The following is a 922746-nucleotide window of genomic DNA, read 5'->3' on the forward strand; positions in this document are numbered from 1 at the left end:
CTGCCTTAAATGAGATTGATAAGTATGCCTGCCAAACTTTAAGGAAAAACAGACCTCATTGGAATGTCCTGGAAGGAGATATTAAAAATTTTGATTTTACCGAGTATAAAGATCAAATTGATGTTGTAACGGGTGGTTTTCCTTGCCAAGCTTTTAGTTATGCCGGAAAAAGATTAGGTTTTGAAGATGCAAGAGGAACATTGTTTTATGAATTTGCCAGAGTTGTTAAAGAGGTGAATCCTCCTATTTGTATAGGTGAAAATGTTAGAGGTTTATTGAATCATGATGGTGGAAAAACACTTGAAGGGATGAAATCTATTTTAAATGAGATTGGCTATAATGTAGTTCCTATTCAAGTATTAAAAGCCATCAACTTTAAAGTTCCTCAAAAAAGAGAAAGATTAATTTTGGTGGGAATCAGAAAAGATATTGAAATTCAATATGAATATCCAACGCCTTATAAAAAAATATACAATCTTTCAGAAGCCTTAAAAAAAGGAGAGCTATTTGACTGTGATGTGCCAAAATCAAATGGAGCAAAATATCCTGCAAGTAAAGAAGCTGTTTTGGATTTGGTTCCTCCTAAAGGATATTGGAGAGATTTACCAGTAGAAATCCAAAAAGATTTTATGGGCGCCAGTTTTTATTTAGGTGGGGGAAAGACCGGAATGGCTAGACGTATTGGCTGGGATGAACCTTGTTTAACTTTAACATGCAGTCCGGCACAAAAGCAAACCGAAAGATGCCATCCGGATGAAACTCGTCCATTTACAGTAAGAGAGTATGCAAGGATACAAACATTTCCTGATGATTGGCAATTTGAAGGGCCAATGGCTCAGCAATATAAACAAATAGGAAATGCAGTTCCTGTTAACTTAGGATGTGAAGTGGGTTATTCAATAATTCAGTTTTTAAATAAGTATTACCAAGTAAATAGAAATTAACAATTTCTATTTACTTAAAATATTTTTCTTGTATTTCATACGTAAGTTTCTCTATAGTATTTTCAACTATATGACGGCCATCAACTTCTAATGCTACATCACCTATTGCATCAATAAGATCAAAGTAAAAATTCTCTTTTCCTGTAAGTCTATGCCAAAACTCTTTACCAATTATTACAGGATAAGATTGTGAAATTCGTTTATAGTGAGCGCTTAATTCTGATTCTTCTCCATAAACAACGCCAACAATCATATCATTTATTCCGATAGTTAAATTATTAGTTCTAGCTAGATTTCGGACTCCGTTAAAATGATTTAAGACTGTTGTAATATCATCATGATTAATAGTATTGGGGCCTGCTTTTAATTGGCAATATTTTCTTCTTCCATCTAGGGCATCAATAAACTCTATATCAATACCTGAGGTCGTTGAGCCAAGTCCTTGGAATAATTCTCCTATTAGCTTTTGAATCCTCATACCAAATGAAGTATTAATTGAAGAACCCAGAATTCTTGGTAAAACCAATGCTCTTGCTATGCTTTCAGCATTGTCATTTCCTGTTAAAAAATTGGCTAAATATTTAAATAAAAAAGGATTTATATTATATTCAGATAGTTTACTTGCTCTTTTAGAAGCTCCCTCTATATGACTTGTTACAATTTCTCTTCTGAAAAACTCTTTAGCATTTTGTAGAATTTCGAGTCTTTTTTCTTCTGTCATCTTTTTAGATTAATATTTTAAATATAATAATTTTTATATCCATGTATATAATTACAAATAGTTTTTGGCACATCACATTAAATTTATTGATGTCTTTCCTGTACTAAGTTAAAATTTAAATATGGTATTTCCTTATGGGAAACCATACTTCAAAGATCTTAAGAGTAGAAAGGAGCAGAAGAGTTTTGATTAAAAAGATTTTAATCTCGTTCCATGATCCGATACCAATTTTCTTCTAATTTCCAATTGTGTTCAGGTTTTACTTTTATTTGTTCTTCGTATTGTTTTTTAGCCTTGTTATCATTTGTGAATATAAAATAAGTTTGTGGTGATTCGAAAAAGCCACGTGAAATCCAAAATTTGATAGTTTTTGTGCCTTTTGTTTTATTTTGATAAATCCAAATGTCATTTCCGCCATTTGAAATAACTGGGAAGTCAAATGAAAGCTCACAAATACCATTATTCATTTTTGTATTGGGTTTCAATTTTTCGGCCAGGACTTCTTTTACTATTTGATTGCGCTTATTGTAAGAAATACTCCAGTCAATTTTTTCAATAATTGAGCTCGGTATTTTGTTAAAATTGTAAAATGTTAGAACAAATAAAATCAATGTTACTAAAAGATTGATAATTCTGTTTGTTTTTATGCTCTTCCTTTCTTTAATTAATTTTATTATTTGTCTTACTGCTAGAACTAGCAAGACGATACAGACTAAAAGCCAAGAAAATGGTTGAACAAAATATGGAAGATAAAAGTAGTCAGCAAAAACAAAAACTAACCAGATTATTACCAAGATTGCTATTTTTTTTGTCATCAATTTTTATTAAATTTTGTCTATAATGCTAGTTCTCCGCTACCATACAAATCTCTTCGTATGGCTATATTATTATAAATTAGACATTATAATCTAGAAGCTAAAACTACACGATACAATCGGGTGGTAGTGAGGCCATCCATTGATGTGGCACTCTGTTTTATTTTGAGAACTTAGAGTTTTTAATATCCAAAGCTTTCTGCTTCATCCATTGTACAGCAATATCAACAGGAGCCGTATCATTGCTGGAAGAAGTATTGTGCCCCAGTTTAGGAAAGAGAGTATATTCGAAAGGCTTACCTTGAACTTTAAGGGTATCCAATTGTTCTATGCACAACTTTACCGGAATCTGTATGTCTTTTTCACCAAAAAGCCAAAGCCCGGGAATTGAAAGGGTATTCAGACTGGCTTTTGGGTCGGTGGCTGTAAATTGATATTTGTCCGGATCGTTTCTGGTATGCTCTATAGCATCTGCTTCTGTATGATTTTCCCAAAATTGTTTGTTCCCATTCGTGTAAAATTGAAATCGAAGCTGTTCCAAAGTTGTAATGGTAGGGCCGCTAAATAAAACCATAAAATCAATTTGTGGATTTTTGCTTGCAGCAATTGGGATGATCCATCCTGCCTGACTGAAGCCCACTAATCCAATTGATACTTTTTTATCTTTTAAAAGGTTTCGAAATGTTTTTACAGCAGCATTGGCATCCTGAGCCAATAGATTGAGATTAGCAGGGTCAATATTATTTGTGCCAACAGATGGGCCTACGTACACACCACCAGATTCTCCAACTCCGCGTTTGTCGTATGTTAATACAGCAATGCCTTCTTTAGCAAGGCGTTTTGCGAATTCCATTTCTCTTTTTACCGGATCAGATCCGTGAACAATTACAACTGCTGCAAATGGTTTTTCAGGCTTTAAAACTGAGCCCGCAAGAGTGATTCCCTGACTTTCAAACTTTACGTCCTGAGTGGTAAAATCGGCAGATTGTGAAAATGCTATTTGAGGTAAAGCTATTAGTAACAGCCAAATATAAAAGTTAGAAAAAAAGTTAATTCTCATTTTGGATTATTTTTCATGTGTCATAGTTACTCATCAAATATAATAAAAAACCACCCTACAAAAGCAGAACGGTTTATCTATTAAACTTGTCTTAGCGATTCGCTACTAAATCATTCCCGGCATTATTTTATTATCTCAAAGTCTGGAGGCTTTGCGTAGCGGGGTTCTTTCTAACTGCCTCACCTATTTTAACATTGCTAAAATTCAAATTCATTTTTAACATTGTATTTTTTAACAGATGATTGTAAGTTATTATTATCTGAAAATTTTAATCTGCTGTAAAAGGCCTTTTTCATCTTTATAGCTAAAGAGGTAATTTCCTCTTGGTACTTTTGATAAATCTATGTTTTTATTATAATAAGCAAAACCTTTGATGATTTCTTTTCCATCCATTGAGTAGATTGTGTATTCAAATTGATTGCTGTTATTTTTATTACTGATAACAAAGCCATCTCTGGCTATATTGGTATACACCTTTTTCTCCAATGTCCCATTATTATTTGTATTTGTAGCGAGTACACTTTCGCTGATATCTGCCACTTGTATACTTTAATAGCTGAGCTGGTGAGAGACGTTGTACTTCCGCCGATGATGTACAGTTTATTGTTATATACTTCCGCTGTAGCATGCCTTCTGGGAATCATATTGGATGATAGCTGATGGAATTTATTGGTTGTAGTATCAAAATAAGCCAGAAAAGTTTGATTATTATAACCCCCTGCAATAAAAATCTTATTGCCGGATACAGCTAATGAGTGGCCTGATATACCAGCAGGCATTGTATATTGATTGATCCAAAGATCAGTTTTGAGGTCGTAAACATTGATCAGGCGAGATGGGGTACCGTTAAAACCACCAATGACATAAAGCTTGTCATTCACAATTTTGCCCTTAGTTTCTCTGGCTGTGGGCATATCAGGTAACGGATGCCATGTATCTGAGGCAATATCATAATACTGGAATCTATTAGAAAAGACTGTAGTTGCCACTCCATTCAGTCCGCTGCCGCCAAATACATATATTTTGCCGTTATGGGTGGCAGAACCTGCGTTTCCGGTATAGGAACGATTAACAGCGCCCTTTGTTACTTTATTGGTTTCAAGGTCTACAATTTCAAGATGGCTGTTTCCCCAACCGTTAAAAATATAAATTTTATTATTGTAAGTCTCAGAATTAGCAAACTTTTTGGAAAGCAGAGTAGGATTGAGAACACTCCATTTGTTATCCGTAATATTATATTTCTCAATATAATTGGCATTGCCACCCTTGTCCTGATATCCATTGCTCACATAGATATTATCATCCACAATTACACTGGCTGCAGCACCTCTGCCTACAGACATATTGGCGAGATTTTTAAAATCAAGGGTTTGTGCGTGGGTTAGTAGTGAGCCCAAAAATGTAAGGAATAATAATCTTGTTTTCAATGGTAGGAGTTTTAGTGTTTGGTTCTATTTGATTTTCTTTAAGTGATTCAGGTTTATTTTTTAATACCAGACTCTTTAAGATGATAATCGTATTCCAAAGATAGGGAAAATTTGATGAGGTATTTGGGTTCATATCAAGGATATTTTTTTCATCCAGAATACATCCAAGACTGTATTTGCTTTTTTAACTCGTTGTTATTCAGTCTTCTTTATTTAGATGCAGTTGAGTGAAACCGTCTTTAAGTTGATAGTCTTTATGTTTAAATTTTGAGTTCAGTTCACTGCTGTTTCCCTAAACACCGCCAACTCCTGTGATGAGTGGATGAATATTAAAATAAATATCCGTTACCAAATCTTTGTTGATAAAGGCATTAAAAGCACCTGTTCCACCACCAACTGCCATTTCGTGCCAGCCTTTTTCTGACATATATTCAATAGCTTCTTCAGGACTTTTAACTGTCTTGTAGTCTTTTGATGGGTAAGGTTTTTCAGAGAGTATTACGATTTCTATTCCGTTGAAATGATCTTTGACTTGCTGTGGGAAGGTTAAAAAATTTTCAAAGGTTTTAAAGCCTATGACAAGGTTCCCCACTTTTTTTGCGAATGCTAAATAAAACGCCATCGCTTCTGCTGGCAGCTGATGATGTGGATGATCGGATAATAATACTTTACCATTAGCTGAAATGTTGGCAATTACTGTTACTTTCATTTTTAATTTTTTTACCATGTAAAATTATCTGAAAGAAACTTTACCTTTACTATCCGTTACCTTTTGGAAAGTAACTATTGTGTGTATGAGTACTAAAAAGAATGACATCAGTAAAGAACAAATATTGGCCCTTAAAGATGCCATTGAATTGTTGGGTGGCAAATGGAAATTCTGTATTCTGCATAATTTGTATCATCACGAAACCATGCGGTTTAAAGATTTGCAGGAAATAGCTCAAGGAATAAGTCCAAAAGTTTTATCCAAAGTGCTGCAGGAACTGGAAGAGAATTTACTGATCACCCGAACGGTTAATAACACCAAACCTGTTACCGTTTCGTATGCACTTACCACACATGCCGAAGAAACCGAAGATGTGGTTAATGCTTTAATTAATTTGGGTTGAAGCATAGAAAGAAAATAAAGGAGAAGTGATTTTTATATCATTAAGAAGCTGAGTTTATATCAGATCATTTTTTTTTGGTTTTGATGGCTCTATTTTTTCCTATTTTTACAATTAATTTTTAACCAAAAATGGTCAATCTATTTTGGATTATGACACAAAAATAGAAATGAAAATAAAAAAAATATTATTTAGCACATTAACCGCTCTTGTTTTAATGATATCAATATTCCTTTATATGAATAGGGATAAATTTGTCTATGTAGGTTCAGTAGATATTATTGAAGTAGATTGCAGCAAAAAAAATCAAATCTTGAGCGAAGTTTTTGAAAGTGACCAAAGGATTAGAAAATCAAATGAACTCATCAAATACGCTAAAGAAGATCACAGGAATCAGGAATTAGTGATTAGCATTATTGAAAAGTGTGGTATGCCGACATTAAAGGAGGTGGATCAAAAACACATGGATGCAATCTGGTTGGGTCTGCAACATAGTACTAAAGAAATCAGAAAAAAGTATTTTCCACAAATAGAGAAAGCGGTAAAAAATGGAGACTTATCTAAACAGCAATATGCATTGATGAAAGATAGGATGTTAATGGACGAAGGAAAACCCCAAATATATGGTTCACAAATAGAAAATGGTAAATTGTATACATTAGAAAATCCTGAAACTGTAAACGAAAGAAGAAAAGAAATGGGATTGGAACCAATAGAGGATTATTTAAAGTATTTTAATATTCAGTTCAATCCGAATTAACAACACAATATGTAATCACGTAGACGACTTTGCGCAACGGGTAACGGTTATTATTTTAATTGAATTTCAATCTTTTTATCTTCCATAAATAACTTTATCCAATTGGGATTTTCATTATTTCTTGGAATGCATTCAATTAAGCTTTTATTATTTTTATAATTGTCTATAGCTCTTTTCCCAAACTTGATTTTCATTTCATAAATTTCATTGCCACCATATCCAATCCAGGCTTTTGTTATGATTTGCTTGTTATTTTCAATATTATGATAAAGTAAAGATTTTGAGTCTTCCGGTAAATGACTTATACCATCACACCAAAAAGACTTAGCATAATATTTTATCTTTTCATTTTCAATGTTTTTAAAATCCAGAGACCATTCTAAATGACTGCAAAATTCTATATTAAACACTGGTTCATTAAGATTATAATTAAAAGCACCACAATTTGGACATTCAATATATTCTCCATTCAATTTTTCAAACTCACATTCTGCACATTTGCCATTTCTATTGTTTAAATGTTGAATAATAATTTTTGCTTCATTTTGGTCTAAATTGAATTCGTCAATTATTTTTTTTTCAGTAAATACTTTTAAATCATTTTGCATCAAAATATAAATATCAAGTTTTTGTTCTTCAGAAAAGTTGATAGTAATAACTTCATTTTTACATCTTTTGCAATTAATTTTCATTCTTAATTTGTTTTTTTATGACCAGTATCCAAATTTACATATTAAATGAATATTATCGAGTATCTATTTGGACAGTTTTAAATAGAGGATATATGAACAAAAAATACTCTTTTATAGTCACTTTTATATTTTCCCTTTCCTTTCAACAATAAGATACGCTGCATCCAGCATTTTAATCAAGTGAATATAGGGGTTGATCATATTCCTTTCCGGTAGCTTATCATAGATGCCCAGTGAGAAATAGACCATTCCTGAAATAAAATAATCAAATTCCTTAACGCTGTATTCTTTGAAAGCTTTTTTAAAGACCAGCAGTGGATTTTGATATTCTTTCTCTGTAAGTAAGCCAAGAACCAATGGTGAAACACCTTCCAACTGAGTATTGACAAACAATTTCTTTTCCTTCAACATTAAAAAGTAGCCTGCACGGATGAATGACCGTATCGCCTGATGAAAGTGATAAATAACGGAAGGATCTTCTTTTATCCAGCTATTTCTTTTAAGGGCATAGCTCATAATGGTGTTTAAAAGCTCTTTGGTCGCTGTCAGATCATTGAGCTGAAAAAATGTTTCCATCTGCTGTAAGCCACAATGTTTCTTCCGGCCTTTCCCAAGTCGGGATTGAAAGTCTGTTCTGGTTTTTTTCATGAGTGTGTATTTTATGGGTGATGTTTTTTAATAATTTTTTTTAGTGGCTATATACAATTTTACATTACTGTCATTCTGACGAAGGAAGAATATCATAATAGGGCTTAGATTCTTCATTTCACTTCGTTACATTCAGAATGACAGAGTCATAATAATAAGATAACCGCATTAGTGCAAAATTGTATGTAATTACCTTTTTTAAGCCATTAAGAATAGTTAAGATCATAGCTGAAACTATGTATTTAGCGTGCTGCTTCATCCATCTTTGAGGGATCTTAACTTATCTTATTCTCTTCATTTTTCTTAATGGTTTTAATTTTTTGTTTTTTATTTTACGATTTTACTGGCCGTATAGGAGAAGTCCTGAACTTCCTGTCTATATAAGCCGAATGAATAGGATAGAATTTGTGTTTTCTAAAAGCCCGAAAGCCGCAATGGATTGTACACCCCATTGTACCGTATCATGATACTTTATGTGGTAAAGCAGGCTTAGAAAAAATGATTGTAGAAAAGCAGAACAGCATGAAAATAAAAACGGCATGAGACTCTACAATATCCGTCATAGAGGTACTGGTATACCGTGCAACAGATAAGAGAGCCCACGCCTAGGTCGTGAGCTTCATACTTATCATCTTGTTGCTTTAAAAATTACCAGTTTTCTATGACAAGACTCTAAGCAATAGCTTCTATATTTCGTTGAAGTATCGCAAAGCTACATTTATTGTAGCTTATTGTACAAATATAATACAATTTTCGAATTGTAGGCTAATTCAACTACATTTTTTTCTTGTAAACTTTCCAAATTGCTCTGATAATGGTATTGCAATGGATAGAATTGAATTTCGAATCGCTTTTGGTAAAAGAGTTGAAAAATTTAGAAAGAAGATGGGATTAAGCTATCGGGAGTTAGCTCAGAAATGTGATGTAGACCATAGTAATATTAGCAAAATTGAAAAAGGAGAAGTTGATTTAAGAATTTCAACAATTCAGGAACTAGCCAAAGGCTTGGAAGTTCATCCTCAGGAATTGTTTGATTTTAAAATTGATTAAAAATCCTAGATTTGTCCTTAATTATAATATAAAAACAAGCTCCGAAGTCGAAGACTTCGGAGCTTGTTTTTATATTAGCTTGATTTTATTGGTATAAAGTCAGGAGACTTTGCGCAACAGGGATAGTGCTAACTTTTTACTCTATTTGTGACTGAGATAGTAAGCTTGTAATTGATTCAATAACTTCTTTACTATTTAAAATAATTTTAAGATCTTCATTCAATTCCTCATAATTAGCCGCTATATAATGATCATCTTCTAAAACGCTAATAATTTTTAAGGGATATACTTTCATAATTCCATGAATTAATCTTAATAATGTAAAAGTATATCCTAAATTAGGAACGTTAATTCTAAATGTATGGATAAAACATTCAGTTCCAAATTCATCTACTTCTGGATTTAGGATTGGTTTACCAGTGATTGTTTTAACGTTACCAATTAATGCTCCATTTGTCATATCTGATAAAAAAGTGGACTGACTTAATAAAACTTCTTTTGGTGTTGGTTCTGTTTTCTCAATTGAGATTTTATTCCAAAGATTTTCCATTACTATTTTGTTGTAGATTAAGATTAAATTTAATAGGTAAATGATCTGATATTTTTTTATTTATCCTCGTTGTAGAATTTACATTTTTAATAATGATTTGCCATCAATTTCTGTCAAAATTTCTAGATGAGATTCGTGAAAATCATCTAATAAATCTGGACGAATTATAACCTGATCATAAATGTTCCAATGTAAATTAATATATTTATATGTGTCAAAATAATGTGTTCCGCAAGTATTTCCTTTTGAAAATTCACCAAAAAAATTCCACATTGGATTATAAAAATACTTGAAAGGTTTATTCAGAATATCTCGTTGTCCTAAATATGCAATTTCTTTGGAGTTTGTATTATTAAGCCCATTTGCACTAATAAGTCCATTTTCAAATGGATTCATATTAAAATCTCCAAGAACAAACGTTCTTTGATGCTCTACTTCAAATTCTTTTAATTCAACATCTTCGCGAAGACTAGTGCATAACCCACTGTGATCTTCACTATTTCCCCAATTTACTTTTGAGGGAAAATGAACAATTCCCATTAATAAATTTTCAAAATTTTCAATATTTAAGCTATAAATTCCATATCTGCTATGACCATAGATTTCATTTATTTCTATGTTATTTAATGTAGTGAAAATTTTAGCTTTGTTAAAAATTATATTTTGAATTAATCGAAAATCTGTATTATAACTTTGTAAATTTTTAAGTATTAACTCTTCATGTTCCCCATATTCTATAATAACTAACAAATTAATATTATGTATTTCAACTAAATTCCTAACTTCGTCCAACAAACTATTTTTGTTGATGTTCCAAAACAAAACTCTTAAAACATTACTCATAATCCTAGATAGATAATTGCCGTTATATTCTTATTATGCCCAAACCCCAAAATAAACATTTTGATAATATAATTTAAAAGCGAAGCTATACGAAAGGATCCATGCGGTAGCAAGGGTTATTAATTCAATAAGCTTAAAAATCATCTATAAATACATGAGATTTTTTACTGTATAAAGATATTCCGAATCAGCTTTAATTTTGATTATTGGAAAATCTAAAAGCTGTTCTATATTTTTAGCTCCATAGATTTTATAATCAGTATTTATTCTAACTTCATCAAAAATCTTGTCAACATCTATATCAATAATTAGATTTATTCCTTCCTCCAAGCTTGAAACATAGTTAATTTTTGTTTCAGCTCCCATGTTTAAGAAATCAATCAGGGTATTAATACTTTTTGGAATTGTTTCTTTTTCAGTTTTATTTACCGTTTCTTGTAAATCAGTAGGTAACTTGTTGAAATTTAGTTTAATAAAAATTAGATTTTCAGCTGCTGACCGTAAGTAGTTTAGTATTTTTTCTTTCATATGTAATTGTTATTAGTTTTTTGGTATTCAAATCTACACATTGAATTAATAGTATGCAATATAATTTTGCTATTGTTTTTTAATCTTTTCGAAATAAGATTTATTATAATAATTTTCTAGCTAAGTTAAGATTTAAAATACCAATTCCTTATGGAAAACCATAATTCAAAAAAACCGCTCTACAAAAGCAGAACGGTTTATATATTAAATTTGTCTTAGCGACTTGCTACTACATCATTCCGGGCATTCCACTACCCATTGGCATAGCTGGCTCGTCTTTTTTCACTTCAGTGATTAACAACATTCCAGAAACAGAAGCTGCATTTTTAAGGGCAACTCTTTCAACTTGGTTGAACCCCGCATTTTGCCAATACAATGTTAACAGAAGTTTTTTTATGGTTAATGGATTGCAATTAATTTTTTTGTTTTACGATCATAACTTAAAATCATATCTTCAGCATTTTTGTCAAAAAGTATTACTTCTTTTACATTTATAAAGTCTCCACGATATACAGATTTATGGAAACTAAATCCTTGATTTTGAATTTCTTTAATATTTCCAAATTTTGATTTTCGTTGATCAAAGATATCTTTTAATTTATTTTCAGTAATACCAACACTAATTTCTCCATTTTGAGTTGCAAGAGATTTATAATCAGCATCTCTAATAAGAGATTTATAATCAGCATCTCTAATAAAATTATTTGTTTTTTCAATTTCAGGATATAACTCTTCAATTTCTTTCAATTCTGTGGTGGAAAAATTATATTCTTGAGAAGTTCCATTATCTAAATCGATTTTAACTCGTATTTCATTATAATTTGACTTCTCATCTTTTAAATTGTTGTAAAATATATAAGCAATATTTCCAGCTTGCTCTGTTAGATATTTTTGTTCATTATTCAATAAATCACTTTTACTTACTTGCAATTCAAAATAATTTGCTTTTTTTCCATTTGCGATTTTAAATCCTATTGAACGATTTACTTGCCCACCATAAAATTGAAGAACTTTATCAACCGCTTCAACTTCAGTTTTAGAAACTCCAATTTTGTTACAAGAAAAAATAATTAATAAGATTAAAATTTGTAAAATTTGTTTCATTACGTATTATTGGTTTAAAATTTCTGCTAACATCCAAATTTACGCATTGCGTCAATATGCAATATTAAAAAAAATTGGAGAACACGTCAAAGATTTAAGACTTAAATCTGGGCTTACCCAAGATGATGTTGTTCTAAATAGTTCCAAATTACTAAAGGTACAGTAAGCGATATAGAAAATGGAAAGAGAAACTTTGCATTTACTACATTAATTGATTTGGCAAGAGGTTTAAATGTATTGCCTAAAGATTTATTGGATTTCAAAATTGATTAGAACCAAGCTCCGAAGCCTTCAGAGCTTGGTTTTAAAGGGACTATTTTTATTTTACTGTCACAAAGTCAGGAGACTTTGCGCAGCGGGGCATATTTGATGTCGAATAATTTTGTACGAAGTTTATGTATTCGTAAAAAGTTTTTTAATCTTCTCAATCACATTTTGTAAAAAGGTTAATTCATACCCAATATGTTTACAATGCAAAGCTTCTACAAATTCAGGTAAATTGTAATAAATATTTACTTTTAGCGTTACCATTTTTTTGTTTTGAGCATTGAATAAACTTATAAATTCAATTCCATCATCATCAACTCCATTTTTATATCCAAGAATATCCTTTAAGCGTATAGTTTTTTTTATTACTAAGAAGTTACGATAGACTAGATTTTCGCGTTGAATATTAGCAAGTATCAATTCATAATAATTCTTTTTCACTACTAGGAAAATTGTAAATAGAAAGAGTAAAATAAAGTAACTGAACCATAGATAATGACCTTGTGACGCCATATTTTGATATGCTGCTTCGGTAAAAATAAATGGCAAGGAGAATGAAAAAAAAGAAACTATCGTTCTGAAAAAAACAATGAAATAATTTTTTATTTTTAGTATCATTACATTTTTATTGATTTGCTTTTTAAGTAAAATCCAATTATCAAATATATGAAACTTTGCAACTTTTAAAAATACGTTTCTTTGTTATTTTGTCCTGTAAAATACAGAAATCTCTAGATCAATATTCAATGTTATAAAAAACAATATCAAACAAAAAAAACGCACTACAAAAAGCAGAGCGGTTATATATTAAATTGTCTCAAAGACATGTTGCTACATCATTCCTTGCATTCCACCACCCATTGGCATAGCTGGTTCAGGGCTCTTTACTTCAGTGATAAAACATTCAGTTGTTAAAAGCATTCCAGATACAGAAGCTGCGTTTTCAAGGACAACTCTTGTTACTTTAGTTGGGTCAATGATTCCTGCTTCAATCATGTGAATATACTCATCAGTTTCCGAAGTTTTATTACATTGCAGAATATGAATTCCTAGAATCAGTCAAGAATTTTTTTCATAATTTCAATTGCTTCTGCACGTGGCTCTTCAAAATTCTCGAATTTTTTTCTAAAAAAATAGAATAATGCATTATTGTACATTGGAAAACTAATAAAAATATATTCAGATGATTGGTGGAAAAATTCAAAATGTGGTTCCTTCGTTTTAAAAATTACTAAAGAGTTTAGATTTGATGACTTATTTTTTATAGAAATATTCCGTTGAATAAACTTAAGATTACTCAATGCTTTAAAAGGATTCATTTCCCAAAAGTGATTCATCCAAGAAACAGGAAGTATTCCAAAATCGGAGAAAGGTTCATTAGCATATTTTATGTATTTTAACCTATTAGAAAACACTTGAAGTTTATATTCTAAAATCTCAAGCCACCGGATAATATTTTCTAAATCATTATTATCATAATATTTATTTTTTTCAAGATTTTCTAAAATAAATATTATTTTTTTTTCAATTTCCGCTAAAACTGAATTATTGCAATTATTGCATGCTGGGACAACGCTTTTTAAATAAGAAATTGATTGCTGATTTACTTTTATTTCAAATCCAATATTTGTTTTATTTTGAAATAGCCATTTGGGGAGAACATGTTCCTTTGTTAATTTCTTTTGTGTCTTACAAAAGACACAAATCTCTGAACCTACATTTAATGTTGCTGGATGAAACCTATAAAAAACATCTTCAGCAATTTCAGACCCATATTTTCTGAAATTTACTCTAAGAGGAATGAATAAAGAGTTTATTTTTTTTGACATTTTTATAATGAGGGCAATATTATAATAGATTTAGCTAATTTAAAATTTTATCATAAAATTCTATTACGGTAAACCACAAAAAACCGCCCTACAAAAGCAGAACGGTTTATATATTAAATTTGTCTTAGCGACTTGCTATTACATCATTCCTGGCATTCCACCACCCATTGGCATAGCTGGTTCAGCGCTCTTCACTTCAGTGATAACACATTCAGTTGTTAAAAGCATTCCAGATACAGAAGCTGCATTTTCAAGGGCAACTCTTGTTACTTTAGTTGGGTCAATGATACCTGCTTCAAGCATTTGAACATACTCGTCAGTTTTAGCATTGTATTAGAAGGATTTAAACTTCCGATTGTTTATTTGAATAAAGTTGAGATATTTTGTACAGTCAAAACTTTAATCTGTAGTAGAGATTAGTAAGTTGTAACTTTTAATAATCCATCAATTCCACTTTTCCCATATAGACTTACTGCCTGATTTTTGGACGTATAATCTATTTGTTTAATATCTAATTTATCTAATGTTTCAATAAGTTTTCCTTCTTCGTAGCTTGTAATATTCCAATTGATCATTAACATAGGTTTTTTTCCTAGTTCGTCAGTTTCGATTTTTGTTTTCAGAAATGTTGAGACATCATATTTTTTTGAGGAATTATTTTCTATAGAATAGTAGCTAGGTTTTTCAATATTTAAATTATACTCTTGGATTAATGTCCAGAATTTTTCAGACCAATTTTCTGTATCCCAAATTTTAATTTTTGAGTTGAGTATATATTCAATTTCAGATTTATTTTCTTTTTTATTAACTAACAAATTCGTCAATATATTAATATCATACGGATACTGAGATGCCTTTAATTTATCAATTAAAAGTTGGTTAAAGGGTGTTAAGTCCACTTTGGATTCCTGTAGATGAAAAATGAAATTCCCCAAATTAACTCCCTTTTGAGTTTTTAAATTTGAAGAAATAAATATATTGCGTTCACTGTTATTCATTTTGTTTAAACCAAATGAATCACTCGTTTTACAACTTAAAATTATAGTCAGTAGAAAAGCGAATAATAATCTCATCATCTATGTTTTTTATAAATTTACAAATTGTATTTATGTAAATAACAATAAGAATTGAATATATTGGATATTGAAAAGTTCTGCTACTTTCTTAGGCGTTTTTATCTTTCTTCTTTTTTCATTTTAATAGTGTCCAACAGATTTCTAAGACCAATTAAATTGTCTTTATCAATTTTCATTGTTATAGAATCAGTCTTTAAAATCCATTTTCCGTTTTCGTTCACACAAATTCCGTCTAAGAGTCCCCAAGAAGAACCTGGATTTAAGCTATAAGTCATATTAAATTTGTTTGTCTCTTTCCATCTTATCAACGAAAATGTAGTGTCGGCTTTTTTAAATACCCATTCTTCTAATCTTTTGTTTTGGTATCTGTCAATTCCCCTTCCAAACAAGTAAAACATTATAATTGAAGAAACGACTGAGTTTACAAGAAATACCTTTGAATACTCTTTCTTTTTCGCAAAAAACAGAATTCCAGCCACTATAAGATTAAGAATAAAAACGAACGGAACTAAAAATATAATTCCTATTGAAACACTTGGATCTGGATCCATTTGATAAACCCATATCCAAATCAGCGCAAAATCAATAACAGCGAGTCCTAATATTTTATATAGTGTTTTCATTTGTACTTATTTTTTCATGTGTTATAGTTATTCATCAAATATAAAAAAACCGCCCCACAAAAGCAGAACGGTTTATATATTAAATTTGTCTTAGCGACGTGCTATTACATCATTCCTGGCATTCCACCACCCATTGGCATGGCTGGTTCAGCGCTCTTTACTTCAGTGATAACACATTCAGTTGTAAGAAGCATTCCAGGTACAGAAGCAGTGTTTCAAGGCAACTCTTGCTACTTTAGTTGTATATCCTTGTCAAGGTTTTAAACCTTGACAAGGATGCCAATCCGGCTATCTTTGCCCAGAATTTAAGCCTTACAAATAAAAAACTGTTCTACAAAAAGCAGAAGGGTAGTCTATTAATTTACCATTCTGCTACCACATACAATCTGTCTTTCTGTTAACCATTACTTAATGGTTCCAGAATATTCCTTTGCGGTTCTAAACTCCTCCGATGGTGTATAGAACTCCTCCGTTGGGGTTCTCCAACCGGAAATTTGGTATTCCCAACCTCTCAGCAAGACCTGAAGACCTCATAGGAGCATTTCGGAACATCAAAATAGCGTTTCAGAACCTCAACCAATATATCTGGAACCTCAAATGATGAGTTTGGGAGACACTTTTGCCAATACTATGTGATACAGCGTATTTTTTATATATCAATTCTTACATCAGGATTATAATGATATATTCCGTCCGATTTTGCGGTTAATTCACCATTTTTTTTGATTGTAATCATAAAGCCTTCTTTTTTCAATGAAGGTGATGTAGAGATTTTGGATAAGTATAAAATAAATTCATCTTTAGATTCTTTGTAGATGTTTCCGTTTTTATAATCCTGATCCATTACATATCCATATAACATAGCAACAAACATGGCTTCTTCAATGTTATTTATTTCGCCAAGAAAATGATACAGTTCTTTTCCATGGGTAATATATTCTGGCTTATTATTCTTGTTTATGGCATAAAAATAGGAATAGCAACCTCCAGGCAGACAAGGGAAAAATCCATAGGAGTCGCTTTCTGTACGCTTAGGATTTATCTTCCTATTTCCTTTTTGATAGAGTATATTATTGGTTTTAAAATCATAATGTACCAAAGCCCAAATTTTATAATCCGTATTAGGCTTTATCTTTTTTACTAAATCTATAATATCATTGATTTTGGGTATTAAAAGAAATCCGTTTTTTTCATTCTGTTGCGAAAAAACAAAAATACTTGTAAAGAAGAAAAGTAAAATAGACAGTATTTTTTTCATGTGTTATAGTTATTCATCAAATATAAAAAAACCGCCCCACAAAAGCAGAACGGTTTATATATTAAATTTGTCTTAGCGACTTGCTACTACATCATTCCTAGCATTCCACCACCCATTGGCATAGCTGGTTCAGTACTCTTCACTTCAGTGATTACACATTCAGTTGTTAAAGCATTCCAGATACAGAAGCTGCGTTTTCAAGGGTAACTCTTGTTATTTTAGTTGGGTCAATAATTTCTGCTTCAAGCGTTTGAATATACTTTCAGCGTTGTATTCAAAGATTATTAATTACATAATTGATCTTTTTAGTTGCGGTAAACTATTAAGAGTATGATAAGGATTGCTGGTACAATAATTAAAATATGATAAAGAAAATATGAATGTAAATAGTACTCAGATTTATATTTTATTATTTGCCAATAATTCAATTCATGATAACTTGCTTTTTTTGTTTTGAAAATATTATTGTCTATTTGTAAATGATTGTCGTATTTCTCAAGTACTTTTTGATAGGAAATAGATATTTCTTCAGTGAATTGATTTTTTCTTTCCTGAGAAGGATTTTCTTCAAGAGTTTTAAAAATTCTAAGCTTATTGTAAATCTCAGATAATTCAAGACCACAATTATGAAATTCTTTAGATTTCAGCGTATAATCTTTTGAGCTTTCTATTTGCCCGAATACTAGAGCAAGAATTGACAAGCTAGTTATTAAATATGCTAATAAATTGTCGTCAATAATTTTCGAATTTATATTATAGACAGTAATTAAACCAGCAATTGTCAAATAAACAGAAATCATATTTATTGCAAGGTTTGATAATTTCCCAGTTCTTATGAGCCTGGAACTGGCATTAAACCTACAACCTTTAGTAACCCATATTTTGTAATTTAACTCTTCTAGGAACGTTTTATTTAAGTAGTCGCTATATCTTCTCTGTTGTGTATTTGACATAGGTAAAAGTTTTTATAGAATATTTAGATTTGTTGATCTAAATTTAAAATAACGAAATAATACTTCCTTACGGAAAACTGTAAAAAAACCGCTCTACAAAAGCAGAGCGGTTAATATATTAAATTTGTCTTAGCGACTTGCTATTACATCATTCCTGGCATTCCACCACCCATTGGCATAGCTGGTTCAGCGCTCTTCACTTCAGTGATAACACATTCAGTTGTTAAAAGCATTCCAGATACAGAAGCTGCATTTTCAAGGGCAACTCTTGTTACTTTAGTTGGGTCAATGATTCCTGCTTCAAGCATTTGAACATACTCGTCAGTTTTCGCATTGTATCCGAAGTCTCCTGTTCCTTCTGCTACTTTAGCAACGATTACAGAACCTTCACCACCTGCGTTAGCAACGATTTGTCTTAATGGCTCCTCGATCGCTCTCTTAACGATTTTGATACCAGTGTTTTCGTCAGCGTTGATTCCTGAGATGCTGTCTAATGACTTGATTGCTCTTACTAAAGCAACACCACCACCAGCTACGATACCTTCTTCAACAGCTGCTCTTGTAGCGTGAAGGGCATCATCAACTCTGTCTTTTTTCTCTTTCATTTCTACTTCAGAAGCAGCACCTACATAAAGTACAGCAACACCACCAGCTAACTTAGCTAATCTTTCCTGAAGTTTCTCTCTGTCGTAGTCAGAAGTTGTAGTTTCCATCTGAGCTTTGATCTGAGCTACTCTTCCTTTGATTTTCGCTTCGTCACCACCACCGTTTACAACAGTTGTGTTGTCTTTGTCGATCGTTACTTTCTCAGCCGTTCCAAGCATATCTAAAGAGATGTTTTCCATAGTGAAACCTTGCTCTTCAGAGATCACCTGTCCACCTGTAAGGATTGCGATATCTTCTAACATTGCTTTTCTTCTGTCTCCGAATCCTGGAGCTTTTACAGCAGCAATTTTAAGAGAACCTCTTAGTTTGTTGACTACTAAAGTAGCTAAAGCTTCCCCTTCAACTTCTTCAGAGATAATTAATAGAGACTTACCACCTTGTGCAATTGGCTCAAGAACTGGAAGTAATTCTTTCATTGAAGAAATTTTCTTCTCTACTAAAAGGATATATGGGTTTTCTAGTTCAGCTAACATTTTCTCAGGGTTAGTCACGAAGTAAGGTGACTGGTACCCTCTGTCAAACTGCATACCTTCTACAACATCAACTGTTGTATCGATACCTTTAGCTTCTTCTACAGTGATTACACCTTCTTTTCCAACTTTTCCGAAAGCTTCAGCGATTAGAGCACCGATAGTTTCGTCGTTGTTAGCAGAAACAGAAGCTACTTGCTTTACCATTTCTGTAGAATCTCCAACAGTCTGAGACTGTGCTTTAAGGTTTTCAACAACAGCAGTTACTGCTTTGTCGATCCCTCTTTTAAGATCCATTGGGTTAGCACCTGCAGCTACGTTCTTAAGACCTTCTCTTACGATAGCCTGTGCCAATACAGTAGCGGTAGTAGTACCGTCTCCTGCGATATCATTAGTTTTGGACGCAACTTCTTTTACCATTTGCGCTCCCATATTTTCTACTCTGTCTTCAAGTTCGATTTCTTTTGCAACAGAAACACCATCCTTAGTTACGTGTGGAGCACCGAAAGATTTTTCGATAACTACATTTCTACCTTTAGGACCTAAAGTTACTTTTACTGCATTAGCCAATGCATCTACACCTCTCTTTAGAGCGTCTCTTGATTCAATATCGAATTTTATTTCTTTTGCCATTTTATTTAGATATTAGATGTTAGACGTCAGATATTAGACGCCAAGCATTATTTGAAAATTATTTTTATTCAGTTTTAAGTCTGAAATCTGATGTCTGAAATCTGGAGTCTTATCCGATAATTCCTAATAAATCAGCTTCTCTTACAATTAAGTAATCTTTACCTTCTAACTTCAATTCAGCACCTGAATATTTTCCATAAAGAACTTTGTCACCTACCTGAACAGTGGTAGGCTCATCTTTTTTACCAGGGCCTACTGCCACTACAGTACCTTCTTGCGGCTTTTCCTTTGCAGTATCCGGGATAATAATACCTGAAGCTGTTTTAGTTTCTGCTGCGATTGGCTCTACCAGAACTCTGTCTGCCAATGGTTTAAAGTTTACTGACATAATATATTTATTTTTTAATTATTTCTGTGTTGTAATTCTCTAAATGTATGCCATGAGACGGGGATGGCTGAAATGGCAGACTTTTACTTAGGAATGTGAAAATTTGGCAGAAAAATTATTTTTTGCGGGCTGGAAATCCAAAAAGATAGCTCGTCGCTACAGGGACTATAAACAAAAGAACGGTAATGAAAGACACTAAAATTTCCATGGTATGACTGGCCAGAAAGTGAGCAAATGCCGTAGCAGGGTAGAAGTGCTCATATAATGATAAACTTAGTTTAACTCCTAAAATAGCAATCACTATAAAAGCTGCCGTTTCCAGAAAAGGAAATACCTGCATAAGACGAACAAACCATTGTGCAATAAATCTCATCGCCAAAATTCCTATAAAAACGCCAATGGTAATCAAAAGTAAATTGTCGGAGAAAGCTACTGCTGCAAAAACATTATCTATAGAAAAAGCAAGATCCATAATCTCTACAATAGCAACCGTTGCCCAGAACTGCCCCAATAATCCAATCGAATTTTTATACAGCCAACTGGATTCTTTGTCCGGATTTTCCTCTGCACCATCTTCATTGTCTTTATTTTTAATCTTTTTAATAAACCAGTCCAAGGAGATATAGATCAGGTACAGTCCTCCCAACGGTTTCAGCCACCAGACGGAAATCAGTACGGAAGCGAAAATAAGAGCCAGTCCACGAAATACATATGCTCCGATAATTCCGTATTTCAGGGCTTTTTTCCTTTGATTTTCGGGGAGATCCATTACGATCGTTGCCAATACTGCTGCATTGTCTACAGAGAGAAGGCTTTCGATAAGGATAAGATTGCCGATAATGGCTATTGATTTTGCGGGGTTTTGTAATAAGTCATTGAAGAGGTAGGTGAAATCAGGAAACATCATTTTTTAAAGGAATAGAATTTTGATTAAGTTTTGAAATAATGGCGGCAGAAACTGAAATGTCGATGAAATTGGTGACCGATCGGGCTTCATTCATAAAGCGGTCTATGCTGTATAAAAGGGCAAGATCTGTAGTAGGAATTTTTCCAAACCTGCTTAAAGTAAACATCAACGCAAGGAAGCCCGATCCAGGAACTCCCGAAGCTGTTTTTGAAGCAATGGAAATGGTGATAAAAAGCCAGAAATAGTCTTTTATGGTAAGAGGGATATTATAAAACTGGATCAGGAAAATACATGAAATGGAAAGATAAATGCATGCTCCCGCCAGATTAAAATTGTACCCAAGAGGAATCACAAGCCGAAGAATTTTCCGGTCGTAACCTTGTGATTCCATTTTATCAAAGATCATCGGGAATGCCATTTTTGAAGAAGAAGTGGCCACTACAAGAATGATTTCTTCTTTAATGCTGATCAGGAAATCCCAAAGATTGATCTTAAAATAAGCGGTGATCACTCCTAATACTCCGAAAATAAAAAATACACTGGTGAGATATACCGTAGCGACAATCTTACTTAGTGGCAATAATGTATTAATTCCATATACTGAAATTCCATAAGCGATATTGGAAAAAATAACGATCGGAAGAAATATATAAACATATTTGATAAGTTTGAAAAATAAATTTCTTCCTGAGTCTAAAACTTTAAAGATCACATTTCTTTTCTTCGAAAGACCAATCAGGATACCAGCTGATATTGATAGGAAAAGAAAAACGAGATAGTTGCTAATGTGTAAAGGATTTGTCGTCCTTGTCAAAAATCTTTCGGGAAGTGCTTTATGTGAAGAAATAATAATTCCTGTATTGGCTCCCGGTTTTAAAAGTAACCCAGAACCAATCCCCAGAACAATACTTATAGAGGTGATGATTAAAAAATAAACAACCATCTGGGTTACAATTTTAAAAACATTTTTGGTGCTGAAAATGTAGCTTATCCCATAAGTGACAGCAATAAAAATAACAGGAATAATCAGCACTTCAAGAAGCATGAAAAAGTAACTGCTTACTTTTTCCAGATTTTTACTGACCTCCGGAAAATAATAACCGGTCAATGCTCCACAGATTATTGCTGTGAATACATAAAGCGTAAGGTTTCTTAAATAGGAGTCTGTAAATGTTTTTTGCTTAAAAGGTTTCATTATCCACTTTTTATATGATAAGATTGCGAAGTTCAAAGATATAATCTTATATAATACCAAGAATCAAAGCACCCAGTAACATCACGATGGATGATCCTATAGCCCATTTTAAGGTAAATTTCAAATGGTCAGAAAATTCAACACCCGCTAGTGAAACCAACAAATAAGTGGAAGGCACTAAAGGACTTAATAAATGAGAAGCCTGCCCCACAAGACTGGCACGTCCCAAAATATCAGGAGGTATATTCAATTGACTGCCAGTAGCTGTAATTACAGGTAATATTCCGAAATAATAAGCATCATTAGTCAGGAAGAAGGTAAGTGGGACACTGAATATAGCAGTGATGATATTCAAATAGCCACCCCATGTTTTAGGAATAATATTGATAATACTGTTTCCCATAGCATTCATAATTCCGGTTCCATTCAGGATTCCTGTGAAAATTCCTGCTCCGAAGATCATTCCTGCCACCGATAAGGCATTTCCTGCATGTTTTGAAATAATTTTCTGCTGGTCTTTCAGTTTCGGATAATTGATCAGAGAAGCGATACAGAACGCAATCATAAAAGCAATTCCCAAAGGAATAATATCAAGAATCATAACACAAAGGAGAACAATGGTCAGGATCAGATTGATGAGAATAAGTTTCGGACGTCTTAATGCAGGGTCATTCTCACCGGCAATGTCCTGTCCGCTGTATTGGGTGTATTTCCCATGTTTGGCTATTCTTTTTTTCTCCCGTACTCCCAGAATATAGGCAACGAAAAATACCCACACGAGACCGATCAGCATAACAGGAATCATAGGGACAAATATTTCAGTATGTCCCAATTTAAGAGAACTCATCACTCTCGCAGTTGGCCCTCCCCATGGTAAAATGTTCATAATACCTCCTGCAAGCATAATGATACAGGTTAAAACCAAAGGATTCATACCCTGCTTTTTATAAAGTGGGAGTAATGCAGCCACTACAATAATGTAAGTGGAAGAGCCATCACCGTCTAAAGAAACTAAAGTGGTGAGAAGAGCTGTTCCGATGGTTGTTTTTACAGGATTATCTCCTACAGCCTTTAATATGGCATTCACAAGAGGTTCAAAAAGCCCGGTATCAATCATCAGACTGAAATACAGGATGGCAAAAATCAGCATCACTCCCGTAAGTGCTATTTCTTTTACTCCATCTTTCATCATTTTACCAAGATCAGGCCCGAATCCTGCAACTACAGCAATAAGAACAGGCACTAGAACCAAAGCAGTAAGCGGAGTCATCTTTTTGTTCATGATGAGGATCATAAAGATGAATATCATTAAAAAACCAAGAAATGTAAGCATAGTGTAGTGTAAATTGTATTGAGGTTATTGTTGTTTCTTTTTTCTCCAGTCAAAACTGTTTCTGAAACCTATAAATCCGTAGTTACTCGTTTTTTGGGTTTCCATTTGATTGATAAAGGCGAGTTCCAAAGCGGAATTTTTTCCCACTTTTATCCCCAAACCTGCTGTAATACGGTTGCTGTCGAAGGGTTCAAGTCTATCAACATTCATTCTGATTTCATTTTTAAGAATACCATAGAGCTTTTCTTTTTCTCCTTTTTTATTGAAAGGAATTCTTACAGAGATCAGGTATCGGATCCTGACTTCAAACTCATCAGGATTGCTGAGAAAACGCTCCTCCACTCTAAGGCGGTTGGAAATGGAGGTTCTGCCAATAAAATAATCAGCGGTTACTTGTTGGAAAGGTCTTTTTTCATATCTTATCTTTTTAGAATCGTCTGCATTATAAGATTCAAGTACCAAAAACATAAAACCTGCCGCAGGTCTTATATTTTCTGCTACTTCATAATCTACATAAGCATTAGCAAGGAAAAGCCTTGTGTCGTAGGCCAGATCGAAGGAACGGTATTGGGTAAGTGCTGTTAAAGTACTTTTATCAGTAAGCTTTGCCGACAGGAGGTACTGGAACCACATATTGTAATTGTCTTTACTCTGACCATATAAAAGACCATTAAGAAGGCAAAATGATAAAATAAGGGTTAATTGTATATTAAATTTCATGTAATATTTGATTAATATTGCGATTTCTCAAATATATTTATTAGAATGAGCGGACTTGGATTTTTTCAATCAATGACAGTTTTTCTCAACGAACTGCATTTTGAGACAAAAAGATATTATATTTGATGCGTTTCAAAATAAGGTATGGACTATGTTTTTAATCATTAATTTTATTATTATATTATTGATTATCAGAATTTTATTTAGTGGTAAGATTCTGAAAAGCCTTATGGAGTACCGTTGGAAGTTTTTGTTGAGGTTTCAGCATATTTTTTTCCTTTTTATCTTCATTTTGATGACTTATTTCACCGAAAACTACTTCCTGGATTCAACTCAGTTGGTGATAAGCATTATTTTGAATACAATTTTCAATGTGGGAATTTACTATCTGGTCTACTATTATCTGGTGCCCAGATTTTATTTATCCAATAAGTATCCGGAATTTATTCTTTATGCTTTAATCTGTTTTCTGGTATCCAGTCTTTTCAGAATTCTATGGGAACCGGCTGTTTTTCAGATTGATTTTAGCGAAAAAAGTTATCATGTTGGTTTTCTGTACAACATATACATCTCGCAGGGAGTAATCATTCTTGTGGCTTCTTTTTTGGGAATTACGAAAGACAAATTTTTAATAGAACAGGATGTGATCAACCTTGGTGAAGAAAAAGATCAGCTTTATCTCGATTTACTGAAGTCTAAGCTGAATCCTCATTTTTTACTGAATACTCTTAATAATATATATGCCAACAGTTTTACCCATTCTGAAAAAACTTCAGACTCTATTTTGCAGTTAAGCAAGCTTCTGAAATATATTATTTATGACAGTGGAAAAGAAAAAGTAACAGTTTCTCAGGAATTTTCTTCATTGAAAGCCCTTGCCGCTTTGTATCAGCTTAAATATAATAATCAGCTTGATATTGTTATGGGTATTGAAGATCAGGAAGAATTTGACATTGCAGAAATTCCGTCCGCAATATTTCTTACTTTATTTGAAATTCTTTAAAACACTCAGCAATTGGAGAAGATCCTCATGGTTTTATAAAATTATTCTGTAATATTGAGCGTTCTGAATTGTATTTTGAAATTATAAATTCGGTAGGGAAAGATAGAATTCACGTAGCTGAATCTAATTATCACGGATTGGGCAATGAAGCAATTATTCATATATTGGAAAAGTTTTATCCGGATCAGTATGAATTTTATTCAGGGCCTAAAGAGAATGATCAATATAAAATTGCTTTAACAATTACTATCAATGGCTAATCTGACTATCGTTAATGTAGATGATGAATATCCTGCATTGCAGCTTATAAAACAATATTGCGATCAGCTTGAAGGGGTTGAACTGCTGGCTTCATTTCAGAAACCGGAAGAAGCACTGGCTTTCCTGAAAGTGAATAAAGTGGATCTGGTTGTTTTTGATATCAATATGCCGGGAATGAATGGAGTAGAGCTTTTACAACAGCTTCCCGATCCGCCGTTATGTATTTTCGTTACTTTGGAAACAAAATATGCAGTGAAAGCATTTGAATTGGACGTCGTTCATTATCTTATCAAGCCTGTAGATTTTGATACCTTTAAAAAAGCAGTCAATAAAGCAAGAGATTTTGTTCAGTTTAAAAGTTCTGCTAACAGTCAGCACCAGGAAGATTATATTATGTTCAAATCCAATTATGTGATGAATAAAGTCTTTCTTAAAGATATTCTTTGGATACAGGGGTTTGGTGAGTATATTGTTTTGATGACTCCTCTGAAAAAATATATGATCCTGGAAAGGATGTCCAATTTTGAAGAGAAATTTCAACATTTTGGATTCATCAGGATTCACAAATCTTATATTGTATTGTCAAAACATATCAACTCTTATAATTCCAGCCATGTTTTTTTGAAGAGTGGCGAAGAGCTTCCATTGGGACGAACGTATAAAAAGAATTTGAAAGCCCATTTAAATTAACAAAAAGACCGCCTTAAAAGTCAAGTGATATGACCTGTAAGGCAGTCTTTTAGATTTTTATTCGATCAGTTCCATTATGGACAAGATTGATTACCAGTAATCCATAGGATACATTGACCTTTGTAGTTGTATTCACAACAATAACGTCCTGCAGCTCCGCCATTGATTGATTTTTGGGCATCTCTGCTTAATGATTTAGCATTTTTCATAGTTAATAATATTTTGATTTGTACATCCCTGAACATTTAAAGTCAATCAGGATTTTGACATTTGGTGTAAAAGAAGTGAATCAAAGATACTATTTTTTCCTTTTTGTGTGATATATTTTATTAACTTTTTTTGAAATAAATTTTTGATTATCAGTAGGTAATGGTGTGGGTGGTGAAAATATAAACAGATAAAGCCGGAAAGTTCCGGCTTTATTCTCAATTGTTATCAAATCATCGAACTAAGGACAGTTGTATCCAGGGCCGATCCATAAAATACATTTTCCGTTGTCATCGCGTTCACAGCATACAAGTCTGCCCGCAGCTCCGCCATTGAAGGTCTTTTGAGCATCTCTGCTTAGTAATTTGCCATTTTTCATAAGTAATATTTTGATTTGTACGTTCCTGAGCATTTATAGTCAATCAGGTTTTTGACGTTTGGTGTTTATCGTGATTCAAATATAAAACTTTTTAAGTCAGAGTGTTATGCTGTATATAGACTGGAGTGGGTTGTTGATGTTTGATTTTCAGTAATTTATTGGATGGCTTCCATAAGCATTTTTCTTCCGCCCATGTCTATATCCTGTTTTACGATTTTTCTCGTAATAGGATCAATATAGTAGGTTACTATAGTTGATTTGTTGTTGATGTCATCAGTCGTTTTTACCATCCATACCGATTTCCCTTTATATTCAGACTTCTTTGTTTCCAGAATACAAGCTTTCATCATTCCTTTTTTTTCAGATTTTGGGTTGTAATCAAAAATGGAAATTTCGGAAGTGTAGTGTTCTTTCAGAGGAAGAAATCTTATGAGCATAGCATAGCTGCTGCTGTCAAAATAATGGGTGGCAGGGAGGTCGATAATATCTTTCTTTTGCGATTTTTTATCAAGGTAATATCCGGTGACTTTATCTTTGCCAGATTTGAGAACCATGTCTCGCATTGAATTATAAGACGAATGATATACCGGACTGAAGTCTGAAGATTTTACAATAGTAGAATCTGTCCATTTAGCATCCGGAGCCTGTTTCATTTTTACAATGGTCTTAATAAGAAGATCTTTTTTGTTTAGCTTTTTGATTTCTGTAATGATGCTTCCGATCTCTATTTTTGTGCCGGCATTTTCAGCATACCATAATAATTCAGAAGTTTCATCTTTGATTAATTTTGAATCAATGCCTGCATTTTTAGGAGTAAGCAGGTTTTGTGAAAAAAAATGGACACTATTTAATAGTAAAAGGAAAAGAAATGTTCTCATGGTCTTTTTACTAATAAGTAGTAGGATACAGATTAAAAGTTACAACCTTTTGATATTTAATTGTTTTCGGACTCAGAATTGTTTTTTATAAAAAGAAAAAGTTCACCGTATGGGTGAACTTTTGATTTCATCTTATTGACAAGTTTGTTTATAATCATCAATGAGCTTTTTATACATTTTAGTATATAGCTCAGTTTTGTAATGCATATTGATCTTTGCGGCTTCTGCGCCTTTTTTCCCTTTAACTAAAGCCTTTCTTTCTGCATCGGATTCTTTTTTATTTTCTTTGAAGGTCTTATTAGAGAAATAATCATTTTTTCTTGCTTCATCTACCTTTTTCAAAAACTCAGGACAATCGGCACCAGCAATTTCGTAGGCTTTATAAAACTTTTTATAGAGCGTTTTCATATTAAATAGAGCCAATGGACTTAAGGAGCTGAAATCTACAGGTGCAACAGCAACCGTTTCATTGGGTTTACTAAGGTAAATCATGACATACATCAACTGGCAAGTATCTTCGTTTCCGTCAAATCCTGTAGAAAAGTTATTTCCAAAATTTGCTCTGCACGTCATACTTCTATATCCGTAAAGATTGATTGGCCCTTTTTCCATTAGAGGAAGCATTAATACTTTCCCTTTTGATTCCATTTCCAGATCGTTATTGATTTCCTTTACAATTCGCTTATCCAGTTGAAAAGTTTCCTTGGTATCCTCGTTGGTATAGATAAGACTTTTAATGTCTGATACCGGAACCAGTTGTATATCTTTATCATCCTTAGATGATTTGAATTTGACCTCTTTTCTGTCTAAATGAGCATTTTTCTCGCTGTTTCCTCCTATAAATTGAAAAGTAGCAACATCAGGAAGCATAAAATCCTGAGCAAATCCTTTTTTGGTACTTCCATCCTCCATAAGGATTTCAATAGGGAGGAAGTCTCTTTGCCCGTGTAAAATTGTAGTGATTGGGCACATAGAGTAGGAGCTGTTGCAATGAACAGCAATAATGCAGTAAGTTTTTTCATGGTTATTGTTAAGATTGTATTAGCCTTTTCCTGCCGCCTGCATTGGGTTTACCTTTCCGTTTGAACTTCCTCTTGCGGAATTTCCTTCTTGTTTTTGTTTAAAGAGTTGGAATTTTGAAGTTTCACCACCAGAACCATTGCTTGTCCATAAGTTATTGGTCGTATCAATATCGGCTATTTCTCTCATTGGATCGAGCTGAATTGATTTCAACTTCTTGTCAAAATAATATGTTTTAGAAACTTTTTGTTCGTTCAATCTCCAGATTTGTGCAGAGGATTTATCATATAATTTTGAACCATCTTCAAAGGTGAATTCAAGGATAATAGGCATTACCAATCCGCCTTTGTTTAGAAAGTCTATCTGATAAGCAGTAATATTTTTGAATTTCTCTTTATCCTTAGCATCTAAAGGAAGAGTAGCTTCTACTTTATTAGTATATTCTTTAGTGTTTGCTTTTTCCTGCCCTCTGTCATATCGGTAATAGAAATCTTGAACCTCTTTATCTTGATCAACATAGAATGTAATATTCTTATCTTCTCTGTTTCTGATTTTCGAAAGATCTTCAAAGCTGTTTACCAAAGGCTTATCCACCTGATATTTTACTTCAGTGGCCGCTTTTGGATCTGTATCAAGATTTGGGGTGGCTACAGTTACTTTATCAATGGCAATATCTACAGGGTCTGTTCCATAGAACCATCCTCTCCAGAACCAGTCAAGGTCTTCACCGCTGGCATCTTCCATAGTACGGAAAAGGTCTGCAGGTTCAGGATGCTTGAAGGCCCATCTTTTAGCATAAGTTTTAAAAGCTTTATCAAAAAGTTCTCTTCCCATAATGGTTTCACGAAGAATATTCAATCCTGTGGCAGGTTTTGAATAAGCATTCGGGCCATATTGAACAATATTTTCCGAGTTACTCATGATAGGTTCAAGCTGATCCTTCGGAAGTTTCATATAATCTACAATAGTCCATGCCGGGCCTCTTTTTGAAGGGAATTTGTTATCCCATTTTTCTTCCGTAAGATATTCTGTGAACGTGTTCAGTCCTTCATCCATCCATGCCCATTGTCTTTCATCAGAATTAATGATCATTGGGAAGAAATTGTGTCCCACTTCGTGGATAATCACTCCGATCATTCCGTTTTTAGTTCCTTCAGAATAGGTTCCGTCTTTTTCTGTTCTTCCGAAGTTGAAACAGATCATTGGATATTCCATTCCGTTGGCTGCTTCTACAGACTGAGCTACCGGATATGGGTAAGGAATTGTAAATTCGGAGTACGTTTTAATGGTATGAGCGACAGCCTTTGTAGAAAACTTTCTGTAAAGTCCGTAAGATTCCTTAGGGTAAAAACTCATCGCCATTACTTTATTATTGTTTTCAGGAATCGTAACACGCATTCCGTCCCAAACAAATTTTCTGGAAGAAGTCCAGGCAAAATCTCTTACATCATTCGCTTCGAAAACCCACGTTTTTCTTTGTTTTGAATGATTCTTTTCTGCTTTTTTAGCCTCATCTAAGGTGACGATTTCTATAGGTTCAGAAGCACTTTCTGCTTTTCTGTATCTTGAAAGCTGATCGGATGTTAATACCTGATCATAGTTTTTACATTCTCCGGTTCCTCCTACAACATGATCTGCCGGTACATTCATAGACACTTTAAAGTTTCCGAAAACCAAAGCAAATTCCCCTCTTCCGGTGAACTGATGGTTTTGCCAACCCTGGAAATCACTGTATACACACATTCTTGGATACCATTGGGTCATCGTATACAAATCATTGCCATCTTCAGGAAAATTTTCATAACCACCACGGCCGCCCATCTTCATTCTGTTGGAGATATTATAGTTCCAATCTACCTTGAAAACGAATTTTTCTCCCTTTTTCAAAGCTTTTGGAAGATCAATACGCATCATGGTTTTGTTAACGGTGTATTTTAGTGGAGTTCCTGAAGCATCCGTTACTTTTTCCAGAATAACTCCATAGCCGTTATCTTTTACAGGAAGTTCCGTTACCTTAAGCTGTTGATCCGTTGTTGACGGTCGAAGGATTGATGAATTATCATATCCTGCATTCCTGATGCTTGAATGCTCGTTTTCGTCCAATTGAAGCCAGATATAATCCAGTTCGTCAGGAGAATTATTGTAATAGGTTACCGTTTCTGAACCTTTCAGATTTCTTTTATCCTCGTCAAGGTAGGCGGTAATGTTATAATCAGCCCTGTTTTGCCAGTAGGCGTGTCCTGGTGCTCCGGAAGCTGTTCTGTAAATGTTGGGTGTTGGTAGAATAGTTCCCAGTTGCTCAAACTTGTTTCCATGATTGCTACCCGGGTTATTCTGAATATTTTGTGCGGTGAAACCTGTATAGGCAAATACAGAAAGTGAAAGTATAACAACTTTTAGTTTCATAACCGAAATGATTTAATAATTATCAAAGATAGTAATAAGCTGTTGAAAAAATGAAAATATTTCACGTTTAGAAAGGAATTCTTTCCAAAGTCATTTTTAAGGATAGTGCAAAGACTCCGGATGAGACAAAAAGAATCCAATCTTTCTTATTGACCTTAAAAATAGTAAGCAGAATAAACAATAATATAAGGATAGCACCCACAATGACGATCTGCCCTAATTCTAATCCGATATTAAAACCTAATAGCGGAACAGCAATGCTTTGGCTTTTAGCAATCATCACTCTGGCTGTATTGGCAAACCCCATTCCGTGAACCAATCCAAAGATGAGAGCAAGATAGTAATTAGCCCGCATTAACGTCTGTTTCTGGTTTTTCATAATAATATTATCCAGGGATGTTAGAACAATAGTGAGAGGAATTAAGAACTCAACCCAATCGGAAGGTACTCTGAAAACATCAAGAATACTTAATGCTAATGTAATGGAATGTCCAATGGTAAATGCGGTGACGAGGATCAGAATTTTTTTCCAATCACTATAAGAATAAACAGCGATCAGAGCCAAAACAAAAAGCTGATGATCTAAAGCATCCAGGGAAATAATGTGTTCCCATCCAAGGTTTAAATAAAATAGAAAATCCTGCATCATAAAGTAAAATATAATGCGTACGAAAATAATGATTAATTTCGTACACATTATTTAAATGTCAGGGTTTATGAAGAAATTATGGCTGTTTTTGCTCCCGATTGTTTTTTTACTGTCTTTTACTACTGTATGGCACCCTTATCATGTAGGTTCTGTGGAGATCAACTATAGTTCTAAATCTAAAACATTTGAAGTTACCGGTAGATTTTTCCTTGACGATCTTGAGAATGGTCTTGGAAAAAAATATGGTGGAACTTTTCATTTCAATGATGATCAATATAAAGCAAAGCTTGATGAAGCATTACAAAAATATTGTCAGGAATATTTTAAACTAAAGACAGATAATAAGTTTCTTAAAGTAAATTATGTAGGCTACGAGGAGGATCAGGAATCTGTGAATGTCTATATGGAATCAGAACCCGTTGCCCATCCTAAAAAAGTAGAAACAGCAGTAAGTTTTCTGTATAACCTTTTTGATGATCAGATTAATATTGTTCACATCATTGTCAATGGAGATAGAAAAAGTGAAAAATTAACCTATCCGAACCGTTATCTCTACAAACAGTTTTAATTTTCCAACTGAATCAGTGTGTTGATTCCTTTAGCATGTGCCAACAAATCAGGAAAAAAATCATCATAACATTCCTGAAGAAAATCTTTATTATTTAAAAAAGCTTCAAAAACAGGAATATCTTTATCCAGATATTTTGCTTTGTTCAAAACATTTTGAATACTAAACTTAATCCCCCAGTCTTCACGATAATTGTAAAGCCAGTCATCCTGTTCCATTTTGGTCAGCATTTTTTTGAAATTTTCCGGTAACCATTGCTCGTGAGCATTAAGAACGCTATAGACTCTTAAAGAATGAGCCTTCCATCCAGCTAGTGAATGTAGAGAAAGATCATTGGCTACAAATAATCCATAGAGACATCTACAAAAGCTCCGGCATAAAGTCTTACCAAAGGAGCAAAAGCTTTTTTAGCCTCATGAATGGCAGGGTGAGAATCGGTAAAAGTATCGATGGCTCTGTGTAAGGTAATTCCATCCTGAATTTCCTTAGGGAAAGAAAAACGATCTCGGTTTCGGATAAAATCTTCCAAAAACTGGCCGACAATTTGTCCGTCAGTAAAAGTGAGAAAGGAATGAGCCAGATAATTCATAAACGAATATAAAAATTTTTAAACAAAGTTTGGCCATTGCTTAGTGTTTCTACCCAAACTCCTTTTTCAATTTCATGATATTTAAATTCAATCTCGTTTAAAGTTAATTTATCAGGAGAAATAATACTGAGATGGAGTTCACTATCATTGATGTGACATTTGAACTGAATAGGAAACGGAAAAGAATTCTGAACTTGAAGATCTTTGTAGCCGTAAACGACCGTACAATCTGAACCTAAAGGAGTAAAGCGTTCATCTTCTTTATAAATATCCATTGAATGGGGATATCTTTCTAAAATTTTTAATCCCGATTGAAGTGATCCATAATATAGAATAGATGAGAACTGACAGATTCCACCCCCAAAATCACTTGAAATAGTATTGTTGATGAGGTTTCTGCCTTCTTTAAAATTATTCTTTTCATTAGGCTTTCCAATCAATTTCCAGAAAGAAAATACTTCATCAGGATGGATGATCAGATTATTGATTTTGTCTCCAACTACTTTTAAATTGTGGATTTTATTATGATGAAAAGATGCGTTTTTAATAATCTGCCGGAGTTGAATTGAATGTTCTCCTATATGTTCCGAACGATATTCCTTAGGATAAATATGCTTGTTTCTCTGTTCATGAATATATCGCTGCAAAAGTTTTATCTGCAGTTTCCATGAATGAGGAACCCAATTTTTCAGTTGCTGTTTCATCTCTTTTCCAAAACACAAATGTGATACGAAGCCCATTTTTTCAGAAAAGTGTGGCAAAGAAAATTATCCAATGGCAGAAAGAATTTTCTTATGGCTTTAGGGACTCTGTGAATAGGAAAAAATAATATTCCGGACGTATTTGTAATATTCCATTGATCTTTTGAAAGCTCTGCAATATCTGAAATTGAAAAACTATTGCCAGCATGCCAGGTTTCCTGTGGAGAAATTGTTTTTTTTCTGCTTTTTACAGGATAATCAAATATCAAAGTGCCTTTCTTGCCTAATTTCTGATAGCATTCATCTAAGAATGCTTTTGTCTCTTTCCGGTTTTGGTGCATGATAACGTGGAAACAGAATATGCATTCAAATTCTTCATCAAAAGGTATTCCCGAAATTTCGCCCACAGTTAGAATTTTTTCAGGATACTTTTGACGGGCAACATTCAACATATTTTCGCTGAAATCAGTTCCATGGGTAGCAAAATTTAAGAGGCGACCTGTTCCACAGCCTAGATCCAAAACTTTTGTATATTTTTTATCTTTGAAAAAAGAAGTCAGAAAAGACCTTTCCTGTTGGTCAATATATTTCCCGTAAGAGTTTCCGAACCGATTCTCATCGTAAGATTCAGCGAGGGTGCTGTAATATTCCAGAATACTTGTTTTCATCATTTGAAAAAATCTTCGGTTAAGATCTTCAATTTTATTGACTTCCACAATTTTTATTGACTACATTTTCTGAAGAAGACTAGCTAGATTGTTCCTTTCTAAATTCGGAAGGAGTCATACCTGTCATTTTTTTAAAAATGGTATTGAAAGCGGTCTTTGAATTGAAACCGGATTCAAATGCAATTCCTAAGATGGAAAGCTTATGAAAAGATTGATCAGTAAGCATTTTTTTGGCATGTTCTACCCTGTATTTATTCACAAAATAGAAAAAGTTCTCTTGAAAACCGGTGTTGAGAAGATAGGAAAGTTGATGGGCATTGATGGAAATAAGATCAGATAGTTTCAAGAGATTGAGTTCACCATCCAAATAAGGCTTACCGGTTCCCATTATTGAAATTAATCTTTGTTTTAATGTGTCAAATTCCTCATCGGGGATTATTTTTTTTCTTAATGTTTCCTCTACGTCATTTTCCAGTTCAATAGAAAGAAGTTCTTCACGCTGATTTTTATCTACAGGATAGATTTCCTTTTGCCTCAGAACATAATAAAGAGTACTGTAAGCAATAAAAAGAAACAGCAGATCCATCACCAAATGCTGATGCATTTTATAGACAAAAGTGTTGAAAAGCTCATAGCCAACTGTAATAACAATAGTTATGAAAAGTAGAAAACTTAATTTAATCAGCCATTGTAAGTCGATATTTTCTGTGTTTGAAGAAATGGTTTCAATCCGCTTTTGATGCTTTCTGATTTTAAAATAAATAAGAGCAATGTAGGGGAGGTTATGGGAAATATCAATAAGCATTACAATACTTCTGATAATCGGATGATTTTCCATGTTGAAAAGCAATATCCAATAGATTGCCGGAGTAATACAGCAAATGAGATCAGATTTTTTAAAACGGTAATTAGGATTGATAAAAAAGACAACACTGAAAAATAAAAAGATCGGAGTAAAGATTTGTATTGCGTACAACGTAAGTACAAACCAGGAATCCGTAGAAATTCCACAGAAATGTAAAATATCAAGAAGCCAGTAACTTGACCAGAGTAATATAAAGATCCCGAAAAAGAAGTTAGCCTTTTTATTAACCCGCATAGGATTAATTAATACAGTAAAGGAGAGTAAAGTTAATCCTCCATAAAGCAGTACCAGTACAAACTTCTGAATGTTTTCGAGTTGCATTATTTACATTTTTTTAAAAAAGCCTTTCGTGGAAATCTTCAATTTTGCTTACCTCTTCAATCTTGATTCCAAATTTTCTTTTCGGAATTTTATTAAGATTGGAAACGAATATTTTCTCATACCCCAGCTTCTCAGCTTCTGTAATTCTTTGTTCGACCTGGGCAATGGGACGAATTTCTCCACTTAATCCGACTTCGCCGGCAAAGCAATAATGTTCTGAAATGGCAATATCTTCATTGGAAGAAAGAACAGAAGCAATAACAGCCAGATCCAAAGCGGGATCATCTGTTTTTATTCCTCCTGTAATATTAAGGAAAACGTCTTTGGCTCCTAATTGGAATCCAGCTCTTTTTTCCAATACTGCCAAAAGCATATTCAGTCTTTTGGAATCAAATCCGGTACAACTTCTTTGTGGAGTACCATACACGGCTGTACTTACCAAGGCTTGAATTTCCAGAAGCATAGGTCTGTTTCCTTCTAAGGTTACAGCTACAGAGTTTCCGGAAAGTTCTTCGAATTTTTTTGTAATCAGGATTTCTGATGGATTTTTAATTTCCTTTAATCCCTGAGAGATCATTTCGTATATTCCAATTTCAGAAGTAGAACCAAAACGATTTTTATTGGCTCTTAATAATCTGAAAAGGTGATTTCGGTCGCCATCAAAATTTAAAACTACATCTACCATGTGTTCCAATACTTTCGGGCCTGCAATTTGACCGTCTTTGGTAATATGACCTACTAAAAATACAGGAATACTGTTTTCCTTAGCATATTTAATGATCTCATTGGAGCATTCTCTGATTTGGGAAACTGTTCCTGGAGAACTTTCGATTAATTGAGATTGAAGCGTCTGAATAGAGTCGATAATCATGAAATCAGGCTCTAGTTTTTTGGCTTCGTGAAGTATTTTTCCAGCGAAGTTTCTGTAAATAGAAAACAGTTCGGGTTTTGGACATCCGTTAATCTGTCGGCCCTCATTTTAATCTGAGAAGCACTTTCTTCCCCGGAAACATAGAAAATTTTCTTCTTCATTTTTAAGGCAAGCTGAAGCAGAAGAGTAGATTTTCCGATTCCCGGTTCACCACCGATCAGAGTAACAGAACCTAAAACAATTCCGCCTCCCAGAACACGGTTCAGTTCTTCAGATGGAGTTTTTAGTCTTGGTTCTTCACTGGTTTCTACCTCAATGATATTGATGACATGTTGCTTGGTTTTTGAGAAGGGTACCGATTTGCTATTAGGTTTTTCCACTACTTCTTCCACCAGAGTGTTCCATTGTCCACAGTTTTTGCATTGCCCCATCCATTGGGAATATTGGCTTCCGCAGTTTTGACAGAAATATGCCGTTTTCAATTTTGCCATACTGCGAAGTTATAAAAAAAGCATTTTTTTCCGAGACTTAAATGCATTTAAATATCAAATACTAACATAGATCAACGATAGAAATATCTTTATATCTTAGCTTTGTTGAAATTAAAATATTAATGTAAAATATAATTACAATGAAAAAACTATTTTTATCCTTCGTGTTTGCTCTTCTAAGCACTTTCTCTTTTGCACAAAATACTTGGAATATAGACCAGATGCATTCTTCGGTAAATTTTACGGTTGAGCATATGGGAATTAGCTTCGTTCAGGGAAGATTCGATAAATTCAGCGGAAACTTGAAAACAAAAGGCAATAGTCTTGAGAATGCTGTTTTTGATATCAGTATCCATCCTGAAAGTATTAATACAGGAGTGGAGATGAGAGATAAGCATCTTAAAAGTAAAGATTTTTTTGCTGCAGAAGAATATAGTGAGATTAAATTTGCAACAGCTTCTATCTCAAAAGAAAAAGATGGATCCTATGTATTTACAGGTAAACTAACGATTAAAGATGTTACTAAAGAAATTAGTGTTCCTGTGATATTAGGAGGTATTACAAAGAATAAAGAAGGGAAAGAGATTATGGGAATGCAGGCAAAATTCTCTATCAGTCGTTTTGACTATGGGTTGAATTATGACCCTACAGCTGCAGGTATTGCTAAGCATATCGAAATTACTACCTATCTTGAATTGGTTAAAAAATAATTTGCATATAAACGAATTGAAAAGTGGCTTTGGAGGATTTCAGAGCTGCTTTTTTGTATTTGATATTTTTTTCGTTGATAAAAAGCTGTAGTGAAGGAAACACTTTCTTTAAAATAAAAAGGGAATGAATCGCTTTTTGTTATGGATCCCTATTTGATACAGATAAAAAATTTAATCAGGTTTTATAGTTGTTTGAAGCATGTTTTCGCATTTTCAAAATGTAAAAAATTGCTTTGTATCTCTTTTTCCCATAACTTTGCACAAACCTAATCTAATGAGTAAAAAGAATACAAAGTACATCTTTGTGACAGGAGGTGTAACTTCATCTTTGGGAAAAGGAATCGTGTCTGCTTCTCTGGGACTATTGCTAAAATCACGCGGTTTTAACGTAACGATCCAAAAACTTGATCCTTATATCAATATTGACCCGGGAACTTTGAATCCTTATGAACACGGAGAGTGTTATGTGACTGAAGATGGTGCGGAGACGGATCTGGATTTAGGTCACTACGAGCGTTACCTTGATGCTCCTACATCCCAAAACAACAACGTTACTACAGGAAAAATCTACCAGACTGTAATTGAAAAAGAAAGAAAAGGAGACTTCCTTGGAAAAACAGTTCAGGTAATTCCTCATATTACTAACGAAATTAAACGTAGAATTAAAATCCTTTCTAAACAAAACTACGATATCATTATTACTGAGATCGGAGGAACAGTAGGGGATATTGAATCTTTACCATACATTGAAACTGTTCGTCAGTTGAAATGGGAATTGGGAGAGAAAAATTCTATGGTAATCCACCTTACCCTATTGCCTTATTTGGCTTCAAGTGGAGAATTAAAGACAAAACCATCTCAGCACTCCGTTCGTCAGTTGATGGAAAGCGGAATTATGGCTGATGTATTGGTTTGTAGAACCGAACACAAAATTCCAAAAGATCAGAGAGCAAAATTGGCTCAGTTCTGTAACGTTCCATTAGAAAACGTTATTGAGTGTAAGGATATGGAAACTATTTATGAGGTTCCAATGTATCTTCAGAAGCAAAACTTTGATGATGTAGTCTTGAAAGAGCTGGATCTGAAAAGTGATAAAGATGCTGATCTTAAAGACTGGAAAACTTTTGTTAAAAAATTCCAGAACCCTAAGAGAACGGTTGAAATTGCTTTGGTTGGAAAATATGTTTCCCTTCAGGACTCTTATATTTCTATTGCTGAAGCATTCAAACATGCAGGAGCTGACCTTGAAACTGAAGTAAAAGTAAGATGGGTGTACAGTGGAGATATTACAGAAGAGAATATCAAAGAAACACTTAAAGGGGTAAATGGTATCCTTGTTGCTCCAGGTTTTGGAGACAGAGGTATCGAAGGAAAAGTTCTTACCGCAAAATATGCAAGAGAAAACAAAATTCCAATGTTGGGAATCTGTTTAGGAATGCAGATTATGACGGTTGAATTTGCAAGAAATGTTTTAGGGCATACAAAAGCAAACTCTGTGGAATTTGATACAGCAACTCCAGATCCTGTAATTTCATTAATGGAAGAACAGAAAAATGTAATAGATAAAGGAGGTACAATGCGTCTTGGAGCTTGGAAATGTGCTTTGAAAAACGGATCTAAGCTATACGAAATCTACGGAAGCAAAAATATTTCTGAAAGACACCGTCACCGTTATGAATTCAACAGTGATTATCTTCAGGAATTTGAAAAGAATGGTTTCCTAGCTACAGGGACAAACCCGGAAACAGGATTGGTAGAAGCACTGGAATTGCCAGGACATCCGTTCTATGTTGGGGTACAATACCACCCGGAATACAAGAGTACGGTAGCTACACCACATCCTTTATTCAGAGCTTTTATTAAAGCTTGTGAAACTTCTAAGTAAGATATTTTAGTGTGGGAAGAACGTAATATTCAACCCAACGACAACAAATAAGGTAATTTTTTACCACAAACGTCTAAACATAAACTCAGGTTGATTTTTCTCAGCCTGAGTTTATTATATAGTAATGCATTATAGTATAGAGTTTTGATAAAAAAACAGTATTTTTGTCAGCTCAAATTTACTACAGATTTATAAGTTTTCTTATAGGATTGTAGTAAGTCAGTAAATAGGAAATTTTAATTATAACAAAAATAAAATGCAACAAAACAACGGAATCGATAAGAAGCAGATGATTAGTTTCGCGGTTTTATGCCTGATTCTCTTCGGTGCAATGTTCTATTTCCAGAACAAGCAGATGAAAGAAGAAGAGTTAAAAGCTCAGCAGCAGAAAACGGAACAGGTGAAAAATGCCGTAAAACAAACTCAGGCCACCAATATCAATCCAAATGTAACTCCTAATGCGATTCAGACAGCTAATTTGTCTAACAAAGAACTGAATGTTGAATTCTCAAGCTTAGGAGGACAGGTTTCTAAAGTTCAGCTTTCAGAATACAAAGCATACAATAATAAAACGGATCAGGCTGACCTTCCGCTTTATCTTATCAATAAAAATAATTCAAACTACGGTTTCCAGTTTAAAGACAAAACGGGGAAAGTGATCAATACTAAAGATTTAGTTTTCTCACCTACTGTTAATGGAAATGCTGTAACAATGACGGCTAACTATAATGGAGCTGTTATCCAGTTTATTTATACATTACTTCCAAAATATACTCTTGATTTTAAAGTAAGAACTCAAGGTCTTGCAGCAGTCACTTCTGATAACAAAGCAGACTTTATTTGGGATTATAGTGTAAGAAACCTTGAAAAGGGTAGAGCTCAGGAACAATCTCACTCAGAATTCTCTTATGCTTTCAATAATTATAAAGATTATGATTATGATGGAAGAACCACAATGGAGGAGGAAAAAGAAACTCTTAACTGGATTGGTGTAAAACAGCAGTTCTTTACTTCTGTTATTGAAGCTAAGAATGGATTTACTCAAAGTAAAGGGAATCAGGAGAATGTAGAAGAAGGAGAATATCTGAAGAAATTAAACTATGAAGGTTTTGTTCAGATGACCGGAAGTGAATTAAACCAGGATTTCACATGGTATTTTATGCCATTGGATCTGCCATTATTGAAATCTTACGATAAAAACTTTGATGAGATTCTTCCGTTAGGTTGGTCTTTCATTGGAGCTATGAACCGTTATTTCTTCATGTGGTTATATGCAATTATTGCTGGATGGGGATTATCAGCAGGTTGGGTAATTTTTGCAATGACAATCATCGTAAAATTGATTCTATCACCAATTATGTACAAGCAGCATAAGCTGAGTGCTATGATGAAAGTGATCCGTCCGGAAATTGATGAAGCAAATGCGAAGTTCAAGGATGCTGATCCAATGAAGAAACAGCAGGCTACGATGGAGATCTATAGGAAAGCAGGAGTTAATCAGATGGCAGGATGTTTACCTGCATTGGTGCAGATTCCGATCTTCTATGCGCTATTCCGTTTCTTCCCGAACTTTATTGATTTGAGAGGACAGGGATTCTGGTTTGCAAAAGACTTAACAGCTTATGATGATTTGATTAAATTGCCATTTAAAGTTCCGTTCCTTGGAGATCACTTAAGTATCTTCGCATTGGCTTGTACAATTGTTATCCTGATCTATACAGTAATGACATCAGGAAATATGCAACAGCCACAACAAGAAGGAATGCCAAATATGAAAGTACTAATGTATATCTTCCCGATTACATTCTTATTCTTCTTAAATACATCAGCATCTGGTCTTTCATGGTATTATTTTGTATCGAATGCAATTAACATTCTAATCATTCTTGTGATTAAGTATGTAATTCTGGATGAGAAGAAAATTCATGCTCAGATTCAGGCGAATAAAGAAAAGCCGAAAACGGAAGGTAAATTCCAGAAGAAAATGAGAGAAATGATGGAGCAGGCTCAGCAGCAACAGCAAACTCAAGAAAAAGGCAAAAAGAAATAATTGACAAATCAATTGATCATAAAAAAAGAGAAGCAACTGCTTCTCTTTTTTTGTTTATATAAGTTTTAAAATTTCTACTATTAGTCATATTTTAATCTGAAAGACTGTCTGTGGTGTTTTGTTGGGCCATGTTTGATGAGGGCATTCTGATGTTTTTTTGTGGCATATCCGAAATTGGTATTCCATCCATATTCAGGAAACTCTTCGTGAAGCTCGATCATTAATTTGTCTCTGTAATTTTTAGCAAGAATAGAGGCCGCAGCAATAGATAAAACTTTTGAATCTCCTTTTATGATACATTGATGAGGGATGTAATTATAGGGGTGAAATTTATTTCCATCAACTAAAATAAGTTCCGGTGTTATGGTTAACTTATCCAACGCACAATGCATGGCATGGATGCTGGCATTAAGTATATTATGCTCATCTATGAAAGAAGGAGGAAGCTCTGCAATGGAGTAGCTTTTTACATTGTCTCTGATGTAACTGTCCAAATCCATTCTGGTTTTAAATGTTAATTGTTTGGAGTCATTAATTAAATTTTGTTCAAAATTTTCATCCAGAATAACTGCAGCGGCAACTACCGGTCCACTTAAACACCCTCTTCCTACTTCATCACATCCTGCTTCGATGTAAATGTTTGACCAGCTTTTTATTAAGTCCATAATTTTTTTTCTACGGATGCAAAAATATAATTTTTTTTCTAAATAATATTTTTCATGTATATGTTGTTTTTTCATGAAAATATGTTAAATTTTCCTTTAAAATAGCGGTTTTTGATTATTTCTATTTGGTCTTATTTTAGTGAATTATTTACGTTTTTATTGGTTTTTTATTGAATTTATGTAAGTTATTTTCAATATTTTAACAAATTGTTTGGTAATTTTAAGAAACTTTCACATATTTGTATCCAATAAAAAATTAATTGATTCATGAAGAAATTAACAACGAGTGTTCTGATTGTTGCACTCTCTGCTTCTTTTTTTAATGTAAACGCCCAGAAAAAAGGGAAAGACACATTAACTACACAGAATATTGGAGAGATTGTAGTAACGGGAGCATTGGGGATTAAGAAAAAACAAGACGCTATTACAGCAAGTACAGCCCTTGTAAAAACTGAAGAACTTACGAAAGCAGGTAACCCGAATGCTGTTCAGGCATTAACCGGTAAAGTATCTGGTCTTTATATTAACGTTCCTAATAGTTCTGTAAATGGACAGGCAACGATTAACTTAAGAGGACAGAGATCTTTAACAGGAGATAACGGTGCATTTATCGTTATTGATGGAGCGCCTTCTACGGCTACTATTTTCCAGCAGTTGCCTCCTGATGTTATTGAGAGTGTTAACGTGTTTAAAGGACAGCAAGGAGCTGCATTATACGGTGAAAGAGGATCAAACGGTGTAATTGTTGTTACAACGAAGAAGGGAACAAAATCTGAAAAAATTCAGTTTACCTTAACTTCAAACATAGATGCTTCTTCTGTGTATAAGTTACCTATTGTTCAGGATAAATATGGTCAGGGAGCTCCTGGAGGAGATTTTACACCAGGATTTCCAGAAATGGGTGGTACTACATGGATTCCTTATGAGAATACATCATGGGGTCCACTTTATTCAGATCCACTTATAGCCGGGAAGGACTTGATTATTGGAACACCTGATGCAAATGGACAGTTTGTGATGGGGAAATATGCTCCTAGAAAAAATCATTTTGCTGATTTCTTCAAGACAGGACTATTGTATCAAAATGGCTTGACTATGAATGTGGGTGGAGGTGATTCTTATGCATTCTTATCAATCAACAGAACTCAAAATGATTTCATTGTAGATAAAGACAGGTTAAACAGAAACAATATTTTGTTTAAGGCTGGTAAGAAATTAGGAAAATTGAGAGTAGATGGTACTTTCAATTTAATTGATCAGCAAACTTCTGAAACAAGCTCAGATACTTATTATAACTTGCTTCAAATGCCTACAAATGTCGATATCAGAGCTTTTTCGAAACCTGATGCAGAACATTATTTTACAACATATGCGGATAATCCTTATTGGACGATAGATAACGTAAGATATAATAATAAAAGTACTACATTCAGTGGGATTATAAACCTTGAATATACATTTAACGAGCATATTAGCTTATCCTATTTAGGGAATGTATTAAGCATTTCTGCATTAGGTGAAAGTTATAACAATGGCTGGAGATTTGGTAAAATATTTCCCAAAACAAATACAGCATATGATGGAACATCATTTCTGACCTATCAACATAGTAATATTGAATCGAATTATTTTAAAAGTGTAAGCAGAAGATTCAATTACTATGGGGATATCATGTTGAATTTTAATTATAAGCTTACGGATGATTTAGGATTGAAATTGAACGTAGGAAATAACGTGAGAGATGATTCATTTACAGTGACTACTGTGGGAGGAACTAATCTTCAGATTCCAGGTTTTTATCATATCAATAATGTTGGAAATCCTACATCGTTTTCTGAACTTCAGAATACACAGTCTCGTGTAAGAACTATTGCAGGTTTTGCCAATTTAGATTTAGCTTTCAGAGATTATTTATTTTTAAACTCAACAATTCGAGTTGAAAAAAGTTCGGTATTATCTACACGTGATACTTTTACTCAAGAGCTTACTAATAAGCCTTATACCTATTATTCAGCGGGTCTTTCATTTATACCAACTAAAGCTTTTGAGGCATTGAAGGGAGGGGTCTTGAACTACGCAAAAATTACAGCTTCTTATACAAGCGTAGGAAGTACAAATGCAATTTCCCCTTATGCGACAGATGAGGTAACTGGATTAATTCCGACCGGATTTCCAATGAACAATGCATCATATTTAATTAATAGAAACCCTACGAACCCTCGTATTAAGCCAGAATTTACCTCTACTCAGGAAGCTTCAATACAGTTAGGATTCTTTGAAGATAGAATTACTATGGGCGGGTCAGTGTTTAGATCTGGAGTTACTGATTTGATTACGAATTCTTCTATTGCTAATAGTGCTGGTATTAGTACTTTAAGAGATAATATTGGTGATGCTGTTAATAAAGGGATTGAATTGGATCTTGGGTTTACTCCGATAAGAACACAAGATTTCGAATGGAATATCAGAGGTTCATATAGTAGTTATACATCTAAGTAACAGATCTTCAGAATGGGGTTACTGAAGTTCAGTTATTATCAGTAAGTCGCCCATCTGCAGGTATTTTTGTTCAGAAAGGTGAGGAGTATCCTCTGATTAAAGGAACGAAATACCAGAGAGATGATCAGGGTAGAATTATTGTCGGTAAAAATGGAGTTCCTTTAGCAACTTCAGGTTTTGAGATATTGGGTAAAGTAAATCCTGATTATGTTTTAGGATTCAGTACTTCTTTCCGTTATAAAGGATTTAGACTTTCAGGTACTGCTGATTATAGAACCGGAAATAGTTTTTTATCTATTACGAAACAATTGTTAGGGTTTACGGGAGCTTTAGAGAAATCTGCTGATTATGACAGAAGCCAGGGGTATGTGGTGCCTAATTCTGTACAGAATGTAGGAACAGCCGCAAATCCTGTATATGTTACCAATACTACTGCTGCTTTAGGTCCGAATTATACCAGCGCATCGACTTATTTTTCGGCGAATGGTTATTATAATGCTATTGGAGAAGAGTTTGTTGTAGATGGAACGGCTTTCAAAATCAGAGAAATTGCTTTGAGTTATACCTTGCCTAAGTCTGTTCTTGCCAATACTTTCCTTACCAACCTTACGTTTGGTGTATATGCCAGAAACCCTTTTGCATGGTATGCTAAAAGCAACAGAAATTTTGCAGATCCTGAAACAGCTAGTAATTCAGGGGCTCCCAATCAAAGACCAGGACAAGCCCTTGGCGTTGGGGGACCAAATGCTTATGGTATTGCCTATACGGGTCAGTATCCTACTACAAGAACATTTGGAGTTAGTATGAGTGCATCATTTTAATTAAAATTAAGAAATGAAAAAGATAAATAAAATCAAATTAATTATGCCCTTAGCGGCTTTGGCATTAAGCTTAAGTGCTGTGTCATGTAATGATTACCTGGATATTAATGAAAGTCCAAATGCAGGGCATATTGAAAATGTTTTACCATCTCAGGTTATTCCGGGTGCTATCAATGAATTATTCATTGCACAAGGAAGTGAAGTTGGAGGTCGTGCAGCTTCCATGATGACTTTTGGAAATGTAATGATGAATAACTGGGCTACAGATGTTTATAATGTTGGTGGGGTGTATAATGCAGAATATACCTTAGGAGCTGTAAATGATAGTTTTTATAGTGGTATTTGGAATAGGATTTATTTGTATGCTGCTAACCTTAAGCTAGTGGAAGATTATCCTAATGCAGATCATGCTCAGGATAATTACGTTGCAATTGCTAAGATTGTAAAAGCTTTCTATATGCAGTATATTGTTGATTTATATGGAGATGCTCCTTATAAAGAAGCTTTTTTACGCTCTTCTAATCTTACTCCAAAATATGATGATGATAAGGATATTTATATGGCTTTGATTGCAGATTTGGAAGCGGCAAATGTTTTGCTTGCCTTGAAACATCCTGATGCTAAAGTGGCTACTACTGATCCAATCTATGCAGGAAATACGGATAAATGGATTGCTTTTTCAAATACTATTAAGTTAAGAATGCTGTTAAGAATGTCTAATGTGACAGGAGATATGGCAGCTTACAGAGACCAAAAACTGGCTACTCTGGCTGGAGCCCCATTTGTTAAAGATAATGTTCTCAACAATCCAGGATATTCTTCAGCAAATAATGGAACGATGAATCCTTTTTTGTCTTATAAATATACTGCTACAGGTTCTCCTTCTTTGTCTTACATCTGTGCTTCTGAGCATATTGCGAATTGTTTGAATGGGAATTTGATGAACTCTACAGAGCCTTACTACACTAAATTTAGTGGAATTATTGATCCTAGAAGGTTTAGATTATTTACTTCTGTAACATATAATGGCGTTGCGCAAGTGAAAGGTATCAGACAGGGAGCTAATGCTGGGCAGCCAGGCGCACCAACTGATAATAAATCTTTATCTGTTTTAGCATCTGGTAATTTTGTTGGATCTACAACGGTAGCTACTGTTGCAGATGTTATTAAAGCTGGAAATGCCAGAGGAGGAGTTGTAATGTCCTTGGCTGAGAGTGAGTTTTTACAAGCTGAGGCTGCTGTGAGATATCCATCTTTGTTTGGGAATCCTCAAGGACATTTCGATGCAGGAATTGATGCATCAGGTAAATGGGTTGGAGCTACTGATACAGGAATGATTGCTTATAAAGCTGCGATTGCTACAAAAGTTGGCCTTGGCTTTACAGGTTCTACTAATCAGCAAATTGAAGCTATTATGACTCAAAAATGGTTAGCATTAACTAATGTTAGCCCTATGGAAACGTTTCTTGACTACAACAGAACAGGATATCCTGTAACGCCAATGGCTGTAACGAGTTCACAAGCAAACAGACCATTGAGATTATTTTATCCTACTTCTGAATATGGTTCAAACGCTAATAATGTACCTAAGCTAACTACAGCTCAGATGTTTAATAAGAATGCAACGACTCCTTTCTGGAATCAAAACTAATTCTATAAATTTTAATATATTTTTAAAGGCTGCTCTTTATAGGGTGGCCTTTTTAATGTTTGAATATTTATAGAAATTATAGAAATGCCTAATGGTTTATTAAAATTTTATAGAGAGAATTTCAATTATAGAAATGGAAAAGTGAAAGCGGAATTATTTAATTAATATCAATAAAATAATGGATGTATTAAAATATAAGTCTATTTTTTTGAAAGGATTTTATTTATGTTTTTATTATATTAATTTATTCATATTTTTCATTAAATCTGTAGTGCATTTTTCGTTGTTTGCACGACGTTCTAGCTTTTTTTAGCGATAATAAAAAATATATGCTAAGCATTGTATGTGGTTAAATAGCGTGAGTTTTATTCCAATAATAGTGATTAATAATCCTGTAAACCAGTGTGTTAATGTGGTATATGGAGATTTTGACCATAGAAAATATCAATAATTGATGCCATTGATTTATTCAAAAAAAAATATCGATTAATTTTCCTTGTTTTTGTTAAAAAAAGCATTTTTAACTTAATTTAATAGTTTATTGATTGTTTTCATTCTTGATTATTGAAATATTGATATTTTTTTTAAAAAATCCTTTGTGTTGTTAGGAAAGTTTTACAAATTTGTAGGGTACAAAATTAATTTGATATGAAGAAACTAACAACAGGTCTTCTTGTTTTAGTATTGTCATCTTCTATTGCAGTTGCAAATGCTCAGCAAAAGAAAGATACTATTAAAACAAAAGAGATCGAGGGCGTGGTAGTAACCGCTCTTGGTATTAAAAGAGAAAAAAAATCACTGGGCTATGCTTCAGAAGAGGTAAAAGCAGCCGAATTAGTCGGCGGAACTACCAATACAGGAAACGTGGCATCTCTTCTTTCCGGAAAGGTAGCCGGATTACAGGTAAATACAAACAACAACTTTGGTGGATCTTCAAACCTATTGATCAGAGGGTATAAATCCTTATCAGGAGGTTCTCCCCTTATTGTAATTGATGGATCTCCTGTTAACAACTCATCCTTATCAACAAATGCGCCATTTGATTATGGTAACTTCCTATCAGATATCAATCAGGAAGATATTGAATCCATCAACGTTTTGAAAGGTGCAGCAGCTTCTGCACTTTACGGAGAGAGGGGTAGTGATGGGGTAATTTTGATCGTTACTAAAAATGGTAGAGGTAATAACGATGGCAGCTGGGGGGTTACTTTAACTTCAGGAATTACGGCAGGTTTTGTAGATAAATCTACATTCCCTACATATCAGACAAAATATGGAGCCGGATATGGTGGTGAAGATTGGAACTTTCCATTAAGTAAGGATGGGTATCATTATACCAACTTCCAGGATGATGCTTCTTATGGTCCTAAATTTGATCCTAGTCTTTTGGTATATCAGTGGGATTCATATGATCCTTCTTCTCCGAATTACAAAAAAGCAACACCTTGGGTTGCTGCCAAAAACGGGCCAATCAAATTTTTTGAAACACCAGTCACTTATGTTAATACAGTAACCATTGAGAAAGGAAATAAGACATCAAATCTTTCCTTATCATATTCCAATATGCTTTCTAATGGTTTATTACCGAATTCAGAGTTAAGAAAAAATACGATTTCAGCTAAATTTAATCACGATTTTACGGATAAGTTACACGCTTCAGTTTTTACAACTTTAACGTTGCAGGATACGAAAGGACGTAATGAAACCGGTTATTCTGATAACGTTGTTTCTGGTTTCAGACAATGGTGGCAGACGAACGTTGATGTCTATGCATTAAGAAATGCCTATTTAAATAATGGAAATACGAATTTTTCATGGAACAGAACTTCACCAGATGAAGCAACTCCTCAATTCTGGAATAACCCTTATTTCCAAAGATACCAAAACTATCAGTCTGATAACAGAACGAGAGTATTTAGTTATGCTCAGTTAAAATATGATATTTCTAAAAATTTAGGAATTACAGGTAAATTGTCTTATGATGATTTACAGATGGTTGTAGAAGAAAGATTAATGAATGGATCAATTCCACAAGTATTCGGTGCTTCAGGATTGAATGTTTCTTCAGGATATGCCAGAACCAACATGAAAAACTCTGAATTAAACTTCGATGTATTCTTAAATTATAAATTTAATATTACGGAGGACTTAAGTTTGAGCGGAATTGCAGGTGGAAACGTTAGAAGAAATTTAATCGATAACGTATATATGAGTACTGAAGGCGGGTTATCAAACCTGGATTGTTTGCCATCTCCAATTCAGTAAGAACAATACTTCCTCCTGATGAAAATTATGCAAAATGGCTTACTTCAAGTTATTATGCAACAGCATCATTAGGATATAAAAACTTCTTATTTGTAGATGCTACCTATCGTCGTGACCAGTCTTCAAACTTACCAAAAGGAAATAATAGCTACGGATACCCTTCTATTACTGGAGCCGTGATCTTATCGGAATTTGTGAAGCAGCCATGGTTGAGCTTCTGGAAAGTTAGAGCTAACTACGCAGAAGTTGGATCTTCTACAGGAAATTATAGATTAGTAAATACATTTAAGGCAAGAGGAGAAGGATTATTTGATCAGCCTTACTTCCTTGCTAATCCAAACTTGAAACCTCAAAGATCGAAAGAAACTGAATTTGGTATGGAGGCGCAGTTTTTCAAAAACAGATTAGGATTTGATTTCGCCATCTATAAGACAAAAACATTTGATCAGATTATTAATTTACCGGTTTCACCAGCTACGGGATATAGAACATTCTTGGTAAATGCAGGGCAAATTGACAATAAAGGGGTTGAAGTACAGTTAAATGGTACACCCATTAAAACAGATAACTTTTCTTGGGATATTAATGTAAACTGGTCTAAAAATGAAAATAAGGTAATTGCATTAAATGGGAACTCTCAAAACTATTTATTAGCAAGATATCAGAACAACGTATCTCTTAATGCACGTGTAGGAGAAGCTTTTGGTGCTTTAGTAGGATCAGATTATCAGTATGATGCTAACGGAAATAAGATTGTAGATCCTACATCAGGAAATTATCTTAGAAACAATAACCAAGTGATCGGAAATGTTACTCCGGATTGGGTTGGTGGAGTTAGAAACAGTTTCCGTTATAAAGATTTTTCAGTAAGTTTCCTTATTGATGTGAAGCAAGGTGGTGATGTATTCTCTCCAGATATGGGATATGGATTAGCAACCGGACTTTACGCAGAAACAGCTGATTATAGAGAAAGTGGAGTTGTAAATCCAGGAGTAAATCCAAACGGAGCTCCTAATACAACAGTTGCAGGAGATCCAAATGGTGCTGGTAGTATAGATGGGTACGGTGTTATGCCAAACAAGAGATTTGTATATGATGCTTCTTATGTAAAGTTAAGAGAAGCAAGTATCGGATATAACTTACCAAAGTCAATTTTAGCCAATACAGGTATCAGAGATGCTAAAATTTCTATTGTAGGTAGAAACCTTTGGATTATTCACAAAAATCTACCTTATGCAGATCCTGAAACAGGAACAGGTAATGGTTTAGCAGCGAAAGGCCAGTCGATTGGATCACTGCCTACGACTCGTGATATTGGTATTGATGTAACTTTAAAATTCTAGAAAAATGAAAAAATTATTTTTAATAATAGGTTTGGCTTCATTGGCGTTAACGTTTACCTCTTGCGAAAGAGATATTACGTCACTGAATGATGATCCAAAACACCCAACGGTAGTTCCTTCAGGAGTACTTTTTGCAAGTGCTGAACAAGCTCTTCTTGATCAAATGTTAACTCCTAACGTTAACCGTAATATTACACGTTTCTTCACTCAACAGTGGACAGAAACCACTTATATTGACGAAGCAAGATATGATATGGTACAAAGACCAATTCCTACCAATCATTACAATCGAATGATGGCTTCTTCATCAGCTACGATAAACTCTCCGGGAGTTTTATCTGCATTGAGAGATGCAAGGAAATTTCTAGAATCAGAAGATGTAAGCGCTGCTCAGAAAAAAAATAATATCGCCATGATAGAATTGGTGAATGTGTATACATGGGCTAACTTAGTAGATACATTTGGAGATATTCCTTATTTTGGAGCATTAAAAGCTACAGCAGAGAATCCTGGTGATGCAGAAATCCCTTATGACGATGCTAAAACAATCTATCTGGATCTTATCAAAAGAATTGATGCTGCTATTGCTATGATGGATACTTCAGTGAAAGGATATGATAAAGATCTGATTTACAAAGGAGATATGGCTAAATGGAAAAAAATGGCTAATTCTTTGAAATTTAGAATGGCTGTTACCTTATCTGATGTAGAGCCAGGTTTGGCTAAAACTTATGCAGAAGCAGCTTTTGCTGGAGGGTTATTTGCTGATAAATCTGATAATTTCGGATTACAGACTTTTCCGTCAGGTTTATTATCAAATCCTGTTTATCAGGATGTTATCCAGTCTGGTAGAAATGACTTTTTACCTTCTGATGTTTTAGTGAACTATATGAACTCAACAAGCGATCCAAGAAGAGCTGTTTGGTTTACACTATATGAAGGACAATATGTAGGAGGAAAATATGCTAAAACGAATACTTTTGGTTTATTCTCGCACTTTACAGATGCAATTACCAATGAAAATGCACAAGGTTTCTTATTGGATTATACAGAAATTATGTTCTTAAAGACAGAAGCTGCTGCCAGAAATTTTAACGTTGGAGATACAGCTACTAACTTATATAAGGAGGCAATTAAGGCTTCAGTAACAGAATATGGAATGGATGTTTCTAATGCAGATGCAATTGTTGCAGCAACTCCATATGATGCGACTAACTGGAAAAAGTCTGTAGGATTCCAATCATGGGTAGCAATGTTTAACAAAGGTTTCCAAGCATGGAACTTTGCAAGAAGATTAGATTACCCAGTATTTGTAAATCCATCAAACTCTAGAGTAGAGGCAGTTCCAATCAGAATGAAGTATTCTCAGGATGAATATCTTGTGAATTCTAAAAATGTAAATGCTGCAGCTGCAAAAATCGGAGGAGATAAAGTTTCTACAAAGATCTTCTGGGATAAATTTTAAACTAAATAATTATCCAGATTACTAAAACATTAGTAATCTGGATATAGAAATACTTAAATTATGAAATTTTTTATTGGAATTCTTTTATTAGCCGGAATGGTATCGTGTTCAAGTAATGATGATACTCCTACAGTTGTAGACAATACAAATATAACGGGCACATGGAAACCTGCTAACTATGAATTTAGAGGAAAAACTATTTCTCTTAATGATTGTGAAAGTAGAAGCCAGATATATATTAATACAGATTATTCCGGATCTTATGAAAGAAATGAAGCAGGAGCTGATGATACTTGTAATTTAGTAGATTCTTTTACCGGAAAGTGGGCTTATGATAAGTTATATAATGTTCTGATTCTTACCTATACAGAAGGAGGTGAAACTAAAACTTTGAGAAAAGAAGTGGAATCATATTCTGAAACTGAACTTAGAATTAAGGATAATAATAAGAACTTGGATAATGTGCCAGGAAACGATGCCGGAATTTTGATCTTTAGAAAAGGATAAACATTCTTATCATAAAAAGAACCGCTCAAAGTCGGTTCTTTTATATACTAAACAAAAAAGGAGGTCTTTATGACCTCTTTTTTTATGCAATATTACAATTTACAGACATAGGTAAACAAGCTCCCCATTCTCTGCATTGTTTATATCCATCAGGGCATCTGCCCCAAGGTTCGCAGCATGGAGCATTTCCAGCAGTAATTTTTTTTAACTCAGTTTTCGTGAATTTTTTTAGATTTTTCATAATAAAGTTTGGTTTAATGAGTATAATAAATATATGAAAAACATAGACAAAATTTTGATTTTCAATATAATTTTTCAAAAAATGTTCAAATAATTGAATGTCTGTCCCTGCAGTATAGAGTTGTCTTTTTTATTTCACTAAATTTGTACTTTAAATTTTGAGATGAATATTAAAGATATTATTGAACAAAAACTTTCAGAAGTCATTTTAAATGTATTTCAGTTAAAAGACATTAAGCTGGAAGTTCAGGAAAATAAAACGGAATTTGAAGGTGACTTTACCATTGTTACTTTCCCATTAGTAAAACAATTGAAGAAAAACCCTGAGAGTATCGGGGTAGAATTGGGCGAAGCTTTAACGGAGCAGACAGATATTTTTGAAAGCTTTAATGTGGTAAAAGGATTCCTTAATGTTAAAGTTAAAAATCAATTATTTGTAGATAATTTCAGATCTGTACATGATGGATTTTCAACAATAGATAAGAAAAATGCTACCGTAATGGTGGAGTATTCTTCACCCAATACCAACAAGCCTCTGCATTTAGGGCACATCAGAAATAATCTGTTAGGATTTTCAGTGGCTCAGATCTTAAAAGAGGCTGGATATGATGTGATCAAAACTCAGATCATCAATGACAGAGGAATTCATATCTGTAAGTCTATGTTGGCTTGGGAGAAATTCGGAAACGGAGAAACTCCTGACACAACCCATACAAAGGGAGATAAATTTGTAGGAAACTATTATGTAGAGTTCGACAAGAATTATAAGAGAGAAATTTCTGAATTGGTAAGCCAGGGAGTCGCAGAAGAGCAGGCTAAAAAAGAAGCTCCGGTAATGAAGGAAGCTCAAAAAATGCTTTTGGATTGGGAGAATGGAGATGAAACGGTAAGAAACCTTTGGGCAGAAATGAACTCTTGGGTGTATAAGGGATTCAATGAAACGTATAAGAGATTAGGCGTTGATTTTGACCAGGTTCAGTATGAAAGTAATACTTATATCCTAGGAAAAGACCTTATCCAGACGGGACTAGATAAAGGGGTTCTATACCAAAAAGAAGATGGTTCTGTTTGGTGTGATCTAACAGATGAAGGCCTTGATCAAAAATTATTACTACGTTCTGATGGTACTTCAGTGTACATGACTCAGGATTTAGGAACTGCAGTAGAACGTTTTAAGCAAAATAATATTCAAAAACTTATCTATACGGTAGGGAATGAGCAGGATTATCACTTCCAGGTTTTATTCAAGATTATGAAAAAACTAGGATATGAGTGGGCTGATCAATTATTCCATCTTTCTTATGGAATGGTTGAATTACCGGAAGGAAAAATGAAATCCCGTGAAGGAACTGTAGTAGATGCCGATGACCTGATGCAGGAAATGTATGAAACAGCAAAATCTAAAGCTCAGGAACTAGGAAAGCTTGAAAACCTTTCTGAAGAAGATAAAGAAGTATCTTATGAAACAGTGGGGCTTGGTGCATTGAAATATTTCATGCTAAAAGTAGATCCTAGAAAGAAAATGCTTTTCAATCCGGCTGAAAGTATCGACTTTAACGGAAATACTGGGCCGTTTATTCAGTATACTTATGCTCGTATCCAGTCATTGTTGTCGAAAGCAGAATTTGCTTATCAAGAAACTGCTGATGTAGTGTTGAATCAATTTGAAAAAGAATTGATCATGCAGCTTACCAATTTCAAAACGGTAGTCGCTAAATCTGCAGAGACATTAAGCCCAGCTTTGGTTGCCAACTATGTATATGACCTCGTGAAATCGTATAATTCATTCTATCAGAATAATCCGATCCTGAACCAGGATGATGAAAATATCAAACAATTCCGTTTGAATGTATCCGATCTTACAGCCAAGACGATTAAAAAATCGTTGGAGTTACTGGGAATTGGAACAGTAAACAGAATGTAAAAAGTAAGCCTCCTGAAACTTCAGGAGGCTTTTTTTGTATTTATATGCTAATGATAGTTGCTCAATAATCATTCACTTTTTTCACTATGCATCTGCTTCAAACTATCCGCATAGAGTTTTGCAGGAGTCCATCTTGCATGCTTAGAGAGAATGACTTTGTAACCTTTTTTATAGGTATATACTTTGGTAAATTTAGCACCGAAAAATATGAGCATACAGGAATAGTTGATCCACATCATGATTAAAATTACAGTTCCGGCAGCTCCAAATGCTGAGGTAGGTTTCACCTGATTGAAATAAAGACTCAGTAAAAATTTTCCTAATGTAAATAATGCGGTTGTTAAAAAAGCTCCCCGCCAAACAGATTTCCAGCTGATTTGTACATCCGGAAGAACTTTAAACATAAGGGCGAATAAGAGCATAACCAGTCCAAAGCCAATTGAAAAATTGACGACTTCAACAAGAAGATACGTTTCAAATCCAAAATATTGGGTAATGATTGTATTAAAAAGACTGATTAATGAAGACAAGATCATAGTGATCATGAGCAGAAATCCCAGAATCAAAATCATTCCTAAGGAATTGGCTCTATCCAGTAAAAATTTGAGTAATGCTTTTTTCGGTGCAGATTCTACATCCCAAAGAGAATTTAATGTATGCTGAAGTTGAAAGAATAGAGTAGTAGAACCAAAAACCAATGCTCCCACTCCCACAGCTTTCATAAAAATATTCTTTTTGTCGATTAAGGCTCCGGCAAGCATCCCTTCAATACTTTTAGCGACATCAGATCCCATAATTCCACTGATTTGGGTACTGATCTGCCCTCTGATAGCTTCTTCACCAAAAAAATTACCAAGTACCCAGATAATAATGATCAATAATCCCGGGATGGAAAAGATCGCGTAATAGGCGAGACTCGCTGAATCTTTGGATGCAGAAGAGCTGTTCCATTCCGTAAAGGTGTCTTTTAAGACTTCCCAGAAAAATTTAGCATTATTAATCATATTAAAAAGGATATCCGATGGCAATATTTAATACAAGATTATCTTTCCTCCAGTTGGGATCTCCGAAATTAATTTTATCGAAGGCCCATCTGCTTCCCTTCTCATAGTAAGGTACTCTCAATGGCATAGCTAGATCTAATCTTAAGATCAGGATAGAGAAATCAAGTCTCAGACCAACTCCGGCTCCTACAGCGATTTCATTTAAGAAATCTTTTGTGAATTTAGCGCCAGGTCTGTCTTTATCAGTATTAAGAAGCCAGATATTTCCAGCATCTACAAAGATGGCCGCATTTAAAAATTTATATAGATTGGCGCGGTACTCAGCATTTAATTCCAGTTTAATATCTCCCGATTGGTCAAAATAAGCTCCTTGTTGTATAGTTCTTGGATCAAAACTTCCCGGGCCTAATGTTCTCGCTCGGAATGCTCTGATACTGTTACTACCTCCTGAGAAAAACTGCTTGGAAAAAGGAACAAACTCTGAATTTCCGTATGGATAAGCAATTCCAGCAATAATTCTTGTTGCTAATGATGATTTTTCCGTGAATTTATGATAGAATCTGAAGTCATTTTCGATCTTAGCATATTGGCTGAAAGGAATTCCAAAAATCTTTTTCTCTTTATCTTCTTTTACATTCGCACCAGTTACCAGTCCTGTAATATTTCCGGCCAGATCAAGCGTACCTTTGTAATAGAAGGTATTCTTTCTGGGCAGCATAGTGTTGGTATAGGTATATGAATAAGTAGGCCCAAAAATAAGCTGTTTTTCCACAATTCGCTTCATTGCCGGATTACTCGCTGCAATGGCCTCATATTCAGCGGTAATCTTTTGTGGAGATACAAGGGTAATATCAATTATTTTAAGGTCATGCTCCTTTCTTGCATTTTCTTTCCATACATATCCGAATGAACCTGTAAAATTATTAAGGGTATAATATTTTGTTCTGTTTTGGAACTCATATCCTAACGTTATATTTGTTCTTGGAACAAATTCACTGGAAGAGTGAAAACGGAATGGTGCCACAATTCTCGGAATCGAAAGCTGAACATTCGCTCCTCCACGGAAAATATTATTGGCATCCTGAGCTCCTCCCATTTGAAAATCAAAAGCACCAAAGATAGCCGCTTTGAATTGTTCTGCTCCTTTGAAGAAGTTTCTATGCGTCCAGTTTAAGTTAAGTTCACTACCTGCATAATTGGCCGAGTTGGTTCTTCCCAATGCTTCAAGGCGTAAAGACTGAATTTGCCTTGGCGTTAATAAATAATAAGCATCAAATTTATGATTCAAAGAATCAGAAGTAATAAACTCATTTTTTACAAACTTAAATACCCCTAAACTAATGAGTCGGTTGAGGGTAAGATTATGGTTAGAACGGTTGTAAAGATCTCCCTTTTTAAAGTATAAGGCTCTGTCGAAAATTTTCGGTTTGAATTTATGTTGCGGATCAATGACGTAGATATCATCGAAAGCATATTTACTTAAGGAATCTTGGTTCATCGGAACACTGTATTTTCCTTCTTTTACATCCTGAATATTGTAATTCGGGAATACAATCACTTTATCAATACTGAATTGCTGAGTCGATAGAGCAGGCGTGTTATCCTTCAATTTTACATTCAGTTCTACCTTATGGTTTTTGTTGACGGTGCTGTCTGCCTGTACAATGATATTATCCGGATGGAAATAATAAAACCCTCTTTCCTTTAATCTGTTATCAATTCTTTCTCTTTCTGCTTTGATCACATCCAGATCAAACGGTCTCCCATTCTTAAGAAGTGTTCTGCCAGCGACATTTTGAATTTCCTGATTGATAAGAGTAGAATCTTTTTGGAATTTAACTCCATCTACCAAATACCTGGCTCCAGGCTTTAAGGTATAGATTACTTTTGCTCTTTTATTTTTCGATACGGTATCATAAGTGGCTTTGGCATTAAAATAACCTTTGTTCTCAGAATAGTTTTCAATAATATCTTTATTGAATTCGCGGTCTACATCTCCCAATAAGACTGGTTTTTCACCCATCTTATACTTAAGCCAGTAATTAAACCCTTTGTCTTTTTTAGGCTCTTTGGCAATATTGTAGAAATAAAGCTTAGGACGCATTCCTAAAAATGTAGAATTCGGTTTGGGAGTAAGGTTGGCTTCCAGAGCTGCTTGAAGATCCTTTTTATCTTTTTTGGAAATAGTGTCGTTTTCAATTTTTACTTCTGCTCCAGTGTAGAGCAACTGGTTTTCTTTCAAAAACCTGGTATTGCTACAGGAAACTACCGCCGAAGCAAATCCGGAAATCAACAGATATTTACAATATGTATGAAATGTATTACTCATTATTTAAATTCTACCACTTGATTGTTTTGATTCTTTTTAGGCTTTTTTTCTTTAGATTTTTGGAAAATCTCCCGAAATTTATCATAATCCAAGGTGATGATAAATCCAACTCCGGTTTCTATGATCTGCCCTTGTAGAGCTACTTGATATTCATCTTTACGATAAGCACGCAACATATATCTTCCATCTTTGGAAAGACTGTAATCTACAGAAACATTTCCTGCAATATTCGTCATATTTTCATTCTGGCGGGCTTGTCCTTCCAATCCGAAATTACTTCCAACTGTTACTTTCAGCCTGTCATTCAATAATTTTTTACTGATATCTACATTCAGGTCGGTTCTTGTATTTTTTTGTCCTGTGGAATAATCTTCTGAAGAATCAAGTCCAAAGTTAAGATCTACTCCTTTGATCAATCCGGAAGCCAGATTATTTAATTGCTGAGAAAGTATTTTACTCACACTTTGTCTTGCCATTGTTTCAGCAGACATTCCTGCACCGCTTTCAAAAGGATTCTCACCAATAAAACGGTTCAAAAGTAACAGGGCAAATACCTGTTTATTCAGTTCAGACTCTTGGGTTCTGAGCTGAGAAAGTTTTTGATCAATAACATCTTTTACATTAGACGATACAGCATTGTTTTTTTCATCTGTTGTAATATCAAAGCTAAGTTGTGGCTTTAGCAGCTCGCCTTTCATTTTTAGCAATGTGTTGAAAGGGATTCTCTGTTTGTATTGATTCATTATTGATGCACTTTGGCCACTGATCTGTTGTTCTACAAGATCAATTGGAGGAGCTTCAGTTTTATAGACTGCCGTAATATTCATAATGGCCATTGTCGGTTCGCCTGTCCAGGTGATAGTACTCCCTTTCTGAATATCAAACTTACGTTTTAGGAAACTTACTGAAAGGTCATAGCTTCCTTTGTCTACCTCATAAACTCCTACCAGGGTAGTTTTTCCTGAAGGATCAATTCCTCCGGTTAATTCTGCCTCTCCCTGAAGCTGTACAAAGTCTCCATTCGCTTTATCAATAATGATGGATAGTTTTGCTTCTTTGCTTACTTCAATATTTACACTGACATCCATTCCTTTAATGCGGCTTGAAGCATTAAGAGAATCTGTTTTGATGGTTTTATTTAAAACGACCTGATCCTGATCTACAAATTCTACAATTCCATCTCTTTCCTGTAATGAAGGATTAGATTGCGGAAGCACAAATGTGAAATCTGTATTGTCTGCAACACTCAGTCTACCTTCTACTTTTGGAAGATCAAGGTTTCCACGAATACGAAGCCCGGCATCAATAGCCAGTACTCCATACAGCATAGCATCATTTGATTTCTGAGAATTGACGACTTTGAAATCTTTGGCATTGACATTAAGATTAAAAGCGAAATCTCTATAAGTCTGTGTAAGAACCTGCCCATCTACAACCAAAGCATTTCCATCCTTATCTTTGATTTTAAATTTATTAAATTCAATTCCGCGGTTGGTAAAATTGATCTCATCATTCAATTTTCTGAAATCACTTCCTATTTTGGCAATCTCCAGCCCTGCATCATTGAATTTTACCTTTCCTAAAATATTAGGTTTATCTGTAGTTCCTGTTATTGTGAGGTTTCCGGAGAGATACCCTTCCGTATTGGTAATGGCATTCATAGAAAAACCTTGAATACTCTTCATCTGAAGCTGATTGATGGCCATATTCAGATCAAAAGAACTTGAAGCCGTGTTGTAATCTCCAAGAATTCTCACATCATTATTGTTTCCGGAAAGAGCAATGTCAGCATTTAAAAGTTTCGGTGAAGAATTGTTCACTTTTACTGCTAAATTTCCAACAGGGCTTCCATAGACAATAAGATTGGAAACATTCAAATCAGAGGTGAATGTCATATCTTTCATTACATTTCTGAGCTGAGCTGTTCCGTTAATTGTTCCTCTTGCCAGAACTGTGTCTTTTTTAATCAGTTCTGTAATGGTTTCGATTTTAAAATCCTTCAGGGCGATGTTCAAAGGGCTACTTGGGCTTTCACTTTCCGACTGAATGGAAATTTCGCTTCCGCCATTACTTAATCTGAAATTGTCTGCTAAAATTCCTTTTTTACTGATCTGAATTTTATTGTTTTCAGCAACATTCCAATCGGCATAATTTAGTTTCAGTCCATTGGGATTCAAAGAAACCTCTGTGATGTCATTCAATGATTTGGCGTTTCCTGCAATCAGAAATTGAGTGACATCCTTATCATCTTTTGTTGTGACATTGTAATTAATTGTATTATCAGCAATATCTCCGTCAATATTAATTTTTTTCAACGAAAAGCTTGAACTTTTTAACGCTGCCACATTCAAGTTATACTGTAATGCCTGATTTTCATTAGTGACTTTTAATGTCCCTTTTTCAATGGTGTTTTCACCATATAATAATTGAGGAATCTGACCGTCGATTTCAATTTTTTGTGAATCAGCATCATAGTTTCCTGCCAGATTAATGGTTTCAAAATCTTTTAAGTCTGGAACGAATTTCCTGATCAGATCATCATTCTTAATCTTTGCAACAAAGGTAAAATGCTGTCCCGGATCAATCTTTTGCGTTTTATCCGGTTTCTGGAATTGATAATACTGATTAATGGTTTGCGTTAAAGCACCAAAAATCTGGGTAAGTTTATATTTACCTTTCAATTCAACATCTGCAATTTGAGAATTGAAAACAATCTGTGTAGAATCTGTGGTAGATGAAGCCTTAAGAAGAACCTCCTGTACCGGATAGACCTCTTTGGTATCTGAAAAAGCAAAATCTTTAAGGTTTAAATAACCATTCAGATTATTGGGGTCAAGATTTGTAAAGTTACCATCTATTTTTCCGGCAAGAATCATCGGCTTTTCATAGAAACCAAGCTTGTTGACATCCAATTTGATCACTTCTCCATTCACTTTGATGGTTGGATTTTTTTCGTCATAAACTCCGGAAGCCATAAGCTGTAAATCAGCATTTGGATCTTTTGAATTTAAAATAACATCGTAAGCTCCTTTGTTGATCTTACCGGTTAAATTCATATTTTGATAACGATAGCCTTTGTAAGTCGCAGAAGCAACATGTCCCTTTAAGTTGGCATTAGCATTTTTGAAATCAAAACTTTCTCCTTTGGCAGAAATCTGAGCTGTGATGGAACCTATATCTTTATTCTGGATGATTTTTCCAACCTGTATTCCCTGAAGATTGGCTTTTACATCATATAATTCGTGATTTTTTCTACGCATATCCACATTGGCAACAACAGCTGCATTTCCAAGAGTAGAGTAGAGGTTGAGGTCTGTATTGACCATCTTTGTTGTTCCCTTTGCATTTCCTTTGATGCTAAAGCTCGAAGGAAGAGAAATATTAGATGGAATGGTGTTTTTCGGAACAAGGTTGAAAATCGTTTGAGCATGGGAAGAAAATTCTTCAATCCTTAGATCGTAGTATAACTGACTAGGATTCATTGCATTTTTAATTCTTCCGGACGCAGCCACTCTCAATTGATCCAATCCTGTAACCTTAAGATCCTGGATTAAAAGATCATTTACGCTTCCTTTCACATTCGCATTAACGTTTAGGATAGCATTGGGATACTTATTGAATGGAACTGTATTTTTTAAAGTAGGAACCAAATTTAAAATATCAGAAAACCCGATTTTTGAATCCTTAATATTGGCTGAAATTTTTACAGCACCTAAATTGGATGTCAGCTGATCGATGGAGTTATAGTTTAAAATAACCTCATCACGTAATACCGTTTTGGGAGTTTGTAGATATAAATCTTTCAGATAAGCTTCTTTTTCTGCATATACAAAATCTGTATTGAATTTCTGAATATCCAATCCTCTTGCTTCCTGAATTTCTGCAGAATTAACTGTCCCCGCGAAAGTATTGTTCTCCATTTTGAAACTTCTTACTTCCACATTCATTTTTGAAAAATTCAGATGGTTGAAGTCTATTCCCTGCTGAGTAGGAGCAATCGCAGTGTTATTATAGGTTGCTTTTACATCATTTAGAACCAGCTTTCCTAGAAGGAGATTCATCGCTTTATCCTGATCTGATACTTTGGATGGTTCTGGCTCTTTTTTGTTTTTTGGATTGGCATTTTGTGCAGGGAGATAAAGGTTGGCGTTGATATCCGCTCCGGAAAGAAATACGTTGCCAACGTTGAAGGCATTATTTTCCAGATCAAGTTTGTTAACCTTTGTGCTTAATTCCTTGAATATAACCTTTGCGTAAGTTTTGGTATTTTCATCACCGTAGTCAATATCAAAATGGGTCAGTTTGATTCCTCTCAGCCCAATGTTCATAGGCTTCTTCTCATTGAGAGAATCCACTTTTTTCTCTACTTTTTTGGAAACTTCTTCTACAATGCCTTGCTTTAGTTTTAATTTTAATCCATCAAGATTAATATCGTTAACAGCGTAGGTATTTTTATTGAGGTCGAATTTTTTTACTCTGGTATCAAAAGATTTGAAATAAAGATTAATATCATTCTTTGATTGTTGGTCATTGAAAGTGACTCCAACATCTTTCAGATTAATTTTATCAAGAGAAATAATAAAAGGTTTGGAAGTACTTTCTTCCTTATCATTGGTGGCAAAGGCATCAATAATATAATCAAAATTGAATTTGCCATCCGGTTTTCTTACGACATTGGCGCGCGCTCCTTCCAAATCTAGAGAGGTAATATCTGCAGTAGAGTTGATGAGTTTCAGCATATGTAAGCCGACATCCAGTTTTTTTACGGCCAACAGAGTGTCCACATCCTGTCCTTTGAGGTAAAGGTTTTCCATGACAAGACTGTTGGGAAATCCGATATAGACCCTTTCCAGGCTTACTTTGGTTTTAATTTTTTTCTCCAGATAAACAATCAGTCTGTCTTTAATAAAGTTCTGAACGGCTGGAAGTCTTAGGCTTAGGATCAACAGGGTAAGAAAAACCAATATTGAAATAAAGGTTATTGCAATACGCCTTAATAGTTTGGTTGTGTTGATTTTCAGTTTCAAAAGTGAGAAGGTTTCTAACAAAGATAATAATACTATTTTATACAGTCTTTGTTGTGGTATCCCTTATGAATGCAAAAATCCTGCCTTGGCTGCCTTATTATGGAATTTTTAGTTGTGTAGTTGTCAAGTGAATAGTTGAGTAAGATGAGCCAAGGCGTGGATTTTATCTTTTAAAAAGCCCCCTTTATATCATTTTTTAAATGTTGAAAAGGTTAGTTAGCAAAAATGAAAATTCAAATGTTAGTGTAGTAAAGGGGGCTTGGCATGGTTTGTATAATTGAGATAATAAATTTTTCTAGTTGTTTCCGTTTTCCCATTTTACTTCTTCTCCCTGTGGTGCTGCACCACCTTGGGCTTGTGTAATAGGAGCGGTTTCCTGGTTGATATGGTAAATATATGCAGCAATTTTTTCTGCATCTCTTCCGGTAATGGTGCCTTCCTTGATGAAAGGTCTCATGGTAGGATTGTTTGGAGAACCATTTTCAAGCATCCAAAAAACATTTTTGAATAAACTTTTTTCCTTGATGTTGATCCAGTGTGTATCGGTAAGATTAGGCCCGATACCTCCTTTTCCTCCATCTCCATGACATGTTACACAATTGGTTTTAAATAGTTCCTGACCTTCTGCGATATTATCTGCACTGTATTTTGCAGATTCCAGATTGATCTGTGGAGCACTTTTTTCATACTCTTCGATAGATGCCAACATGGTTTTGGTCTCTTTTGTGTATTCTGCTTCCGGATGAGCATAATCTGTGAAAGAGAAGGCTACAAGATACACTGCACAGAAAATACATCCGAACCAGAACAGACCTATCCACCATTTAGGAAGAGAGTTGTCAAGCTCTGTAATTCCATCGAAACCATGGTCGATCAAAATATCTTTTTCTTCAGTAGCAGACTGCTTTTTGAAAGCCGAATTCCAAAGTTTTTGATAATAAGGGATATTTTTTTCTTCCAGATATTGTTTTTTTTCTTCTTCTGATAACCTGCTGAAACTTTCATTTTCAATCATGTCTCCGATAGAGTTCATAATCATCAGAAGGATAATGGCAATCAATATTAATGCCCAGAAAAAAGGGGAAGAAAAATATCCTGAATCACTGGCGAACATTTCAAAGGCCATGATTGTTAAGCCTATCGTTGTTGCAATATATACTGAAATAGGGGTTCTCGTTTTCATTACATCAATTTTTAATGATTACTCTGCACTTGCGGTTTGGATCTGTGTCGTTTTAATGTCTGTACCTAATCTTTGCAAGTAGGCGATCATGGCTACGATTTCTCTTTGTTCAAGCGGCACATAAGCTCCTCCTTTGCTGTTTTTTCTTTAACCATCTGATCTTTTACGTCAGTAGCTTCTGAATAAATTCTCTGTACAATAGCTTTTGACTGGTTGTCTGCCCATTGATTGGCAGAGTCGATCTGAGCTTTTGTATAAGGAACATCAAATGTGTTTTTCATTAATTTCATTTTATCCACCATCTGAGTACGATCCAGTTTGTTGGTGATTAACCAAGGGAAACGTGGCATGATAGAACCTGCGGAGGTAATTCTTGGATTATACATGTGCTTAAAGTGCCATGAATCAGGATTTCTACCGCCTTCTCTATGAAGATCCGGTCCTGTTCTTTTAGAGCCCCAAAGGAATGGTCTGTCGTAAATGAATTCCCCAGCTTTGGAGTACTGCCCGTTCTTTCCTTCAAATCTTACTACTTCATCACGGAAAGGACGGATCATCTGAGAGTGGCAAGAATTACATCCTTCACGGATATATAAATCTCTTCCTTCCAGCTCCAATGGTGTATATGGTTTTACGGCGGTAATCGTAGGAACGCTTTGTTTCAATGATAAGGTAGGAACAATTTCTACAAGCCCACCAATAGCTATCGTAATGAAAGCCAGGATAGAAAGTAAGGTAGGTGTTCTTTCTAACCAAAGGTGTATTCCTTCTCCCTCTTTTCTTGTTCCCCCGATATTAGCTAATGCAGGTGCTTCTGACGGAACGTTTTTCTGAAATGAACCTGATTTAACGGTTTTGATAACATTGATTACCATTAAAATAGCTCCTGAAAGATAAAATACTCCTCCTAAGAATCTCATTTTAAAGTAAGGAATGATTGCCGTAACGGTGTCCAGCCAGTTTTTCCATAATAAGGTTCCATCCGGGTTGAACTGTTTCCACATTAATCCCTGTGTAAATCCTGCAATATACATCGGCACAGCATAGAAGATAATTCCTAATGTTCCCAACCAGAAGTGCCAGTTGGCAAGTTTTACAGACCAAAGTTTTGTTCTCCACATGATCGGAACCAGGTAATATACCACCCCGAATGCCATGAAACCATTCCATCCAAGAGCTCCTAAGTGTACGTGACCGATAACCCAGTCAGTATAGTGACCAATTTTATTTAAAGATTTTGTGGCTAATAACGGCCCTTCAAAAGTGGCCATACCATAACATGTAATGGCTACTACAAAGAATTTAAGGATCGGATTTTCTCTTACTTTATCCCAGGCTCCTCTTAACGTAAGAAGACCATTCAGCATTCCTCCCCAAGATGGAGCAATCAACATGATAGAAAACCCAGTTCCTACAGCCTGTGCCCAAGCGGGTAATGCTGTATATTGTAGGTGGTGAGGGCCAGCCCAAAGGTATACAAAGATCAGCGACCAGAAGTGAATAATGGATAATTTGTATGAGAATACCGGTCGCTGAGCTGCTTTTGGCATAAAATAATACATAAGACCTAATACAGGGGTTGTCAATACGAATGCTACTGCATTGTGACCATACCACCATTGTACTAATGCATCTTTTACACCTGAGTATACAGAATAAGATTTCCAGCTTGTGAAAGATAAAGGAACTTCAAGGTTATTGAAGATGTGAAGCATGGCTACGGCAATCCATGTGGCAAGATAGAACCAGATCGCTACATATAAATGTCTCACCCTTCTTTTGGCAATAGTTCCAAACATATTGATACCGAATACAATCCATGAAAAGGCAATTAATATATCAATAGGCCATTCATGTTCAGCATATTCTTTTGAAGTATTGATCCCCATTAAGAAGGTAATCACTACGGTAACGATCATAAACTGCCATGACCAGAAGTGAATCCAAGAAAGGGTATCACTATACATTCTTGTTTTCAGTAATCGTTGCATACTATAGTAAGCACCGCAGAAGAAGGAATTACAAACGAAGGCAAAAATTACAGCACTGGTATGAAGCATTCTGATTCTTCCAAAGCCCATTGCTCCTTGAGTATTGATCAATCCCTGAATGTTACCCGAAGCCAAGCTTTTAATAGTTGTATCATCCGTACCGAATAAAAATTCAGGTAATTCAGGATAAAAAAGCATCAATGCAGCAGTAAGTCCCAGCAGAAATCCGACAAGTCCGAATGCGATTGTTGCATAGAGGAATGCTCTGACAATATTATTGTCATAATTAAATTTTTGCGTCTCCATAAATTCCAATAGTGTTTACCGAAGTGATATTTGCTTTGAAAAAGGTTTATTTTTTGCCGTTTTCTATGTTAAAAGTAAATATCATGTAACGTGTATAATGTTTTGCCAAAGGTATTTATTAACTTTGTTGGAGGCTAATAGATAATCTTCTAAAATATACCGAAAACTACTAAAACAGAAATGATGAAAATATGTGGTCAAAATATCAGGAAAATCCGTAGGAGCAAAGATTTTACGCAAGAGTATATGGCTTTTGAAATGGGGATTTCCCAAAAGGCGTATTCCGATATTGAGAATTCCAAGGTGAAGATTAACCTGGAAATCCTGACTAAAATCTCAGATATTTTAGAGATCAAGCCTTCCGATATTTGCAGCATCTCTCACAAATGTGGAATAGATGATGATTATGAAGATAAATACCAGGGACTTCTGGAGTATATGAAAAAGAATAATATTTCAGTTCCGAAAGAATTTCTTTAATCTTTCAGTTTTACCTTATATATACACTTAATGACCTCCTCAGGATGACTGAATGAGGTCATTATTTTGTTGTAATAAAATTATGTTACGTCTTGAGCATTTCAAATGTATATAGCAAAATGTCATTTTTGCAGTACCTACAAATTAAAAATTATATAGGCCTGCAAGAAAAATGAATCACACTATTGAGATCTGAATTCTCAATTTGCCCCGTGGAATGTGAATTTCTCTGAAAAGTTTTTATATATTTAGCGACCGAATAATTCATTCAATGAGCAACGAAAATAAAACAGGACAAAACGAGACTTTAGTTAGAGGATTAACAAATCGACATATACAATTAATTGCCCTTGGAGGTGCCATAGGAACCGGATTATTTCTGGGAATCGGGCCAGCGGCAGTATTGGCTGGACCCTCAGTAATTTTAGGGTACGCCTTAGCCGGAATTATTGCCTTTTTTATCATGCGTCAGCTGGGTGAAATGGTAGTTCAGGAACCGGTATCGGGAAGCTTTAGTCACTTTGCCTATAAATATTGGGGAAATTTTCCAGGTTTTGCCTCAGGGTGGAACTACTGGATCCTGTATATTCTTGTAAGTATGGCCGAGCTTACAGCTATAGGCCATTATATTCACTTTTGGTGGCCGGAAATACCACTTTGGGTATCCAGTTTATTCTTTTTTGTAGTCATCACTGCGCTTAATCTTGCTTCTGTAAAAGTTTATGGAGAAACCGAATTCTGGTTTTCCATCATCAAAGTAGTCGCTATTATTGCGATGATTGTTTTCGGTATTTATCTTTTAATAAGTGGAACAGGAGGAGAAAAAGCAACAATCACAAACTTGTGGAATGACGGTGGATTTTTTCCAAAAGGATTATTCAATAAGACTGAAACCGGGTATTCCGGATTATTTGCTGCAATGGCGATGATAATGTTCTCTTTTGGCGGATTGGAACTGATTGGAATCACAGCAGCAGAAGCTAAAAATCCTGAAAAAACAATTCCGCAGGCAACCAATCAGGTAATCTACAGAATCTTAATTTTCTATGTGGGAGCTTTGGTGATCTTATTCGCATTAAGCCCTTGGAGAGATATTACAGAAGGCTCAAGCCCATTTGTAATGGTATTCGAGAATTTAAATGGATTAGAATTCAGCCTTTTTGGTAAAGTGATTCAGTTCAATGTCTTGATTGCAAATGTTCTTAACCTTATTGTATTGACTGCTGCTTTATCGGTTTATAACAGTAGTGTTTACAGTAATAGCCGGATGCTTTTCGGATTGGCTCAGCAAGGAAATGCGCCTAAGTTTTTGAAAAAACTTAATAAAAATTCTGTGCCTACAAATGCCATTCTTATTTCTTCATGTTTTGCAGGAATTTGTATTGTTATTAATAAATTGGTGCCGGAAAAAGCATTTCAGTATCTGATGGCACTTGTTGTATCTACATTGATTATTAACTGGCTGATGATTTGTTATACACACTTGAAATTTAAAAAATCAATCATCAAAGAAGGAATTCAATCTAAGTTCCCGTCTATATTTTATCCGATTTCCAATTACATTTGTATAGCATTTTTAGTGCTGATTTTAGGATTAATGTGCATTACAGGAATGGAAATTCAGGTGATTCTGATTCCGATATGGATTGGCTTTTTGTTCGTGATGTATAAATTGTACAAACCAAAGTAAAAATATAAAACAGATTGAAACATGTTTTGGAAAGGTGAAAATTAAATGATTTTCACCTTTTTTATTTGTATTTTCTGTAAATTGGTAGTAGGATATATTTTGAAAATAGGTCATTATTTCTATGGTTTTGGCTTGTTGAATATTTTCTGCTGTTTGAAAAGAATGTCAATTTAGGACAAGATTTGGTTTTTTGAGAGATGTAATTTTGCACCTGTAAATCATCACAAGGATGAATTTACAATGTGAAACTTCAAAAAACAAATAGAATGAAAAATATATTTCTCCTCATCTTATTACTTCCTTTTTATGCCAAGTCACAAATTTCTATACAGGCATATGGCGGAAATAAAGAGACAGAACTTCTTGGAATTTATAATAAAGATTTCAGTGGAAAGTGGAATTATTTTGCTTCAGGAACCATTAGCTACGATTATAAGTCAGGAAAAGTAACTCCCGAGCTCTATCAGAATATTAATTATGGAATTATAAAGAACCTGGGTGTTTCTGCAGGAGTCCATATTTCAGAGAAAGATATCATGCCGTCTGTAGGACTGGCATATGGAAAAGAAAATGATGTTTTTGCCATCAACGTATTTCCTGCATTTACCTATTCTACTGATGCAAAAGAATTCGGGCTTGGGCTTTATACTTTATTGGAATATACTCCAAAAATCAATGATAAGCTTAATCTTTACAGCATGTTGATTGTAGAATCTGATTTCAGTTTTAAAGAACATCAGTCCAGTAGTCAGATCATCCGTTTAGGAATAGAAAATAAGAAAAAAATGCAGTTGGGTATTGGAAGTAATATTTCCCAGGCAGGAAGCAGTTTTGATACCGATATCAATTTCGGTGTATTTATAGGAAAGAAATTTTAATGATATGAAAAAATTATTCACACTCACTTTTGTATTGAGTTTTATACTAAGTATGGCACAGACAGATTATCATTTTCCAGAGGAATCTTCACGACATGAAGGAACGTGGCTGCAATGGCCGCATCATTATCAGCATGGAATGACTTACCGTAAAAGGGTAGAGCAAACATGGGTAGATATGACAAAGGCTCTTCAGTCCGGCGAAAAAGTTCACATCATTGCATATAATGCTGAAGAGAAAAACAGAATTATCCGTCTTTTGGAAGAAAATAAAGTTCCGATGAAGAATGTTGATTTCAAGGTTTATCCTACAGATGATGTATGGATCAGAGATAACGGACCTATTTTCGTAAAAGATAAGAAAGGAAATGTTCTTATTGAAGATTGGGGATTCAACGGATGGGGCGAGAAATTTGATTTTGAAAACTGTGATGAAATTCCACAAAAGATAGGTGCAGACCTGGGCATAAAAGTAATCAATCTTAATGAAGAAATGGTAAACGAAGGAGGTTCTGTGGAAACTGATGGAAATGGAGTTTTAATGGCTTGTAAAAGTTCGGTAATCAGCCAGAAAAAAGATGCTACCAGAAACAAAGATATCACACAGGATGAAGCTGAAGAAATGTTTAAAACCTATTATGGAGTATCCAAAGTAATTTGGCTGGACGGAGTGACAGGATTGGACGTTACCGATATGCATATTGATGGTTTTATGAAGTTTATTAATCATAATACAATGATTACCATGAAAGAAGATGACCTTCTTGAATTGGGACTTTCCGAGAAGGATGTCAATACGCTTTATACAGCAACCAATGTAGATGGAAGAGAGTATAAAAAAGTCTATGTACCGGCTACCAAAAACAAAGTGAAAACAGCGTACGGAAAACAACTGGAAGAAAAAGGTTCCTATGTTAATTATTATGTAGCCAACACCGTGGTATTAGTTCCAAACTATGGAGATCCTAATGACAAAATTGCCAATAAGATTATTCAGGATCAGTATCCAGATAGAAAAGTAATAGGAATAGATGTAAGAAATCTATATGAAAATGGCGGAATGGTGCATTGTGTTACCCAACAGCAGCCAGCTGGAAATCTGATGAAATAAAATAAAGATTTATAAAGGTATTATGATAAGATCTATAGATGTGAATCTGTCTGAACTTATCATGATATCTTTTTTTTTGCAAATAAATTTTATTATAAAAAATAGAAATTTAACTGTTGTATTTTCATGGTTTATTAGAAATGGGAGTAAAAGAGTATGGTAATAAGACTTAGTTAGGCTTTTTCTGCTGAATACATTGAGAGCTTTGGTACATGTTTTACATAGAATATGATAGCTTGGTCTATTATTTTTTGTAAATTAGTAATAAGGTATTATTCAAAATCAGGTGAAATTATAATTCTTTTTTTGAATTTCCGGCGGACGAGCCGAACACCGCATCACAAAGTAGGCAGACCTAAAAAACACTCCTATGGCTAATCTATTTCAAACACTTACTAACACAGTTAAACATTGGTATATTCCATTGATCTTTGGAATCCTCTTTCTGATTTGCGGCTTTTATGTATTTAGTGTACCACTGGCAACGTATGTAACACTTTCTATCATTTTCAGTGTTTCGTTCTTGTTTTCGGGGATTACGGAAATATTCTTTTCCATACAGAACAGCAAATCTCTTCAAGGATGGGGATGGTTCCTCGTAAGTGGGCTTTTGACCACTGCAATTGGAGTTTATTTAATTGCTTATCCTCAGATTTCAATGTCTATTCTTCCTTTTGTGGTAGGATTTACCCTTTTATTCCGTTCCTTTCAGTTACTAGGCTTTGCCTTTGATCTGAAAAGTATGAAAATAATGAGTTGGGGAAATGTAGCCTTAGCAAGTGTAGGAGGTATTATTTTCTCTTTATTGCTTATATTTAATCCAATATTTACAGGTATTTCTCTGGTTACCTTAACAGGAGTTTCCTTTATTTTTATGGGAATAGCCTCTATTATGTTGGCTTTAGATCTTAGAAAAGTTAAAAAGATTCCGGGAAAAGTGAGCCAGGAACTTAGAGATAAAATCAGATCCATCCAGGATGAAATCGATGATCTCAAAAAATAACTGATTAGCAAATAATAATAGAAAGATCTCCATTGGAGGTCTTTTTTTGTTTTAATTGGGCTGTTCCTAACGAATCTTCGTGCTCTTCAAAATGATAAACATTGTAGGGTTTCCGTTTCATTATAAAAAGGGAAAATAGTGATTGTTTTGATTCAGAAAAGAATATTACATTGTTCAATCAATACTAAATAAAAATGGAGAATTTAAAAAAAATAAATTTTTATTAAAATATATTGATATTTTTACTTCAATCATAGCGATAAGAACTATTAAAAGAATTTTTCAATTAAAAAAATTATGGAAGGAGAAGTGAATTTAAAGAATATTTTGAAAAATTTAAATCCATCATTGAATAAAGGGAAATACGTGTATTGTACCGTAGATAGTATTGATAAAATTCCTTTATCAAAAATTTTATTTCTCTTTAAAGAAACAGAAAGTATAACGATTGTGGTCAAAAAAGAAGATGCGGAAGAATTGAATTTAGACTTCAGTTATGTGGCTTCATGGATTACTCTGGAAGTTCATTCCTCTTTATCAGCAGTTGGTTTAACGGCAGCGTTCTCACAAGCTTTGAGTGAAGCTGGGATAAGTTGTAATGTAGTTGCAGCTTATTATCATGATCATATATTTGTGGATGAGAAGGATACTGCGAAAGCGATTGAGGTGCTGAATATGCTTAAAAAGTAATACTAAATCTTATTATGATCTCTTGGATTAGTTTAAACTTGTCATATCATTACAGAAAAATATCAAGAGATTATTAAATTTATAAAAAAACAAAAACCATCCTTAAAAAGGATGGTTTGTAGACCCACAGGGATTCGAACCCCGACTGACGGTACCAAAAACCGGAGTGCTACCGTTACACTATAGGTCTGTTTTATTTTGGTTTTGCAAATTTATGTATTTTTTTCTTATTTACAAATACCTCTCTTGAAAATTTTGATTTTTTTCTTAAAATGACCTCTAATTTTTATAGGAAAATAAGACATCTAATCTAAAAACAAAAACCATCCTTAAAAAGGATGGTTTGTAGACCCACAGGGATTCGAACCCCGAATGACGGTACCAAAAACCGGAGTGTTACCGTTACACTATAGGTCTGTTTTATTTTGGTGGTGCAAATTTACATCTTTTTTATTTATGTACAAGGGTTTTTGATTTTTTTTTTAAATTTACTGTGGATTTTATTTACAGAAAACATGCTGATAGACTTCAATAATCTCAATATTAATAAATTATCTTTCCATTCTGAGTTTGAAAAAAAAGTTGAAAATTTTTTAAAAGAGTGGGCTTCCGAAGAGGAAATGGTAAAAGTACAAACTTCAGGCTCTACAGGAGTTCCTAAAATTTTCGGGATCGAAAAACAAAAAATGATCAATTCTGCAGTGATGACCTGCAATTTTTTGGGTTTAAAAGAAGAAGATACTGCATTACTTTGCTTACCTGTAGAATATATTTCAGGTAAAATGATGATAGTGCGCTCCATGGAAAGAAAGCTCAATCTAATAATAAGTGAGCCCTCTTTACACCCTGTTGAAAATTTGGATCAGGAAGTAGATTTTTGTGCTATGACTCCGCTTCAGGTAGAAAACTCACTGGATAAGCTACACTTAATTAAAAATTTGATCATCGGGGGAGCCGCTGTCTCTGAAAGTTTGAAAAATAAGATCCTTCAGATGAACCTGAACCGCTCAAACCGTATCTTTGAAACGTATGGAATGTCTGAAACACTTTCCCATATTGGCTTAAAGCAGCTCATGCCTGAGCCGGAAGATTATTTCACCGTTTTTGAAAATGTTTCCATTTCTCTGGATGAAAGAGGTTGTTTAGCTATCTTTGCTCCTAATGTGAATGCAGAACAATTGGTAACTAATGATTTAGTTGAAATTAAAAATGATAAACAATTTAGATTTCTGGGAAGAATAGATAATGTAATTAACTCCGGTGGAGCAAAAATTTTTCCGGAAGCATTGGAGAAATTAGTTAAAAAAGAGATCCCAAATGAAGCCCTATTTCTAGGTTTACCTGATGAAAGCCTGGGACAGAAATTAATATTGATCATAGAGGGGCATCAATCTGATGAGGTTATCCGGAAAATTTCAGATGTTCCTTTTGAGAAGAATTTCCATAAGCCGAAAGAAATTATTTTTATAGATCAAATTCCAAGAACTCCCAATGGTAAGGTTAGTAGAATGGAATTGTATAAACGCATTAACGAAAATATTTAATTCCGAATTCTGGAATCAGAACGCTCAAAATGTACAACAATGAAGGATTTTTCAAAAGAACTCAGTTTTAAAACCTCCCGCAGCAGTGGTGCAGGCGGGCAGAATGTCAATAAAGTAGAGACTTCAGTAACGGTATTATGGAAAGTAATAGATTCTGAATTTTTTAATGATCATGAAAAAATATTGATTCAGGAAAAACTTAAAAACAGAATCAACGCAGAGGGATTATTATTTCTAACGGTTTCTGAAAGCAGAACTCAGTTGATGAATAAAAATAAAGCAATTGAGAAAATAACAGAGATTGTTAATAAAGCTCTTATCGTTCCTAAAAAAAGAACAGCTACGAAGCCTTCCAGAGCCCAAAAACAAAAGAGGCTAGATAGTAAAAAGAAGCTTTCCGATAAAAAAGAAAACAGAAGGTTTAAATTGTAGTTGCTTGTTTCGTGTAAAGCCCTATTTTTGCCGGAAATTTTTTAAAAATGATAAAAAAACTAATGCTACTGGGAGCTATTTCGACTTCTCTATTTTCTTTTGCCCAAAAATTTTCATTTATCCCTTCTGTGGGGTACGGATGGAGAGTGGCAGAGACACCTTCAGGAGCTTCAAAACAAGAAAAAGATTATATCAAAGGATTAAAAAGCGGACTTCATTTTGATATTTCTGCTTATTATCACGTGAAGAATATTGGGATCGGTCTAAAATTTTCTAATTACAGTGCATCAAGTAATGGGATGTTATCCATGCCTAATTCTCAAGGAAATAATGTTTATTTTGCAGTGAGTACCAAAGACAATATTACTTTTATTGGGCCTTCTATCATGTATTCAAACTATAATGAGCCAACGAAACACAAACTGCTTCTTGATATGGCACTAGGGGTTATTTCCTATACCACAAAAACAGGAAACATAAAAGGAACAGGATCTAATTTAGGTCTGGATGCTGGTTTTGGATATCAATACGAGCTATCTGACCACCTTTTTATAGGGCCTAAATTAAGTGTGACAGCAGGAACCTTAAACAAAATGACGTTTAATGGAACAACAGTTGACCTAAGTGATATGAAAGAAGGTTTAACCAGAGTTTCTTTGAGTGGAGTCGTTACATTCCATTTTTAAGTCCTATCTTTGGTAAAATTAAAATAACATCATAATGACAGCAACCATCTTTTTATCTGAAGATCGCCGACGAGCAGGGTTGTTGCTGTCATTATTGTATCTCCATACAGATTCCTTTCTGAAAAGTTCTAAGGACTTTATCAATTAAGCCCTGTCAGGATCCAAGACAGGGAAATATTCCAAATTTTATTTATTGTTTTTGCAGTTTTCTATAGAAGAAAGCATGTTTTTGCCTAGGTTCTACATTGGATCGTTCGTGAAACACTGCATTTTTAATCTTAAAATTTTAAAAAATGTCCAATCATATTACGGTTACCACAGGAATTTATGATGCTATAAAAGATACACTTAGAAGAAAAAGAGTAAGCATCAATGAAGAGAAAAGATTAATTGATGAATTGAGAAAAGCCAAACAGGTATTGAGAAGAGATCTGCCTGAAGATACTGTTACAGTTAACAAAAAAGTGACTTTAAAAGATCATACACTGGATTTTGAACACGAATATATTTTTGTACCCTCTACCAAAGAAAAACTTAAGAAGAATAAACACTCCATTCTTTCTAATATTGCTCTAGCTGTAGTGGGATACAAAGTAGGAGATATCATTGATTGGCCTTTTAAAGAAGGCGAAAGAAAAATTGAAATTGTAAAAGTGGAAGCCTGGGAAGGATAAAACTTTGTCATATAGGGTTGAATTTACGAAGAAAACGTAGTCTATTTTTGGGCTGCGTTTTCTGTTTCTTGAGAATAAATATTGGAAAACGCTAAGGCGCAAGTTTTTTACATGCATGATGTTTTAAGGCGTGAAGATTTTATCTATGATAAAATGATATGCTGAATGATTGCCACGAATTCCCGAATAATTTTAATTATAACCTATCTATCTGGTAAAAGATTTTAAACCAAATAAGCACATAGATTTTAGAGAAGATAAGGGGGGCTGATTTTAATATAAAAAGCATTCCTGAAAGAAATTCGTGCATTCGTGGCTAAAAAGTATCAGCATGTTTTTTGCTGAATATCTTTGATCTTCTTGCGTCTTCGCATCTATCCAGCAAAATATGGCTAGTACAAGTTTTGCCTGATTATTTAACAAATGATAAAAAATCACTCCTCTATGAGACTTTCTTGAAGTGCTTGGGCTGCATTCCGTTTTTAAGTTTTATCTTTGCAAAAATTAAAAAAATGAGCAAACCGATAACTGAATTCATAGAAAAGTATTACCTGCACTTTAACGCAGCTGCATTGGTGGATGCTTCTAAAGGATATGTTGCACATCTTAAAGATGGCGGAAAAATGATGATTACTTTAGCAGGAGCAATGTCTACTGCTGAATTAGGAAAAATTCTTGCTGAAATGATCCGTCAGGGGAAAGTAGATTTTATCTCTTGTACAGGAGCGAACCTTGAAGAAGATTTAATGAACCTTGTAGCACACTCTCACTATGAAAGAGTTCCTCATTACAGAGATTTAACTGCTCAGGATGAATGGGATCTTTTAGAAAGAGGTCTCAACAGAGTTACAGATACTTGTATCCCTGAAGAAGAAGCTTTCAGAAGGTTACAGAAGCATATTGTGGAAATCTGGAAAGATGCAGAAGCTAAAGGAGAAAGATATTTCCCACACGAGTTTATGTATAAAATGATCCTTTCAGGAGTATTGGAGCAGTACTATGAAATTCCTAGAGAAAATTCTTGGATGATCGCTGCTGCAGAAGCAAACTTACCAATCGTAGTTCCAGGATGGGAAGACTCTACAATGGGTAACATCTTCGCTTCTTACTGCATCAAAGGTGAGCTTAAAGCAACTACAATGAAATCAGGAATCGAGTATATGACTTACCTTGCTGACTGGTATACTAAAAATTCAGCTGGAAAAGGAGTTGGATTCTTCCAGATTGGTGGTGGTATCGCAGGAGATTTCCCTATTTGTGTAGTACCAATGTTATACCAAGATATGGAAATGCATGACATTCCTTTCTGGTCTTATTTCTGCCAGATCTCTGACTCTACTACATCTTACGGTTCTTATTCAGGAGCTGTTCCAAATGAAAAAATCACTTGGGGTAAATTAGATATCACTACACCGAAGTTTATCGTTGAAAGTGATGCGACAATCTGTGCGCCATTAATGTTCTCTTATATCCTTGAGAATGCCTAAGAAATAAACTCTTTACGAGATTACAATATAAGCGCTTCCATTTGGAGGCGCTTTTTTATTTGGATTTCTGATACGTTTTTTAGCGCTCGCAGATTTTCCAGATGACGCAAATTCTTCTTTAATGGTTAGAAACTGCAAGATTCACAAAAATTTTTTGCCAAGAATGCACGAATTTTTTATTGAAGCTCATATATGATAAGTGTAAATGAAATTATTTGTGTATTCGTGGCAATCATTCAGCAGCATACCATTTTATCGTAGATAAAATCTTCACGGCTTAAAGCATCATATATATAAAAAAACTTGCGTCTTTGCGATTTCCAACAAACTCAGCTTAAAATAAAAATCTGTGTTATCAGCTAAATCTACGAATCAATAGCTATTCTAATTAAGACCATTGCTATCAGCTGAAAATAAAATTAATCTAAAGAATTAACCAGCACAAAATAACGATACGCTAGAATTCCTTTTTCAATCTTTGTCAGACTATTCGGATCCTTCTTACTCAACTTCGGAAGAACCTTTTTATTGATTACATTCAGTAAACGGAAAAATGATTTTTTCATATCTTTATCTTTTAATGAAACATCATGGGTATTGTAAGAGTTCAAAAATGATGCAAAAATTAAATATGTTTTCCAAGATTAAGATATGGACGAAATTTTCAAACAACAGGTATACGAAGTAGCGAGGCTTATTCCAAAGGGAAGAGTTTCTACATATGGAGCTATAGCGAAAGCAGTAGGATATCCTAATCATTCCCGTCATGTAGGAAAGCGATGGGTGGGTGTCCGGAAGATGTTCCTGCACATCGTATTATTTCCAGTTCAGGAACATTATCCGTTCCGGAGTTTCAGAAAAAATTGGAAGCAGAAGGGATTACTGTGGAAAACTTAAGAATAAAAGGGTTCAAGAAACTATTTTGGGATCCAATGAATGAATTATAATTAGGTTTTTATTAGTATAAATTCGTGGCAAAAAATATCACTCATACATTGATATGAGTGATACAAATATTTTTACAGTCCAAAAAATATATTATTTCCTAGCTCTTGAAGGACTTTGAGAAACTTTCAACTCTTCTTTTAATCTTTCATTTTCTTCTTTTAATAGAGTAATATATCCTTGTAGGTTTTCAATAACCGCACCTGGAATATTATCATAATTATTCTGGTTCGTGATTACTCCTGCAGAAGAAGATCTATCATTAAATACAGGATGGTCATTATTAACCACTACTGCAGCTGCCTCATCTTCATAAATATCCTCTAAAGGAACGTCTAAAAAACGGGCAATTTTGTTCCACTCATCAGGGATAATTTTTACATCACCACTTTCCTTTCTGCTATAGTTAGATACATCTGTAGCGATAAAATCAGCTACCTGCTGCTGAGTATAGCCTTTTTGCTTTCTGATAAGACGTAATTTTTCTTTTTGCATGACCTACATTTTATACAAAAATGGAAAAAAACCACAATGTATACAACAGAAAACTGAAAAAAAAGCAGATGAATTTTCACTGTTGGGAGAAAATGAACTACAAAAGCTACAAAAGCTTTATGATGAACGAAATCTTCAGCAAGAATAGCGCATATGTTTTAGCCACGAATACACGAATTTTTTATTGAGACTCATATATAGAGCATTATATTCTATGTGATTATGTTGTTTAAAATCTTTCACCATCCAGGCACATAGATGATAACTGTAATTAAAATTATTCGTGCATTCGTGGCAATATTCATCGGTCTACAATTTTATCGGAGATAAAATCCTTGCGCCTTAAAAACATCATGTATGTAAAAGAATTTGCGCCTTAGCGTTTCCAACATTTAATACAAAAAAGACTGCCTCATTCGAAACAGTCTTCACTACATTATTTTTCAAGTTGCTTATAGCTTCTCTGTATAAAATCTGTAAGGTCTTTTCCCTTCAGCAGATTTTGAGATAACTTGGCAAGATCCAAAGCATATTTAATTAAGCTTTCCTTCTCTTCTGCATTTTCAGTTTTCAAGATTTGGTTAGAAAGTTCACTGTTGGAATTCACAACAAGATTGTACATTTCCGGGAATCCACCCATTCCGAACATGCCGCCACCGCCAGTTGCCTGCATTTCTTTCATTCTTCTCATAAACTCAGGTTGAGTAATGGTGAACGGAGCATCACTACTATCAAGATCTTCAAGCTGAACCGTGAATTTAGAATCCTGGATGGCTTCTTCTACATTCTTTTTCAATGATTCCTTTTCAGTGTCATTCAGTTTTGAAATAACAGGCTCATCTTTTTTAATCAGATTATTGATGTGATCTGCATCTACTCTTGTGAATGAAATATTTTCCTTTGTAGTTTCCAGTTTCTGGATAACGTGTGAAATAATCGGAGAATCCAATAGCAGAACTTCATATCCTTTATCTTTTGCAGACTGAATGTAGCTGTGTTGTTCATCTGCATTGGTTGCGTAAAGAACTACAAGCTTGTTATCCTTATCCGTTTGTGTAGGCGTGATTTTATCAACCAATTCATTCCAAAGGAAATATTTTCCGTCTGTTGTTGGATATAATGTGAATTTATCTGCTTTCTCTGCAAATTTCTCTTCAGTGATAACTCCGTATTCAATGACTATTTTAATGTCATTCCATTTTTGTTCATAATCTTCGCGGTTTTCATTGATAAGAGAAGCCATTTTATCGGCTACTTTTTTTGTGATGTAAGAAGAAATTTTCTTTACAGCACCATCAGCCTGAAGATAAGAACGGGATACATTCAATGGGATGTCCGGAGAATCAATTACTCCTCTTAAAAGCATTAGGAAGTCAGGAACGATTCCTTTTACTTCGTCGGTTACGAATACCTGGTTTTGGTATAATTGGATCTTATCCTTATCAATATTTAAATTGTTGCTTAATTTTGGGAAGAATAAAACCCCGGTAAGGTTGAAAGGATAATCTACATTCAGGTGGATATGGAATAAAGGCTCCTCAAACTGCATTGGATATAGTTCATGATAGAACTTCATATAATCCTCATTGGTAAGATCACTAGGAGCGATAGTCCATGCTGGAGTAGGGTTGTTGATGATATTATCTACTTCCTCGGTTTCAGCCACAGCATCTTCAGGTGCATCTTCCGGTAAAGGAAGTGTATGTGTTTTTGTTCCGAATTTAATAGGAACAGGCATGAATTTGTTATACTTTAATAACAGCTCACGGATTTTTGCTTCTTCTAAAAACTCTACAGAATCTTCTGCGATGTGAAGAATGATTTCGGTTCCTCTTTCTGTTTTATCAGTTGTTTCTTCAAGAGTAAATTCAGGGCTTCCATCACAAATCCATCTTACTGCAGGTTCGTCTTTATAAGATTTGGTAAGGATTTCCACTTTTTCAGCTACCATGAAGGCAGAATAGAATCCAAGTCCGAAGTGCCCGATAATTCCTGAATCTTTAGCAGTATCTTTATATTTTTCCAAAAACTCTTCAGCCCCGGAAAAAGCAACCTGGTTGATGTATTTTTCAACCTCTTCTCCGGTCATCCCAATACCTTGATCGATAATACGTAAAGTTTTTTGTTCTTTATCAATTTTAACCTCAAGTTTAGGATTCCCGTATTCTACTTTTGCTTCGCCAATACTTGTTAAATGTTTTAGTTTTAAAGTAGCATCTGTAGCGTTGGAAATAAGTTCTCTTAAGAATATTTCGTGGTCACTGTAAAGAAACTTTTTAATAAGTGGGAAAATGTTTTCCACTGATACATTAATATTTCCTTTCGTCATAATATTTTAGATTTTTAATTTTCAAATATTTCTCAAAAAAAATACCACGAAGCAGAAAGTGACAGAATGACATTTTTTCAATGGATAGGAATTCGGAATTATGTGGATTTGTCAAAGAAATATCCTATTTTTAATCCTTAAAAATTTTTAAAAATGAAGATGAAATGTACAGTCTTAATTCTGTTCATAATGGCCTGTTGCCTGTATGGACAGAAAAAGCCATTAGACCATTCTGTGTATGACAGTTGGCAAAATATTGGCTCGAGAAAAATCTCAAATGACGGAAAATGGGTGGCTTATTCTGTAGATGCTCAGGAGGGAAATCCTACCCTTTTTTTATACTCAGTTAAAAATAAAACTTCACAGAAGTTTGCTAGAGGAACAAAAGTAAATTTTACCAATGATTCCAGGTTTGCTGTTTTTCAGATCCGTCCCTTGTATAAAGATATAAAAGCGGTAAAAGATAAAAAGCTTAAAAAAAATAAATTGACGAAAGACAGTTTGGCGATCGTTGATTTTGTGAGTGGGCAAACGGAAAAAATTGCAGGTGTGAAAACATTTAAAACTCCAGAGAAGGCAGGTTCTTATGTTGCTTATCTTCTGGAAGATAAATCTTCAGATAAAGAAGATGGTGATGAAAATAAGGAGGAAGATAAAAATGTAAAGCCCCTTCAGTTGGTAGTACGTAATCTTCTGGATGGAAAAAGTACAACCTATGATAATGTAATTCGTTATGAGTTCAGTAAAAATGGAAAACAACTGGCTTTTGTAACTAAGAAACCGGACGAGAAAAAAGATAAAAAAGAAAGTAAAGATTCAACAGATGAAAAATCTGCGGATAAAAAAGATACAGATAAATCTAAACCGAAGAAATATGCCCTTGAAACCGTTCAGGTGGTAGATCTACAGAAAGGAACAGTTGCTAAAGTTTCAGAAATGGAAGGTGATTTTTCACAATTGTCGTTTGATGAGGAAGGAAATCAGTTGGCTTATGTGGGAACTTCTTCTGCACAGAATGATTTAGTAAAGCTATATAATCTGTATTATTTTAATCTTAAAGGAAATAAGAAAGAGCTGGTAACGAATGAAAATACTCAAATGAAAAAAGATTGGGTAATTTCTGAAAATCGTTTGCCTCTATTCAGTAAAGATGGAAAGCAGTTGTATTTTGGAGTTGCTCCAAGACCTGTTGCAAAAGACACGGCGATGATTGCCAACGATCATGCAGTGGTAGATATCTGGAATTACAGAGATGATTATCTGCAAACCGTACAACTCAAAGAATTGAAAAATGACTTGAAAAAATCTTATGCAGCGGTAATGCAAACTGAAAAGCCTGATTTCTTTAGAAATATTGATGGTGAGGATTTAGATACTTTACGAGTAGTAAATGAAGGAAATGCTGAATTTGCCCTTGGAGTTACAAGTCTAAACAATCGTATTTCTTCACAATGGGAAGGTTCAACAAAGAAAACCTATTTTCTTATTGATAATAAGACAGGAGAACGAAGTGAAATTATTAAAAATTTAGACGGCTCAGTTGAAGTATCTCCATTGGGGAAATTTATTGTCATTTTTGACAGGGAAAAAGGAAGATGGTTGAGTTATAATATTAAAACTAAGCAAACATTTCCTCTTACTACAGGATTGCCCGTTTCTTTCGTAGATGAAGAGTTTGATATGCCGGATTTCCCATACTCTTATGGTATTGCATCATGGACGGATAATGATGAGTCTGTGATTATCAAAGACCGTTATGATCTTTGGGAGTTTTTCCTGAACGGATCAAAAAAACCAAGAAATATCACCAACGGATATGGACGTAAAAATAAAATAACATTTGATACTTACGATTTAGATAAAGATATTAAAAGCTTAAACCGAAAGTCTTCGATTTATTTATCAGCATTTGATAATACCTCTAAGGCAAACGGAATCTTTAAAACCTCTATTCATTCGAATACTGATCCTGTAAAAATTCAAATGGAAAATGTATGGGGATATCGTAGCTTGCAAAAGGCTAAAAATGCAGATGAGTATATTGTTGTTAAAGAATCTTACACTAATTCACCCAATATTTTTGTAACATCCAATTTTTCGGATCAGCAAAAATTAAGCAATACCAACCCGCAGCAAACTCTTTATAATTGGGGTACTGATGAATTGGTCAACTGGACAACACCAAAAGGAAATACTTCTACAGGAGTTTTGTTTAAACCGGAAAATTTCGACCCGAATAAAAAGTATCCAATGATTGTTTACTTCTATGAAAAACTCTCGGATAACCTGAACCGTTATGTAGCACCGTCTCCAACGCCTTCAAGATTAAATATTTCTTATTTTGTGAGCAACGGATATCTGGTTTTTACTCCTGATATTTCTTACGTAGATGGTTTACCTGGAGAATCTGCAATGGATTACATCAATTCCGGAGTTGAAAAGCTAAAACAAAATGCTTGGGTAGATGGTACTAAAATAGGAATTCAGGGACAAAGCTGGGGTGGTTATCAGGTAGCCTACTTGATTGCTCATACCGATATGTATGCAGCTGCCTGGACTGGCGCTCCTGTGGTGAATATGACTTCTGCTTATGGTGGAATCCGATGGGGTTCTGGGATGAATAGACAATTCCAGTACGAAAAATCACAAAGTAGATTAGGGAAAAATCTATGGGAAGCACCGGATCTTTATATTAAAAATTCACCGCTTTTTGCCATTGATAAAGTAAAAACTCCGGTAGCCATTATGAGTAATGATGAAGATGGGGCAGTGCCATGGTACCAGGGAATTGAAATGTTTACGGCATTACGCCGTCTTGGGAAACCAGCGTGGCTTCTGAATTATAATGGAGATGATCATAATCTTATCAAACGCCAAAACAGAAAAGATATCCAAATCCGTGAACAGCAGTTTTTTGATTATTATCTTAAAGGGGCGAAAGCTCCGGTCTGGATGACCAAAGGTATTCCAGCTACCAAAAAAGGAAAAGATTGGGGATTTGAATTAACAGATGATAAACCTAATTAATGACAAAATCGGCAGAGCTTTCTGCTCTGCCGATTTTTTATTTTAAAAATATTTCTCAAAAAAACATCGTGAATGATAAACTGACACAATGGCATTTTTTTTATGATGGGCCTATTGTGAGCTTTTATTATATTTACCGCCAATTTTAACAACAATATGGGAATCTTTGATTTTTTTAAGAAGAAAAACAACAGACAGGAAAATGTCAGTGCTCCGGTTCAGCAGCAAGAAATGCCAGAGGAGAGAATAGTAGAGCAGATCGTGGAAGAAGTGGCAGAGACAATACCGGAAACAGTACTGGAAACACCTGTTCAATCACAACTTGTGGAAGAGAAAAAAGTGAATGAATTATATGAAAAAATCAAAATTTATAATGATTATATCGTGTATTCTATCGCACTTCAACTAAGAGGAGATTTTGCTCCGATTTCAGCGTTTGAAAATGAGAATGGAGAGATAGAAGGATTTACTTACACAATTACTGATCCTACTTATGGGCTTGCACCGCAGGTGGTGCTCAATAATATGAAGGAAAAGTTTGAAAATGAATTAGAGGAAGGAAAAATAAAGTCATATGCTATTCTTTATCATTCCAAGTTCAATGATGATGGTAATCATGCTTTAGCAATTAATCCGGAAGATCTTAAGGCGATTACACTTGCCTATCATTTTAATGACTCTGAAGAAGGTAATATTGCATTGCCTTATGTTTTCGAAAACGAAAATGTTACTTTCAAAGGATTTACTGAGTTTTCTCATGAAGAAAATAATGAAATCATGGGTACACAGTTGGTAGATGGTAAAGACTATTTTACTTACAGAGAAGAGATCAAAAGCCCTGAAATAATTAATGAAGCAGGAATTAAAATAAAGAAATCAAATGTTCACTCTCTTGCCAATATGTGGGGCGGAATTTTTGGTTTCCAAAATTTTCAGACTCAGAAAAAATACTCTGATTACTTAGTACATACTATGGCTATGGCTAAAGTAGATACAATACCTGCTGATGAAAAAGCTAAACATACAGAGTTTGCAGATGTAAAGTTTAAAACGATTATTTCAGATGAGTTTAATACCATTTATCCGGAAGTAAAAACCAATTTCTCTCTTGATTTTGAAACTAAAGAAATCCGTGAATGGGAAAATGTAAATAACAACGAAGCTATTGTGGCTGGCTCCGCAAGAGATACTTTTGGACTTTGGTTTTTTCCGACAGATTATGCAGAAAACAAAAATAAATATCAGACACAGAATAAGATCAATGTTAATGTGAGCGGAATTATTTTTGTGCTAGATCTTCACGAAAGCTTTGACTTACCGGATGGAACCAAAACTGATGAAGAATTTACTGCATATAAGCCAAGTGAGGATCTTCCTGATTATGGATGTATCGATTTTATTGGTAAAGTACTTGATATTAAAGAAACAGAAGTTTTGGAAGATGGTAGTGTGAAAGGGTTTATCCTGAAATTAAGATTGATTACCAATTCCGAGATGGAGGATTTCTTTACCATTGATGCCTTTGTGAATAATGAGAACATTCGATTTGAGACGCTTACAGTAGGTATGCAGGTAGCTGGAGCAATGCAGTTGCAAGGTAGAATTGCAGAATAATATATAATATCTATATGAAATAAAAACGGTCTGAATATTCAGACCGTTTTTATTTCATACTAATTGCTTAGTTCTGAAAATGTTTTTTACATTTTTACAGATGTATAATTAAAGTATTTTATCATTCCAAATTTGAAGATTATTCAAATCTTTTACATGATTGTATTTAATTATTTCTATCTGATATTCCGGGTAAGATGGATCTAGTTTATGCTTTATTTGATAATAGTCATCTTTACCAATTTTGTTAATGATTGGCTTTTCATTCTTATTATGAATCTTATCTAAACTAATCATTAGAGAATCATAATGGGGCTTTGGAATTGAGCCTATAAATGATTTAAGAACTATCACCTTGTCTATAGAACCTGTATTGATTTGTTCTTTATTATTTATATAGGGGTTATAAGTTTTATAACCCTTCTTTATAAGAACATCACCAATTAAAGGATCATGATTTAAAATAAGTGTTGTATTTTTATTCTCTTGCGCAAGGTTATTCAGTAAATCATCTATAGGAAGATTCCAACTATTTTTAGTTGTGTTGATATGGAAACTTACATTATACATTCCCCAAACATTCGCACAAAATATTAATGCCAATGCAGATAAATATAAACGTTTATATTTACTTTCACCGGGGTTTGAAAAAAGTGCATTTTGAAGTGGGCTTAAAGCTACAAAATTTCTCATTTTTCCAGCAATTCCTGTGACAAAAAAAACAATTACACCTATTAAATAGGATATAATACCACTATCTATTTTTTTCTGCTTAATTACCAGTAAAAAATCTCTTATATATAACAGGGTAAATCCTATTATTGATAAGATCCCTGCTACAGATGTAGGAAATACTCCTTGATTGCCTATCTGTGTAGTGATAAAGCCAACTGCAGACTTGGTAAGTGAGAAAATTTGGTCATCACTATTTTTAACCTGATAATTTATTAATAAATAAAATTGATAGCTATATAATAAACCAAAAGTAACTAAACTAACGAATACAAATTTTATTTTTTTATTAATCTTTGATTGATCTTTTACCCAATGTATTATCAATAATGATGGAATTAAAAATACGCCTGCATATCCTATATAGCTCATTAAAGTAATAGCGATTGTAAAAAGTAACCAATGTTTTAATGAGTTTTCTGTTTTTTTTGCTGATAATAAAACAAAAAGTACAGGTATAAAATAAGCGTACCATCTTATACTTGTCCCCCAAAGTAAAAATGCTGGGTTAAGTGATACAATCGTAATGAGTGTAAAGTCCTCAATTAGAGAATTACTTTCTCTAGTTTTTTCAATATAAAAGATACCAGAAAAACATACTAATACTGCTGAAATAATCCTAAGAGCACTCCAGCTACCAAAGATATCAAACAACCATTTATTTATTAAATAGTGAGTTGGTGGGTGAACATCTCTTGCAATAACATGATTGAATATAGTAGATTCTGTTTTTAAATTTTTTATAAGATCAATATTGATCAACTCATCATCATATCCATAAGAATAATAGGCAACAAATATGTATACTAGTAAGATTAAAAAATAAATTAAATATCGATATTCTTTTTTCATGGTTAAATATATAGTCCCTATTTGTTTTTCAATTCTTCTTTGATCTTGTTTTCCAATTCCTCGGCAAGTTCAGGGTTGTCTTTCAAAACATCTTTTACAGCGTCACGTCCTTGACCTAATTTAGATTCCTCATAACTGAACCAAGAACCACTTTTCTTCACGATTCCCATATCCACTGCTGTATCAAGAATTTCTCCTACTTTAGAAACTCCTTCTCCATACATGATATCAAATTCCGCTTGTTTGAAAGGTGGAGCTACTTTGTTTTTAACAATTTTCACTTTCACACGGCTTCCGATTGCTTCATCACCTTGCTTGATTGGTGCACTTGCTTTTCTGATATCAATTCTTACAGAAGCATAGAATTTAAGAGCATTACCACCAGTAGTTGTTTCAGGGTTACCGAACATTACACCGATTTTTTCTCTTAACTGGTTAATGAAGATTACCGTACATTTCGTTCTTGAAATAGTAGCCGTTAGTTTTCTTAATGCCTGAGACATCAATCTTGCGTGAAGACCCATTTTAGAATCTCCCATTTCACCTTCAATTTCTGCTTTTGGAGTAAGAGCAGCAACCGAGTCAATCACAACGATATCAATGGCGCCGGAACGGATTAAGTTATCAGCAATTTCTAATGCCTGTTCTCCGTTATCCGGTTGAGAAATAATAAGGTTTTCCAAATCGATTCCCAGTTTTGCAGCATACGTTCTGTCAAAAGCGTGCTCAGCATCAATGAATGCAGCAATACCACCCGCTTTTTGAGCTTCAGCAATAGCGTGAAGTGTTAATGTTGTTTTACCCGAAGATTCAGGGCCATATATTTCAATGATTCTTCCTTTTGGATATCCTCCTATACCTAATGCGATATCTAATCCTAAAGAACCGGAAGGAATAACTTCTATTGTATTGTCTATAGATTGATCACCTAAAGTCATTACAGTTCCTTTCCCATATGTCTTATCTAGCTTGTCAAGCACTAATGCGAGTGCTTTTTTCTTATCATCAATGTTACTCATCTCAATTAAAATAATTTCTCAAAAATACATAATTTATAGATCAAAAACTAATATTATTTATCCCTGAAACACGTTTTTAGAGTTAAAAAATGATAAAATTTCAAGACTGATGTTATTCATAACGAAGGAGATGCAGGATGTGGTGTTGAGAAATATTGAAAGAATAAATTAAAGATAATAAAGGTATAACAGGGAAAGCTGGAACTCAGTATTGAGCAAATGTTTTTCTAATCGTTAGCATCTTTACAATTATTCATCTAAGTATAAAAAAATGCTTATCTTAAAACATTGTTTTTTTAAGATCATTCCATGGACAGAAAATTAAAATTATTCCTGATTAAATCTTTTGCTGTATTAGCTGTTATACACTTAGCTTACTTCATTTATGGATATGTAAAGTTTAAAGGTCTTCAGACAATCTATGATAATACAGAATTTTACAGGTTTAAATTTTATGATGATGTTTCTATATCTCACGTTTTCGTAACCGGTCTTTTTTTGTTTTTCTTTGTTATTTTTCTCCTTAAAAATCATACCAAAACAAAAAATGGATTTTCACAAAAATTGGGAATAGGCATTATACTTCTATTGGTATCCTTTTTGTCCCTGACCTTTTTCATCAGTTATAGTTTCGGATTCAATGCAAAACTACGAACTTATTTACCTGAAAAAGATCTTAATAAGGACAAAGAACTACTTAACGTCTTGCAGCCTTTTTTATACAACTATACTTCTTACAGTTCGGAGAAGCTGTTTAATCCCGAAAATATTTTATATCCGAAACCTTACCCGGTGATTGAACAGAGAGATACAGTGTACTACGATCCAAACGATAAGGAATATTATTCAACAGAATCCACCTATTACAGTATTGATACCCTAAAATTGCTGAGTACTGATCATAAAAAAATAAGCAATAAAGCAGGATCAGTATTTGAATTTCTAGAGCTTGATCCTAATGAGTTGGAAAAAAGAATTATTTCTAAAAAGAAGATAGGGGACAGTACTGAAATTATATTTAAAGGGGTAGAAGTACATCCCCAATATGACGATAAGATGTGTATTTTTCTTGAAAACAAGTTTTTGTTTTTCCCATTGCATAATGTTCCTGAACGACAGCAGCAGTACCACAATGCAGTCAAAAGGTACAATTTACTTTATAAGTATAGTCAGGATTCATTGCTTTCCTCCTTTCAGAAATTGGATGTTCTTTTAAAAAAATACAATATAGAATCGCAAATTGTCCCGAAAGATCTCACCAAAGATGTTTTTTATTACAGAGATCATAAGCAGGAACCTTTGAATGCGATACGAAATACTTATGAAAGAAAGTACTTAAAGGAGAAATTTGCAACCCTTGATCGCTTGTTCTACAAACCGAATTATCTTCATCCTTCCATCAGGGAAATTTTTTTCAGTGCTGTTATGGGTGTCTGGCTTATTTTATTGTTATTATATTCGATCTGGAATTTGAGGAACAGGAAGCTTTCCTGAAAAATGGGGACTAATGAAAATTTGAATTTTTTGTGATGTTCAGATAATCTCCCAGTACTTTCATCTGATCTTTATTTCCTCTCTTGATCCTTGAATCGCGGCTGACAAGTTGATCATAGATCTTGTTGAAAAGTATTTTTGATTTTGGAAATAACTTTCTGTTGGAAACTTCAGGAATTTGTAGTCTTTTGCAGACTTCATCATCCAACAAAAACCAGGTACAGCAGACGTGCAGGTATCTCAGGTTTTTCCTTTGAAATTCAAATTTTAAAATAGGATTTTCCAGTGATTCATTCAATAAAGAATGAGCCAAAAGAATAGAATCCTTATCTGATGGAGGTTGAATAGAAGTCCATAAATAGAAATATTCTGTAGCCTGTTTTTTATCATCAGGAAGAAGGTGTTCCGGAATTCCAAGCAAGTAACCTACGTATTTCCATAAATGGAAAATTCCCTGTTCTTCTTCAATGGAAAATGTATTTCCTAATTTTTGAAGGCTATGAAGAAAAACGAGGCTGAAACCAATATAAGTGGCCATCATATCCCAGGAATTGATGGGCTCGCCCCAGTTTTTGGTATCCCATTCTTTATAATGTTTTTTGATGGAAAGCCTTGCGTAAGAGTGGATCAGACGGGTTTTGACAGCAAATTCATATCCTTTGGCGTGAATTTCCAGTGCATTGTAACGGGTAGCGTTCACCCAGAAATCCAATGTTTCTGAAAGACGTTTTACAGCTCCTTTTTTCAAAGCTTCCGTGGCGATGAGAGGTTTGTTGAGGTAAGCATAATCATAACCACCAATCAAACAGTAATCTCTCAAAGAAATTAAAGAGTCAAGGTTGCTTCTCATGCAAAGTTCAGCACCACTTTTTAAAAGATGATAATCAAGCCACTCAGGAACTTTTTGTGTTTGTGTAAATAATTTTTTTACACTTTCAGGAACATCATCATGCTCAGAAACTCCATTTCGGATATGCCCTTCTATTTGTCTTGATGCTTCTTGGAATTTTTGAGTAAGATAAACATCTTTTACAACAGCATCTCCGGTTTCATCTACATGATAAAAAAAAGGTGCATATTTTTCAAAATCTTTAAAACTTACTTCAGCTCCGGAAAATTCAATCAATTGTTTTCCGTTACCGCTTTCCCAGAAATTTTTAAAATGTGGAGCATCTTTAAACCGTGGCTGTATCATTATTCATTCCTTTATCTATAAAAGTACAAGTTTTACACCGAATTTTTATGGTGAGATTTATCAGGAACGAAAAGGAAGCTTATAAGTATCCCCATTCAAAAGCCATTTTAATGAGCTCAGAACAGTTTTTACAATTTGCTTTTCTCAAAATGTTTTTCCGGTGGGTTCTTACAGTTTCTTCAGAAATATTCAATCGTTCAGAGATTTTTACGGCAGAAAAGCCTTGTGCAATATAAGTGATAATTTCAACCTCTCTTTTAGTAAAATTAACAGAAATAGGCTCAGTTATTTTATCATTTTTTTGCCATTGCATCTGATGGAAATCTTCATTACCGTTGATTCCGGAAATTAAAATAGTGTAAGAATTCTGATGAGTGATATGTTCAATGTTGGTATGGATATTAATGGCCTGTAAAACTCTGCCACTTTCATCCCTATAAGTGTGTAAAGATTGGTGATGAAAAAGTTCGTAATTTCCTTTGAAGGTCTTCATCCGAAAACAATAACTGAATTTCAGTTCTGAAAGGCGATTGGAAGCATTTATTTCGACCATTTTTGCCATACACATTCTTTCGGCTTCCATAACGAATTCCAGATCATCGGGATGGATGAGGTCTATGATTTCCTTGAGATGTATGGGATATTTACTTAATCCGTGTATGCTCAGAATATCTTTATGATGATTATAAATCGTGCTATCAGCAAAATTGATTATGTAATGATAAAACCTTCCGGGGGCAAACACCTCTCCAATAATACGTTCTATAGAAGGAAACATCAACATTGTATTTTCATTCTGAAGAAGTTCCGGGTAGTTATTCCACACGTTGGTCAGAAGATGGGGCTTTTTTGCCTGAGTTATAAATTTTTTATCCATGGTTGATGTTTTCATAAAAATAATAAAATTTTGTTAAAAAAAATCACCCTTTTGTGGTATTTCATTTAGCCTCAAAGTATTGTAGCTTTATATGAAACTAATGACCATGGAAGCTCAATTTTAAAATTCTTTTACTTTACAGTTGAAGCTTTCTTATTTTCTTTATTTCTATTCAAAAAAACTTTAACCTGAAAAAACAAATAATCATGGCAACATTTCAAACACAACAGCCCAACAATACTTTTTTGTATCTAAAAGTTATTGTAAAAGCGAACTCATTGCTTTATTCCAGAACGGTTATAATGATATATCCGGGTGCTGTAATTATAACGGAATCATCACCAGAAGCAAGTAATGGTTCTATTCCTCCGAATAAATACAGTTGGTACAAACTTGGTCGAACAGCTGATTTTGTAGGCAAAGAACTCAATGTAGATACATTAGTTTCAATTACAAATAATGTTGATATTACCTGTTCATTGGTAGAAGATGATGATATGAATACTCCTTTTATCAATCATTCGAATTATCGTTTAGATGATATAGTAAATAATATTGCGAGATTAAGTATTGCTATAAACTAAAACACAATGAAAACAAAATTACTATTTATTCTCTGTTTTCTTTTTTTGAAAAGTTTTTCTCAAATAAGTAATACAGTGAAGTTGGAAAATTTGGATCTTCCTACAACACCTGCTGTTGTATTGTTGGATCAGAATGTTACTTCAATTGAAAATCCAAAGACTATAAAAGAATTTGGCCTTTCAGTTATTAATTCTTTTAAAGATAATGCACTGCCTCAAAACTATGCTGTAGAATTTAATCCTTACTGGATATTTAAAAGAAATAAAGATATCTATAAGTATTTTAATGATGAAAGATATTCGGGATTTACGCATAATCAGGCTATCTCTTTTGCTTTTATTAAAATCGATACTGTTCAAAATGTTTCTATAGGCTATAGAACAAATTTATTTAGGGTAATGGGGGTAAGCTATGGTAATGATCTAAAATCCCTTAATGATAAGATTTTGCATTTAAATTCATTGAACAAAGATGAAAATGATAGACTTGTTAGATTATCGGAAGAAGAAAAAGCATTAATCCACGGAAATATCATTGATCTAGGGGAGACAAACTCATTTGAAGATTTTTCCAAAAATTATAAAAGTATTTTATTGGAACTTAAGGCCTCTTCTTTAGATATAACCCCTTTGAATAGTATCATTAAAAAAATTGATAGTATATCATCAGGTGGAAAACAAAGTTTTGATAATAATAAGAAGCCTCTTATAGATTTGTATAAAACTTTCAAAACAGCTATTGAATATCTTAAGTTTGATAGAACAAAGTTTAGTAATGATAATATAAAAGCAATGGAAGAGGTTCAGAAATCTATTGTTGATTTATCAGAAATGAAACCTAAATTTTCAATCGATTTTGCAGGAGCATATAATCATTTTTGGAATAATAAGGATTTCTCTTCGGGTAGGTTTGGAAGGTTAGGAGCGTGGCTTACTATGAATTATAACATTAGTTTGAATAAAGATAATAATGAAAAAAAGCAAAATTATCTTAAACTGTTCTTACTCAACAGATATATTGTTGATAAAATGAAATTCGATAAAGTGAGCAGTACCTATGGCAATAATTCATTTATGATATTGGAGGAAAATTGAACTTTGAATTCAATAAATTGAGTTTTGGCTATGAATATATTCAAAGATTCGGCGATGATGAGGAATATAGGAGTGTTGGTAGTGTAATGTACAGGATTAACGATAATGTCAGCTTAATAGGTGGTTTTGGTAAAAACTTTGAGAATAAAGACAATATGATAGCCACATTAGGCCTGCGATGGGGGCTGAATTTTAACAATGATTTTGAGACAGATACACCAAAAACAAATAATCAATAAAAACAAAAAAAAGCCTTCCCATCGGGAAGGCTATATTACGTATCGCTCATTACTTATTATAAAGAAGCAGCGTGTACAAGCATATCAACTAACTTGTTAGAGTAACCCATTTCGTTGTCATACCAAGAAACAAGTTTCACGAAGTTTGGAGAAAGCATGATACCAGCATCTTTATCGAAGATAGAAGTTCTCTTATCTCCTACGAAGTCCTGAGATACTACTGCATCTTCAGTATATCCTAAGATACCTTTCAATTCACCTTCAGAAGCTTCTTTAATTGCAGCACAGATCTCATCGTAAGAAGTAGCTTTTTCTAATCTTACAGTAAGGTCAACTACAGAAACGTCTACAGTAGGTACTCTGAAAGACATACCTGTTAATTTTCCGTTTAATGAAGGAATTACTTTTCCTACCGCTTTAGCAGCACCTGTAGAAGAAGGGATAATGTTATTTAGAGCAGCTCTACCACCTCTCCAGTCTTTCATTGAAGGACCGTCAACAGTTTTTTGAGTAGCTGTTGTAGCGTGTACAGTTGTCATTAAACCTTCTACGATTCCAAATTTATCGTGGATTACTTTAGCTAAAGGAGCTAAACAGTTTGTAGTACAAGAAGCATTTGATAAAATTTTGATATCATCCGTAAGTTCCTTGTGGTTTACTCCCATTACAAACATTGGAGTATCATCTTTAGAAGGAGCAGAAAGAATTACTTTCTTAGCACCAGCGTTGATGTGAGCCTGAGCAGAATCTTTAGATAAGAAAAGACCTGTAGATTCTACGATATAATCAGCACCAATTTCGTCCCATTTAAGGTTGTTAGGATCTTTTTCAGCAGTTACTCTGATCTTTTTCCCGTTTACTACAAGATCATTTCCTTCTACAGAAACTTCACCTGGGAAAACACCGTGTACAGAGTCATATTTTAACATGTAAGCCATGTATTCTGCATTGATTAGGTCATTGATTCCTACAACTTCAATGTTGTCTCTTTCAGTCATTGCTCTGAAAACAAGACGTCCAATTCTACCAAAACCGTTGATACCTACTTTGATTGTTGACATAATAGTTTGTTTTTATTAGATTTATAAAAATAATTAGATTGCTAAAATTTCTGAAATCAACATTAAGTCTTTATTGATTTCATTATGTTTTTTAATGGCTTCTTCAATAGGTGTGTACACCACATCATTGGAACGCATTCCTGCCATTACATTCGTTTGACCATCCATTAATCCTACTACTGCACCATATCCTAATCTGCTGGCCAATACTCTGTCTGCACAACTAGGAGATCCTCCTCTTTGCATATGTCCCAACACTGCTACACGAATGTCATAATCAGGGAATATTTTCTTTGTTTTTTCGGCCAATTCATAAACATTGGCTAGTTTTTCTCCTTCTGCTACTACAACAATACTGGATGCCTTTCCTGTTTTTTCAGCTTTTCTGAATTTCTCAAAAAGATCATCTGTGCTGTCTTTTTTCTCAGGAATTAAAATATCCAAAGCACCTGTTGCTAATCCACTATTTAAAGCAATGAAACCAGCATCACGACCCATTACTTCCACAAAGAAACTCTGTTGTGAGAAGTTGCCGTATCACGGATCTTATCAATCGCATCCATAGCAGTATTCAACGCAGTGTCATATCCGATGGTATTATCTGTTCCGAAAATATCATTATCAATTGTTCCCGGAATACCAATTACTCTGATTCCAAATTCTTCACTGAAGATTTTTGCACCCGTAAAAGTTCCGTCTCCACCAATACACACCAATCCGTCGATACCCAGCTTTACGCAGTTATCATAGGCTTTTTGACGGCCTTCTTTGGTTCTGAATTCAGTAGATCTGGCAGACTTTAGAATAGTTCCACCTTGATTGATTATATTTTTTACGGAACGGGCTCCCATTTTCAGGAAATCATTGCTGATAAGGCCATTGTAGCCTTCCCTTACTCCATAGCATTCAATATTATAGTAATTGGCGGTTCTTACTACCGCTCTTAATGCTGCATTCATACCTGGAGAGTCTCCTCCTGAAGTAAGAACTGCAATCTTTTTTACAGCACTCTCTTTCATCTAGTAAAAAATTTCGAACACAAATTTACAAAAACAAGTTCAGATTATCGTAGTAACTTTCCATTAGTTTTGAATATATATAATTAAAAGCTTCTGAAGTTTGTTGGTTTAAAAATATATCTTGCCGTTTTGGTCTCAGGAGTATCCACATCAAGATCATACCACGGCGAAATGTTTCTCTGAAAAGGATTGGAGAGCAAATGGATAGATTGTGCAGGAGTAAATCCTTCACCCAATAAAAATAATTTTTTACCCTCTTTATTTTGACAAACTCCGGCAATAAAAACTACATGGCCAGGACTTCCCGGAGTGATTAGAATATCTCCGGTTTTTAAATCTGAGCTTTTTAAAACGGCTTGGGTTTCTTTATTAAGAGAAATAGTTCCTGCATAATTAAAGATAAGATCCAGATAACTTCTGAACCCCTGATAAGAATCATCAAACTCTGCCGTTTTTCTAAAGTTTACAGTATTACCATTGACAAAAGCTCTTGTTCCGTTTTTATAATCATTCCAACTGAGCAAATGACCGCTGGTGAAATGGAATTTAATATCATCTGTCTTTTTTATTTTGTATAAATATTCAGCTCTCAGACGGATCACTGCATCGGCACATTGTTGAAGGTCCTTTTTTCCTGTATCAATATCAAAAACAGCTTCATGAAGATGTTGTGTAGAAATGGGAGAACCATCATATCTTAAAATCTGGCTTCCGTAAGGTTTCAATTTGAAGTTTTCAATAAAATAACCGAAAGAATCCGATTTTTCTTCCTGCCATTGATAATCTTTTGGGGGAGAAAATCGTTCTCTGATTGTATTTTTATTCTTATTGATCTGTATCAGACCTTCAGGCATTAGATCTTCTGTTCCTTGAGAGGGAAGGTTTGCCGGTGTCTTATCTTGCGTACAACTCCATAGAACCATAGCAATCACCGTTCCTGAAATAATTTTTTTCATACTCATTTGATTCGATTACAAATATGGTAATTTTTGTGAAATATTGAAATTGTGAGTTTATCCACTTTTGGCTTTGTTGAAAAACACTAAGAAAGAAAAGGATTTGCAAGTGTTTTTTATTAAGAAAAATTTTTCTTTTCGGTTGACTATGGCGCATAGATGATAAGTGTAAATTGAATTATTCGTGTATTCGTGGCGATTTTTCACAGTATACAATTTTATCGAAGAATCTTACACCTTAATAACATTCTATTCAGAATAATTTTGCTCTTTTGTGTTTTTCAATATCCTGCGAAAATTAAAATATCCTTTTAAACTTTTGGATTTCTCTCTTCAGGAATCAGCAGCTTTCCCCAATCATTCAGCTGCCACAGAATAGTAACCAGCTTTTTACCAAGTTCGGTCAGAGTATATTCAACTCTAGGAGGAAGTTCATTAAAAGATTGTTTTATAAGGATACCATCTTCTACCATTTCTGTGAGTTGCTGATTAAGAACTCTTCGATCTACCTTCGCGATTCCACGCAAAAATTCACTGGGACGTTTCTTTCCCTCATTGATCTGCCAAACGATAGGAATTTTCCATTTCCCACTGATGGTATTGACAGCGACTTCCAATGGACAAGTTTTATTTTCTTCAGCTCTTCCCTTTGTTTCCATAAAATTGACTTTTTTATCCCTATGGGTGAAAAATATGCGTTATTGCTTATGTGTAGCGGCTTTTAGACCTTTGTAAAAATAATAAAATTAAAAAAAATGAATATACTGGCTACACAAATCGAACATTTGAATCAGGAATTGTCCTCGCAGCTTCCACAATTGATATTGGAGGCATTTGGAAAGTCTATTGAAGATATAAAAACCCTAAATATTGAACACAATAGTATCCAGATAGGAGATCAAATACCAGAATTTTCATTGAGCAATGCTTTGGGGAAAATAATTAATTCGGGTGAAATTCTAAAAAATGGAAAGATGATTTTGGCTTTTTACAGAGGAAGTTGGTGCCCTTATTGTAATCTGGAGCTAAAATTTTTGCAGGATAATCTTCCCAGAATAAAACAGAAAGGAGGTATTTTAATCGCTGTTTCTCCGCAAAGTCCGGATCATTCTCTGAGTATGGCAGGAAAAAATAATCTTGAGTTTGAAGTATTGACTGATACTGATAATAATTTTGCTAAAAAATTAGGGATTAGTTTTCAATTGCAGGATTTTGTATTTCCTTATTATAAAGATCTAGGAATTGATCTTTCTGACTTCAATAAAAATAATGAAAATACCGTACCTGTTCCGGCTGTTTTTGTAGTGGATGAAAATAGAGTGGTTACGTATAAATTTTTAGACGTAAATTACATGAATCGAATAGATGTGGAAGAACTGATACAAGCATTATGACAGAAAAAAGAAAAGGAGCCCGTTCTATAAAAGATATTCCCACTGATATCTTAATACAATTGAACAATGGTGAAATTGAAACGGCTAATCTTACAGAATGGCTGGCTGTGGATCAAAGACTTTTGTTAGAAAACTTATTAAAACAAAACAATCGGTCAGAATATTTCCAGAAAATTTTAAATAGAGTAGATCAATTAAAAAAGCAAACGGTCAATACCATTAATGAAGCTATTGGGTTAGGAATTCTTGAGCTTGCACTTAAAAATAAAGATGAAGAATTTCTTCTAAAGTTATCTTTCCATCAGGCAGATCTGGTGAGATGTTGGGCTGCTTATACTATAGGACGAAATAATTCTTTTAGTACAAAGGAAAAACTGAAAAAGATCCAACCTTTTGCTGCAGACTCTCATTTTGGGGTAAGAGAAATCTGTTGGATGACGGTGCGCCCGGATATTGCAACAAACCTTAAAGAATCTTTGTCTGTTTTATCAGAATGGACGAAACATGAAAATGAAAATATAAGACGTTTTGCCAGTGAATCTACCAGACCAAGAGGAGTGTGGTGTGAGCATATTGATCTATTAAAACAAAATCCAGGGTTAGGATTGGAAATTTTAGAACCATTACGCTCAGACTCTTCGAAATATGTGCAAGATAGTGTTGGCAATTGGCTGAATGATGCCAGCAAGTCCCAACCGGAATTTGTAGTGGAAATTTGTGATGAATGGCTTAGAGAAAGTAATACAAAGGAGACTCAATATATTGTCAAAAAAGCCTTGCGTACCATTCGTAAGTAAAAGTTATCCATAAAATCATCATTATGAATTAAAACCCCTCTCAAACTTTTCCAGATCAAAATATCAGCAAATTTTATATTATCATATTAAAGATCATTTATTTTGATGCTGAGTTTTAACCAATCCTTGTCAAGGTCCTAAACCTTGACAAGGATAATCAGATCGAAGTATTTTGAAAATCTATCAATGCATAGCATTAAAATTATCTGTGTAATTTATGAGATGAAAAAGTTATCCACAATATGGAATTGTAGGAAAGCTTTTACTATATCTGTCATAAAATAAATAGGTTATGAAATATGCCTGCTAAAAAGACTTTCCGGAAATAAGTCCAATAAATTATGATGAAAAAGTTATCCACAATATGAGATTGTAGAATAGATGTTATTGTATCTATCATACAATAAGTGGGTTATGAAATATGCCTGTGGAAAAGGTTTTTTAAGGATAAATCTAATTTATGAGATGGAAAAGTTATCCACAAAGTCAGAATCTGAATTAAGACCCTCTCAAATTTTTCCAGATCAAAATATCAGCTAAATTTTATATTCATATTAAAAGACCATTTATTTTGATGCTGAGTTTTAACCAATCTTTGTCAAGGTTCTAAACCTTGACAAGGATAATCAGATCGAAGTATTTTGAAAATCAATCAATGCATAGCATTAAAGTTATCAGTGAAACTTATGGTTAAAAAAAAGTTATCCACAATATGGAATTGTAGGAAAGCTTTTACTATATCTGTCATAAAATAAATAGGTTATGAAATATGCCTGCTAAAAAGGCTTTCCGGGAATAAATCCAATAAATTATGATGAAAAAGTTATCCACAATATGGAATTGTAAGCAAGTTGTTACTGTACCTGTCATAAAATGAATAGGTTATGAAATATGCCTGTGGGAAAGGTTTTTTAAGGATAAATCTAATTTATGAGATGAAAAAGTTATCCACAAAGTCAGAATCTGAATTAAGACCCTATCAAATTTTTCCATATCAGAATATTAGCAAATTTTATATTATCATATTAAAGACCATTTATTTTGATGCTGAGTTTTAACAATCCTTGTCAAGGTTCTAAACCTTGACAAGGATAATTAGTTCAAAGTATTTTGAAAATCAATCAAGGAATAGCATTAAAGTTATCTGTGTAATTTATGGTTAAAAAAGTTATCCACAATATGGAATTGTAGAAAAGCTTTTACTATATCTGTCATAAAATAAATAGGTTATGAAATATGCCTGCTAAAAAGGCTTTCCGGAAATAAGTCCAATAAATTATGATGAAAAAGTTATCCACAATATGAGACTGTAGAATAAATACTATTGTATCTGTCATACAATAAGCAGGTTATGAAATGTGCCTGTGGAAAAGGTTTTTTAAGAATAAATCTAATTTATGAGATGAAAAAGTTATCCACAAAGTCAGAATCTGAATTAAGACCCTCTCAAATTTTTCCAGATCAAAATATCAGCTAAATTTTATATTATCATATTAAAAGACCATTTATTTTGATGCTGAGTTTTAACCAATCCTTGTCAAGGTTCTAAACCTTGACAAGGATAATCAGATCAAAGTATTTTGAAAATCAATCAATGCATAGCATTAAAGTTATCTGTGTAATTTATGATTGAAAAAGTTATCCACAATATGGAAATGTGGAATTGAATTCTTTCTATTTTAAGATCACCATTTCTCTGTTAAATACTTCCAATATCTTTTGGGAACATGTTGAATATGCAGTTTCAGATTTTTTCTTTCAACAATATTGGTCTTGGTAAAATACCGCTGCCAAAGGGTTTGATAGTTTTTTTCATCATTATGAAACCTCTCCTGATAATTTTTTATATCCAATTTTTCATCAGGATAAAAGAAATCAGCGGATTCAAGGTTATAAAGAATTCCATAATTTCTCCGTAAATCATAGATCATCCATTTCTGATCCTGATAGCGGTCACTAAAATGTTTTCTGATTAAGGGAAGAATATTGAAGTCGGGATCTATTTTTGAAAAGAAAATGCCATCCTGCATTTTTTCGAAACGTACAAAGGCAGTCATTCGGTGGCTTTCCCGATCTACAGATTTACAGATTTTAGAGATTTTCATAATGTCGGTATCTGCATAGTTTTCCAAAATATTTTCTTCAGGATTCTTTACAGATTGTTTTACAGCTGATAATATTACTTTCTCTAAGTCGGGATCTTCAGATAAAAAAACTTTTAAAAGCTTATGGACACCTTGTTTACCAAGATTCTGTTCTATTTTTTTCAATACCCGTTCCGATTTATCAGTTTGAGTAATGACTTCATGAATTTCAGCAAAAATATTTTCCTGATGAAACCTTTCTTTGCTTGCAATTTCTACATCCAGATAACGATATTCAAAAGCTTCAAATATCGCAGTAAAAAGTCCATCAAAACTTCCATCGTAGATTAGAGTTGTCATCCTGCTAAATTAGCCAAAAATAAAAAGATTAGAATAAGGTAACAGCATTAGAAGACCAAACAAAATTACTTATAAATGGATGTGTGTAATTGAGAGTTAATGAATTTGTTTAACGTTGAGGTTTTAAGTCTGATGAACTATTATTTCTTCTTTGTAAAATATTTCCAATGTCTTTTCGGAGCATATTGAGCATGCAGTTGTAATTTTTCGCCATAATATGTAGATGAGTAAAATTGCTTACCAACATTTTTGGCTGGAATTTTCTTGTAAAATAAAATTTATTAGTTTTATATTTAGAATTTGATTTTCGAATCTTCAATAATGAATTCAGTCATAATTAAGCCCAAAAATGAGATTCTGAAAAAATATATTCAGTACTTTCTGTTTTTCAAAAAAACAGATCATCAATTGTTGTCGTATACTACTTTTCCCAATACTAATCTTTGCCTGGCGATTTATAAACAAAATAAGATCTCCTATATTCAAAAAGATGGAAGTAATCTCTGTAATATAACAGAAGGAAGTAGTTTTACCAGTCGTTTGTATGGATTTCATAAGACCCCTTTTCAGGTTTGTATTCAATCAGCACTTGACCAGATTTGTATTGTTTTTCAACCTTCAGCTTTAAAAGCTTTTACTCAGGAATCTTATGAAAATCTGATGCAGTCTAATACTGTTTTTGAAGAAATTTTTTTTTCTGAGAAAAATGTCCTGAATAAAATTTTTGATAAAACTGATTTTACAGACAGGGCTAATGAATTGGAAATGATTATGTGTAACAATTTAAAAAATAACATTGCCGATAAAATGAAAGAAGCTTTGATGTTAATTGATATTCATAAAATTGCAAGTACACATGATCTTTCTGAAAGACTTAAAGTGAGTGAAGCTACATTATTTCGTTTATTTAAAAATAATTTGGGTCAGAATCCTAAATCATTCCTGAAGACACTAAGGTTCAGAAATGTCCTTGACGATATTTTGAAACCAGGCAGATCACTTACAGAGATCGCTTACCAGAATCAGTATTGTGATCAGGCTCACTTCATCAAGGACTTTAAATTGCTTGCCGGGTTTTCTCCCAAAAAAATTACGGATAAAATATCAATAAATCAAAAAGATCTGACCTGGATCTATAATAAAAATCACGGTGAATGATTTTTACAATTTTTGTAATGGTGAATTGTCTTTTTTTGTCTGAAAATAATAGTAATGAAAATCAAACTAGTCTTAATTCTCATAATGTTTTCTTATGGTATAGGGAATGCACAATCAGTATGTGGATGTAAAGATGCCCTGCAAAAAATAATTTCGAAAATTGAAACCGAATATCCCGGATTTGAATTGAAAACGAAAGATAAAATCTTGTATGAAGCGGTGAAAAATAAAGCTATGACCTCTGCCGAAAATGTAAAGAATGATGAAGACTGTCTGGAAATATTAAAAGATTATACCGGCTTTTTTAAAGACCGCCATATCTGGGTCCTACCCAATCAAACTAATCAGCAAAAAGTATCAAATAATGTTGCCTTGAAACCATTAAAAGTCAATTTAGAAAAATTTAAAAGAGACATTCAAAAATCAAAAGACGGCTTTGAAGGAATTTGGGAAAATGATAGTTATGAAGTTGGAATAAAAAAAATAAATGAGAAAGAATATGCCGGATTCATTATAAAAGCAGATCCGGCCTATTGGAAAGCAAATGAGATTAAGTTCAAATTATTTTCTGACGGTAGTTATGAATATTATTTGCCGGATCACTCTATACAAAAAGGAACGTACAAAATGGAGGGAAACAGCCTTTTGTATTTTAATGAGCTTAGATCTTTTTTTATCAAAAAAAATCCTCAATCTACCATGAGCCCAGAAGAAATTGAAAATAAAAAGGATGAGATCAACGAAATTTTTATAAAAAAGATAAGCCCCAAAACGGTGATGATCAGACTTAAATATTTTAGCTATTCATTTGTAGATCAAATAGAAAAATTGATAGAGAAAAATAGAGGGATCTTGGAAGGAGCAGCATTTTGGATTATTGATGTAAGAGGCAATGGAGGTGGTACAGACGATGCCTACAGATCACTTTTGCCTTATATTACAACGAATCCGGTGAGAAATGTAGGGGCAGAATATTTGGCTTCCACCACTTTAATTCAGACATCAGAAAATTATTTAAAAGGAATATCTAAAGATTCTATTAAAAATAGAGAAGATATCAAGGATTTAAAAGCAAGAATTGCTCTGTTGAAAAAAAATCAGGGGAAATACGTGAATTATAGTACAGATAAAGTAACTGTAAGTTCCATCCCTCATGCGGATAAAAGCCCCGCTCAGATCGTTGTTCTGGCAGATAATAAGACAGGAAGTGCTGCTGAAAACTTTCTTTTAAAGGCAAAACAAAGCAAGAAAGTTAAAATCATGGGGATTCCCTCTTCCGGTGTTCTGGATTATGCTAATGCAATGTTTTTGATTACGGATGTAATAACTTTAAATTACTGATGCCCACTTACCGATCTTTCAGATTACCCGTTTATCCTATTGACAATATTGGAATTCAGCCGGATGTCTATCTGGATGAAACTGTTGAAGACTGGATAACATTTGCAAAAGAATATTTAGAAAACTAAAAAAGGCTCAGCTGTTGCGAAAACTGATTATGAAATTTTGAAGTACTTCCTCCAATCAATAGTTTTCTGAAGTTTTTATCCGTTAAATATTTCAGATAGGTATTGCCGGCATCGAAATCAATAAAATATTTCGCTCTGTTGACAGCAGCTCCCAATTGTCTCAAATGTTCCAGTGTTAACATCTGAAAACGTCTTGCACTCACAATTTTCTGAGCAGATTTGACTCCAATTCCCGGAATTCTTAAAATCATTTGGTAATCTGCAGTCTGAATGTTTACTGGAAATTGATGCAAATTTCGGAGTGCCCAGCTCAGTTTTGGATCCATTTCCAAATCCAGGAAAGGAACATTTGGATCTAAGATTTCCTCCGCTTTAAAACCATAAAATCTCATCAGCCAATCTGATTGATACAACCTGTTTTCACGGAGCATTGGAACTTCAGTAGTTAAAGAAGGAAGCCTGTTATCTTCTAAAACCGGAACATATCCGGAATAATAAACCCTCTTCAGATTGAAATGTCTGTAAAAGTGATCTGCAACTTTGATAATTTGCAGATCATTTTCATTGGTGGCTCCTACAATCATTTGAGTAGATTGGCCTGCCGGAGCAAATTTAGGAACCTTCTTTAAAATCTTTTTCTCATCCTGATATTGGATAATCCCTTTTTGAATATATCTCATAGGATTAATCATATCCTCCCTGTTCTTTTCAGGAGCTAATAATTTTAAACCACTTTCGGTTGGAATTTCCAGATTTACCGAAAGCCTGTCCGCATATAATGCAGCTTCCTGCATAAGCTCATCACTGGCTCCAGGAATGGATTTTAAATGAATATATCCATTGAAATTCTCTTCCAGACGCAATTTCTTGGCAACTCTTACAAGTCGCTCCATAGTGGTATCTGCATTCTTGAAAATTCCCGAGCTTAGAAATAATCCTTCAATATAATTTCTACGGTAGAAATTAATAGTTAAGTCTACCACTTCTTCCACCGTAAATGCTGCTCTTTTTACATCATTTGAACTTCTGGATACACAATAAGCACAATCATAGATACAATGATTAGTCAATAAAATTTTGAGTAAAGAAACACATCTGCCATCTTCGGTATAAGTATGACAGATCCCACTTACGGAACTGTCTCCCAAAGCACCCTTTTTATTCTTTCTCGTTCCTCCGCTTGATGAGCATGAAACATCATACTTTGCCGCATCAGCAAGGATTTCAAGTTTTTCTTTAAGGCGGTCAAAATTCATAAGGCAAAGAGATTGATATTATTTGTATCCAAATTGTATTTTAATGGTGTTCAAATTTAGTTCCAAAATTGATAAATGTCAACCTTTTTTCATAGAAGTTATCAACAAAAAACAGTCTCAAAATCATTATATTTACGCCTCATTAAAGTTTATATCATGAATCATAAACCGATCGAAGGTTTTTCCAAGCTTCCAAAGCAGGGTAAAATCGACTGGCTTGTAAACGAATATCTTGAAGGAAATCAGGAATATCAAAATATATTAAAACAATATTGGAATGACGATGCAGACCTTCAGAAGCTTCACGAAGAATTTTCTGAAAATACGATTTCCAATTTCTATATGCCTTACGGAATTGCGCCTAACTTTTTAATTGACGGAAAATTATTAGCACTCCCAATGGCTGTTGAAGAAAGTTCAGTAGTAGCCGCCGCTTCCAAAGCTGCAAATTCTGGATTGATAAAGGAGGGTTTAAAACTACCATCATCAATACAGAAAAGCTGGGACATACTCACTTTATCTTCGATGTGGAACCTCACAAATTATTACATTTCTTTAATTTCAGTTTAAAGAAAAAATTGCTGGAATCTACAGAAGATATCACGGCTAACATGAGAAGACGTGGTGGGGGTATTTTGAACATCAGCCTTGTGGATAAAACCACAGAAATGCCTAATTATTACCAGTTGAAAGCAAGTTTTGATACGGTAGACTCAATGGGAGCTAATTTTATCAATTCATGCCTTGAGCAGTTTGGAAAAACATTGAGACAGGAAGTTGCAACCAGTGAAGATTTTACTCAGGAAGAAAAGAACTCATTGCAAATTGTAATGAATATTCTTTCCAATTTTACTCCTGATTGTATTGTAAGAGCTGAGGTTTCTTGTAAAATGGAAGACTTAAGAGATGACAGCGGAATTTCTCCTGAAGAATTTGCAGCTAAATTTAAGCAAGCCGTTACCATTGCAGAAATTGAACCTTACCGCGCAACCACTCACAATAAAGGAGTGATGAATGGGGTAGATGCTGTTGTGATTGCTACAGGAAATGATTTCAGAGCAACAGAAGCGTGTGCCCATGCCTATGCTGCAAGAGATGGGCAATACAGATCATTGACTCATTGTACAACTGATAACGGTGTTTTCAGATTTTGGATAGATCTTCCAATTTCCGTAGGAGTAGTTGGAGGTTTAACAAATCTTCACCCATTGGTAAAATTCTCTTTGGCTTTACTTGGAAAACCGTCCGCTCAGGAATTGATGAGTATTCTGGCTGTTTCAGGATTGGCCCAAAACTTTGGAGCATTGCGCTCTTTAGTAACTACAGGAATTCAGAAAGGTCATATGAAAATGCATTTACTGAACATTCTGAACCAATTAGGTGCTACAGAAGAAGAAAAACAACATTTTGTTACCTACTTCAAAGATAAGACAGTGAGCCACCACGAGGTGATCCATGAGTTTAACCGAATGAGAGGAAACTAATGTTACAGATTATCCTGCCCATCTTATTTCTAGCCTTTGGATTCTTTTTGAAGAAAACAACATCACCAGGGTTTAAAAGCTCTAAGAAATTTGCCAATATGTTTATTATACTCGGGATCTCTACTTTGGTAGCCAAGTTTATTTTAATGTATTTAAATTCTAAATAGTGAAGAAAAGTGTCTTATTTTTTATGCTGATTTCCGGTTTAAGTTTTTCACAGAAAAATTTAAAAATATCGAATTTACAGCCAAAGACTGAAGACTCTACTTTTCCGTTGATTTCCTATCCTGAAAATCCTTTAGTTGAAAATAAAATCAATACGTTTTTACAGGTTAATGAATTAGAACATGTTCCGAATTCAGGGGCTAATCCATTTAAACTGGTTTCTACAGGGACAACTTCTTATGCTAACTATGTTTATTTCTATAGTTGGAAAAAATTGGAAGTCCCTAAAAATATTCTGAGTATTGAAATGGACGGAGAAGCTTCAGGAGCTTATCCTGAAGGTTTTGAGATTTGGCAAAATTTTGATTTGAGAACTGGAAATTTTATCAACGCCCAGGATCTGTTTCAGGCTAATGCAGTGAAAACTGTGGAACGCTTGATTGAACAGAAAGTCAAGAAAAGGATAAATGATTTTCTAGCCCAATTGAAGGCTGAAAAGAATCCATCTGAAGAAACCGAAGATCAGATCGCCATTTATGAAGGATGTTCCACAGGAGGATCTTTAGATTATGTCAGGTATTTCTTCGGGAAAAATAAATTGACATTTGTTGTCGGAAGATGTTCCAATCATGCGATGAGAGCATTGGATGATCTCGGGAGCCACGAACTTGAATTTACCTATAAGGAGCTGGAAAAGTACTGGAGTCCTTATGCTAGAAATTTACTGAACGGGTCTGATAAAACAGAGAAAACAAGTTTCAGAAATAAACTGTATAGAGGTAAAATTGACGGGAAATATCCCATTACAGTTCTTGTAACCCGCTTTTATTCTGCTGACAATTCCTCAGGAATGAGCTCTTTTAACGCAGAATATTGGTACGACAAAAACAAAAAACTGATTCAATGGGATGGACAGTTGAAAGGCAGCCATATTTCCATTACTGAAAATGATTATTATGACGATGCTACAAGCCAATGGATTCCAAGAGCTTTCGTAGAGGCAGAGCTGAAAGGAAGTACAATTTCCGGAACCTGGCAGGATTATAAGACAAAAAAATATTTAAGTATAGAACTAGAAGAGTTATAAAATGAAAACAATTACCCTGATTTTTGGAGCCGTTTATGGAATGCTGTCAGTAATTCTTGGCGCATTCGGTGCTCACGCTTTAAAGAAAATATTATCGGTGGAAAGACTGGAAAGTTTTGAAACCGGAGTACGATACCAGATGTATGCAGCATTTTTTCTGCTGATCATTGGGTATATCTTAAAATTTGAAACTTCTGCTGAAAGATGGACATCCATTTAATGATCGCAGGAACACTTTTATTCTCCGTGAGTATTTATTTCCTGAGTATGCAGGATTACCTGGGAATGAACCTTAAATTCTTAGGGCCAATCACTCCGCTTGGAGGATTGTTGATGATCTTAAGCTGGGGAATGCTGATTCTTTATTTTGCTAAAAACAAAATTTAAGGATGAAAATTAACAGAAGAAGAGGGATTATAAGAACGTTTAACCTTTTAGATCAACCCATAAGGTTTAACCCGTTTGTATTCAGTCGTACTTTTTTCATGTGGGCTTTCACAGGCCTTGTAGGCGGTATTATTGCCGGTGGATATTGGATTGTACTGGAACATTTTACTGAATTTTTAGCTCACTTTCAAGGCTGGCAGGTGATCCCTACAATGGCCATTTGTGGACTGTTGGCTGGATTGGTGATCCATTTTATTGGTGATCCGGGAGAAATTCATTTGATTGTTAATAACATCAGGTTCAATAAAGGAAAACTGGAACCCAAAAATAATCCTTCTATGATCTTGTCATCGCTTTTTTGTGTGGCATCAGGGGGAAGTTTAGGGCCTGAAGCCCCGCTAGTACAGGTTACCGGATCTACAGGAACCTGGCTTGGGAAAATTTTCAGACTCAAAGGTGAGGAGCTACGTTCATTAAGTATTGCTGGTATGGCTTCAGGGTTTACCGCGCTGTTTGGAGCTCCGCTTGGAGGAAGTCTTTTTTCCCTGGAAATTTTGCATCACAAACATGCTGTGGAATATTATAAAGCTATTATTCCGGCTTTGGTAGCAAGTTGTTTCAGTTATTTGATGTTTGCTTTGATCATCCATTTGGGAATTGGAGCAACCTGGGATCTGAAGGCTTACCATTACACTGGAGTATACGATTTCTATATGCTACGTTATTTGGAGCTGTAGGAACTTTCTTTGGTTGGATCTTCATTTTTGTGGTAAAATTTTTCAAAAAAGTTTTTGAATACAGAAAATTTCCAATCTACATCAAAACATTTGTGGGTGGGATTATTTTAGGTGTTATTGCTTACAATTTTCCTATTACAAGATATTTTGGACACAATGAGATCAACCAGTTAATAGGTGGAAACTTTGGATTAAATTTTCTGATTCTTGTCCTGGTCTTTAAAATATTAGCCATTGCCATTACAGTAACTTCAGGCTGGAGAGGAGGTTTTATTATTCCTTTGTTCTTTGTAGGAACCACTTTGGGATTAATTATCCACAATTTATTTCCTGCTGTAGATACAACCTTAGCTATTGTGAGTTGTATGGCAGCCATTAATGCCTGTGTAACGAGAACTCCTATGAGTACAACCATTATCCTGGGAACATTAACAGGGTTTACTTATTTCGTACCGATATTGTTTGCAAGCCTTACAGGATATTTCCTGGCTCCAAGGATTCCGTTTATCGGGTCTCAGTCTGAAAAATTAGCGGAAGAATAAAGGTGCTCTTAATAATTTTTAATGTTTTGATTGTTTGATAAATCATTGCATCTTTGATGACAAACAAAAAATTAATACCTGATGAGTTATAAAACTTACAATGTAATCATAAAGATAAATGAAGAATCAGAAGTTGAGAATTTAAAAACGTCTTTAAGAGAGGTCTTCAAATTCTATAATATCAGAGAATTCTTTACTCCCTTCAAAGGAATGGTTTGCCAAGCTGGTGAGAGTTTTAAACATTACCCTTTTGAAAAATTTCCGGACAACTTTTTCAAGAATCAGGATGAGGTTGAAGATTATTTTTCAGATGCTGAAAATAATGTCATTAAATTTTCTAAAGAGCAACCGAATTTAGAAGTTGCCTACATTGAAGTTGATTGCTATGGAGGTCAATGCACATCCAACGGCTTTATTGTGAAGAATGGCGAGAAAATCCTGAATCAGGATGTTTTTCATTCCGGGCATATGAAAATATTGAACGCTCTTGATGAGCAATACAATTCATGGCATTTTTATCCTTTTACAAGGAGTTTTTTTACCGATAAAGGAGGTGTCAATGGGGAAATTCTGAACTTCAGTTTTCCAGCTATATGGATGGCTTTTAATATGGAAGTGGAGAATAATCTTAATTTTGAAATTAATGCTGCTGAAAACGAATTACAGGTTATTGACCAGAATAAGTTTGAAATCTATTTGATGAATTTAGGTAGAGAAAGAATAAAGGTTTTGGGAAGACTGTTTAAGAACGATACGGAAACCATTAATGAACTGAAGGAACTTATCTGCGAAGCATTGGAAGGCGTTGAATTTTATATTGAAATTGATGATTTTGAAAATGGAGAGAAGACTGTGGTTTCAAGTATTTCAAAGCAAATTTTTGCCAAGGTTGCTCAAATGAGTTACCGTGAAACAGCATTCAATGAAAGGAAATTCGTACTTCCTTCTGAAAATAGCAGAGATGAAAAGAAAGAAGGCTTGCTAGGCAGGCTTTTTAAAAGTATTTTTGGTAAATAGCGGCTAGGCAGTAAAGTATTATGATGTTGTAAGTTGTTTAAGATAAATAAGGATTTGGAAATGCGTTTTTGATTCATTAAGCTGATAAAAAGCATCCTCATAGACAATGCTTTCTTTAAAATAAAAATTGATATTTCATCTCTTTTTAGTAAATTTGTCAACCTTTAAATATTAAAATAAAATAATAAAAATAATATGAATCTTCACGAGTATCAATCAAAAGAGATTTTATCAAAGTATGGAGTAGCTATCCAACGTGGTTTCGTTGCAAACAACGTAGACGAAGCTGTAGCAGCTGCTGAAAAATTGACTGCTGAAACCGGAGCACAGGCTTGGGTTGTGAAAGCACAGATTCACGCAGGTGGTCGTGGTAAAGGTGGAGGTGTTAAGTTTTCTCCAAACATGGACAAGCTTAAAGAAAATGCTCAAAACATTATCGGAATGCAGTTGGTAACTCCACAAACTTCCGCTGAAGGTAAAAAAGTACACTCTGTTTTGGTTGCAGAAGATGTTTATTATCCTGGAGAATCTGAAACTAAAGAATTTTATGTTTCTATTCTTTTAGATAGAGCTGAAGGGAAAAATACAATCGTATATTCTACTGAAGGTGGTATGGATATTGAGCACGTTGCAGAAGTAACTCCTCACTTAATCCACAACGAACTTATTGATCCTGCTATTGGTCTTCAAGGATTCCAAGCTAGAAAAATTGCTTTCAACCTAGGTCTTGAAGGAAATGCTTTTAAAGAATTTGTGAAATTTATTTCATCTCTTTACAATGCTTATACAGGTATTGATGCATCTCTTTTCGAAATCAACCCAGTGTTGAAAACTTCTGATAACAAAATTATCGCTGTAGATGCTAAAGTAACTTTAGACGACAACTCATTGTTCCGTCACAAAGACTTAGCTGAACTAAGAGATACAAGAGAAGAAGATCCAATGGACGTAGAAGCTGGTGAAGCTGGTCTTAACTTCGTAAAATTGGATGGTAACGTTGCTTGTATGGTAAACGGTGCTGGTCTTGCAATGGCAACTATGGATATCATCAAATTATCAGGTGGTAACCCTGCTAACTTCCTTGACGTAGGGGGTACTGCTGATGCTCAGAGAGTACAAACTGCTTTCGGAATCATCTTAAGAGATCCAAACGTAAAAGCAATCCTAATCAACATCTTCGGAGGTATCGTAAGATGTGACAGAGTTGCTCAGGGTGTTGTAGACGCTTACAAAGCTATGGGTAGCCTTCCGGTTCCATTGATCGTAAGATTACAGGGAACTAACGCTGTAGAAGCTAAAAATTAATTGACGAGTCTGGTCTTCCGGTTCACTCTGCAATTACTTTAGAAGAGGCTGCAAACAAAGTAAAAGAAGTTTTAGCTTAGTCTGAAATTTTTAAATAAATTAGAAAACCGTTTCATTTTTGGAACGGTTTTTTAATGCGTATAAGAAACAAGTATTCATGAAAAACTTATATGTTCCAGAACCATGCTCTGAAGATTGGGAATCTATGTCTCCACAGGAAAAAGGAAGATTCTGTTCCGTCTGCAGCAAATGCGTAATTGATTTTACCCAAAAGCAACCTGAAGAAATTCTACAAATTCTCACTGAAAAGGAAAACGAAAGGGTTTGTGGTAGATTTTATAATTATCAGCTAAATATCGATGATGGCTCTTCACAAAAGGTAAAAAAACAATTCTTCAGATTTATTCCGAATGTTTTTCAAAACAGTAAAATTACACTTGCCATTCTTTCTTTAGTATTGTTTTTAACAGGATGTTCAAAAGAAAAAGATTTGAGAACGGGTGAGGTCGCTGTAGAGCTCAATGAAGACAGTTTGAAGAATGATGGTGCTACTATAGGAAAGGCGGTCATCGTAGATAATGACGGTATTGCTAAAGTTCCTAAAATGGACAGTGCTACCATTTCTAAAAAGCATAATAAAAAATAGCTAATCAATGCATGGTCTTTTCTTAGATACATTCTATGTGGCTATGTGCATTATAAAAATTATTTGTGCATCCGTGACAATCTTCAACAGTATATAATTTTATCGAAAATAAAATCCTCGCGCCTTAAAAACACTCACATATCCTAAAATCTTTGCGGCATTGCGTTTACCAACAAAAAAAGCCGCTTCAGAAATTGAAGCCGCTTTTATTATCCTAATTTACCCACAAGCATCTGCGAAATTTGTGTGATCTCTGGGAAATATTTTACTTGTCATGATTTTCAGACAAGTTGCTTTCCCCTGTCGTAATGCTAATACTTGTAGGCGTTACAAGTTTGATATTATCCGCATCAAATCGCTCTTTAATATTCAAATAAGCTTTACTTCTTATCTGTGCCAGATTAGCTCCGATCTTAATCCAGAATTTAACCTGTAGATTAAATGAACCCTGTTTCAAATCTGTAAAGATAACTTCTGCAGTATCTAACTTATCCACATTATCAAGGGCTTTAACTACCTCTAAGATCCCTTTCTGGGCTTTGCTAATATCTTCGTCAGCCGGAATCTCAAAATTTAAAATAATTCTGCGTTGAGGTGAAGCGGTTATATTATAAAACGGAGCATTGAAAACCACCTGATTTGGAATATATGCTTTCTTTCCATCGTCTGTAAGAATTTTTGTAGTTAAAAAGCCAATTTCCTGTACCGTTCCGGAATGAGCTCCGATCGTAATATAATCACCCACTTTAAAGGCCTTATCGATACCAATAAGCATTCCTGAAAAGATACTTGAAACAAGATCCTTCAAGGCTACCCCGGCAATAACCCCGGCTACTCCCAAGCTTCCAATAAATTTCCAAAGGAACCCACTGAAGCCCATAATTTCCAGAGAAATAAAGTACCCAGAAGCATAATCAGAAATCTAAATATACTGATAAGGGTAACCAAAGAGCTCTCTTTCTGGCTTTTTGGGAAAAACTTGTGAAATAATTTTACTGAAATCTGACTAAGGTATTTACTGCTAATAAGAAAAAATGTAAATACTAAAATGCCGACAATCAGTTTAGGGGTAAGCTCTGCAAATGTTACATACCAACTTTCCAATACCTTATACACCAGGTCTATGTAGGTGAGTCCGGTTTTCTCCATGAATAAAATTTTACATTAAAGATATAAATTTTCAGCAAAAATTTTGCCAGTATCAAAAAGTCTACTAAATTTGTAGACTAATAAATGCAAAATATTATGTCAATCAAATTAGGAGATACAGCACCGGACTTTCAGGCAGAATCATCATTAGGTGATCTCAATTTTTATAATTATCTGGGAAATTCATGGGGAATTCTATTTTCGCATCCGGCAGATTATACACCGGTATGCACTACAGAGTTAGGATATACTTCTAAATTACAATCCGAATTTGCCCAAAGAGATACAAAGGTAATTGCGCTAAGTGTAGATGGGGTAGAGGATCATCAGAACTGGATAAAGATATTAATGAAACTCAACATACAGAAGTGCAGTTTCCCATCATAGCAGATAAAGAAAAAAAAATTTCTGAACTCTATGATTTTATTCACCCTAACGCTTCTGCTACTGCTACGGTACGCTCTTTATTGATTATTGATCCCGCTAAAAAAGTGAGGCTTATTATTACTTATCCTGCTTCTACAGGAAGAAATTTTAATGAGATTCTAAGGGTGTTGGATTCTTTACAGCTTGTGGATAATTATCAGGTAGCAACTCCTGTTAATTGGGAATACGGAGACGATGTTATTGTTCCACCTACCGTTTCTACAGAAGATGCCCTTAAAAAATTCCCTAAAGGAGTTACTGAGGTGAAGCCCTATTTAAGATACACGCCTCAACCGAATACATGATTTATTTATTTGATTTTTTATAGTTTAGTTTTAATTTGTACGAAAAGCGGCTCGAAATTTATTTCGAGCCGCTTTCATTTTTTTATAAGTATTTCAGTGATTACTTAACGTCGTTAACAACTTGCTTAGCTTTAGAAGTTGGCAAATAAATACTGAATCCTAAGTTAAATGTAATGTTAGATGTTAGTCCCTGATTTCCAAAACCTGTAACACCAGCGTATTTTACTAAACCTTCCAGACCAATATTTGGCGTGATAAAGTAAGAATAACCTGGTCCTACACCAAAATCAAGACCTGTTGTAGAGTTACCTCCTTTGCTGATAGAATAACCACCAACACCTAAGTTTCCTTCGAAGAACCATCTTCCGTGATGTAATAAGTTATTAACACCTTGTTCTCCAGGAGAAAGATAATAACGCCCTAAAGCTCCTACACCATAATCAAACCTTGTGCTTGATTCTTTAGAAGACTTCCCAATACCTAAGTTTACATATCCACCAACAGCTAGGTTGTCTTCAATGAAATAAGCGCCTTTTGGTTGCAAGTCAATTTGGTATCCACCACCTGTATTTAAACCAAAATTACTTGTCGCTAAGCTACTTCCTACCATCCAATTACCTTTCTGAATCTGAGCGTTTGCAGTTGCTGTTAATCCTGCTACGGCTAATACTCCTGTTAAAATAAGTTTTTTCATAATTTATTATTTTAATAATTAAATGTTTATTATTCACGAATTATAGAAAAAACAATAAATGTGCCAGACTCTTAATTTTAGACAATTTTTCTAAACTAATGTTAATAATATCAATGAGATATAATGAACATTTTTAACTTATTTTTTGGATATTTCGTAATTAATATAAGTGGAAGTAAAAGGTGAAAAAATGAAAGCTATTGAAGTATAAAGGATTTATTATTCCCGTTTCTGAAATTTTCAATAACTTTCTTATAATCTGTTTTATATTTTAGATCAATAACAGAAGAACAGAGATAATAAGTCCTGCAATGGTAAACTTTATTCCGCGCTTGAAAGCTTTTGTCTTAGGATTAAACATCCAGAAACTGGAAATCACGAAAAAGAAAAGAGCAACTCCAAAAAATACACTTAGAGGAGCTATGGCATCTTTAGATTGTGATTTATGAAGAGAAACCATTTTATCCAATACAAAAGGAAGTTCCATTTTTGAATACTTAGCAACTCCAGTTGAAGAATCATAAGTTCCCTTTTTAAAATGAAGAACAGTTCCTTCAGTTTTTTCTACTTCAAGACCCTTCATTTTTAATTCCTTTTTTAGCTCTTTTTCAGAAAGATTGGCAGATAAAGTCTTTTCATATTTTTTTTCGCTTTTTAGAAAATCGGTGTCTCTGTACACCAAAATAATCCCACTTACTGCATACACAGCCATAATCCCTGCAAGGAAATATCCCAGATAACGGTGTGTAATTCTCATGAAACTTCTTGTGTCTTTAATCTTATCCATATCGTTTTTTTGTTTTGTTTTTAAATTTCAAAAGTGGAAACTGCATAAATGCAATCTCCACTTTTAATAAAGAAGTAATTATTATTTAATTCTAAAGTTTGTATGTCAATGTGAAATAATAGTTTCTCGGAGTAATCGGATTCACTGAATAATTCTCATGAACATTATAATTTACTACATCAAACAAGTTCCCAACCTTTCCTTGAATTGAGAATTTTTTCCACTCATATCCAACTGATACAGAAACCGTCGTGTAGTCCTTTAGATCAAACATTCTACTTACGTTGTTTCTACTTGTATTTGTAGATTTTGAATCATTCCATCCAGCGATTCTGTCTCCGATATAATAGATTCCAGCTCCAACTTTTAACCCTTTTACATAGTTTGTGAATTTATAAAAAATGGAAGCATTCGCTGTTGTAGCCGGTGTTCTTACTAATCTTTGTTTTTCAACATATCCTTTTTCAGGAGTGTCAAGATAAACGGAATTGTTATAAGAAAAACCACCAATAATAGATAAGTTTTCAGTAGGGTTTCCTGTAATGTCTAATTCCACACCACGGCTTCTCATGTTTCCTGCAAATTCTTTAAGATTGGTATCTGTTGAATTTACAGGAGCTCCGTTGGTTGCAGAAGCGAACCAATACGTTTGATAATAATTGTTGTACATAATCTGGTAAGCCGTTACGTTAACCGCTAAAGCATTGTTCCAGAAATTCTTTTTAACCCCAATTTCGTATTGATCAACTGTTGAAGGTTTTATACTTTGTTTTGATAAATTATTTAATTGATTTTGAACTTGTGTAGCAGATTGATTGGTATTTACCGTACCAAATTGATCTGAAGTATATCCTGCATTGGCAGCAAACGAATTCGTATACGTTGCAAATACTGAAAGATTTTCATTTGGAGCATACACTAATCCTACTTTTGGAGAGAATGCATTGTCAGACGTTGAAGAATTGGCTACTTGAATTTTATCATTTGAAGCAAAACGAGTTGTCAACGTAGGCATATTCTCTATATAAGACCATCTTAACCCTGCAATTACTTTTAGTTGCTTTGTTAAACTGATAAAATCCTGTGCATAGATTCCAATTCGTCTTGTATTGATTCTGTTTCTTGTACTAAGGGTAGAATTGGGCATAGCAATATTTCCCCATGTGGAAGGATCATCTAAAAATAGAGTATTTTTTGGATCAGTCACATTATAAGCATAAGCGTCTGCCTGGCTATAATCTGCATCGGAACCAATTAAGACTTTATGGTTGATTCTTCCGGTATTGAATTCCCCATTGATGTTTACTTGTGCAGAAGTGTAATTTTGTTCGTTGTAAGTTCTACCAAAAGGTCTGTTCCATGAAAGTCTTGTAGCAGTAGGTGAGCTGTAGCCCCATTGAACTCTTTCAGAAGAAAAATAATCTTTCGTATAGTTTTGGTAAGATGCAGTAGCATTTAAAGACCATCTTTCGTTAAACTGATGATTAAAAGTTACATTCGTAGAAGCCTGCTGTACATTTTGATATTGCCAGTCAGTTCCGAAGAAAGTATTCCTTGAAATACCATCATTCAATCTATAACTTTGATTTTTTTCAGTAATAGATCCAACCCCGAAATCCGGAGTGAAATTATTTTTCAGATAATCTGCCTCAACGATTAATTGAGATCTTTCACTTAAGTTAAATAAGAATGAAGGATTGAAATAATATTTTTCAGACTGTACAACATCTCTGAAACTTTCAGCATATTCGTAAGCTCCATTTATTCTGAATGCTACATTTTTAGATAGCGGACCATAAAGATCAACAGTTGGTTTATAAGAATTCCAGCTTCCTCCGTTTAATCCAATACTTCCTCCAAAATTAAATTTTGGCTTTTTGGTAATCATATTGATAACACCACCAGCTGCAGTATTACCAAAAAGCATTGCATTGGCTCCCTTTAAAACTTCTACTCTTTCCAGACCACTTACTTCAGGAAAAATACCACTATTTATTCTTGAACCATTTTTGAAAATATTATCATTTCCTAAAGCAAAACCACGTCCACCAAAGCTATCTTGAGAGTTTCCTCTGGATGAAGTGATATATACCCCGTTTACATTCTGAAGAACATCGCTTAATTGTTAGCCTGTTGCTGCTCAATGATCTCGTGAGTAACGATAGCAATTGGTTGAGGAGTCTCCATTACCGTAAGGTTCGATTTTGTAGAAAATGGCCTTGCCTGGTTTGGATTTCCTGTTTTGTGAAGATTAATGTCTTCAATAGTTTGAGTTCTGATAGTATCCGCTTCAACGTTTTTAAGCTGTGAACTTGCTGAAACAGCGATAAATAGAAGACCTAAAGAAAGTAGTTGTCTTTTCATTTTATTTTTATGTAGAACAGTTTTAAATAAGGCGCAAATGTAAGTATTTGTTTAGAATGAATAAAAATTAATATGTGATTTTTATCATGTCTTTTTGGGGTGAAATATATGGATTGTCTCTATCCTTATGGTAGATGGATAAATCCAGTGTTTTTTATGAATATATTTGTTGAAAATTTAGAAATATGCAACTGGTAAAAGCAGGGCTTTGTGCCTTTGGTATGAGTGGAAAAGTATTTCACGCTCCTTTTTAAAAGAACATCCGGGTTTTTTTATTTCTGCAATAGTAGAAAGAAGCAAAGAAGAATCTAAAGAGAAATATCCTGAAGCAATCATTTATCGTTCGATAGAAGAAATGCTTCAAAATCCGGAGATCGAACTGGTGATTATCAATACACCGGTTCAGACGCATTATGAATATGCAAAAAAAGCTCTGGAAGCAGGAAAAAGTATTATTGTTGAAAAACCATTTACAGTAGATGTTTCGGAAGCAGAAAAATTAGTAAAACTGGCGGAAGAGAAAGGTCTATTTTTAAGTGTATACCAAAACAGAAGATTTGACCGTGATTTCAAGCAGGTGCAAACTATTTTAAATGGAGGTAAATTAGGAAATATTAAAGAAGCAGAGATTCGTTTTGATAGATTCCGTACTACGCCAAGTGGAAAGCAACATAAAGAAAATCCCGATCAGATAGGTTCAGGTTCTTTACATGATCTGGGAGCACATCTTGTAGATCAGGCAGTGCAGTATTTTGGATATCCTGAAAAACTTTTCGCAGATGTGTTTTCTATGAAAGGATCTGCCTTTGCAAACGATTATTTTGAAATCCTGTTATACTATAAAAATGATCTGCGAGTACGATTGAAATCATCGGTTTTTACGAAAGAAGACCATTATGCCTATAAAATTCATGGGGATAGAGGGTCTTTTCTACAAGAAAGAACCGATAATCAGGAAAGTGAATTGGTTGCCGGAGCCATACCTGTCTATGGAAAAGAATGGATGCAGCCTTTGAAAGAAGCAGATGGAATTCTAAACTATCTAAATGAAAATTCAGAAACAGAAAGAACACTTACTTCAAGTGAGGCCGGAAATTATATCGACTATTACCAACAAATCTATGAACATATTGTTTTTGGATACGATTTACCATCACCGGGAAAAGAAGTAATCCAGAATATGAAAATCATTGATGCTTCCCTGGAAAGCGCAAAAGAAGGAAAGATAATTATACTATAAATTGATAAGTGAGTGATGAATGAGTTCAAAGTTTAAAGTTCAAGGTTACTCGTGATCTAAAGTAGAATTTTTCTACTCTTTCACCCTAAAACCCTCTTACTCTCAAACTTTCTGAACTCATTCATAACTTCTATTTTTTTACATGATCTCCTGAAGTTCTAACCATCTCATTTCATGATTCTCCAGCCTTTCAGAGATTGTTTCCAGTTCGGAAGAAAGTTTAGCTATTTTTTCATAATCAACTTCGTTGTTCAGTTGATCTAAGATTTTTGTACGTTGCTCTTCTAGTTCAGGCATTTCCTTTTCAATGGTTTCCAGCTCCCTTTGCTCTTTAAAGCTTAATTTCCTTTTCTGAACATTAGAAGATGAAGTGTTTTCATTAACAACAGCCATTTCTTTTACAGGTTCAGCTTTTACAGCCGTATTTTTTTCTAAAGCATCTTCACGACTTTTTGCCTCACGATATTCTGAAAAGTTTCCTACAAAGTCTTTTATCTTTCCATCCCCTTCAAAAGCCAGAACATGATCTACAATTCTATCCATGAAGTATCTGTCGTGGGAAACAATGATTAAAGATCCCTGAAATTGTTGCAGAAAGTTTTCAAGAACCGTTAATGTAGGAAGATCCAGATCATTTGTCGGTTCATCAAAAATCAAGAAATTAGGATTCTGATACAAAATATACATCAGATGCAGTCTTCTCTTTTCACCACCCGATAATTTGAGATAGGTGAATATTGTGTCTGATCATCGAATAAGAATAATCTCAGGAACTGTGATGCAGAAAGACTTTTACCATTGGCCAGAGGATAGAATTCCGCAATTTCCTTGATGAAATCAATAACGCGTTCGTCCTCTTTATAAGTAAGACCTTTTTGGGCGAAATATCCGAAAGAGATCGTTTCTCCTGTTTCAATTTCACCTTTGTCTATTTTTTCCAATCCTTGAATGATATTCAATAAAGTAGATTTTCCCGCGCCGTTTTTTCCGATGATTCCTACTTTTTCACCACGTTGGAATTGGTAGCTGAAATCCTTTAATAAGACTTTATTTCCAAAGCTTTTATCAATATGTTTTAGTTCAAGAATCTTATTTCCTAAACGTTTCATTTCAAAATCCAGTTCCAGCCCTTGTTTTCTGGTGTCGGTTTTAGCCACTTTTTCCGTTTCGTAGAAAGAGTCAATTCTGCTTTTAGACTTTGTAGTTCTTGCTTTAGGCTGTCTGCGCATCCATTCCAGTTCCTTTCTGTAAAGATTGTTGGCTTTATCGATGGTTGCATTAAGATTATCCTCACGAATCATTTTGTTTTCAAGATATGTAGCGTATGAACCGTTGTGAACATAAAGGTTTCGGTCTTCCATCTCCCAGATAATATCACAAACGCTATCAAGGAAATATCGATCGTGGGTAACGAGTAGTAAAGTGATTTTTGCTTTGTTTAGATAATTTTCAAGCCATTCTACCATATCCACATCCAAGTGGTTGGTAGGTTCATCCATAATCAAAAGGGTATGTTTGTGCTCGGCTCTGGTTTCTGTCAATAGCTTAGCTAAAGCAACACGCTTAATTTGTCCTCCGGAAAGCGTTCCCATTTTGGCTTCAAGATCTGTAATCTTAAGTTGAGAAAGAATCTGCTTCATTTCATTTTCGAGATCCCATGCTTTGTGAGTTTCCATATCAGCCAATGCCTTTTCAATAAAGTCATGATCTGTGGAATGAAGAGATTTATGATAATTCTTTAAAGCAAGAATCGGCTCAGAATCTAAAGCCATCATGAATTCGTCAATGCTTAGATTAGAATCAAATCAATCTCTTGATCAAATAAAACCACCTGTATATCTTTATTAATGATCGCAGTCCCGCTGTCTGCAATTTCTTTACCCATTAAAATTTTAAGAAGGGTAGATTTTCCACTTCCGTTTTTGGCAACAATGGCAATTTTGTCTCCCTCATTAATATGAAAGGATATATTTTCAAACAAAACTTTGATGCCGTAAGATTTGGTAAGATTTTCTGCAGAAACGTAATTCATTGGAAATTAATGGTTTGATTTTAATTTTAAACTGAATGGCAAAAATACGAAAATGTAACCATAAAATTTTCCGGAACTTCCTTTATAAAAATGAATATTTAAGATTTTTTAATAAACTGTGTCCTCCATTTGAAAGAATGATTAAGTAAATTTGATACCAGTTGATACAATGTATTGTAACTTAATTTTAGACTTAAACCAATTTAAAAAATCATTAAAATCCAATGAAAAAAGTGATCGTTGATATGGATGGGGTAATGGCAGATGTATACCATCAGCTGATTCAATTTGAAATAAGAGATACCGGAAGAGAGGTTGAACTTGATAGTATTGCAGGGAAAACTGAATTGGAGGCTTTTCCCAACGGAAAGAAACATGTAAATGAACCAGGATTTTTCAGAACATTGCCCGTAATGAAAGGAAGCCAACAAGCAATGGAATACCTAAACAATAAATATGAATTATATATTGTCTCAGCAGGAATGGAGTTTCCAAACAGTCTACGTGAAAAATATGACTGGCTTGCAGAGCATTTTCCATTCATTACCTGGGAACAAATTGTACTTTGTGGGAGTAAGAAAGTCGTTTCCGGAGATGTGATGATTGATGACTATCCAAAGAATTTAGATCATTTTTCAGGACAAAGGTTGATCTTTACCCAGCCTCATAATGAATTCATCGAAAATGAAACGTATAGAAGAGTGAATTCATGGGATGAAATCATGAATGTTTTATAAAAAAAAAATTAAAATGAATGTTTTAAGCTATTAGAAAAAAAATCAGCTAAAGAGAAATTAAATAAATTTTTCAATAGATCTCTGTGCTCCCTGCTTCCTTACTTCTGACACATCAATCCAGCGTCAATCTTTTCAATGACCAAGAATTACCATTGTAAATATCCAGATCGACCTTGGTATTAATCCCGTGAACAATTCCGTTTTCGGTAAATTGCCAAAAATCCCATTGATCATCAGGAGACGGAGTAGGGACATCGTTATAATTTGCCAACCATAATGGATAACCTTCAAATTCACCTTTCAGAAAATCTTTATAGTAATGGTAATAGGTGTAAATGATAGGTTTTTCACCATAGGTTTCTTCTACAATCTTACACCAAATCTTTAGATCTTCTACTAGTTTTTTATTGGTTTTTCGTTTTGGGATTTTTTCTATATCCAGAATAGGAGGAAGATCGCCACTCTCTAGTTTTACATTTGCTAAAAAATTATTCGCCTGAATGATCGGATCTTCATCTGCTCTGTAAAAGTGGTAAGCACCGCGGATCAGATTATGCTTTTTAGCCATTTCCCAAAACTCATCAAAGTGTTTATCTGCACTTTTATTTCCCATGGTAGCCCTCATGACCACAAACTCCAGAGGAATAGTTTTATTACCAATACTTAGACTGTCCCACTTAATATCTTCCCTATTTTGATAGTGAGAAACATCAAAGCCATAGGTCTTATCAAGGTTGTTGGCTAATATTCTTTGAATTCTTGAACTTTCCTTTTCACTGTTGTGAAGTTTTTTATGAATAAACTTATTAAAGTACAATGCATAGTAATAACTGACGGATTGCTTTAGATAAAATCCCGTCCCGATTAAAGCCACAATTAAGATCGCTAATATTACCCTTCTGCGGAAAAAATAACTACTCCGTCTGTTCTTGTGGATCTGTTTGGCAGTTTTTTTGGTGTACTTTTTTTGTGTCATAAAGTTTTGCAAAACTAACTTTTTTCACATCTAAATGCTAAATAAAATCAGTAAATTTGTGTATTATGGAAACACGCGAAAAAATCATCATTATAGGAGGAGGATTTGCGGGGCTACAGCTTGCAAAAACATTGAATAACAAGAACAAAAAAGTAATTGTTCTGGATCGGATGAACCATCATATGTTTCAGCCGCTTTTTTATCAGGTAGCCTCAGGAAGGATAGAACCTTCCAATATTTCTTTCCCCTTCAGAAAGATTTTTCAGCAATCCAGAAACACTCAGTTCCGGATGACAGATGTAAAGGAAATAGATGCTGCAAACAATAAGGTAATTACCGACGAGGCTGAATTTACTTATGATAAACTCATCATTGCAACGGGCTGTAAAACTAATTTTTTCGGTAATAAGGAACTTGAAGGAAAAGCCTTCGGAATGAAAAATACTCAGGAAGCAATCAGTATCAGAAATCACGTTCTGATGACGTTTGAAAAGCTGATTATTGAAAAAAGCCGAAGTGATGATGGAAACTGGAATATTGTTATTGTAGGAAGTGGTCCCACCGGTGTAGAGCTGGCAGGAGCCTTTGCCGAGATGAAAAAAGATATTCTTCCAAGAGATTATCCTTATATGAACTTTGATCATCTGAAAATTATTCTGGTAAGTTCCACAGAAAAGCCTCTTGCCGTAATGAGTGCTGAAGCTCAGGAGAAGTCTGAAAAATACCTTAAAGATCTTGGCGTAACCTTCATGAGTGGAGAGGTCGTTACAGAATATGATGGTGATAAAGTACATTTGAAAAGTGGTAAAGAAATACCTTCCAATAATGTAATCTGGGCAGCTGGTGTTACAGGAAATGTAATTGATGGCTTCCCTGAAGATAAATTAGTAAGAAACAGATATATTGTAGATCGATACAACAAAATAAAAGGGTATGATAATGTGTATGCAATTGGTGATATTGCCTATATGGAAACCCCTAAATATCCCCAGGGACATCCGCAGGTTGCCAATGTAGCTATTAATCAAGCCAAAAATTTAGGTAAAAATCTTTTAAAGAAAACCTCAGATCAATGGAAGGAGTATGAATATGATGACCAAGGCTCTTTAGCAACCATAGGAAAACATAGAGCCGTTGTAGATCTGCCATTTATAAAATTCCAGGGATTTTTGGCCTGGTATTTCTGGATGTTTCTCCATTTAATGCTAATTTTGAGCGTTCGAAATAAGCTGGCCATATTCTTCAATTGGATGTGGAGCTATATCAACAAGGATTCTTCCTTAAGATTAATTATTATACCTACTAAGAAAAACGGAACATTACAATGAGAATTGATATCATAAGCGTACTTCCAGAATTGATGGAAAGTCCATTTCAAACTTCTATTTTAAAGAGAGCAATGGACAAAGGACTGGCAGAAGTACATTTTCATCATTTGAGAGACTGGGCAATTAATAAGCACAGGCAAATTGATGATGAACCTTACGGAGGAGGAGCAGGAATGGTCATGATGGTAGAGCCATTGGACAAATGCATTTCAGAGCTTAAATCTCAAAGAAATTATGATGAGGTTATTTATCTTACGCCAGATGGTGTAACTCTTAACCAAAAAATAGCCAACTCTCTTTCTATAAAAGAAAATCTGATCTTTCTTTGTGGTCATTACAAAGGAATAGATCAGAGAGTAAGAGATCTTCATATTACCAAAGAAATATCTATTGGTGATTATGTGCTTACTGGTGGAGAACTTGCTGCATGTGTACTTGCAGATTCTATTATAAGACTACTTCCGGGAGTTTTAAACGATGAACAAAGTGCATTAACAGATAGCTTCCAAGATGATCTTCTATCACCGCCAATTTATACAAGACCTGAAAGCTACAAAGGACTGGAAGTTCCTAGGATCTTGTTAAGCGGAAATTCTGGTAAAATTGAAGAATGGCGTCATGATGAAGCCGTGAGAATCACTAAAGAAAAGCGTCCTGATCTTCTTTAATATGGCGTTGTAGTTTGTTTAAAACGATTTTTTAAAAAAAATATTCTATTTGTCTATAAATTAAATGGAATAATATTTGTTATTATTGTAGTTGAAAAGAAAAATATAAGCAAATTTGTTTTTTTTATTGAATTTTTGTTTTAGTTATTTGAATTTTTGTTTATTATTTAAATTTTGATATATTAAATAAAAACGCAAATTGATTGGAAAATTAATTCACTATAAGCAGTTTTATTGATTTTTTTTATTATATTTGAAATATTTCTTATTATAAATTGATTTTTTAATATTGTAAATAAATCAAAATTAGATTTGAAAAAAATAATAAATTTAGGGTTAGAAAAAAGAACATATTAATTAAAGTATAGAAATTTGTGTTGATGGAACTGTTCTCTTTTTATAATGTTGAAAATTTATTTTTACCCGATCCTAAACCTGTGCATAAATTAGATCCTACAAAGTCAGGTTTAAGAAACTGGGATGAGCGGAGATATAAAAATAAACTTTTTAAAATCTCCCACGTATTTCAATTGATGAAGGAGGAAAATGGAGTACTGCCATTTATCATTGGATTATCTGAAGTTTCCGGAAGGAAGGTTTTAGAAGATCTTGTGGAAATGGATCCCTTTAATTCTGAATATGGAATTGTACACTACAATTCTATGGATGAAAGAAAAGTGGATGTAGCCATGTTATATAATAAAAGTAAAGTAGAGGTTCTGGATTCTGAAACCATTACTTTCTTTTTTGAAATAACCTATAAAAACACAGGAAATTACGACACAACCAGAGACGTACTTTTTTCGAAAATTAAATATAAAGGGGAAATTATTAATGTCTTTATCGCCCATCTTCCCTCTAAGCGCGAAAAGGATATCAATAAACCCAAAAGAGCCTTTATATTGAATGAGATTCGGCAGCGAATCATGAAAATTGTAGATGAAGATAAGGAACATGTCATATTGTGTGGTGATTTTAACGAAAACCCGGATGATGAAAATTTAGTACAAATTCTCTATGACAATGATCATGAGAAGGTTTTGATGAACCCTTTTCAGGACTTGTTTTCTACAAGAAATTATTCTACTTTTCATTATAAATCTGGATTGTTGTATGATCAGATTATGATGTCGAGATCCCTACTTGATAATCAAACATTGGCTTTTCAGGAAGCTCATGTGTTTAATTCTGAGAAAATTAGCAGCAGAACCAGAAATTTTGAAGGACGGCCTTTCCGAACTTATGCTGGTACCCGGTATTTAGGCGGATACAGTGATCACTTTCCGGTTTTTGTAAAGTTTAAAAGCTTATCATAAAAAAACATAAATAATAAAAAAGTAGAAAATGAAAAATTCGAGCAACACAAGTTACCATTTAGATTCCATTGACAAGGAAATCATCTACATGTTGATGGACAATGCTAAAACTTCTTTAGCACACATTTCAAAGAATGTTGGTATCTCTACAACAGCGGTACATCAAAGAATTAAAAAGTTGGAACACGCAGGAGTTATTGAAAACTCAATTTCATTCCTTAACCCTAAGAAAATCGGGTATAAAGTGATTTCGTACATCGGGGTGTTTTTGGATCAACCAAGTCATTATCCTGAAGTGGTAAAATCTTTGCATGATATCAATGAAGTGGTAGAAGCCCACTATACAACAGGAAATTATACAATATTCCTTAAGGTTCTTTGTAAGGATAACGACCATTTGATGCAAATCCTTAGCAAACTTCAAAAATTGAAAGGAGTTACAAGAACAGAAACTTTTATATCTTTGGAACAAGGTATTTACAGACAATTGAAAGTATAACGATATGAACATAGCCCAATATTTGGATTCAACTTACTTGAAGACACCGGAACAATCAGGAATGTCACATGAAGAAACCCTTCAGTTTGATAAGAAACTTACACAGGAAGCCATTGATAATGGTATTTTCGCTGTAATGATCCGTCCTGATTATGTAGCAGACATTAAGAAATACATTCAGGAGAAAAATTCAAATGTGGTAGTAGGAACTGTAATAGGGTTCCACGAAGGAACATATTCAATAGAAGAGAAACTTGCAGAAGCGTCAAAAGCTATTGAAGATGGTGCCGATGAATTGGATTTTGTAATTAATTACAATGCCTATCTTCAGGGAAACACTACTTTGGTAAAAGAAGAGTTTGTGAAGTGTACTAAATTATCTTTGGAGCATCATAAAATTGCCAAATGGATCATTGAGATTGCCGCACTAACTGACGAGCAGATTGCAGATCTTACCAAAAGTATTTCAAACTGGGCAGAAGAGAATTTCTCAGTTAATGATTTACAGAATATTTTCGTTAAGTCATCAACTGGTTTTTATGAAACTACAGGTGGAAAGCCTAATGGAGCAACCTTTGAAGGAGTAAAAATTATGTTGGATAATGCTGGGAATCTTCCTGTAAAGGCTGCCGGAGGGGTGAGAACTCCTGAAGATGCTGAAAAAATGATTAACATGGGAGTGAAGAGAATCGGAACTTCTTCAGCACTGGCATTAATTAAAAATGAATCTTCTTCAGGCGGATATTAAAATGAATCTTCCAAGAACAAATAAAAAAACCATCAATTCAATTGATGGTTTTTGTTTTTATGCCTGAGCTTGATATTCTTCGTAGAATTGCTGAGTTTCTTTGATGAGGGCATCCATTTCTTCTAATGTGAAAACTTCCAGGAATCTTTTTCTGAAATCCTTGAAGTGAGGGATACCTCTGAAATAGTTGCTGTAATGTTGTCTCATTTCTACCAGTCCTAATCTTTCCCCTTTCCATTCTGCACTCCATTCTGCATGCTGGCGTACTGCTAATAATCGGTCTGAAATAGTTGGCGTAGGTAAATGTTCTCCTGTTTTAAAGAAATGTTTAATTTCATTAAATATCCAAGGATAACCAATGGCTGCACGTCCAATCATAATTCCATCACAAGCATACTTTTGTTTGTACGCCAATGCTTTTTCAGGAGAGTCTATGTCGCCATTCCCGAAAATTGGAATTTCAATATTTGGATTTTGCTTAATTCTTGAAATGTGCTCCCAATCTGCTTCGCCCTTATACATTTGTCCTCGGGTTCTGGCATGTATGGTAAGTGCTTTGATTCCGGTTTCCTGTAGGCGTTCTGCCACTTCATCAATATTGATGGAATTGCTGTCCCATCCCAAACGGGTTTTAACGGTTACCGGCAGGTGTGTAGAGCTTACTACAGCTTTTGTAAGGCGTACCATAAGGTCAATATCCTTCAAAACCCCAGCTCCGGCACCTTTACAGACTACCTTTTTTACAGGGCAGCCAAAATTAATATCAACAAGATCCGGATTTACTGTTTCTACAATTCTTGCAGACATGGCCATTGCTTCTTCATCACCACCGAAGATTTGTATCCCGACTGGTCTTTCATAATCGAAAATATCCAGTTTTTTACGACTCTTAATTGCATCACGAATTAACCCTTCGGAAGAAATAAATTCCGAATACATTAAATCTGCACCGTGCATTTTACACAAACGTCTGAACGGAGGATCACTTACATCTTCCATCGGAGCCAGCAAAAGTGGAAATTCCGGCAGTTCTATGTTGCCTATTTTTATCATGGTGCAAATTTACAAAATTCTAAATAGTAGAAAATATGATATTATCTATTAGTGTAAGTGATGAGTTTGAAGGCTGTAGAGTGGAGGACTGTAGAGTATTAGAATAGGTGAAATTAAGTATCAATTGAAGAATAAGTAATTTAAACCTTAAACTATAGACCTTTAGAAACTTGCTTTTACCTGCATGCTTCCAATGTGAATCGTTCTTTCACCAGAGTTTCTTCCTTCGTAATTAAGGTTCAATTGAATAAATGAATTGATTGCCTGCTGAATAAATATACTCCATACCTGGTTTTTGCCAGGCTTCAGACCATCAAGCATCTGATTACCAACAATACTGAAATTATTTCCATTGAAATTGTTATTAATAAAAGAGAAATTCCCACGGATGGATGTCTTTCTGAATTCCCATTGAACGGTTCCTGTAATATCGAAAGCTTTTAATAATTCTTCCCCATCTATTCTTTTCTTCTGGCGATAAGCAGAGGAAAGTTCCGTTTGAATAGCATCTGTAAATTTATAAGTGGCCTTTGGCTTGGTTTCAAAATTATTTAAACGGTAATCTCTCGTAGCAAATAATTGTGATGAGTTTTTAATATCATGAACAGAGTTTTCCCAGTCTACTCTGAATTCTTTATTAAACCAGTATCCAATATTCAGGAAGTGGGACGTTTGTTCGCGCTCCTCATTACTGAAGTTGGCATTAATAAGATTGTCGTTCGTAATGAATCGGTAGTTTCCGTTCCAACCGGATTTATCAGTAGGATTAAATTGTATAGAGGTTAAAATATTTTGATTTTTAAGTATCTGATCGCTGTTCTTTTCAAACGGATTCAGTACAAGAACCTTATCTTTTTTATAGAATGAGTTTTGAGAGTTTAATGAAATATTAAAGTTCCAACGTTTTAAGAATGCGTTTTCGGAGTTAAAGATAATAGCCGGATTTACAAATAGAGCCAACTGCAATTTATTTTTATTGGATGGAATATACCGAACAGAATTCGTGTAGACTCTGATGTATTTAGCAAGGTCGGAATATTCTGCAATCTCAAATTCATCGAGCTGCTGAATGCCATCACCATTGTAATCTGTCCATTTATAAACACCCTGTCCGTCTGTTACTTTAATATATTGAAATTCTCTCTGTGCTTCCTGTCCGTTTCCAAGCTCATAAAATGCTTGAAGACGCATCCCGTTTTTGAAAAGTTGTTGATTATAGAGAATGTTACCCACCACGAAATCATTGTTTCGGGATACAGCCCCTTCTGCACCTGAATAATAGAATTTTCTGTAATGGATTAAAGCATTCAGAGTAGTTCTGTCCGTTTTAATGATCTGACTTTCTGCCATGAAACCAAGAATGTTATTCATGTTCTGAAGCCTGTTATCACGTACAGAGTCATTGTTTCTCATATATACTTTTGCCAATAACTTTGTGCGGGTACTGTCACCGATTTTCTTTTGAAGAAAGATCTCTTTCCAGCTGAAACTCGTGACATCCATAAGTTGGGTGTCATTGTATTTTTTTTCATTATGTTCCATACTTCCTCCTATAGCCCAACTTCCTTTTTTTCCTGTAAATTCGGTTGATATTCCCCCACGGATAAATTTGGTATCCTGAAGCGTAGCATTAGTATTCAGGAAGGAGAAATTTCCTTTGGTAAAGAACTGTCCAGTGATCCAACCGAAGTCTAAATCATTCTTAAGCCCTTTGTAAGAGTCTTGTTCATTGAGATAGTTGACACGATAATTTAAAGTGGATTTATTATTCCATTTATTCAAAAAGCTGAAAATAAAACGGTTTTGAGTCTTTTTGTTAAATTCCTGTACTAAGTTGAAATCTCTGGAGAATTCTACATCATTGATACGATCAAGAATATGGAATTGTTTGTCGATGTATTGATATTCAAAACTTGGAGTTCCTTTCCAAGAGTTTTTTGTAAATGTTTTATTTCCGAAAATACGATAGGCATACCCTACATTCTGATCAGAGTCTTTAGATGAAAATAAATTGACATCATAATTGCTTAGGGAAATGTCTGCTCCAATTTTTCCTTCGTTCAGCAAATATTCTGTATTAAGGGAGAATACCTGTGATTTCTGTGGTGAAGGAAGTTTTCTTACCGCTCTGTAGTCTCCTGCATTAGAGCCTACATATTCAAAAACACGTCCGTTATTGGTAGTCTGAGATGTTTTATAATCCCCCTGATTGGCTCCAAAATAAGTGAAAGAGACCTGATATAGGGTGTCATTAGCATCTGTGGAATGTTCATAGAAATTCCCGGCAGGATTTAAGCGGTATAAAATTTTATTAACATCATATTCCGTAATAACTCCTGATGGAGCATACATTAGATTGGGATCATTTCCTGCATCAGCAAGGATTTGTTCATCTTCTTTTGATAAACTTAAAGCAAGAGGAGCATTTTTGTTATCATTCTCCATAAACCAGTTTAATCCAACCTTGAATTTTTCTCTTTGATGCTCTAGCTTTCCAGTAAATAAATATCTTGAATAATTTCTGTTGGCATAGTTATAAGAAATCGTGATAAAATTCTGTTGGAAGATAGGGCGGAAACTGGTAAAGGTAACCTCTCCTGTATTGTAGTTGATCGTATAATCCTGGTTTTCTCCACGCTTCATCAAAATTCCGTCAATAAATACCTGTTCAGAACCGGAAATAAGAGTAATAAACTGTTCTCCATTTTTTCCGGTTAAACGATATGGACCCTGGTTTCCTTCAACCCCTTGAAAACGAATTCTGTGAAATTCACTTCGTGCTACTCCGGCAGAAATATCCAGAAAGGTTTTATTCTCTTTTCCAAACTCTGTCTGAAACTGGATTCCCATGCTTCGTCTCTGATATTTGGCAAAATAATTTTTGGATTCTGCAAGATCCAGATGCCCAGCTCTAAGAATAGATTTATCCTTAATATTAAGCTGTATATAGATTTTATCAAATTCTTCTAAAGTTTGAGTATATCCATCAGCCTGAATCGGTAAATTATGATCGGAAATACTGGCTAAGATGGTTACATCCTTAGAAAGGCGTCCGGAAATCTGAAGATCCATAGAACTTTGTACAGACTGTCCCTGGTTATTACCAAACGTTATTCCACGGATAATGGATCCTTTAGAGTTAAGCTCACCTAAAAACCTTTTCTTATCATTTTTTGCCAGTACAGCTTCGTCAATAACAATCCTGTTATGGGTTCGGATAAAATCTAAAGTATCTTTTGCAAAAATATCCTGTTCAAACTTTGCGGCAAGAATGCTATCTTTTTTTATGCTGTCTTCAGGAACGTTGGGATTTTTCCACGAAAATACCTGAGCATTTCCTAAAAATATGCCAAAGAAAAATACAATAAATAGGATAACAATATTACGCAACTCCTGAAAAATAATTCGTAAAAATAATTAAAAAATGTTAATGACAACAAGCCAACTATTATTAACAGAAAATTAATCTAAATATTGTGAAGTCCTTAAAAATAAATGTAATTTAGCCACCGAAATTATAAATAATTAAAATTTTAAATCATGAAAAAACTTTATTCTTTAATTGCTGTAGCAGTTCTTGCAGTTTCGATGTCAGCACAAGGATCAGAATCATTTACCAATTTAAATGCTGCAACTGGTACTTATACAGCTGGTACTTTTGTAGGGGACAATGCTGTTACATGGACCTATAATGGAGCGAGAAAAGTTACAACTGGCGATAATGTTACAGGAACATCTATTGGTTTTGACTCTAGTAATACTAGAAATGTAAAAGCAAATTCTGGAGCAGGAGGAGTTGGAACTGTTACATATACAGTTAGATCTTATTTTACCGGAGGTACAGCTGCTAACAGAGTTATTCAGGTGTATGTTAATGGAACAATGTATGATTCATATGCATTAGATGCGATGGGTACTAATTATACAAGAACTTTAACGGCAAATGTTTCCGGAGATGTTTCTATAGAATTTAGATCTACAGGAACAAGACAAATTGTTATAGACGATATATCTTGGACTACAGCAGGAAGTTTAGGAACAGCAGAAGTGAAAGGTAAAACAAATAATTTTATTAAAAATACATCTGTAGATAATGAAATTTATTTTGGAACAAAAGCTGATATTAAGATCTTCAATGTAAATGGGCAAGTAGTTAAAACAGGTTCAGTTTCTGAAAATGGATCTTTAAATATTGCAAGTCTACAAAAAGGGATTTATTTTGTAACAGGAATTATCAATGGTAAAGCCGTTTCTGAGAAGATTATTAAAAAGTAATTTTAAATAATTGTTAAATATACGCCGCTGCTTTATTTGAAGTAGCGGTTTTTTTGTATTTTTACTTCATAAATTTTAAAAAAAATCATTTTATGAAAAAGATCTTTACTGTTTTAGCAGCAACAGCTGCATTTACGTTTTCAAATGCTCAGAATTTGATAACAAATGGTGGATTTGAAACTTGGACTGATCCTTCTGTGAAGCCAGATGGTTGGTTCAGTATGGGTGGAGGAACTAAAGAAACTGCAATCGTACACAGTGGAAGTAACTCAATTAAAGTTTCTCCGGTTTCTGCGACAGCAAATGGGAATATAGATTTTGTTGATGTTCCTGCTTCTGCGAATACAGATTATACTGTTTCTTACTGGGTTCTTGATAATGATGCAAATGCAAGAGCGAGACATTGGATTCAATTTAGAAGCGCTAGTGCGAATATTGCTCCAGGATCCGGAAACCCTTTCCAACCTGCAACTTATACTAGTGATAGCCCAAGCTGGACGAATGTTACTGCTACAGCTACAACGCCTGCAGGAACAACTTTATTAAGACTTAGTTTAAGAGTTTATGCTCAAAACAATGTTACTACAGGAGCTATCTATTTTGATGATGTTATGTTGTATCCAACAGGGTCTTTAGGATCAAAGGAAGTAGAGCTTGTTAAAAATAGTATTAAGATTTCTAATACGCTTGTTAAGAATTCTTTTGACCTTTACTTAAATGGAAATGCTGAAGTGAAAATTGTTTCTGCTACCGGACAATTATTTGAAACTAAGAAAGTACAGAACTTTGCTACTTTTGATGCTTCAAAATTACCTGTAGGAGTTAATTTTGTTCAGATTAATCAAAACGGAAATATTATTGTTAAGAAAATTCTAAAACAATAATTATTAGTAATAATATAAGCCGGCCATTTCGAAGAAATGGCCGGCTTTTTTATGCTTATTTATTCATGCTTTGCTAGTTTGAATGATTACATGTTTATAATGGATTTTTTTGTATATTTCCTAATTATATGGTATTGTTTTTGATGTTTTTACCATAACTTTATTCCTAAAACTATTTTAATGAAAAAAATCTTTACTATTGTCAGTTTAGTTTTGATGACTGCTTTTACAGATGCCCAAATTGTGATCAATGAGATCTATGGTGGAAATGCAAATTCAGGAGCTGTTTTCAAAAATAATTATATTGTCCTGAAAAATATAGGAACCACTCTGGTTTCTTTAACAGGCGCAAGTATACAATATGCACCGGCAATAGGGGCTTTTACAGAATATCATACACTTCCAGATTTTACTTTGGGTCCAGAAGAGACTTACCTGATTCAGGAAGCAACAGTAGATGGGGGAGTGGAAGTACTGCCCACCCCAAACTTCATAGCAACGACTGTTACTAATTTTGATGGTACTCCCAATAAATCTGTCGGAATAAGGATTTCAGGGACATCTGGCAAAGTAGCGCTGGCCGGAAGTATCGTACAGGTGATAAGTCCGGCTTCTTCTAATGTATTGGATTTTGTAGGGTATGGTGCCAATGCAGATCAATTTAAAGGCGATGGCCCGGCTCCTTCTCCTACTGCATCTACAGCAATCAGAAGAACTTTAGATAATAGCAGCAATAATATGGCTGATTTTTCGGCTGAAGGAATAGCAAAAGCAGGTTTTGTTCAAAATCCTTTTGTTAAAGACGGAAAGGTAGTTTTTGGAATGGTGATCAAAGATGTAAAGGTATATGATACCTTCAGACAGGTAGTGAAACAAGCGCCTACCAAATTTGCTCAGAATATAGATATTACGGAACTTCCCAAAGGAACCTATTTTGTAACCGGCACGGTTAATAATGCTCCGGTTTCACAAAAAATTATAAAAGATTAGTTTTTCAATATTTTTTGATAAGGAACAGTTTATATATAAGCTGTTCCTTTATTTTTAATACCATCCTCGTCTTGCTGCATTGATGATGGAACCAAGATTGAGAACCAGTGTATATCTGATGCGTTTTGCGTAATCTTTGAACCCAGGTTCAAATCCCAATGAAGACTGTACCGGAAAATAGACTTCAAGAAAATCCGGGATAATTCTTACCTTAATTCCACTGTCCCAAATAAATTTTGCAGAAAGATCCTTGTTTTTATACATTCCTGCATCTGCATATACATGAAAAATTTTCCATATGCTGGAATCCACATTCACGGAAGTAATCCATTGATTAACTGTTCCGGGAAGAAATGATTTAAATCCTCCGTCAGCCAGAATAAACTGTTGTGAAAGGAGACCACTGCTGGCACTTTCTCCTAAAAGGTTATAAGAGAAGGTGTAGTTGGACACTCTTGAAATTCCATAGTTGAACAAGTCATTACGGGTATCGTTTCTAAGAAAGTATCCTGCAAATAAACGAACACTTAGTTTTTGCTTGGGGGCAAATTCCCATCTGTAAAAACCTTCGGCAGTAACTTTATTAAAATCTTCCATGCCTTGTGCACTTAGGCTGAAACTTTTTTCATGAATCATCTGGCTATCGCTGTAGCTATACCCCAATCCCCAAAGATTGTATTTTTTATAATCATCGTTGGCGATCATAACAGGACTAAGATCTCTTTCAAAATAGTTATAGGAAATACCAAGACTTCGGCTAACTGTACTTCTAGGGTTCTTTCTAAAGTTAAGGGTTGAAAATATAGATCCTTTTGTGTAAGCTAATCCATAATCGTAATGGAAATAAGATCCTGATACTCCAAATGTAATACTTCTGAACATACTTTCAGCTGGAAGAAAAGAGTAGGAAACTCCCCCTGAACCGGTCAGTTTTCCTGTTCCAGTACTGTATGTTGGGGTAAATGAATATAAGAATTTCTGATCAAAAAAAGATTGATTTTTGAAATTAGCACCTAGCAAAAATTTATCATAAGTGTTGTTAAAGCGCACTCTTGGGCTTATATAGATTTCATTATATTCAGGATTGGGAATGTCTTTTATAAGTTTAAGCTTAATCTTTTTTGTATTTGAAAATAATCCTTTAGCATACAGAAAATTATCCCGATAACTAGCCTCAGGGAAAATATAGTCATTATTTAAAGTTATTTTATAAATATTGTCTGAGGTAGGAAGAGAAACCGTTTTAATTTTCTGGTTTTCTTCAGTATCTATCCAATAAGATCTCTTCTCTCCATCCCTCGTTTCTGTTTCCAATTTTACAGGAATAGAAGCGTCTGTATTTTTAGCGATTTTAATTTCTAAAGAATCTTTTTCCTTATTAATATGTTTCAGCTTAAAGTTAACCCTGTTTTTTTGGTTTAAAAAGTTAGCTAAATAAGTGGTAGATTTTTCTTTTTCTGCGAGCTGCTTCAAGAATTCATTGGGATTAATTTTACTTCCCGAATTTTTTGAAAGATATGTTTCTAAAAGATCATCAAAAGCCTTCTCACCCATTTTATCAGCAGAATAATTGAAGAGACTTCCTGTTTCAAAACTACTGATAGCCATATCATTAAAATTACTTAAAGTGGTAAAATCTTCACCAATTTTCTGATCCAGATTCTGAAGCATGATATACTGGTATGCAAGCCCATAGCGATCTAATAGTTTTACTTTAGAGGCATGAAATAGTTTCAAAGGCTTAAGTCCAAATAACTTGGTTTCTGGAAGTGCCCCTAAAAGTTTGGTGTCTTTGTAGAACTTCTTCAGATATTGAATTTCAAGGTAAGATTTTAGACCATTTTTAAACCAATGATCTTTTTGTTTATCTGCAATGATCTTTTCGTCTAAGGCTTTTTTAGCAATGATCCCAAAATAATCAAGATCTGTTTTTTCAGCATCTGTAAATAATTGGAATTTGAATTTCCAGAATGTAATATCATTGTTCCCAAAGAAGTCTTCCTTTGCTCTGAATTTATCAGAAATAAAGATGCTTTTTGGAAGAGATCCAATTTTTTCTTTAATGAATTTTAAATGAAGAGGTAAGTAGAACTCCAGATTTTGTTTCTCTTCTGGTTTAAGGTTATATCCAAACTTTACTTCAATATCAGTACCTTCAATATTGGCTTTTATGATCGGATACGTGTTGGTAGAAACCGAAAATTCAGGATCTGAATCTAAATATCCTTGAAAGGAATTCATTTGAACCTGTGGAAGATTACTTTCAATGAAGTTATTCACAGGAATGTCAAAATTTACAGTCCAGAAAGTGTTGAAACTTACAGGCTCTTCAATGTCGTGGTATTTTCTTTCAGAAATATTGTCCGGATCAAATTGATCCGGAACAATAAAGAAATATTTTAAAGCAGTATTCTGACCGGATGTTCCGTATTCCGTAAACTTTTTATCAGGAAGCTGCATACGGTAATGGAGCTGAAAAGTGATACTTTCACCTGGTTTTAAAGCTTCTTTCAGAGGAATAAAAAGATTTTCATCTGAAATGGTATTGACTGGTATTTCCTGATTTTCGGAATTCTTAATATGTAGTTCAAGAAGTTTTCCCAGTTCATTATTCTTTGCAAAATGCAAATCATTGTTTCTGTCTTCCAGTTTTCGGTAGACTAGAGATGTTCTTCGTTTGTTATAAGCGGAAACCCAATTCAGAAGTTTTATCGTCTGTAGGTCTTTATCGGAATGATTGTAATAAACAATCTCCTGATTCACCTCAAGGGTTTTCATGTCAGGAGAGAGTTTTGCTCCAATGTATATACTGTCTTTCTGTGCAGAAATCTGTACAATTCCACAAAACAAAATAAGGCAAATGCTGATCTTTTTCAAATATCCGTGATAAAGTCTCAAATATAGCTTATTTTGTATATACTTTATAGGATTTTATCCTTGAATTGCTTTTTTTTGCAAAGAATTAATATAGGCATTCCAACCTTCATTTTTATAGGTAATAGCTGCTGTTTCAGGATCTTCAGATTTATAAATTCCTCTTCCTACAATGATGAAATCTGTGTGTAATGTTTTAAAAACATGTTCCGGAGTATTGTATTGCTGTCCTTTTCCATCTCCTGAGTCTGCAAGGTTTACTCCTGGAGTGAATAACAACAGCTCTTCAGGAATTTTATTTTGAGAAACACCACCAATTACATTAGGGTGAGATACTGCTACTTTTAAAGCCTCTTCACGGTAGCTGGCAGAGGTTAATGTTCCTTTAGAAGACATTCCAACGATCGCTACTACTCCTACATTTTTGAAACAATCTAAAGATTCAAAACCACCAATAACTTGGGAGGTCACAAAATCAGCCCAATCTGTGATTTTGAAAACTCCGCTTGTAAACTGTAATTCCTGAGTATTTCCAATATCTGCAAATTTTCTATCTTCCATCAATAAGAATTGATGTTTTGTCGCAATCTCTTTTAAAGGAGTGATCGTTTTTTCATATTCAAAATCAGAAATAATATCAATATGCGTTTTTAAAGCAATAATATGTGGGCCAACTTTTTGTGCAAAATCCAATAGCTCCTGAGTGGTTGTAACATCTGCGGAAGCAATCAGGTTGGATTTTTTTGCCAAAGCTATTTCCAATATTTTTTTTGAAACAGAATGTTGAGCGGTGCTCAATTTTTGCTCATAAGAAGCTCTGGTTTCTTCTTCAAACTGGATATGGTTACCTTGTAGGAAATCTTGAATTCTCTTCACTTCTTCATCAGATAATTCGCCAGTTTCCTGAAGAACTCCACATACTTCTGAAATATTGAAAAGAGTATGTACTCTATACCCCTTGCTTTCCAACAACTGTTTTCCACCTTGCTCTCTGTCTAGTACTACTACAATGTCAGAAACTTTAAGATCTTCCTGTTCTATTTCCGGAATAGTTTCTAGTAAAGATTTTCCTGATGTGATCACGTCTTCTACCAACAGACAGTTTTGCCCTTTCTGGTAAATTCCTTCAATCAGTTTTTTAGTACCATAACTTTTTGCTTCTTTTCTTTTAATGATTAATGGAATATAACTTTCCAATGACATCGCTGTAGCCATAGGAAGAGCAGCATAAGGAACTCCACATATTAAATCAAAATTATCCAATGGAAGCATCTCCAATAAATAATTAGCCAGATTTTTTAAGATTTTAGGATCTGAAGCCAAAGGTCTTAAGTCTACATAAAAAGGGCTTTCGATACCACTTTTTAGAGTAAACCTCCCAAATTTAATGATGCCTAGCTTATAGCACTCCAAAAAGAATTCTTTTTTACTTTCCATTATTTTTTATTAGATATTGCAAATTTAAGGATTTGAAATAAGGCTTAAAAATTTATCGCCCATTTGATCAATAAAAAACCATTCTAGAGTCTCCAGAATGGTTTTAAAATATAAATAAACTATTATTTTACGATTTCGGCATCAATGACTTGAGTACCGCTATATTTTTGTTCAGCTTCCCAAAGTAAAAATTTGTCAACCTCTCTAATGAGTTTTGGAATGGTAAGTGACAATACTGCCAGATCATCCATTACTCCAAGTACCGGGATGGCAAATTCAGGAAGAAGGTCAATAGGAGAGATGACATATAAAATTCCTAATAGAGGAAGAATAATGTCTATAGATCTCATAGGATAAGTTCCCTTTCTCCACATTTTAACCATTCTGAAAATATCAGGGATCTTTTTTACAAAGCCCTTGTGATTGATAGCTTCTTTTGCAAGATTTAATTTTGAATATTTCATTTTGTGTTTGGATTTACATCATTTTTCAATATTATAAATTTCACAAATCCCATACCAACAAATTATAAAATTTAGTTAAAAATTTATTTGATGATATTATCAATAAATTGGTGCACAGTCTCTGAGTCCCAGTCTTTTGTAGCATCCTCTTTAATTAGGATTCTGCCGGTCTTATCAAGAAGGAAAGTAGTAGGGAAAACTTTAGGAAGAATCTTTTCAGATATCGGGCTTTGAGCAATATATACCGGTACCGTATAATTATTTTCCTTTAAAAATTTTATAACATCTTCTTCTTTATCATTCATAGCAATAAGTACAAAATCTACATTGCCTTTTCTGGAATCATATAACTTCTGAATAGATGGCCATTCTTTTCTGCATGGTGGGCACCACGTTCCCCAAAAGTTCAAGAAAACAGCTTTGTTTCTAAAGTTTTTAAGGTTGGTGCTCGGTGCATTGATTCCTTTAAGATCTACGTCATAATCATCTTCATTGATGTGTACTGCATTTTCAATAGTAGCGATTGGAAAGAACTGGTTTTTTAAAAAATCCTTTACACCCGGTACAAATGCAACGACTCCAATAATGACAATTAATACAATAAAAATAATTCCTTTTTTCATATCCTGTTTTTTTATAACAGATCTAAAATTTCCTGAACAGCATCCTTACCTCTGTTTTTGGCATAATAGATTTGCAGATCATTATAGAAAGTATCTTTAGGATAGCCTTCCGGATCAGCTTTATACTTCATGAGTAATTCATAACCATATTTTGGACGAGGTCCCCATGAGTTTTTTACATTAAAGTCTTTATCAAGAATCAATACTTTAGGGATAGACTCTGTACTGTTGGTTAAAAACTGGTTGATCAGACTTTTATCATTGTCTCTTAGAAAAACTCTGATTTCATTATGACCTTCAAAGAATTTAAAAAGTGCCGGAACTGTTGCACTGGCATCTCCACACCAAGCCTCAGAAATAATTAAAATTTTTCCGTCAAAATTTTTAGACGCTAATTCTTTTCTTTGGTTTTCATCCGGGACATATTTTTTTATAGTTCTGTCCATTCTCTGAAGCCCAAGCTCGTAGTATTGTTTATATTCGATTTCCTGTTGGTTGGCAGGATGATCTAACCTTTGTTGTGCAATGTTAAGGTATTCTTCAAAAGAAATTCCTTGATCCCAGTAATTTTTCATTACCAAAAATATTTAGATTAAAAATTATTGATGTTTCTTGTTTTATTGATCAAAAATAAGTCTGCCAGAACAAATGCTGCAAGACCTTCCACTACAGGAACTGCTCTTGGTACTACACAAGGATCGTGACGTCCTTTTCCTTCTACAATGACAGGATTTCCTTCTTTATCAATACTATCCTGAGGTCTCAGAATCGTAGCAACAGGTTTGAATGCTACACGGAAATAGATATCCATTCCGTTGGAAATTCCTCCCTGAATTCCTCCCGAAAGATTAGATTTTGTAGTGAAATCTGTATTAAACTGATCATTATGTTCTTTCCCAGTCATTTTAGCCCCACAGAATCCACTGCCATATTCGAATCCTTTGCAGGCATTGATATTGAGCATTGCTTTTGCTAATTCTGCTTGAAGTTTTGAAAATATGGGTTCACCAATTCCTACAGGAACATTTTTGATAACGCAAGTAATGGTTCCTCCAATGGTATTTCCTTCTTTTTTAATTTCCTTAATTCGGGCAATCATTTTTTCTGCTGTCTCAGCATCGGGACAACGTACATCATTGCTTTCCGTTTGAGAAAAATCAAGAGCCTGGTAAGGTTTTTCACAGAAAATATCCCCTACCGACGAAACATAAGCATTGATTTCAATTTCCGGTAAAAGCTGCTTGGCAAAAGCACCCGCTACTACCCAGTTCATTGTTTCTCTAGCAGAAGATTTTCCACCGCCACGATAATCTCTTAAACCAAATTTTTGGTCATATGTAAAATCAGCATGACTAGGACGATAGGCCTGAGCAATATGGTCATAATCCTTTGATTTCTGATTTTCGTTTTCAATGATAAAACCGATGGGCGTACCTGTCGTTTTTCCATCAAAGATTCCGGAAAGAAACTTTACTGTGTCGCTTTCTTTTCTTTGAGTAACAATAGCAGACTGGCCGGGTTTTCTTCGGTTCAGTTCATATTGAACCTTATCGAGATCTACCGTTAAACCTGCCGGAAAATTATTGATGATACCGCCGTAAGCCACTCCGTGACTTTCTCCAAATGTTGTAAGACTAAGAAGATTACCTAATGTGTTGAACATAATACAAAATTACCTTTTTTTCTCCAAATAATAAAGTTTAAACATTTGTTCTATTGATGAATGTTTTCGATAATATTGATTACGGCATTCGCTTCCTTTATCTCTTCGTAAGTCATTCTTTTCCAGATAAATCCTTTGCCTATGTTGTTTTTGTCAATAAGCTGCGGGAAGATTTTGGCTTTTGTATCATCAAAAATAAAACTCGTGGAGATGGCAGGAAGAGGGGTTTCAAAGTTATAGGGATAATTTTTGGAGACATTAAATTTTAAATTTCCCACTTTAAAACTATCAAATTGTTGATAGTGATATACGGACGGCTGATAAAGCTGCTGCTTTTTAAAACCTACCATAAAATTTCCCAATTGAAAGCTTGGAACAAATTGTTGAATAAGATTTGGGAAAGATAACAAGGAAATAAAAAATAAGCTGAGTAGTGAAAAAACAACCATAGATTTCCTTTTGTTCCAATATTCATGAAACAAAACAAAAAATATGACGAAAAATACATCTATGAAAAATCTGTATTGAGCTGAAAAAGCCAGTACAAGTATGCTTTTTATCAACAAAGAAATACAGATGAAAGTGATGAGTCTATTTTTCTTTACCCAAGCAAATACTGAAAAAAGGAATAAGCTTATGATGAAAAAAATATTGATTTTTGATTTGATCCCCTTCAGAAAGAACCAGTTTTTTATATGATCCCATGTGGAAAACTTTTGAATTTCTTCAAATGAATATTGCATGTCGTAAGTTTTTAGGATAGCATATTGGGATGAAGTTTTCAATACTTCAGGGCTCGGTTTCCAGCTGAATCCAAAATCTCCAATAGATATGGGAAATACAGGATACCCAAATGTCCAGATGTTTTTAATAAAGAATAAAAACAAAATGGCTCCTCCGAAAAGCAGGTTTTTAAAGTTCCGTTTAGAAATAAAGATATTGTTCAGAAATACCAATATAGGCAGCCAGATCATAGTAGGCTTTATAGCAAAAACAAATATTGAGAAGGCAAAAAGAAGGCTGGTGTTTTTATTTCCGGAAATTATTTCATTTAAAATAAGTAAAGAAAAGATAATGACAGGAAGATCTGGGCTTGGTGATTGTGAAAAAAAGAATAAAATGGGAAGAAAACATAGTTGAACCCAGCTTTTTCTTTCTATACTATAAATGGCATAGATGACCAATAAAATAGAATTGATTCTCAGAAATGGATCAGAAAAATTTGAAAAACCCGCCTGGAAAATATGCCATACCGACATTTGCCCCAAAGTAAGATCCAGATTGGAAATTCCTTTGATCAGTCCATATTCTGTAAGCCATTTAATGGTGGGGATGTAATACCCGAAATGATCTAATATATAAGGATAGTAAGCACCAGCAAATAATATAATACCTGAGATGAATGTCATTAATAAGGCATCATTTTTTGAGAATTTATAAAATTCCAGGTATAATTTTTCTTTAAAAAAATAGAATAGGCCTAATAAAATACTGGGAGCTTCTACATATATATTGAGTGGAATAAAAAAAGATAGGATAGTCCATACCAGACTTATTCCCATGATTCCCAAAACTAATTTTCCGGAAATTCCGTGAAATAATATTCCTGAAAATTTTTCCATGATTTTCCCAAGTCCTGATAAGACGGGAAGAAGGAAAATAGTGGAAAACAGAATCAGTATCATAAAAAAAGATTGCCTAAAAATAAGCAATCTTTATATGTTATGGTAAAAAAAATTATCTTCTTGGTTGCACTCTTCCGTCTTTTCTATCCTGTGATCTACCGATGGTATATCCGGTAGCTCCACCTACAACGCCTCCGATTACAGCTCCAAGACCTCTGTTTTTCTTAGCAACAATTGCTCCTACAGCGGCACCACCTACAGTACCAATGATAGTACCTTTGGCTGCTTTACTCATTCCTTTTTTCTTGGTTGTTCCTTGTGAAGCACTGCTTCCATTATCTGCATATCCGCCATTGCTTCCCCCTCCCGAGTTAGAATTGGAGCTTCTGTCACGATATATTGTTCTTGTTTCTCTGATTACTTTTGGTTTTGAATTATTTTCAGCAGTAGCTTTTGCTTTTTTAGTTTCAGAGATGCTATCTGCTTTTTTTTGAGCTTCATATACCAGCTTTTCTTTTTCAATAGCCAATTTTTGGCGTTCTATATCAAGCTGTCTTGACTGGAATTCCAATTTTTGTTCCTCCAGTGATTTCTCAGCAGTTCTGTCATCTTTCTTGCAGGCCGTTAGTAAGAAAACGGATAAAAAACCTGTTAATACTATCTTTTTCATAACTCAAATTTTAATAAGCTTAAACCTAAACGGCTTTAATTTTAGTTTTATTTTCAATTATGAAGCCAAAATTCAGTTAAAGAATGTTAAAGTTGATATTGGAGGGATTAAGATACTTCTAAATCGTGACGGAAGAAATATGTAAAATATAGTTAATCCTTAGTTTTTGTTGAATTAATTTATGATGCCTATTTTTGAGAATCTAAATGACTTTTAATATGAAAAAATCAATTTTTACAGTGGCAGCTGTAGTAGGATTGCTGGCTGCTACCACTTCGTTTTCTTCCACTGATGTAGTGGAAAACCCATCTAAATCTTGTACTGAAGTATCTGCTCAAGATGCAAAAACAGCAACATATCCTGTTCGCTATGGACTTATAGCTAAAGATGGAACAAAAATGCTTTCAGGTTCAGGGTTTGACTTGGGCGGTTTTGTTGCAAAAAATACGGTTACAGGTGAGATCTATTTCAGTGATCAATATCACAATCGTGCTCTTCCGCAGTATTCTGAGGAGGATTTGCCTGCAGGAACTTATGAGTTTTCAGGTCTTCAAGGACAAGGACGTTGGGTAGGTTATGGAACAGTAATTGCTACAGTATCTGATGAAAATCTAGATGAGGATGGATATATTACGATATATATTCCAATCACATGGGAAGTATAATTTTGTGAGAGAAAAAATAATTATCTAAATTTACAAATCCTCGAATGAGGATTTTTTAATCAATATACAATAATTCGTAACTGTTGAGTATATCATATCTTCTTAGAGGAAGAGTATAGAAACAGTTTGCATAATATTCTGTTTGGATTTTTCTGAATAGATTTTTTTCATCATTTGTGTTTTTTAGGCCTCCTGAATGGGGGCCTTTTGTTTTTGCTGCCCTTTTATAATTGTGTACATATACTTTTAAGAATTGAGATGACATTTTTGAGTGAACATTTTCTATTTCATATATCCTTATGATAAAAGTTCCTCATTTCGGGGAACTTTTTATTGTATAGAAGAGAGAAGGAAAGGAGTAATATGTTTTTATGATTCTGCTCATAAAATAGATGAAAAGGAAGATTTATTTTTGGATTGAAATTAAAAGATTAATATTTATTTCTGATATAAAATTTTTTTTCATCATTTGTGTTTTTTGAGGCCTCCATTAGGAGGCTTTTTGATGCTGAAGTTTTATCCAAAGGGGATTTCTTTATTCATCAAAAATTATTTTGCCGTCAAAAGGGTGATCCCAGACCACAAATATGCTTTCATTGAGTCTTCGGACGGGAGCCTGTACTATTTCATATTCACCTTTTTCATTGAGTCTTTGTACAATAAGGTTGATGCCTTCCCCTATTTCATTTACTTTAAATTCAATCTGATATTGCTTTTCATTATTTTGAACAAAATCTGTTTTTTTAAATTTTTTTTGTGACATGATATTAAATTTAGATGTTATGTTAAATAGCAGAATAAATTATGCCAATTTGTGATTTTTGCTGTCTTCTTTGTCTTCATGTTGTATTTTGAAGAATTTCTCTTCTTTGCTAATTTTTTATTTTAAAGTTTTTTTAAATTATTAAATTGTTAAGTATTGTAATGTTTGAATATATATGTATGGTGTTTAGTGGAGTTATTATTTGTATATATTTAAAGTTCAATATGTTTTGCATGTTAATTTTTTAATTTAATTTTCTCTGTTTATGAAGAAAATTTTAATTTTTTTTCAAAAAAAGTAATTCTTGGCACGATTTTTCAATATACCAATGCAACTCATGTTTAATTTGAGTTTTCATGGTTATTAGTTTTTATCCTCGGAATTTCCGAGGATTTTTTGTTTGTATTAATTCTACTTATAAAAGATAGTGCTTATGTTCATTTATCTTTAAGGGAATAATCTTGTTTTATTTGATGATTTTGGATGGTTGACATATGGAATTTAATGGTTAATAATATTTTTCAATATTTCCATTTTTTCCAGCAATGCAATATTCTCTTTTTCCAATTGAGAGATATAGACATGAATATTCTCTCCAGAAATTTCGTTAGAAGCATAAGTAGGATAATCTGCTTCATAAATTTCTTCTAAAGGAACGTTCAGAAACAAAGCTATTTTTTCCCATTCACTTTTGGTAATTTTTATATAACCGTTTTCTTTTCTGCTGTAATTAGATACTTCTGTGGGAATGATGTCTGCTACTTGTTGCTGAGAATAGCCTTTTTGTTTTCTAATAGTATGTAGTTTTACTTTTTTCATGGGTTAGGCTTTATGCAAATGTGTAGAAAAAAAGAGTATATCGCTTATGGATTTCCGTAAAGAAGTGGAATGTGTTTATTGAAGATCATGTGCAAAACTTAAGAATACTTGTATGGATGAATTTAAAATGAGTACAAAGTTCTAGAAGCTTAAATGATATGAATCTTTAAAACAATTGAATAGCTTTTGTTTTGCAAGAAAGATTGCAATATTCAAACCATTAAATTAAGAAAAATGAAGAGGGTAAGATAAGTGAAATAGAATTGATTTTTTCTCAATTTATGAATAATCATCTTGCTGATAATACATAAAAAAACCTCTAAAATAAATTAGAGGTTTTTTAAGAGGTACCTAGCGGATTCGAACCGCTGTAGATGGTGTTGCAGACCACTGCCTAGCCGCTCGGCCAAAGTACCATGTCTTACCATTTTTGAGGTGTGCAAATATAGCTAAATTTCTATACAAACCAAAGTTTTTGTGCAATTTCTTTCTTATTTAAACTGTCAATTTAGCTTTTAGTCTGTTTTTCAGGCTTATAATTTTAGCGTGTATTATTCTTTTTTTTCTCAAACTATTAAGACCTCGCTGAGTCTGAAAAAATAATAGACATAAATCAGACTGCAGTGGGTAAGATTTTATCGTTTTAGAATCCGTTGACAAGAAGTTTCAGAGTAGCATTCGTATCAATAACAGCAGTGATTCCCGTACTATTGAGAAGTATTTTACTTGGCTTAAGGTTAAATACCTTTCCACTCATCTTTAATCCTTTATAATACTCTTTGTTGAAAGCGTCTTCGATACTTTTTCTTGATGTTTCTTCTAATTCCTGAGTGGGAATTCCATATTCTTCTTCAATCATTTTCACGATCTTTCCCTGGAATAAGAGAGAAGCCGTTTTTTGAAGAATATTCATTGTTTTCAGTTTGAACTTAGTATCCGATAAAACAATTTTTCTTTTGGTTTCATCGTATACCGGAATTCCTGAGATAACAGCCGTTCCTTTGATATAACCATCTGTCTGAGCTTCGATAACAATTCTGTTATCTACTCCATACACTCTGATATCTGTTACTTTTACTTTAGAATCTCGGATGTCAAATTCTTTATTTAAAAAAGTTTTTCTAGCCATATTGCTGGCTTCTGTAAAAGGGATATTGGCGGTAGTCTGCAATACAAATTTATCTGCAACAGTAGGAGAGAAGTTAAAGTTGCTTGCAGAAGTTACAGTAGGAGAGGAAGCGGGCTTATTTCCAGTAAATGTTTCTGAGAAAATATCGATTCCAAGGGTTGCATTGATCTGATTTCCATAAAATTTTAATGGTGTAATATTAACGCCTACAGGGCTTACTTTCAACCAGGTGTTATATTCTTCAGAAATGTTGATAGGCTGGGTAAATGTATTCCATGCCATAACCGCATATTGTTGGAAATTCAATTGGGTTGCCATTTGTTGATCTATCGTTTTGCAGAATTTTTCTTGTTGTTCTTTTAAACTTTTTTCAACGATAGGAGTGATCGGGATTTGAATTCTGCCATAGTCCAATACAGGTTTTGTTACCCATCGAAATCCATTGGGTTGTGTATTGGTGATAATTGTCCAGTTATTTTTAAAAGTAACGGTTGTATTAAAAGACATTACTGTTTCAAAAGTGGTATTCTGATAGGAGTAAACCCCTAAGGTTCCAATTCCTTTTTCTGCCCAGATCTTTAAAGGTACTTCAATCAAAAGATTTTGGCTTGTGCCTCCAACTAAGCGGATGGGTCTGGTTTTCCAAACTTTTACTTTAAACTGATCATTATTATTATCTGTATAGGAATCATCTTGGTAAATGAGATCTTTTACAGAAGCATTTACCATATTGCTAAGCTCTGAAAGCGGGATCGTCACCGGCATGGTAATGCTGGATTTAATTTTCGGAAAGTTATAAGTGGCTAATTGATTATCAACATTTGCCTGACCGAAAGCATTGATAAATGCTACTAAAAATAATATTTTAACGAATTTCAATTTTGTATTTTTTTAATGAAATAAAAATAAGAATTTTAATTTTCAGGTTTGAAGCTTTTTTCCAATTCAATGCTTGCTCCTTTCATTTCGCCTTGCATAGGAGGTGCTGTTTTGGTAAGTTTAAGCTTGATATAATCGATTTGTGGAAAACGATCATGTATTTTTGAGATAATTCTTCCTGCAACATGTTCCAGTAGTTTGGATTTTATTTTCATTTCCTGATGAATAATATCATTGATATCTGCATAGCTTATGGTATCATTCAAATCATCGGATTCTGCTGCCTTCCACAAATCGGTATGAAGTTCTGCATTCAAAATATAATAGGTGCCAATAATATTTTCTTCAGGTAAAACCCCGTGGTAGGCATATATTTTTACATCTTCAAGATATATCTTACTCATTGCTTAATTTTTATCAAGCAAAAATCGTCTTAATTCTTCAAAATCTGAATTTATTTCCACAGTTTTTTTCTCCTTTTTCATCAAAAGATCCAGGGATTGGGGAATTTCAATTTTTGTTTTGATCGCATTTTCTACGGCATCAGGAAATTTTACGGGATGTGCTGTCCCCAGAATGAAACCCTTTTTACCTGGATTTTCTTTAAGGTATTGTTCAAGAGAGGCAAAGGCTACAGCACTATGCGGATCGAGAATATAATGGTATTGGTTATAATTTCCGAAATAGTTTGCATTGTTTTTTCATCATCAATAGAATACCCTGATATTTTATTCTTTAAAAGATCAAATTCATTGTTGAAAAGTTCCATGATTCTGACAAAATTGCTTGGATCTCCTACATCCATAGCATTGGAAAGGGTTGCCATTGCTTTTTTAGGACTGAAATTTTTAGTTTTTAAATATTCAGGAATCACATTATTTGCATTGCAGGCAGCAATAAAATGCTCTGCTGGAAGACCACGAAGATGCGCTAAAATTCCTGCACAGATATTTCCGAAGTTTCCACTTGGAACACAGATGACAGGTGCTTTACTTTCTGTTTGCTGCCATTGTTTTAAAGCTAATAAATAATAGATCTGCTGCGGAAGCCATCTGGCAACATTAATGGAATTAGCCGAAGTTAGAAATAATTGCTCATTGGTTTCTTCATCGGAGAAAGCTTGTTTTACCAAACTTTGACAATCATCAAAGCTCCCGTTAACTTCCAATGCATAAATATTTTTTCCTAGTGCTGTAAGTTGTTTTTCCTGAACGGGACTTACTCTGTTTTTAGGATAAAGAATGACAACATCAATTCCCGGAAGATCATAAAATCCATGGGCAACCGCCCCGCCGGTATCTCCTGAAGTCGCTACTAAAACCGTGACTTTTTTCTGCTGGTCTTGTAAAAAATAAGACAAACAACGGCTCATAAAGCCTGCTCCGATATCTTTAAATGCGAGAGTAGGCCCGTGAAAGAGTTCCAGAACTGAAATATCATCATTAATTTTTCTCAAAGGAATTGCAAAATTGATGGTTTCCGAAACAATCTTTCTAAGGGTTTCAGAAGGAATTTTATCACTAACAAAGTCTTTCATACACTGATAAGCAATCTCCACATCAGAATATTGATGGAGATTTTGAATGAATTCTTTGTCAAAAAGAAGAAGACGTTCAGGGAAGAATAATCCTTTATCTTTTCCTTGCCCTTGTATGGCGGCAGTTTTGAAATCAACGATTTCCTCGTGGTCTTTTAAGTTATAATATCTCATTTGTTTTAATCTTGTTTGGGTTCTTCAATGATTTCAATTCCCACAGGATTTATTTTGGAAACATAGACGAAGTTATCTATGTTGATTTCGTCATACATAGATTTCATCAGATCAGCGATCTTTTCGGCCGTTTCTTTTTCTTCAGCCAACATAAAAATGGAAGGCCCTGATCCTGAAATTCCGCCTCCGAGAGCTCCAAGTTGAAGACTCTTTGATTTAACTTCATCAAATCTTGGAATTAAAATACTCCTTACTGGTTCTATAATGACATCGTTAAGGCTTCTTCCAATCAATGCAAAATCATTTTTCTGAATGCCGGCTATCAATCCTGCAATATTTCCCCATTGCTCCACAGCACTTTTTAAAGTTATATTTTTCTTTAGGATCTGCCTTGAATCAGAAGTTTTGACTTCCACTTGAGGATGCACAGCGGCAACAAATAAATCTGGTGCATTCAACGGGATGATATCAATAGGATGGGTAGATTTTACCAAAGTAATTCCACCATAAATGCATGGCGCAATATTATCTGCATGGCGAACTCCGGAAGCAAGCTCTTCTCCAAACATGGCAAATGCACCATTTCGTCTTTTGATAGAATATTTCCTAATAAAATATTGGCTCCAAGGGCGGCTCCGGCGGCGCTAGCCGCGCTGGAGCCAAGCCCGCTTCCAGGTTTTATATGTTTATGAATAATAACCTCAAAACCGTTTTTCAAGTTGAAATGCTCCTGAATTTTTAAAAGAACTACCCCTGCAACATTTTTGGCAGGTTCTTCTGGAAGACCAAAAAGATCTCTATGTTTAATGATGATTTCCGGAGTTTCCAGTAAACGGATTTCCATTTCATCATAAGGGTCATTGACAGCCATTCCCAGAATATCAAATCCACATACCAGATTGGCTACTGTGGCTGGAATTTTTAATTTTACTTTTTTCATATTTTTGTTTTTAAACTGAACGGATGATGTCTGCGAAGATCCCACTGGCTGTTACTTCTGCTCCTGCGCCAGCTCCTTTTATAACCAATGGCTGCTCAGAATATCTTAAGGTTTTAAAAATGACAATATTGTCTTTTCCATAGAGATGAAACAGGTCACTTCCCGGAGCTACATGCTGTAAGCCGACTTTGGCTTTTCCTTCTTTAAATTCTGCAGTATACTTTAGTATTTTTCCTTCTTTTTGTGCATTGTTAAATAATGATTTAAAATGACTTTCATATTCTGTAAGCTTTTCGTAGAAACGCTCTACACTTCCTTCCATACAGGCTTCAGGCAAAAAGCCAATGTTTTCAATTTCTTCAAACTGTAGAGGATATCCGGCTTCTCTGGCGAGAATTAAAATTTTTCGGGCTACATCTGTTCCGGAAAGGTCTAGTCTTGGATCCGGCTCTGTATAACCTTCCTTCTGAGCCTGGGCTACCACTTCAGAAAATGTTCTGCTTCCGTCATAAGTATTGAACACAAAATTTAATGTTCCACTAAGGACAGCCTCAATAGAAGTAATTTTATCACCACTTTTGATAAGGTCGTTGATTGTTCCTATTACTGGAAGTCCGGCTCCTACATTGGTTTCAAAGTGAAAGCTGCAGTTATGGTTTCTGGCAGTATTTTTTAATGAGGTATATTTTTCAAAATCTGATGAAGCTGCAATTTTATTACAAGCAACAATATTGATGTTTCTTTTCAATAGACTCTCATATACTTCCGGAATTTCTGAACTTGCAGTAATATCCACAAAAACAGAGTTTCTTAAATTACGGGCGATGATTTCTTTTGCAAATCTTGGGGCAGAAGCTTCGATACCAGATTCATTCCAGTTAATATATTCTTTTTCAGAAATTCCCCTATCAGCAAATATCATTTTACGACTGTTGGAGAGGCCGGCAATTCTTAGATTGATAAAATGATGGTCTCTCAAATATTGATTCTGATCATAGATCTGTTGGATAAGCTTAGTTCCTACATTTCCTGTTCCACAGATATAGAGATGGATCTGCTTGATTTCAGATTCGAAAAATTCTTCATGAAGAACATTTACGGCTTTTCTGGCATCTTTTTCGGCAATAACAACGCTAATGTTTCTTTCCGACGACCCTTGCGCAATAGTTCTGATGTTGATTCCATTATTGCCCAGACATCCAAACATTTTAGCACTTACGCCACTTCTGCTTTTCATATTTTCTCCTACTAATGCCACAATGGAAAGACCTGTTTCAATATTGATAGGAGCTACTCTTTTTAAATTGATATCATCTGCAAAAGACAAATTAATAGCGTTTTCAGCAGCTACTTTATCTTTTTCATGAATTGCTATGGTAATAGAATGTTCTGAAGATCCTTGTGTAATCAGAATCACATTTATTTTTTCCTGACTCAGGCATTGAAAGAGCTTTGCCGAAATTCCAGGAATTCCTATCATACCACTGCCTTCTAAAGTCAGAAGGGCAATAGTCCCCATATTTGAAATCCCTACAGCAACCTGTTGTTTTTCATGTTCTGCATTATTCAAGTGATGCGAAATCAATGTTCCTTGCGCTTCCGGATCGAAAGTGTTTTTAATTTTAAGGTTAATGTTTTTGACCATTACCGGCTGAATTGACGGTGGATAAATAACCTTTGCTCCAAAATGAGAAAGTTCCATAGCCTCGTGGTAAGAAATTTCAGCGATAGGTTTAGCATGGGAAGCCAGACGGGGATCTGCAGTCATCATTCCACTTACATCTGTCCATATCTGAAGTTCTTCAGCATGAATAGCGGCAGCAATGATCGCGGCGGTATAATCTGAGCCACCTCTGCCTAATGTTGTCGTACAGTTTTTTTCATCACTAGCTATGAACCAGGACCTATGATAACACGGTTTTGATGTTGATTAAAATAATTTTTAAAATTGCTTTCAGTACTATTGAAATTCACCTTTGCGTTGGTAAAATTGCTGTCTGTTTTGATGAGCTCGGCAGCATTCATCCATAAACAATCCAATCCCTGATACTGAAGTCGTGCCGCTATAATATTAGAAGACAAAAACTCTCCGTATGAGGCAATTTTATCTTTGATTCTTAAAGTAAGTTCGCCGAGAATAAAGATTCCGTTGTAGATATCTTCGAGATCATTGAAATGTTTTTTTACAAAACTGAGCTGGGAACTTTGTTCTAAAATGGGGATAAGTTCTTTGACAAGGTTCAGGTGTTTTTCTTCTGCATTTTTAAGAAGCTGCAGATAACCTTCGTTTTGAACGGATGCATATTCTGCTGCCTGAAGAAGGAGATCTGTTACCCCATGAAGGGCAGATACAACAACTACAATATTATCTTGTGAAGATTCCTTTTTAACAATGTTTTCCACCAGCAGGATATTTTGAGAATTGGCGACTGATGTTCCGCCGAATTTTAAGATTTTCATCTATTATTTTTTTAAGGTTAGGTAAAGTGAAAGGGTTACTCTTTAAAAAAAGAGTACAGGGTACCGAAAATAATATGTGAAAATTTACCCCTTTATGGGGTAGTCGTTGTAGTTGTGAACGTAGAAACAGAAGATACTCCTGAAATAGGTGATTTCAGGATAGAAATATCAGATATGTTTCTAGAAAAATTCATTGTAACGGAACAAATGTACAAATTATTTTGAGATAGACAACTTTTAAGATTATAAATTAATAAGTCCTTTTTTAGAGATATATTTTGTGTAATTGATTAAAAATCTTATATTTATGATATTAACTAAAATAAAAATCCTATGAAAAATTCAAAAAAAATTAAGAGAGAAAATTTGAAATTAATTAATGGAGGAGGACCTGGCGCTTGTTATGAAACTTGTCCTGTTGGTCCTTATGGACCGAATGATGTAAGATCATGTGAGAGCTTTAATAGCTTACCTGAATGTTGTAAAGGAAGGGTAATTGTAAGCAGCGAATGCTTTGGACCTTATTAATTTTTTTAATAGAATATAATTATTATATAACAGAATTTTCTACTTATCATCTTAAAATCAAACATTATGAAAACAATTAAAAAATTAACACGAGAGCAAAAGAAAAGTATCAGTGGTGGTGCAACACAAATTCAAATTGATGCTTGTGGTAGTGAGCAGCTTGTATGCTTTATGGGAGGAGGTAAATGGGGATGTTGGCTAAAGCCGGGAGGGAAATGTTATGCTCCAATGCTGTAACTTGAATCAGATTGCAATCATTCAAAATTTTTATAGTATGAAAAAATTATCAAGATTCAGTCTTAAAAGTATTGAAGGAGCCAATGCATCTATTTGTAACGGATGTCCTAGCCATATTATGTATGGACCGGGGTCAGAATACGGTGGAACATGTGAGAATTATTTTGCACTACCTGATTATTGTAGAAACAGAAACTGTGTAGGAGTAAGTATTTACTGTTTTGGGGATAGGTAATAGAAATAATTATAATATTTTTTTAAAAGTACTAATTAATAACAAACTTAAACATGAAAAAATTATCAAGAACAAAGTTGAAAGATATTAAAGGGCAACAAATGAGTGGCTGTGCCAGATGTTCAACCTCAGGAAACTACGGCGATGGCCCTGAATATACTTATGGTTGTATGAGTTTTTGGGGATTATCACCCGAATGCAGAAACTGTGTAGATGTGAGTGCAGATTGCTATGGCCCTGATTATTCTGATTATTATAATCATTAAGGATCATTTAATAAAAATCAAAAATGGATGGTGAAGTATCTCAATTCGATCACCATTAAAAAATAAAAAAGCACTGTAAAAACAGTGCTTTTTGCTTATTTTATGCTTTTAGAAAGATCAAGCATCGCCTCAATGGGTTTCAATGCTTTTACTCTTAAGTCTTCGTCGATAAGAATTTCAGGAAGTTCGTATTTCATACACAAATACAGTTTTTCCATTGTATTACGCTTCATGTAGAAACATTCAGAGCAATTACAGCTTTCGTCAAAAACTAATGCCGGAATCAATTCTTTATGAGGTGCGCGTTTTCTCATTTCGTGAAGAATTCCTTCTTCTGTTGCAATGATGAACTTTTGGCAATCATCTTTTTCCACAAAGTTTAAAAGAGCAGATGTAGAACCAATAAAGTGAGCTAATTTTAAAACGGCTTCTTCACTTTCCGGGTGTGCAATCATTTTCGCATCCGGATTATCTGCAAGCTGCTTTGCAATTCTCTCCATAGAAAATGCTTCGTGTACTATACAGCTTCCGTCCCAAAGGATCATATCACGACCTGTCTTTTTAGATAAATACCTTCCCAGGTTTTTGTCCGGTGCGAAAATAATAGGTCTGTCTTTTGGAAGGGCTTCAATAACTGTTTCAGCATTGGAACTTGTTACAATGATATCACTTTCTGCCTTTGTTTCTGCATTACAGTTAATGTAAGTGGCAATTAAAGCATCAGGATGTTGTTCACGCATTTTTCTTAGCCCTTCCCCTGAACATCCGTCTGCCAGAGAGCATCCAGCCATTGTATCAGGTAAAACTACTTTTTTAGTTGGGTTAAGAATTTTTGCTGCTTCAGCCATGAAATGTACTCCGCAGAATACGATCATATCAGCATTTGTTTCCTTTGCCTGTCTTGCCAATTGTAGAGAATCTCCAAGGAAATCAGCAATGTCCTGAATTTCTCCGGGTTGGTAATAATGTGCTAGGATTACAGCGTTTTTCTCTTCCTTAAGCTTCAGAATGGCTTTTACCAATTCTTCTCCCTGAGGAATGGCTATATCTTTTATATCCAAAAATCCTTTTACAGGAATTGCAGATTTAGCTTTTTCTAATGTTTCGGTACTCATATCAACCTCAATGTTTTTTATTATCAGAAGTTAGATGTTAGAAATTAGAAGTTAGATTTGGATGAAAGTATACTGCTTTCATCTTCTGACCCCCTACCTTCCAGCCATTAATTATTGATAAAACTTTTTATTAAACTTTCTATTTCTTTTTTAGCTTCATCAAGATCGGAATTGATTACGATCCTGTCAAATTCGCTGGCGTAAGACATTTCTTCTTCAGCTTTTTCAACACGGGTTTTGATGGTTTCTGCATCGTCCGTATTTCTTGAAATCAATCTTCGTTCCAGTTCTTCAATGGAAGGCGGTTCTATAAAAATAGACAATGCCTTTTCTCCAAAGTATTTTTTCAGGGAAATTCCACCTTTAACGTCTACATCAAAAATAACAACTTTTCCCTGATTCCAGATCTTTTCTACTTCAGATTTTAAAGTTCCGTAATATTTATCAGTGTATACTTCTTCATATTCTACAAAAGCATCTTCCGAAATTTTTTGTCTGAATTCATCAGGTGATAAAAAATGGTAGTCTACTGCATGTACTTCACTTCCTCTTGGCTGTCTTGTAGTGCAAGAGATTGAAAATTCCAGTTCCGGGAACGTTTCAAGGGAATGTTTTACCAATGTAGTTTTTCCGCTTCCAGACGGCGCTGAAAATATAATTACTTTATCCATTTAGATTTGAGATTTTTAGACAGGAGATAGGGAGACAAGTCTCTCATCATTGTCTATAGGTCTATGGTCTATAATACGTTTAACGTTTGTTCTTTAATTTTCTCCAAATCATCCTTCATTTTCACAACCAGTTTCTGAATTTCGGCGTGATTGGCTTTAGAACCTAATGTATTGATCTCTCTTCCGATTTCCTGAGAGATAAACCCCAGTTTTTTACCGTTGAAAGATTCATTATCCATTACTTCTTTATAATATTTCAAATGCTGAGTAAGTCTTACCTTTTCTTCTGAAATATCCAGCTTTTCTGTAAAGTAAGCCATTTCCTGGTAGAAACGGGTTTCATCTACATTTTCGAATTCTTTCAAAGTTTTTTGGTAGCGTTCTTTTACACTTACGATTCTTTCTTCTTCAAAAGGAATCACTTCACCCAGATATTGATCAATGTTTTGAATATTTCTGTTGAGTTCTTCATGTAAAATGCCCCCTTCCGTTTTTCTGAATTCTTCGAATCTGTCTACTGCAGCATTAACGATTTTTGCCAATGCTTCCCATTCGCCTTCTGCAAGTTCATCAGGTCTTGAGGTGATAGCATCAGGAAGTCGAACGGCCATTTTAAGATATTCGAAATTAGGGCCATCAGATGCAATATTTTTAAGTTCATTGATGTATGAATCAATTAAACCTTTATTGATTTTTACATCATTAGATTCTTCAAGATTTTCAATATTGACATAACAGTCAACTTTTCCACGGATAATTCTATCGTTAAGAATTTTTCTGATCTCAAATTCTTTTTCTTTATAACGTAAAGGAATTTTGATATTTAAATCAAAGCTCTTGCTGTTCAGTGATTTAATATCTATTGTTATTTTTTTTCCTTCAAAAACACCTTCGGCTCTACCGAAGCCAGTCATTGATAAAATCATAGTTTTTTATTGTTCTACAAAGATAAACATTTAAATTAGCACAGTGAAATCTGTAAAAGATTCTATTTTACAGATAAAATAATGAATGTGCACCGATGAAAAATCTGATATCTGTAGTAGGACCCACCGGAATAGGGAAGACAAAACTGGCAATTGATCTGGCAAAACATTTCAATACCGAAATTATTTCCTGTGATTCCAGACAGTTTTTCAAGGAAATGAAAATAGGAACGGCAGCTCCCTCTGAAGAAGAATTAGCTGAAGCACCTCATCATTTTATCGGAAACCTTTCCGTAGAAGAATACTATTCTATTGGGCAATACGAAGAAGATGCTCTGAAGAAACTCAATGAACTTTTTCAAAATCATAACACCGTCATTCTTGTGGGGGGAAGTATGATGTACGAAAAAGCTGTGATTGAAGGATTAAATGATCTCCCAGAAGCAGATGCTGAAAATCAGGAGAAACTTCAGAATATGATGGAAGGGGAAGGAATTGAAAAACTTCAGGAAATTTTAAAGGAATTAGATCCCGAATATTTTGAAGTAGTAGACATTCACAATCATCGAAGACTTTTACGTGCCATTGATGTGATCTGGCAAACCAATAAAAAATATTCTGAACAGATTGCTGTTTCCCAAGATTCCAGAGATTTTAACGTCATCAGAATTGGAATTGAAGCTCCAAGGGAAGAATTATATGATAGAATCAATCGCCGGGTTGATATGATGATGGAAAAAGGGCTTTTGGATGAGGTAAAAGGGTTGGAAAAATTCAAAGGATTAACTGCATTGAATACGGTTGGCTATGCGGAACTATTCAAATATTTTGATGGCGAATGGGATTTCGATTTTGCCATTTCTGAGATTAAAAAGAATAGCCGGAGATATGCTAAACGACAGCTGACTTGGTATCGAAAGGCAGACGATATTCATTATTTGCAGTTGGGATATTCACAACAGGATTATGATAATCTGATTCTTTGGATTACTGAACAGTTTCAGAAATAATTTTTCCATTTTAAAAATATAAGTTGAGACTCTTACGGAATGAAAAAACAATGATTCTGTTTGTCATTCTGATGAAGTAGAAACTTCATTTTTTGTTTTATAAATTAATAAAAACAAAAAATGCGATCCATAAAGAACCGCATTATAAAACAATATAAATTAAATTTACTACTTCCAACCGCCTCCCAGCGCTCTGTATAAATCTACAATGCTGCTTAATCTCTGTCTTTAATGGAAGCTAGATTCAGCTCTGCCTGAAGTGAATTTCCTTGTGCGCTAATGACCTCAAGATAATTGGCTGAACCTCCTCTGTAAAGAAGTTGTGCACTTTTAATTCCATCTTTCAATGTGGTGGATTGCTCAGCTGCTTTTTGTTCCTGAATTTTTAAATTTTCATTGGAAACCAAAGCATCAGAAACTTCACCTACGGCATTCAATACAGATTGACGGAATGCCAGTACATTTTTCTCTCTTTGAATTTTAGCGACTTCAAAATCCGTCTTCAATTGTCTTTTCTGAAAAATAGGCTGAGTAATTCCTCCTAATACAGATCCAAATAATGAGGCCGGAATCTGAAACCAGTTATCAAATTTAAATGAATTGACCCCACCATTGGCTGTAATCTTTAGTGCAGGATACATATTGGCTTGGGCTATACCTACCATCGCATTAGATTCCAATAAGACCAATTCTTGTTGGCGTACATCCGGTCTGCGGCTTACCATAGCTGCCGGAAGACCTGCCATGATATTCTGAGGTAGGGAAGTATCAGACATTTCCAGCGTTCTGTTTACTTTATTAGGAGTCTCGCCAACCAGAATACTTAAAGCATTTTCCTGAATAGCAATGTTCTGTTCCAATTGTGAGATCAAAAGTTCAGTGGCTTGTTTCTGAGCATTTGCTTGCTGTACTCCTAAAGAAGTTGTATCGCCACTTTCCCACATCTTTTGTGTAATCATCAGGGTATTGCTGCTCAATTCCAGATTAGATTTGGCAATAGCTAATTGTTTATCCAGCATCAAAAGATTATAATACCCTTGAGCAATGGCCGCTACAACCTGCGTTTGAATAGCTTTTGAGCCTTCGTAAGTCTGCAGGTACTGCATTCTTGAAACTTCCTGTTGGTTTTTGATCTTTCCCCAGATATCAGCTTCCCATGATAAATTAAAAGCTGCGTTATAATCTTCAACATGGCTTTGCCCTAAAAATAGGTTTAAGCTTTGTCCGTTCATGCTGTTTTTAGATGGCTTTGAAATTTGTGCAGCCACTCCAAAACCAACATCAGGGTATTGCATATACTTTGCCTGTTTCAGTTTTTCCTGTGAAGAAGCTACTTGTTTTAAGGCAATTTGTAGGTCATAATTATTTTTAATTCCTTTTTCAATCAATCCCTGTAAAATAGGATCATTGAAAAATTGTTTCCATTCCAGGTTGGCAATGCTTGCTGTATCCGCAGTAGCTGTGTACTGAAACTTTTCCGGAATTGGGAGATCCGGTTCTGTGTATGCCAGTTTTGAGACACACGAAACAGACCCTAAGGCTATGGCGAATGTTAATATAATATTTTTTAGTCTTTTCATAGTTTTTGTTTAATAAACTTTAATGAAGTAGAAAACTTTGAGGAATACCTATGATTATAGAATGACACTAATGTTTATAATGGTATTGATATGGAAAGTCAAGAGTTTTCAAAACATCTATGTATTTCCTATATTCAGCTTTTTTCACCTTAAAATGGCTCGGTGCTGAAAGCTTTTGTATTCCTCAATAGTTTATATAATTTTATTTTACCACAAATGACACAGATGCTTTGGAATGAGAAAATCAACGATTTTCAAAAACTTATGTGAACTTCTTATGTAGTATACTTTTAACTAAAATCACTTAAGTGTTTCAATTCTTTTGTGTCTTATAAATCTCTATTTTGTGTCATTTAATTAATAGTGGAAGCTAAAAGCTCTTCTTCCATTTGTTTTTTCAGAAGTCTTTTCTTCTTTTTACTTGGCATTTTTTCATGCAGGTATTGGAAAACAACATACATTACCGGGATAATGAATATTCCAAATATTACTCCTGTAAGCATTCCTCCTACTGTACTGTAACCGATAGAATGGTTTCCTTTTGCGGAAGCTCCCTGCGTCCATACCAATGGAAGCATACCTACGATGAAAGCAAATGAAGTCATCAGGATCGGTCTCAAACGTAATCTTGAAGCCTGAAGTGCTGATTCAATCAATGATCTTCCGGCTTTTCTTCTCTGTACAGCAAATTCCACGATCAGAATGGCATTTTTGGCCAATAATCCGACGAGCATGATTAATCCAACTTGTACATAGATATTGTTATCAATTCCTGCCAGTCCTGTGAAAGCAAATACTCCGAATATTCCTGTTGGAATGGTCAGGATAATGGCAAATGGAAGAATATAACTTTCATATTGAGCAGCCAACAGGAAGTAAACGAATAAGATACTTAATAAGAAAATAAAAGTAGTTTGTCCTCCTGTTTTGATCTCTTCACGTGTAATACCTGTCCATTCATATCCATAACCTCTAGGAAGAGATTTCTGTGCAACTTCTTCAACAGCTTTAATAGCATCTCCGGTACTGTATCCAGGCTTTGGAGTTCCATTAATCGTTACGGCGTTGAACAGGTTATTTCTAGTCACAGTTTCCGGTCCGAATGTTCTTTTTAAGGTAACCAATGTTTTAGCAGGAACCATTTCTCCTGATTTGTTTTTCACATAGATTCCTTCCAAAGAGTTAATATCTGTACGATAAGGAATATCTGCCTGAGCCATCACTCTGTAGTATTTTCCGAATCTGTTGAAATCCGAAACAAAGCTACTTCCGTAATAAATCTGCATGGTTTGCATTAATTCAGTTACGGAGACTCCTAGCTGATTGGCTTTATCAGTATCTACATCAATAGTATATTGTGGATTTCCTGCTGCATATGTTGTAAAGGCAAAGGCAATCTCCGGACGTTTCATCAATTCACCAATGAATTGTTGAGTAGTTGTTCCCAATTGTTCAAAAGAACCATTGGTTTTGTCCTGCAACATAAATTCAAAACCGGAAACGTTACCAAATCCCTGGATTGTTGGGAAGTTAAAGAAGAATGCATTGGCATCTTTTACTTGACTTACTTTCCCTGTTAATGCAGCTGCAATTTGATCCGGATCTTTCATATCTCCACGTTGATCATAATCTTTAAGTTTAATGAAACCCGCAGAATAAGGAGAAGCATTGGCATTACTGATAAAGTTCATCCCATCGGCTACCCAAAGGTGATTGGTTGCTTTCTCCATTAATGATTTTATCAATTTGTTCCGTTGCTCTGTGTGTTCTTTCCAATGAACTTCCCGGAGGAGTATTAACGGCATATAATACGAAGCCTTGGTCTTCTGTTGGAATAAATCCGGAAGGCGCTTTTTTAATCATGAAGATACTTGCTGCCGTTATCAGAACAAGACCTCCAATGGCTACCCACTTATTTTTGATTAAAAACTTTAGGCTATAAATATACTTTTTGGTCATGTTATTGAAGCTGGCATTAAATGCATTGAAAAATCGAGCTCCAAAACCTTTTTTTTGACCATGTTCACCGTGTTCTCCCTGAGGATCATTCAGGAAAAGAGCACATAATGCAGGACTTAATGTTAAAGCGTTCACTGCAGAAATCATAATAGCAATTGCCAATGTAAAGGCAAATTGTCTGTAGAAAACTCCTGCGGGTCCTTGCATAAACCCAACCGGAATAAATACAGCACACATCACCAATGTAATTGAAATAATAGCTCCTGAGATTTCACTCATAGAGTTCATGGTGGCATGTTCTACAGGCATTCCTGTTTGTTCCATTTTGGAATGGACAGCTTCTACTACGACAATAGCATCATCTACTACAATACCAATGGCGAGTACCAATGCAAATAAGGTAAGCATGTTGATACTAAAACCAAATAACTGAAGGAAGAAGAAAGTACCAATAATGGCAACAGGTACTGCAATCGCTGGGATTAAAGTAGATCTGAAATCCTGAAGAAAGATAAATACTACGATAAATACCAAAATAAATGCAATCACTAATGTTTCCACTACCTGGTGGATAGAAGCATCAAGGAAATCCTTGGAATTATACATGATAATTGGCTTCACTCCTTTAGGCAGGGTAGTGCTGAACTGATCTACCTGCTTTTCAATCTCAGTCAGGATCTCATTGGCATTAGAGCCGGCAGTTTGTAAAATGGCGAACCCGGCAACAGGTTTTCCATCTACTCTGTTTGTTGCTGTATAGGTATAAGAACCAAATTCTACTCTTGCAACATCTTTTAATCTTAAGAATGAGCCATCACTATTTGCTTTAATGGCAATGCTTTCGTAATCTTCGCCTTTGTTTAGCTTTCCTTTATATTTAAGGATATACTCATAAGTTTCCTTACTTCCCTGCCCAAGACGTCCCGGAGCTGCTTCAAGGTTGTGGTCTTTGATGGCATTCAGAACTTCCTGTGGAGAAAGGTTGTTGGCAGCCAAGCGATCCGGTTTTAGCCAAATTCTCATGGAATAATCTCTTGTTCCGAAAACTTGAGCCTGAGCAACCCCAGGGATACGCTGGATTTGTGGAATTACATTGATCTTAAGGTAATTTTGTAAGAAAAGTTCATCATATTGTTTTGGATCATCACTGGATAAACCCATAAACATAATCATACTATTCTGAACTTTCTGCGTTGAAATTCCGGCTTGTACTACTTCCTGAGGAAGCTGACTCATTGCTTTTGATACACGGTTTTGAACGTTTACTGCAGCATTATCAGGATCAGATCCTTGTTTAAAGAAAACGCTCAGGGTCATGGTACCGTCATTACTGGAGTTGGAAGTCATGTAGGTCATGTTTTCAACCCCGTTCACCGCTTCCTCAATAGGGGTTGCTACAGAACGTGCTACTACTTCAGCATTCGCTCCCGGATAGAAAGCTGTTACCTGAACACTTGGCGGGGCGATATCTGGAAAGAGAGCAATGGGCAAATTAAAGAGAGACAAGGCTCCCAATAATAAGAGTATTATGGAGATGACCGTTGAAAGTACCGGTCTTTCTATAAATTGTTTTAACATAAGAAGTTTATTTTTTTAAGTCTTCTGTTTCAGAGTATTTACAAAGGTTTTGCTCTCAATAAACTGTCTGAAGAAATAGCTTTAGGTCTGATAGAAACACCATCTTTCAGGCTTCCGATTCCGGTATAGACAATTTTTTCTCCTGGTGAAAGTCCTTCAGAAATAAAATAATAGCTGTCTGTCTTTCCAGAAATTTTGATCGGTTTTCCGGTTACTTTCTTATCCTTATCCATTACATAGACATACGTTTTGTCTTGAATTTCGAAAGTAGATTCTTGTGGAATTACCACTGCATTTGAAATCAGTTGTGGCATACGCACTCTTCCTGTATTTCCGGTTCTCAATGTACCGTTGGTATTAGGGAAAATGGCCCGTACACTGATAGCCCCTGTTGTTTTGTCAAATTGCCCGTCTACGATACTCAATCTTCCTTTTTCAGGATAAGTACTGTTGTCAGCAATGATCAAATCTACCATTGGCATATTTTTTAGCTTTTCGTCTAAAGTACCGCCCGGATATTTATTCTGAAAAGCAATAAAATCGAGTTCACTTAAAGAGAAATAGGCATAAATCTCACTGATGTCTGATAATAAAGTCAATGGATTAGGATCTGTTCTGGAGATCAAACTTCCTTTTTAAAAGGTATTCTTCCTATGTATCCACTTACTGGTGCAGTGATGGTGGTAAATCCTACATTGATTTTGGCGCTTCCAACAGAAGCTCTGGCTTGTGCGGCTGCCGCGACAGCAGCTTCATAATTAGCTTTAGCCGTTTTAAGCTGTACATCAGAAACCACTTTTGCAGCTACTAAAGGCTGAAGCCTGTCAACTTCTACTTTTGCCTTCTGTATATTAGCATTAGCAGCCTGAAGATTGGCCTGAGCCATATTCATCTGTTCACCATAACTTCTTGAGTCTATTTTAAATAAAGGTTGTCCTGCTCTTACATAAGCGCCTTCCTCTACATAAATTCTATCAAGATATCCATCCACCTGAGATCTTATTTCCACATTGTTCTTTCCTTCCAAAGCAGTGGGAAATTCCTGATAGGTGGTAGCAGGAGAGGTGATAACGGTATAAACCGGAAGTTCTGGAGCTGGTGGGGCAGTATTGGATCCTTCTGCAGCTTTAGTGCAGCTCTGTAAAAGAATTATACTTGATATAAGTACAATAAACCTTGTTTTTCCAGGTATGTTCATTGTTAGTTTAATTTTTTTAATGAAGTGTTAGATGTAAGTAATGTTTCTTTTTAATAAATGCTGTTTTTTTTCCTAACAGTGTTAATAATTAGTTCAAAAAAAATTACAGAATTTTTAATGTCCGATCAGATCGATTGTTTCCATAATTGAAATTTTTTTAATGTATTGAAGTATATGAAGATGTGAAGTGTGATGTGTGTTAATTTTGCTAACGGTGTTAATTTTAAAAGAAAAATAAGTACCTTTAACAACCGGATAAAGTAGAGTTTTACATAAATAGTTTTTTATTTTTATCAGGAATCAACTGTGAATGATATTAATTCAGTGTTAATTTTCCTAACGGTGTTAATTTTTAGTTCAAAAAAATACTATAAAGACTTAATAAAAGACGAAACAGTTTCATCCAAAGTCGATTTATTCATAGTAGATGGAATATCTCCTGTGCGCATCATCATAATGGAAATCATTCCATGAACCGCTGAAAATAAAGCGTGAGACATGTGACATGCATTATCCGTATTGGATCCATTTTTCTCGATAATGTTGTAAGTACATTCGTAAATCAATTCCTGAAATGAAGAAAACTCCTTTTTCATCTGTCCTTTTCCACAACATTGCATTCCCAGACCAAACATCAGTTGGTAATATTCCTTATTATTAAAAGCAAAGTCCCAGTAAGCATCTACTAAAGCTAGCAGCTGCTCTTCAGGAGTCTTGTATTGTTGCTGTGCCTTTAATAATTCTATGTGTAACTTGTGGAAGCCATCTAATGAAATCTCAAATAGAATAGCATCCTTGTTTTCGAAATAATCATACACCACCGGTGCGCTGTATTCAATAGCGTCTGCTATTTTACGCATGGAAAGTGATGCCCAGCCTTCAGACTTAGCCAAAGTGAATGCTGCCTGCAAGATACTTGCACGGATAGATTCTTTTTCTCTTTGACGACGTTCATGTAGACCCATGATATTCTTTTCTAACAGTGTTAGCAAAACTACAAACTTTTAAAGATATCTTCCAAATGTTATTTTGATTTTCATGAAAAAAGAAGGATCTTTAAATGGGCGGGAAGTGGGAAGATTGGGTGCAGGAAGTAGTTTAAGTCTTTAGTCTTTAAATTATTGTAAAAATTAATAAGATAAATAGCCTGAGTCAATAAGTAATTCAAGAGATGAATGTTTTTTTAGGTCTCAATAAACTTCCATCTTCCATCCTCTATCTTCCTTATCAAATAACCAAAGAAATTTTTATCTTTGTGAAACTAAAGAAAAAGGATATGAATACTCCCTCAAATATGTTGGCATTAGGAACAAAAGCTCCGTTTTTTGAGCTTCCAAACCCGTCAAAAACGAATGAACTTCAGTCTTTGGAAGAACTGAAAGGAGAAAAAGGAACATTGGTGATCTTCATGTGCAACCATTGTCCGTTTGTTCTTCATGTGATTGATAAGATCAATGAATTGTATGAAGATTACAATGAAAAAGGAATTGAATTCATTGCGATCAATGCTAATAATATTGAAAAATATCCGGATGATTCTCCTGAAAAAATGATCGAATTCCAGATTGAAAGAAATTTTGATTTCCCTTATTTATTTGATGAGAGCCAGGCTATTGCAAAAGCTTACGATGCTGCATGTACTCCTGATTTTTATTTCTTTGATGATAAATTAGACCTTGTATACAGAGGCCAGATGGATGATTCAAGACCTGGAAACAATAAGGATGTTACCGGAGAAGATTTGATCATTGCTTTTGAAAATCTTTTAGCTGGAGAAGCACAGGAAGAAATTCAGAGACCAAGTATGGGGTGCAATATCAAGTGGAAGTAATTCTGGTTGCTAGTTATATAGTTTCTGGTTCTTACCGGTTATAATATAGGCTGTTCTTTTTAGGACAGCTTTTTTGTTTCTTACTGGTTGTTTGATGATGATTATTCTCGCAGATTTAGGAGATTACGTAGATTCTTTGTTGAGGTAAAACAATACTATACTATTTCTTATCCATAACATCTGTGTAAATCTGTGTCATCTGTGGGAAAAAAGTTATCCACAATATCAGAATGTGAATTAGGAATCTTCTCAAATTTTTCCAGAGCAAAATAGAGTATCGAGGGCTGTTGATTTTGATGCTGAGCTTTTACCCATCCTTGTCAAGGTTTTAAACCTTGACAAGGATCTCAAGCTGGAAACCAGTAGAAAATTTTTTGAAAATCATATGTACAAACTGTGAAAAAAAGTTATCCACAATATGAGATTGTATAAATATATTTGTGTATCTGTTATAAAATCAATAGGTTGTAAAGTGTCCTGTTAAGACTTATTTTCAAAAATAAGTACAATTTATTTTGTGAGAAAGTTATCCACAATGTTGGAATGTGAATTAGAAATTTTCAGTTAAATATCAACTGAATTTTATAGTATTGGTTTTATTGCTGAGTTTTAAAATATCCTTGACACGGAGATCAATTCAGAAAAACAGATGAGAAATATTAAAAAAATCTGCAAAATTTGCGTAATCAGCGAGAAACTTACTATACACTCACCTTATTATGAGCATAGTCTTTAATAAACTCTGAAGGTGTTTTTCCTGTATACTTTTTAAACATCCTGTTGAAATAAGTCACATTATTAAAGCCACAATGGTAACTACACTCTGAAATAGATTTATCCTGAGCCATTAGCAGGCAAGCTTTATTGATTCTATACCGATTGACAAATTCTGTAAAGGTGATCTGAGTAGCTTTCTTAAAGAAATTACAAAATGCAGGTAAAGTAAGATTGGCTAGTTTTGCGACTTCTTCAATATTAATTTCCTTATCGTAATGGTGCTCTACGTAGGTAAAAATATTTTCAAGACGGGTTTTATTCTTTGAGATAATGGTGTAGGGCATGATTTCTTTATTCAAAAGATCATAATCTTTACATTTCGACAATTCAAAAAGAATTTCCAGCAACAACAAGTATCTTTTATAGCCCTCCGATTCCAACATCATTTTTAATTTCGGAAGTAAGGCTTTCTTTACTTTATGATGAAAATGTATCCCATATTTTGAAAGTTCCAGCAAATTTTTAATGGATCGAGCCTCTACTTCCTGTTGGGGAAACTGGAGAATTTCTTCTTTGAACTGAAGAACTATCTCTTCATGGGGGTCAATAGAATTCAATCCAAATCCCGAGTGAGGAATATTGGAACCAATCAGTACCAGATCTCCATGAGTATAATTACTTTTATGATAGCCCACATGTCGGGTTCCACTCCCGGAAATGACACATACAAGTTCAATTTCGGGATGATAATGATATTCCCATTGAATTCTGAAATAGGAGAGTTATTATGAATCGTACGGAACGAGCTTTTTTCATTAGGAATTACTCTTTCAAAAGTAACTTTCATTTAATTAATCATATTTAATCACTAAAAATACTAATTATATTAATATTGTTCAAATATTGATTTATTGTGTTAAATTATTGTGAACAGAAATGCTTCTATCTTAGCCGCAAAGAAATAACCTGAATGAAAAACTTCAACATCAAGGCGGTTTTATTTTTGAACTATTTTGTTTTCGCAATTCTTCTGAATTCTGTGGGAACTGTGATTTTGCAGGTACAGCAGAATTTTGGAATTTCAAAATCATCTGCCAGCGTACTGGAAGGTTTTAAAGATCTTCCAATCGCAATCTGTTCATTCATTCTCGCTTCATTTCTTCCTAAAATCGGGATTAAAAAATCAATGCTTATTGCTTTGTTTCTGGTGAGTGGAATGTGTTTTGTGATGCCATTTACCAATGATTTCTGGATCTTCAAATTATTATTTGCCATTGTAGGTGTTTCCTTTGCGCTGATTAAAATTTCAGTTTTTACCTCTATTGGCTTGGTAACAGAAACGGATAAAGAACATTCAAGTTTTATGGGGTTTTTGGAAGGATTCTTTATGATTGGAGTATTGGCAGGAAACGTTTTATTCAGTTTATACATTGACGACCACAACCCGAAATCTACCCATTGGCTGAATGTGTATTGGGTATTAGGAGTGCTTTCATTATTGTCATTTTTATTTTTATTCTTTTCAAAACTGAATGAAAAAGAAGCTAAAAGTGAGAAAACGGATTTATTGGGTGATTTAAAAAATAGTGCAAGTTTATTCAGCTATAAAAAAGTATTGTTCTTTTTATTATGTGCCTTCCTTTTTGTACTAGTAGAGCAGAGTTTCCAGACATGGACACCTACTTTTTATAAAGAAATTTTAAAAGTTCCTACTTCTATGAGTATTCAGGCAGGAGCTGTTTTAGCAGGAGCTTTTGCATTGGGAAGGTTCTTATCAGGTTTCTTTTCCAGAAAAATCAGTTGGATTTATGTGGTATCTTTCTGTGTGATTGGCTTTGCCATAAGTTTAATATTGGTACTTCCATTAACTCATGATATTCATATTGATGCAGGTACAAACTGGCTGAATGCTCCGCTTGTAGTGTATTTATTTCCCTTGATGGGCGGCTTACTGGCACCGATTTACCCGAGTATCAATTCCGTGATTCTGGCCTCTATTCCTAAATATTTGCATAGCGCAATGTCTGGATTGATCGTAGTGTTCTCAGCGATTGGAGGGACAATAGGTTCAATCATTACAGGTTTTGTATTTCAGGAATTCAGTGGACAACAGGCATTTTATCTGTCTCTGATTCCACTTTCATTGTTGATAACCTCAGCAATTTTCATGAATAAATTAAAAATTAATCCTAATAAATAATCATGAGTAATCAGCTTTATATCAAAGAAATCCAGGTGCTTTTTGATGCAGTACAAAAGTCGAAAATTTTTGAAGATCAAAAAATGATGACCGATGCGGTTCCTTTATTTCCGATTGCAGAGATCAATGCAAAATACGAACAGGAAAAAGATTTTGAAGAATTTAACCTGAAGAATTTTGTAATGGCTCATTTTGATTTTCTAGGAGCTAAAGTTTCTGTTAGGAGAGAAGATCACCTTCCCATCGGGCAGCATATAGAAAAGCTTTGGGATGAACTGACGCGTACAGCATACGAAGAAAAAGGTACGCTTTTAAAATTACCTAAGCCGTATATCGTTCCGGGCGGACGTTTCAATGAATTTTTTTATTGGGATAGCTATTTTATTATGCTTGGATTACAAGTTTCCGGCAGAGTGGAAATGATGGAGAATATTGTGGAAAACTGTTCTTACCTGATTCAAAATGTAGGATTTGTTCCGAATGCAAGCAGAACTCATTTTTTGAGCCGTTCGCAGCCTCCTTATTTTTCTTTGATGCTTGAGCTTCTTGTTGAGACAACAAGTGATGAATCTATTTATACTAAATATCACGATACTTTAGAGAAGGAATATGCTTTTTGGATGAATGGAGAAAAGGAAGTAGAGTTGGGTTCAGGGGTTAAAAGAGTAGTGAAAACTCAGGATGGAGATATCCTGAACAGATATTACGATGCCGAAAATGAACCACGCCCTGAAAGTTACCTCATCGATATTGAAGATCAGAAGAATGCATCAGGAAACGAATTTTACAGAAATATAAGAAGTGCCTGTGAATCCGGCTGGGATTTTTCCAGCAGATGGTTTGCAGACGAAGAACATATTCAGACGATAGAAACGTTGAATCTTGCACAGGTAGATCTCAATAGCCTTTTATGGCATTTGGAAACTACCCTAGCAAAATCATCAGCACTTCAGGATCTGAAGGACAAAGAAAATTATTTTACTGAAAGAGCAGCAAAGCGAAGACACATGATCAATAAATACTTCTGGGATGAAAAGACGAAGATTTACAGAGATTATCATATTAAAAAACACACAAAAACACCGTCTGAACATATTGCTGCTCTTTACCCTTTATTCCTTGGAATTGCAGATCAAAAACAGGCTGAAGCAGTAGCTGAAACCATTTCTGAAAAGTTTTTATACCCGGGAGGATTGGTGACTACCACCAAAAAAACAGGTCAACAATGGGATTTACCTAATGCCTGGGCACCTTACCAATGGCTTGGGTTTAAAGCGATGAAAGACTATGGGTTTAATGAAATGGCAGAGCAGATAAAAGATAAATGGTGTTCCAATGTAGAACGAGTGTATAAGAACACTGGGAAACTGATGGAAAAATACAATGCATTAGATACGGAAACAATAGCAGGAGGTGGGGAATATCCCAATCAGGATGGATTTGGTTGGACGAATGGTGTGTATTTAAAACTACAACAAAACTGAAACTAACAATAGAAAAATAAGGCTATGAAAAAAAAATCGATCTTTTTAATCGCCGCAACTGCTGTATTGTATTTCAATAAAGCATATGCACAGGAAACTCCACAAGATTCCGTGAAGGTTTCCTCTATCGATCAGGTTGTCATTACAGGGAACTCCAATCCCAAGAAAAAAATAGAATCCAGTACTGCTATTTCCACCTTCAGTGCCAAGGAAATTCAAAAGCAAAATCCGATTAGTGCTGCTGCTTTATTACAGAGAGTTCCGGGATTTGCAGTAGAAACTTCCGGTGGGGAAGTGGGGAATAACCTTTTTGCAAGAGGTATTCCTTCTGCAGGAGCTTATGAATTTGTACAGGTGCAGGAAGATGGTCTTCCGGTTTTTGAAGATGGTGCTCTTCAGTTTGCCAATGCCGATAACTTTTTCCGAGTGGATAATTCCGTAAGTAGATTAGAGGCCTTAAGAGGAGGTTCAGGTTCTATTTATGCCAATAATTCTCCCGGGGACTTATTAACTTTATTACTAAAGAAGGAACCAATGATTTTAAAGGGACAGCTAAACTGGAAACCAGTACCTATGGATTGATGCGTACAGATCTTAATGTAGGTGGTGCTTTGGTGAAAGATAAATTATTCTTCAATATTGGTGGTTTTTACAGATCGGATGATGGAATCAGAAAAACAGGTTTTAAAGCTAATAACGGCGGCCAGATCAGAATGAATTTAAAGTATGTCTTTGATAAAGGCTACGTTAAAGTATATTATAAGAAACTGGATGACAGAAATACGTTCTTCCTTCCAATTCCTTTGACTCAGGATGGAGATAAATTAAAAGGATTCAATGGTTTTGATCCTAATTATGGTACTTACAGCTACAGAGGAATCAGCCAGTTGAATATCCCACAGGCTGGTGGTGGCTTTTTCAGCAGAAATTTAGAAGATGGAATTCATCCGAAAGTTGATGTGTTGGGAGCTGAATTTAAATATGATCTGGGTGGAAATTTCAGCGTTATTAATAAACAAGATACACGAATATCAATATGAACTATACAGGGATTTTCCCTGCCGGAGCACCCCAAACAGCTGCTGATTTTGCCAAAGGCATGGGAATGACCAATTACCAATATTCTATGGTCAGCAACGGAGCATTAGTTAATCCTGAGTATGTACAAAAACTGGGTTTCTGGGCGATTGATAAGCAGATGAACAATTTTGTGAATGACCTACAGTTCAACTATAAATTTGATAAAGGTAATGTAACGGCAGGATTTTACAAATCCAACTGGAAATCTCATCAATACTGGAACTGGAGCAATATTCTGACGACTGCTACAGATAGGCCTGAGTTGCTAAACTTGGTAGATCCATCTCTTAGTCCAAGCAGTGTTGGGTATTCTAAAACTTATAACGGAGTGACGGATATGTCTACTTTGCTTAGGGATTCACAGATTCAGGGAAGTCTGAATGATCTTTATTTAAACTTAGATTATAATGTAACAGATGCTTTAAGTTTTAATGGAGGAATCCGCTACAGCCGTGATTATTACAGAGGATACAAAGTAAATACCACTACAGCCAATCTTAATAATTCAGGTTTAACGACTGATGGAATTCATGGTTTTGGTACTACAACTGCCGATGATAATATGAACGTTCTGGGTAATCAGTTTACCTATTGGTATTATGATATTAATAAAGTCTCTTATACGTTGGCTTCTAATTATAAGATCAATCGTGAAATGCGGTATATGCTCGTTTCTCTCACGGTTTCAGATCTCCGAATGAAGAAGCATATTATAATAATATAGGAAAGCTGGATCTTGTGAAGCCTGTATTAACCAATCAATTGGAAGTGGGATATAAATATTATTCCCGAACTTTCGATATTGCAGTGATTCCTTTCTATTCGACACTTAAAAACCTTTCATTCACGGACGTTTATTCAGACGGAACTTCAGAAAATAAATTTGCTAATACTACCAATTTTGGAGTAGAAATTGAAGGATACGCAAGATTATTCAACAATATCTTTGAAGTGACTTTTAACGGAACCATTCAAAATCCAAAATATAAAGATTTCAACGGGCGAAATGGAGATGGAACTCTATTCGATTATAGTGGAAATGTAGTAAGAAGAATTCCTAAGTTCTATTTCAACATTGCTCCTGCTGTGAATATTACCAAAGAATGGAGAGCGTATGTAAGTATGAATTATTATGGAAAACGTTTTCAGGATGAAGGCAATACAGATGATAACATTTTACCTTCATTCACGGAATTTGGTGCAGGAATGTCTTATCAGTTAGGAAAAATACGTTTTGCTGTAGACGGAACCAATATTTTTAATACAATTGGAATTACAGAAGGAGATCCAAGATCGCAGACGGTTTCAGGATCTAATATAAGAATGGCAAGGCCTATTATGGGTGCAGCTGCCAGAGCTTCAATCACTTTAGATTTCTAAACTCTATTTCTTTATAACAGAAAACCGTCAGGAATGATTTTCCTGACGGTTTTTATTTCTACTTTTTTATCAACTTATCTATTTTTCATTCAATGAATGAAGAACTGAACTTTCATTTATCGTTGCTTTTTCAACAGATTGATAAGGGATTTGAGTTCCGAAATTTTTCTTATAACTTTCATTTTCAGCTGATATTTTGGCATCTTGAATTTTTTTCAGTGTTTCAGCTGTTGTCAACTGTTTTTGTTTGATATATCTATCAAAACCAATGAAATAATTTTTATTTTGTTGAGTAAGTTTTAAGGTCACAGGTGGTAGAATAGAATCTATATTTTTTATGACAATGTAGTAATTATACTTTTTATTCATCGGATATGTATAACTCAAGGCATCAAAAGGATAGCTGATTGTATTTTTTTCCTTATTGCTGCTACGGGGAACACTAATGGTCATCCAATTGTAGTCGTTATTTTTTTTCGTGAACTCATAATTACTTTCAAACAATTTCTTATCATCATTAAATAGGGGCTGAAATTTTTTCTGAGTATTCATATCCTTCGAAAAATTTATAAAAGCATATGATTTAGACGTCCCATTCAGATAACCCAATAGATTAACGGTAATGTCTTTTTTATTTTTATCAAATTTTCCGTAAATACTAATGGGGGTTTCTTCAGCTTTAACTTCAGTTAATACAATATTATCTTCATCTACTTTATTCCACTTTCCGGTTTTCCAACTACCATATTTAAAGAAATAGAATTCATTGTTGGGTAATATAAATAAGGAAGAATCCGGTTCCTCGTCATCCAACTTATAGTATCCTACAAATTGGGCATTTACTTTTGCTATGAAAAAAAATAAGATGAAAAATAGAGTATATGTTTTTTTTGATGTCATTTTAATACCTTGAGTGGTTTATAATTATGGCTAGAGCTCACACGCTCTACACCCCTCAAACTCCTAAGCTCAAATCCTACTTTACTTCAAAAAAGGATTATACTGTTTCTCAAACCCAATCGAAGTAGGATTTCCATGGCCGGAGAAAACTTGCGTTTCAGGATCTAATACGAAAAGTTTGGTTTTAATCCCATCAATTAATTGTTCGTAATTTCCTTTATAAAGATCCGTTCTTCCAATACTGCCTTCAAACAAAACATCCCCCGAAATCATAAACTTCTGATTTTCGTTGTGATAAACAACACTTCCTGGTGAATGTCCCGGAACATGGTAGATTTTAAACTTTTCTCCATCCAGATCAAGCTCTTCTCCTTCATTAATATAAACAATGTCTACTTTTACTGGATCAACAGGGAACCCGAATCTCAATCCGCTTGCCTGAAGCATATCAAGAACTTCCTGATCTTCCTGATGCATATTTACCGGAACTTTAAAGGTATCAATGCCCATTGTAGTCCTAAAACATGGTCAATATGAGCATGAGTTAAAAGAATTTTCTGAACGTTCAGTCCGTTTTCTTTAATGAAGTTATCAATAGCCTGAGTTTCCTGCTCATTCATATTTCCCGGATCAATTAGCCAGGCGTTTTTGTTTTCATTATAAAGAATATAGGTGTTCTCACTTGCAAAGTTGCATACGAAGCCTTGAATATGAAGCATAATCTGAATATTTTGATTCAAAAATACGATATTATTAAGAAAATGGCTATTTTTCGTTATCTTCGTCATAATGAAAACTTTGCGAATACTCTTACTTTCCCTGGGTGGATTGGTTTATGGACAAAATATCCAAAGCATCCAGCTATTTAATCCTCAGACGAATGATGAAACACCGGTCATCAAATTCGGCGAACAGCTGGTGCTGAGTTTTGATGATCTTACCAATGGGAGCGAAATTTATCGATACACTCTTAAGCATTATGACAGAAATTGGAATGATGATAATTTGTTCTTTACAGAAATTGCTACAGGGAGTATGAATGGGCTTTTGGATCAGTTTCAGTATTCATTCAATACATTGCAGGCTTATACTCACTATAAACTAACTTTTCCTAATGACAAGATCCAACCGAAAATATCGGGGAATTTTGAACTGATTGTTTATAAGGATTCGGCAGATAAGCCCTTATTCAAAAGGCGTTTCTACCTGGTAGAAGACGCTGCTACTCTTGGCGTAAATGTTTCAAGAATTGCTGATGCTAAGAACCCTAGCATCAACCAAAGAGTAGAAATAAAAGCATTACCAAAAGCAGGGGATCTTTCTTCTAATGTCAACTCTATGAGTTTGAATGTAATGCAGAATAACAACCCCAATATGGTAATTTTTAACCAGAAGCCAAGTGCTGTTTTGGGAAATCAATTGCTTTTCCAACAAATGAATCTTGTGTTTCCCGGAGACAACGAATTTTATTATTTCGATAATAAGAACATGACTATTGCGGCGGATATGGTTCGTGCAGTTGAAGTAAAAGATGATACCAACCATACGTATTTACATCCTGTTTGGGCATTTCCTTTAAATTATCAATATCAGCCTGATGTGAATGGCGCCTGGTATTACCGAAGAAATGATTTGGGAAGAGAAAGAGATGCTGAAAGAGAAGCAGATTATTCCTGGGTGTATTTTTATTTAGATTCAGATCCTGTGGATAAGGAAATCTATATTCTTGGGGGATTTAATAATTTTAAGCCCAGCAAAGAGAATCAGATGCAGTATGATCCGGCAACAAAACAGTATGTTGCTAAACTATTCCTGAAACAAGGATTCTATAATTATGTTCTGGCCACAAAGCAAGGAGATTCTCCATTGGATTTTGGTGAAGTGAATGGTAATTTCTGGCAGACAGAAAACCTTTATCAGGCATTTCTTTACTATGCGCCTTTTGGACGAAATTATGATGGTCTGATAGGGTATGGAGAATTCAGGACTCCTATTAGAAAATAGTATCTATAATTTCAAGATAAAAATATAAATAAATGGCTGTCTCTATTGAGATAGCCTTAATTTTTTCATATATATTATGAATATTAGGGAATTATATTCAATAAAATGTTTTGCATAGTGAAAAAAATAATTCACAAAATGTTGATTTTAGTTAAATTAATTCATGAAAAATATTCATAATAATAAAATTATGTTTAATTATTTCGCTTTAATTTAAAATCATTATTGTGGTTTGTTTAATGATTTATATTTTCAATTGAATTTTTTATAAAACATATATCATTGTATTGTGAAAAGTTTATAAATTCGTTATCACATTAAACAAATATTATTTATGAAAACAAAATTTATTTTAGCAGTAAGCGTTGCAGCCTGCTCTTTCGTTTTTGGACAAAACACTCCATCCAAAGTAATTTCCGGTAAAAACGGATTACATTCAGAATTTCTAAGATTTGATAAAAACGGTCCTGCCTTTCAGGGAAAACCTGTTTTATTTGATGAAAAATCTGAAAGGCTTTCACCAGGGCAATCTCGTAAATTAGGTATTGAAACTGACCAACTAGGGTTTGAGACTCACCGATTCCAACAAACAGTGAATGATATTCCTGTAGAGTACGGAATGATGGCTGTACAAACTAAAAACGGTAAAATTGTGGGACAGACAGGTAAATGGGTTCTTGACGTTCCTCAGAGAGTTGAGAAACAGGCCAATATCTCTGAAAGCATCGCGCTGCAAAATGCCTTATCATTTATAGGAGCAGAATCCTATAAATGGCAAAACAAAGCCGAAGAAGATTTCATTAAAAATGAAACAAATGATAAAAATGCCAGTTTTGCACCCAAAGGAGAGTTGGTTTATTATTCAGAACCTACTGATGAAAAGCTGAACGATCTTCGACTAGCTTATAAATTTGATATTTATGCAGAAAAACCATTAAGCAGACAATATGTTTTTGTAGATGCAAAAAATGGAAAAGTATTAGGCGTTGACGCTTTGATTCACGATGTCAATACAACAGGAACTGCTACAACAGGATATAGCGGAAGCAGAAGTATTGTTACCGACTCTTATAATGGAAGCTACAGATTAAGAGAAACCGGAAGAAACGGCGGAACAGCTGTAGAGACTTATAATTTACAAAAAGGGACAAATTATTCATCGGCAGTAGATTTTACAGATTCTGATAATGTCTGGAATAATGTAAATGCCAATAAAGATCAATATGCTACCGATGCCCATTGGGGAGCTGAAATGACAGTAGATTATTTGTATTCAAAATTTGGGAGAAAAAGTATCGATAACAATCACTTTGCAATAAAATCATATGTTCACTATTCTAACAATTACTTCAATGCATTTTGGGATGGTTCAAGAATGACTTACGGTGATGGAAGCTCTTCTACAAACGGAGGAAAGCCATTGACTGCCATTGATGTTTGTGGGCATGAGATCACTCACGGAATGACATCCAAAACCGCTAATTTGGTGTATCAAAGAGAGCCGGGAGCATTAAATGAAGGTTTCTCAGATATTTTTGGAAACACCATAGAAAAATGGGCCAGACCCAACCAGGCAAGTTGGACATTGGGTGAGGATTTCAGCTATGTAATCAGAAATATGGCAAACCCTAACGCTTATAGTCAGCCGGATACTTATTTGGGAACCTACTGGAAAGCTACCACTACTTCAGGTTGTGCTACTCCTAGTCAGTCCAATGATTATTGTGGAGTTCATACCAATTCAGGAGTTCTTAATTTTTGGTATTACTTATTGGTAACCGGAGGTACAGGAACCAATGATAAAGGTTTTGCCTATAACGTTTCCGGAATAGGATTTGATAAAGCAGCTGCTATTGCATATAGAACGCTGACTAGCTATCTTACTGCTACTTCCACTTATGCCAATACAAGAACTTACTCTTTACAGGCAGCAGCAGATCTGTATGGAGCAGGCAGCAATGAAGTAACTCAAGTTACCAATGCATGGAATGCTGTAGGTGTTGGCGGAGGTACTTCTCCAGCAGGACTTATTGCTGCAGCAGCTAATGAATCTCCTTATACTATTAGTCCAAATCCTGCAACAGACAGATTTACGGTAGCATTCAATGGAAAAGAAGGTAAAGGAACTGTAGAAGTGGTGAACTTAACAGGAAGAAAAGAACTTTCTGAAAAAGTTAAGCTTACTGATGGAGCCAATAGACTGGAAATACAGCTTCCATCCAATATGCTTCCAGGAGTTTATATTGTAACAGTGAACGGCCAGAAAGCCGGAAATCTAATTAAAAAATAAGTTTTAATATATTTCAAGAGAAAGGCCGTAGAAAATTTTCTGCGGCCTTTTTATATATTGTATCTGAAGGATTTATACGAAATAGAAATCATTCAATTTTTCTTCGCAAAGTGTTTTTACCACTTCTATCCATCGATCTTCATCATTAAGGCAGGGGATATAATGGAAACTTTCTCCACCACCATGCATGAATTGTTCTTTTCCTTCTTCAGAAATTTCTTCCAATGTTTCAAGACAGTCTGAAACGAATGCCGGGCAAACAACAGCCAAATTTTTAATTCCTTTTTTAGGAATCGTTTCTAAGGTATGATCTGTATAAGGCTCAATCCACTTGTCTTTTCCTAATCTTGATTGGAAAGAAACAATTGTTTTCTCCTTTGGAAGTCCCATTTTAGCAATAACAGCCTCAGTCGTTTTATAACACTGATGTCTGTAGCAATAGGCATTGTGAGTATCTACCTGACTGTTGATACAATTAGCATCATCAATCTTACAGGTCTTTGAAGGATCTGTTTTGTACAGATGCCTCTCCGGAACTCCGTGGTAAGAAAATTGCAGGGCATCAAAATTTTCAGGAAGTTTTTCCTTAATACTTTCAGCCAGACAGTTGATATAAATCTCTCTGTTGTAGAAAGGTTGAATATAATTGATTTTTACCTCTGGAAACTTTTTCTTTCTTACTTCTTCCGCTTTTTCAATAACAGTTTCCGTAGTACTCATCGCGTATTGAGGATACAAAGGGAAAAGAACGATTTCAGAAATTCCCTGATCTACCAGTTTCTGGATTCCGGTTTCAATACTTGGTTCTGCATATCTCATCCCGATTTCCACCGGGACATCCACCAGCTTTTGAAGTTTTTTCTGAATTTTTTCAGTAATGACGATCAATGGAGAACCTTCATCCGTCCAAACCGTTTTATAGGCTTCGGCAGATTGGGCAGGTCTTGTTTTCAGAATAATACCCTGAACAAGAAGAGCGCGAAAGATCCAACGATAATCAATTACCCTTTCGTCCATCAAAAATTCATCAAGATATTCCTTTACATCATTTACAGCCGTAGATCTTGGTGATCCAAGGTTGACCAGTAAAATTCCTTTTTTATTCAATTTTTTTATTTTAATGATGAAACAGACTTGTTAAAATCTGTTACCAATTCTAATACTTTAACAAAGGTATTGTTTTCAATTGAGCCATCAGACTCCAATCTACCCTTTATCCCTTTTATTAAAAGCTGATGTTTATCATCTGTTTTCGCTCCAAGCGTTTTTAAAAGCAGTAATAATTCTTCATGACCTTTCTCTCCACTGGCAGAGCCTGTAATGAATGCAACAGGTTTGTCCTGAAAAACATTCGTGGAAACACACCATTCCAATAGATTCTTTAATCGACTCGGAATACTGAAAATGTATTCTGGGGTAGAAATAATCACTCCTCCCGAATCGCTAATAAATTCTCTGATCTTTACAATTTCCTCAGGGATATTCACATCAGTTAATGAGGTGTCAAAATGAGGAAGCACAGAAAGATCATCAGACATCTGGAATTTGATATTGGGATTTTTGTCCATTACCTGTTCCATCAGTTTCTGATTACTGGAATTTTTTGTAGCACTTCCAATAATGATAAGAATCTTTTTAGGTTCGGTCATGAAATATGAATTATCCGTTTACAGCTTCCACTCTTTCTACGAGATCCGGAACGAATTGTTTTAAAATATTTTCAATTCCGTTCTTTAAAGTAGCTGTAGAACTTGGACATCCTGAACAAGCTCCCTGTAAAAGCATTTTAGCTGTTTTGCTGGATTCATCATATTCCATTAAAGAAATTTTTCCGCCATCATTTTCTACAGCCGGAGCTACATATTCATTTAAGATGTCAGAAATTTTCTGCTCATTATCAGTATAATCTCTGTTAATGATTTTTTCAACAGGGTTTTCATGTTTTTGAGGTTCCATTTTTGAAATTTCACCACCATTTTGAAGATAATCAGCAATAAGAGAACGAACGATGATCATTACTTCGTGCCATTCCACAGAGTGATCTTTGGTAACGGCTACAAAGTTATCTGAAATGAAAACCTCAGTAGCAAAATCAAATTCCTTAAAAATAGCTGCTGCTAAAGGAACTTCAGATGCTGCTTCTCTTGATTTTACTTCTATAAAGCCCTCCATAAGCAGTTTGCTGGAAACAAACTTCATAACATTTGGGTTAGGAGTCATCTCAGAATAGATCTGATACATTTCTTTTTTCTTCTGAAGATAAATTCTAGGGTTAGCTAATAATTCATCCTCAATCACATTTTTCAGACTTTCAGCAACATGTTCCCATTCAATAGTATCCTGTTTTGCCACAGCTACAAAATTAGCGGTGATGAAAACTCTTTCTACAAAAGGATAGTTGAAAAGTTCCTGTGCCAAAGGAATTTCTGAAATATCTGAATTTCTGTCCAACTCTAAAGACCCCGGAATCAAGTTGTAATCGGCAACAAATTTCATCACTTTCGGGTTTTCGGTTGGTTCTATAAGTACGGTACGCATTTTTTCGTTAAATTTGAGATACAAAAATACGCATTAGAAGTTAGAAGCTGAAAATTGAGAGTTAGATTTTTGCTATCGCTGTAATTTAGAAGGTAGATGCTAAAAATCAGGAGATAGAAAATCAGGATTTTCAAATGAGCTTATTTTTAAATTTTCAAATTAAAACTATGGCACTTATAAAAGAACTTTTAGGAAAAATACCACAAATAGGAGAGAACACTTTTCTAGCGGAAACGGCTACTATTATCGGAGATGTTACGATGGGAAAAGACTGTAGTGTTTGGTATAATGCAGTTATCAGAGGTGATGTTCATTATATTAAAATGGGTGATAAAGTAAATGTTCAGGACAATGCAATGCTGCACTGTACTTATCAGAAACACCCTTTGAATATCGGAAACAATGTTTCTATCGGACATAATGCAATTGTTCATGGATGTACCATTAAAGATAATGTACTTATCGGAATGGGAGCGATTGTAATGGATGACTGTTTGGTTGAAGAAAATTCAATTGTTGGGGCAGGTTCTGTAGTTACTCAGGGAACACATATCAAATCCGGAGAAGTTTGGGGTGGAGTTCCGGCCAAAAAAATCAAGGATATCAATGCTCAGTTATTGGAAGGTGAAGTGAACAGAATTGCAGATAATTATGTGAAATATTCATCCTGGTATAAGGAGAATGTGAAAGATTACGAATTATAGGCGTGATTCGAGGTAAGGATTTTCGGGAAGTATGGATACAATTTCGGATTTTGGAATTGACCTTATATCTCTCATCTCCAAGTCTCTTGTCTTTATGCCTCGAGTCTAAATCGCAAATACATAAAAATAACAAAAGCTCTGTCTGATGACGGAGCTTTGTATATCAATTCTTGGTTTGATTTGATATAGAACCTTTGCTTTTTTTTATTTGGGGTCTGGAGTAATCAATTTGGCCTCTCCATTGATACATTTGATATAGGATGGCGGTGTGATTACCGTACAATCAGACATGATATTATATTTTTCGTTAAAAATCCTCACTTTATCCGTATACTCATTGATCCTTGGTAAAATGGACGCTTCAATTTTTTTAGGGTAAGCAATGTATTGCTGAGGTCCGCCACAGGACTTTATGCCCATAGGAACAAATGTCCAGTCAGCGGCATTGGTACAATTTTCACCTTTAGCTTCAGATTCAATAGAAGCTTTTAATTTATCGATTTGTGCCTGATCATATTTTTGACTGTCTTCATCAGCGGGTCGGTTAGCAATATCTATAGGAAGGTTGGAATCAAGGTTCTTCGTTGAATTACAGGAAACCAGGGTTAATGTAGTACATAATACTATCGCTGGGATAAACAGTAAATTTTTTTTCACAATAGACTTTTTTCTTTTTAAGAATTTTCAAAACTTATGCCAAGGTAAGAAAATCAAATTCATTTCCGTATTTTTGACAACGATGAACAATCATTTTTTTGACTTAATAGAGTACACCAACAGAAGTGTTTTCTTGACTGGAAAAGCCGGAACAGGGAAAACAACGTTTCTTAATGATTTTGTAAGACGAACAAAGAAAAAGCATATTGTGATTGCCCCTACGGGAATTGCTGCAATTAATGCGGGTGGGGTTACCATCCATTCCATGTTCGGATTACCACTTAGAACCTTTTTGCCTACGACGGAAAGGATAGATACCAGTTTGGCCAATAATATTGCCGATCTGATGCCCCATTTTAAATATCGTAAAGATAAACTCAAGCTTTTAAGAGAAGTTGAGATCATTATTATTGATGAGGTCTCCATGTTGAGAGCGGATGTCTTGGATATGATGGATTTTTCTTTACGATTTATCAGAAGGAATAATCAAAGGTTTGGAGGAGTGCAGATGCTATTTATTGGGGACTTATTTCAGCTGCCGCCAGTAGTAAGGGATGAGCATATTCTGAAAATGTATTATGATTCTCCGTTCTTTTTCGATAGTCATGCGATTAAAGATATTCCAATTGTTACGATTGAACTTACAAAAGTGTACAGACAATCTGACCAGGAATTTTTGGAAATACTAAATGCTATTCGTGACGGTGATGTAGGAAGTATCGACTTTGATCATCTGAATAAAAGATATGATCCCGATTTTGATATGGGTAAAGAATCTTACGTATATCTCTGCTCTCACAACAAAATGGCGGATGAGATCAATCAGGAAAAGCTGAAAGAAATAAAAGTTGATGCTAAAACTTACGAGGCTAAACTTGTTGGAGATTTTAAAGAAAATCAGTTTCCTAATGAACAGTTTCTGGATCTTAAAATAGGCGCTCAGATTATGTTCATCAGGAATGATATTTCCGGGGAGAAGAAATATTTCAATGGAAAGCTTGGTGAAATCATTGGTTTGGATGATGATGAGATCCGTGTAGTTCTTGATGAAAGTGAAACAGAAATTACCGTAAAAAAGGAAACCTGGGAGCAGAAAAAATACTTTCTGGATACTGATAAAACGATCCAAGAAGAAGTGTTAGGAAGCTTTGAACAGTTTCCGATAAAATTGGCCTGGGCAGTTACCATTCATAAAAGTCAGGGGCTTACCTTTGATAAAGTGATTATTGATGCCGGGAAAAGTTTTACCGCAGGCCAGGTATATGTAGCATTGTCACGTTGTAGAACTTTGGAGGGAATTGTTTTAAAATCGAAGATTACTCCTGAAGTTATTTTTAAAGACAATAGAATCCTGCAGTTTCATAGCAATACGGTGGCTAACGATCATATAGATGCTATTTTGAATCAGGAAAAGTACGATTACAGTATCAGAAAGGTTCTTCGTACGATCGATTGCCAGTGGTTTTTAAATGAAGTGGAGGAATGGAATAAACTTTCCGCCACTACTAAAAATATAGACCGTGTTAAAGCCAATCAGCTTTACCTTCAATTAAAACATGAAGCGACCAATCTTGGGAAAATATTTGAAAAGCTGGAACGCATTATTTTTCAAAAAGTAAATAATTTTATTGAACAGAAGGAAGAATGGACTGAAATTGAAAGCAAGTCAAAAGGGGCTGTTAATTTTTTCTTTACGGAAACCAGAAATAAAATATTCGATCCTTTGAAAGAGTTTTATGCTGAAATCAAAGGGGCAAAAGGATTGAAACAATACAATGAAGAAGTGAAAAGCTGGCTGGAAGATATTGAAGAATACCTGAACAGTTTAAAAGATATTCATCTTCTGGAAACAAGGCTTCTGGATGAAAAAAATGATAAGGAAGTCAGCATGAGAATCGCTAAAGTACCTTCACAGGTTCTTACTTTCCAGCTTTTTGAACAAGGGAAAACAATTGGTGAGATTGCATTGGAAAGAGGGTTGGTAAAAGAAACTGTGATTGGGCATCTTGCTAAATTTGCAGAACAAGGGCTATTGGATATTGCAAGAGTGATTACCTCTGATAAAATTAAAGCCTTCGAAGATGAATTTTATAAAAATCCACACGAGACTTTAACCGAGTGGAAAAATGCTTTACCAAGTCATTTTGAATTTAATGAGATCAGAATTCTGATCAATCATTACAACTATAAAAAAGAAAAGAATTCCTAGGGAATTCTTTTCTTGCTTAAAATATATTAATAAGAATGATAAATTTAAATCTTAAGGGTACATAGCATTGATCGTATTGATATCCCCTGTTGTAAATCCTGTTCTGTTATAAGTGAAGTTGGAGCCATCAGCTCTTTTAATAGTAGGTAATCCATTTTTAGAATAAGATGTTGGCCAATACATCATCACCGAATTGATATTGAAAGGCCCTATATCGGTTCCAGAAGTATATTTATTAAAATTATAACCCTGTCCGTCCTGAATATTCCCCCATTGAATGCTTACATACTGATCTCTGTCCTGGCGGCAATGTTCATGATAAATTCCAACGGTGTGCCCCATTTCATGAATCACCGATCCTACAGAAATATTCTGATCCAGAGAAATGGTTTGTTTTCCACCCTGATACCCGATATGTGCCCACCCATCTGATCCGTTTGAACTTCCAAAAATAAATTCTACATAATTGGATTGGTTGGTACGCTGAACCCAGCGGGCATTTGTCTTGGAATTGTATTCATTCACTGCAGTATTGATTTTATTGCCATTGATAGACCCCATATTACTTGCAACAGTATAGTAAATAGTACGGTTAGGCCATCTTGAAAAAGTTGCACCACCTTTATTGGCTGCACCACCTTCTGTCAATTGTTGGTCAGAAAGCACAATGTCACCTTGGAAAAAGTTCATTCCGTTTTTTACTTCATACGTGATTTCCTGACCGTTTAATTGTCCTTTTTTAAGGTTAGCAACATTCACTGCGTTCGTTTGGATTTCGCTTGTGATTTCGTCATTGTTTTTACTGCAAGAGGATAGAATTGCAGCTATTACAAGGCTCATGAAAACCGTTCTTTTTGTCAATACTTTTTGGGAAAACAAGTCATTAATTTTTTTGTTCATGGTAAAGATTTTTTCAAATTGTTATACGAATATAATGATAATTCTCATTATAATGATTTATTTTTATTGAAAATTAAAACTTGATGTGGTATTTGTGTGTTTTTAATACCTAAACTGTAAAATGTTTAAGGCTTTAGGAAAAGATGGTCGTTGTGTAATGTTTTTGAAAGATATTGTTATACTCAAAAGGAGTAGAATATCAATTTAATCTCTAATAGTTTTTCCCTGAACTCACCAATAGATCCTATTAATTACAAAAAGTAACTAATGCGGTTCAGATGTTTTACATTTGTATGGTTTTTAATACCCACATAGAAAAGGAGATTTTATATCACCTTTAAAATTAATATCTCAATATGAAAAATTTTGAAATTTCTGTTTTAGACCTTGCGCCGGTAAAGCAGGGAAAAAGCATTCATGATACATTTCAGGACAGTTTGTCCTTAGCCAATCACGCAGAAGGGTTAGATTATAAAAGATTCTGGTTGGCTGAACATCACAATATGGAAAGCATTGCCAGCTCTGCAACTTCTGTTCTAATTGGTTTTATAGCTAACGGAACAAAAAAGATCAGAGTAGGTTCAGGAGGAATTATGCTTCCGAATCACAGCTCATTAATCATTGCAGAACAATTTGGAACACTGGAATCTCTTTTCCCGGGAAGAATTGACCTAGGATTGGGAAGAGCACCGGGAACCGATGGCTTAACGGCTCAGGCCTTGGGGAGAAATCCGGCGATTATTAACGAACAGTTTCCAAGACAAATCTTAGAACTTCAAAGGTATTTTTCTAAAGAAAATGCTGATGCAATGGTTCGTGCTATTCCCGGAGAAGGATTAGATGTTCCATTGTATATTTTAGGATCAAGTACAGACAGTGCATGGCTGGCAGCTGAACTCGGATTACCCTATGCTTTTGCAGGACACTTTGCTCCGGAACAGATGGAAATGGCTTTTAAAATTTACAGAGAGCATTTTCAACCTTCAAAATATTCGGATAAACCTTATATTATTGCTTGTGTTAATGGAGTAGCAGCAGAAACGTCTGAAGAAGCTCATAAAATTTCCACGACTTTGTTTCAGGCTTTCATTAATATTGTAAGAAATGACAGAAAACCTTTTGCCCCACCGGTAGATGATATGGACGAAATCTGGTCACCTATGGAGAAATCAATGGTGTTACAGAAGCTAAGATATACTTTTATTGGAGATCAGGCTGAAATTCAAGAAAAGCTTAAAGACTTCCAGGAAAAGTTCAATGTAGATGAATTAATGATCAATTCCCATATTTACGATCACCAGAAAAGATTAAGATCTTACGAGATTATCAGAGAAGCGGTGAACTCTTTATTCAAAGCGTAATAAACCATTCATATAAATTGGCAGATGCTTATTTTTATGAGTATCTTTGCACAAATAAAATGTAAAAATGTCTGATATTAAATTAAATACTATTCCAGAGGCCATTGAAGACCTTAGAAATGGGAAAATAATCATAGTAGTAGATGATGAAGACAGAGAAAATGAAGGAGATTTTCTTTGCGCAGCAGAACTAACAACGCCTGAAATTATCAATTTTATGGCTCTTCACGGAAGAGGGTTAATTTGTATGCCGCTTCCTGAAAAAAGATGTGATGAACTTGGGCTTGAAGTAATGGTAAGCAGAAGCAGCGATCCTAAAGAAACTGCTTTTACCGTATCTGTTGACCTTTTAGGAAACGGAACTTCTACAGGTATTTCTGCAGGTGACAGAGCAAAAACAATTTTAGCTTTGATGGATGAAAAGTCCAAACCTACAGACTTCATGAGACCAGGACATATTTTCCCCCTTCGTGCAAGAAAAGGAGGCGTATTAAAAAGAGCAGGACATACTGAAGCTGCCATTGACCTTACTCACTTAGCTGGATTAAAAGAAGGTGGAGTAATCTGTGAAATCATGAATGAAGACGGAACTATGTCTCGTTTACCTGAGCTTCACGCATTTGCTCAGAAACACGATATGAAAATTGTTTCTATTGAGGATTTGATCCACTATCAGCTTAAAAAAGGTAATCTTGTAGAAAGATTGGAAGAGAAAAAAGTAAAAACACACTACGGAGAGTTTGACTTCTATGCTTTCAGAGAAACTTCTAATGACCAGATTCATTTTGCATTAACAAAAGGGGCATGGACAGTAGATGAGCCGGTTTTAGTAAGAGTACAGTCTTCTGATTCTTATTTTGATGTATTGACAAGGTTAAATAATGGTGAAAAACCTTTACTGGAAAAAGTAACCAATATGGTAAACGAAGCTGGGAAAGGAGCTATTATCTTCATCAACAATGTTTCCAATTCTGAAAATACATTAAGAAAACTTCAACAGTTCCTGAACTATCAGGACGGGCAGGAGCAACATCCTACCTTAGCATACAACTATAGAGATTATGGTATTGGAACGCAGATCTTAAAGAATTTAGGAATTAATAAGTTTAAAGTAATCACTCAAAATCCTAATATTAAACCTCAGGTTGGAGGATATGATGTGGAGGTAAGCGAGTTGGTACAACTATAAAAAGAGAATCATCATTAGTGAATTTATTTCACTTTAAATGATTTTTTACCATATAAAATAAAAGGTTTAGGATTTTTCTAAACCTTTTTTTATTTTTAGACCATGACCGAGTCTTTAGAAAAACATATCCGGGAGTATGTTGATATTTCAGATGAAAATCTGGAAAAATATTGTAATGCCTTTACCTATAGAAAAATAAAAAAGAAAGAATTTTTATTAATGGAAGGAAGTATCTGTGATTTTGAAGGGTTTGTTGTGAATGGTTGTTTTAAGGTTTTTCATACCGATCGAAATGCAGCAGAACAAATCTTATATTTTGCTATTGAGAATTGGTGGATCTCGGATATAGATAGTTTTATCAACAGGATTCCATCCAAACTTACCATTCAGGCACTCGAGAATAGTGAAATTCTTTTGATTTCGAAAAAAGATAAAGAAAAGCTTTATCAGGAGATGCCGGAAGTAGAACGACTAATGAGACTTAAGTTTCAAAGTTCAATTATTGCATTACAACGTAGAATTATAGATAATTTAAGCAAATCTTCAGAAGAACGCTATATTGAATTTTTAAAGAAATATCCCGAAATATCCCGTCGCCTTACCAATATTCAGATTGCAGCCTATCTAGGAGTTACTCCTGAATCCCTGAGCAGAGTTCGCAAAAAAATTGTTGGGAAAATATAAAGAACCCACTATTGATTCCCTTTTCGTTAAAAAAAATGATAGCCAATAAAAAAGCCACAACAGATATTTTAGTTGTGGCTTTTATGTATGGTTACAATGTAACTGTAAAACTACAGTGCTATTTCGTCAAAGTTTCTAAAACCATTTAGAAAATCTTTTACAGTCATTCTTTTTTTTCCTTCTAGTTGAAGTTCTTGTGGAAAATAGACTCCATCCTGAGTATAGATTTTAAACTCATTTTTTGAAATATCCAATGTTCCGGCAACTTTACCGTGATTGGTAATCTCAAAACTTCCACCAAAAATTTTTAATCCTTTTTCTTCAGCTCCGATTTTTAAAGTCGTGAAAGCTGCAGGATATGGAGACATTCCAAGGATAAACTGATGTACTGTTTTTGAAGGAGCTTCCCAATTGATTCGGGTATCTTCTTTAAAGATTTTATAAGCATTTTTAGGATGCTCCACTTGTGGCTGAGGTTTTTCTTCAATAGCATTTTGAGCCAATCCGTCTAACGTTTTTACCACTAATTTTGAGCCCATTTCCATTAATCTGTCATGAAGATGTCCTGCGTTTTCATCCGATAAAACTTCAATTTCTTCCTGAAGAAGAATATTTCCTTCGTCAATTTTTTCATTAATAAAGAAAGTCGTTGCTCCTGTCTTTTCTTCCCCATTGATAACAGCATAGTTGATTGGAGCGGCTCCCCTATAATCCGGAAGAAGAGAAGCATGAAGGTTGAATGTTCCCATTTTAGGCATTTCAAAAAGAATCTTAGGCATCATTCTGAACGCTACCACAACAAAAACATCAGCATCCAGCTGTCTTAGTTCTTCTAAAAATTCAGGGTTTCTTAATTTTTCCGGCTGAAAAACAGGAATATTATTTTCTGAAGCATAGACTTTTACAGGGGATTGATTGATTTTTTGGCCACGTCCGCTTGCCTTATCTGCTACAGTTACCACACCTACAACCTGATGATGAGATTGATGAATAGCCTCCAATGACGTTTTTGCAAACTCAGGAGTACCTAAAAAAACGACTTTCAATGATTTCATATTGCAAAGATAAGTTTTTGCTGTGAGAGTGGAGAGAGCAGAAGCCTTGAGAGAATATAAATATTTTTCTGAAAACTTAGATTTCCAATCAAGGTATTGCTATTGTTTCCTACTATTTTTATTACTCATTGCCCATTACTCATGGTTCAGCGCATAGGTTCTGAAGTTCAGCATTTTTACTTTTCCTGAATCTAAAAGAAAGATTAAGTTTTCAAGAATGCTTTCTTTAGAGTGGTAGCTTAGCTGCACGGATAATTCTTCTATAGTTGCTGATTTTTTAGCCAGCAAATTGATGATCTGTTGTGAAATGTTTTTTCCGAAAATAGATTGTTTATTCTTTTCACATACGGAGCATTGGCCACAGTTTTTTGAATTTTTTTCGCCGAAATAAGCCAGGATAAGTTTCATTTTACAATAATCTTTATCCTCGGTATAGAACTTCATTTCTTCCCATTTCTGGATTTTGTTTCTTTGAATATGTTCAAAAAGTTTCCAATAGGCATTATTGATCGCTCTTTCATCACGAGGTTTCAAAAATTTGATACTTGATAAGGCTCCATCTATATATTCAAGATAGCTTCTCTGTTGAAGTTCTTTTAGACGCTCCTTGATTAAGGGAATACTCACTTCAATTTTATTGCTTACCTGCTGTTCACTGAACATTACTTTATGAGTTGTAATTCCGGACATGGTGCGGAGAAGAAGCTCTATGAAATAAGCATCTTTTTGAGGGAGTTGATCTATTTCATCAGATTTAATTAAAAGCTCCAAAGAGGATAGGCTTTTATTGTCATTATAGTAAATAATTTCCTGGTTGTGGAGAAAGTTGAGAACGTTGTTGATCTTTGCTTTAGATAAACGGGTAAAATTTTGTATTCCTATTGTATTCAATTGGAATGTTTTCTCAGGCAATTCAAATTCTGCTACCTGAAAAATAGAGTAGAGGTAGCTGATAATCTTTAAAAATTCAGCTTTGTTGGGTATTTGGTTTTTTAGGATTTGATCAAAATTTAATAATTCTTGCTTGTTCCAAAGCATAAAGGCAAAGCTATCTTTGCCATCCCTTCCGGCTCTTCCTATTTCCTGATAATAATTTTCAATAGAGGCAGCAGGAGAGTAATGGAGGACAAAACGTACATTATCTTTGTCAATACCCATTCCAAAGGCATTTGTAGAAATTAATACCTGATTGTTGCTATTGTTCCAGGTATTTTGCCTTGTGTTTTTTTCCTTTGTCGTTAAACCAGCATGAAAATAATCTACATTTTTTAGTTGATTTTTCTTTAAGAATTCAACAAGCAATTCGGCTTCTTTTCTGGTTCTTACATAGACTATCCCTGAATCTGTATTATACTTTAGAATATCCAGTACACGTTGAAATTTATCCGAAACTTCTTCAGTAAAGATTTTAATATTATTTCTTTTAAAACTTTTCTGAAAAATCGCTGGATTTTTCAGTTCAAGTTTATTTTTGATTTCCTTCAGAACTTTGTGAGTTGCTGTTGCAGTTAAAGCCAGACACGGGATTTCAGGATGATTTGTTCTGAAACCTTTGATGTTTTGGTAACTTGGACGAAAATCCTGACCCCACTCAGAAATGCAGTGAGCTTCGTCAACAGCAATAAATGATAGTTCTATTTCATCTATATTTTGTAGAAACTGAATGTTTGTTAATCTTTCAGGAGATACATAAAGAAGTTTGGTAAGACCTTCTTTACAACGGTTGTAAATGGCTTCAGCATCATATTCATCCAATTCAGACGATAGATATTCAGCTTCTATACCCCTGAATTTAAGCTGGTTGACCTGATCTTTCATTAATGCCAATAAAGGGGAAATCACCAAACAGGTTCCCTCCTTTAATAAAGCTGGAAGCTGGTAACATAAAGATTTTCCTGCACCTGTAGGAAGCAGCACCAGTGTGTCTTTTTCATTGATTACAGCATTGATAATATCTTCCTGAGCATCTCTGAAGTCAGTGTAGCCCCAGAAATATTTAAGAGTATCATATTTTAGCTTTTGAAAATCCTGTGGAGAAATCATGATGTAAAAATAAGGAAAGTATTAGGACAAAAAAAGCCACGCAATGCGTGACTTTTATATAGTGACTTAATAAGTTTATTATTTAGCTTCGAAGTATACTCTTCTGTTGGCTCTGTTTTTCCATTCAGGGCACTTCGTTGCTGGTTCACACTCAGGATATTTAAGGTCTTTTTCACCTTTACCTACAGCGTTTAATTTACCGGACTGAACTCCGTTTTTGATCAGATAGTTTTTAACGTTGTTTGCTCTTCTCTGAGATAATTTCTGATTGTAAGCATCAGTACCTCTTGTATCAGTAGCTCCTACAACATTATAAGAACCATTTGAAGAATTGATATAATTTACAGCGTTATTTAAGATTGGAGTATTTGACGGTAAAATTCTGTCAGAATTTAAATCAAACTCAATTCCTTCCAATTTCGTTTCTGTTTCTACTACAGGACCTGTAGGAGTAGTAGGACAACCATTGTTTTCAACTGGTCCAGGAACTGTTACACATTTATCGTAAAGATCAATAACACCATCAAGGTCTGTATCAAGAGCAACACCAGCACCATCTACTCTTGCTCCTGCAGGAGTATCAAGCTGTCTGTCCCAATCGTCACATACCCCATCGTTATCAGCATCACCTTTTTTACATACTTCGATATCCTGGCTCTTATTAGCAAGAACATCAAGCTTGTAATAGATCTCCTGAAGTGGGTCATGCCACATTAAGTGAGACTCATGTTTTCCTAGTTTTACAGAAAGTCCTAATGTTGCATTGAAGAAATTATCAGAAACCTGTGAAGAACGTCTGTTAACTTCGCTATACGGATCACCACCACCATCGAAGGTATCATCACCCGTAATTACATACATTAATCTACCTTCAAGATCAATTCTTCTGTTTACTTTAAATTTCAAACCTGTACCAGCCTGCATAAACATTGAACCAAGTTTGAATGGCTTCACTTCCGTCATTAATCTTTGTCCGCTAGCATCTTTTTGGTAAGCTTTGTAAGCAATAGTACCTATACCTGCGTATCCATGAAGAGCCCATCTATATGGAGAGTGATTATCAACTCTTCTTAAAAGGTTAGAAAAGTTAATATCTCCCAAGATTGAGATTGCATCATACTGAGTTCTACCTGCTACTGCTTTAGCATCAGGAGCAGCATCTTTGGTATTGAACCATCCTTGTCTTGTTTCACCTCTGTCATATTGTAAGTTGATTCCAAATGCATGAGTAATCGCCTTATCAATACTTACATAGGCTGAATATCCGAAAAGGTTCTTACCGTTACCATTTTTGATGGACGTTAAATCTGCTGATTGCATCAATGGAACTCCAACCCCCGCGGAAATAGACCAGTCATTAAATCTTTTTGCTTGATTATTGAATGGGGAAACGTTGGCAGACCCAGACGAGAACGTATTGGGATACTCTCCTTTTGAAACTGCCGTTGAGTCTTGTGCATAACTGGCAGTAGGAATTGCCAAAGCTAATGCAACAATTGCTAAACTTAATTTCATAGTGTTATTTTTTTAGTTAAGTTATTTAAATGATTTTTTTACGCTAAAAGTGATTTTTTGTATTATTTTTTTCAAAACAATAACCGGTGTATTTTGTTTATTTTATACGGATTGCCCCTAAAATGATATAAAGGTAGGTAAAAAATTCGGTAGTAGAAAAAAAATAAACCGAAAAGAACTATTCTTTTCGGTTTACTTATATTTTAAGAAATTATTTTTTCTTCTTTTTAGAAACTACTTTTTTCTTTACTGGCTTCTTTACAGGAGCGTCCTCATAGTCTTTCTTTTTCATTGAATTCCATTCAGAACCTTCCATAAATCTTACCGTAACTTTTCTGTCTGCCATTCTTTCAGCATCTGAAGCTGAAGCTGGAATTCTAGCCTCTGCAGATCCTACTCCTCTTGACTTCAGAACCGTTTCGTTTACCCCTCTGTTTTCTAAAGCTCCCACTACAGCAGCAGCTCTTTCCTTAGAAAGCTTTAGGTTATAGGCAGCATTTCCTTTAATGTCAGTATGACCTGTCAATAAATAATTACCTCCGTTTTCTTTGATAATAGAAGCGGCTACATCCAGTTTGCTGTTAGATTCAGGTCTGATGGTAGCTTTATTGAAATTAAAGTAGATATCTTTTAATGTTTTCTCTACTTCAACAGCAGTTTTGTTATTATCTTTTTTCTCTATCGGGCAACCGTTGTTTTCAACTGGTCCAGGAACTGTTACACATTTATCGTAAAGGTCGATAACACCATCAAGGTCTGTATCAAGAGCAACACCAGCACCATCTACTCTTGCTCCTGCAGGAGTATCAAGTTGTCTGTCCCAATCGTCACATACCCCATCGTTATCAGCATCCCCTTTTTTACATACTTCGATATCCTGTTTTTTATTAGCTAAAACATCAAGTTTGTAATAGATTTCCTGAAGTGGGTCATGCCACATTAAGTGAGACTCATGCTTTCCTAATTTGAAAGAAAGTCCTAATGTAGCATTGAAGAAGTTATCAGAAACCTGTGAAGAACGTCTGTTAACTTCGCTATACGGATCACCACCACCATCGAAGGTATCATCACCTGTAATTACATACATTAATCTACCTTCAAGATCAATTCTTCTGTTTACTTTAAATTTCAACCTGTACCAGCCTGCATAAACATTGAACCAAGTTTAAATGGCTTCACTTCCGTCATTAATCTTTGTCCACTGGCATCTTTTTGGTAAGCTTTGTAAGCAATAGTACCTACGCCTGCATATCCGTGAAGAGCCCATCTGTAATTAGAATGATTATCAACTCTTCTTAAAAGGTTAGAAAAGTTGATATCTCCCAAGATAGAGATTGCATCATACTGAGTTCTACCTGCTACTGCTTTAGCATCAGGGGCAGCATCTTTTGTATTGAACCATCCTTGTCTTGTTTCACCTCTGTCATATTGTAAGCTGATCCCAAATGCATGAGTGATCGCCTTATCTATACTTACATAAGCTGAATATCCAAAAAGATTTTTACCGTTACCGTTTTTGATAGACGTTAAATCTGCTGACTGCATCAATGGAACACCGGCTCCAACTGAAATAGACCAGTCATTAAATCTTTTTGCTTGATTGGTGAATGGAGATACATTAGCAGAGCCAGAAGTAAAAGTATTAGGATACTTTCCATCTGTAGCTGCTGATGAATCTTGTGCATAGCTGACGGTAGGGATCGTCAATGCTAATGCAACAATTGCTAAACTTAATTTCATCGTGTATTATTTATTTAATTTTTTTTGAAAAATAGTTTCTTGACTTCTGATTATTTAATTGGGCAACCGTTGTTTTCAACTGGTCCAGGAACTGTTACACACTTATCGTATAAGTCAATAACACCATCAAGATCCATATCTAAAGCAACACCGGCACCGTCTACTCTTGCTCCAGCAGGAGTGTCAAGTTGTCTGTCCCAATCGTCACATACTCCGTCATTATCCTGATCTCCTTTTTCACAAACAACAAAATCTGTAGCTGCATTTTCTAAAACATTGGTTTTGTAATAAGCTTCCTGAAGCGGATCATGCCATGCTAGGTGAGATAGCTGTTTTCCTAACTTGAAAGATACTCCCAAAGATACCGTCCAGGCATTGTAAGATCTTTTGTTGTTAAGTATCGTATATCTATATGCTGATTCTGTAGGAGCTTTAGGATCGTAGCTTGAATTATTGTATCCACTACCATCGAATGATTGTTCACCACTGATAATATACATGGTTCTAGCTTCAATATCAATAAGCGGAGAAACATTATATTTTACTCCTAAACCAGCCTGATAGAATATAGAATTAATATCAAGATCTTGTTTTACGAATAAAGGAGTTCTTTTAGGATTATCACTCCATCTGTTTCTGTCATTATCGTGTAAAGAAGTTCTATACCCCTGAAGACCAATTCCTCCATATCCATGGAATGCCCATCTGTATGGTGAGTGATTATCTACTCTTCTTAATAAGTTAGAGAAGTTAATATCTCCCATTAATGACAATTGATCAAATTGTGTAGTTCCTGTAGCGACTCCAGCAGCAATTCCAGGAGCTCCCGGAAGTTGACCTGTTTGCTTGGTTTCGCCTCTGGTATACATTAAGCTTACACCGAAGGTATGTGAAATTTGCTTATCAATACTTACATAAGCATTATACCCCCAATTGGTTTTATCCGAATGAAATGATTTCAAAGCAGAATGAACCATAAATGCTGCACCTCCTCCGACAGAAATTGACCAATCTCTGAAACGTCTGGATTTGTTATCAAAAGGTTTTACGTTAGCTGAACCTGAAGAGAAGGTATTAGGATACTCAGTAGAAGAGTTTACTGTAGTACTGCTATTCTGAGCGAAAGCTGCAATTGGCAAGGTTGTGGCCAATAATAATAAACCTAATTTCATACAATATGTTTTATGTTTTAAATAAAATCTTTTAATAATACTCTGGAAAAATCCCTTTCAAAAAGATGTTTTTTATGAGGGATATCTAATCTTTCTGACTTAAAATTTAATTCATTATACTTAATGATATCAATGTCTATTACTCTATCTGCGTAACCGCCCGATACTTTTGAATCATTAATTCTTCCCATTTCAACTTCAATGTTTTTTATACAATCAAGCAGCTGAATTGGTGAAAGATGCGTGAATATTATTGTTGCAATATTACAAAAAATATTGGAACTGACAAATTCTACAGGATCAGACATTAAAAATTCGCTTATCTGTGAAATGTGGTTTCCTGCATCACTTATTTTCTGTAAAGCAAGTTCTATATTTTTTTTTTGCTCTCCAAGGTTACTTCCTAGTAACAAAACTACCTTTTGCTGCGACATATTAGAAAATTGATTGAATTTATGAGAAGTTTCTTTAAAAATGTTTTGGCAAATATAGTAGCAATAATCATACTTTGTGCTGTATTTTTCATCTTTTTCATCACGCTGCTTGTGTTTAGTTCTATGGGAAGTGATAAGTCTGTGGCGGTGAAAAAGAATTCGGTACTTACGATTAATTTAAAGACGAATATAATAGATAGCCCTACTGAAGAGCAAGTGGATCTTTTCGGTTTAGGCAATCAGAATAAAAATGTTCTTTTGTATGATGTATTGGAGGCGATTAATAAAGCTAAAACCGATGATAATATTAAAGGAATCAGTATTGAGACCGATGAGTTGAACGCGGGGTTAACTCAAATTGATGATCTTAGAAATGCTATTGATGATTTCAAGAAAAGTGGAAAATTTGTTTATGCTTATGGAAATGGAGTTTCGCAATCTGCTTATTACCTAGGTTCTGTAGCGGATCAGTATTATCTTCATCCGGCAGGGGGTATTGAATTAAAAGGACTTTCTACTGAGGTAACATTCTTCAAAGATTTTGCAGATAAGTATGGGATCGGAATTGAAGTAATCCGTCATGGTAAATTTAAATCTGCAGTAGAACCTTTTCTAAGAAATGATATTTCTCCTGAAAATAAAGAACAGTTAAGCACACTACTCAACGATCTTTGGAAAAATACATCCTATAAAATGGCTGCTTCAAGAAAAATTGATACCGCACAATTCAGAACAATAGTTGATAGTTTATATGGAATGATTCCTGAGCAAGGATTAAAATATAAACTGGCGGACAAGCTGATCCAGAAATCAGAATATGAAGATCTACTTAAGGCTAAATTAAGTGTAAACGATAAAGAAAAGCTGAACAAAATTTCTTTAACGAACTATATCAGTTCTTTTTCTGAAGATGATAAATCTGGAGAAAAGGTAGCTGTATTGTATGCGTCGGGATCTATTAATAATGGAGACCAATATAATGACATTCACTCTGAGAAATATGTTAAGTATATTAAAAAGCTTCAGGAAGATGATAAGGTGAAAGCTGTAGTATTTAGAATAAACTCTCCTGGAGGAAGTGCAAATGCTTCAGACGAAATCTTATTTGAGTTGCAAAAACTGAAAAAGAAAAAGCCTTTGATTGTTTCTTTTGGAGATTATGCTGCTTCTGGTGGGTATTATGTCGCTATGGCAGCTGATAAAATCTATTCTGAGCCTAATACTCTTACGGGGTCTATCGGAGTATTCGGAGTAATGCCTTATTATAAAGATATAGCCAATAAGAACGGAATCCGTGCTGATGTTGTAGCTACCAATGCAAACTCAATGTATTATTCAGGATTGAATGGAGTAACACCATATGGAGTCAATATGATGACAAGAAGTGTAGAAGGTACTTATAAGAGATTTGTACATTTCGTTACTCAGAATAGAAAGAAACCTTTGAACAGATTGATAATGTAGGTGGCGGTAGAGTATGGAGTGGTGTTCGTGCAAAGGAAATTGGTTTGGTAGATGAATTGGGAACGCTTAATGATGCTGTAAAATTTGCGGCACAGAAAGCAGGAGTGAAGTCTTATTATGTAGAATCTTATCCAAAGAAAATGTCTCCATTCGAACAAATCTTTAAAGATCTTAATGAAGAGGATGTTTCTGCAAGAATTATTAAAAATAAAATAGGGAAGTCCAATTATGAAATCCTGCAACAGATTACAGATAAGAAATTGCAGTCTGAGGTAAAAATGGAAATGCCTTACCAGATTAGAATCAACAACTAACTAAATTATATTGTACAAAAATCCCGGATCTGAATTTCAGATCCGGGATTTTATTTTTTATCGGTATTACATCAGCTTTTCTTCGTAGCCATTCCATAAATCCAGAGGATAATTAAAGCGCCTCCGATGGAAAGAATCCAGCTTCTTGGATTCCAGAATGAGGTAACATCTCCCCAATGTAAAACGTAAACTCCTATAGCTCCTCCTACAAATGCTCCTAGAATTCCAAGGATAATGGTGATTAACCAACCTCCTCCCTGAGTTCCGGGCATAATCATTTTAGCGATTGCACCTGCAATAAGACCGAATAGGATCCATGTTATAATTCCCATAGTTGCAAATTTTTTAATTGTTAATATTTTAAAATTGATTTGTTTGCTAATGTAAGGGAAAGTATGATATAAATCATCTTTTCTTGAAGAATGAGTCTACAAATTCCGTACCATTGAAAAGCTGCAGATCCTGCATTTTTTCGCCTACGCCTATATATTTTACAGGAATTTGGAATTGATCAGAGATGCCGATTACAACCCCTCCTTTTGCTGTTCCATCTAATTTTGTTACTGCCAAGGCGTTTACTTCAGTAGCTGCGGTAAATTGCTTAGCCTGTTCAAATGCATTCTGACCTGTAGAGCCATCAAGAACTAATAAGATCTCATGAGGGGCATCAGGAATAACCTTCTGCATCACTCTTTTGATCTTAGAAAGTTCGTTCATCAGGTTGATCTTATTATGAAGTCTCCCTGCGGTGTCAATGATAACCACATCTGCATTTTGGGCTACAGCACTCTGTACGGTATCAAAAGCTACAGAAGCAGGATCGGAACCCATTTCCTGTTTTACGATAGGAACTCCCACTCGCTCACTCCAGATAACAAGTTGATCAACGGCTGCAGCTCTAAAGGTATCTGCAGCTCCAAGAACTACTTTTTTACCTTCGGATTTAAACTGGTGAGCCAATTTTCCAATCGTTGTTGTTTTTCCAACACCATTTACTCCTACCACCATTATAACGTAAGGTTTTTTTGAAGTGTCGATATTTCCTGTTCCTGCGTGAGGGTTTTCAAGTAGTAATCCTGAAATTTCCTCACGAAGAATATTATCCAGCTCGCTTACTCCAACATATTTGTCGCGGGCAACACGTTCTTCAATTCTTTCTATGATTTTGATGGTTGTGGAAGCGCCTACGTCAGATGCAATCAGTACTTCTTCCAGATCATCCAGAACTTCATCATCTACTTTGCTTTTGCCGACTACGGCCTTCGTCATTTTTTCAAAGAATCCCTGGCTGGATTTTTCCAATCCTTTATCCAGAGTTTCTTTTTCTTCTTTTTTGAAAATATTTTTAAACCAACTCATAGTTTTAGTTTATTCTTATCTTTTGTTTTTAATCACTGCTGTGGCTTCTACTTCGATCAGTACATCACTCCTGAAAAGCCTGCTCACTTCTATAAGGCTGCTTACGGGAGGGTTTTGAAGATTGACATATTCATCCCTTACTTTTCTAAAATCCGGGGTTTTTGAGATGTCTGTGATGAAGATACTCAGTTTAACAATGTCTTTGCCTGTACCTCCATATTCCTTCAGTATGTTTTCAATATTTTTGAAAATCTGATGTGTCTGCTCTTCTACATGGTTTCCCACCAGGTTTCCTGCTGAATCCAAAGGAACCTGACCAGATAATAAAATCATTTTAGAAGTACCGCAATCAATGCTTACTGATTGTGATAATCCCGGAATGCTGAAAACTTTTGGTGAACTTTTATATTCTATAGGGTTCATTGTTTTCTGACTAAATGAAAATTGAAAAATAACTGTACCTATTAGAACAAGAAGCTTCTTCATATTTCACTGATTAATAATCTGGTGAACAAAGATAACAAAAAAACTACCCAAAATATGAGTAGTTTTTTATATTGTAAATAAAGTATTGATTATTTTTTCAAAAAACCATCTACTTCATCAGCATTCATTACTTTTTCTTCGAAAACGTAAGCTCCTGATTTAGAAGACTTCACCATTTTCACCACTTTGGTCATTTTTTTAGACCCGGTCTGTAGGGTTGCTACTACTTTCTTTGCCATTGTAAATTATATTTATAAATTACTTGATTTCTTTGTGAAGGGTAGATCTCTTAAGAACTGGATTGTATTTTTTCAATTCCAATCTCTCTGTAGTGTTCTTTTTATTTTTTGTAGAAATGTATCTAGACATTCCTGGCATACCGCTTTCTTTGTGCTCTGTACATTCAAGGATTACTTGAACTCTATTTCCTTTTTTTGCCATGATCTATTAATTCTTTTTAATCAATCCGTTTCTAGTAGCTCTTTCAATAGCTTCTTCGATTCCAATCTTGTTAATCACTCTCAATCCATGAGCTGATACTTTCAGTGTAACGTGCTTATCTTGCTCTGGAAGGTAAAATTTCTTCTCTAATAAGTTAATTTCAAAACGACGCTTCGTTTTGTTATTAGCGTGAGAAACGTTGTTACCAACCATTGCACGCTTTCCTGTTATTTGGCAAATTCTTGACATATCTCGATGTTCTTATTTGTATAATATTTGAGAGTGCAAAATAACGAAGAATTTTTTATATAGACAAATCTTTTGGAAAATATTTGTAAATAAGTGGCTGATTATAAATATTGATTTTTTAAAATATTCGAATTTCTGGGATATAGCGTGAAATCAGTGCTGATATATTTCATACAGGCTTTTTTTTAAAAAGGAAAATTAATATTCTATCTTTGTTTTTAATTAATCTAAATAAAAATTATGAAGAGAATTTACATTTTGTTATCTATGTTGCCCGTTGGTTTGTGTGCTCAGAATTTTACAGAGATACAGACCGGAATGAATAATTTTTATTTCTCGGCTGCTGATATTGCTGATGTGGATAATAACGGGACACTGGATGTTGTGGTGAATGGAGCTATTGATTCAGATGGTGACGGAAGCCCTGATGCTACCTATAATGAGGTATATCAGAATACAGGAACAACTTTGCAGGCTTATACTGATCTGGGAGGGGATGTAACGCATCTTGGAGATATAAAGTTTATTGATTTGATAATGATGGCTTGATGGATATTGTTTCCACAGGATTGAGTTATATGGATATTGTTAACTACAAGCATTATCGTTTTAAAAATACAGGAGTAGGCTTTACAAGAGAAGTAGAGCTTCCTGGAAAAATATATGGTTCTATGGAAGTTTTTGATTTTAATCATGACGGAAAACAGGATTATGCTATCAACGGAACACAATATGCTCACGGGGGAGGTTTTAGAAATACATTGGATTTTTATAAAAATACAGGCCAAGGATTTGATATGACCGAGAACTGGGCTGATGGAACTCAAAACGGAAGCTTTAAAATAGTAGATCTTAATAATGACCGTCTTTTGGATCTTGTTGTTATAGGATCAGATATCAATGGGGATCCGGTATCTAAAGTATATATCAATCAGAATGGGACATTGGTTCATACGCAAGCTCTAGATTCTTTAACATCTGGGAAACTGGAAGTGGCGGATTTTAATGGCGACGGTTTTCAGGATGTTGTTGTGATTGGTAAGGATGCTAATGATGATCCTTATCTTGCTGTGATGATGAATGATGGAACTGGTAATTTGGTCATTCAGCAGATTCCAACAGAAGTTTCTGATGCATCTATAAGCGTAGGTGATTTGAATAATGACGGATATTATGATTTTATTATCTCAGGCGATGTGAATTATAATGCAGTCGTAAAAACTTATTTATATAATGTAGCCAACCAGCAATTTACTGAAGGTACAACTACAGGTTTGCATGCTCTGGGTGGGCCTGGAATGATACAGCTATTTGATTTTAATAACGATAATCATCTGGATGTTTTATTAGGTGGATTTGATTGGGCAAATTCAGCAATTCCATCATTGACTAAGCTTTTTAAAAACAACAGCAGTGATACGAATGTAAAGCCTACAGCGCCTACTCAGCTTGCTATGACAAAAAATGGAAACAGATTTAATTTTACATGGAGTGGTGCTACGGATGATAAAACTCCTGTCAATGCATTACGCTATGAAATTAAAGTAGGATCTACACCGGGATCACAAGATATTGCGAAATATATTGTAACCACGCCTTCATGGTTTCTGGATCTTGATCCGTCTGTTCAGAATGTATTTTGGAGTGTAAGATCAATTGATGCTTCAAGAGTATATTCTGATGCTTCAACACAAGGCTCGTTGTCGACTAAAGAAAATACAAGCTCTCGTGAAACGGAACTTGTTATTTATCCAAATCCTGCATCTGATAAAGTGTATATTAAAGGAGAGAAGGTTTCTGAAGCTGAAGTGTATTCAATGGAGGGAAGAAAACTGAATGTAGCTTTAAACGGAGATCAGTCTATTGATGTTTCTCATCTTCCTAAAGGTATCTATCTGTTAAAACTAAAGATAAAAAACGAAATAACCACCAAAAAAATTACTATTAAATAACTGAATCATTTATTCTATCTTGAGAGAAGTCAGACGTCCAGCTGGCTTCTCTTTTTTTATTCCGGTAATCTGTTGGAGATTGGCTCTATGGAAATAGGGTTAAATATTTCTCGCAGATTTCGCGGATTACGCAGATGGGTGTGGATATTTGTGCTGGAATTCTTGTTTCAAAAATAAAAAAATGGTGATCGGTATAATGAACAGGTGTTTTGATTTCTCGCAGGTCTCACAGATTAGGCAGATGATTATGTTTATTTGTACTGGAAATATTATCTAAGAAATAAAAAATCTGCGTTATCAGCTCAATCAGCGAGAGATTAATAACTCTCAGATCTTGCAGATAACGCAGATTGTATTGTATTTAGGGAGATCAGTGGAACGGATATTCCTAATATTATGCTTTCTTCATTTTTGCCTGAACTCTTTTAATCAGATAATAGAATAATAAAAATCCTAGGGCAAATATTGAGAATCTGGAAAGAAGATCTCCTGCTCTGGAGTAGAATGTCATTCCATCATAAAGATTAACTTTTGAAAATAGTGCAGTTTGATCGCCATAGAAGGTATCTGCTACTACCTCTCCTTTAGCATTGATGTGAGCTGAAATTCCACTGTTGGCAGCACGGGCAATTTCTCTTCTTGTTTCAATAGCCCTTAGTTTGCGTAGGATAAAAGCTGCTTATGTCCTTCTGTAACGCCCCACCAAGAATCATTGGTCATAATCGCAAGGAAATTAGCTCCCTTTTTTACATAATCTGTAACAAACTCTCCATAAATACTTTCGTAGCAGATAATAGGTGCTAATTTTCCTTTGTTGTAAGGGTTGGAAAAAGCTACTCTTTCTTTATCTGTACCCAATGAAGCGACAGTTCCACCTAAGTTCAGCATAGCATCACCTAGAACTGGTTTTAAGACATTCATATACGGGAAGATTTCAACACCGGGAACTAATTTTCCTTTGTGGTAAACCTGAGTTTTTTGTTGTGGAGCAAGTTGAATAGCCGTATTATAGCTTGCTACCCAAACTCCCTGATTGGTTTGATAGGCTTCTTTTGGTAGTGTAGCAGGATCAAAGTAAAAATGATGTGAAGAAATTCCTGTCGCAAAAACAGATCCGGGATGTTTAGTCAAAAATTCTTTAACATTATTTAAAAGTAAACTTTTTTCTAAGCCGGTTTCAGAAATAGAACCTCTGCCGGGAAGTGCTGTTTCTGGTGCAATATAGTAATCTATTTTTGTAGTTGAATTTTTTTCAGCCAATGCCAAAAGATCCTGTTCAATCGTTAAGCTATCCTTTGAATACTTTTCAGCATAAGGATCAAGATCAGGCTGCAGCATCAGTACATTGACTTGTCCTGACGGTTTCTCATTAAAGCTGTTATACTTCATGATCGAAATCATCATCGGGACAGCAATTAATGCTACTATGATGGATGAATTTTTAATCAAATCTTTTCTCTTTCTTCCTGCTTCCCAGGTTCTGATTGTATAGAAAATTAATACATTAATCAAGAGGATCCAAAAGCTTCCGCCGGTTGCTCCTAAGGTATCATACCATTGAATCAGTTTTGGATAATCCGAAAATACGTTTCCTAAGTTCAGCCATGGCCAGGTAAGTTCCCATCCTAAATGGAATTTTTCAAAACTCATCCAGATAGCAATCAGAAATCCTAATCCCCAATAGGTTCCCTGGGCGTTCTTATACCAATGATAGCATTGGAAAACCAAAGAATATAAAAGTGAGTTGACAAGAACAGGAAATACAACGGCCATCATAGAATGGCTTCCGTCAGGGTTTTTGGATCCATATAACCATCCTGTAGTAACAATGTTCCAGATAATAAAACAAAGATAAGATAGTCCGAAAATCATCCAGCCTTTTCTTTTATAATCTGAAAATTTTGAAATTCCATGTTCCATCATCAGAAGAGGAACGAGGGCGAAAAATATAAAAAAAGGAACTCCATAAGTAGGCCAAGAGACCGACAGCAGCATTGCTGAAATAAGTGTAAGTAGAACGTATTTCATTAAATTATTTTAATATACAAATTTAATGTTTTTGAAATGAATATATTAGCATCCGATGTTAAAGAAATTATATAAAATCGTTATTGTACCCTACACACTGTTTTTGCTTTATCTGATGTTTCTCGGCATGGGCAGATTTCAGTATGAAGATAACCTGATCACGGTGGAACCTGTGTTTTCTACGATTAAATTTATTCAGGGGGCAATGTCCTGGAAAGATATTGTTATTATCGTTCTTGGAAATATTGTGATGTTTATTCCTTTTGGTTTTCTGGGGTGGGTTTTTCCCAAACTGACGGATCTAAAATCTCTGGTTTTTAATTTTATTCCTGCAATTACAATTGTTGAAGGGCTTCAGTATTTTACAAGATTAGGGATATTTGAGGTAGACGATATCCTCCTGAATACTTTTGGGGTATATTTAGGATGGCTGCTTCGTAGATATATTGAGAAAAAGTTTAGCTATTGAGTTCTTTAGCTCGTTTTTCAGCATTAAGGATTCCCTGTTTCAAAATTTCTTTAAAGCTATTGTCTTCAAAGGTTTTTAAAGCAGCTTCTGTAGTTCCGCCTTTGGAGGCTACATCCTTAATCAGTTCTTCAAGGTTCTTTTCAGAATTATTGATGAGATGATAAGCTCCCAGCATGGTTTGCTTTACAAATAATTTGGAAAGGTTTTCGTCAATTCCCATTTCAATTCCGGCTTTGATCATGGCATCGATAATATAGTAGAAATAAGCGGGGCCACTTCCGGAAAGTGCGGTAACACCATCTAAAAGATTTTCATCTTCTAAATATACTGATCTCCCGGTGCTGTTTAATAGCCTTTCTATATTGATAAGCTGGCTGAAAGAAATACCGTCAGCGGCAGTATAGCCAGTAATTCCCATTCCCAAAAGGGTAGGAGAGTTAGGCATGGCTCTTACAACAAGTGGATGGTTGAGCGATTTTTGGATTTTCTCAATATTAATTCCGGCCATAATGGATAAAACCATTTGGTTCTCTTTTAATGTAAATCTGAAATTCTGAGCAACTGTTTGAAAGTCTTGTGGTTTTACGGCGATAATAATCAGGTCAGCATCCAATTCAGTAGCATCATCAAAGGTGGATATTTTTGATTTTGGGAATTCTTCCGCTATTTTGGAGGTTTTTGCTTGGTTTCGAATAATCAGATGAAGGTTTTCCGGTTTGATCAGTTCATATTTCAAGAATGATTTTGAAAAAGATAAACCCATATTTCCGGCTCCTAAGATCGCTATTTTCATATAATGTGCTTTTGTGAATATTGTTATGCTAAAATATTGTTTTTTTATAAGAAAAGGATGCTTTTCAATGAAAAAGGCAGCTGTTTTTTACAGCCGCCTTTCTATGATTCAATAAATTATGTTTACTTTTTAATGATTTTTCCTGTTTGTACAGAACCATCATTAAATACAATTTTATAAATATATATTCCCGGCAGATATTGAGTTGGGAATGCACTGATCTGTGTAGAATTATTATCTTTAAGATCTGTCTGCATTATTTTTATAGGTTGCCCCCCCGATACATTGACAAGATAGATATCTGCTTTTGTACCGCTATAATTTTTAAAGTTGAAATAAATGTCATTATTATTGGTTGCAGCAACTACCATTTTCTTATTGTCCTCTTTGTTTGATAAGGAAGCTTTTGATATCTTTTTTCCCTGGATAATTCCATCTTCAGGAGAGAAGATTAAGGTGTTGGATTTTTGCCATACACCCCCAGAAATTGCATATCTTGTATAATGATACTCGTTGCTTGATAGTGGAATAGCATTCTCATACTCCGACATGTTTGTATTCGGGGAAGAAGATACGCTCCAAAAAATAAATTCTCCTATTGAATCATCCGGATGAAGATCTACTGCCCATACATAGGTATAGTCTCCTGTTCCTCCAGTAGGAGTAGTACCTAAGAGATGATCTGTATTTAAAGGATCGAAAGATATTTTATTATTTTCAATTGGAGGCTGCTCAGAAACTACTACTGTTATAATATTACTTTCACTATCTGGAAGATATTGAGACTGTATGTATCTTTTATATTGTGTGGTCTGGGTTAGTGGTGTATTGATGGTATAGTCTGCATTTGTTGCTCCGGAAATATTATTCCAGGTTCCGCCTTCAGTTTTACTCTGCCATTGAATATTCATTGGATAACCTGTGGCACTTTTCAAATTAGCTGTAGGGTGGGTAGTTAGTCTGGAGAATTTAGGAATTTGGCCGGTTTGAACTTTTTCACTTTCTATAATATTGTTGTAACTTTCAGTCACAACTAAGTTCCCTAATATTTTTAATTCATCAATCTTGATTCCATTACTATAGTTTTGAGGAACAGCACTTGATCTTGCAATTCGTCTGTAAAATTTTGCTGAAGATATTGAAGGGACTTCGTAGTTTATATTGACAGCACCAGATATATCATACCAGTTAAATGAGTCATTTGTTTGTTCTTGCCATTGATAAGTGAACGAATTGGTACCTCCTCTCGGAGTACTTCCTACAAGTGTTCTTATAACATTTGCACCATTATTGGTTACACTTTCAACAATATTGTTTTCTTCAATATTTATTCTCACATCTACTTCATTACTATAACTCGTTTCTAGACCAGGTTTTGTTGGTTCTACCGCGCGTCTTAATTTGTAATTATATCTGTTTTCAGAAGCTGGTGGAGTATAGTCTTTTGTATTAATGGTTCCGTAATTGAGGTTATACCAATTTCCTCCCGGATTTTTCCTTTGCCAATAATAGGTGTAATTTCCAAATGGTATTGTAGGCTCACTACCTGTAATAGTTGGAGCTGGTTTTTGATAATCGGTGATAACGCTACCAGATATTTTATTGTTCGAAATGGCTGGTTGTACAAAATTGACAGGGAAAGTATTGGATGTTGCATTGGTGTTTCCATAGGTGTAAACCATAAATAATTTTCCTGAATTATTAGATTCAATCAATGCAGAAGTGTTGGGAATAATTGCTGTATATTCATAAGTCTGCGCTGTACCGGAGATAGTAGGAAAAAGAGGACTGTCTATGAAAATTTGATAAGGAGAGCCAGCTACCATTTTAGCGAAAAATTTTACATTAAGTCCAGTATTTAAATAATTGGGAGTATACTTGGAAATGCTATAGGTTACTTTGATATAGGTATTTATTTGTCCTTTATTAAGAGTGATCGTAGAAGAGTTGGTGTAGGTATTACCATTTACTTCAATTTCTGTATACGAACTTCATCGGTTTGGGCATTGATAAGAGACGCCTGTAGTAAAACTATTGCAAAGAGGAATAGCTTCAATAATTTACATTTCATTGAATTTGAATTTTTATGATTATTAGATACAACAGATTTTCTGTTGCCTATAATATCACGCAAAAATCCTAATAATATGCTTAATTCTGTTACATGATTTTTATATTAAGACTCCCATAAATCTTATAAAAATGTAATTATTTTTATTTAGAATAAATATGTTTAATGAAATATAAAGTTGAATTTGAATAAAAAAAGTCTGGCATTTGCCAAACTTTTTATTTTTTACTCTTTATTCCACAGGAAATTCCGGTCGTCTCATTTTATATTTTGTTCCTGAAAGAGCTTCAAGAAATGAAACTAAAGCTTTTTTCTCTTCTTTTGTCAGCTTTAAAGGTTTTAATAAAGGATCTGTTACAGGATAAAGTGGATCTTTCTCTTTTACTTCAGGAGAGGGATCTATCATATGCATTCCGCTGTTATACATGTTGACAACGCCTTCCAGATCACCAAATAATCCATTGTGCATCCACGGTTGAGTAAGCATAAGGTCTCTTAGCTGAGGTGTTTTGAATTTTCCAACATCTTCAGCATTTTTAGTGATTGTATATAATCCCAGATCTTCATATTTTCTTTTATAATAAGTTAATCCTATATTATGGAAAGATTCATCTGTAAGGTATTGTCCACTGTGGCAGTTCATGCAGCGTGCTTTGTCCTGAAAATATGCATCCCATAGATTTCTTCATCAGATAAGGCATTGTATTTTCCTTCCAGAAATTTATCGAAACGGCTTGGCTGGCTTTTGATGGTTTTCTGAAAATCTGCGATGGCTTTTACAATTCTTTCATAGGTTACTTTCTCATCTCCGTAAGCATTTTTAAAAAGAAGTTTGTATCCTTTCAATGTCTGAATTTTTGCAGGTAATGTTTTTACATCCATGGCCATTTCATGATGGGCTCCAAGCGGTCCGGCAGCCTGCTCTTCAAGCGTTTTTGCTCGGCCATCCCAGAAAAACGATGTTCTTTCTGCAATATTAAACAAAGACATTGTATTTCTGTTTCCCTGAAGATGGTTATTTCCCAAAGCTACATGTCTTCGGTCTGACCAACCCATTTCAGGATCATGACATGAGCTGCATGAAATCTGATTGGATTGAGATAATTTTGGATCAAAAAATAACATTTTTCCCAGGATTACATTAGGTTTATCCTGTTCTGTAAAAAACGCTGAGTCTGTTTTAATAGGCGAGAATTCCTGCCATTTTACTCCATAATCAATATTGGGTTTTGGCCAGTCTGAGATTGCTTTTTTATAGCTTTTAACAATATCTTCAATGGTAGGATCCTGAACTTTCATCAAATCCTGATTTACCTTTGGTGTAAAGCTTAATAAGATCATGCTGGCACCCCCTAATCCCCAATATATTAGTTTTTTCATTTTTAAAACGTTATCCCTATGTTTGCTGCCGCAAAATTATTGTTTTTTTTCTGAATCTTTTGAGACTGATATTGCGCTCCTATAAAGAATGCAGGAAGTTTTTTAAGCTTAAAATCATATCGTACAGCCGCTCCGAAAGTTGTAATATCACTGGCCTGGAAAATATGATCTTCCATAATCCAAGCATCTACAGATGAATATCCGGAGGTCGTTAAAGCATTTACGCTATTTCCAACCATTCTTTGAGAGAAATAAGGTTGTACAGTAAGTATTTGATTTCTTTGATCTGCTGTTTATAATCTGCATTAATTCCAAAGTAGCAGTAAGTAAACTTTTGTCCGGCGGCAGGGTATAGTCTTCTTTCTTTGATTTCTTCATATGCGAAGAACGGAGTTGCTGTAATGGAGAAAGTTTCCTGATTATATTGGTAGAAACCTTTTATAGCAGTAGTATAGTCTTCCTTACGATACGATTTTCTTTTATAGATCTGCTGTAAACTTGACGTATTCAGTGAGTATCCGTATTCATAGCCTGTTTTTACAGAAGAGATGAAGCTGGCTAAAACCCCAAAACGGTTTTTCTCATTAATATTGAAAAATTTTGCACCTTCCACTTCAAAGGTTTTATTCTCAAGATCGGAAAGATCATAATATAAGTTGGAAGACGGACTATTGACATAGCTTTTAATATTATTAGATTTTCCTACAACAGCCTGAAGGTAAAAATCCTTACCCAGTCTGTTCATGATCTGTAAGCCTCCTTTATAGGCAGATTCTTCAAAAGTAACGTTAGGATTGGCACTTCCGTTAAAAAGGTAATTTGAAAACCCAAAGCCGGTCATCTGGTATACAAACGGTCTTCCCAATAAACTTTGGAAAGTAAGGGAACTGTTTTGGGTGTATTTACTGAACTCACCAAATATTCCTATTTGATATTCTTTAAACAGTTTGTAGTTCGCCCCTGCTTTGATATTGAGATCAGAAGTTGTACTTTTTAGCCTTGGATCTTTAGCTCGGAATCCCATTTGAGCAAGATAGCTTATCTGAGCTGCAAAGATCCATTTATTCCATTTTTGCAAATATCCTCCGGTAAACTGATACCTTTCTGTATTGAGTTTTCCACCCGCAGAATCTACGGTGGTATAAGGGGCTACGCGATCATAATCCAATGATTCATTCCATCTTACAAGTCCTGTTTTAAGGTTTTGATAGCTTGCGTTTCCCCAGACATAGCGATTAGGTTTCAACTTTTGAAATGATTGAGCTTCAATAGTTAAACCTTTGTCACCGTTTCCTAATTGGTGACGGTAGGCTTTCTTATCATGGTTATGGTAGCCCACCCTAAATTCTGAAAATGAAACTGGGCTGTAACCCAACATAGAAGCTGGATTGTTAAAAAGATTATTTTTAAAACTTCTTTCCGTATCATATTGATTGTTGATCGTCTTAAAAAGACTGATGCTGTCCTGTGCTTTCACAGAAAGAAAACACAGATTGGCCAACAACAGAAAGAAAATTGTTTTTCTACTTAGCATAATATATTGAAAGGGATAATACTATTTTTAATGAACAATACCATTTTTTAAGCTTGGTTCAGAGTCTTTAACGAAATCATTAGTTGAATTGTTCGTATCCATATAAAGATTCTTATTTCCTATCATTTTTCCAACAATTTTACGTCTAACAGACTTTCCGAAACGATTTGGATCACTATCTATTGAACCTGCAGAAGTCCATCCAGCATCGATGCTTGGTGAAGTTAATGTGTGAAAAAACTTTGTAGGCACACTATTGTTAACTGCATCTATAATCCATGAATTAGGAATAGAATAAACACTTCTTTTTGTAACAGTTCCGGCAGAATTGATGTAACTGAAATCATATTTGCGATTTTGAAGAAAAGTAGTTTTTGATTCTCCGGCCGGGAAACGAGCAATCACATAGCTTTCAAATCCTCTGTTATGCATGATAAACATTTTGTTGGCTGTTGTAAAAGCCAAATCAGCATTTGGAACATCAGGATTATCAACCTGTCCTAATGCAGGAACTGTTGATGGAAACTCAAAATCTGCATTATGGAGATCGTAGGCTGTACTTGTTTGAGCTTTGTGATTAATAGCATTATCAGCTACCACAATAAAGTCTCCAGGTTCTACAGGATATATTTTCTTAGTAGGATCTTTTGTATCTGTAGGTAGAATCAGAACGCCTTTTACTCCAAAATATTGATTGACATCATAAGGGGTAGGATTATCATCTTCGGTAGTTAAGAATTGTGATTGCCCGATAATCAAGTTATCCGCATATAATACTTTATCCGTATTGTTAACAATTTTAAAATAACGTCCTGAATTATAGTTTTTACCATCCTGAGTCTTTATTCCTGTAAAAAATACCTCTTCAATAATAAAATCTTCATGAAATGTTTTGAAGAATAAAGGTACTGTAACATTGGTAGCCATCTTAGTGAGATCTACAGTGGCTTTTCCGGCAGCATCGGTGGTTTCAAGCTGATTGGTGATGACTTTACCATTGACAGTAATCTTATAAGAACCATAAGGCAGTTCTATGGAGATAGCACTTGCCTTTTGACTTTTCCTTCTGGTGATAGCTCCGCTGTTTACTTCTATTACTTCAATATCCAGTGTTTCATAGATGGAAATATTCTCTCCTGTAAAAGATAGAGTTAATACACCATTTTGTCCAGACTGTACTCCGAACTCATCATTAGTACATGAAGTTACTGTAAATGCAGTTCCCATCATGGCTACAAAACTTAATAGTAGAAATCTTTTTTTCATGTTATTTACTTTTTATATTTTAAAAATTGTAGTTTAATTCCATTCCGAAATAAGGTGTATTCATCCTTTTTCTGTACACCTTTACATTATTGAATGTATATGGAGCACTGTAGTTGAAAAGTCTGTTGACAAATAAAGAGGCGCGAAGTGCTTTGTAAATACTTTTGGTGATTTTTATGTTTCCTGTCATTGTAAAAGTGTAAAGTCTATCCATATTATCAGACACAGAGACATTTCTTACCAGCCATTGCTTGTAGATATCAGTCTTATCGGCTTCTGTAAAAGGATGTACCACACCATCCAGACCATAATAAGCAACAGGTTCTGCGATTCTTCTGTCATTTCTGCTATGGTCATACAGGCTTCCTTGTACAGACGCTGAAACAATAAGATCTAGACTTGGAAGATAAGTATCAATAAGCAGGTTATAGTTGATATTCGAATTAACATATCCGTTGTCATTCTTATAGATTCCATAATAAGGGAATATGTCTGAGCCAATATTTGCTGAAGGCTTAAAGATAATAGGTGTAGAATTTCTGTATTGGGATCTAAACCATGCTCCGGTAAAAGTAAACCTTGTATTGATTGTTTTGATTCTTGGTGATGTATAACCGAATTCAATACCCTGTTTCAATGTTTCACTTCCGTTTTCTGTAGTGGAATAGGCTCCAAAAATAGTTTTAACTTCATAAGGAACATTCGTTAAATCTGGCCCATTGGGAGTCCATTGGGTGATATCCACTTTTGTAGGGTCATATTGCTTATACGTATGCGCAGCTGTTTGATCCATCGTACGGAAACCGTTGGTCATGCTTTCTTTAAAGTAAGTCATAAAGAATTCATGATTTCTGTAAGAAAGATCTAAACGGATTTCTTTTTTGATGCTTTTTGCAGCCTGCAACTCTTTATTTTCTTTCGACTGAACATAGGTCATGAAGTTTACATATCGGTATTGTGCATCATTATGATAGTAATTCAGTTGAGTATAATCCCAATATTCGTTGTTGGGATAAAGCATCAATAGAGTTGGTTGTTTGTAGAAAAGACCATATCCTAAAGTAACGTCTGTCTTTAAAGGATAATCATTGATCATAAGATGGGGAAGGCTGTATTGGAAATTTAATCTCGGTTCTGCAAAGACTTTTTTACTGATTGCATAAGAGTTGTCGATGCCCAGGTTTTTTGATAGTCTTAAACCCGCATATAAAGTGAATTTATGCTGATTGATAGCATAGCTCATCTGATCACCTATAAAAGCAGCCAGCAGATTGGATGCCGGGATGGCATTGTAAGGTCTTGGTCTTGTAATTCCTGTGTTCGCAGAAGGTGGGGTTTTCATATCATATTGAAGCCCTCGACCATTATTTTTTGAATATTTCCAGTCCAGTCCGGCTTCGTATTGGTGAGTAATTCCGAAGGTTTTCTTGGTGCCGTTTACCTGGAAGAAAGCGGTGATGTCTAAAGGTTTTCCTTCTGTAGAAAACTCTGTGATATAGCGGAGATCAGGAAAATAACCCACATTTTCTCCTTGTTCCGTGGCAAGGGAAAAAGATCTTGGTCCTGATAATTGAATCAGTTTTACCTGTTCTATTTTTTCAAATCCCTGTCGAATAGCTGTATTTAAAGTTAATTTGTTGAAAAAAGAGTTTTTATCAAGCTGATACATAAAGTTATTGGTTAAACTGATTCTCTTATTATTAGATTCATATTTATCAGTGGAAGGATAGCCATTGTCCGGATCATATTTTTTATTGTCAATATTGGTAGAGAAATCAATAGTTGATCTCCATTCTAGAGGTCTTGACCATAGCGTTGAAATTTTCTTTGAACGGATGGAAGCAGTAATACGCTGATAGGTTTCAAAATCATCAGTAGGATTAGATTTAGAATCCAGAAAATCTGCACCTGCAGTTAACTGCCATTTATCATTAATCTTAAAACCTTTGCTCAGATAATATTGTTTACTGAAACCATCGGCTTTAAATCTTGCCTGTAGAGGAGAAGCGTTTATTTTACGTTCAATTTTGATCAATCCCGAGGTAAGGTCTCCATAGGCTGCAGAAGGGATACCACGAATGACTTCTACCTTTTCAATATCATTGGTGGAAATGGTTCTCATATCAACTCCTGAAGTTGCCGTTTCTCTATATTTAGGGCCTTCAGAAAATTGCCTGTTGTCTACTGAAACCTGCATGTCTGAGTTGGAGTTGATGATATTGTCATCAATCATGAATTGCACTCCAAGAGATGAGGTATTGTATTCATTCCCGGTATAGCCGGCAGTATTTTCCCGAAGAGTAGCTTTGTTAGTTAAATTTAAGACCGGTGTTTTTGATAGTCCACCAGGAAGAAGTTCCATAAGATCGGAGAAACTGGAAGGCTGTAGATGCTGCATAGCCTGTCTGTCAATCACTGATTTTGTAGTCAGACCTTTACTTTCCTTAGAAAATACAACAACTTCTTCCAACTTATTAACTGGCTGAAGCTTAATAATAATATTGTGAGTAGCAGTAAGATTGATGTTCAGTTCTTTTTCCTGAAAATTAGGATGAAGAACTTTCAGGTGATATTTTCCATTGGAAATAGAAAGATCTGTATGTCCGTTTTTGTCAGTAGTTAAAGAGGTTTGATTGATGGTAACAGAAGCCCCTTCTAATTCTTTGTTGTTTTCGTCGAATACAGTAATGTTCAATTGAGATTTTTCACTTTGTGCCTGTACCAGCTGTACAGTGAAAATGGAAAAGAAAACAAAAAGTAAAGATCTAGTCATTTTTATTTATTCTAAATAAGCAGACCGCGAAATTATAAAATATAATAACGCTAAACAATGATTATTTAGAATAAATTAAAATAAGAATGTAAAATTCCGGAAAATGCCCGGAATTCTGTTATATAATCTGAAGCAAATGTTATATAATATTCACCTCTCGCTCAAGTTCTATTCCGAACTTTTCTTTGACGGAGTTGATGATTTCAGTAGAAAAATCAAAGATTTCTTTACCTGTTGCATTACCTGTTGCATTGATGATGACCAAAGATTGAAGTTTGTGGGAGGCTACATTTCCGATTTGCTTACCTTTCCATCCGCACTGTTCGATGAGCCATCCGGCCGGAACTTTTACCCTATTTCCGTTAGGATATCCCTGAATATTTTCGAATTTCTGTTTCAATTCTTCAAACTGTGATAAAGGGATGGTTGGATTTTTGAAAAAGCTTCCCGCATTTCCGATCTTCTTAGGATCAGGTAGTTTACTTTGTCTGATATTGATTACAGCTTGGGAAACATTTTGAATGGTAGGATTGGTGATTCCAAGATTTTCAAGTTCGGAAATAATAGCACCATATTCTGTTTTAATATGATGTTCTTTTTTAGTGAGTTTAAAAGTAACTTCCAAGATGATATATCTTCCTTTTCCTTCCTGTTTGAAGATGGAATCTCTGTATCCAAACCTACATTCTTCAAGACCGAAAGTTTTAAGTTCAAGATTTTCCATGTCCAATACCAGGCAGTTTACAAATACATCCTTGATTTCTGTTCCATAGGCTCCGATATTTTGCATAGGGGAAGTTCCTACATTTCCAGGAATCAATGATAGATTTTCCAATCCGCCATAATTTTTTTCTAAACAATACATCACGAATTCATGCCAGTTTTCTCCTGCTTTTGCCGTAATAAGAACTTCGTTTTCGTTGAGGTCTTTCTGAGTAATTCCTTTTACGTTAAGTTTAATGGCAAGGCCGTCAAAATCTTTTGTCAGCAGTATATTGCTTCCGCCTCCTAAGAATAAAAGAGGGAGTGATTTTTCTTTTGAGAAACTAAGAGCATCTTTTAAAGTTTCAATGCTGTTGATTTCAATAAAGTATTTTGCTTTAGCATCAACGCCGAATGTATTGTAAGGCTTTAAGGAAAAATTTTCTTGCATGTTTTATTTGTATTCTTTGGGAAGAATTTTGTCTAATTGTTCTTTAAGCTGTTGAAATTGCTTATAGTGAATGGTGTCAACAAATGAATTGACGTAAATATGAGCTTTTTTAGGAGTACGGATTTGAAACGTTTCATCTATTCTATCCACCGATTGTTGGCTTGGAGAGCTTTTAATGTGGTCTAGGTCTTTAACTTTAATGGATGAGGTAAGTTGTTTCCATGTATCGCTATTGATACCTGAAGCCCAAGTTTTGTGTGCTTTATTGGAAGTAGTTCCTTTTTCTGCAGCAATCGAATCCTTGGTGATTTTTATGATTCTGTAATATCCCTGATTTCCTCCGATATTGGAGATCCCAATAAAAGTAATCTCATTCGGATTTCCTTTGGTAACAGGTTTTTCAGATTTTTTATTGTCACAGGAAAAAAATGCCGACAGCAAAAAGATCGAAAATAGTATTTTCAGACGTGTATTTTTTGGTGTCGGCATCATTTATTTTTTATAGGCTAAATTCTTCTCTATACTTTTTTAAAGCATCTTTTAGAATTTCAACACTTCTTTTAAGATCTTCTTCTTTCAGTACATAAGCGATTCTTACCTGCTTTTTACCTAATTCAGGATTGCTGTAGAAACCTCCGGCAGGGGCTACCATGATTGTTTCTTTGTTAAGCGAATACGATTCAAGTAACCATTGTGCGAATTTTTCAGTATCATCTACCGGAAGTTCAGCAACGCAGTAGAATGCACCTCTTGGCTTAGGGCAGATAACTCCTGGAATTGCATTTAAAAGGTCTACTAAAATATTTCTTCTGTGGGTGTATTCTTCTCTTACCGCTCTGATATAGGCTCCATCATTCTGGTGAGCTGCTGTCGCTGCAATTTGCCCCAAAAGAACCGGGCTTAATCTTGCCTGTGCAAAAAGTATGGCAGCGTTACGGATTTTTTGAGAACGGGTTACCATACATCCGATTCTTACTCCACACATAGAATAACGCTTGGATTCTGAATCGATAACGATGCAGTTCTCTTTTAGTTCAGGGAAATCAAGAATAGATATCTGTTGTTTTCCGTCGTATACATATTCTCTGTATACTTCATCAGAGATAATGACAATGTCGTATTTTAAAGCAATCTCAGCTAATTTTTTAAGCTCTTCACGAGTATAAAGGTATCCTGTAGGATTACCTGGATTACAGATGATGATAGCTCTTGTTTTTTCTGTGATCTTTTTTTCAAATTCTTCAATGGGTGGCAAGGCGAAACCTGTGTCAATGGTAGATGAAACTGCTACTACGTTTACATCGAATGTGCTTGTGAATCCATTGTAATTAGCATAGTAAGGTTCAGGGATAATGACTTCATCACCATCATCACACAGTGTTGAAATGGCAAAGTTGAGCGCTTCAGAACCACCATTGGTAACAATAAAGTTGTCTGGAGTAAGATCTGAAAAACCTAAAGAATGATAATATTCCGTAAGGGCTTTTCTATAATCTAAATTACCTTCAGAAAGTGCATATTCCAATACTTTAAGATCGATGTTCTTTAAAGCGTTTAATGCTGTTTCCGGAGTTTCAATATCAGGCTGTCCGATATTAAGATGATATACTTTTATTCCTTTTTGTTTTGCTTGTAACGCAAAGGGAACCAGTTTTCTTACCGGCGATGGCGGCATATGCAGTGCTCTGTTTGAAATATTCGGCATTGTTCAAAAATTTGTATGACAAAAATAGGATTTAATTTCTCAATAATAAAATTAAGAATAAGAAGAAACGGCTTATCATCCCCTTGCAAAACATATCATTTTAAAGTTTTGAATATTAATACTGAGTTTATTTTAATTAATTGCTGAATATTTATTAAAAATAAGTTATTTATGTTAATATTTTTCTTAATTTTCGATTTAAATATAAATAAAATGACAATAAGTTTATTTTTTAGAGTACTTCCTGCAATTGCTCTTCTGTCAGCAGCCTCTATAAAGGCTCAAAATTTTCAACCCATGCCCATTACATCTGGGTTTACACAAGATGTGATCGCGAATGGAATAGGATCAGCATTAACTTCCACCACATCGGATGTAGACGGGGTATCTTTTGCTTTTGTGGCAAGAGATTTTAAACTTACCTCTACCAGTTCTGATCTTACTTATGGAATTCCAACAAATGGGATAATCAATTCTGCAGTGGCTTCTACGCCAGGGCTTACCTATCAGTTAGGAGATTTAAGTGCTAATAATTCTTTAAAACTGACAACAGCGGGAGACAATGGAACTCTTGCATTTACGACTCCAACAGCAGCTTTTAAGTTGTATATGCTTTTGACGAGTGGGAGTGGAACATCAGTAGTTAATGTAACGGTAAATTTTACAGATAGTACCACTCAAACATTTTCTAATATCAGCCTCTCTGATTGGTATGGCGGAAATAATGCTGCTATTCAGGGAATTGGAAGGATCAATAGGGATAATAATACGTTAGAACCTAATAGTACTAATCCAAGATTATATCAGGCTGTTATGAATATTGATGCGGCCAATCAGACAAAGCCTATACAAAGTGTTACGGTCACAAAAAGTTCAGGTTCGGGAATTCCTAATATTTTTGCTATTTCGGTAGATGCATATACCGATTGTATTGCTCCAACAACGAATGCAGCAACTTCATTAACCTCAAGTTCAGCACAAATCTCTTGGACTGTGCCTGCAAGCAACCAAACTACAAGTTATGATATTTATTATAGTACAAGTTCTTCAGTACCTGCCAGTAACGTAAATCCTAATCACTCAAATGTGGCGGGAACTTCTTATACTCTTAACAATTTATCACCGAGTACAATGTATTATTATTGGGTAAGGGCCAATTGTAGTACAGCAACAAGTAAGAGTGCATGGTCTCTCGTTAAATCATTTACAACATTATGTGGTTCAATAGTTCCTTCATATACTAATGATTTTAGCTCTTTCCCTGGAAATTGTTGGACAAATGCTCTTTCGGGAGGAACTCCAGACGTAGGGCCTTCGGGAACATCTACTTATTGGTATCAATATAATTTCTTAAATGGTTCATCCAATGCTGCTGCACGTATGAATTTGTATGGCGCTAATAAATCGGGATGGCTGAAAACGGTAGCTTTTAATCTTTCCGGAGGTGGATATAAAGTGAAGTTTAATTATGCGGTAACAACGTATTCCGGGACTGCCTCTTCGGCGATGGATAGCGATGATGTGGTTCATTTCCTTATCTCCAATGATAATGGAAGTACATGGAGTATACTACAAACATGGGATGCATCTAATGCACCTTCTAATACTTCTAATGAATATATTTTTGATCTTGCCAACTATACTAGTGGCAATACCGTATTTGCTTTTTATGGAAGTACCGGTTCTACAAACGGAGGACTTGATTATAATTTCTATATAGATGATTTTACCGTCGAAAATGCTCAGCTGAGTACTTCAGAAGTAGATCATAAGGTGAAAAAAGCATCCGTTCATCCTAATCCATTCAAAGATATTTTGTATATATCCGATACAAGAGATATTAAATCTGTAACAGTAACAGATACTACAGGAAGAACAGTGAAAACAGTTGAAGGTTCTGTAAAAGAACTGGATCTAAGCAGATTGAATTCAGGGTTGTATTTTGTGACTCTTTACTTTAAAGATGGATCTCATTCTACTGTAAAAACCATCAAGAAATAATTTTTTTAGTGTAAATAAAGTGGAGCGGCGGTACATTCTTGTATCGCTGCTTTTTTTGGTAAATAAGCATGATACTGGAAGGAGAAAGTCTCTAAAGTCTTGAAATGATGAATCCAACTTCCTATCTAATAATCAATATTTTTTCTTAATTTAAACTTTTAAAACTCACTGAAAATGCAAATTTTATCCACCTCTGTAGAAGACTATATTTCAAAGATCCCTGAGGAAAGACGAGAGAGCTTCAAAAAGCTTTTTGATGCAATTAAAATTAACCTTCCCAAAGGTTTTGAAGAAGCAACCAATTATGGAATGATAGGCTGGGTAGTACCGTTGAAAACCTATCCGGCAGGATACCATTGTGCTCCCAACACTCCTTTGCCATTTATTAATCTGGCCTCACAAAAGAATTTTATAGCATTATATCACATGGGATTGTATTCCAGACCGGAGCTTTTGGATTGGTTTGTGGCAGAATATCCTAAATATTCCAAAAGAAAACTTGACATGGGGAAATCTTGTGTACGTTTCAAAAAAACGGAAGATATTCCGTTTGAATTAATTGCTGAGCTGAGTGGAAAAATGACGGTAGAAGATTGGATTGGAATTTATGAATCACAGTATAAAAGGTAATGAGGAGAAGATGGGAAGCTGGAAGAAGGAAGTTCTTGTAGTTTTACTGACATCTTCTAGTCTTTTGATAGTAAAATCTTTCATCTTAAAAAATAGCCCTGAATCATACAGATCTCAGGGCTTTTTTTGAATGAGGAAGACTAATGTCATTTGGTTTATATTGTTGAGGAAAGGAAGCTGGAGGAGGGGAGTTGGAAGTATTTTTGTGTTACTGACTTCTTTCAGTCTTTTGATGGAAAATATTCTCAATTTTGAAAGGTTAATTAATAGGTGTTCGAGTTATTTTCCGACTTGATCAGCTTCCATATTCTTGCATCCAACTTCCCATCTCTTAAAAATTAATATCCCAGATTCCTGCTCTGCGTTCAAGTTCGATCAAAGCTGTTGCATTATCTGCAAGAGCCTGATAATAATCTTTTCTTACTCCATTGTAGGTTCTTTGAGCATTAAGGACTTCGAGAATGGAACTTTCTCCCCTTTTGTAACTATAGGTAATGCCTTCCAATATGCTTTTTGCTTCCGTAAGCATTCCGTTATGAAATTGTTTTACCTGTTTTTGAGTGGCCATATATTGTTGATAGGCTTGCATTACTTCGGCTTGTATTCCCTGTTCTATCTGATGATATTCAAGTTCTGCCTGAGAATGTGCCATTTCAGCTATTTTTACGCCTGCATTTCTTCTGTTAGAAAATTTTAAAGGGATGCTAAGCCCTAGTTTTACTGCATTTACCGTTGGGGAAGGAGCAATTTCATTCGTTGCTTCAGTGTGGCGCTCTGCTCCGGCATTGATTCCAAGGTCTATTTTTCGGTTTGCTTTTTCAAGATTGATCTGCCTTTTGGCAACTTGTGTATTCTGTTTAGCTGCCAGTAGATCTGCCCTTGTATTTAATGCCTGAATCAGAAGATCATCAATATTAAAATCTCTGTTAAAGGCATTAAAATCTCCGGCGATCTCTCTATTTGTTATTTTACCATCATTGAGAAATACAGCTAGCCCAGTCAATGCTTGTAGTTCTGCACTTTCAGCCTGGTATACCTCGTTGAGAAGAGAAGCCGCTTCCAGCTTACTTTGTTTTGAAGTAACTAAAGAAATTGTTCCTAATCGATATCGGATACTGTCTGACTTGGCAAGCTGCAGGATGTTTTTATAAGAATCCTGTTGTACTTCTAGAATGGCTTTAGATTTTAAAGCATCTACATATCCTAAGCTAGCGTCAGCCCGTAGATTTCTGAAAAAATCCTGCAATTGAATTTTACTTAATTCTGATTGATCTTTAGCCAGGTTTATTCTTGCTTTTCTTTTACCACCTAATTCTAATGTCCAACCCAAAGATGCTCCGTATACATATCCCATATTCTTTGCAACGCCATTGTTGGTGGTTTCCATCTCCAATTGCGGATCGGGAAACATACTTGCCGTTTGAATTGCAGCTTCAGCCATACCTATATTGTATTTTTGAGCGGCATATCCCAGATTTTTCTTTCCGACAAGACTCAGATATTCCTCAAAATTCAGAATTTCCTTTTCTTGTGCCTTTACCTTATTGGTTACGCTGAGTAATAAGGTCACTATTATGATAAAGTGAACTCTAATTTTCATATGTAAGTGCTTCATCTGATTCTAAATTTTGTTTTTCGTTACGACGTTCTGCCATAAAATAAATAGCAGGAAGAACGAAGAGTGTTAAAATAGTCGAGAACATTAAACCGTATACGATTACAGTTGCAAGAGGCCGCTGTACATCCGAGCCAATTCCGGTAGCTAATGAAGCAGGAAACAGTCCGATTACCGCAACAGTTGCTGTCATTAATACTGGTCTAAAACGATCTTTAGCTCCTTTTGTTACGGCAAGTTTCAGCTCATATCCTTTTTTACGAAGGTCATTGATATGAGAAATCATAATCACTCCATTCTGAATGGCGACTCCAAAAAGGGCAATAAATCCTACAGCTGAAGATACGTTCAAAGACATTCCACGTATATTAAGGGCAAGCATACCTCCAAACAAAGCCAGCGGAACAATAGACATTAATACCAATGCTTGTTTGAAGTCTCCGAAAGCTCCATATAATAGCAGGAACATAATAGCTAATGCCAGCGGAACAATGAATGCCAATCTGGAATAAGCCCTATTTTGGTTTTCAAACTGTCCACCCCATTTGATCTGGTACTTTTCATGATCATATTTGATGTCTTTTTCAATCTTGTCCTGAGCTTTTTTCAGGAAAGAAGAAAGGTCTGTTCCCCTTAAATTCAATTTTACGGTAAGATGTCTCTTATTCATTTCGCGGGTAATTGTACTTTCTCCGGTGCTTAATTTTACTTCTGCTACTTGAGATAAAGGGATTTTAGCTCCTGAAGCTGAGGTTAACATCAGGTTTCCTATTTTATCAGGAGTATCACGGCTGTCTTCAGTGTAACGACAAGAAATATCGTAGACTTTATTGCCGATAAAGATCTGCGAGATTGCTTTTCCACCTAAAGCAACTTCAATAAGGTCGGCCACATCGGCTACATTCAATCCATATTGAGCGATTTTATCCCTGTCTGCAATGATTTGAAGCTGAGGCAGTGGAGGTTCCTGGTCAATGGCAAGGTCTGCAGAGCCCGGAACTTTATTTAAAGTAGACAACACATTTTCAGCAATTCTTCTGGTTTCTTTGAAATCTTCTCCATATACCTTTACCACCAATTCACTGTGTGCTCCGGAAATTTTATCCATTACTCCGTCAATCATAGGTTGAGAGAAACCTACTGTAAACCCTGGCATTTCTTTGTAATCAGCAGCTAATTCTTTGATAAGATCAGCTTTCGTTTTCCCGGATGGCCATTCATCATAAGGCTTTATTCCCACAGAAACTTCAAAATGAGAAGCCGTCCATGGATCAGTTCCGTCATCGTTACGGCCAGCCTGAACCATCATATAAGTGATTTCCGAATGTTTCAATGTCCTGGCGCGTAAGGTATCACTCATTTCTTTTGCTTTGGCTAGAGAAATGCCTGGAGGTAACTGTACCTGCAGCCATATAGAACCTTCATCCAGTTCCGGAAGGAAGTCTTTTCCTACAGTATAAGAAAGTACTCCGGCAGATAATAAAACGATAGTGACCGGGATCATTACTTTTTTAGGGGTTTGCATTATTTTTTCAATTCTTTTACCATAGGCTGTGCTTACTTTTTCAAGCCACTTGTTGTGATATATTTTTTGTGGTTTTCGATAGATCACATAAGCTAAACCTGGAATAAGGAGCAATGCTACAGCAAGAGCACCCAATAGAGCATATCCTACTGTAAATGCCATGGGAGTAAAGAGCTTTTTCTCTACTCTTTCGAAGGCAAATAATGGAAGATAAGCTGTAATAATGATAATCGTAGAAAAGAAGATAGGTTTTGCCACTTCAATCACCCTTTGTGTAATTGTTTTTTCTTCTAATGGTTCTTCAGAATTTTCCTCTCTTTTTTTCAGAATTGTTTCCAGCATTACAATGGCTCCGTCTACAATAATTCCAAAATCAATAGCTCCCAATGAAAGAAGGTTAGCCGGAATATTGGTAAAATGCATTAAAATAAATGCAAATAATAAAGAAAGCGGAATGGTGATAGCTACCAATAAAGCACCTCTCCAACTTCCCAGAAATACGATCAGGACAATAATAACAAGTACAATTCCTTCAGTAAGCGTATGAGAAACTGTATGAAGCGTAGTACTTACAAGATCTGTTCTGTCAAGGAAAGGGTGAATTTTTACACCAGGAGGAAGGGTTTCATTGTTTAGTTCGTCAATAGCTTGATGAACACCTTCCAATACCTGGGATGGGTTTTGCCCTCTCAATAATAAAACGATACCTTCTACACTTTCCGGATAGTTTCTCTTTCGGTCTGTATATCCCAGAATTCCTTTTCGTTCCAGGTTTCCGTATTTCAATGTTCCTACATCATTCAGGAATACCGGAACACCATTTTCTGTTTTTACTACAATTTTCCCAAGGTCATTTAGATCTTTCACAAGACCTATTCCTCGAATAACGTAGGCTAAGTTTCCACGAGGAAGCATGCTTCCCCCGGCGCTTACATTATTTTTTGAAATGGTTTCGGTGACTTCCGATAATGAAAGGCCATATTGTTCAAGCTTGTGAGGATCTAATTCTACTTGAAACTGAGTGGTAATCCCACCAAAATTGGTCACATCTGCGATGCCGGAAACCTGCTTGATACGGGGAATGATTACAAATTTTTGTAAATCTGTAAGCTCCCGCAAACTGTGATTATTACTTTCAATAATATAACGGTACACTTCGCCAACAGGAGAAGTAAGAGGATCTAGTCCAGGCTGTGCTCCATAAGGAAGAGTAACATCCGTAAGTCTTTCCTGAATACGCTGTCTTGCCCAATAATCATCTATACCATCATCAAAAACCATGGTAATCATAGAGAGTCCGAAGGTACTTTTGCTTCGCATAACATGCATTCCCGGGAGACCATTAAGAGCTCTTTCCAAAGGAATGGTAATTTGTTGTTCTACTTCTTCAGCAGCCAATCCGGGAACCTGGGTAACCACCTGCGAAGTTACATCAGCAATATCAGGATAAGCTTCTACGGATAATTTGGTCCAGGAATAATAGCCAAAGAACCCCAATAAAAGGAAGAGTGCCAACATCAGCCACCTCTTCTGTATAGAGATTGTCAAAAGTTTTTTCATGTTCTTAATAGATATTGTGTACAGTACGTATAAGGATATGTATTGTACTTTTTTACATCAGTTCATTGTACACTATTTCGCATCCAGCATATAAATTCCGCCTTCGGTCATAATGGTATCACCTACTTTTAATCCGGAAGTAATTCTTACCATTTTCTGATCCGTTTCTCCGGTGGTTACCGAACGTTTGGCAAATTGATTCTTACCCGTTTTTATCCACACATATTGAGAACTGTCTTGTTGCATTAATGCGCTGATTGGAATCATAATGGTTTTTTCAGGAGTAGTAGCAAAATTAACCGTGGCATACATGCCGGGTTTTAATTTCCTATCCGGATTATCACATTCAATAAGGACTTTTATGCTTCGGGTGTTTTCATCTACCACTTCATTGATGTGGTACACTTTCCCGGTAATATTTCTGTCGGGATAAGCGCTTACTTTTACAGAAACATGGTCTCCGATATTGACAAAACGAATGTCTTTTTCCTTTACATCCCCTGAAATCCATACTTTGGATAATTCTGCAATGATGATGACAGGATCAGCATCACTTTTAAGAAATTGACCGTTGACAATTTTATTGGAAATAATTTCGCCATTAATTGGGGCTCTTACAATAAGAGGACTCCCGATACCTCCGCCTTTACTGTTATAAACCTTCAATGCAGAAGAAGCATTAGACAATGATGTTTTTTTATTTTTAAAATCTGTTTCTGCCTCGTCAAGTTCTTTCTGGATACCGACTCCGTGTTTTACCAGATCTTGTTGACGTTTGTAATTTTTCTCCGCAAGCTGTACATCGTTCAATGCATCTGTGTAATCTTTCTGAACAGAAAAATAATCAGAAGAAAGTATTTCAAAAAGCGGACTGTTTGCCGAAACATTTTGTCCAAGTCGAATGAAAGACTTTGTAATTCTTCCTGAGAATGGACTGGCAATTTCTGCATAATGATTGGGAATGGCCTGAATTGTTCCGGCAGAAACTACCCCGTCACTATGTTCTTGTTCAGAGACTATTTCTGTTTTTATTTTTTTTAATACCGGATTGTTTTCAGGGACGATTACATTCTCCCCCTTTACCAGGAGATCCTGATCCTGAGAATCTTCACTTTTGGGATTTTTACAAGAGGTAATAAATGTCAAAAGTACTATTGTGAATACTGATTTTCTCATATAAGATGTTTATAACCACTAATTTAATTCTAATTTATTTTTATTTCAATATATTGTGATATTTGTTTAGAATACCTGTAATACTTATTTTTTGCCGTTGCAAAAGTATTTCCATCCTTTCTGATAGCTGGTTAGAGAACCTTTAGAATGCTATTAGAAAACTATTAGAAAAGATGAAATCTCTAAGGGATTATAGCCATTGCCCGAATTTTTTAATAAACCATTGTTTCACAAATTGGGTAAGAATACAATACCCGGTAAGAATTCCTATCAGGTAAGGAAAATAAGTGAAAGGTAAAGGCTGTATTTTCAGATATCCTGCCCATGGAGTGAAAGGAATCATAATTCCGATCAACATGATTAAGCTTGTTAATGCTACCACTGGTGCAGCAGCCCAGCTTTGGATAAATGGAATCTTTTTGGTTCTGATAATATGAACAATCAGGGTTTGAGACAACAGTCCTTCCACAAACCATCCGGTCTGAAATAAACTCTGTTGCTCTGGTGCGTTGGCTTTGAAAATAAAGTACATCACAGCAAATGTCACATAATCAAAAATGGAACTCAACGGGCCTATATATAGCATGAATTTTTTAATACTATCGGCTTCCCATTTTTTGGGTTGCTCCAGAAAATCTTTATCCATCGTATCCCAAGGAATTGAAGATTGTGAAATATCATACAACAGATTCTGAGTCAAAATTTGTAGAGGCAACATTGGTAGAAAGGGAAGCAATGCACTGGCACCAATCATACTGAACATATTTCCAAAGTTGCTGCTAGCTGTCATTTTTATATATTTAATAATATTACCAAATGTTCTGCGGCCATAAATAACTCCGCTTCTCAGCACCATTAAGTCTTTTTCGAGCAGAATGATATCTGCACTTTCTTTGGCAATGTCTGCTCCGGTATCTACAGAAATTCCGACATCTGCTTCTTTAATGGCAGCTGCATCATTGATTCCGTCTCCCATAAATCCAACAGTATGACCTTTGGATCTTAATATTTTTACAATGCGTTGTTTTTGTAATGGGCTTACCTTGGCAAAAACGGAATATAAATCCATATCTTTGCTGAGTTCTTCATCGCTCATATCCTCCAGTTGATCACCAAGCATGATTGTATTGATGGGAATGCCTACATCATTACATATTTTTTTAGCAACAATATCATTGTCTCCGGTAATCACTTTTACTTCAATACCTAATTTATGCAAGGCTTTGATACTGGGTTCTGCAGAAGGTTTAGCAGGATCAAGAAATCCAATAAAACCGGTAAGGATAAGGTGATTTTCATCTGCAACAGAATAATTGAGTGGATGATCTCCTTCAAATTCTCTGATGGCAACAAGCAAAACACGAAGACCTTCTGCATTGAGTTTTTCAGACATTCTGATGATTTTTTCTTTCATAAGATCATCTAATGGGATAATATTATCATTCTCAATATGAAGACTGTGATCATCGCCTGGATCTAAAGCATATTTACATAAAGAAAGCATTTCTTCTACGGCACCTTTTGAAATCATCAGGTGTTTTCCTTTTGAGGTATTCAGAATAACAGACATCCTTCTTCTTTCAAAGTCAAAGGGAATTTCATCAACTTTCAGATAGAGTTCATCAGCTTTCATGAGATTATGAACTTCTGCATGATCCAGAACAGCCTGATCCAATAGGTTTTTTAGTCCGGTTTGATGAAAACTATTGAGGTAAGCCCATTTTAAGACTTCATCATCTTCAAGGCCGCGCACGTTGAGGTGAGTTTCCAGAACAATTTTATCAAGAGTAAGGGTTCCGGTTTTATCGGTGCAGAGAATATCCATCGCTCCGATATTCTGGATGGCATTCAATCTTTTAACGATTACTTTTTTCTTACTCATGTTAACCGCACCTTTGGCTAGGTTGGCGGTAACAATCATGGGCAACATTTCAGGAGTAAGCCCTACTGCAACAGCAATAGCGAATAAGAGAGCCTGCATCCAGTCTCCTTTTACCAATCCGTTGATAAGAAAAATAATGGGAGTCATAACCAGCATGAATCGGATCAATAAAAAACTTACTTTGTTGACTCCGATATCAAATGCTGTTTCAGGTCTTTTAGAAGCAAGGCTTCTGCTGATGCTTCCGAAATAAGTAAAAATACTGGTGTTAACAACCACAACGGTAGCTGATCCACTCACTACATTGGTTCCCATAAAACAGATGTTTTGAAGAGTCAGTGGATTTTTATTTTTTGCATCCCGAATTGTAAAAGCATTCTTTTCAACAGGCAGGGCTTCTCCTGTAAGAATAGATTCACTGATGAAAAGGTCTTTACTTTTCAAAATTCTGCAGTCAGCAGGAACCATATCTCCGGCAGAAAGGATCACCATATCTCCGGGAACTATTTCAGTGATTTCTATTTCTTCATTTTCTTTATATTTTCTTTTGGTAAGACAGCTTGTTTTTACCATTTTTTTCAATGCTTCTGCTGCCTTATTGCTTTTAAACTCCTGGATAAATCTTAAAATAGTACTGAACAGAAGCATTATTGAAATAATAATACTTGTACTAAGATCTTTTTCTCCTGCAGGAACAAGAATTACATCGATAAATAAAGAGATAACAGCAATACAAACGAGTATATAATTAAATGGATTAAAGAAAGAATGAGCAAACTGTTTCAGCCACGAGGGGGCTTTTTGGGTGGCAATTTCATTTTTACCGTAAACTTTCAAACGGTCTTTTACTGTATTTTCGCTAAGACCTTCTTCTGAAGTTTCCAGTATAGCGTAAACCATTTTTTCGTTCTCTGAAGCAGCTTCTTTCAATTTAACAAGAGCTGCTGAGTTGAGATTTTTGTTGGAAGATTTTTTTAACATGGCTTTAATTATTATAAATCATTTTCAGTTCCTATAATTTCCCAGCTTACCTTGATGACTTTATCTTCAATGGTAAGCCTGCTTGCTGTTTTTTCCATGAAACTGTCCTGTGGAATGGAAGCATGAACTTCTGCCGTAATGATGGCATTTTCAGGAACACCATTATCATCGCTGGTAAGAGATTTCAACAGGACTTTATCATTTCCGCTCAATGACTGCATGAGCTGTACCCGGATATGATTTTCTACTTCACTTTTACATTTGATACTGAGTAAATATTCGGTGTAATGATTTCTGTTGTTGATATTATTGCCTAGTTTTACCCCTAATGGACGGAGAATAAGATGAGTAAGGATAATAAAACCACTGGTAATAGCGGCTTCGAGGGGAAGCCCTAAAGCGGAAAGAGCTCCTACAGATGCAGAGCACCAGATGGTGGCAGCAGTATTGAGACCTCTTACAGTAAGACCGTCTTTCATAATGACACCACCGCCCAGAAAGCCGATACCACTAACGATATATGAAGCAATTCTGCCCGTGGCATCACCTCCGATCCGGATGGAAAGAAGAACAAATGCTGCGGAGCCAAGACATACTAGAGTATTGGTTCGAAGACCGGCACTTTTTTGACGCCATTGTCTTTCAAAACCTATGCTGGCACCCAATGCGAATGCCGTGAAGAGACGAAGAGTAAATTCTAACGTATTCATAACTTTTCTGTTTTTATGGCACTCAACCGTATACAGAAAAGTATATTGCTGAATGTTAGTTGTTGTAATAATGGGAGGAATCAGTATCCATAGTGATTTTCTTTGTTGCAAAGGTATTGTGACTGATGAAGAAAAGCCGTTAGAAAGGCTTTAGAAAGTTATTAGAAAACTATTAGAGAACTTGCAGTGAAATTTCTGAAATAAGAATTACCCATCAGATGTTATTATTAATTGCTTCTATTTCAGAGAGAATGGGGGTGATTAAGGCTGCACTTTTATATAAGCCTACGAAAAATGGGCTACTAAGCAGAAGATTTTAATCAAATTTGGAGAACAGAGATTAACAGAATACCAATTTTTAGATTCTTATTGAAACAGATCTGCCAATGGTTACAGATGAACAATTTACTTCTCATCTGTAACCCTCTTTTAAGGTGAAATTTCAATACATTTGCTGTAAATCTCTTTTTATTATGGATCCCAGCAGTTTATAATTTATAGACAAGTGCTTATTTTATCCCTAAAATTCCATGTTTTAGGGCTGTTTTTTATGAATTATAAATTAAAAAAATGAAAAAATTAAATACCGCGATACCTGCAACGCTTTTAGCTATTATCTGTGTGCAAGGTGGAGCATCTATTGCCAAACAGCTTTTTCCGGCTATCGGAGCCATTGGAACTGTCACTTTAAGAATTGTACTTTCAGCTATTTTGCTGACCTTAATAAATCGACCAAAATTTTCCCAATTTAATGCACAAAAATGGAAATATTGTGCGATGTACGGGGTAGGATTGGCTTGCATGAACCTTATTTTTTATATGGCTATTCAAAGGATTCCTCTTGGGTTGGCTGTTACTGTAGAATTTGCAGGACCTTTATTTCTTGCATTGGCATTATCCCGTAAAGTCCTGGATGTGGTTTGGGCATTATTAGCTTGTGTAGGAATATTACTTATTGTTCCCTGGCATAGTGATCATATAGATTTATTAGGGCTTGGATTAGCATTTCTGGCAGGGATATTCTGGGCTCTTTATATTGTAATGGGTGGAAAAGTTTCTAAAATAATGGACGGTAAAGATGCCGTGACCACGGGAATGATATTTGCCAGTTTGGTGATTATTCCTTTTACAATATGGGATGGTGCAGTTTTCAATCTTACACCTACCATCTTTGCAAAAGGGCTAGGAGTAGCTATTCTGTCGAGTGCTTTACCATTTTCCCTGGAAATGCTGGCTTTAAAAAAACTTCCCGCAAAAACATTCAGTATCTTGATGAGTTTGGAACCAGCATTTGCTGCCCTTTCAGGATTGCTATTCCTTGCTGAGGAACTTACGTTTCTTCAATGGATTTCTATTAGTTGTGTAATTGCTGCTAGTATTGGAACTACCGTTTTCAATAAAACGGCCACGGCTCATAACTAAAGATATCAGTATTTTTAAACCATTAAGAGGTAGTAAGATTTTAAAAAAGTTAAGATTCAAATAAATCTGAATGAAGCATTCTTTTAAAATATCTTTAGATATCTTCATAATACTCTTAACCACTTAATACTTCTTAATGGTTTGAAAAATTAGTTATTAAGCTGTCTCAATATCAAATACCACCATAAAAATAGTTGTATTATTTTCTGAGGTAACTTTAACTGTTGACTGATGAAGATGAATGATTTTTTCAGTAAGGAAAAGTCCTATTCCGTGCCCTTTTTCTTTTCTGGAGTTTTCGCTTCTGTAAAAAGGTTCAAAAATGTGAACTAAATCTTCTGCAGAAATGGTGATCCCAGTATTGGTAAAACTGACATAAAGTTTTTCGGTATCTGCTTTAACGTCTATAGAACATACATGTTCGGGTGAATATTTACAAGCATTATCAATAAGATTATTAAAGGCAACCTGCAACAGATATTCATTTCCCTGTGTTATAAGCTGATGTTCTTCTACGGTATCATCAATATTCAGGGAAACTTTATAAGCTGGATTTTCTTTTATAATCTTAGTATATGATTCCAGAAGAACTTCATCAATTCGTATTTCTGAGAAGCTGATTTCGTTAGGATCATAACTTGCCTTAGCGAGATCCATTAAGCTGTTGGATAGTTTAACCATATTATGAGCATCCTCTAAAGCACATTGAATAGTCGACTGATATTCTTCCTTAGTCAGTTCTTTTTCAGAAGCTAATTCCAATTCAGTGATAATTGCGGATAATGGGGTACGAAGTTCATGTGAGATATTGGAAACAAAATATTTTTGCGAATCAAAAGAATTCTCAAGACGTTCCAGCATTCCATTAAAATTCTGAGCAAGTTCATTAAGCTCATCTTTTTCTCCGGTGGTTTTAAGGCGTAGCTGCAATTTTCCGGCAGTAATTTTTTTGATCTGGCTGACCATTTCACTCAGAGGACTCAAAGTTTTTTTGGAAAGGAATATCCCGGCCAGATAAATGAATAGTAATATACTGATGAAAGAAGCAATACTGATTGTGAGAAGGTGAGTAAGGTATTCATATCCATATTTGTCATAGGAAGCAGCGGTAACAGCATAAGTATTTCCATTATGATGATACACCATCCCAACAACCTGTAAATTTTCCAGAAAGAAGCTTATTTTCTTTTTCTCAAATATCTGAGTAAGCATTTCCGGTGTTTCTTTTACATAATCTACTTTAGCATCATCATGATAAACAAGTTGATCTTTTGAATCATAGATCGCCACCTGAACTTCATTCAGAGTTCTGTTATTATTTCTATACAATTTATGCATTTCCTGCTCCGGTAATGAGCTTTGGAAAAAAAGATCGGCCTTGGCAATGGCCTCATTCTGTAACTCGCTGTAGAAAGACTTTTCCCTAGCTTCTTTGGAGGAATAATAAATGGTGATACTGTAAACGCTTAAAAGCATTGCAGTAATTAATGTAAAAAGCAGTGTAAGCCTTGTTCTTATTTTCATATGGAAGAAAATTACACTTTACTGTATTAAATATTTCCCGTTTCGTAGCCTTTTTTCAGAATAAAACCCATTCCGGCTTTAGTATGGATGAGCTTATTTTCAAAATCTCTGTCAATTTTTTTTCGCAGATAATTGATATATACATCAATAAAGTTGGTTCCGGTATCAAAATGAGTTTCCCATACTTTTTCTGCAATATCACTTCTGGAAAGTACTTTTTCAGAATTTTCCATCATGAATTTGAGTAGGTTAAACTCTTTAGGAGTCAGCTTGATAGGAACCTGATCTCTGCTTACTGTCTTTTGCTCCAGATTCATTTCAATACCTTCATATTTAAGCACAAAAATTTTTTGTTGTCTTTGTTGTGAAAAACGCTTCAACAGAACATTGATTCTTGCCACCAACTCACGCATTTCAAAAGGTTTGGTCATATAATCATCAGCTCCGGCATCAAACCCTTCCAATTTATCATCTGTTGTTCCTAATGCTGTAAGCATGACCACGGGAAGATTAGGTTTCAAAGCTTTTATTTCATTACAAAATTCAAGACCGCTTTTTTTAGGGAGAACAATATCGGTGACTACCAGGTCATAATTTTTTTGCAATGCCAGTTTCAATCCTGTTGCTCCATCATATGCTGTGCTTACTTCAAATTCAGCTTCCTGAAGCCCTTTTGTAATAAGCTTAGAAAGTCTGTCATCGTCTTCTACTAATAAAATATGAGGCATAAGAATAGGTGAAGTGTTTTGTGGGTGTAAAGATGAGGTAATATTCTTCACAAATGTAATGAATTCTATTTTGTAATTTTGACGGATAGAGAATAATTAGATGTCAGAATTTAAAATGCAAATTATTAAAAAGGCTGGAATTGCAGGGCTTTTATGCTTATTGTTACTGTTTTTGGTTCAATGTACTGCTCATCAAAATACAGTTCAGCTTCAAAACGGAGATTTACTTTTTGTTACCGCTAAAGAAACAGGGTTGTCCGGAGCTATTAATAATGTTACCCAAACACAAAAAATAGCCTCTTTCGATCACATTGGTATTTTGGAAAAGCAAGGAAAGAAATTATTTGTTTTGCATGCAGCTCCAAAAGGAGGCTCACAAAAGCAAAGTTTAAAAGACTTTGTAGAGGATCAAAAAAAAGATCAGCAACATATTGTGCTCTACCGCCTGAAGCCCGAATATCGGAAATCAATTCCTGTTGCTATTGAAAAAGCACATTCTATGTTGGGGAAGCCTTACAACTTCAATTATATTTTAGATGAAAGTTCTTATTACTGTTCAGATTTTGTAGAAAGAGCTTTTCGGGAGGATCACATTTTTAAATTGGAACCTATGACGTTCAAAGATCCTAAAACAGGAAAAATCAATACATTTTGGGAAGACTTTTACGGCAAGAAAAATCTGAAAGTTCCTGAAGGAGAGCCTGGTTGTAATCCCAATGGATTAGCAGGATCAGAAAAACTAGAAAGGATAGGAGAGCTTTAAGATCTTCTTAGATTGAATTGGTCTGGAAGATGGAAGAGGGAGTTTGGAAGTTATTATTGGCGATCTAAGTTATGAAGATCGAGCTAATTAAATCTAGAAGTATTAGAATTGATAAAAGTATATTATTGATTCTTTTAACTTGCTGATTTTTAGTATACAATTTCTATATTCCAATCTTTTAAAATAATTAGAGAAGCTATAATGGCTTCTTTTATTTTGTTAAATTTTCAAAAATATTAGTCTACTAATTTTGTGGACTAATATTTTTTTATATTTTTGTGACAGATTTAAATGCAGAACAAAATATGATCTGAGAATGTTTAACTAAAAAATGTTTAGCAATGATTACACCTAACCCTAGTTTGCAGGTTTTCCAAAATACACTGAGCCTGCCCAAAAAAGAATTATTATTGGAAATAGAATTGAATGGCAAAATGAAATTTGAACATTTAATGAGTACCATCTATAATCAAATGGGGATCTGTCATAGAGTGTTATCAGCAAACGTGGAATATGTGAACGGATATAGTTTTGGTTCGGTACAATTGTATATTAATGTGAATTCAGAAGACTATCAGAAGCTGGAAGCCTATCTGAATAAAAATAAACTTTTGAGTACCACGGTGGAGTATCTCTGCCGAAAGTATTCTTAGGAAGATTCATATAGTTTTAATTACTCGAAGTGTCTGGTTATTTTACCGGGCACTTTTTATTTTGAATAATTTTTTATTATCTCGCAGATTAAACAGATTACGCAGATATTTTAAAGTGGGAAAAGATAGAATAAAGAATAAAGAATAAAGAATAAAGAATAAAGAATAAAGAATAAAGAATAAAGAATAAAGAATAAAGAATAAAGAATAAAGAATAAAGATTCCAAAGTAAATGTCCAATTCTGTGAAGAATTATAATGGGAAGAGTGAAAATTCGCCTCCTCCGGAGGGGTGTCAAAAATTCAAAGAATTTTTGACGGGGTGGTTCTAAAAAGAACTTGTATTATTTTTTAAACGCAAGGTTTTATTTCCAAATCTTATATTTTAAGGAAGCAAAGTAATAATCAATTAAAATTGATTTAGCGAAGCTTATGTTAGAATGGTGAGATATAGTAATAAAAAAAGCGCTCAGATTTCTCTGAACGCTCTATAGTAATAAAAATAAATTTAGATTCTTTCGATGTCAGCACCAAGTGCTTTTAGTCTTCCGTCGATGTTTTCATACCCTCTGTCGATTTGCTCGATGTTGTGGATAATAGATTTTCCTTCTGCAGAAAGGGCTGCGATAAGAAGGGCATTTCCGGCTCTGATATCAGGAGAAACCATTGTAGTTCCTCTTAACGGAGCCTCCTGGTTTAATCCGATTACTGTTGCTCTGTGCGGATCACATAAAATGATCTGAGCTCCCATATCGATTAATTTATCTACAAAGAATAATCTTGATTCAAACATTTTCTGGTGAACAAGGATACTTCCTTTAGCCTGAGTAGCCACTACTAAGATAATAGATAGTAAATCCGGAGTGAATCCAGGCCATGGAGCATCAGAAATCGTAAGGATAGATCCGTCAATAAATTTCTGAATTTTATAATGTTCCTGAGCAGGGATGTAGATATCATCACCACTTTGCTCAAGCTGAATTCCCAGTTTTCTGAAGGTATTAGGAATTACTCCCAATTGGTTCCAGTTTACGTTTTTGATGGTGATTTCAGATTTTGTCATAGCAGCAAGGCCAATCCATGATCCGATTTCTACCATATCAGGAAGCATAGTGTGTTCAGTTCCTCTTAAATAATCCACTCCTTCAATGGTAAGAAGGTTAGATCCGATTCCTGAAATATTAGCGCCCATTCTGTTCAGCATTTTACATAATTGCTGAAGGTAAGGTTCGCAGGCAGCGTTATAAATTCTTGTTTTTCCTTTTGCTAAAGCAGCAGCCATTACAATATTTGCTGTTCCGGTTACAGAAGCTTCTTCCAATAAGATGAATTTTCCTCTAAGTTCTGTTGCTTTTAAAGAATAGAAATATTCTTCTTCATCATAGTGGAATTCAGCACCAAGTTCAACCAATCCCTGGAAATGAGTGTCTAGTCTTCTTCTTCCGATCTTATCTCCTCCCGGAGTTGGCATATAAGCTTCCCCATAACGAGCTAACATTGGCCCCATCAGCATGATAGATCCACGAAGTTTTGCACCGTCTTTTTTAAATTCGTTGGATTTTACGTAGTCGAAGTTGACTTGATCGGCCTTGAAAGTGTAATCTCCATGACCATTTTTAGTAACCTTTACCCCAAAGTCTCCAAGAATTTCAATCAATCTGTTGACATCATGGATATCCGGAATATTTTTAATTCTTACTTCCTCGTCTGTCAACAGAACCGCACATAAAATTTGTAGAGCCTCATTTTTGGCTCCTTGTGGAGTTATTTCGCCCTGCAGTCTTTTCCCTCCTCTTATCTGAAATGTTCCACTCATTATTTTCTGTTTTTATGATTGTTATTATGCCTCCTCTTATTAGGCTGGTTATTATTGTTTTTATTATTGCTGTTGTTGCTGTTCCTGTTGTTATTGTTATTATTTCGGTTGTTGTTATTACTGGTGTAGTAGATTTTACTTTTTTCAAGAGAGTCAATTCCTGTAAGATCCAACCTGTTTTCAGACAATTCTTTCAAGTGTCTGAAGATAACATCATCCGTTACGTGTTCTTTATTGTAAACATTATAGGATTTCTTCATATTGTTGGCAATAACCTCGATAAGGGCTTCTTTTTCGTCGCCTGTTTCCAGTTCAATTGCTTTTTCTATTAATTGAAGAATACTTTTTCCGTAAAATTTAAAGTCACCTTGAAGTTTTGGGTATTCCATTCTTTTAGGCTTTTCTGCCAATTGTTCCATAGTAGGAAACGGATAAGGAGATTCTACATCCAGATCATGATTAGCAAGAATAAAAAGATGGTCCCAAAGTTTATGTTTATAATTTTCCTCGTCGCGAAGTTGTGGGTTTCTCTGACCCATAAAATCGATGATTGCCATAGCCATTTCGTTCCTTTCCTCTTTGGTTGGAAGTTCTTTGCAGCGCTCAACCAACTGTTGTATAATTCTGCCGTATTCCGGCATATGAAGCTGAGTTTTTTGGGTATTGTATTCCATAGTATGCAAATATATGGATTAAAAGAAAAATTGTTTCGAGAATCTTAAAAATTTATGATTTTTTAATGAAAATCTCAGTTGTGATTCTTATTGAATTATTATTTAAAACAAAAATATTTCTCTTTATTTTGAATTTGTTTTTAATAAAAATGTAACTTGTTTGTTATATTGATAATTGAATTTTCTCATGAAAAAAACACATTTTATTCTTTCCCTATTGGCTTTAGCGCTTGTTGGCTCGTGCCAGAGTAACGATGAATTGAGTACAAAATCCTCGAAGGGGCAAGAGGTACACGACAAAATAGTAAATGTAACCCATCATGATGGAAGACCTTTCAGTACCGGAAAGGTATCCGGATCGGCACAAGGAAAATTTGTTGCCGGCCCGGGAGGAAGTGTTTTGATGCAAGGGTTTTACTGGGATGTTCCTGATGGTGGTAATTGGTGGAATACCGTTAAGGATAAATTAACGGCTTGGTCTAATGCAGGAATTGGTGCAGTATGGCTTCCTCCTGCTTCAAAAGCACAGAACGGAGCCTATTCTATGGGATATGATCCTACCGATTATTATGACTTCGGAAACTTTAATCAAAATGGTAGTGTAGAGACCCGATTTGGATCAAGAACAGAACTGGAAGCTTTGATCACAAAGCCCATGCAGAAAATATGCAGGTCTATGCTGATATTGTAATCAATCATAACAGTGGTGGGCAATCTGAAGCCAATCCGTTTACGGGAACTAATACCTGGACAAATTTCTCAGGAGTAGCTTCCGGAAAGTTTCAAAGAAATTACAATGACTTTTATAAAAATGCCTATGGAAATAATGATGAAGGTTCTTTTGGCGGGTTTCCGGATTTGTGTCACGCGAATCCTCATGTTCAGGATTGGTTATGGGGAAGGGATGATTCAGTGGCAAAATATTATAAAAATGTCATGAAGTTTGATGGCTGGAGATTCGATTATGTAAAAGGATTTGGGCCATGGGTAGTCAATACCTGGAATTCTAAAGTAGGAGGTTTTTCTGTCGGGGAATTATGGGATTCTAATGTCAATACTTTGGAATGGTGGGCTAATAATGCAAACAGTTCCGTATTTGATTTTGCTGCTTATTATAAAATGGATGAAGCTTTTGATAATGGAAATTTAAATGCTCTGAATGATGATATGATGTGGAAAAGAAATCCTTACAAAGCGGTGACCTTCGTTGCCAATCATGATACTGATATCATTTATAACAAAATGCCGGCCTACGCTTACATTTTAACCCATGAGGGATATCCTACGATTTTTTATAGAGATTATGAAGAATGGTTAAATAAAGAAAGATTAAATAATCTGATCTGGATTCACAACAACAAAGCTACAGGAACTACTTCTATTTTATATACTGACAATGATGAATATATTGCAAGACGTAACGGCTATAACGGAAATCCTGGTCTGGTCGTTTACATCAACACATCATCAACTTGGCAGGAAAGATGGATTGATACGAACTGGAGCAATCAGCAAATTAAAGATTTTACCGGAAACTCAAACTGGTATCCTACAACGCAAGGGGATAAAAGGGTGAAAATTCAATGTCCACCGAACAGTTACTCGGTATGGTCGCTTAATTTATGAGTGATGAGTTCACAGCTCAAAATTGAATAAATAATATAATCTCTCGCAGATTTTGCTGATAACGCAGACTCTTTATTATAATATAAACATCTGTGTAGAACTGTGAAATCTGTGGGAAATTACACCTGAATAAATTTTTTCTTCTGATGCTGATCGGGAAGATAGCACTTTTGATTGGCCAGCTTCATTCTGTTTCTTGAAATGATATCATATACTTTGTCACTAAGAAAGGTTGGCATGAGTTTGCCAATTGCTGAAAGCTTATAAATCCCACCTAGTATATTCGCAATTTGGAGTACGGCTCTTGACTTTATAAAATAATATTGTTTTGGTTTCCAAAGGTATAAAGTGTTGAAAACTTTAGTTTCTAAGCCTCTTTCCGATAAAAATTGCTGCCCGAATTCAGATTGAAGTGAGGCAAACATGAATTTGTCTTTTTGATCTCTCTCCAGAATCCATTGCACCCAGAAATTGCAGACTCCACAATCTCCGTCAAACAGCACAATATGTTTATCTTCCCAGTTTTCCACTCCTTTTATTTATTAAACATGATCCTCCTTTCTGTATCTTCTTTGGTTTGCTTGAAATATTTAACAAGATCTGCACGCTGTTCATCAGTCAGTTTTGCATCCTGATGCCCAATATAGTAAGATTCAAGCGGCATTTCTTTTTTCTCAACCATCTCAATACATTCTTCCAATTTACGAAGCTGTCTTTGAGGCTCATATACTGCAAAGGTAGAAAAATTAAGATGCTTTCTGCCTTCATTAATATGATTTTTCACATACCATGAAGCGGGCGAAATATCGGCATACCATGGATATTTTGTTTCATTGGAATGACAATCATAGCAGGATGTTCTGATGATCTTAGCTACTTTTTCAGGGGTGTTTTTAATTTTCAAAAAATCCATGCCGGGTGTAGGACGAGGATTGGTTTTGTCAATAGGAAAAAACTGAATGATAACGAAAGCTACGAGGAGAATGATTAGTACTTTTTTCATGAGGCGGTATTTATGTTGGTGAATTAAAGTTAGTTATTTTTTTTGGATGGAAGTTGGAAGCTAGAAGTTCTTGAGGACAAGGTTTAGGTGTTGTTTTTTTTAATAAAATTTATTCGGAGGCTTGAGTGAGAAGGTTTTTGGATGGATGTTGGAAGAGGGAAGCTGGAGGTACTTGAGGACAAGATTTAGATGTTGCTTTTTTAACAAAATCTATTCGGAAGGCTGCATGAGAAAGGTTAGATATTATTTCTGTATGATCTAAACAGGTGTTCTAAAGCTATTTTCTGTCTATAATAACTTCCAACTTCCAGCCTCCATCTTCCAGCTTTTCTCCCTTACATTGAGTTATTCTAAATAGAGTAGAGGTTGCCAAACGGATTTAAAAAATGAGTAACTTAATACCACAATTGTGTCTTGAATTCGGAGGCTGTCGAAATGTTTTGTTATAGTTTTTAACTATCATTGAAATAATTATTAATAGATTGTATTTATTATTCGAACGTTGTAAGTTTGTCATATTCTTACAACAGAGGAATTACATTAAACTGTATTAATTAAAATAAAAAATAAATAAACGACAATGGAAAAAGATTTGAATGACATCAGTAAATGCCCGTTTCACAACGGAACAATGAAGAAGAGTGTAGCAGGTGAAGGTACTCAAAATAAAGATTGGTGGCCAGATCAGTTAAGAGTAGATCTTCTTCGCCAGCATTCATCACTGTCTAATCCTATGGAGCAGGACTTTGATTACGCGGAAGCATTTAAAAGCCTTGATCTTGAGGCGGTAAAAAAAGATCTTCATGCTTTAATGACAGATTCACAGGACTGGTGGCCTGCAGATTTTGGTCATTACGGGCCATTATTCATTCGTATGGCATGGCACAGTGCCGGCACATACCGTGTAGGAGATGGTAGAGGTGGAGCAGGAGCAGGGCAGCAACGTTTGCCCCATTGAACAGCTGGCCAGATAATGTGAGCCTTGATAAAGCAAGGAGATTATTGTGGCCTATCAAGCAGAAATACGGTAGAAATATATCATGGGCGGATCTTTTAATTCTTACAGGAAATGTAGCTCTTGAATCTATGGGATTCAAAACTTTTGGGTTTGCTGGCGGACGTGCAGATGTATGGGAACCGGATGCAGATGTATATTGGGGATCTGAAAAAACTTGGTTAGGAGGTGATCTGCGATATGCTCATGGCTCAGAAGGAGTTGTAGAAGGACATTCCGCGGTTCTTCCTACGGATGACAACGCAGATGGAGATATTCACTCCAGAAACCTTGAAATCCATTAGCAGCTGTACAAATGGGTTTAATTTATGTGAATCCTGAAGGGCCAGATGGGAATCCGGATCCAATTGCAGCAGCTAAAGACATCAGAGATACGTTCGGACGTATGGCGATGAATGATGAAGAGACTGTTGCTTTGATTGCAGGGGGACATACTTTTGGGAAAACCCACGGTGCAGGCCCTGCGGATCATGTTGGTAAAGAACCGGAAGCAGCCGGAATTGAGCAACAGGGACTAGGTTGGTCAAGCAGCTATAAATCAGGAAGTGGTAGAGATGCTATTTCCAGTGGACTGGAAGTAACCTGGACTGAAACTCCAACACAATGGAGTAATTACTTCTTTAAAAACTTATTTGAAAATGAATGGGAATTGACAAAAAGCCCTGCCGGAGCTCACCAATGGGTAGCGAAGGATGGAGCAGAAATTATTCCTGATGCATTTGATGCTAATAAAAAACATAGACCTACTATGCTGACAACGGATCTTTCTTTAAGATTAGATCCTGTTTACGAAAAAATTTCAAGACATTTTTATGAAAACCCTGATGCGTTTGCAGATGCATTTGCAAGGGCATGGTTTAAATTAACCCACAGAGATATGGGGCCGCGTGCCCGTTATCTGGGATCAGAGATTCCTCAGGAAGAGCTTATCTGGCAGGATCCTATTCCGGAAGTAAACCATGAATTGGTAAACGATGGCGATGTTGAATCTCTTAAAGCTAAAGTTCTAAATTCAGGATTGAGTATTTCTGAATTGGTTTCAACAGCATGGGCTTCTGCATCTACTTTCAGAGGAAGTGATAAGAGAGGAGGAGCTAATGGTTCAAGAGTAAGATTAGAACCTCAGAGAAACTGGAAAGTGAATAACCCTGCTCAATTACAGAAAGTATTAGGCTTATTGGAAGGAATTCAAAATGAATTCAATACTCAAAATGGTGGAAAGAAAATATCTTTAGCTGATTTAATTGTTCTGGCTGGAAATGCAGCGGTAGAAACGGCGGCAAAAAATGCAGGTCATGAAGTGAAAGTTTCTTTTGCACCAGGAAGAATGGATGCTTCTCAGGAACAAACAGATGTTGAATCTATAGGATATTTAGAGCCTGCAGCTGATGGATTCCGTAATTATCTGAAAACAAAATTCACGGTTTCTACCGAGTCTTTATTAATAGACAAAGCACAATTGTTAACGCTTACTGCTCCTGAATTAACTGTACTGGTAGGAGGAATGCGTGCTTTGGATACTAATTTTGATGGTTCAAAACATGGAGTATTTACCAGTCGTCCCGGAGCTCTTACCAATGATTTCTTTGTGAATCTGTTGGATATGGGAACGCAGTGGAAAGCTATGTCAGACGATAAAGAACTGTATATGGGAACAGATCGTAAAACAGGTCAGCCAAAATGGACAGCTACGCGTGCAGATCTTGTTTTTGGATCAAATTCTGAACTAAGAGCAATTTCAGAAGTATATGGAAGTGCTGATGCACAAGGTAAATTTATCAATGATTTCGTATCAGCATGGACAAAGGTGATGAACTTGGATCGATTTGATCTGGCTTAAATCTTTTTTAATCTTTATAATAAACAGGTTGTCTTGGAAAAGGCAGCCTGTTGTTTTTATATGTATTGATGACTTTAAAGATCAATGGATACTTTGTTTATTTTTTTATTGACCTCCTTTTAATTTAATAATTTCATCTACTAATAAAGGAATTGCATTTCTTGCCATAGCAATGAAATCCTGATCTTCAGGCTTTATTGAAATAAATTCTATATCATAATCTCTATTGCCTTCTTCTCCGGTCATGATAAAGCTGGAGCCAGAATCAAAATCTCGGCCTTCAATATAGGAAGTCCATGGAGATTGGGTAGCTTTATTACATATTTCCATGATGTTTTTTTAATTCTAAGTCTGTCATTTCTTTGTATCAGAATTTAGTAAGCTCTAAAGAGTTGGGTAGTTATTGATGATTTTGTTATATCTGATTAGAAATTTAATGTATTTTCTAATCCTTCGATTAACAGATTATCCTGGCTACTTATCTCCCAAAAACCACCATCAAAATAGGCAATGGTCAGGTAAATATTTCTATACATTATATTTTCTTCCTCAATTGTATATTTTTTGAACTGATCCGTTTTATGATCAATAAGCAATAATAGATCAAATACCTGGTGAACTCCCGAAATTTTTCTTTTTAAATCATCAATATTCATAATCAGTAATTCATCTTCTTTATTGACACGATCATAGAATTCCATAAATGATCCCTCAAAGTTTTCATTAGGCAAACCATCAAAACACGGAATTGAAAAAAAGCATTCTGTAATATGAGTATTGTAGTTAATTATTACATCCAATATTTTAAGTAATTCTGTACTCTCATCACCAATGCTGTCTATTTTTAATAATTTATTTTGTACCATGTATGGAATAATTAAGGGTTGAGGTTTTTTGATCTTTGGAGTTAAGTGTTTTACGCGTAGCAGATAATAGCAATCTTCAAATTACATTTATGTTTAATGTTTCTTAACAATGCATCTATTTAAAATAATAAATATCTTAAAAATGACTAAATGAAATAGTAAGAAATTTTTTATTTGGTTGCTTCAAGAACCCTTTCTGATACATCTGTATTAAGCTTTTTTTTATCAACCCCAAATGGTATTTTATCTATTGCCCAGCCTTCTTTTTCATTAATATCTTTCTTTTTCAAACTGTCAGTTATATCATAGCTATCCAAAATGATAAAACCATTTTTTATATTAATGGAGTCATAGGCTACAAGATATTTTCGTCCTTTAATTAGGCTTCCATCTGAATGAGGTTTTTTTATTCCATTTGAGTATGGAACTCATAATCAAAGCCGTCTCCTGTTGATTTACTATAAAATCTATCTGATGAAACTGTTCCAATTGTATACTTAAGATTGTTAAGCATATCTTTATTTAATATTGCTGTATCAGAAAACTTGATATATAAAATTAAAAATATTAACAATAAAACGGAGGCAATCAGTAATTTTATACTGTTTTTATTATCATTCATACCTTATTTATTTTTGAATAGGAGTTGGAACAGGAATCCGTTGGTTTATGTTTTTATCCGCGAAATTAAACAAGAGTTGAGTAAAGCTTTCTTCTTGCCAGTGGAATTCTCTTTGTCTAATATATGTTTTCACAAATTTGATATTTTCTTTATTTCTGTTAAGTCAAAAAAAAGCGCATTATATATTTCTGATTTTAAAATATTTTCAAAATATATAAGATTGCTATGATCCGATTTGATAAGTTCTTTTATAAACGTGAGATAGCTATTTTTATGTGTAATTCTAAATAAAATCAGACTGGCTAATAATTGTTCATTTTGATAATAGACATCATTATCTCGTATATATTCTAGACCTTCTATTAAATCTTTACAATATAATAATTTAATGTTTTTATGCAGATATTCCAAAGAGGCTAAAACAATCAAATCTTTGTCCTCTTCTTGTATTTTTAAGAATGATAGGATTTTTGTGTAATTTAAGTCAAGACCAAAATCTAAGGCTATATAAATTAAATCAGATACAAATTCTCTGTCTTCATTGTCTAAATTGGAATTGATAAAAGATTCAATTATGATAAAATCTTTTTGATCTAAAAGACTATATTCATAGAAGAATACATTCACTAGTTCCTTCTCCTGAAAATTGAGAATGAATTTTATGTCTTCTGGTGATAACTTTATTTTCTTTCTACAGATCTCCAAGATAGCTTCATTTGCTTCTTCAAACGATTTATTTTCAATGTTTTTTAATGTATTATTTATCATTTTTTGTTTTTACTTTGTCTGTAAGGTCTTTCTTTTGTATTTCCCGCTTGGGTTATTGTGAAGGTTTTGTATTGTATCACGAGCATGATGCTCACGCCAGCGAGAGTATTGAGGTATATTTTAGCTAGACTTCAAAATATAGAGCATGATGATCCTGTATTTCCTAATAAGTAGTACCTGTTTTTAAATAGAAGCCACTGCAATTGCAGTGGCTTTTTGTTGATTTTATTTATTAATAATAAGCATTCTTATTTTATAATTTTAAACCTTTATCCTAAAGGTGAGTCAAATAAAAGACCTTTCATCATACCAATGGTAAGTATCACTAAAAAGAAGAGTAAAAAATAGGCGAAGAAATTCACAAATCGCTTTCTATTATTATGACTTTCCAACGAATTGGTATTATAATTATTTATAAAACTCCTCATTCCTAAAATAAATGCAACAATCATTGATGTAAATGTGATATAAAGGATGAGAGGTTGCTTTAGTTCAAAAAAGAATAAGATGACTAAAATATCTATTAATCCAATAATCCAGCTTAATTTAAATATTGTAAAGGACTTTATATCTTTTCCCAATAATAAAAATATTGAATTTGAAAATATAATGATAAGAAGGATTATTTGTAAGATTGTATTCATTTATAAGATTAGATATTAAAAAATTAATGAGAGAAAGGATTAGGGAAAGTAAGCTTTAGATCTCCACCCAGCCCTAGGCCATCTGCTACCTTTCCTGAAACGCCTACAGAAAAACTATTATTTTTAGGGTTGTAAAGATAAGATGCTCCACCTTTTGCCCCTACTGCTCCAATAGGAATAGAACCTGTTAGGTTAATTCCCCATTGACCATTCGGTGAAGTAGCACTCCAATTTCCTTCAATTTCAGCGAATGCAGCAATTGCACCCACATCAGCTGACCATCCATATTTATTAGTCTGCATATTAGCTCCTACAAAACCTGTCAGCCCCTTTGCGCCCAAAGAAAAAGCTAAAGTACTTGTTGTGAAACTCAATTTTGCCTCTCCAACAGTTCCCTCCAAATATCCTTGAATATTTGAGTTACTACCGATTAAGTTTGGCGCAGAGAGCCCACCTTTTACATTAATTAGCTTTATATTAAGATTGGTATCTAAGCCCTCAAAGTTAAGGTTTTTCAAGCCAGCGTTATAGTCAACTGCTGTGAAATCAAATGATGAAGCTGTAAATGATGAAACATTTCCATTCAGTTTAGAGAACCATTTACCATAATACATACCAGATGTATGCTCTTTACCTTCATTGTAAATTTTAGTTTCAGACCAATCTCCTGGTCCTCCTGGCCCTAGGGTAACCTTTGAATTACGAGAAGTATTATATTCATTATTTGTAAATCCGTCAGTAAAATTACTATATCCCATGGATCTATAATTATCTGCCGTTACTTTAGCATTCCATTCCCATTGATTACCTTTCAATCCCCAACCATCAGGAGCTCTTCCATCAGGATCAATAAATCTGATAGGATTGTTAAATGCATAGTTATATGGGCTATGTCGAGTCATTTTTTCTGCAAGTGGATCTGTTGCTCCCCATCTCCCAAGATCCGGCATATACATCCTTGCTCCATAGTCATACATTCCCGTTTCCTCAAGCTCTTTTCCATTGTACTTATTATGATAAGGGATGCCAAAATCTTTAAGGTTATCAAAATCATTGTATCCCTGATGTGCTAATCCGAACGGATAATAATTATTTTCTTTTAAATAAAACCATCCGCCGCCATCCGCTGCACCAAACGTAAGTCTAATATTCCCTAAATGATCTTTATAATCATAAATATATTGTGTTCGCTGCAAGTCATAAGTTCCTTCTGTTGTTGGAATTAATTTTAAAATACCATTTTCATATTGAAAGCCATCCAAATATTCTGTTGTTGTATTTCCATATACTTTTTTTAGTTTAGCTCCATCAGCCCTATAAAGATAGGAGGTGTTTCCTTGTGCCGCTAAAATTTGTTTAGGTAAATTCAGATAATTATATGTTATAGATGAAATCCCTTTATCTTTTTGATTCGTCATATTACCATTGAGATCATAATCAATAGTATTCCCTCCAATAGGGTATCCAGAAGGGTTATTTCTATTATCAGTAACCTTTATTAGCTTATTTGATAAGTTAGGAATCTCGTAATCATAAACAAGCTCATCAATATGCATCGCAGTTGAAGACCCGGGAGGAGGGGACTGGAATCTATTTAGCGTTTTAATATTTCCATTAAGGTCATAACTTACCTCTTCGTCATAAAAATGGTTTTGTGCATTTGAGGTAAGATAAGGGGTTAAGAAAGTTCCTTTAGTAACTCGGTTCAAAGGATCATAAGTATAAGAATATCTTCTATGGATCTTATCACGCGCTGTTTTCCAATCAGCTTCAGAAATATTTCCATTGTACTTTGCAATCCCGTATTGAGTATCTTGAGGGTTTTGATATTTTAATTGCATAGCAAAAAAATTATCCCCTAAATTTTCAGGATCATTAATGTTTGTTAACCAGCCTCTGATATTGTATTTGTAATTAATGGATTGTAAAGGTTCGTAATTGTCTGCGTCATATTGCCCTATTTTTTTATTAGCCACTTGTCCCAATTCATTATAGTTCAGAATGGCCAATGACTCTTCCTTATAATTATTGACTTTATGCTTGTGCGAAAGCAGTCTATTCTGATGGTCATAATCAAACACTTCTCTTATCTTAGTTTCTTCATCATTTGCTGTTCTTTTATGATAAACATAGGATTCTTTAATAATACCTGTAAAGTCTAATAATGCCTCATTTTTAGTAAATCCTCCTAAATAATTGATAGAGTGAGAACCAATTTTTCTTCCCTTTGAATCATACCACGTAAAAGTCTTTGTCCAGTTGTCATCATCTATATTTTTCACATAGGATGCTACTGCCATAGATTTGGTATTTACTGTTGAATTCTGTATATCCGTTATTGTATTTTGGCCTAAAATAGTGGCAGGTATTGCAGGTGTTCCTGTTGGATAAGTGTCATAATAATTCACACCGAGTACAGTCATGCTTCCTGTAGGAAATGCACTTTTGGTATAGTAAATATCTAACCCATTCTGAGAAAATGGAGTGGCACTTCTTGTTTCATTATTTCCGGGATTAGCGGTCATCTTATTGATGGCTGTTTGCATGACAGTTCTGGTCGCTGTATTTGAAAAGAAGCCACTATATACAACTCTCCCGAACTTATCATATTTTGTAAACAGCCACCCTTTTTTTGCAAAATTATTAGTGGTTGTTCCTAATATAGCATCTTGTGATAATATGATTCTATCCTGTTTGTCATACACCATATACTCCCAGCCTTTGCCAGGTAATCTCTTTTCAACAAGTCTGCCTTTATTATCATAACGATACTGATAACATAGATTATTGAGCAGAACCTCGGTGATTACTTGATGAACAGCATTTGGAGGTATAACAAATGCCAGCTGATCATATTCATTATATACATAATAAGTATCTACATGGACTGTAGAGCTCATGATCTTCCTTACCAATAGGGTTTGGCCTTTTGCATTCTTGAATTCTACGGTTTGATTTCCATCCTCATCAGTTACCGTGTTTTTATACAAAGTACCGGGAGCGTAAGTCTCAGTAGTAGACAAGCTTACTTCACTTTTAGTAGCCTCATTTTCCCAAACAGACTTTGCAGAATACTGATACACTTCATTGACACCATTGGTTTCATATTGGAATTTTATAGGTTTATTCGCCCAGTCTTTTCCCACCTGAATCTGTTGTTGAACTCTATCCAAAGGGGAATTTTCAAAAACTTTTTCAGCATAAATTTTTTCTGTCCCGTAGAGCGTACTACTTACATTATTTAATGGATCAGGAGCAATAGCTCCATTTAAAGAGTTAGCTTGAGGAATGGGAAGGAATTCTTTAGACTGCCTTCCAAACTGGTCATATTCGATATGATTAACAATATCTTTTCCTAATGGAGAAGCTTTTACATTGACAACTTGTTTAGATCTTCCCAGACCATCAAAATATTCTACAACACGAACTTGTTTAGCATTGTCATTAGGTTGGGTTACAGGTTCTAAATAAGTACGTACCTGTGTATAATTTTCTGTAGTAGATAATTGAGCCTCTATGTTTATTGATATAAGAAGTAATCCTATAGCTATTATTGATTTTTTCATTGCTTATTCGCTTTTTTGAAATTGAAAGGTAAAATTCAGGTAGTTATATCTGCCAGGTGTTATCGTTCCGGATATTAATTTTGCAGATACGTTTCCGATCTTGTCAACTCTGATTTCCCATGTACGATTGGCTGGAGTCGTTCCAAATGGGCCACCTGGGAGTTCATCAAAAGTGAAGACTAATGCCGTTAGAGATCGTTTACAATCCCCTTCAATATATCCTAATGAGCGGTTGGTATTAAAAAATGTTGGATTTAAACCTTGCGTAGCAATATAAACTTGGAACTTCACATTTTTCCCATCATTGTAAATTACAGGAGTATTAGAAAGTACTAATGAATTGAATGTTACAAAATTACATTGTGAAGCTATGCATATTGCATTTTGGTTGGCTAAATATTGTCCATTTGAATTAAGATCATTTAAAGCTTGCTGCTCTGCGTCATCTTTTGAGGTAGAAGAGTAAGTTTCAGCAGGAACTGTATAAGTATAAGGGCCGCCTGCAAAACCTTGTCCACAATTACTTCTTGTAAATGTTTTAGACTGTTCTGTATTGTAAAATATGGTAGGATAAGTATATGGAGAGGCGTAACCATAATTAAAATTTTTAATGATTTCTCCTGATATGTTAGTGATTTTATCCAGTCTGTTTTTTGTGTCGTATATATAATTCTCTCTTGTTCCTGAAGAAGATGTTTTACTGGTAAGACCTACTAAAGGATTATAAGTAGATGTCGTTATTGGGTAATCTTGTAAAGCTGGGTTTTTCCTAAAGGTCTCCAATGCATTAATTAATGTTTGCTCTGAGTTGATGTCTTTGTCGATATCAGACTTTTTTACGATATCTAAGTTCAAATAGGCTGTAGGGCTTGCTGAAAGTCCAAATATTTGCATTAACTCTGCGTAGGTAATTCCCTGGATCTGAGCAATAGGTATAGTCTGGTGATATCCCCATATTGTTGTAGTAGGAATACCTTGTTTTGCTTTATTTTGTAATAAATTTCCTTTATCATCATAGAGTTGATAATACATTTGATCTTCCGTCTGTACATTTGAAATAGAAGAAAAATCAGCATTTAAAAGAGAATTTCTTGTTGTTCCGACTTTCCAAACATTTGATGTATTGGCATCTTTGATGTAAATCTTTTCAGATAAATTACTTTTACCTGTTGTATTTTTTTCTACGCTCATTACAGGTGCGATGAAATTGTCATTGAGCATATTTTTGTAGGTAGCATATTTGCCGCCAGCATAATCAAAATCATTGCAGTTCCCTGTAAGACAGGCATCATTTAATCTTAATGCATCTCCTGGATAATAAATATTTTTTGTGATTTCACTTCCATCTGTTAAAACCTCTTTGGTTTCGATAGGAAAAGGATGCCAGTACAAATATTTATCATTATAAGTTTTTTTTAAGTTTGTCGTAATGCTATTATTTCCAAAGTATTCTGTTGTTGTGATACTCTCGGGTAAGTATGGAAGAACAGGAATATACGTTCTTCTTCCATCGGCAGATGGTAAACCTTCTGTAAACACATAATAATTATTATCTGTGATTTTACAATTTGAGCAATTGCTTGTGGGTTCACTTAGAGGCTCAGCATTATTTAGAAAGTTTTTGTATGTATATTCTGTAGTACTTTTAACAACGCCATTAACATCCATCAATTCCACTTTCTTTGGTTTTCCTCTTTCGTATTCTTTCGATAATAATTTTGCATCTCCAAGATTAGTTATTCCATGAAAATTAGGATTCTTGAAATACAAAGATTTGGCTTCGTCTGGATTAGTTTTTCTGTTAGTAAAAGAATATTTTCTTATTCCTTTTTCATCAATTTCCTGAACTTCTGTATAATGTATTAAGTCAGAACTATACATATTCGGGGAAAGGTTTTCTGAAGATGTGGTCGTTGCCCCAGTATAAGTGATCAAACCATTTGGGTTCATAAAAACAACAGGCGTGGGTTTTGAATAAACTCCCTGATCTAAAATTCCCGTTGATTTATTTGAAGTATCTGTATACTTATAATTTTTAGTATATGCATGGATTCCGTCATTATTAACTTCTTTGTATAATCTTGCTCCATAATACTTGTTTTCAGCGACATCTTCAACAACATTGCTCTCTTTATAAATCATGGAATACTTGTGGGGTTCGTAAAAAAACTCTTTGTACCCTCGTGTAGGAAGTAATATTCTTTTTAATAAACCTACTTTGAATATTTCTTTATCTGGGTTTTCAGGATCAGTATAGGTTATTTTACCATTCCAGAAGCCCATTGTATTCTTGTTTCCGGCATTATATGGTGGAAAAACATTTGTTTTATAATAGTCAAAAGAATATTCCTCATCTTTTTCATTGGAAACCTTTTTTAAAAAAGTTCTCTTGTAAGTTCCCCCCAGATTATCATAAGATAGAGAGATATTTTTTATGAGCAGATTATTCGTATCAAAGACTGTTATTTTTTTTAAATAAACCTTTGTAAGTTCTAAGGGATTTGTTGTTTCATCATACTCAAAATTCAAGTTTCCAAAATCACTAATATTGATGGTTTCTAATATACATTGTTTAGAATATATAGTTTCCGTAGTCTTTTCGGATGAAACTATATCATTAATAGTTCCGTCGTATACAGAGCGTACTGATGTAGTAGAAACAGTATTTTCTTGTCTACCTATAAATAAATTATTACTTTTTAAAGCTTGCTTGCCTGGGAATGAAATCGTAAAATTAGCAGTAACATTTTTCCCTTCATTAATAAAACTATTTAAAATGCTTTTGTTACTATTTTTGTATGTAGCATTTATTATTCTTCCGTTATATAGAACTACTTTTTTTAAATTCCATCCAACAATATAATTTGTTCTTACATTCCTTTTTACAGAGGTATTATATATACTAGGGCTAGCGTATTCTGAATTATCAAGATTTAGCTGATGGTAGTTAATTTCTAATTCATTAGACGAGCCTCCAAAGATAAATGTATTCCCCTTATCATCCTTTAAAGTGATTTCAGAAAATGTGATCTCTCCAAAAAGAGGCTGGCAGCCAAGGTTATTTATATCTATAGTCAGATTAGCGTTTTCACAAAAAACAATAGTTTTTCCATTGTGATCAATAACAAAATATCCTTTATACCCTAAAAAGTCAAAGTAATATTTGTCTGTCATCCACGTAAAATAATTATCAGAAGTGTTTGTAGGATTTTCCAATAACATCTTCTTTGTAGAAGCAGAAGAACCAGGTTTAAAACAATCTTGTTCATTACCACTTACTTGATTATAAAATAATGAATATTTTCGAGTTAAAGGTCTCTTTGTTTCTCTTGTAATTTTGCCAAATAAATTAACATTCCAATTAAGGCCTACAATATCAGGTTCTATATGTGGCCTAAACCCATTAGACTCATAGCTAAGGTTACTTGCTAATGTTAGGTCATTCCCAAGACTGATTTGATAAAGAGGAACAGAAACATTTGCTAATCCTGAGTATAATCTATTATTGGTTTCTACATCTTTAATCAAAGCGTAGCTACTGATACTCTTGTCTTGAGAATACAGAAGAGTATTCATGAGCAGCAGCAGGAGGTAAATATAATTTCATGGTACAGTTTTATTTCTTAATCAGCTTCGCATTCGCTGTTTTATTATTATCCGTTTTTATGGTCACCAAATAAGCACCCTGCACCAAAGCCTGGGTATTCATCTTAGTCACTCTGTTTTTTGTTTTAAAGTTCTGAAGTTGTCTTCCGCTCATATCATACAGCATAATATCAGCTTCCTTAAAGTCAAAGCCGATTTCTACATAAGCATAATCGGACACAGGATTCGGATAGATCTTGATATCATATTTTTCAATCAGATCATTGACCTGCTTATCACCCAGCTTTACTATCTTCCAGTTTTCTTTACCCAATTCTTTGGCGCTTGTTCCGGCTAAAACGATAGAGCCATCCCTATTGAGTTTCAAATCTGAAAGTCTTTCTTCTTTCTGTCTGGATTCCCCACTCACGTGTTTTCGCCATTGTTCGTTTCCGTTTCCATCCAGATACAGCATCCAGAAGGTTTCGTCATCTTTTTCTATTCTTCCTTCTGCCTGGGTATAACCGCCTAAAAGAATTCCTTTTGAGGATTTGTCATCCGCTGAATGAATCACACTCATTCCCATCAGGATATCACGGTTTTTGAAGTTGTAGGACTTTTGCCATTGTTCATCACCTCTTTCATTAAGAGCAATCAGCCATAGGTCTGTCCCTTCTTCAATCCCTACCGTTTTGTTTCCTGATCTTTCGGATCTGGATTCACCACCAATGATGTAGCCATTTGAAGTTAAAGCCAGCGTTCTGATATGATCGTCTGCTTTACCCCCAAAGTTCTTTTCCCATTCTACTTTTCCGCTTTTATCCAGTTTAACGATCCAATAGTCGCCTTCACCGAAGTTTTCTGTGGATTTTGCGTTGCGGGATGTGGGAGCTGTAGTGCGAGGTTCGGGATTCGGGGTGGTTTCACGAGGTTGATCTCCGGATCTCGGATCACGAACCTCAGAACTTCTTGAATAAATTCCCAATAATGCTCCACCATCTTTCGTTGGAATCATTTTCTCCACTTCGTCTAAGCCTTTTCCGCCTAATACAAGTTGGGAGAGTTCTTTTCCATCTTTGTCCAGTCTGATGATCCAGACATCTTTAGAACCATACCCTTTGGAAGAATTTTGTACATTTCCGGCAACGAAAAAGCCAAGATCTGTGCTCTGAATGACTGCTTTGGCTTCTTCATCGGAAGAAGATCCTAATGTTTCTGCCAGATTTCATCGCCAAATTCATTGATCCTGATCAGCCAGATATCAGAACCGCCTTTGGAATCCTCTTTTTTATCCAGTCCTTTTCCGGAATAGGAGGTTCCTGCCAGTAGAAATCCTCCGTCCTGAGTGCCGACAGTAGCTGACAAGTAATCATGGTTATTTCCTGAAAAATGTTTTTCCCAGGCTTCTTGCCCTTGTTGGTTTAATTTAACCAAATGAAAATCGTAACCGTTGTTCTGCTTACTTCCTGAAGTTTGCTGTTTGTCGCTCTGAATAGAGCTTCCTGTAATAAGATACTGCTGATCGATAGTGGTAGTGACCTGGCTTAGAAATCCTGAGTAGAGGATTTGATGTCTTTCTGCCAAACAACTTCCTGAGCAGACATACCTACCATTGTGCATAAAGTATATGCACCGAGATAAAGTTTTTTCATTCTCAAGTATTCTTTGAATTATTATTAGTTACTTTTTTTGCAAATTTAACACTTATTAACATTGTTTTTGTTTCATATTAAGGTGATTTAATGTGATTTTTATCACTGTTTGGTGGGAGTATTATTCACAAAAATATGTATGCAGGACGTCAAATCATGGCGTATTAAAATTTGATGTTGAAGATGATCAATTGGAATATAGATAGGCAAGTTGAAGCAACAAGTGTAATACTGAATTATTATGAGATTAGAAGAATAAATTGGGCATAGTTTGTCTATGAAATAAAAAAAACCTTGATCCAAAAGATCAAGGTTTAGATGATTGATTACCATTCTATGATAGGTGATTGATTTTTAATTAAAATAATTGAGATTATTTAGCAGACCAATCATATTTTTGCGATTAAAAATAATTTGTTTCTTCTATAAAAAAGTATAGATTTTGTATTCATCGCTAAGTCTTGCAGCTGATTTGGAACAGAATGTTTATTTATTGGGAGTAGAGAAGGATTTTTGTCAAATTGAATAAAAACAAAAACCACTCTTTAAAAAAGAGTGGTTTGTAGACCCACAGGGATTCGAACCCCGACTGACGGTACCAAAAACCGGAGTGCTACCGTTACACTATAGGTCTGTTTCGATGCTGCGAAATTATAGAATTTATTTTAAATACGAAAATTAAAATTAAAAAATTATGAACATAATAGGGGATTAGCAGGCTTATACATTGATATCCAGAGAATTATTTTTTGTGAAATTTTTCCGAAATCAGGAAGGTTTTTAATGCTAAATAATAAAATCTTATCTTTGCAAAAAATTGGGCTCCAAAAGTTGGAGTAACCCATTAATAACTTATCCTTAGCGCAGCAAAAGGATTATTAAACATTTTTTATGTCGAATATTGTCGCAATCGTTGGACGTCCCAACGTAGGAAAATCCACGCTTTTTAACCGTTTATTAGAAAGAAGAGAGGCTATTGTAGATTCTACAGCCGGTGTAACCAGAGACCGTCACTACGGAAAATCTGACTGGAATGGAGTAGACTTTACGGTAATTGATACCGGAGGATATGATGTAGGTACAGATGATATCTTTGAAGAAGAAATCCGTAAGCAAGTACAATTAGCAGTAGATGAAGCTACTTCTATTATCTTTATGATGAATGTAGAAGAAGGGCTTACAGATACTGATTATGAAATTTACAGACTACTTAGAAGATCAAACAAACCGATTTATATCGTTATCAACAAAGTAGACTCATCAAAAGAAGAACTACCAGCAACAGAATTCTACCAGTTAGGAATTGATAAATATTACACTCTGTCTTCTGCTACAGGTTCTGGAACCGGTGATCTATTAGATGATATTGTTAAAGATTTCCCTACTACAGAATATCAAGATCCTTTCGAAGGATTGCCTAAGATTACTATCGCAGGTCGTCCAAATGTAGGAAAATCTACAATGACCAATGCTTTATTGGATGTTGAAAGAAATATCGTAACTGATATTGCAGGAACTACAAGAGACAGTATCCAAACATTGTATAATAAATTCGGGCACGAGTTTGTATTAGTAGATACCGCTGGGATGAGAAGAAAGTCTAAAGTAAATGAGGACTTAGAATTTTATTCCGTAATGAGATCTATCCGTTCTATTGAATATTCTGATGTTGTGATCATCATGGTAGATGCTACCCAAGGATGGGAATCTCAGGATATGAATATCTTCGGATTGGCACAGAAAAACAGAAAAGGAATTGTAATTCTTGTGAATAAGTGGGATTTGATTGAAGACAAGGAAACCAATACAATGCGTGATTTCGAAAAAGCAATCAAAGATAAAATTGGTCAGTTCCAGGATATTCCGATTCTATTCGTTTCTGCATTAACGAAGCAGAGAATCTTAAAAGCAGTAGAAGTAGCAATGCAGGTGTACGATGATCGTAAAAAGAAGATCAAAACTTCAAAACTGAATGAAGTAATGCTTCCTATTTTCGAAAATACTCCACCACCGGCATTGAAAGGGAAATATATTAAAATCAAATATTGTGTTCAGCTTCCTACACCATCACCACAGTTTGTGTTCTTCTGTAACCTGCCTCAGTATGTGAAGGAGCCATATAAAAGATTTACAGAAAACCAGTTGAGAAAACAATTCGGATTTACCGGAGTTCCAATTGAAGTGTATTTCAGACAAAAATAATAGAACAGTGTTCATCAAAAAATCTGGTAGGGAAACTTACCAGATTTTTTATTTTAAACAAATTCTTATATATAAATAGCTAGAATATCCTTATCATAGAGGATAACTTCCAGCTTTCTTATAGCCATTTTTCATAAACCACTCTTACAGGACGATATCCCTGCGAGGCTAGCCAACGCTGCATTGTATCATTGTTGCAAAGCGTAAAGCGGTAGATTTTGCGAATGCTATAATCAGAATAAGAGTTTTCAAATGCCTCGTTAAGGGCGGAGTAGATCCCTTGTTTTCTGTATTCCTTTTTTACATATCCTTCAGAAACATAAAGATCATCACCGTCTCCCAATTCAAAGTTACTGTCATCTTTTTCATCAATATATCCAAATAAGAAGCCTATAGCTTTTCCATCAATTTCTGCGATAAGAAAAGTGCCATCGTTTTCATCCTCACATTCTGTCATAAATTGAAGATAACGATCCCGGATTTGACTCCATTCAGCAGTTTTATCATTCATTTCTTTTTCGGAAACATGAAGCTCACCTACCAGTTCGTCTACAATAGGTAGATTTTCTGCAATGTTAATTTTTTTGATAGAATAATTCATAATGGTATTTGGTTTTTATAGAAATGGGAGAAAGGAAGAGGAAAGGTATTGTATTTAAAAAATCAATGAAATGATAAATATAAATTCTAACGTGTAAGATAACTTCCATCTTCCATCCGCTGGCTTCCTGCTTGATTATTTTCCTCTTAATGGGCTTCCGCACCATGAAGTATTATCAGAAAGAACTTCTCCTTTCATCACGAGTGAAAGAGGATCAATATTAACATTGTTCCCGATTTCCGTATCATATAAAATAATGGTTCTGGAATTGATAGTTGTCTGACTTCCTATTTTTACACCTCCTACCTTCATAATTCGGTCTTCAAAAAGATGGGTTTGAGGGCCACAGTCTTCATTCAGCATAGATTCGTCACCGATGGATACCATGTCAAACTCTGTAATATCAGTGGTATTAAGCCATACTCTTTTACCGATTTTTACTCCTAGGAAGCGCATAAAGAAAGGCAGCCACCAAGTGCCACGAAGGAAATCAAGGAAGAATTGCACAGGAAGAGCTTCATAGATGGTGGTAATTCCTTCACTTAACCATACTTTAAGGCTGTACATAGGCATTTCTGTTTTCTTATATTTTCCTATACATATCCATTTTAGTAATGCTGTAAAGAAAAAAGAAGGTAAGGCAACGATTCCCAGATAATAAAACGGAGCAAGTAATAATAGATAAAAAATTTTCCCTTCCAGATAAGTACTAGTATAAGCAATAAATAAGACACTGCATATAATAATTACGGTTTGTGGAAGAATAATTCTGATTCCTTCTACAATTGCTCTAGCCAGTTTCAGACTGAAAGGTGGATTATAGGTGAGATTATCCTGAAATACATCCGATTTTTGTCTAGAAGGTAGTCCTATTGGCGGAGACCCGAACCAGTCTCTTTCAGATGAGTTTTTAAGCTGTTCTTCAGAAGGTGCCTTACTCAATACACCAATCAACATATTGTCTCCCAATTCATATCCTTGCGGAATAAGTCCACTGTTTCCTACAAAGCTGTTATTTCCAATGGTTGTTTTGGATAAAATTAATTTTTCATTTCTCACATCATGTTCTCCCAGAATAACGGCATCAGCAATAAAAGAGCCTTCACCAATTTCCAAAAGATGATGTGAAACATCGCTGGCTGTCGATATTTCTGCATTTTTACCCACTTTTGCACCCATCATTCTGTAAAATTTACTGATATAAACTGATGCAAAAAGAGGATGTACGATGATGAGCGATAAATTGAAGATCTGATCTTTGATCCACTTTCTATAATAGGTGAAACTATATACCGGGTATATTCCTGGTTTCATTTTGTATTGTAAAATCCTCGTAAGAATACTTACCACAGCTATAAACAATAAAATATAGACAGTAGAAAGTATCGGAGCCTGCCATAGATAATAAAAACTATAGTCGGAGGAACGATCATCCAGATAATACAACGTATACAATGTGGGGGCTAACGGTAAAACAATCAGAAGCGGAAAGAAAAATAAAGAACACGAATAGAGTAGTGCATATCTGTTTCTCTTGGCAGCTGATGATAACTTAGGAGCTTCAACTTCTTCTCCTGTTTTTACCCTTATCTTTTCAGCAGGGCTGCCGTTCCATACTTCACCGAACCCGATTTTTTCACCTTCATTCAGGCAGCTGAGATCCTGAAGTTCTCCAAATTCTTCAATCACCGTATCTCCACATACAATTACAGAAGATCCTAGATAAGAATGCGCTTTGATATGAACTTTTCTGATTCTCAAAATACCATTTTCAACGGAAGCATTGTCGATGCTGCAGCCTGAGCTGGTATTTACATTCTCGTCAATGGTAACAAGATCCTCTGCTGCGATAGGTAATAAACTTAGCTGGGCACTTGGATGCACTTTTACACCAAGCAATTTTAAATATTTAGGATATAAAGGTGTTTCTACGATAAATTCAGAAGGCATCAGTCTTTTGATGGTTTTCCATAGCCACCATCTGAAATAATACCAGCCCCAAAGCGGATAATCTCCTTCTTTGATCTTACCAATTACTAACCATTTGGTTAAAACAATAATGAGAGAATATACGGGTGGGATTAAAGTATATAATAAAAAGGCACTTAACAAGGCGTAATGCAACCCATATCCGTTAATCTGAAAATAATAATAACTTAAATAAGGAAAGAATATCTGGATACTCAATAAGGCAAATACAACCAGAAGGCTTATCGTTTGAGCAATATTACAGGCGATATACTGGAATGTTGAAACCCTGTGGAAAGGTTCGTGTTGTGATGTCTTTTGGCTTTGTTTATTTTTGAGGCATTCCGAATAGGCAGATAAAGGACGATTTTCATAAATTTCCTTTAATGAAGCGGTTGGAATTCCTGCTTTTTGACGTAAATGGGATACCAATGTCGCAGCAAGCAGAGAATGTCCCCCAAGATCTGTAAAAAAATCCTGATTCAGATTAATTTCTTTTCCCGGAAATACCCATTTCAGTGTTTGTAATAATCTTTCTTCTACAGGAGCTTCAGTATCAATATTTATATTATCATTTTTTTCATGAACAGTAAAGCTTTCCGGGGTAGGAAGTCGTTTTCTGTCAATCTTACCGCTTGGCATTCTCGGCATTTCCTTCAGCTGAACAATAGAAATAGGAACCATATACGGAGCCAGAAATTTAGCCAGCTTTTTTCTCATTTCATTTTCATCAAATGAGGTATCGTTGTTCATAACAACATATCCTACAAGTTGTCCCTGTTCGTTAGAATCCTCTTTCACCGCTACAGCAGCAGAAGAGACATCCTGAAGCTGGTTCAGGCGTGTTCTATTTCGCCAAGTTCAATTCTATAACCTCGAAGCTTAATTTGATCATCTATTCTTCCTTGAAAATCAATAAACCCATCCTCTCGTATAACAACGGCATCTCCTGTTTTATAAATTGTATCTCCGGGAAGTTCCGGAAAAGGATTCAATAAAAACTTTTGCTCAGTCAGCTCCGGAAGATTAAAATATCCATTACTTACTCCCGGCCCGGAAATAATCATTTCGCCACGTTCTCCTCTGGGAAGGATATTCATGTTTTCATCAATAACGGCGATATGATAATTGGGAAGAGGAGGGCCAATAGTGAGTTCTTCCTGACTTGTCAGTTTTACCATATTGGATGAAACAGTGGTTTCCGTAGGGCCGTAGCTGTTGATAAATATCCTGTAAGGCTTTGCCCATTTCTCCTGAACCTGCTTGGTACATGCTTCTCCACCGGTATTAATAAACCGGATGCCGGGAACTTCATCAATAATAGCCAAAATACTAGGGACAGCATGGAGTACCGTGATTTTATTTTCTGTTAAAACCTGGCTGAGTTCATCAATAGCTTTTACTGTGGTAGCGTCGGCAATCCAAATGGTGGCGCCTGCAAAAAGACTGATCCATACTTCTTCGCACCACATATCAAAAGAAACTGAAAACCCTTGATAGACAATATCGGTGTCTTTTATTCCTATAAAGTCTTGTTCGGAGCGAATCAGATGACATATATTCCGATGGGAAATAGGAATTCCCTTAGGATTTCCCGTACTTCCAGAAGTAAATAATACATAAGCCCAGTTGTCCGGATCTGGAGTGTCATTAAGGGCAGGAACGATTCCTTGAGGTTGAGCAGGAATTGTTGATGGCTGACAGTGGATATGAGCATCTGTATCAGAAAAATATGTTTTCACATTAATATCAGTAAAAACTTTCTTAATTCTGTCTTCCGGCATTTCTCTGTCTAAAGGAATATAAGAGGCTCCAGCCTTTAAAATTCCAAGTATAGCAACAGGAAGCTCAAGACTTCTGGGATACCAGACTCCTACACGATCACCAGGCTGTATACCCTGACTTTGTAATTGCAGGGCGATAGCATTGCTCCAGCTGTCTAATTCAGCATAGGAGATTCTTTTATCTTTAAATATAAAGGCTGTTTTGTCTTTATATTTTTCAAAGGTAGGAACCAGTAATTCAGGCAGAGTTTCATCTTTTATAAACTCTGGAGTGATTTTACCTAAAATCAGGCTTTTCATCATTAAAAAAATAATATAATATGTGTTGGGAAAATTATATAAATATAACTTATTTCTACTCATGTCCAATCTGCAAATTCGTTTTTTAATTGTAATTTTGCAGCAATTAATGTTTTACTAACTCTAATTAAAACCTAAAATCTTCATGCTTACTATTTTATCGCACAATTTTTCCCTTGTAAATGAATGGATTAATGAACTTCGAAACGTTGAAGTTCAGCATGATCGAATGAGATTCCGAAGAAATATGGAACGAATCGGAGAGATTGCGGCCTTTGAAATCAGCAAAGGATTGGAAGTAAGAGATGTTGAATCCAAACTCCTTTAGATACTATTAAAAGTAAGGAAATTGCTGTACAACCAGTAATTACAACCATTTTAAGAGCAGGTGTTCCTTTATTTGAAGGAATTCTTAATTACCTTGACAGAGCAGATTGTGGTTTCGTTGCCGCTTACAGAAAACACGATGCCAATGATTATTTTTCTATCAAACAAGATTATCTTACATGTCCTAATATTGAAGGAAGACCTTTGATCGTAGCAGATCCCATGTTGGCTACCGGAGCTTCATTAATTGAAGCAATCAAAGATTTGCTGACGAACGGAAATCCAACCCAACTTCATATTGTAGCAGCTATTGCTTCAAGACAAGGAGTAGAAACTGTTCAGAATGCATATCCTGATGCTCATATCTGGGTAGGAGCCATTGATGAGCAGCTAACATCAAAAGGATATATTACCCCAGGATTAGGAGATGCCGGAGATTTAAGCTACGGAGAAAAACTTCAACGATAATCATTGAAGAAACATTCCAGAAATCTTTTATTAAGTTCAACAATAAACTTGGTCGTACTTTACCCATGAGGTTTTTGTACGACCAATTTTGTATTAGGAGCTACCTTCAATAATGTTTTTAATATATTGTGTTGTTTTTTGTAAAAACAAGTTAGCTCACAACAATGATTATTTTTAAACATCCATAGCCATCACCAATACGCTCACTTTATTATCACCAACATTTAAAATCTCCCATGCAATAGATGAAACGGTTGTTCCTGTTGTAAAAACATCATCAATCAATAGAATGTGTTTTCCTGTAATGGGCTGAGTAACCGAAAATGTATTAATGGTTTTGAGCCGATGTTGTTTATCCTTTAAAGCTTGGGCTTTAGAATAATGATTTCTTTTGATTAGCTGATGATCAAATGGTATTTCATAGTATTTTGAAAGCGTTTCTGTAAAAAGATGAAGCTGATTGTAGCCCCTTGCTCTCAATTTTTTAGGATGTAGTGGTACACTCACCAAAAGATCCGGTTGCTGGCCTTTAAAGTCTAGTCGTTCTGTTGTCCACTCGGCAAGAATTTTTCCCGTTACTTCTCTGCTTTTATATTTTAATTCATGAATAATCTTCCGGCTCAAACTTTCTTCTTCAAATTGTATAAGTGCGTAGGTGTTTTCGACAGGAAAAAGAGTCTTACATTTTTCTTTCACCGGATTACTTTCGAAATAGTCATAATGCGTAAAATGAATTTGATTAAAGCATACATCACAAACCAAAAGATCTGCTTCAATAATTCTGTTACACTGAAGACATCGGTTAGGAAAAAGCAAGTCTAAAATCATAAGTGTGTTTTTACTAAGATATGAAATAGTTTTCAGTCTCTATTTCGAAACCCTCAGATCCTCAGCTCCTCAATTTAAAATTCCTTTCTGATTTTCTCAATAGCATTCTTCATGCTTAGATTAAAATGTTCTTTTTCCAATCGAACCGGTGGGGCTTGTCTTACCTCACAATCCGGGATACTACAAGACTCACAGGTGACCCCTACATTAATGGTTTTTAACGAAGGTGATTTTATAAAACCTATTTTTTTGATCGTTTGTGTATTGAGCAAGATCCCCAGACAATAACTTCTATTGCTGCCATCAGAAAAAGGATTTTTTTGAGAGGTAGAAATGACCAGATAGCTTATTCCCTGATCTTTGTAATGGGAGATTTGGGCATCTGTAAGCGTTTCGTTTTCCTTTAAATAATGAAGGTTTTTTACGGCGATCCACCTTCTGCAATAATGTTCATTGGTTGCGTTTGCATGAGGAGCTTGTTGATGATTGAGATGGAGTTCTTTAAGGATTTGAATCTTTTCTGAACCTTTCTTTTTAACCAGACATAAATAGAATAAGTCTTTAATACCCATTTCAGCAGAAAGAATATTGGTTAATCGATAATAGAAAGTTTCCGGTGAGTTTGTGAAACTATTGATAAGAGCTGCAAATTTTTCGGGTTCCCAAGCATTTTCTTGAAAAAATTCAGAGGCCTTTTCAATAGCTGGTTCTTTTGATATTAATAAAGCTCCGGCAAAATAAGAAGCATAGAAATTATTCAGGATTTCTTCAAAACTTCCAAAATCAAGCCATGAATAAGTGGTAGGACGAACTTTCAATTCCAGAACATTAAACCCTATTTCTTTGGCAAGAATAAATGTTTTCTGATCCTTTTCAAGCTTTTTATTCAAAAGCAATAATTTCTTTTCAGGAATAAAAAGAGAACGCAGATTGTCTAATGTTCCATATTTTTCAAAATCCTCAGATTGAATCGTATAGCCGAATGTTTCCGTAAGAATCTTTTCCAGAATATCAGACTTTAAGTTTTTATCGATCTGAAGATGATTTTCTTCTGTGAATGAACGTACTTTTTCTTCAATTTCCGGAAAATAATTGTCATACAATTCCTGGAATGATCTTAAAACAGCAAAATAGAACCTTTCCTTCCCAAGATTATAGTTCTGAGAAATTTCTATCAGTGCATTGATGAAGGCAGTTACCTTTCTGGGAGCATCACTAATAATACTGATGAGGTTATTCTTGTTGATTCCAAATAATTCCAAAGGAACCTCCTTAAAAAAATCAGATTGTAGAATTTCATTGAAAGGAGCAAGGCTTTTATCCAGTTTGGTGGAAACAAGGTCATCGAAAGTACAGTTTAATGCATCAGAAAGCTGAATGATTTTGTCATGTTTTGGGTATTTCTTTCCATTTTCAATCTCATTGAGGTAAGATTTTGATAATCCGGTTTTTACTGCAAGATCCTGCAAAGACCAATTTTTCTTTTGTCTCTGTTGTTTCAGTTTTAGCCCGAAAACCGTTTTGATAAAGTCACTTTCTGAATTCATTACTCAAATATAAATAATTAGATGCGATTATTCGCATAATAGTTTTTAAATAAATTTAGCGAACGTTCGCTGTTTGTGAAAATTTTTGTTTATGTTTGTAACATCAAGTCACAAAATCAATATGTTATGGAAACTAAGACTCATTTAAAAATTACGGCTCAGAAGCAATTTGAAGAAATTTTCACTCCGGATTTGATCGATTTTTTAATCGTATTGCATCAGAAATTCAATCATAAGAGAGTAGCTCTGTTGGAAGAAAGGAAAAAAACGCAGAAAGAATTCGATCAAGGTATACTTCCAAAATTTTTAAAAGAAACGGAGGATGTCAGAAATGGGAATTGGGTTTGTGCACCTTTGCCTGAAGATTTATTAGATAGAAGAGTAGAGATCACAGGGCCTGTTGATCGTAAATGATCATCAATGCTTTAAATTCCGGAGCTTCTACCTTTATGGCAGATTTTGAAGACAGCAGTTCGCCAACTTGGGAAAACTGTATGGAGGGGCAAATCAATCTTACGGATGCGGTGAACAGAACCATTGATTTTGTCAACGAAAAAGGGAAAGCGTATCAACTTAATGAAAAGACAGCCGTTTTATTGGTACGTCCAAGAGGATTGCATCTTCCTGAAAAACATATTAAGATCAATGATGAAGAAACATCAGGATCACTTACTGATTTTGGAATCTACTTTTTCCGAAATGTAAAGAACCTTTTGGAAAAGGGAAGTGGCACCTACTTTTATCTTCCAAAATTAGAACATTATAAAGAAGCAAGATGGTGGAATGAAGTATTTGTTTTTGCTCAGGATTATCTTGGAATTCCACAGGGGACAATTAAAGCTACCGTGTTAATTGAAACTATTACCGCTTCATTTCAGATTGATGAAATTTTATATGAACTAAAAGAACACAGCTCAGGACTCAACTGTGGAAGATGGGATTATATCTTTTCTTACATCAAAAAATTCAGAAACCTTCCGGAGTTTATTGTTCCCGATAGAGATCAGGTAACCATGACTTCTCCTTTTATGAGTGCTTATTCAAAAAGAGTGATAGAAGGTTGCCATAAAAGAAATGTTCATGCCATGGGCGGAATGGCAGCACAAATTCCGGTAAAAGATGATAGTGAAGCCAATCATATTGCTTTTGAAAAAGTAAGAAGTGATAAAGAAAGAGAAGTAAAAAACGGTCATGATGGAACATGGGTAGCACATCCGGCATTAGTTTCAGTAGCTAAAAATGTTTTTGATCAATACATGTCATCCAAAAACCAGATCGATAAAAAATTTGAATACAACATCCAAGAAAGCGGTCTGCTGGAAATCCCGAAAGGTGAAATCACAGAGAAAGGGGTAAGGAAGAATATAAATGTTGGAATCCTTTATCTTGAAAGCTGGTTGATGGGAGTAGGAGCTGCAGCTATTTACAATCTTATGGAAGACGCTGCTACTGCAGAAATTTCAAGAACGCAAATCTGGCAATGGCTAAAGAATGAAGCCGTATTAAGCGATGACAGAACCTTAACCCGGAATATGATTCTTCAATGGGAATCCGAAGAAATGGATAATATTGAAATATGTGGGTGAAGCCCGTTTTAAAAATGGAAAATTTAACCTGGCCAAAAACCTTTTCAATGAACTGATATTCTCAGAAAACTTTGAAGAATTTTTAACCCTAAAAGCATATCCTTTTATTTAGTCTGAGAGCCGGAATTAAATGTTTTAGAGTTTGAATTCAATATCTGTTAATAATCACTTTAAATCTCGTATCCCGCATCTCGAAACCTATATCTCAACAAACAAAATCCAAATATTATGAAAACAAGACAAGAACAAATCCAGGCTCTAGAGCAAGATTGGCTGACAAATCCACGTTGGAACGGTGTAAAAAGACCTTACACAGCAGAAGAAGTGTTAAAACTTCGAGGTTCTTATAAAATTGATTACACCATTGCAACAGAAATGTCTAAAAAATTCTGGGATAAACTTAATACCCAAGATTATGTAGCAGGATTGGGAGCCTTAACGGGTAACCAGGCTGTTCAGGAGGTAGATGCAGGGTTGGAAGCAATCTATCTTTCAGGATGGCAGGTAGCAGCAGATGCCAATTTATCAGGAGAAATGTATCCGGATCAGTCTTTATATCCGGCAAATTCAGTGCCTTCTGTGGTAAAAAAAATTAATAATGCTTTATTAAGAGCAGATCAGGTTCAATCGGTAAGTGGTAATGGAGATAAAGAATATCTTGTACCCATTATTGCAGATGCTGAAGCAGGTTTTGGAGGAAATCTAAATGCATTTGAGCTCATGAAGCAAATGATTGAAGCAGGAGCTGCGGGTGTGCATTTTGAAGATCAGCTTTCTTCTGCTAAAAAGTGTGGCCATTTAGGAGGAAAAGTATTGGTTCCCACTCAGGAAGCCATTAATAAATTAATTGCAGCTCGTTTAGCAGCAGATGTATTGGGCGTTCCAAGTCTTATCATTGCCAGAACTGATGCTGATGCAGCAGACTTATTAACTTCAGATATTGATGATAGAGATAAAAAATTTGTAACGGGAGAAAGAACTTCTGAAGGATTTTATGTCGTAAGAAATGGAGTAGAACAAGGGATAGACCGAGGCTTGTCTTATGCACCTTATGCAGATCTGATCTGGATGGAAACCTCAAACCCGGATTTAGAGCAGGCTAAAAGATTTGCAGATGGAATTCATGCACAATTTCCTGGGAAAATGCTGGCTTATAACTGCTCACCTTCATTCAACTGGGCAGCTAAATTGAGTGTTGAAGAAATGTCTACTTTCCGTGAGGAGCTGGCAAAAATGGGATATAAATTCCAATTTATCACACTGGCAGGATTCCATGCTTTGAATACAGCAATGTTTGAATTGGCTTTAGCGTATAAAGAAAGAGGAATGGCTGGATATTCAGAACTTCAGGAACGTGAGTTTGCTTTACAGCAAAAAGGATTCAGAGCTGTAAAACATCAGTCTTTTGTAGGAACAGGATATTTTGATGAAGTTCAGAATATTGTTACCAACGGATCTTCAGCTACCGTAGCAATGAAAGATTCTACAGAAACAGCACAGTTTCATTAATAGTCAGTTTTTGCATTATACATATTTTCGAAGTCCTCCCTGGTTTTTGGGGAGGACTTTATTTTTTGTACATAATATTTTAAAGAATTTGACCAGGCTTTAACGATGTTGATGGCTTCTTTAGGTTGAAAAAAACAGAATCGTTGTAAATGAAAAATTATATTATATTTGAACACTGAAAAAAAGTGAAATTTTCGAAAAAGTATATATTATAATGAAACTAATTAAATTATTTTTTATTGCAGCAGGATTAACTTTAACTGCCAATGCTGCCAATGCTCAACAGAAGATCGGAAACATAAATACTGATGAAGTTTTTAATAGTTTACCTGAATTAAAAGCAGCTGGAGAAACTGTTAATACCCTAACGAAAACAAAGCAGGTTGAAATTGATAAAATTATCACTGAATATCAAACTAAGCTTAAAACAGCACAAGATAAAGAGAAGACTTTAACGGAAGCAAACAGAGCTGCTTTAACAAAAGAGTTGGAAGCTGCGCAAGCAGAACTAGACATTTTAGCTAAGAAAATAGAAGATACAAGAGCACAAGCGGCTAAGGAAATTTCTACAAAACAAGGTGAATTGTATGCTCCATTACAACAAAAAGTAAAGACTGCGATTGCGGCAGTAGCTAAAGAAAAAAGCCTAAACTATGTATTTGATATTTCAGCAAGAGGTTCCAATCTTGTGTATACAGATGGTGGAGAAGATATTACTGATGAGGTGAAAACAAAATTAGGTGCTTCTGCAACAGCTTCAAAGCCAGTAGGAAAAGCTAAAAAATAATTTCAATCTATTGAATATCATAAACGGAATCAGATCAGTCTGGTTCCGTTTTCTTTTTTATAAATATATTTCTTGTGCTGAAAGTATTGAGCACCTTTGTTTTAAATCATACATTTGAGTAAATATTTCAGCGAGATGAATTTAATGTATGAAAAACAGATCAAGGTAACCCAAGAACATATAGACCAGAATAATCATGTTAACAATGTTCAATATGTACATTGGGTGGAAGAAGTTGCTGCCGAACACTGGGATCATTTAAAACATAAAACAGAATATGAGAATGATGTCTGGATGCTTCTGGATCATCATATCCGATATAAAAAACAGGTGTATCTGGATGATATTATTACCGTGAGAACCTATCCGCAAGTCCCTGAAGGAGCTAAACAGCCAAGAAAGTAGAATTCTATTGTCATGATGAATTGGTAGTGGATTCTGCTACACTTTGGGTTTTGTTTGATACCGCAGCAAAGAAAATAAAGCGGCTGGAAACTAATTGGCTGGAGAAATTAGAAATTCAGAGTGAAGAGTAAATTAAGAAAAATAACGGTAGAACATACAGTGTATTTATATTCTGTTACCGATAAATATCATGCCGGTACCGAAACTAATACCCTTACGGTAAAAGTATTTTTGAGTGGTGAAAAAAAGACTCCATTAATTATTGATTTTCTAACCTTTGAACATTATTTCATGGGGCAATCTCTAAAATCTGGAATCAGTTTGATGAATGCAGTAACAGATTCCTTAGAAAGTGTCAATATCAATGAACCAAAATACATCCAAAAACTTATTGTAAAGGGAATAGAAAAGGGCTGGAATGGAAAGAATAAAATGGAAAAACAAGATGGATTGAATTATTTAGCGGAATTAGGGTATGAAATAGAACCACTAAAACCTAAATAAAAAGTGCCAGACAGTGTATTAAAATAAAATTTAAACATCTTTGTAACATAATAAAGTGCATAGATGTCTTATCAACAAAAGACCAACAGACAATGACGAAATCCGTTTTAGCAGCTATTTTTTTTAATGTATCCATATTAGGATTCAGCCAGACAGCAGAACAATCCAAAGCAATTGACAGCTATATAAAAAATGTTATTCAAATCAATGAAATTCCCGGAATAGCCGTAGGAATTGTAAAAGATGATAAAGTAACATTTCAGCAATATTATGGAAAAGAAAATCTTGAAAGTGATAAAAAAGTAGACTCTAAGTCCATGTTTAGGGTATATTCTACGACAAAGCTAATTGCGAATGTTGCCCTTTTTAAACTCATTGAGGAAGGAAAGGTATCGCTGGACGATAAGATTTCAAAATATGTAGACAACCTACCTAAAGATTGGCAAAACATACAGGTAAAAAATCTTCTTTCTCATTCTTCGGGACTTCCGGATATGGCTGATGTTAAAGATTTTCCAGAGAAAGCTACCCATAAGGAAGTCATTACTCGTTTGTCTAATGAAAAAATCGAATTTGAAGCGGGAGATCATTACCGGTATAATCAGACCAATTATCTGTTGATTGCGATGATTATCGAGAAAATGACAGGGAAAACTTTTGAAGAATATACCTTGGAAAATCAATTTCCGGATTCTAGGAATCAGGTGGTCTTTTCTTCCAACTCTGCTGAAAAAATTCCTAATAGAGTAGGGAAGTATAATTATAACCCCGAAAAGAAACAGTATGAAAAATTAATGACTATTGATGGAGTGAGAGCTCATGCTGCCAACGGCCTTGCGGTTACACTTCCTGCGTTTCTGGAATGGAGTATTCATTTCAGCAAAAATGATTTTCTGAAACCGGAAACAAAAAAGATGATGTGGAAACCGTTTGATTATAAAAATAACGGGTGGGATTTCGGACATGGCTGGGAGATTACAGACAATAATAATATAAAATCATACGGCTTCTCGGGAGGAAATGTAAGTGCCTATAGCATTTTTCCGGATAAGAATATGTCAATTATTGTCATATATAATGCTAATAAGGGATTTCCGGTGATGTATCAAATGGTGAATCATATTGCAGGAATTGTAGATAAAAACCTGATGAATCCTTATATGTTGGCTGAAGAAATAACGATTGCAGAACCCTTTGTTCATCCCAATCTGAAGAAGGAGATATACGGATACAGAATAGAAAAAGACAAGGTTGTTTTTTCCTATCAGTATCCTAAAAACTCGAGTACAGAATTCATTAAGAGCATTTCTGTGGCAGGTGCATTTAATAATTGGAATATGAATGATCCAGCCTACCAGATGATTCTTAAAAAGAACAATGTCTTTGAGGTTGCAGTACCTAAATCTCAATTTGAAAAAGGAAAGACCTATGGCTTTAAGTTTGTGATGAACAAAAGTGGTTGGTTAACTATTCCTTATAATACGGCCAACACAGACGGAACGCAGGATAACAATCTCGCGCTGAAAATGGATTAGAATTTTATTTGAAAATCATTGTAATAGAGATAGACTTTTCTTTGTTAAGCGGTTTTGTCATATCTTTGCAATATGATACGTATTACAAAAATTTTTACATTCGAAACAGCCCACGTACTGTACAACTACGACGGGAAATGTAAAAATATGCATGGACATTCCTATAAACTGTTCGTGACAGTGAAAGGAAAACCGATTAATGATATTGATAACCCTAAAAATGGGATGGTAGTTGATTTCGGAGATATCAAAAGTATCGTAAAATCTGAGATCGTAGACGTTTGGGATCATGCAGTACTTCTGAATGCACTGACTCCTCATAAAGAATTGGGGGATGATCTTGAACAGAGAGGCCATAAAGTAATCTATTGCAGCTTTCAGCCAACCTGTGAAAATATGCTGTATGCTATTGCTGCCAAAATAAAATCAAGACTTCCGGAAGGAATTTCTCTGGCTTATCTTAAACTTCATGAGACAGAAAACTCTTATGGAGAATGGTTTGCAGAAGACAATCAATAATTATTATCTCATAAAGCTCAGACGGTGTTAAAAACAACAATTAATTTAGAACCTGGAAAAAAAGTATACTTTGCTTCAGATCAGCATTTCGGTGCGCCTACTCCTAAAGAAAGTAAGGTACGTGAAGAAAAATTTATACGTTGGATGGATCAGATCAAGGAAGATGCCCAGGTTTTATTTTTAATGGGTGATCTTTTTGACTTCTGGCATGAATGGAAACATGTTGTACCCAAAGGATATATACGTGTTTTGGGGAAAATCGCTGAACTGAAAGACCGAGGAATCCAAATTTATTTTTTTGTGGGAAATCATGATCTGTGGATGAAAGATTATCTTGAAGAAGAGATCGGATGTACCGTTTTTTACCAGAAACAATATTTTGAAATGGGTGGAAAGCAGTTTCTATTGGCTCATGGAGATGGTTTGGGGCCTGGTGATAAAGGGTATAAAAGAATGAAAAAAGTCTTTACCAATCCGATAGCACAATGGTTTTTCAAATGGCTTCACCCTGATATTGCCATGAAAGTAGCTTTGTATATGTCCCAGAAAAATAAAATGATCTCCGGAGAAGAAGACAAAGAATTCTTAGGAGAAGACAAGGAGTTTCTGATCATTTATTCCAAAGAGAAGCTGAAGACTGAAAAGATTGATTATTTCGTATATGGACATCGCCATCTTCCGATGGTGTTAGAATTAGAACACCATTCAAAATACATCAACCTTGGTGATTGGATTTCTTACTTTACCTATGGCGTTTTTGAAAAGGACTTTGAATTAAAGACATTCGAAAAATAAAACAAAAAAAATTACCCCTAAAAGAGGTAATTTGAGAATGAGTGGGGGACTCATTCTGTTTTTAATCCATATTCCGATTAGGTACTTGCAAGAAGTTTACCAAACTCATATTCAGATATTAAAAAAAAGTTAAATAAAAATATTTTATCCAGATAATTACTTTCTACAGAAGTAATAGAAGATTGAAAAAATTATGGAGCCGAAAGATATATTCAACATACAAACCGAACAGGATTTCCTGAATGCATCATTGAAGACATTTCGTTATCAGTATGAAAACGTTGAGATATATAGAAAGTTTGTAGATTATCTAAACATCAATCCTGATGAGATCGACGACTTGTCAAAAATACCGTTCCTGCCGATTGAAATGTTTAAAAACCATCAGATTCTGGATAAAAATGTGAAGACGGATCTTTATTTTCAAAGTTCCGGAACCACACAGATGAATCTTTCCAAACACTTTATTGCTGATACGGATTTGTATGAAGAAAGTATTTATAAAAGCTTTGAACAATTTATTGGGAAACCTGAAGATTTTATTTTCCTTGGTTTGCTTCCAAGTTATCTGGAAAGACAAAATTCATCCCTGATCTACATGGTGGATTATCTGATGAAAAAATCCAACAAACCGGAAAACGGATATTTCCTTTACAATCATGCTGATCTTTTTGATCTTTTAAGCCAGTTGCAGAATAAAAAAGTAATCCTTTTCGGAGTTTCTTTTGCGCTGTTAGACTTTTTAGACTATTGTCATTCCGAGCGTAGCGAGGAAACTTTAAGTATTCTTGAGAACCTAGTTGTTATCGAAACCGGAGGAATGAAGGGAAGGAAAGAAGAAATGACTAAAGATGAGCTTCTGAAAATTTTACAGGATGGTTTTAAGACTGATAAGATCTACTCAGAATACTCAATGACAGAATTGTTATCCCAGGCGTATTCCCTTGGTAATAACGAATATCAATGCCCCAACTGGATGCGGATCAAGATCAGAAATGCAGAAGACCCTTTCTCTTATGAAAAAGAAGGCAGAACCGGGGCTATTAATATCATCGATTTAGCCAATATCCATTCTTGTTCTTTCATTGCAACTCAGGATTTGGGTAAAATAGTTGGTAATAAATTTCAGGTACTGGGAAGAATAGATCATTCTGATATCAGAGGATGTAGCTTGCTGGTGAGTTAAATAAATGTGTTTCGGGATTCGTGGTGTGGAATACAAGATGTGAGACTTTTCGTTTGTAATAGATTTTTGACAGTGCAAACTTCTTTGATCATTTAAACCCGATGTCTCTTATCTCATATCTCTTGTCTAAATGTCTCTTATCTAAAATCTAAACTATGCTCAAAATAGAAGAACTTGTTCACGCATATATTCATACCCATTGCGACTTTGAAAAAGAACTCGTTCTGACGAATTATTTTCAGGCAGATTGGGAAGCCGATATTCTTATTGTTGATGGAGAAGGAGTAAGTCATGAGATTGAAATCAAGCTTTCAAAAAGTGATTTTAAAAACGATTTCAAAAAATCATATATTCATAAAGATACCGGAGAAAAGTTTCTGAAACACGATAAGATTTCCTGTGGAGACTATGTTTGTAATGCATTCAGTTTCTTATTACCGATGGGTATGGTAGACGCAAGTCTCATTCCTGAACATTGTGGGATTATAGAATTTTATCATAACGCAGATACCTGGGAAACGGAATTCTATCTTATTCGTCCTCCAAAAAGGCTTCACGAAGATTCTTACTGGAACCTGAATGATAAAGATCTTTTTATCAGAAAGATGGCTCTCAATTTATTACAACGGAAAATGGAAATCAAAGGAAAACATGAAGAACTGATTTTTAAAAATCCTTTTGATCTTAAAAACAAAAAGTAATACCAGATTACTTGTAACAAGAGTAGATGAAATTATTTTTGTTACTTACATTTCATTTTAACAAGTTAATACTACTTACTTTGTTTTTTATCACCACATAGTCAAATAGATATCATCCTTCATCAGCGACGAAGTCGCCTTCTTTGCGTCCTAAAAATAAAGCATTTTCACCATAAATTTTGCGTTTAATAATAAGAATAAGCTTCTACATAAAAAAATCCTGTCTGATGACAGGATTTTATAGTAATTTGTAATTCTAAAATTAATTAATCCGCTATTTCCTCAGAATCTCTCTGAAGTAAGAATTTGTAGATTAATCCACCTACAATTCCACCAAGAATAGGAGCTACCCAGAACAACCAAAGTTGTGACATAGCCAGTCCACCTGTGAAAACTGCCTGCGAAAGGGATCTTGCAGGGTTTACAGAAGTATTGGTAATGGGGATAGAAATCAAGTGAATCAAAGTAAGCGCAAGACCAATAGCGATCCCTGCAAACTTACCATTAGCCCATTTATCCGTAGCACCCATAATTACGATAAGGAAGAACGCTGTTAGTAAAAACTCTGCCAGGAATGCTGCGCCCATGCTGAATGCTTTTCCATTGTAGACGGCTTCTCCATAGAAATTGGTCGCAAATGCTCCCGGTTGTGAGAAATCTACAACTCCGGCTCCATTAAGGATCGTGTATAAACATCCTGCAGCCACAATAGCACCCAGACATTGTGCTACAATATAAGGAACAAGGTCTTTTGCAGAAAATCTTCCTCCTGCTAAAAGTCCGAAAGAAACTGCCGGATTGAAGTGACCACCGGAAATATGGCCTACCGCATAAGCCATTGTAAGAACAGTAAGACCGAAAGCTAAAGCAACTCCTAAAAGTCCGATACCGATGTCAGCAACACCTGCTGCAAAAACAGCGCTCCCACAACCTCCGAAAACAAGCCAAAATGTGCCGAAAAATTCAGCAAAAAGTTTTTTTATCATATTGTTTATTTTTAAATGTAACTCAAATGTAAAATTTATATCTTAAAGTAAAAAGTTAAAACTGAAAAAATATTTCAAAATTGAGGCAACAAAAATTATAAATTCAGCAAATTGGTTTAATGTTTGTTTGGGATTTATTGGGATACTATTATGGATAGATTTGAATGAGATAACATAATTGTTTTATCCTTCGTAAGTAATTTAAAGAGGTGGTTAATGAGAAAGTTTCTTTGTGTGGTCTTTGTACCTTTTATGTATAGTTTACATTATTCGCAGGCAGCAAAAAAAGTGCTTCCCTGCTATGATCTTACAACTGTTTTAAAGGTAGAGCCTACTGCACTTTATAAACCTCATTTGGACGCTTCAAAAAGTTTTGGAATCCATTTACTAAAAGATTCTAAAACGGTACAGAAATATATCAGTAATGGGAAGTTTCATAAAATAAAGAAATCAGGGAAAGGATATCAGGTACAGAAACTTGATTACAGCAGAGCCTATATGGTTTCCAAAGGAAAAACAACTCTGGAGAACATGGGCTCCAAATTTAGCAAAACAACAAAAGGGGGTACATTCACAGTTTCATCCATTACCAGAACCCTGGAAGATCAATGCAGATTAAGAAGGGTGAACTCCAATGCTTCCCTAGGAATAAGTTCACACAACTATGGCAATTCCTTTGATATTTCTTATGTAAGATTCAATAATGTTCTCAAATATAACCCGAAAATGGAAGTGGCTTTAGAGAAAGTTTAAAGCATTATGCAGATGCTGGAAGAATTTATTACATAAAGGAAAGACAACAGAGTTGTTATCATATTACAGTGCGGAATTATTAATTAAATTCCTACTTGCACAGCATGTTTAGTTTATATAATTTTATACAACTAAAAAAACCATGCTTATGACAACATTAAACATCGTAGAATATCTGCTCTCTGTGGAAGAGTGTAAAGCTGCTGCAAATAGTTGGGATTCTTGCCGTTCTGATTTTTCTAAAATGAAAGATTTGATCCCTACTAATTATGTATTTAATATTTCCGATGGGCCACTCGATTGGATGAGAAGTTACAGAGATTATCCTGAGTTTTGTGCAGCAATGGGGATATGGAATGATCAGCTGATTCTGATCTTTTATCCTTTAAATGAAAAAGGTGATCGAATAGATCAAAAGGAATATCCTTTTAGTTATCTTACAGAACTTGAAAATGATCTGCAACTTCAGGAAGTTCAGGAATACACAATTGTTAAGAATGCAATTCTTTCTAAGAACCTTGAAAAAGTAGAGCAAACCTCAGACATGGCTTACCCTATTTCTAATAAACCTATTTTGGATCAGGATGTGGCGATAGAAGCTATTGAAACATGGAGAGAATCAGGAATGGATTGGTTTTATAAAGAGTATCAGGAGTCTAAAGGAATGGGAATCTTTAAAAGATTCTATGTGCCTACAGCAGATTTATGCCTTGGAAATGAAGGTTTAAGAGAAATCAAATGTTCTTTTGGACTTAAATATAATAAAGTGTATGGAAGAATGCTGGTAACTCTTATTTTTATTTCATTCCACGAAAATCTTCAAAACTCCCCTCGTGCGCAGATGATTTCCAATATGTATGATTGGGCAAAACCATGTCCTCCTATTTGCCGTATACCGGAAATGGAAAATGGATTTTAAAATAATAAATTAAGGAATGGCAGATCTTTATAAGACGATTTTATTCCTAAACTACGGATTGCTTCTTACTGTTATAGTGTTGGGAGCTATCAAATACCGGATATTAAACCCTAAAGAAAAGCAATATTATTATTGTATTGCTTTTCTATTTTTTATTGAACTGCTGAATCTTGTTCTGCCTTATATTTTAAGACTTAATGATACTTCATTTCTTTACCCGTTTTACATTGCTGGAGAATTTTTTCTCCTGACGGGGTTATTTATTAGAAAGCTAGGTTTTCCAAAATATTTTTTGAAATTGGGCGCTGTACTTGCCGTTGGTTTTATGATTTTGAAATATGGTTTTAATTATCCTGCCAATAGTGATATTGCTAAAGTCGTTTCCAATATTATGATCATCTGCCTTTCGGGATTTACTCTGATTAATGAAATTAAAAAGACTTCAACTCAGAATCGCTTCCTTTGGGTAGATACCAGTATTTTTTTCTATTATTCTGTTTCTGTATTTATTTTTATTATTCAGCATCAGATCGTCAATCTTTCAGAGAACAGTTATTATATTCTCTTCAGTGTTAATAATATTCTTTCCAGTATTTTATACTGCTCACTTATATATACATTCATCCGATTAAAGAAGTAACCTTAAATATCAATCTTTTAATCCTTATAATTGTTACCATAGCAGTTATCGTATCTTTTATTTTGCTGGCTTACAGAGCTTTTATCAGCAGAATTATTAAGGAGAAAAATGCCCAGCATGAAGTAGAAGTTCTTCATCAGAAAAAATTGATATTGGAAAACATTAAAGCTCAGGAAGAAGAACGGAAAAGAATGGCCGTTATGATTCATGATGATATCGGAAATAGACTTAATATCCTTTCCTTATGGCTTAATAATCTCGATACTCAGGGTGATGAACTTATTAAAAAAAATATTTATAACCAGATGTCCTCACTGATTGATGCATCCAGAAGTATTGCTCACTCACTGTATCCGGTTAATCTCGAATCGGTGGGGTTGGTTTTATATGTAGAAGAGCTCATAGCCAACCTTTCTCATAAAATTAATATATCTCTGCAAGTAATGCCTGGATATGAAAAGAAGGATCTTTTTGTAGAAGTACAGTTGTACCGAATTATTCAGGAATTTACGACCAATGTCATCAAGCATTCAACAGCGACAGATCTTTGGATTTATATTAAAGATTATCCGCAAAATATGGTTGTCATTATTTCGGATAACGGACAGGGATTTGAATATGAAAAAGTGAAGAAAGGCATGGGAATCAAAAATATTGAATCCAGAATCAAATCGATGAATGCTACCCATAAATGGAAAAAATCTTTTTTAAATAAAGGAAGTCGTTTAATCATTAAAATTCCAAAACATCATGAGTTCCCAAATCAAAATAGCACTGATTGATGATGAGCAGCTGATCCTTGAAGGAGTAAAAATGCTGTTGTCCAATGAAAAAAATATATCCGTATGTCTTACTGCCGATAACGGACCAGACTTTATAGAATATCTGGAAAAGCTTTCAGAAAAAGAATTTCCAGATATTGCACTGGTAGACGTTCAGATGAAACCTATGAATGGATTTGAGCTGGTGGAAATTCTTAAAGAAAAACATCCGGATCTTAAAATCATTATCCTCTCCTCCCATTATAAGACTTCTATTCTTGGTTATATGGTCAAATTGGGGGTATCTGCTTTCCTGCCGAAAAATTCAGATAAGAAAACATTTATTGATGCCATTACCATGGTAGATAAAAATGGTGTTTTCTTTACTGCTGAAGATCATCAGATGTTGTTTACTTATATGAACAGCTCTGCCAAGAAAAACTCACTTTTTGAAACCGAAGATGAGTTGTCTGAAAGAGAAAAAGACGTTGTGAAGCTGATCTGTCAGGAGTTTACAAACAATGAAATAGGAGAAAAACTTTTCATTAGTCCCCGAACAGTTGAAAGTCACAGGCAGCGTATTCTTGAAAAGATAGGTGCTAAAAATACGGTGGGAATAGTGATTTATGCCATTGTCAATAATATTTACACTCTTGAAAAAATATAATAAGATTCCGTAGAAATACGGAATTTTTTATTTGGTACTTTTCACTCTAGCCAGACTGCTCTTTCTTCCGTTATTTTGGAATGTCTCTTTTAGGGATTTTCAATAAAAACATAAATGTACAGAGATGATCTGTAATAAAAATTAACAAGAGAATGAATGGCAGTAGAGTGATTTCCGTTGGGATTTTTTTTGACGGTACGGGAAATAATGGAGTAAATGCACTTTCATCAGATAAACCACTGAATAATAATGAAAGCTATCATGGTGCATTCACCAATATCTATAAACTATACAAATTATTTATCGGTAACGAAAAAATATACATTGAAGGAATAGGAACAGTAACAGGAGGTGAAGACAATAATTTTGCTATCGCAACATGTGCTAATCCACCTTATGGAAAAGGGTATTCATCAGATGATAAGCTTCAGAAAGCAGAAGATTTCGTACAGAAAATTATTCATGACCAAGAGGGTGAATATCATTTTTATCTATACGGATTCGGAAGAGGAGGTATGTTGGCAAGAGCCTTTAGTCATTGGCTGTTTTCAAATTACTCTTTTGCCAATATCAAAGTAAAGTTTTTGGGAGCTTTTGATACTGTAGAGTCAAAACCTTTTAATACATATAATCTGAGTGTATCCCATCGTATAGAAAAGGCATTGCATATTTGTGCAGTTAATGAATGCAGATTCTTTTTTCCACTAACTGGTTTTTTTGAAAACTCAAGCATAATGCAGGATTATCAGCTTCGTGATAACACCTCTGTTTTCAAAGAAATTTTTGTGCCGGGAGTACATGCAGACATCGGCGGTGGATATTTGGAAGGGCCACAGTCCGTTTATATTTCTACAGATTTTGCCACTGCGGATGATCTGAAAAATTATATTCAAAATATAAGAAATAGAAAAAGGGATATTGAAGGAAATCAAGTTTGGGATATCTTACTTTCGGGATTTGGGATGGAAAGGAAAGATGCTTTTTCAAAAGCTTATATCTCCAGAGATAAAGTATATAGTGAGCTTTCGAAAGTATATGGAAGACTGATGTTGGAAGAGACCAATGCGATATCACAAGTATTTAAATCAGGAAATGATCTTGAGATAGATTATAACAGGCATGCTGTGTTACAAGGATTGTATGAAGAATTGCGGGACTATGTAGAGCAGTTTTCCATGGCTAAAAAACCATCATATAATTACAATAAACTGGCTGATTATATCCATATTGCTGCGAATTTTGGTCTTTATAATGACCATTTAAAGAATAGATCTGAGTATGAAATGAATGTCGAGCTGCTTAATAATGGATTGAATGTTTCAAGCAATACTACGGTAGATCAGACAAACAATGTAAGACTTTCTGTGGAGCTTCATCTTCCTGAAGACAGTTTTGTGAGTGATTTTCTATATGGAACCAACGTTCCTAATAATGATATTTGGACTCGATCAATTATAAAAACTCCAGTAACAAGGCTGGTGAAATAAATAATTAGTGTTAGTCCTTTAGTTTTAAATTTAGGTTGTAAGGGCATCATATCGGATGCCCTTTATTTTTTATTTTGGAAAGAAACTTTATTTCATTTCTTTTGGATCATTAGAATAAGCACCTTCTTTAAGATCCAGTATCAAAAGATCTATCATCTTTTTTGTAATCCCGGGTCTAATGATAATATGACTGAATTCACCATGAGTAGCCAGTTGCCATTTATATTGTAATTCTTTATGGACACGAGGAATAAGAATGGTCAGACTATTCGGATTTTGCCAGGCATTAATGCCGATACCTGTCATTTTTTTCAAAGTATAAGCTGTGAGAATAAGGCATTCTTCTAGGCGGTGGCGCAGGCCTTCTGCCCCGAGACATTTGATGCTGTACCAAAGAAGGAGGGGAGTAATAGCATTTCGTGAGCCTGTAATTGTATCATCAAGGCTGTCCAGAACATCTACATAGCTTGAAACCTTTTCTTTATTATGTTTTAAAACAATAATGACTCCACAAGGAATAGGGGATCCTATGAATTTGTGCCCACTTACAATGATAGAATCAGCTCCTTCACTAAAATCAAAATAAGGTTTAGGAGATAAAAACTGGGCATAGGCTCCACAGAAGGCAGCGTCACAATGGATATAGCGCTTTTTGATGTTAAATTTGTCTAAAATTTGTTGAATTTTCCGGATGTCATCCCTTGCTTCTTTGAGTGTCGTTCCAATATTAGCAACAATAATAACAGGGTGTTCAGTATTGATAAGAATCTTTTTTTTAAGGTCGTTATAGTCTATTTCACCGTTGATTTGAGTCTTAATTTTCTGATGTTGTAATCCTAAAATATCAATATTCTTTTCAACACTGTAATGGGCTTCTTCCGAAAAATAAACAATACCTTCGGGATGCAATCGCTTGGCAAGATAAAGGGCATACAGGTTGCCTTCTGAGCTTCCATTGGTAACATATCCCCAATAATTGTTTTCCGGAGCTTTAAATAAATCAGCAAAAAAACCTATAACCTCTCTTTCGAAAGAATGAGTATTCATGTGATGAGAGCCTCCTGAGTAGAATGAGTCTCCAGCATTGTTGACTGGAAATTTCAGAAACTTGTAAAGAAGACTGTAGTCAAAATCGATCGTGGAGGGATATCCAAGCAAATAATTATTTCTTTCTTCTAAATGCTTTTCCAGTTGATCAATTTTAATTTGGTCTCCTGGTAATAAACTTTTATTCATTGTATTAATAGATTTGTGTCTTATAAAGATAAAAAAGATATCAGCTTATTTTCACGTTAATGAGAATAAAATTTTATTAATATTGAAAATATAAAAACAAGGTTTCATCGGTGTGTTTGTTCAAGATTCTGCTATTCATTTCTTTTTCCGTACTTTTGCCCCCGAAAATTCAATTATTCATTACTAATTATTAATTAAGATGCTTTCGGTTCAAAGTTTAGGATTACATCATTCAGGAAATTATTTATTTCAAAACGTAAATTTCACCATTAAAAAGGATGATAAAGTAGGACTCGTAGGGAAAAATGGAGCGGGAAAATCCACTTTATTGAAAATGCTGTCCAAAGAAATTAACTTCTACGAAGGAGAGGTTGTAACGGAAGGAAGTGTTACTATTGGTTTCCTGAAGCAGGATCTGGACTTCGTTAAAGGAAGAACCGTTTGGGCTGAAACAATGCAGGCTTTTGAACAGATCAATGCATGGAAAAATGAGCTTGAGGAGGTGAATCACCAGATGACGGTAAGAACCGATTATGAAAGTGATTCCTACACAGATTTAATTAATAAAATGACCGAGCTGAATGACCTTTTAATGAACCATGATGCCTACAATCTGGAAGGTGATATGGAAAAAGTGTTGTTTGGTTTAGGATTTAAAGCTGATGATTTCCAAAAGATTACCGATGAGTTTTCAGGAGGATGGAGAATGAGAATCGAATTGGCAAAATTGCTTCTTCAAAAGAATGATATTATGCTTCTCGATGAGCCTACCAACCACCTGGATATGGAATCTATCATCTGGCTGGAAAACTTCCTCAAAGATTATCCGGGAGCAATCGTCTTGGTAAGTCACGATAAACAATTCATGACTGCGGTTTGTAACCGTACTTTTGATATCAATAACAAGAAAGTTGACGACTATAAAGCCAACTATACCAAATATCTTGTCATGCGTGAAGATCGCCGTGAAAAACTGATCCAGGCTAAAAAGAATCAGGATGCGGAGATCAAGCAGATGGAAGATAATATTAATAAGTTCCGTGCAAGTGCTACAAAGCATCTTTCGCACAGTCCCTTATTAAAAGACTAGATAAAATCGAGCGTATTGAAGTAGATAACGAAGATGTTTCAAAATTCAATATCCGTTTCGTACAGTCTATGGTTCCTGGAAAAGTAATTTTCGAAGCTGCAAACCTTGGAAAAGCTTATGGGCAGAAGCAAATTTTTGATAATGTAGATTTCATCGTTCAAAGGGGAGACAGAATTGCGCTTTTAGGACAAAACGGTCAAGGAAAAACAACATTAGCTAAAATTTTAGCAGGAGATATTAAAGACTACTCAGGAGACTGGAATCTTGGACATAATGTAAACATCGGGTATTTTGCTCAGAATCAGGAAGAGGTTTTAACACCCAACAAAACGGTGCTTGAAGAAGCAGAAGATGCGGCAACAGAAGAAACCAGACCTAGAGTAAGAGACTTATTAGGATCTTTCCTATTCCAGGGAGATGCGGTTACTAAGAAAACAAAAGTACTTTCCGGAGGAGAGAGAAACCGTCTGGCACTTTGTAAACTGCTACTTCGTCCTTTCAACACGTTGATTATGGATGAACCTACCAACCACTTGGATATTCAGTCTAAGGAGATCATCAAATTAGCGCTACAGAATTTTGAAGGGACATTAATCGTAATTTCTCACGACAGGGAATTCCTTCAGGGGCTTTGTGATAAAATCTATGAATTCCGTGATGGTAAGATGAAAGAATTCCTTGGAGATATCAATGAATACCTTGAGTACAGACAAAAAGAAAGCATCAGAGAAATCTCTGCAGAGAAAGCTAAATTGCATAGTGTTGAGGAAATTAAGGTAGAAGTTAAACCAAAAGTGGAAGAAAAGCCTGTGGCTAGCAACAGTCAGACATCCAATATCATCACTAAAGAACAGAAAAATATCCAAAATAAAATCAAGAAGGTAGAAGAGAGAATTTCTGAACTTGAGACTAAAGTAGAAGAAATGGAAGCTTCATTCGCTAAAGAAAATCCTTCCGATGAAACTTTAGAAAAATATAATAAAGACAAAGAAGAGCTGGATAATGCCCTGCAAGAATGGGAATATTTAGGTTCTCAATTAGATTAATACAAAATACCAAGGTTCGGGACTCGAGATAGGAGTTCCGAATTTTTTTTTATTAGAGAGATAGAGTAAAGCTTAGAATGACATCATAATAGATAATGATCAATTTATCCTTCAAAATAGAGTTCTCACTTCTGAATTTTAACCTCTAATTTCCACCATCATTAATAGATTATTCAAAATTAACACGAAGTTCTAAATTATTTTCATAATTTTGAAACATGATTAAAGAAAGCGGAACCTTAAAGAGTTTTATCTCCAGACTATTGTGTGGAGTATATTTCCTCGCGCTGCTTTCTCAGAGCTTTCACCATCATGATTCAGTAGATTATTTTAAGGCATTTAACCTTAAGAAAGTCGAGAATTCAATGACGAAGGCTACACATAAAGAGAAAGCTGGCGATTGTCTGGCTTGTCATTTTTTGGCTACCGGGCATACTTTAGCTCCTGAAGAATTCGGCTTTAGCTTTGAGCATTATACGCACGAAGTAAAGCAAATTATCGTTATTCAGGAGAAAATTTGGTCACAGACCAAATTTACCTTTCAACTTCGCGGACCACCCGCAATTTCTTAATCAACACTTCTTATTGGGTTGAAGCTCTATATACTTTAGAGTCTAAAAATTAATGTTCAAAGTTTAACGTTTTATATTAAAAGTTGTTGGAAAAAACAGCTGTCGTTTTGTAATGGAGCAATAGGTTACATCAAAAGGCTCCCTACTAACGGCTTATATACAACTCTAAAATTCCATCATTAATACATTGTACTATTGTACAATTGAATTAACCCATTCAATAAATTTTAACGAAAAATGTACCCTTCATTAGAGGGTATGCAATCAATCTATTTACAATGAAATTGATATATTGCCTGTTGCTGATCTTTTGTGGATCGGTATTTACGAGTGCACAGAAAACGTATACTGTACAAGGAACTGTTCAGGATTTTCATGATAAAACCATGCTGGAAAATGCGTTGGTGAAAATTGGAAATCTTACAGCCAAAACAGATAAAAAAGGAGTTTTTTCCTTTGATAAAGTCCCTGCTGGGAAGTATACACTCATTGCAAAACATCCTGATTGCAATGATTATACTGAAAATATAGGAGTTGATCAGGATCTTCACATAACCATCACTTTAGAACATCATTCAGGTGATATAGAAACCATTACTTTACACGGAAGTCATAAAAACAAAGGTTCCGTAGTAATGAAAACACTGGATAAAACCGAAATTGAAAGAAACTCCACGGAAAACCTTGGGAATATTCTTTCGAAAATTTCAGGAGTAACCGTGTTGAAAACAGGAAATAATATTACAAAACCTGTTATTCATGGTCTTTATGGAAGCCGTATTTCTATTTTGAATAATGGTGTGAAGCTTGCAGAACAGGAATGGGGTGCAGAACACGCTCCCAACGTGGATGTTAATGACTTTGAACATATAGATGTTATTAAAGGAGCATCCGCTTTGAAATATGGAAATGATGGAGTAGCAGGAGTAGTGCTTTTGGAACCTGCCATACCTCCTAAAAAAGATACTTTGATGGGGAATATTAAACTGTCGGGGATTTCTAATGGAAGAGGAGGCGAAATTTCAACTAACGTGCTTAAATCTTGGGAAAACGAATGGTTTGTAAAAGCAGGTGGAAGTTATAAAAAGTTGGGTGACCTGTACATTCCGCATCATACGCTTCAAAATACCGGGGCGGAAGTGAATTCCTTTAACTTTTCATTCGGGAAGCATGATTTTATGCAAGGATTTGATGTTTCTTACAGTGGTACCAATCAGAACTTTGGAATTTACAGAGGTGCACATCTTGGAAATGGATATGATATCTACAAAGCAATGACTTTAGGTCAACCTTATTTCTTAGATGATTTCGGCTATGATATTGGATATCCAAAACAGAATGTAGAACATCATATTGCAAAGATTTCTGCCTATAAACGTTTTGCTGATTTTGGTAAAATTACTTTTCAGTATAGTTTCCAATTAAACAGACGTAAAGAATATGATATCAGAAAAGGAGATTTGAAAGATACTCCTTCTATGGATTTAAGACTGATTACACATTCCGCGAGCCTTACTCACCTTATTGAACGTTCAAAATGGAGCTTAGAAAGTGGAATTTCAGCAGGGTTTCAGGATAATTATCCCAACCCGGCTACGGAAGTCAGACGTTTAATTCCTGATTATTATCGTTATGATGCAGGAGCTTTTTCTGTTTTTAAATATCGTTTCTCTCCAAAATTAAATGCGGAAGCAGGAGTAAGATACGATTTTAGCAGATACGACTCCTATAAATATTATGATGCTAAAGAATGGAATGATAAATATGCTGACGTCTTTCCGGAATTCTACATCAAGCAAAGTGGAAGCAGAGTCTTAACTCGTCCAATTATTGATAATCATAATATTTCAGCCAATGTTGGATTGAATTATAATCCCTCTAAAGATTTTGATATCAAATTTAATTTTTCAAGAATGAGTAGAACTCCGAATCCGGCAGAATTATTTGCCGATGGGCTTCATCATTCTGCTGCAATTATTGAAAAAGGAGATTTAAGAATCAAAAAAGAAGAGATTTATAATGCGAATCTTTCATTAACAGGTCGTTTCGATGTTTTGAAAGGGTTGCAGATTGAGGCTAATCCATATATCATTTTTTCTGATAGTTTTATCAACCAGATGCCTACAGAAATTCAAACAACAAGCAGAGGAACTTTTGCCGTTTGGGCTTATCAACAGGTAAAAGCCAGAATGTACGGAATAGATGCTGATGCACAGCTTAATATCTTGGATAATCTGAAATGGACGACTAACTTCAGTGCATTGAGAGGGGATGATTTGACGAATAATGAACCTCTTATTCTCATGATGCCAATGACCCTTAGAAATTCATTGGAATTGAAATTGAACAAACCAACCAATTTCTATATCAGATTGGAAATGAAAATGTGTTTAAACAAAATCGTTTCCCGATCAGAGATCAGTCGGTACAATTCATCGAGGATGGGCAAATGGTAACTAAAACAATAGATTACAGTACTCCTCCTTCCGGATTTTCAATATTCCATGCATCAATTGGTGCAGATCTATTCAAAAACATGAATCTGAATTTCAGAATCAACAATATTTTTAACAAAGAGTACAAGGAATATCTCAACAGATTGAGATATTATATGCCAGAACCGGGAAGGAATTTTGTGGTTACTCTTAAATACAATTTTTAACTCTTATTATTTAAAATTTAAATTAAAATGAAAAAATTATTCAACATATCACTTTTATTATTGGCTACAATTCTATTATTCTCATGCCGTGACGGGAATAACGATATCCCGGAAGATATTCATGAGCATGAAGAAGTAGGACAGGTGATTGTAACAGCTATTAATAAGGCTGATGGAACCAAACAGACGGTAACAGTTACGAATGGCCAGACAACAGATCACTTTCACTTTACTCAAGGGGCAACATATGCTGTAGACGTTAATTTCCAGATTAAGCATGGGGATCATTACCATGATGCAGAAGAAATTATAGAAGAAAAAGATATGCACTTTGTTACTTACAAATTCTCAGGAGCAGAAATCAATGTAAAAAGAACAGCGCAAGATGTGGTAAGAACTGACGGTAAGAAACTAGGACTTAAAACTGAATGGACTGTAGCTAAGTCAGCAGCTGGTAAAGCAAACATTACCCTTGTACATGGAGCAACTGCCGTGAATGACAATGCACCTTCACCAGATAACCAACAAGGGAGCACTGTAGGAGGGGAAAGCGATGTAGATATTTTCATCGATTTTCATTAATTAAAGAAGTAAGCTCTTCAGAGAAAAGGGCATACATATCGTCATATTAATTTTGGGAAACCACTGATTTATTCAGTGGTTTTTTTATTTAACAATATTTGGCTGTATTAGTTGATTTTAGATGAGTGATTCTCATAAAAAATTCATATTTTTGCAACCTAAAATTTTAATCGATAATGAAGGTTACCGCACAAAACCATGATGATGTAAGTGCATTACTTACTGTAACATTGGATAAATCTGACTACAAAGAAAAAGTAGACAAGCAATTGATTAATTATGCTAAAAATGCGCAAGTTCCTGGATTCAGAAAAGGGAAAGTGCCTTTGAGTATGGTTAAAAAACAATATGAAGCAGGGATTGCATTTGAAGAAATCAACAAACAGGTTTCTGATGCTTTGAACAGCTATGTTAACGACAACAAGTTAAGATTAGTTGGTCAGCCTATTCCTCAGCCAGTAAACGAATTAGATTACAATGCTGATCAGGTAACAGTTGCTTTCGAAGTAGGATATGAGCCTGCATTTACTATAGATTTAGCTAAATATGAAGCACCTCACTACAAAGTAGAAGCTTCTGACAAAGAAATCAGCAAAAGTATTGAAAACATGCAGAAGCGTTTCGCTGAGCAGGTTCCTCAAGATAAAATCACTAAAGATTCTTATATCGCTTTAGAAGTTTCTCAAGTTGTTGAAGAAGATGCTGAAGGAGAGCACCACCACCACCCAAAGAATGTTACTATTACAGGAGAGAACAAAGAAGCTTTCAAATTAGTAAAAGCGTTGAAAATGGATGGATCTGTAAAAGTAACTAAAGAAACTCTTGCAGGTGATGAAGAATTAGCTAAAGAATTAGGATTCAGCAAAGAAGAAGTTGAGCACCTACACCACAATGAAATTGAAGTAAAAGTAAAAGACTTCTATTCATTAGATTTAGCTGAACTTAATCAAGAATTATTTGATAAAGTATACGGAGAAGGAAACATCAAGTCTGAAGACGAACTTAAAGACAAAGTTAAGACTGAATTAGACGAGTATTTCCAACAAAATGCTGACGTTCACTTTGTGAATAAAGTATTGGAACAAGTTACTGAAAAAGAAGAAGTAGCGCTTCCTGAAACTTTCTTAGTAAAATGGTTAATGTTCTCTAACCAGAACATCCAGTCTGAAGAGCAGGCTAAAGAAATTCTTGAAAACGAGAAAAACCAATTAAGATACCAGATCATCGAAGGTAAATTGATGACTGATAACGAAATTAACCTTGACTATGCTGATGTATTGGCACAAGCTGAGCAGTTAGTTAAAAACCAATTGGCTATCTACGGAATCCACCACTTAGGTGATGAGGAGATCCAAAAATATGCTGTTGAAATGTTGAAAGATCAAGAGCAGGTAAGACAAATCTCTTCAGAAGTTGCTATGGCTAAATTAAAAGATGTAATTCTTGAAAAAGCTAGCAAAAAAGAAACTAAAATTTCTCACGACGAATTTTTAGAAGAACTTAAAAAATAATTATACTCAGATATAAATATTTCAAAACCGTCAATTTATTGACGGTTTTTTTATTTTGAAATTTTCACATTCCCTTAGTCTCAGAGTCATTGATTATTGATCACTTATTATTCATTACTCATATTTAGCCATGTCCGCCAATATTCCTATATTTACCCTTTAAACTTATTATATATATGAAAAAGATCATCGTTCCATTTTTCTGTGCCGTACTTTTCTCTGTTCCGGCAGCAGCTCAGAAGAAAGATGCCGCTTCTGTAAAAACGGAGGCTGCAAAATCAACGTTAACGGCTAAAGAAGTTTTGGATAATTACTTCAAAGCATTAGGCGGAAAAGAAAAATTAGAAGGAGTAAAGACTCTTTATATGGAGAATACCATGTCTGCTCAGGGAATGGAAATTTCTATGACTACGAAAAAGATGGGTAACAAATTTAAATCTGTACAGTCATTGATGGGACAGCAGATGGTTCAGTTTTTTGATGGTGAAAAAGGATATTTTGATCAGATGGGGAATAAAACCGCAATTCCTGCTGATAAAGTGGTTGAGCTAAAAAAAGCAAAACCAGTAGATGCATTAGCATTTGATGGAGCTACTTTTCAAAATGTTGTTGTAGAAAAGCTTGACGGGAAAGACTATAATGTATTGTCTTCAGATAAAGGTAAATTTTATTTTGATGCAGCTACAAACCTTTTATATAAAACCGTTGCAGGCGAAGGAAATGTAACGATAAAAAGCTATATGACAGTAGATGGGATACAATTCCCTCAAGACGTTGAAGCAGAAGGAGCAGGTCAGAAAGTGAGTATCAAAACTACAAAGATTACAGTAAATTCCGGAGTAACGGATGCTGATTTCAAATAGTTAAAAGAGTAGGGAAGCCTGAGGCGGAAAGCTGGAAATTATTGAAGATAACCATTAAATATTGGTTGATATGAGTATCAATTGCTAAAGGCTCAATAATAACTTCCATCATCCATCTTCTAGCTTCCATCAATCTTCCATAAAAAAGCCGGAAATTAATAATTCCGGCTTTTTTATGGAAAGAAGGTTATCTATGAACCATATTCTTTCTTCCATTCATCAGCAGCTCCACTCAGAACAGTATAAAATTCTTCACCGTACTTTCTGATTAATGGTGTTTTCAGGAATTTATAAACAGGGACCTGAAGCTCTTTTCCAAGCGTACAAGCATCACTGCATACATTCCATTCATGGTAATTTAAAGCCGTAAATGCAGAATATTCTGTAATGCGGATAGGATATAGGTGGCATGAAATAGGTTTTTGCCAGTCTACAGCGCCATCTTCATATGCTTTTTCAATACCACATTTAGTAATTCCTTTATCATCAAAAGTTACATAAGCACATTCACGGTTTTCTACCATGGGAGTAACATACATTCCGTCGTGTGGATCGGTAGTCCATGTACCTTGCTCTTCTAAGGCTTTAATACCTTCCTGGGTAAGATAAGGTTTAATTTTATCAAAAATACCGTCCAGTATTTCAAGCTCGTTTTTGTCCAGCGGAGCTCCTACATCACCTTCCACACAACATGCCCCCTTACATTTGCTAAGGTTGCACACAAATTCTTCGGAAAAGATTTCCTCAGAAATCAATTTATCGTCTATCTGAATCATAATTTTTTAAAATAAATCAAAAACTGTACCTGCTTTAAAGGTAAGTAAACTCACAATAATAAGCCATAAGCCTACTTCCTGCATCCAATACTTAGGCAAGAATCTCATCATTCTGCTCAGAATAATACTTGAAGGAAATGCCAAAAGCAGCAAATATTCATAGCTTTTATTCATATAAAGAATGATCGTAACAAGCTGAGCTAAGGAAAAGACCAACAGAAAAGTATATTTGTATCTGCTTATGGGGCTTTTCTTATTATAATTTTGAAAATGGTCATACACGGCATAAATAAGCATTAATGCCACTGGAATTAAAGGAAATAATTCTGTATAGTCTGTTATCGGTTTCATCTTTCCAAATGGAAAATAATCGATGTTCCATGAAGTAAATTGTACAAAATACATCACAGAAAAATAACTGAATACAATCATCACCATTCCTAGAAGGAATCTGAAAAGATTCAATCCTATTTTAGCAGAGGTTGCCACTACGTGAATGATCACAAAGACAGCCATTGGCCAGGTAGTTGGCAGGAAGATAAAGTTCAGGGCAACAATGGCACCTACCAAAACATAGGACTTTTTCCTTATATCTTCATCGGCACTCGTTAAAAGTAAGATAAGAAATGAATTGGTTAACAACGAGACCGCAATTCCTATGTCTAAATTACCTGGATACAGTCCAAAAATAAAGAACGTATATAAAAATAAGGGCAGATGGGTCTGGTAATTAAGGGCAATACTGTGAAAACAAAAATATCCCAGAGCAATTCCTAGAAATGTAATTCCGGCAACAATAGCTTCATAAGTATTGAAATTCAGTATGTTAAATATTACGACTACTAAAAGAAGACAACCAATATAAACAGGAATTGAAAAAATATTGCTTTCTTTTGAAAGTAATTTAAACATTTTTTATAAATTTGTACAAAGTTAATTTAAAAAAGGAAAATAATGACGTCTTTCTTTCTATTCTTAAGCAAAGTTTTCAAATCGAGTTTCGGGTTCTTTGATGCTTTTGGAAATGTTTTAAACTGGATCCTATTTGCAGTTTGCTGTGTATTATTCACTTATTGGTGCTACGTGCTAGTTGTAACGCTAGGTGGTGATAAAGATAAAGATTATTATTCTCCAACGGAAGGTAAGAATCCTTACTATGATCCGAATATCTACAAAAAAGAAGGTTAATTAATTGGTTATATAGTAAAAAACCGATCAAATAATTTATTTGATCGGTTTTTTTATTACTAACGATTAAAATAAAATTTTCTTTTACTTAGTCTCGTGGATAGGAAGTACCAAAACAGGGATATTTGAGCTCTTAGTAAGTCCTTTTGTAAGACTTCCTACAAATACATCATAAATTCCACTTCTACCATGGGAACCCATCACAATATAGTCCGCGTTTTTGGCTTTGGCATGCTCAAGAATAATATCTTTTGCTAAGCCCTGTTTTAAAAGATGCTCACAATCGATATCATGGGCGATAATTCTTTGTTCAATCTTATTAAGCTGAACCAATTCCTCCCTGATTTCATTGGCTTCCACTTCCGGGAAATATTGAAATCCCATATCACCAATGGCGAAACCGATATCTGATGGTGCAACATGAATTAGGTAAATTCTACCGTTAAGTTGTTTTTGCAAATTTTTATGGCACCTTCCACCAGTTGGTCTGTTTTTGTCCCCCAAAAATCTACGGGTAATACAATATTTATCATAACCTTTCATTTTTGTTACCTAAAGATAGGAAAAAAAATTACCAGACTTTTATGTTAAATACTTATAATATTCGAATATCAAGGATTTTTTTCGTCTTCCAGGTAAGCTTCAAGAATATCATTTTTCATCTACTTTTTCCAACTCCTTTTTGGGGGTACCTGTATAGATGAGATCTCCTACTCTTAAAGTGAAGTACTGAGAAGCAAAAAGCAATAATATCATCGAAATGGAAAAAGCATATCTTTCGTATTTCCATCCTGAACTTTCTCTTTGTTCTTTAGAAGTGAAAAAAAGACAGGTTATCAAGGGCGAAATTTTCCCTTTTTTTGAAGAAGTTTCCTACGACTGCCGAACCATCAAATCCTTTGGCTAGTTCCCAAGGCAGTCCTTTGGATTTTAATTCGCTCTGAAGATCTCTGGCCGTAAAGTCAATCCCTAAACTCAGTTCTTCGTAATGTTTGTGAGCGGTCTCTTTCTGAATGTATTTCCCGCCTTTAGATACTTTTATAACTACTTCCAGCTCATAGTGGATATCATTGGAGAATTCAGGAATATAAAAATCATTTCCCTTTAAAACCGCTGTATCCGGTTTCATAAAAATAACAGGGTTCTCAGGAATTTCATTCCCTAATTCTTTAGCGTGTTCGCTGTAGTTTCTTCCTATACAGATGATTTTCATAACTTTTTTATTTTTTACTTCGTTATTGCGAGAAACGAAGTCGTCTTTTTAATGATGTAAATATTTTATTGGGCTTACTCGTGGGTAAACTCATTCCCACAATAATAGCACACAAACTTGTGGCTCGTTAAAAATGAAATACCAAAAAAACTGGTCGCCCTGTCATCTCTGTAGATATGATTGGAGCCACATTTTGGACAGACAAAATCAAATTCCGGATCTTCAATAGTATGCTCCACTTCTAATGAGTATTGCTCATTTTCCTTATAATCCTGTAGAATCTGTCCTGCCTTTTCAAGATCTTCCTCAAAAACCTGGAGCTGAATACCGCCCACAGCTTGAGATAGCAGCCAATCCGATTGGATTAGCTGTTCATTCGCAATGAAACTATTGATCCCGTTTTCAGCCAGAATTTGTTTGTCCCTGTTGGCTTCAAGGGCAGTTTCATAAAATTTAAAACGAACCAGATCAGACATAATTAAAACCTGCTTGACAGTTGAATTTTAGTGAATACTTTCTTGGTGTACAACGGGAAGTCTGCATTCTGAAGCCATCCGTAATATCCAAGATCCTTTTGGAACACGGCTTTTACACCTTGTCCTTTATATTTTCCAAAATTGAAGATCTCTTCTTGCTTATCATTATATCCGATAAATCCGGCAAGATCTGCATTTTTATTGTGGAAAGTAAATTCGCTTAAAGGAGCAATTTCGTTTGGAATATCATCATATTTTCCTACCTGCGCATCCAGCACTTCAAAAGTTGCCATTACATCAGCTTCAGCAGAGTGTGCATTTTCTAATGTTTTTCCACAGTAAAACTGATAAGCAGCTCCAAGGTTTCTAGGTTCTTTCTTGTGGAAAATAGTCTGTGCATCTACCAACCTGAATTTACTAAGGTCAAAATCCATTTCTACTCTTAATAATTCTTCAGCCAAAAGAGGTACGTCGAATCTGTTAGAGTTAAAACCTCCTAAATCAGCACCAGTAATCATTTCCATTACTTTAGAAGCGATTTCCCTGAAGGTAGGAGCATCTTTACATCTTCATCATAAATTCCGTGAATTTCACTGCTTTCTTTGGGAATCAGCATTTCAGGATTCACTTTCCATGTTTTGCTTTCTCTGGAAGAGTCTGGATTCACTTTTAAGATACAGATTTCAACAATTCTATCTTTTCCGATATTTGTTCCTGTTGTTTCCAGATCAAAAATACAAAGGGGTTTATGGAGTTTTAAGTTCATGTTAATCAATAATAATTTGAAAATATGTTCATTGAAAATCAAAAGTTTTCTAACCTCTGATCTTTATTTTAATTGTCTTTGGAAAATAAGTGATACCATCATATAATAGATAACGAGCATTGGGATCCCTACCGTTTTGAAGATGGCAAGAATAGCAATACCACCTACTAGCAATACTATTTTTGGATAGTTATCCTTTAATGCTTTGGATTTAAACTTCATAGCCATCATTTTGATGGGACTTATCAAAAGCCATGAAGTAAGGAAAGCAAGAATGATAAGCAGCAATTCGTTTTCAAAAAGGAAACTGAAATTTCCGGTTTCTTTAAAAGCATAATACAATCCGAATAACAAAACAGTATTGGTTGGCGTATTTAATCCTTTGAAATAATATCTCTGTTCTTCATCAAGATTGAAAATAGCAAGTCTTAAGCAAGAAAACAGAGTAACGACTAGTCCTATATACTTAATTTCGAATGGAAGATGAATTCCAAGAAGTTCGCTACCAAATGGTTCTAATGCTTTATACATTGTAAGTCCCGGAATTAATCCAAAACTTACCATATCGGCAAGAGAATCCAGTTGAAGCCCTAAGTTGGAGTTTGATTTTAAGGCTCTGGCTACAAAACCATCAAAGAAATCAAAAATAGCGGAGAGGATAAGGCATATTGCCGTTGTTTGATAATCTCCTAAAATAAGATGTATTGCACCCACACAGCCTGCAAATAGATTAGCCAGGGTCAAGGCATTGGCCAGATTATTCTTTATAAAATCCATAGAGACAAAATTACAGTTTTTAAAAATTCTATCTCAAAATATTATGCATTAAAAAATGCCATAAAGTGATTTTGATGTAAATTTGCCCCATGAAATTTTTAAAAGGATTTAGAAAACAGGAAGTTCTGGCACTGCTTTACAGAATTTTTTTAGCCTATTTTTTTTATCAGATTGCAAGACTTTTATTCTGGTACTTTAATAAGGATCTGATTAAAGTAGATTCTGTTTCAGAGTATCTTAAGCTTGCATATCATGGGACAGCCTTCGATACTACGGCTATTTTGTATGTCAATGCATTATTTATATTATTGAGTCTTTTGCCATTGGTCATTAATACAAAGAAAGGGTTTCAGAAAGTTCTTTTCTGGATTTATTTTTTGACTAATGGATTAGCGTATGGAATGAACTTTGGAGACTTTATTTATTATAAGTTTTCTCAGTCCAGACTTACATCAGCCGTATTTCAGGTAGCAGAACATGAATCTAATGTCTCTCAGACTTTGATGATCTCAATAGGGCAGCACCCTTTTGTACTGATTTGGTTTATCATTTTAATGGGATTATGGGTTTTCCTTTACAAAAGAGTGAAGGTTGAGGAAACAAAACCCGCTCAGTTGCTTCCTTATTTTTTATCTTCCATTGTTACTTTATGCATTACCGTAGTTTTAGTTGTAGGGGGTATTAGAGGAGATTTTAAACATAGTACAAGGCCTATTAATATGGTAGATGCAACCCGTTTTGTAACAAATCCATTGCAAGGAAATTTAGTTCTTAATAGTACATTCTCATTCTTCAGAACTTTAAATACAAATAATTTCAAGGAAGTTCATTTTGTAGATGAAAAATATATTGAAGACAATATATATCCTTATAAAGTGTATGACAGAAAGGTAGAAAACCGCCCCAATATTGTGATTTTTATTGTAGAATCATTTGGAAGAGAGTATTCCGGAGCCTTTAATAAAGATAAAAATATTAAAGATTATGTTTCCTATACACCATTCATGGATAGTCTGGCTTCTCAGAGTCTTATTTTCCCGAATGCTTTGCCAATGGAAGACAATCTATTCATGGGATGAGTAGCGTGTTGGCAGGAATTCCGAGTCTTACCGATGCTTTTACGGGGTCTCCCTATTCCAATCAGAAGATTCAGTCTATAGTTTCGGTTTGTAATGAGCTGGGTTATGATACCTCTTTTTATCACGGAGCACCAAATGGCTCTATGGGATTTCTTGGATTTGGGAATATCTTAGGGTTTAAACATTATTTTGGTAAAACAGAATATAATCATGATGAAGATTTTGATGGAATGTGGGCCATTTGGGATGAGCCATTTCTTCAGTATTTTGCTAAAAATGTTGGAAAGAAGCAACCTTTCATGACCACTGTGTTTACAGCGTCTTCGCACCATCCATTTAAAATTCCGGAAAAATATCAGGGGAAATTTAAGAAAGGAAAAATAGAAATGCATGAACCTATTCAGTATACGGATTATGCCATTAAAAAATATTTTGAAACTGCTAAAAAAGAACCTTGGTTCAACAATACGATTTTTGTTTTTACAGGAGATCATACCAATCAGATTTATTATCCTGAATATGAAAAAGCTATGAATCGTTTTGCGGTACCTTTAATTTTCTATTCTCCAAATCCGGCATACCAGCTTAAAGGAGAAAACTCCGAAATTGCTCAGCAAATAGATATTTATCCAACACTTGCTGATTTAATCGGATACAATAAACCTATCAGAAGCTGGGGCAGAAGTCTGGTAAGTGATAAAAAATATCCTGGAATCATGGTAAACTCAGATGGAAATAATGAACAGTTTATTATTGGAAATTATATTTACCGATTTGATGGTAAGGATATTGTAGGAGTATATGATAAATCCGATCTCGCTCTTGAAAAGAATCTGGTAGGCCAGCTAAAAACTCCTGAAGTAGAACAAGGAAAACAAACTGCAAAAGCTTGGTATCAGGATTATATGGATAGAGTAATTAATAGGAAACTTCAATAAGTAAATCTATTTATAAACTCTTTTATGCTTTGTATAATAAAAGTTTTTGTTCGTTAAGAATTAATTTATATTTTTATCAATACATAGAAAAGTATATTGTATTAAAATTAAAACTATAGAAATATGAAAAAAATAATGTTAACGTTCGCACTTTCTCTATTTGGAGTGATGACCTTTGCTCAGATAGAAGGAAAGTGGAAAACAATAGATGATGAAACCAAGCAGGCGAAATCTATTGTGGAAATATTCAAGAAGTCAGACGGAAAGTATTATGGGAAAGTTTCCCAGCTATTGATCAAACCGGCTGATCCAAACTGTACAGCTTGTAAAGATGAAAGAAAAGGGAAACCTATTTTAGGAATGGAAATCATCAGAGGTCTGAAAAAAGAAGGTGATGAATTTACAGGAGGTAATATCACAGATCCTAAAACAGGAAAGACTTACAAGTGTACCATTACAAAAAGTGGTGATAAACTTAATGTAAGAGGGTATTTGGGATTATCATTATTAGGAAGAACCCAGGTTTGGGAGAAGGCTAATTAATATAAGTTTAAATAGAATTTTAAAATGACATTTCAGAAATGAGATGTCATTTTTTTTTGAAAAGGATGTAACGAAAATAAGATCTCTCCACTTATAGAATATGAGTAGCGAACTTGAGAAACTTGAAACTTTTGTATGCTTTATGATATTTTTGCCAGCAAAAAAAATCAATGAAAGGATGTCTATTTATTCTTTCAAACATCAATAACCTCCCTCTTCCAGCCTCTAGCTTCCTTTCCCGTAAAAATCCTCTCTTGAATTATTATTAATATTGAATGATCTTGTTCAAATGAGATGCCTTTTTATTATGTGTATAATAAAAAAACACTATTTTTGTAGTCTAAATTTTTCAAGAAAATATGGCAGAATATACTTTTCGTGAGGTAATTGCACAGGCAATGAGCGAGGAAATGCGTAAAGACGAGTCCATCTACCTGATGGGGGAGGAAGTTGCAGAATATAATGGTGCATATAAAGCTTCAAAAGGAATGCTGGATGAATTTGGTCCAAAAAGAGTGATCGATACACCGATTGCAGAACTTGGATTTACAGGGATTTCTGTAGGAGCTGCAATGAATGGAAACAGACCCATCGTAGAATTTATGACCTTCAATTTCTCTTTGGTAGGAATTGATCAAATCATTAATAATGCTGCGAAGATCCGTCAGATGAGTGGTGGACAATGGAATTGCCCAATCGTTTTCCGTGGGCCTACTGCTTCTGCAGGACAATTAGGAGCTACTCACTCTCAGGCTTTTGAGGGTTGGTTTGCCAACTGTCCGGGACTTAAGGTGGTAGTACCTTCCAATCCATATGATGCAAAAGGATTGTTGAAAACTGCAATTCAGGATAATGACCCTGTTATTTTCATGGAATCTGAGCAGATGTATGGTGATAAAATGGAAATTCCTGAAGAAGAATACTATTTACCATTAGGAAAAGCTGATATTAAAAGAGAAGGTAAAGATGTAACTTTAGTTTCTTTTGGTAAGATCATGAAATTGGCAATGCAGGCAGCTGAAGATATGGAAAAAGAAGGAATCTCTGTTGAAGTGATTGACCTTAGAACAGTTCGTCCTTTAGATTTCGATACTATTTTAGCATCTGTAAAGAAAACAAATAGATTAGTAATCTTAGAAGAAGCTTGGCCATTTGGATCAATATCTTCTGAAATTACATACATGGTACAGCAAAAAGCATTCGATTATTTAGATGCTCCAATCAAGAGAATTACGACTCCTGATGCACCTGCACCTTACTCTGCTGCATTATTTGCAGAATGGTTCCCTAAGCTTGAAAAAGTAAAAGAGGAAATCAAAAAAGCGATGTACGTTAAGTAACTATAATAGAAAAAAACTTCCGAAAGGAAGTTTTTTCATTTATTATATTCATGAAGAAAAGTTCTTGGGGTCATAAAATTGATATAAATTTGCGCTTTTAAAAATAAATTGGCTGATATGGCAGAAGTTACAGAAGGCGGTCATCACTTTGACTTAAAGAAGCTTTCATTTGTAGGCGTTATAGTTTCGCTTGGAATCGTTTTCGGAGATATTGGTACCTCACCACTCTATGTAATGAAGGCGATTGTGAACGCAAGAAAAGATGGCGCAACAATGCCGTTTGATGAATACATCGAAGGAGCATTATCCTGTATCATCTGGACATTGACGCTTCAGACCACCCTGAAGTATGTTATTATTGCTTTAAGAGCAGATAATAAGGGTGAAGGAGGAATTCTTGCTTTGTATTCACTCGTCAAAAAACTCAAGAAAAAATGGCTGTATGTAGTCGCCATTATTGGAGCATCCACGCTCGTAGCAGATAGTGTAATCACCCCATCCTTAACGGTGATGTCTGCAATTGAAGGGTTAAAAATCTATAACCCAGAAACTCCGGTAGTTCTCATTACCATAATCATTCTATTCATTGTATTTGTCGTACAGCAGTTCGGAACAGCATCCATTGGGAAGTTCTTCGGGCCGGTGATGGTGACCTGGTTCCTTGTTTTAGGGATTTCCGGATCAATGCATATTTTTGATCATATTGAGATCATTAGAGCTTTCAATCCAATGTATGCGTATAACCTGATTACGCACTCATCCAGTGCTATTGTGATTATGGGAGCTGTGTTTCTGTGTACAACAGGTGCAGAAGCTCTATATTCCGATTTAGGACACTGTGGAGCAAAGAATATCAGAATCAGCTGGATTTTTGTTAAACTTATGCTTATTCTGAACTATTTGGGGCAAGGGTCATGGTTGTTGGATAATTATCATCAAGTACATAACGGAGTGAATCCATTCTTTGGAATTATGCCTGAATGGGCAGTTTTACCAAGTGTAATTCTAGCTACTGCAGCAGCAATCATTGCCAGTCAGGCGGTTATTACAGGATCATTTACCATGTTCTCAGAAGCAATGTCTATCTCTTTCTGGCCGAATCAGCATATTGAGTATCCTTCAGGGATTAAAGGGCAGATGTATATTCCTAGAATTAACTGGGGATTGATGGTTTCTGCTTTGTTGTGGTCGTATTCTTCCAGAAATCAGAACGTATGGAAGCCGCTTATGGACTTACGATTACCATTACCATGTTGATGACTACCATTCTTCTCTTATTCTGGCTGAGCCGTACAAGAGTAAGTAAGATTTTTATTGCCGGTTTTGCCGTGGTATATCTGTTCCTGGAATCAGGATTCTTCTATGCCAACGTCATTAAGTTTGTAGACGGAGGGTGGTTAACCATGGTATTAGGCGGATTTATTGCCGTGTGTATGTATGCATGGTATAACGGAAGATTGATTAAAGCGAATTTTATCCAATATGTAAAAATTGATAAATACATCTCTATCCTTAAGGATATGAAACTGGATGAAACCATTCCTAAATACGCTACAAACCTTGCTTATCTGAGCAGAGCCAAAAGAAATGATGAAGTAGAATCGAAAATTATTTATTCTATCATCAAGAAACAGCCAAAAAGAGCTGATCATTATTTTATCCTGAGCATTGTCAATCAGGAAGATCCATATACATTCAAATATACGGTAGATGAAATCTTACCCGGAACTGTTTATAAGATCAATTTCCTTTTAGGATTTAAAGTAGATAGGAGAATCAATGATTATTTCAATATGGTATTGAGAGACCTTATGGCAGACGGGACCATTCCTTCAAGAAGTAGCCATCCATCTTTAAGAGCTCATGATATACCACCGGATTTGAAATATGTGATCATAGATAACACCTATATCAACGATATACTTTTAACTGTTAAACAGAAGATTACCCTTAATATTTACAACTTTGTGAAGTATATCGGAAGTGATGACTTTAAGGCTTGGGGAGTATCCTCTCACAACGTAGAAGTAGAATCTGCCCCCATTACAGAACTTACTGTTTATGACAATAAAATTGAACAATCTGGGTACTTTAGACATAACTCCTAGCTCTCAGAGCATTTAAACCATACTATCTATTTAAATAAAAATCGATAAATTTGTAGATAATTTTTTTAATGGATACAATACAAAAAGAAAAAAATATAGCTTTGATCAAGGATGTTTTAAGAAACTACCTATTAGAAAAGGGGTTTAGAAACACACCTGAAAGATATACGATATTAGAAGAAATTTATAATATGGATCATCACTTTAATGTTGATGATCTGTATCTTCTGATGATGCAGAAGAAATATCATGTTTCTAAAGCAACGATTTATAATACTATTGAGATTTTCCTGGATGCCGGATTAATTCGTAAACATCAGTTTGGAGAAAAGACACTAACCTCTTCATCTTATGAGAAGTCTTATTTTGACAAACAACATGATCACCTGGTGATCTACAAAAAAGACTCTGATAAAGAAATCGAAGAAATTATTGAATTCTGTGACCCAAGAATCCAAGGAATCAAAGAAGCCATAGAAGAAGCATTTGGCGTAAAAATTGATTCTCATTCGCTATATTTTTATGGCACTAAGAATGACTAATTAATGAGAATAATCCTTTTTCTGTTCATCTTTATTTCTGCGTTCAGTTTGGCGCAGGATAAAACTCCTGTGAAGAGAGACCCTTATTTACAGACTCCTTCATCAGCCCAGCCCAAACAGCTGAAACCAGAAGATAAAGTGAAAATTATCCATGCGGATGAAATTAGAAAAGACCCGGCCAAATATGACGGGAACCAATATTTTATTGGAAATGTTCAGATCGAACACAAAGGTTCTGTACTTACTGCGGATGAAGTAATTATCTATAGTGATGAGAATTTCGTAAAAGCAATAGGCAATACAAAACTTCAAAATGCTGATGGTTCAGTAATCACTGCAGGAGAAATGGAATATGATGGTAATACTCAAAAAGGTGTTGCCCGTAAGAATGTTGTCCTTACAGATCCGAAACAAACGATCAAAACAGACGTTCTGTATTATGACAGACTTGCCAATCAAGCCTATTTTAATACAGGAGGGACCATTTCCGATAGCCAGGGAAATGTAATGTATACAAAATCTGCAACCTATTTCCTCAATACCAAAATGATTGACTTTATAGGTAATGTGAAAATCGATAACGCTCAATACATCATTGAAGGCGTTAATATTAAGCAGAATCAGAATACGAAAGTAGCAGAATTTTTCGGTCCAACTACGATTACCAACAGAGCCAATCCTAAAAACAGGGTGTATACAGAAAGAGGAACGTATAGAATGGAAACTAAGGAAGCTTTCCTGAATAAAAATTCCAAGATCTTTTATAACGATAAAATCCTTACTGGTGATGATATGTATTTTAATCAAATCACAGGTTTTGGTAAAGCAACTGGAAATGTAACGCTGGATGATCCTAAAGAAAGAAGGTATATAAAAGGAGGATATGGAGAAATTTTTGAGAAAAAAGATTCTTCTATGATGACCAAAAACCCTTATGCTGTCAAACTTATGGAAAAAGATACCGCGTATTTTGCAGCAGAGAAAATTATATCTTTCCAAAAACCGGACTCCCTAGATATCAGAATAAAAAAGAGCTTTTTAAGAGCTTATAGAAAGGCAAGAATCTATAAATCCAATGCACAGGGAAGAGCCGATTCCATTTCTTTTAACGAAACGGATGGGGTGATGCATATGTTTACAAAACCTATTTTGTGGAGTGGAGAAAAGCAGGTGACAGGTGATAAGGTGGAAGCTTATTTTAATACTAAAACAGAGAATATAGACTCTCTAAAAGTCATAGGAAATGCATTTGCCATCAGTAAAGTTGATTCTTTAACCTTGAAAGATGAGTTCAATCAGGTGAAAGGGAAATTTATGACGGTTTATTATGAAAATAATGATATTAAAGAAGCACGGGTTGTAGGAAATGCGCAGTCTATCGCTTATGTAGATGATGTAAATAAAGAAACCCAAAAACCAGAAAGAATTGGGATTACCCTTTCAGCCTGCGGTATTATAGGGGCTTTATTTGAGGAAAGGGCTTTACAGATTATCTCATGCAGTATTGGATCTACTTCAGACACCTACCCAATGAGTAAGATAGAACCTGCAAAAAGAAAGTTCCCTGATTTTAACTGGAATACGAAAGATAGGATCAGAAAATGGCAGGATATTTTGGTGGATAGTCCGAATTATGAAGAAATAAAGTATTCATCAGACAATGAACTTTATAATCAGGCTCAGGAAGCTATAGAGAAAGAGCAAGCCAAGGAAGAGGCTAAGAAACCTAAGAGAACAAGAAAATAATACAAAGAGAACCGCTTATTACAGCGGTTCTTTTTTGATGGAAACATGGTAGTTTCTATTCTTTAATGAAAGGGTATTTATTTTGATTAGCAGTTTTCAGAATATAAACACCTTTTGACAAATTATGTATAGGAATGGAATTTTCCTTACTACTTCCAGATTGTACCAGCTGACCAGCTGCATTATAGATTTCGTATTTCTGATCTTTACTGCCTTTTATATTGATCATGCTTGTTGCAGGATTAGGAAATAGAACTACCGCTTCTTTGTTGTTTTTTACCTCCCGTGTAGAAAGATTAGGCAATACCAGGTTTTGTGCATAGATACTGCTGGTAGAATCTGTAGACTTCTTTCCTGAAAAGTGATAACATTTTGCCCATTAAAAGGCTTAAGGGTTGTGATATAAGTTTTAGATGCCGAGAAGGTTGCCATGGGAAGAGATTGCTGTGGCCAACTGAAATCTCCATTGTTGTTCAGTAATACAGCAGATAAAGTATTAGAATTGGTATCTGTTTTTTTCTGAATGACGAAAAAAGGATTGCCATTTACCAGATCTAGATCTCCTACATGGTGCATATGATTGTTATCTACCGGAAAAACCTGTTTAGCAGCATCCGTTAGAAGCCTGGTCCCCATGTTTTTATCAAATTTTTGAACGAATTCTCCACGCATTCCCTGGCTGGAATCCGTATAACTGGAAATAGCCCAGAGATGAGATGAACCCGGTGAAGAAGCTATTTTTATATCTACCTGATAATTTGAGGAATCTGTGGTAAATTTCATTCCATCATTTCCCCAGGGCAGACTTCCATCAACATTTACTCTTTGTACATAACCATATAACGCATTACTATCTGATCCTATAAATGCACAATATACAGAGTTTCCGTCTGTGAAGCTGCTATAATCGGAAGTTACAGAAGTTGTTTTTGTTGAAATCAATCTAGGAGTACTCCATACAATATTGCCGTTCAGATTGATCTTTTGAGCAAACAATTTAGCATCAATACCTCCTATACTTTTATTGAATAATACAATACACTCATTGTTGGGTAACTCTAATACATTTACAGGTATCGTTTCTTTGGTAAGATCATCAGATTTTATTTCCAGTGGAGTAGGCCAGACTGCCTGTCCGTTTGGATTAAAGCGCTGAACTTTTGTGTATTTTTCACTAATGGGAGCATATGCTGCCAGAATATCCCCATTGGTTAAAGGAAGAATTTTAGGAAAAGTGGCTTCACCAAGTGTAATACCATTGGGCCATGCTGAAGTTCCCATTGGCGTTATCTTAAATACATAGCCAGGATTGGTAGTTCTGTACCTGTAACTCCAAGGTATAGATTGTTGGAAGAATCAACAGCTATTCCATGTACAGCAATATACGTAGACATAGGAATCTGGTTGCTGAGCAAGATACCATTGGCTCCTAATTGCCTGTTACCATTCTGATCCAGGATCTGGAGCCATAGTTCAAAATTTTGTGGTGCATTTACTTTTTTCCAATAGGCTACATAGGTTTTCCCATTATTCATGGAAGCTGAAAATGCATAAACTTCGGAATCAATATCTATTACTTTTAGGTTTTGATTGAGATCAGGATTCCATTGAGATTTTACTGTTGTAATACTGCAGATGAATGCAATGAGAAAAAATAGACTTTTCATAATGTGTTGTTTTTAATATCTCTAAAGTATGTGATAAATCTTCAGATCTGTAGAAAAGGGTATGTTAAATAATGTCAATTTTGCGGTCTGTTTTATAATTCCTTTTAAAAACTAAAAATAATGCTGCGTATCTTGATGTTTAGTGAAAATATAACGATGAATTGGCTTATAATGATAAAGCTGAATAGTTGGGATAATAGCTAAGTGTATTTTTTAAAAATAAAAGTGACAAGAATGGAGTTTAAAAAAATGATCAGCTAGGTTTTGGTTAAACAGAACCTCTTTTTATGAATACAAACAAATCAATTAAAACATTGATAGTTTTGTGTTTTATCTCATTTAAATGTGATTTATTTGAGTTGTTATTGATTTTTTTGCAATTAATTTATATAATGAATAAAAAATATATTTAAGGAATATTTTTTTATTTAATTGATTATCATTGTGTTAACTGTTTGTTGGAAATATTGTTAATATATTTTTTTGTTCTCGTCACAACCAACATCGGAAATCATTTTATACACAAAATGTAGGAAATGTAATTTTTATATCTATAAATAGTGATTTTTTTTCGATGAAAAATTACATGAGAAAGTGAAATAATCCTTCTTATGGTCTTTGATTTTTAATTTTTTTTTTCTGTTTTAAATAATGGTTTTTCCTTTCAGTGCAGCTAATTTTATTGATTGTATTTATTCAAATATTTTTGAGTTATTATTTTTTTTATATAGGCATAATTATGAATTGTAATATTTTATACATTTAATAGGTCAAGCCAATCTAAAAATGACAATATGAAATTAGAATTTATTATCTTGATCTTTATTGTTTGTAATATAAAGATCAGTGCGCAAGTTGGTATTTCCAAGACTGCGGGCTTTCAGCCAGACGTTCGAGCTCAATTGCACGTAAAGCAAGATGATTATGCAACCAGATTACCCAGAGCGAATACGGCATCAGTATTGCCTGTCTCATTAACTGGTACAACAGGAGATGGAACACAAGGTTCCGTTATCTTTAATCGTGAAACAGGAAGTGTTGTTCAGAATGATGGAACAAGTTGGAAAATTTCAGATCCTATTGTAACCACCATGAAGAATAATAAAATGGCTCGTTTTATAAGAAATGCTACCGTTACTACGACGTGTGATCCGTGTGTGCTTTTGCCATTCCCAAACTGTATTCTTGGATCTAATCAACAGTGCGCTGCAGTAGATGTCCCTTTTACTACAGGAATACCAGCACTGAATGAAATTTCAACCGATGTAGACTTATTAAGTACAACAAGTAATGTCATCAACTTTAAAACAAGAGGGCTTTATAAAGTATCATTTAAAAGTGGTGCAATTAATGTAGGAACTCCTACTTGCATTGGAGCGTCTACCAACTTGTATTCCAGACTGAATTTAGAAGTTAGTTCCGACAATGGAACAACATGGAAGCCTGTTAATAATACAGTAAGTAATACTACAGGCGGATTACTTTCATTAGGCTCAATACCCGTTGGATCTATAGATGTAGGCCAGTCGCTTGCATTTACTTATGTAGGCGTTTTTAATGTGAATGACAGAGCAAGGCTAAGGTTTTATGGTAACCAGACTATGCTGGTAGGTGGTTGTTTGGGAAATAATATGTTTTTTGCCATGAACACGACTGGAAATTCTATATCAGATATTATTGTTGAAAAAATAAATATGCAATAAGATGAAAAAGGTTACATTAATAATTATAGCGCTTTTTAGCCAATATTTTCTATACGCTCAAGTTGGTATTGGTGGCAACATCTACAGCACAAAAAATATTGTAAAAGTTATGGATGGAACTAAAGGTACCATACTTCCTTATTCCAATAGCTTTACCTCATTTCCACAATATAACGCCGGAGTAACAGATGTATTTAACGATTATCCCAACCTAGTGGGAGGACTTATTTACAATAAAAGTGACGATCAATATTATAAATATGATGGTTATGCTTGGAATCCTGCAAGGCAAATTCAGGGAATATATCAGTTTAAAGGCTCAAGACTGGGAATTTCTTCAGGAATTTCAATCCCTTGTATTGCTTTCGGTTTAGGAATATGCCTCTCAACAGGTTCTGCTGTTTATTTAGCTCCTGATGATAAAAGTGAAGTTCTTGTGGATAATCTTACCTTAAAAAATGCAAGTACTGTAACAATAAAACTAGCAGGAATCTATGATGTAGGTGCTGCTTTAGGCTTTACCGGCGGATCTCTTGGTGCCCAGGTTGGGGTTACAGAGTTTAAATTAACATTACAAGTTAGATATACTTCTGGCGGAGCATGGGAAACCATCGTTACCAAGTCAAACTATTCCCTCATATTTGTTATTGATACCAATGGAAATAAGACATGCAGTTTTGCCCATACTCTTTCATTACCAGTAGGAGCAGAGCTAAGAGTTATCCCTACTATCAGAACCATTGGTGGATCAGGAGGTTCACTGGCGGCTTATGGTACCGATCCTAATTCAATCAATTCTTACCTCGCAGCACGTTTAATTAAAGCTTATTAAGATGAAAAAATATTTATTCGGACTGTCTTTATTGGCAATCAATATTTACAGTGCACAGGTGAATTTCACCAATATCTCTAATCCGGACTCTAATGCCAGTGGAAATGATAAAGTAATGATGTATATTACCAATACCAGTGAAGCAACTGGTGTAAAAGGTTTTGGACTTCCGGCGGTAAATACAGCAATAGACCTTCCTTATACGGGAGCAAGTGCTCCAGCAACAAGAATAGAAGAGTTGAGAGGAATGCTTTTGTTTGTTAAAAGCACAGGTGAGGTCATGGTCTTTGATGGTTTGGTATGGAGCAAAGCTTTTGAAATAGAATCTGACAATATTTCAAGATTTCAGCTGAATTCTGTTTCAACCACTACTGGTTCTGTTTTTTTACCTATCAATAGTACTATTGATAAGTCCAATTTTCTTGCAGATCCATTAAAGCTTAAAACAAATGTTCCAACAACAGGAGCCAATCTTAACCGGTTGTATATTAGGCAAACTGGATTGTATAGAATTAATCTGAATCTTAATTTTACAGGACCAGCAGGATCTTTTAGTAACAGATTGGGAGCCAGTTTATATCTGAATGATGTGAAAAGGTTTCAATTATTGGAAGATACCGTTAATTTTGACGGAACCAATCGAAAGATCAGTTTAGATATTTCAGTGTATGCTGTTCAGGGACAGTATATTACTCTGGATGCTATTTCTGAAGTAGGAGGAACTACAGCTTATACCGTAACGACAGACAGCTATGTAACTGTAGAAAAAGTATTATAAGATAAAACAAACCTTAATATTTCAATTGAAAGTCACTCTTAATGTACTAAGAGTGACTTTTTTATTCTTTACCAATAATTTCGGCATTTGCTGAATCTTTTATAGCTTTGCTGAAATTTTTTGAGACAATGGAAATGCACAAAGATTTTTTTATATACCAGGCACAAACCACAAAATTTGCTGCAGGTTTTGAAGTTGAAAAAGCAGAAGGGAATTATATTTATGGCACAGATGGAAGAAAATATCTTGATTTTGTAGCAGGAGTTTCCGCCAATACCTTAGGGCATTCACATCCAAAAATAGTCAATGCGATCAAGGAGCAAGCCGATAAATATCTTCACGTAATGGTGTACGGAGAATATGCTCAGGAAAAACCCATAGCATTATGTAAATTACTGGCAGAAGCAACTCCGGAACCTTTGGAGGTAACCTATTTGGTAAATAGTGGTGCTGAAGCTATTGATGGAAGCTTGAAATTAGCTAAAAGATATACGGGGAGAGAAGAAATTATTTCCTTTAAAAATTCTTATCATGGAAATACCCATGGAGCATTAAGTGTTTCAGGAAATGAAAATCATAAAAGAGAGTTTCGTCCCTTATTGCCCATGATTACTTTTATCGAATTCAATAATGAAAATGAGTTTGATAAAATCACTGAAAAAACAGCGTGTGTAATTCTTGAAACTATTCAAGGGGCTGCCGGATTCCTGGTTCCGAATGATGATTATCTGATCAAATTGAAAGAAGATGTGAAGAAGTAGGAGCTCTTTTGATTCTTGACGAGATCCAACCTGGATTTGGTAGAACAGGAAAACTATTCTCATTTGAACATTTTGGAATTGTTCCGGATATTCTTGTTATGGGAAAAGGAATGGGAGGGGGTGTTCCGGTAGGAGCATTTATGAGTTCCAAAAAAATCATGGAAACCTTATCTCATTCTCCAAAGTTAGGACACGTTACTACTTTTGGAGGAAATCCACTGATCGCAGCAGCGAGCTATGCTACTTTGAAAGAAGTACTGGAAAGTGGCTTAATGGAAGAAGTTGAGGAAAAAGAAAAACTATTCAGAGAACTTCTGGTTCATCCTAAAATTAAAAATATTAATGGTAAAGGATTAATGCTTGCCGTTAATCTCGGAGAGCCGGAATATACATTAGGCGTAGCTAAAAAATGTATGGAAAGAGGACTTATTGTTTTCTGGCAGTTATACAGAAATGAATATTTGAGAATCTCTCCACCGCTTACCTTATCTCTTGATGAAATCAGAAAAGGTTGTCAGATCATACTTGATATTCTTAATGAAGATTAAAGATAAAGTCTCTCCAAACGGAGGGATTTTTTTTATGCTTTACATCGTAGTTTTATAGGTTCATACTTAACATAATACGTATTTATAATCTCTGATAAATATCATGCAGATTCTTTAAAAAAGTAACTGCAATTTTGTGTAATAAAAAAATTAATTTATATATTGCGGGACGATAAAAACAAAGATTATATGGCGAAACATAAAGTCCATTACGAATTTCCAATGCACTGTTTATCAGAGATTTTATACGAATATCTGGCTACTGCAGAGGGATTGTCTGAATGGTTTGCGGATGAGGTTACAGAGAAAGGCGATGATTTCTTTTTTAGCTGGGGCGGAGGTCCTGCTGAAAAGGCCACTTTGATCAGATATAAGCCTGAAGGTTTCGTGCGTTTTAGATGGGAAGAAGATGAAGGAACGAAAAACTTCTTTGAAATGACTATCACAATAGATGATATTACAGAAGATTTAGCACTTAATATTACAGATTTCTGTGAAGAAGGTGATGAAGATGAAAACGCAATGTATTGGGAAAATCTTATTGAAAACCTCAGAATAAAATTAGGTGCTGCATAATGTAGACCTATATCAAATGATAAAACTGATGAACGATTTATCGTTCATTATTTTTTTGTAAATAAATCACATCAAAATTTGGAAAATCAATATTTTACATCTGACGCATTAAATGTGAAAAATAGAGCCTTTCTTTGGGGCGATGCAGTGAAGGTTTCTTTCTTTATAAGAAACAACGGATTGATCATGGATGAAGAATGCTATTTCTTCCTGATGGCTTCCATGAGAAAGATGAGAATGAATATTCCCTTAACCTATACACTGGAATTTTTCCAGTCACTATTCCAAAAGGATATCATAGAAGGTAAAGGAATACAGAATGGAATTATCAATTTTCAGGTATTTAGAAATCAGGATGCTCCAACATTGGCGAAATCTTCAATTTCCTACTTTTATGAAGTGGTAGAGGTAGATGATATACTAGCTGTTCAACAAAGACCCTTGGAAATGGATATGATCAAGGAAATCAATGTGAATAATAACCTCTTAAGTAATATTAGAGTACATTGTCCGGAAAATATTTATGGTGGAATTTATGCCCAGGAAAATGATCTTGATGATGTTATCCTTTTAAATCCTAATAAAAGAATTGCCCGTACTACTTCTGGTAATCTTTTATTTATGGAAGGAAATATTATTAAAGTTCCCAAGCAAACAGAAGGAGCTTACATTTCTCCTTTAATGGAAAATTTTGTTACTTTCTTACATAAAAATAACCTGGCTGATATCCAGGAACATGAGATTATTGCATTTGAATCTCAGAAAGCAGAAGAGATTCTGATGATTTCTGATGAAAAAGGCATATTTTCTGTAGGTAAAATAAGGAATAAAACCTTTGAAACTTCCCGATTCACAGAATTGGTAGAAAGTTGGAAAAAGAGTTTTAACTCATAAAAATTGACAAACCCGGTAAACAACAACATTACAAAGTCCTTTACCGGGTTTTATTCTGATAAAATCAGAAATTGTTTCTTTATTTAATTTCCGTTGATGATGTCAACGAATTTTCTTGCGATTTCTGCCTGTCCATTTTCACTGGTGATATAAGCTCTGTCTGAAGAATTATTGATAAATCCCAGTTCTACCAATACAGCAGGGGCTTTGGTTTCTCTTAAAATATGAAAATTGCGCTCCTCAATTTTACGAACTTTGAATTTTTTATAGATTTTTCCAGCCAGTTTTTTAGACTCTTCAGCATTTTGAACGTATATTTCAGCTCCATGTTTAGTCTCTTCCTCAGGTGAAGTGTTCACATGAAGTGAAATGACCATTTCCGGGTTCAATTTATTAATAAGATTGGTTCTTTCAGAAAGGCTGGGATAAGTATCTTCACTTCTTATTAAAATCACCTCATATTGATCTTGTTTTCCACTAAGTTTTTGAATTTCCTTAGCAATACTTAAGGTGATATCTTTTTCAGTAAAATTACCATATACGGCTCCATGATCATGACCTCCATGGCCAGCATCTATGACAATGTATTTCTTGTTGAGAGGAGTAAATGATAAAAAGGTGGTCGAAAAGATTGATAAAGCAAGTAATGTAATACCTTTCATCTCAGTAATTTTGGTTTTTCAAAGAACGTGAAAACTTTCTTTAAAATTGGTTAACAAAATCCTAAAATTTGTTAATTATTTTACTGATTTGAAAAAGATATACTTAATTCAGTGAGATATCCTCAGGTGAATTGGCCCAAAGTAAAAACTCACCGCCTAGATTCTGCATGATAGATTTCCATAAAGTTTGATCATTTGGAAGAGTATAATCTAAATTATAAACATCTACTACCGTCCACATTTTTCTCTGAACTTCACTATCCAATTGATTAGGAGCCCATCCAGAATATCCTGAAAATATTTTTACATTATGAATATCCAGTTCATTGGCCAATACAGCATTGATGATACGTTCTATATCTTCAGTAAGGTAATATTCATCGGCAATGTCAGTGTAGATCTCAGTCACTTTTTCATTCCCTTTTACAATGAAAAATACCTTGTCATTTTCCACAGGACCACCATCATATACCTCGATTTTAAAATCAAAGAAATCTTTGAATTTACTGCTCATCTGGCTATTCTTTTTGTTCAGTATCAAACCAAAAGCTCCGCTTTCGTTATGTTCAATAACCAATACTACCGATCTGGAAAAAATATCGCCGGAAATGTCAGGTGTCGAGATTAATATTTTACCTTTGTATGAATGATTCATACTCAAATTTAATAAAAAATATTTATGGAAAACCTGCACGATAAAAGAAAAGTGTATGATAAATCCCAACTTATTGAAAGTGAGATAAAACAAAATCCAATTGAGCAATTTAGGGATTGGTTTTTGGAGGCCAGTGAGAGTGATATGATCTCAGAAGCTAATGCTATGGCGGTTTCTACAGTAGAAGAAGATGGTTGTCCCAGGACAAGAATGGTACTACTGAAGGCATATACTCATGAAGGATTTATTTTCTATACCAATTACAATAGCAAAAAAGGAAAAGCAATAGAACATAACCATAAGGCTTGTTTGCACTTCTTCTGGCCTAATCTGGAACGGCAGATCATTATTAAAGCTAACCTTGAAAAAGTAGCTGAGAATCTAAGTGATGGCTATTTTCATTCAAGACCGAAGGGAAGCCAATTGGGGGCAGCAGTTTCTCCACAGAGTCAGGAAATTCCTAACCGTGAATTTTTAGAAGAAAAATTAAAGAATCTGGAGAAAGAATACGAAAATGCAGAAGTTCCAAGACCTGATCATTGGGGAGGGTATCTTGCAAAACCTTATGAAATTGAATTCTGGCAGGGAAGACCTAATCGCCTCCATGACAGGATTGTATATACATTGGAAGATCTGGACTGGAAGATTTCACGACTGGCTCCATAAGATAGAAGATCATGAGGTCTCTATGAAATAATAACATTGAAATTCTATAGAAGCGGGCTTTAGCTCGCTTATTTTTTATAGTTATTCTAAAGGTAAATACTTGCCGAAATTTAATGATCCTAATCCGCTTTTTATAGGCGTTTTATGTTGATTCTAATCACGCCGTTTATCCTTCTAGAAAGGTCTAGGAAGTAAAAGGATATTGAGGTTTTAGGAAATTAAGGATCTGGAGTCTATAATTCAATATATATCCAATATCCGTAATGATAAGGCATAAAAAAGACCGTTTCTAAGAAACGGTCTTGAATTTTTGTAATCTGAATGATTATTTTTTCTTAGCACCAGAAACTGCATTTGATAAATCAGCTCCAGCCTTGAATTTAGCAACTTTTTTAGCAGCAATTTTAATTGGTTTTTTAGTTGCAGGGTTGATCCCTTGTCTAGCTGCTCTCTCAGCTACTGAGAAAGTACCGAAACCTACTAAAGAAACTTTTCCGTCTTTTTTCTTTAAAGTAGAAGTTACGTTACCAATGAAAGATTCTAAAGCTGCTTTTGCAGCCACTTTAGTGATACCTGCATCTTTTGCGATTGCGTCGATTAATTCAGACTTGTTCATAATTTTTAATATTAAAGTTAGTTCGTAATTATAGCAAATATAATACTATTTTCTAATTGTGCAATTTTTTTATAAAAACTTATGCAAATTTTTTACTTTTCAGTGAAAATAGTTAAAATATGATAATTCGTGTTTTTACGAAAAATCTACGTTACGGGTTACTAAAATCATGCCAAATGCTTATGTTTATTGACTTTAGCAAAAACTTAATATTATTTCCTGTATTTATTAAATCCTAAATTGTGTATAAAGTATTGATATTTTTAAGAATATAATTGTTAATAATATAAGTAATGGTCTATTTCTTTGTGTTTTATAAAATTAAACCCCGTTGTTTATGGGAGTTTTTTAATGGTAGTGAAGGTCTGTTTTATTAATTTTTATTAATAAATTTGCAGCATGTTAATAGAAGTTTTTAAGTCAAAGATTCATAGGGTTAGAGTTACAGCCTCAGACCTTAATTATATAGGAAGTATAACGATAGATGAAGATCTTATAGAAGCTGCAGGTCTAGTAGTGGGAGAGAGGGTCTATATCGTGAATGTAAACAACGGAGAACGTTTGATACGTATGTGATCAAAGGGAAAAGAAAATCTGGAGAAGTTTGTCTTAATGGGCCTGCTGCAAGAAAAGTACAGAAGGATGATATCATCATCATTATTGCTTATGCACAAATGACCCCTGAAGAAGCTAAAGACTTCCAGCCAAAGATCGTTTTCCCGGATGAAAAAACAAACCTTCTTACGTAATTCATGGAGAAAACATCAAAAAGTCCTTTAAAATCAATACTTACAATAGTAATATCGCTTGCTTTTGCAGGCTTTTTTTTATGGCTTGCCTTACGCGGGCTTGATTTTAAAGTGATTCAACAGTCATTGGCTAAGGCCAACTATCTTTGGGTATTGTTTGCGTCTGTATTTGGCCTTTTAGCGTATTGGTTCAGAGCAATTCGTTGGAATCTGATGCTGGAGCCGATGGGGCATAGTATTTCCAATTCCAATTCGCTTTGGTCTATTTCCTTTGGATATCTTATGAACCTTACTATTCCGCGAAGTGGAGAACTGGCAAGAGCTACTGCTTTATATGGAGTGGAAAAAGTACCTGTAGATAAATCTTTCGGAACAATTATCCTGGAAAGAGTCGTGGATCTGATGTGTATGCTTATCTTTTTACTTCTAACAGTAATATTTAAGTTTAATGCAATTCGTTCGTTCTTTGATTTTGTCATGAATAAAAAAGGGGAAAAGGAAAAATTTGTTCCTAACTTTTTTGAGAGACAAATGATGAAGCTGGGAGTAAGTGATTTTGAAGCATTTTATTTTTATATTAAAATTGCCATAGGAGTATTGATTCTAGTAGGTATAGGGCTTCTTTATAAATATAAAAAGGAGAAACTGATTAATTTTGGAAAAGGTATTCTTCAAGGGCTAACTTCTATTTTCAAATTAAAAGAAAAAGGAAAGTTCATTCTTTATACATTAGGAATCTGGATTTCTTATTATTTTGCAGCATATCTGGTATGTTTTGCCCTTCCTGAAACTTCAGCGTTTACTTTTGCAGATGGTTTCTTTATTATTGTTGTAGGAACAATGGGGATGATTATTCCGGCGAGTGGTGGAATTGGAGCCTATAATCTGGCGATGAAGTATGGTTTTATGGCGCTTTTTATCTCAGTGGGGAAAAGTGCCGATCTTGGTGGGGAAATGGGGCTTACCTATTCTTTTATTTCTTTACCGCTTCAAATTGTGATTATGCTGGTTATGGGACTTATTTCTATTCCAATGCTGGCAAAAGCAAGAAATGAAGCTGCTTCAAAGAAGGATTTTTAAAAAATAATTCAATCATGATATGATATAAAGGTTCAATTTTTTAATTGAGCCTTTTTTGTTGTCGTTAATTTAACCGGTAAAATTAGACTTAATTGCTTTGTATCCATTATTTTTAGCAAATAAATTTGGTTAATTCGTAAATCACATCTATCTTAATGCAAAAATAATTCATAAGATAAAATACTATGGCAATTAATCTACAGAAAGGACAAAAGATCGAGATCGGATTGACTAAAATGACGATAGGACTTGGTTGGGATCCTAATGAAGGGACAGGCTACGACTTTGATCTTGATGCATCCGCAATCATGATCGATTCTGACAGAAAATTAGTAAGCGAAGAATATTTTGTTTTTTATAATAATCTTACTTCACCGGATGGTGCTCTTACCCATACCGGAGATGATCCGAGTGGAAAGAACAGTGACGGAGATGATGATGAGGCTATTATTATCGACCTTGATAAAGTAGATTCAAGGGTAGAGGAAATTCTTTTTGTGGTGACTATTGAGGATTTTGAAAGAAGAAAACAAAACTTTGGACAGGTAAGAAATTCTTATATCAGAGTGGTGGATAATAGCACCAACCAGGAGATTGCAAAATACGAGTTGGATGAAGATTTCTCTATTGAAACGGGTGTTGAATTCGGAAGACTGTATAAAAGAAATGGAAGCTGGAAATTTGAAGCATCAGGAATAGGCTACAGAGCAGATCTTGGATTCTTCCTTGAAAAATATTATAAAGGACAAATCATCAAATAAAAAATTAAATACACAAAATAGCTATGGCAATTAATTTACAGAAAGGTCAAACGATTGATTTAAGGAAAAATGACCGTGGAGAAAATGTTTATGATCTTTCAAAAGTAACGATAGGCTTAGGATGGGATGTAAGAAAGCAAGGCGGTTTCTTCGGAAAATTGTTTAATAAGGATGCAGAATATGATCTTGATGCAGTAGCATTTCTTTTAGATGGAAACGGAAAAGTTGCCAATCTTGGAAGAACGGTTCAGACCAATGATGGAAGACAGGTTGGTCTTTATCAGGGGGATGTGGTTTTCTTTAATTCTATGCAGCACCCAAGTGGAAATGTATGGTTGACGGGAGATAACAGAACCGGTGCCGGAGATGGTGATGATGAGCAGATCATTGTAAAATTGGATCAGTTAGATCAAAGCTATCAGAAAATTGTATTTCTTGTTACTATTTATCAGGGAAGAAGCAATAATCAACACTTCGGAATGATTGAAAACGCATTTATCCGCGCAGTAGATGCTACAGGGAAAGAGATTACGAAATACAGCCTTTCCGGAGATTCGAGTATGAACGGCATGTGTGCGATGGTTTTTGCTGAAGCATACCGTCATAATGGTGACTGGAAGTTCCGTGCCGTCGGAGAACCTCACAATACAGATAACTTTATTGATATCCTGAGACAGCAGTATTCGTATTCAAACTAGACTTTAGATTTCTATTCAACATACAAGCCGGCTGGGAAGTCTTCGACTTCCTCCGCCGACTTCAGAATTAATAACCACTTTATGACCAGAAGATTATTAGCCTATTTTTACTGGATACTTCAGGCTCCATGAATGGAGAACCTATCCAGGCACTGAATAATGGATTCAGTGGGCTCATCAGTATGCTTCGTGCAGATCCGCAAGCGATGGACAGCCTTCATTTAAGTGTCATTACCTTTGATAGAGAGGTCAAAAATATCATTCCGTTAACAGCTCTTGCCAATTTTTATCCCATGGAAATTACCTGTCCGGATAGTGGCCCTACCCATACGGGAGCAGCCCTGGAAATGGTAGCTGAGCTTGTTCAGAAAGATCTTGTAAAAGGTTCTGAAGGTGAAAAAGGAGACTGGCAGCCTTTACTTTTTATATTTACGGATGGAAAGCCATCGGATATTCAAAAATACAGACAAATGATACCTGTACTTAGGAGCCTTGAATTTGGAGCCATTGTAGGCTGTGCAGCAGGCCCTAAAGCGGATGAACAGTTTCTTAAGGAACTGACAGATCATGTCGTAAAGCTGGATACTACAGATGCTATCACACTCTCCTCTTTTTTCAAATGGGTGAGTACTTCTATTACGCAAGGAGGACATTCTCAGAATACAACAGATCACGTAACATTGCCTCCGCCACCATCGGAGCTTACTATTATTATTTAAAAAAATTGTCTTTACAGTTATGAGAAGACTGCCTATTTATTTTTTGATTGATGTCTCTGAGTCAATGGTAGGAGATCCGATCGAGCAGGTACAGGAAGGTATTTCCAATATCATCAGGGATCTGAAAAAAGACCCCTATTCATTGGAAACGGTTTACATTTCAGTGGTAGGTTTTGCTGGGGAAGCTGAAGTAATCACACCACTTCAGGATATCATTAGTTTTTATCCCCCAAAAATTCCAATTGGAAGCGGAACTTCATTGTCTCAAGGTTTGATTAAAATCATGGACTGCATTGATCAGGACATTGTAAAAACAACATACGATAGAAAAGGAGACTGGAAACCTATCGTTTTTCTGTTTACAGATGGTGTTCCTACAGACGATGCTACTAAAGCAATCGAAAGATGGAACAGTAAATATAATGGAAAGGCCAATACGATTGCAGTTTCTATAGGTGAAAATACCAATTATAGACTTTTGGGTTCATTGGCAGATACCGTTTTGCTGTTCAATAATACAGACGAAAACTCTTATAAAGAATTTTTCAAATGGGTAACAGATTCTATTAAAACAACGAGCCAGAGCGTTACTGAAGCAAAAAAAGAAGGAATTAATTTATCTAAAATTGATTCCGTTATCCTTGAAAAGGTAGATCCACAAATGGAACAGCGCTTCCCGGATAATAATTTTGTGGTTTTGAACGGTAAATGTTCAGAAACGGATAAGCTCTATCTCATGAAGTTTAAAAAAACATTCGGAGAATCAAGTATTCCCGGAATGTCAACTAGATATTACAAATTAGAGGGAGCTTATAAAATTGATGAAAAATCCTATTATAGACTGTCTTCTGCCCAAAGAAGTCACTTGAAAATTTCAATTGAAGAACTTCAGGGAGGAACTTCTTGCCCGCAGTGTGCCAATCCTATTGCGTTGGCAACCTGCTCATGTGGAGGAATTCATTGCCTGCAAGGAGAAGGATATAATAAGTGTCCTTGGTGTGGAACTTCAGATTATTACGGATATTCAGGAGGCGGATTTGATATCAACAGAACATTAGGTTAATCATATTATCTATGAAATACCTTCATTTTATTTGGGAATCGGAAAAAAGCCTATGGAAAAAGGGGTTATTTATAAAGAAAAAGAAGAATTTAAAGAAGCTCACTGGGTATTAAAACCTGCCCATTCAGGGAAGTTCTATGAATTCAATTTTGAAATGGCCGATTTTCCGAATATCAGGGTTAAAAATATTGGAAATCTGGAAGAAACCGGACTTATATTTGAAAATAACAGTATTTCGGGAGTTCCTGCGACTCATAATATGTATCATCTGGATATAGAGTTTTTTCATACGGCGGATAAAGACAATACTGAAATTAAAAGAGTTCAGTTATTGGTTAATAGTGATCCCAAATATTTATGGAAGAATATACCAAGTGACAGTAATTCTGAATGTTATAAAGAAGATGAGGTTTCATTTCAAGGAGGTTTTTCAGACAGAAGAATTGTTGTGGTCTCTAAAAGAGGTCGCTCTCATGCGCATGAAGGGAAATTCAGAGAAGATGATTTTGCAGTGAATGAACTTTCTTCAAATTGGAATATTGTTTCTGTTTCTGATGGAGCAGGCTCTGCTGTCATGGCAAGAGAAGGTTCAAGATTAGCGACAATCTCTGTAAATCACTTTTTCAGTTCTTCGGAAGTTTTAAATGAAATTGAAAATAATATCAATATCATTTATACCTCAGAGGCTGCAAAGAAAGATCAGGATGAAGCCAAAGAAAATGTGATAAGACGGCTTTATGAAGGTGTTTTATATGTTCATCATACATTGGAGAAGACAGCTTCAGAACATGATTTTTCTATCAATGATCTGCATGCTACTCTTATTTTTACCTTAGTTAAAAAGTTTAGTTTTGGATATGTAGTTCTAAGTTTTGGAGTAGGAGACTGCCCCATCAATCTTATCAATACTGATTTTTCCCAAGTCAGGCTTTTAAATACTATGGATGTGGGCGAGTTCAGTGGAGGAACTCGTTTTGTAACCATGAAGGAAATTTTCAACGATCAAATTGTTGCTCGTTTTGGGATAACCTGTGTTGAGGATTTTTCATATCTGGTGCTTATGACGGACGGCATTTATGATCCTAAATTTCTTACTGAAAATAAACTTGAAGATACAGAAAACTGGAGGACATTTTTTAACGACCTTAACGGTGATAATGAAGATCGTTTGAAAATAGACTTTATCCATGATACAGAAATTGCTCAACAACTTCTCCACTGGACTGACTTCTGGAGCCGTGGAAACCATGACGATCGTACGCTGGCCATAATCTATTAATTAAAATATGAAAAATACCATAAAGGTTGTTTCTGTTCTGGATGCAGCCAAAACCTATGAATATGTAGATGAAAAACCAATTCAGGGCGGAGTAAAAGATGTTTACTTTTCGCCGGATAGGGAGTATGTAGTTGCCTTTTATAGAAATCCGCTGGATGAAGGACAGAAAGAGAGGATTAGAAGAATCGTTTCTACTTATCTGCAAAATATCCAGAATGGTAATTCTTCTGAATACTTCTTGAATGAAATATTCAGATGGCCTTATGATATTGTAGAAAAAGAAAGGTTGACAGGGATTATAGTTCCTGTATACCATCAGAAATTCTCTTTTGCCAAAGGGTATATAGGTTCAGATAATATCCGGGGTGAAGATAAAGTAGGGAAGTGGTTCACTGCTCCTATGTTCAGAAATCCACAATATCCGCTAAGGCTTGATCCCTCTGAATTGGGAGATTGGTTAAGTTATTTTCAGATTGCCATTAATATCAGTCGAGGGGTAAAGAAGCTTCATCAGATGGGTTTAGCACATTCAGATTTATCCTATAATAATATTCTGGTAGATCCTGTTACCAAATCTGCCTGTATTATTGATATTGATGGGCTTGTTGTTCCAAAATTATTCCCCCCGGAAGTAATAGGAACTGCAGACTTTATCGCTCCCGAAGTTTTAAAAACCCAACATTTGGGACTTCAGAATCCCGACAGACATTTGCCTAACCAAAAAACCGATTTGCACGCTCTTGCTGTCCTGATCTATATGTATCTGTTGAGAAGGCATCCTCTTCGTGGTGGAAAAATTTGGGATCTGGATTCTGAAAAGGATGAACTCATTTCTATGGGTGAAAAAGCTCTGTTTATAGAACATCCTAATGACCCTTCCAATAATGTAAAAGCCGACCATCTTAGAAAATGGGATGCTTTCTGGGGAGATCCCCAAAAAATACCTTACACAGTAACAGGTCCCTATATTGCAGATTTGTTCAGAAAGACATTTATAGACGGATTACACGATCCAATCCGACGTCCCACTGCCAATGAATGGGAAACTGCTTTATTGAAAACAGTAGATCTGATACAGCCTTGTAAGAATTCTGATTGTACTGAAAAATGGTACGTCTTTGATAATACCAGCAATCCGAAATGCCCTTTCTGCGGAACTCCACATCAGGGAACACTTCCGGTTTTGGACTTATACTTTAGGGTTGATGATGACGTCTGGAAACCTGAAAATCATAGGTTGATGGTGTATCACAATCAGTATTTATTCAAATGGCATGTGTCCAGAAAGGTGATTAGAAATGAAAATCTAACAATGCAGGATAAAATGCCTGTAGGGTATTTTACATTTCATCAAGGAAAATGGGTGCTGGTGAATCAAAGTTTATCAGGAATGAAAGATATTACGGAACAGAAAGAAATTCCACCAGGATCGATGGTAGAACTTACTGACGGAAAGAAAATATTGTTATCTGCAGAGGATGGAGGAAGACTGATCTATGTGACAATGGCGAATCAATAGTTCAATTTAGAAAGAAAGAGAGAAGTATAATTTCAACAATAAAATGGATATATTTAAATTCAATAGAAGCGGGCTTTAGCCCGCTTTTTATATTTTATCCTAGTCCTAATGGCTTTAGCCAAAACTTATGTTCTTAATAGGCTTGCATGTTTTTACTCAATTATCTGCTCAATCTGCTTCATCCGCGAGAGATTTTATTTGTGATTAGTCGTGTGGAGTTTTTGTCCTATTAGAGTTTTCAAAAGGTGAGAATTCCATGAAATAGGAGTGCTCATCCTCGCTTACCGTTTTGAACCCTAGACTTAGGTAAAGATTTTGTGCCTTATTGGTTTTCAATACACTTAAAGAAGCCGTTTTTCCTGTTGCAGAGGCTTCTTCCAGAATATCGGACAGGATCATTCTCCCTAATCCTTTCCCTTGTTGGCTGGGATCAATCTGAAGCTGGAGGATATCGATATTTGTATCGGCTTTGTCTATTTTTAAAAGCCCAATGGGCTGATGATCCAGGGAAATAATATAAGCCTTGTCAAATTGATAAAGAATCCGTTGAAGAGTTGTTTCCCGATCTGTAGGAAGATTAGATTCTGCATAATGTGGAACCATAGTCTTTGTCCTAAGATCAAGAAGGTAGTCAAGATCGTTTTCTGTAGCTTGTTGGTAGATAAGTGGAGTTTTCATAAGTTTTTGAATTCGAATTTCAGGCCATACTTTTCCTGTTGAAGAAAAGAATTAATCAATATCTATAATGCTAATCCTAGGATTTTTTTGTACATCAATCATTGATTTTATTTTAATAGCTTGTTTTAAAAAAGTAGAAGCATGATACACAGCCTGAATAAAATCTTGTCTGTCATCAGGAAAAAATACATTGACAAGAAATTTTATTTCATCTTCAATAGCTTCAGATAAAAGAAGATTGTGCTGGTTTTCTAATCGAACTGTTTCTATAATGACCTCTTCTTCTCTGGTTAATTCATCGTCACCATCATAATCATACAATTTGCTTGCAACAATTCTTTGGGTTACCAGAATTAGAAAATCATTGAAATGTAAAAAGTCTTCTGACTGGATATTGACACTGAAATATTTTCCTCTTATTCCAGCAATAGGAAAGTAATCAATATAATTTCCATAAAGATAGGTATAGGCCTTTCCAGCTTTTGTTGTATTAATTTCGTAAACTAAGGTAATGCCTAAATAATCATATAAGGTTTTAAGATATTCTTTTCTTGCTTCTAAAGTATCATGAGCGAATAAAGGATGTATTTGACTTCTAAAAAAATGAGTGATTTCGTACAGATCATTAGGATGCATCATGTTAATGTCATTCTTGATACATTCCAGAATCCTGTTGAAAGTTATGTTGCCATTTTCTTTATTCTCAATCTGGGTTTTTAAATGTTTGGGTATTGTAAATTCTGTACTGAAGATCATTATAAAGATTCTCGGCTGCTTTTTACACGGTTAAACATATAGATCGAAATATTTCTTTTTCATACATCAGTTTACTATAGGGTTAATTTCTGATTTTTTTATAATAATTTCGATTTGAGAATATTAATAAGCATCTACAATAATAATTCTTGGATTTTTTTCAATATCAATCCTGTTTTTTTCATTTCTATAGATGTGCTTAGAAAATCATAAGCATTATAAATAGTTTTGGGAATAAGGTCCATTATGATCATCTGCGGACATTTCTATAAGGAATTTTAGCTCATCCGCAATGATTTCAGACAGATGAGAATTGCCTTGATTTTCAATGGTAATAACATCAACAATTTTTTCCTCTTCTTCAGTCAGTTGATAATCATAATCATCATTAAGTTTACTTTCCAGAATTCTTTTCATAACGAGAATTACATAATCATTAAAGTGCAGAAAATTTTCAGAAGTTATATTAGCACCACCATCATCCCCTTTTATTTCATCAAGAGGGTAATACTCTGTATAATTTCCATATTGAAATATATAAGCCGCACAGACTGTTTTGCTGGGAAGCTTAAAAAGTTCAACAATTCCGTAATAATTATATAAGTTTTCAATCTGCTCCATTAATATGTTCCAGCTTTGCTGTTTAGGAAGCGCATAGATCTGACTACTCAAAAACAGAGTGATCTCAAATAAATCATCAGGCGTAAGAAAATTTGCGTCGTTTCTGACAGTTTCCAGAATATTGTCGAAATTCATATTATCGTCATTGAATTCCTTTTTCCTGTCTTCAAAGAATTTTTTAAATGTTCCGGTATGATATACTTTGTTTTGTAAATCTTTATAGAGATTGGCAGAGGCTATTGTCTTATCAATCATATAAACTGAAGTATGTCTTGCCATGGATTAGTTTTAGATATATTGGAAATTTCTTTGCGGTCTGCTGCTTTATTTAATCAAATGTAATACTTCTTTGCTGAAGATAGGTATCATCAATACTTTCTTTTTCAAGGAGATCCGGATACATAGTAATTTTTATACACTCTTCATCAGGATAAAGACCACCTAAAAATAATTCATTTCCTACTATTTTTACCTGGATGGTAAGAGCATTGATAAGAATCTCTTCACCCTTTAAAGTTTTAATATTAAAAATAAACAACCTCTGATAGTGGGTGTCTTTATATTTAATGATTAAATAATTTTCATAGAAATACAAAAGGCCATCACGAAATATTGGTTGTTCCAATGTAGTAATGGGTGGTCTCCAAGTAATGATCTTCTTTTCCTTCAATCTGATGTGAACCTCTTCTTTTCCCGCTTGGTTCCATTGCCACCATGCAATAATTCCATCACTGTTGATAGTCGTCTGATGCGGTGATACCGAATTTTCCGTACCTGAATGATCTGTCCAGACAATTCTGTGCTCACTGAGCTCCGTTTTAATATTGTCAGTGAACAATTCTTCATCAATCAGGGTAAGGATTTCGGCCTGCGTCATTGCTTTTTGTTTCTGGAGACGAAGATATTGATTTAATTGGATTTGGAAACAAAAATTGACCATAGGTAGGAAAGGAATGCCGGAAATTGTATATTATTCCAGCACTCAATCCTTATTTTAGACCAGTTCAAAAAAGTTTCTTCTGCCGATCTTTATTTTAGTTTCTTTTATAAGTTTAAATTCTTCATCAGGGTTCATCATTTTTATCGTATTGATTTGAACTCCGCCACTTTCGATCAATCTTCGGACTGCCGATTTGCTGAGGTCATTCTTTAACTGGTGACAAAGTTCAAGGATCGTTGTTTTCATCTGCTGGTGATTTAGCGTATTGATAGAAATAGGTTCAAAGCTTTTTTCTTCAAAGTTTTTATTCTGAAACTGATTATTGAAGAACTGTTCTGCATTTTCAGCAGCTTCACTATCATGGTATTGATTGATAATATTTTTGGCCACGATTTTTTTGATGTTCATCGGATTTTCACCATTTTCCATTTTTGATTTTAAACTGTTTTTTTCGTTCATTGAAAAATCAGTGGTAAGATCAATGAATTCTTCAATTAATGTATCCGGAATAGACATGGTTTTTCCAAACATTTCATTCGGTTCATCAGTCAGTCCGATGATATTGTTTAAAGATTTGCTCATTTTTTCCTTTCCATCAAGACCTTTCAGCAAAGGCATGCACATGACGATTTGAGCAGGCATCTGATGAACTTCCTGTAGCTGTCTTCCCATAGTACAGTTGAAAAGCTGATCAGTTCCTCCCATTTCAATATCACATTCAATTTTCACGGAGTCAAAACCCTGAAGAATAGGATATACCAGTTCATGCATAGCGATAGGGATATTTTCTGTAAACCTTTTATTAAAATCATTTCTATGCATCAGTTGAGCTACAGTAACATTGGATAAAAGCTGAATAATTTCAGAAAAATGTAAGGCATCCAACCAATCTGAATTGAAAACAATTTTTGTTTTTTCAACATCGATGATTTTGGATAACTGATTGATATAAGTCTGTGCATTATGTTGAACATCCTCAGCACTTAATGGTTTCCTAGCTTTGTTTTTTCCTGTGGGATCGCCAATTCTTGCGGTAAAGCTCCCCACTACAATAATGATCTGGTGTCCAAGATCCTGAAACTGTTTTAACTTTTTAAGAACCACTGCATGTCCCAAATGTAAATCAGGAGCAGTAGGATCAAAGCCCAGTTTAATAGAAAGTTTCCTGTTTTCTTCTTTAGCTTGTTTTAATTTCTCTTCCAGTCCGTTTTCCGGCAGGATAATAGAGACATTTTCTTGTAATGTACGAATCATGTTGTAAAGTTTTTGAATGAAAAAAGCCCGGACAATGCTGTCCGGGCTCTATATGTTAATTGAGATTATTTAATTAGAATACAGATATAGAAAGTCTTCCCGAACGATAATTCGGAGCGTAATATTCACTGAAGAATGGAAGACGCAATATGCTGTTTAAATGTTTCATTGATATTGTAAATATAACAGGATTTTTCCTGAAGTTCCAATATTTAAACCATTAAGATGTAGTGTAGTGGTTATAACAAGATTTGTTTTTTAAAGAAAAAACTTAACCATTTACGTATCTTAATGGTCTAAAATAATGGTTCAAAACAATTTTACTTGTCATTTCTTAAGCTAATTCTGTGCCACAAATCTTTTAAAAGACGCTTATATGTTTTTTATCATGTTATAAACTTTTTTCCATTTTATAATTGGTAAGATCAACCCCTTTTACATTCACAATTTGTTTCTGAATGACCTTAAAATTCAGCCTTTCAAAAAAATATTTTGCTGTTTTGCTGACATCTGCGGTCAGGAATTTTTGCTGTTGTTGTAAAGCTTTTTTTTCGATCAGTTGATAAAGTTGTGAAGCAATTCCTTGGTGTTGATAATCTTTGTGAACAAATAATAGATCAATATAATTTCCCTGATCAAGAGTGCAGAAACCGACCATTTTATTTTCAATTTCAGCGATCAGAATATACTGTTCCTTCATCACATTCAGCCATCTTTCTCTATTCTCGGCACCGGATTTCCAGGCTTCAAGCTGATAGGGAGTGTAATCGTCCTTACAAACCGTTGTAATCGTATCCTGAAAAAGAAGAAGCATTTCCGGAAGGTCTTGTTTCCTTCCTTCTCGTATGGTTAGGCTATTGGATATATCGTTGTTCATAAAGTTTTTGTTGTTCTTTATTGAGCAAAGGGTAGAAAATATTCATCAGCAAGAGAGTGTAAGACTGAATAGCTGCCTTTTTATTAAGTTTTGAAATCAGTCTGTTGTGGGTAAGCCAGTTATCTGCAATGATGAAAATCTGTTCAGTAAGGCTGTTGATAATAAAATGAGGAATATCTTTTTTTAAAATATTATTCTTTTGAAGATCAAGAAAGATCAGTTGAAATTCTTCTCTTCTGCTGAAGTTGATGCCTTCATATTGTGTTTCAACCTCCGGAATTTTTTTTAAAACATCTACAAGGTTGATGAAAATGAATCGATAATGATAAAAGATCTCACAGGTAGAAAATGTTAAGATATAAAGATCTTCCAGCGTTTTGTTTTCTTTAGCCTTCGTTTTGTTCAGCAGTTCATCCATTTTCAAGGTAAGGTCTGTAAACAGTATTTTGATAATATCTTCAGAATGTTTGAAATGGTAATGAAGATTTCCAGGACTGATGGAAAGTTCAGCTGCAATATGCCTGGTGGTAATATTGTTGTAACCCTTTTCATTAAAGAGTTCCAATGCCTTGGCCAAAATTTTTTCCTTCGTGCTCATCTTTCAAAGATAGGAATAATCATGTTGGGTATAAATCATATTTTTCAAATTAGAACATTTGTTCTAATTTGAGTATATTTGTTCTATCAAATCTTATCACAATGGAAGGAAAACAAAAGTTTGATTATGAGGCTGCTGGAAACGGTGGAAAGAAAAATGAAACCGATATCCAGGATATAATGGCAAAAGTGCTGCAGGTCATTATCGGATGTATTATGGCAGTGCTGCACATGTAATGAAAAAAAGGATTTCATATTGGTTTTTGCTGGGACTAGCTGCCTGGATACTTATTATTCAGCTCAGAAAGAATGGTATATTTATTCCTTTTATCAATAATCATTTTACTGATTTTATTACCGTTCCGATGTACTGTTACTTGATAGAATATATCATGAATTCTCTATTGGGGTTTCGTTGGAAACCGGATTTTAAATTTGTAATGACTTCAATTTTATATCTGTCTTTTTTGTTTGAAATGCTTTGTCCGAAACTGTCTCCTTTATTTACCGGAGATATTTTTGACGTACTGGCTTATTTTCTTGGCGGAATGTTGTATTACTTTTTCAAGATCAAATCATTTTCTGTTTTTAAAAAAGAATGGAGTAAACTTGATCAATATTAAAAGTTACGGAGAAGGGATCTTTAAATTTGATGCAAAGTTTTATTTAAAATGTGTATTATTTTAAGAGAGCTAAGATGAAATCGATTACCAATCGATTTTGATGAAGCGAATAGATATAATTGCTTCATCGAATCAACTCTGTTGATTCGATCCTTTGCTGTCTAAAAGGATGAGGTAAGAAAATAAAATCTTTGTGTTAAAAAAAATAGAATACACTTCATTTACTATCATAAAAAAGACCGGCAGAACTTTATTATAAAAAGAACTGCCGGTCGGGGGTTATTGTTTTTATCCTGTTTTTTTTTAAAAAGAAAAGGTGTGGTTTTAATTGTTGCCGCTGTTCGCTCTGTTGGAGTCTTCAAATTTCACCTGTTTTGTCGCGCCTTTTACATTATTATTTCCGAATTTATAGGTAAGAGAAAGGTGAACGTTTCTGGTAATTCCCTTGTATTGATAATCAATATTGTAATCCGGATAATATTCCATTCCTTTTTCACGATTGGTATTCAAAACATCATTCAAATAGAGATTAACGAGTAGCTTTTTATCCATAAATGCTAATTTTAGTCCTGTGTACAATGAGGCATTGGTATAGTAATAGGTATTTCCATCTCTGTTAGGAAGACTTCCCCATAATCCCAGTAATAAAGTCACTGTTTTATCTTTATTGAGGAAGAAACTATTGTCTATATTTACATTGGCACTGTACCCGGGAGGAACGGGCAGAATGGATGGATCATAAGATTTTGCTTTGGTGTAATACCCATTCAGAAAAATAGTGGACTCCAGCCATTTCAATTTGTTGTAGTTATAACTGATATTGATTCCCGTTTGATTTTCATTATAAAAATTCTTGGCAATGGTGTATCTGTAATTTTCATCAATCATCTGAATTCTGTCCCAGCTGTCTTTATTGTAGCTGTGATAAAGGGTAATGTTGAGATTATTATTCAACACATATCCGAATTCAAAATTATCTGAAAATGATGGCAATAGATAAGGATTTCCGGTGGTGTACTCAAAGTTCGAGGTGAAATATTTAAATGGATTCAGGTTTCCAAAATAGGGCCGTGAAATTCTTCGGGAGTAGCTTAAGGAAAATGAATTGTTTTCGTTAGGCTTATAGCTTAAATAAGCAGTAGGGAAGAGCTTTCCATATTTGATTTTTGTGGAAATATTATCATTCATTGAAACACCTTCCATTGTTGTATACTCATATCGAAGCCCAGCCTTTGCGTCCCATTGATCATTGATCTTAAAGTTGGTTGAAAAATAAGCTGCATAGTTTTCTTCATTATAAAGGAATGTATTGGTTTTACCTGCATTAAGCTGATTTTGTCCATTGATAATATCAAAGAAATTAAACTCAGAATCATTTTTGATCTTTGTATACTTTAATCCGGATTCCGTTTTTATTTTGCCAAATGTTTTTTCCAGATCAGCCTGTCCTGAATAAATTCTGTATTTACTGATAGGATTGGCCATGGTATAGATCTCTTTCGGAGTATAGGTATTGGAGAAATTTCTCGCATTGGAATTATTAAGCATTACATTAGCCGTAATATTCAGCTTACCTCCTGCGCTATCGATTTTAGCTTCATAAAAAGCAGTTGCATTGTGAACATCCCGGCTGTTTCTGTTATTGAAATCAGAAGAGATATTGATAAGATCTTTTCCATTAAATCGTGTAGATTCGCTTATTCCTGTTTCTTTAGGATTGCTGTGTGAATAGTTATAATTGATCCCGAAAAGGTTCTTATCATTGATTTTATATTCTGCTTTTATATTTCCGCTTTTATATTTATAATTATTGAGATTATCACCATCCTTGTTCCAGAAATTGTTATTGGTGATACCGGACATATTATTGTAAGTATTATATTGCCAGTAATTATCTCCAGCAGATAGGTTGGTACTTAGTGAGAGTTTCTCTCCCTGATAATTAAAGGTAGCACCACCTCTTGATGAAACCGTAGGCTTTCCCCAAAAATAATTTCCAGAAGTCTGAATAGATCCGTTCCAACCCAAATTGGCATTTTTCTTAAGAATAATATTGATGAGCCCACTTTTTCCTTCTGCATCATATTTTGCAGGGGGAGTCGTGATGACTTCAATCTTAAGAATATCATCAGAACGGATTGTCTTCAGATAATTGATAAGTTCCTGTCCGTTCAGATTCAGCAATCTGTCATTGATCATCACTGCTACATTGCTTTTCCCGGCAATACTTATCGCTTCATCACTGGTTTTTACCATCGGTGTTTTGGCTAGAGCTTCTATAGCATCAATACCTTGTGATGCTACAGAATTCTCTACATTGAAGACCAGGCGGTCTACTTTTCTCTCGAATAATTTTTTCTTTGCGGTAATGGTTACACCTTCTACTTTTTGTACTGCTGGCTCATCCTTGATTTGAATGTCCTTTCTAAGGCTTCCTTTTACCGTAATCTTCTCATTGTTGGTTTTTACCCCGTCTTTTATGATCTCAAGTATATAATCTCCATTCTCCTTTAAAGGAATTTTGAACAATCCTTTGTCATCTGTAATAGCAGAAAATTTAGCATTGTTTTTTGTGATAAGTACCTCAGTTTCTGCTACAGGTTTATTTTCTTTGTCTGTAATCGTTCCTTCCACACTTTGTGCCCATGCGAAAGAAGATGAAACAATACTTAAAAGAAGAATAATTTTCCGGTTCATATTTAGCTTTTTATACAAGACAATTATTTCGGAGAGAATATTACATGGATTTGTGAAAAATCTTTTTTATTAAAAAATGCATGACTAATCTTTTGGCTATTTTTGTACATATTTTAATTAAACTTCCATGCACGACAAGCTTTTACAATACATGCGTTCCAACCATAATTTTTCCCAAAAGGAGATTGAAATGATTCAGCAGTATTTTGAGCCTGTCTCTTTTCTAAAAAACACTGTGATAGAAGAAGCTGGGAAGATTCCGAATTATCTTTACTATATTGTTTCAGGATATCTCAGATTATTTTATCTGGATGAAAATGGAAATGAGGTGACCACTCATATCAATTGTCCCCCCGGTTTTTTTACTTCTTATTTTCATTTTAGCAATGGAACGATCTCAGACCATCATGTAGAATGTATTACAGCTTGTGAACTTTTAAGAATTACAAAGAAAGATCTCGATCATCTGGTAAACGAGAGCCAAGCGATGAAGGATTTCAGTATTTCCGTATTTCAACATTCCATTGCTTATAATGAAAACCGTTCCAGAGAACTGTCTGCTCTCAATGCAGAACAGCGGTATCTTAAGCTTTTAAAAGATTATCCTGAAATTATTCAACATGTTCCTATTCAATACATCGCATCATTTTTAGGGATGAAACCGGAAAGTCTGAGCAGAATCAGAAGAAAAATAATTAACTAACAAAAGTCAAGTGGTTCCGGAGGTAAGAGGATGAACTTTGCTGCATTAAAATGAATGCAATGACAAAGAATAATCTAAGCCTCGTTTCAGGAGCTAATGGACATTTGGGAAATAATTTAGTCAGATTTTTATTGAAACAAGGCATTCCGGTACGGGCAACAGTTCGGAATATACACAACACAAAACCTTTTGCGGGCTTGAATTGCGATGTGGTGCAGGCTGATATTACTGATAAAGAATCCTTTGTAAAAGCACTTCAGGGAGTAGAAACATTTTATGCGGTGGGAGCTTCTTTCAAGCTATGGGCTAAAGATCCAAAGAAAGAAATTTATGATGTGAATATAAAAGGCACCCAGAATACTATTGAAGCCGCTGCAGAAGCGGGAGTAAAAAGAATCATCTATGTAAGTTCTATCGCAGCGCTTGATTATACCCGGCTGCCTACAAAGGAAAGCAACGGATACAATCCGGATCGCAGAGATATGTATTATAATTCCAAAAATGATGGCGAAAAACTAGCCTTTGAACTGGCAGCGAAACTTGGAGTAGAGCTTGTCTCCATTATGCCATCAGCGATGATTGGCAGTGAAACTTTTTTGCCTTTAAATGTTTCTTATGGAGTATTGAAACTTATTCTGAATAAACAGATTCCTGTTGATACCAAAATTACTCTGAATTGGGTAGATGTGAAAGATGTAGCAGAAGGATGTTATCTGGCCGCTCAAAAAGGACGTCCCGGTGAACGTTATATTTTGGCTAATGAAAAATGTATGACCATTACAGATACAACGATTTTGGCCAATACGCTATATCCGGACCTAAAATTGAAAGTTCCCAATTCTGTTCCCAAAGGAATTCTTTTCACTATTGCAGCAATGATGGAGTTCTCTGCAAAATTGAGCAGAAAAGCCCCTGTATTGACAAGAAAAGATATTTCAATGTTCTCTGGATTACAACAGAATTTTGATATTTCGAAAGCCAGAAATGAACTGGGTTTTAATCCTAAGAGTCCGGAAAAAGCTGTACAAGAAGCGTTTGATTATCTGATGCAACATCCTGAACTTTTGAAAGAAGCTTAAAGATCAATTACAACTGAATGATAGAACCTTTGTAAAATTTAGTAAGATCATACAGATCGTTGAAGTAACGCTGGAGATCCGTATTGCTTTTCTCATCCAGATTTTTCACCTCAGAATGATTCTCTGCCAAAGCATATAAAGATTGGTAATCCGGTTTAAGATAGTCAGAAAGGATATTTTCTTTGCCTTGTTCTTTACTGATCATTTCAGTAAGAAAAATTCCGTAGATCAGAAATTGGGTGAAATTCTGGGCATTCACAATATAATTTAGATTTTCCTTGGATAGCTGCTCATAATTAGCGAGAATCTGTAGGAAGTTTTGCGTATGCAAAGGGGATTGTATTTCGTAAAAAAGATCAATGCCATTAATGAATAATTGTGTCTTTATTTCCTCATGATCTGATGGGTAAGCTTTACTAAACCATGAAAATATATTGAGAAGCTCTTCCCGGGTAAGTTCTTCTACAGAATCTTTTACTTTATCCTTGATAATTTCAAGGCTTGCTTTTCCATCAGGCTGAAGGAAGCTCAGAAAATTTTCTTCTTCACGACAAAGCTTATTGTACAAATTAATCTTGGCAATATTTGGATTGGTTTTGATGAAATAAAGTTCTTCTGTCATAACGAATTACCAAATATTTTTATAGAAATGGTAATTAAAGATACAAAATATGCTGAAACATAAATTGAAAAATATTATGCGCCGAATGGAATGTGTTTTTAGGCTGGAAGTTTTGTACCACATTGTAATATAGTTTTTTTTGATCCTAAATAGCATTTCAAAAGTTATACTCAATACTTCAATAGTGGGAAGCTTTGCCTGTATGTACTTCATAACTTCCATCACCCAGCTTCCATCTTCCTTACCCAATCGTTTCATGCAAAGCAATCCTGTTTCCCTCTGAGTCTTCAAATTCTGCTACTGCAAAACCATATTTCTCATCTGTTCTTTTGGGATAAAGAATTTTTCCTGCATGCTGAATAACTTTCTCCAATGTTGCATCAATACTTTCCGTTTTAAAATAAATGATAACCCCGTTTTGGGTAGGCTTATATACATCACCTTTGGCCAAAGCTCCGGTAATTCCACTGTTTTTTTCTTCAAAAGGGAAGAGTGCCATTTCATACTGATCGATTATTTCCTTTTCAAAACTGAAATTGAAAACCGCAGAATAAAACTCTTCTGCACGTTTCAGATCATTAACCGGGATTTCAAAATAGACAACGGGATTAGATGAATTCATAGGTGATTTTATTTCTTAAAGGATGGAAGTTCTTTTATTTCCGGCTTAAATAGTATTTCTGCAGCTATTGATTTGAGAAGAGATCTGGCAATGGAAAGCGGATGTTCCGGGAATTCATGGTCGTACTTTCCAATTCGGATCTATTCATAAGAGTTCCTTGTTTAAAATCGGGATCATAAGGATCCTCAAACCAATTGCTCATAGTTTCTTCCTCGAGGGTTACTTCTCCGGTTTCGATCAAGTTGTTGAGAATCACTGCATCCCTCATTCCTGTAATACCAATCTCGTTAGCCTGAATTTTTATAACATAGCTGCAGTTTTCAAAAGGAATGGTGATGGAGGCAATATAGATCATTCCGGTTTCCTGTTGAGGAACCTTGATAATGGTCTTTACACAAGAAATATTGTGGATAGGGATAATATCTGTTTCAATACTACCGCCATTGGAGGAAGCGGCAATATTTCTGTAGAACTTTTTCAGATAGTCAAGATCTTGGGCTGTGGGAATATCAGGTTCTTTGTCAAAATAATGCAGGACAATCAGGGCAGACTGCTGTGGATTTACCCATCTGATGGCATCATGATCTTCGGATACTTTCTCCCATCCCTGATTGGGAATGGTTACAGAATGGAGGTTGACCTTAATTTTTTTCTTCTTCCTGAAAAATTTAAACATGCTGATCTTTTAGCTTAAAGATCGTATTATTTTCACAATTAAAAGAATGTCAGGAATAGAATTTTGTTGAAACAGATAGAATTTCTTTATAATAAAAAATAGAGTGACTTCTCTATTTTTTATGTAGCTTTGTTAAAATTTTCAGGATGAAAAAAGAAAAAGTACGGGATAGGATTATTAGAGTGGCTTCGGAATTATTTTATAAACAAGGATATAATTCTACCGGAATCAATCAGATCATTGCTGAAGCAGATATTGCGATTGGTTCGTTGTATAATCATTTTGCATCTAAAAATGACCTTCTTCATGCTTATTTAATTAAAGAAGAACAAGATTGGTTCGAGGGATTGGAGAAGAGTATTGCCAATATTTCAGATCCGAAAGAAAAGATATCAGCCATCATTGAGTACCGCAAAAAATTACAGAAGTCATCTAAGTTTGCAGGTTGTCCATTCATTAAAATCGTTTCCGAAATCGGAGACGGAAATGCAGCCGTATCTGCTTTTGCAAAGAATCATAAGGAAAAACAAAAGGTGATTATCAACAACATCGTAAAAGAACATCAGCCATTAGACTCTGAAGTAATCACCGAAAATATATTCTTACTGATAGAAGGAGCAGTAGTAACATCTACTATTACAAAGGACAATGATTCTTTTGACCAGATAAAAAAAATGATTGAGGGTTTACTTCCTTAATTTTTTTTATGAATTAAAAAATAGATATATCTATATAATTATGAAACGTAACTATTTGAAATTATTTGTTATACTTTTTGGCCAGTTATTGACCATCATGGATATTTTTATCATCAATGTCTCTATACCTTCTATACAGCGTGATATTCAGGCTTCTAATGGTGAAATGCAGTTGATGATTGCAGCTTATCTTATAGGATTTGCTTCTTTTCTGATTACAGGCGGTAGAATGGGAGATTTATACGGTCGAAAAAAGATTTTTATTCTCGGATTGATCTTTTTTATGGTCAGTTCTATAGCTTGTGGAATTTCACAAGGAGCGATTCAGCTGATGATTTCAAGGCTGGTGCAGGGAATAAGTGCTGCATTGATGGCTCCGCAGGTACTTTCAATGATTCAGATTTTATTTCCAGAACATGAACAGCGTACTAAAGCAATGGGCTGGTATGGAATTACCATCGGGATCGGAACTATTGCAGGGCAGTTTCTGGGTGGATATTTTTCATCACTAACAGTCTTTGATGAACCATGGCGGCTTATTTTCCTCATTAATATCCCTATATGCCTGATTGCTGTTTTTTTCAGCTTTTGGAAACTGGAAGAATCTAAAGTGAGTACAAAAGAATCTTTTGATATCGGAGGCGTTTTTCTTTTATCTACAGGACTTTTCAGTATAACATATGCGCTTACCGCTTCTGAAAAAGAAGGTTTTTCAGTTCAGAATATAGTATTGGCTGTTATTTCAATCTGTATTTTGATGTATTTTATAAAAAATCAGCAGTTTAAAATAAAAAATCAGAGATCATATCTTATTGATTTTGAATTATTTCATTATAAAAATTTCAATCTGGGAATTATCGCCGTTGCTTTCTTTTTCATCATGCTGGATTCTTATTTCTATATTCTGTCTTTATTTTTTCAGGATGGATTAAAGATGAGCCCTCTGAATGCAGGTGAAGTGATCGTATTTCAAGGCTTAGGATTTATATTGGCTTCTGCTTTTTCGGTAAAGTTGATCCTGAGATATGGGAAAAGAGCCCTGTTGGCAGGGCTTGGTTTCATCGTACTTATTTTGATATTACAGATTTTTTTGTTCAATAGTTATACTGAATTTTACCTGTTGTATATATTGCTGTTTTTCCATGGAGCAGGAGTGGGCTCGGTGATTCCTTCACTGGCCAATATTGCTCTTTCAGGAATGCCCGAAAAGTTGATAGGAAATGCTTCCGGAGTGTATAATACCTTTCAGCAGATTGCTGCGATCATTGGAATTGTAGCGGTAGGAAGTGTATTCTATTATTTTTTGGGTGAAAAGCCTTTAGCACAACATTATCATACCGCATTTACAATAGCTGTACTGATTAATATTGTATGCTTGATTATTGTTTTGGCAGCTATTTTTAAAGTACCTGATCATGTTCTTCCCAAAAGCAAAAGATAATTATCGAGCTGTCCATTCAACAAAGCGGTGAATTATTTTTTCCTAATGCGGTTTACTTTAAATTTAGTGTTTTTTTTGATGAGGTTTTTGTTCCGTTTAATACTATTTTAGCAATATTTCGGGTAATCTCGGTGGGAGAATGGCAATCACAGTTGCTAAGTCCAATTACATACATATCTGTTTCGGGAATATAAACTCCCATGCTTTTGAATCCAAATACACTGCCACCATGTTCACGATCCGGGGTTCCGTTGATATCCTTCAGATGCCATCCATAACCATAGGTAAATTCTTGCCCATTGTTAAGTTTATATTTTTGAAAAACTTTTTGCGTTTCCTGTGGATTTAATAAAATATTTTGATTCAATGCCTGCTGCCATTTCCACAAATCATCAACGGTAGACATCAGGGAGCCTGAAGAAAAAGGAACACTGAAACTAATAATGGTTTTATTCACAAATCCCTGTTCTTTTTTATGATACCCATAGGCTCTTTGAGGGATGATCTTCCGGTCTGAAGCATAATAGGAATGGGTCATTCCAACTTTGTCGAAAATATTTTTTTTAATAAAATTTTCATAGGTATCTCCCGAAACGAGTTCTATAATATATCCCAAAACAACATATCCTGAATTATTATAATCAAATTTTTCGCCGGGAGCAAAATCTACAGGTTCATTTTTGAAGAAATCGACCATAGCTTTAGGCTCCATTTCTTTTTGAGCAATAGAAGATAAAGCTTTCATTTTGGTGAAATCTTTGATTCCCGAAGTATGGGTAAGAAGATGATGAATGGTAATTTGAGCACCATTCGGGTAGTCTGTAATATATTTGAGACCGGATCATTTACTTTAAGCTTTCCCTGCTGTTCCAGCATCAGAATAGCTACAGCGGTAAACTGTTTGGTCATAGAACCGATTTGGAAAACATTGTCAGGTGTCATGTTTACACTGAGTTCCAGATTGGCTTTTCCGAAAGCTTTCCGGTAAAGACTCTTTCCTTTTTGGACGATCATAAAAACTCCACCCGGCTCATCCTGATTTCCAAATTCGGTAAGAATGAGGCTGTCTATTTTCTTTTCATATTTTTCTGTACGGAGTTGCGCGCCAATAGAGCTGCAGATCAGCAGAGTTATCAGTAAGGCTATTGTTTTTTTAGTAATCATATTATGTAATTTGTAATACAAAGATATAAATTATTATAATTACTATGTTATGCAATATACTAAAAAATGTTTAGCTTATATTTTTGTTTTATAGCTAGATACATAGATGTTTTATTTTTCTGCAGAGATCAGTAACATCATAGGTCTTCTGAGTTCATGTTTCATTTCCGGAATTTCTTTCAGCATTTCAGAGCCGGGTTCTGGTTCAATGATTTCTTTGATTTTAAAACCATGTTTCAGTAAAGTATTCAGATAGGAGGTTAAGGTTCTGTGGTATTTAATAACGTTTTCTCCTAAAAATGTAGTATTTCTCTTTCCTTCAATGAAATATTGATCTACAGGCCAGTAACTTTTTTCTCCGTCTTTATCATAAACCCAATCCTGACTCCCTTCCGCTGTAAAGACAGGATGCTCCACTGAGAATACAAAATGCCCGCCCGAAGTCAGCCATCGATAAATATTTTGAACAATAGTTTCAAATGATTCTATATAATGTAAAGTAAGTGAGCTTACAATAATATCAAATTGCTCTGATGGATAGTCAACATCTTCCAAAGCTTTTCTCTCATATACGATACCTTCAAGATTATTGATCTCTTTGGCTTTAGTAAGCATTTTCTCAGAAAGATCGATGCCAATAGCGGATTGTGCTCCATTTTCTATGGCATACCGACAGTGCCATCCGAATCCACAGCCAAGGTCAAGTACATTCTTTCCTTTAAAATCGGGTAACATATTTTTCAGGACATGCCACTCTCCAGCGCCTTCCAGTCCCAATTGGGAACGAAGCATTTTCTCATACTGGTCAAAAAAAGATGGATTATCATATTTATTTTCTTTCATGGCAGAGAATATTTGCTATTTGTTTTAAAATTGTAGATAATGAATGATAAAATTACAATTATTAGTGAATAAAATGTTGGAAAGTAAAAACTCTTATCCGGAATCTAAAAAAACAAAAAGATCCTTTACGGAATAAAGGATCTTGATTATAATGATACTATTTAATTTTACTTTTGACTTTCGCGTACGGCACGAATCAATTCTTCGTTTCGTTGATTGGCTCTGTCATTATTTAATGACATTACAGCCCAAATAGCTGCAGGAAGCCAGCCAATCAGCGTGATTTGTAAGAAAAAACAAATGATTCCGGTAAGAACTTTTCCTCTAACGATAAAAGATAGAAAGGGAAGTACAATCGCTAAAAACATGATTTAAATTTTTTTAAGGTTATTATGTAGTTTTATTTGTCAAATGTATTGATTTTTAGCGTAAAGGAAAAAAATCAATCTCAATTAATCTTCCATATTCTTATTCCACAATGTTTCAGCATAGTCTCTGAAAACTTTTGAGCCATGTTGAAAGGCTTTATCAAAGGTATAAGAGCCGCCTTCAAATATTGGTTTACCATGGCTCTCAATTCCTGTTCGGATTTTTGTTTGTCCACGCATGGCAAATTTTTGTTTTCCTTCATACATGATGATTTTTAAATCTGAAGGACTTATATCTCCTTTGCAGGCCATTTTATACATCATCCAAACTTCAGCGGTACCGTTTTTATCAAGATCTGTTACCTTTAAAGTATTTTTCTTGAATTCAGCATCTATATCTACCATACAATCTTTGACGTAATCATTGACTTTCCATACCAGCTGATTATTTTCCAAAGAATAACACTGGGCAAAAATTTCGGCATCACTACCATCATTTTCGTGGGGAAAATTTTCATTGATATACACTCCCGTTTCGGAAGTAATAACAGCATATTCTCCGGTTTTATCCTTCCATCGGAATCCATCTTTAAAATTTCCTTTATACTTCAATGCTTTGGGAGCCTGAGCAGAATCAATTTTTGTAACAACCAAAGAGTCTGTTTTTTCTACCTGATTAACTTCCGGCGATTGAGTTTCTGACAAGGAATCTTTTTTTTCTTCTTTACAATTTAAAAAGAATAGAAACGGAAGGCAATAGAGTAGATGTAAGTCTTTCATAGATTATTTTTTGGTCTGATAACAGGGCTCGAACCTGTGTCCTCCCGGATGAAGAGCCGGGTACTCTGCCACTGAGCTATATCAGAAATTAGGATAGGTGCAGGGCTCGAACCTGAGTCAATCCGGTTAAAGAGCCAGATGTTCTACCACTGAACTAACCTATCCTTTTTATCTTTGTTTTCAGAGCTTCCCTGAAAAATATTTGTTTTGTCTTAAGACTTTAGCCAGAAAAGGATTGGAAACGGTTACGCCATGTACCAATTCCGGAGTAGGCTTAAATTCACTTACACCATGAATGCGTGGAGCAATCCAACCTGATTTTTCAGGATCAATCCCAGCTTCTTGACAGGCTTTGACGATCATTTCCTTATTACAGAAAGCTCTTTCCTGAAAAACTTCCCAAGGCAAAGGTACTATATTCCAAACTTCTGTGTTGGGATCTATTTTTCCTCCGCTAGATAAATGCCATGCAATCACATCAGCAGCCATTAGGCGCATCACTTTTCCGAAACAGATATCATCAAGTATACATTCCAGGCCTAATGCATAGATCAGATTCATCCAGTTATCTCTTGCTTTATTCCAGGCTCCGGCAGTATTGTTCCAGGTGGTGGAATCATTGCCTTTCTTTACAGCCATTGTTTTTCTGTAAATGTCATTTTCATTCCAAAGTTCTTCAAGATAATCTGAAATTTCATTGAGAATAGCCGTCCATTTTCCCAGAAGTTTTCCCTTTTGTTCATCATTAAGATGTTGTAAAACTTGAGCATCAGAATAGAGGTAAGAAATCGCTTCCCAATGGGTATTATTGGAATCTTTCATACATCTGTTGAACAGCATTTCACAAATTTCATCAAATGGTCTTTCCTGACTTTGATTGGTAAACGTACTTCTGAGGTTGCTTCTTGCATTGAAATAGGCAATAAAACAGGCTGTATTCAGATCTTTGCTGAAGTCTTCAAAACTGATGGTATGGGAAAGCCCGTGTTTCGCTATTTTCTGCAGTTCAATCTTCTTAGATTCGTGTATGAATTTCTGAAGACGAATTTCAATTCGTTTCAAAAGCCGCCATTTTTTGTTATAATTTCGTTTAGAGATGTCTAATCCAGCTAGTTTTCTCAGATCTTTATTAAGCCGATCACTTTTGAAATTATTTTCCCCGACTTCTTTATGGATCAATGGGGAGACTTCATGTAAGAATTTTTCAATTGCTTCCACGCTATGATATCCTGAGTTTTCTTTTTCATCAATCTTAAAGATCTCAATAGCTTTTTTGATCTGTTTTTCTGCACCCACCGCTTTTCCAAAAGTTTCAAGCATTGAGGTATAACCATAGATACTATTCTTTAAAGAACGGTTAGCTGCTTTACTCAAAGTGGCAAGTTCATGAATAGCTAAATGACTTCTCATTAACTCAACGATCATTTCCGCAACATCTTCGGGACGGCGGCGCTGATCTAAGGTTTGGTAAAGCTGTTCAATGGTGTTCATTTGCTTTTATTTTTTGAAAATTAGAATAATTCCTCAATACTTTTGATTGTTCTGCTTATGAGATTAAATCCTTCATAGCCTTATCAGTTTTCATCAGCTCACCCTGAGGAATCTGATGATTAAGATAAGTAAACAGCAAATGGGTTACCCAACTGTTTTCAATATCGTGAATATAATAAGAAGATATCAATCCAAAGTCATCCGAAATATAGGCTGGTAGTTCAGATGATCCAGTAGTTTTAAAAATAGAGATAAAAATTTCCTTTCGGAAAAGGGTGATGGCATCTTCTGTATCTTCGTCAATTTCTTTTCCATCAACGGCCTTATAAGCTTCCATCCAAGCATCAGAAAATGTTGAATAATCTCTGTTGTCAAGTATTTTATCAATCTTTTCCGAATCAATATTGTGAAGAGCAGCTTTTAATGCATGAGTAAAAGCTGCTTCTAATTTATTTAATTTTTCTATCATCATCTAAAAGATATCATCACCAAATTTTTAATGAGCTTGAGGGTCAAAATAGGCTTTAAAAGTAAGCGGATTTTCAACCTTTCCTTCAGCTTCTTCAAGATATTCTAAATATTCTGACTGATGTTTTTCCATATAAACCATCACAATGGCCAGATTTACAAAAAGATTTTTGTCCTCAGAGCCTAATTGTAAAGCCGTTTTTAAATATTTCAAAGCGGTTTCATTTTCTCCCATATCAGAATACACTGCACCAATGTTGATGAGCGCAGAAGTGTTTTCAGGTTCAATAAGCAAAATTTCATCTAATTCTTTAATCAGAAGATCATTTAAAGTATCCCAATGGTCATCATTTTCCCACCTTTTTGCTTGGAGTTTTTTTACGTTTTCTAGTCTTTGCGGTATGTTACTCATTTCTTTTTGAAGTATATTTGAATGTTTTCTTATCCAAAAGCTCTTTTTAATAAGCTCTCTACTTTAGGCTCGCTTCCTCTAAAGGCTTTATACAGTTCCATGGGATCTTTTGTTCCTCCTGAAGAAAGAAGTACTTTATATTGGGCTGCAATTTCCGGATTGAAGATTCCGTTCTCTTTGAAATACTGGAAGGCATCAGCATCCAATACCTCTGCCCATTTGTAAGAATAATATCCTGCAGAATATCCACCCTGGAAAATGTGTGAGAAACTTGGGCTCATCGCTGTTTCAGGATTGGTTGGATAAAGGGCTGTAGCTTTGGTGTATTGATCTTCAAACTCTTTTACACTTTCATTCTCCAGCTCGGCAACTTTGGTGTGATAGTTCATATCCAGTAATCCAAAACCTATTTGTCTTAAAGTCTGATATCCTTCCATGAAGTTTTTAGATTGCTCAATCTTCTCAATTTTTTCGTCAGGAAGAACTTCTCCGGTTTTATAATGTTTTGCAAAAGTTTTCAGGAATTCAGGCTCATAACAGAAGTTTTCTAAAAACTGAGACGGAAGTTCCACAAAATCCCATTTTACAGAAGTTCCGGATAGAGTAGGATACTGAGTATCTGCCATCATTCCATGAAGTGCATGTCCAAATTCGTGGAATAAAGTCGTTACTTCCTGGAATGTCAGTAAGCTAGGTGTGTCTTTTGTTGGCTTGCTGAAGTTACAAACAATAGAAATATGCGGACGTGAATTTTCTCCGTTCTGCTTATACTGATTTTTATAGCTGGTCATCCATGCACCGGCTCTTTTCCCTTTTCTTGGAAAATAATCTACATAAAGAAGAGATTTATAATTTCCGTTTTCTTTTACTTCATACACTTTTACATCGTCGTGGTATTTCGGAATATCATTTCTTTCCTCAAAAGTTAATCCGAACAGCTTACCAGCTAATCCAAAAACAGCATCCTGAACTTGGTTTAGTGGGAAATAAGGTTTCAATTCTTCATCATTAAGATCATATTTCTCTTTACGAAGTTTTTCCGCATAAAAAGCGTGATCATAGCTTTGCATATCTTCAATTCCATCAGCCTTTGCCAGAGATTTCAATTCCTCAATTTCTTTATCAGCATAAGGCTTAGCCTTTGTTAAAAGTTCATTTAAAAAGTCAAAAACTTTTACAGGAGATTTTGCCATTCTTTCTTCCAATACGAAATCAGCATAGTCTTTATATCCTAAAAGCTCAGCTTTCTGTTGCTTTAATTGAAGAAGCTCTTTGATGAGGTTTTGATTGTCATACTCTCCACCATCAAAGGATTTTTTACCATTAGCCAATGCCAGTTCTTTTCTCAGCTCGCGGTTTTCAGCATAAGTCATGAATGGGATATAGCTTGGATATTGCAAAGTAACTACCCATCCTTCAAGGCTCCTTTCTTTAGCTTCCTCCGCAAATTGATCAACAATCGCTTCCGGGATTCCTGCTAATTGTTCTTTATCTGTAATATGTTTGAAATAAACATTTGTAGAAGCCAATACATTTTGTCCGAACTGTAGGGATTTTATAGAAAGATCCATGCTGATCTTCTTTAATTTTTCCTTGTCTTCCTCATTCAAAAGAGCACCACTTCTTACAAAACCTTTATAAGTTTCATTTAAAAGCATTTTCTGCTCCTCGTTTAGGTTATATTTTTCCTTTTCATCATACACCTTTTTGATTTTATTGAAAAGGGCTTCATTTTGAGATATTTTAGAAGAATATTCCGTTAAAATAGGAGAAACTTCCTGAGCGATCTGTTGAATCTCATCACTGGTTTCGGCTGAATTTAAATTGAAAAAGATATTAGAAACCACATCCAATTGTTCACCGGAGTAGGCTAATGCCTCAATGACATTTTCAAAAGTAGGTGCTTCAGGATTGTTAACAATAGCATTGATCTCTTCTTCGGATTTTTGAATTAATTCCTTAAAAGCAGGAAGATAATCTTCATTGTTAAGGTCACTGAAAGGTGCTGAGTGATATGGAGTGTTAAATTTTTCGGTTAAAATATTCATTTTTCGATTTTTAGTTAAACGTAAATGTAAGGATTCATCGGAGAATCCTAGCTGAAATGCTCAAAAATAATGCCTGAAAGCCAAGGTATGACAAAAATGCCTTATCTTTAAATAATCTTGTCCTATGCAAAGAGGGGATGATGTCAGAATATTTAATTTTGAAAACAGATGAGAGACTCATTTTGAAGTAAATAACCTTAAATATATAGACTATGAAAACACTCTTAAAATTGATCGGCGCTATTCTTCTGCTGGTTATCGTATATGCAGTAGTTGCCATGTTGACCTTTAGTAAAGATTATCATTATGAAAAATCTATTGTCATTAATGCTCCCAAAGAAAAAGTATGGCTGCATACAAATTCTTTAAAGGCATATAATACATGGGATCCTTTTTCTAAAGAAATCAAGAATTTCTCAGTTACTTATTCGGGAACAGGGGATCAAATAGGAGATTCTTATCACTGGAAAGGTGATGATAGTGAAGGAGAGCAATCCATCACAGCAATTAGCCCCAATGAAAAACTGGTTACCCAGCTTCATTTCATAAAACCTTTTGAGGGAACTGCAAAAAGTAATATTGTATTGGCTTCGGAAGGGAATGGAACAAAAGTAACCTGGATGATAGATAATGAACTGAATGCTATGATGAAAATAATGAGGCCTATGATGAACAGCAATATGGACAAGATGTTCGGCCAGGGACTGAATGATCTGAAGAAATTATCGGAAAAATAAATAAGAAGCCTTGTAAATATTTACAAGGCTTCTTATTGAATAGGAGCTTCTCCGTATTTGTTTTTTCCTGTATCTCCTTCGTTAATAAGCATCAGAAAGCCATAAAAAGGGATTAGCTGATACCAACCACTTTCTCCCATATCGTGACACCTTTGGGTTCCCTGTGCCAACAGGAAAAGCAGCCCTGGAATAAGTACAAAGATTGAAATGGTTAGTAATAATAAAGGAGGAACTATTCCCTTACAAAGTTTAAGTGTTGTTGTAATTCCGAAATCAATCAATAAAGTGAGTGCATATTCTTTATTGGAAATTCTTCCTTCAAAGCAAAAGGATTTTTAAACATGATTCTATTTTAGTTTTTATAATTTCAAAAGTATAAATTATTTTAAAAATATTATCTTTATATAAAGAAACGATTGTATGGAGAAGCTTGTATTTGAAAAAAGTGATATCAGAGACTTTGTAAAAAACACCATAGCAGAAAAAATTGAGAAACTTAAAAACTTCATTGAATTTACTCTGGAGGCTAGCCGTGATATCAAAAAAACACCCAAATATGATAGTATGCGGGAAGAAATGCAGGAAGAAATTTATCAGATGCAGCGACAGCTAGGTGCTTTAAATGATCTTAAACGGAACATGGGGAAAGTCCTGAATACCGCAACAGACCGGGTTCAAATAGGTTCTTTGGTGATTACTAATAAGGCTCGTTTTTATATTTCAGTTTCATTAGGCGAATTTTTCTTTGAAGGAGACAGGTTTTATGCCATCTCTCCTGAAAGTCCTATGGCCAAAAAAATGATGGGAATGAAAGCCGGAGATGAATTTACACTCAACAAAATTCATCAGAAAATTGTAGAAGTACTGTAATTTTATTGTCAATCGTGAATTTTGCTTCGCAAGTGAATAGTGAATTAGGATTGTCTGCAAAATTGAAAGCATAGCAAATTGACCATTGCCTATCCACCTTTATTTATTTCTCCAACCAGAATTTACATTAAAATTTTTATCCTACCTCTCACATTTTAACCTACATGTTGTATTTTTGTTCTATGAATAAAGCAGAAGTTTTAAAAGAAATTATAGAGCAAAGACGAAGTATTTTTCCAAAGGATTATACTGACGCAGAAATTTCTCAGGAAGTTATTGATGAGATCTTACATTCGGCGACTTTAGCTCCCAATCATAAGCGTACCAAACCTTGGCGTTTCAAAATATTCAAAGGAGAAGAGAAGGCAAAATTGGCTTCAGAAATGCAGGCCATCTATAAAGCTACTCAACCTGAACAGTTATTCCTTGAAAAAAAATATAATGACATAGGGTTTAAAATCAATAAAGCCAATGTAGTGGTTTCTATTGTAGTGAATTTCAGTGGAATGGTTCCTGAATGGGAAGAAATTGCTGCCACTTCTATGGCCGTTCAGAATATGTACCTAAGCTGCACAGCCAATAATATAGGTTGCTACTGGAGTTCCCCTAAGATTGTTGATGAGCTGAAAGAATCTCTTACCATTGAAGAAAATCAAAAATGTCTGGGGCTTTTCTACATGGGAGAATTAGATTAACTGCATTTTATGACTAAAAAACTATTTATAGCCTTGTTTGGGGTTATGATTTTTAACTCTGTCTCTGCTCAGATCCCTATATCAGTGCCTGATTTCAATACCTACAAATTTTCAGAAGGAAATAAACTGGGTATTAGAAATAGGGAAGGTATATTGCTAAAAGCAGAATATGACCAAATTTGGGAGCGTGATAAAGACCTTTATAGTCTTACTAAATCTGGTAAGATGAATGTTTTTTATTTGGATAGGTTTATTTTGCCTACCGCAGTAGATGAGGTAAACTTTATATCAGATGCTATAGTAGCAGTAGATAAAGGAGAGAAGTCTATTTATGTTCTTGATACCAATAATCAATACAAATTTGTTTTAAAGACAAAAAACAACCTTGTTGTGAACAATGGCTTTACGTTGGTTTTAAGTGATGAGTCAGGAAAGAAATTCTTTTATTTCAAAAACGGAGCATCTCTTCCAGATAAATATTCTTATTCCAATATTTATAATAATGTCATTATGACCTCCATTGACCGGAAATGGGGGCTGATAAAAGATGGAAGAGAAATTACACCTTTCATATATGATTCAATGGACACTATTGGGCGTTTTTATAAACAGAGAAGTGATTATGGATATCTGCTACGCTATAAAACAGCAAAATATTTTATTGCAGAACTCAATCAAAAGTTTGGAATCATAAATGTCGAAGGTAAAATAGTACTTCCTATTAAGTATGATAAGATTGTTCTGGATGAAGAAACCAATACCTATACCCTTTATTTGAATGGTAAGGAAGAAGCTTTTGATGGAAACAAATAAAAAAAGCTATAAATCTTATATTTTAGATTGTTAGATTGAATTTTTTATATATCTTTGCACTCTTAAATATTTAACTGGGACGAGTTCCCGTAAAATTCAAACATTATGTCAGTAAAAATCAGATTACAAAGACACGGTAAAAAAGGAAAACCTTTTTTCCACATCGTGGTTGCAGATTCTAGAGCTAGAAGAGATGGTAGATTCATCGAAAAACTAGGAACTTACAACCCAATTACTAACCCAGCAACTATCGAGTTGAACGTTGATTCTGCTGTACAGTGGTTAAACAACGGTGCTCAGCCTACTGATACTGCTAGAGCTATTTTATCTTACAAAGGTGCTCTTTACAAAAAACACTTACAAGGTGGTGTTGCTAAAGGTGCTTTTGATCAAGCTGAGGCTGAAAAAAGATTTAATGCTTGGTTAGAAGCTAAAGAATCTAAAGTACAAGGTAAAGTTGATGGTTTAGCTACTGCTAAATCTGATGCTAAAAAAGCTGCTTTAGAAGCTGAAGTAAAAGTAAATGAAGCTAGAGTTGCTGCTGTTGCACAAGCTGAAGCTGATGCTAAAGCTGCTGAAGAAGCTGCAAACGCACCTGCTGAAGAAGTGGCTACAGAAGGAGAAGCTGCTGCTGAAACTGAAGAAAACACTGAAGCTTAAGAACATTTCCGGTTATGCGTAAAGAAGATTGCTATTTGTTGGGGAAAATAACACGCAGACACGGACTTGCGGGCAACGTTATTCTAAAATTGGATACCGATCAGCCTGAGCTTTACAATAAATTGGAATCAATATTCGTTGAAATCAACGGATTATTGGTTCCATTTTTTATTGAAAAATCATCCTGGAGCAAACTAGATGCTCTGAATCTTGCATTCAAAAACTCTTCTGAAGCAATGGTAGATCAGGTTTTAGGTAAAAGTGTTTACCTTCCTTTGACTTCATTGCCTAAGCTTTCTGGAAAACAATTCTATTACCACGAAATCATCGGATTTGAAATTTTAGATGAAAATGACAACAACTGTGGCGTAATCAGATCTGTAAATGATCAGACAGCACAGGTATATTTCATCACCAATCTGGATGGAAAAGAAGTGGTTATTCCTATGATCAAAGACTGGATTCTTGAAGTTGATAGAGAGGAAAGAACCATCAAAATGGTACTTCCTGAAGGTCTTATTGATGTTTTTCTAGTTCCTTCTAAGAAAGACGAATAATTGTTGTTGCTATCAACCATCGTTCTGTCTCATTATCATTTTCCTTTCATTATTATTTGAAATTTTCATTACCCGTCATTAAGGCTGGTAAAAGATATTCTTCTACGATTTTGTCAACTTGTGAATGAGCGTAAGGCTTATTATATGCTGTCGCTGTAATAACCATCACAACCGGGATATCTACAAATACAATGATCTTGTTTCCACCATTCCCACTACACTGATAAGCTTCCAGATTTTTGTTTCCCATTGTATATATTTTTCTCCAGAACAAATACCCATAGCCTTCAAAATCTTTGTTATCTGTGAAATAGTTCGTGAAAGATTTCTTTATCCACTCTGTATTTAAGATCATTTTTCCATTCCAGATCCCTTTATTTTTATACAATTGCCCGAATTTTGCAAAATCTAATGTTCTCATTCGTAGGCCACCTGCTAAAGAAGGCTTTTGTTGAGGAGTAAGTTGCCATTTGTAGTTTTTGATTCCAAGAGGCTGAAATAATTTTTTATCAGCATATTCTTTCAATCCTTTGGGAAGCGATTTATCTAAAATATCACCTGCTACGACAACTCCTGCTGTGAAATAATTCCAGTTTTTTCCGATTTTGTTTTCAGTCATAGGTAAATTCAAGGTAAATTTCACCCAATTATCAGTAGGATACATATTTTCTTCGTTCCCTGGAGACTCAGAATCCTGATCATTCCCATCAAAACCTGAACTCATTGTTAATAGGCTTTTTATGGTAACACTATCTTTTCGGGATGAATAATTTTCAAATGATTTTAAATCATAAAATTCTTTCAGATGCTGATCTTCGTTTTTAAGAAAACCCTCTTGGATAGCGATTCCCATCAATGTAGAAGCAAATGTTTTTCCAACCGAACGTGTATCCTGTAAAGAATCTCTTCCCGATCCATTAAAATATTCTTCCAGAAGGAGCTTCTCATTTTTAATAACGACAATGCTGGTAATACTTTTGAATCTTTCTTCTGCAATTTTTTGATTCAGATTTCTGATTGTGTTAGTATCCAGTTTTTCCTTAGATATTTTCCATTCTTGGTTAGGCTGAATAGGTTGAACAGCTGTCTGCTGCTCTGAAATATTTTTTTGTGGAACATTGAGATTTAATTCTCCTTGAGCAATAATAGACCCTGTCTTTACTGTAACTCCTTTCAGGTAAGGACGGATTTCAATTTTTAAAATATGATTCCCACTTGTTAATGCATCAATTCCGTTATTCTGTCTATAAAAACGCATCCATAAGTATCTTCCCCATGAATCTTCATTCTTACTGCTGATAAGAGGAATTCTTACAGTGGTTTTCATTTTTTTATTTTCTGGAGTTCCAGCACCTGGATTGAGATTTTCTGTATAAATAAGCCTTCCGTCGACCAGAAATGAGAATTGATAATTTCCGTTTTTAAGGAGTTCATCAATAGTCAAGGCAGGTTCAATTTGATGAAGATAATTAACCAGAGAATTATCAAAATAGGCATGAATACCCAGATCGCCATTTTCCTGGAATATAGAAGAAGTAAGAATATCTGAGTCTTTCAGATTTTCAAGGGCTATATTTTTGTTAAGAAAAACAATTTTTCCGGAATATTTTTTCTGAATAGGATTCTCAATTTTTTCGGGATTGATTATATTTTTGTTTTGTCCCTGGTGTAGATGAAAAGTGAAAATAAGGATCAATAATAGAATGGGTTTCATGGTAAGAAGTATTTGAGCAAAAATAATAAACTTCTTTATGGTAAAATAGAATAAAATTAACATGACTATTTTATAACCACGTATTTTAATTGAATAGCTTTCTAAATTCTCCCGGTGACTGATTTGTTTTTTGTTTAAATAGCTTACTGAAAGACTGCGGATGTTCAAAACCGAGTTCGTAAGCAATTTCACTCACGGATAAACGGGTAGTGCTTAAACGTTCTTTCGCAGAATCAATTAATTTATTTTGAATATGCTGTTGTGTGTTTTGCTGTGTATGAAGACGAAGTAGGGTTCCAAGGTAATTGGGTGAAATATTCATCTGGTCGGCTATACATTTCACAGAGGGAATTCCATTTTCTATAAGGTTTCCGCCCTCAAAATATCTGGAGAGAATATCTTCAAATTTATAGAGCAATTCATGGCTTGATTTTTTTCGGGTAAAAAACTGACGTTCATAAAAACGGTCAGAATAAATCAACAATAACTCAATCTGTGCAATAATCAGCTCTTGTGTAAATTTATCAGTGTTCGACTGATATTCACGTTCAATATTTTTAAGAATTTCAACAATAATTTTTTCTTCTTTATCTGAAAGAAAGAGAGCTTCTTTTACCTGGTAGCTGAAGAAATCGTAAGATTTTATTTTTTTTGTTAATGACGTGTTCCAAAGAAAATCAGGGTGAATCAGCAATAAAAATCCTGTCGGTTCTACTTGGACATCCTTTCTTATTTCCAGACTTAAAAACTGCTGTGGCGAAACAAAGCACAATACTCCTGAATCAAAATCATATTGTTGCTGACCATAATTGAATTTCGGATTCACATTCTTCTTCAAACCGATCGAATAAAAATTCTGAATCCATTTCAACTCTTCATCTTCTACGATATAATGTACTCTACTATAATCTATCAGGCTGATCAGAGGATGCTCAGGCTTGGGAAGATTACAGAAAGTATGAAAATCTGTAATAGAATTAAAACGAAGGGGCTGTTTCATAATAGCTAAGTTAATTGTTTTTGCAAAAGGATAACGTATTGTTTCAGAAAGACATCAACTCCGCTCAGAGCGATCAGAGTTGATGGATATCATGATGATATTAAATTGCCGTTGAAACAGTCAGGTTTTCCCATTTTTCAGCGTCTTTCTTTAAGATATCAATTTTATTATTGAGAAATTCCATAGTTCCTACTCCTAATAATAAATGAACAGGAGGATTTTTCTCTTTGCTGATCTGGATCAGGACATCAGCTGCTTTCACTGGATCATTAGGCTGATTTCCGTTGATTTCATTAAGGTGAGCCTGCTCCGATTGTCTTGCTGCTTCATAGGCTTGAATAGGATTTGAAGGGGTTCTCACAGAATCTTTATGTAAGAAATCCGTACGGAAGTATCCTGGATAAACAACTGTAGCATGAATTCCGAAATCTTTTACTTCTTCAGCGAGTGCTTCTGTAAATCCGGCTACCGCAAATTTTGTTGAACAGTAAATTCCCCAGCCCGGAAAATTTGCTGAATATCCACCTACAGAAGATATATTGAAGATGTTTCCTGATCTTTGCTCACGAAGATAGGGAAGGGCATTTCTAATGACGTTTAATGTTCCGAAAACATTCACTGCATAATTTTCTCTAGCCTCTTCATCGGTAAGCTCTTCCAGAGTTCCGATTTGTCCGTACCCTGCATTGTTGACTACTACATCAATTTGTCCGAAATGCTCAACCGTCTTTGAGATCACAGATTTTATGTCATCGTTGTCTTTAATATTGACGTTAAGTGGAAGGAAGTTTTCAGATGTTTTTCCAAAGGCCGATATCAGAGATTCAATGGTACGGCTTGTTGCAGCAACCCGGAATCCTTCGGATAATAATTTTTTTACCAACTCAAATCCTAAGCCTTTTGAAGCTCCTGTCACAAACCATACTTTTTTTGTTTCCATTTTTAAATATTTTTTTGTTTAAATGATGGTACAAAGATGAAAACTTACACTCATGGAAATGTAGCCGAATCGGAGAATGATGTATCCAAATCGTGAATGGTCATTGTATTTGAAAGATTTTAGCGAGTTTTCAGGAGATTTCTGTATTTCAATGGGGTGATGCCTATATTTTCTTTGAAGCACCGGATGAAATGACTTTGATCTGAAAAACCGCATTCCAGAGCAATATCCGTCAAAGAAGATGGCGAATTGAGAAGTTCCATAGATTTATTAATCTTTAATTTCCGGAGATATTCTCCCAGATTGCAATGAAAATATTTATGAAAATCCCTGCTTAAATGGATAGGATGGATGTTCAATGCCTTAGATAGTTCTACCAGATTAAGGGTTTCAGCAACATTTTCATGTAAAATCTCATTAATCTGACCTGCCCACAACGGTTTTCTTTCTTTGATTTCCCTCTCGTGGGTTAATTGACTGAAAAGATGCAGTAATAACTGATTGACCGTCATCTCAAGAGATGTATTATTGGTTTTCGTTTCTTTAAAAATTTGATGTACCAATAGCTTGAAGGCTGGATTTTTTATATTGAAGCTGCCTTCAACCTTGTTTTTCTGAAGGCCAAACTGTTCAAACCAATTTTGAGTGATTTCAATGTGGAAGCCTCTGGTAAAAACATCCGGTTTCCTATTATAGTGCGGATCTTCCCAATGGTGATACAATAATGTTCCTGCTGAGCATCCGTATGTTTCTTTCTTGTTTCCTTCCGTCATATTGCCCTGAAGGAGAAAAGTAAAGTAAGCATTTTCGTGATAATGCCAGTCTACATAAGGATGAGTATATTCCGTATCAGTGATCGTTAATCCTTCTAAATTGATTCTTTGATTGGTTTCCCCAAAATATTCGCCGTTACGAAGACTGTTCATGATAGATTTTGTTTTAACCGGTTAATCTGTTCATACATTTTATTAAAGAACTTTTTCCTGTCTCGATTTCCTGAAGTATTCAGTGACTTTGAATTTTTAATCTGGTGTTCAAAATAATTCAGCGTTTCCTGACAGGTTTTAGCATCATTAATTAAAATATATCCAAATGTTTCCTGAATTTGCAAAAAAAAATTAGAAAAATGAATGAATAAATTTTATTTCATTTTCTTTTGCCTTATGAAAGTAAATATTCAAAGAATCTATTGAGCCTTTTTCTGAATTAAATTATTATTCAGAATTTTATTTGAACCATGATTATTTTGACCGGAAGAATTACATTCAATAAATAATAAGCATATTACAAAGAAATATATTTTCATCAAATTAAACATTAGTAAGAAGCACCTGATTCAAACTCTAATGCAAAGCTGGAAGCATTTTTTAAGTGTGGTAAATTATAATAATTATTCTGTTTAAAATTTTCTTCAATTTGTTGCCAATCCTTACTGTTTTCTTTATTTGAATTATAAAAAATAAGCCCTAAATAACTAAAACGTCCAATATTAGTATTACCTATGTTTTTATATTTCATAAATAAAAAATCATAAGTATTGGCTATATAAGCTCTTATTTTAATAATTTCTTTTTCATCCCAATTATTATTTTTATCATTTACATCATATGCTGCAATAGCATTTACGTAATTTTGAGTCTTTTCATCTTCTGTTGTATTGTCTTCTATATATTTTAAGATGCCTTCTCTTATTTCTAATTCACCTTTGCAATTTCTTACAAAAAGAAACTGGTTAACAAAATCATTTGCTTTAGATTCATTTCTTTTCATTACCCATTCTAGTAAATCTTTATCCTTTGTATATCCAAATATCTTAACTAATGATTCTAAAAAATATTCATCATTAGACTTTAGCCAGGCAAGACTAGCTTTATTGTCATTAAATAAATATTTATTTCTATTAACAATTTTTTGAGTATTGTTATATCTGGTATTCTTTAAATCTTCTAAATTTTTCCATTTTTCAATTTTAATTTCATCACCATCTTTATCTTTATAAGTATCAATCGATTTTAATTCGGCTTCATGTAATTGAGGATATTTTTTTTCATAATCAACTAATTCTGGCAAATAATAAAAATCGGTAATCATTTTTTGATTTTTAATAATGTAAGTTCCGTTGTAATCAGTTCCATTATTAGGGTATTTTATAATGTTTTTATTACATCTATCAAAATAGTTTAAATAAATAATATTGTTATTAGAATTCATTTCTAAAATTCTGTTGAAGATTTCTTTTATTTTGGATTTAAAGTCTTCATCAGAAATTTGTATATAACCATTTTTCTTTAAAATATCATTAGTAACTAGAGACACCTCATTTAATTCATCAATAGAAAATTCAGGTTTTGGCATTTCTACTCCTGCTTCTTGAAAATATTGTGCAGCTCCATATGCTAATTGTTTTTTTATAATTTCTTCTATTTTTGTGATATTGCTGTTATTTATATCTTTTTTATCTTCAATGGTAACTTTACTTTCCTTCTGACAAGAAAAAAGTTGACACGCAAATAATATTAAAACGAGGTTTTTCATTATTCTAAAATCTTATCTAAATCAAAATTTTCAAGTGATTTTCCTCTTGTTGAGGTTGTTTGGGTAGGGGAGTGTTGGTTTTCTGTGGTGTGCTTGTTCTTTGTGGTGTAGAGGGTTTAGGTTGTAGTTTTTTGTAATCTGGGTTGGCTACATCTACATTAGTTTGGTTGATAGCAAAATATCAATTACTTACTTCTTTCATAAACTCTTTGTGGAATTTTTGATAAATTTTTATTTTGAGACTTCATTAGTGAAATATATTTGCTATAAGCTTCTTTAGCTTTTGTTTTTTCGTTTAACTCCCAATTTACATCTCCCAAATTTAACCATGCAACAACCCTATTAGGAAATTGTTTGACAATATTATCTAATAATAGTTTTGAATCATTATTAGCACCCATTTGTTGTAGATTATATGCTTGATTATTTGCGTTTTCAACATTTGTAATTTCTAGACTAATATTATTTACATTAGGATAATTAATGTAAAAATCTTCAATCGAAGATTTATAATTTATTTCACCAAGTAAATGCTTTTTTGAGTCATATATAAAAGCTTTAGGATTATCATTGTTAAATTTTTCCTCCAAATCAGAACCTAAAGTTTCTAAATCTTCATATTTTTTTTCATCAAGATTGTAATTGTCAAAATAGATTCTATTAATCAAAATTCCATCCCTTCCAAACTTGATAATTTCTTTGGAAAAAAGTTCAATGCCGCTATCTGAATAAATGAAATCATACTTTTCTTTAACTTTCGTTGTGGATGCATTTAATTCATATAATAAAGTAAAATTATTTTTATCCCCACGAATAAATTCTGTAGAAACTGACATTTCATTTATGATGAAGTCTCTATAAATGATTTGCTTATCATTACATTCTAGTATCAAATCTTTATTTCGAGTTGATATTTTACACGGGTTTAAGTTATTGTCATTTTCTAAACTGTTTGAAACTTGAATATTATTCTTTATTAAAGTCGCATTTTTTTCTATGACATTCTCATGTTTTTTCTCCTTACAAGAAGAATTAAAAAATACAAATGATGTAATAATTATTAATATATACTTCATATAATTATTTTATATTAAGATTACAAATAATCTTTAATTGCATTATATACAACTTGTCCCTCACCTTTCTTTAGGTTTCATTACATTATCTACAATAAAATTAATAGACTTGGCAATTAAATTTTCTCCTTGCTGAGGTTGGGCTGGCGGAGGTATATTTGTTCTTTGCGGTGTGCTGGGCTTAGGTTGTGGCTTTTGTATCCGGGTTTTGAATGTTATATATTTATGTATTTCTCTTTATTTATATGTTTGTTCAACAGTAGAATAAAGATAATTAATCACCATCTTTTCAAAATAGGCTTAAAAATGATAATAAAATTATTAAATGTGTCATTCCTTCTTAAGCTCCTGCCAATCTTGATTAATAAAACGTTTGCTCTTTATAAAAAAATTATTGTTTTCTTTTTTGATATAAAAATCATTTGTGTCATCTTCATCACATTTTCCTGAACCAGATAATATGTTATTTTCTTTTTGTAGCGTGTAATCTCCTTCACAGTTATAATCTTGAGGATTTTCTGCACCAATGTTTAAAATGGCTTTAGATAAAGAATTTATGGTAATGTAATATCTTAAAATAAATTTTTTATTATCCGCAATACTAATAGCATCTGTTTTAATTGAATAATTGCCTAGCCAAGTTTTATCAGGAGGAGATAATTTTTCATGAACAAAATTATTTTCCTTTTTACAAGAAAAAAGGATTAATAAAAAAAAGACACATATTATTCTATTTAATTGCATTTCCATTTTCATCAAGTTTTTTATAACTGCAATATATTTAATGCATTAAAATCCATTTATTATAAGTTCCTTCTCCTCCAACACTTTTTATGTAAAATTTTTCATTCTCTTTCTTAATATAAAATTTTGGGTCAATAGAAATACATGAAAGCTCATTATCAAAATAATATATTTCCAATTGATTGTTTTTTTCTAGTGCAAAATATTTCCCTTCACATAAATTAGATTCATGATATGTTGTTAAAGACAGATGTATATTATTCTTTTTAATAATAAAATTATATGATATGGAAGCCATTCCTGTTGTTGTAGCTTCTGTATCTACTGAAACAGAATGTGAACCATCATAATTTTGAGTAAGATTACCAATATTTCTAAACCATTCTCTTTGAATTAAGCTAGTTTTAAAGGCTAATAAATTTTCTGAAATTTTGGCAGTTTTTGCTTCACCAATTAATTTCCACTTATTATTTTCATATAAATAGAAAGAAGTAATAGCACCAGGTTTTAAATCAAACTCACCATCTTCACCTCCTAAATAAGAAATATATTTATTTGGAAGATAGGAAGCAATAATATAGTAATCTTTATTATTTATTAATTTCTTTATATCATCCGATTTATATGCTGCATCTTCTGGACTTGAATATTTAGAAAAATAACCATTTGTATTATCAACATTCCAAAAATATTGAATGTTATCAGTTTTTCCAATATAGTCAACAGTAAAGCTTCCTACCTTTTTGGACAAAAAAGAATAGGTAGGATAAGGATTCGGAGAATCTGGGATTGTAAATCCTTGATCTTGATATTTTTTATCTAAAAAGTTAATGGAAGATTCAACAATACTTTTTATTTCTTTTTTTTGAGTAGCAGTATTTGCTTTATCTTTATCTTGTCCATTGCAACTTTGTAATGAAATTGCAAATAATATTAATATTAATTTTTTCATTTTATTTGATAGGATTTCCTTTTGTTGTTTCATCAAATTTTGTTTTCATAAATTGCTCTGCATCAATCCTTTTTTTGCTCCCAAAAAATTTATTTTCTCTTGATGCTTCAATGTGTACATGCCAATATCTAATTTCTATTCCTCTAGTTCCATTTGGTTTAAGTCCTGCATTTCCAGTACACCCTGATACTCCTATTGCTTCTCCATGCTTAACTTTCTGTCCCGCTTTCACTTTTACGCTATCCAAATGACAATAAATAATCCAAACATCTTTTCCTTCTTTATCTTTTGATTTTATAGTTATTGTATTTCCCATAGAATTTTTTCTATATTCCTGTGAACTGAAAGACGTTACTGTGTCCACAACCTCTCCACATAATAAAGAATGAATTTCAACAAATTTTCCTCCGCTGAGTATATCAGTTCCAGTGTGATAATAGCCATCAGGATAAGTTGAATTGTATCTTTTATCCCTATGAAACCTATTTTTGTTAGCATTATTACTTTGATCGTTAATTTTAGGGTTAGAAATTACATCTGCATATTCAAAACATTGAGAAGAATCACTTGGACACAGAGTTGGATTGTTTATTGGAGGTGTTGCATTATTATTACAATTAAATGTTGCTGGTTTATTTTTTTCACCATCATCATAACTGGAATGATATCTTTCTAAAATTTCTGACCGCTGAATATTTCCATCATTTTTGTATTTTCCTTTGCTTTTGGTGTCAACACTAGAATTTTGTCTATATTCTTCTGTGCCGTTTTCATAAAGTACATAACTATCGGCTTTTCCAACACCTTTTGGAGCAAATACATGCAAGTAAATATCTTCAGGAGATTTGATTTTATCTTTGCTTGGTTCAAAATATTTTTTTACATAATCTAATTGGTTAACTTCTCCCATTTTTGCAAATCGTAATTTCACTTCATGCAATTTGTCAAAACCAGTACCTGATGTAAATTCTCCAATCGCTTGCAATGCAGCTTGTGTAAATTGAATTAAACCAACCGCTCTAGAACTTCTCGAGATTTCTTTTCCTGTTTTTTTATCTTTTTTAATTAACCAAAAATCATCTTTTGTAATACTATTAACATCTCCTAAAGATTTTCCCATAATTTGATGTGCTTTAAATGAACCAGAAGTTTCAACATACATTACAGCCATTAAGCCACTTGCCATATCCATATAGTTATTTGGCCATAGAGCCTGGCAAATCTCAACAACTTTTTTTCTAAAATCGCAATTTACTTTTTCACCCCATACTAAATCTATATATTGCTCTTTACATAAACATGTTGTTAATATATTAGGTTTTGGCTGCACCTTTACCATTGAAGGACTTTTCGTTTTCTCAATAGTGAAAGTTTTCATTACATTATCAACAATAAAATTAATAGACTTGGCTAGTAAGTTTTCCTGTTGTGGCGGCGCAGGGGTGTTGGCTCTTTGTGGAGTATTAGGTTTGGGTTGTTGCGGTGTGCTGGGTTTAGGTTGTGGCTTTTTGTAATCCGGATTGGCTACATCTACATTGGTTTGGTTGGCATTTAGTATTTTGCCGTCATAACTTGCGGTAACATAAAACTCATGAAAAGCGCCTTCGCTGGTATCACCACGCATCATAAAGCGATTGGCAACCTGTTTCATTACGTTTTGGTCTGCACTTAATGATATTTCCGTTTCTGCAATTCCATTCCCATTTACCCTTGCAGGATAAGCCTTGTTGATACGGTTGTTTTTATTGATTTCAGCATTATGCCCGCCCCCTGGTGCATCATCTTCCCATAAATGAAAATTGATGGTTTTATTGAACATTCCCACACAATAAGCTCTGGCAACTAATTTATCTGTGTAGCTGGCTTTGTTCACATCCTTTGCTCCACGATTAAAAAGAACTACTTTGGTAATTTTAGGAACTTTACCTGAAGCCGGAATTATCTGTAATTCTCCCATTTTATGGGTTTCATTTTTCTGTGTAAAAATATTCTTGGTTTCTTTATACACTTCCAGCAGAAATTTTTCTCCTACCACTTGAGGTCCAAAGTTAAAGGGTACTGATAGGCCCGTTTTCTGTGGTTTTTTAGTGATGTCTATCCATTCTTTTCTATATAATCTTTTAATATACCAGGTATATTTAGGGTTTGTATCCAAATAGGCCAACCCTAAGCTATAATCTGTCAAAGTATAAATTTCGTCTTTTCCTGCAATAGGATTTTGAGATCCGTTAATCATAATGTTAATACCTAAAGTTAATAAATACTATTGATAATCATCAGAGAAATCTTTTCCCAGAATCTCTTCCTTAAACTCGTCAAAATTCACAACAGGATTATAGATCTGCTGCTCCCTGGAGTTGGCATTCTCAACATGAGATTTACCGGCTTCACTCTGCTGTCCATGTTTCAGGATGGTGATTTTTCCCCCTGTACTGCACATCAGTTCAGAAACTTCCGTAAGACAGTTTTTTTCCATCACTTTTACTTTTTCGTAAGGCTTTTGCCATTTCCCGGCGGGAGCATACGCACAAGGCAGGTAACCACCGGATGTCGGTTTAAGCTTACAATTTCCAAAAGGCATCGCCGGAGGATCAAAAGTAAGGTCATCTTCTGTTACGGCAAGATAATCGGCTTGTCCGTCGGCATCATTCCAATAGTGTTTTTGATGACTTGTAACTTTGAATTTCGGAAATTTAAACCCTTGATTACATTGGCACATTCCTTTTTGAACAACAAAATATTTTCCATCATGGGCATCAGATCCATCTTCGTTTTCCTTTTTTTTATTTTCCTTTTCCTGTTTTTTCTCTGTTTTTCCAGAGGATTGCTCTTCATGGTACTGCTGTTCTGAAGAATCTTGTGTATCTTGAATGGCTGAAGTCTGATTTTCCTCTTCTGAAGAGTTGATATTGGAAGTCTCTTGATGTTCGGCTTCATTGGTCATCAGCTTAGTATCTTCAGGAATAAGGATCTTCATTCCGGGAATAGGTTCTTGCACGATATCTTCCTCAGAACAGTGGAGGTTATGATAGGTCTTTAGAATGCCTTCATTTTTTAATCTGAATTTTTGGGCGAGTGAACTGAAAGTGTCACCCTGCTGTGTAACATAATTTTTCATATTATCCTTGTGTTATAGTGATATTGTGTTGATGAATAGGCTCTTCCTCATACTTCAGTAATAGGGAAGCTTTGGCATGAAGCAAGTCTTTATTTTTCTTATGAGTGGTGTATTTTAATGTAATCTCTCCTGATACAGTTTCTGTTGCAGCTTTATTGAGCCTTATTCCCCGAATCATTTCCTGTAAATTGTACAAATCTGTTGTTTTTCCTTTTATGGTAGTGATGACAAGATGATCATCTTCATTCTCCTGTTCAATATTCATCTTGCATTGTATAGGAAAGGAGTTTTGGAAAAAATAAAATACTTCTATCCAGTCTGTTTTTTTATGGAACCATTCCATTTTAGGGAATAAGGTCTGGAAGACCAGAGTACTTTGAAATTGCTGCAAAAGAAACTTTGCATCCAATGTATTATTCTCAAATGAATCCATATATTTTTTAGTGATCTCTCCTATATAGAAATCTTCAAGCTCTTTACGTTGGGTAGCAAAAATTGTAGTTATCTTCTTATGATCTGAAAATCCGGTGATTCTGCCTTGATGATCGAGTGTAAATTCAATAGGCATAATACTTTTCATACAGGCAATGGAAAGATCACTTACTTTATCGTCAGGAATATTTCCGTCAGACTTAAAGTCCTTCTGTGCATAGGTAAGAATCGTTTGGTTCTTGCGCAGATTCAGATCGATGATGTAATTAATCTTTACATCCGGCTGAAATGATGTTTCAATAGCTTCACAGATATTATAAGTCTTTGCAAAGAATGAATCTGATAAGACAACAGAAGGAAGATTGTTTTTTCTTTCCTGTTCCTTTTCTTTTTCTGTTTTGAAATTGGTTGGAACAAGCAATATTTTGACTTCATTAAGGTTTTCAAACCATACCCGATCCATTTTCTGACAATGAGAATTGTGAAACAGTTTAAGCTCCTCTCCGGTCATACCTATCCGTGAGGCAACGGATTTCAGCGTATCACCGTTGCGTACCTTATATTCGAAATAATCGATTTCCATTAAATGTGAATTATCTAGTAAATCTATTAAAAAACTGTACTTGAAATTCATTTTGAAGGTTAAATTTTAAAAATTGTAGTAAAACTACGACAACAAATTTTCAAAAACGTTAACTAAACCCACGGTAATTTTGCTTATTTGTGATAAAGAAAACACAACAATTCCCATCTGTTTGCCAATGCCTTAATACAGTGCTATTTCTTTATTTAGGATAATTGTCAATGAATTTTCAGAAGATTCCTTTATTTCAAGAGAGTAATTATGATAGATTTTGTTTTAACCGGTTAATCTGTTCATACATTTTATTAAAGAACTTTTTCCTGTCTCGATTTCCCGAAGTGTTCAATGACTTTGAATTTTTAATCTGGTGTTCAAAATAATTCAGCGTTTCCTGACAGGTTTTAGCATCATTAATTAAAATATATCCAAACATATTTGTAGGTAAAGCAAAAAGCGACTGCTGTGGATGGTGGAAAAAGATATCATTGGAAAGATGCATCAATTCATTTTCATACAAGTGAAACTTTGGATTATTTTCTGTCTTTTGCTCAATGTATTCTATTAACTCTTTTAATTCCAGTAAAATAATCTGTGCTTCATTTTTTTTCAAAAGGTCAGTTTCGTAGTAAAATAAAACCTGTTGCAGAATACTGGAAATAGTCATGTCATTCCATAATTCAGCGACATTTTGTTCTTCATATTTTCTTCTTAATTTCTGAGTGTCAGCTTCAAATTGAGGTGGTGAAAATTGTAAAAAGGGGATAAAAACCTGTTTGGCATTCAGTAAATTCATCCAGACATAGATTTTAAAGCGGGAAAGCAAAGTATCTGAAAGAGTATAGAAAAACGGAATATCCTTTGCCGAATAATAAATGGTCATTTTATCTGAAAGCGGCAGGTTTTCAAAGACGCTCAGATTATTTTGAAAGAAAGACTGGAGATCTTCTGTTTGAGTAACTGCCGAAGTTTTCTGGACTAATATCTGATGATCTGAAGTGAGAAACTGATCCAACGAAATCTGATAATATTTTGCGAGTTCAATAGCTTCTTCAAAACTGAATTTCGCCTTTAGTGAAGTTCTTCTATGGGCTGCATCATAGCTAATATTAAGAATATTGGCGATCTCATCATTCAGCGATTTATCACCGATTTTTCTTCGAACTTCCTTTAATAAAGCTTCCTGGTGCATGGTTTTGTGATTTTCACAAATGTACTATTTTTTTTAATTTTTTTTCACATTTAATACTGGGTTTCCGGCTGGTAATTTTGAAATATAATTTTAAAATAGCAAGTCATGAGAACAACGACTTTAATAATATGCTTTTGTTTATTTCAAGAGTTTGTATATGGACAGGATTCTCTTGTTACCGTGGAAAATAGAATAATTTCATTAACACCATTGGGGGCACAGGTGAAAGATGTCAACGGAGTGGCTGTAGGATTAGGAGGAACTTTATTAGATAATCATGCAGGACAAACTCAGAAAATTAATGGTTTAAATCTTGAACCTAACCCTTTAGGAATTTTCATGTGGATGTTTGCAGATCCGGACAAGCAAAGAGAAGATGGGACTTTTCTCATTGTAAATGGACTTTCAGTTTCTACTGCGGGATATGGTAAAAAAGTAATTCATCATGGATTATCTGTTTCCCTTTATAATTATGGGAAAAAGGTGAGCGGAGTTTCAGTAGCTGGATGGATGAACTCAATTGATACAGGAAATGGAATTTTAATTTCTTTAATAGGAAATAAAACGACTGCAATGAAGGGGGTGGGTATATCAGCTTTTAATGGTTCAGAAAAAATGATGGGAGTACAAATAGGAATTGGTAATCACTCAAATGAAATGAAAGGAGTCCAAATAGGTATTTTCAACAGATCGAAAAAAATCAAAGGGCTCCAAGTTGGAATATGGAACAAAAATGATAAGAGAAGTTTACCCATCATTAATTTTTAAAAATATTACCCATGAAAAATTTACCTTATCTATTGATCCTATTCCGTTTTATCACAGCATTTGTCATTCTGTACCTGGGATATTATATTGGAAATTCAGCGCGTCAATATATTCTGATTCTAATGTATTTTGGTTTACTTACCGATATTTTTGATGGGATTATTGCCCGGAAAACGGGTGTTTCTTCAGAAAAACTACGACGCCTGGATAGTCAGACTGATCTTGTTTTCTGGCTTTCACTGGGAGTTGCTTCTTATTTTCTCAATCCGGATTTGATTATTCATGAATGGAAAAGCATATTGCTGATCTTTATTATGGAAGCGTTATGCTATATTGTAAGCATATGGAAATTTGGAAAAGAAACTTGCACTCATGCTTTTATATCCAAAATGTGGGGATTAAGTTTATTGCTGGCATTTACTTATCTGATCGGTTTTCAGGAAACAGGCTGGGCTTTTAATGTAACAGTGATTCTGGGATTGATTTCCCATCTTGATGTTATTCTGATTGTTATATTTCTTCCTCAATGGCAATATGATGTTCCGAGTTGTTATCATGCCTTGAAAATCAGGAATGGAAAGTCACGAAAAAAGAGCATTTTCTTTAATTAGAAGATTAAATAATTGATTAATGATTTTTAAAGAGGGCGCAATCATCAAGTTGCGCCGTTTTTTTGTAACTTTGCGTCCATTAATTTTTATACAAAAATTTATTATCAACAAATGAAAAAGCAAACGATCAAAGAAATCCTAAAGGATTACAAGAAAGTATTACATCATGACATTACAGTTTACGGATGGGTAAGATCATTCCGTGCTAATCGCTTTATTGCACTTAATGATGGTTCTACGATTAATAATTTGCAGATAGTTGTTGATTTCGAAAATTTGATGAAGAACTTATCAAGAATATTAGCACAGCTTCTTCTCTTAAAGTTGTAGGTGAAGTAGTGGAAAGCCAGGGAGCAGGACAATCTGTAGAAATTGTTGCTAAAAAGATTATTATTTTAGGAGATAACTTTACAGAAGAGCTTCAAAGCACCATTCTTCAGCCTAAAAAGCACAGTTTAGAGAAACTTCGTGAGCAGGCACATTTAAGATTCAGGACCAATTTATTTGGAGCTGTTTTCAGAGTACGTCACGCAGTAAGTTTTGCTGTTCATTCATTCTTCAACCAAAACCAGTTCTTCTATATCAATACTCCGGTTATTACAGGTGCTGATGCTGAAGGAGCAGGAGAAATGTTCGGAGTTACCAACTTCGACTTGAATAATATGCCAAGAACGGAAGAGGGAGAAATTGATTTCGCTCAGGACTTCTTCGGGAAAAAGACCAACCTTACGGTTTCCGGACAGCTTGAAGGAGAAACTGCAGCAATGGGATTAGGAAGAATCTATACATTCGGACCTACTTTCCGTGCAGAGAATTCAAATACTACAAGACACCTTGCAGAATTCTGGATGATTGAGCCGGAAGTTGCCTTCAATAACCTTGAAGATAACATTGATCTTGCAGAAGATTTCCTAAAATATGTAATTCAATATGTATTGGATCACTGTAAAGATGATCTTGAGTTTAGACAAGCGTTTTGAAGAAGAACAAAAATCAAAACCGGAAAAGGAAAGAGCAAAAGAAGGTCTTATCGAAAAGCTTGAAAATGTAATAGCTAAGCGTTTTAAGCGTGTAAGCTATACAGAGGCTATCGAAATTTTAATGAACTCAAAGGAGAACAAAAAAGGAAAATTTGCCTATCCTGTTGAAAGCTGGGGGACAGATCTTCAGTCTGAGCATGAAAGATTTTTGGTTGAAAAACATTTCGAATGTCCGGTTGTATTGTTCGATTATCCGAAAGAAATCAAAGCTTTCTATATGAAGCTGAATGAAGACAACAAAACGGTAGCTGCAATGGATGTTCTTTTCCCAGGTATCGGTGAAATCATCGGTGGATCTGAAAGAGAAGCAAGATTAGACGTTTTAAAACAGAAAATGGCAGATATGCATGTAGATGAGCACGAACTTTGGTGGTATTTAGATACCAGAAAATTCGGTTCTGTACCCCATGCAGGTTTCGGTTTAGGGTTAGAAAGACTCGTTCTTTTTGTAACGGGAATGACGAACATCAGAGACGTAATTCCTTTCCCAAGGACGCCGAAAAGCGCTGAATTCTAGAAAAATAAAAAAAAGCCTTCATCATCAGATGAGGCTTTTTTTATTTTCCAATAGTTTATTATATTAGATGTATAAAGCAAAAATCATGCTAAATGTATTTTTTTATCAAATAAATTTATTAAATTCGTAGAATATGTTATGTTAAAACGCCAATATTAATATGCTTAAACAACACTTACAACTCAAATTAGGACAGAAGCTGGCTCCTCAGCAGATCCAGTTGATGAAGCTTATTCAGCTGCATACTCTTGAATTTGAAGAGGAGTTGGAGAGAGAGTTAGAAGAAAACCCTGCTTTGGAAATTGCCAAGGAGGATTCTAAGGAAGATGAATATTCTTCCCTGGAAGACGCTTATCAGGATGAGGGTACAGAAAGCATTGAAACAGATTTCGACGTTAACGAGTATCTTTACGACGACGAACCAAGCTATAAAACTGCATCCAGCAACTACTCTCCGGATGATGAAGAATTTGACAATGAAAGTCTTTTAACGGAAGGGCAGTCATTATATGATTATCTCACAGAACAAATTCACCTGATCAATATCAATGAAGAAGATCTAAAGATTGCAGAATACTTGATCGGTAACCTTGATACGGATGGATACTTGAGAAGAGAGATCAAATCTATTGTGGATGATCTTGCTTTCTCACAGGGAATTTATACCACTAAGGAAAGAGTAGATGATATTCTTGAAAATTATGTTCAGAAGCTGGATCCACCGGGTGTAGGTGCCAGAGGACTTCAGGAATGTTTATTATTACAGATTGAAAAGAAAGTAAGCTCTGATAAAGCTGTTTCTTTAGCCGCCAATATTCTGAGATTCCAGTTTGATGCTTTAACGAATAAGCATTATAATAAGATTATCCAGAAGTATGATATTGAGGAAGATGATCTGAAAGACGCTTTGGATGAAATTTCAAAATTGTCACCAAAAGTAGGAGGGAACTTTGATACTCAAACAATTACCATCAATCAGGAAATTATTCCGGATTTTGTAATTCAGGTGAAGGATGGGATGGTTATTCCAATGCTTAACAGTAAAAATGCGCCTACATTAAGGGTTTCTGAAGAATATAAAGATATTCTTACAACATACTCTCATGATAAAAATTCTTCAGAGCATAAACAGGCTGCTTTGTTTATCAAGCAAAAATTAGATGCTGCCAAATGGTATATCGATGCGATTAATCAGCGTCAGAATACCTTATTGCAAACAATTACAGCTATTGTTAAGTTTCAGAAAAATTATTTTATTACGGGTGATGAGAAATCTTTGAAACCCATGATCTTAAAAGATGTTGCAGATATTACCGGATTTGATATTTCTACCATTTCAAGAGTGGTGAAAAGTAAATATGCAGATACTCCAAACGGTATCGTCTATCTTAAGGATCTGTTCTCAGACAGCTTAACTAATGATGATGGAGAAGAGGTTTCTACTAAAGAGATCAAAACTCATCTTCAGGAAGTGATTAATAAGGAGAACAAGAGAAAACCATTGACAGATGATGCTTTGGTTGTCATTTTAAAAGAACAGGGATATAATATCGCCAGAAGAACGATTGCAAAATATCGTGAACAGCTCAATATTCCGGTTGCAAGGTTAAGAAAAGAATTATAATAACTTGTAACATATCCAACAATATAAAAAGGTGAACATTATTTGTTCACCTTTTGTTTTATACGATTTGATAAGTATACCTATTAAGAAATAAGGAATACAGTATCACTTATTCTTTTGAAGAGGCTGAATGTATTGATCTGTTTTCCAAATTCTTTATTTTCCCAATACACTTTTCCGTCTTTATAATCATTAACCAGAGCAAAACTGCCACCATTGATTTTTAAGAATGCGATAGCAGGAAAGGGCAGTTCCTCCAGATCTTCATGTTCCAGTTTTACTACCATGGCTTCAATATCAAAATCATCTTTTAATATATTATAAAAACTGAAAAAGGTATAATCTTCCACTGGAATATGGTAGTCTTTTATTTTTTTGGTTTTTATATTTTGTTGTATAAATTTTTTCAGCAAAAAATTAAAAGAGGTTAAGTAGTTATTTTTTTCAATCATAAATGCGGTTAGTTTTTAATAGATATAGTATGCATTTTCGCTGATACGGCTTAGAGGATTTCTTATACTTATCTTATAAGGAATGCTTTCTTCATTTTTAAAATGAAAATCAATCGTACTAATTACCTTTTTACTTTTTCCTATCCACTGATTATCTTTAAGCTTATAAAGAGAAAATTGATTGTAATGAAGATTTTGTTCTAGTATATTGAGAATAACAAGTTTATTTTGATCTTGCGGATAAAATGTAAGATGAGATCTTCCAATTTTATAGGATTGTTCTTCAAGAAAGTTAATATGTTGTTTTTCGGTATAGGAAAGAAGCTTCGATTTGGACAATAGAAACCTGTAATAGATATGTCTGTTGCTTTTCTTTATTTTTTCCCTTATTTTCTTTAAGGAATACGTGAAGGTATTGAACGAATAATTGATCCCCTTTGGAGAAATTGAAAAATTGCCTTTAGATCTAATCGGATCAATAAAGAAATACGGATTATCTTTGACATTGATAAGGTGAATCAATAGGTATTGCTTTTCAGTTATACTATTAACAATATTTCCTTCTATCCAATGATGAATGACTCCTGAATAGGTAAATTCCTGTACTATATTTTTATGATAATACTTAATTTCCTTTTGAAGTTCGAGTCTTCTTAAAACAAGGGTAAAGCTTTCAATTTCTGTAGTAATATCTGTAATGTCTTTGGTGTGAACAAGGTCAAACTCAAAGTTACATTCATCAAAACAAAAGTGTCGCCTATTTTCTAAAATATGAGCGTAATCTTTACTTTGTTTAAAAAGAGTAATGCATTGCTCATTGTTTCTGAATAAAGTAAAGAACCCGGCAGGATAATTTTTAAGAGGCGAGATCACATCATATTTTTTCAGCATTTTCTCGGTAATAAAATATCTGATATTACCAAAAACAATATCAATATCACAATATCCCCAAAAGTCATAATTTTTCAAATACTCCTGAAAAATAAGACCATAAGTAGGTTTAAAATCACATAATTTATAGCCATCCAAAATATTGATGGAAAGATTCAGCTTTTCACTGGCAATTTTACTGAATTCACTTAGATCATTGATTTTTATAAAATGGACATTGGCTATATGAAAAGGAGCTTCCAGATTGGTAAATATGAAAAAATCTACATCCGGATTGTATTTGCAGCTAAACAAAAAGTGACTGAAATAGGAAGGCCAGCTTTTCCCAAAATAACAGTTTATTAAAGCAATTCTAGTCATCCTACGTCAGTTTTTTCATATTTAATAATGAATCATAACTTTTGTGTAAAAAATAATACAGAATAGATTCATAGAGATTAGGTTTTGAGGCAAACATTCTGTTGATGAACATGTGGATATAGCTTACTACTAATGATTCAACCATTTGCTCAGACTGGAGCTGTTTGATCTCAGCAATATAGGGAGCCGTTTTTTTTGTTCTGGTGTTTACTATTTTACTAAAGTCATTATTTTCTATTAAAAGATGAAGGACGCTACTTCTATTATCCCTGTATTTATCCTTTAGAGCTGCTTTAGAATCTTCATCTACCATACTACTATATCCATTGGCAAGCCGGTTCATTATATCTCTCTTTTGAGTTCGACTATATCCAAAATCATCCAGGATTCTATCAATTCCTACAATGGCAAATTTCCAGGTAACTGTTTCTGTTAATTCTGCTTCTTTTAATAAACTGCAAACACATTCACTGTCAAAATGGAAAATACTTTCCATGTGATCAATGGTAGATTCTCCATATCGTTCGATCTCTCTGTTGTAGGTATCCATAACGATTTTGTGGATGATCATTTCCTGAGTCAAATATTTATCAAGCAGCTGATAAACCTGATTTGAAATGTTATGATTCTCAGATGAAGTTAAAAAACGAAGTCTGATATGGTGATCCGGATCGCTATATCGCATGAAAAACCATTTTTTGATAATCCCTTTTTTAATAAGGTTATTGGCAAATTTACAAATGACATTTTTGATAATCTGATCGGTAGCCTTTGGGCTGCAATAGATCTTATAGAAAAGCCATTCGCTTCCTGGAACGAAATTTCTAATTACCGTATTTTTAACAGTAGGAAGTGGCAGTATTTTATTTTTTTTACTGCTTATATTATTCCATGGAATAAGAAATTCATTACTGTGTTTATTTCCATCAATATCTTTTACAATGCTTTCATACTGATGAGATAGGCTTTCAAAAACCCGTATGCTTTTTTCCTTGGTAAGATGATCAAGTAATATTTCCAGGGACACATCCTCATTCATAAATACAGGAAGCTCCATATCTCTTTCTGCAAAAGTAAAGATCTCAGGAATTTTCCTTTCCTTTAAATAATCTCTGAAGGTACTTATAGATGCTTGTTTTCCATTAAAAATTTTCTCATAAGACAGGTGCCATGATGTTCTTGATAAAATAACATTATTAACCATGACCCTTGGAAGATAATCATAATTGGTAAACATCCCCCAATTCCAGGAATAAGAGGGAGTTGTATTCTGATACTGGAGATCACAAAGAAAATGATAAAGAGGTACTTTATGTAAATTATAATTGTGCGCAGACGAAAGACTTGGAATAACTTCTTTATTGTATTTTTTAGAACGAAGGACAATTCTATCATTTTTGATAGAAATCATCAGGTCATTCAGATAAATTGGTTCACTACCAGTGCTGTGAGGAGTAAGAATTGGGATTTCGTATTTTCTTAAACAAGGTCTAAGAAGAATATTTCCAACTCTTGGTTGTGGAGTATGAGCAATTTCGGCAATGATTTGATTTTCAAAGAAATTTTCTTCCTGCAATAAAGCCGCTTTTACAGATTCTTCCAACTGGTCGTCCAGATGACAAAAACGTCCGATAAACGTTGATGATGATGGCCCATCTGTGAATTTATTGAAAATAATAGGTTGTTTTTCCTGATCCTCATAAATTTGTACGAGCGAAGACATTGAAAATGGAACATTTTTATTTTCATGTAAAAATGGTACCAAATCATCCTGTGTAAGCTGTATTGAATGATGATTGTTTTGGACAGCATCAATTAATTTTTTACCTAAAAATTCATTCCATTTTAGAGATCCTCGAACTACATTGGAAGTGTTTTCAGATTTAAACTGAATTCCCTCAATCAAATCAGGAGTGTCATGATCCGAATGTAATGGATAATTGATACCTGATAAGGGGTCAAGTGCTAATAATAAAGGAATTTCTTGCTGATCGTATCTTGCTGTAAATGCTTTTTTGAAATTTTCCAGCTCCTCAATAGTGTCTTCTGTTCCAATTTGAAAAGCTAAGGAAATTACCTTTTTAAAATCTTTAAAGATATTTTTATGAAGTGAATTAGAAGTATTGCCTTTTAATAAATCAGTTTGAAGAATATTTTTCTTGTTGCTTATAATTCCTATGGTATTTAAGATTTGATAAATCTTATCAATAGCATTACCTATTTCGTGGGTTTTATTTACTTCCTGTACAATTTCAAATATGGAAATGAGCTTAGTTATAAGCTGTACATCATCATTATTATTTTTTGAAGCAGGGATCTTTATTTCTTTTAAAAACTGATAGATAGAATCCTGAAAATGTTTGTCAGTCACTTTTGGAGAAAGTTCACTGACAAGAATTTTTGAATCGATAAGTTCATTGATGTAGTCAAAGCTATCTTCATAAGAAATATCCTGATTAACCAATATCTCTATGATGGATGGAAGTTTTAGTCCACTTTGACAAGCTTTTATAATTGAGTTTAGGTATTTATTTTTTTCTGTAGAAATAACTTCATAATTCAGCATTGCAACCTTTGATGTAGGCTCAATATAGCGATATTTGTTTTTAGTGCTGTATATTGTATTGTTGGTATAGAATTTACAGGATTGTCTTATAAATTTTTTTTGCTCTAATCGTTCAACAATATCATGGATAACCTGCATATCTAATCTGGCATGCACTTTATCCTGTTTTTTATCCAATGTTATCAGGGTATGATCATCCCACTGTCCCATGCTTACTCCGGCATTGGTACCAAATGGAATCGTTCTGAAATGAATTCTTAGCCAATACTTAAGTAAAGATTTCTTCATTTTATCAACTTTCTCCTTTGGAAGTTTTTTTTCATCCCAAAGAATAAGCTGGTCATATAAGTCCGGTGAAGATAGATAAATGGCTTTTCGGAAACCCTCTGTATTGATATCTTTTTCCCACTCTTCAATACTTGTTTGTGGAAACGAAGGAGTTCTCAGTACATAAAAGTTTAATCTTTCTATATCGTTGTATTTCATCCTATGTTCATTAAATAAATTTTATCCCAATCCTTAGCTTTGTCAGGATATTGATAATCCAATAATACCATTCCTACTCCGGAAATACCTTCCAGAAGCCCAGTATGCTCCACCCATACATCATTTTTAGGATCATAAGGGAACTTTATTCCTTTTTCCAGTTGTTGTAATGTAATAGACATCCAGTAATCGTGAGCTTCTTTGAGTTCCTCTCGTTGAAAAATTTTGAAAAATTTATTGAAAATATGTGATATTCCCGATGTACCATGACAAATTCCTGTATCGATACAATCATGTGTTGTACTAGAAAATACGCCTGATTTATCCAACCTGATTTTTGCTGAATTTAGAGTCATATAAAGACAGATATCTTTTAAGTTTTCATCCTGCAAAACGGTGTAGGCCTTCCATAGGCTGAGTGCTACACCTAGATCACCATAGCACCATGCCAGCCTGTTTGATAGTTGTTTTTCACCGGTAACGACATTAATTTTTGAAGGAAATATATGGGCTGCATTTTTATTTTCTTCATAGAGGTTTATAAGAAAATTAACCGTTCCTCTGATTAATTTCTCACAGGTTTCTTTCTCACAGTTTTTATGATAACATTCTGCTAAAAAAGAAATGATGGATGGTAAGCCATGAGCCAGACCAAGATCGCAGATATTATCCTCTTTTACTATATGATCAATCCAAAAAAATGAATTGTTTTGTTCATGTTTTAAATGGTCAATATATGACACTATTTTTGCTACTGTGTCAAATCTTTGAATTTCAATGAAATAAAGACCTAATCCAATAAGACCTGTGAATAAATCATATTCTTTTTTGTTTACACAGGTAGCTAGTAATTCTAAGAAAAATTCGATAGAATCTTCTTCTATTGCATCAATATCTTCATCAGTAATAATGTCGGCAGTATGTAAAAGCCTCATAAAATAGGTTACCGCCAGACTGCCACTGGCAAATGAATAATAAGGAGCTTCAGAAGCCAGGTCGATGAGCGTTTCAACTCTTTCAATCTCTACATCCTCATGGTAAAATAATGAATAATAACTACTGCCCAGGCTGAAGGTAATGTTTTCAGCTTTGTCCTCATTGCATTTTTTTGAAATTTCGTTTAGAAAAAAATCAATTTTATCTTTATACATATTGGCTTAATATTTCGATAGCGGTTAAAGAATCTTTGTGTGTTCTGGAGATATTATTAAAGATAAATTCATTGTATCCATAAAGTTCTTTGAACTCCAGAAGTTTTTCATGAAAAAAGTTTCCGTCTCCGATAAGATTTATACTATTTAAATCATTATTGGTACTACTTTTGGCAACTTTTATTGCTTTTTGTTTTGTTTTATGACAGCAGCCAGAAAAGGTCAATACCATTGAAGGTTCTTTTCCATGTTTTGCTTTGTATTCTGCTTTAAAGTTTTGTAACTCTTCTTTTAAATAGTCTTTGTTGGATCCTACATGAAATATAGATCTTGCAAAGTTAAGATCATGCTGTAAAGACACATTCAATCCGGAATGTGAAGAGCCCATATACCATACATCAGGAATATTACCTTTATAAGGCGGAATAATTAAATCTTTTTTAAGAAATTCACTTTCTTCCCTTAAGAAACTTAAGGTAGATTCCAGTTTTGGAAGGAAAGATGAATAGTAGGTATCCTTATCAACACCTGCATTAAAGTATTGAAAATCATATTCACCAACCAAACCTTTTACAAATCCAAGATCTATTCTTTTTGGGTATAAGCTGGACAACAGTTTGTAATTATGAGCTACTCTGAATGGACTTTGCAGAGGCAGGATAATTCCTGCAATTCCTATTTTTATTTTATCTGTTAATCCTAATAAGATGGGAAGGAGCATTTCAGGAGTAGACCAGGCCATATCATGTGCTTTTGAAAAATAATTTTCAGTAACCCAGAATCTTGAGAAACCAATTTCGTCTGCTCTTGTAGCATAATCGATGATGTCGTATAATGACTTTTTAGAATTGTTGAGTGAATTTTCTCTGATTCCAAACTCTAAAAGACCTATTTTTAATTTTTTTGCCATGATAAGCTTTTAAAAGTAGCTACTCCCTGGGGAGTAGCTTTCTTTTGTAAAATGTTCTGATTTAGAATGATCCGCAGATACATGCATTAGAAGATCTAGTACTTCCAGCTGTACATGTCCAGTGTGTACAGTCAGCAATAGATGTGAATGCTAATTTTCCTGCCTTTACAGACTTCATTTCGTCAGAGTTCAATTGTGATAACTTCTCTTTTTTAAGAGTTAACTTTTTTGTAAGCTTTTTGCTCATGGTTAAAAAATTTAAAATTTACCTACTCGTTAGCTTTTCGGTTTCCGCTTTATATGTATTAATTGTAATACCTTATTGATAATGCTAAGTGTATGATATTGTTTTACCCAACAAACTAGTCACGTTTATTTTTACTGTAATTAACATCAATATTTGAAATAAAACTTCCCATGCTGGTCTCCCAATCTCCCTGACTCTGATAATGATATAACAGATCATTTGACAATGTCTTCTTGGCTGATATTCCAAATATGAAATCTGTATCCTCCTGAGGAATACTTTCTACGAGTTGTAAGGTAATAGCGAGTTTATCCAGATGAGTATAGATGAGTTTATATTCCTGAAGATCAATTGTTTGCCATCCTGTTGTGGTGGTTTTGAATATTATATTTTCATTAAGCAGGGATTCATAAGGCAATCCATCCTTAACGCTATATATATTTAACTTTAAAGTAATTTCTTTATATCTTGAACTGGGAATAATATGAAAGCTATAGCTGTTAAGCTTAGTCCAGTTGTAAATATTGAATATTTGACCTTGTTCAATGGTAGGAACGTTTTGATCAAACATTTTAGAGAAGGTAAACATAGGTCTTTTTTTTGCCCCTATTATTTCTCTTTTAGTTTTTTGTCCTGTCAGATTAATTTCCCGAATGGCATTCACTTTTTTGCCTAATTTGATATCAGCATTCTTGATGATTTCATTTACCGTAAGCTTTTTACTTTCATATCCGTTAGCTTCAATAACGACATAATCATTTTTATTCGTGTTATTAGGAATCTCCAAAGAATATTTACCATTGATATCGGTAATCGTACTTACTTTTTCTTTCCCTATACTTATTGAACTATAGGAAACAGCTTCTCTATCTTCATTCGTGACAGTACCCGAAATTTTTTGTGAAAAAACAGGCATAGTAAGTAATAAGGCACAGATGGCCATTACAATCCTCATCGTTAGTTATTAGATTTTAATTATTAATTTTTTCTTGAGCCAATATAGGAATTAATTTGTATTAATCACTATCGTAGGAATAAAATGGTGATATTTTTTTTATTGTATATGTATTATTTGATCATAATATGTGTGTTATTTTTATGATATGTCAAAAAATAATATTGAATTTGTAAATGAGTGAAATCTGTTTGTTGTTATTTATTGAAGGGGCGATTAGCTTGTATATATTCAGAATAATTCTAATTTTAATGATATATATAAATTGCAATTTCATTTTTTATTAAAAAAAATAAAATTCACCTTGAATTAGGTGAATTTTTTGTCTTTTTTATCTCATTTTTTCAACGGAAATATGATTTTTTTACACTGTTAATGCTTAACCGGTATTTTTAGTTATAGATTTTTTACATTTTCCAGTCCCAATTCTTTCATAGAAATCTCCCGCATTTCCACTTTTCTGATCTTTCCTGAGATGGTCATTGGAAATTCATCCACAAATTTCCAGTATTTCGGAACCTTATAATGGGCAATTTTTCCTTTACAATAGTCTAAAAGCTCTGTTTCAGTGATTGTAAATCCTTGTCTTACTTTTACCCATGCCATTACTTCTTCGCCGAATTTTTCACTCGGAATGCCAATGATCTGAACATCCAGAATATGGGTATAGGTATATAAAAAGTCCTCAATTTCTTTAGGTGAAATATTTTCTCCACCGCGAATGATAAGGTCTTTAATTCTTCCGGAAATGGTAATATATCCGTCTTTGTCCATCACTGCCATATCTCCGGTATGCATCCATCGGGCATCATCCAGTACTTTTTTTGTGTTTTCGGGATCATTCCAATACTTCAGCATCACAGAATATCCTCTTGTACAAAGCTCACCATGTTCACCACGCTTCAATATTCTTCCGTTCTCATCAACGATCTTTATTTCGAGATGATCCTGAACCGTTCCCACTGTACTGACTTGTTTCTGCAAAGGAGTCCCAATTAAAGTCTGAGTAGATACAGGAGACGTTTCTGTCATTCCATAACATATACTCATTTCTTTGATATTCATCAGGCTTTCTACTTTTTTCATGATTTCAGGAGGGCAGACTGACCCAGCCATTACCCCGGTTCTTAAACTTGAAAAATCATAAGAGTCGAAATCTTTTACAGCAAGTTCGGCAATAAACATGGTAGGGACACCGTAAAGAGATGTGCATTTCTCATCCGAAACAGCTTTTAATGTAATGTCCGGATCAAAACTATCATTTGGAATGACCATGCAGGCTCCATGAGTTGTACAACAGATATTTCCGATAACCATTCCGAAGCAGTGATAAAAGGGAACAGGAATACATACACGGTCTTTTTCCGTATACTTGAGTCGGATACCAATAAAATATCCATTATTTAAAATATTATGATGGGAGAGGGTAACACCTTTTGGAAATCCTGTAGTTCCTGAAGTATATTGAATATTGACAGGATCATCAAATTGTACATGTTCCTCGAAGCTGTGAAGTACCTCATCAGAAATATCCTGCCCGTTGTTTACAAATGCCTCCCAGTTATCATCAAAGAAATTTCATGCTCCAAAGTTGGACATACTTCCTTGGCATATTCAACCATTTCTTTGTAATTACTGGTCTTAAAGCTTAAAGATGAAAAAATAAAACGAACCTCAGATTGATTCAGTACATAGGTAAGTTCATGGGTTCTGTAAGCCGGATTGATATTCACTAAAATGGTTCCTATTCTGGCTGTTGCATACTGAAGAAGAACCCATTCATAGCGGTTGGAAGCCCATATTCCGATTCTGTCACCGGTCTTAGCTCCTAAAAATATCAATGCTTTGGCAATAGCAGTGGTTTGATTGTAAAATTCCTGGTAGGTAGCTCTGTAATCCTGATGAACACAGACAAGTGCTTCTTGATTGGGAAATTTTTCGACAGTACTTTTCAGATTTCCTCCAATAGTCTGTCCTAATAATGGAACCTCAGAAGCTCCATACACATAAGATAAAGGCATAGTAAAAGATTTGGTGAAATAAAATTAACAATAATATCTTGAACTATCGCCTATGGATGCTAATTTTCCTGTGAATCGATCTCTTTTAGTTGTTTCAGGTTTTTATCAAGTTTCTTGATGATACTTCCGTACACCAGTTTGTAATAAAACCAGATCATAGATACTGCCAATAAAGTACTGACTGTAATTCCAACAATAATAATGGTAAGATTAGAGCTGGTAGGTTGTATATTTTGAGTATTTAAGGTATAAAAAATGAAAGCGATCAATACAAATGTGAACATAAGAAGTAGCACAATACTGATCAGAATAAAGGCATTAACAGTCTTTTTGAAATTAATAATTCGGGTGATAAGCCCTTTGAGATTTTCCTCAATTTTAATTTTTCGGTAATTCTGATAAAACTTCAATACGAAATAGGCTGTAATAAATAAGCTTAAAATTTTGATAGCAAGATAAAAATGTTCAAAGTTATTTTCTACTTCTGTAGCTTCCTGTGCTCCCAATCTTTCTAGGACATTACGGAAACTATCAGATTCTTCTTCCTGAAAGAAATAGAATAATCCCAAAACAGAAAATAACAAGAATTCGGCAACGCTGATCCAGAAAATATACTTTACATAATTGCGTGATTTTCTATTCAACATCTGAAGAATTTCAGTGTTGTCATATTTTGGCTGTACAGGCTGTTCCTGCCATGTTTTTTTAAAGCTATCTAAATCAAATTCAGGCATATTTTTCCATCTGTTCTTTAAGGGTTTTCTTTAATCTGTTCATTTTCACGCGAGCATTAACTTCGGTAATTCCGAGGTTTTCTGCAATGTCCTTGTAAGGCAGATCATCAAGATACATCATGACAATGGCTCTTTCTATATTAGGAAGAGTCTTGATTACAGTATACAAAAGCGAAATTTGTTGTTGCTTTTCATCATCATCTTCCACAAAATCTTTGTGGTTGATATCCAGTTCATTGGTAGGAAGGCTTTTGCTTTTTTTTCTAAAGAGGGTAATGGCTGTATTAAGCGCTACACGGTACATCCATGTTGAAATTTTGGAATTTCCTTTAAAAGAATCATAACTTCTCCAGAGTTGTAATACAATTTCCTGAAAAAGATCTTCTTCATCTTCCAGCGAATTGGTATATAAGCGCGATACTTTAATAATCAAACCCTGATTATCTTTGATAAGCTGCGCAAATTCTTTTTCTCTGGAATTCATAGATGTATAATGGCACGAAGATAATAATAATGTGGTAATTGCGGAAGAATAATTATGGAGAAATCGAAGATAATTGGAAGCCTGAAGCTGGAGGCTGGAAGTTATTTTAGAGATTTATTTTAAAACTAACCTTAAAATATGATCAGGCAGCCTTGAAAAAAATAATATAAAATGTGTGATAGCTCAACCTTTGTACCTTAATAACTTCCAGCCTCTTCCTTCCAGCTTCCGGCCTTTCTATACTTTTACAGTAAAATTTCTGTATCTTTGCACTCGCGAGAAAATCGGCTTGTTGATTTCCCGTTTACGGGAGGTAGGAAAGTCCGGACACCATAGAGCAGCAAAGCGGATAACATCCGTCACCCGTGAGGGTAGGACAAGTGCAACAGAAAGCAAGTACAGTTCGGCTGTAGTGAAACCAGGTAAACTCTTTGCGGTGCAATGGTAAGTATATCGGTTCTTTTCAGCAATGGAAATAGGGGCGGCTCGTCCTGAAAACCGAGGGGTAATCAGCTCAAGTTTTGCAGCAATGTAAGGCGTAGATAAATAACAGGCGCTTCTTCGGGAGTACAGAATCCGGCTTATAGATTTTCTCGTGATTTTATAAAAAAGCTATTAATTCATGAACAAAAAATTATTGACCTTACTCAAAGTAAGCTTATTCTCGGCTATTGCTCTTTCTTGCTCTAGTGGCTCTGATGACATCACCGAAAACAATACTGGTGGAGCTACAGGAAATGCCCTATCATTAATATCTTCAAAGACAGAGGCATCCATTGATACTTCTTTAAAATTTTCTTTTACAGGAGGGACTACTGAACAAATTAATAATATTAATTGGGATTTTGGAGATGGAAATACGTATCATGGAGATAATTCTTTAGATGCTATTTACCATAATTATAAAGCAGCGGGGAATTATACTATAAAGGCAACATTGCTATTAGCCAATGGGAAGAGCGTTGAAAAGACCGTAAAAGTAACAGTTACCGATACCCATATTTTAAAAATTAAAAAGATTACTATTATTTCTATTCCACAGAAAGAAAATAATTTGAAATTGGTTTACAGTGGCGGAGTCTCGCATTGGGAGAACTTTAAAGGCGCTTGGGATGAGAGTAAAAGTTATAATACAACTAATCCTGATAAATTTGCGGATCTATTTATAGAAATTGGAAAAGTATCCTCAGTTCCAGCTCTAAATGATCCACATAATCTGTTAGTGTCACATTTTGAACCCCTATTAACAACAGGTATTTATCCCAATCAAATGAGCTTAGGATTTGATCTTACAGGATACAATGTTTTTATGGGGTATGAAACATTACAGTCTGTAAGTCTGGTTTTTAAGGATAGTGATACCTATAATTCATTATTAGAAAATGGCGGACAAGATGAGTTTATTGCTCTCTATTCAATTCCAATTTCTGAATTTACAGGGACTTCAAAAACATTTAACTATGGAGAACTTTCATTCAAAGTCGATTTCGAAAAATTATAAAAAATAAAAAGCCTCAATTGAGGCTTTTTTTATTCACTTTCCAATTGCTTTTTAGCTTCTTGTAAACTCAGTTTTTCTTTATCTGAAAGTTGAGGATACTTCAAATTCATTTTTTCCAGAGTATCTATAATGATCTGGATTGCTGCCGTTCTAGCAAACCATTTGTTGTCTGCAGGAAGCACATACCAGGGAGCATGATCCTTTGATGTTTCGTTGATTGCTGTTTCATAAGCTTCCATATATTGATCAAATAAAGCTCGCTCCGGAAGGTCTCCCGCAGAAAATTTCCAGTTTTTTTCCTGTTCATTGATTCTGTCTAAAAGCCTTTTCTTTTGTTCATCCTTAGAAACATGTAGGAAAATTTTGATAATGGTTGTTCCGTTTTGAGCAAGATGTTTCTCGAAGTTTCTGATGCTTTCATAGCGGTTTTCCCAGAATTTATTGTCAAAATCCTTTACAGAAGACCAAGTTTTTTCACTTAAATTATATTCAGGGTGAACTTTGCACACCAAAACACTTTCGTAGTGGGAGCGGTTGAAGATTCCGATCATACCTTTTTGAGGCAAAGCCAGATAATGTCTCCAAAGAAAATCATGAGAATATTCTTTTGAACTCGGGGTTTTAAAACTGGTTACATTACATCCTTGTGGGTTTACTCCTCCAAAAACATGTTCTATCATACTGTCTTTTCCGGCTGCATCCATAGCCTGAAGCACTACTAGAAGAGATTGGCTTCCGTCAGCATACAGTCTTTCTTGTAGTTCACGAAGTTTTTCTTTTTCCTGAATTAATAATTGTGTTCCTTCTTCTTTGGTAAGTTTTCCCTTATAAGAAGTAGACGCTTTTTTTATTGAGAATTTTCCACTTACCTTAAAGTCATCTGAGAAATTGGTGTCCATATATTTTTTTATTTAAAGATAAAAGATAAAAGATAAAAGATAAAAGATAAAAGATAAAAGATAAAAGATAAAAGATAAAAGATAAAAGATAAAAGATAAAAGATAAAAGATAAAAGATAAAAGATAAAAGATCTTGTCGTTAAACAACTATTTCCCCATATGCATATCCATTCGGATATCAACATCAATAGGGGGCGGGCTTTAGCCCGGCCAATCAAATAAATAAATCATTAAATTCCATTGGCTTTAGCCAAAACTTAAAAAAAACTGTTTACATCCGGTAGAATATTTTTAATGACTATTAAATATAACAAAAAACCGCCTCAATAGAGACGGTTTCCTTATTTTTAAGTAGAGAATTACTTCGCAGCAGCTTTTTTAGCAACTTTTGCAGCTTTTTTCTCAGCTTTAGCAGCTTCTTTCTGCTCAGCCGGAGTTAATACTTTTGCTTCAGGAGCATTAGCATCTACATTTCCTTTGATGTAGATTACGCTTCTGCTGTTAGCAGGGTCGTTAGAGAAAACTTCAATCATTTTGTTGAATCCACCTGTAAGAGCAGTGTTATATCCAACTTTGATCTTAGCAGATTTTCCTGGCATGATCGGATCTTGGCTGAATTCTGGAGTTGTACATCCACAAGATGGTTTTACATTTGAAATGATCAAAGGCTTATCACCAGTGTTTGTTACTGTAAAGAATCTTGTACCATCAGAACTAGGCTTAATGTTACCATAGTCGAAAGTAGTTTTATCAAACGTAATCGTTTGTGCAGATGCTAGTGCAAATGTTCCAAATAATGCAATTCCTGCAATTAATTTCTTCATATTCTTGAATGTTAATATGTTTGTTAGATAAATTTTGTGAAACAAAGTTAAAAATTATTTTAATTCATGCTTAAAAATTTTTTTCTTTAGACTATTTTTGCAAATTGCAAGCCAAAGAAATAGAATTTATGCAGATTTCAGAAAAGTACAATCCACAGGAAACAGAACAAAAATGGTACAATTACTGGTTGGAAAACAAATATTTCCACTCAGAGCCTAATGATAAACCACCATATACCATTGTAATTCCACCACCAAACGTGACAGGAATATTACACATGGGACATATGTTGAACAATACCATTCAGGATGTTCTGGTCCGTCGTGCAAGAATGCGCGGGTTTAATGCTTGTTGGATTCCGGGAACAGATCACGCTTCTATTGCTACCGAAGCTAAAGTTGTTGCTAAATTGAAGTCTGAAGGAATCAGCAAGTCTGATATCACCCGTGAACAATTCCTGGAGCACGCTTGGGAATGGACAAATAAATACGGAGGAACAATCCTTGAACAACTTAAAAAGTTAGGATGCTCTTGTGATTGGGACAGAACCCGTTTCACTTTAGAAGATAAACTTTCACAACAGGTTATCAAAAGCTTTGTAGATTTATATAACAAAGGTTTGATCTACAGAGGATACAGAATGGTAAACTGGGATCCGGAAGCGAAAACCAATATTTCAGATGAAGAGGTAATCTTTAAAGAACAGAATGGAAAATTATATTATTTAAAATATAAAGTTATAGGGTCTGATGAGATCCTTGTTGTTGCAACTACACGTCCTGAAACTATTTTTGGAGACGTTGCTATTGCTGTAAATCCAAATGATGAACGTTACAAACATTTAATAGGAAAATCTGTATATGTTCCGATAGCATTAAGACAAGTTCCAATTATTGGAGATGAGTATGTAGATATTGAATTTGGAACAGGAGCATTGAAAATTACACCAGCCCATGACTTAAATGATTATGAGATCGGGCAGAAGCATGGTCTTCCTATAATTGATGCTTTGGACGATGATGGAAACTTGAATAAGGAAGGACTTCATTACGCTGGAAAAAATAGGTTTGATGTAAGAAAGGAAATTGTTAAAGAGTTGATTAATCTTAATCTTTTACTAAAAGCAGAAGATTATGTAAATAAAGTAGGAACATCTGAAAGAACAGGAGCTGTAATTGAACCTAAGATTTCAGTACAGTGGTTCCTTAAAATGTCTGAAATTGCTAAGCCTGCATTGGATGTAGTAATGGATGATGAAGTAAATTCTATCCTGAAAAGTTTAAGAATACTTACAAATACTGGATGGAAAACATCCGTGACTGGAATATTTCCCGTCAGCTTTGGTGGGGACAACAAATTCCAGCCTATTATTATGGTGCAGGAGATGAAGATTTTGTAGTTGCTGAGACAAAAGAAGAAGCTCTAGAATTGGCAAAACAAAAGACAGGAAACCAAGACTTAAAGGGAGAGGATCTTAGACAAGATGATGATGCTTTGGATACCTGGTTCTCTTCATGGTTGTGGCCAATGTCTGTATTTGATGGATTATTGGATCCGGAAAATAAAGATATCAATTATTATTATCCTACTTCTGACCTGGTAACCGGACCGGATATTATTTTCTTCTGGGTAGCAAGAATGATCATGGCTGGATTGGAGTATAGAAAAGAAGTTCCGTTTAAGAATGTTTATTTCACAGGAATTGTAAGAGATAAGCAGAGAAGAAAGATGTCAAAATCTTTAGGAAACTCTCCGGATCCACTTGAATTGATGGATAAATATGGTGCTGATGGAGTTCGTGTAGGAATTCTATTAAGTTCCGCAGCAGGAAATGACCTTCTTTCGATGAAGATTTAATGCTTCAGGGAAGAAACTTCATGACCAAGATCTGGAATGCTTTCCGTTTGATCAATATGTGGAATCATGAGGATAAGCCAGCAATTGCTACCGATAATCAAGCCATTGAATGGTTTGAAAATAAATTAAATAAAACCATCATTGAGATCAATGATCAGTTTGAGAAATTTAGAATTTCTGATGCCCTTCATTTGATCTATAAATTAATTTGGGATGATTTTTGTGGTTGGTATCTGGAAGCAATTAAGCCTAACTACGGAGAAGGTATTTCTAAAGAAGTTTATCATAAAACAATATATTTCTTTGAAGAATTGATGAAGTTACTTCACCCGTTCATGCCTTTCTTAACAGAAGAATTGTGGCAGACGATTTCAGAAAGAAATATTGAGGAGGCTTTAGTTGTCGCTCAGCAGAAAGAAGCTGCTGCATTTGATGAAGCTATCATTAAAAACTTTGAAACGGCGGCAGAATTGATTTCCGGCGTTAGAAATTACCGTCAGACAAAAGGGATTTCACCAAGAGAAGGAGCAGAAATATATACCAATGCTGCTGAATTTGCTAATGAAGCCGTAATAAGAAAACTGGCCAACGTTTCTGAAATTCATTTTGGGCAAAAAACAGATAAGCCAAGCTTTACATTCCTGGTAGGAGCAACGGAAGTTTCAATTCCTTTAAGTGAAAACTTAGATTTAGGAGAAGAAAAAGCTAAAACTGAAGAAGAATTAAAGTATCTGAAAGGATTTTTAATTTCAGTAGATAAAAAGCTTTCCAACGAAAAGTTTGTGGCTAATGCAAAGCCTGAGATTGTTGAGGTGGAGCGTAAGAAGCAAAAAGATGCTCTTGATAAGATTGCAATCTTGGAAGAGAAGCTGAAAAGTTTGTAAATTTAAAATAAAGACAACACGTTGTCTTAATATCAGGCTGGGTACAGATGAATAACTTGTATCCAGCCTGATGGTTTAAAGAAAAGATATAAGATGACACATATAGAAAACATAAAGAAGCTATTTTCGAAGGACTTTGTAGAAAACCCCTTGTTGGAAAGTTTTGAAATAGGAAAAATTTATCTCTCCAGTGGCAAGCTGGTGGCGTGTGATCCTTTGATCACGAATGATATGCTTCCTTTTTCCACAACGTTTCCGAAAGGAGAATTTTCAGTGATGTTGCATAAGGAGAAAGACAGCAATTGTGTAGCGTATGCAGAAATTATTTTTAATGCTGCAAAAATTACAGATTGGAAACTAGCGACTACTGCTGGACAGAATATAAAAGAATTGGTAGAAGGAGAGGTTTTTGGATATCCTGTAGAAAGCGGCATGGGATGTTTCATGGATGTTGATACTCAAAATAGCCTTAATCAACTGGAGCAAAAGCTTTATAACAATAAAGGAGCAGATTTCATGGGTATTTATGAAGAGTTTTTCCATGGGCATTTCTTTGATGAAAAAGGAGCAATAGATCAATATGCATTTTTAAAACCTTCAGACGATCATCCTGGAACTATATTAGCTTTTGAGACGGGATATGGAGAAGGTTTTTATGCCAGCTATGTTGGTTATGATAAAAATCAATCACCAGTGAAAATTATTACAGAATTTATTGAAATAAGTTAGGTAAAATTATTTATTTTTGGCACGGAATTTAGTCTGTTATAATTTTTAAACTAATATCAAACACAATGAATTTCTCATCAGAACAACCCAAAATTATCATTGTAGGAAGCTCCTCCATAGATCTTGTTTTGGAAACCGATAAACTTCCCTTACCTAATGAAACCGTACTGGCTGTTAATTCAGAGAGCTATTTTGGTGGGAAGGGTGCCAATCAGGCTGTAGGAACCGCAAGATTAGGGGCTAGTGTTTATTTTATAGGTTGTGTTGGAATGGATCCCCTGGGGCAGCAAATTATGAGAAATTTGGTGGGTGAAGGCGTTAATGTAGGCTTTGTACATGAAACAGACAAAGAGTCAACAGGTACAGCGTATGTCACAACGTGTGAGGGAAATGCGGCTATTGTTGTAGTTCCTGCAGCCAACAAATATCTTAAAAAGTCCCATATTGATGAAGCTGACCGTTATTTCCATACTTCTGATCTTGTCCTTGTGCAGCTTGAAGTTTCCTTGGAAGTAGTGGAGTATACTGTACAGAAAGCTAAGAAATATGGTAAAAAAGTAGGCCTATATGCTTCACCTGCAATGAGAGTGAGTGATGAAGTTCTGGAGCAGGTAGATTTTATTGTAGCTAAAAGCAATGAACTTTTTATCATTTTTGGAGAAGAAAAGAGAGAAGAGGTTCTTAAGAAATACTTCAATAAGGTATTTGTAAGAGACGATACCAATTCTACGATTTATTTTGATGGTACAGAGATGAAGTATTACAGAAAGAATAAAGAAAAGACCGTTTATAAGATGGGAATGGGTGATGCATTTACTTCAGGATTTGCTATTGCTCTTTGCCATGGGAATTCTATTGAAGACTGCGTGAAATTTGGAAATGAAGTTTCATCAAGAGTTTCAGGAAGTAAAGGATCACAAACCGGATTACCAAGAATGGCGGATTTCTTTTCTTAAAGCTATTTACGGCATATCGAAAGTTTAAAACTAAACGTAAAAATATACTGAAAATGTCCACTTTTATAGTGGATTTTTTCTTTTACTCCTATGGAAAAACTAATACTCACCACAGAAGACCATGCTTCCCTGACTGCCCATCTTTTTCAGCCCGAAAAAAGTAATGGAAAATTATTACTTATCAATTCTGCAACAGGTGTAAAACAGCATGTCTATTTTTCTTTTGCTACCTATTTTTCAGAACAAGGATTTACGGTAATTACTTATGATTACAGAGGAATAGGTTTTTCTAAACCGAAGAATATGAAGGGGTTCCATGGGTCTATGAGAATATGGGGTTCAAAGGATTATAAAGCAGTAACCACATACATTCAAAATCAGTTTTCGGAGTATAGAAAGTTTTGTTTAGGACATTCGGTAGGAGCGTTAATATTAGGAATGAATAAAGACTCTGAGATATTTGAAGAATTGATATTTGTAGGAACTCAAAATGCTTTTGTAGGTAACCTCAGATTGAAAACAAAGATTGAAGCATATCTGGGTTTTGGGATTGTACAGCCGCTAACAACTTCATTATTAGGGTATTTTCCTGCAAATTGGTTTGGGCTTGGAGAAAGTCTTCCAAAAAATTGTGCGTATGACTGGAGAACCTTAATTTTAAACAAAAAATCAACCAACAGACTGTTGGAGAAAATTGATGATTATTCTAAAAATTTAACGCAGAAAGTTTTTGTAATCCGTGCGGAGGATGATGTCTGGCTGACAGAAAAAGGGGTAATGAGTCTTTTAAACAATACTTATCCTAATCTTAGGCCAACATACAGACTGGTAAAAACAGCTGAGTCTGAGAAAAGAGAAATTGGGCATGTTAATTTTTTTAGAAGTTATAATCATAAGCTCTGGAATATTATTTTAAATGAACTGATAGATTAATGAAAAGTACAATAGACAACACAATAGAATTTGTAAAAGAAAAATTAGAAGGAGCCGAAGCGGGACACGATTGGTTCCATATTGAAAGAGTGTGGAAGCTCGCTAAAAAAATAGCAGAAACAGAAGACTGCGACTCCAATGTAGTTGAATTGTCTGCATTATTGCATGATATTGCAGATCCTAAATTTCATAATGGAGATGAAACGATAGCCCCAAGAATTTCAAGAGAATTTTTAGAAAAACAAAATGTTCCCAATGAAACGATTGAAAAGGTTTTGTTTGTTATTGAAAATATTTCTTTTAAAAACAGAAGCCAAGCACCGGAAAATCCGTCTATTGAATTGAAAATTGTACAGGATGCTGACCGTATTGATGCTATTGGTGCGATAGGTATTGCCAGAACATTCAATTTTGGAGGGTTTAAAAATAATCCGATGTATGATCCGAATGTTCAGCCTGATCTCAATATGTCAAAAGAGGAGTACAAAAAATCGAATGGAACAACAATCAATCATTTTTACGAAAAATTATTACTTCTAAAGGATTTGATGAACACAGAACATGGAAAAAAAATGGCTCAGGAAAGACATGATTATATGCTGAATTTCCTTGACCAGTTTTATAAAGAGTGGAATGTAGATTAATATTCTCTCAAAAATTCTGAAATGAGTATCTTTGCATTATGGTATTTTTCATTCTTGTTATCTTTTGGGCGTGTATATTTTCTTTGATTTTATATAAAGTAAAATCGGGAAGACTGTCAAAATGGGCAAGACTGTTCCGTATTGTGACAGTAGTTTCTTCGATTTCTATTTTTACGTATTGGTTTATTAAGAAAAGTGCAGTGGCGTTTGTTGATAATTCCGTAGGATTACAGGTTATTAATAAGCTTCCGCAAGCATTGGATTTCTATCTGATCAACGTCAACAAAATTGATAAAAATACCAAGCTTGAGCCAAAACATATTGGGAAAATACGTCCGGAATATTACAGAGTAGAATATCTGAAAATGGATAAATCTGATGAATACTGGATTGTAGGTTATCTTGGAAAGAAGAATCTGGTTTATTTTTCGCAACATTCTGTTCCTAATAAGAATATTGATCAGATTGTAGAAGTACAGAATTATATCAACCAAAGTATGAAGCTGTCTGAAGCTGCCAAAAAACAGGTAGATGCCTACAATTATGAAAATACAAAGCTGGGAATCTGGATCACTTTGGATTTTCTGCTTTTATTTCTCAATCTGGTATTGCTTCTGAAGAAAAATAAATAAGAAACTAAATTTATATATTCTCTCGCAGATTTTACTGATCCGGCAGATGATTAAGTTGTATTAATCTGCTTTATTCGTAAGATCTGCGAGAGTTTTTTTATTAAGGATAATCCAGAATGAGCATAATTTGTTCCTTATATTCTTCTGGACACCCTTTTATTAATTTGTCCTTATTTTGTTTACTGATCTTTTGAGGCTCCAGCCATTCTGTTTTATTGGAGTCCAGACTGTGGTTGTCATATACTCTTTTTATAGTATGGTCTTCGTAGAAGATATATTCATCTCCAAGCCAGTTGCTGGAGATACTGATTGTACAAATTTCCTTTTTCATGACATTTATTTTTTTAAGTATGCTTTATTCATGCAAATAGAGCATTACTCTAATGTATAAATTTTTCCGTTATGAAAAGGTTTTTATTGTGATTCGACCAGTAAATTAAAATTAGTCTATTTAAAATTTTAACTAAAACAAACTTCCTGTACTTCCAGTAGCCATTTGGGGAATATGGATGTCCGTTTTCCAATCTTCATTCATTTTTTTGATAAAATAAGCGGAAAGAAGGGGAGATGCTTTTTCAATATTCTGGTGAACAAAGAAATATAGATTTTGGAGACCTTCTTTTTTCCATTGGGTAAGATGTTTTAACCAGTCATCCAATCTTTCGTAATCACTTTCTGCATTGGCTCCTACATAACGGATGAATGCATTGGGAGTAGTAAGACGCATGTGGAGCATATCTCTTCTTCCTGCAGTATCTACGATAATGTTGGTGATATTATGGGCTTCAAAAAGCTCACATGTGGTATTCAGAATTTTTTCGTTGGTAAACCATTCTGTGTTTCTGAGTTCTATAGCAAGAGGAACTTCTTTAGGCCATTCTTTGACAAATTTTTCCAACCTGTCATAATCTTTCGGCTTAAAATTATCATGAAGCTGAAGAAAAGCCATTCCTAATTTTTCATCAAAATTGATAACTGCAGAAGCAAAGTGAGTCACAGGATCTGTAATATCAATGAGTCTTCTGAAGTGAGAAACAGTATTGGTAATCTTAGGGAAGAATTTGAAATTCTCTGGTGTTTTTTCTTTCCATGTTTTCACCTGATCAGGAGTAGGCATTCCGTAAAAGGTAGCATTTAATTCAATGGAATTAAATTGAGTGGCATAATATGTTAGCTCATCCTTAGTTCCTTTAGGATAGAATCCTTTAAGGTCTGTTTGTTCCATTTTGCACATCCAATGGAAATGTTTTCAAGCCCTTTTTTATTAAGGCTCAAAATTTCTTTGGTTCTGGAGTGATCTTTGGGAAGGGTGAAGTCTATTTTTGATGGGTCTTCTACTTGTCCGAATTTCATATTAAGCGATTTTAAACTTTAAAATTAAGCATTTTTTTGCTGTAATCTTCATGGAAAGAACGAAAAAAGATATCATCAATCCCTTATGTATATTAAGTTTTTTTTAAGGAAATATTAAACTTTGTGTTACGCTATGTTAATTGTATGTTACCATACTTCATGTTTTATCAATCTAATTTTACGGCAAGTTTTGTAGCATTAAAAATTATGAAGAAAAAAATGATCTGTGCATTTGCTTTATTATCTTTTGGGTTTGCATTTTCACAGGAGACCAGCTCTAAGATTTTTGGAAGATTAAAAGGAATATCTTCCGAGGTTACTGTGAAGGTAGTACATATTCCTACCAATAGTACTTTTGAAACTAAAAGTAATAGCAAAGGACAGTTTAGTTTAGATAACCTTCAACCGGGAGGGCCTTATAGAATTGAGATATCTGATGGTTCACAGGTTATTTATGAAAATCCTAATCTACAACTTTCTTTAGGAAGCAATGACTTGCCAATAGTAGAAATTGGTAGCAAAGAGAAGTCTATTGATGAGGTAAAGATTACTTCAAAAAAAGCTAACGTAAAATATGGAGTTGGGATCAGCCAGGCGCAAATTTCAGGACTTCCAAATATTAACAGAGGAATACAGGATGTTACTAAATTGGTACCCCAAAGTGCCAATAACTCTTTTAATGGAACTAATTTTCGTTATAATAACGTTACGATTGATGGTTCCATCAATAATGATGCGATTGGTTTCAGTCCTTCATTAGGGGGGCAGACTGGAACTTCAGGAATGCCTGGAAGCAGTACTCGTTCTAATTCTATTAGCTTGGATGCTATTCAGGATGTACAAGTGTACATCGCTCCTTATGATGTGAAGCTGGGAAATTTCTTGGAGGAAGTATCAATGCAGTGACCCGAAGCGGAAGTAATGATGTGACAGGTTCCCTGTATGTATATGGGAGAAATGCGGCGATTACCGGAAGAAACAGAGTAGGTGATAATTCCAAAATGCCAAGTGATTTTTCCGATTTTATATATGGTGGGAGAGTAGGTCTGCCTATAGTAAAAGATAAGGTTTTCTTATTCACTAACCTGGAATATACCAAAAGGGTAGATCCGATATTTTATAATGCCAATGATCCTAATGCGCTGATAGATGAATCTGTTGCCCGAAAAATTTCAGACTTTGTACAGCAGAAATACGGATTCAACGTAGGGAGCTTTAATGGATACAATAACTTTTCTGAAAGTGCTAAACTTTTTAATAAGTTAGATTGGAAGATCAACGATAAACATACTTTATCCATCAAAAATAATACGGTATTTTCGCAAGCATCCAACCTCGAAAGGGATGGTGCTAATTTCAGATTTGCCAGTATGGATTTCGTTCAGAAGAATACAGCATCCACAACAACCCTTGAGCTGAAAAGCCGATTTAATGATAAATGGAGTAATAACTTAGTAGTGGGATACTCTTCGATTCATGATTATAGAGATCCAACTTCGGGAAATGTGATGTTTCCACAGGTTGAAATCAGCCATAACGGAGGAACCATTTTATTGGGGAATGATAGAGAAGCCACTGTTTTCAACATGAAGCAGAAAACTTTTGAAATTACAGATAACCTTACTTATAAAACCGGAAACCATACTTTCTTGCTAGGAACTCACAATGAATTGTATAATATCAATTATGGTTTTGTAAATGCTTTGAACGGAAGGGTATCTTATGGATCACTTGCTGATTTTTATAATGGTATTCCTGCAAGGGTAAGAGGAACCTATCCTTTTGGGGGAAATAGCAGACAGGATCTTTTCAACAATCCTTATGCTCAATATAAAGTAAATCTTCTTTCATTATACTTGCAAGATGAGATTAACTGGGGAAGAGTAAGGCTTTCACCGGGAGTAAGAGTAGATTATACAGACTTACCTAATAAGCCACAACTAAGTCCACTTGTTAATCAATCTCCTCAGGATCCTTATTTCGGAAATACCTATAGCTATACTCCGTTAAGCCAGTTAACGAATAATTATCTTAACAAACCTACATTATCTCCAAGAATTGGATTTACCATTGATGTTACGGAAGACAGGTCTATGGTATTAAGAGGAGGTTCCGGTATTTTTGTAGGAAGAATTCCATTCGCATGGTTAGGATATGCTTATTATAATGACGGAGTTGGTTTTGGAAGTTATGATATTAATAAGCCAACTGCAGGACAGATTGGTCAGTATGGTGATCCATTGGTTGGCACTAATCTTCCAACTTGGCAGAACCCAACACAAGACCCAAAATCATCTAAAGTACAGGTTGACCTTATTGATAATAACTTTAAAATGCCAAGAGTCTGGAGAAGTTCCCTTGCATTTGACTATACTCTGGCAGGGTATAAACTGACATTGGAAGGTATTTATACGAAAGTACTTTATGACTTAAAATTCCAACAGGTGAATAAAACGGATAATGTGACGTATTATAGCTATGATGTGAACCATGAAATGCCGATTTATACAACCAATATCAATAGCAAATTTTCTAATGCCTATCTTTTATCCAATACAAAAGAAGGATACCGTTACAACCTGACGGCCCAGATCTCAAAATCATACAACTTCGGATTTAATTTCTTCGCAGCTTATACCTACGGAGATGCCAGAGATATTACTAATGGTATCAGAAACTCTATGGAAAGTAACTGGCAGATGAACCAATCGTTAACACCCAATGAACCTCAGCTGACAACTTCCAATTTTGCGATCAAGCACAGAATCGTAGCCAATCTTGGATATGCTTTTAATATTTCTAAATCAAACAGATTATATACCAATGTGTATTTTAACGCACAGTCAGGAAACCCTTTTTCATGGGGATTTATAAACAACACAATTGCCAATACGGGACAAGCTGCTGGTCTTGCTTATATCTTTAAAGATGCTACTGAAGCTGCGAAATATATTGTTCCTGTAAAAGATGCTTCAGGAAATGTACTGGTAAGTGCTCAGCAACAGATTGCTGATTATGAAAATTATGTTAATAATAATTCGTATTTGAAGTCAAGAAGAGGGAAGTTTACAGAAAGAAATGGAGATAATACTCCTTGGAACATTCAGGCAGATATTCGAATTATGGATGAAATAAGATTGAGCGAAAAATCTAAGAATACGCTTCAGATCTCTCTAAGCATCATCAACTTTACGAATTTATTGAATAAAGACTGGGGTAAAGTTTATTTTGTGCCTAATACCTTCAATTCTACAGCGAGTGTAGGGCTTTCCAAAGTTGGAAATATAGCTACAGGACAGCCATCAGCCGGAGATCCTACTTACAACTTCAAAACCCCTGGCCCTGCTTATACAATCGATCAGTTTGCATCACGATTCCAAGCTCAAATAGGGGTAAGATATAACTTCTAATGAGTACTTTTTTATATTATTCAATATACTTCTTTTTCAAAGGCTCGGATTTTCTTTCCGGGTCTTTTTTATGAGTAATAATAAATGATCGAAGATGTTAATTTATTCATTATAACAAGGCCATTATTTATTTATTTATTTATTTATTTATTTATTCAATTCAATAGGAACGGGCTTTAGCCCGTTTTATAAATAATATTTCCAATGGCTTTAGCCAAAACCTATTATTCGGAAGAAGAATATTATCAATAAAAAAGCACACCTAAAAAGGTGTGCTCCACTATATAATGTGTTTATTATTTGATCTTATGCTTCACAGCTTGAACATGATACAAAGTTCACCATCATTTCTTTTGAAACAGAAGAACTTCTTTGATAGTAAAGAGTTTTTACTCCTTTTTTCCAAGCTTCGATATACAAATAGTTTACATCTTTTACAGGCATTGTAGAAGGAATCTGAAGATTCAGTGATTGTGCCTGGTCAATATATTGCTGTCTTTGTGCAGCCTGAGAAATGATCTCCATTGGAGAGATTTCCTTGAATGTTTTGAATACTGCCTTTTCTTCAGGAGTAAGCTCATTCAGGTGCTGTACAGAACCATGGTTCAACATGATAGTTCTCCATGTTTCCTCATTATCCAGCCCTTTTTCTTTCAATAATTTTGCAAGATATTTGTTCTTACGCATAAAGTTTCCTTTAGCTAGACCTGCTTTGTAATAGTTAGAAGAGAAAGGTTCAATTCCAGGAGAAGTTTGTCCTAAGATAGCAGAGCTTGAAGTGGTAGGAGCAATAGCCATTGTCGTGGTATTTCTTAATCCATATCCTTTCAATACTTCCGGTTCTCCATAGATGTTGGCCAATTCTCTTGACGCTTGTTCAGCCTGTTCTTTGATATGTCTGAATGCTCTTGCATTGAACTGAGTCGCTTCAAAGCTTTCAAACGGAATCATATTTCTGTAGATAAGAATGGTATCCTAAAACCCCTAATCCAAGAGCTCTGTGACGCATTGCGAAGTTTCTAGCTCCTTGTAAGTAGTAGTTTCCTTCAGTTTTATCAATGAATTCAGATAATACAGCATCCAGGAAGTAAACTGCTAATTTAACAGCATCTGTATCTTTCCACTCATCGTACAATTCAAGGTTCATGGAAGAGAGACAGCAGATAAATGATTCTTCCATTGTAGAAGGAAGCATGATCTCAGAACAAAGGTTACTTGCATTCACCGTCATTCCATGGTCTTTATATACTTGTGGTTTGTTTCTGTTTACGTTATCGGTAAAGAAAATATAAGGAAGTCCTTTTTGCTGACGGCTTTCCAATACTCTTGCCCAAACTTTACGTTTGTCCATGTCACCATCAATCATATCCTGCATCCAGTAATCCGGAACACATACTCCGGTGAACAGGTTTTGAATTGGGCTACCAATATCTTTAATGGACAAGAATTCTTCAATATCTCCGTGGTCAATGTCTAAGTAAGCTGCAAAAGCTCCTCTTCTTACGCCTCCTTGAGAAACAACGTCCATTGCGGTATCAAAAAGTTTCATGAAAGAAACCGCTCCGGAAGACTTTCCGTTATCTGTTACGGCTGTACCTCTGTTTCTAAGCTCTCCAAAATATCCTGAAGTTCCTCCTCCGATTTTTGTCTGCATGATCACTTCACCCATTTTGTGAGTAATTCCTTCAATACTGTCCGGAATGTGAGCGTTGAAACAAGAGATAGGAAGACCTCTCTCGGTTCCCATATTAGCCCATACAGGAGAAGAGAAACTGATCCATCCTTTTGTGATCATTTCTTTGAAAGCTGGCTGAAGTTCCGGCTTGTATAATCTTTTCGCAGCAGCAGTGGTAATTCTGTCGATAGCTCCGTCTACCGTTTCACCTTTCAACAGATATCCTCTGTTTAGCATTTGCTCAGACTCTTCATTGAGCCACCATATATTTGAATTTTGCTCTTCCATAGATGTTATATTTTCGAATTCCGGAGTGAGATTGTCACTCCGGAATTTCGTTTTTTTTATATTATTGATTGTAAAAGTTCTACTTTGTGAGAGTCGTTCAGTCCACTTTCATCTCTCAATCTTTGAAATTCCTTAAAAGACGGAACATTCAAAACTTCATGCTGAACTTCTTCATTAATGTAGTTTGAATAATGTAGAAAAGTAGCACCATCCTCCTTTACAAAAACCTTATATTCAAATGTTGATTGATCTAAATTTTTAAAATCATTCAAAAACTTTTGAATATGGACTTTATTTGCAGGAACAAATTCAGGATTTACGGTATAGCTTACTATTACATTAATCATAGTTGTATTTGTGTTTATCTTGATTTAAAAGCTCACTTTCCTTTCGGAAAATAAATGTGCTAATACTATCTGCTTTGACGCTCGCTTCGCTCGCGCCCTTACATTAGAACAAATCGTTCGCTGTAATACTTTTATCGTGTTTCGTGTAATCCACAGGTCTTTTTGCAAAGAAATCATCTAATGAATTGGCAAAAACTTCTTCCTCGAACCAAACCATTGGTCTGTATTGTTCCGGAGTGATGTTGTATCTTGTTTTCATGTTGATTTTCTTCAAGCTGTCATCTACACGATATTTCATGAAATTCAATAGATCTTCTTTAGATACGTTGTCTATTTCTCCTAATTCGAAGATCCAGCTAAGGATATCACCTTCTTTTTCGATAGATTCGTCTACAAGGGTGTAAATATCTTCAATATCGCTTTCAGTTAGAAGGTCTGGTTGTTCTTCACGGATTTTATTGATCAGGTAAATTCCTGCGTTAGCATGAATCTGCTCATCCACAGAAGTCCATGCGATGATGTTAGAAACATTTTTCATAAACCCTTTAAATCTTGTGAAAGAAAGGATGATGGCAAACTGAGAGAAAAGAGAAACGTTTTCTACTAAGATACTGAATAACAATAATGCTGAAACGTACTCTTTAGGAGTAGCAGAGTTGGCATGCTTTAAAGCATTTCCAAGGAACTCAATTCTACCTTTTACAGCAGGGATTTCAATAACGTTAAGGAATTCGTCATTATATCCTAGTACTTCCAATAAACGGGAATATGCTTCAGAATGACGGAACTCGCATTCTGCGAAAGTAGATCCTAATCCATTGAATTCCGGTTTCGGAAGGTGGTTGTATAAATTCCCCCAGAATGTCTTTACAGACACCTCGATCTGTGCAATGGCTAACAGCGCATTTTTCACAGCATGCTTTTCATGTGGTTCCAACTGCGAATGAAAATCTTGTACATCTGCAGTAAAGTCCACTTCCGAATGTACCCAGAACGATTTGTTGATGGCTTCTACAAATTGTAGAACCTCTGGGTATTCAAATGGCTTATAGCTTACTCTCTTATCAAAAATTCCCATATTAAAATATCTTTATAATTAAATAATTCAGATCTCTGTGGATAATGTTCAGAATAGGTGTAACTTTTTGTTTTTGTGTGGGTTGTGAATTTAAGTTATTCACAAGAAAAGTTTTCTTTTCTGATCAGAATCTATTGACAAAGTTCGAAAAAAAGAACTGATTTTGAAAGAGGTAAATACTAATAGGTTGACTTTTAGCTGTAAAAGTTTTCCACATTTACATGAAACGGGCACAAATAATAGGCTAGAGGGGGATATAGGGGATAAATACATGGAAAACTTCAGTTACAGTTAAACAAAATTTATTAATGTGCTTTAAATAAAGCATTAAAGGGTTAAACAAAAAAATATTTGAATAAATTTTCATTCTTGTAACAATTTGAAAATATCATCTACTTATTGGGTATAAAACATACATCACTTAATGTTAGTAATTCAGGATTTACATAAGTCATACGATACAGGGAAAAGCAAGCTTCATGTTTTGAAGGGGATTAATCTGAATATTTCAGAAGGAGAGTTTGTTTCCATTATGGGGAGTTCCGGTTCAGGAAAATCTACCCTTCTTAATATTATTGGGATTCTGGATGAAAAGGATTCAGGAACCTATGAATTGGATGGTGTTCCTATTGAGCATTTGTCAGAAGTAAAGGCAGCAGAATATAGAAGCAAGTTTTTAGGATTTATTTTTCAGTCCTTTAATCTTATCAATTATAAGACTGCGCTGGAAAATGTTGCTCTTCCATTATATTACCAAAATGTACCCAGAAAAGAAAGAAATCAGAAAGCATTAGAATATCTGGAAAAAGTAGGTCTTGCACAATGGGCGACCCACCTTCCTAATGAGCTTTCCGGGGGGCAGAAGCAAAGAGTAGCGATTGCGAGAGCTCTTATTACTGATCCAAAAGTTGTATTGGCGGATGAACCTACCGGAGCATTGGATTCAAAGACCACTCATGATATTATGAAACTTCTTCAGGATATTAATAATGAAGGAAAAACAATCATTGTAGTAACTCACGAACCTGATGTAGCGGCACAAACGAAAAGAAATGTAGTACTGAAGGATGGTATCATCGAAAGTGATGAGTTTATTAAGCAGATCGTGTTGTAAATAATTTGAAAATTTGAAAATGAGATAATTTGAAAATTGAATGATATTGTTCTTTTAATTTTTCAATCTTTTAATATTAATAAAAATGTTTGACCTAGATCGTTGGCAGGAAATATTCAGTTCTATCCGTAGTAATGTACTTCGGACGGTACTTTCGGGATTTACGGTAGCTTTGGGACTGTTTATTTTTATTGTACTTTTTGGAATAGGACAAGGGCTTCAAAATGCTTTCTCAGAAGGGTTTGCAGGAGATGCCAAAAACCTGATTACCATTTATACAGGAAAAACAACTTTAGCTTATAAAGGATTACAGTCTGACAGAGCTGTAAGTATGAATAATGATGACTATGATTTCCTGGTGAATACAGATAAAGAAAAAGTAGGCGCAGCCAGCCCGAGATATGCTACCAATTTAATGGTGAAATATGGGAAGGAAAGCGGGCTTTATCAGGTTCATGGTGCTGAGCCGGGAGAACAGGTAATTGAAAACAGAAAGCTTGTTGAAGGGCGTTATATCAATTCTTTTGATTTGGCGAGAAAGCAAAATGTTGCTGTTATTGGGAGAATGGTTCAGAGAGACCTTATTAAAAATGGAGGCTCTATAGGTAAAGAACTGGATATTAACGGAACAATGTTTAAAGTAGTTGGGGTATTTTCGGATGATGGCGGAGACAGGGACGAAAGACATATTACTGTGCCGATCAGTACTTTGCAGCAGATGAAAAAAGGTTCTGATACAGTCAATACAATTTATATAGCTTATAATGATAAGCTACTTAATCCTCAGGATGCCATTAAATATGGAGACGAGCTGAGAGATAAATTAAAAGCAAGAAAAAAAGTTTCTCCTGATGATGAAAATGGAGTTCGTGTATGGAATAATGCCAAAAATATGAATGATACTTTCGTTTTTATGGCTGTTCTTACTGCAATTGTAGGCTTTATTGGGTTAGGAACATTATTAGCAGGTATTATCGGGATCAGTAACATTATGGTTTATATCGTAAAAGAAAGAACCAAAGAAATCGGAGTACGAAAAGCTATTGGAGCCAAACCGGCAGGAATTGTTGCTTTAATTGTTCAGGAAAGTGTTGTGATTACAGTAATTTCAGGATTTGTTGGAATTGGAATAGGAGTTTTAACATTAAGCCTGATTGGCGACAGTCTTGAAGAGTTTTTTATTAAAAATCCAAGTGTTGGTTGGGGATCAATCGTTATGGCATTTATTGCATTAGTCTTTTCAGGGTTGGTTGCAGGATTTGTTCCGGCCTACAGGGCTTCACGAATTAAGCCGATTGAAGCGCTAAGAACAGAATAACAATTTGAAAATAAAATAATTTGAAAATGGAGTAATAAAAGCAGCTAGCTTGTTTACCCTTTTACAACTATTAATAACTTATAACTCAAAGAGGTGAATATCATATTTAAAAAAGATACTTGGCAGGAGATTTATTATTCATTGAGAAATAATAAGCTTCGTACATTTCTTACCATGATTGGAGTGGGATGGGGCATGTTTTTATATGTGAGCCTTCTTGGGGCGGCAAAGGGAATGGAGAATGGTTTTGATAAATTATTTTCCGGGTTTGCTACCAATTCCATTTTCATGTGGGCACAGAAGACATCTATTCCATATGAAGGTTTTCCCAAAGGAAGAGAAGTTCATTTGAACTTGTCTGATATGGAAATGCTGAAAAAGAAATTGACTGATATTGATTATATATCGCCCCAAAACGCAAGAGGAAGTTTCACCGGAACACCAGGAGAATCAATGGCGAGAAATGGGAAAAGTGCTACCTATGCTCTTACAGGGGATTACTCAGTAGGAAATAAGATCTCAGAAAAAAAACTTATTTATGGACGCTATATCAATGATGCAGACGTTTCAGGAAATAAAAATGTAGTGGTCATTGGAGAAGAGATCTATAAGAACCTTTTTGATTCCAAGAAAAAAGAAAACCCTATCGGGAAGTCTATTAATATCAAAGGGTTATTTTTTAATGTTATTGGTGTTTTTAGAGTAAAAAAAGGCGGAGGATTTGAAAATGATCAGAGTGCTTTTATTCCGCTATCCACCTATACTAAGATGTATAATGCAGGCGAGCAGGTAGACTTATTCGCTATTGTAGGGAAACCTAATGCTAATCTTGGTAATCTGGAAGATCAGATCAAGCAAATCTTAAAAGCAAAAAATAAAGTTTCACCTGATGATACCAATGCTTTTGGGAGTGCCAACGTGGCAAAAGAGTTTAAAAAGTTAACGGGCTTTCTTACAGGGATGCAGCTTTTAACCATCATTGTGGGAACATTAACCATTCTGGCGGGTGTTATTGCTATTTCAAACATTCTTTTGATTACCGTAAAAGAAAGAACCAAAGAAATAGGAATCAGAAGAGCATTGGGTGCAAAGCCAGCCGAAGTAAGAAACCAGATCCTGCTGGAAAGTGTTGTAATTACACTCTCATCCGGGTTGCTGGGATTTATGTTCGGAATCTTTGTTCTGATGATTTTAAATATAGCCACTCAGGGACAGGATACATTTCCTTTTTATAATCCAACAGTGAACTATGGAAATGTATTTGCAGCCATGGCCGTGATGGTAATATTAGGATTGATTATCGGGATGATCCCTGCACAAAGAGCGGTAAAAATTAGACCTATTGAAGCATTAAGAACAGAATAATAATTTGAAAATGAAATAATTTGGAAATTTGAAAATAAAAAGGAAACATCTTTTAATTTTTAAATCATTCAATCTTTTAATAAAAAATAAACTATACATATGAAAAAGAAATTCACTTGGAAAAAAGCCATTTATATAGTCTTGGGGCTTTTATTTGCAGTGGCATTGTTCTCCGGGATTGGTTATCTTGTAAAATCAAACTCCAAAGAAAGCGAGGCTTTCCTTACCCGTAAACCTAGTATCCAAAATATGGATGATAAGGTAATGGCCACCGGAAAAATTGTTCCAAAGGAAGAAATTGAAATTAAACCCAATATTACAGGGATCATTGATAAAATATTAGTAAAAGAAGGAGATAAAGTAGAAATAGGACAGCTGATTGCTACAGTGAGAATTGTACCAAGTATTTCTGAGGTGAATGCTGCGCAGCAAGAAGTTCAGAATGCCCAGATTCAGATTAGTAATGCCCAGATGAATGTCGGAAATATGCAGAAGCAATTTGAAATACAGGATAAACTGTATAAGCAAGGAGTGGCTTCTAAACAAGATTTTTGAATTCCCAGCAACAACTTTATTCTCAACAGCAGACGCTTAAAAATGCTCAGCAACAGCTGAACACAGCACAAAAAAGATTACAGATTGCAAAAACCGGAGCGACTCCTGAACTTCAAGGGCAAGGACTGGCAACAACACAAATTCGTTCAAAAGCTTCAGGAACTGTTTTGGAGGTTCCTGTGAAATTAGGAAGCCAGGTAATTGAAGCAAATAACTTCAATGCCGGAACAACAATATGTTCAGTGGCAGACTTAAATTCTCTTATCTTTAAAGGAGAGATCGATGAAGCTCAGGCAGGAAAATTAAAGCAAGGAATGGATATGAATATTGTAATTGGTGCTTTGCAAAACAAAACTTTCCCTGGAAAACTGACGATGATTGCTCCAAAAGGAAAGGATAATGCAGGAACTATTAAGTTTCCGGTAGAAGGAAACGTAGAAAATCCTAACAACGAATATATCAGAGCAGGATTCTCTGCTAACGGAGAGATTGTATTAAGTTCTCAGAAAAATGCTTTGTTGCTGGATGAATCTTTAGTTCAATATGAAAAGAAACAAGGAAAAGATGTTCCTTTTGTAGAAGTTAAGCAACAAGACGGGAAATTTAAGAAAGTATACTTGAAACTTGGAGCAAGTGACGGAATCAACGTTCAGATTCTTCCGGGATCAGATATTACTAAAGACACTGAAGTAAAAGTGTGGAACCCATCTGATAAAGACAAAGAAGAGTTGAAAGAAAAATCAAAAGCAAAATAATAAACTACACTATACATTTTAAACTGTTAGATCCCGGAGAGATATTCTTCGGGATTTTTTTATAGAATAGTAAAGGTATTATATCTCCCAGCATATAGGTTCTAATATTTTTTCATCTTTAAAATGTAATAGATCAGAAGTTTAAAATGTCTTATTTTTAGTTTTAAAATATAACCATGAAGAAAAGCAGCCTTATTCTTATTATTTTTATCATTGTCAAATTTATTCTTCAATATTCGCTGATAAGTCCTGAATACGATCTGCAACGAGATGAATATTTGCATCTGGATCAAGGGAATCATCTTGCCTGGGGCTATATTTCAGTTCCTCCTGTAAGTTCATGGATATCATGGTTGATAAAGGCATTGGGTGATTCTGTATTTTGGATTAAATTTTTTCCGGCTTTATTCGGAGCATTAACAATGGTTGTTGTCTGGAAGGCTATTGAAGAATTAAAAGGTGGCCTTTTTGCTTGTCTTCTGGCATCATTGGGACTATTGTTTTCCTCATTACTTCGTTTGAACATGTTGTATCAGCCCAATTCATTAGATGTTCTATTGTGGACCTCCTTTTTCTATATTTTGATAAAATATGTCAATACAGAAAAAATAAGTTGGCTGTATTGGGGTGGTTGCATTTTCGCGATTGGAATATTGAATAAATACAATATCATTTTTCTTGCATTAGGATTTATTCCAGCTCTTTTAATAACGAAGCAAAGAAAAGTTTTTACAAATCCACATACTTATGGTGCTGCACTTTTAGCCTTAGTGATTATTTTTCCCAATCTTATCTGGCAGTATAATAATAATTTTCCGGTAGTTCATCACATGAAAGAGCTTTCCGAATACCAGTTAGTAAATGTCAATAGGTTTGACTTTCTGAAATCACAGCTTTTATTCTTTATTGGAGTAACTTTTGTTATTCTATTTGGATTCTATGCATTACTGTTTTACAAGTCTTTTGAAAAAATTAGATTTTTCTTCTGGGGATATGTGATCACCCTCTCTATATTTATGTTTTTTAGGGCAAAAGATTACTATGCAGTAGGTATTTATCCTATTTATATAGGGTTTGGAGCTGTTTACCTTGAGGATATTTTAAAAAGCGGATGGAAAAGATTTCTCAAACCAGTTTGTGTTTTACATCCTATTATTTTGTTCTTGCCGATATACAATCTGGCATTTCCTAATAAACCTCCGGAATCTATAGTTCAGAATCCAGACTCTTATAAGAAATTTGGATTTTTGCGTTGGGAAGATGGTAAAGATCATTCTTTGCCCCAGGATTTTGCAGATATGTTGGGCTGGAAAGAATTAGCTCAAAAGGTAGATAAAGAATATTCCCGATTGTCAAAATCTGGAAACACCTTAGTACTTTGTGATAATTATGGGCAGGCCGGAGCCATTAATTTTTATTCGGAAAAAGGAGTAAAAGCAGTTTCATTCAATGCAGATTATATCAATTGGATGGATTTAAGCAAGAAGTATAAAAATTTAATTAGAGCTAAAGACTCTTCAGAAGATGAACTTGAAAAGACGGGCGCTTTTTTCAAACATTCGATACTGGCTGATTCTGTTACTAATCCATATGCAAGAGAAAAAGGAACTGTTATTTTTAGCTTTGAAGATGCTAAAATTGATATACGAAAGAGGATTCAGAATGAAATAGATGAAGTGAAAAGTAGAAATTAACGAACATATAGCTGTAGTTAAGTCTAATAGGTTTAAGAGATGTGAAAAAAAAAATGCTTAAGTCAGGGTAATTTTTAGAATAGTTTATTCTTGCCGTTTATGATCAATGAATGTTGTTGAGAATAGTACGTTTTATATATTATTTATTTCTGATTTGTTGTATCCTTTAGCTTTGATTTAATATTGTGAATAGGTTTTATTATTTTTAATTTCACCTAAAAACATAATATGAAAAATCTAATTTTAATATTGGGTCTTCTGATATTATCTTCATGCCAGGGAAATAAAGAGAAGACTGAAACCGATATTCCGTTAATCCCTATGTTTACCGAATTGCAAAATAAAGCAAAAGCTATATTTGGTGCTTTACCTGGCTTCGTGGATAATAAAATTAGCCCTATAAGTGACGAAAAAGTACTATTGGGAAAAGCATTGTATTTCGACCCTATTCTTTCAAAGAATGGAACCCAAAGTTGTAATACGTGCCATAATCTAAACACTTACGGAGTGGATAATAAAGCTTTTTCTCCTGGAGATGCTAAAGGTTCTGTAGGAGTAAGGAATTCACCTTCTACCTTGAATGCAGCGCTTCATACAGCACAATTTTGGGACGGAAGAGCAAAGTCTCTTGAAGAACAAGCTGGCAAACCTATTCTAAATCCCATAGAAATGGGAATTCCTGATGAGAATTTTGTTATTGAAAGACTTAAGAAAAGTGAAAAGTATCAAAAAATGTTTGGCATTGCTTTTCCAAAAGATAAGAGTCCTATCAATTGGGAAAATCTTACCACTGCAATTGGAGCATTTGAGAGAAAGCTAATAACTCCTTCCCGTTTTGATAAATACATTGAAGGAGATAATAATGCTTTAACGGATAAAGAAAAACATGGACTTCAAGACTTTATTGATGTGGGATGTATTACTTGTCATACTGGTCCGGCTTTAGGAGGTAATTCTTTTCAGAAATTCGGAGTATATAAAGAATATTGGAAGGAAACTAAAAGTACTAAAATTGATGAAGGCAAGTCGGTTATTAGTAAAAACGAGGCCGAAAAATATATGTTTAAAGTTCCGTCTTTGAGAAATGTTACTAAAACCTCACCTTATTTTCATGATGGGAGCGTTACAGATTTGAAGGAAGTCATCAGGATAATGGGGAAAATACAATTGGATAAAGAATTAACATCAGAACAAGTCGATAATATATATGCTTTTTTTGAATCATTAAAAGGTGAAGTTAATCCTGAATTAGCAAAAGCACCCTAATCTTTTAAGCAGATATTTTGTCAAAAATGATTCCTGAATTCAGATGTTCAGGAATCATTTTTATTTATTAATTATTTAATGCAATAAAGTTGCGTTAAATGATTTTTATTGTAATTTTGTATATCAATAAATTATATCTCGACAGAAAGTATGCAAAACAAAAAAATGGATGTTATTATCATAGGAGGGAGTTACTCCGGATTATCTGCAGCAATGGCATTGGGTAGATCTTTGAGAAATGTGTTGATTATAGATCATGGAAAACCATGTAACAGACAGACTCCACATTCCCATAATTTTATTACTCATGATGGGAAGACTCCAAAAGAAATTACAGAGCTAGCCAGAAAAGATATTGAAAAATATAAGACGGTTCAGTTTTATGATGGTAAAGTGATAAGAATAGAAAAAAATGCAGATGTTTTTCGTGTTGAATTGTCTTCCGGTGAAGAGTTTTATGCTAAAAAAATCATCTTGGCTTCCGGAGTAAAAGATATGATGCCGGATATTCCAGGATTTTCAGAATGTTGGGGGATTTCTGTCATCCATTGTCCTTACTGTCATGGTTATGAAGTAAGAAATGAAATAACAGGCATTTTAGCAGACGGTGACTTAGCTTTTGAATTTTCAAAGTTGGTCTTTAATTTGACAAAAGAGCTCACCTTATTCACTAATGGGAAAACAAAGCTTACCCATGAACAGGTTGAAAAATTAAAACAGAATAAGATCAATCTTAATGAAGAAGAAATAGAGAAGATTGAACATGAAAATGGGTATATTCAAAAAGTAATTTTCAAAGATGGTAGCGTTGTGCCTTTAAAAGCCTTGTATGCAAAAATTCCTTTTGAGCAGAATATTGATGTGTCAGAATTAGGCTGTGAGTTAACAGAATATAGATTTATCAAAGCAGATTTTATGCAGAAAACGTCTGTTCCCGGAGTTTTCGCTTGTGGAGATAATGTAACGATGATGAGGTCTGTAGCCAATGCCGTTGCACAAGGTAATTTAGCAGGAGCTGTTGTGAATAAAGAGCTTTCTGAAGAGGAGTTTTAAAGATTTACCTTATACAATCTGAGGATATAAATGATTTGATTGTTTTTCCGTCTTTTCATTGTTTAGTGTTTAAAAATCATCCTTGTCAATACTAAAATCTCAACGAAAATTCCGTACATTTGGGGTGAAAAATTTCAAAAACTAAAAGTAAAATGGATATTATTTTCGACCTGATTGAAAAGGAAAGACAAAGACAAGCCCATGGGTTAGAACTTATCGCATCAGAAAATTTTGTTTCTGAAAATGTGATGAAAGCAATGGGAAGTGTACTGACAAATAAATATGCTGAAGGCTATCCCGGGAAAAGATATTACGGAGGGTGTGAAGTGGTAGATGAGGTTGAAACATTAGCCATCAACAGAGCAAAAGAACTTTTCGGAGTAAACTATGTGAACGTTCAGCCACATTCCGGATCTCAGGCAAATGCAGCCATTTATCTTGCAGTTTTGAAACCAGGAGATAAAATCATGGGAATGGACCTTTCAATGGGAGGACACCTTACTCATGGTTCTGCAGTGAACTTCTCAGGAATTCAATATGAAGTAGTTTCTTACGGAGTAGAAAGAGAAACTGGCCTTATTGATTACAATCAAATGAGAGAAGTTGCTTTAAGAGAAAGACCAAAAATGATGATTGCAGGATTCTCTGCTTATTCAAGAGACCTTGATTATGCTAAATACAGAGAGATTGCAGACGAAATCGGAGCAACACTTTGGGCTGATATTGCTCACCCTGCAGGTTTAGTAGCTAAAGGATTATTGAATTCACCATTTGAGCACTGTCACGTTGTAACGACTACTACTCACAAGACTTTAAGAGGTCCTAGAGGGGGTATGATCATGATGGGGAAAGACTTTGAAAATACATATGGTCACAAAACTCCAAAAGGAGAAACGAAAATGATGAGCCAGGTATTGGATGGAGCTGTATTCCCAGGAATTCAAGGAGGCCCGTTAGAGCACGTAATTGCTGGTAAAGCAGTAGCATTCGGAGAAGCTTTGGATGGTCAATTCGAAACATATGCAAAACAAGTTAAAGCTAATGCTCAGGCATTATCAAAAGCTATGATCGACAAAGGATTTGATATTGTAAGCGGAGGTACAGATAACCACCTGATGTTGGTTGATCTTAGAAATAAAGGTGTAAACGGTAAAGAAACGGAAAAGGCATTAGTACTTGCTGATATTACATGTAACAAAAACATGGTTCCTTTCGATGACAAATCTCCATTTACAACCTCTGGTATCAGACTAGGTACGGCTGCTATTACAACAAGAGGACTTAAAGAAAACGATATGGAAACTATTGCAGGATTGATTTCTGAAGTAGTGGATAATATCAAAAATGAAGAAGTTCTTGCCTCTGTAAGAAAGAATGTTAATGAATTAATGGAAGGAAAAGCATTATTCAACTATTAATATATAGTATAATATAAGATAAAGAATGGGCGAGAGCTCATTCTTTTTTTATTGATATGGAAAAGAAATCTTTTACTTTTGATGAAATTAAACAGAAACTGGTAAGCTATTGTGTGTATCAGGATCGATGTCATGCCGAAGTGGAACAGAAAATGAGGGAATTTTTGCTGATTGATGAAGCAAAAGAAGAAATTATTCTTTACCTTATGAAAGAGAATTATCTCAATGAAGAAAGGTTTACGAGAAGTTATATCCGAGGCAAGTTTTACATCAAACATTGGGGGCGAAACAAGATTAAAATGAATCTTAAACAGAAGCAAATCTCTGATAAACTGATCAGTATGTGTTTTGATGAAATATATGAAGACGATTATATCAAAACCATCACAAGGATTTATGAAGATTATTCTTCCAAACAAAAAGGACTTCAGGAATATCAGAAAAAATCAAAGACCATAAAATATTTGATGAGTAGAGGCTTTGAATATGAGAAAATAAATGATATTTTTGACTGAAATGTTGATAAATTAAAAAGACTAGCTGTTTTTAGAACTGATAAAAAGGAAAGATAAATTTTTATAAAGAAGAGTGTATTGATTGTAAATTTCACCCTCTGCTGAGTTTTTATGGTATGATTTTTGTCAATCAATTGCTCTATCGACTGACTTGTAATAATTTCAGAAAATAGTTAAACATCAAATTTATTTTTGATTTCAGTAACGGAATAGAATTTTATTTTATTTTTGCATAATTGTATCGAAATTATCATTGGTGGATAATTGGATCTTACACTAATTAAAAATATGGACACAAATATAGACAATGTACAATTCTCTTAGAAAAAAAATATTTGGAGGGGATAATATTGTCAATCTCTCAGACGTAAGATATCTTCCTAGATGGATAATACTTGTAATAGATATTATTATTCTGGTTATATCTTTATTTCTTTCTACTTACATTATAGAAAAAATTACCCAAAAGGAATTTGTTTATCATGAAGATAAAAGCATTGTGTTTGCTTTTATTATTATGGTAAATACATTCTTTATGTATATATTTAAAACATATGCGGGGATTATAAGACACTCTACCTTTATAGATTTGTTTAAGCTTCTTATATCATGTTTCTGTACAATGTTTGTTGTTGCTACAATCAATGTGGCTTATTTTTGGACAACAGGTGGAAAGTTTATTCTAACTCCTTATCTTGTTTTGTACTTTGTAATCTCTTTTATGGGATTGTTTTTATTCCGATTATATGTGAAGGAATTTTTTCACATTGTAAGAGAATATAGAAGAAGTGCGTTGAAAAAAAGAATATTAGTACTTGGAATTGATGAGCAATCTATTGCTATCGCAAGAGCTATTCTTGATAATCCTAATCTACCTTATCAGGTGGTTGGCTTTTTGACCCAGAGAACTGACTCTAAAAGAGCTTCGCTTCTCGGTAAGCCTATCTATGGAAAAGAAAAGATTGAAAATAGTACTAAAGATGATCTTGTTATTGATGGAGTAATCATTGTAAAAGAAATGATGGCTAAGGATGAAATGAACTCTTGGGTTAATTTATTCTTGGAAAAAGATTTGAATGTATTCAAAGCTCCATCCGTTCAAAAATTAAGAGATAGTGATTTAGGTGGTTCAATAAGAAATCTTCAAATTGAAGATTTACTTAATAGAAAACCAATTAAAATCGAAAATGAGGAAGTTAAAAGCAGGCATTTTGGTAAGAATGTACTGGTAACAGGCGGTGCTGGCTCTATCGGAAGCGAAATTGTTCGCCAAGTTGCTCAGTTTACCCCGTCCTTAATTGTTGTTCTTGACCAGGCTGAAACTCCATTATATGACATTGAACTTGAAATGAAGGAAAAATTTCCTCATATAAGGTTTAAGTTTGTTCTGGCTGACGTATCCAATATGAATAGAGTGGAAACGTTATTTCAAACCTATAATTTTTCAATGGTGTACCATGCAGCAGCTTATAAACATGTGCCGTTGGTTGAAGATAATCCTAATGAAGCGATTCGTGTAAATGTTTTGGGATCAAAGAATATAGCACTTTTATCAAGCAGATACAAGGTGAATAGATTTGTAATGATCTCTACAGACAAAGCCGTTAATCCTACAAATGTAATGGGAGCATCAAAAAGAGCTGCCGAATTATTTGTACAATCTCTGCAACATGCCGAAGGAAATATAACAAAATTCATTACCACCAGATTTGGAAATGTTTTAGGATCAAACGGTTCGGTTATTCCTCATTTTAAAAAGCAAATTGAAGCAGGTGGCCCTGTTACTATAACCCATCCTGATATTGTTAGGTATTTTATGACAATTCCAGAAGCTTGTGAACTTGTTCTACAGGCTGGAACCATGGGGCAAGGAGGTGAAATATTTGTTTTTGATATGGGCGAACCTGTTAAGATTTTAGATTTAGCCAACAGGATGATAAAATTATCAGGATTTGAGCCTAATATTGATATAAAAATTATTTACACCGGATTGAGACCCGGAGAGAAGTTATACGAAGAGTTGCTAAGTGATAATGCAAAAACTCTTCCTACACACAATGAAAAAATTATGATCTCCAAAGATCCGGCAATGTCCTTTGAAGAAATAGATAATCTGATCCATCTCATTACAGAAGCTTCTATTATGAAAGAGAAAGTAGAGGTTGTGAAAATTTTGAAATTAATAGTTCCTGAATTTAGAAGTAATAATTCTATTTATGAGGTTCTGGATAAGTAAGAAAAGAAGAAAAATATAAATGTATATTTGTACAATTTAAAAAATATGAAGGGAAAAATATTGGCAATATTTTTGGCATTAACACTAGTTTCCTGTAAAGTAAACCAAACTAGGCCAAATGACTTGAACTATATGCAAAATATAGAGAAAGTTGCTATAGAAGCATCAGAAAAAAATTCTAAACCTACAATACAAGCAGGTGATCAAATGATTATTTTGATCACAGCAAAAGATATGGATGTAGTAAGACCGTTTAATCAAAATTACTCATCATCAGAACTTGTACAAAGTAATACATTGGCAGGAGGAAATACACCAAACCAAGGTATGGTGACGGTCTCAGGCCCTACTTATATTGTAGATGCTAATGGTAATATAGATTTTCCAATCTTGGGAAAAATAGATACTTCAGATAAAACATTAGTTCAGTTCAAGGAAGAACTTAAACAAAGAATGACTAAATACATTATTGATCCAACAGTTAATGTTAGATTAGTAAACTTCAAAGTTACGGTTTTGGGAGAGGTAAATAGACAAGGTGATTATGTAATATCTAATGGGCAAGGGACTATTTTAAATGCATTGGGACTAGCAGGAGATCTTACGATGTATGGAAAAAGAGATGATGTTTTGGTTGTCAGAACAGAAAATGGTCAGGTTACCCATGGAAAAGTAAACTTACGAGATGCTAATTTGATCAACTCACCATACTATCATCTTAAACAAGGAGATGCAATCATAGTGGCATCTACCAATACTAAAGATCTTACAGCGAAACAAAATCCTAACACAGGACTTTACCTAACTGCAGCTTCTATTGCTATTACCGCAGTAGCAGTTGTCGTAAGTTTAATCAAGAAGTAAAATAATTAATGGACAATCAGAGTTTTCACCAATCAGAAGAAAAGAAAAGTATCCTTGATAATTTAGATATAAAAGAAATTATTAAACCATATGTAAGAAGATGGCCATGGTTCATTGTAACATCAATTATAGCCGTTATAATTGGGTTTGTTGCACTAAATTCATGACTCCTATATATAACGTTCAGACAACAGTTCTTATAAAAGATGCTAAAAGTTCTTCACCTGCAGTTTCACCTACAGATTTAGGTGTTTTACCTGATTTATCTAGTTTTGGTGGCTTGAAAACCAATAGTATTGCCAATGAAATAGAAATACTAAAATCTAAAAAGCTAATGAGAGATGTTGTCATTAGCCAGAATCTTCAAACTAATATCATTGCTAAAGGTAAAGTGAGAAATTTCGAACTTTACAAAGAAACTTCTCCTATTGAAGTAAAAGTTATCAATGAAAAGAAAGACTTTGTATCATCCACTGAAACAGGAGTTGTAAAGTTGAATATTGAAGGAGATAAGCTAACGCTGAATTTGAACAAGCCTGAGAAACAGATCATTTCAGGATTTGGGAAAACAATCAGTCTCCCGTATGCCAACATTATTATAGTTAAGAATAAAAAATTTGATCCAACATCTATTAAAGATATAGATGTTAAGAATTTGGAACTGTTTATCTCGTCAATTGAAACTAAAACCAATAGCTTACAATCTGATCTTGAGGTTAATTTGGTAAACAAGGATGCTACAGTTGTGAAGTTGGAAATGAAATATCCACAAATTAGTAAAACAGAGGATATTCTTAATTCGTTGATTATAGCATACAACATGGATGCCATTGTAGATAAAAACTCAGAGTCTAAAAAGACCCTGGATTTTATCGAAGATAGAATTAAAAAATTGTCTGTAGAACTTGGACAAGTTGAAAATCAGAAAGAAAGCTTTAAATCACAAAATAATCTTACAGATCTTGAAACTGAAGCTAAAATTAATCTTCAAAGCTCAGCAGAAGCAAGAGCAAAACAATTGGAGGTGGATGCTCAACTTGAACTTACAAATTCTTTAGTTAATTTTGTATCAAAACAAGGACAGTATCAGGTTTTACCTTCTAATGTGGGGCTTAATAATGCTGATGCTACAGCAGGAATTACTTCTTATAATCAACTGATTATACATAGAAATCGATTATTGGAATCAGCAACAACAGAAAACCCTGCCGTTATTGATGTAACGAAGCAAATTAATGCAATGCGTACTTCAATAATGCAAAGTCTACAAAGAAATAAAACAGGTTTAGAACTTGCAAGAAATGAATATGTAGGAGAACAAAATAAGGTTTCAAGTAAGATTTCGAAGTTACCATCTATAGAGAAAATATTCAGAGGTATTGAAAGACAACAACAAATTAAAGAAAATCTATACCTTTTATTACTACAAAAAAGAGAAGAGACTGCAATCGCACAATCTATCACAGCTCCTAAGGCTAGAGTAATAGATACAGCATATGCTTCTAATGTTCCTGTTGCTCCTAAGAAAAATATAATTTTAGCTGTAGCTTTCCTTATAGGACTAGTTATTCCTTTTATTATCATTTATTTAATAGAGTTACTGAACGATAAGATTACCACTAAACATGATTTGGAGAAATTGATCCATGCTCCTGTAATTGCAGAATTGCCAAGCCTTGAAAAAGGAGATTCTGAAGTGGTTAGAATGAATGATATTACGCCTATGGCAGAAGCATTTAGGATTTTGATTACCAATATGAATTTCATGCTTCCTAAAACTAAGAGCAAGGGAAAAGTGATTTTTGTTACTTCTACTGTAAAAGGAGAAGGGAAAACTTTTACCTCTGTAAACTTGGCTTTAACATTGGCTAATCCAAAGAAAAAAGTAATTATCATAGGATCAGATATTAGAAATCCTCAGTTACAGAGATATAACCCTGCGAGAAAAGGATTAATGGGACTTACAGAATATCTTTATTCGGATAAGACAAAACTAGAAGATGTTATTCATGTTTCAACTTTTAATCCATACCTTGATGTTATTTATTCAGGGATGATACCTCCTAATCCTACTGAGTTATTGTCTAATGGACGTTATGAAATACTCCTTGATGAACTTAAAACGAAATATGATTATATCATTTTAGATACAGCACCATTATTATTAGTAACTGATACGTTCCTGATTGCTGAACTTGCGGATGCTACATTATATGTATCAAGATCTAAGTATACAGAAAAAGCATTGACTGAATTTGCAAACAATAATATCGACCAGAAAAAAATTAATAATGTAGGGTTTGTATTAAATGATGTAAGTAGAGAAAATTTAGGTTACAGTAACAAATATGGCTATGGATATAACAATGTAGAAGAAAAAAGCCTATTTCAAAAAATTAAAAACCTGTTCACAAAATAGATGAAAGCTTATAAAATTGCCATTATTGGTCAAGGATATGTAGGGTTACCATTAGCTCTGGAATTTGCAAACTATTACCCTGTTTTTGGTTTTGATATTAATACTGAAAGAATTAGCCAACTTAATAATGGTAATGATATAACATTTGAAGCTGATCCTGACAAGCTTTTAAAAGGATTGAGTAGTTATACATCTTCCCATGGGAAAATAGGATATAATCCTACGAGTGAACTATCAGATATATCAGATTGCAATATCTTTATAGTTACAGTTCCTACGCCTATTGATAAATATAATGCGCCTAATTTACATCCTTTGATCTCTGCTTCAAAAATGCTTGGAGAGATTATAAAAAAAGGAGATATTGTTATCTATGAGTCAACCGTTTTCCCAGGCTGTACAGAGGAAGAATGTGTTCCTGTTTTGGAAAAATATTCAGGGCTTATATTTAATAAAGATTTCTTTGTAGGGTATTCTCCAGAAAGAATTAATCCTGGAGATAAAGTAAATACACTTACAAGTGTGAAAAAAGTAACATCAGGATCTACTGAAGAAATTGCAGAAGAAGTAGATGAACTATATAAAAAAATTATTACAGCAGGAACTCATAAAGCGTCCAGTATAAAGGTTGCAGAAGCTTCAAAAGCAATTGAAAATGCACAGCGTGATGTTAATATTTCTTTTGTTAATGAGCTTGCTTTAATCTTTGATAGAATAGGTATTGATACCCATGATGTTTTAGAAGCAGCGGGAACTAAGTATAATTTTTTAAAGTATAAGCCGGGATTAGTAGGTGGTCATTGTATCTCCGTAGATCCTTATTACCTAGCGCATAAAGCAGAACAACTAGGCTATCATCCTGATGTAATTTTATCTGGAAGACGTGTGAATGACTCTATAGCAAAGTTTATTGCATCAAAGGTGGTGAAGCTGCTTATTGAGAAAGGAGGAGTTATTAAAAATTCTGAAGCTTTAATCTTAGGGGTTACTTTTAAAGAAAATTGCCCAGATGTTAGAAATACAAAAGTGGTTGATATTTATAAAGAATTAATCGACTTTGGAATTAATGTAGACATTTATGATCCATGGGCAAATAAAGAAGAAGTAGAGCATGAATATGGTGTTCATATTTTAGCAAAACTTGAAAATAAGAAGTATGATTCTATTATTTTAGCGGTATCACATAATGAATTTTTGGAAATGGATATTCAGAAATTGAAAAAAGATAACGCAGTAGTTTTTGATGCAAAAGCTTGTTTAGATAGAAGCTTAGTGGATGCTAGACTCTAATACGCCTTATAAAAACAATATTCAAACAAAATAAAAAACATTCATAATGAAGAAGAATTTAGTCATTTTTGGAACTCGTCCAGAAGCTATAAAAATGGCTCCTTTGGTGAAGCAGTTACAACAGGAATCTACTTTTGAAACTAAGGTTTGTGTTACCGCTCAACATAGAGAAATGTTAGACCAGGTTTTGAATTTCTTTACAATTACTCCAGATTATGATTTAGATATTATGAAGCCTAATCAAAATCTTCATACACTTACTGCGGATATCATTACTGAACTCAGAAATGTGTTAGAGGATTTTAAGCCCGACTTTGTGTATGTACATGGTGATACAACAACAACAATGGCGGCAAGTATAGCATCATTTTATTCAGGAGCTAAAGTATGCCATGTAGAAGCTGGATTAAGAACACATAATAAACATTCTCCTTTTCCTGAAGAAATGAATAGGCAAATTACAGCTCGTATTTCTGAATATCATTTTGCTCCTACCGAGTCCTCTAAAATGAATTTATTAGCTGAAAATATAGCAGAAGATAAAATATTAATTACAGGTAATACAGTAATTGATGCGCTTATAGAATCGGCAGATAAAGTTCAGACCTTAGAGAATTCTGAGATAACTGCTTTAAAAAAAATAGTAGATCCCAATAAAAAATTAATATTGGTGACCGGACATCGTAGAGAAAACCATGGAAATGGATTTATCAATATTTGTGAAGCACTGAAAGAGATAGCCCTTAAAAATGAAGATGTACAAATTATATATCCCGTGCACCTTAATCCTAATGTGAAAGGACCTGTTTATGATATACTTTCGGGAATTTCCAATATTCATTTGATAGAACCATTGGCATACCCTTCTTTTGTTTGGTTAATGACTTGTTCTTATCTTATTATTACTGATTCAGGAGGTATTCAGGAGGAAGCTCCTAGCCTTGGAAAACCTGTGCTTGTAATGCGAGATACAACAGAACGTCCTGAAGCAGTGGCATCAGGAACTGTAATTTTAGTGGGTACAGATAAAAATAAGATTATTAGCGAAACTCAAAGGCTTTTAAATGATTTAGAATTTTATGAAAAAATGAGTACATTACATAATCCTTATGGCGATGGAAATGCTTGTAAAAGAATCGTAGAATATATTAAATCATTATAAATTTTGTTAATGAGTAATTTAAAACAAAAATTTAATGATTTACTTAAATCAGATCTTAACAAACGTATTTTTAGTCATAGCTTCTGGATCTTAAGTGGTAATATTTTATCCAAAGCAATATTATTAGTTGCGACAATTTTGATGGCCAAATATTTAAATAAACATGAATATGGTCAATTTGGAATTATTAAGTCTACTATTCTTATGTTTGCAATGTTTGCCGGCATGGAATTAGGAATTACAGCAACAAAATATATTTCTCAGTATAAAGTAACAAATCCATCAAAAGTTGAAAAGATTGTAGGACTTTCCAATTTCTTTGCCATCACTATTAGTATAATCATTTCAATTATAGTTTTTGTTTTTGCTAAAGAAATTGCGAAACAAATAAATGCACCTGCATTATTTCCAGAAATAAGGATCAGTTCATTTATCTTATTTTTTTCATCTCTAAATGGGATTCAAAATGGAATTTTAGCAGGACTAGAGAAATTTAAAGTCATTTCAATAAATAGTGCTATTGCAGGGGTTATTTCATCTGTTTTTATGATTGTTGCTTCTGTGTATGGGGATTTAGAATTAATTACTATTGCCTTTGGAAGTAATTTTGTTATTTTATTTTTGCTCAATTTTATCTCTTTAAAAACTAATTTTTTCTCAGAATATAATATTCAGATTTTTAGCAAACGTAATTTTGACGAGGTTCATGTACTATGGAAATTCAGCCTTCCTGCAATATTAGCAGGTTAATGGTAGGACCAGTGACTTGGTATTGTAATTATTTATTGGTAAATCAGATTAATGGTTATCAGCAGATGGCTAATTTTGATATTGCCAATCAATGGAGAAATACAATATTATTTATTCCAGCAGCATTGAGCCAAATAGCTTTGCCATTACTCTCATCCAGTTTGGGAGATAAAAAGGAATATAAGTCAATCTATATAAGAAACATAAAGCTAAACTTTTATATTGCTTTTTTCTTTGTAATAGTTTTAGTTATAATGTCACCAGGTATTATTTATTTTTACGGAGATAAGTATTCTGATGCTCTTTTACCATTAATTATAATGTTTGTTACTACAGGTTTAATCGCAATTAATAATGTGATTGGACAGGCAATTGCAAGCCAAGATAAAATGTGGCTGGGCTTTTTTGTAAATTTATTGTGGGCAATAATTCTTATTATTTGTAGTTACATTTTCATTGTTATTAATCAGTGGGGTGCTGTAGGGATTTCCCTCGCTTATCTGATAAGCTATATTTCCCATACATTAGTTCAGTTTTTATATATTAAAAGATTTTTATAATGATACTTTTTTTATCAGAATATCCCTTAACTGAGAAGCAGCTCAAAGATGGCTTCTTTCAAAGAGTTATAAATATAGATTCTTATTTGAAAATGAAGAAAGAGTCTATCTTTTGATTTCTTTTTTTAATTTTTTTAATAAAGATGTACATAAGATAGATGATAAATCATCATTTATAAAATGTAATTTTTTTCTTCATTTCTTCTTTATATATAATCTTTTTAAAAAATCAAGCTTAGTCTATATACAATCTTTATTCAATACATTATATACCTTTTTATTTATTTTACTAGTTAAAAATAAATATGCATTGGATTTGCATGGAGTTGTGATTGAAGAACTGGAATTAACAGGGAAAAAAAAATTAAGTAAAATATTTAGTCTTATAGAAGGAAGAATTTATAGAAAATTAGACTATGTGGTCTCAGTAACAGATCAACTGTCCAATTACTATAAAAGAAAATACCCTAATGTGAAAGCAAAATATTTTAAATATGCGATTCTACCCAATAACCTAAATACAATTTCTCAAAATGAGATTGTAAATAATTCTAATGGTGAAAAAGTTAAAATTATTTATAGCGGAAATCTTCAAAAATGGCAAAATGTAGATTTAATGCTTACTGTTATTAAAGAAAATTTATTTTATAACTTTGAGTATACAATTCTTACTGGTGATAAAAATGGAATGATAGATTTGTTAAGAAAACATGGCCTTGATGATAATGAACAAATAAAAGTTGCCTCTGTACATCCATCTGAGCTTCAGGACTATTATCAGGTAGCTCATTATGGTTTTGTGTTGAGAGATGACATTATCGTTAATAATGTTGCATGCCCTACAAAGATTATTGAATATATGTGTTATGGTATTATTCCTATTGTGCTATCGGATAATATTGGTGATTTTAAAGATTTGGGATATGATAGAATAGATTACAAACAAATTAATAAAGAACTAAAGCCAAAGAAAAGTATAGTAAATATGGGAATTATTGATAAATTGAAGCAAACAAATGTTTTTAATTTGCCATTATTTGATGCAGTTTAGTTATAAAATAATACGAGGAGTTTTTAAGGTATAAAAGTATTTTTTAATGTTGATATATTATATAATTTTTTTGGGAATAGCTCTTTTAGGAGGGATGCCTATCAATAGAACAATCAAAACGCTTGCAATAATAATAGTGCTCACACTATTTGCAGGATCCAGATTGGATATTGATAATGATTATCTTTTATATCGGTTTTTTTTTGAATTTATCCCCAAAAGCTTTTCTGAATTTAGAAAAGAGTTCGGTGTTGATACATGTATTTACTTTGTAACTTCATTTTCAAGACTTCTCTTCTATAATACAGAGAGTATCATAAATTTTTCTTTTTTGGTTTTTGCCTTTTTGGGTGTTACCACAAAAATGGTTACCATCTCAAAATATGCTCATTATTATTTATTATCCATATTAATATATTTTACGAATCTTTTTCTTATTCAGGAAATGACCACTATTAGAGCTGGAGTAGCTGCCGGAATATTTTTAATGGCGCTCCCGGATATGATTGAAAAAAGATATTGGCCATTATGTCTGAAAATTGCACTATGCTTTGTTTTTCATTCCAGTAGTGTTTTTTTTATAATTGTTTTTCTATTAATTAAATTTGTTAAGGATATTAAGTACTATTATATTGCTTTAGGAATTTCGGCTTTGTTTGTTCTTTTAAATGTAGATATTGTAAGCCTCTTAAGGTTAGATCTAATATCCCCTAAAGTAGCAGTTTATCTTGAAATTATGCGATGGTTTGATGAGGGAAAAGTCAATATATTTAATTTTAGAATTATTATTTCATTATTTTTCTTAGTATATTTTGCTTTTGTTTATAAAAAGCATATAAAGAATGATGCGACTTTCGATATGTTATTTAAGATTCACGTCATTTCGTTATTTTTATTTTTTGCTCTAAGTTTATCTGCCGTTACGTTTTCATTAAGATCTTTTGAGCTTTTAAGTGTAATTCAGATTCTTCTTTATCCGCTTATCATAAAAACAATGCATCCAAAGGTTAAAATTTTTGGACCAATTATTATTATCATTATTTGTATAATCCAACTTTATTATATGGTGGATGTATCTGATGTTCTTAAACCATATAAATCCTGGCTTTAATATGATCTTATTCGGAATTGTCACTTATAAAGAAATATTTTGGGAATGTAAAACCTTTCAGACCCTTTTACACTCTTTTAGAAAAAATAAAAAAGAGGATGAAAAAATACATGTATTTGTATTTGATAATACAGACGTAGATACTTGGAATTTAATACTACCAAGTTTTGACGACATCAAGCTTTATTATATACATAATAAAACGAATCCGGGAATTTCTTTTGCATATAACAGTATCGCTGAGTATGCTAAAAATGAAGGAATTAATTATATAACATTCCTGGATCAGGATACAGAATTACCGTTAAATTTCTACGAGGTATATAGTAATAGTTGCTTGACGAATCAACCATTGTATGCCCCTAAGATTTATGCTGGGGGTAAGCTTGTTTCTCCAAGTAGATATGTTAATTTTAGGTCTGTTTTATTTGATGAGATCACTGAAAAAGAACTTCCTTTACAAAAAATTTCTTGTATCAATACAGGAATGATGATAAAAACAGAAACTTTTTTTATGAATAAAGGATATAATCCAAGTCTTAGATTAGACTTTTGTGATCATGAATTCATTGAAAGACTTTCTCACTTTAATATAAATATGTCAATTCTTCAGGTTAAGATTAACCAGAATTTTTCATTTTTAGAAAATACCAAGCAACAAGACATTTCAAGATACAGATTATTTGTAAGAGATCTTAAGGTATATGCAAAATCAAGTGGAAAGGAAACAAAAATGTTTTTTTATGTAGATCTGCCGAGGCTTTTAAAACTTACATTTCGACATAAAACATTTGCATTTTTCAAAATCAGATTAGGAATCAGTAATTAAGAATAAAAATGGAGAAGAATAATAGTGTATCAATATGCATGGCAGTATATAATGGAGAGAAATATATACAAGGACAGCTTATCTCCATTCTTGATCAACTGAATGAAGGAGATGAAATCATTGTTGTAAATGATTTTTCCAAGGACAATACTGTTGATATTATCAAATCATTTCAACATCCCCAGATTAAGATTTTTGAGAACGAAAAAAATATGGGTCATGTAAAATCATTTGAAAGAGCAATAGCACTTTCACAAAATGAATTCATTTTTCTGAGTGATCAGGATGATCTTTGGATGCCCAATAAAATAAAATTTTTTAAAGAGTATTTAGATAAAAATAATGTACAATTAGTTTCTTCAAGTTTTATATGTTTTGATAATGATTATAATATTAATAATGACAAAATTTATAAATTAGATAAAAATGCATCCAATAAATATTTTGAAAATATTGTTCGTATTTTCTTAGGCAATATCCCTTATTTTGGATGTGCAATGGGATTCAGAAGAGACTTTTTGAAAGTTATACTTCCATTTCCGGACTATATTGAGGCGCATGATCTATGGATTGGGATGGCATCAAACATTATAAAATCTAATTTACATATTGAAGAAAATAGTATTTTGCATAGAATTCATAATGCCAATGCAACAACATCAAAAAGATCAATTGTTAAAAAAATAAATTCCAGATATATCTTTTTAAAATCTTATATTGAGCTGAATAAGAGGAAGAAGAATTTATAATTATTTTGACCTTAAAAACACACAAAACATAAATGAGGAAATATCAAATTTGTACTAAAACTATTATGGACACGTCTGATTCGGGTATCATTTTCAATGAAGCTGGAGAAAGTGACTATTATACAAATTTCATTGAAAATATATTGCCTGTTTGGAATTATGGAAAAGGGAGAGAAAATGACCTAAATGAAATCGCAGCAAAAATCAAGAAAACTAACTCTAATAAAGATTTTGACTGTATTATAGGTTTAAGCGGAGGATTAGATAGTTCCTATACTGCTTATATTGCCAAAGAAAAAATGGGGCTTAGACCTCTTTTGTATCATGTAGACGCTGGATGGAATACACATCAGGCTGTAAGTAATATAGAAAAACTTGTTAATGGTTTGAATTTAGAGCTATATACAGATGTTATCAATTGGGGAGAAATGAAAGATCTTCAAAGATCTTTTTTCCATGCTCAGGTACCAGATGTAGATATGCCACAAGATGTGGCTTTTTTTTCAAGCTTATATAAGTTTGCAAGAAAGAATAATATTAAATACATTTTAACAGGATCTAATTATAGCACTGAATGTTGTAGAGAACCTGAAGAGTGGGGTGCATACCCAGGCATTGATTCCGTTTTAATTAATGATATTCATGCTAAATATGGTAATAAAAAATTGAAAAGCTTCCCAATCATAGATATTTTGATGTACAAAATATTCTATCGGTTTATTTTAGGAATGAAGGTATTTCATCCTCTTAATTATGTTGAATATGTAAAGAATGATGCAGAAAAATTGTTAAATGAAAAATTTGACTGGCAGCCGTTTCAGCACAAGCATCATGAATCTCGTTTTACCAGCTTTTATGAGGATTTTTGGCTTCCTCAGAAGTTTGGCTACCAAAAAAGGAGAGCTCATTTTTCAAGCCTTATTTTAACAGGACAGATGTCAAGAGAAGAAGCTTTGAACAGAATTTCTATACCAGAGATCGATGATCAGTCAATTAGAAATGAATTTGATTTCGTTGCACAAAAGCTAGGTTTTGAGATTGAGGAATTTAAAAATATTTTTAATAAGCCTAATAGAACCTTAAACGATTTTAAATCTAAACGCAAGCTGATAAGTTTAGGGATAGAAATGACAAGATTTTTAAAACTAGAAAGAAGACTGTTCAGATGATTACAGTTATAAATTATGGAGTAGGTAATATAAATGCATTTATAAATATTTATAAAAAGCATGGAATTCCAACCAATATTGCGACCCATTTTCGAGATTTAGATCATGTAAATAATCTTATTCTACCAGGAGTAGGTTCATTTGATTATGCTATGCAAATGTTAAATGCTTCCGGAATGCGGGAAAGACTGGATGAGCTTGTCTTGAATGAAAAAAAAAATGTGCTTGGTATATGTGTAGGAATGCAGATGATGGCCAAGTCAAGTGAAGAAGGAAAATCTGAGGGATTGGATTGGATTAGAGGTAAAGTAAAGAAAATTGATACTTCAAAAATTAATCATAGATCAAAATTACCCCACATGGGATGGAATACAGTAAAATCCATCAAAGATCATGTAATTTTTAAGGATATGCAGGAAGAAGAACTTTTCTATTTCTTACATTCCTATTATTTTGAAGTTGAAAATGATAAAAATTGTTATGGATTAACTCATTATGGAGAAGATTTTGCAAGTATTATTCACGAAGAAAATATATATGGAATACAATGCCATCCAGAAAAGAGTCATATTGCAGGGGAAAATTTTTTAAAAAATTTCGCAAAATTATAATAATATGCTACAGCCCAGAATTATAGTAAGCTTATTATTGCAAGAGGATGAGCTAATTAAAACAAAAAAATTTAAAAATCCACAATATATAGGCGATCCTATAAATACAGTGAAAATTTTCAATGAAAAAAAAGTTGATGAACTGTCTATATTTGATATAGGTGCCACTAGAAATAATATTGAACCTAATTACAACCTTATTGAACAAATAGCCGCACAATCTAGGATGCCTGTTTGCTATGGAGGTGGAATAAAAAATGCAGCACAAGCACAGAAGATTTTTAATTTAGGTATTGAGAAAATTGCTTTAAGCAGTGCAATATTTCAAGTACCCAATATAATAGAAACTATTTCTGAAAAAGTAGGAGCCCAAAGTGTAGTAGCCGTTTTAGATATTAAAAAAAACTTATGGGGAGGCTATGATGTATTTATTAATAATGGAAAAACTCAAGTAAAAGACAATCTTTTATCTATATTGGCTATGCTTGAGAAGAATGGGGTAGGTGAAATTGTAATCAATCATATAGATAATGATGGTACAGGAAAAGGATATGATTTTAATCTTATTGAAAAAGTAAGTAAGCAGATCTCAAAACCTTTAACTGTTTTAGGAGGAGCAGGCTCCTTAGAAGATATAAAACAACTTTTTAAGCATTTTGGAATAATAGGTGCAGCTGCAGGGAGTCTATTTGTCTTTAAAGGAAGATATAATGCAGTTTTAATTAATTATCCAGATGCAGAAACAAAAAATACTCTTTATAATATAGATTATGCAAATTAAGAATAAAACACTTTTAATTACAGGTGGTACGGGATCTTTCGGAACCGCAGTATTGAGAAAATTTATAGAAACAGATCATTTTAAAGAAATCCGTATTTTTTCTAGAGATGAGAAAAAACAGGATGATATGAGAAATCAGTTTAAAAATAATAAATTGAAATTTTATATTGGAGATGTAAGAGATTTTAATAGTATAGAACCCGCTATGAGAGGGGTCGATTATGTTTTTCATGCTGCAGCATTAAAACAAGTGCCTTCTTGTGAGTTTTTTCCTATGCAAGCAGTAAAAACAAATGTTGAAGGAACACAGAATGTCATTGAGGCTGCCGCAAAAAACAAAGTGCAAAAAGTAATATGTTTGAGTACTGATAAAGCTGCTTATCCTATCAATGCTATGGGAATTTCTAAAGCAATGATGGAAAAAGTTGCCGTAGCAGCTTCCAGAAACTTAGAAGATACGGTTGTATGTCTTACCAGATATGGCAACGTAATGGCATCAAGAGGATCTGTGATTCCTTTATTCATAAAACAGATTAAAAACGGAGGAGAGATAACCATTACGGATCCTAATATGACCCGCTTCCTAATGTCATTAGAAGAGGCCGTTGATTTAGTTTTGTTTGCATTTGAACATGGAAATCCTGGAGATCTATTCGTGAATAAAGCTCCTGCTGGAACTATAGGAGACCTAGCACAGGCGTTGAAAGAAATGTTGAAGGCAGACAATCCTATAAAAATTATTGGAACAAGACATGGTGAAAAATTATATGAAACACTATGTACTCGTGAAGAAATGATCAAAGCAGAAGATATGGGAGATTTCTATAGAATTCCTGCAGATAATAGAGATCTCAACTATGCTCAATATTTTTCTGAGGGGATAGAAGATGTATCAAAAATTGAAGATTATCATTCTCATAACACGCAGCAACAGGATGTAGAAGGAATGAAAAATCTTCTATTAAAACTTCCCTTGATTAGAAAAGAAGTTTTAGGAGAAGATGTAATGCAATATCCTGATTAAGAATTACAATGAAAGTCCCGGAAATTTTTAAAGGAGGGCAATTTTCTGATGAAAGAGGAAGGCTTATTTTCAATAATACCTTTGATGCTTCTGAAGTTAAAAGGTTATATTATATTGAAGATATAGATACTGAATCCATAAGAGGTTGGATTGGACATAAAGTTGAACAACGCTGGCTTTCAGCAATACAAGGAAAGTTTATGATCAAATTGATATATATTGATAATTGGAAAACTCCTTATAGAAAGTCCGAAATTCTGGAATTTGAATTAAGCTCCGGAGATTTAACTATTTTACATATCCCTCAAGGGTATGTAAGCGCAATCCAAACCAAAGAAGAAAAATCAAAATTATTGGTAATGGCAGACTATTCTTTAGGTGAAATAGATGATAGCTATCGTTTCCCTATTGATTATTTTGAAAATTTATAAGATGAAAAAAATAGGAATTACAGGTCAAAATGGGTTCGTAGGATCTCATTTATATAATACATTAGGCTTAAAGCCAGATCAGTTTGAGAGAATAAATTTTGAAAGAGATTTCTTTGATGATCCTGAAAAGTTGGATGAATTTGTAAAGCAGTGTGATGTAATTGTACATCTGGCGGCAATCAATCGCCATCCTGAACCTCAGGTAATATTTGATAGTAATATTGACCTAGTAAATAGGTTAATAAGTTCGTTAGAAAGAACAGAATCAAAGGCTCATGTGCTGTTTTCATCTTCATCACAAGAAGAAAAAGATAATTTATACGGCAGATCCAAAAAAGAAGGAAGAGAGCTTTTTGCTGCATGGGCAGAAAAATCTAAAGGTCACTTTACAGGATTAGTAATTCCAAATGTTTTTGGCCCTTTTGGAAAGCCAAATTATAATTCATTCATCGCAACTTTTTGCTATAAACTTACTCATGGGGAATACCCTGTTGTTGATCATGATGGTGAGGTGAACCTGATCTATGTAGGAGAACTTGTAGAGGAAATTATCAATACAATAGAAAGCGAAACATTTGAAAAATTATATGAAGTTCCATATACTTCAACCAATAAGGTTTCAGAAGTTCTTAAAAAATTAGAAAATTATAAGAATCTCTATTTTGAAAATGGAGAAATTCCGGTATTGGAAACTACATTTGATCTAAATCTTTTTAATACCTTTCGTTGTTATTTTGATATCAAAAATCATTATCCTGTCAAGTTTACACAACATATAGATCCAAGAGGAGCATTTGTAGAAGTAATCAGATTAGGAATAGGTGGTCAGTGCTCATTTTCAACAACAGTTTCAGGAATTACAAGAGGTAATCATTATCATACAAGAAAAATAGAACGTTTTGCGGTAATAAAAGGCAAGGCCTTAATTCAATTGAGGAAAATTGATACCGATGAAGTGATGGATTTTTATTTGGATGGAACAGAACCGGCTTATGTAGATATGCCAATCTGGTATACTCACAATATTAAAAATATTGGAGAAGAGGAACTATATACTATTTTCTGGATCAATGAACCTTTCAATTCTGAAGATCCTGATACTTATTTTCTTGAGGTTTAAAAATTATTTTTGATCTACAATTTTAGGAGCCTTAAAGGATGAATTTCTGTTTTTCATAAGTTCATTTTTTAGGGCTCTGTTGCTGTCAGGATCCATATCAATGGTGTTCCTTGAAAGGTCAGCATCATCACTTACAATAACTTTTGCAGGACGTGAGCTTACAGTAACGTTTTTTTCAAACATATTATTGCTTGTGCTACCTACTAGCTGGTATAGTGTCTGAGATTTATCCTTATTGGCCGTATCTCCGTCTCCATTTACAGCAAAAAAATTGTTGTTGATTACGTTATTATAAGAATTACTAACAGATACACTTACATAATGTCTTTCAAAATAATTATTATTAATCATATTATTGGATGCCTGATCAATAACGATGCCTCTTCCTGTACTTTTTAAATTGGATAATTGGGATGTTTTATCAGCACTCAGATAACCTGCAAGATTATTTTCAATCATATTATTATTGATGAAATTAGCAAATGATCTTCCCGTAATATAAATTCCAATAGAATTATATCTCATTTCACTTTTAGTAAGATATACACTTGTAGACTCTTTGTCAAGTAAAACACCAATGCCATTATTACGGATAAAACAATTCGTTATAAAAGTATAGTATGCAGATAGAATTTCAATTCCATTATTAGCAAAGCCCTCTATTTGAATATCCTCAACTCTGGTTCTTAATCCATAGATTTTTATACCTGTACTTTTGGTGCTGTTCGTATACTGAGGTTTGGGATCAAAAACATTTTTATCATCGCAATTAGGACCTAGTAATGTCAGGCTTTTAATATAGTTATATCCATCTATTATGTGCTCATCACCGTTTCTTTCCAAAATGATAGCTTCAGAATTGGGGTTCTTAACTTTTATGATTGTACTATTTACAAACTCACCTGTTATACTAATAAATTTATTGAGGATTATAGGTTTTGAAATAATGTAGGTGCCAGACGGAATAAAAAGATTTACATGTCTCTTTTGTTTTCCATATTTCATGTTGATATCGTTTACTGCTTTAGTAAAGGCATTCGTATCATCAGATACACCATCACCTTTTGCCCCATAATTTTTAATATCTATATTTTGGGCGAATGAAAAAACAAATACTGTTAGGAAACACAATGTTAAATAACTTTTCATACTTTATCGTTAATGAGTTTAAATATAAAAAATTATCTTTGTAATGGCAAAAAAAATGCAATGAAGAGATTAAAAGTAATGACTGTCGTAGGAACACGACCAGAGATTATCCGATTATCAAGAGTGTTATCTGCTTTAGATAGTTCTGAAGCTATTGAGCATATCATCGTTCACACAGGACAAAATTATGATTATGAACTTAATCAGATTTTCTTTGAAGATTTAGGTCTTCGTAAACCAGACTATTTTCTTGAAGCAGCAGGAAAAACTGCTACAGAAACAGTAGGAAATATTTTAATTAAAATAGATCCTCTCCTCGAAGAATTAAAACCAGAAGCTTTTCTTGTCTTAGGAGATACAAATTCTTGTTTATGTGCAATTCCTGCAAAAAAACGTCAGATTCCGATTTTTCACATGGAAGCCGGAAACAGATGTTTTGATCAAAGAGTTCCAGAAGAAACTAATAGAAAAATTGTAGACCACACTTCGGATATTAATTTAACGTATTCTGATATTGCAAGAGAATATTTACTAAGAGAAGGCCTTCCTGCAGATAGAATTGTTAAAACAGGTTCTCCAATGTTTGAAGTGCTAAATCATTATTTACCACAAATAGAACGTTCTGATGTTTTATCAAGATTAAATCTGGAAGAAAATAAATATTTTGTGATCTCATCTCACCGCGAAGAAAACATTAATTCTGAAAAAAACTTTAAAGGATTAATGGAGTCTTTAAATGCTATCGCAGAAAAATATCAATATCCAATAATTGTCTCTACGCATCCACGTACCAAAAATATGATTGATAAGATGCAGATTGAAATGCGTCCTGAAATACAATTTTTGAAACCTTTAGGATTTCATGATTATAACGCTCTTCAGATGCGCTCATTTGCAGTACTCTCAGATTCTGGCACAATTTCTGAAGAATCTTCAATCTTAAACTTCAGAGCTCTTAATATTAGAGAAGCTCATGAAAGACCGGAAGCGATGGAAGAAGCCTCAGTAATGATGGTTGGATTATCCCCTGAAAGAATTTTACAAGGGCTTGTTCAGCTACAACAACAGAAAACAGGAAGTGAAAGAAACTATAGACAAGTTGCTGATTATTCAATGCCGAATGTTTCCGAAAAAGTAGTTAGGATTATTATCAGCTATACAGATTATATTAACAGAGTTGTCTGGAGAAAAGGATAGAATGAATATACTGTTTCTTACCTTAGTTAAAATAAATACCTTGCAGGAGCGGGGTATTTATCATGATTTGATGCGTGAATTTTCAGATCATAATCATCACGTTTATATTGTAAGTCCTATTGAAAGACGTGAAAATCAAAAAACGGATGTGAAGAAAGAAGGAAATGTAACCTTTTTAAATGTAAAAACTTTAAATATTCAAAAAACAAATTTTATTGAAAAAGGTATTTCGACATTGACCATAGAAAAATTGTTTTTACATGCAGTTAAGAAATATTTTTCAAAAGTAAAATTTGATCTGGTTGTTTACTCTACTCCTCCTATTACATTCACAGGAGTTATTAAATACATCAAAAAAAGAGATCGCGCTAAAACATATTTACTTCTCAAAGACATTTTTCCGCAAAATGCTGTAGATATGAAAATGCTATCAAAAAAAGGGATTTTATACAATTATTTCAGAACTAAGGAAAAAGACTTATATAATATTTCTGATAAAATTGGCTGTATGTCTGAAGCTAATGTAAAGTTTGTTTTAGATCATAATACTTATTTATCTAAAGAAAAATTAGAAATTAATCCGAATTCTATAAAACTACAATCGTCAGTGGATATTTCGGAGGAAGATAAAAAGAGAATTAGAGAAAAATACCAAATCCCAGATCAAAAAAAGATTTTTATATATGGTGGTAATTTAGGAAAACCTCAAGGAGTAGATTTTCTTATAGAAACATTACAGGCAAAGTCCGATGATAGCAATATCTTTTTCGTTATTGCTGGGTCCGGAACAGAATACGATAAATTGAAAAATTGGTTTGATAACTTTAAACCTAAAAATGCTTTATTGTTTTCAGCCATTCCTAAAGCAGATTATGACCTTTTAGTTCAATCTTGTGATATAGGGCTTATTTTTTTACACAAAGATTTTACTATTCCTAATTATCCTTCGAGATTGCTTTCTTATTTAGAATTTAAATGCCGGTATTGGCAGCTACAGATTTAAATACAGATATCGGTGATGATATTGTAAGAAATAACTGTGGTATGGCAGTCTATTCGGATGATCTGAAAGCAATGATTAATGCTATTGATAGCTTTAGGGATATGGACGATGTTCAATTTGAAACATTCAGACAAAATAGTCTTGAATTTTTAAAAAAAGAATTCCAAGTTAATCAGTCTTATTCTAGAATAATTAATGCTTAATAATGTATTGTATAAGGAAATGTGCTTTTCTACCATATTTTTCCATATATAATTCAGCAATAAGATTCAATAGAAATTTTTAATTTTGAATACAATAAATTTTATGAAGAATGAAATAAGATCATTCAAATGTATATTTTTTAACATATCTAAATTTTAAAGAAAGATGTATAAAACTTTTATAAAGAGATTTTTAGATATTATCATTGCGCTTACAGTTATCATTTTTCTATTCCCTCTATTTTTGATAATTTATATTTTGGTTAAAATAGATAGCCCTGGCAAGTTTTTTTTCTTTCAGGAAAGATTAGGATATCAGGGAAAAGTTTTCAAAATATACAAAGTGCGTACAATGTATGATAAGGAAAGGGTTGCAGATCGAGAAATATTGAAAGGAGATGCAGATGTTACAAAAATAGGAGAATATCTGAGACGTTTCAAAATAGATGAATTGCCACAAATTATTAATGTTTTTAAAGGTGATATGACATTAGTAGGACCTAGACCGTGTTTACCTAGGCAATTAGCAGAATTTAATGAAGATGGAAGAAAACGTATTGAAGTAGTACCTGGACTCACAGGATTATCTCAGGTAAATGGTAATATTCATTTATCATGGGAAGAAAGATGGAAATATGATAGAGAGTATGTAGAAAAACAAAGCTTTTTATTAGATACGAAAATCATATTTAAAACCTTTTTAATACTTCTTAATGGAGAAGATAAGTATATAAAACGTCCAAATGTATAAAATTTTAGTAATAGGAGCGGTGAACTCTACCGCACGGATTATTCATAAATTAGTTGAACATAACTTAGATGTTGTGGGGGTTTTGGGACATGAACCCAAAAATAAAGAGAAAGTTTCTGGATGGGCAGACCTCTCATCATTATCATCAAAATTTAATATCAATTATAAAGGTTTTACAAAAATTAATGATGAAGAAAATCTGGCTTGGGCTTCTGAACTAGCTCCGGATATTATTTTTGCTGTAGGCTTTTCACAACTATTATCTGAGAAATGGTTTGCTATTTCAAAATTAGGATGTATAGGTTTTCATCCCACCGTACTCCCATTTGGAAGGGGAAGGGCACCTATGGCTTGGATTACATTAGAACAAACTTCTGGTTCAGCTTCATTTTTCTTGATGGGAAAAGGGGCTGATGATGGACCAATTTTTGCTCAATCAGTATTTAAAGTAGAAGAAAATGATGATGCTCAAAGTGTAGAAGCAAAAATATTAAACCATATCGATATTGCATTAGACCAATGGCTGCCAGAATTGAAGGAAGAATTATGGAATCCTATACCTCAATCTGAATATCTGGCATCTTATTATGGGGTAAGAAAAGAAGAGGACGGCTTAATCAATTGGAATGATAATGCAGATTACATCAATCGACTAATTAAAGCTGCATCCAGCCCACACCCAGGTGCCTATACTTATTGTAAAGATGAAAAAATAACTATCTGGACATCTAGAAGAGAAAAAGAAATTCAGTTCAAGGGAGTGATTGGCAGGGTTTTATTAAAGGATGAAAACGGAAAGCTTCTCATTCAAACAGGAAACGGCCTCCTATGGATTGAAGACTATACATTTGAAGAAGGAATAGATATTACTATTAATGTAGGAGATAAATTGGGGTATAATATTGAAGATGAAATTTATAAAATAAAAAACATTTTAAAAAATAAAAGATGAACAGAGTAGTTGTAGTAGCACCACATCCTGATGATGAAATAATTGGATGTGGAGCAACCATTGCAAAGCATATCAAATCTGGAGATGAAGTAACAATAATTGTTGCAACCAATGCCTCAGAAGGTGCTCCTGAACTTTTCCCTATGTCACAAGTTGAAAATGTTCGGGCAGAAGCTGTTGCTGCACATCAGTTTTTAGGAGTAAAGGAAACCGTTTTTCTTGATTTCCCTGCACCTGCGCTTAATGCATTCCCTGAATTTAAAATTTCTTTGGAAATCGCTAAAGTATTTCAGAGAATTAAACCTACTCATTTATATCTTCCTCATCCTGGAGATATTCATCAAGATCATAAAGCAATTTATCGAGCGTCTTTAGTGGCTGCAAGACCACAAGGATCCGATAAAATTTCAAATATTTATTGCTATGAGACACTCTCAGAAACGGAATGGACTCCAATGCAGGAAAAGCCTTTTGTACCTAATCATTTCATAGATGTAACTGATGTTTTCTCTAAAAAAGCAGAAGCTATGAAGTTTTTTACTTCACAAATCAAGCATTTTCCACATTCTCGTTCAGTAGAGACTTTTGAGGCTCTGGCAATGTACAGAGGATCTACAGTAGGAGTTGAAAGAGCAGAAGCGTTTTCTGTTGAAAGACAGTTGGTTCTATAAAATGATCGTCATGAAATAGCACGAGCTGAATAGCTGTGTTGAAATAATATAACATTCTATAAATTTATTTTTGTAGCAAGGTAATACCTGGTAAAAAATTATATAACGATGAATTTTCAACATCAATAGTGATGGAAATATTTACACAAAAAAGCAAATGAATAATATACTTATAAGTTCTGCTGGTCAAAGAGTATCTTTGGTTCGAGCATTCCAAAAAGAACTTAAAAAAATAGACCCAAGTGCAAAGGTCTTTACAGTAGATCTAAACCCTGTTCTGGCTCCTGCTTGTCATGTTTCAGATGGATTTGACAAAATTGACCGGGTTACAGCTTCTGGTTATATTTCTGAATTATTGGAAATCTGTAAGAAAAGAAATATTAAGATGATTGTTCCTACTATTGATACTGAACTTTTAGTATTGGCGGAAAATAAAGATCTTTTTCTTCAGAATGGAATTATTCCTGTAGTTTCATCATTGGATTTTGTGAAAAAGTGTAGAGATAAACGAATTATTAATGAGTTTTTTGTGGAAAATAATATTGATATTCCTAAAAAAATGGATAAAGATAATTTAACCTTTCCATTATTTATAAAACCTTATGATGGCTCGTTGAGTGCTGATACGTTTTTAATAAGACAGGCTTCTGATCTTACGGATTATCACTTTCAGAATCCTAAACTGATGTTTATGGAATACATGGATCATGAGATTTATGAGGAATTTACAGTTGATACTTATTACAATACAAATGGAGATCTTAAATGTGTTGTACCTCGTAAACGTATTTTTGTAAGAGCCGGTGAAGTCAATAAAGGGGTTACCAAGAAAAATGAGATTGTAGGCTATGTAAATAAAAATCTTTCTCATATAGATGGTGCTGTAGGATGCTTAACTATGCAGTTTTTTTTACATCCGGAAGAGAAAAGAATTGTAGGGATTGAAATTAATCCGCGATTCGGTGGTGGATATCCGTTAAGTTATCTTGCTGGAGCCAATTATCCTGAATGGCTGATTAAAGAATATATTTTGAATAATGATATTCCTTATTTTAATGATTGGGAAGAGAACTTATTAATGTTGCGCTACGATGATGAAGTTTTAGTTAGAAATTATGAAGGGTAAATACATTATATTTGATCTTGATGATACATTAATGTATGAGATTGATTATCTTGAGTCTGCATATTATGAAATAGCCAATTTACTTGATCTCAATAACAAAGAGAATTTATATCAAGATATGATGAGCTGGTATCATGAAAATAAAGACGTTTTTGGAATGTTGGAGGAGAAATATTCCCACGACAAAATAAAACTATTAGATATTTATCGCAATCATTTTCCTATGATTAAAATGGGAGATGATGTGCGAGAAGTTTTAGATTATATTAGCCAAAATACCTATAAATTAGGACTAATTTCAGATGGAAGATCAGTTACTCAAAGAAATAAATTGAAAGCTTTGGATATAGAAGGTCTCTTTGATAAAATTATCATTTCTGAAGAATTCGGAAGTATGAAACCAGATCATAAAAACTTTGAAATTTTTATGGATGATAAAAATTATCAATATTTTTATATTGGTGATAATACTAAAAAAGATTTTGTTACTCCAAACAAATTAGGCTGGATTACCATTGCATTGAAAGATGCAGGCAGAAATATCCATAAGCAGGACTTTGATTGGTCAGCAGAACATAAGCCTCAATTTATTGTAAATAATTTAAAAGAAATAATAAATTATATAAACTAATATTAATCTTAGTTTTAATTAAATAAAGCATACAATGTCACAAAAAATATGGTTATCCTCTCCACATATGGGAGGCAATGAATTAAAATATATCAACGAAGCATTCGAAGAAAATTGGGTGGCACCCCTTGGACCAAATGTTAATGGGTTTGAAAGCGACCTTGAACAGTTTTTAGGTGAAAATTCGAAAATAGCAGTCCTTTCTGCAGGAACAGCAGCTCTTCATTTGGCACTTATTGAATGTGGTGTACAACATGGAGATGATGTGATTTGTCAATCGATGACATTTTCCGCCTCAGCTAATCCTATTGCATATTGTGGAGCAACTCCTGTTTTTATAGACAGCGAATCTGATACATGGAATATGTGTCCAAGTGCATTGAAAGATGCAATTGAAGATAGAATTCAAAAAGGTAAAAAACCTAAAGCAATTATTGTTGTTCATTTATATGGAATGCCCGCAAAAATGGATGAAATTATTGCTATTGCAGAGAAATATCAGATCCCTATTATTGAAGATGCCGCAGAAGCCTTGGGATCTACTTATAAAGGAAAAGCTTGTGGAACATTCGGGCGTTTTGGAATTCTAAGTTTTAATGGGAATAAAATTATTACAACTTCAGGAGGAGGAGCTTTAGTTTGCCATAGTCAGGAAGATAAAGATAAAGCTGTTTTTCTATCCACTCAGGCTAGAGATAACGCTCCTCACTATCAGCATTCTCATATCGGATTCAATTATAGAATGAGTAATATTGTTGCAGGTATTGGGCGTGGACAGATGGAAGTTCTTAAAGATAGAGTACAGTCACGCAGAGATATGCATGAATTTTATGTTGAAATTTTTAAGGACATTCAAGGAGTAACTGTATTTTCAGAACCTGGAGATGACTTCTATTCTAATCATTGGCTGTCTGCAGTGATCATTGATCCTGAAACAGGAAAAGATAGAGAAAGTTTACGGTTAGCATTCCTTGAAGATAATATTGAATCCAGACCACTTTGGAAACCAATGCATTTACAACCTGTCTTTGAAAATGCACCATATTATGGGACAAATATTTCTGAAAAACTATTTGATAATGGATTGTGCTTACCATCAGGATCTAACTTATCAGATGAAGATCGAGACAGAATATCAAAAGTGATCAGAGCATACTTTGGATCTTAATTTTTTGATATAAATGAATAAGTATAAATATTGGAAAATAGTATTTGACTTTATCCTTGCGGTAATTCTAACTGTTTTTCTGATTCCATTACTATTCATTTTATTTATCATTGCAAGTTTAGATACATCTTCTAATGGTCTTTTTTTTCAAAAGAGGATTGGACAGTATGGAAAGAGTTTTACCATTTTTAAATTTAAAACCATTCATGGTAAAAATAGAAATTGTTCGAAATTAGGGCGGATTCTTAGAAAGTTTAAATTAGATGAGCTCCCCCAGCTTTTTAATATTCTAAAAGGGGAAATGAGCTTTGTAGGCCCAAGACCTGATATTGAAGGTTATTATGACCGACTTGAAGGAACAGATCGAAAAGTATTAGAGCTAAAACCTGGTCTAACGTGTGAAGCGAGTATTGTATATCGCAATGAAGAAAAAATACTAAAAAAACAGGAAGACCCTTTGAAATACAATGATGAAATATTATTTCCACATAAAGTAAAGATGAATCTTGAATATTTAGAACATTTATCCTTTAAAAATGACATTAAGATTTTACTTAATACATTATTAATTATTTTAAAATAAACAATATAGAATTTCTCCATAGTTATGAAAATTAAAGAAACCCCACTTAAAGACTGTTACATTATTGAACCTACCGTTTTCGAGGACGAAAGAGGGTATTTTTTTGAAAAGTTCAACGAAAAAAAATTCGAAGAGCTTACAGGAATGAATGGCCACTTTGTTCAGGATAACATCTCCAAATCTTCTTATGGCGTGTTGAGAGGAATTCATCTTCAGAAAGGTGAACATGCACAAGCCAAATTAGTTTCATGCCTGGAAGGAAGTGTGTGGGATGTAGCAGTAGATCTTAGAGAAGACTCTCCAACCTTTGGACAATGGTTTGGAGTTGAACTTTCAGCCGAAAACAAACTACAACTTTATGTACCAAGAGGTTTCGGTCATGGTTTCTCCGTATTAAGTACACATGCTGTCTTCTCTTATAAATGTGATAACTTTTACAATAAAGAATCAGAAGGAAGCGTAAGATTTAACGACTCAGATCTTAATATAGATTGGAAAGTAGATGAAAAAGACGCGGTTCTTTCAGAAAAAGACCAGAATGCACCTGATTTTAAAGAAAAAAACTTTTAAAGTATAGTATTGAAAACCACTTTTTTAAAGTGGTTTTTATTTTTGTAATCATTACTCTTTTAATATTTTGTATCTTTGCAGACTCAAAATCAAAAAGATGCGTACAAAATCTGTAGGGAAGAAGAAAATCAATGTAGTTACACTTGGATGTTCCAAAAATGTATATGACTCTGAAGTATTAATGAGCCAGCTAAAAGCCAATGGCAAAGAAGTGGTTCATGAAGATCGTGGAGATATTGTTGTTATTAATACCTGTGGATTTATTGATAATGCTAAAGAAGAATCTATCAATACTATTTTAGATTATGTTGAAGCAAAAAATAGAGGCGAAGTAGAAAAAGTATTCGTTACAGGTTGTCTTTCCGAAAGATATAAGCCAGATTTGGTTAGAGAAATTCCAGATGTAGACCAGTATTTTGGGACAAGAGACCTTCCTATACTATTAAAGCATCTTGGCGCAGACTACAAGCACGAATTGGTAGGGGAAAGGTTAACAACCACTCCAAAGCATTATGCATACCTTAAAATTTCAGAAGGATGTGACAGACCATGTTCTTTTTGTGCCATTCCTTTGATGAGAGGAGGTCACGTTTCGACTCCTATTGAAAAATTAGTTTCCGAAGCTCAGAAATTAGCAAAAAAAGGAACGAAAGAATTAATTCTTATTGCTCAGGATCTTACTTATTATGGATTAGATATTTATAAGAAGCGTGCATTAGGAGAGCTACTAAAAGAATTAGTAAAAGTAGAAGGAGTAGAGTGGATTCGTCTTCACTACGCTTTCCCAAGCGGATTCCCTGAAGACGTTTTGGATATTATCCGTGAAGAACCTAAAATTTGTAATTATATAGATATTCCTCTTCAACATATCAACTCAGACTTGTTGAAATCGATGAAAAGAGGGACTACCCATGAGAAAACTGATGCTCTTTTAGGGAAATTCAGAGAAAAAGTTCCAGACATGGCGATCAGAACAACACTGATTGTTGGCTATCCGGGAGAAACAGAGGAAAGATTCCAGGAGCTTAAAGATTGGGTTAAAGAACAAAAATTTGACAGATTAGGTTGTTTTACCTATTCTCATGAAGAAAATACCGGCGCTTATGTATTGGAAGATGATATTCCACAAGAAGTAAAAGAAGCCAGAGTAGAAGAAATCATGGAATTACAGTCTCAGATCTCTTGGGAAAAGAACCAGGAAAAAATAGGAAAAGTGTTTAAATGTGTATTCGATCGTAAGGAAGGTAATTATTTTATCGGAAGAACGGAATACGATTCTCCGGATGTAGATAATACTGTTTTAGTATCTGCCGAAGATACCTATATTTCCATCGGAGAATTCGCTGATGTGAAGATTACTTCAGCAGAAGAATTTGACCTTTATGGGGATTTGGTATAGAAATATAAAATACTATTAATCAGTGAGAAAAGTTTTGCTTTTTTCTCGGTGAAAATTGAAATATTAAAGAGAATTAACAAATTAAAGATTATGTTAAATAATGTATTTGTTTGGTTTTCAATAGATTGTAATTTTGAATATTAAGATTTTTTAATTTTCTTTTATAAAGTATGCAAATTAAAAAATTATGTCTTAAATTTGCGCCATAAGCAATGTTTTTAAATCATATGCTATCAATAAGTTATTTATTAAAATTGGGCTGAAAATTCAAAAAATATGTTTTTTTTATTTATATTAGCCATAAGATAATAATCGCAAGTTGAGATACATTTTCCCTTTGGAAATATTGATGAAAAATAATGTAATTAAAATCTTTAAAAACTTATGAAAAAATTTTTATTAACAGCGACAATGCTCGTTGCCTTTACGGCACTTTCCAAGGCTCAGCAAGGGCGAGTGGGGATTAACACAACCACACCTGCCACGACTCTAGATGTAGTAGCCAGTACGGATGCTACTTGACCTGATGCCTTATTAGTCCCTCGTTTATCAAGAGCTGATTTAGAAGCTAGAACTGCAGCTTATGCTAATGGTAATGCTACTGCAGCAAGTGCTCAGAATGGAGCTCTTGTATTTGTAAATGCATTAGGTGGTACAGGAACTGGTAAAACAGTAAATGTTACTGCTACTGGATTCTACTACTATGATGGTACAAACGGTAATAACGTTTGGAAAGCTCTAGGTGGTGGTGGGGCAGTATCTCTTCCAACTTGGAGAAGTGATGCTTCTGCAAATGTAGCTATATTAGAATCTGATGCTAACAATTTTGTAAGATTAACAGGAGGTAACGTTACTACTGCTGTTACTCTTCCTGCTCCAACTCCTACAATGATAGGAAAGGTATTTACAGTTCTTGAAGTAACTGGTGCTTCTGCTCCTGCTATTCAAACTGCTGGAGGTACTTATAAAGGAAATAACGTACCTAACGTGAATCCTTTGGAGGGTATCAATTCGTAACAGATGGTACAGACTGGTTCAATACAGGTTCTAACTAATTTAAAAACATCAAAATGAAAAATACATTTTTATTAATCCCTTATGTTGTTGCTGCTTTATTTGGAACAAAAGTTTCAGCACAGGTAAAAGGTAATCAAACCCTTGGAAATTCATCTATTAACTTAAGTACTGCTTTTTTTGATGCTTCAAGTTCAACCTTATGGAACGGTGCAAGTCCAGCAGCAACGAATGTTGGTAAAGGATTTTTATTCCCTAGAGCCGATCTTAGAAGTTTAGTTTTAACAAATAGCGGTAGTTTCCTTGCTTCAAACAACCCGAACAGATTTGACGGTATCATTGTTTATAATACAGCTTCAGGTACTACTCCTGCTACAGGTTCAGGTATCGGAAACCAAACAGTAGCTCCAGGATTCTATTATTTCTCTAACCCTGGATCTCCAACAACTGTTGCTACAGGGCAGTGGTTGCCATTGGGTGGTACTCCACCTAAGGTAAATGTCCTTACAACAGAAACTGTTACCAATACTTTAGTGAATAGCGCTCAGGTATATGCTATAAAAGGTCAATTTACTGCTAGCGGTGCATCTACAGGAGTAAGTATTCCTGCTCCAGCAGGTATTACAGCTATGTATGGTATTACAATCTATAAAGCAGGTACAAATACAGTATATGATAGAAGTTTGTATTCTTATGATACAACTTCAGGTAGTGCTGTTACAGGTTCTCCTAGTATGTCTGTAGTATACCCAAATGGTACATATGATTATGTATTAGAATACTTGAAAAATTAAAAGAATTTTATTTAATTACATATTAAGACCAATGAGTTCACTCATTGGTCTTTTGTTTTTATTGAAAGAAAGAACCTGATGTTTGTTTGTTTGTTTGTTTGTTTGTTTGTTTGTTTGTTTGTTTGTTTGTTTTCTTCTTATTTATATCAATAAAAATTATTGTTATAACAATTTAAATCCTTTTTAAAACCCTTTATTAGATCAATGCAGCTATACTTTAGATTAGGGCTGCTCTTTGATATTCTAGGCCATAAGAATTGATGAATAATAGATAAGAATTATTGTCATTTTCTAATAGAAAAGCTTTTTAATCTGATTCTTAAGCCTTATTTTTGAAGAACAATTAGAAAGAGAAGATGCTCCTTTATATTAATTAAAGATAAAAATTGGAAATATTTGAGATGATAATGGATTCAATATTACATTTGAAGTTAACATCACTGTTAAAATAATTGGAGAAGATGTGGTTTTATAGCGTTAGAGCTATTCTATAAGGTAGTTTGCTCTAATGAGCATCTTAACATTTTTAGCTTTTTATAATCCAGATTTATACTTATAATTAATATTTTATTATTTTTTAACATATTGATTAATAGTATTTTACAGCATTAGGTTTTTGAAATTATGCATGAATTAGTTAATTAAATTAACATTTAGTGTATTTTTTTAACACTTTTTAACAGTGTTATTTAAAATGCCTATCCATAGGGGCTTACAAGGTTGATTAACATATATTTTGGTTTTTGTTAACTGTTTTTAACATTTGGAATAGGGAGATCAAAAGATTCCTGATACATTTGCCCAGTCAAAACCAATAAAAGTTCAAAATGATGAAAAGATTCATTCTCGTAATCATAATGATGATTTCAACCTTAGGTGTTTACTCATTTACAAGTAATGCCTTAGATGCGAAAAAAACAAGTTATGCATCGTACTACCACGATAAATTTAACGGTAGAAAAACTGCTAGCGGAGAAATCTTTGATAACTCAAAGTTTACTGCAGCAAACAGAACGCTTCCATTTGGAACAAACGTTAAGGTAACAAACCTTAAGAATGGGAAAGAGGTAATAGTGAGGATTAATGATAGAGGACCTTTCCATTCATCAAGATCTTTAGACATGTCTAAAGCTGCGTTCGATGAGATCGGAGATATCAACCATGGTACAATTCCGGTCGAATATGAAATTGTCGATTAGTTTATGATTTAAATTAAAAAAAGCCAGCTGATTTCAGCTGGCTTTTGTGTTGATAGACATATAATATATTTATATGTCTAATTCCAATAGGGCAGGACAGTGATCTGAATGAACTGCCTCTTTTAAAATAACAGCTCGGGTAAGCTTATCCTTTAAGCTATAAGAGGTGAAGTTGTAATCTAATCTCCATCCTTTATTTCTCTCCCTTGAATTTTGTCTGTAACTCCACCATGTATAATTATCGGGTTCATTGTTGAAGAACCTGAAACTGTCAATGAGTTCACATTCATTAATGAAACTGGTCATCCATTCTCTCTCCATAGGAAGAAACCCTGAAACATTCTTTAAGCCAACAGGATTATGAATATCGATAGCTTCGTGGCAAATATTGAAATCACCGGATATAATCAGGTTAGGAATCTCTTTCTTTAAATTCCTGATATATTCAAGGAAATCATGACAAAACTGCATTTTGAAATCAAGCCTTTCAATATTTGAAGCAGAAGGTACATAGACTGAAATAACAGAAAATCCATCAAAATCAGCACGGATAATTCTTCCTTCATTATCATAACTTTCAATACCGCAACCATACTCTATATGATTGGGTTTTATTTTGGACGCAATTCCGACCCCACTATAGCCTTTTCTTACGGCCGAATGCCAATAACTGTGGTATCCTAATTTTTCAAGACTCTCGATGTCTATCTGATCGTTTCCGGCTTTACTCTCCTGAATACAGATCACATCCGGATCAGCAATCTTAAGCCAGCCCAGAAAATCTTTGGTAAATGCGGCTCTTATTCCATTAACGTTATAGGTAATTAATCTCATAAGTTTTCTATAAATGTTTTAAAATTCTCGTTGTATTTTGATGGGATAAATTCAATGATGTCATAATCTGCTATCTGATAAATATGAAAAGGATCTTCTTTAATTATTTTTTCGATTTCATTTTTAGATGATGCTCTACAGATGATAATTCCTCCGGTTCTCGGTTCTTTTCTTCCCGAAGTAATAAAAAATCCAGAATCATAATATTTTTGAAGAAAGGAATTATGCTCCGGAATATGGTGCTCTATATTTTCAATAGCTACTTTATACGTAAGCGAAATAATGAACATGTTTTTATTTTCTACGAAGATATGAACTCTTAGACTATATATAAAAAGAGGCGGGAAAAATCAATCGATTTTTCCCGCCTTAGACCCAAAATTAAATAAACTATGAAAAAACTACTTGGGTTCTAAAATACTGATAGGAATAATACATTCTTCCAGTGAGATTCCACCGTGTTGGTAAGTTTCTTTATAGTAATTTACAAAATGATTGTAATTCTTAGGATAAGCAAGGAATATATTATTTTTAGCAAAAATATACTTCGAGCTTAAGTTTCCTTTGGGAAGGAAAAGTTTTTCAGGATTGGTAATTGCCCAAACATCACTATCGTCATAGGTTAAACTTTTACCTGTTTTATATCGGATATTGGTAGAGGTTTCTCTGTCTCCTACTACTTTACTTGGTTTTTTAACGTAAACAGTTCCGTGATCTGTTGTAATCACTAATTTGTATCCACTTTCAGCTGCGGCTTTAATAATCTTCAGTAATGAAGAGTTTTCAAACCAGTTAAGGGTTAGAGAACGGAAAGTCTTATCATCACGAATAAGCTGATCAACAATGTGGTTGTCAGTTTTAGCATGGGAAAGAATATCAATGAAGTTGTAAACAATCACCAATAGATCGTTGTTTTTATGCTGATTGAAGTCATCGTAGATCTTTCTTTCAAAATCTGCGTTCAATACTTTCAGGTACTTCATAGATTTTGAACCAAGACCAATTCTTTTCATCTGATCCTCCAGAAAGTCACGCTCGAATTCATTTTTGTTTCCTTCTTCATTATCATTAAACCATTTATCAGGGAAACGTTTCTCAATCTCAGATGGCATTAACCCTGCAAAGAAAGAGTTTCTCGCATATTGTGTAGCGGTTGGAAGAATACTGTAATAATAATCTTCCGAAATTTTATTGTAATATTTGGTGAATAATGGTTCAACCACTTTCCACTGGTCATAGCGGAGGTTGTCAACCATTAATAAAAGTACTTTCTCTTTTTCTACCTCAGGTTTTACCTTTTCTTTGAAAAGAGTGTGGCTCATCAGAGGTTTATCAGAGTCAATAAGCCAGTCGGCATAATTTTTTTCAATAAACTTAGCAAACTGAATGTTGGCTTCCTCTTTCTGAGATTGTAGAAGATCTGCAAATTCATTATCTGCTACTTTATCGAACTTGATTTCCCAACTCAGAATCTTTTTATAATATTCTGCCCAATCCTGATACGTTCTCAAATAAGAAAGTTCCATAGAGAGGTTTCTGAATTCCTGTTGGTATTGTAAAATCGTTTTTGTTCTACAAGGTTATCTTGCTGAAGATTCTTCTTCAATGAAAGCAATATCTGATTGGGATTTACAGGTTTTAGGATATAATCTGCAATTTGAGAACCGATGGCCTCTTCCATGATGTGCTCCTCTTCACTTTTGGTTACCATAACTATTTTTAAAGAATTATCTTTTTCCTTAATCATAGGAATAGCTTCCAACCCGGAAATACCAGGCATATTTTCATCAATGAGCGTTAGGGCAAATTTCTCCGAATCCATAAGTTCCAAAGCCTCATTCACATTGTTAACAGGGGTTACCTGATAACCTTTCTTTTCTAAAAATACGATATGAGGTTTAAGTAAATCTATTTCATCATCGATCCATAATATCTTTTCTGACATAATTTATTTTTTACATGGTTATTGTATCAAAATGTTGACCAATTCCTTTTAAAATCTCACAAAATAGGAAGTTTAAAAGTTAAATATTAGTTAAATGGAAATACCCAGAGATATTCCCAGTTTCTACGAATTTCAATTCTTATTTTTTATATACAGCAAAGCTCTTTCCAAAACTTCATCCTTTCCGCTTTTTATTCCTTCTACCGTTGGTTTCACCAGAATATCCGGAATAATTCCAATTCTTTGCGTCTCTCTGCCATCAGGATAATAAGCTCCAAGGCCGGTAAAGCAAGTGTCTAAGTCTGCCAGTTTAAACCTGATAATATCTCCGTTGGCTCCTGAAGTATTGCTGCCGATCACTTTGGCTTTTGGATGTTGCTTGAACATCATGGTTGTAGTCTCTGCCTGGCTTTGAGTATTTTCGTCTACCAAAATGATTACATTTCCTTTATAATAATCGGGATTCCTTTGACCAATATTGTTCTTTCTGCTATAAAATTTTCCAGGATAGTTAGTTTCAGGGAAATTAAAGAGGTAATAAGGGGTTGATTGAGGTAGTAACAATTCACTTAAAGGTATTATAGTCAGTTTTGGATAATTTCTACTATCGAAAATGATTGATTCTGTTGATTTCAGATTTCTGTACATTTCATTCACCTCATCTTTGGTAAGAATTCCCATGTTAACATAACCGATTTTCTTTTCAGGATCCATAAACTTCCATTTTTCAGGTGCCGGATTTTTTTTGATAAGAATATCTTTAATGAGGTATGTTTTGGCGACTACTTCCATATTTTGTCCGTTTCTTTCCAATTTAACCGTAACAGAATCACGGTTGCTGAAAAGAAGTTTACTTTTTATCTTATTTACTTTGCCCCAGGAATTAGATGCAGGTACATATTTTCCAAGGGTATTTATCATTTGAGGGATTGTTTTTCCATTCACATCATATATAACATCACCGATATTGAAAGGTGTTTCTTCGTGAAACTTGTTTTGATTAATTTTTGTGATCACTAATTTTCCTTCGGCATAAGAATATTCTATCGGAAGTCTTTTATCACCATACTGGGTAAGGCTTATGAGTGATGAAGAAAGAAAAGCATGTGAATCGTCCGTTTTTGTTACCAATTCAGCCAAAGTCAGTTGATAATCCTTATTGTTGTTGATGCTTGCAAATTTGGGAATCATTTCTGTCAACACATCATTCCAATTTTGATCTGTTTCATACTTATAAGGAAAAAAATATTCTACATAATTCCAGTATCTGAATAGCTCTAATACACTGATCAGTTTGGAAGTAAATTTTGACCCATAGGAATTTTCATTTCTGAAAAATATTTTTCGGCCTCCTTTTCCTATATAATGATTGCTGCCAAGATTACGGTTGTTTTCAATATAGCGAAGCTTTTGAGATGTTGCTTCCGTGAATATATCGGAATTATCCATCCAGCTTAGATCAAAATTTTTAAGAAAATAAGTTTTATTATTTTCGGGTAAGCATTCCGTGCATTCATCAATTTTTCCAAGACTTGTAATCCAATTAGAATAGAATTCGTTCAATGCAGCCTTGTCATTGATCTTTTCAAGTTCATTTATTTTTTGAAAAAGCTGTTGATCCCAATTCAGATTGCCTTTTGCTACATTGGGATGATAATATTTTAAAAATCCCCAAACCCTGCAGAGGGATTCAAGTTTTTGATTTTCGGGTAAAATCTGTGCGGAAAAATGGAGACTTAAAAGCAAAAAAATGAAAAGAGAATATTTTCTCATCAAAAGATTGAGTTTTTCTCAAAGATAAATGATTAATGCAAGAACAGCAAAGGTTTTTTTGATGAATTATTTGAGTGGGAAGCGGGGAGCTGGAAGAAGGAAGTTACTGGAGGTTATTAATACTAAAGTCAGTGTATATTAAGTATTCAGAAGATCAATGATTCGTCTTTGCTTATCACACTCAATAACTTCCAGCCTCCCTCTTCCAGCTTCCAGTCTCCTTAATACTAATTTAATCATCCCTCAAAATTAAAATCCCTAACTTTGTTTATTCATATAGAAGTTCCGATGCAGAATAAGCTAAAAATTATCAATGATCCTGTTCATGGATTTATCAAAATACCTCACGAAATTTTATTTGATATTGTTGAACATCCTTACTTTCAAAGACTGAGGAGGATTGGACAGACCGGCCTGTTGAATCTGATCTTTCCAGGTGCAACTCACACAAGATTTCATCATGCCTTGGGAGCGATGCATTTGATGTTTACAGCGTTGGAGACATTGAAACAGAAAGGCGTTAAGATTTCTGAAGAAGAAGAAAAAGGAGCGATGCTGGCTATTTTAATGCATGATATTGGACACGGGCCATTCTCTCATGCTCTAGAGAATATGCTAATGGACGATTGGCATCACGAAAAACTTTCTTTACTTCTGATGAATAAGCTGAATGAAGAATTTGATGGTCAATTATCCATGGCCATTGAAATGTTTCAAGGAAAATATCACAGAAAATTTTTTAATCAATTGATTTCGTCTCAACTGGATGTAGATAGATTGGATTATCTGAAAAGAGATAGCTTTTTTACAGGAGTATCAGAAGGAAATATTAATACACAGAGAATTATTTCCATGATGAATGTATGTGAAGAAGGAGAGTTGGTTATTGATGCAAAAGGAATTTATTCTATAGAAAATTTTTTAACAGCCAGAATGTTCATGTACTGGCAGGTATATTATCATAAAACGTCTGCTCTGGCAGAATTTCTATTGGTGAAGATTCTTGAAAGAGCAAAATATTTGATCTCTCAGGGGATTGAACTTCCGGCGACAGAGAATCTGAAGTATTTTTTATACCGTGGAAAGAGCACTGCAACCGATGAAGATATAGAAAGATTTACTCAATTGGATGACAACGATGTGATCCAGGCGATGAAAGAGTGGCAAAATTCTGACGATTTTGTTTTATCCTATTGGTGTAAAAGTGTTATTGAGAGAAATCTTCCAAAGACTATTATTTCATCCCACCCTTTTGATGAAAAAGTTATTGAAGAAAAAATAAAAATTACCAATGAATTTTTTGGAATTGATAACGGAAAAGAATTGGTTCATGAGATAAAAAGGAAACTTTTACCTTATGATACCGAAAAGCAACCGATTTATTTATTACAGAAAAACGGGAAAAGAATGAAGCTTCATGAGTCAGAAGATCAGCTTTTATCAGGTTTAATGGTGAATAAAACCACACGCTATATCCTTATGTTTCCAAGAGATATCTCTCGTTTGGAATCTTAAATAATATTAAAATTTACGATCTCAAATCAAAAAATGTTTGCAAATTATAGAATTTCTTATCTTTGCAGAATATGGAATTCACAGCTTCGCAAATTGCAAGTTTTATTGACGGAAAAATAATAGGTGATGAGAATGCACTTATTACAGGGGTTTCTCCAATTGAAAATGGAGAATCAGGACATCTTTCTTTTATAGCACAAGATCGATTTTCTCATTTTTTAGACACCTCAAAGTGCTCTGTAATCATCGTTTCAGAAAAACTTCTGAATAAAAATAGTTATAACCCTACCTTAATTGTAGTAAAAGATGCTTATTTATCTTTTCAGGTTCTGATGAACTTATATCAGGAGATGAGAGGAAGAAAAGAAGGCATTGAAGATGGTTCATCCATTCATGATTCAGCTGTGATAGGTGAAGGAGCTTATATAGGGGCATTTACATATGTTTCTGAAAAGGCTAAGATTGGTGAGGGCTCACAGATTTATCCACATGTATACATTGGAAAAGGAGTAAAAATTGGTAAAAACTGTAAAATAGACAGTGGTGCCAGAATTTATGACTATTGTATCATTGGTGATAACTGTGTCATTCATTCTAATACAGTAGTAGGAGGAGATGGTTTTGGGTTTCAGCCTACAGCTGAAGGATTCAAAAAAATTCCACAGCTTGGAAACGTAATTATTGAAGATGATGTAGAAATTGGCTCAAACTGTAGTATAGACAGAGCTACGATAGGTTCTACCATTATTGGAAAAGGAACGAAAATTGATAATCTGATCCAGATTGCTCACAATGTGAAAATAGGACAAAATAATGTCATTGCAGCGCAAGCCGGAATTGCAGGTTCTACTACTATTGGAGACTGGAATCAAATTGGAGGTCAGGTAGGTGTTGTTGGTCATATCAAAATCGGAAACCAAGTGAAGATTCAGGCTCAGAGTGGTGTGAACTCAAGTGTTAATGATAGAGAAACTTTATATGGTTCACCAGCAGTCAGCTATAATGACTATTTAAGAAGCTATGTTCATTTCAGAAATTTCCCTGAAATAGTTAACAGAATAAATAATCTTGAGAATAACTCAAAAGATAATACTAATGAGTGATATGCAAAAAACGCTTCAGGAAGAGGTAACTCTTTCTGGAATAGGCCTTCATACTGGTAAAGAAGTAAAACTTACCATCAAACCCGCAAAAGAAAATACGGGATTTGTATTTGTAAGAACCGATTTAGAGGGACACCCTCAAGTTGAAGCTGATGTTAATTATGTAGTAGCAACAGAAAGAGGTACAACATTAGAAAAGCTTGGCGTAAAAATTACTACCTGCGAGCACCTTTTGGCTGCTTTAGTGGGTTGTGATATAGACAATGCAGTGTTGGAAATGGACGCATCCGAGCCTCCTATTTTAGACGGATCCTCAAAATATTTTGTGGAAGCTATCGAAAGTGTAGGAGTTGTAGATCAGAATATTGCCAGAGAATATCTGGTTGTAAAAGAAGTTCTTACATACAGCGATCCGGCTACAGGTTCAGAAATTACAATCATTCCTTCAGATACTTACGAAGTAACTACTATGGTAGATTTTGGGACTAAAGTTTTAGGAACTCAAAATGCTACTCTTAAAAATATTTCCGAGTTTAAAGATGAAATCTCTTCTGCAAGAACATTCAGTTTCTTACATGAATTGGAAATGCTTTTAGACCACGGATTGATCAAAGGAGGAGATATCTCTAACGCGATCGTTTATGTAGACAAGGATTTAACTCCGGAAACTACAGAAAAATTGAAAAAAGCCTTTGGGAAAGATAATGTATCCATCAGACCAAACGGTATTCTTGATAATCTTAACCTGAACTATCCTAACGAAGCTGCAAGACACAAATTACTGGATGTAATCGGTGACTTAGCTTTAGCAGGAGTGAAAATTAAAGGTAAAGTTATTGCCAACAACCAGGCCATTTCGTAAACACTCAGTTTGCGAAGAAACTAAATCGTCAGTGGAAATTGCAGAAAAAGAAAAACGTTCCGGATTTTGATCTTACAAAAGAACCGGTATTCGATATCAACGGAATCATGAAGCTAATGCCTCACAGACCACCGTTCTTATTAATTGATAAAGTTCTTGAACTTTCAGACTCTCACGTAGTAGGACTAAAGAATGTAACAATGAATGAACCTTTCTTCGTTGGGCATTTTCCTAAGGAGCCTGTAATGCCTGGAGTTCTTCAGGTTGAAGCTTTGGCTCAAACAGGAGGTATTCTAGTGTTAGCAAGTGTTCCTGATCCTGAAAATTATTCTACCTATTTTATCAAGATTGATAAAGTGAAATTCAAGAGAAAAGTAATTCCTGGAGATACACTTATATTCAAATTGAATTAATAGAGCCTATCAGAAGAGGTATTGTGCACATGCAGGGGTACGGATATGTAGGAGATACAGTGGCAGTAGAAGCAGAGCTTATGGCTCAAGTTGCAAAAAATAAAGTTGATTAAATGATTCATCAGTTAGCAGCCGTAGATAAACGTGCGAAAATCAGCAAAAATGTAATCGTAGAACCATTTACTACAATTGCAGGGGACGTAGAAATTGGAGAAGGAACTTGGATTGGTCCAAATGTTACCATCATGGATGGAGCAAGAATAGGGAAAGATTGTAAGATTTTTCCAGGGACTGTAATTTCTGCTATTCCTCAGGACTTAAAGTTTGATGGTGAAGATACACGAACTATTATTGGAGATAATACTACTTTAAGAGAATGTGTAACGATAAATAGAGGAACAAAAGCCTTAGGGTATACCAAAGTAGGAAGCAATTGCCTAATTATGGCAACTTCCCACGTTGCTCATGACTGCATCATAGGAGATAATGTAATTATTGCCAATGGTTGTGGTATTGCAGGACACGTTGAAATCGGAGATTTTACCGTAATGGGAGGATTATCTGCAGTTCAGCAGTTTGGTAAGATCGGAAAACATACTATGATTTCAGGAGGATCTTTGATCAGAAAAGATGTTCCTCCTTATGTAAAAGTGGCAAGAGATCCTATTTCTTATGCTGGTATTAACTCAGTAGGGCTTAGAAGAAGAGGTTTTTCCAATGAGAAGATCTTTGAAATTCAAAAGATTTACAGAGCTATTTTCCAAATGAAGATGAACGTTTCGCAAGCGTTGGCATATATTGAAAAAGAAATGCTTCCTACCGCTGAAAGAGATGAAATCCTTCAGTTTATCCAAAACTCTCCAAGAGGTATTGTAAAAGGATACGGAACAGGAAAAGATAGCAACTAAAAGTGCTAAAAATTAAGTAAAAAAAGATAATATATATTAATGGCAACAAGTAACGATATCAGAAAAGGTCTTTGCATCGAATTCAGCAATGATATTTTTAAAGTAATTGAGTTTCTTCACGTAAAACCAGGAAAAGGTCCTGCATTCGTAAGAACAAAATTAAAATCTGTAACCAACGGAAAAGTATTAGATAATACATTCTCTGCGGGGCACAAAATTGAAGAAGTAAAAGTAATCACAAGAAAGTTCCAGTATCTTTATGATGATGAGAACGGATTCCACTTCATGAATAATGATGATTTTTCTCAGTTATATTTAAATAAAGAAATGATTGAAAACTCAAACTTGATGAAAGCAGGTGAAGAAGTAACAATCATTTTGAAAGAAGCTGATGAAACTCCACTTTCTGCTGAACTTCCACAATCAGTATATCTGGATGTCATTGAAGCTGATCCGGGTGTAAAAGGAAATACGGCTACCAACGCTCTTAAAAACGCAATCGTTGAAACAGGAGCAAGAGTAATGGTTCCTTTATTCATCGAACCGGGAGACAAAATTAAAGTAAGTACTGAAGACGGTAGCTACTTAGAAAGAGTAAAAGAATAAATAAAATTTACATAAATTCGGTTTGCATTAGCACTCCGAATTTTGTTTTATAAGAAAATCTATTGTTATGAGATTCCATTCTCCGCAAAAGCTTAAAACGATCGCTGATTTAATAGGCTCAAAATTTATTGGCTCCGAAGACTTTGAAGTATTGGGAACTAATGAAATTCACATGGTAAAACCTGGTGATATTGTTTTTGTCAATCATCCCAAATATTATGACAAAGCATTAAACTCGGCAGCAACTATTATTTTAATTGATAAAGAAGTAGATTGTCCTGAAGGTAAAGCGCTTCTGGTTTCTGATGACCCTTTCAGAGACTTTAATAAGATCAACACCCATTTTACAAGAATTTACAATTTTACAGAAGAACTTCATGATGTTGAAATTGGTGAAGGGGCAAGAATACACTCTTCTGCAGTCATTGGAAACAATGTGAAAATTGGAAAAAATACCTTAATTTTCCCGAATGTAGTGATTGGTGATAGAACAGTAATTGGTGACAATGTGGTTATCCAGTCCAATACCGTGTTAGGAGGTGATGCCTTCTATTACAGAAAATTGAATGGGAACTTCGACCGTCTGATTTCTGTAGGAAATGTGGTGATCGAAAATAATGTGGAAATAGGAAATGGATGTACTATTGACAGAGGAGTTACAGATTCTACAGTAATTGGAGAAGGTTCTGTTTGGATAACCAGATTCAGATAGGACACGATACAATTATCGGGAAAAAATGTTTAATAGCTTCTCAGGTTGGAATAGCCGGCTGTTGTGTGATAGGAGATGAAGTTACATTATGGGGACAAGTGGGGATCGCTTCCGGTAATAAAATTGAAAGCGGATCTGTACTTTTAGGAAAAACCGGAGTGAACAGAGACCTCGAAAAAGGTACCTATATCGGAATGTTTGCAGAAGATTTCAAAACTTACCTGAAAAAAGAAGTAAAACTGAGAAATCTCAAATAAACAATTCCAAAGGTTTTGTCTAAAATCAAAGAAATTTGAGTAAATTTGTGAGCATTAATAAAATAATAAATAAATTAAAACAACAATAAAATGTCAATTTTAGTAAACAAAGATTCTAAAGTAATTGTACAAGGATTTACAGGAAACGAGGGAACTTTCCACGCTGGTCAGATGATTGAATACGGAACAAATGTAGTAGGTGGTGTTACTCCAGGAAAAGGAGGAAGCGAGCACTTAGGAAAGCCGGTATTCAACACAGTAGCTGATGCTGTTGAAAAGGCAGGAGCAAACGTAAGTATCATTTTCGTACCACCGGCATTCGCAGCAGACGCTATCATGGAAGCTGCTGAAGCAGGGATCAAAGTAATTGTATGTATTACTGAAGGTATTCCTGTAGCTGATATGGTAAAGTAAAATCTTACATCGCTGACAGAGACTGCAGATTAATCGGACCAAACTGCCCTGGAATCATTACTTCTGAAGAAGCTAAAATTGGTATTATGCCAGGTTTCGTTTTCAAAAAAGGTAAAGTAGGTATCGTTTCAAAATCAGGTACCCTTACTTACGAAGCTGCTGATCAGGTAGTAAGAGCAGGTTACGGTATTTCTACAGCGATCGGTATTGGTGGTGACCCAATTATCGGAACAACTACTAGAGAAGCTTTGGAATTATTTATTAACGACCCTGAAACTGAAGCTGTTGTAATGATCGGTGAAATCGGTGGTGGACTTGAAGCTGAAGCAGCTAGATGGTATAAAGCTAGTGGATCTACTAACCAGTTGTAGGATTTATCGCTGGACAAACAGCTCCAAAAGGAAGAACAATGGGACACGCTGGTGCTATCGTAGGTGGTGCTGAAGATACAGCTCAGGCAAAAATGGAAATCATGAGAGAGAATGGTATCAACGTTGTTGATTCTCCTGCTGATATCGGTGCTACTGTAGCTAAGATCCTAGGATAATATAAAACCACACATACTATGAAAAAACTTTTATTAACCTCTGCTTTAGTCCTTTCTACATTATCCTTTGCACAAGTGCAGTGGAAAAATACAAGATTTGGAGTTTCAGCAGGTTTAAACTATTCAAGAGTATCTAATGCCCATAATCCTTCAGGCCCAAGATATGCCTTTCAAGGTGGAGCTTTGGCTTTAATTCCCGTAGGAAAGGCAAATCAGTTTTTTATCCAGCCTGAAGTTGCGTACTACGGGGCAGGAGAAACTGGTAAAGATAGTGATGCTAAGAATGCTAGTGGTTATAATGCAATATATGCGAATAACTATCTGAGTGTGCCTATTTATTTCAAAGGGTACTTTTCAGAAGCAGAATCTGAGTTCTTTGGATTACTGGGGCCTAGATTTAACTTTTTGCTCAATCAAAATGTTAAAGATGTTCCAGCAACCAGACCTTACTATGATCCTAATGTCACTGATCCTTCACAACCTCCAGGCGTAAATGGAAAAGCAAATAGCTTTAACTGGGGAATAGGACTGGGAGTAGGATATAGCTATAAGAGACAACTGGAAATAGCTTTAAAATATGATTTAGGTCTTTCAGACACTTATCCAAATCTTGTAAAAGAAAGAGGTGGTTCTGATAAGAAAAAATCTGAACAGGTTGTATCACTTACATTAAATTACATATTCAAATAAATTATTTTATTCAGAATATAAAAATAGAAAACCCGGAAAGTAATTTCCGGGTTTTTTTGTGATTAAAGGAAACTTAAAAAGCCAAAGAAGTTTTTTTATTGTTTAAAATAAAAATGGCAAATCCGCTATTTGCAAATTTGCCATTTTAAATTTATTTATTTAACGGACTAAGAACTAGCCTTTGATCCATTTCCAAAGCTCTTTTAAAGTAGCTTTATTGCCGTACATCAAAATCCCTACACGGTAGATTTTTCCAGCAAGGAAGATCATAAAGATCGTTGTTGCTAATAGTAATACAATTGATAAGGCAATCTGCCATGCAGGAACTCCAAAAGGTATTCTTGCAATCATGGCAACAGGGGAAGTAAATGGTATAATCGATAACCAGAAGCCCAATGGACCATCAGGATTATTCATTAATGAAAAACTGCCATACATTCCCAAGGTTAAAGGTAAGATCGCAAATAAAGTGAATTGCTGAGTTTCTGTTTCATTATCCACAGCAGATCCAATGGCAGCATAAATTGAGCTATAGAAAATGTATCCTAAAAGGAAGAAAACAATAAATACAAAAATGATCAATGGAAAATTAAGTTCCAATAAACTATGAGAAATCTGAGTGGCAAGCTGAGCCATATCCAATTTATTGGCAATTTGTTCATTGGCGCCAGGTACATTTTGCTGAAGGGAAGAGAATCCGGTATTAAGAACCAGAGCTCCAATTATAGACATCGTAATCCAAATAAGAAACTGTGTAAGGGCAACCAAGGTTACTCCGAGGATTTTCCCCATCATGAGTTCAAATGGTTTTACCGATGAAATAATGATCTCTACAACACGGTTGTTCTTTTCTTCCAGAACACTTCGCATTACCCTTACTCCATAAATAATGATAAACATAAAGGTAACATACATCAGAACCATACTTAATCCTGATTTTACACCAAAAGTAAGGTCAGAATCCTCTTTGTTGTTATCTGCAACATTAATGGTCTTCAGGCTGAAACTCTTATCAAGATCATTAAGCTGAGTTTCCTGAATCCCCAATTGCTTGATTTTTTCCTTTTTAACAACATTCGTAATATCGGAAATGATCTTCTGTTTGGTATCAAAGCCCATTTTACTGTTGATAACCAACCTTGCTCCCGTTTCAAGTTCTTCATAATTCTGTCCTTTTAATTCAGGCAAAATTAAGATCCCGTCCAAAGATTCATTTCCTTTTAAGTTATTGATTTTGGATTTTTCATCGGCAGCAGAAACAAATACATAATTCAGTTTGTCATTAGACTTCAGCTGATTAGTAAATAAACCACTTTTATCAACAACTTCAATAATGCTGTGTGATTCGTTGGCTTTAAACATTAATCCGATCACTGAACCAAAGGCAATAATTAGGATAGGAGCCAATAAAGTCAATATGATAAAGGATTTTTTCTTAACCTGCGTAAGAAACTCTCTCTTTGTAATTAAAAAAATATTTTTCATAAAATTAAGAATGGTTACTTACAGCGTTAATAAACACTTCATTCATACTAGGAATTCTTTCATCAAAAGATCTTACTTTCCCAACATGAACCAGATCAAGGAGTATATGATTCTGATCTGCTTCATTTTTCAGGTCAAAAGAAACCAGACTATTTTCATTTGAAAAGTTGAAGATCTCATATTTATTTCTAAAGCTTTCTAATTGTTCATTATTTACTTCAGAAAGGGTAATTCCAAAAATGTTTTTCTTGAATTTTTCCCTTACATCGAAAACTCTTCCGTCAATAATCTTTTTGGAGTTGTTGATCAGTGCTACATAGTCACACATTTCTTCCACACTTTCCATTCTGTGGGTAGAAAGGATGATAGTCGTTCCGTTATTTTTAAGATCAATGATTTGATCTTTGATTAAGTTGGCATTTACAGGATCGAAACCTGAGAAAGGTTCATCAAGGATTAAAAGATGAGGTCTGTGAAGTACGGTTACCACAAACTGGATCTTTTGTGCCATTCCTTTAGATAATTCAGAAAGCTTTTTCTTCCACCATTGGTCGATATTAAGCTTATCAAACCATTTTTTTGCTTCATTCAGAGCATCATTTTTACTCATTCCTTTCAGTTCCCCAAAATAAAGAATCTGATCACCCACGCTCATATTTTTATAAAGCCCTCTTTCTTCCGGCATATAACCGATATCTTTGATATGATTGGGGTTCAGTTTTTCTCCATTGATTAAGATCTCTCCGGAGTCTGCCTGGGTAATCTGGTTGATGATACGGATGAATGATGTTTTTCCGGCTCCGTTAGGCCCTAAAAGTCCATAAATGCTGCCTTTAGGAACATGGATGCTAAAATCATCCAGTGCAACCTTTTTTCCTGCATTATAGGTCTTTTTAATATGTTCAGCTTTTAGCATTAAGTTGTTTTTACTATTAGTATAAAAAAGTCCTTAAAGTTACAGAAATATTAACTGAGATTATTATAAAAGAAAAAATCCTGATGATTATCAGGATTGTAATTTATTGTTTTACGATTTGAGTAACTTTCTGCGTATTGTCGCTTAAAAGGTAACGAATCAGATATTTTCCGGGTTTTAATTTTTCAATATTAATCTCTCCGGAGTTCATATTGACAGTATAATTAGCGACTTGCATACCCAAAATAGAATAAAAAGTCACACTTTTGATTCTTAAAGAAGAATCTTTTGCCTTAATAATAAGGAAATCCTTTGCAGGATTTGGATAGGCAAGCAAAACACCATCATCTGCCTTCTGAGTGATGGAACCCGGCTCTCTAAGCTGAGCTTGTAAATTGTTGGAAAATCCAACAAAAGCGCCTACAAATAGAATTAAAAGTAAAAGTTTTTTCATCAAATTTATAATTTCTCGAATATATATAACAAATATAACAAATTCTACAATTTCTTACAATAGTTTTTTGTATAACTTGTATTAAATTTGTAGAAACTTATTCAAAAAGTATTCCAAAATGATACATTCAAGAAATAGAAGACTTAGAGTTAATGAATCTATCAGAAGTTTGGTAAGAGAAAATGTGCTTACAACTGATGATTTTGTAATGCCGATCTTCGTAATGGAGGGCGAAAATATGCAAGAACCGATCCCGTCGATGCCGGGTATTTTCAGGCGAAGCATAGATTTAACAGTAAAAGAATGTAAGGAATTATTTTCTTTAGGCGTAAAAGCTGTCAACTTGTACATGAAGGTGTCAGAACATCTGAAAGACAATACAGGAAAAGAAGCATGGAACAGAAACGGATTGATGCAGAATACGATCAAAGCGATCAAAGATGCTGTTCCGGGAATGGTGGTAATGCCAGATGTTGCATTAGATCCTTATTCAATCTATGGACATGACGGAATTATTGAAAACGGGAAAATTTTAAATGATGCTACCAATGAGGCATTGGCAAAAATGTCGGTATCGCATGCAGAAGCAGGAGCAGATCTTGTAGCTCCAAGTGATATGATGGATGGTAGAGTACAGGTAATTCGTGAGGCATTGGAAGAAAGTGGGTTTACAGATGTAGGAATTGTTAGCTACGCTGCAAAATATGCAAGTTCTTTCTATGGCCCTTTCAGAAGTGCTTTAGACAGTGCTCCAAAAGAAAATATTGAAATTCCGAAAGATAAAAAGACTTATCAGATGGATTTTCATAACACGCGTGAAGCCTTGAATGAAGTATTTAAAGATATTGATGAAGGAGCAGACGTGATTATGATCAAACCGGGACTTCCTTACCTGGATATTGTTTCCAAAGTACGTGAAGCCATTGATCTTCCAATTGCTGTTTATAACGTAAGTGGTGAATATGCGATGGTGAAAGCAGCGGTTCAGAACGGTTGGTTGGATAACGACAAAACGATCATTGAAAGTCTTACTTGCTTCAAAAGAGCGGGTGCAGATATGATCTTTACTTATTTTGCTAAGGAAGCAGCGATGATCCTTAACAAATAACAAAATTTACATTAATGAAAAAAGAGATTGTTTCATCAGCAATCTCTTTTTTTATTAATGATACTTTATTATCCAAAACATGCATGGTAAGAAGGGTGCCCTTCATGAATAGGCTTTTCTCCCCCTTTATCATCTACACAGATATTGGTAGGACATAGGTACCAACCAGCCGGACATTTGTCATGTGAATCAGGAAAACGGATATTTCCACCATTGATATCCTTCAACTCTTTTTTACTTAATTTTTTCATAGTAATTATTTTTTATTGGTTTATGAGACTAATATAATAAAAATATATCACGAAGTATTGATGTTTTGTGAAAAAACTGTTTTTTATAGATATAAGTATGGTCAAACTGTCCGTCATCTAAAAAAGATAGGTTTCAATAAAAGGGGTAAAGTGGCCAATGTTCATTCAGGTTGTCAAACATGGTGTAAAAGAATCTGGAACCCATGTATTATGAATCATGTGACTTGTCTTATTAATTCATTATAAAAAATAAAATGCTGCCTCAATGAGACCGCATTTTATATTACTGACTGTAATTTTGAATTTATTTTCCCTGACAGAAAGGATCTTCGGGATGTATAGGATTGTCGGGATGATCTAAAAGACAAATTTTTGTTGGACATAGATACCATCCCCGAAAACAGTTCCCATTTTTATCAGGATAGGTATAATAATATCCGCCTTCGATTTGCTTTAAATCTTTTTTTGTTAATTTTTTCATGGTGAATATTTTATTAATTAGGTACTCTAAAATAATAAATATATTTCACATTATATTGATATTTGATTATAACCAAGGTTTTTTACCATACACATAAGTGTCATCAAACTGTTTATCACTCATAAACAGATATAGAATACCCTCAATAAAAGGAATAACGGAAGCAAGGCCACAAGTGACTACATTCAGGATCAGTTGAATAATACCTTCTCTGGTGTATCCGAGATAAAATTTATTTAAAGCTAGCCAACCTACAAGAATTCCTAATAAGGCAGCAGGAAGTTTTTTCTCTGAACGATAGGGGATATTGCTCTGTTGGTTCTCTGTATTCTCCGTTTTTGTATATCCGTAATTTTCCATTTTTACTATGTATAATGAGTTGGTTTATTTTATAATAAGTAGTTTTAAATGATGAAAAGTTACAATAATTTGAAAGTGAATAAGTTTAGATTCCGGATAAACAAAGTTTATATTGGTAATAAAGAAAGTTTATATTTTTGATATATTTGCCCTATGATTTTACGCGGAGAAAACTTAATCAAAGAATACGGTCCTAAAAAAGTTGTAAAAGGCGTTTCTGTACAGGTTCAGCAGGGAGAGATTGTTGGGTTGCTTGGTCCTAACGGAGCAGGGAAGACTACATCGTTTTATATGATCGTAGGATTGGTTAAGCCCACTTCAGGAAAAATATTTCTGGACAAACAGGAGATTACTACCGATGCGATGTACCGACGAGCTCAAAAAGGAATCGGTTATCTGGCGCAGGAAGCTTCCGTTTTCAGAAAATTATCTGTAGAGGAAAATATTATGGGAGTATTGCAGTTGACAAAACTTTCCAAACGTGAGCAGCAAATCAAATGTGATGAGCTGATCGAAGAATTTTCTTTACAACACGTTCGTAAAAACAGAGGAGATCTTCTTTCCGGAGGAGAAAGACGTAGAACGGAGATTGCCCGTTGTTTGGCAACAAGTCCGAACTTTATCCTTCTGGATGAACCTTTCGCTGGGGTAGACCCGATTGCGGTAGAAGATATTCAAAAGATTGTAAGAAGTCTGGTAGATAAAAATATCGGAATTCTGATTACCGACCACAACGTACAGCAAACCCTTGCAATCACCAATAAGACTTATATTATGTTTGAAGGAAAGATCCTTAAAGAAGGGCTTCCGGAAGATCTAGCGAATGATCCACAGGTAAGAGAAGCTTATCTTGGAGAAAACTTCGTATACCAAAGCATTTTAGACAAACCGAAAAAGAAAAAATATGCCTACAATATCTGGGCAGGTAATTTCGATTCAAAAGCTCAACTACAGGGATTCGTAGATGAAAATTTTAAACAATTTGATGATTTGAGACTCATGTATGGTTTTGAGGATATTAGCTTTGCTTCATTAGCCAATTCTGAAATTGAACATATCTTTAATGAAGTAGTAGATAAAAATGCAAATAACTCATTTGTTTTCCAGAAAAAAGAAATCAATTCACAATATACGCTGGAGCAGGCAGAAGCAGAATCTAAAGAGGTAAGCAGATCTGAGCTTCATTATCTGACGACCTATATGTATGAAGGATAACAAATCAAAATAGTATACAAAACCATTGTCAATATGATGATGGTTTTTTTTTGGTTCAAATTGCATTAAATTAATAGAATTATTAATGAATTAATATAAAAAAATGTTTTTGGCTTAGATTTTGTAATTTACAACATCTATTAAATTGCAATTATTTAATCGAACGTTTAAATAATGTGCAATGTTATTATAGAAGATATAAACATTAAAACTATTCATTTCTATTTTCTTATTTAACTAGTTTGATGTTTATGTATATCATTTCATTTTACTTTAAACCTCAGATTTTCTGGCGAGGAGCGATAGGGGTTATTTATAGACTTTGAAAATATCACTTTAGCAGAATAATTCCGGTAAAAGAAGTTGAACGAGAAGATGTGACGAAATAAATGATTATCAATCCTCAATTGAATTCAAAGGTGACCAGGTATAGATTGTCTAATATGTAAAATAATCCAAATGAAGAATATTAACATTAAAAAAATTATTGATATCCTAATGATACTCCTCCTCATAATATTTATCATACAGAACCTAGAAAGCGTTATGGTAAAGTTTATGACAATGAAGTTCGAATTGCCTCTTATTGTATTGATATTAGCTGTTTTTGCATTAGGATATTATACATCAAAAGTTTTTAGAAAAAAATAAATCACAAAAATATATCATTATGGCATTAAAAGAAATATTACAAAAATTAGCAAGCGAAAAAAATAATCCGTGTGTAACGATTTCACTTAACACACATCGTACTCATCCGGACAATCAACAGGACGAAATTATTCTGAAAAATCTTCTAAAAGAAGCTGAAAACAGGCTTATAGATGAATTTGGGAAAAGGCCAGCATCTGAAATTTTGGAAAAAATAGAAAATATTCCCGATAAAATTGATCATCAGCACAACCTTGAGAGTTTACATATTTTCTTATCAAATGACACGGAAGAAATTGTAAAACTAACTTGGGAAGCCCGGGAAAATACAGTGGAAATAGATGATAAATTTGCTGTAAGACCGATTATCAAAGCCACAGTAAGAGCTGAGGAATACCTTATTTTGGTTTTGACGCAAAGTGGGACTAAGCTTTATGAAGCATTGAATGATTCTATAATAAAAGAAGTCAGAGATGAAGGCTTTCCATTTCCTCAGAATCCTTTTTATATAACACATTCTGATGTGAGGAGTGATGCAAAGCAGGTTGATAATCAGATTAAAGAATATTTTAATAGAATAGATAAATCAGTTGTTGAAATTCATAAGAAGTCAAGCTTAAATGTTGTGGTTATCAGTACAACAGATAATTTCAGTAAACTTATAGAAGTAGCTGATTTACCTCAAATTTATATTGGCCACGATCATAAAAATTATGAATCTGCAGAAGAACATCATATTGTAGAGCAAGCTTATGAAATTATTAAGAGTCTACAAAAAGAAAAACGCACTTTAGCAATTGAAGAAATCAAAGAAGCGGTTTCTCAAGGAACTGTTCTTACCGATCTTCAGGAAATCTACCAAGCGGCGATAGATGGAAGAGGAGATCTGTTAATGGTTCATCAGGATTACGAGCAGTCAGTAAGAATGATTGATGAAAGAACATTCGAATATGAAGATAATTCAAAAGAGCCGGGAGTTATTGATGATATTGTTTCTATCATTGCTTGGGATGTTTTCTCCAAAAAGGGAAGAGTTTATTTTACCCATCAGGAAGAACTTTTAGAATTAGGGAAGATTGTATTAAAAACAAGATATTAAATAAAATTTCTTTGTTTGAGATAAAAAAGCCTGTATTATGCAGGCTTTTTCATGATTTGTTTTAAAAAAGGCTTAATTTTACTAAAGACCTTTATCTTATATCCATGGCAAAACCATTCAACAGAACCGTTACTTTATTCGGGATTTATAAACAGCTTGTTCCATTCATCAAACCTTATCGATTAATGATCTACGGGACATTGTTTCTTACATTCCTTGGCGCTTTGGCGGCGCAGGTGAACCCGATTGTTCTTAAATATACAGTAGATGAGGTAACAAACCTTACTCATCTTCCACATCCAATGACAGAAGGAATTCATATCCTTATTATTATCTCCATTATTTTACTGGGAAAGGAATTGTTGAACATTTTCATCAATTTTGGACAGAAGTTTTATGGTGAAAAAATCAGGATCAACATCAGCTCTGTTTTGGCACAATCTGCAATTGATAGAATTTTGACCTATAGGGTAGCTTATTTCAACGATGAAAATCATGAATCCGGAAAACTTCAGATTAGAATTGACCGCGGTATTGAAAGTTTGACAAAGCTAGTACAGAATTTTTTTATTGATATTCTTCCGTTATTTTCCAATGCGATTATTGCACTCATCATCATGTACATGCAGAATGTGTACGTGGGATTGGTTTCTACGATTATTGTTCCGATTTATTTTTACATAAGCTCACTGCAGGCTAAAAAGCTAAGCGGAGTACGCCGACAACTTCGAAATCAAAGAGAGAAAAAAACTTCCGGTCTTTTGAATCTTGTTAATTCTATTATGGTGATTAAAAGTTTTGTCCGTGAAAAATTTGAAGGTAAAAAACAATATGATCTACAGATGCAGTTGATGGAAAGTCAGATGTTCACCAGAAGAACCAACTTTATATACGACGGATTAAAGACTTTTATTGAACAGTTTGGGGTCGTATTGATTATTATTCTCACAGTATATTTGGTGTTGGATCAGCAGATGACTATTGGTGCTATTATGCTTCATATCATGCTTTTTAACAATGTTTCTGCACCAATTCGCCAATTGCATAGGATTTATGACGATATGAATGATGCCATGATCTATGCTGAAGGCTACTTTGAGATTCTTGATGCCGATGATGAAACAGAACCTAGTGGTAACTTTGTAGAAAGAGACATTAAAGGAACTTTTGAACTTAAAAACGTAAACTTTACTTATCCTAACGGAACCCCTGCGTTACATGATGTTTCCATGAAAATTGAAAATGGTAAAACAACTGCATTGGTAGGGTTAAGCGGAGCGGGAAAATCCACAGTAATTAATCTTCTGTGTAAATTTTATCTTCCCAATTCAGGCGAAATTCTGCTGGATGAGGTGAACTTAAATGAATTTGATAATACATTTCTGAGAAGCGATCTTGGATTGGTTCTTCAGAAAAACCATATTTTTCAGGGGAGTATTGAAGACAACATCCGTTATGGAGATATGAATGCCAGCTTTGAAGAAATTCAGGAAGCCGCCAAAAAAGCATACCTTCATGATCAGATTATGGATCTTCCTACAGGCTATCAACATGATGCTACTCAACTTTCAGGAGGGCAGCAGCAGAGAATTGCGATTGCAAGACTGTTTTTGAAAAATCCCCCAATCATATTCCTGGATGAGCCTACAGCAAGCCTCGATGCGATTGCGACTGAACAGATCAAAAATTCTTTAGATGCTATTAAAGAGGGAAGGACCGTTATCATTATTTCCCATTCATTATCCCAGATTTTAGATTCAGATATGATCTACGTGATGAAAAAAGGAAGAGTAGTGGAGAATGGAACCCACGATGAGCTTTACAATAAAGAAGGGACTTATCGTGAAATCTTTGATGCTTCAGCCCGAAGCTTAAATCTAGATAAACTGGTGAATACTCTTAAAGAAAATTAATAATTTTGTTGACTTACGACCTCAGCCAACAATTGCCAATCCATGAATGATCATTATTTAAAAAAACTCGACCGCGTAACCGCTATTCTTACCCAATTGCAATCCAAATCTGTAGTAAGGGCTCAGGATTTGGCCGAAAAATTTGATGTCAGTATCAGAACCATTTATAGAGACGTTAAAACTCTGGAAAATGCAGGAATTCCAATTGTTGGAGAAGCAGGAAACGGATATTCTCTGATGGATGGCTATAAGCTTCCACCAATCATGTTTACCAAAGAAGAGGTGTTGAGTTTTATCACTGCAGAGAAGTTAATGCAGAAGTTTTCCCATCAAAGTTTGGGGAATCATTATCAAACAGCCATGGAAAAAGTACGTTCAGTATTGAGGCATTCTGATAAAAATCTGATTCAGAATATTGAAAAGCAGATTGATGTTTTTAATTTTTACAATCAAAAACCGGATGATTCCCTAAAGAACGTAATTCCTATTATTTTGGAAAGTATTGCAGAGAAAACTCAATTGAATATTGAATATCAAACAGTAGATTCAAGAGTAACCAACAGAACCATTGAAGCGGTGGGAATTTTCTTTGAATTTAATTTCTGGTATATTATGGCTTACTGTACACTGAGGAAAGACTTCAGACAGTTTAGGATAGACAGAATCTTACAGATTTCAAAAACGCAGGTTCCTTTTTTACAGGAATATGGCCAGATCAACGATTATAGAAAGTCACATGGAAATAAAGTTAAGGCAAAACTTCTGGTGGATAAAAAGATAATGGCACATCTTGTCAATTCTAAAAAATATTATGGATTGGTTGAAGAAGTAGAAACCGATCAGGGCATGGAACTTACTTTTGAAACAGAATGGATCAATGACGGATTTCCTCGTTGGGTTATCACATTTGCAGATTACGCCACTATTCTTGAGCCGGAAAGTCTTCGGATAAGAATGAATGAGCTTCTCGTTAAAATGATGGGGAGACATCAATAAAAACCTCAGCAGATAACCGCTGAGGTAGATTGACTTTTATTGGCAAATAGATGAAATGGTTTTTAAGGCTGTTTTTTATTAAAATCTTTCCCAGAAGAAAGGCGGTTCAATGCCTAAAGCTCTCAAATAAACATATCCCTGCGCACGGTGATGGATTTCGTTATCTATAAAATAAAGAATGTTCTCATATACCGGGAACTCATATTGTCCGAATAAATTAAACGTTTCCTGGAAGCGAGCTTCAGTAATTTGTCTAAAGTAATGATTGATAACCTCAGTTTCTTCGTCCCATTTTTTAAGGAGTTCTTCTTTGGTTTTTGGAGTAAAACCTTCCTCATTGTAAGCTTCCATGTTGTTTTCAATGATTCCTTTTAATGCAACTCCTCCAATATTGAGTAGTTCCGTTGCCATTTTAGCAAATGGTCTCATTCCGCCAATTGAAAATTCAAATAATTCTTTTTCCGGAAAAGCTTCAATAACTCTTCTTGTCAGGTTTCTGTGTCCTTGCCAGTCTTTTAATAATTGATCAGTAGTCATGAATTGCAGGCTTGCTGTTGCTGTAGTTGTCATAATGTATCGTTTTTGTTTGTTATTGTTGATACAAAGGTAAGCGCAGGTAATGACAACAGTTTGTCAGTAGTATTTTTGATGCTGAAAAATATTTTATTTCTTTGCTAAAATATTGAAGACTACTTTTCCGTTTAAGAGAAGTATATTAATAAAAAGAAAATGATTATTTAGAATTATGAAGAAGTATATTTTGCCTGTTATAGCCACTTTTTTATTAGTATCATGTAATAAAATTGAAGAAAAGATTGACCAGACGGTTCAGGAAACTAAGGAAAAGGTGCAGCAGAAGGCTCAACAAGCAGTAGAAGAAACTGTTAAGAAAACAGTGAATGAATCGATTAACTCGTTGACTCATTCTGAGGATGTGAAATTCAGTAGAGTTTTTCCTAATGCAGGATCTGATATGATCTCAGAAGAAAAAGGGAAAAAAATAAAGCTTCCCACAGGTACCGAAGGTTATATCTTTAAGTACAAAGCAGACATCGCAGTATTGCTTCCTTTTTTAGAAAAGCAGGCAACTTCGAATGAAGGGAAATCCGATAAAACGGCAAGAAAAATTGACGGACAAACCATTATCAATAAAATAAGCCTTCTTTCAAAATTCCTTCCTGACAATACTTTTGATACCAGCTTTTTAGAAGATATTAAAACGGATAAAAGTATTCAGTATTATAAACTGAAAAGATTTCCAAACAGCAGTACAATTATCTTCAATCCCAAAAACAAGACCATCATACAGTACGTAGAGGTAAATAAATAATTTGGATTGGCCGGCGAAAGTCGGCCGTTTTTATAAGTTATTGTGAACGTTTAGTGAATCAATCTCATTGTATGCAAGGCCACTCCTTCAGTGGAGGCAAATATTCACGTCTTCAATTGAAATTCTGGTAAAAACCGGAGATTTTCAAAAACTTTAGTGAACTTCTCAAACAGTTAGTAGTCTCTGAGAAATAACTTAAGTGTCTTTTGTGGTTCAACTTAGGCAAATCATAATAAGCAAAATACATGATCAGTACAATTTACTTTTTACATTGTCCAAAAAAAGGTATTTTAGTAGTATGAAAATTTATACAAAAACAGGAGATAAAGGCCAAACGGCACTATATGGCGGAACAAGAGTTTCCAAAGCCAGTGCTAGAGTCGACAGCTACGGAAATATAGACGAACTGAATTCATTCATTGGAATTGCAAAAAGCCATATTGAAGATGAAGAAGTTTTGAGACAACTGAAAAAAATTCAGTTTGATTTATTTACAGTAGGTTCAGAAGCTGCAACACCAGTAGATAAATTGATGTTGGCAAACGGAAAATCGCGTCTTCCAATCATTATTTCAGAAACAGAAATTGAAGAACTGGAGCAGTGGATGGATGCTTTTGATGAGAAACTAGAGCCACTTCAGTATTTTATTCTTCCAGGTGGAGGAAAACCTGCAACATTCTTGCACGCGGCAAGAACTATCTGTAGAAGAGCAGAACGTTCATTAGTATTCCTAAATGAAGCTGAAGAAGTACGCCCTGAGTTGATTAAATATTTAAACAGATTATCAGATTATCTTTTCGTATTGGCAAGATATATATCAAAACTAAACAACGAACCGGAAGAATACTGGAACCCGAATGAAAGATAAAGTATTACTTTTCATTAATGGAGAAGCTCCAAAATCTTTTCCCAATCCAGATCATTATGATTTGATTGCCTGTACAGACGGTGCTTTTCATTATCTCAAAAGGATAGGCTTTCCTTTGGCTCAACTGGATTTTATTTCCGGGGATTTTGACTCCCACTCCGGATCAGATGAAAATATTTATCAGGAGAAGTTCATTCATACTCCAGATCAGAATCACACCGATTTTTATAAAGCGCTGGATATCCTTATTGAAAAAGGAGGAAAGAATGTAGATATTTTTGGGGGAAGCGGGGGCGAGCAGGATCACTTTTTAGGAAATCTTACCGTAGCTTTTGCTTTTAAAGATAGATTGGATTTGAAGTTTTATGATGAGTTTTCAGAATATTATTTCATTCCTAAAAACTTTACGGTAAAAGGAATAAAAGATAAAATGGTTTCCCTGTATCCTTTTCCTGCAGCTGAAAATATTACAACAAAAGGATTAAATTGGCCTTTGGATAATGGAAGTCTGAACATTACCTCAACAATCGGAACCCGAAACTTTGCAGTGGAAGATGAGGTTTCCATTACCTATGAAAAAGGAGATCTGTTGATTTTTATTGGAAAAAATTATTTGTAATAAAGTTTTAAGTAAAATTACACAAGTAATTCAATAGAAGCTGGCTTTAGCCCGTTCAATAAAAATAAAATAAGATCCATCGGCTTTAGCCAAAATTTAATATAAAATCTTAAACCACAAAAGTCACAAAAGTTTTTGAACACTTAAGTTATTTCTAAACGACGACTAACTGTTTGAGAAGTACACCTAAGTTCTGAAAATCTTTGATTTTCTTCTTAAGTGTACTTCTTTTATGTAATTTTTTAAGCTTACTTAAGTGAACTAAAGTGTTAGTAAAATAAACTTTTGTAATAAAACAAAAAGCTATTGAATACATTCATCAAAATACCGATTATCACTATTTCATTATGCTGCATATTTTCATGCAAAACACAGCATTTTGAAACTCCTGAATATGGAAAAAATGAAACGGAAAAAGCCCTTAAGATTAAGAAGGTTCATAATTTCCGGACGGTAGGCAATATTAAAAATACTGAAGGAAGAACTCTAAAGGAAGGAATGTTTTATAGAAGTGCCCATCTGCATAAACTTAAAAAGAAATCCTTTGATGAGTTTGGAAAACTGGGTATTGCTGAAATTATAGATTTAAGGAATTCAAAAGAGATTTCTGATAGTCCGGATCATCTTCCAAATGGGATTACTTATAAAAAATATTCAGCTTTTGAAGATGAAGGTGATCAGTTGTCACAGGCCCGAAAATTGGTTTTGAAAGGAAAAGTGAATGCTTCTGATGCAGACAAAAGAATGATCGACTTCTACCGTGAATATGTAACCGAAAATCCGGGAACAATAAAAACTATTATTACAGAAATCCTGGAATCTGGAAAACCTATTCTTTACCACTGTACTGCAGGTAAAGACAGAACAGGAATTGTTACTGCCTTAATTTTAACTATATTAAAGTTTGATAAAGAAACCATTTATAATGAATATCTTTTATCCAATAACTTCAGGAAACCATTGGTAGAGAAAAGACTTCGATTGGCCAATAACTTACATTTCCTCTATCCGAAAATGGATTTACAGGTTTTGGAAAAACTCAGTTGGGTAGAAAAAAGATACCTTGATGCGGCTTTTGAAGAGATTGATAAAAAGTATGGCTCTACAGATGCTTATATTCAGCAGGTATTAGGTATTTCTGAAATCAAAAGAGAGGGATATATTCAAAAGTTTACTTACTGATTATCAGGGGTAAATTTCTCTAAACAACAATATTGTTGTTTTATTTAAAATTATAATAATTTTAACACCTAAAAATCAAACTTTTTTAGCAATTTTGCATTTCTTAATTCACTTGTTTAGAAATGAAAATAAAGTACTCGGAACTTATTGATCAGACATTATATTTTCCTACGGAGGAATTTAATGTTTCTGAGAACAATTTGTTGTTTCACGACGTTCCATTAATGGACGTAGTTGAACAATTTGGCACTCCGCTAAAGATTAGCTATCTGCCGAGAATTTCTCAAAATATTCAAAAAGCCAAAAGCTGGTTTAAAGAAGCTTTTGAAAAAATTGAATATAAAAAGAATTACACCTACTGTTACTGTACAAAATCCAGTCATTTCAATTTCGTATTGGAAGAGGCTCTGAAGAATGATATTTCGATAGAAACGTCTTCTGCCTATGACATGGATATTGTAAAATCTCTTTATGAGAAAGGGAAGGTAGATAAAAACATTGAGGTAATCTGTAATGGATTCAAAACAGATGATTATCTGACCAATATTTCAGATATGATTAATAATGGTTTTGGAAACATTACTCCGATTCTGGATAATTACCGTGAACTGGATAAACTTACAGAAAGTATTGATTCTACCTTCAACATCGGGATCAGAATTGCTTCTGAAGAAGAACCAAAATTCGAATTTTATACCTCAAGATTAGGAATCGGGTATAAAGACATTATTCCTTACTACAGTCAGAAAATCGCTGAACACCCGAATGCAAGATTGAAAATGCTTCACTTCTTCATCAATACGGGGATCAAAGATACATCTTACTACTGGAACGAATTGTACAAATGTCTTCGTGTATATGCACGTTTGAAGAAAATTGCTCCTGAAGTAGATTCACTGAATATCGGTGGTGGTTTTCCAATCAAAACTTCTTTGAATTTTGACTACGATTACCAATACATGGTAGAGGAAATTGTTTCTCAGATCAAGAAATTCTGCGAAGAAGAAGGAGTGGAAGAACCAAACATCTATACTGAATTCGGAAGTTTTACTGTTGGAGAAAGTGGGGCAAACCTTTATAAAATCATTTCTCAGAAACGTCAGAATGACAGAGAAAAGTGGAATATGATTGATTCTTCTTTCATGACAACACTTCCAGATACATGGGCCATTTCAAGGCACTTTATCATGCTTCCGCTAAACCGTTGGGAAGATAGCTATGAAAGAGTGTTCTTAGGTGGGTTGACATGTGATTCAGATGATTATTATAACTCTGAGCAGCATACGAATGCTATCTATTTACCTGTTTTCAGTGATACCAAGCCTTTGTATATTGGATTCTTCCATACAGGAGCTTATCAGGAAACGATCGGAGGATACGGTGGTGTACACCATTGTCTGATGCCTCAGCCAAGACACGTCCTGATTCAGAAAGACGAAAACGGTGAGTTGCAATATGAAATTTTCCGTGAAAAACAGGAACCTGAAGATATCTTGAAACTTTTGGGTTACAAATAATATTGTTATCAATAGAAATGGGCTTTAGCCCATTTACAAAAAATAATAATTCCATTGGCTTTAGCCAAAACCTATAGAAAACGAAAGCTCTCAGAATTCTGAGAGCTTTTTTATTTAAAAATATTTTGAAACCTTATCCAATTCAAGGTCTTCATAATCAGAAACCACTGTATCAGCTAAAGTATAATCCTGATTTTTTGAATGCGGACTTCGGTAAGCTGCACAGAATATCTTAGCTCTGTGGGCAGCCAGAATTCCATTCGTAGAATCTTCAATCACCATACAATTTTCGGCCGGTTCACCTGCCATCTCAGCCGCCAGAAGGAAAACTTCCGGATGTGGTTTGGATTCCTTTAAATCGGCTCCACTAATTTTTCCGCTGAAATATTTTTCCAATCCGAATTTTTCAAACACCATATTGATGGTTGTCATTGTTGCAGAAGAAGCCAGGATAAGCTTAATGCCATTTTCATGATAATGCTGAATCAGGGTTCTTACTCCGGGAATCAGATCAAATTCATCATCATTGTAAAAGTAATCTTTGAAGTGAGATCTTTTGATTCCTGCAATGGATTCATAAGTATGATCTAAATTAAATTCCTTGATCAGAGTTTCGGAAACTCTTTTGGTAGAAGCTCCTGTGAAAGAAGTGTATAAATCTTCGGAAACTGCAATTTCCAATTCATCAAACGTTTTGAAATAGGCTTTTCTATGCAATGGTTCTGTGTCTACAATTACCCCATCCATATCGAAAAGAACAGCTTTTAAAGACATATAGTAAGTTTTACACAAAAATAACTTTTAAAATTTAAACATTAAAAGATTTTAAAAGTTAAAAACCGGAATGGAGGTTAAAAATTCATAACAAATATTTCATCTTATATAACTCAAGTACTATTTTGTATCTTTGCGGAATCATTTAATCTTTCAATCATTTAATTTTTTAATTAATAATTATATATGAAAACATACGCAGGAATTCCCGAGGAAAACGCAACGTTAGAGAATTCGAAAGTAATGTTGGTAACGGTTCCTTACGATGGAACTTCAACATGGGGAAAGGAGCTGATAAAGGCCCGGAATTATTCCTAGACGCTTCTGAAAATATGGAGCTTTATGACATTGAAACACAAACTGAGCCTTATCTTCAGGGAGTATATTTGGCTGGAGAAGTTTCTGAAAACTCTACTCCTGAAGCAATGACAGAAGCTGTTTATCAGAAAACAAAAGAGCTTTTGAACAACGAAGGGAAGGTATTTACTCTATTTGGAGGGGAGCACTCTGTTTCTATCGGTTCTATCCGTGCAGTAGGAGAGAAATTTGAAAACCTTACGGTTCTTCAATTGGATGCTCATACAGATTTACGTCCTGAGTTCCACGGTTCTACATCTAACCATGCTTGTGCAGTGTTTGAAGCGAATCAGAAACATAATTTAGTACAGGTGGGAATTCGTTCTATGGATGCTGAAGAAACTCAGTATTTACCGGAAGGAAGAGTATTCTTTGCTCATGAGATTGCTAACAATGAGAACTGGGTGAATGATGTGTTGGAAAAAGTTTCAGGAAACGTATATATTACGATTGACCTTGATGCTTTTGATCCTTCTATTGCTCCATCTACAGGAACTCCTGAACCAGGTGGATTACAATGGTACCCAACATTGGAATTATTAAGAAAAGTATTCGAAAAATGTAATGTAGTAGCATTTGATATTGTAGAATTAATGGATTCTCCAATGGCTAAGCCGACAGCTTTCCTTGCTGCTAAGCTATATTATAAAATGCTTGCTTATAACGATATTTATAACAACGATAACTAATATTCCGCAAGAATCGGATTTTTTCTGCCGTATATTCTTTGGAAATTTGTGAGGTAAAAATAATACAAAATGTCCACACAAAGTCAAATAGATTACAATAGAATTGCTAAAGCGATAGACTATATCCAAAGCAATTTCAGACTTCAGCCAAGTTTGGAGGAAGTGGCAGAGAATATTCACTTGAGTCCAGCTCATTTTCAGAAGATCTTCACCGATTGGGCAGGAACAAGTCCGAAAAAATTTTTACAGTTCATTAGCCTTGAACATGCTAAAAATTTATTGAAGGAAGAAAAGGCAAGTATTTTTGATACCGCTTATGAAACGGGACTTTCCAGTACAAGCAGATTGCATGATCTGTTTGTGAAAATAGAAGGAATGTCTCCGGCCGAATATAAAAACGGGGGAAAAAGCCTTGCTATTAATTATAGTTTTTCAGAAAGTCCGTTTGGAAATATCCTGGTAGCTTCTACAGAAAAAGGAATCTGCTATATGGCTTTTGAAAATGATAAAGAAACAGCATTAGGGAATTTACAGCATAAATTTCCTAATGCTTCTTTTTTTGAAAAACAGGACACTCTTCAGAAAAATGCATTGTCCATATTCGATAAAGACTGGACAAAGCTCAATACCATTAAACTTCACTTAAAAGGTACTGATTTCCAGTTGAAGGTTTGGGAAAGCTTATTGACTATTCCAATGGGAAAACTGTCTACTTATGGCAGTCTTGCAGAAAAAATAGGAAACCCTAAAGCCTCAAGAGCTGTTGGAACGGCAATTGGCAGTAACCCTGTGGCATTTCTCATCCCTTGTCACCGTGTTATTCAGTCTACCGGACATCTTGGCGGTTACCGATGGGGAAGTGATAGAAAACAGATGATTGTGGGCTGGGAAAGCTCACAGCTTTATTCGTAAAGATTTAAACCACAAAAGTCACAAAAGTTTTTTAGACACTTAAGTTACTACTAACTTGCTGAGAAGTTCACTAAAACCCTTGGAAATCTCTGACTTTTACTATAACCTCAGTTGAAGATGTAAACATTCCCATCCTTTGGAGAGGTAGCGAAAATTCAAAGAATTTTTGACGGGGTGGCCTTAGACTAAACCACATTTTCAAAAACATTACGTAATTTGTATTAGTAAAAAACAAAAACAATGCTCAGCCTGTTTGATGAAACACCAGATTATCCTTTAAGCTTATTACCCAATGACGGAACGGTCTTATACTATGGAAAAGTCTTTTCAAAAGAAGAGTCTGATATCTACTATGATTATCTTTTCAATCAGATTCCCTGGGAACATGATGAGGCGATGGTCTTTGGAAAATTAATTCTTACCAAAAGAAAGGTAGCCTGGTTTGGCGAAAAAGCTTTTGAATATACCTATTCCAACAGAACAAAATATGCTAAGCCCTGGACTCCTGAATTGTTGAAATTAAAACAAAAATGTGAGGAAGTTTCAGGAGAAACCTACAATTCCTGTCTGCTTAATTTATATCATGATGGAAGTGAGGGAATGGCGTATCACAGTGATGGCGAAACCGATCTGAAAAAGCATGGAGCCATCGCTTCCCTGACTTTCGGTGCGGAAAGAAAATTTTTATTTAAGCATAAAACAACAAAAGAAAAGGTTGAAATATTCCTGGAAAGGGGGAGTTTGCTCATCATGAAAGGAACAACCCAGGAAAACTGGCTTCACAGGCTTCCACCTACTACCAAAGTGAAAACTCCAAGAGTAAATCTTACGTTCAGAACGATTGAAGAATAGAAAAACTCTTGCAGATTGAGCTGATCACACAGATTTATAACGTAATCATCTGCAAAATCCGCTTAATCCGCGCGAGCATAAAACAAAAAAACTTCTCATTTGAGCCGCATTTTTAATTATTTTTAAATTTTATCTTTAATCAAGTGAACCTTGACAAGGCTGTGTTACCAATTCAATCCTGCAAGAGATAAAAAACAAAAAAGCTGTTCATTCGAACAGCTTTTTCAATTTATTGCAATACATCAGCTTCAATAGAACTGTCACCGTAGACTTTAATAAATGCTTTGGTATAATCCTCCTTAGAAGCAAAATTCGGATTATCCATAAACTTCTGAGGATTCAGTGCAAAAAGCGGGAACCATGTGCTACTGATCTGAATCTGGATTTTATGTCCTTTTTTGAAAGTATGAACCACATCCTGAAGCCTGAAGTTGACCGCCGTTTTCTGATCAGGAACTAATGCTTCTCCTTTTTCTTTAGTATTTCTGAATCTCGCGGGCATAATTTCGCTTCTTACCATTTGATGGTAATTTCCATAGATCACACCGTCTTTCTTTTCAGTCGGTTTAAAATCTTCGGGATATACATCAATTAATTTTACAGCAAAATCAGCATCTGTAGAAGATGAAGAAATATTAAGTTTAGCCATAATCTCTCCAGCGAAGGCCATATCTTCTGTCAGTACATCTGTTGTAAATGTTAATACATCAGGTCTTCCAACAGCAAATCTCTGGTCTTCCGACATATAATTTTTTGGTGTAAACCCATTGAAATCTTTTAAATGATCTGAACTTAAAACCGGATTGTTTGGATCACTGTAATATTCAGAATATCCTTGTCCTGAGGTTTTCTTTAATGTTTTATCAGACAGGTAGAAATTTACTTTCTGAGCATTTTTAGGAGGGTAAGAAGCAAATTCTTTCCATTGCTTTGATCCTGTGTCATACATTAGAGCTTCAGGAAGTCCTGCATCTTCTTTGGTATTTCCTTTCAGGTAATGGCTAAAGAATTTTGTTTCTACATTTTTCTGGTAGTACGTGGCAATGCTATCTCCAAAATAAGTTTCACTGTGGAAGTGTTTCCCTTGTTCCTGAGACCAGCCACCGTGGGAAAATGGCCCCATTACAATTGTATTTTTAGCTTTTGGGCTTGTTTTTTCTATCGTTTTATAAATATTTAAAGGTCCTGAAAGATCCTCCGCATCAAACCAACCCCCAACAGTCATTACTGCATGATTGATGTTTTTCAGGTGAGGAAGAAGACCTCTCTTTTGCCAGAATTCATCATAGTTGGTATGATTCATAATTTCCGTCATAAAGAAATTATCCTTATAATATTTTTCATAACCATCTTTAAGAGTCCCCATATCTCTGTAAAACTTTAAACCATCTTCAGAAGTTTGTTTCACGAAGGAATCCATGTACCATGCTTTTTGTTCCGGTTTTGTTTTTTGAACTCCAAAAACAGGAAACGTTCTGAAATATCCTAGCATGAATCTTCCATTGTGAAGAAAATCATCATTCCAGAAATCGGAAATCGGTGCTTGTGGTGAAGAAGCTACCAATGCCGGGTGCTGTGCTAATGTTCCTACAGCAGTGTAAAATCCAGGATAAGAAGTCCCAAATTGTCCTACTTTACCATTGTTATCTTTAACGTTTTTCAAAAGCCAGTCGATGGTATCGTAGGTATCTGTGCTTTCGTCAACATCTTTTTTCGTTTTACGTTCTACCTGCGGAGTCATATTGGTGAAAGTTCCTTCACTCATATATCTTCCACGAACATCCTGATAGACGAAAATATATTTGTCTTTCATCAGGTAGGTGTTAGGCCCCACTTTTGTTTTATATTCATTTTCACCATAAGGAGCAATGCTGTAGCAGGTTCTTTGCATAAGAAACGGATATTTGTTCTTATTTGAAATATCCTTGGGAATATATACTGCCGTAAAAAGCTTGACACCATCACGCATTGTAATATAAAATTCTTTCTTGGTAAAATTATCTTTAACGAAATTGTCTTTTTGTTCTGCCTTCTGCGCTTTTCCAAAAACGAAAAGAAGAATGAATAAAACTGAAATATGGGTCTTCATAAGTAAAATTTGTGGCTAATTTAGAAATAAAAATACTTTCAGAGCATTTTCTCAGATGAATCTTCCTTAAAAAATGGATTTGTTTTTATTTTTTACCGTTTATTGTGGAATTTGTAATAGGAAGTTTTGTAATTCAGAGGATGGTAATATATGGAACTACCCTGTCGAGAATTCAAATGAGGTATTGTTAAAAATCGAAGATTTTCAGAAACTTAAGTGTACTTTTCAAATGGTTAGTAGGAGCTTAAGAAATAACTTAAATGTTCAAAAAAAATTGTGATTTTTGAGGTTGAAATTAAAAAAAGCCGGAACATTTCCGGCGATTTATAAAAATCCAGTGTTTATTTTTTTTTCGATTTTTTGCCTGCAAATTTATTCAGTTTCATACTCAGAGAAAACATGATATAGCGTTTCAAGATCAGATCTTCGCGGTCTTCAAAATAAGAATCGGTGATGGTTCTTTTTACACTTTGATTTTGATTCAGGACATCATAGACCTTTATTTTTGCTGTCAGCTGTTTATTATAGAATGAATATCCCAGGCTGGCATTCCAGAAATAGAAATCCTTTTTAAATCCGGGAGCAATATTCGAATTGGTGTTGTAAGAAAAATCATTTCCTATGAAAAACGCTTTTTGAAACAGATAATTAGTCATTTCAACCCTTAAAGATTGAGTGGTGGTATTTACTGTATTCACATTATAGTTGGTATAGTTTGAAAAGCTATATCCAAGGCTATAGGATGGTTTTATGGTAAATATATCTTTAATTTCATAATTCAGATTAAGCCCCGGATTGAAGTTATAGGCTCTGCTTTTGAATTGCTCGCCATTGATAAATCCATTATTATAATTATAATTCATCCCGAACCTTGGAGCAATTCTGAGTTTATGATCATTCCATTTAAAAGTTTTTGTCAAGCCAAAACTGAAACTGAGGTTTTTATTTCCACTGATATTGCTGTAAGTGATAATTTGCCTTCCGGAATTATCGTATTTGGAATAATTGATCACATCATTATTTCTATAGGTAAATCCAACCATAACATAATAATTGAGGTTCTTCACCATATTATAACTATTGAAAGCAATATTGGATTCGTTTGTCCATGTATTTTTAAGGTCCGGATTTCCGGTATTAGTAATAAGAGGATTGGATTCATCCTTAAAAGGAATGAGCTTTCCGGCATCAGGAATCGTGAAGCTGGAGGAGTTGGAGATAGTTAATGTTTGGCGATCAGCAAAAGAATATCTGAAATTGGTTGAGTACTTAGGAAGTACAAAGCTTTTCTGGAAATTATACAGCTTTCCATCAAAGACAGAATTGACATTCATATCCGAAATATCAGCATTGACAGTGGCCCAGAAACCGAATTTCTTTTTATAAAGATAGTAGGATAGTTCAGGAGAAAACTGATTCATTCTTTGATCCATACTGTTGGAGAGGCGACTGTTATATTGAGAATACTGCCCTGTAACAGGATCAAAATCATTGAAATCCTTAATGTCCTTTGATAATTTTGAGTTGTACTGCAGGGTGATGCCTATTGTGGCAGAATCTGAAATAGGTTCAGTATATTTTGCCATAAAACTATAGTTATTATCCTGAGAACGGGTTTTCTGTAGCTGATTACGGTTATCAGTGGTCATATCGGAGTCCTTATAAAATGTATTCAGTGACTGATTGATATTGTCATTATTCGATTCAGAAATAGTAGTATTGATCATGGCCATGATCGATCTGTTCTTTTTCTTGAAATTTTTGAAAAAATTAATATTAGGGCTGAAACTATTGCTTTCTCCTTTGGTTCGAGTAATGTTTTTACTTTCATTCAGGAGCTTATCATCCCTTAATGTTGAAGAGGTAGATTGCCCTGTACTCAATGTTTCTGATTTTGAAAATGAAGGAGCTATATAAATATTGGTCAACGAATCCAGTTTTATTCCTACTGAACTGTTAAAATTATATTGTTTTGATTCATTTTCATTACGGCTCTCAGAATCTGTTTTGAGCGTGAAATCGGGGAGAAGTGTCGTCTTTGAGGCTTTAGAACGGGTTTCGTTATCAGAATTTGTGTATTGTAAGCTGAGGTTTTCAAGATTGGCATCCTTTCCAAATTTGTCATTATAATTTAGTCCAAAGCTGCTGAACTTTTGAATTCCACCTCCTTGCCCTCCACTTGAACGTCCCATTGTATCAAAGATCTGGTCTCCGGAACTGCTCTTTGAATTGATGTTATTGGCAGACGCTAAAACACTGATTTTGGTATCTCCTTTAAAATAATTTAAGAATGTATTCCCTTCATATCGTTTGTCTGAACCATAACCTGCCAATATTTTGGAAATTAAACCTTTATTTTTCTTTTCGTCAATATTGAAATTAATCGTGGTATTTTGAGATTTTGGAGCTCTTTTACTAAGTTCTTCTTCTTTAGTCTTAGTCGTGGTAAATTGGATGTTTTTAATAATATCTGCCGGTAAATTTTGTAATGCCGTCTTTCCTTCTTTATCAAAGAATGGTTTTCCATTCACCATAATCTGGTCTACAGCTTTTCCATTGACGGTTATTTTCCCATCATTACCAATCTCTACACCCGGAATTTGTTTCAAGAGTTCATCAATTTGGCTGTCTGGGCGTACTTTAAGAGCAGAAGCATTAAATTCTATAGTGTCATTTTTTATTTTCACCGGAGAAACAGTGATCTTTACCTCATCAATTGTGATCACTTTCTTTTTTTCAAGTTCTATATCACCAAGCGATAATGACTTATTAATTTTTTCAAGTGCCTTTGAATAGGAGAGTTTTTCGGTGTCTATTTTTAGAAAAGAAGCCTCATTGACCTCATCAGTCTGTAATGAAAATTTACCTTCTTTATTACTTGATGTATAATTGATGATCGACGAATCTTTTGCTTTAAGCAGATATACAGTAGCATCTTCTACAGGTTTTTTTTCCGGATCGGATACTTTTCCGTCAATATATAGTCTTTGGGAATATACAATCAGGACATTGCATATCAAAAACAATAATAATAAGATTTTCTTCATTGAGCTTTCCAAAACGTAAAAATAAAAAAACATCCCAATATAGGGATGTTCATTAAGAATATTTCAAATTATTTTTTTATGAAATTATGCTCTCAAATATCTTGAGTATGCATATCCTTCCTGACCATCGGCAGTTTTTACTTTCCACCAGTCATCAGAAGTTTGCTCAATTAAAGTTACTGCAGAACCTTTTGCAGCTTTCCCTACTACAGCAGCTTCCGTAGAAGGTTCTTGTCTGATATTCAGATTAGACTCATCTGTAGCTACAGTAAGTGAAGCACCTGAAGTAAGACCTGCAACTTGTACATCAATATTGATATCTGAAGCAGAGTAAGTAGAATCAATAGCTCCTAAAGCATTCCATACTGCATCTTTTGCTGCTGTATTAGAAGCATCTCCGGAAACATATAAAATTCCGTCTTGTTCCTGAACTTGTAGATTTGAAATCCCAGCAGATTGAGCCGCTGAAACTACGCTTGAATATTTATCTTGTAATGTACTCATCTTAATTTAATTATTTTACTGTGTAGTTGAACTTAACTTTACCTACTTTTAAAGCATCTACAGACTGCTTAATTTTCTTAGCTTGTTCCTTAGAAACATTTCCTGTAAGGGTAAGCTCGTCATTGATTACTTCTACTTTTACTGTAGGGAAATCTTTTACTGCATCCTGAACTTTTTTCTGAACAGCAGGATCTACAGCAGATTTAGTTTCAACAGGTGCAGGTGCAGGAGTAACTTCTACTTTAGACATATCCATTACATCTTTTACTCCTTTAATTGCCTTTAATTGTGCAATCATAGCATCCTTAGATTGTTGATCCGCGAAAGTTCCGCTTAAGTGAGCCACACCTTCTTTTACTTCAACAGAAGCATTGGGATTAGAAGTTACTACAGTGGTAGCCTGAGTCTGAAGATCGGCATCAGAAACTTTCTTTTTGCAAGAAACTGCCCCGAAAGATACAGCTACAGCTAATGCAGCCATTGCGATAGTTTTTTTCATATTGTATATTTATTAATGTTGTTATACAATCAAATGTAATAATAAAATTTGTACCAAAAGAATAAAAATTCAATAAATGTTTCTTAAATTTTTTACAATATTTTCGGAACCAGAGATTTAATTTTTATGTTTCAGAAACTTAATATGGCCTTAACGTGATTAGAATAAAATATTCTGCCAATTCAAAAACCATTATATTTGCGCAAATTGAACTATATATATGAAAGGACAGAATAAACTTTTTATAGCAATTATCATCGCACTTATCCTGGGAGTAGGAATTGGAGGAATTGTACACGTGCAATATCCGGAAAGTGCAGAACCATTTTCCAAGAATATTAAATTATTAGGAACTGTTTTCATCAGGTTGGTACAGATGATTATTGCGCCTTTGGTTTTTACTACACTTGTGGTGGGAATTGCCAAAATGAGTGATATCAAAATGATCGGAAGAGTAGGAACAAAAGCAATGCTTTGGTTTGTCTCCGCTTCTTTGGTTTCTCTTTTTATCGGGCTAATACTTGTGAACTGGCTTGAGCCGGGACACGTAACTAAATTACCTGTTCAGGACGTTGCTTCAGCGGAAGATCTTTTGAAAAGCAGTAAAAGTTTTTCATTAGAAGATTTTGTAAAGCATATGATTCCTAAAAGTTTATTTGAAGCCTTTGCAACCAATGAAGTATTGCAGATTGTAGTATTTGCTATTATGTTCGGAGTTGCTCTGGCGAATTTAGGAGAAGAATATTCTAAGCCAGTAGTAAAACTTTTTGATATCATGGCTCATGGTATTCTTAAAATGGTAGGATATATCATGTGGTTTGCTCCTCTGGGAGTATTGGGAGCCATTGCTGCTGTAGTAGCGACTAATGGTTTTGAAATCTTTAAAGTATATGCCATTTATTTGAGAGACTTCTTCTTCGCATTGGGTGTACTTTGGCTGGTTCTTTTATTGGTAGGATATTTTATTTTAGGAAACAGACTATTTGATTTGTTAAAAAGAATCAAAGAGCCATTATTGATCGCATTCTCCACCACCAGTTCAGAAGCGGTATTCCCGAAATTGGTAGAAGAGCTTGAAAAATTCGGATGTAACAGCAGAGTTGTCTCTTTCATTCTTCCTTTAGGATATTCTTTTAACCTGGATGGAAGTATGATGTATATGACTTTTGCATCAATTTTTATTGCACAGATTTATGGGGTAGAAATGACAATTGGGCAGCAAATTACAATGCTTTTAGTATTAATGCTTACTTCAAAAGGGATTGCCGGAGTTCCAAGAGCTTCTTTGGTAATTATTGTAGCAACTTGTTCAATGTTCGGAATTCCTCCGGAAGGAATTGCATTAATCTTACCAATTGACCACTTCTGTGATATGGGAAGAAGTATGACCAACGTATTAGGAAATACCCTGGCTACCTCTGCAGTATCGAAGTGGGAAGGACAATTAACCGAACCGTTAGACAAAGTTTAGAAAATATGAGTTTAAAAAACTTAGAATCTTATAAAAGCCATATTGAAAAATATGGCTTTTCAATTATTAATAGAGTATTCTCCAATGAAGAAGTGGATCAAATAATTTGTGTTTTGGAGAATATAGATACCTCAAAAGAGAACTTTAGAAAATCCGAAGACCTGTTTGCCATAAGACAGCTTTTAAAAGAAATTCCGGAAATTAAAGACCTCATCTTTAATGATAATGTCAAAAAGATCATCAAGGAAATTTTTGGCGACCGATTTTTTGTGGTAAAGAGTATCTATTTTGATAAGCCGGAAACTTCTAATTGGTATGTTGCTTACCATCAGGATCTGACAATTTCCGTGGATAAAAAGCTGGAATTAACCAATTTCGGCCCCTGGACTACAAAACAGAATCAGTTTGCTGTACAGCCCCCATTGAATATTTTAGAAAACATCTATACAATAAGAATTCATCTTGATGAGACGGATGAAAATAACGGAGCTTTAAAAGTGGTTCCGAAATCTCACGCTAAAGGAATCTACAGACCGGAAACTATAGACTGGAGTGTAGAAACTGAAGAGATCTGTAAAGTAGAAAAGGGGGGCGTGATGCTTATGAAACCTCTTACGTTACATGGTTCAAACCGAACTACGAACGGAAAGAAGAGGAGAGTCATTCACATTGAATTTTCTGATATAGAGCTTCCGGAAGTTCTGCAATGGGCAGAAAGGATGGATTGGTAAATATAAAGCCCTTCGAACTTTCGAAGGGCTTTATATTTGACTTGAAAGGCTGAAGTAAACTATCTTGAATGAACCTTCATCTCTTTCATTACTATTTTACAGTGATTTCATCAACAAAGATATAAGTTTCGCCACCTGTTTTCTGGTGCCATCCCGGAAGTTTTCCCGCATAATAAGCTTTTACTTTAAGATATCTTGCTTCGGTAGGAAGAATTTCCGTGATGAAATTTTTAGTTTGTACTTTTTCATCTTTGGGATCAATATCATTTTCGATGGTATCCAGAAGAATAAAATCTTTAGCATTCATAGAGGCATAGTATTCTACTTTTTTAGGCAGCAGGATGTGGGCTTTGTTGTCCTGAAGATAAGTGGAGGAAATTTGAGTAATTTGAAGCGGGGATTGAAAATCTAGTATGGCTTCAAAATTTTGTCCCAGATACCCTTGCCAATCCCCTTTTTTCCAATCTATATCCCCTCTGATTCCATCGATTAATGCGAACCTTCCGGTGCCTATATATTGAGGATCAACTTTTGAAAGAGTGGTGATATCCCAATAATTGGGTCTTCTATTGAAATGAGCTGTTACTATCGAGCTTTTTTCTCTTTTCCTTTCCGTATAAGCTTGAACTTGTGTTGTTCTGCTGATGACGAAGGGCTTTTTATAAGTTGTGAATTTCTTTTTTCGGTTGGCATCATTGGCATCGAGGGTCATATAATAGATTTTATCACCTGGATTCTGTGGAATGATTTCAACTTTGGTTGAAAAATCAAAGATTCTGTCCGCTTTGATAGTTGGAGAAGCAATACTTTCCTGAATAGCAGATGTATCATGTTCGGTTCCAATCAAAGAATTAGTATGTTGAGATGAATTTTGTGCATTAATAATCTGGGTTATCAATAAAGACAATGCAAGCAGCCTTTTTTTCATGTTCTGATATTATGAATGCGTATAAATCAAGTACAGTACCAAATATGAAGAATGGGTGAGTGAAATTGAGAAAAAGCAGGCTAGAAGATGGGAGAGGAGGCTGGAAGTGCTGTTAGCCGATGAATAACTTTCAGTTTATTGATTGTAATTGCTTCACAAGTTTAGAAATTCGGTTAAAGAAATACCAGTTATAGTCGGACTTCAATAACTTTTCTCTTCCAGCTCCCAGCTTCCTTTATTTTTTTTAAATGTAATAAACTCTTTATTTCAAGTGTCTTATACAAAACCATGATTATCAAATTACATGAATAAGATATTACTTTCAGCGGTTATATTGTTACCCACAGCTCTTTTTTCTCAAACTATTGCAGGGAAGATTACACAAACAGGAAAAGCAGCTTCTTACGTTGAAGTTATAGCTATAAAGGATCAGAAAAAACAGACTGCTATTGCCGATGAAAAAGGAAATTATGCATTGAAACTTTCTGAAGACGGGAATTACAGGATAAAATTGGTACAGGATGGAGCAGAAATATCGGAAATCAATGTTACTGTTAAAGGTGATGTAAAAAAAGACTTTTTCATTGAACCTCAAAAAGAGAAACAGCTTGAAGGAGTAACTCTTACGGCCAGAAAAAAACTGATTGAAAGAAAAGCGGACAGATTGGTTTTTAATGTCACCAACTCTGTGGCTTCTCAGGGAATGGATGGAGCAGATGCACTGGCTACCACTCCGTTAGTAAAGATCGATGAAAATACCGGAGTTTCTATTGTTGGAAAAAGTGGGGTATCGGTTATGATTAATGATAGAATACTCAATCTTTCTTCAACCGAACTTATTACTTATCTTAAAAGTTTAAGGTCAGAAAATATAGAAAAGATAGAAGTAATTACCGCTCCTCCGGCTAAATATGAAGCCCAGGGGAATAGTGGTCTTATTAATATTGTTCTGAAGAAAAATCAAAATCTTGGTTGGAGTGGAAGTCTTACCACAAGCTTCCAACAACAGACTTATTCTGGTTTTTCAAACAGTGCAACGATCAATTATCAAAATGAAAAACTACGTTCCTCATTAAAGTTGAGACAAAGCAAATACCAAAAACATTCTTTTGAAAACTACAAGATAACGGGAACAGAAGGACTTAAAAGCCATGATGACAGGAAAGATTTTGGAGATGTATTAGGAGCCAATCTGAGTGTCGATTATCAGCTCAATGGAAAATCAAATGTAGGTTTTATTTATGATTATGGATTTGGACATTCCAATATGGACATAGAGAATACTTCAGATTACTTTCAGAATGATCAGTATACCAATACGCTTTCTACTTATGCTGAACATAGAGGGAAATCTGCACAACATACAATAAGTGCTTATTATGACTTTAAGTTTGGAAAACAGGATAATAAATTGAGTATTACCGGAAATTATTTTTCCAATCTTCCTGAAACGACCATAGATTTTACAACGGTAGAAAACTCTGGAAATGAATTTGTTGTGAAATCTCCATCAATGGTGGATTATAAAATTTATTCCGGACAAGCAGATCTTACCCTGCCTTATGAATTTGCCAAAACAGAAGCTGGAATAAAATTTACCAATTTTGATAATAATTCAAGCATCTTTTACCAAAACTTTGAGAATGGAAGCTATGTAACAGATGTTTCGAAGAGTAATGAATTTAAGTATAATGAGAAAAATTATGCCGCTTATTTCAGTCTTGAGAAATCCTTCAATGAAAAATGGTCGGCAAAAGTGGGGCTTCGCTATGAGTATTCTACGGTGAATGGACACTCTCTTACTTCCGGCCAGCAGTCAGAAAATTCTTATGGCAAGTTTTTCCCGACTGCTTATGTGAGTTATAAAAGTGATGAAAACAATACATTCAGTCTTAATTATTCCAAAAGGATCAACAGGCCAGGGTTCCGTGCGATTAATCCATATCGCTGGTATATCAATGTAAACTCATACTTTACAGGAAATCCTTTTTTACAGCCTTCTATTAATCATAATTTTGAATTTTCTCATGTCTATAAAGGGAAATTATCAACCACGCTTTATTTTCAAAGAACATTGGAAGGTTTTGGTCAATTGGCCAGTCTGTCCGGAGAAAGCAGAACAAGTACTTTCTTCAATTACTATACCCAAAACAGCATAGGTGCTACCATAAACTATTCGGATACTTTTTTCAAACGTTGGGAAACCAATTATTCTGCAGATCTATCTTATACGGATATGGGTGTTTTTACTACTGATGCTTCTTCTAAAAAAGGATATGGTTATGATTTTGATATTCAGAATAATATCTCAATTAATGAAAGGAAAACAGTTCAACTTATTGCCAATTACTGGTTCCGCTTACCTTCCAACTCGGGAAATATACGTTGGGATTTTGTAGGGAATTTTACAGCAGGATTAAAAATGAATCTGATGGATAAAAACTTACAGCTTAATGTGATCGTGTCAGATATTTTTAAGCAGTCAAGAAGTAAAGGAGAGATTTATTATACTACAGGATCTCATTATTTCAATAACTACTATGATGCAAGAAGACTTACTGTATCTGCGACTTATACTTTCGGAAATAAGAAGGTGAAAGGAACAAGTCGTAATGTGAAGTTTGATGAAAAAAATAGAGCGAATTAAGTAAGTCTGGAAGCTGGAAGAGGGAGGATAGAAGTTCTGTCAGGTTATGGGGAGTTGGAAGTTTTTTGATTGTAATTAATAAGTAGGATTGGAAGGTGGATGAAAGAGGAAAGTGCTTTCAGTTATGAATAATTTGCGGTTTGTTGATTGTGGTTAATGTATGAATTGTAAAATTTGATTAAAAAGAATATGACTTATATGATCGAGTTCAATAACTTTCCGCTTCCAGCCTCCCGCTTCCAGCCTCCCGCTTCCTTACTCTTAAACCTCTCCTTCAAATAAGGTATTAAGATATTCCTCCTTATCGCTTTCACTTTTTTCTGTTCCCAGATACTTTTTCCATGCCTGAGATTCATGGTTGACAATACCCATTTCCCAAACGCAATAGGTAGGAAGATGAGTTTTATTTCTGTCCCAGATCTCAAATTTTCCGGTTCCGTCATAATATACGCTTTCCCATAATTCATTTTCACTTCTCCAGGTACAAACCAAAAGAAGATAATTTTCACCACATCGATGCATGATTACAAATCCAAGATCTTCGATATTTTGAAAGTTTTCAGATGCATTTTCAACACATAGTTTAGCATTCTGAATATCCAATGAAGAAATTTTTGCGGGATCTTCAGCAAGATCATACCATTTAAATCTGGTTTTTCCTACATTGAATATTTCTTTTGGTAATGCATATTTGGATGGGTAAGCGGTAGTTTCCATAGATTTTGCTTTGGTGACGGGTGATATCTCATGATAAAAAAAGAGGATAAACAAAATTTTTAACGATCTGATTTATCACCTGATATTATAGATTTTATTGATTCTAAATTACCGAAAAAAAGCGTAAATTTGTAAACAATTTATATTTATATGTTGACGAAAGAAAAGGTTCAGGAATTCCTTAAAGAAATAGAAGTAGACGATTTGGTGAATAATCTTCAGATTGTGGGTAATGATGTTTATATTGACATGACGGCTCATTCACCGGCAATGCACGAAAAGAAAAAGCTGGAAGCTGCCATGAAGCAGGCTTTTGCTAGTGAGTTTGGAGAAGACATTCATTTAAAACTTAAAATCGTTTCTCCGGAACCTAGTGAAATTCAGCAAAGTCAGATTAAAGGAAAACAAATTCCCGGAATTCAAAATATCATCGCTATTGCTTCTGGTAAAGGAGGAGTAGGAAAATCTACAGTTTCTGCAAATATGGCAGTAACGTTAGCTAAAATGGGCTTTAAAGTAGGATTGTTGGATGCTGATATCTACGGGCCTTCAGTTCCTACGATGTTCGATACAGAGGGTGCAAAACCAATTTCTGTAGAAGTGAACGGAAAGAGTATGATGAAGCCTATCGAGAATTATGGGGTGAAAATGCTTTCAATAGGATATTTCTCCGGAGCCAACCAGGCAGTGGTATGGAGAGGACCAATGGCTTCAAAAGCATTAAATCAAATGATCAGAGATGCAGCTTGGGGTGAGTTGGATTTCTTATTAATTGACCTTCCTCCGGGAACAGGTGATATTCACTTATCTATTATCCAGGAAGTACCTGTAACAGGAGCAGTTATTGTAAGTACACCTCAGCACGTTGCTTTAGCAGACGTAAGAAAAGGTATTGCGATGTTCCAGATGGAAAGTATCAATATTCCGGTTCTTGGATTAATCGAAAATATGGCGTATTTTACACCGGAAGAACTTCCTGAGAATAAATATTATATCTTTGGAAATCAAGGAGCACAATATCTGGCAGAAGATCTTGGAATTCCGGTACTAGGAGAAATTCCTTTGATCCAAAGTATCAGAGAGGCAGGAGATGTAGGAAGACCAGCTGCTCTTCAGGAAGATTCTAAAATTTCAGAGATCTATACTGAAACAGCAAGAAAAATGGTAGAAAGTCTTGTAGAGAGAAACAAAAGCCTTCCTCCAACAGAAGCTGTGAAGATCTCCACAATGGCAGGTTGCTCACCAAAGGCAAAATAATAATAACTTTCAATCAAATTGAAAAAACCGAATTGAACTGAAAAAATATGGAAACAAACATAACGCACGAAGATACAGTAACAAGAGTAATGGAAGCTCTGGAAAGCATCAGGCCGTTTTTGAATAAAGATGGTGGTGACATTGAGCTTATTGATGTGAAGGATAATCAGGTTTTTGTAAAACTTCTGGGTAACTGTTCCGGATGCTCGTTGAATTTTTCAACTCTAAAATTAGGGGTAGAAAATACAATCAAACAACATGCGCCGGAAATTGAAAAGGTAGTAAACGTAGAATAACACTCTATCTGAGATATTATAAAAAGACAGGCTTTTGTATAAGGCCTGTCTTTTTTGTTGTTAAAATGTTTTATCTTATTCCAAGAGAACGTTTACGTTGCGTTCTTTAAAGATTTCAATAATGATTTCAAAATCTCTTTTCAGGAGCCTTTTACTTCTATTATGATTTTTCCAATTTACTTCAGTCACTGATTGAACTCCAAAACCTCCATAAAAACAATCAATTAATGCGTTGAAGTTTCTGCCAAAATATCCACCTGGGCCATTAACCGCTTCTCCAATTGCACAATAAAAACCATTTATGTTATCAAATAAATTCCCGTCAAGTTCTATTCGTACGTCTGGGCGATCCGTTTCTGGTTGTTGGATGTGAAGCGCAAAGCCAAGCCATCCCTGTAGTTCTTTTTTATGAAATTTTTTCCATAAATTTTTTTCAATGATTTCATTATTGATATACATTTTCAAAGCTTTCTGATAGCCCAAAGATTCATTCCATACTACACCATTTATTGTTAAATCGTTTTCTTCACATCTTACAATCCTGAAATTAGAAATGAATGTTCCATGCAAAATTTTTTGATTCGAATCTAATGAATAAATAAATCCATTATTCTCTTTATTTTTAATTGATTGTTTGATTTCTTGTTTTGCTTTAGTAGTATCACTAACATTCATCAATTTAATTTTGCGGTAAACGTATCTTGATTTTCTACTTTCTAGAGAATCTACCTCATCTATATAGAAAATAATTTCAGGATCATTACCTGTGTCCAATGCAAATCCAAACATTATGGTTAATAGTTTATTATTTCTATTGTTTTACAACCTTATTTCCCACTCCGGTAAGAGAAGCATTAGGTTTTCCTGATTTTGTCCCCGAGGTTCTATAGTATACCGTATTATTTCCACCTTCTATGTTGACGTTGTCTACTTTATCAATATATACTTTGTTTCCGGTTCCTGAAACTGAAATCTTTCTTGCACTTCCCTTAACAGTTACTGTATTATCACCTCCGGCAACTTCTACATTTCCACCATTAAGAGTATAGTTTAGTTTATGCCCAACGCCGTCAACCTGTATTGTTTTACCGTTAGATTGTTCCACTCCTTTTGTAGATTCTGTTTTTGTGGATTGAGAAAATGCAGTACCTGTTCCCAATAATAGAATTGCTAAAATAGCTCCTGTTTTAATACTTTTCATATGAATTTGGTGTTTGTTAAAGGGTAAATATAAGTACAAAATAATTTTCTCATAGTTAATCAAAAGTTAAATGATTATTTTTTTGAAGATGAAGCGTGTCTATTTAAAAAGTGTAGATAGAATGAATATGGCTTGTACTCTTAATTTGGATTCAGAGATGAATATCCTTGCCGTTTTTAAATTCGAGTTGGCAGCATTATAAAAAAGCCTCTAAAACTAGAGGCTTCAATCAAATCGTAAAAATCTAGATTACTTCACAATAATTCTTTTCAGATGTCCTTCTGAAGTTTTTACAAGGTAGACTCCTGTAGACAGATTGAATGTATTTATTGTTAAAGCATTTTTTTCTTTTCCAATTAGCTTTCCGGACATGTCATATAATTCGTAATCCTGTTTTCTGTTGAAGTATAAAGTATTTCCTTTATTGACAGGATTCGGAAATATATTGAATGTGGCTTTTTCAGATTGTATTTCATTGGTGGCCAAAGTAAGAGGAAGAGATACTTCATACATCGATAAAGTGCCGCTGATTTCATTGGCGATAATAACATAGCCTTTATGGGTAGTCGTATTTTCTGGGGCAATATAAATAATTCCTTCAGGGCCGTTGTCACCTCCATAAGCTGAGGTAGAGCGGGAATGTTTATAATCTGTAAAAGTAGGATTGTTTGGATTCGTAATATTGTAAACCATTACCCCTCCCGTTCTTTCCAGAGTAATGAAGGCATAAGTTGTCCGTTGATGTTTCCAAGAGCAACCCCTTCCGGCTCTGGTCCTTTTGCGCGGCTTCTGCTTTTAATGGTATTAGATTCATTATCAGCATTGAAAATCAATGGATGATTGGCTGCAATATAGCGTTCAAATTGATCTCCACTGTCATACACCTGTTGTTGAGTATCTGCATTAAAAATAGAGAACGAACGAGCTCCTAAAGCAGCGATTTCTTCAAAATCAGCATCACCATCCGTATTTCCTGTAGCAGAAGATACTCTGAATCTCCCCAGATTATGGGATGCTTTTAAAATGTTGGCATTAGGGAAAATAGCAGGATCTAAAGTATAATTGTTGGCTCCTACAGTAGTTCTTTCACTATATCCTGACAGGTCTTTTTCATCTCCTTCATTAGCTGTTACAATATAATTGGTGCTTCCTACTTTATAATTTTGTACAGCATCTGGAAGATAATAGGCTTTTACGGGCCAGTTGGCAATAAGGATTTCACCATTATTATCTGAAGCGTCAAAACCATTCCCGGGAAGGCTCATATCTTTTTTACCCAATCCCCAGATCCTTGTAATATTCTTAGTGATAATATCAACCTCAGCAATGGCATTGTTTTCTTGAAGCGTTACCCAAGCTTTTTGGCTGTCTGCACTTACTGTGATATATTCAGGTTCCAGATCCTGAGATAAAGTATTGTTGGTTCTTACTTTTCTTAAACCGGTAGCCGTTAAAGCAGCAGCCTGAGAATCAAAATTATTAAAATTAAGGGTGGTTACGTTATTTTGGGTAAGAGTAGGAATACCGCCTGAAATATCAATGATACTGATGGTTCCCTCAGTATCTATGGTATAAGCATCATTTGGCTCTCCTTCATTGGCTGTCATTACTTTTGTTCCGTCCGGAGTAAAGGTTATCATATCCGGTAAAGCACCTACGGTTACTTGTTTCAGGAAATTTCCATTGATATCAAAGAAAACTACGGAACCGTTTTGTTGTGGATTAGTATTTGGAGATGCCGCAGCAATAATTCCATTTTTTACAGCAATACTTGTAATCCCGCCATAGGCTGCCATATTGATTGTATTAACAACCGATGGAGAAGTAGGATTACTGAAATCAATAATATCAAAAACATCTGTAAGAGAACTAATAGTAAACAATCGTTGAGTAGCCGGATCATGAACCACAATTTCCGTAGAACTGTTATTGTTTCCGGAAGGATCAAAACTTCCTATATAATTCAGTTTAATTTCATTGGAAGGAACTGGTGCAGGCTTATCATTATCTACAATGAAAATAGTTGCAGAATTGTCCCCTGAGATTGTAGCTCCCGTTGGGCTTTCAAGGCTTACTACAAAATATTCTGCTTTTTGTTCTTCCAAGGTATCATCAATAATAGGGATATTAACTGTATAGCTTGATGTAGAAGAATCTATATTGATGGTTTGATTTGTTAAAGTAAAATCATTGCTATCCGCTGTACTGAAAGGAGCCGGTTTTACAACAAGATTTACTGTTGCTGCAGAAGGATTTGCTACATTAATTTTGAAAGCTAATGTTCCGGCATTTTCATTCACTTTGATGAAATTTTTCTCAAGAGAGATAGAAGTTCCGGCGGTTGTAAATGTAGTAGATGCTACTGTGGTTATAGCATTATCGTTAACATCCTCAACAGTATTAGGTTTAAGAGCCAGATAATACGCCTGGCCCGGCAATAAGCCGGAAGTAGGGATGATAGTGATGGTGTTACTGCTAAAAGCGGTTGTAAAGGGAACTTGTGTACCTGTAGCGTTTCCAAGGCGGAATTCTACAAGATTTTGTGCATTAGAATCGTTTATCGCGGAGTTGTCTGTTAATCTTACATTTTCATTAAAGGAAATAGTAGGATTAACGGTCGTTGAAGCATTATTGGTATTGTTGGCAGGAAGGAAGGTGGTTGTAGGTGGAGTAGTGTCAACGCCTCCTGTCGGTGTTGCATCCACCGTAAAATTATCAAAACGGTTATTGCCTCCTGTTCCGCCCCCTGTTACAGAGAATTCAACCTTTAATTTAAAATTAGGATTATTGGAAACTCCTGCCACTGTGGAGAAATCAAAACTAATTAATTGCGGATTGACATCCTGGGGAGCAACTGTTTGGTACGGAATAAAAGTAGTTCCGTCTGTTGTATATGACCATGCTTGGGTTCCTGCTCCCTGCCCGGATCTTCTTGTTGTAAATTTTACAATGATATTATTGTAGCCCGTTGTTGGCAGATTAAACTGTAATGCACCACCAATAGGATTGTTGAATCTTAAATGTGTTCCGGATGCATCTCCGTTTCTGGCATTTAAATTATCAATATTAAAATTTTGTCCGGTGCCACCAGCGAAATCTATCGCGCTTGTGCCACCAGATAAGGATATTAGAGAACCGTTAATCAATGTAACTGAAGGAGTAGTAATGGCTGCTTCAGAAGCATTATTGTTAAAATTCCAGTAATGGATAAGTGTCTGCCCGAAAAGCCCAGTCTGAAAAAAGAATGCGGCAATGACGGACCCTTTTAAAAGGTAGTTGTTGATCATTTTTGACTTTAATTAGATAAATACAAAAATGAACTTTATGTTTCGTAATTATTTTAATAGAATTTTAAGAAATGTTTAAAAAATAGGTCTGTTTCTGATAGAAGATCAAATAATGGTGTAGTTTAAGATTCAGCTATTTTGTAACCTTGCCGGAAAAATTTAGCATTGTTCCGGATTTAGCATTTTCCAAAGGATGTTTCTGCATGTAGAAATATCCTGAAACTGCAGTTACAACCAAGAGTACAAAAACAACCAGAACAATTCTTTTTAACATGTCTCTCATATCGCTAAATTTTTAATATCTCTAATTTCTAAAGTTGAAGAAGGATATCCTTTTTTTACAGTATTGATCATCGCTTTTCCAACCTCGTGTAAAGTTAGTGATTTTGATGGTAAAAAAATAGGAAAAAACCAAATAAAAGGTTTGAAAAACCATTTTACATGTATTTGGCCTTCAACAGGTTTCATAAATCCGGGTCTGAAATTGTAAGCCGCTTTAAAATTCATTTTTTTCAAAGCATTTTCTGTGCTGCCTTTTACTCTTGCCCACATCAATTTTCCGCTTTCTGTACTGTCGGTGCTAGCTCCGGATACATAATTGAATACCATTTCCGGATTTTGGTGTAAGACAGCTTGTGCAAAATGTAGGGTTGTATCATACGTAATTCTGGTATAATCTTCTTCATTCATTCCCACACTACTGATTCCGGCACAAAAGAAACAGGCATCATACCCTTTAAGATTTTCATCATTGATATCGATGGATAAAAAATCAGAAACAATATATTCTTTCAGTTTTGGATGTTCTTTCCCTGACGGTTTTCGGCTGACACTAAGGATTTCAGAAATATTCGGATTTCCAAGGCATTCCATTAAAACACCTTCACCTACCATTCCTGTAGCTCCAGTAAGAATTATTTTGATTGAGTTCATTGTTTTGCTATTGATAGTTGTATGACGGATGAGAGTGGGGAATTACTTTATTTTTTTTAGATAAAGTAAAAAATAATTGTTATTATACAACTATTATCAGCGCGCATATCAGCATCAATAGGAGCGGGCTTTAGCCCGCTCAATAAATAAAAAAAACAATTCCATTGGCTTCAGCCAAAACCTAAAATACGGTGTATTGAAGGGGCGTATTTCTGTTTATAATGATGGAGAGATTGCACGGCTATGTTTGCAATGAAGGCTGAAAATTGTAAGAAAAAGAAATATTATAGCCCTGATGTTCTATGTTAATTTGCAAATTATTTAAGTTAAAATTTTATCTTTTATATAATCAGAATTATAAGGGACTTTGTTTTTAACTACTCCAAAGCATATTCTTAAAAGTTTATTGCATACAGCGATGAGTGCTGCTTTTTTAGGTTTTCCTTTAGCTAACAACCTTAAATAAAGTTCTTTACAATGGGGATTGTGTTTAATCGCCGTCCATGAACACACATACAATAAACTTCGTATATGAGTCTTGGAAGTGCGACATTTTCCAGGAGAATACGATTTTTTTCCAGATTGATATATTCTAGGAGCTAAACCAAAATACTTAACTAATGATTGTGCTGAATTAAAATTTTTAAATCCTGAAGTAGCCGTCATCAATTGTAAAGAGGTTTTTTCTCCAATTCCGGAAAACGGACTGTATAAGTTCTTTAGTTTTTCTTAAAGTCTTTATCCTGAAGTTGGGGAAGGCGCTTTTCTACTTCTTTGATTTCTTTATCCAAATGCTTAAGCTTTCTTTCATAATGCTTCTCAGTATCTGGATTAATTTGTGAATGGTAGCGTAATGCTTTAAGTCTTGCAGCATAACGTCGCTTCTCCTCTTCGAGATCAGTCAGAAGTTTGATCTCCTGATCCAGATATTCTATCTCCATGCTTTTGGGTACATAAAGAGCGGGGCTGAACATCTCTCCATAGAGCCTGATTAATCTGGCATCTTCCGCATCTGTTTTTTACTGATTATATTTTTTTCATTCTTGCAAAAATGCTTTACAGACATACAATTGATCAGACTTACTTCTAATCCATGGCTCAAGGATAAATGAAGAATACGGCTGCTGAAATTCCCGGTTGCTTCAATAACAAGGCTATACTCTTGGGATGATATTTTTTTCTTATAAAAAGAAAGAATCGAACGCTGGTTATTTTTCTATATTGAAAAACACATTCTTGATTTTTGTTCATTAATAAAGCTTAGCGTTAAAAAAATTTAGCGCCAACATCAACACCGATAACTTTTTTGATATTTTTTTGACATAAGCAATGACTTTATTAAAGAGGTTTTTTCTTCTGATCCATCATGGTAAAAAGTTATTACCAAACAATGTTCTATCCGGATTTAGAAGAAAAACAGCAGCAGGGGGGGATAAAATCAGGGGCGATATCTAGTATCTGAGAAGCGTCTGCCTTAATCCTGCTGCTTTTACTCTTTAGGTTTAATTTTTACACTAATTTACTCAAGTATTTTAAGTAATGTAAACTTACCATTATAGCGGCATCCTTTTTCTGCTTTGGGTTTGAAAGGTGCAGGCGAAAAAGATAAAGCGGAAAGCAGGAAATAGCTTCTAAAAAAACAAAACCGGACGAAAACTGTCCGGTTTTAATGAAATTATGCTTTAAAAACTATTTCTTATGTTGTAATTTACTGTAAATATTTTGGATCAAACCATCTGCTACAGAGATTTTCGGAACAAAAATTTTATTAATATCCGACCAGGCCATTACATTATTGAAAATACTCAGGGCATGCACCAATACATCGGCTCTATCTTCCCTTAGACTATATTGGGTCATTCTCTCTTCTACTGAAAGTTCATTGAATTCTTTGTGAACCTTTTTCAGATGAGATAATGACATGGGCTTTCCGTCTTTGGTTTTGCTCATGGAGAATACTTTATTGATGTTTCCTCCTGACCCAATGGCTACAATCGGTTTTTTGCTGACAATATTTTTTTTGATCTCGTCCTTCATTTCTTTCCAGTTATCTAAGGTAACCAGATTGTTGAGAAGACGGATTGTTCCGATATTGAACGATCTTTCATAGAGCATTTTACCATTTTCATAGAATGTAAGCTCTGTGGAACCACCACCTACATCAATGTATAAATAGGCAAATTCTTTGTCAAGACCTTCAGCGACATGATTTTCATAAATTAGAGTTGCTTCTTCATCTCCTGAAATGATCTCAATATTAATTCCGGAAGCTTCCTTTACCTGCCTGATAATTTCATCACCATTGGCGGCATCACGCATAGCACTGGTAGCACAGGCTCTGTAATGGTCTACTTTATAGATCTTCATCAGATCACCGAAGATCTTCATGGAATCTACGACCATTTTTCTCTTTCGGGGCCTATCTTTCCGATGGTAAACACATCCATACCTAATCTCAGAGGAATTCTCAGAAGATTCAGTTTGATGAATTCTGGTTTTCTATTGTTTATTTTTACTTCATTAATGAGAAGTCTGGCGGCATTACTTCCTATGTCTATTGCTGCGATCTTCATTTTTTGCTTGTTTTAGCTTTTAAATATTTATAGGTTTCTATTTGCGATCGACATTCTTTTTTATCATTCCTTATATATTCATTGCTCAGCTTTTTGTCTAAAATCCTTGCTTTTACATTATCATGGAGTTGGATATCAAGAATATCTTTTAATTCTTTTTTAAGGTTCTTGTCGGTTATTTTAGCTGCAGCTTCAATTCTATAATCAAGATTTCTGGTCATCCAGTCGGCGGAAGAAATATACATATCTTCAGCACCCTTATTGTAGAAATACATAACTCTGGCATGTTCCAGATATTCGTCTACAATACTAATGGCTTTAATTTTCTCTTTAAATTCTTTTTGGTTAACGGCACAGTAAATTCCTCTTACAATCAGTCGAATGGTTACTCCTACGGTGGCAGCATCGTATAGTTTTTCTATTAATAATCTGTCACTTAATGAATTAACTTTAACGATGATCTCTGCTTTTCTTCCTGCTTTAGCTTCTTCAATCTCCTTATCAATATGGTGAACAATCTTTTCACGCATAAATTGGGGGCAAACTAATAAATTTTTACAAGTTTTCAAAATCGGAAGGAAATCATCTTTCGGTTTTTTCAGTATATTGAACACTTTATTGATGTCTGCCATAATGCCTCGGTCAGAAGTCAGAAGCAAATGATCACCATAAATTCTTGCTGTTTTTTCATTAAAATTCCCGGTACTTACAAATCCATATTGGATGGTTTTGTTGTGAGCTCTCTTTTTAATCACACAAAGCTTGGCATGAACTTTTTTGCCCGGCAGTCCAATAAGTACGGTAATTCCTTCCGGTTCCAGCATTTCTTTCCATTCCAGATTCGATTCCTCATCAAACCTTGCCTGGAGTTCAAGCATTACAGTAACTTCTTTCCCATTTCTTGCCGCATAGATTAATGCATTACTGATCTTTGAGTTGCTGGCCAGTCTGTACGCTGTGATCTGTATCGATTTTACATCCGGATCCATAGCTGCTTCACGCAGAAGATCAATCACCGGATTGTATTTATGGTAAGGGAAAGTAAGAAGTACATCTTCTTTCATGATAACATCTGTCACTCTTTCCCCATGTTCAAATGCCTGATGAGTGAAAGAAGTTCGTTCCACAGGTCTTTCGTACTTTCGAAAACATCAGGAAAGTCCATGAAATGTTTGAAATTGTGAATCTTTCCTCCCGGAATAATACTGTCCTTCTTCGTTAAGTTCAGCTTTCTGATCAAAAGTTCCAGCAAAGCCTTATCCATATCTTTATCAAAAACAAATCGGGTAGGTTTCCCTTTTCTACGGTTTTTGAGTCCTTTTTCTATTTTTTCTGCGAAATTGGTTCGAATGTCATTGTCAAGATCCAGTTCTGCATCTTTGGTTACTTTAAAAGCATTAGCTGCAAATTCATCATATCCGAAATAAGAGAAAATGTGTGGTAAATTGAAGGTAATTACATCTTCCAGAAGCATTACATTTTTTTCTTCAGGATCTTCAGTAGGAAGTAATACAAATCGTCCTACAAAACGGGAAGGAATTTCGATAATGGCATAGTTGCTAGAATATTGCCAGTCTTTCTTCCTCATGGCAACCCCAAGATAGAGACTCTTATCTCTCATGTAAGGCATTGGAGTATTCTCATGAAGAAGGATTGGAATCACATTGGATTCAACCACTTCATCAAAATAGTTTCGGACAAAATCCTTTTGTTGTGCAGTTAGATTTCTGGAATTCTTAATGAAAACCTTATGATCCGCCATTTCGGTCTGGATCTTTTTCCATGTTTTATCGAAATTCAGCTGCTGGCTCATTACTATTTCATTGATTCGCTGAAGAATTTTGGAAGGTGGCTGGTAAAAGGATTCGGCAATAACCTTTTCCTTAAAATCCATAGCACGCTTTAATCCGGCAACACGTACCCGGAAGAACTCATCCAGGTTGTTGGAGAAGATTCCAAGAAAACGTATTCTTAAATGTAAAGGAACTTTTTCATCCATGGCTTCCTGTAAAACCCTTTCATTAAAGGCTAACCATGTAATATCTCGTGGATTAAAGTGTAATGACATTCTAAATGTGTATATTTTATCAAAAGTAATAATTCGTACAGATTCTGTCTCTATTTCTTAGGTTAAACTTTGATTAATTTTAACAATCAAAAAAGATCTCTTTCTATTGATGGATATTACTAACTTTTCTGGCAGCATTCTATTGATATTTATCCATTAAGTATTATTCATAGAATACGATTAATTTGTCTTATGTATTCCATGTAGTGTGATTTATTTGTGCCGTTTTATTATATTATGAACATAAACACTAAAACAACACAAATGATATACTTTCTAATCTCCTCTGCATGAGGTATTCCTGCATTATCCCTCATAAGCTATTCTAGCTTATAGAAGGGAAAACTAGCTATCAGACATTCAACGAATACTAAAGAAGTCTCTTTTTGGGGAGACTGGAAAAATATTTTTAAAAACACACAAATGAAAAGTAAAACTATTGAAAATGAAATTCCCTCCAATGAGGGGTATTCAAAATTAAAAAAAGCAGCCTTTGTACAAGAGAGCAATGCTAAAAGTATTTCTGATCATCAGTTGGCAGGAATCAATCGGGTGGTAAAACTTGAAGTTCATGCCAATGGAAAGGCTGTTGCTCATTTCAAACATTTCAAATTGATCCAAAGTGCTACGAAACATCATGAATTTGAAATTATCCTTGCCCATGACAGCCTGGAAAACAGACAGACTCAAAATCTGGAAGATGCTCATAAACTGCTGGGAAAAAGATTGACCGCTACTTTCTCTTATAAAGATGTTGAAAATACTCCCAGTATGTCATTCGTAGGAGTGATTACTCAGGTAGGATTTAGCCGGGAAAAGACAAGTCTGGGAGATATTGTTCTTAAAGGGCAAAGTCCAACGATTTTGCTCGATGGAGCTCCTCACACTCAGAGTTTTGGCGGGAATCAACCAGTGAATATGGGAATTATTGCCAATGAAGTGATCAAACAGGGATTAGACCGTTCTGAGTTTGATTTTAATATTGATACTCATGACAACTCCCAGATCCTGTACAGCAGCCAATATGAAGAAACCCATTACAATTATCTGGCAAGGATGGCTGAAGCTTATGGAGAACAGTTCTTTTATGATGGGTATGTTCTCCACTTTGGAAAGCTTCCCAAATCCGGTAGTCAGCATATCCAATTAATCGAAGGAAGTAATGTAAATGACGTAAAAATAGAACTCAAAGCTGTACCTATTAAACCTCAGTTTTATGGGTATAACAGTAATGAAAATGAAAAATTAACCTCGGGAGATACTTCTGTAAAACACCTTGGAGATCTGGCCAAAACGGCTTATAACAATAATGACAAAATTTATAAAACACCTTCTTTAAAGGTTGCTCCCATCAGGGCAGTCACTCATCTCGATGTAGAATATTCGCAAAAGAGTGCGTCTGGAAGTAAAGCTGTAGAAGTGATGAATGTTTCAGGTTCTGCTTCCATTCCATTCCTTCATCCGGGATGTGTAGCAGATATCAAAATACGCGAGCAGGATTCCAATAAAACCCGTCATCTTACTACACTTATGATTACTGAAACAGTTCATGAGGTAAATGCCCGAGGGTATTATACCGGAAGCTTTGAAGCGATAGCCGAAGGAACAGGATATATGCCTCAGCCGGAGTTTTATACTCCAAGACCGGAACCTCAGATTGCAACGGTGGTTTCCAATACAGATCCTTCAGGACAAGGAAGGATCAGCGTAAAGTTTGAATGGCAGCTGAATGAAACCACTGACTTTATCCGCATGATGAGCCCTGATGCAGGCGGAACGAATCAGATTACGCAAATAGAGGCTATGTAGCCATCCCTGAAGTGGGAGATCAGGTTATGGTAAATTTCCAACACGGACATCCTGACAGACCTTTTGTCATGGGAGCTATGTTTCACGGGGGAACAGGTCTTGGCGGCGGAGTCAATAATCATATGCGCTCTATACAAACCAAGTCCGGAATAAAAATTCTGATGAATGATAACGAAGGAAGTGCCAACATCATTGATCCAAGCGGAAATAATTACCTGATGGACGGGCAGGGAAATATTATCATGACTGCACCCAACGATATTACCTTCAATGCAGGTGGTAACTTATCTATTAATGTGGGACAAAATATGAGTACAACCGTTCAGATGAACTCCAGCGAATCTATCGGGGTCAATAAATCCCTGAGCGTAGGCATGATGAATATGCTGACCGTAGGAAAAGATTTTGTCACCAATGTGATTGGAAAACTTACCCATTATGTAAAAGGAGATATGGAAACTTATGGTAAAAAAGAGCATAAAACTATTTCTCTGGAAGAAATGCAGGTAAGCAGTGGAAATAAAATAGAACATCACGCAGAAAAGGAACTAAACAACAACAGCAATGAGAAATCTAAAAACCACTAATCAACTTAGTAAGGAAAACATTTTAATACCGCTATCATGAGCATAGAATATTTTGTAGAAGGAAAGATAAAAATTGACGTAAAAGGAGATTATCTGGTGTTTTCTAAAGGAGACATTACCTTCAATTGTGTAAACGCTCTGGAACAATCGGCAACAGAATCCGGGGTTAGTTATAATAAAGCGAGAACAATACATCCTAATGATAGTCCCGTTAACTTATTGGAGGTGAGCCTCAATCTTTTTTTTGATGGGACGCAAAATAACAAGACCAATACCGATCTTGGAAAAGATTATGAGGAATCTAATCACGATGATGACAGTTATACCAATGATTATTCTAATGTGGCAAGAGGTTTTGATGCTATAGATCCAAATATTGAACATCAATATGCTGTATATATAGAAGGAATTGGAACTAAAGATGGGGAAAGTGAAATGCATTTATGGGGGAATATTCCTAATACAGGGATTTTATTTGGTACAGATGGGCGTGGAGTGAGGGCAAAAGTGACCAAAGGCTGTGTGGAAGCAGGAAAAAAATTAGCAAAATATACACAGAAAGACATTCATTTGACGGTAAACGTATTTGGTTTTAGCCGTGGGGCTACTGCTGCTAGGCATTTTCTGCATATCGCGACTAACCGTGCCAGAATACTTAAAGGATCTAGTAAAGATGGGATGGCCATTCCTCCTCATGAAGCAGAAGGAAAACGAATAAAAGTGAGGTTAGATGATAGCCTTGTGCTGAACTATGGCTATTTTGGAGCCTGTTTAAGATATTGGAATGTGGAACCTAAAAGAATAACATTCAACTTTGCCGGGTTGTACGATACAGTGGCCTCTTATGGATTGGATCATCGTCCAAAGTCGATAGCAGGAGTTCCTATTATTCATGGGGATACGAAACAGCTTGGGCTAGATGCGGTGAAAAAAGCCTATTTTACTTTACAGATTGCGGCTGATAATGAATACCGTGATAATTTCGATTTAACGGACATTGACAGTACAGGAGTAAAGGGGTTACAATTTATATTACCTGGTGTACATTCTGATATTGGAGGATGTTATGTGAATCGGAATGAGGAAAAAGTAGATTTATATACGGAAAGAGAAAATGAAGGCAGAAGGTGTGAACAATTCAGAAAAATCTTGATAGAGGAAGGCTGGTATACTCCGGAAGAAATTGAAATAAAAAAAATTATGTCTGTACACAAATATGGTGTGAATACAGAATACATATTAGTAGGAACACGAAGACCATTTAATACTTATGATAAGGTCTCGCTCAATACAATGTTTTATTACTCAAGTCAAGAACAGTTTGGAGTTAAATATAAACAAAAGATGATTGATAGTCACAAAATCACAGATCCTTTCCTAATTGAAATGCATAATCAGTTAAAAAATTATATGAATGCTTGTAGTACATTACGAAATACTTATATAGCAGAATTCAACAGAAGTAATTCATCGGGAGACTACTTAACAAAAATAAAAACTATACATTATGAAGATTTTGTAGATTTAGATCAGCTTAAAATATTAAGAAATAAATACCTTCACTGGTCTGCCAGTGCTACTAAAATAGGATATGGGCCAAGAGTAGGAAAAATTACCAATGCTAAAGAGCGTACAAGAAATATACAAGATGGATAAGATAAATCGTAAAATACAATACCTCATACAAAGCATATTATATACTGTATTATGCTTCAATTTAACACAATGTCAAAAGATGGATGATAAAAAAATGGCTTTCCATGTGGAAATATCGCAGCCTGATAATAAATATGAAGTTACCCCTGTATTTGATAAAATAAAAACCTTGGAAGGAAACAGAGCTGGATTACCTTATGGAAGTTCTTCAGGAAGATGGGGGGATTCGGGGAAATCATGGACAGAACAATACGGAACGCCTATTGGAGCAGATATTACTTATTATGCTGATTATGAAACAAGTATTATCATCTGGATGTAGATTTTCCAGTGGATACCATAAAGGATTATATGGAACGAGCTTATTCCAGAGTAGAGGATCAGAAAGGAGAAACTCAGGAATATAAAAGATTAGGGAGAGGTTTTGAATCTGGAGGAGGAAAAGCTTATGATAGCTTTTCTACATTAGTTTTTGGTTTTGCTCCCAAAGGGATGGTGGTAGTATGGCTTAATTTTGGGAATACCCGCATTGAATTGGGGCGTTACCAGGCTCAGCCTGTAACAGATTCAGTAGAAATTGCCAAAGCAAAAGAAAAATACCTGGCAATGTACCGTATAACTCCGGAGCGTTATACAGAGTCCCAGAAAGAATATTTCATTCCTGATACAAGCCCTAAAGAATGGGACGATTACAGACAGCGTTACCATTGGCGTCCGGTGGTAACCTCTACAAATCCTAAATTTAGGTTGTTTGAAGTTCTCAATTATACTTATAATGGGGAAAAAGAAGGGGCATTGAGACCGTGGGTTTTAAATATACCTTATAAAGAAAGAGCGATTCCACAGGAAATGGTATTTACATGGGAGACCGGAAAAGAAAAACAGGAACAGCGAAATGCGCGTGCTTTTTTCAACTGGGAAAAGACCAACGAAGCCTTCAAACAAGCAGGAAATAAGATCGATATGCAGGTGAAAATTGCTCCGGACAATGATTCTATAGAAATCTTACTCAATGGTAAACCTTTGGAAATAGAGAGTATCCGTATTTACCAATGGTCAGGGGATTATAAGGAAAGTTATAAGTAATCTAAATATTGACATTTGAAAATGGATAGTAGATGTATTTTGAAGAGTATTTTGTGCTTTATATTATGTATTCATTTTATACAATGTCAAAAGATGGATGATAAAAAGATGGCTTTCCATGTGGAAATATGTTCTCCCGCAACGAAATATAGAATAGAGCCTGTATTTGATAAAATAAAAACGTTGGAAGGAAATCGCGCAGGATTGCCTTATGGTGGTAGTTCTGGGAGTTGGGGAGATTCAGGCTCAACTTGGACAGAACAATACGGAACACCTATTGGAGCAGATATTACTTACTATTCAAGATATGAAGGAACGGAAACTTTTTATCGGTTAAATGTTGACTTTCCGATGGATACTATAAAGGATTATATGGAACGAGCCTATTCCATTTGGGACGATTTGAAAGGTGAAACTCAGGAATATAAAAGATTGGGAAGAGGATATCGTGCTTCTAATGGAGTTAACTCTTATGATAGTTTTTCTACATTGGTTTTCGGTTTTGCTCCTAAAGGGATGGTCATTGTATGGCTTAATTTTGGAAACACCCGTATTGAACTGGGAAGATATCAGGCACAGCCTATTACAGATCCTACAGAAATTGCCAAAGCAAAAGAAAAATATATGGCAATGTATCGCATAAGTCCGGAACGTTACGAAGAAGCAATTAAAGAGTTATATATTCCTGATGCCAGCCCCAAAGAATGGGATGATTACAGACAACGCTACCATTGGCGTCCGGTGGTAACCTCTACAAATCCTAAATTCAGGTTGTTTGAAGTGCTCAATTATACTTATAATGGGGAAAAAGAAGGGGCATTGAGACCCTGGGTTTTAAATATGCCTTACAAAGAAAGAGCAATTCCTCAGGAAATGGTATTTTTCTGGGAAACCGGAAAAGAGAAACCGGAACAACTAAATGCGCGTGCTTTTTTCAACTGGGAAAAGACCAACGAAGCCTTTAAGCAAGCAGGAAACAAGATCGATATGCAGGTGAAAATTGCACCGGACAATGATTCTATAGAAATTTTACTCAATGGTAAACCCTTGGAAACAGACAGTATCCGGATTTACCAATGGTCAGGGGATTATAAGGAAAGCTATAAGTAATCTAAATATTGACATTTGAAAATGGATAGTAGATGTATTTTGAAGAGTATTTTGTGCTTTATATTATGTATTCATTTTATACAATGTCAAAAGATGGATGATAAAAAGATGGCTTTCCATGTGGAAATATGTTCTCCCGCAACGAAATATAGAATAGAGCCTGTATTTGATAAAATAAAAACGTTGGAAGGAAATCGCGCAGGATTGCCTTATGGTGGCAGTTCAGGGAGCTGGTGGGACTCAGGGAAATCATGGACAGAACAATACGGAACACCTATTGGAGCAGATATTACTTACTATTCAAGATATGAAGGAACGGAAACTTTTTATCGGTTAGATGTTGACTTTCCGGTGGATACCATAAAGGATTATATGGAACGAGCTTATTCCAGAGTAGAGGATCAGAAAGGAGAAACTCAGGAATATAAAAGATTAGGGAGAGGTTTTGAATCTGGAGGAGGAAAAGCTTATGACAGTTTTTCTACTTTGGTTTTTGGTTTTGCCCCCAAAGGCATGGTTGTGGTATGGCTCAACTTTGGAAATACCCGTATTGAATTGGGACGTTACCAGGCTCAGCCTGTTACAGATCCTGTAGAAATTGCCAAAGCAAAAGAAAAATACCTGGCAATGTATCGCATAAGTCCGGAACGTTATGAAGAAGCAATTAAAGAGTTATATATTCCTGATGCCAGCCCCAAAGAATGGGATGATTACAGACAACGCTACCATTGGCGTCCGGTGGTAACCTCTACAAATCCTAAATTCAGGTTGTTTGAAGTGCTCAATTATACTTATAATGGGGAAAAAGAAGGGGCATTGAGACCATGGGTTTTAAATATGCCTTATAAAGAAAGAGCAATTCCTCAGGAAATGGTATTTTTCTGGGAGACCGGAAAAGAAAAACAAGAACAACTAAATGCGCGTGCTTTTTTCAACTGGGAAAAGACCAATGAAGCCTTCAAACAAGCAGGCAATAAAATTGATATGCAGGTGAAAATTGCACCGGACAATGATTCTATAGAAATTTTACTCAATGGTAAGCCTTTGGCAACAGACAGTATTCGTATTTACCAATGGTCGGGCGATTATAAGGAAAGTTATAAGTAAAAGACGTGTCAGATCTGCTCTGTTTCTGCACCTAATTTAAATGATTAAAGAAAAAAATTTCCACATTAAAAAAAAATGAAACCCTGATTATTTCAGGGTTTTTTTGTCTTGATTGTGTCATTTTTGTCACAAAAATAGGATATGGTACAAATGTTGTGAAATAGACTATGTAAATTAAATATAAAAAAATTAGAAAAAAATATAAAAATATTATGAGTAAAAATAATTGGAATTGACTTAGGAACAACCAACTCTTGTGTTGCTGTAATGGAGGGTAAAGACCCTGTTGTTATTCCTAACGCAGAAGGTAAAAGAACAACTCCTTCTATCGTAGCATTTACAGAAGATGGAGAAAGAAAAAGTAGGTGATCCTGCAAAAAAAGACAGGCTGTAACCAACCCAACTAAAAACAGTTTACTCTATCAAAAAGATTTATCGGAACACACTTTAAAGAAGATGCTAAGGAGATCTCAAGAGTACCTTATAAAGTGGTTGCAGGGCCAAACGATACTGTAAAAGTAAAAAAATTGACGATAGAGAATATACTCCACAAGAAATTTCTGCAATGACTCTTCAGAAAATGAAGAAAACTGCTGAAGATTATCTTGGACAAGAAGTAACAAGAGCAGTAATCACTGTTCCTGCATACTTCAACGATGCTCAAAGACAAGCTACTAAAGAAGCTGGTGAAATTGCGGGTCTTAAAGTAGAAAGAATTATCAACGAGCCTACAGCTGCTGCATTAGCTTACGGTCTTGATAAAAACCATAAAGATCAAAAAATTGCAGTATATGACCTTGGTGGTGGTACTTTCGATATCTCTATCCTTGATTTAGGTGATGGTGTATTTGAAGTATTATCTACAAACGGAGATACTCACTTAGGAGGTGATGACTTTGATGATGTGATCATCAACTGGATGGCTGATGAGTTCAAAGCTGAAGAAGGTGTAGATTTAAAATCAGACGCTATTGCTCTTCAAAGATTGAAAGAAGCTGCTGAAAAAGCAAAAATCGAATTATCTTCTTCTCCACAGACTGAAATCAACTTACCATACATCACGGCTACAGCTACAGGTCCTAAACACTTAGTGAAGACTTTAACTAAAGCTAAATTCGAGCAATTATCTGCAGATTTAGTAAGAAGATCTATGGAGCCGGTTGCTAAAGCATTAAAAGATGCAGGTTTATCAACTTCTGATATCGATGAGGTAATCTTGGTAGGAGGTTCTACAAGAATCCCAATCATTCAGGAAGAAGTAGAAAAATTCTTCGGTAAAAAACCATCTAAAGGTGTTAACCCGGATGAGGTTGTAGCTATTGGTGCAGCAATCCAAGGAGGAGTATTAACAGGAGATGTAAAAGACGTATTACTTCTAGACGTTACTCCACTTTCTTTAGGAATCGAAACAATGGGTTCTGTATTCACTAAATTAATTGACGCGAACACTACGATCCCAACTAAAAAATCTGAGGTATTCTCTACAGCTTCTGATAACCAGCCAGCTGTAAGCATCAGAGTAGGACAAGGTGAAAGATCGATGTTCAACGATAACAAAGAAATCGGTAGATTCGACCTTACAGATATTCCACCAGCACCAAGAGGAGTTCCTCAAATCGAAGTAACTTTCGATATTGATGCAAACGGAATCTTAAGTGTATCGGCTAAAGATAAAGGAACTGGTAAAGAGCAAACTATCAAATCCAGGCTTCTTCAGGTCTTTCTGACGAAGAAATCGAAAGAATGAAAAAAGAAGCTCAGGAAAACTCTGCAGAAGATGCTAAGAGAAAAGAAGAAGTTGAAGTTTTCAATAAAGCTGACGGATTGATCTTCCAAACTGAAAAGCAATTGAAAGAATTCGGTGAAAAACTTTCTGCTGACAAAAAAGCAGCTATTGAAACAGCTCACACAGAATTAAAAACTGCTTTCGAAGCTAAAAATGTAGATGACGTAAAAGCTAAAACTGAAGCGTTAGATGCAGCATGGATGGCAGCTTCTGAAGAATTATATGCAGCGGGTCAACAGCCAGGTGCTGATGCAGGTGCTCAAAATGCTGGCGGAAACAACGCTGGTGGTGAAGATGTACAGGATGCAGACTTCGAAGAAGTCAAATAAGTAGCAATTATCATCGATTAATATCGACCGGAATAAATTGGCAAATCGCTGTAAACGTAATGTTTACAGCGATTTTTTTTGTTTTTGTATTTTTTATTAATTGTTGATTTTAATCGATTTTTGTTGTAATTTTGTATCATACTTGTACCGCGTGTTATTTGGGTAGTATGTGCGTCTTATGCGCCTTAAATATAAAAAAAACTCAAAAAACGGAAAATGTTCAGGATGTTATTTCAGAATGGGATTTAGTAAATTGAAAATACCTAGGGTATGTGAGCAGTGTTCCAAACCCTTTGAAGCAAAAACAGTTATGACTCGTTTTTGCTCTTTATCTTGTAATAATAAAGCATTAAAAGAGAAGAAAAAACTTGAAAAAGAAAAAGTAGAAAAAGACACTCTTTTACAAAAATATAAGAACAAGATTGCCGAAGTTCAGAATAGGGAATTTATTTCAGTTGCAGAAGCAACTGTTATGTTTGGACTTTCCAAAGATACTGTGCACAGATGTATAAACGAGGAATCATTACTGGAATTAATCTAGGCTCAAGACTGACTCGTGTGAAGCGATCAGATCTGGAAAATTTATTTTCAGCAGTTGAAATACCGGAAGAAAAGGAGGTAATAATTGAGAAACCCAATTTTGAAGTTGGTAATTGTTATACAATTTCCGAAATTAGTTCAAAATTCTACGCTGATCCAGGAACTGTAACGAACCTAATTAAAAGAAACAAAATTCCGACAAAGAAAGTTGGAAGTTTTGTGTATGTTCCTAAAGATTTAATTGATAAAATTTTTGACGGAAAATGAAAGAGTTATTAAAAACCAAAGTTACCGTACGATTGCGAAAATCCGAATTCCGAAAAGAATGGTTTATTTATTTGGAAAGTTATCCTGTGATGATTCCTGGTAAAGATAAAGTTCAGAGAATCCGGGAATATTTGAACCGAAGCGTCACAACCGTAGATTTTGATAAGAAAAGACCTGCAAGAACAACCCAAGAATCCGTTTCATTTAAACCTAAAAGAGATGACAATGGTATTATCGTTTGCAAAAGCGAAAATGATCGGGAAACAATGTTCTATGCAGATTCTATGCGTAAATTACGTCAGAGAGAATATGACAATATTGAACTTTACAGCGAACTTGACAAAATTCAAGTAGAGCAAAAAGAAAAATCCCAAGAGAATTTTGTGAGATATTTTGATCTGCTGGTTAGTAAACGACATAGAAACAATTCCGAATCTATTCAAATAAATTGGTATCGTTCGATAGAATTTCTAAAAGATTTTGGAGGCGAAAAAATTATGTTTTCGCAGATCAATACAAAATTCTGTGAACACTTTAAATCATATTTGTTGACTGCAAAAAGTGGCAGCAATAAGGAAGAGATTATTTCTCAAAATACGGCTTCAACTTATTTTTCTGTATTCAAAGCTGCATTAAAACAAGCTTTTATTGATGGATATTTTACGACTGACATTTCTGCTAAAATAAAAGCGATTCCGCACGAGGAATCACGACGGGAATATTTAACACTTGATGAACTTAATACCTTAGTTGAAACGCCTTGCGAACTTGAAGTTCTTAAAAGAGCAGCACTTTTTTCAGCGTTAACAGGTCTGCGACATTCCGATATTCAAAAACTAACGTGGAACGAGATAAGTATTGAAAACGATCAGGCAAAAATAAATTTTACTCAAAAAAAGACTAAAGGTGTAGAATATATGCCAATGTCTAAGCAAGCATTACAGCTTTGTGGTGAAGTAGGTCTTCCAAATGATTTGATTTTTAAAAATCTGACTAATCCGGCTTGGATTTCCCGTCCTTTGAAGAAGTGGATTGAAAGTGCTGGAATTACTAAAAAAATAACTTTCCATAATTTTAGACACACTTTTGCAACGCTTCAGCTTTCGAGTGGAACTGATATTTACACAGTGAGTAAAATGCTTGGTCATACGAACGTAAAAACTACGCAGGTTTACGCAAAGGTTGTTGATGAAAAGAAAAATAAAGCTTCGACTGCTATTCATTTAAAAAACTTATAAAATGCACTTGAAATATTTCGAATATATTGTCATCTACCTTTCCGTTCTATTAGTATGTGTAATAGGGGGAGCGTTAGCAAGAATTTCTTTTCTCGGAAAAGGTGGTGACGAATATACCGCAAATATTGTATTTTGGTCAATCACAGCATTAAGTATATTATTTTATGCACTTATTATCTTATTTCTCGATGGTATAATTGTCTTATTCAGAAAGATTTTCCCTAAAAAAGGTAGTTCCGAAAATTCTACTGAAGATTTGCTTCCATCTAAAAATCCTGAGAATGTAGGGGAGAAGCAAAAACAAATAATTGATGAAAATACGCCAATCTATTTAGTCGAAAATTCGGAGGAAAACATTGTGAATCAAACTACAGAATCCGTAAATCTGGAATCTATAAGAAAAACTCAACTGCAGCAAAAGCAACAGAATGAAAGTGTAAAACTACAAATCGCTCTAGATTACACTCGGAATCAATTTGCATTATATGTAACAGATGAAGATCTTGATACACTCTGTAATGCCGTATGTTTTTACTCAAAAAAAGAAGAGATTCCTAACGGTATTTCTGTCCATACCAAAGAATTATCTAATCTAGACCTTTATCATTTCGGTTGGAATCTTTGGAATTATTTTAGACCAATAAAACAGGAAGAAATTTCAAAATTATTAAAAACTGTATTTGTTTCGCTTGATGATATTGATTTAGATAGTATCAAGTCACATTTGAAAGATGAACCTCAAAAAGGTAATATCAAAATTCAAGAAGACTTGACAGACTACCAAAAAACATAAAAAATCACAAAATGAAGTGTATGTTTAGTGATTCCTCTGTGATTGCGTGTTTATAGCGATCACAGAGGAATCACTTTTTTTCTTTGCATCATAACAATTAAAAACAATAGTTATGGATAGCAATGACATTTCATTTGAAAACCTGCCAAGAGCAGTAGCGCATCTGGTTAGCGAAATAGCTGAAATTAAATTTCTGGTAGAAAGGAAGGAACCTCCGATAATTCCAGTAAAAAGAATTCCGATTGATATTGTAGAAGCTTGCCAAATTATAGGTAAGGCAAAACCTACTGTTTATACTCTAGTGCGGAAAAGATTGATTCCCTGTTATAAAAATGGCAAGAAACTCTACTTTTTTGAGGATGAACTATTGGATTGGATCTCGAAAGGAAAGAAGAAAACATTACAGGAAATCCAATCTGAAGCGGAAGCCAGTTTCAGAAAAAATTCGAGAAAGGCAAATGTGGATTCTAACCAAAATCTACAAAGATGAGCCAAAAAATCCCCTACATCCGAGTTGGAACAACCTATTATAAAGTAATAGAAAAGCCATTAATTTCTGGAGATAAAACTTCAGTTTTGGTTAGATGGAATCGAGAAACAATCGTAAGTGATCACGGAAAAACATATGTGTCAACTGTGCCAAAATTTGATGGTTTCTGTTGCATTCCGGAGCATTTAAATTATCAACAAATCGTTCAAGGTTTCTATAATATTTACAATGAAATTCCATTTCATCCTTCATCTGAAACGGAAGATTTGAAATCTAAAATTCCATTTTCTTTGAATTTTGTAGCGCATATTTTCGGTGAACAACTGGAAATGGGTTTGGATTATTTGAAAATTCTCCTGCAATTTCCAACACAAATTTTACCTATTTTATGTTTGGTGTCCAAAGAAAGAGCAACCGGGAAATCAACTTTTATCAAGTGGCTGAGAGAGATTTTCGGATTGAATATGACTTACATCAAAGGAGATTCATTCGGAAGTCAATTCAATTCCGATTGGGCAGCAATGTTGTTGGTGGCAATCGATGAAGTTTTCTTTGATAAAAAAGAAATTACAGAAAGATTGAAATATCTATCGACAACTAATAAAGATAAACTAGAAGCCAAAGGAAAAGACAGAGAAGAAATCGATTTTTTCGCCAAGTTTATTCTTTGTTCCAATAATGAGGAGAATTTTATTCAAATTGATGAAAACGAAATTCGATTTTGGATTCTGAAAATCAATCCGATGAAAACCGAAAACACTGAATTTTTGAATAACCTCATTTCCGAAATCCCCAACTTTCTTCGGTTTTTAATCGAAAGACCATTTTCAACGGAGAAGAAAACAAGAATGTGGTTTTCAGCCGATGAGATCAGAACGAAAGCACTTCAAAAATTAGTTTTCAAAAACAACAATAAGCTAGAATCCAAGATCATTGAATTGCTGTACGAGTTTTTTGAAAGCAACAATGATGAAGAAATTAATGTCGTTCCGCAAGACTTGCTGAATATGATAATCAGAATGTTTAGACTTACTTATTGGACGAGAAATGATATTCGAACTCTATTAAAGGAAACTTGGAAATTAAATCCACAAAATAATGGTTTGACTTACATCAGATACGACCTTGATTTTGCAGGAATATTTTACCAAAACAATTCAGTTGGTCGCTATTTCACCATAAAAAAGGATTTTATTCTTAATAAACGTGTTGAAATGTTGAATTGATTGATAATGAATAGAGAATCAAACACTTTAAACTCAACAAAATCCTCAACAAACTTTTAAACGCAACTTTTTGTTGAATGTTTGTTGAGGGGAAAAACTCTAGTTTGTTGAATTGTTGAGCTTTTGTTGAGATGTTAAAGGTAATTAAATCAATAAGTTAAAAGATTTTCTCAACAATTCAACAAAAAATTTCTAACTCAAAACACGGAAAATTTACAGCTATGAATTGCAAACAATTTAATACAATCCCGTTGGAAGAAGTCCTCCTTTCTCTCGGACACCTTCCAACGAAACAAAATGAAAAAGAAGGATGGTATCTCAACCCCTTTGCCAACGAATCCCAAGCCTCTTTTAAAATCAATAAAGGTCTAAACAAATGGTACTTATTTTCAGAAGGAATTGGTGGAAATAACGTTGACCTATTGAAAAAATATCTGAATAAGACTACTAGTGAAGTTTTATTTTGGGCAGAAAATCAAAGCTTTTCTTCTTTTCAAAATCAAAATTTTCCTGATCAGAAGTTCGAAAACCAGAGTAGAAATTATGAGATACTTGACGTTAATGAAATCCAGCATCCTGCACTTTTGGAATATTTAAGAGAAAGAAAAGTTGGAAACCAAACTCAGTTCTTAAACGAAATTCATTATCGAATGAATGATAAAAACTACTTCGGAATTGGTTTCAAGAACGATTCTGGCGGTTACGAAATTCGTAATAAATACTCCAAAATTTGTTTGGGCAAAAAAGATATTTCAACCATAAAAAACGGATCAGAATCGCTTCGGATTTTCGAGGGCTTTTTCGATTTTCTTTCCTTTAAAAATCTAGAGAATTTTTTAGAAAAAGAACCTGTCGATTATCTCATTTTGAATTCCGTTTCGATGATTCACAATATTAAAAGTTCACTAGGAAATTATGAAAATATTGAGCTTTATTTTGACAATGACGAAGCAGGAAATCGTGCGGTTGAAATGATTAAAAATGAAAATCAAAGCGCAGAAGATTGTCGGGTTTTATATTCAGATTTTAAAGACTTAAATGACTGGATGATTCACAAAAATCCATTACCTGAAAGACAAGTCAAACAAAGGCGGAGGTGAGTAAAATAAATACAGGTAAAATATGGTGGTATGTTAGTGCAAAAAGTACCCAAAGTTTACAATAAGCGTGTCCGCTGATTGCAAAATTGGGATTTTTGATTTCTTCCTATCGTCAGAAATGTTTTTTAAATGCGCTAAAATTAATACAATGGAAAAAGACTTTTTACAAGAATTTATAAACCAAGCCACCAAAGAAAATGAAGCCAATATTGCTCAGGAAAAGAGAAAAAAATATTTTCAGGAAATAGGTCGGAAGGGCGGTTTAAAAACCAAACAAAATAAAAAACTCGACAAAGTTATTTCGATAAGAATGACCAATTCTGAATATGAAATTCTAATTCAAAAACAAAAAAAATATCCGCTAAAATTGGCTACTTATATCCGGAATGTTTTGTTCGAAAAAGAACTCAAAATTAATGAGTTTCAAACAGATGAAGTATTACTCAAATATGGAAATCATTTCAAAAAAATAAGCAATCTTTTGCGAAATCGGGAATGGAATGTTTTTGAAAATAAGAAAGAGATTTTAGAAAATATTGAAAATCTGATCGAATTGATTCATCAATATTTATATTCAAAAACTCAGAAAAATGAATAATTCGGCAACCACAAGGTCTATCACAAAGATTGCTTTGGAATACAATGGCAATGATAAAGGAACAGCCGAAATGATTTCGTCAAATTGTCTTTTAAGTTCAAATCTGGAAGGTCAGTATTTAGAAATGAAAACAGTAGCCGACCGAAATCCTAAAGTGAAGAAATGGGCATTGACAGGCTACATTTCTCAACCGGACGAAATTGGCAGGAAATTGCAGGATGAAGAATTCGCAGAAATCGCTACCAGAGCTTTAAGAAAAATTGGAGTGACAAACACAAATCAGTACCGATTGGATATTCACAACAGTACGAAACATAAGCATATTCATTTTATAGTAAACAGGATTGATATTTCGGGAAAATGCACTGTGAAAGCACACGATATCGGAAAGAGATTTGGTGAAGCTGTTCGAGAGGTCTGTAAAGAGAAAGGATTATTGACCGATGTTGAAATTGGGATTCAAAAAAAACAAGAAATGCTGAAAAGCTTAACCGATGTTATTAGGTCAGAAAATAATTTTGATGATCTGATTGTAGCAATGAAGAAAAGAGGTTTTGAAATTCAATTGTCTTCAAATGTCAAGGATGGAATTTCGGGAATGCGGATCGTGATGGAAAAGGACAAAAATCATCAAACTGAAAGGGTTTATAAAGCGGGATACAAATTGTCTGAAATTTCAAATCAATTGAAAATTTCTGAAATAAAATCTGTATTTGAAATGAAAAAAGTGGTCAGGGAAGCACAACAAAACGCTGACAACTTAAAAGAGTTTAGGGAAAATCTACAACAAAAGGGATTTTCTGTGAAGATCCAATACAAAGGAGATTTTAAAGCCGGTCAAAAAAATGAAATTCAAGATTTATGGATAAATAGAATTGGTAAAAGTCAAGAGAAAAACGGATTCTTTTTTCGAAAAAATGTCGGGTTCTCTCTGTCGGCAATAGATTCTGATCTTTGTGATCTGGTAAAATCATTAACTCAAAGTAGTGTAAATAATGATGCAGGTAATCTTTTGAAAACAGAAAAAAATGAAAGTTTAATAGAGATTGCAGGTGGATTATTAGGTGACTTTCTTAATCCAACCTATGTTTCTCAGGAGGAAGAAGAACTCTGGAAAAAGAAGCGGAAAATAAAAAGATAGTCAAAAATTAAATAAAAATAAATATGGAAAATGAAAATAAAGAATCTAAAAGTAACGGAATGGAACTTTTAGAAAATGTAATCAAATCAAATATTGAAAATATTGAACAAAATATCAAACTTCAGTCTGATATCGAAGACCATACGAATCTGCTGAACGAGATACAAATGAGTTTGCAAGAGATGCATTCGATCTATGATGATGCAGTTAGATTTTCAAAATTAGAGGAAGCCAAAAGAACTGAATTTCTTGACAGTATTCCTTCTCAGGTAGAGACAGTTCTTTCAAAAGAAACTAAAGATGATTTGGAAGGTTTTGGGAAGGATATAAAATGGAAGAAGATATTTATTTGGAGCGGAGTTGGAATTTTTGTCTTTTCTGTTGTAGTGCTGATTGCCTCCATAAATTTCGCAACCAATTGGTACAAAGAAAGCATCAAAGCCAAAAGTGAACTGCGCGAAGAAATTTTAAATGAAATTGCTGATGAAGGAAAAAAAATCTACAATGAAAATGAGATTAAAATTCTCTGCGAAAACACTCAAATAATGCAGTTGTGGATTAAGAATAATCCTAAAAAAGCAGAAGATTTTTTAAGGTTTAAAGATGGATTTGAAGCGAGTATGAAATCAAAATAAATTAATAAAACGTGGATAATGATCTAAATAAATCTTAAGATGTATAGTTCTAAAAATGCTGATTCTTTCAAAAAACAGAATAGTGAGCCGATTAAAAACATTAATCGGCTCATATATTTTAGTATATTTGAGCCAAATAAATTATGTAATCGGCTCATGGAATATATTTGGCAATCAGAAGATTTCCCGACATTCGTATTTAATAAGCCAGAAATCGTTCCGCTGATTCAACAGTTTGCGCACGATTTGGGCGAAATATCTGGAATTGTGATGGGCTTTTCTGAAGAAAATAGACGAAATTTATTTGCTGAAATTATGCTTTCTGAAGCACTAAAAACATCAGAAATTGAAGGCGAATATTTTAGTCGGGAAGATGTGATGTCCTCACTGAAAGCCAATTTAGGCATCAAAGATTACCATCAAAGCAACCGGAACAAAAAGGCAAATGCCATTGCACATTTGATGATAGAAGTTCAAAACAGCTATCACAAGCCAATTTCCGAAAAAATACTTTTGGACTGGCACCATATCTTGATGGATAATGAAAAAGGAATTAATGCCGGACAATTTCGAACAGGAATAGAGCCTATGCAAGTGGTCTCGGGTAAATTTGGTGATTTCGTCATCCATTATGAAGCACCACCTTCTGAGGATTTGCCACTGATGGTACCGCAATTTTTGAAATGGTATAATGACTTTGAAATGAACGACATTGGGAAAATCGGAGAAGGTGTCGTGCTTTCGGCATTAGCGCATCTATATTTTGAGACGCTGCATCCTTTTGAAGATGGAAATGGTAGAATAGGACGTGCTTTGGCGGAAAAAGCTTTGTCCGAGAAACTTGAAACCCCTGTTTTTATTAGCATTTCAAAATCTATTGAAAAGGATAAAAACAGTTACTACGAAGAATTAAAGCTGGCTCAGCGAAATCTTGAGGTAAACAGCTGGATGCTATATTTTTGCTCAATATTGCAGGATGCTTTACTCGATTCTAAAAATCAAGCACTTTTTACTTTGAAGAAAACTTTGTTTTTCAATCAATTTAAAAGCCAACTTAATGAAAGAGAATTGAAGGCTATTCAGAAAATGACAGAAATGGGAGAAAATTCTTTTGTTGGCGGAATGAATGCGAAAAAGTATATGTCTATCAACAAAATTTCTAAAGCTACTGCAACCAGAGATTTACAACATCTTTCCGAAATTGGAGTTTTTCTAAAATCGGGTGGTGGCCGTTCCATTTCTTATCAATTGAATTTGTAAATAATCAAGTGTTATTTCTGGATGTTCGTTATGTCAATCAAAATAGATGTTTTTGTATGAAATAGCAATCATTTGTGTTATGAAACAACAAGTAATCCTTCCGAAGTTCACTCAACTGTTAGAGCATATGGGAGAAAATATTAAGCTTGCAAGAAAACGAAGAAAACTCACAACCGTACCGGTTTCTGAAAGAACATACATTGGATGTTCAACACTTTAGTGCTAAAGTTTAGGTAAAAAAAGAGCCCACGCCGTTGTATATACTTTTAAGTATTTAGTGAGTGTTCACGACCTCACCCTGCGGGTTTACAAGCACCCTCGTTATTTTTTTAGCTATCCGATGATCAATTCGATACCGGCTTTTTCTGCTTTGTATTTTATTTTGGTCTGCAATTCATAATAACTCCAATTGCGAAGCACGAATTCCTGTTCTTTTGCAATGCCTATCTTGTCTTCCTGATTTTTAAGAATCAGCGTTCCCGCCTGCTGCCGGATGCAGAAATCAATCAGCTGCCGACTGTACAGATGAAGATGATGACTCACAAAACGGTTTTCCAGATTCTCAGTTTTGTGCAGTGCCTTCTGTTTCCGTTTGGTTCCATTTCCAGAACGGGAATAAGCGACTCCGGCTCGAATCCTTTTATTACTGGCCTGGATCGCCAGTCTGCGGTAGAGGAATTCCTCTTTCGAGCCAATATTCATTCGCGCATTGTTGGCTTTTACCACGATAGGATGTTCTAATGACAGAGATGCTTCAGCAATGATTTCAGGTTTTAAAAGGTGGTCTTCTTTTTCAAATTCAAATACGGCAAGCCAATAGATTTTCCCGGCTTTCAGTTGGATTTGTGATGTGCAAAGTTTTATCTCTGCTTTTAAGAGTCGTTCCATTATTAATCGTTTATCGGAGAAGTCTCTCCCTAAATACGTTTTAACAGGAATAGCAAACATATTGAAACAAAACGCTTTCTTTTCGACATCATATCTCATTTTAGTAGTGCATTTAACAGGAAGCGGAATTGGAATATCTTTCTTAAAGTTTCGCAATGATTTTGATCCCTGCCAGTAATCCACTTTGTTTTTGGAAAAGGTGGATTGAATCGTATTGTTCAGACTTCCCAAAATGTCAGTAGGAATCTCTCCTTTGAAGCGATCAAAAACCATACGTGCAGTTGTGTGTGTTTTCGATCGTGTAAATATTCCCATTTCATCTTTGTTTACATCCGCTAGTTTGTATTGGACACCTTCTGTGAGGTAAAAGAAATCTTTGATCATTTCCTGAACATATAGATGAGAAACAATTAAATTAGCTGCCCGGAAACAGCGGTTTTGATACCGATAGAGTTTTTCCCACATCTCTTTTTGTTCATTTGCAGGAAGATCGATCAGCAGCTGAATTCTTCGGGTCAATGTCATCGTGGATTTTTCCATTTCAAAGAGGTATTTCAGAAGTGTTTTGATTTTGTAAATGTTGATATGCATACAGAAATTCCCGATGAACTTCTTTTTCCGGTAGTTGGAGTTCCTGTGCAATCAGCGCAAACGAAGATTTCTGTTCAAACCGTCTTTTGATGATCTCGAGCTGCTGGCTACTGAGTTGTTCTGACTGCTCTTTTTTATGTGCAGGTTTTTCCTCCGGCTGCTCAAAAGAAGTGACTTTAAGAATTTTCCGAAGCTCATCTATGGCTTTGCTCACCTCCTTGCTGATGCCTGTCACGCTGCTTCCCATAGCTTCTGCAATCGGTTTGTACTGGAAGCCATATTCCAGGCAAAGTTCTATCAGGTGTTTTCTTTTGGGATTCAGAACGGGTAACACCTTTGTGATTTCATCGAATTTATTTTGATCGGATTCCTGGTTATGTAAATACTCTTTATCTTTCAAGGGATCGTAACCTGCAAGATATTCCTGATAATTCTCAAAACTGTCAAGAGAAGCCATCAGGCGGGTGAATTTATTCCTTGGCGCACTGACATACGCTATACAATCTCTTTTCATGACAAACCGTAAAAAGCCGGTAATATGATCAGGCGATTCAATGGTGTCGCGGTGTAGCCACAATTTGAGGAAGGTGTCCTGAACAATCGTGTCTATTACAAAATCATCCTTAAGCACCTGCCATCCAACCCAGAAAAGAAGTCTTTTATAACGTAAATGAAGATGTTCGAGAGCGGTCGGATTGCCTTTTTTCAGCAGTTCGAACATTTGAAGATTGGTCAACTTTCGGGGCAACGGGTCTGTTCTTTTCATAAGCAGCGTTTTTAGCAAAACTATTACTAGAAGGAACTGCTTAGATTTCCGTACGAATTATCTGTGCCATTTAATACACTATCTCACTACATCTTGCCCCCAAATAAATGGCGTGAAACTCAACATATCCGAACTGGGGCACTGGTATACCTTATATGCAGATAAGTGAGCTCACGCCTAGGTCGTGAGCTACTTTACTTATCCTCTCGCATATTAAAAATTACCAGTTTTCAGTTCGAGATTCTAAGCAATAGCTTCTATATTTCTTTGAAGTATCGCAAAGTTACATTTCAATAACTTATTTTACAAATATAAAAAAGTTTATTAAAATATGTACTATAGTACATAATATTTTTTGATGTTTTTCATTCACTTTGATTTATGAATGAATCATTAGATGAAATAGAAAGATATGTTATAAGACGTATTAAAGAAATACGAGAATATAAGAGCATTACCCAAGAGGAGCTCTCTCTTTCTATTGGGAAGAACATTGGATTTATTTCACAAATAGAAGCTCCATCCAAAAAAGCAAAATATAATTTAATTCATTTAAATTTAATTGCAATCGCATTAGGGTGCTCCATCAAGGATTTCCTTCCTGACGAACCGATTCGAGATAAGAAATACGATATTAAGGAAATAAAAAAATAATAAATACCGACGAGAGTCGGTATTTATATTTTTAAATAAGGTGAAATACTTCCTTTAAAAACTTTTGTCATTTTTCGATCCAAGTGTTTTGGTTATTGTTTGTTCAGATGATCAGTTTTTTTTTCATTTTAGTGAAGAAATGTGTCACAATACGGAAAGCCGTAATCTATTGATTGTGAAATTTGGCTATATTTGAAAGATTTACATAAAAACTAAGCTATGATCCTGCGTAACGACGGTATTGCAATTGATGGTTTCTGAAGTAAAAGCTATTCATATGGGGTTTTTGAAACAGGAAGGTTATCTAATTTTTGAGCTGAATAACATCCTTGTTCCAATTTTAATGAAGATACTAATATAACGGAAATCAAATCATTTGCTAATAATCCTGTAAAATATTATGCTGAAACTTCTGCCAATCTGCATGCTTATTTTGAAGAATGGGTCAGATGTGCCAGGATAGTAAAGATTAACAAACTACAATAGTACTCTGTCAATTTGAGTGCTTTATAACGATATAAAATTAAATGAACCACGCTGTACACAATAAACTAGTCTCCTTCATCTGGAGTATTGCCGATGACTGTCTGAGAGACGTCTATGTAAGAGGGAAATATAGGGATGTCATCCTGCCAATGGTTGTTTTGCGAAGATTAGATGCTTTGCTGGAACCTACTAAACAACACGTTTTAGAGGAAGTCGTTTTCCAAAAGGAAACAATGAAGTTTACCGAATGGGATGACAAAGGAATGACCGCTGCCTCGAAATACGTTTTCTACAATACCAGCGAATGGACTTTACAAAGTCTTCACGGTTCGGCAACCAACAGCCAGCAGATTTTGCTTGGAAATTTTGAAGATTACCTGAATGGCTTCAGTGCCAATGTGCAGGAAATTATTGAGATGTTCAAGCTTCGGGCGCAAATTAAACATATGGCGAACAAAGATGTATTGCTGGATGTGTTGGAGAAATTCACTTCGCCGGATATTAATTTGACGCCTTTTGAAAAACTGGATACTGCCGGAAGGAAAATTCCTGCGCTGACCAATTTGGGAATGGGTTATGTTTTTGAGGAACTGATTCGGAAATTTAATGAAGAAAATAACGAGGAAGCCGGAGAACACTACACGCCGAGAGAAGTTATTGACCTGATGACGCATATGGTTTTTGACCCGATTAAACATAAAATGCCATCGGTGATTACCATCTATGACCCTGCTTGCGGAACGGGTGGAATGTTGACGGAATCTGAACTTTTCATTACCGATGAAGAGGGCGAAATAAAGGCGACCAATACGTCGGTGTATCTTTTTGGGAAAGAAGTGAACGATGAAACCTACGCCATCTGTAAATCGGATATGATGATTAAGGGAAAAGACCCAGAACATATCAAAGTGGGTTCTACACTTTCTACGGATGAATTTGCTGGAACGAAATTCGACTTTATGCTTTCGAATCCGCCTTATGGAAAAAGCTGGGCGAGTGAACAGAAATACATCAAAGACGGAAAAGATGTTATCGACAACCGTTTTCTCATTAAACTGAAAAATTACTGGGGCGAAGAAGAAGATGCCGATGCAGTGCCGAGAAGCAGTGACGGACAATTGCTGTTCCTGATGGAAATGGTGGACAAAATGAAAGCCATTACCAACAAAAATACCATCGGAAGCCGTATTGCTTCGGTACACAACGGTTCGAGTCTGTTTACCGGTGATGCAGGCGGTGGCGAAAGCAATATCAGACGGTATATTATCGAAAATGATTTGCTGGATGTGATTATCCAGTTGCCGAATAATATTTTTTACAACACAGGCATTACCACCTACATCTGGATTCTGAGCAACAATAAACCCGCTAACCGAAAAGGAAAAGTACAGTTGATTGATGCGAGTGAAATGTATCAGAAGCTGAGAAAAAATCTCGGTAATAAAAACTGTGAACTGACAAAACAGCATATTCAGGAGATTTTGAATTGTTATTTGGAATTGAATGAACTGGATAAAAAAGAGACCGGAAACATTGGTAGTAAGGTTTTTGAAAATGCAGATTTTGGGTATTACAAAGTGAATATCGAAAGACCGAAACGTCTGAAATCCCAATTTACAGCCGAAAAGATTGAAGTGTTGAAATGGGACAAAGCACAACCCGATTTCAGTAAGGCTTTGTTTGAAAAGTATGGAATGGAAGTCTATACCGGACTGGAAAAATACAAAAAGGAAATAGAAGATTTTGCCGAAAAACAAGACCTCAGCATCAATGCAAAACAGCTTTCTGCATTTCTGAAAAAAGAAAACTGGGAAAAACAGGAAGCCTTGTACCAAACGGCAGTTCGGCTGATGGAAGTATTAGGAACAGACGTTTTTACCAATTTTAATGATTTTGGAAACAAGGTAGATGAAGTGCTGAAAGGCGACAAAACCAAACTGTCTGCTTCGGAGAAAAAACAGATTTTAGATACTGTAAGCTGGTATGATGAAGAAGCCGATAAAGTCATTAAAAAAACAGAAAAACTGAGCGGGCAGAAACTGACCGATTTGCTGGATTATTTAAGCTGTACAGAAAAGGATTTGCCTTACTATGGTTATTTCCCCGTGGCTTCGAGTGCCTCAGCCACCGGAAAAGGTGAATATACACTTTATGAAACCGAAAGTGATTTGCGCGACACCGAAAGCATCCCGCTGAAAGAAAACATACAGGATTATTTCTTACGAGAAGTGAAACCTTATGCCGAAGAAAGCTGGATTGCCTTGGATTCTGTAAAAATTGGTTATGAGTTGAGCTTCAATAAATATTTTTACCAACCTGCCCCATTGCGCAGTCTGGAAGAAGTGACCAAAGACATTTTGGCGTTGGAACAGGAAGGCGACGGATTGCTGGCTGAAATCTTAAATTTTTAAATGATGCAGCGATACGAAAAATACAAAGACAGCGGTGTGGATTGGATTGGGGAGATTCCAGAACATTGGGAATGTAAGAGATTAGGAACTTGGTTTACTGAAAGAAAAGAAAAAGTTTCTGATAAAGATTACGCTCCTTTGTCTGTAACTAAAAATGGTGTTGTTCCACAGTTAGATAACGCAGCAAAATCGAATGACGGAGACAATAGAAAACTTGTTAAAGATGGTGATTTTGTTATAAATAGTCGTTCAGATAGAAAGGGCTCAAGTGGATTATCAGTGTTGGATGGTTCAGTTTCTTTAATCAATATAGTAATGAAGCCAAGAAGTATAGATGGAAAGTTTTCACAATATCTACTGAAGTCGCGAGCGTTTGTGGAAGAATTTTATAGAAACGGACACGGGATAGTTGCCGATTTATGGACAACAAGATTTGATGAAATGAAATTTATTCATATCTCGGTTCCACAAATCGAAGAACAACAAACCATTGCTACATTTCTCGATGACAAAACCGCCAAAATTGACCAGACGATTGCCAACAAGCAAAAAGAAATAGAACTGCTGAAAGAACGTCGCCAAATCCTCATTCAAAAAGCCGTTACCAAAGGTTTGGATGATACCGTGCCACTCAAAGACAGCGGTGTGGATTGGATTGGGGAAATTCCGGAGCATTGGGAGGTAGTACCTGGACTAATGGTTTACAGAGAGAATAAAACTAATAATATTGGTATGAAAGAAGATGTTGTACTCTCTCTTAGTTATGGTGAAATTGTAATTAAACCTAAAGAAAAATTGGTAGGACTAGTTCCCGAATCTTTTGAGACATATCAAATTGTAAAGCCAGGGGACATAATTATCAGATGTATGGATTTACAAAATGATAAAACTAGCTTACGGACAGGAATAGCAATCAATAATGGAATTATTACAAATGCGTATTTAAATTTAAATATTATAAACAGTAATAATTCTAAATATTACTACAACTTTCTACATACACTTGATACTACCAAAGTAATATATAAATTAGGTACAGGTTTACGTCAAAATTTAAGTTATAGAGATTTTAAAAGATTGCCCGTCATTGTTCCAACAATCGATGAACAAAATGGAATAGTACGATATATAGACCAACTTAAAATGAAAACCTCTAAAGCCATCTTGCTCAAGCAGCAGGAAATAGAAAAGCTGAAAGAGTATAAAACGGTGCTGATAGATAATGTGGTGACGGGGAAAGTGAGGGTGAGATAAAAAGAAAGATAAATTTTAAAAACTAAATAAATACGAACAACTATGAAAACAAAACTATTATTAGTCGCTGTTCTTAGCATCGGCACAATGGGATTTGCTCAGAAAAAACAGCAAAACCAAACACAATCATCCAACCGTCCGGAGCTGGAAAAATCTGATGTCAGATTAATGATTGAAGACGCTTCTATCACTAGAATCAACAAAGATTGGACGAATATTGCAGAATTCAAATCTGGAATTGGAGAAACAGTTAATTTCTATCCCGTACAGGTGGTAGATTTAAAAACTCGCCAGGTAAGGGAAGCACTACAAGTTGATATGTATATTAAAAAAGGTGGTTCCAATGCCGTAATTGCTGGTGCACTGTCATTGAATCCCGGATTGATGGGTAATGATGATTATATGTCGGCTTGGGTTGGGAAAGACGAAATCGACGAATTTATAGCATTTATAGAACAGAGCATTGTTCCCAATCTTGATTTGAGGTACAAGAAGAAATCCAGCGAATTCATCTTCAACGCAAAAGAAATTACTTTCCGATATATGGTAGATGAGAAGAGAAGAAGATTATCCATCCTTTTAAATAATTACCAAGATGCAGGTTATCCTTTTCATTTTTGGACAGAAGCAAGAGTGGATAAAATTGCTGAACTACTTCCTGTTTTGAAGGATATTCGCGATAAGAAATTGAATTTTGGGGAGTAACTCAGTAAGAACATCTCTTTATCATTTCGTATTCGAAAAAAACAAATTATATAAAGTTATCTTACTCAAACAGCAGGAAATAGAAAAGCTGAAAGAGTATAAAACGGTGCTGATAGAAAATGTGATGACGGGGAAAGTGAGGGTGAGTTGAGAAGGTAAAAAAAACTAAAACTAATAACTATAAAAACAAGGTTAAAAAAATGGCAAAGGACAATATTGCAAAAAATTTAAAATTCGAAGATTTACCAGATTATCAATCAGTAATTAAAAAACTTAATCAAGCAAAACGTTCCAAACACTTGATTATGGGGAATGGATTTAGTATGGCATATGATCATAAAATATTTTCCTACAACGCACTATATGATTTTATTGAAAAATTAGAAGATAAAACCTTATCGAAATTATTTGAAGTTATCAATACAAAGAATTTTGAATTGGTAATGAGACAACTTGATAATTTTATTGAATTGGCTAAAGCATTTGATGATACAGGGGCTATGGTTAAAGCATTGCAAGATGCTAATCGACGATTGCAAGAAAGCTTAATTGAAGCAGTTAGTTCTTTGCATCCAGAACACGTTTTTGCAGTTCCTGATAATGAAAGTGAATCCTGTTACAATTTTCTACAAGAATATTTATCTAACGGCGGAAAAGTATTTTCTACAAATTATGATTTGCTTTTATATTGGATTTTAATGAGAAACAATCCGCATAGTTCAATAGATGGTTTTGGCAGAGAACATTTAAATCCTGTTGAAACTCGAAGAGGAGAAGATGCTGAATTTGGAGAACTTTTATGGGGTAAGTATAAAGAAGAGCAAACCGTTTATTATTTGCACGGAACCCTTCCTATTTTTGATACAGGAACAGAAATAGAAAAAGAAGTTTATAGAAATAGTAAATATCTGCTGGATAACATCAAAGAACGAATGGATAATAAAGAATACCCAATATTTGTAACAGCAGGAAACGGAACTGAGAAACTAAACCACATATATCACAACAGGTATCTAACCTTCTGCTATGAAAGCTTGTCTAAGATTACAGGTTCACTAGTTTCATTCGGTTTCAATTTCGGTGAATATGATGAACACATCATTGATGCGGTAAATAAAGCATCATTGCGTGGTGCGCAATCGGGTGAAAAATTATTTAGTATTTATATCGGAGTTTATTCTGAGGCAGATTTAGAACATATCAAAAATATTCAGGATAAATTTGATTGTAAAGTGAATGTGTATAATGCACAGACAGCTAATATTTGGAGGTGATTCACATAATTAAACTAACTAATACCGAAAAAATTAAATGAGAAATCTTGTACAAACTGCAATAGACGAAAGACTCAAAGGTCTAAAGAATTACAAATCTTTGTTGAGCTTAAACAAAACGGAGTCAGATACTAATAAAGGCTATAATGGAAGGCAAATATTAGAAATGTTCCAAAATTGCGAGGATGAGGGTGCCACTAAAGTTTCCATTTTTTTGGATACTGCAAATTGCACACTCCAAATAAGCAATGATGGTGAGAAAGCATTTTCTATTGAAGGATATGATTCTCTTTTATATCCAGGGTTATCATCAAAAGTATCATCTGGTTATATAGGTAATAAAGGGTTGGGATTTAGGTCAATTATCAATTGGGCAGACGAAATTAAAATTGTTAGCAACGATTTTATAATTTCTTTTAAAGAAGAAAATAAAAAAGATATTCTTTTAAATTATTTAAATTATACCGAGGATCAGCTTGGGGAAATAAGAGAAAAAAGAAGATTAAAACCTAATGTGTATCCGATACCATTGCTTAATTGTGGGAAGATTTTAGATTTAGATGTGCCTCACTTGTATACCACAAGTGTAATTGTTCGCTATAAAAAGGAATATGAAAACGACATAAGAACACAGCTCGACAATATCAGTGCGATGACATTATTGTTTCTAAATAACATTACAGAGGTTGAAATCTCTGTTGATGGAGTTGTTAAAAATATAAATGTAAAAAGAGAAATAAATGCTTCCATAAGTAAAGTTACCCACTCTGGTAATGAATATTTTGTCATTGAAGATGATGGATTAATCGATGAAGATCTACTTCAAGAAAATGAATCAATAGAGGCTAAACGATACTCAGTAAAGATTGCATTTTCGAATGATCTTTCTTTGAAGGATAAGGTATTATACAACTACTTTAAGACTCAAATTCCTTTTGAGTTACCATTTGTTGCTCACGCAAGTTTAGAACTTGATCAGAATAGAAATCACAGTACTGAATCTGCCATAAATCCTTTTGTTTTAGATAAATTGTTTCAGCTGCATCTAAAATTAGTCGAAATATTAAAAAGTAAAAATAAAAAATCTTGGTTGCCCTATCAGTCTGTAAGTAATGATGATATTAACTTGTATGAGCCATACTCCAATATTATAAATGAATATTGGAGTGATTTTGTAGTTTTTCCAACTTTGATTGGAACCTATTTAAATTTAGATGAAGCAAAAAATGTAGGTAACGATATAGCTAAATTTTTAGATAAGTATCAATTAGGAAATATATTTCAAGAGCAAATTATGTTTTGTGATTTAGAAATAAATCCTCAGCAATACATTAAAAGTCCTGATAACTTTACAGAAATTCTAGAATTAGTTGCAACCAATTTGACAATACAACAAAGAGCTGAATTCATAAAATTATTACTAAAATATTATCCTAATAAAAAGTTTAGCGTCTTAATAGATGAAGAGGAAACTTTAATAGATAAATATGACTATGTTTTTACGGATAAAACCGGTGATAATAAATCCTTAAAAGTTCCTTCGTATTCAAAAATAAGATTTTTACATTCTTCATTATTTCAACTGCTTATTGATGAACTGGATTTGCAATCTGAAACAAATAAATCAAGAATTCTAAAAGATCGCTTGGAAGGAATTTCTGATGTCCACTCTTTTGAACCTCAAACTGTAATTAAAAAAATTATTAGCGAAACCAATGATGTTTTAAAGAATAATCATAATTTCAAGATTCTCTTGAAAGAGTTCTACCAGACTGTGTTTCATAATTATAAAGCAAGAGAAGATAATCCTGATTTGGATTATGAAGCACAGATTCCTTGTTTAAATTTGTTGGATAAGATTGTTGATATTAAGTCTTTATCTTTATCTAAAGAGTTTATAGCGGGTGAAATCTCAGAAAAAATTTTTGGTGACTTATACGATAAAGGTTCTATTCTGAGTAGAATTGAAACCTTAGGTTTAGAAAATGAGGATATTGATGAAATAGAATTTTTTTTAATATGGTTAGGAATTAATCACACTTCAATTGTGGAGATAAAAACTAGCAATATTGATCAAGGCTATATTAACATCATAAACAAGAAAGAAAATATATGGGTAAACAAGTATGAATTATTTGATGTAAAATCATTGGATAAAATTGTTAACCAATTTAATGTAAATAATGTTATTGCGTGGTTAGCATCTGATAAGAAAATACTCGAAATCTTTAGTAATTTTTCCAGTACTAAATCTTACGATGAAAAAATAGGATATAGCCATTATGGCCAGAAAAACATTAATAGTTTTAAAAATTATATACTTTATACAATAGCACAACATTTTAATGTAAATAATTACTTGGTTACCAATAAAAAAGAGGAATGGTTTAATCCTTTTAAAATTGATTATGATTATTTGGCTGATATCAACAGTAAATTAGATAAGAATGAGGTTGATAGAATTTTATCTTTTTTAGGAGCTAAAAAAGATTTTAATGATTTGGACTTATCCTATCTAAAATCAAAAACCCAAGAATTAGCAGATAGAAACAATTCTAAAAGTGCACAAGTTTTTTACAAAAACTTAGTTGGACATTACAGAGTTAATGAAGAAAAAATTCTCAATGTTGATTTATATGCAAGAGTAGGAAGTAATATAGAAGTTAGAAAAAGTACAGAAATCTATTTCAGTGATCGAATTCAATTGCCAGAAAACTTAACAAATAAATTTCCAATTTTGTATTATCCATCTCGTTCTGGAGGAGCTACTGCTATAGAACTTTTTGGACTTAAAAACCTAAATGATTTGGATTTAGACATTGTAGAAGTAGAATTTGACGATTTAATAAAAAGTGATTTCGAGCGATATATATTAAGTAGGATTCCTTTTATTTTAGCATATAGATTAGATAAAATCACTAAGGAAGACGTTAAAAGATCGCAGGTTCAGTTACTAAATAAATTGAAAGTAACGTGTTGTAATAAACTAATTGCGAGTATTGATGGAGAATCATTTGATATTGAAATGTATAGCTATATTTATCAAAATGATCAGTTTTATATAAAAATTCCAATTAATACTTCTGTTGTAGAATTGAAGAAAAACAAACAATTCATTGATAGTCTCTCTGATATTTTCCTTAAAACGTTTGATACTTTAGATGAAAAAAAGACCTTTGAAACAATTTTAAGACAAAGTATTGATGATAATAATTATGACATTAATAACGACTTAGCCGAAGGAGTTTTAGAAGAAGCAAAAATTTTGTTAGGTGTTGTTAGTATTAGATTGTCTATTTGGAAATCAATTTTTAGAATTAAGAATATTGAAATACAGAGTGATCTTACTGAAAATAATATTGAAGAACATATAACGATTAATTTTCCACAATTTAAAGAATATCGATTATTTCATTCTGATACAACATTGGATGAAATTGGAATTATCCGATATGTATTAACTGATTTATCAATAAAGTTGGAAGAATATAATCAAGTCGCAGATTTTAAACTAAATTTTGATAAGTTGTTTCAAAAAGAACTTCAAGATTATTACAATAATTTGAAGAAGTCACTAAAAAACCAATTATGGTTAAATCTAAGTATTGAATACTCTGATAAGCAAAGAGAGTTTCTAAATTTTTTGTTTATAATAGAGCATTTGTTTGATAAAATAAACTTAAATGCTGTTTGTTCATCTTATAATTTTAATGAAATAATTTTATCACAATTAAAACAGCATTTACCATTTGTCAGTTTTGAATTAATTGATGATAGTAAGTTTCAAGACTATGACTCCATTGAAAAAAATATTAAAGAGTTTTTTTCTGATGATGAGTTATTTCAAATAAGAAAGGATTTACAACTTAATAGTTTAATTTATTTTGAAAATAATGTAGAGTTAATTAAAAGCGAACTTTTAGAAACACGCAATAACAATGTATCTAATAATAGTGAATATAAACTTGACTCAAATATTCCTGCCGAATTAATAGAAGATTTTGAAATTGAAATTGATTCTTCAAATTTCTCCGGAAGCTCAGATAATCCTTGGTTAGGTGGAAGTGATGAACTTTCCACAAGTGGAAAGAAGAAATTAGGGCTTAATGTGGAAGAAATTGTAAAAAAATATTTAGATAGCCAACCATCTACATATGCAAAAGTAGAACACATTTCAAAAACAAGCGAGGGAGAGCATTATGATTTAAAGTATTATGATTTAAATAGTGAAAAAATGAAATTTGTCGAATGTAAATATTTCAATGGAACATCTTTTTATTTATCCAGAGAAGAAAAACATTTTGCTGAAAATAATTTTGACCAATATGAAATTTGGTTGGTAAATAAAGACTCTAAAATCTATTGTATAAAAAATATTGCTGATCTTGGAGAGTTGCAACCTCTGACATATAGAGTTAACATAAAATTAAAAACTTATGCCATCACAAACTAACGAACTCGCCCTCGAAACTGCCATAGAAAAAGCACTCTGCGGTAATTCGACAGAAGATATAAAAAGCGGAATTGTTTCAGAACCTAATGAGCCTTACAGTGGCAACGGTTATCGAATTGGCAATCCTACAGGTTTCAATGCAAAATATGCATTGGATGAGGTGCGTTTTTGGGATTTTCTGGAGACGACACAAAAAAAAGAATTAGAAAAACTTAAACGACAGTCTGACTGGAAAATAAAAGTGCTTGACCGTTTTGATAAGCTGGTGAAAAAGTATGGTATTCTGCGTCTGCTTCGTAAAGGTTTAGCAGTAGATGATGCGCATTTACTTTGTTTTATGTAGCGCCTCTGCAGAACAGCAGTCAAAGCATTAAAGATAATTTTGAGAGTAATCAGTTCATCGTTACCCGACAATTGAAATATTCGGTTGCCAATCCATTGGAAGAAATTGATATGGTGATTTTCATCAATGGTATTCCTATTTCAACCATAGAACTGAAAAACCATTGGACAGGACAAAATGCCAAAGTACACGGTGTAAACCAATACAAACATAAGCGAGATATTGCTCAGCCTTTGCTGAATTTTGGAAGATGTATCGTTCACTTTGCAGTCGATACCGATGAAATCTATATGACTACCAAACTGGATGGATCGAACACGTTTTTCCTGCCGTTTAATCTCGGTAATAATTACGGAAAAGGCAATCCGCCAAATCCTTTCGGACATAAAACTGCTTATTTCTGGCAGGATGTTTTGCGAAGAGAAAGCATTGCCAATATTATTCAGCATTTTGTACGGTTTGACGGTGCAGAAAATGATGCACTGAGCAAAAAGAATTTATTCTTTCCGCGATACCATCAGCTGGATGTCGTGCGAAGACTGATAAAAGACACCACTCAAAAAGGTGCTGGAGAAACTTATTTGATTCAGCACAGTGCTGGTTCCGGCAAGTCCAATTCCATTACGTGGCTTGCTTATCAATTGATAGAAGCTTATCCTGAAAGTGAAGCAGTTGCAGGAAGCAAAAATACCAATCAGCCTTTGTTTGATTCTGTAATTGTGGTTACCGACCGAAGATTGTTGGACAAACAACTTCGGGATAATATTAAAGAATTTTCAGAAGTTAAAAACATTGTTGCGCCTGCGTACAGGTCTTCAGATTTAAAGTCAGCTCTGGAAAACGGTAAAAGAATTATCATTACCACTATTCAGAAATTTCCATTTATTCTTGATGGCATTGCTGATATGAGCGGTAAACAATTTGCCGTAATTGTGGATGAAGCACACAGTTCGCAATCAGGTACTGCAGCAGATAAATTGAATGAAGCCATTGGAAATAAAGGCGAAGATACAGATGCAGTCGATTATCAGGATAAAATTCTTGAAGCGATGAAAGCAAGGAAGATGACTAAAAATGCTTCCTACTTTGCTTTTACCGCAACACCAAAAAATAATACGCTGGAGAAATTTGGGGTTAAACAGGAAGACGGTTCTTTCAAACCTTTTCATTTGTATTCGATGAAACAGGCAATTGAAGAAGGATTTATTCTGGATGTTTTAGCCAATTACACAACGTACAAAAGTTACTATGAAATAGAAAAATCAATAGAGGATAATCCTCTGTTTGATACAGGTAAAGCACAGAAAAAACTGCGGGCTTATGTAGAAAAACACAAGCAGACCGTTGGTACAAAAGCTGAAATAATGCTGGACCATTTTGCGGGTTCGATAGTAAATAAAAAGAAGTTGAGCGGTAAAGCCAAAGCAATGGTTGTTACCCAAAGTATCGAATCGGCTATCCGTTATTATCAGGCTTTACAACAATTGTTAATTGGCAGAGGAAATCCTTTCAAAATTGTCATTGCTTTTTCAGGAACAAAGGAAGTGGATGGTATTGAATATACCGAAGCTCAAATGAATGGTTTTCCGGAAAGCGAAACCAAAGATAAATTTGATGAAGACGAATACAGAATGCTGGTGGTTGCCAATAAATACCTGACCGGATTTGACCAACCCAAACTATCTGCAATGTATGTAGACAAGAAGCTACAAGGCGTTTTGGCAGTGCAAACTTTATCAAGATTAAACCGTTCTGCCAACAAGCTGGCTAAAAAAACCGAAGACCTGTTTGTGTTGGATTTCTTCAATACTGTGGAAGATATTAAAACTTCGTTTGATCCTTTTTATACTTCCACAACTTTGAGCAGTGCTACGGATATCAATGTGCTGCACGAACTGAAAGACAGTTTGGATGATTCCGGAATTTATGAGCAGTCGGAAGTTGAAGATTTCAATGAGAAATATTTTAATAAGGTTGACGCTCAGTTTTTAAGTCCAATAATTGATGTGGCAGCACAACGATTTGTTTCGGACTTAGAATTAGAAGAAAAGGAAAAAGCCGACTATAAAATTAAAGCAAAACAGTTTGTAAAGATCTACGGACAAGTTGCAGCTATTTTACCTTATGAAATGGTATCTTGGGAAAAGCTGTTTTGGTTTTTAAAGTTCCTTATCCCAAAATTAAAGATTGAAGATAAGGACATTGATTTGCTGGATAAGCTTTTAGAATCTGTAGATTTATCAACCTATGGTTTGGAAAGAGTGAAGCTAAACTCATCAATTTCACTTAACGATGATGAATCTGTAGTTGATCCTCAAAACCCTAATGTAAGAGGTGCTCACGGACAAGAAGAAAAAGATGAATTAGAAAATATAATTAATGGTTTTAATGAAAAATGGTTTCAAGGTTGGGAAGCTACACAGGAAGAGCAACGTGTAAAGTTTATATCATTAATTGATGCTGTTCAGAAGCATCAAGATTTTCAAATTAAATATGCACAAAACACAGATGATCAAAATAGAGATTTAGCATTTAAAAAAATTGTTGATGATGAAATGTCCCGCCGAAGAAAAGTAGATATGGATCTATATAAAATGTACGCACAAGACTCTTCCTTTAATCAAGCGTTTATGAATGCTTTAAAGCAAGGTTTAAATGCAAGATAATTAGAAATAAGTTGTACTATGACCCACACCTACCGCATTGCCCTCCTAGAAGATAACCTGAAACAACTACATAAGTTAGAATCCTATCTCAACCAAATCCCCAATGTTCACATTGTGCTGAAAAGCAGAGATTCTGATCAATTCTTTCAGGAACTGCTTAATGCGCACCCTGATATTTTGATTGCAGATCTTGATCTGGGGAATGATAGCATGACAGGAATGGAAGTGGCTCAGGATATTAAAATACCTGTATTTTTTGCCAGCGTCAATACTTCTGAATATGTTGAAGACATAGAAGATTTAAAACGTGATGCCGAAATCTGTGTCGATCATATTACCAAACCGTTCAGCGAGGATCAGTTTGTAAAAAGTTTTAAAAGGTTCCTTCAGGAGGTAGCCTATTTCAGTCCGCCACAATATGTTTATTTGGATTTTGAGAAAACTAAGAAAAATCGTGTTCGTATAGATGATATTGTTTATCTCTGTGCAGATAAAAAAGAAGGTTCAGATTCTAATAATAAACAGATTCATTTCATCAACAGAAGTCCTGCTATCCTTATTGATTTTTCATTTACAAAAATGGAAGAGAAAGGATTGCTTAAATCTCAGTTTGTCACCATTCACAAAGCTTTCAGAGTAAATAAAAAATATTTGAAACATTATCATTCCAAAACTTCCACTGTGGAGATTCACATATTTGATGTGACAGATAAGACAAAATGTCATCAGCTTCCGGTGTCAGAAAATAAACAACCTGTCATAAGAAAGATGCTGCGTCATCCGCTTTGATTCCTCAGAAAAACGATTTTGTTCCTGCGCTTCCGTTCTTGTTTCCGGAGGCGCATTTTTTTTGGTTTTTGGATTTTTATTTGATGGACGTGTGGGGTCGACAAATTAAAAATGCGGAATCCGAAAAGCATAAAGAGTAGGAAAATTAAAAAAAAACCAATTAAAAAATATGGGTAACTCAAAATCTGACTTAGACAACTATTCAAATCAATTAAATCCAAACAATGATGCTTATTGGCAATCAAGAGGTCTTGATGAAAGGCCAGATGATTCGGATGACGATGATTCAAATTCTAAAAATTCTAATTATGATGATTCGGACGATTATTGGGATGATGATGCCTATGAACCTTTCGGAGATTCGGGTGATTATGATTGATAAAGTTATGACGTGTTTTTAACACGTCTTTTTTATTTAAAATTGTGGTAGCTTTCAAGTGCAAATCGAAATTGAAACCGTCAAAAAAAATGCAAATTTCTACTGAAGCCTATGTTCAACTTCTCGTATGTTCAAGAAATCAATCAAACTGCAGGATTACTGACACGTTAGCTAGTTTGAATTTGCTAATTGCATCGAGTAATCCCAATGAAATGAAACTGTGAAAAAATTGGTTATCAGTGTTTTAAATAGGAATAGATAGGCTGATGAATGATAAAATGTAAATGTTCAGTATATATTTTCACAAATTACACTTATAAATCAGTATCTTATTTGTACCTTAAAATTATAACTAATTGATTTTCAGTATTGGTTATTTTTGAAGAAGTGAAGTAATTAGAGATCAATAACGATTACTATATAGTATTAAATCGCGGTAAACTAACTGTTTATCGCGATTTATTTTTTTATATAAAAATGATTTCACTGTTTAGAAAAAGGAGAACCTTCATTAGAAAGTCCCCCTTTAGCTTTTTATGGTATATTATAGTGTTTACAAATTGATCGGTAATAGCTTTGATGTATTTGCTGTTATCTTAATCTTTGTACCAGAACCATACTTCTCAGTGAATTTCCGACACCTGGGCTTGCAGAGGATGCAACACTAAAGTTATTAGAAGATCCTCCACGCTGAACTGTGAAATCCAAAGGTTGACGACTATTCATAATGACGTAATCGCTGAAGAGATATCCTGCATTGATTCGAGAATTGGTAGAAATCAGAAAGAGAATATTCCCTGTTATTAACAATTGCTTTTACAAAAAAAGTATTATCTCTGCTTTCAGCAGCAAAGACTCCTACCAGCCTTACTTCCACTTTGTATACTCCCGCATCCAGCATAATCTGTCTTGTCGTTCTGGTTGGCGCGCCATTATTTGCTGTTATGGTAGTACTTGCTCCCAATTGTCCGTTAACGACGGTGTTGATAACGTTACTTGAGCCATTGGGAGCATCGTTTGCTGTATCATTTAATATAATTGGGCTTTCTGTTGCGGTTATGTTGAGTGAGTTTATAGGAATTCTCATAATCTGACCTTCTACAGAAACCGAATTATTCTGGAATACATTTCCGCTTCCATCTACAACCAATCCTCTTGAGGAAGTACCTGTAGGCAAAGTAGCAAGGCTTCTAAATCCTACTGCTGCATTATTTGCATTCACATCCAGTCTTAGGGTCGGAGATGTTGTACCTATTCCCACTCTATGATTAGTAGCATCAACACTTAAAGTAGTTCCATCTACAGAAAAAGCATTTACAGCCGACCCCGTAAAGGCTAATGTATTGCCTCCTTGTGTAACAGTTCGGCTTCCGGTAAGTGTTCCGTTTGCATTATAGATATTATCGGGAGTTCCGTTCGTTATTTTTTGCCATGATGAGCCATCAAAATAGTAATAGCCTATTGTTGTGATATTGGCTCTTTGTCCACTTGTATTCCCTGCGCTTATATCTGTTACGTAAATGAGAGAGCCTCTTTGATCTGCTCCATAGGATGCTGTATTGGCGGTAAGTTCAGCCCTGGTTACACGAGGTGCCTGAAGACCCAGCTGTTGTGCATTGTCAGTAATATTTCCGTTGGTGTCCCGCTTGGCACTCACATCCATTGTGGTTTTGGGTGTGGGTGTATTAATTCCTACCTGAGCATGTGAATAAAAGCTCATGAAAAAGAATGTCAGAACTGGTAAAATGTTTTTTTTCATAATAGAGTGATTTTCTTGAATGATGCTGTTTCAGCGAAATCTTAAAATTTTGGTTGATGAGTTTACTCATCGCAATTTTATAAAAAATATAAAGTTTATCAAGAAAAGAAGGGCCGGACATAAATACGACGCTTTGTTAATTGGCTGATAATTAGAAACTAAATTTATGAAGTGAATTTGTTTTGTATCTTTTTTGTCTACAATAACTGATATTAGGATAGATAGGAGACATATATCCTACATTGTTGATTAATGTTTTGATTATCAATAATAAATGAACTTTAGAATATGCTGAAAATGATTGATAGAAAAATATATTTATAAAATGAAAATAGTTTTTTCTGACACAAAAAATCAATAGAAAATAGAAAAAATCAACATTTTTTTTTAGAATAATTAATTCTGAGTTACAAATTAAAAGATTGTGTGAAGTCAAAATATAAATGCTTTAAATCAAATTACCTTAAAAAATAAAAACAGATTGACGTGTATTCTTAGGCCTCTCATGACGTTATTGCATCATAAATTCTTATCTCGGATTTACGTTAAAATTTGGATATTCAAGATTTGCAGAAGCAGATTCAAAATAGATGGTTATGTGTTATTCTAAAAATGCCTGAATTTCTAAAGCATTTAATCATATTCCAGTTTCGGCTAAAAATTACTTTAAAATTGTCACAAAGTAATCGTGATGTGTGTCTTTATTTCTGAAATACATTAAAGTGTTTTTGTTATGTTGAAATTCTAGCTTTAGAAGAGTATGTTTTGTTTCCGGAGATGAGATCCTTGTTGGAAGATTTTGCTTTAGAAAATATCAAACCATCAGATGCAAAGCTATAGATCAGATCGCAAAAATTGCTTATGAAAACGAGACCGAATTATTGAAACTATCTTCTATTCAATAGCTCTTATAAACTCAATACAATGGAAAGGGGTTTTCTTTTTATCCTTTATTCATTATAACAAGAATAAAAATTTTTATATATGAAAATGATTTTACATATCGTGTCAAGTGCTAGAGGTAATGATTCTTATAGTACACAATTAGGGAAAGAAATAATTAACAATTTAAAAGGTAAAGATCCTTCGATACAGATAAAAACATGGGATCTGGTGGAGGAGTGTCCACCATTATTTACCAATACAATGATTCACGGATTCTATATGTCACCGGATGATCCTGCTTATCGTTCTTTTGAAGGCTTGGAATACGCAAAGAATTTACTAGATAGAGTGAATGAAGCAGATATTATTGTGATGAGTACTCCTACCTATAACTTTTCAATTTCTGCTCATCTTAAAGCCTGGATTGATCAGCTGGTTCGGGTAGGTATTACATATAGATTTGATCAGAAAGGGAATAGAATAGGAATTATTACGAATAAAAGAGTCTATTTGGCTATTGCTTCAGGTGGCAAAATAAGTTCAGACCATCAACAAACTGACTATATCTCAGATTATATAAAAGATGTTTTAAAAGCTTATGTAGGAATAACTGATGTTATTACTTACAGAATAGAAGGGACTGCTTTCCCTGGTTTCATCCCTAATTATGAAGAATCATTAAATGATTTTCAATATTAATAGAGGTAAGAAATGGACAAACTGATGTTAGAGATTAATCCCAAAATCAAAGTTCGGAAACTTACATTTTCTGCGTATTTATATCTTGGGTTTTCAACCAAACAAATTGTGACTTATACTTCAGTAAAAGTTCATGCCGTAGAAATACGAAAGACCAGATTTCGACAAAAATATGCGATTCTTTCCGATATAGACTGTCATCTATGGCTGAAAAATTAGGTTAAATAAATGATTTTCTTATCCTTATTTGTAGTAATATTACATCGTCAAAATTTGAAAGATAGGCAGAAGCACGAAGGACATTTTAATAGTTACAGATCGATTTTTAATAGCATAAAATCATCATTACCATGAAAAAAAATCTTTTTAAAAAAGAAGCAGCAGATCTCATTGTTTCAAGAGTTAACAATTTATCAGCTGCTCACCTGCCTCAATGGGGAATCATGACAGCCAGTGAAATGCTTCTTCACTGCAATTCCTGTAATCAACAAATCCTGGAAGAAAGCAGGGGAAATAATAAAACTAAAATAAAGCAATACTTTTTAAGAATTTTAGCCCTTTACATAGCTCCCAATTTTAAAAGAAATATTAAAGGTGAACCGATGCATCATACTAAAGGAAAGACCACTGATCTCGATTTTGAAAAACATAGAAATGAGTTTATCCTTTTAATCAATGAATTTCCTGTAAACACGCGTCCTTTAACACTTACTCATCCTGCTTTTGGTAATATTTCTACCCATGAATGGGGAATTGCGGCATACAAACATATGGATCATCACCTGAGACAGTTTGGAGTGTGATTTTCAAAAGATTTAAAACTTTACCATTGAGATACACTTTTATCAGTGTTTCCAGGAGGATTTTAAAGCTTTTGTACTTAGTGAAATTCTATGTTTTTATACTTTCACCCAATATCCAATAGCCCTGATTGTATCATATTGGAGTATATTTATTGTCTTAATTTTAACATTGGAAATCAAAATATATGAAAAAGATTATCGTTATAATAGGGCTGTTGGCAATGCTGACAAGCTGCAACAATTCTGACAGCAAGGGACATAAAAAAGATGAACTGAAAGAAGAAAAGTCTTTATCGAAAGAAAAAGAATCAAAGACAGAAGAATCAGCATTTTCAAAAGGCAGAATTTCTAATGAAGAAGCTGTAAAATTGGCTGTAAAACAGTTTGAAGCTTATTTACCTAAAATTCTTAAGACATATGATGATGGAGGTATTGATCTTCAGGATCCTCACGTGGGAGATTTCACAGGTGATGGAATAGATGATGTAGCAATTTACTGGAATATAGCACCTCAAGGTGGAAATGCACTGATAGGACAAGGACTGTCATTGTATAAGAATGATGGGCATACCGTTAAAGTGATTGCTGGATATGAACCAGATTATCTGTTTGCTTTTGATACCATCAAAAATGGAAAAATTATCGTAGAAAAACTGGAATATACTGAAGAAGATGGGCGGTGCTGTCCTTCAATAAAAACGAAGCATGCTTTAACGATTAAAGGAAATAAAGCGTATTAAGCTAAAGAGACATCTTAAATATCTGAGCCATCGGTAAGATATTTAAGATGTTATTTTTTTTCCAAAATATTTTTACCCCACTCATTGATATTATCCAGTAACGGAATGAATTAAGTTCCTAAATCGGATAAGCTATAGACTACTTTCACAGGCGGTTTTGTTCCGAAAACGGTTCTGGTAATGAGATGATCTCTTTCCAGTTGTCTTAACTGAAGACTTAAAGTTGTTTCTGTAATAAAAGAAAGTTCCTTTTTGAGTTCTCCAAATCGCTTGTCTCCATTTTTTAAGTGACAAAGAATTACTCCTTTCCATCTTCCGCCAATAAGATCCATCACAAAACTTACCGCACAGGGGTAAGATTTTTCTCCCACATTGATATAAGACATTTCACATTCTTTTTCCATCTTTTTTATAGTATCTAAATTGATAGTTATTTTATGCTAAGGTTACAGACTCTATTTTTACACAATAATAGACATAAAACAGGAAATAATAAAATGTATCAATTAGCACAGATTAACGTAGCCAAAATGATTGGAGTCAATATCAATGATCCTGTAATGAAAGAATTTGTTGAGCATTTTGATTCAGTGAATCAACTGGCAGAAGAGAGTAACGGTTTTGTTTGGAGATTAAAAGATGAAGACAATAATGCAACAGGTTTTAATCCGTTTCATGATGAACAGATCATTATCAACCTCTCAGTATGGGAAGATAAAGAATCATTGGAACACTTTACTTACAAGACATTTCATGTTGATTTTTTACGAAGAAGAAGAGAATGGTTTCAAAAATACGGGAAAGCTTACTATGTACTCTGGTGGATCAAGAAAGACCAATATCCAGGCATAGAAGAATCACTCGAATGCTTAGAATATCTAGAACAGAACGGATCTTCCGAATATGCCTTCAATTTTCAAACACCATTTAAGAAACCGGAATTGATTATTTAATTGTCGTAGAGAAAATATCCTTGAATAGCTTCAATAAGTTATTCATGGTAAATCGATAAATGTTTTGTGATGAAAGTAATTTTTGAAATTTTACCGTTAATTCTAAGATGACGACGATTATTTTGTTGCTTTTTAAACGGTTTAATGAGTAATAGTTTGATGTACATAATATTAAATTCATTAAATTTATAGTGTGGATAGTTATTATGCTCAAAGTATTCATAAAATAATGTATGAAAGTAAACCATGTGACCCGATTAATTTTAGTAATTTTCTCTTTACCTCTAGGAAATCTCATTTTTGCCCAAACGAAATACCGAACCGATTTTATCGAGTTTTGGTCTACTATAAATAACCGTTATGCCTACCTGGATCAGCAGCATATTGATTGGGGAAAAGTTCGGGACATTTATGAACCTCAATCAAAAAGGGTAACCAAAGATGCTGAATTTGTGAAGCTACTTGAAAATATGTTACATGAATTATATAATGGACACAATTCTTTAAATATAAATCTGAGCACATCCAATAGATTGATTCCATCAGAATCAGATATGTATGTTGAAAAAGTAGATGGGCGGTATTTTATTAAAGATTTACGAATGGGTTTTGGAGCAGATCTGTCTGGACTGAAAATTGGGATGGAAGTCTTACTTTTCAATGGGAAGCCTGTTGAAGAGCAATTGAAACCATTCTTACCTAAATTTACCCATCATCATAATCAAAAAATGTATCGGTATGCAATGGATATGCTTTTTGCAGGAACTCATGATGTACAAAGAACCATTACTGTTCTTGAGGACGGCAAAGAAAAAATATTTCAACCCATTACGTGTGAAAATATAAATGAATTATTATCTAAAAAAATTGTTAATAAAAATACGGCATACATTAAAATTAATAATTCATTAGGAAATAACGATGTGATTGCTGAGTTTGATAGAGCTGTGGATGAGTTTTTACCCTATAAAAATCTGGTGATTGACCTGACAGAAACTCCAAGCGGGGGAACTTCTACCGTTGCCCGAGTAATAATGGGAAGATTTATTCAAGAGGTTTTGCCTTATCAAATTCACGAATTTGACGAAAAAGAATATGACACCAAAAGACATTGGGTAGAATATGTGACGCCTAGAAAAAAAGAGTATAAAGGAAATGTTTATATCCTTGTGGGCAGATGGACAGGAAGTATGGGAGAAGGGATCGCTATCGGCTTTGATGGAATGAAACGAGCTCAGATTATTGGAACTCCAATGGCTGGATTACTCGGGGCTATTTCAAATTTTCAACTTACTAAAACCAAAATAAGTGTTCAGTTCCCAACAGAACGTTTATTTCATATAAACAATACTCCAAGGGAATTATTTGTACCCGGCATTTTGACGCAGAACATTGAAGAAACCATTCAAAAAGCGAAAGAAATAGAATAATAGTATAAAGTGCGCTAATTATTGAGTACATTTTTATTTTCTTCTTCACTCAGGCGATTAAGGAAATAGGATGGCGGTATACGGTATCTTTCCTGAAAGTTTTTAGCAAATGCTTGTGTAGAGTTGTAGCCTGCTTTGCTCGCAATATCCTGAATACTCATATATCTTGTTTTTCTTTTTGTTTTCCATTGATTGACAATGTATTCTAACCTAAGATTGTTGAGATATTCTGCAAAGTTAGCATGTTTATAATGATTGATTATTTTGGATAGATAGGAAGTGTTGGTACCACATTTTTTAGCCAGTAAAGGAAGAGTCGTTTCTTTCTTTAAGAACTGTTTTTCGTCTTCAAATTGAGAGAGGGCTGTTAAAATTTTTTCAACAGTAAGTGGGTTTATATCCAGCTCATTATAATAAGGTTCTTCTTTTTCGATTTGAATCTCTTGTAACAAACTTTCTTCTACCTGCTCCTTTCCTTTAAGAAAACCTTCATACAAATTTTTAAAATATCTCTTTCGGTCGTAATATTTTTTCAAAAGAACTATAAGAATAATGATAATAACAGCACCTAAAACCAATAAAGACAAATACATGTAATGTTGCCATTTGATCTTCTTTTCAAGGGCAGACTTTTCGTCTATAAGTCTTTTGGTATCATATTCTTTGTTTAATGTACTGGATAAATATTGATAATCCTTTTCAAATACCTTATCCAATAAAATTAGTTTATTGACGTAATCCAGCTGTTTTTCAATATCACCTGTTTCTCTATAATAAAGGATGAGGTTTTCAAAAGCAGGACGAAAAAAAGGATCTAGTTTTCCAGTGTCATCATAATCTTTATCTAACTCTAGAAAATAAGGCAATGCTTTTTCTTTCTGATCCAGTTTCCAGTAAGACATTCCCAGATAAAATTTATTGGTGAGATGCTTCCAGTTGTCGTTATAAAGTTTCAAAGCTTCATTTAATTTGGCTATAGAAGCTGTATAATTTTTTTCAAAGTACTGATTGACTCCTTCTGCTGAGATAAAATAAGGATAATATTGTTGGAAGTTTTTATTTTCTTTGATAAAGCTTTTACCCTCGTTGATCAAGTCAATGTTTTTCTTAAGTTGATGAATATGAGTATTATTATCAATATAATTAATAAGAGCATATAGGTAATAATATTTATAATCAGTTCCTTTTACTTTTTCATGGTTTTGTCTGAAAAAACTGACACTGGCTTCAAATAGCTGATCCGCTTCGTCATAGGATCCCATATAATTTTTTACCGTGGCAATTTGATATTTTGCATTGTTGATGAGGTATTGATTATGCTCTCTTTGAATGTAGCTATATCCTTTTAAATAGCTGTCAAGGGCTTTTGGGTAATTTTCATTACTGGCGTAGGCCATTCCTAGCGAGAGATAGCTGTCTCCTATAAGATTATTGTCTTTTATTTTTTTTGCCACTGCAACAGTACTATCTACATATTTGATTTGTTCTTCTCCTTTTTTACTAAAACTAGCAAGAAGATAGGCATGATTTAGCTGTGGTAGATTTTTTTGTTGTTTAGCCTTTTTAATAAAATAGGTGATATATTTCCATTGCTCTGAAGGATTTTTTTCTAAGGCTTCTATTTTCATTTCAAGATCAGAATAAGATGATTTTACTCCATAACTGTTTAAATCCTGAGCAGAAACCAGAGGAATGCAGAAGAATAAAATACATATTTTATAGAAATGAAATTGAAAATGTTGCTTCATTATGAGCAATGTAGAAAAAAAATATCATATATGTGTGATATTTTTTAATGAAATTGTAATTATTTGACTTTTAGTATTTTGTAAAATAAATTTTATTATTATAAAGATCTTTTTTATAAATATATAATCATCTTAATACTTGTAAAAATACTTTTTATAAGTGTAGCACAGTCGGCTCTGTCAATATTTGGAATCCTGGATTAAGCTATCCTACTTTTAGAAAATCAAAATATTGATTATGAAAAAGATAAGAATTTGTAGTTACTTGCTTTTACTCTTCTCAACCTCATTTATCTCTTGCAGACAAGATGATATTGAAGAAGGGATATCCAGTAAAAGTCTATCAGCAAAAAATTCTAAAATAATATCTTCAAATGTTGTGCCTGTTTCCATAGGAACTCATAGTAATAAGATAGATACTTTACGGTTGGGAGAACCTCAGGGAAATATTGAGCCTGGTAATGATCAGGAGCCCAAAGGAATACCACCCAAAAAATAATCAGATTGTGTTTTGAAATGATTGCCATGTTGTACATAATGAATATGCTATGCCAAAGCTCGAGTGCTTATTTTACCTTTTCGGTTTCTTTTTTATAGGAAATATCTTGCAGGCGCAAAGTATAAACGGAAGTATTTTTAATAACGATGGTCAGTCAGTATCCTATCTTGAAATAGTTATTACAAAAGGGAACATTAGAAAAACGACCCTTAGTGATAAGGCAGGAAAGTTTAATTTGAAATTACCTGAAAATGGAAATTATGTATGTGAAATTTTTGATAATGGAGCCAGTATATATAAGAAAAGCATTGTAATCAATGGGGATATCTTGGGTAAATTTCATGTATCCGGAAGAGATGAGAAAGCTATTCAGGAAATTGTTCTCACAAAGAAAGTTATAGAGCAAGTAGGAGATAAGACTTTTTTCAATGTTGAAAATAGTGTCTTATCAAAAGGAAATAGCGGGCTTGAAGTTTTACAGAAAAGTCCCAAACTGAATGTAAATGCTGCCGGAGAGCTCACCCTTAAAAATAAAGAGGTAAGTGTTCTCATTAACGGAAGAAAAATGAATTTATCAGGATCAGAGTTGAATTCATATTTACAAAGTTTAAGTTCAGAAGAAATCAAAAGAATAGAAATTCAGGATATGGCATCTGCAGATCAGGATGCTACTGTTACTGGAGGAGTTGTGAATATTGTTTTAAAGAGAAATCCGAAAGGGCTTCGGGCAATCGCCAAAACGTATTATTTATTTCGAAAAGAAAAATATCAGGTTTATAATGGTGGTTTGAACATCAATTATGGAGATGAAAAATGGAATATGTATTCTGATATAAGCTACAATGAAAATAATGATTATGGAACCTCCAACGGAGTTTTTAAATATTGGGATGGACAACGGAATATTAATGAAAATCAGTTCAAGCAGTATTATGATAATACAAGTTTTCGTTTAGGATCTGTTTATTATCCTAATGATAAGAATACAATAGGAATAGAAGGATATTACAGTAAGAGCAATTCTAAAATGAATTCTGAGGGAACGCTGAACATATTCAATGAAGGGGTACAAACTGTGGATAGTAGAAATAATTCATTGTCAGCTTCACCATCAGACTTATGGTATTTAACAGTCAATTATACTTTAAAAACCGATGATTTGGGAAGTACCATTAAATTTATTGGGGATGTAGGAAGAAATATTATGAAACCTTTTAATGATGTTGTTTCTGCCTATCCGGAAAGTCCACAGAAAGACAGCCATTTTTGTATGAAACTCATTTTGTTTCTAAATATTATACGGGGCAGCTGGATTGGACACAGAAGTTGAAACAAAATTGGGAGCTCAATGCGGGAATAAAACTGGCTAGTGTAAAGAGAGATAATTTGCTTGATGTACATTATATGGACAATATGGAATGGTCTGAGGATCTGAATCAAAAACAGAATTTTGATAACCGTGAAAATATTGTGGCAGGATATGCGATGGGAAGTAAAACTTTTGGAAAACATTTTCTGAAAGGAGGGCTTAGAATAGAAAATACAACAATAAAAGGATTTAATAGAGTTAATGGGCAAGAGGTAAAACAAGACTATACTAAGGTTTTTCCAAGCTTATTTTATAAGTATGATCTTGGAAATAATAAGAATATTTCATTTGCATTTAAAAGTGGTATTGTGCGACCCTCATTTAGAGATTTGAATCCATTTGTAATTAAACAGAATGACTTTTTATATCAGATAGGAAATTCAAATTTATTGCCTCAGTATAATTATAATTTTTATCTGGATTACACTCAGAATAAACAGACTGTTTCATTGTATGCAGCCCTTACTGAAAATATGATCCACAACGTGTATTATAATGTCAATGAAATAACCTATAACCAACCTTTGAATTATGGAAGTGCGCAAGGATATGGATTAGATTATACTTATAACTCAGATGTTTTTAAAGGAGTATACCTTAATCTGACAACAGGTATTTTTTATAATGTGTTTAAACCCATAGACCTTCAGTCTATTCAAGGAATTGCATTTTATAATAATGTATATGCGCAGTTTAAGATCTCAAAGACTGCTCTTATTGAGCTCTTTAATAATTATACAACAACCAGTAAATATAGAAATGTAGATATGGCTCACAATTATAAGATGGATATCGCATTTCAAAAATCAATACAGGATGGGCAGATATTAATCAAGTTTAAAATATTTGATCTTTTTAATACCCAAAGAGACAAAAGCCTGTCACATTATAGAGACTTTGATTTTAATTTTTATCAAAAGAGGTTAACGAGAGGATGGCTGATTTCTTTTCAATACACTTTTGATAATAAGCAAAAAATGAATAATAAAACAGTCAATTCTGATAATGAAAGCAGAAACAGACTATAAAAAAAGTGATCACTAAAAAGGAGAAAGCTGAAAATCCTTACAAAGAGTAAGCACTAATTTCAAAATCAAATTAAAATGGAAAAGAAGCAATTAAATCCAGCTGCATTCCTAGGAATCGAAATCTTATCACCTCTTGAGAAAAAAATGATTAAAGGAGGATATCAAGAACAACAGCAGCAGCAACAGCAGCAACAACAGCAGCAGCAGTTGTCGCCACAAACTCCTCAAACTCCTCAAACACCAACAACTATTTTGGTGTAACTCATTCACTTGCCTTGAGGGTAAACCCCTCAAGGCTTTTAAATCAAAATATTATGAAAAAAATACTTTTAATTTTAAGCTTAATTTTTATGTCTATTACGATATCAGGGCAAAGTACTCCCACTACACCTATCGCTAATGCAGGAGTTACTGCAGCAGGAATCACTTATTCTTATAGTGAAAATAATACGTCAATAGCAATTTCCCTTGCTTATAATCACGCATTACAACAAAAAGTTCTCAATGTGGTTTCAGCGAATTTCCCACAGTTTGATGGAAGTCAGTATGTTAATGATAACAGTATTTATTTTGAATCGATAACCACTCAAGGCTATTCAATGAAAATTGAATTAAGACTAAAAAATAATGTATCATCAAGTAATCAGGATTTTCAGAAAGCAAAATCGGATGTGAAGAAGATGTATAATGAAATTTATGGATTATGAGTACTCTAACTCAAAATAAATTCACCAAAGAATGGTGGGATGACTTCCTGGATAATACCAATTCTCTCAAAAAAACGAACGTATTTTCTGATTGTATGCCTCATGATGAGACTGAAGAAATGAGAGCCGGAGTTTTAGATATCATAAGATTGATTATTAAGAATAAAGCTCCTAATTATGGATTCAGATTATTTGTTGAAGGCAAAACACTCACTGAAAAAGAATTAGAACTGTTCTTTGAAACGTCTATTCCCGAAGAGGGAGAGACGTTTGAAGATTGGTCTGAGAGATGTTTTGGAGACAAAAAATATGGGATTATCATCAATAGAGGTGAAAAGTTTAATCCATCATTGGTAGAACAGATCGCCAAAAAGATACAACCTTTAGTGAGCAGCGTAGGTATCCCTAGGCTAGGAGTTACTTTTACCATTTTCATTGGAAATTATGGCTGGACTCCTCTAGGCATACATACTGATGGTATCGGGGAAAATGTAATGCATTTCCATTTAGGAAAAGGCAATAAGACCATGTACACCTGGGACAGGGAAACTTATGATCAATTGGTAGAGCCGGAAAAAAGATTTAACAATACCAATATTGAGGAAATTCTTGACCACGCCAATGTATTTGATTTTGCTAATGGCGATATCTATTTTATGCCTTATGGTGAATATCATGTAGGCAAATCTGATGATTTATCTATAGGTCTTACTTTGTGGTTCAATAACCATACAAAGACTGCACTTTTCAAAAAAATTATGGATAATTTCCTAACGGAAAATGTGAATGAAAGCGTTGATATTTTGCCGATGGATCTATCAGATTACGATGAATTGAACAATTTTAATGATATTGAGGATCTATTCATTGGTGAAAACCTTTCCGAATTAAGTTTTGTCGATCTTTTGAAAGACGCTTATAGAGATTATAAAATTGCTCTATACAGTAATTGTGGCTTTTGGGAATCACCTTTCCCTAAGGCAAAGAAAGTAGACCATTCTCAAGAATTTATTGTACAAATTGTTCAGCCATTTAAGATTCTATATTATCAGGATGAGCTTCTGCACCTGTTTATCAGAGGCAAAAAAATTAATATGAATAATAATGATTCCTTCCTTGATCTTATAGAAGAGCTTAACAAAGGTTCTAAATTGAACAAAACGGAAATATTTGATTTATTAGATGATACCTGGGATCATTCAATCAAAGAATATGTTATAGACCTACTTAATGAACATCATATTATAAATGTAGAATATGTTTAAGTTCATTCCCCAACATGACCAAATGGACTGCGGTCCAGCTTGTCTTGCCATGATTTGTGCTTATTATGGTAAGGATTTTGGGCTGCAGTATCTTCGGGATAAAAGTTTTATTACCCGTGAAGGAGTATCATTGTTGGGAATAAGCGAAGCCGCAGAAAAAATAAACTTAAAACACATGGCAGGTAAATTGAAACCAAAGGATTTCAATAGTGATCTTTTGCCTTGTGTTCTCCATTGGAACCAAAATCATTTTGTGGTTCTTTATAAAATTTCAAAAAGTATTTATTCTAATAAACTCGTTTATAAGATTGCTGATCCAGGGCATGGAATTGTTTCCTTGTCAGAGGATAAATTTAAAAAATCATGGTTGTCTGATGGAGAAAAAGGGGTTGCCCTTTTTTTAGAACCTACGGATGAGTTCTATCAACAAGTTCCCCCCGAAGAGGAAGAAATTTCAGCAAAATATATGTTGAATTTTTTTAAACCGTATAAAAAACAAATATTCCAATTGTTTTTTTTATTGCTTGCCGGAACACTTACTACTTTGGTATTTCCTATTCTTACACAGAAGCTTATTGATGAGGGAGTTGCCCAAAAAAATCTGTCAATTATTACTTATATCCTGCTGGCACAGCTTGCTTTTTTTATGGGGAATATCATTTTTGGGATTTTCCGTAACTGGATCATGTTGATTTTAGGGACTAAAATAAATATTCAGATTATTTCAGACTTTTTAAAAAAGCTTTTAATACTTCCTATTAAGTTTTTTGATACTAAGCTAATGGGAGATTTTAACCAGCGTATCCAGGATCATGAGAGAATTGAGAATTTTCTTACCTCTCAAAGTCTTTTAACCTTGTTCTCTATGATTACATTTTCTGTGTTTTTTGGAGTTCTCTGGTATTATGACTTCCGGATCTTAGCGGTATATGTAATTTTTACCATCATTTCTGTTGTCTGGTCTTTATATTGGCTAAACAAAAGAAAAATATTGGATTATTTCCGTTTTCAGCAGAAAAGCGAGAATCAAGAATCAATCTATGAGATCATCAACGGAGTATCCGAAATAAAACTTAATCAGTTTGAAGACTACAAAAGACAAAAATGGGAGGGAATCCAGCAAAAACTATTTAAAATTAATATTCGTATTTTAAAACTTGATCAACTTCAGCTTTCAGGTTTTGACTTCATTAACCAACTGAAGAATATTGTAGTAACTTTTCTTGCCGCATCATTTGTTGTCAAAGGAAATATGACCTTGGGAGCTTTGCTAAGTGTTTCATATATCATTGGGCAAATGAATTCTCCCATAGGCCAATTGATTTCATTTTTCCGATCTTTACAGGATGCAAAATTAAGTTTAGCCCGTTTGAACGAAGTGCAAAACCACCCTGAAGAAGAGACTGATAGCCATTTGCCATTATTCAGTCCTCAGTATACAGAACAGAATGGAATACAGAAAGGTATTTATTTTAAAAATGTATCGTTTCAGTATGAAGGCCCTCAGTCCCCATTTGTACTAAAAGATATCAATCTTTTTATTCCGGAAGGAAAAATAACGGCTATTGTAGGCGCTAGTGGCAGTGGGAAAACCACTTTGATGAAAATGTTATTAAAGTTTTATGAACCGGTACAAGGCGATATTAGCTTTAATCATCTTAATATAAAAGATATTTCACCCAAAGATTTGCGTAAGAATTGTGGAGTTGTTATGCAGGATGGTTTTATATTTTCAGATTCAATAGAAAGAAACATTGCTACTAATGAGGAGAATATAGATGAGCAAAAACTTGAAAACGCATTACGAATTGCCAATATTAAGAGTTTTATAGAAGAACTTCCTTTAGGAGTAAACACAAAAATAGGATCTGCTGGAAACGGTATTTCAGGAGGTCAAAAACAAAGAATACTTATTGCCAGAGCGGTGTATAAAAACCCACACTTCATTTTATTCGATGAAGCTACCTCTGCATTGGATGCGGAAAATGAAAGTATTATTCATCACAATCTTCTATCCTTTTTTAAAGGAAAAACAGTTGTTATTGTCGCCCATCGTTTAAGTACCGTTAAAAATGCTGATCAGATTATTGTGCTTAAGCATGGGAAGATCGTTGAACAAGGAACCCATCAACAACTCGTTCATAAAAAAGCAGATTACTACAATCTGGTAAAGAACCAGCTTGAATTGGGAGACTAAACCAAGTTGATATTGATCAGAAGAAATATAAGAATATTATATTCGATGCTGATGTGGCCATGGTTACCTTTTCCTGTTTCACACAACAATTTTAAGCTTCTCAGAAACTGTCCCCAAGTATAATTGCATTCTGCAAACATAGGAGAATAAGTCTCCCAGCCTTTATGATGAAAAATCAATAAGGTACCACTATCGTATACCAACTGCTCTATTTGCCCTTCTAATTCGGGATGCATTTTGCGTAAAGTTTCTTTATCTCCGGAGACAAGATGAAATGAAATATCTGTCCCAATCCATTCATGAGCACCTGTGATACAGTGCCATTGGACTTCCTCAAAAGGGGTAAGCTTTACAATTCTCATTTCTTTAAAATAATCAGGGCCAAAAGAAAATCTGGCAATACTGCCAGGCTCTGCATTTGCTTTTGTATGGGGAGTCCACCATGCAGACAACCCAGACTGACTGCTGATGGCACTGTATACTTTTTCCTTTGATGAGCCAATTAGTAAAGAATGATAAATATTAGGCATGTATTAAACGTTATAATGGTTTAGTTTTTAATAGAATACTAAAATTACAAAATAAAAATAAACCATAAAAAGATAAAAGCACTATTATGCATGATTTTAGATTTTGAAATGAGGAAGCCAGAGATAGGAATTGTTTTTTGTACTTTAGTATTTATAAAAACTGTTCTGACGGGATAAGACTTTGCTTTTTCATTCAGATTGTTTACACCATGTAAGTAAAATTAATATATGAAGTATTATTCTATTGTACTCTTTGTCATCTTGATGCAGGCTTGTGATAAGAAAAAAGAAAACAAATCTATTGTGCCATCTAAGACCGAACTAAAAGAAAGTAAAGGTAAAGCAGACTCTATGGTAAACCATACCAATCAGATTTCAGAGACAATAAAAGAAGGTCAGGATGATGTAATGTTGGCTGAAGATATACGATTTAATGGTAAAGTCAAAAGAATTTTTGATCTTAATGATTTTGAAAAGGTTTTCGGAAAGGCAGATAGTACTAAACTGATGGCCGATGAGCAGCCATGTGCCTATATTTTTGAAGATGGAACTATAAATGATCAATATCTGTATAAAAACGGATCCTGTTTTGAAAATAGTGAGAAGAAAGTAGGGGTGAATGAATTCAGATTTCTCAATGGAAATTTTATTCTATATAAAGGAATCAGAATAGATGCTAAAACAACAATGGAGGACATTAAAAAGATATTTCCCAATTCAGTACGAAATATAGATCATTTGGAACGTTTCGGGCAAGGGGAGCTTCCGGTGATCAGATTAAGGGAAGATCAAGATGGAATCTCTGATGGACACATTAATATGTACTTTAAAAACAAAAATATCTATTCAATTTCATGGTGGTTTCCTTGCTAAATGAAGACACAGAATCAATCAGAATTTAAAAAGTAGAATTAAAAAATGAAAAATATAGGGGAATTTTCTGCAGATGGTTATGGCTTGGCAATTATTTCAACAGACCTCTTTACCGAATATCTTAAGGAGAAGAAGTGCAGGGGGAAAAAATTGTTATCTTATTTTGATCAACATAAAGATCTTTTTTTGACTTCCATTAAAGATGGACGATTCCTGCCATTCTATCAGATTAGTGTTTTCGAATATACCATTTTTACTTCAGTAGATGAGAAAAGTATTGAATTTCCACAGGAATATGATGAGGTTTTCCGGTATAATAACTTTTTTCTTGAAGTAGGAGATTTGGAACGAATTTGTTTTGCAAGTTTTAATTACCTGGAATACCGCCTGGAAAATATCAAACAGAATATAACAGATAAGGAAGATCAAATTCCGACAGGAGCAGACGGACATCTTGAATCTTATTTTCCTGCAAAAGGTTTTGATCTGCCCAAAGGAATTTATGAATTTGATCTGATTGGATTGGAGCGGAAGGAAAAATGGGAAAGGGAAAGTGAAAATTATGCTTATGCATTTGTTTTTCGTAGAAATGGAAAAGCCGAAAATCATAATTTTGAGAAGGCAGATAATGATTCTCATTGTTTTGATATTGTGGGTTATAAGAAACAATTGAATACAGAAAATTAATAAGAATACAATCACCAAAATATTGAAATGAAGCTGACAAAATACTTTTCATTATGTTTTCTAATTGGATTACAGTTTGTATGCTATGGACAAACACAATCAGGAAACCAGTCGCTGCAAATAAACGCTGAAGCATTTACCAAAAAAATGATCCATCTGATTACACAGAAAGATTATGCTGCATTAAATAAACTAACGACTCCAAAAGTCTACTGTTATCTGTGTTTTGAAGAGACTCCGGGAAAGAATGCATTCATTAAGAAAGATGTTTTTTACACACAACATGCTGGTGAAATTTTTAACAAAGATCTGATTGAAAGACTGGATCGTAATGAAATAAAGTTCTCCTATGACGGATCTGATCCCGGATTCAAAGACAGAGATTATATCGTATTGTATACTACTTATCGTCCGAATGAATTTGGAGATGGTCATGAAGGGGCTCAATTTGTATTTTGGTTAAAAGAGGAAAAAGGGAACTTTAAACTTTCAGGGATTGAAACAATACCTTAAAGATCAAAAAACATCATGAAAATAAGTTCAATTCTTTTATTTTTTGTCATAATCGTTGGATTCCGAAGCATTAAAGCAAATGATCATCCTGTCAGTACAGGTATTGACAATACCTATTTTAAACATTCCTTTCATGGTACAGATACGTTGCGGGTTTCTCAAAATGATACTGCTGTATTCAGAAAAGAGGAATTTATGATGAAGCATCCTGAAAGTAATCCTAAACCATCAGTACGCTATGAACTAATCAGTCCCAAAGATGGAACATATTATTTTATTTATAATGATAAGAAGCAATTGGCAGAAGAAGGAAAATACACCGCTCAGTACAAATATGAGGGAATTACTTATGATAAGGGAGGTTTCTATAATTCAAAAACTTATTTTTATAAGACGAATGGCCATTTGAAAACAATCCATTATCAGGAAGATGGAAGAAACCTGAAGACTGAATTTTTTGATCAAGATAAGCAGTTAACCCAAATAAGATACTTCAATAAAAGATCATCAGACACCGATAAAGTTGAATTTTATAAAAAAGGGAAATTAAAACAAACCCGTATATATACAGCTTTTAATACCTATTATACGATAAAGGAAAAGTAATCATCTCTTATAGATTGCGTGCCGTATTCAACATCCAATTACAAAAGCCATCACCACCACTCCATAAACAGCTGAGATATAATGCCGGAATAATAAAACATAAAAGAAAAGGAAGATCTATAAGTGCCGTTTTATACTCTTTCTTCCTTAATCTGATGATGAAATCTGTCATAAAGCCTATAAATAAAGAGAATAGAATAAAAGTTAACAAAAGCGCTATTCCTAATCCAACATCCGTAGGATGCTCTTTTTTACGATTGTTCTGAAATGCTATTTCAGCAAAAATATATAGGCATATTAAAGGAATGGCAGTAACCAGCAGACGTTTCAAAAAAGGCTTAAGAATTTTCATAGAAATAGAGTTGCTAAAGTGAATTTATCTTTTTGAAGTTTTAGGTCTTATAAGATAGTAGAGCTGATTTTCTTCGTCAATCAGTAACAAGTAATCGCCGTTTTTCGGCTGGTATACAAAATAAGAAAAAGGATCTCTGACCTGATTGCCGGAAGAATCTATGAAGACATCCTGCTTGTAATGCACTATTTTCTTGGGCATTTTAATAGAAAAATAAGAAGTTCCTGTCCATCCTTTGTGATTGGATCCATTTCCGGTTCCCCAGCTAAGATTTTTGAGGCTCCAGAAAGTACGATCACTCCATTTTTCTTTTTGAACATGTTCTCTTTTGATAATTCCGGAAGGCTTATCTACCTCATAACCGGAATTTCCATAGTTAATAGCCTTTTTGTTGGGAGTGTTTTGGGGATAGCCATGCCAGTCTTTTTCCGCATAAAAGTAGTTCCAGACATTATCTTTAAATACAGTCAATTTATATTTATATTCATTCCCTGTTGTATCAGAATGAATGATATCATCATACATATATTCTCTTTCTGCAGTAATAGCTTTCGTCTCTGCTACTGAAAATATTTTAGCATCGTTTATATTTTTATAGGGATAATGGGTTGTATCCCCATTTTTTATCCAGTTAGTATAAGTATTCTGATCTACATCCAGAATATAATCATTGAAGGTTTGGTAATTATGAATTCCTTTTTCAGTATTGTATTTGTATTGGAGGCTATCTGTTATTTGTCCTTTCAGATTGATTTTATACCATGTATAGATATTATCGGCACCTTCTTTTTTAGAATCATGATCTCTTTTGGTAATGATGACAATAGTACTGTCGTTTTCCTGGATAACAGGCTCATGGATGCCTCGGGAAAGCTTAATGATTTCATAGTCATTATCTTTCAGGCTATCTAATGTAGTATATGATTGGTATTGTTCCGGAAGTTTTTCTGATCTCAGTTTATACCGTTGATAATACATCTCAGCATCAGGTAAGATGATAATGGCAACAATAGCAATGCCCCAGAATATAAAAGATTTCTTTGTGAGATTAAATTTCATCGTAGGTTTTTTAGTTTTTTATGAGGGAAGGCAAAATACGATAAAATACAGAATATTGAAAATAAAATGTGGTCAAGAAGTACATTTAAGTATATTCTTTAGAGCATTTATAGCGATGATAGTCCGTTTTTAAAAATGAAAATAATCATTTCCAGAACTTTCGAATTGATACAATAGAGTTATACCTTATTTCAAAAGTTTAAGTAGTTCTGCATTTTTATGGGCTTTAGCCATTTGTAAGATTGTCTTTACGGAAACGGTGCCATTATATAATATATATCAAAAGTGATTCTGGACTTTTTATCAGCTCCCTGAGACGGAAGATATTTTCTAATTTTAGTATCATCTTTTTCTAAGCAAGCAATAAAGCTTGATGTCCGTCATAATTGAAAAATCGATTGGTGAATCTTTTGTTTTTAGAGGGATTTTTTTGATGAATTCCAAGCCTTTGCTTTTTACAGCCAATAATAAAAGTTTTCAAGGTGTGATAGAAAAGACAAACCTGTAATGAGAACTGGCTCACCACAGGTTTCATCTAATCAATATAATCCAGTTATAGGATTTCCACCTCTTCCGGAACGATAAATAGGATGATACATCCGTTTTCAGATCGTACCGAATGTTTGAAATTGGGTGGAGTATATAAATAATCTCCCTTTTCCAGATGTCCACCAGCAATAAGAGCATCACCTTCCAGAATAAAAAGTTCTTCTCCTGCAGGATGATTATGATAGGGATAGCTTGCCCCAGCTTCAAACTTTAAGAGGATTGTAGTAGATCTGTTTTTCTCGGGATCAAATTTTAATGATTTTACAAAAATGCCTTCATAATGAATTCCTTTTTCAAGTAAAGGCTGCCATTCTTTTTGCTCTGTTTTTACAATGTAGTCATAGATGTTAGTGTTCATGATATTACAATTTTAAATTATTTTATGATTGATGTAAAAGTTGTTCTAAAGACCAGGAATATCTAGGAAAAGTACTCAATAAGAATGCACCGGCACTGAAAACAAAAACAGAATAATCCAAAGGTTCCTTACAACCAAAAGAAATACTCATGGCGACAGCAAAGACAAAAGTAAGAGCAGAACCGAACAAAGCTGCGTTACGGATCTTATATCCTGTAAGAAGTAAAAAACCAAGGGTAAATTCTGCAATGGTAGATAAAACAGCAATAGAGGGAACCCATGAAAGAGGTAAAAATGAATTCACTTCAGCGGTATAATGAACAAAATTTTTCCAACCGGAAGATGAGTTTCCCCAAAGATTGAGTCGACTGGCCACTGCAGATAAAAATCCAGTTGCTAAGGCTATTCTTAATAAAAAAATGGCGATGTCTTGTCTTGTTTTCATCATGATAATTGTTTGATCTTATTGACAGGTACAAAGTTCAGAGAAAGAGCACTTCTAAAGAATAGACAATTCCGGGAAAAGCATATAATATTTGATAGAAATGATTTTTTTTAGATGGATTTTATTTAAAAAAAAGTGATTCTTATTGTGTTTTTTTTATAAAAATGTGGTATATGTTTTTATTTGTGTTGTGATTATGTAATGTTTTTTGATTTTTATGTAATCTAATTGAATTGTTATTAAGTAACTTTATTTCACAAAATATTGAGACATAATTAGAATAACATTAAATCTGAAATTATGGAAAAGCGTCTTACTGAAAAACACCCTTTGTTATCATTATTAAACGATTTAGGTATCGTATTCTATGCAGGAGTAACCGGGGGTGGGGTTATTCATTTTCTGAAATATATTTCGCAATATTCAGAAGATAAGGTAAATGAGCCATCTTTTTTGACCATTGGTGAGTATGTCGCGGGATTTATCCCTTTAGGATACTTTTTAGCAAGCAGGAAAGTGGCTTGTGGAGTGGCAACTACAGGTGCTGCTACCAAACTCCTTGCCTGTGGAATGAGTGATGCCAAGCTGCATAATATTCCTTCAATATATGTTGTCCCTGAAACTGATATAGAGTATACATTTCCGGGGGCATTACAAGATACCTCAGTATTTGGAAGCAATATGGTTCATCAGATAATGGCAGAATTTCCTAATTCAACTTTTGTGCTTAATGAATTTTTTTCTTTTCAAAATCATGCCCAGAAGATTCATGAGTTTCTAAAACAAAGTCGTCCGATCATCTTTATCCTTTCCAAACATACCACACGTCTTCAGTATGAAAATGTTTAAAGTTAAAAGAACCCGAAAATTCCGATCATAATAATAGGGAGCTCTTGCAGGAGGTGAGATCATTTGTGTCAGTATTCAGATCAGCAATTCATCATCGGAGATTAATTATTATGGTGGGGGAAGAACTTTTTCACTGCGCTGATGCAAAAGTTTTGACCACTCTTTTGAGTGAAGGTCTACAAGCTGAAACTATTTGGAGCATGAATGGAGCTAATTCTGTGAGTCGAAAGAATAAATATGGATTTGGTCATATTGGCTTTGGTGGAAATGATCTGGCAATGGATATTTTTCAATCTATTAATGAAAATGATTGTGTTTTACTTTTAGGAATATGTCCTGATGAATATACAACCAATTTTAAACAGCTTACCGCTGCTGAAGTTTTTTATGTAGGTCAGGCAGGTGAGGTCTATGGGTTGGTGGATCATAAAATGACTTATTTTATAAAAGGAAATTTTCATGCAATTCAAGGAGATCTGTCGTTGATATTAAATGAAATGGTGAGTGATATTCAAAAAGGAGGATATACCCATATTTTGGCATCGGAAGCTCCTCAAAACCTTAATAAAGAGAATTTTCAAGCCGCAAGAGAAGGATATGTTGATATGGCAGATTTTTACCTGCAGCTTGATGAATTATGGGCTGAAAACTCAATAGCATTTTTAGATGTTTGCCTAGCTTATAAAGATCATCAATATGTAATTCCGAGACCTAATGATCATATAGATTTTATATCTTTATATAGAGGATCAGCAATGGGAGGAGCATTTGGGCTCGCAGTCGGCGCTAAGATTGGCGCACCAGAAAAGAATGTTTTTTGTTTTACCGGAGATGGATGTTTTCGTTTATTTGCGGGAACTATGGCTGAGGTTTCTGATTTGGGAATCGTCGTTTTTCTTTTGAATAACCAAACATTAGGGATTGTATCTCAGGGATTACGTAAAATTCTTCCTGATGTTATTGAAGAAGGTTATCATTCTGTTGTTAAAGAAGTAGATTATTGTGGAATAGCCCGTTCTTTTGGTTGGAAATCATTTAAACTAAATCCGGATTTGAGCAACTTATCTACGATCTTTGAAGAGATAAAACCAGATATGAAACAGTCTGTTTTCATTGAGTTAGAGGTTGATCCTGAACAACAATTAGGGAAAAATCCAAGATTAGCCAACTTATAATTACATTTTTACTGCTTTCTGGTACTCTTTAGGAGATTTTGAAGTGTGTTTTTTAAAGAAATTTGAAAAATAAAAAGGATCATTGAAACCAAGTTGGTAGGCAATTTCTTTAACACTTAGCTTTCATACAACAACAATCTTTTAGCTTCAGAAATGGTAAGGCTATAGATTACATTCTGGGCCGTTTTATTGGTGTGAAGTTTAGATACTTCATTTAATTTAGCCTCTGTAGTTGTCAATACATTTGCATGATAGGAGACAGGATAGGTATTGGAGAAATTATGACGAACACTTTCTAAAAACTTTAAAAACAATGCATCCGGCTTCCATATTTCATCACCATTGGCAATTTTAGAACGGTTAATTTCTACTAAAAGTAATTCTACCAAAGAATGAGTTGAGGTCAGGTATTGGTAGGGCTTTTCGTGGATTTCCTTTTCAATCATGTTGAGAGTATCTGTGAAAAAATCTGGGTGCTGAATGGTAATCATTTCATTCATTCCAAAATGACAGAACAATCCGTTGTGAAAAATCAATTCAATATCACTATCGCTTTTACAGAAAAAATCGAGGGTAAATTCAAGAGAGGTGAGATCGCCTTCCACAGAAATTAACTGATGAAACTGTCCGGAAGTAATGGTAACGGTTTGACCGCTTTTCAGGAGAAAAGTATTCTCGTCAATCAGAATTTCAGCAGTCCCGGTATTGCACCAGAACAAAGTATACTTTACCACCCGTCGTGGCGCCGGATGTCCTTCCTGATGAGAATATTTTTTTACTTCAATCATTTTTATTCGTGATAATGGTAAGTACCCGATAGGGCTGAATCTTTTCACTAAATTACAAAGACTTCGGGATTTAGTGTCATATTTAATAAACGATTTTTGTTTGAGAAAGAAATTATTATTTTTCAATGACGGTCTCAAAAAAAGCATAATCTTTATTTTTTATATTTTTGCCGCTGAAAACTAATATACTATAAAAACGATATGCAACTTAAATTGCCTTTCCATTTCGATATGGAAACTGCAGATCCTGATGATTCTATGACCCTTGCTATTTTAGCAACCCATCCAAAAGTTAATTTGGTAAGTATTTCTGTACATCCGGGAGGAACAGATCAAATTGGCTTTGTACGCCATGTTTTACGAATTCTTGATAGAGAAGACGTTCGCATTGGAGCTGGAACTCCCAAATCTATAGCTAAACGTGTTTCGGGGTTTTACCGTGACTGGGTAGGGAATTTTGAAGATTCCAATGCAGATGATACTGCCGCGAATATTATGGCAGAAACACTTCAGAAATTTCCTGATTGCACTTTGCTAACCGGGGCAGCACTTACGAATCCACATTCTTTATTGGAAACCGGAGTATTCTTTAATCGCTGGTTTTGCCAGGGAGGTTTTGCAGGAGATAATATTGTTTCAAAGGAACACCGTCTGGAGAAATTTGATGGAAAACTTGTTTGTGCGACTTTTAATCTGAACGGTAACCCGCTTGCGGCTGAAGCTTTGCTTTCAATCCCTATGGCTGAAAGACGAATGATTAGTAAAAACGTTTGTCATGGGGCTGTTTTCACCAAAGAAGATGCTAAACTGCTTATTCCGTTTCGTAATCACAACAAAGGGCTGGATCTGTTTCTGAAGGCTGTAGAACTAAAAGAGAAAGCACTCCATGATACAGTAGCGGCTTTACTGGCAATTGATCCCTCTAAAGCAAATTGGGCAGAAGTTATCCCGTACAGAAAAAAAGGAGAGTGGGGATGCCTGGAAGCAGAAAAGCATCCGGAAAAGAGTATGTCATTAATCACGACTTATATCCCAGATTTAACAGATCTTTGGATGGTGATAAAACCCTAAGTATTATCATAAAAGGCGAAGAACGCTAAAAAAAGCCTTCTCCGCCTTTAAAATTATTTTCCAAAATATATCTGATCTTGCTTCTGCTGTTCATTATAAATGATCTGGAAGCTTACAGGCATATATTGATAAAGGAGTTTCCAATGAGCGATCTTAGCATGTTTTTTAAAACTTTCAAAAGATCTTACAAAGATATTTTCGATCATTGTTCTTACATAGGAATTTCCGTTTCTGTAAAGTCCGTCCATCAGTTTGATGTGATGGGCAATAATGTTGATCTTTGATTCCTGCAACAGACCTTTCAGATAATTAACTGTCATTTGCATAATTCCTGCAAAGTTATCCTGTACAGACAACTGTATGATTTCATTGCGAAGTCGCGGATAGAAAAATTTTAAGTATTCAACAGCTATTTTTTGATTAATAGTTTGCATTTGTACTTTCATCATAATTAAGAATTTTTCAAACACTTTTTATTGCAGCGAAATGTATACCAAAATTTAAAGACATGCTGCAAAAATAAAAACCCCTACAATCACAGCGATGTGAGTGAGTAATATCTCCGAATTGTGTCTGTTAGTCGTGTTTTTCCAGGTTTTCCAATCGGAAATCCTTCTGATTTTGTTTTTCATAATCTATTGATTGTGAGTTATTTTTAATTTTGTTTAATTTAAACACTTTGTAATGAAACAGTCTAAAAATGTAATAAAAGCTTTATATACCATGACTGTAAATTTGTCTTGAATAGCTGTTTTTCAGGTCTGAAGAAATATGACTGAAGATCATTTGGCGGTATTCTTTGCTGCAAAACGCTGTAAAATTGTCCAAAGAGTAGATAAAAGTGTTCTCAATAGCATTTTTTAACAACGTATCTCCATTAAGGTACATTTTGTCAATCTTTTGTAAACTTTTGAACAACAGATTACTGTCATTCTGGCGGATCATATTTTTGATACGTTCTGTGAAAGTCCTGATCACACTGTATGAGTTAGGACTTTTCGTTTTATTCAATTCTCTTTCAAAGTCAGGAAACAGTTCATTGATTTCCTGTACAGCTTGTAAATAGTTCATAGTATACATTGTTAAATATGGTTTTGTTCCAGCAATTTGATGAAGCCTCCAAACATGAAAATGATTAAAAACGCGATAAATAACAGGTGATAAGGCTTTAACCATTTAGGCGTTTGTGGGCCTCTGCTTTTTAATCTTCTTAATTTGTCTATTCTGTTCAATGTTTTCAAGTCCATTTTTGTATGTTTTGAAAATCATGATGCCAATGGTGTACCTTTGAATATGAAATTGATTTAAGATATTGATAATTAATGCTTTGTTGATTTTTAATTGAAGATTTGAATTAAAAAAGCATTTCAAAATGATAAGGATTTTATCAAATTGGAAGAAACAGGAATTGTTTTACCCTCTAAAGGTTATGAATAAACTTGTTTTTGATGAACCACAAAAGTCACAAAAGAGTTTAAACACTTAAGTTATCTTTAAGTGACAAGCTTGACGCATAAGAAGTACACATAAGCTTTAAAATCTTAGATTTTCGTCTTATATGTGCTTTTCAATAGTGTTATTTTAAACTTTTCAAGTGAACTAAAGTGTTTTTTAGAATAAAACTTTTGTGACTTTTGTGGTTTAAATATGGGTCTCAAAAGAATTATGACACTTAAGTTATTTTAAGATAGAAGCTTTTATGAGAACTATTTTCAACTTCTCAAGTGAACTAAAGTGTTTTTTAGGATAAAACTTTTGTGACTTTTGTGGTTTAAATATGGGTCACAAAAGAATTTAAACACTTAAGTTATTTTTAAGTGACAAGCTTGACGCATAAGAAGTATACATAAGCTTTGAAAATCTAAGATTTTCATCTTAAGTGGACTTTTCAGGAGAACTATTTTCAACTTCTTAAGTGAACTAAAGTGTTTTTAGAATAAAACTTTTGTGGTTAAAATATTGGTTTCAAAAGAATCATAACACTTAAGTTATTTTAAAATAGAAGTTTTATGTGTACTTTTCAATAGTGTTATTTTAAATTTTCAAGTGAACTAAAGTGTTTTTGAAATAAAATTTTTGTGACTTTTGACTTTGTCGAATCTTCGATTTGTGGTTTAAAAATTCAGTACAATCAAACCTGTTTTTCAGTTTCATGTGAAGAATAGAATGAATATCTTTGCAATCCAAATATTCAGAAGATGTTTTCAAAAATTATAGTACACAGAGTCGGAAATAAGATCAACGGAGATTCTCTAACGCTTTCCCAAGAGGAATTGAAGTTGGAGGAAGGAATGGCAGAGATGCTTGAAGATTACTTTTTAGGATCATTCAAGTCAGAAGAAACTTTTCATTTTTACAGTGACACTTACCTGGTGAATAACCCGGTTTACAGTGCGGTATCTGAAATTTTTGAAGATAAATCCAAATTTATCTGGGAGTCTGAGAATATTGCAAAACACCTTTTCGAAGCGGCTGAAAATCCTAGAGTTCAGAGTGGAGAATTGTTTATCGTTCTTTTTGAAGACGAAAGTGATCGCCCGGACAGAGTAGATAAGATCGGGATCTTTAAAACGGAAAAAAGAGAATCATTCCTGAAAATTAATCCATCAGAAGAAACATTTGATATTGAAAAAGATCAGGGAATTGGTTTGTCTAAAATTGATAAAGCAGCTTTGATCTACAACAATAATAAAGATACAGGATATGTACTTTCTGTGGTTGATAACAACAAAAACGGAGATATGTATTACTGGTTCGAGGATTTCTTAAAAGTAAAACAGCGTGATGATGAGTATTTCCACACTCAGGAAGCACTGATGGTTTACAAAGATTATATCACGAAGCAACTTCCACAGGAATTTGAGGTTTCAAAAGCTGACCAGGCTGATTTCCTGAATAAATCGATCAATTTCTTTAAAGAAAAAGAAGAATTCAAATTAGATGAATTTGCTAATGAGGTATTGGGCGATGAGCACGTGATTGAAAGTTTTGTAAATTTTAAAACCGATTACGAACAAGACATGCAGGTAAATATTGCTGAAGAGTTCCCTATCAGTGAAGCTGCAGTAAAGAAAACCCAGAGACACTTTAAAAGTATTATCAAACTAGATAAAAATTTCCACATCTACATTCATGGTGACAGACAGAAACTGGAAATGGGAGAAGATGATAAAGGGAAATACTACAGATTGTATTTCGAGAAAGAAGTATAGCATAGAAAAGTTTTCGGGGTAGCATTCCTGATTGTAATAAGTTGGAAGTTGGAAGCTGGAAGTTATGAAGGCTATAAGAACAGCTATTCGTTTGTTTTTATCCTTTTTAAGGTGAAATTAATGATGTCATTGACTATTAGTAAATTATAACTGAAAGTAAGTTCCAGCTTCCAACCTTTGTGTTTAACTTACTTAAACCGACTTAGGTTAAAAATAATATCATAACTTTATCACTATCACAAAATATTAGTTATGAAATTTATGCTCATTTTCTGGACGGTTTACATGTTGGTTTTCTGCATACCGTTTCCTATTTTCTTGTATATGATGATCGAGGAAGTAAGTACAGAACCGAGAAATTCATTAGCCGTGAGCTATGGATATCTCGGTTTTTCTGTTGTTGTCTGGTTGTGTGTTATGTATTTTCTAATCAATAATCTTCTTATAAAAACTTTTAAAGAAAAAAATCGCATCAGTCATATCTCACAAAATGGAATTCCGAGAGATGCTGAAATTATAGATTATAAATTGGTGAAATACAATCCAAAGACCAATATCAATATGATTCATATTGTTCTTTCCTTTCAGAATCTCAGAAATGCACCTATCCGACAAGAAATGATGTTTTATGATACTAAACCACAGGAAAAAAGATTTGAGAAAGGTAAAATAATTAAAGTCCTTTTAAATCCTGTACCATCCAAAGAACCTTATTTTATTTTAAGTGGTATGCAGACTAAATTTAAAATCAATAATCTGACGGTAAGGCTTGTATTTATTGCATTTATGATGGTTTATATAATAGGTCTTTACAGCTATTTTTATAGGCGGGAATCTTTTAATTTCGGGTGGAGGTTTCTGACTTTTGTACATCCTATTATTCTTAGTGGTGTAATATTTTTAGTTACAATATTAATAGTCAATTATATCGTTGGAAAATTTGTGAGAAATAAAAAAGATGAAAAAATTCTTTTTGCTGGAAGGAATACTGAGGGGCAACTTATGAGTGTGAGTGAGACCGGATTAATGGTCAACGACCAGCCACAGCTTATATTTCAGGTCGGTTTTAAAGACTATAAAGGGAATGACCATATTGCTGTTTATAAAAAGGTTGTTAGTCTTTTAAACCTTTCCTCTGTACCAAAATCAGGAACTATAGAGATTATATATGATGAGAATGATCCGAAGAAGATTATGATTCCGAAGATATTTTAAAAGGCAGGAAGTTAATCTCAGTCTATTAATTTATCATTATGACTCTGTCATTCTGAATGAAACAAAGTGAAATGAAGAATCTCTGTATTATAATTTGATATAGAGATTCTTCCTTCGTCAGAATGACAGCGGTGTTAAACTATACCCATCAGAAATATTTATTCTAAACTTACGTTATTATGTTTATTCTCTAAGTTACCCCCTATGAAAACAACCATCATCGATTTATCGAAACCTATTCAATACAATGCAGGAGATCCATGGTTTATGAGGGTGAAAATCAAACATAAACCTCATAAAAAGTCCCATTGGTTGATTCGTCTCGCATTGGATCTTCCGTTCAGGCTTTTTCCTAAAAACTGGACAGGTTGGGCAGATGATACGATTAAAAATATGGGACTTCATGCGACAACCCATATTGATGCACCATGGCATTATGGGCCTGTTGTGGAAGGAAAACCTGCTAAAACAATCGATCAGATTCCCTTAGAATGGTGTTATGGAGATGGTATTGTCATAGATTGCAGTCATAAAGAGGACTTTGTAGCCATCACAATAGATGATCTTAAAAAAGATCTCGATAAAAACGGAATCATTATTCAGGAAGGGAATATTGTTTTAATAAGAACCGATAGGGACAAGCTTATGGGAACTTCCGATTTTGTAGAAAAAGGAACAGGAATGAGCAAAGAAGCTACAGAATGGCTGATTAATCAGGGGGTAAAAGTGATGGGAATTGATCAATGGGGATGGGATTTACCACTAAAATTTATGGCTAAGAAAGCCAAAGAGCTCAGTGATCCGGAATACTTCTGGGAAGGGCACCGTGTGGGAATTGAAAAAGAATATTTGCATATAGAGCAGCTTACCAATCTTCAGGCATTACCGCCTTCAGGATTCAAAGTATGTGTATTTCCTTTAAAGATCGTTGGTGGTTCTGCCGCTCCGGCAAGAGTAGTGGCCATGATGGATTAATAAAAATCGATCAAGTGCAAAATTTGATTATTGGTATAAATCTATACTTTTTATTGAACCAACAGATTATTTTTTAATCGCAAAGAAAGGTGATTCAAATGTTTTATTTTAGGAAACTAAGAAGTGCGACTTTATCGCTGAAGAAGCTTAGTGGATATAAAAACTTTGCGTTAAATTAAATACCAACAATATGATCCCAGTTTTTGAGACTCATCCATAAAAATTTATTTTAAAAATAGAAAGAGTAAACCTGCATTTGCAGATTCACTCTTTCACATAATATTATTTTTAGCGTTCTTCGTTTATTTACCCTTTTTTATTGAAAAATAGGGCTCTGTTGTACTCAAAATTCATTCTGGCAATATTCAGGACAGAGATGCCTTGCGGACATTCTACTTCACAGGCTTCCGTATTAGAACAATGTCCGAACAATTCGGTATCCATTTGGTAAACCATATCCAAAACACGTTTGCTTCTTTCTTCTTTACCTTGAGGAAGTAATGCCATGTGAGCTATTTTTGCAGAAGTAAATAAAGCTGCACTTCCATTTTTACAGGTGGCTACACAAGCGCCACATCCGATGCAGGCAGCAGAATCAAAAGCTTCCTCCGCAGTCTGATGGGTAACCGGAATAGCTGTAGCATCCGGAGCTTGGCCTGTATTTACTGATACAAAACCTCCGGAAGAAATAATTCTGTCAAAAGCAGAACGGTCTACTTTTAAATCTTTCTTCACAGGAAAAGCATCTGCTCTGAAGGGTTCTATCAAAATAGTCTCACCATCTTTAAAAGAACGCAGGTGAAGCTGGCAGGTTGTTGTATTTTTTAAAGGGCCATGGGCGATACCGTTAATCATCATTCCGCACTGTCCACAAATTCCTTCGCGACAGTCGTGATCGAATTCTACAGGTTCATCTCCTTCTGTAATCAGTTTTTCGTTTAATGTATCTAACATTTCAAGGAAAGACATGTGAGAATTTAATCCTTTAAGGTCATAGCTGACCAGTTTTCCCTCACTTTTTTTGTCTTTCTGTCTCCATATCTTAAGGTGTAAATCCATAATTTTTGTTTTTTATTTGTAACTTCTTACCGTTGGCTGTATTTCTTCGAAGGTTAATGGTTCCTTAACCAGTTCTGGTTCGCCATTTTCACCTGTCCATGCCCATGCTGAGATAAACTGGTATTCTGCGTCATTTCTCATGGCTTCACCATCCGGAGTTTGGTATTCTTCACGGAAGTGAGCACCACAGGACTCATTACGGGTTAAAGCATCATAACACATCAGTTCTCCAATTTCAAAATAATCAGCAACACGGCCAGCCTTTTCCAGCTCAGCATTCATCTTGTCCCCTTGTCCGGAAACCCTTACGTCTTTGTAGAACTCCTGTTTTAGCTTTCTGATTTCCTGAATAGCGTATTTCAATCCTTCTTCATTTCTTGCAAGTCCGCAATAGTCATATAGTAATTTTCCTAATGTTTTATGGAAGTAATCAACGGTTTTGGTTCCTTTGATATTCATTAAATCCTGAATTTGATTTTTAACGGCCTTTTCGGCCTTTTCAAACTCTGGAGTGTCCGGAGAAATTTTTCCGGTGTGAATTTCATCCGCCAGATAATTGGCAATGGTATAAGGAGCAATAAAATAGCCGTCTACAGAAGCCTGTAGAAGAGAATTGGCTCCTAATCTGTTGGCTCCATGGTCTGCAAAATTAGCTTCTCCCAATGCAAATAGTCCCGGAATAGTAGTCATTAATTCATAATCTACCCAAAGACCACCCATTGAAAGTGGGCAGAAGGCGATATCATCATCGGTTCTTTATAAGCATCATATCCTGTAATTTTAAGATACATGTCAAATAGATTTCCGTATTTCTCTTTGATTTTATCTTTTCCCTGTTCTTTAATGGCTTTTGAAAAATCAAGATATACTGCATTTTTTAAAGGCCCGATTCCAAAGCCTGCATCAATTCTTTCTTTGGCAGCCCGAGAAGAAATATCTCTTGGGGCTAAGTTCCCGAATGCCGGATATCTTCTTTCCAGATAATAATCTCTTTCATTTTCAGGAATGTCATTCGGGGGTCTGTTTTCATCCTGTTTTGCAGGAACCCAGATTCTACCGTCGTTACGCAATGATTCAGACATCAGCGTTAATTTAGACTGATAATCTCCGGATTGCGGAAGGGAAGTAGGGTGTACCTGGATCCAGCTTGGGGAAGCCATTAAAGCTCCTTTTTTATGTGCTCTCCAGATAGCTGAACCATTACATCCCATAGCCAACGTAGACAGGTAATAGATCTTTCCATACCCTCCGGTTGCCAGTATTACAGCATGAGCTGCATGTCTTTCAATCTCACCGGTATCTAAATTCCTTACGATAATTCCCCTTGCTTTGCCATCAATCGTGACAAGATCAAGCATTTCATGTCTCGAAAATAATTGTACAGAACCTTTTCCTACTTGTCTCATCAAAGCCTGATATGCTCCTAAAAGTAATTGTTGTCCGGTTTGGCCTCTGGCATAGAAAGTTCGGCTCACCTGAACCCCTCCGAAAGAACGGTTATTAAGATAACCGCCATACTCCCGTCCAAAAGGAACTCCCTGTGCTACGGCCTGATCGATGAGGTTTAAAGAACATTCTGCCATTCGGTACACATTGGCTTCACGGGCTCTAAAGTCTCCACCTTTCAAGGTATCAACGAACATTCTGTATACACTGTCACCATCGTTTATAATTTTTAGCAGCATTTACTCCACCTTGTGCAGCGACAGAATGTGCTCTTCTCGGGCTGTCCTGAAAGCAGAATGCTTTTACATTATATCCCATTTCTCCTAAAGAAGCAGCGATAGAACTTCCGGCAAGACCTGTCCCTACAACAATCACATCAAGCTTTTTACGGTTGGCCGGGTTAACAAGCTTGGCTTTCTTTTTATAATAAGCCCATTTCTGTTCCAATGGACCTTGAGGTATTTTTGAATCTAAAATCATGATAAGGTCTTTTTAATGATAGGTAAAGAATACATAAACAGGCATAAGGGCGAAACCTAAACTGATAATGATAGAGTAGGCTGTTCCAATAATTTTAACCCATTTCACGAACTTAGGATGGTATAATCCAAGAGTTCTTACGGAACTATATAATCCATGGATCAAGTGGTAACATAAAGCAATCATAGAGAGTACATAAATAACCACATACCACCACTCTTTAAACACTGTGACTACCAAGATGTATAAGTCTTTATTTCCATTCTCATCCAAAGGCGGATTTCCGAATTTGTAGATATACCAGAAGTTTTGAAATGGATTACCAGGAAGATCAGGATCAATGTTCCAAGAATGCCCATGTTTCTGGAAGCCCATTTGCTGGCTCTTCCGCGTCTGTCATTTTGATAGCTGTCACCGGATTTTTTGTTTTTCAGAGTGATCATCAATCCATCTACAGCATGCAGAATGATACTGGCATACAAAACATAAGAAACTATTTTGATAATGATATTTCCTGATAAAAAATGCGAATAGGCATTGAATTGCAGATGCGCCTGTTCCTGAGGGAGAAAAAGCTGAAGATTTCCGAGGAAATGAATCAACAGGAAGAATCCCAAAAAGAGTCCTGTAAGGCACATCAGCATTTTTCTTGACAATGTTGATAACATATATTTGATTTAATAATTAATAATATCCTAAAACTTTCATCCATAGACCTCCTACAACCATATAGATAATTAAGAGTACCACTCCTATTTCAAGGCCTCGAAGCCACCAGACTTTAAGATCAACATATCCACTACCAAAGAATACCGGAGCTGGACCATGTCCGTAATGAGTAAGCACTCCATAAATTGAGCCCATGAATCCTAGCATCATTGCCAACAACATAGGTGGAATTCCTAAAGAGACACCTACACCCAACAAGGCGGCATACATCGCTGCTACGTGAGCTGTAGCACTTGCGAAAATATAGTGACTGAAAAAATAAACGACGATAATAACCGGGAAGGCTACCTGCCAGCTCAGTCCTCCAATTTGTATCTTGATAAGATTACTGAACCAGCCAATGAAGCCTAATTCATTTAAAGAACTTGCCATCATTACTAAAACAGCAAACCATACAATGGTATCCCAAGCTCCTTTCTCACCTTTTACATCTTCCCAGGTTAATACTGAGGTTAATAGCAATAACGTTAATCCGATAAATGCTGTAGTAGTAGCATCAATGGAAAGGGCTCCTCCAAAGATCCAAAGGAATAAAAGAATAAAGAAAGCTAATAGCATTAGCCATTCGTTTCTTGAAATAGGGCCCATTTCTTTTAATTTCTGAGCCGCCATTTTCGGTGCATCCCCTGTTTTTTTCAATTCTGGCGGATACAATTTATACAATACCAAAGGGACAACGAAGAACGCCACTAAACCAGGTACGAAACCCGCTGCTGCCCAAGACATCCAGGTAATATCAATGCCAAGGTTGGCTGCAAACTTCTGACACATCGGGTTACTTGCAGTTCCGGTTAAGAACATAGAAGATGCAATGAGGTTCATATAATAGCTATTCAATGTTAAAAATGAGCCCAGTTTTCTATGGGTTTCCGGTTTTTCAGGAACCGAATCAAAGCTTATTGCCATAGATTTCATGATAGGATAGATAATACCTCCTCCTCTGGCTGTATTACTGGGAATAGCAGGAGCCAGACAAACGTCTGCAAGCCCTAATCCATACGCCAGACCTAATGAGCTTTTACCAAAAACCCTGATGAACAAAAAGGCAATACGGTTTCCAAGTCCTGTTTTAATAAACCCTCTGGCAATAAAGAATGAAATCCCGATCAGCCAGATCACTTTATCTCCAAATCCGGAAAGTGCTTTGGTAATAGATTTTCCGGCGTCTCCTGGAGCTACTACTTGCGTAAGCGCTGTAAATCCAATGGCCATCATACACATGGTTCCCATAGGAGCTGCTTTTAAAATAATTCCTAAAATGGTTGCTGCAAAGATGGCAAACAGATGCCATGCATTCTGGGCAACCCCATCAGGGGCAGGAATGAACCAGATGATTAACGCAACGACAAATGTGATCGCAACGTTTTTAATATTAATTTCTTTCATGATACTTACTATTTAATCCGTTAAAATCTACTTTGTACTTGCACTATGAATAGATTGTTGTTGTATTGATTGGTATTTTCTACCTGATATTTGTAGCGGTCAAACTGTACTCCTAGCTGAATTCTTGCTCCATAGTTTTTAAGGAACTCAAGGCCTACCATAGGCGTAATAGTCTGTCTTGGATTAGAAGCCATTCTGAAGTTCGTGTCCAGATATTCATAACGGCAAGACAATTCAAAAGCGCTTAAGTTTTTGTGATTGATCTCATATCTCAGATTCGGAAGAAAATAAACCCCACGAACCAGATACTGATCTGGATTTTCTGATCGTAACTCGGGAGCAATGGAGTTGTAAAGAATATGATTGGTAGCTTGTTTAGCTTCCAATTGCATATCAAGACTCCATTTCGGGTCAAATTTGATCAGAGAGCTGAGATCAAGTCCCAAAGCATATACTTTTTTACTGAAACTTCTCCTATCCCTCCATTCAGACCAACATTGAAGTTGTATTTTTTAGACAATCCGAAAACCAAACGGGTAGAATACTGTTTTCCGTTGTCATTATCATTGATTTGATTTTTCCCGTTTCCATTCACCACAGAAACTGCATACTGGAAAGGTATTTCTCCAAGCTGAAGCTGTCCGGTTGCAGACATCCCGATCTGGAAACTTGTCCAGCCCAGTTTTCCGAATTCCGAATACTGATTAGACCAATCCAGGGATTTGATAATGTCGATAGGATAGGTTTCTTCAATACCGAACCAGGGTCTGAACTGTCCTACGGTCAATGCCAACTTGGGACTGAAAGTATATTTCAGGTAAGCATTTTCAAGAACTCTGCCTTTAGGATCATTTTTAAAATCTGCAAGGTTAGCCAAAGCAACGACTTCCGTACGTTTACTGATCTGCGCCCTAACCTGAATTCTCATGTATTTCAACATAAAGTTATTGTCAGTTCCGGATCCGTCAGTATGATGAAGGCCATTTACATCAACATCCTTGCTCATTCCTACCAGATAGCGTGCCTGAAAAAGCCCTTTGATCTGAAGCTGCGGATATTTCACATTATCTTCTTCTTGTTGTGGTTGTGGTGTGGTCTGTAGAGAATCCTGGATCTGTGCATTTGCTGAAAACCAGCCTATGAGTATGCATAGGATCAGGCTTCTCTTTTTTAATGAAAAAAAGGCCATATCTATTTGTTTAATTTTTGCTTTTTTTGAAATTTTATTAAGCATAAAAGTTCCTGTCTCTATCTTTGAAAAATTGAGGTAATGCACTGTGCGTGCCCATATAATGATAAAAACTTTTTTTGCTTAAACCTTCCGTTAAATCTCCGATTTATACATTTCCAGAGGAAGGAAATGATCTTATATCTCATCCTGAATATCATCATTCAAGATGTACAAATCCTAAGTGTTTTCAAAGTATTCTTTCACCAGGAAACATTTGAGATTAAATCTTTATTCTAAGCCTAAGAATTTGAAAGATGGAGTTTCTTTGAAGCTATTGTTCGATTTACCGTTATAAGTCTGATAATTACTTAGATCTAATTTCATTACTTTTCCTTTTGCACTCAGGTCAAAATCTTTAAGATCTACCCAGAAAGTGTTTGGAGTGAAAACAGTTTCAAAATAATACACCAGATTTTTCTGATCCGAAACAGTACGCCATCTTGTAGAAGCAATATTAGGCTCTGTGGCTGAAGAAATTCCGTAAGGTACGGAGCAATTTCTGATAACGCTGAAATACTGGCTACAGCAGAACGAGTATCTGCAGTTTGAGGAATGGCATTCACATAGTAAGATGCTCTTACAAATCGGTCTGCTGCACGGTTTGTTCCCGGAAGCATTACAGTACCCGGAATTCCTTTCCAGTAATTATTAAGGGCAAGCTGCTCGTCAAAAACAGGCGAATTGGTCATTACGGTATAAGACGGATCATGATGAATTACTAATTTTCCGTTGATATATTCAAATACAGCATTGTCTCCCGTTGCATCTGAAAGTGAAAGGTGGATGGTTGTAAACCTTTCTGTTCCCGGAATATAATCACTGACAACAGTGAACGGTTCTTTTTTTGAAAATTCAACCGCTTCTTTCACTGTAGAGAAGTTGTCAAGATAATACTGAGCCCATAAAGATATGGCAAGTCCCTTTTTTCCTCCCTTAGGATCGAATTTTGGATATTGAGATTCGCCTAACCATAGCATATTGGCTACGAGTCCTTTTTCGTTCATTCCGTCTGCAGAAGCAATGTCCCAGCTGGAGCTGATAACACTACCGTATTTGGAAGTCCATTTTACAGATTTTGGGCCGGTTTGGCCATTGCGGTCTATTCCTTTTGGGAAAACCCAGAGGTTAGCCGGGATCTCATCACGCCAGTCCATAGAACGGGCTGTAAGAATGGTATTTTGTGGACCTTTATAGACCACTCGGGTACATGCTTCTGATGGATTCCATAATCCCACTGAAAGGACAAGAGAAAATAAAATTAATGGGAACTTTTTCATAATAGTATTATTTGATATTAAATTTTATATTGAATTTGTTGTGAATAATTCAATTGATTCTGATCATATTCATTATTTGGTGATATAAATTTAGCAAAATTTAGTTAAATAACATAATTATTTTAACTGATAAACTGTATTTCATGTTATGAATCATAGTTTAAGGTGTAAAAACGCCGTTATTGGAAAATTTTTCGTATATTTTAGAGACATCGCAGTAAAAATAGGCGAAAATCAATAAATTTTTAATGGAGATTAATATTGCTTTTCTGCGGTGTGATACCACATGATTCGGATGAAAATTAAATACCACATCACCAAAACCAGTTAAAAAAAAGCCCTATATTTGATAGATAGACTGAAAAGAGATATGAATTTTGTAGAATGTCACGAAGAACCTATCCATATTCCAGGCTCTATACAAAGTTTTGGTTATTTGATTGGCATTGATGCGGCATCTCATTCCATTACTTTTTTAAGCCAGAATATATCGGATATTTTTAAAATCGGAAACCTGGATGAGGTATTCGGTAAAATACTTACGGACTTTCCGGAAAGTTTTCAGAATATTACGGAGTCAGATATTTATACTTCCCTGGATCGGTTTACAAGAAGGGAAAATGAAACGTATTTCGACAAAATTTTTATTAATGAAAAAGAATATCATTTTTCTGTTTTCAGGAGTGGTGGAAACATCTTCCTTGAATTCGAAGAAGTCCTGATTAATCCTGATAAAAGGATCTCCAACAAATATGATAATTTTTATGTCATAGACAATGAGCCGGAGCTTTGGAATCACTTGTTGGAAACACTTTCCAAAGTAGTAAATTATGACCGGATGATGGTCTATAAGTTTATGATGGATGGTTCGGGAAAGGTAATCGCTGAAAAGAAAAATGAAGAGATGGAAAGTTTCCTAGGGCTTCACTACCCGGAGTCGGATATTCCGAAACAGGCAAGGGATCTTTATCTTAAAAAAAGAAAAAGAATCTTCAGTAATGTATATGCTGATACGGTTCCAATCTTAAGTAAAACGAGCAAAAATATTGATCTTAGTTTTTCCGCATCACGGGCAATGTCTCCTGTTCATGGACAATATCTTAAAAATTCAGGAGTTTCTTCCAGTTTTAGTATATCGATTATCATTGATAATCATCTTTGGGGTTTGGTAACCTGCCAGAATGTAGATCCTAAACACATAGATCTTGAAGACAGAGTTCAGGCCGGAATATTTACGGCACTGGCTGCCAATGCTTATTCTTCTTTTAAATCAAAAAAAGAACTGAATTACCGTCTGGAGCTGAATGAGAGAATCTCACAACTGAAAACGGAGTTCTTAAGGCATAATAATCTATTTGATTCTCTGGTTGAGAGTAAAGCAGAAATCAAGAATTTGCCAGAAGCGGATGGTCTTGCTATTGTTTCTGATGAAAACATAATTACGGAAGGAGCTGTTCCGACAGCGGAATGCATCAGCCAAATTGTACATTGGGCATTGGAAAATACCAGTGATAGAATTTATGTTAACCGAAGTTTTCTGAAAAATCATGGTGAGGAACTGGAACTATCTGAACATGCCGCCGGAATCGCTATTTATTTTATTGAAAGAGATAAAAATGAAATGCTGATCTGGTTCCGAAAAGAATTTGACGAACACATTAACTGGGCTGGGAATCCGGAAAAGAAAATAGGAGTGTTTTCTCAAAATGGAGAAGACAGACAGATGATTTCCCCCAGAACTTCATTCCGGATTTTTACGGAAAATATTAAAGGGTATTCCAGAAGATGGAATTCTAGAAATATAAATGCTGTACAAGCGGTTAGAGATCTTATTTTAGAGACCTCTCATAAGAATTATAATGCCATCAAAAGGCTTAATGATGAGCTTAAAAAAGTGAATGAAGAACTCGATAGTTTTTCTTACACTATTTCTCACGATCTGGGAACTCCTTTAACGGTTATGAAATTGAATGCTCAAATGCTTTTGGGCAATCTTACTGATGATTCTGAAAAGAGTAAAACGAAAATTAATACCATTATTGAGGAGATTGACAGTATGGCTGAAATGATGCATGATGTTTTACAGCTCAGCCGGGCAAAACATAGCGAGATACAGCTTGAAAGCCTGAAAACAAGCAATACAATTCAAAAGATTTCTGATAATGCAAAGATCACGTACGGAAGTTCAAAAAGTGAAGTCATTATTAAAGAATGTCCGGATGTTATGGCAGATAAGACTATGTTGCATCAGGTATTTCTGAATATCATCAATAATGCGGTAAAATATTCTTCTCATAAAGATGAGCCTAAGGTGGAAATTGAAGGGACGGAAGACGGCCAAACTATTGTTTACAGAATTTCAGATAATGGAATCGGTATTCCTGAAGAGGAAAAACATAAGATGTTTAAGATCTTTAACAGAATGGACAATGCAAAAACGTTCAAAGGAAATGGAGTAGGGTTGTCTATTGTATACCGTATTATGAAAAGAATAGGTGGAAATGTAGATTATGAGAGTAATAAAGAGGGTACATCATTCATTTTAACGTTCAAAAAACCTTACATTTGAGAAACTTTTAAAACGTTATTATGGTATCAGAATATCTTAAACAAAATACAGCAGACTATCACGATGCAGCCGAGAAACTTTTTAATTCTGAAAAGATTTTTAATAAAACCTTCACTTTAGAAGATTATAAAAAGATCATCCATACCAATTATCTGATGCTTCTTCACAGTGAAGATAAAATATTCAACAGCCTTTCCGACAAGTATGCTGATACACTTCAGCTTGCAGATAGAAAGAAACTTCCTCTTATTGAAAAGGATCTTGCAAGCCTTTCTCTTGAAAATCAGCCAGCCTCTCACTCCCTGGAATTTGAAAATGAACATGAAGCTTTAGGCGCAATGTACGTGATAGAAGGTTCTACATTGGGTGGAAACGTGATCGCTAAACAGCTTTCTAAAACCGAAGGTTTTGATGCGGTGACTTTTAACTTCTTTGGATGTTATCAGGAGAATACGGGATCAATGTGGAAGAACTTTAAGGAGGTTCTGGATACTGAAGTGACAGAGGAAAAGTATGATGAAGTGCTTTCTGGAGCTAAAAAACTATATACATTTTTACTGAACGTCAACTAATTCCTTTTAATTCTAATAAAATTTCGGAAAAATTGCACATTTTTTCAGGATTTATTAAATTTGGGAAGTTTCAAAGTTAAATAGTAACTCAACAAATAAATAATTAAAAAGTAACAATATGAAAGTAACTGTAGTAGGTGCAGGCGCTGTAGGAGCAAGCTGTGCAGAATACATCGCAATGAAGAACTTCTGTTCAGAAGTAGTTTTGGTAGATATTAAAGAAGGTTTTGCTGAAGGTAAGGCAATGGATTTGATGCAAACTGCGTCGCTTAACGGATTCGATACAAAAATTACCGGAACAACAGGAGATTACAGTAAAACTGCAGGTTCTCATGTAGCAGTAATCACTTCAGGGATTCCAAGAAAACCTGGAATGACAAGAGAAGAGTTGATCGGTATCAACGCTGGTATCGTGAAAGAAGTTACTGAAAACTTAGTAAAACACTCTCCTGAAGTAATCATTATTGTGGTTTCTAACCCAATGGATACAATGGCTTATTTAGTACACAAAACTTCAGGTCTTCCTAAGCACAAAATCATCGGAATGGGTGGTGCATTAGACTCTGCAAGATTCAAATACAGATTGGCTGAAGCATTAGAAGCTCCAATTTCTGATGTAGACGGTATGGTAATCGCTGCTCACAGTGATACAGGTATGCTTCCATTATTGAGCAAAGCAACAAGAAATGGGGTTCCTGTAACTGAATTCTTAAGCGAAGATCAACAAAAATATGTCATCGAAGAAACTAAAGTTGGTGGAGCTACGCTTACAAAATTATTGGGAACTTCTGCTTGGTATGCGCCAGGTGCAGCTGTTTCTGTAATGGTTCAGGCAATTGCTTGTGATCAAAAGAAAATGATCCCTTGTTCTTTAATGCTTGAAGGTGAGTACGGACAAAACGATATCTGCCTAGGAGTTCCTGCAATTATCGGGAAAAACGGTGTAGAAAAAATCGTAAACGTAACCCTTACTGCTGATGAGCAATTGAAATTCGCTGAAGCTGCTAATGCAGTAAGAGAAGTGAATGGAGATCTTAAATTCTAATTTACTGAATTTTATATAGGAAACCCCGCGCCCGAAGGGCGCGGGGTTTTATTTTTTAAGGGAGTTCATCAAAGTTCGATGAATAATCATATTTTTGCTTGAAATGATATTAAAACCATGCAGCTCAATACAGAAAGATTAGTTTTACGCGATATAACTATTGAAGATAAACAGGCTATTTTTGATTATCGTTCAGATGCTGAAGCCAATAAGTTTCAAAGCTGGAGTTATTCTATAGCGACTTCCTGCTTTTATCTTTCGAGTTATCAATAAAAATCATAGTACAAGCTCCACTCCCCAGTCTCCTTATTCTTAGCAAACATAAAGCTTCCACTGTCAATCACATTCAAATGTGCTTTACCATCTGAAGACACCTGAAAAACAAATTCAAAACCTTCTCCGAAACCATCTTTGAAACCAATGCCGGGCTGACAGAATGATGGGTAACCGCCCAATTTAGTACTATAACAGTGCTTAATGATGTTATAATAGCTTTTGAAATGTCCTTCTCTTTCAAGTTTAACAATGTCAGAGATTAAGTTGTAATCTATATCTTCAATTCCGCCACCATCCCATACAGGGGCATCTTTAGGATATAATTCGGAGCGTAGGGGAAATGGTTTTAAATAAGAAACCGGACTTTGCAAATCCTTGATGACTATATTTTCCAAATCATCATATTCCCGGATGACCCAATTGTTACCCATTTTTTCAAGCATTCTCGGAAAATCCTGAGAAATAAATACGGTAATTAATTTTTTATCCTTTATCAGTTCCGGCACAAAAGGCTGGTTGGGAAGATAGAACTGGATAAGCGGCATCATAGGATCTCCATTTTTATCCAAAGGAATCTCTTCATCTTCGGCATAGGCAAATACCCGTCCGATCCATGATTCTTCTAATACGTTCAGAGGTCTGAAGCCACCAGTAAAAAATTCTGTAGCAGGTCTTTCTATTTTATCTTTAATTTCCTGAATTCTTTTATCCATTTTGTTATAAGGTTTTTAGTCTTCTTCTTTAAAGTCTTCCATCATCAAATTGTAATGCCCTGTATATTCAGCTTTTTCTTCATCTGTAAAGGCATCAAGCTCTAGTGTTAGATTTTTGGCTTCTAAAGTGGAGACTTGTTGATTGTACTGGGTAAACGCAAAACATCCAAGATATGAAATTCCACTGTCTTTTAATGCTCTTATTTTATGATTCAGTTCCTGTTGGTTTAGAACTCCGCAAGCAATAGCAGTTTCTTTTATTTCGTCAATAGTCATTGTGTTTTTTTTATAAAGTCTTGAATTTAAGAAAGTTCAGCAATTTTATCAAATAATCCGGGATAATTGACTACTAAACCACTGTCATCAACTAAAATATCAGATTTAAAATCAGTCTGAAGATTGTCATAATGATAAGTATGAGGTGCTATTCTCGTATATTGTTGAGTAACCGGTTTTACCAGATTATTCAAAACATCAATATAAATGACTTTGATTTCTTGAGTGTCATTTTCATTCAGCTTAAGGCTGTTGATTGGTAACGTATTGGTGAAAGGAGTCAAAGAAATATCAATAAAAGGGAATGCTTTAAAATCAGAATTAATTTTATTGTTGATCACCCATTCATCCTGGATTTTTTTACCTTTTAATTTATTTTTAACTGTGTTGACTTCTGAATCGATGATAAATTCCTGGATGTTCCAATTGTGATCAATGGTTAAATGATAATCTACAGCATACATTCTGGCTTCATAAGAGCCAATAATTTTTGATTCTACGATAAAGTTCTTATCATTTTCTGTAAGTTTGAAATATTCCAGAGATTGAAAAGCAATTCCTTGCCAGATCAATGTTTTCATTTTGTTTGGATTGGTGTGATATTAATTTTTAGATTGGATTGGGAAGAAATTTCTCTTACTGGGAAATTCTTCGTTTTCTGATTCGGCTTAATGTTTCCCTGGCTACTCCTAGGAATGAAGCTAGTTGGGTAAGAGGAATCCGTTGTAACATTTCGGGATATTTATTTTCAAGATATTCCAGTCTTTCCTGCGCTGAATATAGTTTAAACAGATTCGAAAATTCTTCCTGTTTATAAGCAATCTGTCGGATACAGTGACGTCCTAGTGATTCTATTTCAATGTACTGCTCTGCAATTTTAAACAATTTTTCCTTATCAAAAACAATAACGTGTAGCTCTTCACAGGCAACCATATTGAATTCGGAAGGTTTTCCGCTTCCGAAGCTGCTGATATTGGTTGCAATTTCATTTTCAAAGAAAAATTCGGTGTTTTTTACAACAGCATTTATTTCGTAATAACTTTTGCAAAAGCCTTTATTAATATAAAATAACGATTTACAAACTTCGCCTTCCTGAAGCAGCAGTCCATTTTTTTTATATACTTTTTCTGAAAGAGCAGGTTGCAGTAAAGTCCAACTTTCCTCAGAAAATGGAGTAAGAGAACGAATGTATTTCAGAAGGTTTTCCATAGATGTATTGGCTATACTTTTTTATTTTTAGGAATTTGTAAAAGGAGTACAACAGCCCATGTTTGAAAAATGAGTTGTAAAATATTAATAATTGCGAGAACAGGATCAGTACTTAAATGAGTTATTATTACAGGTATTCCAAGGATGCCAATCACAAAAAGAAAGATAAACAGATATTTAGCCGCTGTATTTCCTTTTCCGATCATATAACCCGTTCCAAAAACAAAAGCAATTACTGCGATAGAAATAAAAACTGCCAAACCTGAATTTAATTGGTCTGATGTCCAGATTAAACCGGCAATTCCTATAGCTCCGGTCAGGTAAATAAGATTGGATGCCGTTGTATGATTGGGATGTATTATTACGGTTTCGTTATCCTCAACTGTAGAAAGAAGAGAATTAATGTGTTCCTGTTCTTCATTTGTAAATGTTCTCCCTCGTGATTGTAAAATTTCATAAGCAAGCTGTATGGCTTGAGGAACAAATTTACTGTCAGGCTTAATATAGTGTTCAAGTTCTCGGTCAGACATCTTTTCCAACACATTCTTCTTAGTATCCATCTGATGTAAGGTTATTTTTTTGCGAAAATAACGAAATTGGATTAGATTTATAATAAGAGATTATTGGTTTAACTTTTAAAAAAATAAAAGAGCGGTAAAAAACCACTCTTCATTTTATATAATAATGTGAATTTTAATATCTGCATCCACATCCGGTTTCTCCATCCTGGCAAAAACGTAAGGGTTCATGACAAGGTGTACCACCGCCTCCGGGGCCTCCTCCAGGATTGCCACCACCAGTAGATCTGTAACAAGTGTTGCCACTACAATAATAAGATCCGGTAGTAGGAGGGCAATATCCATCTAAACAAACTGCATAAGCGGTGTCACCACCACTGATCAATACCAATTGACTTCTTTTTAATTTTTTTAAATTTTTCATAGTAACTGATGTTTAATTTGTTGATTACTAATATCTAAAAAAAATAATACACCAGCAAGTGTTTAATTCTAAATTAAAGAGCATGTGAATGAAATTGGCCAACTTTGTTTGTTATTCTATTAATTAAAAATAAATTGCAAAAGATTAATTGATCCCCGCATTATGAAAAAAATACTTTTCACTTTGTTTTTTACTCCTGTTGTATTGTGCGCTCAACAAATGATTCATCAGGATCCCGAAATCCTGAATCAGGTTTCACAGGTAAGTACGGATTCTCTCAAAAGTCATATCAATTCTTTGATAGGTTTTGGAACGAGGCATACGATGAGTTCTACCACAGATCCGAAAAGAGGAATAGGAGCGGCAAGAAAATGGGTGTTGAAAAAATTCAATACCTATGCGAAAAACTCGGGTGGAAGAATGGAAGTTTTTATGCAAAATCAAACGCTTCAGCCAGATGGGAAAAGAATTGACCGTCCTACCGATTTAGGAAATGTTATTGCCATTATCCGTGGAACAAACCCTAATGATAAAAGGCTGTTTATGATGAGCGGACATCTGGACTCGCGGGTAAGTGATGTGATGAATATAAAAGACAATGCTCCGGGAGCCAATGATGATGGAAGTGGGGTAGCTGCTCTTATAGAAAGCGCAAGAATATTGAGTAAATCGAAATTTCCGGCAAGTATTGTACTGGTCGCTTTTTCAGGTGAAGAACAAGGATTATTAGGATCAAAAATGCTGGCTGAGAAAGCAGTTAGTGAAGGTTGGCAATTGGAAGCATTGTTGAATAATGATATGATTTCAAATAATCTCAGTAGTGATACTCATGTAATAAATACCCATCAGTTAAGAGTTTTTTCCGAAGGTTTGCCTTATTACGAATTGGATAAGAAAGCGGCAGATCTCAGAAAGTTCGGATTGGAAAATGATGGCGAATCAAGACAGCTGGCAAGATATATTAAAGAAATAGGAGAACGGTATGTTGATCATCTTCAGGTCAAACTGATCTATAGAAATGATCGGTTTCTGAGAGGTGGAGATCATACTCCATTTGTTGAAAAAGGGTTTGCTGCTGTACGACTGACTGAATTTAACGAAAACTTCGATCATCAACATCAGGACATCAGAAAAGAAAATGGGGTACAGTATGGAGATCTGCCTGAGTTTATGGATTTTGAATATTTTAAAAAGAATGTAGGCGTAAATATTGCGGTTTTAGCCAATCTTGCAAAAGCCCCTTCACAACCTGAAAATGTAAAAATAGAAGTCAATAAGCTTACCAATTTTACAGATCTTTCCTGGGAAAAGCCTAAATCAGGGGAAATAGTGGGATACTATGTATTAATACGTGAGACCGATGCCTCTATGTGGCAGAAAAAAATATTTACCAAAGACAACTCAATCAAGCTACCTTATTCTAAAGATAATTATTTCTTTGCGGTACAGACAGTCAATGCAACTGGGAATGAGAGTCTGATTGTTTTACCAAAAATAAAATAAAACATCAATAGAAGCGGGCTTTAGCCCGCTTTTCTTATTTATAATAGATATCCATTGGCTTTAGCCAAAACCTAAAATAGATCTTGGTTATTCAATATCCAATGTCATAAAAAGAGCGATTTCTTCGGATTGGTCATACAATCTTGTATTGATTCCGGTCATGTTAAACCCCATTCTTCTGTAAAACTGTATGGCGGGATAGTTGGTATTCTGGGTTTCCAGTTCAATCACCCGACAGTTCAGCTTTCTGGCTTCTTTAATGGCATTTTTAATCAACATGATGCCGATTCCCTGTCTTCTGTATTCTTCGTTGATCAGAATGTTTTCAATGTAAAAGCTATTGTTCCAGGTTCTGTGTTCGCAGATGATCCAGCCTTGAAGTTTATTCTCGGCAAAAGCTCCAAAAGAATGGTTATTTTCAATGATGGTATTGAGTTCTTCTATGTCATTTGCATCGGTTGTCCAGACTTTGTTATAGGACAGTTTTTTTTCTCTTAGAATAAACTCAAAAGAACCACTTAATTCGATAGAGGAAACAGAATAGATAATATTTGTTGAATATCCATTATATCCCCAATTTAGGCTAGGATTGGAAGTTAGCTTTTCTAGTTTTTTTATTTCCATAAGAGAATGCTTTTATTGAATTTCTGTACAGATTTCCACTAAGTAATTATCAGGATCTTTGATATAGGCTGTTTTTTGTCCCCATGGTTTTACAGCAATATCTTCATAGAGAATAGCTCCGTTTTTTATTGCTTTTTCAATCAGGCTTTCTACATCATCAGTTACAAACCCAAGTTCAATTCCAAAAGGTTGAGCTTCGGTTTTTGAAAGCAGAAATCCCTTTTTAATATTAGAACCTGCCAGAGCAATGGAAGCAAAAGATAGAGTGGTTTCTCCTGTCAGTAATTCTCCATAATCCTTTTCAGGAGTAATGAATTTGATCTCAGCATCGAAAGTATTTTGATAGAAATTCATGGATGATTCTACATCTCCTACATATAGAATGACATATTTAAACTTGATCATATTATCAGATTTAGTAGTGTTATTTAATTTAAACTTATTTTTGATTTATAATATATTCTTCATCTACCATCAGCTCTATGTGAGGCTTGCTTTGAGGATAGTATTTTAAGCCTTCAAGATGACCAAAATGAAATGGATATTTTTCAGCAAGCTGCCTTATTTTATTTCCAAATGAATTAAGATTAACGATCTGAATAGAATCTGCCTTCTGACGGCCATTCGTGAAGAAAAGCATCAGATTACAGTGATTTTTGAAATCATGGTTTTTGTAATAAAATACATTCAGGTTTTCTTCTCTACAGATCGCACTCAAATCATTAATGAAAAATTGTTTATCAGCTAAAGGAAGATTACAGTCAATTCTTATGGAAAGGTTTTCAGCATTATTCTTTTTGAAATCTGAGCCCACAATCTGTAGAAAACGATGTTCAATATGACCAAAATTTTCTATTTCACTATGATAGGCTTTAGTAGATAATGTTTTAAACGGAATATGAGAGTCCAGCAATATAGCATTCTCACGGATAAGCAAGGTTTCTATTTCAAGTGCGAATTGAAAATAAAAATCAAAAAGCTGATAACTCCCAATATTGATGAAAAGTTGGTTTTCATTGAGATTAAGAAACAAAAATGCTTCTTTAAAACGGGTTTTCAAATCCTCCAGCTTTCCGATAAAATCATCTGTATTTTCAACCTGAACTTTTGCAGCCAATTCAGCCGCATTATCAGCATGACCACCATATCCCTCGAAAAACTTAAAAAACTTGAAATGATAGAGATCTTCAGGGAATTTAAAGTACCAGTATACTCCTAAAATCATGATAAATTGAGTTGAGAATTGAATAAAGATCAAATTTAAATAAAATTTCATGTTCTAAAACATTCAAAACCCCTAAATTTGTGATCAATAAAATTTTACTTGGATGCTTAGGAACATTTCAATTGCGGCAGCTACTTTTTTGTCCGTAGTTACAATCAATGCGCAGAAGAACAAAAATTCTCAATTGGAGAGACCCAAATTAGTAGTAGGTCTTGTTGTAGATCAGATGCGTTGGGACTATTTATACCGTTTTTACAACAAATATGGAAATGACGGTTTCAAAAGACTTTTGAATACAGGATATTCTTTAAATAACGTACACATTCCTTATGTACCTACCATTACAGCTTTAGGACATACTTGTATCTATACAGGATCTGTACCTGCGATTCACGGAATTGCCGGAAATGACTGGACAGATAAGGAAACAGGTAAAGGAGTATACTGTACAGCGGATGAGAGTGTTCAGCCGGTAGGAACAACCAACACGAAGACTGGAAGTCATTCTCCAAAAAACCTTTGGTCAACAACAGTAACGGATGAGTTAAGATTGGCAACCAATTTCCAAGGGAAAGTAGTTGGAGTTTCACTGAAAGACAGAGCTTCCATTCTTCCAGCAGGTCACACCCCTAACGGAGCTTTCTGGTTTGATGACAGTACCGGAAATTTTATTACCAGTACATGGTATATGAATGATCTTCCTCAATGGGTAAAATCATTCAATTCTCAGAATTTACCGGAAAAATTAGTAGCAAATGGTTGGAATACCTTACTTCCGATCAATCAGTATACAGAAAGTGCACCAGACAATTCTCCTTGGGAAGGTTTATTAGGAAGTGCAAAAACACCTACATTCCCATACAATGATCTTGCAAAAGATTATCAGACAAAAAGAGATAACATCCGTTATACCCCTTTCGGAAATACTCTGACACTGAAATTGGCAGAAGCTTCTGTAGAAGGTGAAAAATTGGGAGGTGATAATATTACAGACTTTTTAGCAATCAATTTGGCTTCTACAGATTATGCAGGACATAAATTTGGGCCGAACTCTATTGAAGTAGAAGATGTTTACATCAGATTAGATCAGGATTTAGCAGAATTCTTCAACTATCTGGATTCAAAAGTTGGAAAAGGACAGTACACTGTTTTCCTTTCTGCTGACCATGGTGGAGCACATTCCGTAGGATTCTTGAAAGAACATAAAATCCCGACAGGTTTCTTTGGAGAAGGTGCTGAAAAGAATCTTAACCAGAAACTAAAAGATAAATTTGGTGCTGATAAATTGATTAACGCAATCGATAACTATCAGATTTATTTTGACAGAAAAGTATTGGCAGACAGCAAACTTGAATTGGATGATGTAAGAAACTTTGCTGTGAAAGAACTGGAAAAAGATCCTACTGTTTTATATGCTGTTTCTGTAGACCGAGTGTCTGAATCCAGCATTCCAGAACCAATCAAACAAAGAATCATTAACGGAATCAACAGACAGAGAAGTGGGGATATTCAATTGATCTCTCACGACTCTATGCTTCCGCCATATTCTAAAACAGGAACTACACATAGTGTATGGAACTCTTACGATTCACACATTCCATTGATCTTTATGGGATGGGGTGTTCAGAAAGGAGAAAGCAATAAACCTTATCATATGACTGATATTGCTCCAACTGTTTCTTCATTACTGAAAATTCAGTTCCCAAGTGGAAATGTTGGAAATCCAATCACTGAAGTTATGGGTAAATAAGATGATTAACATACAAAAAAAACATTCCAATTCGGAATGTTTTTTTGTTTTATACAAGTTATGAAGCCCTTATGATCTGCTGGATTTCTTTTTGAAATTTCTTATTTTGTTTTCTTATTTTTAAAATGAAATAGAACAAAAGAGAAATAAGAATCCCGGCAATAGCAAAAGATATGATCTTCATATAATAATACTGGGACTTCAGTTTTCTACTTTTTATGGAAGTTTCCTTATTGTGATTGTCAATAACCTGGTTGATAGAAGTTAATTCATTTTGTTTTCTTTTGAAACTCATTTCCATGTATTTCTTATTGTACAATTGATATAAATTCTGTTGACCTATGGCGAGATAGTTATCTGCCATTTCTTTGTAAATTCCTTCATTTAAAATGATGTCTCCTGTATTTTTACTAAGATGCTCGGCTTCTGTTAAAAGATCCAATGCCGTTTGGTTTTCGTGTTTTTGTTTGTGTAGTTCAGACATTCCTTTTAAAGCAAATGCTTCCAGACTCTTGGCATGATTTCTTTGAGCATAATTCCGGGATTGCAAAAATGCCTGTTCTGCTTTGTTGATCTCATTTAGATTAAGATAACAATATCCAATATTGTAATACACTACACTCATATTGGAATAAGTTGTTTTCTTAGAGGGTACTTTTTCAAAATTTTCTATCGAAATTAAAAATTTTTCAAGGGCAATTTCGGAATTAGACTGACCTTTATAGATCATTCCCCTGATGGCATTGCTTGTTGCGGTTTCTACATACCTTGCAGGAGTATTTTCAGGGATTTGGGCTAAATACTGATCTGCTTCATTCAGTGTTTCAAGGCTTTTGCTGAACAATTCCATTTGTTGATATTGTATAGCAACAGAAATAAGAACGCTTACCTGACTTTTGGGATCATTGATTTTTTGTGAAAGTTCTTTTGCTTTTAAAATGTATTTCAAAGACTCATCAAAATTTCTTTTCGCAACATTGGCAGTAGAAAGAAGCATATAAAGCTCAATCGAAGTTTTAATATCATTACTTTTCTTTAATAATTGTTCTCCAATCTGAATCGCTTTATCAGGATTATCATAGATTTCCTGTTTGGCTTTTTTCATCAGGGCAGTATCCGAAGTTTTTTGACCAGTTATAAAAATAATGGATAAAAGAATACAGGAGAATATTTTCAATTTTAATTTCATGACATTTTACTTTTACTGATTTCCTGAATATAAATATTAGGTGACATTCCGGTTACGGATTTAAAAACGGTTGTAAATGCACTATGGGAAGAAAAACCAGAATATTCAGCCAGATAGCTCACTTTATAATTGAGAAACGTAGAGTCGCTTTTTAAAAGCTGAGCCATATGATTGATCCTTAATTTGTTGATATAACCATTAAAGTTTTTTTCCTTGTTATTATTAATCACTTCCGAAAGGTATTTGGGGTTAACTTCCAGCTGAGAGGAGAGCATAGAAAGTGACATACTTTTATTCAGGTACCGATCAGATTGTTCAAATTGTTCAAGTTTTTGAAGAATTTCTTCTTCTTTTTCTTTAGAGATTTTATGAGAGCTTTTCTCTCCATCAGATATTTTTTTTGCTAGTGCAGAAGCGGAAGGTACTGCCTGCTGTTGTCGGCTATTTTGTTTTTCAAAAAAGGCAAATTGCTTTTTTAAGTCTTTATTTTTGTTGTTAATAATGAGGAAATAGATCAATGAACCAATAACGATCAGAGCTAAGATGAGAGTGGAGATCCAGAAAGATTGTAAGTAGGTTTGTTTTTGAAATTCAATATTTTTATTTTGATTGGTTTCTACCAATTTTACAATATAGCGTATCCCTTCTCTGGTGCTGGAATTTGTTTTGATTTTTAAATCATTATAATATTTGTTGTATTGATGGTACTTGCTATCATCATGAAGAGCAAAATAGGTTCTGGATAATGATTCGTAGAATTTAATTTTTAAATTATTGAAAGGAAGGTTTTCAATCAAAGCCAATCCCAATTCTAGTTTCTGAACGGAGGTTTTATAGTCTTGTATCAAAAAATAATACCGAGATAGGTTTTCATAAGCCAATCCGAGTAAAAATGGCTGATTTTGTTGTTTTTCAAGATCAGAAATAATGCTTTCTATGAGTTTTCTATACTCAGCCAGCTTATTTTGCTTCATTAAATAAGAAGAACGAAAAATTCTGTTTTCTGTTTTTATAATTTTATTCTCTTCATTATAAGGATCAATGTATTGGTCACTTTTGTCAAGGTTTTTTAATGCATTCGGGTAATCTCTGTTGATTCCTAGGTTCAGAGCTTGCAATTGATATAGTTTCGCTGTTGTTATCCTTAATTTAGGATCATTGCTTTCAGAAGTTTCTGATCCGATAAGAGATGAACAATTATCTTTTTTGACTGATTGTATAGTCCCAGGTTCTGATATTGGTCTGCCAGATTGTAATCCCCAAAGATCTGCATGAAGTAAGATAAATTTTGATCCTGATCTTCTTTTTGGGAAAAACTATTGACAGACTGCATATAATCACCCTTCATAGCGAAAGCCTGTGAGATTATATTCTGTAGGATGATTTTATGTTCTATGTCCTGATCACTTACGAGAATTCCCTGAGTATAGCTGATGCAATCATCAGAATTTTGATACAGTTTCTGGAATGCCTTATCAGCGATAATATTAAAATCCGGGCCAGATTGTCCTTTGATAATAATAGAATATACGACAAATGTCAGCAATAAAATGAGTCTGCTATTCTTATATATTTACTGAATAACAATGTACTTTTTATGTTTTTTCTAATGATTCTTCTAAAATCAGTTTTCAAAATGAATTTTATTTAAGAGTTTGATTATTAGGGTTTTAAAATTTTAATTCTTTCGAAATTCACGAATTGTGAAAGCCTTTTCCTTTTGTTTGGTTAAATATAATATTAATATTGTTTCTGTTGATTTAAAATATTAAATATAATCATATATGGAAAATTTTTACAAAATGACAATTAAATTATTGGTAGCTTATTTCTTCGTGAATTTTGGTGTGGCTGAAGCCCAGCTTACTGTAATGGGATATGGAAATTATAATGTAGGAGCTATTTCTAATAAAGGAGTGGTAAGTATGCATACATCTGGTGGCGGAATATTTATGTGGGACGCTAACAATGGGATTGTACAAATAGGATCTATATCAAATGGCTATCCGGCTGCAGGAAGAACAGTTGTTTCTAATGACGGATTGAAAATCACATCTTCAGTGACCAATACAGCAACAGGGTTTAATGAAATTTCAACTTACGATGTATCCTCTTCTACATGGGTTAACAGAGGAGGTCTCGTTCCTACGGGTTGGGATGGTAGTGTAAGTTCTGCTTGGGGAATGTCTGCTGATGGAAATACAATTGTAGGGTTAGGCTGGCTTTCGGCAGCAAGTGCTCATGCAGTTAAATGGGATGAAACCAATGGAATAATAGATCTTGGAAGTATGGTTACAGGACGTAGTTCAAGAGCGAATGCTATAAGCTCTGCAGGAAATGTAATCGTGGGCTGGCAGGATGAACCTACAGGAACCAGAAGTGGCGCCAAGTGGATAGATGGGGTAGAAAGCTTTATTACCGATAACAATGGTGATAATGTAGGTGAAGCAGGGGCTGTTTCTGCAGATGGAAATACCATAATTGGTTCAGCTAATCCTAATCCTTATGTATGGAAGGCTGGAACTGGAGTTACCTATATAACACATCCTAATGCTTCATTCTTTTTCAAAGGAGGTGCAACCGGAATTTCTGGAGATGGAACGAAAGTCATTGGATTTTATCGTGCCTTTGGAGCACCACCAATGTCTGGAGAAGGCTTTATCTGGACAGAAGAGAGTGGACGTATTAATCTTAATGAGTATGCTGAAAGCTTAGGAATTAATACAAATGGAGTAACAATGGGACTGCCGTTGGCTATTTCTCAGGATGGTTATAAAATTGCAGGAATGGGTGTGGACGCTTCCAATCAAATGGTAGCTTTTTATTTGGATATCACAGGATCTCTATCAGTAAGTGATGTGGAGAAAAATAAAAATATTATTGGTATTTATCCTAATCCGGTAACTGATATTTTATACTTTAAAGGGGCAGGAAAAATTGAAAAAGCGGAAGTGTATAATATGGTTGGGCAAAGAGTAAAATCATTCACATCTGTAGAAGATCACATTGATGTAGCTTCATTACCAAAAGGAAATTATATACTACAGCTTTCACAAAAAGGAGGAAAGCAACAGAATCATAAATTCATCAAAAAGTAAGATTCAACAAATTTTAATAATAGTTATACATTGAATGGCTGCTTTCATTATTGGAAGCAGCTATTTTTATGTCGGGAGTTGAAAAACGAAGGCTGGTGATTTTCATTCGTATCTTCCTGACCGCCTGTTATAAAATTCATTTTTTGCCTAATACATTTAAAAAACTATCTTTGCAAAAATTATGGTTTCCAGTATATTGGAATGAAAAGGGAATTGGGTGAAACTCCCAAACTGTCCCCGCAACTGTAAATCGCAACAAGAATTTCTGTACATAGCCACTGTATAAAAACGGGAAGGCACAGAAAGCGAAAGTCAGGAGACCTGCCAGAATAATAATCAAAAAAAAACATATTGCTTTCGGAGGAAAAGTAGAAGAATATGGATATAAAAAGATCTTTAGTACTGTTTTTGTCATCTTATGGCTGCTTTCTTTTCGGACAGGAGAAAGTTGTTGATACGATATATATATTCGACAGCCAGATGAATAAGGTGAAACTTTTCCATCCTGTAAAAACGATTACTCCTATAGAAGCTCAAAAGAATTCTACTAACCTTTCCGAATTGCTGAGGTTTCAATCTAATCTTTATATTAAAGAAAATGGCCGTGGCGCTGTTTCTTCACCGTCTTTTAGAGGAACATCAGCCTCACAGACCGCTTTTGTCTGGAACGGAATTAATATTAATTCTAATTTTTTAGGTCAGGGAGATATTAACAATATTGCATTGTTTGGCTATGATCAGATCGGAATAAAACCGGGCGGGGGAAGTGTTATCTATGGTTCGGGAGCTATTGGAGGAAGTATTCACCTGAACAATAATCTTGATTTTAATAAAGGATTTCATGGTTCTCTGTTTTCGGAAGTAGCTTCTTTTGGTACTTATAATAATTTTGTGAAAGGTTCTTACAGTAATGATAAATTTAGCTTTAAAGCTTCTGCAAATTATGCCGTAAGTGCGAACGATTATGAAGTTCCGGAATTGGTAGTAGGCAGAACCCCATTTAAGAATATCAATGGAAGGTATTACAATACAACCTTTAATATTGGTGCAGCTTATAAAATTGCAGATGCTCAGACAATTTCATGGCAGAGCCAGATGTTTGATGCTTCGCAACATTATATGATTTACGAGGAAAATGGTAACAGAACAAAATATAAAGCAAACACCGTACGAAGCCTTATTTCCTGGGATATTAATAAAACCAATCTTTCCAATAGCTTAAAGGCTGCTTATACCGAAGATAATTACCGGTATTTTTCGGATATTCATTCGAGCAAATCAAGTGGAGCTGAAGGAAAGAATTATATCTTTAAAAACGATTTTAATTACTTTATAACTCCCAAAATCAATATTAATGCTATTGGAGAGTTTCAAGTGAATAAAGCAGTGGGATATGATACGGGAATAAAAAATATTAGCCGAAATATAGGTTCTGTATCCGGAATGATTAGATATTTTGCTTCCAAAGACTTACGTTTTGAAGCAGGTATAAAGAAGGATTTTATAGAGGGAATCTCATCTCCGGTTCTGTATTCTTTTTCTGGGAAATGGAATGCTTTGAAATGGTATCATATAGGAGCAAGCTTTTCAAGAAACTTCAGATATCCTACTTTTAATGATCTTTATTGGCAGCCGGGAGGGAACCTGAATTTAAGGCCTGAGACTTCTTTTAATCTTGATATGGATCATGAGTTTAATTTTGGAGGTTTTAAGATTACGCTTAGCCCATATTACATGGATATTAAAGATTATATTAGCTGGCTTCCTACTCCTTATGGATATTGGTCTCCTTTTAATACCTATAAATCTGAATTTTACGGATTGGAATCACAGGTTACCTGGAATAAAAATTTTGGCAGACATAGTCTGAAGATCAATGCAGGATATACCTATTCAAGGTCTACGAATAAGGAAACTCAAAAACAATTGATGTACGTTCCTTTGCATAAAGCAACGGGATCTATAGATTATAAATTTGACTTCCTTACAATCTATGCTCAGGGACTTTTTAACGGACTTACTTATACCACAGCAGACCAAAAACGATCGGTAGCTTTAGATCCTTATTTTATTTTAAATGCAGGAGCTTCTGCAGATATTTTAAAAAAATATACTCTGGGATTTAAAGTGAATAATCTTACAGATATCGTTTACCAGACAGTAGCCGATTATCCTATGCCGAAAAGAAACTATAGTATTTACGCAACAATTAATTTTTAAATAATATGAAACTGAACAAATTTTTACATCTTCTTTTTGCTTTCACGATTCTTGTGGGGGTAGCATCATGTAGCCTTGATACTACTGAAGAGCTAACTCTACAACCTAGAGTTGATTATAGCAACGGATTCCTGATTGCCAATGAAGGTAAATATGGAACACCTAATGCAGAAGTTACCTTTGTTACTTCGGATCTAAGCGTTAAGCAGGATAATATTTATTCTTTAATAACGGTGGAAAACTAGGAGATGTTCTTCAGATGATCGCTTTTAATGGAAACAATGCTTATTTATTATTAAATAACTCAAACAAAATTCAGATTGTAAACCGCAGTACTTTTAAAGCAACTGGTGAAATTACTGCAGGGCTTAACACGCCTCGTTATATGGCATTTGCTAATAATAACATGTATGTAACTAATGATAAGTATAATGGGGATAAATTTGTAAGTGTTTATAAGACTTCAGACAATTCTCTTGTTAAAAAAATCACTTTTACAGAAGCTGTTGAGAGAATCGTAGAAGCTGGGAATAATATTTTTGTACAAAATGCTTCATTTGGATATGGAAATAATATTACGCTTATCAACACAACAACGAATGAAATTCAGAAGACTTTTTCTGTAACGGGAAATATCAATAAGATAATTTCAAATAATCAAAATGTTTATGCTATTGCAGCTGGAACAACAGATTCTTATATCTATCAGATATCAAGTGCAGGAGATATTATAAAAACAACTACTTTAACAGGCATTGCTAATGCTAAAAACCTGGAAATTTCAAACAATAAATTCTATTTCAGCTCAGATAAAAGTGTGTATACAATGGATATGAAGAATGGAATTGTACCTACTACACCATTGTTTACGGTAGCAAGCAGCTCTGAGCAATATTCTGATCTTTATGGATTTAGTGTAGTAAAAGATCTGATCTTTACTTCTGATGCTAACGGATTCACGAAGGATAGTAAGATTGTTGTTTACAATACATCTGGAGCTATTGTTAAAACGTTCTCTGCAGGTATTGCTTCTAATTCTGTATACTGGAACTAAAATAGGATACGTCATAGGCGTATACCATATAATTTTTATTTTTTCATCATTTGTGTTTTTTTCCGGGCGGGTTCTTTAGAACCCGCCCGGCTTTGGTATCTATCCCATTGAAACATAAAAGAAGGGCTGGATCAATATCCAGCCCTTCTTTTTTATGTAATAAAATTTAATTCATTTTTAATCCCAGCTTTTCCGCTTCGATAATGACAAATTTTGTTGCTTCTTCTTTTTCATTGGCAATCTCTCCCTCAAGGATGGCTTCCTTTACCTTTTCCTTTAGAATACCGATTTCACGTCCCGGCTGAAGGTTAAACATTTCCATGATTTCTTCTCCGGTAATAGGAGGCTGGAAGTTTCTTACCTGATCTTTTTCTTCTACTTCTTTGATCTTAACCGCTACATATTCAAAATTTTTCTTGAATTTGTCCTGCTTTTTAGAGTTTTTAGTCGTAATATCTGCTTTGCAGAGAGTAAAAAGGTCTTCAAGGTTTTCTCCAGCATCAAATAAAAGCCTTCTCAATGCAGAATCTGAGGCATCATCTGTAACTAAGGCAATCGGTCTGGAAGAAAGTTTTACCATCTTTTGAACATACTTCATATCACTTCCCAATGGGAGTTTTAATCTCTGGAAAAGAGTTTTTACCATTTTGGAGCCTAAAAATTCATGCCCGTGGAATGTCCACCCTGTTCCTTCCACAAATTTTTTCGTAGGGGCTTTTCCTACATCGTGAAGTAATGCAGCCCAACGCAGCCAAAGATTATCAGTATTCAAGGAGATATTATCTACTACCTCAAGGGTATGGTAGAAGTTATCTTTGTGAGTCTGGCCTTCAACTTCTTCTACTCCTTTAAGTTCAATTAATTCAGGAATAACAAGCTTTAAAAGTCCTGTTTGTTCCATTAATCTTAATCCTACAGAAGGTTTTTCAGATAACATGATCTTATTGAATTCTACCATGATCCTTTCCATAGAAACAATCTTGATTCTTTCTGCTTCCTGTTTGATTGCATGTAAAGAATTCTCTTCAATGGTGAAACGTAAAGTTGAAGCAAATCTTACGGCTCTCATCATTCTCAATGGATCATCAGAATAAGTTTGAGCAGGCTCCAATGGTGTTCTTAAAATTTCTTTTTCCAGATCTTCAACGCCATTGAATGGGTCAATCAGTTCTCCGAAATTGTCTTTATTCAGAGAAATGGCCATCGCATTGATCGTAAAATCTCTTCTCTTTTGATCGTCTTCCAAAGTTCCGCCTTCTACTTCAGGCTTTCTGCTGTTTTCAGTATAACTTTCTTTTCTTGCTCCTACAAATTCCAGTTCAAGATCTTTATATTTGATCATCGCTGTACCATAGGTTTTGAATACAGAAACCTTTAATTTCGGATCAATGTCCTGTGCTACATGTTGAGCCAGCTCAATACCGCTCTGTTCAGTCACAAAGTCTATATCCGTAGAAGCCTTTCTCTTCATCAGGAGATCACGCACATAACCACCAACAATGTATACCGTTTGGTTATTCCTTTCTGCAGCTTCAGAAATTATTTTAAAAAGTTTTAAATCCTTATTTTGAGTAAGATTAATTTTCATCGTTTATAATAGCGTCAATTTCAACCAATGCCGTTCATTAGTCATAATGAGCGTACATTTTATTTATTTTCCCTTCTTCATCAAAAAACATCACTTCTATAGCGTGTTTATCCATGATAGATTTATAAAATAATGCTACGGAACCTACACCTTCCGTGGAATGAATCAGATCAAAATGCAGATTCGGAAATTTATCAAGTGCCTTTCTCCAGTATTCACGAACCGCTTTTTTCCCTTTTAAAGAACTTTCTTTTCCTCCGGTAGCCATGGAAATCATGGGCGTTGTAATTTCAATATCCTCAGAATAATGGGTGAGGATATTGTCTAAATCATGAGAGTTCCAGGCATTTATCCACATCTGAGCGAATTCTTGATGATTCATAGCATGTATTTTATGTATTGGATTTTGCAAAGATAGAATTAAAAAAAAGAAATCCTGCCGATATACAAAGACAAGACTCTAAAAATTAAATCTATTTCCCTGAATTCTAGAGAAGGTTTAAGCTAAGGAAATGGGAAGATGGGAAAGGAAAACTGGTATCAAACTATTTTGGGAAATAAAAACCACTATAAAGTCAGTGGATTTAGAAAATGTTAATGCTGAACTTCAGTTGATTATTATTAATCAATAATTTTTTTCAGTTTCCATCCTCTGTTTGCATCCCGTTTCCTTATTAAAACCTTAGAATTTTTTATTCTCTAAGAACTTTGATCCTGTTATCATTCCATATTTTAATAACCGAAGATCCTGAATATTTTGAAACTTTATCTCGATCTTCTTCTACTGCGTAATCCACAAGACTGATGATTTCCGGAGAAATATCAGAGAACTTCAATGGGCTTTTATCACCACTGAAATTGGCTGATGTAGAAACCAAAGGCTTATTCAGTTTGGTAATTAGTTTTTTACAAAAGTCATTTTTTACCAATCTAATTCCAATACTACCATCTTCTGCCAACAATTCTTTAGGCAATCCTTTAGGGTTTTCGTAAACGATGGTGACCGGCTTTTCACTTAAGTCAATAATTTCCCAGGCCATTTCGGGAACATCTACCAGATCTTGAAGTCTTTTTTCAGATTCTACCAGAATGATCATCGATTTGTTTTTTTCACGTTTTTTGATGTCAAAAATCTTATTGACAGCTTCTATATTGGTTGCATCACAGCCAATTCCCCAAATGGTATCAGTAGGGTATAGAATAGTTCCGCCGGATTTTAATATTTCAATAATAGGTTCCATATTTTTATTACATTCAAAATAATGGATAAAGGTAGAGAATATATGAACTTTAGACAAAAAATGAAGATATAAATCAAATAGTTTCGAATACATTTAAAGTAGATTCACATTCTTTTATCTTTATATTAAAGTCTTATCCATGAAAAAAAGATCTGAAGTAGCTCTTATTCTTAATCTCTAATTCTGGTTCATTCTGTTGAAGTATTTTTTTGAATTGCATTTTGAAGAAGTGTTGAGAAAGTAATACTGGTAAATTAGTTTTAGAACCTTCTTTAAGTAGAGTATAAAGAATAGAATTGTCTTTGAAAAAGATAATTACTGTCTGTTCATAGTTTCCTGGACTGTACAAGTCTGTTGGTTCATTAAGATATAGTAGATTATTGGCTGGTGTAGATATTCTGTAGCGTTTTTGAGCATATTTGATGACCCTATCTTTTGCTTCAGTTTTAGAAATATCGAATTTAATTTCCTTTAAATGTTTTTCAGTAAACTTACAATATAGAACATATAATGAGAAAGAGAATATACAAGTCAGAACTAAATATTCCAGACCATTATCAATAGATATTTCAGTTTCCTTAATTCCCCATATAGAAAACCAAATTAACGCTAGAAAAGCAAAGTAGACGGTAAGAGTATCAAACCTATCCGTCCACCCTTCTTCAAAAATTAATTTTTTGGAGTGAATACTTTTTCTGATATCTAATTTCTTTAATGCTCTCATGTTGGAAGCGGACGGTTTATAAAATTAAAAGCCGGACAAACTTATCTCTATTGATATTATCATTTTACATCCATCCTAATTTAGATAAATATCTTTCCTCAATAATATTCAGATGGTGATAATTATGACCAATAATCAGTTTTCCTATCGTTTCCACGGAGATTTCATTGCCATTGGCCATTCCAATATTTTGTAAAGAGGAAGGTTTCATGGTTTCCAATAGAATCTGAGAAGATTTTCTTACCAATTTATATTCTTCCAATAAAGATTCTAAAGATCTCTCACTGGCAAAAGATTGCTCGGCATATTCATTTTCATCAAATCCCGGAAGGTTGTTTTTATCTCCTCTGGCGAAAGCTAATATTCTGTATTGAAAAACTCTTTCCGTATCGGATAAGTGGAGCAACAATTCCTTTAGTGTCCATTTACCTTCAGCGTAGGCAAATTTTGATTGTTCTTCGGTAAGGTTAGAGTAAATTCCGACCGTTCTATTTTCTGATACTTTTAATTCAGTCAACCAATCTCCTGATGGGATCAGGTCTAAATATCTTTGAATGTATTTTTGAAAATCTGTCATAGTTTTAAAATTTAACAATTTAGCAGTCTAAGAATGTAACAATCATTGGTAAACCGTTAAACTGATACATTGTTATATTATTTATTTGTCCATTCGTAAAAATTCACAGAGTCATAGAGTTCAAAGCCGCAGGCAGGATACAGCTGATTTCCTACATCATTACCCTTTCCTGTTTCAAGCAAAACTCCGCAGGCGTTTGAAGCCTTACATAATTCTTTTGACTTTTCAATAAGTTCTTTGGAGTAGCCTTTTCCTCTGTGGTGAGCATTAACATATAAATCATTCAGTAACCAATAGCGTTGCATTCTTGTAGATGAAAATATTGGATATAACTGCACAAAACCAATAAGGATACCATTTTCTTCTGTAACGAAAATTTCAGAGTCTTTGTTTTCAAGCCTTTCCTGAAGAAAATCTGAAGCTGCAGGGATATCTGATGATTTATGGTAGAATATTCTGTATTGATCAAATAGTTCAGCGAGTTGAGGTAAATCTGCAACGACTGCTTTTCTTGTGTTTTTCATATGTATTTGGTGTGATAATAAAAATGAGAAAGATATTAAATCCTTCTCATTTTATTGATTGTAATGTTTTAAGAAAAAGCTTTTTCCAGATCTGCAATAAGATCTTCGGCGTCTTCAATTCCAACGCTTAAACGAACAAGGTCATCTGTGATTCCCAATTCAGCACGTTTTTCAGCCGGAATAGAAGCGTGAGTCATTAAAGCAGGATGGTTTGCCAGAGATTCTACTCCTCCTAAAGATTCTGCTAATGTAAATACTCTTACTTTTTCAAGGAACTTGATCGCATCCTCTTTCTTTCCGGATTTGAAAGTGAAGGATACCATTCCTCCAGATTCTTTCATTTGAGATTTTGCAAGCTCGTATTGAGGGTGAGATTCTAGTCCCGGATAAATTACTTTATCTACTGCAGGATGAGTTTCAAGATATTTTGCTACAGCAAGACCATTATCAGAATGTCTTTGCATTCTTAATGCTAATGTTTTGATTCCTCTTAATACAAGATAAGAATCGTGAGGGCCTAAAATACCACCACTTGCAAATTGAATAAAGTGAAGTTTTTCACCCAATTCTGCATCTTTAGCAATAAGGGCACCAGCAATGACGTCAGAATGTCCTCCTAAATATTTGGTAGCAGAGTGCATTACGATATCAGCTCCCAGATCAATAGGTCTTTGGATGTATGGTGTTGCGAAAGTATTGTCTACAGCAACTAAGATATCTTTCCTTTAGCAATGTCTACAACAGCTTTGATGTCTACCAGTTTCATCAATGGGTTTGTTGGAGTTTCTACCCAGATTAGCTTTGTTTTATCTGTAATAACATCAGCAATTTTAGAAACATCATCAAAATTCACAAACGTGAACTTCAGCTGATATTTTTCGAAAAGTCTGGTGAACATTCTGTAAGTACCACCGTAAAGATCATCTACAGCAATGACTTCATCACCAGGGTTTAATAGTTTCAAAACACAATCTATAGCAGCAAGTCCAGAACCGAAAGCTAAGCCTCTCGCTCCGTTTTCAATGCTTGCTAAAGAATCTTCTAACGCCTGTCTTGTAGGGTTAGCTGCTCTTGAATATTCATATCCGGAGTGTACTCCAGGGCTTTTCTGTGCAAACGTAGAGGTTAAAAATACAGGAACATTTACAGATCCCGTTGCAGACTCATGATGCTGCCCTCCGTGAATTACTTTAGTATTAAAATTCATATTTATATAATTTGATAATTTGAAAATTCAATAATTTGAAAATGAAATTGATACTGTTACAAATATCAGTCCTTTTATTTTCAGATCCTTAAATTACTTCATTCTCAAATTGTTTTTATTTTATCGCCGATTTTACAGCAAATTCTTCCGCAACTTCTTCCAACCATTGTGCTACATCTTCCTCTCCGGTTGCTCTTTGGTACGTATTTCCTAAAGAAACTAAAATCTGATGGATAAACATCTTCATCTGGTCTACAGGCATTTCCTTTGTCCAAAGATCGATTCTTAAAGCCTCCATTGTTTTATCATCCCATACAGAGATCATGGTAGCCTTTGTTTCCTCTTTTTCAACACCCCCATCCTGAGCATTCCATGTAATGTTTTCCGGAACGTGGTTTTCATCAAGCTCTACATCTATCGTAATCTGAGTTTTTCTCATATCAATCTAAAAATTTTTGGCAAAGTTAATACTTCTTAAGCTTATCCAAAATTTCTACGAAATTATCTTCATCAGGAAATGGACTATTTAGGTTGAAAACTTTCCCTGCAGGATCAATAATAATAAATCTTGGAATAGATTGGATTTTATAACGAGTCATGAATTCACTAGCATTAGATAGCCAGAACTGAGGCGTTTTTGAAGGTTTTGTTTTTAAATAGTTTTGCCATTTGGATTGGCTTTCATCCAGGCTTATAGAAATAAACTGAATGTTATCATAATAATGATACTGGCGGCTTCTGGTATCAAATACCGGTCGGATCTGCTTACATGGCCCACACCAGGTTGCCCACAGATCAATAATTACATGTTTTCCTCTGTATTCGGAAAGAAGGTGAGCTTTTCCTTTGGCGTCAATGAATTTTAAATCAGGAAAAGGAGCTCCTTTTTGAGATATATTGAGCTGTTCAAGTTTGGATGCTGCTAATTTTTTGTAATCATGATTGTTCAACATTTGAAATTCTCGGGAAAAGAGTTGATTTCGGGAAGTACTATCAGATTCAAGTTCCATACTTTTTACAAGATGCCTAGTGAGTAAGCGATCTTTGCTAATATTACTTGGTAAAGCGTTCAATTTTATAAAAAGGAGACTGTCCGGATTAGATAATCTTTCTTTATCGGTAAGCATCTGATCTAGTTTATACTGAAGATAATCATCATTTTTACTTAGTAAAACAGTTGGGCTGGTGATTCTTGCATTCAGCTCATTTAAAAAAGCTTTAGGAGGTGCGAATTTAGGATCGTCCCATGAAGTCATTTTTCTATAATTACTAATTTCATTCAGGTATTGGATAGCCAATAGTTGTTTTCGATACGCTAAATATTCATCAGATAAAGCATTGTTTTCAGTATCGGTATAATGGCTGAGTTTGTCAATGTTTTTCTCCCAGTCAGCTTGTGCCAATTCATAAAACTTTTTCGGATTATCATTGTACTTTTGCTGCTCAATAGAGTAGGATAGTTCATATCCGAATCCATCCTCTTTATTTTTGTACTCTTGCTCTGCAGAGCGATTAGACGTAAGGAAATATTTGATATTGGCTGCATTGCAGTCGATAATGAAATTAAAATAATCTCCATTTCCCATCATGAAATCAATCTTTTTATTTCCAAATTCAAGGCTGTACTGGTCGAATGGGAGCTTTTGCTTGCTTTTCCATAGAAATGCTCCATTTTTGATTGCAGCACTTCCTATTTTTTTATGGAAATCTTTGGAGAATATCTTAACGGAATCTATTTTAAGGTCTGTAGAAATTTTTCCCTGAACTAGTACTTCTGTCCCTTCACTTCTATAAGATTTAGGCTTCTGTAGAATAAAAAATGCTCCAGCTGTGATGAAGATGAATACAGCTGAAAAAATGATCTGTTTTTTATTTTTTAAAAAAGCCGTTTTAAATCCTTTCCCTTTGTACCAGAAATAACCGATAATAAGAAATACAAGAGCCCAGAAAATACTTAAATATTCACTATAGGTAATAAAATGGCTCAGGCTCTTTATATTGGTAGATTGACAAAGGATATATAGTGAATTGTATGGACAGAAAGGAAGAGACACTTTCTGAACCAAAGAAAATATATTGATGATGAGTCCCAGAATTCCTATAAGAAATGCCCAGATAAATCCTGGAAAAGCAACAGATATACACAATTGAAGGGCTGCAATCCCTAATATGGCAACACAGAGCCTTATGAATGTTTTTAAAACCCATATGGTATCAAACGTGAGGAGTTTTACTTCACTAGGATTTATATAGTAATCTAATAATGAAAACAGAATGGTAAATCCAATATAAGAAGCAATACATATAATAATTAAGATCAATACAACCAGGTATTTTGAAAAATACAGCTGAAATTTACTGATTGGCTGGGTTTCCATAAGCTGCCAGCCATTATTTTTATGATCTGTTTGGGCAATTCTGTTAGCTGCGATTACGATGTAAAGCAGAAGCAGAAACATACAAAATGCTTTAAGGTTACCACTTATGGCTTCTTCAAAAACAGAATAAGGAAGATCTTCCGGTGTGAGAAATGTAGGGCTATAAATTTGGAATAAAAATACTGTAAAAGGAATTAAAAGCCCCATAATTAATGCCAGATATACCAAACCCAGCCCTTTTATTTTCAGCCATTCCGTATGGACTAATGTAATTAATTTTTTCATTGGTGTTGAGTTTAGTTTTTAGTAATTTCCATGAACCAGTCTTCCAATCCTGCACTGTTTCTGATCTCAAAAATTTCAGCATCTTTAAGTACCAGAATTTTGGTAAGCTTAGTAATGTCTTCTTTGGATTGAACGGTTACTTCTATGGTATGATGGTCGATGATTTGCGCTGTATAATTCTCCGGAATATATTGTATAAAGGAAGAAGGCTCATTTAATCCTATCCTCACACGATTATGCCGATAATAAGTATTGAGTTCTTCAACACTTCCTGAAAATTTGATAGCGCCATTGGAAATGATAGCCAGATGAGTCACCATTTTCTCTACTTCCTGTAATAGATGGCTTGAAATAAATATAGTAATCCCTTGTTCTTTATTCAGTTTAAGTAATAATTCACGAATTTCCAGCATTCCATTCGGATCAAGACCGTTTACAGGTTCATCAAGAATTAAAAGCTCCGGAGATCCAAGAAGGGTCATGGCAATAGCCAGCCTTTGTTTCATTCCTAATGAATACCTTTTCATCTTTACATTTCTGTTTTCCCAAAGATCTACAAGATGCAGAACTCTTTCACATTCAGAATCGGGGAGATCTCTTAATTGAGAAAGAATAATAAGATTATCCCATCCTGATAAATGATCATAAAAAGCAGGGCTGTCTATGAGACTTCCAATTTTTTGAAATCCATTAGGGTAGAGTAGTGTAAGATTTTTACTAAATATTTCGATGGCATTATTTTCATCGGGAAGATTTCCCAGCATGACTTTCATGGTTGTTGATTTTCCGGCTCCGTTGGCTCCCAGAAATCCAAAAATACTTCCTTTAGGGACAGCAAGACTTACATTTTTGAGAATGAGTTTATTTTTGGTGAATCCATAGTTGAGATTACGGATGTTAATTAGATTTTCCATAGATACTTGTGTGATGGTTATGAATAAAAAAAGACTTTCTGTAATTACAAAAAGTCTTATATAAGTATGAGGTTCAGGTTATTTTGTTACACGAGGCTTATATCCTGATTCGTTAAAAATTTTAGTAGCATCCATCTTTAGAAATTCTTTCAGTTGTGTGTCTGGTTTTTCTTTAAAGTACGCTTTACAGATCTGCCATCCTGTGAAAATTCCAATTTGTGGGGAAGATTCGTTGTCGATTTCAGTGTAGAACTTTGAGAATGGCCCCGGAGCAATAAAACGCTCACCCAGTCTTGGGTCATCACCAAATAAGAGATTGCTTTCCACAAAATAATTCCAGATATTGGCTTCATTATAAGTAGCCCATTCGTATTGCTTTTGGGTATAATTCATTTTCAGATAATCAGGGAAATCAGGAAGAAAAGCGTCCTGCAAGATCATTACTTTTCCATTAAGAATAACCTGATCTATGAATTTCTGATGATCCGGAGACTCCGTGACAATATTTTCAGCAAAAAGTTGAGAAACTTTAGGAACAATATTCTGTGGATTCATCGACTTCTGGAAATATTGTTCAAGTCCTTTATAATGAGCATTACCATCTCCCATAAAACCTGTAATATCTATGAATAAAAGATTTTTCTTTTCATCATAAAAGATAGGATCCTGAACCATTTGAAGAGCCGATGAAAATAGATATACCTTGGGACTTTTAAATTGTGGGAAGTAGTATTTGATATGGGAAAATAATCCCTGAAGTTCTTTCTGTAATTTAGTCTGATCTATTTTCCCGATAGCTTCTTTATAGATTTTTATTTCTTCTGTGTCAATTCTTCTTTTGGCAAAATCTGCATCAGAAACAGTTCCCTGAAACCATGGGAATTGTGCCTTAAATTGATCCAACGGAATATTGGGGTTATAAAGTTCTTTAGAAATATCCGTCATTTCAATTTTTTCGGAGGGATCTTTTACTTCTACTTTCCATTGGTTTTCCGGTTCTTTTTTGCAAGAATTCAGTCCCGCAATTAAAATAGAAGAAAGGGCAATATATCTGAAAATCTTCATTATTTTTACATAGATTTAAGGTTTACAAAAGTAAGGATTAAATGCAAAATTCATGATGAAAATTAAAATATTTACAACCCTCCTTTTTATTTTCGGATTTATTTTTTTTCAGGCTCAAAAGCTTGAGTTTAAAGATAAAAATCTGGAAAAAGCAATCCTTGAAAATTTTGATGTAAACAAAGATGGAATGATTACCCAGCCCGAAGCAGAAGCAATTAATAACCTGTTTCTGGTTCAAAAAGGAATTACTTCTACAGATGATCTGCATTTCTTTAAAAATGTAAAAATGATAATGCTGGATGATAATACGATTCCGGTGATTGTTCTGAAAGATATGGACAAGTTGAACCTGTTTTCGTGTACAGGTTGTAAAGCAACATCATTTAAAGCAGAAAACTTGAAACATTTGACTTCTTTATACATTGATAATAACCTTTTAGAAGGAATCTCATTAAAAGATACACCCAAAATTGACCAATTAACATTATCTTTAAATCAGCTAAAAATAATAGACCTTTCTCAGCTGAAAAATTTAAGAAGATTAAATGTAGAACACAACAAAATCCAACACATTGATATTTCAGGAAACCCCATTTTACAAACTTTAAATGTAGGCGGAAACAAAATAAAAGAAGCAGACATAAAGAAAGGAATAACGAAAGAGGTAACCATATTTGGAGCTGATGAACAAAACTAATAGTATGAAAATAGAAACCGAAAGACTTATTTTAAGAGAACTTGAAGACACTGATTTTGAACGAATGTTCCTTATGGATTCTGACCCTGAGGTAATGAAATACCTTGGAACTCCCGTAACAAATCTGGATGAATCAAAGGAGATCATCAAAATGATCAGGAAACAATATGAGGAAAATGGAGTAGGAAGATGGGCGGTCATTGAAAAAGAAAGCGGATTACTGATAGGATGGTGCGGTTTAAAACTATTAAAAGAACCTATCAATGGGCATGTAGAAACTTTGGATCTTGGGTATCGTTTTATTCCTGAGTTTTGGGGCAAAGGATACGCTTGGGAAGCCGCAAAGGCTACACTGGATTATGGTTTTAATGAATTGAAAGCAAATACAATATATGCTTTTGCCGATGCCGGAAATTCAGGTTCTCATTATATCTTAACAAAAATGGGCTTTGAAAATACAGGTGCATTTGAAGACTCAGGAGTCAAATGTTTTTGGTATGAACTGAAGCGTGAAAAATATATTTAATATCATGACGATACGACAGGAAGAGGAAAAGGATTATCAAAAGGTCTTTCAGCTTATAGAAGAAGCATTCTGGGAAATGGAGCACAGTGATCATCAGGAACATTTTCTCGTTGAAAAATTAAGAGAATCTGAAGCTTTTATTCCAGAACTCTCATTGGTAGCAGAAGATGAAAATGGCAATATTGCCGGACACATTTTGTTTACAAAGCTTAAAATTGAAAATGACTCAGAAACTTATGAGTCGTTAGCGCTAGCCCCTGTTTCTGTTAAACCTGATTCTCAAAATAAAGGAATTGGTGGTCAGTTGATTCTTTATGGACATCAAATTGCTAAAGAACTGGGATATGATTCTGTCATTTTAATTGGCCATGAAAATTATTATCCAAGGTTTGGTTACAAAAAAACAAGTAATTTTGGGATTTCATTTCCGTTTGAAATTCCGGAAGAAAACGGAATGGCCATTGAGTTGGTAAAAGACGGATTAAAAAATAAAAAAGGGATAGTGAAATATCCTAAAGAATTTGGAATAGATTAAAAAAATATAAACGATGCAGACACAAAAAGTGATAGATCATATCGTTGGCTGGTTAAAAGATTATGCAACGAAAGCTAGAGTAAATGGATATGTAATAGGAGTTTCAGGAGGCGTTGATTCAGGAGTAGTTTCTACATTAGCAGCAATGACCGGATTAAAAACATTACTGATTGAAATGCCAATCCGCCAGAAAGCCGATCAGGTAGATCGTGCAAAGGATCACATGAATGATCTGAAATCCAAATTTTCAAACGTGGAAATCATGTCTGTAGACTTAACACCCGCTTTTGAAGAACTTTATAAAACCTTTGATGTAAAGGATGATCTATACCCGAATGAGAAATTGGCATTTGCCAATACAAGATCCCGTTTGAGAATGCTTACCCTGTATTATTATGGTCAGCTTAACGGGCTTTTAGTGTGTGGAACCGGAAATAAAGTTGAAGACTTTGGAATTGGTTTTTATACCAAATATGGGGATGGTGGAGTAGACGTATCACCAATCGGAGACCTTTATAAAACTGAAGTATATGCTTTGGCAAAAGGATTGGATCTGATCAAAAGTATTCAGGAAGCTATTCCTACAGATGGTCTTTGGGATGTGGATCGCACGGATGAACAACAGATTGGAGCCACTTATCCTGAATTGGAAAAAATTCAAAAAGAATACGGAACCAAAACAGCAGAAGACTACGAAGGAAGAGATAAAGAAGTATTCCTGATCTTTGACAGAATGCATAAAGCTGCCAAACATAAGATGGATCCTATCCCGGTTTGTGATATTCCTGAAGATTGGAGAGAATCATAAAAATAGATATCTACTTAGTTTAGCAATATAATATTGTACACATTATTGTTATATTGCTAAACTGATATATTGTTACATTAATACATTTACTACTATGAACAGTAAAATAAGAGCCGTATTTTTCATCTGTCTGGGGCTCCTTTTCGGAATGTCTGTGATGTATATCTATAATAATTTCATTAAAAGTAATGACCATTCATCCTCAGCTAAAACAGAGCATGTAAGTTATGGAAGCACTTCTACGGAAGATCAGACTAATATCGATAATTCATCAACCCAGGTTTCTATTGAAAAACTGACAGAGGAAAAAACGGTGATCAGCTATGTAAAGCAAAATCATAGACTACCAGATTATTACATTACAAAAAGTGAGGCCAGAAAACAAGGATGGAATCCTTCAAAAGGAAATCTTTGTGAGATGCTTCCCGGAAAAGCCATTGGTGGAGATAAATTCGGAAACAGGGAAGGAAGATTACCGGATGGAGACAAATACTTTGAAGCCGATGTCAATTACCGCTGTGGCGGAAGAAATGCAGACCGTATTATCTATACTAAAAATGGAGATGTTTACTTGACTAAAAACCATTACAAGAGTTTTGACAAGCAGTAATTGTCGTTACGAGGAGCATTCGGCGAAGCATAACTGATATATAATTTGCATTTAAATCATGATAAATAGTAAATTTGAAAAATAATAATTTTGTTTATCTGCTGTTTTTATTTCTGGTGTTTTCATGCTCAGAAAAGCAAAAGATTGTAAAAGAATCGCAACAAAAGCCAGCAATCACTATACTGGTTCAGCCATTCAGAGATATACAACCTGAAAAAGTAGAAACAGTAGCAGAAGGCATTAAAAAAATATATCCTAATATTAAAGTTCTGGAACCAATAGACTTTCCGGAAAATGCTTATTATAAAGAGAGAAACCGTTATAGAGCCGATTCGATCATTAAGTTTTTAAACACCAGAACAAAAGAAGGTTTTGTTACAATTGGACTTACTTCAAAAGATATCAGTGTGACCAAAGGAAAAATAAAAGATTTTGGAGTAATGGGCTTAGGATATAGACCGGGAAAAGCTTGCGTAGCTTCAAATTTTAGGTTGAGCAAAGAAAATTCGGATGAGCAGTTTTATAAAATTGCCATTCATGAGCTTGGTCATACTCAAGGGTTGCCACATTGCCCAGAAAAAATGTGTTTTATGAGAGATGCAGAAGGTAAAAATCCAACGAATGAAGAAACGGATTTTTGTAAAAAATGCAAAACTTTTTTAATCAATAAAAATTGGAAATTTAGTTCAATATGAAGACAGTATATATAGATTTTATAAACATAGGCGATTATGAGGATTTCTATGCTCAGCTGAAGGAGAAAATTCAACTTCCTGAACATTTTGGAGATAATCTTGATGCGCTTTTCGATACCATTACCGGAGAATTGGAAATGCCCCTCCACATTGAATTCGTAAACATGACGGTAGATCAGCTTGAAATTTTTGAAGATCTTTTAACGACATTGGAAGATGCTGAGGAAGAAGTGGAAGATTTCACTTTCAGCTACTATCTGGAGCAATATGAAGATGATGAAGACGAAGAGGAAACAGAAGACTAATTGGTAATGTAAAAAAGTAAAAAGGTTGTTTTAGAAATAGAGCAACCTTTTTTATTGACGTATTTTTTTAAATAAATCTGCTGAATTATTATAATCAGTGAGAGTTTAAAATTATTTAGAAAATATTTTTCTCGCAGATTGAGGAGATTTCGCAGATTTTTCTTTGATGGGTTTATTGGAAAACGCTAAGGCGCTAAGAATTTCAACATTATACTGTTTTTAAGGCGCTAGAAAATCAAAGATTTTCAGCTGATAATTAATCATGAATTATTTTATTAGTGGATTCATGGCTATATGAATACAAGCATAATTCTATTAAATTTTATCGTAGATAAAATCTTAGCGCCTTAAAAATAATGCATTTAGATAATCAGTTGCGCCTTTGCGTTTTCCAACTTGACTATCCAAATAAAAAACCAACAGAAGTTCTGTTGGTCTAATCCTATAAAACTTACCATAAAATGTAAGTCCATATTATTTTAAATATCACAGCAAAAGCTGAATATTTATTTTAAAATCATGTTTGCAATCCTACAAATCGATCTTATAAAAATGTAGAATCAAAATAGAAAGGCAACAAATCTTTCACTGCATGCACCTTCACCACTTCTTCATTCATGCTTGAAAAATAAAGATCGATATCCTCATTTTGTTTAGTTTCGTATTCTATTAAGCTCTGGCGGCAGGCTCCACATGGTGGAATTGGTGGGTTTTTCTCATGAAATTCCTTGGGTCCACCCACAACGAAGATTTTCTTTACCTTCATATTCGGGAAATTTGCGGCTACCCAGAAAAGAGTAGTTCTTTCTGCACAAAGTCCCGAAGGGAAAGCTGCATTTTCCTGATTATTTCCGGAATAGATTTCTCCGTTTTCAAGCAATACGGCACATCCTACAAAAAACTGAGAATAGGGCGCATAAGCGTTTTCACGAGCCTCTTTGGCTCTTGCAAATAATTTTTTTTCTATATCGCTCAGCTCACTGCTATTTTTAAAATATTCGTAACTGATCTGTATGTCTTTTTTCATATATTGTAGACTAAAAAAGGGGGGTAAAATTAGTTTTTTTTAATGAGGTGGGCAATATTTTATTCTTCCAATGAAAAAGTTCAATTTTTAAGACCATAAAATGTTATATACTCCAATACAATTCAGGAATGTAGAGTTGAAAAACCGCTGGGTAATGTCTCCCATGTGCATGTATTCATGTGAAAACGGAATGGCCAATGACTTCCATTTGGTACATTACGGAAGCAGAGCGCAGGGAGGAACCGGGCTGCTTGTGGTGGAAGCTACAGGGGTAGAACCAAGAGGAAGAATTACCAATCACTGTATGGGAATCTGGAATGATGAACAAGCGGAAAAATTGCAGCAAATTGTAGAATTTGTTCATAAAAACTCAGACAGCAAGATAGGAATCCAATTAGCGCATGCCGGAAGGAAGGGCTCTACATGGAATAACCTGCAGATTTCAGTAGAAGAAGGTTGGGAAACCATTGCACCAAGCTCTATTCCCTATCATCCGTCAGAAAGAATTCCGCATGTTTTGAGTACTGCTGAGGTAAAAGAACAAGTTCATCATTTTAAAAAGGCAGCACAAAGAGCTGTAAAAGCAGGTTTTGATCTGATTGAAATTCATGGAGCCCACGGATATCTTATTCATCAGTTTTTATCTCCATTATCCAACATCAGAACCGATGAATATGGTGGGAGTTTTGAGAACAGAATCCGTTTTCTCATTGAAATAGTTGATGCCGTTAATGAAGAATTGAATGAAAATATAGCCCTTTTTGTACGGATTTCCGGAACAGAATATGCTGAAAATGGCTGGGATATTCAGGATAGTGTAGCATTAGCGAAAATTTTAAAAGAGCATTCCGTTGATCTTGTAGATGTATCGAGTGGTGGAAATATCCATGGAGCAAAAATTTCAGTTTTCAATGGGTATCAGGTTCCTTTTTCTTCTCAGATAAAAAGGGAAGCGGATGTAAAAACCGGAGCAGTAGGTTTAATCACAAAAGTAGAACAGGCAGAGGATATTCTTCAGAATGGAGAGGCAGATCTGGTCTTTATAGCAAGGGAAATCTTAAGAAATCCATACCTTGCCGTTCAGGGAAGCTTTGAAATGAAGGAAGACTGCTTTTTTCCCCATCAATATACAAGAGCCAAGATCTCTTCATAATACTAAATTCTGTGAAAATGAATATTGAAGACTTTATGCTGACCTGTCCCAGTAAGAAATTTCTGGGCGTGGAATGTTTGGGATGTGGTGCTCAGCGCGCCATTGTTCTGGTCTTTGAAGGAAAGTTTTCGGAAGCATTTAAAATGTATCCGGCGGTATACACTGTATTGCTGTTCTTTTTTATTTTAGGACTAAGTGTTATCGATCAGAAAAGAAAGTATTCATCGGTACTTATGAAGCTCGTCATCGTTAACCTTGTGATTGCGGTTATTTCTTATGTTTACAAACATTTCTGATTATATTTTAGAGAATATTAAAAATTAAAGCTGTTTTTTTCATATTATTTAATTCTGAAAGCGTGAAAGTCGTAGAATTACTACAATTTTTGAAACAGTGACCTTAAAACTTTTGAAATTAGAACATGAAGTCTATCTTTGTTATGAGAAATCCTTTAAACAGGGCTATCATTAATGATTTAAATTTAAGAATATGGCAGGAAATTCAAGAGGAATCTTAAAATTCAATGGAGGTGAAGGTCAGAAGTTATTAAAACTTAATTACAGCGTTTCAAGAGCTACCGATGTTTCAGGACGTGTAGCATCAGATCCGTCAAATGCACTGATTAAAGTAACCATCGAAGCAACAGAAAAATCTGATGTTTTGGAAAGTTTACTAAATAGCAAATATAAGCCTACAACTGGAGAAATCAACTTCAATAAATCTCATGAAGAAGGAACACTAATTGCTTTGAAATGGGAAAATGGATATGTGATTCAGCACGAAGTAGACTTTGATGCAATAGACAGCAATAATATGCTGATTAGCTTTGTAATAAGTGCTGAAACTATTACTTATGGTAATTCTGAATATGCAGGGCTTTGGCCAAGCAGTTAGGTCTTTGCTCGTTAAAATAAAAAGACTGTCTTCATAAGACGGTCTTTTTTATCTTTTCCAGCCCTATTCTAAAGGAAACTTACAATTTCCATTCACTAAAAACCATTTAACAAATCACTACAAAATATGTCAAACAAACCAGGAATATCCAATGCTGCATTTCGCCCTACACAAAATGCGGATGGGATATCCGAAAATCACCATACAGGTATTAATCGTTTGGTAAAGCTTTCTATAGTTATAGAAGGAAAGATCATCAAATTCTATAAACATTTCAAACTCAAGCAAAGTACAAGAAGACATCATGAATTCACACTGACTTTAGCTCATGATACTTTAGGCGAAAGGCAAACTCATTCATTGGAAGATGCCAACAAATTTCTTGGAAAACGTCTTACAGCTATTATTTCTTATAAAGATATAGACAACAGCCCTGAGAGAACTTTCGTAGGGGTCATTACAGGAGTAGGATTCAGCCAGGAGAGAATGAGCTTGGGAAATATTGTCCTAACAGGCAGCAGTCCAACCATTTATTAGACGGAGCTCCGCATATTCAGAGTTTTGGAGGAAACCAGCCTGTGAATATGGGAATCATTGCAGAAGATATTATCAGACAAGGAATTGATAAAAGCCGTTTTGATATCAGGATCGATGCGAATAATTTTTCTCAGATCATTTACAGCAGTCAATATGATGAAACGCATTACAATTATCTGGCAAGAATGGCTGAAGCTTATGGCGAGCAATTCTATTATGATGGTGAAGTACTGCATTTTGGAAAACTTCCCCCTCAAAATAAAGCAATAACCCTTACATACGGAAGCAGTGCTAATGATATAAAGGTAGAATTAAAGGCTGTTCACACCAAACCGCAGTTCTATGGCTATAACAGTAATAAAAATGAAAAACTGACTTCAGGGTCTACCCCTATAAAACATGTAGGAGATCTGGCTAAAACAGCATACAGTCATAACGATTCTATTTATAAAACTCCAGCGTTACAAGTTGCTCCAATGAAAGCAAATACCCACTTGGATGTTGAATATTCACAGAAAAGTGCTTCCGGAAGTGAAGCTGTAAATGTTTTCACTATTTCAGGGAATACTACCGTTCCTTTTTTGCATCCGGGTTGTGTAGCTGATGTACAGATGCGTAAACCTGATTCTAATGAAACATCTTATTTCACAAGAATCATGATCACGGAAGCAGAACATGAAATTGATACAATTGGCCATTATCAGGGGAGCTTTGTAGGAATTGCTGCCGATACAGGATTTCTGCCAAGACCGGAATATACGATTCCAAAAGCAGAACCACAGACTGCTACAGTAATTTCTAATACAGATCCTTCAGGACAGGGAAGAGTACAGGTAAGATTCGACTGGCAAACCAATGATACTACCCATTTTATCCGTATGATGAGCCCTGATGCCGGAGGGACTGATCAGGTATCTCAAAACAGAGGGTACGTTGCAATTCCGGAGGTAGGAGATCAGGTAATGGTAAATTTCGTTCATAGCCATCCGGATAGACCTTTTGTAATGGGAGGAATGTTCCATGGCGGAGTCGCTTTGGGTGGTGGTATCAATAACCGTTTGAAATCGATACAAACCAGAAGCGGAATCAGAATCTTACTGAATGATGATGAAGGAAGTGTAACGATTTAGATCCAAGCGGAAACAGTTACTTTATGGATGGAAAGGGAAATATCAATATGAAAGCTCCTAAAAATTTCACTTTAAATGCAGGTGAAAATATCAATATTACTGCAGGAAAAGAAATTTCTATTGATGCAGGAGCAAGTATTACCAGTACAGCCAATGAAGACATTAATTCTACTGCAGGAAAAGACATCATGCAGACGGCATCTGGAGATATCCGGGAATCCTCAGATACCAGAACAGAATTAGTTGATAAAGAATTTAAAAGACAATCTGAAACCTCTAACGAAATAGCAGGCGAAATTTCGATGTTCAGCGAACTAGAAAATATGACCATGCAAAGCGGAAAAATAGTGGAGTTCAACAGTGCTGAAAAATCAAAACTTTTCTAATATGGCGATTATTAAGACAGCAACCAATATTCATATAAAAGTCAAAGACTCTTACCACTTGAATGTTGGAAATAAAGTAGAAAAGATGGCCAAGAAGATTAATGTTGAGGCACAAAAGGAAAACCTTATTTTAGCGAGTAACAAGAAGATTGTGTCTCATGGTAACAAATAAATTAAAGTTTCTTTTTCTTTGTGCAGTTTGTTGTTTCTCCATCATCAATGGTCAGAATAAAAAATACAATTGGTTGGGAACTGTTTCAGCACCGGAGGAATATCCTATGGAAATTTACAGTGGAGCTATTATCGCTGATGATTTTACGTATAGTTTTGATGCCGATTGGGGAACCCAGAATCAAGGTTGGGGAACGGAAGGTAAAATAAAGAAGGCAAAGATTGAAAAAATGGATCTTCCAAATCAATTGAATTTTACTTGGTATTCCTTAACAGAGAAAAAGTTTTATACCGGAAAATGGAAACTGAATAAAGATAAAATAAAGAGTCTTTTTGATGAAGGATTTGTAGATCAGGATACCCGTAAAAGAGTTACCTATACTACTTTTATTGTAGGATTAGCACCAAAAGGAAAGGTGGCCGTATGGGTAAAGGGTTCTAAGAATCAAAAAGAAGTAGGTTTTTTTCAGGCTCATGATACTCTTATCACAAAAGAAAGGGCAGATAAAGACGCTCAATATATGTTTAAAGAGGGTTTCACAGAAGCAACATTGTATAAAGCGTTCAACCCGGAGCTTCGTAAAAAAATTTCGGAAGAAGGATATCCAGCTGTAGATAGTTATGAAGGATACAGGGAAAGATACAAATGGAACCTGTGGTGATCCTTCCGGAAGGAGGCGTATGGTTAGATTTTGGATTTACCGGCTATAATGGCGATGAAGAAAATCTTTTTGCAAAAAGTTTAAAGGATAATCCTTATAAAGAAAGAGCAATCCCTAGATTTTCTGGTTTTTATTGGCGTGATCAAAATAAAAACAGATATGCCGTATGGATAGATTCTTTTAATGAGAAAGAAATTTTTGAATTATTCAGAAAAATAGGCAAAGAAGAAGAAATTGACGTTACCATAAAAGTCAATGAAAACAATACCAAAGTTTTGGTATCACTTATTACTGAAGAAGGAGAAGTTTCTATTACCAAGGCAAAGATCCGATTGTCCCATAAAGCAGAACAAGTTGCTGATTAATATAAAATAAGAATCTATGTCAAATATAGTTTTTGGAAATTATTCTCCTTCCGAAGAAGAAGATGACGGAGTACAGGAAGTAATCATAGGTGTTTTTTTTGATGGTACCTTGAATAACGAAAGGAATACTTATCTCCGAAAGGAATATCAAAAGAAAAAAGCAAAGCAACCCTATGATGAAGATGCTGTAGATGATTACCCTATACTAAAGGCTGATGCTGATAGTTATGATAACGACTATTCAAATGTTGCAAGAATGTATCATTTTTATGACAATAACAGTCAGAATTCGATCTATGTAGAAGGAATAGGAACAGAAAATGGAGCAAGAACAGATGCCAGTCAGGGATATATTACTGGAACAGGTAGCACCGGAGTTCCTGCCAAAGTGGGGATAGGTTGTAAACTTGTAGCAGAAAAAATTAAAAGTTTTGCCACAAAGAAAAAAACGGTCAATCTTATTCTGGATGTATTTGGTTTCAGCAGAGGAGCTGCAGCTGCACGTCATTTTGTAAATGAAGTAACAAAATCAAGAAATGGCAAAAATCCAGCAAGAGGAGTGCTAGGACAGAAGTTGGCGAGTTATAATATTCAGATTAATAAATTTCAGATTAGATTTGTTGGGCTATACGACACTGTGTCTTCATATGGAGGAGATTTTAGTAATGATGTTGAGGATCTGGGTCTGGATTCCATAAAAAACAGTTCTGTGAAGAATGTTGTACAGTTTGCAGCAGGTCACGAATGGAGAACCAATTTCAGTCTTACTGATATTACCAGCGCAGGAGATAAAGGAAAAGAATTTACGATTCCCGGTGCCCATGCAGATGTTGGCGGATGTTATGAAAGTGAAGTCTTTAAGCAGGATCACAGTCCTTCCTTAACACCGGCAAGAGTTATTAATGATCCTGTGGAATACAACCGTATTGCAGAAGGTAAAAAGCAAGTTTTCATTGATCAAGGATGGTATTTGAAAGGACAGATTAAAACAGGGCCACATTCTAATAAATATGTCAATCATATTTATTTACAGGGTGAAAGATATATTGATAAAAGATACAGCTATATTCCTTTGCACTTTATGTGTCAGTTGGCAAAAGATAAAAAATCGGAATTTAATACCTCTTCTGTAGAATTCAAATTCCAGATTCCACAAAAAGCGGGGCAAAACGGGATTCACCTGCTCAGTTATGTCAAAAGTAGGTTGCAAAAATATATTGATGAAACAAAAAACTTGAGTGCATTCGAAAGAAATAAAATCTCTTATCAAAAATATCTTGATTTTGAGAATGAAAAAAAGCTCATCAATAATTACGTACATTGGTCTGCAACAGGGAAAACAGGACATGGTCCAAGAAAGGATGGAAGAAGAGAAATTATAAACGGCTAATCCATGAAAAAAATAATACAAATATTTCTATTATCTGCAACTCTGAGTAGTTTGCTCTATAATTGTCAAAAAGGTAATGCAATGAACGATACATATGTTTATGAAACTGGTTCTGGATGTGATGAAAGCTATCCTATAGATACTTATCGACAGGTATTTTATTCTAAGGATAACAAAATGATTCAAATTGACGGACTCGGATTTCAAAGAGGACCATGGGGAAATGGAGGAGTAACCTATGTGAAAAATGAAAAACAGGACAAAAAGCTTCCTACTATTATGAAAGTAGGTTATTATTCTTACGCGGAAGATAAATTTTATGAAGGAGAATTCAATCTGCCTACTGATAAGATCAAAGAATATCTTAATGAAAAAGCAGACGATCCGGAATATATCAATAGAAAGAATGAAGATAGCAAAGACGGTTTTTTTCATAAATATAACCGTATAGAAGTAGGATTTACATTAGGGGGTATGGTTGTTCTATGGATTAAAGGAGAAGACGCTCAAAAAATACTTGCCACATTTACAGCCAAAGAAGCCTTTCCTGAGTGGAGTTCTGTTTTTGAAGACTCTGATCGCAAAGGAAAAGTTGAATATGGATTAAACAATGATGTATATACTCCGAAAGTTAAAAATGAAATTCTTACCAAAACACTGCCTTTAGGTCTTTGGAAAGCATATGAAGAACAGTTCAATTGGGGACTTCTTGTAAATCTACCATCAGGAGGTAAACTGGAGAATATTTCAGTGAAAACAATCAATGCTGAAACAGAAACACTGTACAATTCTGCTCACGGAGATAAAAAGAGGGCAGTACCTTATAATATAGAATTCTTTTGGTCACTTAATGGGAAACATTATAATTCAAGAATTGTTTTTGGTGAGAATATGAATTATTACAATGCAATCTATAAAGCTACAAAAGCTTCTGCAAAAGATGCGAGACCTTCAGACTTCAGGCAGGAAGAAGTATATAAAAACTTTCATCTACTGAAACCAGATGAATCTGCAAAGCTTACCATTAATGTAGATAGTGATCAGTCTATCAATGTATCATTAAAACAAGAAGACCAGAATCTTTCCTTCAAAAGTATTATCGCAAAAACTTTTGAACAGTAAAGTGTTGAATTCTAGGTTTAATCAATTAATTGAAATAGAAAAAGACGATAGTAATATGGTTCAATATTATTATAAATGGTCATAATGTTTAATTATTGAGATATGAAAAGACTCTTAATTTATATACTGATATTTCAATATTTCTTAATCTCATGTCAAAAAAATATGAATAAATACGAGTGGATGCCAACAGAAAGTTCACCTAAAATGTATCCTATGAATATACATAAAGGAACTTTGATTTTGGAAGATGGGAGTAGTGTTTATATTCCATCCTCCGGAATATCTCATGAAATATGGGGGCATACAGGTTCTACCCATGTACAAGGGAATGATTTTAAATCAATTCCGGTAAAGCTGGAATTAACCTGGGCTTCATTCATGGAAAAGAAATTTTATAAAGGAAGCTGGGATCTTCCGGTTGATAAAATAAAAGAATTATTTAATAAAGGAGTTACCAATTGGCGCACTGGAGCCAAAGACAATTATTCCTATATTGTGGTAGGTTGTGCCCCCGGAGGAGTAGTTGTGGTATGGATGTACGGAGACGATCAGCAGGTTGAGATAGGACGTTTTCAGGCAAAAGAAACGAATATAAGCATGGCTGAATATGTGCCGGGAAATCCAACGATTACACCCAATGAATTTTTTGATGTAAGCAGTTCTGTACCCGCAGCCTATGAGAATATGAATAAAAAAGGAATTCAGTATGGCTTATGGGATACTTATCGTGAAAAGTATTCATGGAAGCCGGAAATACAAATTCCGGGGTATACCTTAGACCATGTTATTTTTGAAATGTTTAATGGGGAAATGGAAACCCTATTTGGAAGTACAATAGCCAATAATCAATTCAAAGTAAGGGCGATTCCAAGATATTTCTCTTTTTTATTATCCAATGCAAAAGGAGAAAAATATGTCTTTGAAGTAAAATATGCTGATGAAGACGAAATGCTTGAGTTGTTTAAAAATGCAGATAAAAATAAACCCATAGAGATCATATTACAGATGGACGGAAGTCTGAATAATAAAAAATTAATCTTTAAACAAGAAAATAAAGAAATCCTGATCAAAAAAATAGACATGGATAACTTCTGGAAGTACCAAGAATGATAAGCCGTAAAATCCATATAATCTATCTCTTACTTTTCATGAGCACATTAATCTCATGTCAAAATAAAATGGAAAAATACAAATGGCTTCCTACAGAAAGCTCTCCCCTTTTATATCCTATGAACATATATAAAGGTAATCTTTATCTTGAAGACGGTACCAATGTGTATATTCCATGTTCCGGTATTTCTCATACAGGTTGGGGATATGGTGGTTCTACCCATACTCAAGGGGAGGATTTAAAAGCAGTTCCTGTAAAACTGGAGGTAACCTGGGCCTCTTTTTTGGAAAATAAATTTTATTCCGGAAGTTGGGAATTGCCTGTAGATAAGATAAAAAAGCTTTTTAAAGAAGGTACAGTGAATTGGAGAAACAATGAAAAAGGAACTTATTCTTCAGTTGTTGTAGGATTGGCACCAGGTGGAGTTGCTGTAGTCTGGATGTATGGTAATGATCAGCAGATAGAAATAGGCAGATATCAGGCAAAAGAAACTCAGGTTGCCATGAAAGATTATGTGCCCGGAAATCCAACCATCACTCAGAAAGAATATTTTGATATGAGCGCTTCTGTTCCCGAAGCATATGAAAATATGATGAAAAACGGAATCCCGTTTGGAATCTGGGATACTTACCGTAAAAAATACAATTGGAAAACAAGCATAGAAATTCCTAATCAGACATTGAAAAATGTGACGATGGAAATGTATAATGGGGAAATGGAAACATTATTTAATGAAACCATTACTAAGAATCCTTTTAAAGAAAGAGCCGTTCCGCGTTTACTATCTTTTTTGTTTGAAGATAAGAATGGGAAACAGACTGTTTTTGAAGTAAGATATTTTGATGAAAATGAAATCTTTTCATTATTTAAAAAGACAGATGCAAATCAACCTATAGAAATTGTCCTTCAAATGAATGAAGATCTTACCAACAGAAAGCTGATTTTGAAACAAGGAGATAAAGAATTTCCAATACAGAAAATAGATTATGATAATATGTGGGAACTTAAGAAGTATAAATCAAAATAAGAACATCTCAGTATTATATAAAAGAATCAGGCTCAGAAAAAGAACAATGAAGCCGGCTTATTATGAAGAAGTTTAATATACATTCCGTTCAGAAAAATGAAAATTTAAAAAGCATTGCTGCCCTTTATAATATGGATGCAGATGCTTTAAAATTATTTCATAACAATCACTGCCAGGTAAAAGATATGGTGCTTATAGATCTTACCAGACAGACAGAACTCTTTATTCCGCGAACTGCTGTTGCAGACAAGAATAAACTGGTAAAGTTCGGAATTGGAAACCGTCTTGTTTTTCAGCCGGAAAAGTCATTCTGTAATTATGGGGTGACCATTAATTTTGAAACTGGAGATCATAAAAATGAACTGAAATATAATACCTCAGTCCGTTGGCTGAAATACGAAGATAATCTGCACTTTTTCGAAATTAACCGTACTTCAAATCTATATCTGAATCAGGAGGAAGTCAATGAAATTGCAGATATGTTGGCTTATAAAACATCAAAAGTTTTGTACCCTTTACAGGTAAGTGTAGATGGATATGGGAAATTCAATCAGGTAGAAAACGCTGAATCCTTTACAGAAAGATGGGATAGTGTAAAAGAAGAAGTTTATAAAGAGTTTGAAGGAGAAATCGTAGATGAATATTGCAGAAAAATAGAAGAAATTATACAAGAGGACGATGCTATCAACCTTTATCTTAAAAATGATTATTTCCTGAGAACCCTATTCTTTGGAATTTATCAGAGCTTTGGAGAAAACTACCAGCTGGAGTTGGAGGATAGCTTTCCTGTTATCAGTAATCCGATAGAACCGAAATATAAAATACATATAGAAGTAGATCCGGTAAAAGATGAATATGACCTGATCAATATAGCAGGAGAAGGAAAATTAAATGAGGAAAGAACCATATCCGATTTTATCAATGAATATCCTTTCTCAATGATTATTGCAGATGATCCGATAATGAATGAAGATGGTAACTTCAGAATACAATATTACCTTAACGGAAAAACTTTACTTCCCGAATCCCTATATCTGGAATGCAGTATGATGCTGAAAGAAGAAAAGAAAATATCAGTGGTGATTGCCACGATAACAGAATAAAAAAAAACAAACGAAATGAAACTGAAATTAAAATTAAACGATAAACTCTTTGCCTTGATAGGACTGCTGTGCTTCAGTTTATCTTTTGCACAAAAAGTAGAATTTACAGTACCCAAGAGTATTGAAGTTTTGGAAAATATTATTTTTGATTTTCAAAATGACTTTACGAAACCTATTGCAGTAGATGCCGCTGCTACACCTGATGATTTCTCAACCACGGTTGACCTTTTTGATCTGAAATATGATGGTGAAAATAAAAACCCTTACCTGAATCTTGCATTAAATAAAGGAGCAAAATCCAAGCAGTTTATTGAACGAGCGAGCTGGACCGTAACTTTTAAGAAAATCACTAAGAAAAGTACAAAAGTAAGCATCGACATTGAATCTGTCATTCCTGATCGTTGGTCAAAGAAAGAAGTAAATGTAAAGCTTACCCAATCCACAGGAAAAGTAGAAAATGAGATCAAAGAATTTCTGCTAAACTATAAAAAGCCAAAATCTTCATCCGCATGGGCAACAGCAGATGCCGCTGCAGAACCTACAGAAGCACAAATAGCTGCTGCAGAAGCACAAGCTACGGCTCAAATGGCAGAACTTGAAAACAGAAGACTTATCCAGAAAACAACTTCAAAAAAGCTACAGGCATTATTTAGTAAAAAACAATTTATTACTCTGCCAACAACTGCAGATACCTTTACAAAATCTTTACAGATACAATCCAAAGAAATGGAATGCAACGATTGTAAAGATGGAAAATATTCAAATTGGGATATTGATGAGGTTTTTAATCTGATCTATGCTAAAATGAATGATGGACAGGAATATTATGCCTTACAATACTACGGTGACAAAAAGGTTTCCGGATTACCTTACGGGCTTGTATTCAATGAAAGTTCACCATCTGAATGTAAGGCGAAGTTTGCAAGATACAATGCACAGCTTTATCAGACAACGGTAGATGTTGATGCCAATACAGCAACTGCATTAACGGTAGTTACCTTTAAAATGAATAATAGTTTTGTCCGACTTGAATTTGGAAACCAATACCTGACAAGACTTCTCGTATCCAATAAAGAACAATAACCATGGCTGAAAAACATATTGTAGTACAGGGAGCCATGTGCAAGTGCCAGTTCGGACAGGCTCCGGATAAACTCAAAGTACTTTCACACCAAAAAGAATATGCTAACGATAAAAATGCCTCCAAAAAACTCATCGTTACCACAAAAGAAATAGGAGGCGCAACATTTGAGAAAAATACATTCGGAAACTGTACCAAAAACGGAGGCCCACCACCGCCATGTAAGATCATGGTTACCGAATGGCAGAATTTCTATGATAAAGTACAATTGAGTAATGGCGGATATATCATTCTGGAAGACAGCAAAGCCATTTGTGCCGTTGCCGGAACTCCCTGTATAGAAATCACAGACCATGGCCAGAGAACAGAAGCCAGCCAGCAGAACTTTAAAAATGCCGATAAGGATGTACAACAGCAGATCAATCCTTTGGTAAATACAGAATCAATGTATAACGATCAGCCTACCCACCAAGGAGAGGACAACAGTGTAATCTAAAATGAGAAGAAATGGCGAAAGGCGTTAAAACAATAAAATTTAAAGGGCCTCATTATCCAACGATGACAGTCCCTGGAAAGAGAATAACTTTAAAAGCAGATCAGGACGGACTTTTTGAGGTAGATGAATGGCTTCCGGGAACGACTGCAGAAGATAAAAAGAAACCCGTGGTTTGGATGAGCCAGAGTATGGATAGACTTTCAGTTCTCACTAAGAAAGAATCAGCATCCGGTTTAGATTTGTGATTGGGAAAAAATACTGCGGAAATTATTACTACTATATAGAAGCCAGTCTCTCCGGGAAAAGAGATCGCAATCATAATTCAGGGCTTTATGTAAAAGGCTGGTGTGAACCTAAAATTGTAGACAGCAGATGGTGTAAGCAGCCAGGTGGTCAAGATGAACGAAAAACGTATGTCTTTTCTTACGGACACCTTGTCTACCTTCATTTAGATACAGAAGGCCTCAATGGAGACAGACTGATTGTGGAAGTTTATAAAGTAGTAACAGGAGGTGGAGGACTAAATGATGATAAGCTTATGTCTACTTATGATGCAAAAGTAGTGGATGGGCAGGTAAACCTGAAAATTGGAAACACCTATCAATGGTATGGTAAAATTGGCAGACCCAAAGATAAAGAGGAATTTTACGTAAAAGTAAAAACAGCTTCAGGAGTTGAGATAACCGATGGTAAAGATAAGGCTCATGCTCGTTTTCTGAGAATTCAGAATAGAGTAGTGAGCAAGGGGGTAGAAAGCTCAACTAATAATACCCCAACCAAAGTTGATTTGCCAGATAAAAATCAAAAAAATACCCACTCCTGCAGATATAAAGAAATCAGTGTAGATGATAATGGAGACCATTTTGTGGTTTTCAAAGAAGGAAGCACCAAATTCAAAAAAGTAACTTCCGAAACCCAGTTAGTAACGAGAAGAATACATTTTGCCTTTGACAAATCAGAAATACGCACCGATGAAAGAGCTTTCTTGCAAACTCTGCTTGATTTTCTACTGTACAACCAACACTTAGATATGACCCTTTCCGGACATGCCGATGATAGAGGAACGCTGGATTATAATCAGGCACTTTCAGAAAGAAGAGCACAGGCTGTAAAAGACTTTTTTGTAAATGGAGGACTCGTTAAAAGTAGAATTAAAACAAGAGGCTACGGTGAAGTAAACCCTGCTGTAACAGGAAAAACAGAAGAAGCTTATAAAAAGAACCGTAGAGTAGAAATTGATTTCAGTTATCTGGAATACAATCAGGAAGCATTGATCTATGAAACCATTGGCCCGGATGCAAAGAAAGCCAAGGAAATTACAGTAAATGTAAGAGAACGTATAGATAAAGGATGTTTCAGAAAAGAAAAACATGACAAGAACATTATCTACATCAATGAAACAGGTGGTAAAGATCTCATCCCTAAAAAAGGAGACAAGATCAAACAAACTGTATTTTCACAACAGGCTGCATTTCCGAAAAACTATGCATTAATGCTGCTGAAATATCTCAATCCGTTTTCTACGATTGATTATAAATTTGCATTCTACATCAATAGTTGCGCTTATTATGCAAGTAAGAAAAATGCAACCCTTGAAGTAAGAGTGTATCCGGATATTATCTGGATCGGTCATTTTCAGTATAATGGTGAAGATAAGGTAATTCCTTATTATTTTCATCAAAAAAACTTTGACCTCGAGCAGGGAATTACCGATGTTCTTAATGAATTGAAGAGTACTATTTTCTATAAAATATTCAGGTTGTTTCCAACCAACTTTATCGTTGAACATACCCTTCTGAAATATATTGAAAGCCAGGCAAAGAGTTATTTCTACGGAATTCATACCATCCACAACCGCACTGTGGAAAAAGCAGGACAGGAACTTTCTCTGGTGGGTACTCAGACAAACATTATCAAACAGACGGATTATACAAGATTTGCTGCAGCAGCCGTTATTTATGGCTTCGTTGTAGTGGGGATTTTGATCGAACTTCTGATGATCTACCTCACAAGAGGACGAAATGTAGTGAATAAGCTTCAGAAATTTGCTAAAATGGCAAGAAAAGCAGAAGCCATCTTAAAAAGAATGGAAGATGCAGGGGTAGAATTGATTCCACCGGCAATTGCCGTCAATGCAGGAATGTATTATCAGAAACAGAAAGATGGTAAAGTAGGTGTCGTGTACGAAGCCAATTTAAAAGCAGATCCTTTAATTGCTGTCAACTTCAAAAGAGAATTTGACCTGCTTGACCTGATCACCAAAAAAATTCAGGACATCAAAGGAGCTTCACTTCCAAAAGATCCGGAAGCCAAAAAAAAACTGGAACGAAATAAAAAGAATAACGATAGTATTGCCAGTTATTTTGAAACTTCAGGAGTTCATGAAATCAAAGGAACGATAGAAGTACGTGGAGACCTTATTTTTGAACATAATGTAAGATACAGTGTCCTTACAAACAGCTACAGTATTAGTGATAAACTAGGTAATGGTGTAGCTACCGCAAAAAATGAGATGCTACTGAAAGAACAAATTCTCTTTAATGCCGTTGTAGAAGGAAAATATGAAGGAGTATTCAAATTTTGTAAACTACAGACTTCCATTGAAGGGAAAGTAAGATTTACCTTAAAAGGAAGTTTAGGATCAAAATTAACGTATGGAGTTAATAATAAAGATGGTAAAGGTCTATTTGTTGCTAAGTCATTATATTGTTCAGGAGTAGAAGGAACCTATTATGGAAGTTTGGAAATAAAAGGAGTATTAGGTGTCTTTAAAAAAGAAACCAACGGCGGAGAACCTATTCCATTTACCTTGATAGAACCTTTTGAAATGCCACTATATCAAATACAGTTGTTTAAATCTTAATGACAATGATAAAATTAATACTAAGCACTATAATGGTCGCAAGTTTAACCGCTTGCTCACAAAATAAAACAGAAACTATGCAGAACCCTAATATTAATGCAGGAAATATTGTAGAAGAAATTACAAAACAAGTCAAACATTATCCTTCAGAAAAAATTTATAAAATAAGACACGAACATGATCTTTGTTATTATGAGATCCTTCTGAATGATATCCCGGTTTTTAGAAACTTCGATAATAATGTTCCCGATGCATTTGAAATTAATAATTCTGTATTTAAAAGCGGAAAACAAAAACTAACCTATAGAATGTATCCGATTGGAAACAGTGAGGAAGGAAATTACAGCACTTTAACAGAAGATACCGCGCTGAAGTTGATTTTAAAATCTTATGATTTAAAAAATTCAGCAGCACAGGATATAGTGTACTCAGAACATGAAGCTCCCAAAACAGAAGAAAAAATAACGGATAGTTATTCTAAATTTAGATTTGCGGCAGCAGGGAAAAACTATTACGAAGGGAGTTTTGAGGTGAATGTTGAGGTGCCTTATCAGCTAAATCCTTCCTTTGAAAAAGCACAGGATCTGAGAAAAATGGATGCTAAAGACCTCGAAGCAAAAGTAGTCAAAGAATACCAGAAGATCCGTGAAATCTATGTAAATAAAGAAAAAGATCAGATTGCACAATTGAGCTATGACAGACTCAAAGATGATCTGGTAGCAGATTACGCCACTCCAGCCAAAGTGAAAGCATCATGGAATCAGCTGGATGAGATCATCATCAAAGGAGATGTAGATATTCTGCCTATTAAAAATTATAAAATGAAGTTTTTTGCCGATGGAAGACTAGTAGCATTATATACAGATGGTACAGATCCTGAAACAAGAGGTGGAAATGCTTTAGTATGTAAAATAAAGTCCGGACATTATAAAAACAGTATTTTCGAACTTAAACATTTTCTGTACATTCCACAGGGAGAAACTGAATTTAAAGTATATTAAACTATCCATTAAAAACGGTTTTTTATGTTAAAAAAAAGTATCATTTTTTGTTTCATCCTGGTATTGTTTTCTAATGTGAAATCACAAACTACTTCTACGATCTGTGAAAGTTGTGGCAGCTTTGATCTATTGAAGATTACCTTTAATGAAAATATTGAAGCGTTAACTGCAAAGAGCAATTCATTCAACACTGTTTTTGTTAATGAAGCTTGTGAAGAAAAGGATGCTGACGAATGGACAAAAAAGATAAGATATGTGGATTCAAATACAATATCTATAAAAAAGAAACAGAAAAACCGTTTTTATCCGTTTCAGGAAAATTTACATTTGATACGCTTCATTTATTAACCAATGCTGAAAAATCTTTGGTAGCTTATAATGCTGTTTCCTATTTTACCGGAGAAGAAAAAGATTTTCAGGCTTTGATTGAGATAATCAGCAAAAAATTCAATGTAAAACCGGAACGTAAAACTTTATTTCTGGACGGGGCACTCGTTTATCAATGGAATACCCCAGAGTATGCCTGTCAAATATCCAGATCAAAAGATAAACAGCAAAGTGAAAGTACAATTAATGGGAGAACAGTTGCCAAAAAGTATTATTATACAACTCTCAGCGTTTATAAGACCAATAAGCTTGATCCAAAAATAAATGAGATTATTCGACTTAACGAAAACTTTGTGATATATAAAGATAAAGACTTTTCAAAATAACAGAAGCTTCATCAAATACTTCTGCTTTTATACCCAAATAAATATGGCCTTTTTAGGATGTTTATCTTAATGAAACGAGTATAATAGTATTGATTTACTTGAAACGATGATCATAAAGAGCCTTTGGATAGTAAAAGAAAAATTAGATCGTTAAATAAAACATAGAATATTGTAGCAAGAACAATACAAATATTCTCCTTGCTAAAAATTATAGATTTTTTTGCACCTTAAGAACAGAACAATGCTGAAATTCTTAGCGCTTTAGCGTTTTCCAACAAACATATCAAAGAAAAATCTGCAAAATCTCCTGAATCTGCGAGAAAGATATTCTATAGATAATTTTAAAGCTCTCACAGATTAAACAGATCATGCAAATCGTTGAATAAACCATAGAATATTATAGCAAGTACTCTCCTTGTCAAAAATCATAGATTTTTTTGCGCCTTAAAAACAGAATAATGCTGAAATTCTTAGCGCCTTAGCGTTTTCCAACAACCCCATCAAAAAAACTCCGAAATGTCCTCCATCTGCAAAAAAAATGGCCGATCTCACAAGAAGACCAGCCATTTCTATAATCAATATACTTGAATTATTTTACCAAAAACTGCATGGAAGCACCATCCAGTTTCAAGATATAAACACCCTGTGTAAGGCCTCCAGTTCTGATCACATTCCCATTTTTGAAAGGTCTGTCAATCGTTTGTAGAACTTTTCCTTGCAGTGTATAGATCTCAGCTTTTTTAACATTCTGAACATCACCTTTTACTGTAATTTCCTGATTGGTTACCGGGTTAGTAGTAATTTTAAAGCTTGGTACGGTGCTCTCTGGTACAACATGCTGAGCTTGTCTCGCAGAAGAACCTGAGTAGCATGTCCACTTAAGGTCATCAATAGCCACTCTGTTGCTCGAAGAGTTATTCACAAGACTTACCGTTACATTTCCCGAAACATTAATATTGTTAATGGTTGTTGTCGTTGCAGTAGTATTGTAAGGAACCGTTCCTATAGTTGTTCCGTTTACTTTCACATTAAGAACTCCACTTGTTCCGGAGAATTTTAGTTGTGTAGTCACTGTTAAAGAACCGATACCATTTGTTGAGTTTCCAGATGTCAATGATCCGCTTCTTACAGTAATTGCTTTATTATTGATGGTCTGGTCAGTTCTTGAATCTGTAGCAGTCCAGGAAATACCACCATTGCTCCACGTTTGGGTTGCATAGCTAGAACTTCCAGTAGGAATACTTTCAAAGTTTTCATTGGTACAATCTGTAGATGGAGTAGTAGTTCCTGCATTGGTTGTTCCTGAAACTGTTGAACTGTTGGATGAAGAATTTCCTGCAGCATCCTTCGCTACTACATAAAAGCTGTAAGTAGTTGATGGATTTAATCCTGAAATAGTAGCAGACGTTGAGCTTACTGTGGTTTTCAGACTTCCGTTCATATAAACATTATAACCTGATACGCCTACATTATCAGTAGATGCATTCCAGGCAAGAGAAATACTGTTGGATGTTTTAGAAGAAACTGTAAGTCCTGAAGCCGTTGTCGGAGCTTGAGTATCTGATGTTGGTTGCTGAGAGCCCCAGATAAGATTTACATAGCTAGGATTATCGATAAACGGGTTTCTGTTACCCTGATAAGTATAAGAAGCGTTATTTCTTTTGATTTCAGCCTGAGAAACCGGATCCTGATTATGCCACGCTAAAAGAACATTCAGCTCCCAGGTTTGAAGCCCTGGAAAAGTAGAACTTCCCAACATATCTCCGGAAGAAAAAGAAGAAAGCTTACTCTGATAACGCGTTACAAAATAAAAGATCATACGGGCTACATCCCCTTTGAATTCATCAATCGGTTCAAAAACCTTCCCTGAATATCCGGAAGAAACAGAATTACCAAGCTTTGATCCATTCTGGGAAGTAAAAGTAGCTGAACCTACCTTTCCAAAAGGATAATTACTTCTCATTCCATTCACCTTTCCATCCGTAGCGCGGATGAAATGAATATCAGCTACCATTGGTGAAGCCTCATTAAACAAACTCTGAGGAATAATATGCTCTCTGTTATAGCAGTTTCCTTCTGTAGAATAGGTCCCACATTGTTTAGTACCTGGAGTGTATTTATAAGGATCAGTGCCTGTAGGTTTTTCTGAATAAATATCTAGAATAGAACCGTCATTTTCATAGTCTTTGTCAATGTCAGTTGTTTTATAGGCAGTCCATAATCCGTTGTAGCCTTTATCCTGATGGCCGCTAGTGATAATGCTGCTTAATGCCGTTTTTAGGGCAGCACCACTCAATCCGTTGGCAGCGTTATAGTATCCGGAAGGAGCCTGAGCATAAGCAAGCCCCGAGAATACAGTGAATAAGATGATTTTTTTCATATTAATAAAGTTTCCAACAAGATTACTACATTTTTGTGAAAAAAAAATTACATTATTATTAATTTTGAATGTACAGCATTTAGCTTTCACAAATCAATGAAAAATGAATTCATAGGGTCATTATTACTTAAAATTGATATGTCCAAAACCCGCTTCCTGAAGCCTATTCTTTGTAATTTATCTCTGAGATAAAACAAAAAAAGGGACTGCCTTTTGAAACAGCCTCAATTGTTTTTTATATTTTTGTTAAAACTAAAAATGAATAAGCTAAAATTTATTGATGCATTAAGAGGATTGGCGATTATAGGGGTAATTGTTGTTCATACAGGCCAACATGGTAATACAAAAGTTCCTTGGTATATTTCAAAATTTGTTGAAGAGGGAGCCAGAGGGGTTCAATTATTTTTCCTTGCCAGTGCTTTCACTTTATTTTTATCATTTAATAACAGGGTCAATAAAGAAAAAAACGCAACCAGAAATTTTTTCATTCGACGATTCTTCAGGATTGCACCGATGTATTATCTCGGTATTATTTATTATTTTTTTCAAAATAATTTTGGAATAGATTTTCAATCAGGTGGTAAAACTCTTTCGAGCATTCCTCTAATTATTTCAAATATCACATTTATTCATGGACTAAGCCCTTACTATATTAATACCTTGGTTCCTGGAGGTTGGTCAATATCAGTGGAATTTATGTTTTATGCTTTAGTTCCATTGCTTTTTACCTATGTGAAAAACTTAAATCAATCTTTAGTTCTTTTTATAACAACAACAGCTCTGACTGCAATTATCAAATTTTACTTTTTAAAATATCCACTTATTGAAGATCCACAATTGTGGCAGGATTTTTTATTTTTAAATATTATCAATCAATTACCAGTTTTTGCATTAGGATTAATATTTTACTTTATTGTAATTAAAAATGAAAATTTGGGTGATATTTCCAAATCTTCTTTACTTACATTATCAATATTGATTTTCTGTCACCTATGTATGCCTTATATGAATATATTAGCTAATCATATATTATTTAGTATAGGGTTTTTAATTCTAGCGTACGCATTAAGTAAAAATGATTTTATAATTTTAAACAATGTTGTAACCAGATATATAGGTACAATAAGTTTTAGTATGTACCTTGTACATATTGCCGTACTTTATTGGTTAGATTATTTTAATTTTACTGATTATTTTGAATCCGGATCGAAAAACTTTCTGTTGAGATCTTTCATTACCATAAGCCTATCAATTCTATTGTCTACAATATTTTATAGATTAATTGAAATCCCTGGTCAAAAACTAGGAAAAAAAGTGATAGATAAGTTGAGTTAATTGTATGAAAATAACTGAGCGAAAATAAATAACAGTCTATTTCTATTGTTATATTTATGAGTAGGATTAGATATTATTTATAAGAAAAGATACGAGCAAAAAATAAATGAGGCTGTCTCAAAAGTGAGACAGCCTCATTTATAATAATAGCTGAAAATCTTATTTTCTTTGTGGCGGATAATTTTTCATGATCTCGGCCATGATTTCAGGAATCTGTCTTTGTTTAGATCTTGGAGAATCTACAGAAATCCCGCTTCCGATACCCTGCCAAACTAATTTATTGCTTTTTGAATCGATAAGGTCAACGATCAGAGCACCTTCATTATAATTGCTTGTATAGGTTCTGCTCATTCCAACTCCCCATCCGAAAGGACCACCCCATCCCCACATTCCGTAAGGAGAAGAAGTATTTACATCCGTAATTTTTTTTTGGTTTGCTTTTACGTTGACAATAAGATCTGGGTTCTCTCCGGACTGAAGTCCTTTACTTTGAAGTTGTCTTGAAAGCTCATTCAGAACTCTATCTTTATCAATATCATTCAATTTTAGATCGTCAATTCTTATTTTGTAGGTTTTATAAGAATTGAAATTGGCGGTTTCAGCATAGTCTGAACGTACCTGAAAAGGGCTACAAGAAGTTAAACCTAATGTAGCTGATGCCAACAAAATAAAAATATATTTTTTCATTTTATTTATTTTTTTTATCATTTTTAATGAATGTATCAGTCTTTTTATCGTACCCGTAAGGACAGTGTCTGCAGCCGCTTTTACAGCAATGCCCTCTTTTTAGATGGAATTTTTCTGTAAAAACCTTGTATCCCTGTTCATTATAATAAAAGTCTTCACCTTCTTTGATGTCATAATGGGCCATAAGTTAAATGCAAGTCAAAAAACTTTTTATATTTGTTAGTATGATAATTGTATGCCAAAAGCCATTAAAAAAACTAAAAATTAACGGCATTGCTCTTTTTCCCTTTATCTTCATTAGGAAACCCGAAGATAAGGAAAATAATACACTTATCAATCATGAAAAGATCCACTTACGCCAACAGCTGGAGATGCTGATCATCTTTTTCTACCTCTTCTATGTCATCGAATATTACTATTGGTTTTTTAAACTGAAAGACGGCTATAAAGCCTATATGAGAATCTCATTCGAAAGAGAGGCCTATGCCAATGAAAACAATCTGAATTACCTAGGTGAAAGGAGATTCTGGAGTTTTCGGAAGTATTTGAAAGATAAAAGATAAAAGATAAAAGATAAAAGATGTTATCGTTAAACATCTATTATCCATGCGGATATCAACATCAATAGGGGTGGGCTTTATCCCATCCTTTTGATTAAACGTTAATTATTCATACAGATATCAACATCAATAGAGGTGGGCTTTAGCCCGCCTAATAAATAAAATAAAAATTCATCCGGCTTTAGCCGAAACCTAAACAATATAGCCTCCCTGAAAATGCTTGAAGATCAAGGAAAAACTCATAAGTAATCTTTTATTATTTTTGCATTCATAAACCATGAGTATTTCCAAACACTAAAATGCTATTACAACTCCCTACAGAACCTATTCCTATTCAGGAAATTCAGATTCATAGAAACATAAAACTTTTCATAAAAAGAGAAGATCTTATCCATCCCCAGATTTCAGGTAATAAATACTGGAAACTGTTTTATAATGTCAATCATTATCTGGAAAATAATCCGGAAAAACCTTATATCATTACGTTTGGAGGAGCTTTTTCCAATCATATTGCAGCTGTTTCTGCCGTAGGAAATCTTGCAGGCATTCCCACATTAGGAATTATCAGAGGTGAAGAGTTACAGCATAAGTGGCGGGACAATCCCACTTTATTGTTTGCCAAAAGAAATGGAATGAACCTGAAATTTGTCACCCGCGAAGAATACCGTCACAAAGAAAAACTGACAGAATTCCTGCAGCAGGAGTTTCCGGAAGCCCTGGTAGTTCCGGAAGGAGGAACGAATGAGGAGGCTGTAGAAGGGGTGAAAATGATGCTCAATAAGCAAACAAAAGATTTTGACTATCTTTGCACCGCAGTTGGAACTGGAGGAACCATTGCCGGGATTTCAAAATTTTGTGAAGATAATCAGAAAGTTATAGGATTTAAAGTCGTTGACGATGCTTCACTTGAAAATAAAATATTTGAATTAACTTTGAAACAGAATTTTAATCTAATAGATTCATGTTTTGGAGGTTATGGTAAAATAAGTGATGAAAATATCCGTTTTATCAATGATTTCAAAGAGAAATACGATATTCCTCTGGAACCGATTTATACAGGAAAGATGATGCAGAAAGTTTTTGAACTCATTGAAGAAGGATACTTTCCTGAGAACAGCAGAATATTGTGCTTTCATACTGGTGGCCTACAGGGGATTGAGGGAGCTAATCTGCTTTTGGAAAAACAGAATAGAAATTTAATTATATAAGTAAAATTGAAAAACATGAAAAGACTTTTCCTATCCATAAGCCTTTTAGTTTTATCAAAGTTTTCTGCCCAAAGTTGGGCAACCGAAGATCAGTACATCCAGAAATTTGCTAAATATGCAGTAGAGGAAATGGAAAAGTACAAAATTCCAGCTTCTATTACCCTTGCTCAGGGGCTTCTTGAAACAGGAGGCGGGCAAAGCAGATTGGCACAGGAAGGAAAAAACCACTTCGGAATAAAATGTAAAGAAGATTGGGCAGGTAAAACGATGAAACATACGGACGATGCTCCTAATGAATGTTTCCGTGTATATGATGACCCAAGACAGTCTTATGAAGATCATTCGATCTTTTTATCCACTAGAAAATACTACGCCAATCTTTTCAATCTGGACATGAAGGATTATAGAGCATGGGCTTACGGTTTGAAAAAAGCAGGCTATGCAACCAATCCTCGTTATGCCTCTATCTTAATTACAAAGATTGAAAAGTATAAATTATACGAATACGACAATACCAGTTCTACTGAGGTGTTGTATGCCGTTCTTAAAATGTATCCGGACTTGAAGGACGACAGAACCTTCATGGCACAGCTGGAACCTGGTAAAGCAGTAAAAAAAGCAAAAGATCCGGTTACCGTAGAAGTTCCTTATAAGCAGACTTCTTATGCGCAGCAGCAGAAAAGAGTGGAAAGAATTAAGACAAAAGCGGAAATTCTTAATTCCATTTTGATCAAAAGCCACCCCAATGATGGTCTGAAATACATCGTAATCCCTGAAGATACAGATATTAAATTCATTGCCAATAAATTCAAAGTCAGCGAAAGCCGCCTTATGAAGTGGAATGAGTTAGAAAATGAAACATTGAAGAAAAACGACATCGTGTTTCTTGAATCTAAAAACTCATCAGGAAATACAGCTACTTACAAAGCAATGTCAGGAGAAGATATGCATGACATCGCCCAGAAATTCGGAATCAAATTACATAAATTATATGCTAAAAACAGAATGGATGAAGGACAACAGCCATCTGCTGGGCAGTTGATTTATTTGATAGATAAGAAACCAAGAAATTAATACCCCTTTACTCCCATGAAAATAGTAAATATGACTTCCAAGTATCTTTGGATATTTTTGATGTTGATGTCATGTACAATATTTTCTCAGGAACAGAATTATATTCCTTACAGAAAAGGTGAATTGTGGGGATTATGTGATGCCAGGAAATTTATAGCAGTACAACCACAATATAACAACATAAGCTGGTATGATGATTCTGCGAAAGGTTTTCATGCGGAGCAAAATGGTAAATTTGGAATCATTGACGCCAATTCAATAGCAGTTATGCCATTTATTTCCAATAAACCAATAGCTGTGGATGATGGTAAATTTTTGGTTTTTGATGGATGGGATTACTATTATTATTCCATGATAACAAGAATGAGACTGGAAAAACAAATCCAAATTGAAAGACCTCCGGTTAATGACAGTGGATTTGGAATAAATCCATTATACAGTAAAGATGTAAAAAAAATCGTCTTAAGCTGGGATGATCTTAGTGATGAAGATATTGAAATGTTGTATCCTTATGATAATGATCAATATGACCTGACTTTTAAAAGAGATTTTATTGAAATTGAGGGCGGTGATACATCTATCGGAATTTATATTCCTAAACTTAAGAAGATATTTTTGAATACACCGGAGCTGGCACATATAGGATGGCAGTATTATAGAGGGGTTCCTTATATTTATACGATCAATACCTCTAATTTAATGGGGCTCGTAGATGTATATTCCCGCGAGGTATATCCTAATAAATATCATGAAATTACTTTGATAAATGACTATCAGTTGGTGTATCTTTCAGAACCAGATCCCAATCATCAGAATAATTTAATTTTTAGAACAATTCTTCCCAACAATAAGGTATTAGATGGAAAGTTTGAACCTGCTGTACAGCTTTTGAAAAATGGTAATCCTTTTCAGCTGTATTTTATCATGATCAATGGGAAGAAAAATTATGCAGGAGAAGATGGTACCCTTTACTTTGAGGGTTAAACAATAAAAAATAGAAAATGAAATATCAAAGAAGTTCGGCTTTATTTGATGAAGCCTACAAATACATTCCGGGAGGCGTAAACTCTCCGGTAAGAGCATTCAAATCAGTGGGAGGAGTCCCTGTTTTCATGAAATCAGCAAAAGGTGCTTACCTTACTGATGCCGATGATAATACGTATATCGATTACATCAATTCATGGGGACCTGCCATTTTAGGACACACACATCCAGAAGTTTTGGAAGAATTAAAAATCCAGGCAGAAAAAGGATTCTCTTTTGGTGCTCCTACAGAACTGGAAACTGAAATTGCCAAATTCATCATCGAAAATGTTCCTAATATCGACCAGATCAGAATGGTTTCTTCAGGAACAGAGGCGTGTATGAGCGCCGTAAGACTGGCGAGAGGATATACTAAAAGAGATAAGATCGTAAAATTCGAAGGCTGTTATCATGGTCATTCAGATTCTTTTCTGATTAAAGCAGGAAGTGGTGCGGCTACTTTTGGAAATCCAAACTCTCCAGGCGTAACAGAAGGTACTGCAAAAGATACATTATTGGCGCGTTACAATGATTTTGAACAGGTTGAAGACTTATTCCGTCACAACCAGGGAGAAATTGCCGCTGTAATTATTGAACCGGTTGCCGGAAATATGGGCTGTGTATTACCTGAAAATAATTTCTTACAAAACCTAAGAAAGATCTGTGATGAAAACGGAGCTTTGTTGATTTTTGATGAGGTAATGACCGGATTCAGATTGGCATTCGGTGGTGCACAGGAACTTTTTGATGTAAAAGCAGATTTGGTAACTTATGGTAAAGTAATCGGAGGTGGACTTCCGGTGGGAGCTTTTGCGGGAAGAAACGAAATTATGGATCACCTGGCTCCAAAAGGAGGAGTATATCAGGCCGGAACATTAAGTGGAAACCCATTAGCCATGAGAGCGGGATTAAAAACACTTCAACTGATTAAAAACGATCCTGAATTCTTCAACAGATTAAGCAAAACAACCCAAACTTTAGATCTTGAAATTGGAAAGATCTTAAATGAAAAAGGAATTGCTCATAAGATCAACAGAAAAGGGTCTATGATGTCTGTTTTCTTCCATACCAACAGAGTTTCAAACTTTGATGAGGCACAGGAAGCGAATCATTCATTGTTCAACAATTTCTTCCACCAGATGCTTCAAAATGGAGTGTATCTGCCACCAAGTGGATATGAAACGTACTTTATCAGCGATGCGATCAAAGAAAAAGAAATTGATATGACACTGGAAGCCGTAAGGAAATTTGAATATTCCAATTTATAAATAACAAGAGACTGTCTCAAAAGGCAGTCTCTTTTTTGTCTCTGTAATTAAATCTATTAAGCAAAACCATAACAGAATAAGCACATCCATCGTCCTTCCTTGTTAGCGGCTTCAGCATCGAAGATATAGAGGCCTTTACTTTCTATATACTCTCTTTGGCTCTGTCTGTCTCCTCCGGAAATATCATTAATATAGATGATGATACCATCCTGTTCCATTCCATATAAAGTATTTCCTTTTTCTGTAAGTTCTGCACGGGTTAATCTGGGAGGTAATAACCCATCAATGGTTAAAACGTCCTTTTTTGCAGTAATGTCAAGAGTTGCTTTAGGAGTTGCTGTGTTGATCCCTGTTTGGGCAAATACAATAGAAGTTGCACATATCGAAATAATGCTAATTAATTTTTTCATATTTTTTTCAATGGTAAATTTAAAATCCAGTCTCTTTTTTTATTTATAAGTTGATTAAAGAACAGCGTAACAATATAAGCACATCCATCTTCCTTCTTTGTTGGAAGCTTCCGCATCAAAGATATAAAGCCCCTTACCTTCAATGTATTCTCTTTGGCTTTGTTGATCGCCTCCGGAAGCATCATTGATGTATATTATGGCACCCTCCTGTTCTGTTCCATATAAAGTATTGCCTTTCTCTGTAAGTTCTGCACGGGTTAATCTTGGAGGTAATAAACCTTCAATGGCTAAAGCATCTTTTTTTGCGGTAACATCCAGAGTTGCTTTAGGATTTTCGGTATTAATACCTACTTGGGCAAACGCAATTGATGCCGTACCCATTAAAATCAAACTAATCAATTTTTTCATGTTATTTTTCTTACAAATATAAATTATACAAAAAAAATAAAGTTCATATTGTATTGCATGAAATGTATTAAAGGGTTTGATTTATAGATTGATAATGTGTGTATAAGAAATTATTTTGGAGAGAATATAATTAATAATGTATTATTATAGAGATTTTTATTACAATGGTAAAAAATATAAATGATACAGATTTTGTAATAAACCATACACTGTGTTCAGAACACTTCTTTTTAATTTTGTCATAAATAGATTGGAAATGAAGACTTCAGACAATAATATGTCCCGCAAAGATTTTATCAGAAATTCAGCATTGGCAGTAGCAGGGCTAACTTTAATACCTAATATTATGACAGCATCTCCTTTTTTCGATGAGAAAAATATTTCAGCAAAAGGAAAATTGAGTCTTAAAAATGTTCGTTTAGAAACAGGTTTTGAATATGATGAGGGGGAAGTTTCTGCAACAAAGACAGACCTTTTTTATGTTGAAGTTGAAAACGGAAAGATTTCAAAAATTGTTCCGAACCAACCCAATGCAAAAGCTATAGATGCAAAAGGATTATTGATGCTTCCGGCCTTTAAAGATATGCACATTCATTTGGATAAGACTTTTTATGGGGATAAATGGCAGGCCGTAAGAAAAAGAACTGGTGGCGTAAAGGGAATGATTGAGCTGGAGCAGAAAATGCTTCCCGACATGTTGAAAAATTCAACATTCAAAGCTGAAAAATTGATTGAATTATTGCAATCAAAAGGGACATCTTATGCAAGGAGTCATGTGAATATTGAACCTACTTCAAAACTTCAGTCATTAAAAAATCTACAGAAAGCTTTAGACAATAAAAAGAAAAGCTTTGGAGCCGAATTAGTAGCTTTCCCACAACATGGTGTATTTTATACCGACTCAGTTCCTTATCTGAAGGAGGCTGCGAAAATGGATATAGATTTTATTGGCGGAGTAGATCCCTTTAATGTAGATGGAAATATTGAAAAAGTAATGGATTTTACAGTTCAATTAGCTCTGGATAATAAAAAAGGAATAGATATCCATTTGCATGAAACCGGAGATTCCGGGTTGAAAACAGTAGAGTATCTTATTAAACAAGTGAATGAAAATCCTTCTTTAAAAGGAAAAACTTATCTGAGCCACTGTTTTATACTGGCAAAGCTGGATGAAGCAAAACAAGAAGCTATTGCCGAAAAACTAGCAGAAGCACAAATAGGAATTGTTTCAACCATTCCTTTCGGAAGAATGATTATGCCAATTCCGACTTTATATAAGCATAATGTAACGGTGCTGACAGGAAATGATAGTATTATAGACCATTGGAATACTTTCGGAACCGGAAGTGTCCTTCAGAAAGCCAATTTAATGGCGCAACTGTACGGATATTCAACAGAATTTTTATTATCAAGAAGCTTAAAACTGGCAACAGGAAATATCCTTCCGTTAGATGATAAAGGAACTCAGCAATGGCCTAAAGCAGGCGATAAAGCAGATTTTGTCCTGTTGAATGCAAGCTGTTCTGCTGAAGCAGTATCAAGAATTTCAAATGTGGAATCATTGGTACACCAGGGAAATGTCGTTTTTTAAATAAATATTAATCTAAAATGAAGAAAATATTGGTATTTCTTTTAGCATTCGGAAGTCTGAGTGCCTGTCAGGAGAAATCTGGTGATTTTCCAAACGAAGAGATCATGCAGGAAAAAGACATCATTAATCAGGTAAAGAAAAATAATATTTCTGCCGTAAAATCTGCGCTGGAAAATGGAACAGATGTGAATACCCGAGACCAAAAAGGACGTTCCTTGCTGCTCATTGCAACCATTGAGAAACATGCTGAAATGGCTAAATTATTGGTTTCCTATAAAGCGGATGTCAATCTTCAGGATGATCAGTTAGACAGTTCATTTTTATACGCCGGAGCAAGTGGACAAACGGAATTGGTGAAATTATATTTGGAAAATGGAGCCCGTTTCGATTTGTTCAACCGTTACAATGGAACTGCTTTAATTCCTGCCTGTGAACGCGGACATGTAGAAACTGTGAAAGTTTTGGTGAAAACAAAAGGCTTTCCAATCAATCATGTAAACAAATTAGGATGGACAGCTTTAATGGAAGCGGTAATCCTTGGAAACGGAACTCAAAAATATCAAGAAATTGTACAGATATTGAAGGATAACGGAGCCGATCTTACGATTCCTGATCATGCAGGCAAAACCCCTTTACAACATGCGGAATCATTAGGATTTGATGAAATTGCTTTGATCCTAAAATCATAAAAAATAATATTTACAGATTGTAAAATCAACAGTATTCAATTTTATCGGAGATAAAATCCTTGCGCCTTAAAAACAGCATAACTAGTTAAATCTTCGCGCCGTAGCGATTCAAACATTTACCTTTTAGCATTATTATCTAATTTGTAAAAAGGAATTAAGTTTACAAACTAAAGGTCACATAGATTAGCTACAAATGGATTGTTTAACAGAAGAATATGATTCTTTGCCCTATTTGAGATGATTTAAAGATTTCCAAGACGTATAATTAATAAAATTCAGATATATAATTTAGTTGGTGTTTTAGCCACAAAGGATCCATTTGTTTCTTTTGTGGCTATTTTAATGTTTTCTCTCGTAAATTTTATTAATTTTAAAAGAAATTCAGGTAGGTGAGTTATCATACAGATCATTTTCCCATCTTGGGAATTCAGGAGTTTAGCGAGAACCAGCTTAAAGGCTGTAATTTGCTGTTCAATGAACTCTACGGAGCACGTTCCATTGATGATCCTCATAAACATGACTTTTTTATCATCAATCTTTTTGAGCATGGCGTGGGTTCCCATACCATAGATTTCACAGAATATCAGGTAAAAGATCATCAGATTCATCTTGTTTTTCCCGATCAGGTACATCAATGGGTGATTGAAAAGGAAACAGTAGGCTATCAATTGATGATCAGCAGAGATTGGTTTGAAAGCTTTTTGCCTTCATTAAGGTTTTCAGCTTCTTATTATCAGAATCATCCGGTCATCAACCTTTCTCAGGATGTTTTTAAAACATTTTTATACGAGTTTCAGGCCATTCAAAAAGAATTGAGTGGTGAAAAAGTATTTTGGGAACTGATCCAAAAGAGAAGCGAGCTGATTGGTTTATTGGTGAGTAAAACTGTGGAAGGTGCTTTCAAAGATTTTGAAGTATATCATTCAAATCCGATTATTTCCAAATTTCTGCATCTGATTGATGAGCATTTCAGAACAGAAAGATCAGTGTCTTTTTATGCGGACAAGTTGAATATATCAGCTAATTATCTGAATATTGTCTGTAAAAAGAATCTCAATGCTTCTGCTTCCTCCCTTATTCAGGATCGTATTTTACTGGAAGCGAAGCGTCTTTTGAAAGTCTCGGAAATGTCTGTAAAAGATATTGTATATGATCTTGGGTTCTATGATCATGCCAGTTTTTCGAAATTCTTTAAAATGCAAACGGGAATGACACCTTCTCAATTCAAGGAATAATTTATACAAAACAAGACATAATTGATACACCGGTTTTCGTTTGAAGCTGGTGTAATTTTGTAGGGTTAAAATATTAAATCATGCAATTTCCCTATCAATTAACTGCAAAAGGAAACTATTCCCTTAAAAATGTGCGCCTGGAAACAGGTTTTGAATACGAAAATGAAGAGGTTATCGGAACAAAGACAGGCCTTTTCAGTATAGAAATTGAAGATGGAAAGATTAAATCGGTAAAGACGAACGATCCTTCTTCCAAAGCAATTGATGCTAAAGGATATCTGATGCTTCCTGCTTTCAGGGATATGCATATTCATCTGGATAAAACATGGTATGGCCTTCCTTGGCAGGCACTCTCTTCTAAAAGAAAAACGGTAAAGGATATGATCGCCTATGAACAGGAAATCATTCCTGAGTTGCTAAAAACCTCAGTAGAGAGAGCAGAACAGTTGATCAGCCTTCAACAGCATTACGGAACTCATTTTGCAAGAACCCACTTCAATATTGATCCTACTTCAGGATTAAAATCATTAGAGAATTTAGAACAGGCTCTTCAGAACAAAAAAGATTCCTTTAAAGCAGAATTGGTTGCTTTCCCACAACATGGAGTCTACTATACAGAAACAGCTCCTTTAATGAAAGAAGTTGCAAAACTAAAAAGTGTAGCTTTTATTGGTGGAGTAGATCCGTTAAGTATTGATGGAAGCATCGAAAAAGTAATGGATTTTACAGTTCAGTTAGCACTGGATCATAATAAAGGAATTGATATTCATCTGCATGAAGTAGGAGAATCCGGAATGAAAACCATCAATTATCTTATCGATAAAGCGATTGAAAATCCTGCCCTTCAAGGAAAGACCTTTGTAAGCCATGCATTTGCTTTAGCTCATCTTTCGCCAAAAGAGGCAGAAGAAATCTCAGAAAGACTGGCTGCAGGAAAAGTAGGAATTGCATCTTCTGTACCTTTTAAAAAGACAATCATGCCAATCCCGACAATGAAAAAGCATGGTGTAAACGTTTTGATCGGGAATGATAATGTACAGGATTTCTGGAGTACTTTCGGATCCGGAAGTATGTTACAGAAAGCTAATCTGATTGCAGAACTCTATGGCTATGCCACTGAGTTTGCTCTATCGAGAGCATTACAGTTTGCGACTCAAAGTATTGTTCCTTTGGATGATAAAGGAAAACAACAATGGCCTAAAGCAGGTGATGAGGCCGCAATTGTTTTGGCAGATGCTTCATGTTCAGCAGAAGCCGTTTCCAGAATGTCTAAAATACAAGCCCTGATGCATGACGGGAATCTGTTCTGGAGGAGTTAAATTTTAAGTATATATATTTTTTATACACTTGTTTTTTGTGAATCAGCCATCGGAGATTTTCCGATGGTTGTTTTTATTTATGGATAATATGATGGGAAATTTCAATATTTGCTGGGCTGCATCAATAAGGCTGAGTCTACCTAAACTAATGTTGAATGTTAACCGCCCTTAATATTGAATCTTCCTTAAATCGGTTATTTTAAAGAATCAAGCACAAAAAAAGCCCTCGGAAAAAAAATTCCGAAGGCCTTTTATGAATAAAATCTAACTACTGTATTATTTTATAGATTGAAGTTTGTCCATCCAGCATACCATGTATCATTAATGTCTGCTACAGCACCTTTGTAAGCTACCTTTTGGAACCAGTTACTTACTTTAGTATTGGTGAATTTAGCTCCACCCAATAGTGGTGAACCTGAAGCAGGAGCAAAGTTTGGAGTTGTTCCGGCAGGAGCCCAAGCATTCGTCAATTTTACATCAGTTGTAGCACCTAGGATTGAGTTTCCACCATTATTGAACCAAGTTGTAAGAAGCTCAATTGAATACGTTGTAGGGGTAGAAGGTCCAAATTTCAAAGGAGTTGTATTCCCTGCTAAAACGTTGTTTTCAAAGAATAATCTATTTCCTGTAATATTAAGGTCTGTTGCAGTTCCTTTAGTGGCATCAATAAATAATCCTACAGGATATCCTGTGAATACAGAATTGAATACAGAAATTGAAGAGTTTCTTCTGATCTGTAATGCATTTTGGAATAAAGCATTGATTTGACCTGGAGCAGCAGAATTGATAGGTCCAATTACTGTCATGTTAGAGAATGTAGCAGAGGTCTGAGGTGCAGTAGAAGAACCATTTGCATCATTATCAGATTCGAATGCATTAGATCCTGAAACGTCAGCTACCTGAGAATCTCTTACAGCAATACCAAACTGTACATTACCTGAATAACCATTATCAGTATCGAAATCATCATCAAGACCTTTGTAAGCAATAAGGTGAGAACAGTTTACCGTTCCTCCGAACCACTCGAAACTGTCATCATTAGCGTAAGCAACCTCTACATAGTCTACTAGAGTTCCGTTACCTACACCACCAAATGTGATCCCGTTAATTTCTTTATCTGGTAAGAATGCATATCCTGCATATTCTACTCTTACATATTGTAATACACCACTGTTGTCAGCAGCATTATTTCCTCCGTAAAGTCCAAGACCATCAGCATCATTAATACCTCCTTCCATTTCTCCAACACCGTTTTGCCCTTTAAATGTAGCATTGGTAGGAGCATTTCCTAAGATAACAAGACCAGCCCAGTCACCTCTTTTTGGATTTGGTTTCTCTGAAGTAAAGATAATAGGATTGGTAGCAGTACCTTTTGCCATGATCTTACTTCCTCTAGTAATGATAAGAGCTCCATTTTTATCAGCTTCACCTACGATTTTTGTACCTGGCTCGATTGTTAAAGTCGCTCCTTTAGTTACATATACTAGTCCTCTTAGTTTATAAATTTTATTAGCCTTAAGAGTAAGATCTGATGTGATCTTTCCTGAAAGAATTAGATTTTCAGTATCTCCTCCATTTCCGTTACCGCCATCTTTAATGATGGTAGGGCCATCTTCTTCTATATTTCTACATGCAGTAGTTGACACTAAAGCACTAAGCATTAAAGAATATAAAACGAACTTTTTCATATTGTAAGAATTAAATTATTTTTATTAGATTATTTGAGTGAATTATTAAAAGCTGTACCCTAATGTTAAACTGAAGTTGGTACCTGTTAATCGATCTATAGCAAGAGCATCAGAATTGTCGTACTTCTTGTTGTTATTCAGATCGTGATAGAATTTAGCGCGACGGTTCAGAATATCAGAAACGTTTAGCTTGATCTCTCCTTTTTTATTCCATATTTTCTTAGCTATCTGGAAGTCTAAAAGTGGTCTTGGAGCTTCCCAGATTGGTGGAACCTGATCATTTCCTACATAAAGGATTCTTCTTCCGATCATATTGAATAATACTGTAGAAGACCATCCTGATTTCTCAGCATCATACTGAAGACTTAAGTTGATCGTGTACGGAGACTGCCCCTGCATCGGTCTGTTGATTCTGGTAGCCTCATCTGTAACTTTATTTTTAATATAAGCGAAGTTACCACCTAATGTGAAGTCCTTAAGAGTGCTTACAAAATCCAGTTTTTTTCTGAATTCCAATTCAACTCCATAAGCGTCAGCTTTGTCTACATTCAGGTAGTTGAACGTGTTACTTGTTCCTACCCCAGATTGATTGAAGTATAATTCAATAGGCTTTTTAAAGTTTTTGTAGAAAGCAGCTACGGAAAGGATCTCCCCATTTCTAGGATAGAATTCCCAACGAAGGTCGGCACTTGTAATTTTAGTTCTTTCAATATCTTTGCTGCCAATTACTGTAGCTCCCAAATCAAAATCATAATACGCTAAAGGAGAAACCTCTCTGAACTCAGGTCTTACTACAGTTTGTGAACCGGCAAGACGAATATTCATTTTAGGATTTACTTTGAAAGTTAAGTTAATCGCTGGTAAGAAGTCTGTAACACGAGTGTTTACAAAACGGTCATCACTTCTTTTGGTGCTCCCTACTAATTGGTCAAAGTTTTCAACTCTTAATCCCCAAATAGCTCTTAACCAAGGTGTAAAGTTGTTGTCAAACTGTAAGTATCCTGCATTAAGGATTGTATTGGCAATATATCGGTATTGATTTCCGGCAATTTCATCAAAAGTAAATCTACCGTCTGTTCCAAAGTTATCAGGATTAAAGATGGTCTCAAAAGGTTGAGCAAGTAATCCCTGATTGTATTTTTCAAGTCTTACAGAGAATGGTCTGGAATTGTATATTCTGTCTTTTACCTGGAATAAATACCCTCCTTTGATGGTTTGCTTTTGTCCGAATAAAGTAAATGATTTGGAAACATCACCTCCTGCATTATACAGGTAATCGCTCAATGTAGAATAGAAAACACTTCCTGATTTCTGGGAAAGACCATTAGAGATCAAAGCCAGATAAGGACTTCCTTCCATATTCGTATATTGGTTATACTGCAAACGCTGTAGCAAAGGAATATACTGATCAAGGATCCCGAAGCTTCCGTACCAGTTTACGGTAAGTCCGCCAAGAGCATCTATTTTATGTGTTCCGGTAAGAGTTGAATTATAGAATATCGTTTGTTTGAATCCTATTTCCCTTGCCTGAATATTGGTTCCGTTAATGGGGTCAAATTCAAAATCTTTTCCAGTTCTGAAAGACATGTGGTTCACCGTATTATTGGTGATGATGTTCTTTAAGGATATTTGTTATTGCTGTTAAACTTTAAAGCAAGATTCAACATCCCGCCTAGAATAACATCGTTGGTATACTTTTCTGTATAATAATCAAAGTTTGTATTGGCAATTTCGTCGTTAATAGTGAAGAAACGGTTGTTGGTTACGGTTCTTCTTTTGTTGTTACTATAATTTAAAACTGCAATAACTCCTAAATCTTTTCCAAATACCTTTGTATTGAAACCTCCATCTACCTGTAAGCTTACATTTTCAGGATAGCCCAACGTATTGAAGCCTAAGTTTTTAGTAAATCCTTTTCCAATATCTGTTTTTTGACCTTCATTCAAAATACTGAAGGCATTCTTTGCAGGCATATTGGTAGGTAGTTTTCTGTAACCGTCATCGATTCCCAGGAAATCCCATTTTCCTCCTTTTTGCATAAAGAACTCATGGTTCATGGTAATGTTATTACCTCCCACACCTACTTGTACATTGAAGAAATCTTTATTAGGAATATCTTTAGTATTTACCTGGATCAAACCACCTCCCCATTCACCAGTATACTCAGGAATGAAGGTTTTATTGATAACAAGCGTTTCGATAACGTTAGCAGGGAAAAGATCAAATGAGAAAGTCTTTCTGTCCGGCTCTGTACTGGATAACTGAATACCATTTAGCATGGCTTGGTTATAACGATCAGATAATCCTCTTACAACGATATATTTTCCATCGAATAAACTCACTCCGGAAACTCTTTTCAGAACTTCACCTGTGTTTCTGTCTGGACTTCTTTTAATAGCTTCAACACCGATAACCTGAGAAACTACCCCTGCATTTTTTTGCAATCCGATGGTAGAGGCTATGGTTTCTTTTCTCGCATTAGATTTGATTACAACTCCCTCAATTTCTTTTTCTTTGGCAGTTGGCTTTTCCAGCACAATATCAAGGTGAGTGTTACCATCATTTTTTACAATAACTTCACTGATCTCCTTTTTGTTGTATCCATTAGAACTTACCGTTATTATATAATTGGTACCGGGAGAAAGGTTGATAGAGTAGTATCCTGAAAGGTCAGTGACTACTTCCTTGTCATTTACCTTTACTTTTACCCCCTCTATAGGAGTGTTGTCTTTCTCGTCCAATACCCTACCTTCAAGAATCTGGCTTTGTGCGAAAGCATAGCCAGCAGAAAACAAGGCAAGTAGCACAATGCTCTTGTGGAGTTGTTTTTTCATTATTACTTCTTTTACTTCTTTTTCAAGGGCAAAATAAGGGCTAAGTTTTTAAGAAAACTTTAGGAGAATTTTAATTAATTATGAAATTTATATGAATAGATAATAGGGCTTTCGGGTTATTGATCTTTGTTTTTTTAATCAAATTATATTGTTTGTTTTTTAGAAAATGTTTCGTATATTTGATTTTAATGTATTTATTTATTGGTTTTATTGATGATTTGTTATTTTTATGAAAAGGTTTAGTCTTTTAATAATTAGTTAACATTGGAAAAATAGATGAAATCAATGAAAATAGTTACTTTTGTGGGAATTCTTAAACTAGAAGATGAGCAAAAAAATTCTTTTAATAGACGACGAACTGGACATTTTAGAGATTCTATCTTATAACTTAGAAAAGGAAGGATATGAGATCTATACAGCTACCAATGGTAATGAAGGAATAGAAAAAGCAAAGGAAATTATTCCGGATCTTATTCTATTAGACGTAATGATGCCTGAAAAAGATGGTATTGAAACTTGTCAGGAACTTCGTAAAGTGAAAGAACTCCAAAAAACACTTATTGTTTTTCTTTCCGCAAGAAGCGAAGAATTTTCTCAATTGGCAGGCTTCCAGGCAGGAGCTAACGATTATGTTGTAAAGCTAATCAAACCGAAAATCCTTACCTCTAAAGTAAATGCTTTATTACAGCTAACCTCTCAGGTTTCTGATAATGCCAAATTGATCGAAATCGGAGATCTTGTCATTGATAAAGATAACTTCAGAGTTTCCAAAAGCGGGCAGCAGTTTCTTCTTCCCAAAAAAGAGTTTGATTTACTTTATCTTTTGGCTTCCAACACTGAGAAGGTATTTAAAAGAGAAGAAATTCTTGAAAAAGTTTGGGGAAATGATGTTATTGTAGGAGAAAGAACGATTGATGTTCACATCAGAAGACTAAGAGAGAAATTGGGGATCAATACCATTCAGACTTTAAAAGGGATAGGGTATAAGCTTATCGTTTAATTGCTTAGGAACCTTATCTTTACGTTCAATATTAAAACTTTGTAAAATTGAAATTTTACAGGCTTACGCTCATTGCCTCCTGTCTGTTGACGTTGGTAATGCTTTTTCTGGTGGTCATTTTCGATTCACTAAAAGATATTTATTATGAGACCCCCTTATTTAAGACGGGTCTTTTAATCTGTGTAATTCTTATCTTTATTATCAACTGTGTCGTATTGGAATTGCTTTTCAATTATTACGGAAGAAAGCAGGTGAAAGGACTTTCCGGAATTCTGCCTCAGGAAATGGTTCATAATAACGATGAAAATATTACGATCAAAGAGCTGGGGGAAAGATTCTCAGATCTCAATCAGCAGCAAGCCACCGAAATCGATATGATGAAGGAAATGGAAAGCTACCGTAAAGAATATATCGGTAACGTTTCTCATGAACTTAAAACTCCGTTATTTTCTATCCAAGGGTATGTAGAAACGCTAAGAGACGGTGGAGTGGATAATCTAACGATTCGGGATAAATATCTTGAAAGGATTGATATATCTGTAGAAAGGCTTATTGCCATTGTTACAGACCTTGATATGATCAACAGGCTTGAAGCAGGAGAGATCAATCTTACTGTTTCCAAGTTCGATGTCAATCTTTTAATCAAGGAGATTTTTGATCTGCTTGAATTTGAAGCTGAAAAACACAATACGACATTACAGATTCAGACGCTGAATCCACAGATTTTTGTAGAAGCCGATAAACAAAAAATTTCTCAGGTTTTTATCAACCTTATTTCCAATGCCATTCACTATGCCAATAGACAAGAAGCAAAGGTGATTGTTAAAACCAGTGTTTTAAAAAATAAAGTACTGATTGAAGTTATTGATAACGGAATGGGGATCAAATCCGAAATTCTTCCAAGGATCTTCGAGCGTTTCTATCGTGTAGAAACCAGCAGAAGCAGGAGAGAAGGCGGTTCAGGATTAGGACTTGCCATCGTAAAACATATCCTTGAAGCTCATAACGAAAACATTACCGTAGAAAGTGTTTACCTTGAAGGTACCAAATTTAGTTTTATGCTTGAAAAAAGTAAATAATTCCGGCAAAATGTAAGAAAAAAAAATATTTTAAAAAATCCTGAAATATTTTTTTGTCACATGTCATTTATTATATATTTGCACCAGAGATTTATCATAATTATAAAGGCAAAAAGTAATTTAAGAAACTGATATGGTTTACAAAATCCGCGTAATATTAGATGCGAAAGAGGATATTTTCCGTGATATTGAAGTTAAGGGAAAACAAACGTTATGGAACTTACATTTAGGAATTAAAAGTGCATTCAATCTGCATGGAGACGAGCTTTCTACTTTTAATCTGTTAGAAGAAGACGGAACGATCGTAAAAAGTGTCCCATTGGAAGATATGAGCGATGATGGTGATGGTGAGATTATGTCAGACGTATACATTGATGAAGCTTTTGAAAGTAAAGGCGACAAAGCACAATTCCAATATGGACTTCTTGATCTTTGGGAATTCTTCTGTGAGCTTGTAGAAGTAGTTGATGAAAAGAAAGGGGTGATCTATCCGATTACGGCATATAGATTCGGAAATGTTCCTTTAAAAGCTCCTAGTAAAAATGGGTCAGGAGGATCTAAAAAGAAATCAGCAATGCCTTTGGCAGACGATGAGTTTGGTTTCGATGAAGATTTTGGAGCAAGCGGAAACTTTTCTGATGAAGATGACAGCTACGATGACGACGAAGAAGATGACTACAACGACGACGTCTTTGATGAAGAAGATGACAACGATGACGAAAGATAAGATGTAGATATAGAAATATCGCCCCGGATTTTTAATCCGGGGCTTTTTTATGGAATAAAGTCAAAAGAATTAAGATTGTAAGGAGATAAACGAGATTCATCCTTTTACTGCCTTAAAAAGATGGCAGAAACTTACTGAAATTTTGTGTTAAATTAAAACGATCTATCATCTGTATTATTTTAAAAGTACTTTGGCAATTTTATCATTTAGCCCTCTTCCCTGAAAAACAATCCTTATTTTTGTTAAAAATAGATTAATGAAGAAATTAATTTTATTAGCCGCAATTGGTCTGGGAATTGTTTCCTGTACCACTCAAAAAAATACAAGGAAGATGACAGAATTGCCAAAAGAATGGAAACATACTACAAATATCTACGAAGTAAATATCAGACAATATACTCAGGAAGGAACTTTTAAAGCATTTGCAAAAGAAATGCCCCGCCTGAAAGCTATGGGAGTAAGAACACTTTGGTTTATGCCCATTACTCCAATTGCCCAACAGAATAAAAAAGGAAGTCTGGGGAGTCCTTATGCAGCAGCAGATTATACCTCTATCAATCCTGAATTCGGAACCATGGAGGATTTTAAAGCGATGGTGAATGAAGCACACAGGCTAGGATTCAAAGTGATTATAGATTGGGTCGCTAATCACACTGGCTGGGATCACGTTTGGACAAAAACTCACCCTGAATTTTACCTGAAAGATGCAGATGGAAAATTCCATATAGCCTCAGGAATGGATGATATTATCGAGTTGGATTATAAAAACCAGGAAATGCGCCAGGCAATGATTGATGCTATGAAATTCTGGGTAACAGAAACGGATATCGATGGTTTCAGATGTGATTTGGCTTCATGGGTAGAAGTAGATTTCTGGCAACAGGCACGTCCTGAAGTAGAGAAAGTAAAGCCACTTTTCTGGTTAGGAGAATTTGATGAATTGGAAAGCCCGGAATATGGAAAAGTTTTCGATGCCAGTTATTCATGGAAATGGATGCATAAATCTGCCGATTATTACAAAAAGAATGAGCCGCTTCAGGAATTGAAAGATCTATTGGTGCAGTATTCTAATATTGGAGATAATTCAATGAGAGCCTGGTTTACCGCTAATCATGATGAGAACTCATGGAATGGAACAGAATATGAAAAGTATGCCGTGATTGCAAAACCTATGGCCGTATTTTCAGCCACATGGAATGGGGTTCCCTTATTGTATTCCGGTCAGGAATTGCCTAATATGAAGAGACTCGAGTTCTTCGAGAAAGATCCGATCAAATGGACGAAAACGTATCAGGTAGCCGATTTCTATAAAATATTATTGGATCTAAAGGCGTTCAATCCGGCTTTAAGAGGTGGTGATCCGAATGTGACCACTTATTTATTGAACACAACTGCCAATGACAAGATTTTAGCATATGTAAGAAAAAATGGAAAAGATGAAGTGCTGGTTGTTTTAAATATGTCAAAAGAACCCGTAAACTTTACCATTGAAGATGGAAATATATCAGGAACATTCAAAAACGTATTCGAAAAAACAAGAAGAAATTTTGATGAAGGAAAAGATTTTAATTTTAAAGTTTCAGATTATGCTGTATTTGAAAAATAGAACTGAATCTCCAAAAATTCAATATTTTTAGCCATTATTTTTTTAACGGTATAACATTCCCCACCTTTGGAGGGTATCAAAATCGATGATTTTGACAGGATGGTCTTATCCATCCACAACATAAATATTCCAGCATTACAATGAACAAGCAAGAGATTATAAACACCATTAAAGCTAAAATAACAGATAAAATCCAGTATTTCGAAAACCTGATCGCTGAAACCCGTGCTTCCAATAATGATACGAAAAGCTCAATGGGAGATAAATACGAAACGGGTAGGGAAATGCTTCAGCAGGAAATCAATAATCTGCAAAGACAGCTTAACGAAGTGTTGAATCAGCAGGCAGTTCTACAAAAGATTAGTTCAGACCTTTCTGAGAAAGTTCAAAATGGAGCTTTAGTAAAAACCAATAAAGGATTGTTTTATGTTTCAGCTTCGATGGGAGAAATTCTATTTGAAAATCAGAAAATTATGACTGTATCAACAGAATCCCCTTTAGTGAAAGCTATGTTTGGCAAGAAAATGGGAGAGACTTTTACCATTAACAATATCAATCAGAATATTGAACATATCTGGTAAATCAATCTTTAATAGTATGAAATTTAAAAATTTACTTTTCCTGGCCTTTCTATTAGGCAGTTTGATGATCAATGCACAAGTTCGTGCTACAGTTTCATCAAAAACGTATGATCTGACATCTGTAAAGCTTACAGTGGACGGTTTTGTATTCACCCTTGATGGAGATGGTGTAATTACTGATTTTAATGCTCCCGGTTTGAATGGTAAGCTTGAATACTATGATAATCAGGTCTTTGATCAGGTTAAATATGGAAAACTTAAAAGCATTGGTAATGTTAAGATAGATTATTGGGATGATTCTGCATTTACAAAAGAAAAAGCAGGAAAACTAAAAAGCTTAGGAAATATTGCTGTAGATTATTGGGAAGACTCAGCTTTTACGAAAGAAAAAGGAGGAAAAGTGAAGAAAATTGGAAACCTTACTATCGATTATTGGCCAAATGATGTTATTGATAACAGCAGAATGGGAAAACTGAAAACGATAGGTAATATTTCCATAGATTACGGAACTAAAGATATCATTGATCAAAGTAAGTTTCAGAAACTTACAAAGTTTGGCCCTGTGAAGCTGGAATATTCTGATGATAAATTCACGGATACAAAGAGATACGGACAGTTGAAATCAATAAGTGGAAATAGTGAAGAAATTAGTGTTTCTATATTGTAGTTCTATTGAATCCTAAAGACCTGTGCATATTGAATATAAACTTGTTTAATAGGAAAAAAATATACTTCTTATAAAAAGCATCCATGAACTGGGTGCTTTTTTTGATGCTTTTTTTTTACTAAATTTGAACCCATAAATTCCTTTTCAAAATGCAAAACTACCTGGATCTTTTACAACATATTTTAGACAACGGAACTGATAAAACCGATAGAACCGGTACCGGAACCAGAAGTGTATTTGGCTACCAGCTAAGATATGACCTGTCCAAAGGATTTCCATTGGTAACCACAAAAAAAGTGCATTTGAAATCCATTATTTATGAACTACTTTGGTTTCTGAAAGGAGATACCAATATCAAATACCTTAAAGATAACGGAGTAAGCATTTGGGATGAATGGGCAGATGAAAATGGTGATTTAGGGCCTGTTTACGGAGCACAATGGAGAAGCTGGCACGGAGCAGACGGAAAAGTAGTAGATCAGATCACGGAAGTTATTGATCAGATCAAAAAAAATCCGGATTCCAGAAGACTGATTGTTTCTGCATGGAATGTAGCTGAAATCCCAAATATGGCATTGGCACCTTGTCATGCATTATTTCAGTTTTATGTAGCAGATGGAAAATTATCGCTGCAGCTTTATCAGAGAAGTGCAGACGTTTTCCTTGGGGTACCTTTCAATATTGCAAGTTATGCTCTATTATTGATGATGGTTGCACAGGTTTGTGATCTTGAAGTAGGAGATTATGTACATAGCTTTGGAGATGTTCATATTTATAATAACCATTTTGAGCAGGTAAACAGACAGCTTTCAAGGGAAACAAGATCTCTTCCAACGATGAAGCTGAATCCAGAAGTTAAAAACATATTTGATTTTGACTTTGAAGACTTTACTTTAGAAAACTATGATCCACATCCGGGGATTAAAGCTCCTGTAGCGATTTAATATCACAACAGATTTTTTTATTATCTTTTGTAATTGGCGGAATTCTATTATTTTTGAAGCTTGTGATCATCTAGCGATCACCACAAATTTTGAAAAAATAGTATGAAAAAAAAATTAAGCAATAGTTATTTGATATTTTTAAATATCTTAATAATTATTTATAACCTTTATATATGGTTGTCCATTTTTATAGAAAAAGTAGTTGTAACGGACGACTTAAAGGAGGCTTATAGTTCAAAATATATCTCGAAACCCTATTTCAGTTATATTTACTCCTATCTGGATTCTTCCAATATGGCAGCAAGACCGGTATCAGGATTTGTAACAGGAACTTTGGTTTTTCTTTCACAATATAATTCCTCCATTTACCTTTTAGGAACTCTATTTTTTCCACTCTCTTTAATTGCTGTTTATTGGGTAACGCAAAAAATTCTGTCAAAAGAATTGGCAAGTTTGATTACTTTATTGTATTCATGTTCCCTGATCGGTACAAGTATTCAGTTCTCTCCGATCATGCTGAATTCAAACCTGGCCACTATATTCTTTTCTTTGAGTATTTATTATATATATATTCGTAAAAATCTGATAATCAGTTCTGTTTTTTTTATATTGTCAATACTCAGCTATGAAATTTTTCTGCCACTTATTCTTTTACATTTATTTTTAATCAAAGAAAACAAAAAACGAATTGTATTCCTGTTGTTAACCCTTGGAATGATTGTTCTTTTCCGAAAAGTGATACAACCCATGATATTTTCTCATTCTTATCAAAGAGATGAGGTAGGTAAGATCTTTGAACTGCAAAGAGTAATGAAGGTTACAATTTTAACGGCAAAATTGTTTTTCAAAGACGTTTTTGTGGGGATTTATAAAGGAATATTACATCTTAAAAATCTTCACATCATAGAATTACTGTTAGCTTTAATCATGTCTTCTGTTGTATATAAGGTATTTTCCCGTTATGATTTTAAAAATATATTGAAAGACATTAAGAACTTAGGTTTAATCTCTCTGATTTCATTAGGGCTTGCTGTAAGTGTTTTTTATGTTTCCTCTTATATTCCTACCCTTTTTGGATTTGATAACCGTAGTCTTGGAGCGATAAGATTGTTTTATACATTCTTTCTCATCTCGGGAATCATTTATCTATGCTTTAAACTGAAGCTGGGAAATAAAATGGTAAGTGCTCTTTTTGCAGTAATTACTTTTCTTCTTATTACAACCAATATAAGTGTGAAAAATGCCTGGATCTATGCCAGTCAGTTTAATCATGAAATGTTTAATCAGCTGAGCATTGCTCTTAAAGCAGATCATATTGAAAGTGGAGTCGTCTGTTTAAATATGATATGTTCAATGAGTTGAAGACGAATCCACACTTTATTTTGAGAGAACCTATTTTTTATAACAATTGGGAAGGTCGTATGTTGTCTGAAATGAATGGCATTGATGCAAAAAAAATACATGTTTATAATGCAGAAAGACAAACGAAATGTGAGATGGTATTTTTATATCAAAACGGAAAAATAATCAGAGAGAGATAATGTTGGAGGAGGGAAGCCTGAGGCTGGAAGCTATTATTGTCAGAAAGTCACTCTCGTTTTATGATTATTGCTTGTGCATTATTATCCTGAATGATGCATCGTAAAATGAGGATCTCATCTATTGGTGTTTATATTATTCTTTGATATATCTTAGAAAACCTGCAGGGAGTCTCCGGTTGGATAGTAACCTCCATCCTCCTGCTTCCATCTTCCAGCCTTTCCCCCTAAAAATGTTCGTTAAAAAAGTGCTAACAGGCTCATTCTTTCTAAAATAAGTTTTAAATTTGAAAGAACTTGAGGTTAACCCCTTTAACAAAAGGGGAATCTATAAATCCAATTACAAAATCATGAAGTATTTAAAAATAAATATTGAAGAAAATGCCGATCCTGAAGTATTAAAAAATATTGTACTTCAGTTAAAAGGTGTGGCTTCAGCAGAAATTATTGACGATGAAAACCCGCAAAGTGAACTGAAAAAAGCTTTTGCTAAAACAAAAGAGCAGCTGAAAACAGGGGATTACGAAACTTTAGTGAATGATATTTTCGACATCATAATAAAAAAATAACTCTAAAATTATAAAGTAGACAGATGAGAAAGGCCATTTTATCGATTGCTATACTCGGGATATTATTTTCCGCCAATGTATCAGCACAAACTGAAACTTCAGGAAGAGAAAAAGTGTACAGAGCTACCCATACCAAGGTAACAGAACTAAAACACACAAAACTGAAAGTAAATTTCGATTATCAGAAAGAACAGATGAATGGGGAAGAATGGTTGACCGCTTCACCTTATTTCTATCCTACCAATGAACTGATCCTTGATGCGAAAGCCATGCTGATTCATGAAGTAGCTCTTGATAACAATGGTAAAAAATCTCCTTTAAAATATGAATACAAAGATGATATCCTGAAGATCACGTTAGATAAAACATATCAAAAAAATCAGGATTATACGGTGTACATCAAATATACATCCCGTCCAAATGAAGTGAAGCAACAAGGAAGCATGGCAATTAATGATGCAAAAGGACTTTACTTCATCAATGCGCAGGGAACAGATCCTGATCTTCCAACACAAATCTGGACACAAGGAGAAACGGAATCATCCTCCGCATGGTTTCCAACCATTGATAAACCCAATCAAAAAACTACCCAGGAAATTTATATGACGGTTCCTGATAAATATGTAACCCTTTCAAATGGTATTTTAAAAGACTCTCAAAAAGAATCCAACGGACTTAGAACCGATCATTGGGTAATGGATAAAAGACATGCAACTTATCTTTTCTTCATGGGAGTGGGAGAATATGCTATTGTAAAGGATAAATGGAAAAATGTTCCGGTTGATTACTACATCGAGAAAGAATACGAGCCTTATGCGAAACAGATTTACGGAAACACTCCGGAAATGATCGACTTCTTCTCCAAAAAGATGAATTATGATTATCCATGGGCAAAATACGCACAGATTTCCGGTAGAAATTATGTGAGTGGTGCTATGGAAAATACAACGGCAACCCTTCATGGAAGTGATATCCTTCAAAAACCAGGTCAGCTTATTGATGAAAATAAATGGGAAGATACTATTGCCCACGAATTGTTTCACCATTGGTTTGGGGATTTGGTAACAGCAGAAAGCTGGAGTAACCTTACCGTAAATGAATCTTTCGCTAATTATTCCGAATACCTTTGGAATGAGCATAAATATGGTAAAGATCAGGCAGATTATCATTTGATGTCCGATGTAAATATGTATATTCATAATCCATCTGACTTTAAGAAAAACCTGGTAAGATTCAATTATGCATCCCGTGAAGATGTGTTTGATCTGGTAACCTATCAGAAAGGAGGCGGAATTCTGAATATGCTAAGAAACTATTTAGGAGATGATGCTTTCTTTGCTGGAATGAATGATTACCTGAAGACAAATGAATATCAGAATGCAGAAGCTCATCAGTTGAGACTTTCCTTTGAAAAAGTTTCCGGAAAAGATTTGAACTGGTTCTTCAATCAATGGTATTTCGGAAGCGGAAATCCGAAGATCAATTATTCATTTACATTTGAACCTGTGAAAAAACAAGTGTCTGTAACGATTAATCAGACTCAGGATCAAATGTTTGAATTCCCTTTGGCTATTGATGTTTATGACAATGGAAAACCAAAGAGATACAATGTTTGGGTAAATGCAGATGCGAAGAACACATTCAATTTTGATGTTTCTAAAGCTCCGGACTTAGTAAATATCAATGCAGATGGTGTTTTGCTGGCGGATATTACCGATACGAAAACTCCGGAACAGAATCTATTACAGTTTACGAATTCTAAAGAATTTAAGAGCAGATATACTGCTTTAACAGGAATAAAAGATCAAGTTGGAAAAAGCCCGGCGGCAACAAAATTATTAGCCGCAGCTTTGAAAGATCCATTTTTCAGAGTAAGAATTAAAGCTTTAGAATTGATAGATCTTAGTAATCCTGAACAAATGAAGGCATTAGGAGCAGACGTTGAAAAACTAGCGTCTAATGATCCTAAAACATTAACTCAGGCGGCAGCGATCACAGCTTTGGCTAAAACAAAAGATAAAAAATACCTTCCGATTTTTGAAAAAGGAGTAGGTGCGGTTTCTAATGCAGTAAAAGGAAGTTCTCTTGGAGCTGTTCTTACCATTGATCCTTCAAAAGCTAATGCGTTGGCTGATAAGATTGATCTTGATGGGGCTTCAGACGATCTGCAGGCACAATTACTCCCTGTGATTGTAAAGAATAAGGTTACTTCTCAAATGTCTAAAATTGCTCCATTGGCAGCATTTTATCCGTTTATTAAATTCCAGAACCCAGAATTAGGGAAGTCTGCAGAAGAAGGCTACAACTGGATCATGACCTCTGATAATTTAAAAGCTACGGAAAGTATTACTAAGATTTTAGGATATGCAAAAAATCAGATGGGAGATAACCCGCAGGCTAAAATGATGGTGGTGCAAATGCTGAAGGATGGTTTAAATAAAAAAATGGAATTGCTTAAACAGAATCCACAGAATGCAGCAAGTATCAATAAACAGATTGATGTTTTAAATAAAGCTATTGAAAATTATAAGTAACATGTAAAGCCGGCAAATTAAGCCGGCTTTCTTTTTATGGATAAGTTTAATTTGTATGGCTTACCATTAAAGTATTTAAATCCACATATATCTGAAGAAAAGGGGGCATTATATTTCAGTCCTAAATAAATATCTATGCCTTTAATTAGATAATTAATTTCAAATACCATATAGTTGTTATATTATTGAATACATTAAATAAGAGTGATTGTATGTGTATTTTTAATGTAATGGTTGTAAAAATAGTATTTTTTAAATACAGATTATAAATGTATGAAAAAACCACTTTAACGAAATCGGCCTTAACGGGATTGATCTTTAACGATATTACAAATATCAGGTATTTTCACTACTGTTTTTTGCGTTATCTTTCATAAATTCGTTTAAAATTTAAAATATTATGAGTTTTGGAATTGAGGCGGCAAGCTATTATGTGCCTTCTTTATATTTGGAAATTAAAGATTTAGCTGAAAAAAGAGGTATAGAACCAGCAAAATTGGAGAAAGGATTAGGACTTCATAAAATGGGATTACCTGATGTACATGAAGACGCTGCAACTTTTGCAGCAGAAGCATTGTTAAGGTTAATTCAGGATTATACCATCAATCCTAAGGAAATTTCAAGAATTTATCTAGGAACTGAAAGTGCTTTGGATGCAGCAAAACCCACTGCTTCTTATGCCATGCAGATGGTTGAAAAAGAGTTGGAGAAAACATTTGGTGAAAGAGTTTTCAGAAACTGTGATGTGGTAGATTTAACTTTTGCCTGTGTAGGGGGAGTAGATGCTCTGCATAATGCTTTGGATTTTGTAAGAGTAAATCCTGATAAAAAGGCTGTAGTGATTTCCAGCGATTATGCAAAATATGAATTGGCTTCTTCAGGAGAATATACCCAAGGAGGAGGAGCTGTAGCTTTACTGATTTCTTCGAAACCGGATCTTCTTGAAATTGAAAATAACTGGGGAGTCGCTACGGAAAGTGTTTTTGATTTCTTCAAACCGAGAAGACAATATAAAAAAGAGGATCTAAACGGTGCGCCAGAGATGTATCCTGACAAAATCGAGATCTTTACGGATGAACCCGTTTTTGATGGACAATATTCCAATCAATGTTATCAGGATAGGATCAGAGAGGCTTACCAACATTATAAAGATATTACAGGTCTGGAAAAACCTTATGAGAATTGGAAATATATTGTTTTTCATCTTCCATACGCCTTCCATGGGAAAAGGGTCTTTACCGAAATCTACAGTCTTGAAAATGGGATTTCCTATGAAACTCCGGACGAGCAGAAAGCAGTTGCTAAGTCTGAGATTTATCTGCAGCTAATCAATGAAGCTATTGAAAAGACCCAAAGAGCGTCTTCGGAAATAGGAAATATGTATACCGCTTCTATTTTTATGGCATTCCTTTCTGGGTTACAGACTTCTTTTAACGAAAATGAAGACCTTTCTGGTAAAGAAATCGGTTTCTTAGGATATGGCAGTGGTTCCAAATCAAAAGTATTTGCTGGTAAAATGTCTGCTAACTGGAAAAAAGTAGTGGAAAAATGGAATTTATTTGAAAATCTAAATGATAGAACAGCTATTGATTTTAACACTTACGAAAAACTTCATAGAAAGCAATTAACCGAATCTGTAAATCCAGACTATAAAGGGTTTGGTCTTGTTTCTATAGAAACCGAAAGCCCTGTTTTAACTGGGGCAAGATATTACAGTTGCCAGAAGTAAGATATAAATACTTAAATTATTAAAAGCATTCTAAAAATTAGAATGCTTTGTCTTTTTTGTATTTATTGGTTGATTTATCTATCTATTTTTTGTTATTTTATTTGTTTTAGTGGTAAATTAATATATTTGAATTTGCATATTATTCACTTAAAATCACATTTTAATGAAAAAAACTCACTCATTTTTTAGATTTTATATAATGTGTTGAAATTTTTAACGATTATTAAAATTCTTCTAATATTGTTTTTTTGGAAAATTCTTTCCCTTTCTTTGACGAAATATAAGTAAGCATTTTGATATTTTATTTTTTTAAACGAAAATAATATACATTAATCATTTGTATAGCAGTGATTTAGTAATTTGAATTTTTTGTTTTTATTAACAAATTTACTTCAGAAAAAAAACTGTTAATATGAATGTGAAACTAAATGTATTAAGTGCCGGCGTACTGTTCTTTATAGGACAGGGGATTTCGGCGCAAAAAGTAAAGAAAGATACAGCATCAACTCAAATTGATGAAGTTGTAGTTATTGGATATGGCACCAAATCAGTTAAAAAGGTTACTACATCCATATCCAGAGTAAAGGCAGATGATTTGACTAAGGTGTCAGCATCTAGTGCTGATGCTCTATTGCAAGGAGCAAGTACCGGTTTACAGGTTTCCCCTACATCAGGAGCACCAGGTGCTGGTTTTAATGTAAGATTAAGAGGGGTTTCCAGTATTACTTCAAGCAATGACCCATTGTATGTGGTAGATGGGGTTCCGATTTCATCCAACTCTCCCAGTGGTAATGTGGCGTATGGGGGGCAAACAGGAAATTTATTGTCCCAATTAAACCTTGCAGATGTAGAAAATATTGAAATTTTAAAAGATGCCGCCGCAGCTGCAATTTATGGATCGAGAGCTGCCAATGGTGTTGTTTTGATTACGACTAAAAAAGGGAAAAAAGGGAAAATAAATTTTAATCTAAATTCAAGCGTCGGCTTTCAAAATCCCATAAAGAAATTCAAGACGATGAAAGCAGGTGAGTATTATAAAATGTTAGATTTGGCAGAATTTAATACAACACCTAATAATGGAACAACTTACTGGTCTACAAGAAATAAGGTGTGGGATCCAAAGTCAGGTCAATCTATAGGTGATTTTTATAAATCAGATTTTGGAGATAATTATTTAAATCAAGTTTATAGGAGAGATCAACCTATATATGAATTAAGTACCAGCGCTTCTGGGGGAAACGAGATGACTACTTTTTATCTGGGATTTTCTAATTTTGATCAATCAGGGATTATTAAAGGACAAGAATATAGCCGACAGACATTTACTTTGAATTTAGACCAAAAGTTAAATGATATGTTTAAAATAGTGTCTTCCGTAAGGCTTTCGAATGAAAAGAATGAAAGAATCAATGGAGATAATAATATTTATGCCCCTTTAACTGCTGCTATATTAGAACCACCAGGGCAAAGTATAAAGTACCCCAATGGGACTTACAATACAGATACCTGGAGTTTTTCTAATCCACTACAAAACGCCACGGATGTTAAAAGTTTAACTAAAATCTTTGGAGTAAATACCTCTCTGGGATTAGAATCTAAGTTTTCTTCCAAACTTAGCATGGTGACAAGGTTTAATTTAGAAAGAATTAACTATGACGAATCTCGATTATTTCCATTAGATACGTATCAAGGAAGAGGGTCAAACGGACAGGCAGATTATAATGGACGTTTATATAATACTTTTACAGCGTTTAATACATTGACCTATACTGAAAAGTTAAGTGATAAATTTCGTTTTACCTTAATGGGCGGGTTAGAATATTTTAATCGTAAGACAACATTAACCGATATTCAAACTCAAAATATACCGTTAGGAGCTACTTCTCCAGATGCAGGTTCTATAAAGACTATTGCTTCCTATTATCCATCATTAGGAAACAGAACGTTTTCTTATTTCTCAAGGTTGAGTTTAGAGATTTTCAATAACTTATTTGTAGATGCTACTTTAAGAGCTGATTCCTCCTCAAAATTAGCTTATGATAACAGAACGGAATATTTTCCTTCTGTTTCAGCAGCGTATGTCATTTCAGATAATAGCTGGTTTAAAAAAGATGTGGTGAATTTATTAAAAGTAAAAGCAGGCTGGGGAGAATTAGGAAATCAATCAGGTTTGGGAAATTTTGAGACTTCAGCTGCTGCCCAGATTTATGCATATGGATTATTACCGACTTTTAATGTAAATCCTCTCTATGGATCGGGCACGGCACTAGCTAATCCTAATTTAGTTTGGGAAAGAACAGCTCAGACTGATGCTGGGTTAGAAATAGGATTATTTAAAAATAGAGTTAATATTACTTATGACTTTTATCACAAGAGATCAAAAAAGCTTTTAGTTAATTCTACTGCAGCTTTAGAAAATGGAGTGGAAACTTATAAGTCTAATGAAGCAGAAATGTACAATAGAGGGCATGAGATCGGAATCAATGCAAGCATACTTCAGGGGAATAATATCAATTGGAACTCACAATTTAATATTACTTTTAATAAAAACGAAGTTACTAAAATAGCGGTTCCAATAGATTTTGGGTTTGCTACCAGAGTTGAAGTAGGGCAGCCCATAGGTGCTTTTTTTGGATTGAAAGCGATAGGGATTTACAGATCCGATGTGGAGGTTCCTCAAAATTTATTTAATCAGGGAATTAGAGCGGGGGATGTGAAATATCAGGATACCAATGGAGATGGGGTAATTAATTCCAATGATAGGGTATTCATAGGAAAAGCTCAACCTGACTTCTTCGGGAACTTCCGTAATACCTTTAGGTATAAGAATTTTGACTTGTCAGCTAATCTGATCTTTGTTTTTGGGCAGGATATGTATAATTCGTCTTTGAGATTTGCTGGCGTTTCTGGAAATCCCTTATTTGGAAAACTTGAAAATCAAACCAATTATTGGACTCCGGATAACCCAAATGCTGATTTACCACGTCCTGTAAGAGGGTTTGTTCAGTCTTGGAATAACCAAATATCTTCAAGGTTTATTGAAAGTGCTTCCTATATTAGATTGAGAGAGCTTCAATTAGGTTATACTTTGCCTAAAACGATGTTAGATATAGGCAGTATGACATTACGATTTTTCATTGCTGCAGATAATTTATGGACCTGGACAGATTATAGTGGTCCTGAGCCTGAAGTAAATGCCTTTGGGCAAGCTAACGTAGCAACGGGAACTGATTTCTTTACCCAAGGAATGAACAGGACAATAAAATTCGGAGTTAATTTAAATTTTTAAAGTAATATAATGAAAAAGAGTATAATCAAATATATGTTAATCTCTTCTGTGTTCTTAACGATAATAAGTTGTGGAAGAGATATGGTTGGAAATGAAACTGTGGATACTGACCGGCAGCCAGGTGACTCATTTATAAAAACAGATGCTGCAGCCAGAACAGTGGCGAATGGAATATATAATGATATGCAGAATCGCTATGTGTATGGTGGAGAACTTCATTTCTTTGATGGGCTTTTTGCCGATGATTTCATGCATACGGGAACCTTTTCCGAATTTGCAGAAGCAGGAGCCAGTAACTTTCTCGATACTAATTTGTCAGTAAGACGTATTTTTGGAGCACATTACACCGTAGTAAGAACATGTAATGTTATTATTGATCAAGTTGAAACAAGGCCTATTAATGGAAATACAATTGAAGAATCAACAAAGAATCAAGTACTTGGTGAAGCTTATGCTGGTAGAGCATTAATGTATTTAATTTGGTAAGACTATTCGGTGGAGTGGCTTATGTTAAAGAGCCTGTTTATGTTGCGTTTGATCTTATTACTCCTAAAAGAGACTCCAGAGATGATGTGTATAAGTTTATAATTGGTGATTTACGAAAAGCTATAGAGTTTTTTAAAAAGAATAATAATGAATCTACGACTTTTTTAAATCTAAGTGCCAGCCAAGTTTTATTAGCTAAAGTCTACATGGAAATGGGAGAGTTTGATCTTGCCAAAGGAATATTAGAAAAAATTAACGGGTATTCTCTTGCTCCGAACTATGAGACATTATTTACTGCTAACTCAACAACTGAAGACATTTTTAAAATAAATTTTACAGCTACAGATGGTGGAAATCAAGCTTTCTTTTTCTATCCTGCTGCTGTGGGTGGCAGGGGAGAAGTTTCTTTAAGACCGCAGTTTATAAGTGTTTTTGCTCCGAATGATAAAAGGAAAATGTTTGCAGTCGCCCAAGGAAGAAATTATTTTAAGAAATATAGTAATCCTGGTAGTGGAGCAGACAATGTGCAGATTGTAAGATATGCTGATGTTTTACTCTCTTTAGCAGAATGCAGGTTAAAGACTACTGGTGATGCCGTAACTCCTCTTAATATGGTTAGGGATAGAGCTGGATTAACACCATTAACAGCAGTGACATTGGATGATGTTTTACTGGAACGTAGAAAAGAATTATATGGGGAAGCTGACAGATGGTTTTCTGTAAAAAGATTTGGGAAAGCTAAAGAAGTAATAGAAGGTAAAGGACGACCTTATTTTGCTAATAGATTAGACTTATGGCCGATTCCTGCTTGGCAATTAATAAATAATCCAAATATAACTCAGAATCCAGGGTATTAATAAGTACTGATTAAATCAAATTTTAATATGTTTTAGAAAAGGTTGCCTTCTCGATAGGGCAGCCTTTTCGTTTTCAAGATCAGAATGCTTTTTCTATGATATTATGACCCATAAGAATTAGGAATATGGGATTGATGAGTTTAATTCTGGAACAAATAATAGGTGTATTAAAAATGAAAATATGAAAAATATAATTTAAATGCCCAAAATGAAGTTAGAAAATATGATTAAAAATGTATTGGTTTTGCCTCATTTTTAATTCCTATTTATTAACAAAATTTTAATTTTAATTCCACTAAAACTGCTTTTTTAGAGGGTCTTCCTGATATTTATCAGGTTATTTTTAATAATATATGAGTAAAAAACATATGTTTTTTCACTGATTTTGATCAAAAATCAAGTTGGGCTTGTTTTATTTTTTTCGTTGATATAAATATTTATTGTTAATTTTTTTCATTTATTTAATTAATTTGATGGATGATGGTTTTTATTTTGCTTTTCATTAAAATTCTATTAATGTTTAAAATGCTTTATTTTTCTATAAAATTTAAAATATAATTGAAGTTTTTTCATATCATTTTTTAGAGTTATATGCGGATAATCCTTTTCTGGAGCTGTTTTTTCAGGTTTTAATAAATTGATGTTATTAATATTTATTAACATATTTGTTCCCTTGAATATATTAAAATCTGTTAATATGAATGTGAAGTTGCATGTATTAAGTGCTGGAGCTCTGTTCTTTTTAGGACAAGCTGCCTATGCGCAAAAAACTAAGAATGATTCTATTCCAAAAGAGAATAAGATCGATGAGGTAGTCGTTACGGGGTACCAGAAGAAGAGGGCAGATGAAATTACCCAGGCTCAGGCTGTTGTAAGTGGTGATGCAATCAGAAGAAACTCTCCTACAACATCTATCGGAAACTCTTTACAAGGTAGAGCTTCAGGGGTTTATGTACAAAGTGCTACTGGACAGCCAGGTTCTGTTGCTACAATCATGGTAAGAGGAGTTGCCGGAGTGGGTGGTTCTTCTGAACCTACTTATGTAGTGAATGGTATGTATATGAGTGCTAGACAGTTTAGTGCAATTAACCCTGCTGACGTAGAATCTATTTCTGTTCTTAAGGATGCTGCTGCTACGGCTCAGTATGGTGCAAGAGGGGCAAATGGGGTAGTTGTAGTAACAACTAAAGCTGGAAAGTTGGAAAAACTCATTATTCATTTGAAAGTAAATTTGGTTTCAGTGAAAAGCTGAAGGACAACAACTTTACAATGATGAATTCTAGAGAGTTGATGAACTTTCAAAATGAATTAGGATATCTTAACGTAGCGCCTAGAAGTCAACAGGAAATGGATGCGCTTGCTGCTAATGATCACAACTGGCAAACAAGCTTATTGAGACCATCAAGTATCCAATCTTATTTATTCAGTGCACAAGGAGGATCTAGAGAAAGTACATTCTACTATTCATTAGGATATGACGCTGATAATGGTATTCTTAAAGACATAGACGGACTTAAGAGATATACAGGTAACTTCGGATTTACAAATAAACTGAGCGAGAAGCTAAACGTTGGAATCAACTTAGGTGTTCAGTATCAGGTTACACAAAATATCAGAGACAGAAACAATACACAGAACCCATTCGCTGCGATGTATAAATATGCTCCTTATGAAGCAATTTATAACCCAGACGGAAGCTACAACCAAAAAATGAGAGCCGGGTCAAATACTGTGGAACAAATCCGTAACAACAGAGTAGAAGATCAGAGATTAAGAATCCCTGTAACTTTATTCGCAGAATATAAAGTATTAGACGGATTGAAATTTAAAACGAATTTCAATGGACTTTTCGACTGGTTCATGTCTACTTCATGGATGAAAAAAGGATCTAACCTGGATTTAACGACCAACAAGATTCCTACAGGTTCATTATCTAAAAACTCATTCTATGGATTCAACTATACATGGAATAACTCAGTAAACTATAAGAAATCATTTGGTAAACACAATCTTGATTTCTTAGGATTTATCGAATATAACGATAACTTCAACGAAACATTAGCAGCAAGTGCTTATGGATTAAAATCTACTCAACTTAGTGTTCCATCTATCACTACTCCTTCTGACAGAAATACATTTACCGGAGTTAAAGCGAGAAATACCCTATTCAGTTTAGCGGGTATGGTAAACTATGACTATGAAGGGAAGTACTTATTAACAGGATCTTTAAGAAGAGATGCTTCTTCAAGATTTGGAGCTAACAATAAGAGTGGAATCTTCTGGTCAACAAGTGCTGCTTGGAACATCGCAAAAGAAGATTTCATGAAAGGAGGTTTCATCAATGACTTGAAACTTAGAGCTTCTTATGGTACAACAGGAAATGACGGTTCATTATCTGACTATTACAATGTAGCAAACGTTGGTTTCGATTTATATGGAAACAACGCAGCTTTATTCCCTGGAACTTATAACAGAGACGAAAAAGTTTACATCATTGGTAACCCAAATCTAAAATGGGAATCGAATGCAGTAACGAATGCAGGGGTTGACTTCTCAATGTGGAAGAGAAGAATTCGTGGATCGGTAGAAGTATACCAAAACAAGAGAAAAGACTTCGTACAACTAGTACCACTAGATAAGCAAGAAGGTGCATTCTATCAGTATATCAATGCTGGAGATATGTCACAAAAAGGTCTTGAAGCAGAATTAAGTGTAGACGTAATCAGAAAGAAAGATTTCCAATGGACAGTACGTGCTAACATCTCTTTCCAAAAATCTACTCTTGATAAATTATCAGACGGACAAACTGAAAGAAACTTAGGAGATACTTATCTTAAGGTAGGTGAAGCTCCATATGTATTCTATAACGTTAGATTCGCAGGAGTAAACGCTGCAAACGGAAACGCTCAATATTATGATAAAGCTGGAAACATTACTGAAACATATAGTGCTTCCAATGCAGTTCCAATTACAGATAAAACTCCTTTCCCAAAAAGCTTCGGAGGTTTCGGAACGACAATTCAATATAAAGGATTCGACTTTAGTGCAGACTTCACATACAAGTTAGGAGGATACACATATAACAATATGTATGCTGCTGCTGTTGATCAAAGTTTGGCTAAAGGAGGTAGAAACATGGCGCAGGCTGCTGCTAATATGTGGAGAAGTCCAGGTGATACAGGTGTATTCCAAAGAGTAGATACTAACGGTATGCGTGATTCTGATCAGTGGATTGAAAAATCAGATTATTTAAGATTAAGATCCCTTACTTTAGGATATACATTTGATAAGGCTATTCTAGGAGAAGATTCTCCAATCAATAAGCTAAGAATGTATGTACAAGGACAGAACTTATTTACAGTAACTAATTTCCACGGAGAACCAGAAGTTTCTGTTGGATCTGGTGAATCTACAGCATTATTCGTTCCTGGATCATTTAACCTTTATACTTATCCTACTGTAAGAACGATCATGGTGGGAATGCAATTAGAATTTAATATTGAATAGCTTTATGAAAAAGAATATAATAACAATAAGTTTAGCTGCGTTGACCGTTTTTGTATCGTTAACGTCTTGTGAAAGAAACTTGGATCAGATCTCATCTGTGAATGAAGCAGAAGAGCAGGCAATGACCAGACCAGAATCATTCAGACAAGCTTTGGATGGAGCTTATACTGCATTCAAATCTACAGGATATTACACAAGTGATACAGGGAACCAGCTTATTATGGGAGACCTTACTACTGATAACCTTATTATTACAGATTCAGGAAGAAACTCTAACGCGGCTGCTTCCAACTTTGAATTTTCATCAGATAATTCACAAACAACAGGTTTGTTTAGTGCTGCATATGCTGTAATCAGCAGAGTTAACTTTGTTCTTTCTTATTTAGATAATGGAGTAGTAACAGGTGCAGCGAAGGATAATGTAGAAGCTGAAGCTAGGGCGATCAGAGCAGCTGCTCACTTTGATGTTTTAAGAGCATACTCTGTAATTCCAACACAAAATTCTTCAGCAAAGAACCAATATGGAATTTATTATTCAGAATCTTATAATCCATTAAATAATAATTCAGCTAGAAATCTTACCGTAGCACAAGCATATGATAAAGTAATTGCTGACCTTTTAATTGCTGCTGATAAAATTACACAAAACGATGCTGATAAAGGAAGATTCAGCAAAGCTGCTGTATACGGACTATTATCAAGAGTATATCTTTATAAAGGAGATTATGCTAATACTGCAAAATATGGTAAACTAGCATTAGGTCTTTCACCAAGTATTACAACATTGAATAATTTTAACAGCATCTGGAAAGAAAATGAAGGATTGGCTAAAATTACTGATGGAGTTCTATTCCAGATTGCCAATGCAGCACCTGAGCGTAATACAGTAGGGGTTGCTTACAATCAGCTAATTGACGGGCAGTACAGATCAGAGTTTGTTGCAGATTATGATTTCTTCAACTCTTATGCATCTAATGACGTAAGAAAAACTACGTATTTCACACCGGCTTTATACAACAAAAAGGCATACAACCACATTACAAAATATGCAGGTAACGGTGGACCGGTAAACATCGTTCCAATCAAATATTTAAGAACTGCAGAAGTATTGTTGAACGTAGCTGAAGCATCTTACAGATCAGGTGATATGGGAACTGCTCTTACTTTGTTAAACCAATTGAGAAAAGAGAGATATACTTCATTTACACCTGGATCAGAGGCAGGACCGGCTCTATTGGATGCTATCCTTAAAGAAAGAAGACTAGAGCTTGCTTTTGAAAATGACAGATGGTACACATTGAAGAGATTAGGTCTTGGTGTTACGAGATCTGGTAAAGGAGATATTGCTGATGGTAGTGGTTCAAAAGCTATTAAGCAGACTCTTGCAGCAAACAGCGATTTATGGCAATGGCCAATTCCTGTAACTGCAGTTCAGGCTAATCCGAACATTAAGCAAAATGACGGTTATTAATAATTAATATTTTTAATATATAAGAGCTCCATAAATAGGAGCTCTTTTTTATTTCAATGAGATTCAGATCAAAGTATTGAATGCTTTATTCTATATTTATTCAATTCTTTGCCGCTATTTATTCCCGAACAATTATTGTGTTCTGATAACTTTTAGGGGTTACTCCTTCCAGTTGTTTAAAAACCCGGGTGAAGTAATTGGTGTCAGAAAATCCGGTTTGAAAAGCTGTCTCTTTAATACTGTTTCTTCCAGCGAGTAATTCTTTGGCTTTGCTGATCCTTTCTTGCAGAATAAAATCATTCGGAGAAGTTCCCAGCTCATCTTTAAACATCTTAAAGAAGTTCGATTTACTCACATAAGCCAGTTTAGCAATAGTCTCAATCGAAAGCTTCTGATGCAGGTTTCTTTTAATATAATCTACTACAAAGCCGATTCTCGATTTATTCTTTACAACATTTCTTTCTACAATGCTTCTGGCCTGTGTCTGCATAAGACGTATTAGAAGCTCTTTCAAAGCAAAATCAGCCATAATATCCTTTTGGGAATTATCATCCATCGCAATTCTCATAATGTTATTTGTTGCGGATGCCAGAGCTTGATTATTAAAAAGAAAATATTCATCCAGCTCAATATTCCACTGTGAAGTTTCATCCACTTTAGGAAGGCTGTAATTCAAATAATTAAGAGAATCTTCTATAAAATCAGGATTTAAACTTAAAGAAATACATTGTGTAGGGGTTTCATCAGCTTCAGGAAAATCAATCACCATCGTTTCCCCCGGAGCTACCAGAATACTTTCTCCCGGAAATAATCAAAATAGCTGGTTTTATTATCCAGTTTCATATGCTTTTTGCCTCTCAGCATCGCTGTAAAAGCAATGTTTTCAAAATGAAGTTTAACACCAAAGGCCGCTTTATGTGTCTCATAGATACTGAATTCACAATTGTTTAGAGTGAATTTAGTCAGGTTTTCAACAAGACTCAATAGTTGCTTTTCCTTGCGTAATTCAGGAGTATTTAATAAAATCTTACTATTGTTATTCATTTCTAAATATTTTACTAAAGCTAGTAACTCAAATATAGAGAATTTGCTCCAACGTTGCTGTTAATAAAATAATAAAATTGACTTCTGTACTATTTTGCACTTTTTTTATACGATTGTGCTATAGGTTTTTCACATATCCGTGTAATTTGGCAGTATCGAAAAATTAAAATAAATACTGATATGAGCACTCTCACAGAACCAAGATCAACGACGCTTTTACAGCGTCCCGAGTTCAAAAGCAGATACGAAAATTATATTGACGGAAAATTTACACCACCCGTTAAAGGCCAATATTTTGATGTTGTTTCACCCGTTGATGGTAAGAATTTTACCCAGGTAGCTCATTCTTCTAAGGAAGATTTAGAACTGGCCGTAGATGCTGCGGAAAAGGCATTTCAGACATGGAAACATACATCAGCTACAGAAAGAAGTATTATCCTTAATAAAATTGCAGACAGAATAGAGCAGAATTTAGAGTATCTAGCCACCGTAGAAACCATTGATAACGGAAAAGCGGTCAGAGAGACATTAGCAGCAGACATTCCACTGGCTATTGATCATTTCAGATATTTTGCCTCTGTTATTCGTGCAGAAGAAGGCTCTCACAATGAATTGGATAAAGATACCGTTTCTCTGATTGTTCATGAACCATTGGGAGTTATTGCCCAGATCATCCCATGGAATTTTCCAATTCTTATGGCAACCTGGAAGCTGGCTCCGGCCTTAGCAGCTGGAAATTGTGTGGTTCTAAAGCCAGCAGAAAGTACACCTGTTTCCATTATGATCCTAATGGAGCTGATAGGAGATTTATTGCCGGCAGGAGTGGTAAATATTGTTAATGGATTTGGAGCAGAGCTTGGAAGAGCCCTAGTAACCAATCCTAAAGTATCTAAAGCAGCCTTCACAGGATCTACAACTACCGGACGTATGGTAATGCAATATGCTACCGAAAATATCATTCCTGTAACCCTTGAATTAGGCGGGAAATCTCCTAATGTCTTTTTCAATTCAGTGATGGATGCTGATGATGAATTCTTAGATAAAGCTATTGAAGGAGCTGTTCTTTTTGCGCTTAATCAAGGCGAAATTTGTACATGCCCATCAAGACTTCTGGTTCAGGAAGGAATAGCAGACGCTTTTATCGACAGAGTGATCGAAAGGGTAAAAGCAATTAAAGTAGGTAATCCGTTAGATAAGACGGTGATGATGGGAGCACAGGCTTCAAAAATTCAAAAAGATAAGATCCTTTCCTATATTCAGTTGGGAGTAGATGAAGGCGCTGAAGTATTGGTAGGTGGTGATGTCAACCATCTGGGAGAAGATCTGGAGGATGGATACTATATTCAGCCTACGATCTTTAAAGGAAATAACAAGATGAGAATTTTCCAGGAAGAGATCTTCGGCCCCGTACTGGCATTTACCACTTTTAAGGATGAAGAAGAAGCTGTAAAGATTGCCAATGATACCATCTACGGATTAGGAGCCGGAGTATGGACAAGGGATGCTCATCAATTATATAATATTCCGCGTCAGATTGAAGCGGGAAGAGTTTGGGTGAACCAATATCACTCGTATCCGGCAGGTGCTCCTTTTGGAGGCTATAAACAATCCGGAATCGGAAGGGAGAATCATAAAATGATGCTTGACCATTACCGTCAGACTAAAAATATGTTGATCTCCTATAATAAAAATAAGTTAGGTTTTTTTTAATATTATGTAGGACGTGCCCGCTTGCCTTGGCTTTTCCCAAGGCAAATCGGTCGGGCTATGCAGGGCTTCACTTCGTTTCGGTGCTCCATTTCATTCCGCACCGGCTCGTTCCTCGCCGCCCTTACTATCCCTCACGCGGAAAACAGAAGTTATATCCGGATCTTCCGGAGATTACAATACAATTGGGGAAACCCGAATTTGCTAAAAGATGAAGACTTTCAATGACAGAATCAAGTACTCGAATTAAACATGATGAGTAATCACGTCCGGCAAATTATATTTGCCGGACTTTTAGATGAATAGCAGTAGATGTTACATGTAATCAATCTGTTATTCCAGGTGTTAAAATTCAAGAATTACAAATAAAAGAAACGAAAAATGGCAACACAAATATCAAGACTTTCCGCAACAGAAAAAGCCCTTGAAGTCATTCGTGAGCTTGAAGAAAAATATGGAGCACTAATGTTCTATCAGGCAGGAGGCTGCTGTGAAGGAACACAGCCGCAGTGCTTCGAAAAGGGTGGCTTTTTCCCGAGAATGAATGATGCGATGATCGGAACGATTAACGGATATGAATTCTGGATAGATCGTGATCTTTTTGAATATTGGAAATATTCTCATTTTACGCTAGATGTTACAGATGGCTTCGGGCCAGGAGGTTTCTCATTAGAAACTCCCTTAGGAAAGACATTTAAAGTACAATACAGACTTTTTACTCCCGAAGAATATAATAATCTGGAACCTGTAAAACGAAGTGAATAAATAGTAAAGAATTAGGGATGTCATTCCTTGACAAACCGACTGACAAACATGGCAGCGACCACATCACCCACAGAGTTTAGAACTGTAGCCAAAGGATCTACCAGTGTTCCGATAATCATTACAGCCGGAATAGCTTCCTGAGGTAATTTATACACTGAAATCATCAGCATTTCCCCAATATAGCCACCATTCGGAATTCCTCCAGCTACAATACTTACGAAAACCGTGATTCCTAACGCTAACAATAAATTGGCAGGATCAAAAAAGTCTTTTCCAATAATTAAAAAAGCTACATAGATTTTGATAATAGAGGACATGGAAGATCCATTTTTATGCAATGTCGTCCCAATAGGGATTACCAGATTCGCAATCGAATTCGGGATCCCAATTTTAGATGCTGCCTGTAGATTGGCAGGCATCGTAGCAAAGCTGCTACAGGTACTTATAGCGGTAAGAGTAGGATAGATGGCATTCGTCCAAAAACTTTTAACTCCCTTTTGCCCACTTGCCATGAATGCATAAATGGAAAAGAAAACGAGGAAATAAATAATTCCGGCAACATAATATAATCCTAAAGGTTTAGCATAAAACCCAAAAAGTTGTGGCCCTAATGTAGCTACCTGATAAGCAAAATAAGCTCCCAAACCTATAGGGGCAATCTTCATCACCAATAAAAGAAGTTCTTTCATCACTTCATATCCTGAAGCAATGAATACTCTGAAGGGTTTCCCTACTTCTCCTGTTTTCCTGGCGGCAAATCCTGTCATGAAAGCAAAAATAAGCAGTGCCAGCATATTCTGTCTGGAAAAAAGAGCTGTAAATTCTCCTACTGTAAAGAAACTTACAATTCTATTTCCCCAACTTTCATCATTCGCGGCTTCTGTTACCATTTCAGAACTTCCTGAAACACCGGAAACCGGAAACAGATACACCGCACAAATCGTAAAAATAGCTGCTGTAAGAATGAAAAACAAAAAGGTAAGAGCCATCACCAGAATGATCTTTCCAAATTTTGATTGCTGTTCCAAAGAGGCAATAGAGTTAGATACAGCAAAGAATACCAGAGGAACTACACTTACAAAGAGAAGGTTCAGGAAAATATCACCCAAAGGCTTAATGTATTCCACAAAACCCGGTGCAACAATTCCTATAATGCTTCCGATTGTGATTCCCAGGAGTAAAAATATGATCCCGGAATAGTTTTTCAGTACCTCTTTCATGTGGCGGTTTTTATCAAAGATAAGTTTATTTTTAACACTCTGCTATGCAATTTTCAGACCTAAATTTCATAAATTTGAGTAAACATCGTTTTTATGGCTTATATAGATTATTATAAAATTTTAGGTGTAGATAAAAGCGCAACCCAGGATGATATCAAAAAGGCTTACCGGAAATTGGCCAGAAAACTGCATCCGGATCTTAATCCTGATGATAAAGAAGCAGAAAGAAAATTCAAAGAGCTGAACGAAGCCAATGAAGTCCTCAGTAGCCCCGAAAATCGGACGAAGTACGATAAGTATGGAGAACATTGGAAACATGGTGAAGAATATGAGAAAGCTCAGCAGCAGCAGCAACAAAGACAATATCAGCAGCAAGACTATGGTGGTGGTTTCTCTGGTGCAGACTTTGGTGAAGGAGAAGATTTTTCCGATTTCTTTCAAAATATGTTTGGTGGATCAGGAGGTTTTGGCAAAAGTTCAAGAGGAAGGGCTTCAGGGAAGTTCAAGGGGCAAGATGTACAGGCAGAGCTAAACCTGAATTTAAAAGATGCCGCCATTACTCACCCGCAAACCTTTGAAATTAATGGTAAAAAAGTAAGAATCATCATTCCTGCTGGTGTCTATGATGGGCAAAAAATAAAGCTTAAAGGACATGGGAATCCGGGAATGAATGGAGGGCCAAGCGGAGATCTTTATATTACTTTCAATATTCCGGTGGATCCTAATTTTGAAAGAATAGGGGATGATCTTAAAACAAAAGTTTCTATCGATTTGTATACCGCAGTTTTAGGAGGAGATGTAAAAGTAAATACTCTGAATGGGAGTGTTAATCTTAAAGTGAAACCGGAAACTCAAAGCGGGCTAACCGTAAGACTAAAAGGAAAAGGCTTCCCGGTGTATAAGAAAGATGGAGAACACGGTGATCTTTTTGTAACCTACGAAGTGAAACTGCCAACCAACCTTACCGATAAGCAGAAAGAACTTTTTGAACAACTTAAAAATTCCTAGGCTATGAATGAAAGAATATCACGAGAAGAACTCGTAAGAATATATAATATAGAAATCACCTTTTTTGATGACCTTGTAGAGTATGGTCTGCTGAATATACAGGTTGAAAATGAGATCCATTATCTGATGTATGAAGATCTGCCGGATCTGGAAAAATTTGCGAACTGGCATTATGATCTTGAAATCAATCTTCCAGGTTTGGAAGTTATTCATAATATGCTGAAAAAATTGGAGGCTTTAAAACGAAGAAACCGAGAGCTGATGAATAAACTTTCAGCGATCAGTGACCAATATGAAGATATTTAGCTTAGTTTTGTAGCTTTTTAAAGCAACTGTATATTATGAGTGAGGAAAAGGTAATTATATTAAAGCCTGAGAGAAAGAATTTTGAAGATATCTATTTTAGCGGAAACCAGGATAGTCTGCTTTTTTCTCCTACCACTAAAAATAAAACAATAACGACGATTGCCGCAGTAGTTATTTTACTGATTGCATTTCTTCTGAAAGATAATTTCAGTAAAGAAAGTCAGGGGATTTTATATTTTTTTAGCTTTATCTTATTGCTTTGTGCTATTTACTTGTCTGTAAGTGTTAATAAAGTTTCAAGATGGAAGAAACAGGTTAATCATTATCTGAACACACTCGAAAAGTGTAAGGTGTATGAAATCAGATTCGATAAGGATTTTTTCATTGTCAATATTGATGGCGAAAAAGAAACCAGCGAATGGAAAGATTTTACGTTTTTTGACAGCCACCATGATTTCATTTCTCTTGAAGGAAAGTACAATTATATGTTTCCCAGAAAATCAATGAGCGAAAGAGATTATTCTTTACTCAAAACAATGTTAAAAGATAATATCAATGAGTCATAAAAAAATCAGAGCATTTGCTCTGATTTTCTGTTTTATAGTGTTGTATTCTTGCTTAGTCTAACCAACCCATTTCCTTCATCCACTCATCATTGTAGATCTTTCCTACATATCTTGAACCGTGGTCGTGAAGTAATACTACGATAATATCATCTTTCGTGAACTGATCTTTCATCTGAATCAATGATGCAATAGCGCTTCCTGCAGAATATCCACAGAAATTCCTTCCTCTTTAGCCAGTTTTCTCGCATAAATCGCACCATCTTTGTCCGTTACTTTTTCAAAGTGATCAATAACAGACATGTCATAGTTTTCAGGAATGATATCTTCACCAATTCCTTCAGTGATATAGGTATAAGCGTGGTCGTAATGTAATTCTCCTGTTTCGTGGAATTCTTTAAGAATAGAACCGTATGTATCAACTCCGATTACTTTAATATCTTTATTTTTTTCTTTGAAGAATGTTCCACATCCTGTAATGGTACCTCCCGTTCCAGCTCCTGCTACAAAGTGAGTCAGTTTTCCTTCAGTCTGTTCCCAGATCTCCGGTGCTGTAGACTCATAGTGAGCTGTTCTGTTAGATAAATTGTCATATTGGTTTACATACCATCCGTTTTCTGTTTCCTTAGCCAGTCTTTTAGATACTGAGTAATAAGAACGTGGGTCTGTAGGTTTTACATCAGTAGGGCAAACAATAACTTCTGCTCCTACAGCGCGAAGAATATCGCACTTTTCTTTAGATTGCTTGGAATTGGTAACAAAGATACATTTGTAACCTTTGATGATAGCCGCTAATGCTAATCCCATTCCTGTATTTCCGGAAGTTCCCTCAATAATGGTTCCTCCAGGTTTTAATCTGCCGTCTTTTTCGGCATCTTCGATCATTTTTAGAGCCATTCTGTCCTTTACAGAGTTTCCAGGATTGAATGTTTCTACTTTTGCTAAAACTAATGCTGGAAAATCTTCACCCAGTACATTGTTAAGTTTTACCAATGGTGTGTTTCCTATAGTTTCAAGGATATTTTTTGCGTATTTCATAAATGTTTTATAAGCGGTGCAAAGATAATGCTTTTAAAATTATCTATACTGAGATCACAAGCGATTAAAGCTTAAAACAGATAATTAAAAGCTTGATTTTAAACCCCAGTATTAAGGTTAATTATATTTAATAGCCTTCACTGGAGAAATCTTACTGATCAGATAACTCGGAATAATTAAAGCAAGAGCAGATATTGCCAATATCCCTAATGAAATAGAAGCAATAGCAACAGGATTAAGATCTACCGGAACTGTACTTACGTAGTAATTTTCAGGATTAAGCTTAATAACTCCAAAGAATTTTTGGATAAGAATGAGTCCTAACCCGATAGCATTTCCATATAGAAGACCAGGAATCATAATGATAAGGGTATAATTGATAAAAGTTGCTCTGATCTGCGCATTGCTGGCTCCTAAAGTTTTAAGAAGACCAATGGAGTTGGTTCTTTCAATGATAAGGATCAGAAGAACCATAATAATATTGATAACCACCACAATCAGCATGATGATGATGATAAGAGCAATGTTGGTATCGAAGATACTGATCCAATCCGTGATTTGTGGGAACTTCTCAGTTGCTTTTTCAGCATAATTTTTATAACCGATCAATTTTTCAATCTCTGGAAAATCTTTGTCGATGTCGTTGACATTCTTCAGGAAAATATCGAGTCCACCGATCTCATCAGGTTTCATATCCTGAATCTTTCTCGCATGGTTAATTCCACCAATAACAAATTGTTCATCGATGAGTTTGATATCTGTTCTATAAATTCCGATAATTTTAAACTTACGATAAAGAGGTTTTTGATCAGCTTTTAAGAAAACAGTAACAATACTGTCGTTGACTTTAAGGTGAAGATCATTTGCTATTTTTTGTGAAATGGCAACATCATTGTTGAAACCTACTTCTGTTACTTTGGGAGTCGTTCCTGCAATAAGGAATTTTTTAAACCTTAAGCTGTCAAAATCTTTTCCGATTCCTTTAAATATAATACCTGCAAAATTATGTTCATTCCGCATAATGCCAGTAACGGTTACATATTTTTGGATAGTTTCCACATCCGGAAGTTCCTTAATCTTGGCAATATTCAAACCTTGGTTATCCAAAACTGAAGTATTATAGGAAGAATTGGATCGGGTAGATCTTACAGTGATGTGCCCACTGAAATCCGCCAGTCTTTCTTTAATAGCTTTTTTAGAACCGAATCCGGTGGCTACAGTAATCAGGGAAACAATAATTCCCAATGCTACGGAAAGCCTGCCAATGAAGATGATAACCCTCGAAAGGTTATTTTTGTTATCTTTGGAAAACGCTATTTTTCTAGAGAAATATAAAGGAAACTTCAAGCTTATGAATTTAGATTTCAAAATTAAAAATTTACTTCTGATTTGCCTAATTTTTTTAGGAGTATTCAATCAATATTATTCCCAAACTCCAGTTCAGACGGATTTCAAAACAGGTGCAGATCAGCCTGAGCTTTATTTACCTTTATTAAAGAATAAAACGATTGGTATTGTAACCAATCAGACCGGGTTAATGAGTGATAGAACGCATTTGGTTGATTTTTTAGTTAAAAACGGAGTAAAGATCAAGGCTATTTTCGCCCCTGAACATGGTTTTAGAGGAGATGCTGATGCAGGAGCTAAAGTGAAAAATGGAGTAGATGTAAAGACTGGAATTCCTATCGTTTCTTTATATGCGAGTAATAAAAAACCGAAACCTGAACAATTGGCAGGAATTGATCTTGTCGTTTTTGATATTCAGGATGTGGGGGTGAGATTCTATACTTATATCTCTACTTTAACTTATTTAATGGAAGCGGGTGCTGAAAATAATGTTGAAGTAATGGTGCTGGATCGTCCCAATCCACATGATGGATATACTGATGGCCCGGTTTTGAAGAAGAAATGGGCAAGTTTTGTAGGGATGCATGAAGTTCCGGTAGTTTATGGATTAACCATTGGTGAGTATGGAAAAATGGTAAACGGAGAAAAATGGCTGAAAAATGGAGTTCAGGCGAAATATACTTTGATCCCAATGAAGAATTATCACAAAAAACAACGTTACCCGATATTGGATAAGCCATCGCCCAATTTACCTAATGATAAAGCGATTAATTTATATCCAAGTCTATGTTTTTTTGAAGGAACTCAGGTTTCTGTAGGAAGGGGTACGGATCAGCCTTTTCAGATATATGGCTCGCCATGGATGGAAAGTTTACCTTATCAGTTTACTCCTAAGCCAAGCTATGGTGCCAAAGATCCATTCCTAAATGGGAAGTTATGTTACGGCGAAGATTTGTCCAATTATCCTAAGGATTTAAGAGAACTGAACCTTGAATGGGTCATTAAGGCTTATCAAAACTACAAAAATCCCCAGTTGGATTTCTTTTTAAAGAACTTATGGTTCGATACTCTTTCGGGAACGGATGAGTTCAGAAAACAAATTATTGCAGGAAAATCAATTCCGGAAATTAAAGCTTCATGGAAAGCAGGTCTTGAGGATTTTGAAAAGATAAGAACGCAGTACGTTGTGTACGAAGATTAATAAAGGGCGGGAGGTTTGAGGCTGGAAGCTGGAAGTTAGGAAGGTCAAAAAGGATGACTTTACTCTTTTTAAAAATCACTTAGTGGTAGCGCGACTGTAAGTAACTTCCAGCTTCCAACTTTAACTAATCAAAATTTTGGGGCGGATTTTTATCGTTTTTACCCTTATTTAATATGAAGAGTCCGATTGTTAAGCCGACTACACCTGCAAAAGCAGTTAATAAAGCTCTTTGTAATTTGTCTGGAAGATCATTTCCAAGGTAATTCATTAAAAAAAGGATCACAAATGTGATCACTGAAATGATAATATGATTTTTTCCGAATGGCTTCATTGTATTATTTAAATTTGTAAGAGATCATAACTCCACCTCTGTAAGGCAAAATTTCACCACTTTTATTAAGTCCTTCTACCCCAATGTCATAACGTTTTCCTGTAGTTCTGTCATACCCTTTATAAAAACTTTGTGCAGTTCCAATAGTGGCATAAAGATCAAGATTCCATCTTTCAGATAACTGAAATTGATAACCTCCCGTGACTCCTAACATAATAGAAAAACCTCTTTGATAGAGATTTGAAATAACGAAGGAATCTCCATTGTCTGATATAGAAATAGCATTGTTGTTCCAATAATTCCATTTCTGTGCATTATAAGCAGCAACAGAGACGTTAGCTCCAATATACCAATGTTTGAAAGCTTCTTTGAAATAATATCTTCCCTCAGCAGAAACAGAATAAAACTGTAATTCATGTCCTGAAAATGATTTCCATGGAGAGATAAAGACATCTCCCTGAAGTGTATATTTAGGACTAATCTGTTTTTCTATCCCCAGATTTATAATACCAACTGGTAAAAAAAGAGCATTACCTTTTACATATAAACTTTTCTCTTCGCTTTGTTCCTGCTCCTGAGCCTTTAGTGACCCTATACTCAGGAATGCCAAAGCAGCCATTAATACTCTGTATTTCATCAATATGTTTATTTTATTTGTTGTAATAGTTCCTCAGCTAATTTTGAATCTCTATTAGCCTGAACTGCCATGTTTTTAGACATTTCAGCATAGTTTTTAGCCATATCTTTATTTCCTGTTAAGAAATAAAGTTTACCAAGGATATAGGTGTTTTCAGAATTTTCACCTCTCATAACAGACTTCTCAGCCCATTCAGTTGCTTTTTTTAATGACGATGGAGTTTTTACATGATCTACAAATACCCATGCTGCTCTTAAAAGTTCATCGGGATTAAATTTGTCTGAATCTTTGTAGTAATCCAAAGCTGCTTTTTCATATTCCGGGAAATTGGCATTTCGCTCATAATAGGTAAGCTTGGTTTGATTGAGTCTTGTGGTTGCTATTTGTTTTCCTACCAATGGTTCAGCCATTTTCATGAAGTAGTCATCGTTGATCTTTTTATTTTTATCATCGATGGATTGTTCCACAATGTTTGATAACTTTAGTTGAGCATCAAATTCATTGTAGGTTTCTTCAGGAAGGAATTTTATGATTTCAGCTTTTCTCGAAGCAAAAGCTTTATAATTAGAATCTTCTGTTGATTTTAAGAAAAATAGCATCAATCCTATTTCATCCTTTGTAAGGGGTTCAGATGTTTTTTTATTTTCAAAATATCTTTCAGATGCTTTTTTAGCAAACTCGTAATCAGTATCAGAATTAAGCTTCATAATATTGATTAGAAACTCAGGATCTTTTTCCCCACTAGCAAACCTTTCTTTGAGGGATCCTTTTTTATTTCCTTGTGAATTGATATCCTGAGCCATAGCCACAAACATACTTTCTTCCATGTAGCCTGTATTTCTGGACACGAGTTCACCTTCACCATTTAGAAAAAGATAAGTAGGATAAGAACGTACCCCAAATTTAGAAGCAAGATCTCTTCCTTCTCCTTTCTCCATGTCAAATCTTGCATTAATGAAGTTGGTATTGAAATATTCTCTAACGGATTTCTGAGGAAAAACATTTTTTTCCATCATTTTGCAGGGGCCACACCAGGAAGCATAAGCATCAATGAAAACCAATTTCTTTTCCTTTTTGGCTTTGGCTATAATTTCTTTAAATGGCAGTTCCTGAAACTGTATACTCTCCTGAGCGGAGATGACAATAGAGCAAAAAATAGATATCCCGGAGATGATCTTCTTCATTTTCAAATAAGATTTGTAGCGAAGATAAATAATTTTCAAAACATACAGGATGGAATCCGAAGGTTGAATGGTTATATTAACTAATTTTAAGACTTACCCCTTTAGATGATGACCTTTTAAGCAATGGAAGAAGTATCCTGTTTAGAATGAAATAATTACTCCTTTTTCTTAGATTCTTTATGTTCCTTGCCCCAAATCTCCAGGTGATTAAGAACCGGAAGTAATTTTTTTCCTATCTCTGATAATTCATATTCTACTCGAAGAGGAACTTCTGCATATACCGTTTTTACAACCAAATTTTCCTGCTCCATTTTTTTTAGTTGCAGGGTAAGCATTCTTTCAGAGATATTATGAATTCTGTTTTTTAGTTCAAAAAACCTTAATTTCTCTCGTTTGAGATGATAGCAAATGGAAAGAATCCATCGCCCACTGATCAGGTTTACGGCATATATTTCGGAACAGCTGGATTCCAACGATCTTTTGTTCTCGTTATTGGTAGATGATTCTTTAATACTCATACTCACATTTTTGTTCGTTCCACACAATCTGTTGTAGGTTTGTATTCTTCAGTATTGATGAACTAAATTCGTATACAAAAATAAAAAACATCGATGAAGTATCCTGTTTTTTTGGGTATTTGTTGAATTTTATAATAGAGAAATATGGATTGTAGTAGAATTAATAAGGAGCTGAAAGAGAGTATGGAAAGCGTTCCATATTCATTAGAAATTGATGAAAATGTATTTTTGAATAGTCCTGAAATCATTCAGCAGGAAAGACGGGAGTTTATAAAGAATAATCCTGTTAGACGGCCGGATCGTATCAATGTGAAAGATATTTTCATCCCTAGTTCAGTAGATGGAGCAGATATACGACTGCATGTCTATCAACCAAAAGAATTTAATAAAGATAGAACATTGATCTACTTTCATGGTGGCGGTTATGTTTTTGGTCTGCCAGAGCAGGTAGACAGTCAAATGTTTGAAATGGCAGATGGATTGCAAGCAACCATTATATCTGTTGATTACAGACTGGCTCCTCAATATCAGTTTCCTATACCTGTTTAGATGGTTTTGATGCTTTGAAATGGGTAATTGAAGCTGGAGAAAGTAAGCTTGGAGTCAATCCTGATCATATTACAGTAATGGGAGCAAGTGCTGGTGGGCATTTGGCGGCAGCTGTAACCCAGATGGCTGCGGATCAAAATATCAATAATATAAATCATCAGTTTTTATTATATCCGGTAATTCATAACAGATTGAATACGTCTTCTATGGAAGAGTTTACAGATTCTCCATTATGGAGTAAAAGATATGCTGAGATAGCATGGCAACACTTTTTAGGAAAAGAAAAGATGGCTCAAAGTATTATTTATTCTGATTTAACCTATTATCATAAATTTTCCGCATTGCCTAGCACAACAATCATAGCGTGTGAACTTGATCCTTTGAGAGATGAAGGTATTGAATTTTCCCAGCTATTATATCAGGCTGGGGTTGCCACTGAGCTATGGGTGGTTCCTGGAGCAGTACATGTATTTGATCTCTTTGATTGTCCTTTAACAGATGACTATAAAAAATTCTTAATGAATAGACTTTTTAAATAAAAACAGATGAATTTACGAGATAAAAAACCAGCTTTGATTCTTATTGATATTCAAAAAGGCTTTCTTGATGAAAACTATTGGGGCGGAAACAGAAATAATAAGGATGCAGAAAAAATAAGTGGGAAAATATTGAAAAAATGGCGAGAATTGAGTTTGCCGTTATTCCATGTCAGACATAGCTCAACGAATCCTGAGTCTACATTGCATGAATCTGATCCGGGTTTTGAATTTAATGATTATGTTGTACCTCAAAACAATGAATATATTATTACTAAAAATGTAAACAGCGCTTTTATAGGCACTGATTTGAAAGAAAAATTAGAGGCTCAAAATATAAATACTGTAGTGATTGTGGGGATTACAACCAATCATTGTGTTTCTACGACAGCAAGAATGGCAGGGAACTTCGGATACGAAACGTACGTAATTTCAGATGCTACAGCCGCTTTTGACAGAGTGGGAATACATGGAGAAAAATATGATGCAGAAAACGTTCATCTTATGGCTTTAGCTAATTTGAATGAAGAATTTGCTTCCATTCTGAGTACTGAAGAACTATTGAATAAATTATAGATTGTATTTTATACTGATTTATAGTTCTGTTTATCGGAATTTTTAAGATAATTTTATTTCACCAAATAGTCCTAGAATCTTTGTTATATCTTTGCAAACTAATAATTTATCCACAAAAGATATTGTAAAATGTAGGCTTTATTTCACATATTGCCAAGTTTTCTTTTGTGATAATAACAATGCAGAAGAAATTGAGTATTAATTTTAAACACGCCTTATCCCAAAAATCCATTTACATTGCCGCCTTATCCACTTGCTTGATCGCAGTAGTGGCTTTTGCTGTTTTAAGCCATTTAATTGCTGAAGATAACCGTAAAAATACCGAAGATTTTGCAAAAAAAACCTTCTTCAGAAAATATGAATCTGTGGAAAGTGAATTTAGGAATATTGAGGATTACCAATATCTGCTTCGTGAGTTGATTCAAAAAGACGGATTGAAAAACTATAGAGATTATTCTTTGGTTTTAAATGATTTAAACAAAAAAAGAAATCTCTTAACGTACAGCTGGTATTATTATGACAATAATAAAACAGGAAAGTATGAAAGCAATAACCCTTTGTCAGGTCTTTTCAAGGAGAGAAACAATACAAAAGGATCCATTGCTATAAAAAATAATGGTTCCGGTCATTTTAAAGATTTTTTAATAAGCCGTAAAGACAGTATGTTTTGGGTAAGTTATGATTCTCTTGTATTGCCTGAAAAAAATATTCTCTATTATGGCTCTACTGTAAGTTTAGATGATCTTCATCAATATTTTACCAATGTAGATAAAAGTTCAAATACCTATGCATACGTTTTTACTAAAGAAGGAGTTTGTATTACCCATCCTGAAAAAAAATATATTGGAAAAAATGTTTTTCATTTTACAGATATTAAAGCAAAAGATACTGTATGCAGTAAGATAAAACCAGGATATACTGAAGGCATTGCGACCTCTGAATATTTAGGAATGGAAGTCACCCGCTTTATAAAACCATTGAAAACAGAAAACTTCGACGGCTATGCGGTGGTTAATTATGTCAATTTTATTACGGATGAAAATACCAATAAAGTAAAAGCGTATACGGTTTACATATTTCTGGCTGCTTTATTTCTGATTGTAACGGTTTTTATTTTATTTCAACGATCTACGAGCATAGCTTATAAGGAAAAGGAAAAGATACAGTCTGAAAAAAATCTATTGTTGGTAGAGAATGAAAAGATGCATAAAGCAGAGGTGATTAATCAGTTGCAGCAACTTAAGAATAACATCAATCCGCATTTTTTATTCAATTCTTTGAACTCTTTATATATGTTGATTGGGATTAATAAAGAGAATGCACAGAAATTCACCATGAATCTTTCAAAGATCTACAGGTATCTGATTGTTCCGCCAAAGGAAAATATTGTATCTGTTTCCAAAGAAATTGATTTTATTCAAAAATATATGGAGCTTTTAAAAAGCAGGTTCGATGAAGAATTGAATTTCGAACTCATTATAAAAGATCCCGGAAGTTTAGAAAAGCGTATCCCTTATTTATCTCTTCAGATTGTTACGGAAAATGCTATAAAACATAATGTTGCAACGATAGATCAACCATTGGAAATCACGATAGAGGTAGAGGAGAGAGGTATTACGGTAAAGAATACTTATCAACCCAAAACCGAAGCGGTTCAGGGAGAAAAATTCGGAATTGATTATTTGAATCAGGTTTATGAGTATTTTAGAGAAAATCCGCTTCATATTTCTGTAGATGGTGAATATTTTATATGTTTTTTACCATTAATGAAATAAAATGGAAAAATCCATTCACTCCCGAATAATCACCTTTCACTCCCTAATACACTCTATATAATTCACTATACCTATAGCTTTGCCAGCTGAAACTAAGATATTTACTATTTGGAATGAATCGGACTATTGTAATGAAGAATTACAGGCTTGCACTGTATCTTGGACTAGCCATGGCATCGCCGGCAGTTCTGGCACAGAAAAAAGACACTGTAAAAACGACCAAGGACAAAACTGAAAAAGCAGATCTTTCATCATCAAAGAAGACAAAAAAAATTGACGAACTGATTAAGAAAGGAACTTACAAAAAAGGGATTTTCAATACCATTCAGGTAAAAACAGATCTTTATTTTGAAATTCCAGACAGTTTGATGGGACGCCAGTTTTTGGTAGTGAACAAACTATCTCAGGTACCTATGCAGGTAAATGAGGCTGGTTTGAACAAAGGAATGAACTATGAAAATAAGATCATTTCTTTTCACAGAGATAAAGTAGCTAAAAAGGTATGGGTAAGAACTTCTGAAGCGAAGGTGTCTTCTCCTAAAAATGACGCCATTACAAAATCTGTAAAGGATAACTTCTCAGAATCTGTGATTGAAGTTTTTGATATTGAAGCTCAAAATAATGACTCTACTTCAGTAGCCATTAAAGTGAACAAAGTTTTCGACGGAAACCAGAAAAGCTTTAATGATGTTTTAGCAAATGTAGGTCTTGGCGGATCAGTAAAATCAAGTCTTTCCTTTATTGAAGGAGTAAAAACATTTCCGGAAAATCTTGTTGTTAAATCTCAACTGAGTACTTCAGTAAATGAAGGCGGAGTAGATTTACCCGTAACACTTGGAGTAACCAGTAATCTCGTATTGCTTCCAAAAGTTCCTATGAAACCAAGGGTTGCAGATGCTAGAGTAGGATTTTTCAGTGAAAAACATTGGTTCTTCAATGACCACCAGCAGAAAATGGATGAGAAGTTCTTCATCACCCGTTGGAATTTAGAGCCTAAAGATGAAGATAAAGAAAAATATCAGAGAGGTGAACTTGTAGAGCCTAAAAAGCAGATTGTATATTACATAGATCCTTCCACACCAAAACAATGGCGTGAGAAAATTATTGCAGGTGTTCATGACTGGCAGGTTGCTTTTGAACAGGCAGGGTTCAAGAATGCAGTGATTGCTAAGATGCCGGATGAAAAAGATGAAGATTTTGATATTGATGATGTAAGATATTCGGTGATTACGTACGCTGCTTCTCCTAAATCTAATGCGATGGGACCATCTGTAGTAGATCCAAGAAGTGGTGAAATCATTGAGGCGGATATCATCTGGTGGCACAATGTAATGACTTCTCTTCAGGAATGGATGAGAATTCAGATAGGACCTATAGATGCTAGAGCAAGAGGAAATAAGTTCAGTGATGAGTATATGGGTGAAGCAATTCGTTTTGTATCCTCTCATGAAGTGGGACATACTTTCGGATTGAAGCACAATATGGGATCTTCTTTTGCATTCCCTGTAGAATCACTTCGTTCAAAAGAGTTTACAGATAAAATGGGCGGTACTGCTCCTTCTATTATGGATTATGCCCGTTACAATTATGTAGCTCAGCCGGAAGATGGTGTTACCGCCATCACTCCAAAGATCGGGATTTACGATAAATATGCTATTGAATGGGGATATCGTTGGTATCCGGATGAATTCGTTGAGAAAAAAGCATTGAGAAATTTAATAGAAAAACATGAAGATGATCCATTGTATTTCTATGGAGAGCAACAGAGCTATCTGGAAACAATAGATCCGCGTTCACAGTCCGAAGATTTAGGAGATGATGCGATGAAAGCCAGCGAATATGGAATGAAAAACCTGAAGGTTGTAGCCAATAATCTTTTAAAATGGACTTATGAAGATGGTAAAGATTATACAGACGCAGGAAGATTATACATGGGTGTTATCGGTCAATGGGATCTGTATACAGGGCATGTAATGGCTAATGTAGGAGGAATTTATCTTAACAATACCGTTTTTGGTAATAAGAAAAAAGCCTATGAAGCTGTTCCTGCTGAAACTCAGAGAAGAGCGGTTGATTACCTGGTTAAAAATTCGATCAATCTTCCCGAGTGGTTATTTTTTAACCCAATTACTGAGAAAACATATTCTGTGAAAAATTCCCCAATGGGGCCATTTGAACAGACACCATATACATTGGCGAGAGGAATGCAGTATGCCAATATCTATTCTCTGTTTATGGATGACAGATTGCTTAGACTCCTTGAGAACGAGTTGAAGCATGAAGTTTCAGGTTCAAAAGATAAGATCTATACTGTAGAAAACTTATTTGAACAGGTAAGAACAGCCATTTTTAACAAGAAAGGAAGCCTTACGATGCTTGAGAAAATGGCACAGAAGAACTACGTGGATGCATTGATTGTTTCGGTGAACAAATTATTCGAAAAAACAGCCGTAAAAACATTGAAAACAGATCAGACATTAAATATGCCAATGATCTGCAACTATCATGAAGAAGGTAAAAACCTTAGAAACATCAATTATTCATCCATGAAGAGAGTATCTGAAGTAACGACGTACAAAAGAGCAGAATTACAAAAAGTTCTGAACTTCCTGAATGGAACCAGATACAGAGGTGATGACGCTTCAAGAGCACATTACACAGATTTAATTATTCGTATTGAAGAGGCTTTAAACAAATAAACAGCAATGAAAAAAACTCTAATCCTTTTACCTCTTTTAGCTGCTCAGGTGGCGTTGGCTCAGGAAAAAAAGACCATCACAGGGAAGATAGAAGACGGTAGTACTTCCAGCGTTATCGCAGGAGCATCTATAAAAATAGAGACACAGTCGGTTTCTACAAAAACAGACCTTGACGGAATTATTGAAAGTGTATCCGTAGGTACGGTAGCTGATAAAGACGGGAAGTTTGTATTGGAAATTCCAGTAGATACTAAATCTATTCTGGTAAGTTTTCCGGGATATGAATCCAGAATCATTCTTATCAATGAGGATAAAACCAATTATACAGTGAGGCTAACACCTGAGGTTACCGATAAAAATAAAATTCAGGAAGTTATCATTACAGGATATCAAAAGATTGAAAAACGTAAGCAAACATCAGCCGTTTCTACTGTGAAGATGGACGCTATTACTCAAGCTGGGGTTGCGAGTGTAGATCAAATGCTATCAGGGCAGATTGCCGGGGTAGTTGTTACTCCTGAAACAGGATCTCCAGGAAGTCCTGCTAAGATCAGAATCCGTGGAACAGCCTCTTTATCCGGCCCACAGGATCCGTTATGGGTAATTGATGGTCTTCCATTGGAAGGAAATGATGTTCCTAACTTCAGTGATAAAGATAATATTGATCAGCTTCAGAACTTTTCTATTGCAGGATTGAACCCGAATGATATTGAAGATATTACTATTCTGAAAGATGCTGCTGCAACAGCTATTTATGGAGCAAGAGCTGCCAATGGGGTAATTTCCATTACCACGAAAAAAGGGAAAAAAGGAAACCTGAGATTGAACTTTTCAGCAGATACATTTATCACAGCTCGTCCGGACTTTGATAAACTTAACCTTCTGAATGCTTCAGAAAAAGTTGACCTTGAATTATCCCTTGCTGGAAATGCTGGATTAACATATCGCTCCGATAGAGGAGAGGTCATGAGAATTTTAACTCAGAACCAACAGCTGGAAAATTTCAGAACCGGAGGTTTTGGAGCTTTGAATTTACTGACACAGCAACAAATAAATGCTCTTAGAAATAATAATACCGATTGGGGGAAACTGTTGTATAGAAATGCAGTGAATAAACAATATGGATTAAGTATTTCAGGAGGAAGCGACCGTTCTGATTATTACTTATCTCTAGGATATTATGATGAAGAAGGAACAACAATTGGTACAGGTTTTAAGCGTTACAACTTCACCTTAAAAAACAATTATAAAATAAGCGATAAATTAAACGCAGGGATTTCCATTTTTGGTACCCAAAGTGAGAAACAATCGTTTATGACAGATGCTGATGCAGCTGCCAGTCCTGTTAATTATTCAAGAAATGCCAATCCTTATTTATCTCCATACAATGCTGATGGAAGCTACAGATATGATAAGGATATGGATGGTTACAAAGATGTCTATGTTCCTTTCAACTTCCTGGAGGAAAGAGAAAATACAAATTATACACTGAAAAACCACTCGGTAAAAGCGATATTGGATTTAGAATATAAGGTTTCAAAAAGCTTGAAGTTCACTTCACAGTTGGGACTTCAGTATGACTCTAATAAGACAGAGAAATATGCTGCTGAAAATACTTATTTTACAAGAAAGTTCAGAGAAGGAACCTCTTATTTCAAAAACGGAGGATACCAATATTTCTTACCTGCAGGAGGTATAAAGCAGAATTGGGATAATGAGTACTTCCAATACAACTGGAAGTTACAGGGGATGTACAGTACAAAGATCAATTCAGTACATGAAATTGATGTGATGGCTGGAACAGAAATCCGTAGAACAAAAGATAATACTACACTTACCAGAGCCTTTGGATTCAACAGTCTTACTAAGGCAGGGGTTCCTATTGTATTTCCTAGTTCAGATTTTGCAGCAGACAAAAAATACGAAACCTATCGTGAAATGCCTGTTGTAGAGAATGCTTATGCATCCATGTTTGCTACAGCTTCTTATACTTATGATCAAAAGTATACTTTCTTTGGAAGTGTGAGATATGATGGAACAAACTTATTTGGGGTAAATAAAAAGTACAGATATTTACCAATATGGGCACTTTCAGGATCTTGGCTGGTGACAAAGGAAAATTTTATGAGCAACGTTCCTGTTATCTCTAATCTTAGACTGAGAGCATCTTATGGATTACAGGGAAATATTGATCGTAATACCTCTCCATTCTTTATCGGGGAATATAATAATACAACCATATTACCTGGAGTAAACGAAAATGTAATTAATGTAATCAGTCCTCCAAATGACAAACTTCGTTGGGAGAAAACAACGAATACCAACGTCGGTGTCGATTTGGGATTATTCCAAAACCGAATTAACCTTACTGCTGATGTTTACAACAGAAAAGGGACGGATATGATCAGTATGAGATCAACTCCACTTGAATCAGGATTCGAATATACGATGGCAAACTGGGGAAGTCTTACCAACAAAGGTTTGAATTGGCGATCTCTACCAGAAATATTAACAAAGAAAACTTCAAGTGGTCAACTACGATCAATTTTGCACATAACAAAAGTAATGTAATTACAGAACAGCCTCGTGATAATGCACGTCTTCCTAGCAGAGAAGGACTTCCTGTAAATGCTGTTTTTGCATTGAAAACTGCGGGAATGGACGAAAACGGAAACCCAATGTTCTGGAAAGGCAATGAAAAAGTGAAAATTGAAGATCTATTCGGATTATATGATCCTTATGAAGATTTCCTTCCTGGATACTTTTCACAGTCAAAGCTTTCAAGTAAAGAATTAAGAGAGCTGTTTACCTATGTAGGAGACAGAGATCCTAAATTTACAGGAGGTATTATCAATACTTTTAAAATACATGATTTTGACCTGACGGTTTCTGCGACATTCAACCTTAAACAAACCGTTATGAAGACACCTTCTTATAAAGGGATGGAGTTGGATAGAGGACGAAACTATACAAGAGATATCTATCAGGCAGGAACTACACTTCCGGGGATCACAAGTCCTGAAGCAGATAGTAACCCAGGATGGATGGGGAATAAATGGCTTCTTAACAACGACTATAACGTCTATAATCTGTTAGATATATGGGCAAAGGAGATTAGCTATATTAGAATCAGTAGTATTCGTTTAGGGTATACACTTCCTAAGAAATTTACCAGCCCAATGGGAATCAGTAGTTGAGACTGAGCGTTGAAGGGCGTAACCTGTTTGTATTCAGTAATGGTTATAAAGGATATTTCGATCCGGAAACGTATGGAAATATTTACGCACAACCTATCTCCCGTTCAGTGACCCTAGGATTTAATGTTTCTTTTTAAAACTTGAAAAAAATGAGAAAAATAACAACATTTATCGCATTAGCAGCACTTAGTTTTACCAGTATTGGCTGTGATAGATTTTTAGATATACAGCCTGAAGGTAAAGTAGTCCCTATGAATGTAGACGACTACAGAAAGGTACTTACATCTGCTTATTCAAGATATCCGACTCACAAATCTTTAGTAGCATTGCGTACAGATGAGCTTAGTCTGGATGAAAATGCCAGTGGATTTGCTTACAATCGTGAACTTGCGATGTGGAAAGATACCGGCTATGATTCAAACACAACAGAATTTCCTTGGGTAGGATTCTATTCCGTGATCTTTTACATGAACCAGATCATCAATGAAGGAAGTAAGAGCATGACGGATTCCCCTGTGAAGCAGCAAATATTAGCTGAAGCATATGCATTGCGTGCCTATTCTTATTTTGATTTGATTAATTTATATGGTAAGCAATACAACGCTGCTACAGCATCCACAGACAAAGGAGTACCTCTTAGTTTAGAAATTGATGTGGAGGCGGTACTGAAGCCTTCAACTGTACAGCAGGTATATGATCAGGTACATTCTGATATTGCAAAAGCTGAAGGATTGATGCAGGAGCAACAGCAGCCATTAGGAATTAATTACAGATTTTCTAAAGTTTCTTTAAAGGCTTTACAGGCAAGAATGGCATTGTATCAGGGAGATTGGAACAACGCTTTGGATTATTCACAACAGGTACTTGCCATCAAAGATGGATTGAGTGATTTAAATACAACCAATGTAGCTCCTCACCATTATGCTTCTGTAGAATCAATCCTTGCCTTAGAAAAAGCGTTTGATGGTTCTGTAAAGAATAATTTATCTTTTGCTGCTCCTGAGCTGATTGCAGCATATAATAAAACGACAGATAAAAGATTTGGGCTTTATTTTGAAAAGGCTCCTGACCGTTATAATATCATTAAAAAAGGAGATTCAGACTTTAAAGTAACCTTCAGAACATCTGAAATGTATTTTATCAAATCTGAAGCATTTCTGAAGCTGAATAGACTTGATGAAGCCAAAGAGACTTTATTAAAAGTACTAAAAAACAGATATACTCCGGAAGGATATACATCGGTTCAAAATGCTGTAGCTTCAATGAACACTACAGATTTCATGAATTTTATTCTGGATGAAAGATTTAGAGAATTTGCTGTGGAAGGTCATCGTTGGTTTGATTTAAGAAGAGCCAATCAGAAAAAGATCACGCATAAGGTCGGTGGAAAAGATTTTATTCTGGAGCAGAATGACCCGAGATATACGATTGCATATCCGCAAAGTGCAAAAAAGAACAATCCTAATTTATAAGACACTTCATATTAACAACCCTTGAAACCGTTAGAACTTAATCGTTCTAGCGGTTTTTTTGTACTTTTGCAGCGTTATGAAAATTGCCATTATAGAAGATGAGTTGTTGGCTGTAAATTATCTGAAAGATCTTTTAGATAAACAAAGTATTGTTCCCGTTACGGAAACAGTGATTCTTCGTTCCAAAAAAAAGGCAATAGACTTCTTTGAAAACGATTCTGCTGATCTTATTTTTATGGATATTCATCTTGGTGACGGGATGAGTTTAGAGATCTTTGAACAAGTGGAACTTTTCACTCCTATTATCTTTATCACAGCATTTGATGAGTATGCAATGAGGGTTTTCAAACATTTCACAATAGATTATGTACTTAAGCCTTTTGAAGAGGAAGATCTCCATCAGGCATTACAGAAATTCGTTTCCATCAGAAATAATTTTGATCCTGAACCTTTATTGAAATCCATTTCTACATTGCGTCAGGGAGAAGATACGGAAGTGATGAAACGTTTTATGGTAAGAGAAGGGAATAAGTTAAAGTCCGTAGATGAGCAAAATACAGCGTATTTCTTTGCTTCAGGGAAATACCTTTTCCTGACGACGATGGATAATCAGACCTATATTTATGATGACACCATTAAGGATATTATCCAGAAACTGAATCCGCAGGTTTTCTTTAAAGTAAACCGTAAGTTTATCATCAATAAAGAGGCGATTACAGAAATCATCAAACATTCAAGTCAGAAGGTAGAATTACAACTATCTCCTAAACCTGAGGTAAGTGATGAGGTATTTATCAGTAAAATGCAGATCGCTGAATGCCTGAACTGGCTGAAGAATTAAGGGGAAGGAAGTTGGAGGCTGGAAGAGGGAAGTCCTTGTAGTCAGAATATATATTTAAGTCTTTTTTTAAATCATATAGCTTTATGGGCGATGAAATCAATTATCGTGGCTGGTAAATAAAGTATTATGATGATTTTTTTATTTCTCGCAGATTGCACCAATTTCGGTGATGTTTGTGAATAAGAAAATCAGAGATTTTCTAAAAGTTATGTGTCCTTTTTATACCCAATGTTTTTAGCTTAAAATCTCTTAAGTGTTTAAAATCTTTTGTGGCTTTTGTGGTTACCATTTAAAATGAAAAGAGGTAAAAGAAGAGGGAAGTACTTTTAACTTCCATTCTCCCTCTTCTAGCTTCCGATCCTTTCCCTATCCATTTTTTTCGTATTTTCCCTACCGAAAACTAATTGTTTAAACACGGGACTATGAAAATATACTTATTCCTTATTGTAATGCTTTCGGGTACTGTATTTTCACAAAAGATACAGCTTAAAAAAGATAAGATCCTATTCAATGAAAAGGAAGTAGGAGTCCTGAAATCGCCTTACAGAGACCATTTTGAGTTTTATAACCTGGCGAATGAGAAAGTTTTTGATGCCGATTTAAAAGGAGTTACCCTGGCAAAAGAACAGTTTCTGTATTATCTGGATATGAAGTCAGCAGATGGAAAAATAACCCAGATTCCCTATGAAGTATTAATTACCTCATTTAAACCGGATAGAATTGTAGCTCATCAATTGGCCGTAAAGTATCATCTTTTCAATGAAAATGGTTTTGATAAGGCAGAACTGGAAAAATTCTTTACCACTCCAAGAGAAAATCTAGGTGACAAATATTTGGCTGCAAAAACCAATAGTATTGCCGAAGATAATGCAAGAAAAAGCAGGCTGGACAATATAAGAAGTCTCTATAATCCAAGAATGGGCTCTAATGGAGAAATCCTTATCAACAATGGGAGCTATCAGCCTAAGATTATTGGATATTCAAAAGCTTTTAATTGTGTAGGGTTCAATAATGCCGGATCGTGTCTGGAAGTAACTGATCTGGATGGGGTGAAGGTTGCTTCTATGTATCAGACCAATCAGGGATTAAAGACGTATTTGGTAAGAACATTTGATAATAATGAATTTACTTTTACCGCCACAAGGTCTTATGCCCCTTCAGATTATGCATTTATTAATGAGTTTGTTGCCAATCTTTTTATGGAGGGCTATACGTTGGAACATCAGGCTTACTATAAAAATCAACAGCTTAACCAGGCAAAAATGAATGATGCTGTGAATCGCAGTATCAATTTATATGATGTTCCTGGGTATCTGGTTGAGAAATCAGGAAAGAAAACAGAAGGAGCCATTACCATCTGGTTTGAAATGCTGGATCCGGAAAGAACAGGGCAAAAGCTTCCTCAGGATGGAGCCGATCGTTTTGGGCAGCGTGTAACGTTGAAGAAAAGGTTACCAGGGATGAATAGTATGGCTACCAAAGTATATGATGCTGATTCAGGAGTCCATTTTTGTGTTTCTCCAAATGGAAACGAAGAATGTTACTACGGATTGGATGTAAAAGGAGAATTCATGAAAAAGCTGCAGAATTATGGAAGTCTTTACGGAAATAATGCCTACTTCTATAAACTGATTGCTAAAGAAAATAAGATTATGTTGCTGCAGGATCCTGTGGAACACTGGAAATACGTCATTAAAACAGATATTCAGCCTAAAGGACAAATGCTGGACAACAGATCCAATGACAAGCTTTCCGAAAAGCTGGCAGACTATCTTAAAGATTGTAAGTCTGTTTCTGATCAGCTTAAAAGTGAAAATCTTGATCTTAAAAATGAAGAAAATCTGATCAGAATCATTTCGGATTACAGTAAGTGTAAAAAATAGAGATGAAAATAATAACCTATGAAAATGAGCATCATCAGCTCATTACAGAAGAAGAGGCTCAGAAAGCTCAGATTTTTACCAAAATTATTAAAGCCGATTCCCTGACAAAAATTAAGGAAGAATTTTTCAATGGAGAATTGAGCAATGTGGTATTCTATCAGGAAGGAGAGACTATTGATGAAATATTTGATCAATATCCCGGACTTAATGGAGCTGATGTGGCAATAAGAAAAGAAATTCAGGGGAATTATATAAGAGAAGAAGTCTTTGGATATCTTAGAAATCAAAGATTAAAACTACATTCATTTACTATAGACCATGTTTTAACGGGAAAGACTATTTGTTTTGGAGATTATGATTTACAGACAGGTAATATAATCTTAAAAAGTGTCATGAAAATACAATATGATCAATTTTTGGATATTGCCTATTATTACCATTATAATAGTTCAGGCAAAATAGATTATATTGAAGAAGGGAGTGGTGAAAGAGGATGTAATGAATACTCTGAATCATACTATAATGACGCTTTACCTTTATTTCCTAAAATAGAAGATCGTTGAAGGGTGGCGGGATTTTGTAATGAATGATCATAATGGATGGATTTATCGAGACTATTTTAAGAAATATTGAGAGAGCTCTCCATGATATTGACTACGACCCAACTGAGGAGGGTTGTCCAACGTTTGCCAGTGTAACGACAGGTAAAGTAAATTGTTTCGTGAAGAGTATCAGGAAACAAATACCGTTGGAAATTCCTACATTAGATCTGAAACAAATTTTAATGGCATGGACAGGGTACTTTGAAATAAATGATATCGAAGATATGGGACTTGCGTAACTGATTGTATCAGCCCTTGCAAAAATGAAATTGCAGAGAAAATAACCACAAAATTAATATTAGAAAACATAATGAGTCAGAATATAGCAGATCAATACAATTTAACTTTTGAAAATAAAGTACACGATTGGGGAAAAGGGGATCAATACGTTTTTAAAATTGTGAATACCAATAATCAATATTTAACTGCCTTTTTAAATAGTTGGAACTGCGCTGAACAGATCAATGCTTCGTTATTACCTGATATTAATGATGGATTGTACAATCCGGATGATGAAATTGATACCGATGCTGCTACAGTCGATATTATCATACACAGGAATGAGGTAGATTTTTATGATGATGAAAAAGGATATGTAAACAGCATTCCATTGCATGATTTTAAGAAAATTGTAACAGAATGGAGGGACTTTCTGAAGACAACTTCACCAAGCAGATCAAAAGGTCGTCGTATTTTTAACTTTTTTTGAGTGGAAACAGTTTCCTCCGGAAATAGGATATATTTATGAAAAGCCCTTACTATTAAAGGAAGTTATCTGAATACAATGAATCATATTAAAAAGATTGAATCTCTGTTTATAACAAATAAAAAGCTAATGAAATGAGTGCAAAAATGATTTTTTTTACCACTGCCTATGATGAGGAGTTTCTTACTGAAGAAGAAGCATTGGCGGGAGGTAGTTATATAAAACAGATATGGATCAACAATGCCTTAAAAAAAGAAGAATCCTACAGAGAACACAAACTTTGGGGTGGAGTTTATTATTTATCTTCTGAAGAGAATGTTACAGAGGTATTGATGGCATTAGGGCAAAATCTGAATTGGACTCTTAGAGATAATAAACAGTTCATCAATGGGTATACCGTTTGGGATTGTAAATTTTATTCCGGTTTACAGGAAGACACAAAATATTCAAAAATTGTTTTGAATGCTGATGGAGAAAAAATAGCAACGATCACATATGATAGCCTTACCAATCAGGCAAAAGGAGGATTGAAGACTTATCAATTCGGAAATCAGCCTATTCCATGGGGAGATCCGGAAGATGTATTTGATGAAGGCTCTAATATCGTTTTCATATTTGGTGAAGATGGTGAGGTTGATATTGTACATGTAAGTGATTTTATTTTTAGCAACGATTTTACTTACACAGCTTGGCAGTTCTCTCGTGCCGCTGGGAATTTCTTTCAGGAAATGGGGCTTTCTGATGAAGAAATATATTATTATACTCATGCAGAACCTCTGGTTCCTAATTTTTAAATAAAGAATGAAAATGTTCCTGACTAGAAAATGAACTTAAAAGATTTTACAATGATCAATCATCAAATAAGTTTTAATAATCCATATTATGCTAATTTGGAAAACTTATTGAATAACGATCTTCAAAATGTATTAGACGTAAACGCGTTTTTAACTGAATTAGTCTACCTAAATGAACATTGGGAGGACATGGAGCTTAGAGAAGCATTTATAGAAAAAGAAGGGGGTTGCTGGGATTGGCAAGATCTCTTGGATTTTAATGCAACAGGAAACTGGTTTACATTTTTCAAATTTGAAGATCTCGGAGGGTATATTAATGTAGATACCAAAACTTTTTATTTGGAAAATTGTCTACTTTCAAATGAAGCTGTGATTGAAATGCCATTAGATGAGTTTATAGATGTTTTACAGCAATGGAAGAACATTATAAGCGGATAATTATCCAATAATTTCACTCTTACTATAATTAATTCTACATTTTATCTATACAAAACTTTATTTGTAAGATCACAATGTCTGAACTTAATTTCATTGATTCTTTTTGGGTAAAAAACGAATGTATCTATGGGATTTAGAAAAACAAAAAAACCTCTGAATGATCAGAGGCTTTAAAGTGGTTTCTCCAGGAATCGAACCAGGGACACATGGATTTTCAATCCATTGCTCTACCAACTGAGCTAAGAAACCATATATTTAGTATTGACTTACTTCGTTGTTTTAAAGTGATGCAAAAGTATACTATTTTGTGATATCACGCAAGTTTTTACGGGTGTTTTTTTTAAAATATATTGAAGTTTTTTTATTTTTAATCTTAATTGATTGCTCTTCAATAAGTTGTTTTTTTATTAAATATTAAATTTATCGTCTGGATGAAAGCTTTTAGAGCGCGATCAAATCTTTCTGAACTTTAAAAACAAAAAAACCTCTGAATAATCAGAGGCTTTCAAGTGGTTTCTCCAGGAATCGAACCAGGGACACATGGATTTTCAATCCATTGCTCTACCAACTGAGCTAAGAAACCATTATATTGTTGTTTAACTTACTTCGTTGTTTTAAAGTGGTGCAAAAGTAATATATTTTTTTAATTCTGGCAACGTTTTTTTACATTTTTTCTTTTGTAGTCTGGTTTTAGAGCTTTTTTTAATCTTGTATCAGATAATTTTGAGATTAAATGCTTAGGATATAGAATAAATACAGCTATATTTATTGATAATTATAGAATTCAATGACAAAGACGCTTAAATGGATGTTGATTATTATAAGCATTGGAGTGGTGCTGTATTTTGGAATGAGTTTTTTGGTAGTCGCGGGTTTGAGCTACTTTTCTTCAGCTAAAAAGATTGATAGTTTACCAAAAGAAAAGATTCTGTTTGCCGCATTAAAAAAAGAATATCATTTGACTCAAATAGAAAGATCTCCTGAAACAAAAGAGGCACTTTTACATCCTAAAGATACCTTGAAATATACTCTTTACCTTTCCATCATAGATTGTGATCAGAAAAAGGAAAACTTAGAACGAATTTCCAAAGATGTGGCTTTCAAGATTAATAAGCTCGATTTAGATCAGCATTTCAACAAATATGAATTGTATTTTTATTGTAAACAGCTTCCTCCGGGAATCCTAAAGTATGAGTTTTTAAGAAAAAATCTTAAATAATTCAGCTCAAAGAAATATCAGAAGTGTTTTTAAAATCCTAATGAGCGAGCCGTACAATATAGCTTCTTTAAACAGAGAATTTGGTTTTCATTATTAAAGCACTGTTTGGGTTGTTTATTAGGGCTTTTTTCGACTGAGCTGTAAGTTTAGTCATTAAAAAGAAAAACTGAGTTTATTTCAAAGATTTGATGCGTTTACAAGCAAGAGGGCTAATGAAGGAGAAGAAGTAGGTTTCAATTTGTATATAAAGTAGGCAGATGAATATTGTTTATGACAAATAAACTTGTGGCTTCATAAGAATACAAAAAAACCTCTGAATAATCAGAGGTCTTCAAGTGGTTTCTCCAGGAATCGAACCAGGGACACATGGATTTTCAATCCATTGCTCTACCAACTGAGCTAAGAAACCATTATATTTTTGTTTGACTTACTTTGTTGTTTTAAAGTGATGCAAAAGTAGTAAGTTTTAGTATACAAAGCAAGTATTCATCGTGCTTTTTTTAATTAAAACTAAAAACCTATTGATTATCAGTCGGATTATTTTCCTGCTCCTTTCTGATTTGTTCACTCATTTCTTCTAGTACAGGTTTTATCGTACTTTCAGGAAGGTCACTGATTCTAATATACATTAATCCGTCAATAGCATCATTGAAGTTAGGATCAACATTGAATGCTATTACTTTGGCATTTTGTTTAATGTATTTTTTGATCAGAACAGGTAATCTCAACTCAGGTTCAAGATCGTCAATAATCTTATCCAATTTGTTAAGGTCTGATTCCATTTCGTCAAAGAAAAGGCTTTTGTCTCTGTCTCTAAGTTTTACTTTATATTCGTTTCTCGGAGTGATATATTGAGCCACTGCAGAATCAAAATAATTAGAACGCATAAACTCGATCATCAGAGATTTGGAGAACTCAGAGAACTTATTGGAAATACTTACTCCTCCCATCAGGAATTTATGATCAGGATTTCTCAGACAAACATGCACAATACCTCTCCATAAAAGGAAAAGTGGAAGTGGTTTTTGCTGATATTCCTGACAGATGTAAGCACGCCCCATTTCAATGACTTTCTTAAAGAATGGATGAATGTCCTGCTCAAATTCAAATAAAGAGCTTGTATAGAAACCTTTGATACCGTATTTCTTCATTACTTCTCTTCCCAGTGCCATTCTGTAGGCTCCGGCCAGCTTTTTCTCACCATTATCCCAAAGGAAAAGGTGGTGGTAATGCTTATCATACTCGTCAAGGTCAAACGGAAGATTACTTCCTTCTCCTACCGCACGGAATGTTAATTCCCTCTGACGGCCAATTTCCCTCATAATAGAAGGAATCTCTTCGTAAGTGGTGAAATAGATCTCGTAGTTTCCGTTGCTGAACAACATTTTTCTGTTCCTCTCAGCTTATCAACATCTTTGACAATATCCTCAATTGGAGTTTCATCAATAATATTCTGAACGATATTTTCCTCTTTCAATAAAGGGAATTTTACAGAAAGATTCTGAAGATTAATACTTTGAGCTAAAGATTTTCTTTTTTCGTAGTAAGATTTCATCATATAAACCTTACGTTTTAAAAATTCTCCCAGTTCTTCAATGGTTTCCATTTCATCCATTGCTTTTACAGAAATTGGTTTTCCAATCCTGATTCTGATAGGCTTTTCTCTATCATTCATCATTTCTGCTGGAAGCATAAGCGTTTGTAAACTTGGATGAAGTTTAGCTACCTGATAAAAAAGTCTGCTGTTCTTTGCATGGAAATACATAGGAACAACGGGCACTTTAGCCATTCTGATAAGCTTAAGTGCCGTTTTTTCCCATTCTTTATCTAAAATTTCTCCATAAGGATTGTTCTTGTTAGAAACTTCTCCCGCAGGAAAAATACCTACGCAGCCTCCCTCTTGTAAATGCTTGAGTGTTTCACGCATTCCTGAAGAGCTGCTGTAAGCTTCTTTTCTGTTTTCAAAAGGGTTTACTGCGATTACATACGGTTCCATAGGTTTGATCTTTTCCAAAAGGAAATTTCCCATAACCTTAAAATCCGGACGAACCTCCGATAAGATCTTGCACATCAGAATTCCGTCAATAGCACCCAGCGGGTGATTGGAAACCAGAACAAATGGCCCTGTCTTCGGAATTTTAGCCAGATCTTCTTCAAAAGCTACATAGCTTAGGTTTCTTTCTCTTACAAATGAGTCGAAAAAGTCTTTGCCTTCCTTATCTTTTAATTTGTCGTATAATTTATTTACTTCGTTTATTTTAGCAATGCTCATCACAGCAGATGCTACTGGATTCTTTAGGAACCCAATTTTACTTAAGCCGGAAGCTTTGATCAGATCGTTTTTCGAAATTAAACTCATGTGTGTTTAGTCGCAATTAATATTATTGTGTTACCATTTGAAGAGTATTCTTGGAAATTTGTTCCAATAAGACATTTTTTTCATGGTAAAATCTATCAATGTGATCCATCTTCGCATTTCTTACTGTGAATAAAGATACATTTTTAATTGCTTCGGTTTTAAAAATTTTTTGAAGCTCTTCATTAAGTTCTTCAAGATGATTAAATTTATCCTCCAGACATAATGCCAATGAAATGGCAGAATTTTGCATCAGGGAAACCTTGATCTTATATTTAGATAAATATCCGAATATCAAGCTCATATGATCTTCTGCTATGAAAGAGAAGTCTCTTGTAGAGATTTTTAAAAGCTCCTGATTCTCTTTAAGAATATAAGATTCCTCCTGCTGATTCTTGTCTGAAGCACCTATTTTAGTTCCTTCCTTAGTAGGATCTATAAAGGATTTTACATAGAAGGGAATGTTTTTTTGTTGCAACGGCTGCAGCGTTTTTGGGTGAATTACGCTTGCTCCGTAATAAGCCATTTCAATAGCTTCTTCATAAGAGATATTGGAAAGCAGAGAGACATCATTGAATTTTCTTGGATCTCCTGTCATTACACCAGGAACATCCTTCCAGATCGTCATCGCTTCCGCATCCAAACAGTAAGCGAAAATAGCTCCTGAGTAGTCAGAACCTTCTCTTCCTAATGTTACTGTAAAGTTGTTTTCATCTGAACCAATGAAACCTTGCGTTACATAGCAGATTTCAGGATTTAAATGAGAAATAAATTCCTCAGTTTTTGCCCAGTCTACAACTCCTTCTCTATAAGAATTATCAGTTTTCACATAATCTCTCGCATCCAGCCATTGATTGGTAAATTGGATCTCATTCAGGTACTCACTCACGATTTTGGTAGAAATCATTTCCCCACAGCTTACCACCTGATCATACACAAAGTTGTAATTAGGAGATTTATTTCTTCTTAAAAAAGAATCAATATCGTCAAAAAAGAGATTGATTTCAGCAAAAACCGCATGATTTTCAGGAAAAAGACCCTCCGCAATCTCAATGTGTTTTCGTTTTATCTTTTCAATCTCAGTTTGATAGTTATCCTTCTTGAAATAAAGTTCTACAACTTTTTCCAATTCATTAGTTGTCTTGCCCATTGCTGAAATGACCAGCAAACATTTGGCAAATCCCTGGCTTTCTAGAACCATGGACACATTTTTCACACTGTCGGCGTCTTTCACAGACGCGCCACCAAACTTGAAAATTTTCATTAAATTGTTAAAAATAAATTTGTTAGATAAAAATTACATGAGTTTTTTACGGACGTCAAAATTATAAATTTACAACGAGATATGAAATAGGCTGTCCACGTGATGGAATTAAGATTTCATTAAAATCATCCTGAATGTAATATTAGATAGCGGTTGAATGCAGGAACAGAGGTATTTAGGACAGAGTAGGAATCTTATTTATTCCATACTTTTATTTAATATTTATTTTCTGAACGCTGGATCTGAAAATTTTAAGATCTCAATGAGAAACTCGATAGAAATGGGCTTTAGCCCATTTAAATAAAAAATAAATATTCAATTGGCTTTAGCCAAAACCTAAAAACAAGGTCAAAAGCAAGCACAATATAATAGGTAAATATTTCAATTTTCCATTTGAATCTTTCCTTGCTTTATATTAAAATAAATAATCTGAATTTTTCATTGGTTTGGGATAACGAAATGGAGGCGGAGTCCTAAGCAGATATTCTATATTATGTTTTATTACGCTTGTATTATGTTGATATATAGCAAGTAAGCTCTTTTGTAATTAAATTTTCTTAATGCAATAAATTTTCCGAAATTTGGGGGAAAAGTAAAAAGAAAAAATATGTCAAATCAACCATTACAGACTTTAGGAGAATTTCTTATCGATAAGCAGGACGATTTTCAGTATTCAACAGGTGAATTTTCTCGTCTTCTAAGTGCAATAAGATTGGCTTCGAAAGTGGTTAACAGAGAAGTAAATAAAGCCGGAATTGTAGATATTACAGGAGCTGCAGGAAACCAGAATATTCAAGGTGAAGAACAGCAGAAATTGGATGTCATAGCTAATGAAATTTTTATTACGGCTTTGTCTCAAAGAGAGGTTGTTTGTGGTATTGCTTCTGAGGAGAATGATGATTTCATCGATATTAAATGTGGTGAAAACGGACATTTAAGCAAATATGTAGTATTGATCGATCCATTGGATGGGTCTTCAAATATTGATGTGAATGTTTCCGTTGGAACTATTTTCTCTATTTACAGAAGGGTTACTGAACCTGGAACTCCAGTACAACTTGAAGACTTCTTACAGAAAGGAGTTAATCAGATTGCAGCAGGATATGTAATTTATGGTTCTTCTACAATGATCGTTTATACAACAGGAAACGGAGTAAATGGATTTACATTGGATCCTTCTTTAGGAACGTATTACCTTTCTCATCCGAATATGACTTTCCCTAAAACAGGTAAGATCTATTCTATTAATGAAGGAAACTATATTAAATTCCCTCAGGGGGTAAAAAATTACCTTAAATATTGCCAGATGGAAGAAGGAGATCGTCCTTATACTTCCAGATATATTGGTTCTTTGGTAGCAGATTTTCACAGAAATATGCTAAAAGGTGGGATTTATATTTACCCGTCTTATTCCCAGGCACCTAATGGTAAATTAAGATTGTTGTATGAATGTAATCCAATGGCTTTCCTGGCAGAACAGGCAGGTGGAAAAGCTACAGACGGTTTCAGAAGAATTTTGGAGGTAGAACCTACAGAACTTCACCAGAGAATTCCGTTTTTCTGCGGAAGTATCGATATGGTAGAGAAAGCCGAAGAATTTATGCGTATTGACAGCGTAAAATAAATGGAAGCATCATATTTTAAATATTTATTAAAATTCAAACGCCCGAGTGGAACATCTCGTGGCGTTTTGCTTGATAAGGAGACCTTTATTCTTGAAATTTCAGAGAATGGAAAAAAAGGAATAGGGGAATGTGCCATTTTCAGAGGATTGAGTTTTGATGATCGCCCTGATTATGAAGATAAGTTGAAATGGTTATCTGAAAATATCAATCAAAATCCGGACTTTTTAAAAGAAGAATTAAAAGAATTTCCCTCCATATGGTTTGGGTATGAACAAGCTATTCAGAACTTAAAGTTTGGAGCCAATCTCTATTTTCCAAGTGAGTTTACCGAAGGAAAATCGGCCATTACCATCAATGGATTGATCTGGATGGGTGAGGTTGGGTATATGGAAGAACAGATTCAGGATAAACTGGAAAAAGGATTTCATTGTATCAAATTGAAAATCGGAGTCGATTGGAAATCGGAACATATTATTCTTCAACAATTGAGAGAGAAATTCTCTAAGGAACAACTGGAACTTCGTGTAGACGCTAATGGTGGCTTTACCAAAGAAGAGGCTGTCGTTGTTTTGCAACAGCTGGCAGACTTACATATTCATTCTATTGAACAGCCTATCAAAGCCGGAAACTGGAAGGATATGGCAGAGTTATGTGCTCAGACACCTACACCTATTGCTTTAGATGAAGAATTGATCGGAATTACAGATCCTGAAGAGAAAAAAAAGCTGTTAGAGATTATAAAACCACAATATATCATTCTAAAGCCAGCTTTGGTTGGTGGGTTTGCAGGCTCTGATGAATGGATTGCTCTTTCCGATGAGCTCAATATTGATTGGTGGATTACATCAGCACTAGAAAGTAATATAGGTTTGAATGCTATTGCCCAATATACCTTCACAAAAAAAAGTCCAATGCCACAAGGTTTAGGCACTGGAGCTTTATTTACAAATAATTTCGAATCCAGCTTAGATCTCAGAAATGAGTTGTTGTGGTTCAAAATATAAAAATATTAAGGGCAAGTTGGTTTATCCGAATGTCCCCAATCCCATTCTTTGCAACATCTGGCTCTCTCATCCCAGAGGTTGCAGCCTATGGGTACTACTGGAATATTTCCTCCTTGGATAGTTTTTAGTTCTCCTTTTCTTAGTTTTTTTAGATTTTTCATATGTACATGTATTTTAACATTGATAATTTGTGATGATTTATTAAAGCGCAATACCGCAAAGCTTAAATATCAAGCTTTATCTATCAATAATTTTAAATTTGTTCAGATCTCAGCAATGATCTGTTTAGATTTAAGTATAAAAATGGGTTAACAGGTTCGGTTATCTGGATATTGCCAATCCCATTCTAGACAACATCTGCTTTTGAAATCCCATTCTATGCAGCCTAAAGGTATATCCGGAATATATCCTCCTCCTTTAATGGTTTTTAATACTTTTTTTTCTAGTTTTCTTAGATTTTTCATGATTGATACTTTTAGTAATTAGATGTGATTTTGAATATAATAAAAAGTCCAATGCCACAAAGTTTAGGCATTGGAGCTTATAGGGAGTCATTTAGTATCCATTGTAGTCTCTAAAATGAGCAACTACGGTTCAAAATGTAAAATGTATTTTAGCAATAAGGAGGTGGTGAATCTGGGCAAGTAGTGCCGCCACAGTAACCTTCTGCCCATGCTCTACAGCAGGCTGCGGCCGGATTCCAGTTGTTGCACCCAAGTGGTGGTCTTCCACCTTTAATTTTTTTTAATTCCCCTTTGTTTAATTTTCTTAGATTTTTCATTGTAAATATTTTAATTTGTTTGATAAGTAAATATCCAAAATCATTTTAAATTATACAACAGTAGGTGAATTATTTTATTGATTTTTAACAAGATAATAGAATTTTTATATCAATATTGTAAAATTGAATGTTGGGGTGTATTATCTATCAATAATTATTCATCAGGTCAGTCATGAAGAAAAATCCCTGCACAGCATATGTAGGAATAATAAGGTAAGTTCGAAGGTATTTAAAGAATAAAGTAATTGTGCGGTCGGATAATCTATTATTTTGTGGGTTGTTTGTAATTTAAATCACATCTTTTACGAAAATGGCTTTCTTTATATAATTTAAAATATAAGAAAATCTGTTTTTAATTTTTTTCATGATAAAAAAATTGTAATTCTCTATTATTTGAATTGGCAATCATTATGCCATTGATCAGAGCTGTAGCGACTTTAACATAGGAGTTGATTTTATAAGATTTTTTTAATTAATCATTAAGAAATAATTGTGAAAATATTTTCGTTATTTATTACTCTATTGCTGATAAGATTCCTATCTATTCCATATAAATTTTGAAAAATGTCATTCTGAACCTGTGAGCTGGAGAGGTATCCCCAATGGTTCCCGACTTCATATTTCAAACTGTTCAATACATCATCTTTCACAAAAGTACAGTCGATGATAGAAACAATATCTTTATAAGGACTGATGTCACTTGGTCCGTTCTTACCTAATCGCGGGGTAAGGATATTCTTGGTAAACTGAGAGATTCCGAGAATCAGATCCTGCCTGTTCAGGTAAATAGAAATTCGGTTGGCAAGCAAGGGTAATTTATTAAATGAATCTTCAGAGTCTTCAAATACTTTATAGGATACATCAGCATTCAATAGGATTACCTGATCAATCACTCTGAGAATATTCTCTCTTTAAGACTGTACAGCATACTTTGAAGAACTCTGTTTCCAAGAGAATGAGCCATAATATGAATTCTCTGGTTGCACGGGATCAAATCGCGGTTGGAAAAAATATCCTTTAAAAACTGGGTATAAAAATAGAATAACCTGAGCAATGAGGTTCCGGAGTTGATGCTTGATGCCTTGTCATCAAAATAGCTCAATGGAATAATACTACCAGAAGCCGGCCAGCTCACAAATAAAATATGTTCAACAGGAGAAGCGGGATTGTCAATGAATATTTTTTTTAGATCAAGAATAGCCTTTAATTCATCATCAAAGTCATACAGATAACCATGGATGAATATCAGAACATCACTTCTATCCTTGGTGGCAGACATATTTTTGTATAATTCGTAGAAAAGTCGTTGAGTTCCGCCAAGATTATTGGCTGTGAGAGGCGATTTTTTAATTCCTTTTTCATTCAGTAAAACGTCCAAAACCTCTTGGTATCCTTGTTTTTCTGGCTCAGAAAATAGGTTGTAATTCAGGATGTTTCTGTTGGTGTAATTTTTTTTCTTTTTAGCCGCAGCAGTAGGTTCCTTATAGTTCTCAAAATCACATTTGGCAATTCTGAAATTAGGAATTGAATACTCATCATTGGAAAATGAATCTACTTTTTCCCCCTTATGACGGACGATTTTCCGATTGCTTAAAATATAAACGGCCATGATTAGTTTTTTATAAAGTTAATAAAAATAATGAATCAAAATACCCCTTTCGGGTGATTTGTTGTAAGTCATGGTTTTAGTAATTTTAATATCACTAAAACTAATACCATGAAAGCCTTTATCTACTATGTGGAAAAGATTTATAATACCATTAAAGCGAATGGGATTTATATCTTTCTGTCTGTTTTTTTTGTTTTTTTACTATTTGTAGTTTCAGATGTGAGTAATGATTTTATTTATGCTTTGAGTGATGCAGGGAATCTTCCTAATGTTTTTTATATTGTGTTAGCATTTATATTACTTACTATTTCCTTATGGGTAATTCCTGGCGCATTTTTAAAAACATTTTTAGGTTCTAAAACAGAACCTAAAGTCGTAGAATTTTATTATCGTGGTTTTGAAAAGATTTATAACGGCCGGAGAAACAAAAAAAGAAACCAGATTCCGGTAAAGTATATAGCGATAGCTCCCTGGATTATTTACAACACTACATTGGTAGTGTGTTTGGCAAAATCTTTAGTTGAGTTGATGAATAAGGAGGAGCGTAAGGGGTGGCTGTATAAAGACGGGACATATATTGCTTTATTTGTAGTTATATTGCTTTTATCCTTTACTGTTTTAGCTGTATTAAATCAAAAATCAGGTAAGTTATATCGTCTTTTTATAGCCAATAGAAATTATAAAAGTGTATTGAATGCATTTGTGATGTTTCTTGTGATTTTTATTGCACTTCCGTTAATAGTTTTCATTTTTAAAGATGTACAACTGGAATTAAGTACAGGGAAATCCTATTGCTACTTTTTGATTGCTCTGATTATCTACAATTTCTTATGTATTTTGATGACATTTCTATTTTTGATCTATAAGGAAAAAGAGAGAGCAGATACAAAAGCCAGATATGAATTCAGTAGAAAGATTCATCGAGCAGTACTGATTTTGAGTGGACTTTTTTTATTAATTTTCTGTGTGCTGAGTATATATTCCAAGCTGATCTGGATATCTCCTACCGTGATATTGATTATTGTCTCTGCTGTTTGGTATTGGCCTTCGAATTATTATATACAACTCCAAGAATTATTATTACGATCAATTATAGCAGAAAGAAACCAACAGCTAAGTATGATTGGCAGGAATACATTTTTTTGGGAAGTTTGGTTCTGCTTGCTCTCTATTTTTTACTTCTTGGAGATAAAAAAATCTATTTGATAGAAGGATCAAATAAGGATCTATTTCAATTTAAAAAAAATCCAGATACATTAATAGACAAGAGAGATACCTTAGAAGATAGATTTTGTGAATGGCTACGGCATAACCATCATATTGATGATCCGAATAATAACGAACCTATTGATGTATTTCTTGTTTCCGGGCAAGGAGGCGGTTCTACAGCCGGAACGTGGATGCTTTCAGGGTTACTGAATGCGGATGCTACCAATCCTCAGTTTTATAAAAATATTTTTAGTATTTCCACTGTTTCAGGATCATCGAATGGAGCCAATTTTTACCTGGCTATTAAAACTAATGATGTCTTGTCTGAAGATATAGATGCCAGTTTTATGAAGGAAGAAAGGGATAATATAGTGCGTAAAATTTATAACAGAAACTATTTTAGTAGTAATTTTTTAGGGCTGATGTTTTCTGATTTCACCATTAATCCTCTTATTTCCATTTTCAGTAAAAAGATTGATCGAAATTATATCCTGCAAAAAGAAGAAGCCAATGCAATGGTGGAAGCTGCTGAATTAGTACATGCAAAGAATTTGGAGTCTGTTAGATCTTATTTTGATCAGAATTATTTCAATTTGTGGTATCCTAAAAAGGAGAAGATGAGCTCATTAAGACCTTTAAACCCTTTGCTTTTTCTTAATACAACATTAATGAATACAGGCGAGAAAGCTATTTTTTCTCCTGTTAAGTTTTGTAATCAAGGGATTCGCGCAAAAGATATTGCTGAAGAATTTGCCAAAACAAAAGAAGGTGATAGTAGTTATATTCCCATTTCTGCTGCCGTTGCTCAAAGTCAGGCATTTCCAATATTAAGTACCTATAATTTGGTGCCCGGAACAGGAAATCTTGGTGATGGTGGGTTTTATGAAAACACAGGAACATCTACTACACTTGCTGTTTATAAAAGGCTCAAAAGGTATTATAAAAAAGACCTTGCTGATCTATATCCCAATAGACAAATCCGGTTCATACTTATGTGTTTCATTTCAGAAGATGAAGAAGAATTAAAAAATAAAAAAAATCCAAAACCTGCTCAAGAAAATACCTTTAATGTTTTGGGGAAATCTATGATCTATTATACGATAAGCCAAACGTATAAAACTCCTTTTAAAGGACATGCTGAGGATGCCTTAAAAGCTTTAGAGGAAGAAGTGAATATGTCAAATCAAGAAGAAGGTCGTGTTGATGAATATTTACCCATCAAAAACTCTGAGAAATTTGCTACCACAAGATTGATCAGTAAAAAAACAATTAATGAAATGCTTCAGTATGGAAGAAAAGATAAGGGAGCAGGGGTTATCATTAGTAATTTAAAAAAGATAGAAGCTAGCCGGAATGATTATTTCGCAATCAATAAAGAGATTTCGGAAATCGAAAGAATAGTTCATGCCCAAAAGAATATATATCGTAGTTATGAATTGACCTCTAATGTGAAAAATATGCCAGGTGAATTGGGCGGTAACACTGTAAGAAACAAAAGGTTTTTGGGAGGTATATCGACTGCAATGCGTAAAAATATTTCTGTACCTACTGATAAAAAGGTGTCTACAGTTTACATTAATTATACTAACAATGTTGATGAAAAGCGGGTGAATGATATCAGTAATTATATCCGTAATACAGTAAGCACCACAGTTTCTGAAGAAGGAAAAAACAACAACTATGTGTTTACAGTACCGGGATCTCAGAAAGTTTCTTTCTCAGGAGAAAATACGATCAGGTATTTCAATAAAGGAGATAGTACTTTAGCTAAAAATCTTCAGAAAGAACTTTCTAAAAAAGGAGTTTATTTACGGGTAAAGCCTGCCGGTTCTGAAAAAATATCAACTGTTGCTCCGGAAGGACGATTGGATATTTTAATCAATGATTTAAAAAATTATGAAAAAAGATAGTAAAGCTCTTATGAATTAGAGTTTTCTGAACCCCAAATTTTCCGTAACTTTGTACCACTTTTTTTGCTATAAACAAAAGCTAATTTAATGGAAGAAGAAAAAAAATCACTCAATTTTATTGAGCAAATTATTGAAGATGATCTGGCAAACGGTTTGAACAAGGATCAGATCCGTTTCCGTTTTCCGCCTGAACCTAATGGTTACCTGCATGTAGGGCATACAAAAGCCATCTGCATCAACTTTGGGCTGGGGGAAAAATACAACGCTCCCGTAAACCTTCGTTTCGACGATACGAACCCTGAAAAAGAAGAACAGGAATTCGTAGATTCTATCATGAAAGATGTTGAATGGTTAGGTTTCAAATGGGATAAAGTTTTGTACGCATCCGATTACTTCCAGCAGCTTTACGATTGGGCAGTACAATTAATTAAAGAGGGAAAAGCTTATGTAGATGAACAACCCTCTGACGTGATTACCGAGCAAAGAAAAAATCCTGCAGAACCAGGAATTGAATCTCCATACAGAAATCGTCCTGTTGAAGAGTCTTTAGATTTATTCGAAAGGATGAAAAACGGGGAATTTGAAAGTGGTTCAATGTCTCTTCGTGCAAAAATCGACATGGTTTCACCAAACATGAATATGCGTGACCCTGTTATGTATAGAATTTTGAATAAGCCTCACCACAGAACGGGTACGGCTTGGAAAATCTATCCAATGTACGATTGGGCTCACGGTGAATCCGATTATATAGAGCAAATTTCACACTCGCTTTGTTCTTTAGAGTTTGAGAATCACAGACCTCTTTACAACTGGTATTTAGATCAGGTGTATGAAGAAGGTAAGGTTAAGAACAAGCAGAGAGAATTTGCAAGGATGAATGTTTCTTATATGATCACTTCTAAGAGAAAGCTGCAAAGACTTGTTGCTGAAGGAGTAGTAACAGGATGGGATGATCCAAGAATGCCTACTATTTCCGGAATGAGAAGAAAGGTTTCACTGCAACTGCTATCAGGAACTTTATTGATAAAGTAGGGGTGGCAAAAAGAGAAAACCTGATTGAGATCCAGTTACTTGATTTCTGTGTACGTGAAGACCTGAATAAGGTGGCTAAACGTGTGATGACAGTAGTAGATCCTGTAAAATTAGTGATTGAAAACTATCCTGAAGATAAAGAAGAATGGGTAGAAACTGAAAACAATCCTGAACAGGAAAATGCAGGAACCAGAGAAATTCCTTTCTCCAGAGAACTGTATATCGAACGTGAGGACTTCAAAGAAGAAGCAAATAACAAATTCTTCAGACTGAAATTAGGTGGTGAAGTTCGTCTAAAATCAGCATACATCATCAAAGCTGAAAGAGTAGAGAAAGATGAAAATGGTGAAATCACAACGATCTACGCTACTTATGATGAGAAGAGTAAGTCCGGAAGTGGAACAGAAGAGAGCTTAAGAAAAGTAAAAGGAACACTTCACTGGGTATCTGCTAAACATGCTATTCCTGTTGAGGTAAGAATCTATGATCAATTGTTTACCGTTGAACAACCGGATGCTGAAAAAGATGTAGACTTCTTAAACTTCATCAATCCTGAATCTGTGACTACAGTTCAAGGTTTTGCTGAGCCAAGTTTGAAGGATGTAGCTGTGGGTGAGCCACTTCAGTTCCAGAGAATCGGATACTTTACAAAAGACCAGGATTCTACGGATGCTACATTGGTATTCAACCGTACAGTAACATTAAAAGATTCTTTAAGCCTTAATAATTATAAGGAATAAATTAATAAATAAAAGAACAGGACTTAGAAATAAGTCCTGTTCTTTTATTTATTGCTACGAATAATCTATAAAATAATTCGTGCATTAGTGGCAATAAAAAACTTTGTGTCTCCCGTATTTTTCAATAGTAAGAGCCCATTGTTTTCTAACCTTTTACTCCTTTGATCCAATCCTGGAATTTACCAACCTGTTCCATAAAGAAAGATTCATGTTCCTCTTTTTCTTCAGGACGATCAACTAATATGTGTTCAAAGTAAGTGTTTTTCAGGATTTTTCTTAAAATTCCCTCTCCTAAGAATGGCTTATAATCGTTTAAAGCCTGAGTGGCTTTTAATAAATGGCGAATGTCATACTGTAATGGATTAATATCAGGAACCTGTTTGTTGAGGTTAAGAAGATTGTATACGGCTATTCTGGCTGTTCTTACAGAACTTTCCATGGTGAATACTACATCATTATTGGTTTCTACAAACTGACCTACCAATCCTAAATTGGTACAGCCTTCAGGCACTACTCTCGGACGGTCTCCTTTAGCTCTAGGCATGAACATAGAAGTAATGTAAGGCATAAATGCAGTACGAACGATCGTATTTTCAATCACGTTATCCAGTTGATCTGTCATTCCAAGATGATGGCATAATTCAGCAAGAATCTCGTTTCCTGTACATTCAGGCATCGTTTTTTTGATGTAATTTCCTTCTTTATCCATGAGCAGGGCATATACCCACACTACAAGAACATCATCCGGCTGAGTAGGGTAATGCGGCTGTCTGTTGCAGGTAAACTCATGACCCAATTAGAATCAGTAATCGTAATGATACCTCCCGTAGCTGTTTTTCCGGAATAAGGATCATTCACACATAATTCTTTTAATTTCTCAGTGAATGCAGACGGGCGACATGTTAACGTTGCAGATTCCCATGAAGATTTTTCAATATGGCTGCAGAATTTTTCAGGTTTCCCGAAGACTTCAGATTTGGCAGCAAGATTTTTCCATAATTTCCATCCGGCACTTTGTCCCGCACTGCTGTTGTCTATGGTCACTTCAGGAACAGTCGTATTATTTCCATAGAAAGTACTTTCCGTCATAGATCCTGTCGTTACAATCACATAGTCGTCTTTACCGATTGGGATTCTTACTTCTTCTCCATTTTGTTCTGTAATGATCCCTTCTACCGTTTTTCCTTCGGTATTGATATGAACATCAAGGTCTTTTACCAGGGTATCAAACTGAATTTGTACTCCTTTTTCTACCAGAAAGTTTTTTAATGGAGTAACAAAGGTGTCGTACTGATTATATTTAGGGAATACAAGACATGAGAAATCTTTCATCCCGTCAATAGCGTGAAGGAATCTGTGCATATACAATTTCAGCTCCAGTAAGCTATGCCAGTTTTCAAAGGCGAACATAGAGCGCCAGAAGAACCAGAAATTACTATTAAGGAATGATTCCGCAAAATAATCTTCAATACTAAGGTCATCAAGTTCTTCTTTTTTCTTTAATAAAAGCTTAACAATGGCCAATTGGTCTTTTTTCTCCAATCCGAATTTACTGAAATCCTGAATCTGTCCTTGATTGTGAATCAATCTTGCTTTTGAATAATTGGGATCATTATCATTGATCAGGCGATACTCATCCAATACACTGTAAGGGGCAGGGAGTTCCAGCGCAGGAATATCCTGGAAAATATCCCATAGATTTTCATACGTCATATCCATCTCACGGCCACCACGAATGATATAACCGTCTTTTGCATTTCCGGCTCCATCTAATGAACCTCCTTCAATAGCTAGTTGATCCAGAAAAATAATATTTTTACCAGGGACATGACCATCACGGATAAAATAATATGCTGCAGACATTCCTGCAATTCCGCTTCCGACAATATAGATTGTACTGTTTTCGTAGGATTGTAAAGGAATCCCTTTATTTCTTTGATAGTTTCCGATCTGGTCTGAAAAAGGCATTGTCTTTTCAGGAGTATTAATCTGAACTTCCTTGCTTGAATCCGGTTCGTGGTTTACTTTTCCAAACTGGTCAGAGGCATTTAAAACTTTGTCGAATTTTGAATTGATCGTACTCATTTTATTTTGTTTTTTTTGAACATTATAAAGGTACCTCTATTCAAAAAGCAATGTATATCCCTAATGTCAGAATTAGTGTCCCGAAATTCCTAAGACTGGATATTTTCAGTTATCCTGTATTCGGAAGGGGAAAGGGAAGTATGTTTTTTGAAAAAACGTCCAAATGCAGACGTGGAATTAAACTGAAGTTCAAAGGCGATTTCTGATATCGTAATATCCGGATTTCCCAACATCACATACGCTTCTTTCAACAGGGTTTCATCAATGACCTCATGAGGAGTCTTTCCACTGGCTTTTTTAATGATTTCAATAAGATATTTATTAGAGACACAAAGCTGATCAGCATAGAATTGAACGGTTCTGTGCTGCCTGATGTTTTCCCGAATCAGTTGGCTGAATTTAAGGTAAAGATCTTTTTTTCCTTCTTCCTTATCAGGATTGACTGAATGTTTTGTTTCAATAATTTCAGCTGTTTCCAGCAAAAGATTAAAAATGATGGTGCGTACAATTTCCTCAGTAAATTTTCCCTGTTTTCTGGATTTCTTTTTTAGATAATCCAGAAGGTTTTGCAGTACCGTAGAGTTTTTGGGAGTCGTTTTTACAATACTGTAGGAACCTTTGGAAAACAAATTCATTTTTTCAATGATAAAAGGATTCGAAATATTTTTGATCAGAAAGTTTTTGTCAAAGAATAGAAGTTTCATCTTAAAATCCTGACTGGTCTTCATGAATTTTACAATTGTAGACGGCGCCGCAACCAAAATACTATGAGTATCTGCCTTATACTGATGATGATCTATTTCAACACTTACTTCTCCAGACGTGCAGATACAGAGCGCATAATAATCCATTCTGAAAGGAACTTTCGGAAATTCAAAAATGGGCTTTCCGGAGGAAATATAGTAGGACTGGCGGCAGTCTATATTGTAAAAAGACAAAGTGTCATGTAAGTTTTCGTAGGTTACCATTCTTACGTGTTGGTTGAAATTTATATGTGTTTTTATTGAATTTTAGGATAAAATCCTACTGTTAATGCAATTTACGAATTTTATAAATGTTTTTACGCTTTATATATCCAAAATATTCGTTTTAATCGGGATACAGCTGATCGATTATTTTTATTGATATTATTTATAAAAAAGCCTTAAAATAGAGGCTTTTACACCCATTTTTGCCTAACTTTGCATTTTCAAATTTTTCCCCAAAATATTATTGTGAAACTAATCAACATTTATACGAGTTCTTTCAAAGGACTCTCGCAGGAGAGTTGGATGCTGGCGTTGGTAATGCTCATCAACAGAGCCGGTTCTATGGTACTTCCTTTTTTGGGAGTGTATATGACCAATCATTTACATTTTAGCATTGAAAATTCAGGAATTGTCCTAAGCTTTTTTGGGATAGGATCAGTTATTGGATCTTGGCTTGGAGGGATGATTACTGATAAGATCGGCGAATATAGGGTGCAAAGCTTGAGTTTATTGCTTAGTGTTCCTTTGTTTTGTTTAATTCCACTTTTTACAACAGAGGCAGGCTTGGCTGGGATTATTTTGGCTCAGAGTATTGTAAGTGAAACATTCCGCCCAGCCAATTCAGTGGCTATTACAAAATACGCTAAACCGGAAAATATTACGAGAGCTTTTTCCCTGAACAGAATGGCTGTGAACCTTGGGTTTTCTATCGGGCCTGCATTGGGAGGTATCTTATCTGCTATTTCCTATGAATTTTTGTTTTACAGTAATGCTTTAGCTGCTTTCTTGGCAGGCTTAATGTATATCTGGTTTTTTAAAGGGCGTGCAAAACTGGCCAAACAGGAAGCCAAAAAAGTAAAAGAGGTAATTGTTATCAAAAAGGAAAACTCGCCTTATCGGGATACTAAGTTTTTAATTTTCTGTTTTCTGTGTATGCTGTTCTCGATTTGCTTTTTCCAGCTTTTCAGTACACTCACCATCTTCTATAAGGATACCGCTCAGCTGAGTCAACAGAATATAGGGTATATTTTAGGATACAGTGGTTTTTTGATCGTTCTTCTTGAAATGGGCTTTGTACAGCTTTCAGAGAAATATTTTACATTGGCTTTTACCATGTTGATTGGTACATTCATCTGTGGATTTTCATATGCAATGCTAGCCTTTGATTACAGTATGATTACCTTATTGGTATCTATGACATTGCTTTGTGTTGGAGAAATCTGGACACTTCCGTTTATGTCAACTATTACTGCACTTCGTTCAGGCGAGAACAATAAAGGTGCTTATATGGGACTGAACGGAATTTCTTTTTCCATAGCATTTATTATTACTCCTTATATAGGAACAATGATTGCTGATAATTTGGGCTTTAATATTTTATGGATTGGAACAGGTGTGTTGGCAACAGGAATTGCCATTGCATTTTACTTTGTTATTCCCTGGATGCTTAAAGGAAAGAATCAAAAAGAAGAAGACCTTGTTTTGAAAGAGAGTTAATTTAAAAAAATAACAAAGCCCTGATTAAATATTATTTAATCAGGGCTTATTTTTTTAGCTAGAAAAGCTATGATTTATTTAGATTTAATAGAATTGATGATCATATTGGCATGAATCCTGGAATTTTCGATAAACCAAAGATGAGTATCCTTTCCTCCACAGACAACGCCTGCAAGATAAAGATCCGGAATATTTGTTTCCATTGTCTTAAGATTGTAGTGTGGATTTAAGCAGTCACCATTGAGCTCAATTCCGGAGTTCCTCAGAAATTCAAAGTCGGGTAGGTAACCTGTCATGGCCAGCACAAATCGTTTTCAATCTCATGTGTTTTGTTATTTTCATCTTTAAAAATCACGGAATTTTCTCGTACTTCCATCATTTCTGCATTAAAGTAAGCTTTAATACTTCCTTCTGCAATTCGGTTCTCAATATCTGGTTTTACCCAATATTTTACACTTTTTGAAATCTCGGAATGACGAACGATCATTGTTACTTCGGCTCCTTTTCTATAGGTTTCAAGAGCTGCATCCACCGCAGAATTGCTTGATCCCACTACTACCACTTTCTGTTTTGCATAAGGATAAGGTTCTGTATAATAATGCTTAACCTTTGGAAGCTCTTCACCAGGAATATTCATAAGATTAGGAATATCGTAGAACCCAGTAGCAATCACTACATTTTTAGCTTTATATTTTCCTTTGGTTGTTTCAATATCAAATACATCAAGTGTTTTGGACACCTTCAGCACTTTTTCATAAAGATGAATGTTCAGATTCTTTTGTCGGGCAATTCCCTGGTAATATTCCAATGCATCCTGCCTTCCGGGTTTAGGGGCAGTGGAAATAAAGGGGACACCATCAATTTCTAATTTTTCAGCGGTTGAAAAGAATCGCATATATAAAGGATAATGGTACAGTGAGTTGACAATGGTTCCTTTTTCTATAATTAAATGAGTCAAGTTATTTTTCTGAGCTTCAATGGCACAGTTGATACCAATAGGGCCTGCTCCGATAATGAGAATATCCAAAATTTCCATATCTCAAAGGTACAATCTAATTGGTAAAAAACTTTCATTGAAACCAAGAATATTACTGATAAACAAAGAACAGTGAATGAAAATGTCACCAACAAAACAAGTAGTTCTAAACCCCGAATCTTGAACCACGTAACTATACTCAATTACTTTTCAAACCTCTATTGGCATCAGTTTTGGTGTTTTTATACTCACTTAAAAATAGAAGATATGAAAAAACTACTTGCTTCAATGGTTGTGCTAAGTTTGGTGGTCGCTTGTAAGAAAGAGGCTGGTAAACCGGTTCCCAGTGAGATTGATACGATCACTCGTGTAAAGCCACAGGATAGCGCAACAATTGCTAAAGAAAAAATTAAGAAAGAAGGAGATCTTAAAAAGGTAAATGATGAGGTTTTACAGGCTTTAAAAGCGAAAGATTATAAAACTTTTGCTGCATTTATTCATCCTGAAAAAGGAATTAGTTTTTCCATGTATGCTTTCGTAGATCCGAAAGCGGACAAGCATTTTTCTAAAGAAGAATTTGAAAAATATCAACCTACCAAAACACTTTTTACCTGGGGAGCTCATGATGGTTCCGGAGATCCGTATAAAACAACAATCAATGATTATCTTGGAAAGTGGGTTTTCGGTGCTGATTTTACGACTTCTCAGTACTCTCTGAATAAATTTATAGCAGGTGGAAATTCACTAAATAATCTTGAAAAAATCTATCCTAAGAAAGACTTTACGGAAAACTATATCAAAGGAACGGAAAAGAATGGTGAAATGGATTGGAAAACACTTCGTTTGGTATTTGAAGAATTTCAAGGGAAATACTATCTGATTGCCGTGGTGAATGACCAATGGACAATATAAAAGCTGGAAGCTGGAAGTTTTTTTAGTTATAAAATAGATCTTGTCATTTCATAATTTCCTACCTCCAGCTTCCAGTCTCTTTTCTTTATAAAATTCCAACCAGTTGTTGGGTTAGATTCTTTCTGGAAAATTGTTCAATTTGTTGAGTATTTTCAGAAATATTTCCGTTTTTCCAAAGTTCAAATTTCTCAAGAATGAATTTTTTAACGGTTTCAGAATCATTATAGCTGAAATGTTTTCCTGCATGAGTTTCTTCCAGAATTTTAGCAACATCTGCCTGATCCGGGCCAAATGAAAGGATCTGTTTTCCGGATGCCAAGTATTCAAATATTTTTCCAGGGATAATTCCTTTTGAAGATTCATTGGGGAAGTTGGTAATCAACAGCATTTCTGAAGTCTGCATTTCTTCCACCGCTTTGCCGTGTGGAAGATACCCCAGATTCAGGATATGATTTTTCAGGCTTGAACTTTCTATAGATTGAAGAATTTTATCATCAATTCGTCCCACAAATTTTAAGCTGAAATATTGGGCAAATTCTGTGTTCTCCGTTACCAATTCATCCAATGCTTTCCAAAGATTATCAGGATTTCTAAGCTGTTCCAGAACTCCAATATAACTTAGAACAAAGGCTTTATTAGGGATGCTTTGCTCTTTTGCTTTTTCACTTGAATCACTTTCGTCAAAACCATTTGTAATACAAATAGCATTCGCTCCGGCTTTTCTGAAGTTTTCAGCATCTGTATAACTTGTTGCCAGGGTGATATCTGCATTTTTGAAAACAGCACTTTCCAGCTGGCGGTGCTTTTTATCTGAACTTTTGGTGAGCTTCAGATGTGTATAGTATGAAATTTCTGTCCATGGATCGCGGAAGTCTGCAATCCATTTAAGATCGGGTAACTTCTCTTTTAAGCCTAATCCAATCAGGTGAAGGGAGTGGGGTGGACCTGAAGTTACAATAGTATCAATCTTATTTTCTTTCAGGTATTTTTCCAAAAACTGAATAGAAGGTTTTACCCAGAAAACTCGGGCATCAGGAATAAAAAAATTTCCTCTTACCCATATAGATAGCTTAGATTTCCAGCTTTGATTTTTTCCTACATCAAATTGGCCGGCTTTGAATTTCTTATTGCTTTTATTAAGCTTTTCAGCCAGTTGATAAGGTTCCCAGATCTTTGTTCTTACGATTTCAATATCTTCCGGAACATCTTTCATCAGGGTTTCATCTACCAATGGATAACTTGGATTTTCTGGAGTATAGATAACAGGTTTCCATCCAAAATCAGGAAGATATTTAGCAAACTTCAGCCATCTTTGAACACCAGGACCTCCCGCAGGAGGCCAGTAATAGGTGATAATTAATATTTTCTTTTGTTCCATTTTTTTGTAGTCTGTCCTTCATTTGTCATTCTGAACGAAGCGTAGCGTAGTGAAGAATCTCATTCTAGCTCTTCATTCAGAATGACAAAGCACAAAGTTTAAATTAGGCTTTCTGTTCCACTAAAATTTCTTTTTTCTTATTCTTATTCATCCAGAAAATTCCAAAGGCAGCCAATGCAATAAATAATCCGAAGCTTAATAGAGAAATCCATTTTCCTTTTTCAATTACTTCCGGCTCAAATACCATTCTGATATGGTGGCTTCCTGCAGGAACATGCACTGCACGAAGTAAATAATCTGCTTTGATATAAGGAACTTCTTTTTCGTCCACAAGAACTTTCCATCCGTGAGGGTAGTACACTTCAGAGAAAACTGCTAATTGAGGAGTCTTCGACTGAGATTTGAACTCTAGCTCGTTAGGCTGGTATTTCGTTAAATTGATGAATGCCGTAGAATCTGCCTGAACAGGTTTGTTGCTGAAATAAGTCTTGTCAGAAGAGGCAATAACAGCTGTTTTCTTATTGTCGATTTCTCCGATAGATTTAATTTCTTCGTTTGGAGTATCTACGAATTTAAGATCACTTACAAACCATGCATTTCCATTGGCTTTAGGATTGGGAACAACCTGAGGCTGATCCGGACCTCCAAAAACCATATATTTTGCATTCAGTAAATTAAGTATTTTAGGTGTTTTTACGCTGTCGATACTATTGATATAAGCATTCAATACGTCATCATATCTTCTCAGTTTTACGGCATGGTATCCACCGATAGAAGCCTTGAAGTAAGACGTATTGGTTTCACTGGTTACCCCCAATGTTTGGTTGTAAATTCTGTAGTGAGCTTTATCTTTATCAGCAATTGTTTCTAAGGTTTTATTGATATTTACTGTAGATAAAATGGATTCAAGATTTGGATTCCCCTGTACCTTTTCAGCTAATAAATCTGAACTTTCCGTCTGGAACGGATTTTCAGCAAAGATTTTGTCTACATAGTTTTCGTCATTTAGATAACGCTTGTTGACAGTCCATAGATCAAATAAACTTACGACCCCAATAACAACTAATGCAATATTGGAATTCAATTTTTTCTTTAGGGTAAGGAATAAAGCGGCAGCAGTAATTGCAACATAGATGAATGCCTTTATAGCATCTATTTTAAATAGTTTATATCTTTCATCTACCAGATAATCAAGAAGAAAAGGAGGGAAGTACGTTTTTTCACCTGCTGTCGAAAATCCTAGCAATGATTTACCAAAGACTAAAAGAATTAATAAGAGTCCTAATGTTCCACCACTTACATACGTCAGAATCTTTTGTTTGTATTCTTCTGTTAGTTTTTCGTCAGTGAAGAATCTGTATAATCCTAAAATAGCGATTAAAGGAAATAACAATTCTACTACGACAAGAATGGAAGATGGAGCTCTGAATTTATTGTAAAACGGAACATAATCAATAAAGAAATCGGATAATGGCATAAAGTTGCTTCCCCAAGCTAATAAAATAGTTAGGATAGAAGCACCCAAAATCCAATAACGGTATTTTTTCCATGCAAAGAAGAATCCTAATACAGCAAGGAAACATACAATTGCTCCCTGGTAAGCAGGGCCTGAAGTTCCTGGCTGATCTCCCCAGTAGGTCATTCCACTGAATCCTTTGAAATTCTGTCCATTTCAGCTTGTGAGCCTACATTTTCCTGAACGAGTTCCTGTACTTTACTCATCATTTCCTTGGCTTCCGGTTCCTGGCTTCCACCCCCCATTAATCTTGGGATGAAAAGGTTTAAAGTTTCCAGTTGTCCATAGCTCCACATCAGCATACTTTCTTTATCCATTCCGGATTTTCCTGAAGTATGGCTGTCATTGGTTAAGATTTGCTTTCCACGAACAGTTTCCTTTACATATTCGGAATTGGCCATGATTCTTTGAGAATTCATTCCAACCCCAATAATACAAGATGCAGCAATGATTCCTGAAGAAATAAGGAAATGTTTCATTGGAGTCTTTTTCTGGATTGCTCTGATCAATTCAGACAGGAAAAGGAATCCTAGCGCAATAAACAGATAATAAGTCATCTGCGGGTGGTTCGCTGCAATCTGAAGCCCCATAAAAAGGGTAGTGACAATGAATCCCCAAATGTATTGTTTTCGGATGTAAACCAGTAGTATTCCGGCTAAAAGAGGTGCAAAATATTCAATGGTATTTACTTTTCCATTGTGTCCTGCAGCAATAATGATATAGAAATAGGTAGAAAGCCCGAAGAAGGTTGCTCCTAATAGAGCATATTTCCAGTTTCTAACGACTACCATTCCCAAAAGGAAAAAACCTGCAAAAAGCAGGAACAGATAATTGACCGGTCTTGGCAGAAAATTCAGGTTGCTGTCGATTTTTTTGATGATGTCGCCTTTAAACTGGCTCCCCATCTGATAAGTCGGCATTCCCCCAAACATGGAGTCACTCCAATAGGTTTCATTTCCTGTGTTAGCTCTATAGTCTAGAAGTTCTTTAGCTCCTCCTCTGTACTGTACAATATCATGCTGGAAAAGCTGTTTTCCTGAAAATACAGGAGTGGAATATAAAAATGCTAAAACTATAAATACTACTAATGAAGCTGCAATATAAATTAAGTTTTTATTTTTTGCCATGCTGGTTATTATCTTTTATTTCTTGATTTTTTTTACCTTTTCTCATTCTTCTCTTTTACCTCTTCATAGTCTACGGTTTCCGCATCCCATTTAAGATTTTTATTATTCTTATTTGAGTCGTGTATATCCTGCTGCTTATTTGTCTGTTGATTGTTATTGTTGAAACGATAACTATAAAATGTCTTAAAGAAAATTCTTTTTAGAATATTCCAGACAAAGAAAATAATAATTGCAGAGAGTACTAACTCAAGAATATACTTCATAATTTTATTTTTTAAAATAGCTTATATGATAAGGATATGTTAAACCCATTCATATTTAGTTTTTCAGGTTGCCCATAATATTGGGAAGAAAAATAAGGAACAGATCCCCATTTCACTTCAACTCCGAACTTGTCATAATTATACCCTGCAGCAAATGTTGGGGCAACTCTTCCGCTCGCTGATGTAGAAACATTATCTACATTGTATACATCATTGTTTAAAATCAATTCAAAAGATAAAAGTCCTGCTAGATAAATTTTTGATTTCTGACCTAAAAACATATTATACTTAAATCCTAATGGTAGCTGTAGCGCAGAGTATTTTATTTCATAATTCCTTCTGTTGTAATCATTCACTTTAAAATTTACTGTTTGAAAAGCAGGTTCCGAAATGATCGCCCATTTTCCTTTATTAAAGTCTAAAACATACTCAAGTTCTACCCCAAAACGATAAAGAAGACTATTCTTTTTATATTCTCCTATACCGTTATTTCCAATAGGAGGGTTTATGGTGTAATTTGAGAACCCAATTCCAGGTTTTAAGTACACATGAAAATTACTTTTATTCTTATCTCCTGAATCTACAGTCTCTAAACCATCATAAAGAAGGAACAGTTTCTTTAGTTTACTTTCTGTATATACTAATCTTTCAATATCAGTAGTTGTTATTTTTTCATTATCAGAAAGCTCTTCCTTCAGCTGATTTTTGTAGGCTTCGTTCTTTTGTATTCTATTGTTTGAATCTAAATATTCCTTGTATTCCAATTGGTGAAAAATATCTTCGTTTTCTCTTTTGTAGAAAAAGCGAGTAACATCTCCTTCATTATATTTATACAAATTAACTTTTCCTTCAACTAAAGACTTTAATAAGAGAGTTTCTTCATTATTTTTTAAAGTTTTCGTTTCAGAAAGGTTCTGTAAGTTGTAAGAAGAGCGGTCTATCATTACTTTTGCCCTTAGATATTTAACATTCCCAACAGAGAATTCTTTTAAATTTCTGGTTTGTAATTGATTTATTTTGTCATCACTATTAAGCTTGTATTGAATGACACTCGGATTACTGTTCCAGTCATTATTTTTTATTAAAGCATTTATCTTTTCGCCGTTTTCGTTAATGATGTATCCCTGTTCAAAATTTATCTGACTATATAGTAAAGTAGGGAATAAAAATAAGGCAGCATAAAAAAGATTTTTCATTATTGGTTATTAGTTTTTTAGTTTTTAGGTTATATCAATTACTTTGCAGAAGGATTTACCATTACAGAAGAATTAGAAACACTCTTCATAGATTGAGACTGTTTTCCGTCTGAAATAGTTTCTACTTGTGTAGCTTTTACATTAATGTTTTGGTTGGTAATCCATCCTGAATTTTCGTCAAACTTAATCGTTCCAGTCTGAACAAGTTCACTGCTCATACTATGAGTAATAGGTCCTTGATTTTTCTTTTCAGTTTTCTTAGGAATACCTCCGGTTACAGCAATTTCAGCAGTTCCGTTTCCTAGGCTCTTTAATACATAGTTTGAAGTTACCTTAATACTTCCGCTTGGATCTGCATTTTCAGAAGTCGTCCATTTTTCACCTACTTTTACTCCTTTTTTAGGAATGATAACAAGGTTTTTATTGAATTGGTCTTTCAGTACTTTTTCATTGAAAGACTCTTTAAGGCTTGCTACAACACTTGCCTTTTCATTAGCGTCCTTAATAAGAGATCCTACCGCAGTGGCAACTTTAGTATATACCGCATCAAAACCTGTAATAGAAAGTACATTTCCTTTATTATCCATCTTCATGTCAAGTTTGTTACTCGTAAGCGCCTTATTGACATTCCAGATCATTTTAAGTTCGTCTTCTTTAGGAATAGCAAGTTTCGTATCTACTACAACTGTTTTTCCTTGTGCAGACTGAGAACTTCTCTTGGAAACAAGGTTAAGCGTCATTTCGTAAACATTTCCTTTGATGTCGTTTACCGTAAAATTCATCTCATCCGTAGATTCAGTAGTAGCTGTAATCGTTTTTCCCTGAGGATCAGTCATCGTCTTTACATCTCTTTGGTAAGTGGTAAGAGGATAAGTCTTTCCTTTTTCAAGCTTGAAAGTTTGTGTAACAATTCCTGCAGAATCTCTGATTGCCGGATTTTCTGCAACTTTTGCTACAGAATCAGCAGGAACTTCTACTGTAACTGTTTTTCCGGTTTTAGGATCTACTTTCGTTATTTTTGCCGTCTCTTTTTTACAAGACACAAGTGCTATAGATGATAATAGCGCGATTGCTGCTATGTTTTTCATTTTATAATTTTTTTAAGTGTTGTGGTATCGAATTAATTTACTTTCAAACTTTTTTGTCTCACTGCTTCATAGAGAATTGCTCCACATGCTACCGAAACATTTAAAGATTGAGTTTTTCCTTCAATAGGAAGTTTTATTTTTTCGTCAGAATGGTGCAATACTTCTTTAGAAATACCTGTTTCCTCATTTCCCATAACGATGGCGCATGGTTCTGTGAAGTTTACATCGTAGATTAATTTTTGAGCTTTTTCAGATGCTGAAAATACAGTAATCCCGCTCTGTTGAAGGAAATCTACTACATGAGCAAGGTTATTTTCTTTACAGATCTTGATATTATAAATAGCTCCTGCAGAAGTTTTGATTGCGTCAGAATTAATAGGCGCTCCTCCTTTTTCAGGAATGATGATAGCATCTATCCCTACACATTCTGCTGTTCTACAGATGGCACCAAAGTTTCTTACATCTGTAAGTCTGTCCAAAATTAATAAGAAAGGAGTTTTACCTTCTTCAAATAATTGTGGAACAAGATCCTCCACTTTATGAAACGGAACATCCGAAATAAAAGCAACCACACCTTGGTGGTTTTTTCTTGTAAAACGGTTCAGTTTTTCAACCGGAACATAATTGGGACGGATTTTATTTTTCGCTAAAATGGCTTTCAGTTCAGCATAAATAGGACCCTGAAGTGCATTTTGCACAAAGATCTTGTCAATCGTTTTTCCCGCTTCAATTGCTTCAATCACGGGACGTAGCCCGAAAATAAAATCGTCTTTCATTGATTTGTCTATAATTTTATGTTTAAGGTTATCGGGATTCGGGTTAGGTGATTCGTGGATAATTTCCACTTCAAACTTCCTGCTTCCTTTCTTCCCGCTTCCTACTAATATTTTTCTCCTAAAATTGCTCTTTTCTGCGCCATTGCATATCCATAATGCAGGCTTTCATGCATATTGTTAAAGATAATGGCATCCTGAATGCTCTTCAAATCCATCCCGAAACTTGTGGTGTAAGGAGTATAATCTGAAAAGAAATCACTGTCATAATCCTTCATTAAAATCTTTGAGGTTTCTGTGAGTAAAAACTCCAGATCTTCCACCTCCGATTTTTGAACATTTAAGTTAGGTAAAGTCCCTTTTTTGTAAGTTTCAATCCAATATTTATCAATTCGGAAAGGGTTTCCGCTCAGATAATAATGCAAAAGCTGCTGAGTGGCAACTGTATGAGCAATATTCCAGTAAATATTGTTATTGAAGCCATCCGGAATCAGCAAAGATCCTCGTGGGATGTGTTTTGCAGGATATCTAAAAGGTTTCTTCTCACCTGTCTGTGTGCTTGAAAATGATAATTCATTTTGCAGAAATTTTAATCACCAAAAATAGTTTAATAAACTGGAAATGACAATTTTTTGGATAAAGGATTAAAGTAAAAGTTCCAGAATGCCATAAAAACACATTATTTATTATTTTCTTTTTACATAGAATTTTGAGAAGATCATAATGGGTTTCAGAAAATTTAACTTCTCCTTTTTAAATATTTATCAATTTTTATGATGCTAAAAACCCTTCTATGATTTTTGTCAAAGAAGGGTTTTTTATTATTTTATTAACTGTTTTATGAGTTTAATACATGATGGTTACTTTTTTATGATTTTATGTTTGAAAGTAGTTCCGTCTTTCAGAACAATATTTAAAAAGTAAACTCCCGTAGTATATGATGAAAGGTTGATTTTGTTTTCTTTATAAACTTCAGTCAGTTTCTTTCCATCTATGCTGAAAAGAGTCATGGATGCCACATCTTCTTTCGATTTTATAGTAACAAAATCAGTTGTAGGGTTGGGATATATGCTAACATCTATGGTTTTTACATCTTTTACATTTAATGTAGCATTACTTTTTCCCTGCATATAAACAGATAAGTACACTTCCCCTTGTTGTCCGTTAAAAACAGCAGTAGGAATAGTATGTTTCAAGGTGTGATTTCCTGCAGTCATGTTTGCTAAAGTAAACCCTCGGATAGGAACTGCATTTCCCGGACACCAATTGTTCCATGAAGTCCAGTCATCAAATGATTTTGGTACTGTTCCGTAGATTCCGTTACCTTGTGTATTGTATACTCTGTAAGGTTCACATGATATTCCTCCGGGAGTATAAGTGAGCATCTGAACATCATCTATATAAGTGTAATTTTGTCTTCTAACATATTCTTCACCACCTGAATTGGCACCGTGAGGTGTAGAGATCACTACAAAATTAGCATTGGTAACAGCGGCAGGAAGATTAAATGTGACAAGTCTTACTGTTTCTCCGGATGTATCAGTGCTATTATAATTATTGAGTTTATTATAACTTAATATAGGAACAATCGTATTATAATCTGTAGGGGTAGCTCCAATATCTGTTGAAAAGAAGGTTAGATTTCCTGAAAAAACATCAATTCTGCCTGTACATCCTGTAACCTGGGTTTGTGCAGCATAAGGTACTCCAAAGACATCAAGCTCCATATACATGTCATAAGCATTTCGCAATTCCGTATTATGGAATACGCTGTACAGGTTGCTTATGTCGTAGGTGTAAGGGACTTCTATTGGAGATCGGTTTTTGTTCATGAATGGAGTAATGTATCGGGCGGCTTCAATCCTTTTTACATTGGCGTCATTCATGGTATAAGTTGGTTGGTTTTTAGGAACCAGAGCAAGAAAAACTTCTCCCAATCGGTCATAATTATCACAAAGAGCTCCAATGGTTACTCTCATGGCAATTTTTGCCTTAAAGGAATCTAGTTCTGTATCTGTAAGTTTCCTTGCGTATCTGGTATTTCCAAGCCTGATCAGGTCGGTGGGAACCGGAGTGGTCACCGTTGCAGCGTAACCATCATAATATACTGCATCTGAAATCAGATTTGTCATGGTGGTTGTCTGTGATTTGAATAGGCCTGTAAGGAATAGACTTGCAAAAAATAGTCTTTTATACATATCGTTGATATTTAATGTAAATATATTAAAATATGTATTAAAAATAATGATTGTTTGCTTTTGTTTTTGAGTTGATAGTTGTTTTGTTGTTAAATGTTTAAATTATTTAATCAAATAATAAGATTTGTGCTGAAAGTATTCATATTAATTAATAGATATGATTGAATATTTTTTTTTATTACAAGAATCAATATTTTATTGTTAAATTAGCATTGTATTCAATAGTAATATTATTAATAATGAAAAGAATTTTACTTTTATCTCTGTTCTTTGCAGTGTTTGCTGTTAATGCTCAGATCAATATCAATATCGGAAGTGGAAGTGTAGGGTCTGCACCAATAAGCAGTTTTTTTTCTTATTCTTATGTTCAGCAGATTTTTCCTAAGCAGGAGCTGAATGCAAGTGCTGCCGGAAATATTACAGGTCTTACCTTTTATATGAGTCCTTCCGCAACTATTAATGATTCTTCCAATTGGACTGTTTATCTTGGTCACACCCCTAAAGTATCGTTTGCATCTGGTACCGATTGGGTTCCTGCAGCTGAATTGACTCAGGTATTTACAGGTACGGTTAATAAGAACGGCAATAAGGTAGAAGTCGTTTTTACAACACCATTTGCGTATAATAATAATGATAATTTGGTGGTGGCTGCAAAAGAAAATTCGCCAAGTATTGACATTAATAATTTTGATGAAGCCTTTCGTGTTTATCCTTATTTGCAAAACTCAACTCTAATTTACAAGGGTGATCGTGCTGTTGTTGATCCGGCATCTCCACCGGGAGGTATCAGAGTCGATTATAAATCTGCAATGACAATTTCAGGTTTGACGGCTAATCTTACTCCTGGTTGTCCTTTTGTGATTTCTCCAGTTAATAATGCTCAATTTGTATCATTGTCGCCTGTTATTACCTGGCAATCAGTGATGGGGGCCGCCTCTTATAGATTGTCTTTAGGTACAACTCCCGGAGGGACGGATGTTATTAATCATCAAACTGTAAATGGAGCAGGTTATAATCTTTCTCCATCCATTGTTCTTAACCGTGATACTACTTACTATTTAAAAGTAACAGCTGTATCTGCTAATGGAGAGTCTTCAGGTTGTGCAGAATATACATTTAAAACCATTCCTCCGATACCTGTAAATGATGCATGTTCCGGAGCTTTGCTTGCATCTACATTCCCTTACGCTTATACACAGGCTGATGGAATGTCTTCCACGAATAATGGAGGTTTTATATTAGCTTGTGCTAATGATGGAATGAATGATGGTTTGTGGTTTAAATTGATAGGAGATGGTGGTCAATATACAATTAAAGCTACTCCTTCAGCGGCCTCTTTTGATCCTAAAATAGGAGTGTACAGCGGAACTTGCAATAGTTTGACTTGCGTAGGAACAATGGATAATGGTGGTGGTGGATCTGCGGAAACAATGACCATTACAACAACCGCAGGAACAGAATATTTTATCAATATAGGATCTTACGAAGATTCAGTAGATATGCCGGAGGGTGCATTTACTATAAATATTACGAAATTATAATTCTGTGCAAAAGGAATATAATGGTAAATTATATATAGCAATCAGTTGTTTATTATTTCTAGTTTCTTGCAATAGAGAAGTAAAGTTGAATCCTTATTCTTCATTTGGTTATGAAAGCTTAACCGATAGTTACCATTCAAAAACGAATACTTTTGAAAGAAGATATAGCGATGATACCATCAAAATAGAAATAATATTAACAGAAAATGAAAGGACAAAAATAATAAAAGCGTTTTCCGAAAACCAATTTCAAGAGTTTTCCCGTGAAATTGATTGTTCTCAATGGGGAACCAATCCTATAATATATGATGAACTTTTCATAGATGATTTTTCCGTAAAATATATACATAATAGGAGTGACGGATGGTTTTGTTCAAATGGGAAAAGGTTTAACAAAATAAATACAATTATTCAGGATGTTATTTTAAATAAACCGGAAATAAAAAAGATAGAATCTTCTGATATTGCTTATGAGTAGTAAATAAATGGTTTTTTTTATGATAGTATGTATAAAATAAACTCTGCTGTATAAATGATATAAAAGTGTTGTGGCAATTATTTGTCACAACATTTTTTATAATAGATTGAATGATAATACAAAAGACTTAAATATGAAGATGAAATTATCGCAATAAAATTTATCTTGAATTCAAAATGCTTTGTTAAAGCCGGAATATTTAACAAACTTTAACTCAAATATGGCATTGATTATGTTGATTAATGCAAGTATTTATCAGAAATTTACCACTTATTTTAAATCAAGCTATGTCAGATACATATCAAGCCGAGGATATCCGTCAGTTGACGGAAAAAGTAAAAGAAAAAAACTACTTATTTTCTCTTCTGAGACAGGAAATCAACAAGGTGATTATTGGACAGGAATACATGGTAGACCGTCTATTGGTAGGGCTTTTAGGGAATGGTCACGTTCTTTTAGAAGGAGTTCCGGGCTTGGCGAAGACCTTAGCCATCAAAACCCTGGCAGATGCTGTTCATGGTGAGTTTTCAAGAATTCAGTTCACACCGGATCTGCTTCCTGCTGATGTTGTGGGAACTATGATTTATAATATCAAAGAGAATGATTTCTCAATAAAAAGAGGCCCTGTTTTTGCCAATTTTGTTCTTGCTGATGAGATTAACCGTGCTCCTGCTAAAGTACAGTCAGCACTGTTAGAAGTAATGCAGGAGAAGCAGGTAACGATTGGAGATGAAACGATGAAGCTTCCAAAACCATTTTTGGTATTAGCGACTCAGAACCCAATTGATCAGGAGGGGACTTATTTGTTACCAGAAGCACAAAGTGACCGTTTTATGCTGAAATGCACCATAGATTATCCCGCTTTTGAAGATGAAAGAAAGGTAATGAGAATGGTTTCTACTTCTCATCAACCAACGGTAAATCCAGTTGTTTCACTTCAGGATATTGTGGATGCAAAAGAGTTGATTAATCAGATCTACCTGGATGAAAAAATAGAAAAGTATATCCTTGATATGGTGTTTGCAACGCGATATCCGGAAAACTATGGATTATCCGAGCTGAAAAACTATATCAGCTTTGGAGCTTCTCCAAGAGCATCCATTAACCTTGCTATTGCTTCAAGAGCATATGCTTTCTTAAAAGGAAGAGCATTTGTAATTCCTGAAGATGTAAAAGCATTAGCCAAAGATGTATTGAGACACAGAATGGGTTTAACCTTTGAAGCGGAAGCAGAAGAGATATCAACTGAAGAAATCATTAATAGAATTTTAGCAAAAATCCAGGCACCATAATGAGTGATGTTATCATTAGAAAAGCAGTTCAGGAGGATTGTGCTTCCATGTTGGACTTAATTAAAGAACTTGCCGAATATGAAAAAGCGTTACATGAGGTAACGGTGACTTTGGATGAATTTACTGAAGATGGATTTGGTAAATCTCCGGTTTGGGGAGCCTTCGTGGCAGAATTGAACGGTAAAGTTGTAGGAATCTCATTATATTATGACCGATATTCAACCTGGAAGGGAAGAAGATTGTATCTTGAAGATCTTGTTGTAACAGAAAGAATGAGAGGAAAACAGATTGGAAAACTTCTTTTCGATGCCACAGTAGAATATGGGAAATCCAATGCATATAGTGGGATGGTTTTTCAGGTGTTGAACTGGAATGAACCAGCCATCAATTTTTATAAGAAATACAGCCCGAAGTTTGATGACGAATGGTTGAATGTATCTATTGAGTTTAAGAATTAGAAAAGCGATCAGAGTTTCAAATCCCGAAACGTGAATCCCGGATCTCAAAAAACTTAAACCCAAAACTTTCAACTTTAAACATAAAGACCTCTATGCAGATAAAAGATATTGTAAAAAAAGTAAAGCAGATAGAAATCCGTACCAGAAAAAAGACGGAGGCTGCTTTGATGGGGCAATATCACAGTGCCTTTAAAGGGCAGGGGATGACTTTTTCAGAAGTTCGTCCCTACCAATTTGGTGATGAGATCAGAAGAATCGACTGGAATAAAACCGCACGTTTCCGAGAACCATTCGTAAAAGTAATGGAGGAAGAAAGAGAACTGACGATGATGCTTGTCGTAGATATTTCTGCCTCTATGGATTATGGAACAAAAGCTCAGCTGAAAAGAGAATATGTTGCGGAAATTGCTGCCAGCTTAGGATTTTCAGCGGCCGGAAATAACGATAAGGTGGGATTGATCCTGTTTGCAGATAAAGTATATAAAGTAATTCCTCCTCAGAAAGGAAGAAAACATATTCTTTCCATTATCAGTAATATCCTTACTGCAGACTATGTTCCGGCTGAATCTAAAATAGACAAAGCCCTGGAATATATGATGGGGATTTTTAAAAGAAAATCTCTGGTATTTTTATTTTCGGATTTTCAGGATGAATATGATTCCAAAATGTTGCGCGTAGCATCAAAGAAACATCAGTTATTGGGATTAAGGATTTACGATGAAAAAGACAATGAAATTCCGGATGTAGGCTATACCTTATTATATGATGCTGAAACAGGAAAGCAAATATGGGCCAATACTTCCAGTGCAAGATGGCGATATACGTTTGCGGAGGCTCAAAAACAAAAATTAAGAGCATTAGAGGACGATTTTTCTAATAGTTCGGCCAGTTTTATGAATGTAAATACCGGTTCAGATTATTCAAAATTGTTGTATAATTATTTTCAGAAAAAATAACCGCGGGTTTTGTCCGTCAATAAAACATCAGGCTTTAGCCTTTATTACTATTTAACATTGAAAAAAATACTTTTAATATTATCTTTTCTATTCTGTGTAAACACTTTTTCACAGGTGTTATCATCCAATGTAGAGAAGAAAACCATTGCTTTGGGAGAAACCAATCATCTCGTTATCAAGATTGATAATCTTAATAATGAGCAGGTAAGTTCTGCACCCAAAAACGAACTATTGCCTTTTCATTTTGAAGAAACCAAGGACAGTATTGGTCAAAATGCCAATTTCTATGAAAGAAAAGTAGAATTTGCTGTTTTTGAAGAAGGAAAATTTACCATTCCGGAATTGGAGTTTAAAGTAGGGGGTAAGATTCTTAAAACAATCCCTTATGAAATAGATGTCATTAATACAGCTCAAAAAGCTGATCAGATCAATGATATCATGAAGAATAAAGAAATAAAACTTGATGCTAAAGACTATTGGGAGTTATACAAGTTTTATATTTTAGCAGCATTGGCTGTGATTGCTCTTATCATTGCAATTATTATGATTGTAAAATGGGGTAGAAAGGCCAAGGGTTCTCCCGTAGTAGCTACTAATCAAACCTTGAAAGAGCTAGATTCCCTTAAGAAGAAAAAGTATATTGAAGGAGGTAATTTCCGCTCATTTTATGTGGAGCTAATTGAAATATCAAGGAATTTTATTACCAAACAATATCACCTTCCTGCGGATGTTCTTTTAACGGATGATCTTATCGATGTTATGAAAAGGAACAATACCATTTCTCAGGATAATGAGAAAATTATAGAAGATGTATTCCTCAGAGGTGACTTGGTGAAATTTGCTAAGACGTTTCCGGATCAGGAAATGATGGAGAAGGATTTTGCAAATATTAGAGATTTTGTAAAAAGATCATCCAAAGATTTAGAATTCGAAAACTTAAGAAAGGATGTTTAATTTTGAGTTTTATAGTCCGTGGTTTTTACTGCTTTTTCTGCTTTTTATTCCTCTTTTGATAAAAGATGCGGGTAAAAAGAAAAGAAAAGGTATAAAAGTTCCTACCATACAAAATATGAACGCCAGCAGTGGAATACAGGGAGTTCTTTTTTTGTTGAAAATATCAAAGTACATTATTCTGTCGGCACTTATTATCGCCATGGCTAGACCTAGAACCTTTACGGTTTCTCAGGATAGAGATGATACAAAAGGCGTGGATATTATGCTTTCTATTGACGTTTCACTCAGTATGCTGGCAAAAGATTTAAATCCGGATCGTATAACAGCTCTTAAAGATATTGCCGTTAAGTTTGTCCAGAAGCGACCGAATGATAGGATAGGAGTTGTAGCTTACGCTGCGGAAGCATTTACTAAAGTTCCGGTTACTTCAGATCATCAGGTAGTGATTGATGAAATTAAAAATCTTAATTCTAACGGTCTTGAACCAGGTACAGCTATTGGAGAAGGACTTTCTGTTGCGGTAAATCACTTGGTTAAGAGCAAAGCAAAGAGTAAAGTGATCATTTTAATGACGGATGGAGTCAGTAATATTGAAAATGCAATTCCACCACAGCTTGCTGCTGAACTGGCTAAAAATAATAATATAAAAGTATATACCATTGGAATTGGAACAAATGGGTATGCTTTGATGCCAACAGCTGTAGATTTCTTTGGGGATCTTGTTTTTACTGAAGCTCAGGTAACCATCGATGAAAATACATTAAGAGAAATTGCCCAGACTACGGGTGGAAAATATTTCAGGGCTACTTCCAATAGCAGTCTTGAAGAAGTATATGATGAGATCAATCAATTGGAAAAATCTGATGTAAAAGTTTCAAAACTGTACAACTATGAGGAATATTTCAAAATTTTCTTGTGGATTGCTTTAGCGATGTTGGTACTGGATGCATTATTGAGATGGGTGTTTTATAAAATTTTAAGCTGATGAGTTGGTCTTTAGGAAATTTTTGGTATTTATTTTTACTGTTGCTTTTGCCGCTTTTAGCTTCTTTTTTGATTCGTTTTTTAAAATGGAGAAAGAAAAAGAGAGAAATTTTTGCGGCTAGCCAGTTTCATGATAATTTATTTGAAAAAAGTTCAGGATTTACAAGGTTTTTCCCTGCATTATATTTATTGGGCACATTATTCCTGATATTTTCAATCATTGATCTTCTGAATGGTTCTGAAGAAGTGAAAAGTAATCAGAGACTGAATAATGTGGTTTTTATGTTGGATGTTTCCAATTCCATGAATGCAGAAGATATTGAGCCCAGCCGTCTCGCAGAAGCCAAAAATCTGATGATACAAACGATGGCTAAAATGAAGAATGATAAAGTGGGAATTGTCATTTTTGCCGGGCAGGCAATATCGATCATGCCATTAACCACAGATTATAATACTGCTGAGACCTATATCAGTGGCGTTGAAACCACTTCCATGAAGATCCAGGGAACAGACTTTCTAAAAGGAATACAGGCTGCAACAGAGAAATTTAAAAATGTAAGCAAAGGATCACGAAAAATCATATTGCTAAGTGATGGTGAAGACAATGAAGGGAATGATAATGCGGCCATAAGACTTGCTAATAAAGAAGGAATAACCATAACATCTGTAGGAATAGGAACTGATGAAGGTGCACCGGTTCCGGTATACAATGATGGTCAACTGATGGGATATAAAACAGATGTAAACGGAAATACAGTGATTTCTAAAAGACAAACCGAAGCCTTAAACAAAATGGCGGGCTCTACAGGAGGAACATACATTGAAGGAAATAATATTAATGAAGCTCCCGATAGAATTATTGAAGCGATCAATAAGAAGTCTTCAGGATCGGAAACATTGGTGAAATCGCAGAATGCAAACCATTATTATCAATATTTTTTAGCGGTATCTATTCTGTTTTTCTTTTTAATTTATATTTTTAATCCCAAAAATGATTTTAATCTGTAGTCTCTCTTATTATTGATATGGATGGTAATGGCTACTTTAACCGAACTTTAACAAATAAAACTCTGTTTCTTAACATATAAAGGGATAATTTTGCAGGTAATGAATACTAAAATCATATTTTTATCGTTTATAGTTGCTTTCTCGTTCTCAGGCTTTTTGTTTGGGCAGGAAAACTATCGAACTTTGGTTCATGAAGGCAACCAAAAATTCGACGGTAAAGATTATGATGGAGCCTCTTCCAAATATATGGATGCTGTGAAGTCCAACGATAAGGATTTTACCGCTCATTATAATATGGGGAATGCTCTGTATAAAAGCAAAAAGTATGAAGAAGCGAAGGCTGAATTTGAAAAGGCTCAGCAGCTTTCACAGACTCTTCCCGATAAGGCGGCTGCCCTTCATAATTTAGGAAATACCTATATGCAGATGAATCAGCCGGAAAAGGCGGCAGATTATTATAAAAAATCGCTTAAACAAAATCCTTACAGTGAGGCTACTCGTAAAAATTATGAGATTGCCAAGCTGAAGGATAAAGAAAAGCAACAAAATAAAAACCAGCAGAATAACTCTGGAAAAGGCGGCGGCGGTAATGATCAGAATAAAGGTGAAGATCAGAAAGGTGATAATAAAGACCAAAGGCAAGACCAAGGAAATGGCCAGCAAAACGAAGGTAAAAGTGACCAGGGCAATCCTCAGCAGAATAAAAACAATGAGGATAGACTGCCAAAAAATCTTGAAAATCAGCTCTTAGATAAAATTAACGAAAAAGAAAAAGAAACCGCCAGAAGAATTTTAAACAAAAATTCTTATTCGATGCCCGAAAGCAACGAGAAAGATTGGTGATGAAACACAGATTGATTTACATATTGTTTATTTTAGCATCCGTAATTACTTACGGACAGGTAAATCTATCTCTTGATGCTGATAAAGCCGAATACGCTGGAAAGGATATTGTAAATCTTACTATTGTCCTTGAACTTAACGGAAGCGACCTTGTTCAGCAGACAGGTTTCAGCTGCCCGATCTTTCAAAATTCAATATTATCGGCAGTGGATCTGTAACCAATACGGTGATTGACCCTGCTACCAATACACTGATTACTCAAAAAGTTTCCAGAATTGCTCTTGAACCGAAGAAAAAAGGAAAGATCAAAATCGGATCAGTACTCGTTACTGTCAATAATAAAATTTACAAAACAGAACCTTTCGACGTTAATATCCGAGATATTATTGAAAAGAAATCCCTAGCCGGTAATACTTCCAATGAAGTGTATCTGAATATGGAAATCGAAGACAGAGATGTATATCAGGATCAGCCTACTATTGCTGTTCTAAAAGTGTATTCAAGAAACATGGATAATCTTAGAAAGGTAAAGAATATCCGTCTTCCTCAACAGGATAACATCAATGTACATCCTATTAACTTTACAAAATCTGAGATTGATCCATCCGGTAATGGGAATATGGCTTCCCAGATTCTGGCCATGTTTATGGTATTCCCGAATGAGGCAGGATATGTTGAAGTTCCTGGAGTTTCAGCATCAGTAAGTACATACTCGAATAAAAATAAAATTGTTTCCAATAAGGTAAAGATTAATGTAAGAAAACTGCCGGAAGGAGCTCCTGACTGTTTTAAAAATGCCGTCGGTAATTTCAAGGTAAGTGTTTATAATACCAGCAAAGAGAAGCCAGAAGCTAAAAAACCAATACATGTTGTGGTGAAGGTTGCAGGAGAAGGTAATTTACCGGATCTGGTACTTCCCAAAATTGCATCCTCTCCAGACTATGAAGTTTTTGCACCAAAAATCACTTCAAAAGTTTCTCCGGGAGCATCAGGTATGAAAGGGGAGATTTCTGCCAATTATGTGGTTATTCCTAATAAATCAGGAGCCATTTCTATCAAGACGGAACAATTTGCATTCTTTGATCCTGAAAGTAAGGAATATGTAGACCTGGGACAAAACACATTGAATGTAAATGCACTTTCGCATGATCAGGTAATGGAGTCTCGTTCTACGGTAGAAAAGGTAAATGAGTATACCAATAATCTGTTGGAAACAGTTAATACACCTGTTTTAAAAACGACTTCGTTTCAGGTAAAAGAGAAAAGTAAATTCCATTGGAATATTCTTTTAACCAATATTGCCATCCTTTTAGGCTTATTTGTTGCATATCTGATATTTAAGACTTGGCAAAAAAAACGTACATTAGTTAGGGAAACCGTATCTCAAAAACCTCTGGGTTCTGTGGCCGAAACGGAAAAAGAAATCAGAGAGTTGCTGAAAACGGATATCAATGATTATTTTGGATATCTTGAAAACCTTAAGGATAACGGTGAGTATGAAAAGTTCTTTACTACCTTGGAAGAATTGGATCAGGAAGTGAGAAGCCAGTATTTCCAAGGCTCTATTGCAGAGTTTAAGACTTTTCTTGAAAAGCACAAGGGTTCTTCGATTGCTGAAGAATATGGAAAATTGCAGCAGAAAATTCAAATGGAGAAATATTCTCCTGTGAAATCTCATGATGGTATAGAGGAACTTTTGAAAACAATTGTTAATTTATATTCACAAATTAGCAAATAGTTAATTTATTTTCATATTTTTGCGAAATTTTTAATTACAAAGAGATGGAAATTTTTGAGGGTTTCTCTATTAAAGAGATCGTTACCAGCTTTATGGTTCTTTTTGCCGTTATCGATATTATCGGCTCAGTTCCTATTATAGTAAGCTTACAGCAGAAGTTTGGAAAGATTGAAGCTGGAAAGGCTGCGATTACTGCCGGAGCAATTATGATTGTTTTCCTGTTTGTAGGAAATAAAATTCTAAAACTTATTGGAGTAGATGTGAATTCATTTGCTATTGCCGGAGCTTTTGTGATTTTTGTCATAGCACTGGAAATGATTTTAGGAATTGAGATCAATAAAACAACCGAGGCAAAGGCCGCATCTATTGTTCCCATTGCATTTCCGTTGGTTGCAGGTGCCGGAACTTTAACAACAGCGCTATCCCTCAGAGCTGAATTTCATGATATTAATATTATTTGCGGAATCATTCTTAATACAATTTTCGTATATTTGGTGCTGAAATCAGCGAAATGGTTGGAGCAGAAAATTGGAGATGCTACTTTGATGATTCTTCAGAAAGTTTTCGGGATTATCCTTTTAGCGATTTCAATTAAATTATTCACTGCTAATTTTGCCCAACTGGTGCTGAATTATGTTAATTTTTAAAAATTATGAAGAAGTTTTATAAAGTATTTTTAATACTGTTCATCGTTTTCATCGCTATTAATTTGTATGCTATTAACTGGCAAAATGACCTTATCGCTGATGAAGATAACATCAAGTTCGTATTTTCTGCATCCGCTGCTGCAATAGGTCTTATCCTGCTTTTCGTAATGGATACCTGGAGCCGAATCGGTGTGAAGAAGTAAATTAAATATTTATATAGATATAGCCTCTTTCGTTTTGAAGGAGGTTTTTTTATGGATAAAAGATAAAAGATAAAAGATAAAAGATAAAAGATAAAAGATAAAAGATAAAAGATAAAAGATAAAAGATAAAAGATAAAAGATAAAAGATAAAAGATAAAAGATAAAAGATAAAAGATAAAAGATAAAAGATAAAAGATAAAAGATAAAAGATAAAAGATAAAAGATCTTGTCGTTAAACAACTATTACGCATCAGGATATCAACATCAATAGAGGTGGGCTTTAGCCCATCCTTTTGATTAAACGTCAATTATTCAAACAGATATCAACATCAATAGGGGTGGGCTTTAGCCCGCCAATAAATAAAATAAAATTCATCCGGCTTTAGCCAAAACCTACTATTGAAACAGATCCAAATAGTTTAACGAATTTCAAAATTGCTGAAAGCAGATTTTACAACAATAAGACCTGTCATTCTGAAATAATCTAAACATATTGATTCTTTTCCTTATTAATAAAATATAAGAAAATCGGTTGAAAGTTGTAAAAAGGAGTGATTAGAAAGTAATACTTCTTATGATTTATGAGACAACCAGATTTTTTAGAATGGCCTCAGACTTCAGTTCTGTTTCAGTCCATTCTTTTTTCGGATTGCTCTGAGCGGTAATCCCACCGCCTACAAAAACGTGTACAGAGTCTTTATAAAGTCTTGCACATCGAAGATTCACAAAATAGAGGATACTTTCTTCAGTTTCCACTTTAATATAACCCGCATAGAATTCACGTGGAAATTTCTCATACTTTCGGATGTTTCATTGCAGACATCTTTAGGAATGCCACAAACTGCCGGAGTGGGATGCAGATCGTGAATCAGGCTGTCAAGGTCATTGGATTTTATTGTTGTTTTAAAATCTGTACGCAGGTGTTTGATATTTCCGGAAACATGGTCATATGTTTCAGATTGCTGAATCTGATCCGAATAGTTTTTAAGGATGTTCTGAATATAAGTAGTCACCGGCTTTTGTTCTTCAATTTCTTTTTCTGTCCATTCTTCAGAAGTAGGAAGGGTTCCTGCCAATGCCATGGTTTCAAACTCATGAGTTGTTTTATTGAACTTACCCAATACTTCTGAAAAGGCTCCCATCCATGCGTTTTCACCATCATTAAACAGATATCTGAAGGCATTAGGGTAGGTCTCGCATAAATTATCAAAACTTGCCTTATAATCAATCATATTAAAGTCTGTAAAAATCTTCCTTCTTGAATAAACCAGCTTGGGAAGATCATTTTCTTTAATAACCTCAATGACCTGTTGTAAAGTGTCACAATATTCTTCTTTGGTTTCTGCTATAAAATGGGTAGCATCCTTTGTTAAGGATTCATTGGTGATCGAAATATCATTCCATTTTGAACGATCAGCTTTGATGATGTTTCCATTAAAGTTGATTTGTATAAGGCTGTTGTAAGAATAAAAATTGACAGCGTTTTTATCGTTTGTTTCCTCTACAGTGTGCAATCCTTCGTTGAAGGGAAGTTTGAAATAAATCATTAGTTATGAACGGATTTTGAAAATCATCAACCGGAAATAATATAGGAAATCCCGAAGTTGATTTTCCTTTCTGCAAAGGTATTATTAGTCTTAAAGATGTCAAAATTATATGAGCTGTTTTTTAAGGAAACATTGTCCGTTTTATATTCCTGATATTCTAATGACAGCATCCATTTTTTCAGTGCTTTATATTGAATTCCCATTGTATATCCGAAATTGAGCTGATTGGAAGTAAAATCCTCTTGTTTAGTCAAAATAAGGTTTTCAGGCACTAAAAACTGCATTTTATAAATGTTTTTGTTCGCTAAAAGGCCTATAAATGGATGGAAGTTTTTCCATGTGTACAATAATTTTAGCTGTAAAGCATATTCAAAATGTTTATTATTGAATTTCTGAAAAAGCAAAGGTTGAGAATTTTCTGTAAAATAATATCCGTTCAGCCATGTATCTTCTTTATTGGCATCCAGATCAATAGTAGAATTCCAATGATATACATGAGCAGACAGCATTAATGAAAAATTATGAATGAGTGACCTTGAAATCCACAATCCGGCATTCACTCCAAATTGAGAATTATTTTTGTTAGGGTCTTTAGCCCAGCTGCTATTTTTTAAACCAGTCCCAATCTCTATTCCAAACTGAAATTTTTTCATCATGTATACAGGTACTCCTTGGGTTTCATCTTTAGTGGAAATTATATTTGCCAGTTCTTTCCCTGTTATTATTGGCGATGAATGAAGAGAAAGTCCCTTGGGTTGTATCTTTATTGCCTTTTCAAGATAAATAGTATCATAAATGATAACCTTTTCGTAAACATATAAGGTATCTGCCTTCTTTCTTTGAGCATTGAAGGTCTGTAAAAGAGCAAGCAACAATATAAGAATTGATTTTTTTAAAAACATGGTGGTTATTCGTTTATCTTTCAACATATATGGTCTCTCTTTGTATAATTTTTTTCACAACAATAACTTTTCGGGGAAGATCCTCTTGGGCAGTATCCTTTATTGTAATTAGATGTCCTTTAGCCTTTATATGACTTGTTTTCTCTTCTGGAATTAATGATTTTTCTGTTCCAATGTTATTTTTATCATGATGCTGATCAGTATTGGATATTGTATTTTTAAAATCTTCAGCTTCAACTTTCGCTTGTATTGCTTCCTCTACTGTTCCAGCTTTTTCTGGTTTAACATAATTTCTGTATATACTGTTATCAATAGGTCTGAACATAAGTACTGATGCAAAGGTGATGAGGCAAAGAGTGCTGCCCACTATTATCATTGCCATTTTTTTGGTTATAAATCCTATACCCTTAGGAATTGTATAGTTCTGTGAAAACGACTGTTCTGGTATTTCCAATATTTTTGATGTAGGTATTGAAAAATCTGAGAATTTACTTCTGAAAGTCTGTGCCCATAGTAAACTACCAAAACCAAGAAAAATCAATAACTGAGTAAGCTTTTTTCTGTTTCTTGGAGTACCCGCTTGTATCTTATTAAGCAGATGGTTTTGTACTGCTTTTTTTGCCCTTAAAAGATGTGACTTTGAAGTATTGACTGTAATTCCTAATTCTTTGGCAATTTCTGCATGGGAATAATTTTCAATACAATATAAATTGAAAACAGATTTATGATGGTGGGGAAGGATGTCAATAGAAGAAAGAAGCTCTTCCTGGGTAAAATCATAGGCAAGAACATAGTCTTTTTCTTCATGGTTGCTCATGGCCAATGAGGTTTCAGGGATTTCCGGCAACTCATCTGTAATGAAAGTCTCTTTATTACTTTTTCGTAAGTGTTGTAACGCATTATTGACTACAATTTTTTTTAACCAGGCAAAAAGCATTTTTTCATCTTTAAGCTGATGAATATTTTGGATGGCTGCGATAAAGCTATCCTGAAGAATATCTTCCGCAGTATACAGATCTTGTATATATCTACGGCAAATCCCCAGAAGTTTGGGGGAATGTGTACTGTAGATTTTTTGCCAGTCGTTGGTTTTTACTATCAATCGTATTAATTTTTGACTACCCATGATAGAGATGATCTTATCTCTAACTTGAGTCTTATGATTATTTATTTCTTGAAAGTAAAGCTATTTCTATAGATATTATTTTATAAGATGTGAAAGTAATGTGGGACAATAGAAAACGGCATATCCCCAAACGTTTTTGGGGTATATACCTTGTAGATTTCTCAATCACTCATCTTTATCATCAATTGTGTTATTTTTTTACAACAAAGATTGAATTGAAACAACCTCTCATTATATTAGGCAGACTTTGAGTTTCTACATCATTGATATAAAACTTTACAGAGGTCTGATTGGGTTTGTATCTGGTGGAATATATATTCTGATCCTTTACAATGAACTGGCCAATATCATTAAATCCATTAGTAGTATTTATCGGAACTAAAGTATTGTTCTTATAATAGAAATCTTTACCAATATAGTATTTATCAGATCCCTCAAATACACCTGGCTGATTCCACTTTGAGCAATATTAGCCGGAATCTGTATATCATTTCCAGAGGTAATATTTTTAATAGATGAAATATTAAGAGGATAACCATCAGTTTTAGTGATCATATAAATTTGGGAAGGATTGGACGGATCATTAATAAATTTATGAGGTAAGAACTTATCCGTATTAAACAATGTATAATAACTATTGTTATTGTAATATCCTACATCCCATGTAACAGTGGGATAATTAGATAAATCAATATTTTTACGAATTGCAGTATATACGATATTATTAAAAACCTCTATCCCTCCGTTTAGTCTTGCTGAACTTCCTGATCCATAGGTTTCTAAAACCGTTTTTATCCCATTTTTCCAATAACAATACTGGTACTTATCCTGTGAAGACGTGGAAGAAGGATTCGTAGCTTTTCCCAGAAAATAGATATTGCCATTACGAACGATCATGTCAGAGTAGATCGAAAATTCATCATCAGAACCTGCGTTTAAATACTCTGCTACATTATGTTTTACTCCGTTTTTCCAGAAATACCATGCAGGTTTCGGATCTATCTTGTCTATATTTGTACCGAAAAGATAAACATCATTATTGTCTACAATAATTTTGGTTCCCATCAGATCTTGTCCGCCCTGTACAAAAGTCTGTTGTCCGTTTTTCCAGTAACACGCTTTGAACTCATCTACACCGCCAAGGTAAACGTCGTAAGATGCTGTTTTTTCTAAAAGAGCTGAATCTTCATTATTACAGGAGACACAGAATAAGAAAGCCGCTAAAAAAGAGAGAATTTGAATTTTCATGGTTGTTCGTTTCTTATAAGATGCAAAAAAATAAAAAGGTTGCAGTAAGGATATAAAAAAAGCCCAAATTTTTTGAGCTTTTTTATTATATGTCTGTTTAACCTACCTATTAATAATGGTATTCGTCATGGTGGTATGGTTGATGAGTGTTCCTTTTTCATCCCTGATCTCAATCTCAGAAACGTGCATCGATTTTCCTTTTCTTATGAAACGTGCGGTAGCGGTTACAATGCCATCTTTTTTACTTCTAAGATGATTGGAATTAATATTGGTTCCTACACCATAATATTTATCGCCATCTATGAAGATGTTAGACAGGCTTGAACCTAATGTTTCAGCAAGTACACAGCTTGCTCCTCCATGCATGATTCCGAAAGGTTGATGCGTTCTTGGCAATACAGGCATCGTAGCGGTAAGGGTTTCATTTTCGAGATCAATATCAATGAATTTGATTTCCATTGCTTTTGCCAGGGTCTCGCCGCCCCAGTTATTCATGAATGCTAATATTTCTTCTTTAGTCTGGCCTTTCATTTTTATATAGATAAATGATGATTGATAGATAATAATTGATTATTCACCTGTTCCCATAATATTAGGATTCCAGTTCTCAGGAACTTTAGGGACAATATCGTTTTTTACATAATAATCCTGAATTTCCTGCATGATCTCAGAAAAAGGAACGGATGCAATTCTTTCGTAAGGAATGGTGTAGCCCAGGTATACAATATTTCTTTTAAAATCTCCTGCAGCCAATACAATAGGAACTTTTGCAGCCATAGCCATGTGATAGAATCCTTTTCTCCATTTCGGAACCCAGCTTCTTGTACCTTCCGGGGTAATTACAAGACTGAAATCCTCTTGAGCAAACTTGCTGGCAACAAAATTTACAAGATCATTCTTTTGGCTTCTGTCGATACCAATACCTCCAAGTCCTTTTACAACACTTCCATACCACGCTTTGGTATGGGCATCCTTAATAATGATTTTTAAAGGTCTATTCAGAGACCAATAGGCAAAGTTTCCTAAAATGTATTCCATATTGTGGGTATGCGGTGCCACCACGAGGATACATCTGTTCAGGTTGTTAACGTCGCCCTGTAGAACAACTTTCCATCCTAATAATTTTAACATCAGTTTGCCTATCAGCTTTTTCATAGATTCTTGGGATTAAAAACAAAAAGTATAACCAAATTGGTTATACTTTTACAAATATATTGAAATATTATTGCTCTTAAAATAAACCGTTGATTAAATCTACGATTTTCATTACGAATTCCATTGCAAATTGTATCATAATAAGAGTGTTTTTTAGTGTTTGTTGGTTATTAAATTTTTGCTATACGAAATTAAAACAATTTTTTCACATAGAGAACTAAAAATTAGTTTTTTTTCACTTTCCTGAGAGAAGAATGGTGTGAATTTCAAACGGTTGCTTTCCACTCACACCTTCTACCACTCTCTGTAGTTAATTATTTAGTTTGTATGGATATTTCGTTTTTTCCGTCCTTTATTTTGATGTCCACATCTTTGTTGATTTTTTTAATATCAGATGCTACGGAATCAATAACTTTCTTAGCTTGGTTGTTTGGAACTTTTTTGCCATTAATGATAATACTGTCTTTATCATCAGAATTGTATTCTATGCTTGAACCATTTACCGTAATCTTATTTTTTTCGATTCTGATTCCGTTGTGGTTGTCATATTCATCCTGATCCTGATCATCAATACCATCTCCATTCAGGTCTCCATCAAAATGGATATGGTCTTTCTTCACAGGGATTATCACTGTTTTCTGAGGAACTACAAGTTCATAGTCTACTCTGTAATCTCTGAATCTTTGATCATATGGATACTTGATGAAATTAGGAAGCATCACTTTGTTGTTTACTATTTCTACCGGAACTGTCAGTTGAACAGGGATATTATATCCGTTTCCTTCTTTTTTGATAATCAAGTAAGGGGTTTTAATATCTGTTTTTCTGATAACATCTACTGAAATATAATCTTCTTCATATACACTTCTTTTATCAGAATAGATGTCATCGTCATAAGCCTTAAAGTTTTGAGGAATAGTTACCTGCTTGATATCTACATAAAGGGTATCTGAAGTTGTATTAATTGCTACATTTTCAGTGTCTTCTTTGCTGCCTTTGTAGATCAGGTTTTTCTTAGCCATGCTTACTCCAAAATAAGCTCCTAATCCAAGTAATAAAAGAAATATACCTCCTAGTACCCATCCGATATTTCTTAATTTTGTTTTTGGTGAAAAGATTTTGATGCCTAATAAGCTGAAAATAATTGCTGGAATTAAACTTCCAAGAACCATTATAGCTACCAGAACCTTATCAAGTCCATTTTCACCCATGTAAAACTCTATTTTATTCGCTCCAGGAAAGTCTACCCCTGTTCCGAAAAGCCCAAAGATAACAAAGACTCCTATGATACTGCTTACGGCAAGTAGTACAAAGATTCCGCCTACAATGTATTTCAGTACATTCCAGATTCCGCTCCCGGCATTGTTGATGTACGGTTTATTTTCGGTGTAGATTTCTCCGACCCTCTGAGTAGATTCATTGGCAAACTGTACCAATTTATTAGACTCATTCTTAAGATTGTCGAAGTTCATAGGCTTTCCCTGCATTTTCAGGAAATCTGCTGCTGTTTCAGCTTTTGGAAGTACGGCCCAAAGAATTACGTAAAGAAGTCCAATCAATGAAGAGGAGATGGCTGCTGTGAAGATTCCTAAGACGAAAACCCCTAGCCAGATTGCTCTCATAGCCGTAATGTCCATTCCTACATACTGAGCTAAACCAGCACAAACACCCGCGATTTTTTGTTTTTCAGGATCACGGAATAATTGTTTTTTGTCTGAGTAACTCGTTCCTGTATTGGTCTTTTTATTTGTATTTTTTTCAGAAAAATAAGCTTCTTCCTGTTCTTCAATTTTCTCAGGCGTTCCGATCTGTGCGATTACCTTTTCTACATCGGTATCGTTAATTACTTCTCGTTTTCCTAGAGAATCTCTGAAGATCTCCACCATTCTTATTTCTATGTCATGCATTACCTCATCAGCTTCCGAAGCATCTAGCGAGCTTCTAAGAGCGTTCAGGTAGTCGCTGAGCTTTATATATGCGTGTTCTTCTATTGTAAAAGAAAAACCTGCGAGTCCTATTGAGAGTGTCTTGTTCATAGCTTTGTTTTTTAATGTTGTTGAGTGATTTGGTTTACTGAGGCGGTAAGCTCATTCCACGTATTTTGAAGTTCATCCAGGAAAAGTTTGCCTTTTTCTGTGATCTGATAATATTTTCTGGGCGGCCCACCTGTAGATTCTTCCCATCTGTAAGAGAGAAACTCTCCGTTTTTAAGTCTTGTGAGAAGAGGATAGAGGGTTCCTTCCACGACATCCAGTTTTCCTTTTTTCAGTTCATCAATAAGATCGGAAACATACATTTCTCGTTGGTTGATGAGACTTAGAATACAGAATTCCAGAATCCCTTTTCGCATTTGCGCTTTGGTATTTTCAGTATTCATCTTTGATAAGTTTTGTTAATTAGGTTATATTTTTAGAAAAATGCTCCTAGCTAGTTGAGCCTTTTCTAATTTTACATTACAAAGATATGTAAATAAAATGGTATTATGCAATACAAAGTAGTGAAATTTTAAAAATAAAACATATAGTATGTTGATAATCAGTAATATAATTTTATGTTAGTTTTTTTGATCAATTGATTTTAGAAGCAAAAAATTAAAAATAGTATGAAAACTGATTGATTTTTTGGTGAATGGAAGGAGTAGCAACCCATTTTTTGAAGTAAAACGCGAGAATTTTATTTTGAGATTGAATAGTAAGAATATTTTAGATCCTTCCAAGGTAGTACTCCATTAGTTTATGAGAAAAGATATGGGTAATTAGGATTTATAAAATGATTCAAAACAAAATACAAATAGCTGTACTTTGGCTTTATTGTTTCACCAGTGATTATTTAGTCCTTATTGTTTATCATCATATTAATACGTCTGAGTTTTGAAATAGGAACTATGATTCGTATTTTTGTTTGGACGTTTTTATAAAACACTTGAATCCAATATTACTATGAACATGAATATTTTAAATTATTACAAGAGTTTATCTGCTTTTATATTATTAGGCCCTTTATGTTTCGGGCAATATCAGTTTGAGGTAAAAGATGCTTCGAAAAACTATGATGCCATTATTACAATCAATAATTGTTTTGATGATCAATGTATGGATAAAGGTACAGTGGAGTTGTTTGATAATAAAAACAGCAAAGTACAAACTTTTACATCAGATAATCTGGTGCTATATCTTGGAAAGGGACAGAGATTGGAACGTGGAAAAATAATCCCGCTGGCGAAAGAGCAAAGCCCTCTGATTTTTGGTGATTTCAATTTTGACGGAACCGAAGATCTGGCGATAAGAAATGGGAATATGGGGAATTACAGTTCAGCGTCTTATGATGTATATGTATTCAATAGTACCAGAATGTCGTTTGTAAAAAGTAAAGAACTTACAGAGTTGGGATCAGATAATTTTGATTTTTTTGAAACAGATCCGGTTCGTAAGCGCATTATTACCTTTGGAAAGGATGGCTGCTGCCGACTTTTCACCACAGAATTTGAAGTAATTCCTAATAAAGGACTTGATAAGGTTCTTGAAAAAGAAGAAGACCTTACCAATGAGGATTATGTAAAAGTTACGATAAAAGAAAAGAAAAACAATAAATGGACAACCAGAACCAAGGTGTATCCATCAGATCAATATAATAGAGAAAAGTAAGATGAAAATTCAGAAAGAGATCGATTTTATCCTGGCAGTAGATGCCCTGAAAAACGTACAGAGAAGAAATTATAATGCAGATGATTCCAGAAGAGAGAATACAGCAGAGCACTCCTGGCAGATCATTATTCTAGCGCAAATCCTTTATCCTTATGCGAAAAACCGTGCGGATATTGATTTGCTGAGAGTCATAAGAATGCTTTCCATTCATGACCTTGTGGAAATTGAAGCAGGAGATACTTTCCTTTTCGATGAAGCAGCTATGGTAGGAAAGTTTGAAAGAGAGAAGATTTCTGCACAGAAGATCTTTGGGATTCTTGATGAGCCTTTACGTACAGAATTTTTCAATCTATGGCTTGAGTTTGAAGAGGAGGCTACTCCAGATGCTATTTTTGCATGTTCTATCGATAGAATTATGCCTTTTATCCTAAATTCTTATACGTCAGGAAAGAGCTGGACGGAAGCGGGGGTAACGGAAAAGCAGATCAGAAATATGCTTGAAAATGCAATTACAAGAGCTTCTGATGAAATGGGAGAGGCCTTTGAACTACTATTAAGTAAAAGCCTTGAAACAGAAAAAGTTTTGAAATAATCTAAGTTAGGAAGCTGGAAGAGGGAGGTTGGATGTTATTGTTGCTTCTGTAATGTATGGAAGCCATTTGTCTAGTCCTTCTGGTATCAGTAAAAACAGAGATATTGAGAGTAAAACAGATATCATAAAAAGTTTCGGGCGGCCAAAGGCCGCCCGAAACTTTTCTATTTATAGTATCTGGATTGGTTTCTTGAATTCATCAATCGCTACAAAAGTAAAATCACCTACGATTGCTTTTTCTCTTTCATAAGAATACATCTGCTCAGTGTAGATTTCAACGTTTACCTTCATACTTGTTTTTCCAACGTATGAGACTTTTCCGATCAGTTCTACAATAGTTCCTGCAGGAATAGGCTTTTTGAAATCGATTTTATCACTGCTTACTGTTACTACCCTTTTTCTTGCGAAACGGGTCGCAGCAATAAAGGCTACTTCATCCATAAGCTGCATGGCAGTACCTCCGAAAAGAGTATCGTAATGATTGGTTGTGTTAGGGAATACCGCTTTAAAGATTCTGGTTTCGGCAGCTTCAATTCTTTCTTCTGTAGTCATATTTCATTATTAATTAAGGCGAAATGAAATAGTATCAAAACAACAGAATGATGACAGGAACGTTGGAAATCCCTGAAACAATCCATCAGATCAATAAAACTTCAAATCGCGAAAGTTTCTTGTTTAAGAAAGTGGCAGGTCTCCTGACTTGTAACATCTTTTATCTCCTTCCCATGCCTCGCACAGTGGATCTTTTGATAAAGATTACAGTTACTTACAGTTGCGCGACAGTCCGTGATTTTCACACGGTTCCCTTTTAATCTGTGGTTATACAGAACCAGTTTCTATGATGAATAAGCGTTACACTTTTTCGGCTGCAAAATTAATAAATTTATTCCGGATTATGATAAATAATCTGGCTGATTACTCTTCCCTTTTTGATCGTCCATAAAGTCGTATATCTATATTCTCCCGAACCATTGATCATATAAAGAAAAATGTTATCATTGTCGAGTGCGGTCACTCCCACATTATTGAAGTCCATAGTAGGCTGGAACATATTTTTGATGGCTTCTCTTACAAAAACAGAACCTCTTCCGGGCTGTTGAAGTCTGATGGATTTGATTTCAGTCATCCCTTCAGGAAGGTCGTTTCCAATTCCCCACGGTTTAACTTTATCAATCGTAAGAAGTTTTCCTTCTGCATCTTTTTCCTTTTTACGGTAACCGGCATTGGATGGGTAAACATCAATAACGACTTTACTTCTTTGTGCAGTAGGAATTTTGGGATCGGAATTATCAGTGAAGATCAATGATCTTCCATTCTTAGATTTGGAAGGGGTATAGGCTGGAAGTTGATCCACAAAGGCAATACGTTCTTTGTTAACCATTCCTTCTTTGTCAAGAGTTTCATATCGTACAAAAGGTTTGTCATCATCTTGCTTTTCAGGATATTTGATCCAGATCCATTCCGTTTCTCCCGGAGCAGGTTTTACATAAACAAATACATCGCCTTTACGCATTCTGATCTTATCTACAATTTTTCTGTAGTTATCCTTATGAACACGTACATTGGCATATCCTTCTTCAGCTTTTACAACACCAAAAGGAACTTTATTTTGACCTTTCACGAAGGCTAAAGAAAAAATACTGAAAGCAGATACGTAGAATGCTTTGTTTATGAAAATCATGATGAAAAAAATTTAATGGTTCAAATATATAAATTTAATGGACGAGTTTAAAGAATAGCCTTCCCAATTTTTGAGGCATAATCCCCCAGGTCAGTCAGGTTGGTATTTGATAAAATAATAATACTTAAACCATTGTTCAAATAATGGAACCATACACAATTTGCACCTGCTATTCTTCCATACCGCTCCATTCGCTTGTATTTTTCAATATCACGAATCCAAACACTATATCCATAATCATCCAGACCAGGAGTTAACAATTGGTTTAAAGTTTCTTTTTTGATAAGCTTATCATCAAAAAGAGCATTGTTAAATTTGATTAAATCGGATGTACAGGAATACATTGCACCTGCAGCAGAAAAATCTCCCACATAAATTGGAATATTTGGAATTAAATGATCAAGATTCTTGTCCTTGTAGTATGGCGTAGCTAGATTCTTTATCAATTTGTAATGGGAAATAAGTCCTGAATTATTCATTTTTAGAGGGACAAGGATTTTTTGACTCAGGATTTCTTCATAAGTCATTTGATAAACGACCTCCAAGATTCGACCAAGGATCATGTATTCTCCATTATTGTAGTCAAACTTTGTTCCCGGTTCATTAACCAAAGGGTTGGAACAAAATTGATTGACAATCTCTTTTAATTCGTAGGGTCTGTTATAGAATCCCAATCCGTATTTTAAAAAATTTTCGTCTCTTGCTGTATCTGTATTTTTCATTCCGGATGTATGATTCAATAGCTGACGAATAGACACCTTAGAACCGCCTTCTCCTTTGTAATCCGGTAAATAGTCAAGTATTTTTTTGTTTAAATCAATTTTTCCCTGATCCACAAGCTGAAGAATGAGAACCGCCGTGAAAGTTTTGGTTATTGAGCAAACTTGGTATCTGGTATCGTTTGTGGTAGGTGAATTGAAGGAACGTTCAGCTACACCAAAGCTTTTGTGATAGATTGTTTTGGAATCTTTTTGAATTAAAACTGTTCCGTTAAATTGATGCTCAGAGGCATAATTTTCAACCAATTGCTTGACTTTTTGGGTTTGCCCGAGAGCAAAATGAGAAAGTAGGGAGAGAAGTATTGGAATTAAGATTTTATGCATTGTAATTAAATTATAGAGTACTGATGGTCATTTTCTATTCATAGATGGCTTATATTATCATTCTAATCAATAGATTTTAAGAAAAATGACTGCTTTCGAATGATTCTTAGATCTATTTCTTATGATGGCTAATCTACTCATTTATTAATCGTTGGCAAATGGTTACTTCTGATATTTTTTGTTTTAATATAGATATTATAGCATGGGTCATATTTTAATTGAAATATCTGAAAAGTCTATGATTTATTTTGAGTAAAGAAAAATAGTATCTTTTAACAATACAATGAATAGGAAATAAGTAGGTAAACTTCTCAAAATATGAGTCTTCATTTCTTGAAATTTTGTTATCTATTGTGGGTGTTGTAGAAGTTGACAGAAATAAGAAATGCAAAAAGCGCTAATCAATCAGCGCTTTTTGGTTTGTCAATTGGTAATGACTGATATACTTTAAATTCTCTCTAATTCATCTGCATCAATCGTGGTCTTGAAAGTTCCGTAGTTCACAATCACCTTATTTCTGGAGATTTTCTCAATGGTACCTACACTGGTGCTTCCAGTAATGCGGACACGCTGGCCTATTTTCATCCAAATGGCACGGTCGCTCTTACGTTGTTCTTCCAGTTTTTCATTGGTTTCAGCAATTTTTTCAATTACTTCTTCTTTCTTAAGCTGTTGAGTGATCTTTCTCTTTACCACCTGAAGACGTTTTGATTCATCCTTATCAGCACCAATCTTTCTGAATTTTTCCTGTTCAAGCAGTTTCACAAAATCCTTTACCACATCTTTTCTGGATTTTCCTTTCGTGTAGCTGTCAATGAAAGCCTCAATCTTGTTTCCGAATTGAAGTTTACGGTGTTCTTCTTCATAGAGTTTCTGAAAATTATACAGTTTCTGCTGAAGCTGGTCATTTAGTTTCTGAAGATTATCACGTTTGTCTTCTACAGATTCTTTTCTTTCAGCAAGATCAGTTTTTAGTTTTTCAACCTCATATTTCTCCTGTTGCAGCTTTACAATCGTTTTATCAAGATTTACAATATCATGTTCAACCTTTTTCTTGGCAGAATGAATGATAAATCTTGGAATCTTATTCTTCTCAGCAACTTCAAAAGTAAATGAACTTCCTGCTTGGCCTACTTCCAGTTTATACATCGGCTCCAATGTTTCTTCATTGAAAAGCATGGCCGCATTCTGAGCATTAGGAAGTTGTTCTATAACTAGTTTGATGTTGGTGTAGTGCGTTGTAATGATCGCAAAACTCTTTTTATCATAGAAAAACTCCATGAAACTTTCAGCCAAAGCACCTCCTAATTCCGGATCAGAACCTGTTCCGAACTCATCAATCAATAAAAGGGTGTTTGCATCAGCCTCACGAATGATCCCGGACATTTTCTTTAATCTCGATGAATAAGTGGATAAGTGGTTTTCAATAGATTGATTATCACCAATATCTGTCATGATCTTCTCAAAGAAAAACATCTCAGATTTTGGATGGACAGGAACCAGAATACCACTTTGAATCATCAACTGAAGCAATCCAACCGTTTTTAAGGTAATTGATTTTCCACCGGCATTAGGCCCTGAGATACAGATAATTCTGTTATGTTCCGTTAAAGCCAGAGTCTGTGGGTGAATTGTTTTGTTCTCTACCTTGTTTCTCAGCCATAGCAAAGGGTGAAAGGCATCCTTTAGCCTCAATGTTTTATGGCGGTTGATTTTAGGAAGGATACCATTGATAAGCTCTGAAAATTTAGCTTTGGCCCTTACCAGGTCAAGATCAAAAATATATCCTTGATATCTCCAAAGTTGAGGCTGAAATTCTGCAAGTTCTGCAGTAAGCTTTCTAAGGACTCTATCAATCTCTTTTTTCTCTTCCTCTTCGTTTTCGCGAAGTTTGAAGTAATGCTTTACTACGCTATCAGGCTGAATGTAAGTAATAGAGCCGGTTTTTGAAATTCCCAGGGTTCTTCCCGGAACTCTTTTCTTAAAACCTGATTTGACGGCCAAAACTCTTTGATCGTCAATAATAGTTTCCCGTATATCATCCAAAAAGTCACTTTGTCCATAGGTGGTCAAAGCGCGGTTGAAGTTTTCCTGAATTGCTTTTTTAGCATGCTGGATCTCTGTTCTTATCCCTTTTAAAGTAGGAGAAGCTTCACTTTTTACCTCACCAAAACGGTTGAAAACCTTATCCACCTTCTCGATAATCTCTTTTCTGAATTCCAGGACAGCAACTTCTTCCAATAAAGTAGGGAATGTTTCCGGCATGGTAGGGAAGAACTTTTGTAATCTTCCGATCTGTTCCGTGATGGTTTTTATTTTGATGAAAGCACTGTTTTCCAGACGGTAATTCTCAATCAGCATTAATTTCAGCTCATTTTCAATATCTTCATATTCATCAAACGGAATCGCATTTGAACTTTCAAAACTCGACAGATATTCTGCCGTTTTTTTTAATGAAAGTTCCGCCTCGTCAATTTCCATGGGACGAAGTTGAAGAATTTTTTCTCTTGTTTTAGGAGAATACGCAAATGGGGAGATTTCCGCGAGCAATTGCGGAAACTCTAATTCGTCTAAATCTTCTTTATCTATATACACAGTGCAAATTTAGTGAGAATTTTGATTATTACGTATATTTGAATGATTTACAAAATATTTCCATGAAACAATTATTCTTTATTCTGCTTTTCTTTTCCATAGGAATTCAGGCTCAAATTAAAAAACAGAAGCCTGGAAAGGTGAATAGGGTTGAAAATAAGCTCTATTCTAAAAGCAATAAGAAGCCTCAATATGGAACCAAAAACCTAAAAGATGAGCAGGTGAAAAGGATTATTAATCTCAGCCAGCAAAAAGATCGCCCTAAAAATGAAATCGTAAAGAAAAATACGGATGATGAGAAGGGAACAGTTATTTATGAGGAAACTTCTTTCATAAGATATAAAATGTTGTTCATTGGTCTGGAGACCAATAAAGATGCTTTTTCGGAGGATAAAAGACTTGTTCTAAGAGATATTTGATATAACATAAGACTATAAGAAATATGAAACTGGAAACAGAACGTCTTACCTTAAATTATATAGATGAAGTGCATACGGAAGACATCCTGCGCATCAGAAGTAATGAAGTTACCAATCAATATGTGAAAAGAAAATCTCCTAAGACCAATTATGATGCCTTGGAATTTATCTTACATATCAAAAAAGAAACTCTGAATAAAGAGGTCGCTTTTTGGGGAATTTCATATAAAGATTCCTGGAATTTTATTGGAACGATATGCCTATGGAATTTTTCACCAGATAAGAAAACAGCTGAGGTAGGGTATGAGTTACTACCAGATTATCATAAAAAAGGAATTATGTCTGAGGCTCTAAGTGCTGTTTTGGACTATGGATTTAATGATTTGCAGTTGCAAGAGATCATAGCGATCACAAATCAATTCAATGAAAGTTCTAAACGACTTCTTTTAAAACATAATTTCATATTGCAAGAAGATCAAAAAGATGAAGAAAGCCCTGATAATATTATTTTTAGCTTAAAAAGACAATGATCATGAAGCTCGGCAGTTTTTTTTCTATCTTTAACCTCAAACAGATTAATAGTACACACAATATATGAAAAATGAGATAAAGTCCTTAACCGGATTAAGGGGAGTTGTAGCGTTATGGGTTACTTTTTTTCATTTAAGTCACTTTAAAATTGATCTTATCCAGACTGTTGTAAAGAAAGGATATGTTGCAGTAGATATCTTTTTTGTATTAAGCGCATTTTTATTAGCTATTTCTTATGCAGATAAATTTAAAACATTAGATTTTAGTGCAATACAGAAATTCTATAAGAAAAGAGTTAACAGAATTTATCCAGCTTATTTTCTATCTGTTATTTTTATTGCTGTTTTCCTCATTGATACCTCAAAGACGAAATTCTTGATTAATACTGCTTTATTGCAGTGTTTTTTTAATCCCAATTATTCATTAGGCACAGTTTATTGGTCATTAAGTACCGAATGGATCTGTTATCTAATATTTCCTTTCTTGCTTTTCTTTATTGTTCGATACAAAATACGCAGTGAAATATTAATTGTTGCAGGCTTAAGCTTAAGGCTGATTCTTCCATATCTTCCGGATCATTTATATCTTGGTTCAGATATGCAGATGCCTGTAGCTAAATCTACCAATTATCTCGATCTTACTCATGGTCTAACTTCCCTAGTAAGAACGGTATCATCATATCTTTTGGGAATAGGAATTGCTTTTTTGCCAGGGTTTGCATTGCGAAAAAAAATAGTGGCCTATGTTGCATTAATCTTGTCTGTGGTATTATTATATACAGAAAAAGGACTGTTTTTTATTCCGTTATTATCAGCAATAATGATTAAACAGCTGTACGATGGGGAAGATAGTGTGATTAAAAGATTTTTGGGAAGCAACATGGTTTATTTTCTTGGAAACATCTCTTATTCATTGTATATCATCCATTATATCGTATTGAGAGAAAGAATAATATGGGTGAGATCAGAGCTTCTTAATAGTTTCCTGTTAATTGGTTTGTCTATTCTGTTATCCTACTTTTCATATATTTTAATTGAAAGAAAAGTGAAGATATTTAAAGTCTGAGCTATGCTTTTATTTTTATATTAATTACTTTTGCAATATGACCTGGACAGAAATTTTAGCCCCGATAAAAAGCACAGAATATTTTACAACTCTTTGGGAAAAAGTTAAAAATGAATATGCAACGACAAAAGTTTTTCCACCGAAAAATCAAATTTTCAGAGCGTTAGAATTGACCCCTTTTGACGATGTAGAAGTCGTTATCATTGGCCAGGATCCTTACCATAACGATTATCAGGCTAATGGGTTGTGTTTTTCCGTGTCTGAGCAGGTGACTGCTCCGCCATCTCTTAAAAATATTTTTATTGAATTAAAAGATGATCTAGGTGTTGTAAGAACTTCCAAAGAGCTGGATGACTGGGGAAAACAAGGTGTTCTTTTATTGAACGCAACGTTAACGGTTCGTGCCCACTCACCCAATTCTCATAAAGATCTTGGCTGGGAGACATTTACCAACTATATTATCAAAGAAATTTCTGATAAAAAAGAAAATGTGGTTTTCGTATTGTGGGGGGCTTTTGCACAGAAAAAAGCCGAACTCATTGATCCGGCTAAGCATTTTATATTGAAATCGGCGCATCCGTCACCGTTTTCTGTTTATAGAGGATTCTTCGGAAGCAAGCCTTTTTCAAAAATTAATGAATATCTTGTTTCCAAAGGGAAGAAACCTATTTCGTGGTAGTATTGGATGAAGCTCCGGCTTTTTTAATACTGATTCCTATTTTATAATTTCCATTTAATGCTGTAGTACCGCCTGCTTCTTTAGGGTAAGGATTTACTTCTTGTAACGTAATTGTGTACCCGTTGAAATCAGCAGATTGATGATAATTACGGTTGGGAAAATCCATGCTGGCCAGATTTAAAAGCATAGGTCTGGTAGAAGTTCCCATCACTTCAATTTGAGCAAGAGCTACTCCCGCCCAGATACAGTTGACCCCTTCAGGGCAACGACTGTCTTCAGAAACTCCTTTGAAGGTAATATTCATCTGATATTCTTTCAGAAATTTATTTTCTCCTTCACTCAAATAGATGATGCCATTTTTTTGGCTATTCGAAGTTGTATTGGTTGTCATTTGAGGTGCTTTTGATTCTGTTTTGGCTTTCTTTTGAGCATCGCATCCCGTTAATGCAAAAATTCCCAAACTGAATATGACGGCTTTATGGAACATAGTTTTTCTGTTTTTAGGGTTAAATGATATCAAACATATTAAGAAGTACTACCAAAAACATTGCCACACCCACTACGAAACTGAAACCCGTCCCATAAATAAAACCAATTAAAGCTCCTTTAGTGGATTGTAAGGCCTTATTCATATCCTTACTATCATGAAGAAGTTCGCCGATAAATACCCCAGCAAACATTCCAATCAGAAAACCCAAAGGAATCGGAATAAATATTCCTACGATGGTTCCTATCACAGATCCTATACTTCCCCAGCGTGTCCCCCCATATTTCCTGTTGGTTCTTGCCGGAATCACATAGCTTAAAACAACAGAAGCCGCAGTGAGAATTCCAAAAGCCCAGATATAGATCATCGGAAGATCAGCGTTCGTCCCAAACTTGTAGATCAATAAGCCACAAATACTTAATAGAAGTCCAGGTAAAACAGGGAGAAATGTTCCCAGTATCCCGACAAATAACAAAACAAGACAGAGAATATTAATAATAGTTGTATCCATTTTTTTTAATATAGACGAAGATATGAAACCTGAGTGATTCAATAAATATGCCTGATGATGAAAATACAGAGTTTCCCAACAAATAAAAAAAGAAATTTATAAGGACTTTTTAAATTTGGGATGAAAATTGATTACGAATACTCATATCATCACCCTTAATTTTATAAATTTGCTGTAATGAAAGATGACCTACAGGATACTAAAAACTATTTGCAGGAAATAAGCGAACAGTTGTACTTATATATTACTCAGATTTCTCCCACCGGGCTGGATTGGGTGATTCATATTATTGTAAAACTGGCATTGCTTTGTGCTGTATTTTTGATTGTAGATTTTGTGCTTAAGTTCAGCATCAATGCTGTTTTCCGTCTTTTTCATAATGAAGAAAAATTTCCGGTACTTAAATCTATATATCAATCCAAGATCACGAATTCAGTAGCTCATTTTGCCGCTCTGACTATCGTTGGCGGGATACAAGGATCTATATTTCCTGAAGGAGCATTGCCTAAAACGACAATCTTTATTATACGTTGTGTGAATCTGGGATTAGTAATGATTCTCGCGGGAATGTTGTACAGATCATTAACTGCATTAAGAAATTATTTTTCTATCAAGCAGGACTTTTATAAAATCATGGCTTTGAATGCTATTTCAGAAACGGTAAAAATCCTTGGCCTTTTTGTGTTCACAGTTGTGGGGCTCTGCGTCATCTTCGGGATCAAAGGGACAACGATTGTAGGAAGTTTAGGAGCTATTACCGCAGTTCTGGTTCTCGTTTTCAGAGATACGATTCTAGGTTTTGTAACCGGGATTCACGTGGCTACTTCCAAGAATATGAAAGTAGGAGATTGGATCAGTATTCCTAAATACAGCATAGAAGGAAATATTACAGAAATAAGTCTTCTGACGACGAAAATTACCAATTTTGATAAAACGGTTTCCACTATTCCTACTTATGATTTCCTGACTACAGAAATCAAGAATATGCAGGTTATGTCTGAATCCAATAACAGAAGAATTAAGAAATCTATTTATTTTAATATCAATTCCTTTAAGTTTCTTACTGATGAGGATATTGAACGTTTGAAAGAAATCAATCTTATTGCAGATTATCTGGAGCAAAAAAGAGTAGAAATAAGGAATGAAAAAGAAAGTCTGAGTAATAATGATAAGACCATTAATGGCAGGCAGCTTACCAATATCGGTGTTTTCAGATATTATGCCCAAAAATATATAGAAAACGATCCTGATATTGAAAAAAATGCAACAAGAATGGTTCGTCAGTTGGAAATTACTCCTCAGGGATTACCGCTTGAAGTTTATTGCTTCGCCAATGACTCCAAATGGGAGCATTTTGAGCAAATTCAGGCTGATATTTTTGACCACTTACTCGTGGCTTCAAAGGAATTTGAACTTCAGGTGATGCAGGTAAGCATTAAAGTATAAAATAGAAAGATAAAACAAAGCCGTTGAGCTCTTTCTCAAAAAAAATCAATTTTAAATGATAAAGAAATTAGAACATCAAAAAGGAGTAGTAAGTTTGGATAAGTTTCCCCTCTTTTGCTTCATTTTTCTAACTTCTACTATCTAACATCTAAATAAAAAAATGACAAAACTAAGCGTAAACATCAATAAGATTGCGACATTAAGAAATGCAAGAGGAGGTGAAACACCAAGTGTGACAGAAGCAGCTATAAAGATTCAGGAATTCGGCGGTCAGGGAATTACCATTCACCCAAGACCAGACGAAAGACATATTACAAGAAAAGATGTATATGATCTGAAACCATTGGTGACGACTGAGTTTAATATTGAAGGAAATCCGCATCAATCATTTATTGATATGGTATTGGACGTGAAACCAGAGCAAGTAACTTTAGTGCCTGATGCAGATGATGCTATCACTTCAAACGCAGGATGGGATACTAAAAGACACCTGGATTATCTTACAGAGATTATTGCTGAATTTAAAAATGCAGGAATCCGTACTTCAATCTTTCTTGATCCTTTGCCTGAGTTGGTAGAATATGCTGCAAAGACAGGAGCAGACAGAATTGAATTGTATACGGAAGCTTATGCAAAAGACTATTTGTCCAATAAAGAGCAGGCGATCAAACCTTATTATGATACCGCTGTTGTTGCAACTGAATTCGGATTGGGAATTAATGCGGGACATGATCTAAGCCTTGAGAATCTAAAATATTTTGCGGATACTATTCCCAATCTTTTAGAAGTATCCATTGGACATGCTTTGGTCTCTGAGGCACTGTATATGGGCTTGGAAAACACAGTTCAATCTTATTTGAAAAGATTGGCAAAATGGTAATAACAAAGAAGCTGGCATAGGTTTTATCTGGCTTCTTACATTTAACTTCTATAAAAAATATGGAAATCTTAAACTCAAAAATATTTGGCGAAGGTTCTACCGCTACGCCGCTTTTAGTATTTCACGGATTGTTTGGAATGCTTGATAACTGGGGAAGCTTCGGGAAAGATCTTGGAGAATATCTTCCGGTACATCTTATTGATCTTAGAAATCATGGAAGAAGTTTTCATTCTGATGATATGTCTCATGATGATCTCGCAGATGATATTTTCCGCTATATGGAGCATTATGGGATTCAGAAAGCTCATGTTTTAGGACATTCACTGGGAGGGAAAGCGGTGATGCAGTTTGCAATTAAATATCCTGAAAAAGTAGAGAAACTGATTGTTGTCGATATTTCACCAAAAGCATATCCGCCACATCACCAGGGAATCATCAAAGCCTTGGAAACGGTAGACTTTAATACCGTAGGTTCAAGAAATGATGTAGAGGCTGTTTTGGCTCAGTATATTCCTGAAAGATCAACCATACAGTTTTTAACAAAGAACCTGTATTGGGATGATGATAAAAAGCTGAATTGGAGATTCAACCTTAAAACGTTATCCGAAAAGTATAATGAATTTGTATCAAATGCAGTGAAATATGGCGTTTTTGAAGGAGAGGCTTTATTCATAGCAGGGGAGAAATCCAATTATATTTTACCACAAGATGAATATGGAATAAAGCAACAGTTCCCCAAAGCTAAAATCGTAACGGTTAAAAATGCTGGACATTGGGTACAAGCGGAAAATCCTATGGATTTTGCTAATGTTGTTAAGCAATTTCTTGGTTTAGATTAATAATATTCTTGATTTTTTGATGATATGTTAAAATTATCTTAAAAAATTGATTTATTTCTCTGTAAGTTGAAAAAAGTGTATCTTCGGGTATCAAATAAATAAAAATATTAACTTATGGAAAACAAAAAATCAACCAAAAAGCCATTTTTTGCGTCATTTCTTGAAAAACAACTTAAAGATCCGGAAACAGTAAAAGGAGGAACAATTATTACAATCCCGGAGAGGGATAGTGTTACATTACCTACCTTAGACGGTGCCACTTCTAAGCTGAGCGATATGGATCATACAATGAAATATCCTTCTGACGGTGACGATGATACGATCTTACTATAAAATGATTATTTTATAATAACATATTAATAAAATTGTAACGAAAAGGGAAACTTAAAAGGTTAAGTTTCCCTTTTTAATAAAATCGGCAAATGATTCTCTGTATCACCCATTCACAGGATTTTTATACTATTGATCATTTCTTTCAATACCTTTCCTCTAAAAATATTCCTTATTTCAGACTGAATTCAGATCGTTTGAACCATCTTCAGAAGATCAGCGTCAATGAAAATTCTTTTGAGATAACTGATGAGCATGGAAATACCCTTCATTCGGATATGATTAAAGGAGTATGGCACAGAAAAGCATGGCGGATCAGTATACCTGAAGAACTCGACCAGGACTATGAAAAAATATTCCTGAATGAATATACAAACCTTCGCTATAATCTGTTGACTCAATTAGAGCATCTGCCTTGGATCAATCCTTATGAGAATGAAAAGAAGATTGACGGAAATAAAATGTTTCAGTTGAAAATTGCCCAACGAAATAATCTGCTCATTCCGCCCACTATTTTTTCTAATGATGAAGAAAAAGTAAAAGCTTTTTTTGATCAATATTGTTCAGGAAAAGCGATTGCTAAACTTCATAGTGTAACCAGAAAAACAATGAGTGGTGAAGGGATCGTTTCTACAATGGTGATTGAAGAAGATACATTGGAAAACCTTTCGGATATAATCTATTGTCCCATGATTTTTCAGCCTTATATCGATAAGGAATACGAATTGAGAATCATGTATATAGACGGTGAGTTTTATACCGGAAAGATCAATAATAGTGAAAATGCAGATTGGAGAGTAAGTCATGAAAATTATTTCTGGATAGCTTATGAACTTCCGGATGATATCAAATCTAATCTTACTTCTATGATGAAGGAAATGGGATTGTATACCGGAGCTATTGATATGATCCGGGGAAAGGACAGGAAGTATTATTTTTTGGAAGTCAATCCGCAGGGAGAATGGGGAATGCTTCAAAAAGAGCTGGGTTTTCCCATCGCAGAAAGAATTGCCGAAAAGCTTATCAAAAGAATCAATATCCATGAATAAAATATTAATTATAACACATACTGCAGATAATTTTTCCATTGAAAAAGTAACAGAATATATTCAGGATAACCATTGTGAGGTTATTCGATTTGATGTTGATTTATATCCGTTGCAGAATAAATTGTCTACCGTTTTCCAGGATGGAGAATGGATTACAATCCTCGAGACAGCAGAAAAAAAATACCGGTTAGATGATATTTCAGCAGTTTGGTATCGCCGGGCTTATAATATAGGAAAAGGATTAAAAGAAGAGATAGATGGAAAGTTCTATAATGCGGCGATGGGAGAAATTCGCAATACATTATTTGGGTTTCTTGAATCTATTGATGCGTATTCATTAGGGAAACCAAGTGTTTACAGGAGGCTTGATAGCAAAGAAGAACAACTGAAAATTGCTCATAAAATAGGACTTACTGTTCCCGAAACTTGTCTTACCAATAATCCTGAAGAAGCAAAGCAATTTATTTTGAAACATCAGAATGTTGTGGCTAAAATGCAAACAGGCTTTGCGATCTATGAGGATGGTGTAGAAAATGTAGTGTTCACCAATGTTGTGAGTGAAGATAAACTTGAAGAACTGGATTCACTTTTGTATTGCCCGATGCAGTTTCAGAAGATGATTCAAAAGAAAAAGGAACTTCGGGTTACCATAGTGGGAAGAGATGTGTACGCTTTTGAAGTAGATTCCCAACAGTTTGAAGATGCTAAAGTGGATTGGAGAAAAGATGGTGTTAATTTGTTAGATAAATGGACACCGACAGAATTACCAACAGAGGTTCAAGAAAAACTTCTGGAGCTTCTCGATGTTTACAATGTTGACTACGGAGCAATAGACATTATTGTTTCTCCGGAGGATGAGTATTATTTTATAGAAATCAATGCCGCAGGAGAATTTTTCTGGCTGGATAATCGTACGGAAGGAAACCTGATCTCTAAAAGTATTGCAGATGTTTTGTGTGATAAAGCTCCGAGGAGAGACAATGTAGTGATGGTATAATGATATAAATGATTAACTTTTTATATAGTAGTCCTGGAGGTTTTTTAGCTTCCAGGGCTTTTTTTAACCCCCTCTTCCAAAAGATAGGGATTTTCACTAAGCTTCATAGACTTCTTATAAACAAAGCTGGTAACTTAAATTTCTTAAGTGTTCAAAAACTTTTGTGTCTAAAATAATAAGGATCTCTTTTTAGTTTCATATTTTGTGATTTCCAGAATGATAATATTGGTTAAATAAACTTGAATTTTGCTTTAAAAATCGCAAATTTGCAAAAGCAGTTTTTTAGGTAACTTTTGCAGAAACCTGAAGAATTGCCGGATAGAAAATATTGTCATATTTTAGTCAGCAATCAAGTAACATACATTAATGGTTTTTGTAACGGGTGCAACCGGAATTCTGGGGAGAATAATCGTGCTGGAGCTTCTTAAAAGAGGTAAAAACGTACGTGCTTCCAAAAGACCGGGCAGCAATTTAAACGAAGTAAGGCATTCATACAGCTTTTATACGGAGAATCCTGATGATTTTTTCAATAAAATCGAATGGATAAATGTGGATTTTGAAGATATTGATTCCTTAAAAGAAGCCTTGAAAGGGGTAGATGAGGTTTATCATTGTGCCGCAAAAGTAAGTTTTCATCCCAAAGATGAAAAAGAGATGTATGCTACCAATATTAAAGGGACTGAAAACTTATTGTATGCCTGCGAAGGATCCGAAGTTAAAAAGTTTCTGCATGTAAGCTCTGTAGCCGTTTTAGATAACTATAACGAAAAAGGAGAACTGGATGAAGAGTCTGATTTTAATCCAAAATTGGAGCATTCTGCTTATGCCATTTCCAAACATCTATCTGAAATGGAAGCCTGGAGAGCTTCTGCCGAAGGAATGAATATAGTAATCATTAATCCTGGTATGATCGTAGGAAGTGGAAACTGGACACAAAGCAGTGGTGAGCTTTTTTCAACCTTTGAAGACAATAGTTTTACCTTTGCCGGAGGATCTGCTTATGTAGATGTAAGAGATGTTGCTAAAACTGCGATTGAACTGATGGAAAACAATATTTTTGGAGAACGATTTATCATTGTTTCTGAAAATAACAGATATGCCGATCTGGCAAAACAGATCAGAACCCGATTGGGACTTAAAGAGGCGAGAATCCTTACAAGATCTCAATTGAATATAGGAAAACTAGCCAATACTCTTTTGGGATGGCTGATTCCTAAACTAAAAATGGCTACAGAATCAAATATTGAGGCGATTTCCTCATTCAACACCATTTCCAATCACAAAGTCACGGAAAAACTGAATTACCAGTTTATTCCAATCCAAGAAAGCATCGACTTTCACCTGAACAATTATATTAACGACAAAAAGCTGAAGAAATGAATCTTGCAGAGGCAATTATCCTTAAAAATGTAGAAAAACATCCTATAAAAGCAGCAATTGGCTTTAAAAAGAAAGATGAAGCCTGGAAAGAGCTAAGCTGGAAAAAATTCAGTGAAATTATTTTTAAAACAGCCAACGCATTAAAAGAAGCAGGAGTTCAGGAAAATGATAAAGTGGCTATTTATTCAGATAATTCATCTGAATGGGTGATCGTAGATTTAGCGGCAATGGCTATCGGAGCAGTTACCGTTCCCATTTACTCTACCAATAATGCTGAGCAGGCAGAATATATCATTAACGATTCCGAAGCGAAGGTCGTTTTAGTGGGAAATCAGGGGCAATATGATGCTTGTCTGGAATTTTTAAATAAAGAAAGCAATCAACTTGAAACCATTCTTATTTCTAAAAAAGCAGTATGGATCAAGAAAGAATTCAATAGTTATTATCTGGAAGATTTTATAGCGAAATCTTCTCCGGAGCTGGAAATCTGTAAAAAAGAATACGATGATACAGCAACGTTGATCTATACTTCCGGAACTACAGGAACACCTAAAGGAGTAATGCTTACTCATGGAAATTTTATCAAAGCATTTGATTCTCACTTTGAATTTTTTAAATTTAAAAACTTTGAAGAAGAGCTTTCTCTGGCATTTTTACCATTAAGCCACGTTTTTGAAAGAAGCTGGAGTTTATTATGTTTATACGGGGGAGCAAGAGTTTACTTCCTTGAAGATCCGAAAAATGTAGCCAAAGCATTGGAAGAAGTAAAGCCTACTGCCATGTGTGCAGTACCAAGATTCTTCCAGAAAGTTTATGCCGGAGTGTTGGAAAAAGCAGAAGAAGGTTCATCATTGAAGAAGAAAATATTCGATTGGGCGCTTAAAACCGGATGGGAAACTGCAGAATTGAGAAGAAATGAAAGATCGATTCCTTTTGGATTAAAATTAAAAGAATCAGTGGCAGATATGTTGGTCTTCAGTAAGATCAAGAATAAAATGGGTGGTAGATTATGGTTTTTACCTTGTGGTGGAGCTTCATTATCACCTGAGGTAACCAAATTTTTTGAATCAGTGGGTATTCACGTTACGGTTGGATATGGTTTAACGGAAACGACCGCAACTTTAACTCTTTTTCCTTTAACTCACTTTGAGCATGCAACAAGCGGAAAACCTTTACCGGGAGTAGAAATCCGTATTGGAGAAAGCGATGAGATTCAAGCCCGAGGAAACGGAATCATGAAAGGCTATTATAAAAGACCTGAAGAAACTGAAAAGGTATTTACAGAAGATGGCTGGTTTAAAACAGGAGATGCAGGTAAAATTGATGATAAAGGAAATCTTATCATCACAGACAGGCTTAAAGATCTGATGAAAACTTCCAACGGAAAGTATATTGCCCCACAACAGATTGAAAACCTTCTGACCAATAATAATTTCATTCAACAAATCATGTTGGTTGCGGAAGGAAGACAATTTGTATCTGCTTTAATTGTTCCGAATTTTGAATTCTTACAGGATTATATTAAAAAGAATAATATCCCTTTTACCAATTGGGAGGAAGCTGTAAAAAATGATAAGATAATAAGCCTTTATAAAGAAAAAATAAAAGAATTACAAAGTCACCTTGCCGACTATGAGAAAGTAAAGAAATTTACACTGATGCCGGCCGAATTTGATATCAATACGGGAGAAATTACTCCAACATTGAAAGTGAAAAGAAATGTAGTTCTTAAAAAATATGCGGATATTATAGAGAAGATGTATTAGCTTTTTGATACTCATTAAAATTAAATTGTATGTTACAAAAAATTATTCCGGATTTATTAAACTACTTTTCAGCTTTAAGTCTTATCATCATTATCTTTTATCTTTATTTTTCAAATAAGATTTCAAAAGATAAAGTGAATTATTACTTATTGATAGGACTTGTTTTTACTATTTTAGGTTATATTTTACAATATTATGCAAATAAGCTTTTGCTAGCAGATTACAAAACATCATCAGATATTCTGAAATGGTACCCTTTCATTAGCTTGGTTGGAGGTTTTGGATATAAGCTTACTTTGTATGGTATAATTGTTTATTTGCTGAAATTTGAGATTCTTAAAAATGAAATAAAAAGAGAAAATATTTTTCTCCTCATTGTATATTCTACGTTAAGTTTTGGTCTTTATGTTCCATATTGGTTTATTAAAAAAGATATTAAATTCAATGCAGGAATTAAAGTGTGGATTATTCTGTTAATATTCTTTCTCTCATGTATTCATGTATGTTTAATTGGAATATTTGGCTCTTCTTCTTCTCCCTCAAATGAGAAGATTTTGATGATTTTGTATTGGCTGGGACAAATTGGCTATGTAACATGTTTTTTAGTTTGTATTTTTTCCCTCCGAAAACAAATGATCAAAAAATTAGTAGGGATCAATATCAATTCCGTTTGGGTATTTTTCATAGGAATACTGCACGTTCAATTTTCATTGAATCAATATATTAAAAAGCACGAAAAATAATTATGAAAAAATTTTATAAAGGGGAGACGTATTAAATTATCCTTGGATTAAAACATGTCTTTCATATTATAGAGCATATAAAAAGAATCAGCAATTAATGAGAACCTTAATTGTTGAGATTAAAAATAAGTTTATCATTTTTGAATTAAAGGGATGACAACAACACAAGAATTTATAGGAAAAGAAAATTTTACCATACATGCACAAACGGTTTCAGAGAGCTGTCCGTCTAATATTGCCTTAATTAAATATTGGGGAAAGTACGACAATCAGATTCCGGCTAATCCGAGTATCAGTTATACCTTAAATCATTGTAAGACGAATACTACCATGGAATTTCTGGCCAATGAAGCTTTTTCTGTACAGACTTTCCTAGCAGGAAATGAAGAGACGAAATTTGCTGAAAAGATTGAAAAATATTTCAAGAATATTGAGCAATACCTTCCTTGGATTTTAAAAGGAAAATACATCATCAGAACAGAAAATACATTTCCACACAGTTCCGGGATTGCAAGTTCGGCTTCAGGATTTGGAGCGATTGCAAAATGTCTGATGGCATTGGATGAAAGCTTCACAGGGAAACCTTCTGAAGAAGAATCTTTAAGAAAAGCCTCGTTTTTAGCGAGATTAGGAAGTGGAAGTGCATGTAGAAGTTTATACAACGGATTGATCGTTTGGGGAGAAACAGAAGAGGTTCAGGGAAGCTCTGATCTGTTTGCGGTACCTTATCCTGATACTGAGATTCATAAAGTATTTAAGAGTTTCAATGACTGGGTATTATTGATTCATGAAGGGCAAAAAAGTGTTTCTTCAACAGTTGGACATGGTTTAATGAAATCAAATCCTTATGCAGAAAGAAGATTCCAGGAAGCAAGAGAAAACTTTGTTCCGATGAAGGAGATCCTGAAAAGCGGAGATATGGAAAGCTTTATCAAATTGGTAGAACATGAGGCACTTACTCTTCACGCCATGATGATGATGAGTGATCCTGCTTTTATCCTGATGAAAACAGGAACCTTAGAGGTCATTAATAAAATCTGGGACTTCAGAAGAGAAACGGGACTTCCGTTATTCTTTACCTTGGATGCAGGTGCCAACGTACATCTTTTATTCCCGAATGATACTTCAGAAGAACAAATCAAGACATTCATCGAAGCCGAATTATTACAACATACACAGAAAAATGGAATCGTGAAAGATGTAATGAGGTTTTAAAAAGAAAGACAATATTCAAAAAAGGTGGACTTTAGCCCACCTTTTTTATGTTTAATCTTCAGTAGCAATTACTTCCCGATTGCCATCTTCCTGTTTTCCTTCTTCTATCATGATTTCTGCTTCTGCTTTTTCTTCTGGAGTTGCTGTTTCTATAAGTTCTACCTGTTGACCATTGTGATGGTCTATGAAAAACTCACAGTATACCGGAAGATGATCTGAACCAAAACTTTCCAATGTCTTCAACTGTCTTATAAAAATATCTTCGCTGTGAAACATCAGATCAATGGGAAATCTTAAAAAACGATATTTTGCATGGAAAGTAGAAACAAAAGAATGCCCTATTCTCGGATCTATTAGATGACTTGTTTTTCTGAAAAGTACAGATGATCTTGACCAAGCAACGTTATTGAAATCTCCTACAACAATAACCGGTTTTTCGATATCTTTTACCTGTTTGGCTGTACTTAGAAGATCGCCATCTCTTTCCTTGGAAGTTTCCTCCTCTGTAGGACTTGGTGGTGGAGGGTGAACCCCAAAGAAAACAAAAGAAAAACCATCAGTGGTTTCCATATGTATTTCAATGCTCGGAATATCATCTGCTACAAAATAATGAGTTCTGGCTTCCTTAATTTCAATCTTTGAATAGAAGTGCATGCCATAAGTGTTTTCAAGAGTTACTTTATGCTGGTGGGGATATTTTTTTTCCAGATTTCTCATTGCTTTTTCCCAATCGCTATTGCTTTCCATAGTCATGAAAAAATCAGGCTCATATTTTTCAATAAGCTTAGAAAATCTTTTATATTCCTTATTGAACTGATACACATTGGCAGAGACAAAATGGAGTTTTCCGGAGGATTTGTGACGGTGTTTATGTTTTTTTACAGGATAGAAGCGCGTATATTTAATGAGGGTTTGGCTGTGGTAAACAAATAAAACAAGCAGAAACCCCTGATAATACCATAAATATTCTGTAGAATTAATCATGAATCCTAATAGAAAAGTAAAAAATATAAGATAAGTGACCTGTATTTTAGCAAATTCGGGAACCCGGAATATCCAGTGAGAATGCTGAATTTTGGGTAGTATAGTTAAGACCAGTAAAAGTATGGTCAGAATCATATAAATAATCCACATATGAAAATTCTTTGTCTGAAATAATTTTGTCACAATTTAAGAAAAATGAATTTTAAAATCTTATAACCAATTTAAATTTTATTTTACTTATTTTAGTTTTCTAAACCTTTTTCTTATGAATAAAATGGCCATAATTCTTCTCATATTCACTAGCTTCTGTTTCGGACAGCAAAATCAGGAAATAGAAAGGCCTATTCGTAACCTGTTTCTTGGCATGAAAAATGCGGATGCAGAGCTTGTAAAAACAGCTTTTGCTGAAAATGCTATTTTGCAAACCATTACAAAGGATGGAGCTGTAAAAAACGATAGTGTACAGGATTTTATTGATTCTGTTTCAAAGTTTACCAAGGGTGATCTGGATGAAAGAATTTTAGTAGAAGCTATTCATACAGATGGAAGGCTGGCAAGCGTATTTACTCCCTATAGCTTCTATCTGAAAGGAAAATTATCTCATTGTGGAGCTAACAGTTTTCAATTAATTCAGCAAAACAGTGAGTGGAAAATTCAATATATTATTGATACCAGAAGAAAGGATAATTGCAAGGAAATAAAATAATTAAAACTATTCAAGAACAAAATGAAAATCCACCATATTGCCATCATTGGTTCAGATTACGAAGTGTCAAAGAATTTTTATACAGAGATTATAGGGTTACAGATTGTCCGTGAAGTGTACCGTGAAGAAAGGCAGTCTTATAAACTGGATCTGGCTATAGGAGATCATTATGTGATTGAACTGTTCTCTTTTCCCAAGCCTCCTGCAAGGCCATCTCGCCCTGAGGCATGTGGCTTAAGGCATCTTGCTTTTTCGGTTGAAAATGTAATGGAAAAGCGAAACGAATTGATAGGAAAGGGGCTAGATTGTGAAGAGATTCGTATTGATGAGTTCACAGGAAAAGAATTTTTCTTTACTCAGGATCCAGACCAGTTGCCGTTGGAGTTTTATGAAATGTAATTAATGTGCGTAACCTGCAAAGAAGCTTACTGCCATAATCGCTAAAACAATTGAAGAAATGAATACATATACGTAGTCTTTTTCTTTTAAGTAGCCTATTAAAGCGAAGATAATTCTCATCAGTGGAGTAAGGATCAGGATCAGGATTCCAAGCTGAATAATAGCCATCCCTTCTCCTTTGCATAAAGAATCCCAAAAGTGGCTCCATACTTTATCAGAAGAGGAGCTTACTGCAAGGCTTGTGTATTTTTTAGGCATTTCAAAACCTTCGGTAAACAGTTTGATAAAACCGATCAGTGAAGTAGCCACAGACAGAATTACACCCAGTCTCAGGAGATTTCCTACGGAACGGTTCAGATCTACATCTGTAAAATTCTTTTTCATTATCTGAAGCTTTTGTTGATTCCGTTATACATCATATAGACTGAAAGGATTGTAATTACAATGGCAAAAAACACCTTCAGCTTTTTGGTTTTGGAGACCATCAAAGTTTTAGAACCTATAAAACTTCCAATCACCACTCCAATCAGTACAGGAGCTGCAATTACCGGAATAATTTCACCTCTTTGGAAATAGATCAGTGCACTGGCAACAGCCGTTACTCCAATCATAAATTACTGGTTGTTGTAGAAACTTTGAAAGGCAATTTCATCATATTGTCCATCGCCAGTACTTTCAAGGCGCCAGATCCAATTCCCAATAATCCGGACATCGCTCCGGCAAACATCATCATCAAAAATCCGGGAACTGTATTTCTTGCAGAATAGCTTTTCAATATTCCTTTATCCGGGAAAGTTCCGTAAAGTTTGAGCCTCTCTTCCAGACTTCCATTGATCAAAGGTTCCTGATGGTCAGGTTTTCCTTTTAAATTTAAAATAACTGTTAGAAGAAGAATACTGGCGAAAATAATTCCGATGGTATTCGGATTAAGCATTCCTGAAACTAAGGCACCTACGATGGCTCCAGCAGTAGTGGCTATTTCGAGAAACATTCCGATCCTCATATTGGTAAAACCTTCTTTTACGAAGGCAACCGCAGCACCGGAAGACGTTCCGATTACAGAAATGAGAGAAGCCCCGATAGCATAGTGCATTGGTACGCCGAATCCCAGCGTTAATAAAGGAATGATGATAACTCCCCCTCCCAGCCCTGTAAGTGAGCCTACAAGGCCCGCAGAAATAGCGCCAAAGAAGAGTATGATGATTTCTGACATACTACAATTAATGTTACAAATATAAAATTATTGTAGTAGTCTGCCAAACATTTGAAAAAGATAAATTTAACGTATTTTTGTATGCATGAAAAGTGAAATGAAATTATTTTATGTCATCCTTGGGGCAACTCCCAAAGGACGAAATATCGAACAGCATGACGTATTTTTCGGAATTGCAGAGAATCTTAAAGATTTGGTTCCCGATATGAAGGACTTCTGGAAAGAAGCAGAAGGTAAGATTCACCTTGATTGTTATCAGGAAGTGAAATTTGCTGATGGCTATGAGGTGAAGATCGTTGAAAGAGGAGCAGATACATCAGAAAACCAGTTGTTTTTCCTTAATTTAGGAGGATATAAGCCTGGATTTTTTGAAGAATTCCATGAGCAGCATTTGATGGTAGGACAAACGATGGGAGAGATCGTGAAACGTGCCAAAGCTACTGAATTTTATCAGACAATGGGATTTGAAGGAGCTGTAAGCCATATTGACGATAAGCATGGAGTGGATATTGATGATATTTTCAATGTGAGTGATATTCTTCCGGCAGCGATGAAAGAAAAATATACCATTGTTCTTACAAAATCTGATGCTGAAAATCAGGAAAACCCAATGGGACTAGGATATTTAAAAATTGATAAAGTTCAATAAGCGTAAATCTAATAAAAATAAAAAATGAAAATAGGAATTCTGGGAGGCGGACAGCTGGGAAGAATGTTGATACAAAGTGCATTGAAGTATGATGATGAGTTTTATACTCTGGATCCGGCTTCTGACGCACCATGCCACAATATCTCGTATTTTACGCAGGGTAATTTCAATGATTATGAAACCGTTCTTAACTTTGGAAAAGAGAAGGATGTAGTGACCATCGAAATAGAGCATGTAAATGCAGATGCACTGGCTGAACTTGAAAAACAGGGAATCAGAGTGGTTCCTAATGCAAGTATCATCAAAACCATTCAACAGAAAATCCTTCAGAAGGAATTTTATAAAGCTCATGATATCCCAAGTCCGGAATTTCAGGTGGTGTGGAACAGTGATGAGAAGATCATGATGCCATTGCCATTTGTTCAGAAGATGAATACAGGTGGATATGATGGAAAGGAGTACAGGTTATCAAAACAGAAGATGATTATCAGCATTTATGGAAAGAAGCTTCAGTGATTGAAAGTTTGGTAGATATTGATAAGGAGCTTTCTGTGATCGTTGCCAGAAATGAAAAAGGTGAAACCAATATTTTCCCGGTAACGGAAATGGTTGCTGATCCAAAACTTAATCTTTTGGATTTCAATGTATGTCCGGTTCTTCTGACTGAAGATGTACAGCAGCAGATTGATGTCATTACAGAGAAGTTCTTGAATGCAGTCAATTCTCCGGGGCTTTTTGCTATTGAATTATTCCTTGATAAAGAAGGAAAGGTTTGGGTGAATGAAACGGCTCCAAGACTACATAACTCCGGGCACCAAAGCCAGGAAGGAAATACCAATTCACAGTTCGAACAGATGTATCGTGTGGTAAGGGATCTTCCTTTAGCAGATACGGATGCCATTACCTACAGCGGAATGCTGAACTTGGTAGGAGCAGAAGGCTACTCTGGAAAGGTAGTATACGAAGGAATGGAAGATGTTCTTCAATTACCGGAAACTTATATTCATTTATACGGAAAAACAGAAACTAAACCCGGAAGGAAAATGGGGCACATCAATGTGTTGGCAGATTCCAGAGAAGAGCTTATGGAAAAGCTTGTCATGGTAAAAGGAATGGTAAGAGTGATTTCTGAATAACAGTGAAGAGATAAAAAATAGCTGTAGTTTTCTACAGCTATTTTTGTTTGTATATTCTTTTGAAACTTAATGATAGGATGCATACTTCTTCTTAATCCAGAAGGCTGTTTCCCAAAGTATAATGGAGGTTACTGCATTTCCAACAATTGCTGTCATCATTCCTATGCTATCCCAATTCGGAACCCAATGTAGCTCTAATAAAAGATAAGCTGTTGATAAGGAAATAAATGCAATCACAAATCCGATGGTGATATTAAAACTGCTTTTCCATTTTAAAATAATAAAAGCAATGATTGAGTTTAAAATTCCAAATCCCAAACCTGTCACCAAATAGAAATTATGAAGGTTCAACATGTTGTCGATACCGGCAATAGGAAATGCAAGCAGACAGTAAATTATAAATAAGATCACATAAATAATTGCTTTTTTCATGATTTATAATTTGGCTGATTTTAAAACTAACTTAAAAAGGTTTTTTTACAATTCTTTCTTTATAGACTCCTTTTACAATTTTAAAAAGAGCAACATAAGCTCCGGCTCCGTCAGAATTAATCATAGTGAGATATATCGTGTCATTTTTACGATCGTAATAACACCCTGTAAATTCATTGCTGATATTAAAAAGGTTTTCAATTTCTTTATTGGGAATCTGAACTTTTTTATCTTTGATCTGAACGGTGATAGATTTATAGTGAGTTTTGGGAGTGGTTCCGTCTGTTCCCCATATAAGGTTCCCTTTATACTTATCTTCTATTTTTTGGCCACCATAATTGGATGAAGAAAAGAACTTTTTATTTTCCTTATAATTGAACTTTTCAGTAATGATATCCACTTTGATATTTCCGGATTTGAAAATAGCTTTATTTTCATCCTTTGTTATAGGAAGAATTACTTCATAAGAATCAATAAGTTTAACTTTCGAATGATTGATATAACCCGTTGTTTTATCATCATCATAAACATTCAGCCAGTTTTTGTCAGCTTTTTCCAGCTCAAAAGTATAAACAATTTTATCAGAGTTGATTTTTCCTGTGATCTTACTTTTGGCGTCCGGACTTTCTCTTAGATTTACATAGCCATCTTTATCTACAATTTTGGCGAACTGAGCAAAAGAAAATTGAATACTTAAAATTGCTGCTGCAAGGAATATCTTTTTTGGTTTCAATGCCATTGGATGGTTTTAAATTTTAATAATAGCTTTATTGTTTAATGGGGTGTAAACAGTTATTTTTACTAAAAAGGGATCTCCAACGTTCTTCCTTTATATTGACCCTTTTCAATGGTGAAAAGTGCCACATAGGTGCCAGCTCCTTCAGAATTCAGCATGGAGATGTACAACGTATCATTTTCACGGTCATAATAACAGGTCGTATATTTATTGCTGACCTGAAACAAGTTCTCAATGTCTTTGGTTGGAATTTCGATGATTTTATCGCCAACTTGCGCAGTAATGGAAAGATAGTGTGTCTTAGGAATTGTTCCGTCTAGCCCCCAAACTTGTTGTTCCTTATAGAAATCTCCATGTAATGTTGAAGTGAAATCTTTTTCATTTTCTTTAAAGTTAAATTTTCCGGAAGCTATATTTACTTTAATATTTCCGGACTTAAAGATCGCTTTGCCGGCATCACGTACAATCGGAGGGACAGCTGGGTAAGATTTTATATATTTCAATCTGGAATTATGAACATACCCATTGCTTACATTCGCCCAATTCTTATGATCAGGATCAAATATATAGACGATCTCATCCGAATTGATTTTTCCAACGATATTACTGTTTGCATCTGCATTTTCCCTTATATTCACATAGCCATCTTTATCTACAATTTTTGCAAACTGAGCAAATGATAATTGTACACTTAAAGCGGCTGTTAAAAGGAATATTTTCTTCATTTTCAATGAATTTTAATTTTAGGTAAAAATAAGTAAAAAGGCTTGAAGCCAGAAGAAGAAAATTATTGAGAATTAATATATAATTATACTTTCCTTTAAGATTACCATCAGTAGTTTACTGCTGATACGTAACTTACGGCCTCCTTCTTCCAGCTTCCATCCTCTACTTTTTTATTTAAATATCTTCTGAATCACATTTCCGATTTCCACGAAATCTCCATGATTGCCTACAGAACGTATTTCAGGACTATTTTTGTCATACTCGGAGAATGGGAAGATCAAAAGATAGTTATTGTCACTCAGGTATCTGTTCAGGAGTTCCGGAATAAGTCTCATTCTAGGAATATAAGATTGCATTCCGCGTTTGGCCATCAGAACAATCAGAGCTTCGTTTTCTTTCAGTTGGGCTGCCGTTTTTTCACCGTCCTGCCATGTATTCATAATAATAAACTCTGCTTCTATATTGGCTTTTTTGATAATCTTCTGAAGGATATCCAGAATATTTTCAGGAGCATAAAAGACAACGGTAGCCCCGGAATTTCTTGCAATGTTCCAAACCCTTAACAGGGCATGGAAGAATCCAGCTTCTTTATGAGCGTTTTCAGGAATCATGACTGCGTATTTCTTTATGGTAGAAAGTGGTTGCGCAGCATGATATACTAATATATTTACATCATCATTCTGAAGGTATCCGTTATAAAGATTGTAAACAAAAGATGGTGAGAAACCTTTCTCATCTTCCAGCCCGATAATCAGATCGGTAATTTTTGTTCTTTGATGACATTGTTTACCCCATTGATAACATCATTGTCATATCTTTTAAGAGCCTGTAACTTAACATCCGCTGCCGCTGCCGCATCCGATGCTTGGTGCAGTAGCTTTTCTGCATTCTTTACAGAGGATTCGTTTTTATCTTCATTAATGACATTTAGAGCGAAAAGATCTTCCGTATTGGAATGGGCTTTAATCAAAATTCCCAAGTTGACCATTCTTTCTACAGTTTCTTCGTGATTGATGGCCAACAAGATATTTTCTTCTTCATGGCTGTTTCCGGAAACCGTATCTTCATTATCTGCTTCAGCGATTTTTTGGGCACTGGCCATAGAGATAAATGATGAAATTGTACAGGAGATCAGAATCAATAAGATACTTCCGTTCAATACGTGTTCATTCAATAATCTTACAGGTTCTCCGGTTTCAGTTTCAGAAAGGATGATATTATATCCTACCATTACAGAGGCCAAAGTTGCCGCTGCAGAGGCCGAGCTTAAACCGAAGATCAGTTTTCCTTCTTCTTTTGTTAGTTTAAATGTTTTTTGAGTGGCCACTGCGGAAAGATATTTTCCACCAATAGATGCTGCAAGCATGATCCCAGCCACTTCAAGCGTTTCCCAACTTTTGAAAAACACTTTAAAATCAATCAGCATTCCTACACTAATCAGGAAAAAAGGAATAAAGATGGCATTTCCTACAAATTCAACTCTGTTCATCAGAGAAGAGGTGTGCGGAATAAGCCTGTTTAATGCTAATCCGGCAAAGAAAGCTCCGATGATGGCTTCTACTCCTGCAAGTTCTGCAAGCATTGCTGCCAGATAAATCATAACCAATACAAAAATATATTGTGAAATTTTATCATCAACTTTTTTGAAGAACCAACGCCCTATAATAGGAAAGACAATCAGTACAATCAGCGCAAAAACAATGAATGACACCGATAATTTCACCCAAAATTCTGTTCCTACATCGCCTTGTGACATTCCTACAATCACCGCCAATACCAATAAGGCTAGAATATCGGTAATCATGGTTCCGCCAACGGTAATGTTAACTGCTTTATTTTTGCCATTCCCAGCTTGCTTACCAACGGATACGCAATAAGCGTATGGGAAGAGAAAAGACTGGCAAATAGGATGGATGTAAGCATTGAGAAATGAAGGATATAATACCCTCCCAAATATCCCAGTACAAAGGGAACAATGAATGTATAAAGTCCAAAAGTTAAACTTTTCCATTTGTTTTTCTTAAAATCTCCCATATCAATTTCCAGTCCTGCCAGGAACATGATGTAAAGCAGTCCGGTTGTTCCGGTGACTACAATACTGCTGTCTCTGGATAGCACATTAAATCCGTTAGGACCTATGATGGCTCCCGCGATAATAAGACCTAAAAGATGAGGGACTTTAATTTTATTCAGTAATAATGGTGCTGCAAGAATGATGATCAGAACCAATAGGAACTTCAGTACCGGATCCTCTATAGGAAGGCTCAGGTTGTGTATACTCAGTAAAATCATAAGTGTTTATTTGGTGGAACGTACTAATTCAACAGAGAACTTAGCTGTACACCCATCAGAAGTAATGGTTCTTGTTCCCTTGAGTTTATTGTCAGAAATATCATTAATCAGAACGCTCATATCTACATTCTTTTTAGCCGTAGAATCTGTTTTGAAGGAAAGTCTGATCTCGTTATTTTCAAATTTTCCGGAATACAGTCTTACCAGGTTATTATTATTAATGATTTTGGTAATGGGTTGAGTAGAATCATTATCAAATTCCCAGATATCCGTACGTTGGTCACCCACAGCATAATCACTGCAGTTAGATTCTGTGCAGATTACTTTTCCGTTCCATGGACCGGAGATTTGAGCAGGCCAGGTAGCGATCACCACCGAGTCTTTTTTAGAAAAAATACTGTCTCTCATTTTTAAAAGTGACTGGTATTCCGATTCTTTTTTGGCAAATGTTTTTTCTTTTTCCAATAGTTGTTTTTCCCTGTCAGTCAGGTTCTTTTCCTTTTCTTTGTAATCACAGCTTACAAGAAGAAAAGAGGCTGCAAGAAGTACGAAAAATGTGTTTTTAATCATATTGTATAGGTTGAGTATACAATATAAGAAAAATGAAAAGAATATGAAAACCGACTTTCCGATGTTCTTTTATTTTCTGGATTGAATCCTGAATATTTTATTTTTTGTAAATTGGTAATAATCTTCTATTTACCTCTTGATTTTTTTCTCAATATGTATTATTTTTAATCTTATGATTGGACGATATGAATTTTACCAATCTTATGATATTATTAAGTAAAGCCGAATGAAATGAAAAATACATTTTGGATGATCTTTCTTTTTTCAAACTTATCTTTCGCACAGAATAAAGTTGAAGCTCAGAGTTTTTTGCCGATCATTACTCTCTGGACAAAAATACCGGATGGGCCTGGTCCAAAAGGAGAGGTGATTATTTCATCAAAAGGCTCTTTTACTAATATTAGTGCCCCTAAATTGATTATTCACCAACCTACTCACCCTAATGGAATTGCAGTTTTGATAATAAGTGGCGGCGGATATGCGCACATAGAATCTGGTTCTGAGGGTAATCCTGCGGGAGAGTGGCTAAAATCACAAGGAATTACAGCTTTTGAATTGATATACAGACTGCCAGGAGAAGGCTGGGCTACCGAATCAGTTCCTTTTCAGGATGCTCAACGTGCCTTACGAATCATCAGAAGTAATGCAGAAAAATATAAAATTAATCCTAATAAAATAGGCGTTTTGGGCTTTTCTGCGGGTGGTCACCTCGCAGGTTATATTTCTTCTACTTTTGATAAAGGGTATTATCCATTACAAGATGCCATAGATCAAGTTTCTGCCAGACCAGATTTTACCGGAATGATTTATCCTGTGGTGTCCATGCTTCCCCCTAATAATACAACGCATTCTTTCAAATCTTTATTGGGAAAATCATCAGATACAAAAGATCAGATAAAATATTCTGTTGAAAAGCAGGTCACAGGACAAACTCCAATTACCTTTCTGGCACAGTCTGAAGATGACCCCATTTCATCAGTAGAAAACAGTATCCTTATGTATCAGGCCTTGAAGAATAACCAAGTTCCTGCAGAATTACATTTGTTTCAATCCGGAGGGCATGGCTGGGGATTGGGTAAAAAAGAGACCAATACCGGTGAGTGGACAAATTTGTTTTTAGATTGGTTAAAGCTGAACGGAGTCTATAAATAATGTATAGATTGAATAATCATTAAACTCTTATTTAAAGATCTTTGAAAAAAGGAAAGATTCATTTTTTCCCGCTAATCAATCTTATGCAGCCACTTTCTGCCTTTTAAACATTTCCGGTTTGTAGTTGATAATAAATACGCCACAAATAATTAATGCCGCTGCAAGAATAAATTTGAAAGATATCTGTTCATCCATTATCAGCCAGCCGAGGAATATAGCAATAATGGTATTGACGTAAGCCAATATGGAAACCTGTACCGGAGAAATTTTAGTCAAAGCATAATGAAAAGCAAAAAAAGCTGCTACTGAGCCAAAAATCGATAGATATAACATGGCTGAAATACTTTTTAATGTCCAGTTTCCGAAATTATAGTTTTCTGAAAATATCAAAGCCAGAATAATCTGAACGATGCCTGCGAATAGAAATTGATAGAATAGATTCAGGGTGATATTTCCACTTTGAATATTCAGTTTTTTGGTGAAAATAGTTCCTGAAGCCCATCCTGAAATAGCACAGAAAAGGAAGATCATTCCTGTTCTATAATCAGGGTTGGCAAGATCCTGAAGCCCATCCCAAAAAATAAAAAGGATTCCGCTGAAGCACATCAGAACACCAAGAAATGCGCGGATGCTAAACTTTTGTAAGCCTACTGCTACACTTCCTAAGAAGACCAGAATAGGAGAACAGGCACTGATAAGTGATGCCAAGCTGCTTGATACGGTTTCTTCAGCAACAGTGGTCATTCCATTAGCAACAACCAACATTAGTGATGCAAAAATGATTTGATATCCAAGACTTTTCCAGCCAATCCATTTGAGTTCCTTTCTTGAAAGAAGGATAATCAACATAATAATAGAAGCCAAGAACTGACGGATTCCTGCAACAAACCATGCCGGAATAGTTTCTACAGCCACACGAATTGCTAAAAATGTAGTGCCCCAGACTAAAGCAACGGTAAGAACAGCGAAAATAAGTTTATAATCTTTCAAAGCGAAATAGAGTGTAACAAGCAAATGTAATAGTTTTTTCAAAATTTGAATGGGTACAGTTGAAGTGATTTTTGATGATACAGATGGGAAGGAGGGAAGCGGGAAGATGGATGAGGGAAGTTATAGTAGCCCGTAGAGTAATTGACATATGAAATAGATAAAGGAGCACGTCGTTTTGGTGGTATTTGGATGGAAAGGAAGCAGGAAACGGAAAAATGGAGGTACCAGTAGTTTTCGTAGAAATTACAGGATGAAAGGAATGGGTATTATGTTGTTCGGAATAAACTTCCAGCTTCCAGCCTCCTAACTTCCAGCTTTATTTTTTATCTTTGAACATCTAATAAAAATTGAAGATGGTAGGTATTATTATGGGCAGTCAGAGTGATCTTCCGATCATGGAACAAGCTGCAAATTTTCTTAAAAGTCTGGATATTCCTTATGAATTGACTGTAGTTTCAGCACACAGAACGCCGGAAAGAATGTTTGATTATGCAAAGACAGCTCAGGAGAGAGGTCTTAAAGTAATTGTTGCCGGAGCAGGAGGGGCAGCACACCTTCCAGGGATGGTGGCAAGCTGTACAACACTGCCGGTAATCGGAGTTCCGATTTATCCAGCAATTCTATTGATGGATGGGATTCTGTACTTTCAATCCTTCAAATGCCGGGCGGAATTCCGGTAGCAACTGTAGCATTGAACGGCGCCTTAAACGCTGGGATTTTAGCGGCTAAAATTATAGGCAGCGGTAATGATGAAGTTGCCGTAAAACTTCAAAAATATCAGGACTCATTAAAAGATAAAGTTTTGGGAACTGTGGAAGATATTAAAGCACAGCATCCTAATCATTTTGATAAATAATTGAGAGATACACTCCGTATATAAAAAGCTTCATTGAAAAATGAGGCTTTTTGCTTTTACTTTTTTATCAATTTAAAATTCTGTGTATTCTCTTTTAGATGAAGTTGTAGAAGATAATTTCCCGGGGCTAACGTTTGGATGTTAATTTTTTCATTGGTCATACTTCCTTTTAAAACAACTCTTCCTGTGAGATCAAGGATTGTATAGTGATCTGCAGTGGTGTTTTTAATGTAAATAATATCTGTGGCAGGATTAGGATAGATGCTGACTTTGTTATCCATTTTTATATCTGAAGTACCAAGATGGGATAAACATTCCGGGTTATAGGCATCTCCGGTGATTGTCCAGCCTTTATAATTGATCAGATAATCTCTTGCTGTATCTGCTTGAGGAGTTGAATACACAAGAGAAGTGACTGGCGATATATTGATCGTATTAGCGAGTGACTGATTTTGACTCCACCCATAAAGAGTGTTGTTGTAGTTTTGACAGCTTATAGCTGTATTTTCTAGAAGATTGTTGGCTATTTGTAATGAGTTGAGTTTCCAGTTTCCTAAATTTTGATCAAAAGTCTTCGCATCACTAAACATATAAGGCATGCTGGTTACGGAGCTTACATCCCATCCGCTTATATTTTGATTGAATTTTTTGGCTCCATTAAACATATTGGACATATCTTTTACACTGCTTACATTCCAGGTTGAAATATTACCATTGAATTGTTCTGCCATCAAAAACATATATCTCATCAACTTCACCTTACTCGTGTCCCAGGTACTGATGTCCTGGTTAAAGTTGGTTGCAAATTGAAACATAGAGTGCATGTCAATGACGTTTGAGGTATTCCAGTTTCCGATGGGTTGGTTAAATTGTAATGCATTTACAAACATTAGTTCCATTTGAAGGTTTCTGGACATATTCCAACTGCCAATAGGCTGATTAAATTCAAAAGCATAAAAAAACATGGAGGCTGTGGTTTCTACTTTAGAGGTGTTCCAGTTTCCAATGGGTTGATTGAATTTCTGAGCCATCAGGAACATCGCTGCCATTGAAGTCACGTTAGAGGTATTCCAATTTCCTATAGGCTGGTTGAATAAATAACATGTATTAAAGGTTCCTACTAAGGTGGTAACATTGGATATATCCCAGTTATTAATGGTAGGATTCCCAATCAGATGATGGCAGTTGTAAAACATATTAGACATATCGTTTACTTCCGAAAGATCAGGAATGTCCGTTGCAGTAATATCCAGATTTTCACAACGATGAAATGCATTCTGCATAGAAGCCCAGGCTATATTTCCCCATTGTTCAATATTTACGATTTTATATGAATCTCCTATCATGTTAAGAGGCTGGTTTCCACCAACTATCTGCGAGCTCATAAATTGTATTTGATTGAAACTTCCGCTCCCGTTACTTATTTTTACCCTGTAAGTGGCATCGGAAGGAATAGGATTTAGCGGGTGTCCAAAATCAATAAAGATCTGATAATCGGAAGATACATTCGATAGAGTAGCGTTATGAGATGGATAGCCAATTTCTTCCCAATAGATATTGTAATCGGTTCCTTTTCCAGGAAACCAGATCTGATTTTCATTAGAAGGATAGGGGATTCCTGTGGAAGACGACGAAGGAAGACTAGGCTTCCAGACTGTGATAAACTCATTTTGAGCTTTTATGATCTGAAAGAATACAATAAAAAGAATAAAAAGTAAATTTTTCTTATGCATGTCAATATTTTGTGAAATAAATATAGTAAAAATAAGGCAAATGATTATTTTGTTAATTATTTATGATTTTTCTATCTTTTTTTTTAAATTATTGATAATATAAGATGAAAAAACTCTCCAGCATGGGAGAGTTTTTGTATTATTCCTGAAGCATATTGTCTCGGGTATTCTTTTGAACAGCAATAGCACCAAAAAGTGCCAGCAGGAAGGCAAAAGCGTAGAATCCTTTTTCACTTGGAAGTATAGTGGCGTTCCAAAGGCCTATAGCCAGCAATACAATGGAAGAAAGGGTAGCAAACCAACAAATCCCATAGTAAATATCTGTTACCTGGATATTTTCCAATTTATCACGAACAGCTTTCTGTAAAGAAACAACGGCAAATAGACCATATAATAAGATCGTAAAATAGTAACCTTTTTCATTCAGCAACATTTCTGCTCTTGCAAGACCTACGATATAACCGATCATTCCTGCTCCCAATGCGACCCAAGAAGCTGCGACAAATGCATTTGATACTCTTTGTTTTTTCATGAATTTAATGTTTTGTTTAAGAGGCTAAATATATTCATTTTTTGTTAACATTGTTATTATCATAAAAAAATATGGGTAAAATACGGAATGATAATGGGGATGTGAATGGGATGACTAGTCCTGAAAATCTGATACAGATTATAGGACAAAAATAAATAATTAAACCAGAGCAAAGTTTTTTTTGCTTTGGTTTTTATTTTTATAAGTTCTCATTTTAATTTCTGACTGCTTATGCATCTGGTTTGGGGTTAGATAGTAATTTGAAAAATGAGGACGCAGCTCATTGTAAATTTCGATGGATTCCTCTACTAACTTTCTTCTTAAAGCATGGTTTATATGATGCCTGTCAATATTAAATTCGTGCTTTAAAATGCCATTCACTCTCTCCGCTACTGCATTTTCATAAGGATCGGAATTTTGTGTCATACTACATTTTAATTGATGCTTTTGCAAAACGTTCTGGTATTCATTCGAGCAGTATTGTAAGCCACGATCAGAATGATGGATTAAGGATCCCGCCATACCTTTATGTTTCTTTAAAGCTCTTTTCAATGCCATAAGACTACTCTCTGTATTTAAATTATCTGCTACAAAAATGTCCCCACTATTTTTCTTAGAATAAGCGTCAGTTATTAAGCTTAAATAGCTTGGATTTCTTCTGTCTCCTATATAAGTAATATCGGCAACCCAAACCTGGTTGGGTTTTGTTATCTGATAGTCCAGAATCAAATTTTTGTGCTTTCTGAAGCGATGATGGGAGTTGGTAGTAACATGATAATTTTTCCTGGGAGCAATCAATAAGTGATTGGCTCTTAGGATATCAAAAAATTTATCTCTTCCCACTTTGATAGAACTTAGTGATTTTTGTAACATAAAATATAGTTTCCTGCCTCCTAATCTGGGCATTTTAACACGAATACTCTCTACCAGCTTTACAACCTCTGAAGCCCTATTCTTACAAACTTTTGTACGCTTGATACTTCTATAATAGATTTGTCTATTTAACCCTAACAATCCACAAGTAAAAATCAAAGTTTCTTTTTCTTTACTGCGGAAGTCATCGATTGTTCGGGTGGTGAGTTTTTTCGAATATCAATGTGATATTCTTTCTCTGCAAGATCAATCATCATATCAAAAAATATAGCTTTTTTATCAGCAATATAAGCCTGCTTTTCCAAGAAAGCTTTTTGCTTTTCAAGAAGTCTTACTTCGGCTTCTAGTTCCATAATTCGTTGTTCAGGTGTTTTTTCCATGGCATAAGGTCTTTGGTTTTCCCAATCAAAGTTACCATATTTTCTGAGCCAATTCAAAACTGTAGCATGGGATTGTATGCCATATTTTTTGCGACAACTGGTAATAGTTGACTCGCCGGATTCAACTTCTTTTACTATTTGAAGTTTTAAACTTAAACTGTAATCTTTCTGCGTACGTTTGATGTACTGTGATTTTAATTGTTCTTCCATAACGATTTGTTTTTTTTGTGTATCGCTATTTCAGGACTAGACAGGAGTTAAAAATAAAAAGCCCTCCGGTATTCGGGGGGCTTCTTTATCTTATTGTGAGATATATTCGTAGTCGTATTGTACGGAAAGATTTCCGTCACTGCCTATTCCTGTTGCCTTAACTGGAAATCCGGAATTGTTGTATTGAATGGTAAAAGTAGTTGTCTCACTTGGTGTCCAACTGCCATTGAACAGGAAACTGTCTTTGTTGATCAAGTAATTGTTCTTACTTAAAGCAGTTATTTCTCCCATCATTATTTTCAGATACTTATTGATGTTGGTGTATGGGTTCAATTTATTGTCATATGAATATTCAGACCTATTGCTCATATCGAAAGCAGATGTTCCTAATGTGGTTCCTACTGAGATATTGTCTCCGGAATAAGTATAAGAAGTCGTATTGGAGTTGGAACAATCTTCTGTTTTGCAAAGAGTAGAAGAGGAAAGCTGACCATTGGAATTATAAGCATAATTTATCGTTCTGCTCCCAGACTGATTTGAGTAAACATTTTTGATTTTATTAAGCTGACTCCCTGTATAATAAAAATTGGAATAGAAATCCAGCTGTTGTTGGGCATTATAATAATTCGCTTTTATGGGTTTACCGTTACTATATTCAAAAGTAATGGCTTTTCCTGCAGATAATTGTTTGATAAGTTCCCCCTGGCTATTGTATTCGAAGCTTTTGATAACGGTTTTAGGTTTAGACGGATCGTCATAGTAGGTTGTCGTAACTTTACTTAACAATAATGTTTTTCCTGTAGGCTCATTTTTAGTTTCATTATCATCATTACTGCTGCAGCTGCTAAAGAATACAACAGTGCTCATCATCCCCAGGAATAAGTAGTTTTTCATGTAATTTTAAATTTTTGGCAAAAATAAAAAATGCAATGAGGTTTTAACATAGAAAGCTTTATTATTTCAAAATACTGGGATTAAATCATGTTTTATAGCCGGAATATAGTATACAAAGTAATAATGTTTATTTTGCACTCAGCGTATAAAGAAAGCTCTCCAATATTGGAGAGCTTTTATGGGTATTTACAGGGTAATATACTCGTAATCATATTGAACAAAAGGTTCTCCATTTTTACTTTTACCTATAGCCTTAATGGGAAATCCGGAACTATTGTATTCTAAGCTGTATATGGTGATTTCATTTCCAGTGAGGTTTGAACTGCTTTTGTCTACCATGCAGTTATTTTTACTTAAAACATCATTTGTACCCCAGAAAATCTTTAAATATTTATTGGTATACGTATATGGGTTTAAGTTATTATCGTAAGTGTACTCGTTTACCATTCCTTCATTTTTAAGAGTACGTAATGATATATTATCCCCATTATATGTATAGGTTTCTATAGAAGGATCAGAACAATTGGGAGATTTGCAGATGGAGTAAGAAGCAAGCTGACCAAGAGAGTTATAAGTGTATTGATGGGTTCTGTTATTCTCAGAATTTGTATACACCATCTTGTTGCCTACTAATCGATCTCCGGAGTAATTAAACTCGGCATAGCTTTCTAGCTGCTGTTGTGGATTATAATTATTGGATTTTACAGGCTTTCCATTATTGTATTCAAAAGTAGAGACTCCTTCTTTGGAGTGTATTTTTACAAGCTGTCCCTGATTATTATATTCCATTGTTAGTGTACCATTTAGGTAACTTACAATAGGGTCAGCGTAAGTTGTAGTAACTTTGCTTAGTAATATTTCTTTCCAGTAGGTTCATTATCATCATTACTGCTACAGCTATTGAAGGATAGAACTGCGCTCATCATCCCAAGAAATAAGTATTTTTTCATGTTTTATTAAAAAATTTCTCAAAAGTAAAGAATGCATTAGTGTTTTAGAAATAAAAAGCTCTTTTATTTCAATTTGCTGGGACTAAATCATGTTTTAAAGTAAAGAACCTTTGTGTGCGAAATTACTTTTACCAACTTCTCCTAGCCCCATAGTAGCGGTTACCCCGGAACAGGAGAAGGGTTAGTTCAGGTGTGAGGAGTATGAGCGTATAGCGGGAATTAGCTTCAAAAATAATAAACTCCCCAAATTGGAGAGTTTTTATGATTGCTTTTATTGAGAAATATATTCGTAATCGTATTGAACATATTTTTTTCCATTGGCTTCTGTTCCGATAATCTGAACAGGAAGTTGAGAGCTATTGTATTGGATCTTGTAAGTAATAAATTGTCCCTGTTTCCAATTGCCGGCACTATCTTTATTGCTGATTTTTTCAGTTGTATAATTATTCACACTGATGCCATATGCTCCTCCCATGGTTATTCTCAAATATTTATTGAGATTGGTGTAAGGGCTTAGCTTATTGTCATAGGTAAATTCACTTTTATGGGAACTTCCTCCCAATGCAAAAGTGCTGGTTTCTGAAGAAACATTGTCTCCATTATACGTTATAGAAAAGGTTGTTGGGTAATCACAGTCTGCAGATTCACAATGAGTAGAAGATATCATTTTGCCGTTGACATCGTAGCCGTAAGTCATAGTTGATTTATCGGCCGAATTGGGGGTGATATATTGAACATTCACCAACTGATCTCCATTGTAATTATAGACAGAATTAGATTCTAACTTTTGTTCTTTAGCATAATATTTACTTTTTACAATCTTTCCATTGCTGTATTCAAAAGTGGTAGTACTAAATCTTGATTCAATTTTTATAACTTCTCCATTATTATTGTATGCGTATATGATGTCCTCAGGAATAGGATTAGGAGAGTAATCATAATAATTGATTGTTGCCTTACTCAATAATAATTTTTTGGGAGAATCATTATCATCACTACTGCAGCTGTTAGTAAAGGATGCAACTGCACCCATGATTCCCAGAAATAAGTATTTTTTCATGTTATTTTTTTATTTTTCAAAAATAAAGAATGCCTCGAGGTTGGGAAACAAAAAATCCCACTATTTTGAAATAGTGGGATAATATCATATTTTAGAATCTTAGTATCTGTAGTATTCAGGCTTGAATGGCCCCTTCACATCTACTCCGATATACTCAGCTTGTTCAGTAGAAAGAGTTTCAAGTTCTACGCTTAATTTCTTAAGGTGTAAAGCTGCTACTTTTTCATCTAAGTGCTTAGGCAGCATATATACTTCGTTTCCGTATGCCGCAGAATTGTTCCATAACTCGATCTGAGCCAAAGTTTGGTTAGAGAAAGAGTTAGACATTACGAAACTTGGGTGACCTGTAGCACATCCAAGGTTTACCAATCTTCCTTCTGCAAGGATGATAACTTCTTTTCCTTCGATGGTATAGATATCTACCTGAGGCTTCACTTCAGATTTAGTAGAGCCATAGTTTTCGTTTAACCAAGCCATATCGATTTCGTTATCGAAGTGACCAATGTTACAAACGATCGCTTTATCTTTCATCTTAAGGAAGTGCTCACCTCTTACGATGTTGAAGTTACCTGTTGTAGTGATGATGATATCTGCGTTATCTACCACAGTATCTAATCTTTTTACTTCATAACCGTCCATTGCAGCTTGAAGCGCACAGATTGGGTCAATCTCAGTAACTGTAACGATAGAACCAGCTCCTCTGAAAGAAGCAGCAGTACCTTTACCTACGTCTCCGTATCCGCAAACTACCACTCTTTTTCCTGCCAACATTACGTCAGTAGCTCTTCTTACAGCATCTACTGCAGATTCTTTACATCCGTATTTGTTGTCGAATTTAGATTTAGTTACAGAGTCGTTTACGTTGATAGCCGGCATTACTAAAGTTCCGTTTTTCATTCTTTCGTACAATCTGTGTACTCCGGTAGTTGTTTCTTCAGAAAGACCTTTGATATCTTTTGTAAATTCAGGGTATTTATCAAAAACCATGTTGGTTAAATCTCCACCATCATCAAGGATCATGTTCAATGGCTTCCTGTCTTCACCAAAGAATAAAGTCTGCTCAATACACCAGTCAAAGTCTTCTTCATTTAAACCTTTCCAAGCGTAAACAGGAATTCCAGCAGCAGCAATAGCCGCAGCAGCGTGATCCTGTGTAGAGAAAATATTACAAGATGACCAAGTAACTTCAGCTCCTAAAGCTACTAATGTCTCGATAAGCACAGCCGTTTGGATCGTCATGTGAAGACATCCAGCGATTCTTGCTCCTTTAAGCGGTTGAGATGGACCGTATTCTTCACGGATAGCCATCAAACCTGGCATTTCTGCTTCTGCAAGGGTGATTTCTTTTCTTCCCCATTCTGCAAGGGAGATATCCTTAACTTTATAAGGAACGTATTGTGTTGTTGTACTCATATGTAATGAATAAATTTAAATTCAATTGATAACGAAAGGCAAAATTACAATTTATAATTAAGATAAAAAAACGGCAGATCAATTTCAGTTTCATGAGATTAAACATGATTTAAAATTATTTAGTCTTAATATAAATAACTACTTTTAACTGATAAATACTATATTATGAATACGACTCATACAGAGAAAAAAGCAAAACCTGTTGCGCCTAAAGTAAAGGAGCTGATTGAAAGATCTAAAAGTGTAATTCTTGCTACTGTAGATGCAGAAGGAACTCCCAATTCCAGTTATGCACCTTTTGTACAGGTGGATAATGTATTTTATATTCTTGTTTCTTTTATGGCAAGACATACTAAAAACCTTTCTGAAGGAAGAAAAACTTCAATCATGTTTATAGAAGACGAATCGGCTACGAAACAGATCTATGCCCGTGAACGTTTAACGATAGAAGCAACTACTTCTCAGATTGAAAGAGACTCAGAAACATGGAATAATGTTGTTGTAAAACTAAAAGAAACTCACGGAAAAGTAGTGGATATCATTTCGGAGATGGGTGATTTTATCTTAATTGCTTTACAACCTACAAAAGGATCTTATGTGAACGGATTCGGAAGCGCTTATTTTGTAGATGCCAATCTGGAAATTGTAGAGCATAGAAATGATGCGAATCATCAGGCAAAATAAATAAGAAGGATGCTGGAAGAGGGAAGCAGGAGGTTCTGGTTGTTAAGCTCAATAGAGAATCTGCTTTTGAATAGATTTTCTAAATAAGCTTACATTTATTGTTATTGACAGATAGAAACTTCCATCTTCCAGCTCTCATCTTCCAACTTTTTCCTTATTTTTGTCGAATAAAAAAAGAATGCCCCTTTACCGCGATTTTTCAGATGATAATGCTACAATCCTTGTTTGGAAGTATGATGAAAGTGAAGAACTTGATATCAATGAACTTCTGGAACCGGAAAATGCAGAAAAAGTAAAGGATTACCATCCTAAAAAGCTCTTGGAAGTACTGATGGTTCGCAAGCTTCTGAAAGGCTTAAAACCGGATTCTAAGATTTTATACAAAGAAAGAGAACCTTTTCTTTCTCCATACGACGCAGAGATTTCCATTACCCATTCTTACCCTTTTGCAGCTATTGCTATTTCTAAAAATAAAATAGGAATAGACATTGAAAAATTCAATCCTAAGATTTTAAGGGTCATTGATAAATTTACCTATGAAAATGAAAGAGGGTTTATTCCTGAAGATAAAGCTGATACTTTTTACACCATTATCTGGAGCGTAAAAGAAAGCATGTATAAGATTCATCATTCCAAATACTGGTCTCTAAAGAAAAATTACGAGGTAAAACCTTTTGAGCTGAAACACCTTCATAAGATCAGCTGTCGTGTATATGACGAGCAGTTCTCAGATGAATTTAAAGCCAGAGTAGAATTTTTTGATGACTACTGCTTTACCATTGTTGAGGAATAATCTATTGTTGCTTTAGCAGCTGCCGTATTGACACCAAATGTCCAAAAAAGACAACAGGAACAATAAAAGTAGGAAGCCAGCTAAATGGAAAATACAGTATGGCAATATTAGGCTGATTAAATGCTATCTTTTGTAATGGTGATGGAGCTGAAAGGAAAGCTATTGTTACGATATTGAAAAGCAGGGCAAGACCTATGATATTCCATACCAAGATTAATTTTCTACTTATTTTCGACATTCTAATTCCATAATATGCAATGAATGGAGCTGAAATCCCTATCAGAATATCAAAGTTGATCCCCTTAAATGTCATGATCTCCGGTATCATTTTGTATAGGAATAGCTTATGTAAGGTTATTTCCACAAAAATTCTTATGATATTAAGATAAGTGATATGCAAAAGCGAAAGGCTGTCTATAAAGAGTTTCCCTTTTTCCAGATTAAAAATAAGGACTATGACGAAAATTGTTGGAAGGATGCCTAACAATACAATTTTGGGTGGAATAGAATTTAGATGATCACTATATATCCCATTCAAAGATAAAGCGGCCTGAATGAGTAGCCAGCCAAGCAGGATAAGAAAAATTATTCCTGCCCTGGATCGTATGCCCTGTGAATCAGAATTTTTGACTGCCCAGCAAAACAACAGCAGTGTGGCCAAGGTGATGAGTCCAAAAAATAATGAAAGAGTAAGCGGCAGATTTTCCATGGTTGATTTTTAACTAAGATATTATAATTCGTCAAAAATCAGATTGCCGTAAGACAAGAAACGAAAAGATGAAGTATTATGATTCTTCTACTTTTTCAGCTCTGTATTTTTCGATGACCTTTCGTTGTTCTTTGGCAACATCATAAATCAGTTCCAGAATATCGTGGATGTTTTTCAGCTCTGTTAAATGCGAAATTTTATCAGGATCTCTTCGATCAACAATATCATTTTCCTCAATCTCGGTTTTTCTTTTCATCAGCATATCCTCAATAGACGAATCTTCAGGCTCTAAACGGCTTTCCATTCTAAGCGTTTCGGTGATGTCGTTTCCGTTTAATAGAGTTGAGGTTTGCTGCATTTCTGCCTCTATTTTTCGGCTCCAGCTTTCTGCATCAATTTCAGGATATTGCTCGTTATTTTTAGAGTATTGAGAAAGAGAAGCGGTATAAGCCGTAATAAGATGTGATGTTGCTACAAACTGATGGACGACCTCTAATTTTTTCTGTTGGTTTTTAGGATCCGAAATCATTCGCTGGAAATTATCCGAAAGGTTAGCCAATGAAATGATGGCATTTTTTCGTTTTACTTTATAATCTTCAATATCGAAATTTCCCTGCAGGAACTTAGACATTACACTCTGGAAATAGATAAGGTTATCCGCAGCAGATTTTTTCATCAGATCCAGGTTCTGTGTATGTTCCCAAACAGGCAATACAATATAAGAGACGGCAAATGCTATAATCCCGGCAATAGCAGTATCTACAACTCTGTCTTTAAAAATAACATCTACTTTTCCGGGATTTAAAAAATTAAAACTCAGAAAAATATAAATTGTCATAAAGAGGACTGCCCAAAAATACTTTCCTTTCAGGAAACTGAAACACATAATCATACTGATCAGGAGAATGGCAAGTAAGACACTATTGATATGTATAAAATGCAATATAATATAGGCAATTGTTGCTCCTGTAACGGTTCCATAGAGACGAAGGAGATTTCTCTGCTTGGTAATGGAGTAGGCAGGTTTTAATATAGCGGTGATGGTAATTAAGATCCAATAGGTATGCCCTAATCCCAGAAAATCAAACATGGAAAAAAGATATCCTACCAACAAGGCCGTGGTAATTCTTATGGCATGGCGGAAATGCGAAGAGGATAATGAAATATTATTTCTTAAAACCTTAGAGTTAAGTTTTGGTTCATTAGGCATGAACTTCTTTAAGTCTAATCCCGTGGATAAACTTTTTGCCAACTTTACATCCTGTGAAAATACTTTATAAATCTCATTGATCTCCTTGGTGATTTCATTGATGCGCATCAGGATCTGACGCAGAACCATGAAGTTCTCTAAACTGTCAGGAGATAGTTGTTTATTTCTAAGTTCGAAGTAATTATAATTAAGATTCTTTAATTCCAATTCAAGATTAAACATAGGTTTTGCTCTTGTACCGCTTTGGAGAGCGATCCCAACATTGGTAATCTCTTCTGCTAAAGATTAAGATAATCATGGATGTGTACCAGAATCATACTGTCTTCAAAGCTTTGCTGTAGTTTCTGATAATCACTTTCAGAAGTCATCAGCTTTTCATGAAGATCCATAGAATTAAGAAACATCAACATCAATAAACGGCTAGTCGTCGTAGATTCATTGACGATGGTTCTGGTTTTAAAAACCGTTTCTCGGGTATCTTCCTGCAGGTTTTTTATTTCAATCTGCTTGGCAATAACCTGAGTCGTAAGTTTGTCGAAATCCGGATTCTTCTGGTAATAATTAGCTTTAATCTTTAAAAATTCTGCCAATTGAAGGTAGTTTTCTCCAATCATCTGACCGGCCAGTTTGTAAGGACGGATGGTTGTAACCACAAGGAATATCAATAGAAACCAGATACATCCGCAGGCAAATATCAGTAAGCTTTTAAAAATATCAGCTCCTGTAAGATGTCCGTCAATGAAGATGGCAAGTACCACCAGCGATAATGAGCCTACTGCTGCCAGTCGTTGACCATATACTCCAATTAAAGAGAAGAACATTCCAAAGACAATGATCTCCAGAAGAACAAATATTTTAAAGTCCATCACCAGACTTGCTATCAATGCCACAAAGACAAAGCAGCAAATAGCGAATGCCAATGCATTTCTTCTTCTTATAAAAGGCCCAGGCTGATCAGTCAGGGCTACAAACTGGTTCCGAGAGGGAAGAGGAAGTATTCTTTTAGAATTCCGAAGTGAGCAAGAACTAAACAAGGGAGAACAGTGGCCAATGTAATTCTGATTGCAGAATACAGATATTGACTGGTCACAAATTTTTTTAGTTCCGCCGAATAGTTCATACTACAAAAATAGCTATTGAATTTAAAAGAATAGCCATAAAAGAAAGACTTTTGTAAACTTAAATATTATATTTTTTTAATAAAGTCGGGGAAAATATCAGGAACGGGGATACGAGGATTGTCAATCGTCAATTTTTGCTTTGCAAAGTGAATGGTTAAATGGTTGAAATTGACGAGCACAGCGGATTGATGATCAAAAGTAGATGGAATAAAAAAGCCTCACGCGAATAAGGTGAGGCTTTTTGTATAATTGTTGAAATTGACTAACGTTCATTGTTGGATGTTTCTTCACCAATGTTCCAGGTAAGACCAAAACGAAGGGTGTTATCCAATGCAGTGTTCACTTTAGACATATTGATCAGGTAAGAAAGATCCAGTCCAAAAGAACGGTACTTTAATCCGATACCAGCAGTAGCAAATTGTCTTGCTCCTTGCTCTTCACTTTCATGGAAATAACCTCCTCTTACAGAGAAAGCATTGTCATAAGAGTATTCCAAAGCACCACTATACATAATACTGTTTGGATTTTTAAATGATTTTCCGATACCAGCTATTGGGCCAACATTTGGAATTTCATATTTAGGTCTTCTGTAAGCATCTACTCCAGTATATTCAGATCCCGGTACTAAAAGTTTTGAACCTTCTACAGAAATTCCAACTCTGTTTAAGTCATCTAAATACATATCGTATCCAATCCCTAATCTTGCCATAGTAGGAAGATAAGATCTGGATTCCTCATTTCCGGTATAGTCCAGTTTAGGACCTAGGTTTTGTATAGCAAGACCGGCATTCAATTTACCATCATAGCCTCCAAAACTTGAAAATCTCTCAGAAGTATAGTATGCTGAAATATCAACAGCAAAAGAGTTTGCTGCTTTAAGAGTATTATCTGTATTGAATCCTCCGGCTAAGTCTGAACGGATAAATCTACCGGTTACAGCCATAGAGTAGGAGTCGGAAAGTTTAAGACCATAAGCAACGTCAATGGAGAATTCATTAGGTTTTGATACCCCATTTGAAGTAACATCATTACCTACTAACTGAGTAAGGTCTACCTCTCCCATATTGAAGTAGTAGATACTTGCAGAAATAGTAGATCTTTCATCCTGCCCAAGAAATTTATGGAATGCTCCATATAATAAGAATACATCATTGGTAAGTTTTCCCATATAGGGTGTATAGGTAAGACCTATGGAAGAACTTGTTCTGCTAAAAGGATATTTAGCTGCATTCCAGAATTGTGAAAATGCATCAGGAGAGGTTACTACCCCTTGATCTCCCATACCTCCTGATCTTGCATCTGGTGCAATTCTCAGGAAAGGAGCTCCGGTAAGTACGGGATTTATTTGTGAATATCCCAGAAACCAGCACTTAACCCAAGTCCTAAAAGCAGTTTAGTAGTTAAATTCATATGTTGTCTTTTATATATTATCAGTTTTTTATTAATTTTATTATCTATGTGTTATATAATTATTTCAAAAGTACCATTTTTTCCACAGCAGTAGCGCTTCCTTTGCATTTTTCTTGGTTTTGACTTTTTGCAAATATCTTAAAAATATATGTACCTTTTGCTACAGTAGCTCCAAAATCATCTCTACCATCCCATTCTATAGCCTGGCGAGGAGTTCTGAAGCCTTGCAAAAATGGCTCTGCTACTACTGCCTGAGATAGCGTTTTTACCAATCTTCCCGTTATGGTATAGATCTGTACATTCACATCCAGGATATCATCACAATTGTGTTCAAACTGAACATATGTTTTATTGGTGAATGGATTAGGCCAGTTCAACGGACGGTTGATCGTCAGATGCTGGTCTGCTTCATCCTTAACTTCAAAATTTAACGTAGCAGTAGACGAATTATTGTTTATATCCCAAACTTTAAATGTTAATTGGTGTTGTCCGATGGCAAGGTTTCTGAAAGGATAGGTGACATTTCCTTTTTGATACTCAGCAAGACTTGGATTTAAACATCCATTTCCCTCTCCCGGAGCATAAAAATCATTAAGGATAACAGTATTGATTACCTGACCGTCTAAGTATACGGTAATATCATGACCTACACCTGATCCTGTAGAGTTTATTCCTGTATCATCCGTAAGACATGCCAAAAGCATTGGATTTTGATTGGTGATCCCGCCATCGGCAAAATTGGTATTGTTCATATACAGTTTCACTTTTGGTGGCTGATTGTCATTAATACCATTAGGATTGATGTCCCCAACCTGTACAGACTGGTTATTGAATACATCAGTTACCTTATTGTCTGCATATCCAAGTATTCTTCCTTCACCCACAGCATAATTGATATCTTTCGGTACATAGAATTCTGCAGTGAAAACTCCGTTTACTGCTGTTCCGGAAGCTTTTACGATAGCGCTTCCTTCCTCAGTATAATTGAGTACAGGGAATGACCAATTGTTGTTGTTGAGTGTTTTTTTATTTAATCTTTTATCAAAAATATTAATAGAAACTCTGCCGTTGAAGGTGCTATTCAAAGTTCCGTTAGGATTATTGATATGTCCTTTTATTTTAACAAAATCGAGACCTCTGATTAATCCCGGAACAGGTGTTTCAATGTTATCAATGGCTAATAATCTTTGTGGTCTGCTCAGTTTCATCGCCGGATCTCCCAGTACATTTACTCTAAAATGGTTTGGATTAACTCCTGTTTCTTTTTTCGCGTTTAAATGAGAATACCCTAAAGTATTAAAATCATCACTCGTTAATTTAAAAATATTTTTGGTAAAAGTATCGGTGAAATTACGTCCATAATCAATACTTATGGCACGGCTGGAAGTAATCATGGTTGCAGGACCTCCCTGTTTTAGTTTCATAAACTGCTCACCTGCAGAATTGGTAGCAGGCTCATCCCAAAGTGTAAATTCACAAGTTATTGTAGATACTAATGGGAATCTGCTGTATACGTTAGAAAAATTATTAGAATTCTGAATCTCAGTGGTAGTTAAGACTCTTTCCTGAGCCCAGCCGTTGATTCCCCCATGTCCAAAATAGAACAAATACAAACTATTCCCAATACTATTAGAGATCGCTTGATTCACTTGTGGATATCTTGGGCCTGCTGCTGTACTTTGTACCGTAAAGGCATCCTGATACAGTTTTCTTACATTGTATTCTTTCAGAGTCTGTACACCCGGTTGTTCAAATATATTGACCAATGATTTGTTCATGACATCATGGAAAGGACCATCACCTTCTGCGTTGTCATCCACCACAAAATCTAGCTTCATTCTCCAGTCTCCAAAAGGGCTAGATTGCCCCGGAAGAGCATTGTAATAAGCCAGAGTTTTATCTATCATGTTGGCTGCCTCCGTATTATTGGTCGCAGGAATTCTTCCCACAGGCAAATCTGGTAGATTGTATATGATATTAGGCGCATTTTGGGGTTGAGTCATAACAATATAGTCATCCGTAACGAAGGATTGTATATAATCTGCTGAATGCTCACTTTGATAAGAGGTAACAATATTGTTATTGTTGGGAACCCTATTCTTATAATCATAAGAAGTATCCCCTAATATGAATACATATTTAAGTCTGCCCTGAGGAGTATTTAATTTTGTAACAAAATCTCTAACTGCAGTAAGATCTTTACTTCCGCTTCCGAATTCTTCATAGACCTTATTAACATCTACAATTTCTACTTTATAATTGTTTTTTGTCTGATGATAATTGGCGAGTCTTTGTGCTTGCCCCATCAATTCAGGTACAGTAAGAATAAGATAATCTATATTGTTGATGGCAGAAAGATTCTGATTTGCAATTCTTCCTACAAATTGAGGCGTAAAAGCAGCATCAGCACGGAAAGCTACAAATTCATTATTGAAATTCTGATCAGCAGCTGTATAGGCAAAATTGAAAGAGCCTGCACCAGCTTTATTCACCCTTCTGTTAGCATTGGTAATATCTGTAACATCCCATACCTGTTCTATAGAAGATGCATTGGAAATACTGAAGCCATACTCTGTATTACTTCCACTGGCAATAGAAAAATCTCTGAAATTCATTTGACTGCCATTGAAAGAAAGATTCTCTTTATACTGTACTTCAACGTAATCAAAGTAGAATGCCCCATTAGGGTTTTTAGAAATATCCGGATTATATTTTAATACAATTTGATTTCCAGTCTGATTGGTAATAACCCCGTTATATCTCATCGGATAGAAATTGTACTGATACGTTGCCTCATCAGTAGGAACACTATCATGAAACGGATTAAGATCATTGATCTTAATATCAATAGAGTTTTGCTGTGATCTGTATCCTATTACCTGTGATCTGTATTTTATGACATCAGTAGGCTGCATAGGAGAATTAGTAGTAAGGGTAATTACCTTTTCAGTACTGAAAGGAGCATCTTCTACCCATATCCTACCTACTTTTAATAAATTTTTCTGATCATTGTTGATCACTTGATAGTTGTCATACCTGCTAATCATTTGGGCAGGTAAATTTCCATCTACAGTACCTACTCTTTTTCCTGTCCCTTTATCAAAATTGATATAGTAATAGGAAAAATCATCATATATATTTTTAAGGTTATTGCTTGTATCTGTTCTTGACTCTTTTCTTTTGAAACCATTTCCATTGTTGGTATCATAAAGGTTGTATCCATTAGGACCCTGTGCATAGAATAAAGCATAGTCGTTATCATTCCATACTCCGTCATCTTCACCTACTACCTGTATAGCATTTTCCTGTAAAGAACTGTATCGTGCATCCTGATTGAATTCAGGAAGCATAACTCCTCCATTTCCATAGATCCTCATATTTTTTGGATTGACAGAAGAAGGGTTAATTCCATTATCTCTTAGAAACTGAGCTGTAATTTTAAAGACCCCGGATTTGTCTACCTTTATTTTGTAAAAGCTTCCGCTGGCAAGAGGATTGCCCGTAGTTCCTATTTTATTGACACTTTTAAAAGTATTGATAGGAGTAGAAGTCTCAGAAACATTAAACGAAGATAATCGCTGAACACGTCCATTGGTATATTTAAATAACCCTACACTGATACTTGCATATCTTTCTCCATCCAAGGTATAATAGGTTACCTCTGCAATGTCATGATCGGGAAGGCTTCCCTTGTTTAGTTCATATAAATCCTGATTGGAAACTCCGTCCCAGGCAAGGTCAGAAATTTTTAGCTCCCTCTCTCCGATTTTTTGCTTTGTTACTATAAAAACATTATTTTGGCTGAAAGAAAAACCTTCATTTTTAAAATTAGGAAGATTTAATTTTGTGTCGCCAAAATCTTGAATTTTAGAACCATTCCATTCTATGGTGTTTCTTTGAGCGTAAAGTGTTGATGCAAAAGCGATTAAAGATAAAAGCGTGATTTTTCGTCTCATGTTTATTATTGAAATTGCTAAATTACAAAATAAATGAAAATTTTAGAATTAAATTGTAATACAATAAAATTAATTTGTTATCGTTGTTCAAAAAAATCAAATCTTTATTTGATTTATTGAATAATTTATTTTTTCTTTGTACTCTTGAAAATATTTATATCGACTATGAAAAAACTAAAGTTGTTTTCATTAATAGCATTAAGTTCTACACTTGCATTAACCAGCTGTGGCGGATCAGGAACCAGCAAAGGTGGCGGTACCAAAAAATTTGTCAGTAAAACGGGTTGGAAACCAAACGAAAAACAGGGTTGGTTTTTTGCAGGAAAGCAACAGAAGCAGAAGGGTTGGCCGGGAATGGTATATGTAGAAGGTGGAACTTTTACAATGGGATTAGTGAAAGATGATGTTATGCACGATTGGAATAACACACCACGCAGAATGCAGGTGAGTTCATTCTTTATCGGAGAAACAGAAATTACTAACTACGAATACCGCGAATACCTTACATGGTTGAAGTATGTATTCCCTCCAAGTGATCCTAGCTTTAAGGAGATCTATAACGGTGCTTTACCGGATACCTTATTATGGGACAACAAATTATCTAGAAACGATTATAATGAACCTACCTTCGTTCTCCGGAATTCGATTACTATCCGGTAGTAGGAGTTTCTTGGACTCAGGCAAACAGATACTGTGAATGGTTGACAGACAGAGCTAATGAAAAAGCTTTAATGCAAGCTGGTATCATTGCTAAGGATATGTATATCAACGAATCCAATAACCAGGGTGGTACTGCATTCAACATGGATAAATTCAAAGCGAATGATCCTGAAATGCAAGGCTATATCAACGAAAAAAGAATGCAGCAGAAAGCTGGTATGAAAACTACCAACCAAAGATTGCTAGCTGCAAACAGAGCACCTAATGGAGCAATGGTTCAGAAATTCAGACTTCCTACTGAAGTTGAATGGGAATACGCAGCATTAGGGATGGCAAAAACTAGAGAATATAACCAATACCTAGGTAAAAAACCTGAAATCGAAAGATTAAGAGGTACCAAAGGAAGAGATAGAGGAATGTTCCTTGAAAACTTTAAAATGGGTAAAGGAGATTATTCTGGTATCGCCGGATGGAAGAACGATGGATCTGCACAAACTTCAGATGTAAGACAATATCCGTCTAACGACCTTGGAATCTATGGTATGTATGGTAACGTTGCAGAATGGACTGCTGATGTTTACAGACCTATCATCGATGAAGATTATAACGATTTCAACTACTACAGAGGAAACATGCCTCAGGCAATCGTAAGAAACGGTGACGGAACTTACAAAATGATTGACGAAGGAACAATCAAGTATGATACATTATCTGATGGTAGATTAGTATACAAAGGACTTCCAGGACAATTCGAAAGAGAAACAATTGCTGATTACAGAAACTATAGAGATGGTGATAAACAATCTTCTTTAGAATACAGAAGAGAATCAGATTCAGCTGCAGGGTTTGATATGTACAATGCTCCTCGTCAGAGATTCGTTGTAGATGCAGGCGGTAGAGTGAAAATGCAAAAAGATGCTAAAGACAGAACTTCAACGATCTCTAACGAAGTAAGAGTTGTAAAAGGAGGTTCTTGGCAAGATACTGCATACTGGTTGGATCCGGGACAGAGAAGATATAAAAACCAAGGTAGAGCTTTTGGTTGGGTTGGGTTCCGTGTTGCACAGGATGCCAGAACAAACGACAAGAGCAGAACAAGAAGATAATATTTATCAAAATACTTTTAAAAAACCTTCCGGATTTTCGGAAGGTTTTTTATTTTTGGACTATGAAATCGCTTCAGTAAAAAATTCTGAAAATACTGAGCCGGATTTAACGATTACATAGTGATCCATTTGAAAAAAAATATATATTTCCACATGAATATAGAACAGTTTTATCCTTTATTTTTACAGGCTGATAAAGTAACAATCGATAGCCGAAAAATAGCCAGAAATGATATCTTTTTTGCCTTTTCCGGTGATAATTTTAATGCGGCAACGTTAGCAGAAAAAGCCATTGACGAAGGTGCGCTGGCTGTCATTGTTGAACAGTCCGAATTTGAAAATAAGGATAAGAATATTTTCTATGTCCCGTCTACTCTTGAATTCCTGCAGCAATTAGCCATCTACCATAGAAGCCATCTTAATATTCCTTTTATTGGTCTTACAGGAAGCAATGGCAAGACAACAACAAAGGAGCTTATTCATGCTGTCCTTTCAGAAAAGTTTAATGTTCAGTACACCTATGGAAATCTGAATAATCATATTGGAGTTCCGTTAACGATTCTTTCCATCAAACCTGAGCACGAAATGGCTGTTATTGAGATGGGAGCCAATCATCAGAAAGAAATAGAATTCCTTTGTACCATTTCACAACCTGATTTCGGATATATTACCAATTTTGGGAAAGCGCATTTGGAAGGTTTTGGCGGTTTTGAAGGAGTGATTAAAGGAAAATCTGAACTATACGATTATCTTAAAGAAAATCATCAGACCATTATCGTTAATGAAAATGATCCTGTTCAGGTTGAAAAAACTGAAAATTATTCTCCTAAGATCACGTTTGGAAAAGGAGAGTCGGATTATACTTTTGAATCCTTCTCAGAAGATCATTTTGTGGGTTTAATGTATAAAGGAGAAAAGACGGTATCTAAACTTACCGGGGAGTATAACTTTACCAATCTTTGTGCAGCGGCAAGTCTTGGGCTTCATTTTGGAATCAGCTTTGAAAAAATAAAGCATGCAGTAGAGCAATATACACCTACTAATATGCGATCGCAGGTGGTGAAAAAAGAGAACAAAACATTGGTGCTCGATACATACAATGCTAATCCAAGTTCGATGACCGCTTCATTACATAACTTTATCACGTTTGAGGGTCGTAAAACGATTATCATTGGTGATATGCTAGAATTGGGGGATGAGAGTGTGAAAGAGCATCAAAACATCTTAGAATTAGCTAAAATGCTTGGATTTGATACCATTATTACTGTTGGAAAACATTTTAAAGGAGTCAATTCATCAGATCTTGCCTTTGAAAATACAACTGAGCTGACTGAATACCTGAAACAACATAAAATTCAGTCAGAAAATATACTATTGAAAGGATCTAGAGGAATCGCACTGGAAAAGGTAATCGATTTTATTTAGCCTTTAAAGCCCAATATTCTTTTACAATAAGCTGAATATTTTTGAATGTGCTTGGGAAAACTTCATCTTCAATCTGAGGGATGTTTTTCCAGGCAACTTCAGTAATTCCTTCTTCAATCTGTGGCTTTGAAGTATCTTCACCACTGAAATTCATTTCAACCAATGGGTACATTTCAGGATTTTCTCGCCGTTTCTTTCGATGTAAATATGATAAGTGGTATTGATAAACTGTACCAGCTCTACATCCCTTAACCCAGTTTCTTCTTCAATTTCTCTTACCGCAGATTCTTCTCTGGATTCTCCTTTCTCCATTTTTCCCTTTGGAAGATCCCATTTTCCTAACCTTCTGATGAAAAGCATTTCACCTTCAGGTTTAAGAACAAGCCCTCCGGCTGCTTCTATGATTCTAAACAGTTTTTGAAATTCCTGCCAGATTTCGTCAATATTCTCTCCATAAACATTAAGTTCGTTTACAGAAGTATTCTCTAAAAGATCTAATGCAATCTCTAAAGTCGTGAAACTTTCATACCCCAATTTTTTTTCAAGCTCTTCGGGATGTTTAGATATCAATAATTTTTTTTCGTTCACAAAAACTTTATACATCTTAGATATTTATAGTTAGTATTGATCCTTAGGTGAATATGGTTTCAAAAGGCGAAAAAACAATATGCTTTTACTGCACTTTTTACCATAATTTATACGCAAATATATCAAATTATAGCAACAAAATAAACCAATTGACACGCTTTATTTTCTGAGTGCGAACAATTGTTTGGTTTAGTTTACAATAACATTATTTCTTAATAGTTTTATTTATAGAGAAGCATTCTCTTTTCAGGTTTAGCCTTTCGCTTTTAAAAGTATGCTTTGGATAACGTCTTTGTGGATTTTTTTCATAATTTTGTTGTTATCGTAAATGTAAAGAACCTTATCTTTATAGGAATTTAAATACAGAATAAAACAATGAATTTAGAAGGACGAAAAATTATTGTCAATAAATCATCTAAGGAGTTAAGTGAATTGCTGAAAACTCCTGAAAATTACAAAGATTTCATGCCGGATGGTCTTCAGAAATTTGAAACAAAAGATAATGGTTTTAAATTCGGATTACAAGGAATGCCTGAAATTGCACTGAAAATAGATGAGGTAAACGATCAAAAAGCCATATTGAAATCTGCAAGCTCAAGCCTTGATTTTTCATTAACAGCTACTTTAAACCCTATCAATGAAAACCAGACTGAAGTTCAGATGTTGTTTGAAGGAAAATTCAACCCATTCATCAAAATGATGGTAGAAAAGCCATTACAGAACTTTATCAATACATTGACAGATAAGATCGAAGCCTACAAATAATACATAAAAAACCTTCATTATTGAAGGTTTTTTTATCTACTACTGATTCTTTTTAAACAACCCGGCTTTTAAATTAGATCCGATGGAACCTTCTGCTAATTGCAGATAATTGCGTTTACTTTGATCTTTTTCAATTTTTATACTCCCGGTTGTCCGTACATTTTTCATTTCCAGGAAATCTGTTGAAGTGGCATCACTATCACTTAACGGACCACTTCCGTATCCGGCGAGTTTGGTGTAGTCAGCGAAAATACTATCGGAAGCTTTATATTTGCGTGTACTGCCTTTTTCCCTAATCCATATCGTATTCGTGTTGGCTATGATATTATGATGAAAGTCAAATTCCTCTCCATTAGTTCCTTGTGTTGTCCAAACACCACAGAAATAGCCGCCATATACCAGAGAATAACGCATGGCACTCCGGCTGCCGGTTCCACCATCATTTTTCCAAAAAACAACAGGAATTTTACAGTTGAAGAAGACACAATGATCGATAACCAGACCATAACCATTGGCTATCACGCCCACATGTAATGGCAGTACGTCTGCATTTCCGGCAAACAGGCATTGTGTTACGAGCAGATCATCCAGGTTTTTTCCATCGCGCCAGATAGGATAAGAACGGCGCAGGTTGCTACCATCTATGTAAGAATAATCCGGGCTTCCACTAAAACGAAGACCTTCAATAGTGACATGGCTTACCTCTGGTTGTATACCTCTTGCTTCTTGTCCGCCTATACCTGGCTCAAGGGGAGTAGCCGTTACTACAACCGGCATTTTTTGAGGAGTCCAATCGGTATCATCAGGCATGACATCCGCACGAATGACAAGACGGTTTTTAAGAGTATACTTGTCATTGTTGAATACAACAGTTTGCGTCAACAGGTGCACTCCTTCTGAAAGGATAATTGTGGTAGCTTCCGGAGCTTTGTTTAAATTGACCCGTTTTGCCGCTTCTAAAATAGTCTTTAATGGTTGTATCTTTGTTCCTGTATTGGAGTCATTACCCGTCTGAGGATTAATGTATAATTCTTCCGCCTGTATTAAGCCAATACTCATTAAAAACAGGAGAAAACTAAATGTGTATTTTGTCATATTCCTTTTTTATGTAAAATTAGGAACACTCTTGCTTTATAAAAAGGTCATTTTCTCTTTAAAATGATCTCTTATATATTCTTTCTGTATTGTTGCGGAGTAATGCCTGTAAGCTTTTTAAAGAAACGATTAAAATTAGAAGGATCTGAAAAACCGAAATCATAAGAAATCTCTTTCGCTGATTTATTTTGATAAAGCTGTTTTTTTATTTCTGAAATCAATTTGTAATGGATCATTTGCTGAGCAGATAACCCACTAAACTGTCTGCAGATTTTATTAAGGAATCCCGGGCTGATATTCAGCATTTTTGAATAAGCTTCAACGCTTCGATCATTCACAAATTTTTTTTCCAGTAAAGATCGGAATCTATAAAAATCAGAATGAATAGAGGTGTCTCTTTGAACATTGTAAACACTTGCATAATACCGGTTGAGAATGACCAGTAACTGATAGAGAAACGATCTGATCAAATGATTGCTGTCATTTTGAAGCTGCCCGAATTCTTCCTGTATTTCATATAAAAGATCCCTGCATCTTCCAAATTGTACCTCTGATAACTGAATTTTGGTAGGACTTGAATACTGATGGAAGTATTGAAAGCGATACAAGAATAATTCATCCGAGAAAAAAAGGTGAAGAAAATCTTTTTCAAAGAATAAAATATAACCCTTAACTTTTTCTTGAATTTCCCAACATCGAACTTGCCCGGGACTTGTAAAAATAATAGTTTGTGGGGCTATTGATATCTTATTTTCGTCTAATGTAAAAGTTCCGGCTCCTTCTTCGATGAAAATAATTTCGTAAAAACTAAGTTGATGTAATGTATTATCTAAGACATAATTATTCAATGTTTCGATACGTCCTATATCTAATAACAGCTCCAGACCATATTTACAAGGGAGAAAGTGATACGTTTTAATTTTTGTGACTGCTGCCATTTTTTCTCGTTCTAGGAATGAGTTAAAAATACAAATTTTCAGTCACCCTTATAGCTTAGCCTAATTTTATGAATTGTAAAAAAGAAGGATATAAACTTAATTTAGGCAATGGTTCCTGAGCTATGATCAGCAATACTTCCTGTAGCTGAAGAAAGAACATTGATCTCATTGTTCATTTTTAAAACTCCCATGAACGCAAAGATTAACGCCTCCTTATATTCGATGATTTCCTGTTGAGGAATAATAACCTCAGACTTCGTTTTTGCTTTTATTTTTTCAATGAGAAAAATATTATAAGCGCCACCGCCGGTCACCAAAATATCCTTTAGCTTGTATTGATTGATCACCGTTGAGATTTGCTGGGCAATATGCTCTGTAAAGGTAGCTAATGCATCCAGAGAAGCTATACCATCCAGGGTTGGAAATATATATTGATGACACCATTCTGCCCCCAATGATTTTGGGTGAGACTGTTGGTAAAAATCTAAAGAATTAAGTTCATTAAGTAAACTTATATTAATTTCTCCTTTTCTTGCCAAATCCCCATTTTCATCGAAACTTGTATTAAGTTGTTGTGCTAAGTGATTAAGAATAATATTAACAGGAGCAATATCAAAAGCAATTCTTTTACCTTCCGATACCAGAGATATATTTGAAAATCCTCCCAGATTAAGACATGCATCATATTCGGAAAAAAGAAGTTGGTCACCTATAGGAACTAGAGGAGCGCCATTTCCTTTCATGAGAACATCCTGGCTTCTGAAATCATAGAGTACCGGTACGCCTGTTTCTATTTTAATGGCTTTGCCATCTCCGATCTGAAGAGTAAATTTTCTTTGAGGTTGATGAAAAACGGTGTGGCCATGAGATGCAATCAAATCAATATTGGCAAGCTGATGTCTTTCAATAAATTCCTTAGTCTTTTGTCCAAGATAAAAACCGTAATCAGCATGAAGTTCCAATAGGTCTGTTACGGAGAAATGAATGGAATTTTTAAGCTTATTTTCCCACTCCGTAGAATAGGGAAGGGTTTCTGCTTTCAGAATCTGAAAATGCCATTTGTCCTTTTTTTCAAATTCAGCAAGACAGATATCTAAACCGTCCAGACTTGTTCCGGACATCAATCCAATGGCAAGAGTTTTCATTGTTACAGAAGCTATTTTTTATTCTCAGAAAGTCTTTTTGAGCTAAAATCTCCAGAATTATTATAGAAAGTATATTCCGAAAAATCATCCTTGGCAGTCATTCCGTTAGCTCCTACAAGGGTTGAACCATCTTCCATGGTAACATACACTGTATCTTTCGTGTAGATTTTCCTTTTCTTCTGATCCCAAAAAATACTCTGCATGGCGAATTTTTGACCTTCATTGGTTGTAATTCTTACATTACCTCTAGCCTCGTAAAATTGTTTATAATCAAAGAATTTGGCATATTTCGCCTTGATTGTTCCTGGGATTTTTGGCTTTTTCTTATCGAAAAATTCAATATCAATTCCTTTTCTGGCTACGGTATAAGGACTGTCTATCAGCTCATATTTTTCAATGATAGGAGCTTTGGCCTTCAGAATTACAAATCCGGAATCCCGTTGTATGATATTAGCATTATTAATGACCTGTGAAGGAAAGTTTTTACTATTATTTCCATTCTTTTTGGTAAGATCTTCTTCACAGGATGTGAATATAAAAAATATAGCACAACTAAAAAGGTATGCTATATTTTTATATTGTATTTTTTTTGAAAAATTCATTCTAGTTATATAGAGCTTTTCTAAACCATTTATCAGCAAAGTTGAAGCCGAATTTCAGGTTGATAAAGTTCTGGTTGATAAGGTTGTTCTGAAGAGTACCTCTCTTCCCTAATTCTACACCAATCTCTAGACCACTCATTCTTGTAATACTGCTGTTTTTGAATGGTAACATTACTCCGGCAGAAATACCAAACTTATTGATGCTGTTACCTTCTAGTTTAAGATCTCCTCTTTCATAGAACGCACCATATCTGTAGATTACCCTTGAGAAATAGCTTCTGAAGTTGTTGTAGTTAGGTAAATACCATCCTCCGGCAGAAATTCTGTAGGTATCCTGCAGGCTGAAAGATTTTCCGAAATAAGAAATGTCTTCTCCTTTTTTATAATCAATCTGCCCGGAAAAGAACCAATGATTTTCACTTCCATATCCAACCCCTACGGATGCTTGTAATGGAAGAAGGTTCTTAGATTTAGTTTTTAGATTCTCAATTTCATTGACATCAATCTTGTCACCGGCTGCATTAGCATATCTGTAAGTACTGTTGATGTACTCAGTGGTCATATTACTGGTATTCCCGAAAGTAGCGGTAGCTCCAATCGTTAATTTCTTATCAGTACGAGGGTTGAGCTTTTGATAACTAGTACCTAAAGTAAAGTTGAAGTTTCTAATCCTGTTTTTCGTTTCATACCCATTGATATACTCAGAATTGGTAGCATGAAATTCAGTAAGATCAGACAGGTCTCCGAAATATATATTGGCTCTTGCCCCTACATTGAATTGATCATTGATTTTATAAGATAAAGCCACTGCAGCAGTGTTTAATGTACCGCTTCCTTTAAAATCATTCTGGAAAACAGTTCCGTCCTTTTGAGTCTGCTTATTTTCAATACTATAACTTTTTGAACTATAGGGCTGATAGGTAATTCCCATTTTAATCTTTGAGGAAATAGGGAATGCCAATGAGATATTAGAAAGATACGTAGAATGCTTTGTAGATTTCGTATCGTTATAATTCGATTTGAAATAGTTGTTTTCGTTGGTAGCTTCCAGTTTGATACTTGTAAGTTCGAAATTGGCGTTGTTTGCAGGGTTTGCAAAGTTGAAACTACTGGTAAAATCACTTATAAAAGCAGTAGATATACCTCCCATGGAAGTAGTTTCGATCGTATTATCATATTTTACATCCCCAATTCCATATTTTGCATACGGAGAGTTACCTAGACTCTGTGCATTCAGAAAATATCCAACTGATATGAATGATACTACAAAGATTTTTTTCATTCTTTATTTTTAAAATAATGCGCAAATATCTTAAATATTAATGAATTGTAAAAATTATATGTGGTTAAAGTTTGTTAAGGGCTGTATAATGGGGAATTTTTAAGCTTTATAGATTATTACTGTTAATTGTGAATCATGGATTTACTTTGTTTGATCATTTGTCTATTTTAATCTATAATTCACTATTTTGGCAGCTGTGAGTGGTGAGGTGACGATGTCTAATCCCTTTTATTCGTGAATATCTTTTACCATTTGTTTTCTATTAACTTTTTGCAGGCAAAAATTAACCATTCATAAATTTAACTCTGAATTCTTCTCCAGTTTTTTTATCTTTGAAACATGAATTGGGAGAACATCGCAGGACAAGAAAATCTGAAAAAACTTCTTAGAGAAAGCATTGCTGAAAACAGAGTAAGCCATGCCCAGCTTTTCGTAGGAAAGGAAGGATATGGTACTTTACCTATGGTGTTGGCTTATGCAAAGGAAATTTTGAGTCAGGAAAATGAGCATGCAGCTTCAAAAGTAGAACACCTTAATCACCTGGATCTGCATTTCAGTTTTCCCGTTTTTACAGACAATAGAAATTCTTTAAGTAAAAATAAATTTGAAGAGTTCCGAGAAATGATTCAGGCTTCTCCATATGCAAGTTATGATGATTGGACCGCTTTTTTGGAATCAGAAAATAAGCAACTTTTCATTTCAGCAGACGAAGTTGATGATCAAAATCAGAAGTTTTCTTTAAAAAGTTTTGAAGGCGGAACTAAAATTTTGATTGTCTGGAGAGCAGATAAAATGAATATAGCCGCATCAAACAAGTTCCTGAAGTTTCTTGAAGAACCACCGGCAAAAACTATTATTCTTCTTACAGCAGAAAGTACCAACGATATTTTGCCAACCATCCTTTCCCGTACTCAGGTAGTAGAAATTCCGAGAATTCATGATGAGGATATTGAAGTATATTTAAAAAAGAAATTCTCAGTTTCTGAAGAAAAAGTAAGAGAAATTGTTCATGAAGCACAAGGAAATCTAAATGAAGCAATCAAACTTCTGAACTCAGGAGATAAAAGCAACGAATTTGAAAAACTTTTTGTACAATGGGTTCGTGATGCCTTTATGGTAAAGAAGAAACCAGAATACCTGAGAAGTATTATTTCATGGGCCAGAGAAATTGCAGGCTGGAATAGAGAAAAGCAAAAGAATTTTTTGAATTATTGTTCAGAAATTTTCAGATTGGCACTTCTTCAGAATTATCAATCAGAGAATCTGGTGTATAAAAAAATCGATGCCAATGGTTTCAACTGGGCTGGTTTTTCAAAGTTCATCAGCGGTGCGAATATCGAAAGTATTCTTGAAGAGATCAATACTGCAGATCTGCATCTCACAAGAAATGGAAATCCTAAAATTGTATGGACGGATCTTGGAATTAAACTATCAAGATATATTCATAAAAGTACATAAAAAAAACTCCGGAATTTGTCCGGAGTTTTTTTTGGTATGGTGACTTAGACTGCCTTTTTTTCTTTCACAGTCTTTTTATCTTTTCCTTTTGGGGTATTCTCTGCAGTCTTCGTCTTTGAATCACAGCCTTTATGGTGAGCATCTGAGCACGCTTTTTTGTCCTTTACGGAGCACTCTTTTTTATCTTTTCCGGCACAACAGCCTCCTTCTTTAGGCTTTTCCTGAGCATAGCTGAAAGTAAATAAGCTGATGGCAAGAATTGAGATGAGTTTTTTCATGATCTAAAATTTTTAAAGTGGCTAAATGTAATATTTTTTTGGGTACTCTAAGAATTTTTTAATGATGTTTGAAATTCCTGGAGTTCTTTTTCCATAAAATCCGGATCATTCAGTTGTTTTCGCATTGATTTAATAGTACCGATGGTGCTTTCTAGAGCAGTTCTGAACCATGGAAATTCCTGGCTTAAAGAGGTGAGCTTTGCCAAAGCTCTCAAAGAATGATCAGTTTGAGCCAGCTGCACAGCATGTTCATATCTGAAGACAGGGCAGTAGTAATATTCTTCTGCAATATAATCCCACCTATCATTATCTGCTTCTGCATTCATCAGGTAGAGCATGGCGAAAATAGAAGAATCTGTATAGCCTTCAGAGAATTTGAAACAATCGAAAACAGATTGCGTATCATTTTGTTCCATTTTTTTGTCCAATACCTCATGAAACAGCTGATGCGAAAGTTCTTTTTCAGAATGATTTCCTATAATATGAAGCACCGTTGCATATTCTACTTTTACATTATCGTCTTCCGGATGGTGGTGGTAAGCTGTTTCAATATACTCTTTTGCTGCAGGATTATCCAGCAATACCCGGTGAAGTTTTGAAAGGGAAACCAGTTCTTCTTTGGTGAAATTTCTCTTGTCCGACATCTTTTGATCAAAATATTGAAGAGCCTTTTGAGGATAACGGTCTTTAACAAACCTTTCAATAGCCTGCCAGTCTTCTAATTTTTCAAATTGAGATTGATCCCAAAAGCGATAGAATAGGGACAGACGATCCCATTTTGATTGAATACCTGCCCATTCACTGAAAAGTTCTGGATAAGCCTTATGAGCAGTTAGAATATTGCCTTTGTTATCTTCGGACTCAATAGTGATATCAAGACTTGGATCAGAGTGAAACCTTTTGAATGCTTCAATAATTTCAAGATCAAAACGATTGCCGTCTTCATTTATTAATGCGGCAGTTGTTTCTTCTGTTGATACAATAGTTTCTTCCATTAATGGAATATTTACTTCTTCAGACAATGGAGTAATTGTTTCTTCTAATGAAATAGGGTTCTCATTGTTAACTGAAGGTGTAATTATTTCATCCGGAGAATCATTTTTTTTGAAAGCAGCTTCCTTAGTGTGATCTTTTTTCTTCATCCACTTGAAAAGGAAATCAAATAGGCCCATAGACTTTGTTTTTTGTAAATATAAATTAAATCTATATTAAAAAAATCAATCAATCGTTTGATTTTATGTAAAAGTTGTGTAAATTTGCACCCTGAAAAATGAACACTAACATGATTTCAAAAGAAGAAAATATATTATTCGCAGCAGAAAAGCTCTTTGCGGAAAAGGGTTTTGAAGGAACTTCAACCCGGGAAATTGCAAAAGCGGCTAATGTAAACATCTCTATGATCTCGTATTATTTTGGATCAAAAGAAAAACTTTATGAGAAATTGGTTGAATACAGAATGAATGAAGGGCAGTTTTTTTCAAGAGATATTGTAGAAAGAACAGACCTTAATGAATGGCAAAAAATTGAAAAAATAATAGACCAGTTTTCTAATAGGATAAGAACTCAAAAATGCTTTTACAGGATCATGCAGAGAGAACAGCTTCATACCTCTAATCCGCAGATCGTAGAGTTTTTAAAACAAACCAAAATGTCATTCCTCTCTATGTACTCCCGAATACTGGAAAGTGGTCTTAAGAGTGGCGTTTTTACAAAGAATCCTCTTATTTATCTGCTTCATTCTACCATAAGCGGAACCCTATTTTATGCATTTAATGCTAAAGAAATGTATAAAGAGTTTTTGAATGATACAGAAGATGAGGATGTATTTGACGAAAAATTTTATACCGAACTTAATAAACATATAAAACATTTACTAAAAGACCTTTTAGGTTATGAAGAGAATAAATAACTCAGTGATTGCATTATCACTATTCGTAGGAATAGCAAATGCAAATGCTCAGGAGAAAAAGACCCTTTCTCTTGACGAAGCTGTGCAGCTGGGAATCCAGAACAGCAAGAATCTCAAGATCGATGCAGCCAAGATCGAGGAGGCTACCGCTGATCTTTTGGAAGCTAAAAACAAACAGCTTCCGGAATTAAAGGTTTCAGGAAGCTATATGTATCTTCCGATAAAACCCAATGTTGATATCAAACTTCCTGGAGTTTCAGGAGGAGCTGGAGGCCCAGAGGTACACCAGGTAGTATATGGTTCAGCTAATCTTAGCGTTCCAATTTACAGTGGTGGAAGAATCAAATATGGGATTCAGTCAGCAAAATATTTGGTAGAAGCATCAAAATTAAGCACCGAAAATGATAAGACTGCCATTGCTTATAATGTTGCCCAGGCTTATAACAACTTGTTTAAAGCTAACCAGTCGATAAAGGTTTTTGAAGAAAATCTTGCTGCTTCCCAAAAGAGAGACGAAACTTTCCTGAAAATGGAAAATAACGGATTGATTGCTAGAAATGACAGATTAAAGGCTAATCTTCAAACTTCCAATATCGAACTTCAGTTGCTTGAAGCCAAAAACAACTACAATATTGCCAACATCAATATGGATTTGTTATTAGGAATTCCTGAAACTACAGAAATCGAAGTGGATCAGAATTATATTGAAGAAGGTTCAGATGTAAAACCTGTTGACTTTTACGTAAACGAAGCCAGAGAAAATCGTAAGGATTTACAGGCTTTAGTTCAACAGAGAAAGGCCGCTGAACTGGGAACAAGGTCAGCTAAAGCAGAAAATCTGCCTTCAATAGCCTTTACCGGAGGATATGTAGCGGCAGATATTCCTAAGTTTCTTACAGTTTATAATGCCATTAATGTAGGAATCGGAGTTTCTTATAATTTATCCAATATCTGGAAAGAGAATTCTTCATTAAGACAATCTCAGGCTAGAGAAAAGCAGTTAGCAGCTACAGATGAATTACTGAATGATAACATTAAGCTTGATGTGAACAGAGAATACCAGAATACAGACTTTTCTAAAAAGAGAATTGTTGTTTTCGAAAAATCTGCTGAACAGGCTAATGAAAACTACAGAATTACCAAAAACAAATATGATAACGGTCTTGCAACCATGACAGAATTATTGGATGCAGATGCTGCTCAGATTGCCGCTAACGTTGGGGTAATCAGTGCTAAGGCAGATGCTGCATTAGCATACAGAAAACTATTACAGACAACAGGAACTTTAACAATTAAATAATCAGATCGAAACCAAAATGGAAAATAATAATACACAGGCAGCTGAACCTAAAAAGAAAAAAAGTTTAGTTTTTCCTATCATTTTAGCAGCTGTAGTAATCGGAGGTGGACTCTATGGTTACAGAGCATATAGCTACGGACAGTATCACGAAGAGACTGACGATGCTCAGATTGCTTCCAATATGTCACCGGTAATTTCTAAAATCTCAGGATATGTAGCTCAGGTAAAAGTAAAAGATAACCAGTTTGTAAAGAAAGGAGATACGTTGGTGATTTTGGATAACAGAGATCAGAAAATGGCTCTTGAACAGGCTCAGGCAGCATTATCTACAGCCAAAAGTAATATTTCAAATGCAGAAGCTACTACAACAGCTACTTCAAAAAATATCGGTTCTTCAGAAGCAGCGGTAGTAACTGCTAATGCTCAGATTGAAGCAGCAAAAGTAAACGTTTGGAAAACTTCTCAGGATTTGAAGAGATATGCTAATCTTGTAAAAGACCATTCTATTACAGAACAGCAATATGAGCAGGCTTTAGCAGCAAAACAATCTGCAGACAGACAGTTACAGGTTTTGGTTGATCAGAGAAATCAAATTGCTCAGCAAACTCATATCGCTTCTTCTCAAACGGCTGCAAGTTCACAACAAATCAGTGTTGCCGGATCTGTTGCTAAACAAAGAGAAGTAGATGTAGAAAATGCAAAATTGAATTTATCATATACCGTAATCCTTGCGCCTGAAGACGGACATGTAGGAAAAGTGTCTACACAGGCAGGTCAGTATCTGCAGGCAGGATCACAGTTGTTTGCTTTGGTTAAAAACGATCAGAAATGGGTTGTAGCCAACTTTAAAGAAACACAGGTAGATAAAATGGTAGAAGGACAAAAAGTGAAAATCGAGATTGATGCTTTCCCTGATCAGGAATTTGAAGGAGTGGTAAGTTCTTTCTCTCCGGCTACAGGAGCTACTTTCTCTATTCTTCCTCCGGATAATGCGAGTGGTAACTTCGTAAAAGTAGTTCAGAGACTTCCTATAAAAATCGATTTTGTAAATCTTGATAAGAATATTGCCAAAAGATTGAGAACAGGAATGAACGTGAAGGCTGAGGTTGCTTTGAAATAGTATTCATGTACTTACGTAAAATGTATTCATGATGAATTTAAATCATTAATACATCCTACATTTTACATTAATACAAATATTCAAATAAAATTATGCAAGATTCATTAGTAGAATATGGAGCGCGGAGAGTAATCATTACGATTACAGCTATCCTATGTGCCCTTCTTGAAATTGTAGACTCCACGATTGTTAATGTTGCCTTGAATGAAATGAAGGGGAATCTTGGATCTACACTTTCAGAAGTGGGTTGGGTAATCACGGCTTATGCCATTGGTAACGTAATTATAGTACCAATGACAAGCTGGCTTTCCCAGCAATTTGGACGTAGAAATTACTTTGCGGCATCCATCATTATATTTACCATATTTTCATTTTTATGTGGAAATGCGACCAATATCTGGGAACTTGTGTTCTTCAGATTGATGCAGGGAATCGGTGGGGGAGCCTTATTGGTAACTTCACAAACGATCATTACGGAATCTTATCCGATAGAAAAAAGAAGTATGGCTCAGGCTATTTATGGTCTTGGAGTAATCATTGGCCCTACATTAGGTCCGCCTCTTGGAGGATATATTGTTGATAACTTCAGCTGGCCATATATTTTCTATATTAATATTCCGATTGGAATTGCAGCAACCTTGATGACGCTGCAGTTTGTAAGAAGTCCGAAATATGCAGAAAAACGCAAAGTCTCGGATGTTGACTGGATTGGAATTGGATTGCTGGCAGTAACTGTGGGTTCATTACAGTTCATTCTGGAAAGAGGACATGAAGAAGACTGGTTTGAAAGCGGAATGATCGTGGCCTTCACAGTAGCCGCAATTTTAGGATTTATATTATTCCTTTGGAGGGAACTTACCTTTAAATATCCTATCGTTGAGCTCAGGGTGCTTAAAAACAGTAATTTAAGAATCGGAACCATGATGTCATTCGTGCTTGGATTTGGGCTTTATGGGTCAACGTTTATCGTTCCATTGTATACTCAGAGTATTTTAGGTTGGACGGCACTTCAGTCAGGAGCTTTGATGATTCCGGCAGCTTTAACGACAGCCTTTATGATGCCAATTATTGGTAGATTACTGGCAAAAGGAGCGAAACAACAGATTCTGGTTTCTTTAGGATTATTCATCTTCTTTGTCTATAGTTTCTGGGGATATAAAATTCTGTCACCGGATACCAGTAAAGATGCATTTTTCTGGATGCTGATTGTAAGAGGAGCAGGTTTAGGATTACTGTTTATTCCAATTACTTCCCTATCCTTAAGTACCTTGAAAGGGCAGGAGATTGGTCAGGGAGCAGCCTTTACCGGGATGATGAGACAGCTTGGAGGATCCTTTGGGATTGCAGCCATTACTACTTTCATTGCCAATGCAGGTCAGAAGTACAGGAATAATTTAATTTCCCATTTGGATGAAAATAGTTTTGAAGTTCAGCAAAGACTGGCAGCATTAAAGGCTAGTTTTGTAGCAAAAGGAATGACTCCTGACGCTGCAATGAATGCCGCTTATAAAATGCTCGACTTATCTGTCACCAAACAGGCAACAGTACTGTCTTACATGGATGTATTCCTTTACCTCGGAATCGTATTCCTGATATGTATTCCGTTTATCTTACTCGTAAAAGAAAGAAAGAGCAAAGAAAAAATAGATTTGAGTGAAGCCATGCACTAAATTTTAATTAAAAACCTTCGGATTTTCCGGAGGTTTTTTTTTGTGTAAAAAGCATATTTAAAAGAGATTATATGTGATAGGTGTTGTCAGCTTAATAACCTCATTCTTCCTTCTTCCAGATTTTTTGTCATATTAATTTTTCATTTCTTTTTGTTAAAAATAAAATCACTTATTGGAGAATTTGTTTATTTTTTTTAGCTTTACATTACCAAATGAAAAAATATGAATACATTCCCTCACCTCAAAAATACCTCTTCAGGAACTAAGATCAGGAGTACCATTTTCTGATGTATATTGATTAGTTTACCCACAACTTTATGAAGTTTTGATGTCTTATGTTTGAATAATGGCAATGTTTGTGATTTTGAATCACGACAAGATGTGGAAATGAGCTTGATTGATGATCAAGCAATATTACGTAATTACTACGTCTTTTTACACGATAATATCTGTATTCATTCTCTCTAATAACCTTAAAATTTAAAACGTATATGAGCCAGATCCAATTGCCAGAAACCTTTATGGCATTATCAGATTTCAGAAAACATGATGTTTATCTTCCTGAAATAGATCAGAATCAGATGATCTCAGATTTCTTTCCTGCAACGTTTACAGAACTTACCCAGCGTCTTTCAGATATTACAGGAGCATTTTATGGCGGATTATTGAAACAGGCAGGTAACCTTTATGGTGAGGAAGCTATTAATGAACTTTCTACCGCTTTCATGCATGATCTCGGATCAAAAATGGCCTTGAGAATCCTACAAACCAAACCTAATTTGCAACCTGGAATTCCAGCAGTAGCAAAAATATTGATAGGAGCAGTTTTTACATCCAGTCCCGAATATAATTTTGATTTCAAAGAATTAAATGACCAGAGAGTTGAACTACTGATTAAAGGAGTGGACCGTTACCACAAAATCACACAAAGTCTCCAGATCGCAGGACTGTTGAAGTGGCCGGTTATAGAACCTTTTATACAGGGAGTATGCGATACTATGGGGCTGGATGTTTTATTTGAAATGAACGTACTGAAGCTTGATCCTGACAGCTCGTGTGCCTATCAAGTAATTGTGGAGGGAAGATAGGATTGATTGTAAGATAAAAGATCTAATCATTGAAGGTCAAGATTTGCTTGATTCAATCATGATGATGGCTTTACGTAACCTTATTATTGGTATCAATGATCCATAAAATATTAATAGGAGCGGGCTAAAGCCCGCTCTCTTTATAAAATATCATGCATCTGGCTTTAGCCAAAACTTAAGAACATCTGAATATATTCATTTATATCTTCATCAACATTCTATGTAACTATGTGGTGAAAATTAAACCACATAGCTACATAGGCTTTTTAGGAAAGCAACAGATCATTTCATTGGTGAATCCTATTTTACTTTATATTCTCTATCCATTCAATACCACTGATATCAATTATTTTTAAAGCATGAATTTCATCTTTTTGAAGAATATCCCCAATTTCGATATTGATATCTGCCTTTGCTCCCAGTGGAATAACAAGGCTGTATTTTCCAGGTTTCACTTTGGTTACATAATGATTTTTAATATGGTCTTTAGAAAACTTTGAGAGCTCCTTATGATCAAGTTCCTTAAGAATATTGCCGTTTTTATCCAGAATATGAATCCCAATGAGAAAAGAACCATATACATCGGCACCTTCTGTCCTGTAAACTTCAAATTTTAGGTCAGTATTATTATGTGAAATATGAGAAATCTCAAGCTTGGGCTTTACAGACTTATTATGCAAAGTTCCCCAAACACCTCCATGAAAATATTGGTTGGTATAGAGGGTAAGTGCAAAAATAATAAGAGAACCTGTCAGCACGAAGACTTTTGGTTGAGAAATAGGCAGTACTCCGGAACCCAGCCATTGAAACCATTTTTTTTGAGTGAAATGTATATTTTTCTGGATTAAATAACCATCAAAAGAATAAGAGCTACTTCCCGTAAGGAAAAGAACAAAACCACCTGCAACTCCCAGCACACCAATCTGCCATTCGTCTAAACAGGTCGTTCCCAACCATCCTGATCCCAATAGAATTCCCAACGCAAGACTGAATATTCCTATACTCATCAATCGGGTAAAGAGGCCAAGAATAATAAATAATCCTACGATAGCTTCGATAATTGTAAAAGTCATCATGGATCTCTGTAAGGCATCCGGATGGGTAACCAGATATTCTATGATGGGTTTAATTCCTAAGGCATTCGGTAGAAAATGATTGAATTTTTCCCCGATGTATCCCTTTTCATCCGGAATAAGTTTGTTTTCGAGAATAAGCCTGCGCCAAAAGGCTGAAAAGTAAGTCCATCCGATAACCATTCGGAGAGCTAAAGTATATAATCCGGCCAAATCATAAGACTGGCTGTTTGTAGTATGTTTCATTGAAGTTTATATTGTATTGTAAAAAACTGATTGTCGTGTAATAAGAGTCTTAACCCAGATTCAATTTCAGTCTTTTAAATAAAATATACTTCGGTGGGCTATTTCCTGTAGTAACCCCTGAGTATTCTTTAAAAAATAATTTGTCTTCCTTGGTATTTTTTGCAGTAGCATTACCATTCCAAAAAGATCCTTTGCATTTGAATTTTGCTTCAGCTTTTGAAATGGAGATTTTAGAGGAAGTAGTTGAAGTATCACAGCTTAGGGAAAGCCCGGAAGTTATTTTGACTTTATTTAAGCCGCTGATGTATTGAATGTCAAAAATATCAAGAACATTTCTTTTAACGGAACATGGCGATAATGAAAACACCAGTATAAGCATCGTAATGATGGCTTTGTAAGTCTTCATATGGATTTTGGTGTCTGACATTCCTACAAAACTACACTTTATTTTAATTTTAGCTCAATAAATTTCAAAAATTCATCCTGTTGATCTACAAATAAATAGTGCGAACAATTATCAATAAGTGTGAAATTTTCTTTTCCGACAATATTTTTAAGATCATTCAACTGCTTTTCAGAGAATATTCCATCATTTTTTCCATACACGGCAAAAAGAGGAATACCTTTTCTTTTAATCTCTTTTAAAGTTACTGTATTATCAAGATTGTTCAAGGGCTCATTCTGATAGAACTTGATAGGAGAGTCATGATTCCTGATATTATTTTTATAAAATTCGCCAGCTTCATATTCTCGTCGCAGGTTCTTACTTTCCAGAGTAGGATAGGGCATGTCGAAGAATTTGAGTTTACTTGCAGTTTCGTAGCTTCTTTTTCGATAGGCTGCTGAGTTTTTAGGTAAATTTTCTATTTCAGAGATCTCTTTTAATTGAGTTGGATCATTTTTAAAATATTCTTTGGCCTCTTTCAAAATATGATCATAGGTTTCCTGCTGGGTAAATAATGCTCCAGCAAGGGTAAGCGTTTGTACTTTTGCCGGAAACTGATGGGTAAATAAAGTGCCTATGATCCCTCCAAAACTATGCGCAAGAATATGCGCTTTTTTGAGGTGATAAGTACGATAAAGCTTATTCAGATCTTCAAAACTTTCTTTAAAAGTCATAGTGGCCTTTTCATCTTTGGAGCGTCCCTCACCACGTCTGTCGTATACAATCACATAGAATCCTTTATCAGCCAGCTTTTGTGCTGTAGTCCCTTCAAATAAAGTGGCATTTCCACTCGGTCCGCCATGAATAAAAATAACAGCAGGATTCTTTTCGTTTCCATAAGCTTTTGAATAGATATGCTGAGCATTTATGGAGAGTAAGAATAAGGAAAAAACAAGTGAGAATAATGATTTCATGGTTGATACTTTGGAGTAGCTAAGCTAATTAATATTCTTGATGTTTTTGAATGAAAAGGTGAATATTAAGCCATCCATCAAAACTTATTTGAATTTTTTCCACTCCTCCAGAAGAGTGGAGGTTTCTCCAATTATGATTTAGAGAATAATTTGAAGGAGTAATCTATTAATTAAAAGCTTTTGACATGTTCTTTTGTGCTCAATAAGCTTCCTTCCTCAAACCTCCATCTTCCTTTCTTCAAAAAATACACCCTACTGACTAACAGTTGTCACAGCCTTGTCTTATCTTTATCCCGTTAAACCAAAACAAATACTTCAATGAGTTATTGCTTAGCCATAAACGGAATGCAGCCTGAAAGCAGAAAAGAACTGCACAAAAATTACCATGATAATTATTATGGATTTCCAATTCATGATGATAATGAATTGTTTGGAAGATTGATTCTGGAGATTAATCAGGCAGGTTTAAGCTGGGAACGGTTTTAAAGAAAGAAGAAAGTTTCAGAAAAGCTTATGATAATTTTGATATTCAAAAAATAGCAGCATATACAGAAGAAGACCGTGAAAGGCTTTTAAGTGATAGCGGAATTATCAGAAATAAACTGAAAGTGAATGCCGCTATTGAAAATGCAAAAACTGTTATAGAGCTTCAAAAAGACTTTGGTTCATTTGAAAAATGGCTGGAACATCACCATCCTAAAACATTGCAGGAATGGATGAAACTTTTTAAGAAAACCTTCAAATTTACAGGCGGAGAAATCGTGAATGAATTCCTGATGAGTACAGGATACTTGAAAGGAGCACACCATGAAACCTGTCCAATTCATGCAAAAGTATTAGAACAGAATCCTTTGTGGAAGAAATAGTACATAGTTAACTTTGTTGCTAAATGTTTATTTTTTTCTATAATATGATTAATAAGATTGCTAATATAAATAACACCCATTATTTTTGTTGGACAAATTAAAACCAATGAAAATATTAATAATTGTGATCCACCCTGATCTCGAAAAGTCTATGATCAATAAAAGATGGACTGAAGAATTAAAAAAATATCCTGAAAAATATACCGTTCATCAATTACATTATGAATACCCGGACGGAAAGATTGATGTCGCTAAAGAACAAAAGCTGATAGAGTCTTATGATACAGTAGTATTTCAATTCCCATTTTATTGGTTTAGCAGTCCATCACTTTTGAAGCAATGGTTTGATGAGGTATTTCTTTATGGTTGGGCATACGGAAGCAATAGTGGGTACAAAGCAGGAGGAAAGAAAATGACATTGGCCGTTTCTACAGGAACTGATGAGGAGGGTTATAGTAACTCAGGTAAGTTTAAATATACTATGGATGAACTTTTTTGTCCCTACAAACTCACTTTCAGATACGTTAAATCAGAATATCAGGAGCCTTTTGTTTACTACGGATTAGAATTCAATTCTTCAGAAGAATGGATTGAAAGAAGTGTACCGATGTATCTGGAGTTTTTGAATGCTCTTTAGATCAAAGCAGTGGCTGATGCAACCCTTTGTGGAAGAGATAGAGAATAAAGAAAATAAGCTTATTTTCCATATTTTATAGTTTTTCTATTAAATTGTGTGTTATGTCTTTTAATATAATACACAATTTAACAAGGGATTAAGTGTAAATTGCTTATTAATAGTTGTTTATATGAATAATTACAGAGTCCAATATATCAGATCTCTTCTTTATTTATCTTCAGGAGATTTTTCAATTAATTGCCTGTGCTCTATTCCCCATTTCTCGAATTCCAGGATAATAGGTTTCAGCTTATATCCAATTTCTGTTAATTCATATTCTACCCTTGGCGGTACTTCAGCATATACGGTTCTGGTGATAATTTTATCTTCCTCCAGTCTTCTGAGTTGTAAAGTTAGCATACGTTCTGTAATGTTCTGAAGGCGCTTTTTCAGTTCTCCGAATCTCATTTTACCATTGATGAGGTAACAACAGATGGCTAATGCCCATTGTCCACCGATAATATTGGAGGCATACACTTCCGGACATTCGTCTGCAAGCGCTTTTTTATTGGCAAAATTAGTTGAGGTTTCCTTTATTTTAGTCATTACTTACATTTTTTATAGTACCCTACAATAGGTTGCTAATGTACGAAATGTAAGGAATGTATTGTAATTTTGTGGTAGAAATTTAAACATAATGAAGACTTTAGTAATTGTTACTCATCCTGAAATTGAAAAATCTGTTATCAATAAAAGATGGATTGAAGAGTTAAAAAAATATCCGGAAAAATACACTGTTCATCAATTATATGACGCTTATCCAGATGGTAAAATTGATGTTGTCAGAGAACAAAAGCTTATGGAATCCCATGATACTATTGTGTTTCAGTTTCCTTTTTATTGGTTTAGCAGCCCGCCACTTTTGAAACAATGGCTAGATGAAGTCATTTTACACGGCTGGGCGTACGGAAGTAACAGTGGATATAAACTGGCCAGGAAAAAAATGACCTTAGCAGTAACTGCAGGAATTGATGATGATGAATATTCTGCTTCAGGAAAATATAAATATACCATGAAGGAACTTTTCAGACCTTATGAACTGACCTTTGACTATATTAAAGCACACTACGAAGAGCCTTTTGTTTATTATGGGATAGAACGTGATCCTTCGGATGAGTGGATTGACAGGAGTGTGCCTATGTACCTGGATTTTTTGGATGCTCTTTCGGTCAATAACTGTGATCAAGATAGATTAGTCCTCGATAACTGCCAAGATTCTCTTTAATATTCATCATTATATCAGGAATATATTCATAACCTCCTTCAAGAAGGTGATTCATTTCATCATGGTATATATGATCAGTATTTTGAAGATAGGTGTTTAAGTGCTTTTCTGTACTGATATGCAGGTTGAAATTGGTGTCAAACCGAGATATTTCAAGTGATCCTTTCATTTCTTCTATATCAGGATATTCTTTAAAAACAGCGACTTTAAAGGAAAGAAGGATAAGATAATCAAGCATAAGATGAAGCTCATCACTGCTTAAAATTGTGTCAATTGTCAATTCTGGTGCCGTATCAAGAAGTGGAATATAAAACTTTTCAACTCCTATAGTGGCAAGTGAGAAGAGTAGAGGAACTTCATTGTGGATATTCAAATGATGAATAGTAATGAATCCATGATGGGCGAAGATTTCTTCATCTCCCTTGTGATCATTTTGATAGTACCAGGTAAACCAATCGAAAAGAGCTGTAAATTCGTTATTCTCTAAAGTGTAATTTTCTTGTTGAAGCTTTTTCAGAAGATTTTCATAGGATATGCCTGAAAATTCTCTTTTGCTTTTCAGAAAATCCCGGAAGGTTCCAAAACGTTGATTAACGATCTTTAAAAATACGTCAGGAAGGCTTGTATCTGAAATTTTTGGATACAGGTTTTCTCTGATCTTTGCTTTATCCAGTTTGTAAAGTTCTATATATCCACCCATTATTTCTCGTGATATATACTATTTTGATTTAAAAAAAGTATCGGTTTCGTATTGATATCTCCAATCAGTCCAATATTCCAATACTCTTTTGAACTCTTTTTGTTCGTATTTTAGAATTCCGTCTTTGGAATTGAAGCGTTCCAGATTCCTGGGTGTCGGAGAGGTTATTGAGCTGATTTTGTTCCGGCAGAGAAAACACTTGTCATTAAATACTGATTTTCTGTAACAGACAATACATTTTTCAAAATGGTCACAAACAGCATGGATTTCATTGTACTGATCCTTTGTAAGCAAGATTCTGGGAATTTTGGTAAGTAACTTGAAAAAGTTGACGGATTCATTAGAAAAAGATATGTAATCAAGTGCATTGAATCCTCTTTCCAGTTCTTCCTCTTTTGTTAACCTGTTCATTTCAATGGAGCAGGAATGAGGATCATTCATTTCAAAATTTAGCTGTTTGATCTCTGACCATACTATGTGGCGAAACTTTTTGTCATAATAAGTGAAACCAAATTGATTGATATTCCTTATCCTTTCCTTTTTTAGCTTTTTAAGTTCACATTTTCTACAGAATGGTTCTTCCAAAGATTTTCCTACATTTTTCTGGCTGCCACAGCAGGAGCAGGTTGATCTATATATATCAAGATACTTATCAATAATAGTACAAAGTTTTTCGTTACCGCCAGCACGAAATCCTTTCATGGTAAATGCTCCCCAGGAGTATTTATATTGTATAGGCTGAAGATATGTCCATCCATTGGAAGATAGTTCGGCAAACATTTTTCTTCCTTGTTTTTCCCAGCCAGGATAAAGATCTTTAATGAAATATTGGATGTATAAATATTCATTGAAATTGCCAAAATTGTAATTCCTGTTTTCTAATTCTTCTTTAATAGATTGAATATATTCCTCAGAATAAGAATGAGAAGCCATGAAAAAAAGATAGGCAAGCCATTCGTTAGTATAACTCTTAAATGAGTTTTGTGCCTCCATATTGTGTTTGTTATTGTGATCTTCAGATTTATTCTATATTATTTACTATTTAAAACTCTGTTGATCCTTTTTTCAGCCTCATCTTTTGTAATTCCATTATAAAAATCATCTACAAAAGGATGTTCATAGCTTTGATGTGGGAAAACAAACGGTCGTCCGATGGTATTATCCACGACAACTGTTGTAGGAATACTTTCAGAAAAATCATAGTCGGGCAGATAGGTATTAAGCCATCCGAAATATTCCGCTTTGAATTCTTTATGATCGTAATTTTCGACGTATTCAGTATAGCTTTTCTCACTTAATGAAACCCAGACTCCATAATCAAGATCCCTGCAGTCATCGGTAACTTCCTGTATCAAAACAGCCCGAATGAATCTATTGGTTTCTTCAGGACTTTCAACAAGACAAAGGTCTGAAGTGAGGGTTGCATTTTTCAATTCTTCGTCGGAAAGATGAGAATAAAAGTCAGGAGCACTATAAGCCAGTGCAGGCCAGTCTTCTTTTTCTTCGCCACAACATTCACAGATGTATTTCATAATGAGTTTGCTTTTCAGCTAAAGTACTTAAAAATTCTTATCCCACTGTTGGTGTATCCTCTTCCTTCAGTATTTTTTTCTCCTTCATCGAAAGCATCATGCGTTCGTATTTGTATTTTTCCCAGTCAAAATGATTCAGAAAGTCTAAGGCAGCCTGAAAGCCTCTGTTGAAAAGATCTTCCTTCTCTTCCTTTTTCATAAAGAAATTGAGCCAGCTGCTGGTTCCGCAATTGACAGTCTGTATGCTGTACAGCTTATAGAAACTATGTTTAGTAAGAAAGGTTTTATCATTAAAGCCCTTTAAAGTATTGATGATATTTCCTGCATAGCTGAAAGGAGTGTTCATAATTTCCTCACTGGTTTTCCCTTTTTCAGAAAGAAGATCAGAATCACTTGTCAGTTGTACCCCGAAAAGAGGCATTCTTGGGTAAAAGACTTCATCTGCGTGAAAAAGATCAATAGGAAAATTAGAGATACTGCCACCATCAATGAAAACACCAACAGGATTAATATCTTCCTTTTTGGTATTCATCCAGAATCTCCAGGCATATTTTACAGAGCTGTCTTCTTTATTGATCCTTTTCTGATAAGGTTCAAAGAAAAAAGGGACGGACATGGAAGCCCTTACGAATTCTGCCGGGCTAATATGTTTTAACTCTTCTTCAGACCAATATAAATTGGCCATGGTAGGAAGTTCTACCTTTATTTTGGTATTGATATCTGTAGTAATGACAACATATTCTGACCGGAGAAGGTAAAAAGGATTGTTTTTGTAGTAATCATTATTAACCGCACTGTTATAGAAGATTTTATATCTGGTTTGATCGATATGTTCCAGATTTTTAGCCTTGATTTTTTCAATACTGGCTAAAGTGATATCATAATATTCCTGCCCGTTCCCAAAACGGTAGTTGAGGTTGAGATCATGTTCTTTTTGTATAAATTTCTCATTAAGGTTGGCTACAGTTTGAATTCCAAAATGATCAAGCGCAGTTTTCATGGTATTCAAAAAGACATTTCCAGGATTAAGGCCACTATTTTCCTTTCTGAAGTTGTTGTATAATTTTTTGATACATAGAAAAAGGATAAGTGCCGGAACCAAAGGAATTAAAAACATCAGTTTAGCACTCAGGATACTTCCTGAAGGAGCTGCAAAAGGAATACTAACGAGAATAATGAATAAAATAGCAGCAATAATAGCATTGATTTTAAAGAAATCCTTATTGTTTAACATTCCATGAAGGGTCGTTTTTACGTACGTTTTTCCATCCATGAAGTCAGCAAAGTCCCAGCTGAAAAGAATATCTTTGATCAGCTCACTTTTAGGTTCTTCCTTTGTTTTGCAGGCTGCAATAAGCATAGTGTTGATCGCTCCGGCGCTGGTTCCTGCTACTTTCAAAAAACGAATTCCAAAGATTTCCAGGCCATAAAGGTAACCTACCAATGCACTTCCCCAGACACCACCACCTTCCTGAACAAATTCTATATATTGATTTCCCTCTGCATCCAAAAGATCGGAAAACTCTTTAGCAGAAATATTTCCATACAAAGAAACAAGCTTATCTTTGGATGCCTGTGAAAGAGAATCATCTTGCAGAATTTTGTTGAGGTTTTCAGTTTTCATGGGCTTGGGTTTTCAGCTTGCAATATTTTGACATTACCAACAGTATGTAAAGCTGTCTCTAAATTACTGTTTATTTGTAAACCATAGGATTAAAGATTAATGATCCTTTTTATATTGAGAACATTTAGGATAATCTTATATTGAATTTTCTTACAGATTTTGCTGATTAAACAGATTGTCCAATAATTATCTGCGTAATCTGTGAAATCTGCGAGAAATATAAACCTACCTTTAGCATTACCACTGTCTACGTCTCACGTAGATAAATGTGCTGATAACAACGGTAGCCATTACCCCAATGTTATAAAATAACCATGTTTATGATGAAGTTCAGGCATATTTTCAAAGTTCATTCCATACACTCCGGCAATAAAAGTAATCGGTAAGAAATATACCGAATAAATGGCCAACACTTTCATTACCTGGTTAGCTTTCTGATCCGAAAGAGCCAAAAACATTGAAATAAGGTTGGTGATCTGTATATTTAAATGATCAAAATCGGCCACTACATCCTTGTGCTTATCCTTTAAATCCACAATTTCAGAGTCCTGTAAATTCAACAGTTTGAATTTATCAATAGCATCTGTAGAAATCACCAAAACCCGCGAGTTCAACCCGGATTTTCTTTTCAGTTTGTAGAGTCTTCGGATCTGGCTGGTATGGTTAGTATTCTTGAGGAAGATCTCATTTTCAATATTGTCCATGGTTTCCATTAAACTTACCGATTCATCATCAAAGCTCTTCATGATCAATATGGCGATCATTAAAGCTACTTTTTGTGGAGTAGCTTCTTCCTGAATGAGAGAAAGTTTCTTTTTTGTTTCAGAAATACTTCTGGTTTTCATTCTGTGAATGGTGATAATAGTTTTATCCAGAATGAAAATGGCAATCTTTGTACTGATATCACTGATGGTGTTCAGATTCTTTCTTTCCAGCTCTGTACTCTCACGAAGAAGAAAGAATTTTACATTCCCATCTTCTTCATATTTTGGGAGGTGATTGGGATCTATGGTATCTTCCAGAAGAAGGTTGTTGATTTCGTATCGTTCATGAAGGAATTTCAGGTCTTCTGCAGTAGGAGCCTCTACATCCACCCATTCACAGTGGGTGCTTCTGTATATCGTATCAATTGGCATAAAGTAAAAATACTAATATTTTGAAAAACTATGTGTTAAATAAGTTTTATCTTTGCCAAAATTATAAAACTATATGATTAAAAGTACAATAAAAGGTGTGGGATTTTATGTCCCAGATAACATTGTTACAAATGATGATCTAGCAAAACTAATGACTACCAATGATGAATGGATTACGGAAAGAACAGGCATCAAGGAGCGAAGACACAGAAAAAACAGAAATGATTCTCAGGAAACTACAGCTTACTTAGGCTTCAAGGCATCAGAAAAAGCTATTGAAAAAGCAGGTTTAACAGCTAAAGATATCGACTATATTGTTTTTGCAACCCTTTCTCCGGATTATTATTTTCCAGGCTGTGGAGTTTTACTTCAGGAAATGCTGGGATGTGATACCATTGGAGCATTAGATGTAAGAAATCAGTGCTCAGGATTCGTATATTCTATGAGTGTTGCCAATGCTTTCATCAAATCCGGTACCTATAAAAATATTCTTGTGGTAGGAGCAGAAGTTCATTCTTTCGGATTGGATTTTTCTGACGAAGGAAGAGGCGTTTCCGTTATTTTTGGCGATGGGGCAGGAGCAGTAGTGCTTTCTGCAACTGAAGATGAAAATGCCGGAGATATTCTGGCCATGAATATGCACTCTGAAGGTAAATATGCCGATGAATTGTGTACGCAATTCCCAGGTTCTAAATATGGATGGAGTGACAGGATGAGAAAAGAACCGGAAAATGTAACGGATAAAGAAGTATATCCTATCATGAATGGTAACTTTGTATTCAAACATGCCGTAACAAGATTTCCGGAAACCATGATGGAAGCTTTACAGAAAGCTGGAAAAACAATTGAAGATTTAGATATGTTTATTCCTCATCAAGCAAACTTGAGAATTGCTCAGTTTGTTCAGCAGAAATTTGGATTGCCGGATGAAAAAATCTTCAACAACATTCAGAAATACGGAAATACAACTGCTGCTTCCATTCCTATTGCTTTAAGCGAGGCGATCGAAAAAGGCAAAATTAAAAGAGGTGATTTAGTCCTTCTCTCAGCTTTTGGTAGCGGATTTACATGGGGAAGTGTTCTTTTTGAATATTAGTCAAGTGAAAAGACAGAATGGGAAAAGTTTATTGATCTCTTTCTTTCTCTACAATACAATAAAAAAGCCGCAGAACATTCTGCGGCTTTTTATGTTTTTGCCTGTAAATTAAAGGCTTTTCAATAATTTCTCAGTATCAGAAGAATCCTGTCCTTCACTTTTTGCCAATTCAATGGATTTTTCAGCCCACATCTTTGCATTTTTTTTATCACCAATCTTATTATAAAGATTAGCTAGTGTATCTGTATTGGCATAACTCTGTCCTTTTTTTATAGATTCCTGCCCCCATGCAATAGCCTTTTCCAGAGATGTCTTATTACTTACATTCTCAAAGAAATTCCAGGCTGCGGAATTTAATTCTGTACCGTTGGCTTTAGAAAAGTCCTGATATACCTCTAAAGTCAACTTCTCAAAAAGGGCAATATCTTTATTTTTTAAAGCTCTGTTCGCTTTCAGCTTTTTTAATAGTTTCTCAGCATCCTCTTTGCTCATGAATTTCTGAGCCCCAGCAATAAAATGCTCATCATTCCAGGTCTTAGTATCAGAGTTATAAGACTTTTTAGAGAGGGTGTTCATTTGAATACTTTGGTCGATCTTAGCATATTTATCTTCAGGATAAAATTTTAAAATCTCTGTTTTTTTATCTTGAAAAATCTTATATAAAGGACTTTCTGTTGTAGATATACCGGAAATAAGCAATTCAGCATCCTCTTGATCCATAACAGGTTTTACCTGAAAATAACGGGTCAATACTTTACCTGAAAACTCTGAGTCATTATACATAGTAAGTTCTGTCAGATTTTTCAAAAATGAAGGGTCTTTTTCTCCTTTTTCAAATTGCTGTTTTAAAGAAGTAAGTCTTTTATTGGGGTCTCCAGCATCCTTTGCAAACTGAATGAAATCTTTTTCTTCAACATATCCCAACGTTCTGTGTACAGCTTCACCATTTCCATCAATGAATAGATAAGTAGGAAATGCTTTTACATTGTATTTTTTAGCCAGATCAATACCTTCTCCTTTCTCCATATCAATTTTAGCATTGATAAAATGAGAATTATAATAATCACCTACATCTTTCAATGGAAAAATATTTTTTACCATCAGCTTACATGGCCCGCACCATGATGCATAAGCGTCTATAAAAACCAGTTTGTGTTCCTTTTTGGCTTTAGCAAGGATAGAAGCAAAGTTGCCTTCCTCAAATTTGATACCTTGAGCCCATGCCAGTGTGCCTATAAATAGAGTAGAAAGTATAACTATCTTTTTCATAAAAAACGTTTTGTTCCCTGCAAATGTAATAAATATGATGACATTTAAGTTCGTCACATTGAAAATAATTTTTAAAGAACCTTATTTTAAATACAGGTTTAGGCTTGTATGAAAGAAAAACATATATTGTTTTGGACTTATTATTAAAATTAATGTAAATCATAATTTTAGTTAAATGATTAAATTTCAGTAGAATATTTTAATTAAAAATAAAATATCACTAGTTTTGTAAAAAACAAAAAGACACCCGTGAGAAAATGATGAGTTATTATAAAAATAATAATTTGTTTTTTTATGTCTAATAATCTATTGAAACTTTTGTTTTTGCTGACCACAGCAATCTTCATATCTGCACAGAAAAAAAGCGACTTCGATCAGGCGTGCGAAAGGACTTCCTCTATCATGGCCTATAAAGATTTATCTAAGGCTATAAAAACTGCTGATTCGCTTTATATGTCTGCTCATCAACCATCAGAAAAGGTGAAAAGCCTTATGCTTTCTTCAGAGCTCTATCATCATGGTGGAGAACTTAAAAAAGCAATCTGCTATAGCGAAAATGCCCATTCATTAATTGAACAAGCAAATAATAGGGAATGGATGGCCGGAGTATGTCGATTATTGGCGAGACAATATAGACAGGTAGGGTTATATGAAAGAGCTAAGAAATATATTTTCAAAGGATTGGATGCATCCAGGCAAATTTCTGGTTTTCAGGAAAGTAATGAAGCGCAAGGGTTGCTCAATCAGGAGATGGCTTTTTATGAAATGGAAGTCGGAAACTATGTAAATGCAATACAATACATTGAATTTTCCCTTAAAAACTTTGGCAAAATTGATAGTCAGAATGAAGAAAGAACCCAAGCTGCCTCTTATCAATTATTAGGAGATGTTTATTTTAAACTTAATGATTATACCGTTTCTGAAAATTATTACAGGAAAGCTGAAGATTTACTCAAAGAAGGAAGTTGTACATTAGGATTGGTCTATAACGGATTAGGAGGAATTCGTTTGAAGCAAAAGAATTGGAAAGACGCTGAAATATATTTGAAAAAAGCTGAAAAAATTGCTGATACTTCCCGAAGCTTAAAACTTAAAAAAGCAGTTTATTCCAATATTAATGATTATTACGAAGGAATAGGTGACAATTTTAAGGCCTCTTTATATGCTGTGAAATATGTAAGAGCCTATGACAGTATTGCCGCCCGTAATCAGGGATTTTCGGGAATGCCTAAAGAAGAAACAACGATTAAAGTTAATAAAGGAAGTGGACAAATGAATGTAGCTAAAAATGCTGCTATCATTATATTGTTTGTTTCATTAGTCGGTTTAATTATCTTCTTTAAAACAAGACAGAAAAGACAACTTTCAAAGTTGAGGAATATTATAAGAACTCAGGGAAAGGTAACGAATAGCTATAAAGGAGCCTTACTAAGACAGCCTGTGAATTCTGAATTTTCAAATATATCTGTAGAAGAAATAGATGAAAAAGATTCCGAATCAGACCGAAAGAGAAATGATTCTCTAATGACATCTGAAACAGAAACTAAACTCCTTGAACTTCTTGAAGAGTTTGAAAAAGGAAACCTTTACAACAATAAAGGAATGTCACTTTCATTTTTAGCAGGAGAACTTAATACCAATACCAAGTACCTTTCCTATGTCATTAATCAGCACAAAAGTGCAGACTTTAAAACGTATATTAATAGATTAAGGATCAGTTATATTGTGGATAAACTTATCAATGACGAAAAGTATCGACAATACAAAATAAGTATTCTTGCTGATGAATGTGGCTTTTCTTCACATAGCAAATTTGCCGCCGTATTCAAGGCGGTTACAGACTTTTCTCCATCTGCGTATATTAAGCATCTAGATATTGAAAATCAATTAGATAAAAATGTTCATTTTCGGGAAAACAGTTAAAAATAAATAGTTTTATGTATTCTGTCTTGCTATTTTCATGAAAATGGATAACCTATTGTTTTTTGTAAGACCAATGCTATCATATCTTTGCGAAAGTGTTATGGGAATGACCAACAATTATATTGCATCTTAGTCCATCTTATTTTTGAAGGAACTGTCTTTTTCCTGAAATAAGATATGTTCTCCCAACAACAAGCAAACCATGAAACTTTAGATATGGAACACACGTATATTTCGTTTTTCATGAAATAGTTACGGTTCCTCTTTTCATATGCAAAAGAAATATTCTGCATAAAGAATATAAACATACCATATAATCGGGGTTGATTGCCCGGTTTTTTTTCAGTCAAGTTTTTTTAAGTGCAAGTCCACAGATATTCTGTGGATTTGCGATTTTATTTAGTTTTTGTACCGTCGGTTTTTGTTTTTAAAGTATCCGGAGCTACCGGAGCAGGTTCAGAATTGGCAACAGCAGAATCGCCCATTCTGTTTCTTAAGGAATCTTTATTGTGAGCTTCCTTAAATTCCTCTCTTTTTTCTTTGTTTTGAGCACAACTTCCTAGGAAAAGAAGTCCAAGAATTGCTCCTAGCCATAATTTTTTCATAATAATACTTTTTTATGTTTGGTGTTAATCAAATATAATGATTTTATAAAAGATAAAAGATAAAAGATAAAAGATAAAAGATAAAAGATAAAAGATAAAAGATAAAAGATAAAAGATCTTATCGTTAAACATCTATTATCAATCCGTATATCAACATCAATAGGGGTGGGCTTTAGCCCATCCTTTCGATTAAACGTCATTATTTATACAGATATTAACATCAATAGAGGTGGGCTTTAGCCCGCCTAATAAATAAAAATTCATCTGGTTTTAACCAAAACCTAAATAATTCCTTAGTCTCTTATCCTTTAATAAAAAAATCTGCAGCGCTTTCATCTGCAGATTTTCCATTTTAAATTGAACGTATATAAGTACTATTTGGCAGGAGGTGTTGCCATAGAATCCTTTTTCATCTTGATACTGTCAGGATTCGTCATTTTTGTAGTCATCGTGTCTGTTGTCGCAGGTGATGCAGCACGTGTATTCACTGAATCACTATTACTTGTAGACATTGATGACTCCTTGGTTCCACAGCTCACTGCAAATAATCCTATGCCGATGGCTGTTAGCAATAACTTTTTCATACAATTTTATTTTGGGGTGCATTGATGAAAAAACAATTATTATTCCTAACAAGGGGGCATAAGTCGTAAAATATAGGTAAAGTTTGTTAAAAGATGTTAGGGAGTAAGGAGTGGCAGGGTTTGAGAGTGTTAGGGCGTTAGAGTATTAGAATGGGAGATGAGAGATAATAGACGAAGAGATGATAGATGTTTTAGTTTTAAATTTCAATAGTCAATTTTTGTTTTGCAAATGAATCATAGATTACTAATGAAAGGATAGCAGCCTTAAACCTCGAACCTCGAAATCTCGTACCTGTATTCCATAAAAAAGCCCCAAAACCGAAATCCCGGAGCTATGTTGAAGGAACAATTACTTATTGCCTATTTTAAACATTTGCATTTTCACTCTCAAACTCTCTGTCCCTCAAACTTTACCATATTCTCACAAAAAAGCCTCAGAACCGAAATTCCGAGGCTATGTTGAAGGAACAATTACTTATTGCCTATTTTAAACATTCGCATTTTCACTCTCAAACTCTCTGACCCTCAAACTTTACCATATTCTCACAAAAAAGCCTCAGAACCGAAATTCCGGGGCTATGTTGAAGGAACAATTACTTATTGCCTATTTTAAACATTCGCATTTTCACTCTCAAACTCTCTGACCCCCTCAAAATTTACCATATTCCCACAAAAAAGCCTCAGAACCGAAATTCCGGGGCTATGTTGAAGGAACAATTACTTATTGCCTATTTTAAACATTCGCATTTTCACTCTCAAACTCTCAAACTTTCAAACTCTCTGACCCCTCAAAATTTACCATATTCCACAAAAAAAAGCCTCAGAACCGAAATTCCGGGGCTATGTTGAAGGAACAATTACTTATTGCCTATTTTAAACATTCGCATTTTCACTCTCAAACTCTCAAACTCTCAAACTCTCAAACTCTCTGACCCTCAAACTTTATCATATTCCCACAAAAAAGCCTCAGAACCGAAATTCCGAGGCTATATTGAAAGAACAGACAATAAATTACTCATTGTCTATTACTTATTACTCATAATTACCCTAAGTATGGATATTTGTAATCTTTAGGAGATACAAATGTTTCTTTCACACTTCTTACAGATGTCCATCTAAGAAGGTTCATTTTAGAACCTGCTTTATCGTTAGTTCCTGAAGCTCTACCACCACCGAAAGGCTGTTGACCTACTACGGCACCAGTTGGTTTATCGTTGATGTAGAAGTTACCAGATGCATTCTCTAAAGCTTTGTAAGCTTCAGCGATAGCATAACGGTCTTGAGAGAATACAGAACCTGTTAATGAATAAGGAGAAGAAGAATCAACTAATTTAAGCGTTTCTTTCCAGTCTTGATCTTCATACACAAATACAGATAAGATTGGGCCGAAGATTTCTTCTACCATACTTTCGTATTGAGGGTTTGTAGTTTCAATTACAGTTGGGTGTACAAACCATCCTTTAGAGTCATCACAAGTTCCACCGATAGCTACAGTAGCTTCAGAAGATTCGTTTGCTCTTGTGATATATCCTTTACATTTTTCGAAAGAATTTTTGTCAATTACAGCGTTTACGAAGTTAGACGTATCTTCAGGAGAACCAATTTTGATTGTAGCCATCTGAGATTCCATTACTTTTTTCACATCAGCCCAAAGAGACTTAGGAACATAAGCTCTTGAAGCCGCAGAACATTTTTGTCCTTGGTATTCGAAAGCACCTCTCACTAAAGCAGTAGCTACCGCTTCTACATTAGCAGACGGGTGAGCGATAACAAAGTCTTTACCACCTGTTTCTCCAACAATTCTTGGATATGTTCTATAGTTATGGATGTTATCACCGATCATTTTCCACATTCCCTGGAATACTTTTGTAGAACCCGTGAAGTGAAGACCTGCAAAATCTCTGTGAGCTAATACTTTCTCAGCAGTTTCTTTACCATCTGTAAAGATCATGTTGATAACCCCAGCAGGAAGACCCGCTTCAATTAATACATCCATGATTACTTTTGCAGAATAAACCTGCTTATCAGAAGGCTTCCATACCACAACATTTCCTAGCATTGCCATACAAGTCGGAAGGTTTCCGGAAATTGCTGTAAAGTTGAATGGAGTTACTGCAAAGCAGAATCCTTCTAGTGGTCTGTACTCTACACGGTTCCAGATTCCGTTGTCAGAAACTGGCTGCTCAGCATACATTTCTGTCATGAACTCTACGTTGAATCTTAAGAAGTCGATGAACTCACAAGCAGAATCAATTTCAGCCTGGTGTACATTTTTAGACTGTCCAATCATTGTAGCTGCATTAATTACATCTCTGTAAGGTCCAGCCAATAGATCAGCTGCTTTTAAGAAAATTGCTGCACGTTGTTCCCAACCTAGCTCGTTCCATGCTTCTTTAGCTGCCAATGCCGCGTTGATAGCGTCATCCACATGTTGCATACCACCTTGGTAATAGAATCCGAAGTCATGAGCGTGATCCTGAGGAGACTGAAGCTGTACTTTTGTGTCAGTTTTTACTTCTTTTCCATTGATGATCATTGGAACTTCTACCTTTTCAGCCCACATTTTTTTATAAGTGGCAATAAGGCTTTTAACTTCTGGAGATCCCGGTTCATAAGAATTTACCGGCTCGTTTACCGCTAATGGTACTTGCGAAATTGCTTTTGACATATTACGTTTTATTATTTTTATTAAAATTAAATAAGTAAGTTGTATACAAATTTACGATAATTATAAGGAAAGAAAAAAATCGAACTCCTTTTTGTGAAATAAACTTTTTTGTCGAAAAAACATTAATATATAACGTTTGTTTAATGTTTTATCTTAAAAATATTTAATATATTTATTCAATCCTTTACATAGAAGAAAAAAATATAAAGATTTGTTATAATTATTGGAATTAGGACAATGAAATATTTGTCATAGTTCATAAATGACCTTTAAGTGTTGTAAATAAAGGATTTATAAAGAAATGTTAAATTTATATAAAATTGCATTTGTTGCGATTTTGAACATTTTAAATAATTTTTTTGATAGCCCGGAATTTAAGATTACTCTAATTTTACACCATTATTATCAGACATGAAAAAAAGAGTCCTGTTTTTCTCTTTTGTATTATTTTTCTCAGCTTTATGTGTAGGCCTTCTTACCCATACAGGGAAAACTAAATCATATTCTGATCTCTTATCGAAAATTCATCTTCTTCAGCAAAAATCGGATCAGCAGACTCAGCCTGAAATCTATAGTTTTTCAGACGCACAGGATGTACAGGATTCTAATGATTGGGAGAAAGTAAAATTTGATTATTCAATACTTGCTCAGCAATGGCTTAATTACTTCTTTGCAAAGTATACTTTTAATACTCCGGTTGCGGCTGTTCAAAACCGGGTTTATATTACAGCACCAAGATACATTCTGTATCATTCCCTGCAAATAGCGGGCTGCTAATCCTATTTTAAATTTTGATGATCCGTTATATGGTTTGTATCCTACTATAGGTACAGATCCATAGGCTTCATTCCACATTTTACATTCTTGAACATATCTATTTGTCTTTTCAGAAAGGCGAAGCGGATACTGTTTGTCCAATTTTAAATAAAAATATTATGCACTTAACACCGAGAGAAACGGAGAAGCTTATGCTATTTCTGGCAGGAGAGCTAGCTCTAAAAAGAAAGGCTAGAGGCCTTAAATTAAACTATCCAGAATCAATTGCATTGATCAGTCACTTTTTGCTTGAAGGAGCAAGAGACGGAAAAAGAGTCGCTGAACTGATGCAGGAAGGCGCAAATCTTTTAACCAAAGATGATGTGATGCCTGGCGTGGCAGAAATGATCCACGATGTTCAGATCGAAGCTACATTCCCTGATGGAACAAAGCTGGTAACCGTACACAACCCAATCCGTTAATTCCTATTGATTATGATACCAGGAGAAATTTTTGTAAAAGAAGGTACTATTATCTGCAATGAAGGCAGAGAAACAGCCAAAATAAAAGTCACCAACACAGGAGACCGTCCTATTCAGGTAGGATCACACTTTCACTTTTTTGAAGTAAACAAGGCGATGAGCTTTGACCGTGAAAAAGCTTTCGGAAAAAGGCTAAATATCGTAGCAAGTACTGCCGTACGTTTCGAACCGGGAGAAGAAAAAGAAGTGGAATTGGTGGAAATAGGAGGAACCAAAAAAGCAATGGGCTTCAATAACCTTGTAGATGGACAGGTAGATTCTGAAGATCAGAAAAGAGAAAGCCTAGCAAAAGTTCAAGAGTTAAACTTTAAAAATCAGTAAGATGAGCTTAAACGTAGACAGAAAACAATACGCTAATATATTAGGTCCTACAGCTGGAGATAAAATCAGACTGGGAGACACTGAAATTATTATTGAAATCGAAAAAGATTTCACCCATTACGGAGACGAAGCTGTTTTCGGAGGAGGAAAAACCGTACGTGACGGTATGGGACAGAATGTTACTGCTAAAAGAGATGAAGGTGTTCTTGACCTTTGTATCACAGGGGCAGTAATTATCGACCACTGGGGAATTGTAAAAGGAGATATAGGAATTAAAGACGGTAAAATTGTAGGGATTGGAAAAGCCGGTAACCCTGATACAATGGACGGGGTAAGTCCTAACATGATCATCGGGGCTTCTACAGAAGTTCACGGAGGTAAAGGATATATCGTAACTGCAGGAGGTATTGATACTCACATTCATTACATCTGTCCACAACAAATTGAAACCTCTTTATATAGTGGAATCACTACCATGATCGGAGGTGGAACTGGTCCAAATGACGGAACAAACGCTACAACAGTAACTCCAGGTAAATTCAATATGCAGAAGATGCTTGAAGCAGCAGAAGAATATCCAATGAACCTAGGGTTCTTCGGAAAGGAAACTGTTCTGCTGAAGAGCCTATTGAAGAGCAGGTGGAAGCAGGAGCATTAGGAGTAAAAATCCATGAAGACTGGGGGGCAACACCTGCAACCATTGATGCGGCTTTAAAAGTGGCAGATAAATATGACGTTCAGGTAGCGATCCACACGGATACCTTAAATGAAGGGGGGTTCCTGGAGGATACGATGAGAGCGATCAACGGAAGAGTAATCCATACATTCCACACGGAAGGTGCAGGTGGTGGCCACGCTCCTGATATCATTAAAGCTGCAATGTATCCAAACGTATTACCTGCTTCTACTAACCCAACACGTCCTTACACTATCAATACGATTGATGAGCACTTGGATATGTTGATGGTTTGTCACCACTTAAGCAAAAACATCCCTGAAGATGTGGCATTCGCAGATTCACGTATCCGTCCTGAAACGATTGCAGCAGAAGATATCCTTCACGATATGGGTGTTTTCAGTATCATGAGTTCCGACTCTCAGGCAATGGGTAGACCAGGAGAAGTGATCACAAGAACCTGGCAGACAGCAAGTAAAATGAAAGAGCAAAGAGGTGATTTAGCTGAAGATCAGGATAGTGGAAATGATAACTATCGTGCCAAGAGATATGTGGCTAAATATACGATCAACCCAGCAATTGCACACGGTATTTCAGAATATGTAGGATCTCTTGAAGAAGGAAAATTAGCGGATTTAGTAATTTGGAAACCAGCATTGTTCGGAGTGAAACCTGAAATGATTGTAAAAGGGGGATTTGTAATTGCTGCTAAAATGGGAGATCCAAATGCTTCTATTCCAACACCACAACCCATCATCTATAGAAATATGTTTGGGGCTCACGGAAAAGCTAAGTATGGTATTTGTGCCAACTTCGTATCTCAAATCTCTATCGATAACGGAACTATTGCTTCTTACGGGTTAGAAAAAATGATCCTTCCGGTGAAAAACTGTAGAAATATTTCTAAAAAAGATCTTATTCACAATGATAAGACTCCTTTAATTGAAGTGAACCCTGAAAACTATAAAGTAACGGTAGATGGTGAATACATCACTTGTGAACCGGCGGAGACACTTCCTTTAACACAGTTGTATTATTTGTTCTAAGAAAAATCTTATGAATAAAACCTAACAGGTTTCAAAAACCTGTTAGGTTTATTTAACAGCAAAAAAGATTTATCAGACAGTATTTTAAAACAACTATAGAACTAAGTTTAGAATGAAATATTTAAATAAAACAGTTTTTTCTCTTGCTGTAGCCGGGATGTCTTTCCTTTCTGGTAGTGTGAGCGCTCAATTTTTGGGCGGACACAGGCTTAAGAGTGATGAAGATGGGCCAAAAGGACAATTTATGATCTATGGTTCATTGGATTACTCCAAGGTTACAACTCCTACAAACAGCAGCAGTACAGTTTCCAGTGCACCACTTGGAGTTGGGTATTTTATCAATAATAATGACCTTATCGGGGTTAATTATGCTTACTCTCAAAATTCTGTTAACCATAATGTGGTATATAAACAGAATGAAGCCGGAATTTGGTATAGTCCCTCATTAATGCTTGGAAAATACTTTGTGCTCATCGGGCAGGTAGATGCTCATTATGTTTGGGGACAACAACAGGCAACAACAGCTGACGCAATGCAGAACTTCAATGGTTTCCGTCTTCGGGCTTATCCTTTGATCGGAGTATTATTAGGCGGCGGTTGGGCTTTGAAATTCAAGTTTGCAGAACTTTCAATGCTTCAGACTAAAACTAAAGAAGAAGGTTGGACGAAAAGTTATGTGGCAGGAATCAGTGGTTCAACATTCGGAGTGGGCATTTCTAAAAACTTTGACTTCAGAAAAAAAACGGCTAAAAATGATAATTAATCAAACCATAGGCAATCTCACCGAAAATCCTACAGAAAAGAATATAGACTATCTGGATCTGGAATGGTTTGAAACCACGAAAAGAATTCAACGTAAAAGAACCAGAAACGGAGTGGACGTTGCCATCAAATTTCTAAAAGAAGGGCAACGTTTACGAGAAGGAGATATTCTTTTTGAGGATGCAGAAAAAGTAATAGCGATCAATGTGCTGGAAACAGAGGCGATCGTAATGGTTCCCGGATCTTTACTGGAAATGGGAACAGTATGCTACGAGATCGGAAACAAGCATATCCCGCTTTTCATCCAGGATGATAAGGTGTTGCTTCCATTTGAAATGCCCATGTTCAGATGGTTGGAAGCAAGTGGTTTTAAACCGGAAAAACAATCCGTAAAACTATTGAATCTCCTTAAATCCAATGTAGAACCTCACGGGCATGGAAGTCTTGGCTCTACAATTTTTACCAAAATCTTAAAAATGGCCGCTCCAAAAGATGAATAATATAAACATAAACTTTTTATCAGGACTCCTTCATCTGGCAGATCCAACACTACCGATCGGTGGCTATACACATTCCAACGGGCTTGAAACCTATGTACAGGAAAGAATCGTTCATAATGCGGCGACTGCGAGAGAATTTGTACAGAACATGCTTCAATACAATCTTAAATTCAATGATGGAGCTTTTGTAAAACTGGCTTATAAAGCAGCTGAAAAAGGGGATTTACAAGCACTTTTGAATTTAGACAATGAGTGTAACGCGATAAAATGTCCGAGGGAAATCCGCCAGGCAAGCCAAAAATTAGGGCTAAGATTGATCAAAATCTTCAAAAGAAGAGAAAGTTTTCCGTTGATGGAGGCTTTTGAAAAGGCTATTCAGAATAAAGAAGCCAATTCCCATTACTGTATTGTATTCGGAGTCTATGCTTATTTAATGAAGATCCCTTTATATGAAGCCTTGTTGGGATTCTATTATACCTCCGTTGCCGGGATGATTACCAATGCCGTAAAACTGGTTCCTCTGGGACAGCTTGATGGGCAAGATATCTTATTTGCTTTATATCCTGTCATGGAAAAAACAGTTTGGGAAACCATGGAGCTGGATAGGGATATGGTCGGGCTTTGTAATACAGCTTTTGATATCAGATGTATGCAGCACGAAAGGCTTTATTCAAGACTTTATATGTCGTAAAAGAGATTAAAGGGGCAGAATGTAAATGATTTTTGTTGAGTGAAACGCCCTCGCGATCTCAAAATATCCTCAATCAATAAAAAAAATTAGCGCTCTCTGCGTTAAAAAAATAAAAACAAACAAAGTAAAATTTAAAGAAAATGGAAAATAGAAAATACATAAAAGTAGGGGTTGCAGGACCTGTAGGATCAGGAAAAACTGCATTATTGGAACGTTTAAGCAGAAAATTATTCGGAAAATATGATCTTGGAGTCATTACTAATGATATTTATACTAAAGAGGATGCCGAGTTTATGGCTAAAAACAGCCTTTTACCTCACGACAGAATTATCGGAGTAGAAACGGGAGGTTGCCCTCACACAGCGATTCGTGAAGATGCCAGTATGAATCTTGAAGCAGTAGACGAATTGGCTGCACGTTTCCCTGAAATTGAATTGGTTCTTATTGAAAGTGGAGGTGATAACCTTTCTGCAACATTCAGTCCAGATCTTGCAGACGTTACCATCTTTATTATTGACGTAGCAGAAGGAGAGAAAATCCCTAGAAAAGGAGGTCCTGGTATTACAAGATCAGATTTATTGATCATCAACAAAATAGACCTTGCTCCTTATGTAGGGGCGAGCCTTGAAGTAATGGAAAATGATGCCAGAAGAATGAGAAAAGGAAACCCTTTTGTTTTCACTAACCTTAAAACAGATGAAGGGCTGGATAAAGTGATCGGGTGGATCAAAAAATATGCTCTTTTAGAAGAAATTGAAGAACCGAACTTAGTAAGATAAATGGATAGTCGTTTAAATATTATCGCAGGATTTAAGGGAGGGGAATCATATGTGAAGGATCTTTATGTTTCATTGCCTTTCAGAGTTGTTTCTGTAGGGCAGAGAAAAAGTGATAAGAAACTGTATCAGATGGTGATGAGCTCCTCCCCGGGAATTCTGGATGGAGATCATTATCACCTGGATGTAGCTCTTGAAAAAGGATCTTCCCTTCAGTTACAGTCACAGTCGTATCAGAGACTTTTCAATATGGAAGATAAGGCTGTTCAGGAATTGAATGTAACAATGGAAGATGAAACTTCATTTGCCTATGTTCCGCATCCTATTGTTCCGCATGAAGATTCAAACTTTAAAAGTAAAGCCAATGTGCATATCGGGAAAAACAGCCAGATCATCATTAGTGAGATCATTACCTGCGGACGAAAGCATTATGGTGAGGTTTTTAAACTGAGACGTTTCCAGAACCTTATGGAAATCTATCATAACAATAAATTGGTTGTCAAGGATAATGTAGTGATCCAGCCGGATCTGATTCCGATCAGCAGCATTGGTAACCTGGAGCAGTATACCCATCAAGGAACCTTGATCTTCTATAGTACAAAGGAAAATGTAGATAAAAATGGTTTGATTGAAGAAATTGTAGAAGCTGCAGCTCAGCATCATGAAGATATGGAGGTTGGAGTTTCTGCTATGGAAGATAACGGTTTTGTAGTGAGAGCTCTAGGGCATGGAGGAGAATTGATGTACAACTTTTTTGTTTATGTACAGGAAATTCTTTGGTCTTTGGAGTAAAAAAGAAAGTCTTAGGAGCCTTGTCAAGGTTTAAAACCTTGACAAGGCTGGCACCTTTGAGAGTATATATTCAACAGAAGCGGGCTTTAGCCCGCGTCAATAAAAAGAAATCTTCCGTTGGCTTTAGCCAAAACGTAATAAAGAATCTGAAATAACAGAATTAATAGAAAATGGACAGTACAGTGTGGGCGCTTCTTTTAAGTGCCGTTTCAATAAGTTTTATACATACCGCTTCAGGGCCAGATCACTATCTGCCTTTTATCGTGATTTCAAAATCCAAGAAATGGAGCGGAATGAAAACGGCAATATTAACCGTGGTTTGCGGGTTTGGACATGTTCTGAGCTCTCTTGTTCTTGGTTTTATTGGAGTCTTTTTAGGCTGGCAGCTGAATAAGATTTCCTGGTTTCAGGATATCAGAGGGAACTTCTCAGGATGGGCATTACTGATCTTTGGCGGAGTTTATCTGGTGTATGGGCTTATTCAGGCCATCAGGAATAAACCTCATAAACATTTCGATGTAATGGGTGATGATGTTTACGTGTATGAACACAATCACAGTGAAGTTGTAATGCCTCAAACAAGGATAAAAGTAACGCCACTGGTTCTTTTTATGATTTTCGTAATGGGCCCCAGTGAACCCTTGATTCCTTTATTGTTCTATTCTGGAGTGAAACATTCTATGTCTGAAATTGCTGTTCTGGTGACTTCATTCACTATTACTACTGTTTTAACGATGCTTGGAATGGTTCTTCTAGGGCGTTATGGCTATTCAACACTTTTCAATACCGAAAAACTGGAAAGATATATGGGAGTGGTAAGTGGAGCTGTGGTAACAGTCTGCGGAATCGGAATGGTCTTTCTGGGATGGTAAGTGGGGTTTAAGGGTTTTAGAGTAGGAGAGTAGAAGGATGAGAATGTTTAAAGTTCAAGGATTGAAGTTTAAGGTTGCCATTCTTTCACTGATGATTCACCATTCACTTGTGAAGCAAAATTGACTATTGACCTTTAAGGCTAGAATGTCTCTCATCTCTTCGTCTATTATCTTTCATCTATCTCTCATCTCTATCCAATATTTCCAATCATTAATACAATTAAAAAAACTATGGACGAATTTTTCAAAAAACTACCTTTTTTAGACAATGTTTTAAAAGGAATCGGGCAGATTATGCTTCAGGAAAACAGATGGACTGGGCTTCTGTTTCTTATAGGAATCTTTATGGGAAGCTGGCAATGTGGAGTTGCGGTGTTGCTTTCAACAGCAGCCGGAACATTTGCTGCCATGAAGCTGAAGTACAGTCAGTCTGAAATTAATGCCGGATTGTACGGTTTCAGTGCCGCACTTGTAGGAGTAGCATTAGCCTTTTTATTTGAGACAACAATTGTAATTTGGGTACTTATTATATTAGGCGGAGCATTGGCTGCTGTTATTCAGCATTTCTTTATTCAAAAGAAAATTCCGGTGTTTACTTTTCCTTTCATTGTAATTACATGGATCTTGGTATTTGCCTTACATCATTTTACACATATTCCTCCGTCTGCAATGTTGAGCGCTGAGGTAGTATCTACAAAGTATGATGATTTTCTTACCTGTACCAATGGTTTTGGTGAAGTGATATTCCAGGGTGGGGTAATTTCAGGAATGATTTTCTTTGTTGCTGTTTTTATCAGTTCACCGGTAGCCGCCTTATATGGATTGGCAGCATCTATTCTGGGTGCGGGATTATCACAATTTAATGGAGAACCCGTTAAGGAAATTCATATGGGATTATTCGGATTCAATGCAGTACTTTCGGCGATTGTATTTTCCGGGGTTAAAAAAACAGATGGTTTATGGGTACTTATTGCTGTGTTTTTAACAATAGTAATTGACGATCTTTTGGTTGATAATCATTGTCTGGATATGGTTGGTGGAGTATTTACTTTCCCATTTGTAGCAGGAACATGGATCACCCTTTTAATTCAAAAAGTATTTCTTAAAGCAAAAGCATAGACTTGGGTTGGGGGTTCTAGAGTTTGAAGGTTTTAGAGTTTGAGAGTAGGAATATTCAAGGTTGTGATCCTTTCACGGGTAATTGGAATTTCAAAATTCCCTATTGAATTTTAAGACTAAAACATCTATCATCTCTTCGTCTATCATCTAATATCCAACCACTAATCTCTAATTTAACAAAACAAAAAATGAAAATAACTAAAATAGCAGCCGCTTTTCTTGTCATGGCATTCGGTGGAAAAATGATGGCTCAGGAAGCAGAAAAACAGTTGCAAATCAAAGATGCAGAAGACAAATTTCCCATTGTAGATGTATTGGTAAAATATGACCATGGAAACAGCCACACTCACACAGGAACAGACGGTACTTTTGCCATTCCTGTTAAATCGCTTCCTGATACATTGGTGATTAGCCGTCAAGGATATGATGAGGTAAAATGGGTGGTTACTAATGATGATGATAAAAACAAAGTTATTTTTTTACAGCATAAGCCATTTCAGATCTCTGAAGTAGCCATTAATCACAGTTCTTTTTTATCAGCAATTACTAAAGTAGATCTGAATAAATTTCCTGTTAATTCAGCACAGGATTTATTGAGAAAAGTACCGGGATTATTTATTGCACAGCATGCCGGCGGAGGAAAAGCAGAACAACTCTTTTTAAGAGGATTTGATGCCGATCATGGAACAGATGTAAGCGTAAATGTAGATGGAATGCCTGTGAATATCGTGTCTCATGCTCATGGACAAGGGTATTCTGATCTTCACTTTGTGATTCCTGAAACGGTAAACAATATTGATTTCGGAAAAGGAGCCTATTATATGGATCGTGGAGACTTCAATACTGCAGGGTATGTAGATTTTCAAACGTATAATGGGTTGAAGAATAGTATGATTAAACTTGAAGGAGGTTCGTTCAACTCAAAAAGAGTACTAGGAATGTTCAATATTCTTCATGATGATCTGGGAAGAAAAAATGCGTATATCGCTGCTGAATACAATTATACTGATGGGCCTTTTGATGTCAAACAAAACTTCAATAGAGTTAATATTTTTGGAAAGTATAACCAATGGATTACGGATAATGATTATTTTAATATCCAATTTTCAACCTTCAATTCCTCATGGAATGCTTCCGGGCAGATTCCGGAACGTGCAGTAGACGAAGGAATCATTGGCCGATGGGGAAGTATAGATCCTACCGAAGGGGGAAAAACCTCAAGAACCAATCTTCAGATGAACTTTAAGCATATCATTTCTCCATCTGAGCAGATCGATGCAATGGCTTTTTATTCAAGATATAATTTCAATCTATATTCCGATTTTACTTTTTTCTTAAAAGATAAAGATCACGGAGATGAAATTCAGCAAACCGACGGAAGAAATATTTATGGCGCAGAAGTAAAATACACCAAAAACTTCTCTCTTCCTAATAGTTCATTAAACTGGACTTCCGGAATTGGCCTGAGAAATGATGATATCAATACCTTACAACTGAACCACGTTTACCACAGAGATATGCTGCTTGACAGACTGTCTGATGTGAACGGAACAGAAACCAATCTTCATGCCTATTCAGGTTTGGTTTGGAAAACGGGAAAATGGACGATTAATCCGGCAGTAAGAGTAGATCATTTTATCTTCAATATGCATAACCTGCTAGATCCTGAACAATTGCCTTCCGGACAATCAAAAGAAGCAACAAGAGTAAGTCCCAAACTGAACTTCTCCTATGCTCAGAGTGATAATGTAATGTGGTTCCTGAAAACAGGCATGGGATTCCACTCTAATGATATGAGAGTAGTGGTTACTAATAAAAATGAAAATACGCTGCCTTATTCTATAGGAGCTGATTTCGGAGTAAGATTACACCCATTCAAATCATTAATCATTACGCCTACAGTGTGGTATATGGATCTGCAGCAGGAATTTGTATATGTAGGAGACGATGCTGTGGTAGAACCATCCGGAAAATCAAGACGTTTTGGAGCTGATCTGGGAATTCGTTTTCAGCCGTTGGAAAACTTTTACCTGAATGCAGATATCAATTATTCTCACGCAAGATTTATTGAAGAAGAAAAAGGACAGGACTATATTCCACTAGCACCAGTAGTGACCAGTACAGGATCTGTAAACTGGGATTTCTTAAAAGGATTTTCTTTAGGCCTTCAGTACCGTTATCTTGGTGAAAGACCAGCAGTAGAGGATAATAGTATTAAAACAAAGGCTTATTTTGTCAATGATCTGGTATTATCTTATAACCATCAGAAATGGGGTGCTAATATTCAGGTCAATAACTTGTTCAATGTAAAATGGAATGAAGCTCAGTTTGCTACCGAAACCCAATTAAAAGGTGAAGCTGAACCTATTACAGATCTTACGTATACACCGGGAAGCCCGTTTGGAGTAAGAGTAGGAGTGTATTACAAGTTCTAGAGTTTGAGAGTAAGAGGGTTTGAGAGTCTTAGGGTTAAAGTGCTATTTCAAATTAATTCATTCTCAAATTTTCAAATTCTCCAGGCTCTGCTTTATAAATTTTGTCTAATTTTAATTTATCATAATATCGTAGATGGAAGTATTATCCAATTTTCAATACAAAAAACTTTTTCTACCCAATATCACGGAGAAAATATTAGCCAATAATGCGGATATACAGCTTTATCGGATAGAGAATTACCTAAAAGGGATTCTGATGCCGGTAATTCCATACCGTACAACTTTCAACTTTATTATTTTCGTGACCAACGGACATATTAAACAGTATCTTGAAAATAAAGAATATCATGCCGAAAAAGGCGGAGTAATCTTTATTAAACAGGGAACTATTACAGCTACTGTAGAATTGTCTGATGATATTGAAGGCTTTTTTCTTGCCTACGAAAATAATATCCTTTCCGAACAGGAATTACCCAAGCATAAAAGCAGTATTTTCTTTATGACCCCTTTTCTGAATCTGGACAGTTTAACATATGGAACGATTACCCAGCTTCTCCCTATCATGGAACAGGAACTTTGGCTGAATAGTTTGAATGTAAATGATGTTGTAGTCACTATGCTGCACCTGATTCTGATCAAAATGCTGAGTACAGATTCAGATACCCATCACAAATCTGCCACGCGTCCGATGGAGTTGTCGCTTCAGTTCCGGGATCTTTTATTTAAATATCACGTGGGAGAAAAACGGGTTGCCTTCTATGCTGATAAATTATCCGTAACAGAAAGCTATCTGAATAAATGTGTGAAAAGTGTGACCCAAAAATCACCAAAGCAATGGATCAACGAGATTGATATCAATTACAGTAAGGCATTGCTGCATTCCAGTAAAGATATTGCTGAAATTGCTTACGAGCTGAACTTTCATACCGCGTCCCATTTTACCCAGCTTTTCAAAAAAATTGCAGGGATTACGCCAAAGGAATACAGAATGCAGTTTTTGAGTAATAGAGTTCCGGGGTAGGACAAAGGTTGGAAGCTGGAAGAGTGATGCTGGACGTACTATTAGGCGATATTGTTATTGAAGTTATTCTTAATTGAATTAACTCAGTTTTATGAAATAGGTTTTTAGGATAGGTTGGATGTTGGAAGAGGGATGCTGGAGGTACTATCACACGGTATTATTGTAAATTTTATTTTTAATTAGGATCTATTTTAGATAAAAAGTCAACAATTGATTTTTCAGACTTCAATAACTTCCATCTCCCAACCTCCATCTTCCAGCCTAACAACTCTACAACTTCTCATTCTCCAGAATCTTAATCACTAGCTTTTCTTCCTTCGTTAAGTCTGCCTTTCCATCATTTTCTTCAATGACTTCCAGTTCGTCAAGATATTTTTTGATCGTATTGTTTTCGTAAAGATTGATGACTAAAGGATGAACATAATATTTCCTACACACAGCACTGGTATTCCCCAGGTGTTCAGCAACAATATCCAGTGCTTCCTTTACTTTCTTTTTATATTGAGTATCGTTTTCTGCATACCCGATTTCTCTGAAAGCGATCAAAGCATTTACCGTGCCTGACCAGGTTCTGAAATCCTTGGCTGTAAAATCATCACCACTTATTTCTTTGATATAGTCATTCACCATCCCGGAATCTATAGAATGTCGGTTTCCTTCATCATCCAGATATTGGAAAAGTTCTTTGCCGGGAATGTCCTTACATTTTTGTACCAGTTTTGCCAATCTTTTACTTCTGAGATCTACATGGTGCATAATGCTCTTTTTTCCTTTAAATGAAAAAGTTATTTTTTGACCTTTGATTTCAACATGTTTATCCTTTAAAGTAGTCAGCCCAAATGAACCGTACAGTTTTTCATAGACGTTATTACCAATACGAATATTGGTTCTCTGCATGAGACTTACAATCAGGGCAAGTATTTTCCGCTTTTCAAAATTTCTTAAGGCAAGATCTTGTTCAATATGAAGCCTGATGCCTGGTAAAGCATAGCCGAACTGAAGCATTCTGTAGAATTTTGTGTGATTTCTTAAAGCGCTCCATAAAGAATGATAGCGGTATTGCTTTCTTTTTTTAACATCAAAACCTGTTGCCTGAAGATGGCCATTTTCTAAAGCGCAAATCCAAACATTTTCCCAAGCAGGAGGAATAACCAGCTTATTAATTCTGGTGATTTCGTTCTTATCCCGGATCTTTTCTCCATCCTTATAATAAGAATACTTTTTTCCAGCTTTCTTACGGGTAATTCCGGTGGTTTCTGCATCGGTGGTATAAATAAGATGTACCGCCTTTGCAGAAGCTTCCGGATCCTTCATGATTTTAACAATCTTTGATGGCTTCAGGTGGGAAATGATCTCTAAATCTGTATTCTTCTCCTCCATAAAACATGGTTAAGAGTTTTTACCCTTCGAAAAAATCAGTAAAAGAATCACTACTATTACACAGACTAAGAAAATTCCCCACCACATTCCGGCTTTAAAGATTGTTCCTACTGCCTCACAACTTGTTAATGTTAACAAACTTAATATCGTAATACTATATAAGGTCCACTTTTTCATAGGTGTATATTTTGTTGGTATCTGGTTAAACTCGGAGTTTGTCAGCCTTCCAGTTTTTGATGGATTTTTTGATTTCATCACCGGAAATATTCTCATGAAGTGCTCTGTACAAAAGCTCCTTAAATTCATCATCATGCGTAAATCTTAAGGCTGCAATCTGGTCAAACCTTAATTTTTCAACTGTTTCATCAGATCTTATATTAAAAATCTCAAAATACCGCTGTTTAAATTCAAGAATCACCATACGATTCTGAAGCCCTAATGCATAATGTTGTCTGGTCATAAATGCCAGATAAAAAAGCAGAAAAATCACGATTGAAAATAAGATCCAGATCAGTTGATTACCGGGATCATCCCATATTTTATAGATTCCTAAAATCTCCAAAACAATTAATAAAGGGAGATAAATAAAATGATGAGGTGGATAAAATTTTCTGTGGTTATTATAGTTCTGCTGTTTCATGGGAGTTAATATAGCAATAATCTTTCCAAAAGTTTATTGTTTTAATAAAAAACAGTATTTTATGGTATGAATTTTATTTTTTTTTATGAAATTATGAGTTGAATTTTATTTTATCATCTATGTGGTTAAAAAATATAAAAGCATTATTTAAACCACATATACATAGGCTTATGAGACTGAAAAGTAAGATTTAACCGCAGATTACACGGATTTACACAGATGTTTATGCTTACTCTACAAAGTTTTTAAACTTTAAAAATTACATATTTATTAGCCACTAATGCACGAATAAAAATCATTCTTGCATTAGTGGCCATTAAAAATTCTAGTGTATAGGCTACCAAAATTAAAATTCATAAAAAAATAACATATCATTCGGAAAATAGGGACTTTATTTACTCTTTCGACTTCAAATTTTTCGTAACTTTCGGTGTTTAAAAATGAAAAGAATGACTTCAAAGGAAAAAGTTGCTGCGCTTCGTGAAGAAATGCAGAAAAATAATGTTGATGCATTTATAGTATATTCTGCAGATCCACACATGAGTGAATACCTTCCTGAAGAATGGCAGGAAAGAGCTTGGCTGTCAGGATTCTTAGGTTCTGCCGGTTTTGTGGTGGTAACTAAAGACAAAGCAGGGCTTTGGACAGACGGAAGATATTTTACACAGGCTGCTATTGAACTGGACGGTTCGGGAATCGATCTTTTCAAAGAAGGAATAGAAGGAACTCCTAATTATATTGATTGGATCATTTCTGAAATTCCGGCTGGAGGTAAAGTAGCTGTAAATGCTTTAGCGGCTTCCAATGCCAACTGGGAACTACTTTCTCAAAAATTTAATGCAAAAAATATTATCCTTACCGATATTCCTCTTTTAAAGGAGGTTTGGACTGAAAGAGGAACGCCATCTGCTAATCCAATCTTTGTACACCCTGTAGAAAGAGCAGGTAAATCTGTAGCAGATAAACTGTCTGCCATCCGTCAGAAGATGGAAGATCAGGAAGCCACTGTTCACATTATTTCAAGTCTTGATGATGTGGCATGGACTTCTAACCTGAGAGGAAGCGATGTACAGAGTAATCCTGTATTTTTAGGATATATTGTGATCACTAAAAATGATGCAGTTCTATTCACAGGATTAGAAAAACTTGAAGTAGAAGCAAGAAAACAAATGGATGATTCTTTCGTAAAAATGATGCCTTACGAAGAATTCTATAACTATCTGAAAGCATTCAAAAATGAAAAAGTATTGGTTTCTCCAAACAGTAACCAACAGATTTTTGAAATATTAAAGACAGACAATCAATTTATCAAAGCTCCGGTACCAGGAAATCTGATGAAAGCTCAGAAAAATGAAACTGAGTTAGAAGGTTTCAGAAAAGTAATGGTGAGAGACGGAGTTGCTATGGTAAAATTCCTTTATTGGTTGACTCACAATGCAGGAAAAGAAGCTATGAATGAGTATTCTATCGGAGAAAAACTGAGAGGTTTCCGTGCTGCAGGGGAAAACTTTGTAGGAGAAAGCTTCGGTTCTATCGTTGGATACAAAGACAATGGTGCGATCATGCACTATTCTGCTAAAAAAGAAGGAAGCAAAGAAGTAACGAATGAAGATACGATCCTTGTAGACTCAGGAGGTCAGTATCTTGAAGGAACTACAGATATTACGAGAACTTTTGCATTGGGAACACCTTCTGAAGAGTTCAAAAGAAACTCTACATTGGTATTACAAGGATTGATCCGCTTATCAATGGTAAAATTCCCTAAAGGAACAAAAGGAGTACATCTTGATGCTATTGCAAGGCTTCCACTATGGATGGAAGGCAAAGACTTCAATCATGGAACAGGACATGGAGTGGGAAGCTTTATGAACGTTCACGAAGGACCGCAAAATATCAGAAAAGACCTGAATCCTCAGGATCTTCTTCCGGGAATGGTATGTTCCAACGAACCAGGATACTATCTTGAAGGACATTACGGAATCCGTCATGAAAACCTTATTGCTGTAAAAGAAGCAGAAAAAACAATTCACGGAACATTCTATGAATTTGAAACATTAACATTCTGCCCGTTCTTTAAAGATACTGTGGTAAAGGAAATTCTTTCAGAAAGTGAAATTGCATGGTTGAATGGCTACCATAAAACATGTGAAGAAAAACTGGCTCCTTATTTGGATGGAGAAGTGAAAGAGTGGTTCTTACAGTTGGTAAGCCCATTATAAGAAAAACTGAAGTTGATGTGGAAGAATCACATTGAACTTTGCACCTTATAACATTAAACAAAATAATTGTTAGATCAGTAAAAGTCCTGTAAGTTTCTTGCAGGGCTTTTTTATTTATACAACCGTATTTTTACGGATAAAATTGTAGGGATTCTCCTGATGACGGGAATTATAGCTCTGTTTATCTTTGCAACAACAAACACATCATTTCATATCTTCATATACTAACTTAGTAATTCAAAACGGTTGATCATCCCGCTCTGGGATGATTTTTTTATTGGTGGAAGCTGGAAGCTATAAAGGCCAAAAAGAATAGATATTATTTTCATTTTAATTAATTTATAGCAATCAGAAGTAATTATATCACTAACAGTAACTTCCAACTCCCAGCCTCTATCTTCCTGCTAACTTCCTTCATTTGAGTTTAGTTTTCTGCTAAGTTTTATTTATTTTCGCCATATCAAGAAAACCCAACAAATGGTACATGATTTTTTTCGGAGTTTTGAACTGTTTTCAGAAAATGAAATTGAAGAGTTTTTGCAGCTTTTTGAAATAAGGAAAGTAAGCAAAAATGAGTATTTCATTCAGGAAGGTGAGAAATGTAGGGAAGTGGCCTTTATACAATCAGGAATCTTCCGTTCCTTCTATCTTTCTGATGACGGAAAAGATACTACGTATTGTTTCAGGTTTCCTGATACCATGATGGCTGCGTATTCATCATTTATTTCCGGATGTCTCAGTAAAGAAAGCATGCAGGCCATTACAGATGCAGAGCTTTTGATTTTGAAGAAAGAAAAGATGGATACCCTGGTTCAGGATAATCTCAACTGGACAAAGTTTTTAAAGATGATTGCAGAACAAGAATACCTTGAATTGGAAAAACGTTTTTTTCAGCTTCAGAGAGATAGTGCTACCCAACGCTACACAACACTTCTTAAAAATTATCCGGATTATATTCAGAAAATCCCATTACAGTATCTTGCTTCTTACCTGGGGATTACACAACGGCATTTAAGCCGTATCAGAAAGGAAATTTCTTTTTAGACATTTGTCCTGTTGATTGGTTGATAAGCTCTATAATTTTGTCAAAAAAATAAATGGAGCACAATATTCTGATTATCGGAGGAAATGGATTGGTGGGCAAAACGATTGCCCGTATTTTACAGAAGAGAAATCCTCATCTCAATATTTTTATTGGGGGACGTAAAGGTGAAAATTTAAATAAAAATTTAAAGATTGATGTTACCGATCCCAGTACTTTTCAGGTTATTAATGATCAAAAAATAAATCTTATCATTCTTTCTGTGAATGATAGATCTGACCATATTCTGAAATATGCTATTGCCCATCATATTGATTATCTGGACATCACCAAACCTACTCCCGCTTTGGTAAAAGCTTGTGATATTGCAGGAAAATCAGAGATTAACAGTAGAATTGTTTTCAGCTCGGGCTGGATGGGCGGAATAGTACCCGGATTAACTAATGCACTAACAAAAGATCCTGATCATATTCAGGGAGTAAAGCTATTTGTATATTATTCTGTTAAAGATTTAGCTGGCGAAAGTTCTGCGCATTTTATGGCGGAAAATGTTGCCGTTCCTTTTCATGATTATAAAAATGATAAACCCAATTCTATCAGACACTTTTTAGATACGGAAACTTTTGATTTTTCTTTCGGAATCGGGAAAAGGAGTGCCTATAATTTTGATGTTCCTGATCTGTACATTTTGAACAAGGTTGAAAGAGTTCCTAATGTGAGTGTAAAAATGACTTATAATTCTAAGTTTATTACTTGGCTGTTGGGGAGTTTTCAATACCTCAGGGTTTTTGATATTTTATCTTTAAAAGAAAGAAAAATGGTTTTCGGATCGAGTGGAAATGGAGATCAGGCTGTCTTTGAAGTAGTAGTACAAGATAAAACAGGCAACAAAAAACTAAGTCTGCAAAGTATAAAAGGACAAGCGGAATTAACGGCTTTATCAGCGGTTCTGCATACAGAAGAATTATTGAGAAACCCTCATGAAAATAATGTGTATTTCAGCCATCAACTGCATGAGCCTTTATCGTTATTGGCTCAGCTTAATGCCTATGAAACAATTAATATCAATATAGCACAATGAAAAAAATAGCCATAATCAACGGTCACCCCAATAAAGAATCTTTCAATTTCGGTATTGCAGAAGCTTATAAAAACGGAGCCTTGGAAGCAGGAGCAGAAGTAAAAGAAATTACCATTGCAGAATTAGATTTTAATTCTAATTTGCAGTTTGGGTATCAAAAAAGAATGGAGCTGGAGCCGGATTTGTTGAATGCCTGGGAAATTATTCAATGGGCAGATCATCTGGTTTGGATACATCCGATTTGGTGGGGAGGCTTACCTGCTCAGATGAAAGGTTTCATTGATAGGCTCTTCCTTCCTGGATTGGCTTATAAATACAGGGAAAACTCTTTATGGTGGGATAAGCTTTTAAAAGGAAAAACCGCACATATTATCACCACAATCGATCAGCCTGGTTGGTATTACCGCTTGATGTACGGAAGACCAAGTGTTAATCAGCTTAAGAAATCAACGCTGGAATTCTGTGGTATAAAGCCTGTAAAGGTAACTTACCTGGGCATTATCCGGACTTCTAAAGAAGATCAGCGAAAAACATGGCTGAAGAAAGTAAAATCTTTGGGACAAAAGCTAAAATAGAATAGTAGTAAACAGAACATGGAAGTTGGAAATTCTTATAATTTCCAGCCTCCTGTCTTTTACAAACCCTTTTTCCCCTCAATCCAGTAGGCCTGAGATCTGATGCATCTTGCAGAAACTCCTTTAGCCTTAAGAAATTTTCTTATCAGTGCCATCCGGGTTCCGTTTCCGGTAAGGTAAAAGACTGCATCATCATTATAGATGGCTTCCTTTTCCTCTCTCAAAAAATCGGTTAAGGCTTCTATAATTCTCATCGTACTGTTTTTAGGACTGTGATAGCCATATAAATTAAGACTTTCCAAAGCCTGAGACTCTTCCATTTCATGGAGACAGATAAATGAAGAACCGCATTCTTCTACAGCCTCTTTGATAGAAATGGAACTTCCCAATGAAGTTTCATCTCCTATTGAGAAATGGATTTTTGCATCCGGTTCAAAAAAACGTTTTCCTCTGGGCATTAATATTTTTATCGAATCTCCAATAGATAAACTAGCTACAAAGCGACTGCCCACCGCTGAAGTATCATGGATATGAAATAAAACTTCAAACGTTCCCGCCTCTCTGTTAAAATTGAAAGGTGAATAATTCCGAAAATCCCTGTCGTTGATTCTTATTCCAATAGCATAAGCAGGCTCAATCTGAATATCCTGTAAATCGGTTTCAAAACGTACAAGGTGAAGATTTTGTGAAATAACTTCTATATAAATGACTTTACAATCTTTAAATTTTGAAGACCATACGTTTTCTACCGTATCGTTGATCCATTTTGGTAAACTTGGCATAAATAATTTTTATTGCAAAGGAAGCTTCAAAATTAAAATATACCGATAGCCATTTCATGGGAATGATTGGACAATTCGTGGGTGATGATGTGGAAAAAAGGACGTGGATAAAATGAGAGAAGGGAAATTTTTGTAGGTAAAGAAGAAAACGAAGCTTAGCTATCTGTTGGCAGCTCTGAACTCTGAAGGGGATTGATCTTCCAATTTTGAAAACAAACGGCTAAAATAGGTGTGATCATTATATCCCAATTCATAAGCAATTTCTTTTACTGTAAGGTGGGTGAATGCCAATAAGCGCTTCGCTTCAATTAAAATTTCCTGATGAATCCAATGCTGCGCAGGTTTACCGGTTACCTCCCGGATTGCTTCGGTAAGATATCCCCTTGAGATATTGAGTTTCTCTGCATATTCGGATGGACTTTTCATGGTTTTATAGCGTTGTCGTACCATGATTTTGAACGCTCTTGTCAGTTGTAAAGAACGATTTTCACCAGTAACCTGAGAAGAATTTTCTTTTGAATAGATAAAGGCAAACATTCCTATGAAAGAATGTAATAAAGATTGAATGATCAAAGAGCCCTCTTTGGAAGCCAGCATCTCATCCGTATAAAAGGTATGAAGTATAGCCGCCATATTATTAAACTTTTCTACCCATATTGTGTCCACTGCCAGAGGCTGTATTCCTTCCAGAGATTCCTCAAAGACAGAACGTACAACATCAGGAACCAGATCAGATTGTATGGCGATAAACCATCCATTCACTTTATCCATTAAAAGGCCTTGATGTACTTGCCCTGGCAGCACACAAAAAATAGTGGAATCTTTAGCTTCAATGAGGTTGAAATCAACCATCATTTTTACATGTCCACTTTCCATACAGGTAAAAATGTAATGACTGTCACGATGTATTCCTTTGTCTATAAGGATTTCTTCTGTATTATAGGTGTTCCTGTCCATTCTTTTGATATGAAAACGGTGCTTGGAAACATCACTTAAATCGTAAGTAGGAATGGTATGCTTCATCTTTTTGAAACTGTTTTTTGTAATTTGGAAAGGGATGTATATTCAGTTATTTTGCTTTTGAAAGAGCCATTTTTACAGCCAGAAAAGTCAATACACTTGCCATAAACCATTTCTGTACCTTAATCCATGCTGGATTATTCGAAAAAAATACGGCTACTTTTGCTGCAGTAAGGACTATTAAGAAATTAACACTGAAACTGAGCAAAACCTGTACTACTCCAAGTTCTAAGCTCTGGTTGAGTATCGAACCATATTCAGGTTTAATGAACTGCGGAAAAAATGATAAGTAGAATACTGCTACCTTGGGATTAAGTACATTGGTCAGGAAACCAACCGTGAATAGCTTTTTAGGGTTATCATGTGAAATCGTGTGATCTACCTCAAAAATATTTTTGCTTTTAGGTTTGATAGCCTGATACGCCAAATATAAAAGATAAATGGTACCTGCCATTTTCAGAACTGTGTAAGCAAGCGGAACGGCTAACAATACAGCTGTGAGCCCAAAAGAAACCATAATGATATGAAATATAAAGCCACAGATCACTCCAGTTAATGAGATAAAACCGGATTTTTTGCCCTGAGTGATGGATTTTGAAATTAAATAAATCATATTGGGCCCGGGGCTGATAGCCAGTATAAGTGCCGCTGCCATAAAAAATGGGAGGTCTTGAAATGGAATCATAAGTTAAATAGGTTTTACATGAAATTTTTCAAAGCAAAGATACGTGCTGTTTCTGATCTTATTTTATTAAAAATAAAACAATATTAAATTTTATTCAATTACATTTTATTTTCCACTTAAATGTGATTTAAAGCAGATAGCAGTGCATTTTTTTTGTAAATTTCAACTCATAAAATAATTATCATTAAAAAATATTTATTACCATGACCACGGAAAACATCTTTGAAGCCCTTAGAAACTGGAAAAACCTTATCGATTCTTATACTACTGAAAATGATACGAATGGAGTAGAAATTTGGAAATACTTAAATCAGGGAACTCATTTCAGTGTTTCAGGAAAAGAAATTGAACTATGGGCGAAGAATCTGGAAAAAGAAGAAATCAAAAGAATTCATGCGTATATAGGTATTCATGAAAAGCAACTAAAGTTTTTTCTGATTGATTCTAAAAGTGATAAAGATGCTGATTTTAGCACTGTTATTGTTAAAGATTTTTTACTCAATTTCCCGGAATCAAAGATTGAAAGCAGTAATGATATGGTAGTACTTCCTACTACGATTACCGCTGAATCCGCTATTAACCGTAATTTCAGATGGAATATGTTTGGGATGGCCTGGCTGCATTCCCAGCAAAATAAAGATCTTTTTCAAGTGATATCAATTCCTTTTACAGATTATGAAAAAATGGGAATTGAAGGGGAGAAAACGTGTACAAGTTTCTTTGGGCTTACTGATGATATGGAAAAGAAAGACCCTGATTTTCCTTACCACATAGAGATTATTACTGTAGAAAGCCTTGCTGTTGATCATATAAGTAAAGAGGCAGAAAATTATTCTACTCCAAGACCTCCGTTTTCCGTTGATACTCTAAGTGATTATCAACTTTTGAAGCAAAGCAGTAGTGTTTTCGTATAACAGTCTGTCCCTGTATCTTCAAGTTATTATTAATCTGGTCTTACTGGCAGGATTGATCGTATTGATAAAAGAAAAGGCGAAAGCAAAACTTCCTGTGATCATACTTCTTTCAGGAGAGCTGATCCTGGAACTGACGGACTTAATTGACCGGATGTTGAAGCTCAATACCCTCAATACCTATAATTATGCATTGAGCCAGTTTTTGGTTTGATGATCCTTACAGTGATCTATAACAATTATTATATTCAGCTTTCCCGTGAAGTAAGGTGGCTCATCTATTGTTATGCAGGATTAGTCTTGATTGGGAATATGTTCTATGTACAAAATGATGCATTGGTTACTTTTTATTCCAATATTATAACCAGTGTTATTATTTGTAGTTATGCAGCTTTATATTTTATGAAGATCATAAAAGAGGGAAGAGTAGAAAAGGATATGTTCATCGTTAATATTATTGTTTTTTTATTTTTTTCTGTAGAATGTCTCATATCCACTGCTTTTAATTTTTTAATCAGCAATCATCTAAGCTGGGTAGCACCCATATGGCTTTTTAGAGGCGTTTTGTTATTGTCTTTTTATATTGCTTTTATTAATCTGGGATGTGGCGTTGGGAAAATCAGGATCAGATAGTTATATGGATATGGATCGGTATTGGACTATTTTTTTTAACAACTTTATTAATTACATTATTGGTTGTTAACTATTTAAAAAGCATACAAAGAAACAAACAAAAAGTTTCTCAGCTGGTTCGTAATACCCAAAAAGAATACTGGGAGAGCATGCTTCTCTTACAGGAACAGGATAGGGAACGTCTGGCGGAAGAACTTCATGATAATATTATTTCACAATTGAATCTCATCCGTCTGAATCTTAATGACAAAAAGCCGGAGGAGCTCAGTCGGGATCTAAAAAAATCTATGCAGTTGATCCGTGAATTATCACATAATCTTACCCCTCCGGATCTCAATGAGATTGATCTGACGGATTTGATTGAAGATTACCTTGAACAGGTTAATAAAAATATAGAAGTGATTTTTCGCTCTATTACGATAGGAATACCCATCAGTAATCCGGTCAAATTGAACCTTTTCAGAATTGTTCAGGAACTCGTTACCAATATTCTGAAACATGCTGAAGCTACAAGAATTGATGTCTCCCTGAGAGTATCTCTAAATTACGTAATACTCACCATTGAAGATAACGGAAGAGGTTTTATCATGGGAAAGCATTCCGGAGGTATTGGTATGAGGAATATTAAATCACGGGCACAGAAAATCAAAGCGATTTATAAACTTAAAACACAACCTGAAAAAGGAACAAAATTTATAGCCTGTATGGCAATACAATAAAAATAAATATGGAACATTCAAAAATTAAAATCGGCATTGTAGATGATGATCTGCTGTTTGTACAGCTTTTAAAAAATTATATAGAAAATAATGGAAATTATCAAATTGTTCTTACATCAACAGGCGGAAATCAATTTCTTAGTGAAGATATCCCGGCGTTGGATATTCTGATTCTGGATCTAAGGATGGCGAACGGGGATGGTCTTGAAGTGATGAGTGCCTTATCAAAAAAAGATTTTGAAACCAAGATTATAGTGCTTTCCAGTTTCTACAGACGTTCTTTTATGGGACAGATGCTTAAAATGGGTGCTCATGCATTTTTATCCAAAGAAATCGAGCTCGAGGAGCTGTTAGTGGTGATCAATACCGTTTACAATACCGGACATTATTTCTCCAATGAACAGATTGATGTGATGCGAAGCCAGTTTTCCAATAAACTGCCGGAGTTTCATGCTTTTTCAAAAAATGAGCTCACAGATAGGGAAGTAGATGTTTTACGGTTGGTTTGCCAGCAGCTCAGCACTAAAGAAATTGCAGATTCATTATTTATTTCTCCCAAAACAGTAGAAACCCATAAGACCAATCTTATGATTAAAACAGGAGTGAAAAATATGGCCGGATTAGTGATCTACGCTGTGCAAAATAGTATTATTGATGCCAACGAAATCGTGCTTTTTGATAAATAGCCATAAAGAATCAGGGAGTGCATTATGCACTCCCTGATCACAAGAAATCTAAAAAACACACTATAATTAAGGATTTAATACTTTAGCCATAGAAACCGCATCAGCAATAGTATCCAGAGCATAGATCTGAGAAATTCCCTGTGTAGTTGCAGCCTGCGTTAAAATATTTTGTTGATTTTGAGAATTCACTGCATTTTCAAACATAATTCCTGTAGAATGCGCTGCTGTTTGATAGACATTACTTAATGCCATTGCAGGAGACTCTGCTACCACTTTTACGTTAGTTTGTGTTACTGCATCTGTAATTTGTTCGTTTACTGTTGTTCCAGCTTTTTCGTTAGCCATGATGATTATTTTTTATTAAGTTTTAAAAACAACCGGGTTTTCCGGTTGTTCGGAGAATGAAATTCTGCTTTTAGCAAAAATGAATTAAGGATTAAGGACTTTAGCAATAGAAACTGCATCAGCAATGGTATCCAGAGTATAGATCTGAGAAATTCCCTGAGTAGTCGCAGCTTGTGTCAAAATGTTTTGTTGGTTTTGAGAGTTCACTGCATTTTCAAACATGATTCCTGTAGAATGTGCAGCAGATTGATACACGTTACTTAAAGCCATTGCAGGAGATTCTGCCACTACTTTTACGTTAGACTGCGTTACTGCATCTGTGATTTGTTCGTTTACTGTTGTTCCAGCTTTTTCGTTAGCCATAATGATTATTGTTTATTTGAGTTTAAAAACAGCCGGATTTTCCGGCCGTTCGGATAATGAAATTCTGCTTTTAGCAAAAAATGAATTAAGGATTAAGGACTCTAGCAATAGAAACTGCATCAGCAATGGTATCCAGACTGTAGATCTGAGAAATTCCCTGAGTAGTCGCAGCCTGCGTCAAAATGTTTTGTTGATTTTGAGAATTCACTGCATTTTCAAACATGATTCCTGTAGAATGTGCAGCAGATTGATACACATTACTTAAAGCCATTGCAGGTGATTCTGCCACTACTTTTACGTTAGACTGCGTTACCGCGTCTGTGATTTGTTCGTTTACTGTTGTTCCAGCTTTTTCGTTAGCCATAATGATTATTGTTTATTTGAGTTTAAAAACAGCCGGATTTTCCGGCCGTTCGGATAATGATATATTCTGCTGTTAGCAAAAAAAGGATTAAGGATTAAGGACTTTAGCAATAGAAACTGCATCGGCAATGGTGTCCAGACTATAGATCTGAGAAATTCCCTGAGTAGTTGCAGCCTGTGTCAAAATGTTTTGTTGATTTTGAGAATTCACTGCATTTTCAAACATGATTCCTGTAGAATGCGCTGCTGTTTGATAGACGTTACTTAATGCCATTGCAGGAGATTCTGCCACTACTTTTACGTTAGACTGCGTTACTGCGTCTGTGATTTGTTCGTTTACTGTTGAACCAGCTTTTTCGTTAGCCATAATGATTATTGTTTATTTGAGTTTAAAAACATCCGGATTTTCCGGTGGTTAGATTGATATTCCGCCTTTAGCAAAAATGAATTAAGGAGTAAGGATTCTAGCAATAGAGATGGCATCAGCGATGGTATCTTTGCTGTAAATCTGAGTGACACCTTGCGTTGTTGCTGCCTGAGTTAAGATATTATGTTGATTTTGGGCATTAATTGCATTTTCAAACATAATACCTGTAGAATGTGCAGCGGTTTGATACACGTTACTTAAAGCTATAGCAGGAGATTCTGCAACTACTTTTACATTCGACTGTGTTACTGCGTCTGTGATTTGTCCGTTTACTGGCATAATGATTATTGTTTATGGGTTAGAAACAACCGGACTTTCCGGCTGAGAGGATGAATTTTTATCTAAAAAATTAAGGTCTTAGAATCTTAGCAATAGAAACTGCATCAGATACCGTATCCAGGCTATAGATCTGCAGAATTCCCTGAGTGGTTGCTGCCTGACCTAAATATTCTGTTGATTCTGATTCGTTACCGCATTTTCAAACATAATACCTGTAGAATGTGCTGCGGATAGATAGACATTGCTTAAAGCCATTGCAGGAGATTCTCCTATTACCTTTACGTTAGATTGCGTTACCGCATCTGTGATTTGTTCATTGACTGTTGCCATAGTTGTAATTTTTTTTTTGAGATTGGATCTCGGTTAATAATTATTGAGGTAAACTAATTTTCTATTATATTTTTAAACCCACGACAGATCCTGCAGATGAAATAGATTTCAAAGGCATTGATATAGACTGATAATTGATGATTAGATCCGAAGGGTGATTCTTATTACAATGGTTGAAACCATTATTTGTAAGATCTGTGTGTGTTTAAAGCATATCTTTAAAGCTCAACAAGCAAAAAAGCTGTTGAAAAAAGGATGCGGTTACCATTTTTAATATCTGTCTTAAAAATGAATTCCTGCGGTATATCTGCTGGCAATATGGGATTCCTTTGGGCTTAAAAATGGATTCTGAATGATTGCTTTTGAATATTGACAGCATGGGAAGACGGTGCAAAAATTGACATTGACCTGATTTGATTGTATAGATGGATAGCACCGGAGCTTCTTTTTACAGGAAAGTAAACCGCATCCATAGTATTGAAAAACCGGGATTACAATCTTCCCTTTTTTAAAATTCCTAATTCTCTGTATTTCAGCTTTCCGGAACTCATTTTTTTCATTCCCATGACATTATTGGCTATTCCCATCATAGAGTCCCTTTGCTGATTCAGTGCAGAATTGATCTGCATTAATCCTGTAGAATGTGCACTTACCTGAGCAGAAATTGCCTGAGGTACTGCTGTGGACATTCCGGTGATTATGGTATTGATTTCGTTCATAATAACTATTGGTGTTTGATGATTTATGGACGGATATTACCAAATCTTGCATTCAGTTTATTCATCCTGTCCACGATTTTGATCTCCTTCTGCCTTAACTTTGCTGTTGAGGCTTCCTGAAGCTTTTTCAACTGTTCTTCATAATTCATAGAAGGAAGTTCAGAAGGAGTAGCTGCTACCGGAACCGGAGCTGTTTCTTGCTGTTTAACAGCTTCTTCCAGCTTTTCCAATAAAGGAGCCAATGACTTCATCGTTTCTTTGATTGCTTTTTCCTTGATGTAGTTTACGATTTCATCTTCATGCCTCAAAACAAAAGGCATAATCTCTTCCTGAACCATTTCAGGCTCAGTCACTGCTGCAGGCCGTTGGGCTACAGGAACTTTCTTGGGTGTTTTTCTGTTCATGGTATCGTTTTTTACCGTTATAATAGAATTACAGTAAATAATTAATGAATGCTGCTGCCGCTCTCCAGTCCCGATTGAGATCCTGAACAACAATATATCCAACTGCTTCCAGGGCAATACACGCCGAAATAGCATTCGCTGAAAGCATTTCTTTTAATTGATCCTGAGGCAGTTTCAGAATATAGTCACTTTGAAAGAACGTGCTTTTAGAATGACTTTCAGTGCCTTCGTTGGCTATGATTCTTAGAATTTGTTGGAAATAGTGAGCGATCAGCCTGGAAACCTGAAATTCCAGTTCCCTTTTCAATTCCACAGTCTGTTCGTTGGTTATTAAATCTGAAACCGCTGATACATCCACATCATGTACGGAATATAAAGCTTCTCCTGTATCAGAAGGAGTGATGGTAATATCTGTTTGAGGATCCATTTTGCCTTTTCAAGATTGATGGTAAGCAGCTTGGAGTCGGATTCCGGAGCCGCAATATCGCTCAATGCTGTGAGGGGAAGAATTCTTACATTACAGTAAAAAGATTTGGGATCATCCAGTTTGATCATCACAACCGCTATTCCTGTCGCTTTTTCTTTGGGTTCTACCACAAAACACTGATAGTTGGTATACTTTCTAATACTTTTACAGTTCACCAATCTGATGGTTGGCTGAATGTTGATGTCTGAGGTCTGGAGATTAAATACAAAACGGTCTGCATTATTTTCAGCTTTTTTGTGATCCGTACTTTTGGTATCCAGATAAGAGCTGTCATGCGCTCTGATCAAATAAAGACGTTCATTTAAATCACTTAAGCTCTCTAGATTTAAAATTTTAGCAGGTTTGGTTACTGAGGAATAATTCATGGCTTATTATTTTTGAATTTGTTAATGAGTTGGGTTATTATTGTTTTTTTCTCTGTTTGCGTTTCAGGTTCCCCTGAAGTAATTACTGGTTTTACGAGTGGCTGTGTCAGTTTTACTGACTTCAATACTAATTTTCCCTCATGTGCAGCCGTAATAAAGCTTTTTCTCATATTTTCTTTCTCTGATGAGGTTTCTTCCTGAATCGGATGGGCTACCCGTTTTTTTTTTCGTTCTCCTCAGTTCCGTTAGAAACTTCTGTAAACGAAGTAGGAGAGGAATGGGTTTCATTAGAGACAGGAAGCGTGTTGACATTGTAAATAGTATTGGAAACTTTAGCTTTTACTTCTGCATAATCACTTACCATTTTAAATAAGTCTCTCATCATTTCATTTCCTTTTCCTGCATCCTGACCCTGCAACATTTCTGTTGGTGGAGTAGATGCCTCTTTACTGCCCGGAGCCGGCCCGAAAGTAGTTCCGTAGGTCAATAAATTATTAGCAAGTCTGCTCAATGCAATAAGACCTACCTGTTCAAAGCCTTTTAAAAAAGACTGTAAATCCTGAACCATCATTCCTGTAGACTGTTCAATCATTACTTTTGTTACTCCGGTCATTGGGGAAGCCTTAGGAGGTGCCAGCACCTCACTGTTCACAAATACTACAGCTTTCTCCGCCGGAGTAGTGGCTTCCACTGCCTGAGATTGTGGGCTTTCACTGTTAAGTTCATTCATGATAGTAAGGTTTTAGGTTATCCTTTTAAAATTTTAATGGCATCAGCAACAATGGCTGGGTTGAGCTGATTCAAGTTTTGCTGATTGGTTACCGAATTCTGAATGGAAATTCCACTGGCATGGGTAGCCATCTGATAAAGCATACTCATGGCCTGTGCGGGAGATTCACCAAGCACGGTAACATTGGTCTGCGTTACAGCGTCTGTAGTCTGGTTGTTTACGGTGTCTGCCATATTTTGGGTTTAAATGGTTATTATTATTTTAATTTTCACAATCCTTTTACAAAGGTTTTTCTTTCAATTCAACCATTGTGTTTTTTTCGGCTGAGTATTCAGAATGAGATTGTTGACCTCTTTTGTCTGATACAAATTTCATGAATAAAAATAAATCTTCATTAAGGGAAAAAACGGATTTTTTAAAAATAAGGGAATTCTCCTATGGGTGAATTTTATGATTAAAAATGAAATGTTTTAATAATATATAGTGATCTTAATAGGATGGGTAATCCATTAGTTAATAGCTATATATACTAATGTGATCTGTTACTAAGAGTAAACCCTGAATTTCTAAAAATGGGGCGATCCCCTCTATTCTGTCATGAGCTTTACCTTGAAATTTGTCTGATAACCTATTAAATAATCAACAGTATGGATCCAACAAAAAAACAAGGGAAAAACAAAACAAATAACCCTAATAAAGCCCAACCAATCCTTAATCCTAAGCTTAAATCTAAAGCACTCATACAGCCCGGATATGCAACAGGAGATATGTTTGCGATTGCCGCTGCTTTAGTGGATGATGATGAGCTTCATGTAATCATTACAAAAGGTAATGAAAACTGCAATGATCCCACAGACAAAGCGGATTCTATCAAAAAGTTTTATGAAGAATCGGGAATTGCTAAGAAGAGAATACATGTGGTGGAAGTAAGTAAATTAAGAAGCAATAATCAAGAATTAAAAGAAGCAATTTGTAAGCTTCGAGAACAAGAAGAAATTCCAAAAAAAGAAGTGCCTCTTGGCTATGGGACGGATTATGTTGCCGAAAATTTCACAGCTGAAATGCAGGAAAAGCTAAGAGATGCATGGAAGGTTAATAGTAATGAAAGAGAAAATGATGCTATAAAAAAATGGTTGATAGAAAAGGGCATACCTACCAGGGGAGATCGTTTATTGATATTATGGTCACGGTTCAGTGGTAAGAATGGAGATATTCATATAGAGCATGACACCAGTTATTTTGGAATCAAGCAGATTGTCAATAGAGCAGTGGATATGTATGATGCTATCATGATCACAGGAGATAAGGGGTATCAGAAGGAAAGAAGAGATAAAGGTTGGAGAAAAAAAGACGATTCGAAGAAAAGAGGTCATCAGTTTGACGAAATTGCGGAGGAGATCAATGCTGAGGTTGGAACTGCCAAAATTTTTAATATCACCGAATTCTGGAATGATGAAGCTTCAAATGAACTGCCCAAATGGGATGGGGATACTCGGATGGGACAATTTAAACTGTATGAGTATTTTGAAAAAAATTTTGACGAGGTAAAACATCTCGGGTTCAGAAGTGGAAACCTCGAAGTGATGGCAATGCTGGGCTATACAGTCTTATATATGGAAGAATATGGCAGTATAGGCGGTGAAAGAATGGCTAAATGGAATGACAATCGTGGGAAAATCCTCAAGGAGAAAGGAATTATTAAAGCTACAAAAGATATTGGATATCAACGAATCCTATTGAATGTACTCCCAACAAGAACAGGTAAATATCTTCAGGATAAAAAGGCAAAGATAGTAAAAGAAGTTACTGAGAGAATAGAAGAAATGAATGAAGAAGAGAAAAATGAATTAGTTAGAAAATACAAAATAAAAAATAAAAGAAACAAAATAAGAAAAGAAGAAACAGAAGAAGAAACACTAAAAAGAATAATAAAAGAAGAGATAGACAGAGAAGTATATAAAGGAATAAAAAAAGAAAAAATAGACCGTCCAGATTTTACTCCTGGTAAAGAAGGTAGGGGTAAAAAGCCTGATGAAATACGTGATAAATACCAAGGATTTGATGATGCAGACTTGGATAATCTTTTTAATCGATATATACATGTAGGTTGGGAGGGACCATCAAGGAAAGAAGATAAAATAAAATGGGAAATAAAAAAATATTCTGAGCCGCGAGAAGATAGAATAAAAGAAAGACCTTAAATGAAAATTAGCAATTCAGCTCTTCTGAAAGGTTTAAAATCAAAGTGATACCTACAAATTAAAATCCGTATTTCTAAGGTTTCCTATATGAGACTTTATTCTGAGTTTTGCAGCGTAATAATCACGTACCTAAATTTTATATGACTATACACCGAAATCCGGAACAGATGTGATCTGTTCCGGATTTTAAGGAAATAATGGTAAAAAATCACTATATTTAGAATTATATAAATGATCTGATAAAACTTTAAAACCAATACATTATGTTGAAAACCCCTCATTCAATCAGGAAATTATGGCTTTTTTTTGTCTTAACATCAGTAGCAACATTTATTCTCACCGGATGTAATGCAAAGCATGATGCGGATCAGATCTTTTACAATGGAGATATCCTCACAATGGCAGGTAAAGAAGCTGCTTATGTAGAAGCTCTCGTCGTAAAAGATGGAAAAATTGTCTTTGCAGGAGAAAAAGATAAGGCTATGGCTCTTAAAGGAAATAAAACACAGGTAACCGATCTTGCAGGCCGTACACTGATGCCAGGTTTTATAGATGCCCACGGTCATATTTCGCAATATGGATTTGCTTTACAGATGATCGATCTGCAACCTGAGCCTTACGGAAAGGTGATGTCAATTCCGCAGCTACAGAAGGTTCTCAGAGATTATATAGCCGAAAATAAAATTCCTGCCGGAACTATGATTGTTGGAAATGGCTATGATGATGCTATTATGGAAGAACACCGCCACCCGACAGCTCAGGAACTGGATGAAGTCTCGTCTGTTAATCCAATTTATATAGAACATACTTCAGGGCATATGGGAGTCGCTAATTCTTTACTGCTGAAAAATATGAATATTACCTATGATACTCCGAATCCTGCCGGTGGAATCATTGGCAAAGATCCTGCCACCAAGCAACTTACAGGAAAAATGCAGGAGAATGCCAATATCAATAGCTTACAATATGTAATAACACAGCTTCCGAAACCTGCAGAAAGCGATAAGTACAAATCTTTACTTGACGCAGAAAAAGCCTGGTTTGCCGGTGGACAGACCACCATATGCGAAGGACGTGCTGCCCCGGATAATATTGATCATATTATGGATGCAGACAAGAAAGGATTGTTGAAAGGTGATTATATCATTATGCCGGATTATGACTTGAATGCCGATAAACTGACACAGTGGAAACAATTCTATAAAAAGTATAATGGCCACATTAAGATAGGAGGTATAAAAATGACCTTTGACGGCTCTCCACAAGGTAAATCAGCCTGGCTTACAAAACCTTATCTGGTACCGCCGGAAGGAGAAGAGCCAGGATTCCGGGGACAACCAATCTATTCAACAGAAGCAGCTTATAAAGGACTTAAAGCTATCTTTCAGCAGGGAATGCAGGTTCATATTCACTGTAATGGAGACGCAGCGATAGATGAAGGTCTTAACTTATTGGAACGTCTTAAAAAAGAAAAGCTGCTTACAAAAGATATGCGCTGTGTTCTTATCCATAGTCAGGTATGCCGTAAAGACCAGGTTCCCCGCTATAAACAGATAGGAATAATGCCAAGCTGGTTTCCTACACATGTTTACCTATGGGGAGACTGGCACCGCTCCAATGTGCTTGGAGAAGAAAGAGCAAGGAGAATAAGCCCTTTGAAAGAAGGGTTAGATCAGGAAATCCCATTTACCATTCATCATGATTCGCCGGTAACTCCTCCCGATTTGATTACTGCGGTATATGCTGCAGTAAACAGAAAAACACGTTCCGGATATATACTGGGGCCAGAATTTCGAATCAGTCCTTATGAAGCCCTTAAAGCAATCACGATCAATGCTGCGTGGCAGTGGGGAGAAGAAAAAGAAAAAGGAACGCTGGAGAAGGATAAAAGAGCAGATCTTGTTATCCTGGATAAAAACCCTGTTAAAGTAGATCCTTTTGCTATTAAGGAAATCCGTGTTATGGAAACTTATAAAGACGGCGTGCAGGTATATAAAAAATAATAGATTTCAAATACAAGATATTCCGAAGAAACAGCGTTCTGAAATTTTCAGAACGCTGTTTTATTTTATAACACTGGGAGATCTAAATGCGAAGAACGCTGAAAAAACTGTAAATTAGCCGTGGAAAATTAATTGAAAACACATCCTTCGTAATCTATTGTATGTCTAAACTAAAAGCTGTAAGAGAACAGAAAAATCTGACCCAGGAAGAACTTTCAGAAAAGTCGAAAATTTCTGTCAGAACGATTCAACGAATTGAAGCGGGCACAGAACCGAAAGGACATACTCTGAGAGCATTAGCTCAAGCTTTGGAAATAGAGGAACTTCGTTGCAGGATATTATCATAATTCCTGATATTAATAATGAGGTAAAGGATGAAAGTATTCCCGAGATGAGGGAAGAACAACAACCTGATATCAATTATTCTCTCATTAAAATTATTAATCTTTCCTCCCTATTATTTACTCTGTTGCCCCCTTTGAATATTTTTGTTCCCCTTATTCTGATGTTTACCATGAAGCAGAGAAATAGTCTGGTTCGTCAGATCATTTCAGTCCAGATGATATGGACAGTGATGGCACCCATTGTATTCATGCTGGGCATCTTTTTAAAGCTCGGAAGACAGTTTACTTTGGTTCTTATGATAGTGATTGTACTCTCCAATATCTTTATTATCCTTCGTAACGCTGCTGAGATTGATCGGAATAAGAAATTGTATTTTAGATTGAAATTCAGCATGATATAAAACCTGTCAGGGCTTTGTCGGGTTTTTGTCGGGTTCTTTGTTCATTACAAAACAGATGAAAATCTAATCTTTGTCAAAAATTTAATCATGACAAATTTTGCTTCATTAGTCCTTCTTTTTTTTACTTTGGTTTTTAATAGTATTCAAGCTCAATTACCAAAAACAGATCCTCTTTATCGGACTATTATGTCAAAGGACAGCCTTCTTTTTTCGGTAGGATTTAATGCCTGTAATACTAAACAGACAGAGGCCGTACTCAGTAATAATTTTGAGTTTTATCATGATAAAGGTGGTTTTTCTGATAAAAAGAAATTCCTCACTGATTTTAAAAACGGCCTGTGTAAAGCTCCGGATATTTACCGTGCTAAAAGAGTTTTGATAGATAAGAGCACTCAGGTTTTTCCAATGTACAAAGATGGAAAAGTATATGCGGCTGTTCAAAACGGAGATCATCTGTTTTATGAAAAAGAAGGCAGGCAGGCCGAGAAATTAGTTGGTGAAGCTAAGTTTACCAATTTTTGGCTTTTAGAAAATGATGACTGGAAGTTAGCAAGATCGCTGAGCTTTGATCACCATGCTAAAGAAACAATTGATCAAAGATCCGTTTTTAATAACGATCAGGAAATAGAAATTTGGTTGAAAGAAAATAAAATTCCAACACTTGGATTAGGGATCATTGACGAGGGAGAGCTGAAACAGATCAAAGTTTTTGGTGATATCAAAAAGGGAAGTCCGGCTCCTTTTAATACCTTTTTCAATGTAGCTTCCCTTACCAAGCCTGTTACAGCAATGGTAGTATTACGCTTGGTAAGCCTTGGAAAATGGAATTTAGATGAACCTCTTGACTCTTATTGGGTAGACCCGGATATTGCTAATAATCCGAAGCATAAAAAGCTTACAACAAGACTTATTCTTTCCCATCAGACCGGTTTTCCCAACTGGAGATGGATGAATGCTGACAAAAAACTCAACTTCCAGTTTGAGCCGGGAACCCGATATCAATATTCAGGAGAAGGCTTTGAATATCTAAGGCACGCTTTGGAGAAGAAATTCGGAAAAACATTGGACCAGCTTGCCAAAGAGTTGATTTTTCAACCACTCCAAATGAATGATACCAATTACATCTGGGATCAAAATACGGACGAATCCAGATTTGCAATCGGTTATGATAAAGAAGGTAAACCTTATCCAACAGAAAAAAATAAAACGGCCAATGCCGCTGATGATTTGCATACAACAATCGGGGATTACGGAAACTTTATGGTCAGTGTGATGAAAGGAAAAAATCTGAAACCGGAAGTATTTCAAGAAATGATCAAAAAACAGGTGAAAACTAAGGAAAACAAGTACTTCGGACTAGGTTTTGAAATCTATGATCTGGGTAATGGTGAATATGGATTATCTCATGGCGGAGCCGATCAGGGGACAAGATGTATTGCTTTTGTATTCCCAAAATCAGGTAAAGGAATTCTGATATTTACCAACGTAGATGATGGTTATAAAGTGTATGAGAAGCTGGTTATTCATTATCTTGGTAAAGAAGGAAAAAAAATTGCTGATATAGAGAATAACTAAGTTTTTATATTCAGATCTGGAAGGTTAAATTTTTTTTTTTAAAATCATCTGTATTATGTTGGAAAACGCAATGGTGCAAAGAATTAAAATATCATGTTGTTTTAAGGTGTAAGAGAATCAAAGATTCTCAGCAAGAAAGATATTTTCAAATGATTCTTTTATATTTTCTAGTAGATCAAACAGATCGCGCATTTTTTTCTGCTTAATCCGATAAATCTGCGTGATATGAAAAATGAAAACAAAGTTATCCATCAGCTTAGAAAGAATTAATGCAATTGATTCCGTCTTTGCTTCCTTAAAAGGATAACGGGTTATAAATAAATCTTTGCGTTTTAAAAGCTTAATACTTTAGGAAAAAATAGTAAACTCTCAATACATAAAAAGCCTGTCATTTGTTATGAAGACAGGCTTTAATATTTTTATTTTACCTTTTCCAAAAGATATAATTTGGCACCGGAAAATGCCAGTTTAGGCATCAGGTTACCTTCCAGAACCATCGTCTTACTGTTAACGTCAATGACTGAAATATAATTATTGGAATTGTATTCAATATAATTTTCTTTTTCCTTAGTGATAGGGTTTTTCCCGAATTCAAGAGAGTATTTTACCCAATCTTCTTTATCCGTACTACAATGTACCGGTTTGAACTTTGATTTTTTAGCTTTAAAAATCATCTGGTCAAAGCCACCTGCACATTCAGAAGAAAATGTACTTTCGGGATTCTGATCCTTGGTAAAATCTTCGAAAGAACCTTTGTAAACGCCGACGACCTTCCATGTTCCGTCTAAACGGTCTTCATCTATTTTACCTTTTGCTTTGCTTACTGCCCAGCTAATCCCGTTAACAGTTCCTTTTACAGCTTTATAGCTTAGATTAACAGCTCCCGACACCACTTTAGTAGCAGTTCTTACCACACAGGAATTCAATACCAGAACAGCCGAAGCCAGAAATATCATTTTTTTCATATTGTCAAATTTTTTGCGAAGATAAGGCTTTCAGTTTAATGGGGAGTAAGGATGGAAGCTGGAAGAGGGAAGCTGGAGGTTATTGAAGAGCAATTAATTGCTGTTCTGTTTTCTTAAGCTCGCTTGCCTGGTTATATTGTAAACTGAAAGTTGAACCAAGTTGAAGAGTAACTTCCATCTTCCCTCTTCTAACCTCCTGTCCTCTAATTTAAATTCTATTGGTTAGTTAGTATTATAAACCGGAAGTCAAAACTGGTTGAATAGTAACTCCTATCACCCTCCTTCCAATTTCCATATTTTTTTCATAAGTTCGTCTATTAAGAAATAATAACCATATGACAATCACTGTAGTTCTCTTATTTATTTTCATCATTTTTGCGGTATTGTTCATTGGAATGCTTTCCAGGCCACAACAGGTGAATACATTTTCAGGTACAGATTTTCGGACCCAGCCTTTAGATCAGTCAGCCTTTCAGAAAAGAGAAGATTATCTTACAAAGATGGCGAGCAGGCAGCGCACAATAAGTATGATTCTTTTGGCCTTGATGGTTCTTGGTTTTTCTAGCCCTGTGGTATATGCGTGGTTTGATACTTTACAGTTTAAAGGAATACTAGACAAGGAAAGGTATGAGCTGCGGATCAGGGATAACAATCTGTTATTGGGCGGAATGCTGGGAATGTGTGGATTATTTTTCTTTATGATTTCATTACTGAAAAGAAAGATGATTCGAAGCTATGAGAGTGTCATATTAAGTCTGGATCAAAAAGATTTTGAAAAGATGCTTGAGGTAAACCAATCGATGAATGGAGTAGATCGATTCACCATGTCGCCTCCTTTTATTATCAGCCAGACTGGAATCTATGTATTTAAGCTGGGGAGAGTGTTGGTTCTTCCATGGCTGGATATTACAGAACTCAAGATAACAGGAGCTCCCCGGGGAGGCTATTTGTGAGGATGAGAGTACAGGGGAAATTATATTTTTTTACGATATCAGACCGTACGATGTTGAATGTACTGGAAGCGGAGTGTGTTCAGCGGGGAATATCGACGATTTCATAGTCAAAGAATGTCTGTTTATTGCACCCAGCCTCTTACCGTTTCAAAGAAAAAATCATATAGTTTTTTGTCAACATTATCCTGATCATGAACCATCATATTATATTCTTTAAAGGCAATAGATAAGGTGATACTATATTTTTTGGAAGTAATTTCAGGCTGAAAAAGTCTGTTCTGGGATAGAAAGTCGATATATTGTTGGAACTGTTCTGAGGTGAGCTTTTGATGTTTAGAAATATCAACAGGATTCTTATTTTTATCTTGTGCATGTCGGATATAGTGAAGAGTGCCATCCTTTTTTATGGTGATGCTTTCCCGATCCCAATCATGATGGTTATAGCGTTGAATATAGAGTGAATCTGCATTTTTGAAATCAATTTTATAGAATTTTTTAGGTTCTTGATCCTCTTTGATCAGAAAATTCACCTGATCATCGGGAGCCATTAGTTTATATTTTACCTTTGAATAATCGAGACGTTTATGTAAAGAATCAGGGGTAAAAGAGATAATATTTTGTTTCAGATCATAGCTTCCTGAAGTGAATTCTTCTACGAGATAGTCTCCCTGATCATCCTGATTATATACATTAAAAGTATGATCATTATTTAGTTGTAGGATTTCCGTAGAAGTGCAGCAGCCATTGTATATCGGAAGCATAACAGACTGGTCAATATAAGTTCCGGAAACACGATTGTCTTTACTGCAGCTGTTCAGAATGATTGCTGATAGAATGAGTAGAGCTGTTATTAATTTCATTGGCATGATATTCAGTGTATAGGAGGAGATTTAAAGTTTTCAAAAGTATAAATAAGATGGTAATACATTTTGTTTTCCTGATAAGTCTTTCCCATTGGGGTAACCTTTTCACCTTGTAAGAGAAGTTTCTTTTCAACCTTATTTTTCTGATATTTTTGTAATGAAGGCAGAAGATAAGAAAAACTGGTTGTTTGTCCCTGTTCGTTATCATGAATAAATATCCATTCATCAAACCTTTTATTAAAATAACAGGAGAGATTACCCCCAAGTTTCTTTGGTCCGGAATATTTCAGTGTAAACCCTTTTTGAGTTAAAAGACTGTCTGCATTCATCTTGTTGGGAATAATCTTATACAAGATCTCAGATGGCGTTAAAGTTTGTGCGGATGAAAGAAATATTCCTGAAATTAAAGCAGTAAAGAATAATATATTGCATTTCATTTGTTGTTTCATATTGATTTTAGGTTTGTCACTTTTTAAATGTACACATTATTGTATTGATTTCATTACCTCTATTTTTTGTATTTTTAAAAATAAGATTAATAATGATGAAAATATTTCCTTTTATCATGCTGTTTTTGCTAGTATATTCCTGTTCTCCTAAGATGTTCAGGCTTGCTACTCCGGATGATAAAGCCAATTTTGGGATTTCAAACCCCTCTAAAGCTCTATTCTTTATTGAAAATGAAAAAATGGCAGCACCGGAAGATCGCATCAGTGATCATAAGGAAATCGCAGACAAGCTTTACAAGCAATTAGGAGGTGCTACAGATAGACTTATGGTCGCCAGAACCAATGCAAAAACGTTCAAGTTCTCTAATGGAACTACAACTTGGTTTGTTGATATTCAAAACTTTCCAAAACGGACAGCTATGATTTTATTTGATGGAAAAAACGAACCTGTGATCGAGTACAATCCCAAAAACTATGAACGCCTGGTTATAAGATATCTGTTTGAAGATTTGAAAATGAAGCAGAGATCCGAAAGGGAGAATCAAGCAGCCAGAAAAGAAGCATCAGACAACTGGAATTCTATGGAAGCTGTTCCTTTTACACCCGATCAAAAATATGCAGATCGGATTATTAATCACAGCAATACCGTTTATTATCCTTTATTAAACTTTGAAGATGGAGGAAATTGTAACGGGCAGTTTCGAAATATCATCTATTTGGATGAAAAGGAGGAAAAGATAAGCTATACCGCAGATCTTACCTATAGAAACGGGAAAATGCTTGAGTATCTGTATTCACGGGAAGGAATGAAAAGTGTACAGAAATATTACCTCAATACAGTAGGGTTATTAGATTCTATTGTAACTTCCGAAAATGGGAAAAGAGAAATGAAACTTAATTTCAAATATCTGCCGGATCGGTTTGTCATTCATTCCAGCTATGGTTCCAGAGAAGAGTTCCATCTCAATACAAGAGGGCAGGTGGATATAAAATATGATTTCGATAAAAAGAACACAGTCACTAAAGAAATTCATTATACTTATGATAACCTTGGTAGAGTTTTAAAAGAAAAAAGTATTTACAATGGAGAATCCCCTACTACCAATACTTATCAATATGATTCTGATACAAAAAAGATGTATTCAAAATTGACCATTCAAGGAAAAGAAGGGAAAATACTTTCTGAAAATAAAGCTCAGATCATTGATGGAAAACAAATATTTACGGTTATTGCTGATGGAAAAGTTCAAAACAAATCCGTTTCAACACTCAATAGCAATTGTGAAGGAAAAGTTATTACCTACGACAGCAGTGGGAAAGTAATATCTGTAAGCATTCAGAAAAGAAGATGACAGGATATGATGCTTCTTGACTGTTGATCTATAATTGCATACTCTAACTGCGCGCCATTTTCGAAAGAAAATGGCGCGCAGTTTTTTCAAACGATAAAGCTTCCTGAAATATTTGCTTATTGAGAGAATATCTTTAAATACTCTTTCGGCATCCATAGGAAACATAAGATTAAAGCTCCGATCAACACGAGGGATAAAACCAAAGTAGCTACTTTGAAACCATCTAACCTGAACTCTTTCTCCCGAGGTCTGCCAGAACTGTGAAACCCGGAAAGTCCATTAGCATACGGCTGATTTTCCTTTGCTCCCTGAACTCTTCCTTGAGCTGAAGATAAAGATGATAGCGATTCTATATTTTTGTTTTGACGGATAATATCGGCAAATGACCGTTTGTTTTCCTGATGTCGTTTCTTAGCAGCTTCTACCTTTCCATTTGATGTAAGAAGATGGATTACTTCCTCAATTTTTCCGGAGTACTGATCATATTCTTTCGTAATGACTTGAATTCCGTTTTTGGATTCACTTATTTTGGATTCGTTTTCCTGATGTCTTTTTTCATTTTGTGAAATCTGTCTGTTAAGGTCTTCAAGCAGCTGTGTTTTCTCCTCTTTCAAACCTTCTCTTTCCTTTTCCAGATCAGAAATGGTACTTTGAAGGATTCTAAGTCTTTCTTCCTCCAAGAGATCGAGCTCTTTTTTAAACCCGTCAGCATCTATAATCTTAAAAATATCTTTTTGCTTTACAAACTCCCCAATTTCATGGCTTTGAGTAAAATAAATGGTATCATAAACGTTTAAGAGATCAAGTGCCTTGTTAAAGAATTTCTGTAACTGAGCAGGATTGGTTTCACAATACACCACAAGATACTTATTGCTGGACTGAGCAAAATTCAATTCTTCAACTTCCCTGATATTAAATCCTATTTTATCAAAATCTTTCGGCTTTTGAATGGAAAACTGATCGGAATGATTGACTGTAATCGTTCCACCTGAAAGATTGTTTTTTTCAAGACTATTCTGAAAATCATTTAAAGCATTGATGATAAGACCTTCAGACGAAATTTTATTAACGAAAATCAAGCTTGAACCTATAAATGTTCCGCCTCTGTCCGAAGTTTGTTCCTTGGCAAACGTATAAACAGAGTAGGAAATGAGGTTGCATCCCCCAGCGTAATCTTTCCGGATAGAATAGATGCTGCTTTGAGGAAATAGTTGAATGGCATCCGTTTTTAAATCGAATGTTCGCATCTCTTGGGCTATGGCTTTCGTTCCCCCTAAAAAAAAGGTTTGCCTGAAGCCATTCGGATTGCCAAAAGTGCCAAATGCGGAGAAAAAATAGGTATTGTCCATTAATTTGTAAAACTAAATTTTATACGTTCCCAAAATGTTCCTTCATAATCCAGATCATATCCTACAATGCTTCTGTAGAGCCATTTTCCAAGTACTTCGGCAGTGGAGAGATTCAGTAAGCTCACCCTTTCGCCTCCGGTTGCATTTTGCACACTTCCTACGGTGTAATAGGTTTTGCTTAATCCATACGTATCAATTCGTTGTGAAGTCATGGGAAGATGTTCAGCAATAAAACCATCAAGAGCTTCAGCACTTTCCACATCCATTTTTCCGGATTTATCCCATTTGGAAACAACAAGTATGGCGTTCACCGATTTTAAATTTTTACCCTTTCTTTCCAGTTCATCCAGAAACTCATTGATGAGGGAGTCGTCTTTATATGCAGACTCATAACTGGTAACAATGATGAATGTAAGCGGAATATTAGCATTCAGAAAGGTTTCTATGCTGCTGTGGTAGCTTCCGCCTCTTCGGATGTCGTTATGATTTTCCCCGGAAGTTTCCAGAAAGGTGAGGTCAATAGGAACGACTCTTTTTGATCTGTTGTTGGGTTCAAAAACAAGATCCAGACGGGTAACCTGATCTTTTGTTGTTCTATTGGGTAATATTCCTTGTCTGATATTTTCAAAAAAATTAGAGAGAAGAACATTGGCTTCCTTGGTATTGGGAGTTCCAAGTTTAGGTCTCAAAACCCCGGCATACGATCTGAGATAATAAAGCATGGTAGAAAGAATCACAGATTTCCCTGATTCTGCTGTTCCAAAGAAAAAAACAAAATTACTTTCCTTATTTTTAATATCATTGGAAATCGTTTTGGCAATCGGAACAAAATCTTCTTTGATATCATTTTGAAAATCGAAAGAAAGAGGCTTTAAGGGTTCCTCGGTTTCAAAAGAAAGAGGTTTTAAATGATCGTTGGTTTCCATAGTTTAATGATTATTAGGGATGATGGTTTTACCGCTTCTTTTATTGGTGAATACACTTCTGCCGTTGTTTCCGCTGTAATTTCCTGAATCGGTTACCAATAAAATGATAATAACGATCACGAAATCAAGCAAAATACAGCCTGCCAGTACCACAAATTGGTACATTCCAAAGTTTTTAATAGCATGTTCAAAAGCAAAACCGATCTTTCCAACCTGTTGCGTTTTTGAAACCACGGGCTCAAAGTGTATTTTGTCATTTCCAAGAACAGTTTGTGCTCTGCTTCCCAGTTTATTGTAATCGGAAAGAGATTCATCAATTAATCCCTGAGACAGTCCGTCTTTATCCTTTTTAGATAAAAGAAGCAGTTCCTGAATATTTTTATTCCATTTAAAAGCGGTGTTATTGATGTCGTTTTTAAGGGCTCTTTCTTCAGGCGAAAGATCCGAAACAATATTGTCGATCTGTTTTCCCATTCTTTCCGCAAGATCTTCGTAGTCTTCCCCAACAGGAGTGAGGAAGTCTACCTTTTGTCCCGTTAATCTTTCAATATCTTTAATCAATAGCTGGGCACGGGTTCCAATTCCTTTATTACCGGGATCTTTGATCTGTTCCATCATCTGTTTCTTCTTGATCTCGATATTCTGTGTAGTGGCTTTATTATACTTATAGCTTAATTTCGATTCTACATCATTTTCAAGAGCTGTAAAATTTTTATTGATATCACGAAGTTCATCAGTATAAATATCCGTTTTCATAAACCGTGTATACAAAGCATTAAAATTGGCAATGAAGCAGAAAGAGGCAATGAAAATGTAAATGCCCACAAGGCTTCCGGTAGGCTTACCTGCAAGTTTAGCATTTCTCAGCATCCAGCACAGAAACAAGAGCAGCAGGGATAAAACCAATGCGATAACAAATGAGGCGGGGCCAAAGATCTGTTCCAGTCCAAGCCAGGTTTGGTAAAAACTTACGCTGATCAGTAATAATGCAAGAATTCCCAAAAAGAGATCTGCAGGAGTCGTTTTTTTATTCATAATGTAGTTATTGTTTTTTTTGAATGAGTTTATAAAAACACTTTGTTTTATAATGTCCGAAACTACAAACAACCCTCAGAAAAAAATTACGGGAAACCATAAGAATTATTCATCTTTGATCAGGTTGTATGCTCAAAAGAAAAAGCCAATGAAGGAAAACTTCATCGACTTATTTACATTTTAAAGAATACTTAATCTGTTAATCATCCTTTTCGTTGTTACCATGCAAAATTTCTCCACCCTGTAAAGAGATTTCTACGGCCTGATTGCTATATTTCCTCATTTTATCTTCATAATCAGCTATCGCAGTTGAAATATTGCTATGATTCATTATATTTTCTGTTAAAAGAGCAGCATCTATAAACGCTGTATTGGCTCCTACACCTCCTGCCGGGCTCATGGTATGTACAGCGTCACCTAATGCGGTAATATTTCCTGATGGCCAGGCTTCTTTAGGAAGAGATGACCGAATCGGATTAATAGATAATGATTTTTGATCTGCATAATTGAACAAAGCCCTAAGCTGAGGATGCCAATCATGGGTGATTTGATGAATAATGGGAAAGATCTCTTCTCCCGAATGATTATAAAAATCAGCTTGTAAAAGTCCAAAAGCTTCAGGATTACCTATGAATGCCCAATAGAAATAGTTAGAAACCGGACTTAACAGATCCCAGGAGGTATCTTTTTTGGAAGTGTCAAATACCATCGCATCAATGATCAGAGAGTACTGATTTTCTATAATGACAGAGGTTCCTTTTTGAAGTTCCGGGGAAATGGCTTTCAAAGCTTCCGGAGAATAGAATGTTCTTCCGTAGATCGTAATATTTCCTGTATTGACTTTCTGATCCCTGCAATATTCAGATCCGATTTTAGAGTGAACCCCATCAGCTGCTATGACCAGATCAGCAATATATTTTGTGCCATCAGCAAAGGAAAGCTCTACTTCTTGATTTTCTAATTCAATCCAATCTGTCAACTCCTTTCCAAAACTGATATTTTCATGTAGTCCCTGTAATAAGATTTCACGGAGGGTCAATCGGTTGGGTTTCAGATCCGGAATCTCATTTACTCCATCACTCCATGATTCTACCAGTTCATTTTTTGAAGGTTCAAGGGTTGTTGCCAGTACATTCATACCGCGATAGCTTGCCGCGCAAGTATTTATAAAAAGAGAGTATAAATTCTGGGGGAGACATGTTTGTAGTGCTTTTCTTCCTGGTTCATTCACTCTGATTCTATATCCCTGAGTTCGGGTATTGATGGCTGCGTCTTTTTCAAAGATCTTACAATCAAGTCCATTCTTTTTTAACCCCTGAGCGAGGCATAGCCCTCCTAATCCTGCTCCTATAATAGCAATCCGTTGAGTAGTGTGTTTTTGTATCATAATTTTTAAGCATCAATCCTATTGTATATTGGTGATGAATTGATGGGACAAAATTATCTTGAACGTAGGGTTGAAACGATAGCTATTTAATGGCGATGATGGGACAAATCTTGGTTTTTTACTCTGAATTCTAATGCTGTTGCTTCTGTTCCTTTTTTAAAAAAACGTGAAAAATACACTGGATCATCGTATCCTAATTCAAATGCAATCTGTTTCACATCCATGGTTGTATATACTAATAGACGTTTGGCTTCCCACAATATTTTTTGTTGGATCCAAAAACTGGCAGGATATCCTGTAACATCTTTTACCGCTTCATTCAGATAAAGAGGAGTGATCGTCAATCGTTGGGCATATTGTTGTACCTGTTTGATGCTTTTAAAATGATCGGAAATAAGTTTCTTAAATTGCCTTGTAATGCTATATTTCTGACTCTGAGCCGAAAGCTGTGGCTTTGGTTCTTCTGAAATCCTGGAAATAATAATTCCAATCGCAGCATCAGCGAGTGATGTTTCTATTGATGAATTATAAGTTTCTTTTTCTGTTTTTTCAAGGAATGGAAGTAAGTCAAAGAGTAAATCATTTGCTTTAATAGAAACAGATTGATGAAGCCATTGATGTAGATCCAGAATTTCCCGATACAACTCGGAAACACTTCCTGCTTCCACAAATAAAAACCAACCTTCATTATCTTTCTGATCCATATACTGGTGAATCTGACCTGGAGCCACAAAACAAAGAGAAGTATCTTTTAATGTGATGGTTTTAAAATCAACTTCCAATGTAAAATCACCTTTCTTCTGAATAATAAACATATAATGATCATCCCGATGAACTCCAGCCTGTTTCTCATGGAAAACAGATAAAGGCATTACTCTGACTGCCGAATTTTCCAATTGATTGTGGTGAGAAGGGATCATCTTTTTCATGGGATAGATCTAATAGTGAATACGAAGATACTCTTTCTGAGATAAGTGTACACAATAATAGAATACTGAAAATAGGCATCATTATTTTTAGCCACGAATACACGAATGGCTTTTGGCCTACTTGTAATCCTGCTATTTCTATTTTAAAAACAATAAGAATGTTTAATGATTGGCTGGGAAAAGTTTTTTGCTAAAAATCTATGTGACCTTTAGTTTATAAACTTAATTTCTTTTTACAAACTAAAGGAAACATAGAAGATACTTTAAATATTAATAAAAAAAGTATAGTATTTTTTATTCGTGTATTCATAGCAAAATTAAAAAATCTGTGGTTAAAAAGATTCTCTCAGATGAATACCGCTTTTATCAATTATTCTGAAGGGCTATCTTCAGATTTTAGCTTATTGATTAATGGATTGGCATACATGGCCAGGAAATATTCTTTAGAAACAGGATCAGACGGATCGATACGCATTTCCAGTCTTCGGATAAACAATTGTTTTTCCTGCTCTGTATATTGAGAGGCATAGGTATCTGTATTATTGATCAGATCGTAGGCTATGTATTTCGTAGGCCAAAGTTTATAATTCTTAATGATGGAATCATCAATGAGTTGTGCAATGGCTTGTATCTGCTTGTTTTTATTGTCAATGGTCGCTGCAATATGATCGAGTTCTGTATGAATCACATCACCGGCATGCAGATGAATTCTTTTCTTTTGACCTAAAATTCCGCTGAGTATGGTGTTGAAATCCTCGTTCTTTCCTTTAATATATTCCTCTTCTCTGTGTTGTGCCAGCAGTTGAGGCATTTTTAGGGAATCTGTAGGATCATATTCATAGGAGATGGAAATAGGAACTATTTTTAATGTTTTAAAATAATCTACCAGTGATTGATCCCCGGCTGCCATAGCCAACATTTTTAAAACGCCTTGCTGAGTAGCATCATTCCCGTCTTTAGCACGACCTTCACGCTGTGCAATCCATACGGAGCGGTTTTCTTCGTGCAGCAGCATGTCAATGTACTCGGATAGGGTTTGTGAACTTTTAAGCTGGTCACGAATGGACAAGCCTCTCTGAACTAAAAAGTTGCGGTTTAATTTGGCCAGTACATTCAGAAATTTTCTTTTTACAAGATTGTCACCAATGGCTGAAGCTGTCATAATGTGGCCACTTTCTAATAAAACCAGGTTAAGCAGTGAAGTGTCCAGTACAATATCCCTGTGATTCGAAATGTAAAGATAGGACGTGTTCTTATCTAGCTTATCAAAACCTGAAGTCGTTAATCCTTCAGAGCTTTTGGCAAGAATCTGACGAACTGCATACGCCACAAACTGATGCTGAAAATCACTTATAGAGTGTATTTCTTTAAATTGTTCCAGCCAAACTTGCTCATCCTCACCGGGAAAAGTAAAGTTCATCAATGCTTTCATCATGGGATCACGAGCTATGCTTTGTAATCTTTCGTTTACTTCATGATCATAGAAATACCGGATTTCATCAAACTTCGACATGGGTTTATTTAAAAATTAAAACTTTTTGCAAAAGAACGAAAATTTATCTGGGGATGGAGTATAAAGGTTGTTAAAGTATTATGAATGGCGTAGAACTTAGAGAAATCATCTGGTGAACTGGATGAAACTTTATTATTGTCTGGATCTATTTTAACCACAAAAGGCACAAAAGTTTTTGATTAAAACACTTTAGTTCACTTAAGTTAGTTTAAAATGTTGCTGCATAAAAAGCTCACTTTAGAAGAAAATTAAAGATTTTCAAAAACTTAAGTGTACTTCTCGTACGCAAAGCTTGTCACTAAAAAATAGCTTAAGTGTTCAATTCTTTTGTGGTTATTAAAAACAAGTTTATTATTAAAACATAATATTATTTAAAACACTTTAGTTCACTTAAGTTAGTTTAAAATGATACTGCATAAGAAGTACACTTTAGAAGAAAATCAAAGATTTTCAAAAACTTAAGTGTACTTCTCGTACGTAAAGCTTGTCACTTAAAAATAGCTTAAGTGTTCAATTCTTTTGTGGTTATTAAAAACAAGTTTATTATTAAAACATAATATTATTTAAAACACTTTAGTTCACTTAAGTTAGTTTAAAATGATACTGCATAAGAAGTACACTTTAGAAGAAAATTAAAGATTTTCAAACACTTAAGTGTACTTCTCATACGCAAAGCTTGTCACTTCAAATTCCTTAAGTGTTCAATTCTTTTGTGCCTTTTGTGGTTATTATCAAAACATTTCAGATGAAAATATAATATTAAGTACATGTTATTTAATTAAAAATTCAGAATTTCTACCAAATTGCTTCCCACTTTTGCTCCGTATTAATTCTAATATCACGGTGAAACAAATATCAATTTTAGTGGCCACGTTATTTTCTGTACTGATGGTCAACGCACAACAGGGTACTGGTCAGGGGAAAATAAGCGGAAGAATTGTAGATTCCAATACGGGGAAATCAATCGATCATGCCAGTATCGGACTTTTAAATCAGGACAATAAAGAAATCAACGGAACAACTTCCAATGAAAAAGGGGAGTTTTCTATGGATCATATTGCCTCCGGAACCTATAAAGTAGCTGTTTTTTATGCAGGCTATAAAAATAAAACGACGGCAGACATTCAATTGGGTGACAATAGTGCTGATGTTACCCTTGGTGAGATTCAATTAACGAATGGAGAAACGGCAATAGAAGGCGTAACCATCGTTGGTAAAAAAGCGGTTATTGAAAATAAGGTCGATAAAATAGTTTTTAATGCCGCTAATGACGTGACCTCTCAGAATGGAGCAGCTATTGATGTATTGAGAAAAGTACCTCAGGTGACGGTGGATGCGGATGGAAATGTTGAACTTCAGGGAAATGCTAATATCAGGTTTTTAATTAACGGAAAGCCTTCCAGTATATTTGGAAATAGTCTGGCTGATGCGCTAGCTTCCATTCCGGCGAGTCAGATTAAAAGTATTGAAGTGGTTTCCAGTCCGGGAGCGAAATATGATGCTCAGGGGACAGGAGGGATTATCAATATTGTTTTAAAAGATAATAAAGTAAGGGGAATCAATGGAAGTATCAATGCTACCGGTGGAACCTTATTTGAAACCGGATCTCTGAACCTGAATTATAAGAATAATAACTTCAGCATGAATGCTTTCTTTAGCGGAAATGCTCAGTTGAATGCCAAAACACCTTTTTCACAGGACAGAACTTCTAGAGATACTTCTTCCAATACCAGCACGCATTTATTACAGGACGGATATACAGATTTTGAAAGACATGGATACCGAACAGGTTTAGGTTTTGACTGGAGCTTGAATAAAACGAGTTCATTAAGTGGTTCCGTTTCTTTCAACAGCTTCTCCAATAAAAGTACCGGATTAATCGATCAGCAGCAATATATCACCGATTATAATACGTCTGCTGTTTCTTCAATCATTGGATCCAGAACTTCGGATAACCAATCTTCCGTTCGTTCTATAGATGGAAGTCTGAGTTTTAGAAAAACCTTTGCCAAAGAAGGGCAGGAGCTTACCGCAGATTATGTCTTCAGTCATGGTTCGCCGAAGAGCAGCTATTTTCAGACTCAAAGTTTATCAGGAGCCGCTTCTCCATACAACGGAATTTCAGGAAGTAATCCCGGAACGGATAACAGCCACAATATTTCTGTAGATTATGTGCATCCCTTGAATGACAATGTCACTTTTGAAATGGGGCTTAAAACGGTACAACAACATATTACCAATGCTACGGATGTTCATGTTCTGAATACTTCATCCGGACAGTATGAAACCGATCCTTTGCAGTCGTATCATTTAAATTACGATATGGGAGTCTATGCTGCTTATTTTTCCTCCAAGCTTAAGGTTTGGAACTGGCTGGATGTAAGAGCAGGGCTGAGGTATGAATACACCACTCTTAAAATCGATTTCTCAAACACAAATATCCCGTCGTATGGTTTATTGGTTCCTTCCTTCATTTTATCTCACAAATTTGATAGTGGTGAAACAGTGAAACTATCCTATACAAGAAGATTGGAACGTCCGGAATATACAGAGCTTAACCCTTTCCTTAATTTCAGTGATCCGCACAATATTACGACAGGAAATCCGGCTTTGAAGCCTGAAATCGGAGATAATATGGAATTAGGATATACGAAAAATTTCACGAATGGTGGGAATATTTCCTTATCACTCGTTGAGCGAATTAATAGTCAGGATTTAAAACAGATTACGACCTTTTATCCAACATTTACTGCGAATGGAACAGAATACACCAATGTATCGGTTACGGCAAGAGATAATATTGGTAAAGAATACAACTCCGGTGGAATTGTCTCTCTTTCACTTCCGTTTTTAGAAAACAAACTGAATCTGAGAAGTAATATCATGGTATTTCACCGATATATTGTCAGTCAGATTTATGTAGGAAATTTAGATATGGGAATGCGCTATCGTGCCAACCTGAACCTTAATTATCATTTCCCCAAAAACTTTGTCTTAGAAGTGTTCGGAAACTATAACTCCGCCGCTAAAAATATCCAGGGGAAAAACCCACAATCCATTACCTATGCTATTGCCGGAAGAAAAGAATTCTGGAATAAAAAGGCAAGTCTGGGAGTTACCATTACCAATCCATTTAATAAATACATCAAACAGGTTACTACCGTGAGTACCGGAGATTATGATTCTTATTCTGTAAGAGAGTTGCCGTATCGTTCGTTCGGGATCAGCTTTAGTTATAAGTTCGGTAAGATGGATTTTAAAAAGGAGAAGGATATTAGTAATGAGTATTTGAATGAGCCGGGATCGGGGAGTTAGAATTTATGATTGTGTATTGATATCTAACATAAAAAAACCGCTTTTTAAGCGGTTTTTTTATGTTAGAAAAATAAATTAATTCTTCTTTAACTCTAAAAATGTTTTAAGAGAATTCCCTCTATAGTATTTCATAATCAGCTCAATGATTCTATTTTGATTGGAAATGATGGATTCTTTATTCCACTCACTATAATTCATTAAGACGAAATTGGTATTAGCTCTAGATTCAATAGCTCCTTTGTATTTATTTTTTTTAGTTTCGTAATCCTTGTTGCTTAAAGATGAATTTTTATTTCTGTCAATAAGGACAAGATTACCAATTTTGTGAAGCCACTCTTTATGAAAATCAGAGTCTACTGACCATAATGTGTTTTCAATTTTTTGTGGTAATAAATGTTCTATACTTGATGAGTTCTTATTGTATTGAAGTTGATTGGTCTTATTTCCCACTAATAAATCTAGTTTTAATAAAATATATCGGGTTTTATTAACCTTGGTTCCACTGAAGCCCCCCCATTTATCATTTTTAAGACTTAATTCTAAATCATTAATATCCAAAGGTTTCTCTGAACTTATATTATCATCAAAATATTCATATTGTAAACAATTATCATTAATCATTAAAATACTTCCTTGTTCAATAGTTATTTCTTTATTGCGAATTTTATCCCCATAGAAGTCTATCTTTTTTAGAATATTAAACGTTCTTGTCATGGATTGCCTTCTACCTAAAAGCCAACTTAAAGAATATAGATTGTCTATTTTAATTAAAAATTCAATAATATTATGATCTCCAAAAACTTCTCTAAAATGCATTAACGGCGTTAAATATTGCGATCCGTACACACTGGAAAGAATGAAGTTTATATTAGAAAATAAACTTGCGGACTCTTTGCTATTTATACTAGAATTATTTAAGGCAATAAAGTGTTTTAGATATTTTTCAATTAAATCTAATGTTTCTGATCCTTTAGTGATAATTCCTTTTTTAAACATGTGATCAAAGGCTTTTGTTAAGCTTTGATTATCATCACTTCTATATTTCATTTTTATAAACACAACTGTCCATAAAAACTCATCAAAGGATTTATAAGGCAGGTTTATCTTATTTTCAAAATCTGACCATTTGTTTGCATATTCACGTCTTATTTTATCGTCAGTAATGACCCTAAGATTTTGTGCTCTTAATATGTCACTTACTTGTAATTGTAGACCTCTACTGTTTAAGACCGTAAAAAGGTTATAGGCATCATCAAGATTATTCGGCGTGGCTAAATATAGTGCTAAAACTTTTGTTGATAAATATTTGTAAAACTCGTTCAAGAATATCTGAAATTCTTCTGGGTTTTCTTTTTCTTTGTTATTAAACCAATTTAATATTATACTGAGACCAGTAGCTAGATTTCTTACAGAAGTACTATTCTCATGATTATTGGTAATGTGTTCCAGTTGAGAAGAGCTTAATTCAATTTCGTTAATGATATAGTTATCAATGAATTCTTTATCATCTCTAATGTCAAATTCTATTCTATTTCTTGCAGGAACATTGTTGAACTCATCAGCTTCTTGTATTAATCTGTTTTGAACATTTTTTTTCAGATCAGTGTTTTTAGATAAATTCCGTAAGGAAGCATGTAATAAAAATAATGTTAAAAAACGCTGTTGACCATCCAAGATGTCTTGAAATTTATATTTTATCTCATTAGAAACATTTTCACGTGTATTCCAAATCATACAACCTAGAAAGTATTCTTTTTCTTTGTTGTTTTCCAAAGCATTTGTTATATCATCCAGAAAGTTTTCAATTTGGTCTACTCCCCAAACATAAGGGCGTTGATATTCAGGAATGTTATAGAATTGTTCAGGACTAAATATGTCTTTTATATATTTTTTCCCTGTTATCAAAGTTTGGTTATCCATTTGAATTTTTAAGGTCTAGTTTTATTATTTAATTTGACCTGCAAAGGTACAAAAACATCCTAGAAAGTACCACAAAACAAAGAAAGTTGTGTATTTAATATTGTATAGAATTATTTGTGGATACCATCTGATAATTTTTCTTTTTGATATATAACACTTTAGTATTTTTATTGAATGTTGTAATATGCCAGAAAGAGTTTTTAGGCAACTTGAGTAATTAACGCTCTACTTGATAGGATATACTAGCTCTTGACCTTGGAGACGACTGGAACCAGAAGAAAGTTTCTCTGCTGGAACAGAAAGAAATTATTGAAGACCCTTTACTGAAAAGAATTTCTGAAGTATTGAAAATTCCGGTGGAAGCGTTTCAGAATTTTGATGAGGAGCAGGCAGTGAATATTATTTCTAATACGTTTAATAATGGTTCTTTCCTGAACACAGGAAATACACCTACTTTTAATGTAAATCCTATTGAAGAAATTAAGAAATTACACGAAGAGAAAATGGAACTTTATGAAAGGATGCTGAGGGAGAAGGATGAAATGATGGTGAGGCTGGAGAAGCTGGAGAAGCTTATTGAGAAGAAGTAATTTTAGATATTATAAAAGGTTCAGCAGATGCTGAACCTTTTTATTTTAGATTAGGCGTTAACTCCATCAATGAAAACATCAACAAAATTTTGAACCTTTTGAATAATTCTTCTCCCTATATTATTTCTTTCTGTAAGTTTTGGTTTGACTTCAAGAAGTTTTAAAGTATCACTAATTTTTGGTGTTTTGGAAGTGAAAAGAAAATCATCAATGGCATATCTGAATCTATCTTTATTTAAAAATTCCTCATCAGCAATTTTGTCAAATGCCGAGTTTTTTTCTTTGTTCCAAAATTTTTCAAATTCATCATTCACATCATTACCGTCGGAAATATGAGGCAAATTCTCTTCTATAAATTTTTCTATTAATTCTTTTTTGCTTCTTAGTTTAGCATCTCCGGAAAGAATATCTCTGATTTCTTTTTTCTTTTGTTCTAATTTATCCCCTTTTAGATTTGAATCAGCAAGATTAGCTAATAATGAAAGAATATAGCTTACATTTATTTCATCACGATGGATTAATTCCAGTTCAAAATCAACATCATCTAGAATACTTACTTTTCCTTCTCCACCTTCACGATGCCCTTTAATTTCAGTCCATAAATCAAGGTATTTGCTTTTATAATCATTAAACTCACTTTCATTCATTTCAAGTTTATCAAAGTTAAAATCAGCAAATGATTTTAAAATGTTCAGAACTCTCATTACTTCACGGAAAGAAGTTATAAATTCAAACTTTTCCTGTTCCGTTTGATACCCATTCACACTATCAATTTCTGGAGCAACTAGCTTCAATGTCTCTAAGGCAGAATTAAAAAGCTCAATGTAGCTTTCAATGGGCTGAATAATGATTTCCTGAATAGCTTCTTTGTTTGAAAATAAAGTTACTGCATCATCTGTTGCAGATTTTAAATTACGGAAGCAGACTATATTTCCTTGCGATTTCTTATCACCCAAAAGCCTGTTGGTTCGGGAAAATGCCTGGATTAATCCATGATATTTTAGATTCTTATCGACAAATAAAGTATTTAGTTGAGGGCTATCGAATCCTGTTAAGAACATATTAACGACAATAATTAAATCAACCTCTTTGCTACGAACTCTTTTGGCGATGTCATTATAATAATTGTAAAAAGTCTGGGAGTCTTTTGTAGAAAAATTTGTATCGAACATTTCATTATAATGACCAATATATCTTTCCAATATGTTTCTGCTATGAGAATCACCATATTGAGCCTGCGGCTCAGCAACCATTGTAAAATCAGGTTCTTCATAGATTCCATTTGCATCTTTGGATTCTTCATTAGTTCCATAGCTGAAAATTGTTGCAATTTTCAATTGATGTTTACCTTCTTCTTTTTTCTTTTGGAAAAGATCATAATACTTTTGTAAAACGTCAATACTACTTACACAAAACATCGCATTGAAAGTACTGTTATGCGTTTTTCTTCCGTATTCTGTAATGAGATAATCTGCAATTTTTTCAAGTCTTTTAGGGCTTTCAAGAAGTTCCTGAGTATCTATTGCTTCAACATCAGTATCAATGTAAGTGTTACTTCCTTCTTTTTCTTTATACCTACCAACATATTCTACAGAAAACTTTAAGACATTATCATCCCGAATTGCATCTGTAATCACATATTTATGTAGACAGTCTTCGAATAGTCTATTAGTGGTTGCCGGAGCTCCATCTATTTTCCCGATTGAATTAACTTCAGAAATCGGAGTTCCAGTAAACCCTATCATTTGGGCATTCTTAAAGTACTTTTTGATATTCTGATGTGTATCCCCAAACTGACTTCTGTGACACTCATCAAAAATAAAAACAACTTTTTTGTCTTTTAGTTTTTCAATTTTGTTACCGTGTTTTTCTTTGGTAATAGCGGTGTTGAGTTTTTGTAAAGTCGTAACAATGAGTTTGGTATTGTTAGAAAGTTGTTTTACTAAATGAACCGTATTTTCAGTGGCATCAACGCTTCCTTTTTCAAAAGCATCAAATTCTTTTTGAGTCTGATAATCCAGATCTTTTCTGTCTACTACAAATACTACTTTTTCCACTTTCGGAATTTCTTTCAGAATCTGACTGGCTTTAAAAGAAGTTAATGTTTTTCCTGAACCTGTAGTATGCCAAATGAAACCATTCTTGTCCGTATTTCTTACTCGGTCAACAATTTTTTCAACTGCATAATATTGGTAAGGCCTTAGAACCATTAGTATCTTGTTGGTTTCATTTAAAACAATATATTTGGTAATCATTTTTGCAATGTGACAAGGCTCTAAAAATACTGGTGCAAAATGATCCAGCTGTGTTATATTGTTGTTTTGATCATCTGACCAATAGAAGGTTTGTTTAAAAGTTTGCTTAGCGTTATTGGAATAATATTTTGTGTTAACTCCGTTGCTGATAATGAATAACTGAACATAATTAAACAGTCCGTTTCCAGAATTAAAAGATTGATGATGATAACGGTTGATTTGATTAAAAGCTTCTTTTAATTCGAGACCACGTCGTTTTAGTTCAATTTGAACCAAAGGCAACCCGTTAATTAGAATTGTTACATCATATCTATTCTTATAATTTCCTTCCTGAGCAATTTGATTGGTCACCTGAAACTGATTTTGGCACCAGTGATCCTGACTGATAAACTCAATCCATTCTGAACTTCCGTCATCTTTTGTAAATTGAAACTTATCCCTAAGAATTTTTGCTTTCTCAAAAACATTTCCTTTAGAAAGGTGATTTAGTATTTTTTCAAACTCTTTATCAGAAAATGTCTTTTTATTATGGATTTCGAGTTGAGTTTTTAGATTTTTAATTAGATCAACCTCATTGCAGATTTTGACTTTTTTGTGACCTAATTGCTGCAATTGTTCAACTAATTTTTGTTCTAAAATATATTCTGGCTGACTTGACATTTTGGGGTTATGAGTTTAGTTAAAGCCTTGTCAGAGCTTTAAGCTCTGACAAGATTGTTAATAGTTTTCCCAAATGTAAGAAATATTGTATGATAACTGAAATTATTTAAGTGCTTTAAACATCTGATCAATTGCTTTTTTCTTTTGTTCCAGATTGGGGTGAACATACAAGTTCAATGTAGTACTGATATTGGAATGGCCTAATAAAACACTAACTGTTTTATAGTCACATTTACTTTCAATGCATCTAGTAGCGAAACTATGTCGTAATCCGTGAAATTTAATATCTGGAATTTCCAAGTATCGCATCAGATTTTTATAGTAGCTTCGGTAGGTTCTTGGCTCTGTGGGTTTAGAATCATTAGTTAAAACATAAAATGCAGGATTAACAATTTTTTTAAAAGGTTTCAGCATTCTCAACAAGTCTCTGCTTAGTGGAATTTCACGGATTGAATTTTTGGTTTTAGGTGTATCAATCAACAGTTCCGTTCTGCGCTCTCCATCTTCAATCACATAAATTCTTTGAATAGTTTTTCGGATATTGATAACACCATTATCCATATCTAAATCTTCCCAAGTCAAGGCACATATTTCCCCAATACGCATACCCGAAGATAGACAGATATAAACGCCCAAATTTCTAAAGGTAAAATGCTCCTGAATATAGCTCATTACTTTTTTCTGATGTGTTCTGCTCAATACCTCTATTGTATGGGTTTGCCGAACCGTAGGATATTGCACATCAAAATTGATGAACTCAATCCATTTATTCTTTGCTCCAAATTTCAATACCATTTTCAGTACAATGAGAATATCTTTGATACTTTTCTGACTTAATCCCTGATCTAATTTTTGAAACACAAACTTTTGCACTTCTTCATCCTCAATCTCAGAATAGTCTTTAAATACAGGTAGTAGATGATTTTCCAGCAACAATATATAAGCCGAAAAGGTTGATTTTTTTACATACAACTTTTTGTCATTCTTCCAAAGTTCAGCGATTTCTGCTAATGTTTTCTTTCTTGTCATAAATTTTTTGATTTTTAATGATTTTCTAACTAATCTCAAAAGTTATGGAATTAAGATTGGGGATTTATAGTTATTGAGTTTTAACACAAGTTTTAATCAATCTTTGCCTTTCCTAATTTACGATTCCCGGGGTTTGAAGAGGAGTGGGAAACAAAAAAACTGGGGGAAGTCGTAAAAATTAATCAAGGACTACAAATAGCAATATCTGAACGATTAACAGAAAAGAGAGAAGGAGCGTACTTTTATATTACAAATGAATTTTTAAAAGCTAATTCAATAAAAAGATACTACATTTTAAATCCTCCAAAATCTGTAATTTGTGAAGAAGAAGATATATTAATGACTAGGACAGGAAATACAGGACAAGTGGTAACAAATGTATCAGGTGCATTCCATAATAATTTTTTCAAAGTAGCTTACCCCGAATATATCGTCAAGAATTTTTTATTAAATTTTCTACAATCAAATAAAATACAGAATCAAATTATTCGATTAGCAGGAACATCAACAATTCCCGATTTAAATCATTCTGATTTTTATAAGATTAAAATTATATTTCCTTCTACGCAAGAACAAAAGAAAATAAGTACTTTATTGAGTTTATTAGCTCAACGTATTCAAACCCAAAAGAAAATAATTTCTCAATTAACATCCCAAATGTTAAATCTCAAAGATTTAATATTTGAACAGAAACTAAAATTCAAGGATGATCAAGATGCTAACTTTCCAGATTGGAAAGAAAATAAAATAGAAAATATCTGTGAGAAACAATCTTCTAGTATTTCGGCTAATAAAATCGAAGATAATATAGGAGATTATCCAATTTATGGAGCTACCGGAATTTTGAAAAATATTGATTTTTATGAAGTTGAAAGTGATTATATATCAATAATAAAAGACGGAGCTGGTGTTGGAAGGTTGTTATATTGCAAGGGAAAGTCTTCAGTTTTAGGAACATTGGACATTATAAAGCCTAAAAATGTAAATATCTTTTTTTTATATCTTTTACTTTCAAGAATTGACTTCAAAAAATACATTACTGGAAGTACAATACCACATATATATTTTAAAGATTATAAAAAAGAAAAACACTTGATACCTTCAATAGAGGAACAGTTCAAAATTGCCAATTTTCTTTCTTCCATTCAAGAAAAGATAGAAATACAAAAGCAAATCTTAGAAAAGTTAGAATTTCAGAAGAAGTTTCTTTTGGCAAATTTGTTTGTTTGAAAAATGTCTTGTCAAGATTTTAAATCTTGACAAGGTTATTCAAACCCCATAATCTAGACAAAAAGATTTTGTAATAAATACTTTTTCTGATTTTCATATTGGGTTAGTAACTCGTTTTCTAAGTTTATTTTTTCATCAAAAGCTTTTAAAAATTGTGCTATTTCTTTTTGCTCCTTTATTGTTGGAATATTTAACTTAATAACTTTTATATCGGATGAATTCACAGAAGTAAAAGTACTACCTTGTTCAAAAGATGCCCATTTGTTTTCAAAGTATAATAAAAACTGATAAATAAATTCAGAATCAGATTTTTCATTACTTTTGATAGTACAAACTCCACGTCCTATACAAGCAAAATGCTTAGATTTTGCAACATAACCTACAGGAGCACGCACAGTTAATATTATATCTCCAATATCACACGTTTTTGTAATTTGACTAGTAAATTGTCTTGGTTCTGAAAATCTTTGAACAATATCTGCATTACCCTGAATCAAAGGTAATCCTTTTCCATCCGTATTATAAGCTAACGAATCTGGAGATTGCCCCATCAAGATTGTTGATATATCTCCTAGCTTCTTTTCTTCCCATTTACTGATATATCGCTGATTGATTTTTAGACTTCTAGTAAAAAGGCTATGAGAAAGCTCTAATTTCATCTTACGATTATCCTCAATTATTTTCTTTTGGGTTTGAATTCTTTCTTCAATCTTCTCAAAGAATAAAGCAATTTTTTCTTGTTCAATTATGAGTGGAAGATATATTTTTTTTGACTTTATTTCTGAAGACGAAATTCCTTTAATAGAAGTTCCTTGTACTTCATTAGCCGCTTTTTTCATCACTTTAGAAAGCTGAAAAGCTAAATAAAGTTGATTACATTTAAGTTCAGATATATTTGTAAAATCCTGACTTGTACATATATCATTTAACGATAATGCTACTTTTCCAACTCCAACCCTTGAAACAATTAATACAGAAGGCGCTTTACATAATTTCGTAGCCGATTTTTCAATTGCATCTTGAGTAATAAATCTACTAATATTAATTTTAAGAATATTATCTTCTTCTAAGTCGGAAGAAGATATCCAAGGAATGTTTCCATTCCAAAATTTTTCATTAGATGAAGTCGGAGTTCCTCCTCCTGAAAAAGTTCCCAAGTTACCCAACATTTTCTCTTCCCATTCCTCTTCAAACCCCGGGAATCGTAAATTAGGAAAATTCTTCACACTTTTATTTTCTTTTGTCATCTCGATCATCTATTGTTATAGCTATAAACATTAAGGATTTAATATAAAAATAAAAGTTAGCTTACTAAGCCTAATTCTTTTAAATAAACTTCAATTTCAGAATCTAATTGAGAGCGCTTGGCTTCAAGCTCTTTAATTTCAGCCATGACCGCCTGAATATCAATTTCCTCTTCTTCCTCAAAGGTATCGACATAGCGAGGAATATTAAGGTTGTAATCATTATCGGCCACTTCCTGTAGGGTAGCTTTATGACTAAATTTTTCAGTTACCGTACGGTTTTGATAAGTATCAACAATTTTATTGATATGAGCATTGAGAAGCACATTTTGATTTTTCTGCTTTTCAAATTCTTTGCTTGCATCTACAAACAGAATGTCTTCCTCGGCTTCACGACATTTCTTAAAGATTAAAATACAAGTCGGAATACTGGTGCCAAAGAAAATATTAGCGGGTAAGCCAATAACAGCATCCAAATAATTTTTCTCTTCAATAAGGTATTTTCTGATAATTAATTCTGCTGCTCCACGGAATAGAACTCCGTGAGGCATAACAACTGCCATAATTCCATTCTCATCCAAATGATGGATCATGTGTTGTATAAAAGCGAAATCTGCTTTTGAAGATGGGGCTAATTTTCCATATTGTGAAAATCTTTCATCTAAAAGATGTAGCTCATTAGCGCTCCATTTAGCAGAGAAAGGAGGGTTAGCAACAATAGCATCAAATGTTTTATCAAGATGTTGAGGCTTTTCCAGTGTATCTTCCTGTCTGATATCAAAATTACTATAATTGACACCATGAAGAATCATATTCATTCTTGCAAGATTGTAAGTAGTACGGTTCATTTCCTGACCGTAAAAATCACTTACTTTTGCTTCACGGGCAACACGCAAAAGCAATGAACCACTTCCGCAAGTAGGATCATAAACAGATTTTAATTGTGATTTTCTACTGGTAACTATTCTTGCCAGAATAGTAGAAACTTGTTGAGGAGTATAGAATTCACCAGCTTTTTTTCCTGCACCACTAGCAAACTGTGCGATTAAATATTCATAGGCATCTCCCAAGACATCAGCATTAGTATCAGATAAATTGAAATCAATATCATCAAGATGATATAAGACTTTTGAAATCAATGTGTTCTTTTCATCTTCTGTTCTTCCTAATTTTGCTGAAGTAAGATCTAAATCATCAAACAATCCTTCAAAGTCATCTTCACTATTCGTTCCAAGAGTAGATTGTTCAATATTATTAAGGATTTTAGAGAGCTCAGCCAAGATAAAATTGGACTTTCCTTCTTGCTTTTGATGACCTTTTTTAGCAATATTACTAAAAAGCTCTGAAGGCTTTAGAAAATAGCCTAAATCTTCAACTATTTCTTCATAAATAGCTTCCACAATTTCCTTTCCAGATTCAGAATTTTCGTCGATATCATTATAATCAATATCTTCGCCAGAATCTAATAAAATTTTGCTTGCTGTAAAATGAATTTTTTCAGAAAGGTACTTGTAAAAGATGAATCCTAAAATATAATCTCTGAATTCATCAGCATCCATTTTGCCACGTAAAGTATTAGCTATATTCCAAAGTTGCTGCTGCAACTGTCGTTTCTGTTCTTCTGACATTTTATCCTTAATTAAAAACTTTAAAGATATTTTATTTTAGATTAAAAAGAAAGAGTAAAACTGAAAATCTTGTATAATATTGATGTATTAATTGTAAAGTATTGTACTATAAATAAATGGTTGTTAAGTTTTAATATTCTTCTGCTATGACTACTTGATTCCTCCTACACATCCACCTCCTCAATCTCCAAACCGGCAAATACACAAACACCACAGACAGCACCCCTGCCAGTATTCCCACAACAACAGCCATCGCTGTAGCATCCAGTCTATAATCCTTAGAAAAATTATACTGTCCTAAGAAAAGCATCGCTAATACCAGAGAACAGGTAATCACGCCATGCAGAATACTCAGCTTGGTCATTAACTTTTTTATATTCAACGCTTCATCTACAGTAAACTCAATGGCACCTTGTCCGGCGGCATCGGTTACTCTTTTGATGATGTCTATCGTGAGGACAACGGGGAGAAACAGGGCCATGGGTAAGGTAAGGCGGGCCAGATTCTGTTCGCCTGAGAAAAAATGGGTGTAGCCTAATTCTTTGAAGCTGGCATAGGCAATGATGAAATTGAAAAATACATTCGGAAGGACATAGTAAATCGTACGCTTGATGAGAAAGCGTTTAAGGGTAGTTTTTTTGAGCTTTTTAGGCGGCTTCGGCTTAAATTTCAATTTCATGAGGTGGTCATTAGCGCTATGGCTTTCTCTTTTATTTTAGTGGCTTCCGCTTTGGGAAGGAAGTCTTCGTTGGACAAAAATATAAAATCCATCTGATGGTTGTAGGTACTCGTTACCAAAGTGTTTGAGTTCAGCCAGGGAAATGCTACTGTTGGACTGAAGATGGTTTCTACCCTGAAGTTTTTATACTCATTAGGAATGTTGATTCTTCCCATATTGGATAAAGTCACATCATGACCACCATTGCTGGATTTAAGCATGGAGATCATACGGTCAACGATTGGGTGCATCTGTTCACCCATCCACAACAGTTCACGGGCTTCCATCTTTCCAATTTTTTGAGTAAGGTCTTCTTTGATATGTTTGGCGTTGTTCAGTAGATCTGAACTCCCTTTTTTTATGGCTAGATCAACCGTTGGAGCAAAAGCAAATAAATGATCTTCTTTGATCTCCGGAATAAATGACGAACATCTACCGGACTGATCACTTTTCCTTTGGCTTCTTTCCCTTTTACCTCCTGAAAAGCCTGCATAAATGCAGCACACAATAAAGCATGCACGGAAACTCCGTTGGCTTTACATCTTTTAGTGATTTGGGATGTGGTTTCGGAATCCAATTTTTGGTGAAGAACGTAATCGTTTCCAAGATTTTTCTTTTTACTTTTTTGTTGTAAGAGGAAGAAGAAACGAGCAAACATCAGGTAAAGATTAGCCTTGAACTTCTTACTTTTTACATTAAAATTGGAAGGCAAAAATTCGTCTACAGAAGAGAAAGCCTCATAAGATTCTAATTCCAAAGCAGGATTATCCAAAAGCTGAAGAAGTTCGTGCATTAAGGTAACTCCGGTGGTTCCGTCTGAAATACAGTGGGGCATTACCCAAAAAACTTCAGAAACGTCCTGTCCCTTTACCCAGACTACGCGGGCTAGTGGCTTTTTCTCTTCTTCAAATAAGATTTTCCATTCTTTTTGAGACTCTGCCAGCCAATCCTGATCTGTTTTTCTTTCTACAATGCGAAGTGGGATAGGAGCAATGTCTTTTTCTTCAATAAAAAAGGGATACTTCTCACTTTTCGTGTCCACAACTACCTTTAATAAAGGGTGTTTTTGCTGGATTTTTTCCAGAGCAGTTTTAAAATTCTGCTCCGGAAGTTCTCCTTTTATTTTTGCGGTAAATATACAATTGACTGGGGTCTCAGGATCTACATACATGATCCTTTCTACCATCATTAGTTTTCTTTTGATCATGATACAGCGATATATTCCAGTTGTAGTTTAATGATTTGCATGATTTCATCACGGATGGCTATGGCATCAATATAAGGTAAATAGCCCTCGCTTCCCACAAAGGAAAAATCCATTTTCCCACGGTAGGTAGACACTACTAATGTCGTTGTATTTCCCAATGGGCCAATCACAGACGGACTGAAAATAGTATCTACTGAAAATTCTTTATACTCATGAGGAATCTGAATGCGTCCCAGATTGGAAAACATACAGTCGTTAGAAGATTTTCCGTTCTTTAAAAGCTTGGTGAAATTATTCAAAGCATCATGCCCGGATTCCATCACCATCATGGTAATATAAGGATTGAGTTTCGAGGTTTTGCGCTCTACAGAAGTCTGCATAGCGCGTACATTTTCTAAGAAGCTCAGTTTTTCATTCGCTGAAACCACAATCATCAGTCCAAAAGCGAAAATATGGTCATTCTTGATCTGTGAAGCAAAGCGTCTGATATCAACGGGACAAGAAACTTTATTAAAAGCTCCTGCTCCTTTTACTTCTTTAAAGGCTTGGAGTAAAGCAGCACTTAAAAATGTATTGACCGTAACGCCATTAGATTTACAGTAAGAAATCAATTGTTGGCTTATCGTTTCATTTACTTTCCAGTGAAGCAGATAATCATCCTTTCTATCAATGGATTTTTTACCGGTAGGAATATACTTAATTGCTGTAGCAGCCAGTCTTCCAATGAATTTAGCCTTTAGTTTCTGCTTACGGTTATTTAAAATATGAGCCGGAACCACATCCTGAATGCCTAAAATAGGATTTTCTATTCCAATATCTGCATTGGGATTATCCAGAACTTTTAAAAATTCATATAGAAAAGCCATTGCAGAACCACCATCGCACAAACAATGATGGAACGCAAAAAGCATGTCAGAAACGTTTTCCCCCTTAAGCCAGACAAATCGGATCAGGGGTAATTTTTTAGGGTCAAATAGGGTATTCCATTCTCTCTTGGATTCTTCCTGCCAGTGATCCTCGCTTTTTCGGGCAACGATACGTACCGGAATGGAGATCGGGTTTTCAGGAACATCAAACCAGGGAATATTTTTTTCGTCATGAGCGATCAACGCTTTTAACCACGGATGTTTTTTCTGGATTTGAGCCAAAGCTTCCTGGATATCTTTTAATGCAAAGGTACCTCTGAGTCTGAAAGGGATCACCGCATTGAAGGGTTCTGTTCCGTCTCCCAGTAACATTCGTTCGCCAAATAACAATCTTCTTTTCATAGGTAGATTTAAGGCTTATTATACTGAAGCTAATGTGGAATGTTCCTCTACAAAGTTTTCCAGTAATTCTACGGCTTTATCATTGCCTCCGGCAAGAGTAAAGGTATTTTGAACCTCTTGGGCTGCAGCTCTGTATTTAGGATTTTCCAGTAATTCAAAAACGGTTTCACGAAGAGCGTCCACACGAAGTCTTTTGTATCGGATGCTGATTCCGCAACCTGCCTGCTCAATTAATTTCGCAATATGAAAATGATCGTAAGCGATAGGCGTGATCAACATCGGTAATCCGTTACGGAACGTATCGTTCACTGTATTGAAGCCACCATGGCAGATCACCATATCCATTTGCTGCATTACTGCTGATTGAGGTACAAAGCTGTTTACGATGAAATTCTCCGGCCATTCTTCAAAGATTTCCGGGGGAGTAGCGGCAATCACGGTAACCGGCTGGTCTTTGAATGCAGCGATGATCTTTTCAAAGAATGCTTTTCTGATGTCTACCAATAAAGTTCCCAGTGATACGAAGATCTTTGGAGTGGTAGAAGCATTTAATTATCCCAGTCAAATGGAGCATCATTCGGACGGCCTTTTACCGGGCCTACAAATTTCATATGCGATGGCACTGTATCAAACCCTGCAAAAGCCTGTGAAGTAAAGACCATATTCAGTTTATGAGAATGGATGTAAATTCCTTCTTCGTGAATACCTACTTCTTTTTGTAAGTCTTTGATTAGGTTTTGCTGCCATTCCCAGATTTTAGGGGCACTTTTTTCAGTGTCTCCCATTACATCCGGGGGAACAGGAGTTGTCGTGACACAAGGTATATTATGTTTATGAGCGAAAAGTGCTCCTCCGAAAGTGATACAGTCGTTCACGATCACATCCGGCATCCAGCTTTCTGTTAATCTTGTTAATCCAGGCATCATCATTTTGGCAAAAGGAACATACGTTTCTTCCAATGCCAATTTCATCACTTCAGGGCCTGAACAAGCCGGGCCATCATCCTGTCTTTTTAAAATACGGGCGATTTCCTCCTGATAGGGAATAAGGTCTTCTTCCGGATAGTAGTAAGAACCTCCTTCAGGAATATGTTTGTTGTCTAAAGGCGTAATACCGAACCATTTTACTTCGTGCCCACGGGCAATAAGACTAGCACCAACACTTAATGTAGGGCTTACATGTCCAAAAAACGGTGGAACAACGAATAAGAATTTAGATGGTTTTTCGTGTTTTGAGGCTTTAGTAATCGCCGTCTCCAATAAATTAGCTGCTGTAGATGCTCCTCCTGCTTCCATAAAAGATTGTCCTACTTTTTGAGCGGCCTCACGGTAGCTCGGGTTATTTAATATTTGTTGTACTGCCTCTCTCAGATGATTGGCTTTAAATCGGTTGAAATTAAGTCTTTCACCTGCCTCTGTACGCACTACACGTCCTGCAACGTGCGACTGATCATAAGCAATTGGGATCACTACCAAAGGAATTCCGTTGGATAAGGTTTCGGAAACGGTATTGTGACCGCCGTGGCAAACCACCCCATCAAGATGAGGCAACAGATCCAATTGCGGAACTTGTTGATACACCATGAAATTGTCCGGCCACTGCTCGAAAAGCTGCGGATCAGAAACCACCACAACCGTTAAATCTTCATCTTTGAAAGCATCCACTACCTTTTGGAAGAATGCCTTTTTATGATCGTGATCGAAAGTCGTTCCGATACTTACTAAAATCTTTTTATTGGTGGCACTTTTTAATCTGTCCCAATCAAATTCACAGGAGATACGTCTTTCGGTAAGAACTGGTCCCGTGAATTGATATTGAGGTGCCAGATCATCCATTTCACCAAAGAAATACGTGGAAGTCAAAACAAGCGTCAACAGATCTGAAGTGGCCAGAGAACGCTCTTCATCGAAACCTAGTTCCTTCTGTAAATCGATGATTTGATTCACTTCCCATTCGTGTACTTTTGGCAGCTCATTCATGATTTTGATGGCAGCCGGAGCGGTAACGGAAGTCGCACAAGGAATTCCTAATGCTTTGGCAGCTATAGGAGCGGCAAATAACTGATGGTCACCAATGATTAAATCGGGTTGGTAGGTTTTTAATAAAGAAACAATTCCATTGTAGCAATGTCTGTTCAGCGGGATAAGCACCTCTTCGTAAAGGAACTTCACACTGTCGATTCCATACACTACTTTTTTGGAAATAATATCGAGATATTGTTCGCTTTCTTTCTTTTCTTCATCGGTCTGATCGTACTGGATCAGTAATAATTTTCCGCCCTCCGGAAGTTTAGCCTCTAAAGTCGGGTCAAGGCTGATCCAGGCTACTTCGTGCCCTCTTTCCAACAACGTAGCACCGATGCTTAGGGTAGGGTTGACATGTCCTGTCAAGGGTGGAACTATAAATGCAAATTTAGCCATGGTTCTTCGTTAAGATATTAGATAAAAACTGGGCGATCGTCTCTGCGATCAGCTGAGGTTCCTGAATGGGAATATTGTGATCGCCGGAAATCAATTCAAGTTCGGATGAGCCGATTTGAGACTGCAGCCATTCTCCTGTAGGTCTGCAGTTGGAATCCGCACCGTAAAGCAATAACGTGGAAGCTTTCAGTCGATTGAAATTGGCTTCACCAAGGAAATGTTTTTCCTTAATCATATCTGCTTTGATACTTGTTTGATTAAACAAAAACTCATACATACGATGGTTCTTTTCCATTTGTCTTTTGCCCATCTGGACTTTGGTAGTATCTGTAAAATTGGCTACATAATGCTCAAGGAATTCCTTGCTGTATTCATCAATGATATTCCTTGCTTTTTCGTCCTGAGGATCCGGAGCTTCCATCACCACCAGTTGATTGACGCGTTCGGGATATTTTAAGGCTGTTTTTAAAGCAATAAGACCACCGAAGCTATAGCCTACAAGATGTACTTTTTCCAGTTGAAGGTGATCTATTAAACCCATCAGATCGGATGACATGTTGTCAAGGTCGTACCCATCCAAAAAGCGTTCACTCATCCCGTGACTTTTCAGATCGTACATCACCACATGGAAATGTTTTGCCAGAATGGGGGCAATATTAAAATAATAAATGGACAGGTTGCTGAACATACCGTGGATCAGTACCACGGTTTGTTCGGCTCCTTTGTTGAGTTCCTGTATATGAACTTGTTTATTATTGACAGTGATTATTGGCATTCGTAGATATAATTGATGATCATACTAAGGTCAAGATTAATAAGCTGGTCAAGATCCATAGAAGATAACCAACCTGTAAAGTCGATCTGATCGCCAAAATGCGCCTTGATCTTTTCAGAAAAAGAGACAATCTCGATGCTGTCCATTTCAAGATCTTTGGTGAATGAACTTTCCGGAGTAATGTCCATCTCCTCTACAAATTCAGCACCTATCACTTCAGTAATAAAACCTTTTAATAAAGTAAAAAGTTCTTCGTGGTTCATTTTTAATGTTGCGTTTACAGTGTCCATCCGATAATATAATTTTTATGTTTAATAGTTTTGATTTCAATGTTGTTGATCCACAAGTGATCATCTTTTATAAGTTCGACTTCGAAGGCTTTTGGATTTCCTTTCAGTCCGGTTCCTAAGAATTTTCCGTAGGCTTCTTTCGCTACCCAGAAACGGGTCGTCCACTCTGCCTGATCTCTGCCTTTTAATAAGGCTAACTCACTGTCTGTAAATACCAGATCATAAAATCCTTCGCTGCGTTCTTCCATGAGTTCCATATCGATTCCTACAGATTTTCCGTATCTCGCAATACCCACGGCTTCTTTTCCTTTGTGAGCCAATGAGATATGGATGTTTTCTGTAAAATCACTGATGAGGTAAGGTTTCCCCACTTCATCGGAACGGATCTCGAAAGTAATCGGGAAGCATGCGTGATTTTTTTCCTGACGAAGAAGGTTTCTAACGGCATCTTTTACAGCAACACGGCTTACCATCCAATTTTTCTTTTTGTTGGGTAATAATTGCAGATGATGCTGTTTTTCCGTCTGGTTGAAATATCTTTTCAGGATAAAATCCCATGAAGCGACCCTGGTATACGCTTGATGGAAGAAGAATACTTCCGGAGCGATCTCTTCAGAAAGACGGTTATGCAATGGCGACATGGAAACATTCCATAAAGCGGCATCAATTTCCAGTCTTCTGTTCTGCCATCCGGTGATCGCACACCATACTTTTCCGTCTCTTTTCAGGATAATATCTGCAATGGCAAATTCATCATTAAGCTCGGTCAACATACAGGTGCATTCAAAAATACCTTCCTGATCGTGCATATCACCAAAGAATTCAATATCTCTGATCTTCACTGGGAAGGCGATACGGTCTTTCACCAAGGTAAGCTGTAACCAAAGCCCGAATAACTGTCCGGCATTGTCTAATAGAGACCCTTTTCCACCATTTCCTTTAATTTTTCCTACAATTCCTTTGTTTCCAACGGCTGATACTTCGGTAATTCCCTGGTATTTATCGCCATGAAACATGTGGGCATCATAGATTTCTTCAGGCGTTCTTTCAATCGGTAAAAGATCACCAACAGAAAGGTTGAACGTTGGAGTAGGGACAGGTGAGGATTTTAAGATGACTTCTGCATTGGCGAAGTTTTCAATATCCAGATACGCATGGTTTTCACCACGCCATTGTCCTTTTACGGTTTTCTCAAAAGGTTGGGCAACGTTCATCCATTGGAATACACTTACGTTCATGATTTTATGAACCTGTGTTCCCTGGATTTCCGCTTCTGCAATTTCTGCAAGCTGCTCAAAGATCATGGTCATCGGGATTACCGGTTCCATATCTGCTACATGAGCCCATCCTTTGGGCTGTCTCAATAAGCTGTGGTCAATCAGATAAGGATGACTTTCAAGCGTCACATACAGATCTTTCGAGAAAGTTGTACTTCTTGGTGCTTTGGGAGCTACTTGTTGTGCTAAAGGAGCTGGACGTGGAATGGTGATTTCCGGTCGGTTCTGGAATAAAGTCAAACTTCTTCCTGCATACGGATCATATCCGTAACGTTGTCCTGGAATGCCTGTACCAGCGGATGACCACTTTTAGCCGTCATAGCTGAAGCAGAAGCAGTATATTGTTTTGGTCTATCAAAGGCTTGAGCTAATGCTTTTACTTCTTTAAAATTTCTGATAATAGGGGAACCTAATTCCAGCTTTATTCCTTTACCTGATGATTTTTTTGAATGCTGCTGAAGCTCTAAAAAGTCAAGAGCAACAGTTTTACCTTCTACAAACAATGAAGCAACAACACGCTGTAACTGCGCTAATGCAGAACGTGCAGGAACACTGGAAGCAATCGTGCTGAATGCTTTTCCTTTCAAAGTATCATCAATAAATCCAATCAGTCCGCCGGTACCCACCTGAATGAATACTCTTACGCCTTCTTCGTATAATTTATCTGTCAGTTCACGGAAGCGAACAGGTTCTACCAAATGCTCAGCACTCAGTTTTCTGATCGCTGCCTGATCTGCAGGATAAGGTTCTAAAGTCGTCGCAGACCATAACGGAATCTTTGTTTTCTGGAACTGTGCTTTTTCCATTCCGGCAAGGATCACATCCAGTTTATCAGCGATAAAAGGAGAGTGGAACCCAGACTGGAAAGGCAGTACCTGATGGAAGATCTGTTTTGATTTTAATAACGGAACCAATTCATCCAATGCGGCATTGCTACCACAAAGAATCACCTGATTAGGGCAGTTGTCGTTAGAAATATACAGGTCTGAAATTTCAGAAATAAAAGGCTGTACGACATCAATTCCTGCTCCGATGGCAATGAATTTAGAATCTTTTAATTCAAAAGTTTCAGGATTCAATACATCGATTAAGGCTTTAACAGAGTTTGCTTCTGCCAGTTCTGATGAATATCCTGCCAGCCATTCTCCTAAACTGTGTCCTGCATTCATGTCCGGGATAATTCCCAGTTTTTTCAATGAATTATCAAGGATACTGCAATTGTTGAAGATATTTAAAGCATCGGTTAAAAGGCCTTCACCTTCTGTTTCTATAGGGGCTGTTAATCCGAAATAACGGCTTACACTTTCCACCTCACCTTTTGCCAGTCCATCCAATCCAGGGAATACAAAGGCTACTTTGCCGCCATCTTTTAATAATGGAGTAGAAGTATACCAGATGTCCTGTTTGTTTTTCCAGATCAGGTTTTTAGAAACAATTTTAAGGGCTTTTTCTACTCTTGCAGGGGTTGGATCGAATATGGCTACTCTGAAATCTCCTTCACCTGTAGTGGTCTCGTTATTTTTTAATGCAGAAACTAATTCTGCATGGGTAGGTCTTGCCAATAGCAATACGGTGTCTTTTTTCGGCATATCATAGCCTTCAAGAACAACATGTGCATTGATTCCTCCAAATCCGAAAGCGTTGACTGCCGCTACTTTTGGCAGTCCGGTTTTTGACCAGTTTTTAGCTTCCTGTACCGGTTCAAATCTTGTATTCTGCATCTCTGCAGTGGGATTTTCACAGTACAATGTTGGTGGTAAAGTGTCATGGTGTAATGCAAGACAGGTTTAATCAGTCCCGCGATTCCTGCAGCTGGCATGGCATGGCCAATATTGGATTTTACTGATCCGATTCCTGCTACCGGAGCCGCTTCTTCTTTTCCAAAGAACTGTGCCAAGGTCTGAAGTTCTGTTTTATCTCCAAGCGGGGTTCCAGTACCATGGGCTTCCAGGTAACCTACTTTATTTTTATCCAGATCAGCATTGATCCAGGCTTGTTCTAAAGCTTTTAACTGTCCTTTTACGGATGGGCTCATCACACTGGTTCCATTACCATCACTGCTGACTCCCACCCCTTTGATCACTGCATAGATTTTGTCCTGATCGCGAACAGCGTCTTCCAATCGTTTTAAAACGACGAAACCACAACCTTCACCAATCAATAATCCATCAGCATCCATACTGAAAGGCTTGATCTGCTGTTGACGGGACATCGCTCCCAATTGAGCAAAAATACTCCAGAATGCAGCATTCTGTCCGGTGTGAACACCTCCGGCGATCATCATATCGGAACGACCTCTCTGAAGTTCCTGTACGGCGTGATCTACAGCGATTAAAGCACTGGCACAAGCGGCATCAACCGTAAAGCAACGCCTCCAAGGTCAAAACGGTTGGCTACCAATGAAGCCACCAGATTGGGAATCAATCCCATGGCAGTATCGGCAGCGAAACGTCCTTTTCTTTCCTGGAAAGCATGTTTTACCTTTTCAATATCAGCAGAAGATACCTGAGGGAGCAATTCCTGCAATAAAGAGGAAATCTGTTCTCCGGTTCTTACAATTTCAATGGCACGGGTAGCTCCAGGGCCGGTATAGTTTCCTTTCCCGATGATAATTCCTGCTTTTTCAAGGGAAGTATTCTTTTGAAATACTCCGGCATCTTCCAAAGCTTTCTGAACTAAATCAAGGGTCAGTAAGTGATCAGGTTCTGTTCCTTCCACCGCAAGGGGTAAATTCCAAAGCTGGTAGGATCAAACTCATAATCAGGAATAAATCCGCCTCGTTGGCAATAGAAACGATCGACAGGATTGGTGGCATCACTAAAGTGTACCGGATCTATCCGATCTGCCGGAGCGGATTGGGTAGAGTCTACTTTATTGACAATATTCTGCCAAAAAGTATGGGCATCCTGCGCCCCGGGAAAGACGCAGGATAGTCCAACTACAGCAACATCTGTTTTTTTCATGTATAGTGTTTACAGAGGATTACCAATTATTTCCTGACATGATAAGCACTTGGCTTTCAGTTCCGTATTTTATCTCGTTAAGAAAGATTTCTTTTCCTTCATCCAATGGGATCATAGAGATTCCTCTACGTTCATATTCAGATTCAAGGGTGGAAGAGACCATTCCGGCACCTTTCCAAGGCCCCCAGTTGATGGAGATTACTTTTCCTTTTAATCTTTTATTCAGAGCGTTAGCATAATCATCCAATACACTGTTGGCAGCAGCATAATCTGTCTGTCCCTTGTTTCCATATACCGATGCAATACTTGAGAATAATACCACGAACTGACAGTCTGTACGAAGTTGTTCAGCCAATACACGAAGTGGTTTTACTTTGGTATCAAATACGCGTCCGAAAGATGAAGTTGTTTTTTGTTTGAATAATTTATCTTCTAAAAGACCTGCTCCATGAATTACTCCGTCTAAACGGTTGTATTTTTCATAAATACCGCTGATCAGATTGCTTAATCCTTCTTCGTCACAAAGGTCTAATGATTGATAAATAATTGTGTTTCCAAGCGCTTCCATATCACGGATCGTGCGTAATATTTGATTGTTTTTGAAAACTTTTGTGGTTTCTTTTTCAATCTCAGCTGGAGAAGTAAATTTTCCAGACTTAATTAGAAAGGCTCTGATTTCTTCTTTAGTCTTCATTCCTTCAAGCTCTTTTGCCGAAGCCTCATTTCTTGGATCTGCTGATCTTCCTACTAAAATGTAAGTACATGGATAAGCCTGAGACATGTGTTTCACCAATTCTGCAGTGATTCCTTGTGCTCCTCCCAATACCAGTACTACTGATTTTTGATCTAATTGAATGTGTGCTTCACTTAAACTTGTTGACAATGGCGAAGGGATAATATCTACCTTATGTCTTTTTTCGTTTTTATAAATTACTTCAGCAGGTTTATCATTGGTAAGGATTTCCTTTAAAGTGATTTCAGCGATCTGATCTACTTCCTGAGGCGTGCTTAGGCTGATTAATCTGCAAGTTGTGTTATCAAATTCTCTCGCTAAACTTTTGAAAAGTCCTGGGTAACCTTGGTGATGACGTAATACGCTTACATCATTGATTTCCTGAATGTGTGCAGGAATATCAGAAATTAGATAAACCCATTTTGCTTTGTCAAAATCTAGTTTTTTGATCAAATCAACATGGTCAATGATGCTTGGTTTATCTGTAGCTGAGAACAGGTCTAGCATGATCAATCCATCAACGTTGGAAAGATCTTTGTCTGCCGCTACCAATTCTACGATAGCTCCGTGTTTTTCCAATTCAGCTTTAATGGCTGAGGTTTGTTGGGTATCATCCTGAGTGATGGCGAAACGTTTTCCTTGCAGAATCTCTGTATTTTGTACTGAAGAAGCATCTGTAGGAGTGATGTCAAAACGAAGACGTGATAATACATTGTTTGTAGCTTCAGAAGTTACTTCTTCTTTTACTTCGTTTTTTACTTCATTGGTGTCACCACTCATTTCACTGATCCAGCTTGCCAGTCCACGAAGGGTTTTAATGGCTGCCAGTTTTTCCATTACATCATCAGCCTGTTCAAGGTTTTCACCAAAACCGATCTTGTTTTTAAGATCTGCGATGATTTCCATACGCTTGATAGAATCGATACTAAGGTCTGCTTCTAAATCTAAGTCTAGACCTAGCATTTCTTTCGGATACCCTGTTTTTTCACTTACGATATTTAGGATCGCATTTTGAAGATCTTCTAATGATAACGTAGATTTAGCTTGTGAAGTTGAAGTTGTCTCAGCTGTTTTTTCAGGAGTTGCTGGTGTTGCATCTGCCCCTGAGAATTCAGTAAGCCATGAAACTAATCCGCTTAGGGTTTTGATTCCTGCTAACTGTTCCATCACCATATCTTCATTGGTATTACCTTTAGCTAGGGTTCCCAATTCGTTACGAAGTGTTCCGATAATTTCTACTCTTTTGATAGAGTCGATACTTAAATCAGCTTCAAGATCCATTTCCATGCCCAGCATTTCTTGTGGATATCCTGTTTTATCACTTACAACTTGTAGCAATAATGCTTTGATATCCCTTGTTGGAGCAGTTTTTACAGCAACAGCAGAAGTGGCTACTGCAACCGTTCTTTCTTGTTGAACCTGTTGTACAGGAATGGTACGTTCAGGAGCTGAAGTTGGCATTGGTGTATTGTAAACAGGCATTGGGTTCACCTGAGGATTCTGTCCCATAAAGGAAAGCATCACATCACGTTGTGCCTGTATCATTAATTTCATACTGTTTTAATATTCCTGCAACATACGTTCTGCCGTAGATAGGGCTTCCGGTGCAGGAGCTTGCGTATTATGAGTTGTAAAATTGTTCATAGGAATAGGGTTTATGATAGGGAGTGCACCATTAGCAGGTAATGATCCTGTTGTCGGATGTGCAGCTTGTCCGTTAACGCGCCAGATGGCCGGGCTTTTTTTGTACAATTCAGGCTGGTTGATATCAACCAGCTGAACGAAACGACCATCGAAAAGTTTCTCAATATTGAAGCTGCGGCCTGTTCCTAAATACTGAGCCAACATGCAAAGTAAATGGGTAAACTTGTTACGGCTGCTGTCTTCAACATATAAGGTCAACTGATCTTTTTCAATACATGATTTTGCCAATCCTGTAAGGACTTTTCCAGGCCCTACCTCAATGAAGATTCTTGCTCCATCGTTATACATCGCTTGCATCTGTTCCACGAATCTTACTGGTTGTACCAAATGTTCAGTCAATCTTTCTTTGATGTCTGAAGGATTCGATGGATATATTTCAGCTGTTGTATTGGACCATACAGGAATTTGCATTTCCTCAAAAGAAACGTCTTTTAATACATCAGCATATAAATCTTTTGATTTTGCCAATAACGGGCTGTGGAATGCGCATGCAACTTCAAGCTTTTTTGCAGAAATACCTTCTTGTTTAAGGACTTCCAATAATGTATTGATTGCTGATGTACTTCCTGCAATAACGCATTGAGTAGGAGCATTAAAGTTAACAGGATAACATCCTTCCACTTTAGCAATGATAGGTTGTAAACGCTCGTGAGTAGCACTTGCTGCCAACATTGAGCCTGGATCACCGCCTTCTACTGAATTTAATATCGATTGAGCTCTCTGGATACTTAAATCAACTAATTGATCTTCACCAAATACTCCAGAGAAACATAGAGCAGGTAATTCGCCATAGCTATGACCTGCCAGCATATCAGGAATAATTCCTAATGATTCTAAGAATTTAGCCAACGCGAGATCAACGATTCCTAAAAGTGGTTGTGCTAAACGGGTATCTTTAATGGTTCCTTCTGCTGTTTTAAATCTGCTTCATTGAACGTTGTTGAAGGAAAAACTACTTTTTCAAGCTCAGGATAGTTATCAATCACTTTACGCATTGCAGGGAACACTACGAATAGATCACGAGCCATGTTGATTCTCTGACTTCCTTGTCCGGGGAATGTGAATGCTACTTTTCCTTCTTTTTTACTTACAGTGAAAGTATCTTTAGTTTCTATCCCCAGCAGTACTAACTCAATTTTCATCATCAGGTCAACTGCAGTGTCCGCAACAATACTGAACTGAATTGGTTTTTCTGAACCGATGCTTAAACTGTACGCAATATCTTTTAATGGAATCTCATCATTGATTTCCAATAATGTTTTGACCTGGCTTGATTGTCCTTTTGCTTCTTCATAAGTATTCCCACGGAATACGAATAATTCTGAAGGCCACGATTGCATCGCAATAGAATCATCTTGTTTCGGATGATTAGCAATTACCGTGTGGAAATTGGTTCCTCCAAATCCAAAGCACTGATTCCTGCATAACGGTTTTTTTCCGTCCATAATCCCGTTTCAGCATGAAAAGAGAATGGGCTGGTTGCTGCATTGTAATAAGCATTAGGCTGCTTAAGATGAAGGGTAGGAGGTTTTACACCATGGTAAACTGCTAAAGAAGCTTTGATTAATCCTGCTAATCCTGCAGCACATTTAGTATGTCCGATCTGTGTCTTCACGGAACCTAAATGCGTTTGTCCCGGTAAAGCCCCTGAACGGCTGAATAAGTTAGTTAAAGCACTTAATTCTGTTTTATCTCCAACCACAGTTCCTGTACCGTGAGCTTCGACCAATCCTACAGATGCAGCACTGATTCCGGCTTGGGTATAAGCACGCTCCAGAGCTCTTACTTGCCCTACTTTTCTAGGAGCCGTTAATCCAAGAGCTTTTCCATCGCTGGATCCGCCCACTCCTTTGATGACAGAGTAGATACGATCACCATCGTTGATGGCATCTTCATATCGTTTCAAAACAAGGATAGCGATTCCTTCTCCAAGAGCAATTCCATCTGCTTCGCTATCGAAAGTAGCGCATCTTCCTTTTCTGGAAAGGGCATGGGTGCTGGAGAACATTAAGTAATCGTTGATCCCGTTATGTAAATCGGCACCGCCGGCAAGAACCATATCGGATTTGCCTAGTACAAGTTCCTGGCAAGCTAAATCGATAGCGGCTAACGAAGAAGCACATGCTGCATCTACGGTAAAGTTCTTCCGCCAAGATCCAGACGGTTCGTAATCCTACCTGCGATTACATTGGCCAGAATACCCGGGAAAGAATCCTCTGTGGTATGTGGAAATGCCTCTTTTACTTCTTCATGAAGTTCTCCAAAAACTTGTTTATAATATCCTCTGAAACTATAGCTGTTAGCAAGATCATTACCGCCTTCAGCTCCGATAATTACAGAGATGTTTTCTCTATTAATATGTTTTTCACCATATCCTGCATCTTCCATAGCACGTTTTGCGACCAACAAAGTAAGCAATTGTGTAGGCTCAATAGCGGCAAGGGATTGTGGCGGAATACCAAATGTAAGTGGATCGAAGTCTATTTTAGGAATGAAGCCACCCCATTTTGAATGCGATACATCCGCTTCGTCTGAATCTGGTTTATAGTAAAGATCCTTATTCCATCTTTCGTCCGGAACTTCAGTAACGCTGTCTTTCCCTAAAATAATATTTCTCCAGAACTCATTAAGGTTTTTAGCACCAGGGAAGATACATTCCATTCCAACAATCGCGATATCCAAAGGTTTTTCGCTTGATGTTGGCTGCTCAGATAATGCTGCATTTTGGATGTATTCGTAATTGCTGATACTCACATTTTGGTGAAGCTCTTCAAGGGTCATCACTTTATTTTGCATCGTAGCAATCTGGCCAATCATGTACATGCCAAGATCCAACTGATCATCTTTAGGAATATGTACTAATTGATCACCCTGACGTTCTATTCCTTTTGCTGCAATTCTTAAACGGCCTACGTTTAATTTTTCCAATTGCTCCCACACTACTTTTTTATCAGCTCCTGCTGCTAAAAGTTTAGCTTTTTCAGTATTGAAGTGGTTGGCAAATGCAGTATTTAGACAACGGGTTTCGTGTCCTGGAGCTGTTTCCAATAAGACTGTGTCTTTAGCCTGCATAGCTTGTAACTGGAATTCTTCCTGAATGGCTCCGGTTTGTACAGCTTCCTGTGTGTACAAGTAAGCGGTTCCCATCAGTACCCCTACTTTTACTCCTCTGGCAGCCAATGGAGCGGCCATGATAGAAACAAGTGCTGTTGAGAAATCATTATGGATTCCACCGGCAAAAAATACACTTATATTTTCCGGATGGTCTTCTTTTAATATACGTTCAATTTGTTTTTCCCAAAGAACTGTACTTGATAATGGCCCTACGTGGCCACCACATTCACGGCCTTCGAAAATAAAGTTTTTAGCACCTTCTTTAAGGAAAATATCCAACAAGGCAGGAGATGGAACGTGCAGAAATGTCTTTATTCCCGCTTTTTCAAATACTTTAGCCTGAGCTGGTCGTCCTCCTGCAATCAAAACAACAGGTGGCTGAGCTTCCAGAATGTAAGAGGTTTGTTCATCTCTTAGTTCCTGAGGAGCAAATCCTAAAATACCTACCCCCCATGTTTTGTTACCTGCCAATTCCTTAGTTTCCATTACTAAAGATTTCGCTGAGTTTCCTTTCAATAATGATAGGGCAACAAATGGCAAAGCTCCGGCTTCTGCAACGGCATTGGCGAACCCTGGAACGTCACTTACACGGGTCATTGGCCCCTGTGCAATTGGATATTTTAATCCAAGATCCTGAGCTAATGGATTGTTTTGGTCAATAACCTGGAGTGCTTTGGCTTGTTTTAGATGCCCATACATGGCTTCTTTAAGTCCAAAAGCTAGTTTTTTTAATGTTCTGAACTCTTCATACAGGTCAGTTGCCAACGAAATATCTTGTCCCATTGGGATATAGCTCTTGCTGATATCAAGATCTGTAAAATAGTTTTTTAGGTCTTCGGCATTGATATCATCTGGTAATGAAGGAGAATTAGGTCTTACCAATACTCGATGGTTGGCGATGATCTTAGTCTCAGTTCCATTAAGTTTTGAGGATAAATCCTTTATGTCTTTTGGAACAGAACTTTCAGGGAATAAAGCAAGTTGGCTATCTAATACAATTCCTGTTGCACCTAAGGCTTTTACTGCTGCTGCGGTATGGAGTCCTATTCCTCCTTGTACCCATACAGGAATGCTTTTGATTTCTTTGATAATGCGCTGAAATAATACGAATGTAGATTCGTAGCCGATTTGACCTCCAGCTTCATTTCCTTTGATGATGATTCCTTTAGCTCCTGATTGTTCAGCTTGTTTTGCTTCTTCTAAACTGGTTACCTGATAGATAATATCCAGATCCAGATTTTGGGGAACTTTCATCCCGAATGGTAAGATCGCAAATCTTACACTCTCAGGTAGTTGAAGTGTTGATAATTTTTCATTAGAAACATAAATACCATAAGAGGGTAGGTCTGTTTCTTCCAGTTGACTAAGTGCTGCCTGGGCGGTCGTTAACTCTTGGCCTAAGCTGAGGACAGGAAATATACCCGCCTGATGCAATTTAGGCATAAGGTTGACATCCGGCTTTTCAAAAGGCGTTAGTCCAATAATGGTTAAGTTTTTCATGGCGTGATATGTTAGTAAGGATTTTGTAAAAAATGCATAAGTCTTTGAAACAAAGAGGAATGTATGATTACAAAATCATAAAATTGGTTTTTGTTATATTTTTAATGGTAAAGCTTTTCTGTTGAGAATTATTCAACAAAATATCATTGCCTCTAAGGTAGTTGGAGTAGAGGTATGTGTCCGGCTCTTCAAAAGGCATTAGCCTAATAATGGTCAAGTTTTTCATTGCATTTAGTATTAAAATAATAATATGCGATTTTGCATTGAAACATCAATCTAATGGTAGTATAGATTAATTGTTTGTAATACATGAATAAAAATAATAAATTTATGATTTATTTGTAATCATAAATTAAATTCGATAATAATTTTTTAACAAACAAATGTTAATTGTTCAAATGTTATAAAAGTATACGGTTTATTTTCTTATTCGTTATAAACAAGCCGGCACAATCTAGGTTACTATAAAAATAAATAATTATAGTTAAAGAAATGTTAAGCAAAGATAGAAATAAAAAATAAAATATTTCAAAAAGAAGAGATTTGTTTTTGTTATATTACAAAAAGATAACATGCGGATTTAACGGTAAATTCTACAAAAAATAAATTTGAAAATACCGCAAAAATATTAGTTGATGTTGCATGGGTCTGAATTGGAATACTATAGAGGGGTAAGGAAAGAATGTATTTTGTGAGTTATTTAACGTTTTAAATTAAGAAAATGATAATTTTAATCATTATAGATTTTATTTATCGGATTAATTTAAAATGAAAAGAGGACTACAATTAATGAGTCCTCTTGATTTATTTAATAACGATTTAATGATTTATAATAATTATTACTATTTTTTTTAGCTTTTTAATTCGTCCATTGGAATTAATTATAGATGCTGATTTGTTAAGATACTATTTAATTATAGTAACAAATTGTTTACTTTCAATTTTTGATATAGTCAGAAATACTCTTTATCATCTTAAAAGATGCTCAAATTATAGTGCTTAGCAAGATCTAGAATGATGTGATAGCCTGCCAATGAATTTCCATGTTGATCTAATGCAGGGCTGAATACACCAATGCCCATTTTTCCCGGAACGCTTACAGTGATTCCGCCGCCTACACCTGATTTGCTTGGTAATCCTACCATTCGGGAATATTCGCCGCTGAACTCGTACATTCCGGCAGTCAGCATTTGAGATTCTACTAGTTTGGCTACATCAGCATTTTTATATTGAGAGTCACCATCAAAACGCACACATTGATTGGCAAAGAAATACCCGATTTTTGCAAGGTCTTCTGCTGTAAGTTCAATAGAGCATTGCTTGAAATAATTATCAAGCTGGTCTTCATTTCCTGAAATCAATCCGCTGTTTTTCATGATGTAGAACATTCCGCGGTTACGATGTCCTGTAGATTTTTCAGATTCATAGACTGACTTGCTATAATCAATAGTTGGATTTTTGGTGATGTAGCGTACCATATCCAGTACTTTAAGGAAGGGTTTTTCACCTTCGCCGGGAATTAAGGATGTCGTAAGGATAGCTCCGGCATTCATCATTGGATTCAGTGGCTTTCCTGTTGTTTCAAGATTGGAAAAATGATTGAAAGGTCTGTCGGATCCGAAATAGCCCATTTTATCGAAAATATTAGCTTCTCCTCTTTCGTTAACAGCAACCATCAAGGCAATGATTTTGGAGATGCTTTGCATGGTGAACTTCTTTTGAACATCACCTGTATTATATATTTTTCCGTTTTTATCTACTACTGAAAACGCAATGGCTTTGGCATCCATTTTACCCAATTCAGGAATATAATCTGCTACTTTACCTTGTGTATAGTAATTTCTGTTCTTTTCAAGGATGCTGCCCAGTGTTTTTTCTGAAATGCCCGAAATATCTGCTGTTTTCTGAGCGTATGTTATTGTATTTAAGGATAAAAACCCTGCGATAAGAATTCCTTTGGCGGAAAATAAAAAGCTATTTTTTTTCATGTAGAATATTTTCGAATAAAAGTTGATAATAAGCCTCGAAAAAACAAAGATAAGGTATTTCGTTTTTTGTGCAAGATTTGAAAGAATCTGGTGTAATTACCTTTTTAATTCAAAGTCTTTATACAATAAAATTCCATAGTTATCCAGCATGTGGGTTTTGTTATTTTCTATCTTTCCATCGTTGGTATTGATGTAGTAGAGTGAAGATTTTTGATTAATGATTTCTTGCTGATCCTTCAGACTAAGATTTTTAACGATCTTTATATTGCTGTTCTTATCAAAGTTTCCTATTAATAAAACTTGTTCGGAGTAGTTTCCTAAATGAAAAATAGCAGGCTGATCTTGAATATGTGTGTTGATTTCCCGGATGAGATCTTTGGCGTATTTTAATTGCTGATTCTCATAATCTTCATTGACAAATACGGTTCCTTTGATCTGAATTTTTGTTGCATTTACATGGATTAAAAAAGGAGACAGCAATACTGCGAATAATACAGGTTTCATAAGCTTTTCATTCATTATATAATATAAAAGAATGAGAATGAAAGGGATTGATGGAATGAGATATCCGGCTTCCAATGGATATTTAATAAAGAATGCCAGATTGAAAATGACGATTAGAATACTGAATATAGCAAAGTTATTTTGAGGTAAGTCTTTTAGCTTTTGACAGTCATGGGTGAAGAATTGCAGGGTTAAACCTATAATAATTGCCAATATTCCCAGGGTTCCAAATACATATAATGTGGCCAGACTCAACAAGCTTGATAGGTTAAATTCTGGGTCCCCTGAGCTTTGCAGGAAGCTAATTCCATATTTTAAAATAACAGGGACAAAGAATAAAAAGGTGAAAAGAAAGGTAAGGGCTGTAAATTGAATTGTCCTTTTGATATCCTTTTCTGAGTAGGCGTAAATTAGAAAAACAAAAGCTGGCAGGAAAATAATATTATTGAACCTAGCGCTTACCATCAGACCAAACAGCATGGTAGATACCCAAAGATTTTTTTTCAGAAGATAATAAGTGCTACTCAGCAAAAAAAATAAAGACCAATTGTATTCCATAGCTACAGTGCTATTGAGATAGATTACCGGAATAAAAGGGAATGCAATTGTGATGGGAAAAGATAAATTGACTTTAAGAAAATTCAAAATCTTAAAAAGGTATAGACAACAACCGATTGTAAATAAAACTGATAGTAAATTGATTACCCAATAAGGGGAATCGTAGAGTAATGAATATGAAAGTTCCGGCAATGGATAGCCAGGAAAACGGGATACATTGTAAATGTGATCTTCGTGCAGTATTTTTCCGGTATATACTTCTCTCCATGCATCCAGATCAGAGCCTAAACTATTAAAAATAAAAGGTAACCGTGATAGCAGAACTATTAAAACTATCATTATTTCCTTATAATATTTTTTCATTTTACCTGTTAATTGTTTTCTGACACAAAATAAGTTCTTTTTTACTTAATAAAAAGGATAGTCTGAGAACTTATTCGAGATTATGTGCTACGAATTGCTTAGGCTTGAAATTGTATAATTTTAGAAAGAGATTGAGCGTGATATTTTTACTTTTATTCTTATGTTTTTATAGTTAAATTTAAATTATTTGTATAAAAAATTCATCTAAGTGTCGTTTTTGGTTTATTTTATTCTTGTTTTTGCTGTTTTAATGAGTAGGAAACCGTTGGTTTTTGTCATTGAAATGGAGGGAAAATGTTTTTTTTGTGAATAATTACTACGGGTGTGAATTAATGTATTCTTAGTGATGGTGGTATTTTGTTGATATTTAATATTCAATAATATAATATTTTTAACTTATAAATGATTTTGGTGTTAAAATTTTCATTAATTTCCAAATGAAAATTAATACATTTTTAATAACCATGAAAAACACTACTTACTTTAGTAGGCAGCACGTCTTTAGATGGCTCCTGCTATGTTGGCTCCTTGTGCCTTGGGGGCTACAAGCACAATCATTATCCCATATTACCTGGGACTCTCAGGTCGGATGTCAAATATTCCGGGGCGATAAAGCAACTAACGATGATTCGTTTGCTGCTGGAGATATCGATTCAGGAAAATGTGTCCGTGTCTGCGAGGGAAGTACCGTAAAATACACGGTTCAGGGATCCGGTATTGCTTCTGTTGCCTGGACGTCTACTGGCGGAACTGTACAGGCGACTTCAGGGGGAGCTAATCTTATGGCAACTATTGTATGGGGAAATGCAGGAGCAGGTTCTTTACAAGCCGTTGTAACATTTGCAAATGGAACTACTGAAACCAAAAACATTTGTATTGAGAAAATAAATAAACCTTCAGCTTCATTTGAAATGGTAAATCTGAAGGATAGAGTATGTAAAAATACTGAGGTTCATTTTAAAAACCTTTCTCAGGCGAATGGTGGAACTGATATTATCAATTATTTCTGGGATTTTGGTGACGGAACAACTTCTACAGCTTTTGAACCCTCTCATACTTTTACCCAGGGAGGTGGAACTACTGTTACATTAACGGTAACCAACAAATGTGGCTGCTCAGAAACAACTTACCAAAAATTAGAAGTACTGGAGGCACCGCCTTTACAAATCAACTGTCCTTCTGTAGTTTGTGAAGGAAGTACTGCAAAATATAGCGTTCAGAATTCATGTAAAGGAGATTGGAAAGTAATTGGAGGCTCATGGTATATTACCGGCGAAAATGAAATCGAAGTAAAATGGGATAATGTAAATCCTGAAGACGGTTTCGGCTATGTAATGTATAAGTCTGAGTGTGGCTGCCCAGAGTGGACTACTGTTAAGGTTCCTGTGGTCTTGAAAAAAGGATTCATTAAAGGAGAATCAACAGTATGTTTAGGAAAACAATATAAGTATTCTATTCCACAATGGCCAACGATGAAAATGGATAAATGGGATGTAATAGGCCCAGGAGGAGGAATGTTGACTTATAACCAACAAAGAAATGAGATTCTTTTCACAGGAACAGTACCAGGTACTTATACACTAACGGTTGAATATACTAATACTTTATTGCGATGCAAAGGGTATGCAGAGAAAACGATTGTTGTGGAAGCACCTGTAGTTATATCTGGTGGAAAAGAAGAAATCTGTGCAGGAGAAGCTCAGGTATTTACCGCCTCTCCTAATGTTCCTGTTATTTGGAGCATTACTTTAAATGGGAGTGTAGTATATACTTCACCACAACCAACAACAGCTCCTCTTAGTTATCCTTTCTTAACGGTAGGAACTCATATGATTACCGCAATTAAAGCAGGTGGAGCTTGTGAGAGTAATGCTATAAACGTTAAGGTAGTAGCTCCTCCAAAGCCACCGAAACCTATTATAGGAGAATCAATAATATGTCCTGGAAGACCTTATGTCTATTCAACAATCACAATGGTTTCAGGAGTAATTCCTGTATGGAGTGTTACGAATGGAACTATTCAAGGAAGCAATACAGGGGATTCTGTGACTATTATAT

The 922746-nt window shown here is 34.8% G+C and carries 806 protein-coding genes, 9 tRNA genes, 1 other RNA gene, 80 pseudogenes and 2 riboswitches (2 of these 898 running past the window's edge); of the genes and pseudogenes, 458 read left to right on the forward strand and 438 right to left on the reverse strand.

Annotated elements, in window-relative coordinates; translation table 11 throughout:
• Positions 1-944: the 3' portion of a DNA (cytosine-5-)-methyltransferase gene (gene dcm, locus QWZ06_RS03070; RefSeq protein WP_290295654.1), read on the forward strand. Its footprint begins 292 nt before the window's first position; only the last 944 of its 1236 coding nucleotides appear in the window; its start codon lies off the left edge, out of view; its stop codon occupies positions 942-944.
• Between the two features lie 10 nt (positions 945-954).
• On the opposite strand, the gene QWZ06_RS03075 is transcribed toward dcm, so the two are convergent.
• The 6 genes from QWZ06_RS03075 to QWZ06_RS03100 all read right to left on the reverse strand — a co-directional run bounded on the left by QWZ06_RS03075 (position 955) and on the right by QWZ06_RS03100 (position 5676).
• The gene (locus tag QWZ06_RS03075) at positions 955-1665 is read right to left on the reverse strand and encodes a PmeII family type II restriction endonuclease (RefSeq protein ID WP_290295655.1); all 711 of its coding nucleotides are present in this window, start codon (positions 1663-1665) and stop codon (positions 955-957) included.
• Positions 1666-1865: 200 nt separating this feature from the next.
• Positions 1866-2480: a hypothetical protein gene (locus QWZ06_RS03080; protein WP_290295656.1), complete on the reverse strand. Its 615-nt coding sequence runs from the start codon at positions 2478-2480 to the stop codon at positions 1866-1868.
• A 160-nt stretch (positions 2481-2640) separates the two neighbouring features.
• Positions 2641-3540, reverse strand: coding sequence for an alpha/beta hydrolase family protein (locus QWZ06_RS03085; RefSeq protein WP_290295658.1), 900 nt, complete (start codon positions 3538-3540; stop codon positions 2641-2643).
• Positions 3541-3795: 255 nt separating this feature from the next.
• Positions 3796-4014, reverse strand: a complete 219-nt coding sequence (locus QWZ06_RS03090) for a T9SS type A sorting domain-containing protein (RefSeq protein WP_290295659.1) — start codon at positions 4012-4014, stop codon at positions 3796-3798.
• Positions 3999-4967, reverse strand: a complete 969-nt coding sequence (locus tag QWZ06_RS03095) for a Kelch repeat-containing protein (protein WP_290295660.1) — start codon at positions 4965-4967, stop codon at positions 3999-4001. Before QWZ06_RS03095 ends, QWZ06_RS03090 begins: the two co-directional genes overlap by 16 nt.
• 292 nt (positions 4968-5259) lie before the next feature.
• A complete protein-coding gene (locus tag QWZ06_RS03100; RefSeq protein ID WP_290295661.1) occupies positions 5260-5676 on the reverse strand; it encodes a dihydrofolate reductase family protein in 417 nt (138 codons plus the stop codon).
• 85 nt (positions 5677-5761) lie between these two features.
• Between QWZ06_RS03100 and QWZ06_RS03105 the strand changes: the two genes are divergently transcribed.
• A complete protein-coding gene (locus tag QWZ06_RS03105) occupies positions 5762-6079 on the forward strand; it encodes a winged helix-turn-helix transcriptional regulator (protein ID WP_290295662.1) in 318 nt (105 codons plus the stop codon).
• Positions 6080-6221: 142 nt separating this feature from the next.
• Complete coding sequence (locus tag QWZ06_RS03110) at positions 6222-6836, forward strand: DUF6624 domain-containing protein (protein WP_290295663.1); 615 nt, start codon at positions 6222-6224, stop codon at positions 6834-6836.
• 50 nt (positions 6837-6886) lie between these two features.
• On the opposite strand, the gene QWZ06_RS03115 is transcribed toward QWZ06_RS03110, so the two are convergent.
• Both QWZ06_RS03115 and QWZ06_RS03120 read right to left on the reverse strand, forming a co-directional pair.
• Positions 6887-7528 carry a hypothetical protein gene (locus tag QWZ06_RS03115; protein WP_290295664.1) on the reverse strand — a complete coding sequence of 214 codons (642 nt, stop codon included), beginning with the start codon at positions 7526-7528 and terminating at the stop codon, positions 6887-6889.
• Between the two features lie 123 nt (positions 7529-7651).
• Complete coding sequence (locus tag QWZ06_RS03120; protein WP_290295665.1) at positions 7652-8176, reverse strand: hypothetical protein; 525 nt, start codon at positions 8174-8176, stop codon at positions 7652-7654.
• Positions 8177-9001: 825 nt separating this feature from the next.
• On the opposite strand from QWZ06_RS03120, the gene QWZ06_RS03125 reads away from it, so the two are divergent.
• Positions 9002-9226 carry a helix-turn-helix domain-containing protein gene (locus QWZ06_RS03125; protein ID WP_290295666.1) on the forward strand — a complete coding sequence of 75 codons (225 nt, stop codon included), beginning with the start codon at positions 9002-9004 and terminating at the stop codon, positions 9224-9226.
• Positions 9227-9362: 136 nt separating this feature from the next.
• On the opposite strand, the gene QWZ06_RS03130 is transcribed toward QWZ06_RS03125, so the two are convergent.
• From QWZ06_RS03130 to QWZ06_RS03150, 5 genes are all read right to left on the reverse strand, one after another.
• Positions 9363-9776: a hypothetical protein gene (locus tag QWZ06_RS03130; protein ID WP_290295667.1), complete on the reverse strand. Its 414-nt coding sequence runs from the start codon at positions 9774-9776 to the stop codon at positions 9363-9365.
• Positions 9777-9854: 78 nt separating this feature from the next.
• Positions 9855-10619, reverse strand: a complete 765-nt coding sequence (locus QWZ06_RS03135) for a hypothetical protein (RefSeq protein ID WP_290295668.1) — start codon at positions 10617-10619, stop codon at positions 9855-9857.
• Between the two features lie 144 nt (positions 10620-10763).
• Positions 10764-11147, reverse strand: a complete 384-nt coding sequence (locus tag QWZ06_RS03140; protein WP_290295669.1) for a hypothetical protein — start codon at positions 11145-11147, stop codon at positions 10764-10766.
• Between the two features lie 229 nt (positions 11148-11376).
• Complete coding sequence (locus tag QWZ06_RS03145) at positions 11377-11523, reverse strand: hypothetical protein (RefSeq protein WP_290301403.1); 147 nt, start codon at positions 11521-11523, stop codon at positions 11377-11379.
• A 23-nt stretch (positions 11524-11546) separates the two neighbouring features.
• Complete coding sequence (locus tag QWZ06_RS03150) at positions 11547-12251, reverse strand: hypothetical protein (protein ID WP_290295670.1); 705 nt, start codon at positions 12249-12251, stop codon at positions 11547-11549.
• Between the two features lie 171 nt (positions 12252-12422).
• On the opposite strand from QWZ06_RS03150, the gene QWZ06_RS03155 reads away from it, so the two are divergent.
• Positions 12423-12524 (forward strand): hypothetical protein, encoded by a 102-nt coding sequence (locus QWZ06_RS03155; protein ID WP_290301286.1) that lies wholly within the window; start codon positions 12423-12425, stop codon positions 12522-12524.
• A gap of 120 nt (positions 12525-12644) precedes the next feature.
• On the opposite strand, the gene QWZ06_RS03160 is transcribed toward QWZ06_RS03155, so the two are convergent.
• The 14 genes and pseudogenes from QWZ06_RS03160 to QWZ06_RS03225 all read right to left on the reverse strand — a co-directional run bounded on the left by QWZ06_RS03160 (position 12645) and on the right by QWZ06_RS03225 (position 24569).
• Positions 12645-13136 carry a hypothetical protein gene (locus QWZ06_RS03160; RefSeq protein WP_290295671.1) on the reverse strand — a complete coding sequence of 164 codons (492 nt, stop codon included), beginning with the start codon at positions 13134-13136 and terminating at the stop codon, positions 12645-12647.
• Positions 13137-13349: 213 nt separating this feature from the next.
• Positions 13350-13526: pseudogene (gene groEL, locus QWZ06_RS03165) on the reverse strand (chaperonin GroEL); the annotation flags it as partial.
• 47 nt (positions 13527-13573) lie between these two features.
• Positions 13574-14347, reverse strand: coding sequence for a hypothetical protein (locus tag QWZ06_RS03170; RefSeq protein ID WP_290295672.1), 774 nt, complete (start codon positions 14345-14347; stop codon positions 13574-13576).
• A gap of 138 nt (positions 14348-14485) precedes the next feature.
• Positions 14486-14680, reverse strand: a pseudogene (groEL, locus tag QWZ06_RS03175) (chaperonin GroEL); the annotation flags it as partial.
• 83 nt (positions 14681-14763) lie between these two features.
• A complete protein-coding gene (locus QWZ06_RS03180) occupies positions 14764-15423 on the reverse strand; it encodes a hypothetical protein (RefSeq protein WP_290295673.1) in 660 nt (219 codons plus the stop codon).
• A gap of 98 nt (positions 15424-15521) precedes the next feature.
• Complete coding sequence (locus QWZ06_RS03185) at positions 15522-16046, reverse strand: hypothetical protein (RefSeq protein ID WP_290295675.1); 525 nt, start codon at positions 16044-16046, stop codon at positions 15522-15524.
• A gap of 649 nt (positions 16047-16695) precedes the next feature.
• Positions 16696-17304: a hypothetical protein gene (locus QWZ06_RS03190; RefSeq protein WP_290295676.1), complete on the reverse strand. Its 609-nt coding sequence runs from the start codon at positions 17302-17304 to the stop codon at positions 16696-16698.
• Between the two features lie 305 nt (positions 17305-17609).
• Positions 17610-18257 carry an SLATT domain-containing protein gene (locus tag QWZ06_RS03195; RefSeq protein ID WP_230038161.1) on the reverse strand — a complete coding sequence of 216 codons (648 nt, stop codon included), beginning with the start codon at positions 18255-18257 and terminating at the stop codon, positions 17610-17612.
• A 143-nt stretch (positions 18258-18400) separates the two neighbouring features.
• Positions 18401-20026 carry a chaperonin GroEL gene (gene groL, locus QWZ06_RS03200; protein ID WP_290295677.1) on the reverse strand — a complete coding sequence of 542 codons (1626 nt, stop codon included), beginning with the start codon at positions 20024-20026 and terminating at the stop codon, positions 18401-18403.
• Positions 20027-20135: 109 nt separating this feature from the next.
• Positions 20136-20414 (reverse strand): co-chaperone GroES, encoded by a 279-nt coding sequence (locus QWZ06_RS03205; RefSeq protein WP_034696138.1) that lies wholly within the window; start codon positions 20412-20414, stop codon positions 20136-20138.
• 115 nt (positions 20415-20529) lie between these two features.
• On the reverse strand, positions 20530-21321 hold the full coding sequence (locus QWZ06_RS03210; RefSeq protein ID WP_290295678.1) for a TerC family protein: 792 nt from the start codon (positions 21319-21321) through the stop codon (positions 20530-20532).
• A complete protein-coding gene (locus QWZ06_RS03215; RefSeq protein WP_290295679.1) occupies positions 21308-22516 on the reverse strand; it encodes a cation:dicarboxylate symporter family transporter in 1209 nt (402 codons plus the stop codon). The genes QWZ06_RS03210 and QWZ06_RS03215 overlap by 14 nt, the downstream gene beginning before the upstream one ends.
• A 46-nt stretch (positions 22517-22562) precedes the next feature.
• Positions 22563-23849 (reverse strand): CitMHS family transporter, encoded by a 1287-nt coding sequence (locus QWZ06_RS03220; protein ID WP_290295680.1) that lies wholly within the window; start codon positions 23847-23849, stop codon positions 22563-22565.
• A 24-nt stretch (positions 23850-23873) separates the two neighbouring features.
• A complete protein-coding gene (locus QWZ06_RS03225) occupies positions 23874-24569 on the reverse strand; it encodes a DUF2490 domain-containing protein (RefSeq protein ID WP_290295681.1) in 696 nt (231 codons plus the stop codon).
• 295 nt (positions 24570-24864) lie between these two features.
• On the opposite strand from QWZ06_RS03225, the gene QWZ06_RS03230 reads away from it, so the two are divergent.
• Both QWZ06_RS03230 and QWZ06_RS03235 read left to right on the forward strand, forming a co-directional pair.
• Complete coding sequence (locus QWZ06_RS03230; RefSeq protein WP_290295683.1) at positions 24865-25572, forward strand: histidine kinase; 708 nt, start codon at positions 24865-24867, stop codon at positions 25570-25572.
• Positions 25573-25824: 252 nt separating this feature from the next.
• Positions 25825-26523, forward strand: coding sequence for a LytR/AlgR family response regulator transcription factor (locus tag QWZ06_RS03235; RefSeq protein ID WP_290295684.1), 699 nt, complete (start codon positions 25825-25827; stop codon positions 26521-26523).
• Positions 26524-26971: 448 nt separating this feature from the next.
• Here QWZ06_RS03235 and QWZ06_RS03240 read toward each other — a convergent pair whose 3' ends face one another.
• From QWZ06_RS03240 to QWZ06_RS03260, 5 genes are all read right to left on the reverse strand, one after another.
• Entirely contained in the window at positions 26972-27109 is a 138-nt protein-coding gene (locus QWZ06_RS03240) for a hypothetical protein (RefSeq protein WP_290295685.1), read from the reverse strand.
• Positions 27110-27264: 155 nt separating this feature from the next.
• The gene (locus tag QWZ06_RS03245) at positions 27265-27987 is read right to left on the reverse strand and encodes a DUF3108 domain-containing protein (protein WP_290295686.1); all 723 of its coding nucleotides are present in this window, start codon (positions 27985-27987) and stop codon (positions 27265-27267) included.
• A gap of 132 nt (positions 27988-28119) precedes the next feature.
• A complete protein-coding gene (locus QWZ06_RS03250; protein ID WP_290295687.1) occupies positions 28120-28959 on the reverse strand; it encodes a hypothetical protein in 840 nt (279 codons plus the stop codon).
• Between the two features lie 69 nt (positions 28960-29028).
• Entirely contained in the window at positions 29029-31413 is a 2385-nt protein-coding gene (locus tag QWZ06_RS03255) for a M1 family metallopeptidase (RefSeq protein WP_290295688.1), read from the reverse strand.
• A 67-nt stretch (positions 31414-31480) separates the two neighbouring features.
• Positions 31481-32059 carry a HupE/UreJ family protein gene (locus tag QWZ06_RS03260; protein WP_290301287.1) on the reverse strand — a complete coding sequence of 193 codons (579 nt, stop codon included), beginning with the start codon at positions 32057-32059 and terminating at the stop codon, positions 31481-31483.
• Between the two features lie 70 nt (positions 32060-32129).
• Here QWZ06_RS03260 and QWZ06_RS03265 point away from each other — a divergent pair, with 70 nt between their 5' ends.
• Positions 32130-32630 (forward strand): DUF6702 family protein, encoded by a 501-nt coding sequence (locus QWZ06_RS03265; protein ID WP_290295689.1) that lies wholly within the window; start codon positions 32130-32132, stop codon positions 32628-32630.
• On the opposite strand, the pseudogene QWZ06_RS28110 reads toward QWZ06_RS03265, so the two are convergent.
• From QWZ06_RS28110 to radA, 5 genes and pseudogenes are all read right to left on the reverse strand, one after another.
• Positions 32627-33219 (reverse strand): annotated as a pseudogene (locus QWZ06_RS28110) (acyl carrier protein phosphodiesterase). The gene QWZ06_RS03265 and the pseudogene QWZ06_RS28110 sit on opposite strands and share 4 nt — an antisense overlap.
• Positions 33216-33923 carry a VanW family protein gene (locus QWZ06_RS03280; protein ID WP_290295691.1) on the reverse strand — a complete coding sequence of 236 codons (708 nt, stop codon included), beginning with the start codon at positions 33921-33923 and terminating at the stop codon, positions 33216-33218. The pseudogene QWZ06_RS28110 and the gene QWZ06_RS03280 overlap by 4 nt, the downstream one beginning before the upstream one ends.
• Positions 33920-34636 (reverse strand): class I SAM-dependent methyltransferase, encoded by a 717-nt coding sequence (locus tag QWZ06_RS03285; RefSeq protein ID WP_290295692.1) that lies wholly within the window; start codon positions 34634-34636, stop codon positions 33920-33922. Before QWZ06_RS03285 ends, QWZ06_RS03280 begins: the two co-directional genes overlap by 4 nt.
• Positions 34637-34667: 31 nt before the next feature.
• On the reverse strand, positions 34668-35774 hold the full coding sequence (locus QWZ06_RS03290; RefSeq protein ID WP_290295693.1) for an AraC family transcriptional regulator: 1107 nt from the start codon (positions 35772-35774) through the stop codon (positions 34668-34670).
• A gap of 13 nt (positions 35775-35787) precedes the next feature.
• Positions 35788-37136 (reverse strand): annotated as a pseudogene (gene radA / locus QWZ06_RS03295) (DNA repair protein RadA).
• Between the two features lie 140 nt (positions 37137-37276).
• On the opposite strand from radA, the gene QWZ06_RS03300 reads away from it, so the two are divergent.
• The 3 genes from QWZ06_RS03300 to yidC all read left to right on the forward strand — a co-directional run bounded on the left by QWZ06_RS03300 (position 37277) and on the right by yidC (position 41781).
• Positions 37277-37846, forward strand: coding sequence for a YceI family protein (locus QWZ06_RS03300; RefSeq protein ID WP_290295694.1), 570 nt, complete (start codon positions 37277-37279; stop codon positions 37844-37846).
• Between the two features lie 274 nt (positions 37847-38120).
• Positions 38121-39731 carry a CTP synthase gene (pyrG, locus tag QWZ06_RS03305; RefSeq protein ID WP_290295695.1) on the forward strand — a complete coding sequence of 537 codons (1611 nt, stop codon included), beginning with the start codon at positions 38121-38123 and terminating at the stop codon, positions 39729-39731.
• A 256-nt stretch (positions 39732-39987) separates the two neighbouring features.
• On the forward strand, positions 39988-41781 hold the full coding sequence (yidC, locus tag QWZ06_RS03310) for a membrane protein insertase YidC (RefSeq protein ID WP_290295696.1): 1794 nt from the start codon (positions 39988-39990) through the stop codon (positions 41779-41781).
• 80 nt (positions 41782-41861) lie between these two features.
• Here yidC and rnhB read toward each other — a convergent pair whose 3' ends face one another.
• Positions 41862-42446 carry a ribonuclease HII gene (gene rnhB / locus QWZ06_RS03315; protein ID WP_290295697.1) on the reverse strand — a complete coding sequence of 195 codons (585 nt, stop codon included), beginning with the start codon at positions 42444-42446 and terminating at the stop codon, positions 41862-41864.
• Positions 42447-42713: 267 nt separating this feature from the next.
• Between rnhB and QWZ06_RS03320 the strand changes: the two genes are divergently transcribed.
• From QWZ06_RS03320 to QWZ06_RS03350, 7 genes are all read left to right on the forward strand, one after another.
• Complete coding sequence (locus tag QWZ06_RS03320; protein WP_290295698.1) at positions 42714-44945, forward strand: TonB-dependent receptor plug domain-containing protein; 2232 nt, start codon at positions 42714-42716, stop codon at positions 44943-44945.
• A 185-nt stretch (positions 44946-45130) separates the two neighbouring features.
• Positions 45131-45766, forward strand: coding sequence for a hypothetical protein (locus QWZ06_RS03325; protein ID WP_290295699.1), 636 nt, complete (start codon positions 45131-45133; stop codon positions 45764-45766).
• 13 nt (positions 45767-45779) lie between these two features.
• Positions 45780-47417: a SusD/RagB family nutrient-binding outer membrane lipoprotein gene (locus QWZ06_RS03330; RefSeq protein WP_290295700.1), complete on the forward strand. Its 1638-nt coding sequence runs from the start codon at positions 45780-45782 to the stop codon at positions 47415-47417.
• A gap of 648 nt (positions 47418-48065) precedes the next feature.
• Positions 48066-49682, forward strand: a complete 1617-nt coding sequence (locus QWZ06_RS03335; RefSeq protein ID WP_290295701.1) for a TonB-dependent receptor plug domain-containing protein — start codon at positions 48066-48068, stop codon at positions 49680-49682.
• Positions 49658-51025, forward strand: a complete 1368-nt coding sequence (locus QWZ06_RS03340; protein ID WP_290295703.1) for a SusC/RagA family TonB-linked outer membrane protein — start codon at positions 49658-49660, stop codon at positions 51023-51025. The genes QWZ06_RS03335 and QWZ06_RS03340 overlap by 25 nt, the downstream gene beginning before the upstream one ends.
• Before the next feature lie 4 nt (positions 51026-51029).
• The gene (locus QWZ06_RS03345; protein WP_290295704.1) at positions 51030-52490 is read left to right on the forward strand and encodes a SusD/RagB family nutrient-binding outer membrane lipoprotein; all 1461 of its coding nucleotides are present in this window, start codon (positions 51030-51032) and stop codon (positions 52488-52490) included.
• 60 nt (positions 52491-52550) lie between these two features.
• Positions 52551-52997 (forward strand): lipocalin-like domain-containing protein, encoded by a 447-nt coding sequence (locus tag QWZ06_RS03350; RefSeq protein WP_290295705.1) that lies wholly within the window; start codon positions 52551-52553, stop codon positions 52995-52997.
• A gap of 82 nt (positions 52998-53079) precedes the next feature.
• On the opposite strand, the gene QWZ06_RS03355 is transcribed toward QWZ06_RS03350, so the two are convergent.
• Positions 53080-53238, reverse strand: a complete 159-nt coding sequence (locus QWZ06_RS03355) for a bacteriocin-like protein (protein WP_160136098.1) — start codon at positions 53236-53238, stop codon at positions 53080-53082.
• A 162-nt stretch (positions 53239-53400) separates the two neighbouring features.
• Between QWZ06_RS03355 and argS the strand changes: the two genes are divergently transcribed.
• Positions 53401-55161 carry an arginine--tRNA ligase gene (gene argS / locus QWZ06_RS03360; RefSeq protein ID WP_290295706.1) on the forward strand — a complete coding sequence of 587 codons (1761 nt, stop codon included), beginning with the start codon at positions 53401-53403 and terminating at the stop codon, positions 55159-55161.
• 68 nt (positions 55162-55229) lie between these two features.
• Here the strand turns inward: argS and QWZ06_RS03365 are convergent, their stop codons facing one another.
• From QWZ06_RS03365 to ccoN, 5 genes and pseudogenes are all read right to left on the reverse strand, one after another.
• Positions 55230-56165, reverse strand: a complete 936-nt coding sequence (locus tag QWZ06_RS03365) for a YihY/virulence factor BrkB family protein (RefSeq protein ID WP_290295707.1) — start codon at positions 56163-56165, stop codon at positions 55230-55232.
• Between the two features lies 1 nt (position 56166).
• Complete coding sequence (tamL, locus tag QWZ06_RS03370; protein WP_290295708.1) at positions 56167-58494, reverse strand: translocation and assembly module lipoprotein TamL; 2328 nt, start codon at positions 58492-58494, stop codon at positions 56167-56169.
• Complete coding sequence (locus QWZ06_RS03375; RefSeq protein WP_290295709.1) at positions 58494-63521, reverse strand: translocation/assembly module TamB domain-containing protein; 5028 nt, start codon at positions 63519-63521, stop codon at positions 58494-58496. Before QWZ06_RS03375 ends, tamL begins: the two co-directional genes overlap by 1 nt.
• A gap of 295 nt (positions 63522-63816) precedes the next feature.
• The gene (locus tag QWZ06_RS03380; RefSeq protein WP_290295710.1) at positions 63817-64704 is read right to left on the reverse strand and encodes a cbb3-type cytochrome c oxidase N-terminal domain-containing protein; all 888 of its coding nucleotides are present in this window, start codon (positions 64702-64704) and stop codon (positions 63817-63819) included.
• Positions 64705-64722: 18 nt separating this feature from the next.
• Positions 64723-67001, reverse strand: a pseudogene (ccoN, locus tag QWZ06_RS03385) (cytochrome-c oxidase, cbb3-type subunit I).
• Positions 67002-67181: 180 nt separating this feature from the next.
• Here ccoN and QWZ06_RS03390 point away from each other — a divergent pair.
• From QWZ06_RS03390 to QWZ06_RS03415, 6 genes are all read left to right on the forward strand, one after another.
• Positions 67182-67481, forward strand: a complete 300-nt coding sequence (locus QWZ06_RS03390) for a helix-turn-helix domain-containing protein (RefSeq protein ID WP_290295711.1) — start codon at positions 67182-67184, stop codon at positions 67479-67481.
• A 271-nt stretch (positions 67482-67752) separates the two neighbouring features.
• A complete protein-coding gene (locus QWZ06_RS03395; protein ID WP_290295712.1) occupies positions 67753-69171 on the forward strand; it encodes an amino acid permease in 1419 nt (472 codons plus the stop codon).
• Positions 69172-69437: 266 nt separating this feature from the next.
• Complete coding sequence (locus QWZ06_RS03400) at positions 69438-70049, forward strand: hypothetical protein (protein ID WP_290295713.1); 612 nt, start codon at positions 69438-69440, stop codon at positions 70047-70049.
• Positions 70050-70053: 4 nt separating this feature from the next.
• Entirely contained in the window at positions 70054-71160 is a 1107-nt protein-coding gene (locus QWZ06_RS03405) for an agmatine deiminase family protein (RefSeq protein WP_290295714.1), read from the forward strand.
• A gap of 370 nt (positions 71161-71530) precedes the next feature.
• Positions 71531-72163, forward strand: a complete 633-nt coding sequence (locus tag QWZ06_RS03410; RefSeq protein WP_290295715.1) for an HdeD family acid-resistance protein — start codon at positions 71531-71533, stop codon at positions 72161-72163.
• Positions 72164-72460: 297 nt separating this feature from the next.
• Entirely contained in the window at positions 72461-72853 is a 393-nt protein-coding gene (locus QWZ06_RS03415; RefSeq protein WP_290295716.1) for an ACT domain-containing protein, read from the forward strand.
• A 119-nt stretch (positions 72854-72972) separates the two neighbouring features.
• On the opposite strand, the gene QWZ06_RS03420 is transcribed toward QWZ06_RS03415, so the two are convergent.
• A tRNA-Gln gene (locus QWZ06_RS03420) sits at positions 72973-73043 on the reverse strand.
• 156 nt (positions 73044-73199) lie between these two features.
• A tRNA-Gln gene (locus QWZ06_RS03425) sits at positions 73200-73270 on the reverse strand.
• A gap of 98 nt (positions 73271-73368) precedes the next feature.
• Here QWZ06_RS03425 and QWZ06_RS03430 point away from each other — a divergent pair.
• The 5 genes from QWZ06_RS03430 to QWZ06_RS03450 all read left to right on the forward strand — a co-directional run bounded on the left by QWZ06_RS03430 (position 73369) and on the right by QWZ06_RS03450 (position 77676).
• The gene (locus QWZ06_RS03430) at positions 73369-74397 is read left to right on the forward strand and encodes an AMP-binding protein (RefSeq protein ID WP_290295718.1); all 1029 of its coding nucleotides are present in this window, start codon (positions 73369-73371) and stop codon (positions 74395-74397) included.
• Positions 74398-74436: 39 nt separating this feature from the next.
• Entirely contained in the window at positions 74437-74829 is a 393-nt protein-coding gene (gene arfB, locus QWZ06_RS03435) for an alternative ribosome rescue aminoacyl-tRNA hydrolase ArfB (RefSeq protein WP_290295719.1), read from the forward strand.
• 47 nt (positions 74830-74876) lie between these two features.
• The gene (locus QWZ06_RS03440) at positions 74877-75515 is read left to right on the forward strand and encodes a hypothetical protein (protein WP_290295720.1); all 639 of its coding nucleotides are present in this window, start codon (positions 74877-74879) and stop codon (positions 75513-75515) included.
• Between the two features lie 293 nt (positions 75516-75808).
• A complete protein-coding gene (locus tag QWZ06_RS03445; RefSeq protein WP_290295721.1) occupies positions 75809-76189 on the forward strand; it encodes a GreA/GreB family elongation factor in 381 nt (126 codons plus the stop codon).
• A 512-nt stretch (positions 76190-76701) separates the two neighbouring features.
• The gene (locus tag QWZ06_RS03450; protein WP_045500886.1) at positions 76702-77676 is read left to right on the forward strand and encodes a deoxyhypusine synthase family protein; all 975 of its coding nucleotides are present in this window, start codon (positions 76702-76704) and stop codon (positions 77674-77676) included.
• 419 nt (positions 77677-78095) lie between these two features.
• Here QWZ06_RS03450 and QWZ06_RS03455 read toward each other — a convergent pair whose 3' ends face one another.
• Complete coding sequence (locus tag QWZ06_RS03455) at positions 78096-78242, reverse strand: hypothetical protein (protein WP_290295722.1); 147 nt, start codon at positions 78240-78242, stop codon at positions 78096-78098.
• An 85-nt stretch (positions 78243-78327) separates the two neighbouring features.
• Between QWZ06_RS03455 and QWZ06_RS03460 the strand changes: the two genes are divergently transcribed.
• Entirely contained in the window at positions 78328-78573 is a 246-nt protein-coding gene (locus tag QWZ06_RS03460; RefSeq protein WP_353959931.1) for an MGMT family protein, read from the forward strand.
• A 141-nt stretch (positions 78574-78714) separates the two neighbouring features.
• Here the strand turns inward: QWZ06_RS03460 and QWZ06_RS03465 are convergent, their stop codons facing one another.
• Entirely contained in the window at positions 78715-79116 is a 402-nt protein-coding gene (locus tag QWZ06_RS03465) for a helix-turn-helix transcriptional regulator (protein WP_290295723.1), read from the reverse strand.
• A gap of 436 nt (positions 79117-79552) precedes the next feature.
• The gene (htpG, locus tag QWZ06_RS03470; protein WP_290295724.1) at positions 79553-81445 is read right to left on the reverse strand and encodes a molecular chaperone HtpG; all 1893 of its coding nucleotides are present in this window, start codon (positions 81443-81445) and stop codon (positions 79553-79555) included.
• Between the two features lie 153 nt (positions 81446-81598).
• On the opposite strand from htpG, the gene QWZ06_RS03475 reads away from it, so the two are divergent.
• On the forward strand, positions 81599-84472 hold the full coding sequence (locus tag QWZ06_RS03475) for a S9 family peptidase (protein WP_378169792.1): 2874 nt from the start codon (positions 81599-81601) through the stop codon (positions 84470-84472).
• Between the two features lie 156 nt (positions 84473-84628).
• Positions 84629-86086, forward strand: a complete 1458-nt coding sequence (locus QWZ06_RS03480) for a hypothetical protein (protein WP_290295726.1) — start codon at positions 84629-84631, stop codon at positions 86084-86086.
• 108 nt (positions 86087-86194) lie between these two features.
• Here the strand turns inward: QWZ06_RS03480 and QWZ06_RS03485 are convergent, their stop codons facing one another.
• Positions 86195-87670: a hypothetical protein gene (locus QWZ06_RS03485; RefSeq protein WP_290295727.1), complete on the reverse strand. Its 1476-nt coding sequence runs from the start codon at positions 87668-87670 to the stop codon at positions 86195-86197.
• 17 nt (positions 87671-87687) lie between these two features.
• Positions 87688-88689 (reverse strand): recombinase RecA, encoded by a 1002-nt coding sequence (gene recA, locus QWZ06_RS03490; protein ID WP_290295728.1) that lies wholly within the window; start codon positions 88687-88689, stop codon positions 87688-87690.
• Between the two features lie 309 nt (positions 88690-88998).
• On the opposite strand from recA, the gene QWZ06_RS03495 reads away from it, so the two are divergent.
• Entirely contained in the window at positions 88999-90183 is a 1185-nt protein-coding gene (locus QWZ06_RS03495) for a hypothetical protein (protein ID WP_290295729.1), read from the forward strand.
• Between the two features lie 10 nt (positions 90184-90193).
• Here the strand turns inward: QWZ06_RS03495 and QWZ06_RS03500 are convergent, their stop codons facing one another.
• Positions 90194-91378 carry an oxygenase MpaB family protein gene (locus QWZ06_RS03500; RefSeq protein ID WP_290295730.1) on the reverse strand — a complete coding sequence of 395 codons (1185 nt, stop codon included), beginning with the start codon at positions 91376-91378 and terminating at the stop codon, positions 90194-90196.
• 79 nt (positions 91379-91457) lie between these two features.
• The gene (locus QWZ06_RS03505; RefSeq protein ID WP_290295731.1) at positions 91458-92270 is read right to left on the reverse strand and encodes a response regulator transcription factor; all 813 of its coding nucleotides are present in this window, start codon (positions 92268-92270) and stop codon (positions 91458-91460) included.
• A 191-nt stretch (positions 92271-92461) separates the two neighbouring features.
• On the opposite strand from QWZ06_RS03505, the gene QWZ06_RS03510 reads away from it, so the two are divergent.
• The 3 genes from QWZ06_RS03510 to QWZ06_RS03520 all read left to right on the forward strand — a co-directional run bounded on the left by QWZ06_RS03510 (position 92462) and on the right by QWZ06_RS03520 (position 94173).
• Positions 92462-92839: a hypothetical protein gene (locus QWZ06_RS03510; RefSeq protein ID WP_290295732.1), complete on the forward strand. Its 378-nt coding sequence runs from the start codon at positions 92462-92464 to the stop codon at positions 92837-92839.
• Positions 92840-92914: 75 nt separating this feature from the next.
• A complete protein-coding gene (locus QWZ06_RS03515; protein WP_290295733.1) occupies positions 92915-93934 on the forward strand; it encodes a hypothetical protein in 1020 nt (339 codons plus the stop codon).
• On the forward strand, positions 93931-94173 hold the full coding sequence (locus QWZ06_RS03520) for a hypothetical protein (protein ID WP_290295734.1): 243 nt from the start codon (positions 93931-93933) through the stop codon (positions 94171-94173). Before QWZ06_RS03515 ends, QWZ06_RS03520 begins: the two co-directional genes overlap by 4 nt.
• A 56-nt stretch (positions 94174-94229) precedes the next feature.
• Here QWZ06_RS03520 and gap read toward each other — a convergent pair whose 3' ends face one another.
• The 4 genes and pseudogenes from gap to QWZ06_RS03540 all read right to left on the reverse strand — a co-directional run bounded on the left by gap (position 94230) and on the right by QWZ06_RS03540 (position 97868).
• A complete protein-coding gene (gap, locus tag QWZ06_RS03525) occupies positions 94230-95234 on the reverse strand; it encodes a type I glyceraldehyde-3-phosphate dehydrogenase (protein ID WP_290295735.1) in 1005 nt (334 codons plus the stop codon).
• Positions 95235-95267: 33 nt separating this feature from the next.
• A pseudogene (gene pfkA / locus QWZ06_RS03530) lies at positions 95268-96253 on the reverse strand (6-phosphofructokinase).
• 83 nt (positions 96254-96336) lie between these two features.
• Positions 96337-97209: a DUF4846 domain-containing protein gene (locus QWZ06_RS03535; protein ID WP_290295736.1), complete on the reverse strand. Its 873-nt coding sequence runs from the start codon at positions 97207-97209 to the stop codon at positions 96337-96339.
• Positions 97210-97520: 311 nt separating this feature from the next.
• Positions 97521-97868: a winged helix-turn-helix transcriptional regulator gene (locus tag QWZ06_RS03540; RefSeq protein ID WP_290295737.1), complete on the reverse strand. Its 348-nt coding sequence runs from the start codon at positions 97866-97868 to the stop codon at positions 97521-97523.
• Positions 97869-97964: 96 nt separating this feature from the next.
• Here QWZ06_RS03540 and QWZ06_RS03545 point away from each other — a divergent pair, with 96 nt between their 5' ends.
• Positions 97965-98603, forward strand: a complete 639-nt coding sequence (locus QWZ06_RS03545) for a peroxiredoxin-like family protein (RefSeq protein WP_290295738.1) — start codon at positions 97965-97967, stop codon at positions 98601-98603.
• Entirely contained in the window at positions 98600-99400 is an 801-nt protein-coding gene (locus QWZ06_RS03550; protein ID WP_290295740.1) for a DNA alkylation repair protein, read from the forward strand. Before QWZ06_RS03545 ends, QWZ06_RS03550 begins: the two co-directional genes overlap by 4 nt.
• A 1685-nt stretch (positions 99401-101085) precedes the next feature.
• On the opposite strand, the gene QWZ06_RS03555 is transcribed toward QWZ06_RS03550, so the two are convergent.
• Complete coding sequence (locus tag QWZ06_RS03555) at positions 101086-101844, reverse strand: TIGR03915 family putative DNA repair protein (RefSeq protein ID WP_290295741.1); 759 nt, start codon at positions 101842-101844, stop codon at positions 101086-101088.
• Between the two features lie 321 nt (positions 101845-102165).
• Here QWZ06_RS03555 and QWZ06_RS03560 point away from each other — a divergent pair, with 321 nt between their 5' ends.
• Genes QWZ06_RS03560 through QWZ06_RS03570 form a run of 3 tightly spaced genes read left to right on the forward strand, consistent with a single transcriptional unit; the run spans position 102166 to position 104471 of the window.
• Positions 102166-103002 carry a helix-turn-helix domain-containing protein gene (locus QWZ06_RS03560; RefSeq protein WP_290295742.1) on the forward strand — a complete coding sequence of 279 codons (837 nt, stop codon included), beginning with the start codon at positions 102166-102168 and terminating at the stop codon, positions 103000-103002.
• A gap of 54 nt (positions 103003-103056) precedes the next feature.
• Positions 103057-104343 carry a S41 family peptidase gene (locus tag QWZ06_RS03565; protein ID WP_290295743.1) on the forward strand — a complete coding sequence of 429 codons (1287 nt, stop codon included), beginning with the start codon at positions 103057-103059 and terminating at the stop codon, positions 104341-104343.
• Complete coding sequence (locus tag QWZ06_RS03570) at positions 104343-104471, forward strand: hypothetical protein (RefSeq protein WP_290295744.1); 129 nt, start codon at positions 104343-104345, stop codon at positions 104469-104471. The genes QWZ06_RS03565 and QWZ06_RS03570 overlap by 1 nt, the downstream gene beginning before the upstream one ends.
• Here QWZ06_RS03570 and QWZ06_RS03575 read toward each other — a convergent pair.
• Positions 104468-105727, reverse strand: coding sequence for a putative DNA modification/repair radical SAM protein (locus QWZ06_RS03575; RefSeq protein WP_290295745.1), 1260 nt, complete (start codon positions 105725-105727; stop codon positions 104468-104470). The genes QWZ06_RS03570 and QWZ06_RS03575 overlap by 4 nt on opposite strands.
• Before the next feature lie 156 nt (positions 105728-105883).
• Here QWZ06_RS03575 and QWZ06_RS03580 point away from each other — a divergent pair.
• From QWZ06_RS03580 to QWZ06_RS03610, 7 genes and pseudogenes are all read left to right on the forward strand, one after another.
• A pseudogene (locus QWZ06_RS03580) lies at positions 105884-107211 on the forward strand (hydroxymethylglutaryl-CoA reductase, degradative).
• A gap of 166 nt (positions 107212-107377) precedes the next feature.
• Positions 107378-108463 carry a hypothetical protein gene (locus QWZ06_RS03585; protein ID WP_290295746.1) on the forward strand — a complete coding sequence of 362 codons (1086 nt, stop codon included), beginning with the start codon at positions 107378-107380 and terminating at the stop codon, positions 108461-108463.
• A 1-nt stretch (position 108464) separates the two neighbouring features.
• A pseudogene (locus QWZ06_RS03590) lies at positions 108465-108850 on the forward strand (DUF423 domain-containing protein).
• A gap of 2 nt (positions 108851-108852) precedes the next feature.
• Positions 108853-110129, forward strand: a pseudogene (locus QWZ06_RS03595) (chloride channel protein).
• A gap of 81 nt (positions 110130-110210) precedes the next feature.
• Positions 110211-111146 (forward strand): hypothetical protein, encoded by a 936-nt coding sequence (locus QWZ06_RS03600; protein ID WP_290295747.1) that lies wholly within the window; start codon positions 110211-110213, stop codon positions 111144-111146.
• A 195-nt stretch (positions 111147-111341) separates the two neighbouring features.
• A pseudogene (gene sucC, locus QWZ06_RS03605) lies at positions 111342-112531 on the forward strand (ADP-forming succinate--CoA ligase subunit beta).
• Between the two features lie 77 nt (positions 112532-112608).
• The gene (locus tag QWZ06_RS03610; protein ID WP_290295748.1) at positions 112609-113097 is read left to right on the forward strand and encodes a hypothetical protein; all 489 of its coding nucleotides are present in this window, start codon (positions 112609-112611) and stop codon (positions 113095-113097) included.
• Positions 113098-113362: 265 nt separating this feature from the next.
• Here QWZ06_RS03610 and QWZ06_RS03615 read toward each other — a convergent pair whose 3' ends face one another.
• Both QWZ06_RS03615 and QWZ06_RS03620 read right to left on the reverse strand, forming a co-directional pair.
• The gene (locus tag QWZ06_RS03615; protein ID WP_290295749.1) at positions 113363-113977 is read right to left on the reverse strand and encodes a mechanosensitive ion channel family protein; all 615 of its coding nucleotides are present in this window, start codon (positions 113975-113977) and stop codon (positions 113363-113365) included.
• Positions 113929-114246 carry a hypothetical protein gene (locus tag QWZ06_RS03620; protein ID WP_290295750.1) on the reverse strand — a complete coding sequence of 106 codons (318 nt, stop codon included), beginning with the start codon at positions 114244-114246 and terminating at the stop codon, positions 113929-113931. The genes QWZ06_RS03615 and QWZ06_RS03620 overlap by 49 nt, the downstream gene beginning before the upstream one ends.
• Before the next feature lie 93 nt (positions 114247-114339).
• Between QWZ06_RS03620 and QWZ06_RS03625 the strand changes: the two are divergent.
• Positions 114340-114977, forward strand: a pseudogene (locus tag QWZ06_RS03625) (peroxiredoxin).
• A gap of 100 nt (positions 114978-115077) precedes the next feature.
• Here the strand turns inward: QWZ06_RS03625 and QWZ06_RS03630 are convergent.
• The 3 genes and pseudogenes from QWZ06_RS03630 to QWZ06_RS03640 form a co-directional block, all read right to left on the reverse strand.
• A complete protein-coding gene (locus QWZ06_RS03630; RefSeq protein WP_290295751.1) occupies positions 115078-115671 on the reverse strand; it encodes a hypothetical protein in 594 nt (197 codons plus the stop codon).
• A gap of 271 nt (positions 115672-115942) precedes the next feature.
• Positions 115943-116458, reverse strand: a complete 516-nt coding sequence (locus QWZ06_RS03635) for a hypothetical protein (RefSeq protein WP_290295752.1) — start codon at positions 116456-116458, stop codon at positions 115943-115945.
• Between the two features lie 91 nt (positions 116459-116549).
• Positions 116550-118822: pseudogene (locus tag QWZ06_RS03640) on the reverse strand (TonB-dependent siderophore receptor).
• Between the two features lie 185 nt (positions 118823-119007).
• Here QWZ06_RS03640 and QWZ06_RS03650 point away from each other — a divergent pair.
• Positions 119008-120062 (forward strand): annotated as a pseudogene (locus QWZ06_RS03650) (Gfo/Idh/MocA family oxidoreductase).
• A gap of 138 nt (positions 120063-120200) precedes the next feature.
• Here QWZ06_RS03650 and QWZ06_RS03655 read toward each other — a convergent pair.
• Positions 120201-122094: pseudogene (locus QWZ06_RS03655) on the reverse strand (ABC-F family ATP-binding cassette domain-containing protein).
• A 224-nt stretch (positions 122095-122318) separates the two neighbouring features.
• Here QWZ06_RS03655 and QWZ06_RS03660 point away from each other — a divergent pair.
• On the forward strand, positions 122319-122831 hold the full coding sequence (locus QWZ06_RS03660) for a 5' nucleotidase, NT5C type (protein WP_290295754.1): 513 nt from the start codon (positions 122319-122321) through the stop codon (positions 122829-122831).
• A gap of 112 nt (positions 122832-122943) precedes the next feature.
• Here the strand turns inward: QWZ06_RS03660 and QWZ06_RS03665 are convergent, their stop codons facing one another.
• The gene (locus QWZ06_RS03665) at positions 122944-123807 is read right to left on the reverse strand and encodes a glycoside hydrolase family 25 protein (protein WP_290295755.1); all 864 of its coding nucleotides are present in this window, start codon (positions 123805-123807) and stop codon (positions 122944-122946) included.
• 65 nt (positions 123808-123872) lie between these two features.
• On the opposite strand from QWZ06_RS03665, the gene QWZ06_RS03670 reads away from it, so the two are divergent.
• From QWZ06_RS03670 to deoC, 5 genes are all read left to right on the forward strand, one after another.
• Positions 123873-125135 (forward strand): NAD(P)/FAD-dependent oxidoreductase, encoded by a 1263-nt coding sequence (locus tag QWZ06_RS03670; RefSeq protein WP_290295756.1) that lies wholly within the window; start codon positions 123873-123875, stop codon positions 125133-125135.
• On the forward strand, positions 125132-125803 hold the full coding sequence (gene trmD, locus QWZ06_RS03675; protein WP_290295757.1) for a tRNA (guanosine(37)-N1)-methyltransferase TrmD: 672 nt from the start codon (positions 125132-125134) through the stop codon (positions 125801-125803). The genes QWZ06_RS03670 and trmD overlap by 4 nt, the downstream gene beginning before the upstream one ends.
• A gap of 380 nt (positions 125804-126183) precedes the next feature.
• A complete protein-coding gene (locus tag QWZ06_RS03680; protein ID WP_290295758.1) occupies positions 126184-127119 on the forward strand; it encodes an endonuclease/exonuclease/phosphatase family protein in 936 nt (311 codons plus the stop codon).
• 28 nt (positions 127120-127147) lie between these two features.
• A complete protein-coding gene (locus QWZ06_RS03685) occupies positions 127148-127618 on the forward strand; it encodes an Lrp/AsnC ligand binding domain-containing protein (RefSeq protein WP_002976659.1) in 471 nt (156 codons plus the stop codon).
• A gap of 4 nt (positions 127619-127622) precedes the next feature.
• On the forward strand, positions 127623-128366 hold the full coding sequence (gene deoC, locus QWZ06_RS03690) for a deoxyribose-phosphate aldolase (RefSeq protein ID WP_290295759.1): 744 nt from the start codon (positions 127623-127625) through the stop codon (positions 128364-128366).
• Positions 128367-128423: 57 nt separating this feature from the next.
• On the opposite strand, the gene dusB is transcribed toward deoC, so the two are convergent.
• Together dusB and QWZ06_RS03700 are read right to left on the reverse strand one after the other, a co-directional pair.
• Entirely contained in the window at positions 128424-129419 is a 996-nt protein-coding gene (gene dusB / locus QWZ06_RS03695; protein WP_290295760.1) for a tRNA dihydrouridine synthase DusB, read from the reverse strand.
• Positions 129420-129581: 162 nt separating this feature from the next.
• Positions 129582-132809, reverse strand: a complete 3228-nt coding sequence (locus tag QWZ06_RS03700) for a DUF8818 domain-containing protein (RefSeq protein WP_290295761.1) — start codon at positions 132807-132809, stop codon at positions 129582-129584.
• A gap of 150 nt (positions 132810-132959) precedes the next feature.
• Between QWZ06_RS03700 and QWZ06_RS03705 the strand changes: the two genes are divergently transcribed.
• From QWZ06_RS03705 to QWZ06_RS03715, 3 genes are all read left to right on the forward strand, one after another.
• Positions 132960-133694: a T9SS type A sorting domain-containing protein gene (locus tag QWZ06_RS03705; RefSeq protein WP_290295762.1), complete on the forward strand. Its 735-nt coding sequence runs from the start codon at positions 132960-132962 to the stop codon at positions 133692-133694.
• A 92-nt stretch (positions 133695-133786) separates the two neighbouring features.
• Entirely contained in the window at positions 133787-134578 is a 792-nt protein-coding gene (locus tag QWZ06_RS03710) for a carbohydrate binding domain-containing protein (RefSeq protein WP_290295763.1), read from the forward strand.
• A 180-nt stretch (positions 134579-134758) separates the two neighbouring features.
• Positions 134759-135568, forward strand: a complete 810-nt coding sequence (locus QWZ06_RS03715; RefSeq protein WP_290295764.1) for a T9SS type A sorting domain-containing protein — start codon at positions 134759-134761, stop codon at positions 135566-135568.
• Between the two features lie 54 nt (positions 135569-135622).
• Here QWZ06_RS03715 and QWZ06_RS03720 read toward each other — a convergent pair whose 3' ends face one another.
• The 8 genes from QWZ06_RS03720 to QWZ06_RS03755 form a co-directional block, all read right to left on the reverse strand.
• Positions 135623-138466 carry a gluzincin family metallopeptidase gene (locus QWZ06_RS03720; RefSeq protein ID WP_290295765.1) on the reverse strand — a complete coding sequence of 948 codons (2844 nt, stop codon included), beginning with the start codon at positions 138464-138466 and terminating at the stop codon, positions 135623-135625.
• Between the two features lie 33 nt (positions 138467-138499).
• Complete coding sequence (gene pyrF / locus QWZ06_RS03725; protein ID WP_290295766.1) at positions 138500-139879, reverse strand: orotidine-5'-phosphate decarboxylase; 1380 nt, start codon at positions 139877-139879, stop codon at positions 138500-138502.
• A gap of 122 nt (positions 139880-140001) precedes the next feature.
• Positions 140002-140343 (reverse strand): YkvA family protein, encoded by a 342-nt coding sequence (locus QWZ06_RS03730; protein WP_290295767.1) that lies wholly within the window; start codon positions 140341-140343, stop codon positions 140002-140004.
• Positions 140344-140426: 83 nt separating this feature from the next.
• The gene (locus tag QWZ06_RS03735) at positions 140427-140966 is read right to left on the reverse strand and encodes a TlpA family protein disulfide reductase (protein WP_290295768.1); all 540 of its coding nucleotides are present in this window, start codon (positions 140964-140966) and stop codon (positions 140427-140429) included.
• Between the two features lie 11 nt (positions 140967-140977).
• Positions 140978-141541, reverse strand: a complete 564-nt coding sequence (locus tag QWZ06_RS03740; protein WP_290295769.1) for a thioredoxin family protein — start codon at positions 141539-141541, stop codon at positions 140978-140980.
• A gap of 17 nt (positions 141542-141558) precedes the next feature.
• Positions 141559-142629 (reverse strand): chorismate synthase, encoded by a 1071-nt coding sequence (aroC, locus tag QWZ06_RS03745; RefSeq protein WP_290295770.1) that lies wholly within the window; start codon positions 142627-142629, stop codon positions 141559-141561.
• 50 nt (positions 142630-142679) lie between these two features.
• Complete coding sequence (locus QWZ06_RS03750) at positions 142680-144314, reverse strand: LIC_10190 family membrane protein (RefSeq protein WP_378169803.1); 1635 nt, start codon at positions 144312-144314, stop codon at positions 142680-142682.
• 52 nt (positions 144315-144366) lie between these two features.
• Entirely contained in the window at positions 144367-144924 is a 558-nt protein-coding gene (locus QWZ06_RS03755) for a glycine zipper family protein (RefSeq protein WP_290295772.1), read from the reverse strand.
• A 218-nt stretch (positions 144925-145142) separates the two neighbouring features.
• Between QWZ06_RS03755 and QWZ06_RS03760 the strand changes: the two genes are divergently transcribed.
• Positions 145143-145589 (forward strand): hypothetical protein, encoded by a 447-nt coding sequence (locus tag QWZ06_RS03760; RefSeq protein WP_290295773.1) that lies wholly within the window; start codon positions 145143-145145, stop codon positions 145587-145589.
• 535 nt (positions 145590-146124) lie between these two features.
• On the opposite strand, the gene QWZ06_RS03765 is transcribed toward QWZ06_RS03760, so the two are convergent.
• The 8 genes and pseudogenes from QWZ06_RS03765 to thrA all read right to left on the reverse strand — a co-directional run bounded on the left by QWZ06_RS03765 (position 146125) and on the right by thrA (position 154290).
• Positions 146125-146352 (reverse strand): glutathione synthase, encoded by a 228-nt coding sequence (locus tag QWZ06_RS03765; protein WP_290295774.1) that lies wholly within the window; start codon positions 146350-146352, stop codon positions 146125-146127.
• A gap of 501 nt (positions 146353-146853) precedes the next feature.
• Positions 146854-147171 (reverse strand): helix-turn-helix domain-containing protein, encoded by a 318-nt coding sequence (locus QWZ06_RS03770; RefSeq protein ID WP_290295775.1) that lies wholly within the window; start codon positions 147169-147171, stop codon positions 146854-146856.
• 345 nt (positions 147172-147516) lie between these two features.
• Positions 147517-147587, reverse strand: a tRNA-Cys gene (locus QWZ06_RS03775).
• A 227-nt stretch (positions 147588-147814) separates the two neighbouring features.
• Entirely contained in the window at positions 147815-149179 is a 1365-nt protein-coding gene (locus tag QWZ06_RS03780; RefSeq protein ID WP_290295776.1) for a DUF4403 family protein, read from the reverse strand.
• Between the two features lie 35 nt (positions 149180-149214).
• Positions 149215-149583, reverse strand: coding sequence for a dihydroneopterin aldolase (folB, locus tag QWZ06_RS03785; protein ID WP_290295777.1), 369 nt, complete (start codon positions 149581-149583; stop codon positions 149215-149217).
• Positions 149584-149586: 3 nt separating this feature from the next.
• Positions 149587-150890: pseudogene (thrC, locus tag QWZ06_RS03790) on the reverse strand (threonine synthase).
• A gap of 5 nt (positions 150891-150895) precedes the next feature.
• Positions 150896-151830: pseudogene (locus QWZ06_RS28115) on the reverse strand (homoserine kinase).
• A 10-nt stretch (positions 151831-151840) separates the two neighbouring features.
• A pseudogene (gene thrA / locus QWZ06_RS03800) lies at positions 151841-154290 on the reverse strand (bifunctional aspartate kinase/homoserine dehydrogenase I).
• A gap of 333 nt (positions 154291-154623) precedes the next feature.
• On the opposite strand from thrA, the gene QWZ06_RS03805 reads away from it, so the two are divergent.
• The 4 genes from QWZ06_RS03805 to QWZ06_RS03820 all read left to right on the forward strand — a co-directional run bounded on the left by QWZ06_RS03805 (position 154624) and on the right by QWZ06_RS03820 (position 155556).
• Entirely contained in the window at positions 154624-154818 is a 195-nt protein-coding gene (locus tag QWZ06_RS03805) for a hypothetical protein (protein WP_290295778.1), read from the forward strand.
• A gap of 66 nt (positions 154819-154884) precedes the next feature.
• Positions 154885-155055: a bacteriocin-like protein gene (locus QWZ06_RS03810; protein ID WP_165852318.1), complete on the forward strand. Its 171-nt coding sequence runs from the start codon at positions 154885-154887 to the stop codon at positions 155053-155055.
• 37 nt (positions 155056-155092) lie between these two features.
• Positions 155093-155290, forward strand: a complete 198-nt coding sequence (locus QWZ06_RS03815; protein WP_290295780.1) for a hypothetical protein — start codon at positions 155093-155095, stop codon at positions 155288-155290.
• A 53-nt stretch (positions 155291-155343) separates the two neighbouring features.
• Positions 155344-155556 carry a hypothetical protein gene (locus QWZ06_RS03820; protein WP_160136181.1) on the forward strand — a complete coding sequence of 71 codons (213 nt, stop codon included), beginning with the start codon at positions 155344-155346 and terminating at the stop codon, positions 155554-155556.
• 95 nt (positions 155557-155651) lie between these two features.
• Here the strand turns inward: QWZ06_RS03820 and nadA are convergent, their stop codons facing one another.
• The 3 genes from nadA to QWZ06_RS03835 form a co-directional block, all read right to left on the reverse strand.
• Positions 155652-156671: a quinolinate synthase NadA gene (nadA, locus tag QWZ06_RS03825; RefSeq protein ID WP_290295781.1), complete on the reverse strand. Its 1020-nt coding sequence runs from the start codon at positions 156669-156671 to the stop codon at positions 155652-155654.
• Between the two features lie 107 nt (positions 156672-156778).
• Positions 156779-157342, reverse strand: a complete 564-nt coding sequence (gene gmk / locus QWZ06_RS03830; RefSeq protein WP_115973650.1) for a guanylate kinase — start codon at positions 157340-157342, stop codon at positions 156779-156781.
• 68 nt (positions 157343-157410) lie between these two features.
• On the reverse strand, positions 157411-158256 hold the full coding sequence (locus QWZ06_RS03835; RefSeq protein ID WP_290295782.1) for a YicC family protein: 846 nt from the start codon (positions 158254-158256) through the stop codon (positions 157411-157413).
• A gap of 107 nt (positions 158257-158363) precedes the next feature.
• Here QWZ06_RS03835 and miaA point away from each other — a divergent pair, with 107 nt between their 5' ends.
• Positions 158364-159278 (forward strand): tRNA (adenosine(37)-N6)-dimethylallyltransferase MiaA, encoded by a 915-nt coding sequence (miaA, locus tag QWZ06_RS03840; protein ID WP_290295783.1) that lies wholly within the window; start codon positions 158364-158366, stop codon positions 159276-159278.
• A 215-nt stretch (positions 159279-159493) separates the two neighbouring features.
• Here the strand turns inward: miaA and QWZ06_RS03845 are convergent, their stop codons facing one another.
• The 5 genes and pseudogenes from QWZ06_RS03845 to QWZ06_RS03865 form a co-directional block, all read right to left on the reverse strand.
• A complete protein-coding gene (locus QWZ06_RS03845; protein ID WP_290295784.1) occupies positions 159494-160858 on the reverse strand; it encodes an efflux transporter outer membrane subunit in 1365 nt (454 codons plus the stop codon).
• 353 nt (positions 160859-161211) lie between these two features.
• Positions 161212-164395, reverse strand: a pseudogene (locus QWZ06_RS03850) (efflux RND transporter permease subunit).
• A gap of 38 nt (positions 164396-164433) precedes the next feature.
• A complete protein-coding gene (locus QWZ06_RS28280; RefSeq protein ID WP_290295785.1) occupies positions 164434-165021 on the reverse strand; it encodes an efflux RND transporter periplasmic adaptor subunit in 588 nt (195 codons plus the stop codon).
• Positions 165018-165593, reverse strand: coding sequence for an efflux RND transporter periplasmic adaptor subunit (locus tag QWZ06_RS28285; RefSeq protein WP_290295787.1), 576 nt, complete (start codon positions 165591-165593; stop codon positions 165018-165020). Before QWZ06_RS28285 ends, QWZ06_RS28280 begins: the two co-directional genes overlap by 4 nt.
• 368 nt (positions 165594-165961) lie before the next feature.
• Positions 165962-166558: a TetR/AcrR family transcriptional regulator gene (locus QWZ06_RS03865; RefSeq protein ID WP_290295789.1), complete on the reverse strand. Its 597-nt coding sequence runs from the start codon at positions 166556-166558 to the stop codon at positions 165962-165964.
• A gap of 311 nt (positions 166559-166869) precedes the next feature.
• Here QWZ06_RS03865 and QWZ06_RS03870 point away from each other — a divergent pair, with 311 nt between their 5' ends.
• Positions 166870-167424: a thioredoxin family protein gene (locus QWZ06_RS03870; protein ID WP_290295791.1), complete on the forward strand. Its 555-nt coding sequence runs from the start codon at positions 166870-166872 to the stop codon at positions 167422-167424.
• A 701-nt stretch (positions 167425-168125) separates the two neighbouring features.
• On the opposite strand, the gene QWZ06_RS03875 is transcribed toward QWZ06_RS03870, so the two are convergent.
• Positions 168126-168878, reverse strand: a complete 753-nt coding sequence (locus QWZ06_RS03875) for an AraC family transcriptional regulator (RefSeq protein WP_353960002.1) — start codon at positions 168876-168878, stop codon at positions 168126-168128.
• Positions 168791-168988, reverse strand: a complete 198-nt coding sequence (locus QWZ06_RS03880; protein WP_290295793.1) for a hypothetical protein — start codon at positions 168986-168988, stop codon at positions 168791-168793. The genes QWZ06_RS03875 and QWZ06_RS03880 overlap by 88 nt, the downstream gene beginning before the upstream one ends.
• A 123-nt stretch (positions 168989-169111) precedes the next feature.
• Between QWZ06_RS03880 and QWZ06_RS03885 the strand changes: the two genes are divergently transcribed.
• The 6 genes and pseudogenes from QWZ06_RS03885 to QWZ06_RS03910 form a co-directional block, all read left to right on the forward strand.
• Complete coding sequence (locus tag QWZ06_RS03885; protein WP_290295795.1) at positions 169112-170341, forward strand: MFS transporter; 1230 nt, start codon at positions 169112-169114, stop codon at positions 170339-170341.
• Between the two features lie 2 nt (positions 170342-170343).
• Positions 170344-171825, forward strand: coding sequence for a trehalase family glycosidase (locus tag QWZ06_RS03890; protein WP_290295797.1), 1482 nt, complete (start codon positions 170344-170346; stop codon positions 171823-171825).
• A 24-nt stretch (positions 171826-171849) separates the two neighbouring features.
• Positions 171850-172407 (forward strand): Plug domain-containing protein, encoded by a 558-nt coding sequence (locus tag QWZ06_RS03895; protein ID WP_290295799.1) that lies wholly within the window; start codon positions 171850-171852, stop codon positions 172405-172407.
• On the forward strand, positions 172407-172865 hold the full coding sequence (locus QWZ06_RS03900) for a hypothetical protein (RefSeq protein ID WP_290295801.1): 459 nt from the start codon (positions 172407-172409) through the stop codon (positions 172863-172865). Before QWZ06_RS03895 ends, QWZ06_RS03900 begins: the two co-directional genes overlap by 1 nt.
• Complete coding sequence (locus QWZ06_RS03905) at positions 172862-173629, forward strand: hypothetical protein (RefSeq protein WP_290295803.1); 768 nt, start codon at positions 172862-172864, stop codon at positions 173627-173629. The genes QWZ06_RS03900 and QWZ06_RS03905 overlap by 4 nt, the downstream gene beginning before the upstream one ends.
• A pseudogene (locus QWZ06_RS03910) lies at positions 173623-174285 on the forward strand (TonB-dependent receptor domain-containing protein); the annotation flags it as partial. The gene QWZ06_RS03905 and the pseudogene QWZ06_RS03910, both read left to right, overlap by 7 nt.
• Before the next feature lie 78 nt (positions 174286-174363).
• Here the strand turns inward: QWZ06_RS03910 and QWZ06_RS03915 are convergent.
• Together QWZ06_RS03915 and QWZ06_RS03920 are read right to left on the reverse strand one after the other, a co-directional pair.
• Positions 174364-175185: a hypothetical protein gene (locus QWZ06_RS03915; protein ID WP_290295804.1), complete on the reverse strand. Its 822-nt coding sequence runs from the start codon at positions 175183-175185 to the stop codon at positions 174364-174366.
• Between the two features lie 81 nt (positions 175186-175266).
• Positions 175267-175904 (reverse strand): annotated as a pseudogene (locus QWZ06_RS03920) (MBL fold metallo-hydrolase).
• 70 nt (positions 175905-175974) lie between these two features.
• Between QWZ06_RS03920 and QWZ06_RS03925 the strand changes: the two are divergent.
• Complete coding sequence (locus QWZ06_RS03925) at positions 175975-177189, forward strand: type IX secretion system plug protein (protein WP_290295806.1); 1215 nt, start codon at positions 175975-175977, stop codon at positions 177187-177189.
• Between the two features lie 334 nt (positions 177190-177523).
• Complete coding sequence (locus QWZ06_RS03930; RefSeq protein ID WP_290295808.1) at positions 177524-179479, forward strand: M4 family metallopeptidase; 1956 nt, start codon at positions 177524-177526, stop codon at positions 179477-179479.
• Positions 179480-179551: 72 nt separating this feature from the next.
• Here the strand turns inward: QWZ06_RS03930 and hemH are convergent, their stop codons facing one another.
• Genes hemH through QWZ06_RS03945 form a run of 3 tightly spaced genes read right to left on the reverse strand, consistent with a single transcriptional unit; the run spans position 179552 to position 182017 of the window.
• Positions 179552-180586: a ferrochelatase gene (hemH, locus tag QWZ06_RS03935; protein WP_290295810.1), complete on the reverse strand. Its 1035-nt coding sequence runs from the start codon at positions 180584-180586 to the stop codon at positions 179552-179554.
• A gap of 5 nt (positions 180587-180591) precedes the next feature.
• Positions 180592-181128, reverse strand: a complete 537-nt coding sequence (locus QWZ06_RS03940; RefSeq protein WP_290295812.1) for an NADPH-dependent FMN reductase — start codon at positions 181126-181128, stop codon at positions 180592-180594.
• A gap of 10 nt (positions 181129-181138) precedes the next feature.
• Complete coding sequence (locus QWZ06_RS03945; protein WP_290295814.1) at positions 181139-182017, reverse strand: NifU family protein; 879 nt, start codon at positions 182015-182017, stop codon at positions 181139-181141.
• A 167-nt stretch (positions 182018-182184) separates the two neighbouring features.
• Here QWZ06_RS03945 and QWZ06_RS03950 point away from each other — a divergent pair, with 167 nt between their 5' ends.
• Positions 182185-182721 (forward strand): gamma carbonic anhydrase family protein, encoded by a 537-nt coding sequence (locus QWZ06_RS03950; RefSeq protein ID WP_065395062.1) that lies wholly within the window; start codon positions 182185-182187, stop codon positions 182719-182721.
• A gap of 204 nt (positions 182722-182925) precedes the next feature.
• Here the strand turns inward: QWZ06_RS03950 and QWZ06_RS03955 are convergent, their stop codons facing one another.
• The gene (locus QWZ06_RS03955) at positions 182926-183378 is read right to left on the reverse strand and encodes a hypothetical protein (RefSeq protein WP_290295819.1); all 453 of its coding nucleotides are present in this window, start codon (positions 183376-183378) and stop codon (positions 182926-182928) included.
• 82 nt (positions 183379-183460) lie between these two features.
• On the opposite strand from QWZ06_RS03955, the gene QWZ06_RS03960 reads away from it, so the two are divergent.
• On the forward strand, positions 183461-185587 hold the full coding sequence (locus QWZ06_RS03960; protein ID WP_290295821.1) for a helix-turn-helix domain-containing protein: 2127 nt from the start codon (positions 183461-183463) through the stop codon (positions 185585-185587).
• A gap of 51 nt (positions 185588-185638) precedes the next feature.
• Here the strand turns inward: QWZ06_RS03960 and QWZ06_RS03965 are convergent, their stop codons facing one another.
• The gene (locus QWZ06_RS03965) at positions 185639-186487 is read right to left on the reverse strand and encodes a M12 family metallopeptidase (protein ID WP_290295822.1); all 849 of its coding nucleotides are present in this window, start codon (positions 186485-186487) and stop codon (positions 185639-185641) included.
• Between the two features lie 356 nt (positions 186488-186843).
• Between QWZ06_RS03965 and QWZ06_RS03970 the strand changes: the two genes are divergently transcribed.
• The 3 genes from QWZ06_RS03970 (at position 186844) to QWZ06_RS03980 (ending at position 189721) form a co-directional block, all read left to right on the forward strand.
• Complete coding sequence (locus tag QWZ06_RS03970) at positions 186844-187848, forward strand: LLM class flavin-dependent oxidoreductase (RefSeq protein ID WP_290295824.1); 1005 nt, start codon at positions 186844-186846, stop codon at positions 187846-187848.
• A 67-nt stretch (positions 187849-187915) separates the two neighbouring features.
• Entirely contained in the window at positions 187916-189037 is a 1122-nt protein-coding gene (gene ribB, locus QWZ06_RS03975; protein ID WP_290295826.1) for a 3,4-dihydroxy-2-butanone-4-phosphate synthase, read from the forward strand.
• 102 nt (positions 189038-189139) lie between these two features.
• Positions 189140-189721, forward strand: a complete 582-nt coding sequence (locus QWZ06_RS03980; RefSeq protein ID WP_290295828.1) for a Crp/Fnr family transcriptional regulator — start codon at positions 189140-189142, stop codon at positions 189719-189721.
• A gap of 110 nt (positions 189722-189831) precedes the next feature.
• On the opposite strand, the gene fmt is transcribed toward QWZ06_RS03980, so the two are convergent.
• The 6 genes and pseudogenes from fmt to folK form a co-directional block, all read right to left on the reverse strand.
• Positions 189832-190776 (reverse strand): methionyl-tRNA formyltransferase, encoded by a 945-nt coding sequence (gene fmt, locus QWZ06_RS03985; RefSeq protein WP_290295830.1) that lies wholly within the window; start codon positions 190774-190776, stop codon positions 189832-189834.
• A 135-nt stretch (positions 190777-190911) separates the two neighbouring features.
• On the reverse strand, positions 190912-192819 hold the full coding sequence (locus QWZ06_RS03990; RefSeq protein ID WP_290295832.1) for a RecQ family ATP-dependent DNA helicase: 1908 nt from the start codon (positions 192817-192819) through the stop codon (positions 190912-190914).
• A 78-nt stretch (positions 192820-192897) separates the two neighbouring features.
• On the reverse strand, positions 192898-194334 hold the full coding sequence (locus QWZ06_RS03995) for an OmpA family protein (protein ID WP_290295834.1): 1437 nt from the start codon (positions 194332-194334) through the stop codon (positions 192898-192900).
• A 211-nt stretch (positions 194335-194545) separates the two neighbouring features.
• Positions 194546-196074, reverse strand: a pseudogene (locus tag QWZ06_RS04000) (OmpA family protein).
• A gap of 50 nt (positions 196075-196124) precedes the next feature.
• On the reverse strand, positions 196125-197246 hold the full coding sequence (locus QWZ06_RS04005) for an OmpA family protein (protein WP_290295835.1): 1122 nt from the start codon (positions 197244-197246) through the stop codon (positions 196125-196127).
• 17 nt (positions 197247-197263) lie between these two features.
• Positions 197264-197680, reverse strand: a complete 417-nt coding sequence (gene folK, locus QWZ06_RS04010) for a 2-amino-4-hydroxy-6-hydroxymethyldihydropteridine diphosphokinase (protein WP_290295837.1) — start codon at positions 197678-197680, stop codon at positions 197264-197266.
• A 21-nt stretch (positions 197681-197701) separates the two neighbouring features.
• On the opposite strand from folK, the pseudogene sppA reads away from it, so the two are divergent.
• Positions 197702-199458, forward strand: a pseudogene (sppA, locus tag QWZ06_RS04015) (signal peptide peptidase SppA).
• Positions 199459-199529: 71 nt separating this feature from the next.
• Here sppA and QWZ06_RS04020 read toward each other — a convergent pair.
• From QWZ06_RS04020 to rpmB, 6 genes are all read right to left on the reverse strand, one after another.
• Positions 199530-199790, reverse strand: coding sequence for a GlsB/YeaQ/YmgE family stress response membrane protein (locus QWZ06_RS04020; RefSeq protein WP_034694983.1), 261 nt, complete (start codon positions 199788-199790; stop codon positions 199530-199532).
• A gap of 73 nt (positions 199791-199863) precedes the next feature.
• Positions 199864-200817, reverse strand: a complete 954-nt coding sequence (ftsY, locus tag QWZ06_RS04025) for a signal recognition particle-docking protein FtsY (RefSeq protein WP_290295842.1) — start codon at positions 200815-200817, stop codon at positions 199864-199866.
• A gap of 15 nt (positions 200818-200832) precedes the next feature.
• A complete protein-coding gene (locus tag QWZ06_RS04030) occupies positions 200833-201240 on the reverse strand; it encodes a RidA family protein (RefSeq protein WP_290295845.1) in 408 nt (135 codons plus the stop codon).
• Positions 201241-201392: 152 nt separating this feature from the next.
• Positions 201393-201542: a DUF4295 family protein gene (locus QWZ06_RS04035; protein WP_065395045.1), complete on the reverse strand. Its 150-nt coding sequence runs from the start codon at positions 201540-201542 to the stop codon at positions 201393-201395.
• 19 nt (positions 201543-201561) lie between these two features.
• Entirely contained in the window at positions 201562-201744 is a 183-nt protein-coding gene (gene rpmG / locus QWZ06_RS04040; RefSeq protein ID WP_027373683.1) for a 50S ribosomal protein L33, read from the reverse strand.
• 6 nt (positions 201745-201750) lie between these two features.
• On the reverse strand, positions 201751-201993 hold the full coding sequence (gene rpmB / locus QWZ06_RS04045; protein WP_002976757.1) for a 50S ribosomal protein L28: 243 nt from the start codon (positions 201991-201993) through the stop codon (positions 201751-201753).
• A gap of 240 nt (positions 201994-202233) precedes the next feature.
• Here rpmB and QWZ06_RS04050 point away from each other — a divergent pair, with 240 nt between their 5' ends.
• Positions 202234-202542, forward strand: a complete 309-nt coding sequence (locus QWZ06_RS04050) for a hypothetical protein (protein ID WP_290295849.1) — start codon at positions 202234-202236, stop codon at positions 202540-202542.
• The gene (locus QWZ06_RS04055) at positions 202542-203945 is read left to right on the forward strand and encodes a T9SS type A sorting domain-containing protein (protein ID WP_290295851.1); all 1404 of its coding nucleotides are present in this window, start codon (positions 202542-202544) and stop codon (positions 203943-203945) included. The genes QWZ06_RS04050 and QWZ06_RS04055 overlap by 1 nt, the downstream gene beginning before the upstream one ends.
• A 394-nt stretch (positions 203946-204339) precedes the next feature.
• Here QWZ06_RS04055 and lnt read toward each other — a convergent pair.
• A pseudogene (gene lnt, locus QWZ06_RS04060) lies at positions 204340-205973 on the reverse strand (apolipoprotein N-acyltransferase).
• A gap of 55 nt (positions 205974-206028) precedes the next feature.
• Between lnt and QWZ06_RS04065 the strand changes: the two are divergent.
• On the forward strand, positions 206029-206442 hold the full coding sequence (locus QWZ06_RS04065; protein ID WP_290295854.1) for a VanZ family protein: 414 nt from the start codon (positions 206029-206031) through the stop codon (positions 206440-206442).
• Here the strand turns inward: QWZ06_RS04065 and proC are convergent.
• From proC to QWZ06_RS04115, 10 genes and pseudogenes are all read right to left on the reverse strand, one after another.
• On the reverse strand, positions 206432-207235 hold the full coding sequence (gene proC / locus QWZ06_RS04070; RefSeq protein ID WP_290295856.1) for a pyrroline-5-carboxylate reductase: 804 nt from the start codon (positions 207233-207235) through the stop codon (positions 206432-206434). The genes QWZ06_RS04065 and proC overlap by 11 nt on opposite strands.
• A 122-nt stretch (positions 207236-207357) precedes the next feature.
• Positions 207358-209061, reverse strand: a complete 1704-nt coding sequence (locus tag QWZ06_RS04075; RefSeq protein WP_290295858.1) for a T9SS type A sorting domain-containing protein — start codon at positions 209059-209061, stop codon at positions 207358-207360.
• 477 nt (positions 209062-209538) lie between these two features.
• Positions 209539-210605, reverse strand: a pseudogene (locus QWZ06_RS04080) (cytochrome-c peroxidase).
• Between the two features lie 83 nt (positions 210606-210688).
• The gene (locus QWZ06_RS28125) at positions 210689-210925 is read right to left on the reverse strand and encodes a DUF6850 family outer membrane beta-barrel protein (RefSeq protein ID WP_290295860.1); all 237 of its coding nucleotides are present in this window, start codon (positions 210923-210925) and stop codon (positions 210689-210691) included.
• Positions 210907-212220, reverse strand: a complete 1314-nt coding sequence (locus QWZ06_RS04090) for a DUF6850 family outer membrane beta-barrel protein (protein ID WP_290295861.1) — start codon at positions 212218-212220, stop codon at positions 210907-210909. The genes QWZ06_RS28125 and QWZ06_RS04090 overlap by 19 nt, the downstream gene beginning before the upstream one ends.
• Before the next feature lie 27 nt (positions 212221-212247).
• Positions 212248-213486 carry a DUF4876 domain-containing protein gene (locus tag QWZ06_RS04095; RefSeq protein WP_290295863.1) on the reverse strand — a complete coding sequence of 413 codons (1239 nt, stop codon included), beginning with the start codon at positions 213484-213486 and terminating at the stop codon, positions 212248-212250.
• Between the two features lie 19 nt (positions 213487-213505).
• Positions 213506-216259 carry a TonB-dependent receptor gene (locus tag QWZ06_RS04100; protein ID WP_290295865.1) on the reverse strand — a complete coding sequence of 918 codons (2754 nt, stop codon included), beginning with the start codon at positions 216257-216259 and terminating at the stop codon, positions 213506-213508.
• Positions 216260-216398: 139 nt separating this feature from the next.
• Positions 216399-217412 (reverse strand): UDP-N-acetylmuramate dehydrogenase, encoded by a 1014-nt coding sequence (murB, locus tag QWZ06_RS04105; protein ID WP_290295868.1) that lies wholly within the window; start codon positions 217410-217412, stop codon positions 216399-216401.
• Between the two features lie 3 nt (positions 217413-217415).
• A complete protein-coding gene (locus QWZ06_RS04110; protein ID WP_290295870.1) occupies positions 217416-217904 on the reverse strand; it encodes a hypothetical protein in 489 nt (162 codons plus the stop codon).
• 7 nt (positions 217905-217911) lie between these two features.
• Positions 217912-219117, reverse strand: coding sequence for a pyridoxal phosphate-dependent aminotransferase (locus tag QWZ06_RS04115; protein ID WP_290295872.1), 1206 nt, complete (start codon positions 219115-219117; stop codon positions 217912-217914).
• Between the two features lie 213 nt (positions 219118-219330).
• On the opposite strand from QWZ06_RS04115, the gene QWZ06_RS04120 reads away from it, so the two are divergent.
• A complete protein-coding gene (locus tag QWZ06_RS04120) occupies positions 219331-221118 on the forward strand; it encodes a T9SS type A sorting domain-containing protein (RefSeq protein WP_290295874.1) in 1788 nt (595 codons plus the stop codon).
• A 174-nt stretch (positions 221119-221292) separates the two neighbouring features.
• Entirely contained in the window at positions 221293-221748 is a 456-nt protein-coding gene (locus QWZ06_RS04125) for a DUF1801 domain-containing protein (RefSeq protein WP_290295876.1), read from the forward strand.
• Positions 221749-222079: 331 nt separating this feature from the next.
• Here QWZ06_RS04125 and QWZ06_RS04130 read toward each other — a convergent pair whose 3' ends face one another.
• The 5 genes from QWZ06_RS04130 to QWZ06_RS04150 form a co-directional block, all read right to left on the reverse strand.
• A complete protein-coding gene (locus QWZ06_RS04130; RefSeq protein WP_290295878.1) occupies positions 222080-223363 on the reverse strand; it encodes a TolC family protein in 1284 nt (427 codons plus the stop codon).
• Positions 223338-226448, reverse strand: coding sequence for an efflux RND transporter permease subunit (locus QWZ06_RS04135; RefSeq protein WP_290295880.1), 3111 nt, complete (start codon positions 226446-226448; stop codon positions 223338-223340). The genes QWZ06_RS04130 and QWZ06_RS04135 overlap by 26 nt, the downstream gene beginning before the upstream one ends.
• 72 nt (positions 226449-226520) lie before the next feature.
• A complete protein-coding gene (locus tag QWZ06_RS04140) occupies positions 226521-227624 on the reverse strand; it encodes an efflux RND transporter periplasmic adaptor subunit (protein ID WP_290295881.1) in 1104 nt (367 codons plus the stop codon).
• Positions 227625-227814: 190 nt separating this feature from the next.
• Positions 227815-230487, reverse strand: coding sequence for a magnesium-translocating P-type ATPase (gene mgtA, locus QWZ06_RS04145; RefSeq protein WP_290295882.1), 2673 nt, complete (start codon positions 230485-230487; stop codon positions 227815-227817).
• 11 nt (positions 230488-230498) lie between these two features.
• Positions 230499-231197 carry an MgtC/SapB family protein gene (locus tag QWZ06_RS04150; RefSeq protein WP_290295883.1) on the reverse strand — a complete coding sequence of 233 codons (699 nt, stop codon included), beginning with the start codon at positions 231195-231197 and terminating at the stop codon, positions 230499-230501.
• 570 nt (positions 231198-231767) lie between these two features.
• Between QWZ06_RS04150 and QWZ06_RS04155 the strand changes: the two genes are divergently transcribed.
• A complete protein-coding gene (locus QWZ06_RS04155; protein ID WP_290295885.1) occupies positions 231768-232619 on the forward strand; it encodes an EamA family transporter in 852 nt (283 codons plus the stop codon).
• A gap of 156 nt (positions 232620-232775) precedes the next feature.
• On the opposite strand, the gene QWZ06_RS04160 is transcribed toward QWZ06_RS04155, so the two are convergent.
• A complete protein-coding gene (locus QWZ06_RS04160; RefSeq protein ID WP_290295886.1) occupies positions 232776-234143 on the reverse strand; it encodes a HAMP domain-containing sensor histidine kinase in 1368 nt (455 codons plus the stop codon).
• 26 nt (positions 234144-234169) lie between these two features.
• A complete protein-coding gene (locus QWZ06_RS04165; RefSeq protein WP_290301294.1) occupies positions 234170-234871 on the reverse strand; it encodes a response regulator transcription factor in 702 nt (233 codons plus the stop codon).
• A 100-nt stretch (positions 234872-234971) separates the two neighbouring features.
• On the opposite strand from QWZ06_RS04165, the gene QWZ06_RS04170 reads away from it, so the two are divergent.
• Positions 234972-235634: a YiiX/YebB-like N1pC/P60 family cysteine hydrolase gene (locus tag QWZ06_RS04170; protein ID WP_290295890.1), complete on the forward strand. Its 663-nt coding sequence runs from the start codon at positions 234972-234974 to the stop codon at positions 235632-235634.
• Positions 235635-235975: 341 nt separating this feature from the next.
• Entirely contained in the window at positions 235976-236287 is a 312-nt protein-coding gene (locus tag QWZ06_RS04175) for an NIL domain-containing protein (RefSeq protein WP_290295892.1), read from the forward strand.
• Positions 236288-236794: 507 nt separating this feature from the next.
• Here the strand turns inward: QWZ06_RS04175 and murA are convergent.
• Complete coding sequence (murA, locus tag QWZ06_RS04180; protein WP_290295894.1) at positions 236795-238102, reverse strand: UDP-N-acetylglucosamine 1-carboxyvinyltransferase; 1308 nt, start codon at positions 238100-238102, stop codon at positions 236795-236797.
• Entirely contained in the window at positions 238102-238776 is a 675-nt protein-coding gene (locus tag QWZ06_RS04185) for a DUF4290 domain-containing protein (protein WP_290295896.1), read from the reverse strand. The genes murA and QWZ06_RS04185 overlap by 1 nt, the downstream gene beginning before the upstream one ends.
• 187 nt (positions 238777-238963) lie before the next feature.
• Here QWZ06_RS04185 and QWZ06_RS04190 point away from each other — a divergent pair.
• Positions 238964-240402: pseudogene (locus QWZ06_RS04190) on the forward strand (alpha-amylase).
• Positions 240403-240521: 119 nt separating this feature from the next.
• Here the strand turns inward: QWZ06_RS04190 and QWZ06_RS04195 are convergent.
• Entirely contained in the window at positions 240522-240932 is a 411-nt protein-coding gene (locus QWZ06_RS04195; RefSeq protein ID WP_290295897.1) for a thiol-disulfide oxidoreductase DCC family protein, read from the reverse strand.
• A gap of 5 nt (positions 240933-240937) precedes the next feature.
• Complete coding sequence (locus QWZ06_RS04200) at positions 240938-241405, reverse strand: heme-binding domain-containing protein (RefSeq protein WP_290295899.1); 468 nt, start codon at positions 241403-241405, stop codon at positions 240938-240940.
• Positions 241406-241985: 580 nt separating this feature from the next.
• Here QWZ06_RS04200 and katG point away from each other — a divergent pair.
• A pseudogene (gene katG, locus QWZ06_RS04205) lies at positions 241986-244260 on the forward strand (catalase/peroxidase HPI).
• Positions 244261-244365: 105 nt separating this feature from the next.
• Here the strand turns inward: katG and QWZ06_RS04210 are convergent.
• From QWZ06_RS04210 to QWZ06_RS04255, 10 genes are all read right to left on the reverse strand, one after another.
• Positions 244366-244590 (reverse strand): hypothetical protein, encoded by a 225-nt coding sequence (locus QWZ06_RS04210; protein WP_290295900.1) that lies wholly within the window; start codon positions 244588-244590, stop codon positions 244366-244368.
• 95 nt (positions 244591-244685) lie between these two features.
• Complete coding sequence (locus QWZ06_RS04215; RefSeq protein WP_290295901.1) at positions 244686-245126, reverse strand: hypothetical protein; 441 nt, start codon at positions 245124-245126, stop codon at positions 244686-244688.
• Between the two features lie 406 nt (positions 245127-245532).
• Complete coding sequence (locus QWZ06_RS04220) at positions 245533-245748, reverse strand: hypothetical protein (RefSeq protein ID WP_290295903.1); 216 nt, start codon at positions 245746-245748, stop codon at positions 245533-245535.
• Positions 245749-245877: 129 nt separating this feature from the next.
• The gene (locus QWZ06_RS04225; protein WP_290295904.1) at positions 245878-246516 is read right to left on the reverse strand and encodes a hypothetical protein; all 639 of its coding nucleotides are present in this window, start codon (positions 246514-246516) and stop codon (positions 245878-245880) included.
• A gap of 667 nt (positions 246517-247183) precedes the next feature.
• Positions 247184-250726, reverse strand: coding sequence for a DUF6443 domain-containing protein (locus QWZ06_RS04230; RefSeq protein ID WP_290295905.1), 3543 nt, complete (start codon positions 250724-250726; stop codon positions 247184-247186).
• Between the two features lie 3 nt (positions 250727-250729).
• Positions 250730-254302: a DUF5977 domain-containing protein gene (locus QWZ06_RS04235; RefSeq protein WP_290295907.1), complete on the reverse strand. Its 3573-nt coding sequence runs from the start codon at positions 254300-254302 to the stop codon at positions 250730-250732.
• Positions 254303-254342: 40 nt separating this feature from the next.
• A complete protein-coding gene (locus QWZ06_RS04240) occupies positions 254343-255326 on the reverse strand; it encodes a T9SS type A sorting domain-containing protein (protein WP_290295909.1) in 984 nt (327 codons plus the stop codon).
• Positions 255327-255355: 29 nt separating this feature from the next.
• On the reverse strand, positions 255356-255505 hold the full coding sequence (locus tag QWZ06_RS04245; protein ID WP_290295911.1) for a hypothetical protein: 150 nt from the start codon (positions 255503-255505) through the stop codon (positions 255356-255358).
• Positions 255506-255517: 12 nt separating this feature from the next.
• Entirely contained in the window at positions 255518-255895 is a 378-nt protein-coding gene (locus QWZ06_RS04250) for a hypothetical protein (RefSeq protein ID WP_290295912.1), read from the reverse strand.
• A gap of 631 nt (positions 255896-256526) precedes the next feature.
• Positions 256527-256597, reverse strand: a tRNA-Gln gene (locus QWZ06_RS04255).
• A gap of 257 nt (positions 256598-256854) precedes the next feature.
• Here QWZ06_RS04255 and der point away from each other — a divergent pair.
• Positions 256855-258165: a ribosome biogenesis GTPase Der gene (gene der, locus QWZ06_RS04260; RefSeq protein WP_290295913.1), complete on the forward strand. Its 1311-nt coding sequence runs from the start codon at positions 256855-256857 to the stop codon at positions 258163-258165.
• A 118-nt stretch (positions 258166-258283) separates the two neighbouring features.
• On the opposite strand, the gene QWZ06_RS04265 is transcribed toward der, so the two are convergent.
• From QWZ06_RS04265 to QWZ06_RS04275, 3 genes are all read right to left on the reverse strand, one after another.
• Positions 258284-258766, reverse strand: a complete 483-nt coding sequence (locus QWZ06_RS04265) for a GNAT family N-acetyltransferase (RefSeq protein WP_290295914.1) — start codon at positions 258764-258766, stop codon at positions 258284-258286.
• 135 nt (positions 258767-258901) lie between these two features.
• A complete protein-coding gene (locus QWZ06_RS04270; protein ID WP_290295916.1) occupies positions 258902-261535 on the reverse strand; it encodes a Pls/PosA family non-ribosomal peptide synthetase in 2634 nt (877 codons plus the stop codon).
• 35 nt (positions 261536-261570) lie between these two features.
• Positions 261571-262821: an amino acid adenylation domain-containing protein gene (locus QWZ06_RS04275; protein WP_290295917.1), complete on the reverse strand. Its 1251-nt coding sequence runs from the start codon at positions 262819-262821 to the stop codon at positions 261571-261573.
• A 142-nt stretch (positions 262822-262963) separates the two neighbouring features.
• Between QWZ06_RS04275 and upp the strand changes: the two are divergent.
• A pseudogene (gene upp / locus QWZ06_RS04280) lies at positions 262964-263613 on the forward strand (uracil phosphoribosyltransferase).
• A gap of 174 nt (positions 263614-263787) precedes the next feature.
• On the opposite strand, the gene QWZ06_RS04285 reads toward upp, so the two are convergent.
• Entirely contained in the window at positions 263788-264441 is a 654-nt protein-coding gene (locus QWZ06_RS04285; protein WP_290295919.1) for a ComF family protein, read from the reverse strand.
• A 74-nt stretch (positions 264442-264515) separates the two neighbouring features.
• Positions 264516-265988, reverse strand: coding sequence for a helix-turn-helix domain-containing protein (locus QWZ06_RS04290; protein WP_290295921.1), 1473 nt, complete (start codon positions 265986-265988; stop codon positions 264516-264518).
• A 126-nt stretch (positions 265989-266114) separates the two neighbouring features.
• Between QWZ06_RS04290 and aceB the strand changes: the two are divergent.
• From aceB to QWZ06_RS04340, 10 genes and pseudogenes are all read left to right on the forward strand, one after another.
• Positions 266115-267686, forward strand: a pseudogene (gene aceB / locus QWZ06_RS04295) (malate synthase A).
• 116 nt (positions 267687-267802) lie between these two features.
• Positions 267803-269083, forward strand: a complete 1281-nt coding sequence (gene aceA, locus QWZ06_RS04300; RefSeq protein WP_290295922.1) for an isocitrate lyase — start codon at positions 267803-267805, stop codon at positions 269081-269083.
• Between the two features lie 214 nt (positions 269084-269297).
• Positions 269298-269870: an OmpH/Skp family outer membrane protein gene (locus QWZ06_RS04305; RefSeq protein WP_290295923.1), complete on the forward strand. Its 573-nt coding sequence runs from the start codon at positions 269298-269300 to the stop codon at positions 269868-269870.
• Between the two features lie 135 nt (positions 269871-270005).
• Positions 270006-270275: an acyl-CoA thioesterase gene (locus tag QWZ06_RS04310; RefSeq protein WP_290295925.1), complete on the forward strand. Its 270-nt coding sequence runs from the start codon at positions 270006-270008 to the stop codon at positions 270273-270275.
• A 120-nt stretch (positions 270276-270395) separates the two neighbouring features.
• Complete coding sequence (locus QWZ06_RS04315; protein WP_290295926.1) at positions 270396-270779, forward strand: hypothetical protein; 384 nt, start codon at positions 270396-270398, stop codon at positions 270777-270779.
• Positions 270780-270871: 92 nt separating this feature from the next.
• Positions 270872-272314, forward strand: coding sequence for a serine hydrolase (locus QWZ06_RS04320; RefSeq protein ID WP_290295929.1), 1443 nt, complete (start codon positions 270872-270874; stop codon positions 272312-272314).
• Between the two features lie 72 nt (positions 272315-272386).
• Positions 272387-272833 carry a 6-pyruvoyl trahydropterin synthase family protein gene (locus QWZ06_RS04325; protein WP_290295930.1) on the forward strand — a complete coding sequence of 149 codons (447 nt, stop codon included), beginning with the start codon at positions 272387-272389 and terminating at the stop codon, positions 272831-272833.
• A gap of 24 nt (positions 272834-272857) precedes the next feature.
• The gene (locus QWZ06_RS04330; RefSeq protein ID WP_290295932.1) at positions 272858-273628 is read left to right on the forward strand and encodes a UDP-2,3-diacylglucosamine diphosphatase; all 771 of its coding nucleotides are present in this window, start codon (positions 272858-272860) and stop codon (positions 273626-273628) included.
• Between the two features lie 193 nt (positions 273629-273821).
• Positions 273822-274814 carry a long-chain-fatty-acid--protein ligase gene (locus QWZ06_RS04335; RefSeq protein WP_290295933.1) on the forward strand — a complete coding sequence of 331 codons (993 nt, stop codon included), beginning with the start codon at positions 273822-273824 and terminating at the stop codon, positions 274812-274814.
• 155 nt (positions 274815-274969) lie between these two features.
• Positions 274970-275515 carry a hypothetical protein gene (locus QWZ06_RS04340; RefSeq protein WP_290295934.1) on the forward strand — a complete coding sequence of 182 codons (546 nt, stop codon included), beginning with the start codon at positions 274970-274972 and terminating at the stop codon, positions 275513-275515.
• A gap of 266 nt (positions 275516-275781) precedes the next feature.
• Here QWZ06_RS04340 and aqpZ read toward each other — a convergent pair whose 3' ends face one another.
• Complete coding sequence (gene aqpZ, locus QWZ06_RS04345; protein WP_290301295.1) at positions 275782-276498, reverse strand: aquaporin Z; 717 nt, start codon at positions 276496-276498, stop codon at positions 275782-275784.
• 219 nt (positions 276499-276717) lie between these two features.
• On the opposite strand from aqpZ, the gene QWZ06_RS04350 reads away from it, so the two are divergent.
• From QWZ06_RS04350 to QWZ06_RS04380, 7 genes are all read left to right on the forward strand, one after another.
• Positions 276718-277254 carry a DUF5715 family protein gene (locus QWZ06_RS04350; RefSeq protein ID WP_290295936.1) on the forward strand — a complete coding sequence of 179 codons (537 nt, stop codon included), beginning with the start codon at positions 276718-276720 and terminating at the stop codon, positions 277252-277254.
• Positions 277255-277277: 23 nt separating this feature from the next.
• Entirely contained in the window at positions 277278-277337 is a 60-nt protein-coding gene (locus tag QWZ06_RS04355) for a hypothetical protein (RefSeq protein WP_290301296.1), read from the forward strand.
• A 65-nt stretch (positions 277338-277402) separates the two neighbouring features.
• Positions 277403-278173, forward strand: a complete 771-nt coding sequence (locus QWZ06_RS04360) for a hypothetical protein (protein ID WP_290295938.1) — start codon at positions 277403-277405, stop codon at positions 278171-278173.
• A 16-nt stretch (positions 278174-278189) separates the two neighbouring features.
• Positions 278190-278813, forward strand: coding sequence for a hypothetical protein (locus QWZ06_RS04365; RefSeq protein ID WP_290295940.1), 624 nt, complete (start codon positions 278190-278192; stop codon positions 278811-278813).
• Positions 278814-278875: 62 nt separating this feature from the next.
• The gene (locus tag QWZ06_RS04370; RefSeq protein ID WP_290295941.1) at positions 278876-279595 is read left to right on the forward strand and encodes a sensor histidine kinase; all 720 of its coding nucleotides are present in this window, start codon (positions 278876-278878) and stop codon (positions 279593-279595) included.
• Positions 279564-280241 (forward strand): response regulator transcription factor, encoded by a 678-nt coding sequence (locus tag QWZ06_RS04375; RefSeq protein WP_290295942.1) that lies wholly within the window; start codon positions 279564-279566, stop codon positions 280239-280241. The genes QWZ06_RS04370 and QWZ06_RS04375 overlap by 32 nt, the downstream gene beginning before the upstream one ends.
• Before the next feature lie 152 nt (positions 280242-280393).
• The gene (locus tag QWZ06_RS04380) at positions 280394-281728 is read left to right on the forward strand and encodes a T6SS phospholipase effector Tle1-like catalytic domain-containing protein (RefSeq protein WP_290295943.1); all 1335 of its coding nucleotides are present in this window, start codon (positions 280394-280396) and stop codon (positions 281726-281728) included.
• Positions 281729-281815: 87 nt separating this feature from the next.
• Here QWZ06_RS04380 and QWZ06_RS04385 read toward each other — a convergent pair whose 3' ends face one another.
• Positions 281816-282964 carry a histidine decarboxylase gene (locus QWZ06_RS04385; protein WP_290295944.1) on the reverse strand — a complete coding sequence of 383 codons (1149 nt, stop codon included), beginning with the start codon at positions 282962-282964 and terminating at the stop codon, positions 281816-281818.
• Positions 282965-283163: 199 nt separating this feature from the next.
• Between QWZ06_RS04385 and QWZ06_RS04390 the strand changes: the two are divergent.
• The 7 genes and pseudogenes from QWZ06_RS04390 (at position 283164) to QWZ06_RS04420 (ending at position 291290) form a co-directional block, all read left to right on the forward strand.
• Positions 283164-285100, forward strand: a pseudogene (locus QWZ06_RS04390) (ABC-F family ATP-binding cassette domain-containing protein).
• Between the two features lie 365 nt (positions 285101-285465).
• Entirely contained in the window at positions 285466-285672 is a 207-nt protein-coding gene (locus QWZ06_RS04395; protein WP_290295945.1) for a hypothetical protein, read from the forward strand.
• A 278-nt stretch (positions 285673-285950) separates the two neighbouring features.
• Complete coding sequence (locus tag QWZ06_RS04400) at positions 285951-288128, forward strand: TonB-dependent receptor (protein ID WP_290295946.1); 2178 nt, start codon at positions 285951-285953, stop codon at positions 288126-288128.
• On the forward strand, positions 288122-288334 hold the full coding sequence (locus tag QWZ06_RS04405; RefSeq protein ID WP_290295948.1) for a TonB-dependent receptor: 213 nt from the start codon (positions 288122-288124) through the stop codon (positions 288332-288334). The genes QWZ06_RS04400 and QWZ06_RS04405 overlap by 7 nt, the downstream gene beginning before the upstream one ends.
• Positions 288335-288361: 27 nt before the next feature.
• Positions 288362-288916, forward strand: coding sequence for a hypothetical protein (locus QWZ06_RS04410; RefSeq protein WP_290295950.1), 555 nt, complete (start codon positions 288362-288364; stop codon positions 288914-288916).
• 176 nt (positions 288917-289092) lie between these two features.
• Positions 289093-290427: a trigger factor gene (locus QWZ06_RS04415; protein WP_290295953.1), complete on the forward strand. Its 1335-nt coding sequence runs from the start codon at positions 289093-289095 to the stop codon at positions 290425-290427.
• Between the two features lie 176 nt (positions 290428-290603).
• Positions 290604-291290 carry a hypothetical protein gene (locus tag QWZ06_RS04420; protein ID WP_290295955.1) on the forward strand — a complete coding sequence of 229 codons (687 nt, stop codon included), beginning with the start codon at positions 290604-290606 and terminating at the stop codon, positions 291288-291290.
• Here QWZ06_RS04420 and QWZ06_RS04425 read toward each other — a convergent pair.
• The 3 genes from QWZ06_RS04425 to QWZ06_RS04435 form a co-directional block, all read right to left on the reverse strand.
• Positions 291283-291420, reverse strand: coding sequence for a hypothetical protein (locus tag QWZ06_RS04425; RefSeq protein ID WP_290295958.1), 138 nt, complete (start codon positions 291418-291420; stop codon positions 291283-291285). The genes QWZ06_RS04420 and QWZ06_RS04425 overlap by 8 nt on opposite strands.
• Before the next feature lie 61 nt (positions 291421-291481).
• Entirely contained in the window at positions 291482-292066 is a 585-nt protein-coding gene (locus QWZ06_RS04430) for a DUF3109 family protein (protein ID WP_290295959.1), read from the reverse strand.
• A gap of 6 nt (positions 292067-292072) precedes the next feature.
• Positions 292073-292978, reverse strand: a complete 906-nt coding sequence (locus tag QWZ06_RS04435; RefSeq protein ID WP_290295961.1) for a DUF6427 family protein — start codon at positions 292976-292978, stop codon at positions 292073-292075.
• 42 nt (positions 292979-293020) lie between these two features.
• Here QWZ06_RS04435 and QWZ06_RS04440 point away from each other — a divergent pair, with 42 nt between their 5' ends.
• Complete coding sequence (locus QWZ06_RS04440) at positions 293021-293254, forward strand: DUF6341 family protein (RefSeq protein ID WP_290295963.1); 234 nt, start codon at positions 293021-293023, stop codon at positions 293252-293254.
• A gap of 84 nt (positions 293255-293338) precedes the next feature.
• Here the strand turns inward: QWZ06_RS04440 and QWZ06_RS04445 are convergent.
• The 5 genes and pseudogenes from QWZ06_RS04445 to QWZ06_RS04465 form a co-directional block, all read right to left on the reverse strand.
• Positions 293339-293787: pseudogene (locus QWZ06_RS04445) on the reverse strand (universal stress protein).
• Between the two features lie 78 nt (positions 293788-293865).
• A pseudogene (locus tag QWZ06_RS04450) lies at positions 293866-294467 on the reverse strand (fumarylacetoacetate hydrolase family protein).
• A 74-nt stretch (positions 294468-294541) separates the two neighbouring features.
• Positions 294542-294943 (reverse strand): putative signal transducing protein, encoded by a 402-nt coding sequence (locus QWZ06_RS04455; protein ID WP_290295965.1) that lies wholly within the window; start codon positions 294941-294943, stop codon positions 294542-294544.
• Positions 294944-294945: 2 nt separating this feature from the next.
• Positions 294946-295709, reverse strand: a pseudogene (locus tag QWZ06_RS04460) (exonuclease domain-containing protein).
• Between the two features lie 63 nt (positions 295710-295772).
• A complete protein-coding gene (locus tag QWZ06_RS04465; protein ID WP_290295968.1) occupies positions 295773-296486 on the reverse strand; it encodes a CDP-alcohol phosphatidyltransferase family protein in 714 nt (237 codons plus the stop codon).
• A gap of 89 nt (positions 296487-296575) precedes the next feature.
• Between QWZ06_RS04465 and QWZ06_RS04470 the strand changes: the two are divergent.
• The 7 genes and pseudogenes from QWZ06_RS04470 to QWZ06_RS04495 all read left to right on the forward strand — a co-directional run bounded on the left by QWZ06_RS04470 (position 296576) and on the right by QWZ06_RS04495 (position 304782).
• A pseudogene (locus QWZ06_RS04470) lies at positions 296576-298503 on the forward strand (LTA synthase family protein).
• 123 nt (positions 298504-298626) lie between these two features.
• Complete coding sequence (locus QWZ06_RS04475) at positions 298627-299046, forward strand: DUF2147 domain-containing protein (protein WP_290295970.1); 420 nt, start codon at positions 298627-298629, stop codon at positions 299044-299046.
• Positions 299047-299405: 359 nt separating this feature from the next.
• Positions 299406-300386: a pyruvate dehydrogenase complex E1 component subunit beta gene (locus QWZ06_RS04480; RefSeq protein ID WP_290295971.1), complete on the forward strand. Its 981-nt coding sequence runs from the start codon at positions 299406-299408 to the stop codon at positions 300384-300386.
• Between the two features lie 234 nt (positions 300387-300620).
• A pseudogene (locus tag QWZ06_RS28130) lies at positions 300621-301783 on the forward strand (KUP/HAK/KT family potassium transporter); the annotation flags it as partial.
• 123 nt (positions 301784-301906) lie between these two features.
• On the forward strand, positions 301907-302494 hold the full coding sequence (locus tag QWZ06_RS28135; RefSeq protein WP_435384136.1) for a KUP/HAK/KT family potassium transporter: 588 nt from the start codon (positions 301907-301909) through the stop codon (positions 302492-302494).
• 68 nt (positions 302495-302562) lie between these two features.
• Entirely contained in the window at positions 302563-303036 is a 474-nt protein-coding gene (locus tag QWZ06_RS04490; RefSeq protein WP_002976876.1) for a Fur family transcriptional regulator, read from the forward strand.
• A 3-nt stretch (positions 303037-303039) separates the two neighbouring features.
• Entirely contained in the window at positions 303040-304782 is a 1743-nt protein-coding gene (locus tag QWZ06_RS04495) for an OstA-like protein (protein ID WP_290295973.1), read from the forward strand.
• 55 nt (positions 304783-304837) lie between these two features.
• Here QWZ06_RS04495 and QWZ06_RS04500 read toward each other — a convergent pair whose 3' ends face one another.
• The 3 genes from QWZ06_RS04500 to QWZ06_RS04510 are packed head-to-tail and all read right to left on the reverse strand — an operon-like array spanning position 304838 to position 306449.
• Positions 304838-305086, reverse strand: coding sequence for a T9SS type A sorting domain-containing protein (locus QWZ06_RS04500; RefSeq protein WP_290295974.1), 249 nt, complete (start codon positions 305084-305086; stop codon positions 304838-304840).
• Positions 305059-306063: a hypothetical protein gene (locus tag QWZ06_RS04505; RefSeq protein ID WP_290295975.1), complete on the reverse strand. Its 1005-nt coding sequence runs from the start codon at positions 306061-306063 to the stop codon at positions 305059-305061. The genes QWZ06_RS04500 and QWZ06_RS04505 overlap by 28 nt, the downstream gene beginning before the upstream one ends.
• A gap of 5 nt (positions 306064-306068) precedes the next feature.
• The gene (locus tag QWZ06_RS04510) at positions 306069-306449 is read right to left on the reverse strand and encodes a hypothetical protein (protein WP_290295977.1); all 381 of its coding nucleotides are present in this window, start codon (positions 306447-306449) and stop codon (positions 306069-306071) included.
• 794 nt (positions 306450-307243) lie between these two features.
• Between QWZ06_RS04510 and QWZ06_RS04515 the strand changes: the two genes are divergently transcribed.
• From QWZ06_RS04515 to QWZ06_RS04540, 6 genes and pseudogenes are all read left to right on the forward strand, one after another.
• Positions 307244-308152, forward strand: a complete 909-nt coding sequence (locus QWZ06_RS04515; RefSeq protein ID WP_290295979.1) for a hypothetical protein — start codon at positions 307244-307246, stop codon at positions 308150-308152.
• A gap of 109 nt (positions 308153-308261) precedes the next feature.
• On the forward strand, positions 308262-308984 hold the full coding sequence (locus tag QWZ06_RS04520; protein ID WP_290295981.1) for a hypothetical protein: 723 nt from the start codon (positions 308262-308264) through the stop codon (positions 308982-308984).
• 1 nt (position 308985) lies between these two features.
• Entirely contained in the window at positions 308986-309762 is a 777-nt protein-coding gene (locus QWZ06_RS04525) for a hypothetical protein (protein ID WP_290295983.1), read from the forward strand.
• A 134-nt stretch (positions 309763-309896) separates the two neighbouring features.
• Positions 309897-311071 (forward strand): annotated as a pseudogene (locus QWZ06_RS04530) (aspartate aminotransferase family protein).
• Positions 311072-311260: 189 nt separating this feature from the next.
• Entirely contained in the window at positions 311261-311647 is a 387-nt protein-coding gene (locus QWZ06_RS04535; RefSeq protein ID WP_089737601.1) for an START-like domain-containing protein, read from the forward strand.
• Between the two features lie 78 nt (positions 311648-311725).
• On the forward strand, positions 311726-312541 hold the full coding sequence (locus QWZ06_RS04540; protein WP_290295988.1) for an aminotransferase class IV: 816 nt from the start codon (positions 311726-311728) through the stop codon (positions 312539-312541).
• A gap of 83 nt (positions 312542-312624) precedes the next feature.
• Here QWZ06_RS04540 and QWZ06_RS04545 read toward each other — a convergent pair whose 3' ends face one another.
• Entirely contained in the window at positions 312625-313203 is a 579-nt protein-coding gene (locus QWZ06_RS04545) for an N-acetylmuramoyl-L-alanine amidase family protein (protein ID WP_290295989.1), read from the reverse strand.
• A gap of 103 nt (positions 313204-313306) precedes the next feature.
• Entirely contained in the window at positions 313307-313858 is a 552-nt protein-coding gene (locus QWZ06_RS04550; RefSeq protein WP_290295992.1) for a YqgE/AlgH family protein, read from the reverse strand.
• A gap of 24 nt (positions 313859-313882) precedes the next feature.
• On the opposite strand from QWZ06_RS04550, the gene pdxH reads away from it, so the two are divergent.
• Positions 313883-314524: a pyridoxamine 5'-phosphate oxidase gene (pdxH, locus tag QWZ06_RS04555; protein ID WP_290295994.1), complete on the forward strand. Its 642-nt coding sequence runs from the start codon at positions 313883-313885 to the stop codon at positions 314522-314524.
• A 325-nt stretch (positions 314525-314849) separates the two neighbouring features.
• Here the strand turns inward: pdxH and QWZ06_RS04560 are convergent, their stop codons facing one another.
• On the reverse strand, positions 314850-315140 hold the full coding sequence (locus QWZ06_RS04560) for an HU family DNA-binding protein (protein WP_027379880.1): 291 nt from the start codon (positions 315138-315140) through the stop codon (positions 314850-314852).
• A gap of 399 nt (positions 315141-315539) precedes the next feature.
• Here QWZ06_RS04560 and panD point away from each other — a divergent pair.
• The 8 genes and pseudogenes from panD to QWZ06_RS04600 all read left to right on the forward strand — a co-directional run bounded on the left by panD (position 315540) and on the right by QWZ06_RS04600 (position 323008).
• Positions 315540-315889, forward strand: a pseudogene (gene panD / locus QWZ06_RS04565) (aspartate 1-decarboxylase).
• Between the two features lie 3 nt (positions 315890-315892).
• The gene (locus QWZ06_RS04570; RefSeq protein ID WP_290295998.1) at positions 315893-316969 is read left to right on the forward strand and encodes a lysylphosphatidylglycerol synthase transmembrane domain-containing protein; all 1077 of its coding nucleotides are present in this window, start codon (positions 315893-315895) and stop codon (positions 316967-316969) included.
• 185 nt (positions 316970-317154) lie between these two features.
• Entirely contained in the window at positions 317155-317730 is a 576-nt protein-coding gene (locus QWZ06_RS04575; protein WP_290295999.1) for a TerD family protein, read from the forward strand.
• A gap of 23 nt (positions 317731-317753) precedes the next feature.
• Positions 317754-318428 carry a TerD family protein gene (locus tag QWZ06_RS04580; protein ID WP_290296001.1) on the forward strand — a complete coding sequence of 225 codons (675 nt, stop codon included), beginning with the start codon at positions 317754-317756 and terminating at the stop codon, positions 318426-318428.
• A 128-nt stretch (positions 318429-318556) separates the two neighbouring features.
• The gene (locus tag QWZ06_RS04585) at positions 318557-319147 is read left to right on the forward strand and encodes a vWA domain-containing protein (protein ID WP_435384112.1); all 591 of its coding nucleotides are present in this window, start codon (positions 318557-318559) and stop codon (positions 319145-319147) included.
• A gap of 19 nt (positions 319148-319166) precedes the next feature.
• Positions 319167-320210 carry a TerY-C metal binding domain-containing protein gene (locus QWZ06_RS04590; protein WP_290296003.1) on the forward strand — a complete coding sequence of 348 codons (1044 nt, stop codon included), beginning with the start codon at positions 319167-319169 and terminating at the stop codon, positions 320208-320210.
• Positions 320211-320262: 52 nt separating this feature from the next.
• Entirely contained in the window at positions 320263-321489 is a 1227-nt protein-coding gene (locus tag QWZ06_RS04595; protein WP_290296005.1) for a PP2C family serine/threonine-protein phosphatase, read from the forward strand.
• Positions 321490-321496: 7 nt separating this feature from the next.
• Complete coding sequence (locus QWZ06_RS04600) at positions 321497-323008, forward strand: helix-hairpin-helix domain-containing protein (RefSeq protein WP_290296007.1); 1512 nt, start codon at positions 321497-321499, stop codon at positions 323006-323008.
• A 204-nt stretch (positions 323009-323212) separates the two neighbouring features.
• On the opposite strand, the gene QWZ06_RS04605 is transcribed toward QWZ06_RS04600, so the two are convergent.
• The 7 genes from QWZ06_RS04605 to QWZ06_RS04635 all read right to left on the reverse strand — a co-directional run bounded on the left by QWZ06_RS04605 (position 323213) and on the right by QWZ06_RS04635 (position 328732).
• Positions 323213-323686, reverse strand: a complete 474-nt coding sequence (locus tag QWZ06_RS04605; RefSeq protein ID WP_290296008.1) for a GNAT family N-acetyltransferase — start codon at positions 323684-323686, stop codon at positions 323213-323215.
• Positions 323687-323737: 51 nt separating this feature from the next.
• A complete protein-coding gene (locus tag QWZ06_RS04610) occupies positions 323738-324442 on the reverse strand; it encodes a hypothetical protein (RefSeq protein WP_290296011.1) in 705 nt (234 codons plus the stop codon).
• Positions 324443-324658: 216 nt separating this feature from the next.
• Positions 324659-325342 carry a hypothetical protein gene (locus QWZ06_RS04615; RefSeq protein ID WP_290296013.1) on the reverse strand — a complete coding sequence of 228 codons (684 nt, stop codon included), beginning with the start codon at positions 325340-325342 and terminating at the stop codon, positions 324659-324661.
• 49 nt (positions 325343-325391) lie between these two features.
• Entirely contained in the window at positions 325392-325940 is a 549-nt protein-coding gene (locus tag QWZ06_RS04620; RefSeq protein WP_290296015.1) for a hypothetical protein, read from the reverse strand.
• Between the two features lie 117 nt (positions 325941-326057).
• On the reverse strand, positions 326058-327257 hold the full coding sequence (gene tyrS / locus QWZ06_RS04625; protein WP_290296017.1) for a tyrosine--tRNA ligase: 1200 nt from the start codon (positions 327255-327257) through the stop codon (positions 326058-326060).
• A 391-nt stretch (positions 327258-327648) separates the two neighbouring features.
• Positions 327649-328134 carry a GNAT family N-acetyltransferase gene (locus tag QWZ06_RS04630; protein WP_290296018.1) on the reverse strand — a complete coding sequence of 162 codons (486 nt, stop codon included), beginning with the start codon at positions 328132-328134 and terminating at the stop codon, positions 327649-327651.
• Positions 328112-328732: a TetR/AcrR family transcriptional regulator gene (locus QWZ06_RS04635; protein ID WP_290296020.1), complete on the reverse strand. Its 621-nt coding sequence runs from the start codon at positions 328730-328732 to the stop codon at positions 328112-328114. Before QWZ06_RS04635 ends, QWZ06_RS04630 begins: the two co-directional genes overlap by 23 nt.
• Before the next feature lie 101 nt (positions 328733-328833).
• Between QWZ06_RS04635 and QWZ06_RS04640 the strand changes: the two genes are divergently transcribed.
• Together QWZ06_RS04640 and QWZ06_RS04645 are read left to right on the forward strand one after the other, a co-directional pair.
• Entirely contained in the window at positions 328834-328968 is a 135-nt protein-coding gene (locus QWZ06_RS04640) for a hypothetical protein (protein ID WP_290296022.1), read from the forward strand.
• Positions 328968-329354: a hypothetical protein gene (locus QWZ06_RS04645; protein WP_290296024.1), complete on the forward strand. Its 387-nt coding sequence runs from the start codon at positions 328968-328970 to the stop codon at positions 329352-329354. The genes QWZ06_RS04640 and QWZ06_RS04645 overlap by 1 nt, the downstream gene beginning before the upstream one ends.
• Positions 329355-329678: 324 nt before the next feature.
• On the opposite strand, the gene QWZ06_RS04650 is transcribed toward QWZ06_RS04645, so the two are convergent.
• Positions 329679-332051, reverse strand: a complete 2373-nt coding sequence (locus tag QWZ06_RS04650; RefSeq protein WP_290296026.1) for a TonB-dependent receptor — start codon at positions 332049-332051, stop codon at positions 329679-329681.
• A 127-nt stretch (positions 332052-332178) separates the two neighbouring features.
• On the opposite strand from QWZ06_RS04650, the gene QWZ06_RS04655 reads away from it, so the two are divergent.
• Together QWZ06_RS04655 and QWZ06_RS04660 are read left to right on the forward strand one after the other, a co-directional pair.
• Positions 332179-332754, forward strand: coding sequence for a Crp/Fnr family transcriptional regulator (locus tag QWZ06_RS04655; RefSeq protein WP_290296028.1), 576 nt, complete (start codon positions 332179-332181; stop codon positions 332752-332754).
• 59 nt (positions 332755-332813) lie between these two features.
• Positions 332814-333833, forward strand: coding sequence for an NAD-dependent epimerase/dehydratase family protein (locus tag QWZ06_RS04660; RefSeq protein ID WP_290296030.1), 1020 nt, complete (start codon positions 332814-332816; stop codon positions 333831-333833).
• A 7-nt stretch (positions 333834-333840) separates the two neighbouring features.
• Here the strand turns inward: QWZ06_RS04660 and QWZ06_RS04665 are convergent, their stop codons facing one another.
• The 3 genes from QWZ06_RS04665 to QWZ06_RS04675 form a co-directional block, all read right to left on the reverse strand.
• Entirely contained in the window at positions 333841-334455 is a 615-nt protein-coding gene (locus QWZ06_RS04665) for a hypothetical protein (protein WP_290296031.1), read from the reverse strand.
• Between the two features lie 241 nt (positions 334456-334696).
• On the reverse strand, positions 334697-335077 hold the full coding sequence (locus QWZ06_RS04670) for a VOC family protein (protein ID WP_290296032.1): 381 nt from the start codon (positions 335075-335077) through the stop codon (positions 334697-334699).
• Positions 335078-335141: 64 nt separating this feature from the next.
• Positions 335142-335753, reverse strand: a complete 612-nt coding sequence (locus QWZ06_RS04675; RefSeq protein ID WP_290296034.1) for a hypothetical protein — start codon at positions 335751-335753, stop codon at positions 335142-335144.
• Positions 335754-335899: 146 nt separating this feature from the next.
• Between QWZ06_RS04675 and QWZ06_RS04680 the strand changes: the two genes are divergently transcribed.
• Together QWZ06_RS04680 and QWZ06_RS04685 are read left to right on the forward strand one after the other, a co-directional pair.
• Entirely contained in the window at positions 335900-336451 is a 552-nt protein-coding gene (locus QWZ06_RS04680; RefSeq protein WP_290296037.1) for a TetR/AcrR family transcriptional regulator, read from the forward strand.
• Positions 336452-336491: 40 nt separating this feature from the next.
• Positions 336492-337892 (forward strand): MFS transporter, encoded by a 1401-nt coding sequence (locus QWZ06_RS04685; protein ID WP_290296039.1) that lies wholly within the window; start codon positions 336492-336494, stop codon positions 337890-337892.
• 52 nt (positions 337893-337944) lie between these two features.
• On the opposite strand, the pseudogene QWZ06_RS27715 reads toward QWZ06_RS04685, so the two are convergent.
• The 10 genes and pseudogenes from QWZ06_RS27715 to QWZ06_RS04740 form a co-directional block, all read right to left on the reverse strand.
• Positions 337945-339056 (reverse strand): annotated as a pseudogene (locus QWZ06_RS27715) (serine hydrolase domain-containing protein).
• A 111-nt stretch (positions 339057-339167) separates the two neighbouring features.
• Positions 339168-339899 carry a class I SAM-dependent methyltransferase gene (locus QWZ06_RS04700; RefSeq protein ID WP_290296043.1) on the reverse strand — a complete coding sequence of 244 codons (732 nt, stop codon included), beginning with the start codon at positions 339897-339899 and terminating at the stop codon, positions 339168-339170.
• A gap of 167 nt (positions 339900-340066) precedes the next feature.
• The gene (locus QWZ06_RS04705; RefSeq protein WP_290296045.1) at positions 340067-340267 is read right to left on the reverse strand and encodes a YqaE/Pmp3 family membrane protein; all 201 of its coding nucleotides are present in this window, start codon (positions 340265-340267) and stop codon (positions 340067-340069) included.
• 84 nt (positions 340268-340351) lie between these two features.
• Positions 340352-341047 (reverse strand): M949_RS01915 family surface polysaccharide biosynthesis protein, encoded by a 696-nt coding sequence (locus QWZ06_RS04710; RefSeq protein ID WP_290296046.1) that lies wholly within the window; start codon positions 341045-341047, stop codon positions 340352-340354.
• 13 nt (positions 341048-341060) lie between these two features.
• A tRNA-Lys gene (locus QWZ06_RS04715) sits at positions 341061-341133 on the reverse strand.
• 4 nt (positions 341134-341137) lie between these two features.
• Positions 341138-341212: transfer RNA gene (locus QWZ06_RS04720), tRNA-Lys, on the reverse strand.
• 15 nt (positions 341213-341227) lie between these two features.
• Positions 341228-342538 (reverse strand): hypothetical protein, encoded by a 1311-nt coding sequence (locus QWZ06_RS04725; RefSeq protein ID WP_290296048.1) that lies wholly within the window; start codon positions 342536-342538, stop codon positions 341228-341230.
• A 55-nt stretch (positions 342539-342593) separates the two neighbouring features.
• Positions 342594-343010: an immunity protein PIM1 family protein gene (locus QWZ06_RS04730; protein ID WP_290296050.1), complete on the reverse strand. Its 417-nt coding sequence runs from the start codon at positions 343008-343010 to the stop codon at positions 342594-342596.
• Between the two features lie 24 nt (positions 343011-343034).
• On the reverse strand, positions 343035-343418 hold the full coding sequence (locus QWZ06_RS04735; protein ID WP_290296051.1) for a tetratricopeptide repeat protein: 384 nt from the start codon (positions 343416-343418) through the stop codon (positions 343035-343037).
• 29 nt (positions 343419-343447) lie between these two features.
• Positions 343448-345466: a M3 family metallopeptidase gene (locus QWZ06_RS04740; RefSeq protein ID WP_290296052.1), complete on the reverse strand. Its 2019-nt coding sequence runs from the start codon at positions 345464-345466 to the stop codon at positions 343448-343450.
• Positions 345467-345678: 212 nt separating this feature from the next.
• On the opposite strand from QWZ06_RS04740, the gene QWZ06_RS04745 reads away from it, so the two are divergent.
• Positions 345679-346203: an SRPBCC family protein gene (locus tag QWZ06_RS04745; protein ID WP_290296055.1), complete on the forward strand. Its 525-nt coding sequence runs from the start codon at positions 345679-345681 to the stop codon at positions 346201-346203.
• A 32-nt stretch (positions 346204-346235) separates the two neighbouring features.
• Here the strand turns inward: QWZ06_RS04745 and QWZ06_RS04750 are convergent.
• A pseudogene (locus QWZ06_RS04750) lies at positions 346236-346520 on the reverse strand (DUF805 domain-containing protein); the annotation flags it as partial.
• Positions 346521-346623: 103 nt separating this feature from the next.
• On the opposite strand from QWZ06_RS04750, the gene QWZ06_RS04755 reads away from it, so the two are divergent.
• The 5 genes from QWZ06_RS04755 to rimM all read left to right on the forward strand — a co-directional run bounded on the left by QWZ06_RS04755 (position 346624) and on the right by rimM (position 349798).
• Positions 346624-347073 (forward strand): hypothetical protein, encoded by a 450-nt coding sequence (locus QWZ06_RS04755; RefSeq protein ID WP_290296057.1) that lies wholly within the window; start codon positions 346624-346626, stop codon positions 347071-347073.
• A gap of 182 nt (positions 347074-347255) precedes the next feature.
• Positions 347256-347768, forward strand: a complete 513-nt coding sequence (locus tag QWZ06_RS04760; protein ID WP_290296059.1) for a nitroreductase family protein — start codon at positions 347256-347258, stop codon at positions 347766-347768.
• A gap of 9 nt (positions 347769-347777) precedes the next feature.
• Positions 347778-348581: a WG repeat-containing protein gene (locus tag QWZ06_RS04765; protein WP_290296060.1), complete on the forward strand. Its 804-nt coding sequence runs from the start codon at positions 347778-347780 to the stop codon at positions 348579-348581.
• Between the two features lie 105 nt (positions 348582-348686).
• On the forward strand, positions 348687-349241 hold the full coding sequence (locus QWZ06_RS04770) for a 30S ribosomal protein S16 (protein ID WP_290296063.1): 555 nt from the start codon (positions 348687-348689) through the stop codon (positions 349239-349241).
• Between the two features lie 14 nt (positions 349242-349255).
• Entirely contained in the window at positions 349256-349798 is a 543-nt protein-coding gene (gene rimM, locus QWZ06_RS04775; protein ID WP_290296065.1) for a ribosome maturation factor RimM, read from the forward strand.
• Between the two features lie 52 nt (positions 349799-349850).
• On the opposite strand, the gene QWZ06_RS04780 is transcribed toward rimM, so the two are convergent.
• The 12 genes from QWZ06_RS04780 to QWZ06_RS04835 all read right to left on the reverse strand — a co-directional run bounded on the left by QWZ06_RS04780 (position 349851) and on the right by QWZ06_RS04835 (position 364081).
• Positions 349851-351512 carry a serine hydrolase domain-containing protein gene (locus QWZ06_RS04780; protein ID WP_290296066.1) on the reverse strand — a complete coding sequence of 554 codons (1662 nt, stop codon included), beginning with the start codon at positions 351510-351512 and terminating at the stop codon, positions 349851-349853.
• Positions 351513-351597: 85 nt separating this feature from the next.
• A complete protein-coding gene (locus tag QWZ06_RS04785) occupies positions 351598-352512 on the reverse strand; it encodes a helix-turn-helix domain-containing protein (protein WP_290296068.1) in 915 nt (304 codons plus the stop codon).
• Between the two features lie 100 nt (positions 352513-352612).
• The gene (locus QWZ06_RS04790) at positions 352613-353452 is read right to left on the reverse strand and encodes an SDR family NAD(P)-dependent oxidoreductase (RefSeq protein WP_290296070.1); all 840 of its coding nucleotides are present in this window, start codon (positions 353450-353452) and stop codon (positions 352613-352615) included.
• A gap of 119 nt (positions 353453-353571) precedes the next feature.
• Positions 353572-354378: a helix-turn-helix transcriptional regulator gene (locus tag QWZ06_RS04795; RefSeq protein WP_290296072.1), complete on the reverse strand. Its 807-nt coding sequence runs from the start codon at positions 354376-354378 to the stop codon at positions 353572-353574.
• Positions 354379-354769: 391 nt separating this feature from the next.
• Positions 354770-355987, reverse strand: a complete 1218-nt coding sequence (locus QWZ06_RS04800; RefSeq protein WP_290296075.1) for a hypothetical protein — start codon at positions 355985-355987, stop codon at positions 354770-354772.
• Positions 355988-356172: 185 nt separating this feature from the next.
• Positions 356173-357063, reverse strand: coding sequence for a tetratricopeptide repeat protein (locus tag QWZ06_RS04805; RefSeq protein WP_290296077.1), 891 nt, complete (start codon positions 357061-357063; stop codon positions 356173-356175).
• A gap of 330 nt (positions 357064-357393) precedes the next feature.
• Positions 357394-357819 (reverse strand): hypothetical protein, encoded by a 426-nt coding sequence (locus QWZ06_RS04810; RefSeq protein WP_290296079.1) that lies wholly within the window; start codon positions 357817-357819, stop codon positions 357394-357396.
• A gap of 25 nt (positions 357820-357844) precedes the next feature.
• Positions 357845-358792 (reverse strand): hypothetical protein, encoded by a 948-nt coding sequence (locus tag QWZ06_RS04815; protein ID WP_290296080.1) that lies wholly within the window; start codon positions 358790-358792, stop codon positions 357845-357847.
• A complete protein-coding gene (locus QWZ06_RS04820) occupies positions 358761-360995 on the reverse strand; it encodes a M23 family metallopeptidase (RefSeq protein ID WP_290296083.1) in 2235 nt (744 codons plus the stop codon). Before QWZ06_RS04820 ends, QWZ06_RS04815 begins: the two co-directional genes overlap by 32 nt.
• Positions 360996-361022: 27 nt before the next feature.
• Positions 361023-361877, reverse strand: coding sequence for a DUF4280 domain-containing protein (locus QWZ06_RS04825; RefSeq protein WP_290296085.1), 855 nt, complete (start codon positions 361875-361877; stop codon positions 361023-361025).
• 1 nt (position 361878) lies between these two features.
• On the reverse strand, positions 361879-362892 hold the full coding sequence (locus QWZ06_RS04830; RefSeq protein ID WP_290296086.1) for a hypothetical protein: 1014 nt from the start codon (positions 362890-362892) through the stop codon (positions 361879-361881).
• 259 nt (positions 362893-363151) lie between these two features.
• The gene (locus tag QWZ06_RS04835) at positions 363152-364081 is read right to left on the reverse strand and encodes a helix-turn-helix domain-containing protein (RefSeq protein ID WP_290296088.1); all 930 of its coding nucleotides are present in this window, start codon (positions 364079-364081) and stop codon (positions 363152-363154) included.
• 105 nt (positions 364082-364186) lie between these two features.
• Here QWZ06_RS04835 and QWZ06_RS04840 point away from each other — a divergent pair, with 105 nt between their 5' ends.
• From QWZ06_RS04840 to rpoN, 4 genes and pseudogenes are all read left to right on the forward strand, one after another.
• Positions 364187-364849, forward strand: a complete 663-nt coding sequence (locus QWZ06_RS04840) for an LA_2272 family surface repeat-containing protein (protein ID WP_290296089.1) — start codon at positions 364187-364189, stop codon at positions 364847-364849.
• 11 nt (positions 364850-364860) lie between these two features.
• Entirely contained in the window at positions 364861-365460 is a 600-nt protein-coding gene (locus tag QWZ06_RS04845) for a CDP-alcohol phosphatidyltransferase family protein (RefSeq protein ID WP_290296091.1), read from the forward strand.
• A 111-nt stretch (positions 365461-365571) separates the two neighbouring features.
• Positions 365572-367017 (forward strand): annotated as a pseudogene (gene asnS / locus QWZ06_RS04850) (asparagine--tRNA ligase).
• A gap of 160 nt (positions 367018-367177) precedes the next feature.
• A complete protein-coding gene (rpoN, locus tag QWZ06_RS04855) occupies positions 367178-368641 on the forward strand; it encodes an RNA polymerase factor sigma-54 (RefSeq protein WP_290296094.1) in 1464 nt (487 codons plus the stop codon).
• Between the two features lie 83 nt (positions 368642-368724).
• Here rpoN and QWZ06_RS04860 read toward each other — a convergent pair whose 3' ends face one another.
• The 10 genes and pseudogenes from QWZ06_RS04860 to QWZ06_RS04905 form a co-directional block, all read right to left on the reverse strand.
• The gene (locus tag QWZ06_RS04860) at positions 368725-369093 is read right to left on the reverse strand and encodes a cysteine peptidase family C39 domain-containing protein (RefSeq protein WP_290296096.1); all 369 of its coding nucleotides are present in this window, start codon (positions 369091-369093) and stop codon (positions 368725-368727) included.
• A gap of 15 nt (positions 369094-369108) precedes the next feature.
• A complete protein-coding gene (locus QWZ06_RS04865; protein WP_290296098.1) occupies positions 369109-370344 on the reverse strand; it encodes a DUF6625 family protein in 1236 nt (411 codons plus the stop codon).
• A 1-nt stretch (position 370345) separates the two neighbouring features.
• On the reverse strand, positions 370346-373396 hold the full coding sequence (locus tag QWZ06_RS04870) for a lantibiotic dehydratase (protein WP_290296099.1): 3051 nt from the start codon (positions 373394-373396) through the stop codon (positions 370346-370348).
• Positions 373393-374547 carry a lanthionine synthetase LanC family protein gene (locus tag QWZ06_RS04875; protein ID WP_290296100.1) on the reverse strand — a complete coding sequence of 385 codons (1155 nt, stop codon included), beginning with the start codon at positions 374545-374547 and terminating at the stop codon, positions 373393-373395. Before QWZ06_RS04875 ends, QWZ06_RS04870 begins: the two co-directional genes overlap by 4 nt.
• Positions 374540-375457 carry an LLM class flavin-dependent oxidoreductase gene (locus tag QWZ06_RS04880; RefSeq protein WP_115970151.1) on the reverse strand — a complete coding sequence of 306 codons (918 nt, stop codon included), beginning with the start codon at positions 375455-375457 and terminating at the stop codon, positions 374540-374542. Before QWZ06_RS04880 ends, QWZ06_RS04875 begins: the two co-directional genes overlap by 8 nt.
• A gap of 61 nt (positions 375458-375518) precedes the next feature.
• Complete coding sequence (locus QWZ06_RS04885; protein WP_115970152.1) at positions 375519-375704, reverse strand: class I lanthipeptide; 186 nt, start codon at positions 375702-375704, stop codon at positions 375519-375521.
• Between the two features lie 115 nt (positions 375705-375819).
• Positions 375820-376659 (reverse strand): carboxypeptidase-like regulatory domain-containing protein, encoded by an 840-nt coding sequence (locus tag QWZ06_RS04890; protein ID WP_290296106.1) that lies wholly within the window; start codon positions 376657-376659, stop codon positions 375820-375822.
• 396 nt (positions 376660-377055) lie between these two features.
• Positions 377056-378680, reverse strand: a pseudogene (locus QWZ06_RS04895) (AMP-binding protein).
• Positions 378681-378739: 59 nt separating this feature from the next.
• Complete coding sequence (locus QWZ06_RS04900) at positions 378740-379414, reverse strand: DUF8845 family protein (protein WP_290296107.1); 675 nt, start codon at positions 379412-379414, stop codon at positions 378740-378742.
• On the reverse strand, positions 379407-379898 hold the full coding sequence (locus tag QWZ06_RS04905) for an RNA polymerase sigma factor (protein ID WP_027374652.1): 492 nt from the start codon (positions 379896-379898) through the stop codon (positions 379407-379409). The genes QWZ06_RS04900 and QWZ06_RS04905 overlap by 8 nt, the downstream gene beginning before the upstream one ends.
• 276 nt (positions 379899-380174) lie before the next feature.
• Between QWZ06_RS04905 and rnpB the strand changes: the two genes are divergently transcribed.
• Positions 380175-380498: RNase P RNA component class A (rnpB, locus tag QWZ06_RS04910), an RNA gene on the forward strand.
• A 22-nt stretch (positions 380499-380520) separates the two neighbouring features.
• Positions 380521-381399, forward strand: coding sequence for a PKD domain-containing protein (locus QWZ06_RS04915; RefSeq protein WP_290296111.1), 879 nt, complete (start codon positions 380521-380523; stop codon positions 381397-381399).
• A 29-nt stretch (positions 381400-381428) separates the two neighbouring features.
• Here QWZ06_RS04915 and QWZ06_RS04920 read toward each other — a convergent pair whose 3' ends face one another.
• Both QWZ06_RS04920 and QWZ06_RS04925 read right to left on the reverse strand, forming a co-directional pair.
• Positions 381429-382298, reverse strand: coding sequence for a polyphosphate kinase 2 family protein (locus QWZ06_RS04920; RefSeq protein WP_290296114.1), 870 nt, complete (start codon positions 382296-382298; stop codon positions 381429-381431).
• A gap of 359 nt (positions 382299-382657) precedes the next feature.
• Positions 382658-383122 (reverse strand): DUF1573 domain-containing protein, encoded by a 465-nt coding sequence (locus tag QWZ06_RS04925; protein WP_290296115.1) that lies wholly within the window; start codon positions 383120-383122, stop codon positions 382658-382660.
• A gap of 128 nt (positions 383123-383250) precedes the next feature.
• Here QWZ06_RS04925 and QWZ06_RS04930 point away from each other — a divergent pair.
• The 6 genes and pseudogenes from QWZ06_RS04930 to QWZ06_RS04955 all read left to right on the forward strand — a co-directional run bounded on the left by QWZ06_RS04930 (position 383251) and on the right by QWZ06_RS04955 (position 389758).
• Positions 383251-385864: pseudogene (locus QWZ06_RS04930) on the forward strand (valine--tRNA ligase).
• Between the two features lie 93 nt (positions 385865-385957).
• Positions 385958-386593: a DUF4241 domain-containing protein gene (locus QWZ06_RS04935; protein WP_290296116.1), complete on the forward strand. Its 636-nt coding sequence runs from the start codon at positions 385958-385960 to the stop codon at positions 386591-386593.
• A gap of 65 nt (positions 386594-386658) precedes the next feature.
• Positions 386659-387549 (forward strand): ribokinase, encoded by an 891-nt coding sequence (locus tag QWZ06_RS04940; protein WP_290296117.1) that lies wholly within the window; start codon positions 386659-386661, stop codon positions 387547-387549.
• A 90-nt stretch (positions 387550-387639) separates the two neighbouring features.
• On the forward strand, positions 387640-388482 hold the full coding sequence (locus tag QWZ06_RS04945; protein WP_290296118.1) for an alpha/beta hydrolase family protein: 843 nt from the start codon (positions 387640-387642) through the stop codon (positions 388480-388482).
• The gene (locus QWZ06_RS04950) at positions 388482-389126 is read left to right on the forward strand and encodes an HD domain-containing protein (protein ID WP_290296121.1); all 645 of its coding nucleotides are present in this window, start codon (positions 388482-388484) and stop codon (positions 389124-389126) included. Before QWZ06_RS04945 ends, QWZ06_RS04950 begins: the two co-directional genes overlap by 1 nt.
• A gap of 83 nt (positions 389127-389209) precedes the next feature.
• Positions 389210-389758: a hypothetical protein gene (locus QWZ06_RS04955; protein ID WP_290296123.1), complete on the forward strand. Its 549-nt coding sequence runs from the start codon at positions 389210-389212 to the stop codon at positions 389756-389758.
• Positions 389759-389858: 100 nt separating this feature from the next.
• Here QWZ06_RS04955 and QWZ06_RS04960 read toward each other — a convergent pair whose 3' ends face one another.
• Positions 389859-390089 carry a hypothetical protein gene (locus QWZ06_RS04960; protein ID WP_290296126.1) on the reverse strand — a complete coding sequence of 77 codons (231 nt, stop codon included), beginning with the start codon at positions 390087-390089 and terminating at the stop codon, positions 389859-389861.
• A gap of 132 nt (positions 390090-390221) precedes the next feature.
• Positions 390222-391111: pseudogene (locus tag QWZ06_RS04965) on the reverse strand (DUF72 domain-containing protein).
• A 207-nt stretch (positions 391112-391318) separates the two neighbouring features.
• Between QWZ06_RS04965 and QWZ06_RS04975 the strand changes: the two are divergent.
• Positions 391319-394521, forward strand: a pseudogene (locus tag QWZ06_RS04975) (TonB-dependent receptor).
• Positions 394522-394827: 306 nt separating this feature from the next.
• Here the strand turns inward: QWZ06_RS04975 and QWZ06_RS04980 are convergent.
• The 3 genes and pseudogenes from QWZ06_RS04980 to QWZ06_RS04990 all read right to left on the reverse strand — a co-directional run bounded on the left by QWZ06_RS04980 (position 394828) and on the right by QWZ06_RS04990 (position 397909).
• A pseudogene (locus QWZ06_RS04980) lies at positions 394828-396484 on the reverse strand (ribonucleoside-diphosphate reductase subunit alpha).
• Between the two features lie 56 nt (positions 396485-396540).
• Positions 396541-396831, reverse strand: coding sequence for a hypothetical protein (locus tag QWZ06_RS04985; RefSeq protein WP_290296131.1), 291 nt, complete (start codon positions 396829-396831; stop codon positions 396541-396543).
• A gap of 103 nt (positions 396832-396934) precedes the next feature.
• Entirely contained in the window at positions 396935-397909 is a 975-nt protein-coding gene (locus QWZ06_RS04990; protein WP_076352612.1) for a ribonucleotide-diphosphate reductase subunit beta, read from the reverse strand.
• Between the two features lie 424 nt (positions 397910-398333).
• Here QWZ06_RS04990 and QWZ06_RS04995 point away from each other — a divergent pair, with 424 nt between their 5' ends.
• The 27 genes and pseudogenes from QWZ06_RS04995 (at position 398334) to QWZ06_RS05125 (ending at position 427119) form a co-directional block, all read left to right on the forward strand.
• Positions 398334-399023 (forward strand): ABC transporter ATP-binding protein, encoded by a 690-nt coding sequence (locus QWZ06_RS04995; RefSeq protein WP_290296137.1) that lies wholly within the window; start codon positions 398334-398336, stop codon positions 399021-399023.
• Positions 399024-399108: 85 nt separating this feature from the next.
• A complete protein-coding gene (locus QWZ06_RS05000) occupies positions 399109-400341 on the forward strand; it encodes an ABC transporter permease (protein WP_290296138.1) in 1233 nt (410 codons plus the stop codon).
• A 93-nt stretch (positions 400342-400434) separates the two neighbouring features.
• On the forward strand, positions 400435-401706 hold the full coding sequence (locus tag QWZ06_RS05005; protein ID WP_290296139.1) for an ABC transporter permease: 1272 nt from the start codon (positions 400435-400437) through the stop codon (positions 401704-401706).
• Between the two features lie 99 nt (positions 401707-401805).
• Entirely contained in the window at positions 401806-402261 is a 456-nt protein-coding gene (locus QWZ06_RS05010; RefSeq protein WP_290296140.1) for an efflux RND transporter periplasmic adaptor subunit, read from the forward strand.
• Positions 402258-403016: an efflux RND transporter periplasmic adaptor subunit gene (locus QWZ06_RS05015; protein ID WP_290296141.1), complete on the forward strand. Its 759-nt coding sequence runs from the start codon at positions 402258-402260 to the stop codon at positions 403014-403016. Before QWZ06_RS05010 ends, QWZ06_RS05015 begins: the two co-directional genes overlap by 4 nt.
• Positions 403017-403192: 176 nt before the next feature.
• The gene (locus tag QWZ06_RS05020) at positions 403193-404710 is read left to right on the forward strand and encodes a glycosyltransferase family 39 protein (protein WP_290296142.1); all 1518 of its coding nucleotides are present in this window, start codon (positions 403193-403195) and stop codon (positions 404708-404710) included.
• A 228-nt stretch (positions 404711-404938) separates the two neighbouring features.
• A complete protein-coding gene (locus QWZ06_RS05025) occupies positions 404939-405976 on the forward strand; it encodes a cytochrome-c peroxidase (RefSeq protein WP_290296143.1) in 1038 nt (345 codons plus the stop codon).
• 150 nt (positions 405977-406126) lie between these two features.
• The gene (locus QWZ06_RS05030; RefSeq protein WP_290296144.1) at positions 406127-407029 is read left to right on the forward strand and encodes an NAD(P)/FAD-dependent oxidoreductase; all 903 of its coding nucleotides are present in this window, start codon (positions 406127-406129) and stop codon (positions 407027-407029) included.
• 152 nt (positions 407030-407181) lie between these two features.
• A complete protein-coding gene (gene glyA, locus QWZ06_RS05035) occupies positions 407182-408447 on the forward strand; it encodes a serine hydroxymethyltransferase (protein WP_290296146.1) in 1266 nt (421 codons plus the stop codon).
• 50 nt (positions 408448-408497) lie between these two features.
• The gene (locus QWZ06_RS05040) at positions 408498-408962 is read left to right on the forward strand and encodes a regulatory protein RecX (protein ID WP_378171018.1); all 465 of its coding nucleotides are present in this window, start codon (positions 408498-408500) and stop codon (positions 408960-408962) included.
• A gap of 307 nt (positions 408963-409269) precedes the next feature.
• Positions 409270-411198: a polysaccharide biosynthesis protein gene (locus QWZ06_RS05045; RefSeq protein WP_290296148.1), complete on the forward strand. Its 1929-nt coding sequence runs from the start codon at positions 409270-409272 to the stop codon at positions 411196-411198.
• Positions 411199-411243: 45 nt separating this feature from the next.
• Positions 411244-412062: a polysaccharide biosynthesis/export family protein gene (locus QWZ06_RS05050; protein ID WP_290296149.1), complete on the forward strand. Its 819-nt coding sequence runs from the start codon at positions 411244-411246 to the stop codon at positions 412060-412062.
• An 8-nt stretch (positions 412063-412070) separates the two neighbouring features.
• Positions 412071-414481 (forward strand): annotated as a pseudogene (locus QWZ06_RS05055) (GumC family protein).
• Positions 414482-415771 (forward strand): nucleotide sugar dehydrogenase, encoded by a 1290-nt coding sequence (locus QWZ06_RS05060; RefSeq protein WP_290296150.1) that lies wholly within the window; start codon positions 414482-414484, stop codon positions 415769-415771. It abuts the pseudogene before it with no gap.
• 46 nt (positions 415772-415817) lie between these two features.
• On the forward strand, positions 415818-416933 hold the full coding sequence (wecB, locus tag QWZ06_RS05065) for a non-hydrolyzing UDP-N-acetylglucosamine 2-epimerase (RefSeq protein WP_290296151.1): 1116 nt from the start codon (positions 415818-415820) through the stop codon (positions 416931-416933).
• Positions 416934-416942: 9 nt separating this feature from the next.
• Positions 416943-417683: an oligosaccharide flippase family protein gene (locus tag QWZ06_RS05070; protein ID WP_290296152.1), complete on the forward strand. Its 741-nt coding sequence runs from the start codon at positions 416943-416945 to the stop codon at positions 417681-417683.
• Positions 417683-418243 (forward strand): oligosaccharide flippase family protein, encoded by a 561-nt coding sequence (locus tag QWZ06_RS05075; RefSeq protein WP_290296153.1) that lies wholly within the window; start codon positions 417683-417685, stop codon positions 418241-418243. The genes QWZ06_RS05070 and QWZ06_RS05075 overlap by 1 nt, the downstream gene beginning before the upstream one ends.
• Before the next feature lie 310 nt (positions 418244-418553).
• Positions 418554-419294 (forward strand): glycosyltransferase family protein, encoded by a 741-nt coding sequence (locus tag QWZ06_RS05080; protein ID WP_290296154.1) that lies wholly within the window; start codon positions 418554-418556, stop codon positions 419292-419294.
• A gap of 70 nt (positions 419295-419364) precedes the next feature.
• Positions 419365-420405 carry an EpsG family protein gene (locus QWZ06_RS05085; protein WP_290296156.1) on the forward strand — a complete coding sequence of 347 codons (1041 nt, stop codon included), beginning with the start codon at positions 419365-419367 and terminating at the stop codon, positions 420403-420405.
• A 1-nt stretch (position 420406) separates the two neighbouring features.
• Positions 420407-421234: a glycosyltransferase gene (locus tag QWZ06_RS05090; protein ID WP_290296158.1), complete on the forward strand. Its 828-nt coding sequence runs from the start codon at positions 420407-420409 to the stop codon at positions 421232-421234.
• A gap of 8 nt (positions 421235-421242) precedes the next feature.
• A complete protein-coding gene (locus tag QWZ06_RS05095) occupies positions 421243-421983 on the forward strand; it encodes a glycosyltransferase (RefSeq protein ID WP_290296159.1) in 741 nt (246 codons plus the stop codon).
• A gap of 32 nt (positions 421984-422015) precedes the next feature.
• Positions 422016-423152 (forward strand): N-acetyl sugar amidotransferase, encoded by a 1137-nt coding sequence (locus QWZ06_RS05100; protein ID WP_290296161.1) that lies wholly within the window; start codon positions 422016-422018, stop codon positions 423150-423152.
• Positions 423149-423763: an imidazole glycerol phosphate synthase subunit HisH gene (gene hisH, locus QWZ06_RS05105; protein ID WP_290296163.1), complete on the forward strand. Its 615-nt coding sequence runs from the start codon at positions 423149-423151 to the stop codon at positions 423761-423763. Before QWZ06_RS05100 ends, hisH begins: the two co-directional genes overlap by 4 nt.
• A gap of 4 nt (positions 423764-423767) precedes the next feature.
• The gene (locus QWZ06_RS05110; protein WP_290296164.1) at positions 423768-424544 is read left to right on the forward strand and encodes an AglZ/HisF2 family acetamidino modification protein; all 777 of its coding nucleotides are present in this window, start codon (positions 423768-423770) and stop codon (positions 424542-424544) included.
• A complete protein-coding gene (locus tag QWZ06_RS05115) occupies positions 424534-425568 on the forward strand; it encodes a polysaccharide biosynthesis protein (RefSeq protein ID WP_290296166.1) in 1035 nt (344 codons plus the stop codon). The genes QWZ06_RS05110 and QWZ06_RS05115 overlap by 11 nt, the downstream gene beginning before the upstream one ends.
• 8 nt (positions 425569-425576) lie before the next feature.
• A complete protein-coding gene (locus QWZ06_RS05120; RefSeq protein WP_290296168.1) occupies positions 425577-425999 on the forward strand; it encodes a WxcM-like domain-containing protein in 423 nt (140 codons plus the stop codon).
• A gap of 1 nt (position 426000) precedes the next feature.
• A complete protein-coding gene (locus QWZ06_RS05125) occupies positions 426001-427119 on the forward strand; it encodes a polysaccharide biosynthesis C-terminal domain-containing protein (RefSeq protein WP_290296170.1) in 1119 nt (372 codons plus the stop codon).
• Between the two features lie 3 nt (positions 427120-427122).
• Here QWZ06_RS05125 and QWZ06_RS05130 read toward each other — a convergent pair whose 3' ends face one another.
• A complete protein-coding gene (locus tag QWZ06_RS05130; RefSeq protein WP_290296172.1) occupies positions 427123-428268 on the reverse strand; it encodes a glycosyl hydrolase family 28-related protein in 1146 nt (381 codons plus the stop codon).
• Positions 428269-428328: 60 nt separating this feature from the next.
• On the opposite strand from QWZ06_RS05130, the gene wecB (QWZ06_RS05135) reads away from it, so the two are divergent.
• The 15 genes from wecB (QWZ06_RS05135) to QWZ06_RS05205 all read left to right on the forward strand — a co-directional run bounded on the left by wecB (QWZ06_RS05135) (position 428329) and on the right by QWZ06_RS05205 (position 441529).
• Positions 428329-429465: a non-hydrolyzing UDP-N-acetylglucosamine 2-epimerase gene (wecB, locus tag QWZ06_RS05135; protein ID WP_290296173.1), complete on the forward strand. Its 1137-nt coding sequence runs from the start codon at positions 428329-428331 to the stop codon at positions 429463-429465.
• A 1-nt stretch (position 429466) separates the two neighbouring features.
• Positions 429467-430468, forward strand: a complete 1002-nt coding sequence (locus QWZ06_RS05140; protein ID WP_290296175.1) for a glycosyltransferase family 4 protein — start codon at positions 429467-429469, stop codon at positions 430466-430468.
• Complete coding sequence (locus QWZ06_RS05145) at positions 430450-430671, forward strand: hypothetical protein (protein ID WP_290296177.1); 222 nt, start codon at positions 430450-430452, stop codon at positions 430669-430671. Before QWZ06_RS05140 ends, QWZ06_RS05145 begins: the two co-directional genes overlap by 19 nt.
• Positions 430672-430837: 166 nt before the next feature.
• Positions 430838-431422 carry a sugar transferase gene (locus QWZ06_RS05150; protein WP_290296179.1) on the forward strand — a complete coding sequence of 195 codons (585 nt, stop codon included), beginning with the start codon at positions 430838-430840 and terminating at the stop codon, positions 431420-431422.
• Entirely contained in the window at positions 431415-432374 is a 960-nt protein-coding gene (locus QWZ06_RS05155; protein WP_290296180.1) for a formyltransferase family protein, read from the forward strand. The genes QWZ06_RS05150 and QWZ06_RS05155 overlap by 8 nt, the downstream gene beginning before the upstream one ends.
• A complete protein-coding gene (locus QWZ06_RS05160; protein ID WP_290296183.1) occupies positions 432371-433045 on the forward strand; it encodes a PIG-L deacetylase family protein in 675 nt (224 codons plus the stop codon). The genes QWZ06_RS05155 and QWZ06_RS05160 overlap by 4 nt, the downstream gene beginning before the upstream one ends.
• Positions 433046-433202: 157 nt before the next feature.
• On the forward strand, positions 433203-434171 hold the full coding sequence (locus QWZ06_RS05165; RefSeq protein ID WP_290296184.1) for an ATP-grasp domain-containing protein: 969 nt from the start codon (positions 433203-433205) through the stop codon (positions 434169-434171).
• On the forward strand, positions 434161-434802 hold the full coding sequence (locus QWZ06_RS05170) for an HAD family hydrolase (RefSeq protein WP_290296186.1): 642 nt from the start codon (positions 434161-434163) through the stop codon (positions 434800-434802). The genes QWZ06_RS05165 and QWZ06_RS05170 overlap by 11 nt, the downstream gene beginning before the upstream one ends.
• 34 nt (positions 434803-434836) lie before the next feature.
• On the forward strand, positions 434837-435970 hold the full coding sequence (locus QWZ06_RS05175; protein WP_290296188.1) for an aminotransferase class I/II-fold pyridoxal phosphate-dependent enzyme: 1134 nt from the start codon (positions 434837-434839) through the stop codon (positions 435968-435970).
• Between the two features lie 13 nt (positions 435971-435983).
• Entirely contained in the window at positions 435984-436553 is a 570-nt protein-coding gene (locus QWZ06_RS05180; protein WP_290296189.1) for a sugar transferase, read from the forward strand.
• Between the two features lie 24 nt (positions 436554-436577).
• Complete coding sequence (gene rfbC, locus QWZ06_RS05185) at positions 436578-437123, forward strand: dTDP-4-dehydrorhamnose 3,5-epimerase (protein WP_290296190.1); 546 nt, start codon at positions 436578-436580, stop codon at positions 437121-437123.
• Positions 437124-437220: 97 nt separating this feature from the next.
• On the forward strand, positions 437221-438522 hold the full coding sequence (gene rimO, locus QWZ06_RS05190; protein ID WP_290296192.1) for a 30S ribosomal protein S12 methylthiotransferase RimO: 1302 nt from the start codon (positions 437221-437223) through the stop codon (positions 438520-438522).
• 888 nt (positions 438523-439410) lie between these two features.
• The gene (locus tag QWZ06_RS05195; protein WP_290296194.1) at positions 439411-439539 is read left to right on the forward strand and encodes a hypothetical protein; all 129 of its coding nucleotides are present in this window, start codon (positions 439411-439413) and stop codon (positions 439537-439539) included.
• A gap of 53 nt (positions 439540-439592) precedes the next feature.
• Positions 439593-440330, forward strand: coding sequence for a hypothetical protein (locus QWZ06_RS05200; RefSeq protein WP_290296195.1), 738 nt, complete (start codon positions 439593-439595; stop codon positions 440328-440330).
• Positions 440331-441157: 827 nt separating this feature from the next.
• Complete coding sequence (locus tag QWZ06_RS05205; protein WP_103293848.1) at positions 441158-441529, forward strand: septal ring lytic transglycosylase RlpA family protein; 372 nt, start codon at positions 441158-441160, stop codon at positions 441527-441529.
• 69 nt (positions 441530-441598) lie between these two features.
• On the opposite strand, the gene QWZ06_RS05210 is transcribed toward QWZ06_RS05205, so the two are convergent.
• From QWZ06_RS05210 to QWZ06_RS05225, 4 genes and pseudogenes are all read right to left on the reverse strand, one after another.
• On the reverse strand, positions 441599-442363 hold the full coding sequence (locus QWZ06_RS05210) for an exodeoxyribonuclease III (protein WP_290296199.1): 765 nt from the start codon (positions 442361-442363) through the stop codon (positions 441599-441601).
• Complete coding sequence (locus QWZ06_RS05215; protein WP_290296201.1) at positions 442360-442653, reverse strand: YciI family protein; 294 nt, start codon at positions 442651-442653, stop codon at positions 442360-442362. Before QWZ06_RS05215 ends, QWZ06_RS05210 begins: the two co-directional genes overlap by 4 nt.
• Positions 442654-442764: 111 nt before the next feature.
• Positions 442765-444308 (reverse strand): annotated as a pseudogene (gene porX / locus QWZ06_RS05220) (T9SS response regulator signal transducer PorX).
• A gap of 132 nt (positions 444309-444440) precedes the next feature.
• The gene (locus QWZ06_RS05225) at positions 444441-446081 is read right to left on the reverse strand and encodes a S41 family peptidase (RefSeq protein ID WP_290296203.1); all 1641 of its coding nucleotides are present in this window, start codon (positions 446079-446081) and stop codon (positions 444441-444443) included.
• Positions 446082-446369: 288 nt separating this feature from the next.
• Here QWZ06_RS05225 and QWZ06_RS05230 point away from each other — a divergent pair, with 288 nt between their 5' ends.
• The 8 genes and pseudogenes from QWZ06_RS05230 to QWZ06_RS05265 all read left to right on the forward strand — a co-directional run bounded on the left by QWZ06_RS05230 (position 446370) and on the right by QWZ06_RS05265 (position 454108).
• On the forward strand, positions 446370-447596 hold the full coding sequence (locus tag QWZ06_RS05230; RefSeq protein ID WP_290301300.1) for an HD domain-containing protein: 1227 nt from the start codon (positions 446370-446372) through the stop codon (positions 447594-447596).
• A 71-nt stretch (positions 447597-447667) separates the two neighbouring features.
• Complete coding sequence (gene lpxD, locus QWZ06_RS05235) at positions 447668-448699, forward strand: UDP-3-O-(3-hydroxymyristoyl)glucosamine N-acyltransferase (protein WP_290296205.1); 1032 nt, start codon at positions 447668-447670, stop codon at positions 448697-448699.
• Positions 448692-450087 (forward strand): annotated as a pseudogene (locus QWZ06_RS05240) (bifunctional UDP-3-O-[3-hydroxymyristoyl] N-acetylglucosamine deacetylase/3-hydroxyacyl-ACP dehydratase). The gene lpxD and the pseudogene QWZ06_RS05240 overlap by 8 nt, the downstream one beginning before the upstream one ends.
• Positions 450088-450882, forward strand: coding sequence for an acyl-ACP--UDP-N-acetylglucosamine O-acyltransferase (gene lpxA, locus QWZ06_RS05245; protein ID WP_068944369.1), 795 nt, complete (start codon positions 450088-450090; stop codon positions 450880-450882).
• A 39-nt stretch (positions 450883-450921) separates the two neighbouring features.
• Complete coding sequence (gene efp / locus QWZ06_RS05250) at positions 450922-451488, forward strand: elongation factor P (RefSeq protein WP_045500255.1); 567 nt, start codon at positions 450922-450924, stop codon at positions 451486-451488.
• A gap of 67 nt (positions 451489-451555) precedes the next feature.
• Positions 451556-452457: pseudogene (locus tag QWZ06_RS05255) on the forward strand (UDP-3-O-(3-hydroxymyristoyl)glucosamine N-acyltransferase).
• A gap of 90 nt (positions 452458-452547) precedes the next feature.
• Positions 452548-453418: pseudogene (gene sucD / locus QWZ06_RS05260) on the forward strand (succinate--CoA ligase subunit alpha).
• Between the two features lie 18 nt (positions 453419-453436).
• Positions 453437-454108, forward strand: a complete 672-nt coding sequence (locus QWZ06_RS05265; protein ID WP_290296212.1) for a porin family protein — start codon at positions 453437-453439, stop codon at positions 454106-454108.
• A gap of 174 nt (positions 454109-454282) precedes the next feature.
• Here the strand turns inward: QWZ06_RS05265 and QWZ06_RS05270 are convergent, their stop codons facing one another.
• From QWZ06_RS05270 to QWZ06_RS05280, 3 genes are all read right to left on the reverse strand, one after another.
• The gene (locus QWZ06_RS05270) at positions 454283-455593 is read right to left on the reverse strand and encodes an ABC transporter permease (protein ID WP_290296214.1); all 1311 of its coding nucleotides are present in this window, start codon (positions 455591-455593) and stop codon (positions 454283-454285) included.
• A 4-nt stretch (positions 455594-455597) separates the two neighbouring features.
• Positions 455598-456509, reverse strand: a complete 912-nt coding sequence (locus tag QWZ06_RS05275) for an ABC transporter ATP-binding protein (RefSeq protein WP_290296216.1) — start codon at positions 456507-456509, stop codon at positions 455598-455600.
• Between the two features lie 103 nt (positions 456510-456612).
• Entirely contained in the window at positions 456613-456963 is a 351-nt protein-coding gene (locus QWZ06_RS05280) for a T9SS type A sorting domain-containing protein (RefSeq protein ID WP_290296218.1), read from the reverse strand.
• Positions 456964-457081: 118 nt separating this feature from the next.
• Here QWZ06_RS05280 and hemB point away from each other — a divergent pair, with 118 nt between their 5' ends.
• On the forward strand, positions 457082-458071 hold the full coding sequence (gene hemB, locus QWZ06_RS05285) for a porphobilinogen synthase (RefSeq protein ID WP_290296221.1): 990 nt from the start codon (positions 457082-457084) through the stop codon (positions 458069-458071).
• Positions 458072-458139: 68 nt separating this feature from the next.
• Here hemB and QWZ06_RS05290 read toward each other — a convergent pair whose 3' ends face one another.
• The 3 genes from QWZ06_RS05290 to QWZ06_RS05300 form a co-directional block, all read right to left on the reverse strand.
• A complete protein-coding gene (locus QWZ06_RS05290; RefSeq protein ID WP_290296223.1) occupies positions 458140-458322 on the reverse strand; it encodes a hypothetical protein in 183 nt (60 codons plus the stop codon).
• Between the two features lie 304 nt (positions 458323-458626).
• Positions 458627-458803 (reverse strand): bacteriocin, encoded by a 177-nt coding sequence (locus QWZ06_RS05295; RefSeq protein WP_290296225.1) that lies wholly within the window; start codon positions 458801-458803, stop codon positions 458627-458629.
• Positions 458804-458869: 66 nt separating this feature from the next.
• Positions 458870-459163, reverse strand: a complete 294-nt coding sequence (locus tag QWZ06_RS05300; RefSeq protein WP_290296227.1) for a TM2 domain-containing protein — start codon at positions 459161-459163, stop codon at positions 458870-458872.
• Between the two features lie 153 nt (positions 459164-459316).
• On the opposite strand from QWZ06_RS05300, the pseudogene lptB reads away from it, so the two are divergent.
• From lptB to QWZ06_RS05320, 4 genes and pseudogenes are all read left to right on the forward strand, one after another.
• A pseudogene (lptB, locus tag QWZ06_RS05305) lies at positions 459317-460042 on the forward strand (LPS export ABC transporter ATP-binding protein); the annotation flags it as partial.
• Between the two features lie 1006 nt (positions 460043-461048).
• Entirely contained in the window at positions 461049-462128 is a 1080-nt protein-coding gene (locus tag QWZ06_RS05310; protein ID WP_290296231.1) for a baeRF3 domain-containing protein, read from the forward strand.
• A gap of 185 nt (positions 462129-462313) precedes the next feature.
• Positions 462314-464041 carry an ABC transporter ATP-binding protein gene (locus tag QWZ06_RS05315; protein WP_290301301.1) on the forward strand — a complete coding sequence of 576 codons (1728 nt, stop codon included), beginning with the start codon at positions 462314-462316 and terminating at the stop codon, positions 464039-464041.
• A gap of 42 nt (positions 464042-464083) precedes the next feature.
• Positions 464084-465037: a helix-turn-helix transcriptional regulator gene (locus QWZ06_RS05320; RefSeq protein WP_290296233.1), complete on the forward strand. Its 954-nt coding sequence runs from the start codon at positions 464084-464086 to the stop codon at positions 465035-465037.
• A 78-nt stretch (positions 465038-465115) separates the two neighbouring features.
• Here QWZ06_RS05320 and QWZ06_RS05325 read toward each other — a convergent pair whose 3' ends face one another.
• Positions 465116-465607 carry a DinB family protein gene (locus QWZ06_RS05325; protein ID WP_290296234.1) on the reverse strand — a complete coding sequence of 164 codons (492 nt, stop codon included), beginning with the start codon at positions 465605-465607 and terminating at the stop codon, positions 465116-465118.
• Between the two features lie 175 nt (positions 465608-465782).
• Between QWZ06_RS05325 and QWZ06_RS05330 the strand changes: the two genes are divergently transcribed.
• The 5 genes from QWZ06_RS05330 to QWZ06_RS05350 all read left to right on the forward strand — a co-directional run bounded on the left by QWZ06_RS05330 (position 465783) and on the right by QWZ06_RS05350 (position 470553).
• The gene (locus QWZ06_RS05330; RefSeq protein ID WP_290296236.1) at positions 465783-466367 is read left to right on the forward strand and encodes a hypothetical protein; all 585 of its coding nucleotides are present in this window, start codon (positions 465783-465785) and stop codon (positions 466365-466367) included.
• 298 nt (positions 466368-466665) lie between these two features.
• Complete coding sequence (locus QWZ06_RS05335; RefSeq protein WP_290296238.1) at positions 466666-467235, forward strand: cob(I)yrinic acid a,c-diamide adenosyltransferase; 570 nt, start codon at positions 466666-466668, stop codon at positions 467233-467235.
• On the forward strand, positions 467225-467854 hold the full coding sequence (locus QWZ06_RS05340; protein ID WP_290296240.1) for a thiamine diphosphokinase: 630 nt from the start codon (positions 467225-467227) through the stop codon (positions 467852-467854). Before QWZ06_RS05335 ends, QWZ06_RS05340 begins: the two co-directional genes overlap by 11 nt.
• 306 nt (positions 467855-468160) lie before the next feature.
• On the forward strand, positions 468161-469036 hold the full coding sequence (locus QWZ06_RS05345; RefSeq protein ID WP_290296241.1) for a tyrosine-protein phosphatase: 876 nt from the start codon (positions 468161-468163) through the stop codon (positions 469034-469036).
• A 122-nt stretch (positions 469037-469158) separates the two neighbouring features.
• On the forward strand, positions 469159-470553 hold the full coding sequence (locus QWZ06_RS05350) for a type III PLP-dependent enzyme domain-containing protein (protein WP_103248181.1): 1395 nt from the start codon (positions 469159-469161) through the stop codon (positions 470551-470553).
• 114 nt (positions 470554-470667) lie between these two features.
• On the opposite strand, the gene QWZ06_RS05355 is transcribed toward QWZ06_RS05350, so the two are convergent.
• On the reverse strand, positions 470668-471327 hold the full coding sequence (locus tag QWZ06_RS05355; RefSeq protein WP_290296246.1) for an HAD family hydrolase: 660 nt from the start codon (positions 471325-471327) through the stop codon (positions 470668-470670).
• Positions 471328-471513: 186 nt separating this feature from the next.
• Between QWZ06_RS05355 and speB the strand changes: the two are divergent.
• The 3 genes and pseudogenes from speB to QWZ06_RS05370 all read left to right on the forward strand — a co-directional run bounded on the left by speB (position 471514) and on the right by QWZ06_RS05370 (position 474137).
• A pseudogene (gene speB, locus QWZ06_RS05360) lies at positions 471514-472373 on the forward strand (agmatinase).
• Between the two features lie 69 nt (positions 472374-472442).
• Positions 472443-473285 (forward strand): bifunctional helix-turn-helix domain-containing protein/methylated-DNA--[protein]-cysteine S-methyltransferase, encoded by an 843-nt coding sequence (locus tag QWZ06_RS05365; protein WP_290296248.1) that lies wholly within the window; start codon positions 472443-472445, stop codon positions 473283-473285.
• A gap of 240 nt (positions 473286-473525) precedes the next feature.
• A complete protein-coding gene (locus tag QWZ06_RS05370) occupies positions 473526-474137 on the forward strand; it encodes an alpha-ketoglutarate-dependent dioxygenase AlkB family protein (RefSeq protein WP_290296249.1) in 612 nt (203 codons plus the stop codon).
• Positions 474138-474366: 229 nt separating this feature from the next.
• On the opposite strand, the gene QWZ06_RS05375 is transcribed toward QWZ06_RS05370, so the two are convergent.
• From QWZ06_RS05375 to QWZ06_RS05390, 4 genes are all read right to left on the reverse strand, one after another.
• Positions 474367-476226, reverse strand: a complete 1860-nt coding sequence (locus QWZ06_RS05375) for a CocE/NonD family hydrolase (RefSeq protein WP_290296251.1) — start codon at positions 476224-476226, stop codon at positions 474367-474369.
• 341 nt (positions 476227-476567) lie between these two features.
• Positions 476568-479273, reverse strand: coding sequence for an outer membrane beta-barrel protein (locus QWZ06_RS05380; protein WP_290296252.1), 2706 nt, complete (start codon positions 479271-479273; stop codon positions 476568-476570).
• Positions 479274-479357: 84 nt separating this feature from the next.
• Positions 479358-479777, reverse strand: a complete 420-nt coding sequence (locus QWZ06_RS05385; protein WP_290296254.1) for an SH3 domain-containing protein — start codon at positions 479775-479777, stop codon at positions 479358-479360.
• Positions 479778-479787: 10 nt separating this feature from the next.
• Positions 479788-480276, reverse strand: coding sequence for a BON domain-containing protein (locus QWZ06_RS05390; protein ID WP_290296255.1), 489 nt, complete (start codon positions 480274-480276; stop codon positions 479788-479790).
• Positions 480277-480496: 220 nt separating this feature from the next.
• On the opposite strand from QWZ06_RS05390, the gene QWZ06_RS05395 reads away from it, so the two are divergent.
• A complete protein-coding gene (locus QWZ06_RS05395; RefSeq protein WP_290296257.1) occupies positions 480497-481747 on the forward strand; it encodes a dicarboxylate/amino acid:cation symporter in 1251 nt (416 codons plus the stop codon).
• Between the two features lie 5 nt (positions 481748-481752).
• Positions 481753-482478 (forward strand): phytanoyl-CoA dioxygenase family protein, encoded by a 726-nt coding sequence (locus tag QWZ06_RS05400; RefSeq protein ID WP_290296260.1) that lies wholly within the window; start codon positions 481753-481755, stop codon positions 482476-482478.
• A gap of 91 nt (positions 482479-482569) precedes the next feature.
• Here the strand turns inward: QWZ06_RS05400 and QWZ06_RS05405 are convergent, their stop codons facing one another.
• Entirely contained in the window at positions 482570-483406 is an 837-nt protein-coding gene (locus QWZ06_RS05405; RefSeq protein WP_290296262.1) for an FN3 associated domain-containing protein, read from the reverse strand.
• 304 nt (positions 483407-483710) lie between these two features.
• Here QWZ06_RS05405 and QWZ06_RS05410 point away from each other — a divergent pair, with 304 nt between their 5' ends.
• Positions 483711-486053 carry a TonB-dependent receptor gene (locus tag QWZ06_RS05410; protein WP_290296263.1) on the forward strand — a complete coding sequence of 781 codons (2343 nt, stop codon included), beginning with the start codon at positions 483711-483713 and terminating at the stop codon, positions 486051-486053.
• A 261-nt stretch (positions 486054-486314) separates the two neighbouring features.
• Here the strand turns inward: QWZ06_RS05410 and QWZ06_RS05415 are convergent, their stop codons facing one another.
• Entirely contained in the window at positions 486315-486770 is a 456-nt protein-coding gene (locus QWZ06_RS05415; protein WP_290296265.1) for a hypothetical protein, read from the reverse strand.
• A 150-nt stretch (positions 486771-486920) separates the two neighbouring features.
• Here QWZ06_RS05415 and QWZ06_RS05420 point away from each other — a divergent pair, with 150 nt between their 5' ends.
• Positions 486921-488027 carry an Mrp/NBP35 family ATP-binding protein gene (locus QWZ06_RS05420; protein WP_290296266.1) on the forward strand — a complete coding sequence of 369 codons (1107 nt, stop codon included), beginning with the start codon at positions 486921-486923 and terminating at the stop codon, positions 488025-488027.
• 47 nt (positions 488028-488074) lie between these two features.
• On the forward strand, positions 488075-488323 hold the full coding sequence (locus tag QWZ06_RS05425; RefSeq protein WP_045500144.1) for a NifU family protein: 249 nt from the start codon (positions 488075-488077) through the stop codon (positions 488321-488323).
• 75 nt (positions 488324-488398) lie between these two features.
• On the opposite strand, the gene QWZ06_RS05430 is transcribed toward QWZ06_RS05425, so the two are convergent.
• The 10 genes and pseudogenes from QWZ06_RS05430 to ppk1 form a co-directional block, all read right to left on the reverse strand.
• Positions 488399-489112, reverse strand: coding sequence for a barstar family protein (locus QWZ06_RS05430; RefSeq protein WP_290296267.1), 714 nt, complete (start codon positions 489110-489112; stop codon positions 488399-488401).
• 22 nt (positions 489113-489134) lie between these two features.
• Positions 489135-489524: a DUF3060 domain-containing protein gene (locus tag QWZ06_RS05435; RefSeq protein WP_290296269.1), complete on the reverse strand. Its 390-nt coding sequence runs from the start codon at positions 489522-489524 to the stop codon at positions 489135-489137.
• A 249-nt stretch (positions 489525-489773) separates the two neighbouring features.
• Positions 489774-490217: a T9SS type A sorting domain-containing protein gene (locus tag QWZ06_RS28290; RefSeq protein ID WP_290296270.1), complete on the reverse strand. Its 444-nt coding sequence runs from the start codon at positions 490215-490217 to the stop codon at positions 489774-489776.
• Positions 490217-492811, reverse strand: a complete 2595-nt coding sequence (locus QWZ06_RS05445; RefSeq protein ID WP_290296272.1) for a choice-of-anchor I family protein — start codon at positions 492809-492811, stop codon at positions 490217-490219. Before QWZ06_RS05445 ends, QWZ06_RS28290 begins: the two co-directional genes overlap by 1 nt.
• 133 nt (positions 492812-492944) lie before the next feature.
• Positions 492945-493094, reverse strand: coding sequence for a hypothetical protein (locus tag QWZ06_RS05450; RefSeq protein ID WP_290296274.1), 150 nt, complete (start codon positions 493092-493094; stop codon positions 492945-492947).
• Positions 493091-493744 carry an NAD-dependent epimerase/dehydratase family protein gene (locus QWZ06_RS05455; protein WP_290296276.1) on the reverse strand — a complete coding sequence of 218 codons (654 nt, stop codon included), beginning with the start codon at positions 493742-493744 and terminating at the stop codon, positions 493091-493093. The genes QWZ06_RS05450 and QWZ06_RS05455 overlap by 4 nt, the downstream gene beginning before the upstream one ends.
• Before the next feature lie 321 nt (positions 493745-494065).
• On the reverse strand, positions 494066-494437 hold the full coding sequence (locus QWZ06_RS05460; protein ID WP_290301302.1) for a transposase: 372 nt from the start codon (positions 494435-494437) through the stop codon (positions 494066-494068).
• Positions 494438-494463: 26 nt separating this feature from the next.
• Positions 494464-494685 carry a hypothetical protein gene (locus QWZ06_RS05465; protein WP_290296277.1) on the reverse strand — a complete coding sequence of 74 codons (222 nt, stop codon included), beginning with the start codon at positions 494683-494685 and terminating at the stop codon, positions 494464-494466.
• A gap of 748 nt (positions 494686-495433) precedes the next feature.
• Positions 495434-496317, reverse strand: a pseudogene (locus QWZ06_RS05470) (Ppx/GppA phosphatase family protein).
• A pseudogene (ppk1, locus tag QWZ06_RS05475) lies at positions 496314-498385 on the reverse strand (polyphosphate kinase 1). The pseudogenes QWZ06_RS05470 and ppk1 overlap by 4 nt, the downstream one beginning before the upstream one ends.
• A gap of 423 nt (positions 498386-498808) precedes the next feature.
• Here ppk1 and QWZ06_RS05480 point away from each other — a divergent pair.
• The 20 genes and pseudogenes from QWZ06_RS05480 to QWZ06_RS05570 all read left to right on the forward strand — a co-directional run bounded on the left by QWZ06_RS05480 (position 498809) and on the right by QWZ06_RS05570 (position 517363).
• Positions 498809-500194 (forward strand): phage baseplate assembly protein V, encoded by a 1386-nt coding sequence (locus tag QWZ06_RS05480; RefSeq protein WP_353959935.1) that lies wholly within the window; start codon positions 498809-498811, stop codon positions 500192-500194.
• A gap of 11 nt (positions 500195-500205) precedes the next feature.
• Positions 500206-500781 carry a hypothetical protein gene (locus tag QWZ06_RS27720; protein ID WP_353959936.1) on the forward strand — a complete coding sequence of 192 codons (576 nt, stop codon included), beginning with the start codon at positions 500206-500208 and terminating at the stop codon, positions 500779-500781.
• Between the two features lie 36 nt (positions 500782-500817).
• On the forward strand, positions 500818-502437 hold the full coding sequence (locus QWZ06_RS05485; protein ID WP_290296278.1) for a phospholipase effector Tle1 domain-containing protein: 1620 nt from the start codon (positions 500818-500820) through the stop codon (positions 502435-502437).
• A gap of 79 nt (positions 502438-502516) precedes the next feature.
• Entirely contained in the window at positions 502517-502759 is a 243-nt protein-coding gene (locus tag QWZ06_RS05490) for a hypothetical protein (RefSeq protein WP_290296279.1), read from the forward strand.
• A gap of 29 nt (positions 502760-502788) precedes the next feature.
• The gene (locus QWZ06_RS05495) at positions 502789-503523 is read left to right on the forward strand and encodes a DUF2931 family protein (protein ID WP_290296281.1); all 735 of its coding nucleotides are present in this window, start codon (positions 502789-502791) and stop codon (positions 503521-503523) included.
• A gap of 93 nt (positions 503524-503616) precedes the next feature.
• Positions 503617-504633, forward strand: a complete 1017-nt coding sequence (locus tag QWZ06_RS05500) for a DUF2931 family protein (protein ID WP_290296282.1) — start codon at positions 503617-503619, stop codon at positions 504631-504633.
• 93 nt (positions 504634-504726) lie between these two features.
• Positions 504727-505740 (forward strand): DUF2931 family protein, encoded by a 1014-nt coding sequence (locus QWZ06_RS05505; protein ID WP_290296285.1) that lies wholly within the window; start codon positions 504727-504729, stop codon positions 505738-505740.
• 222 nt (positions 505741-505962) lie between these two features.
• Positions 505963-507855 (forward strand): annotated as a pseudogene (dnaK, locus tag QWZ06_RS05510) (molecular chaperone DnaK).
• Positions 507856-508093: 238 nt separating this feature from the next.
• A complete protein-coding gene (locus tag QWZ06_RS05515) occupies positions 508094-508396 on the forward strand; it encodes a hypothetical protein (RefSeq protein WP_290296286.1) in 303 nt (100 codons plus the stop codon).
• A gap of 17 nt (positions 508397-508413) precedes the next feature.
• Positions 508414-508662, forward strand: a complete 249-nt coding sequence (locus QWZ06_RS05520) for a helix-turn-helix domain-containing protein (RefSeq protein ID WP_290296287.1) — start codon at positions 508414-508416, stop codon at positions 508660-508662.
• Positions 508659-509900 (forward strand): site-specific integrase, encoded by a 1242-nt coding sequence (locus QWZ06_RS05525; RefSeq protein WP_123878895.1) that lies wholly within the window; start codon positions 508659-508661, stop codon positions 509898-509900. The genes QWZ06_RS05520 and QWZ06_RS05525 overlap by 4 nt, the downstream gene beginning before the upstream one ends.
• A 7-nt stretch (positions 509901-509907) precedes the next feature.
• Entirely contained in the window at positions 509908-510693 is a 786-nt protein-coding gene (locus tag QWZ06_RS05530) for a DUF2214 family protein (RefSeq protein WP_128124746.1), read from the forward strand.
• A 112-nt stretch (positions 510694-510805) separates the two neighbouring features.
• Positions 510806-511183, forward strand: a complete 378-nt coding sequence (locus tag QWZ06_RS05535) for a helix-turn-helix domain-containing protein (RefSeq protein ID WP_123878899.1) — start codon at positions 510806-510808, stop codon at positions 511181-511183.
• Positions 511180-512409 (forward strand): primase-helicase family protein, encoded by a 1230-nt coding sequence (locus QWZ06_RS05540; RefSeq protein WP_290296295.1) that lies wholly within the window; start codon positions 511180-511182, stop codon positions 512407-512409. Before QWZ06_RS05535 ends, QWZ06_RS05540 begins: the two co-directional genes overlap by 4 nt.
• Before the next feature lie 221 nt (positions 512410-512630).
• Complete coding sequence (locus tag QWZ06_RS05545) at positions 512631-513509, forward strand: DUF8464 domain-containing protein (RefSeq protein WP_290296297.1); 879 nt, start codon at positions 512631-512633, stop codon at positions 513507-513509.
• A 148-nt stretch (positions 513510-513657) separates the two neighbouring features.
• The gene (locus tag QWZ06_RS05550; RefSeq protein ID WP_290296298.1) at positions 513658-514107 is read left to right on the forward strand and encodes a plasmid mobilization protein; all 450 of its coding nucleotides are present in this window, start codon (positions 513658-513660) and stop codon (positions 514105-514107) included.
• Positions 514100-515248 (forward strand): relaxase/mobilization nuclease domain-containing protein, encoded by a 1149-nt coding sequence (locus QWZ06_RS05555; RefSeq protein ID WP_290296300.1) that lies wholly within the window; start codon positions 514100-514102, stop codon positions 515246-515248. Before QWZ06_RS05550 ends, QWZ06_RS05555 begins: the two co-directional genes overlap by 8 nt.
• A gap of 23 nt (positions 515249-515271) precedes the next feature.
• A complete protein-coding gene (locus tag QWZ06_RS05560; RefSeq protein ID WP_290296302.1) occupies positions 515272-515883 on the forward strand; it encodes a hypothetical protein in 612 nt (203 codons plus the stop codon).
• Positions 515884-516039: 156 nt separating this feature from the next.
• A complete protein-coding gene (locus QWZ06_RS05565) occupies positions 516040-517143 on the forward strand; it encodes a Fic family protein (RefSeq protein ID WP_290296303.1) in 1104 nt (367 codons plus the stop codon).
• Positions 517144-517222: 79 nt separating this feature from the next.
• Positions 517223-517363, forward strand: a complete 141-nt coding sequence (locus QWZ06_RS05570; RefSeq protein WP_290296305.1) for a hypothetical protein — start codon at positions 517223-517225, stop codon at positions 517361-517363.
• A gap of 113 nt (positions 517364-517476) precedes the next feature.
• On the opposite strand, the gene QWZ06_RS05575 is transcribed toward QWZ06_RS05570, so the two are convergent.
• Positions 517477-518571, reverse strand: a complete 1095-nt coding sequence (locus tag QWZ06_RS05575) for a transposase (protein WP_290296307.1) — start codon at positions 518569-518571, stop codon at positions 517477-517479.
• 1 nt (position 518572) lies between these two features.
• Positions 518573-519388 carry an RNA polymerase sigma factor gene (locus QWZ06_RS05580; RefSeq protein WP_290296309.1) on the reverse strand — a complete coding sequence of 272 codons (816 nt, stop codon included), beginning with the start codon at positions 519386-519388 and terminating at the stop codon, positions 518573-518575.
• Positions 519389-519769: 381 nt separating this feature from the next.
• Between QWZ06_RS05580 and QWZ06_RS05585 the strand changes: the two genes are divergently transcribed.
• From QWZ06_RS05585 to QWZ06_RS05630, 10 genes are all read left to right on the forward strand, one after another.
• On the forward strand, positions 519770-520042 hold the full coding sequence (locus tag QWZ06_RS05585) for a helix-turn-helix domain-containing protein (RefSeq protein ID WP_276699117.1): 273 nt from the start codon (positions 519770-519772) through the stop codon (positions 520040-520042).
• Positions 520043-520569: 527 nt separating this feature from the next.
• Complete coding sequence (locus QWZ06_RS05590) at positions 520570-522939, forward strand: type I restriction-modification system subunit M (protein WP_276699118.1); 2370 nt, start codon at positions 520570-520572, stop codon at positions 522937-522939.
• Positions 522940-522942: 3 nt separating this feature from the next.
• A complete protein-coding gene (locus QWZ06_RS05595) occupies positions 522943-524193 on the forward strand; it encodes a restriction endonuclease subunit S (protein ID WP_276699120.1) in 1251 nt (416 codons plus the stop codon).
• Between the two features lie 42 nt (positions 524194-524235).
• Entirely contained in the window at positions 524236-524898 is a 663-nt protein-coding gene (locus tag QWZ06_RS05600; protein WP_276699121.1) for a hypothetical protein, read from the forward strand.
• A gap of 200 nt (positions 524899-525098) precedes the next feature.
• Positions 525099-526172 carry a DUF4917 family protein gene (locus QWZ06_RS05605; protein WP_290296313.1) on the forward strand — a complete coding sequence of 358 codons (1074 nt, stop codon included), beginning with the start codon at positions 525099-525101 and terminating at the stop codon, positions 526170-526172.
• Positions 526173-526209: 37 nt separating this feature from the next.
• Positions 526210-530625: a sacsin N-terminal ATP-binding-like domain-containing protein gene (locus tag QWZ06_RS05610; protein ID WP_290296315.1), complete on the forward strand. Its 4416-nt coding sequence runs from the start codon at positions 526210-526212 to the stop codon at positions 530623-530625.
• Entirely contained in the window at positions 530609-530968 is a 360-nt protein-coding gene (locus QWZ06_RS05615; RefSeq protein WP_290296317.1) for a hypothetical protein, read from the forward strand. Before QWZ06_RS05610 ends, QWZ06_RS05615 begins: the two co-directional genes overlap by 17 nt.
• Positions 530956-533634 (forward strand): type I restriction endonuclease subunit R, encoded by a 2679-nt coding sequence (locus QWZ06_RS05620; RefSeq protein WP_290296318.1) that lies wholly within the window; start codon positions 530956-530958, stop codon positions 533632-533634. The genes QWZ06_RS05615 and QWZ06_RS05620 overlap by 13 nt, the downstream gene beginning before the upstream one ends.
• Before the next feature lie 18 nt (positions 533635-533652).
• Positions 533653-534423: a LytR/AlgR family response regulator transcription factor gene (locus tag QWZ06_RS05625; RefSeq protein WP_290296320.1), complete on the forward strand. Its 771-nt coding sequence runs from the start codon at positions 533653-533655 to the stop codon at positions 534421-534423.
• A 169-nt stretch (positions 534424-534592) separates the two neighbouring features.
• Complete coding sequence (locus tag QWZ06_RS05630) at positions 534593-534802, forward strand: hypothetical protein (RefSeq protein ID WP_290296322.1); 210 nt, start codon at positions 534593-534595, stop codon at positions 534800-534802.
• A gap of 718 nt (positions 534803-535520) precedes the next feature.
• Here QWZ06_RS05630 and QWZ06_RS05635 read toward each other — a convergent pair.
• Positions 535521-536561 carry a phage tail-like protein gene (locus QWZ06_RS05635; protein WP_290296324.1) on the reverse strand — a complete coding sequence of 347 codons (1041 nt, stop codon included), beginning with the start codon at positions 536559-536561 and terminating at the stop codon, positions 535521-535523.
• A gap of 984 nt (positions 536562-537545) precedes the next feature.
• On the opposite strand from QWZ06_RS05635, the gene QWZ06_RS05640 reads away from it, so the two are divergent.
• The 3 genes from QWZ06_RS05640 to QWZ06_RS05650 all read left to right on the forward strand — a co-directional run bounded on the left by QWZ06_RS05640 (position 537546) and on the right by QWZ06_RS05650 (position 539688).
• Positions 537546-538145, forward strand: coding sequence for an FMN-dependent NADH-azoreductase (locus QWZ06_RS05640; RefSeq protein WP_290296325.1), 600 nt, complete (start codon positions 537546-537548; stop codon positions 538143-538145).
• A gap of 350 nt (positions 538146-538495) precedes the next feature.
• Complete coding sequence (locus tag QWZ06_RS05645; protein WP_290296327.1) at positions 538496-538948, forward strand: hypothetical protein; 453 nt, start codon at positions 538496-538498, stop codon at positions 538946-538948.
• Between the two features lie 185 nt (positions 538949-539133).
• Positions 539134-539688 carry a membrane lipoprotein lipid attachment site-containing protein gene (locus QWZ06_RS05650; protein ID WP_290296328.1) on the forward strand — a complete coding sequence of 185 codons (555 nt, stop codon included), beginning with the start codon at positions 539134-539136 and terminating at the stop codon, positions 539686-539688.
• Between the two features lie 113 nt (positions 539689-539801).
• Here QWZ06_RS05650 and QWZ06_RS05655 read toward each other — a convergent pair.
• Positions 539802-540092 (reverse strand): annotated as a pseudogene (locus QWZ06_RS05655) (winged helix-turn-helix transcriptional regulator); the annotation flags it as partial.
• 93 nt (positions 540093-540185) lie between these two features.
• On the opposite strand from QWZ06_RS05655, the gene QWZ06_RS05660 reads away from it, so the two are divergent.
• Positions 540186-540641: a DUF3291 domain-containing protein gene (locus tag QWZ06_RS05660; protein ID WP_290296331.1), complete on the forward strand. Its 456-nt coding sequence runs from the start codon at positions 540186-540188 to the stop codon at positions 540639-540641.
• Between the two features lie 233 nt (positions 540642-540874).
• Complete coding sequence (locus tag QWZ06_RS05665) at positions 540875-542071, forward strand: S41 family peptidase (protein ID WP_290296333.1); 1197 nt, start codon at positions 540875-540877, stop codon at positions 542069-542071.
• Positions 542072-542085: 14 nt separating this feature from the next.
• On the opposite strand, the gene QWZ06_RS05670 is transcribed toward QWZ06_RS05665, so the two are convergent.
• Positions 542086-543819, reverse strand: coding sequence for a helix-turn-helix domain-containing protein (locus tag QWZ06_RS05670; protein ID WP_290296334.1), 1734 nt, complete (start codon positions 543817-543819; stop codon positions 542086-542088).
• Between the two features lie 238 nt (positions 543820-544057).
• Between QWZ06_RS05670 and QWZ06_RS05675 the strand changes: the two genes are divergently transcribed.
• The 7 genes from QWZ06_RS05675 to QWZ06_RS05705 all read left to right on the forward strand — a co-directional run bounded on the left by QWZ06_RS05675 (position 544058) and on the right by QWZ06_RS05705 (position 550884).
• Positions 544058-544318: a hypothetical protein gene (locus QWZ06_RS05675; RefSeq protein ID WP_290296335.1), complete on the forward strand. Its 261-nt coding sequence runs from the start codon at positions 544058-544060 to the stop codon at positions 544316-544318.
• A 49-nt stretch (positions 544319-544367) separates the two neighbouring features.
• Positions 544368-545648: a TonB-dependent receptor gene (locus QWZ06_RS05680; RefSeq protein WP_290296337.1), complete on the forward strand. Its 1281-nt coding sequence runs from the start codon at positions 544368-544370 to the stop codon at positions 545646-545648.
• Positions 545645-546715, forward strand: coding sequence for an outer membrane beta-barrel family protein (locus QWZ06_RS05685; protein WP_353959937.1), 1071 nt, complete (start codon positions 545645-545647; stop codon positions 546713-546715). The genes QWZ06_RS05680 and QWZ06_RS05685 overlap by 4 nt, the downstream gene beginning before the upstream one ends.
• A 75-nt stretch (positions 546716-546790) precedes the next feature.
• The gene (locus QWZ06_RS05690; protein ID WP_160136493.1) at positions 546791-546976 is read left to right on the forward strand and encodes a hypothetical protein; all 186 of its coding nucleotides are present in this window, start codon (positions 546791-546793) and stop codon (positions 546974-546976) included.
• A 53-nt stretch (positions 546977-547029) separates the two neighbouring features.
• Positions 547030-547422, forward strand: a complete 393-nt coding sequence (locus QWZ06_RS05695) for a hypothetical protein (RefSeq protein ID WP_290296342.1) — start codon at positions 547030-547032, stop codon at positions 547420-547422.
• Positions 547419-548687, forward strand: a complete 1269-nt coding sequence (locus QWZ06_RS05700) for a hypothetical protein (protein ID WP_290296344.1) — start codon at positions 547419-547421, stop codon at positions 548685-548687. The genes QWZ06_RS05695 and QWZ06_RS05700 overlap by 4 nt, the downstream gene beginning before the upstream one ends.
• Positions 548680-550884 (forward strand): peptidase domain-containing ABC transporter, encoded by a 2205-nt coding sequence (locus QWZ06_RS05705; RefSeq protein WP_290296346.1) that lies wholly within the window; start codon positions 548680-548682, stop codon positions 550882-550884. The genes QWZ06_RS05700 and QWZ06_RS05705 overlap by 8 nt, the downstream gene beginning before the upstream one ends.
• Here the strand turns inward: QWZ06_RS05705 and QWZ06_RS05710 are convergent.
• Positions 550881-551414: an SRPBCC family protein gene (locus QWZ06_RS05710; RefSeq protein WP_290296348.1), complete on the reverse strand. Its 534-nt coding sequence runs from the start codon at positions 551412-551414 to the stop codon at positions 550881-550883. The two genes, QWZ06_RS05705 and QWZ06_RS05710, sit on opposite strands and share 4 nt — an antisense overlap.
• A gap of 228 nt (positions 551415-551642) precedes the next feature.
• On the opposite strand from QWZ06_RS05710, the gene QWZ06_RS05715 reads away from it, so the two are divergent.
• The 4 genes from QWZ06_RS05715 to QWZ06_RS05730 are packed head-to-tail and all read left to right on the forward strand — an operon-like array spanning position 551643 to position 554093.
• On the forward strand, positions 551643-552287 hold the full coding sequence (locus QWZ06_RS05715; protein ID WP_290296350.1) for a hypothetical protein: 645 nt from the start codon (positions 551643-551645) through the stop codon (positions 552285-552287).
• Positions 552288-552332: 45 nt separating this feature from the next.
• The gene (locus QWZ06_RS05720; RefSeq protein ID WP_290296351.1) at positions 552333-552974 is read left to right on the forward strand and encodes a hypothetical protein; all 642 of its coding nucleotides are present in this window, start codon (positions 552333-552335) and stop codon (positions 552972-552974) included.
• A gap of 27 nt (positions 552975-553001) precedes the next feature.
• Positions 553002-553487 (forward strand): hypothetical protein, encoded by a 486-nt coding sequence (locus tag QWZ06_RS05725; protein WP_290296353.1) that lies wholly within the window; start codon positions 553002-553004, stop codon positions 553485-553487.
• Positions 553488-553502: 15 nt separating this feature from the next.
• On the forward strand, positions 553503-554093 hold the full coding sequence (locus QWZ06_RS05730; protein ID WP_290296355.1) for a hypothetical protein: 591 nt from the start codon (positions 553503-553505) through the stop codon (positions 554091-554093).
• 7 nt (positions 554094-554100) lie between these two features.
• Here QWZ06_RS05730 and QWZ06_RS05735 read toward each other — a convergent pair whose 3' ends face one another.
• From QWZ06_RS05735 to QWZ06_RS05750, 4 genes are all read right to left on the reverse strand, one after another.
• Complete coding sequence (locus QWZ06_RS05735) at positions 554101-554445, reverse strand: hypothetical protein (protein ID WP_290296357.1); 345 nt, start codon at positions 554443-554445, stop codon at positions 554101-554103.
• 24 nt (positions 554446-554469) lie between these two features.
• A complete protein-coding gene (locus tag QWZ06_RS05740) occupies positions 554470-555504 on the reverse strand; it encodes a hypothetical protein (RefSeq protein WP_290296359.1) in 1035 nt (344 codons plus the stop codon).
• 553 nt (positions 555505-556057) lie between these two features.
• Positions 556058-556411: a cupin domain-containing protein gene (locus QWZ06_RS05745; RefSeq protein ID WP_290296360.1), complete on the reverse strand. Its 354-nt coding sequence runs from the start codon at positions 556409-556411 to the stop codon at positions 556058-556060.
• A gap of 22 nt (positions 556412-556433) precedes the next feature.
• Entirely contained in the window at positions 556434-556859 is a 426-nt protein-coding gene (locus tag QWZ06_RS05750) for a DoxX protein (protein ID WP_290296362.1), read from the reverse strand.
• Between the two features lie 297 nt (positions 556860-557156).
• Here QWZ06_RS05750 and QWZ06_RS05755 point away from each other — a divergent pair, with 297 nt between their 5' ends.
• Together QWZ06_RS05755 and QWZ06_RS05760 are read left to right on the forward strand one after the other, a co-directional pair.
• The gene (locus QWZ06_RS05755) at positions 557157-557705 is read left to right on the forward strand and encodes a thiamine pyrophosphate-binding protein (RefSeq protein WP_290296364.1); all 549 of its coding nucleotides are present in this window, start codon (positions 557157-557159) and stop codon (positions 557703-557705) included.
• A gap of 110 nt (positions 557706-557815) precedes the next feature.
• Entirely contained in the window at positions 557816-558880 is a 1065-nt protein-coding gene (locus QWZ06_RS05760) for a thiamine pyrophosphate-dependent enzyme (RefSeq protein ID WP_290296366.1), read from the forward strand.
• On the opposite strand, the gene QWZ06_RS05765 is transcribed toward QWZ06_RS05760, so the two are convergent.
• Together QWZ06_RS05765 and QWZ06_RS05770 are read right to left on the reverse strand one after the other, a co-directional pair.
• Positions 558881-558985, reverse strand: coding sequence for a helix-turn-helix domain-containing protein (locus QWZ06_RS05765; RefSeq protein ID WP_290301303.1), 105 nt, complete (start codon positions 558983-558985; stop codon positions 558881-558883). It abuts the gene before it with no gap.
• Positions 558986-558996: 11 nt separating this feature from the next.
• Positions 558997-559668 (reverse strand): cupin domain-containing protein, encoded by a 672-nt coding sequence (locus QWZ06_RS05770; protein ID WP_290296369.1) that lies wholly within the window; start codon positions 559666-559668, stop codon positions 558997-558999.
• Between the two features lie 201 nt (positions 559669-559869).
• Between QWZ06_RS05770 and QWZ06_RS05775 the strand changes: the two genes are divergently transcribed.
• The gene (locus QWZ06_RS05775) at positions 559870-560739 is read left to right on the forward strand and encodes a nucleoside hydrolase (protein ID WP_290296372.1); all 870 of its coding nucleotides are present in this window, start codon (positions 559870-559872) and stop codon (positions 560737-560739) included.
• 53 nt (positions 560740-560792) lie between these two features.
• Here the strand turns inward: QWZ06_RS05775 and QWZ06_RS05780 are convergent, their stop codons facing one another.
• The 4 genes from QWZ06_RS05780 to QWZ06_RS05795 all read right to left on the reverse strand — a co-directional run bounded on the left by QWZ06_RS05780 (position 560793) and on the right by QWZ06_RS05795 (position 561986).
• On the reverse strand, positions 560793-561188 hold the full coding sequence (locus tag QWZ06_RS05780) for a DUF7674 family protein (protein WP_123857288.1): 396 nt from the start codon (positions 561186-561188) through the stop codon (positions 560793-560795).
• Positions 561189-561239: 51 nt separating this feature from the next.
• Positions 561240-561371 carry a hypothetical protein gene (locus QWZ06_RS05785; protein WP_262511434.1) on the reverse strand — a complete coding sequence of 44 codons (132 nt, stop codon included), beginning with the start codon at positions 561369-561371 and terminating at the stop codon, positions 561240-561242.
• Positions 561372-561453: 82 nt separating this feature from the next.
• Positions 561454-561810: a DUF7674 family protein gene (locus tag QWZ06_RS05790; protein WP_290296375.1), complete on the reverse strand. Its 357-nt coding sequence runs from the start codon at positions 561808-561810 to the stop codon at positions 561454-561456.
• Between the two features lie 11 nt (positions 561811-561821).
• Entirely contained in the window at positions 561822-561986 is a 165-nt protein-coding gene (locus QWZ06_RS05795) for a hypothetical protein (RefSeq protein ID WP_290296383.1), read from the reverse strand.
• A gap of 951 nt (positions 561987-562937) precedes the next feature.
• Here QWZ06_RS05795 and QWZ06_RS05800 point away from each other — a divergent pair.
• From QWZ06_RS05800 to QWZ06_RS05810, 3 genes are all read left to right on the forward strand, one after another.
• On the forward strand, positions 562938-563951 hold the full coding sequence (locus QWZ06_RS05800; RefSeq protein WP_290296385.1) for a nucleoid-associated protein: 1014 nt from the start codon (positions 562938-562940) through the stop codon (positions 563949-563951).
• 252 nt (positions 563952-564203) lie between these two features.
• Positions 564204-565166 (forward strand): hypothetical protein, encoded by a 963-nt coding sequence (locus tag QWZ06_RS05805; RefSeq protein ID WP_290296387.1) that lies wholly within the window; start codon positions 564204-564206, stop codon positions 565164-565166.
• A gap of 204 nt (positions 565167-565370) precedes the next feature.
• Positions 565371-566141, forward strand: a complete 771-nt coding sequence (locus tag QWZ06_RS05810; protein ID WP_290296389.1) for a cyclase family protein — start codon at positions 565371-565373, stop codon at positions 566139-566141.
• Between the two features lie 306 nt (positions 566142-566447).
• Here QWZ06_RS05810 and QWZ06_RS05815 read toward each other — a convergent pair whose 3' ends face one another.
• From QWZ06_RS05815 to QWZ06_RS05840, 6 genes and pseudogenes are all read right to left on the reverse strand, one after another.
• On the reverse strand, positions 566448-567200 hold the full coding sequence (locus QWZ06_RS05815) for a succinate dehydrogenase/fumarate reductase iron-sulfur subunit (RefSeq protein ID WP_290296391.1): 753 nt from the start codon (positions 567198-567200) through the stop codon (positions 566448-566450).
• Positions 567201-567212: 12 nt separating this feature from the next.
• Positions 567213-569126: pseudogene (locus QWZ06_RS05820) on the reverse strand (fumarate reductase/succinate dehydrogenase flavoprotein subunit).
• Between the two features lie 12 nt (positions 569127-569138).
• A pseudogene (locus tag QWZ06_RS05825) lies at positions 569139-569794 on the reverse strand (succinate dehydrogenase cytochrome b subunit).
• A gap of 16 nt (positions 569795-569810) precedes the next feature.
• Positions 569811-571241 (reverse strand): anion permease, encoded by a 1431-nt coding sequence (locus tag QWZ06_RS05830; protein ID WP_290296392.1) that lies wholly within the window; start codon positions 571239-571241, stop codon positions 569811-569813.
• 20 nt (positions 571242-571261) lie between these two features.
• A pseudogene (locus QWZ06_RS05835) lies at positions 571262-572430 on the reverse strand (porin).
• Between the two features lie 270 nt (positions 572431-572700).
• Positions 572701-573749 (reverse strand): annotated as a pseudogene (locus tag QWZ06_RS05840) (linear amide C-N hydrolase).
• Between the two features lie 346 nt (positions 573750-574095).
• Between QWZ06_RS05840 and QWZ06_RS05845 the strand changes: the two are divergent.
• From QWZ06_RS05845 to QWZ06_RS05860, 4 genes are all read left to right on the forward strand, one after another.
• Positions 574096-576318, forward strand: a complete 2223-nt coding sequence (locus tag QWZ06_RS05845) for an ATP-binding protein (RefSeq protein WP_290296394.1) — start codon at positions 574096-574098, stop codon at positions 576316-576318.
• A gap of 20 nt (positions 576319-576338) precedes the next feature.
• On the forward strand, positions 576339-576890 hold the full coding sequence (locus tag QWZ06_RS05850) for a biliverdin-producing heme oxygenase (protein ID WP_290296395.1): 552 nt from the start codon (positions 576339-576341) through the stop codon (positions 576888-576890).
• 118 nt (positions 576891-577008) lie between these two features.
• Positions 577009-577935 (forward strand): malate dehydrogenase, encoded by a 927-nt coding sequence (locus QWZ06_RS05855; protein WP_290296397.1) that lies wholly within the window; start codon positions 577009-577011, stop codon positions 577933-577935.
• Positions 577936-578052: 117 nt separating this feature from the next.
• Positions 578053-578208 (forward strand): GNAT family N-acetyltransferase, encoded by a 156-nt coding sequence (locus QWZ06_RS05860; protein WP_290296398.1) that lies wholly within the window; start codon positions 578053-578055, stop codon positions 578206-578208.
• Here the strand turns inward: QWZ06_RS05860 and QWZ06_RS05865 are convergent.
• The 6 genes from QWZ06_RS05865 to QWZ06_RS05890 all read right to left on the reverse strand — a co-directional run bounded on the left by QWZ06_RS05865 (position 578202) and on the right by QWZ06_RS05890 (position 581351).
• Entirely contained in the window at positions 578202-578924 is a 723-nt protein-coding gene (locus QWZ06_RS05865; RefSeq protein WP_290296399.1) for a YwqG family protein, read from the reverse strand. The genes QWZ06_RS05860 and QWZ06_RS05865 overlap by 7 nt on opposite strands.
• A 15-nt stretch (positions 578925-578939) precedes the next feature.
• Complete coding sequence (locus QWZ06_RS05870; protein ID WP_290296400.1) at positions 578940-579200, reverse strand: hypothetical protein; 261 nt, start codon at positions 579198-579200, stop codon at positions 578940-578942.
• Positions 579201-579226: 26 nt separating this feature from the next.
• Complete coding sequence (locus QWZ06_RS05875; protein WP_290296401.1) at positions 579227-579781, reverse strand: putative glycolipid-binding domain-containing protein; 555 nt, start codon at positions 579779-579781, stop codon at positions 579227-579229.
• Positions 579782-579836: 55 nt separating this feature from the next.
• On the reverse strand, positions 579837-580409 hold the full coding sequence (locus QWZ06_RS05880) for a Crp/Fnr family transcriptional regulator (RefSeq protein WP_290296402.1): 573 nt from the start codon (positions 580407-580409) through the stop codon (positions 579837-579839).
• Between the two features lie 11 nt (positions 580410-580420).
• Positions 580421-580969 carry a hypothetical protein gene (locus QWZ06_RS05885; RefSeq protein WP_290296404.1) on the reverse strand — a complete coding sequence of 183 codons (549 nt, stop codon included), beginning with the start codon at positions 580967-580969 and terminating at the stop codon, positions 580421-580423.
• Between the two features lie 133 nt (positions 580970-581102).
• Positions 581103-581351: a hypothetical protein gene (locus QWZ06_RS05890; RefSeq protein WP_290296406.1), complete on the reverse strand. Its 249-nt coding sequence runs from the start codon at positions 581349-581351 to the stop codon at positions 581103-581105.
• Positions 581352-581513: 162 nt separating this feature from the next.
• Here QWZ06_RS05890 and QWZ06_RS05895 point away from each other — a divergent pair, with 162 nt between their 5' ends.
• Positions 581514-582854 carry a M28 family metallopeptidase gene (locus QWZ06_RS05895; RefSeq protein WP_290296408.1) on the forward strand — a complete coding sequence of 447 codons (1341 nt, stop codon included), beginning with the start codon at positions 581514-581516 and terminating at the stop codon, positions 582852-582854.
• A gap of 87 nt (positions 582855-582941) precedes the next feature.
• Here the strand turns inward: QWZ06_RS05895 and QWZ06_RS05900 are convergent, their stop codons facing one another.
• Genes QWZ06_RS05900 through QWZ06_RS05910 form a run of 3 tightly spaced genes read right to left on the reverse strand, consistent with a single transcriptional unit; the run spans position 582942 to position 584703 of the window.
• The gene (locus QWZ06_RS05900) at positions 582942-583478 is read right to left on the reverse strand and encodes a GNAT family N-acetyltransferase (protein ID WP_290296410.1); all 537 of its coding nucleotides are present in this window, start codon (positions 583476-583478) and stop codon (positions 582942-582944) included.
• 12 nt (positions 583479-583490) lie between these two features.
• The gene (locus QWZ06_RS05905) at positions 583491-583883 is read right to left on the reverse strand and encodes a VOC family protein (protein ID WP_290296412.1); all 393 of its coding nucleotides are present in this window, start codon (positions 583881-583883) and stop codon (positions 583491-583493) included.
• Positions 583884-583917: 34 nt separating this feature from the next.
• Positions 583918-584703, reverse strand: coding sequence for a hypothetical protein (locus QWZ06_RS05910; RefSeq protein ID WP_290296414.1), 786 nt, complete (start codon positions 584701-584703; stop codon positions 583918-583920).
• Between the two features lie 103 nt (positions 584704-584806).
• Between QWZ06_RS05910 and pafA the strand changes: the two genes are divergently transcribed.
• The gene (gene pafA, locus QWZ06_RS05915) at positions 584807-586453 is read left to right on the forward strand and encodes an alkaline phosphatase PafA (protein ID WP_290296415.1); all 1647 of its coding nucleotides are present in this window, start codon (positions 584807-584809) and stop codon (positions 586451-586453) included.
• 58 nt (positions 586454-586511) lie between these two features.
• Here pafA and QWZ06_RS05920 read toward each other — a convergent pair whose 3' ends face one another.
• From QWZ06_RS05920 to QWZ06_RS05930, 3 genes are read right to left on the reverse strand one after another with little or no spacing between them, the layout of a single operon-like run.
• Complete coding sequence (locus QWZ06_RS05920; protein ID WP_290296417.1) at positions 586512-587642, reverse strand: tetratricopeptide repeat protein; 1131 nt, start codon at positions 587640-587642, stop codon at positions 586512-586514.
• Complete coding sequence (locus QWZ06_RS05925; protein WP_290296419.1) at positions 587639-588760, reverse strand: helix-turn-helix domain-containing protein; 1122 nt, start codon at positions 588758-588760, stop codon at positions 587639-587641. Before QWZ06_RS05925 ends, QWZ06_RS05920 begins: the two co-directional genes overlap by 4 nt.
• A gap of 26 nt (positions 588761-588786) precedes the next feature.
• Positions 588787-589188: a hypothetical protein gene (locus QWZ06_RS05930; RefSeq protein ID WP_290296421.1), complete on the reverse strand. Its 402-nt coding sequence runs from the start codon at positions 589186-589188 to the stop codon at positions 588787-588789.
• Between the two features lie 256 nt (positions 589189-589444).
• Between QWZ06_RS05930 and QWZ06_RS05935 the strand changes: the two genes are divergently transcribed.
• The 4 genes from QWZ06_RS05935 (at position 589445) to QWZ06_RS05950 (ending at position 594014) form a co-directional block, all read left to right on the forward strand.
• Positions 589445-590740 (forward strand): T9SS type A sorting domain-containing protein, encoded by a 1296-nt coding sequence (locus QWZ06_RS05935; RefSeq protein ID WP_290296422.1) that lies wholly within the window; start codon positions 589445-589447, stop codon positions 590738-590740.
• Positions 590741-590905: 165 nt separating this feature from the next.
• A riboswitch (cobalamin riboswitch) is annotated at positions 590906-591083 on the forward strand.
• Between the two features lie 35 nt (positions 591084-591118).
• The gene (locus QWZ06_RS05940; protein ID WP_290296423.1) at positions 591119-592960 is read left to right on the forward strand and encodes a TonB-dependent receptor plug domain-containing protein; all 1842 of its coding nucleotides are present in this window, start codon (positions 591119-591121) and stop codon (positions 592958-592960) included.
• A gap of 5 nt (positions 592961-592965) precedes the next feature.
• On the forward strand, positions 592966-593205 hold the full coding sequence (locus QWZ06_RS05945) for a hypothetical protein (protein WP_290296425.1): 240 nt from the start codon (positions 592966-592968) through the stop codon (positions 593203-593205).
• Between the two features lie 14 nt (positions 593206-593219).
• On the forward strand, positions 593220-594014 hold the full coding sequence (locus tag QWZ06_RS05950) for a hypothetical protein (protein ID WP_290296427.1): 795 nt from the start codon (positions 593220-593222) through the stop codon (positions 594012-594014).
• Between the two features lie 166 nt (positions 594015-594180).
• On the opposite strand, the gene QWZ06_RS05955 is transcribed toward QWZ06_RS05950, so the two are convergent.
• The 11 genes and pseudogenes from QWZ06_RS05955 to gldB form a co-directional block, all read right to left on the reverse strand.
• Complete coding sequence (locus QWZ06_RS05955; RefSeq protein WP_290296428.1) at positions 594181-595602, reverse strand: CCA tRNA nucleotidyltransferase; 1422 nt, start codon at positions 595600-595602, stop codon at positions 594181-594183.
• A 37-nt stretch (positions 595603-595639) separates the two neighbouring features.
• Positions 595640-595984, reverse strand: coding sequence for a nuclear transport factor 2 family protein (locus QWZ06_RS05960; RefSeq protein ID WP_290296429.1), 345 nt, complete (start codon positions 595982-595984; stop codon positions 595640-595642).
• A 310-nt stretch (positions 595985-596294) separates the two neighbouring features.
• Positions 596295-596843, reverse strand: a complete 549-nt coding sequence (locus tag QWZ06_RS05965) for an L-threonylcarbamoyladenylate synthase (RefSeq protein ID WP_290296430.1) — start codon at positions 596841-596843, stop codon at positions 596295-596297.
• 133 nt (positions 596844-596976) lie between these two features.
• Entirely contained in the window at positions 596977-597567 is a 591-nt protein-coding gene (locus tag QWZ06_RS05970; RefSeq protein WP_290296431.1) for a hypothetical protein, read from the reverse strand.
• Between the two features lie 64 nt (positions 597568-597631).
• On the reverse strand, positions 597632-598144 hold the full coding sequence (locus QWZ06_RS05975) for a DinB family protein (RefSeq protein WP_290296433.1): 513 nt from the start codon (positions 598142-598144) through the stop codon (positions 597632-597634).
• 77 nt (positions 598145-598221) lie between these two features.
• A complete protein-coding gene (locus QWZ06_RS05980) occupies positions 598222-598668 on the reverse strand; it encodes a GNAT family N-acetyltransferase (protein ID WP_290296435.1) in 447 nt (148 codons plus the stop codon).
• A 68-nt stretch (positions 598669-598736) separates the two neighbouring features.
• Positions 598737-599875 (reverse strand): annotated as a pseudogene (locus QWZ06_RS05985) (cystathionine gamma-synthase).
• A 115-nt stretch (positions 599876-599990) separates the two neighbouring features.
• Entirely contained in the window at positions 599991-600314 is a 324-nt protein-coding gene (gene gldC / locus QWZ06_RS05990) for a gliding motility protein GldC (RefSeq protein ID WP_045499959.1), read from the reverse strand.
• A gap of 25 nt (positions 600315-600339) precedes the next feature.
• Positions 600340-602538 (reverse strand): thioredoxin-like domain-containing protein, encoded by a 2199-nt coding sequence (locus QWZ06_RS05995; protein ID WP_290296438.1) that lies wholly within the window; start codon positions 602536-602538, stop codon positions 600340-600342.
• Between the two features lie 11 nt (positions 602539-602549).
• Positions 602550-603452: an ABC transporter ATP-binding protein gene (locus QWZ06_RS06000; protein WP_290296439.1), complete on the reverse strand. Its 903-nt coding sequence runs from the start codon at positions 603450-603452 to the stop codon at positions 602550-602552.
• A gap of 78 nt (positions 603453-603530) precedes the next feature.
• Positions 603531-604517 (reverse strand): gliding motility lipoprotein GldB, encoded by a 987-nt coding sequence (gene gldB / locus QWZ06_RS06005; protein ID WP_290296441.1) that lies wholly within the window; start codon positions 604515-604517, stop codon positions 603531-603533.
• Positions 604518-604569: 52 nt separating this feature from the next.
• Between gldB and QWZ06_RS06010 the strand changes: the two genes are divergently transcribed.
• The 7 genes from QWZ06_RS06010 (at position 604570) to QWZ06_RS06040 (ending at position 608693) form a co-directional block, all read left to right on the forward strand.
• Positions 604570-605214, forward strand: coding sequence for a leucine-rich repeat domain-containing protein (locus tag QWZ06_RS06010; RefSeq protein WP_290296442.1), 645 nt, complete (start codon positions 604570-604572; stop codon positions 605212-605214).
• Between the two features lie 4 nt (positions 605215-605218).
• The gene (locus QWZ06_RS06015) at positions 605219-605740 is read left to right on the forward strand and encodes a GNAT family N-acetyltransferase (RefSeq protein WP_290296444.1); all 522 of its coding nucleotides are present in this window, start codon (positions 605219-605221) and stop codon (positions 605738-605740) included.
• Between the two features lie 4 nt (positions 605741-605744).
• Positions 605745-606275 (forward strand): GNAT family N-acetyltransferase, encoded by a 531-nt coding sequence (locus QWZ06_RS06020; protein ID WP_290301304.1) that lies wholly within the window; start codon positions 605745-605747, stop codon positions 606273-606275.
• A gap of 13 nt (positions 606276-606288) precedes the next feature.
• A complete protein-coding gene (gene nadE, locus QWZ06_RS06025) occupies positions 606289-607083 on the forward strand; it encodes an NAD(+) synthase (protein ID WP_290296445.1) in 795 nt (264 codons plus the stop codon).
• Between the two features lie 94 nt (positions 607084-607177).
• Positions 607178-607693, forward strand: a complete 516-nt coding sequence (locus QWZ06_RS06030; RefSeq protein WP_290296447.1) for a ribonuclease domain-containing protein — start codon at positions 607178-607180, stop codon at positions 607691-607693.
• A 74-nt stretch (positions 607694-607767) separates the two neighbouring features.
• On the forward strand, positions 607768-608388 hold the full coding sequence (locus tag QWZ06_RS06035) for a Zn-dependent protease (protein WP_290296449.1): 621 nt from the start codon (positions 607768-607770) through the stop codon (positions 608386-608388).
• A complete protein-coding gene (locus tag QWZ06_RS06040; protein WP_290296451.1) occupies positions 608385-608693 on the forward strand; it encodes a barstar family protein in 309 nt (102 codons plus the stop codon). Before QWZ06_RS06035 ends, QWZ06_RS06040 begins: the two co-directional genes overlap by 4 nt.
• A 544-nt stretch (positions 608694-609237) precedes the next feature.
• On the opposite strand, the gene QWZ06_RS06045 is transcribed toward QWZ06_RS06040, so the two are convergent.
• Positions 609238-609720 (reverse strand): cytidine deaminase, encoded by a 483-nt coding sequence (locus QWZ06_RS06045; RefSeq protein WP_290296454.1) that lies wholly within the window; start codon positions 609718-609720, stop codon positions 609238-609240.
• Positions 609721-609820: 100 nt separating this feature from the next.
• On the opposite strand from QWZ06_RS06045, the gene namA reads away from it, so the two are divergent.
• From namA to QWZ06_RS06135, 18 genes and pseudogenes are all read left to right on the forward strand, one after another.
• Complete coding sequence (namA, locus tag QWZ06_RS06050) at positions 609821-610873, forward strand: NADPH dehydrogenase NamA (protein ID WP_290296455.1); 1053 nt, start codon at positions 609821-609823, stop codon at positions 610871-610873.
• A 17-nt stretch (positions 610874-610890) separates the two neighbouring features.
• Complete coding sequence (locus QWZ06_RS06055) at positions 610891-611169, forward strand: DUF2752 domain-containing protein (RefSeq protein ID WP_160136551.1); 279 nt, start codon at positions 610891-610893, stop codon at positions 611167-611169.
• A 193-nt stretch (positions 611170-611362) separates the two neighbouring features.
• Complete coding sequence (tssD, locus tag QWZ06_RS06060; RefSeq protein ID WP_290296457.1) at positions 611363-611767, forward strand: type VI secretion system tube protein TssD; 405 nt, start codon at positions 611363-611365, stop codon at positions 611765-611767.
• 126 nt (positions 611768-611893) lie between these two features.
• Positions 611894-613820: pseudogene (locus QWZ06_RS06065) on the forward strand (type VI secretion system Vgr family protein).
• A 1-nt stretch (position 613821) separates the two neighbouring features.
• Positions 613822-613992 (forward strand): hypothetical protein, encoded by a 171-nt coding sequence (locus QWZ06_RS06070; protein ID WP_290296460.1) that lies wholly within the window; start codon positions 613822-613824, stop codon positions 613990-613992.
• Positions 613979-614653 carry a DUF2931 family protein gene (locus QWZ06_RS06075; RefSeq protein WP_290296462.1) on the forward strand — a complete coding sequence of 225 codons (675 nt, stop codon included), beginning with the start codon at positions 613979-613981 and terminating at the stop codon, positions 614651-614653. The genes QWZ06_RS06070 and QWZ06_RS06075 overlap by 14 nt, the downstream gene beginning before the upstream one ends.
• Positions 614638-615018, forward strand: a complete 381-nt coding sequence (locus QWZ06_RS06080) for a hypothetical protein (RefSeq protein ID WP_290296464.1) — start codon at positions 614638-614640, stop codon at positions 615016-615018. The genes QWZ06_RS06075 and QWZ06_RS06080 overlap by 16 nt, the downstream gene beginning before the upstream one ends.
• Before the next feature lie 16 nt (positions 615019-615034).
• On the forward strand, positions 615035-616408 hold the full coding sequence (locus tag QWZ06_RS06085) for a phospholipase effector Tle1 domain-containing protein (protein WP_290296466.1): 1374 nt from the start codon (positions 615035-615037) through the stop codon (positions 616406-616408).
• 81 nt (positions 616409-616489) lie between these two features.
• Positions 616490-617530, forward strand: coding sequence for a DUF2931 family protein (locus QWZ06_RS06090; protein WP_290296468.1), 1041 nt, complete (start codon positions 616490-616492; stop codon positions 617528-617530).
• 165 nt (positions 617531-617695) lie between these two features.
• Entirely contained in the window at positions 617696-618643 is a 948-nt protein-coding gene (locus QWZ06_RS06095) for a DUF2931 family protein (protein ID WP_290296470.1), read from the forward strand.
• Positions 618644-618711: 68 nt separating this feature from the next.
• The gene (locus tag QWZ06_RS06100) at positions 618712-619671 is read left to right on the forward strand and encodes a DUF2931 family protein (protein ID WP_290296472.1); all 960 of its coding nucleotides are present in this window, start codon (positions 618712-618714) and stop codon (positions 619669-619671) included.
• Positions 619672-619733: 62 nt separating this feature from the next.
• On the forward strand, positions 619734-620774 hold the full coding sequence (locus tag QWZ06_RS06105) for a hypothetical protein (protein ID WP_290296474.1): 1041 nt from the start codon (positions 619734-619736) through the stop codon (positions 620772-620774).
• 15 nt (positions 620775-620789) lie between these two features.
• Entirely contained in the window at positions 620790-621857 is a 1068-nt protein-coding gene (locus QWZ06_RS06110) for a hypothetical protein (protein WP_290296475.1), read from the forward strand.
• A gap of 2 nt (positions 621858-621859) precedes the next feature.
• A complete protein-coding gene (locus QWZ06_RS06115) occupies positions 621860-622351 on the forward strand; it encodes a DUF4280 domain-containing protein (protein WP_290296476.1) in 492 nt (163 codons plus the stop codon).
• An 11-nt stretch (positions 622352-622362) separates the two neighbouring features.
• Positions 622363-622596, forward strand: coding sequence for a hypothetical protein (locus tag QWZ06_RS06120; RefSeq protein WP_290296478.1), 234 nt, complete (start codon positions 622363-622365; stop codon positions 622594-622596).
• Positions 622593-625214, forward strand: a complete 2622-nt coding sequence (locus QWZ06_RS06125) for an OmpA family protein (protein WP_290296480.1) — start codon at positions 622593-622595, stop codon at positions 625212-625214. Before QWZ06_RS06120 ends, QWZ06_RS06125 begins: the two co-directional genes overlap by 4 nt.
• A 5-nt stretch (positions 625215-625219) precedes the next feature.
• Entirely contained in the window at positions 625220-626215 is a 996-nt protein-coding gene (locus QWZ06_RS06130) for a hypothetical protein (protein ID WP_290296482.1), read from the forward strand.
• Between the two features lie 233 nt (positions 626216-626448).
• Complete coding sequence (locus tag QWZ06_RS06135) at positions 626449-626928, forward strand: hypothetical protein (RefSeq protein WP_290296483.1); 480 nt, start codon at positions 626449-626451, stop codon at positions 626926-626928.
• Positions 626929-627517: 589 nt separating this feature from the next.
• Here the strand turns inward: QWZ06_RS06135 and QWZ06_RS06140 are convergent.
• Positions 627518-629308, reverse strand: coding sequence for an endonuclease (locus tag QWZ06_RS06140; protein ID WP_290296485.1), 1791 nt, complete (start codon positions 629306-629308; stop codon positions 627518-627520).
• A 258-nt stretch (positions 629309-629566) separates the two neighbouring features.
• On the opposite strand from QWZ06_RS06140, the gene QWZ06_RS06145 reads away from it, so the two are divergent.
• Complete coding sequence (locus QWZ06_RS06145; protein WP_290296487.1) at positions 629567-630643, forward strand: acyltransferase family protein; 1077 nt, start codon at positions 629567-629569, stop codon at positions 630641-630643.
• A gap of 159 nt (positions 630644-630802) precedes the next feature.
• Here the strand turns inward: QWZ06_RS06145 and QWZ06_RS06150 are convergent, their stop codons facing one another.
• A complete protein-coding gene (locus QWZ06_RS06150; protein WP_290296489.1) occupies positions 630803-631330 on the reverse strand; it encodes a DUF4136 domain-containing protein in 528 nt (175 codons plus the stop codon).
• A gap of 1 nt (position 631331) precedes the next feature.
• The gene (locus QWZ06_RS06155; RefSeq protein ID WP_034745671.1) at positions 631332-631514 is read right to left on the reverse strand and encodes a C1orf53 family protein; all 183 of its coding nucleotides are present in this window, start codon (positions 631512-631514) and stop codon (positions 631332-631334) included.
• A gap of 40 nt (positions 631515-631554) precedes the next feature.
• Between QWZ06_RS06155 and QWZ06_RS06160 the strand changes: the two genes are divergently transcribed.
• The 5 genes from QWZ06_RS06160 to hemL all read left to right on the forward strand — a co-directional run bounded on the left by QWZ06_RS06160 (position 631555) and on the right by hemL (position 636463).
• The gene (locus QWZ06_RS06160; RefSeq protein ID WP_290296495.1) at positions 631555-631893 is read left to right on the forward strand and encodes a hypothetical protein; all 339 of its coding nucleotides are present in this window, start codon (positions 631555-631557) and stop codon (positions 631891-631893) included.
• A 296-nt stretch (positions 631894-632189) separates the two neighbouring features.
• Positions 632190-633098 carry a 1-aminocyclopropane-1-carboxylate deaminase/D-cysteine desulfhydrase gene (locus tag QWZ06_RS06165; protein WP_290296498.1) on the forward strand — a complete coding sequence of 303 codons (909 nt, stop codon included), beginning with the start codon at positions 632190-632192 and terminating at the stop codon, positions 633096-633098.
• Positions 633099-633113: 15 nt separating this feature from the next.
• Entirely contained in the window at positions 633114-634172 is a 1059-nt protein-coding gene (locus tag QWZ06_RS06170) for a glucosaminidase domain-containing protein (protein ID WP_290296500.1), read from the forward strand.
• Between the two features lie 30 nt (positions 634173-634202).
• Positions 634203-635156, forward strand: a complete 954-nt coding sequence (locus QWZ06_RS06175) for a hypothetical protein (RefSeq protein WP_290296502.1) — start codon at positions 634203-634205, stop codon at positions 635154-635156.
• A gap of 17 nt (positions 635157-635173) precedes the next feature.
• Positions 635174-636463: a glutamate-1-semialdehyde 2,1-aminomutase gene (gene hemL, locus QWZ06_RS06180; RefSeq protein WP_290296504.1), complete on the forward strand. Its 1290-nt coding sequence runs from the start codon at positions 635174-635176 to the stop codon at positions 636461-636463.
• Between the two features lie 56 nt (positions 636464-636519).
• Here hemL and QWZ06_RS06185 read toward each other — a convergent pair whose 3' ends face one another.
• Together QWZ06_RS06185 and QWZ06_RS06190 are read right to left on the reverse strand one after the other, a co-directional pair.
• The gene (locus QWZ06_RS06185) at positions 636520-636873 is read right to left on the reverse strand and encodes a phage tail-like protein (protein WP_290296505.1); all 354 of its coding nucleotides are present in this window, start codon (positions 636871-636873) and stop codon (positions 636520-636522) included.
• A 54-nt stretch (positions 636874-636927) separates the two neighbouring features.
• Positions 636928-637281, reverse strand: coding sequence for a phage tail-like protein (locus QWZ06_RS06190; RefSeq protein WP_290296507.1), 354 nt, complete (start codon positions 637279-637281; stop codon positions 636928-636930).
• 256 nt (positions 637282-637537) lie between these two features.
• On the opposite strand from QWZ06_RS06190, the gene QWZ06_RS06195 reads away from it, so the two are divergent.
• From QWZ06_RS06195 to QWZ06_RS06210, 4 genes are all read left to right on the forward strand, one after another.
• Complete coding sequence (locus QWZ06_RS06195) at positions 637538-638872, forward strand: amidohydrolase (RefSeq protein WP_290296509.1); 1335 nt, start codon at positions 637538-637540, stop codon at positions 638870-638872.
• Positions 638873-638889: 17 nt separating this feature from the next.
• Positions 638890-639561, forward strand: coding sequence for an ankyrin repeat domain-containing protein (locus QWZ06_RS06200; protein ID WP_290296510.1), 672 nt, complete (start codon positions 638890-638892; stop codon positions 639559-639561).
• Positions 639562-639950: 389 nt separating this feature from the next.
• A complete protein-coding gene (locus QWZ06_RS06205; protein ID WP_290296512.1) occupies positions 639951-640796 on the forward strand; it encodes a helix-turn-helix domain-containing protein in 846 nt (281 codons plus the stop codon).
• An 80-nt stretch (positions 640797-640876) separates the two neighbouring features.
• A complete protein-coding gene (locus QWZ06_RS06210) occupies positions 640877-642115 on the forward strand; it encodes an amidohydrolase (RefSeq protein ID WP_290296514.1) in 1239 nt (412 codons plus the stop codon).
• 281 nt (positions 642116-642396) lie between these two features.
• On the opposite strand, the gene QWZ06_RS06215 is transcribed toward QWZ06_RS06210, so the two are convergent.
• From QWZ06_RS06215 to QWZ06_RS06225, 3 genes are read right to left on the reverse strand one after another with little or no spacing between them, the layout of a single operon-like run.
• Positions 642397-643803, reverse strand: a complete 1407-nt coding sequence (locus QWZ06_RS06215; RefSeq protein ID WP_290296516.1) for a beta-helix domain-containing protein — start codon at positions 643801-643803, stop codon at positions 642397-642399.
• Between the two features lie 45 nt (positions 643804-643848).
• Complete coding sequence (locus tag QWZ06_RS06220) at positions 643849-645399, reverse strand: TonB-dependent receptor domain-containing protein (protein WP_290296518.1); 1551 nt, start codon at positions 645397-645399, stop codon at positions 643849-643851.
• A 23-nt stretch (positions 645400-645422) separates the two neighbouring features.
• Positions 645423-646637, reverse strand: coding sequence for a carboxypeptidase regulatory-like domain-containing protein (locus QWZ06_RS06225; protein ID WP_290296521.1), 1215 nt, complete (start codon positions 646635-646637; stop codon positions 645423-645425).
• Between the two features lie 325 nt (positions 646638-646962).
• Here QWZ06_RS06225 and QWZ06_RS06230 point away from each other — a divergent pair, with 325 nt between their 5' ends.
• From QWZ06_RS06230 to QWZ06_RS06310, 17 genes are all read left to right on the forward strand, one after another.
• Complete coding sequence (locus tag QWZ06_RS06230; protein ID WP_160136578.1) at positions 646963-647637, forward strand: response regulator; 675 nt, start codon at positions 646963-646965, stop codon at positions 647635-647637.
• 47 nt (positions 647638-647684) lie between these two features.
• The gene (locus QWZ06_RS06235; protein WP_290296524.1) at positions 647685-648716 is read left to right on the forward strand and encodes a sensor histidine kinase; all 1032 of its coding nucleotides are present in this window, start codon (positions 647685-647687) and stop codon (positions 648714-648716) included.
• Between the two features lie 133 nt (positions 648717-648849).
• On the forward strand, positions 648850-649443 hold the full coding sequence (locus tag QWZ06_RS06240) for an IS1096 element passenger TnpR family protein (RefSeq protein ID WP_290296526.1): 594 nt from the start codon (positions 648850-648852) through the stop codon (positions 649441-649443).
• A 256-nt stretch (positions 649444-649699) separates the two neighbouring features.
• The gene (locus QWZ06_RS06245; protein ID WP_290296528.1) at positions 649700-651049 is read left to right on the forward strand and encodes an alpha-amylase family glycosyl hydrolase; all 1350 of its coding nucleotides are present in this window, start codon (positions 649700-649702) and stop codon (positions 651047-651049) included.
• Positions 651050-651189: 140 nt separating this feature from the next.
• Positions 651190-651630: a hypothetical protein gene (locus tag QWZ06_RS06250; protein ID WP_290296530.1), complete on the forward strand. Its 441-nt coding sequence runs from the start codon at positions 651190-651192 to the stop codon at positions 651628-651630.
• Between the two features lie 16 nt (positions 651631-651646).
• The gene (locus QWZ06_RS06255) at positions 651647-652297 is read left to right on the forward strand and encodes a hypothetical protein (RefSeq protein WP_290296532.1); all 651 of its coding nucleotides are present in this window, start codon (positions 651647-651649) and stop codon (positions 652295-652297) included.
• 149 nt (positions 652298-652446) lie between these two features.
• Entirely contained in the window at positions 652447-653241 is a 795-nt protein-coding gene (locus QWZ06_RS06260; protein WP_290296533.1) for a thymidylate synthase, read from the forward strand.
• Positions 653242-653343: 102 nt separating this feature from the next.
• Positions 653344-654603 carry a hypothetical protein gene (locus tag QWZ06_RS06265; protein WP_290296535.1) on the forward strand — a complete coding sequence of 420 codons (1260 nt, stop codon included), beginning with the start codon at positions 653344-653346 and terminating at the stop codon, positions 654601-654603.
• 526 nt (positions 654604-655129) lie between these two features.
• A complete protein-coding gene (locus QWZ06_RS06270) occupies positions 655130-655348 on the forward strand; it encodes a hypothetical protein (RefSeq protein ID WP_290296538.1) in 219 nt (72 codons plus the stop codon).
• A 23-nt stretch (positions 655349-655371) separates the two neighbouring features.
• Positions 655372-657882, forward strand: a complete 2511-nt coding sequence (locus tag QWZ06_RS06275) for a M1 family metallopeptidase (RefSeq protein WP_290296540.1) — start codon at positions 655372-655374, stop codon at positions 657880-657882.
• A gap of 400 nt (positions 657883-658282) precedes the next feature.
• Positions 658283-659611, forward strand: coding sequence for a hydroxymethylglutaryl-CoA synthase family protein (locus QWZ06_RS06280; RefSeq protein WP_290296542.1), 1329 nt, complete (start codon positions 658283-658285; stop codon positions 659609-659611).
• Positions 659612-660023: 412 nt separating this feature from the next.
• Positions 660024-662900, forward strand: coding sequence for a SusC/RagA family TonB-linked outer membrane protein (locus QWZ06_RS06285; RefSeq protein WP_290296544.1), 2877 nt, complete (start codon positions 660024-660026; stop codon positions 662898-662900).
• A gap of 9 nt (positions 662901-662909) precedes the next feature.
• A complete protein-coding gene (locus QWZ06_RS06290; RefSeq protein ID WP_290296547.1) occupies positions 662910-663386 on the forward strand; it encodes a RagB/SusD family nutrient uptake outer membrane protein in 477 nt (158 codons plus the stop codon).
• A complete protein-coding gene (locus tag QWZ06_RS06295; RefSeq protein ID WP_290296549.1) occupies positions 663380-664243 on the forward strand; it encodes a RagB/SusD family nutrient uptake outer membrane protein in 864 nt (287 codons plus the stop codon). Before QWZ06_RS06290 ends, QWZ06_RS06295 begins: the two co-directional genes overlap by 7 nt.
• 697 nt (positions 664244-664940) lie before the next feature.
• Positions 664941-665495 carry a TonB-dependent receptor plug domain-containing protein gene (locus QWZ06_RS06300; protein WP_290296551.1) on the forward strand — a complete coding sequence of 185 codons (555 nt, stop codon included), beginning with the start codon at positions 664941-664943 and terminating at the stop codon, positions 665493-665495.
• Complete coding sequence (locus QWZ06_RS06305) at positions 665492-667750, forward strand: SusC/RagA family TonB-linked outer membrane protein (protein ID WP_290301305.1); 2259 nt, start codon at positions 665492-665494, stop codon at positions 667748-667750. The genes QWZ06_RS06300 and QWZ06_RS06305 overlap by 4 nt, the downstream gene beginning before the upstream one ends.
• Positions 667751-667754: 4 nt before the next feature.
• Positions 667755-669221 (forward strand): RagB/SusD family nutrient uptake outer membrane protein, encoded by a 1467-nt coding sequence (locus QWZ06_RS06310; protein WP_290296553.1) that lies wholly within the window; start codon positions 667755-667757, stop codon positions 669219-669221.
• 118 nt (positions 669222-669339) lie between these two features.
• Here QWZ06_RS06310 and QWZ06_RS06315 read toward each other — a convergent pair whose 3' ends face one another.
• Positions 669340-669990, reverse strand: coding sequence for an AraC family transcriptional regulator (locus QWZ06_RS06315; RefSeq protein WP_290296555.1), 651 nt, complete (start codon positions 669988-669990; stop codon positions 669340-669342).
• A gap of 14 nt (positions 669991-670004) precedes the next feature.
• Positions 670005-670265, reverse strand: coding sequence for a hypothetical protein (locus tag QWZ06_RS06320; RefSeq protein ID WP_290296557.1), 261 nt, complete (start codon positions 670263-670265; stop codon positions 670005-670007).
• Between the two features lie 180 nt (positions 670266-670445).
• On the opposite strand from QWZ06_RS06320, the gene QWZ06_RS06325 reads away from it, so the two are divergent.
• The gene (locus QWZ06_RS06325; protein WP_290296558.1) at positions 670446-671975 is read left to right on the forward strand and encodes an aldehyde dehydrogenase family protein; all 1530 of its coding nucleotides are present in this window, start codon (positions 670446-670448) and stop codon (positions 671973-671975) included.
• Between the two features lie 378 nt (positions 671976-672353).
• Positions 672354-672737: a DUF779 domain-containing protein gene (locus tag QWZ06_RS06330; protein WP_290296561.1), complete on the forward strand. Its 384-nt coding sequence runs from the start codon at positions 672354-672356 to the stop codon at positions 672735-672737.
• A gap of 20 nt (positions 672738-672757) precedes the next feature.
• Here QWZ06_RS06330 and QWZ06_RS06335 read toward each other — a convergent pair whose 3' ends face one another.
• Positions 672758-673957, reverse strand: a complete 1200-nt coding sequence (locus tag QWZ06_RS06335) for a dicarboxylate/amino acid:cation symporter (RefSeq protein WP_290296563.1) — start codon at positions 673955-673957, stop codon at positions 672758-672760.
• Positions 673958-674050: 93 nt separating this feature from the next.
• On the opposite strand from QWZ06_RS06335, the gene QWZ06_RS06340 reads away from it, so the two are divergent.
• Genes QWZ06_RS06340 through QWZ06_RS06350 form a run of 3 tightly spaced genes read left to right on the forward strand, consistent with a single transcriptional unit; the run spans position 674051 to position 675837 of the window.
• A complete protein-coding gene (locus QWZ06_RS06340) occupies positions 674051-674965 on the forward strand; it encodes a DnaJ C-terminal domain-containing protein (protein ID WP_290296565.1) in 915 nt (304 codons plus the stop codon).
• A gap of 3 nt (positions 674966-674968) precedes the next feature.
• Positions 674969-675271 carry a chaperone modulator CbpM gene (locus QWZ06_RS06345; protein ID WP_290296566.1) on the forward strand — a complete coding sequence of 101 codons (303 nt, stop codon included), beginning with the start codon at positions 674969-674971 and terminating at the stop codon, positions 675269-675271.
• Positions 675272-675306: 35 nt separating this feature from the next.
• Complete coding sequence (locus tag QWZ06_RS06350) at positions 675307-675837, forward strand: hypothetical protein (protein WP_290296568.1); 531 nt, start codon at positions 675307-675309, stop codon at positions 675835-675837.
• Between the two features lie 52 nt (positions 675838-675889).
• Here the strand turns inward: QWZ06_RS06350 and QWZ06_RS06355 are convergent.
• Both QWZ06_RS06355 and QWZ06_RS06360 read right to left on the reverse strand, forming a co-directional pair.
• A pseudogene (locus tag QWZ06_RS06355) lies at positions 675890-676872 on the reverse strand (PLP-dependent cysteine synthase family protein).
• A gap of 117 nt (positions 676873-676989) precedes the next feature.
• Positions 676990-678219 (reverse strand): ABC transporter permease, encoded by a 1230-nt coding sequence (locus QWZ06_RS06360; protein ID WP_290296570.1) that lies wholly within the window; start codon positions 678217-678219, stop codon positions 676990-676992.
• 4 nt (positions 678220-678223) lie between these two features.
• Here QWZ06_RS06360 and QWZ06_RS06365 point away from each other — a divergent pair, with 4 nt between their 5' ends.
• Entirely contained in the window at positions 678224-679420 is a 1197-nt protein-coding gene (locus QWZ06_RS06365) for an exo-beta-N-acetylmuramidase NamZ family protein (RefSeq protein WP_290296571.1), read from the forward strand.
• A gap of 124 nt (positions 679421-679544) precedes the next feature.
• Here QWZ06_RS06365 and QWZ06_RS06370 read toward each other — a convergent pair whose 3' ends face one another.
• The 4 genes from QWZ06_RS06370 to QWZ06_RS06385 all read right to left on the reverse strand — a co-directional run bounded on the left by QWZ06_RS06370 (position 679545) and on the right by QWZ06_RS06385 (position 682090).
• The gene (locus QWZ06_RS06370) at positions 679545-679751 is read right to left on the reverse strand and encodes a hypothetical protein (protein WP_065398796.1); all 207 of its coding nucleotides are present in this window, start codon (positions 679749-679751) and stop codon (positions 679545-679547) included.
• A gap of 4 nt (positions 679752-679755) precedes the next feature.
• Entirely contained in the window at positions 679756-680388 is a 633-nt protein-coding gene (locus tag QWZ06_RS06375; protein ID WP_290296578.1) for a DUF3575 domain-containing protein, read from the reverse strand.
• 8 nt (positions 680389-680396) lie between these two features.
• Positions 680397-681572: a thioredoxin family protein gene (locus QWZ06_RS06380; RefSeq protein ID WP_290296580.1), complete on the reverse strand. Its 1176-nt coding sequence runs from the start codon at positions 681570-681572 to the stop codon at positions 680397-680399.
• Between the two features lie 155 nt (positions 681573-681727).
• A complete protein-coding gene (locus tag QWZ06_RS06385; RefSeq protein ID WP_290296582.1) occupies positions 681728-682090 on the reverse strand; it encodes a winged helix-turn-helix transcriptional regulator in 363 nt (120 codons plus the stop codon).
• Positions 682091-682234: 144 nt separating this feature from the next.
• Between QWZ06_RS06385 and QWZ06_RS27725 the strand changes: the two genes are divergently transcribed.
• The 14 genes and pseudogenes from QWZ06_RS27725 (at position 682235) to QWZ06_RS06450 (ending at position 698158) form a co-directional block, all read left to right on the forward strand.
• On the forward strand, positions 682235-682639 hold the full coding sequence (locus QWZ06_RS27725; protein WP_353959938.1) for an alpha/beta hydrolase: 405 nt from the start codon (positions 682235-682237) through the stop codon (positions 682637-682639).
• Positions 682640-682653: 14 nt separating this feature from the next.
• The gene (locus QWZ06_RS06390; protein ID WP_353959939.1) at positions 682654-683178 is read left to right on the forward strand and encodes an alpha/beta hydrolase fold domain-containing protein; all 525 of its coding nucleotides are present in this window, start codon (positions 682654-682656) and stop codon (positions 683176-683178) included.
• A gap of 6 nt (positions 683179-683184) precedes the next feature.
• Positions 683185-683751 (forward strand): cysteine hydrolase family protein, encoded by a 567-nt coding sequence (locus QWZ06_RS06395; protein WP_290296583.1) that lies wholly within the window; start codon positions 683185-683187, stop codon positions 683749-683751.
• Between the two features lie 179 nt (positions 683752-683930).
• The gene (locus tag QWZ06_RS06400) at positions 683931-685526 is read left to right on the forward strand and encodes a histidine kinase (RefSeq protein ID WP_290296585.1); all 1596 of its coding nucleotides are present in this window, start codon (positions 683931-683933) and stop codon (positions 685524-685526) included.
• 113 nt (positions 685527-685639) lie between these two features.
• A complete protein-coding gene (locus QWZ06_RS06405; protein ID WP_378169961.1) occupies positions 685640-688225 on the forward strand; it encodes a zinc-dependent metalloprotease in 2586 nt (861 codons plus the stop codon).
• A gap of 6 nt (positions 688226-688231) precedes the next feature.
• Positions 688232-691559: pseudogene (locus QWZ06_RS06410) on the forward strand (SusC/RagA family TonB-linked outer membrane protein).
• A gap of 12 nt (positions 691560-691571) precedes the next feature.
• Positions 691572-692894 (forward strand): RagB/SusD family nutrient uptake outer membrane protein, encoded by a 1323-nt coding sequence (locus QWZ06_RS06415; RefSeq protein WP_290296587.1) that lies wholly within the window; start codon positions 691572-691574, stop codon positions 692892-692894.
• A gap of 76 nt (positions 692895-692970) precedes the next feature.
• Positions 692971-693735 (forward strand): LytR/AlgR family response regulator transcription factor, encoded by a 765-nt coding sequence (locus QWZ06_RS06420; protein WP_290296589.1) that lies wholly within the window; start codon positions 692971-692973, stop codon positions 693733-693735.
• Between the two features lie 422 nt (positions 693736-694157).
• Positions 694158-695618 (forward strand): hypothetical protein, encoded by a 1461-nt coding sequence (locus tag QWZ06_RS06425; RefSeq protein ID WP_290296591.1) that lies wholly within the window; start codon positions 694158-694160, stop codon positions 695616-695618.
• Positions 695619-695620: 2 nt separating this feature from the next.
• A complete protein-coding gene (locus tag QWZ06_RS06430) occupies positions 695621-696181 on the forward strand; it encodes a hypothetical protein (RefSeq protein WP_290296593.1) in 561 nt (186 codons plus the stop codon).
• A 32-nt stretch (positions 696182-696213) separates the two neighbouring features.
• The gene (locus QWZ06_RS06435) at positions 696214-696459 is read left to right on the forward strand and encodes a hypothetical protein (protein WP_290296595.1); all 246 of its coding nucleotides are present in this window, start codon (positions 696214-696216) and stop codon (positions 696457-696459) included.
• A 71-nt stretch (positions 696460-696530) separates the two neighbouring features.
• Positions 696531-696929: a hypothetical protein gene (locus QWZ06_RS06440; RefSeq protein ID WP_290296596.1), complete on the forward strand. Its 399-nt coding sequence runs from the start codon at positions 696531-696533 to the stop codon at positions 696927-696929.
• A gap of 131 nt (positions 696930-697060) precedes the next feature.
• Positions 697061-697720: a hypothetical protein gene (locus tag QWZ06_RS06445; RefSeq protein ID WP_290296598.1), complete on the forward strand. Its 660-nt coding sequence runs from the start codon at positions 697061-697063 to the stop codon at positions 697718-697720.
• A gap of 51 nt (positions 697721-697771) precedes the next feature.
• Entirely contained in the window at positions 697772-698158 is a 387-nt protein-coding gene (locus QWZ06_RS06450; RefSeq protein WP_290296600.1) for a hypothetical protein, read from the forward strand.
• Positions 698159-698334: 176 nt separating this feature from the next.
• Here the strand turns inward: QWZ06_RS06450 and QWZ06_RS06455 are convergent.
• Positions 698335-698407: transfer RNA gene (locus QWZ06_RS06455), tRNA-Phe, on the reverse strand.
• A gap of 261 nt (positions 698408-698668) precedes the next feature.
• Positions 698669-698741 (reverse strand) — tRNA-Phe (locus tag QWZ06_RS06460).
• A 204-nt stretch (positions 698742-698945) separates the two neighbouring features.
• Between QWZ06_RS06460 and QWZ06_RS06465 the strand changes: the two genes are divergently transcribed.
• On the forward strand, positions 698946-699377 hold the full coding sequence (locus QWZ06_RS06465) for a hypothetical protein (RefSeq protein WP_290296601.1): 432 nt from the start codon (positions 698946-698948) through the stop codon (positions 699375-699377).
• A 336-nt stretch (positions 699378-699713) separates the two neighbouring features.
• Here QWZ06_RS06465 and QWZ06_RS06470 read toward each other — a convergent pair.
• The 3 genes and pseudogenes from QWZ06_RS06470 to QWZ06_RS06480 form a co-directional block, all read right to left on the reverse strand.
• Positions 699714-699786 (reverse strand) — tRNA-Phe (locus QWZ06_RS06470).
• A 109-nt stretch (positions 699787-699895) separates the two neighbouring features.
• A pseudogene (locus tag QWZ06_RS06475) lies at positions 699896-701736 on the reverse strand (bifunctional lysophospholipid acyltransferase family protein/GNAT family N-acetyltransferase).
• Positions 701737-701758: 22 nt separating this feature from the next.
• Positions 701759-702997, reverse strand: a complete 1239-nt coding sequence (locus tag QWZ06_RS06480) for an aspartate kinase (protein ID WP_290296602.1) — start codon at positions 702995-702997, stop codon at positions 701759-701761.
• Positions 702998-703604: 607 nt separating this feature from the next.
• Here QWZ06_RS06480 and fbp point away from each other — a divergent pair.
• Positions 703605-704621: a class 1 fructose-bisphosphatase gene (fbp, locus tag QWZ06_RS06485; protein ID WP_068944199.1), complete on the forward strand. Its 1017-nt coding sequence runs from the start codon at positions 703605-703607 to the stop codon at positions 704619-704621.
• Complete coding sequence (locus QWZ06_RS06490; RefSeq protein ID WP_290296605.1) at positions 704622-705626, forward strand: o-succinylbenzoate synthase; 1005 nt, start codon at positions 704622-704624, stop codon at positions 705624-705626. It begins immediately after the preceding gene.
• A gap of 5 nt (positions 705627-705631) precedes the next feature.
• On the opposite strand, the gene QWZ06_RS06495 is transcribed toward QWZ06_RS06490, so the two are convergent.
• The 5 genes from QWZ06_RS06495 to QWZ06_RS06510 all read right to left on the reverse strand — a co-directional run bounded on the left by QWZ06_RS06495 (position 705632) and on the right by QWZ06_RS06510 (position 708016).
• Positions 705632-705787 carry a bacteriocin-like protein gene (locus QWZ06_RS06495; protein ID WP_290296607.1) on the reverse strand — a complete coding sequence of 52 codons (156 nt, stop codon included), beginning with the start codon at positions 705785-705787 and terminating at the stop codon, positions 705632-705634.
• 147 nt (positions 705788-705934) lie between these two features.
• Positions 705935-706090 (reverse strand): hypothetical protein, encoded by a 156-nt coding sequence (locus QWZ06_RS06500; RefSeq protein ID WP_290296609.1) that lies wholly within the window; start codon positions 706088-706090, stop codon positions 705935-705937.
• 149 nt (positions 706091-706239) lie between these two features.
• Positions 706240-706407, reverse strand: a complete 168-nt coding sequence (locus tag QWZ06_RS28145) for a bacteriocin-like protein (RefSeq protein ID WP_435384113.1) — start codon at positions 706405-706407, stop codon at positions 706240-706242.
• A gap of 479 nt (positions 706408-706886) precedes the next feature.
• Positions 706887-707300: an alpha/beta hydrolase gene (locus QWZ06_RS06505; protein WP_290296611.1), complete on the reverse strand. Its 414-nt coding sequence runs from the start codon at positions 707298-707300 to the stop codon at positions 706887-706889.
• Entirely contained in the window at positions 707297-708016 is a 720-nt protein-coding gene (locus tag QWZ06_RS06510) for an alpha/beta hydrolase (RefSeq protein ID WP_290296613.1), read from the reverse strand. Before QWZ06_RS06510 ends, QWZ06_RS06505 begins: the two co-directional genes overlap by 4 nt.
• 108 nt (positions 708017-708124) lie before the next feature.
• On the opposite strand from QWZ06_RS06510, the gene QWZ06_RS06515 reads away from it, so the two are divergent.
• The 3 genes and pseudogenes from QWZ06_RS06515 to QWZ06_RS06525 all read left to right on the forward strand — a co-directional run bounded on the left by QWZ06_RS06515 (position 708125) and on the right by QWZ06_RS06525 (position 712907).
• Positions 708125-709222: a hypothetical protein gene (locus QWZ06_RS06515; protein ID WP_290296615.1), complete on the forward strand. Its 1098-nt coding sequence runs from the start codon at positions 708125-708127 to the stop codon at positions 709220-709222.
• Positions 709219-711135: a hypothetical protein gene (locus QWZ06_RS06520; RefSeq protein WP_290296617.1), complete on the forward strand. Its 1917-nt coding sequence runs from the start codon at positions 709219-709221 to the stop codon at positions 711133-711135. The genes QWZ06_RS06515 and QWZ06_RS06520 overlap by 4 nt, the downstream gene beginning before the upstream one ends.
• Positions 711136-711222: 87 nt before the next feature.
• A pseudogene (locus tag QWZ06_RS06525) lies at positions 711223-712907 on the forward strand (glutamine--tRNA ligase/YqeY domain fusion protein).
• A 145-nt stretch (positions 712908-713052) separates the two neighbouring features.
• Here the strand turns inward: QWZ06_RS06525 and QWZ06_RS06530 are convergent.
• A pseudogene (locus QWZ06_RS06530) lies at positions 713053-714992 on the reverse strand (oleate hydratase).
• Between the two features lie 89 nt (positions 714993-715081).
• Positions 715082-715960: a helix-turn-helix domain-containing protein gene (locus QWZ06_RS06535; protein WP_290296619.1), complete on the reverse strand. Its 879-nt coding sequence runs from the start codon at positions 715958-715960 to the stop codon at positions 715082-715084.
• A 303-nt stretch (positions 715961-716263) separates the two neighbouring features.
• Here QWZ06_RS06535 and QWZ06_RS06540 point away from each other — a divergent pair, with 303 nt between their 5' ends.
• Complete coding sequence (locus QWZ06_RS06540; protein WP_378171019.1) at positions 716264-717457, forward strand: MFS transporter; 1194 nt, start codon at positions 716264-716266, stop codon at positions 717455-717457.
• A gap of 74 nt (positions 717458-717531) precedes the next feature.
• Here QWZ06_RS06540 and QWZ06_RS06545 read toward each other — a convergent pair.
• Positions 717532-718493 (reverse strand): annotated as a pseudogene (locus tag QWZ06_RS06545) (YpdA family putative bacillithiol disulfide reductase).
• Positions 718494-718700: 207 nt separating this feature from the next.
• On the opposite strand from QWZ06_RS06545, the gene QWZ06_RS06550 reads away from it, so the two are divergent.
• A complete protein-coding gene (locus QWZ06_RS06550; protein WP_290296625.1) occupies positions 718701-719345 on the forward strand; it encodes a hypothetical protein in 645 nt (214 codons plus the stop codon).
• 85 nt (positions 719346-719430) lie between these two features.
• Here QWZ06_RS06550 and QWZ06_RS06555 read toward each other — a convergent pair whose 3' ends face one another.
• The 8 genes and pseudogenes from QWZ06_RS06555 to QWZ06_RS06590 all read right to left on the reverse strand — a co-directional run bounded on the left by QWZ06_RS06555 (position 719431) and on the right by QWZ06_RS06590 (position 728884).
• Entirely contained in the window at positions 719431-720723 is a 1293-nt protein-coding gene (locus tag QWZ06_RS06555; protein WP_290296627.1) for a glycosyltransferase family 4 protein, read from the reverse strand.
• Positions 720724-720826: 103 nt separating this feature from the next.
• Positions 720827-723366, reverse strand: a pseudogene (locus QWZ06_RS06560) (YfhO family protein).
• 32 nt (positions 723367-723398) lie between these two features.
• Entirely contained in the window at positions 723399-723629 is a 231-nt protein-coding gene (locus QWZ06_RS06565; protein ID WP_290296629.1) for a hypothetical protein, read from the reverse strand.
• A gap of 11 nt (positions 723630-723640) precedes the next feature.
• Positions 723641-724825, reverse strand: coding sequence for a hypothetical protein (locus QWZ06_RS06570; RefSeq protein WP_290296631.1), 1185 nt, complete (start codon positions 724823-724825; stop codon positions 723641-723643).
• A 38-nt stretch (positions 724826-724863) separates the two neighbouring features.
• Positions 724864-725913: a DUF6263 family protein gene (locus tag QWZ06_RS06575; RefSeq protein WP_290296633.1), complete on the reverse strand. Its 1050-nt coding sequence runs from the start codon at positions 725911-725913 to the stop codon at positions 724864-724866.
• A gap of 32 nt (positions 725914-725945) precedes the next feature.
• A complete protein-coding gene (gene rlmB, locus QWZ06_RS06580; protein ID WP_290296635.1) occupies positions 725946-726689 on the reverse strand; it encodes a 23S rRNA (guanosine(2251)-2'-O)-methyltransferase RlmB in 744 nt (247 codons plus the stop codon).
• A gap of 104 nt (positions 726690-726793) precedes the next feature.
• Positions 726794-727263, reverse strand: a pseudogene (locus QWZ06_RS06585) (DinB family protein).
• A 283-nt stretch (positions 727264-727546) separates the two neighbouring features.
• Positions 727547-728884, reverse strand: a complete 1338-nt coding sequence (locus QWZ06_RS06590; protein ID WP_290296636.1) for a peptide-N-glycosidase F-related protein — start codon at positions 728882-728884, stop codon at positions 727547-727549.
• A gap of 239 nt (positions 728885-729123) precedes the next feature.
• On the opposite strand from QWZ06_RS06590, the gene QWZ06_RS06595 reads away from it, so the two are divergent.
• The 13 genes from QWZ06_RS06595 (at position 729124) to QWZ06_RS06655 (ending at position 739986) form a co-directional block, all read left to right on the forward strand.
• Complete coding sequence (locus QWZ06_RS06595; protein ID WP_290296637.1) at positions 729124-730425, forward strand: PKD/REJ-like domain-containing protein; 1302 nt, start codon at positions 729124-729126, stop codon at positions 730423-730425.
• 4 nt (positions 730426-730429) lie between these two features.
• Positions 730430-730903 carry a hypothetical protein gene (locus QWZ06_RS06600; RefSeq protein WP_290296638.1) on the forward strand — a complete coding sequence of 158 codons (474 nt, stop codon included), beginning with the start codon at positions 730430-730432 and terminating at the stop codon, positions 730901-730903.
• 287 nt (positions 730904-731190) lie between these two features.
• Positions 731191-732195 carry an AAA family ATPase gene (locus tag QWZ06_RS06605; protein ID WP_290296639.1) on the forward strand — a complete coding sequence of 335 codons (1005 nt, stop codon included), beginning with the start codon at positions 731191-731193 and terminating at the stop codon, positions 732193-732195.
• Positions 732195-732653: a GNAT family N-acetyltransferase gene (locus QWZ06_RS06610; RefSeq protein ID WP_290296640.1), complete on the forward strand. Its 459-nt coding sequence runs from the start codon at positions 732195-732197 to the stop codon at positions 732651-732653. Before QWZ06_RS06605 ends, QWZ06_RS06610 begins: the two co-directional genes overlap by 1 nt.
• A gap of 92 nt (positions 732654-732745) precedes the next feature.
• Positions 732746-733609 (forward strand): DUF58 domain-containing protein, encoded by an 864-nt coding sequence (locus QWZ06_RS06615; protein ID WP_290296641.1) that lies wholly within the window; start codon positions 732746-732748, stop codon positions 733607-733609.
• A 57-nt stretch (positions 733610-733666) separates the two neighbouring features.
• Positions 733667-734563 carry a BatD family protein gene (locus QWZ06_RS06620; protein ID WP_290296642.1) on the forward strand — a complete coding sequence of 299 codons (897 nt, stop codon included), beginning with the start codon at positions 733667-733669 and terminating at the stop codon, positions 734561-734563.
• Positions 734556-735548, forward strand: coding sequence for a VWA domain-containing protein (locus QWZ06_RS06625; RefSeq protein WP_290296643.1), 993 nt, complete (start codon positions 734556-734558; stop codon positions 735546-735548). The genes QWZ06_RS06620 and QWZ06_RS06625 overlap by 8 nt, the downstream gene beginning before the upstream one ends.
• Positions 735548-736555, forward strand: a complete 1008-nt coding sequence (locus QWZ06_RS06630) for a vWA domain-containing protein (RefSeq protein WP_290296644.1) — start codon at positions 735548-735550, stop codon at positions 736553-736555. The genes QWZ06_RS06625 and QWZ06_RS06630 overlap by 1 nt, the downstream gene beginning before the upstream one ends.
• Positions 736556-736654: 99 nt before the next feature.
• Positions 736655-737398 carry a tetratricopeptide repeat protein gene (locus QWZ06_RS06635; protein ID WP_290296646.1) on the forward strand — a complete coding sequence of 248 codons (744 nt, stop codon included), beginning with the start codon at positions 736655-736657 and terminating at the stop codon, positions 737396-737398.
• On the forward strand, positions 737398-737616 hold the full coding sequence (locus QWZ06_RS06640) for a hypothetical protein (protein ID WP_290296647.1): 219 nt from the start codon (positions 737398-737400) through the stop codon (positions 737614-737616). The genes QWZ06_RS06635 and QWZ06_RS06640 overlap by 1 nt, the downstream gene beginning before the upstream one ends.
• Positions 737617-737624: 8 nt before the next feature.
• Positions 737625-739136, forward strand: coding sequence for a hypothetical protein (locus tag QWZ06_RS06645; protein ID WP_290296648.1), 1512 nt, complete (start codon positions 737625-737627; stop codon positions 739134-739136).
• A 44-nt stretch (positions 739137-739180) separates the two neighbouring features.
• On the forward strand, positions 739181-739783 hold the full coding sequence (locus QWZ06_RS06650) for a MarC family protein (RefSeq protein ID WP_290296649.1): 603 nt from the start codon (positions 739181-739183) through the stop codon (positions 739781-739783).
• Positions 739784-739788: 5 nt separating this feature from the next.
• Positions 739789-739986: a hypothetical protein gene (locus QWZ06_RS06655; protein ID WP_123318294.1), complete on the forward strand. Its 198-nt coding sequence runs from the start codon at positions 739789-739791 to the stop codon at positions 739984-739986.
• A gap of 579 nt (positions 739987-740565) precedes the next feature.
• On the opposite strand, the gene QWZ06_RS06660 is transcribed toward QWZ06_RS06655, so the two are convergent.
• The 9 genes from QWZ06_RS06660 to QWZ06_RS06700 form a co-directional block, all read right to left on the reverse strand.
• Positions 740566-740742, reverse strand: coding sequence for a chorismate-binding protein (locus QWZ06_RS06660; RefSeq protein WP_290296650.1), 177 nt, complete (start codon positions 740740-740742; stop codon positions 740566-740568).
• The gene (locus QWZ06_RS06665) at positions 740709-741533 is read right to left on the reverse strand and encodes a chorismate-binding protein (protein WP_290296651.1); all 825 of its coding nucleotides are present in this window, start codon (positions 741531-741533) and stop codon (positions 740709-740711) included. Before QWZ06_RS06665 ends, QWZ06_RS06660 begins: the two co-directional genes overlap by 34 nt.
• A gap of 26 nt (positions 741534-741559) precedes the next feature.
• Positions 741560-742462, reverse strand: coding sequence for a hypothetical protein (locus QWZ06_RS06670; protein WP_290296652.1), 903 nt, complete (start codon positions 742460-742462; stop codon positions 741560-741562).
• Complete coding sequence (locus tag QWZ06_RS06675; protein ID WP_290296653.1) at positions 742449-743537, reverse strand: RNA polymerase sigma factor; 1089 nt, start codon at positions 743535-743537, stop codon at positions 742449-742451. The genes QWZ06_RS06670 and QWZ06_RS06675 overlap by 14 nt, the downstream gene beginning before the upstream one ends.
• A 402-nt stretch (positions 743538-743939) precedes the next feature.
• Positions 743940-744809 (reverse strand): hypothetical protein, encoded by an 870-nt coding sequence (locus tag QWZ06_RS06680; protein ID WP_290296654.1) that lies wholly within the window; start codon positions 744807-744809, stop codon positions 743940-743942.
• 102 nt (positions 744810-744911) lie between these two features.
• Entirely contained in the window at positions 744912-745340 is a 429-nt protein-coding gene (locus QWZ06_RS06685; RefSeq protein WP_290296655.1) for a PaaI family thioesterase, read from the reverse strand.
• 39 nt (positions 745341-745379) lie between these two features.
• Complete coding sequence (locus tag QWZ06_RS06690; protein ID WP_290296656.1) at positions 745380-745964, reverse strand: 1-acyl-sn-glycerol-3-phosphate acyltransferase; 585 nt, start codon at positions 745962-745964, stop codon at positions 745380-745382.
• Positions 745965-746278: 314 nt separating this feature from the next.
• Positions 746279-748000, reverse strand: coding sequence for a PspC domain-containing protein (locus QWZ06_RS06695; RefSeq protein WP_290296657.1), 1722 nt, complete (start codon positions 747998-748000; stop codon positions 746279-746281).
• An 11-nt stretch (positions 748001-748011) separates the two neighbouring features.
• A complete protein-coding gene (locus QWZ06_RS06700) occupies positions 748012-748341 on the reverse strand; it encodes a PadR family transcriptional regulator (protein WP_160139403.1) in 330 nt (109 codons plus the stop codon).
• Positions 748342-748909: 568 nt separating this feature from the next.
• Between QWZ06_RS06700 and QWZ06_RS06705 the strand changes: the two genes are divergently transcribed.
• On the forward strand, positions 748910-749608 hold the full coding sequence (locus tag QWZ06_RS06705; RefSeq protein WP_290296659.1) for an XAC2610-related protein: 699 nt from the start codon (positions 748910-748912) through the stop codon (positions 749606-749608).
• A gap of 1 nt (position 749609) precedes the next feature.
• The gene (locus QWZ06_RS06710; protein WP_290296660.1) at positions 749610-750200 is read left to right on the forward strand and encodes an HD domain-containing protein; all 591 of its coding nucleotides are present in this window, start codon (positions 749610-749612) and stop codon (positions 750198-750200) included.
• 168 nt (positions 750201-750368) lie between these two features.
• Here QWZ06_RS06710 and QWZ06_RS06715 read toward each other — a convergent pair whose 3' ends face one another.
• The 4 genes from QWZ06_RS06715 to QWZ06_RS06730 all read right to left on the reverse strand — a co-directional run bounded on the left by QWZ06_RS06715 (position 750369) and on the right by QWZ06_RS06730 (position 755579).
• On the reverse strand, positions 750369-750752 hold the full coding sequence (locus QWZ06_RS06715; RefSeq protein WP_045499671.1) for an acyl-CoA thioesterase: 384 nt from the start codon (positions 750750-750752) through the stop codon (positions 750369-750371).
• A gap of 116 nt (positions 750753-750868) precedes the next feature.
• A riboswitch (cobalamin riboswitch) is annotated at positions 750869-751049 on the reverse strand.
• A 34-nt stretch (positions 751050-751083) separates the two neighbouring features.
• Entirely contained in the window at positions 751084-751881 is a 798-nt protein-coding gene (locus tag QWZ06_RS06720; protein ID WP_290296664.1) for a hypothetical protein, read from the reverse strand.
• A 47-nt stretch (positions 751882-751928) separates the two neighbouring features.
• On the reverse strand, positions 751929-752984 hold the full coding sequence (locus tag QWZ06_RS06725; protein ID WP_290296666.1) for a serine hydrolase domain-containing protein: 1056 nt from the start codon (positions 752982-752984) through the stop codon (positions 751929-751931).
• 447 nt (positions 752985-753431) lie between these two features.
• Positions 753432-755579, reverse strand: a complete 2148-nt coding sequence (locus QWZ06_RS06730) for an endonuclease MutS2 (RefSeq protein ID WP_290296668.1) — start codon at positions 755577-755579, stop codon at positions 753432-753434.
• A 62-nt stretch (positions 755580-755641) separates the two neighbouring features.
• Here QWZ06_RS06730 and QWZ06_RS06735 point away from each other — a divergent pair, with 62 nt between their 5' ends.
• From QWZ06_RS06735 to QWZ06_RS06750, 4 genes are all read left to right on the forward strand, one after another.
• Positions 755642-755998, forward strand: coding sequence for a hypothetical protein (locus tag QWZ06_RS06735; RefSeq protein ID WP_290296670.1), 357 nt, complete (start codon positions 755642-755644; stop codon positions 755996-755998).
• Positions 755999-756021: 23 nt separating this feature from the next.
• Entirely contained in the window at positions 756022-756528 is a 507-nt protein-coding gene (locus QWZ06_RS06740; RefSeq protein WP_290296672.1) for a GNAT family N-acetyltransferase, read from the forward strand.
• Between the two features lie 64 nt (positions 756529-756592).
• Positions 756593-757594 carry an acyltransferase family protein gene (locus QWZ06_RS06745; RefSeq protein ID WP_290296673.1) on the forward strand — a complete coding sequence of 334 codons (1002 nt, stop codon included), beginning with the start codon at positions 756593-756595 and terminating at the stop codon, positions 757592-757594.
• Between the two features lie 37 nt (positions 757595-757631).
• The gene (locus QWZ06_RS06750; RefSeq protein ID WP_115973198.1) at positions 757632-758273 is read left to right on the forward strand and encodes a uracil-DNA glycosylase; all 642 of its coding nucleotides are present in this window, start codon (positions 757632-757634) and stop codon (positions 758271-758273) included.
• On the opposite strand, the gene QWZ06_RS06755 is transcribed toward QWZ06_RS06750, so the two are convergent.
• Together QWZ06_RS06755 and QWZ06_RS06760 are read right to left on the reverse strand one after the other, a co-directional pair.
• Positions 758260-758760: a hypothetical protein gene (locus tag QWZ06_RS06755; protein ID WP_290296677.1), complete on the reverse strand. Its 501-nt coding sequence runs from the start codon at positions 758758-758760 to the stop codon at positions 758260-758262. The two genes, QWZ06_RS06750 and QWZ06_RS06755, sit on opposite strands and share 14 nt — an antisense overlap.
• A 19-nt stretch (positions 758761-758779) precedes the next feature.
• Complete coding sequence (locus QWZ06_RS06760; protein ID WP_290296678.1) at positions 758780-759271, reverse strand: DUF456 domain-containing protein; 492 nt, start codon at positions 759269-759271, stop codon at positions 758780-758782.
• A gap of 177 nt (positions 759272-759448) precedes the next feature.
• Between QWZ06_RS06760 and QWZ06_RS06765 the strand changes: the two genes are divergently transcribed.
• The 10 genes from QWZ06_RS06765 to QWZ06_RS06810 all read left to right on the forward strand — a co-directional run bounded on the left by QWZ06_RS06765 (position 759449) and on the right by QWZ06_RS06810 (position 769916).
• The gene (locus QWZ06_RS06765) at positions 759449-760717 is read left to right on the forward strand and encodes a mechanosensitive ion channel family protein (RefSeq protein WP_290296679.1); all 1269 of its coding nucleotides are present in this window, start codon (positions 759449-759451) and stop codon (positions 760715-760717) included.
• A 160-nt stretch (positions 760718-760877) separates the two neighbouring features.
• On the forward strand, positions 760878-761597 hold the full coding sequence (locus QWZ06_RS06770) for a pyridoxine 5'-phosphate synthase (protein WP_290296681.1): 720 nt from the start codon (positions 760878-760880) through the stop codon (positions 761595-761597).
• Between the two features lie 59 nt (positions 761598-761656).
• On the forward strand, positions 761657-762436 hold the full coding sequence (locus QWZ06_RS06775; protein ID WP_290296683.1) for an alpha/beta fold hydrolase: 780 nt from the start codon (positions 761657-761659) through the stop codon (positions 762434-762436).
• A 114-nt stretch (positions 762437-762550) separates the two neighbouring features.
• A complete protein-coding gene (locus QWZ06_RS06780) occupies positions 762551-762769 on the forward strand; it encodes a microviridin/marinostatin family tricyclic proteinase inhibitor (protein WP_290296685.1) in 219 nt (72 codons plus the stop codon).
• An 89-nt stretch (positions 762770-762858) separates the two neighbouring features.
• Entirely contained in the window at positions 762859-763815 is a 957-nt protein-coding gene (locus QWZ06_RS06785) for an MvdC/MvdD family ATP grasp protein (RefSeq protein WP_290296687.1), read from the forward strand.
• Entirely contained in the window at positions 763808-764812 is a 1005-nt protein-coding gene (locus QWZ06_RS06790) for an MvdD family ATP-grasp ribosomal peptide maturase (RefSeq protein WP_290296688.1), read from the forward strand. Before QWZ06_RS06785 ends, QWZ06_RS06790 begins: the two co-directional genes overlap by 8 nt.
• 366 nt (positions 764813-765178) lie before the next feature.
• Positions 765179-766192, forward strand: coding sequence for an NAD-dependent epimerase/dehydratase family protein (locus QWZ06_RS06795; protein ID WP_290296690.1), 1014 nt, complete (start codon positions 765179-765181; stop codon positions 766190-766192).
• On the forward strand, positions 766189-767958 hold the full coding sequence (locus tag QWZ06_RS06800; RefSeq protein WP_290296692.1) for an AMP-dependent synthetase/ligase: 1770 nt from the start codon (positions 766189-766191) through the stop codon (positions 767956-767958). Before QWZ06_RS06795 ends, QWZ06_RS06800 begins: the two co-directional genes overlap by 4 nt.
• A gap of 29 nt (positions 767959-767987) precedes the next feature.
• Positions 767988-768701: a hypothetical protein gene (locus QWZ06_RS06805; RefSeq protein WP_290296694.1), complete on the forward strand. Its 714-nt coding sequence runs from the start codon at positions 767988-767990 to the stop codon at positions 768699-768701.
• Between the two features lie 153 nt (positions 768702-768854).
• Complete coding sequence (locus tag QWZ06_RS06810; RefSeq protein WP_290296696.1) at positions 768855-769916, forward strand: diphosphomevalonate decarboxylase; 1062 nt, start codon at positions 768855-768857, stop codon at positions 769914-769916.
• Between the two features lie 51 nt (positions 769917-769967).
• Here QWZ06_RS06810 and QWZ06_RS06815 read toward each other — a convergent pair whose 3' ends face one another.
• Positions 769968-771050 carry an endonuclease/exonuclease/phosphatase family protein gene (locus QWZ06_RS06815; protein ID WP_290296698.1) on the reverse strand — a complete coding sequence of 361 codons (1083 nt, stop codon included), beginning with the start codon at positions 771048-771050 and terminating at the stop codon, positions 769968-769970.
• A gap of 115 nt (positions 771051-771165) precedes the next feature.
• Here QWZ06_RS06815 and QWZ06_RS06820 point away from each other — a divergent pair, with 115 nt between their 5' ends.
• Complete coding sequence (locus QWZ06_RS06820) at positions 771166-771606, forward strand: nuclear transport factor 2 family protein (protein ID WP_290296699.1); 441 nt, start codon at positions 771166-771168, stop codon at positions 771604-771606.
• Positions 771607-771627: 21 nt separating this feature from the next.
• Positions 771628-772005, forward strand: coding sequence for an SMU1112c/YaeR family gloxylase I-like metalloprotein (gene gloA2 / locus QWZ06_RS06825; protein ID WP_290296701.1), 378 nt, complete (start codon positions 771628-771630; stop codon positions 772003-772005).
• Here gloA2 and QWZ06_RS06830 read toward each other — a convergent pair whose 3' ends face one another.
• The gene (locus QWZ06_RS06830) at positions 772006-772389 is read right to left on the reverse strand and encodes a DUF1634 domain-containing protein (protein WP_290296702.1); all 384 of its coding nucleotides are present in this window, start codon (positions 772387-772389) and stop codon (positions 772006-772008) included.
• A pseudogene (locus QWZ06_RS06835) lies at positions 772389-773218 on the reverse strand (sulfite exporter TauE/SafE family protein). Before QWZ06_RS06835 ends, QWZ06_RS06830 begins: the two are co-directional and overlap by 1 nt.
• 97 nt (positions 773219-773315) lie before the next feature.
• On the opposite strand from QWZ06_RS06835, the gene QWZ06_RS06840 reads away from it, so the two are divergent.
• Both QWZ06_RS06840 and QWZ06_RS06845 read left to right on the forward strand, forming a co-directional pair.
• Entirely contained in the window at positions 773316-773867 is a 552-nt protein-coding gene (locus QWZ06_RS06840) for a DUF1543 domain-containing protein (protein WP_290296703.1), read from the forward strand.
• A gap of 24 nt (positions 773868-773891) precedes the next feature.
• Positions 773892-775003 (forward strand): annotated as a pseudogene (locus QWZ06_RS06845) (5-(carboxyamino)imidazole ribonucleotide synthase).
• Positions 775004-775069: 66 nt separating this feature from the next.
• Here the strand turns inward: QWZ06_RS06845 and QWZ06_RS06850 are convergent.
• The 6 genes and pseudogenes from QWZ06_RS06850 to QWZ06_RS06880 form a co-directional block, all read right to left on the reverse strand.
• Positions 775070-775435: a hypothetical protein gene (locus QWZ06_RS06850; protein WP_290296704.1), complete on the reverse strand. Its 366-nt coding sequence runs from the start codon at positions 775433-775435 to the stop codon at positions 775070-775072.
• A gap of 31 nt (positions 775436-775466) precedes the next feature.
• Positions 775467-776174 carry an SH3 domain-containing protein gene (locus QWZ06_RS06855; RefSeq protein ID WP_290296706.1) on the reverse strand — a complete coding sequence of 236 codons (708 nt, stop codon included), beginning with the start codon at positions 776172-776174 and terminating at the stop codon, positions 775467-775469.
• Between the two features lie 62 nt (positions 776175-776236).
• Entirely contained in the window at positions 776237-776896 is a 660-nt protein-coding gene (locus QWZ06_RS06860; RefSeq protein WP_290296708.1) for an SH3 domain-containing protein, read from the reverse strand.
• 171 nt (positions 776897-777067) lie between these two features.
• Positions 777068-777508: a hypothetical protein gene (locus QWZ06_RS06865; protein ID WP_290296709.1), complete on the reverse strand. Its 441-nt coding sequence runs from the start codon at positions 777506-777508 to the stop codon at positions 777068-777070.
• Positions 777509-777648: 140 nt separating this feature from the next.
• Positions 777649-779189, reverse strand: a pseudogene (locus QWZ06_RS06870) (cation:proton antiporter).
• A 6-nt stretch (positions 779190-779195) separates the two neighbouring features.
• Positions 779196-779759, reverse strand: a complete 564-nt coding sequence (locus QWZ06_RS06880) for a hypothetical protein (protein ID WP_290296713.1) — start codon at positions 779757-779759, stop codon at positions 779196-779198.
• A 231-nt stretch (positions 779760-779990) separates the two neighbouring features.
• Here QWZ06_RS06880 and QWZ06_RS06885 point away from each other — a divergent pair, with 231 nt between their 5' ends.
• On the forward strand, positions 779991-780911 hold the full coding sequence (locus QWZ06_RS06885; protein ID WP_290296715.1) for an alpha/beta hydrolase: 921 nt from the start codon (positions 779991-779993) through the stop codon (positions 780909-780911).
• Positions 780912-780992: 81 nt separating this feature from the next.
• Here QWZ06_RS06885 and QWZ06_RS06890 read toward each other — a convergent pair whose 3' ends face one another.
• A complete protein-coding gene (locus tag QWZ06_RS06890) occupies positions 780993-781901 on the reverse strand; it encodes a DMT family transporter (protein ID WP_290301307.1) in 909 nt (302 codons plus the stop codon).
• 353 nt (positions 781902-782254) lie between these two features.
• Between QWZ06_RS06890 and purE the strand changes: the two are divergent.
• Positions 782255-782757: pseudogene (purE, locus tag QWZ06_RS06895) on the forward strand (5-(carboxyamino)imidazole ribonucleotide mutase).
• 56 nt (positions 782758-782813) lie between these two features.
• On the opposite strand, the gene QWZ06_RS06900 reads toward purE, so the two are convergent.
• From QWZ06_RS06900 to ahcY, 8 genes are all read right to left on the reverse strand, one after another.
• Positions 782814-784490 (reverse strand): BspA family leucine-rich repeat surface protein, encoded by a 1677-nt coding sequence (locus QWZ06_RS06900; RefSeq protein WP_290296717.1) that lies wholly within the window; start codon positions 784488-784490, stop codon positions 782814-782816.
• A gap of 139 nt (positions 784491-784629) precedes the next feature.
• Positions 784630-785022 carry an inner membrane protein YiaA gene (gene yiaA, locus QWZ06_RS06905; RefSeq protein WP_089737179.1) on the reverse strand — a complete coding sequence of 131 codons (393 nt, stop codon included), beginning with the start codon at positions 785020-785022 and terminating at the stop codon, positions 784630-784632.
• Positions 785023-785181: 159 nt separating this feature from the next.
• Positions 785182-786054 (reverse strand): IS3 family transposase, encoded by an 873-nt coding sequence (locus QWZ06_RS06910; protein ID WP_353959940.1) that lies wholly within the window; start codon positions 786052-786054, stop codon positions 785182-785184.
• A complete protein-coding gene (locus QWZ06_RS06915) occupies positions 786051-786485 on the reverse strand; it encodes a transposase (protein WP_290296720.1) in 435 nt (144 codons plus the stop codon). Before QWZ06_RS06915 ends, QWZ06_RS06910 begins: the two co-directional genes overlap by 4 nt.
• 90 nt (positions 786486-786575) lie before the next feature.
• Positions 786576-787379 (reverse strand): hypothetical protein, encoded by an 804-nt coding sequence (locus QWZ06_RS06920; RefSeq protein WP_290296721.1) that lies wholly within the window; start codon positions 787377-787379, stop codon positions 786576-786578.
• Positions 787380-787565: 186 nt separating this feature from the next.
• Positions 787566-788168 (reverse strand): hypothetical protein, encoded by a 603-nt coding sequence (locus QWZ06_RS06925; protein ID WP_290296723.1) that lies wholly within the window; start codon positions 788166-788168, stop codon positions 787566-787568.
• A gap of 432 nt (positions 788169-788600) precedes the next feature.
• A complete protein-coding gene (locus QWZ06_RS06930; RefSeq protein ID WP_290296724.1) occupies positions 788601-789389 on the reverse strand; it encodes a hypothetical protein in 789 nt (262 codons plus the stop codon).
• Positions 789390-789488: 99 nt separating this feature from the next.
• Positions 789489-790802, reverse strand: coding sequence for an adenosylhomocysteinase (ahcY, locus tag QWZ06_RS06935; protein ID WP_290296726.1), 1314 nt, complete (start codon positions 790800-790802; stop codon positions 789489-789491).
• 165 nt (positions 790803-790967) lie between these two features.
• Between ahcY and QWZ06_RS06940 the strand changes: the two genes are divergently transcribed.
• The gene (locus QWZ06_RS06940; protein WP_290296728.1) at positions 790968-791486 is read left to right on the forward strand and encodes a pyridoxamine 5'-phosphate oxidase family protein; all 519 of its coding nucleotides are present in this window, start codon (positions 790968-790970) and stop codon (positions 791484-791486) included.
• A 178-nt stretch (positions 791487-791664) separates the two neighbouring features.
• Entirely contained in the window at positions 791665-792279 is a 615-nt protein-coding gene (locus QWZ06_RS06945; protein ID WP_290296730.1) for a 4'-phosphopantetheinyl transferase family protein, read from the forward strand.
• A 1-nt stretch (position 792280) separates the two neighbouring features.
• Here QWZ06_RS06945 and QWZ06_RS06950 read toward each other — a convergent pair whose 3' ends face one another.
• The 5 genes and pseudogenes from QWZ06_RS06950 to porU form a co-directional block, all read right to left on the reverse strand.
• Positions 792281-792988 carry a DUF8737 domain-containing protein gene (locus QWZ06_RS06950; protein WP_290296731.1) on the reverse strand — a complete coding sequence of 236 codons (708 nt, stop codon included), beginning with the start codon at positions 792986-792988 and terminating at the stop codon, positions 792281-792283.
• 76 nt (positions 792989-793064) lie between these two features.
• Positions 793065-794420, reverse strand: a complete 1356-nt coding sequence (locus QWZ06_RS27730; RefSeq protein WP_353959941.1) for an FUSC family protein — start codon at positions 794418-794420, stop codon at positions 793065-793067.
• 56 nt (positions 794421-794476) lie between these two features.
• Positions 794477-795118 carry an FUSC family membrane protein gene (locus QWZ06_RS27735; RefSeq protein ID WP_353959942.1) on the reverse strand — a complete coding sequence of 214 codons (642 nt, stop codon included), beginning with the start codon at positions 795116-795118 and terminating at the stop codon, positions 794477-794479.
• A gap of 463 nt (positions 795119-795581) precedes the next feature.
• Positions 795582-796729, reverse strand: a pseudogene (gene porV / locus QWZ06_RS06960) (type IX secretion system outer membrane channel protein PorV).
• 59 nt (positions 796730-796788) lie between these two features.
• Positions 796789-800685, reverse strand: a complete 3897-nt coding sequence (gene porU, locus QWZ06_RS06965) for a type IX secretion system sortase PorU (protein WP_290296734.1) — start codon at positions 800683-800685, stop codon at positions 796789-796791.
• Between the two features lie 165 nt (positions 800686-800850).
• Between porU and gldJ the strand changes: the two are divergent.
• Together gldJ and QWZ06_RS06975 are read left to right on the forward strand one after the other, a co-directional pair.
• A pseudogene (gldJ, locus tag QWZ06_RS06970) lies at positions 800851-802451 on the forward strand (gliding motility lipoprotein GldJ).
• A gap of 153 nt (positions 802452-802604) precedes the next feature.
• Positions 802605-803876, forward strand: coding sequence for a UDP-N-acetylmuramoyl-tripeptide--D-alanyl-D-alanine ligase (locus tag QWZ06_RS06975; RefSeq protein ID WP_290296736.1), 1272 nt, complete (start codon positions 802605-802607; stop codon positions 803874-803876).
• Here QWZ06_RS06975 and QWZ06_RS06980 read toward each other — a convergent pair.
• Complete coding sequence (locus tag QWZ06_RS06980; RefSeq protein ID WP_290296738.1) at positions 803869-804048, reverse strand: NUDIX hydrolase; 180 nt, start codon at positions 804046-804048, stop codon at positions 803869-803871. The two genes, QWZ06_RS06975 and QWZ06_RS06980, sit on opposite strands and share 8 nt — an antisense overlap.
• On the reverse strand, positions 804027-804479 hold the full coding sequence (locus tag QWZ06_RS06985) for an NUDIX hydrolase (RefSeq protein ID WP_290296740.1): 453 nt from the start codon (positions 804477-804479) through the stop codon (positions 804027-804029). The genes QWZ06_RS06980 and QWZ06_RS06985 overlap by 22 nt, the downstream gene beginning before the upstream one ends.
• A gap of 360 nt (positions 804480-804839) precedes the next feature.
• Here QWZ06_RS06985 and QWZ06_RS06990 point away from each other — a divergent pair, with 360 nt between their 5' ends.
• Positions 804840-805229, forward strand: coding sequence for an SRPBCC family protein (locus tag QWZ06_RS06990; protein ID WP_290296742.1), 390 nt, complete (start codon positions 804840-804842; stop codon positions 805227-805229).
• A 39-nt stretch (positions 805230-805268) separates the two neighbouring features.
• On the opposite strand, the gene QWZ06_RS06995 is transcribed toward QWZ06_RS06990, so the two are convergent.
• From QWZ06_RS06995 to bamG, 5 genes are all read right to left on the reverse strand, one after another.
• Positions 805269-806324, reverse strand: coding sequence for a hypothetical protein (locus QWZ06_RS06995; protein WP_290296744.1), 1056 nt, complete (start codon positions 806322-806324; stop codon positions 805269-805271).
• 71 nt (positions 806325-806395) lie between these two features.
• A complete protein-coding gene (locus QWZ06_RS07000) occupies positions 806396-807262 on the reverse strand; it encodes an AraC family transcriptional regulator (RefSeq protein ID WP_290296746.1) in 867 nt (288 codons plus the stop codon).
• 101 nt (positions 807263-807363) lie between these two features.
• Entirely contained in the window at positions 807364-808407 is a 1044-nt protein-coding gene (locus QWZ06_RS07005) for an anhydro-N-acetylmuramic acid kinase (RefSeq protein ID WP_290296748.1), read from the reverse strand.
• An 11-nt stretch (positions 808408-808418) separates the two neighbouring features.
• Entirely contained in the window at positions 808419-809009 is a 591-nt protein-coding gene (gene lptC / locus QWZ06_RS07010; RefSeq protein ID WP_290296750.1) for an LPS export ABC transporter periplasmic protein LptC, read from the reverse strand.
• A 1-nt stretch (position 809010) separates the two neighbouring features.
• Positions 809011-810291, reverse strand: coding sequence for a BamG family beta-barrel-assembly machinery protein (bamG, locus tag QWZ06_RS07015; RefSeq protein ID WP_290296751.1), 1281 nt, complete (start codon positions 810289-810291; stop codon positions 809011-809013).
• A gap of 339 nt (positions 810292-810630) precedes the next feature.
• Here bamG and QWZ06_RS07020 point away from each other — a divergent pair, with 339 nt between their 5' ends.
• Positions 810631-811749 carry a DNA polymerase III subunit gene (locus tag QWZ06_RS07020; RefSeq protein ID WP_290296752.1) on the forward strand — a complete coding sequence of 373 codons (1119 nt, stop codon included), beginning with the start codon at positions 810631-810633 and terminating at the stop codon, positions 811747-811749.
• 44 nt (positions 811750-811793) lie between these two features.
• Here the strand turns inward: QWZ06_RS07020 and QWZ06_RS07025 are convergent, their stop codons facing one another.
• Positions 811794-812027 carry a hypothetical protein gene (locus tag QWZ06_RS07025; RefSeq protein ID WP_290296754.1) on the reverse strand — a complete coding sequence of 78 codons (234 nt, stop codon included), beginning with the start codon at positions 812025-812027 and terminating at the stop codon, positions 811794-811796.
• A gap of 47 nt (positions 812028-812074) precedes the next feature.
• A complete protein-coding gene (locus QWZ06_RS07030) occupies positions 812075-813199 on the reverse strand; it encodes a hypothetical protein (protein ID WP_290296756.1) in 1125 nt (374 codons plus the stop codon).
• A 98-nt stretch (positions 813200-813297) separates the two neighbouring features.
• Here QWZ06_RS07030 and QWZ06_RS07035 point away from each other — a divergent pair, with 98 nt between their 5' ends.
• The 5 genes from QWZ06_RS07035 to QWZ06_RS07055 all read left to right on the forward strand — a co-directional run bounded on the left by QWZ06_RS07035 (position 813298) and on the right by QWZ06_RS07055 (position 819114).
• The gene (locus tag QWZ06_RS07035) at positions 813298-813936 is read left to right on the forward strand and encodes a TetR/AcrR family transcriptional regulator (RefSeq protein ID WP_290296758.1); all 639 of its coding nucleotides are present in this window, start codon (positions 813298-813300) and stop codon (positions 813934-813936) included.
• A complete protein-coding gene (locus QWZ06_RS07040) occupies positions 813920-815236 on the forward strand; it encodes a TolC family protein (RefSeq protein ID WP_290296759.1) in 1317 nt (438 codons plus the stop codon). Before QWZ06_RS07035 ends, QWZ06_RS07040 begins: the two co-directional genes overlap by 17 nt.
• Before the next feature lie 16 nt (positions 815237-815252).
• Positions 815253-816356, forward strand: coding sequence for an HlyD family secretion protein (locus QWZ06_RS07045; RefSeq protein ID WP_290296760.1), 1104 nt, complete (start codon positions 815253-815255; stop codon positions 816354-816356).
• A gap of 92 nt (positions 816357-816448) precedes the next feature.
• Positions 816449-818026: a DHA2 family efflux MFS transporter permease subunit gene (locus QWZ06_RS07050; RefSeq protein ID WP_290296763.1), complete on the forward strand. Its 1578-nt coding sequence runs from the start codon at positions 816449-816451 to the stop codon at positions 818024-818026.
• Positions 818027-818517: 491 nt separating this feature from the next.
• Positions 818518-819114, forward strand: coding sequence for a hypothetical protein (locus QWZ06_RS07055; protein ID WP_290296764.1), 597 nt, complete (start codon positions 818518-818520; stop codon positions 819112-819114).
• 305 nt (positions 819115-819419) lie between these two features.
• Here QWZ06_RS07055 and QWZ06_RS07060 read toward each other — a convergent pair whose 3' ends face one another.
• Genes QWZ06_RS07060 through QWZ06_RS07070 form a run of 3 tightly spaced genes read right to left on the reverse strand, consistent with a single transcriptional unit; the run spans position 819420 to position 821792 of the window.
• Positions 819420-820433 carry a TQO small subunit DoxD gene (locus QWZ06_RS07060; RefSeq protein ID WP_290296766.1) on the reverse strand — a complete coding sequence of 338 codons (1014 nt, stop codon included), beginning with the start codon at positions 820431-820433 and terminating at the stop codon, positions 819420-819422.
• Positions 820434-820482: 49 nt separating this feature from the next.
• Positions 820483-820839, reverse strand: a complete 357-nt coding sequence (locus QWZ06_RS07065; protein ID WP_290296768.1) for a hypothetical protein — start codon at positions 820837-820839, stop codon at positions 820483-820485.
• 38 nt (positions 820840-820877) lie between these two features.
• Positions 820878-821792: an alpha/beta hydrolase gene (locus QWZ06_RS07070; protein WP_290296771.1), complete on the reverse strand. Its 915-nt coding sequence runs from the start codon at positions 821790-821792 to the stop codon at positions 820878-820880.
• 318 nt (positions 821793-822110) lie between these two features.
• On the opposite strand from QWZ06_RS07070, the pseudogene QWZ06_RS07075 reads away from it, so the two are divergent.
• Positions 822111-822658, forward strand: a pseudogene (locus QWZ06_RS07075) (DNA-3-methyladenine glycosylase I).
• Positions 822659-822764: 106 nt separating this feature from the next.
• Entirely contained in the window at positions 822765-823295 is a 531-nt protein-coding gene (locus QWZ06_RS07080) for an NAD(P)H-dependent oxidoreductase (RefSeq protein ID WP_290296773.1), read from the forward strand.
• Positions 823296-823502: 207 nt separating this feature from the next.
• Here the strand turns inward: QWZ06_RS07080 and QWZ06_RS07085 are convergent, their stop codons facing one another.
• Positions 823503-823880 carry a winged helix-turn-helix transcriptional regulator gene (locus QWZ06_RS07085; protein WP_290296775.1) on the reverse strand — a complete coding sequence of 126 codons (378 nt, stop codon included), beginning with the start codon at positions 823878-823880 and terminating at the stop codon, positions 823503-823505.
• Between the two features lie 91 nt (positions 823881-823971).
• Here QWZ06_RS07085 and QWZ06_RS07090 point away from each other — a divergent pair, with 91 nt between their 5' ends.
• On the forward strand, positions 823972-824559 hold the full coding sequence (locus QWZ06_RS07090; RefSeq protein WP_290296777.1) for an NAD(P)H-dependent oxidoreductase: 588 nt from the start codon (positions 823972-823974) through the stop codon (positions 824557-824559).
• On the opposite strand, the gene QWZ06_RS07095 is transcribed toward QWZ06_RS07090, so the two are convergent.
• From QWZ06_RS07095 to QWZ06_RS07115, 5 genes are all read right to left on the reverse strand, one after another.
• A complete protein-coding gene (locus tag QWZ06_RS07095; RefSeq protein ID WP_290296778.1) occupies positions 824504-825259 on the reverse strand; it encodes a hypothetical protein in 756 nt (251 codons plus the stop codon). The two genes, QWZ06_RS07090 and QWZ06_RS07095, sit on opposite strands and share 56 nt — an antisense overlap.
• Before the next feature lie 18 nt (positions 825260-825277).
• Positions 825278-826252, reverse strand: coding sequence for a hypothetical protein (locus QWZ06_RS07100; protein ID WP_290296780.1), 975 nt, complete (start codon positions 826250-826252; stop codon positions 825278-825280).
• A 38-nt stretch (positions 826253-826290) separates the two neighbouring features.
• Positions 826291-826791: a DUF2199 domain-containing protein gene (locus tag QWZ06_RS07105; RefSeq protein WP_290296782.1), complete on the reverse strand. Its 501-nt coding sequence runs from the start codon at positions 826789-826791 to the stop codon at positions 826291-826293.
• Positions 826792-826828: 37 nt separating this feature from the next.
• Entirely contained in the window at positions 826829-828415 is a 1587-nt protein-coding gene (locus QWZ06_RS07110; RefSeq protein WP_290296784.1) for a patatin-like phospholipase family protein, read from the reverse strand.
• A gap of 290 nt (positions 828416-828705) precedes the next feature.
• Positions 828706-829551 (reverse strand): magnesium transporter CorA family protein, encoded by an 846-nt coding sequence (locus tag QWZ06_RS07115; protein ID WP_290296786.1) that lies wholly within the window; start codon positions 829549-829551, stop codon positions 828706-828708.
• 73 nt (positions 829552-829624) lie between these two features.
• On the opposite strand from QWZ06_RS07115, the gene QWZ06_RS07120 reads away from it, so the two are divergent.
• The gene (locus tag QWZ06_RS07120; protein WP_290296789.1) at positions 829625-830647 is read left to right on the forward strand and encodes a 3-oxoacyl-ACP synthase III family protein; all 1023 of its coding nucleotides are present in this window, start codon (positions 829625-829627) and stop codon (positions 830645-830647) included.
• A gap of 108 nt (positions 830648-830755) precedes the next feature.
• Here QWZ06_RS07120 and QWZ06_RS07125 read toward each other — a convergent pair whose 3' ends face one another.
• Positions 830756-831916 carry a thioredoxin family protein gene (locus QWZ06_RS07125; protein ID WP_290296791.1) on the reverse strand — a complete coding sequence of 387 codons (1161 nt, stop codon included), beginning with the start codon at positions 831914-831916 and terminating at the stop codon, positions 830756-830758.
• 294 nt (positions 831917-832210) lie between these two features.
• On the opposite strand from QWZ06_RS07125, the gene QWZ06_RS07130 reads away from it, so the two are divergent.
• Complete coding sequence (locus QWZ06_RS07130) at positions 832211-833839, forward strand: helix-turn-helix domain-containing protein (protein WP_290296793.1); 1629 nt, start codon at positions 832211-832213, stop codon at positions 833837-833839.
• Positions 833840-834234: 395 nt separating this feature from the next.
• On the opposite strand, the gene QWZ06_RS07135 is transcribed toward QWZ06_RS07130, so the two are convergent.
• The 3 genes from QWZ06_RS07135 to pruA form a co-directional block, all read right to left on the reverse strand.
• Positions 834235-834444, reverse strand: coding sequence for a hypothetical protein (locus tag QWZ06_RS07135; RefSeq protein WP_290296795.1), 210 nt, complete (start codon positions 834442-834444; stop codon positions 834235-834237).
• 374 nt (positions 834445-834818) lie between these two features.
• Positions 834819-835016 carry a cytochrome C551 gene (locus tag QWZ06_RS07140; protein WP_290296797.1) on the reverse strand — a complete coding sequence of 66 codons (198 nt, stop codon included), beginning with the start codon at positions 835014-835016 and terminating at the stop codon, positions 834819-834821.
• Positions 835017-836070: 1054 nt separating this feature from the next.
• Positions 836071-837696, reverse strand: coding sequence for an L-glutamate gamma-semialdehyde dehydrogenase (pruA, locus tag QWZ06_RS07145; RefSeq protein ID WP_290296799.1), 1626 nt, complete (start codon positions 837694-837696; stop codon positions 836071-836073).
• Between the two features lie 411 nt (positions 837697-838107).
• On the opposite strand from pruA, the gene QWZ06_RS07150 reads away from it, so the two are divergent.
• The 13 genes and pseudogenes from QWZ06_RS07150 (at position 838108) to QWZ06_RS07210 (ending at position 850005) form a co-directional block, all read left to right on the forward strand.
• Positions 838108-838473: a hypothetical protein gene (locus tag QWZ06_RS07150; protein ID WP_290296801.1), complete on the forward strand. Its 366-nt coding sequence runs from the start codon at positions 838108-838110 to the stop codon at positions 838471-838473.
• Between the two features lie 158 nt (positions 838474-838631).
• Entirely contained in the window at positions 838632-838934 is a 303-nt protein-coding gene (gene ureA, locus QWZ06_RS07155) for an urease subunit gamma (RefSeq protein ID WP_076352294.1), read from the forward strand.
• Positions 838935-838946: 12 nt separating this feature from the next.
• A complete protein-coding gene (ureB, locus tag QWZ06_RS07160; RefSeq protein ID WP_290296803.1) occupies positions 838947-839315 on the forward strand; it encodes an urease subunit beta in 369 nt (122 codons plus the stop codon).
• Position 839316: 1 nt separating this feature from the next.
• Positions 839317-841037: pseudogene (gene ureC, locus QWZ06_RS07165) on the forward strand (urease subunit alpha).
• 112 nt (positions 841038-841149) lie between these two features.
• Positions 841150-841800 (forward strand): hypothetical protein, encoded by a 651-nt coding sequence (locus QWZ06_RS07170; protein WP_290296804.1) that lies wholly within the window; start codon positions 841150-841152, stop codon positions 841798-841800.
• Positions 841790-842299, forward strand: coding sequence for an urease accessory protein UreE (ureE, locus tag QWZ06_RS07175; RefSeq protein ID WP_290296805.1), 510 nt, complete (start codon positions 841790-841792; stop codon positions 842297-842299). Before QWZ06_RS07170 ends, ureE begins: the two co-directional genes overlap by 11 nt.
• A complete protein-coding gene (locus QWZ06_RS07180; protein WP_290296806.1) occupies positions 842292-842990 on the forward strand; it encodes an urease accessory protein UreF in 699 nt (232 codons plus the stop codon). The genes ureE and QWZ06_RS07180 overlap by 8 nt, the downstream gene beginning before the upstream one ends.
• Before the next feature lie 140 nt (positions 842991-843130).
• Entirely contained in the window at positions 843131-843769 is a 639-nt protein-coding gene (gene ureG, locus QWZ06_RS07185) for an urease accessory protein UreG (protein WP_045499433.1), read from the forward strand.
• Complete coding sequence (locus tag QWZ06_RS07190) at positions 843770-844558, forward strand: urease accessory protein UreD (RefSeq protein WP_290296809.1); 789 nt, start codon at positions 843770-843772, stop codon at positions 844556-844558.
• 170 nt (positions 844559-844728) lie between these two features.
• Positions 844729-845430: a hypothetical protein gene (locus QWZ06_RS07195; RefSeq protein ID WP_290296810.1), complete on the forward strand. Its 702-nt coding sequence runs from the start codon at positions 844729-844731 to the stop codon at positions 845428-845430.
• 231 nt (positions 845431-845661) lie between these two features.
• Positions 845662-846549 carry an urea transporter gene (locus QWZ06_RS07200; protein ID WP_290296812.1) on the forward strand — a complete coding sequence of 296 codons (888 nt, stop codon included), beginning with the start codon at positions 845662-845664 and terminating at the stop codon, positions 846547-846549.
• 188 nt (positions 846550-846737) lie between these two features.
• On the forward strand, positions 846738-848984 hold the full coding sequence (locus QWZ06_RS07205; RefSeq protein ID WP_290296814.1) for a TonB-dependent receptor: 2247 nt from the start codon (positions 846738-846740) through the stop codon (positions 848982-848984).
• A 133-nt stretch (positions 848985-849117) separates the two neighbouring features.
• On the forward strand, positions 849118-850005 hold the full coding sequence (locus QWZ06_RS07210; RefSeq protein ID WP_290296816.1) for a helix-turn-helix domain-containing protein: 888 nt from the start codon (positions 849118-849120) through the stop codon (positions 850003-850005).
• 270 nt (positions 850006-850275) lie between these two features.
• Here the strand turns inward: QWZ06_RS07210 and QWZ06_RS07215 are convergent, their stop codons facing one another.
• The 3 genes from QWZ06_RS07215 to QWZ06_RS07225 are packed head-to-tail and all read right to left on the reverse strand — an operon-like array spanning position 850276 to position 852025.
• Entirely contained in the window at positions 850276-851385 is a 1110-nt protein-coding gene (locus QWZ06_RS07215; RefSeq protein ID WP_290296818.1) for a DNA topoisomerase IB, read from the reverse strand.
• Positions 851386-851394: 9 nt separating this feature from the next.
• Entirely contained in the window at positions 851395-851562 is a 168-nt protein-coding gene (locus QWZ06_RS07220) for a phosphatidate cytidylyltransferase (protein ID WP_290296820.1), read from the reverse strand.
• A gap of 25 nt (positions 851563-851587) precedes the next feature.
• On the reverse strand, positions 851588-852025 hold the full coding sequence (locus tag QWZ06_RS07225; RefSeq protein WP_290296822.1) for a DUF6526 family protein: 438 nt from the start codon (positions 852023-852025) through the stop codon (positions 851588-851590).
• Positions 852026-852474: 449 nt separating this feature from the next.
• Between QWZ06_RS07225 and QWZ06_RS07230 the strand changes: the two genes are divergently transcribed.
• The 4 genes from QWZ06_RS07230 (at position 852475) to QWZ06_RS07245 (ending at position 856942) form a co-directional block, all read left to right on the forward strand.
• On the forward strand, positions 852475-854244 hold the full coding sequence (locus tag QWZ06_RS07230) for an aminopeptidase P family protein (protein ID WP_290296824.1): 1770 nt from the start codon (positions 852475-852477) through the stop codon (positions 854242-854244).
• 477 nt (positions 854245-854721) lie between these two features.
• Complete coding sequence (locus tag QWZ06_RS07235) at positions 854722-855288, forward strand: Crp/Fnr family transcriptional regulator (protein WP_290296826.1); 567 nt, start codon at positions 854722-854724, stop codon at positions 855286-855288.
• Positions 855289-855341: 53 nt separating this feature from the next.
• Positions 855342-856367: a saccharopine dehydrogenase family protein gene (locus QWZ06_RS07240; protein ID WP_290296828.1), complete on the forward strand. Its 1026-nt coding sequence runs from the start codon at positions 855342-855344 to the stop codon at positions 856365-856367.
• Positions 856364-856942: an NAD(P)H-dependent oxidoreductase gene (locus tag QWZ06_RS07245; RefSeq protein WP_290296830.1), complete on the forward strand. Its 579-nt coding sequence runs from the start codon at positions 856364-856366 to the stop codon at positions 856940-856942. Before QWZ06_RS07240 ends, QWZ06_RS07245 begins: the two co-directional genes overlap by 4 nt.
• A 59-nt stretch (positions 856943-857001) precedes the next feature.
• Here the strand turns inward: QWZ06_RS07245 and QWZ06_RS07250 are convergent, their stop codons facing one another.
• The 3 genes from QWZ06_RS07250 to QWZ06_RS07260 form a co-directional block, all read right to left on the reverse strand.
• The gene (locus QWZ06_RS07250; protein WP_290296832.1) at positions 857002-857724 is read right to left on the reverse strand and encodes a siderophore-interacting protein; all 723 of its coding nucleotides are present in this window, start codon (positions 857722-857724) and stop codon (positions 857002-857004) included.
• Between the two features lie 159 nt (positions 857725-857883).
• Entirely contained in the window at positions 857884-858747 is an 864-nt protein-coding gene (locus QWZ06_RS07255) for a helix-turn-helix domain-containing protein (protein WP_290296834.1), read from the reverse strand.
• Between the two features lie 46 nt (positions 858748-858793).
• Positions 858794-859429 (reverse strand): LysE family translocator, encoded by a 636-nt coding sequence (locus tag QWZ06_RS07260; protein WP_290296837.1) that lies wholly within the window; start codon positions 859427-859429, stop codon positions 858794-858796.
• 203 nt (positions 859430-859632) lie between these two features.
• Here QWZ06_RS07260 and QWZ06_RS07265 point away from each other — a divergent pair, with 203 nt between their 5' ends.
• From QWZ06_RS07265 to QWZ06_RS07285, 5 genes are read left to right on the forward strand one after another with little or no spacing between them, the layout of a single operon-like run.
• A complete protein-coding gene (locus QWZ06_RS07265) occupies positions 859633-860343 on the forward strand; it encodes a hypothetical protein (protein WP_290296840.1) in 711 nt (236 codons plus the stop codon).
• Positions 860330-860554 carry a hypothetical protein gene (locus QWZ06_RS07270; RefSeq protein WP_290296842.1) on the forward strand — a complete coding sequence of 75 codons (225 nt, stop codon included), beginning with the start codon at positions 860330-860332 and terminating at the stop codon, positions 860552-860554. Before QWZ06_RS07265 ends, QWZ06_RS07270 begins: the two co-directional genes overlap by 14 nt.
• Complete coding sequence (locus QWZ06_RS07275) at positions 860554-860973, forward strand: hypothetical protein (protein WP_290296844.1); 420 nt, start codon at positions 860554-860556, stop codon at positions 860971-860973. The genes QWZ06_RS07270 and QWZ06_RS07275 overlap by 1 nt, the downstream gene beginning before the upstream one ends.
• Positions 860943-861692: a sensor histidine kinase gene (locus QWZ06_RS07280; RefSeq protein WP_290296846.1), complete on the forward strand. Its 750-nt coding sequence runs from the start codon at positions 860943-860945 to the stop codon at positions 861690-861692. Before QWZ06_RS07275 ends, QWZ06_RS07280 begins: the two co-directional genes overlap by 31 nt.
• An 8-nt stretch (positions 861693-861700) precedes the next feature.
• Complete coding sequence (locus QWZ06_RS07285; RefSeq protein ID WP_290296848.1) at positions 861701-862378, forward strand: response regulator transcription factor; 678 nt, start codon at positions 861701-861703, stop codon at positions 862376-862378.
• Between the two features lie 66 nt (positions 862379-862444).
• On the opposite strand, the gene QWZ06_RS07290 is transcribed toward QWZ06_RS07285, so the two are convergent.
• The 12 genes from QWZ06_RS07290 to QWZ06_RS07345 form a co-directional block, all read right to left on the reverse strand.
• Positions 862445-862723 (reverse strand): RebB family R body protein, encoded by a 279-nt coding sequence (locus tag QWZ06_RS07290; RefSeq protein ID WP_290296850.1) that lies wholly within the window; start codon positions 862721-862723, stop codon positions 862445-862447.
• Between the two features lie 84 nt (positions 862724-862807).
• On the reverse strand, positions 862808-863086 hold the full coding sequence (locus QWZ06_RS07295) for a RebB family R body protein (RefSeq protein WP_290296852.1): 279 nt from the start codon (positions 863084-863086) through the stop codon (positions 862808-862810).
• A gap of 85 nt (positions 863087-863171) precedes the next feature.
• On the reverse strand, positions 863172-863450 hold the full coding sequence (locus QWZ06_RS07300; protein ID WP_123856959.1) for a RebB family R body protein: 279 nt from the start codon (positions 863448-863450) through the stop codon (positions 863172-863174).
• Positions 863451-863537: 87 nt separating this feature from the next.
• Complete coding sequence (locus tag QWZ06_RS07305) at positions 863538-863816, reverse strand: RebB family R body protein (protein ID WP_290296858.1); 279 nt, start codon at positions 863814-863816, stop codon at positions 863538-863540.
• Positions 863817-863897: 81 nt separating this feature from the next.
• Positions 863898-864155, reverse strand: coding sequence for a RebB family R body protein (locus QWZ06_RS07310; protein ID WP_290296859.1), 258 nt, complete (start codon positions 864153-864155; stop codon positions 863898-863900).
• Positions 864156-864317: 162 nt separating this feature from the next.
• Positions 864318-864485: a RebB family R body protein gene (locus QWZ06_RS07315; RefSeq protein ID WP_290296860.1), complete on the reverse strand. Its 168-nt coding sequence runs from the start codon at positions 864483-864485 to the stop codon at positions 864318-864320.
• 491 nt (positions 864486-864976) lie between these two features.
• Positions 864977-865204 (reverse strand): RebB family R body protein, encoded by a 228-nt coding sequence (locus QWZ06_RS07320; RefSeq protein ID WP_290296861.1) that lies wholly within the window; start codon positions 865202-865204, stop codon positions 864977-864979.
• Between the two features lie 23 nt (positions 865205-865227).
• On the reverse strand, positions 865228-865608 hold the full coding sequence (locus QWZ06_RS07325) for a hypothetical protein (RefSeq protein ID WP_290296863.1): 381 nt from the start codon (positions 865606-865608) through the stop codon (positions 865228-865230).
• A 28-nt stretch (positions 865609-865636) separates the two neighbouring features.
• Positions 865637-866035 (reverse strand): hypothetical protein, encoded by a 399-nt coding sequence (locus tag QWZ06_RS07330; protein ID WP_290296865.1) that lies wholly within the window; start codon positions 866033-866035, stop codon positions 865637-865639.
• A complete protein-coding gene (locus QWZ06_RS07335; RefSeq protein ID WP_290296867.1) occupies positions 865939-866460 on the reverse strand; it encodes a hypothetical protein in 522 nt (173 codons plus the stop codon). Before QWZ06_RS07335 ends, QWZ06_RS07330 begins: the two co-directional genes overlap by 97 nt.
• A gap of 211 nt (positions 866461-866671) precedes the next feature.
• A complete protein-coding gene (locus tag QWZ06_RS07340; protein ID WP_290296869.1) occupies positions 866672-867190 on the reverse strand; it encodes a hypothetical protein in 519 nt (172 codons plus the stop codon).
• Positions 867191-867207: 17 nt separating this feature from the next.
• Positions 867208-867423: a RebB family R body protein gene (locus tag QWZ06_RS07345; RefSeq protein ID WP_047400697.1), complete on the reverse strand. Its 216-nt coding sequence runs from the start codon at positions 867421-867423 to the stop codon at positions 867208-867210.
• Between the two features lie 414 nt (positions 867424-867837).
• Here QWZ06_RS07345 and QWZ06_RS07350 point away from each other — a divergent pair, with 414 nt between their 5' ends.
• From QWZ06_RS07350 to QWZ06_RS07370, 4 genes and pseudogenes are all read left to right on the forward strand, one after another.
• Positions 867838-869391 (forward strand): hypothetical protein, encoded by a 1554-nt coding sequence (locus QWZ06_RS07350; RefSeq protein ID WP_290296873.1) that lies wholly within the window; start codon positions 867838-867840, stop codon positions 869389-869391.
• Between the two features lie 263 nt (positions 869392-869654).
• Positions 869655-871394, forward strand: a complete 1740-nt coding sequence (locus QWZ06_RS07355) for an amidohydrolase (protein ID WP_290296874.1) — start codon at positions 869655-869657, stop codon at positions 871392-871394.
• Between the two features lie 161 nt (positions 871395-871555).
• Positions 871556-872139, forward strand: a pseudogene (locus QWZ06_RS07365) (helix-turn-helix domain-containing protein).
• An 87-nt stretch (positions 872140-872226) separates the two neighbouring features.
• The gene (locus tag QWZ06_RS07370; RefSeq protein ID WP_290296879.1) at positions 872227-873714 is read left to right on the forward strand and encodes a serine hydrolase domain-containing protein; all 1488 of its coding nucleotides are present in this window, start codon (positions 872227-872229) and stop codon (positions 873712-873714) included.
• 419 nt (positions 873715-874133) lie between these two features.
• Here QWZ06_RS07370 and QWZ06_RS07375 read toward each other — a convergent pair whose 3' ends face one another.
• Positions 874134-874679: a hypothetical protein gene (locus QWZ06_RS07375; RefSeq protein ID WP_290296880.1), complete on the reverse strand. Its 546-nt coding sequence runs from the start codon at positions 874677-874679 to the stop codon at positions 874134-874136.
• Between the two features lie 335 nt (positions 874680-875014).
• Here QWZ06_RS07375 and QWZ06_RS07380 point away from each other — a divergent pair, with 335 nt between their 5' ends.
• Positions 875015-875632 (forward strand): hypothetical protein, encoded by a 618-nt coding sequence (locus tag QWZ06_RS07380; protein WP_290296882.1) that lies wholly within the window; start codon positions 875015-875017, stop codon positions 875630-875632.
• A gap of 122 nt (positions 875633-875754) precedes the next feature.
• Here QWZ06_RS07380 and QWZ06_RS07385 read toward each other — a convergent pair whose 3' ends face one another.
• A complete protein-coding gene (locus QWZ06_RS07385) occupies positions 875755-876492 on the reverse strand; it encodes a hypothetical protein (protein WP_290296884.1) in 738 nt (245 codons plus the stop codon).
• Positions 876493-876503: 11 nt separating this feature from the next.
• Positions 876504-876944: a hypothetical protein gene (locus QWZ06_RS07390; RefSeq protein ID WP_290296885.1), complete on the reverse strand. Its 441-nt coding sequence runs from the start codon at positions 876942-876944 to the stop codon at positions 876504-876506.
• Between the two features lie 92 nt (positions 876945-877036).
• Between QWZ06_RS07390 and QWZ06_RS07395 the strand changes: the two genes are divergently transcribed.
• Entirely contained in the window at positions 877037-878296 is a 1260-nt protein-coding gene (locus QWZ06_RS07395; RefSeq protein ID WP_290296886.1) for a hypothetical protein, read from the forward strand.
• A gap of 116 nt (positions 878297-878412) precedes the next feature.
• On the opposite strand, the gene QWZ06_RS07400 is transcribed toward QWZ06_RS07395, so the two are convergent.
• The 6 genes from QWZ06_RS07400 to QWZ06_RS07425 form a co-directional block, all read right to left on the reverse strand.
• Complete coding sequence (locus QWZ06_RS07400) at positions 878413-879645, reverse strand: hypothetical protein (protein ID WP_290296888.1); 1233 nt, start codon at positions 879643-879645, stop codon at positions 878413-878415.
• Positions 879645-880571, reverse strand: a complete 927-nt coding sequence (locus QWZ06_RS07405) for a hypothetical protein (RefSeq protein ID WP_290296890.1) — start codon at positions 880569-880571, stop codon at positions 879645-879647. Before QWZ06_RS07405 ends, QWZ06_RS07400 begins: the two co-directional genes overlap by 1 nt.
• A 3-nt stretch (positions 880572-880574) precedes the next feature.
• Positions 880575-881606, reverse strand: a complete 1032-nt coding sequence (locus QWZ06_RS07410) for a hypothetical protein (RefSeq protein WP_290296892.1) — start codon at positions 881604-881606, stop codon at positions 880575-880577.
• A 199-nt stretch (positions 881607-881805) separates the two neighbouring features.
• Positions 881806-882993 carry an FAD-dependent oxidoreductase gene (locus QWZ06_RS07415; RefSeq protein WP_290296893.1) on the reverse strand — a complete coding sequence of 396 codons (1188 nt, stop codon included), beginning with the start codon at positions 882991-882993 and terminating at the stop codon, positions 881806-881808.
• Positions 882994-883079: 86 nt separating this feature from the next.
• Positions 883080-883922 carry a helix-turn-helix domain-containing protein gene (locus QWZ06_RS07420; protein WP_290296895.1) on the reverse strand — a complete coding sequence of 281 codons (843 nt, stop codon included), beginning with the start codon at positions 883920-883922 and terminating at the stop codon, positions 883080-883082.
• Between the two features lie 370 nt (positions 883923-884292).
• Positions 884293-885435, reverse strand: coding sequence for a 1-acyl-sn-glycerol-3-phosphate acyltransferase (locus QWZ06_RS07425; protein WP_290296897.1), 1143 nt, complete (start codon positions 885433-885435; stop codon positions 884293-884295).
• An 864-nt stretch (positions 885436-886299) separates the two neighbouring features.
• Between QWZ06_RS07425 and QWZ06_RS07430 the strand changes: the two genes are divergently transcribed.
• Positions 886300-888750 (forward strand): TonB-dependent receptor domain-containing protein, encoded by a 2451-nt coding sequence (locus QWZ06_RS07430; RefSeq protein ID WP_290296899.1) that lies wholly within the window; start codon positions 886300-886302, stop codon positions 888748-888750.
• A 75-nt stretch (positions 888751-888825) separates the two neighbouring features.
• Here QWZ06_RS07430 and QWZ06_RS07435 read toward each other — a convergent pair whose 3' ends face one another.
• Entirely contained in the window at positions 888826-890670 is a 1845-nt protein-coding gene (locus QWZ06_RS07435; protein WP_290296901.1) for a DUF262 domain-containing protein, read from the reverse strand.
• Positions 890671-890906: 236 nt separating this feature from the next.
• Here QWZ06_RS07435 and QWZ06_RS07440 point away from each other — a divergent pair.
• Positions 890907-891260: pseudogene (locus QWZ06_RS07440) on the forward strand (XRE family transcriptional regulator); the annotation flags it as partial.
• A 50-nt stretch (positions 891261-891310) separates the two neighbouring features.
• On the opposite strand, the gene QWZ06_RS07445 reads toward QWZ06_RS07440, so the two are convergent.
• Positions 891311-894175 carry a type I restriction endonuclease subunit R gene (locus QWZ06_RS07445; RefSeq protein ID WP_290296903.1) on the reverse strand — a complete coding sequence of 955 codons (2865 nt, stop codon included), beginning with the start codon at positions 894173-894175 and terminating at the stop codon, positions 891311-891313.
• 102 nt (positions 894176-894277) lie between these two features.
• A complete protein-coding gene (locus QWZ06_RS07450; protein ID WP_290296904.1) occupies positions 894278-895204 on the reverse strand; it encodes a tyrosine-type recombinase/integrase in 927 nt (308 codons plus the stop codon).
• Between the two features lie 99 nt (positions 895205-895303).
• Between QWZ06_RS07450 and QWZ06_RS07455 the strand changes: the two genes are divergently transcribed.
• Positions 895304-896434: a restriction endonuclease subunit S gene (locus tag QWZ06_RS07455; RefSeq protein ID WP_290301310.1), complete on the forward strand. Its 1131-nt coding sequence runs from the start codon at positions 895304-895306 to the stop codon at positions 896432-896434.
• Positions 896435-896487: 53 nt separating this feature from the next.
• On the opposite strand, the gene QWZ06_RS07460 is transcribed toward QWZ06_RS07455, so the two are convergent.
• From QWZ06_RS07460 to QWZ06_RS07565, 18 genes and pseudogenes are all read right to left on the reverse strand, one after another.
• Complete coding sequence (locus QWZ06_RS07460; protein WP_290296906.1) at positions 896488-897681, reverse strand: restriction endonuclease subunit S; 1194 nt, start codon at positions 897679-897681, stop codon at positions 896488-896490.
• Positions 897682-897737: 56 nt separating this feature from the next.
• Entirely contained in the window at positions 897738-899306 is a 1569-nt protein-coding gene (locus QWZ06_RS07465; RefSeq protein ID WP_290296907.1) for a type I restriction-modification system subunit M, read from the reverse strand.
• Positions 899307-899436: 130 nt separating this feature from the next.
• Positions 899437-899787 (reverse strand): hypothetical protein, encoded by a 351-nt coding sequence (locus QWZ06_RS07470; RefSeq protein WP_290296909.1) that lies wholly within the window; start codon positions 899785-899787, stop codon positions 899437-899439.
• A 194-nt stretch (positions 899788-899981) separates the two neighbouring features.
• Positions 899982-900311, reverse strand: a complete 330-nt coding sequence (locus tag QWZ06_RS07475; RefSeq protein ID WP_290296911.1) for a hypothetical protein — start codon at positions 900309-900311, stop codon at positions 899982-899984.
• A gap of 77 nt (positions 900312-900388) precedes the next feature.
• Positions 900389-901231: a condensation domain-containing protein gene (locus tag QWZ06_RS07480; protein ID WP_290296913.1), complete on the reverse strand. Its 843-nt coding sequence runs from the start codon at positions 901229-901231 to the stop codon at positions 900389-900391.
• Positions 901228-902499 carry a condensation domain-containing protein gene (locus QWZ06_RS07485; protein ID WP_290296915.1) on the reverse strand — a complete coding sequence of 424 codons (1272 nt, stop codon included), beginning with the start codon at positions 902497-902499 and terminating at the stop codon, positions 901228-901230. The genes QWZ06_RS07480 and QWZ06_RS07485 overlap by 4 nt, the downstream gene beginning before the upstream one ends.
• Positions 902500-902517: 18 nt before the next feature.
• A complete protein-coding gene (locus QWZ06_RS07490; RefSeq protein WP_290296917.1) occupies positions 902518-903003 on the reverse strand; it encodes a glycosyltransferase in 486 nt (161 codons plus the stop codon).
• Between the two features lie 44 nt (positions 903004-903047).
• Positions 903048-904919, reverse strand: coding sequence for a nucleotide disphospho-sugar-binding domain-containing protein (locus QWZ06_RS07495; RefSeq protein WP_290296919.1), 1872 nt, complete (start codon positions 904917-904919; stop codon positions 903048-903050).
• The gene (locus QWZ06_RS07500) at positions 904912-905694 is read right to left on the reverse strand and encodes an alpha/beta fold hydrolase (RefSeq protein WP_290296921.1); all 783 of its coding nucleotides are present in this window, start codon (positions 905692-905694) and stop codon (positions 904912-904914) included. Before QWZ06_RS07500 ends, QWZ06_RS07495 begins: the two co-directional genes overlap by 8 nt.
• Entirely contained in the window at positions 905685-905984 is a 300-nt protein-coding gene (locus QWZ06_RS07505; protein ID WP_002977699.1) for an acyl carrier protein, read from the reverse strand. The genes QWZ06_RS07500 and QWZ06_RS07505 overlap by 10 nt, the downstream gene beginning before the upstream one ends.
• Entirely contained in the window at positions 905972-907501 is a 1530-nt protein-coding gene (locus QWZ06_RS07510; RefSeq protein ID WP_290296922.1) for a 4'-phosphopantetheinyl transferase superfamily protein, read from the reverse strand. Before QWZ06_RS07510 ends, QWZ06_RS07505 begins: the two co-directional genes overlap by 13 nt.
• Positions 907498-908982, reverse strand: a complete 1485-nt coding sequence (locus tag QWZ06_RS07515) for an acyltransferase domain-containing protein (RefSeq protein WP_290296924.1) — start codon at positions 908980-908982, stop codon at positions 907498-907500. The genes QWZ06_RS07510 and QWZ06_RS07515 overlap by 4 nt, the downstream gene beginning before the upstream one ends.
• Positions 908913-909593, reverse strand: coding sequence for a beta-ketoacyl [acyl carrier protein] synthase domain-containing protein (locus tag QWZ06_RS07520; protein WP_290301311.1), 681 nt, complete (start codon positions 909591-909593; stop codon positions 908913-908915). Before QWZ06_RS07520 ends, QWZ06_RS07515 begins: the two co-directional genes overlap by 70 nt.
• Complete coding sequence (locus QWZ06_RS07525) at positions 909593-909979, reverse strand: beta-ketoacyl synthase N-terminal-like domain-containing protein (protein WP_290296926.1); 387 nt, start codon at positions 909977-909979, stop codon at positions 909593-909595. Before QWZ06_RS07525 ends, QWZ06_RS07520 begins: the two co-directional genes overlap by 1 nt.
• Entirely contained in the window at positions 909949-910224 is a 276-nt protein-coding gene (locus QWZ06_RS07530) for a beta-ketoacyl synthase N-terminal-like domain-containing protein (RefSeq protein ID WP_290296927.1), read from the reverse strand. Before QWZ06_RS07530 ends, QWZ06_RS07525 begins: the two co-directional genes overlap by 31 nt.
• Positions 910225-910243: 19 nt before the next feature.
• Positions 910244-917275 (reverse strand): annotated as a pseudogene (locus QWZ06_RS28150) (SDR family NAD(P)-dependent oxidoreductase).
• A 974-nt stretch (positions 917276-918249) separates the two neighbouring features.
• Entirely contained in the window at positions 918250-919263 is a 1014-nt protein-coding gene (glsA, locus tag QWZ06_RS07560) for a glutaminase A (RefSeq protein WP_290296937.1), read from the reverse strand.
• A gap of 96 nt (positions 919264-919359) precedes the next feature.
• Positions 919360-920664 carry a hypothetical protein gene (locus tag QWZ06_RS07565; protein ID WP_290296939.1) on the reverse strand — a complete coding sequence of 435 codons (1305 nt, stop codon included), beginning with the start codon at positions 920662-920664 and terminating at the stop codon, positions 919360-919362.
• 488 nt (positions 920665-921152) lie between these two features.
• Between QWZ06_RS07565 and QWZ06_RS07570 the strand changes: the two genes are divergently transcribed.
• Positions 921153-922746: the 5' portion of a PKD domain-containing protein gene (locus QWZ06_RS07570; protein WP_290296940.1), read on the forward strand. It continues 218 nt past the right edge of the window; only the first 1594 of its 1812 coding nucleotides appear in the window; the start codon lies at positions 921153-921155; its stop codon lies off the right edge, out of view.

Source organism: Chryseobacterium tructae (assembly GCF_030409875.1).
GTDB lineage: Bacteria > Bacteroidota > Bacteroidia > Flavobacteriales > Weeksellaceae > Chryseobacterium > Chryseobacterium tructae.

Coding starts and splice junctions, on each gene's coding strand:
- QWZ06_RS03075 (WP_290295655.1), bottom strand. CDS start 1,665: ATGACAGAAGAAAAAAGACTCGAAATTCTACAAAATGCTAAAGAGTTT.
- QWZ06_RS03080 (WP_290295656.1), bottom strand. CDS start 2,480: ATGACAAAAAAAATAGCAATCTTGGTAATAATCTGGTTAGTTTTTGTT.
- QWZ06_RS03085 (WP_290295658.1), bottom strand. CDS start 3,540: ATGAGAATTAACTTTTTTTCTAACTTTTATATTTGGCTGTTACTAATA.
- QWZ06_RS03100 (WP_290295661.1), bottom strand. CDS start 5,676: ATGAAAGTAACAGTAATTGCCAACATTTCAGCTAATGGTAAAGTATTA.
- QWZ06_RS03105 (WP_290295662.1), top strand. CDS start 5,762: ATGAGTACTAAAAAGAATGACATCAGTAAAGAACAAATATTGGCCCTT.
- QWZ06_RS03115 (WP_290295664.1), bottom strand. CDS start 7,528: ATGAAAATTAATTGCAAAAGATGTAAAAATGAAGTTATTACTATCAAC.
- QWZ06_RS03120 (WP_290295665.1), bottom strand. CDS start 8,176: ATGAAAAAAACCAGAACAGACTTTCAATCCCGACTTGGGAAAGGCCGG.
- QWZ06_RS03125 (WP_290295666.1), top strand. CDS start 9,002: ATGGATAGAATTGAATTTCGAATCGCTTTTGGTAAAAGAGTTGAAAAA.
- QWZ06_RS03130 (WP_290295667.1), bottom strand. CDS start 9,776: ATGGAAAATCTTTGGAATAAAATCTCAATTGAGAAAACAGAACCAACA.
- QWZ06_RS03135 (WP_290295668.1), bottom strand. CDS start 10,619: ATGAGTAATGTTTTAAGAGTTTTGTTTTGGAACATCAACAAAAATAGT.
- QWZ06_RS03140 (WP_290295669.1), bottom strand. CDS start 11,147: ATGAAAGAAAAAATACTAAACTACTTACGGTCAGCAGCTGAAAATCTA.
- QWZ06_RS03150 (WP_290295670.1), bottom strand. CDS start 12,251: ATGAAACAAATTTTACAAATTTTAATCTTATTAATTATTTTTTCTTGT.
- QWZ06_RS03160 (WP_290295671.1), bottom strand. CDS start 13,136: ATGATACTAAAAATAAAAAATTATTTCATTGTTTTTTTCAGAACGATA.
- QWZ06_RS03170 (WP_290295672.1), bottom strand. CDS start 14,347: ATGTCAAAAAAAATAAACTCTTTATTCATTCCTCTTAGAGTAAATTTC.
- QWZ06_RS03180 (WP_290295673.1), bottom strand. CDS start 15,423: ATGATGAGATTATTATTCGCTTTTCTACTGACTATAATTTTAAGTTGT.
- QWZ06_RS03185 (WP_290295675.1), bottom strand. CDS start 16,046: ATGAAAACACTATATAAAATATTAGGACTCGCTGTTATTGATTTTGCG.
- QWZ06_RS03190 (WP_290295676.1), bottom strand. CDS start 17,304: ATGAAAAAAATACTGTCTATTTTACTTTTCTTCTTTACAAGTATTTTT.
- QWZ06_RS03195 (WP_230038161.1), bottom strand. CDS start 18,257: ATGTCAAATACACAACAGAGAAGATATAGCGACTACTTAAATAAAACG.
- groL (WP_290295677.1), bottom strand. CDS start 20,026: ATGGCAAAAGAAATAAAATTCGATATTGAATCAAGAGACGCTCTAAAG.
- QWZ06_RS03205 (WP_034696138.1), bottom strand. CDS start 20,414: ATGTCAGTAAACTTTAAACCATTGGCAGACAGAGTTCTGGTAGAGCCA.
- QWZ06_RS03210 (WP_290295678.1), bottom strand. CDS start 21,321: ATGATGTTTCCTGATTTCACCTACCTCTTCAATGACTTATTACAAAAC.
- QWZ06_RS03215 (WP_290295679.1), bottom strand. CDS start 22,516: ATGAAACCTTTTAAGCAAAAAACATTTACAGACTCCTATTTAAGAAAC.
- QWZ06_RS03220 (WP_290295680.1), bottom strand. CDS start 23,849: ATGCTTACATTTCTTGGTTTTTTAATGATATTCATCTTTATGATCCTC.
- QWZ06_RS03225 (WP_290295681.1), bottom strand. CDS start 24,569: ATGAAATTTAATATACAATTAACCCTTATTTTATCATTTTGCCTTCTT.
- QWZ06_RS03230 (WP_290295683.1), top strand. CDS start 24,865: ATGACTTATTTCACCGAAAACTACTTCCTGGATTCAACTCAGTTGGTG.
- QWZ06_RS03235 (WP_290295684.1), top strand. CDS start 25,825: ATGGCTAATCTGACTATCGTTAATGTAGATGATGAATATCCTGCATTG.
- QWZ06_RS03240 (WP_290295685.1), bottom strand. CDS start 27,109: ATGAAAAATGGCAAATTACTAAGCAGAGATGCTCAAAAGACCTTCAAT.
- QWZ06_RS03245 (WP_290295686.1), bottom strand. CDS start 27,987: ATGAGAACATTTCTTTTCCTTTTACTATTAAATAGTGTCCATTTTTTT.
- QWZ06_RS03250 (WP_290295687.1), bottom strand. CDS start 28,959: ATGTGCCCAATCACTACAATTTTACACGGGCAAAGAGACTTCCTCCCT.
- QWZ06_RS03255 (WP_290295688.1), bottom strand. CDS start 31,413: ATGAAACTAAAAGTTGTTATACTTTCACTTTCTGTATTTGCCTATACA.
- QWZ06_RS03260 (WP_290301287.1), bottom strand. CDS start 32,059: ATGCAGGATTTTCTATTTTATTTAAACCTTGGATGGGAACACATTATT.
- QWZ06_RS03265 (WP_290295689.1), top strand. CDS start 32,130: ATGAAGAAATTATGGCTGTTTTTGCTCCCGATTGTTTTTTTACTGTCT.
- QWZ06_RS03280 (WP_290295691.1), bottom strand. CDS start 33,923: ATGAAACAGCAACTGAAAAATTGGGTTCCTCATTCATGGAAACTGCAG.
- QWZ06_RS03290 (WP_290295693.1), bottom strand. CDS start 35,774: ATGCAACTCGAAAACATTCAGAAGTTTGTACTGGTACTGCTTTATGGA.
- QWZ06_RS03300 (WP_290295694.1), top strand. CDS start 37,277: ATGAAAAAACTATTTTTATCCTTCGTGTTTGCTCTTCTAAGCACTTTC.
- pyrG (WP_290295695.1), top strand. CDS start 38,121: ATGAGTAAAAAGAATACAAAGTACATCTTTGTGACAGGAGGTGTAACT.
- yidC (WP_290295696.1), top strand. CDS start 39,988: ATGCAACAAAACAACGGAATCGATAAGAAGCAGATGATTAGTTTCGCG.
- rnhB (WP_290295697.1), bottom strand. CDS start 42,446: ATGGACTTAATAAAAAGCTGGTCAAACATTTACATCGAAGCAGGATGT.
- QWZ06_RS03320 (WP_290295698.1), top strand. CDS start 42,714: ATGAAGAAATTAACAACGAGTGTTCTGATTGTTGCACTCTCTGCTTCT.
- QWZ06_RS03330 (WP_290295700.1), top strand. CDS start 45,780: ATGAAAAAGATAAATAAAATCAAATTAATTATGCCCTTAGCGGCTTTG.
- QWZ06_RS03335 (WP_290295701.1), top strand. CDS start 48,066: ATGAAGAAACTAACAACAGGTCTTCTTGTTTTAGTATTGTCATCTTCT.
- QWZ06_RS03345 (WP_290295704.1), top strand. CDS start 51,030: ATGAAAAAATTATTTTTAATAATAGGTTTGGCTTCATTGGCGTTAACG.
- QWZ06_RS03350 (WP_290295705.1), top strand. CDS start 52,551: ATGAAATTTTTTATTGGAATTCTTTTATTAGCCGGAATGGTATCGTGT.
- QWZ06_RS03355 (WP_160136098.1), bottom strand. CDS start 53,238: ATGAAAAATCTAAAAAAATTCACGAAAACTGAGTTAAAAAAAATTACT.
- argS (WP_290295706.1), top strand. CDS start 53,401: ATGAATATTAAAGATATTATTGAACAAAAACTTTCAGAAGTCATTTTA.
- QWZ06_RS03365 (WP_290295707.1), bottom strand. CDS start 56,165: ATGATTAATAATGCTAAATTTTTCTGGGAAGTCTTAAAAGACACCTTT.
- tamL (WP_290295708.1), bottom strand. CDS start 58,494: ATGAGTAATACATTTCATACATATTGTAAATATCTGTTGATTTCCGGA.
- QWZ06_RS03380 (WP_290295710.1), bottom strand. CDS start 64,704: ATGAAAACGAGAACCCCTATTTCAGTATATATTGCAACAACGATAGGC.
- QWZ06_RS03390 (WP_290295711.1), top strand. CDS start 67,182: ATGATGAAAATATGTGGTCAAAATATCAGGAAAATCCGTAGGAGCAAA.
- QWZ06_RS03395 (WP_290295712.1), top strand. CDS start 67,753: ATGAGCAACGAAAATAAAACAGGACAAAACGAGACTTTAGTTAGAGGA.
- QWZ06_RS03400 (WP_290295713.1), top strand. CDS start 69,438: ATGAAAAATATATTTCTCCTCATCTTATTACTTCCTTTTTATGCCAAG.
- QWZ06_RS03405 (WP_290295714.1), top strand. CDS start 70,054: ATGAAAAAATTATTCACACTCACTTTTGTATTGAGTTTTATACTAAGT.
- QWZ06_RS03410 (WP_290295715.1), top strand. CDS start 71,531: ATGGCTAATCTATTTCAAACACTTACTAACACAGTTAAACATTGGTAT.
- QWZ06_RS03415 (WP_290295716.1), top strand. CDS start 72,461: ATGGAAGGAGAAGTGAATTTAAAGAATATTTTGAAAAATTTAAATCCA.
- QWZ06_RS03430 (WP_290295718.1), top strand. CDS start 73,369: ATGCTGATAGACTTCAATAATCTCAATATTAATAAATTATCTTTCCAT.
- arfB (WP_290295719.1), top strand. CDS start 74,437: ATGAAGGATTTTTCAAAAGAACTCAGTTTTAAAACCTCCCGCAGCAGT.
- QWZ06_RS03440 (WP_290295720.1), top strand. CDS start 74,877: ATGATAAAAAAACTAATGCTACTGGGAGCTATTTCGACTTCTCTATTT.
- QWZ06_RS03445 (WP_290295721.1), top strand. CDS start 75,809: ATGTCCAATCATATTACGGTTACCACAGGAATTTATGATGCTATAAAA.
- QWZ06_RS03450 (WP_045500886.1), top strand. CDS start 76,702: ATGAGCAAACCGATAACTGAATTCATAGAAAAGTATTACCTGCACTTT.
- QWZ06_RS03455 (WP_290295722.1), bottom strand. CDS start 78,242: ATGAAAAAATCATTTTTCCGTTTACTGAATGTAATCAATAAAAAGGTT.
- QWZ06_RS03460 (WP_353959931.1), top strand. CDS start 78,328: ATGGACGAAATTTTCAAACAACAGGTATACGAAGTAGCGAGGCTTATT.
- QWZ06_RS03465 (WP_290295723.1), bottom strand. CDS start 79,116: ATGCAAAAAGAAAAATTACGTCTTATCAGAAAGCAAAAAGGCTATACT.
- htpG (WP_290295724.1), bottom strand. CDS start 81,445: ATGACGAAAGGAAATATTAATGTATCAGTGGAAAACATTTTCCCACTT.
- QWZ06_RS03475 (WP_378169792.1), top strand. CDS start 81,599: ATGAAGATGAAATGTACAGTCTTAATTCTGTTCATAATGGCCTGTTGC.
- QWZ06_RS03480 (WP_290295726.1), top strand. CDS start 84,629: ATGGGAATCTTTGATTTTTTTAAGAAGAAAAACAACAGACAGGAAAAT.
- QWZ06_RS03485 (WP_290295727.1), bottom strand. CDS start 87,670: ATGAAAAAAGAATATCGATATTTAATTTATTTTTTAATCTTACTAGTA.
- recA (WP_290295728.1), bottom strand. CDS start 88,689: ATGAGTAACATTGATGATAAGAAAAAAGCACTCGCATTAGTGCTTGAC.
- QWZ06_RS03495 (WP_290295729.1), top strand. CDS start 88,999: ATGGACAGAAAATTAAAATTATTCCTGATTAAATCTTTTGCTGTATTA.
- QWZ06_RS03500 (WP_290295730.1), bottom strand. CDS start 91,378: ATGATACAGCCACGGTTTAAAGATGCTCCACATTTTAAAAATTTCTGG.
- QWZ06_RS03505 (WP_290295731.1), bottom strand. CDS start 92,270: ATGAAAACATCAACCATGGATAAAAAATTTATAACTCAGGCAAAAAAG.
- QWZ06_RS03510 (WP_290295732.1), top strand. CDS start 92,462: ATGGCAACATTTCAAACACAACAGCCCAACAATACTTTTTTGTATCTA.
- gap (WP_290295735.1), bottom strand. CDS start 95,234: ATGTCAACAATCAAAGTAGGTATCAACGGTTTTGGTAGAATTGGACGT.
- QWZ06_RS03535 (WP_290295736.1), bottom strand. CDS start 97,209: ATGAAAAAAATTATTTCAGGAACGGTGATTGCTATGGTTCTATGGAGT.
- QWZ06_RS03540 (WP_290295737.1), bottom strand. CDS start 97,868: ATGGAAACAAAGGGAAGAGCTGAAGAAAATAAAACTTGTCCATTGGAA.
- QWZ06_RS03545 (WP_290295738.1), top strand. CDS start 97,965: ATGAATATACTGGCTACACAAATCGAACATTTGAATCAGGAATTGTCC.
- QWZ06_RS03550 (WP_290295740.1), top strand. CDS start 98,600: ATGACAGAAAAAAGAAAAGGAGCCCGTTCTATAAAAGATATTCCCACT.
- QWZ06_RS03555 (WP_290295741.1), bottom strand. CDS start 101,844: ATGACAACTCTAATCTACGATGGAAGTTTTGATGGACTTTTTACTGCG.
- QWZ06_RS03560 (WP_290295742.1), top strand. CDS start 102,166: ATGAATTCAGTCATAATTAAGCCCAAAAATGAGATTCTGAAAAAATAT.
- QWZ06_RS03565 (WP_290295743.1), top strand. CDS start 103,057: ATGAAAATCAAACTAGTCTTAATTCTCATAATGTTTTCTTATGGTATA.
- QWZ06_RS03570 (WP_290295744.1), top strand. CDS start 104,343: ATGCCCACTTACCGATCTTTCAGATTACCCGTTTATCCTATTGACAAT.
- QWZ06_RS03575 (WP_290295745.1), bottom strand. CDS start 105,727: ATGAATTTTGACCGCCTTAAAGAAAAACTTGAAATCCTTGCTGATGCG.
- QWZ06_RS03600 (WP_290295747.1), top strand. CDS start 110,211: ATGAGTTATAAAACTTACAATGTAATCATAAAGATAAATGAAGAATCA.
- QWZ06_RS03610 (WP_290295748.1), top strand. CDS start 112,609: ATGAAAAACTTATATGTTCCAGAACCATGCTCTGAAGATTGGGAATCT.
- QWZ06_RS03615 (WP_290295749.1), bottom strand. CDS start 113,977: ATGGGCTTCAGTGGGTTCCTTTGGAAATTTATTGGAAGCTTGGGAGTA.
- QWZ06_RS03620 (WP_290295750.1), bottom strand. CDS start 114,246: ATGGAGAAAACCGGACTCACCTACATAGACCTGGTGTATAAGGTATTG.
- QWZ06_RS03630 (WP_290295751.1), bottom strand. CDS start 115,671: ATGAAAAAACTTATTTTAACAGGAGTATTAGCCGTAGCAGGATTAACA.
- QWZ06_RS03635 (WP_290295752.1), bottom strand. CDS start 116,458: ATGGATAAGATTAAAGACACAAGAAGTTTCATGAGAATTACACACCGT.
- QWZ06_RS03660 (WP_290295754.1), top strand. CDS start 122,319: ATGAAAAAAGTGATCGTTGATATGGATGGGGTAATGGCAGATGTATAC.
- QWZ06_RS03665 (WP_290295755.1), bottom strand. CDS start 123,807: ATGACACAAAAAAAGTACACCAAAAAAACTGCCAAACAGATCCACAAG.
- QWZ06_RS03670 (WP_290295756.1), top strand. CDS start 123,873: ATGGAAACACGCGAAAAAATCATCATTATAGGAGGAGGATTTGCGGGG.
- trmD (WP_290295757.1), top strand. CDS start 125,132: ATGAGAATTGATATCATAAGCGTACTTCCAGAATTGATGGAAAGTCCA.
- QWZ06_RS03680 (WP_290295758.1), top strand. CDS start 126,184: ATGGAACTGTTCTCTTTTTATAATGTTGAAAATTTATTTTTACCCGAT.
- QWZ06_RS03685 (WP_002976659.1), top strand. CDS start 127,148: ATGAAAAATTCGAGCAACACAAGTTACCATTTAGATTCCATTGACAAG.
- deoC (WP_290295759.1), top strand. CDS start 127,623: ATGAACATAGCCCAATATTTGGATTCAACTTACTTGAAGACACCGGAA.
- dusB (WP_290295760.1), bottom strand. CDS start 129,419: ATGATAAAAATAGGCAACATAGAACTGCCGGAATTTCCACTTTTGCTG.
- QWZ06_RS03705 (WP_290295762.1), top strand. CDS start 132,960: ATGAAAAAACTTTATTCTTTAATTGCTGTAGCAGTTCTTGCAGTTTCG.
- QWZ06_RS03710 (WP_290295763.1), top strand. CDS start 133,787: ATGAAAAAGATCTTTACTGTTTTAGCAGCAACAGCTGCATTTACGTTT.
- QWZ06_RS03715 (WP_290295764.1), top strand. CDS start 134,759: ATGAAAAAAATCTTTACTATTGTCAGTTTAGTTTTGATGACTGCTTTT.
- pyrF (WP_290295766.1), bottom strand. CDS start 139,879: ATGGAAAGTAAAAAAGAATTCTTTTTGGAGTGCTATAAGCTAGGCATC.
- QWZ06_RS03730 (WP_290295767.1), bottom strand. CDS start 140,343: ATGAAATATTCAAAATTAAATCTTGCAAAAGAAGCTATCAATCACAAG.
- QWZ06_RS03735 (WP_290295768.1), bottom strand. CDS start 140,966: ATGAAAAAAGGAATTATTTTTATTGTATTAATTGTCATTATTGGAGTC.
- QWZ06_RS03740 (WP_290295769.1), bottom strand. CDS start 141,541: ATGAAAAATTACTGGGATCAAGGAATTTCTTTTGAAGAATACCTTAAC.
- aroC (WP_290295770.1), bottom strand. CDS start 142,629: ATGTTCAACACATTAGGTAATCTTCTTAGTCTTACAACATTTGGAGAA.
- QWZ06_RS03750 (WP_378169803.1), bottom strand. CDS start 144,314: ATGATACTGATTCTGTTTTCCACTATTTTCCTTCTTCCCGTCTTATCA.
- QWZ06_RS03755 (WP_290295772.1), bottom strand. CDS start 144,924: ATGAAAAAGATAGTATTAACAGGTTTTTTATCCGTTTTCTTACTAACG.
- QWZ06_RS03760 (WP_290295773.1), top strand. CDS start 145,143: ATGAAAAAATCAATTTTTACAGTGGCAGCTGTAGTAGGATTGCTGGCT.
- QWZ06_RS03765 (WP_290295774.1), bottom strand. CDS start 146,352: ATGTCACAAAAAAAATTTAAAAAAACAGATTTTGTTCAAAATAATGAA.
- QWZ06_RS03770 (WP_290295775.1), bottom strand. CDS start 147,171: ATGAAAAAAGTAAAACTACATACTATTAGAAAACAAAAAGGCTATTCT.
- folB (WP_290295777.1), bottom strand. CDS start 149,583: ATGAGTAAGATATATCTTGAAGATGTAAAAATATATGCCTACCACGGG.
- QWZ06_RS03805 (WP_290295778.1), top strand. CDS start 154,624: ATGAAAAATTCAAAAAAAATTAAGAGAGAAAATTTGAAATTAATTAAT.
- QWZ06_RS03810 (WP_165852318.1), top strand. CDS start 154,885: ATGAAAACAATTAAAAAATTAACACGAGAGCAAAAGAAAAGTATCAGT.
- QWZ06_RS03815 (WP_290295780.1), top strand. CDS start 155,093: ATGAAAAAATTATCAAGATTCAGTCTTAAAAGTATTGAAGGAGCCAAT.
- QWZ06_RS03820 (WP_160136181.1), top strand. CDS start 155,344: ATGAAAAAATTATCAAGAACAAAGTTGAAAGATATTAAAGGGCAACAA.
- nadA (WP_290295781.1), bottom strand. CDS start 156,671: ATGAGTACCGAAACATTAGAAAAAGCTAAATCTGCAATTCCTGTAAAA.
- gmk (WP_115973650.1), bottom strand. CDS start 157,342: ATGGATAAAGTAATTATATTTTCAGCGCCGTCTGGAAGCGGAAAAACT.
- QWZ06_RS03835 (WP_290295782.1), bottom strand. CDS start 158,256: ATGACTGGCTTCGGTAGAGCCGAAGGTGTTTTTGAAGGAAAAAAAATA.
- miaA (WP_290295783.1), top strand. CDS start 158,364: ATGAAAAATCTGATATCTGTAGTAGGACCCACCGGAATAGGGAAGACA.
- QWZ06_RS03845 (WP_290295784.1), bottom strand. CDS start 160,858: ATGAAAAGACTAAAAAATATTATATTAACATTCGCCATAGCCTTAGGG.
- QWZ06_RS28285 (WP_290295787.1), bottom strand. CDS start 165,593: ATGAACATACCTGGAAAAACAAGGTTTATTGTACTTATATCAAGTATA.
- QWZ06_RS03865 (WP_290295789.1), bottom strand. CDS start 166,558: ATGGGTCTACATGAACGTCGTCAAAGAGAAAAAGAATCTATCCGTGCA.
- QWZ06_RS03870 (WP_290295791.1), top strand. CDS start 166,870: ATGAATACTCCCTCAAATATGTTGGCATTAGGAACAAAAGCTCCGTTT.
- QWZ06_RS03880 (WP_290295793.1), bottom strand. CDS start 168,988: ATGAAAGTTACTTTTGAAAGAGTAATTCCTAATGAAAAAAGCTCGTTC.
- QWZ06_RS03885 (WP_290295795.1), top strand. CDS start 169,112: ATGAAAAACTTCAACATCAAGGCGGTTTTATTTTTGAACTATTTTGTT.
- QWZ06_RS03890 (WP_290295797.1), top strand. CDS start 170,344: ATGAGTAATCAGCTTTATATCAAAGAAATCCAGGTGCTTTTTGATGCA.
- QWZ06_RS03895 (WP_290295799.1), top strand. CDS start 171,850: ATGAAAAAAAAATCGATCTTTTTAATCGCCGCAACTGCTGTATTGTAT.
- QWZ06_RS03900 (WP_290295801.1), top strand. CDS start 172,407: ATGCGTACAGATCTTAATGTAGGTGGTGCTTTGGTGAAAGATAAATTA.
- QWZ06_RS03905 (WP_290295803.1), top strand. CDS start 172,862: ATGAACTATACAGGGATTTTCCCTGCCGGAGCACCCCAAACAGCTGCT.
- QWZ06_RS03915 (WP_290295804.1), bottom strand. CDS start 175,185: ATGACATCAAAAAAAACATATACTCTATTTTTCATCTTATTTTTTTTC.
- QWZ06_RS03925 (WP_290295806.1), top strand. CDS start 175,975: ATGAAAACTTTGCGAATACTCTTACTTTCCCTGGGTGGATTGGTTTAT.
- QWZ06_RS03930 (WP_290295808.1), top strand. CDS start 177,524: ATGAAAACAAAATTTATTTTAGCAGTAAGCGTTGCAGCCTGCTCTTTC.
- QWZ06_RS03940 (WP_290295812.1), bottom strand. CDS start 181,128: ATGACCGAACCTAAAAAGATTCTTATCATTATTGGAAGTGCTACAAAA.
- QWZ06_RS03945 (WP_290295814.1), bottom strand. CDS start 182,017: ATGCGTACCGTACTTATAGAACCAACCGAAAACCCGAAAGTGATGAAA.
- QWZ06_RS03950 (WP_065395062.1), top strand. CDS start 182,185: ATGGCACTTATAAAAGAACTTTTAGGAAAAATACCACAAATAGGAGAG.
- QWZ06_RS03960 (WP_290295821.1), top strand. CDS start 183,461: ATGAACAATCATTTTTTTGACTTAATAGAGTACACCAACAGAAGTGTT.
- QWZ06_RS03965 (WP_290295822.1), bottom strand. CDS start 186,487: ATGAACAAAAAAATTAATGACTTGTTTTCCCAAAAAGTATTGACAAAA.
- QWZ06_RS03970 (WP_290295824.1), top strand. CDS start 186,844: ATGAAAAATTTTGAAATTTCTGTTTTAGACCTTGCGCCGGTAAAGCAG.
- ribB (WP_290295826.1), top strand. CDS start 187,916: ATGTCTGATATTAAATTAAATACTATTCCAGAGGCCATTGAAGACCTT.
- QWZ06_RS03980 (WP_290295828.1), top strand. CDS start 189,140: ATGACCGAGTCTTTAGAAAAACATATCCGGGAGTATGTTGATATTTCA.
- fmt (WP_290295830.1), bottom strand. CDS start 190,776: ATGAAATCATTGAAAGTCGTTTTTTTAGGTACTCCTGAGTTTGCAAAA.
- QWZ06_RS03990 (WP_290295832.1), bottom strand. CDS start 192,819: ATGATTTCTCCACAGGATTTTCAAAAGCTAAAATATGATACTCTTAAA.
- QWZ06_RS03995 (WP_290295834.1), bottom strand. CDS start 194,334: ATGAAATTAAGTTTAGCAATTGTTGCATTAGCTTTGGCAATTCCTACT.
- QWZ06_RS04005 (WP_290295835.1), bottom strand. CDS start 197,246: ATGAAATTAGGTTTATTATTATTGGCCACAACCTTGCCAATTGCAGCT.
- folK (WP_290295837.1), bottom strand. CDS start 197,680: ATGTCGCAGCAAAAGGTAGTTTTGTTACTAGGAAGTAACCTTGGAGAG.
- QWZ06_RS04020 (WP_034694983.1), bottom strand. CDS start 199,790: ATGGGAATTATAACATGGATCCTATTCGGTCTTATTGCAGGTGCAATC.
- ftsY (WP_290295842.1), bottom strand. CDS start 200,817: ATGAGTTGGTTTAAAAATATTTTCAAAAAAGAAGAAAAAGAAACTCTG.
- QWZ06_RS04030 (WP_290295845.1), bottom strand. CDS start 201,240: ATGAACCCTATAGAATATAAAAGTTCACCAAAAGTTTTCAGCATTCCG.
- QWZ06_RS04035 (WP_065395045.1), bottom strand. CDS start 201,542: ATGGCAAAGAAAGTAGTAGCAACCCTACAGACCGGGTCTAAAAAAATG.
- rpmG (WP_027373683.1), bottom strand. CDS start 201,744: ATGGCAAAAAAAGGAAATAGAGTTCAAGTAATCCTTGAATGTACAGAG.
- rpmB (WP_002976757.1), bottom strand. CDS start 201,993: ATGTCAAGAATTTGCCAAATAACAGGAAAGCGTGCAATGGTTGGTAAC.
- QWZ06_RS04050 (WP_290295849.1), top strand. CDS start 202,234: ATGAAGAGAATTTACATTTTGTTATCTATGTTGCCCGTTGGTTTGTGT.
- QWZ06_RS04055 (WP_290295851.1), top strand. CDS start 202,542: ATGGATATTGTTTCCACAGGATTGAGTTATATGGATATTGTTAACTAC.
- QWZ06_RS04065 (WP_290295854.1), top strand. CDS start 206,029: ATGTTAAAGAAATTATATAAAATCGTTATTGTACCCTACACACTGTTT.
- proC (WP_290295856.1), bottom strand. CDS start 207,235: ATGAAAATAGCGATCTTAGGAGCCGGAAATATGGGTTTATCTTTTTCA.
- QWZ06_RS04075 (WP_290295858.1), bottom strand. CDS start 209,061: ATGGTAGCTGGCTCTCCTTATCAAATTTTCATAGACAGTCCTCTTTTT.
- QWZ06_RS28125 (WP_290295860.1), bottom strand. CDS start 210,925: ATGGTTGGAAATAGCGTAAATGCTTTAACGACCTCCGGATATTCATCT.
- QWZ06_RS04090 (WP_290295861.1), bottom strand. CDS start 212,220: ATGCTAAGTAGAAAAACAATTTTCTTTCTGTTGTTGGCCAATCTGTGT.
- QWZ06_RS04095 (WP_290295863.1), bottom strand. CDS start 213,486: ATGAAAAAAAGATTTCTACTATTAAGTTTTGTAGCCATGATGGGAACT.
- QWZ06_RS04100 (WP_290295865.1), bottom strand. CDS start 216,259: ATGACTAGATCTTTACTTTTTGTTTTCTTTTCCATTTTCACTGTACAG.
- murB (WP_290295868.1), bottom strand. CDS start 217,412: ATGCAAGAAAATTTTTCCTTAAAGCCTTACAATACATTCGGCGTTGAT.
- QWZ06_RS04110 (WP_290295870.1), bottom strand. CDS start 217,904: ATGATGCCGACACCAAAAAATACACGTCTGAAAATACTATTTTCGATC.
- QWZ06_RS04115 (WP_290295872.1), bottom strand. CDS start 219,117: ATGCCGAATATTTCAAACAGAGCACTGCATATGCCGCCATCGCCGGTA.
- QWZ06_RS04120 (WP_290295874.1), top strand. CDS start 219,331: ATGACAATAAGTTTATTTTTTAGAGTACTTCCTGCAATTGCTCTTCTG.
- QWZ06_RS04125 (WP_290295876.1), top strand. CDS start 221,293: ATGCAAATTTTATCCACCTCTGTAGAAGACTATATTTCAAAGATCCCT.
- QWZ06_RS04130 (WP_290295878.1), bottom strand. CDS start 223,363: ATGAAGCACTTACATATGAAAATTAGAGTTCACTTTATCATAATAGTG.
- QWZ06_RS04135 (WP_290295880.1), bottom strand. CDS start 226,448: ATGAAAAAACTTTTGACAATCTCTATACAGAAGAGGTGGCTGATGTTG.
- QWZ06_RS04140 (WP_290295881.1), bottom strand. CDS start 227,624: ATGAGAAAATCAGTATTCACAATAGTACTTTTGACATTTATTACCTCT.
- mgtA (WP_290295882.1), bottom strand. CDS start 230,487: ATGTTAAAAAAATCTTCCAACAAAAATCTCAACTCAGCAGCTCTTGTT.
- QWZ06_RS04150 (WP_290295883.1), bottom strand. CDS start 231,197: ATGAATACGTTAGAATTTACTCTTCGTCTCTTCACGGCATTCGCATTG.
- QWZ06_RS04155 (WP_290295885.1), top strand. CDS start 231,768: ATGAAAAAATTAAATACCGCGATACCTGCAACGCTTTTAGCTATTATC.
- QWZ06_RS04160 (WP_290295886.1), bottom strand. CDS start 234,143: ATGAAAATAAGAACAAGGCTTACACTGCTTTTTACATTAATTACTGCA.
- QWZ06_RS04165 (WP_290301294.1), bottom strand. CDS start 234,871: ATGCCTCATATTTTATTAGTAGAAGACGATGACAGACTTTCTAAGCTT.
- QWZ06_RS04170 (WP_290295890.1), top strand. CDS start 234,972: ATGTCAGAATTTAAAATGCAAATTATTAAAAAGGCTGGAATTGCAGGG.
- QWZ06_RS04175 (WP_290295892.1), top strand. CDS start 235,976: ATGATTACACCTAACCCTAGTTTGCAGGTTTTCCAAAATACACTGAGC.
- murA (WP_290295894.1), bottom strand. CDS start 238,102: ATGAGTGGAACATTTCAGATAAGAGGAGGGAAAAGACTGCAGGGCGAA.
- QWZ06_RS04185 (WP_290295896.1), bottom strand. CDS start 238,776: ATGGAATACAATACCCAAAAAACTCAGCTTCATATGCCGGAATACGGC.
- QWZ06_RS04200 (WP_290295899.1), bottom strand. CDS start 241,405: ATGAAAAAAGTACTAATCATTCTCCTCGTAGCTTTCGTTATCATTCAG.
- QWZ06_RS04210 (WP_290295900.1), bottom strand. CDS start 244,590: ATGGAAATATGTAATAAAGCTACCCAATCTCCATGGACTTCCTATATT.
- QWZ06_RS04215 (WP_290295901.1), bottom strand. CDS start 245,126: ATGGTACAAAATAAATTATTAAAAATAGACAGCATTGGTGATGAGAGT.
- QWZ06_RS04220 (WP_290295903.1), bottom strand. CDS start 245,748: ATGAATGATAATAAAAACAGTATAAAATTACTGATTGCCTCCGTTTTA.
- QWZ06_RS04225 (WP_290295904.1), bottom strand. CDS start 246,516: ATGATAAATAATACATTAAAAAACATTGAAAATAAATCGTTTGAAGAA.
- QWZ06_RS04230 (WP_290295905.1), bottom strand. CDS start 250,726: ATGAAAAAATCAATAATAGCTATAGGATTACTTCTTATATCAATAAAC.
- QWZ06_RS04235 (WP_290295907.1), bottom strand. CDS start 254,302: ATGAATACTCTTCTGTATTCTCAAGACAAGAGTATCAGTAGCTACGCT.
- QWZ06_RS04240 (WP_290295909.1), bottom strand. CDS start 255,326: ATGATTCCAACGAAAGATGGTGGAGCATTATTGGGAATTTATTCAAGA.
- QWZ06_RS04245 (WP_290295911.1), bottom strand. CDS start 255,505: ATGAAGAAGCCAAAGCAGTCATTCAGAGCACAGATCTTGGCTTTTTCG.
- der (WP_290295913.1), top strand. CDS start 256,855: ATGTCGAATATTGTCGCAATCGTTGGACGTCCCAACGTAGGAAAATCC.
- QWZ06_RS04265 (WP_290295914.1), bottom strand. CDS start 258,766: ATGAATTATTCTATCAAAAAAATTAACATTGCAGAAAATCTACCTATT.
- QWZ06_RS04275 (WP_290295917.1), bottom strand. CDS start 262,821: ATGATGAAAAGCCTGATTTTAGGTAAAATCACTCCAGAGTTTATAAAA.
- QWZ06_RS04285 (WP_290295919.1), bottom strand. CDS start 264,441: ATGATTTTAGACTTGCTTTTTCCTAACCGATGTCTTCAGTGTAACAGA.
- QWZ06_RS04290 (WP_290295921.1), bottom strand. CDS start 265,988: ATGAATTCAGAAAGTGACTTTATCAAAACGGTTTTCGGGCTAAAACTG.
- aceA (WP_290295922.1), top strand. CDS start 267,803: ATGAAAACAAGACAAGAACAAATCCAGGCTCTAGAGCAAGATTGGCTG.
- QWZ06_RS04305 (WP_290295923.1), top strand. CDS start 269,298: ATGAAACTAATTAAATTATTTTTTATTGCAGCAGGATTAACTTTAACT.
- QWZ06_RS04310 (WP_290295925.1), top strand. CDS start 270,006: ATGAATTTAATGTATGAAAAACAGATCAAGGTAACCCAAGAACATATA.
- QWZ06_RS04320 (WP_290295929.1), top strand. CDS start 270,872: ATGACGAAATCCGTTTTAGCAGCTATTTTTTTTAATGTATCCATATTA.
- QWZ06_RS04325 (WP_290295930.1), top strand. CDS start 272,387: ATGATACGTATTACAAAAATTTTTACATTCGAAACAGCCCACGTACTG.
- QWZ06_RS04335 (WP_290295933.1), top strand. CDS start 273,822: ATGGAGCCGAAAGATATATTCAACATACAAACCGAACAGGATTTCCTG.
- QWZ06_RS04340 (WP_290295934.1), top strand. CDS start 274,970: ATGCTCAAAATAGAAGAACTTGTTCACGCATATATTCATACCCATTGC.
- QWZ06_RS04350 (WP_290295936.1), top strand. CDS start 276,718: ATGAGAAAGTTTCTTTGTGTGGTCTTTGTACCTTTTATGTATAGTTTA.
- QWZ06_RS04360 (WP_290295938.1), top strand. CDS start 277,403: ATGACAACATTAAACATCGTAGAATATCTGCTCTCTGTGGAAGAGTGT.
- QWZ06_RS04365 (WP_290295940.1), top strand. CDS start 278,190: ATGGCAGATCTTTATAAGACGATTTTATTCCTAAACTACGGATTGCTT.
- QWZ06_RS04375 (WP_290295942.1), top strand. CDS start 279,564: ATGAGTTCCCAAATCAAAATAGCACTGATTGATGATGAGCAGCTGATC.
- QWZ06_RS04380 (WP_290295943.1), top strand. CDS start 280,394: ATGAATGGCAGTAGAGTGATTTCCGTTGGGATTTTTTTTGACGGTACG.
- QWZ06_RS04385 (WP_290295944.1), bottom strand. CDS start 282,964: ATGAATAAAAGTTTATTACCAGGAGACCAAATTAAAATTGATCAACTG.
- QWZ06_RS04395 (WP_290295945.1), top strand. CDS start 285,466: ATGACGAAGGCTACACATAAAGAGAAAGCTGGCGATTGTCTGGCTTGT.
- QWZ06_RS04400 (WP_290295946.1), top strand. CDS start 285,951: ATGAAATTGATATATTGCCTGTTGCTGATCTTTTGTGGATCGGTATTT.
- QWZ06_RS04405 (WP_290295948.1), top strand. CDS start 288,122: ATGGTAACTAAAACAATAGATTACAGTACTCCTCCTTCCGGATTTTCA.
- QWZ06_RS04410 (WP_290295950.1), top strand. CDS start 288,362: ATGAAAAAATTATTCAACATATCACTTTTATTATTGGCTACAATTCTA.
- QWZ06_RS04415 (WP_290295953.1), top strand. CDS start 289,093: ATGAAGGTTACCGCACAAAACCATGATGATGTAAGTGCATTACTTACT.
- QWZ06_RS04420 (WP_290295955.1), top strand. CDS start 290,604: ATGAAAAAGATCATCGTTCCATTTTTCTGTGCCGTACTTTTCTCTGTT.
- QWZ06_RS04425 (WP_290295958.1), bottom strand. CDS start 291,420: ATGGAAGCTAGAAGATGGATGATGGAAGTTATTATTGAGCCTTTAGCA.
- QWZ06_RS04430 (WP_290295959.1), bottom strand. CDS start 292,066: ATGATTCAGATAGACGATAAATTGATTTCTGAGGAAATCTTTTCCGAA.
- QWZ06_RS04435 (WP_290295961.1), bottom strand. CDS start 292,978: ATGTTTAAATTACTTTCAAAAGAAAGCAATATTTTTTCAATTCCTGTT.
- QWZ06_RS04440 (WP_290295963.1), top strand. CDS start 293,021: ATGACGTCTTTCTTTCTATTCTTAAGCAAAGTTTTCAAATCGAGTTTC.
- QWZ06_RS04455 (WP_290295965.1), bottom strand. CDS start 294,943: ATGTCTGATCTGGTTCGTTTTAAATTTTATGAAACTGCCCTTGAAGCC.
- QWZ06_RS04465 (WP_290295968.1), bottom strand. CDS start 296,486: ATGGATTTTATAAAGAATAATCTGGCCAATGCCTTGACCCTGGCTAAT.
- QWZ06_RS04475 (WP_290295970.1), top strand. CDS start 298,627: ATGAAAAAAATAATGTTAACGTTCGCACTTTCTCTATTTGGAGTGATG.
- QWZ06_RS04480 (WP_290295971.1), top strand. CDS start 299,406: ATGGCAGAATATACTTTTCGTGAGGTAATTGCACAGGCAATGAGCGAG.
- QWZ06_RS28135 (WP_435384136.1), top strand. CDS start 301,907: ATGAAACTGGATGAAACCATTCCTAAATACGCTACAAACCTTGCTTAT.
- QWZ06_RS04490 (WP_002976876.1), top strand. CDS start 302,563: ATGGATACAATACAAAAAGAAAAAAATATAGCTTTGATCAAGGATGTT.
- QWZ06_RS04495 (WP_290295973.1), top strand. CDS start 303,040: ATGAGAATAATCCTTTTTCTGTTCATCTTTATTTCTGCGTTCAGTTTG.
- QWZ06_RS04505 (WP_290295975.1), bottom strand. CDS start 306,063: ATGGGAACTTCAGCATGGCCCAATGGTATTACACTTGGTGAAGCCACT.
- QWZ06_RS04510 (WP_290295977.1), bottom strand. CDS start 306,449: ATGAAAAGTCTATTTTTTCTCATTGCATTCATCTGCAGTATTACAACA.
- QWZ06_RS04515 (WP_290295979.1), top strand. CDS start 307,244: ATGAAATTAGAATTTATTATCTTGATCTTTATTGTTTGTAATATAAAG.
- QWZ06_RS04520 (WP_290295981.1), top strand. CDS start 308,262: ATGGATGGAACTAAAGGTACCATACTTCCTTATTCCAATAGCTTTACC.
- QWZ06_RS04525 (WP_290295983.1), top strand. CDS start 308,986: ATGAAAAAATATTTATTCGGACTGTCTTTATTGGCAATCAATATTTAC.
- QWZ06_RS04535 (WP_089737601.1), top strand. CDS start 311,261: ATGGCGAAACATAAAGTCCATTACGAATTTCCAATGCACTGTTTATCA.
- QWZ06_RS04545 (WP_290295989.1), bottom strand. CDS start 313,203: ATGAAAGGTATTACATTACTTGCTTTATCAATCTTTTCGACCACCTTT.
- QWZ06_RS04550 (WP_290295992.1), bottom strand. CDS start 313,858: ATGAATCATTCATACAAAGGTAAAATATTAATCTCGACACCTGACATT.
- pdxH (WP_290295994.1), top strand. CDS start 313,883: ATGGAAAACCTGCACGATAAAAGAAAAGTGTATGATAAATCCCAACTT.
- QWZ06_RS04560 (WP_027379880.1), bottom strand. CDS start 315,140: ATGAACAAGTCTGAATTAATCGACGCAATCGCAAAAGATGCAGGTATC.
- QWZ06_RS04570 (WP_290295998.1), top strand. CDS start 315,893: ATGGAGAAAACATCAAAAAGTCCTTTAAAATCAATACTTACAATAGTA.
- QWZ06_RS04575 (WP_290295999.1), top strand. CDS start 317,155: ATGGCAATTAATCTACAGAAAGGACAAAAGATCGAGATCGGATTGACT.
- QWZ06_RS04580 (WP_290296001.1), top strand. CDS start 317,754: ATGGCAATTAATTTACAGAAAGGTCAAACGATTGATTTAAGGAAAAAT.
- QWZ06_RS04585 (WP_435384112.1), top strand. CDS start 318,557: ATGAATGGAGAACCTATCCAGGCACTGAATAATGGATTCAGTGGGCTC.
- QWZ06_RS04590 (WP_290296003.1), top strand. CDS start 319,167: ATGAGAAGACTGCCTATTTATTTTTTGATTGATGTCTCTGAGTCAATG.
- QWZ06_RS04595 (WP_290296005.1), top strand. CDS start 320,263: ATGGAAAAAGGGGTTATTTATAAAGAAAAAGAAGAATTTAAAGAAGCT.
- QWZ06_RS04600 (WP_290296007.1), top strand. CDS start 321,497: ATGAAAAATACCATAAAGGTTGTTTCTGTTCTGGATGCAGCCAAAACC.
- QWZ06_RS04605 (WP_290296008.1), bottom strand. CDS start 323,686: ATGAAAACTCCACTTATCTACCAACAAGCTACAGAAAACGATCTTGAC.
- QWZ06_RS04610 (WP_290296011.1), bottom strand. CDS start 324,442: ATGATCTTCAGTACAGAATTTACAATACCCAAACATTTAAAAACCCAG.
- QWZ06_RS04615 (WP_290296013.1), bottom strand. CDS start 325,342: ATGGCAAGACATACTTCAGTTTATATGATTGATAAGACAATAGCCTCT.
- QWZ06_RS04620 (WP_290296015.1), bottom strand. CDS start 325,940: ATGACGCAGGCCGAAATCCTTACCCTGATTGATGAAGAATTGTTCACT.
- tyrS (WP_290296017.1), bottom strand. CDS start 327,257: ATGATTCGTACATTACAAGAAAATGTCTCTATTATCCTGCCGGAAAAC.
- QWZ06_RS04630 (WP_290296018.1), bottom strand. CDS start 328,134: ATGAACAACGATATATCCAATAGCCTAACCATACGAGAAGGAAGGAAA.
- QWZ06_RS04635 (WP_290296020.1), bottom strand. CDS start 328,732: ATGAGCACGAAGGAAAAAATTTTGGCCAAGGCATTGGAACTCTTTAAT.
- QWZ06_RS04640 (WP_290296022.1), top strand. CDS start 328,834: ATGGAAGGAAAACAAAAGTTTGATTATGAGGCTGCTGGAAACGGTGGA.
- QWZ06_RS04645 (WP_290296024.1), top strand. CDS start 328,968: ATGAAAAAAAGGATTTCATATTGGTTTTTGCTGGGACTAGCTGCCTGG.
- QWZ06_RS04650 (WP_290296026.1), bottom strand. CDS start 332,051: ATGAACCGGAAAATTATTCTTCTTTTAAGTATTGTTTCATCTTCTTTC.
- QWZ06_RS04655 (WP_290296028.1), top strand. CDS start 332,179: ATGCACGACAAGCTTTTACAATACATGCGTTCCAACCATAATTTTTCC.
- QWZ06_RS04660 (WP_290296030.1), top strand. CDS start 332,814: ATGACAAAGAATAATCTAAGCCTCGTTTCAGGAGCTAATGGACATTTG.
- QWZ06_RS04665 (WP_290296031.1), bottom strand. CDS start 334,455: ATGACAGAAGAACTTTATTTCATCAAAACCAATCCAAATATTGCCAAG.
- QWZ06_RS04670 (WP_290296032.1), bottom strand. CDS start 335,077: ATGAATTCATCTAATCCCGTTGTCTATTTTGAAATCCCGGTTAATGAT.
- QWZ06_RS04675 (WP_290296034.1), bottom strand. CDS start 335,753: ATGTTTAAATTTTTCAGGAAGAAGAAAAAAATTAAGGTCAACCTCCAT.
- QWZ06_RS04680 (WP_290296037.1), top strand. CDS start 335,900: ATGAAAAAAGAAAAAGTACGGGATAGGATTATTAGAGTGGCTTCGGAA.
- QWZ06_RS04685 (WP_290296039.1), top strand. CDS start 336,492: ATGAAACGTAACTATTTGAAATTATTTGTTATACTTTTTGGCCAGTTA.
- QWZ06_RS04700 (WP_290296043.1), bottom strand. CDS start 339,899: ATGAAAGAAAATAAATATGATAATCCATCTTTTTTTGACCAGTATGAG.
- QWZ06_RS04705 (WP_290296045.1), bottom strand. CDS start 340,267: ATGTTTTTAGCGATTGTACTTCCCTTTCTATCTTTTATCGTTAGAGGA.
- QWZ06_RS04710 (WP_290296046.1), bottom strand. CDS start 341,047: ATGAAAGACTTACATCTACTCTATTGCCTTCCGTTTCTATTCTTTTTA.
- QWZ06_RS04725 (WP_290296048.1), bottom strand. CDS start 342,538: ATGAACACCATTGAACAGCTTTACCAAACCTTAGATCAGCGCCGCCGT.
- QWZ06_RS04730 (WP_290296050.1), bottom strand. CDS start 343,010: ATGATGATAGAAAAATTAAATAAATTAGAAGCAGCTTTTACTCATGCA.
- QWZ06_RS04735 (WP_290296051.1), bottom strand. CDS start 343,418: ATGAGTAACATACCGCAAAGACTAGAAAACGTAAAAAAACTCCAAGCA.
- QWZ06_RS04740 (WP_290296052.1), bottom strand. CDS start 345,466: ATGAATATTTTAACCGAAAAATTTAACACTCCATATCACTCAGCACCT.
- QWZ06_RS04745 (WP_290296055.1), top strand. CDS start 345,679: ATGAAAACACTCTTAAAATTGATCGGCGCTATTCTTCTGCTGGTTATC.
- QWZ06_RS04755 (WP_290296057.1), top strand. CDS start 346,624: ATGGAGAAGCTTGTATTTGAAAAAAGTGATATCAGAGACTTTGTAAAA.
- QWZ06_RS04760 (WP_290296059.1), top strand. CDS start 347,256: ATGAATAAAGCAGAAGTTTTAAAAGAAATTATAGAGCAAAGACGAAGT.
- QWZ06_RS04765 (WP_290296060.1), top strand. CDS start 347,778: ATGACTAAAAAACTATTTATAGCCTTGTTTGGGGTTATGATTTTTAAC.
- QWZ06_RS04770 (WP_290296063.1), top strand. CDS start 348,687: ATGTCAGTAAAAATCAGATTACAAAGACACGGTAAAAAAGGAAAACCT.
- rimM (WP_290296065.1), top strand. CDS start 349,256: ATGCGTAAAGAAGATTGCTATTTGTTGGGGAAAATAACACGCAGACAC.
- QWZ06_RS04780 (WP_290296066.1), bottom strand. CDS start 351,512: ATGAAACCCATTCTATTATTGATCCTTATTTTCACTTTTCATCTACAC.
- QWZ06_RS04785 (WP_290296068.1), bottom strand. CDS start 352,512: ATGAAACAGCCCCTTCGTTTTAATTCTATTACAGATTTTCATACTTTC.
- QWZ06_RS04790 (WP_290296070.1), bottom strand. CDS start 353,452: ATGGAAACAAAAAAAGTATGGTTTGTGACAGGAGCTTCAAAAGGCTTA.
- QWZ06_RS04795 (WP_290296072.1), bottom strand. CDS start 354,378: ATGAACAGTCTTCGTAACGGCGAATATTTTGGGGAAACCAATCAAAGA.
- QWZ06_RS04800 (WP_290296075.1), bottom strand. CDS start 355,987: ATGAAAAACCTCGTTTTAATATTATTTGCGTGTCAACTTTTTTCTTGT.
- QWZ06_RS04805 (WP_290296077.1), bottom strand. CDS start 357,063: ATGAAGTATATATTAATAATTATTACATCATTTGTATTTTTTAATTCT.
- QWZ06_RS04810 (WP_290296079.1), bottom strand. CDS start 357,819: ATGAAAATGGAAATGCAATTAAATAGAATAATATGTGTCTTTTTTTTA.
- QWZ06_RS04815 (WP_290296080.1), bottom strand. CDS start 358,792: ATGAAACAACAAAAGGAAATCCTATCAAATAAAATGAAAAAATTAATA.
- QWZ06_RS04820 (WP_290296083.1), bottom strand. CDS start 360,995: ATGATTAACGGATCTCAAAATCCTATTGCAGGAAAAGACGAAATTTAT.
- QWZ06_RS04825 (WP_290296085.1), bottom strand. CDS start 361,877: ATGAAAAATTATGTTACACAGCAGGGTGACACTTTCAGTTCACTCGCC.
- QWZ06_RS04830 (WP_290296086.1), bottom strand. CDS start 362,892: ATGGAAATCGATTATTTCGAATATAAGGTACGCAACGGTGATACGCTG.
- QWZ06_RS04835 (WP_290296088.1), bottom strand. CDS start 364,081: ATGCACCAGGAAGCTTTATTAAAGGAAGTTCGAAGAAAAATCGGTGAT.
- QWZ06_RS04840 (WP_290296089.1), top strand. CDS start 364,187: ATGAGAACAACGACTTTAATAATATGCTTTTGTTTATTTCAAGAGTTT.
- QWZ06_RS04845 (WP_290296091.1), top strand. CDS start 364,861: ATGAAAAATTTACCTTATCTATTGATCCTATTCCGTTTTATCACAGCA.
- rpoN (WP_290296094.1), top strand. CDS start 367,178: ATGCTTAAACAACACTTACAACTCAAATTAGGACAGAAGCTGGCTCCT.
- QWZ06_RS04860 (WP_290296096.1), bottom strand. CDS start 369,093: ATGATTGAAAAAAATAACTACTTAACCTCTTTTAATTTTTTGCTGAAA.
- QWZ06_RS04865 (WP_290296098.1), bottom strand. CDS start 370,344: ATGACTAGAATTGCTTTAATAAACTGTTATTTTGGGAAAAGCTGGCCT.
- QWZ06_RS04870 (WP_290296099.1), bottom strand. CDS start 373,396: ATGAAATACAACGATATAGAAAGATTAAACTTTTATGTACTGAGAACT.
- QWZ06_RS04875 (WP_290296100.1), bottom strand. CDS start 374,547: ATGTATAAAGATAAAATTGATTTTTTTCTAAACGAAATTTCAAAAAAA.
- QWZ06_RS04880 (WP_115970151.1), bottom strand. CDS start 375,457: ATGGCAAAAAAATTAAAAATAGGTCTTTTAGAGTTTGGAATCAGAGAA.
- QWZ06_RS04885 (WP_115970152.1), bottom strand. CDS start 375,704: ATGAGCAAAAAGCTTACAAAAAAGTTAACTCTTAAAAAAGAGAAGTTA.
- QWZ06_RS04890 (WP_290296106.1), bottom strand. CDS start 376,659: ATGAGGATTGTAATGGCCATCTGTGCCTTATTACTTACTATGCCTGTT.
- QWZ06_RS04900 (WP_290296107.1), bottom strand. CDS start 379,414: ATGCCTGAATTTGATTTAGATAGCTTTAAAAAAACATGGCAGGAACAG.
- QWZ06_RS04905 (WP_027374652.1), bottom strand. CDS start 379,898: ATGAATTCCAGAGAAAAAGAATTTGCGCAGCTTATCAAAGATAATCAG.
- QWZ06_RS04915 (WP_290296111.1), top strand. CDS start 380,521: ATGAACAAAAAATTATTGACCTTACTCAAAGTAAGCTTATTCTCGGCT.
- QWZ06_RS04920 (WP_290296114.1), bottom strand. CDS start 382,298: ATGGACACCAATTTCTCAGATGACTTTAAGGTAAGTGGAAAATTCTCA.
- QWZ06_RS04925 (WP_290296115.1), bottom strand. CDS start 383,122: ATGAAGAAATTAATTGCAGGAATTGCATTATTTGGAACATTTGCACTA.
- QWZ06_RS04935 (WP_290296116.1), top strand. CDS start 385,958: ATGACACATATAGAAAACATAAAGAAGCTATTTTCGAAGGACTTTGTA.
- QWZ06_RS04940 (WP_290296117.1), top strand. CDS start 386,659: ATGAATTTCTCATCAGAACAACCCAAAATTATCATTGTAGGAAGCTCC.
- QWZ06_RS04945 (WP_290296118.1), top strand. CDS start 387,640: ATGGAAAAACTAATACTCACCACAGAAGACCATGCTTCCCTGACTGCC.
- QWZ06_RS04950 (WP_290296121.1), top strand. CDS start 388,482: ATGAAAAGTACAATAGACAACACAATAGAATTTGTAAAAGAAAAATTA.
- QWZ06_RS04960 (WP_290296126.1), bottom strand. CDS start 390,089: ATGAAAAAGGAAATTTGTACAATCAGTATCTCCAGCAACTGGCTTGGA.
- QWZ06_RS04985 (WP_290296131.1), bottom strand. CDS start 396,831: ATGATTAATGTAATAGTAAGCTATACCGTAAATCCTGAATTTGTTCCT.
- QWZ06_RS04990 (WP_076352612.1), bottom strand. CDS start 397,909: ATGGGAATTTTTGATAAGAGAGTAAGCTATAAGCCATTTGAATACCCA.
- QWZ06_RS04995 (WP_290296137.1), top strand. CDS start 398,334: ATGTTAGTAATTCAGGATTTACATAAGTCATACGATACAGGGAAAAGC.
- QWZ06_RS05000 (WP_290296138.1), top strand. CDS start 399,109: ATGTTTGACCTAGATCGTTGGCAGGAAATATTCAGTTCTATCCGTAGT.
- QWZ06_RS05010 (WP_290296140.1), top strand. CDS start 401,806: ATGAAAAAGAAATTCACTTGGAAAAAAGCCATTTATATAGTCTTGGGG.
- QWZ06_RS05020 (WP_290296142.1), top strand. CDS start 403,193: ATGAAGAAAAGCAGCCTTATTCTTATTATTTTTATCATTGTCAAATTT.
- QWZ06_RS05025 (WP_290296143.1), top strand. CDS start 404,939: ATGAAAAATCTAATTTTAATATTGGGTCTTCTGATATTATCTTCATGC.
- QWZ06_RS05030 (WP_290296144.1), top strand. CDS start 406,127: ATGCAAAACAAAAAAATGGATGTTATTATCATAGGAGGGAGTTACTCC.
- glyA (WP_290296146.1), top strand. CDS start 407,182: ATGGATATTATTTTCGACCTGATTGAAAAGGAAAGACAAAGACAAGCC.
- QWZ06_RS05045 (WP_290296148.1), top strand. CDS start 409,270: ATGTACAATTCTCTTAGAAAAAAAATATTTGGAGGGGATAATATTGTC.
- QWZ06_RS05050 (WP_290296149.1), top strand. CDS start 411,244: ATGAAGGGAAAAATATTGGCAATATTTTTGGCATTAACACTAGTTTCC.
- QWZ06_RS05060 (WP_290296150.1), top strand. CDS start 414,482: ATGAAAGCTTATAAAATTGCCATTATTGGTCAAGGATATGTAGGGTTA.
- wecB (WP_290296151.1), top strand. CDS start 415,818: ATGAAGAAGAATTTAGTCATTTTTGGAACTCGTCCAGAAGCTATAAAA.
- QWZ06_RS05070 (WP_290296152.1), top strand. CDS start 416,943: ATGAGTAATTTAAAACAAAAATTTAATGATTTACTTAAATCAGATCTT.
- QWZ06_RS05075 (WP_290296153.1), top strand. CDS start 417,683: ATGGTAGGACCAGTGACTTGGTATTGTAATTATTTATTGGTAAATCAG.
- QWZ06_RS05090 (WP_290296158.1), top strand. CDS start 420,407: ATGATCTTATTCGGAATTGTCACTTATAAAGAAATATTTTGGGAATGT.
- QWZ06_RS05095 (WP_290296159.1), top strand. CDS start 421,243: ATGGAGAAGAATAATAGTGTATCAATATGCATGGCAGTATATAATGGA.
- QWZ06_RS05100 (WP_290296161.1), top strand. CDS start 422,016: ATGAGGAAATATCAAATTTGTACTAAAACTATTATGGACACGTCTGAT.
- hisH (WP_290296163.1), top strand. CDS start 423,149: ATGATTACAGTTATAAATTATGGAGTAGGTAATATAAATGCATTTATA.
- QWZ06_RS05110 (WP_290296164.1), top strand. CDS start 423,768: ATGCTACAGCCCAGAATTATAGTAAGCTTATTATTGCAAGAGGATGAG.
- QWZ06_RS05115 (WP_290296166.1), top strand. CDS start 424,534: ATGCAAATTAAGAATAAAACACTTTTAATTACAGGTGGTACGGGATCT.
- QWZ06_RS05120 (WP_290296168.1), top strand. CDS start 425,577: ATGAAAGTCCCGGAAATTTTTAAAGGAGGGCAATTTTCTGATGAAAGA.
- QWZ06_RS05125 (WP_290296170.1), top strand. CDS start 426,001: ATGAAAAAAATAGGAATTACAGGTCAAAATGGGTTCGTAGGATCTCAT.
- QWZ06_RS05130 (WP_290296172.1), bottom strand. CDS start 428,268: ATGAAAAGTTATTTAACATTGTGTTTCCTAACAGTATTTGTTTTTTCA.
- wecB (WP_290296173.1), top strand. CDS start 428,329: ATGAAGAGATTAAAAGTAATGACTGTCGTAGGAACACGACCAGAGATT.
- QWZ06_RS05140 (WP_290296175.1), top strand. CDS start 429,467: ATGAATATACTGTTTCTTACCTTAGTTAAAATAAATACCTTGCAGGAG.
- QWZ06_RS05150 (WP_290296179.1), top strand. CDS start 430,838: ATGTATAAAACTTTTATAAAGAGATTTTTAGATATTATCATTGCGCTT.
- QWZ06_RS05155 (WP_290296180.1), top strand. CDS start 431,415: ATGTATAAAATTTTAGTAATAGGAGCGGTGAACTCTACCGCACGGATT.
- QWZ06_RS05160 (WP_290296183.1), top strand. CDS start 432,371: ATGAACAGAGTAGTTGTAGTAGCACCACATCCTGATGATGAAATAATT.
- QWZ06_RS05165 (WP_290296184.1), top strand. CDS start 433,203: ATGAATAATATACTTATAAGTTCTGCTGGTCAAAGAGTATCTTTGGTT.
- QWZ06_RS05170 (WP_290296186.1), top strand. CDS start 434,161: ATGAAGGGTAAATACATTATATTTGATCTTGATGATACATTAATGTAT.
- QWZ06_RS05175 (WP_290296188.1), top strand. CDS start 434,837: ATGTCACAAAAAATATGGTTATCCTCTCCACATATGGGAGGCAATGAA.
- QWZ06_RS05180 (WP_290296189.1), top strand. CDS start 435,984: ATGAATAAGTATAAATATTGGAAAATAGTATTTGACTTTATCCTTGCG.
- rfbC (WP_290296190.1), top strand. CDS start 436,578: ATGAAAATTAAAGAAACCCCACTTAAAGACTGTTACATTATTGAACCT.
- rimO (WP_290296192.1), top strand. CDS start 437,221: ATGCGTACAAAATCTGTAGGGAAGAAGAAAATCAATGTAGTTACACTT.
- QWZ06_RS05195 (WP_290296194.1), top strand. CDS start 439,411: ATGATAGGAAAGGTATTTACAGTTCTTGAAGTAACTGGTGCTTCTGCT.
- QWZ06_RS05200 (WP_290296195.1), top strand. CDS start 439,593: ATGAAAAATACATTTTTATTAATCCCTTATGTTGTTGCTGCTTTATTT.
- QWZ06_RS05205 (WP_103293848.1), top strand. CDS start 441,158: ATGATGAAAAGATTCATTCTCGTAATCATAATGATGATTTCAACCTTA.
- QWZ06_RS05210 (WP_290296199.1), bottom strand. CDS start 442,363: ATGAGATTAATTACCTATAACGTTAATGGAATAAGAGCCGCATTTACC.
- QWZ06_RS05215 (WP_290296201.1), bottom strand. CDS start 442,653: ATGTTCATTATTTCGCTTACGTATAAAGTAGCTATTGAAAATATAGAG.
- QWZ06_RS05225 (WP_290296203.1), bottom strand. CDS start 446,081: ATGAGAAAATATTCTCTTTTCATTTTTTTGCTTTTAAGTCTCCATTTT.
- QWZ06_RS05230 (WP_290301300.1), top strand. CDS start 446,370: ATGCAGAATAAGCTAAAAATTATCAATGATCCTGTTCATGGATTTATC.
- lpxD (WP_290296205.1), top strand. CDS start 447,668: ATGGAATTCACAGCTTCGCAAATTGCAAGTTTTATTGACGGAAAAATA.
- lpxA (WP_068944369.1), top strand. CDS start 450,088: ATGATTCATCAGTTAGCAGCCGTAGATAAACGTGCGAAAATCAGCAAA.
- efp (WP_045500255.1), top strand. CDS start 450,922: ATGGCAACAAGTAACGATATCAGAAAAGGTCTTTGCATCGAATTCAGC.
- QWZ06_RS05265 (WP_290296212.1), top strand. CDS start 453,437: ATGAAAAAACTTTTATTAACCTCTGCTTTAGTCCTTTCTACATTATCC.
- QWZ06_RS05270 (WP_290296214.1), bottom strand. CDS start 455,593: ATGAAAAATATTTTTTTAATTACAAAGAGAGAGTTTCTTACGCAGGTT.
- QWZ06_RS05275 (WP_290296216.1), bottom strand. CDS start 456,509: ATGCTAAAAGCTGAACATATTAAAAAGACCTATAATGCAGGAAAAAAG.
- QWZ06_RS05280 (WP_290296218.1), bottom strand. CDS start 456,963: ATGAAAAAACTTTTACTTTTAATTCTATTTGTAGGCGCTTTTGTTGGA.
- hemB (WP_290296221.1), top strand. CDS start 457,082: ATGATACATTCAAGAAATAGAAGACTTAGAGTTAATGAATCTATCAGA.
- QWZ06_RS05290 (WP_290296223.1), bottom strand. CDS start 458,322: ATGAAAAAATTAAGTAAAAAAGAGTTGAAGGATATCAATGGTGGAAAT.
- QWZ06_RS05295 (WP_290296225.1), bottom strand. CDS start 458,803: ATGAAAAAATTAACAAAAAAAGATTTAAAGCAAATCGAAGGCGGATAT.
- QWZ06_RS05300 (WP_290296227.1), bottom strand. CDS start 459,163: ATGGAAAATTACGGATATACAAAAACGGAGAATACAGAGAACCAACAG.
- QWZ06_RS05310 (WP_290296231.1), top strand. CDS start 461,049: ATGGCATTAAAAGAAATATTACAAAAATTAGCAAGCGAAAAAAATAAT.
- QWZ06_RS05315 (WP_290301301.1), top strand. CDS start 462,314: ATGATCTACGGGACATTGTTTCTTACATTCCTTGGCGCTTTGGCGGCG.
- QWZ06_RS05320 (WP_290296233.1), top strand. CDS start 464,084: ATGAATGATCATTATTTAAAAAAACTCGACCGCGTAACCGCTATTCTT.
- QWZ06_RS05325 (WP_290296234.1), bottom strand. CDS start 465,607: ATGACAACTACAGCAACAGCAAGCCTGCAATTCATGACTACTGATCAA.
- QWZ06_RS05330 (WP_290296236.1), top strand. CDS start 465,783: ATGAAGAAGTATATTTTGCCTGTTATAGCCACTTTTTTATTAGTATCA.
- QWZ06_RS05335 (WP_290296238.1), top strand. CDS start 466,666: ATGAAAATTTATACAAAAACAGGAGATAAAGGCCAAACGGCACTATAT.
- QWZ06_RS05340 (WP_290296240.1), top strand. CDS start 467,225: ATGAAAGATAAAGTATTACTTTTCATTAATGGAGAAGCTCCAAAATCT.
- QWZ06_RS05350 (WP_103248181.1), top strand. CDS start 469,159: ATGAAAATAAAGTACTCGGAACTTATTGATCAGACATTATATTTTCCT.
- QWZ06_RS05355 (WP_290296246.1), bottom strand. CDS start 471,327: ATGTCTTTAAAAGCTGTTCTTTTCGATATGGATGGGGTAATTGTAGAC.
- QWZ06_RS05365 (WP_290296248.1), top strand. CDS start 472,443: ATGTCCACACAAAGTCAAATAGATTACAATAGAATTGCTAAAGCGATA.
- QWZ06_RS05370 (WP_290296249.1), top strand. CDS start 473,526: ATGCTCAGCCTGTTTGATGAAACACCAGATTATCCTTTAAGCTTATTA.
- QWZ06_RS05375 (WP_290296251.1), bottom strand. CDS start 476,226: ATGAAGACCCATATTTCAGTTTTATTCATTCTTCTTTTCGTTTTTGGA.
- QWZ06_RS05380 (WP_290296252.1), bottom strand. CDS start 479,273: ATGAAGAAAATCTTATTATTATTGTTTTTGATATGCAATGTCCTGATT.
- QWZ06_RS05385 (WP_290296254.1), bottom strand. CDS start 479,777: ATGAGTACATTACAAGATAAATATTCAAGCGTAGTTTCAGCGGCTCAA.
- QWZ06_RS05390 (WP_290296255.1), bottom strand. CDS start 480,276: ATGAAAAAAACTATCGCAATGGCTGCATTAGCTGTAGCTGTATCTTTC.
- QWZ06_RS05395 (WP_290296257.1), top strand. CDS start 480,497: ATGAAAGGACAGAATAAACTTTTTATAGCAATTATCATCGCACTTATC.
- QWZ06_RS05400 (WP_290296260.1), top strand. CDS start 481,753: ATGAGTTTAAAAAACTTAGAATCTTATAAAAGCCATATTGAAAAATAT.
- QWZ06_RS05405 (WP_290296262.1), bottom strand. CDS start 483,406: ATGAAAAAAAGGCTGCTTGCATTGTCTTTATTGATAACCCAGATTATT.
- QWZ06_RS05410 (WP_290296263.1), top strand. CDS start 483,711: ATGAATAAGATATTACTTTCAGCGGTTATATTGTTACCCACAGCTCTT.
- QWZ06_RS05415 (WP_290296265.1), bottom strand. CDS start 486,770: ATGGAAACTACCGCTTACCCATCCAAATATGCATTACCAAAAGAAATA.
- QWZ06_RS05420 (WP_290296266.1), top strand. CDS start 486,921: ATGTTGACGAAAGAAAAGGTTCAGGAATTCCTTAAAGAAATAGAAGTA.
- QWZ06_RS05425 (WP_045500144.1), top strand. CDS start 488,075: ATGGAAACAAACATAACGCACGAAGATACAGTAACAAGAGTAATGGAA.
- QWZ06_RS05430 (WP_290296267.1), bottom strand. CDS start 489,112: ATGTTTGGATTTGCATTGGACACAGGTAATGATCCTGAAATTATTTTC.
- QWZ06_RS05435 (WP_290296269.1), bottom strand. CDS start 489,524: ATGAAAAGTATTAAAACAGGAGCTATTTTAGCAATTCTATTATTGGGA.
- QWZ06_RS28290 (WP_290296270.1), bottom strand. CDS start 490,217: ATGGTTTACAATATTACGAATCCAAACAATCCTACTTTTACAGATTAT.
- QWZ06_RS05445 (WP_290296272.1), bottom strand. CDS start 492,811: ATGATCAACAACTACCTTTTAAAAGGGTCCGTCATTGCCGCATTCTTT.
- QWZ06_RS05450 (WP_290296274.1), bottom strand. CDS start 493,094: ATGAGAGACATGTTAAAAAGAATTGTTCTGGTTGTTTTTGTACTCTTG.
- QWZ06_RS05455 (WP_290296276.1), bottom strand. CDS start 493,744: ATGAACTCAATCAAAATAATTCTTACTGGAGCTACAGGAATGGTAGGT.
- QWZ06_RS05465 (WP_290296277.1), bottom strand. CDS start 494,685: ATGGAGATAGAATATCTGGATCAGGAGATCAAACTTCTGACTGATCTC.
- QWZ06_RS05480 (WP_353959935.1), top strand. CDS start 498,809: ATGAAAAGTAAAACTATTGAAAATGAAATTCCCTCCAATGAGGGGTAT.
- QWZ06_RS05485 (WP_290296278.1), top strand. CDS start 500,818: ATGAGCATAGAATATTTTGTAGAAGGAAAGATAAAAATTGACGTAAAA.
- QWZ06_RS05490 (WP_290296279.1), top strand. CDS start 502,517: ATGGATGATAAAAAAATGGCTTTCCATGTGGAAATATCGCAGCCTGAT.
- QWZ06_RS05495 (WP_290296281.1), top strand. CDS start 502,789: ATGGAACGAGCTTATTCCAGAGTAGAGGATCAGAAAGGAGAAACTCAG.
- QWZ06_RS05500 (WP_290296282.1), top strand. CDS start 503,617: ATGGATGATAAAAAGATGGCTTTCCATGTGGAAATATGTTCTCCCGCA.
- QWZ06_RS05505 (WP_290296285.1), top strand. CDS start 504,727: ATGGATGATAAAAAGATGGCTTTCCATGTGGAAATATGTTCTCCCGCA.
- QWZ06_RS05515 (WP_290296286.1), top strand. CDS start 508,094: ATGGGATTTAGTAAATTGAAAATACCTAGGGTATGTGAGCAGTGTTCC.
- QWZ06_RS05525 (WP_123878895.1), top strand. CDS start 508,659: ATGAAAGAGTTATTAAAAACCAAAGTTACCGTACGATTGCGAAAATCC.
- QWZ06_RS05535 (WP_123878899.1), top strand. CDS start 510,806: ATGGATAGCAATGACATTTCATTTGAAAACCTGCCAAGAGCAGTAGCG.
- QWZ06_RS05540 (WP_290296295.1), top strand. CDS start 511,180: ATGAGCCAAAAAATCCCCTACATCCGAGTTGGAACAACCTATTATAAA.
- QWZ06_RS05545 (WP_290296297.1), top strand. CDS start 512,631: ATGAATTGCAAACAATTTAATACAATCCCGTTGGAAGAAGTCCTCCTT.
- QWZ06_RS05550 (WP_290296298.1), top strand. CDS start 513,658: ATGGAAAAAGACTTTTTACAAGAATTTATAAACCAAGCCACCAAAGAA.
- QWZ06_RS05555 (WP_290296300.1), top strand. CDS start 514,100: ATGAATAATTCGGCAACCACAAGGTCTATCACAAAGATTGCTTTGGAA.
- QWZ06_RS05560 (WP_290296302.1), top strand. CDS start 515,272: ATGGAAAATGAAAATAAAGAATCTAAAAGTAACGGAATGGAACTTTTA.
- QWZ06_RS05565 (WP_290296303.1), top strand. CDS start 516,040: ATGGAATATATTTGGCAATCAGAAGATTTCCCGACATTCGTATTTAAT.
- QWZ06_RS05570 (WP_290296305.1), top strand. CDS start 517,223: ATGAAACAACAAGTAATCCTTCCGAAGTTCACTCAACTGTTAGAGCAT.
- QWZ06_RS05575 (WP_290296307.1), bottom strand. CDS start 518,571: ATGGAAAAATCCACGATGACATTGACCCGAAGAATTCAGCTGCTGATC.
- QWZ06_RS05580 (WP_290296309.1), bottom strand. CDS start 519,388: ATGAAAAGAACAGACCCGTTGCCCCGAAAGTTGACCAATCTTCAAATG.
- QWZ06_RS05585 (WP_276699117.1), top strand. CDS start 519,770: ATGAATGAATCATTAGATGAAATAGAAAGATATGTTATAAGACGTATT.
- QWZ06_RS05590 (WP_276699118.1), top strand. CDS start 520,570: ATGAACCACGCTGTACACAATAAACTAGTCTCCTTCATCTGGAGTATT.
- QWZ06_RS05595 (WP_276699120.1), top strand. CDS start 522,943: ATGCAGCGATACGAAAAATACAAAGACAGCGGTGTGGATTGGATTGGG.
- QWZ06_RS05600 (WP_276699121.1), top strand. CDS start 524,236: ATGAAAACAAAACTATTATTAGTCGCTGTTCTTAGCATCGGCACAATG.
- QWZ06_RS05605 (WP_290296313.1), top strand. CDS start 525,099: ATGGCAAAGGACAATATTGCAAAAAATTTAAAATTCGAAGATTTACCA.
- QWZ06_RS05610 (WP_290296315.1), top strand. CDS start 526,210: ATGAGAAATCTTGTACAAACTGCAATAGACGAAAGACTCAAAGGTCTA.
- QWZ06_RS05615 (WP_290296317.1), top strand. CDS start 530,609: ATGCCATCACAAACTAACGAACTCGCCCTCGAAACTGCCATAGAAAAA.
- QWZ06_RS05625 (WP_290296320.1), top strand. CDS start 533,653: ATGACCCACACCTACCGCATTGCCCTCCTAGAAGATAACCTGAAACAA.
- QWZ06_RS05630 (WP_290296322.1), top strand. CDS start 534,593: ATGGGTAACTCAAAATCTGACTTAGACAACTATTCAAATCAATTAAAT.
- QWZ06_RS05635 (WP_290296324.1), bottom strand. CDS start 536,561: ATGAAAAAAAACATTTTACCAGTTCTGACATTCTTTTTCATGAGCTTT.
- QWZ06_RS05640 (WP_290296325.1), top strand. CDS start 537,546: ATGAAAATGATTTTACATATCGTGTCAAGTGCTAGAGGTAATGATTCT.
- QWZ06_RS05645 (WP_290296327.1), top strand. CDS start 538,496: ATGAAAAAAAATCTTTTTAAAAAAGAAGCAGCAGATCTCATTGTTTCA.
- QWZ06_RS05650 (WP_290296328.1), top strand. CDS start 539,134: ATGAAAAAGATTATCGTTATAATAGGGCTGTTGGCAATGCTGACAAGC.
- QWZ06_RS05660 (WP_290296331.1), top strand. CDS start 540,186: ATGTATCAATTAGCACAGATTAACGTAGCCAAAATGATTGGAGTCAAT.
- QWZ06_RS05665 (WP_290296333.1), top strand. CDS start 540,875: ATGAAAGTAAACCATGTGACCCGATTAATTTTAGTAATTTTCTCTTTA.
- QWZ06_RS05670 (WP_290296334.1), bottom strand. CDS start 543,819: ATGAAGCAACATTTTCAATTTCATTTCTATAAAATATGTATTTTATTC.
- QWZ06_RS05675 (WP_290296335.1), top strand. CDS start 544,058: ATGAAAAAGATAAGAATTTGTAGTTACTTGCTTTTACTCTTCTCAACC.
- QWZ06_RS05680 (WP_290296337.1), top strand. CDS start 544,368: ATGCCAAAGCTCGAGTGCTTATTTTACCTTTTCGGTTTCTTTTTTATA.
- QWZ06_RS05690 (WP_160136493.1), top strand. CDS start 546,791: ATGGAAAAGAAGCAATTAAATCCAGCTGCATTCCTAGGAATCGAAATC.
- QWZ06_RS05695 (WP_290296342.1), top strand. CDS start 547,030: ATGAAAAAAATACTTTTAATTTTAAGCTTAATTTTTATGTCTATTACG.
- QWZ06_RS05700 (WP_290296344.1), top strand. CDS start 547,419: ATGAGTACTCTAACTCAAAATAAATTCACCAAAGAATGGTGGGATGAC.
- QWZ06_RS05705 (WP_290296346.1), top strand. CDS start 548,680: ATGTTTAAGTTCATTCCCCAACATGACCAAATGGACTGCGGTCCAGCT.
- QWZ06_RS05710 (WP_290296348.1), bottom strand. CDS start 551,414: ATGCCTAATATTTATCATTCTTTACTAATTGGCTCATCAAAGGAAAAA.
- QWZ06_RS05715 (WP_290296350.1), top strand. CDS start 551,643: ATGAAGTATTATTCTATTGTACTCTTTGTCATCTTGATGCAGGCTTGT.
- QWZ06_RS05720 (WP_290296351.1), top strand. CDS start 552,333: ATGAAAAATATAGGGGAATTTTCTGCAGATGGTTATGGCTTGGCAATT.
- QWZ06_RS05725 (WP_290296353.1), top strand. CDS start 553,002: ATGAAGCTGACAAAATACTTTTCATTATGTTTTCTAATTGGATTACAG.
- QWZ06_RS05730 (WP_290296355.1), top strand. CDS start 553,503: ATGAAAATAAGTTCAATTCTTTTATTTTTTGTCATAATCGTTGGATTC.
- QWZ06_RS05735 (WP_290296357.1), bottom strand. CDS start 554,445: ATGAAAATTCTTAAGCCTTTTTTGAAACGTCTGCTGGTTACTGCCATT.
- QWZ06_RS05740 (WP_290296359.1), bottom strand. CDS start 555,504: ATGAAATTTAATCTCACAAAGAAATCTTTTATATTCTGGGGCATTGCT.
- QWZ06_RS05745 (WP_290296360.1), bottom strand. CDS start 556,411: ATGAACACTAACATCTATGACTACATTGTAAAAACAGAGCAAAAAGAA.
- QWZ06_RS05750 (WP_290296362.1), bottom strand. CDS start 556,859: ATGATGAAAACAAGACAAGACATCGCCATTTTTTTATTAAGAATAGCC.
- QWZ06_RS05755 (WP_290296364.1), top strand. CDS start 557,157: ATGGAAAAGCGTCTTACTGAAAAACACCCTTTGTTATCATTATTAAAC.
- QWZ06_RS05760 (WP_290296366.1), top strand. CDS start 557,816: ATGGTGGGGGAAGAACTTTTTCACTGCGCTGATGCAAAAGTTTTGACC.
- QWZ06_RS05770 (WP_290296369.1), bottom strand. CDS start 559,668: ATGATTGAAGTAAAAAAATATTCTCATCAGGAAGGACATCCGGCGCCA.
- QWZ06_RS05775 (WP_290296372.1), top strand. CDS start 559,870: ATGCAACTTAAATTGCCTTTCCATTTCGATATGGAAACTGCAGATCCT.
- QWZ06_RS05780 (WP_123857288.1), bottom strand. CDS start 561,188: ATGATGAAAGTACAAATGCAAACTATTAATCAAAAAATAGCTGTTGAA.
- QWZ06_RS05785 (WP_262511434.1), bottom strand. CDS start 561,371: ATGAAAAACAAAATCAGAAGGATTTCCGATTGGAAAACCTGGAAAAAC.
- QWZ06_RS05790 (WP_290296375.1), bottom strand. CDS start 561,810: ATGAACTATTTACAAGCTGTACAGGAAATCAATGAACTGTTTCCTGAC.
- QWZ06_RS05795 (WP_290296383.1), bottom strand. CDS start 561,986: ATGGACTTGAAAACATTGAACAGAATAGACAAATTAAGAAGATTAAAA.
- QWZ06_RS05800 (WP_290296385.1), top strand. CDS start 562,938: ATGTTTTCAAAAATTATAGTACACAGAGTCGGAAATAAGATCAACGGA.
- QWZ06_RS05805 (WP_290296387.1), top strand. CDS start 564,204: ATGAAATTTATGCTCATTTTCTGGACGGTTTACATGTTGGTTTTCTGC.
- QWZ06_RS05810 (WP_290296389.1), top strand. CDS start 565,371: ATGAAAACAACCATCATCGATTTATCGAAACCTATTCAATACAATGCA.
- QWZ06_RS05815 (WP_290296391.1), bottom strand. CDS start 567,200: ATGGATTTACACCTTAAGATATGGAGACAGAAAGACAAAAAAAGTGAG.
- QWZ06_RS05830 (WP_290296392.1), bottom strand. CDS start 571,241: ATGAAAGAAATTAATATTAAAAACGTTGCGATCACATTTGTCGTTGCG.
- QWZ06_RS05850 (WP_290296395.1), top strand. CDS start 576,339: ATGGTATCAGAATATCTTAAACAAAATACAGCAGACTATCACGATGCA.
- QWZ06_RS05855 (WP_290296397.1), top strand. CDS start 577,009: ATGAAAGTAACTGTAGTAGGTGCAGGCGCTGTAGGAGCAAGCTGTGCA.
- QWZ06_RS05860 (WP_290296398.1), top strand. CDS start 578,053: ATGCAGCTCAATACAGAAAGATTAGTTTTACGCGATATAACTATTGAA.
- QWZ06_RS05865 (WP_290296399.1), bottom strand. CDS start 578,924: ATGGATAAAAGAATTCAGGAAATTAAAGATAAAATAGAAAGACCTGCT.
- QWZ06_RS05870 (WP_290296400.1), bottom strand. CDS start 579,200: ATGACTATTGACGAAATAAAAGAAACTGCTATTGCTTGCGGAGTTCTA.
- QWZ06_RS05875 (WP_290296401.1), bottom strand. CDS start 579,781: ATGAAAACATTGATCTGGCAAGGAATTGCTTTTCAATCTCTGGAATAT.
- QWZ06_RS05880 (WP_290296402.1), bottom strand. CDS start 580,409: ATGGAAAACCTTCTGAAATACATTCGTTCTCTTACTCCATTTTCTGAG.
- QWZ06_RS05885 (WP_290296404.1), bottom strand. CDS start 580,969: ATGGATACTAAGAAGAATGTGTTGGAAAAGATGTCTGACCGAGAACTT.
- QWZ06_RS05890 (WP_290296406.1), bottom strand. CDS start 581,351: ATGAAAAATTTAAAAAAATTAAAAAGAAGTCAATTGGTATTGATCAGT.
- QWZ06_RS05895 (WP_290296408.1), top strand. CDS start 581,514: ATGAAAAAAATACTTTTCACTTTGTTTTTTACTCCTGTTGTATTGTGC.
- QWZ06_RS05900 (WP_290296410.1), bottom strand. CDS start 583,478: ATGGAAATAAAAAAACTAGAAAAGCTAACTTCCAATCCTAGCCTAAAT.
- QWZ06_RS05905 (WP_290296412.1), bottom strand. CDS start 583,883: ATGATCAAGTTTAAATATGTCATTCTATATGTAGGAGATGTAGAATCA.
- QWZ06_RS05910 (WP_290296414.1), bottom strand. CDS start 584,703: ATGATTTTAGGAGTATACTGGTACTTTAAATTCCCTGAAGATCTCTAT.
- pafA (WP_290296415.1), top strand. CDS start 584,807: ATGCTTAGGAACATTTCAATTGCGGCAGCTACTTTTTTGTCCGTAGTT.
- QWZ06_RS05920 (WP_290296417.1), bottom strand. CDS start 587,642: ATGAAATTAAAATTGAAAATATTCTCCTGTATTCTTTTATCCATTATT.
- QWZ06_RS05935 (WP_290296422.1), top strand. CDS start 589,445: ATGACAATTAAATTATTGGTAGCTTATTTCTTCGTGAATTTTGGTGTG.
- QWZ06_RS05940 (WP_290296423.1), top strand. CDS start 591,119: ATGGATATAAAAAGATCTTTAGTACTGTTTTTGTCATCTTATGGCTGC.
- QWZ06_RS05945 (WP_290296425.1), top strand. CDS start 592,966: ATGAAACTGAACAAATTTTTACATCTTCTTTTTGCTTTCACGATTCTT.
- QWZ06_RS05950 (WP_290296427.1), top strand. CDS start 593,220: ATGATCGCTTTTAATGGAAACAATGCTTATTTATTATTAAATAACTCA.
- QWZ06_RS05955 (WP_290296428.1), bottom strand. CDS start 595,602: ATGAAAATTAATCTTACTCAAAATAAGGATTTAAAACTTTTTAAAATA.
- QWZ06_RS05960 (WP_290296429.1), bottom strand. CDS start 595,984: ATGAATCATCAAGAATTCGCTCAGATGTGGATAAATGCCTGGAACTCT.
- QWZ06_RS05965 (WP_290296430.1), bottom strand. CDS start 596,843: ATGGAACCTATTATTGAAATATTAAAATCCGGCGGAACTATTCTATAC.
- QWZ06_RS05970 (WP_290296431.1), bottom strand. CDS start 597,567: ATGAGAGCATTAAAGAAATTAGATATCAGAAAAAGTATTCACTCCAAA.
- QWZ06_RS05975 (WP_290296433.1), bottom strand. CDS start 598,144: ATGACAGATTTTCAAAAATACATTCAAAGATATTTAGACCTGATCCCA.
- QWZ06_RS05980 (WP_290296435.1), bottom strand. CDS start 598,668: ATGAAAAACACAAGAAAAGCAGTCGTTGCAGATTTACCTCAACTCGCT.
- gldC (WP_045499959.1), bottom strand. CDS start 600,314: ATGAGAAAAACTCAGATTACGATAGATGTAGAGCTTGATGAAAACCAC.
- QWZ06_RS05995 (WP_290296438.1), bottom strand. CDS start 602,538: ATGAAAAAATTAATTACATTAGTCCATACGGAATGGCTGAAAATAAAA.
- QWZ06_RS06000 (WP_290296439.1), bottom strand. CDS start 603,452: ATGGAAAATCTAATTAACATCCGTAATCTCAACTATGGATTCACCAAA.
- gldB (WP_290296441.1), bottom strand. CDS start 604,517: ATGAAGATTTTCAGATATATTGCCCTTTCTTCTATTTTAATTGCGGGA.
- QWZ06_RS06010 (WP_290296442.1), top strand. CDS start 604,570: ATGATGAAAATTAAAATATTTACAACCCTCCTTTTTATTTTCGGATTT.
- QWZ06_RS06015 (WP_290296444.1), top strand. CDS start 605,219: ATGAAAATAGAAACCGAAAGACTTATTTTAAGAGAACTTGAAGACACT.
- QWZ06_RS06020 (WP_290301304.1), top strand. CDS start 605,745: ATGACGATACGACAGGAAGAGGAAAAGGATTATCAAAAGGTCTTTCAG.
- nadE (WP_290296445.1), top strand. CDS start 606,289: ATGCAGACACAAAAAGTGATAGATCATATCGTTGGCTGGTTAAAAGAT.
- QWZ06_RS06030 (WP_290296447.1), top strand. CDS start 607,178: ATGAACAGTAAAATAAGAGCCGTATTTTTCATCTGTCTGGGGCTCCTT.
- QWZ06_RS06040 (WP_290296451.1), top strand. CDS start 608,385: ATGAAGACAGTATATATAGATTTTATAAACATAGGCGATTATGAGGAT.
- QWZ06_RS06045 (WP_290296454.1), bottom strand. CDS start 609,720: ATGAAAAAAGACATACAGATCAGTTACGAATATTTTAAAAATAGCAGT.
- namA (WP_290296455.1), top strand. CDS start 609,821: ATGTTATATACTCCAATACAATTCAGGAATGTAGAGTTGAAAAACCGC.
- QWZ06_RS06055 (WP_160136551.1), top strand. CDS start 610,891: ATGAATATTGAAGACTTTATGCTGACCTGTCCCAGTAAGAAATTTCTG.
- tssD (WP_290296457.1), top strand. CDS start 611,363: ATGGCAGGAAATTCAAGAGGAATCTTAAAATTCAATGGAGGTGAAGGT.
- QWZ06_RS06070 (WP_290296460.1), top strand. CDS start 613,822: ATGGCGATTATTAAGACAGCAACCAATATTCATATAAAAGTCAAAGAC.
- QWZ06_RS06075 (WP_290296462.1), top strand. CDS start 613,979: ATGGTAACAAATAAATTAAAGTTTCTTTTTCTTTGTGCAGTTTGTTGT.
- QWZ06_RS06080 (WP_290296464.1), top strand. CDS start 614,638: ATGGAACCTGTGGTGATCCTTCCGGAAGGAGGCGTATGGTTAGATTTT.
- QWZ06_RS06085 (WP_290296466.1), top strand. CDS start 615,035: ATGTCAAATATAGTTTTTGGAAATTATTCTCCTTCCGAAGAAGAAGAT.
- QWZ06_RS06090 (WP_290296468.1), top strand. CDS start 616,490: ATGAACGATACATATGTTTATGAAACTGGTTCTGGATGTGATGAAAGC.
- QWZ06_RS06095 (WP_290296470.1), top strand. CDS start 617,696: ATGAATAAATACGAGTGGATGCCAACAGAAAGTTCACCTAAAATGTAT.
- QWZ06_RS06100 (WP_290296472.1), top strand. CDS start 618,712: ATGGAAAAATACAAATGGCTTCCTACAGAAAGCTCTCCCCTTTTATAT.
- QWZ06_RS06105 (WP_290296474.1), top strand. CDS start 619,734: ATGAAGAAGTTTAATATACATTCCGTTCAGAAAAATGAAAATTTAAAA.
- QWZ06_RS06110 (WP_290296475.1), top strand. CDS start 620,790: ATGAAACTGAAATTAAAATTAAACGATAAACTCTTTGCCTTGATAGGA.
- QWZ06_RS06115 (WP_290296476.1), top strand. CDS start 621,860: ATGGCTGAAAAACATATTGTAGTACAGGGAGCCATGTGCAAGTGCCAG.
- QWZ06_RS06120 (WP_290296478.1), top strand. CDS start 622,363: ATGGCGAAAGGCGTTAAAACAATAAAATTTAAAGGGCCTCATTATCCA.
- QWZ06_RS06130 (WP_290296482.1), top strand. CDS start 625,220: ATGATAAAATTAATACTAAGCACTATAATGGTCGCAAGTTTAACCGCT.
- QWZ06_RS06135 (WP_290296483.1), top strand. CDS start 626,449: ATGGACAAAAAAGATAAGATATGTGGATTCAAATACAATATCTATAAA.
- QWZ06_RS06140 (WP_290296485.1), bottom strand. CDS start 629,308: ATGAAAAAAATCATCTTATTCACTGTATTCTCGGGGCTTGCTTATGCT.
- QWZ06_RS06145 (WP_290296487.1), top strand. CDS start 629,567: ATGAATAAGCTAAAATTTATTGATGCATTAAGAGGATTGGCGATTATA.
- QWZ06_RS06150 (WP_290296489.1), bottom strand. CDS start 631,330: ATGAAAAAATATATTTTTATTTTGTTGGCATCAGCTACATTAGGTTTA.
- QWZ06_RS06155 (WP_034745671.1), bottom strand. CDS start 631,514: ATGGCCCATTATGACATCAAAGAAGGTGAAGACTTTTATTATAATGAA.
- QWZ06_RS06160 (WP_290296495.1), top strand. CDS start 631,555: ATGATAATTGTATGCCAAAAGCCATTAAAAAAACTAAAAATTAACGGC.
- QWZ06_RS06165 (WP_290296498.1), top strand. CDS start 632,190: ATGCTATTACAACTCCCTACAGAACCTATTCCTATTCAGGAAATTCAG.
- QWZ06_RS06170 (WP_290296500.1), top strand. CDS start 633,114: ATGAAAAGACTTTTCCTATCCATAAGCCTTTTAGTTTTATCAAAGTTT.
- QWZ06_RS06175 (WP_290296502.1), top strand. CDS start 634,203: ATGACTTCCAAGTATCTTTGGATATTTTTGATGTTGATGTCATGTACA.
- hemL (WP_290296504.1), top strand. CDS start 635,174: ATGAAATATCAAAGAAGTTCGGCTTTATTTGATGAAGCCTACAAATAC.
- QWZ06_RS06185 (WP_290296505.1), bottom strand. CDS start 636,873: ATGAAAAAATTAATTAGCATTATTTCGATATGTGCAACTTCTATTGTA.
- QWZ06_RS06190 (WP_290296507.1), bottom strand. CDS start 637,281: ATGAAAAAATTGATTAGTTTGATTTTAATGGGTACGGCATCAATTGCG.
- QWZ06_RS06195 (WP_290296509.1), top strand. CDS start 637,538: ATGAAGACTTCAGACAATAATATGTCCCGCAAAGATTTTATCAGAAAT.
- QWZ06_RS06200 (WP_290296510.1), top strand. CDS start 638,890: ATGAAGAAAATATTGGTATTTCTTTTAGCATTCGGAAGTCTGAGTGCC.
- QWZ06_RS06210 (WP_290296514.1), top strand. CDS start 640,877: ATGCAATTTCCCTATCAATTAACTGCAAAAGGAAACTATTCCCTTAAA.
- QWZ06_RS06215 (WP_290296516.1), bottom strand. CDS start 643,803: ATGAAAAAGTTCGTTTTATATTCTTTAATGCTTAGTGCTTTAGTGTCA.
- QWZ06_RS06225 (WP_290296521.1), bottom strand. CDS start 646,637: ATGAAAAAACAACTCCACAAGAGCATTGTGCTACTTGCCTTGTTTTCT.
- QWZ06_RS06230 (WP_160136578.1), top strand. CDS start 646,963: ATGAGCAAAAAAATTCTTTTAATAGACGACGAACTGGACATTTTAGAG.
- QWZ06_RS06240 (WP_290296526.1), top strand. CDS start 648,850: ATGGTTTACAAAATCCGCGTAATATTAGATGCGAAAGAGGATATTTTC.
- QWZ06_RS06245 (WP_290296528.1), top strand. CDS start 649,700: ATGAAGAAATTAATTTTATTAGCCGCAATTGGTCTGGGAATTGTTTCC.
- QWZ06_RS06250 (WP_290296530.1), top strand. CDS start 651,190: ATGAACAAGCAAGAGATTATAAACACCATTAAAGCTAAAATAACAGAT.
- QWZ06_RS06255 (WP_290296532.1), top strand. CDS start 651,647: ATGAAATTTAAAAATTTACTTTTCCTGGCCTTTCTATTAGGCAGTTTG.
- QWZ06_RS06260 (WP_290296533.1), top strand. CDS start 652,447: ATGCAAAACTACCTGGATCTTTTACAACATATTTTAGACAACGGAACT.
- QWZ06_RS06265 (WP_290296535.1), top strand. CDS start 653,344: ATGAAAAAAAAATTAAGCAATAGTTATTTGATATTTTTAAATATCTTA.
- QWZ06_RS06270 (WP_290296538.1), top strand. CDS start 655,130: ATGAAGTATTTAAAAATAAATATTGAAGAAAATGCCGATCCTGAAGTA.
- QWZ06_RS06275 (WP_290296540.1), top strand. CDS start 655,372: ATGAGAAAGGCCATTTTATCGATTGCTATACTCGGGATATTATTTTCC.
- QWZ06_RS06280 (WP_290296542.1), top strand. CDS start 658,283: ATGAGTTTTGGAATTGAGGCGGCAAGCTATTATGTGCCTTCTTTATAT.
- QWZ06_RS06285 (WP_290296544.1), top strand. CDS start 660,024: ATGAATGTGAAACTAAATGTATTAAGTGCCGGCGTACTGTTCTTTATA.
- QWZ06_RS06290 (WP_290296547.1), top strand. CDS start 662,910: ATGAAAAAGAGTATAATCAAATATATGTTAATCTCTTCTGTGTTCTTA.
- QWZ06_RS06300 (WP_290296551.1), top strand. CDS start 664,941: ATGAATGTGAAGTTGCATGTATTAAGTGCTGGAGCTCTGTTCTTTTTA.
- QWZ06_RS06310 (WP_290296553.1), top strand. CDS start 667,755: ATGAAAAAGAATATAATAACAATAAGTTTAGCTGCGTTGACCGTTTTT.
- QWZ06_RS06315 (WP_290296555.1), bottom strand. CDS start 669,990: ATGGTGATTGATTTTCCTGAAGCTGATGAAACCCCTACACAATGTATT.
- QWZ06_RS06320 (WP_290296557.1), bottom strand. CDS start 670,265: ATGAATAACAATAGTAAGATTTTATTAAATACTCCTGAATTACGCAAG.
- QWZ06_RS06325 (WP_290296558.1), top strand. CDS start 670,446: ATGAGCACTCTCACAGAACCAAGATCAACGACGCTTTTACAGCGTCCC.
- QWZ06_RS06330 (WP_290296561.1), top strand. CDS start 672,354: ATGGCAACACAAATATCAAGACTTTCCGCAACAGAAAAAGCCCTTGAA.
- QWZ06_RS06335 (WP_290296563.1), bottom strand. CDS start 673,957: ATGAAAGAGGTACTGAAAAACTATTCCGGGATCATATTTTTACTCCTG.
- QWZ06_RS06340 (WP_290296565.1), top strand. CDS start 674,051: ATGGCTTATATAGATTATTATAAAATTTTAGGTGTAGATAAAAGCGCA.
- QWZ06_RS06345 (WP_290296566.1), top strand. CDS start 674,969: ATGAATGAAAGAATATCACGAGAAGAACTCGTAAGAATATATAATATA.
- QWZ06_RS06350 (WP_290296568.1), top strand. CDS start 675,307: ATGAGTGAGGAAAAGGTAATTATATTAAAGCCTGAGAGAAAGAATTTT.
- QWZ06_RS06365 (WP_290296571.1), top strand. CDS start 678,224: ATGAATTTAGATTTCAAAATTAAAAATTTACTTCTGATTTGCCTAATT.
- QWZ06_RS06370 (WP_065398796.1), bottom strand. CDS start 679,751: ATGAAGCCATTCGGAAAAAATCATATTATCATTTCAGTGATCACATTT.
- QWZ06_RS06375 (WP_290296578.1), bottom strand. CDS start 680,388: ATGAAATACAGAGTATTAATGGCTGCTTTGGCATTCCTGAGTATAGGG.
- QWZ06_RS06380 (WP_290296580.1), bottom strand. CDS start 681,572: ATGAAGAAGATCATCTCCGGGATATCTATTTTTTGCTCTATTGTCATC.
- QWZ06_RS06385 (WP_290296582.1), bottom strand. CDS start 682,090: ATGAGTATTAAAGAATCATCTACCAATAACGAGAACAAAAGATCGTTG.
- QWZ06_RS27725 (WP_353959938.1), top strand. CDS start 682,235: ATGGATTGTAGTAGAATTAATAAGGAGCTGAAAGAGAGTATGGAAAGC.
- QWZ06_RS06395 (WP_290296583.1), top strand. CDS start 683,185: ATGAATTTACGAGATAAAAAACCAGCTTTGATTCTTATTGATATTCAA.
- QWZ06_RS06400 (WP_290296585.1), top strand. CDS start 683,931: ATGCAGAAGAAATTGAGTATTAATTTTAAACACGCCTTATCCCAAAAA.
- QWZ06_RS06405 (WP_378169961.1), top strand. CDS start 685,640: ATGAATCGGACTATTGTAATGAAGAATTACAGGCTTGCACTGTATCTT.
- QWZ06_RS06415 (WP_290296587.1), top strand. CDS start 691,572: ATGAGAAAAATAACAACATTTATCGCATTAGCAGCACTTAGTTTTACC.
- QWZ06_RS06420 (WP_290296589.1), top strand. CDS start 692,971: ATGAAAATTGCCATTATAGAAGATGAGTTGTTGGCTGTAAATTATCTG.
- QWZ06_RS06425 (WP_290296591.1), top strand. CDS start 694,158: ATGAAAATATACTTATTCCTTATTGTAATGCTTTCGGGTACTGTATTT.
- QWZ06_RS06430 (WP_290296593.1), top strand. CDS start 695,621: ATGAAAATAATAACCTATGAAAATGAGCATCATCAGCTCATTACAGAA.
- QWZ06_RS06435 (WP_290296595.1), top strand. CDS start 696,214: ATGGATGGATTTATCGAGACTATTTTAAGAAATATTGAGAGAGCTCTC.
- QWZ06_RS06440 (WP_290296596.1), top strand. CDS start 696,531: ATGAGTCAGAATATAGCAGATCAATACAATTTAACTTTTGAAAATAAA.
- QWZ06_RS06445 (WP_290296598.1), top strand. CDS start 697,061: ATGAGTGCAAAAATGATTTTTTTTACCACTGCCTATGATGAGGAGTTT.
- QWZ06_RS06450 (WP_290296600.1), top strand. CDS start 697,772: ATGATCAATCATCAAATAAGTTTTAATAATCCATATTATGCTAATTTG.
- QWZ06_RS06465 (WP_290296601.1), top strand. CDS start 698,946: ATGACAAAGACGCTTAAATGGATGTTGATTATTATAAGCATTGGAGTG.
- QWZ06_RS06480 (WP_290296602.1), bottom strand. CDS start 702,997: ATGAAAATTTTCAAGTTTGGTGGCGCGTCTGTGAAAGACGCCGACAGT.
- fbp (WP_068944199.1), top strand. CDS start 703,605: ATGTCAAATCAACCATTACAGACTTTAGGAGAATTTCTTATCGATAAG.
- QWZ06_RS06490 (WP_290296605.1), top strand. CDS start 704,622: ATGGAAGCATCATATTTTAAATATTTATTAAAATTCAAACGCCCGAGT.
- QWZ06_RS06495 (WP_290296607.1), bottom strand. CDS start 705,787: ATGAAAAATCTAAAAAAACTAAGAAAAGGAGAACTAAAAACTATCCAA.
- QWZ06_RS06500 (WP_290296609.1), bottom strand. CDS start 706,090: ATGAAAAATCTAAGAAAACTAGAAAAAAAAGTATTAAAAACCATTAAA.
- QWZ06_RS28145 (WP_435384113.1), bottom strand. CDS start 706,407: ATGAAAAATCTAAGAAAATTAAACAAAGGGGAATTAAAAAAAATTAAA.
- QWZ06_RS06510 (WP_290296613.1), bottom strand. CDS start 708,016: ATGGCCGTTTATATTTTAAGCAATCGGAAAATCGTCCGTCATAAGGGG.
- QWZ06_RS06515 (WP_290296615.1), top strand. CDS start 708,125: ATGAAAGCCTTTATCTACTATGTGGAAAAGATTTATAATACCATTAAA.
- QWZ06_RS06535 (WP_290296619.1), bottom strand. CDS start 715,960: ATGGTAACCTACGAAAACTTACATGACACTTTGTCTTTTTACAATATA.
- QWZ06_RS06540 (WP_378171019.1), top strand. CDS start 716,264: ATGCTGGCGTTGGTAATGCTCATCAACAGAGCCGGTTCTATGGTACTT.
- QWZ06_RS06550 (WP_290296625.1), top strand. CDS start 718,701: ATGAAAAAACTACTTGCTTCAATGGTTGTGCTAAGTTTGGTGGTCGCT.
- QWZ06_RS06555 (WP_290296627.1), bottom strand. CDS start 720,723: ATGGAACAAAAGAAAATATTAATTATCACCTATTACTGGCCTCCTGCG.
- QWZ06_RS06565 (WP_290296629.1), bottom strand. CDS start 723,629: ATGAAGTATATTCTTGAGTTAGTACTCTCTGCAATTATTATTTTCTTT.
- QWZ06_RS06570 (WP_290296631.1), bottom strand. CDS start 724,825: ATGAAAAATCTTTTTTATGCTGCCTTATTTTTATTCCCTACTTTACTA.
- QWZ06_RS06575 (WP_290296633.1), bottom strand. CDS start 725,913: ATGAAAAACATAGCAGCAATCGCGCTATTATCATCTATAGCACTTGTG.
- rlmB (WP_290296635.1), bottom strand. CDS start 726,689: ATGAAAGACGATTTTATTTTCGGGCTACGTCCCGTGATTGAAGCAATT.
- QWZ06_RS06590 (WP_290296636.1), bottom strand. CDS start 728,884: ATGTATAAAAGACTATTTTTTGCAAGTCTATTCCTTACAGGCCTATTC.
- QWZ06_RS06595 (WP_290296637.1), top strand. CDS start 729,124: ATGAAAAGAATTTTACTTTTATCTCTGTTCTTTGCAGTGTTTGCTGTT.
- QWZ06_RS06605 (WP_290296639.1), top strand. CDS start 731,191: ATGTCAGATACATATCAAGCCGAGGATATCCGTCAGTTGACGGAAAAA.
- QWZ06_RS06610 (WP_290296640.1), top strand. CDS start 732,195: ATGAGTGATGTTATCATTAGAAAAGCAGTTCAGGAGGATTGTGCTTCC.
- QWZ06_RS06615 (WP_290296641.1), top strand. CDS start 732,746: ATGCAGATAAAAGATATTGTAAAAAAAGTAAAGCAGATAGAAATCCGT.
- QWZ06_RS06625 (WP_290296643.1), top strand. CDS start 734,556: ATGTTTAATTTTGAGTTTTATAGTCCGTGGTTTTTACTGCTTTTTCTG.
- QWZ06_RS06630 (WP_290296644.1), top strand. CDS start 735,548: ATGAGTTGGTCTTTAGGAAATTTTTGGTATTTATTTTTACTGTTGCTT.
- QWZ06_RS06635 (WP_290296646.1), top strand. CDS start 736,655: ATGAATACTAAAATCATATTTTTATCGTTTATAGTTGCTTTCTCGTTC.
- QWZ06_RS06640 (WP_290296647.1), top strand. CDS start 737,398: ATGAAACACAGATTGATTTACATATTGTTTATTTTAGCATCCGTAATT.
- QWZ06_RS06650 (WP_290296649.1), top strand. CDS start 739,181: ATGGAAATTTTTGAGGGTTTCTCTATTAAAGAGATCGTTACCAGCTTT.
- QWZ06_RS06655 (WP_123318294.1), top strand. CDS start 739,789: ATGAAGAAGTTTTATAAAGTATTTTTAATACTGTTCATCGTTTTCATC.
- QWZ06_RS06665 (WP_290296651.1), bottom strand. CDS start 741,533: ATGATTTATTTCAAACTTCCCTTCAACGAAGGATTGCACACTGTAGAG.
- QWZ06_RS06670 (WP_290296652.1), bottom strand. CDS start 742,462: ATGTTGAAAGATAAACGAATAACCACCATGTTTTTAAAAAAATCAATT.
- QWZ06_RS06680 (WP_290296654.1), bottom strand. CDS start 744,809: ATGAAAATTCAAATTCTCTCTTTTTTAGCGGCTTTCTTATTCTGTGTC.
- QWZ06_RS06685 (WP_290296655.1), bottom strand. CDS start 745,340: ATGAAAGGCCAGACTAAAGAAGAAATATTAGCATTCATGAATAACTGG.
- QWZ06_RS06690 (WP_290296656.1), bottom strand. CDS start 745,964: ATGAAAAAGCTGATAGGCAAACTGATGTTAAAATTATTAGGATGGAAA.
- QWZ06_RS06695 (WP_290296657.1), bottom strand. CDS start 748,000: ATGAACAAGACACTCTCAATAGGACTCGCAGGTTTTTCTTTTACAATA.
- QWZ06_RS06700 (WP_160139403.1), bottom strand. CDS start 748,341: ATGAATACTGAAAATACCAAAGCGCAAATGCGAAAAGGGATTCTGGAA.
- QWZ06_RS06705 (WP_290296659.1), top strand. CDS start 748,910: ATGAATATTTTAAATTATTACAAGAGTTTATCTGCTTTTATATTATTA.
- QWZ06_RS06710 (WP_290296660.1), top strand. CDS start 749,610: ATGAAAATTCAGAAAGAGATCGATTTTATCCTGGCAGTAGATGCCCTG.
- QWZ06_RS06715 (WP_045499671.1), bottom strand. CDS start 750,752: ATGACTACAGAAGAAAGAATTGAAGCTGCCGAAACCAGAATCTTTAAA.
- QWZ06_RS06720 (WP_290296664.1), bottom strand. CDS start 751,881: ATGATTTTCATAAACAAAGCATTCTACGTATCTGCTTTCAGTATTTTT.
- QWZ06_RS06725 (WP_290296666.1), bottom strand. CDS start 752,984: ATGCATAAAATCTTAATTCCAATACTTCTCTCCCTACTTTCTCATTTT.
- QWZ06_RS06735 (WP_290296670.1), top strand. CDS start 755,642: ATGAAACAATTATTCTTTATTCTGCTTTTCTTTTCCATAGGAATTCAG.
- QWZ06_RS06740 (WP_290296672.1), top strand. CDS start 756,022: ATGAAACTGGAAACAGAACGTCTTACCTTAAATTATATAGATGAAGTG.
- QWZ06_RS06745 (WP_290296673.1), top strand. CDS start 756,593: ATGAAAAATGAGATAAAGTCCTTAACCGGATTAAGGGGAGTTGTAGCG.
- QWZ06_RS06750 (WP_115973198.1), top strand. CDS start 757,632: ATGACCTGGACAGAAATTTTAGCCCCGATAAAAAGCACAGAATATTTT.
- QWZ06_RS06755 (WP_290296677.1), bottom strand. CDS start 758,760: ATGTTCCATAAAGCCGTCATATTCAGTTTGGGAATTTTTGCATTAACG.
- QWZ06_RS06760 (WP_290296678.1), bottom strand. CDS start 759,271: ATGGATACAACTATTATTAATATTCTCTGTCTTGTTTTGTTATTTGTC.
- QWZ06_RS06765 (WP_290296679.1), top strand. CDS start 759,449: ATGAAAGATGACCTACAGGATACTAAAAACTATTTGCAGGAAATAAGC.
- QWZ06_RS06770 (WP_290296681.1), top strand. CDS start 760,878: ATGACAAAACTAAGCGTAAACATCAATAAGATTGCGACATTAAGAAAT.
- QWZ06_RS06775 (WP_290296683.1), top strand. CDS start 761,657: ATGGAAATCTTAAACTCAAAAATATTTGGCGAAGGTTCTACCGCTACG.
- QWZ06_RS06780 (WP_290296685.1), top strand. CDS start 762,551: ATGGAAAACAAAAAATCAACCAAAAAGCCATTTTTTGCGTCATTTCTT.
- QWZ06_RS06785 (WP_290296687.1), top strand. CDS start 762,859: ATGATTCTCTGTATCACCCATTCACAGGATTTTTATACTATTGATCAT.
- QWZ06_RS06790 (WP_290296688.1), top strand. CDS start 763,808: ATGAATAAAATATTAATTATAACACATACTGCAGATAATTTTTCCATT.
- QWZ06_RS06795 (WP_290296690.1), top strand. CDS start 765,179: ATGGTTTTTGTAACGGGTGCAACCGGAATTCTGGGGAGAATAATCGTG.
- QWZ06_RS06800 (WP_290296692.1), top strand. CDS start 766,189: ATGAATCTTGCAGAGGCAATTATCCTTAAAAATGTAGAAAAACATCCT.
- QWZ06_RS06805 (WP_290296694.1), top strand. CDS start 767,988: ATGTTACAAAAAATTATTCCGGATTTATTAAACTACTTTTCAGCTTTA.
- QWZ06_RS06810 (WP_290296696.1), top strand. CDS start 768,855: ATGACAACAACACAAGAATTTATAGGAAAAGAAAATTTTACCATACAT.
- QWZ06_RS06815 (WP_290296698.1), bottom strand. CDS start 771,050: ATGTGGATTATTTATATGATTCTGACCATACTTTTACTGGTCTTAACT.
- QWZ06_RS06820 (WP_290296699.1), top strand. CDS start 771,166: ATGAATAAAATGGCCATAATTCTTCTCATATTCACTAGCTTCTGTTTC.
- gloA2 (WP_290296701.1), top strand. CDS start 771,628: ATGAAAATCCACCATATTGCCATCATTGGTTCAGATTACGAAGTGTCA.
- QWZ06_RS06830 (WP_290296702.1), bottom strand. CDS start 772,389: ATGAAAAAGAATTTTACAGATGTAGATCTGAACCGTTCCGTAGGAAAT.
- QWZ06_RS06840 (WP_290296703.1), top strand. CDS start 773,316: ATGAAATTATTTTATGTCATCCTTGGGGCAACTCCCAAAGGACGAAAT.
- QWZ06_RS06850 (WP_290296704.1), bottom strand. CDS start 775,435: ATGAAAAAAGCAATTATTTATGTGATCTTATTTATAATTTACTGTCTG.
- QWZ06_RS06855 (WP_290296706.1), bottom strand. CDS start 776,174: ATGGCATTGAAACCAAAAAAGATATTCCTTGCAGCAGCAATTTTAAGT.
- QWZ06_RS06860 (WP_290296708.1), bottom strand. CDS start 776,896: ATGAAGAAAATATTCCTTTTAACAGCCGCTTTAAGTGTACAATTATCA.
- QWZ06_RS06865 (WP_290296709.1), bottom strand. CDS start 777,508: ATGATTCCTGAAAACGCTCATAAAGAAGCTGGATTCTTCCATGCCCTG.
- QWZ06_RS06880 (WP_290296713.1), bottom strand. CDS start 779,759: ATGATTAAAAACACATTTTTCGTACTTCTTGCAGCCTCTTTTCTTCTT.
- QWZ06_RS06885 (WP_290296715.1), top strand. CDS start 779,991: ATGAAAAATACATTTTGGATGATCTTTCTTTTTTCAAACTTATCTTTC.
- QWZ06_RS06900 (WP_290296717.1), bottom strand. CDS start 784,490: ATGCATAAGAAAAATTTACTTTTTATTCTTTTTATTGTATTCTTTCAG.
- yiaA (WP_089737179.1), bottom strand. CDS start 785,022: ATGAAAAAACAAAGAGTATCAAATGCATTTGTCGCAGCTTCTTGGGTC.
- QWZ06_RS06915 (WP_290296720.1), bottom strand. CDS start 786,485: ATGGAAGAACAATTAAAATCACAGTACATCAAACGTACGCAGAAAGAT.
- QWZ06_RS06920 (WP_290296721.1), bottom strand. CDS start 787,379: ATGAAAAACTACTTATTCCTGGGGATGATGAGCACTGTTGTATTCTTT.
- QWZ06_RS06925 (WP_290296723.1), bottom strand. CDS start 788,168: ATGGAATATAATAATCAGGGACAGCTTGTAAAAATACACTCCAAAGAA.
- QWZ06_RS06930 (WP_290296724.1), bottom strand. CDS start 789,389: ATGAAAAAATACTTATTTCTGGGAATCATGGGTGCAGTTGCATCCTTT.
- ahcY (WP_290296726.1), bottom strand. CDS start 790,802: ATGAGTACAACAACACAATACGTTCCTTATAAAGTTAAGGATATCTCC.
- QWZ06_RS06940 (WP_290296728.1), top strand. CDS start 790,968: ATGAATACGACTCATACAGAGAAAAAAGCAAAACCTGTTGCGCCTAAA.
- QWZ06_RS06945 (WP_290296730.1), top strand. CDS start 791,665: ATGCCCCTTTACCGCGATTTTTCAGATGATAATGCTACAATCCTTGTT.
- QWZ06_RS06950 (WP_290296731.1), bottom strand. CDS start 792,988: ATGGAAAATCTGCCGCTTACTCTTTCATTATTTTTTGGACTCATCACC.
- QWZ06_RS27730 (WP_353959941.1), bottom strand. CDS start 794,420: ATGTTTAATCTTGAATTGGAATTAAAGAATCTTAATTATAATTACTTC.
- porU (WP_290296734.1), bottom strand. CDS start 800,685: ATGAGACGAAAAATCACGCTTTTATCTTTAATCGCTTTTGCATCAACA.
- QWZ06_RS06975 (WP_290296736.1), top strand. CDS start 802,605: ATGAATATAGAACAGTTTTATCCTTTATTTTTACAGGCTGATAAAGTA.
- QWZ06_RS06980 (WP_290296738.1), bottom strand. CDS start 804,048: ATGTACCCATTGGTTGAAATGAATTTCAGTGGTGAAGATACTTCAAAG.
- QWZ06_RS06985 (WP_290296740.1), bottom strand. CDS start 804,479: ATGTATAAAGTTTTTGTGAACGAAAAAAAATTATTGATATCTAAACAT.
- QWZ06_RS06990 (WP_290296742.1), top strand. CDS start 804,840: ATGAATTTAGAAGGACGAAAAATTATTGTCAATAAATCATCTAAGGAG.
- QWZ06_RS06995 (WP_290296744.1), bottom strand. CDS start 806,324: ATGACAAAATACACATTTAGTTTTCTCCTGTTTTTAATGAGTATTGGC.
- QWZ06_RS07000 (WP_290296746.1), bottom strand. CDS start 807,262: ATGGCAGCAGTCACAAAAATTAAAACGTATCACTTTCTCCCTTGTAAA.
- QWZ06_RS07005 (WP_290296748.1), bottom strand. CDS start 808,407: ATGAAAACTCTTGCCATTGGATTGATGTCCGGAACAAGTCTGGACGGT.
- lptC (WP_290296750.1), bottom strand. CDS start 809,009: ATGAATTTTTCAAAAAAAATACAATATAAAAATATAGCATACCTTTTT.
- bamG (WP_290296751.1), bottom strand. CDS start 810,291: ATGAAAAAAATCTTTGTAGTATCATTCATATCAGTTGGATATTTTCTG.
- QWZ06_RS07020 (WP_290296752.1), top strand. CDS start 810,631: ATGAATTGGGAGAACATCGCAGGACAAGAAAATCTGAAAAAACTTCTT.
- QWZ06_RS07025 (WP_290296754.1), bottom strand. CDS start 812,027: ATGAAAAAACTCATCTCAATTCTTGCCATCAGCTTATTTACTTTCAGC.
- QWZ06_RS07030 (WP_290296756.1), bottom strand. CDS start 813,199: ATGGGCCTATTTGATTTCCTTTTCAAGTGGATGAAGAAAAAAGATCAC.
- QWZ06_RS07035 (WP_290296758.1), top strand. CDS start 813,298: ATGAACACTAACATGATTTCAAAAGAAGAAAATATATTATTCGCAGCA.
- QWZ06_RS07040 (WP_290296759.1), top strand. CDS start 813,920: ATGAAGAGAATAAATAACTCAGTGATTGCATTATCACTATTCGTAGGA.
- QWZ06_RS07045 (WP_290296760.1), top strand. CDS start 815,253: ATGGAAAATAATAATACACAGGCAGCTGAACCTAAAAAGAAAAAAAGT.
- QWZ06_RS07050 (WP_290296763.1), top strand. CDS start 816,449: ATGCAAGATTCATTAGTAGAATATGGAGCGCGGAGAGTAATCATTACG.
- QWZ06_RS07055 (WP_290296764.1), top strand. CDS start 818,518: ATGAGCCAGATCCAATTGCCAGAAACCTTTATGGCATTATCAGATTTC.
- QWZ06_RS07060 (WP_290296766.1), bottom strand. CDS start 820,433: ATGAAACATACTACAAACAGCCAGTCTTATGATTTGGCCGGATTATAT.
- QWZ06_RS07065 (WP_290296768.1), bottom strand. CDS start 820,839: ATGAAGACTTACAAAGCCATCATTACGATGCTTATACTGGTGTTTTCA.
- QWZ06_RS07070 (WP_290296771.1), bottom strand. CDS start 821,792: ATGAAATCATTATTCTCACTTGTTTTTTCCTTATTCTTACTCTCCATA.
- QWZ06_RS07080 (WP_290296773.1), top strand. CDS start 822,765: ATGAAAATATTAATAATTGTGATCCACCCTGATCTCGAAAAGTCTATG.
- QWZ06_RS07085 (WP_290296775.1), bottom strand. CDS start 823,880: ATGACTAAAATAAAGGAAACCTCAACTAATTTTGCCAATAAAAAAGCG.
- QWZ06_RS07090 (WP_290296777.1), top strand. CDS start 823,972: ATGAAGACTTTAGTAATTGTTACTCATCCTGAAATTGAAAAATCTGTT.
- QWZ06_RS07095 (WP_290296778.1), bottom strand. CDS start 825,259: ATGGGTGGATATATAGAACTTTACAAACTGGATAAAGCAAAGATCAGA.
- QWZ06_RS07100 (WP_290296780.1), bottom strand. CDS start 826,252: ATGGAGGCACAAAACTCATTTAAGAGTTATACTAACGAATGGCTTGCC.
- QWZ06_RS07105 (WP_290296782.1), bottom strand. CDS start 826,791: ATGAAATACATCTGTGAATGTTGTGGCGAAGAAAAAGAAGACTGGCCT.
- QWZ06_RS07110 (WP_290296784.1), bottom strand. CDS start 828,415: ATGAAAACTGAAAACCTCAACAAAATTCTGCAAGATGATTCTCTTTCA.
- QWZ06_RS07115 (WP_290296786.1), bottom strand. CDS start 829,551: ATGCCAATTGATACGATATACAGAAGCACCCACTGTGAATGGGTGGAT.
- QWZ06_RS07120 (WP_290296789.1), top strand. CDS start 829,625: ATGATTAAAAGTACAATAAAAGGTGTGGGATTTTATGTCCCAGATAAC.
- QWZ06_RS07125 (WP_290296791.1), bottom strand. CDS start 831,916: ATGAAAAAGATAGTTATACTTTCTACTCTATTTATAGGCACACTGGCA.
- QWZ06_RS07130 (WP_290296793.1), top strand. CDS start 832,211: ATGTCTAATAATCTATTGAAACTTTTGTTTTTGCTGACCACAGCAATC.
- QWZ06_RS07135 (WP_290296795.1), bottom strand. CDS start 834,444: ATGAAAAAATTATGGCTAGGAGCAATTCTTGGACTTCTTTTCCTAGGA.
- pruA (WP_290296799.1), bottom strand. CDS start 837,696: ATGTCAAAAGCAATTTCGCAAGTACCATTAGCGGTAAACGAGCCGGTA.
- QWZ06_RS07150 (WP_290296801.1), top strand. CDS start 838,108: ATGAAAAAAAGAGTCCTGTTTTTCTCTTTTGTATTATTTTTCTCAGCT.
- ureA (WP_076352294.1), top strand. CDS start 838,632: ATGCACTTAACACCGAGAGAAACGGAGAAGCTTATGCTATTTCTGGCA.
- ureB (WP_290296803.1), top strand. CDS start 838,947: ATGATACCAGGAGAAATTTTTGTAAAAGAAGGTACTATTATCTGCAAT.
- QWZ06_RS07170 (WP_290296804.1), top strand. CDS start 841,150: ATGAAATATTTAAATAAAACAGTTTTTTCTCTTGCTGTAGCCGGGATG.
- ureE (WP_290296805.1), top strand. CDS start 841,790: ATGATAATTAATCAAACCATAGGCAATCTCACCGAAAATCCTACAGAA.
- QWZ06_RS07180 (WP_290296806.1), top strand. CDS start 842,292: ATGAATAATATAAACATAAACTTTTTATCAGGACTCCTTCATCTGGCA.
- ureG (WP_045499433.1), top strand. CDS start 843,131: ATGGAAAATAGAAAATACATAAAAGTAGGGGTTGCAGGACCTGTAGGA.
- QWZ06_RS07190 (WP_290296809.1), top strand. CDS start 843,770: ATGGATAGTCGTTTAAATATTATCGCAGGATTTAAGGGAGGGGAATCA.
- QWZ06_RS07195 (WP_290296810.1), top strand. CDS start 844,729: ATGGACAGTACAGTGTGGGCGCTTCTTTTAAGTGCCGTTTCAATAAGT.
- QWZ06_RS07200 (WP_290296812.1), top strand. CDS start 845,662: ATGGACGAATTTTTCAAAAAACTACCTTTTTTAGACAATGTTTTAAAA.
- QWZ06_RS07205 (WP_290296814.1), top strand. CDS start 846,738: ATGAAAATAACTAAAATAGCAGCCGCTTTTCTTGTCATGGCATTCGGT.
- QWZ06_RS07210 (WP_290296816.1), top strand. CDS start 849,118: ATGGAAGTATTATCCAATTTTCAATACAAAAAACTTTTTCTACCCAAT.
- QWZ06_RS07215 (WP_290296818.1), bottom strand. CDS start 851,385: ATGGAGGAGAAGAATACAGATTTAGAGATCATTTCCCACCTGAAGCCA.
- QWZ06_RS07220 (WP_290296820.1), bottom strand. CDS start 851,562: ATGAAAAAGTGGACCTTATATAGTATTACGATATTAAGTTTGTTAACA.
- QWZ06_RS07225 (WP_290296822.1), bottom strand. CDS start 852,025: ATGAAACAGCAGAACTATAATAACCACAGAAAATTTTATCCACCTCAT.
- QWZ06_RS07230 (WP_290296824.1), top strand. CDS start 852,475: ATGACTTCAAAGGAAAAAGTTGCTGCGCTTCGTGAAGAAATGCAGAAA.
- QWZ06_RS07235 (WP_290296826.1), top strand. CDS start 854,722: ATGGTACATGATTTTTTTCGGAGTTTTGAACTGTTTTCAGAAAATGAA.
- QWZ06_RS07240 (WP_290296828.1), top strand. CDS start 855,342: ATGGAGCACAATATTCTGATTATCGGAGGAAATGGATTGGTGGGCAAA.
- QWZ06_RS07245 (WP_290296830.1), top strand. CDS start 856,364: ATGAAAAAAATAGCCATAATCAACGGTCACCCCAATAAAGAATCTTTC.
- QWZ06_RS07250 (WP_290296832.1), bottom strand. CDS start 857,724: ATGCCAAGTTTACCAAAATGGATCAACGATACGGTAGAAAACGTATGG.
- QWZ06_RS07255 (WP_290296834.1), bottom strand. CDS start 858,747: ATGAAGCATACCATTCCTACTTACGATTTAAGTGATGTTTCCAAGCAC.
- QWZ06_RS07260 (WP_290296837.1), bottom strand. CDS start 859,429: ATGATTCCATTTCAAGACCTCCCATTTTTTATGGCAGCGGCACTTATA.
- QWZ06_RS07265 (WP_290296840.1), top strand. CDS start 859,633: ATGACCACGGAAAACATCTTTGAAGCCCTTAGAAACTGGAAAAACCTT.
- QWZ06_RS07275 (WP_290296844.1), top strand. CDS start 860,554: ATGATCCTTACAGTGATCTATAACAATTATTATATTCAGCTTTCCCGT.
- QWZ06_RS07280 (WP_290296846.1), top strand. CDS start 860,943: ATGTGGCGTTGGGAAAATCAGGATCAGATAGTTATATGGATATGGATC.
- QWZ06_RS07285 (WP_290296848.1), top strand. CDS start 861,701: ATGGAACATTCAAAAATTAAAATCGGCATTGTAGATGATGATCTGCTG.
- QWZ06_RS07290 (WP_290296850.1), bottom strand. CDS start 862,723: ATGGCTAACGAAAAAGCTGGAACAACAGTAAACGAACAAATTACAGAT.
- QWZ06_RS07295 (WP_290296852.1), bottom strand. CDS start 863,086: ATGGCTAACGAAAAAGCTGGAACAACAGTAAACGAACAAATCACAGAT.
- QWZ06_RS07300 (WP_123856959.1), bottom strand. CDS start 863,450: ATGGCTAACGAAAAAGCTGGAACAACAGTAAACGAACAAATCACAGAC.
- QWZ06_RS07305 (WP_290296858.1), bottom strand. CDS start 863,816: ATGGCTAACGAAAAAGCTGGTTCAACAGTAAACGAACAAATCACAGAC.
- QWZ06_RS07310 (WP_290296859.1), bottom strand. CDS start 864,155: ATGCCAGTAAACGGACAAATCACAGACGCAGTAACACAGTCGAATGTA.
- QWZ06_RS07315 (WP_290296860.1), bottom strand. CDS start 864,485: ATGGCAACAGTCAATGAACAAATCACAGATGCGGTAACGCAATCTAAC.
- QWZ06_RS07320 (WP_290296861.1), bottom strand. CDS start 865,204: ATGAACGAAATCAATACCATAATCACCGGAATGTCCACAGCAGTACCT.
- QWZ06_RS07325 (WP_290296863.1), bottom strand. CDS start 865,608: ATGAACAGAAAAACACCCAAGAAAGTTCCTGTAGCCCAACGGCCTGCA.
- QWZ06_RS07330 (WP_290296865.1), bottom strand. CDS start 866,035: ATGGATCCTCAAACAGATATTACCATCACTCCTTCTGATACAGGAGAA.
- QWZ06_RS07335 (WP_290296867.1), bottom strand. CDS start 866,460: ATGAATTATTCCTCAGTAACCAAACCTGCTAAAATTTTAAATCTAGAG.
- QWZ06_RS07340 (WP_290296869.1), bottom strand. CDS start 867,190: ATGAATGAACTTAACAGTGAAAGCCCACAATCTCAGGCAGTGGAAGCC.
- QWZ06_RS07345 (WP_047400697.1), bottom strand. CDS start 867,423: ATGGCAGACACCGTAAACAACCAGACTACAGACGCTGTAACGCAGACC.
- QWZ06_RS07350 (WP_290296873.1), top strand. CDS start 867,838: ATGGATCCAACAAAAAAACAAGGGAAAAACAAAACAAATAACCCTAAT.
- QWZ06_RS07355 (WP_290296874.1), top strand. CDS start 869,655: ATGTTGAAAACCCCTCATTCAATCAGGAAATTATGGCTTTTTTTTGTC.
- QWZ06_RS07370 (WP_290296879.1), top strand. CDS start 872,227: ATGACAAATTTTGCTTCATTAGTCCTTCTTTTTTTTACTTTGGTTTTT.
- QWZ06_RS07375 (WP_290296880.1), bottom strand. CDS start 874,679: ATGAAAAAAATGATATTTCTGGCTTCGGCTGTTCTGGTATTGAATTCC.
- QWZ06_RS07380 (WP_290296882.1), top strand. CDS start 875,015: ATGACAATCACTGTAGTTCTCTTATTTATTTTCATCATTTTTGCGGTA.
- QWZ06_RS07385 (WP_290296884.1), bottom strand. CDS start 876,492: ATGAAATTAATAACAGCTCTACTCATTCTATCAGCAATCATTCTGAAC.
- QWZ06_RS07390 (WP_290296885.1), bottom strand. CDS start 876,944: ATGAAACAACAAATGAAATGCAATATATTATTCTTTACTGCTTTAATT.
- QWZ06_RS07395 (WP_290296886.1), top strand. CDS start 877,037: ATGATGAAAATATTTCCTTTTATCATGCTGTTTTTGCTAGTATATTCC.
- QWZ06_RS07400 (WP_290296888.1), bottom strand. CDS start 879,645: ATGGACAATACCTATTTTTTCTCCGCATTTGGCACTTTTGGCAATCCG.
- QWZ06_RS07405 (WP_290296890.1), bottom strand. CDS start 880,571: ATGGAAACCAACGATCATTTAAAACCTCTTTCTTTTGAAACCGAGGAA.
- QWZ06_RS07410 (WP_290296892.1), bottom strand. CDS start 881,606: ATGAATAAAAAAACGACTCCTGCAGATCTCTTTTTGGGAATTCTTGCA.
- QWZ06_RS07415 (WP_290296893.1), bottom strand. CDS start 882,993: ATGATACAAAAACACACTACTCAACGGATTGCTATTATAGGAGCAGGA.
- QWZ06_RS07420 (WP_290296895.1), bottom strand. CDS start 883,922: ATGAAAAAGATGATCCCTTCTCACCACAATCAATTGGAAAATTCGGCA.
- QWZ06_RS07425 (WP_290296897.1), bottom strand. CDS start 885,435: ATGTCGAAGTTTGATGAAATCCGGTATTTCTATGATCATGAAGTAAAC.
- QWZ06_RS07435 (WP_290296901.1), bottom strand. CDS start 890,670: ATGGATAACCAAACTTTGATAACAGGGAAAAAATATATAAAAGACATA.
- QWZ06_RS07445 (WP_290296903.1), bottom strand. CDS start 894,175: ATGTCAAGTCAGCCAGAATATATTTTAGAACAAAAATTAGTTGAACAA.
- QWZ06_RS07450 (WP_290296904.1), bottom strand. CDS start 895,204: ATGACAAGAAAGAAAACATTAGCAGAAATCGCTGAACTTTGGAAGAAT.
- QWZ06_RS07460 (WP_290296906.1), bottom strand. CDS start 897,681: ATGACAAAAGAAAATAAAAGTGTGAAGAATTTTCCTAATTTACGATTC.
- QWZ06_RS07465 (WP_290296907.1), bottom strand. CDS start 899,306: ATGTCAGAAGAACAGAAACGACAGTTGCAGCAGCAACTTTGGAATATA.
- QWZ06_RS07470 (WP_290296909.1), bottom strand. CDS start 899,787: ATGGCCCTGTTTCTCCCCGTTGTCCTCACGATAGACATCATCAAAAGA.
- QWZ06_RS07475 (WP_290296911.1), bottom strand. CDS start 900,311: ATGGAAGCCCGTGAACTGTTGTGGATGGGTGAACAGATGCACCCAATC.
- QWZ06_RS07480 (WP_290296913.1), bottom strand. CDS start 901,231: ATGATCAAAAGAAAACTAATGATGGTAGAAAGGATCATGTATGTAGAT.
- QWZ06_RS07485 (WP_290296915.1), bottom strand. CDS start 902,499: ATGAAAAGAAGATTGTTATTTGGCGAACGAATGTTACTGGGAGACGGA.
- QWZ06_RS07495 (WP_290296919.1), bottom strand. CDS start 904,919: ATGGCTAAATTTGCATTTATAGTTCCACCCTTGACAGGACATGTCAAC.
- QWZ06_RS07500 (WP_290296921.1), bottom strand. CDS start 905,694: ATGCCAATAATCACTGTCAATAATAAACAAGTTCATATACAGGAACTC.
- QWZ06_RS07505 (WP_002977699.1), bottom strand. CDS start 905,984: ATGGACACTGTAAACGCAACATTAAAAATGAACCACGAAGAACTTTTT.
- QWZ06_RS07515 (WP_290296924.1), bottom strand. CDS start 908,982: ATGCAGAATACAAGATTTGAACCGGTACAGGAAGCTAAAAACTGGTCA.
- QWZ06_RS07530 (WP_290296927.1), bottom strand. CDS start 910,224: ATGAAAAAAACAGATGTTGCTGTAGTTGGACTATCCTGCGTCTTTCCC.
- glsA (WP_290296937.1), bottom strand. CDS start 919,263: ATGAAAAAAAATAGCTTTTTATTTTCCGCCAAAGGAATTCTTATCGCA.
- QWZ06_RS07565 (WP_290296939.1), bottom strand. CDS start 920,664: ATGATAGTTTTAATAGTTCTGCTATCACGGTTACCTTTTATTTTTAAT.